The organism is Phycisphaeraceae bacterium, from assembly GCA_015709595.1.
In the GTDB taxonomy this organism is placed as follows: domain Bacteria; phylum Planctomycetota; class Phycisphaerae; order Phycisphaerales; family SM1A02; genus CAADGA01.
Window position 1 is genome coordinate 2,591,047 of sequence record CP054178.1, and the last position, 922,746, is coordinate 3,513,792.

Sequence of the window (922,746 nt, forward strand, 5' to 3'; positions counted from 1 at the left end):
AACCGAAAGGAGTCGGCAAAGCCGGCAATACCGCGCTGCCCGACGAGAAGGAGGAGGTCGCACCGCGTCGAATCGTCCCCACCGCCGAGTTCGGGTCGATCGAGTGGCGGTACACACTCGAGAAGCCAAGTGATGATGCCGCTTGGGCCAACCCTGCTTTCGACGACTCGAAATGGCTGACCGGCAAGGCGGGATTCGGCACGTCCAACACGCCAAGCGCCAAGGTGGGCACCGAGTGGACCGCCGAATCCATCTGGCTGCGCCATCACTTCAAGATCGACTCGCTGCCCGAGCATCCTCTCCGGCTTCGGTTCCACCACAACGATGACGCCGAAGTGTTCATCAACGGCGCGCGCATCGTCGAGTTGAAGGGGCGCACGAAGTGGTACAAGGAAATCGAGTTCCCGAAGGAAGCACGCGAAGCGCTCGTCAAGGGTGAAAACGTGCTGGCCGTGACGTGCAGGAACCTGGGCGGCCCTCAGTACATCGACGTGGGGATTATCGAGGTCGTGCCGGCACCCAAGGATGAGGCGAAGGAAGCCGGCAAGCAGGCCGAGTCTGCCACGGGAACATCGCCCGATGCGCCGAAGGGCAAGTAGCCAGCCCCAGCGGTTTGCGGACCATCACCGCTGCTCAATCGGCACGTACTTCACGCCGTGCGGGCCGACGTAGTCCGCGCCGGGGCGGATGAGTTTGTTCTCGGCCAGGTACTCGATGCAGTGCCCGCACCAGCCGGAGACGCGGCTCATGGCGAACATGGGCGTGAACAGGTCCACATCCAGCCCCAGCGAGTAGTACGTGGTGGCGGAGTAGAAGTCCACGTTGGGCAGGATGCCCTTGGCCGCCACCGCCTCGCGCATGATCTCCTCGATCTTGCGGCTCATCTCGTAGAGCTTCTGGTTGCCGGTGTCGCTGGCGATCTGCTGAGCGAAAGTCTTGAGGTACGTGGCCCGCGGGTCGTAGGCCTTGTAGACCCGGTGGCCGAAGCCCATGATGCGCTCCTTGCGCTCCAGCTTGCCCTTGATGTAGGGCTCGACGTTGTCAATGGAGCCGATCTCCTGCAGCATCACCATCACTTCCTCGTTGGCCCCGCCGTGCAGCGGGCCCTTGAGCGTGCCGATGGCGGTGGTGACGGCGGAGTACATGTCCGACAGCGTGGAGATCGTCACCATGGCCGCAAAGGTGGAGGCGTTGAAGCCGTGGTCGGCGTGGAGGATGAGGCATACATCCAGCGCCTTGGCCATGGCCTCGGTGGGCTTCTCGCCGCGCAGCATCCACAAAAAGTTGGTGGCCACGTTGAGGGACTTGTCGGGCTTGACGAAGGACTTGCCCTTGCGATGGCGGTCGAAGGCGGCGATGAGCGTCGCCGTCTTGGCCAGCAGGCGGATGCTCTTGCGCTGGTTGGCTTCGGGCGAGCCGTCCTCGGTCTCGGGGTCGAAGAGCGCCAGCGCCGATACCAGCGTCCGCAGCGCCTGCATGGGCACGGCGTCGGCGGGGATACGGGCGATGATGCCGTGCATGGCGTCGGGGATGTCGTATTCCTGCTGGATGGACTTGACGAAGGCGTCCAGTTCGCTCTTGCGCGGCAGGCGGCGGTTCCACAGCAGGAACACCGATTCCTCGAACGTGGAGTTGCGGGCCAGCGAGTCGATGTCGATGCCCACGTACTCCAGCACGCCCTTGGCGCCGTCGATGAACGACATGCTCGTGTCGGCGGCGATGACGTTGGCCAGACCCGGATCCTTGAAGGTGGCGGGTTTGGTGGCTGAGGCGGGCTTGTCGGTGGTCGGCGTGGCGGTGGCGGTCATGGCTTGCTGCCTTTCACAAGTCGCGCCGGTAGGATCAGCATCCCCGGCGTCGTCAGCCCCACATGGTTCGCGAATGATCGGCCGGGCGATGCACGCCACCGGCCTCCACTTCGTTCGATCATAGCCCGCGACGCCCGCCGCTGCCACGATGCGCCGAACAGGGAAATCACCCTCATCATGCGACTCGCCGGACGCCTGATTCTCGATGGATCGTCGATTCCACAGTCCGGCTGGGTGGAGGTGGCGGGCGATCGCATCGCGCGCGTCGAGCCGGGCTCCTGCCCTGCCACACCCGATCTGGGCGGCGACGACTGCATCATCTGCCCCGGTTTCATCGACGCCCACGTCCACCTTCCCCAGGTGGACTCGATCGGCGTGGACGGGCTGGAACTGCTCGAATGGCTTGCACAGGCGATCTACCCCGCCGAGTCGAAGTGGGCCGAGCCGCGCCATGCGGAGCAGGCCGCCGCGCGGGCGTATCGGCGGATGCTTCGCGCCGGCACGCTGGGGTACGCGGGGTATCTCTCCAGCCATTTGGCGGGGGTGACGGCGGTCATCAGGGCGGCCCATGCGATGCCCCTTCGCGCCGTCGTGGGGCAGTCGCTCATGGACCGCGAGGCGCCGGACCTGCTGCTTGGTCAGCCGGAGGCGCGGCTGGTCCGCAGCGCCCGGGGGCGGCTGGTGACCTCTCTCAACCCGCGTTTCGCCGTGTCGTGTTCGGAAGCGATGCTGCGGCGCACGGGCGAACGACTGGCGGCGGGGTTTCCCGATTCACCCAAGCAACGCGAGCCCGAAGATCCCAGCGGCAACCTGTTCCTGCAGACGCACCTGGCCGAGACGAAGGCGGAGTGCGCCCGCGTGCGCGAACTGTTCCCCGAGGATCCGCATTACACCGGCGTGTACGACCGCTTCGGCCTGCTCACGCCCCGCACGCTGCTGGCGCACGGGATTCACCTGAGCGATGAGGAATGGTCGCTGATCGCCTCGCGCGGGTCGGTGGTCGTCCACTGCCCCGGCGCCAACACGTTTCTCGAATCGGGGTTGTTCAATCTGCGCGCTGCCCGCGAACACGGCGTGCGAGTGGCCCTCGGGTCGGACGTGGCGGCGGGGCCGGACTTCGCCATGCCGCGCGTGGCGCGGGCGATGATCGAGGCGGCGAAACTGCGCCGCATGACGATCGACGCCGAGGCCCTCGTCCCTACGCCCGGCGAGGCGTTCGACCTGATCACGCGCGGCAACGCCGATTCTCTCGGCTGGCGCGACATGGGCCGCATCGAGGTCGGCGCCAGCGCCGACCTGCTGGTGCTGCGATCGACGATCGAGCCGGACAGGCACTTCTTCGGACGGCTGATTCACGGGTGGGAGGAGACGTGGATCGTTGATCGACTGGTGGCCGGGCGGCCGATGGTCGCGTGAGCGTCGGACGTTCGCCCCCGGTTGCGTTCCCCGGTCGGCGCGTCACGCCTTCAGCAGCGTGGCGAGAAGCCGCTGCACGTCGGTGCGATCCTTGGCGCTGCTGACGCCCTTGATTCCAAGCGGCTCGAGCATGCCGAAGCCGATGGCCACCTGCACCAGGTGCAGGGCGATGCCCGAGGCGGAAGCGTCCTTCCGCACCACCTTCTGCTGCTGCAGATGCGAGATTTCGTCGGTCAGGAAGGCGGTGAGCCGTCCGATGTGCCGCTGCAGAGCCGCCATGATCTCCTCGTCGTTGCGCGACTCGCTCATGGCGTGAAAGATGACGCGATAGATGCCGCGTCCGCGTTCATGCGTGGCGGGGTTCCCGGCCAGCAGCACCCCCAGTCGCTCGGCGGGGGTCGTCGCCTGCTCCAGCGACGCGCGCCAGGCGGCGATCACCTCATCGCCGACTTCATCCACCAGCGTGACGAAGAGCGCCTGCTTGTTGGTGAAGTGACGATAGAGGATGGGCTCGGTGATCTTTGCCGCCTTGGCGAGCTGGGCGGTGGTGGTGCCGTGATACCCGCGGCGGGCGAACTCCGCCGCCGCGACTTCGAGCAACTGTCTGCGCCGCTCCGGCGCGCGCATCCGACGCCCCGCCATGCCTGAATCTCCTCACGTGAAGAAAGAGTGTAGGGAGCGGCATGGACGCGATCCGCCGCCGTGGGCGTGGGGCGTGGGATGAGTTGAGCGCCGAAGGTGCGCCGCCACCGGTTCACGGTCAATCCCGGTCGAGACGATCACACCTCGAACTCGCCGCGCACCCGGTACTCGATGCGGGTCTTCGACGGGTCGAACCCATGCTCGTCAAAGACCATGATCTCGTTCTCCTCGCCGGGTTTGAGCCACGATTCGGGCAGATAGAGGCAGCGCTGCGGTCCGACCCTGGCTCCGGTCGCCGTGGCGGTGAAGTATCGCCCCACGTTGTGGCCGTTGAGGTACACCTGTCCCTTGCTCAGTCCCTCGGTGTCGAACCAGGCCGGCACGGTGCTGGGCTTGGGGGTGAAGGTCGTCCGCCACCAGCCGGGCTGTCCCTTGCTGACCTTGGGTCCGCCCCGTCCTGGCGATGCGAACTGGCCGACAGGCGGCGCCTCCCACCGCGCGAAGCCCCACGACCCGCCCTCGGTGAGGTTCTCGACGCATTCGTACAGGGCGAGCGACTTCATCATCGCGTCCAGGCCATTCACGCAGTCCGGGTCGGGCGCGAAGCGCAGTTCATTCCTGCCTCGCTTGAAGGGGCTGCTGTCATCCGCCTGCACGACGAAGCGCATGGCGGTCTCGCCGGTGGCGCCGGCGTACCACGTCACCGGCGTTCCGTTGAGCAGAAAAGCGCCGTACGCCTCCACGTTGTGAACGTGGATGATGATGGGCGTTTTGCGTCGGTGCTCGAACGACCACACGATCTGCTGATCGCTGGTGAGCCGTGTCTCCGACTGGCCGAGGATGAAAGGTCGCACGGAGAGCGGCGAGATCGGCTCGCCGGACTCGATCTTCGGTCGGCTCGCCTTGACCGGTTTGACGGCGAAGAGATGCCCGAACCAGCCCTTGCGCCGTCCGAAGTCATTGCCGCCCGAGAATCGTCCCGTGTGATCCGCCAGTCCGACGGCGACATGTTCGCCCTTGCCAACCTTGAGTTCGAAGAAGTTGCCCATGGCGCCTGGGCCGGTGCCGGCGATCCCCATCGGGTCACCGTCGACGTACAGATGCAGCCGCTGTCCGATGTCCGGCACCGCGCAGAGGCGCTTGGCCGCCGATGCCGACTTGAACTGCACGCGATACCACCCGTAGCCGCTGGGCGTGCCGCAGGCGTCGAGCGTCTCCGGCCCGGCGATGGAGGCGAACCGCGGATTCGAGCCGTCCACGTACCCCGAGCATGACACGTATCCCCACGTGTCCAGTCGGATGGTCGGCGGCGCCTTCACGATCGGCGCCGCGCGCTGCGTCTGCGTCTCCTCGCCCTGTCCTCCGATCACCGTGATATGCGTGAAGCCCGGCTTGGGCAGCGGCTGCCCCGAGGCGTCCAGACCGTCAGCGCCGACGTACACGCGCGAACCGGCGATGTAGGTCGCGTCAATCTGCTGCTCGTTGCAGATCACCACCGTCATGTCGCCATGCCGGATCACCCGCGGCTTGGCGCCGGTGGGAACGGTGGTTTCCATGGCCGACTCGTTGATCGAGAGGTGCGCCGGCGACTTCTCAGGCCCGTACAGCACCAGGATGGAGCGGTCAATGAGCGCAAATGGGCGCAGGTTGCAGTAATCCAGCCGGCCCCGTCCCCCGAGGTCCACGTCCAGCAGCAGCCAGGTGACCCACTGGTCGCCCATGTGGATCGTCAGCGGCAGCCCGTTGTCGAGCAGCAGCGTGGCTGCCTGGTCGGTCACCCCCGGCTCGTCGAACAGGAACACGACGCGACCCTGGGCCCCGCGCAGGGGCACCACCGCGGGCCCGCCGCAACGCTTGCGTCTCGAGGCGGCGTCCTCGCCCCCGATCTGATCCACCGCCAGAGTGACCGGCTGGTAGTCGGTGTCGAGTTCGGCGAAGACGAATCCGAAGTGGCTGGCGAAGGTCATGATGCGCTTGACGCGCTCGTACTTCGCACTTCGGGCGCCCCCTTCGCCCAGCAGGGTTCCGGGGGCGGCGGCGGTGGCGACAAATCGATCCGGTCCGCCCGGCATGCGACCGCCCAGGAAGCCGAAGTTGGTTCCCCCGTGGAACCCCGCCAGCATCGGCTGCGCCCCCGCCGCCAGGACCTGGGCCACACGATGCACGATGGCGTCCGCGTCCCGCTGGGGGGGCGGCTCCTCGCCCCACACCACCGGCGAGGCGATCTCCAGCGAACTCACGACCCGCGGACGATCCGGGTGGATGACCCGCAACTGACGCAGGTTCGACAGCAACCCGTCCCACCCTGTCCAGGTTTCCACGGTGCCGGGCGTGTCGATCCACAGCCCGTTGGCGGTGAAGATCGGCACGTAGACGCCGTTCTCCCGGATGTGCCGGTTGATCTCCGCCAGGTATGATTCCGCCAGGTCGTCATTGGTGCAGTGCCACGACTGCTCCGCCTGCACGAAGATCACGCCCCCCGGCTTGGCGCTCGTCACCTGCAGGTTGCTGAATTCGCCGATCAGTTTGCGCAGGTAGAGCGACACTCGCTCCATGAAGAGCGGCCCGCCATCGCGAAGCGAGATCGAGGCGATCTCGCGCAGCCACGAGGGCAGCCCGCCGCCATCATACGAACCGCCCACGTAGGGCCCCACCTTCACGCCGACATAGAGCTCCTGCTCGATGCACAACTCGACGAATCGTCGGACGTTGCCGAACCCGTCGAAGACGTAGCGACCCTTGCGCGGCTCATGAACCAGCCAGGGACAGGTGGTGACGACGGTGTTGAAGCCGGCCTGCTTGGCCGCCGCGATCCGGTCCGCCCACATGTCCGGGGGTACGCGGGCGTAGTCGATCCCCGCACCGACCAGCCACACGCGGCGATTGTCAATGGAAAAACTCTGGCCGTCGTGGGTGATTCGTGTCATCGTCGGGTGTTTTCCCAGCGTGGTGGCCCCGGAAGTCGATGGCAAGGGAGCAGGAAGCCAACAATACGAACCGATGAGGAGCGGTTTCAAATTGTGTTCGCGGCAACGAGGCGCCGCCAACACCCGTACAATGGGTTCCACGTCAAGGAACGCGCGATGCATGTGAAAAGGGTTCCGCCCGATCACGGGCGGATATCGAGGGGTCGGAGCCGGCGCTGGTCACCGACGGCAGCCGTCGTCGTTATTGCTTTGCTGGCAAGTGGTTGTGAGTCGCCATTCGACGCCATCGATGCCCGCACCGACGCCATCCTGCGCGAGACGAGCGCGTCAATTGGGACGGATGCTCTGCCTCCCAGCGGCGATCGAACGGGGTACGCCGCGGGTCGTTCGCTGACATACCCAAAATCTGAAATCTATCGACCGCCGACCAACAATCCGGCGGCCGAGGCCATCCCATTCCGCGAGCGGGTGGAGAGGTCGGATGCTGGTGTCGAGGCGAAATCAGTTATCGGACGATTGGAGTCGTCCGGGTCGGTGGTTCAGGAGGGTGTTCTTCGGCTGGACCTGACGGAAGCACTGGCCATCGCCATGCGTCAGGCGCGGGAGCTGAAGTCGGCGGAGGAGGAATACATTCTCGCCGCGCTGCGGTTGCTCATTGAGCGTCATGCGTGGGGGCCGCGGTTCTTCAACGACGTCAGCGCCACCGTGACGGGCGTCGCCGAGGACAACGCCTACAACAGCGCCTTGCGCGTGGTGAATGACCTGCGGGTGACGCAGCGGCTGCCCTATGGAGGCGATGTGTCGGCCCGCCTGCTGGCCCGCGCCACCGAGGATCTGCGCGAGAAGGTCGCCGGCGAAGGGGTTCAGACCGCAGAACTGATCCTGTCGGCGAACATTCCGCTGCTGCGAGGCGCCGGGCTGTCGGCGGCGGAAAGCCGCATTCAGGCGGAGCGGAACCTGGTGTACGCCGCTCGCACGTTCGAGGAGTTCCGTCGGCAGTTCCTGGTCAACGTTGCACGGGACTTCCTGGGACTGGTCGTGCAGTCGCGCGGGATCGAGAACTCGGAGCGTCAGTTGATCCGGCTGCGCGACTTCCAGGCGCGCGAGGAGGCGCTGGTGCAGGCGGGCCGTCAGCCCCCGTTTCAGGCGGCGCTTTCCGCCCAGGACGTGCTCTTCGCCGAGGACAATCTGCGCAGTCAGAAAGAGGCCTTCCGGCTCGCGGTGGACCGCTTCAAGGTGCGGCTGAACATTCCGGTGGACCAGGAAGTCGAAATCGTCCCGTCCACGCTGGGGCTTCCGGTGCCCGAGGCGGACATGGATGAGGCGGTGCGCAACGCGCTGGCCTACCGGCTGGACCTGCAGAATCGACGGGATCAGCTTGACGACACCTACCGGGCCATCGACATCGCCAAGAACCAGCTGCTTCCCGATCTGGACTTCTCCGGCTCGGTGGGCGTGCCCAGCGACCCGGGCAAGGATCGCGACGGGCTGCAGCTGGACTTCGAGCGCAACGATTTCTCCGCCGGCATCACCTTCGGGCTGCCGCTGGACCGGGAGACCGAGCGTCTGCGGTTGCGCCAGGCGCAGATCGCCGCCGAGCGGGCGCAACGGGAGTATCAGCGTTTTCGCGACACGCTGGTGATCGACGTGCGCGACGCGGTGCGCGAGATTGACCGGGCGGCCTTCTCGCTGCGGCTTCAGGAGGAGAACATCGCGATCGCCCGTCGTCGCCTCGAGTCCATCGAGGTGGCCCCCGACCGCGCCACGGCGCGTGACAAGAGCGACGCCGCCGATGGTCTGACCCGCGCCGAGAACGACCGCGACCGCGCCGACCGCGACCTGCAGGTGTCGATTCTGGAGTACCTGCTGCAGACGGGAACGCTTCGCGTCAACTCGGACGGCACGATTCGCCCCCTGCAGGGCATGACCATCACGCCGCGTTCGGATGATGACCGGGATGATCGAGATGACAATAATCGTGAAGCAGGGGAAGCCGGCGGGGGCTGAACCCGTACAAATGACGGGGCATCGCCTCGGGGTGGCGGCTGTTTCGTAGCGTTCGCCTGATTGCAACGGAGCGGCTGAGCGTCAGGCCATGCCCGGCGTCCTTCATCGGACGCCGACGTGGGAATCCGGTCCGGTTCGGGCGGCGAAGTTGTGAGTGTCTTTCACCTGATGGGGAATACGCATGTCTTCCGACGTGTTCTGCTCATGCATGGTTCGACGTTTCCCGAAGACGTGCGTTCGTCGCGGCGCGGCGGCGCCGGCGGTGATCGCGCTGATCGCCCTGCTTGCCGTGGCGGGCGCCGTGTGGATGATCTGGTTCCGCGGCGATCGGACCTCGGAAGAGTCCGCGCGTGAACGCGCCAGTGAGATCTTCAGCGTCATCAAGGGCTCGTTCGACATCACAGTGCCCGCGTCGGGTGAACTGGCGGCCTTCAACCAGATCGAGATCCGCAACCCCATTCAGGGTCGGGCTGTCATCACCTACATCGCGCCGGAGGGAGCCACCGTCAAGCGAGGCGAGGTGCTCATCCGGCTGGCGGATGAGGAGATTCGCAACTCGGTCAAGGACGCGGAGCTCAACGAACTGACGGCTCAGAACGCGGTCACCGCGGCCCAGAAGTCGCTGGAAATCCAGATCAGCCAGAACGACTCCCGGCTTCAGCAGGCGCAGCTCAAGGTGGAGCTCGCGGAGCTGGCTCTGGAGCAGTGGGAGCGGGGCGAGGTGGAGGCGGAACGCCAGCGGCTGACGCTGGCCCTGGAGAAGGCCGAGCGCGAACTCGTGCGTCTGACCGAGAAATACGAGGAGTCCGCCAAGCTGCTGGAGCGGGAGTTCATCAGCAAGGACGAGTTCAAGCGCGACGAAATCGCCAAGATTGAAGCCGAGGCCCAGCTGCTCAAGGCCAAGCTGGATCGGGAGGTCTACGAGCAGTACCAGTACAAGCGCGACCGCAAGCAGAAGGAGTCGGACGTTCAGCAGGCCAAGGACGAGCTCGAGCGCGTGCGCACGCAGAACGAGGCGGAGCTCGTCAAGGCCACCGACGACCTGAAGACCAAGGAAGGGCAGCTCGAGATTCGCCGGTCACGTCTGGCGGACCTGCGCAAGCAACTGGAAGGGTGCGTGACCGTGGCGCCGGCGGATGGTCTGGTGGTCTACGCCAGTTCGCTGGAGACGGGCGGCGGGATGCGCGGCAACAACACCTCGCCTCCCCAGGTGGGTACGGAGCTTCGCCCCAATGAACTGGTCATCATCCTGCCCGATGTGTCGCAGATGATCGCGGCGGTGATGGTGCACGAATCCCTGGCGGGACGGATCAAGCCGGGACAGCAGGCGACGGTGGTTCCGGACTCGGCCCAGTCCACCACGCTCAGCGGACGGGTCTACAACGTGGGCGTCCTGGCCCAGTCCGGCGGGTGGCGTGATCCCAACCGCCGCGATTACACCGTGCGCATCGCGCTGGAGAATGCCGGATCGCTGGGGCTCAAACCCTCGATGCGGTGCAAGGCGGAGATTTTCCTGGATCGGGTGACAGACGCGCAGTTCGTCCCCATTCAGGCGGTGTTCCGCGAGACGGGCCGCACGTCGGTGTACGTGGCGCAGGGGTCGGGCTTCGTCCAGAAGGAAGTCAAGATCGGACGGACCAGCGAGATTTACGCGGAAGTGGTCGAGGGGCTCTCGCTCGGCGATCGCGTGCTGCTTCGTGAACCGCGCGCCACGGAGATCATCGCCAAACTGCCGCCGGTTCCGCCGATGGCGGCGATGAACAACGGCGACGCGGCCAATGGTCCAATGTCGGGCGGGGTGACGCCTCCCACCACGCCCCTGGCGGGCGGCGGCTCGGCGCCAGGCGCCAACGGCGGCGAAAGCCCGGGTGCGCGTCCTGGTGGAACCATCAACCTGATGGCCCAGTTCGACACCGACGGCGATGGGAAACTCCAGAAGTCCGAACTGCCCGCCCAGATGCAGGGGATGTTCGAGCGGCTCGACGCCAATAGTGACGGGGCGATTGACGAGTCCGAGATCGCCGCCATGCGCAATCGAGCCGGAAGCGGGGGCGGACGCCCGGGTGCTTCCGAACCGCGGGGGCCGGGCAACAACGCCACCCGGGGTGAGCAGCCCGGCAGTTCGCCCTGATGAACGCATCAAGGCGTCGAGGGACCGGAGTTGTCATCCGACAGCCGGTCGCCGAGAACCTTCGCCGTTTCCTTTCGTCGTCAGCCAGCACGCCGCAGCATCTGCATTCGCTGCACGCTGGCCACGTACCGACCGATCTGCTCGACCACCACGCGCTGGTGAGCGGGGTTGAATGTAAAGTCGAAGGCCAGTCCCGCGTAGTAGTCCTGCGTCGCGGTCATGTGCGTGTGCACCGCCTTGGCGGTCGCGCAGATCGGCGCCGGCAGATCGGGGGGCAGCGCGATGCGCAGCCAGAAGAGTTTGTGGCGCAGGAGCCCCTGCGACTCGCTGTTGGCGACGGTCAGTCCTACGCCGCCGCCGCCCAGGTTGACCAGCTGCGCGCTGAATCGCGGCCCGACATCGGGAAGGGTCAGTTCGTCCGTGGTCGGCGACGTGCGTGAGTTCCCCGGCGTCGCGTTCTCGAAGAGCAGTTCGTTGGCGCGTTCCGCCACCACGACGGTGCGCGGGTCAAGCAGGGGCCACACGTCAACGTGAGGCAGGTTGAGCGATGCGGTGCTCACGCGGTAGTTGCTGCGGCGCTGACATCGCTCCACGACTTCGGGCATGGCCAGTCGCAGGGCGGCGATGGGCTTGGACCCGTAGCGCCCACCGCCCTCGGCCAGCCGCAGTCCCCCGAGGGAGCGCGTCCGGAACATCCAGCGATTCTGCCCGATGGTGAGAATCACCACCAGTTCCACACCGGTCGCCAGGTCGATCTGCTTTCCCAGCGTGGTGGGATGTTCGATGACAATGGCCTGGTCCGTCAGATCGAGCAGACGGACACGCCAGAGCACGTTGGCGCCGTTGACGTTCTCGTCCCGATGATCGTTGGCGATGGCGACGTCCAGTGAGCCGCCCCGTTCCGCCACCTGGCGGAGGGAGCGATGCCAATCCGTGTTTCGCAGGCGCGTGGCCGGCATGGTGTATCCCGGGTTTCAGGGCGCGATGAGGTGAGTCGATCCATGCGGGGATCGGCCGGTTCCGCGGGCGTCTTCAGTGGGTCGGCGGGGTGTTCACCTGGTTCCGCGCGTTCGTGCGGACTGGGGAGAAGCGGCGGGCTGTCCCGGATGCCAGAGTCAGCGTGAAGGCCGCCGGCCGGTCCGATGTTCCCCGACGTTCACCTTTCCGGACCTGCTCCAGGCCCGCAGCGTGGAGCCCGTCCGGAGAGGAGCCGATCGCAGGTCCACCGACCGGGCATGATGATTCAGGTCGTCGGTGGTCCACAGTCGCAGTCGTTGATCGGAGCGGGTCGGCGCCCAGTGCCGCCGGTTCACCCGGCGACCCTGCCGAACCGCCACAATCGCCTCGCCCGGCTGCCAGACGAGTTGCATCCGCCCGTCGCGCGACACGCCCTCGCGCCACCGACCGGAAGCGACCTCGCGCCAGAGTTCGGTGGAGAAGTCATCGACGACGAAGAGCCCGCCAGGCGTCAGTCGCTTCGCCACCTGACCGAACAGGGTCGCCAGGTGGTCATGGGTGGTGACGGTCATCAGCGTTCGACCGAGCATGATGGCGGCGTCGAAGCGCCTCCGCAAATCAGTCCACGCGGCGAGGAAGTTCCGGCGCTCGAGGCGGGTTCGGGCGCGCGGGTCGTCTGCGTTGACGCCGAGCCGACGAAGGGCGGTTCGAGCCGCGGCGATCGCGGCGGGATCATGATCCCACCCGGTGACATGATGCCCATGCAGCACCAGCGGGAGCATGACGCGGCCGTCGCCGCACCCGAGATCCAGCACCGTGCGGGGAGGTGATCCCAGCATATCGAGCAATTCCGCAATCTGGCGTTGCGACTGCTCGGAGTCAAGGGGTCTCCAGTCGGATGAGCGGCGGCTCATGGCAGTCGCACCGAGAGCCGCTGGGCAAGCCGCGTCAGCGCTTCGCGGGCCAGGGTGGATTCGTCGGTCGTCAGGGTGCGTCCGCCATATCGGGCCGCGTAGAACACGCGCGTCAGCGAACGGACGGGGTCGGCGACTTCAGGCCGTCGCGCCTGAATCGCGTCAGCGTACGCGAGCGGGGGCTGCCACGCGGGCTTGGCGAGCCCGGCGCGACGAAGCACGTCGAGCATGTCGAGGTAGAAGCCCAGTTGCCGGAGCAGACGCCGGTACTCGGAACGCTTCAGATGCTCCAGGTGCAGCGTGCGGCGGAGCCGCCTGGCTCGACGGACCAGTTTGACGGCCACCAGCCCGGCCACGAACACCGCCGCCGAGACCGCCAGGATCCACAACCCGCCGGCGAAGCCGAACCGCGAAACAAAGCGGCGCAGCCACTCCACCGCCTGCTCCGTGAAGCGGTTGATGGCTTCCAGCGCGTCCAGGCGCATCGTGTCAGCCACGGCGGACTGAGCCGATGCGTCAAAGTTGACCACGTTGGCGAGCCAGCCCACTTCGAGAAACTCGTACACGTTCCGCACCTGGTCGGCCATGGTGCTGGGCGGATTGAGCAACCGTTCGAGCGTCTGCGGCGGGGTGGGGTCAAACGCCGTCCAGGCGAAGGGCCCGGTGCGCACCTCGGCCCAGGCGTGCGCGTTCGACTCGCGCACGGTGTACCAGCCGTTGCCTTCGTAGTCGCTGCCCAGGTACCCGGTGACGATGCGGGCCTCCACACCCACGGTCTGACACATGGCCACCAGGGCGCTGGCGAAGTACTCGCAGTGCCCGCGCCGGAAGTCGAGCAGGAAACTGGGAATGGGGTCGCCCTCGATGTCCACGTCGCTCAGGTCAAGCGTGTAGGTGAACTGCCGCTGCAGATGCTCCTCGAACGCCCGGGCCACGCGTCGATTGTGCTCGCCTCGCTCGGGATACGAGACCGGCGCGTTGAGCGGCAGGCCGGCGGCGCGGATCAGGCGCTCCGCCTCCCGCCGCACGCGATCGTCATCGTACAAGGTGGAGCGCATCGCCACGCTCGCTCGTCCGTTGAGTGCCCGCAGCACGGCGTCGCTGGGGCGCGGATCGGCTTTCACTCGGTAGCCGCGCGGGGGCGTCAATCCCTGCAGGTAGATCGAGCCGGTGCGCGGGTTGAACGTAAAGGCGCGGTCGGAGTCGGTGGAAAGCGCGATCGGCGCCACGATCGACAGGACCGCGAAGTCCAGCGGCGCCAGCGACTCGAACTCCAGCGTGTAGCAGGATTCAAGGGGAACGGCGCCCAGGCGTGAGAAGTCCGCCACGGGCGTGAAGCCGGCGGGACCGACCGTCTGCGGCTCGTTGCGCTCCGCCACGGGCTGCGGAGAGGCGAGCCAGGTGAACTGGGCGCTGTCGTACAGATCCAGCGCGTTGGCTTTCAGGTACAGCGGTCCCGGGTACTCCACCGGCTCGCCCGAGGGGCTGAGCACGCGCACGCGGAAGATGGGCGTGCGTGATTCGGTGATGCGCGATCCGGTCGTCAGCGATACCTGGCCCAGCACGCCGCCCCGCTCACGCGCGGGGTCGGGCAGGATGCGGCGCAGCCACCCGGCGCCCACGCCGCGCGGCACGGACAGGAACACCAGCGTGCTCACCGCCAGTCCCAGAAGGCATGCTCCCAGCACCGTCAATGCGAACTGGCCGGTCACGTCGCGTCCGATGACCGGACGGACCGAAGGCACCAGCCGGTGACCCGGAGGCGATTCGATGCGGCGGGCGAGGACGGCCCGCTCCTGCGCCGCGTGAATCTGGTACAGCAGCAGCACGTACACGCCCAGCACGGTGTAGAAGAACACCGCCACCCCGAACAGAAGGTCGCGCGACGACAGCGCCCCGGCCACCACCAGCACCAGCGTCAGCCACAGCAACTGGGCGTAATCGCGGCAGGTCTTGCGCTCGTAGAGTTTGATCAGGCACAGGTACACCGCGAACCGTCCCAGCACGCCCGGCGCGTCGGTGGGGTGCAGGATGATGTCCGGCACCACCGCGATCGAGGCCAGGATGATCAGCAGGTTGGAGGCCCAGCGAGGCAGCGCCAGCCCGCGCGGACCTTCCGCCACGTACCACGATGCGGCGGCGATCGCGCCCGTCACCAGCAGGAATCCCACCTGGTTCTTGGCGGCGCAGAAACTTACGATCGCCAGCAGCACCAGCGCGAAGGCGGCCACCGGAAAGGATCGCAGCAACCTCATGCGGCGACCTCCTCGTGCAGGGGATGGGCCGCCGTCGAAAGGGGCGTCGGGCCTTCGGCCAGCACCGAGCGCGTCAGCACCAGGTGCTCGATCTGCCCGGCGGAGAAGTGCCAGCCGTCGCGCCGCATGATGCCCGTATCGATGCGTGCGGGATGGATGATGACCATGCCGGCCCGCTCCGCGTCCGCCGTGGCGCGAGCCGCCACCGGCGTCCGCGCGCGGCTCAGGTCCAGTCCGGCGAGCGCGCCGAGAATCTTCTCCACGTGCCAGTGGCTGCGGCGCAGGGGCGTGGCGGGGACGTCCATGCCCAGCACGGTCAACCCCACCTCGAAGCCCGCCCGGTAGCCCGCGTGGACGAAGGTGGCGGCCAGGGAGATGGCCCGCTCCTCCAGTTCCGACGGATCGAGGGTTCCGCGAGGGTCGTGTTGCAGCGCCTCCGTGGGCACGGTCAGATTGAGCACGATGCGCAGCCGGGGCGGGCTGGGGAGCGTGCGTTCCTTGACGATGAGCGCCTCGCCCCCCGCGGAGCGCTTCCACGCGATCTGGCGTCGACCATCGCCCGGCTTGTACTCGCGCAGCCCGAAGTAGTCGTCGCCTCCGCCCGGTCGGTTCGAGAGTTTCATCCCCAGCGGACCGGAGGGGATGATGGACTCCAGCACGCCGCGCTTGAGCGCATAGCGGCGCGGGTAGATGAGCGTGTGCGCCGGCTGCGACATGGTGCGCGTCCGGCGCAGGATGCCGAAGGGGAAAGTCGTCCACGCCCGGAGGCGTTCAAACGACGCCTCACCGCGGGCCGCCGGCCAGAGCACCGCCTCGCCATGGACGGTCTCTCCTGGGCCGATGTGCATGATCCAGGCGCGGGCGCGGTTGGAAAAGTGACGGTCCCGCGATGTGCCGCGGGGGGGCAGATCCTCCACCGTCACGTTGAAGGCGGGCAGGAAGCGGCTGCGGTTGGTGACGGCGTACTGGATGACCAGCGGTTCGCCGACCAGTCCGTGCTTGGGATCAAGGCGTTTGACCTCAATGGCCCGCATGCACAGCGTGGCGTACCCCGCGGAGAGGATGATCGCCGCCCCCAGCACCCCCGCCGCCCAGAAGAGCAGGTTGTTCTGTCCGTGCATGGCGGCCAGCAGCAGCCCGGCGAGCAGCCCGACCGACGCCAGCAACGGAAGGTGGGGACGGAGCGCGGCGCTCATCGGAAGCGCTCGTAGTCGCGCAGGGGGGAATCATCACGCGGGTCCGGCGTATCCACGCCGCGCTGCAGCACGATCAGCAGCAACCGACCGGAAGGATTGCGAGGCAATGCCATGATCTCTGCGGCACGGTGATACCCAGGCGCCGAGCCGCGAATCTCCCACGTCTCCTCCATCCACCCGGCCCCGAAGGCGTCAAGCGGCAGGTCGAAACTGCCGTCGGGCAGCGTGCGCACCCTGGCGGCGAGCGACCGGTTGAGGTGGTCGTGATCGCGGAAAACCTCCACGGTGGCGCCGCCGACGCGCTTTCCCCAGTTGAAGACGGGGTTGGCCGGATCGACGAACTGCACCAGGCCGTACTCACCTTCCATCACCACGCCGCGAATCCGGTACGATCCGCAAGCGGTCAGCAGAAGACACAGGATGACAGCACATGCAAGACGAACGGGCATGAGGGGATCCAATCCTGACCGGGCCGACCGGGCGTAGACGGCCACGCGAACGGGCGCGGGAACATGATACCGACTGCGGACGTAGTGGGCCGCGTGGGTGTCGCACGGCGTTTTCACGATTCGACGCACGGGACCGGCGTGTTCCGCCGATCTCGGAGAAGAACGCACCCGGCCCGGCTCCGCGGTGAATAATCATCCGCATGCTCAGCACCGTCATCAACCTCGGGCTCATCATCCTCGGCTTCGGCATCCTGATCTTCGTCCACGAACTGGGCCACTTTCTGGCGGCCCGGTGGGCGGGCATCCGTACCGAGGCCTTCGCCGTCGGCATGGGTCCGGTGGCGCTGGCGTACCGCAAGGGCGTGGGATTCCGGCTCGGCTCCACGGCGCGGGACGTGGATCGCCTGGTGCGCGGCTGGCTGACGGCGCGGAATGAAGCCGTCAACATGGGCGACGAGGATGCGCGGCGCGAGCAGGTCTACCGCGCCATGGACGATCTGGGTCTCGGCTCCACTGAATACTCGCTGCGCGTGCTGCCCATCGGCGGCTTCGTCAAGATGCTGGGGCAGGAGGACGCCAACCCCGACGCGACAAGCACCCTGCGGGGAAGCTATCAGAACACGCCCATCGGCAAGCGCATGGTGGTGGTGTCGGCGGGCGTGGTGATGAATCTCATCCTCGCGGTGCTGCTGTTCGTGGTGGCGTTCATGGCGGGCGTGCGCATGCCCGCCCCGGTGGTGGGGTATGTCTCGCCCGACATGCCCGCGGCGCAGGCCATGGCCCTCAACGCGGTGGACCACGGGATCACCGAGCCGGGACTGAAGCCCGGCGATCGCGTGGTGCGCATCGACGGCGAACCCGTGCAGACCTTCATGGACGTGGCGGTGGCGGCGGCGATGTCGCGCGGCGACCGACCCCTTGAAGTCATCGTCTCGCGCGAGATCGAAGGCCAGCCCCGCTCGCTGCACTTCGAGATCATTCCGAAGAAGCAGGGGGGCGAGGGACTGCTCGCCTTCGGCGTGGGACCGGCGTCGTCCACGCAATTGTGGGTGAAGGACGAGAACGGCGTACTCGCCAGAGCGCTCCGGGAAACCGGTCTGGCCGACCAGGGGCTTGAGCCCGGCATGATGCTGGTCGAGGCGGACGGCAGGAAAGTCACCACGTTCAACGCCCTGGTGGAGCTGGCCCGGTCGCACGCCGACGACCGACTTCCCACGCGATGGGTTCGCGTGGACGAGCGGGGCGAGCCGGTCGGCCAGCCAATCGAGGTGCGGCTTCCGCTTGAGCCGCGCTTCGACGAGTTCGCCTGGAAACTCGGCAACGCGCGCATCGTGGGCGAGTATGGTCTGCTCGGGCTGACGCCGCTCGTTCAGGTGCAGGAAGTCACGCCCACGAGTCCGAACCGCGAAGTGCTCCGCACCGGCGATGTGATCCTGCGGCTGGGCGGCATGACCGGACCTCGCATGAGGCACATCATGGCCGCGGCGGAGAAGGCCAGGGGCGTCGGCACGCTCGACGCGCTGGTGCTGCGCGACGGCGAGATGACGCCCCTCACGCTCACCGTCTCGCGCGAGGGCAAGATCGGCATCGCCATGACCGAGGCGCTGGACGTGCCCCGCGTCGCCGAGCCGATCGAGCGCTTCGCCCTGCCCGCCAGGCCCGGCGAAATCATCCAGGAGATCGACAGTCCCGTGGCCGGACTGGAGATTTACGGCGGATCGCAGTTGGCGTCGGTCAACGGGCGGGCCATCGCCGACTGGAGCGACTTCCGCGCCGCATTACTCGATGCGACGCGCGGGTCTCTTTCCACAGGCGAGGCGACGCGCGTGGAACTGTCCTTCGACCTGCTGCTGGCGGGCGAACCCCGACGGACGGTGACGGTGGAAGTGACGGCCGAGCACGCCCGCCGCCTTCATGCGCTGGGCTGGCGACCCGTGCTGGGCGAGGGCGCGTTCGAGCCCATCGAGGAGACGCTTCACGCCGACGGCAACCCGATCACCGCGGTCAAGATGGGCTTTCACCGCACCCACATGTTCATGCTGCATACCTACGTCACGATCGATCGACTTTTCCGGGGCACCGTGGGCGTCGATCAGCTGCGCGGGCCGGTGGGAATCGTTCATCTCGGCGCCACGGTGGCGGATCGCGGACTGATGTACCTGGTGTTTTTCCTGGCCATGATCAGCGTCAACCTGGCGGTCATCAACTTCCTGCCCCTGCCCATCGTGGACGGTGGGTTGTTCCTGTTCCTCGTGTACGAGAAACTGAAGGGGCGGCCGCCCTCGATCGCGTTCCAGAACGCGGCGACCATCGTGGGGTTGATGATCATCGGCACGCTGCTGGTGGTGACGCTGTACAACGACGTGGCGCGGCTGGTGTTCGGATGAAGTGAAGCCATGAGTCACGTTGTCTCGGAGAATCACACGGACGATGCGGCTGTGATGTACGTCGCCGCGACGGAGACCCCGCGGCGCCCCACGAGAGGGGGACTGGCATGACCATCGCGCCCGTGGCGCTGATTACCGGGGCCGGCTCAGGCATTGGTCGGGCCACGGCGATCCGGCTCGCCTCGCACGGCTGGCGGCTGGCGCTGGTCGGACGGCGCGAGGAGGCGCTTCAGGAGACGATCCGGCTCGCGGCATCAAGCGCCCCCGGCGATCTTGACTTCATGTTGATCCCGGTTGATCTGTCCGACGTGGGAGCGGCGGAGGGCGTCATCGACGCCACGCTCTCGCAATTCAAGCGGCTCGACGCGCTGATCAACAACGCGGGCATGGGCGAGCGCGTGCCGATCGACGCCACCACGCCCGATCTGCTGGACCGCACCTTCGCGCTCAACACCTTCGCCCCGGCCATGCTGATCGCCGGCGCGTGGAAGGCGTGGAAGCGCCAGCGGCCGCTTCGAGGCGCCCCGTCGCCCTGCGTGGTCAACGTCTCCTCGATGTCCACCATCGACCCGTTTCCCGGCCTGATGGTGTACGGCGGCAGCAAGGCCGCGCTGGAGAGTTTCACGCGCTCGATCATGAACGAACGCGGTGCGACGGGCGTGCGGGCGTTCTCGATCGCGCCGGGGGCGGTGGAGACGCCGCTGCTGCGTCGCGTGTTCTCCAGGAAGGAGGCGCCTCCCTCGATCGCCCTCGAACCCGACGACGTGGCCGTTGAGATCGTGGCCTGCGTGCTGGGCGACCGGCCCCGATCCGAGGGGCGCGTCACCATGCTGGTGAAGGGCAGGCCCAGGCGCGTGGTGTAGCGTTGCCGTTCGTGCGATCTGGGTAAAGAGGGCGGATCGTGCGGGTCAGTCCGATCGATGTTCCTGCCAAGCCCGGCGGAACGTTTGCGATGCGTCTTCTGGATTGAACCCTTGCCATGGCCGCGCTCGCACCGTTTGCGGGCCGGCACATGGGCCTTGTTCGCCCTCAGGGGTCAACGTGCCGGAGGCACGACGGGGTGAGACAAGGCATGGAACGCGAACGGAACTCGCTGTTGATCGTTGATTCGGATGCGCGACGTGCGGAGCGCATGCGGCTTGCCCTGGAAGGCGGCGGCGCGTCAGCCGCCAACGGGGAGAGAGCGGCCGGCGCATCATGGCGATGCCGCGTGGTCAGGTCACTGGCTGAACTGGCGACGGAGAATCTCGGCGGCCACGTGATGGCGCTGTGCGACATGTCGCTGAAGGATGGCACGGGCATCGATGCGCTGGCGTACATCCGCGGCGCCCAGCCGGGGCTGCCCGTGGTGCTGCTGTGCGAGGAAGTCAACGCATCGCTGGCGATGGAGGCGACGCTCGCGGGGGCGATCGACTGCCTGTCCCGGCACGACCGGCTGCCGCAGCGCCTGCCCGCGGTGCTGGCTCGCTGCCTGGCTCTGCACGAAGTGGTGGCGGAGCGCGAGCGCATGCAGAAGCGGCTCAGCCAGTCCGTGGCCCAACTGGCCGACGAGGTGACGCAGCTTCAGAACATGATCTCCAACCTGGAGGCGGCGGCGGTCACCGATGAACTCACCGGCGTCCACAACCGGCGCCAGCTCAACATGGCCATCGACCAGTGCTGGCTGCGCGGCGAGCGCAAGGGCGAGGCCATGGCCTTCCTGATGATCGACGTGGATCGCTTCAAACACTTGAACGACGAGCTGGGGCACCAGGCCGGCGACGCCCTGCTGCGCCTGCTCGGTCGCGTACTGCGCGACAACACCCGGCAGACCGACGTGGTGGCCCGCTACGGCGGGGATGAGTTCTGCGTGGTCATGCCCCACATCGGCGTCGAGGAGACGCTGGGCATCGCACGCCGCATCGCGGACGCCTTCGAGCAGGCGGCGGCGGGCTATCCGACGTCGTTCGGACGCGTGGGGTTGTCGATCGGCGTGGCGCACACGCTCATCAGCCGGCCTTCCCACGCCGCCCAGCTGGTGGCGCAGGCCGATGAGGCCATGTACCACGCCAAGCGGCAGGGCGTGCGCGTGATGGCGCGCGGCGAGAACGGGCTGCTGGCGGTGGAGAACGGGCCGCGGGGCGATGCAACGGGCTGACCGCCGCTCACGACGCTACCGCTGCTGCGCCGCCGGTCTGACCAGGATTTCGTTGATGTTCACGTGGCTCGGCGCCTCCAGGGCGAAGAGGATCGCCCGCGCGATGTCCTCGCTCGTCAGCGCGCCGGGCATGCCGGTATACCACGAGCGGATCGTGTCGCGCAGCGTCTCATCCGTGGTCGACTCCGGCAGCTCCGTGAGCACCACGCCCGGGGCGATGATGGTCACGCGGATGCCGTGCTCGGGCGGCGTCGCTTGCGCGAGTTCCGCCCGCAACCCCTCGGAGATGACGTGCAGCGCGTGCTTGGTGGCGCAGTAGACCGCGTTGCCGGGAAAGACGTGGCGCCCCGCCACGGAGCTCACGTTGACGATGTGTCCGCGATGCTGACGCTGCATCACCGGCAGCACGGACCCGATGGCGTACAGCGCACCCTTGACGTTGATGTCGATCATCCGGTCCCAGTCGTCGAACCGGCGCGCGGCGATGGGCGACACCGGCATCACCCCCGCGTTGTTGATGAGGATGTCCACCCGGCCCCACGCCATCATGGCGGCGTCTACCACCGCCTGCACGCGGCCCCGGTTGCGCACATCGCAGTAGAAGTCCATCGCGGTCCCGCCAGCGGCCTCGATGCGCTCGCGCAGGGCTTTCAGCCGTCCCTCGCGCCGGGCGCAGAGAACGACCTTCACCCCGCGATCCGCCAGCGCCAGGGCTGTGGCCTCACCGATGCCGCTGCTGGCGCCGGTGACGATGGCGACCTGATCCCGCAACGAGGTTGAATCGGACATGCGTTGAACTCCTGTGGCCGTGTGTCAAGCGTGCCGCGACCGTCAGCGAGCGAGCGGTGTGCCGGACACCCATCCGCTCCCTCACGGTCGCGGCTCCCTCTACGCGCGGTCACGGCTCATTTCGTCGGTGCTCGCCGCGTCCGACATCCGCCGCGCACGGGGCTACCATCGTAGCCGTCCGTTTGTTCGCCCCGTGAGCATCGCATGAGCACGCCTGCCGGTCAGCCCTCTGAATCGTCCGCGCCCGCCACGGACGCCAGCGTCCTGGAGCACGCGCGGCGTGACAAACTTCGTCGCTGGCGCGAGGAGTTCGGGCTCAACCCCTATGGCTCGCGCGTGGAAGGGCTGATGCCGCTCGCCCAGGCCCGTGCGCTCTTCGATCAGCAAGCGCACGATGAACACGTCGTCTCGCAGCAGGCGGCCAAGGGTCAGCCGGAATCGACCGTCATCGATCGTCGTCCTCGCGCGCTGGTCGCGGGCCGCTGCATCCAGCACCGCGCCATGGGCAAGCTGGTATTCATCGTGCTGCGCGACCACACTGGCGACCTGCAGATCAGCATCTCCAGGGCGGCGGTGGACGCTACATCCTTCAAGGTGGCGGAGAAACTCGACTACGGCGACATCGTGGTCGCGGGCGGTCCGATCGGCGCCACCCAGAAGGGCGAAATCTGCGTGTGGGCGGACCGGTTCGAGGTCCACTGCAAGTCGCTCGCTCCGCCGCCCGAGAAGTTCCACGGGCTGGCGGACCCTGAACTGCGCTACCGTCAGCGCTACGTGGACATGTACGCCACGCCCGAGACCATGCGGGTCTTCCAGCGGCGGTCGCGGCTGGTGTCGCAGGTGCGCCGCTTCATGGAGCAGCGCGGCTTCCTCGAAGTCGAAACGCCGATGATGCAGCCCATCGCGGGCGGGGCGGCGGCGAGGCCGTTCATCACCCACCACAACGCGCTGGACATCGACCTGTTCCTGCGCGTCGCGCCGGAGCTGTATCTCAAGCGGCTCCTCGTGGGCGGCCTGCCGCGCGTCTACGAGATCAACCGCAACTTCCGCAACGAAGGCATCGACCGCACGCACAACCCCGAGTTCACCATGATGGAGGTGTACGAGGCGTTCGGCGACTGCTGGACGATGTTGGAGCTGACGGAGTCGCTCTGTCATGAACTGGCCCACACCGTGGCGGCGGAGCCGGGCGGCGGCGCGGCATCCGCCGATCGACCGACGCTCCCCTTCGGCGAGGTCACCGTGGACTGGTCACGCCCATTCGTCCGCCGCGCGTATGGCGAGATCTTCGAGTCCGCCCTCGGCTTCTCGATGTTCGATCGCGAGCAGGTGAAGCGGCGGGCCCGCGAAGCCCGCGTTGAGAACGTGGACAAACTCGACCACTGGCTGCTCGTGAGCGAGCTGTTCGACCGCTTCGCCGAGCCGACGATCGACCCCGCCAGGCCCACCTTCGTCACCGACTTCCCCGCGGCCATCTCGCCGCTCACGCGCCCTCACATGGACAATCCGGAACTGGCGTATCGCTGGGAGCTGTTCGTCGCCGGCGCGGAGATCGCCAACTCGTACACCGAGCTCAACGACCCGGATATCCAGTTGCAGAAGTTCACCGAACAGCTGGCGGGGGCGGATGAGGAAGCCCGGACCTTCCGCACGCTCGACCACGACTTCATCCACGCCCTCAAGGTCGGCATGCCGCCCGCCGGTGGCATGGGACTGGGCATCGACCGCGTCATCATGTTGATGACCAACTGCACCAGCATCCGCGACGTGATTCTGTTCCCGCTGTTGCGCCCGGAGGGGTGAGGGGGGCCGTCGCCTCGCGGCGGTCGGCCATCCCTACAATCCCCCGCCATGAATCCACGCAGGAAGACCCGTCAGGTTTCCATCGGCAACGAGCGCACCGGCATCGTCCGCATCGGCGGTGATGCGCCCGTCTCCGTGCAGACCATGACCACCGGCTACACGCACGCCATCGACTCGTGCGTGGCTGAGATCAACCGTCTGGCGGCCGCGGGAGCGGACGTGGTGCGCGTGGCCGTGCCGGAGCGGAAGGACACCGAGGCCTTGCCTGAGATTCTCAGGCAAACGCGGGTTCCCATCGTGGCGGACGTTCATTTTCACTACAAGCGGGCGCTCGAGGCGGTGGAGGCGGGCATCCACAAGATCCGGCTGAACCCCGGCAACATCAGCGACCGCGAACAGGTGAACGCGGTCATCGATGCGTGCAAGCAGGCGGGCATCCCCATCCGCGTGGGCGTGAATGAGGGCTCGATCATCGAGCGCAAGGACAAGCAGAAGCGGGCCGTGGAGCTGGGCAAGTACTTCGCCGGCCACCGGAGCGGGCACCTGCTGGCCCTGATGATCGCCAAGCTGGAGGAATACCTGGACATCTTCGACGCCCGCGATTTCCACGACGTGGTGATCAGCGCCAAGTCGATGGACGCCTCGCTCGCCATCGACATCTACACGGAAATCTCCAGGCGATTCGATTATCCGCTGCACCTGGGCGTGACGCACGCGGGGCCGAAGGAGACCGGCACGATCCGCAGTGTGATTGCGCTGGGCACGCTGCTGGCCAACGGCATCGGTGACACGCTGCGCATCTCCTACGCCAGCGACCCGATCTACGAGGTGGAGGATGGACTGGAGATTCTCTACTGCCTGGGACTGAGGCCTCGCAAGGGCGTGGAACTGATCGCCTGCCCGACCTGCGGACGCATTCAGGTTGATCTCTTCACGCTGGTGCAGGAGGTGCGCAAGAAACTCGTGACGGAGATCGAGCTGCCGATCAAGGTGGCGGTGATGGGCTGCGTGGTCAACGGTCCGGGCGAGGCGGAGGGGGCGGATGTCGCGGTGTTCGCGGGTGACCGGCGGGGCATCATCTACGTGCAGGGCGAGCGCGTGGCCAACGTGCCGGAGGAGGAAATCCTCGATCGCCTGCTGCACGAATGCCGCGTGTTCCAGGATCGCGTGAAGCGGGGCGAGGCGCGCCTGGGGGAGAAGAAGGTGGAGATCGTGCCGCCTGATCCGATCGGAGAACTGGGCAGCGGCGCGGAGAAGATCCGCGCCGGCCTGGTGGAGTCGGTAACCATCGGCGGACGATAGCGAATGGCATCGGAGCGTCCTTCATGCGCATGCGCGGCTGGCGAGCGGGCATCCTGGTGAGTTGGCTCGTGCCGGGTCTTCTGACCGGATGCGGCATGGAGATGCAGTCCAACCCCGGCTTCGCGCTGGACGCTTCCCAGGCCACGGAGCACATCCTGGAGCTGCGCCGACGACCCGTGGCGACCAAGCGGCCCATCGTGGTGCTGGCGGGGTATCTCGACCCGGGGTTCGGCGGCACGTCGCTGGCGGCGCGTCTGCGGCGCACAGTCACCGATCCCAATCAGGTCATTTCCATCGCGTTCTTCACCGAGAAGGACTTCGACGCCTGCCGGGAGAAGGTCATCCGCCAGGTGGAGGCGGCGTTTCCCAGCCGCGATCCCGACTTCACCACCGAGGTGGATGTCATCGGCATCTCGATGGGCGGCATCGTGGCGCGTCACGCGGCGCGGGATCTGCCCGATGGCGGCAAGCGATTGAAGATCGCCCGGCTGTTCACGATGGGCGCCCCCCATCGGGGGGCGAAACTGGCCGGGCTGCCGACGCTCGACCGCAAGCAGATCGATATGCGGGAGGGCAGCGCATTCCTCGAATCGCTCAACGCGGACCCCACGTCGATGGACTTTGAAATCGTCGCCTACGCCCGGCTTGGCGACACCATCGTGGGCGTGGAGAACACCGCCCCGCCCGGCATGAACCCGTGGTGGCTGCCGAACGAACCCCTGGTGGCCGCCCATGTGGCGGTCGCCAGCGACGTGCGCATCGTGGCGGACATCATCCAGCGGCTGCGTGGCGATGTGCCCTTCACCGTGGGCGAGCCGATCCCGCCGCCGGGGACGAAACAGTCGGCGTCGGCGAGCGAATGAAGGAGGGGCTTCGGCACGGAATGCGATCAGAACGCGGAGGAGGGTGGGTCGAGTCCGCGAGGCCCACCGCGACGACGCACAGGACTTGTACGAGCGGTTGACCTTGAAGCATCGATCACCCTGCCCGGAACTCGGAACTCACGCCCTTCTCGATACGCAGCGCATCCCCATGTCCGACCGTCGCGTCCAATCCGGTTCCGTCCGTGGCTTCACGCTGGTGGAAATGATCGTCGTCATCGGCGTGGTGGCGGTGCTGATGGCGATCCTGCTGCCCGCGCTGCTGGGGGCGCGGAGCAGCGCGCGAAAGGCGGATGAACTCTCCAGCATCCGCCAGGTGGGCGCGGCATGGGCCAATTACATCGACTACGCCAAGAACCGCCTGCTGCCCGGCTACCTCGAGCCGCAGGTGCAGGAGGCATGGCGCGTGTCGTACAAGATCGCCTACGACGGATCGGAGGTTCCACGGTCCGACGCCGCCCCGTATCCGTGGCGGCTGCTGCCCTACCTGAGCAACCAGCACGTCATGGTGCTTTCGCCTCGCCATACGCTGACGGATGATCCGCGCTCGCAGCTCACCAGCATCGCCTACGAGCCCGCCTTCGGGTACAACGCGCTGTATCTGGGCGGGTGGTATGAGCGCGTCGAAGCCGACGGCCGCCCGACGGTGCGTTTCGAGCTGTCGAACACCATCGCCTGGACGTTCAACGCCATTCGCGTGGCGGAACAGCAGGTGGTTTTCGCGTCCTCGACGGTGAAGAACGGCGGTCTGTCATTCGACGGCATGGAGGACAACGCGGCGGGGTCACACTTCGTCGTTCCGCCCACCGTGGCCCAGACGCCGCAGTGGACGGCCAGCGGCGCCGCCATCACCGTGGTGCAGGGCGGTCCCGGCGCCCCGGTGCCCGCGGGCCGCTACACCAGTCAGATCGCGGTGGTGTTCGCCGATGGGCACGTGAACGCGGAAGGCGCGGGGGCTCTCTTCGACCAGCGCAAATGGATTCCCGTCGCCGACCGGGCGGACTACACGCACGTGCCGTGAGGACGGGAGTGAGTCGCGAGCCATTGCCGCCAGCAGGGCGAGCAGCCGACTCCACGATCGCGCCCGCACGTCTGCGGCTCGTCCGAGACCGGCAGGATGCATCGGGGTTCGGCGCTACGCCCCGGGTCGGAACGGGGCGAAAAACGCCGACGTGAGCATGTCCAGCGAACCCTTGAGATCGACGCCAAGCGATGGCCAGTGCAGGCGCCACTTGGTGCCGTCCGGCGCGGGCGTCTCCATGACCGGCGCCGCCGCCATCATCGCGACCCGACTCACCTCCACCGGCGCGGCGGCCAGCGACGGCGACCGTGCAGGCGGGTCGAACACGCCGACCGCCAGCAGGGCGATCGAGGCCGCCGCCGCACTGCTCGAACCGATGAGCAGACGCCACGGCATGGGCTCCGGGGAGGCGGAGCGATGAGGACTGGGGACTGGGGACTGAGCGATTGGCGCTGCGTGCCCGGCGCCCGGCGCCTGAAGTCCAGTGTCTTCCATTGACGGCTGACGGCTGATGGCTGACAGCACTTGTTCCCACCGTCTCTTGGAGCCATCGCCCGGCTCGATGGAGTCGAACGCCTCGCGCATTCGCTCGATGGGGTCGTGTCCGCTCATGACGCCCCTCCCGCGTTCCGTTCCGCCGCCAGATGGGCCAGCCGCAGTCGCAGCGACGCCAGCCCCTGGTGCGTGAGCGCCTTCACGGTGCCTTCAGCGCAGTTCATCGCCGCGGCGCAGGCCGCCACGGGCAGCCCCATCAGCACGCGCAGAATCACCGCCTCCGCCTGCCGTTCGCTGAGATGGCCAAGCGCCTCGACCATGCTTCGCACCTCGGCGGAATCAGGCAGGCGCGAAACGTGGTCGGCGAAGCGGTACGAGGGCTGGTCGTCGGGAGTTGGCTCCTGGAGGTTGGCTGAAAACTGACGGCCGATGGCTGATGGCTGATGGCTTCCGTCCCCTCGCCACCCCCGTCGCCCCTCTTCGCGGCAGACGTTGACCATGCACCGCACGCACCAGCCGTGGATGTGGGCCGTCGGCCCGTCGAGGGGCGGCCCCTTCTCCACGAGGCGGCAGAGGACCTCCGCCACGGCGTCCTCCGCCCGGTCCACCCGCCCCAGACGCACCAGCGCGTAGCGGTACAGCCGGGGCGCGAACTCCGCGATCAGCCGCGCCGCGGGCGCGTTGGAATCGGCGGCCGGGTTTGGAGGGGTCTGCATCGGCATGGGACGCGGGCTCGACGGCACGGGCGACAGCCGCCCCAAGGGTATTGGGGAAACTCGGCGTGGGGTTGAGGGAGACGAACTCCCATGTCACACGAGGTCGTAGGTCAAAACGGCGCGGGTATTGTTCCATGGTTCAGAGGCGCCGTCGCGCCGATGCGATCACCGTTCCCCCAGAATCCGCCTCATGTCGAGGTCGTCGGGGTCGATTTCGTCGCCTGGCTCGGCGTCGCCGGGGCGGGGGCGCACCCACCACAGGTCGGCGGCAGGCAGAGAAAGATCGTTTTCGGTCAGTCCGAACAGCCGCACCCAGGTGTCCACGTGCGAGGCGGGAAGTGGGGGATTGGGCTTGCGGACCGCCTTGGAGTGCCCACCTGATCGAGCCGCGTCGTGGGCCAGGTGGCCGAGGAATGTCTCCGCGCGAAGCGTGCGGCAGCGTCGACGCCTGGCCGACCGGGCGATCTGGCGATCGGAGGACACCACGGTCATGCGGCGGGGCGCGGTGCATCGCGCAATCATGGCTTCGATCACCTCGTCGGCCGAGCGCTCTCCCCCGGCGTAGACAACGCGGGCGTGCCCGACCGCGCCGACGGGCATGCCGGGGCGGGGCACGCCGTCACAGACGAGGCATGATTCCATCCTGCGGTACCGGCTGAGGGCGAGGAGATCGACCAGCCCGGCGGCGTCGATGCCCGCCAGATCGGGCGGAAGGACGCCGGTGACGTGCAGTACGTTGTAGGTGTCGATCAGAAGCGGCACAGCAGGCGAGTGTAGGGAGACGGCGGGGGTGGGGGCCGCTGTCGTCCATCAGTCGTCGGGGATGACATCAGGCACTGGGCGGTTGGCGATGCCGAGAACTGAGAACCGTCGCCCCCACTTGCCCCTTCACGTTGAGCGGGCTTTACTTGCGGTCCACGAACAACGGTTCTTCATCCCACGGGAAAGAGGTCGAGCAAGGCATGGCTATTCGAATCAAGTCGCGCGCGGGGGAGAGCGTGGAGCAGATGCTCCGGCGCTTCAAGAAACTGTGTGAGAAAGAGGGTCTGACGAAGGATATCAAGCGTCGTCAGTACTACGAGAAGCCCTCGGAGCGTGCCCGCCGCGCCATGCGCAAGGCGGAACTGCGCGTCATCAAGGGTGGGATGATGGACGTTCGTCGCTGAAGCGGCTACGCTCTGCCCGTCGGCGGCCGGTTCCGGTCGCCTGTCGTGGCGATATCAAGCCCAAACGAGAAGAGGACCGGGGTGGGACGTGCGTCCCGACGGCTGCGTCCGCCGGATCGCCGTCCGGCAACCCGACCGTCATGACTTGACCGGTCCGCCCCGAGGAGAGAGCCCGAATGTTCTCGACGATTCCGACGCTGTGGTTCCTTGCACCCGCCGGCGCGCTGGTGGCTCTGGCGGCGGCCTACTTCTTCAGCCGGACGGTCATGACCCGCTCCGAAGGCGACGCGGGCATGATCGAGATCGCCTCCGCCGTTCGCTCCGGCGCCATGGCGTATCTGAAACGCCAGTACAAGGTGGTCTCGCTCGTCTTTCTGGTGCTCGTCGTGGTGCTGCTGGTGCTGGGCATGATCGGGGCGCAACCGATCTGGTCGGCTCTGGGCGTGCCCATCGCCGGGTTGTTCTCGGGTCTGTGCGGCTGGTTCGGCATGAAGATGGCCACCAATGCCAGCGCCCGCACGACGTTCGCCGCCAAAAACTCGCTCAACGACGGCTTGACCGTGGCCTTCCGCGCCGGTGCCGTCATGGGCCTGGTCGTGGTCGGCTTCGCGCTGCTGGATGTTTCGGTCTGGTTCCTGCTCTGGAACACCGTGCTCAAGGGCTTCCTGCCCGAGATCGAGCCGGGCATGGAACTGGTGCCGCTGACGACCATCATGCTCTCGTACGGCATGGGCGCCTCGACGCAGGCGCTCTTCGCCCGCGTGGGCGGCGGCATCTACACCAAGGCGGCCGACGTGGGCGCCGACCTGGTGGGCAAGGTCGAGGCGGGTATTCCCGAGGATGACGCCCGCAACCCCGCCACCATCGCCGACAACGTGGGTGACAACGTCGGCGACGTGGCCGGCATGGGCGCCGACCTGTACGAGAGTTACTACGGCTCGATCCTGGCGACGATGTCGCTGGGGGCGGCGGCGGCCTTCGGGGCCGGGCTGCTCAACATGGGCGAATCCACCGCGCTGGCCATGAAGCTGGCCGTGGCCCCCATGGCGCTGGCGGGCATCGGCATCTTCTGTTCGCTGGTGGGCGTGTTCGTGGTGCGAACCAGGGAGGACGCCACCTTCAGCCAGCTGCTCAAGTCGCTGCACATGGGCGTATGGACCGCTTCCGCCATCATCGTGGTGGCGTCGCTCTTCCTGCTTCAGAACCTGATCGGCACGGTGCAGGGACCGGGCGGGGACACCATCATCTCCGGCTGGGGGATCTGGGGGTCGATCGTCACCGGCCTGATCGCGGGGCTGGTCATCGCCTTCGCCACCGAGTACTACACCTCGTACGAGCACAAACCCACGCAGTCAATCGCCGAACAGGCCCAGACCGGTCCGGCCACCGTCATCATCGGCGGCATCGCGGTGGGCATGATCTCCACGTGGGTGCCCATCGCCACCATCGTGATCGGCATCATCCTGGCCTTCCTGTTCTCCAATGGCGATGAGCACTTCCTGATGGGGCTGTACGGCGTGGGCATCGCCGCCGTGGGCATGCTCAGCACGCTGGGCATCACTCTGGCGACCGACGCCTACGGCCCGATCGCCGACAACGCCGGCGGCAACGCCGAGATGACCGGCCAGCCGCCCTACGTGCGCGAGCGGACGGACATGCTCGATTCGCTGGGCAACACCACCGCCGCGACCGGAAAGGGCTTCGCCATCGGCTCGGCGGCGCTCACCGCCATGGCGCTGCTGGCGGCGTACATTTCGGTGGTGCAGGAGAATCTGCACAAGATCACCACGCCCACCGCGGAGCAGGCCCAGGCCATCATCGCCGCGTCAGGCGAGGTGAAGGCCCACGGCGAACACGACCGTCGGATTGCCGCCAAGTATCTTGGCCACGGTGAGTTCGCCCTGGTTCGACTGGCCGCGGACAACACCGCCGAGGCGCGCTTCGGCGGGCTGCTGCTCGCCAGCGGATCGGTGCGGCGCGAGCTCGACGCCGAGTTCGTCGGCAAGGTCATGCCGGGCGGCTTCGCGGCGCACTGGAACGACGAGGACAAGGTGCTCAACGTGGTGTGGGAGATGCCGCACGGCGACCACTCGCACGAGGCGGAGTTCACGCTCGTGCCCACCGACCGCGCCACGCTGGCCCAGGTGATGGCCTTCTACGACGTGACCCTGATGAACCCGCGCGTCCTGGGCGGGCTGTTCATGGGCGTGCTGCTGGCCTTCGTGTTCTGCGCCATGACGATGCAGGCCGTCGGCCGCGCCGCGTACCGCATGATGAACGAGTGCCGCCGGCAGTTCGGCATCATGCGCGACGCCTTCCGCAGGAAGGGCATGAGCGAGTCGGACATCGCCGACGCCACCAAGTGGCCCAAGAAGATCGACGTGAGCGGCAAGACCTATCCCGACTACGCTGAGTGCGTGGCCATCTCCACCGCCGGGGCGCAGAGGGAAATGGTCATTCCGGCCCTGCTGGCCATCATCGTGCCCGTGATCGTGGGGCTGATTCTGGGCGTGGGCGGGGTGATGGGCCTGCTGGCGGGCGGGCTCACCAGCGGCTTCGCGGTGGCGATCTTCATGGCCAACGCGGGCGGCGCCTGGGACAATGCCAAGAAGTACATCGAAAAGGGCCACTTCGGCGGCAAGGGCTCGCAGCCCCACAAGGCCGCCGTCACGGGCGACACCGTGGGCGACCCCTTCAAGGACACCTCGGGGCCGTCGCTGAACATCCTGATCAAACTGATCGCGATCGTGTCGGTCGTGTTCGCGGGTTTCATCGTGGCCTACGGGCCGACGGTGGCGGGGATGATTGGGTTGTAGGCGAGCAGAACTCCCCGGCTGGAGCGTCCGAATAACTTGGGGTACCTTCGCGGTTTCTACCGACAATTCTGTCACCCGGTTCCGAGCTTCGGCTAAAGTCTCTGTAGGGGAGTCAGTCAGTTTCACCGATGCATCATCACGAACGTCGTCAGGAACGTGCCCACGGGAGGGAGTGACATGTCCAAAGCCACCACACCGATTCTGGACGGCACACGCCACGCATCAGCAGACTCACTGCTACGCGAAGCGATGAAGCACCCCGGCGTGTGCGACTTGATTCGCGTCTGGCAGGTTTGGCAGCGGTTCGACCACGAGGTCTCTGAATTGCGCCGAGCAACATCGCCGAGAATCATCACTTGGGTATCTGGTGGAACGACCGCGAACCGCTGAACGGGGTAAACTTGCGGATGCCGACGTGGAGCGGGATACTCAACGAGTTGATTTCTGCAACGCGGGAGAATGGACTTCCCCCTTTCGATGTTGTGCGTCGAAAGTACTTGGTGCGGCTTTCTGAGCACACCGGACGGCCAGTGATTCTCTACGCGACCCGTTTCACTCAGGACGGCGTGCCGCTTCCGCCGGACCTTGTGAGCATCACCGAAGAGGACGGGCAGGGCCTGATGGAGGTCGTTCACGGGTTGTCGGGAGGTGCCGTCGACATCATCCTCCACAGTCCCGGCGGCTCTCCAATGGCCGCAGAAGCGATGGTGTGCTATTTGCGCTCGAAGTTCAACGACATTCGCGTCGTCGTGCCTCATCTCGCGATGTCCGCAGCAACCATGATCGCGTGTGCAGCCGACGTGATTGTATTGGGCAAGCACTCGTTCCTCGGGCCGACTGACCCACAAATCATACTTCAAACGGCGCTTGGTGCGAGGATGGTTCCTGCTCACGCGATTCTGATTCAGTTTGAACAGGCCATCAAGGAGTGCTCGGATCCGACGCGAATTGGAGCATATCTTCCGATGTTGCCGCAGTACGGTCCCGACCTCCTGGCGACCTGCAGCAACGTGATTCAGATGTCAGAGGGCCTCGTCGCGAGCTGGTTGAGGAAGTACATGTTCAGAGGGGACGCGGCTGCGGATAGGAAGGCCACAGAAATCTCAAAGTGGCTCTCCGATCACCCGACCCATGGAGTGCATAGTCGCCATCTCTCTCGGGACGAACTGGAGGCGAAGGGTCTGAAGATTCAGCACCTTGAGCAGGATCAGACGGCGCAGGATCTCTTTCTCTCGGTCTTCCACGCGACAACCCATACGTTTAGCGGAACGACGGCTGTGAAGATCATCGAGAACAACCTGGGACGAGCGTTCATCAAGCAAGTGCAGATGAGTGTTCCCGCGCAGGGACACGAGATTCCAAGGGCTGCACAAGCTCCGATCGAACAATCCAGAACCAGTCGGGCACCGGTTGTCGAGCGATGAGCGCGACGCGAGCGCCAGCGCGAGACGGGCGGTTGTTGCAATGACTCGCGCGTTCTGGCACAGCCGCACGGCTCTCCACAGTCACCGTCCGTCACCGGCTCGTGGGTGACTACCGAATCCTCTACACGATTGAGCCGCATCGCGTCGTCGTGCTCTACGTCCGTCACGGCGCCCGTCGGCGACTGCGACGGAAGGAACGCCGCGATCCACCCGTCTAGCATCGCCCCGCCGGAAACGCCCATGCCCCGAACCCGCGCCAAGACCCAATCCGACGCCGTCCACGCCTTCGCGATCGAAGCCGCGCAACTGCTCGCCGACCGCAAGTGCGATGACATCCGCCTGATCGACGTGCGAGGCCTGTCGCAGGTGTGCGACTACACCCTCATCGCCTCGGGCACCAGCGAGCGGCAGATGAAGTCAATCGCCGATGAACTTGAGGACCTGGGCGCCGAGCGGGGCATGACCGTCTTCCGACGCGACGCCGACGCGGGGAACACGTGGGTGGTCATCGACTGCGTGGACGTGGTGACGCACCTCTTCGAGCCCAACACGCGCTTCTACTACGACCTCGAGTCGCTGTGGAGCGGCGGCAAGGTCATCGACTGGCGCCGCGCCGATCAGAAGAAGACCCACCAGTTCGATGGTGAGATCGGCCTGGCGGCCAACGCTGACGGGGTCTAGCACCGTCCGGCGTGGGCAGCCGCCAGAGTGGGGTTGTCAAAGGGGGTTCCGTTGGCGATCCCCGCGTGACCCCGGCATCCATGCCGGGACATGACTTGAGGCGCCGCAGGCGCTGACCACGCCGCCCGCGCGCCCTACACTTGGGGCCCGGCCGATCCGGTCCCGGTCGCGTCGCCGACCGGTGATGGCCAAGGTCGGATCACCCCATGCTCCGTGAGATGCTCTTCGCCAAGATTCACCGCGCCGTGGTGACGGCCTGCGACCCCAACTACATGGGGTCGATCACCATCGACCCCGACCTGTTGGAGGCGACGGGCATGGTGGTCAACGAGAAGGTGCTCGTGGCCGACTGCGACAACGGCCAGCGATTCGAGACGTACATCTTTCGAGGTGAGCGCGGCCGTCGGGAGATCATTGTCAACGGCGCCGCCGCCAATCGCACTGGCATCGGCCACCACGTGCTCATCATGTCCTTCTGCCATCTGACGCCGGAGGAAATGCGGGCGCACCGGCCCAAAGTGGCGATTTGCCGACCGGACAACACCATCGAGCGGGTGTTGCGGTATGACCCAGCGGAGGGTTGAGGTCCGGACCACGCGGGGTGGGGACGATTCTCGTGGAGTTGCAAGGAGATGATGATGCCCAGGATGCAGGCGTCCACGTGGTTGATCCGAATGACCGGCTCGGTCGCACTGATCGTCTCGCTGCTGGCGATGGGTACGGCTCTTCCGGCGCAGGGCTGGTGGAACCCGGCTGATCCGCCCGCGGGTGCCGCGCCGCCCACGCCACCCGCGCAGGGCGAGACGCCGTCGGATGATCCCTACCCCATCCCCGCGTCGCTTCTCAAGCCGCGCGTCGTCTTCCTGGACGAGTCCTTCGAGTTCGATCGCGAGCACCCCATCGTCGGCCACTGGCTGGGCAATCTGCATACGCCGAGGGGGGTGCCGGCCATCGCTCTGCGCGTCAGGACCGATGAATCGGGCGATCTGGTCGTGCTGGGCAGCGTCACGCCCGGCAACCTTCCCAATCGGCCCGTGGATGATCTCAAGATCGAGGACGGCGTCGTCTCGTTCTCCCTGTTGACGTACCTCGACCCGCAGCGAATCGGCCGCATCCGCTTCACGGGCGCAATCAGCGAGGACGGCCAGCGTCTCAAGGGCACGGCCGTCGTGCCCAGCGACATTCCCGGTCAGGGGGTGATGGACGGCGAGTTCGAGCTGGCCCGCACCCCGCTGCCGCTCATGCTCGACACCGCGCGGGCCTACTGCGGGCAGATCGAGATCGACGAGGGCATTTTCTTCGACATGAACATCGTGCTGGCGACCACGCCCAAGGGCAACTGGGTGGGACATGTGGACATTCCGCTGCAGGCGATCGCCGAGTGGCCCTTTGATCGGATCGAGTCAAAGGATGGCCTGCTGACGATTCACATGGGAGGCGGCGCGCCCTCCACGTTTGAAGTGCGGGTTACCGAAGACGGTTCGACGCTCAAGGGTGTGTATCGCACGTTTCAGGACATCCCCATCGAGTTGAAGTACAAGCCGGATTATTCGGTTCCCTCGGTTCCGACCGAGTTCGCTCTGCCCGGCGCGGAGGAGATCAAGCCCTACCACTCGCACGAGGCGATCATCGACCACCCGGACGGGCACTTCCTGTCGGCGTCGGTCACCACGCCCGACGGTCCGCCTGGAGTCAAGTACCCCGCGGCGATTCTGCTGACCGCCTTCGGCCCGCAGCAGCGCGACAACCTGCTGTACGGCCACCGGATGTTCGACGTGGTGGCCGATGCCCTGGCGCGCGAGGGCATCGTGGTCATCCGCTACGACGATCGCGGCTTCGGCAAATCGGGCGGGCGCTTCCATAACGCGACCATCGAGGACTTCGCGTCCGATGCGCTGGCGGCGTACAACTTCGCGCGGTCGCTGGAGCAGGTTGATCCGTCGAGAATCGGCTTCCTCGGTCACGACGAGGGCGGCAACGTGGCGGCGCTGGCGGCAACCAGGGCCGCGGAACCGGCCTTCGTGGTGATGCTCGCCCCGCGCGGGGTGCGCGGCGACGCCTATGAACTGAGCCAGCTGATCGAGCAGATGCGCTTCCTGCCCGAGACGGTGGACGCCCCCCTGCGCGAGCGACTGGTTGAGGCGCACAAGGCCCTGCTGGCCGGATTCATCGACAACGCCCCGCCGGAGCGCATGCAGGAACTGGCCCTGGCCTTCGCCGAGGCGCAGAAGGACATCGCCGTGGCTGCGGGCAGTCCGGAGATGCGCGATCCGGCGCAGGGCGCCCGGCTGATCCTGTCGAACATGCGCCGACCCGGGCTGGCGTACCTGGCGCGGTTCGACCCCATCGAGACCTTCAAGGCATTGAATTGCCCGCTGCTGGCGTGCTGGGGCTCGCTGGACATCGAGTCCGCCCCGTCCGTCAACGCCGCCCCGCTGCAGGCCCTGGCGCAGGAGGATGGCCGGGATATCACCGTCACCATCTACGAGCGCATGAATCACCTGCTGCAGCGCGCCTCGACCGGGTTGACCAACGAATACGCCCGCAGCCGCGTCGCCATCGAGAAGAGCGTTCTCGACGACGTGGCGGCGTGGATTCTGTCGAAGACCTCCGGGCGCTGAACCGCGTCGGTCCGCGCGACGCGGCGGTGGAGTGCAGTCAACGATGAGCTACGGCCTCTCGCGCGGTCGAACGCTGGTGACGGACGGCGTGGGGCTGGATCAGTCCGAGTTGCCGCCGCCGGAGCGGGGGCGGATTGATCCGCGTGCGTGGTTCGAGGCGCCGGACCACCCGTTTGAAATCGAGATTGGTTCGGGCAAGGGTACGTTTCTGCTGCAGCAGGCGCGGGTGACGCCCCACATCAACCTGCTGGGCATCGAGTGGGCGGGCGAGTTCTACCGCTACGCCGCCGACCGCGTCCGGCGGCACGGGCTGAAGAACGTGCGTCTGCTGCGGGCCGACGCCACGGAATTCATCCGTCACTGGTGCGCGGACGGCGTGGCGCGCGTCATTCACCTGTACTTCTCCGATCCGTGGCCCAAGGCGCGGCATCACAAGCGGCGCGTGGTGCAGGACCGGACGCTGGTGGACCTGCACCGCGTACTCGAGCCGGGCGGCGAGGTGCGGCTGGTCACCGATCACGACGATCTGTGGGCATGGTACGAGGATCACGCCTCGCGCAACGCGCGCTTGTTCGAGCGGCGGGCGTTTGATCCGCCCGGCTCGGCGGGGGAAGGCGAAATCGTCGGCACCAACTTCGAACGCAAGTACCGGCGCGAGGGACGACCCTTTCACGCCATGACGCTGCGACGGATCGACGGCCCTACGGCTTCACCGGCTCCATGAGCGGCCTGGGCTTGGGCGGCTCGTACGCGAGCGGCACTTCCACCGAGAACGTGCTGCCCTGGCCGAGCTCGGACACGAGCGACAGCGAGGCGCCGAGCAGTTCCGCCAGTTCGCGGCAGATGGCCAGCCCCAGCCCCACTCCCTGGTGGGTGCGCGTGTGGCTGGCGTCCACCTGGCGGAACTTCTCGAAGATGATGTCCTGCATGTCGCGGGGAATGCCCGGACCGCGGTCGATGACGCTCAGCCGAACGCCGGGCGCGCCCTCGGCTCGGGTGACGCGTTCCGCCGCGATGATGACGGTCTCGCCCTCGGGGCTGAACTTGATGGCGTTGGAGAGGAAGTTGTAGAGGATCTGCTGAAGTTTGCCGGCGTCGGTTTCGATGGCGGGCAGGTTGGGGGCGCAGCGGGTTTCGAGCATGATGTTGCGTCGCTGCGCCTGCGGACGCATCAGCGTCTGCAGTCCCTCCACCAGATCGGTCACGCTGGCGGGGGCGATGTTGAGCTCGACGCGTCCCGCCTCGATCTTGGCCATCTCGAGCAGGTCGTTGATCATCTCCAGCAGGGCGCGGGCCGAGTTGAGAATGTTGGTGATGTATCGCCGTCTCTTGGGGTCGGCCTGCGGGTCGTTTCTGGCCAGCTCATCGAGCAGTTCGGAGAAGCCGATGATCGAGTTGAGCGGCGTGCGCAGCTCGTGGCTCACGCTGGCGAGAAACTCGCCCTTGAGCCGGTTCGACTCGTACAGAGCGAAGTTGGCCTCCGCCAGTTCGCTCAGGCGAAGATCGAGCGTCTCGTTGATGCTGCGGAGCTGCTGCTGGCCCTCGGCCAGACGCTCCAGCATGCCGTTGAAGGCCTTGGCGAGCTGCTCGAACTCGTCTCCGGTGCGGATGTCGGCGCGGATCGAGGTGTCGCCCGCCTCGACCTTCTCCGCGCTGGCCCGCAGCTTGCGCACCGGCGAGAGGATGAGCTTGGTGAGGATGAAGTAGAACAGCAGAATGGCGAGCAGCCCCGCCGCCAGCCACGCCGTGATGATGTAGATGCGCATCACCAGCAGTTGCCCGCCCGCAAAGTCGCTGCGCCGGTCGATGATGAGCATGGCCCGCAGTCGGTTGGCGACGGCGTCGTCCGCCGCCCCTGGTTCGAACTCGGCGAAGGTGCGGTCGCGCAGCCGGCGCATGTCCGACTCGCGGATGGCCCTGGCGTAGTGATACACGTCGCGGTTGGCCAGCCGCGTCGCCGTCATGTATTCGGTGCGCGTGTCATCCTGCCGGAAGCGCGCCAGCGCTCGCTGCGAGAACGACTCCTCGCCAGCGGGAGACTCATCAACCGCCTCCACCGCGACGAAGGTCATGCGCACCGGCTCATCAAACTCCACGCTGTACCGGGGGGGCGGAGCGCCCGGCTGCTCCACGCGGCCCAGGTGAATCTGGCCGCGCAGCCAGGCGTCCGCCAGGTGACGCATGATCTCCTGCTGGTCGTCCTCCACCATCTTGGCGGTGTAGAACCACGGCACGCTCAGCGCCACGCCCAGGATCGCAACCACCGCGAACCCGAAGAGCAGTTGCGACTTGTTGGCGAGTGAGATGCCGGCGGCCATGCGGGATCATCGTACCCGGATCGCCCCGCTTTCCGCATGATCGCGGCGACGGGCGCGCGTCCGACGTGACCGGTTCAACGCGGAGCTGATTGCCGCGTCGTCGTCTCCGGGGCGGATGAACGGCGGCCTCATCCGGGCGACCGGCCCGGGAATGCCTCGAGATCGAGCGTTGAGCCGCTGGCGTCCTGGTACCCGGTGACGTACTGCACGACTCCGCCGCCGAGCGTGACGTAGGGGCCCCGTCCCGTGGGACGAAACCCGGACTGCTCCAGCAGCGTCAATCCATTGTGATCCATGGGGTCGGCGCCGATCAGAACGCGGCCCCATCTGTTCGCGCGCGCCTGGTCGAGCATGACCCGCAGCAGGGCGAGCCGTTCGTCGGCCCCGGCGGCGCGCGACCAGGCGGCGACGAGCAGGGGAACGCCCGGCTCCGTGGGAGCACCGGCGAGGTCGAACACCGCCGCGCCGATGACCACGCCCGCACGCTCCAGGATCGTGGCCGGTCCGGCGCAGGCCCATCGCGGCAGGCCCAGCGCTTCGAGCAGGGGCTGGTCGTCCGGTCGCTTCGAGCGCGTGGTCGCGGGCCGTCGTTCAATCATGCCGCATGGTAGGAATGGCCGGCCCTGAGCCGATTACGCGGCCGCGAACGTCAGTCGCTTGCGGTGCGCCATTGACAGGCGCGTGAGCTGCCGCTGCACGTCGGGCGTGATGTTGACGAACCGTACGCCCAGTTCGATGCGTCGTGGTCCGAGCTTGGTGCTTCGAACCACCGCACCGCGAAGCGACAGGGGCGGTTCGGCGGCGTCGAAGCGCACGTCCACCTCGGCGCCCTCGGTCGGCGCGTGGTGGCCGGTGGTTCGGACGCGCATGCCGCCCAGCGACAGGTCCATCACTTCACCCAGGTTGCACTCCAGCATCTCCTGCGCCAGCCGACGAGTGCGACGCTGGTCATCGACCCGTTCAGGGATGTCCGCCGGGGTGATGAAGAGCGGCTGCGGATACAGAGGGCGACTCACCACGGGCGCGACGTGGGGGAAGCCGAAGACCGTGGGCGTGATGTGACGCGAGGAGTCGTCGTCCGCCGCTTCGGATGACACGGGAATGGGGTTCTCGCGCGTTGTCCGGCCGTCGTCGGGCTGGCCGGTCGCCTTGTCGATTGCGGCAACCGAGGCGCCTTGCGGCTCCGCGTCGCGGGGCCTGGCGATCTGGCGGCGCATCGCGTCGATGCCGTCGCGCCACTGTCTGAGTTGGTCATGGTCGGCGCCTTCATCCGCCCAGGTCAACGCCGCCTCGGCGATCTCGGACGCCAGGTGGATGGCCTGGTCGCGCTGCGCCTCGGCCAGGGCGCGCTGTTCGCTGGCCGTTCTGAGCGATTCCTCCAACCATTTCCTGGCGCCGACGGTCATGGCTCGATCGCCGGTTTCGACGAGCATCGATCGTGCGTCGCGCAGTCGATCTTCGGATTCCTGACAGCGAGCCACCAGCCACTGTTCCCGAAAGCGGAAAACTCCGATCGCCGCCACGATGACGAAGGCGTGCAGTCCGATCAGAATGGCCTCGGGTCCGACCCCCAGCGTCACGACGCCGATGCCGCCGGCCACGTACAGCATGACCCATGCCAGTCGATTGCCCATGAAGGCGTGCAACAGGTCGGTTGCGGGCGGGAGCGTGGACTCTTCGTGGTTCATGGGGGGCGTCCTGGAAAGGTGTCCGCCGGAATGAGTTGAATCGACAGTCGCTGGCGGGGGCTCCGGTTCAACGATCTGACTGCGTCGGCGACCATGTCGGTCGGACGGGCTGATCCGCGCATGACAGGAAGTCCGGGAACCGATGCAGTGTCCCGTGAGGCGGCGACCGGGGATTGCCAACGTCCGTGACAGGGTGTCAGCATCCGGCGACGTCGAAAAGAAAGCCCCGGCCGGAGCCGGGGCTTTCGAGGGAGAACTCCCCGGCCATTGGCCGGGGCTCAGGGGGCTTGGTCATCAGGGGGTCGATTTCCCCCGCAGGAAGACCCAGACGTACCCGTTGGTCTGGTACTGCTGGGGCTGATGCTTCTGCATTTCCTCCGCCGCTGAACGCAAGGCCGAGAGAATGACCTGATACTCCTGTTCGCGTTCCTTCAACTTGGCCGCCGGGTTGTCGCCCAGCGATTCGATGAAGGACTGGTACCGGGCCATCACCTCGGCGTAGTTCTTTTCCGCCTGCTCGCGCCTGGCGCGGACTTCGTCAGTCTCCGGCTTGGCGTCCACCGGCCGGGAGTTGAAGTCGCCGGCAATGAGGTCGAGCAGACCATCGCCATTGTAGTCCGCGACGTTCACCTTCATCCGCATGCCCCAGGGCTTGTCGGATGAAACCGTGAAGCCGCTGGTCATCACGGGGGGCACGAGCGCCTGGCCCGCCTCCAGCGACGGAGCGCCTTTCTGGCCGGTGTTGCGGTACCAGGTGATGCTGCCGTCGCCGGCGCCGACGATCAGGTCGTGCTTTCCGTCACCATCCCAGTCGGCGACGGTCGGCCCCGCGTCGCCATGCCCGACCTCGACGCGTTTGCCGCCAGCCGACAGGGCCGCCGGTTCGCCGAAGCGATAGGACGTGCGCGTGCCCTCGTTGGGCACCAGGTGGACGTGTCCCTCGATGTTGCCGATCAGCAGGTCCAAGTCCCCGTCCTCATCCCAGTCGCAGGCCCACACCACGCTGGCGGAGCCGACGTTGATCTTCTTGCCACTGGCGTCGGTCAACTGCTCCGCTTTGGCGAAGGCCCCTTCAGCGTCGCCCCGGAAGATGTAGATTTCGCCCGGCCAGGAGCCGGAGATGATGTCGCGGTAGCCGTCGCCATCGAGGTCCACAACCTGTGGACCGAAGCCGACGCATCAGCCCGACGGCACAACCCCGAAGTCGTGCTCCGTCTTGAAATACTCGAAGTCGCGGAACTCGGGCTTCTCGTTGCTGCCGTGGTTCCGGTAGATCCGCAGTCGGCCCTGGCCGAACTGTCCGACGAGCAGGTCGGTGACGCCATCCCCGTCGAAGTCGCACAGGAACGGTGCGGCGTGCCCGATATCCACGTTGATCGGCTTGCCGTCCGCCTCGAGCCGGATGGGGGCCTCGAGACGAATATCCGACGCCGACGCGAGGCCGGCGGCGGCGAGCGCCGAAGTGCTCGCGAGCATCATCAGTTGTTTCCGCATGTCCAGTTCTCCTGATCGACCTGCATGAAACGAAGCGACGCCCGGTTCGTCCCGAGCGGCATCACGATTTGTGATTTCCCTGAGGTGTCGCAGGCCGCCGTTCGGGGCCGGTGCAGCGCCGCCAAAGGCAGCGCGCCAGGGACAATCGTGGTACCCTCGGGCTCATGTCGAACTCCTCGGTCGGTAGGGCCCGTCCACCGACGACAGAAGCATATCCTACCACAAGCGGTCGGCAAGGTGCAAGCCGCTTCTCCACCAACTGCGAGAAAAATGAACGAATCCCGTAAAAAACGCCTCCTGAACTACGCCAGCTGCGCGGGTTGAGCGGGGAAACTCTCCGCCTCGGCGGTTGCACAGGTTGTGCAACACCTTCCCCTGTCCAGCGACCCCAACCTGCTTGTCGGACCCGAACATTTCTCCGACGCGGGCGTCTATCGCCTCGCCGACGGACTGGCCATCGTGCAGACCGTGGATTTCTTCCCGCCCATCGTGGATGACCCGTACACCTACGGCCGAATCGCCGCCGCCAACTCGCTCAGCGACGTGTACGCAATGGGAGGACGTCCGGTGACGGCGATGAACATCGTGGGCTTTCCCGACCAGGAACTGCCCATGGAGATCCTCTCCGACATCCTGCGGGGCGGGGCGGAGCGCGTCCACGCGGCGGGGGCGGTGACGGTGGGGGGGCACTCCGTCCGCGACAACGAAATCAAGTACGGGCTGTCGGTCACGGGCGTGGTGGACCCCGCCCGCATGTTGACCAACGCCAAGGCCAGGCCGGGCGATGTCGTTGTGCTGACCAAGGCGCTGGGCACGGGATTCGTCACCACCGCCAACAAGGCCGACCGCTGCCCCGCGGTCACGCTTGAGGCGGCGGTGGCAAGCATGGTCACGCTCAACGACGCCGCCTCGCGACTGGCCGTGGAGCTGGGCGCCCACGCCGCCACGGACATCACCGGTTACGGGCTGTCCGGACATGCCTGCGAAGTCGCCAACGCGAGCGGCGTGACGATCGAGATCGACCTCGCATCGCTTCCCCTGCTGACGGGCAGCGAGGAGTTGGCAGCGCCTCTCAACTTCACCCGGGCCAACAAGGCCACGCGCGGCTTCCTCGAAGGCCGCATCCGATGGGTTGGCACGCCGGATGATCTGCGAACCGCCTACCTGTTCGACCCCCAGACCTCCGGCGGGCTGCTGGTGTCAATCGACCCCGCTCGCGGCGAGGAGTACGTTCGTCGCTGCCGCGCCGCGGGAGCAACGGCGACGACGATCGTGGGCCGGGTGCTTGAACAGGCGGGCGTGGATTTGATTGCCCGCTAGCCCGGAGATCGGAACGCGCGTGGATTCTTCGGGTGGGCCTGGAAGAATCGGCCCATACTGCTCGGAACTCGGAACTCGGAACTCAGAGCTCAGCGCCCAGCACTCCTTCTTCCCATGCCCAACCCTTCCCTCCTCGAAACCTTCCCGTCTCCCACCGCGTCGTCCTTCGTCATCGAACACGTGTCGGAGGAGTTCACGTCGCTCTGCCCCGTGACGGGCCATCCGGACTTCGGGCGCATCACGCTGCGTTACGTGCCGGGTGAGACGTGCGTGGAGCTCAAGTCATTGAAGCTCTACTACCAGAGCTTCCGCAACGAGGGCATCTTCTACGAGGCGGTGACCAACCGCATCCGCGATGACCTGGCCGCCGCCATGCGGCCGCGCTGGATGCAGGTCATCACCGAGTGGAAGGGTCGCGGCGGGATTCACTCGCGCATCATGGCGACGTTCGGCGAGGTGCCGACGGCGTGGTCGCGCGGCTGATTCGTCGTCACGCGAACAGTCTCCGCGCCGGGCGCCGGAGATCATGCTCGCACGCCGACCTCCGCCCACGCCCGGGCGTTGTCGATGAACTTCGACGTTCTGGCGTGAACCTGCTCCGCCACGGCGTGGCTGCACGACAGCCGCACCACCATCGCCAGCCCGAGTTGATCGTGGAACCACAGGTCGGCGCGGCGGCCCCGACGGATCAGATCCACGTGCGTGAACATGCGCAGCGGCCAGCTGCCCCGCACGCCCACGCCTCGCAGCATGGTCACGCGATTGTCGTCGATCACGACGCGCGGAATACCCAGCCCGCGGGACATCCGCTGTCGTCTTGCGACATGCAGCACGACGTTGCCGACCAGCATCACGAAGGCGACGATCCACGGCCATGGCTGGCGGGGGAAGAGCAGGATCAGCCCCAAGGCCAGACCGAACTGCGACACCGCCAGCCATGGGATGAAACCCTGTCCGAGTCGTCTGACGGGCAAGTCGAAGACGCCGGGCGACAGTTCCACGCCGCATTCCGGGCAGCGTGAAGGGCGGTTCAGTCCCCGCAGGTCGTATTCACAGCGGACGCATCGTGATAGCGACAGGATGATCGGCGCCTCGTCACGCACGAACAATGCTATCCGGATCGGGCGAACGCGATCGCGTCGCGGCGGCCTATTCCCACTCGATCGTCGCGGGCGGCTTTGAGGAGATGTCATACACCACCCGGTTGACCCCCTTCACCTCGTTGATGATGCGGTTGCTGATGGTCGCCAGCACCTGGAAGGGGAGACGCGCCCAGTCGGCGGTCATGAAGTCCTGGGTGGTGACGGCCCGAATGGCGACCACCGAGTCATACGTCCGCCCGTCGCCCATCACACCCACGGACTGAATGGGCAGCAGCACCGCGAAGACCTGATCGGTCGAGCGGTAGAGGTTGTTGGCCACGATTTCCTCGAGCAGAATCTCATCGCAGTCGCGCAGAATGTCGAGCCGGGTTCGCGTGACTTCGCCCAGCACGCGCACGGCCAGTCCCGGACCGGGGAAGGGGTGGCGCCACACGATCTGGGCGGGCAGTCCCAGCACCTCGCCGAGCTGGCGCACCTCGTCCTTGAACAGGTCGCGCAGCGGCTCGATCAACTCGAAGCCAAGATCCTCCGGCAGCCCCCCCACGTTGTGGTGGAGCTTGATGTTGGCGGAAATGCCGGCGTGGCCGTGGCCTGACTCGATCACATCCGGGTAGAGCGTGCCTTGGGCGAGGAAGCGGACGTGTCCCTGGACACCCTTGGCCGCCTGCTTGAACACGTCGATGAAGCGGTGGCCGATGCGCCGCCGCTTGTCCTGCGGATCGGTGACGCCCGCCAGGTCGGAGAGGAACTGGTCGGAGGCGTCCACCACGCGCAGGTCGATGTCGAAGTGATCGCGGAACGTCGCCTCGACCAGTTCTCGTTCCTTCTTGCGCAGCAGCCCGTTATCGACGAAGATGCACGTCAGTTGATCGCCGATCGCCTGGTGCAGCAGGGCGGCCACGACAGACGAGTCCACCCCCCCCGACAGCCCGCAGATGACGCGGTCCTTTCCCACGATCTCGCGCACGCGCTGACATTCAGTCTTCAGGAAGTCAGCCATGCGCCACGTGCCGCGGCACCTGCAGATCTCGTAGAGGAAGTTGCGGAAGATGTCCACGCCGTGCGGCGTGTGCGTCACCTCGGGGTGGAACTGCACGCCGTAGACCGGAAGCCGTTTGTGACGGACCGCGGCGTACGGACACGTGGGCGTGGATGCGAGCAGATCGAAGTGATCGGTGAGATTCAGCACCTGGTCGCCGTGGCTCATCCACACGGCCGTGCGGCTCGGGATGCCCTTGAACAGGTCACCGGCATCCAGGATCTCCAGCCGGGCGTGGCCGAACTCGCGCTCCTTCGCCGGGGCGACGCGGCACCCCAGCGCCTGACAGGCCAGCTGCATGCCATAGCAGATGCCCAGCACCGGCGCCCCCAGTTCGAAGAGGCCCGGGTCGCAGGTGGGCGCGCCTTCCTCATGCACGCTGGCGGGCCCGCCGGACAGGATGATGCCCTTCGGGTTCAGGGCGCGAAGTTCGGCGACGGAGATATCCGGGCGCACGAGCATGCTGTACGCCCCGGCTTCACGCACGCGGCGGGCGATCAACTGGGCGTACTGCGCCCCGAAGTCGAGAATGGGGATTACTTCGTCGTGCGGAGGACGATTCGCCTGCGCCATGGCTGGGTTCCGGTCGGTGAAACCGGGACAATAGTCCGATCGAAGCCATCGGACCATGCCGGCGAAGCCCCGCACCCCCTGCAACGACCGTTTCTGGCCACGATTGTTTCGGGGCGACTCGCCAGGCCGCCCCTATGATCCCACCCATGACTGCCACCACCATGTCGTCAACCGCCTCCCGTCCGGACGCCGCTCACAAGGCCGGGGCGTTCACGCCTGCCGACCGTGAGAAGCTGCTGACCGATGTCGAGCACTACTGCCAGGAACTCCGCCCCATCGAGGATCTCTGCTACCTCGAGCACCGGCACAATGACGCCATCGCCTCGCTGGCGAAGAAGCACGACATCCTCGGCATGATCGTGCCGCGCGAGTTCGGCGGCCGCGGGGCCGATTCCCTCACCTACGCCCGCTGCCTGGCCCGCATCAATCGCGAGGGCTCCGGTCCGCGCACGTTCTTTTCCGGCCAGTGCTCGATCGGGCAGTACCCCATCATCCGCTACGGCAACGAGCAGCAGAAGCGGAAGTACCTGCCGAAATCCTGCACGGGTGAGTGCATCCTGGCTTTCGGGCTCACCGAACCGGATGCGGGCTCCAACCCGCTGGAGGGAACCACGACCTATCGACGCGAAGGCGACCGCTATCTGCTCAACGGCGTGAAGTACCTTATCTCCAACGGCTCCATCGCCGACGCGGTCATCATCTTCGCCTTCCCGGAGGACAAGGCCGGCAAGGACCGGCGCATGAGCGCCTTCATCGTGGACACGGGTCGAGCGCAAGGGGCGTCCACCTTCGAGGCCGAGCAGCTGCACGCGAAACTCGGCATGTTTTCCGCCGACACCGGCATGTTTCAGATGTCCGATCACCCCGTGCCTGCCGAGAACCTGCTGGGGCCGGAGGGCGAGGGGTTCCGCATCGCCATGCACACGCTGGTCTCGGGGCGGCTGAGCGTGGCGGCGGGCTGCCTGGGAACCATCGAGGACTGCCTGATCGAGGCGGTGAATTACTCGAAGCAGCGGATGCAGCACGGCAAGGCCATCGCCCGGCATCAGCTGGTGCAGGAGCATATCGCAATGATCGAGATGCACCGCGCCACCTCTGACGCGATGATCGAGCGGGCCGCGCTGGCCAAGCAACGGTCCGATGAGAATCCCGGCGACAGGGCGCTCTACGCCGAGGCCGACATCCGGGTGGCTCAGGCCAAGTTCCACGCTTCCAACGCCGCGTGGGACGCCGCCGATCGGGCGGTGCAGGTGTTCGGCGGTCGCGGCTGGAGCGAACTCTATCGCCCCGGGCGGCACCTGCAGGACGTGCGCGTCTGCCGCATCTACGAGGGTACGGATGAGATCATGAAGCTGAAGATTGCTTCCTCGGTTCTGGGGAAGGAGTACGAGGCGTTCAAGTGACCCCCGGCTGAACGCTGGTTCACCCCATGCCGCAGTTCGAGATCGCCATCGAGCGGGTGTTTCCCGCCGCGCACGCCATTGTGATGCGGGGTGAGCGCGAGACGCTGCATGGGCACAACTGGGTTGTGCGCGTCGTCGTGGCGGGTCATGCCCTGGATGCGGACGGCCTTCTCGTGGACTTTCACGAACTCGAACGATTGCTCGACGCGATCGTGGCGCCGTTCCGCAACGCCAATCTCAACGAGGCGCCGCCGTTCGATCGGCTCAATCCCACGGCGGAGCGTCTGGCCGAGCACGTGGGCGTCGAGATGGCTCGCCAGCTCCCCAAGGGCGTCGCGCTGGTTTCCGTCAGCGTGACCGAAGCCCCCGGCTGCGTGGCTACCTACCGACCCTGACAGGGGTGCGGTTGAATCGCCTCACTGACCCGCGTTTCCGGCGGATTTCTCGGCGGCGACCTTCTTCTCGGCTTCTTCCTTGGTGATCTGGCGCACCTTCTCCATGATCACGGGCGTGATGGGCACGTTGCCGTGCTGCTGACGCTCGAACTGGATCATGTCGTAGCACTTGACGGCGCGGATGGCGTCCACGACGTTCATGCCGGCGATCACCTTGCCGAACACGGTGTAGCCATGCCCGTCACGCGCCTCGGCCTTGTTGAGAAAGCCGTTGTCCACCACGTTGATGAAGAACTGGCTGGTGGCGGAGTCGGGCACGTTGGTGCGGGCCATGGCCACGGTGCCGCGGTCATTGGTCAGCCCGTTGCCGCTTTCGAGCTTGATCGGAGGATCAGTGGGCTTCTGCACAAGATCCACGGTGAAGCCGCCGCCCTGGATCATGAACTCCTGGATGACCCGGTGGAAGATGGTGCCGTCGTAGTGCTTCTTGCCTACGTAGCTCAGGAAGTTCTTCACCGTGATCGGGGCCTTCTCACGGTTCAGCTCCAGGACGATCTCGCCCTTGGACGTGGTGATGAGGACGTATTCCAAGGGCGACTCCGGGAACGAGGGTGCATCGGTCTTGGCGGTCGGATCCTGCGCGCGGGGGTTCGTCAGCCCACCCGAAAAGGCGACCACGAGCAGAAGCCCGACCAGAGTGATCAGTGGACGGTGCATGGTGCGATTTCCAGTCCGCGACGGCTGTCACGGGGTCAGTTGAGGAGCGTCACGGGAGCGGCGTCAAGTTCGTCTTCGTCCTCGAACTCCTCGTCGTCCTCCAGATCATCCTCGTCGTCGATGAAGTCCTCGTCCTCCTCATCGAACTCTTCGTCGTCCTCGAACTCTTCCTCATCGTCGAAGAACTCCTCCTCATCCTCCTCGTCCTCGTCGTCATCGTCCCAGTCGAGGGACGGCGCCGGCGCGGTCGGAAAGGACCAGGCGCTGGGGGCGGCATCGAGGCGGATGCCGCCGAGCATCGTGGACTCACGGTTCAAGAGATCGAGCATGGGTCGGCTCCGTGAATGGGTCGGCGTGGGGATTCAGCGTGGTGAGTCGGCGTGGTGGGTCGGATCGTACGCCTCGCGGCTCGACCAGGTCGCACCCGCGTGGTGAGGGTGACGACGACGGCCTGACAGCCCGTGGCGCGTGCCTTATATGATCGAACCGGGCGCGTTTCAAGCGCCGGAGCGCGGAATTTGATCGGGCTGCTGGCTCCGGTTCCGCGGTACAATCCGGCGCCATCTCCAGGGAGAGTTCACCATGCGATGCGTTGCCCTCGCGGCGTCTGCTTCGATCGGAACGGTTCTGCTCGGCCTTCTCGCCTCCACCACGCCGGAACAATCGCGAGCCGAAGCCGTCCAGGCCCAGGCGGTGCTCCGCGAGATCCGCGAGGTGCGGCAGTTGACGCTGGTGAAGCCGGATCGAGAAGGCGGCTTCGTCTTTTCCAGCGATCGTCCGGGTCTGCGCCTGATGCTCGATCTTCAGGTTCCGCAGGGCCGAACCCTGATTGACATCGACCAGCCGGAGAAGATCGAGGCCGTGGATTCAAGCGGACGTGATCTGACCGACATCGAGCCGGGTTTCGGCGGGAAGCGTGAGTACATCGAGGTGTCCCAGTCGTTCAACTTCGACAAGGAGTCGTACGACCACGAGGTGACGATGCACCTGGCCGTGCCGTCCCGCGCCGCCGAGTCGTTCAGCGTGTCCGCCGTCGTGCAGGCCACCACCTACGCGGGCCTGCGCGACCTGTCGGTGGACCTGAAGACCGCCTGGACCAACCTCGATCCGGCGGACTTTGGCGGTCTGCCCGCGCGTGTGCGTCTCAAAAAGTCGTTCGGCGACGACTACGGCGTGGAGCTGAGTCCCGCCAGGGCCGCGCGCTTCATCGAGTCCTTCGATGTGGGGGTGGAGGGCAACGCCATCTCCAGCAGCGGCAGCATGTCGGACGATCGCACCATCGTCTACTTCCTGGACGACTCCGTGGACCCCAACGAGCCCGCGACGATGCGGATCAAGCTGCGCCAGCACGTCGAGACGACGCCGGTGGAAATCAGCTTCAAGGATCAGCGTCTGCCCTGATGTCCGGTTCTTACGGCGCGATTCGTCGCCGCGCCGTTGTCTGCCTGAACGCACCCGTTTGCAGGACTTCCTCATGCTGGCTGGCGATTCGATCCGTTCCTGTGCGTTGATTGCGTTCCTGCTGTTCGCCGCGGGCTGCTCGACGGTTCGCTCGCCCCAGGTGACGCTGCAGGGCGTCTCCGTGGGGGGACAGACGGACGAAGGGTTCGTGCTGCAGTTCGCCGTGGAGCTTTCCAACCCCAACAGCGAGCCGCTGCAGCTCTGGGAGATCGCCTACGACGTGTCGGTGAACGGTTCGCGGATGTATGACGGGCGACGCAGCGCCGAGAGCACGCTGGCCGCCAACGGCAGCACGACGCTGCTGCTTCCCGCCGTGGTGCGATACGACCAGATCGGCGGCGAGGGGGCGATCCCGGAATCAATGACCTATGCGCTGGGCGGCAAGCTGTGGTACCTGACCAACGATGCCCTGGCGGAAGCCCTCTTCGAACGCGGACTACGCCGCCCATCGATCGGATTCGGCGCGTCAGGGCGACTCACATCCCGGTGAAACCGGCGCGCCAATGGATCAGGCCGCATCCGTTGCGCAGGAACGGGGCGCCAGGGCGACTGCCTCGCTTGCTTGGCGTCAATGGCTTGTCGCCGCGGGCGCCTTGGGGGCGGCGTGGCCGCGCTGGCCTTCCTGAATCACCATCCCGATCACTGCGCCGACAATGAGGAACAGGGGCACGAGCAGTTGATTGGTGCGCACGCTGTTGGAGATGGTCTCCTCGAACTGAGGCACCGCCAGCAGCAGCGCCAGCCCGCCGGTGACGATCATGGCGGCCCCGCCGATCGAGGTGAAGACCATCACCACGTGCTTGAACATGAGGAAGGACGCCATCCCCAGCAGGATGAAGCCCATGCCCGCCCCGGCCAGCAGCGATTCATGCGGGTAGCCCAGGGCCGTCCACAGGTTGGCGCCGACGAACGCGCCGGTCACGCCTCCGAAGAACGCGACCGAGAATCTCAGCAGCGGGCTGGCGATGACCGCCGCCATCAGGGCGATCACCCCCGCGATGACGTACGGCTGGGGCATCGTGCGGCTGAGCAGGTAACCGAAGCCGAAGCCCGAGAGGAACGCGCACACCACGATAACCCACTTATGCCAGCGGTAGCCGTTGAGAACGCACAGGATGCCCACGACGAACAGCACGCCCGCCACCGCGATATGCACCTGTCGCAGCAGTTCCAGCAGGTCGTCAGGCCGGTTGAGAATGTCGAGGTACGAAACCGCGCCGTCGAACGCGGCGGCCAGGCGATTCCAGAATGAACCTCCGGCCTCCTGGGACTGCTGGGCAAGAACGAGCATGTTTCCGAGCATGGCGTCACCCGTGATCCGCGCACGCGCGTCAGCGCCAGCGGAGGGAGTGGCGCAGGTTCTGCGCCGCCGCCGATCGCGGAATCACCGGGAACTATCGGCCGGTTTGCGCCGGATTGTCCATTGAATCGCCAGCCCGGCCAGGGCCACCACGAGCCAGACGATGAGCCACGCGATGGTGCTCGATGGCATCCACGGCTGATTGCCGAAGCCCAGCGAGGTCAGCAACGACCATCCGCTGGCCAGCACCAGTCCTGACCCTCCCATGGATGTGACGGCCGCAGCGCTGAGCGTGGTGAGCGACAGCCCCACGAGGAAGCCGAAGATCGCTCCCGACGCCCCGGAAAGCAGGATGCTGCGCCGGACGCCGGGATCGGCGGCGTTCCAGCGGTACTGCGCCTCCGCCTTGATCTGGGCGACCACGGCGTCGAACTTCTCCCGCCAGGCAGGCGTCGCGGCATCGCCTTCCTCGCCAGGGGCGTCTTGCGTCGTTGCAGCGTCGTCTGAGCGTGGCGGCAGCCCAAGCAACTGGCGGGCCTCACGGGCGCGATCATCGCGGAAGGCACGGAGCTCATCGAGCAGGTTATCGGTCCTGCGGAGCGTGTCAATCGCCCGGCGCGTGGCATCACCCAGCTCACCCAGAGCGTCACGTGTGCCATCACCCGGCGCCTCGCCGTCCGCGGGGGACATCGGATCGGTGATGACGTGATGCCCCCGGAACTCGGCGTAGGCGATCACGGCCAGCGGAGCGGCGGTCCCGAACAACAGCGCCATCGCCACCCCCATGGCGGGTCGATACGCCAGCGATGCAAAGATCGCAAACCCGGCTCCCCCGAGGATCGCCACCACCCAGGCGGGCACGGGCAGATCCACGGCGTATGCTCCCACCAGCCCCACCGCGGCGCCGAGCAGAATGCCCGCCGTCACGAAGGCCGGTTTCAGCACCCGGCTGCCGAACGCCAGCAGCAGCACGCCAACGCCGATGCCGAAGCCGGCGGCGATCAACCCCTCCGGCGGCAGTTGAGAGAAGACCTGCGTCCAGTTGGAGGTGTCGGGAGTGGTCATGCCGAAGGTTGTTCGGAAACAGGGGCATCACGTTGCCCCCGGGTGATCGGTGCGGCGCATCGTAGTGCCGGGCGGGGAATCAAGCGAATTGCCCCTCGTCAGAGGTCTGACGCTACCCTTCTTCGTGAGCGCCGCACGAAACACCAACCGCCTCGCCCGCGAAACCAGCCCCTACCTGTTGCAGCACGCGCACAACCCCGTGGACTGGCATCCGTGGGGCGATGAGGCCATTGACGCGGCACGTCGCACCAACCGGCTGATCTTTCTCTCCATCGGCTACTCCACCTGCTACTGGTGCCACGTGATGGAGCGCGAGAGCTTCGAGAACGAGGCCATCGCGGGGCAGATGAACGAGCAGTTCGTGTGCATCAAGGTCGATCGCGAGGAGCGGCCCGACCTCGATGACATCTACATGACCGCCGTGCAGGCCCTGACCGGGCGGGGCGGCTGGCCCATGTCCGTCTGGCTCGACCCCGACACGCTCGCTCCGGTGTACGGAGGCACCTACTTTCCCGCCCGGCCGATGCATGGAATGCGGTCATTTCCCGAGGTCATGCACCTGCTGCATGACGCATGGACACGGCAACGGTCCGAAATGCGCGATACGGCCGCACGGCTGGCCGAGGCGGTGAAGGAGGAACTCTCCCGCCCGTCGCGCTCCGTGGCGGTGGGCATGAACGAGGTCGGCCGCGCGGTCAACCAGCTGGTGCAGTCGTTTGACCGCGAGCATGGCGGGTTCGGCGGCGCGCCCAAGTTTCCGCAGCCGGTGTTCCTGGAGCTCCTGCTCGCGGCACGGGAGTGGATGGACGCCCGGTCCGCGCCGCAACTGGACGCCGTCATTCGCGCCACGCTCGACGGCATGGCGATGGGCGGGCTGTTCGACCAGATGGGAGGCGGGTTTCACCGCTACTCGACCGATGCGAAGTGGCTGGTGCCCCACTTCGAGAAGATGCTCTACGACAACGGGCAGCTCGCCTCGATCTACGCGCGGGCGTCGTCGATCTATCGCGAGCCCTTCTACGCCCGCGTGGCGCGGCGGACGCTGGACTACGTGCTGCGCGAAATGCGCGTGGGGGATGCCGGCGGCTTCGCCAGCGCGCAGGATGCCGAGGTGGACGCACGCGAGGGGCTCAACTACCTGTGGACGCGGGAGGAAGTCGAGCGCGTGCTGCGCGAGGCGGGACTCGAAGGTGTCGTGGACTTCGCAGTCGATGTCTACGGGCTGGGCGATGGGCCGAACTTCCGCGATCCGCATCACCCTGGCGAGCCGCCGTCCAACGTGCTGCACCTGGGCGCGCCGCCTTCGGAACTGGCGGCGAAGTGGGGTGTGTCGCTGGAGGAGTTCTTCGCCCACCTGGATCGAGTCAACGACGCCCTGCGGGTCGTGCGCGACCGACGCAGGCAGCCGGGGCGGGATGACAAGATCATCGTCTCGTGGAACGGACTGATGATCGGGGCGCTGGCGACGGGCGGCGAGGTGCTTGGCGACCCGCGCTATGCGGCCGCGGCAGGCAAGGCGGCGAATTTCATCCTCGATCGCATGCGAACGCCCGAGGGCGGGCTGCTCCGCACGTGGCGGGGAGGCCAGGCGCGCATCGACGCGTTTCTCGAAGACTACGCCCTGCTGGCGCGCGGCCTGATCGACCTGCACCGCGCCGCGAAGGGAGACCAGTGGCTGCGGCACGCCGTTGAGATCATGGGTCACGCACGCGACCGCTTCTGGGATCGCGAGCATGGGGGCTTCTTCGATACGCTCGCCGATCGACCCGATCTGTTCGTGCGCACACGCTCCATGCACGACGGGGCCATCCCGTGCGGCAACGCGGTCATGCTGCACAACCTGCTCGATCTGGCGGCGATCACGCGCGACGAGTCGTGGCTCGATCAGGCCCAGCGCCTGCTGGCGGCGATGAGCGGCGCGATCCAGCGAGCGCCCGTCGGGGCGGCGCTGGGTACGGCCGGGCTGCTGCGCATGGCGGTGAAGTGGTCCGATCGCCTGCCGCGCGATGCGCCGGACGCGCCGCGCGTTCGGGATGCGGCGGGCGTGGTGACGATCGCGGTGGACCGGGATGAGGTCCGCGTCGGCGGGGATACGCCGGGGGTATTCACCGCCGCCATCACCATCGCGCCGGGTCATCACATCAACGCCCACGAGCCGGGTGATTCGTCGTTGCAGGGGCTGGTGTTTTCAGTGGTCGGAGCGGAAGGACTGGTGCTGCACGCGGAATACCCCGTAGGTGAGCCGTGGCGGGATGGCGTGATGGTGCATCACGGCCGTGTCACGGCGCCGGTGGTGATTGAGCAGGTAGGTCCGGTGCGTGGAACGCCGCGCGTGGAGGTGTCGTTTCAGGCGTGTACCGAGGATGCGTGTCTCGCGCCCTCGAAGGTGACGCTGCCGGTGCGGGTGGTGGTGTAAGTGTGGTTGGCGGCGCAGGTGCTGGATGGGTGTCGCGGGCGTCTCGCCTGCGCCATCTTGGGAAGCCGCAGGTGGGAACGCCTGCGCCACTGCCAGAGGCGAAACCTCATATCATCCGCCCATGTCGCGCAAGAAAATCGCCCTCATCTCCACGGGCGGGACCATCGAGAAGACCTATGACGAGCTCCAGGGCATCCTGGAGAACCGCGTGAGCGTGCTGGACGTGATGCTCGAATCGCTGCAACTGCGCGGCGTGTCCATCGACCGTATCCGCCTGATGAACATGGACTCGCTCGACATGACCGATGCCGAGCACGCCCGCATCGTCGAGGAGGTCGCCCGGCAGGAGCAGACGCACGACGGCATTGTCATCACCCACGGCACCGACCGGCTGGCCAAGTCCGGCGACTGCATCCATGCGCACTTCGCACCGCGCGGCGGCCCGCGCGTTCCGGTGGTGCTGATCGGCGCCATGCGGCCGTACGTCATGCGCACCACGGACGCCATGCAGAACCTGACCGAGGCCCTGCTGGCCGTGCAGATTCTGCCGCCCGGCGTGTACGTGGTGATGCATAACCAGGTGCTGCGCTTCCCGGGCGTCGAGAAGGACCGGGAGCAGGGGACGTTTGTGAAGCGGGGAGAGCAGGCGTGAGGCACATGGCACTGGGCGCGAGGCAGCAGACAGTCAGGGGCGTTGCGAGACCGCTCTGAACCCTCTCTCTCCTCGCGGGAGAGGGCTTGGCCGCTATCCCCTGCCCTTGACGGCGGCGTCGTTTCCCGCACAATCGGTCCGCACGGAGCCCGACCCATGACCCAAGACGTGAAGCCATCCCCATCCGGCAACGGCGGCCTGCTCAACCTCATCGAGCGAGTCGGCAACAAACTGCCTGACCCGGCCACGCTGTTCATCATCGGCACCGTGCTGGTGATGGTGGCTTCAGCGGTGGTGGCGGGGTTGGGATGGACCGTGCCGCAGCGACGCCCATTTCCGGTCGTGGAGACGATCACGCTCGCCGATGGAACCACGGAGGAGCGGGCCAAGCACGACGCCGAGGGCAACCCGGTTGTGGAGTGGCGCGAGGTGGGCGAACCGCTGGCCGCCAAGTCGCTGCTGTCGCGCGAGGGCGTGTTCTGGATCTTCGAGAGCATGGTGCGCAACTTCACCACGTTTCCGCCGCTGGGCATTGTGCTGGTGGGGATGCTGGGGATCGGCGTGGCGGAGCGGACGGGCCTGATCGCCGCGCTGCTCAAGGGGTTCATGCTGATCGTCCCCGGGGCGCTGCTGACGCCGGCGATGGTGTTCGTGGGCATCATGTCCTCACTGGCCACGGACGCCGGGTACGTGGTGCTGCCCCCGCTGGCGGCGGCGCTGTACAAGGCGGTGGGCAGGTCGCCGCTGGCGGGCATCGCGGCGGTGTTCGCGGGCGTGGCGGCGGGGTTCAACGCCAACCTGCTCATCACCTCGCTTGACCCGCTGCTCGCCGGGCTGACCACGCAGGGAGCCCAGGTTGTGGACCCGGACTTCGCCCTCAACCCCGCCTGCAACTGGTCGTTCATGGTCGTCTCGACGTTCGTCATCACACTGGCGGGATGGTTCGTCACCGCGGTGTTCGTGGAGCGACGGCTCAACGCCAAGAGTCCCGAGGATGGCGGCCCGCTGCCGCCCACCGAGGCCGATCTGGTCGCCCAGCGACTGACGCCCCAGGACATCAAGGGCATGATCTGGGCGGCGATCACCTTCGGCGTCGGGTTCGGGCTGTTCCTGGTGATGATCCTCATTCCCGACGGTCCCCTGCACGGCCAGGGGGTGCGTTTCGCGCGGTGGGCCGAGGCGATCGTGCCCATGATCTTCCTGCTGTTTATGCTGCCGGGGCTGGCGTTCGGCATGGCGATGGGCACGATCCGCAATGACAAGGATCTGGCCAAGCTGTTCGTGGATTCGATGGCGGGGATGGCGCCGATCATCGTGCTGGCCTTCTTCGCGGGCCAGTTCATCAAGCACTTTGACTACTCCGGGCTGGACAAGATGCTCGCCATGTGGGGCGGGCAGATGCTCGGCGAGGCCCAGATGCCCGCCTGGATGCTGATCGTGGCGTTCATACTCGTCACGCTCATCTTCAACCTGTTCGTGGGTTCAATGAGCGCCAAGTGGACGATCTTCGCTCCGATCTTCGTGCCCATGTTCATGATGGTCGGGCTGCACCCGGCCCTCACGCAGGCGGCCTACCGCATCGGCGACTCGGTGACCAACATCATCACGCCGCTCAACGCCTACCTGATCATCATCCTGGTCTACATGCAGAAGTTTGTTCCGCGCAGCGGCATGGGCACGCTGATCTCGACCATGCTGCCCTACTCCGTGGTGTTCGCCGTCGTGTGGACGATTCTGCTGGTGCTGTGGATGGCGATGGGCATTCCGCTCGGGCCCGGCGGCGAACTGGTGTACGCGCCGGCCATGTGAACCGGCTGCGTTCTCGGTCATGGGCCGCATTGGCGTCGGGCTGCGTCAGGCGGAGGCCGCCGTCCCGGCTTCGCCCTGCACGTAGCGCTGGCCCTTGTACAGGAACGTGTAGAAGACGAAGATCACCGCCGTGATGAGCATCAGCGTGGTGAAGAACCAGTAGTACGCGGCGCCGTCGAGTTTCGTGGTGCCGTCGTCATTCTGAATGAAGACGTTGACGCCCGAGGTGAACAGGTTGCCCAGTGACACGCCGAGGAAGTAGATGCCCATGATGAACGACTTCATCTTCCGGGGCGCCTGGGTGTAGGCGAACTCCAGCGACGTGATGGACACCATCACCTCGGCGGCGGTGAGGACGACGTAGGCCGCGAACTGCCAGCCGATGCTGGGCATGGTTTCCATGGCGCCGCGCACGATGGACTCGTCGGCGCTGGTCTCGCGGGCGACCTTGATGGCCTGCAGCAATCCCTGGTAGCTGGCCTCGCCGGTCTGTCCGAGCGCCGCCCAGAGCGTGGCGGCGGTGTCCGCAGCCCGCGCCTGGATCGCCTCTTCGATCCACGCCGAGATGGCGAACGCCAGCACCGTCATGAACAGCCCGACGGAAATCCGACGCAGCGGCGTCATGGGGAAGACCTTGTCCATGGACGGATAAATCACGTAGGCGAAGAGCGGGATCAGCACCAGGATCAGGAACGGGTTGACCGCCTGCACCTGCGCTTCGTACCAGTAGACGCCGAGAAACTGCCGATCCATGCGCTCGGCCTGCAGCACCCAGGCCGAGCCGGTCTGGTCGAAGATGGCCCAGAACATGGGGATGAAGATCAGAAAGATCGGCGCCAGGTTGAGCACCGCGCGCAGACCGTCGCGGGAGAACGTCTCCTCGACGAAGCGTTTCGGGCCGGCCGGGGGAATATGGACGAACTTGTTTCGTCCGAGCCAGAACACGAACGTGGCGAGCGCCATGAGCACGCCCGGCAGGCCGAACGCCAGCCAGGGCCCGACTTTGGCCAGCAGCACCGGGGTGAGCAGGTTGCTGGTCATCGCCCCCACGTTGATGGAGAAGTAGAACCAGCTGAAGGTCTTGGAGACCAGGTGCTGATTCTGCGTCCCGAACTGGTCGCCCACGTGCGCGGAGACGCAGGGTTTGATCCCGCCCGCGCCGATGGCGATGAACAGCAGTCCGATGAACAGCCACGGCTTCATGTCGAATGCGCCGGTGGCGGGGCCGAGGTCCATCACCGCCAGGCACGCATGCCCGAGGCAGTAGCCCAGCGACAGGATGATGATGGTCCTGTACTTGCCAAGAAAGATGTCGGAAAGCAGCGACCCGATCAGCGGAAAGAAGTACGCCGCCGCCGTGAACAGGTGGTAGACCGCCTTGGCGTCCTCCTCGCTCATCGCCGCGCTCGCGCCGGAGGAGTCGAGCAGGTGCTTGGTCATGAAGACCGTCAGGATGCCCTTCATGCCGTAGAACGAGAACCGCTCGGCGGCTTCGTTGCCGATGATGTACGGAATGCCGGGCGGAAAAGTCCTGATGGGCTCCGGCGTGTCGCGGTACTGGCTCATGCGTGTCCTTCGCGGAAGAGAGCGTCCGATCGGGCCTGGGGCGGGGAGAGTCGGGGCGTTCCCACTATAACGGATCGATGCGTCAGGGATTCATCGAATGGGCGTCACGCGGCCCTGATCGTCTCCGACAACGGTCTTCCCGACTTGTCCGTGCCGCAGAGATTGACCTGGATCCCCATCGCGTGGGCCATGGCCGCCTTGGCCGCAAGCAGCAGGTCCGCCTTGGCGGGGCTTGTGGCGTAGGCGACCTGGATGTGATTCGCCTGATGCTTGGCCATCATCTGGTCGCGCGACACGCCGTACAGCACAGCGTGCATGATGGGCCACTGGGGCGTGGTCGCCTGCCAGCGGCGCTCGGTCTCCTCACGCGGCAGCTCGATGGCCTGGGCCCGACCGATGTCCATATGCAGGGCGTCGTCCGCTACGTAGATCCGCGACCAGACGATCTCGCCCGGCCTGGAGATGCCCTTGACCGTCGAGCCGCCCAGCCGGAAATACATGGGCGGTTGGCGCTCGCCGACGGCATCCGCCCAGCCGCGCGGGAAGTGACTGGCGGGCGCCGCGCCGGAGATTTCGAAAACCCAGACGTAGGTGCCCCCTTGGGTGGCGCGACGCTCTGCGTTGTGCGAATCCAACTCACGATGCGGAGCGTCGTGCCACCCATGCCACCAGTCCCCCCAGCGCAGATCATGCAGTGTGTTCTCGCGCGGCTGCTTCAGCGCGGCCCACACGCGGTCGGTGATCAGTCCATCCAGTCCGGCGCATTCATCCACCTCGTTGAAGTGGGTCATGGGCGCGCCGTCGCGGATGATCTCGCCCCGCGCGTTGCGAACGGGCGGGCGCACCGAGTCGTTGAGCAGGCCTTCCACCAGGTCGCTGGCGGGGGCGAGATCCTTCAGCCCCTGCTGGTACTGGATGCCGATGGCGTCGCAGCCGAACTCGTCCGCAATGCGCAGCGCGGCGATGTACATGCGGCACTGATCGAGAATCTGCCGCTCGGTCAGGTCCGTCTCCTCGTTCGGCCCGGTGATGAACCGCATGCCTTTCTCATCCAGCCAGGCGCGCACGGCCCGCGCTTCCTCCTCCGGCACCTGCGTCATGGCGTGGTAGAGCGTGCTCTGGCTCAACCGCTCCTTGAACGCGCCGCAGGGGTTGAGCAGGTGGTCGGGGATGATGGCGTTGAACATGCCCATGCACCCCTCATCGAACACGCCGAGGATGGCGGGCCGCCTGCGCAGCTGCCCCGCGAGTTTCTCGCCGAGGTCGCGGGCTCTCTTCGAGAGACGCTTCGGATTGAGCGGCTGCACGTGCGAGAGATCGTGCGCGATGCGTCCGCGCGTGGTCCACTGCTTCAGTTTGGCGCGGAAGGCGGGGTCGGCGAAGTCCTCGCCCCACAGCAGCGAGTACTTCACGCCTGCCTTCGTGAGCGAGCCGCGCAGGTTGAGCGCGCCCACCAGCCCCGGCCACTGGCCCGACCAGTTGGCGAGGATCAGGATCGGCCCGCGATGGCGCGCCAGTCCGATCAGCACGTGGTGCGAATACTGCCACACCGCCTCGGCCACCACGAGCGGCGCCCCGGGGTCGATCTTCTCGAAGACCGCGCGCCCCTCCGCTTGCGAGGCGATGAATCCGTGCCCGCGATCGGGATCGAAGGCGTGAGCACGCTTGAGTTTCCACCCCAGCGCCTTGAACGCGGCGGCGGCGTCATCTTCGAGCTGCTTCTGGGCGGGCCAGCAGATGCGGTTGGCGCTCTCGCGCAGATCCCCGCTGGCGATGAGCAAGGCGGTGCGGGACGGAACGGATGATGCGGTGCGGCTCATGCGGTGAATGCCTCAGCGAATCGTGTCGGCGAGATGAAGGTATCGTTGGAAGAGCTGGTCGTAGGCGTCGCGGTGGGTTGGGGCCGGGAAGATCACTCGCGATGGGGGCAAGGCGCTCCCGGCCCCGGCCATGGAGTGCACCGCCTCGCGGACGGAGTAGAACGCTCCGGCGGCGCACGCTCCCAGGATGGCGGCGCCCAGCGCCGGACCGTGCCTGGCGCCATGAACCTCCACCGGCGCTCCGAGCACGCTGGCGATGATCTCCACGAAGAGCGGATTGTGACGAGGCAGGCCCCCGGTGGCGACGAATCGCGTCACCGGGACGCGGCCTTCTCGCAGGATCGTGACGATCCATCGCAGTCCCATCGCGCTGCTCTCCAGCGCGGCGCGGTACACGTGCGCGGACGTATGGTGCAGCGTCAGACCCGTGATCACGCCGGTCAGCGAACCGTCCATCAGCGGCGTCCGACAGCCGTTGAGCCAGTCGAGCATCACCAGCCCGTCGCTACCGGGGGCGATCGCGCGGGCCGCGTGATCCAGCAACGCGAAGTCCCCGGCGCCGACCAGCCGCCGCGCCCAGTCAAAGGCGTCGCCCATGGCCGCCTGGCCGGTCTCATAGCCGACGAAGCCGGGGAGAATGCCGTCGCGCACGATGCCCGCCACGCCGGGAATCAGCCGCTCCTCCTTCGCCATGAGCATGTGGCATCCGCTGGTGCCCAGCACCGTCACCAGCACGCCCTCCTCCGCGACGCCCGCGCCCGGCACGCCCGCGTGGGCGTCGATGATCGCCGCGGAGACCGGCACGCCCACGCGAAGACCCGTGCGCGCGGCGAACGACTCCGATACCTCGCCCGCCGGTGTGCCGGGGGCGAGATGCCGGCCCGGCAGCTTGTGGTCGACCACTTCCAGCAGACCCTGATGGCACGCGGCGAGGAACGCGCGACCCGGATAGCCGTCCAGCGGCGACCAGCAGCCCTTGTAGCCCGCCTGGCAGGTGGATCGCGCCGGCTCGCCGCGCCCGCCGGCGATCTGCCACACGAGCCAGTCGCCCGCCTCGATCCACAGTTCCGCGGCGTCGGCGACTTCGGGATCGGACTCGATCACTTCCAGCATCTTGGGAAAGAGCCACTCCAGTCCCACGATACCGCCGTAGCGGGCCAGCCACGGTTCATTCATGTCGCGGGCGATGCGGTTGATCGTGTCGCAGGCATGGAGTGCTCCGTGGTGTTTCCAGAGTTTGGGCCACGCATGGGGACGGCTCGCCAGGTCGGGTCGCGCCGCCGCCAGCGGCATGCCGGCGCGGTCGCACGGCAGCATGGTGCAACTGGTGAAATCCACGCCGATGCCGGCGACGGTGGCCGGGTCGATGGACGAGATCGCCTCGCGGATGGCCTTGATCGCACCGTCGAGCCAGTCCTGCGGATGCTGCAGCGCGAAGTGGGGCGGCAGATCGGGCGGAAACATCCGCCGGGCCGGCGCCGAGCCGGGCACGATCTGGCCGTGCGCATACGACTCCACCGCCGAGCCGAGTTCGCGGCCCTGCCGATCGACGATGAGAGCACGCACCGACTCGGTGCCGAAGTCCAGACCCAGGAAACACTCGCTGGCCACGCGAACCTCCCGGCACGCATGGTACCGTGGAAGCCGGGCGAATGGGGCCGCTGGTGCGAAGTGAGGGGTGAGTCACCAGTCAGCAGCAGTCAACCTTCGGTCGACATCGACAACCCGCTTACTCTTCCAGTGGCGTGTATCCGACAACCGCCAGTTCGCTGCCCCCGCCGCGCCGCGGCGTATAGAGCAGGTATCGCCACGCGGTCGAGTTCGTGAGGACGGGCAGCGAAACGTCGGACATGAGTTTCGTCCATTGCTTCGCGGGATCGTCCAGCCGCTGCAGCTTCACGCCGTCGGCGGCGGCGTACATCACCACGCCGTCCGCGTCGATGGCGGCGGCGGAGGAGCCGTACTCCAGCAGGCGCGTGGCGCTTCCATCGCTGCGGAAGGGGCGCCAGACGCCCACCCCCTCAAACTCCGGGTGCTGGAAAACCAGCATCGGTTCGCGCGGCGACGGCACGCCCAGCACCACGGGCTGGGCGGCCATGACGCGGATCGCCGAGGCCGCGTCGATGGCGTTGGAAAGCCGGATCAGCCGCGTGGCGGCCTTCATGCTCTTCTCGTCGCCGCCGTGCAGGTAGACGGCCTCCAGCCCGCCCAGGTCGTCCAGCCGCAGGGCGAAGACGCCCTCGCCCGTCGCCGACCATTGCGGCACGAGCCATGACCCGCGCTCATCACCGATGATCCACTCCCGCTCGCCTTCGCGCATGACGATCTCGAACCGGTCGCTCAGCGGTGCGCGGCGGCACCAGGTCAGGCGTCCGCCGGGGCCGAGGGCGGCGTGAGCGTTGACCCTGTCGTCATCCACCAGCCAGGTGACGGTCCCGTCCGTCCACGACGCGAGCCCGATGCGGCGCGTTCCGTCGCTGCGGGGCTCTTCGACGATGAACCCGTGCTCATCCGCCGAGCGGCCCAGCAGCATCGGCTGCGGCAGCGAGAAAACCAGTTGCAGCGACGCCCTTCCAGGCGACCCCGAGACATCCGTTGCGATGGGTCTCAGGACATCGACTCGCGCGCCCGAAGGCATCTGCTGCTGACCGATCGCCAACCGGAGCGCGGCCGGTTGCGGCAGCCCCGCCAGCGTGGCGATGGCGGATCCATCCGGCGCGTGGACGGGCGTGGTGGCCAGGTCGAAGGGAATCAGCCCGAGCGGGTAGACGCTGGCGCGCGTGGTGAAGGTGGTGGTCGGAGCGGGTGAGGCGACCGGGATCTCCATCGACTTCGAGGCCTTCTGCCCGCCGGAGCATCCGGCAAGCATCAGCAGTGTGACGGCGGCCAGCCACGGCGCGCCGCCGGAGGACGCGAGTGCGGCGCGGCGCATCACCGGTTTCCGTCGGCGGCGCCGGAGTGCGGCTCTTCGGTCGCGGCTCGTCCGCTTGTCGGCTGGTTCCAGACGGACTCGGGCGACCCCGGCTGCTTGAGTTGCTGGTCAAGCGGTCGCTTCATTTCCTCGCCGCGCTGGCGCATGGGATCGAGCACCGCGTCGCTGTCGGACGGGTTGTCCACCACGATGGGGGTGATGAAGGCGATGAGCTCGCTGCGCGTCTTGGTCTTGTCCAGCGACGTGAACAGGGCGCCGAACAGGGGGATGTCGCCCAGGAGCGGCACCTTGCGCTTCACGTCGGACTCGGTTTCGCGCAGGATGCCCGAGAGCACGACCGTCTGGCGATCCTGCAGGATGACGCGCGTCTCGGTGCGGCGTCGATCGACGATCAGGCCGCCCTGCGCCGTGGTGCTGGGCGAGAGCGATGAAAGCTCCAGCGAGACGAGCAGATCCACGTCGCGGTTGGACGTGATGCGCGGGCGGGCGCTCATGGCGATGCCCACCTGCTTGTCTTCGAAGGTCTGGTTCAGGTTGCCCGACTGGATGTCGGTGATGGCGCTCTCGATGAACTGAATTGTCTGGCCGTCGAAGAAGTTGGCCTGCTCGTTGTCATGCGTGAAGACGCGCGGCTGCGAAAGCACCCGCAGGTTGCTGACGGAGGAGAGGGCGTTGATGACCGCCGCGATATCCACGTCAACGTCCAGCACGGAAGTCTGGAAGAGCTTGCTCAGGAAGTCGTCGCGCGAGCCGGTGATCGACGCGCTGCCGCGGAGCTGATTCTGCTGGTTCGGGCCCAGCACCGAGCCGTTGGGGCCGACCTTGATGCCCAGCGAAAGCGAGTCGTCCAGCTGCACCTCGGCGATCACCGCGGTGATGAGCACCTGTCGGCCCGGACGGTCGAGCTGGGAGATGATCTCGGCGATCTTGTCCTTGTAGTGCGGCGGCCCGATCACGAGCACGGCGTTCTGGCGCAGGATGGGCATGACGCGCACCTTGCCGATGAGGGGCGACTCGGGCGCCACGTTGGGGTCGGGCCTCGCCTGCGTCCAGGGCAGCGTGGTGGGCTGGTTCTGCTGCTGGTTGCCGCCGGCGCCCCCTCCGGTTCCCGTTCCCGTGCCGGTGCTGGTGTCGATGGTGCTGCTGGTGTCGAACGGAGTCAGCCCGGTGGCCCGGCTGGGCAGGTCGATGCGGATGCCGCGCTCGGCGAAGGCCGCGTTGATTTCCAGGGCGACTTCCTGGGCGTCGGCGTGCTTGAGGTCGATGTACAGCGGCGCGTCCGCCTCGCCCGGCTGATCCAGCACCTCGATGATGACGTCGAGCAGCTCGAAACTGACCGAGGTCTTGGCGATGGCGATGATTTCGCCTTGTCCGGTGTCGGCCTGAATGTCGTAGAGCGAGGAAAGCCGCTCGATAGCGGTGCTGCCGGAGGCGGCGGCGCCCGGCTGTCCGCCCTGGGTCACGGCGGGACGGGCCTGCCCGCCCGTGGCGCCGGTGGACTGGCCCGTCCATCGGTTGAGGATGTTCTGCACCGTCAGCACGTCGCGGTAACGGATGCGGTAACGCTTGATGATCGGACCGCGCGGCAGGGGGTCGATGTCCCACGCCTTCACCATCTGCTCGATCTCGCGCATCTTCTCCGGGTCGGCGACGACGGTGATGCTGTTGCTGGGGTTGTCGGGCTCGACGCGCAGGGGATACTGCCCGCCCGTCTGCGAGTCGCCTCCGGTTCGACCCGGCTGCTGCGGGTTGCCCCCGGGGAAGCGCGGATCGGTGGGGCGACCGCCGCCGGGCACATTGGCGCGGCTCGCCTGCGAGGCGGCGCCGATGTCGGAGGCGAAGAAGTTGAGGATGCGGTTGCCCAGCGCCGTGGCGTCGGCATACTTGAGAAAGAACACCCGGACCTCGCGCGGCTTGGGCGAGTCGATGTCCTTGAGCATCAACTCCAGCTTCTTCGCGGTTCCGACGGTGCAGAGCACCACGATGGTGTTCTTGTCCGCCTCCACCTCCACCTTGCCCCAGTCGTCGGGGACGAAGGTGTCGAGCACGGTGGCCACCGAACTGGCGTTGGTGTGGCGCAGCGCGAAGATCTTGTTGATGATGATCGCGTCATCCTTGCGCCCCAGCACGCTCACGTCCGGACCGATGACGGGACAGTCCTTGGTGCCGATCTGCGTGGTGAGCTCGAGCTTGATGTAGTCCGCTGTCTCGATGACGCCAACGTTCTTGTCCAGCAGGGCGATGAACAGCAGGTTCAGCGCGTCCTCCCGCGACATCGACTGGTTGGTCATGATGGTGACCGTCTGGCTCTGCACGTTCCCGCTGGGGATGACGGCCTTGCCCGTGGTCTCCATGATGAACTCGATGGTGTCGGTCAGACGCACGTTGTTGAACGTGGGCACCACCTTGTCATTGGGGTCGAGGATCCAGCGGTTGGTGACGGGATCGCGCGGACGGTCGGCGCCGGGCGGAGGAGTCTGTCCCCACCCCGACGCGGAACTCAGGAGCACCACGGACGCCAGCCCCCACGAGGCGAGGCACGCGCCGATGGATGAACGATCAGTCGCCCGGGTCTTCTTCTTCATCATCCTCGTAGTCCTCGTCTTCGTCGTCGATGGGTACGTCATCGGGCAGCACCGCGGCGGGCTGTTCCAGTCCGGTCTGCGGAGCGCTCGGGGCGAAGGGCCGGCCCGAGGCGTCCTTGTGGCGGCTGAACACGCCGTGCTCGAACACCCACAGCGTGTAGATTCCCTCGGCGTAGCGATCGGTGGCGGTGGGCGGCGCGGTCCACGCCACCTGCACCGAGAAAGGCGGATTGACCGCGACCAGGCGCACGCCCTGCACGGTCTGGCCCACCTTCACCCTGGTCGTGGAGCCGCCCGTGCCGAAGTGGACGACATCGCCCAGGATCAGCACCGGGTTGCGGAGCGACCCGTTGTACGTCGTCATCGGACCCACGTCGCGCTGCACGGGTGGAGGGGGGGTGGGGCCCGACGGTCGCGGCGGCAGCGGGGGAGGCGGGTCCGGCGCGTAGAACGCGCTGCGACCGATGATCCGGTCCAGCGAGCGGTTGGATTCGTTCTCGTGACGTTTCACCACCACGGCGATGCGATCGGACAGCGCCTCGTCGGTGTCGCCCGGCAGGGCCACCGCCGCCAGCAGCGGACGGATCTGGACGGCGACGCCGATGATCACCACGGTCAGCCCGATCAGGGTGACGCCCAGCGGGCCCATGATGGCGCGGGGGTTCATCATGCCGCGCCTCCCGCCCCGCTCTCCTTGGCCCATGCTTCGACGGTCAGCGCCACCACCACGGACTTGCGGTTGGAGCGAAGATCCTGAATCCGCGAGACGCGCACCTTGCTGACGGTCTCGATCGCCGGATGGCTCTCCAGGGCCGCGATGGCCTCGAAGGCGTTTTCCTGCGTCGTCTCGAAGCGGACTTCGATGATGATGCGGCGGGGCTGGAAGTTGCCGTCCACCAGCGATCGCAGCTGCGAGCCGCGGAAGTTGGAGGCGCCCTTGTCCGTCACATCCAGGCCGGTCACGTTGAACCGGTTGAGCACCTCCATGATCGCCTGTCGCGCCGCCCGGCTGGAGACCTCTGTCAGAGCCAGCGGCTCGATCGGCCCGATGGCGGCGATGGTGGACTCGGAGATGGTCGCCAGCCGACGGTCGATCTGCCGGGCGCGCTCGATGGCCTGCCCGTAGGCGGCGGCCCGGTCGCCCAGGGAGCGTGCCGCCGCGCCCACGGTGTCGTACCACAGCATCGCGAACAGCACGACCGCCAGGCCGATGATCGACCATCGGACCAGGGGTGGATACTGCCGGAATCGCTGAAGAAGGGCGTTCATGGTCAATCCCGAACCGGGGCGGCCTCGCGCATGCGCTTGAGCACCGCCTGATATTGCTCGTTGAGCGTCTTGCGCTCATCCTCGGACAACTGGGGCGAATCCTTCACGGAGATGAGCCGCAGCATCGCCTTCTGAGCGTCAGCGTGGCTGAGCTGGGCGATCTCCTCCGGCGTAAGAAGCGGCGGCACCTCGACTCGCGGGCCGCCGGAGCCGCTCTGCGCCGCCGTGGGAATGTTGGGCGCGGTTCGCGTGCGCGGACCGGTGCGCCCGAAGTCGCCTCGGTTGCCGTTCCCGCTCTCCGAAGCGGCGTCGCCGCTCCCGGTTCCGTTGCCCGCGGGCGGCGTCGTTCCGGCTGGGCGGGACGCGCCGCCGGATGTTCCCGCGCCGCCCGCCGCCGCGACGGACGTGCCGCCGGGCGCGGCGCCACCCTGCGTCCCGCCGCCGGGAGCGGAGGCGGCGCCGGTCGAGGCCGTGGCGTTCTCGGGCTGCGCCGGCGGCTGAGGCGGGGTGTAGCGCGGCTTCCAGACCCAGCGCTCACCGTGGATCCGGCGTCCCAGCGGATTGACGCCGAAATCCTCCTCCGGCTCGAACTTGGCCGCCAGGTAGGGGCTGCGCACCTTGGCGCTGATGGTGAACTTGAACTTGGTGGACCCCTGCTCACGATCGTTGTAGGACGGCGTCACGTCGGTGAAGACGCGCGAGGCGATCAGTCGATCCGCCATGTCATTGACCAGCGAGCCGGTGTCGGCCTCGCCTTGAATCTGGATGTCCTTGCCGTCCTCGTCGAGCGAGATCGACGTGAAGGCGATGCCGATGGGGGCGCAGTTGGCGATGTCGCCGATCAGCTTGGCCATGGGCCAGGTGGCGCGGCTGAGTTCGTCGTACATGCGCAGCTTGCTCTCGCGCTCCTCCAGCGAGGCGGTCAGGGCGTCCAGATCGCCCGCCTTCATGTGGAGAACGCCGACGCGAATCGCGTTGAACGCCAGCGGACCGAACCCCAGCACCAGCAGGGCCAGCACCGCCGCCGCCGTCGCCAGCCGCCGCGAACTGAGCACGGCGGCCAGTCGCTCCACCGCGGACGGGGTGGCCACGGGCAGGTCGTCGCGCAGCGCGGTGAGGGGCTCGAGCTGATCCAGCGTCGCCAGCAGCGCGCCGGTGGCGATGCCGTAGCGCGACCACCAGGATGGATCGACGGGCGCGCCTTCCACGCGGGCGGCGGCGGCCTGCGCCACCATCGAAGGCAGGAACAGCATTCCGCCTTCGCCATTAACCTTGCTCAGCCAGGACGACGTGCCGTGAACCAGCGCCTCGGTGAAGTCATCCGAGTGACCCACGCTCAGGGCGGTTTCCGCCAGCAGGCGGCTGACGCCCGAGCGCCACTCGCCATCGTTGTCGGCGCTCTCGCTGGCGGCGCGGAACACGGCCCCCTGCGGATGCGACAGCGCCAGCGCGACCGAGCCGTCGGTCCGATCCACCCACAGGGTGGGATCGTTGGTGCGCGTGCCGTTGACCAGGGCGGCCAGGCACGCCACGTCCGGCGCGTACGTAACGGGGCGCGTCAGCGCGAGTTCCGGCTTGCGCGCTTTCTCGGGCCAGGCGAGGATCAGCCCGGCGCGGCTGGTTTCGCCCGCGGAGGCGTGCAGCACCGCCATCGCCTGACGGTGGGGGGGAGCCGTGCCCAGCAGGTAGGTCTCCGCCTGCAGACGCAGGGCGGGCAGCAGCTGCTCCGGCGCCGCGCTGGGCAGCGCGGTGGTGCGGCAGACGACCGACGAGGCCGGCAGCACGCAGATGGTGCGGCTGACCCGATGCCCGGAGAGCCACTCCTCGATGTGCGGCTGCCGATCCGGGGCGAAGTCCCGCGTCTCGACCACCCGGATCTTGCCGTTGACCCGGCGCGCCGCCACGCCGCGCCACGTGCGGCCCGTCTGATGCAGGGCCGCCAGCATGGCGGGATCGGTGGCGGGCTGGGGGATTGGACGGGTCACTGTTCCCGAATCTCCAGAATGCGGACGGGCAGTGTTGACCGGTCGATGACCACGATCAACTGCACCTCGATGCCGTTCGTCTCACTCCTACCTACGGATGTCACGGTGAAAACATTGCTCGTGACGTCGGCGACGTCGGCGATCTGCTGCAGCGTGGCCCCGTTCATGTCCGGGACGGCGATCAACTCCATGAGACTGGTGAATCCGGACGGGTTGCGGGTGCGCCGGTAGACGATCTCGTCCGCCGCCGCCGGGGCGAACTGCAGCACGTCGCGCAGCAGATCCTGCGAGGCGGTATTGATGTTGATCTTGCCGGGCAGCCGGAACGACGGGTCGTCCATCGTCAGCTCGCTGAAGACCAGCACCAGTTGGTTGTAGTCGAGCGGCAGGGCGCGGTTGGCGAACTGGCCGTTGAGGTCGGCGATGGACCCGTCCTCGCGGATGAAGTTGATCGGCACCGTGATGAGCGAAGAGAGCTTGTTGTTGGGATTGAGTCCGAAGTTGAGGAGGGCCTGCGCCTGGTCGCGGCTGGTGCGGGTGCGCTGCTGCACATCCTCGATGGCCGCCTCCGGCAGGTACAGCCGCGGCTGGCCGCTGGAGGACAGACCCCCCGCCACCGAGTAGGCGGTCAGATATCGGGCCCAGCCCGGCTCGAGCACCCCGTTGGCGTTGTCGCGGGGCAGGAGCAGGTTGCCGTCGTCCTCGTTGGGGTCAAGACGGTTGTTGTAGTTCCAATCCTCCTCGCGCACTTCCTCGGGCGTGACGCCGGCGACCAGCTCCACCTCGGCGACGGATCGCATCGGTGCGTTTCGGGGCACGTATCCGAACGAGGACGAGAGGTAATAGGTCATCTCCGCGCCCTGCCCGGTGATGACGTCGTCCTCGTCGATCCAGTCCACGATGGCGTCCACCACGCTCTCGTGAATGTACAGGTTCAGCAGCGGCTGACGATTTTCGGGCGTGAGGTTGATGTTGAACCTGGAGTGTTCATCCATCGGGCCGGCGAAGCGCTGGCCGTCCACCTCGTGCTCGATGAAGTAGAACGCCTTCTCCAGTTCGCCCGGATCGCTGTAGGCGATGGCGGCCATCTCCTGGTAGATGCGAAAGGCGTTGGTGGCGTCGGGGTTCTCGGTGAAGTAGCCGAGAACGGAGATGGTCCGTTCAACGCCGGCCCGCGCCGCCCATCGTGCGCGCACCCGCTCCATCGCCTGCGTGCCCATGGCCGCCTGCCGGTAGCCGGTGATCTGGATTGACGCGGTGATGATCGCGCCCATGGCGATCGCCCAGAGGACGATGACCACGACCGACGCGCGGCGTCTGGCCGATGCGCCGCGCCGCGGTGGGCGTGATGCGGGTTTGCGACGGGTGAGGATCATGGAGCGCCTCCCCGACCCCCGCCGCCTCCGGGTCGTCCGCCGCCGCCCGTTCCGCCTCCGCCTCCGGGTCGTCCGCCTCCACCGCCGCCCATGCCTCCGCCGGGGCGACCGCCGCCGCCTCCGCCGCCGAAGCCGCCGCCGGGTCGGCCACCGCCGCCGGTTCCGCCGCCCCCGGCGCCGCCTCCACCTCCGCCGCCCGTACCGTCACCGGACTGGTTGCCGGCGCCGCCCGTGCCAGCGCCGCCGGTGGCTCCGGTGCTGGATTCGTCATCCTCCGAATCGGCGTCGTACGGGGGCAGCACGCGGTCGATCGAGACAACGGTGCGCAGCACCACGGGTCGATCGCCCGGCTTGCCCGTCACCGGCGCGGTAATCGTGATGCGGATGGCGAATGGCAGACCCAGCTCATCCGAGTCCCAACTGTTGTACCAGAGGTAGCCGTCAAAGGCCTCGACGTTGAAGCCGATGATGTCCTCGATGAGGGGGAGCGCCACGCCCCCGCCGTCGTAATACTCATCCACGGGCGCATCGCGCCGCTGCCACAGCACGGGGCCGAGCGAATCCTCGATGATGCGGTACTGCGTCTCGTACTCGACGCCCTCGCCCTGACCATAGTTTTCGCGGGTCTGACGCAGGCGGCTGGAGAAGAGCAGCAGGTCGTCTCGATCGACCGGTCCGTTGATGGTCGTGCCCAGTCCGTCCACGATGCGCAGCTTGGTCCAGAAGAGATCCTCGCTGCGCAGCACGCACTGCACGTCCTGGCGGATGGTGTTGAGGGCCGCGTCCGCCCGCACGTGGGCCAGCAGCCGCTGCTGGCCGATCAGCCGGGCGGTGGTGAGCTGTCCCATGCTCGACCAGAGCGCGCCCAGCACGAACGCGGCGATCACGGCGGTGATGATGACTTCCACCAGCGTGAAGCCGCGCCGGGCGGTCAGGCGACGGGATGGCGCGAGGCGGACCGTCATCGCGTGATCGGCTCCCCTGGCTTGCGGTTCTCGATCTGCGTCTCGCCCCGGCGGACGGCGATGTACGTCTGCACCGTCTCACTGCGCGGACGCCCCCCCGACTCCCACGTGATGGTCGCGGTGACCCGGTAGGGCTCGATGTCACCCTGATCCTGAAGTTCGAGTTTGAAGGAATACCGCTCGAACGGCGCGGCGCACTGGCCTTCCAGGTCGTATCGCTTGAGATACTCCACCGGGCCTTCCACGACGATCATGTTGAGCATCTCGTCGATGAGCCACGAGGCGACGATGCGCTCCTCGCCGATCCTCATGCGGGCCGAGGCGTCGGACGCGATCGAGACCAGCACCGCCAGCCCGATGCCCAGAATCGTGCCCCCCGCCAGGGCTTCGACCAGCGCAATGCCGCGGCGCGCCCGCGTGGCGCGAGAGACGGCGTGTGATGCGAAGCGGCGCATGGCTTACCACACCTCCCGGTCGCGGCCCGCCAGGTCAAGATCGATGGGCGCCCGTGGTGAGCCGTCGATCTGTCCGCGATAGATCAGTCGGGCGTTGATGGCGTGGGCGGGCAGGAACACCGTGACTTCCAGCCCCGCGTCGCCGCTGATGAGCAGCAGCTCGATGGAGGGGCGACCGCGCCCCGGCGTGACGGGCACCATCCAGTCGGCGGCGGGAACGATCAGCCCGTCCTGACGCACCATCGCCACCACCATGTCATCGGGCAGCCGCACGGGCGACACGAACCGGTCGATCTCCCAACGCGGGGGGTTGTCGGGCTCGGCCACGTCGCCCACGAGGGAAAGCAGCATGATGACCCCCGCGCCGGGGTCGTAGCCGATGGCGATCTTGGACTCGCCCATGCTCTCGCGATGGGCGAAGAGCGTGAACAGTTCCGCCACCTCCTCCGCCGCCAGGGTCGCCTGCCGCCGCGCGGAGCCCACGAGCCGCGGCGCCACCATGCTGGCGAGAATCGCGAGCACCACCACGACCACGATCATCTCGATCATGGTGAAGCCGCGAGCGCGATGGTGACGGGCGTGATCGGGCATCGGGGTTGCCGGAGCGACTGGCCTACTGGGTGACGTCCGCGTTTTCGCCGGTGCCGCCGGGGGTGCCGTCGGCGCCGAACGAAACAATGTCGAAATCCGAGTTCACGACGCCGGGCACGCGGACGACATAGACACGCCCCCAGGGATCCTGGATGGCCTCGACGCCGCGCTTGGAGAGGTACGGTCCGCTGGGCCCGCCGCCCTGATCCGGTCCGAGGAGAAGGATCGAGAGATCCATGCCGTCCTCCACGTAGCCGCCGGTGTCGAGTCGCCAGTTCTCCAGCGCCTTGGCGATGGTGGCGGCGGTGGACTTGGCGACCTTGGACTTGGCCGACCCCAGCGCGCCGAACACCCGCCAGCCGATCATGCCCGCCAGCAGCGCGATGATGGTGACGACCACGAGAATCTCGATGAGCGTGAAGGCGCGTCGGAGCCCACGGCGGGGGGGGCGCGGGCTTCGACGGATGAGGTTGACCTGAGTGGTGCGCATGAGCGATGCTCCAGCCGATTCTTCAAGGACCATTGGTCTATACGAGCGTCACGCCCGGTTCATCCCGCGGCGAGATTCTGCAACTCCAGCAGGGGCAGCAGGATCGCCGCCAGGATGAAGCCGCCCAGGCACGCCATGACCACCAGCAGCGCAGGGGGCAGCAGCGACGTGAAGATCTTGATCGAGTTCTGCACCTGGCGGTCAAAGGCGCCGGCGGCATGCAGCAGCATCGCCTCCAGCTTGCCCGAACGCTCGCCCAGGTTGACCACCTGGATCAGCAGGGGCGGGAACAGGCCGGATCGCTCCAGCGGGTCCGCCAGGGCCTTGCCGGTCGTCACCTGCTGCTGCACCTCGTCCACGGCCTTCATGAGTGCGGCGTTTCCCAGCGTGTCGCGCGTGATGCGCAGCCCGTCGAGGATGGAAATGCCCGCCGAACTGAGCGTGCCCAGCGTGCGCGTGAAGCGGGCCACCGCCACGTCGCGGGCCAGGCGCCCGTAGAGCGGCAGGCGAAGAAGCAGGGTGTCGAAGCGAAGCCGGTTCTCGGGCCGAGCGACCCAGTATCGGAAGGCGAACCACAGCGCGACCGCGCCCAGCAGCACGAAAATGCCGTACGCGGCCAGCGTGTCCGCCACCGCCAGCACGATGCGCGTGGGAAGCGGCAGCTCGATCTGGCCCATGAGCGGCTCGATCAGCGCGGGCACCAGGAACGTCACCAGGATGACCGCGCTGATGGCGATGAGCACCGCCACGATGAGCGGATAGATGGTGGCGCCAACCACCGACCGGCGCAGTTCAATGGACCGTTCCAGCAGGTCGGCGAGCTGGTGCATGATGCCGCTCATCTCGCCCGAGGCGTCGGCGGCGCGCAGCATGCCGACGATCATGTCGTCGAAGGGCGGGCCGTACTCACGCGCCGCCTGATGCAGGGGCGTTCCGGCCTCGATGCGCTCGATCAGGTGGTCCAGGATGATCGGCTGCGCCTTGCCGGTGGCCTGTTTGCGCACGGTGCGGAGCGAGGCCATGAGCGGCAAACCCGCCTCCAGGGCGGTGGCCAGCTCGCGGATGAGATTGGCGATCTCCTGCCGCTTGAGGGTGGGACGCGCGGCGCGCCGGAACAGCGCGGGGCGCGCCGCGGCGCCGCGCTCCGAGCCGCCTTCCGACGCCGCCTCGAGCATGGTGGGCGTCTCGCCCCTGGCGGTGAGCGCCCGCACCGCGGCGGCGCGGTCCGGAGCGGCGATCACGCCCGTCGTGATCTGGCCTCCGGCTGTCAGGCATTGGTACTGGAACGAGGGCATGGCGTCTTACCCGACGGTGTCCTCGGCGTCCTGCGTGGCGCGAAGCACTTCCTCGACGCTGGTTTCACCCGCGGCGGCCTTCTGCATGCCGTCGGCCCGCATGACGAGGAAGTCCGCGTCCGCCAGCGCCCGCAGGTCGGCGGCGGTGCGGTTCTCGGAGATGCCCTTGCGAAGGCCCGGGTTGATGCGCAGCAGTTCGAAGAACCCGATGCGCCCGCGATAGCCCGAGTTATTGCATTCCTCGCAGCCGACGCCCTTCCAGACGTGGCCCTTGAAGAGTTCCGCCTCGGCGGGCGTGAGGCGGTGCTCCACGTCCTCGGCGATGGGTACGCGCACCCGGCAGTGGCGGCACAGACGGCGCCCCAGACGCTGCGCCAGGATGCCCTCCAGCACCGAGGCGACCAGGTAGGGCTCCGCGCCCATGTCGATCAGGCGGCCGATGGAGCTGACGGCGTCGTTGGTGTGCAGCGTGGAGAAGATCAGGTGGCCGGTCAGCGCGGAGCGGATGGCGATGTCCGCCGTCTCGCCGTCGCGGATTTCGCCCACCATGATGATGTCCGGATCCTGACGCAGAATGTGGCGCAGCCCCGTGGCGAAGGTGAGTCCTCGCTTGGGGTTGACGGGAATCTGGTTGATGCCGGTGAGTTCGTACTCGACCGGATCCTCGATGGTGATGATCTTCTTGCGAGGATCGTAGATGCGCGTCAGCGCGGTGTAGAGCGTGGTGGTCTTGCCGCTGCCGGTCGGGCCGGTCACCAGCACCAGGCCGTGCGGCTTGCCGATCAGCGAGTCCACCTTGGCGCGCATGGCGCGGGCCATGCCCAGGGCCTCGAGCTCCAGCGGCAGCGTGCTCTTGTCGAGGATGCGCATCACCACCGACTCGCCGTACAGCGTGGGCACCGTGGACACGCGGATATCGACCTTGCGTCCCTCAAAGCGCAGCGTGATGTGCCCGTCCTGAGGCACGTATCGCTCGGCGATGTTCATGCCCGCCATGATCTTGACGCGCCCGATCAGCGCCGGTTGCAGGTTCTTGGGCGGGGGGGGCTGCTCGTTGAGTACGCCGTCGATGCGGTACTTGACCTTCAGTTCATTCTCGAAGGGCTCAATGTGAACGTCGCTGGTGCGTGACTTGATGGCCTCCAGCAGCAGCAGGTTCACCAGGTTGATGAGCGTGGGCTGCTCCGCCATCCGGTGGATGTCTTCCGCCTCGATGGCGTCGAGGTTGTGCTCCAGGTCGGTGGCGGCCAGATCCGTGTCGCCCGCCAGCGACTCGGCCATGCGGGCGGCGGTGGTGCCATAGTGCTCCCGCATCAGTTCGGAGAAGGGCGCCTCATCCAGACCCACGCGCGTCACGGGGTGACCCGCCAGCGTGGCGATCTCGTCCACTGCGGCCAGATCCAGCGGGTCGCGCATGGCGACCACCAGCCGACCGCGCTCCAGGCGCAGCGGGACGGCGCGAAGCCGAACCGCGATCTCCGGCTCCAGCAGCGCCACGGCGGCCTTGTCCACCGGCGGGGGCTTCTTCAGCCACTCGATGCCCAGGGCGCGGCAGCGACGCATGACCGCGCCCCCGTCGTCGGACGAACCCGGCGGCTCGGATGCCGATCCCCCTCCCGGCGCGCCGTTGAGCGACGGCGCGCTTCCCGGGTTCGGCGGCGCCATCTCCAGGTCGCCGCCCGGCGTGGCGCCCGTGGCCGCTCGTGATGTGCCGCTGCTGGTGACGTTGCCGGGCATGGATGGGTCCGTATCGGGGATTCGAGCACCCCATTCTACAACTGAAATCGAACGGCGCGGGACACGAAGGCGTTGACTGTTTCGGACATGTCGATGGACGGCAGCGACTCCTTCTGCACCGGAGTCAGCACCGATTCGATCTGCGTGATGGTGTTCTTCGCCAGGTCGAATCGCTCCTTGAGGAGCCCGCCGTATGGCTCCTGTCCGAACGGCGCCCCCGCGATGACGATCTCCGCTCCGCGGCCGCCCCGGTTGTCACGAACCGGCTGCATGTTGGCGATGAAGGGAGGCAGTTCCTGCTCCTCCTTGCGGATGGCGTCGATGAGCCGATTCGTCAGGCCGTCCAGCCGCGTGTTGAACTGGCTTTCCAGATCGTTGATGATCGGCTCCTGCTCGGGCGCCAGTTTGGCGTGCTTTCGCACGGCCTCGAACATCCGGTGCGCCCGCGTGGTCTCGAAGGCCAGCGGAAACGCCCGCTTCAGGTACGCCGCATGCAGCCGGTCGCCCAGTTCCGGCCCCAGCTCCGCTCGAAGCCCCGCCAGCGTGCGTTCATTCACGTCGCGCACCACGATGCGTTTCTTCGTGCCCTGCTCCCAGATCTTGGCGATCGCCTCACGGTCGCCCATTTTCTCGATCATTTCCCGCTGCAGGGGCTCCAGGGCCGCCTGACGCGACGTGAGGGCGATGTCGATCTCCACCGCCCACTGTTCCAGCATGGGGGCTACGCGAGCCAGTTCCTCCTCGGAGAGCTCCAGATCGCCCACCAGCAGCAGCAGGTCCACGTCCTCGCCGCCGAGGCGTGAGTTGGGGAGCAGCTTCGCACGGCGCTGCTCACGCTCGAAGATCGGCCAGCGATCGGCCTGATCCTCACGCAGCAGACTGCGCAGGTTGACGATCAGTTCTTCGTCCAGTCGCTCGCGGGTCTTGTTCCACCCTTCCATGAGCGGACCCATCTGGCGTCCGAAGATGCTGAAATCCCCGGTGGCCTGAACTTCCTCGCGCATCTCGCGCTGCTTGGTCCGGATCTTCTCCACCTCGGCGTCGAAGGTCTGCCGATACGCCGCCAGCAGCTCCCGCGCCAGCAGCGACTGTGTGTCATCCAGCGTCAGCACCCGGCCGTAGTGCTTCAGTTCGCGCTCGGTCATCACCGGGCGAAAGGACGTGTCGTTCATTGGCCCGCCGGTGCTGAAGGCCATCGAGATGCGCTGTTCCTGCGCCTGAAGAGTCGGGGCCGTGACGCCGAAAAGCGTCATCGCCGTGACCAGCGCGGCATGATGGGAGACTTGTCGAAACGTCGTCGTCATGGGCGATGCTCCTGAGCGTGGAGATGGGTGCGACGATCCGCCGGGCGCGGACCCGTCGCGGGGAAACTTCTCCCGCGCCGATCCGGCTCGGATGAACGTGCGCCTCACTGTACGCCCCGGAGACGGTGTTCCGTCAGGATGCGGGGGCTTTGCCGTTCGAACCCTCGTGTACCCGAACCCTCGAATCCGCGTCGGCCAGTCCGCCGATGCGATGGTCATCGCATCGAATCGACCAGGCCCCGCGGGAAGCCGCGCTCATCGAGAGGCGAAGTCGCCTGTCCGCCGCCCCGCCCGCCTCCGTCCCCGCCGCGCCCGCCCCCGTCGCCTCCGCGTCCGCCTCCGCCGCGCCCTTCGCCGCCCCGTCCGCCTCCGCCGGGGAAGCCCCCGCCGCCCATCCCGCCGCCCAGTCCGGCGGGGAGGCCGCCTCGCCCGCCGCCCGCATCGGGACGTCGAGAGGGTCGCGGCAGGGCCGCCACCTGCTCCTCCGTCAGCAGGGCGCGAAGCTGCGTCATCATGTCGCGCTCGAAGTCGGATCGCTCGTTCATCGCGGTTCGGATCGGGTCGTCGCGCATGGATCGCTGATCCACGTTGCCGCCTTCCATGCGGGCGCGGATCATTTCGATCTGCCGCTCGATGGCCTTGGGCTCGTGCTCACGGACGATCCGCTGCAGTTGCTCATTCTTGGCGGCCAGCATCGTCTCGAACTGCTGCGCCAGCGACTCGACCGCCGCCTTGGCCGACGGATCGGCGTACTCCATGGCCAGGGCGGCCTTGAAGACCTGCTGGCCGTATGTCTCGCCGTACACCGTGGGATACGCCGCCTCGCGGTACGCCTTGCGGAACGCCTGCGGATCGGGCGTGAGCGGCTCGATCTGGGTGGCGAACATCTCGTTGATGTCGCGGATGCGCACGCGCAGCTTGCGCTGGCGCTCGATGGCCTTGAGCCCCTTGTCGAAGTCCATGGCCTGCATCGCGTCGCGCATCTCGGTCTCGGCGCGGGACATGTCCGCCTCGCGGGCCTGCAGCGCCTGATCCAACTGCACGTCGTATTCCGACAGCACCGGGTCGATGGGCGAGCGCTGCGCCTCGTCCAGCCGCAGCCCTTCGATGATGCGGAACAGATCCACCCGCTCACCCGAGATCAGCCCACGCGGAATCGCCTGCTGCCGGCGCATGGCTCGCTCGAACACGGGCCAGTGCTGGGCCTGATCCTCGTGCAGCACCGACTTGACGTTGCTGATGAACTCCGCCCCCAGCTGCTCACGCTGCTGACGGGCTTCGGCCATCAGGGCGCGGAACGGCTCGATCCTCGCCCGCCAGTCCTCGTTGCGCGACACGCTCTGCTCCATCTCCTCCCGCAGACGATTCATCTGGTCGCGGAACTTCTCCGACTGGGCGCGGAAACTTGACTCGTAGCCGTCCAGAAACGCCTGCGCCAGGGCCTGCTGCGTGTCATCCAGCTTCAGGATGCGGACCATCGTGGGCAGATCGCGGCGAGAGAACTCCGGCGTCGAGGCGTCCCCGAACGCCTGGAACCCGCCCTGCCCCTGACCAAACTGCGCGGTGGCGGGCATGGCGACGCACAAGCCGCCCAATGAGGCCGTCAGCAGAAACACACGAATCGGGACGGTCAGCCGATGCAGAAACGTCATGGGAACGCATCTCCGAAGAAAAGGGCCTGAATCGGTCGTCCGTCCACGGGCGGAGCAACCGCGCCACTCCAACGTACCTACGGGGGATTCATGGCACGGAATCCCCCGGAATCACGAAAAACCAGGTCGCCATGCCCTGCGTCGCCGAGGCGTCCCCGCCGCCGACCGCAGGCCGATTGTCTTCGACGCTCACGGCGTTCCGTTGCAGAGATGAGGTCGATACGGGCCGGAGTCCTGCGTGCGCGGCCAGGGCATTCGGCGCCGCAGGAAGACACCAAGACACGCGCTGCGGAGCGTCGCGCCAGCCGTGCCGACCTTGAAATACCCGGCCCTGACCGTCACGGATCAGCGTGTGGTCAACTGCTCGATCCGCTTCTCCGACACCGTCCGCACCACCCGGTCCACGAAGATGCCCGGCGTATGGATGCCGTCTGGATCGAGCGCCCCGATCTCGACCACCTCCTCCACCTCCGCCACGCAGACCTTGCCGCACGTGGCGACCATGGGGTTGAAGTTGCGGGCGGTCTTGCGGTAGACAAGGTTCCCCGACTTATCGGACTTCCACGCCTTCACCAGCGACAGGTCCGCCACGATGCCACGCTCCAGCACGTACTCACGCCCGTCGATGGTCCGCGTCTCCTTGCCCTCGGCGATGACGGTGCCCACCCCCGTGGGCGTGTAGAACGCGGGAATGCCCGCCCCGCCCGCCCGCATCCGCTCCGCCAGCGTGCCCTGCGGGGCGAACTCCAGCTCCAACTCGCCCGCCATGTACTGGCGCTCAAACTCGGCGTTCTCGCCGACGTAGGACGAGATCATCTTGCGAATCTGCCGCGTCCGCAGCAGCAGCCCCAGCCCCCAGTCATCCACGCCCGCGTTGTTGGAGATGACGGTGAGCCCGCGCACGCCCGAGTCGCGCAGGGCGATGATGAGCCGCTCAGGGATGCCGCACAACCCGAATCCGCCCACGGCGATGGTCATGTCATCATGCAGAAGCCCCTCAAGGGCGGCGGCGGGAGTGGAGTAGGTTTTGTCACAGGAGAGCATGGTGCGTGATTGTGACGGGGTGGGGTGGGGGGATCAAGGGGTGGGGGGACAGGAGAGCGGGAGAACAGGAGAGCGGGAGAGCAGGAGGGCAGGAGGGGATGAGCGGGTTAGCCCCCGGCTTGGCCGGGAGTTGGGGTACGAGTCCGAAGCACTCGCGCAAGTGTACAACGCTGATCGGCCAAACGACAGACGATTAGGGTGTATCTCGCAATCGCACTCAAGTGTTAGATTAGTTGATTCGATGAACCCGCAAATCGCGAAGGCGCGACTCTTGCGGGGATTCATCATGTCAACTACGGCGTACCGTTCGTTCAAATGGTCGGTCATTCTGGCTGCGACTCTGGCTGTGGCCGCATTCATCGTCATCGCGGGCGTCCTCCGCGGCACCAAGCAGGAGTCGCGCGCATCCGCCAGCGTCTCGACCCCCACCATGACCGGTGATCTGGACGGCGGAGTCGTTCCGGACATTCTTATCGCCGACCCGAGCGCCGCGCCGACGCCGGCATCCGGCCAAGTCGGCGTGTTGACGATCGTCACGGGCGAAACGGGTGCCGTGGCGACCACCATCACGGGAACCGCCCCCGATGGCGAGTTCGGTGCGGCCGCGTCGGTGATCGGCGATCTCAATGGCGACGGGTTCAACGACATCGCCGTCGGAGCGCCCGGAGTGACTGGAACGGCGAGCGGCGGCGAGGGCGCCATCTACGTTTTCTTCGGGCCCTTCCCGGCCGGAGCCGGAGACGAGCGGACCGCCGCCGATGCCGATCTGTTCATGGAAGCGCCGGTGGCATCCACCTACGGGTTCGGCGATCGCATCGCGCCGCTCGCGGACTTCGACATGGATGGCACGGTGGACCTGCGGGTTCGCGGCTGGTACCTCGACAGCCAAGGGCAGCCCAATACGCGCACGTATGTGGTCTCCGGATCGACCGGCGAGATTCTCCACGTCGTCGTGGGGGACGCCCCCTTCGATCCATGGGCGGATCAACCCGGCGACGTGAACGGTGATGGCGACGTGAACGAGACCGATCTCTCGATCATTCAGGCCAACCTCGGGATGCAGGGCAACCTGCCGATCTCCGACGGCGACCTGAACTCGGATGGAACCGTGGATGGCGCGGACTATCAGATCGCCCTCGATCATCAGGGCGAGTCGATGTTCCACGTAGTGCTCGACCCGTCTGACGTGCACTGGCTTCAGAACGCGCAAGGCATCAGCACCATGCTGCCGAGCAACATCTTCTTCCCGTGGATCGGCGGGCTGGACATCGGAGGCGGAGGAAGCGCCGGGGGAGGCGGCACGGGCGGCTGGGGCGGCGGTGGAAGTGGCGGTGGTGGCGGTGGGGGCGGGGGAAGTGGTGGAGGCGGGGGCACCGGTGGCGGCATCGGTGGCGGGGGCGGGGGCGGCGATCCGCCGCCTTGTGACCTGGTCATCCGCCAGCCCGGGTTCGGTGGACACCGACTGCTCCCGCCGAAGTATGTGGCGAAGGGGTCCGAGCACGTGGTTGGCTCGTTCTGGGGCTACTCCGCGGTGGCCAGCTCCTGGGCGACCAGCAGCTCGACGGTGGCCGAGATCATCGAGCCGCCCGACCCGAGCCACACGCACGAGGTGCGCATCCGCTTCAACGACACGGGCTTCGCGCGCGTGACGGCGTCGATCAACGACTGCGAGGCGCGGTGGGATGTGTGGGTGGTTGAGGTGACGCTGACGCCTGACCCGGATACGCACGTCGATGAAGAAACCGATCTGACCGTTCTTCCGACGGACACCGAGACCGTCGAGATTACATGGGAGCCCGCGATTGTGGATCTTTACCTGGAGTTCCACGAGAGCATGGCGGCACGTTTCGTCGACGGAGATGACCTTGTGACAGGCATCTCAATCTCGGGAGGGCAGGCCGAGGTCGTCGTTCGATCCCTCGGAATCGGAGCAGCGTCGATTGCTGTGAAGGCGGATCATCCAGACAGTTCACTGCTTGGCAGCATGAACGTCGTGATGGGCGGAACGGTGGGAATCGAGTTCAATCGTGCGCCCACGTTCCCGGTCAGATCGGAGTCGCCGATCGGTGCCCCCGGGGCGGACCACCCGTACGAGGACGACGGCTTGATCCGCATTGGCGGGCGTGAGGTGCTTTCGGAGCTGATCGGCGCTCGATCGCCGATCACTGATGAGCACCTCGCGCTCATCGAGAGTGCCACGAACGGGCAAGGTGAGGTTGCCACGTTCCGCGTGCGCGTCAAGGACGCGAAGGGAAACCCCAAGCCAAGCAAGCGCGTCGGGCTGGTCGCCGCGACGGATCGACTGACTATCGAAAGCCAGTCGGGCATTCTGGACATTCTCCCGCTCACGAACGAACAGGGGTGGGCGGACTTCACTGTGTCGGCCAATGTGTGGAGTTCCGCGCCATTCGACAATCGCACGGAGAGCGTGTTCCTTGAGAACGTTGCGGCCCTGGCTGGCCGAACGGCGGACGCATTCCGCGACGGGGTGATCGACGAGGAGTTCATCAACTCTCTCCGATCGACGCAACGGTTCGACATCGGCGGGAGCCACAGGTTCACCGGTCATTCACTCCAGTTCACGAACCCTCTAACCGGTCTTGGGCTTGCCGGTTCGAATGCCCACCTGGTCGTCAGTCTGGATGTGCCTGTCCTCAACGACGCGCAGTATCGGACGGCTCTTGACGCTCTGCAGCAGTCGGTGTACCTGCACGGCACTGAGTTGTGGGGGCACACGTTGAATCTCTGGGATCCGGACAGCAACGACATCCTGGGCATCACCGTCCAGCATCCGGGGTACCTTGCGGACAACATGCAGTGGCTCGCCACTCTCGCGCAGGAAAAGTGGTATCCACGAATCGAGGACTACTTCCAGTCCAACGGGTTCGTCTTCACCGATTTCACACTGGCGGTCGATGACTTCGATCCGGAGAATCCGCCACCCGGATACACGGGCGTGTTCCGAGCGGTAGAGGTTGCCGCAATCACGGCGGAGATCGGTCTGGGGTTCGCGCCAGGCTATGACCTCATCGATGTGATCAAGGAGGGCTTCTGGAAGCCGGTCTTCAACGACGACACCTCCACGAGCAACTACGTGATCGCTGGCGTGTCGCTGGCAGGCCTCGCTGCCGACGCCGGTTACCTTGCTGGTGGCGTGCCCGGCGCCATTCTCAACGCGGCCACGAGCGTGCTCAAGGCGATCGTCAAGTTCGTGCCGGTCAACGTGGTGCTGGACATCGCGCTTCGACTGGGTGATGAACTGATCGCGGGGCTTGGCGCCATCGTCAAGCACATCGCAAAGATTCCTTGGCCGGAGGGGATGAACGTCTTTGACTGGGCGGTTCACGCCGCCGAGACGCTGATCAACCAGTGGAATCGGGTCCTGTACAGCCCGATCGGCCTGGATTCGAGCCACATGGCCTCGGCCGTGGACATCGTCAACCGCCGGCTGTCCCGGACCGTCGCCGACGAGGCGGCGGAAGGGCTGGCCGCTTACGCCAAGATCGGGAACGGCGGTGCCGAGACGTTTGATGACCTGGTTGACCGCATCGCCATCAATGCCGTCAGCGATGAGGCAATCGCTCAGTCCGCCGAAAGCGTGGCGACAGCGGTCAGGCGGACCTACCATGATGCGGTGCCGGGGGCGCCGAACCCGGACCCGAAGGCCGCAGCCCGGGTGGATGACGCGGTCTTTGCCGCCCGGCAGACCATGCACGGCCACCTCCGCTCGTACGTCACGCCGTACGTCGGCGAGGGGAAGGCATTCAAGACGATGGAGGAGTTCGAGGCGTGCCGGTTCATGCGGGGAGAGAACCTGCGTGCGGACCAAGTGCAGGCGCTCAACGCGATTCGGGGTGCGATCGGCGCGATTCCAGTGGGCGCAGAGGTGGTCAAGGTCGTGAACTTCAGCGACGCGGTCAACCGCATCTCGGACAGCAACGGGCAGCTCGCGGGGTTCTTCACGCGCAAGGCGGATCTCGAAGGAGCGGGCAACGCTGGTCAAGTCATCGAGCGCCTTCGCCTCGACTATGACGGCTCTGCCTTCACCGCCGCCGAGTCGTACGCGCTGATCGAGACTCGAATGAGCGTGTCGCTTGCCTCGAACACGAGAATCCCACGAAGCAGTGGCTACGCCACTGGCGGTGCCGATGAACGCCTCATCAACGCGGCCGCACCCTACACTGGCAACGGCCTCGCGGCATCCCGTGATGGCCGCCTCGCCCCCGAGTGGCACACCACATCAACGTTGATGGAGGTGGATGTCACGGTTATCGCATTCAAGAACGCCGACGGCACGCCGAGGGTCGTGACGATTGGTGGCGGTGGATCGAGTGATCGGTGGGTGCTGCGGCCGAACCCAGGTAGTCCGACCGGTGTCGTTTGGGAGGCGCTGCCTTGACCACGTATCTTGCTCGGCGGCAAAGCGACTGGCTCTTGGCGGCCTTCGCCCCTCATCTTCGCGGCTGCAACCTATCCACAGTAGTCAGTCCAACAGTCGCTCAGGAACGGTTTCAACTGTGGCAAGGGCGCATTTGGGTTCAGTCAGAGGCCGATCCTCGAGAGGTGGTTTTCTACCCCAGGTTGCTCTACCGCGGTTGGTTGGTAACACCCGAGCGTTGGCATCACACTGGCGCGGAGCCGATCCTGCTGGTTCGGATGGGCGTTGAGGAAATCAGCAAGGCCGGCGGCCTGAAGGAGACGATGGAAGCACGGCGGGAATTGGAGACCGACGGCTGGGACTGGAGTCGGATGGAGGAGGGGCTGAAGTACGTCCATGTCGACCAACTGGAGAAAGTCGAGGGACCGCCACCAGAGGGGGCATTCTGATCCGGTCGGGACAGCGGCGTCGGACACTCGGCATCGGTGTGCATTGCCTCGTCCTCTCGACCCCCAACCCCTCTCCCACGCGGAAAGGAGAGAAGCGGCAACAGCCCAGAGCCAAGAGCCAAAGGCCAAGAGCCATCAGCCACCAGCAAACAGCCAAGAGCCACCAGCAAAACCGACCACCGACTACCGACAACCGAAAACCCCCCCCACCCCCTCACCACCCCCCCGCATACTCCGCCGCGTACCCCTCGCCCAGCACCGCCACGCCGTACTCATAGCGCCGCTTGGCGATCTGGCGCAGGTGGAGCAGGTCATGCGCGGCCCACGACGCCAGCAGGTCGCCCGCTCGCAGGCGACCGATCTTCGGGTGCTCGTGCACGCGCGACCAGTCCGGGGCGGCGAGGGAGCGCAGGAAGACCAGCGACTCCTCGCGCAGCCGCCGAAAGCGCGTGAGCGACTCCTCCAGGTCGCGCGACTGGTAGTCCCGCACGGTCGCCCAGCCCACCGGGTCGATGGGCGGCCAGGGGTCGCCCGGGCGGTGGAGCGTCAGGTCCACGCGCGTGCGGAAGTCCAGCGTCTCCTCATCGCAGAGGTGGTTGACGATCTCGACCAGCGACCAGGCGTCCGGGGCGGGCTTCCAGCGGAATTCGGCGGGGCCGACGCCGCGCAGGGCGGCTTCGATCATCGCGGGACCGTGAGCCAGTCGGTCAATCAATGCGGCGGCATTCATGGCGAGAGTGATTCAATGAGGACGAGATGGTCAGCTCGAACGACGGCGCGAGTTCCCGATTTCTCGTGGATGATATGGATCCCGTGCGAACGGTGCGTGCTGCTCGAGCGGCTGCCGCCCAGTGCTCCGGCGCTTGGCCCCGTGGAACAGCCGTGGAACCGCAGCCAGCGGCGGCCCCGGCCCGCCTGGCTTCCGCCGGCCGCAACGCCCTCCGACGCCGCCTCCCGCGGTGCGGTTCTTCCGACGTTCTCGCCTCCGGCCTCGATCACGCGGCGAGCCGTTGTTCACCGACGTGGATCGCCTGCAGGGCGGCGTATGCGGCGTACTTGTACAGTTCGCTGATGCTGGGGTAGTTGAAGCAGGCATTGATGAGGTAGTCGATGCCTTCTCCCGCGTGGATGATGCTCTGGGCGAGGTGAATGAGCTCGGTGGCCTGTTCGCCGACCATGGCGGCCCCAAGCAACCGGCGCGATGATCGATCGAAGACCAGTTTCAGCAGTCCTTCGTTGTCGCGGTACATGCGCCCGCGCGCGTTGAGGCGGTAGGGGGCCTTGCCGACGATGACCTCGTGACCCTGCTTGGCGGCCTCCTGCTCGCCCAGCCCCACCATGGCGACAGGCGGGATGGTGTACAGCCCGATGGGGAAGGTGCGGGCGACCTCTCGCTTGAAGTGAAGCCCGAACATGTGGCAAGCCGCGACGCGCCCCTGCTCCATCGACACCGACGTGAGCGAGGGCGGACCGATCACGTCGCCGGCGGCATAGATGGACGGCACGCTGGTGCGGAACGTGCCATCGACTGCCAGCAGGCCGCGCTTGTCAGGGATCAGCCCCACGTTCTCCAGTCCGATGTCGCGGGTATTGCCGGAGCGCCCAGCGGCCCACAGCAGCACGTCGAACGACTCGGCGCGCCTGGTCGAGTCGGTGACCAGCACGCCGCCGACCTTGGATTCCGACACCGACTGCACGGCGGTGTTGAGGCGCACGTCGATCTCCGCGCCGCGCATGGAGCGCAGCAGCACGTCGCGGCAGTCGCCGTCGATGAATGGCAGGATCGACTCGCGCGGTTCGAAGAGGGTCACGGCCACGCCGATCTCGGCGAAGATGCTGGCGTATTCGCAACCGATGACGCCGCCGCCCACGATAGCCAGCGAGCGGGGCATGTGCTCAAGCTCGAGGATGCCGTCGGCGTCCACCACGCCCGGCAGGTGGAAGGGGATGTGCTCGGGACGCACCGGCGACGAGCCGGTGGCGACGAGGATGAAGTCGGCGCTCAGCCGCGCGGTTGGGCCGTCGTCGCGGGTCACTTCGATCGTGTGCGGATCGACGATGCGTCCGTGGCCGTTCACCACGGTGATGCCGTGCCGGTCGAAGGAGGATTCGATGCGGTCGTGCTCCTCCTGCTGAATCAGGTGTCGCTGGGCCATGAATCCGGCGATGGAGAGGTGGCCGCCGAACTCCACGCGAAGTCCCGGGATGGGTCGGCGTCGGAAGGCGGAGCACATGACGGCGGTTTCGCGCAGGGCCTTGGACGGGATGGTGCCGGTGTTGACCATGGCCCCGCCCGGGGCGTGGGCGCGCTCAATGACGGCGACGCGGCGTCCGAAATACGCCGCCTGCGTGGCGGCCTTCTCGCCCGCCGGTCCGCAGCCGAGACAGATCAGGTCGTATCGATCCATGTGGTGCAGATCGACCAGATTCACATCTCGGGTTAGCCCCGGGTTCGGCGCGGCGCTACCGGGGCGGATTCCCCTTCAGCGGCACGAGCAGGAGCCGCATGACGATGACCGCCGCGATGACCGCCCCCAGCCCCCAGCTCTTATGGGGCGTGAGGATGAGGAAGACCAGCGAGCCGAGCAGCAGCACGCCCGACAGACCGTATCGCCACCCCGTCACCGGGGGTTCTTCCGCAGGTAGTCCTCCAGCATGCCGGTCTGCCAGGCGCAGAAGATGAACTGGTCGGCAGCGTCGCGGATACGCAGCGACAGGGGCTTGCCCTGCCCGTGGCCGCCTTCGCGGTCGACCCAGAGCAGGATGGGCTTCGTCTCGTGGTCGTTGGCGGCGAGCGCCTGCATCCTGGCCACCATCTTGCGGGCATGGTTGGGGTGAACGCGGTTGTCGTTCTCACCCGCGGTGAAGAGCACCGCCGGATACTTCACGCCCGGCTTGATGTTGTGGTAGGGCGAGTAGCGGCGCAGCCACTGGAAGTGGGTGGGGTCATCCGGCGAGCCGTACTCGGGAATCCAGAACTTCGCCATCAGGAAGTGGTGGTATCGCAGCATGTCCAGCAGGGGCACCGCAGAGATGGCCGCGGCGAACAGGTCAGGCCGCTGCGTCACCGCCACGCCCGTGAGCAGACCGCCGTTGGATCCGCCCTGGCAGGCGAGCCGCTCGGGCCTGGTGTAGCCGTTGGCGATGAGGTATTCCGCTGCGGCGTAGAAGTCGTCGAAGACGTTCTGCTTGTTCTCGAGCATGCCGGCGCGGTGCCAGTCCTCGCCGTACTCGCTGCCGCCTCGAAGGTTGGCGACGGCGTAGACGCCGCCCATCTCGAACCAGGGGAAGCGCGTGGGCGTGAACGAGGGCGTCAGGGAGATGTTGAAGCCGCCGTAGCCATAGAGGATGCAGGGGTTCTCGCCGTTGAGGACCAGCCCCTTCTTATGCACGATGAACATGGGCACGCGCGTGCCATCCCTGGAGGCGAAGAAAACCTGCTTCACCTCGACCGTGGAGGGATCAACGGGAACTTCCGGTCTCGCCCACAGGGCGAGTTGCGGCCTCGGCTCCGCCAGGTCGAGCCGATAGATCGACGGCGGGGTATTGAAGCTCGTGAAGGTCAGGAACGCCTCGGTGCGGTCATCGCGGGTGACGATGCCCGCCGTGCCGATGCCGGGCAGGGCGATCTCGCCCAGCGACTTGCCCGAATAGGTGAACTGCTCCAGTCGGCTGGTGGCGTCCACCTGGTACGAGGCCACCATGCGGCCTCGCGCCTGGCTGACGCTCTGCAGCACGGCGTCCTTGCGCTCGGGCAGAATCAGCGTCCAGTTCTCCCGCGCGGGATTATTCAGATCAACCGCGTACAGACAGCCGTTGGGCGCGTTGAGCGTGGTGAAGAGGTAGAGCGTGTCCCCCTGCACGAATTCGGCCTCGAAGCGCGCATCCAGACCCACGGCGATCGGCACACGGTCGATCTCGCCCGTTCGCCGCCATTGGTCGGCGTCGAACACCAGGACTTCCTGCTTGGCCCAGCCCTCGAAGATGGAGATGACCACCCAGCGTCCATCGCGGGTGATGCTGGCGCTGGGAATGCGGCTGGGTGCGTCCTGGCGCAGGATTTCGGAATCCTGCCGATGGTGCGTCCCCAGCAGGTGCATCTTGTAGACGCGGGAGTAGGCGTCCTTGGGATTCTCCAGCATGCCGTAGGTGAAGCCGGTGTTGTCCGCCAGCCAGCCGGTGAAGACCACCTTGCCCTGGATCTCATCCGCCAGCCAGCGCCCGCTGGTCACGTCCATGACGTAGAGCACGGTCATCTCGTCGCCAGCGTGGGAGAGCCCGAAGGCGAGCAGCGAGCCGTCCTCGCTGGGGACGAACCAGTCGAGCGCGTACAAACCCTTCTCATCGAGCGTGTTGGGGTTGAGCAGAACGCGAGGCGTGCCGTCATGCCCTTCGCGCAGGTAGAGAACCGCCTGGTTCTCCGTTCCCTTGCGCTCGGTGTAGAAGTAGCGGTCGCCGCGCATCGAGGGAGCGGAGACCGTGCCGATCGACATGAGTTCGGCGAGTCGGGCCTCGATGTCCTTGCGGGCGGGCAGCCGATCGAGAACGGATCGGGTGTGGTCGTTCTGCGCGGTGGTCCAGGCGCGAACCTCCTCACTCTCGCTTTCAAGCGGCTCGAGCCAGCGGTATTCATCGACGATGCGATGGCCGTGCATCTCGTCGGTCACGGGCCGCTGTTCGGTGGCGGGGGGGCCGGCAAGGGTCAGCGGCGCGATGGCGAGAGCGGAAGCGGCGAGGAGCAGTCGCATGATGAACTCCGGGTGTTTCAGTGGCACGGGCGTCCCCGCCCGTCAACTTTTTGATCGGTGGCGCAGGCGTCCCCGCCTGCGATCGGTGAGTCGGGCTCAACGCCCGATTCACTGATGCGATGCCGGGGGATGATACCGTAGCCGGCGTGCGACGCTGCATCGCCCCTCGCGGTGACGATCTTGGGTCGGGCGGCTGTGTCGGTGTCGGCATTGTTCGACCGGCCATTGAGGCCGGTCGGATGATGGCAGACGGGACGCCTGCGCCACCGTGTGGGATTCTCACGCCGCGCCCACGATGTCCGGCAACTGATCCATCCCCTCGGTCAGGTCGCGGGGGCCGGACTCGGTCACCATCACATCCGCCTCGTAGTGAACCGCCAGCGAGCCGTCGGCGGTGAAGATGGGCCACTCGCGACCGACGGACACGGTCTGAGAGGTTCCGCGTGCGATCATCGGCTCCACCGCCAGCAGCAGGCCGGGCTGCATGATGAGGTCCGAATCGGGCCACTCGCCGGGGTATCGCGGCAGGATGTTGGACACGAAGGGCGGGCCGTGCAGTTTGCGGCCGTAGCCGTGTCCGCCCAGTCCCTGCACCAGGTGAAAGCCGCACTCCTTCTCCACGTAGGGCTGCACCGCGGCGGCCCAGTCTGAAAGTCGATGACCGGGTCGCAGCGCGGCGATGCCACGCCGCAAGGACTCACGCCCGCACCGCATGAGCGCCATCGCCTCATCGGTGGCGTGGCCGATGGCGTACGTCCACGCGGCGTCGCCGATGAAGCCCTGGTGACGAACGCCGATGTCGATGGAGAACACATCACCCGGTTTGAGCGGAGGCAGGCGCATGGTGTGCGTCCCATGCACGATGCAGTGATTGAGCGACAGGCAGGCGTGGCTGGGAAAGGGTGGATGCCCTCGAATCTTGTAGTGCAGAAAGCAACTGCGGCAGTTGAGGTCCGCCAGCGTGCGACCCACGAAGGAGTCAACTTCCGGCAGCGTGAGACCGGGCCGCAGAAACTCCACGAGCCGCTCGTGCGTCCGCACCACGCACTGGGCGGCGGCGGCCGCGGCGTCCACATCGATCATGCTGGTCACGACCATGATGCGTCGATAGTACGATGAATCGCGGGAAAGTCGATGGGGAAACAATCGCGGCGCCGCGTTCCGAGCCGCGCGTGGATCGTGCCAGACCACCGACCATTACTCGACGGGCTGTTGAGACCCGGTGAGTGATCGCAGGCGAGACGCCCGCGCCACTGGACGCCCGCGCCACTGCAAACAAGTCATCAACCCGGTTCGACGGCGCAGGCGTCGTCGAATCGATCGAGAATCAGGTGGCCATCGACGATGACCACGCGCGGACCAGGCGCGGCCACCTCGAACGCCAGCTCCCGCTCATCCGTGGCGTCGAGGATCTGGATGTCCGCGCGCTTGCCCGGCTCGAGCGAACCGACCTCGTCGTCCAGCCGCAGCACGCAGGCGGCGTTGTAGGTGGCGGCGGTAATGGCTTCCGCGGGCGCGAGCCGCAGGTGGCGGCACGCCAGCGCGATGATGAACGGCATCGACGAGGTGGGAGATGAGCCAGGGTTGCAGTTGGTGGCGATGGCCAGCGCGCCCCCGGCATCCACCAGCGCACGGGCTGGGGCGTAGCGACCGTTGAGGTGGAAGCCGCAGCCCGGCAGCGCCACCGCCATGGTGCCGCTGCGGGCCAGCATCTCCAGGTCGCGGGGCGTGGTCGCTTCCAGGTGATCCACGCTCACCGCGCCCATGTCCACCGCCAGTCGAGCGGCGCCCAGGGAGTGGAACTGATCGGCGTGGACGCGGATGGGGCAGCCCAGCGCCGCCGCCTCCTCGAAGTACCGCCTCGTCTCGTCCAGCGACCAGGCGCCTTCCTCGCAGAAGGCGTCGGCGGTGATGCCCGGAAACTCCTGGGCCGCGGCCCGCAGCGTGACGTTGATGGTCTCCTCGACGAAGTCAGGCCGGTCGCGGTCGATGGCGTGTGCGCCGAGAAACGTCGGGATGACTCGAAGCGGCGTGCGCGAGGCCGCCTCGCGGATCGCCCGCAGCATCTTGATTTCATCCTCCGGGGTCAGCCCGTATCCGGATTTCACTTCGACCGTCGCCGTGCCCATGTGGGCCATGCGCTCCAGCCGATGGAGCAGCGACTCGGCCAACTCGTGCTGGGCCGCCTGACGCACCGCGCGCACCGTGGACATGATGCCCCCCCCCGCGCGAAGAATGTCGAGGTAGTCGGTGCCGGCGATCTTCATTTCGAACTCATCCAGCCGGTCGCCCGCCCAGCAGGCGTGGGTGTGGCAGTCCACGAAGGCGGGCATGACCACGCGATGGCGGGCGTCGATGATCGCCCCGGCGCGCTGCAGCAGATGGGGCGGGGGGTCGCCGGTTCCGATGTCGGCGATGCGTTCTCGATCCAGTCGAATCCAGCCGTGCGGGATCACGCCCAGGTCGCGCAGGTCGCGGCCTCTTCGCGGGCCGGATGGACCGGCCAGCGTCAGCAGCCGCGCGCGGTGGATGAGCATGCCGTTCATTCCGTGCTCCGGGTGGCGAAACCCGCCACGAAGGACAGGAACAGACGCGCCGCCAGCCGCGCGGTGCGCCCGTCGGAGTCGTAGGTCGGGTTCAGCTCCATGATGTCAAAGGACCGGACGCGTCGGTCGGCTCCGGCGCGGAAGGCGGCGTCGTCCGCCTGCCGCGCGCTCATCCCCACGGGATTGATCGCGCTCACGCCCGGGGCTTCAGCGCTCGACACGGCGTCGAGGTCGAATGAGACGAACAGGTGCTCGCCGTGGATCGACTCGGGCGTGGAATCGTGCGTGAATCCGCCGTGCGTGCGGAACCACTCCACGTGCTCGCGCGAGTTGGCGAAGGGGTCCAGTCCCACCACGTGCAGTTCCCGGCAGGTGGTGTCCAGCCGAATCCTGCGGAACGGCATGCCCGAACCGGGCTCCTCGCGGACATCCAGGTGCGCGTCGTAGTACAGGCCGACGATGTGGGGGTGCTTCGCGGTCACCGCGCGAATCACCGGCCACGTGAGGTCGTGTCCGCCTCCGACGCAGACCGGCGTCAGACCCAGGTCGAGCAGTTCCGCAACGCGCCGGGTGACGGCGTCGTGCGTGTGTTCGAGTGATGATCTTGGCTGCACGTCGCCCGCGTCGAACACGCCCACCGACGCCGGGTCGATGCGGGTCGGCCCGTGATAGTTGGCGCCGTAGCGCACCAGGGCCCGGCGGAAAGCGGCCGGACCGTCCCGCGCCCCCAGCCGCCCGTGGTTCAGCCCCACCCCGGTGTCGTCCGGAAGACCGAGCAAGGCGATGGCGCAGCCCTCGGGAGACGCGGTGCGGATCTCCGCGGCAAAGCGACCGGGCCGGGCGGCGGCGTACGGATGGTCGTTCTCGGCCATGACACGGGGCTCCGAATGGCCACGCAGGGAGCGAACCTCGCCGAGCGTCGCGCATAGCATAGTGCGTTCACCCGCTGGGGCGCGGCCTCGGCGGCGCGATTCGCCCCGGTCAGTTCCCTCCACGTCCGACAGCCATGCCCACGTACGTCTACGCCATCGTGAACCCCGACGGGACGGACGGCGACACGTTCGAGATCGTGCAGCGCATGTCCGACCCCGCCCTGACCAGACATCCTGACACGGGCCAGCCCGTCCGCCGCGTGCCCACCAGGCCGATCATTCCCGGTGCGGGGTCGGATCATCACACCCGGAAACTGCTGAGCGACAAGAACCTCCATTCGATGGGGTTCACGAAGTATCAGAAGTCAGGCGACGGGTACTACGAGAAGAAGGCCGGTCAGGGGCCGAATGTGATATCGGCCAACGATTGAAAATGTGAAGGGATCGCAGGCGAGACGTCCGCGCCGCCACGTTTGCGCCACTGGCGGGCGGACTGGATGTGCTCGCCCCCCGTCATTGGTCGGGCGATCTACACTGGCCCATGGAGATGACACCCGAGCGATGGGCATTCACCGCCGCATACCTGCGCGAGGTGTTCGGCGATCAGGACGATCACCTCGCGGGCCTGATGTGCGAGGCGACTGCCGCCGGGCTGCCGGACATCGCGGTGAGCGCGGACGTGGGGCGGCTGCTGATGCTGCTCACCTCGCTGGCGGGGGCGCGGGTGGCGATCGAGGTCGGCACGCTGGCGGGGTACTCCGGCATCTGGATCGCCCGCGGACTGGCGCCGGGCGGTCGGCTCATCACCATCGAGTACGAGCCGAAGCATGCGAACTTCGCCAGGCGGCAGTTCGAGCGAGCCGGGGTGTCCGACCGGGTGGACCTGCGCGTGGGCGCGGCCCTGAACGTGTTGCCGACGCTGGCCAAGGAACTCGGTCCGGCGTCGGTAGACGTGGTATTCCTTGACGCGGTGAAAACCGAGTACCCGGCATACTGGGAGATCGTGCGTCCGATGATCCGACCGGGCGGGCTGATTCTGGCCGACAACGTGCTGGGCGGCGGATCGTGGTGGATCGACAACGCTGGCGAGCCGTCGCGCGACGCCGCGGACCGGTTCAACCGGCTGGTGGCCGGCGATCCGCACTTCGAGGCGGTGGCGGTTCCGCTGCGCGAGGGTGTGCTCATCGGCCGCCGCGTACGGTAACGGCGTGACCGACCCGATCGCGTCGCGAGCGCGCCTCTCACTGGACGCGCTTCAGCAGATCCTCCACGCAGGCCTTGAGCTGGGCGTCGTGGTCGCGTGATTCGTCCTCCGGCGTCTGGTGGATCACGATGTCCGGCATGGCCCCGTTGTTCTCCATGTCGGTGCCGTCGGGCAGGTACCACCCGCGGAAGGGCGTGCGCACCGACGTGCCGTCGATGAGCGACGCGGCGCCCGTAGAGATGACGCCACCGTAGGTCTGCTGTCCTACCAGCGTGCCGCGCTTGAGCGTCTTGAAGGCGTGCGAGACGATTTCCGCGTTGGAGAAACTCTTCTCGTTGCACATCATGTTCACGGGCCTGATATACCGCTGGATATAGAGACGGTCCTGCGGGTAACCGTCGGTGACGGAGGAGTCGGCTCCGCGCGGCACGGTGTAGGCGTGCGGCTGGACCATGATGGACGACAGCACCAGGTCGGCGGTGGAGCCGCCTCCGTTGTTGCGCACGTCGATGATGAGCCCCAGCCGCCCTTCCGCCGCGGCGTAGAGATCGCGTTCGAACTCATTGAGCGACGGCGCGTTCATGCCTCGGATGTGCAGGTAGCCCAGTTTGCCCCCGGACCACTCGTGAACAAGCTGCTGATTGCGCCGCTGCCAGGCATCGTATTGCAGGTCCACTTCCGCCCCGGCGCTGACGGGCGTCAGCAGAAGGCGAAGATTGGTCGCCGCCCCGTCCTCGCCGGTGCGACTGACGTCGATCGCCGTCTCCTGACCCACGCGACCCGTCAGGCGGGCTTCAAGTGTGTCGAGGGGCGCGACCGGCTCGAAGTCGATGCCGGTGATGATGTCCCCTATGCGCAGCGCCATCGGTCCTTCCGCCGCGGGAGAGCGGGGAATCACGTGGGTCACGCGGAAGCCGTTGTCCACGACCTCGTATCGCACGCCCAGCCGCCCCTGCGCCTCCCGGATGGGCGAGGGCGTGCCCGGCGAGTTGACGCCCAGGTGCGAGCCGTTCAACTCGCCCAGCAGGTACGCCGCCACGTAATTGAACTCATCCGCCGTGCGCGACTGACGGGCCAGCGCCAGGTACTTCGTCGTCAGGCCTTCCCAGTCGAGATCCTTCATGGTGGGGTGGTAGAAGACCTCGCCGAGAATGCGGGCCGCTTCGCGGAACTTCTGATCCGCCTGCTGCTGCAGGTCGATGCGCATGCGGTCGCTGATGTCGATGTACTCGACTGACCCGCCGTTGACCGGAACCATGCCGGCGCGCCCGCCATCGACGAACACCACCTTGTCGCCCGTCACGGTGAGATGCTGCACCGACACGCTGGAGTGGAGGCGCTTCTGGTCGCTGCCGTCCCACTTGATGGAGAAAAGCCCGCTGGTCTCGCCCGAGGAGGTGAAGACCAGCCGGTCGCCCGCGGGCGTGATCTCCAGGTTGCGCTCACTGCCCCCGATGTTGGACGCACGACGGAGGCGCAGGTAGGCGTCGTCCGTGTCGTAGGTGCGCCCCGCGGGAGGATCGGCGGGCTTGTCCGAGATCGCCAGCGGCTTGCGCTTCTTAGCCGCGTCGATCGCTTCCTTGAAGTATTTCTCCCGGTCCACCGGCGCCATGGCCTCGAGGTTCCGGTCGAGGAACACCATCCATACGTCGTATTCTTCGTTGAGACGCTCGGAGACGAAGGCCAGCACCTTGCCGTCAGCGCTCAGCCGGGGCTGCTCGTCGTTGTCGGGGTGCCGCGACAGGTTCACCGGAGGCGATGATCCGTCCGCCGGGGCCAGCCATACATCGGCATTGAAGTTGCGATCGTTGACGCTGTAGAGGATGTGCCTCGAATCATCGGTCCAGCGCCAGTCGATGGAGAAGTCCCACCCGGTGAGGAACGTGCGTTCATCTCCCGTCGTCAGATCGCGGATCACGATGTCGCCTCGTCCGCGGCGGAAGGACAGCCATCTCCCGTCCGGCGAGGGGCGCGGCGCCCGGTCATGCGCCGAGGTCACGACCACCGGCTCGATGGTGAAGGTGACCGCGTCATGCCACCGCGTCGCGGGGTCGGGCTTCTTCGGCTCCTCCTTCTTCGGCTCCTCTTTCCTGGGCTCCTCCTGGCCGGCCTGCTCACCCTGTCCAGCAGCGGCGCCTTCCGAAGGCGGGTCGGCGGCGGGTTTCGACTCTTCAACGGGAGCGGCGGGCCTTGGCCTGGCGGCTTCGTCAAAGGACGCCTTGATCTCGCCGCGCGTCACCGCCACGGTGGCGGCGTAGATGCTTTCTGTCCCGTCGCTGTCGGACACGAAGTACAGACGCGAACCGTCGGGTGACCAGGCGATGTCCTTCTCTCGAGCGTGGCTGGCGGTCACGCGGCGGGTGGGACTCCCGGACTCCACGTTCCGCACGTACACCTCGCCATACGCCACCACCGCCATCACCTTGCCGTCCGGGCTGAGAGCGGCCTCGGAGACGCGGCGATCCACCGTGAGGAGCTGAATGTTGTCCGACTCGTCCTCGCCGGCCGTGATCGTGAGCGGCCTGGGTTCGGCGTTCTGATTGCGCAGGTCGAGGGTGTAGAGCGTGTCCCACGCGACGAGAACCGCCGTGGCGCCGTCGGCGGCGACATCGTAATCCCAGATGTCGCGGTCCTGAAAGCTGGTGGCCCGCGCGAGGGCCCGCTCGCCGTCATCCGCGCTCATGCGGAAGAGGTTGACGCAGCCGAAATCGCGATCGGAGAGGAAGTAGATGGTGCGTCCAGCGCCCCACAGCGCCTTGCCGTCGTTGCCGTCGTACGTGGTGAGCTGCGTAAAGGCGCCGTTGGATCGGTTGAACGTCCACACATTTCGGTTGTCCGGCCCGCGATAGCCGCGTCGTGACCAGGCCGACCCGCCCCGCGTGAAGGCGACAGTGGACCCGTCCGCGCTCTGCGACGGTTCGGCGCCGAAGGCGTCATGCACGCGCCGGAGCGCCCCGCCCTCCGTGGGCACCATGTAGGGGCGCGGCGCACGGTACACGTCGCCCTCGATCGATCCCTCGAAGAACAGCACCTCGCGTCCGGCGTCGTCCGTGCCGAAGCCGGTCAGCGACACCGGGCGATCCAGACGCAGCACCTGGCGCACGCCGGTGCCGTCGGCGTTCATGATGAAGAGATTGCGGTCGCCGGTTCGGTTGGATTCAAAGGCGATGCGCTTTCCGTCGCGGCTCCAGGCGCTGCGGGTGTCGTCGGCGGGGTGGGCGGTCAGACGCAGCGCGTGGCCGCCGGAACTGCCGACCTTCCACAGGTCCCCGCGCCAGGAAAACACGATCTCGCGCCCGTCTGGACTGATCGAGGGGTAGCGGGGCAGGTCCACGTTGCCATTCGCGGCCGAAGCCGGCGCGGCGGACATCGACACCATCAGCACCATCAGCCACGTCGCAGGAGCACGCCGCATGTCATCTCTCCATCCAGACCGGTCAAAGGGCTCAGCCGGGTCCATGACCCGCCGTCGGGCCGCGTCCGTCACCATACGCCAGGTGCGGGCCGTATTCACCCGGTTCAAAGAGGTGAATCGCCTCAGGTTGCACTGAAAAGACGATCTCATCGCCGGGCCGGGCGTGATGCGCCGCATCCACGCGTGCGATCAGGCGCTGCCCGCTTCGGAGGTCGCAGTACAGATCCTGCCGGTCGCCGAGCGGCTCCACCACGCGCACGACGGCGCGAATCGCCCACTCCCCTGATGCGACGTCCGGCACGGCGGCCGATGCGCCGGCGGCGTTGGGTCTGAGCGTCTCGGGCCGCACGCCAAGCACCGCCTCGCGGTTGAGGAAGTGCAGCGTATGGTTGCGCAGACCCGGAGGAACGGGAAGCCGCAGGTCGCCATCCGCAATGAAAGCCAGTTCTCCGTCGCAGCGTTCGATGCGACCGTTGATGAAGTTCATGGGCGGCAGGCCGACGAAGCCGGCCACGAATCGGTTGATGGGCCGTCGATAGACCTCCAGCGGCGGAGCGAACTGCTGGATGCGGCCCTCGGCCATCACCGCGATGCGGTCGCCGAGGGTCATGGCCTCCTCCTGATCGTGCGTCACATAGATTGTGGTGGTGCGCAGTCGCTGGTGGAGGTGCTTGAGTTCCGCCCGCGTCTGGAGGCGCAGCTTCACGTCCAGGTTGGAAAGCGGTTCGTCGAAGAGGAAGCACGCCGGCTCGCGCACGATGGCCCGGCCCACGGCCGCCCGCTGCCGCTGGCCGCCCGAGAGGGCCCGTGGCCTGCGATGCAGCAGGTCGGTCAATCCGAGCATCGCCGCCGTTTCACGCACGCGACGGTCGATCTCCGTCTTTGGCGTGCGCTGCAGTTTCAGGGCGAAGGCCATGTTCTGATACACCGTCATGTGCGGGTACAGGGCGTAGTTCTGGAACACCATGGCGATGTTCCGGTCCTTGGGATGCACGTCGTTGACGACGCGTCCGTCGATCGACACCGAGCCGCTGGTGACGCTCTCCAGCCCGGCGATCATGCGCAGGGTGGTGGACTTGCCGCAGCCGGACGGGCCGACAAGGACCACGAACTCGCCGTCGGCCGCCGCCAGGTTGACGCGGCGCACGGCCTCCACCCCGCCGGGATAGGTCTTGGTGACGTTGTCGAGCGTGACGGTGGCCATGAGTCGATGGGGGTATGCGGTCAGGCGATGTCGCGCGACACAGCATAGCGGATGGATCGATGGACCGTAGCGGTTATGCGGGCGAAGTCGAACATGCAGGGCTGGAATCGTCGACCAGGAGCCATGCGCGGGTCGGAACTCGCCGATCAAGAATGCCTCTGTCGTCTTGTGGAGGGCACGCCGATGCAGAACCGCCCGAATGCCGCCGAACGTCTCCGCCCCTTCATCCAGGCCATGGAACGTTGCATTGATCAGGCCAGGAGTCGTCGCGTGGTGGGCGGTCGGCCGAACTTCGCCCCGTCGCCGGGACGCCAGCCCCAGGTCGCCGAGCAGGTGACCGCGCCGGCCGGCGAACCGATCCGCGTCAAGGCAAGACCGAAGCGCGATCTCATTCGCCCCTGAGCGGTGCGTCGAGGCGTCGCCGCCGGAACTTCTTCACCAGCCCGCGCACTTCAACCAGACTCCGTCGGTTCGCGCGGCCTCCAATGAACCGGGACGGCGAATCCACCGATTTACAGCAGGATCACACCTTGCCGCCGTGCGGGCGTTTCGCCGCACCGGGCGTGATGGGAGCATTCGCGCCATGTGGAACCCGTTTGCACGAAAGGAACGCGAGCAGGATGACGCCGCGGTCGGGTCCGTCGAGGCGGGGTCGTCCAGCCGCCCCCGGGGACACGCGGAGATCGCCGAAGTTGAGCACATCGGCGCTACCGCGGTGATCACGCTCACGGTGACCGAGTTGACGGGGGTCGAGGCGGCGGAGCGGCTCACGGAGCTGCTTGATCAGCTGGCCGCCGCCGGCTCGATGAACTTCATCCTCGACGTTCAGAACGTGCAGCACATGGACTCCGCATGCCTGGGCACGCTGGTCAAGTCGTTCCGGGCGCTGGATTCGATCGGCGGACGCATCGCGCTGGTCAATGCCGACCGCAGCGTGCAGTATCTCTTCAAGCTCACCAAGCTGGACCGCGTGTTCCCGATCTGCGTGGACGTGATGACGGCGCTGAACGTCATCGAGCGCGCCGCAACGCGGGCCGCGGGTTGATTCTCGCCCATCGGCGACTCAATTCGATCGCCGGACGCGCCGACGCCTGGTTCAGGACGCCGCCGCCTCGGCGGGCGTTTCCTCCAGCCGGGTCAGTCCGCGGCGCTGGTCGCGCAGACGACGCGACTTGCCCACCCGCTCGCGCAGGTAGTACAGCTTGGCCCGGCGGGCGTCGCCGCGGCGGACCACCTCGATCTGGGCGATGCGGGGCGAGTGCAGCGGGAAGATGCGCTCCACGCCTTCGTTGGCCACGATGCGGCGCACCGTGATGGTTTCATTCACGCCCCGACCCTTGCGACCGATGAGCACGCCCTGGTAGACCTGGATGCGCTCCTTGTCGCCTTCCACGATGCGCACGTGGACGTTGAGCGTGTCGCCGATCGTGAACGAGGGAATGTCGCTCTTGAGCTGCGACTGGACGACGGACTCGACGATGGCCTGCTTGTTCATGATCGGTCTCTCGTGACGAAAGGCGGAGGGAAGTTCAACAGAAGACGATGGCGGCGTCGAGCAGATCGGGACGCCGATCGCGCGTTCGCTCCAGTCGTTGCCGGTCGCGCCATTGATCCACGGCGGCGTGGTCGCCGCTCAGAAGCACGTCGGGCGCCGCGCGTCCGCGCCACTCGCGCGGGCGGGTGTAGTGAGGACAGTCGAGCAGTCGTCGCCCGTGCTCGCCCGCCCGGGAGAAGGAATCCTGCGAGGCCGAGTCGGCGTGCCCCAGGGCGCCGGGAAGCAGCCGCACCACCGCGTCGACCAGCAGCATGGCGGGCAGCTCCCCCCCGGAGACGACGAAATCACCCACGCTGACCTGCAGCGGGTCAAGTTCCTCGATGACGCGCTCGTCGATGCCTTCATAGTGCCCCGCGATCAGAAGCAGCCGGGGCCTCGATGCGAGTTCCTCGACCAGTTCCTGCGTGAGCGGGCGACCCTGCGGGGTCAGCAGCACGCGCGTGGCGGGCCGGGGGTCGCGGGCTTCCACGGCGGTGACCGCGTCATACACCGGCTGGCACATCATCACCATGCCGGGACCGCCGCCGAACGGACGATCATCCACGCGGTTGTGCTTGTCCTGCGTGAAGTCGCGGATGTTGGTGACGTGATACTCCACCACGCCCGAACTCGCCGCGCGGCCGAGGATGCTGGCGCTCAGGACGCCATGAAACATCTCGGGAAAGAGCGTCAGGATGTCGATGCGAAGGGACATCGTTTCGCACTCGAAAACGCGCCGCGGAACGCGGGTGAGGCGGGTGAACGCCGTCGAGGGAGTGGTCAGGAGGCGGCGATCTTCTTGCCGGGCGTCGGGTCGCAGCCGACCTTCTTGAGCAGGTTGGCCACCGTCTCGCTGGGCTGCGCGCCCACGCTGAGCCAGTAATCCACCCGGGCCACGTTGATCTGCAGCTGCTTGTCCGGCGCCGCGCCCGGATCGTACCAGCCGAGCTGCTCGATCACCCGCCCGTCGCGGGGCGCTCGCTTGTCCATCGCGTTGAGACGGAAGAAGGGCTGATGCGTGCGGCCCATGCGCTTCAGACGCAGAACAACCATGCCGTGCTCCTTTCAAGTGCCCGCCTCGCCCGACACGGGCGGCGGGGGCGGGAACCGGGCCAGCGTCGTCAGCCGGGTCGTGCGCCACCGCTTGGGCGGACAGATGGGGAACGTGACGATAGGCGTGGGGCCGGGCGGATCAAGAGGGTTGACCCGCGGGAAACGGAATCAGAGCGACATCTGAGCCGTCACCCCGGCAGCAGGTCCACCACGAACTGGGTGTAGGCCCGCGTCGCCTCCAGCGCCCCGAGGAACAGCCACACGCCCACCCCGCTGATGAACACCGCCAGCACGATGAAGAAACCGGCCATGACGAACTGGGGGTTCTGCATCCACTGATGCCAGCGGAATGAGATGCCGGACAGAATTCCCGACCCGTCCAGGGGAGGGATGGGCAGCAGGTTCAGTCCCGCCAGGGCCAGGTTCAGAAATGCCCCCACGTGCAGGAAGTAGGTCATGTTCGGCCCCAGCGGGTCGGCCTGAGACCCGTATCGTGTCCACAGGGCCAGGGCGAACCCCGCGAGAAGGAACAGGACAATGTTCATCGCCGGTCCGGCGCCAGCCACCACGATGCGCCCTCGGCGCTTCCAGCGGTATTTGCTCGGGTCCGTGGGCATGAGACCCCAGGCGATGCCGATCAGGGCGAACATCATCAGTGACATCGGCCCCATGTGGACGAGGGGGTTCCACGTCATGCGGTGGAGGCGTCGGGGGGTGTCGTCCCCCTGCCACAGGGCCGCCCAGCCGTGCGCCAGTTCGTGCAGGACGATCGAAAAGATCACCCAGAACGCCCAGCTCACGACGCCGGCCGCGCCCTGATTCTGGTACACGTCGTGGACCCACCATCCGCCCATGGCGCGAGTTTCCGCGACCGGAGGCGGCCGCCGTTGTCCGTATCAGGATTTCTCGTACACCACCGTCATCAGCACGTCGGAGGGGGCGAACTGCCGGTCACCCATGGACCCGCCCGGCTGCTGTCGAAGCGTCTGCGGGGCGATGTTGCCGAAGATGTTGAGCACCCTCAGGTTCTGGTTGTCGCGCAGCCAGGCGTTGACTTCATCCTGCAGCTGGGACAGTTCGGTCTCGATGCCCTTGAACAGCTTGATCTGATGCACGGTCGGTTCCTTGGGGGCGGTGGATTCGGGAAAGCGGCATCTTCGCCTGAAGTCGGGCTTGGGGCAAGTCCCGGACGGGCGAACGGGACGCGGACCTACGCCGCGCCTGCCTTGGATTTGACGTCAGGCGCGTACCCCAACTGCACCAGGCGGGCCAGCGGACCGCGCGGCTGATCCTTCATCGCCTCCACCTTGCGGGCGGCTTCAGGGTTGGCGTAGGTGTTGAAGATCATGGCCTTGATGGTGCCCCACATGCCGCCGAACGATGAAAACGTGTGGTTGACGGCGGTTGGCTCGTACCCGCAATGCACCATGCACTGCTGGCACCTGGGGTTGCCGGAGGCCCGGCCGTAGTTCGACCATTCCGTCTCGCGGATCAACTCCTCGAACGTGTCGGCGTAGCCCTCCTGCAGCAGGTAGCAGGGCTTCTGCCAGCCGAAGATGTTGTAGCAGGGGTTGCCCCAGGGCGTGCATTCATAGTCGCGCCGGCCCATGAGAAACTCGAGGAACAAGGGACTCTGGTTGAATCGCCAGCCCTTGCGGCGGTTGGAGAGCACCATCTCGAAGAGTTCGTTGGTCTCGCGTCGCTTGAGAAAGTGCTTCTGATCCGGCGCCTTCTCGTAGGCGTAGCCGGGGCTGACCATCATGCCCTCGACGCCCAGGGTCATCATCTCGTCGAAGAACTCGCGCACGGCGACGGGGTCGGCCCCTTCGAACAGCGTGGTGTTGGTGGTGACGCGGAAGCCGCGCTTCACCGCCTCGCGGATGCCCGCGAGCGCGGTCTGGAACGTGCCCTCGCGGCAGACGGCGAAGTCATGCTCCTCCTCCGACCCGTCCATGTGAACCGAGAAGGTCAGGTACTTGCTGGGCGTAAACAGCCCTTCCTCCAGTTTCTCCTTGAGCAGCAGCGCGTTGGTGCAGAGGTAGATGTACTTGCGGCGTCGGACCAGTTCACGGACCAGATCGGCGATGTGGGGATAGAGCAGCGGCTCGCCGCCGGGGATCGACACCATTGGCGCTCCGCATTCATCCACCGCCTTGAGGCACTCCTCGACGGTCAGGTGCCGCTTGAGCACGTGGGCGGGATACTGGATCTTGCCGCACCCGGCGCAGGCCAAGTTGCAGCGGAAGAGCGGCTCGAGCATCAGGACCAGCGGGTAGTGCCGACGTCGTCGCAGGCGCTGCCCCAGCACGTAGGTCGCTACGGTCCACATCTGGGAAATCGGTACACCCATGCTGGTTCTCGGAAGTCGGTCTGGTTCGCGCCCTAGGCAACCCGGGTGCGCGGGTGGTGAACCTTGCCTGTCTTGACAGGTGCTCCACCGTGCGGGCGGGATTGTACCGGCATTCGGCGCTTCCGCGAGGTCGGCGCGATCCAATGTCCATCGAGCGTCGTAGCAGAACCATGAATCTGCCGCGCCTGTCGCGCCATCATGCCGTCAGCCGAATGCTCCCGTGGAGCAGCCCCCGGGATACGATGTGGACCCGGGGCATCGGCATGGCGGACTTCGAGGACAGCCGGACGGACGAGGAACTGCTCGACGACTACTGTCGAGGCGATGACGCCGCCTTCGAAGCCCTGGTCCGGCGCTACCGCAATGAACTGTTCCACTTCCTGATCCGATTCCTCGGCTCGCGGGCGGCTGCGGAGGACGTGTTCCAGGAGACGTTCCTCCAGATTCATCTTTCGGCGCGTTCGTTCGATGTGGAGCGCCGCTTCAAGCCGTGGTTGTTCACCATCGCCGCCAACAAGGCGCGGGACTATCACCGCAAGAGCAACCGACGGGCGGCGCTCTCGCTCACCGGAGGCGAGCAGGAGGAGCGGGGAGGGTCGTACATCGACCTGCTCGACGCCGAACTGCCTCGCCCGGAGGAGCCGATCCTCGACAGTGAGCGCAGCCGGCTGGTGAAGAGCGTGGTGGATTCGCTGCCCGCGCCGCTGCGGGAAATCCTGGTGCTCTCGTACTTCCAGCGGCTGAGTTACAACCAGATCGCCGACTCGCTGGCCATTCCCCTGGGGACCGTGAAGAGCCGTCTGCACAGCGCGGTGGCGGCCTTCGCGCGGGCCTGGCGGGCGGCACGCGTGCATGACAAGGAAACGCCATGACCGACCGCAACGACCCGAACAACCCCTTGTCGCCCGAAGATGCCCGCCTGCTTGATGCGCTGGTGGAGTGCAACTTTGACCGCAACGCCCTCGAGGGGTTGAACGCCTCCGACCGTGCTCGTGTTGACGCCTTGATGGCCACCTTCGGTCTGCTGGAGGATTACCCCGTCGCCGACGCCGAGGAAGTGCTGGTGCATGCCACGCTGGCCAGGGTCCGCCGGGCTCGTTCTCGCCGCACGCTGGAGCCGGCGTCCGATCGCACTGGCTGGCGATTCCGCGTACCGGACGTGCTGTCGATGGCGGCGCTGGTCCTTATCGGCGTGAGCGTGGCCTGGCCGATTCTCGGCGCCGTGCGCGCCCGCTCGATCGACGCCCGGTGCGTGGCGAACCTCCGCGCGCTGGGTACGGGCTTCTCGATGTACGCCAACGAACACGAAGGCCGGGTGCCCATCGCCATGGCGGGCTTCGGCAGCGGAGCGGCCGCGGCGTTCTGGATTGATCCTGTTCCGGTGGCCCAGGCGGGGTACTGCGAGCACGGGCACCTCAACTGTCCAGGACACGATCATGGCATGGGATACAGCCGCCAGGTGCTGCCCGGCCACGCCCGCGTGGCCTGGCTGACCGGGCCCAGCCGGGCCGTGATGGGCGACCGCAACCCGGTCATCGACGCACGGGAGAACGCCGTCTTCGCCGATCCATTCACCAACTCCGGCAACCACCGTGGGCGCGGCCAGAACGTGCTGATGCTCGACGGATCGACGCCCTGGCTCGACAAACCGCTGGTGGACGCCGACGACAACATCTGGCTGATTCGCGGGCGCAGCTCGCACGAGCCCGGCGCCGTGCCGGAGAACGAGCGGGATACGTTCCTGGCGCACTGACCGGATCATTCGTCGGTTCCCTGCGTCTTCCGACGGTCCGACCGATTGACGCCTGTCGGTGGGGGGCTATCCTTCCCTCCCCCCGAAACGGGGAGACAGGTGCATCCGCCATGCCGAAGAACAAGTCGCACAAGGGCCTGCTCAAGCGCATCCGCGTCTCCAAGAGCGGCCTCGTCAAGGTCGGTCGCGCCTATGCGCGCCACCTCAAGAGCCACAAGCCAGCCGCCCTGGTGCGGCAGTACCGGCGAGGCAAGTACCTGACCTCATCCGAGGCCAAGCGTCTGAGCAACATGCTGCACACGCGGCTGCGGGGGATTGACGTGCCTCGACCGGCGCGCCGGCGTCGGGTCAAGGCCGAGACGACGTGAACTGATCTGACTCCATTCCCTGCCCGTCGGGATTCAAGCGCCGGCTGACGATCAGCCGGCCTCCGCCGGACGCCACGAGGAGGCATGACATGCCCCGTGTACGGAAAGGCGCGGCCCGCACCCAGGCCCGCCGCAAAATGCTCCGGGCCGCCCGCGGCTATTTCGGCACCAAGAGCCGTCATAAGCAGCAGGCCAAGGTGGCTCTCGTTCGGGCCGGCGTCAACGCCTACCGCGACCGTCGGCTCCGCAAGCGTGACTATCGCCGGCTGTGGATCACTCGCATCACCGCCGCCTGCCGCATGCGAGGCACGCGGTACAGCCGTTTCATGAACGGGCTGGCTCATGCCGGCATCCTGCTCAACCGCAAGATGCTCAGCGAGATCGCCATCAACGACCCCGCCACGTTCGACGCGCTGGTGAAGGTCGCCGAATCCAAGTCAACCGCTACGGCCGCGGCCTGAACCAGACCGTCGGGATCCCTTGCACGCATCGCCCGTTTCGGGTGAAATCACCCCCGCGGGCGGTCGGATCGGGAGGAGCCGGGCGGAGGATGGCGATGCTTTCGTTTTTCGGACAGGCGGTGCGTGCCTACAAAACCACGGGGGCCATCGCCCCCTCGGGTCCGGTGCTGGCTCGCGCCATGACGCGCGAACTGGAATCCCACGTCGGCCCCAAGCGCGTGCTGGAAGTCGGCCCCGGTGATGGCGCCTTCACACGCCGCATCCTCGAACTGCTCAACCCCGGCGACGTGTTTCACGTTGTGGAGATCAATCCGCGCTTCGCCCGCCTGATCGAGGAGAAGCGGCTGGCGCCGTTCCGGGCCAGGCATCCGGGCATCGAGGTGCGCCTGATCGTCGGCGCGATTCAGGAGGTCGAGCTGGAGGGCCAGTACGACTACGTCATCTGCGGCCTGCCCTTCAACATCTTCCCCCTGCACGTGGTGAGCGAAATCTTCCGACACATGATGGCCCACGTGAAGGAAGGCGGCGGCCTGACGTACTTTGAATACCTCGGCATGAAGGCCATCAAGATGCCGCTTCTGGGCCGGCGCGGACGCAAACGCCTCAAGCGACGCATCGCGCTGTGCAAGCTGCTCGATCGACGCTATCAGGGCACGCGCGACCTGGTGTGGCGCAATCTGCCTCCCGCCAACGCGGTTCACCTGCGCGGCCGCGCGGCGTGAAGACGGCAGCGCGGGCGTCCCCAATGTTGAGCAGCGCGAGCATCCCCCGGCGTTGAGTGGCACAGGCGTCCCCGCCTGTGGTCGCCGCTACCATGTGACATGGCTTTCATCAACGAGCACTATCTGAAGTTGAAGGCGGGGTATCTGTTTCCCGAGATCGCCCGGCGCGTGGACGCTTTCCTCGCCGCTCATCCCGATCGCAAGTCCCGGCTGATCCGCTGCGGCATCGGCGACGTCACCGAGCCGCTCCCGCCAGTCACCATCGAAGCCATGCACAAGGCCGTCGATGAAATGGCGAGGCGCGAGACATTCAAGGGCTACGGCCCACCCACGGGGTACGAGTCCGTCCGTCACGCCATCGCGCAGCATGACTTTCGCGACCGCGGAATCGACGTGGCGGATGACGAAGTGTTTCTCTCCGACGGCTCCAAGATCGACTGCTCGGCGATTCTGGACATTCTGGCGCCAGGCGACGAGAACGTCATCGCCGTCACCGACCCCGTGTACCCGGTGTACGTGGACTCGAACGTGATGGTGGGACACACCGGCCCGGCGGATGCCGAAGGTCGCTACGTCGGGCTGATCTACCTGCCTGCCACGCCCGCCAATGGCTTCGTGCCCGATCTGCCGCCGGAGGGGACGCGCGTCGACGTCATCTACCTCTGCTATCCCAACAACCCCACGGGCGGCACCATCACCCGGGAGCAGCTCACGCAGTGGGTGAACTACGCGCTGCAGCATGACTCGGTCATCCTGTACGACGCGGCGTACGAGGCGTACATCACCGATCCATCCCTGCCGCGCAGCGTCTTCGAGATTCCCGGGGCGCGAAGGTGCGCCATCGAGTTCCGCTCCTTCTCCAAGAACGGCGGCTTCACCGGGCTTCGCTGCGGCTATACGGTGGTCCCGAAGGACCTCACCGGCTCGACGAAGTCGGGTCAGCGCGTGGACCTGCACCGGCTCTGGTGGCGGCGCTGGTCCACCAAGAGCAACGGCGTCAGTTACCCCGTGCAGCGCGCCGCCGAGGCGCTCTACACCACGAACGGAACGAAGCAGGTGCGCGCCCTCATCGACCACTACCTCGGCAACGCCCGGCTGCTGCGACGGGCGTGCGAACAGGCCGGGCTCGAGGTCTACGGCGGGGTCAACGCCCCGTACGTGTGGGTGCGCTGTCCGGACGGTGTGGATTCATGGGCCATGTTCGATCGCATGCTCCACGAGGTGAACGTCGTCATCACGCCCGGCAGCGGGTTCGGGCGCATGGGCGAGGGGTTCTTCCGCGTCAGCGCGTTCAACAGCCGTGAGAACGTGGAGGAAGTGGCCCGAAGAATCGGTGCGATGGCGATGCAGATGGCGCCATCCGCCTGAGTTCATCGCCCGTGGGGCCGTCAGCGATCGGCGGCTGGCGTCAAAGAAAAACCGCACTGGCGGTATCGTCAGTGCGGTTTTCTGGAATGGCGAGAGCCGGACTTGAACCGGCGACACCCGCATTTTCAGTGCGGTGCTCTACCAACTGAGCTACCTCGCCCACAACCCGATGGGGCAAGGGCAACACTACCCGCCGGGGGGCCGGTGTCAAGCCGTGGCGGGTGAGTCGAGCCGGGTTCGATTCTCGTCGAGCCGGACTCCGGAGGATGCGCCGCGCTGCAAGGTCGGGCGTCGTGCCGCGCTGACCCGGGACCGTCGCGCTCAGATGCCGCCGACGTGCAGGTGGCGACGGAGAAACTCGATCATGGTCTTCCGCGTCCGCGGGTGGGTGGCCTGCAGTTCGTTGTGGACGCCGCCCGGGTAGAGGTGCAGTTCGGCTCGGTCGCCAGCCCTGGCTGCAAGCCGTCGGCCGTGTCCCGGCGGTACGATCGTGTCCGCCTCGCCGTGCAGGATCAGGACGGGGCCACGGTAGCGGTGCAGTGCGTCGTCCGGGCGCCGGTGATCGGCGATCAGCAGCCACGCAAGCCACCTGGCCAGAAAGAACGGCGGATCGCCCCCGATCGCCGTCGCCGCGGCGTTGCGCCAACTGTCAAACGGCGACTCCAGCACCAGGGCGGCGACTTCCATCCGGTCCGCCGCCACGTTGCACGCGATGGCGCCGCCCAGCGAGTGCCCGTACAAGGCGATGCGGGCGGGATCAACGTCCCGCCGTGCCAGCACCGTATCGAGCGCCGCGTGCGTGTCGGCGATCAATGCGTCGCGCGATCGGGCCGAACCCTCGCTCTGACCGTACCCACGATAGTCGAACAGGAAGACGTTGAACCCCGCGGGCGGCAGGTGCTCGGAGAAGAACTCGTGCCCCGGGAGGTTGCCCGCGTTGCCGTGAACGTGGATGACGGTGGGGGCGGGCGGGTCATCGGGACCATGCCCAGCGGCAGGCAACCACCAGCCGAACAGCCGCGTACCGTCGGCGGCGCGAAACCAGACGCCCTCCGCGCCGGTCGGGGGCGGCGTTGGTCCGCGCTGGGGGGCGTAGAAGAGTCGTTCCATGCAGCCGGTGAGCCGAAGGGTCACAAGGATGATGATGAGAAGGGCGACTCGCCTGCCTGCTTTCCAGCAGAGGCGGCGAATTCGGCTGGCCGGCGTCGGGGCCGGATCGGAGACGATCGCGGCGATGTCGCCGTGACGGGATCGTGGGTCGTCCCCAGGCAGCCAGGTCGGATTTGACGGCGGGATGGCGCCGGCCTTGACCCGACCGTGGGTGTTCCGGCCATCTCCGTCGTCCGTGCCCATTGGTGGACTCCACCCGAAGCCCGTCATCCCGCCTCGACCGCCGTGCGATCCGGGACTATCGTATGTGCTTGCCCGGCGGACCCGTGGATGTTTCCGTGGGAATGCTGGCGCGGTTCCCAACGAGGTGATGTGCCCCATGATTGAAGCGCTCAAGAGCGACGAGATCGTGAAAAAGGTCGGCGGCAAGTTCCGCCTCACAGCGCTGATTCAGCGGCGGCTGGTGGAACTGATCGAAGGCGCCCGCCCGCTGGTGGAGCGCAACGGCCGCACCGATCTGGAACTGGTGATCGAGGAGATCATGCAGGACAAGATCACGTTTGAAGAAGCGCCGAGCAGCGCCTCGAACAACTGACGCGCCCGCGGGGGGCGTCCGGAGCGACCGCCTCGCGCGGCGCGGTCGGACTCAGCCATGAGCCAGGACGCAGCCACATCAACCCGTCCGTTCGCCGGGAAGCGGGTGCTTGTCGGCCTGAGCGGCGGCATCGCCTGCTACAAGGTGGCGACCGTGGTCAGTCGGCTTGTCCAGCAGGGGGCCGAGGTCACGGTGCTGATGACTGATGGCGCGACGCGCTTCGTCACGCCGCTGACGTTCGAGTCGCTTTCGGGTCGGGCTGTGTACGCCAGCGTCTGGGATCGCGCGGAATCGCACGATCCGCAGCACATCGCGCTGGCGCGGAGCGCTCACGCCATGCTCATCGCGCCGGCGACGATGGACCTGGTGGCGAAACTCGCGCACGGATTCGCCGAGGACGTGGTGACGCTCGTCGCTTCCGCCATCGATCCGAGGACGACCCCGATTCTGGTGGCGCCGTCCATGAACGCCGTGATGCTGTCGCAGGCGTCCACGCAGCGCAACCTGATGCAGCTGCGAGCCGACGGCTTCATCGTGCTGGAGCCGGGCGTGGGGTGGCAGGCCTGCCGCACCGAGGGTGCGGGGCGACTGCCCGAACCGGATGAACTGCTGTCGGCGCTGGAGCGGGCGTTGCGCTGAAATCCGCCGGAAGTGGAAGACTTTATTTGACGAGCACGATTGCCGTTGGAACAATCGCGTTCACTTCGGACAGGTGCCTGAGCGGCTGAAAGGGCCGGTCTCGAAAACCGGTGTGGTCCTTGTGGCCACCGTGGGTTCGAATCCCACCCTGTCCGCTTTTCTGAGAGTCGCGGGAACACGCGGATCAGGTCGTTCGCGCGACGCGCGGCGGTCCGAAGCGCCTATTCCACCCGACCTGCCCGAGCCATGATCGCCTCGCGCCGGGCCTGCCATGCCGCCGCGGCTTCATCTCGACGCCGCGATGCGGACGCGATGGCCTCATCATGGGCGGTCAGTCGCGCGACGGCGTCCGCGTGTGCCGCTTCCATCTGTCGGGCGATGCGTCGCCGCTCGACGGCGATGGTGCTTGCCTCCTGGGCCGCGGCTCGAAGTCGCTGCACTTCGTCCAGCACGGCGCGGGCGTCGGTGATGGTCCGCTGCAGCACGGTCCGCTCATCCGTCGTCAGGGTGATCCGCGCGGCCAGCTGCTGCTCAGCCGTGGCAAGCGCCAGTCGCCGCTTCGCCAGTTCCGCCGACTCGCGCTCGGCGATGGCGACTGCGCCATCCAGCAGCGCCCGCGCGGTGGTCAGTTCCGCCGCGAGCGCGGAGCGCTGGGCGTCATCAGCAGCACGCTCCAGGGCCAGTTCGACCGCGGCGTGGCGCTCGATCGCCTCGCGCAGCCCCTGGCGGGCGGCGTCGTCCGCCTGTTCGGCCTCGACGATCGCCTCCTTCGCGCGTTGCACCGAGGCCTCGCGCTCGACGATGAGCCGGGCCAGCGCCGCCTCCCGGGCTTCTGCGGCGTCCAGGGCCGCCCGCGCCGGCTCCTCGCGCCGCGATTGCGCCGCCAGCGAGACGGCGGCCTCGTCGGACTTCGATTCGGCGGCATCCGCCTCGGCGAGCGCCGCCTTCATCGACTGCTCCGCATCCGTCGCGGCGGCGGCGAGCGCGGCGCGTCCGGCCGCAAGCGCTTCGTATTCGCGGGCGGCGGCGCCGATCGCCTCCTGCCACGATGTCGGCGGGTTCGCGGGCATTGCGCCAGCCAGCATGCCGTCAGCCGCCTCGAACGCGCGAACATCGCCGTCCCACCCGCCCACGACCACGCGGGATCCGTCGTGCGTCACGCACACGCTTGCGGCCAGGTCGTTGAGCGGGCCGAAGGTGCGCAGTTCGTTGCCGCCCTCGCCGAAGAGCCGGGCCAGTCGATCACGCCCGGCGGTGGCGATGCGTCCCGTGCGATCCCACTCGATGCTGAGCACGCCGCCAGACGCGTTGAATGCTCGCTGCTCGCGGCATCCCTCGGCATCGAGCACGCGGATCACGCCATCTTCGCCCGCCGTGGCGAAGAGCACGCTGTCGGCGCGCCATGTCACGTCCGTCACACGCCCGTTGTGCGATGGCAGCGCCTGGTACTCACGACCCGTCCGCGCCTCCCAAACCAGGGCGTTCCCGGCCCGGTCGCCGGTCACGAGCAGCACGCCGTCGGGGCTGAACTCCAGCGCGGTGACCCAGTCGGTGTGCTTGCGCAGGTCGTAAGCGAGTGATCCATCTGACGTGTTGTAGACCCGCACTACGCGATCCGGCCCGCCCAACGCAACCAGTGTTCGATCGTCGCTGATGTCGGCGGCGAGCACTACGTCCGGCTCGTCGCCGAGTTCAAGCACGCGCTCGCCGGTGGCCGCGTCCCATGCGACAACGCGGCCGGATTCGCCGCCGCGACCTCCGCCCGCCAGGAGAAGCCCGCCGTCGCGGCTGAAGCGAAGCACGTGGATCGTGCCCTCGGAGAAATCCAGCACGCCAAGTCGCGCGAGCGTCTGACCGTGGTAGAGCACGACCTGTCGATGACCCGCCACCGCGACGAGCGGAGCGGTGGGACTGGCGGCCAGCGCATTGACGGTGGGCGGCTGCTCCGTCCACCACCACGGTTCCGTACGCACACCTTCGGGCATGACAGCCCTGGCGCCAGGAGTCGTCAGCGCCGCGGGATCGAGCGCCCTGGGGCCGGAGGCGACGTCCATCACTGCGTCGTCCCTGGTGCGCGGGGCGCCGAGGGCGATCCACTGACGGATCATCTCGATCTGATCCGCCGGGAGTTTCTCATCCTCGTAAGGCATGAAGGGTTCGCGCGAGTGCGCGATCAACTGATAGAACAGACTCTTGGTGGGGTCGCCCTTCACGATCGACGCGCCGGACGAGCCGCCCTGCATGATGGCGTCATACGAATCGGCGGCGAAGCCGTTGCGCGCCCGCCGCTGGTTGTGGCAACTGGTGCAGGACTCCGCCATGATGGGACGGATGTGCTCCTCGAAGTTGATTCGCGGCGGGGCGTCCTGCGCGGCGGCGTTCCACGCCACAAGGTGCGCGGCGGCGACTGCAACGGATTGGCCCAGGGACGATCGTCGCATGGCGTCAGTGGTTGAACAGGAATTCCTTGGAGTTGAGCATGGCCCAGAACAGGTCTTCGAGCGCCTGCTTCGGGTCGGCGTTCTCCTCGGCGAGCAACGTCGCCAGGGCCTTCTGCTCGATCTCCGTGGGGGGACGGGAGAAACACCGCCGGGTCAGGGCGTCGAGCGCCTGTTCCGGCGTCAGGCCGGACTGAAGCATCCGACCCGCCACGTTGCCCTGCATGATCTTGGCGTGGACTGTTTCGCCGTTGAGCAGATGCAGCGCCTGGGACAGCGACGGCTCGCGCACCACTTCGCATGAGCACACGCTCTCGCGAGTGGCCCGGCCGAACGTGGTGAGGAAGTAGTTGGTGGTCGATCCATCGGCGATCTCGACGGCCCGGGCGCCCAGCGGCAGTCCTCGGAGTTTTTCGGGCTGCTCCGTCACCTGGCAGAGGGCGTCGAGGAGCGTTTCCGCACGCATGCGGCGGATCAAAGCGCGGGAGAAGTTGCGGTCATCACCGGCGTTCGAGGCGTTGACCAGAGTCGATCGCTGGTACGCCTCGGAGTTGCAGATGTCGCGCACCAGCGTCTTGAGGTCGTACCTGGCCTCCACGAGACGCCTCGCCAGTCCGTTGAGCAATGGCTCGTTGGACGGCGGATTGCTGATGCGGAAGTCATCCACCGGCTCCACGACGCCGATGCCCATGAAATGCGCCCACACCCGGTTGGCGATGGACCGCGCGAACCACGGGTTGCCCGGAGCGGTGATCCACTCGGCGATCACCTCGCGCCGGTCGCGGTTGCGCACGTCCGCCGGACCCCCGCCGAGGAAGGTGGGCGGAACAGGCGTGCTGGTGACGGGATGGTTCACCTCGCCCCGGCGGCTGTTGAAGACGATGGTTTCGCGGTAATCCTCGCCTCGCTTGCGCCCGATCTGCGAGAAGAAGGAGACGAAGCCGTAATAGTCGTTCTGCGTCCAGCGGTCGAAGGGGTGGTTGTGGCACTGGGCGCACTGAATGCGGATGCCCAGAAACGACTGGGCCACGTTCTCCGCCAGCACCAGGGTGTCGGGCTGGTTCTGGTAGAAGTTCGTGGCGGGTTCGGTGAAGGTGCCGCCCGTGGCGGTGAGAATCCGCCGCACCATCTCATCCAGCGGCACGTCGTTGCTGAAGTTGGCGCGCAGCCACTCGAAGTACCGCAGGGCGGCCTTGTAGCTGATCTCGTTGTTGGAGCGAATCTGCAGCAACTCGGCCCAGTGCATCACCCACTGGTCCACGAACTCGCGCCGCTCCAGCAGCCGGTCGATGAGCCGAGCCCGCTTGTCGGGGGCATCGTCGTCGATGAACGCGGCGCTTTCCTCCGGCGTCGGCAGGAGTCCAATCAGGTCCAGCGTGACGCGGCGGATGAAGGTGGCGTCATCGCAGCGGGGCGAGGGCGTGAGACGCAGCGTGCGCAGTTTGGCGTTGATGGCCTCGTCGATCCAGTTGGCGGCGGGCATGTCAACCGTCCCCGGATCATCCGCCGAACCCGGGGGCAGCACGACGACGGGCGCGCCCACCGTGTGCGTGTCGAAACTCGCGGTGATGAACGCCTCGCCCCGCAGGCCGGTGGTGATGACGCCGGAGCGGGACACATCGGCGCAGGTCTCGTTGTTCGTGCGGAAGAGCGAGAGTTCGGTGACGTCCCGATCCGTGCCGTCCGAGTATTTCGCACGCACGGTCACGCGACAGGTCGCGCCGTCCGCCGCGAGCACAAGGCCCGGCGGGAAGATCTCGATGCTCGTCACCGACGGGATGTCCACCGGATCGCGCGGCGCCTGGGCGCCGATCCATCGCACGAGCGAATCGTAAAGCGCGGAATCCCGGTCCAGCCGCTTCTCTCCCGTGTGGGGAACTCGTCCCAGCGCTTTCTCCAGCAGCAGACTTTCCTCGGGCCGGGCGAGATTGAGGCGTCGCCCCGCCAGTTCGCGGGTGATGCGGTGATAGTCGCCCTCGGGGTCGAACCCGAAGAGCGACAGGCGGAAGCCGTCCTGCCCGCGGGCGGAACCGTGGCACCCGCCGGAGTTGCACCCCGCCGCCATGAAGACGGGCATCACGTCGAGCCGGAAACTGATGGGCCGCTCCACACCGCTTCCCGTCACGGTGATCGGTACGTCGATGACGGCGCCCGCGATGGCGACGCGGACGAATCCGGCGCCGTCCGCGATCGGACGCAGCACGCCGCCCGGCTCGACCGTGGCCAGCGCTCCGCCGTCAATGTCGGCCTGGTCGGTGACTTCGTGCTGCACGCCGGCCGGATCGGCGGCAAGAACGATCAGCCGCTGACGATCACGCCGTGTTTCCAGCGAGATGGCGGGTGGAAAGACCTCGATGGACTGGTATCGCCGCCCGGTGGAGTGCGCGTCTCCATGCGGTGAGGATGCGGAAGCCCGCACCGATGGAGCAAGCGGCGTCAGCGCCACGCCAAGGATCGTCGTGGCGGCGCACGCGACGGGCAGCAACCATGTGCGGTTACGCGGCATCGCCGCCTCCTTCCTGCTTCGGTGGGGCGGCTGGCGGGGGCGACTGCTCGCGCTTGCGGCGTTGCTCTTCCTGCTGGCGCAGCTGCTCCAGTCGTGAGAGCGGCTTGACCACCGGCGCGGCCGGGTCGGCGGCGGGCGGAGGAGGCGGTGGAGGAGGAGGCGGCGCGTCCGACTTGGGCGGCAGGGGCACGTCGATGCGAATCTCGCCCGCGGGCAGGCGATGAATCACCGGCTCGCCTTCCACCATCACCACGGCGCGGCAGAACGGACTGGTGTGCCTGCCGGCCGGGCTGTCGGGCTGCGTGATGATCGTGAACGTGAACTCATTCACATCCGGCGTGAGTTCCGCCGGCTCGCTGGTGACGCGATGAGGAAGCCCTTCGAGCGCCAGCGTCAGCGATCCGTCGAAGGGTGCACGCCTCACCACCTTCATGAACATCGTGGTCCGTGCTCCCTGCTCCACGGAGACGGGCTGCGGCTCCACTGACACGTACGGCGGCGCGACCCGCAGCGTCGCCAGTTGCGACGAGACGCGGATGGGGCCGCGACGTCCGCCCGTCTCGCCGACCACCACCAGGGGCCAGTCGCGCGTCGGCGCGTTGCCGTTGGCGTTGAAGGGAATCGTCGCTTCCGTCTGCCCCTGGGGGATTGTGACGGAGTTGCTCGCCCCTACGCCGGGCGGCGTGAATGGCACGCGCAGGCGCACCGGCCCGTCAAACCCCTCCACCCGCGTAATGCGCACCCTCAGGTCCATCAGGCCGTTCTGCACCAGCGGCGCTTTCGGTTCGATCACCTCCAGCGAGAAGGGCGCGGGTTCGGCCACTACGACCGGCAGGCGATCCACGGTCTGCGCCATCATCACGACGTTGTTCTGGCCCAGCACCAGTTCGATGTCCTGCCGGTAGTCGCCCGCGATCGATCCCTCCTCGCTTGGCTGGGCGAGCGTGAGCGACGCGAGCGCCCCGGCCAGCGGGGCGTCGGCGGTGGCCTCGAAGACCACGGGAACCTGGTTGACCGAGGCGTGCAGGCGCGGCGCGTGCAGCGTCACGCCCTCGGGAAGCCCCCGCATGCTTGTCACGAGATCGCCGCCGAAGCCCGTTCGAACCGCCTGCACGATCGCCGCCATGCGTCCGCCGCGCGGGACGACGACCTGCTCCTGCAGCCGGGGCAGCAGGGGGGTGACGCGAACTGGAGCCGGCGCGATCTCGATGCGGTAGACGAAGTCCACGCCGCCTCGACCGAGGTGGTCCTCGATCACCACCACGTACTCGCCGTCGGCGGGGGCTCGGAACTCCAGCACCGGGTCCGGGCCGTTGGTGTCGTCATTGGCGGCGATCTGTCCGCGCCCGACCTGGTTCACGCGGATGACCGCGTCCAGCGGCGAACGAATCTGCCGCGCGTACGCCACGATCTGGTACGTCTCGTTCTGCCTGGCCGTAAAGCGGAAGCAGTCGCGGTCGCCCGGCTCGCTGAGCACGCCGTTGAGAGCGATGGGCGGCGAACAGGTGGTCGCCTCTTCGCCCCGGTTGTTGGGTTCGATTTCGATGAGGTTGTCAAGATCGCTGACGACCAGATGGACGGGTGAGGGCGTGATGCCGCGATCATCGGAAACGTGGACGCCGATCACGTGGCGCGGGTACATCCCGCCCGGCAACGCCGCGCACGACAGAACCGTGGGAACCGTCAACTCGATCTCGCGCGGACCCTCCACGTCCCCCAGCAGCGTGGTTCTGAGCGTTTCACCCGGTCGTCCGCCTGCCGGAAGCATCGCCGTCGGACGAGGAAACGCACCCACGTGCAGGCGGTACGCGAAGTCGCCGTTGCCCGCGAAGGAGCACTCCCGCACCGTTACAGCGTACAGGCCGTCTTTCGGAATCACCACGCTGACGAAGCAGTCCTGCCGCAGCAGCGCGGCGTCGTCGCAGGTCGCCAGTTCAAATCCCTCGGCATCGAGTATGGCGACCGACGGGTCAAAGAACGCCGTTCCGAGGCGGATGCCCTCCACCTCGGCGGTCACGCGATCGCCGGCCTTGGCCTCGAAGGTGAAGACATCCTGATCCTCGTTGTCCGCCACGCCGTTGATGGTGCGATTCAGTTCGATTCGCTGGGCGGCGGCGAGGGTGTTGTTGGGCTCCTGCTCGTTCAGTTCCGCCAGCGCCCCGATGCTGAACAGCCGCAGGTTGGAGACGCCGCTCGCGGTGCGCAGTCGGAACCCCACCATGCCGGGCGGGCAGTCTGATGCGATTCGCAGCGTCGCCCGCACCGTGCCCTCATCCGCTGCGTCAAGCTTGAGGACTTCCACGCCCGGCCGGTCGAACAGAATCTCCTGGGCGTCGGCCAGACGCTCGCCGCGAAGGATCACTTCCACGTCGGCGCCGCGCTGCGCGCCGCGCGGGACGATGCGGTTCACCACCGGCTGCGATGCCTGCGCCGCGGCGGAGAACAGGCACACGATCACCATCGCGATCAGAGCCGCCGCGCCGCCTGATCGTTCCGCCGTCAGGAGAACTCCGCCCGGGCGCCGCCTCATGCCAGAATCTCGGTGAGGACGCGCCCGTGGCGCACGATGTCGATGGGCCGGTCGCCCGGGGCCATCAGTCGCTTGTCCGGATCGATGCCCAGCAGCGTGAACATGGTTCGGGCCAGATCCTCCGGACCGACCGGGTCGCTGTCCGGCTCGGCGGCGGTGGCGTCCGACCGGCCGTACGCCAGGCCGCGTTTCACGCCGCCGCCCGCCAGGGCGATGGAGAACACGCGCGGCCAGTGGTCGCGCCCGCCATCGGGGTTCAGCCGGGGCGTGCGTCCGAACTCGGTTGTCACCATCACCAGCGTTGAATCCAGCAGCCCGCGCGCCTCCAGGTCGCCGATCAATGCCGCCAGCGCCTGATCGAAGGGCGGCAACTGACTGTTGAGCCCCTCGAGGATGTTCTGATGCATGTCCCACCCGCCGTACGTGAGCGAGACGAAGCGCACGCCCGCCTCCACCAGCCGCCGGGCCAGGAGCATGCGCTGACCGGCCTGGTTGCGACCGTAGCCGTCGCGCATGGCGTCCGGCTCGGCGCCCAGGTTGAAGGCCTCGCGCGCTTCGGGCGAGGCCAGCAGGTCGTACGCCCGCGCATAGAAACTGTCCATCGCGTCCAGGTCATCGGACTTCTCGCGCTGCTCGAAGTGGGCGTTGACGGCGTCCAGCAGCCGCCGCCTTCGCGTGAAGCGGGCTTCATCGACGCCGTTGGGGAGATTCAGATCGCGCACGATGAACTCGCGGGCCGCCGGGTCGCTGCCCACGCTGAACGGGGCGTAGGAGCTGCTCAGATACCCCGAGCCCGCGTACGTGGTCGGCTGCGACGGCACGCACACATAGGGCGGCAGGTTGTTGCGACCTCCCAGTTCGTGCGATACCACGCTGCCCATGCTGGGGTAGACGATGGCCGGGCTGGGCCGGTAGCCGGTGAACATGTTGTGCGTGCCGCGCTCATGGGCCGCTTCGCCGTGCGTGAATGAGCGAATGATCGTCATCCGGTCGGCGATCTGGGCGATGCGCGGCAACTGCCTGCCGAACTGCACGCCGTCGATGGTGGTGGCGATGGCTTCCATTCCGCCGCGATACTCAACGGGCGAGTAGGGCTTGGGATCGAAGGTGTCCTGATGGGCCATGCCGCCCGGCAGGAAGATGTGGATGACGGACTTGGCTCGCGGCCCGGCTGCTGCGCGGCCCGCCGAATCCTGAAAAGCGCTGGCGATGGCTTCGAGTCGCAGGAACTCAGGCAATCCCAGCCCCAGCAACGTGCCGAAGCCGCCCAGGGTGCCGACACGCAGGAAACTCCGTCGGTCGCAGCACGCGTTGCCGGTACAGCGTCCTCGAGGTGAACCCCAACTGGCGTTCGTGGCCATCAGGCAGACTCCTTTCCCCGCCCCGCCCCCTGGACTCCGCAACCCTGCGGATGTCAGTTCGTCCGGTTCCTTCCCGGGCTTCCCCGGCCCGTGCGTTCAAAGGAAGGACCATTCATCATGTCCCAGCCGGAACCGGATTGCAAGAACGAAACCGGGCCGCGCCGGGCACGGATCGGTGGAATCGCGGATTGGAGCAGTGAAAATGGGGGGAGGGATGCCAGGATTCCGCTCCGCGGTGCGGGATCGGGCGAGATGTCCCGCCGTGGTTGGCGTTGAACATGCTGGCTTTCCGCACGTGCATCCCGCAGGCCGGTCGGCTTCATATCATCTCGCATGTCCGAGCATCGGTCCATCCACGAGTTCCGCGCCCAGCGCGAGCGCGCCAATCAGGTGGTCTTCGCCGCCGACCATCTGGGCATCAAACGGTTCTTCCGGTTGGACGCCGCCGCCTACGAGCCGGGCGGGCCGGGCGCGTTGGACGCCCGCACGAAGGAGCTGCTTGGGCTGGTGGCCTCCGCGGTGCTGCGCTGCAACGACTGCATTGACTATCACCTCGACCAGTGCGTCAGTCGGGGGTGGACGAAGGCGGAAATCGTGGATGCCCTGAACGTGGCGCTGGTCGTGGGCGGGTCGATCTTCATTCCGCATCTGCGGCACGCCATGCTGACGCTGGAGGAGCTGCTTCCTGACCAACCTGCCGCCTCGCCCGCCGCGTCCTCCGGACATGGCGATTCGGGCGTCTGACCATGTCCACGATGACCACCGATGCATCCACCTCGACCGCTCCGCCGCTGCTGGAATGGCGGGCCTTTCCGGCGAAGCAGCGCCCCGGCCGCGCGGCACTGGGGATCGTCATCATCCTGGCGATCGGCGCCATGACGGGCGGGCTGTTTCACGCCGACGGGTTCTCGCCCGCCACCAGCGTGGGCATGGGGCTGCTGGCGTCGGCGATTCTGGTGCTGGTGCTTCAGCGGTTCTACTTCCCCAGCTTCTACGCCATCGACGCCGAGGGCATCACGGCCCGCACCTTCCTCTCCACGCTTCGCCTGCGCTGGACCGAGATCCGTCGCTTTCTGCATGACGAGACCGGCGGGTTTCTCTCCACGCGAGCCGTGCCTTCGCGGCTGGACTCGTTCCAGGGGCTGCACATCGTGTTCGGCGAGGACGCGCCGCGGGCCATCCGGACCATCGAGGAGCGACTTCGACTGGCGCGGGGAGACGACGCATGAAGCGGTGGTTCCGGCACGCCTTCGCGGTGGACAAGCCCGGTCCCGCCGAGCCCAGCGACGCCGAGCGCGAGGTGGTGGACAAGGTGTGCGCCCAGATCGTCAAGCGGCACCTGACGACGCCGTCGCTGATCTTTCTGGAGATGTCGCGCCCGCTCAACTACATCGGGTCGCAGACGATGCACTTCTTCGCTCCGTTCGTCTGGGCGGTGACCGATCCTCGCGGCTTCGAGACCTTCGCGGGCTTCCTGGAACGGCGCGGGTCGATCGAGTACATCTGCCGCCGCATCGAGGCGATGGAGGCGTCATGTGCGACCCGGCCCGCGGCGCCGGTGGAGACGCCGGGCCCCGGGAACTCGGCGAAGGGCGCCTGAGATCACGTGATCCTGCTTCCCGGCGGGTCGCGCGACGCCACGGTGCGGTCGCTAGGATCGTTCATGTCAGCCATACCTCAGCACGGCCCTTCGGAGTTCCCGCGCCAGCCCGCGCGGGCGGATCTGACGCCGATCTTCGAGCGTCTGCTGCGGGGCCAGTCGCTCTCCGCCGCGGACACCACCGCCGCGTTCGAGACCATGATCTCCGGGCAGGCGCACGAAGCGGAGATCGGCGCGTTCCTCGCCCTGCTGGCCACGCGGACTCCCACTCCGGAGGAGTTGCTCGGCGCCGCCCGTGTGATGCGGGCGCACGTGGACGCGGTGCCCACCGCGATCGACCCGGACCGGCTCATTGACACCGCGGGCACGGGCGGCGCGCCCAAGACCTTCAACGTCTCCACGGTCGCCGCGGTGATCGCCGCCGCCGCGGGGGAGCGGACCATCGCCGTCGCCAAGCACGGCAACCGCTCGCGCACGGGTCGCGGCAGCGCGGAAGTACTCAAGGAGCTGGGCGTCAACGTCGATGCCGACCGTCCGACTCAGGCCCGCTGCCTGGATGAGGCGGGCGTGTGCTTCTGCTTCGCCATTCACCACCATCCGGCGACGAGACACGTCATCGGCGCCCGCAAGGCGCTGGGGTTCGCCACGCTGTTCAACCTGCTGGGGCCGCTCACCAACCCGGCCGGAGCTCGGCGGCAGGTGATGGGCGTCTACGCCGATCGCTTCGTGTTGCCCATCGCCCACGCCCTGCGTGACCTGGGCGCCACGCGGGCGCTGGTGGTTCACAGCCGCGACGGACTGGATGAGGTGACGCTCACCGCGCCCACGCGCATCGCGCACGTGGATGGCGGCCGTGTGTGGGAGGAGGAACTCGATCCCGCCATGCTTGGGCTGCATCGGAGCACGTTTGCTGACCTGCAGGTCCGCGACGTGCGTGACGCGGCGTCGGCATTTCGCGCGATTGTGGAGGGGCGCGACGCCGGACCGCGGCGGGACATGGCGCTGCTCAACGCCGCCGCCACGCTCATGGCCGGGGGCGTCGCCGATACCTGGCGCGAGGGGCTGCGCCTCGCGCGACAAGCCCTTGAGAACGGCGCGGCGAGAAACGTTCTGGAACGACTGGTCGCGATTTCCAGCACAACCGGCTCCGCGTGACTGCGTCCGCGGTCGTCAGCCAACAGCCACCACCTTTTCGGCAGGTGGCTCACTCCGCCGGTTTCTTGAGCTTCAGATCGCAGCCGTAGGGGCGGGTGCGGTCCGGCTTCACCGGCTGGCCGGCCTTCAGCTGCGCAACCGCGCTGACCACGTAATTAACCACCGTTTCGCCCTTCTTGGCCTTCACGCCGTTGGGGTCATCGTCGAACGCGCCGCTGTAGACCAGCACGCCCTTGGCGTCGATGATGAACATGTGCGGCGTGGTGCGGGCGTCGAATCGACGGGCCACGTCGCCTTCCAGATCGAGCAGAATGGGCCACGGCACCCGGAAGCGCTTCAGCCAGGCGTTGTTCTCGCGTTCGGTGGTGTTGAACGTGCTGTTGACGGCCAGCCACACCACCTCGGGAGCGGCTTCCTTCGCCTGCTTCTGCGCCTGCTGCATGAGATCACGCTCGTACAGTCCTTTCCAGACCGGGCACTGGGGGTTGGCCCATTCGAGCACCACGATCTTGCCGCGCAACCCGGAGAGCGTGTGCGTCCTGCCCTCGCTGTCGGTGAGCGTGAAGTCGGGGGCCGGTTCGCCGACCTTCGCCACGGCGGGCGGCTGCGGCGCCCGTCCGGGCTGATCGGACGAGCCATCGGTCGCCGCGCCACCGGTGATGCGAGGGGGGTTGGCGGCTGCAACGGCCGTCGTCACCGCCAGCGCGCCCGCCAGCATGAACAGCGAAGCAATCAACCTGCTCATCGTGCGATCTCCCGGGGCCTCGTCACGCTCCGGCCGACTCATCGACGTTCGCCGGTCGGTCCGGTTCACGCGCCAGCCCGCGTTCGTCCACCCGTTCACCCCGTTCCGGCCCCATCCCTGCCGGTCGATGTATCCTTCGACATCGGCCCGTCCGTGTCCAATCTCAAGCGGAAGCCGTAGGACCGGTGGTTGGCCGGGTCCATCGGCGTCAATCCGATGACCCCCGCCGCCTGGGGCGGCACGCCGCGCGTGTTGGTGGGGCTGACGATGGTTTCCAGCACCAGGCGGAATCGCCCATCCGATACCGACTGCTCGATCACCCGCATGGCGACGCCAGGCGAAGGGTTGGGGAAGAACTCGAGGCCCGTCGCCGCTGGAGTATCCGACCCGCTCGACCCCGCGGCTCCCCCCGGGGCCGGCCCCGTCAGAACCACGCGCCGCCCCGAGAGTTCGATGGTTGCGCCCATTTCCGACGCCAGATCGCGCGGCACGCGGTCGAACGCCTTGAGAGCCGCCTCCCGGTCGAAACGGATGGCGTGTCGAGCGTGCGCGCCGTCTGCCCCGGTGATCGTGACCTCGCGTACCCCTGCAATGGGCTTGGGTGGAGCGGGTTGGTTGCTCACGCGCACCGTGGCGCTGACCGTCGAGCCGCCCAGCAGGCATTCATCGCGGCAGACCATCCATTCCACTGACGCCGTCAATGCCACCTCGCCGGGCGAGGCGTCTTTCGGGGGCTTCACAGGCACGAACAGGGTGGCGTCATGCTCGTAGCCATAGGTGATGAACTCGCCGGGAATATTGAGCGGTCTGGGCCAGAGAATCGCCCCGACTTCGAAGCCCTCGGGCGCGTTTACTTCGATCACCGTCGGGGCGCCGGAATCGCCCGGGTTGGCCCAGTAGATGTGCCAGTGCGGAGCGATTTCGAAGCGGAAGCCGATGAGGAACCACTCTCCCGCCCGGGCCTCGTGGACGACCGACGCCGCCGTGACCTTGACCAGTTCGTCACCTGAAGGCGCTTCCTGTGAGCAGGCCTCCGACGATGCCAACCCCGCACCGAACGTGGTCAGGGCGACAAGGGAGCGAGCCATCCGGATCGTCACGTCACGCACGGGTCATGCTCCTTGTGGATGGTCCTGCCGAAACGGTATGCCCCACGGCTGACGCAGCCACGGCACACGCAACGCCGGTTGGAAGACTGCGGATCGGGGCGTGTCACATTGGTGAAAGACCCCTCAACCCCGCGGGTCTATTCCCGGTCTTATTGATGGAACTGCTGAATCTGCCACAACTTGGAGACGCATCGGGATTGATCCGACGCAAGTCGGCCATGGCCGCACACGGCAGCATTTGTCCACGCTGCGAACTCCCCGCCGAATCAGTACACTTTCATTACGCCCCGCGCGATCCGTCGGCCTTGCTGTTCTTCCTTCCGCCCTTCGGTTCCTTTGCTCCCCTCATTCCAGTCTTCTTCCCCCGGATCTCATCATGACCTCTTCCCACCCGGCCCCAGGCATGCCCACCGTCCGTTCTTTGCACCATGCTCTGCTCCTTGGCTCGCTGCTGGCCGGCGTGCTGGTGCTGATTCCGCCCGGCTGCGACAGCAACAAGACGAGCGACAAGGACGTGCAGTTTCTGGAGGTGCAGGACGCCGTGGTGCTCAGCCGCGAGAAGTCGGGCATTCTGTCGCTGGGCAACAAGAAGGTGGGCTGGGTGGACCCGCGCCCCGCAGCCCGCTACCAGGCGGAGCACATTCCCGGCGCCATCAACGTTCAGCCCAGCGACCTGTCGCCGAATGACCCGCGACTGAAGGACTTCGACGTGCTCGTCGTCTACGGCGATGACTATGACGGAACCCTCGCCACCGTGATGGCCAAGAACCTCATTCGCAACGGTCACAAGGACGTGCGAACCCTGCGCGGCGGGCTGCGCGCCTGGAAGGCCGCCGGGAACGACACGGTGAAGGGCGGGTAGGAGAATCGGTCCCGCGTTCCCGGGCTCGGACAATTCGCGTCACCAGACCTGTCCAGTCACTCCACCCCCATCCCGCGCCGCGCGGATGGTCGCCACGGCAGGGTCAGGGCGGCGATGAACGCCAGCAGTCCGAAGCCGTGGCCGTTGAGGGTATAGCAGTCGAACTGCGTGCCGATCAGCCACGCCAGCAACACCCACGGCAGGGCGTCCGCGAAGAGGTGGTCGCGCGCTCCCCCACGTTCGCGCCACGTTCGCACCACCAGAATCACCAGTGACGCGGTGAATGGAATCGCCCCCAGGACGCCCGTCGCGTAGAGCACGTGCAGGTACGCCGAGTGTGGATGGGCGGCGGTGATGCGGCCGTCGCCCTTGCCCGTCTCACGCACCAGTTTCTGCACGCGGGGCAGGCGCGAGAGCGTCTCCGCGTACTCCGGTGTCTGCCGCGTCAGCACGCGGAACGAGCCCGCTCCCTGCCCCCACACGGGCGACTGAAGAAAGAACCGGCCCGCCCATCGCCACATCATCAGCCGCTGCCCCGTGCCGGTGGCGTAGTCGCCCTGCTCGGCGGCATCCAGATGCTTCTGCGCGTTCTCGATGCGGAAGCGAATATACGAACCCCCGAAGTGCCAGCCCACCGCGCCCAGCACCAGCGCGCTGCACGCCACGATGATCGCGGTGCGGCGGACTTCGCGGTGGCGGATCGTCATGAACAGCCACAGCGCGGGCGTGAGAAGGCCGCCCGCCACCCAGCTGCCGCGGCTGCCCGAGGCCACCAGCCCCGCCGCGGCGAGCAGGCCGCCGAGGATGAGCAGAGCGAGCAGACGGATTGAGGCGGGCGCGACCGTCCAGCGCGTCCGCAGGATGGTGGCGAAGTAGATCAGGAATGCAGCCAGGTTGAACGCCCCGGTCTGGATGGGGTGGAGCAGGGCGCGGGCGCGGCTCTCACCTTCCAGTTGCTGCCCCAGTACGCCCAGCAACTGGGCGATCTGCACGCCGTTCATCGCCAGCACGCCCACGAGGAACGACCAGATCAGCCAGTAGGGACGATCCAGCACCGGCCACAAGGCCAGCGGCAGCAGGATCACGCGGAAGGCCTTGAGTTCCGTCAGCCCCTCGTGCGGATCGATGGACCAGAGGATGGAGAGCCCATGGATCGCCGCCCACGCCAGCATGGCGAGAACCCAGCGGTCGGCGATGACCGGGGGATAGCACCACCGGGTGTTGGGCAGGCGGATGAGGGCGTAGCCGACCAGCAGGGCGAATGAGATGGCCTCCAGCGCCGGCGCCAGCGGCAGGCAGACGAGGTAGAGCATCGCCAGCGCGGTATGAACCTGGTGGCCGATTGGGTCTCGCACGCGGACGTAGCGATGCAGCGCCGGGGCCAGCACGGCGGCGTCCTCGCGTCGCCACGCGGGAGGGGGCGGCAGGTCGGTGCGAATCAAACCCATGCGGCGTGATGGTACGCGGGCGGGGGTGATCCATCCGGGGCCATTGTCGAGGAGGCGACTGCATCACACCGCCAGTCACTTGCCCATTGCCGACAGACAGCCGGGAAAACCGGGAACCGACAACATCACCGCCATGCCGGTTGCCCGGTGCGTTCCCCCCTATCATCCGCCGCATGAAGACCTTGCAGCCGGACGAGTATCTGCGGCTGGTGGAGGAAGCGCGGGTCGCGTCGTCGGATCGCAAGCCGGGCAAGGTCTTCCGCTGCGCCGACGGCTGTTACATCAAGCTCTTCCGCCAGAAGCGGGGTCTTTCGTCCACGCTCTACAGCCCGTACATGCAGCGTTTCTGCCGGGCGGCGAGGCGGTTGGCGGAACTGGGCATTCCCACCGTGCGCGTGGTGGACGCCTTTCGCGTCAAGGGCATGCGTCAGCACGCGGTGAAGTACGAGGGTCTTGCCGGTCGCCCGCTGCGGGCGCATCTGAACGATCCGAAGACCACCCACGTTGAGCGCGATCGTCTGCTGACAGGCCATGCCCGGTTTCTCGCGATGCTGCATGAGAAGGGCGTGTACTTCCGCGCGATTCATCTGAACAACGTGATCGACCTGCCTGACGGCTCGTTCGGGCTGATCGACCTGGCGGACTGCCATTTCTTCGATCAACCGCTTTCGGAATGGCGCCGGGCGCGCAACTTCAAGCCCCCCATGCGCTACGACGTTGATCGTCAGGCGCTGGAGGCCTTCGGGCTGGATCGGTTCATCGCCACGTACCTCGAAGCGGCGGGTTTGTCGGAACGGTCACGAACCCGGTTCCTGGCGGACCTGGCGCCGCTGCACCCGTCGCTGGGCGAGGCGGCGACCATACTGCTCCGTCATGCGGCGCCGGCGAGGGCGACATGAGCGAAGCGGGCGTCATCCGCCGCCGCTCGTTCCGTCGCCGCCTGGTGGCGCGGGCCGGCGTGGATGAGGCGATCCTCCATGCGCTGCGGGAGCGACCCGATGCGTTGATCGAGCAGGGGACGATTCTCAAGCCGGGAGATCGCTGCACCGTGGCGCGAATTGCTGGACCGTCGAACGAAGGCGGCGGAGGTGGGGGGGGTGGAAGTGGGGGGGGTGGGGGAGCGGTCATCAAACGGTACAACCGCAGGGGGCTGTTTCACACGCTCACGCACCTGCTGGCGCGGTCGCGTGCATCCTGGTGCTGGGCCAACGCGCAGCGGGTGCGCGCCGCGGGCTTGCGCACGCCCACGCCGCTGGCGTTCGTGGAAGAACGATGGGGACCTTTCCGGGGGCGTTCGTTTCTGATCGTGGAGCACGTACCGGGCGTCCCCCTCGTCGAGTGGGTCGTCGCGCATGCGAACGATGCCCGGGTGATCGAGGCCATGGCCGATCGCTTCGCCGACATCTGGCGGGCGCTGGGCAAGGCCCGGCTGGGGCATGGGGACATGAAGGCCACGAATTTTCTCGTGGATGGAGCGGGCGAGCTGTGGCTCATCGATCTGGACGGGATGCGTCCGCACCCGCCCGGTCCGACGCTTGCCCGCGCCCGCAAACGCGACCGGGCGCGCTTTCTCAGAAACTGGCAAGACCGGCCGGAAGTGCAGGCGATCTTCCAAAGTCGCCTCGATACGTCCGCACGGCGCGTCGGATGACGTGGCGCAGAAAGCCGCGGGTGCCCCGCTGGCGCAGGCGCTCGCGCCAGCCGCGCCCCCAGTACGTCCGCAGAAAGCGCAGCCCGTCGAGCGAGGTGACGCCCAGATCGAGCGACGAGAAGAGCAATCCCGACAGATCCTTGGCGATCCATCGGATCGGCACGCGCGGGCGGATCTGCACCCGGTGCAGGTCGATGACGTGCAGCCGGAGTTCATCGCCGCGCTCGAACGTGCTGAAGTCGCGCTGGGGCAGCATGAAGTGGCAGAGGTAGAAGTCGCGGTGATTGAGCCCGTTCTCATGCATGGCGCGGGCGATGGCGGCCAGTTCGGCGACGGCGGCGTGCTTCAGCCGCGACTGCCTCTGGTGAGGCAGCGACTGCCACGACCGCACCGCCTCGTCGAGGTGGATGAACCCTTCCAGCGCCTCGGTGATGATGAACGACTGCCGCGTCCACGGCGTTCCGCCGCGCTCGCCGAACCCGGCGCATCGCACCGTGGGCGCGCCCAGTCGCACCAACCGCTCGATGGCGTCACGCTCCGGCGCGGCCGAGGTGATCGGCCAGCGGACGTGCAGCAGGTTGCGGACGAACTCCGCCGGCGGGGTGCGGTCGTGGACCTTGACGAAGTACGCCCGTCCGCCGATCTCGCAGCGGAACGTGCGCCGGTTCTTGTGTTCGCGGAAGACCCGCCCCGTGAGCGACAGGACCGCGTCGAACGTACCCTGACGCGGCAGATGGGCGGCGAGATGGTCGGCGAGTTCGATCCTCACGACGCTTCACCGCCCCCTTTCTCCGAAGCCCCTCGCGTCTTCGAGAGAGGACGCCCCCGCCCCTCGCCCGCCGTGACCTGCCCCATGATTGCCTCCGCCGCGTGAATCACGTCCGATGCGGGAATGCGCCCGATGGCGCATCGCTCCGGCACGTCATCCGCGACAAGCTCCTCCGGAAGGAACGGATCCGCCGTGATGATTCGCTCACGGATTCCCGGCAGCGTGGTCCAGCGCGGGTCGGTGGGGCCGAAGAGCGTCACCAGCGGCGTGCCCAGCGCGGCGGCAATGTGCCTCGGTCCCGTGTCGTTGGTGATGACAAGCAAGGCGCGTTCGATGACGCCTTTCAACGCGCCGAGCGTGACGCCTCGCTCGACCAGGTTGATGGAGTCCGGCACGCCCGCGCACACGTCTCGCACGATCTCCCGTTCGCCGGGCGAGCCGTTGACCACCACGCGCACGCCGTGACGGGCCGACAGCGCACGCCCCACGACCGCGAACTGCTCCGCTGGCCAGCGCTTGCCCGGCTTGTTCCCTCCGGGGTTGAGCACCACAAATGGGCCGGTGACGCCCCGCAGCGTCGAGGCGGCGGCGGCGCGATCTTCCTCGGACACCGCCAGATGCAGCGCGGGGTCAATCGATTCGACGCCCAGCGACCACTTCGCCAGCCGCAGGTAGTACTCGAGCGTGGCGATGGGCCGCTCACGCCGCTTGTCGAACGCCAGCCCGTGCGTGAGCAGGAACCCGCGTGCGTCCCGTGCATACCCCGCGCGGATGCGCGTGCCGCTCAGTCGCAGGGCGAGTGCGGCCCGGAAACTGTTGGGCAGCAGCAGGGCGGCGTCGGGTCTGACGGCCCGGATGACCTTTGCCCTGCGCCACACGCCCGCGACGCCGCGCGGGTCAAGGGCGATCCACTCATCCACGAAGGGACATCCCGCGAGCAGTCGATCGAGACCGGGCCGCACCAGCCCGACGATCCGCGCCTCGGGGATCGCTGTCCTGGCCGCCCGAAGCACAGGTGTGGCCATGATGCAGTCGCCAAGCCACGACGGCATGTCGATGAGAAGCCGGTTCGTGCCGTGGGGGATGGGGCTCATGAGAACTTCCACGCCTCGCCCAGGTCATCCTCCTCCTCGTCGCTCCACCGCGGTTCCCCCCAGAGCGAATCGCCGCCATGCCTGGCCGCGTACCAGCGTGTGGTGAGACGCCGCAACTCCGCCGCCAGCCCGATGGCGACAATCCGCGGACCTTCGATGGTGATCGTGATGGCGTCCGGCTCGGGCCGGATCGACCGCACGGTCACGGCGTGGCGCTCCGCCAGCGCGTGAGCGGCGGCGACCACGGTTTCCCGCGTGCGCTCGTCCGCCAGCGGTTCTCCCCGCAGGGCACGCAGCGTGACGGTGGAGAGGCCGGGTGCTGTCATCGGTGGTTCCGAGGGGAGTGCGCGAGGCGTGGGACGATGTGGGCCGCAGGCGGGACAATGATCGAGGGATCAAGGCATCAGGCCATCAAGGCATCGAGGATACCGGAGGCCAAGGGGCTCAGGAGCGTGCCGTCCGCCATCTCCGGACGCCGAAAGGTGAGAACCGAAGATCGACAACTCCCCAACACCCGGACGCGGCGCTCCCCAACCTGCCTCCATTCCTCACGTGCGAGCATCCAGCAGCATGCACATGATTGCGCCCAGCTGCAGCAGCAGCGCTCCGGACATCCACTGCATGAAATGTTCGAAGTGGCCCGTTTGCAGCAAGGCGAGAAGGGCGAACAGCAGCACCAGCAGCTGGCACAGCCCCGCGCCCATGCGCAGGGGGGTGAACTCCGTGCGCCGCGACCGCTCGGTGCGGATCTCCTCCGCCAGGTCGTGAATCGCTCGCCGCAGGGGCTCCGTCTCGTCGATGTCGATCGTGGGTGTGCGGGCTGCGTCGGCTTGCCCCGGGACGCGACCCGCCACCGCCGCGCCGAGGTTGGAAACGGCGCGTCTGGACCCACCGGGGCGACCGGATCGGTTCGACTTCCCCTCGTGATCGAGGATGATCGCCACGGCTTCGTCAAAATTCGAGACGGTGAATGACGCGTGCGCTTCCGCAATGGTTCGATCGTCGTTCGAGAGCAGAATCGTCCGGCAGCCGGCGGAGATGCCCGCCGTCACATCCCGAACCTGGTCGCCGATCATCCAGCACGCGGGCAGTTCCAGGTCCAGATCCCGCGCGGCTTGAATCAACATGCCCGGCTGGGGCTTGCGCCAGGGGTGTTCACGCCGGTATTCCGCCACCGTGCCTTCGGGGTGGTAGGGACAGTAGTAGAAGCGGTCGATGATGCCCGAAGTTCCGGCCTGTTCATCCACGAGCCGGGCGATGCGCTGATGCACCGCGTCCACGTCGCGTTCGGTGTACTTGCCCCTCGCCACGCCACCCTGGTTGGTCACGACGACAAGCCGGAATCCCTTCTCGCGCAGACGACGCAATGCCGCGGCGACGCCTTCCCGCAGCACCACCTTGTCCGGGTCGCCCAGGTCTCCATCGTTGAGGATGAGCGTGTTGTCCCGGTCGAGGAAAACGGCCTTCACGTCCAATGATAGGGCTTCCCGCTCGTGCGCCCGTGTGGTGCGAGTGCCTCCCACGCGATCCGAACGGTTGAGTTCCGGCGGCGTCTGCAGTTGCGTCAAGACACGGTCCCCGCGAGCGTTTGATCCAGGAGCGTGAAGAATCCGGCGGGTGATGATCCCGTCCAGGTCGATCATGGCAAGCGCGGGCGTCGTCGATTCCAGCCGGTTCAGGCGGATCGCCAGCCGCGCACGCTTCGCGCGACGGTCAAACGAAAGACCGCCCTTGCGGGCGGCCTTCCGATCCATCGGCGGGTGGTCGAATGGTGTTCAGCGGGCGGGGATCGTCAGTTTCATCCCGGCGCGAACGCGGTTGGCGTTGGGGCCGATGACCGCCTTGTTGGCGTCATAGATCGGCTGCCAGAGACCGGCGTTCTTGTAGTACTTCAGGGCGATGTGGCTGAGCGTCTCGCCCTCCTTCACCACGTGCGTGGTGGGCAGGGACGCGCCGCTCGCGGAGGCGACGGGGCGATTCGTGGTCGCCGGCCTGTTGGCGGCGGGGGGCGTGTAGCCCAGCGCGGGCTGGTTGACCGGCTGCTGGCGCGCGGCTTCCGTCGCGGCCTGCTGGGCCCGCTGTTCGGCGGCGCGGGCGATCTCGACCTGGCGGCTGGCGCGCTCTTCAGCGGCGAGCCGCTCGCTGTTGGCCTGCTCCAGCTGGGCGCGGAGCTGCTGATTCTCCTCGATCAGCGCGGCGTTCTGATCCTTCACCGAATTGTTGCACCCGGTGAGGAACACAACCGACAGGGCGGCAAGCGTGACGAACGAAGTGGTGCGGCGCATGCGGGCGACTCCTTTCCTGGACGGGGCGAGCGGCTGCGCGACCGCCCTTCCCCTTGACCGTCGCGCTCCATGCCGGTCGGCGCACGCCGACCGTCGCGACGGGTCGATCATTCTCGCACATGATCCGCAAGACGTCGAGGGCGGCACGCGCGAAAGTGCTGCGGCTTCGCCTTCATCGAACCGACGGCTTGGTTTTCTTTCAAGATTGCGGATCAGGCGCGGACGCTGACGCTCCGCCCCATCACCGGCGCGGCGACTGATCGCCCAGGCGACGCATCAGGTCATTGAGCGACTCATCTTCCGCGTCCCCGCCGCTTCCGGGGGGCTCTGAACCGCCATCCGGACCCTCGTCCACCGCCTCCTGACCCGGTTCCGACCCGTCCTGACGAGGTGCGCCGGTTGACGATTCGCTCCGCCATCCGCCCTGCTCGATGCGGCGCTTGAGTTCCGCCTTCTGGGCGGGGGTGAGCGTGCGCACGAACTCACCGAAGTGGCGGCTTGCCAGCCCCACCCGCTCCTGATCAAGCAGTGTTTTCTGATCCATCAGGCGCAGAATCTCGACGAAATCGGGGTTCGGCTGGTTGACCGCGTCAATCAACGCCAGCTGCACCTGAGCGAGACGCGCTTCCAGATCATGTACGGCATCGTGCAGATTGGCCCGCAACTCGCGATACACCCGTTGCTGCGAGTCGGACAACCGCAGTTCGTCGGTGACCAGACGGGTCACGCGCTCTTCTTCAGGCAGGGCGGCGTTGATCTGACGCCCCTGCAGGTAGCCGATCACGAAGAAGCCGTTGAACAGCAGCGACAAGGCCAGAGCCAGAGGAATCAGGGATTGCCTCATCGGTTGTCTCCCGTCCGACCGTCGCGCGGAATCTGACGCCCGGAGCGATTCCACAGGGCGGAGGGTGCTGGTTCATCATCCTGCTGCAGGACGGCGAACGCCGCGCCGGGAGCCCGCTGGCCCTCGGCGGGCAGCAGACCGAAGGAGGCCTCGGACGTGACCAGACGAGCGTCAACCTGACCGGGCAGCCCGGGCATGGAGAAGCCGAACTGGTAACCGAGAATGGAAACTCCGATCATGGCCGCTGCCGCCAGAACCCCGCGCGCCAGACGCCAGCCGCCGACGCGCCGGTGCCGGGCGGCGGAGGGTCCGAACGAAGTCCCTTCCGCCCCCGGCTCCAGCGATTGTGCCGCCGCCACCGCCCGTGCCTCGGCCATGGTCCAGCCGCCGCTGCTCGCCAAGGCGGGCAGGGCACGAACGGACATGACGGCTTCAAGACAGGCGGGGCAGGCGACCAGATGGGCCTCGAACGCGGCGATTTCGCCTTCCGGCAGCAGGCCATCGACATACGAGGCCAGTGTCAGATCCGAGGGGCATGATTCCCGAGGTGTTCCGACACCCGCAGGGGCGACAGGCGTGGTCCGCCGCCACAGGTCACGATCCGGGATATCCCAACGGCTGTCCATGAGGCCCTTTCCTTCTGCTATACGGGGGTGGTCGAGGCGGTATCCCCGCCCGGACGATCCTGACCCAGATGCTCCCGCAACCGGGTCAGGGCTTTGTGCTTGGCGCTTCGGACGGTCTGGGCATCCACCCCCATGGTCTGGGCGGTTTCTTCGACGGAGAGACCTCGGTCGAACAGCAGGTGCAGCACCAGCCGTTGACGTTCAGTCAGAACGTGCAGCGGGATATCCGGGACATGACCCGCGCTCGAGGGGGGATGATCCGTCGCCCCGGCCAGGTGTTCTTCCACCGGTGTCGTGGCCAGCCGCTTCTTTCGCAGGTGGTCGATGGTGACGCTGCGGGCGATGACCGACAGCCAGGTCGGCACCGACGCCCGCGAGGGATCGAAGGATCGCAGGAGCTTCCGGTCATTCTGCAGCAGCCGGATGAATACTTCCTGCACCCGGTCGGCGACTTCCGGGTCATTGCGGTCCACGCCCTTCATGGTGTGGACGACCGCGTTGAACAGGACCGGAACCGCCTGGCGGACGAAGTCGTCCCACGCATGCTTGTCGCCACGGATGCAACCGGCCAGATCGACTTTCATGGCCGGTGCTCCGCGCATGTGCTCCGCGTGATCCCTCGACTGATTGCAATGGAGCGGGGGTTCATGCGTTGACCCGGTGGGGCGTTGGAACGTCCGGGCTGGTCAGCCGCCTGCCCAGGTTCTTTCAGCCGATCCCGCCGACGTTCGAGGTGGGACGACATTCGGACCGTGGAGTTGTATACGCGAACTGTGCGGCCGACATGCCCGGTCCGCCTTCCGAGGTTGCGGTTCGCGCGAGCCATCCATCCATCGGCGAACCGAGCCCGGATCGACCCTGAATACCGTCAAGGAGCATGACATGCATCGACTTCTACTGACAACCTGCCTGCTGACGACGGCCCTGCTGGCATTTCCCGCGGTGGGTCAGGCGGGACCGTCTGGTCGTTCCGCGCCGCTTCGAGACGACGCGAGTCGCACCGTGGAGCGCGATGCCTCCCCGAGACGCGAGACGCCTCGGATCGACGGTCGCGGAGCCGCCCCCGGGCGCGAGGGTTCCCCCGGCGCGCGGGCCCGAGGCGACGCCGGACCCAACGGCGGTCCGCCTGCTCGTGTTCGAGACCTGATCGATCGGCTGCGCGATCGGGGCGTCAAGCCGGGCGAGTTGCTTCAGCGCTGGCGCGATCGCGGGGGGCGTCCGGGGGAACTGCTGCAGCGCCTGCGCGACCGCCGTGGTGAACACCGCGGCGAGTTGCGGGATCTGCTCCGGGAGCGGCTCCAAGATCCTGCGCGGGGGAACGATCGACGTGACGAGGCACGTCGCGGGCGGCCGGGTCCGGGCCTGCGACCAGGCCTGCCCCCGCGGGCGGAGGATCGTCCGGCCCCGACCCCGCCCCGGTTCCTGCCGCGCGTCCCGATGGGCGATCGAGAGCAGATTCGTCAGCGCCTTCTCGGTCCCGACGGGCGCGGCGTACCGCGGGCCGATATCGAAAGTCGTCTGCGCGATCTGCGCCAGCGGCTGGACCTGCTGGAAGAGCACCTGCGTCACTCGCCTCGACGGTAGGACGAACACGCCCTGCGCGGATCGCATGAGCCGAACGGCGTTTCACCCAACGTCCGCGTGATCCCATCGCGTGGACGTTGTTGTTCGTCTGACTCCTCGCGTCATCCGGTCGGCTGTTCGCCCTGAACGATCCGCCGAGCGATCTGAACGGCCTCGTGCATGGTGGAGCAGGTGAGGAGATGGGGTCGATCTTCGAACAGTTCGCCGCGCTCCATCACCCCGTGCGGCTGGCGCTGCACGCCCGCGAGGATCACCGTGATCTGCGTCCTGCCCAGCCGGTCGATGGCGCCTTCCAGGTTGACCAGCCCGGTGGCGTCCATCACGGGCACCGACTCCATGTCCAGGATCACCGCCTTCACGCCGTTGCCGATGGTGCGGAAGGCGCTCATGGCCCGCTGGGCGGCGCCGAAGAACATCGGTCCGGCAATCTCGTACACCAGCACGCCGGGCGGCAGCGGCTCGGTGATGGCGTGGTGCTTCTCCTGCATGAAGCGCACGTTGGCCACCTCCGCCATGCGCCGCATGAAGAGCATCGCCGCCAGCACCACGCCCACCGACACCGCGATCACCATGTCGAAGATGACCGTCAGCCCGAAGCAGGTGAGCAGCACCGCCACGTCGCTGCGCGGGGCGACTCGGATCGTGTGGATGAAGTGACGCGCCTCGCTCATGTTCCACGCCACCCGCAGCAGCAGCGCGGCGAGGGCCGCCATCGGCAGGTGACCCAGCAGCGGGGCGAGCAGCAGCATCGAAACCAGGACGAACTGGGCATGCACGATCGCCGACACCGGCGACCGCGCCCCGAAGCGGATGTTGGCCGCCGTGCGGGCGATGGCCCCCGTGGCCGCGAACCCGCCGAAGAACGGCGCAGCGATGTTGCCCAGCCCCTGGGCGAACAGTTCGCTGTCCGGGTCGTGCGAGTGTCCGCTCATGCCGTCCGCCACCACCGCCGAAAGCAGCGACTCGATGCTGCCCAGCATGGCGATGGCGAAGGCCGCCGGCACAAGCTCCTTGCACAGCAGGAACAGCGCCCCCCAGGTCATGCCCGTATCCGCCTCGCCGGGCCGGTGAAAACGCCACGGCAGATCAAAGAGCGGCGGCTTCTGCGGGATGCCGTGCGGCAGCGCCTCGCTGCCGAACCGCCCTCGGATCGTCTCCACCACGAAGCCGTCGCCCCACGCCATGTGCGCCACATACGCTCCAACGCCGCACACCGTCAGCGCCACCAGCGCGGCGGGCACCTTCCTGGTCACGTGGTCCCAGCCGATGAGAATCGCCAGGCACGCGGCGCCGACGACCAGGTCAGGCCAGCGGAAACTTGGCATCGCTGACGCCAGCGTCGTCACGCGCTCGATGTAACTGTCGGGCATCGACTCGATCGACAATCCGAAGAAGTCCTTCATCTGCAGCGTGGCGATGACCACCGCGATGCCCGCCGTGAAGCCGATCGTCACCGGGTGCGGCACGAACTGGATCAGCCGCCCCAGCCGCGACAGAGCCAGAATGATCTGAATCAGCCCGGCCATCACGGTGGCTACCGCCAGTCCCGCCAGCCCGTGCTGGGTGACGATGGGGACGAGAATGACGACGAACGCCGCCGTCGGCCCCGACACCTGCACGCGCGACCCGCCGAAGAAGGCGATCACCGTGCCCGCCACGATGGCGGTGTACAGCCCGTACTGGGGCGGCACGCCCGTGGCGATGGCCAGCGCCATCGAGAGCGGCAGGGCGATCACCCCGACGAGGATGCCCGCCAGCACGTCAGCCCGGAAATCGCGCAGCGAGTACCCCTGCCGCACCGTCTCCACCAGGGCGGTCGCCGCCCGGAACCTGAACCATGGAACAATCGTCTGCGACGCGAGGTGACGTTTGGTCATCCGTGACGACCTGTCTCTCAGCCGGGGGTCGATCCGCATGGACCGGCCCGGAGCCGCTGCGAAGCAGTGGTTGTAGGCGGGGGGTGGGGGAAGTCAAACGGAACGGGCGGTCCGCTCGGACGGAGCGAGCCGGATGAGCGAGGCGGCGCAACCCGTGGTGAGCGGAAGAATCGGTTCTCGCCCCGGATGGGGCGAAGGAGCATCCCGATCCGTGCGACAACTCCTCTGCCCCGCCGGGGCAGGGTTCATTGAACCGACCCAACCCACGGGTTCCGCGTCGCGTCGCCCGCGGATGGGCGACGCAGCGCTTCACCCGTGGCGACAGTCCGTGGCCCCGCTGGGGCCGTCGTCCGCTACGATCAAACGACTCATCGATTCATGACCCAGCGCAAGACATCATCTCGATTCATCGTGTGCCTGAAGAACAATGGCCATCCCGCCTCGCTGGAGGTGCGGAAACTGGAGCGGACCGTGCCGGACGCCGGCGCGGAGCGCGAGGGGTTGATCCGCGTGGTCGATGAGTCGGGCGAGGACTCTCTGTACCCGGCCGACCTGTTCGAGCCGATCGCCGTGCCGACGGGGCTGGGGCGGCGGTTGATGAGGGCGGGGTGAGCCGCGCGGCACCGTTGGTTCCGCGTCGTTTCGCTGCGCAGTCCGACTCTCCACCGGTGACGATATCCTGCGGCACAATTGGGCCCGACATCTCATCCAGTCGAGATCGAGAAGGATCAACTGAGACTGATTGCTCACATCAAATCAGCCACCAACGGCTTGATATGCGATCTGAATAAACGGTTTCGCAGCTTCGACGTCCGACATGCTACGAAGCGTGACTTCAAGATCGCCTGTTCCAAGGTGACCGATGTTCGAGGCATCCCTGCTGATCCCGGACGGACCCGGATGCTTCTTGGGATCCAGCTTTAAGAACAGCACGACCTTCTTCTGTTGGATCTCCATGCAAACGATGTTCTGCGCAATTCGATAGGCCACATACAACTTCTTGGGAGCCTCCTCGATCGCCGCGTCCAGTTTCTGAATGAAATCCTGGACAGCGAGCGCGATTTCACGAACTGATTCGGGCTTTCCGTCAATGTGTTGATCGAACGTATAGACCCCGGCCGCCCTTGTGAGTGCCGCTTTCTTCCCAGCAGCAACCATGACCGGATTCTTCCCCGAGCTGTCGTCCGACTGGGACGTGGACTTTTGAAGAACCTCCTCGAGGTACAGCGTGGAGTTGTCGAACAGTCTGTAAGTCCACAGTTCGATGTTGGCCCCCATCACCTGAACTGCATGTAGATCATATTTCTTGTAGTTCGGTGCGATGCAGATCACTCGCACGTCTGACCAGTCGACCGACGCCTTCGATCCGAGGGTCTTCTGTACCGCGATCTCGAAGTCACCCCGATGGTCGTGAATCCAATAGAGGTAGAACAAACTCTGATTGATGAGCTCCGAAGACTCGGCCTTCTTGTACTCGATGATGACGGGATTGTCATCTTCGGAAAGTGCGAGCGTGTCAATGCGTCCGGCGTGCTGACTGCCCGTGCTGAACTCGGAGGCCACTAAACGGCAGTTGAAAACGACATCGAGATTGCGCTCGACAAGCTGTTGGAGAGCCTTCTCCGCCAAGAAATTCCGTTGAGAAATCGGTGCCGGTGTCTTATTGTCAATCGCGAAGAGCGGCATTTGTATTCCTTGGTGTCCTGGAAGGCGAAGCGGCTCCCCTCATCCCCACCCCACCGTCTCCATCACGCCCGCCACGATCGTGTCCGAGTCCGGCAGGTAGTGCTTCTCGCACTGGAAGTACGGGAAGTGGATGTCGTAGCCGGTGATGCGCTTCACGGGCGCCTGCAGCATGTCGAAGACGTGTTCGTTGAGCCGCGCGATGATCTCCGCCGCCACGCCGCAGGTGCGGGGGCCTTCGTGGACGATCACGCAGCGGCCGGTCTTCGCCACCGATTCGCACAACGCCTCGGTGTCCATCGGCCGGATCGAGAGCAGGTCGATGACCTCGGGGTTGATGCCGTGCTCATCCACCAGGTCCTCGGTCGCCTCCAGCACGGGGCGCATCATCGCGCCGTAGGCGATGAGGGTGATGTCCGCCCCTTCACGCACCACATGGGCCTTGCCGATGGGGAAGGTTTCCTTCGCAGCTGTCGGCTCACCCACCGGCACCTCTTCGCGGAACGCTCGGTACACCGCCTTCGGCTCGTAGAACACCACCGGGTCATCATCTTGAATCGCCGCGTGCAGCAGCGCCCGGGCGTTGCGCGGCGTCGATGGAATCACCATCTTCAATCCCGGCGTGTGCGCCCAGTACGCCTCGCGTGATTCGCTGTGATGCTCCACGGCCCGGATGCCGCCGCCGTAGGGGCAGCGCATCACCATGCGGATGGGGTACTTCCCGCGCGAGCGGTTGTGCAGCCGGGCCATGTTCTGCTCGATCTGGTCGAAGGCCTGCAGCGTGAAGCCGGAGAACTGAATCTCCGCCACCGGCTTGAGCCCGTACACCGCCATGCCCACCGCCGTGCCGATGATGCCGTTCTCGGCCAGGGGCGTGTCCATCACGCGGCTCCTGCCGTACTTCTCCATCAGCCCCCTGGTGACGCGGAAGACGCCGCCGTTGACGGCGATGTCCTCGCCCATCAGCACCACGCGGTCATCATCGCGCATGGCTTCATCGAGGGCGAGGTTGAGGGCTTCGACCATGGTGAGCTGGGGCATGGGGGATCCTGGGGGAAGACTTCACCACAGAGGCACAGAGGACACTGAGAGGAAACACCTTGGAGCAAGTCAGAGGATTCGGCGTGTGATGCCATCTCGCAATCGCGGCACGTTGAAGTTGATGAGGAGTCCGATCCGCAGGCCCGAGGGTCGCAGATATGTCAGAAGCTGCGCTTCGTGAATGGGTTCGAGGCGCTCAACAGATTTCAACTCGATGATGATTCTCTCGTCCACAATCAGATCGATCCTCTATCCGGCATCGAGCGTTAGACCTCGGTAGCGAACGGGTTGCTCGACTTGACTTCGAAATGGGATTCTTTGGCTGCGGAGTTCATGTTCGAGACATGTCTGATAGGCGGACTCAAGAAGACCCGGGCCGAGTTCCTTGTGAACGGAGATTGCAGCGCCAATGACCTGACCCGACAACTCCTTTTCGGGATACTCGCGATCCGACAATCTCTCCCGCTCTGTATCCACTCTGTGCTCTCTGTGCCTCTGTGGTGAATCCGTTCTACTCCACTCCCTTCCGATCCAGTTTCGCCAGGTACTCCCGCTTCTGGGCCTCGTGCTCCGGCGACGGGTTCGCCCAGACGTAGTCGAAGACTTCGCGCGGGTTTGGGATAGCCCGCGCCCGAAACTTCTCGCGGGCATCGAGCACGTCCTGCTCGCATTCCTGGGCGAGGCGCTCGCAGTCCTTCGGGGTGAGCATCTTCTTCGCGATGAGGTACTTCTCGAAGCGGGCGATGGGGCATTTCTTCTCCCATGCCTGCACCTCGGCCTCGTCGCGGTAGACCTTGGGGTCATCCGCCGTGGTGTGGACGGACATGCGGTAGGTGACGGCCTCGATGAGGAAGGGGCCGTTGCCGGATCGTGCATGATCCGCCGCTCGCTTGCACGCGACAATCATCGCGAGGATGTCGTTGCCGTCCACGCGCATGGCGGGGATGCCGAACGCGGGTCCGCGGCGGGCCAGTTCCGTCACCGCCGCCTGCTGGCAGGCGGGCATGGAGATCGCCCAGCCGTTGTTCTCGATGACGAAGACCACCGGGGCCTTGTACACGGCGGCGAAGTTCATGGCCTCGCTCACGATGCCCTGGCTGGAGGCGCCGTCGCCGAAGTTGACGACCACGCAGTCCTTCGCGCCGCGGATGTTCATGCCCATGGCGATGCCGGTGGCGGTGGGCACGTGCGAGCCGATGACGATCGAGAAGGGCAGGTCGTTGACCTCGGGGGGCGGGGCGAAGCCCTCGAAGTAGCCGTCCCAGAGGAGGAGGAGCTGGTCCATCGGCCAGCCGCGCCAGAGCTGCGCGCCGAAGGAGCGGTACGACGGCGCGAACCAGTCGGCCTTGGTGAGCGGGTAGACCTGGCCGATCTGCGTGGCTTCCTGCCCCAGCCCAGGGGCGAAGGTGCCCATCTGCCCCTGCCGCTGCATCATCAGCATGCGCTGATCGAGCTTGCGCGTGAGCACCATGGCGCGGTGGATGCGGAGCAACTCGGCCCTGGGCAGGTTGGGGTCGAGCGCGGGGTCCGCCACGCCGTCTTCATTGAGGATGCGAAGATCCTCGATCGTGCCGAGGTCGATGGTCCTGATCTTCGTGTCCTTCGCGGGAGATGTGCTGGGAGGAGTGGGGGGGGTTGGCATGGGTCGTGCGGGCGGCGATTGCGGATCGGCGGGGGCGTCGATGACCACGGGAGCGGACCGACGCTTGGCCCGCACGGATGATGGGGACGATGGAGTGCGGCTCGTCATGGTCCGATCCTGAAGGGCGGAATCGATGCGGAGCCATCCTACGCCCCGGCGCGCGGCCGTGCCAGAGGGGGCACTCCCTTTGCCGCACCCTGGCGGATGCCGCGGCGCCGCGGCGATTCATCACACGCGCTTCAGGTGCTCGAACGAGTTGCGGCACGTCTCGCAGTAGTAGATCATGCGGCAGCGCGTCGGCCCGAACGGGCTGTCAAGATGGGTGGACACCGAACCGCAGAAGGGGCAGGGCACGGGCGCCACGGTCGAACCCGCGGAAACCGTCATCGGCACGGGGCGCGGAATCGAGCCGCCGGGCGGATCAGTATGGCCGATGGCGCACTCCCCGCGCTCGGGCACCGTCACGCCGTGGGCTCGAAGCGATGCCCGGCCCGCCTCGGTGATGCGGTCCACCGTCCAGCGGGGTTCATGCACGAAGCGGACCTGGACCTGTTCGACCCCCGGAAGCGCGCCGACCACCCGCCGCACATCCTCGCGGATCATGTCGAGGGCCGGGCACCCGACGAAGGTCGGCAGAAGCGTGATGGTGGCGACCGCGGAATCCGGGCGAACAGGCGACGGCTCGAGTTGCACCTGCTCCACCAGTCCCAGATCAACGATCGAAATCGGCATCTCCGGGTCAGGGATGGCGGCCAGCGCGGCCATGATGTCCTGGCGACTCGTCACGGGTGATTGTTGGCGACCGGAAGCGGGTGCGGAGGCGCCCCTCACCACGCGGCATCCGGCTCGAGCCGGTAGACCTCGCACATCTCGTCGAGGATGCCCTTCAGGTGCGGCGTGTGGACGCCGCGGCGGCCGCCGCGCACGCTCGGGTCGCGGGCGGGGATCGACGCCTTCAGCCCGGCCCGGTTCAGCACATCCTGCACGCCCGCGAGCCACGACTGGAACATGGCGTTCTCATCGCCGGGGTACAGCCCGGCGGCGGCGAGTTGCTCCTGATTCTCCACCGGCTCGAACAGCCCGGGGGCGAGCGGGGCCAGCGCCGTCAGGGCCCTGGTCATGCGGGCGTTGGATTCGCTCGTTCCGCGGCCCAGCCGGATGACCCAGCCATCGGTGTGCTCGACGTGAACCCGTTCCTCATCGGCGATGCGGCGGGCCAGGTCGCGCAGGGGCGGCCACGCGGAGCAGGCCAGTCGATCAAGCCGCAGAGCATCGAACCGGTCGCAGAAAAGTTTGCGCGACAGAGCGGTCGCCCAGTCGAACTCATCCGGAACTTCGACGAGGGCGGCGCTGCGGAACTGCTGGGGCGTTCGACCGAACGCGAGTTGATCAGGACCGCGGCCCGTCAGTCGGCCAGCCAGCTCGTAGATGGCCTGGGCGTGGGCGATTTCATCCTGGGCGAGGTGGGAAAAGGCGATGTCCTCCTCCAGGATCGGCGCCAGACCCGTCCAGTCGCTGTTGAGGTGGCCGAGCAGCAGTTTGTCGTCGGCCAGCGACAGCAGCAGGTCGGCGAGCGGCGGTTTGAGGTGATCGGGAACGGTCTGCATCGGGTTCGTGCCTTCGGGTCAACAGTGTGCGCTGCGTGCGTCGTGCTACGGTTGAGAAGCGGGCTGGAGCTGAAGAAACGCGATCAGAATGCTTCCTGCAGGTCGTCTTTCTCGTACTCGGCCAGTTGCTGTTCATCGCGGAAGGCGATCCACTTGGCGCGCACCACGCGGCCGTATCCGCGCGCCAGGCGATAGGACTGATCGGTGTGCCGCCAGACGAGGTCATCCGGTCCGGTGCGAATGAGATGATCGTCGCGGACGACCCAGACGACGTGGGCCGTCTTGGCGGGGCGCACGTCGCGGCGCGCCTGGTCGAGGGCCTGGGCCGGGTTCGTCGCATCCACAGTCCCCACGTCGATCCACAGATCGCCCGGTTTCTTCTGGGTGAAGACGCGGAAGGTTGAGTTCCGGGTTCCGGGTTCCGAGTGATGCGCGTCGCGCCTCGTCGTCGGCTCGATGCCTCGATCCCGAGGTGCCTCGATGCCTTCGCCGTACAACCCATCGCTCGACGTGATGTGCTCGCGTGCGATGGCCATCACGTTGACGCATTCCTGATCCTGTCCGTAGTGCTCGCGGGCGAAGGCCAGGGCCATGTCGCCGTCGGCCGCCTCGAGCCAGCCGGCGTAGATGAACGGGCCGCTGTCACGCAGTTGCGTGAAGATGACGAAGGGCCGCAGGTCGCCGGTCGGCTCGACGGTCAGCGGCTCGGGCGGGGGCGCGGTGAACTGCTCGCGGATTCGGGACATGCTGACAGTGTAGAGGATGACCCGGCCCCGCGGGCGGCGGGGGCTGCGTCCGCCGGGCAGGGAGAAGTCCCCGATTGGGCGGTTGACTCACCTGGCGGGCTGCATCGCCGCGCTGGCCAGCATGGCGATGGCGACGAGCATCATGAGCGAGAGGAAGATGAAGAGAAGCCACCGCTCGATCAGCCGGGCGGGTCGAGCGTGGGCGTCGTGGGTGCGTTCGTCGCGATCGAGGTCGTGGTGGAGTGGTGAGCCGACCAGCCCCTCCATCTCGGCATAGGAGCGCGGCGGCCGTTCATCGAAGTCGCAGCCGCACTCCTCGCAGTGAGGGGCCGATGATTCGACGGGTGTGCCGCAGGCGACGCACCGCCGCGTGAACAGTTGCCGCAGGCGCAGGGTGGAAACCTTGCCGGCCATTGGGACCAGCGTACCACAGCGGAGCGAATTGCCAAGAGGGAAGAGAAGCGGCTGACGGGGGGCGGGCAGCGTGGAGAACCAAGCCCGTTTGTGGTAGCATCGGGCCGCTGGTTTGTCTCCCACGAGGTGCTCGGCACCGACTACTCGACACACCCACCCCATCCCTTCGTGGAGGAGCGGACGTGAACGATCAGCCCCGTCAGCGGATCATCGTCGATGCAGTGGCCTTCGGCCAGATTTTCCAGTTTCACCGGATTCTCAAGTCGATCACGCAGGCCATGCAGCCGACCCGCCTGGTGGTGGCGCTGCTGATGGTGCTGACCCTGGTCGCCGTGGGCAACCTGTGGGATCGGTGGTTCGAGGGTGAAGGCGTGTTCCCGCCCCAGGGCATACTGGTCGATCTGCCTCTCACGTCGGACATTGAGGCGGACGCGGTGCTGCGACCCATCGCGGAGAAGTCGGAGTCGGTCAAGATCCTCTACGACCGGCCCACGGGCGTGGAGCTGGAGAACTGGTCGCTGCCCGCGCGCCTGGACCCGCGCAAGGTGCGAGAGGGCATCGAACTGGACTTCAAGTTCAAGTATCGCAACGGCGCCGAATCGGGACTGGCCAAGGAAATTCTGGATGGCTGGACCCTCGACTTCCGGCGCGACCTGCTGGCGATCGACAGCATCATGCCGCGTCGTGCCTACGAGGCGACTGTGGAGCAGGTGGCCAGGAGCGTCGGCCAGATCGTGTGGGGCGTGTACACGCTCAGCCCGGTGACGATCTACGGGGCGTTCAACGACATGATCGTCCGCATGCCGGTGAAGCTGTGGAGGCAGCGCCCGTGGTTCGTGGTCGTCTACGGCTTTCTGACATTGCTCGTGCTCTCCGTGGGAGGCGGAGCAATCTGCCGCATGTCCGCCTGCGAGACGGCGGGGCAGGAGCGGCTGCGGGTCTCGGACGCATTCGACTTCGCGCTGTCATCGTGGCCGCGACTGCTGTTCGCCAACCTGCTGCCGCTGCTGATCGCCGGCGGGCTGGCGCTGGTGCTGGTGGTGGCGGGGATCGTGCTGTTCGGCATTCCATATCTGGATGTGCTGGGAGGCATCGGGTACGGGCTGAACCTGCTGCTGGGCTTCCTCATCGCCTTCGTGCTGCTGGGCACGGCGGGCAGCTTCTTCCTGCTGCTGCCGGCGGTGGCCACGGAGAACTGTGCTCCCATTGACGCGCTGCAGCGCGCCATCGCCTACCTGATCGGGCGGCCGCTTCACCTGCTGGGCTACGCGATCACCGCGATCGTGGGGATGTCGCTGGGGTACTGGGTGGTGTCGCTGGTCGCGGTGACGGCGCTCAACGTCACCGGCGGAGCCACGGGCATGTTCACCAGCAACACCGCCGTCACCATCACCGGGGGGTACGGCCTGTTCTGGCTCAAGCAGGCGCCGGGGGCGCCGCACATGTACTGGCACAGTGAGTGGGCGGCGTTCTTCGTCGCCGCGTGGCAGGGCGTCATCGTGCTGCTGGTCGCCAGCTACGTCGTCTCCTATGCCTTCAGCAGCATCACCACGATCTACCTGCTGATGCGCAAGGCGGTGGACGACCAGGACATCTCCGAAATCTGGCGACCGGGCCTGATTCCCGGCACGCTGGCGCCCGAGCCGACATCGTCGTCCACCGGCGCCCCCGGCGAGACCGAGGCGGCGACAAACTCCAAGGCGGCCTCATCCTCCGGTGAAGGATGACAACCCGTCAACCGGAGGGCGTCATCCGTCACCCAGTCGTCAGGCGCACATGGGACGGGCTGACGCGCTCAGGAGTCCAGCTTCTTCACGGGCATGGCGAGTGATCGGAAGATCGTCTGCGTCCGCAGCACCAGCCCGCAGTCGCTGCGCAGGTGGTATGACTGGGCATGAATCTCATTGCGGAATCGCTGCACGTCGATGAGCGACATGTTGTCCACGCCATTCGTGTCCTTCCACGTGGTCATCAGACTGTCGCCGGCACGGGCATGCTCGATCATCTCCTGGAAGGTGCCGTTGTAGAGGTGATCGGTGAGCGTCTCGGTCTGAACGCTGGTGACGTAGCCGATACGCTCGGCGACCTTGTCCTCATGATCGCGCTCCCCGGCGCAGGGGAACAGCACCACGCGGGCTCGATCGGGCAGACCATCAAGGCGGTCCGTTACGATCTCCGCGGCGCACAGGCCCTGAAAGTGAAAAAGGAACGTGTGTCCACCCCGGAAGATCCATCCCTCGAACTCGTAATCCCCATGCACCAGTCGTCGCCGTCCTTCGATCCCGAAGAACTCGGGGTGAACGGCCTTGCGGTAGAGGACAAGGTGATACGCCTGAAGACTCGACGTCCTTGAAACAAGACTCATAGGGGCTCCACCCACACCTCGAGTGATTGCTGAGCGTCAATCGCCTCGGACCCGACCAAGGCGGGCGGCATTCTCGCACGAGCAGTGCGAAAGACAAACGAAAACTTTCGAGAATCTCCGCGAACACCGAGCACCGAGTGCATCAGCGGGATGGTGCGCACGCCGTCGGGTTGTGATAACGCTGCACGGACCTTGTGCGTTCTCGCTGATCGGTCGAACACAACATGCGTTCGTCCATCGGGTTGCCTTCAGCACGCCATGAAACGACAGGCGGCTGCGCACCGGTAGCCCGCGCCTCGGGTGACCCGCGACTCGGAACCGCTCGCGAGCGCGGCGGTGCGACCGCGACTGTGTGGACAAACTGTCAGCGCAGTTCGACGTGCCAGTAGGCGTCGTCGAGGAACGCCTTCCACGAGTGGTACTTCGGCTCGCCAAGCCGCAGCGTGATGGTGGGGTTGCGCTTGGGCTTCACCGGGGGGCGGATCAGGCGCATCCCCGCCTGTTCGGGCGTGCGGCCTCCCTTGCGCATGTTGCACTTCACGCAGGCACAGACGATGTTGTCCCACGAGTTCTCCCCGCCCTGCACGCGCGGCACCACGTGGTCCAGCGACAACTCGCTGGTGGGGAACACCTTGCCGCAGAACTGACAGCGATTGCGGTCGCGCGCGAAGATGTTCCGACGCGTCAGCTTCACGTGACGCGCCGGAAGCCGGTCGTATCCCAGCAGGCGGATGATCTTGGGCACCGCGATCTCGATGGTGGGCGTGCGCACCCAGGTGTAGGCGTCCGGCTCGAACTGCTTCTGGAGCGCGGCGATCTCCGTCCACGACTCGAAGTCGTAGTTCAGATACTTGCCGTTCTCCACCGCGATCACTTCCGCGCGGTCGCCCAGCAGCAGCGTGAAGGCGCGGCGCGCGCTGACGACGCGCACCGCCGCGTACAGGCGATTGAGCACGAGCACCTTTTCGTCGAGCGCCAGCGCCGACATGCGATCCTCCATCGAACGCCGGGCGCATGGCCCGGCCAAGGTTGGCGTGATGGTAGACGATCTCTCCCCGCTGCGGCAAAGGGAATGCCAAGCGAGGGCTCGACTTGCGCGAAGATGGGCAACTCGCGGGTCGCTGCTCAGGCCGTGGCCGACCGGCTCACGAAACGACGCCGTTCGACCTCGACCCGGTCGTGCCGTACACATCCCACCAGGTGGTCGTTGACCATCCCGACCGCCTGCATGAAGGCGTACATGGTTGTCGGGCCAACGAAGGTCCATCCCGCCTGGCGCAGCGCCTTGCTCAGCGCCTTCGATTCAGGCGTGCTGGGCGGAATGGTCTCGCCAGTCCGGTGCGGCGGGCGGCGGTCCATCGGCGGCGCGAATGACCACAGACGCCGGGCGAGTGAACCCTCCCGTTCGATGATCTCAATCGCCCGTCTGGCGTTGTTGATCGTCGATTCAATCTTGCCGCGGTGGCGCACGATGCGACTGTCGTGCAGCAGGCGCGTCACGTCGCGTGACGACATGCGGGCGACGCGATGGGGATCGAACCCGTGAAAGACCTCGCGAAAGGCGGGACGTTTCCGCAGGATCGTGAGCCAAGACAGCCCCGCCTGAAACCCTTCCAGACAGAGCTTCTCGAACAGCCGGATGTCATCCGGCGCGTCCGGCAGGGTGGGTCGTCCCCACTCGTCATCGTGGTAGGCGACGTACAGGGGATCGGCGCCGCACCACCAGCAGCGATGTTCGCCGCGATCACTCCGGATGAGCCATCGGTTCGACGACATGTGGCGGATCGCCTCGGCCCAGGTCGGGCGCTGATCCAAGCGTCGGCACGGCCGACGACCAAAGAACGCAGGCCCCGGAGCCATCCGGGGCCCGCACAACGGCATGCCCTGTCTAGGACTCGAACCTAGGACCCGCTGATTAAGAGTCAGCTGCTCTACCAACTGAGCTAACAGGGCTTCGGCAGGGCCGAGAACGTGACTCTACCGCACCGGCGGGAGGGGTCAAGCAGTGCGGGGAGGCGAATCCGTCCATCGTCGTTCCGTCTTGACCGGAGGGAGCGTGTTCTCTACCCTTGCCGGTTCCCGTCTGAGCGGGAGAGAAGCCGGGTCCGGGGGTGCGGAGCCCGCCCCAAGTCGGCTGGCGTGTTCGGGCCTCGGGTTTCGTTCATCAGCCCCGGCGGCTTGCGAGGATTCTTCGATGCAACCAACCCACAGGACATCCCCCGGCCGCAAGCGACGCCGCCGGGCCCATCAGGCGCTTCGCGGCATCCACACGGTGGCGTGCCCCAACTGCGGCGCCGCCCGCACGCCTCACAGCGCCTGTCGCTCGTGCGGCTACGTGCGCCCCGGTCTCCAGGTGAAGGCCATCCAGGGCGAGTGAACCCATGCGGATCGGCCTCGACGTGATGGGCGGGGATTTCGCGCCGCAGGCCATCCTTGACGGCGTGCTGCTGGCCATTCCCTCACTGGCGCCGGAGGACGAGCTTCGCCTCTTCGGTGACGAGACCGTCATCCGCGCCCGGCTCCGCGAAGCGGGCATCGACGACCCCCGCCTGACCATCGTTCACACCACCGAGTCCATCGGCATGGATGAGCCGCCCGTCGAGGCGGTGCGCACCAAGAAGGACAGTTCGCTGGTGGTGATGGCGCAGCACGCCAGCCGCAAGCATGAGAACCCGCTGGACGGCATCATCTCCGCCGGCAACACCGGCGCGTGCGTGAGCGCGGCCCAGATGCACATGCGCCGTCTGCCCAACGTGCATCGTCCCGGCATCGCCGTGACCGTGCCCACGTTTTCCGGGCCCATCGTGCTCATCGACGTGGGGGCCAACATCGAGCCCAAGCCCCATCACCTGGCGCAGTACGGCGTGATGGGCGACATCTTCGCCCGGCGCGTGGTGGGCATCGACCAGCCGCGCGTGGCCATCATGAACGTGGGCAGCGAGGAGCAGAAGGGCACCACCGACATGCAGCAGGCCCGCGACCTGCTGCGCCGCGACGAGCGCGTCAACTTCATCGGCTACGTCGAGGGGCGCGAGGTCTTCGAGGGCGCCGCCGACGTGGTCATCACCGACGGCGTGGTGGGCAATGTCATGATCAAGCTCGCCGAGGGGCTGTCGGCGGGCATCTTCAAGGCCATCGCCCGCGAGGTGGCGGCGGTCGATCCCGACCTGGCCAGGCGGCTCGGCCCCATCGTCAAGCGCATCTACGAGAAGCACGACTACCACGAGTACGGCGGCGCGCCGCTGCTGGGGGTCAATGGCGTGTGCCTCATCAGTCACGGGTCGAGCGTGGGGCGCACCATCCACGCCGCCGTGCGCACGACCAAGAATATCGCCGCCACGGGCGTGAACGAGGCGATCGCCGAGCGCCTGGGCGCGATGGAAGCCATGATCGAATGAGCGCCCCAGCACCTCTCGGCGTGCGGATCGCCGGAACCGGGTCCGCCGTTCCCGATCGCGTCGTCACCAACTTCGACCTGGCGCGGGAACTTGACACGTCGCACGAGTGGATCATCCAGCGCACCGGCATCGTGCAGCGTCACCGCTTCACCGAGCCGGGCGATCACACCGTCGAACTGAGCATGCAGTCGCTTGAGCGAGCCCTCGACGCCGCGGGCATGAAGCCGGATGACCTGGACCTGCTCATCGTCGGCTGCTGCACGCAGGAAATGAACATCCCATCCACCTCCTGCCGCATCGCCGGAAGAATGGGCATCCGTCACGCCGGCGCGTTCGACCTGGTCGCCGGGTGCAGCGGCTTCGTGTACTCGCTCAACGTGGGGGACACCCTGGTCCGTTCCGGTCGCTACAAGGCCGTGGGCGTGGTGGGCTGCGACGTGCTCACCAACATCACAGACACCAGCGAGCGGACCGTGTCAATCCTGTTCGGCGACGCCGCCGGCGCGGTGATTCTGACGCCCGACCCCGACGCCTCGCGCGGGTGCCAGTACCAGACCATGTCCGCCGACGGGGGCTCGTGGCAGACGCTCTACCAGCCCATGCGGGCGGATCAGGTGTTCGACTGGGACAGGGACAACCCCATCCGCCTCGGCTGCCTGCGCATGCAGGGGCGCGAGGTCTACAAGTTCGCCGTCACCAAGTTCCGCGAGGTGATCGAGGACGCCCTGCTCGCCACCGGGCTGTCGGTGGATGACGTGGCTCAGTTCATCTGTCACCAGTCCAACGCCCGGATCATCGAATCGGCCAAGGAGAAGATCGGGCTGCCTGACGACAAGGTGCTCATCAACATCGATCGGTACGGCAATACCAGCGCCGGCTCGGTGGCGCTGTGCTTCGATGAACTGGTCCGCGCGGGCAGACTCAAGGCCGGGGACGTCGCCATCCTGGTGGCCTTCGGCGCGGGGCTGACCTGGGCCAGCAGCGTGTGGCGAATGTGAGAGGCGGGATCATTCCGCCCGGCTCGGCTCGCGGTGCCTGAGCACCTCGCGCCAGGTCTCGATGGGCGCCTCCTCGCCCGTCCATCCCTCGAACTGCAGCGCCGCCTGTCGCACGAACAGGTCCACTCCGAGCACCACGCGGGCGCCGCGCGATTCCGCCTCCTCGATCAGCGGGGTGCGCGAGGGCGTGTACACCGTGTCAAAGACCGTCACCGAGTCGTCCAGCTCCACCGCCCCGCCTCGCAACACCTCCAGCGGAGAAAGATCGGGCGACGGACCGCCCGCCATCCCCACGGGTGTGCAGTTGATGAACACGTCGAACTCATCCGCCCGAAGCCCCTCCGGCGAACCGATCGACAACCGCGTCTGCACGTTGACGGTCCTGGCCCGCTCGCGCAGGTCGGCGATCAACTGCTCGGCGCGCTCGCGGGAGCGGTTGAAGACCACCGCCCCCGCCCCGTGCTTGCTCAGGCCCGCGAGCGCGGCGCGGGCCACGCCTCCCGCGCCCAGCACGGCGAAGCGGTGCTCCGCCAGGCGCGGGGGATCGACGTTGAGCGCGTCGCACAGGCAATCGACGATGGCTGGTGCATCGGTGTTGCGGCAGGCGATGGCGCCGGTCGCGCCCACCAGCAGCGTGTTGGCCGCTCCGGCGAGGCGGGCGAAGGCGTCCACGCGACCGCCGCGCTCATCCACGAAGCGCAGCAGGTTCTCCTTGTGCGGGATGGTTACGCTCGCGCCGCGGAAGTGCAGCCGCGGATGATCGACCAGTTCGCCCACCGTGGCCTTGAAGTGCTCGTACTCGCTGGAATCTCCCGGGATCGGCAGCGGCAGATAGACGCCGTCGTGCCCCGCGGCTTCGAAGCCCGCGTTGTGGATCACCGGCCCCAGCGAGTGGTCCACGGGCCAGCCGATCACGCCGTACACCTTCGTCTCCGCGCCCACGTGGTCAAACCGGTACAGCGCCTTGAGCTGCTCGATGGTGGGCTGGCCCGGCGCGGTTTCAAGCCCCGGCGCGTCCGCCGCGAAGGTGATGAACCCGCCGAACTTGGGGGCGAGCACGCGGCTCATCAGTCCGAACGGCCCCATGCACAATGCGATCATCGGCTTGCCTCGCTCCGTCAGCAGGTCGAAGCACTGCAGGTTGTCTCGCAGCGATCGCGCATGCCAGGCCACCTTGATCACGTTGGCCGAGCGGTCGTGCGTCAGCGCTTCCACCACGCGCAGCAGATCGGCGGGCCGCCCCTGCGTGTCGTGCGCCGACAGAATGATCGACATCTCCACCGAGCCGGGCTGCGGGTGGTCGCCGCCCATGAGCGCCGCCAGCCACGCGGCGGGCTCGCGGGAGAAACGGGCGTGCTCGATGTCCACGTATCGCGGCAGGTGCCCCGACCGGGCCAGGTGCTCCAGCAGGGCGCGGCGGTGGTCGTCCGCGCCGGTGAACGCGCCCCCTTCCGACGCGATGCGGCAGGTGACGATGCAGGGCAGGGGCGATTCCTTCACCAGGCGCACCAGTACGTCCGGGGCCTCGGGCTCGGATGCCAGGGGGTCGATGCGCCACTCCACCAGGGCGGCGCCCTGCCTGGCGGCCCGGCCCGCCCGTTCCAGGCACGTCGCCACGTCGCCGGGCGAGTCCACGGTGATGGGCACGGCGATGAAGGTCATGACGCCTTTCTCCCGACGAACGCTCCACCCCGCCGAACCATCATCGGCAGACACCGGGGACGGCGATCGGATTCCGCGCCCGGTGCGTGAGTCCGTTCCCGGCGATTGTCCCTCCTATGGTACGTCCCCGTGGAGCGAACCATGCTGGAAGGGATCATCGACCGCGCCCGCGCCCACCTGCGCGCCCACCACTCGGGCGAGTTGCAGTTCGATGAGCACCTGCGCCCCCTGCGGTTCATCATCGCGCCGGACGGACGCCTGGTGGCGCCGGTGATGGTCGCCATGATCGAGGCCGCCGAGACGGTGCTCTTCATCCCCCACGCCGACGATGACGCCATGCAGATGCAGGTGACGCTTGAACCCTTCCGCGAGCAGGGTCAGTGGGGGGCGCTGGCCGACCGCTGGCGCATTCACCATGGCGAGGAGCCGGATGTCAACTGGGCCTTCCTCAACATTGATGCGGCCCGGTTCGAAGACGCCGTCATCGATGGGCTGGCCCTCACCGTGCCCAACCCGCTGGCGGCGGACGAGCCGCGCCTCTGCCGCGCGGTGAACGAAGGGCTGCGCGACGCCCTGCGGGCCGTGCTCAGGCACCGGCTGAGCATCGACGTGCAGGAGCCGCTCATGGTCGCCGTCGACCCGGGCGGCGTGGACATTCGCGGTTCGTTCGAGGTCTTTCGGCTGACGTTCGACACGCCCGCGCCGACCGCCGCCGCCGCTGAGACGAAGATTCGCGCGATGCTCGGCGGCGCAGCGTGATCGAGGCCACGTTCAACGTCTGGCGACCATGCTGAACATCCCTGTCCCGCCTTGACACAATCTTCACATGCCGTTCGGTTCGGCGGGCAGGGGCGCACCGTATAATGCACCGCTGCGTGCCGGGGGTCGCCGCGGGTGCGGGCGGCGGACGGGCGGGTCATTCCGATCGAGTTGTTCGTACGCCCTATCGTCATGGCTGAAGGTCATCGTCCCATTTCGCCCGACACCCCGCTGCGAAAGGCGGCCCGGCGGCTGCTGCGCGACCGGCTGAAGGCCGTCGGACGTCGCGTGGGCAAGGCCCGCAAGCACGACCAGCCGTCGCCCGAGATCATCCACGAGGTCCGCATCGCCACCCGTCGGGCGGGGGCGGCGGTTCGCGTCTTCCGAAACCTGATCCGCAGGCGCGACCGAAAGCGGGTCAGCCGGTGGCTGCGCGAGTTGCGCCAGGCGGCGGCGGACACACGCCGCGCCGACGTGCAGACCCGGCTTCTGGCGGCTGCAAAGTTGGATGATCCTTCGCTGGCTCAGGCCGCCGATGAGGCCATCGCACGCCTCGAGTGCGGTCGGGCGGCGGCGCTTCAGGTCTTCCACGAAGCCGCCCGGCGACGTTCGCCCAGGCAGTGGCGGCGGTTGCGCAAGCGATTGACGCGCCGATTGCGCGACCCCGCTCAGACGGACGACGCGGCGCCATCGACCACGTTCTCTCGGGGCGCGGCCGCCGCGCTGTCGGCGCTGGCCGGCGAACTGCGCGAGATCACGGACGCCGCGCCGAGCGCCGACCTGCAATCGCTTCATCGCATCCGGCTGGACATCAAGCGGCTGCGCTATTCAATCGAGATCTTCCGTCCCGTGCTGGCGGATCGTGCGGCGGAGACGCTCGACCTGTTGCGAGAGGTCCAGACCGCCCTGGGCGAGATCAACGACCTCGATGAACTGAGGAAGACGCTCGCCGCCCCGGACGCTCTGACCGGCGCGACTGGCGAATCCTCCGTCTCAGCCGCCCTGAGCGGTCTGATCGCGTGGGTCGAAGCGCGGCTGGCCGAGCGACGGGAGGCGTTTGAGGCGTCGTGGTCTCCCGCGCACTGGGCGGCGTTGTGCGAGGCGATCATCGCGCTGCCGGACGACTCACGGCCCGCGACGGTTTCACAGCCGCCTTCGACGCACGCGGTCGATGCGTACCCGCCGCCCTCGGCCAACGGTCACGCTCATGCGGCCCCATGCACGTCGCACGATCCTGACGACTCGGCGAACGCTGGCGATACGCCGGCCCGTGACGGCGGAGCGTGCGTCATTGAGACCTATCACGCCTGTCCTCCGCCGCCTCGGTCCGCTGATTCATCGCGGCATGCCCGATCCAGCGGAGACACGCCATGAGCAGCGGGGCGGGAAGCCAACCCCATCGGCTCCGCGTGGCGGCGATCGACGTGGGCACCAACTCCATCCGCCTGGTGGTGGCGGAGGTCGCGCCCGATCGGTCCTTCCGCCTCATGGATGATGAGAAGGTGGTCGCCCGGCTGGGGCGCAACCTGGCGAAGACGGGACGCCTGAGTGAGGAGGCCATCGAGGCCGCGCTGCTCGCCATCGAGCGGATGAAGACCATCGCCGAGGGGTATGGCGTCGCCCGGCTGCGCCTCGCCGGCACCAGCGCGGTGCGCGAGGCGGAGAATCGAGACGACCTGCTCGCCCGCGTGCGGGAGCGGACCGGCCTGGAACTGGAGGTCATCTCCGCGCGCGAGGAGGCCCGGCTGGCGTTTCTCAGCGTGTCCAACGCCTTCGATCTGGCCGGTCAGACGGTGGGCGTGATGGACGTGGGCGGCGGCAGCACCGAGATTGTCCTGTCCAGCGGGCACATCATCGAGCGCATCTTCACGCTCAAGCTGGGCGCGGTGCGTCTGACCGATCAGTTCAACGGCGTGAGAACGGCCCGCGACTTCCGCCGCATGGTCGAGGCGATCGACGAGCGGCTGGAGGAGCGCGTGGGCAGGCCGCCGTTCGCGCCGCCGCTGCTGATCGGTACGGGCGGCACATTCACCACTCTGGCGGCGATGTCGATGCAGCGCGGCCAGGAAGCCGCCCGCACGGGCATCCTGCCCTTCCCCGTGCGCGGCTACGAGATGCAGCGCTCCGAGGTCAGCCACCTGCTCGACATGCTTCGCCGAATGGAGGTGCGCGAGCGCGCCCGCGTCTCCGGACTCGGGGCGGATCGGGCGGACATCATCGTCGCCGGGCTGGCGATCGTGGATCGCGTGCTGCGGCACCTCGGCGCCAACCGGCTGCGCGTGCATGATCAGGGCATCCGCGAGGGGCTTCTGCACGAGATGGTGGCGGGGATGTTTCCTCCCGCCGAGCCCGTCGCGCCCACCGCGCACGATCGGCTGCGCAGCGTGCGTCAGTTCGCCCTCACCTGTCATTACGAGAAGGAGCATGCCGAGCACGTGGCGACCCTGGCGCTGCGGCTCTTCGATCAGCTGCCGTCGCTGCTGGATGCGTCGCACCGCGACTGGGCCGGCCCCGGCGAGCGATTGCTGCTCGAGGCCGCCGCCCTGCTGCACGACGTGGGCTACTTCGTCAACTACTCCAGTCATCACAAGCACAGTTACCATCTGATTCTGCACAGCAACCTTGCGGGGTTCAGCACGCGCGAACTGGAGCTGCTGGCCAACATCGCCCGCTACCACCGCGGCGCGATGCCTCGCAAGAAGCACGACAACTTCGCACGACTGAAGAAGGCCGAGCGAGAAGCCGTGCGCCGTCTGGCTGCGATCCTCCGGCTGGCCGTGGGGCTGGATCGCTCCCACACGCAGCGCGTGCGCGATCTGACGCTGCGGCGGGTGGAGAATGCGATCGTGATCGAGGTCGCCGCCGCGCAGGATGTCTCGGTGGACCTGTGGGGCGCGGAGCGCAAGGCGGACCTGTTCGAGAGGGCGTTCGGCGTGGCCGTGCGGCTGGAGCAGCGACCGAGCAGCGCTGGAGCGCCGCTCGGTGCGGCCGTGACACCGGCTTCCCGCGTCTCCATCGAACCGAAGACGACGCGCCCCGCGATGCCCGAGGTGCCGCCGCACAAGGCCCGAATCAGCCACGACCGATGACCGATTGCTCACCGTGGATTGGGAGGCGAGAGAATCGACAGATACTGCTCCCACGGCCCCACCGCCTCGCGGTACTGGTGCGCCGTCGCCTTGCAGGCCTGCGCGATGTGGTTGAGGTCATGCACGACCCACGTCGCCAGCAGGTTGCCCAGCGTCACGGCGCCCAGTGCGGGGTGTCGGCCTCGCCGCTCGAAGTCCGCAGGGCCGAGGTTCAGTCCGCGCAGGGTCGCCAGGCCATCCGCCCGTTCGCGCTCGAACAGGTCCAGCAGTTGTCCCAGCGTGTTCGAGGCAAGCAGGTCCGCGTGCCCGGTGCGGTCAAAGGGCTCGAAGGGCTTCTCGTCGCCGTGTTCGAGAATGATCTGCAGCCGGGGGATCCAGTCCGTGCGCTCGCCGTACACCAGGTGCGCCAAGACTTCCTTCGCGCTCCATGTATTCGGGCCGTAGGGCCGCTCGGTCCAATCGGCGGGCAAGCCGGCCAGCAGGGTGCGCAGCACGCCGGGCGTGCGGGAAAGAACGTCGAGGGCGTGGTTCAGTTCAAACTGCATCATGCGACCCGTTCGACCTTGCAATGAATCATCGCGGCGATCGACCGCCAGGAGCCGGATGTTTCGAGGCGGCATCGTAAGCAGCATCTGGTGTCCGGGAACGCCATGCCCGAGATGAGCGAACTGCCGGGGAATCCATCGGGTACCGCCCGACCGTGAACGGCATGCGATCGGCATCAGGGGGAAAACCCGGCTCGTTGCGTCGTCGGTTCCCATACCCCCAGTCGGCGCCCACGCCCGCATCCATCGCCTTGCGCTTCGATGGAATGTGTCCGACGGCGCGATGCGGTCGTCTCGCTCATGCGGTAGGATGACCGTCCGGACCGGTTTCAGCCGGAAGGACGCTGATTCGCGGTGGGTCTTTCCCTTCGGGTGCGTGGTTGCGCCCGCGCTGCCCGGGTTCGCCCAGGAGTTCTGACGACGAAAGGACCATCCATCATGTGTGCGCTGCAGAGTCAGTCCGAAGAGGTTCGCCTTGGTTCAGTCACGTCCGATGTCGGCGTCGAAGCCCGGTTGTCGGCCTTGGAGCGATCCAGCCGTCGGTGGCGACTCATCGCCGTGGCGGGGATGCTGGGGCTTGGCGGCTCGTGGCTGGGGGGTTGGATGGCAGCGGAGCAGGGGGCGGCGGGTCAGGGAGGGGGGAATCCGCGCAGCATTCAGACGCAGCAGCTCATCATCACGGGCTCGGACAATCAGCCGCGAATCATGATGACGGGAACGGCTGATGGGTCGTCGCTGTTCCTCTACGGCACCGACGCCTACAAGGGGCGGGGCGGCGGGCAGGGCGGCGGTGGGGGAGCAGGTGGGGGAGCAGGTGGGGGGGCAGGTGGGGGGGGTGGGATGGGGGGAGTGGTGTCGCTCTCGCCGCGCATCCGGCTGATGGCGGACAAGGAGGGACCACGGATCGAAGTGCTCGACGGCGATGGTCGCCGCCGGGTGCTGATCCACGTGGGTGAGGAAGGCCCGACGATCGAGCGGCTGGACGCGGAGGGCAAGGTGATTGATCAGGAGGGCTGAGGGGCGTCCGGCACGTCGTGGTGGTTGCGGTCGTCAAGGAGGAGCAGTTCCTCCAGCCGACGGGCGGCGGCGAGGGGTTCCGGCTCGCGCGCCACGAGGAGGCGGCCGTTGACCCGTCGTGCGGTCATCTGGACGAGGATGGCGCCGTCCTCCATTTCCGCCCGTGACACCGTGATGCGGGCGCTGTAGGTCACCCGGATGCGGGCGACGATCTGCATGGCGGCTTCCACGGACATGTCGGATGGTAGTCCTGTCGCATATGGCCGGGAGAATCCGGCCCTGCCGGAGTGGATCGATGGCGGCCACGCTCGGGGGAGGAGGTTTGGCTCTGCGGGTCTAGAATCGCGGTCGAGAGTCCGGGCGCTTAGCTCAGCTGGCTAGAGCATCGCTTTTACACAGCGGAGGTCGGGGGTTCGAGCCCCTCAGCGCCCATTGCCGCGGGGAAGATCATTGTGTCGCGGGGGCTGGTGCGGTACGCTGTCCAGTGGCAACGCCCACCCCTGCTCGGAAGTACGCATGCCTCCTCATTCACCGCGTCTGACGTTTTCAGGTTGGCTTCCTCGGACAGGCCTGGTGCTCCTGGCTTTCGGGCTGGGCGCGCTGTCGGCGTGCAGCGGCGTGGAAAAGGCGCCGCCGCAACCGCGCTCCGCCAATACCAAGGCCACGATTCCGCTGGACGTGCCGGAGATCATGAAGGGCACGGTGGCTTCCCTGGGCGTGCTGGACGGGCATGAAGACATCGTGGTGCATGGCTGGGGGTTCGTGGTGGGGCTTCGGGGCACGGGGTCGCGCATCATGCCCGACCCGGTGCGGGCGCACATGCTGGCGGAGATGGCCCGGATGGGGGTGGGACAGGTGAGCATGGGCTCTTCGCTGTCGCCGGAGGCGCTGCTGGATTCGCCGGATACCGCGGTGGTGATTGTCGAGGGGATCATTCCAGGCGGGTCGCCGCAGGGAACCCGGTTCGACGTGCGCGTATCGATTCCGCCGGGGACTGACGCCACCAGTCTGGAAGGCGGGCGTCTGTGGACGACCGATCTGCGGCCGATGCTGAATCCCGGTCCGCCCCCGGTGGGCAGCCGCCAGGCGAGGGCGATCGCCAAGGCGAGCGGCGACATCTTCACCAATCCCTTCGTCACGCCGGGTGGCGACGAAACCGCCGAGCTTGCCACGGGCACCAACGTGAACCGCATGTCGGGCCACATCCTGGGCGGCGGGGCGACCTCGCGCGACCTGCCGCTCAAACTGCGCATCGCGTCGCCGAGCCACACGACCGCCAGCACGCTGCAACAGGTGATCAACTCGTACTTTCCGCAGGAGCCGGGTCAGCGCAGCAAGACGGCGCGGGGCGAGGGGGACGCATCGATCGAGATCACCGTGCCGCCGTCGTACTACGGTCGCGTGAGCGAGTTCACCTATCTCCTGCAGCACACCACGCTGCTGACGGGGGCGACCCCGTACGCCGTGCAGTTCATCAATCGCGAGCTCAAGCGTGCTCCCGGCGAGTTCGAGCACGCGACCTGGCGATGGCAGGCGCTGGGGGTGCAGGTGCTGCCGGGCATCCGCGAGTTCTACACCTACCCGGAGGAGAAGCCCCGGTACGCCGCCCTGCGGGCGGGGGCGCGTCTCAACGACGCGCACGTCGAGCCGCACCTGCTGGATCTGGCGAAGACCGGTTCGCCCGTGGTTCGCAAGGACGCGATTCGTCTGCTGGGCGACATGTCGCCGCAGCCGGGCACGATCTTCGCGCTCCGCGAGCTGCTGGACGACGCCGATCCGGATGTGCGCATCGCCGCGTACGAGGCGCTGGCCAAGGCGAACACGCGGTTCATCCGCACCATTCAGGTCGATCGCAAGTTCATGGTGGATTACGTGGAGTCGGCGCGTCCGATGATCTACGTGACCCTGCTCGAGTTCCCGCGCATCGTGGTCTTCGGGCTGAACAACGAGATCAGCCGACCCATCACGCTGCAGACGTGGGGGAGCCGCTTCATCATCCGCGGCGGCGCGGACAGCGACCTGATTGATGTGCTGTATCGCGATGAAGAGGGGAACGCCTCGCCTCACCGCATCTCGCCTCGCCTGACGGAGTTCATTCCGTTCCTCGGCCATACCACGACAATCGAGCGTCCGATGCCGGGGCTGGGGCTGACCTACACCGAGACCATCGGCATCCTGCACGCGATTCACGCCGCGCAGCATCTTCCGGGCGTTCAGTTCCGCACCGAGCAGGACCGGATTCTGCTGGCGATCCAGGAGCGCATGGCGGAGCGCCGCGACTACCAGGAGCGGCCTGAGTTCATCGAGTTCGAAGAGTTGCCCCCGGCGCCTTCGCCGACGCCGGGGGATCAGGGCGGCTCCGCGATCGACGGCGGCGGGGTGCTGGCCCCCATCCGGCGGGATCAGGGGCCGGCAAGCGGAGGTTCCGATGCACCCCCTGGCCGGTGAGGGTGGGCGCGGCATCGGATGTCACGACGCCTTGTGCAGTTTTCCGGTGAGCCGATCCGATAGGAACCAGACACCTGGCCGCCCACGGAAGGGCGGCCTGCCGTTGACAGGAGGTCAGCGCCGCATGCGGCTGGCGAAGCTCACCATTTCGGGTTTCAAGTCGTTCGCCGATGTCACCGAGTTCCGGTTCGACGCCCCCATCACGGGGATCGTCGGTCCCAACGGGTGCGGCAAGTCCAACGTGGTGGACAGCATCAAGTGGGTGCTGGGAGAGCGATCGGCCAAGTCGCTGCGCGGCTCGGAGATGCTGGACGTCATCTTCGCCGGTTCCGCCGCCCGCAAACCGATGGGGGCGGCGAGCGTCACGCTGACCTTTGACAACCCTGTCGAAAACCCGGAGGCGACCGACCTGCGCGACCGCCGCGCTCTGCCCGTGGACACCGACGTGGTGGAGGTCACGCGTCGCCTCTACCGCGATGGGCGCAGCGAGTACCTCATCAACGGCGACAAGGCCCGCCTGCGCGACATCAAGGAGCTCTTCCTCGACACCGGCATCGGCACCGACGCCTACTCGATCATCGAGCAGGGCAAGGTGGACGCCATGCTGGTCGCCAACGCCTTCGATCGTCGGGCCATCTTCGAGGAGGCCGCGGGCGTGGCGAAGTTCAAGGCGCGCCGCATCGAGGCCCAGCGCAAACTGGAGTCGTCCGAACGCCACCTCGTCGTGGTGCGCGAGGAACTGGCCTCGACCGAGCGGCGTCTGCGCATTGTCAAATCGCAGGCGGAGAAGGCCCGCCGCTTCAAGGAACTCGACGAGCGACACCGCTTCCTCCGCACGGAACTGGCCTTCGAGGATTACCACGATCTGTGCGATCGTCTGCATGGTCTGACCAGCCGTCTGACCGATCTCGAAGCCCAGCGGACCGAATTGGCTGGACTGATCGTCGCCGCCGAGGACGAGAAGCAGCAGGCGGAGATTGCGCGGCATGAGGTCGAGCGCCGTCAGCGCGACATGGAGCAGCAGCGGCTGGAGCATGTAGCCAACCGGCGCAACGCCGAACAGCGCCGCGACCTGACCCGGCGCAATCTCGAAGAGGCGAAGGCCCACGTTCACGATGACGATGCCGCCCGCGAGGAACTGTCGCGGCGGGTCGAGTCGCTGTCCGCTGATCTGGCTGACCTGCGGGACTCGCTGGCGGTGCTGGTCGAGCAGGCCGCCGCGGCGGAGCGCGAAGCCGAATCCGCCGCGAAGGATCACGCCGTCGCCCAGCACGCCGTGATCGCCTCCCGCCAGGCACATGATCTGGCTCGCGACACCGTCGCGCGGATCGAGCGTGAGCAGGCGCAACTGACGGCGCGGCTGCAGTCAACGGAAGCGAGGCGATCTTCCCTCGACGAGCAGGTCGCCCGCGTGCGCGCCAAGCAGGAGGAAGTGGCCTCGGAACTCGAGTCCATCCGGTCCCAGCGGCAGGATGCGATCCAGTCGGCGGCCGCCGCGAACGAGCAGGCCGAGGAACTGGCCGCCGTTGTTCAGCGGGCGGAAGCGGCGCTCGGCTCGCTGGGGGATCGACAGGCGGAACTGGCTGCCGCTCTGGCTGAGCTGCGGCATGACCGCGCCGGTCTGGAATCCCGTCGTCACCTGCTCGCCGAGATGCAGGCGGCGCACGAGGGACTGGGGGACGCGGCCAAGCAGGTGCTCGATAACCCGCGGCGATTCCCGGGCGTCATCGGCCTGCTGGCGGACTTCCTCGACACCACGCGCCAGCACGCGGCCATCGTCGAGGCGGCGCTTGGTCCCGATCTGGAACTCATCGTCATCGACCGGCTCGGTTCGTCCGACGCCTTCGCCAGCGAAGCCCGATCGCTCCGCGGTCCGGTCCGGTTCGCGGCGCGGCTTTCAGGCGACGCGGCGGGTGGGGCTCCGTTGGAACTGCCGGCCGGTGTCTCGCGGGTGCTCGACCTGGTTCGCGTGAAGCCCGAAGCGGGCGACATCGCGCAGCGCCTGCTGGGCCGCACGCTGGTTGTCGGCTCGCTGGACGCCGCCCTGCTGCTTGGCGCGGGGCCGCTGCGCGGCTGCCGCTTCGTCACGCCCGAAGGCGACGTGCTGGAGCCGGACGGCCGCGTCATCACGCGCGGCGCGGCCGGGGCCGCGGCGGTGGATGGGCTTCTCACCCGGCGTGTCGAACTGCAGCTGCTCACGGAGCAGATCGGCTCGCTCGACGCACGGATCGCCGAGCGTGCGGCGTCGCTGGAGGCGATCTCCTCCCAGGCCAGGGAGGCGGAGGCGTCGCTCTCGGCGGCTTCGGCGTCGCTGGCGCAGCGCCAGCGCGACGTGGTCGATTGCACCTACCAGATTCAGCGGCTGGACCATGAGCTGGAGCGGCAGAATCGCGTCATCGCGTCGCTTGCCAAGGAGGTCGCGGACTTCTCATCGCAGGGCGAGGCGCTTGCCCGCGAGTGCGCCGAGTTGAGCGAACGCATCGCCTCGCTTGACCGGCTGCGGGAGGAGCAGGCCGCCGCGCTCGCCGACGCGATTGATCGCATGCGTCAGGCCGAATCCGCCGCGGGTGTTTCGCAGGAGCGCCTGTCGCAGGCCCGCGTGACGCTGGGTCAGACGACGGAGAAGCTCGAGGCCTCGCGGCGGGAGGATCGCCGTCTGCGGGCCATGGTCGAGGAATCGCAGCGACGACTGGGCGTGCTGGAGGATCAGCGCCTGCGCCGACAGCAGCAGATCGAGCGATTCGAGGAAATCATCGCCGAGGCCCAGCAGTCGGTCGAAGAGAGCGACGCCCGGCTCCGCGACGTGACCGAGTCGATCGCGGCGGTGGTGGACGAACTGCGCCAGGCACAGGAGGTTCTCAACCAGCGGGCCGAACGGCTGAATCTTGCCCGCACGCGGGGCCAGCAGCTGGACCGCGACTACCACGCCCTCGAGATGAGCCGGCGCGAGATTGAGATCAAGCGAGAGAACCTCGAGGAGCGCACGCTCGCGGAACTGGAGCTCGACCTGCGCGCCGCCGCGGCGGAGCACCGTGCCGCCCGCCAGGCCGACGCCGATGCCGCCGCCATCGACCGCCCGGCATGGGAAGCCGAAGCGGAGGAACTGCGGCTGGCCATCAAGGCGCTGGGCAACGTCAACCTTGACGCCATCGAGGAGGAGACGCAGCTTGCCGAGCGCAACACCGACCTGATCCGCCAGGTGGCGGACATTGACGACGCCTGCAAGCGCCTCACCACGCTCATCTCGCAGCTCGAAGCGGTCAGCCGCGAGCGCTTCGAGGCCACGTTCAACACCGTGCGCGAGCACTTCGCCGGACAGGACGGCATGTTCCGCCGCCTCTTCGGGGGCGGTCAGGCGGACATCGTGCTGCTGCCCACGGAAAGCGGCGAGGTTGACTGGCTCGAGTCCGGCATCGAGATCCGCGCCAAGCCCCCCGGCAAGCAGCCGCGCGTGCTCAATCAACTCTCCGGCGGTGAGAAGACCCTGACCGCCGTGGCCCTGCTGCTCTCCATCTTCCAGTCCAAGCCATCCCCATTCTGCATTCTCGACGAAGTGGATGCGGCGCTCGATGACGCCAACGTGGAGCGGTTCTGCGGCTCGCTTCAGCCGTTCCTCGATCACAGCCACTTCATCGTCATCACCCACCACAAGCGCACCATGCAGCATTGCGACCAGCTCTACGGCGTGACGATGCAGGAGCGCGGCGTGTCCAAGCGCGTCAACGTGCGTTTCGAGCACGTGGGGCACGATGGGCACATCGCGCGCGAGGCGATCGAGAGATCTGAGGGCGTTGAGGCGTCTGATCGCTCCGACCTGTCGCCGGCGGAAACGCGCGCTGATCCGCCTCTCATCGACGTCAAGCCGGACTCCGCGCTCCGCGCGACCCTGGCCCGCGCCTGGGAGCCGGAGGAGTCCGTCGCCTCGGAGTGATTGATTCAGTCGGTTACGCCCGAGCGCGAACGACCCGCTTCAGGGCCGGGGGTTCGCTACCATGTCCCCCGCATGATCTGGCCCGTCCTGTCCCTCATCCTCGTGGGGTTCGCCATCGCCTGCCCGATGACGGCGGTGATGCGAGCGGTCGGGCTGCGGCTGCGGGCCCTTGATTCCCCGGGAGCCAAGGGGCATGTGAAGGTGCTGCGGCCCATTCCCAACACGGGCGGCGTGGCCATCTTCCTTGCCGTGGCGGCGCCCATGCTGGGAGGCATCGCGGCGGTGATCCTCGTTCCGGGCGAACAATGGGGGGCGTGGCTGCCGCCATTGGAGCAGCACCTGCCCCGTCTGGGCGAGACGCTGCCCACGGCCATCGCCTTGCTGGCGTGCCTGCTGGCGCTGCACCTGACCGGCGTGGTCGATGACCGTCGTTCGCTGGGGCCGTTCATCAAGCTGGGCGTGCAGGTCGCCGCGGCGGCGGTGATGACGATCTGGTTCGAGGTGCGCCTGCTGGAACTGCTCGGGCCGGCGCCCAGCGTGCTCATCACCATCGCGTGGATCGTGGTCATCACCAACGCCATCAACTTTCTCGACAACATGGACGGGCTGGCCGGGGGCGTGAGCGCCATCGCGGCGTCGTTCCTGCTGGCCGCCACGTTGCTCAACCAGCAGTGGTTCATCGCGGCGGTGCTGGCCCTGCTGGTAGGCGGGCTGATCGGCTTTCTGGTGTTCAACTTCCCGCCGGCCAAGATCTTCATGGGCGACGGCGGGTCGCTGGTGATCGGTTTTCTGCTGGCGGTGCTGACGGCGCGCACAACCTTCCTGCACGAGGGGCTGGGCGGCGGGTGGTACGGCGTGTTCATGCCCGTCGTGGTGCTGGCGATCCCGCTCTACGACTTCACCAGCGTCACATTGATCCGGCTGAGGCAGGGAAAGAGTCCGTTCGTGGGCGACCAGCAGCACTTCTCCCATCGACTGGTGGAGCGCGGGTTGAGCAAGCGCGGCGCTGTCATCCTGATCTGGGCCTTGACCGCGGTGACGGGCGTGGGCGGCGTCTCGCTGGGTCGGTTGGAAGCGTGGCAGGCGGGGCTGGTCTTCGGCCAGACGGGACTGGTGATTCTGGCCATCGTCATCCTGGAGCACGCCAGCCGGCACGCCAAGGGGCGGAGCGGCGCCAGCGCGTAGAACGCATACAGACGCATGTCCGCGATCTGATCACCGACCTCGGAGAACCTGCTCCCCCGCCCTTCCTACGCTGTCGCATGGCTCGACCGGCCGATTCATCGCGCGAGACGTTCAACCTTGTGACGGCGACCTTCATCGTCGCGATGATTGTCATGCGGTGCCTTGTGGTGCTGTCACCGCACTTGGCGTTCGGCACTGACCCGCTTCTGGATCCGACCGCTGGTCCCGACATCACGCCGCTTGGCATGATGCTGTGGGACGCGGCGGTGCTGCTGGCATGCGCGGTCGCACTGCTGCACGAGCGAAGGGTGGGCCGAAGCATCGACTGGCGGTTGATGGGGTTGGCGCTGGCGCCCCTGCCGGTGCTGGCGTGGCACGCGTCACAGTCCTTCGATGACCTGTGGCGAGGCGCCGGGTGGTTCAGCGCGGTCATCAGCGCGGCCACGCTGGCGCATCTGGCGCGGGATCGGGGGGTTCGCGCCTCCGCCGCTGCGGTGCTGGTCGCCGTCATCGCGCCGCTGGTCATCCGAGGTGCGTCGCAGGTGTTCATCGAACACGCGGAGACGTTGCGCTACTACCGCGAGCACCGGCTGGATGTGCTGGCTGCCCAGGGCATCGAGCCGGGGTCGAACGCGGCGGCCATCTTTGAGCGCCGGCTCATGCAGCCGGAGGCCACGGGCTGGTTTCCGCTGGCCAACGTGTTCGGATCGTTCATGGTGGCGGGCGTGGTGGTGATGCTGGGGCTGCTGGTCGCTGCGGTGCGGGCCCGCACGCCCAGCGGCTGGTGGGGCGTGCTGGCGCTGGGATTGGCGGGGGCGATCGTCGGGCTGATCCTGTGCGGATCGAAAGGCGCGTACGCCGCCGCGGGGCTGGGCGTGGGCGTGCTGGGGATGCTGTGGTTGAATGCTCGCATCAACGTCCGTCGAGCCGGCATGACTGGCGGCGGGCTGGTCATGGCGGCGGTGATCGCAGCGATGCTGGGCGTCATCGTGCGCGGCGCGGTGCTTCCAGAGGGCTTCGCGGGAGAGAAGAGCGTGCTCTTCCGCTGGCATTACGCGGTGGCCAGCGCGCGGATCGTCGCCGACCACCTGCTGACGGGCGCGGGGCCGGACGGCTACCAGCCCGCCTACGTGCTGCACCGATTGCCCAACGCGCCGGAGGAAGTGGCCAGCGCGCACTCGGTGTTTCTCGACTGGCTGGCGTCGCTGGGCGTGTGGGGGCTGGCGTGGATCGTGCTGGCGATGCTGCTGGTGTGGCGCGCGGGCGTGCGTTCGGTGACGCCCGATGAGCCAGCGGATCAATCCGCGTCCAGCGTCCGGGGAGCGCTCAGTCTCGCCATGCTCACGTTGGCGATGGCGGCCGCGCTCATCGTGCAGGAGATGCGGGTGCTGGATGGCGCCTCGCTTGTGCCGCGGATCGTCGGGTTTGCGGCACTGATCGCTCTGGCGCTGGTCCTGCGTCGCGTGCTGCTGGCCTTGCCGGGTCAAGCGATTGCGATGTCGCTCGCCGCCGGGGCCGCCGCGCTGCTGGCGCACGGGCAGATTGAACTGACGTTCACGCAACCCGGGGCGGCGGGGTGGGCGCTGGCGCTGCTGGGTGTGGCGGGTGCGGGCGGTGGCGGCAATGCCAGAGATGGCCGACCTGGGGGCGGTGACGATGCGGCGCGCGCGACACGCGGCCCGAGCAGGATCGCCTGGCTCGCGCCGGGTGTGGTAGCGGCGTACACGGTGCTGCTGATTACCGGCGGCGCGGTTCCAGCGTGGCGGGCGAAGTCCGTGGCGGATGAAGCGGCGCGAGGTCTCGCGTCGCTGGGCTCCGCGGCGCGCACTGACCCGGCGCGGCATCGTGAGACACGGAAGCGTGCGTCGGACCTGTTGCTTGAAGCCCACGAGCGCCTGCCGGGCGACTGGCGGCTGCTGCTGGCGGCGGCGGAGCAGCGGATGATCGCGGGTCAGCTGACCCAGCCCGCAAACGCGGAGGACATGATGCAAGCCCTGTCGCTGGCGGAGCGCGCGATGGCGATTCGTCGCATCCCGCGCACGGTCGCCGCCGCGGCGGGAATGGCGGAGTCAATTGCTCGCGTCACCGGCCACGCGGCGGACTGGGACCATGCCATCGCCCTGCGGCGCGAGGCGGCGGGTCTGGACCCGCACGGCTTGACGCCCCGTCTGGCGCTCGCCGATGTGCTGTGGGAGTCGGGCCGGCATGACGAAGCCCGCGAGCAGTACCGCCGCGTCCTGGCGATCGACGAGGCGTGGCGCCTCGATGAACTCAAGCGACTTTCGGAGAGTGATCGCACGCGCGTGCACGAGCGAACGATGAAGTGAGCGCCCCGATCCACACGCATTCGTCAGCTCGGAGCGCCGGACACCACCTTCATGCCTTTCCCAGATACTCACCCGTCTGCGGACTGACACGGACCACCTGCCCCTGCTCGATGAAGGCCGGCACGCGCACCCTTGCGCCCGTCTCCAGCACGGCGTCCTTGGACTGGTTGGTCACGGTGGCGCCGCGCGGCTGGGGCGTCGTTTCAGCGACGCGCAGCTCCACCGACGCCGGCAGCTCCACGCTGAGAATCCGACCCTCGAACGAGGTCACCATGGCCTCCAGCCCCTCGATCAGGTACTGGCTCTGCTCGCGCGGAAGGATGTCCGAGGGTATCTCTGTCTGCTCGAACGATTCCTGATCCATGAAGACGAACGGTCCCACGCCGTGACCCGAGCCGTCATAGAGGTACTGCATCTTCCGACGCTCCACCTCCACATCTTCCACTTTGTCTGAAGAGTTGATTCGGTTGGTGCGGATGGTGCCGGTTTCGATGTTCTTCATCTTCGCCTGCACGTAGGCGGGCCCCTTGCCGGGCTTGACGTGCTCGGTGTCGAGCACCAGGTGCAACTGTCCGTCGTGCAGGACCATGACACCGGCTTTCAGTTCGGTGGCCTTGATGGGCATGGAATGCGTCGCTCCGATCGGGGAAGGCCGATCATAGTGCATGTATCGAAAGGGCTTCTTGACGCGGTCCGGACGAGCGGATCAGGAGCGCCGGTCGCCGGCTGACGGCTGGGGCGGAGTTCTGGCCGTCGGCTCCTGTGGCCGACCGATGATCCCGGGCCCGTGACCTCTTCGCTTCGCACCGCGTTGAATGGGTTGTGAGTGATTGCTGACCGTGGATGACTCCCATCGGTTCACGCCTTCAACTCCCGCCGCATGATCTTGCCGGTAGCGTTGCGGGGCAGTTTGTCGATGAGCCGGATGTCGCGCGGCACCTTGAACTGGGCCAGGTGCTCGCGGCAGAAGCTCCGCAGGCCTTTCTCATCGAACATGGCCCCTTCCTTGAGCTCCACGAAGGCGATCGCCACTTCGCCGCGCGATTCATCCATCTGCCCGATGACGGCGGAGGCGTTGACCGACGGATGCCGGTTGAGCACCTCCTCGATCTCGCGCGGGAAGACGTTCTCACCGCCGATGATGAGCATTTCCTTGATGCGCCCGGTGATGTACAGGTGGCCATCCTCGTCGAAACGGCCCATGTCGCCGGTGTGGAAGTATCCCTGAGCGTCGAACACCCGGGCGGTTTCGTCCGGCAGTTTGTAGTACCCCTTCATCACGTTGGGGCCCTTGATGCACACCTCGCCGTCGGTGTTGGGCGGCAGCCGGTTGCCCTGCGGGTCGAGGATGATCTCGTCCACGCGCGGCAAGGGCTTGCCCACGCTCTTGCGCTTGTGGTCCTGCGGGCGGCACCAGTTGGTGACGGGGCTGGTTTCGGTCAGCCCGTATCCCTCGTTGATGATGACGTTGAAGCGCTCGCGGTAGCCGTCGAAGACCGCCTGCGGCAGCGGTTCGCCGCCCGACACGACATACTTGAAACTGGAGAAGTGGTCGGCGGTGGCGCTCTTGGCGTTGAGCAGAGCGGCATGCATCGACGGAATGGCGATGAACATCGTGGGCCGGTGCTCCTCCATCAGGTCCAGCAGCCGCTTGGGCATGAAGCGAGCCGTGTAGATGGCCTTCAGCCCCGCCGCCAGTGGCAGCACTGTCAGCACCGTCAGCCCGAAGGAGTGGAACTGCGGCAGCACGCCCAGCAGCACATCATCAGGCGTGAAGTGAACCCACTCCCGGCACTGCTGAATGTTGGCGGCGATGTTGCCAGCCGTCAGCATCACCCCCTTGGGCTTGCCGCTCGTGCCGCTGGTATAGAGCAGCACCGCCAGGTGATCGTCCGGTACGCGCTTCATGCGGCGGATGGGCGGGAACCCCTTGAACGACTGCTGGTCGAGCTTGATCGGCTTCACCCCCGCGGGCAACTCGCCGAACATCTCCAGCATGGGCGTCACCGTGACCACCGCGTCCAGTTCGGCGTCGCCGATCACGTACGCCAGCTCTTCCGGCTTGAGCAGGTAGTTCAGCGGCACCGCCGTGCGCCCCAGGAGCCACGTGGCGATGAGCGCCATGGGGAACAGCCCGGAAGTCGGGAGCATGATGCCCACGTGGGGCCGATCCGTCTCGCGCTCGATGATCCGCGCCAGGTGGTATGCGCCCATCAGCAGGTGAAAGCCCTTCCACGTGCGCTGGTCATCCACGATGACCTCGCGGAAAGGGTGGAACATCAGGTTGCGGAGGATGGGTCGAAGCGGCAGCATGGGTGGCTCGGCAGGAAACGGGAGGCCAGACGCCGGGAAAAGTGCGGGACAGCGCGGGCGACTGTACGATAAGTGGAGCGTGCGCCTGCGCCAATCCGGCGCGGCGGATGTCTCGTGACAGGAATGAGGTCACTTCCATGCCCCGACTGCTGGGTCTGCCGTGGGTTGTCGCGGCGCTGCTGATGGCGATGGCCGGGTGCGAGAGCACGCCCAAGGCCAGCGCGGGATTGGCCGGCGCGCTGTCGGAGTACGACGCCGGCCGCTACGACGCCGCCCACACCAAGGCCGTGGCCGCCATGCAGGGCGCGACGGGCGCGGACCGTGAGCAGGCCGCCTACGTGGCCGGGCTGAGCGCCTATCGCAAGCGCGACTACATCGAGGCGGAGCACCGGCTCACCACCGCCGCCGCGTCGAGCGACCGCACCGTCTCCGGTCGCGCCAAGGCCGCTCTCGGACTGGTGTGCCTGGCGCAGAACCGGCCCGCGACTGGCGCCGTGCATCTGGCCGAGGCCGCCCGCGTGCTCGACGGGCCGGACGCCTCTGAAGCCGCCTTCCGCGCCGGGGTGGCGTACCAGCTCGCGGGAGATGAGTCCGCCGCCCAGCGGCAGTTCGCCTACGCACGGTCCGTGGAATCATCCTCGGGCGTTTCCGGCGGCCGCGCGAGCACGGGTGGCGGGGGCGGAAGCGGGGGAACGAGTGGGGGAACGAGTGGGGGGGCAACGGGAGGGAGCTGGGCCAATCCGCCCTCGGGACTGTTCGCCATCCAGGTTGGCGCCTTCTCCGACATGACCAATGCCCGAAGTGCGGCGGATCAGGCCCGGCGTTTCGCCGATCGACACGGCCTGGGCGAGGTCCGCATCATCCCCAAGTCCGATGCCCGCCAGCGCACGCTCTACGTGGTGCAGTTCGGGCGCTTCACGTCGCGCACCAGCGCCGAGGCCGCCCTGAGACAGCTCGCCGAGCCACGATACATCATCGCGCCCCTGATGGCGGGGTAGTTCCCGAGCCGTCGGCCAGGACTTGTTCAGGTCGGAGGGTTCCTCGAACAATCCCCTCTCCTTCCGGAAGAGGGTCGAGTGCGGGCACGTTCGATTCTGTCCCTGATCCAGACCCCTCTCCCTCGAGGCGAGGGCTTCCGGGATCGGAGTCGATACCCGGAACGGGGCGTGATTGATCCGAGTGACGGGTTGTCTGAGGAATGTCGCTTCAGAGCCGGACGCGGTGCTGGCGGCTCACCTGATGAAGCGGCCAGGAATACAGCAGTTGGGGACACCGCAGGGGACACCGTCACCGGACGCGACGTGCCTTGAATCGTCAGCACGTGGCACGACGGCGCAAGCGCTGAATGTCGATGGAAACCTCGTTTCCGCAAGCGATAGACGCCATGCGGCAGTGCATGGCGCACACTGGCCTGTGCCCGGTGTGGAATGGAGCCGGGGGGAATCGAACCCCCGTGCCGAAACAGTCAGCCGGTCGCCTCTACGCGCGTAGTCGTCGTGTGTTCTCGGCCCGGGAATCGCCGACGACGGCGGTTCTCCGGGACATGACAGCCGAGTGTCTCGCTCCTCCGGCGGCTGTCAGCCCTTCGGAGCCAGCCCGATGTCTACGATCGCCGCCCCATCGGGCGTCGGACGGCGATCGTGCTGCTCAGTTAGGCAGCAAGAGCGTACTGCGGTTCAGCAGTTGTGTGTTTGCATCCTTTTTACGTGGCCAGGATGCTCCACGGCGCGCCACGGCCGGCCTTCCCTGTCCGGTCGATGCCTGGTCGGCCCCAGATGTCAAAGAGCGGTGCGAGTCATCCTCGCCGGTGATTCTACGCCTCCCGGCGGCGACGGTTCGAGCGCACCAGTGCGCGGCGCGTGCGGCGACCCCGGATGCTCCGATCGTCCGGGAAGTTCGGGAGCCGGCGACTCGGTCGGCGAGGCAAGTGAACGCGCACGATGCGGACCAGCGCACCACGGTACGAGGCCGCTCATGAATCACCGCACCTCGCGCGCGGCGGCGGGCCGATATCATCCCGCATGACTCCCCGCGCGGCCGCGCCCGCTGATGCCGGACCGACCCGATCGAGCGCCGCCTCCCGCTGCGGCGGGGGCGACGCCGCCATCTCGCTGCCCGTCCTGAAGGATCAACGGTCCGCCAAGCCCGCCATCCGCCCTTCGCGCAACGGCGTGCGGCGGGCCTGGGTGCTTGGCGTCATCCAGGCGCTCATCCTCCTGCACATCGGGCTGTGGCTGCTGGGGAAACAGTTCGGCTGGTTCGGCGGCTCAGGGCGCACGCTCTCGCCCGTCGAGCCCAGCGAGACCATGTACACGCTCGAACTGGGGCAGATCAACGCCGGCTTCATCTTCTTCGCCGCCGCGCTGCTCTCCACGCTCATCTTCGGCCGCTGGGTGTGCGGCTGGGCGTGCCACGTCGTGCTGCTGCAGGATCTCTGCTCGTGGATCATGAAGAAACTGGGCGTGCGTCCCAAGCCCTTCCGCTCGCGGCTGCTGGTCTGGGCGCCCTTCGTGCTCGCCCTGTACATGTTCATCTGGCCCTCGTTCAAGCGGCTGGCGCTCTTTCCGATCCTGGAGGCGGCCTGGCCCGCCGCGGCCACGTGGCTCAAGCCCGTGGCGCCGTGGACGGGTTTTTCCAACCACCTCGTCACCGAGAGCTTCTGGGCCACCTTTCCCGTCATCATGGCGGCGCCCACGCTGCTCATCGTCGGGTTCGCGGCGGTGTACTTCCTCGGCTCCAAGGGGTTCTGCACCTACGGCTGCCCCTACGGCGGGTTCTTCGCGCCGCTGGACGAGTTCGCCCCCGGACGCATCCGCGTCGATCACGACAAGTGCCACCAGTGCGGCCACTGCACCGCCACCTGCACCAGCAACGTGCGCGTCCACGAGGAAGTCCGCGAGTACGGCATGGTCATCGACCCCGGCTGCATGAAGTGCCTCGACTGCGTGAGCGTCTGCCCCAACGAGGCCCTTTCCTTCGGCTTCGGCCCGCCGGCCTTCCGCAAGCCCGCCGCCAGGAACGCCCCGCCCAGGCGGCAGTACGACCTCTCCCTGCGCGAGGAGCTCGCCGTCGCCGCCATCTTCCTCCTCGCCGTGCTCGGCTTCCGCGGGCTGTATCTCGGCGAGGGCGTGCCGCTGCTCATGGCCATGGGGCTGGGGGGCATCGTGGCCTTCGCCGCCTTCAAGACATGGCGACTGTTCAGCTCCGCCGACGTGGTGCGGCTTCAGAACATCCACCTGAAGTGGCGTCGCCGCATCACCCCCGCGGGATGGGCTCTGGCGGGCGTCACGCTGCTGCTGCTGGTGCTGGCCTCGCTCAACGGCGCGGGCAACATCGCCGCCTGGCGGGCCGACATCCTGGAGCGCCGCCTGATGGCCGCCATGCCGCCTGATGTGCAGCAGGCGCTCTTCTCACCCTTCAACGGCGAGATGGTGCCCCAGCAGGTGAAGGACGACGCCGCCCGCATCATCGCCCACCGGCGGCTGGCGCTCGGCTTCACGGAAGGCGGCCTGGCTCTCATGTCCCCGCCGGATGAGTGGCTGCGTCTCTCCTGGCTCCACGTCATCCGCGGCGAGTGGCGCGACGCCGAAACGCTCCTGCGAGCGTACATCGACCACGCCGGACCCGCCGAGCACCTCGGCGCGGACCTCATCAAGCTGCTGCTCCTGCAGCGCCGGGACCGCGAGGCCCTCGACTACGGCCGCTCGCTCCTCGCCGAGCATCCGCACTGGACGGGCGTCGCCCAGCTGGTCGAGATCGTGGAGCAGAACGTCCTGCCTCGGCCGCCCGGCGCCCGGTGAACGCGGCCGCTCTGGCGCGCCCCGCGCGCACCCGCCGGCGCCGAGCCCGTGGCTCACCCGTTGATCAGCCGGTCCATGATCGCCTTCTGCACATGCAGGCGATTCTCGGCCTCGTCGATGATCATCGAGTAGGGGGCGTCCGCCACCGCATCGGTGGCCTTGATGTTCCGCCGCATCGGCAGGCAGTGGCTGAACAGCCCGCTCACGCGCCCGCCCCCCGGCGCCTCCCGCCCCGTCAGGGCCATCTTCGCCTCATCCACCATGAAGTGCCGGTGGGCGTCGCGGATGGGCTTCTCCTCCTCCCATCTTCCAAAGTACGGCAGCGCGCCCCAGCTCTTGGCGTAGACCACATCCGCCCCGCGGTAGGCGCTCTCGATGTCGTGCGACACCGTGATCGACCCGCCCTGCTCGGCGGCGTTGTTCCGCGCGCTGGCCATGAACCGCTCATCCAGCACGTACTCGGGCGTGGGGCAGAGCAGCGTCACATCAAACCCGAACTTGCTGGCGATCAGCAGCGCCGAGTTGGCCACCGCCGTGTTGAGCGGCCGGGGATGGTACGTCCACGTGAGCACGAACTTGCGCCCCCGGAAGTCCCGCCCCAGCCGCTCCTCGATCGCCAGCATCAGCGCCAGCTCCTGGCACGGATGCACGATCGTCTCCATGTTGATCACCGGCGCCGTGGCGTACCTAGCGAAGGCCCGGATCACGCGGTCCTCGCGGTCGATCGACCAGTCGATGAACCTGGGAAACGCCCGCACCGCGATCAGGTCGCAGAACCGGCTGAGCACGCGGGCGGCCTCCTTCACGTGCTCCTCAGTCTCGCCCGCCATGGTGACGCCATCCTCGAACTCGATGGGCCACGATCCCTTGCCCGGTTCGAGCGTGACGGCGTGGCCGCCCATCTGGTAGATGCCCACATCGAAGCTCGTCCGCGTGCGCAGCGAGGGGTTGAAGAAGACCAGCGCGATGGTGCGGCCCTTCAGCCGCTGGTTGAACGCCGCTCCCGGACGCTTGAACGCCGCCGCCTGGTCGAGGATCGACTGCAGTTCTTCGCGTGACCAATCTTCGGTGGTGAGGAAGTGTCGGATCATCATCGGGAGAGGGTAGGGGGGTCGGGCGGGTTCCGGGCGTGATCCGAGGGCGGCTGCGACCTGCGCGGCAACGCCCCCGGACGGACGGGCTGCCCCGAAGGCGGGGGGCGCGAGGACCGGGGGGGCGGGAGGAGTGGGGGGGGCGGCTTCACGAAAGAGAGGAGCGGCATAACGAAAGGGAGGGATTCCGTTCTGCCGGGCAGGGATTTCGTTATGCCAGGCAGGGATTCCGTTATGCCAGGCAGGGATTTCGTGATGCGGGAGTGCGTTTTCGGGCCGCTGTGAAGGGTTTTGCAGGTATTCGGACGGAGCGCTTCAGTCGCGGCGGGGCGGCGCCGATATCAGTCGCATGGCCGGGAGGAATCCGCCACCCATGTCGAACACGGAGCGACAGCGGCTGTTCCGCGAGCGTCACCCCGGCTATTACCAGCGCCTGCACGCGAAGCGGCGGGCGGCGACGAAGGCGGCGATGCCCGCGCTCATGGCGAAGATCGAGATGGAAGTGGCCGCCAAACTGCAGGCGTGGCGAGAGGCGATCGTGCCCGCGGTGCGCACGACCCACCTGCTCCCCGCGGCGGATGAGCATCTCTCGATCAGCCAGTTCCTCACCGTGCGGCCTCGCGAGGTTGAGATGGCGGTGCTGGGGGACCGGTTGGGGGGGGTCGGACCGGGCGTGACGGCCGAGCAGTCGCGCGGTGAACGTGCGTCAGTCTCGGGTTCGCACGGCTGGACAGCCGTGGCACACGGGCGCCTGGCTCACCTCATCCGCGTTCATCCGTGTCCATGCGTGGACTCAATCAGAACACCAACTCGTTCTTCCCTCCGCGCCTCTGCGGTGAATCCTCCCGCACGTTCACAACTCCGGCGCGAAACCCCGCCGCATCGTGTTCTCGCAGATGGCGCGCGGCTCGACGAAGTGGAGCAGGTAGTCCTTGCCGCCCGCCTTGGAGCCGACGCCGGACATGCCGAAGCCGCCGAAGGGCTGGCGGCCGACCAGCGCGCCGGTGATGCCGCGGTTGAGGTAGAGGTTGCCCACGCGGAACTCGCGGCGGGCGCGCTCCAGGTGCGAGGGCTTGCGCGAGAACACGCCGCCCGTGAGCTTGTACGGCGTGCCGTTGGCCACCGCGAGGGCTTCATCGAAGTCCTTCACCTTGATGACGGCGAGGACGGGGCCGAAGATCTCCTCCTGCGCCAGCCGGTGTTCGGGCCGGATGCCGGAGAAGATGTGCGGGCCGACGAAGGAGTGCTGACGGCTGATGGCTGATGGCTGATGGCTTCCGTCTCCCCCATACTCCATCGCCAGTTCGAGCTTCCCTTCCCGCCGGCCGATCTCGATGTACGAGCGGATCTTCCGCGCGGCTTCTTCATCGATGACGGGGCCGATGTCGGTGCCGGGGTCGCGCGGGTCGCCGATGACCAGGGCGCGGGTGGACTCGACCAGCCGGTGCAGGAACGTGTCGTGGGCGGACTCGACCACGATGACGCGCGAGCAGGCGGAGCACTTCTGCCCCTGGAAGCCGAAGGCCGACTGCCGCACGCCGAGCACGGCTTCATCCAGGTCGGCGGAGGCGTCGATGATGATGGCGTTCTTGCCGCCCATCTCGCAGACGACCTTCTTGACGTGGAGTTGCTCGTCGGGGGTGACGCCGGCGGCCTGGATGATGTCGAGCCCGACGGCCTTGGAGCCGGTGAAGGCGATGAGGGCGACCCCCGGATGGCGCACGAGGGCGGCGCCGACGGTTTCGCCCTGGCCGGGAAGGAAGTGGAGGATGTCGTGGGGTGAAGTTCCGAGTTCCGGGTTCCGGGTTCCGAGGGCCTGCCAGAGAATCTCGCAGAGAATCTTGGCGATGCCGGGCGTCTGCTCGGCGGGCTTCACGATGACGGTGTTGCCCGTGACGAGGGCGGCGACGGTCATGCCGGCGCAGATCGCCAGCGGGAAGTTCCAGGGTGAGATGACCACGGCCACGCCGCGCGGCTGGTGGAAGGTCTGGTCGAGTTCGCCCACGAAGCGGCCCAGGCGTTCGGCGTCGAAGAGCGAGGGCGCAAGGCGGGCGTAGTACTCGCAGAAGTCGATGGCCTCGCAGACATCCGCATCCGCCTCGCGCCAGGTCTTGCCCGATTCCTTGATGATGATGCCGGCCAGTTCATCGCGGCGGGAGCGCATGAGCTGCGCGGCGCGGATGAGGACATCGGCGCGAAGTCGGGGGTCGGCGTCCCGCCAGGCGGGAAAGGCGGACTGGGCCCGGGCGACGGCGGCCTTGGCCTGCTCAATGGTGGAGTCGTTCTTGACAACGGGCACAGAGGCCCGCTCCACGGCCTCGCGGAAGCGGGCGCGGCTGGTTTCCTTCGAGAAGTCGCGCAGGGGCTCGGTGAAGAACGGCCGCTCGTCGCCCACGCCCCTGGCGGCGGGGGAGAGGGCGTGACGCTCGGGGGCGCGCTCGATGCGCTCGATGCCGGGGTCGCTGGCGAAGCGGCGGTGGGGCGAGGCGAGCAGCGTCTCGGGCGAGGCCTGATCCATGAAGCCGGCCTTGAGCCACGATTCGTTGCTGGTGTTCTCCAGCAGGCGGCGGACGAGATACGCCATGCCGGGGATCATCTCGCCCACGGGCACGTACTCGCGCACGCGCAGGGAGCGTCCGGCGAAGTCGAGGGCGGCCAGCTTCAACTGGTCCGCCATGCCGTGCAGCATCTGCAGTTCAATGGCGCTGTCGGGCAGACCCTGTTTTTCCACCATCGCCAGCGTGGCCGCGATGGAGCGCGCGTTATGCGAGCCGAGCGCGAGTTTGACGCCGCCTTCGCCCCTGGTGCGCGGCGTGGAGGCGACGAAGAGCGACGCCATGCGCTCGAAGCAGGCGTCGGTGTCGATCTTGCGGCTCCACACGGGGACGGGCCAGCCCTGCTGCTCGGCGTGGATGGTTTCGTAGTCCCAGTACGCGCCCTTCACCAGCCGCACGGTCACCTGGCGTCCGGTGCGCTTGGACCAGTCGATGATGCGGCGGGCGTCGTCCTCGCCGCTGCGCAGGTACGCCTGCATGGCGAGGCCGGCCTGGAAGTCGACCTTCTCGCAGCATCGCATGAAGAGTTCGAGCGTCAGGTCCTTGAGGGCGAACTGCTCCATGTCGAAGTTGATGAAGACGTGGTTCTTCCTCGCCGCTTCGAGCACGGGGACGAGCGTGTCCATCAGTCCGCGGATGGAGCCCTCGAAGGCGATGGGGTCGGTGCGGGCGTAGAGCGAGGAAATCTTGATGGAGACGTTGACGCGCGGGATGGGGCCGAGGTGGTCGGTCTCCAGCCGGGGGTTGGCGGGCCACTCGGCCACGGTGGCGGGCAGATTGCCGATCAGGTCGAGGTACTTGTCGCGGTAGGCGAGGGCCTCTTCATCGCTGACGCACGCCTCGCCCAGCAGGTCCACGGAGAAGGCGATGCCGTCCTTCCAGAGCTTCTTCAGTTGCGGCAGGGCGCTGGCGGCGTCGGTGCCGGCGATGAAGCGCTCCGCCATGCCGGTGATCTGACTGGAGACCGTCTTGGTCATCAGCCCCTTGGCCAGCCCGCCGACCTTGAGTCCTGTGGCCAGGAATGGCGGCGGCGTGACGCCGGGCTGCGTGAGGTAATCGACCAGGTGATCGTGAACCTGCTCCGGCGTGCGCAGGGCGGGGAAGGCGTCCACGAAGCGGAACAACTGGATCTTGAAGTTCCGGTCCTTCATGGCCCAGTCCATGAGTTTGTCGGACCAGAAGGCCGCGGAGAAGAAGCCGGAGCGGTTGTCCCGCGCCGCTTCGAGCAGTTGCGTGCCGATGGCGATGGCGCGCTGTTCCAGGGCCGGATCGGCGGGTGGGATGGGCGAGCCGGCGTCGCCCTCGGCGGGGGGGGATTCCACCTGGCGTTTGACCTCGGTGGCGGCCGGGGACTTCGACTTGAAGAACAGAGCCATGCGGCGTCGGAACCTTCCCTGGGAGGCGAGGGGACGATGGGCCGGAAGTATAGACGGCTCTCAAGGCGATTCGGACCGTGCGACGACCGTGATTCGGGCCAGCCGCGGCGCTGACGATTGTCCCGGGACGGCGTGACGCGGCGACGCAGCCGACACTATGATGCCCGCGTCGAGTTCGTTCCGTTCTTCACGCGTTGCCGATGGGAACCGCCCATGACGATGACCGCCGCCCCCTCCACGCTCGCCGCATCGACCCATGCCGCCTATGGCGAACTGCTCTCGCTTGTTCGTGAGGCGAAACTGCTGGCCTCCACCGCCCAGCTGCTGGGATGGGACCAGGAGACCATGATGCCCGAGGGCGGCGTGGAGTTCCGATCCCGGCAGCTGGCCCAGCTGGCCCGCATGGCGCACGATCTGGCGGTCAACCCCCGCATCGGCGAACTGCTGGCCGAATGCGAGGCGGATGACGACCTGACCGGCGATCCTGACTCGGACACCGCCGCCAACCTGCGGGAGATCCGGCGCGACTACGACCGGGAGACCAAGCTGCCCGCCTCGCTGGTGGAGGAGATCGCGCGAACCGCCAGCGTGGCCCAGCACGAGTGGGCCGAGGCCCGCAAGCGGTCGGAGTTCGGCCGCTTCCGCCCCTGGCTGGAGAAAATCACCGGGCTGATGCGTCAGAAGGCCGAGTGCCTGGGCTGGGCCAAGGGCGGGGAGCCGTGGGACGCGCTGGCGGACGAGTACGAGCCGGGCATGACCGGCGCGGGCATCGAGAAGCTGTTCGCCCCGCTGCGGACGCGGCTGACCAACCTGCTGGATCAGATTCTCGGTTCGAAGCGCCCGCCCTCGAACGCCTTCAACGAGTTCCGGCTTCCCATCGACCAGCAGATGCGCTTCTGCCGCTTCGTGGCTGATTCGATCGGCTTCGACTTTCACCGCGGGCGGCTGGACACGTCCACGCATCCCTTCTGCTCGGGCACGCACTGCAACGACATCCGGCTGACCACGCGCTTCAACGAAACGTGCGTCAACGACGCCCTCGGCTCCAGCATGCACGAGTGCGGGCACGGCATCTACGAGCAGGGGCTGATGTTCGAGCACGTGGGCACGCCGCTGGGCGAGTCGGTGTCGCTGGGCATTCACGAAAGCCAGAGCCGCATGTGGGAGAACCAGGTGGGTCGCAGCCGGGCGTTCTGGTCGTGGGTCAGGCCCTTTCTGCCGGCGTTCTTCGGCGAGGGCGTGCGTCGATTCTCGCTGGATGAACTCTACGGGGCGGCCAATATCGTCGAGCCCGGCTTCATCCGCGTCGAGGCCGACGAGGCCACGTACAACATGCACATCATGATCCGCTTCGAGATCGAACGGGCTCTGCTCAAGGGATCGCTGGCCGTGGCGGACATTCCGGGCGTGTGGAACGCGAAGTACAAGGAATATCTGCGGCTGGATGTGCCGGACGACCGCCGCGGCTGCCTGCAGGACATCCACTGGTCGATGGCCTCGATGGGCTACTTCCCCACATACACGCTGGGCAACCTGTACGCGGCGCAGCTGTTCGAGAAGGCGCTGCAGGACATGCCGGACCTGTCGAAGCAGTTCGAGCGGGGCGAGTTCGGCGGACTGAAGACGTGGCTCAATGAGAAGATTCACCGGCATGGACGCCGGTATCTGCCGGGACGACTGTGCGAGGTGGTGACGGGCAGGCCGCTGAGCGCCGACCCGCTGCTTCGGCACCTGGAGGGGAAGCTCAAGCCGATCTACGGGCTGTGAGCGCGGCGCAACCGTGACATGTGGTTCGGCTCGACGTTCGCGTCACCTGGTCTGGATCAGGCGGGCGCGAGTCCACTTCACAATCGCCTCCATGATCTCATTCGTCACGGGGCCGGTGAAGCCGGGTGAATCCATAGTTTCGGCCGGCTTGAGGTTGTGGCTCGTTCTGGGTGCGATGACCAGCTCCACGGGCCAGCCGCCTTCACGTTTCTCCAGGGCTTCCTTCAGCCGCGGCGCATCGCGCTCGGCGGAAATCTGCGCGTCGTGCTCGCCGTTGATGACGATCGCCGGGCCGCGAACCCTGGCGGAGAGGGTCAGCGGATCAACCGTGAAGTAGGCATGCAGCAGTTTCACCGTGGAGGGGTTGAAGAGCGTTCGCAGCGTCGGGGGCACGCTGGCGGTGAGCTCCCCCTTGTCGCGCACCTCGGCGATGGCCTCCTCCAGCGCGCCGAGGTACTTCGACCTGGCTTCGTCGCTGATGCCCGATCGATCGACTTGGCGGCTGATCTGTTCGCGCAGCACGATGTCGAGCGTTCGCCCCGCCGTGCCGCACAGGATCAGTCCGGCGGGCGGGTTGGGTTCATCGGCCAGGTCATACGCGACGTTGAGGGCGAGCAGGCCGCCCTCGCTGTGGCCGAGAATTGCAACGCGGGCGGCATCGGTGGCCTCGTGGTCGCGCAGGTAGACGAACGCCGCGGAGGCGTCGCCCACGAATGGAGGCCAGGCGAAGTAGTCGGCGATGGCGGCCATGTCCTTGGGCCAGTGCGCGGCGTAGCGCAGCACCGCCCGCTTGTCGAAGCGCAGCGAGGCGACGCCTTCCTTCGCCAGGCGCTCCGCGATCTGCCTGAGCAGGTCCGTGATGATCGCCGGTCGCTGGTTGCCGTCGCGGTCCGTCGGGCCGGAGCCGGGCAGGAGCAGCACCGCCGGTGCCGGGTGCTCGGCGCTCGCGCCGGGCGGCAGCAGCAGCGTGCCGTGCAGCACCAGGTCGCCGTGACCCTTGAACGTCACATCGCTGGCGACCGGCTCATCGGCGCGGGCGGCGCCGGTCAACGCCAGCGCGGCAATGAGGACGTGAAAGGAATGAATCGCTCGCATGGCGACTGGTTCCGATTCGGCGTGGGGGTCTTTCGCGCCTCGCGCCGACCCGACCGCGCGGGACGGCGTCAGGCATGTTCGTGACGATTACACGTCCAGGTTCTTCACTTCGAGGGCGTGCTCTTCGATGTACGTGCGTCGGCGCTCCACATCCTCGCCCATGAGCGTGGTGAAGAGTTCATCAGCGTCCGCCGCGGCGTCCATGTTGACGCGCATGAGCGTGCGCCTGGATGGGTCCATGGTGGTTTCCCACAACTCCTCGGCGTTCATCTCTCCCAGCCCCTTGAATCGCTTCACTTCCATGCCGCGCTTCCCCACCTTGTGGAGCGTGGGCAGGATGGCCGGAATATTGGGCGCGTCGAATCGCTCGGACTTGTCCTTGCCGGGGTCGGTGACCCACACGAACCGGGCGGGCCTGAGGGCGCCGGTGACGTCCTCATCCTGCGAGGCGGTGTAGTCGGCGATGTCAAGGCCGATCTCCTTCAACTTGCCGAACAGACGGTCAAGCTCGCGGTTCTCGTGCAGTTCACGCACGGTGGCCAGCCGTGCCGGGTCGATGCCCGGCTCGTCGGCGGCGCCGACGTGGTCGAGCGTCAGCCCGTGCCTCGCGACGGCCTGCATGGCGTCCTCTTCGCTCCAGCAGAGTTCGGCCCCGGCGGGCCAGGAGACGCGGTGCGTGGGCAGACGATGCTGGCCGGTCGGATCGTCCGTGCGGCGGGCGAGCAGGTGCGGAAACGCCGTGCCGCGCCGCTCGGCGATGGTGACGAGTTCGTCCAGGCGCGACAGGTGGCGCGTGAGACGTTCGAGTTCCTGGCCCTCGATCGTGCGGATCGGTTCACCCGCGTCGTTCTGCACCACCAGCATCGCGGAGTCGAGCGCGATCGTGCTGAGCACGCGCGACAGCTCCGCGTCGTTGAGCACGTACTGGCTCTTGCGGTTGCGCGTGATCTGGTAGAGCGGCGGCTGGGCGATGTACACCTTGCCCGAACGCACCAGGTCGGTCATGTGGCGGAAGAAGAAGGTGAGCAGCAGGGTGCGGATGTGGCTGCCGTCCACGTCGGCGTCGGTCATGATGATGATGCGCCCGTAGCGGAGCTTGGACAGGTCGAAGTCCTCGCCGATGCCGCACTGCAGGGCCTGGATGAGGATGCGGATTTCCTCGAAGCCCAGCACCTTGTCGATGCGCGCCTTCTCGACGTTGAGGATCTTGCCCTTGAGGGGCAGGATGGCCTGCGTGTGGTGATCGCGTCCCTGCTTGGCCGACCCGCCGGCGGAATCGCCCTCGACGATGAACAGCTCCGACTCGTCGATGTTCCTGGTGGAGCAGTCGGCCAGCTTGTGCGGCATGCCGCCGGAGTCGAGGGCGCCCTTGCGCTTGATGAGTTCGCGGGCCTTGCGGGCGGCCTCGCGCGCCTGGGCGGCCAGCACCGCCTTGAGCGCGATGCGCTTGGCGTCGGCGGGGTGCTCCTCCAGCCAGGCGCCGAGCTGCTCGGTGATCGCGTTGGAGACGAAGGTCTCGGCCTCGGGGTTGAGCAGCTTTTCCTTGGTCTGGTTGTTGAACTGCGGCTCGCGCAGCCGCACCGAGATCACCGCCGTCAGCCCCTCGCGCAGGTCGTCCCCGGAGGGGACAAGATCCTTGATGAAGTTATTGCGCTTGGCGTAGTTGTTGATGGTGCGCGTGAGCGAGGCCTTGAAGCCCATCACGTGCGTGCCGCCGTCCGGATTGACGATGTTGTTGCCGAACGCCAGCAGCAGCTCGTTGGTCGAGTCGGTGTACTGCATGGCGATATCGCATGACATGCCCGATTCCGGGTCTTCGCGCGTCACGCGAATGGCGGGACTGACGATCGTCTTCGAGCGATTCAGGTGCTCGACGTATCCCACCACGCCGTTCTCGAAGTGGAAGGTTTCGTCGCGGATGCGCCCGTCCTTGTCCACGCGCTCGTCGATCAGCCGGATGGTTACGCCCGGGTTGAGGTACGCCAGCTCGCGCAGCCGATGCTGGAGCGTCTCGGCGCGGAACTCGGTGTCGGGGAAGATCTCCTTGTCGGGCAGGAAGGAAATCTTGGTGCCCGTGCGCCTGGGATTGGCGTCGGTGGCTTCGGGGCGCTCGGCGATCACGTGCAGGGGCTTGTCCACCTCGCCCCGTGCGAAGGTGATGAGGTGCAGGCGGCCGCCCTTGGCGACCTCGACCTCGGTCCACTCCGACAGGGCGTTGACGCACTTGACGCCCACCCCGTGCAGCCCGCCCGACACCTTGTAGGCGTTGTCATCAAACTTGCCGCCCGCGTGGACCTCGGTCATGATGACTTCGACCGCGGGCCGCCCGTTGATGGCGGGGTTCTCGTGCTTCATGGGATCGACGGGCATGCCGCGCCCGTCGTCGATGACTGTGCAGGAACCGTCAACCCCGATGCGCACGATGACCGTGGTGGCGTACCCGGCCATCACCTCGTCGATGGCGTTGTCCACGCACTCGTAGACAAGGTGGTGCAGGGCGTTGAGCCCCACCCCACCCACGTACATGCCCGGGCGCTTGCGGATGGCCTCCAGCCCCTCCAGAACCTGGATTGATTCCGAGGTGTAGTCCTCTGCTCGCTCGTGAGCGGGCGGGTTCGACAGGGTGCTCATGCGGGCTCCGCGATGGGCCGATCTGGGGGTGGGAAACGACCCGAAATGATAGGCGAAGCGACCCCGTTTTTCCCCTTTCAGCGAGCGCCGTTCACGTCGGGAATTGACCCTCTGGCCATCCCGTTCGAGCCGCCGGGGAACCCGTCGGAAGGCCCGTGCTGACGTTCGAATCACGGCGTTTGGAGCATCGGGTACACTGTGGACGATATCAGTTCAGCCGCCGCCCCAGCGTGAGGATGTCGTCCGTGCCCAGGTCTACGCCGCACCCTGAAAACGTGTCATTGCTGGACGCCGCGCTGCTGGGCCGCCGGAGTTTTCTGCTGCTGGGGCTGGCCACGGTGGCGGCGGGCTGCTCGCAGAACCGGGTGACCAGCGCGCTGCCGGGCATTCCCTGGCCGGAGCACCGACCCCAGCCGCTGCCGTCCCCGGCGGCCACCGGCGGTCCGGCTCCCTCGACCGGGGCGCCCGTGGCTCCATCCATGCCGGGGGTGCTGGCGCGGTCCGCCTGGGCCAAGGGTGCGCCGGACGCTCGCAATCTCAACCCCATGGCCCCGGTGCGATACATCACCATCCACCACGATGGCATGAGCGTGTTCAGCGCCACCAGTCAGGAAGCCGCCGCCCAGCGCATTGAACTGATCCGTCAGTCGCACCGCAACAAGCGATGGGGCGACATCGGGTACCACTTCGTGGTGGATCGCGCCGGTCGCGTGTGGGAAGCCAGGCCGCTCACCTATCAGGGCGCGCATGTTAGCGGGCACAACGAGGGCAACATCGGCGTGCTGGCTCTGGGCAACTTCGACCAGCAGTCGCCCACCGATGCCCAGGTGGGGGGGGTTCACGCCCACGTCAGCGTACTGATGCGCCAGTTCGGCGTGCCCGCCTCGCGCGTGCGCACCCATCAGGAATGGGCCGCCACCGCCTGTCCGGGACGGGCGATGCAGGCCCAGGTCGCACGTCTGCGCCACAACGGCCTGCTGGCGTGAGCGACGCATGACGCCCCGCTCCTTCGGGAGGTGCCGGGGTGAGTCCTGGCTCGTACTCGCAGGTGAGCGGGCGCCGCCGGGTTCCGGTGTTCGGTTTTGATTCCGCTCGAGTCGGAACCATGCGCCAGGCGTGGGTCGGAATGCGCCGTCAGCTGGATTGATCGCGTCGGCCCGGCGCGCGAAGGTGCGTGGGCTTTGACCTTTTGGCCCCTTCCGCTACCTTTCTCGTTCCATGCTCGCCAGTTGCCGCTGGATCAATGATGCTCTCGACCGGCCCGTCGCGCCCGACGAGCAGGCCGAGCGTCTCACGATGTCAGGGTTCCCCATCGAGGCGCGGCACGACTTCGTCCATGACGACGGCTTCAAGGATGTGGTGCTGGATGTCGAACTGACCTCCAACCGGGGAGACTGTCTGTGTCATCTGGGGCTGGCGCGCGAGATCGCGGCGTCGGCGGGTCGCACCCTGAAGCCGCCGGCGCCGGTCAACAAAGCGACGGGGCCCGCGGCGTCAACGATCATCCGCGTGACCAATCAGGAGAAGTCGCGCTGTCCGCTCTACACCGCCCGCATCATCCGCGGCGTGAAGGTCGGTCCCTCGCCGGCATGGCTGGCGTCCCGGCTGCGGGCCATCGGCCAGATTCCGCGCAACAACATCGTCGATGCCACCAACTTCGTCCTCTTCGAACTGGGGCAGCCCACGCATGTCTTCGACCTGTCGAAGATTCGCGGCGGCGAGATCATCATCCGCATGGCGCGGAAGGACGAGTCCTTCCTGCCGATCGGCGAGGGAGAGAAAGAGCTGCGGCTCAAGGGCAATGAACTGGCCATCGCCGACGTCCAAGGCGTGGTCGCGCTGGGCGGCGTGAAGGGCGGGGCACTGAGCGCGGTGACCAGCGCGACGACGGACCTGCTCATCGAAGCCGCCACCTTCGACCCCGGCGCGGTGCGTCTGGCCAATCGCCAGTGGCGCGTCGAAAGCGCCTCGGCGTATCGCTACGAGCGAGGCGTGCATCCCGCGCAGGTCAACCCCGCCGCTGATCGGTTGGTGCAACTTATCCTGGAACTGGCGGGCGGCACGCTGTGCGAGGGCGTGGTGAGCGACGGGGCGCCGCTTCCCACGTCGGAGCCGATTCCCATCCGGCCCGATCGCGCCCGCGCGGTGCTGGGCATTCCGGTGGATGACGCGACGATCGAATCCGCGCTGCAACGGCTGGGATTCTCGCCCGTGAAGCATGGCGATCGGTTCCTCTGCGCCGCGCCGCCGCATCGCACGGACATCGAGCGTGAGGCGGACCTGATCGAGGAAGTGCTGCGGATGGTGGGGACTGATCGCATTCCCGTGGCGGACACGATGCCGATCCGCGTGACGCCTCCCCAGCCGCGCGAGGCGGGGCGGCGGGCGCTGTGCAACGAACTGGCGGCGCTGGGATTCGTCGAGACGGTGACGCACTCGCTGATCGACGACAAGTCGGCCCGGGCGTTCCTTTCGCCGGGCGAGTTGGAGCTGCGGGTGGATGACGAGCGGGCGCGGGCCGAGCCGATCCTGCGTCCGTCCATTGTGCCGTCGCTGCTGCGCGTGCGGGCGATCAATCAGGATCGCGGTGTGCGTTCGCTTCGGCTGTTCGAACTGGCGGCAACGTTCGCGGCGTCGTCCGGGGTCGGCCCATCGCACCGCGAGACCCGCCGTCTGGGCCTGCTGGCGGACGTGGATGACCTGTCGCTGGGGCTGCGTCCCCTGCGCGGGGCGATCGAGCGGCTGGCGCACCTGCTGGCGGGGCGGCATGCGCGGCTGGAGGTGCGGCCCTGCGACGCGGGCGGCGCGACGCCGTCATGGCTCCAGCCGGGGGCGGCGGCCGCGCTGGCGCTCGACGGCGCACCCCTGGGATGGTTCGGCGTCCTGACGCCGGTCGTGACCCGGCACGTCGGACTCGAAGGCACGTTCGCCGCGGCGGAACTTGACGTGAGCGCGCTGCTCGATCGCTATCCGCCCCAGGCGCGCGTGGAGCCCATGCCGGCGTTTCCCGCCATCGAGCGCGACGTTTCCGCCATTGTGTCCGAAGCCACGACCTGGGACGCCATTCGGGCGCAGGTCGAGGGACTCGCCCTCTCCATGCTGGAGGGCGTGGAGTTCATCACGGCCTTCCGGGGCAAGCCGATCGAGAAGGGGCGCAAGTCAGTCACGCTGCGGCTGCGTTTTCGCGCGGCGGATCGCACGCTGAAGCACGAGGAAGTCGATCCGCAGGTGGAGGCGACGGTCGCCGCGCTGTGTGATGGGCTTGGGGCGGTCATTCGGGCGGGGTCGTAATGCTGGCCAGTGAGCGGCTCTCGGACATTCTGCAGTCGCTGGCGTCCAGGTCGCCCACGCCCGGCGGCGGCGCCGTGGCGGCCGTCACGCTCGGACTGGCGGCGGGACTGGCGTCGATGGTCGTCGAGTACTCGCGCGGCAAGAAGAAACTTGCCGAATACGCTCCGCTCCATGATGAGGCGCTGGCGGCGCTGACCGAGACGCGGCAGTTGTCGCTGACGCTCGCCGACAGGGATGCCGCCGCGTACCACGAACTGAACGCCTTGCAGAAGCTGCCGGAGGACGATCCGACCCGCGTCGCCGCGTGGCACGGCGCGGTGGACCGGGCCATCGACGTTCCCAGCCGCGTTCTTGTCAGGTCGCTGGACGTGCTGGACTGGTGCGACCGCCTGGTCGGGAAGTCCAACGAGTACCTGCGAAGCGATCTGGCCATCGCGGCGGTGCTGGCGGAAGCGGCGGCGGCCTCGGCGGCGTGGAATGTGCGCATCAATCTGCCCCTCCTCAGCGACGGGACGCGACGATCGCTGCTGGAGCAATCGCTGGACGCGCAACTCCCCGCCGCCCGCGCGCTGCGCGACCGCATCGAGCAGGCGTGCCGCTGAAGCGGCGGCGGCCGACGCGTCGATAATCCACGCGTGCGCGATCCCGAGGACATCGTGGAAATCGAGGGTGTGTCGTCGCCTGGTTCCCGCGCGGGCGAGCGTTCGGTCCGCGCTCCGGGCTCACGATCGCGCCGCCCGTGGCTCTCCATCTGGTTTCAGTGCTGCCACGTCTACGGTCGCATCTACCGCAACGACGCCGCCACGGCATACGAGGGCCGCTGCCCCAGATGCGCCGCCGCGGTGCGGGCCAGGATCGGGCCGGATGGCACGAATCAGCGGCTGTTTCGGGCGATGTGAGGTCGAAGCGGTCGGGTTGTGAGAGGCATCGATCCTCGCGCCGTTGAGGCGGGTCGAGTGAACGCAGGCGCGGACGCCTGCGCCACCTGCTGCGGGCGGGGACGTCTGCACCATGGGTCCGATCGTTTCAAATCAGCCGCTTCAGCGGCTCGCCGGGCGAGACCTGGCGGATGGACCGTCCTGGCGCGGGTTCGTCATTCCTGGTGATGGTGGACTGGAGCGCCCCGGCGGTGCGTCCGCCGCCCACCAGACTGCCCGGCTTGATCTTGGCGACTTCCTTCTCGAGCTGCGGGTCGAGCCGGAAGTTCTCGCGTGGCAGGAGCCCTTCCTCCACGCCGGCGCGGAAGCGCAGCCCGATGGCCGTGATGCCGGCCATTCCCGCCACCGGCAGGATCAGGTAGCGACCATAGAACAAGATGCCTCCGCCGGTAGGTTCGGCTTCGCCGCCCAGGGTGATGCCACGCGCCGCCTCCACCTCGCTCGTCAGCGTGGCGTAGGAGACGAACAGCCCGTCGAAGGGCAGGGCCTCGAAGACCAGCCCCCACGGCAGCGTGATCATCACCAGCACCACCGCCCAGACGAACGCCCCGGCGGCGCGGTCCACGCCCCTGGTGGCGGACCCGGCGGCCAGCACCACGCCCAACCCCAGAAGCGGCAGCAGCGCGAGAGTTCCCATGGTGCCCGCGGCGCCGGCCACGCCCACGGCCAGTCCGAGGATGCGATCCTGGCTGGAGTACTGCCGGTTCACATCGGCGGGTTCGACGTCGGGATCGGCTTCCACCGACGCGGCCTCGCGGATCGACTGGCGGCGCCGCTCCTCCGGCGTCACGATGGTCGTGGCGTGCTCGTCGGCGCGTTCCACGATCCGCGTGTATCGCATGTCCGTGTACGTCAGCAGCGACCACGCCACCACCTGCACCGCCAGCGCCAGGCCCAGCAGCCAGCAGCACCAGGTGACCGCGGAGCGAAGCTCCTTCAGGGCGATGGCGAAGTGTCGATTGACGGCGGTTTCCACGGCATCTTCCTTTCGTGGGCGCGGAACGGCTCCGCGCGATCATCGACCGGTAACGCGCTCCGGTTCAGCGAATCCGACGGAATCGCCCGCGATCACGCACGCCAAAGCCGCACGGACGACCTGGCGCGAATATCGGGCCTGAAGGGACGCTCCGGTTGACGGACTTCCCGGCGGCGGCTACCAAGGCGTCCTGAACGAACCTGGAGGAACCACGTGGCCCATATCCCCCAGCTCCGACCCGATGTGCCCGGTCGGCCGATCGACGTGCTGATGTCCCCGATCCACGGGTTCCTGCGCGTCGAGGCGGCTGCGGGCGTGCTGCTGCTGGTCTGCACCATGTTCGCCGTGGTCTGGGCCAACTCGCCGTGGAGCGAGTCGTACCACCACTTCTGGCACACCGATGTGAGCGTGGAGTTCGGCGATCACGCGCTCACGCTCTCGCTGGCGCACTTCGTCAACGACGCGCTGATGGCCGTGTTCTTCTTCGTTGTGGGGCTGGAGATCAAGCGCGAGCTGCTGGTGGGCGAGCTGGCCTCGCCGCGTAAGGCCATGCTGTCGATCGTCGCCGCGCTTGGCGCCATGGCCGCTCCGGCGCTGATTTTCGTGCTGTGCAACACGGGCACCGAGAACGTGCGCGGCTGGGCCATTCCCACCGCCACCGACATCGCCTTCGCCGTGGGTGTGATGGCCATGCTGGGCAGGCGCATCCCGCTGTCGCTCAAGGTGTTTCTCACGGCGCTGGCCATCGTGGACGACATCGCCGCCGTCATCGTCATCGCGCTGTTCTACACCAGCGAGATTTCGATGTTCTCCTTCCTGGTCGCCAACGGCTTCCTGGTGGCCTCGATCATCGCCAACCGGCTGGGCGTCCGCACGCCCATCTGCTATGCCGTCATCGGCGTGTTGATGTGGGTCTTTCTGCTCCAGTCAGGCGTCCACGCCACCATCGGCGGTGTGCTGATGGCCCTGACCATTCCCGCCAGCATGCGCATCAACGGCGAGGCCTTCACCATCTTCGCCCGCCGCGCCATCAAGGAGTTCGAGGACGCCGGGGGCGACCGCGACAACATCATGACCAACGAGCGTCGTCAGGGCGCGGTGCGCGGCCTGCAGGTGGCGTGCGAGTACGTGCAGACGCCGCTCAACCGGCTCGAGCACGGCATCCACCCCTGGGTGGCCTACCTCATCATGCCCGTCTTCGCACTGGCCAACGCGGGCGTCACCATCGGCGACGGCGCCGTCGGCGCCATCACCAGCGGTGCGGGGCTGGGCATCGTGCTCGGGCTGGTGGTCGGCAAGCCGCTGGGGCTGATTCTCACGGTCTGGCTGGCAGTCAAGAGCGGGCTGTGCAAGCTGCCCGAAGGCGCCGCCTGGCGGCACATCGTGGGCACGGGCTTCCTCGCCGGCATCGGCTTCACCATGTCGCTCTTCATCGCCAACCTGGCCTTCCGCGACCACGACACGCTCGACGCCGCCAAGATGGGCATCCTCGCCGGGTCGCTGGTCTCGGGCGTGACCGGGTTCCTGCTGCTTCGCGCGGGCGGCGGCGCGGTCAGGGACGACGCGCACGCATGACGGCGATGTCCGTTGATGCGCATCCCTCTCGTCCCCGATCGTCGCGCAGCCACCATACACTCCGACGTGCGTGAACGGGCCGACATCGTGATCGTGGGCGCCGGGGCGGCGGGGCTGATGACGGCCATCTGGGCGGGGCGAACCAACCCGGCTCGCAGGATTGTTCTGCTGGACGGGGCGAAGGTGATCGGCGCCAAGATTCTCGTGGCAGGCGGCGGGCGCTGCAACGTGACCCACGATGAAGTGGACGAGCGGGCGTATGCGGGCTCGACTCGCCCGGCGATCGCCAAGGTGCTGCGTCGCTTCGACGTGCCGCGCACGGCGGCTTTCTTCCGCGAATTGGGGGTCGAACTGAAGCGCGAGGAGACGGGCAAACTGTTTCCCGTGACGGACGATGCGCACACCGTGCTGGAAGCGCTGCTGCGTGAGGTCGAGCGCGTGGGCGCGTCCCTGCGACATCCCCGTCGCGTCACGGGCGTGGAGCGGACGGACGACGGCTTTATCGTGCGAGGCGACTGGGGGTCGCTGGCGTGCGCCTCGCTCGTGCTGGCGACGGGCGGCAAAGCGCTGCCCAAGTCCGGTTCGGACGGCACGGGGTATGTGTTGGCGCAGGCGCTCGGGCACACGGTGACGCCGCGGATCTTTCCGGCGCTTGTGCCGCTGGTGCTGGAGTCCGGTCACTTTCTGCGCGAGTTGTCCGGCGTGTCCTTTCCCGCGACGCTGGAGGTGCGGTCATCGCGGGGAACGCGACTGGCTTCGTTCACCAACAGCACACTGTGTACGCACTTCGGGCTGTCCGGCCCGACGGTGCTGGATGTCAGTCGCTACTTCACCGAGGCCAAGGCGGGTGACCCGGGCGCGACGCTCGTGATGAACCTGCTGCCGGGAGAGACCGAGCACTCGCTTGACCATCTGCTGCTGGCGAATCCGAGTCAGAACGTCGGGCGGGTGCTGGCCGGGCGTCTGCCGGAGCGCGTGCTGAAGGCGGCGGTCAGTCATGCGAACGTGGATTCGGGAGCGGTGATCTCGACCATCCGGCGCGACGTGCGACGACACCTGGTGCAAACACTCGTCTCGCTGGTGCTGCCCGTGACGGGCGATCGTGGGTTCACGCACGCGGAGGTGACGGCGGGGGGCGTGCCGCTCTCGGAGATTCGGCTCGAGTCGATGGAGTCACGCCGTCACCCCGGTCTGTACCTGGTCGGCGAGATCTGCGACGTGGACGGACGAATCGGTGGGTTCAACTTCCAGTGGGCGTGGGCGAGCGGATATGTGGCCGGTGCTTCGATCGGCGGGACATGAGCCACGTTGCGAGTTCCGTCGGGAACCGTACGATGGCCCGTACCCCCACATGGGGCCGGTAGCTCAGCGGTCCAGAGCAGCCGACTCATAATCGGTCAGACCCCGGTTCGAATCCGGGCCGGCCCATTGGCGTGAGCGCGAGGTCACGGTGATCCCGTCCAAGAGGTCGAACATCCAAATTGCCGGTGATCGCCAAAAACTTGCGCTGCCCGTTGATCGCGGGCCATATTTTCCGGTATGATCGCATAGAGGAGGAGAATGACGCGACCGGGGTGTCGGGTTCAACGGACATCATGTCGTGTGTGAGGGGACCGTGGGATCACGGGTTCCGGGTGCCTGCCGAGGATTGGCCATGAATGCACCTCCCATCGCCCCATCATTCGGGGATCGCCTCCGACTCCTTCGAGAACAACGCGGCCTGACGCAGACCGATCTGTCGCGGGAATCGGGCATCTCGCAGTCCACGGTCAGCGCGCTGGAGACCGGACGCCAGAGGCCCTGGCCGAGCACGCGAAGGGCGCTGGCTCGTGCGTTTGGCCTGTCGCTGGAGGAGTTCGACCGGGCCGTGATGTCCGATCATCCGGGGGTGGTGCTGGATCGTCCGGTGTCAATCGATCTCGATGCGGAGCCAGGACAGGTCAACCTGCACCGCACGGTCACACAGCTGGTTGATCAGCTCCGGCTCACGGAGTTTCGGCTGCGTCGATCGGATCAGCAACTGGGGCTGATCCGCCGCCTGATTGATGAGATGCCTGTGCTGTGCTGGGAGACGGACGCCGAACTGCGAGTCATGACTGCCTCAGGATGGGCGGCCAAGCGACACGAAGTGTGGGGGGATCTGGTGGGCCGGACGCTCGAAGAGTTCCATGCCCGGACCGGCGGCGAGGTGCCGCTGCCGCCCATCGAACCGCATCGGAGGGTGCTTGCCGGACTGCCGGTGTCGCTGTTGATCCCTTGGGGGCCGGATGTGTGGATTGTCGCGCTGGAGCCGCTTGTTGCCATGAACACGGGGGTGTCAGGCGTGATCGGTTTGGCGGTGCGTCGGTCGCCGTGAGAGGGTGAGACCGCCATTCACCGGCCAGATACGCTCCAAGTCTTCTATTTTCAGGCACTTGGATAGTTGGCGATGAATCGGATATGGACGAAAGGCCAAGGTATAGTTCGACTCATGGGTTGGGCCTCTGGGCAAGTGATTATCGGACAATATCGACGCGAAACCTAGGGCCTCATGTGGCGGAGCATCGTTGGATGGGTGGTCGAACCTGTGGGAATCGGTAAATACCCGATTCGCAGAAAAAACACGAAGAATCCACTTGTACGACAGGCGGATGTCGGATACTCTGTTGGCACTGAGGTCGCTCGGTGCGCCCAAGGCGCATCGTTCGGTCTTGGGCCACACGCACCTTGGGGGGCAACTCCGGGGCGTGGGTGGTGGGAAGAAGAACAGACCTGAAAGGGAGAACGGAGAAGCACATGATCAAGAGATGGGCAACGAAACTTGCTGCGGGCGCGCTGGTAGCGACCGCGGCGCTGGGCGCTGGTTCGGCGCAGGCCGCGACCACGCTGCAGTTCGACGTGAACAACGCCAGGGGTGCGGCGACGCCCGGTGGGTTCTCAACGACCTACACGGGCAACCTGAAGCTGTCCCTGGACGGCAACACCATCCTCCTTGGGTTGTTCATCGACGGCAACTACAACCCGCTGGGTGCTGGCTGGGCGATCTCCGCGATCGACGTCAGCATCGACTTCCTCGGCGGCAACATCGTCGGCGGCAGCTACAAGCTGTCCGTGAGCAATGGTCTCGACACTGACACGTTCGAGGCCGTGCTGATCGACGGCAACGGCGCTGCCGGCAACATCGGCCTCGTCGGTTCGAACTACACCATCTTTGGTGGCGTTCAACTTGGCACGTTCACCTCGGTGACGGTGCCGGGTGAGTTCGGCGGCGTCAACGTGGCAGACTTCATCGCTGCTCAGCCGCTGCGTGGTCGGTTCGACGAGTTCTTCTTCGCCCCCAACTCGGCTGGCGTGGACAATGACACGGACATCGACCTGTTCGTGATCATCCCCGCTCCGCCGGCGGTTCTCTGGGGCCTCGCGGGTCTGGCTGGGCTGGCCATCGGCCGCAAGCGCCTGCGTTCGCTCGGGCTCTCGAAGCGCTGAACGCGCCACGCAACCTATCGACCACGATCGTCGATCCGTTCCTCTCAACACGTTCAGGGCCGACTGCTCAGCAGTCGGCCCTGTTCATTTGGTTTTCGACTCGGACCACCGATGACGCGGGTCAGGCATCCGCTTTTTCAGACCCCCCGCGCCGCGTCCGCCAGCAGTTCGCTCGTCGTCGGGTGAGGATGCAGCGTGAGGGCTAGGTCGTCGAGCGTCGCGCCCATCTCGATCGCCAGCGCCGCCTCGCCGATCATTTCGCATGTGCCTGGCCCGGCCAGCCCTACGCCCTGCACCTCGCGCGTGCCGGGGTCAAAGATGATCTTGGTCAGCCCGTCCATCCGGTTCATACCTGCCGCCCGGCCGGACAGCCCCCACGGGGCCTTGGCGATGGCGTACGGCTGGCCCTGCCGCTTCGCCTGCTTCTCTGTCAGCCCGACCCAGGCGATGTTGGGATCAGTGAACACGGCGTGAGGGATCGCGCGGACATCCAACGCGCTGGGCTGTCCCGCGATGACCTCCGCCGCCACGCGGCCCTGGGCGAGCGCCGCGTTGGCAAGCAGCGGCCCGCCCGTCACGTCACCCGCGGCGAAGTGCCTGGCGCTGCTGGTCTTCATGGCGGCATCGACGCGGATGAACCCGCGCTCATCGAGAGTGACGCCCGCCCTGTCGAGATCGAGCGACTCCACGTTGGCTCGCCGCCCCAGCGAGACGACCACGCGGTCGAACTTCGCCGCGGCCGTCGCATCGATGGTCGCGCCGAGCAGGATCTCCGCCAGCGACGCTTCAAGCGACTTGCGCAGAGGGCGCATCAGGTCGTCATCCGCCTCCGGCAGCAGCACGGCTTCGGGCGAAGCCAGCGTGACCCTGCTGCCCAGCGAGGCGTAGATGGAGGCGATCTCCACCGCCATGTAGTCCGACCCGATGACAAGCAGTGTTCGAGGAATGAGGGATTCTCCGCGACCGGAGTCGCCGCCGGCAGTGACGGCGATGGCGTTCGAGGCGCCGCCCTCCCGCGCACGGGATGCCGCCGCCGCCAACGTCCCAAGGCGCACCGCCTGTTCCGGCGTCCAGGTGCGCTCGCCATCAAACGACAGGTCCGGATGCTCCACCGGCCGCGTGCCCGTGGCGATGACCGCCTTGCGGAACTTGACGCGAGGGATGGAGCCGCCAGTGACGGCGACATGTTTGGCGTCCTCGAAGCGGGCCTCGCCGACGAGGCGCGTGATCTTGAGCTGCTTCGCCCGCGCCGCCAACCCCTTGGCGAGTCGTTCGACCGTAGTGTCAACCCACACCCCGACCTTGGAGGCGTCGATCGCGGGAGGGGAGAAGGCCGCGCCCATCGCGGCCGCTCCCGACGCGGCCCGGATTGTCGCGCTCAGGTCGCACAGCGTCTTGGACGGCACGCACCCCGCGTGCAGACAGATTCCGCCCAAATCAGGCCGGGGATCGACGATCGCGGTCTCCACCCCCAGTTCGGCGGCCCGGAACGCGGCGGCGTAACCGGCGGGGCCGCCGCCGATGACGAGTAGAGTGGTTTCCTGGGTGAACTCGCCGACGACCATGACGGGGCCTCCGTGTCCAACCCTGGACTCATCTCCCCGCCATGGCGCGCGGGCGGACCATGCCCAGGACGATCAGCCGCTCTGCGATCTGCACTGCGTTGAGCGCTGCGCCCTTGCGGAGCTGGTCGCCGCAGACGAAAAGGTCCAGCCCCATGCCGGGGTCCTGACTCGGGTCAGCGCGGATGCGGCCCACGAGGACATTGTTCTGGCCGCTGGCGTGAATGGGTTCGGGAAAGCGGTTGTTCGCACGGTCATCAACCAGCGTGACGCCGGGGGCGTTCTGAAGAATCTCGCGGGCCTGATCTTCGGAAAGCGGCTTCTCGAAGGTGATGTTGATGGACTCGCTGTGGGCGCGCAGCACGGGCACGCGGATGCAGGTGGCGGTGATGCGCACGCGGTCATCACGCCAGATCTTGCGCGTCTCGTGAAGCATCTTCAGTTCCTCTTCGTTGCAGCCGTTGGGGTGCATCCTGGAGTTGTGGCTGAAGAGGTTGAAGAGGTACTGGCGGCCGAAGATGGGGGCAACGAGTGGGCGGCCGGCGGCCCAGTCGCGGGCCTGCTGCTCCAATTCGGCCATGGCGGCGGCGCCAGCCCCGCTGGCGGCCTGGTAGGTGCTGATGACCATGCGCTTCACGCCCGCCGCGCGGTGCAGGGGGGTGGCGGCCATCAGGGCGATGATTGTGGAGCAGTTGGGGTTGGCGATGAGCGTGGGGCGGCTGATGCGGACCAGTTCATCGCCATTGATCTCGGGCACGATGAGGGGCGTGTGCGGGTCCATGCGGAACGCGCTGGAGTTGTCGACGACGAAGCAGCCCTCGGCCACGGCGCGCGGTCCCCACTCGATCGAGATCGACTTGCCCGCCGAGAAGATGGCCAGGTCGATGCCCTCGAAGCAGCCGGGCGCGAGGGTTTCGACTTCGATCTCGCCGCCCATGTAGGCGAGGCGCTTGCCGGCGGAGCGCGGCGAGGCGAACAGCCGCAAATGCGAGCGTGGGTGGCCGCGCTCGGCGAGGATGGAGAGCGTCTCGACGCCGACCGCGCCGGTGGCGCCGACGATGGCGAGGGTGGGGGGGTTGGGAGAGGTGTTGGACGATGTGGACATGGCGGGGGTGGTCGTCATTCTGCAAGGTGGAGAGGCGTGCGGCGTCCGGCGCGGTGGATCGCGTCGATGGTAGTCCACGAGGGGCGTGGTGTCAGACCTGCAGCACGCCGGTGCGGAACTCGCCTTCGATGGGGAAGGTGGCGCACACCCGCAGGGCGGTGATGAGTTCATCTCGCGTGTGCTCGGGCTCGATGAGTCGATCGACCCACCCGCGGGCCGCGCCGTAGCGGATGTCCTGCTGTTCGTTGTACGAGGCCTTGATGGCGTCCAGCAGCTGCTTCTGCTCCTCGGGGCTGACCTTGTGCCCCTGCCGCTCCTCGGCGGCGATGCGCACCTGCAGCAGGGTGTTGGCGGCCTGGGCCGCGCCCATCACGCTGCACTTCGATCCGGGCCAGGCGAGTGAGAGAAGCGGGTCGAAGGCGCGGCCGCACATGGCGTAGTTGCCCGCGCCGTAGGAGCCGCCCACGATGAGGGCGATCTTGGGCACGATGCAGTTGCTCATGGCGTTGACCATCTTGGCGCCGGAGCGGATGATGCCCGCCTGCTCGGAATCGCGCCCCACCATGAAGCCGGTGGTGTCGTGGATGAAGAGAATCGGCAGGCGCTTCTGGTTGCAGTCCATGATGAAGCGCGCCGCCTTGTCGGCCGAGTCGTCATAGATGACGGCGGGCATGTTCATCGACTTGCTGGGGCCAGCCTTGCCCCCGGGCATCTTGCGCTCGGTCAGCTTCCGCTGGTTGGCGACGATGCCGCACGGCCAGCCGCCGATGCGGGCGTAGGCGCAGATGAGCGAGCGGCCGTACTCCTGCTTGTACTCGTTGAAGGACTCATCATCGACGATGCAGCCCAGCAGTTCGACCATGTCGTACTGCTGCGTGGATTCGGTGCGGAAGATGTCGTAGACCTCCTCGGGCCTGCGGCGGGAGGCGACCGCAGGGAAGGGCGGCTCGGTCATGGTGGGCGTCTTCATGTCCGCCAGCACGATGGAGCGCAGCCGCTTGAGGCAGGATTCATCATCCTTCTCGCGGAAGTCGATGGTGCCGGAGATTTCGGCGTGCATGGCCGCGCCGCCCAGGTCCTCGCTGGTCACATCCTGGCCGATCGCGGCCTTCACCAGCGCCGGGCCGGCGAGATACAGCCCGGAGCCCTCGGTCATCAGCAGCGTGTCGCACAGGACGGGCAGGTAGCCGCCCCCCGCCACGCAGTTGCCCATGATGGCGGCGAACTGGGGAATGCCCTTGGCGGAGATGACGGCATTGTTGCGGAAGATGCGGCCGAAGTCGTCAGTGTCGGGGAAGACATCTTCCTGCAGGGGCAGAAAGACGCCGGCGGAATCGACGAGGTAGATGAGCGGCAGTCGGGCGCGCTCGGCGATCATCTGGGCGCGGATGATCTTCTTGCACGTCATGGGAAAGAACGCGCCGGCCTTCACGGTGGCGTCGTTGGCGATGACCATGCACAGACGCCCGCCCACGGGGGCGATGGCGGTGACCACGCCGGCGGCGGGCGCGCCGCCGTACTCGGTGTACATGTTCCACGCGGCGAGCAGGCCGCACTCGAAGATCGAGCCGCCCTTGTCCACCAGACGGTCGAGCCGCTCGCGGGCGGTGAGACGGCCGAGTTTGTGCTGGCGCTCGGCGCCGCGCTGGCCGCCGCCCTGCGCGATCTGGGCGGCGAGGGCGCGGTACGCATCCGTGGCGGAGCGAAGCGGAGACGGTGCGGCGGTGGCGGTGGTCATGGTTATTCGCGAAATGGATTGATGATTCGCAAGCCATCAATAGTGGGAGTGCCGCCAAGATCCTCGGTCAGCAACGATTCCACGCCATGGTCAAGACAGTTGGCCACGATCATTGCATCCCAGAACGACAAACTGAAACGACGGGTGAGATCCATTGCTCTGTCCAGTGCAGACCACCTCGGTTGGAGGCATGCCCAGATGGATCGCAGGCCCACGAGCGTTTCTTCCGCTTTCGCAAGACTGAACCCGAACGGCTCCAGCTTCCGTGCTGCCGCGAGGTACTCGCAAGCGACCTGCCACAACAAGACACCTTCTGACAGGGTGCGCACGCACTCCAAAGCACGCTGCTGTTTCCGGAGATCTCGTGGATCATGAGCGTAGAGAAGCACGTTGGTATCAACGGCGTTCATGCAGATCCTCGCGCTTCAGTTGGGGCGCTCCGGCGGGAATGGGGTTCGATTGGATGCTTGCGAGAACTCGACCAATCGACGCCTGCGTATGCACACGCGTGTCGGCCCCCTCCGTTTCGAGCAGACTTCGGACCTCGAGATCGACCTGTGAATCCTCGGGAAAGACACAGCGGTCCTGGGGCACAAAAACGCCGCGTCGAAAGATGGCTCGGATTCGTTGGATCATGGCTGCCTCGTGTCGATTCTATCCGGCTCCGGTTGACTGCCGGAGGCGTGAGTCCCCTATCACGTGATTCGTCGAACTTTCCCCTTGACATCCCACCCCCGATCGCTGACGCTACAGCATCCTTGGGCAGGGGAGTGCCGTCGTGAACTCCGGAAAGGGGGCGACATGCTCGGCGCGTTGACCATTCAGCGGCTGCTTCTGAAGATGCGGGAGGTGGAGGCCTCGGACCTGCATATCAAGGTCCACGCCCCACCGGTGCTGCGCATCGGCGGGCACCTGCACGCGGTGGATGCTCCGGCGCTGGACGCCAACGACACCCAGCAGCTGCTGGACAAGATTATTCCCGATCACCTGCGCGACGCCCTGCGGGACAAGGGCGGCATCGACTTCGCCCACCATGAGGGTGAGGGCGCCCGGTTCCGCTGCAGCGTCTTCCACGCCGGGAACGGATTGCACGCCGCCATCCGGCGCGTGAACCCGAAGATCCCATCCTTCGAGCAGCTTCACCTGCCCCCGATCTATCACAAGGTCGCCGACACCACTCACGAGGGACTGATCGTCATCTGCGGCGTCACGGGATGCGGCAAGTCCACCACGCTGGCGGCGATGATCGACCATATCAACGAGACCCGCTCGGAAAACATCATCACCATCGAAGACCCCGTCGAGTACGCCTTTCAGCGCAAGAAGTCGTACATCAGCCAGCGCGAGGTGGGGCTGGACGTGCCGGACTTCCCCACCGCGCTGCGCGCCGCGGTGCGGCAGGATCCTGACGTCATCATGATCGGTGAACTGCGCGACCGCGTCACCATGCTGGCGGGCATTCAGGCGGCGGAAACGGGGCACCTGGTCTTCTGCACGCTGCACACCGCGGACACCATGCAGTCCTTCGCCCGAATCCTCGAGTTCTTTCCACAGAATGAACACGGGTTCCTCCGCTCATCCCTCGCGGCCGGCCTGCGCGCGGTCATGGCCCAGCGGCTGGTGCCCTCGGTGAAGAAAGGCGCGCCGCGCGTGCCGGCCACCGAGGTGCTGCTCAATACGCCCATCACGTCCGACCGCATCCGCGACGGGCGGGATGAAGACCTGCCGGCCATCATCCACGGCTCGGAAGGTGAGGGCATGCACGACTTCACCTCGTCGCTGGCGGACCTGGTGAAGAAGGATTGGGTGGACCTGCGCACCGCGGAGATCTACGCCCCCAACCGCGACGCCCTGCGCAGCAAGGTGCGCGGCATCGAGATGCAGGCGGAGCGCCTCATCTCGCGCGTGCGGTAGAGACCCGCGCCGCGCGGTCGCGATGTCGTCGCGTCGCCGTAGAATCGGCGGATGTCGCGCCTGCACACCATCGACCTTCGCTTCCGGGGCATTCCCGAGGCGGTGGCTTCATACATTATCGAGACGAAGGCCGGTCCGGTGGTCCTCGAGACGGGACCGGAAAGCACGTTCCCCGCGCTGGAGTCGGGACTGGCTGGACTTGGCTATACCCCTCGTGATGTGCGGCATGTGCTCGTCACGCACATTCACCTTGACCATGCCGGAGCCGCCTGGCGCCTGGCCCGCGAGGGAGCGGTCATCCACGTGCATGAGTTCGGCGCGAAGCACCTGATCGACCCGTCGCGTCTCCTCGACAGCGCGCGGCGAATCTACCGTGAGCGAATGGAGCCGTTGTGGGGTCGCGTCGAGCCCATCGACGCCGCCCGCGTGAACCCATTGGCGGACGGTGATCGGCTTGACCTCGACGGGTTGGCGATCGATGTGCTCGAAACGCCGGGACATGCGCGTCATCATCACGCGTTCGTCGTGACGAACGATGCTCGTCGAGCCGTCTTCACCGGCGACGCGGCAGCGTGCTTCATTCGCAGTGCGCCGACATACATCTCACTGCCGACCCCGCCGCCGGAGTTCGATCGTGACGCCTGGCTGACAACACTGGGTCGCTTGCAGGCCTTGGGCGCCGATCGGCTTTATCCGACGCACTTCGGCGAAGTGGCCGACCCGTCCGGGCATCTCGATCGGGTTCGACACGCGATCGTCGAACACGTCGAGCGGGTTCGCACGCTGCGGACGGCTGGCCTGGACCGGGCCGCGATGCTCGTTCGCTACCAGGACTGGATGATCGAGGAGTCGCGGCGAGCAGGCGTGCCCGACCGACTGGGCGAGTTCTACGTGAAGAGTTCACTCGCGGACATGAACCTGACAGGCATTCTTCGCTGGATGGATCAGCGGGAATCGCCCACACCCACCCGGACCTGATGACCACTGGCCTTTCCGATGGCCGCGAAGCGCTTTGCAAGGAGGTTCTCGATCATGCCTGCTCGCCGCCAGACCGTTCGCAGGAATGTCCGCCGCGGGGCGGACGAACTGCCGCGCAAGACCGCGGCGCAGAAGGCCCGCGCTCGGCGGCTGTTCGAGGCGCTTCGGCAGCGCTACCCCGAGGCGCACTGCGAACTCACCTACTCGAATCCTCACGAGCTGCTCATCGCCACCATCCTCTCCGCCCAGAGCACCGACGTGGGTGTGAACAAGGCGACACCGGCGCTCTTCGCTCGGTTCCCCACGCCGGCCGACTACGCGCGGGCCACACCCGCGGACATCGAGCCCTATCTGCGCACTCTGAACTTCTGGCGCAACAAGGCCAGGGCCGTTCACGCCGCGATGACCACCATCGTGGAGCGCTTTGGCGGACGCGTGCCGAACTCGATGGGCGACCTGCTCACCCTGCGCGGCGTGGCCCGCAAGACCGCCAACGTGGTGCTGGGCAACGCCTTCGGCATCAACGAGGGGGTGGTGGTGGATACGCACGTTGCCCGACTGGCGGGTCGGATGGGTCTCTCCCGGCACACCGATCCCGCCGACATCGAGCGCGACCTGATGGCCCTCTTCCCCCGACAGGATTGGTGCCTGCTGAGCCACCTGCTGATTTTTCACGGTCGGCGTGTGTGCAAGGCGCGGGGCGGAGGGTGCGCCGAGGACGCCATCTGCCGCAAGTTCTGCGTCAACGCACGTTAGACGTCGGCGGGTACCCGTCCGAGGCGCCGAGCCGAACCCGGCGGTCCGTCCAGCCGTATGCGGGGAAGGGGGCGGCGAAAGGTGTCGTGATCCGACTGGTTGCCCGAATCGTGGGCGCGGATATGATCGGTTCACCAAGCCGGGCGGATGTGGCGAAATTGGCAGACGCGCCAGATTCAGGTTCTGGTGGGAGTAAAATCCCTTGGAGGTTCAAGTCCTCTCATCCGCATTCGTCAAGCCGATGTCTCCCGCCCCGCTCGTCGGGGCGGGCGTGCTTTTGGGGGGCGACGACTGGGGGTCTCCGGTGTGCTCCGGGAGTCCATCAGGTCACTCACTTCAACGGGTGCTTGACCGGGAACACGTCAATCAGTGTCGGACGATGGTGATGATCCGCTGAGCGTGGAACGCTTGACCGGGCTGTCCATCCACGTGCATCCACGTTCGTCAGCGCGTGACCTGCTGGCTCGTTCCGCGAGGAAACCTACTTGAGGTACTTCGCCCACCAGTTGAGGATTTCGCTCAGCCGGTGAAGGCGCAGGTCGGGCGGCCCGATGCGGCTCATGCCGTGACTGGTCGATTGCGGGTATCGCACGAAGCGGGTCGGCACGTTGTGGGTGCGCAGGATGGTGAAGACCTGCTCCGCCTGTTCGACGTTGCAGCGCAGGTCGCCCTCGCTGTGGATGATGAGCGTGGGCGTGCGGGCCTTGCCCATGTACTTGATCGGGCTGGCGTTCCATACGGCCTCGGGCCGATCCCATGCGTTGCCGGGCCAGTAGCGGTCGGGCTGGGCGGGGAAGTCGCTGTTGCCCCACATGCTGATGAGGTTGGAGACGCAGCGGTCGGTGATGGCCCCCCGGAAGGTCCGCGTGTGACCGATGACCCAGTTGGTCATGTAGCCGCCGTAACTGCCGCCCATCACGCCCAGACGCCTGGCATCGACGCGCCGATCCTGCTGCATGAACGTGGTGACGGCCTGAATGTCCTCCCAGTCCTTGCCGCCCCATGAGCCGTGAATGGCGTGGCAGAAGTCGCGCCCGTAGCCCTTGCTGCCGCGCGGGTTGGAGTAGAACACGGTGTATCCCGCGGCGGCAAGCGTCTGGAACTCGTGGAAGAATGTCCAGCCGTACATGGCGTGCGGCCCGCCGTGAATCTGAAGCACGCCGGGCGTGCGGCCCTTTGCCCGAGGCGGGCGCATCACCCACACGTGAACGCGCGTGCCGTCGGCGGCCTTGATCCAGTGCGATTCGGGCGCCGCCACCTCCACCTCGCTCAACCACGGGCGGTTGAACGCGGTGCGCAGCGTGACCTTGATGTCGGCGGCGCCGAAGGTCGCGTAGCCCGCCTCGGCGAGTTCGGTGGGGCTGGAGCGCACCACGGCGAGCCGCGAACCATCCGCCGAGAAGTTGCCGATGCTGTGCTCGCAGCGACCCTGGGCGACGAAGGCGATGCGCCGCGGGCGCACGTTGATCATCGCCACGCGTCCCTCGCCATGCCAGCCGATGCGGGCGACGAGCCGCCTGCCATCCGGATGCCAGCAGAATGACGCCCCGAACACGGCGTCGGTCGTGTCGCTCAGCGTGACGGCCATGAGGCAGTAATCCTCGTGCCCGGTGAGGTCGCTCAGGTCGCCGGTGCGCGGGTCGCACACGTAGAGCCGCAGATTCTCGGTGCTGTATTCCGAGTCGATGCCGACGCGGCCGCCCCACGCAAGTCGGCTGCCGTCGGGCGACCACTGCACGTTGGACTTCGGGCCCTGCGGCAGGTTGGGCACCTCGCGGTGTCTCCCGCTGGCGACGTTGATGATGAAGACGCGGTCGTTCCACGCCTTCAGCAGGGCGTTGCTGTTGGTGTTGGCGGTGAGGGCGATGGACTTCGAGTCCGGCGACCAGTCGTAGGAGAAGCCCCCGAGCGTGTCGCGGTCCGAGAGCAGCCGGTGAACGCCGGTGCGGGCGTTGACGACGTAGAGCCGGTATCGCCGGTCGAGGAAGTAGCCGTCACCGTCGAGCTTGTACCACACGTCCTCGGTGATGCGGGGCGGCGTGCTGGCGCCGTTTTCGGCGCGATGCTTCTCCGCCGCCTTGGTCCATTCCGGGTGCGTGTCTCGATAGGAGACGGCGAGCGAACGCCCGTCCGGCGACCACTTGAACGAGGCGATCGACCCCTCCGGGAAACTGGTGAGCGCAACCGCCTCGCCGCCGGCCGCGCTCATGGTGAAGATCTGGGTTGTGCCGTCATCGCCCGAGCGGATGAAGGCGATGCGCGATCCGTCAGGCGACCAGCGTCCCATGCGGTCCTTGCCGCCGCTGGTGAACTGGACGGGTTCGCCGCCCCCGCACGAGGCCACCCACAGGTTGGTGACGTACTTGTTCTTGTCGCCGACGTGCTTGCGCGTCATGAGCAGGCGCGAACCGTCTGGCGCGATCTGCGCGTCGCTGACGAAGACGAACCGCCTGAGATCATCCGCCACGATGGGACGGCGCTTGGCGGGGCGGGCAGGTCGTGTGCGGCGAGAGGCGGCGGGCATCGGAGCACTCCGTGAAGCGGGGTCACATGGCGTGAACGACAGACTGTACCGTGTCGAACCCGATGCGTGGCGAATGGGGCGCTCCGGAAAGACACCTGCACGGCGGTTGCCGTGCAGGTGCGAGGGCGGTTCGTCTTGTTGGCGATCAACTCACTTCATCGGCTCCTGCGGGCGCGCCAGCGGCTGATTGACGGTTTCGGGCTGCGCCGGAGGCAGTTCGGCCAGATTGGCGGTGAGGGGCACGATGAAGATTTCCACGCGCCGGTTCTCCGCCGCACCGCGCGGACCATTCTGCATGACGGGACGGTAGGGCCCGTAGCCGGCGACCTGAATGCGCCTCGGATCGACGCTGGAGCCGATGAGTGCATCCGCCACTGAGATGGCGCGATGCACCGACAGGTGGGTGTTGGTCGGATGCTTGGCGAGCGTCTGGGCCTGGGCGATGCGCACGTTGTCGGTGTGTCCCACGACCTTCACTTCATAGGTGGCCAGTGACGGGCTGTTGAGGATGCCGGCCAGCGCCTGAAGCGACTGGGTGGCGTTGCTCTGCAGGTCCGCCGATCCCAGCGCGAACGTCAGGTCGCTGGCGAATCGCACCATGCCCAGCCGCGAGTCGAAGGTGAGGAGTCCGGGGTACTGCGCCGCGAGCTGCTGCAGCGCCGCGTTGACGTCGGAGGGCAGGGGCTCGAAGTTGATCGAGTTCACCCGCGCGAGCAGGGCGTCGTAATCAATGCCCATCTTCTGGAGTTCGGCGTGGAGGCGCTGGTTGTCGCTTTCCAGCTTGCTCAACTGCGCGCTGGAAGCGTTGAGGCGATCCTGCAGCATGCGGTTGGCGTTGTTCTTGGCGTCGATCTCCGCCTCGGCCCGCACCAGTTCCTCCTGCAGCGTCTTGTAGCTGGTGGCGAGGTCATCGTACTTCTGCTGCGGGACGCAACCGGCGGCCATGGCCATCATGGCCACACCGCTGACGAGTGAAAACACGGTTCTTCGATGCATGGCGGCTCCTTCCTGGTGAATGTCGAATCCGTCGGTTCGGGTGCCTTCGGGCGCACAGTGTACTCCGCGCGACGCGGGCGCGTAAACTCCGCCCAGTTTCACATACCGTCCGGAATGCTCAACGAGGCATTTCCACCACGTTTTGCCGGGCGATTGACCCCACCGCAGACGACTCATGTCGAGTGACCGAGTGCTCATCCGTGCCGCGATGGTGATTGACGCACAGATGGTACGCGCGGCCCCGGGTGCGGTTTTCATCGAACACGGGCGGCTGATTGCGGCCGGGTCGCCTCAGGCCATCGGAAGGCCGGATGACGTCCGAGTCGTTGACCTGCCGTCGTCAGTCCTCGTCCCCGGACTGGTCAACGCGCATGCTCACCTCGATCTGACCCATCTCGGCCCTGTCAACTACGGTGGAGATTTTGTCAACTGGATTCGATTCGTCCGGACCGGTCGGGCGGTGGATTCCGTGGACATCGCGGCGTCCGTCCGTCGGGGGGCGGCCCTGGCGGACACGGGCGGGACGGCTCTCGTCGGGGACATCGCGGGTGCGGGCTCGTTGATTCCCGCGCAGGTGTTGCGCGAAGTCGGCATGGCGGGCGTGAGTTACGTGGAGGTGTTCGGCGTGGGGCGATCGCAGGGCGCGGCGGTGGAGCGCATCCGAGCACTTTGCGCGGAATATGGCCAAGCCGACGGTCCCGTCCGCGTGGGCGTGCAGCCGCACGCACCCTATTCCTGCGGGCCTCAGGTCTACCGCGCCGCGTCGTCTTCCGGACTGCCCTGCGCCACCCATCTGGCGGAGACGCTCGATGAGGAGTTGTTCACGCGGCGCGGCGAAGGGGCGTTCGCCGACCTGCTTCGCTCCATCGGGGTGTGGGATGACACCATGACGCCCTCGGGGCGGCATCCGGTGGAGCACGTCGCCGAGGCGTTGGGCGAGGCGCCATTCGTCGCGGCTCACCTGAACTACGTGGACATGGAGCACCTGCCCATGCTGGCGAGGTGGGGCGTCCACGTGGTCTACTGCCCGCGGGCGAGCACGTACTTCGGGCATCCCGTTCCAGGCCGCGCGCCGCACCGATACCGCGACATGCTGGAGGCGGGCGTCAACGTCTGCCTGGGCACGGACAGCATGCTCTGTCTCGACACGCCCGAACGCATCAGCGTGCTTGATGAGATGCGCCTGCTGCACCGGCGCGATGGCGTCGACCCGCGTCTGCTGCTTCGTATGGCGACAGTCAACGGCGCCGCGGCGCTGGGGTTCGATCCAGCGACGGTGACGCTGGCCGTGGACGCCTCATCAGCGCGAGGCGAAGCGGGAAGACGATCCGTCCTCGCCGTCGAACCGCCCGATGAGTGGATCGGCGACCCGCTGCGCGGCATCCTGATGTCGAACACCTCGCCCACGTGGATTCTGCATCCTGACCGCGGCTTGGTGATCTGAATGATGCCTCGAACGAGTGCGACGCCATTCCGACTGCTCGCCTTCGACGCCGACCCCGTGACCATGGCCCGGCGGCTGCTCGGCTGTCGATTGGTTCGCGTGCTCGACGGCGTGCGCCTGAGCGGGATGATCGTCGAAACCGAGGCCTATCTCGGCGCTCGGGATCGGGCCGCGCACACGTTCGGCGGGCGCCGCACACCCCGCAACGAGGCCATGTATCTCCCCGGCGGGCACGCCTACGTGTATTTCACCTACGGCATGCACCATTGCCTGAACGTGGTATGCGGCGAGCGGGACGAGGGCGTCGCCGTGCTGCTGCGGGCGATTGAACCGATCGAGGGACTGGACGTCATGGCGAGTCGTCGAGGCGTCCAACGAGCCACGGCGCTCTGCTCGGGACCGGCGAAACTCTGCCAGGCGCTTGGCATCGACCTGACCTTCAACTGTGAAGACATGCGTGTGAGTCAGCGGCTGTTCATCGAGGAAACCCCGGAAAGCGGGGATGGTCCGGCAAAACGGGGTCGAATCGTCCGGTCCCCTCGGGTGGGCGTGGGGTACGCGGGCGAATGGGCGCTCAAGCCGCTGAGGTTCCATCTTCGCGGGAACCCGTATGTGTCATCCGTCCGTATACCAGTGGCGGACAACGTCGGGATTCTGTTGCGGAAACGTGACGGAAGCCGATAGGATTGCCCGTCGGAGGACGTTCATGGCCCAGTCACATGCCCCCATCGACTTCGAGGAGATTCTCCGCTCCGCGGGTCCGTACCCGATGGAGGCGGTCAACTTCGTGCGCGAGGGGCTCAACTTCACCGTGCATCTGATCCACGGCGACCCCAAGACCATGCCGGACGCGGATCGGCACGTGACCGGCCAGCAGCTCTGCATCGGCCTGCGCGAGTTCGCCATCGCGCAGTACGGCATGATGGCCCCAGCAGTGCTTGGGCACTGGCACATTCACCGCACCGATGACTTCGGCCGCATCGTCTTCGCCATGATCGACGCTGGCGTGATGAGCAAGACCCCGTCTGACACCATCGACGACTTCCGCGGCGTATACGACTTCGACGAGGCGTTCAGCACCTCGGAACTGTCCCGCCGCGTGGGGGCGGGTCGCGCGGATCGGTCGTGACCGGGTGACGTTTATTCGTTGTTCGCCGCCGCTGGCGAAACCGTGAGAGCCACCGGCCTGGGTTCGTCCCTGGTCTGGACGTGCAGTCGCCTGGCCCGCTGCGTGGACCAGTCGGTCACGCGCCGGTCCGGCGCATCCGGTCCGTCGTGGACGCGCAGCAGTCGGTAGGCGTTGTCCCGCTGCGCTGGAACGAAACCGGCATCGCGAATCAGGCGGCAGAGCACGGCTTCGTTCAGGCAGTACGTGGTCCCGGCGCTCGAAACCACGTTTTCCTCCATCATCACGCTGCCCATGTCCGTGGCTCCGAACTGCAACCCCATCTGCCCCACGTGCGGGCCCATGGTGACCCACGAGGCCCCGATCGAGTAGATGTTGTCGAGAAACAGCCGCGAGATGGCCTGCGTGCGAAGGTAGTCGGCGGCGCCTGACATGCGGAGGCGCCGACCGAACTCCGGATGCAGATCCTTCGTGCCGCCGCCGTCGAGCCGGGCCACCACGTCGCCCGGGAAGGGCGCGTCGGGGTCGTCGCCTTCCGGTCCCTGACCCCACTCCTTCAGCCGCCCCAGCGGCGTGTTCTCCCGCTGGAACGGCCAGGAGATGAACGCCATGTAGCGCCCGCCGGTGGGGAAGTCCGCCAGCGCTCGATCCTGCCACTGGCGCACCAGGTTCATGTGGTGGATGCGGTCGGCGTAGCCCTCGATGTGGCCGAACATCATGGTGGCGCTGGTGTTCATGCCCAGTTCGTGCGCCACGCGCATGACGGTGAGCCACGCCTGGGCGTCGCACTTGCCGATGCCGATCTTGCGTCGCACGGCAGGCGCGAAGATCTCGCCTCCCCCGCCCGGCACCGAATCCAGCCCCGCACTGCGCAGGCGCGACATCACGTGTCGGACCTTGTCCTCCAGGGTCGCCCCGGGTGGGTCGAAAAAGTGCACAAACTCGATGAACTCCGGCGGACTGAAGGCGTGGACGTGGACGCGGGGAAACTCGGCCTTGATGCGCTCCAGCAATTCGCTGTACCACGAGAGAGGCAGCGCGGGGTTCATGCCCCCCTGCATGAGAATCTGCGTCCCGCCGATCGCCACCAGCTCGCGCACCTTGTTCAGCAGCACGTCGTAGTCGAGCGTGTAGGCGTCGTGCTCATCACCGTCGCGCCGAAAGGCGCAGAACGTGCACTTGGCGGTGCACACGTTGGTGTAGTTGATGTTGCGGTCGATGACGTAGGTGCGAATCGAGCCGCCATGCACAAACCGCGCCCGGGCGTCGGCCCAGCGGCCCAGCTCGAAGAGGGGCATTTCGTGAAAGAGACGCAGGGCCTGTTCGGGCGTCAGGCGCGCCTGTCCCGCCACCACGTCGGAAAGCAGGACGGGATCGAGCGCATCAGCGTCGGGAAGAGTTCGAGCGGGCAACGCGGGACTCCACGGCGTGGGCCGATTCTACGCCGCATCAACAGGTCGGGAGGCCCGGTGCGGATGAGGTCCAGGGCGCATGGAGCACCGGGGACCAATGAAACCGCCCGGCATGGCGGGCGGATGCGCCGCGCCGCACCGGGCGGTCGGATCGAGAAGGTTCGTGATGACGGCTCAGTGCGTGTCGCGGCGGCGGCGACGCGGGACCAGACCCGCCGCGCCGAGCAGGGCCAGCGCGCCGGGCGCGGGGACTGTTCCGATCGTCAGGTTGTCAATCATGCCGCGGGCGGCGGTGTAGTCGCCGTTGAGCCATGAATACAGGTGCAGTTCATCGAACTCCACGCCTTCGATGGACAGCGTCGTCCACGCGGGGTTGTCGCGCCCGCCGCCGTCGGCGAGCGTGTAGGTGTCGGTGGCGACGACCTGGCCGTTGCGCACCGCGGCGAGCACCCAGTCGATGTTGCCCCACGGGCCGTTCTCGTAGAACCCGATGTCGAGCCGCGCGCTGGTGGCGGGAGCGTCCAGCGTCATCCACACGCTGGCCAGCGGGCCGATGGTGAGATTCTCGCCCGGCACGAAGGCCATGCCGAACGTCAGCGAGTTGACGGGGCTGCCGTATCCGGGGAAGTCGTCGTAGAACAGTCCGGCGTTCTCGATGATGAACTGTCGTCCGAGGTCATCCGGCGTGAAGGGCGTGCCGTCCGGGAAGAAGCCGTTGACGTTGTTGGCGTCGCGGTAGGTGACGCCGTTGTGGTAGAACGATTCGCCGAGGAATCCCTCGCCGAATGACTCGTAGGTATGCACGATGCCGCCGGCCAGGGCGGCGGGGGCCAGCCACAAGGCCAGCGACGAGGCGAGGGTCAGTTTCGTTCGGGTTGCCATCCTTCGTGTCTCCATGAGGCGAAAAGGGGGTGGAAAGTGAACGGCCCCCCAACGGCGGCGACTCACGCGCCGCCGGGCGTTGATTCGTTCACGCCCGCGGGAGCGGGCGGCAGGGGATGATGAAACATCACCGAGGCGGGCAGTGGCGGATAGGCCATGCGGATGCGGTACAGGTCGAACGCGGTCGGCTCCCACCCGCAGCGCTCAAAGACGTACGCGGCAAGCATGGCGTAGCGAGGCGCTTCCGGAGCGGAGAGCCGCATCAACCCGCGCCCCAGCGAGTGGACCTGGTCGGAGACCGCCAGCCGGTCGCGCTCGTCGTGGGCGACGGGAGAGAAGAGTTCGCTGTAGACGCGGATGGTGCGTTCGACGCCCGGGAACAGATCCCGATGCACGAACAGATCGCACAGCAGCATCTCGGCGGGAGTGCGCACCCCCGTGCCGAAGAGCGCATCCTCGCCCTCGCGCGAGCGCCACACCGGGCCGACGGAGCGCATGATCTCGCCGGTGACCAGGTTCACCTCGCCCCGGGCGCCGATCGGTCCGGCCTGCAGTTCGTCCTCGACCAGCCCCTCCGGCCCCGGCCGGCGCACGATGGGCGGCAGCGGAGCGGAGCAGAAGCGCTCGATCAGCGGCACCCCGCCGTGACGCGCCGCGTCGTCCGGCGCCAGCGGCTGGCGCGTGGAGGGCATCACCGATCCGTCCGGTCCCGCCATGACGACCGACTGCCCGATGACCCAGCGCACGTTGGAGCGCGTACGCACGAAGCCCAGGTGGGCGTTCACCCGCGCCATGTCGAACCATCCGGAGCGGTCGGCGGAGGGAGCCAGCACCGCCATCGAGAGCAGCGTCTTCACGCGCACACCCAGGATGTACGCCTGCCCGCGGAAGGCCTCCCCACGCCAGCGAAGGTCGGCTTCGGCGTCGGGCGACGCGGCGCACGACTCCAGCATCATCTCCAGCGACTCGCGGTCCCCGGCGTGAGCATGAAGCAACCGCTCGAAGGACTCCATGGCGCGATCAACCCGGGCCAGCACCTCGTCAGGCACCCGGCGCGAACGGGCGGCGTCGAGCCACGGCTCGATCGCCCTTCTGGTCGGCACGAACCGGGCGGCATGGAAGGGGTCATCGTCGTACGCCACACGGGCGATCTGCCAGCCGAGCTTGCGATGCACGCCGAAGCCGTCGGCGACCTCCTTGGCGGTGGCGACGCGACCCAGCGCCGTCTCAATCACCTCCGCAAAGGCCCCGCGCAGGGACGCAACCACCGCTTCCGCCTCCGCCTCGAACGAGGAACGGCTGGATTCGGCTGAAGCGGCCTGCGGGCTGGAAGGGGTCCGGCGCACCTCGTTCCATCATACTCCGTTGGCTGCATGTATCAAGAAACTATTTCAGAAATCATTTCGTTGAGACCTGCGGCGGACCTGTTTCAGGCAGCCGGTACACTCCCCGTCATGAAAGCGATTCTGTTGGCGACCATGGCCGGGCTCTGCTGGGGCGTGGGCGAACTCTTCACCAAGGCGGTGCTCCATTCCGGCAAGGTGGGCCCGATCACCGCCATCGCGGTGCGGTCCACCATCGCGCTGCCGATCCTCTGGCTGGTCTACGCGATTCTGGTGCATGGACGGGGCGGTGAGCCGCGCGACTGGGCCAGCGCGGGCGCGCCCGTCCTCTCCAAGCTCGCGCTGGGCTCCGGGCTGATCGCCGGTGCAGGCGGGATGCTCTGCTTCTATCTCGCGCTGAGCGTGGGCGAGGTTTCTCGCATCAAGCCCATCGCCTTCACGGTCGCCCCGGCCGTCGCGGTGCTGCTGGGCTGGCTGGTGCTGGGGGAGAGCATGAACGTGCAGAAGCTCATCGGCGTCACGCTCGTCTGCGCGGGTGTGGTGGTGCTTTCGATCCGCTGAGGCGCGGCGCGCCGCCCGGGCTCCCGCATCGCAACCCTGGACGGCCCCGTCGATACATTCCCCGAACCCGGCGAGTCGAACGCCCATCCGCCTTCCGGGCGCGCGAGCATGAACGAACCACGAGCATCCTCCGGCTCGCCCCTGCACGCCCTGCTGCGGATCGCGGTGGATGTGAAGCCCCACGAGGTCGCCGCCCTCGGCTGGTCGTGGCTCTACCTCTTCTGCCTGATGAGCGGCTACTACGTGCTGCGCCCGCTGCGCGACGAGATCGGCTCGGTGCGCGGCGCGGACGACCTGCCCTGGCTTTACACCGCCACCTTCTTCACCATGCTGGCGGCGGTGCCGGCGTTCTCCTGGCTGGTGGCGCGGTACTCGCGCCGGACGTTCATCCCGCTCGTCTACCGCTTCTTCAACCTCAACCTGATGCTGTTCTTCCTGGCGCTGACGCTGCTGCCGGAAGACGCCTCGTACCCCGTGGCGCTCGCCTTCTACGTGTGGGTGAGCGTGTACAACCTCTTCGTCGTCGCGGTGTTCTGGGGCTTCATGGCCGACCTGTTCCGCTCGGACCAGGGCAAGCGGCTCTTCGGCTTCATCGCCTTCGGGGCTTCCTTCGGCGGCGTGATGGGCGGGCTGGCGGTCAGCGCCCTGGCCGAGCCGCTGGGGCGCACGCCGCTGATGCTTGTCACCATCGTGCTGCTCGAAGCGGCGGTGTGGTGCGTGTCGGCGCTGATGCGGCAGGCGCGGCGCGTGGCGGGGGGAGAGGGAGACACGAAGAACCCTCACCCCGGCCCTCTCCCCGGGGGAGAGGGAGAACGAGCGGGGGGAGAGGGCGTGACGCCCGCTGTCGAGGCGCCCATCCGCGGCACCATGTGGGCGGGGTTCACCACCACGCTCGCCTCGCCGTACCTGCTGGGCATCGTGGCGTACGTGTTCCTCTACACGTACACCTCGACGGTCCTGTACTACCAGCAGGCGGAGCTGGTGAATGTGACGTTCGAGAGCCGGGACGCGCGGGCGGCGTTCTTCGCGCGGATTGATGTGGCGGTCAACGCGCTGTCGCTGCTGTGCCAGGCGTTCCTCACGGGTCGTGTGATGAAGCGGCTGGGCGTGGCGCTCACGCTCACGATCCTGCCCGCCGTCACGGCGGCGGGCTTTCTGCTCATCGGCTGGGCGGCGTGGCTGGACCTGGGCGGCGGGGCGTCGGGCGGCGATGCGGGCGACGCGGCGGGTGGGGCGTGGTGGTGGGGGGGCGTTCCGCCCATCGTCGCGGTGTTCGTGGGCGTGCAGGTGCTCCGCCGGGCGGGCAACTTCGCCTTCGGCAAGCCCGCCCGCGACGTGCTCTACACCATCGTCCCGCGCGAGGACAAGTACAAGGCCAAGAGCTTCATCGACACCGCGGTCTACCGCGGCGGCGATGTGCTCTCGGGGTGGTGCTTCGCGGGGATGCAGGCCATCGGCCTGGGCGCGGTGGGCATTTCGTTCATCACCGCGCCGCTGGCGATGATCTGGGGCGCGGTGGCGATTGGGCTGGGGGCGCGGTTCCGGCGGGCCGCCCACCCCCCGGGCCAGTCGGCAGACGCGGCGCGTTCCACCGATTCCTGATCGGGCGTGACCGCCCCCGGGCTGCCGCCGCGAGCTGAGTTCTCGGAACCGCGGGCACGGGATCGCCAGGCCACCACGAGCGCGGTGCTGAACTGGCGCGCCATCCTGTTCGGCGTGAACCCCCTGTTTCGCGCGCCGGACTCCCTGTTCCGCGCCGCCGCACACCTGCCCCAGGGTTCGGAACACCTGTGCCAGGGTTCGGAACACCTGTGCCAGGGTTCGGAACACCTGTGCGAGGGTCCGGAACACCTGTGCGAAGGTCTGGGTCACCTGTGCGAAGGTCTGGGACACCTGTGCGAGGGCCTGGGACACCTGTGCGAGGGCCTGGGACACCTGTGCGAAGGTCCGGAACACCTGTGCGAGGGCGTGAAACATCGGTTCCCTCGGCGGTGTTGCGCCGCCGCCGGCCGGGCCGCTGCGAGCGGGCTGATCGCGGGGGCTCATCGTGTGGGGGCATCGTGGGGGGGCATCGTGGGGGGGCATCGTGTGGGGGGCATCGTGGGGGGCGGGGCTACACTCCCCGCGCCATGGGCATGATCATCTTCGATGATGGGCGGCACGATCTCTCACCCATGACCGACCTGCGGGCGGTGTTTGAGATCCGCACCGGGGTCTTCCCCACGCTGGGCCGCATCACCCATGCCAGGTCCGAAACGCTCGTCGGTGTGTGGGCGCCGCAGCGGCTGGCGGCCATCGTGGCCGAGCGCAGCGCCGTGCCGGTGAATCAGCTGCCGATCGAGTCGCGCCAGGTGCTGCTGGTCAACGGCCGCTGGCTGCTGCCAAGCCGCGGGGGAGAGGGGGACGGGTTCTCGCCCGCGCTCAACGAGGCCATCGTGCAGCAGGAATCGGGCGATGTGATCCTCGTCCGGCTGACGATCGATGGCGCGCTGCACTTCCTGATGACGGGGTCGCTGCCGGATGAAGTCCACGTGCGGGCCGCGGCGGGGCAGGCGCTGCTGACGCACCCGTGGGACGTCATCCGTCACCGCGACGCGGCGATTGGGCACGATCTGCACGCCACGCGCCTGCTCGACACGCAGGTGCCCCCCCACGGCGTCACGGTGCTCGGCGACCACCCGGTGGAGATTCACCGCACCGCGAAGGTGTATCCCGGCGTCGTGCTGGACGCGGAGCACGGGCCGGTGTCGATCAACGAGCACGCGGTCATCCGCCCCAACGCGGTGGTGAGCGGCCCGTGCCGCATCGCGCGGCATTCGACGGTGGTGGACCGGGCCCACATCAAGGCGAACACCGTGGTCGGCCCGTGGTGCAAGGTGGGCGGCGAGGTGGGGGGCACGATCTTCCAGGGATACTCGAACAAGTCGCACGAAGGCCACCTCGGCGATTCGTGGGTGGGCGAGTGGGCCAACTTCGGCGCGGGAACCACCAACAGCAACCTGCTCAACACCTACGGCGAGGTGGTGATGAAGTCCCGGCCCGACGGCCAGCACCGGCGCACGGGGCTGATGTTCCTGGGCGCGATCGTGGGCGACCACGTGAAGTTCGCCATCAACACGCGGATCATGACCGGCAGCGTGTTCGGCACCGGCGCGATGATCGCCACCACCGCCGCCCCGCCCGCGACCGTGCCGGCCTTCGCGTGGCTGACGGATGCGGGATCGAGAACCTACCGACTGGAGAAGTTCCTTGAAGTGGCCAGGGCGGTGATGGCGCGGCGGGGCGTGGCGATGAGTTCCGCCATGTCGAACGCCATCGCATCCATCGCGGCCGCGTGAGCAGGGCGATCACGCGCCGCGGATCATCCTGGCGTGGCCGCCGCCTGCCGGCTCTCCTCCAGCGCGTCCAGCGCTTCGATCACCTTGGGCACGTAGACGTACCCCGGTCCGCCCTGCATGACGACGGCCACGCCCGCGGCGTCGAGAATCTCGGGCCGCGTCGCGCCAAGTTTCATCGCGCGCTGGATGTGGGCGTAGATGCACGCCTCGCAGCGGATGGCGATGGAGATGCCCAGGGCGATCAGTTCCTTGGTCTTCTCGTCGATCGCTCCCTCGGCCATCAGCGGCTGGTGCAGGGCGTGAAAGGCCGCGCCCACCTCGGGCATCTGGCGCTTCATGGCGCCCATCTTCTTCGGCCAGGTCTCGTAGAACTCGCGTGCGGCGGTCATCGTCGCTTCTCCTGTGAACCCGGGCGGACGTGACGCGATCCGCCGGATCCTGTGGATTCGATGCCGGCGCGACGGGCCGACCGACAGGGAAAACACCCTGATCGCTGCGAGGCGACGGCTCGCCGCATGTCACGTCCCGCCCCGTGCGGCGACCGTCACGCATCCCCGATACCATGCCCGCATGGCCGAGCCGTCCAGCGAGCCCAAGGTGCTGTACCTGATCGACGGTCACGCGCAGTTCTTCCGCGCGTACCACGCCATCAGGCCGGGCACCATGTCCAGCCCGGTCACGCGCGAGCCCACCAACATGGTGTTCGGCTTCGTGGGCACGCTGCTCAAGCTGCTTCGCGAGCACCGGCCGCACTACCTGGCGGTGGTCATCGACGCCAGCGGCGACAAGGAGACCTTCCGCAGCACGATCTACCCGGAGTACAAGGCCCACCGTCCCGAGCCGCCGGACGACTTCCGCCCGCAGGTGGCCCGCTGCCTGCAGGTGCTCCAGGAGATGGACATTCCCATCATCGCCGAGGAGGGCGTGGAGGCGGACGACGTGATCGCCACCATCGCCCGCCGCGCCGAGCGAGGCGAGTTCAACAATGTGAAGGTGCGCATCATCTCCCGCGACAAGGATCTCACGCAGCTGGTGAGCGACCGCGTCGAGCTGTTCGACATCCACAAGGACGAAGTCGTCACGCCCGAAAGCGTGTTCGGCGTGCCGGGCGTGACGCCCGCCATGGTGCCGGACGTGCTGGCCCTGATGGGCGACGCCGTGGACAACGTGCCCGGCGTGCCCGGCGTCGGCCCCAAGACCGCCGGGCAGTTGATCGTGCAGTACGGGTCGCTGGACAACCTGCTCGATCACCTGGACGAGATCAAGGGCAAGCGGCGCGAGAACCTGGAGCAATCGCGCGACCTCGTGCGTCTGTCGCGCCGGCTGGTGGGGCTGAAGGAGGATTGCGAAGCGCCCTTCTCGCTTGACGCCGCCCGCTTCGACCCCGCCGCCATCGACCTGCCCCGCGTGCAGGCCACCTTCCGCGAACTGGGCTTCAACCGCCATCAGGACGACCTGGCGGCGATCGTCAACGGCCAGGGCGGCGCTTCCGGCGACAAGCCCGGCGCCGCGGCGGCGGGCGGGGCGGCGGAACCTCGTGCGGCGGGTTCATCGCGGTCCTCGCCCGCGTCGTCCGCCGCCGCGGTCGAGGAGCCGGAACACGCCCGCCCGCCCGAAGCGGGGGGGCTCTTCGGCTATTCCCTCTTCGCCGACGCCGCCAAACCCGGCGCGGCGATCATCGACGATCACCCGGCGCTCGCCGCCGCCGCGCGGGGCGACTACCGCTGTCTGCGCACCGCGGCGGACGTGTCGTCGTTCGTCGAGGACGTCCGCCGCACCGGCTTCGTCTCCTTCGACACCGAGACCGACGGGCTTTCGCCCATCAGCGCCAACCTGTGCGGGGTCTCCCTGTCCATCGCGCCGGGAACCGGCGTGTACATCCCCGTCCGTTCGCCCGAGCAGGGCACGCACCTGGCCGCCGCCGCCGCGCTCGATCTGCTGCGGCCCGTGCTCGAGGACCCGGCCATCGCCAAGATCGGCCACAACATGAAGTTCGACCTGAACGTTCTGCGCACGCACGGGGTGCGCGTGCGCGGCGTCGCCTTCGACACCATGGTGGCCAGTTACGTCATCGACGCCACGCGCTCCAGCCACGGCATGGATGCGCTGGCGCTGGCCTTCCTGCGCTACGCGCCGATCCCCATCACGCGGCTGATCGGTTCGGGCAAGGCGCAATCCACCTTCGACCGCGCGCCCCTGCCGCTCGCCGCCGCCTACGCCGCCGAGGACGCCGACATCACCCTGCGCCTGCGCGGCGTGTTCGACCCGATGATCGACGCCATGCACCTGCGCGACCTCTTCCGCGACGTGGAGATGCCGCTGGTCGAGGTGCTGGCCGAGCTGGAGTTCAACGGCATCCGCGTCGATCCGGTCGAGCTCGATCGCCAGCGCGACGCGCTCAACGGTCGCATCGCCGACCTGCGGCGGCGCATCATCGACGCCTCGCCCTTCCCCTTCAATCCCGATTCGCCCCGGCAGCTGGCCGAGGTGCTCTTCAACCGCCCCGACCAGGAGCCGCCGGGGCTGGGGCTGAAGGTTCTCAAGCGCGGCAAGACCGGGCCATCGACGGACGTGGAGGTGCTCGAGAAACTCGCCGCCGACCCCGCGATCGATTCGCCCGTGCCCTCGCTCATCGTCGAGCACCGTCAGCTCACGAAGCTGGTCAACACCTACCTCGTCGCGCTCAAGGACGCCATCAACCCCCGGACGGGCCGCGTCCACGCCTCGTTCCACCAGACCGTCGCGGCCACGGGCCGCCTGGCCAGTTCCGACCCGAACCTGCAGAACATTCCCATCCGCACGGACGTGGGGCGCGAGATCCGCCGCGCCTTCGTGGCCGACCCCGGCGGGGCGCTCATCACCGCCGACTATTCGCAGATCGAACTGCGCATCCTGGCGCACCTGTCTGGCGACCCCGGGCTGATCGACGCCTTCCGCCGCGACATGGACATCCACACCGCCGTCGCGGCCGAGGTCTACCGCGTGCCCCCCGACCAGGTGACGCCCGCGCAGCGCTCCAGCGCCAAGATGATCAACTTCGGCATCGTCTACGGCATCACGCCCTTCGGGCTGGCGCGGCGGCTGGGCGGGCAGGTCACCAACGAGGAGGCCGCCGCCATCATCGCCGACTACAAGCACCGCTTCAGCCGCATCAACGAGTTCCTCGACGCCTGCGTCCACGCCGCCGAGCGGCGCGGCTACGTGGAGACGATCCTCAAGCGCCGCCGCGCCATTCCGCAGGTGCTGTCGCGCCACCCGCAGGAGAAGGCCCTGGGCGAGCGGATGGCCATCAACTCCGTGGTGCAGGGCTCCGCCGCCGACCTCATCAAGGTCGCCATGATCACCCTGCACCGCGAACTGCCGGGGGCCTTCCCGCGGGCGCGCATGCTCCTGCAGATTCACGATGAACTCGTCTTCGAGGCGCCCCGGCCCGACGCCGAGCCGCTGCGATCCTTCGTCGTCGATCGCATGGAGCACGCCATGAACCTCGTGGTGCCGCTCAAGGTCGGCTCCGCCATCGGAACATCCTGGATCGACGCCAAGTGATCGGCATCCAATCCCTCGGGAGGACGCATGGCCGAGGAAACCAGACTCGAACTCAACCACCCCTGGCTCGTCGCCGTCTGGCCCGGCATGGGGCACGTGGCGGTCAACGCGGGCGTCTACCTGCTGGCCAAGCTGGGCATGACCGTCATCGCCGAGCTCGAGGGCGGCGACCTCTTCGACGTCGATCACGTCGAGGTGAAGAAGGGCGTGATCCAGCCCGTGCGCAAGCCGCGCAACCGCTTCTTCCTGTGGCGCGATCCCGCCGGGCGCCACGACCTGATCGTCTTCGTGGGCGAGCAGCAGCCGCCCATCGGCAAGTTCGCCTTCTGCCGGCAGATCATCCGCTACGCCCGCGACCACGGCGTGGAGCGGGTCTTCACCTTCGCCGCCATGGCCACGGGCATGGAGCCCGCGCACCGCTCGCGCCTCTTCGGCGCCGCGGCCGATGAGGAAACCGCCCGCGAGTTCACCCGGCTCGAAATCGAGCCCCTGGCCGAGGGCCGCGTCTCCGGACTCAACGGCGTGCTCCTCGCCGCCGCCCAGGAGGCCAACCTCCGCGGCGGCTGCCTGCTGGGCGAAATGCCGCAGGTCTTCGCCCAACTGCCCTTCCCCAAGGCGTCCCTGGGCATCCTCGAGGTCTTCACCGTGCTCAGCGGCATCGACCTGGACCTCTCCGAACTCCGGCAGCAGGCCCAGCACATCGAGGGCCAACTCGTCGACCTGCTCGAACGACTCCAGCAGGCCTACCGCGAACAGCAGCAGCGCGGCGGCGACAGCGGTGGGGGGGGCGACGAAGATGAAGGGCCCGAGTTCCCCGCCACCGAAGGCGACGAAGCCGCCGACGCCGAATCACCCGCCCCCGGATCACCCGCCCCCCGACCCCGCCTGACGGCGGACCAGCACGCCGCCATCGAACGCCTCTTCGATCAGGCCAGCGCCGACCGCTCCAAGGCCTTCGAACTCAAGCAACTCCTCGATCAACTGGGCGTGTTCAAGGACTACGAGGATCGCTTCCTCGACCTGTTCGCGGGAGACAAGTAAGACGCTGGTGACTGACGACCGACGGCGGCGGACTGCGCGTGCCACGGCCGTGTCGGCCGCGGGGAAGTCGCAATGACGCAGACCATCGAGTCGTGAGGGAGTCGCTCCGAGTGTGGCGGGTGCGCGATCGAGCACCGCAGGCCGCCCGCACGGCTCACAGAGCCGTGGCACACACGCGGGAGTGTGCCGCGGCCGTGTCGGCCGCGGGGAAGTCGCAATGACGCAGACCATCGAGTCGTGAGGGAGTCCTCCGAGTGTGCGGGTGCGCGATCGAGCGCCGCAGGCCGCCCGCACGGCTCACAGAGCCGTGGCACACACGGGAGTGTGCCGCGGCCGTGTCGGCCGCGGGGAAGCCCACCGCACCTACCGACCCTTGCCCGAACAACCGGCGCCGGGTATGCTCCGATCATGGCACGGAAACGCGGGGTTCAACCCGACAAGTCCGCTCGAACAGCACGGCGCGACACCGACGCCAAGGACAAGCCCCTCAACCGCTCGCTCCGCGCCGCCGCAGCGTCCAAGAAGGACGAGTTCTACACTCAGCTTCCCGACATCGAAAAGGAACTCAAGCACTACACCAAGCATTTCAAGGGCAAAACCGTCCTGTGCAACTGCGATGACCCCAAGGTCAGCAACTTCTTTCACTACTTCTCGCACAACTTCCACAAGATCGGCCTCAAGCGGCTCATCACCACCTGCTACAAGAATGCCGACCCCGACCTCTTCAGCAAGCACCAGGGCAAGCATGGCCTGCGGCTCATCTACAACGGCGAACTCCCCCCCGGCGGCCGCGTTCCCGCGCTGAGCAAACTTGATGTGGGGGTGCTGGAAGAAGATGGCGACTTCCGCAGCGATGAGTCGAGTAGACTTCACACATGACGACTAAGACGATCCCCATCATAATGAAGGATGATGTAACGAAGCGCCGCAAAAGCGCGCCACCGCCCGTTTCTAGACTGAACGGGAGCAAGAAGTTGATTGCGTTCGGCTGGTACAGCGGGAAGTTCTCCCATCTGGATTGGCTTCTGCCGCTTCTGCCGAAGTGTCACCACTATTGTGAGCCGTTCGCGGGGTCTGCGGCAGTCTTGCTGAACCGCGCTCCCTCGCCCATCGAGACGTACAACGATCTGGATGGTGAAGTCTGTAACTTCTTCCGTGTCCTGCGCAACCAGAAGGAACGGCTCGTCAAGGCGATTGGATTGACCCCATTCTCACGGGAAGAGTTCGCAATCGCCTGCGAACTCGACGGCAAGCAATCCGCGATTGAACGGGCACGCCGATTCTACGTTAGAGCGCGACAGGTGCGGACAGGATTGGCGCAGACCGCAAGCCTTGGGCGTTGGGCAAACTGCATGGACACAAGCCGCGCTGGAATGAGCGGTGTGGTAAGTCGGTGGCTCGGTGGCGTCGAGATGCTGCCGGAGATTGGTGAACGCTTGATCCGTGTGCAGATCGAGAATCGTCCCGCTATCGATGTCATTCGACTCTACGACTCTCCCGACACGCTCTTTTACTGCGATCCGCCGTATGTGCATGAGACGCGCGGTGACTCCAAGGCATACGGGCATGAAATGACCGACGCGCAGCACGAAGAGTTGGCCGACGCCCTGAACGCGGCCAAGGGTATGGTCGCATTCTCCAACTACGACTGCGAGCTCATCGACCGCCTGTATCCATCGAAGCGTTGGCGGAAGATCGTCGGTCCTGCGAAAACGAATCACTCCACGAAGGACACGCGCACCGAAGTTCTGTGGGTCAACTACGACCCCGAGAAGAAGCGCGCTAGCGACGTTCTGTGGGGAGATCATTGATGCCGACGCCACGCGAACTGCTCGACTCGACGCTGGCGAAAGCGGCGACGCTTGGGGCCAAGCATGTTGTAACCGATGAGGCCATTCTTGAACGTATCGACTACGTTGCAAGGTGCATCAGTAACCGCGCTGGCGTTCGATTGCTCATGTCGTGCATGCTCGCCAAGATGCACAAGCCAGAGGTCGATCCACGAAAGCCGTACACGGAGATCGGTTCCAAGGATTCCTTCTCCGGGCGCACCTACGACGAACAGTATTTGACGCGGTTCATCACGGACAATCGTCTGCCCTGCAATCCCACCACCGCCTTTCTTACACCGGCGCTGCGCAATCACGACTCGACGCTGACAAAGAATACAGCACTCGTCGGTCGGCCTGCCAAGATGTACGAAGACACTCTGCAACTCCTCGATGATGTCGCCACGGGCAAGGTGACTGCCGAGCAGGTACTTAGAGACTGTTTCAGAACAGTAGATGCCTGGACTTGATCGACTTGATCCGCGAGCAGACGAGCATCGCGGCGGCGAGGTCATGGAAGGCCTGGAATTGTTCATTCCAGCGTTCGTAGCACAGGCGGAGGCGTCGGAAGTGGCTGAAGCACGCCAGCGTCCGCTCGACCACGTACCGCAGCACGCCCAGGCCGCTGCCGTGGGTGTCGTCGGTGCGCGGGGCGAGCATGCTGTGGATGCGTTGGCCTTCGACGTGCGCGATCATTTCCCGGGTTCCGTACGCGCGATCGCCGATGATCGCCTCCGGGCGCCGCGCGGCGCCACGCGGACCCTGCACCGCAGGACGCGCCGCCAGCAGCGCGGGCAGTTGCCTCTGGTCGGGCACGTTGGCGGGCGTGGTCTGCACCACCAGAGGGGTGCCTCGGGCATCGGTCAGCACATGGCGTTTGCAGCCCTGTTTGCCGCGGTCCGTCGGGTTGGGGCCGGTGTGCGCCCCTTGGACGGCCCGCACCGACTGCGAATCGACCACGACATGCTGGAGGTCGATGCCATCGAGTTTCCCCAGGCGATTGAGCAACGCCCGATGCACCTGCGCCCACACGCCCGCCCTGGTCCACTCGCTGAAACGCCGCCAGCAGGACGAGCCGCTGACGCCGAAGGCGTCGGTCGGCACCGCCTGCCACGGCACGCCGTAGCGGAGCACGAAGATGATGCCCCGCAGCGCCCGCTTGTTGTCCACCGGCGGCCGGCCCGTCCGGGCCCGCGACACCGGGGCAGCAATGGTTCGATCTCTTCCCACAACGCTTCCGGGAGCAGTTCCGCCGCCATGATCGTGCCTCCCTGCACTTGTGCTGACGACGCTCTTCATCGGTCGAGACTCATGTTCTGAAACAGTCTCTTATTCCACCGCCTGCGCATTGCTTTCCTCGATGCGTACCAAGCTCTTTTGCTTGCCGAGCCGGACAGCGCGGTTAAGCAGCCTCTAAAGGAAGCATTCTTGAGCCTGCGACAAGCTGCGGAATCGGATGAATGAATCCTCAACAACACTGCATGATCTACTTCTGTTCCGGCACCGACAGCGAGCGGCTGGACTGGTTCAGAACCATCAACATCGCAGGCGAGAAACTCACCGATCAGGAATTGCGCAACGCGGTCTATGCCGGGCCGTGGACTGCCGATGCCAAGCGGTATTTCAGCAAGACGGGCTGTGCTGCGTATGGGCTGGCAAGCGATTACATGCCCGCAGGATGCAGCCCGATCCGGCAGGAATACCTCGAAACCGCGATCGACTGGCACGCCCAGGCGACAGGATTGGACAGCATCGAAGAGTACATGTCCAAGCACCAGCACGATGCGGATGCTGGCGAGTTGTGGCACTACTTCCAGAGCGTGATCGCATGGGTCAAAGCGACGTTCCCGACCAGGCGCAAGGAAATGAAGAACGTCAAATGGGGAGAACTCTTCAACCAGTTCGGGACCAAGCGATTGAACCCGACGAAACTGGAGCAGGAAGTCGCCCGGCTCATGGAAGATGAGGACGTGGAGAAGAAGTCAGGCATTTATCCCTACGTTCTCGATGGCGATGAGCGTCACCTGAACATCCGCGCGTTCTCGCCCAACATGAGGCGGGAAGCGTACGAGAAACAAAAGGGCAAATGTCCGAAGTGCACAGGGGAAAACAAGAACAAGAAGTGGGAACTCGACGAGATGGAAGCCGACCACATCAAGCCGTGGCATGAAGGCGGCAAGACTGTGGGGGGGAACTGCCAGATGCTGTGCAAGGACTGCAATCGCAGAAAGTCGGGCACGTAGCTCGTCACAGGGCAGGGTGAGTCTGCTAACCCCCCGCCCCCCGGACCATCATGCCCCGTACCCGGAGTTCCATGACATCCTCGCGGCGTTCCGGCGCGCGCCCCCGGCGTTCCGGTGCGCGGCGGCGGCGTTCCGGCGCGCGGTGGCGGCGTTCCGCGCGCGCCCCCGGCGTTCCGCGCGCGCGCCCCGGAGTTCCGGCGCGCCATCGCGGCCTGTCACCCGCTCACGACTCCATCGTGACCAGTATCGAGCGCCGCAGGCCGCCCGCACGGCTCACAGAGCCGTGGCACACGCGGGAGTGTGCCGCGGCCGTGTCGGCCGCGGGGAAGTCGCAATGACGCAGACCATCGAGTCGTGAGGGAGTCCTCCGAGTGTGCGGGTGCGCGATCGAGCGCCGCAGGCCGCCCGCACGGCTGGGACAGCCGTGGCACGCGGGGGGTACGTGGGGGCACGGCTCACAGAGCCGTGGCACGCGGGGGGTACGTGGGGGCACGGCTCACAGAGCCGTGGCACGCGGGGGGCACGTGGGGGCGCACGGCTCACAGAGCCGTGGCATGCGGGGGGGTGTGGGGGGCGCGTGGGGGGGGTCAATCGAAGGCGTAGGCGAAGTCGTTGTCGTGGACGCTGATGTGGACGCGGGTGATGCTGCGGCCGTCGATCATGCGGTTGAGGACTTCGGCGCTGATGGTGGGGAGGACGGTGTTGGTGAGGATGGCGTCGATCATGCGTCCGCCGCTTTCGAGTTCGGTGCAGCGGCTGCCGATGAGGGTGATGACGGCGGGGTCGTAGTCGAAGGGCACCTTGTGCGTTCCGCGGACGCGCCTGGCGATGCGTGAGAGCTGGAGTTTGCAGATGGCGGCGATCATCTCATCGCTGAGGGGGTAGTAGGGGATGGTGACGATGCGGCCGAGGAGTGCGGGCGGGAAGACCTTGAGCAGGGGTTCGCGGAGGGCCTTGGCGAGCTGGTCGGGCTCGGGCTTGAGGTCCGGGTCCTTGCAGAGGTTCATGATGAGGTCGGTGCCGGCGTTGGTGGTGAGCAGGATGATGGTGTTCTTGAAGTCGATGAAGCGTCCCTCGCCGTCCTCCATCCATCCTTTGTCGAAGACCTGGAAGAAGATTTCGTGGACGTCGGGGTGGGCCTTTTCGACCTCGTCGAGAAGGACGACGGAGTAGGGCTTGCGTCGGACGGCCTCGGTGAGGATGCCGCCCTCGCCGTAGCCGACGTATCCGGGCGGCGCGCCCTTGAGGGTGGAGACGGTGTGGGCCTCCTGGAACTCGCTCATGTTGATGGTGATGACGTTCTGTTCGCCGCCGTAGAGTGCCTCGGCGAGTGCGAGGGCGGTTTCGGTCTTTCCGACGCCGGAGGGTCCGGCGAGCATGAAGACGCCGATGGGCTTCTGGGGGTTGTCGAGCCCGGCGCGTGAGGTCTGGATGCGCTTGGCGATCATCTCCATGGCGTGCCGCTGTCCGACGACGCGGTCGGAGAGGATGGAGGCGAGGTTCATGACGGTCTGAATCTCGTTGCGCATCATGCGTCCGACGGGGATGCCGGTCCAGTCGGCGACGACGGAGCCGACGGCCTCGGCCCCGACGCTGGGGAGGATGAGGGGTGTTTCGCCCTGGAGTTCGGCGAGTTGCCGCTGGAGTTGGTGGAGGTGGGCGAGGATGTCGGCGCGTTCCTGTTGGGAGAGGTCGCTGCCGGCGCCGGTGCCGGCTTCGAGCGACTTGGCTTCCCTGGCGGCGGCGTCCCTGGCGGCGGCCTGTTCGAGCTTGGAGCCGGTGCCCTCGACGGGGGCGGCGTCGCCTCGCAGGCGGGCGCGGGCGCGCAGGACTTCCTCGACGAGTGAGCGTTCCTTCTCCCAGCGGGCTTCGAGGAGGGCGAGGCGCTCCTTCTCATCCGCCAGCTTCTGCCCGGCGGACTTCTTGCGTTCGGCGACGTCGATGCCGATCTTCTCCTCGCGGGCGATGATGTCGAGCTCGGTGGTGAGGGCCTCGATGCGCTTGCGGCAGTCATCCACCTCGGCGGGGACGGCGTGCTGGCTGATGGCCACGCGGGCGCAGGCGGTGTCGAGCAGGGAGACGCACTTGTCGGGCATCTGCCGGGCGGGGATGTAGCGTGCGGAGAGGCGGACGGCGGCCTCGATGCCTTCATCGAGGAGCTGGACCTTGTGGTGCTTCTCCATGGTGGAGGCGACGCCGCGCATCATGAGGATGGCGCGCTCCTCGGTGGGCTCATCGACCTGCACCACCTGGAAGCGGCGGGTCATGGCGGGATCCTTCTCGATGTGCTTCTTGTACTCCGCCCAGGTGGTGGCGGCGATGGTGCGCAGGGTGCCGCGGGCCAGGGCGGGCTTGAGGAGCTGGGCGGCGTCGCCGGTGCCCGCCGAGCCGCCCGCGCCCATGAGGGTGTGGGCCTCGTCGATGAAGAGGATGATGGGCTTGGGGGAGGACTGGACCTCCTCGATGACCTGCTTGAGGCGGTTCTCGAACTCGCCCTTCATGCTGGCGCCGGCCTGGAGCAGGCCGACGTCGAGCGAGCGCAGGGTGACATCCTTGAGGGAGGGCGGGACGTCGCCCCGCGCGATGCGCAGGGCGAAGCCCTCGACCACGGCGGTCTTGCCCACGCCCGCCTCGCCGGTGAGGATGGGGTTGTTCTGGCGTCGGCGCATGAGGATGTCCACGATCTGGCGGATTTCCTCGTCGCGTCCGACGACGGGGTCGATCTTGCCGGAGCGTGCCTGCTCGGTCATGTCCACGGTGAACATGCGCAGGGCCTCGTTCTTGCCCATCTGGGCGGGCGCCATGGCGCCGCTGGCCTCGCCCGGCGCGCCCGGTCCGCCGGCGGCGGCCTGGAAGCCGTCGGAGGCGGTGAGGGACTCCTCGACGGAGCCGGCGACGACTTCCCTGAAGCGATTCTCCAGCGTCTCGGCGGAAATCTTGTCGAACTCCCGGCTGATGGCGAGGAGTTCGTGGCGCAGCCCGCGCGTGCGCAGGATGCCGACCATCAGGTAGCCGGTGCGCACCTGGGGCTCGTTGAACATGAGGGTGGCGTAGACCCAGCCGCGCTCGACGGCCTCCTCGACGTGCGGGGAGAGGTCGGAGATGGTGGTGGAGCCGCGCGGCAGGCGATCGAGCGCCTCGGTGACGTCCTTGGCCAGGCGCGAGGGTTCGAGGTTGAACTGCTTGACGATCTTGACGAGGTCGCAGTCGTTGAGCTGGAGGATCTGGTGGATCCAGTGGACCAGCTCGACGTTGGGATTGCCCCGCATCTTGCAGAAGACGGTGGCGGCCTCGATGGCCCGGTAGGCCACCTTGTTGAGCTTTCCGAACAGGGCTGCCCGTGAGATCTCGGCCATGGGTGGAACTTTCCTCGTTGGTGGAGTCAGATCACAGATCGCCGGACTGTAGCACGAGGTCGTCCGGGTCGCGGTTGAGCGGCTGGGCGTGCAGCCAGGTGGTCCATCCGAGGCGACCGTCGCGCCCGAGCTGGACGCTGGGCACCTCGTCGCGTCGCAGGATGAGCTGGACTTCCCACTGCAGCATCCGTCCGAGATAGTTGCGGATCCAGTCGCGCAGACGGGTGAACCCGATCGTGCCCGGCAGGAATCGCAGGTAATCCTTCAGACGCAGAGGCCCGAAGACCAGCCGGAACTTCTGCTGACAGTCCCACACCCTGGAGCCCACGATGGAGGTGCGTCCGAGCGCGCCGGTGGCGCGGGATTCACCCAGACGGCACTGGTACTCGCGGGGCAGGTCGATCCACTGACCGACGAATTCGACGATGCGCACGGGAACCTGAAAGAAGTCGGACAGGATCGCGGTGAGGCCTTCGGCGTTGCGGGACTGGGCGGCCAGCCGCCCGGCGTAGTGCAGCTTCGCTTCGTCCGGCAGCGAGTCGCGCTGGTGGAGCGTGGAGAAGGCGTGGCCGAACAGCGAACCGACGTACACCGCGAAGCGGTCCTCATTGGCGCGATCGCGGCTGACTGTGATCTCGCCGGAAGACCACGCCCGGTAGAAGAGCGAGAGCATCCGGTGGTGGAAGACGTCGAGAAAGCGGGTCAGCGTCGGATCATGCGCGTTGAGTTCGCGGTTGCGGACGTAGTCGGTCAGGTGGATGGGCAGCGGGCCGTTGGGGCCGAGAAACCCGAAGAACCGGACGGTCATGACCGGCACGGGCGAGGAGCCGCGCGGCCCGAAGCGGGCCAGCGTGGAGGGGGCGAACGCCGCCGACGCCTCCTGGGCGAAGCGCACGGGGTCGTCGGCCAGCCGCTGCGACCATCCCACGCGCGGCAGGTGCGGGTGCTCGCACTCCAGCCGTCGGACGGCCTGGAAGTAGTCGTACTCCCACGGCGCCCGGGCCAGCCGCTCGGTCAGAGGATGTTCAGAAGCCCGGTTCTCGCCGGCCACTGCTTGACCTCCCCTCGTTGCGCGCTGCGGATGGTGGTGGTGGTGAACACGTTGAGCGTGGCGTACTTGGCGAAGAAACGCTCCAGCACCGCGCCCAGCAGGAAAATGCCGGTGCCTTCGAAGGCCGCCTCGTCGAGCGTCACGGCGACTTCCAGGCCGCGGGCAAAGGAGACGGGACCGGCGCCGTGAATCCGCCGGATCACCGGGCGGCTCTGCACCTGCTTGACGCCTTCGATCTGCTTGCGGATCTCCGGCCTCGTCGCGTCGGCATACAGCCCGAGCAGGTCGCGCAGCGCCGCGGCGGCGTCGCCCTTCTGCGTGTCCAGCAGGGTCAGGTAGTTTGGGCGCAGGTGGTTCACGAGGCGCCAGGCGAAGTCGCCCTCGGCCAGCGACGGCGCGGGCGGCGTGGGCGTGCCCACGCACCGGATGGCCGCCACGGGTGCGCCCGTCTCCAGCGTGAAGTCCGTCGGCCCCTGCCCGATGGGCATGTGGATGGGCAGATCGCGATTGGTGCACAGGGCGGTGACCGCCAGCTGCTTCAGATCGCCCCGCCAGGGGGCGGCGTTGACATCCACCAGCGACAGATACGTCTCGCTGCCCGCGTACCGCGAGGTGCGGCGTCGCCCGAGCTTCTCGCGCTCGCTGAGCACCCGCGGCACGCGCGTCACCGCGTAGTACCGGGCGTCCGCCGTGGCGGCGCTGTCGCGGGCCGTGTAGAAGGGCTCGAACCGCTGCTCGTCCGTCACACCCGAAGCGCCGTAGCCCACCACGTCGTGAATCCTGTAGACCTCGTAGTCGAGCGGGGCCGTCCGGTCCGGCACCACGTGAAACTCAGAGGTCCGATCGGTGATGTGGATTCGGTCAAGCCGCTTCTCGAACAGGTTGACCGCGGGCGCGCAGTTGAGCAGGAAGTTCGCCGCGGACACGGCGTTCTCCAGCTCGATGTCCGCCGAGCGCAGCAGGATCGTGAAGTCGATGACGTCGCCCTCGGTGCGTCGGAACGCGCCGTTGAGACCGGTGAGATCGACGAACATGAAGCGGTCGGAGAACGCGAAGTACTCCTGAAGAAGGCGATAGCCGTGGAACGACCGCGGACCGTAGGGCAGCATGGCCTGATCGTCGTCAAAACCCACTTGCCTCAGGCAGGGCGGCGGCACCGGCGCGACCCACTTGGGCGGACGGGCGGGCGCGTGCATGAAGACGCCGCACACGTGGGTGAAGAGCGCCTCGTACAGCCGCATGGCCGTCGCACCCTGTCCCCGCAGGTGCAGAGTGAGTCGATCGACGGGCAACTGGTTGAACTTCTGCCCGGCGGTGGCCCGCAGCCGCAGGCGAAGGGCGGCGCGGGCATGGCGGGTGTTCTCCAGTCCGAGCGAACCCAGATCCCGCGTGTGGTACGCCGCCTCGATGATTTCGATCGGCCACAGCCGCACGGGATGCACGGTGGAGTAGATGCAGCGGGTCTGTTCACCCTTGGGAAGAATGCTGCGCAGGGGGCTGCCGCGTGGAATCTCCGGTCCCTCGGCCAGACTGCCCTCGGTCAGATCCGCCTGGAACTGCACGATGGCCATGGATGGCATCGGACAGAGGTAGTGCGGGTAGACCACCTCCAGCAGGTGCTGCGTGAACCGCGGGAACTCCGACTCGATCTTGAGCTGCACGCGGGCCGCCATGTACGCGGCGCCCTCCAGCAGGCGCTCCACGTATGGATCGGCGCATTCGAAGCCCTCGAGTCCCAGTCGTCCCGCGATCTTGGGAAAATCGCGTGCGAACTCCGCCGCCGACTCACGGAGATGCTGCAACTCCCGGTTGTACAGCCGCAGCAGTCGCTCATCCATCAGCGTGACCCCCGACCGATGGACTCATCCAGCAGAATGGAGCCGGACTCCAGATCGACTCGCGTCTGCAGGTACAGGTTCTCCGGCACCGGTTCGGCCCACAGGTCGCCCGTAATCTCCAGCGACAGCACGTTGGGCGCGCCGTGATCCTCGGAGATGATCGCCTTCACCCGGAGCGAGGGCGGAAGAATCCGCGGCTCGAACCGCAGAATGGCTTCGCGCACGCGTTTCTCCACGTCCGCTACATCGAGCCCTGACGCCGTGCCGCCCGTCATGTCGCGCAGACCGAAGTTCAGCACGGACGACTGCACCTGGGGATAGTCGTCAAGCACGCCCTGACCATCCCAGTTGCTGGTGTTCAGCAGCCACTCCAGGTCTCGCAGCACGACCTCCCGCAGGCGCCTCATCGACAGCACGCGCTTGTCGCGCGACTCGACCTGCTTGTCCGGCTCGTCATCCGTGAGCCGGTCGAGCAGCGACGGCTGGAGCAGCTCCTTGGGAATGAGTTCAGGCATGGGTCGTCTGATGGAGCGTGATCGTCCGGATGTCCAGCAGCGCGTGCTCCCCGGCGTCGGTGGCCAGCAGTCGCTGCCCCTGACCGACGAAGAGATCATGACCACGATCGATCCACTCAGTCTTTCTGGCCAGGCGGATCAGGTCGTCGGGGTTTGATTCGCTGGCGGGGTATCGGGTGGGGATGACGCCGACGGCTTCGCCGCCGTTGACCCACGTGAAGTAGGCCGGTGCCCACACGAAGTCACGCAGATCGGCGGGTGGCTCGATCCTGATCTCGCGGATGTTGGTGAAGGGAACCCAGAAGTACCGTCCATTGACGATGACTTCCAGCACCGGGCCGAGCCGTGGGTCGGCGTCAGCGATCCACTCGAAGGGCTGACCATCCAGCGTGCCCGGCGAAGCAGGGGCCGCGTCGAACGCCCGGCTGCGCAGGTCAGCGGCGGCCTGATCCTGACCGTGGGCCAGCAGGCGGACGGCCTCGATGAGCAGCCCGATCCACTCGGGGGGCTCGCCCAGCACGAGCGGCGAACGCTTTCCCGCGAAGACTTCGGCCCGCAGGGCCTCGTTTCGCAGGGCCTCGCGGTACATCTGCGCCATTCCGAGCGCGATGGGGTCGAGTTCCGCCGCCACGTTCAGCTGCGTGAGGGCCTTTTCCCACTCACCGCGAATGGCCTGAAGCTGGAAGAGGAAGATGCGATGCCTGGCGACCGATGGATTGGCGCGGATCGTTCGCTGCAGTTCCTCCAGCGCTGGATCGACGCGTGCTTCGGCGAGCAGTTGTTCGGCGGAAGTGGCCATCCCAACCGCACCTTTCTCGAGAGAGTGATCCATCGGCGGGGCCGAGGGACGACGAATCGGCGAAACGGGACGGCGGGCGCCTGGTCCCGCCGTCCCGTGCCGGTGATCTCATGCGCGAAGCCGGATCAGGAGCCGCTGTTCCATTCCTGGTTCTTGACGCGGTCCCAGCCCTTGGCGCCGAAGGCGGTGTACGTTTCGCCGTCGGTGGTGGTGTAGTACTTCATCCAGATCTTGTGGTACCACAGGGTGACGGATTCATTGGGGCGGTCATCGTCGGAGGCGTCGATCGACCACGACGCAACGATGGCGTTGTCCAGCTTGAACTCGAGGTAGACCGCCACCTTGCCGCTCACGCCCGCGGTGGAGACGAACTTGAGCTCCGCGGTTCCCAGCGCGCCGCCGGCGATGGCGTTCTGCATCAGGTCCACGGACGCGGTGTCCATGGACTTGGCCAGACTGATCGGCGGCAGCGCCGCCACGCCGACGTTGATGTCCTTGGTTCCGACCTTGCCGCTTTCCGCCAGTTCGCGCTCGATGTTCCACGAGCAGCTGGAGCAGGTGATGTACTTCTCGTAGCCGGGCACGTTGCAGTCGCCGATGATCTTCGGCAGCTTCAGCAGAATCATGCGTTGATCCTTTCCCTTCTTGTTTTCAGCGAGTCATGCGATCCCACGCCTGTTGTTCAGCCGACGGTCGCGGGCGTGCGCCGCGGCCGCCGGAGTTGCTCACGATCATCCGCCGCCCTTGGCCGACGGCAGCTTCGACACCAGCCGGAGGGAGACAGTCAGGCCTTCGAGCTGGTAGTGCGGCCTGAGGAAGAACTTGGAGGTGTAGTAGCCGGGGTTGCCCTCGACCTCCTCGACCACCACCTCGGCCCCGGCCAGCGGCTTGCGGGCCTTGTCGCCCTCGTTGGCCATGGCCGGGTTGTGCTCCACGTAGTTGTTGATCCACGTGTTGAGCCACTTCTCCATGTCCTCGCGCTCGGCGAACGAGCCGATCTTGTCGCGGACGATGCACTTGAGGTAATGCGCGAAGCGGCAGGTGGCGAAGAGGTACGGCAGACGGGCCGCCAGGTTGGCGTTGGCGGTGGCGTCCGGGTCGTCGTATTCCGCCGGCTTCTGAAGCGACTGGGCGCCGATGAACGCCGCCACATCCGAGTTCTTGCGGTGCAGCAGCGGCATCAGCCCGTTCTTGGCGAGTTCCGCCTCGCGTCGATCGCTGATGGCGATTTCAGTGGGACACTTCATGTCCACGCCGCCGTCGTCCGTGGGGAAGGTGTGGCAGGGGAGCCCTTCCACCGCGCCGCCCGATTCCACGCCGCGGATGCGCGAGCACCAGCCGTAGAGCTTGAACGACCGGGTGATGTTGGTGGCCATGGCGTAGGCGCTGTTGGCCCAGGTGTACTTGCTGTGATCGGCGCCTTCCACGTCCTCCTCGAAGGCGAACTCCTCAACCGGGTTGGTCTTGGAGCCGTATGGGATGCGCGACAGGAACCGCGGCATGGCCAGTCCGATGTAGCGGCTGTCCTCGCTCTCGCGCAGCGACCGCCACGGGGCGTATTCCGGCGTCTGGAAGATCTTGGTCAGGTCGCGCGGGTTGGCGAGCTCCTGCCACGAGTCCATGTTCAGCAGCGACGGGCTGGCGCCGGCGATGAACGGGGCGTGGCATGCCGCCGCCACCTTGGCCATCTCTCCAAGCAGTTCGACATCCGGGGGCGTGTGATCGAAGTGATAGTCGCCCACGAGGCACCCGTACGGCTCGCCGCCGAACTGTCCGTACTCCTCCTCATAGAACTTCTTGAAGAGGGGGCTCTGATCCCACGCGGTGCCCTTGAATTTCTTGAGGGTCTTGCCCAGCTCCTTCTTGGAGATGTTGAGCACGCGGATCTTGAGCATCTCGTCGGTTTCAGTGTTGTTGACGAGATAATGCAGCCCGCGCCACGCGCCTTCCAGCTGCTGGAAGTCCGGGTGGTGCAGGATCTGGTTGATCTGCTGCGTGAGTTTGCGGTCGATCTCGGCGATGATCGCCTCGATCGTCTTGACGGCGTCCTCGGACACCAGGTTGGTGCCGGCGAGCGCCTGCTCCGCCAGGGTCTGCACGGCGGACTGGACCGCCTCCTTGGCGCGATCGGACTTGGGCTTGAATTCTTTCTGCAGCAGGGCTGCGAACTCGCTGGGTTCCAGCGTCGTGGTGGCGCCTGCCTGGGCCTGTGTCGCCTGATTCGCTTCAGCCATGGTGGTTCATCTCCTCTGCCGGGCGTCAGCCCTGGGCGTTTCCATCACCCTCGGGCTTCGGCGCCGAGGCGAGCGACTGCAGCAGGGCGGGATCTTTCAGCACGCGGGACAGCAGCTCCTCCGCGCCGGCCTTGCCGTCCATGAACGTGAGCAGGTTGGCGAGCTGGGACCGGGCTTCCAGCAGCTTGCGGAGCGGCTCGATCTTGCGCGCCACCGCCGCCGGAGAGAAGTCGTCCATGCTTTCGAAGGTGATGTCCACGCTCATCTCGCCCTCGCCCGTGAGCGTGTTGGGCACGCGGAACGCGGCGCGGGGCTTCATCGACTTCAGCCGCTCGTCGAAGTTGTCCACGTCGATGGTGAGCACCTTGCGGTCCTCGACCGGGGCAAGCGGATCCGCCGGCTTGCCCGACAGATCCGCCATGACGCCCATGACGAAGGGCAACTGGACCTTCTTCTCGGCGCCGTACAGCTCCACGTCGTATTCGATCTGGACGCGCGGGGCGCGGTTGCGCGCAATGAATTTCTGCGAGCTTTGCTTGGCCATGCCGACGTACTCCTTCTGCGCCGTCCGACTCCCGTCGCGGCGCACGGTTGTTCAGAATCCCGATCAGCCGCCGCTCAGCGTGGAGCGAACGCGTTTGACAGACTCCAGAGTGTCCGGTGGAATCGCTTCGCAGATCTCCAGGTAGGACTTCTGGACGAGCGCCAGCGCCACCTCAACAAAGAGAGGAACCGGGCTCGATGGTTCGTTCGCCTCATAGTAACGACTGATCTTTCCCAACGCCAGACGTACGTCCTGGGGAGAACCGATCTCGCCGGACAATCGGGCGGCTGGTGACCGACCGTCGCCACCATCTCCGGCGGGGGCGTCGCCCTCGGCGCTTCCGGCTGCTTCAGCACCGTGGCCCCGAAGCGCCAACCGCTGCTGAAGCTCCTTCCGGGCCAGGCGGAGATCTCCTTTCAGACCGTCCAGATCGGGCAGGGAGCTCCCCCCGATCCGGTCAATCAGGTCGGCGATCATCCCATCCAGGGCTTCGGCCGCCGCGTTCACCGCCTCGAATGTGGCCACCAGCTCGTCCAGATCGGCATCCTGGAAGGCAGCCGCAATCGTCGTGCCGGACATCCCGGCGGCCTCGGCAGAACCGGAGGAATCCCCTTCCGAGGCCCCCGAATCGGCCATGGCGGCCTTCTGAATGTCCCGGAGCGTCACGACCCCGAACTGCCGTGACCGGCACAATGGGGCGGCAGCCACACGCATGCGCAGCCGAACTGGGTCTCCAAACCCACCCGGAGGGCTGGAGATGCCGCCCAGGATGTTCATCCGCATCAGCGGGTCGTTGTTGTCTTCGGGATCCAACTGGGGGTGGAGATGGTCCCAATGGTCGGCCATCATGCGGCGGAGCAGCGTCAGCCCGTCAGCCAGACCCCGGTAGCCGTTCGTCTGAAGCCACGCCACGGTGAGCATGACGCCGATTCGCAGGTCGTGGCTGCGACCCAGGGCTTCCTGCCCCATGCGGCTGACTTCCCGCCAGTCCGGCTCCTCGCCTTCGACGACGGCGTCCCCCATCTGCTGCGCTGGTTTGCCCTGAAACGACCGCTCCAGATCGAGAAACGCCGGGTCATAGGAGAGATCCTCTCCACAGGGATGGTCCGGCGAGATCACCTGAAGCAGCGAGTCGATGTCGATGGCCATGCACACACCCACAAGGTTCATGGTTCCGTCGAGCCGCCTCGGCGTGCGGGCAGAACGGGATTGTGCGGCATTCTACTCGGGCTGCTCGGGTTGTGTGGCCTGCCAGCCCAGAAGTTCCGACATCTCCGCGACCGTGATGTTCTCCGGCTGAAACTCGTTGACCAGTTTCTCCTGCGTGCGCTGGATCTCGTAGTTGGTCAGACCAAGGGTCCGGATTCCGTTGATGATCCCGCGGAACCCCTGGATGAACCGATGGGCGTCGGCGAACTGCTCCTGGCTGAGGAATGTCAGGAAGCCGTCCGGCGAGAACTCCTCGTGCTGCTCGAGGAACAGCATCTTGGCCTCGCGCAGCTGCTCACGCACCGACTCCTTGAACGACGCGGCGGCAACCTGGGCCGAGCCGCCGGCTTCAAGCGACCGGTACTGGTCCAGCAGCCCTCGCGCGGCCTGCGTCTGGAGCCGGTTGGCGGTGACGCTGGGCAGCTCCGGCAGACGCGCCCGACGATCGTTGAAGCGGCCGACGCCTTCCTCGGCGTTCTGACGAGCGTCGGGAACAGGCAGGAAGCGGGCCGTGACGCCCAGCTGGTTCAGGAGTTCGATCTCGGTGGCGTCCAGAGCGCTCTCGGGATCGACCGCCTCGGCCTTTTCATCGCGGGGGATGACCGACGCCAGGGCCTGGGCGTAGTTGGTGATGGTCGGCCCGTCAGTGCGAAGGTCCACCAGCGCCACGTCGCCGTTGGCCAGCCGCAGCAGCATGGCGTCCACCACGTTCTGATTGATGCCGAAGGCCTGGATGATGAAGCCGGACAGGTTGCCGGTGACGTCGCCCTGCCCGTCGGGATTGGCGAACAGGCCGCCTCGTCCGGCGCCGAACACGACCGGGTTGGATGAGAACCGGAAGACGCCGCCGGTGACGAAGTCCGTGCCGAAGTCGAGTTCGAGCGTCAGATCGTCAATCGTCGGTCCGGCGATGAGGAACCCGGGGTCGCGCAGGCGAATCCGGATGGTCTGGGCGGTGACGTTCATATCGCCCAGCGAACTGATGTCGCCCAGCGTCGCCGTGCCGGTTCCGTCCAGTTGAACGCGCAGCACGCTCTGCGTCGCGGTGTCGATGATCGCGCCGATGCCCAGGGTGGGGTCAGCCACGACGAGCTTGGCGTTCTGACCCATGATGAAGTCGCCGTTGCCCACGACATGGAACAGGATGCCATCGGGGTGGTGAGCGATGATGGTCGGACCGGACGGGACCGAGGCGTGGCCGTCGGGCTGAAGCGCCAGATCGCCCGTGGTTCGCACCAGGTTCGTATTGAAGATGATGGCGCGGAACGGCGGGCCGCCCGTGGTCTGCGCGGCGAAGGAGCCGAGCGGATTGATGCCGCCGATGGCCTGCTGGAAGATGATGTCCGAACTGCTGTTGATGCGGAGCGAATGGCCGGCCGGCGCCGGGTCGTCGTCGATCGTCGTGCCGAAGATGAGCGGACTCGCGCCGGTGTAGTTGATGGTTGAGGCGCCGACGAGCAGAATCGCATCGCCAATGCCCATGAGCGTGTTGATGTTCAGCACGCCGCCAAGATTGGTCGTGCCGGCGGCGTCCGTCACCAGGGTGCCGATGGTGGCGACCCCGCCGAACGTGGTGGCGCCGGCGCTGGCCACGTTCACGGTGTTGAGACCGTCGGACGCGCCGAGGAAGGTGACGTCCCCCAGTCCTGTGCTGATGGCGAGCGAGTTGCCGCCGCCTGTCACGCCGTCGTTGAACAGCATGGCGGCGTTGTTGGTGGTCAGCGACGTGTTGGCGCCAAGAATGACCTGGTCGCCGTAGGTTTGCCCGCCCGTTGTGGCGACGGCGCCGCCGTTGAGCCGAGTGACGCCGCCCGCGTTGGTAGTCAGCGACCCCATGCTGGCCGCGGCGGCGAAGGTGGTTGTGCCGGTGCTGTTGACTGTCACGTCATCCAGGCCGTTGATGACGCCCTGGAAGGTGACGTGGCCCGCACCGGCGTTCACCGCCAGGTCGAACGCACCGCCGAGCGTGGAGCCGAAGAGGACCGCGCTGTCCGTCGTGCCCAGGATGGTGTTGGCTCCGAGCGCGACCGCGTCGTTGTAGACCTGAGCGCCGGTAGTGATGATGGACCCGCCGTTGATCTGGGTGACGCCGCCGGCGTTGGTACGGAGCGAGTTGAGCGCCGCGGCGCCGCCGAAGGTCGTCGTCCCGGTGCTGTTCACCACGAGGTCGTTGAGCCCGTTGATGGCCAGGAAGGCCACGTTGCCGGCGCCGGCGTTGACGGTCAGGTCAAAGCCGCCCGTCAGCAGGTCGCCGAACGTCAGATTGCCGCCGCCCGTGCTGAGCGTGGTGTTCGCGCCCAACGTGACCTGATCGCCGTAACTCTGGGCGCCGGTGGTGGTGACCGAACCACCGTTGATCTGGGTGGCGCCGCCGGCGTTGGTGGTCAGCGAGTTCATGCTGGCCGCGGCGGCGAAGGTGGTTACCCCGGTGTTGTTGATGACGACATCATCCAGCCCGTTGACCTGACCTTGGAAAGTGACGTTTCCGCTGCCGGTGCTGGTTGTCAGGTCGAACGCCCCGCCCAGGGTGTTGGAGAAGAGGATGTTGCTGTTGGTGGTGGTCAGCGTGGTGTTGGCGCCGAGCAGCACGGCGTCACCGTAAGTCTGAGCGCCGATGGTGGTGATGGAGCCGCCGTTGATCTGCGTGGAGCCGCCCGCGTCGGTGGTCAGGAAGCCGACGTTGTCGACGGTTGAGCCGAACGTGGTGACGCCGCTGGTGTTGGCGGTGATGCCGGTGGCGCCGTTGATGGTTCCGAGGAATCCGATGGCGCCGCCGGCGGCGTCCACCTGGACCAGGGCCAGTCCGGAGAGATTCTGGAAGGTGGCGTTGCCACCGCCGGTGTTGGCGGTGACGTTGAATCCGCCCAGGAGCGTGTTGGCGAACGTCAGGTTTCCACCGCCGGTGGTGAGGGTGGTGTTGGCGCCGATTGTGACCGCGTCGTTATAGGTCTGGTTGCCGGTGGTGGTGACGGAGCCGCCGTTGATCTGCGTGGCGCCGCCGGCGTTGGTGGTCAGCGTGTTCATGCTGGCCGCCGCAGCGAACGTGGTCACGCCGGTGTTGTTGATGACCACGTCACCCAGCCCGGTCACGACGCCCTGGAAGACCACGTTGCCGGCGCCCGTGTTGGTGGTCAGGTTGAAGGGGCCGCCGAGCGTGCTGCCGAACAGGATGGCGCTGTTGTTGGTGGTCAGAACCGTGTTGGCGCCGAGCACGACGGCGTCGCCGTAGGTCTGGGTTCCCACGGTGGTGATCGCGCCACCGTTGATGCGGGTGGAGCCGCCGACGTTGGTGGTCAGCGTGTTCATGCTGGCGGCGGACTGGAACCGCGTGATGCCTGAACTGTTGACGACGAGATCGCCCAGCCCGCTGACGAGGCCCTGGAAGGTGGTGCTGCCCGCGCCGTTGGCGATGGTCAGATTGAAGCCGCCGCTCAGGGCGTCGGCAAACAGGATGTTGCTGTTGGTGGTGGTCAGCGTGGTGTTGGCGCCGAGCGTGACGGCGTCTCCGAAGGATTGAGCTCCCGTCGTGGTGATCGTGCCGCCGCTCAGCAGGGTGGAACCGGCGGCATCGGTGGTGAGGGAGCCGGTGTTGGTAATGGGGGCGCCGATGGTGGTGACGCCGGCGCTGTTGATGACGATGCTGTTGAGGCCGTTGACGGCGCCAGCCAGGTTGACGTTGCCGGCGCCCGCATTGACGAGCAGATCGATCAGGCCGGCGATCCCCTGGAAGGAGGCGTTGCCGCCCGACGTGTTGGCCGTGAGGTTGAACGCGCCGCCCAGGGAGTCGTTGAACGCCAGGTTGCCGCCGCCGGTGGCGAGCGTGGTGTTGGCCCCGAGCGTGACGGCGTCGTTGTAGGTCTGGTCGCCGGTGGTGGTGATCGAGCCGCCGTTCAGCAGAGTTGTGCCGCCGGCGTCGGTGGTCAGGGAATTCATGGTGGCCGCCGCGGCGAAGGTGGTGGCGCCGCTGCTGTTGACGACCATGTCGCCCGCGCCGGTGATGACGCCCTGGAAGGCGACGTTGCCAGCCCCGGCGTTCACGGTCAGGTTGCCAATGCCGTTGATGGCCTGGAACGAGGCCGCGCCGCCGGTGGTGGTGGCGATGAGATTGAACGCGCCGCCGAGCGAGTCGGCGAACGTCAGGTCGCCGCCGCCGGTGTCGAGGGTGGTGTTGGCCCCCAGCGTGACGGCGTCGTTGTAGGTCTGATTGCCCGAGGTGGTGATGGCGCCGCGAAGTTCAGTCGTGCCCCCGGCGTCGGTGGTAATCGCGGCGACGTTGATCGGCCCTCGCAGTTCCGTCGACCCGGCCGTGTTGAGGTTGAGCGCGAAGGCGCCGGTGGCCCCGCCGCGCAGCAACACGCCGCCAGCGCCGGTGCTGGCCAGCGTGGTGGCGGCGCCGAGGACGATCTGATCGTTGTAGGTCTGCGAGCCGGTGGTAGCTACCGAGCCGCCGTTGATGCGGGTGGTTCCCGCAGCGTCGGTGGCGAGAGACTGGAGCGTCACCGCACCGTCGAACCGGGTTTCACCCGCGGCGTTGATGATGAGGTCGATCGTGGCGTTGGTGAGCGCCTGGTCGAAGCGCACGTCCGTCCCGGCGGTGAGCGTCGTGGCGCCGCCGAAGGTCACGTCATCCTGGTACCGCTGGAAGGTTGTGGTGGTGATCGATCCACCGTTGATCTGGGTGGCGCCGCCGGCGTTGGTGGTCAGCGAGTTCATGCTGGCTGCGGCGGCGAAGGTGGTCACCCCGGTGTTGTTGATGACCACGTCATCCAGTCCGTTGACCTGACCTTGGAAGGTGACGTTTCCGCTGCCGGTGCTGGTCGTGAGATCGAAGCCGCCGCTCAGCGTGGATCCGAACAGGATGGCGCTGTTGGTGGTGTCGAGGGTGGTATTGGCCGTCAGCGTGACGGCGTCGTTGAAGGTCATGCCGTTGGAGGCGGTGATGCCGCCGCGCAGCTGGGTCGTGCCAGCGGCGTCGGTGGTGATGGAGCCGACCGAGGTTGCGCCGCGGATCTCGCTGATGCCGCCCGTGTTGATCGTCAGGTCGAACGCCCCGTTGGCGCCGCCAATCAACCGGATGGCGCCATTGCCGCTGCTGGCGAGAACGGTGTTCTGGCCCAGCACGACCGCATCGTTGTAGGTCTGATTGCCTGTGGTGGAGACTCCGCCGTTGTTGAGTTCGGTGGTTCCCGCGGCGTCGGTCGTGAGGGCCGCGATGGAGACCAGATCCTCGAACCGGGTGACGCCGGCGGTGTTGACGGCCAGGTTGAACGCCCCAGTCACGCTGTCTGCGAACCGGATGAGCGAAGCGCCGTTGTCCGTCAGCGTGACGTTGGCGCCGAGCACCACGTCGTCGCCGTACGACTGGCCGGCGTTGGTGGTGATGGAGGTGTTGAGTTCGGTGGTTCCACCGGCGTCGGTGACGAGGCGACCGATGGTGACGGTTCCCGCCAGCCGCGTGACGCCGCCGGTCCTGGCGTCGAGCACGAACAGACCGCTGGCGCCGTTGGAGAAGAGGATGTTGGCGGAGCCGGTGTCCTGGAAGATGGTGTCGCCGAAGAGCACGACGGCGTCGCTGAACGACTGCCCGGCCGAGGTCAGGACGGTCAATGGTCCGCTGAAGCGGGTGTTGCCGCCGCCGATGGTGCTGATCGACCGCACGGTGACGTTGTTGTCGAATCGGGTCAGGCCGCCCGTGTCAACGACCAGGTCAAACGCCCCGCCGGTGACGGTGTTGAAGAAGGTGATGTTGCCGGCCACGGAGGCGAAGGTCGCGTTGGTCAGCAGGGTCAGCGGGTCATTCCAGCGCTGGAACCCGGTGGTGGTGATGGTGGCGACGTTGACTTCCGTCGTGCCGGGGGCATCGACTTCGAGCGTTCCCACCGTCACCAGCCCATTGAAGCGGGTCACGCCCGAGGTGTTGATGAGGAGGTTCTGCAGACCCGACAGAGCGCCGTTGAAGGTGACGTTGCCGCTGGACGTGGCGGCGGGATTGATGGTGAGATCAAACGCGCCGCTGATGGCCTGCTGGAAAGTCAGGTTGGCGGCGGCGACGCCCGTGATCTGGGCGTTGCCAAGCAGCACGATGGGCTTGCCGTACACCTGGGCGCCGATGGTCCGCAGGTGTGCCCCGGCGGCGAGTTCAATGGCGCCGCCGGCGCCGGCGAAGGTGAGCAGGTTGACGTCGGTCAGCGCGCTGAACCGGGTGGTGCCGGTGGTGTTGAGCGTCAGGTCGAAGAGCGTGCCCGTGACGGTGCTGTCGAAGATCAGGTCACCGCCTCCTGTGCTCTGCAGGGGCAGCGTGAGACTGAGCACGACGGGCGATCGGTATCGCTGGCTGCCGCTGGTGGTCAGAAACGCGCCGTTGAGGTTGATGGCGTTGCCTGCGGTGGCGTCCAGCGAGGCGAGGTTGAGCGCGACGTTGATGTTCACGTCGGTGGCGGCGCTCAGCACCAGGTCGGTGCCGGCCACGCGCAGCAGACTGTCGATGGTGACGCCGCCGTCATCGGAGATGATGATGTAGTCCAGCCCCGCCAGGCCGTCGGTGAACTGACCGGGGTTGGGGCCGGTCGAGTTGAGGATGGCGGCGTCCTGCTGCCACAGGAACGAATCGAGCGAACCGGGGGTGGGCCCCTGGAAGACGGCGGCGGCGTTGAACGAGACCGTTGATGCCGCGCCGCCTCCAGCGCCGTTGCCGGCCTGGAAGAGCATGTCAATGGCCTCGAGCGTCACCGCGCCGACGGTGAGGTTGCCCGTGCCGTCGTTGCCGGCGCGGACGCGCAGGGTGTCGTCGGCGAGCAGATCGGCGGCGACGTTCACGTCGCCTGTATGGTCAATGTCGATGTTGACGGCCTCGATGGGAGCGCCAGTGTTGGTGAACGTGCCGCCGGTGCTGGAGAAGTCGCCGCTGGCGATGGTGACGGCGTCGCCCAGCGACACGCCGGTAGTGCCCGTCACGACCAGGTCGCCGGCGGCCTTGTCGATGGTGGCGCCGGCGTTGGTGGTCAGCGTGGTTCCCGCGGAGAGGGTCTGCGTGCCGGCTCCCGTGAGGGTGACGGGATCGTTGAACGTGAGCGCGGCGGCGCTGGCGATGTCGCCCGCGGCGTTGACGGGATCGTTGAACGTGAGCGCGCCGCTGGTGCTGACGTTGCCGCCGAAGTTGAGCGCGGTTCCCGCCGCGCTGAGCACGCCGGATGAGACGTTCAGGTTGCCCGTCACGGTCAGATCGGCGGCGGCGGTGAAGCTGAGGTCGCCGGTCGCCTTGGCGACGGCCCCGTTGATCGTGATGAACGACCCGGCGGTCATCGCCTGGTTGCCTGCGTTGGTGAAGGAGACGGCGCCGTTGAGGGTGATCGAGGAGGTGGAGGTGAACGAGGTGGGGGCGATCTGGATGTTGACGCCGGTGATGTTGACCGGTCCGCTGACGGCGAACGCGCCGCCGCCGAGGATGATGACGTTGCCCACGCCATCTGACGGGAAGCCGGTGAAGGCCTGATCCGCGACGATGGTCATCTGCGTGGCGTTGTCGATGCGGACGTTGTTGTTGAAGGTGACGTTGTTGCCGGCTTCGAGAGTGATGGCGTTGTTGTTCAGATTGAGATTGACATCGTTTTCGACGGTGATGTCGTTGGTGGCCTGGAGGATGATGGCCCCGCCGAAGTTGCGCAGCGAGTTGGGCCGGATGCGCAGGGTGGCGTTGGCGGCGCCTTCGTTGAAGAGGATCTGGCCGTCGCCGAAGAAACCGGCCCCGTTCTCCGTGCCGGCGTTCGTGATGCGGATGTTCAGTGGGTCGATCAGCAGGGTGCCCGCTTCAAACCCTTCCCGGCTCTGCAGGCGGACGGAGCCCATGAAATCGAGCCCGAAGCCCGAGACCTCGGCGAATCCGCCGGCGCCGCCCAGCGCGCCGCCGGACACGTTGATCACCGCCCGCCGGGCGAACCCGGTGAAGCCGTCGAAGCTGTGGACGATGACGCGCCCGCCCTGGGCGAAGCCCGGACCGCCGGCGGCCGAGATGCGGCTGTGGGGCAGGAGATAGGTGTGGTTCTGCGACGTGAAACGGATGTCTCCCGCCGCGCCGCTCCAGGCGTCGGCGGTGATGCGACCCTCGTTGAGGATGCTCGGGCCGTTGACGTCGATAGCGCCGGCCTGTCCGTTCACGACCGACGTGGTCATGGTTCCGGTGTTGCGGACCAGGCCGTCCTTGGCGCTGACGTCGATGCGTCCGCCGGGCGCGCGCAGCTTGCCCGCGTTGTGGATGCCCAGCGCGTACAGGTCGCCCGCACCAAGCGCGATGCGACCGCCGCCGGCGCTCACGCTGCCTTCGTTGCGGACGCCCGGCGTGGCGGACAGACTGGGAGCTGTGCCGCCGTGGGAGGGTGCGGCGTTCTCGGCCAGCGTCCGTCCATCGACCTGTACGAGCACGCGGCCGCCGACTTCGCCGATGAGCATGTTGTCGCCGGCGAGCATCGTCACGATGCCGCCGTCGGTGCGGATGTGTCCGTAGTTCTCGACGTGGCGTCCGAGCAGGTGAACGGCGTCGCCGCGCAGCGTTCCCTGGTTGATGACCGAGCCGCTGGCGTCGGTGAACTGATTGAGCCCGGCGAGGAAGTTGGTGTTGGAGATCTGGGCGGCGGCGGCGTAGAGCCCGCCCACGTTGACGACGGAGTTGGCGCCGAAGATCACGCCAGCGGGATTGACCAGATAGACCTGTCCGTTGGCCAGAAGACGCCCCTCGATGCGGGAGGGGGCCGCGCCGTCGATTCGGTTGAGAACCCGCGACAGTTCACCCGGCTGAATGAACCGGACGACCTGGTTGCGGCCGATGTCGAACCGGGCGTATTCGATGATGCTGCCGTCGCCGGCTCGGATCAGCAGTCGGTTGCCCTGACGATGGAACGTCACGTCGCCCCGGATGACCCGTTCACCCTGCACGTCGGCGGAAGCGGTCGGTGCGGGCATGGCGGCCAAGAGCACCGACGCCGCCAGCACGCTCTTGGCGAACTCAAGCCGACACGATGATCGTCGAGACATGGCCTCTCCTCCCGATCCCATCTCCGAATGCGCACCTGCACACAGGATAACTCGGGTTTGGGGCTTCAAAAGACAAAAGTGATGAGGAAGTGAACCTGGCTGGACCCGGCGGTCACATCCCCGTCAAGGATGTCCCGGAGTGCGAATCCCCAGTCCACGCGAGCGCTGAAGTTCCGACGAAAGGAAAACTCCATCCCGATTCCAGCGCCGATCAGGGTTTCGTCGGTTTCGAAGATGAGGGGGTCGCTGTTCTCGGTCCTTCCCACGTCAAGGAAGGTTCTGAAGATCAGATCCCAGTCGGCGCTGCCGTAGGGCTCCTGCGGCTTCCAGCGGAACGGTTCGCCGAAGAGTTGCCCGGTCTGCCGTTCGTGGGGGAATGACTTGGGCAGGTGGAAGCGGTACTCCACCGTGGCGACATAGGCGTTATCGCCGGCCACCACGGATTCCGGGTATCCGCGGACGCTCAAGGCGCCGCCCGCCACTTCCTCGGCCTGCGGGATCAGGCGGTTCCCCAAGGCGTGCTGGCCTCGGAAGGACAGGAAGATCTCGTGAGCCAGCGTGGTGGCGGCAGGATTCGAGATGTCGCGCCATTCCCTGGCGTTGAAGATCGGCTCCAGGTAGAAACTGTGGCTGAACTCCCACAGCACCACCAGCCAGTCCTTGTCAGGAAAGAGCCGTCCGAGCCGGTCCAATCCATCCTCATCCGTGCCGGCGACGCCGGCCCAGTTGCCCTCCAGCGCGATGGAGCCGCGGGTGGAGGCGATGTCGGTGCGTCGTTCGAGCCGCAGTCCGATGGTGGGGATGAAGAAATCGTCCTGACCCTCGATGTCAACGATGTCGTTGCGCACCTTGATATGCTGGAATCGGGCGCCCAGGAAGGCGTCGAGGAACAGTTCGCGATGCTGGAGAATGGTCGCGGAGACTTCCGCGCCGATGGTCCACGAATCGCCCGAGAACTCCTCGTCCGCGAACCCGACGTCCGACGCGGTGAAGGTCTGGAACGACCCGAAGACCCGCCATCGCATGTCGCGGCGGTCGCCCAGCGGCGCGTCGTAGGAGCCGATCACGGCATGCGACTCGCTGAACCCGGCGGTGACATACTCCAGCGAAAACTCGTCGTCGTTGTTGGTCACCTGGCTCCAGATCAGCCCGAAACGCTCTCGGATCTCGTTGGTCTGCTTGGTGCCGGTGTTGGACACTTGGGCGTAGAGGGTGAGGGGGCGGTTCTCCGACACCAGGTAGTCGAGCACCACGCCGTTCTCGTCGGCCTCGGAAATCGCCACGTCCACCCGGCGGCCCGGGCGACGGTTCAACTGGAACAGGTAGTCGTCGAGCATCCGTTTCCGCAGCAGGTCACCGACGGCGGCTTCCTCGCCCTCGGCGGGCGGATCGGCGGGGTGGAACGGCGACCGGGCGCGGATGCGCTCGTGAAGCGGATGATTGATCCGGTTGTCCTTGGGAAGCCGGTCGCCGAACCCGACCGTTCGCACGTCTCGCACGATGGCGGTGTAGATCAGCACCCGAAGCGCCGTTTCCCCGTCCCGACCGTCCACGTAGGTGAAGTTGCCCTGATCGGCGATGTCGTCCGGGTGCGGGGTCACGAACACACCCAGCAGGCCCGCCTCGGTGACCAGGTAATCGCGGACGGCTTCCAGCACGGTCTGGATGGCGGTGACGTGGTAGTTCTGCGAGGCGAGCGAAGGGGCGTCGGCCAGCCGCAACCGGATGGACTCCACACCCAATCGGGGGCTGACGTAGCCGGTGGGGAGGACGCCGAGCGTCACTTCCAGGTTGCCGAGGAGTTCCGCCGACGGATGATCCGGATGGTCGATGTTGTAGAGGAAGTCGAATCGGCTTACTGGGAAGGATTCGCCATCTCCGGAGTGCGGCGCCGGCGTCGCCTCGCCGGGGGGTTCCGGGGGCGGCTCGTCCGAGGCGGGCGGTGGATCCTGCTGCCGCGCGGCAGCCGCGACGCCGAGCCAGAGGCACGCGCACGAAGCCGCAAGCCCTGACAGCCAGCGCGCCCATCGACGATCCCATCCGTTCCCACACATGTCCGATGCACTCCTCTTCACGGCGCGCCCGAGCACGCATCAGGAGATCAGGTCACGACATGACTTTCACGCACCCGTCCCAACTCGAGAGTGCCCCCGGATCGAACGCGCCACCAGGTCGGCGGCTCGGGCGGTGAACGCCTCGTCGAGACTATACGGGATTTGCGAGACAAGTGGGATGCGTTCCTGGCTGGCGCGCATCACAAACATCTGCGATGCCCCGATCGGACCGACCAGCAGGTCCACCCAGGCCAGCTCGGGCGCCACCAGAACCATGCAGGGGGTGGAAGGTCCGATATAACCAGCCAGAAAGCCCAGCCAGGATGCGGCCGCATCCGATGCGGTGTGCTCACAGGCGGGAACTCGCATGGTCTGGGGGCGTGTTTCAGCACCCGTGCGGAACGGCGCGAGATCGCGCTCCGCCTGGTACATGATGCGGTCGAATCCCGTTCGATCGGTGGCGAAGGACGGACTGGCGGCCAGTCGAGCCACGGCGCGCTCGAACAGGTCGGCCGGCTCCCACTGGGCTGGCGCACGAGCCCCCAGATCGAGCAGGCGCGAACGAAGACCGTCGAAGCCGCGTCGCACGTCGTCCGCTGATCGGGTGGCGGTGAAGAGCGTCTTGGCCTCGTCCACCACCGGAGTAACGGCGTGCAGGCACCATTCGAGGGTCAGCCCATGGCAGTGAGCCGCGACGATCATCGGGTAGAGGTGACGGCCGCGTCCATCGCTCGATGACCACAGCCGCCCGATGATGATCTCGCCGGAGACACGCCAGACGAAGAAATGGTCGAAGTACTCGAGTCGGTGCCTGGGGTCGAGGTTGGCCCATGCGCCGGAGTCAACGTTCGGGTTCACGCCCTCGGTGTAGAGCACGCGCCGCAGTTGAACGAGGCCCTCGGTGTCGAGCCCCAGTTCGTCCATGTGATCGTCCCATCCCGGGTGCTTGCCGAACGTGGCAAGATGAATCCCCGGCTTGGGGGCCTCCTCCTGAGCGCCGAGCATCTTGAAGATCTTCTTGAACACCGCAACGCTCCCAGGAACATGAACTGCCTCGGAATCAGCGCGGCCAGCGGTCCAGCGACGGCAGCTCGACGCCGTCAAAGGTGAGGCGCAGCCACAGCGCGTGGGGTTGCCCGTCCGCCGTGAAGAGGTACTCGACCTCCCACACGTTTCGCGGTCCCGCCGCGGGTTGGCGGCCCCCGAAGCGATGCACGATCGCCAGGGCGGCCCACGGACCGGGAATGGTCAGCGTCGCGTCCGGCGCGCCGCGCTCCAGGTTGCCGCTGTTGCGCCCGAAGAGCAGGGTGAGATCCCGGCCCGGAACGGCTGCACCCTGGGCGACGACGACCTCGGGCGCCCGGATGCGCTGCACGTCTTCGGCGGTTCCGTCGGCGCCGCCCGTTCGCACGCGCATGTACTCAAACGTCTCCCATCCCGGCTTGTGGCCGGCGTCGGTGGGTCTTCGCGTGCCCAGCACGGTGATGGTGCAGCGCATCGGCTCGGACGGCATGGCGCGCAGCAGCGTCACCAGTTGATCCAGCTGTTCGGAAGAGGGGGTCACTGGCGCTCGACCGCGCAGCAGGTCCAACTGGGTGTCGATGCGTGCGATCTCGGTGCGGGACAGCGGGTGCCCCAGTCTGCCGACCGGGTAGGTGGACGGCCCGCCTGCGGTTCGTGCGGCGTCGGGTCGCAGGTGCGAGACGGCCTCGCGGGCCTTGGCCAGCTCCTCCGGCGTCAGCACCCGGTGCTGATCGGTGGCCGTGGGGCTCAGCCGGTCCAACTGGGCCTCGGTGCTCAGGCGCGTCAGGGGAAACGCCCACAGCGACTTGAGCACCGTTTCGGCATCGAGAATCTGGCGGTTGGTGGCGTCCGCGAGGGTCTTGAGCGCGGCGACGGCGAGCAGATCCCAGTATTCAACCGGCCCCCGGCCGTCCGCGCCTTCGACCGGACGCACGTACGTGCGACGGAACTCCGGCAGGTCCACGTCCAGCAGCAGCCGCCGCGCCGCCGGCGCATCGCCGCGCAGGTTGGTCCAGGATCGGACGAACTCGACGCATTCCCGTTCGAAGTCCAGCGTGCGCCGCAACTGCGTCAGTTCGTCCGACACGCGGCGCAGCGCGGCCTGACGGGCGTTGCGAACCGATTCGGCCCAGTCGCCGGCGCCGGTATCCAGCCCCGCGATGGCCCGCTCACGGAGCGCCGCAAGCGACTCCAGTTCGGCGTTCACGGTCTTGACGTTGAGATTGGTCAGGGACGCCAGGAAGCTCGCCCAGTTTTCGCCGGCGACGACGCCGCCATGCGAGCCGATGACGCCTGACCAGTAACGCAGGTAGTTCTCCGCGTAGGCCTCACGGGCGATTCGGATCGTTGAGGCCGTCGATGGATCGGGCTGCCCGCCGCGCAGATGCGCCTCCACCAGTTGCATGGCTCGCACCACGCGCGGGCCCGCCTGCTCGTGATACTCGGTCCGGTACGACTCGCCCCGCGTCAACGCCGTGAGGGGCAGGGTGTGCTGGGGGGTCTGAAGGTTCCGCCGCAGGGCGAAACTCTCCACCTGCCTCGCCACGTCGGCGGCGTTGGTGAGTCGTCTGGCGTCCTCCACCGACGAGGCGACGAGGGATCGAGTCTTGTCCTCTCGCACGAGTGAGAGCACGGCCAGACAGGCGTCCTTGGCGCGGCGCATCGTGTCGTCGCCGGCCCCGCCCGCCGCACTCTGCACCGCGCCGCGCGCCGACTCCAGGTCGGCATCGAGCGTATCAAGCTGGTCGAGCAGGTCGATGAAAGACGAGGCGACCCGCGCCGTAGAGTTCAACTGATCCGTGCGGGCGTAGAGCGCGAAGCGCTGCTGGTAGGGCCTGTCGGTCCCGCCGGATGTCGCCAGCAGCGCCCGATGCAGACGGTCGATCTCCACCTGGCGGGCCCGCAGTTTCTGCGTCTCCTGATCGAGCGAAGAACGAGCGGCCTCGATCCGCGACCGGTAGGACAGCAGGGCCTCGGTGATCCGATCATCGGCGGCGGGAGTCGTGGACGCCGGGGGAAGGGCCGCCAGCACCCGCTCCAGGTCGGCATCCACCCGGCTGCGGGCGGCGTCGATCCGCTCCTGGTACCACGACCACAGCGTCTTCGACCCCAGCTGGGCGGCCAACGCCTCGACCAGGGTGAACGCCTCGCGCATGGCGGGGAATGTCTCGCGCCATGGCTGGAGCGACGGTGGAGCGGCAGGAGCCGTCCCGCCCGGCGCCGGAGCGTACGCCGCGTGAAGACGTTGCTCATACTGGTCCAGCAGCGCCAGGGCGTCGAGCAGGTCGTTGGCGGCCTTCAGGTCGCCTCCCGCGCCGCTCAGCGAGCCCTTGCACCACGCGGTGAACCGCTCCGTGGCCGCTTCCAGGTCGGCCAGCGTTCGGCCCTGCCGGGCGCGATCGAGCGCCGCGCGGGGCCAGTCCGGCCACCCCGGAACGCTCCGCAGCGTGCGGAACGTGTTCTCCAGCGACACCATGCTCTCCGCGGCGGTGTCCCCCTCATCACTGCCCACGCTCCACCGATCCGGCGGCAGCACATAAGCCGTCAGAGGGTAAAGGAGGTCGCCGGCTGAAGATGCCCGGGCGCCGCCTTCCGACGCGCCGCTGGTGGGCGTCATCGAGTTCAGCCGGTACAGCGCCGCCAGCGCCCCGGTGGAGGCCGGCGTCCACTCGCCCTGATCGCCTGTTCCGGTGGCGAGGAACCGCGCGGCGCGTTGCGCCACGGGACGGAGGGTGGAGAGCTCAAAGAGGGCCTGGGCCGCCTTGGCGCGCTCCGTCGGGTACAGGTTCGCGCTCTCGCCCGGGGAGAACCAGAGCAGGGGCCTGAACAGCAGGGGCACGTCGATGCGCCGCTCCACCTGCGCGACGGCCTCGGCGTGAACCTCGGCCACGGTCAGATCCCGTCCGCGCAGGCGCAGCCCGTGCTTGCGGTCGGGCGTGTCCGCCCGTCGGTCGCCCCGGAACTGCAGGTTGGCGTCGGAGCGAGGGTCGGGCTCGCCCCGGACCAGGTAGGGGTAGTCCGGACTGTCGGTGGGCGAAGCGAGCAGCGACCGGATCGAGTACCAGAACCGGGCCGGTTCGCCCACGCTGGTCGTCAACTGGCGGTACTGCAGCCAGGAGACGCCGATGAGCGCCGCCACGCCGACGCATGCCGCCAGCATGAGTGTTCGCAGACGGCGTTTCTTGAGCTGTCGCGTGTTGGAGAAGTTGGTGACCAGCCCGCGCTCGCGGAACATCTTTTCGAGAAACAGGTCGCGCAGGAAGTAGCTGCGGTCGCGCTCCCAGATCCGCCCCTCCGGCAGCTGCTCGACCGGCAGGCCCAGCGCCTGGGCCAGGTCGGCGTCCAGCGCCGAACCCTCGCGCATCGACGACACGAAATACAGCCCGCGCATGAACAGCGGCTTCGACGACCACTCGCCCGCGACGAAGATGTTCTCCAGGTACAGCCGCAGGCGCGGCGCGATCTGCATGAGCGAATCAGGGAAGGCGAACAGCGCGTCCACCTCGTCCGTGCGCCGCGCCATCGGCCCTTCCCGGCTGACCGGGTCGAGCAGCAGCGCCGCGCGCTTGCGCACCAGCCGGGTGCGCACCATGGCCAGGTGATCCTCGATGTCCTCGGGAAAGAACGGCTCGTCCAGTGCGTACGGGTTCGACCAGCCCAGCATCTGGTGCTGCAGTTGAGGATCGTTGAGCTGGTCGAAGAACTCGCGGAAGCCGTTGATCAGGTCGGCCTTGGTGATGAGCACGAACACCGGGAAGCGAACGCCCAGCGTGCGCTGAATCAGGTCGAGCTGGCGAGCGATCCGTCCCGCCTTCTGCGTGACCTGGTCGGCGGAATCGCGGATCAGACTGTCGGCGGGAATGACCAGCATCAGCCCGTTGATCGGGCAGTTGGGCCGGAACTTCGCCAGCAGCTTGAGGAACTCCTTCCACTCGTTGGTGGCCCCGCCCGAGGCCTCCTCGAACAGCAGCCGTCCGGCGGTGTCCAGGATGACCGCGCTGTTGGTGAACCACCAGTCCATGTTGATGGTGCCGCCCGAGCCCTGCAGTTCGTCCTGCAACCCCGGCGGAAAGCCCACGTTGGAATGGCGCAGTGCTTCCGTCTTGCCCGAGCCGGGCTCGCCGACGATGGCGTACCACGGCAGCGAGTAGATGTCCTTGCCGTGCTGCTTGAACGTATTGATGCCCTGCTCGAACTTGCGCCGCAGGTCATCCAGTCTGGCGCGACTGGCGGCGTCGCTGACCGAACCCGGCACGGCGCCGGTGTTGCCGGCGATGGCGCTCTCGAACGGCTTGGCCTTCCGCTTCTTGAGAACCTTGAGGATCAGTCCGTACAGGATCATCAGCCCGCCGACCGCGACCAGGCCGACGAGGAACACGATGAGCGCCGTCTTGCCGGCGCTCCCGATGAGGATCGATCCGCCGCCTACCCCGCCCACGCCCACGGCCACCGTACCGGCCTTGGCCGGGCCGGGCAGCGCCTGAAACTTGGAGAGAATCCCGCTCACGATCCGCCTCCGGTGCCCGTTCTGGGGCTCTCGACGTGTCCGATGATCTCCTGCAGTGATTCACCGATCTCCGCGCGGCTTTTCATGAACAGCGTGATGCTGGTCGCCATCAGCACCAGGATCAGCCCGAACAGCGCGATGGCGATGCCCAGCACCTTGGCGCCGGGCGGCTGGACCAGGTTGCTCGTATCCACGTTCTCGTACGCCTCGGGCGTGATCCGCGCCCGGTCATCCAGGTCCATCTGGTCGCGGATGCGCCCTGAAATCTCCGTCATGGTCTTGCGCAGGTACTCGGGCTGCCCCTGGTAGAAACCCTGGAATCCCAGCCCGATGCACGTGTAGAACACCGCCAGCCGCTCGTTGGCGGCCGCGGAGCGATCCTTCAGCGTTTCATCGAGCAGGTCGAAGAACTTCTCGTCGCCGGCGTGCTCGTTGTAGTCACGCTGAATCTCGTGCCAGTCGCGCGCGAAGGGAAGGTTGCTTTCCTTGATCATGTAGTCCGCGAAGAAGATGAGCGGCATCTTCACCTTCTCGAACTGCGTCGTCAGTTCGGGGCGCGAGGAGGCCGACTTCTCGAGCTTGTCCAGCAGGGCGAGAATCTCGCTCCGGACCGAGGTCATGTCGATCGACGCGCCCTTGCGGGCCGACCGGTTCAGACGACAGATGTACTGAAAGAATGGTTCGCAGTGTTCAGACAGCGACATGGTCACCCGCCTCCGCCCGGAAGGGTCATGTAGAGGGCGATCGAATAATCAGAGGCGTCCAATCCGGGCCACCACGCGGCGATGGCGCTTTCCGACGACACCCGATCCCACATGCGCTGGCTCTCGGCCCGGTTGATGCGGAAGTAGTGCAGCCCCGTCTCGGCGGGGAACTGCACCGGCGGATGGCGCTCCTCCTGCACCTTCACGCCGCGGATGCGGCTCTGCCACATCGACGGCGCCGTGAGCTTGAACTTGTCCTCGTCCTCCACCAGCATGGCGACGGCCCGGGGATCCTCCCGCGTCTTGATGCCGATGTAGTACTCGTTGGGCTCGGTGAGGTCCGCCGCGGAGAGCGGCGCCTTGAGAAACGGTCCTTCCCGCACGAACGGCACCTTGCGGAACACGTCGCCCTTGAGGGGGCGAAGGTACTCGCGGATGCGGTCGGACAGCTCGTGAAACGGCACCGCCGGAGCGTCGTGGTCGTAGGGCGGCGCGTCGAAGGGATCTCGGTCCGGGTGCAGGGCGGCCAGTTCCGCCAGCAGGTCGCGGAACTCCAGGTACATCTCCGACGGAGAAACCGCCGGTGACGCCAGCAGGTGCGGCAGACGCGCGCTGAAGCGATTGATGGTCTTCAGCCGCAGCATCTGCTGAAAGTCCGACCCGCGCATGGTCTCCACGCTGAAGCCGCCGCGGGTCATCTGCACCACCATCTCGCGCCGGCTGGCCTCAACCGCGTTCGTCAGATCGCGCACCAGCTCGCGCAGGATGACGCTGCCGCTGATGGCGAAGCAGGGCGGGATGAAGTTCGGGTCGATGCGCGGCATCCCGATGCCTTCGCCCGTGCCGTGAACGACGCGCAGCACCGGCATCACTTCCATGTCGGTCTGGTCGTCGTCCTGGTACATGAGCCGGGCGTTGATGAGCCGGTGCATCATCGGCTGACGGTTCTCGCCGGTGTTCTCGTCCGGGCGCTCCTGCTCCCTGATCCGGTAGAGCCGCTTGGCCCGCCAGTCATCGCCGCCGGGATCGATGGTGTTGGCCCGCGCCTCGTACCACAGCGGCACGCCCAGCAGGATGGTGAATCCTTCGCTGCTGGCCTCGAAGCGCTTCTTGATGTCCATCGGCGGCAGTTCCGCCAGGCCGGGAAACGTCACGCGCGTCCCGCTGGGCATGATCGCATCCAGGCGGTCGAACCGCACCAGCATGTTCTCCAGCGCGTCGGTCGAAAGCCGTGACTCGACCAGTCCGTACGGATACGCACAGACGGCTCGACGGTCATCCGCCCTGGTTTCAGCGAGATGACGCTGCATCGCCTGAAGGTGATGCGGCTGGAGGAAGAGGCCTTCGTGCCAGTGGACGGGGGGAATGGTGGCCATGTCGCGCAAGCCGCACTCAGCGGCTCAGTCCTTTCATGAGCCGTTCAGCGTACTCGGCGATGAGTTGCATGATGTCCCGCTCGATGGTCGCCTGATCCGATGTGCCCCACAGTTCACGGTATTTTCGCCAACTGGCGACCGGAACGGACTCCAGCGTCTTCTTCTCGCGGCGGGCGGTGTCCTCGATGCTGTCGGGCGCGAAGCGAGCGTACTGCTGCTGGGCGTACTGCCGACCGGTCTGGCTGATCGCGGACACCAGGGCGGCGGTGAGCTGCCGGAGACGCTCGAGCTGCTGCGTCACTTCCCCGCGCGGAACGTCCGGGTCGCCGGACAGGTAGGCGGGAAGGGTCTTGCGCCACTCGCCCCCGCCGCGGATCTCTGATCGCGGGTTGATGGCCTTCCATGTCGTCCACCCCACTTGGTCAAGCGAACCGAGCAGGTCGACGAGCATCTGCATCACTTCCAGCGTCCGGGCGGGGTCGAGCGACTGGCTCTCCGGCATCTTCAGGTGCGCCCGGAGCTTGTCGGCGGCCTGCTCCGGCCAGACCTGCTTGCCTTCGGTGGAAAGTCCCGCCTCGCGCAGTCGGATGGCGGCCTTGCGGCGGTCCTCCGCCGACAGGGTGGGCGCCAGTTCGATCAATCGCGTGAGCAGAAAGCTCACGTCCTTCAGCTCCTTCACGTCGGTGGCGGAGAGGTCCATGGCGTCGGCCGCTCCTTTGGCGGTGAGCCCGCCGCTGTCCCAGGATGGGAAAATCTCCATCAATTCCTTCAGCACCGCGGCCCGCTCCGACGGCACCACCTTGTTCAGGGCGCGCTCGACCTCGTCGGCGAGATACTGCTGACGCACCTCCGGCGTCTCATCGGCCAGATCGGCCTGCACCAGGCGCAGTCGATTGGCGGTGGAAAGAACCAGTCGGGATCGTTCGCCGCCTGCGGTGGACATCGTGGGGTTCCGTGGGCCAATGATCCGGGAGCGATCGTGGCCCAGCCAGTATAGTGACAGCCGATCGAGTCCGAAAGCGGATCACGGAGCGCCCAATGCCCGTCTGGCGGGGGTATCGAAGGCGGCGGTGCTCGTTTCGAGCACCCATTCCGCCAGCGTGGTGAAGCGACCGCGGGGCTCCAGCACCAGGCGGAAGCCCACGTCCGCGAGGCGCATGAACTTCAGCTGCCCGCCGAAGGTGCGAGGATCAACCCGCTGGCGAACCAGCGGGTCAAGCGAAGGCGGCGACATGGACGACCCGCCCATCACGCCCAGCAGGTCCGCGCGAAGGGCGGTGTCCGCGTCGGCAGGGGTGAGAATCCGCCGGTCCCGACCTTCCCGGAAGACCAGCGGATCGTCATACGTCCACTCCATCACGTTGCCCAGCAGATGCTCGAAGTTCATCACGGGATCACCCGGAATCTCCGTAAAGTACAGCACGCCGTCGTCATAGCCCGTGAGGTGCGAGTCGGCGTCCGCCGACGACGAACGCGAGGGGTTGTTGAACGAACCCCGATCGGGCGTGATGAGGGTCTGGTTCAGTTGAGCGGCGACCTCGACCATGTGAGCCCGCTGTCGCTCGAAACGGGTGTCCCGGAGATTCGGCGCCGGAGTCAGCGCGCCGCGCTGGATCTCGCCCTTGAGCCGATCCCAGTCGGTGATGAACGGATTGCTGTAGGACTGTCGGATCGCCGCCTGAAACTCCAGGTTGGTCGGCAGACGACAACCCAGCAGCGATGCCGCGTAGGCGGCGGCGGTTGGCGACAGGTGCTGCATTGGATAATTGCGATCCGGCAGCCGGGAGTCGATGTCGGTGTTGATGTCCAGTCGCACGTTGTCGGCGTTGCGCCATTGGTCGGTGTCGGCTCGCCAGGCCGGACGTTCGCCCTGACGCAACGGCAGGGGCGGCGAGATCAAACCCGGTGGGTTTCGCCGGTATTGCCACACGCGCGGGCCATAGCGGCGATCAACCTGCGCACCGACATCCACCAGGTGCTCGGCCACGCCCTGAAGACCTCGCGCCCGGTTGATCGTGTCCGCGAACAGGTTGAATGAAACCTCGGTGGTCGAAAGGTACACGGGCGACTTGAAGCCCAGTTCCTTCAGATCAGGCGCCCGGCTGGGGTCCACCAGACGGAAGATCAGATGGATCGGGCGCTCACCGGCGGTGGCGTAATGGACCCAGGGCGGCGGCGCATTTCCCTGCCTCGGCCCTTCCTGGACCAACCGCCAGCCCTGGGCCACCCGCTCATCGGGGCTGGCGGAAGGCCCGATCCTGGTGAAGTCCACGCGCGTGTTCTCCGGCGCCAGCATGTCGTTCAACTCGGTCAGGAACGACGCAACCTGCTGCGTGGAACGCACCGTGGCGTCCATCGCGCCCATGTCGGCGAGGAACTGTCGGATCAACGGCGTGGTCAGTTCATCATCCTGAGATGCACCGCCCTGATCGATGCGCTGCCGGAACGCCATCAGGTCAAGGTTCCAACCCACCCACGGCGGCATCTGCTCGCGTCGAGCGTGGAATCGCCCCATCTCACGCAGCATGGCCTCGATCTCCACCGCCGATACGCGGGTCGCCAGGTGGTTCAGCCAACGGTTCGGCGCCTGCCCCCGGAGGCGATCGGACAGCCGCCTTGCGCGATCCGCCTCGTCCAGACGCGACAACAGGGCTTCGTATCGCTCCAGGGCCTCGGCATGCAGCCGCAGGGAATCGGCGTCCCCGGCGATGGGAAGTTCACCCAGCCGCTCCCAGACCGCCCGCGTGATCTCGATGCGATCAGCGTGCTCCGCGGCCGATCCGTAGGCGGAGACGGATTGAAGGTCGTCGAGCGTGGACACCCGCTCCAGGTCGCTGATGCGCGTGAGGAGCCCGGAGAAGACGTCGGCGAACCCGTCCAGCGAAGCAGCGTCCATCGACGCCGGGCGTCTCCATGCCGCAAGCATGGTCCGAATTGTCCCCTGGTTCTCGTCCGGCTCGTCGGGCAGGTAGGCCAGGTCGAGCAGACGCCGCAGTCGATCAAGGTCGGCGAACAACCCGGTCACCGACTGCTGCCACGCCGCGAATGACTGCTCTTCGCGCTGCAGGGCGCTGCGAACCGTCTCGTGCTCCAGCGAGGCGCCGCTCCCTCCCGGCGCGGCCAGACGGTTCAGGGACTGCACCACGACCGCAACGCCCTGCTCGCGACGATCCTCGGCATGACGCCGCGCCAGGTTGGGTTCGGGCGCGGCATCCAGAATCTCCCGAACGGAGGGTTCGAGTTTCAGTCGATTCAGCACCAGGTCGCTCAGAGCGGACTCGAAATCCAGCGTCGCCCCGTTGAACGCGAGGTATTTCGATCGATCCGCTTCGTACTGTCCAGCGTCGCCGGCGCGGGCGAAGTATTCATCCCAGGCGCGCTGCGCGGAGGCCGAGGCGAACCGGACCGCGCGCTTCCGCTCGAGGAACTCCGCCGGCGGTTGAAGGACGATCCGGTGGACCGCCTCGGTGTCGTTCAGCAGACGGGCCAGTTCCGTCCTGACCCGCTGATCCGATGCAACGATGTCCTGACGATCGCGTTCGATCAGCGGTCGCTCGTGCAGGGCCGTCAGCGCCGCCGTCACCTCGGCGCGGCGCCGCGCCAGGTCGTCCACTTCCGGCAGGCGGCGTCCGTGCAGAAACTCGTTGACTTCTCCCAGGAGTTCATCGACTTTCCCGGTCGTGGTTGCCGCTTCGGCGCGGGCAAGCCGCGGATCAGGCGCGATGATGCGATAGCCCCGCGCGGATTCCGCCCAGGACTCAAAGGTCGCGGCATCGTTCAGTCGCGACGGGTCAACGGGATGTTCGGCGACCAGCAGATCCCAGCGAAGCCCCGATTCGTCGATGGACGACACGTCGTCGATCCGCCGCGCCAGCGGCAGCAGGTCCGCCGCCTGCCTCGCCAGCGCTTCGAGTGACGAAGCGCCAGTCAGCCGCCCCTGCGACCAGCGGACGAACGCGCCGGGCGCCGGGCTGGGGCGCTGCGAGGCGACTGCCTCGATCCGGCTGATCGCATCCAGCAATGCGAAGGTCGCCTCATGTGCGGATCGCACGCCGGCCAGTTGCACCACCATCTCGGCCAGCCCCTTCGGCTCCTCGTCCTGCAATCCGACCAGCAGGGCGCGAAGTTCGCGGGCCGGCCCGTCCAGACCGATGCCAGCCAGCTGGTCGGCGGCGTTGGAGCACTCGGTGGCGAGCGCGCTTTCCCGAAGCGACTGCTTGAGAGAATCCAGCAGGACGACGGCGCGCTGAACCCGCGCGTTCTCCGCCTCCGAGAACCAGCGGAGACGCAGCTCGGGCTTGAGGATGTAGAACTGAAAGTTCCGCTGCGACTCGATCACGTCGCGGTTCTCAACGTCGTCGAGCAGGCGGGGGACGGAGGTCGGTTCTCCCTCGCGCCGCGGCTCGCCGGGATTCGGTCTCAGACCGAAGTAACGGCGCGGATCAAACTGCACCTGTTCGGCGGCGGCGGCGGAGCCGAATCGGTCCAGAATGCCGTTCAAATCGTCCAGCACCGCGCGCATCGACTCGCTGGTCCTCGCCGTCTGGAACGGGTCTCGACCCGCCCTTCGTTCGACGAAGAGGCGGGCTTCGAAATCGGTGAACCAGTCCTCGCAGGCCTCGCTCAGCGTCATCAGATCGCGGCGCAGGGGCTCCACCTGCGCCTCACTGATGGTGGCGACGTGGAAGAACTGAAAGTACACGAGCAACCCCACGCCGATCGTGGCGGCCAGCCCGCCCCCAGCCAGCACCGGCTTGCGCAGACTGCGCGGTTCGATGGGGAGCGACTCGATCGCCTGCCGAATGGTGACGGGCTCGCGGCCCGCGCCGGGATCGAGCCAGCGATTGACGGTGTTGAGCCAGGCCTCGCCGCTGCGACCAAGCCGTTTCCACGCCTCGGTCATCTGGAGCGGCCATCGGGCCGCGGCCCATGCGGGTCGACGCTCCACCACCTGTTCGATCAGCCGCGCCGTCGCGCGAAGGTCGGTCGTCACCGGGTCGCCCGAAGCGGTCGGTGAGGGGTCCGTGAGCGTCACCCGCGCTTCGGTCAGGTCGTCGAGTCGATCCAGCAGCACCTGCCGGGGGTGGAGAACGCCCACCGGGCGGGCGGCGACGGCGTGGAACGCCTCGACGCCCAGCAGAACCTGCTCGACAAGCGTGCGCAACCCGGCGGCGTCAACACGCACGCCTCGATCGATCAGGGACTGCGCCGAGACGAGGGAGTGAACGCGATGCACCACCACGCGCCCCTCGGTGAGCGACACGTGATCGACCCGGGCCCAGCGATCCGACGCAGCGGCGACCTCGCGCTGGACGCCTGCGGCCTCCGCGAACAGACGCAGTTCAATCGCCGCGCGGGCGTTGCCCTGCAGCAGCGGCGAGGGCTCGAAGACGCGCGCGACCGTTGGCGTCTCGCCGCGAGAGCTGCGCCCGGTCGCACCGACCGCGTGCAGGGATTCGATCCCGTCGCCCCAGATCCGCTCCCCCAGCGCGATTCCCCCTCCGGACGGCATGCGATCGCTTCCGTTCAGGGTGTCGGGAGAGGGACTACTTGACCTTCTCCGGTTTCATGGCGGAGACGCACTGCACGCCGTCGGACTTGACCACGATGTTGATCTGCTGACGGTCGTTCCAGCGCGCGGTGCTCAGCGGGAGAACCAGCCGCCGGGTGTCGCCGCCCGTGCTGGTGACGCCCGAACCGGGGATGCTCGCCAGCAGCACCACGTGCATGGCGCCCTGGTTTCTCCAGGTGTTCCACACCTGGGCGTCGTATCGCAGCGTCTGGGGCTGCGGCTGCTGATTGCTGAAGCTCATGGTGTGGCGCGTGGCATTGGCCCGGCGTGCGTTCCGGGGCGAGAAGTAGTCGTCAACGTTCTGGGCCTCCCAGGTGGGCTTGTCCAGCTCCGTCACGCCGACGATGTCCACTTCGAAGGACACCATGGAGCCGCCGCTGCGCAGACTCTCATCGGGGCTCACCACGAACGTGTACTGTCCCATCTTCGGCGTGGAACTGCAGCCCATGAACGCCGAGCACGCCAGCGAGAGCAGCAGCATCCACCATCCAAGTCGCATGAGCGTTGACATGTCCGTCGCTCCTGATCCACGTGTTGCGGGTTGGTTTGTTCCCCCGGCCGAGTCGTCGAATCATACCCGGAATCATCGTTCACCGCGCGCCGATTCCCAGCCCGATCTGGCGAAGCACCGCGTGAATCTCCCGGTTGAAGCGCCAGTCGATGACGATCAGACTCCGCGACTTGACGATCAGGTCGCCGACGTTCTTGAGCACCGGATCGAAGATGCGGTGGATGCCGCCCGACGGAGCGTCGGCGAAGTCGCGGCAGTGGCTATCCGGTCCCGCGCCCGGGAACAGGCGCACCAAGGTCGCCAGCACGTCGTACCACAGTTCCGCGGGAATCAGGTCGCGGGCCTCGGCCGGGTCCATGGACTGCCTCAGGAGCCGGTGCGGCCCGAGCGAATCCTGCCACCGGGGGTCGCGAGCCATGATCGTGGCGATGCGTTCGCGCAGGGGCGTGTGCTCGTCGTACTCCACCTGCAACTGGCGCGCCAGCGAAAGGAGCTCGTCCAGCGCGACGGGAAGGGTGTTGTCGCGGTTCACCAGCAGCGTGCGCACGCCCAGCACGCCCAGGGCGTACATGTCCTGCGGGGAGGTGAGCAGCGGAACGACCTCGAACGGCACGTTCCCAAGGGGGATGCCCGCCGCGTCCTTGAGCGCGGAGCGCAGGTCGGTCGAGAACTGGTGCGGCACGGTGCGGAACCGCTTCTCGCCGCTGGCCATGGCGGCCTGCTCGTCGAACCGCGCGTACAGGTCAACCGGCTTGTCGCGAACGGTCAGTCGAAGCCAGACCAGGTCGTTGCGGGCGCACGTGAACCGTTCCTGTGTGTCAAACGTGCCTTCGAGAATCGTCTCCTTGTCGGTGTCGGACACCGCGCCGCGCAGCCGAACCACGCCGCGACCGCTGGGCGCCGCGGCCGCGGAGACCGGGTGATACACGGTCAGCCCATCCTGCCCCCGAGCGAAGTACGCCGTATCCGTGCCCCGGATCGGCAGCCGGATCGCGGCGCCGGGATCGACCAGCACGGCGGATGCCGCCCACAGGCGCGGCAGTCCGGCGCTCTGCGTCGCCAGACGTACGCGGAAGGAATCGGCGTTCAGATTGAGCAACGGGGCCTGGGTCATCCGCACATGGCGATGAACGGCTGCGATCGCGTCCCCCAGCATGCGGATCTTCAGGTGCAGCGTCTCGATGATGCGCCCCGCCCTTCCGTGACGTCCCTGGAACAGCCAGTCCTCTCCCAGCAGGTGACCTTCGGGGATGACCATGGGTTCGTCGAGGTCCGGACCCAGGTCGATCGCCTGTCGGCCGTGCCGCACGCCTTCCCACGCCTCGCCTCCGAGCACGTCGATGAATGACTCATACATCAGCGGCAGGTGCTCGCGAATGCGCAGCAGCCCGGCGCCGGGGTTGAGTGCCGGCGCGGTCGAGATCGTCATCAGCGCCTGCTCACGCGTGACGCACCGATCATTCGTCGGGGCATCCGCCGAGGTGGGGGCGAAGGAACCCGTCGTACCGGCACGCCAGTAGCGGTGCAGCGACCCGCCATACGCGGGCAGACCGGCGGCGGTCAGCGCGGCGTCATCGACGCAGAGCCGCCATGCTCCGGCGGTCTCCCCCTGTGATCCACCCTGACCCGGTGTGACGCATGATCCGGTTTTCAGGTCGACGTAGGTCGGCGCGGGATGATCGGCTTCCCAGCCGATTCGAAAGAGCGGAGCGTCGGGCACCGCGTCGCACGCCTCCACGTTCGACTGCCAGCGATCATCCAGCAGGCGGTTGGTCACGGCCTGACGTGCCCCGTGCAGGCCGCGGGCCACGCGGTCAATGTCCTGAAACGCCATCTCCAGCCAGCGATGCACACGTCCCCCGGCATCCAGCAGACATCCGAGGAGGACGCGGGCGTCGGCCTCCTCCCGCAGCGTGACAAAGTGGCCGGCAACGGGGTCTGGCTCGCGGCGGGCCACCACGCAAGCTTGCAGTACGCCCATGGAGACGCTGCCCTCCAGGGGGACGGCCAGGTAGGCGTCGGAAAGCTTCCATCGGGGTTTGGAAGGCATGAAGTGGAATCCGGTCGGCGGCAGTCGAGCACAACCATCGTCTGGGGCGCCTCGCCGACCGCGTGACCGGCGAAACGACGTTGCCAAGGCCGTTCAGTGTAGCGGAAACGACCCGCTTCCGGGAAATGGCGCCCACGCCCGGGTCAACCGCGGCGGGTCGGGGCAGTAGAATCTGGTGGCAGGGGAGAACAATTCCTGCCTCTCGTGCGTTTGACAGGTCACCGGCGCATTCCTTTCCCATCTGCGCCACCGATCGGTCGCACGTGTGCGACCTTCCTCAGGAGAACTCTGCAATGAAGACACGACGTCACCTGCTGTCGCTGTTCGGTCTGGCCGCTGCCGCCGCCGTCGCCCTTGGCGCTGCCCAGAGCGCCCCCAGTCAGGACGCCTCGCCCAAGATCGGCGAAGCCGCGCCGGCCTTCACGCTGAAGGACATCAAGGGCAAGGAGCACTCACTTGCCGACTACAAGGGCAAGATCGTGGTGCTGCAGTGGATCAATCCCGGCTGCCCGGTCTGCAAGCGCGTGTTCGTGAGCGGTGTCGAAAAGAACATGCTGACCTCGCTCAAGGAACTGGACAAGGACATCGTCGTCCTGGGCATCAGCAGCACCCACAACCTCGGTGAGGACGGCATCGCCAAGTACCTCGAGTCCACCAAGATCGAGATCAGCGCGCTCATGGACCGCGACGGCAAGGTCGGGCGGCTCTACAACGCCAAGACCACGCCGCACCTCTACGTCATCGACCGCGATGGCAAGCTCCGGTACAACGGCGCCATCGACGACGATGAGCGCGGCAACAAGGGCGACAAGGCCACCAACTACGTGGTCAATGCCGTCAAGCAGATTCTCGCCGGTGAGACGGTGTCGCCAGACACGACCCGGCCCTACGGCTGCAACGTGAAGTACGCCCGCAACTGAGCGATCGCTCCACGGGTTGCTTGACTCCTCGACGCCCCCGGTTTCCGGGGGCGTTCTTCATTCAAGCACCAGGAGTTCGCGGTCGCGCAGCGGCGGAATGTCGCTGCATGCCGGATCGAAGTCATCCACCATGTGGATGAGGCGCATCTTCCGCCGCAGGTCATCCGGCAGCGAGTTGAGCGACTCAATGGGCGTGTGCGCCGGGCCCAGGTTGGTCTCGTGAACGATGAGATCCGCGTCCGCCAGCCACTCGACGTGAGCCGGCTCGAACGGGGTGTCGCCCGACCAGCCAAGCGTCCGCCGGCTGTCCGTGATCTTCACGCCGACCGTCGGCACAGGGTGGCGGGTGGGGCGCGTTTCGACGCGCAGGCCCGCGATCAGAGATGGTTCACCAGGCGTGATGACACGCAGGTCAAAGTAGTCCGCCAGCGTGCGCGGCGAACTTGGATCGCCCGAGGCGTCCATCGCCGGGGCGAGCTTGCCCCACACCCGCGAGGCCACCTCCGCGGTGACGTGCAGGCGCGGCGTCGTGGTCGTCATGCCCAGCCGACGCGAGAACCATCGCCAGAAACCGAACGACTCCAGCCCGTTGCAGTGGTCGCCGTGCAGGTGCGTGATGATGACATCGTCGATATGACGCGCGTCGATCGACGCGCCGTGTTCGCTGGTCGCCTCGTGGATGGCCCGGTGAATCGGGTCGGGACAGTCGAGCAGCACCCAGCCGTGCGGCCCCTCGATGAGCGCGCTCGACCCGAAGTGCAATCGGGTGAAGGCGTCTCCAATGCCGAGAATGAAGACACGCATGATTCTCTCACCGCTCTTCCTGGATCAGGGAACGCACCGGACGATCACCATGGTCCGGTCGTCCGAGGCCGGCGCGCCGCCCGTGAACGCGGCGAGGGCCTCATTGATCGCCCGAACAACGCCTTCCGCGCCCAGCCGGTGAGATGCGCGAATCACATCGCAGGTTCGCTCGATGCCGAAGGGGTGCTCGGTTCCTCCCTCCGCCTCGATGATGCCGTCCGAGATCGCCGCGAAGATGTCTCCGGGTTTGAGCCGGATCGTCGAACCCTCGCACGGACCAAGCTCGCGCCCGATGCCCAGCGGCATGGCGTCCGCGCCGAGAACCTCGACGGAGTCGGCGTGCGCGTGATACCACAGCAGCGGCGCCTGACCCGCGCTGAACGTCCGCAGCGTGGCCTTTGGCGCATCCAGCAGGCCGAACCACGCGGTGACGAACCGACCCACCGGCGTGTCGCTGAGCAGCTGCCGATTCAGATGATCGATCAGCACCGGCCAGGGCGCCGCCAGCCGCACGCCCATGCGCAGCAGGGCCCGCATTTCCGCCACCATGAGCGATGGGCCCACGCCGTGCCCCGTGGCGTCCGCGAGCACCAGCATGACCTGCTCGACCGGCGTGTGCGGATCGCCGTTGCGACCCGCCCTGGAGAGCGGGATGACGTCGAAGGTGTCGCCGCCAGTCTGGTCGGCCGGTTCGCTCCATACCGCCAGTTCGAAGCCCGGCAGCACCGGCAGGGTGCGCGGGAGCGTGCGCTGCTGAATCTCCCTCGCCAGTTCCAGTTCCCGCTCCAGCCGCCGGCGCTGCAAGGCCTCTTCCACCAGCCGCGCCCGCTTGATGGCTACGGCGGCCTGGGCCGCCAGGGCCTCGGCGAGCAGCACGTCCTCGGCGCCGAACGCGCCGCCTCGCTTGTTGAGCACCTGCGCCACGCCCACCAGCTCCGCGTCGAAACTGTGCAGGGGGATGGAGAGGATGCTGTGCGTACGGTACCCGGTCCGGCGATCGACTTCGGCGTTGAAGCGAGGGTCGTCGTACGCCTCTCGCACGTTGATGGTCGTGCCGCTCGTGGCGGCGGCGCCGGCCAGGCCCTCGCTGATGGGGAATCGCACCGCGCCGCCGCCCGTTGCCAGGCCGTGGGCCACGGTGGCGAACAATTCGCCGCGCACCGCGTCATGCTCGAACACCGTGGCCCGGTCGGCGTTCAGCAGGTCGCGCATGGCGTCGATGATGAGTGACAGCACTTCTCCCAGATCCGCCGTGACGCCCAACCGGCGGCTGACCTCGAGCACGCGGCGCAGGGCGTCGGATGGCAGGGCGGGGTGGGGCATGGGTGGCGAAGTGCTGAGTGCCGGGGAATGAATGCTGAGTGACGAAGGGGAGGGGTTTGGATTCTCAAATCTTGGTGATCGGCTTGGGACGGTCGGTCTGCCTGTGAGCGGGGATGGGTCGAGTCCGCGAAGCCCATCGACGCGGCAGCCGGCCGTCGCCAAACTGAGAACCGGGAACCGACAACCCCTCCATCGTACCGCCGCACGCCTCGTGCGACCGATGATGCAAAGAATCTTGGGGGAATCTCGGTTCGACGCTAAGAACCCCGCGTTTCCCGCGTCTGATCTGGTGACGCCGTGAATGGTACTGGTCCGATCCGCATCGCAGCCAATGAAGCACGATGACGCGACCGACAATGCCGGCTGGGTGCGGGGACTGCTCGAATCTCACGAGCAGCCCCTGGTTCGTTACGCCCAGCGGCTGACCGGCGATCTGGATCAGGCCCGAGACGTGGTGCAGGACGTGTTTCTTCGCCTGATCGCCGCGGATCGGTCCTCGGTGGATGGTCACGCCGTGGAGTGGCTCTACACCGTCTGCCGCAACCGCTGCCTCGACGTGCGGCGGAAGGAGCGACGCATGACGACCCTGAGCACCGAAGCCGAGCAAGTGCTGGAGAATCGGGGATCAGCCGATCCGTCGCCAGGTGGGGAGGCATTGGAAGATCGGGCCGCCATGCTGCGGCTCATCGACGCCCTGCCCGAGCGGCAGCAGGAGGTCATCCGTCTCAAGTTCCAGGCGGGGATGAGCTACCGCGAGATCAGCGGCGTCACGAACCTCACCGTGAGCAACGTGGGGTTTCTCATTCACACCGGGCTGAAGACCATCCGCGAGCGATTGGCGGCCCGGGCGTTGCGCGAGGAGCAGGCAGGGTTCGGACTGGCGAGGTGACCACCATGCACGACGACCACAACATGCTGAACGCCGACCCGACCGAGGTCGAGGCCGCGCGCCTCACCGCCTACGCCCTCGGTGAACTGGACCCCGCGGAGCAGGAGGCGTTGGAGCGACAGCTCATCGCCGACCCGCGCGTCGCCGCCGAGGTCGGGCACATTCGTCGCACTGCGGAGGCCGTGGCGCATGGTCTGCGCGCTGAACCAGCCGCCGGACTGACCACCGCGCAGCGCGACGAGATCGAGTTCCGCCTCTCCCGGCGCGCCATTCGACCGGCGGTCTGGCATCGGCGATCGACGTGGGTCGGTCTGGCTGGCGCGGCGGTGGCGGCGGGGCTGGCCCTGGCGGTGGGACTGCCGATCCTGTTCGACACGGCACCGCGCGATGACCGCTCGACGCACGTGTTCGGAGGAGGCGCCGGTGATCCCGCCGCGATCGGCGGTCCGAAGAGCGGCACGTTGGCGACGCTGAACGACGTTCAGGAGTCCAACCTGCAGGCGGACGGAGAGCGCGAAGTCCTGGCGATCCCTGGCGACGGTCGAGGGAATGCCGCGGCGCCGCTTGGAGAATCATCGTCTGGCGGCGTCGAATCAGCCCGGCGTCTGGCCAATGAACCCATGCCGCCCGGCGGAGGGGCGAGCGGCCAAATGACTGAGGCGCGTGATGAAGGAACACGTGCTCGCCACGTGGTCACCGAATCGCTTGAGCGAGGTGGCTCATCGGCGCCTCGCGGGATGGAGGCGCCCCCGGCTCCACCCTCACCAACCTCACCCGCCGACACGCGCGGTCCCGCCGGCTCAGGAGGGCTCGGGTTCCCCGGCGGCGTCAGCGGTGGGCTCCCGGGCGGGGGAGGGGGTGGTGGCGCTGTCGGTGCGCCAGCCGCCCGACCCGCCGCACCGGACGCCGATGGCTTCTCGGGCGGAGCGCCCATGCGACAGGGTGCTCCGCGTGACGCCGATTCCGAGGTCGGGCAGGAGTCGTTCGGGCGCGACAGGTTCATCCGCGAAGCGCCGAGCAATCCGTTCAAGTCCGCCGTCGGCCAGGAGGACTCCACCTTCTCGATCGACGTGGACACCGCGTCCTACGCCAACCTGCGACGGATGCTGCTCGCCGGGCAGTGGCCTCGACCCGATCAGGTCCACATTGAGGAGATGCTCAACTATTTCTCCTACTCGGACCCGGCTCCCGCGCCGGACGCGGAGCACCCCGTCGCCGCGCACGTGGAGTTGGCGACCTGTCCCTGGGCGCCGGATCATCGACTCGCTCGAATCACACTCAAGGCGCGCGAGATCGACATGGCCAACCGTGTCGGATCGAACCTCGTCTTTCTGATTGATGTTTCCGGCTCGATGGCGCCGGCGGACCGCCTGCCCCTGATCAAGGAGTCGCTCACACTGCTGGTGAACACCCTGACGGAGGATGACCGTATCGCCATCGTGACGTATGCGGGTGATACCCGCGTCGCTCTGCCGCCCACCTACGCCAACCGCAAGCCCGAGATTCTTGACGTAATCGACTCGCTGCGCACAGGCGGCGGGACCAACGGCGCCTCCGGGCTGCAATTGGCGTACGACACGGCTGCGGCGGGATTCATCGAAGGCGGAATCAACCGTGTCATCCTGGCGACGGATGGCGACTTCAACGTCGGCGTATCCAGCGCTGAGGGGCTCCGCACGCTCGTGGAGGAGAAACGCCAGTCCGGCGTGTTCCTGAGCGTTCTGGGCGTGGGGCGCATCGGCGACGACCGCATGAAGCAGCTGGCCATGCACGGCAACGGCAACTACGCCTTTCTCGACTCGGTCGATGAGGCCCGCCGCGTGCTGGTGAAGGAGATCGGCGGCACCCTGGTCACCGTGGCCGGAGACGTCAAGGTGCAGGTTGAGTTCAACCCCGCGCTGGTGTCGGAATACCGGCTCATCGGCTACGAGCGGCGCGTGCTGGCGGCGGAGGATTTCGCCGACGATAGCAAGGACGCGGGCGAGATCGGCGCCGGGCACGCCGTGACCGCGCTCTATGAGATCGTGCCCGTGCGACCCGGCGGCGGAGAGGACGCCGTGACGGAGCAGACCGACCGGGACGCTGCTGAAGCGGCGCGGCGAGCCCGCGAGGCCGCCGAAACCTTCGGCGGCGACATGCTGCGCGTCCGCGTTCGATACAAGCGCCCGGACGGGGCGGAAAGCGACGAGTTCGCCGTCACCGCGTCGGACACCCGTCAGTCGTTCGAGAGCGCCTCGCGCGACTTCCAGTTCGCCTCGGCGGTGGCGGTGTTCGGGCTGGTGCTGCGTGAGTCGCCGTTCCGCGGCGCGGCGACGCTTCAACTGGCGCGGGAACTGGCCGCCCCGGCCGCCGAGCACGATGCGACCGGCTACCGTCAGGAGTTTCTGCGGCTGGTCGACCGGGCCGTCGAGTTGCGGTCAGCACGAGCCGCGCCGGCGGAAGATCGGTGACCGCGGGGCCTCATCGCAGCAGATAGAGACGCGCCGCGACGATCACCAGCACCAGGGCCACCACGCCGCCGATGACGAGCAGGAGGATCAGCGTGGCCGTCTCGCCCGCGTCGGGCGTGTTGGATGCTGACGACGCGCCGCGGTCCAGTGAAGCCCACACTGCGTGCGAGAACCCGCCGAAGATGGTCGCATCCAGTCCGTCGCGCGGATCGGCCCGTTCACTCGGAACGATGCTCACCTGGACGGGAAACTCCAGCGTCGCGGGCGCGAGGCAGGAGCTGTCGTCGCACGCCTGAAGCCCGACGGTGACCGTGAGCGTCGCCGGACCAAGCGGCGCGTTGGAGGGCACGGTCACGGGCAGATAGGCGATGGCCCGGCCTGAATACACCTCGAACTGGGCCTTGCGATCAAGCCAGGGCAGCGAGACCGCGTGGGGGGATGGCCACTGAATATGACTGACATGAGGCAGCAGAGCGCCGGTGGACGCCGCGCGGATCGTGGTCGGGATCAGGTCGCCCGCCAGATCTTCAAGTCCTGGCGGCATCTTCGGGGCGTTGGTGTTGGTGTGCCACTGCGGGTCGTGATCGAGAATGATCGCCACCGGCAGATCATCGCCCGGTGCCACGTTGACTCGACCGGGATAGACGTACACCTTGACCTTGGACCGTGAGTCCTCCTGAGCGGCGGCTGATGCGCAGCACACCACCGCCAGGACAACCAGCAGGCGGCCGAGCTGGATGCGAACGCTCATGGCGATCCTCCTCGCCTCATCGGTGGGCCAGGGCGTCGCGCGGACGGTTACCCGTTCTTCCTGGCGAACTCGCGCATGAACTGGGCGAGCGTTTCGCACCCCGCGTGCGGGAAGGCGTTGTAGATGGACGCCCGCATGCCGCCCACTGATCGGTAGCCCTTCAGCCCGTCCATGTCGTGCTTCCTGGCCTCGGCGACGAACCTGTCGTCGAGTTCCGGCGAGGGTGAGCGGAAGGAAACGTTCATCACCGAGCGGCATTCCGGGCGCGAGACGCAGGTGTAGAACCCCCCGGACTGGTCGATCGCGTCGTAGATGAGTCTGGCCTTGGCGTTGTTGCGGGCCTCCATCGCCGTCAGTCCGCCCTGGCGGAGAATCCACTTGAACACCTGGCCCATGAAGTAGATTCCGAACGTGGGGGGGGTGTTGAGGCAGGACTTCTGCTCGGCGATCTTGGCGTAGGAGAACATCGACGGCAGCCCCGGCTTGCCCGAGGCGAGAAAGTCCTTGCGGATGATGACCAGCACCACGCCGGAGGGACCGAGGTTCTTCTGCGCTCCCGCGTAGATCATGGCGTGCGCCTTCACGTCGATGGGGCGGGAATACATTTCCGAACTGGTGTCGGCGATGAGCGGCGCGCTGGTCCGCGGCGGCTGATTGAAGCGCGTGCCGTAGATGGTGTTGTTGGAGCAGTAGTGCAGGTAGGCGGCGCCGGGCGTCTGGGTGATCTCGGCGTCGGAAGGCGTGTGGTCGTAGTTCGTCCTGCTGCCGTCGAAGGCGCAGTGCACCTTGCCAAGGATCTTCGCCTCCTTCATGGCCTTGTTGGCCCACACGCCTGTGTCGAGGTAATCGGCCGTCTTGCCCTCGGGCAGGAAGTTCATGGGAATGTACGCGAACTGCGTGGTCGCCCCGCCTTGCACGAAGACGATCTCGTAATCGTCCGGCACATTGCCCACGGCGCGGCAGTCGGCGATGGCCTCGTCCAGCACCCGGTCGAACACCTTGCCCCGGTGGCTGTGCTCCATGATGCCGATGCCGGAGTCGAAGATGTTCCAGATGTCCTGCTGCGCCTGGTGGAGCACCTCCTCGGGCAGCGTGGCGGGACCAGCGGAGAAGTTGAAGATGCGCTTGGAGGCGGACTTCGTCTCGACGGCGGGTTTGGTCATCATGGTGGTCATGGGTGGTCTCGGAATCGACGGGGAGCTGGGTTGTAAGACGCAGGTTCTCGGCTGTCGGCTCTCACCTCCGACGACAGACCTCTGATCCCCCTCACAACCCCGCAACCGTGACACTCAGCACGCTGGGATTGGCGCGGATGGCGGTGAGCAGTTCAGGGGCGGGGGCTTCATCGACCTGGATGTGGGCGCACGCCGCGCGGGCGCCGTCGTAGACGATGTTGTCCATCACCTCGATGTTGATTCCCGCCTGCCCGAGGATGTAGAACACGTGGGCCAGCACGCCCGGTCGGTTCTGCATGCGGACGGTGAGCACGCTGGTGGCGGGCGTGGACTTGGCGATGTTCACGCAGTTGATGACCTGCCCGGTTCGAAGGAAGGTTTCCACGATGCGCACCGCTTCGGCGGCGATGGCCTCCTGGGCCTGATCGGTCGAGGCGCCCACGTGATGCGTGCCGTACACGCCCGGGGCCTGGGCGATGGGGCTGGCGAAGTCCGCCGTGCCCCCTGCCGGCTCGTTTTCGAACACATCCAGCCCGGCGCGGACGCCCTTGGCGCGGATGGCCTCAAGCAGGGCGCTCTCGTCCACCACGCTGCCGCGCGAGGTGTTGATGACGAAGGCGCCCGGCTTGAGCGCGTCGCAGAACGCCTTGTTGACGAGTGTCTTCGTGTCCTCGTTGGCGGCGACGCTGATGGAGATGACGTCCGCCTGACGCGCTACGTCGAGCGGCGTGGGGCAGAAGCCGACGTCCTCCAGCGCCGCCCGTTCCGGGGTGAGACTGCGCGACCAGGCGATGATCTTCATGCCGAAAGCGCGCCCGCGTCTGGCGATCTCGCGCCCGATCTGTCCCAGCCCGATGACGCCCAGGGTGCGACCGTAGAGTCCGGCGGCCTTGGCGTACTCCTTCTTGTTCCACTTGCCGGCCCGGAGTTCGGCGACCTGGTCGGGAATGCGCCGATCGCAGGCGAGGATCAGGCCCCACGCCAGTTCGGCGACCGCAATCGAGTTCTTGCCCGGGCAGTTGGTGACGAAGATGCCCCGCGCCGAGGCCGCCGCCACGTCGATGGTGTCATAGCCGGCCCCGGCGCGGATGACCATGCTCAGTCGCCCCGCGGCCTTGAACACCGGCTCCTTCACCTTCTTCCCACGCACGATCAGAATGTCCGGGTCCAGTTGACCAACGAGGGTCGCCAGTGCGTCTCCCTCCACATCCGCGTTGACAGTCACGTCGCACCCGAGGGATTTGAGCCCCTCGACGCCCGACTTCTCGAACTTGTCGGCCACCAGCACCTTCATGCGACCTCTCCTCGGCCGTCCTGAGACGGGTTGAACAAGTGTAGGAACGGGCGCCGATCGCGGGCGAGGGGCGCATCAGTCGAGCGTGTGGACGACCAGTCCGCTGCGGAGTTTCGGCTCGAACCAGGTGGACTTGGGCGGCATGACCAGCCCGGCGTCCGCCACGGCCATGAGCTGCTCCATCGTGGTCGGGAACATGGTGAAGGCGATGGCCGCCTCACCGTGCTGAACGAGTCTTTCCAGGTGCTCGGGTCCGCGGATGCCACCCACGAAGTCGATGCGTTCATCGGTGCGCGGGTCGCCGATTCCGAAGATGGGGGTCAGCACTCGATCCTGCAGCAGCGATACGTCCAGCGACCCGATGGGATCCGTGTGATCGATGGTTGATTCATCGAGCGTCAGCCGCCGCCATCGGTCTCCCAGGTAGAAGCCGAAGGTGCCCGCCCGACGGGGCATGGGTTCGACGATCGGCGCCACCTCGCCGAAGGCGCTGAAGCGGCGAAGCACCTCGTCATGCGATAATCCGTGGAGATCCTTCACGACCCGGTTGTAGGGCAGGATGCGCAGGTGGCTGGCGGGGAAGAGGCAGGAGAGGAACCAGTTGTACTCCTCCTTGCCGGTGTGGCGCGGGTTGTGCTTGCGCCGCTCCTGCCCGGCCCGCCAGGCGCTGGCGGCGCGGTGGTGGCCGTCCGCGACGTAGGCGCACGGCACGCCGGCGAACAGTCGCGCGTAGGACTCCCAGTCGTCCACAGGCCAGAGCGAGTGGGTGACGCCGTCCACCGCGGTGAAGTGGTAGAGCGGGCGTGTGTTGATGTCGCGCTCCATCAGGGCGGTGATGTCGGGCACGTCCCGGTAGGCCAGGAACACCGGTCCGGCGTTGGCGTTGAGCGTGAGGACGTGCCGGGTCCGATCGTCCTCCTTCACCTTGCGCGTGCGCTCGTGCTTCTTGATGATGTCCTTCTCGTAGTCATCCACGTGGCAGCAGCAGAGCAGCCCGACCTGCACCGAATGACGCCATGCCTGGCGGTACAGAAAGAATCGCGTCGCGGTGTCCCGCATCAAGACGCCCTCACGCTGGAACCGCTCGAACGTCTCCTTCGCCTGCAGGTAGACGCGGGCGTCGTAGGGGTTGGTATCGGGGGGGAGGTCGATTTCCGACCGCACCACGTGCAGAAAGCTGTAGGGGTTGTCACGGGCGAGTTCGCGGGCCTCCTCGGTGGTGACCACGTCGTAGGGGAGCGATGCGACGCGGGCCTCGAAACCGGGCGATGGGCGGATGGCCTTGAACGGATGGATTCTGAGCAACTTGATTCTCCGGAGACGCTCGAAGTGGACATCGTAGCGACGTGAATCACGCGCGACATCGATTCAACTGACGTGAGCGCCTCAAGTGGCACGCCGGATGCGCCGACCATGTTCTGGGACATGCCGGAAGAAGCGTCAAGAAGGGAGTGAGCCATGTCGCATCACCAGGTGTTCACCGCGTCGAACGAGCGTCGTCAATCCGGACGGTGGTCGATCGAAGGCGAGGCGGAGGTCATGGTGATCGCCGGAGAACGGCTCGGCGAGATGACGACGCTGCGACTGACGGACGCCGGTGACCACGGGCTGGGCGGATGGTCGCGGCGACCGATGCCTTCCGGGCAGCCGGTGACGGTGGGGTTCGCCGAACGCGGGAAACCCGGACGATGCGGCGTGATCGCCCGGTGCGTACCGCTGGAGAACGGGTGGCAGCTGGGCATTCGCCTGCAGAGCCGTCTGGCGGCCTGAAACGACGGAGGGTCGGACCATGCGGCCTGGGTAAGCCGTGACGTGTTCGACGCCTGCGGGCGGCGATGTTCGATGTCTCGGCTGCACCGGCACTTGCCGACGGTCGATACGAATCGTGAGTTGATGAAGTCCGGTCCATGCGCCGAGGCGCACGGGTCGGCCAGGACGCGATCGGTCGAGAGGCCGACGGGTCGATTCGGTGGTGACGGGACTGGCGTTGGTTCCGCACCGAGGAAACCGGAGGGGTGTCCGGACACGAGTCCGCCCCCGTACATGAACCCTGCAGGTTCCAAGGAGTACGCAACATGATGGCACGTGTTCGGAGCCGCGCGAAGCGCGCATTCACCCTGGTCGAAATCCTCATCGTGGTCGTGATTCTCGGCATCCTCGCCGCGATCGTCATCCCGCAGTTCACCGACGCGTCGCAGGAAGCGACGATGTCCAGCGTCAAGAGCATGCTGCAGACCATCCGCAGCCAGATCGAGCTCTACCGCGTCAAGAACAACGGCGTCCTCCCCGACCTCTCGGCGGACTGGGATGATCTCGTGGACGGCGATTACCTCCAGGCCGCGCCCGTCAATCCCATCACCGGCGGCAGCGCCGTCGGCGACATGGGGGACGACTGGCACTGGGATGCCGCCGAAGGCAACATCCAGGCCCGCAATCCCGATGACATCGACTTCGATGGCGATGGCAACGGCGACGGCGACCCGCTGCCCTGGTAATCCCGGCGGCAAGCGACTGGCATGACCAAGACGCCGCGGTGGAGACACCGCGGCGTTCTCTTTTGCTCCGGAGTCAGCGATCATGCGCATCACCGATGAGCGACAGGCCGATCAGGATTCGCCCACGCGGGCGGGTCGAGCTCAACGACGGCGGCGATTCCGGTCCAGGCGAGCCATGGCGGTTCGGCAGACCTTGGCGATGCTCTGTCTCCTGGGTGGCACGGGAACCGTCGGGTACATGGCGGGGCCGGGACTGGTGGAGGCGTCCGATTCCGTGCGTCAGGAGCGGTCCGCGCGCCGCGCCGCGCTGGCGATGATGCTCGACGCGGTCGCCGCCAGCATCAATCGAAGCCGGGCCGTCCTCGCCGTGCATCCACGTGCCGAAACCCCGTACGTGGACGTGGTGCTCTGGATGCACGATGACCGGAATCCGGGGTGCGTCGATGCGGACGAGGTGGCGCTGGTCAGCCACAGCCGGGCCTTGCGCTCCATTCGCCTGTTCATGCTCGACCCCGGCCGCCCCGCATCGCCGGTCGCGGCGACGGAGCGGCCCGGCGCCATGATGGCGGGGGACGGCTCGACCATGGTCCAGTCGCCCCGGTTCGGTGACCTCTGGCGGTCCGATCCGCGCGTGGCGTCCGTGATTCTGGCGGACGGTGTATCGGACCTGAGCATCGAGATCATCCGATCCGATGACGGGGGATACGGCGCCATGCGAATCGAACTGATATGGGCCTCCGAAAGCGCCGATTGGGCTGAACGGGCGTCGGTGGTCGTTCGGCTGCCGTCGGAATCCTGATCCAAGGAGATCGCCAGTGAAGCGCGTCCGATTTCTGAACATCGTTCTCACGGCTCTGGTCGTGGTGCTGGCCGGCCACCTCTGGGTCCGCGTGGCTGAACGCCCGCTGCTGGCGACCAGCGCCGCGGCGCAGGATGACGCCGGCGGCACGCTCGGCATCCCCAACGCCGCCAAGCAGCGCCAGGAGATCATCGACGCGCTGAAGCGGCTGACCGCCGAGCTGGAGAAGACCAACAAGCAGTTGAAGGAAGCCAAGTTCAAGGTGGAGGTCACCAACCTTCCCGAGCCCGCCAAGTCGGGGTCGTGAAGTCGGAGGTTCTTTGATGTCGCCTCGCCGTCACGGTGTCATCGCGCGTCCGAGCCGACGCGGATACACCCTCATCGAGTTGCTGCTGGTCATCGCCGTGCTGGGGCTGGCGGGAGCGATCCTGATCCCGTCGATGAGCCAGACGGACACGCTCCGCATTCAGGCGGCGGTCCGCATGATCATCGGCGATCTGGCCTTCGCCCAGTCTGACGCCCTGGCGCAGCAGGAGTACCGCCGCGTCTTCTTCTTCGAGGACGGCAACGGATACGTGCTGCTGCGTTCGCCGTTCGACCCGGAGTCGGATGCGATCTACGACCCGCTCTCCCGGACCGGCGCCTACGTCGTGCGGTTCGACCTGGATGAGCGCCTCCGGGGCGTCACGATCGAGTCGGTCGCCATCGACGGCGAGGAGCGATTCATCTCGTTCGACGAGTTGGGCGGCACGGTGACGGACGGCAACGCGCCTGGCACGGGAGGATCGATCATCGTGCGTTCGCCCAACGCCCGCTATGAGATTCTCATCGCGCCGTTCACGGGCAAGATGAGCGTGCGGGAGTTGGCGCTGGAATAACAAGCTGCTCGTCGTGGGTCGAGGCGGGCCCATGGCGTTCGGCCGGAGGGATGGAGGCGTGCTGGGATCCAGGTTCCTGTCATCCGTGGGCCACATCGGCATTGACTTCGGATCCGGCGGGGTCCGGCTGCTGCAGATGCGCCATCGCCGCGGGTGCTGGCAGGTGGTGGATCGCGCCCGCATGGAGCCCGAGGGGGAAGGCGTCCCCACGTCGGAGGCGTTCCGTCACCTTCTGGGCGAACATCGCTTCGTCGGGCGCCGCTGTGTGGTCGGCGTGCCCCGGAGCGAAACCCTGATTCAATCGGTCCGGATGCCCCGGCTCAAGGACGCGGAAATGAAGCAGGCCGTGCTCTGGGAGGCGGCGGAGCGATTCAATCGGGGGCGGGACGAGTTGGAGGTGGACTACATCCGTCTGGGCGAGGTGCAGCGCGGCGCCGAATCCCGCGACGAGGTGCTGGTGATCGCCGCGCCGCGCGAGCGTCTTCAGCAGCGCCTCGACTCCCTGATCGAGGCGGGATTGCGTCCCGTCGCGGTCGAACTGCCGGTGTGCGCCATCGTTCGGACTCATTCGCTGCGCTGCCGGCGGGACGCGGATCAGCAGCATGTCCGGGCCATCCTGGAGATCGGCGGCTCCGGCTCGTCATTCATGGTCCTGCGGGGGGATCAGGTCGCCATGTGCAAGCCGATCGAGGTCGGCGGCGCCGACCTGGACAAGGCGGTGGCCGAGCGGCTCGGTCTGGACCTGCCGCTGAGCCGACAACTGAGGCAGCGTCGTCTGCTCGAACGGGCGAGGTCGATTCAGTCTGGTCATCCGGCTGGAGAACCTGATGACAAGGAGCGGGCGATCTTCGAATCGGTCCGCGCCCTGCTCGATCGTCTCATTCGGGAAGTCGGGCTTTGCCTGCGGTACCACGGCGTCACGTTCCGTGGGCGTCCGCCTGAGCGCATCGTCCTGGCCGGAGCGGATGGGCTGGAGCCGCGACTGGACGCCATGCTCGCGGCCTCCACCAAGATGCCGGTGGCGTTTGAAGATCCGCTTTCGCCCGTTCAGCCCATGCTCGAGGGGATCGGTCACTCTGACGAGTGGGGACCGGCGCATGGCTGGCTCGCCGCCGCCGGCCTGTCGTTGCGCGGGTGGCGCGCCGCGACGGTCGCAGCCGGCTCAACGTCGGAACGGAGGGCCGCGGCATGAGGCAGCACGAGATCGACCTGCTTCCCGAGGTCATGCGCATCAAGACGCAGGCCCGGGCCAGCGCCAGCCGGAACGTGACCATGGCCACGCTGACCGTGACGGCGCTGGTCCTTCTCTCCACCCACGCAAAAATGGTGCGCGGCGCCGCCGAGTCGGAACTGCGTCTGCTGCGTCACGAAGTCAAGGTGCTGGAGCAGAATGAGCGCGAGGCCGACCGCCTGCAGTCCGAACTGGAGCGGCTGCGGCGGCTCGAGGATCGACAGCGCCGGGTCGAGACTCCATTGCCCATCAGCCGCATCATCGCCGAGCTTGTCGGCGCCATGCCCGACTCGATGACGATCGACCGGCTTGATGTGAACGCCGAGCAGGTCAGGCGGCAGCGCTCGACCCCGTCGAAAGGCGGCACGGATCCGGGTCCGCGCGTCCTGGTGGCCGAGGTGGCGGGCTTCGCGCGCGACGACCTGGACATCACGCGCTTTGTCTCGAATCTGGACGGGCGCGAGCCGTTCGCGGATGTTTCGCTCGACTACAGCCGGCAGCGGCAGGTTCACGGCGTGCCGGCGCGGGAGTTCCGTCTCAGCTTCACGATCGACTTCGATGCGGCGTGGGCGCTTCGCGAGGTCGATCCGTCCTGGTCGCAGCGGAAGGTGACCCATGTGGATTGACCGGAAGTTTCTGCTTTCCGCCGCCGTCATGCTCGGCGCGTTCGCGCTGGGCGCGGTGGTGCTGGCGGCGCCGCAGTACCGGGCGGCTCGCGACGCCGCGGGCACCATTCGCTCCGTGCGGCAGCGGCTCGCCACGGGAAGTGAGAGCGCCGCCGGTCTTCGTGAGATGCAGGAGCGGCTCGCACGGGAGCGTCAGGCGTTCGAGTCGAGCGCCAGGACCATCCCCGCCAGCGCCGACGTGGCCTCGATCATCCGAGCGCTCAACAGGCCGATCGACGGCGTCCAGGTGCTGGACCAGACGTTCAACGCCGGTCGAACGCCGACGCCCGTGCCGCGCGTGGACGACGGCTCGCTTTCATCGTTGCCGCTCACCATTGACATGGTGGCGACGTATGACGTGGTTCACGACCTGCTGCGCAGCGTCGAATCGATGCCGCGGCTGATTCGCATCGCCTCGGTGCGCGTCGAACGGCTCGCGGACTCCGAGCACGTCGTCAAGGCGACCATCCTGCTGGACGTGATCTTCGAGCCCGCCGGCCAGGCGTCGTAAGGCGGAAGGCCGCGTCAGGCGCCTGGTTGCCTTCGTGGAGCCCTGAACATGCCCCAGTCGTTGCAGCGAATCTGGATCCGATTGACCGCCGACCGCCGGCGATTCGGCATTCTGGTCGCCATGGTGCTGGTGGGGCTGCTGTTGTGGGGACGGGTGATCATCGTGTCCAGCCCGCCCCGTCGCGCCGTGGCGGGAAGCGGGGAGCGACTGACCCAGAAGCCGGCGGAGACGCCCCGAGGCGGGTCAGCGTCGTCCGAGAATCCCCCCGCGCCGCCGCGTGAGGTGGCGCTTGCGTCCGAGATGACGCGCGACCCCTTCCGGATCAACCCGCAGCACTTCCCCAGACCGACTCCCCCGGCGAAAGAGGCAAGGGATGAGGGCAAGTCGGGTTCATCCCCGGCCGATGATGAGGCGCGCGATGAGGCGCTTCGAGTCGGGCGGATCGAGGCCGCCGCGAGGAACCTCACGCTGGAGGCGGTCATGAAAGGAGCTTCGCTCGCCGTGATTGATGGGCGCACCCTCCGGGTCGGAGACAGCGTTTCCAGCCCGAAGCATCCGGGATTCGACTTCACGCTGATCGAGGTGGGCGACCGCTCGGCAGTGCTGGAGTGCGAGGGCATCCGGGTGGAACTGCGCCTCTCAGCGGCGGCGGACCGGACCCCGTCCCGACCCCGATGATCCAGGACCCGAGGAGCGACTCGACATGCTTTCGATGAACCACGGTCTGACGCGGCGTTTTCTCCTGCCCCTGACTTCCGTCTGCGCCCTGTCGGTCGGGCTTGCCGACCCGGCATTCGGGCAGCAGGGGGGTCAGCAGGATCCGGCCAAGCAGGATGTCAACGTCACCGACTTCGACACCGTCGATCTGTCCGTGCAGGACGCCGACCTGGCCCAGGTTCTGCAGATGCTCTCCATCCAGAGCCGCAAGAACATCATCTCGAGCAAGAACGTCTCGGCCACGGTGACGGCCAACCTGTACGACGTGACGTTCCACGAGGCGCTGGACGCCATCCTCAAGGTCAACGGCTTCACCTGGGAGGAGAAGGGCAACTTCATCTACGTGTACACGCAGGATGAATACAACCGCATTCAGGAAGCCAACCGCAAGACCACCAGCCGCACCTTCGAGCTCAACTACCTCTCCGCCCGCGACGGCATCGAGTTCATCACGCCGCTGCTCAGCGACAAGGGCAAGGCCAGCGCCCGGGGCGACGTGAAGGCGGGCTTCAAGCCCACATCCGACGACGGGGGCGGCGACAGCTACGCCTACAACGTCAAGATCGTCGTCAATGACTATCCCGAGAATCTTGACGCCATCGCGGCCCTGCTGGGCGAACTGGACACGGCCCCGGACCAGGTGATGGTGGAGGCGACCATTCTCCAGGCCGCGGTGGATGAGGCCAATGCCTTCGGCATCGACTTCAACATCATCGGCAACATGGACTTCACCAACATCTCCGCGCCGCTGCGGGCCGTGGACAACCTGTTCAACGGCCGCAACCCGGTGAGCGGATTCCAGCCCGCCGACAACAAGGCCCACGCCGTGGGCACCAGCGTCGGCAACACCGGCGGACCCGGCGGACTCAAGGTCGGCATCATCAGCAATGACATCAGCGTCTTCCTGCGCGTGCTGGACGAAGTGACCGACAGCACCATCCTGGCGCGGCCCAAGATCATGGCCCTGAACCGGCAGCGTGCGGAAGTGCTCGTGGGCGCCCGCATCGGCTACCTGTCCACCACCGCCACCGAGACTACGACCACGCAATCAGTCGAGTTTCTCGACACCGGCATCCAGCTGGTCTTCCGTCCCTTCATCTCGAAGGACGGGATGATCCGGCTCGAACTGAAGCCCAGCGTCTCCGAGGCCTCGCTGCGCACCGTCACCCAGGCCAACAGCACGCAGGTGACCATCCCCGACGAACTGACCAACGAACTGACGACCAACGTGCGCGTGCGCGACGGCCAGACCGTCGTGCTGGGCGGTCTCTTCAAGGAGTCCACCACCATCACGCGGCGCCAGGTGCCGCTGCTGGGCGACATTCCCATCCTCGGCGCCGCCTTCCGCGGGCAGGACGACAACGTCGAGCGCGACGAAATCATCTTCCTCATCACCCCCTCCATCGCCCGCGATGAGGTGCTGTGGGAGAACGGCCACCAGATGCTCGCCATGACCGAGCTCGTCCGCATCGGCGCCCGCAACGGCCTGCTGCCCTTCAGCCGCGAGAAGATGACCACCTCCTACAACCAGAGCGCCATGGACGCCGCCGCCGCAGGCGACACCGAACTGGCCCTCTACCACATTCGCAACTCGCTGCGGCTCAACGCCAACCAGCCGGAGATGATCGCCCTTCGTCAGCGGCTCTCGGGCGACGTCGAGAAGGGCTACGAGCGCAGTCTGCTCGAGCGCGTGCTCAAGCGCAACACCGAGCGGCAGAGCGACGCCCGCTCCAACTCAACGCCGACCTTCGATCGCGATCCGCTCCTCGCCCTCAACCGCGTCACCATCAGCGTGAAGGGGCAGCAGAATCAGAACGAATCGTCCGCCGCGCCGCCCTCCACCAACGCCGCGTCCTCCACGCCCGCCCAGTTCGCGCTCCAGCCCGTCTCCGACCCCGCCGCCGGGCAGCCCTCGGACGCCACCACGGCCCCCGCTGAGAACTCGTCCGACTTCCACCCCCAGGACGTCGCCTTCGACTTCGACGCCGCCCTTCAGGGCGCCGGGACCAGCGACGCCGCCGCCAACTCCGCCAACTCCCGCAACACCACCAGCCACCACGCCGCCCCCACCCCCGGCTTCGAAGGGCTCGATGAAACCTCCACCGGCTTCACCTTCGCCCCCGTCACCCGCTGGTACCTGCCTCAGTTCTTCCGCTTCGATCCCCACGGACGTTTTCAGACCACCGTCACCGAAGACGCCTCCTTTTTCGACCGATGGAAGAACGTCGGCGAGGAATGATCGGACGACCACCCACCGGTCGCTCAACCACCAGACCCTTCGCCGACGCGCCTTCACCACGGGGCGCGTCGGTCTGTTCACAGAACACCATCCGCCCCGCGCACGATTCCGTTCTCATCCGGAAACCCACCCATGAAGACCACGACCCGCACCACGCACGCCATCGCGCCGCTCCTCGCCGCCCTGACGCTGCCCGTCCTGCCCCTGCTCACCGGCTGCGCCTCCACCCCGTACCACAAGGAGGTCCGCAACCAGGCCAACGAACGATACGACCTCATCCAGGCCCAGATGGCCTACGACCAGGCCCTCCAGGCCTACGCCACCGGACAGTTCGACAAGGCCATCCGGCTGATCGACGGCGCCCTCGCACGCTTCCCCGAGCGTCCTGACTACCTCGTCCTCAAGGGACGAATCCACCTCGAAACCCACCGCCTCGAACTGGCCATGTCCCTCTTCGACCAGGCCGCCGACGCCGACCCCACCCGCGCCGACCCGCACTACTACGCCGGCATCATCCTCCAGCGATGGTCCGACCACCCCCGCGCCGCCGAACGCTACCGACGCGCCTTCGACCTGGAACCCACCAACCCCCAGTACCTCCTCGCCTCCGCCGAGGCCCTCATCGCCTCCCAGCGATACGACGAGGCCCACCACCTCATCCAGCCCCGGCTCGCCCAGTTCGAGCACAACGCCGCCCTCCGCCAACTCCTGGGACAGATCGCCCTCCTCCAGAACCGACCCGCCGACGCCGCCCACCTGTTCTCACAGGCCAGACGAATCAACCCCGACGACCCCATGCTCCACGAAGAACTCATCCGAGCCGCCTTCGCCGCGGGCGACTACGCCACCTGCCACCACGAACTCCAACGATACAAACCCATCGCCTCCAGCCGACACGCAACCACCACCCACCAGCCCGCCGCCTCCAGCGCCACCAGCGCCAGCGGGGGCGGATCGGGGGGCGGGTGGGGGGGGCGGGTGGACCTGCTTCATCTCGAGGCCCGATGCCTCGTCATGCTCGATCGGCCTGCCGAGGCCAGAACCCTCTACCTCACCCTCGTGGAACTCCAACCCACCGACGTCACCGCCTGGGTCGAACTGGGACACGTCTGCGTCGAGGTCGGCGACGACCGCCGACTCGCCCTCGCCGCCGCACGAATCCTCGCCCTCGACCCCCAACGATTCGAAGGACCACTCCTGAAAGCCATCCTCGAGCGGCGTCAAGGACGCACCAGCCAAGCCATCCAGTCACTCCAGCACAGCATTCAACTCGCCCCGCCGGACGCCTGCTGGCCTCATGTCCTGTTGGGGCAGATTCTGGAGGAGCAAGGCCGCGCTGATGAAGCCAGACAGTGCTATGTCAGGGCGCTGGGGGCAGAGCCAGGCAACCGACAGGCACGAGAACGACTCGAACGACTCGAAGGAACGGCTTTCGCAGCCGAGTCGGGAATCCACCAGCCCTGACAGCCACGGACAGGCACGGAGGCATCCTCGATGGGGCGACGGCTTGCTCTCATCCTGGCGGCGGCAATCGGCCTGGGCGTGGCCGGGCTGTGCTACGCGCTGCTGCAGATGGGCTGGCTCAACGGTCGTCCGGCGGGGCATGCCTCCATCGCCGCCGGTGGGGCCGCGTTCCTGACGGCTGGCGTGCTGCTGTTGACGCTCTCATTGCTGTACAACTCGACCCTTTCCCGGCTTGGCCGCGCGCTCCGGGAGTGCGCCGACAAGCCCGATGCGCCACGGATGGATTCCTCCGCCTGGATGGCGCCGGTGGTGCGCGAGTTCAACGCGGCGCTGGAGATCTTTCACCAGCACCGGGCGCGCATGGACGAGATGCTCAACGATCTGCGCGTGCGTCAGCGCATCGTGGACGGTGAGCGCGATCAACTCCGCTGCGTGCTTCATACGCTGAGCGACGGCGTCATCGTGTCCGATGCGTTCGACGAGATCGTCACGCTGAACCGGGCGGCGGCTGACATCCTTGGACGCCAGGTCGAATCGGAAGAACGGGTGTCCGTGGAGCGCGTCATCGGCGATCGACGGCTCTGCCAGTTGATCCGAGAGATGCGCGAGTCCGGCGTGGTTGACGAGCCGCGGACCCTGGAGATGGATCTTCAATCCAACGGCCAGTCGTCGGGCTACCAGGTGACCGTCTCCTGCCTGCCCAACCGCAAGGGCGAACCGGGCGCGGTGGTGACCATTCTCCACGACCTGACGCGCGAACGGGAAATCGCGCAGATGAAGTCGGACTTCGTATCCAAGGCCAGTCACGAACTGCGCACTCCGCTGTCGTCGATCCGCGCCTATGTGGAGATGCTGGTGGATGGGGAGGCCGCGGACGAGGCGTCGCGCCGCGAGTTCTACACCATCATCCAGAACGAGACGGAGCGCCTGAGCCGGTTGATCGACAACATGCTCAACATCAGCCGCATCGAGGCCGGCATCGTGCAGATCGAGCGCGAACCGGTGGACATCCGCGCGCTGATCCGGCGCGCCGCCGATTCCCTGTCTCCCCAGGCGGCGGAGAAGGACATTTCCATTTCCGTGCGAGCGGCGCCGGTGGACCTGACGGCCGAGGGCGACCCCGACATGCTCTATCAGGTGGTCCTCAACCTGGTCTCCAACGCCGTCAAGTACACGCCCAACGGCGGGCGGATCTCGGTATCCGCCGATACGGACAACCTCACTCGCACCGTGGTGGTCAGCGTCAGCGACACCGGACTGGGAATTCCTCCGGACGCCCTGCCTCGACTGTTCGAGAAGTTCTACCGAATCGAGAATTTCAAGCGCGTGGCCAAGGGAACAGGGCTGGGGCTCAACCTCTGCAAGCACATCGTGGAGACGGTCCACCACGGCTCGATCGGCGTGGAGTCGAAACTTGGCATGGGGTCGAAGTTCTGGTTCTCGATCCCCATGCGCTACGCCGGCGCGAAGGCGGCGTGATCGTAAAGAGGAGCAGCGACCATGGCTCGTGGACGCATTCTGGTGATTGATGATGAGCCGCACATCGTGCAGGTGGTGTCGCTCAAACTCCGGAACGCCGGATTCGAGGTGATTGTCGCGTCCGATGGTGAGGAGGGGTTCGAACTTGCCTGCGAGCACCGGCCCGATCTCATCATCACCGACTTCCAGATGCCCTACATGACGGGGCTGGAACTCTGTCGGGCACTGGCGTCGCGACAGGACACCCGGTCAATTCCCGTCATCATCCTGACAGCCAGGGGGTACGCGCTGGATGAGCAAGATCTGGCCGTCGGCAACATCCGCGACGTGGTGAGCAAGCCCTTCAGTCCTCGCGCCATCCTGGGCCAGATCGACCACTGTCTTCAGTCCCGATCCGGTGTCGACTCATCCGCGGAGGCGGCGTGAGAGAAACCGGCGTTCCATCCCGACCGACTCTCCACCTCGGCGGCGACAGCCACGTCGTGGACACGACGACGGCGGCTCAGCTTGCAGCCCTCGGCGTGGTGTCGGCGTCAACCGACGCAAACGGCGGATCGATCCTGTTCGACCCCCTGATCGCCTCACGCCCGAACGATTCCGACACGAGGCCATCCACCACCACCACCACCGCCGATCTCGGCTGGCTCGCGGCGCTGCTGGCGTCGGGCAGGCGACTCATCGGGTCGCACGTGCAGCGCATCATCCAGTCCAGGAGGCAGCAGTGCAGCGACGCCCGATCCCAATCGCTCCCGCCCGCCGAGATCGCGCCATCCTGCTGGGCCGCGGGCATCCCCATCGTCCAACGTCGACGACACGTGGGCTGGCGACTCGCCATCGTCCCAACCACCAGCTTCCTGAACTCGGAACTGTTCCTCGCCTTGTCCGGCGCGGCGGGGCTCGACGCCCGGGCGCTGGCAGGCCGGGCCCGGGACGCCCTGACACGATCCGACGATGAGGCCATCCGGGCATGCCGACTGGGCCTGCTGGTGATCGGCCAGCAGCTTCGTCAGGCAGAACTCACCCGCACGGTGGAGTCGCTGGGGCAGCAACTGGCGGAGTCGTACGAGGAACTCTCGCTGCTCTACACCATCAGCCAGCGGATGACGGTGGTGCAGCAGCCCCGTCGATTCGTGCAGTCCTCGTGCGAGGGGCTGCTGGAAACCCTGCCCTACCGGTGGGTGGGGGTGCGGTTCGCGGGCGGAGCAGGCGAGACAGCGGGGGGGGCGGGGTCGGTGGGGGGGTCGGGGGTTCCGGGTTCGCTTCGTGGACGGCTGATTGTGGCGGGTTCGCCTGGGGCGTCGTTGGAGACGATGCGGTCGCTGACGGGTCGTCTGCTGGCGGAGGCGTCGATGGATGGCCCGTCGGTGCTGGAGCCGGGGGAGAAGGTGGAGGATGGGTGGTGTGCGGCGCTGGGCTCGCCGGTGCTGGCGCATCCGATCTGCCGCGAGGGTCATGTGCTGGGTGTGATGCTCGCGGGTGGGAAGCAGGGGGATGATCGGGCGGCGTCGTCGTCGGACATGAAACTGCTGGGAGCGACCGCGTCGCACACGGGCATCTTCCTGGAAAACGCGTCGCTGTACGAGGACATGGACGCCATGTTCCTGGGGACGCTGGAGGCGATCACGTCGTCGATCGACGCCAAGGATCGGTACACGTGCGGGCACTCGAGGCGGGTGGCGCAGTTGTCGCAGCAGCTGGCGAGCGCGGTGGGTCTGGACGAGGAGACGGTGCGTCGGGTGCACGTGGCGGGGCTGGTGCATGACGTGGGGAAGATCGGGGTGCCGGAGTCGGTGCTGTGCAAGCCGGGGCGTCTGACGGATGAGGAGTTCGCGCTGGTGAAGCAGCATCCGGAGATCGGGCACCGGATTCTCAAGGACATCCCGCAGCTGCGCGACGTGCTGCCGGGGGTGCTGCACCATCACGAGCGATGGGACGGCGAGGGCTACCCGTCGGGGCTGGCGGGGGAGTCGATTCCGCTGTTCGCGCGGCTGATCGCGCTGGCGGACAGCTTCGACGCGATGAGCTCGACGAGGACGTATCGGTCGGCGCGGGATCGATCGTGGGTGCTGAGCGAGATCGTGCGCTGCTCGGGCAAGCAGTTCGACCCCTCGCTGGTGTCGGCGTTCATCCACATGGATTTCAGCGAGTACGACCGGCTGGTGGCGGAGCACCGGGCGGCGGAGGGTCTTTCGCCCGCGCGGCTGGAGGAGGCGGCATGAAGTACAGCTTCGAGGATCACGGGCCCACCACGGTGCTGACGTTGAGCGGGGAGCTGACGTCCGATCAGGCGGACACGTTCCGCCGGTCGTGCCTGGAGCGGCTGGGACGGGGCGTGCGCAACGTGGTGCTGGTGCTGGAGCACCTGCGGATGATCGACTCGGCGGGGCTGGAGATGCTGCTGTGGCTGCGGGAGGAGTCGGCGCAGCATCGAGGCCACCTGCGGCTGGTCAACCCCGACCCCACCATCCGCAAGGTGCTGGAGGTGACGCGGCTGGATCGTCGGTTCGAGGTGCATCAGTCGATCGAATCGGCGGCGAAGTCGCTGCGATAAGGAGCCAGGCATGACGACCGCCGCGCGACAACAGCCGACCACGGAGGCGACGCCTCGTATTCGCCTCGGCGAACTGCTCGTGGAGCGCGGGCTGCTGACGCCCGCGCAGCTGGAGCAGGCGCTGGAGCACCAGGCGGCGCGGGGGCACAAGAAGCTGCTGGGCGAGGTGATCGTCGAGTTGAATTTCCTGCCCGAGCAGAAGGTGATCGAAGCGCTGGCGGAATGCTACGGCGTGCCGTTCCTGAGCGACCCGGCGCGCATCGCCGATCCCAAGGTCGTGGAGATGCTGCCGCGCGAGTTCATCGAGCAGCACGGCATCCTGCCGCTCTTTTCGGTTCGCAACGAGCTGACCGTGGCGGTGTCGGAGCCGGCCAACCTGTACCTGATCGACGAGATCGAGCGACTGACGCACCAGGCGGTGCAGATCGTGGCGGCGACGGCGGCGGAAATCGAGGCCGCCATCCGCGCCTATCTGCCCGAGGCCAACGTTTTCGTCATCGACGACATCTACGAGGACATCGACGAGACGGACTTCAGCGTCATCCAGAAGCAGGTGACCGAGCTGGCGGACCTGGAGGAGGCCGCCGGCCACAGCCCGGTGGTCAAGCTGGTCAACTTCCTCATCTACTCGGCGGTGCAGGACGGCGCGTCGGACATTCACGTCGAGCCCGATGATCGACGCCTGCGCGTGCGCTACCGCGTGGATGGCCGGTTGTTCGAGAAGATCGCGCCGCCCTACCAGATGCACCCGGCCATCGTCAGCCGCATCAAGATCATGTCGAATCTCGACATCTCCGAGCGGCGCATGCCGCAGGACGGCGACATCCACGTGATGATGGACGGCCGCCCCATCGACCTGCGCGTCTCGACCATGCCGGGCAAGTTCGGGGAGAAGGTGGTGATCCGGATCATCGACACCCGCAACGCGCTGGTGTCGATGGACAAGCTCGGCTTCGCGCCGGGCACGCTCGCCGCCTGGCGCAACGTGGTCAGCCAGCCCAACGGGGTGGCGCTGGTCACCGGCCCCACCGGGTCAGGCAAGTCCACCACGCTGTATTCCGCCCTGTCGAAACTGAATCGTGACGACATCAACATTTCGACGGTGGAAGACCCGATCGAGGCCAACATTCCCAACATCAACCAGTTTCAGGTCAACGAGAAGGCGGGGTTCAACTTCGCCAACGCCCTGCGATCCCTGCTCAGGCAGGATCCCGACATCCTGATGGTGGGCGAGATCCGCGACGAAGAAACGGCGTCCATCGTCGTCCAGGCGGCCCTGACCGGGCACCTGGTGCTCACCACCCTGCACACCAACGACGCGCCCAGCGCCGTCACCCGACTGGTGAATCTCGGCGTCGAACCATACCTGGTCGCCGCCGTGCTGCGCGGCGTGCTGGCCCAGCGACTGGTGCGCAAGATCTGCCCGCACTGCAAGGAGTCGTACACCCCCGACCCCGTGCTGCGCGACGGGCTGGAGTCCGACGGTCGCCACGTGGAGTTGCTCTATCGCGGACAGGGGTGCAGCCGTTGCCGCTCCACCGGCTTCGCGGGTCGGATCGGCATCTTCGAACTGCTGGTGCCGGATGAGGATCTGCTCGCCCTGATCGCCCAGGGAGCCAACCTGCAGTCCATTCGTGAGTTCCTGGCCCGCACCGGGTTCGCCACCCTGCGCCAGGACGGCCTGGAGAAGGCCAAGCAGGGGCTGACCACGGTCGAGGAAGTGTTCTTCGCCACGAGCATCTGACGGGCGCGAGGATGAGGCATGGGTCTTCAACGCACATTCGGCTACCGGGCACGCGACGCCGCCGGTCAACTGGTGACGGGTACGCTCGTCGCCGCCTCGCCGGACGAGGTAGGGTCGCGTCTGCGGAGCGAGGGCAAGTACGTCCTGAGCGTGGATGAGCACGCCCTGACCTCGACGACGGCGCCGCAGCTGGACGTGGAGGCGATTCGCAGCAGCGAGGCAGCCAAGCGCATCCGCCGCGACGACGTAATCGCGTTCGCGCAGCAGCTGGGGGTGATGCTCGAGACCGGCGTGCCTCTGGGCGAGGCGCTGGACGCCTTCAGGCGTCAGTCGCGCAGTCCTGAGTTCAGGCAGGTGCTCGAGGGCGTCACCAACGCGGTGCAGGCGGGCGAGCCGCTCAGCGTGGCGCTTTCACGGTGGCCTCGGGTCTTTCCCGGCATCATGGTGAGTCTGCTCAAGGCCGCCGAGGCGTCCGGCACCATGGCGACCATGCTGTCACGAATCGGGCATTACCTGGCCAAGGAACGCCGCACGGCGCGGCAGATCAAGGGGGCGCTCTCCTACCCGCTGTTCATGCTGATCATCGGACTTGGAATCTCCGTCTTCCTGGTGGCGGTGGTGCTTCCGCGGTTCGCCACCATCTACAAGCAGCGATCAGCGTCGCTTCCGCTGCCCACCAAGATCCTGATGGGCATCAGTGACGCGCTGATCCACCACGTGGCTCTCTACGGGCCGGTGGTGGCGGTTCTCGCCATCGCTCTGGTGATCTGGCTGCGGCGTCCGTCGGGTCGCAAGGCCATTGACTGGGTGCGTCTGAATCTGCCCATCCTTCGCACGCTTTACGGCCAGTTGTATCTCACCCGCGCGGCCCGCACCATGTCCACCCTGCTGGCGGCGGGAGTCAGTCTTCTGGACATCATCGACATCTGCCGCGGAGTGACCGCCAACCACTACTGGAGCCGGCTCTGGGACAAGGTGGACAGGCAGGTGCGCAACGGCCAGCAGGTTTCCGAGGCCATCGCCGACAGCGGGCTGATTCCCGGCAACGTAGTGTCCATGATCGCCGCCGGCGAGCGGGCCGGACGGCTGGATGAGGTCATGGAGCGGATCGCCACGTTCAGCGAGGATGAACTGGACACGGCGGTCAAGCAGACGACGACGTTCATCGAGCCGTTGATGATCTGCATCATGGGCGTCGTGGTGGGCGGTGTGGCCATCGCCCTGCTGCTCCCCATCTTCACCGTGGGTCGGGTGATGTCGGGTCAGGGATAGGCCGTTGGCGGGTGGGCCATTGGAAAGTGCAAAAAGTAAACAGAAAGCGGTTGCATCACCGCTTTCTGTTCTTCATAGTTGAAGATGTCTGACCGTCTCGTGACGGGCGCCTCAACCGCCATCCACCCGCCGCCGTTCAGGATTTCATCCTGACGGCGGTTTTTGTTGGCGTTTGAGAGGAACCGCTCCTGACTCACCCGTCGATGGGCATGCCCTGGTTGCCAGCCGCGCCGCTGCCCGAGGGAGTAATGGGCTGACCTTCCGGGTTCTTGGGCTGCTCGGCCTCGGACACGCCCTGTCCGCCCGAGTTGCCAGTGCTGCGCTTGCAGCCCACCAGCGTCAAGCCCCCAGCCACCAAGGCCGCGGTCGCCAGAGTTGTCAGAATCGCACGATTCTTCATGAGTTCTTCCTTGCCACTGCGGCAGCCGAATCCGAGCCCGACGCCGGGCTCTCCCCGCCTGCCAGAGAATCCGGAACCGGAAAACACCCCGTCTTCCGGTCATTCCGGGAACATTGGACAATCTTTCGGCTGATCCGTCAAGCCAAGCCCAGTCAAACCCCTCGATTCAGCGAAGCCACGCAGACAGGCCGACAGGCGCAAGCCAGCGCCACTGCGTGTGGTACGAATCATCGTTGTCGGCGATACCGATGTTGATACGAATCGCTTCCCCGCCCGGTTCTCGAATGAGCACCTCGGACGGGAGTCGGATGGTCAAGGCCCAACCGGAACCATCGCCTTCCCAATTTGCCCATTCTGCCTGAACTGACGAGGGTTGGGCCGCTTCCGGTCGGATCTCGACCACCTCCAGCCCCATCTGAGGTTCGATGTAGAAACGTCGCTGCGTGGTTCCTTCTCCGATCAGGATCACGACCGCGTCAGACGGAGGATCAGTGGATCGCTCGATGACGCCTCTGGGATGTGCCTCGAACCCTGAAAGCCGGTCATCCGGCACCTTCAGATGCAGAACCAAGCCATTCCCGTTTTGCTGGAATCGAACGGATGGGTTTCGTTCGAGCGTTTCGTAAACGCTGAAATCCCAGGCGCATAAAGGCCACTCCGTCATCGGATTACCGGAGTCGATGACCCGTCGAAGGGGCAGCCGCCGCCGAATGAGAGCGGGTGTCTCGCGACCGTGGGAATCGCGGAAGAACGCCCGAAATTCAAACTCCGGCGGGTTGCGGGGGGCCTCCACCGCCGGGCTGGCCAGGTCGATGACAATATGCTTTCGCTGGCCGGGCTCCAGCCGGACGCGCGACAACGCGCCCGTGGTTCGAAACGACGTTTCCGCATCGGTGGTATATGGGTTGAACCGGTCCTGCTCCATCCGCGACAACCAGGTGGACGCAAGCCATGACTCACCTTCGGGCTTCGCCGTCACCACACGCCCGGTGATTTCGACGGGCACGTCGATCGGATTGAACATCTCCGCGGTGACGGTTGCGGCAACAGGCCCGCGGAAGGGATCGTTCGCCGCGTCGCGGATGCGAACGACCCGGTCATCCGTCTTCAGCCGATTGACGCGATCCTGGTCAATCCCCAGCACGAAGTCATCAGGCAGGGTCGTCCCGACCGGCTGGTGGTAGATCGAAACGTCGCCGTTCACCCGCACCCGGATGAAACTGAGATGCTGCAGTTGCCCGGCCAAGGGAAGCTGATCGATCATTCCGCCGCATGTGCCGAGGATGTGATACTGGATTCCATCCCAGTCGGGGTCGCGCTGCAGCGAGTGAAAGTGGCCGCCGATGACGGCGTGGACGCGATGCCTCACCAGCACCGGATGCACCCGTTCCGCCCAGCCGGAGCCCCGGCTGCGCCACAGCGGTCGATGCAGCAGCACGAAGATCGGCTTGTCGCGGGCCGCCAGACGTTCGAGGCATGTTCCCAGCCAGGCCAACTGCGCCTCGCCGATCCCGAATCCGCTCCCGAACGTGGGATCATCGCTGTAGAGAACGACCACCGACGCCAGGTCGAACTCGACCGCATAATAGAGCGGCGCGAACGTCTGCTGGTACCGCTCCTGAAAGGTCAGGTCCTGCCGATTTCGCGTGCCGGACACCACTTCATGGTTGCCCGCCAGGGGATAGAACGGCATCGTCAGCCGGTCGGTGATCGCGCGGTACTCCGCGACTTCCCGGTCCCACTGCTCCACCGACCGGGTGTACCCCTGGATCATGTCGCCAATCGACAGCACGGCGTCCGGGCGGATTCGGTTCAGATCCTCGACCGCCATCTCGATGTACCGGAGCCCCCAGTCTCGTCCTGTCGTCCGATCCGGAAGCACGGCGAGCACCAGCGATCGCTCCGGGTCTGGCGGCGGGGGCAGGTCGCGCCCCGCCGTGCCCGGGATGATCCCCGGCGGCGGTTCGGCTGCCCCGGCATGAACCACGCTCAGCGGCGCGGCGAGAAGCGACAACACCAGGATGCGGGTCAACCGATGCATGGAGAACGATTCGACGCTCTCACGTTCCGGTCAAACGCGGATGCTCCGGACCCGCCAGAGAACGAAAAACCCCGTTGCAGCACGGTGTGCAGGCAACGGGGCGGAGGGGAGAAAGATGCAATCCAAGTACATGGGCCATCGACCGGGACGCGAATCGTCGATGACTTTTTTCATGAGTTTCCTCGCCTCGCCGTGGCGCTGCACCTGGCTTGAACACCCCGACCATCTTCACGCCGGTTCCCGTCGGAATGGAATCGCGTCGCCCGTGATGGACCGCGTGAGCAGCCCGGCGAGCTGCTCCGCCTGCCGACTGACGCGGTGCCGCTGCTCCGCCAGACGCCTTCCATTCGATGTAAGTGATTGAATAACAGTTGGTTGCGTGACAAGGCGACGCAATGACTCAAGCCAGGTTTCCTGCGACGGCTTGGCAATGACCATCGCCGTCTCCCCACCCTTCAGGAAATCCAGGCAGTTGTCCTCGGCGGCGATAACCGGGACGCCGTTGGCCAGCGCCTCCAGGAAGACCGATCGAACCATGCCCGTCGCTTCCGGGGCGATGACCGCATCGCATTGGGTCAGCAGCGTCCGATGAGCGCTGGCGCGGCTGATGATGGAGACTCGCTCAAGCAGCCGCTGATCACGCAGCAGACGCCAGACGTCGTGGGATCGACGTCCATCCAGCTCACAGGTCGCCAGCGCGTCGGTGGTCTCGCGAAGGAAACGAGCCAGGGCGGGCACGAACGCGCGATACGGCCGCGTGGAATCGCCCGGGCCGATCACGGCCAGCGCCAGCGAGTCGCCTCGACGCGCGGGCGCCGAGGTCGGCTCGTCGGGGAACGGCACGCCCCAGGGCACCACCTCGACCGGGATGGACTTCAGCCGCCTGCGGATTCGCTGCGCGAGCGCGTCGGCGGGAGTGATGACCGTCAACCCGGCCGGCGGCGCCAGTCGGGCTGACAGGCGTCTGGCGGTCCGCCACGACCACGTCTCCACGATGAGCGGGCGCTGCAGGGCCGCGGCCAGGTCGCGGGCCAGCCGCCACGTCGCCTCGCCGAGCGCCAGGAGCACGTCGGGCGGCGCCTTGCCGAAGCGGTCGGCGAGTTTCCGCACCCGGTCGCCGTGGGCCCACCAGACGGCGCGGCCGGGATAACCCGCTCGACCCGCGAGCGCCACGGCGTCATCCTCATGGGCTTCATCAGCGACCTCGTCCGGCACGATCCGGGTCACCTGCACGCCTTCGCCGATCAACGCGATGCACAGCCGGTTGAGCATGGCGCGCTCATGCATCAGTCGTTCGGCATCGAAGAGAATGGCGACGTGCATGGCTTCCGCTCGGCAGGTTCAGGAGGTTTCATCGGCCAACGGCTCGAAGGATCGCGCCATCTCGTCAGGAATCCGCCTCGGGCGACGGCTTCCCAGGTCCACCAGGGCCCACATCGTCACGCCCCGGCAGATCAGCCGACCATCCACCGCCCGGTAGATCACCGTCTCCCGCCACGACCGCACCCGTCGCTGCGAGCGGACCCAGGTGGCGACGACCAGGTCATCTCCCACATGGGCCTCGTCGTGGTAGTCGATCTCGTGCCGCGCCACGAACCACAGCGCGCCCAGTTCGATCAGGCGATCCCTCGTCCAGCCCAGCAGGGCGGCATGCCGCTCGGCCACGTGGTCGATCCACCGCACGTACTCCACGTTCCACACGTGTCCCGCGGGGTTGCCGGCGTGCTCCGTCGTCACTCGGACGGCGAACAGGCACGCCCGTGGGTGCGCCACCAGTCCCGGGTCCGGGACGAGGTTCGGCGCATGCATGGGAAGGGGGGGTGACATGCGGGAGTGCTGAGTGAGGAGTAGTGAGGGAGTTTCGAGTTCCGGGTTCCGGGTTCCGCGCAGCGCGGGACGATGCACCGATCAGCAGGTGAAAGACGCTGGCCCCCGATCCCTCGATGCCTTGATCCCTCGATCCCTCGATGCCTCGATCCCTTCCCCCGGCGCCTAGCGCCTCGTACCTGTCGCCTCCCGGTTCGGATCATCCCGCAACTGCCGCAGGTACTCCCACGAGTAGATGCCTGTTTCGTGCCCGTCGGAGAACCGGATGCGAATGGCGTAGTTGCCGACAAGTTCGGCATCCACCGCGGTGAGCGGCCCGCGCGAGGCCGCGCCCGCGGGCAGAACGGTCAGCGGATTCCGAGCCATCTGCTCGCGCAGCTCCCTGGCGTCCGCCGAGGGCGACATGCGGCGAAGGAACACCAGCGGGTAGAACGTCTCCGAACCGTCCGCCCAGCGGACCGTCAGCCCGGCGTCCTTCTCCAGATCAAGATGGACAGGTGAGGAGGTCACGATGGCGAAGTTCAATCACGCCCCACCGGCACGACGCCCATACAGTATCGCCGCGACCACCACGATCCTATCCATGCACGCCACGACCGCACCCATGTCCACGCAGGCCGATCCAGCCGTCTCCAGGCCCGCCCACGCGGCGGATCGTCTGCTCGCGGCCATCTCCCGCGTTCGTGCGCCGACGTGCGTGGGGCTGGACCCGGTGCTGGATCGTCTCCCCGCGCCGCTGCGTCACGGCGGCGACCCTGTCGAAGCCATCGAGCGCTTCAGCCGCGATCTGCTGACCGCCGTCGCTCCTGTCGTGGCGTGCGTGAAGCTCCAGTCCGCCTGCTACGAGCGGTACGGCTCGCGCGGCGTCGCCGCGCTGGAGCGCGTGTCGCGTCACGCGGAAGGGCTGGGGCTGGAAGTCATTCTCGACGCCAAGCGGGGCGACATCGGCATCTCCGCCGAGCACTACGCCGCCGCCGCGTTCGACCCCGGCGCGCCCATGCACGCCGACTGGATCACCATCAACGCCTACCTCGGGCGCGACGGCATCGAGCCCTTCCTCAAGCCCGGCAGGGGCGCCTTCGCCCTCGTGCGCACGTCGAACCCCGGGGGCGACGCCATCCAGGCCGCGCCGCTCGCCTCGGGCGATTCCGTCGCCATGCACGTCGCCGCCCACGTCGCATCCATCGGCGAGTCCTCGATCGGCTCACAGGGCTACAGCGCGCTGGGCGCGGTGGTGGGGGCCACCAAGCGCCAGGACGCCGCATCCCTGCGCCGCCTCATGCCGAGGCAGATCTTCCTCGTCCCCGGCTTCGGCGCGCAGGGGGCGGGCGTGGATGACGTGCTCGCCTGCTTTCACCCCGACGGGCGCGGGGCCGTCATCACCGCCAGCCGCTCCGTGATCTACGCCTTCAGGCCCGACGACCCCGGCTGGACCCGCGCCGTCGCCGACGCGGCGGCGGCCTTCGCCGAGCAGATCGGCCGCGCCGTCGGCCTGAGGTGAACCGTGCGCGAACCGCGCTGGCTGATCCTGATCGCGTTCCTCGGGCTGCTGGCGGCCCCGTTCCTCTTCCGCCGATCGACCGATCTCCCGCCGCCCGCCGACGCCCGCCAGATCATCATCCTCACGCCCCACAACGAGCAGATCCGCCACGAGTTCGGCCGCGCGTTCGAGCAGTGGCACGAAACGCACTACGGCGAGCGGGTCAGCGTCGTCTGGTCCGTCCCCGGCGGCACCAACGACATCCGGCGCATGCTCGAATCCCAGTTCGCCGCCGCCGCGCGGGATGGACGGCCCGTGGGCGGCAACGCCGACCTGCTCTTCGGCGGCGGACAGTACGAGCATGACAAGATCAAACAGGGCGTGACCATCACCATCGACGGCCAGGCCGTGCGCGTGCCCATCAGCGAGCCGGTCACGTTCCACCCGCGCGACCTGAGGCGGCACTTCGGCGCGGCCACGCTCACCGAGGTGTACGGCGGCGCCGACATCGGCGGCAACCCGCTCTTCGACCCCGAGGGCCACTGGCTGGGCGCCGCGCTCTCCGGCTTCGGCATCGTGTACAACCGTCCCGCGCTGACGGAACTGGGGCTGCCGCCGCCGCGCGGCTGGGTCGATCTGACGCACCCCCGCCTGCTGGGCTGGGTGGCGCTGGGCAACCCCGCCCAGTCCGGCTCCACCGCCAAGAGTTTCGACACCGTGCTCCAGCGCGCCGGGTGGACGCGCGGCTGGCAGGTGCTGCGCCGCGCCGCCGCCAACGCACGCTACTTCTCCGCCAGCTCCAGCAAGGTGCCCATCGACGTCAGCCAGGGCGACGCCGCCGCCGGCGTGTGCATCGACTTCTACGGACGCTACCAGTCCCAGGCCATCGCCGATGCCGGCGACCCCGACCGGCTGGGCTACATCGATCCCCCCGGCGAAGGGGCCATCGACGCCGATCCCGTCTCCCTGCTGCGCGGGGCGCCGCAGCCCGCGCTCGCCACGCGCTTCATGCTGTTCTGCCTGACCGACGAAGCCCAGTCGCTCTGGCAGTTCCGGCACGATGAGCCGCGCGACGACGGGCTCGGACCGGACCGCTACGAACTGCGGCGGCTGCCCATCATCCGCGGCTTCTACACCCGATACCTGCACCGCTTCGTCGATCGCGTCAACCCCTACGACTTCGCCCAGCCCTTCGACACCTTCGACCCGGCCTACGGCGCCCTGCTGCCGGTGCTCTTCAGCGCCATGGCCATCGATCAGCACGCCGCCCTGACCCGCGCCTGGCGGGCCATTGTGAGCCATCCCGCCTATCCGCCCGGCGGCGGCCTGGTCACCGCGGCGGAGGTGACCGACCCCGCCCTGCGGGAGATGCTCGAACGCTTCGACGCCATGCCCACGATTCCCGGTCCGCAGGGTGCGACGTACTCCCTCGCCGACCCGTCCGTGCTCGCCGCCGTCCGCGACGGCTGGCTCCGCGGCGGGTGGAGCGACGCGGAACTCTGGCCGCGCGAGCGCGGGCCGGAAGAAACGCTGCGGTCGCTGGCGGCGGCGTTCTTCCGCGGGAACTACGAGTGGGTGGCGGAAGCATCAGGCATTCGGCGCTAGGCACTGGGCGCCGGCTCACGCGTGGTTGTCGGTTCTCGGTTGATGATTGTCGGTCCGAGCACTCGGAACTCGGCACTCGGATCCCGGAACTCCCTGAGCACTCAGCACTCAGCACTCAGAACGTGGCACTCAGCACCTCCCCCCGTACCATCCCCCATGCCGATGCGCCACACGCCGCCGCTCACCAAGATCATCGCCACCATCGGTCCCGCCTCACGCGGCCGCGATGTCCTCACGCGGCTCATCGATGCGGGCGTGTCGGTCTTCCGCCTCAACTTCAGCCACGGCTCGCTCGAAGCCCACGCGGACGTGCTCACGGCCATCCGCTCGCTCGCCGCCGAGGCGGGCCGCCGCGTCGCCGTGCTGGGCGATCTGCAGGGCCCGAAGATCCGCATCGGCAAAGTGGCCGATCCGGGCGTGGAACTGGCGCCCGGCGACACGGTGCTCCTGCGGCGCGGCACGTTCATCGCCTCGCCCGCCGCCCGGCCCGCGTGCTTCGGCAGCACGTACGAGCGGCTGGTGGATGATGTCGAGCCGGGCCAGCGCGCGCTCATCGCCGACGGCGCCATCCGCATGCTGGTCGTCGCCAAGCGCGCCGATGAACTGGAGTGCAGCGTGACGGTGGGGGGGGTGGTCACCTCGGGCAAGGGCATCAACCTGCCCGACACGCACGTCTCCGCCGAGGCCCTCTCCGATCACGACCTTACGTGCGTGAAATGGGCCGTGGAGCAGGGGCTGGACTTCCTCGCCCTCTCCTTCGTGCGCAGCGCGGCCGAAGTGGTCCGCCTGCGCGAGTTGATCGCCGCGCACGCCGCATCGCGTGAGCCGGGGTTTCATGTGCCGATCATCGCCAAGATCGAGCAGCCCTCGGCGGTCGAGCGCGTGGATGAGATCCTCGAGCAGGCCGACGGCATCATGGTGGCCCGCGGCGACCTGGGCGTGGAACTGGAACTGGCCCGCGTGCCCGTGATCCAGAAGCGCATCGTGCTGGCCGCGGCGGACCACGGCAAGCCCTGCATCGTCGCCACCCAGATGCTCGAGTCCATGATCCAGTCGCCCATGCCCACCCGCGCCGAGGCCAGCGACGTGGCCAACGCGATCCTCGACGGGGCCGACGCCGTCATGCTCTCCGGCGAGACGGCGGTGGGCCGGTACCCGGTGCTCGCCGTCGATCACATGCGCCTCATCGCCCAGCACACCGAGGCGTACCTGTCGCAGCAGCCGCAGAGCGCCTCGCCGCCGCTGCGGCTGGTGGCGTCGCGGTACCGTACCGCCGCCCTGGCCCACGGGGCGTGGACGATCGCACGCGACTACGGCGCGAAACTCATCGTGGTCTGGTCGCAGCGGGGCGGCGGGGCGCGGCTGCTGAGTCAGAACAACTTCCAGATTCCCATCATCGCCCTCTCCGGCGACGAACGGGCCCTGCGCCAGATGCAACTGCTCCGCGGCGTGACGCCGATCCACATGGAGCCGCCGCACTCGCTGGCCGACTTCACACGCCGGGTCGATGACCTGCTGCTGAAGGACGGCTGGGCCGCACTGGGCGACCGCTGCATCCTCATGGCCGGCAGCCCGCTGGGCGTCGCCCGCAACACCAACACCCTGGCGCTCCACGAGGTGGGCAACCCCGACACGGGGTACGCACGAGTGGATGGGGGGGCTGAGAAGTGCTGAGTGCTGGGTGCTGAGTGCTGAGTGCGGCGTGAACTGCGGGTTCCGAGTTCCGGGTTCCGAGTCGTGGCAGCCCCGTCCGCGAAACCCGCCACGCCCGGGGGACCAGCACCCGGCCGACCCCGCCGCGCGAACCAGATGCCCGCACAACCCGCACCATCCGGCGGCGGCGCAGTCCGTGCGCCCGAACAACCCGCACAATCCCCACGGGCCGCGCATCCGCCCACCGCTGATCTTGCAAAGTCCCGCTCTCCCCTTGCAAAGTCCCTGGCTCCCTTTGCAAAGTCCTTCGTTCCCTTTGCAAAGTCCCGCGTTCCCTTTGCAAAGTCCCGCGTTCCCTTTGCAAAGTCCCGCGTTCCCTTTGCAAAGTCCCCGCGCGCCACGTTCAAGTCCCTCCTTCCCTTTGCAAAGTCCCGCTCTCCCTCGTTCAAGGGAAGCGTTCCCTTGTTCAAGGCGCGCGTTCCCTTGTCAATTGCGCGCGGGGACTTTGCAAGATGGCGGCCCCCCCACGCCACGGCGCGGCCCCCCCACGCCACGGCGCGGCCCCCCACCTGGCGGCGCGGGGCCGACCGCTCCCTCACGGTCGCGGCTCGCTCACGGATGGTCGCGGCTCACGCACGGGTGGTCGCGGCTCGCTCAGGGAGCCGCCCCTCTCACGCCACGGCGCGGGCCGACCGCTCCTCACGGTCGCGGCTCGCCCAGGAGCGCCCCTCTCACGCCACGGCGCGCCGGGCGACCGCCCCTCACGGTCGCGGCTCGCTCAGGAAGCGCCCCTCTCACGCCACGGCGCGGGCCGACCGCTCCCTCACGGTCGCGGCTCGCTCACGGATGGTCGCGGCTCGCTCAGGGAGCGCCCCCTCTCACGCCACGGCGCGGGCCGACCGCTCCCTCACGGTCGCGGCTCGCTCAGGGATGGTCGCGGCTCGCTCAGGGAGCGCCCCCTCTCACGCCACGGCGCGGGCCGACCGCTCCCTCACGGTCGCGGCTCGCTCACGGATGGTCGCGGCTCGCTCACGGATGGTCGCGGCTCACGCACGGATAGTCGCGGCTCGCTCAGGGATGGTCGCGGCTCGCTCAGGGAGCGCCCCCTCTCACGCCACGGCGCGGCCCCCCCACCTGGCGGCGCGGGCCGACCGCTCCCTCACGGTCGCGGCTCGCTCAGGGAGCGCCCCCTCTCACGCCACGGCGCGGGCCGACCGCTCCCTCACGGTCGCGGCTCGCTCAGGGATGGTCGCGGCTCACGCACGGATGGTCGCGGCTCGCTCAGGGAGCGACCCCTCCCACGCCACGGCGTGTCCGGAAACCGGGGGGAGTCCACCGATGAACACCGATGAACGGAGATTCAGAGCATGATCTCTGAGTTCTGACCATCCGTGCTCATCCGTGTTCATCGGTGGATCGAGTGCCTGTTCTCCGGCGCTCCGGTTCCGCCGTTCGGTGTGCCCGTTGCTTCGATCCCTCGGCGTCTGGATGCCTTGATGCCTTGATCCCTCGTACCCTGTCCCGATGAACGCCGCGATTCTCTCCATCGGCGATGAACTGGTCACCGGGCTGACGGTGGACACGAACTCGTCGTGGCTGGCGGGGCGGCTCATCGCCCGCGGGCTGACGGTTGTAGAGACGCGGTCCGTTCCCGACGATCGAGCCCGCATCGCTCAGGCGATCCGCGAGCTGGGCGTGCGCGTCGGTGCGCTGGTCATCACGGGCGGGCTGGGTCCGACGCCGGATGATCTGACGCGGGAAGCGCTGGGCGATGTGCTCACCCCCGGCGAGCCGCTGGAGCGGGACGAGGCGGCGGAGCGGCTCATCGAGCGCTGGTTCGCCCGCACGGGGCGGGCCATGCCGGAGTCGAACCGTCGGCAGGCGCAGCGGCCGCGCGGGGCGGTGATGATTCCCAACGCGCACGGCACCGCCCCCGGCATCGCCGCCGCATGGGGCGAGGGGGGCTGCCGCATCCTCGTGATGCCCGGCGTGCCCCGCGAGATGAAGCCGATGTTCGAGGAGAACGCGGATGCCTGTCTGCCACGGGATGACCGGCAGGTGACGGTGATCCGCAGCATTCACACCTGCGGCCTCGGCGAGTCCGACCTGGCGCAGCGGCTGGGTTCGATCCTGTCGCGCGACCGGCAGCCGCAGGTCGGCACCGCGGCGGGGGGGTCGATGGTGAGCGTGCGCATCTACGCCCGCGGCCCGGCGGCGCAGGCGGCAAGGGACGCGGAGCAGACCCGGCGCGAGGTGGAGCCGATTCTGTCGCCGTACGCGTACGGGTGCGATGGTGAGTCGCTGCCCGCCGCGCTGCTGCGGGAACTGGCGCAGCGGGGGCTGACCATCGCCACGGCGGAATCCTGCACCGGCGGCCTGGCGGGGCAGCTCATCACGTCGGCGCCCGGCTCCAGCGCGTGGTACCGGGGCGGGTGGGTGACGTACTCCAACGACCTGAAGGTCGCGTGCCTGGATGTTCCGATGGCGATGATCCGGGCGCATGGGGCGGTGTCGGAGCCGGTCGCGTGCGCGATGGCCGGGGGCGCGCTGCGCCGGGCCCAGAGCAACCTGGCGGTGTCCATCACGGGTGTGGCGGGACCGGACGGCGGGACGGAGGCCAAGCCGGTGGGGACGGTGTGGATCGGCTGCGGGCGGACGTCGGGCGACGCGGTGGAGACATGGGCGCGTCACTTCCGCTTCGGGGGCGACCGCGAGGCCATCCGCGAGCGGGCCGCGCGCACGGCGCTGCAGATGGCGCGCTGGGCGGCCCTCGGCGTGGACCGGCGCACGCCGCTGCTGGGCGAGGTGGTGAGTACGATGGCGGAAAGCGAGCCGCGACCGTGAGGGAGCGGTGGGTTTGGTCGGGATGAGAGCGAGCAACCGCCAGGTGAACGTTGAACAATCGAATGAGGGCTCGGAAGAATCGGCGCACCAACCGCTTCCTCACGGTCGCGGCTCGCTGAAGGCGGCGCCTCACCCGCTCCCTGACGGTCGCGGCTCGCTGAAGGCGGGAGTCGAGCGGAGCGCCTTCATCGCGCTGGGCTCGAACCTGGGCGATCGCGCCGGGCATCTGCGGCGGGCGCTGGCGCTGCTGGGTGGGACGCCGGGGGTCCGCGTCGTCGCGGTCAGTTCGTTTCACGAGACTGACCCGGTGGGTGATGCGGATCAGCCGAGGTTTCTCAACGCCGCGGCGCATCTGGCGACGTCGCGTTCGCCGCGCGACCTGCTGGAGGTGCTGCTGGGCGTCGAGCGTGAACTGGGGCGCGTGCGGCGTCCTGCGGAGCGGTGGGGGCCGCGCACGATCGACCTGGACCTGCTGCTGATGGGCGACCTGGTCGTGGAGGAGCCGGGTCTGACGCTGCCGCATCCGCGGATGCACGAGCGGGCGTTCGTGCTGGAGCCGCTGGCGGAGATCGCGGCGGGCGTGGTCCACCCGGTGCTGAAGCGGTCCATCGGCGTTCTGCGGGACGAGGCGCGGCGGCGCGGCTGCTGTTCGCAGCCGTGATCGGCGCGCGGCGGATCGCCGTATGATGGTGGGGCCGCCGCGCCCCCCGGGAGGGATCCACCATGCGAAGACGGAATGGAGCCGCAGCGTCGTTCGTGCTGGCGTGCCTGGCGGCGTGCGGCGCGGTGACCGCTGCGGCCGCGCCGCCCGATGCGACGGCGCTGCGCACCTTCGCGGAGATGGTGAAGCGGCACCGCGAGACGCCCAGCGTGACGGTGAAGTGCGAGATCGAGATGCTGACGCCCAAACCGGGTCAGCCGCTGGAGCGGACCAGCCGCACGGCGGAAATCGTGTTCAGCAAGGGGGGCCGCGGGCGCCTCACCTACGACGACTACACCGTGTACGTGGGCGATGGAAGAATCCGGCTGATCCACAAGTCCAATGATGCGCAGTTCTTCGAGGTGGAGGCGACCGAGTTCATCAACAGTTTCATCGTGTACGACTGCTTCGGGCGGTTCGACCGCATTCCGCTGCCGCACCTGGCGGTGTTCTGGGGCGGCGACGACACGGAGGAGCTGCTGATGGAGATCTTCGCCGACACGCCCGATCTGCTGCCGCGGTCGGTGAGCGACCGCACGGTGGACGGTCAGCCGGTGCGCACGATCGAACTGAAGGGCGACGAGTCGTCGATGTCGATCAACCTCGACCCGCGCACGATGTTCATCCGCTCGATCACGCATCGCTCGCCCGCGCCGTTCGTGCCGGAGGGTGAGCAGACGCACGCGTACCTGTTCACGTACACGGTGCATGATCCGCCGCTGGAGCCGGGTTCGTTCGCCTTCCAGCCCGGCGCGCGGACGAAGATTGACGACGTGACCCTGCTCGTTCCCAGGCCGGAGCCGCCGGAAGGCGAGGCGCGGGAGATGGAGGCGCCGGCGCCGCGCCCGGCGGGGCAGTGGGTGGGCAAGGTCGCGCCGGCCTTCACGCTGACGGGCGGGGACGGGCGCACCGTGGCGCTGGGCGACCTGCGCGGCAAGGTGGTGGTCATCGACTTCTGGGCGGTCTGGTGTCCGCCGTGCCGGGCCGCGTTGCCGGAGCTGCACCGCGTCGCGGCGTGGGCGAAGGAGAAGGGGCTGGCGGTGGAGGTGTACGCGATCAACACGTTCGAGGCCGGCGCCGGCCCCGCCGACAAGCGCACCGGGGCGATGAAGTACTGGCGGGAGCAGGGGCTGACGCTGCCGGTGCTGTTCGACCTCGACAACGCGGTGGCGGGTCTGTACGGCGTGACGGGCATTCCCGCGACGTTCGTGATCGGGCCGGATGGCGTGGTCGTGTCGCAGCACGCCGGGTTCCCCAGCGACTACGCCGAGTCCCTCAAGCGGGCGATCGAGAAGGCGGCGGGGGGCGGCGGGAAGGACTGAGGAGCGGGGAGCGCCGGGTTGCAGGGTTCGAGTTCCGGGTTCCGAGTGTCACTGAATCGCCCATCAACGGCCGAATATCGAGGACCGACGACCGGGTCCCCGTCCGCCGCCTCGCGCGTGCCGCCATCTTCACCCATGTCCGACCTGCACCTCGCCGTCCTGCCCGCTTCCGCTGACATTGGCGATCCGCACGACCGCGCGCTGGCGGCGGCGCTTCGCGCCCGCATCGAGGGCGAGGTTCGTTTCGGGCGGCACGATCGGCTGCTCTACGCCACCGACGCGAGCATCTTCCAGGTCGAGCCGATGGGCGTGGTGCTGCCGCGCTCGCTGGATGATCTGCGGGCCGTGGTGCGGTTCGCCGCGGAGCGGGGGCTGGTGATTCTGCCGCGCGGCGGGGGCACGTCGCTCGCGGGGCAGGCGGTCAACCGCGCGCTGGTGATCGACTGCTCGAAGTTCCTGCGGAGCGTGACGCGGATTGATGCGGAGGCGCGCCGCGTCACGGTCGAGCCGGGCGCGGTGCTGGATGATCTCAACCGCGCGCTGGCGCCGCACGGACTGGTGTTCGGGCCGGATGTCGCCACGTCCGGCCACGCCACGCTGGGCGGGATGATCGGCAACAACTCGGCGGGGGCGCGATCGATTCTGTACGGCCGCACCGTGGAGCACGTGATCGCCCTGCGGGCCATGCTGGCCGACGGCTCGGAGCACGTGTTCGAGGAAGGCGCGGGCGAGCGCGACCCGATCATCCGCGACCTGACGGCGCGCGTGGCGGCGATCGTGCAGCGCGTGCGCGAGCCGGTCCGCGCCCGGTACCCGAAGATCGTCCGCCGCGTCAACGGCTACAACCTCGACCTGATCCTCGATCAGATCGAGCGCTCGACGCCGGGCACGCTGGATCGCGTGAACCTGGCGCACCTGCTGTGCGGGTCGGAAGGCACGCTGGCGGTGACGATGGAGGCCACGCTCAACGCCGTGCCGCTGCCGGCCAGGCGCGGGCTGGCGATCGTGGCGTTCGACAGCGTGGACGCCGCGCTGGCGATGCTCGCGCCGGTGCTGGCGACGAAGCCCTCGGCCGTGGAACTGCTCGATGATGTGGTGATCGAGATGGCGCGGGCCAACACCGGGTGCCGCGGGTACGTGGACCTGCTGCCAAGGGCCGCCGCGGGCCGCACGGACGCGGTGCTGTACGTGGAGTATTCCGTCGATGCGGACGCCGCGCTGAGCGAGCGCTTCGCCGCCCTGCGCGCCGGCGTGGGCGATGCGGGAATGCAGGTCTACACCGACCCCGCCGCGATGATGGATGCGTGGACCCTGCGCCGGAGCGGCGAGCCGCTGCTGCACGCGATTCCCGGGAATCGCAAGCCGGTGAGTTTCATCGAGGACACCGCGGTCGATCCCGCGCGGCTGGCGGCGTTCGTGCACGAGTTCCGCGCCATCGTGGCCCGGCACGGCACGCGGGCGGCGTACTACGCCCACGCCTCGGTCGGGTGTCTGCACATCCGCCCCCTCATCGACCTGCACGAGGCGGACGACCTCGACCGGATGGAGGCGATCGCGCGCGAGGTGACGGACCTTGTCGTGCGCTTCGGCGGCGCGCTCTCGGGCGAGCACGGCGACGGGCGGGCCAGGTCGCACCTGCTGGAGCGCTTCTACGGCCCCGAGATCATCGCCGCCTTCCGCGACATCAAGCGGCTCTTCGACCCCGGCAACCGTCTCAACCCGGGCAACATCGTCGATCCCTCGCCGCACGCCCTGCGGGAGCATCTGCGCGTCAGCCCGCTGGGCGGGGCGCTGCGCGTGCCGGACGGCCCGACGTTTTTCCACTACGAACACGGGCTGCGCGAGGCCGTGGAGCAGTGCAACGGCGCGGGGCTGTGCCGGCGAACGCGGGGAGGGACCATGTGCCCCTCGTACCGGGCGTCGCTGGATGAGCGGCATTCCACGCGCGGCCGCGGCAACGCCCTGCGGCTGGCGATCACGGGGCAGGCGGGGAAGCGTGAAACACAGAGGGCCGCGGAGGGCCACGGAGAGGAAAAGGAGAGAGGTCAGAAAGCGGAAGTCCGCGGTCAGCGGTCAGATATCCGAAGACCTGCTCCTCGGTCTGCTGATGGCTCATTCCTCGATCCTCAGCCCTCTCCTTCGCTCGGCGCCTCGGCGGCTGTGTCGCCCGTCTCGGCCTGGGACGACGCTGAAACGCTGGCCACGCTCGATCTCTGTCTCTCATGCAAGGCGTGCAAGCACGAGTGTCCGAGCAACGTGGACATCGCCAAGCTGAAGGCGGAGTACCTCGGCCAGCGATTCGCCGCGGGGGCGCGGGTGCCGCTGGCCACGCGACTGATCGGGCGGGTGCGCGCGCTCAACCGAATCGGTTCGGCGTTGTATCCGCTGACGAACCTGCTCACTCGATTCCCGCCGACGGCGTGGCTGATCCGGCGCGCGATGAACATTGATGCGCGGCGGTCGCTGCCGAGGTTCGGACCGTCGCTGCTGACGTGGCGGACGAAGCGGGAGAGAGCCATTGCTCCAGACCTCTCCGGGGGGGAGAAGGTGAAGGAGGCGCCGGCGTTGGTGCTGCTGCCCGACTGCTTCACCTGTTTCAACGAGCCGCACATCGGCCGGGCGGCGATCCGCGTGCTGGAGCACCTGGGCTACCGCGTGATGCTGCCGAACTTCGGAGGCGGCCCAGCCGGCTGCTGCGGACGATCGCTCATGTCGGTCGGCATGATGCGGGAAGCCGTCGATGCCTGCCGCGCCACGGCGGCGGCGATGCTTGATCTCGTTCAGCGCGAGCGGCCCGTCGCCATCGTCGCCGTCGAGCCGAGCTGCCTCTCCGCGATCAAGGATGACTGGCTCGATCTGACGCTCGGGCTGGCCCGCGATCGTCTGCGCGAGCTGGCCGACCGCGCCTGGCTGGTGGAGGAGTTCATCGCCGCCCGGTGGGATGAACATCCGCGGGACCGGCGTTCGGACATCTCACATCCCCGGGGTGAGGACGCCGCGCGCGCCGTCGTCGCGATGCATCAGCACTGCCATCACAAGGCCGTCCTCGGCCCAAGCGCCCTGCCGTCGCTGCTCCGCCGCCTGCTGGGGCCGGAGCGTGTGCGGGTGCTCGATTCGGGCTGCTGCGGCCTGGCCGGCGGCTTCGGCTATGCCCCGCATCGCTTCGACCTGTCGATGGCGATCGGGGAGCAGTCGCTGCTGCCAGCTGTGCGCGAGGCGGGTGAAGAGTCCGCCGTCATCCTGGCCAATGGCACGAGCTGCCGCCATCAGATCCGCGACGGCGCGGGAATGCACCCGGAGCATCCAATCGAGTGGCTGGCCCGCCTGCTGAACGTGGGAACGTGATCGATCGGGCAGGTCCATCCGTGAGCGGCGCTCCAGCCGCCTGACGGCGGAACGGACAGGTCGCTCGGGCGCCGGGTGGGAACGACTCGGACGGAAGCCGGTACCATGAGCGTCTCGAAGGAAGGATCATGCTCGGGGCCTTCATGCATCGACGCCGCGTCTGCTGGCCGCTCATCGCGGCGGCGGTCCTTTGCGGCTGGATCCTGGCCCCATCGCTGCGGGCCGACACCTGGAAGGTCATCGAGGAGTCGTGGTACATCGTCGAGATCGACGGTCAGAAGGCCGGCTGGTCCGCCGAGATCGTCGAGGACGACGGCCGCTGCTACCGCACGACGGTCAACCAGAAGCTCACCATCTCGCGCGGGCCGAACCAGACCAACACGCTGGAACTGACCACCACGTACGTGGAGACGCATCGCGGCGATCCCGTCTCCGCCTCGTCTCGTCGCCTGCTCTCCGCCGAGCCGGAGTCCGTCACGTGGACATTCGAGGACGGTCGGGTGCGCGAGCGCAGCGAGCGCGGCGGTCGCGTCGTCGAGCGCACGCTCCCCCGGCCCGAGGGGTCGTGGCTCATGCCCCGCGCGGCAAGCGTGCTCATCGAGTCGCGGCGGGCCGGCGGCGCGGCATCCATCCGCTGCCGAACGCTCGACTGCACCGGCGAGCTGCGCGTCGCCGCCATCGACATGACGCGCGGCGGCCAGGCCGCCTTTGATCACGGCGGCAGGTCGCTGGCCGTCACCATCTGGACGGTCCGTGAACTCGGCGCGGACGACCGCGTGATGCGCACATACGAGTCGTGGATCGCCGAGGACGGCGTGCTGGTGCGCACGATCGAAACCGCGGGGTCCATGCGTTTCATCGCGCGGCTCTCGACGCGCGAGGAGGCCCAGCGCGACTGGGGCGGCGGGCCCGAGCTGCTGGCCCGCACCTTCGTGCGCCCCAGCCAGCGAATCCGCGCTCCGCACCGCACCACCTCGGCTACGTATCGACTGCGCGTGAAGGAAGGCCCGCCGCCCGAGCTGCCCACGATCGCCTCGCAGCGCGTCACGTCGCAGGAGGACGGCTCGCTGCTTCTCACCATCACGCCCGGCGACCCCGTGCGCCAAGCGCCCGAAGAGGACGCGCCCAACGGCGGTGCACCCGATCCGAAGTACCTCGCCGCCACGCCGCTCATCGACTGCGACGACCCCGTCATTACCGACATGGCCGCGCGGCTCATCGGCGCCATCGAGCACGCCGGTGATCGCGCCGAAGCCCTGCGGCTGGGCGTCCATCGTCACCTGCGCGCCGGCGGGCTGGCGTCGGCCTTCGCGTCGGCTTCCGAGGCGGCGCGCGGGGGGGCGGGCGACTGCTCCGAGCACGCCGTGCTGCTGGCGGCGCTTCTGCGGGCCCGGGGCGTGCCCGCCCGCGTGGCCATGGGGCTGGTCTACGCCGAGTCCTTCGCGGGCCAGCGACACATCTTCGCCTGGCACATGTGGACGCAGGCGTGGGTGGACGGGCGGTGGATCGACCTCGACGCCACCATCGACCGCCCGTTCAGCGCGGCCCATATCCTCGTCGCCACCAGCGCGCTCAACGATGGCGTGCTGGGCGACGAGTTCACACGCCTGCTTGCCCTGATGGGCAATCTGGAGGTCGAAGTAGTCGAGGTGGGATACGAACGAGCGGATGCGAAGTAATCAAGTGATGAGATGAGATCAACGAGTGCTGCGTGCTGTGTGCACCAAGCCGAGGACCGACAGGCACACCGACCGCCGCCTACTGTCTGATGACCAGTGCCTCCTACGCTTTCGCCCGATGGATGATCCGCTTCCAAAACTACCATCGCGGCCCGTGGACGGGCACAAGGGCACCTTCGGCACGGTGGCCGTGCTGGGTGGGCAGGCCGCCATGCCGCGCCTGATGCTGGGCGGCCCGGCGCTGTCGGCCTTGGCCGCCCTGCGCGGCGGGGCGGGGCTGGCGGTGCTGGCGGTGCCGCAGACGATTCTCGCCGAGGCCCTCACCGTCGCGCCCAGCGCCACGGGTCTGGGTCTGCCCGTGGATGATCTGGGCCGACTGAAGCCATCATCGGTGGCGTCGCTGCTGGACGAGTATCTGCATTCCTTCGCGTGTCTGGCGGTGGGGCCGGGGCTGGGGGCGAGTGAGCCGCAGCAGCAGATCGTGATCCGGCTGGCGGCGCAGGAGGATGTGCCGCTGGTGTTGGATGCCGATGCCCTCAACGCACTGGCGGCGACGCCTGACTTCCGCGGCGACTTCCGGTGTCAGGCGATCCTGACGCCGCACGTCGGCGAGTTCCGGCGTCTGGCCGCCGCGCTGGGTCTGGAGCGCGACCCGGGAGATGCCGCTCAGCGCGCCGACGCCGCCGGCGAACTGGCCCGGCGGCTGGGCTGCGTGGTCGTCCTCAAGGGGCCCGGCACGGTCGTGTCGGACGGCCTTCGCACGTGGGTGAACACAACCGGCAACGTGGCGCTGGCCACGGCGGGCACGGGCGATGTCCTCACCGGCCTCGTCGCGTCCTTCGTGGCGCAGTTTCACAAGCCGCACCTGGGCGTGGGGGCGAGACAGATCACGCCCGAGCATCAGGGCGGGCTGGGACTGTTCGACTGCGCCCGGCTGGCGGTGCACGTCCACGGACTGGCCGCCGACCGCTGGGCGGCGAAGCACGGCGACGCCGGTCTGCTCGCCGCCGACCTGCTGGAGCATCTGCCGGATGTGCTGCGTGAGATGCGGGCGTGAGCGGGGGGGAGTGCGGGGGCGTGGGGGGGTCAGTCCTTCAGCGGCCAGAAGACGACATCCGTGTCGAAGATGGCCGGATCGACGTTCGTGCTGCGGTCGCCGCTGTCGGAGCGACGTTTGAGTTCCGCCAGCTCCTCGCGTGACTTCCATTCCGTGAACGCCAGAGGCATGCGCTCCGCATGGAATGTGTAACGCCGTCCGCCGTCATCCACGCGGTTCACGCCGACGGAATAGAGCAGCGGCGAGCCGTTGACAAGTCGGTACCGCAGCGGTTCGCCCGTGAAGCGGTCGGTGGGCAGTGCCGCGAGATACTCGGGCACGAGTTGTTCAAGCCGCTCGGGATGCACGCCTCCGTGGTCGCGGCGCCAGCGCTCCAAGGCGATCAGCGTGAGCACGGCGTCGCACGCCATCGCGGTGTTCTCCACGGAAATCGTGGAGCGCTCCAACACCGGGGCGAGCAGGATGACCAGCATGTATCGCAGCCCGTCGAGGGGAGACTGTTGCAGTCGCTCCACGGCGGCGGGAACTCTCGACGGTCCCCGCTCCCAGAGCGGAATGCGGCTTTCGCGCTCCGCCTCGCCGATAATCGACTCATAGGCGTCCGCAAGGTCGCGGCGACTCGGCGCCAGCAGCCCATACAGGGGCAGCAGCGGTTGTTGAATGAGCGGCATGCGCGCGCTGGACGAGGCATCGTCGATGCCGGCGAAGAAACGAATCCCATCCGCCGTCAGCCGCCCATCCCCCTGACCGTCATCGGAATAGATCCGCTGGAGCAGGTCGTAGAAGAGCGCCCGCTCACCGGCGAAGTCGATGGTGAGCGACCCGCCGCCGAACGACGCCAGACGGTGCGCCAGGCGTTCGAGGTGCGCATCCGTGAGCGTCTGCGCATGCTCGTCCAGCGCCAGGACGATCTCGGTGAGTGCCATGTGCAGGATGGCGATCTTCACCAACTGGTTGATGAGCATCGGCGTTTCATCGGTGTGTTTGGCGAGCGTGAGCATGGCCTGGAGGTTGGCCGCCGCCCGTTCGCCATCACCGGTTTCCAGCGCCAGCCACAGGTCCGACTTGAGCCACACGCTCGCCTGGCGCAGCACGCTGAGTTGCGGCAGAAGCACGCCGATGAGTCCGGTCCCGATCGCTGCCGTCTCACCCGGCTGAACTGGGGCGGGCGGCGGGTCGTATGGCACATCGGGGTGGAACACCGGCCAATCCTCCGCCGCAATCCAGTGTCCGGCCACGTAGCCCAGCCCGGGCGTGTCCTTCACCGAGCGCAGCAGGTCGAGGGCCTTGACATGGGATTCGAGAATCGGGCGGAGCGCGTCCCACCCTTCCTCGCCGGAGCGAGCGCCGGCGAACTGGTGCTGGGAAGTGCGGCCGGCGTTGATCGCCAGCATCGCCTCGCGCACCAGGGGCCAGGCGCGCTCGTCCTGCGGCACGGCGATGGCGCGGGCGTTCATCTCCGCCAGGTAATCGCGCGATATCGTCGGCGACACCGACACCATGCGGATGTACGACCACGTCAACAGCAGCAGCACCAGCCCGAAGAGGGCGGCCGCGCCCTGCCACGCGCGACGCCAAGCCCACCAGATAAGCGGCCGCTGCCGCTTGCGGGCCCGGCGAATCAGCACCGCCGCCTGCCGCGGGTCGCCGAAGGACGCGATCAGTTCTCCCGGCTCGCGCCCTGCCGCCAGCCCGTCCTCGAAGTGCGCGATGAGTTCGCGGGCGATCTCGAAACGCTCGCTCCGCCGCAGCCGTGTGCGGCCCACCACCGCGACGATGATGTCCCGCACCACCGCCGGCAGCGTGCTCTGGTCCACCAGGTCGCGAACCTGCGGTCGCCGTGATCGCGCGGCGGCCCCCGGCGACGGCTTCACGCCGCCCACTTTCGGATTGTCGACCGGCCCGCTCACGCTGGCACCGCCGCTGCCGCGGACCGCACCGTGCCGGGCTCCATCGTCCCGGTCAGTACGCCCAGGGATGTCATGGCCTGCGCCACCTGTCGCCACTGCCGCGTCTCACCCGCCAGGTGTTTCTTTCCCTTGGCGGTCAGGGCGTAGTACTTGCGCGGGCGGCCCGAGTCCGCCTCGCGCCACGAGCCGGCGATCAGCCGCTTGGCCTCGAGGTTGTAGAGCAGGGGATACAGCGTGGACTGGCCCATCGCCAGCACGCCCTGCGTCTGCGAATCGAGCTGCTCGATGAGTTCGTAGCCGTACATGGCCCGCTGCTCCAGCAGCTTGAGCACGGCGACCGGCCCGGCGCCTCGCATCAGTTCCCGTTCGACCCGCATGATGGCCTCCCGCCGACTCGCGGCAATATACTATGTCTCGCATAGTATGCGGCAGAAAACAGCCCGGTCAAGCGATTGGCGGGCGGGCTGGGTTGACCGACGCTCGAAGCAGGGATGGGGTGCGTGTTCAGCGCCGTGGCGCCTCGTCGGTGACGGAGTCGACCTCAAGCCCCGCCTCGCGCAGGGCGATGGCGATGGTGTCTTCATCGAATCCACGACGGGCCAGTGCAGCGGCGACCCGGCGCATTCGAGCGAGCGGCGTCAGCCGTGAAAGACCGCGTCGCCTGGCGCGGGCGAACTCGATGGCGGAGTGCCGCTCCTGTCCGGCGGCGACGGCGTCGCGGACCGCTCGCTCGGCGACTTCCGCGTCGATTCCACGGGCCGCCAGGTGCGCCGACAGGGCGGTCCGCGCCATCGGTCGGCGCGCGGTGAGCGAGGAGGCGGCGTCGCGGGCGACCTGCTCGTCATCCAGCCAGCCGTGAGCGGTCAGGTCCGCGAGCACCCGTTCGACGATGTCCGGCGGGAGATTCCGACGAGTCAGCCGAGCCGCCACTTCCGCTCGCGTCAGAGCGCGATGGCTCAGCATCCGAAGCACGCTGCGCCAGGCGTTGTCAAAGAGTGTTCGCTCGGCGACTCGTGCTCGAAGATCGTTGCTCCAGGGTTGTCCAACCCGCAGATTCAGAACGTCCACCGCGTCCGCCGTGAGCGTGACAACCACTCGCCCGCCCGCTCGAACGCGGCGGCGATTGGGGTCGCGGGCGTCGGGCACGATGGCCTCAATGACAGGCGCGTCGGGCCCGGGAGCGGACGGATCGCGTTTCGTCGATCGCGTGCGTCGCCTGCCTTCAGTGGACCGCGTCATGGCGTTTCACTCCGCCAGTTCATCCAGAAGCGCTTCCAGCTCGCCTGCGGCATGGGCGTCGCCTGACAGCCGCATCTGCGAAAGCCCGGCGAGAATCGTGTCGCGGGCGCCGCTCACATCGCCGCGGGCCTGCTGACTGCGCGCCTTGTGGTAGTAGGCGTACCCATGTGCGGGATCGACCTCGATCACCCGGTCGTAGAACGCCACCGCCTGCGGGTAGTCGTGTTGTCTGGCGTGCTCCTGTGCGATCGCGTAGAGCAGAAACACGTCATCCGGCTCGTCCGCCAGCATGGCTCGGAGTTCGGTGAGTCGATCGACCACAAGATGCCTCCACGGACACGACGCCGCCGAAGCGCGGCGTGGTTCACCCGAAGAGCCGGTCGCGTGCTTCCTCGTATCGCGCCAGCGTGTTGCGCACGATCTCCTCCGGCAGCGGAGGACCGGGCGGCGTCTTATCCCACTGGCCCGCCTTCACCAGCCCTTGCAGGTAATCGCGCACGTACTGCTTGTCGAAGGATCGCTGGTTGCGCCCCGGCTGAAACTCAGAGGCGGGCCAGAAGCGAGACGAGTCGGGCGTCAGCACCTCGTCGATGAGGATCACCTCGTCCGTCGGCTGACCCTTGGCGTCCAGCGCCCAGCCGAACTCGAACTTGGTGTCGGCCATGATGATGCCGCGCGTGCGGGCGTACGCGGCGGCCTCGGAATAGATGCGAAGCGTGAGGTCGCGCAGTTTCTCCATGAGCGGCCGGCCCACGACGCGGGCGGCGGTGTCGAAGTCGATATTCTCGTCGTGGCCCACGTCGGCCTTGGTGGCGGGGGTGAAGATGGGCTGCGGCAACTGCTCGCATTCGCGCAGGTTCTTCGGCAGCTCGATGCCGCATACCTTGCCCGTCTGCTGGTATTCCGTCCAGCCCGACCCGGTGATGTATCCCCGGGCCACGCACTCGATGGGAATGACCTTGGCGGCTCGCCCGATCATCACGCGCCCCTCCAGCAACTCACGATCGACGGGCGACAAGTCGGGCAGATCGGCGGGATCGGTGGAAATGAGGTGGTCGCCAACCAGCCCCAGTTTCCGGATGAACTCGAACCAGTGCACGCTGATCTCGGTCAGCAGTTTGCCCTTGCCGGGGACGGGCGTGGGCAGCACCACGTCAAACGCGCTGATGCGGTCGGTGGCGACGATGACCACGCGGCCCGGTTTCCCGCCGGACGGGGGCAGGGCGTAGATGTCGCGAACCTTGCCCTGGCGTCGGTTGGGCAGGGGGAGATTGGTCTGGTAGACGGCGTTCGCACTGGTCATGAGCATGTCCGGGTCTCCTTGAACCGAGTGTATCGGTTTCAGCCGCGCCGTCCACCGGATGGGAACCGCCCCTTGTCAGAACGGAAGAATCCGGGAGAATGGGGAGCCCGGCCCGCTCGTTGCGGCTCACGGGCGCCTTGATCGTCGTGACCGTCGCCCGTCGCCTTCACTCACGGAATGCTCATGCTCCGCTTCGCCGTGTTCGATGACCAGGGTCCGGCGAAGTCGTGGGCGCTCGTCAACGCGCACCTGCTGGGACCGGATGACGTGGCGGCGCCCGGCGACATCCGGTTCGAGCGCGGTGAGATCATCTGCCGCAAGCGCGGCACGCAGGCGGTGGCGCTCGCCCTGCAATACGACGCCGGTCCGGCCGGCGTGCTGGTGCTCCAGACATGCCTGCTGCCGGATTCCGACCGCCCCTACGTGCTTTCGCACGAACTGGCGAGGCATCGCATCAAGACCTTTCTCGCCAAGTGCGAGGAGTGGCAGATGTTCGACCTGAGCGCTGATCACCCCGCCATGAAGTCGTGGGAGGAAGCGCGGCAGTTGTTCACGCTCGGCCTGAACGACGCCGACCCCGTGGCGCAGGATCGCTACGGTCGAGAGTCGCTGGCCCGGGCGATCGACGCCACGGAGCGGCTGGCGCTGGCCCACGCCGAGGTGCTGCTGCACCGGCGCTACGCGACGAAGCCCGCCTCCGCGACGACGCTGGGTGTGCGCATCTCCCCGCGCAAGCCGCCGGAGGCCGCCGCAGAGCTGCTCGCCAAGGAATTCGACCTGTTGTACGTGCCGCTGATCTGGCGCGACCTGGAGGTCGCCGAAGGCCAGTATGACTGGGCTCCGGTGGATCGCTGGATGCAGTGGGCGCACAAGAACGGTCGCCCGGTCGTCGCCGGACCGCTGCTGGACTTCTCCGCCCGCGCCCTGCCCAGGTGGATGTACGTGTGGCAGCACGACTACGACACCTGCCGCGACATGGCCTATGACCACATCGAGAAGGTGGTGAACCGTTATCGCAACGCGGTGTCGATCTGGTCCATCGCCGCGGGACTGAACGTGAATGACAACTTCAGGTTCACCCCCGCGCAGATGCTCGACCTGACGCGCATGGCCAATCTTCTCGTCAAGCAGGGGAACTCGATTCCGGCGGTTCGCCGGGGTCGGACCATGCTGGAGATCGTCCAGCCCTTCGGTGAGCACGTGGCGACCCAGGATGACGCCCTGCCCCCGCTGGCGTACATCGACCGGGCCACGCAGGAGGGCATCCGCGTCGATTGCTACGGCATCCGGCTGCCTTTCGGTTCCGGCGCCGGAGCGCTGCGGATGCGCGATCTGATGCAGGTGAGCCACATCCTCGATCGCTTCTTCCTGCTCGAACTGCCGCTGCTCATCACCGGCATCTGCGTGCCAAGCCAGCCGTCAGCGTCCGGCGACGGCGGGTATTGGCAGGAGCCGTGGACGCCTGACGTGCAGACCCGCTGGGTGGGCCGGATTTTCGGCATGGCGCTCTCCAAGCCCCACGTCGAGTCGTTCTTCTGGTCCGATCTTCACGATGGCGAACAGAACGACATTCCCCACTCGGGCCTGATCGACGCGAACGGCCAGCCCAAGCCCGCGCTGAAGCGGCTCATCGACATGCGGCGCCGCCTGCGCAAGCCGCTGGGGCCGCTCAAGCTGCCCGCGCGAAACGGTGCGTGATGCCGCCCGAGGTGGACCATGCCGTCGCTCCGTCATCACCGGGCGAATCCGGGGCGGAAGAGCAACGTCATCAGACGACGGGCAACGCCGCGCCCCACCGGCCGATTGCACCGGCGAAACCCGTGTCATGGGGCATCATCCTGCTGGTCGCGTTGGCTGCGGCGTACGTCACCATCGAGGCGTGGCGGCGCCCTCACCGTCACACTCCGCCTGGCGGACCGGCCGTGGCCTTTCAGTGGCCTGACAACCGCGTGGACATCAACCGTGCTCCCGCAGCCGAGTTCACGCTGCTGCCCGGCATCGGCGAGGTCATGGCGATGCGCATTGTCGCCGACCGTGAGCAGCATGGCCCTTTTTCGTCAGTCGATAACCTGCGGCGCGTTCCCGGCATCGGCGAGCGAACCATCGAGCGAGTGCGTGATTTCGTCGTGTGCGATCCACCCGACGCCGGGACGCCGACCCGCCGGGAGTGATCTTCGCTTTCTCGCTCCGCGGCGTACCATCGGACCAGTTCACCCATCCGACTGCCCGCCCCGCCCGTTGCGAGGCGGCGTGCCCACGCGCGCACACCGAACACACGCCTCGTATGGATGTAATCGAACGACTCCGCGCCGACGACGCCGTGCAGCGGCTGGCGTCCCTCACCCGGAGAGACGGGTCGCTCGTCGTCCGGGGCGTCACGGGTTCGGCTTCGGTCCTGATAGCCGCGGCGCTGCAGCGCATCGTCAATCGCCCCGTGCTGCTGGTGACCGCCCATCTCGACGAGGCGGATGAGGCCGCAGACGAGCTCGCGTCGTTCGGCCTGCCGGCGCGGCGATTCCCCGCTCTTGAAACGGTTCCGGGGGAGTCGAACGTCAATCTCGAACTGCTCTCGGAGCGGATGCGCCTGGTGCGGGCGATCGTGGACGGTTCGGCGCCGCCGATCATCGCCGCGCCGGTTCACGCCCTCATGCAGTCGGTGCCGGATGTCGAGCACGTGGGCCGGCTGGATCGCACGCTGCGCGTGGGCGACACGCTCGATCTGCGGGAGTTCTTCGCCTGGCTGGAGCGGGCGGGCTACCGCCGCGTCGAAGTGATCGACGCGCCCGGCGACTTCGCGGTGCGCGGCGGCATCATCGACCTGTTCGCCCCCGGCCTCGAAGCGCCGGTGCGCGTGGACCTGTTCGGCGACACCGTCGAGTCGATGTGGGACATCGACCTGGAGACGATGGGCTCGGATCGGCGCATTGAGCAGGCCGAGATCATCTCCGCCACCGCGGAAGGCGTGCAGACCGATGAGGGTACGACTTCGCTGCTCGACCTGCTGCCGACCGAGACGGTGATCGTGCTCGTCGAGCCGGTCGAGGCCGCCGAGCAGGCGCGGGGATACTTCGAGCGACTCACCGACCCGCGCGGCGTGTTCACGCACCGCGAGGTCTTCGCCGCCATGACGCGTCCCGGGCGCACGCTCATCGAGATGGCCCGCCTGGCGCCGGGCGGTGACCCCGAGCGCACCGTGGATCTGCCGGTGGAATCGCTGCCGCCCTTCGGCGAGGAAACACGGCAGGGGATCACCGATCTGGTCACGCTCGCGCGCGATCACGACGTCATCGTGTTCTGCCAGAATGAAGGCGAAGCCCAGCGCTTCGGCGAGCTCTTGTCTGAACACCGTGGAAACCGTGAGGCATCCGATGTCATGGATCGCTCCGCACCATCTCACATCGCCGTGCAGGTGCGGTATCTCCACCGCGGCTTCGTGTGGAGGCCCGGTAATACGGGTCATTCGACCGACGCACGCCCCATCGCCCTCGTGCCCTACCACGAGCTGCTGCACCGCTTCCAGGCGCGGCGGCGCGTGCGGCGAATGTCCGTCGGACGGGCCATCGACACCTTCCTCGATGTGCAGGTCGGCGACTACGTGGTCCACCGCGACCACGGCATCGCGCGGTTCGTGGACTTCGGGCCGCTGGAAGGAGCGGGGGTGGCGCCGTCCGCCATCAGCACTCAGCACTCAGCACGCAGCACTCCCCAGGAGTATCTCACCCTCGAGTTCGCCTCCGGCGCGCGGTTGCACGTGCCCGCCATCGAGATTCATCACGTGCAGCGTTACATCGGGGCCTTCAGGGGCGAGCCGCAGCTTTCCACCCTGGGCGGCAAGCGCTGGAAGCGGCAGAAGGAGCAGGTCGCCGAGGCGGTGCGCGATCTCGCCGAGGACATGATCCGTATTCAGGCCACGCGCGAGGCGATGCCGGGCATCCGATTCCCCGCCGACACCGCGTGGCAGCGTGAGTTCGAGGCCGCGTTCCCCTACCCGGAGACCGAGGACCAGCTCGCCGCCATCGCCGCCATGAAGCGCGACATGGGCGACGAGCGTCCCATGGACCGCCTGGTATGCGGCGACGTGGGCTTCGGCAAGACCGAGGTCGCCATTCGCGGGGCGTTCAAGGCCGTCGAGTTCGGCAAGCAGGTCGCCGTGCTCGTGCCCACCACCGTGCTGGCCGAGCAGCACGAGCAGACGTTCCGCGGGCGCTTCGCCGACTATCCCTTCCGCATCGAGTCGCTCAGCCGCTTCAAGACGAAGAAGGAGCAGGACGCAATCCTCAGGGAAGTCGCCTCGGGTCGCGTGGACATCATCATCGGCACCCACCGCCTGCTGTCCAGAGACGTGCGCTTCGCCGACCTGGGGCTGGTCATCATCGACGAGGAGCAGCGCTTCGGCGTGGAGCACAAGAATCGCCTGCTGCAGTTCCGCATGACCGCCGATGTGCTCACGCTCTCCGCCACGCCCATTCCGCGCACGCTGCACATGTCGCTGCTGGGGCTGCGGGACATTTCATCGCTCACCACGCCGCCCGCCGACCGACGCGCCATCGTCACCGAGGTCATCCCCTACGACGAGCGCCGCGTGAAGCAGGCCCTGGAGCGCGAGCTCGCCCGCGAAGGCCAGGTCTTCTTCGTCCACAACCGCATTTACAACATCGAGGAAGTCGCCGAGGCCGTGCAGCGGCTCGTGCCCGACGCCCGCATCGTCATCGGCCACGGCCAGATGGCCCCGCGCCAGCTCGAGTCGGTCATGCTGCGGTTCATGCGGCGACAGGCGGACATCCTCGTCTCCACCACCATCATCGAGTCGGGGATCGACATTCCCACCGCCAACACGATGATCATCAACGACGCGGACATGTTCGGGCTCAGCGAACTTCACCAGCTGCGCGGCCGCGTGGGGCGATACAAGCACCGCGCCTACTGCTACCTGCTGCTCCCCAACGACCGCACGGTGACAGAAACCGCCGTGCGGCGGTTGCGCGCCATCGAGGACTACTCCATGCTCGGCGCGGGCTTCAAGATCGCCATGCGCGACCTGGAGATCCGCGGCGCGGGCAACCTGCTGGGCGCGGAGCAGTCAGGGCACATCTCCGCCGTGGGCTACGAGATGTACTGCCAGTTGCTGCAGCAGGCCGTCGAGCAGCTCAAGCAGGGACGCCCGGTGCGCCGCGTTGAGACGCACATCGATCTGGGCGTCACCGGCTCGCTCACCAGGCATTACATCCCGTCCGATCTGCGGCGGCTGGAGGCCTATCGACGACTGGCCACCGTCGAGACCGCCGCCGACCTGGCCCGCTTCGAGCACGACCTGACCACCGCCTACGGCGACCCGCCCCGCGCCGCCCGCACGCTGATCGACCTGGCCGCCCTGCGCGTGGCGGCGCACGAAATCGGCATCGTCTCCATCCGCCGCCACGAGGGCGACATCATCTTCCGAACCGCGCGGCCCGGGCTGCTGGAGGAGCGCATGACCGGCATCGCCGGGACGTTGCGCCTGGTGGGCCAGCCCGACGCGAACGGACTGACGGAGGTTTACTTTCGCCCGCCGCCGGCCTTCCTGGAACCGGGTACGCTTCTCACGCTGCTGCTGCGTCGGCTGAAGGGCGAGGCGGGTTCGGCCACATCATCCGCTCGTGCCGGCGCAGCCGTCGGCTCCGGGTCGGGCGCCATCGCGCGTCGAGACGTGGCGACGGACCGTCCGCGGAGCGTACCATCACGTCACACGCCCGCCCCGTGATCCATCATGCCACGGGCTTCACCGTCGCTGTTCCACGCCGCAAGGAACTTCACCATGTCGCCTGCTCTCCGGCCGTTCATCGCCGCTTCCGTTGTCCTCGCGGTCGCTCTGGCTCTCGTCGGATGCAAGGGCGGCAGCGATGATCACGCCCATCACGATCACGATGGGCACGACCACGGCGGCGCCGCCATCATCGAGGTCGCCGATCACCTCGCCGAGATCGCCTGCGGTCAGTGCCTCTTCGAGTTGAAGGGGACTGGTTGCGACCTGGCCGTGCGCCTCGACGGCAAGACGTACTTTGTCGATGGCGCCCACATCGACGACTTTGGCGACGCTCACGCCAAGGACGGGCTGTGCAACATCATCCGCAAGGCCCGCGTGACCGGCAAGGTGCAGAACGGGCGGTTCATCGCCACCAAGATCGAGCCGGTGGAGAACGCGGCGGGGGGTTGATTCGCCTTCGAGCCGTGGTTTTCGGCCAGGCGTCGATGTCTTGATCCCGCGGGTGTTGACACGAACCGGCATTCCGCCGGTACAGTGGTGTTGTCGCCGCCCTGTGACCCCTTGCCCGTGCGCCTGTTCTGGCCGGGAGTGGGGACGAAGAGTAAGGAACCCACCATGCCCGCCGTGTCCCGTCGTGTTTTCACGTTTGCCGCCCTGCCTGTCCTTGCGGCCGCCACGCTGGTTCTGTCCGGCGGCGTGCTGCCGGCGCAGGACTCTCCGGCGGCTCCCCCCACGCACACCGTGGCGCGAAGCGGACTCAAACTCTCACTGTCCCGCGAGGCGCGGCTGGAATCCGCGGTGCGTCACCGGCTCCGCGTGGATACCGAAGCGTTTGGGGGGTCGCTTGACGTCACCGAGGTCGCCCTGCGGGGCGGCGCCGTCAAGAAGGGCGACCTGATCCTCCGCTTCGACCCCGGCAAGATCGATCGCGAGATCGAGTCGGCGACCATCGCGCTCGCCAACGCGCAGCGGGGGCACGAGTTCGCCCAGCAGGAAATGAGCATTCTCAGCGAAGGCAATGCCGTGCGCGTGGAGCGGGCCACCGCCGCCAAGACTGCGGCGGAGCACGCCTTTGAGATCTTCGACAAATACGAGGGGACAAAGATGGTCCGCTCCAGCGAGCTGCGCGTGCAGCAGCAGGAGTTCTCGCTTGCGGACCAGAAGGAGGAGCTGGCCCAGCTCGAGAAGATGTACGGCGGGACGAACCTCGCCTCGGAAACCAAGGAAATCGTGCTGGAGCGCAGCAAGCGGTCGATCCGCATGGCCGAGGAATGGCTGCAGTTCTCGCGACAGGATCTGACGGTGATGCGCGAGTTCACCTATCCAGACCGCAAGCAGCAGGTCGAGCGCGACCTGCGCTGGGCGTCGATCGAACTGGAGCACACGCTGCTCAACGTCAAGATGGCGGAGGCCAACAAGCGCGCCCAGGTGGAGCAGTCAGCAGTAGCGCTGCGCGACGCCAGGGAGCGCGTCGAGAAACTCCAGCGCGATCGTGAACGGTTCGACCTGAAAGCCCCGGTCGACGGCGTGATGACGGCGGTCACGCTTCAGCCGGGCGACTCCATCGGTGCGCGCCAGGTGCTGGCGGAGATCGTCGATCCCGCCAGGTTGCAGGCGACATTCCACGCCCAGCCGGAGGATCTGCGGGTGCTGACCCTTGGCACGCGCGTGCGCGTGACCCTGCCGGCCTATCCGGAAGTATCGCTGGAAGGTGAGGTGACGGATATCGCCACGGTCGGCCAGCCCTCCGGAGGCGGAACGGTCTTCCCGGTGACGGTGAAGGTCAGCGGGTCGCACCCTCTGGCCCGCGTCGGGCTTCACTGCTCTGTCGCGGCGGAGCGAATGGTCGCCGACGCCCTCACGATCCCCGCCAGGAGCGTGCTGACGAAGAACGGCAAGAGCACCTGCCACGTGCTGGTGAACGGGAAACCCGAGCCGCGTGAGATCGTGCTCGGGGCCAGGCAGGATGACATGGTGCAGGTGGTGTCCGGCCTGCGTGACGGCGACAAGGTGCTCCTCGAAGCACCGAAGGAATAACCCGTGAGCCGAGCCGCCAGAACAGTCCCGAGCCGCGCTGCTTTCTTCTCCCTCTCCCCCCGGGAGAGGGCAGGTGTGAGGGCTTCCTCAGGCCCCCTCTCCCCCTGGGAGAGGGTTGGGGTGAGGGTTCTTCTTCTCCCCGCGTTCGCCGCTGCCACCCTCCTCACCGGCTGCGTCCTCGCGCCATCCCACACCCCCGCCAGTCCCGGCCTGATCGCCCAGGATCCGCCGGCATCCACCACTCCGCCCGCCGCCGCTGCACCGCCGGAGAAGCCGGCCGAAAAGCCCGCCGCACCGGTTCGCACGCCTGCCCAGTCCTACGCCGCGGGCGTGCAATGGCTTATCTCCAACCAGCAGGCGGATGGATCATGGGGCACGTTTGAATCGGCCCGCGCCTACGAGGTGTTCCTCGACAACCTTTCTTCGCACCGCGCCTTTCGTGGCGCCACCACCGCCTTGTGCGTGATGGCCTTGATCGAGCCCAGCCGCACCGATGAAAAGGCCAAGGCCGCGCTCGACAACGGCGTGACCTATCTCCTCACCGCCGAGCAGCCCGGTCGGGCCAGCGGCGAGACGTTCTACAACACGTGGGCGCACACCTTCACCCTCGAAGCGCTGGCCATGCTGCTCAGGGACGATCGCTTCGCGGAGCGGCATGAGGCCATGCGCCGCATCGCCCAGCGTGAGATCAACACGCTCGGTTCGTTGCAGTCCGCCGCGGGCGGGTGGGGGTATTACGACTTCGGTCGCTCACTCACCTCGCCGACGGGGGACTACGACACAAGCTTCAACACGGCGTCCGTGATCATCGCGTTCCTCAAGGCCCGCGACGCGGGGCTCGAGGTCAAGCAGCCGATGATCGACGCCGCCACCACGTGTCTGGAACGGCTGCGGCTTCCCAGCGGAGCGTTCATCTACGGCTTCGGTCATCAGTACATGCACGCCGCCCAGTTCAACCAGGTCAAGGGCTCGCTGGGCCGCAGCCAGCCCTGCAACCTGGCCCTGTGGCGGCTGAAGCGGGAGATCACGCCCGAGCAGCTGCTCGCGGGGGTGAAGAACCTGCGCGAGCTGCACCACTTCATCGAGATCGGCCGCGGCCGCCCCATGCCCCACGAGGCGTGGTACCAGACCGCCGGGTACTACTACTTCTACGGCCACTTCTACGCCGCACAGGTGATCGCCGAACTGGAAGAGCCGCACCGGGCTGATCACGCCACATGGCTGGCGAACGTGATGACCGCCACGCAGGACGCCGAGGGTTCGTGGTTCGACTTCCCCCTGTACGGCTACCACAAGTCGTATGGCACGGCCCTGGCGATGATGACGCTGGAGCGATGCCTGGGCCTCGGCGTAGGTGATCCGCCGCGCACGGACTGATGCGGCACTTCCAAGCATTCCCTCGGTGAGAGCACCCCTTACCCCGCCGAACCCGGTCTGAACACCGCCGCGCTCAGCGTGTGCCCGTGCAGAAATGATCGGCCGCCGATCGGCCCGATCTCGCCGCCCGCGAAGAAGCCGGCCAACGGGGCGTGGCCCAGCCGGTCGCGCAGGATGGCCGCGTCGTGGTGCGGCTCGGGGAACAGGCGCGTGCCTCTTCCGTTGCAGGTGAAGCCGAGCACGCCCGCTGGGGCGTCCTTGAGTTGCTGTGCGTCCAGCAGCAGTTGCAGATCCTCGGTGGCGGTGGCGGCGTCGCGCACGTGCATCTGTACGGTGCGTCCGACCTTCAGCAGTTCGCCCACCGCGATCGCGCCCCTGTTCTGGTCGATGCCCAGCACGTTGCGGATCAGGAAGTCGCCCCGTCCGAAGCGGCTCTTGTACTCGTCGATCACCAGACCGAAGAACAGCCCCTTGCTGAGCAATTCGCGGTCATGCTCATCCAGCGATTCGGCGGTTTCGCGCACCACCTCCAGCGCTGGGCGGCCGCCCAATTCGATGAGGATGTTCTGCTCCGCCTTGGTGATCACGTGCGGCTTGCCGATGGGCTTGCACCCCTGGCTCACCACCCAGTCGATGGCCACCGGGCCGGAGATGCTCACGCCCACCAGCCCCACGTTCTGCGATTGCTCGTTCATCACCAGCACGTTCATGCCCGGCTGACTGGAACCGGAGGCCAGCCCGCCACCGATGGGAATGGTCACGCCCGGCACGCACGCGGCCATGAGCGGCAGCAACTGCGCGACGGGTGTTGAGAAAGGATCGGCGAAGAGAATGATGGCGCGGGTGTCCTCCCCCGCGCCGGTAAGGGCTCGAATGGAGGCGGCGTCGTTGAGGTTGACCGATGGGTCGTTGGGCAGCAGGCGGAAGGGGTGGAGCCGCACGCCCGGCATGCGCAGGGCGAGCACCGAAAGCCCGGCGCGGCCTTCGAGCTCCACGTCGTTGCCCAGCACCGATTCGGCGGTGACGGCGAGCAGTACGCCGGACCGGGAGGTCGCGTCGGGCTCACCATTTCGCAGCAACGCCCGCCTCAGGATGTCCCCCGCGCCGACGCCGCCGCCTCGCGGGCCGGGGATCGCCACCGGCAACGCGGCCCGGTGGTGGTAGCTGGCGAAGGCGAACACGAGGTCGGCCGGACCGCCCAGCGATTCGCTGATCGCGTGGGCCACCTCGGTGGCGGCGGTGCGGGTGTCGAGGTGATTGCTCACCGCGCTGGCGGCGGCCAAAGGGGCGGCGGTGGAGGCGTCGGGTCGAGCAGGCGTGGCGGACATGCGGAAGGGTATGGGGGCGGGAAGAAGGGGGGAAGGCAATGAGGAACCAAGGCATCAAGGCACGATGCCTCGATCCCTTCCCTCCCGCAAAAACAACCCGCCGACCGGCTGCGCGACGGTGTGGGGAGACGTCGCGGAGAACCGATCGGCGGCCTGAGGAGAGAGGAGAGACCAAGTCACTGAGTTGTCGTCGTTGGCATCGACCTGATTCTTCGATGCCGCCGACACAGGAAAGACACGGTCAACCATCCAGGTATTCGCGGTTTTCGACGTGGTTTTCCTGCACTTATCCATACGTCAAGCGGCGTACTCCGGTTCCCGGATTCGCGTGCGGGGCGATGAGTCGCCGCCCTTCGGAAACCTCGCCGCCCGCTTTCCGATTGACATGTCCGAAATGTCCCGCCCCGCGACTGGTCGGACACATTCAGCCCGCCAATGTACACTGTGGCGCCGACGGCCGGCGCCGAGGCGCCCGCCCATCCGTTCGAGAGGAGATGATTCATGGGACTGCTCGACAAACTTCGCGGCGAACTGGTAGACATCGTCGAATGGATCGACGACACGCAGCACACGCTGGTGTGGCGTTTTCCGCGATACCACAACCAGATCAAGCAGGGCGCCAAGCTCATCGTTCGCCCGGGCCAGATGGCGATCTTCGTCCATCAGGGCAAGCTGGCGGACGTCTTTGAGCCGGGCACCTACGAGCTGCGCACCGGCAACCTGCCGATTCTCTCCACGCTGGCGGGCTGGAAGTACGGCTTCGACAGCCCCATCAAGTGCGAGGTCTACTTCGTCCGCACCACGCAGATCACCGATCTGAAGTGGGGCACACCCAACCCGATCATGCTGCGCGACCCGGACTTCGGACCGATCCGGCTTCGCGCTTTCGGCACCTATGCGCTCAAGGCCCGCGACCCTCGCGCCCTGCTGAAGGAGCTGGTCGGCACCGATGGCGTGTTCGAGGCCGATGAAGTCACCGAACTGATGCGCTCGGTCATCACCAGCACCTTCGCCGAGGTGCTGGGCAAGTCCCAGATCGCGGCGCTCGACCTGGCGGCCAACTACCGCTCCATGTCGGAGACGCTGCGCAAGGCGGTGTCGGAGCGCATCGACGATGAGTACGGGCTCGACCTGCCCGCGCTGTTCATCGTCAATATCTCACTGCCCGAGGAAGTGGAGAAGGCGCTCGACACCCGCTCCAGCATGGGCGTGATCGGCGACATGGGCAAGTTCCAGCAGTTCCAGATGGGCAAGGCCATGACGCTGGCGGCGGAGAACCCGTCCGGCGGCGGGGCCTCCGAGGGCATGGGGCTGGGCATGGGTTTCGCCATGGCCAGCCAGATGATGCACGGCATGGGCCAGGCGGGCGCGGCGGCGCCGCCTCCAGTTCCGGGCGGTGCGTGGCACGTGGCGGTGAACGGGGCGACGCAGGGGCCGTTCACACCTCAGCAGATCGCCCAGGGCATCGCCGCCGGGCAGATCACCCCGGGCACGCTGGTGTGGACCGCGGGCATGGCCTCGTGGGCGCCCGCGGGTCAGACGCCCGCGCTGGCGGGGCACTTCGCTGGCGCGGCGCCGCCCCCTCCGCCGCCGATGGGATAGCGCGACTGCCGAGCCATGCCCGATCGCCCCGTCTTCGATCACGAGGTTCAGGCCACCTCCACCACCGTGGGAACCACCACGGACGAGGGGCGCGGCCGCATGTTCCCCTGCGAGGGGTGCGGTGCGGACTTCGAGTTCCACATCGGCCAGCAGAAACTCAAGTGCCCCTACTGCGGGTTCGAGAAGGCCATCGTGCTCGCCGAGGATGCGGCGATCGTGGAGCGCGACTTCCGGGCCGCGCTCGCCCGACTGGCGGAGCTGCGCGAGAAGGGGGCGACGACGATCGCCGACCTGAACGAGGTGCGCTGCGGGTCATGCGGGTCGAACGTGGTCTTTCGCGGCACGCTCACGAGCACGGAGTGCGCCTTCTGCGGCTCGCCCATCCAGCGTGAGAAGGTTCACACCGCCTCGAACCGCATTCCGGTCGATGGGGTTCTGCCCTTCCAGGTCGATCAGCAACGGGCGAAATCGAACCTGGCCGACTGGGTGCGTTCGCGCTGGTTCGCGCCCAATGAGTTCCGCAAGCGCGGTGTGGAAGGGCGCTTCAACGGCGTCTACCTGCCCTACTGGACGTTCGACTCGCACACCTTCAACCGTTACCGGGGCGAGCGGGGCGAGCATTACTACGTCACCGTGGGCAGCGGCAAGAACCGGCGCACCGAGCGCCGCACGCGCTGGTATCCGGCGTCGGGCCAGTTCGAGCGGTTCTTCGATGACGTGCTGGTGGTGGCGGCGGCGGGGCTGCCCCGGAAGATCATGATCAACCTCGAACCGTGGCCCCTGCACAAGTGCCTGCCCTTCACGCAGCAGGCCCTGGCGGGCTTCTTCGCCCAGACCTATGACGTGGAGCTCGACAAGGGATTTGTGGACGGCAAGCAGCGGATCGACGAGGCCATTCACGCGGACGTGCGGCGGCGCATCGGCGGCGACGAACAGCGGGTTCACTCCATTCAGTCCACCTACGACCCCATCACGTACAAGCATCTGCTCCTTCCCGTCTGGCTGCTGGCCTATCGGTACAAGGACAAGACCTACCGCGTGGTGGTGAACGCCGGCACCGGCGAGGTGCAGGGCGAGCGGCCGTACTCGTGGGTGAAGATCATGCTCGCCGTGCTGGGAGGGCTGGTTGCGGCGGGGGTGTTCATCGGCGTGTTCGCGGGACGGTGAGGCGGACGCCTCGCTGGGTGCATCGCTCGACTTCAGGAGTCGTGTGCGCCGTCCGACGTGCGAGGCCGGCGCATCAGGCGACCGACAAGTGAGTCCCCCGACATGGAAGAGCTCCAGCGGATACACCCGCACGCGCCGTCGTCACCGCCGAGATCCATCGACGCCCCCGTTCCATCGCCGCGCCGCGTTCAGTCCTTGCCCGCATGAGGCGCCTCGTCGCGCGCCCGTTCACGTGCCTGGTCCACGGAAGGGCACTCGCTTCCTATCCTCACGAGTCATGCCTCCACCTCCCTCCGCCACGCGCTCCCCTCTGCTGGTCATCGGGCTGGTGGCTGTGATTCTGGCCCTTTTCGCGGTCACGGTGTACGTGGGGATCAACCGCCGCGACGCCTATCCGGGCACGCCGAGTCCGGGCGGCGCATCGAGTGCGGCGAACCAGGCGGCGGTATCGCGAGTCGGAGAGAGTACGCCAGCAACCGGCTCCGCCGCGCTGCGATTGATTGACCCGCGCCTGGGCTCGGTTCCCGTGACGGCGGGCACGGCGATGCCCTCGCGCGTGGTGCTGCTCGTTCACGGGCTGGATGACCCCGGCTGGACGTGGAACGCCATGATCGACGAGTTGGTCCGGGCGGGCCACATCGTGGTGCGATTCGACTACCCCAACGATCAGCGCATCGTCCGTTCGGCGCGGCTGCTCCACCAGTCCCTGCTCGACCTGGCGGCGGCGGGCGTGCGAAACGTGGACATCGTGGCCCATTCGATGGGCGGGCTGGTGGCGCGCGAGGTGCTCACGCACCCGGACCTGTACGGCGGGTCCGGAGCGGGCGACGCCAGCCGACCCGCCATTGACCGGCTCATCATGCTGGGCACCCCCAATCACGGATCCGAACTGGCCCGTCTGCGCGGCCTCGGGGAACTGGGTGAGCACCTCTCGCGTCTGTGGAACGGCGAGCGCGATCTCTTCCGCTTCCTCGGCGATGGGCGGGGTGGCGCGGGCACGGATCTGCTGCCTGATTCGGAGTTCCTGCGGGTTCTCAACGCGCGACCGAACCCCTCGCACACACGGTTCTCGATCATCGCCGGGGCGGTCAGCCCGATCACCGATGAGGTCATCGACCGCTGGCTTGATGAGGCGGCGACGGCGCTGGAGTCCGATCGCCTGCCCGCGTGGGTGCGCGAACGGACCGGCGGGGCGTCCGCCGCGCTGGCCAGGGAGGCGCTCCGTGGCACGATGAAGAACCTGGCCCGCGGGCTGGGCGACGGCTGCGTCTCGGTGGATTCGGCCCGCCTGGATGGCGTGGAGGACTTCGCCATCGTGCCGGCCGATCACATCGGCATGATCGTGAACATGCTGCCCCGCGACGCGGCTCCGCCCGCGATTCCGCTGGTGCTTCAGCGGCTGGCGCGTGACAATCCGGGCGGGACCGGAGAAGGCGAATCACGTGGGGATGGCTGACGCATGACGACGCCCGATCCATCCAACCGATGGCCGCACAGCGACCCGGATGCGCACACGATCGAAGTGTCCTCGGAGGGTGCATCGTCGTCTTCGGCGTCGAGGATGGGAGCGGGGGGCGTCGAATCCGTCGCACCGCCGTCCGTCCCGACGCCTCACGCCACCACGGGCACGGTGGCGCTCAAGGCGGGGCAGCGCTTCACCGAGCGCATCGGACGCTACCGAATTCTTCGCCTGCTGGGCGTGGGCGGCATGGGCGCGGTGTACCTGGCCGAGCAGGAGAGGCCGACGCGGCAGGTGGCGCTCAAGATCATCCGCCCCGGCGTCACCTCGACGCGGCTGCTGGCGCGGTTCGAGCACGAAACGCAGATTCTCGGCCGGCTCCAGCACCCCGGCATCGCGCAAATCTACGAGGCCGGCAGCGCCGACACGGGCGACGGCGTGCAACCCTACTTCGTGATGGAGTACATCGCCGGGCGTCCGCTCATGGACTTCGTGCAGGCCCACCAGCTGGGCACGCGGCAGCGACTGGAACTGCTCACGAAGATCTGCGACGCCGTGCATCACGCCCACATGAAGGGCGTCATCCACCGCGACCTCAAGCCCGGCAACATCCTTGTCACCGATGACGGTCAGCCGAAGATTCTCGACTTCGGCGTGGCCCGCGCCACCGACCTGGATGTGCAGACTGCCACAATCCAGACCGACGTGGGCCAACTGGTCGGCACGCTGCCCTACATGAGCCCGGAGCAGGCCAGCGGGGATGTGAACGAGCTCGACACCCGCAGCGACGTGTACGCGCTGGGCGTGCTGGGGTACGAACTGCTCGCCGAGCGCCTGCCATACGACGTGTCGCGCAAGATCGTGCATGAGGCGGTGCGCATCATCCGCGAGCAGGAGCCCACGCCGCTCTCCTCGGTCAGCCGGGTGTTCAAGGGCGACGTGGAGACGATGATCGCCAAGGCGCTCGACAAGGAGCGCGACCGTCGCTACCAGAGCGCCCTGGAGTTCGCCGCGGACATTCGCCGCTACCTGAACAACGAGCCCATCGTGGCCCGCCCCGCCAGCGTGGGGTACCGGGTGTCGAAGTTCGTGCGCCGGAACCGCCTGCTGGTGACGGGGCTGGCGCTGCTGATTCTCACGCTGGCGGGCGGCGTGATCGGCTCGACCATTGGCCTGCTGCGGGCGCTGGAGGCGGAGGAGGGGCTTCGCGTCAGTCTCGATGCCGAGACCCGTGCCAAGGAGCAGGCCATCGCCCAGCGGCTGGAGGCCGAGCGACAGACGCGCATCGCCCAGGCGGTGGTGAGTTTTCTCAATCGTGACCTGCTGGAGGGGGTCGATCCTGAGCGGACGTCCAACCGCGACGTGACCATGCGGGAGCTGCTGGACGTGGCCAGCGAGCGCGTGGAGGCGAAGTTCGGGAGTGAGCCGCTGGTGGCGGCGGCGGTGCGGTCGATCATCGGACGAACCTATGCGTCGCTGGGGCGATATGACCAGGCCCAGCCGCACCTGGCCTGGGCGCTGGCGACGCAGGAGCGCGAACTGGGCGAGCGCCACCCCGCCACGCTGGCCACGATGAACGATCTGGCGCTGGCGCTGGACAACCTGGGACGCCTGGATGAGGCGGAGCGGCTGATCCGCCGCAACGTCGAACTGTACACGGCGGAGAAGGGAGAGGAGCACCCCGATACGCTCTCGGCGCTCAATAACCTCGCGGGCGTGCTGCGCAGCCGCGGGCAGGAGCGTGAGGCGGAGCGCATTCACCGCCGCGTGCTGGAGGCGAGGCGCGCGGCGCTGGGCGAAGAGAACCTCGACACCATCAGTTCGATGAACAACCTCGCCGTGGTGCTCAACGCCCAGGAGCGATACGAGGAGGCGGAGCAACTGCTGCGGCAGTCGCTGGAGGCCGCCCGTCGGCTGCTGGGCGAGCATCACCCGCGCACGCTCCAGTCGATGAACAACCTGGCGCTGCTGGTGCAGAACCTCGGTCGATACGACGAGGCGCGGACGCTCTTCGAGGAAGCGGTCCGCCTCCAGTCAGAGGTGCTGCCGGTTGACCATCCCAACACGCTGATGACGCGCTCGAACCTGGCGGCGCTGATGTGGGAGCAGGGGCGGCTGGAGGAGGCCTGCGCCCTGCTGGAGGCCGTCGCCAGCCGCTACGAGGCCACGCTGGGATCGCAGAACCCCGACACGCTGACCGCCCAGATCAACCTCGCCGCCATCTACAACGACCTGGGAAGGTTCGAGCTGGCCGAGCCGCTGCTGCGCCGGACGCTCGCCAGTCAGATGGTCGCGCTGGGTCCGAAGCATGTCGAGACGCTTACGACGCTCAACAACCTGGCCTACCTGCTTGATTCCACCGATCGGGATGCGGAATCCGAGAAGCTCTACCGCCAGGTGCTGACGGCGCAGCGGGAAGTGCTGGGCGACCAGAACAGCGACACGATCATCACCCTGAACAATCTGGGGAAGCTGCTCCTCGACCAGAAGAAGCCGGAGGAGGCGCTGGAGCTGCTGTCGGAAGGCCGCGATGCGGCCAGGCGTGTCTTTCCGAGGGATCACTGGATGGTCGGCGTGATGGAGGACGGCCGATCGCGGGCGCTGCTGGCGCTGCAGCGTCACGACGAGGCGGAGCCGGGCCTGCTGGAGGCGCACCGCATTCTCGCCGCCGCGCTCGGGCCGAGGCACGATCGCGCCCGTCGCGTCGCCGACCTGCTGATGCGCCTCTACGAGCACCGAGGCGACGAGTCGAACGCGGCCAAATGGCGGGCGGCGGCGGCGGGGGAATGAGCGTCCGGCGACTGGTCTGATGGTCAGGGGTTGACCAGGGAAACGGGCGCCTCGTGCAATCCGTGGGGTTGACGTGGCCCAGGAGAGGGTCGGGTCAACGCTTCAATCCGGTTCACCATCGCCCAGAATGCCGATCCTGCCGGCCCTGTCAGGCGGCGGGCCGACGTGGAATCCGCAACCCGCACCCCGTCTTGCCGGTTATGATTGGGTCAGCCCTGCAAGGGGCGACGCGCCTCCCCACCCCCTCACTGGGCCAAGGACCGCTCATGACCATGACCAAGTCCGCCGAGCGACAGGTGATCCGGAAGGCCAAGCAGGGCGATGGGATTGCCATCGAGCAGCTGATCCGCGCTCACCAGAACGCCCTGTACGCCTTCATGCTGCGGATGTGCGGCAGGCCGGACGTGGCGGAGGACGTGGTGCAGGAGGCGTTCGTGCGCGTGCTGCGCAACCTTGACCGCTTCGACACCCGCTTTCGCTTCTCGACCTGGCTCTTCACCATCGCCAAGCGTCTGTACATGAACCAGGTGCAGAAGCACTCGCCCAGTTTCGAGTCGGACCTGGTGGACATGCACCAGGGCGCGGGCGACCGTCCCGAGGATGGGCTTGAGCAGGCGGAGGTGCTTCGCAACGCCCGCAGCGCGATTGATGAGGCGCTCAAGGGGCTGAACGAACTGCAGCGCGAGATCGTGCTGCTCTTCCACCAGCAGAACTGGCCCATCAGCGAGATCGCGGTGTACCTGGACATGCCCGAAGGCACCATCAAGAGCCACCTGCACCGTGCCCGCAAGCGCATGCGGCGGATCATCCTCTCCAGCAGCGTGACTGAGCGACACGTTGAGGAGGTGTGGTCATGATCGGTCGTGACGACCAGTTTGACGCGACGTGGGACGCCCGGCGCGACGAAGTCGGCGCGGGCGGCGGCAACCCCCCGCGCGAGCCGGGCCTGCCCGATCTCACCAGCATGCTGCGGGGCGACGTGACCCCCGACCTGACGGAATCCATCATGGGTCGGCTTGGCTACCGTCGGATTGACTCGGCGCAGCGCCGCCGCCTGCTGCGTCGTCGCTGGCTGACGCGCGGGGCCGCCGCGCTGTCGGCGCTGGCGGTGGTGCTGATCGGCTTCCAGGTGCATCAGATGAGCGACAACGTCCGCTCCGCGAGGGGCGTGACGATCGACGCCGCCATCAGCCGCGATCTCGGTTCACCCATCGAGGCGGTGGGCGGCATGACGCGGTCAATGCGGCGAATGTTCACGCCCGCGGGGTGGTCATCCGGGTCGAAATCATCTCCGCCCGCGGTGGAGGATGAGTCATCGGTTGAGGCGGATGACGAAGCGGGCTACCGCTCTCGCGTGCCGTGGTCGGGGCTGCTGTGATCGCGTCGATGCTTCCAAGTCTGCTGGCGACGGCGATGTCATTCGCCGGCACGGGCGCGTGGTCGGCGGATGAGCCGTTCGAGCACGCGTCGCTGCTGCCGCGCGACGTGACCGTGTACGTGCATGTGGACCGGGCATCGCGTCTGCGCGGCGAACTGGCGGGCAAGCCGCTGGGCGACACGCTGCAACGGGCGTTCGAGCGGTCGGCGTTTCGCGAGGCGTGGTCGCAACTGGCCGGCATGGTAGGTGCGGAGCAGGGTGAACTGTTCGATCGGCTCATGGGCGCCAACGCCACGGTCGCGGTGCGGGCGCTCGGTGGCGGGGGGCCTGTCGGCGACGGGGGAGCAGCGGGGGAGCGTGACTGGGTGGCCCTGCTGCAGGTGGACGAGCCCACGTGGGCGGAGTGTCTCTCTCGCCTCAAGCCGCGCATCCGCCGCGGGCCCGGCAAGGTGGTGGTGCGCGAGTTGCCGGAGCAGAACCTGCTGATGGCTCGAGTCGGCGGGATCACCATCGTCGGCCCGGGTCGGGACGCGAAGTCCGGATTGTTCGCGGAAGTGCTCTCCGGTTGGGGCGACGCCACGGTGCTGCGACTGTCGCAGGATCCGGGCATGACGGCCGCCCGTGACCTGGGGGAAGGAGATGTGGGCGTGTTCCTTCGCCATGAGGAACCGATGGGCGGCGCGACGGCGGCGGTGCTGGAGTTCGATACCTCAGCAGTTTCGGTGCGGCACGTGTCGCGCTTCGCCAGTTCGCCGTTCGGGGCCTCGCCGCGTCCGACCACGCTGACGCAGGATGTGATCGACCGGCTGGGCGATGGCCGCGTCGCGGTGGTGGCGCATCCGCTGCGGATGCCGCCCGGCGAACTGGGCGGGTTCATCCGCGCGCAGCTGCCGGCGGGAGCGGTGACCCCCGCCATGCAGGACAACCTGGGTGAGCGGATGCTCGTGATGGTGGGGGAGCGGCGCGATGCGCCCGCCGAGGACGCCACCCCCTTGCTTACCTTCACGCTTGCGATGGAGGTGCGGGCGACGGATCGCGCGCTGATTGATCTCGACCAGTTCATGATCGGTTTCATTGGCATGCTGCACGACCTGGTGGGTGAACAGGCGCCGCCCGGGATGGAGCGGCTGCGGAATCTGCCCGCGGAGACCGCGCGATCGGCGGATGTATCCCGCGTGGGGCGGTTGCTGCTGCCCAACCTGCCCGAGGCCGGGTCGCTCACGCTGCACTGGACCGTGTCGAACGCGGATCAGTCGCCCAGATCGCCGGCGGAGGCCGCGGCGCGGGGCTGGTGGATCATCGGGACGGATGGCGCGGAGCTGGTCGCCGTGCGCGAGCAGCTTCGCGTTCCTGCGCCGCCCGCGGCGCTCGAGTTCGATCTGCCAGGTCAGCGCGGACGAGTCGATGGCCGGGCGGCATCGCGGCATCTCGCCAGGTTCGGCGACGTTCTGGCCGCAATCGCCCGCGAACAGGGCGAGTCTCCCGAGGCGATCGAAGTCATGTCGCGGTTCCTCGCGGACCTGGCGGACGACGTGGAAACCTGCGACTGGTCCACCGCGATTCCGGGTCAGAACCGTCTGAAGTCCACGTGGACGCTGCGGCTTCGCAGCGCGGGGAGCGAGAAGCAGCCAGTGAACGATTCCGACTGTCGGCGGCCCTGAGCAGCCGCGTCTCGTCACGCCCCTTCCGTGGTTCGTGAGTTCTCGTCGTGCGGCGCGACGGAACCGTCCTCGTGCTCGACTACATGGGCATGGTCCGGCTCCTGCGCCACGTATGTGGACTCATCCACCGGGTCGGCATTCAGTTCGAGCATGATGGCGCCGGTGGTCTCATCCTGCACCACCAGCACGCGCCTCTGCTTGACCAGCTCCAGAGTCGCCAGGAACAGTCCGATCACGTCCATCTTGGTGCGGCCCACCCACGCCTCCTGCAGCGTGATGCGGCGCTCGGCGGCGCGGGAAAGCCGGTCGATCAGGTCGTCCTGGTGCAGCTCGATCGGCGTGTCGTCGTCCTGGACGCGGTGCTCCCCCAGCCGCGAGAAATCCACCGATTCGATGAGGCGCTCGTAGGCCTCGAACAGGTCGAACACGTGGGCATCATCGAGTTCCACGTCGGACCGGGGGGATTCGTCCCCGGCGTCGTGCGATTCCGGGTGTTCAGCGATGTGGCGTGAACCGGGTCGCACTGGGAACTTGAGCGCGAACTCCTCGCGCCGCTTGTCGAGCGTGTCCGCCGCCACGCGGTAGCGCTGGTAGGCGAGCAGTTGCTGGACGAGCTCGTAGCGCGGGTCGGAGGCGTCGAGATTCAGATCCTCCACCGGCGAGGTCGCGTCGCCCGGTTTGCGGGTGCGCTGGTGCTCGAGCACGCGGGCCTTGATCTCCACCAGCGTGGCGGCCATGACGAGGAACTCGCCCGCCAGGTCAATGTCGATCTCCTCGATCTGCTCGAGAAACGCCAGGTACTGATCCGTGACGGCGGCGATGGGGATGTCGGTGATGTCCACCTCCGCCCGGCGGATGAGGAACAACAGCAGGTCCAGCGGACCCTTGAAGGTGTCGAGCGAAACGTGATAGTCATCCTGGAGGGGCATGCGTAACGGCGCCGGGATTCGGGGCAGGGTGTGTAGAATAGCCGATTGACGGGCGGCCGCGATCCCGGGCGCGCCCCAACGGAACGTCGATCCCATGCCCCAGACCGACCGGATGACCGAAGAACTGGCGTTTCTCGCGGAGGCGATGCAGGCGGAAGCCGCCGCGGTTTCCCGCGTGGCAAGCCGTCTGGACCGGACGTGGATCGCGGCGCTGGATCTGCTGGAGCGGGCGTCGGGCGGCACGATCGTCTCGGGAATGGGCAAGTCGGGGCTGATCGGGCGCAAGATTTCCGCCACCTTCGCCTCGCTGGGGCAGCCATCGCACTTTCTGCACCCGGCGGAGGCGATGCACGGCGACCTGGGCCGCATTCGCCGGGGTGACGTGGTGATGCTGCTGAGCGCCTCGGGCGAAACCGAGGAGGTCATCAACCTCGCCGCGGTGCTGCAGGCGGACCGGGTGGCGACCATCGGCATGTCCTGCTGCGGCACGTCCACGCTGGCGCGTCTGTGTACGGTTCACCTGAATCTCGGCGACGTGACCGAGGCCTGCCCCCTCAACCTGGCGCCCACCGCCAGCACCACCGCGATGCTGGCGGCGGGCGATGCGCTTGTCCTGGCGCTGGCGCGGCGGCGCAACTTCCGAGCGGACGACTTCCACCGCAATCACCCCGGCGGCATGCTGGGCGTGGGGCTGAGGCCCGTCACCGAGGTGCTTCGTTTCCGCGTGGGCGAGAACCTGCCGGTGGTGCCGGATTCGCTCACCGTGCGTGAGTCGCTGGACAGGGCTGGTTCGGGCCGCCGGGCCGGTGCGGTGGTGCTGGTGGACGGCGCGGGGTCGCTCTCCGGCATCTTCACGGACGGCGACCTGCGACGATTGATCCTGCGCGACGGTCCGGCTGGGCTGGACCGACCCATGCACGACGTGATGACGCGCCACCCCAAGCACCTCACCGTGGATGACCTGGTGCGGGACGCCGTGCTGCTGGTGCGCGAGAAGCGGCTCGACGAGATTCCCGTGCTCGACCGCGACGGCAAGCCCGTGGGACTGGTGGACGTGCAGGATCTGATCGCCATGAAGGTGGTGCGCGAATGAGTGCGAAGTGTCCGGTGCTGAGTGCTGCGGCCTTGGCGATTCGTACTCTTTGAGTCTCGGTGCTGACCCCTGCTCGCCTATTCTCCCCGCCACGCAACCCGCTCCGGTTTCCGCATCATCCAACCCTCCGATGATCGACACACCGCCATGCGCATCGAACAGGACAGCGAGTTTTCCGATCTTGTGCTGGTTCACGCCGACGCCTCGCTGAACAACGAGGATGCGCTGACGCTGGTCGATGACGTGGAAGAACGCATTGATCGGGGCACGCGGCACGTGATAGTGGATTGTGCCGATCTGCGCGAGATCAACTCGTACGGACTGGGCATGCTCATCCGGCTCCACCATCGACTGCGGAAACGCGGCGGCGACGTGAAACTCACCGGCGTGCGGGGCACCGTGGCCGCGGCCATCGAGATGACCCGGCTGGATCGTGTGTTTCCCGTGTTCGAGAGCGTCGCGGCCGCGCGGGCGTCGTGTCACGCCGCCGCGTGAAGGCGGGCAATCTGAGTCAATCCGGCGGGCTGGATTCCTCGCACCGCCGCGATCTCACGCCCCGGGCGCCTCTTTTTCGATCTTCAACTTGAACGCACCTCGATTGCCGAGGATAGTATGAAGAACTGACCGATCGTTGCGAATACCTGCGGGCGGGACCACGGAACCTGATGCTTCTGCTGGCGACTGGCATTCTGACTCTGGCTGCCGTGATCGGCGATCCTCCGATCGGCGGTGACGTCACCGAGCTCATCGTGGAGCATGCCAGAGGGCAGGCCAACGCCGACCCCGGTGCGGCTCTGGTGGACGGCATCGCACGAGACGGCGTGGCGGGTGTGCGACGGTTGTGGACCGAACTGGGAATTGCCTCCGATCTGTTCAGCGGTCTCGAAGGCGACGCGCCGGTGTCGATCGAGCGCCACGCGGTGGAGCTCAATGGCGTGGACGGCGACGAAACGCTGCTGCGGCTGTCGGATTCCTCGGGCCAGGAAGTGCAATATCTGGCCCTGCGCCGCGATGGGGATGGCTGGGGGACACAGGGGCGCGTGGAGCTGCGCAACCAGCGTCTCAACCCGCCGTGGCATCGCGTCGAGGTGCTCGGCGATCGTCGATGGCTGGTCATTCAGTCGCTTCGCGGCAGCGGAAGCGGATTTGAGCGCTACCAGGAAACCTGGTATGCGGCTGACGGACTCAAGCCGGTGCTGAGTTTTCCCAGCGGCGGCCACGTGCGTGGGCACGGCATGCCATTCAATCGGACCTTCACCGGCACGAAGATCGGACTTTCAGCCGCGGAGGATCGGCCTGTCGTCGAGGTGGAGATCAGCGCCCACTACGTGAATGGCGACGCCATCCCCATCGAGGGGTTGACCGATCTGTTCACCCGTTCCGGCGTGGTGCGCTACCGCTGGGATTCGGAAACGTCGAAATTCATACTGGACGAAGCCGGATCGGCACTGACCGAAGTCGAAGTCGTCGGCATCTTCGCCGATGATGCGCAGGGCTTTCTGTTGCACAACTTTGCGCAGCTCCGGGAGCTGGCCCTGGGCGATGATGATCTCAAGAAACGGTGGCTGCGCCGGTTCCTCGAGGCGCGGGATGACTGCACCGAGAAGACCGTGCTGCAGGGCCTGCTCGATCCCGTCGCCCCATCGCATGACGACAGGATCGACGCGGAGCGTGCGGACGTGACATGAACCGTCGCATCGTGTACGCTGCCGACATGTCAGCCCTTCCACAACTGGATGTGATTCGGAACGATGTGCCGCTCCACTGGCGCGATCGGTTCGAGGCCATCATCGCCCTGACCGACGCGGTCTGCCGTGAGCATTTGAACGACGAGTACCTCGACCTGACCCGGCTTCTTGCCGGTTGCCTGTGTCAGGATGGTTCTCCGGCCGATCGCGGCCAGGTTCGCGTCTGGGCGGCCGCGGTCGTGTACACGGTCGGCTGGGTCAACTTCCTGTCCGACCCCAACAACGATCCGCATCTGCGCACGGATGAGTTGTGCCGGTTGTTCGGCGTCTCCGAGTCGGCGATGTCACGGCGCTCGACGGAAATTCGTGAAGGGCTGGACATCGTGCCGCTCGACCCGAACTGGTGCCTGCCGAGCCGGATGGAATCCAACCCGCTGGCCTGGATGGTTGAAGGCCCCGACGGGATCATTCTGGACGCCCGCATGTTGGCGCCAGAGATTCAGGAGCAGCTGGCCGAGGCGGGCATCATCCCCTTTGTGCCGCAGGGCGGGTTGAAGCTCGTCGGCGAGATGCCGGAGTGATCGACGATTGGTCGCGGCGGTATTCTGAAGTTCCGCGCGGCGCGAAGTCATTGCGGGAATATCATCGCCTCCCATCCGCCGCAGGGGTGGATGGTTTGCCGCTCATCCGAAGGAAGACCCAGCGTCATGGCCAAGAAGACGATCGATCAGGTGGATGTCAAGTCGAAGCGCGTGCTGATGCGCGTGGACTTCAACGTGCCGCTGGACGACTCCGGGGCGATCACGGATGACCGGCGCATCGTCGCCGCGCTGCCCAGCATCCGGTCAGTCATTGAGCGCGGCGGGCGCCTGGTGCTGATGAGCCACCTGGGCCGGCCCGAGGGCAAGGGCTTCGAATCCGAATATTCGCTCAAGCCCGTGGCCGAGCGCCTCAGGCAGTTGCTGCCCGGCGTCAAGGTGTCGATCACCGACAAGTCACCCACCGGCGACGGTCCGCGGGCGATGGTGGAGGCGATGCAGGACGGCGAGATCGTGCTGCTGGAGAACCTGCGCTTCAACGGCGCCGAGGAGCGGAACGACAAGAACTTTGCCGCCGCTCTGGCCCGCTACGGCGACATCTACTGCAACGACGCCTTCGGCACCGCGCACCGGGATCACGCCTCGATGGTCGGCGTGCCCCAGGCAATGGCGGGCAAGCCGCGCGTGGCGGGGTTTCTGCTGCGGGATGAAATCAAGTTCCTCTCGGGGGTCCTGGAGAAGCCGGCCAAGCCGTTCATCGCCGTGCTGGGCGGCGCCAAGGTGTCGGACAAGATCGGCGTCATCAGGAACCTGATGGGCAAGGTGGACGCCATTCTGGTGGGTGGAGCCATGGTGTACTCCTTCCTCAAGGCCCTCGACAAGAACGTGGGGTCCAGCAAGGCCCAGTTGGGCATGCTGACGGACGTGAAGGCGATGATCGACATGGCTGCGGCCAGCCACACCGACCTGGTGCTGCCGTCGGATCACGTCTGCGGCAAGGAGATCACCAGGCACACGCCGATCCGGGTGTTCGAGGACGCCATCGAAGACGGGTGGATGGGTCTGGATATCGGACCAAAGACCGTCGCGGCGTATGGAGCGCGGCTGTCAGGGGCCAAGACGATCATCTGGAACGGTCCGATGGGCGTGTTTGAAACTCCTCCGTTCGACGCCGGCACCCGCGGCGTAGCGGAAGCCATCGCCAAGGCCACCAAAGCGGGGGCGACCTCGATCATCGGCGGGGGAGACTCGGCGGCGGCCGTGGAGGCCTTCGGAATGGAATCGCAGTTCACGCACGTCTCGACGGGTGGGGGGGCCAGTCTGCAAATGCTCGAAGGGAAGCCGTTTACGAGTGTCGGGCTGCTGGACGAGGCGTGACCGTGAGGTACGCTTGGTGGGCGCCAACCAGATCGGTCGGCGGTGTCCGTGGTCAGACTTCGCCAATCGTGATTTTCTTGCAATTCGCGGGAACAATCGGGAGAATCGGGCGTTGACGAGAAAGGGCGGGCCCATGTCTCATCCCGCCTCGAGTTCATCCAAGGCGCACCATCCTGGTGCCATTCGGAAGGAGCCGGTCATGAAGGTTCGAACGATGTGTGCGGCGATCATGGCCCTCGCGGTGAGCGGGGCGTCGGTCGCTCAGGGCATTGGCTTTGGCGCCAATGACAAACTGACGGTCGGCAAGCAGGCGCCCAAGCTGACCATCCAGGAGTGGGTGAAGGGCGAGAAGGTCGAGTCGTTCCAGTCGGGCCACGCCTACGTGGTCGAGTTCTGGGCCACCTGGTGCGCTCCGTGCCGTCGCGCCATTCCGCACCTGACGGAACTGCAGAAGAAGTACAAGGGCAAGATGACGTTCATCGGCGTCAGCAACGAGGACGCCAGCGTGGTCAAGCCCTTCGTCGCCGAGATGGGTGACAAGATGGGCTACACCGTCGCGGTGGATCAGTCGCAGACCACGTCCCGCGAGTGGATGCAGGCCGCCGGCCAGAACGGCATTCCCTGCGCGTTCATCGTGGATGGCGCGGGCAAGATCGTCTGGATCGGCAACCCCCACGACAACGAGTTCGACAAGATCGTCGGCAAGGTGGCCGGTGGACGCTTCGACCCCGTGCTCGAAGCCAAGGCCAAGCCCCTGCTGGAGCAGGTGGACTACTCGCTCCGCATGGAGGACTGGCGCGTCTGCGAGAAGTACCTCGATCAGGTCATCGCCATGGACGCGCGGATCTTCAATCATGTGGCGATGCGCAAGTTCCGCATCCTGCTGCTGAACAAGAAGAACCTGGATGATGCGGTGGCGTTTGCCTCCGGGCCGTTCATGTCGATGTACGCCGACGACGCCGAGACGCTCGTCGCGCTGTCCAACGACATCCTGACCAACCCGGAGATCATCAAATCCGGTCACGACCAGGCCGTGCTGAAGGCCTTGGCGCTCGATCTGGCCTCCGAGGCCGTGGACAGCACTCGCGGGCAGGACGCGGCGGCTCTGAACGCCAAGGCGCTCGCCCTGTACCACAACGGCAAGGTCGCCGAGGCCGTCGAGACGCAGAAGAAGGCCTTCTTCATCGCGCCTCCGGAACTGAAGGCCGAGTACAAGCGCTCGCTGGAGATGTATCAGCAGGGCGCCCGGCTGGGTCGCTGACGCTCGATCCTCAATCCGATGAACTCAAGCGCGGCGCCGCCAATCGGCGCCGCGTTTCCTTTTGTGCTCACGCCCCTATCGTCAGGTCTCATGGCTGCTCCGCGCAACCTGCTGACCGAACCGCCAGGGCGTCCGCTGATCGCGCCGTCGATCCTGTCAGCCGACTTTGCGCGACTGGGTGCGGAGTGCCAGGCCGTGCTCGACGCGGGAGCGGATCTGCTGCATCTGGACGTGATGGACGGGCACTTCGTCCCCAATCTCACCATGGGCCCGGCTCTGTGCGCCTCGCTGCGCAAGGCCCTGCCGGGGGCGTTTCTCGACGTGCATCTGATGGTCACCGACCCGGCGCTGTTCGTCGCACCGTTCCGGGACGCCGGGGCCGACCACCTGACGTTTCACGCGGAAGTGGTGTCCGATCCGGTCGCCCTGGCGGACGCCATTCACCGGCACGGCATGACTGCGGGGCTGGCCATCAATCCCGGCACGCCGATCGACCCGCTGAAGCCGGTTCTGCCGGCGTTTGACCTGGTGCTGGTGATGAGCGTCAATCCGGGGTTCTCCGGTCAGTCATTCATCGCCGACGTGCTGGCCAAGACGCGCGTCGCGGCGCAGCTTGCGCGAGCGGATCAGCGTGTCGAGATGGATGGCGGAATCGGGCCCGCCACCGCCCCCGCGGTGCTGGAGGCCGGCTGCGACGTGCTGGTGGCGGCGACGGCCATCTTCCGAGCGCCGGACTACCGACAAGCCATTGCCGATCTGCGCGGGGCGGGCCTATCGTCCCCGCGACCCGGTTGATGCAGGATCGCGGCGCATCCTCGCCGCAGGACGAGTGACCACGCATGACGAGAGCCACCGGTAGAACATGGGCGGACGCTCCCGACTCGCCCGGCGACCCGGCGCCCGGCGAGCCCGGGCTCTCGGCGACGGCCAAGAAGGCGGTGCCCGAGGGCGTATGGATCCGTTGTGAGGCGTGTTCCGCCATGCTGTTCCGCAAGGCGGTCGAGAACAACCTGTGGGTCTGCCCGGACTGTCAGCATCATTTCCGCATCTCCGCGTCGCAGCGCGTGAGTCAGTTGTGCGACCCCGGCAGTTTCGAGCCATTTGACGAAAACATGATCGCGGCCGACCCGTTGGAGTTCGTTGACCTCAAGCCCTACACCGGACGCATCGAAACCGAGCGCCGCAAGACAGGGCGGCCCGAGGCGGTCATCACCGGGCAGGGTTTCATCAAGGGGCGCAAGGTGGTGCTGGGCGCACTCGATCTGACGTTCATGATGGGGTCCATGGGTTCGGTGGTGGGGGAGAAGCTGGCGCGAGCCATCGAAAACGCCGCCGAGACGAATCTGCCGCTCATCATTGTCAGTTGCTCGGGCGGGGCGCGCATGCAGGAATCAGGCCTGTCGCTGATGCAGATGGCCAAGACCTCCGCGGCGCTCGCCATGCTGGATGACCATGGCGGCCTGTTTATCTCGGTGCTGACCGATCCCACCACGGGCGGTGTGACGGCGAGCTTCGCCATGCTGGGCGATGTGATTCTGGCCGAGCCCAAGGCGCTGATCGGCTTCGCCGGTCCGCGCGTGATTCAGCAGACCATCCGTCAGGAACTGCCGCCCGGCTTCCAGCGGTCGGAGTTCCTGCTCAACTGCGGCTTCATCGATCGGGTGGTCCCGCGCGGCAAGCTGCGGGATGAGATCGCCCGCATCATCGACTTTGCGGGCAAATGATCCCGGCAGGCGCACACGGATGCGGCGGCGTACGGGGAGCCATTGCCTCGCTGGCGTGGGCGGGCGCGGGGGCGCTGTGCTTCATGGCGGCCTTTCCGCCAATCGATCTGTGGCCGCTGGTGGCCGCTGTACCGGCCATGCTGGTGCTGGGAGCCAGGCGGTCCGGGGGCGGATGGCGGGGGTTTCTGGCCATCTTCGTGACGCAGTGGCCCATGTGGTTCTGGATGCACCGCTGGCTGGTGGACGTGACACCGATCGGATGGCCCCTGCTGGCGGTGTTCATGGCCTTCTGGCCCGCGCTGACCGCCGCGCTGGTGGTGCGGCTGGAGCGATCCGGGCGTCTTTCGAACTGGCCGCTGGCGTGGCTGATTCCGCCGATCTGGGTGGGATTGGAGTATTTCCGCAGCGACGTGTTCATGGATGGCTACCCCTGGTTTCAGGTGGGGCATCCGCTGATCGGCTGGCTGCCGCTTGCGCAATCGGCGGACCTGCTGGGCACGTCGCTGCTGTCGCTGCTCGTCGCCATGTTCAGCGGCGCGCTGCTGGATGGTTGGCGGTTGATGTCGCGTGGTGAGGCGACGTCGCGCCGGCAACCGTGGTGCATACTTGCACTGGTCATCACGGCTCTGCTGCTCGCTCTCAACCTCGGCTACGGGTGGTGGCGCCTCAACCAGACCATCTCGATGCGGCCGGGACCGGTGGTGCTGGCGATTCAGACCAACCTGCCGCAGAGCAACAAGCGGGCCTGGACCTTCGAGGAGCAGTTGGAGGACATGCCGCGATACGCCCGGCAGACCATCGAGGCGCGGCAGGGTATCGAGGGGCCGGTGGACCTGGTGGTGTGGCCCGAGACCATGGCGCCAGGGTTCGGCTTCGAGCCACAGGTGATGACGATGCAGAAGGAGCGGGGCTTTCTGCCCGGCGAACTCTGGCACCAGCTCTTTCTCGAAGTGCGCGAAACGGTCGGCGCGCCGATTCTGGTGGGCAGCCCCTGCCGCATCGGTCTGGGCGTGGACGAGTCGAGCGGAAGGCCCGTCTACACCTGGGAGGCGGCCTACAACTCGGCGTACCTGATGCAGGGCGACATGCCCTATCAACGGTACGACAAGATCTTCCTGACGCCCTTCGGCGAAACCATGCCCTACATCTCGCATTGGGACTGGCTGGAGCGGCAACTGCTGGCGCTGGGGGCCGCCGGCATGCGGTTTGACTTGGACGCGGGCGAACGCCCGGTTCGCCTGCGGCTGGCCACCGACGCGGGAGAAGTGCGGCTGGCGACTCCCATCTGCTTCGAGGACACCGTGGCCAGGGTGGTGCGCCGCCTGGTGTGGGAGGACGGTCGCAAACAGGCGGACCTGCTGGTGAACCTCAGCAATGACGGTTGGTTCGGCGATCATGATCCCGGGCGGCGGCAGCATGTGCAGGCGGCCCGTTTCAGGAGCATCGAGAACCGCCTTCCGATGATCCGCTGTGCCAACACGGGGCTGTCGGTGGCGATTGACTCGACGGGAAAAATCATCGGTGTGGTTGAGACGGGCCGAAACACCCTCATGCGCGCTCCCGGGCATCTGGTCGTCCGCACGACGCTGGATGAACGAAAGACCCTGTACGGACGGATCGGCAACGTACTGCCGACCCTCTGTCTGGCGGCGACCGTGGGACTCTGGTGGCTGGGGCGTCGAGGCAAGGAGACGGATCATGCATCGAATGCTGTGCGGTAGCACGTGGGTGGCGACGCTGGTGCTGGCGAGCGGCTGCGGCGGTGAGCGAACCACCTCAGGCGGTGCGTGGAGCACCAAGAGCACCGGCGCCTCGGCACGCGCCGTTGAGGGCGGGTCGAATCTCGGCGTCATCGCCGTCTCCGGGCAGAACCTCGAAGACGCGGCGATCGGCCTGCTGGAGCGCGCCGCGGAGTCCGATTCCCCCCTGCTGCGGGCCAATGCCATCGAGGGGCTCCATCCCATGCCGCAACTGGCCGAGTCGTACGCCCGCGCAGGCCTGGTGAACGACAACCGCGGCGTCCGCTTCGTGGCCGCCATGACCATCGGGCGGTTGCAATTGAGGGACTCGGCCCGGCTTGTCGAACCGCTGCTGCACGATCCGTCGGATTCCGTGCGGGCCGCGGCCATCTACGCGCTGCGGCGCTGCGGGCAGCGGGTGGACCTCAACCCGCTGGCGGGCTTTCTGGCCAGTCGTGATCCCGAAGTCCGGGCCAACGCCGCCCTGGTGCTGGGCGAACTGGGTGAGCCGTCCGCAGCCCCGATGCTGGAGCAGTCGCTCGGGCGCGGCTCGGAGATGCTCAGTCCGGCGCAGGTTCGCGTGGTTGAGCTGCAGATTGCCGAGGCGCTGCTGAAACTGGGTCGAACCGAGCCGATTCACGCGGTGCGCGCCGCGCTGTTCTACCCGCCGGAGTTCAGCGAATCCACCGCGCTTGCCTGCCTGGTGCTGGGGCGAGTGAACGATCGCGGATCTGTGGCGTCGCTGCAGCGGCTGATCGAGGCGGACGGAGCCGAGCGTCGTCCGGCGGAGGTCCGGCTTGCCGCCGCGATGGCGCTGGCGTCGATGGGACAACTGGTGCCTGATTCGGTGGTGACACCCTACATCAGTCATGGCATTGGGGCCATTCGTTCGCAGGCGGCCCATGTGCTGGGAGCCATTCGAACGGAAGGGGCGCTGGCATCGTTGCAGCGTCTGATGAATGACGCCGATCCGATGGTGCAAGTGTCTGCGGCAGCGTCAGTTATACGAATGACGCGCGGCGGGTGAGGGCTGAAATGACCCCGGTTGCCTCGGGAACGGAGTATCGGAGTTTGACGGAATCCGGGTGGAACCGTGTCGCCGGTATTGACACCCAGTCCGATCCCGTGTAAATAGGTGTTCTGCCCGCGACTTCGGCGAGTGCGGGCCGAGCGGTGGTTGTGCCACCGGCGGCTCAAGCCCCGCGTGGGGCCTGCCGTTGCAATGGAGACGCGCCCGGCGGGGCGGCCGCCCGCTGATTTTCGTTCCTCGACGCAAGGATCCAACCCGTGCACGTTCTGACCAAGATCTTCGTCGTTCTCGTCGCACTCCTGTCGGTGATGATTGTTCCGCTGGTGGTCGTCTACGCGAAGAACGAGGCGAGCTACAAGGCGCGCTACGTGAAGGCGGAAGACGCCAGGGCCGCCGCGGTCACCGCCCTCAACAGCGCCAACGCCAGCTACGGAGCGCAGATCGGCGGGCTCAACGGCACCATCGACACGCTCAAGACGCAGGCGGCCAACGCCGAGCGCTCCGCCCGCGAGAAGGACGCGGAGATCCTGCGTCTGCAGGCCGAACTGGCCGACGCCAAGGCGCTGCACGCCCAGATCAACTCCAAGATCTCGATTATCTCCTCCACGCTGGAGTCGGGCCAGAACCTGATCCAGCACCTGGTGGACGAGGCCGGCAAGCTCCGCACCCAGGCGCTGGCGGCCGAGCGTCAGAACGCCGAACTGATGGCGCAACTGCGCGAGACCGACCGCAACCTCGAAGTGGCCGAGGCCGCCGTGCGCTCCCTGCGCGAGGAAGTGCAGCGACTGAGTGAGGCCCGCGGCGCGGCGCTGGATCTGGTGGCCCGCTACGAGATCGCCTTCGGCAAGCTGGAGGACTCGGGCCTGGCTCCGACCGTGCCGATCGACCGCAACGTGACCGCCAACGTCATCGACGTGCGCCGATCCGAGGGGCTGGTGCTCGCCGAGATCGACGCCGGTCAGCGCGACGGCATCAAGGAGGGCTGGGTGCTCATCATCGGCGACGGGCACGGCGGATACGTCGGCCGGCTGCACATCATCAACGTGGATATCAACCGGGCCACCGGCATCGTGCAGGACGTGGCGGGCAACCCCGTCCTCGCCAGCGTCGGTCACCGCGCCTTCGCCCGTCGCGACTGAACCTTCCCGTCCATGCGACCGTGACTTGATCGAAAGGAATACAGACATGGCTCAGTACGGCGGCGGACAGGTGAGGCGGCGGGGCGGCGACTTGGACGTGTACACCGGGCTTCTGCTCGTGGCCACGGTCGTCCTGGCCGTGGGTGTGACCATTCTCGCCCTGACCAACATGGATCACTCGGCGGATGGCTCCACCCCGGGCGGAGTCCTGACCCTCGTGGACAACCGGTGATCGATCCGGCATCGACCTGACCGGGGTCGGTCGGAAAAACGTGATGGATTCATCGGGCGTCGGTTCTCAGGAACCGACGCCCGCTTTATGATTCGGGCGCCGGTGCGCCGCACGGGTCGCGGATGACCCTGCCACCGGCGGCAATGGAGTGCGCGACGCGTCACGGGAATCGCTGTGGACTGGCCGTCGATTGGTTGACAGCCCCTCCCGGCTTGGTCCATGCTGCGTCGATTCTCGAAGGGAGTTGGGCGTGTTCCTCGATTCGCTCCTTGGCTGGTTCAGCGTGGATATGGGCATCGACCTCGGCACGTGCAACACCCTGGTGTGCGTGCGCGGGGAGGGAATCGTGCTCAACGAACCCTCGGTGGTGGCGGTGCGCCGCGGCACCAACAAGGTGCTCAACAATGGCAACGCCGTCGGCTGGGCCGCCAAGGAGATGCTCGGCAAGACCCCCGGCAGCATCAGCGCCATCAGACCGCTCAAGGACGGCGTGATCAGCGACTTCGAGATCACCGAGGCGATGCTGTCCTACTTCATTCGCAAGGTGAACGGGCGCGGCCGGCTCTTCGGCCCGCGCGTGGTCATTTCGATTCCATCCGGCATCACCGCGGTGGAGAAGCGCGCCGTGCTGGACAGCGCCGAACGCGCCGGGGCCCGGCGCGTCTATCTGGTCGAGGAGCCGATGGCCGCGGGCATCGGCGCAGGGCTGCCGATCGTGGAGCCGACCGCGAGCATGATCGTCGATATCGGCGGCGGCACCACCGAGGTCGCCATCATGTCCCTGGGTGACATCGCGCAGTGCGAGAGCGTGCGCGTGGCCGGCGACGACATGGACGAGGCCATCATCAAGTACATGAAGGCCACGTACAACCTCACGGTCGGCGAGCAGACCGCCGAGCGCATCAAGATCGAGATCGGCTCGGCGGCTCCGGTGGGTGAGCCCATGACCATGGATGTGCGCGGGCGCGACATGATCGCCGGGCTGCCTCGCAAGACGGTGGTGACGAGCGACGAGATCCGCGAAGCCCTGCAGGAGCCGGTGCAATCCATCATCGAGGCGGTGCTGCGCACGCTGGAGCGGGCCGAGCCGGAGCTGGCCGCTGACCTGGTGGAGAACGGCATCACCCTGGCGGGGGGCGGCGCGCTGCTGCGCGGGATCGACGTGGTCATCTCCAACGCCACCGGGCTGGATGTGCGCATCGCCGACGACCCGCTCACCTGCGTGGCCCGCGGCACGGCGATCTATCTCGAGAATCTCGAAGAATGGAAGGCGACGATGGAGTCGGACCTTGATGAGGTCTGATGAGCGCCTTCATCGTCCCTCGCAGCGGCTGAACGGGCAGGAAGGCGACCAGTGACGAGACGTATGTCGCGCCCATTCATGTGGTATCTCGGCGCGCTGGCGGTTGCGCTTGGGTTGTCGTTTCTGCCCGTGCGTCGGCTGGGGTGGGTGACCGATCTGTCGGGCATCGTGACCGCGCCGACCGTTCCGTTCGGCGACGTGACCCGCCGCGTGGTGGTATGGCTCAAACCCGCGCCGAACCGGGGTGAATCGCCCGAAACCGCCGCACTCCAGCAGGAAATCGATCGTTTCCGCACGCTCTATCATGCCGAACGTGAGCGCGTGGAGGAACTTCGGCAGCGTATCGAGCAGTTGGAGCGCACGCGCGAGATCGATCCTGGCGTGGCGTTCGACGCGCTCACCGCGACCATCACCGGACGCAACACGCAGAGCGCGGGCGAGGTGTACGTGCTCAACCGGGGCAGCGGACGCCGGGCGCAGCGCGGCGCGGTGGTGGTGTACAACGGCTCGCACCTGGTGGGTCGGATCGAGAGCGTGACCACGCTGACGTCGCTGATGATTCCCATCACCAACCCGGCCATCGGTCCGATCGAGGGATTCGCCGCTCCCGCCGCGGGTGCTGACGCCCGCAATGTGTCGGGCGAGCGGCCTCGCACGTTTCTGACGCCGCAGAAGGACGGCACACTCACGGGGGACATCGCGCGCGACGCGGGCGTGCGCGAAGGCGACCTGATTCTGCTGGCCGATCCATCATGGCCTCGCACCGCCTGGGCGCGCATCGTGGGCACGGTGGTGTCCGTCAGGCCCCGCGACGACAGCCCCTTCCGCGACGCGCTTGTGGTTCGGCCTCGCTTCACGGCGGCCAACCTGGCGTCGGTGACGATTCTCATCGAATCGGGCGAGTCCGGCATCGTCGGAGGCAACGTGGGGGGGGCGGGATGAGGTGGTGGGTCTTCACCCTCTTCGTGTTCGCTTCGCTCGTGCTGGACATGAGCGTGCTGTCGGAACTGCGCGTGGGCGAGCTGCGACCCAGCGCCCTGGCGGTGGTGGCCCTGTTCGTGGCGCTGTGGGCCCCGAAGATGACCGCCCTGTGGGCCTGCCTCATCGTGGGAGCGGTGGTGGACCTCTCCAGCCCGATGCGACCGGCTGGCGCCGAGCCGATCCATCTGCTCGGGCCCAATGTGCTGGGGTACGCCTTCGCCTGCGCCCTGATGCTTCAGATTCGAGGGATCGTGATGCGACGTCAGGTCTTCGCCATCGCGGTGCTGGCGTGCGTGTTCCTGATCGCGGCCTCTGTGGTCGTCACGGCGATCCTGACCGTGCGATCCTGGTTCACGGCGGAGTTCGCTCAGCTGGCGCCGACCCGCGACCTGCTGCGGCGTCTCGGCTCCGCCGCCTACACCGGTGTATTGGGCCTGCCGCTCGGGTGGCTGCTCCTCAAGACGGCGGTGTGGTGGGGCTTTCAGACCGTCGCTCCGGGCCGCGCCGGCTGGCGATGATTCGTTCCTCCCGTCGGCTACACTCCCGCCATGCAGTACGGCTTCCTCATCGACCACTCGCGGTGCATCGGCTGCCACGCCTGCACCGTGGCGTGCAAGAGCGAGAACAGCGTGCCGGTGGGGAACTTCCGCACGTGGGTGAAATATACCGAGAAAGGCGTGTTTCCCGATGTGCGGCGTCACTTCGCCGTGTTGCGCTGCAACCACTGCACCAACGCGCCGTGCGTGAAGATCTGCCCCGTGAAGGCGCTCGAGAAGCGCGCGGACGGCATCGTCGATATCGACCGTGACGCCTGCATCGGCTGCCGCGCGTGCATGCAGGCGTGTCCGTACGACGCGATCTATCTGAACGAGGATCAGGGCGCGGTGGAGAAATGCCACTTCTGCGCCCATCGCGTGGAAAAGGGTCTGGAGCCGGCCTGCGCGGTGGTGTGTCCGGAGAACGCCATTATCGCCGGCGATCTGGACGACGGGGAGTCCACGATCTCGAAGTTGATCGCGGCCAATCCGACGCTTGTCCGCCGCCCCGAACAGCGGACCGGACCCAATGTTCACTATCTGGGTGCGGAGCCCGCGGCGCTCGACCCCGGCGCGGCGGAGCGTCCGGACACGTTTCTCTGGAGCGATCGACCCCAGCGCAAACCGGAGCAATGGCCGGTGTCGCTCCCCGTGCTTCCCAACGTGCGGACGGTGCTGGACACGGAGCACAAGGTGGAGTGGGGATGGGGCGTGGCGCTCTACCTGGTGACGAAGGGCGTCGCTGCGGGGGCGGCGATACTCGCGCCATTCGCGGCGGCGCTTGGACTGACCGGGTGGCGGGCGTCGTACGCGCCGGAGCTGATCGCGATGGTGTTCGTCGCGCTCACCGGGCTGCTGCTGGTGGAGGACCTGTACAAGCCCTTCGCGTTCATCCGGCTTTTCACGCGGCCCAACTGGAACTCGTGGCTGGTGAAAGGGGCGTGGATCATCAACGCGTTCGTGGGGTTGCTGGCCGCGTCGATGGCGCTGCGATGGTTCGGATTCGACCAAGCGGCGGATGGCGTGCGATGGGGGGCAGCGGTGGTGGGATTGGGTGTGGCGGGGTACACGGCCTTCCTGTTTGCGCAATGCGAGGGTCGTGACCTGTGGCAGTCAAAATGGCTGCTGCCGCATCTGCTGTTTCAGGCGCTGTTGTGCGGGGCGGCGGTGCTGCTGCCGCTCACCGATGAACCGACGAATCTCGTGGGGCTGGTGCTGGCCGGCGCGATCGGGCATTTCGTGCTCTCCACGTGGGAGACGGTGCGTTCGCATCACACCGGCAATGCCCGGCAGGCGGCGGCCTTTCTGCCGGTGGTGGCGGTCGGCCCGCTGCGGGGCTATCGCGACGGGCTGATCATCGGCGTGGGCGTGGCGGTGCTGCTGGCGCTGGTGGCGCCGGCGGCGGTCTTCGCCCCGGTGCTGGCCGGGCTGGTGCTGTACGAATACGCCTTCGTGCGGGCGGGTCAGCTGCCGCCGCTGTCGTGATGACCACTCGACCATCCGTGAGGACGACATCGACGACTCACCTCTGACAGAAGCGAATCCATGCCCGGCCTCGACCACGACCAACCCGGTTTCTTCCGCACCACGGAACTGAGCACGTTCCCGCCGCGCGAGCGGTGGGACGACTGGGCGGAGTTCGACCCCCAGCAATGGCCTAAGCGCATCGAGAAGCGCTACATGCTGGTGCCCACCACCTGCTTCAACTGCGAGGCGGCGTGCGGGCTGGTGGCGTACGTGGACAAGGAAACCCATCGCATCCGCAAGCTGGAGGGCAACCCCTTCCACCCCGGCTCGCGCGGGCGCAACTGCGCCAAGGGTCCGGCCACCGTCAATCAGATCGAGGATCCCGAGCGCATTCTCTACCCGCTCAAGCGGGTCGGGCTGCGGGGGTCAGGCCGGTTCGAGCAAACCACATGGGATGAAGTGCTTGATACCTTTGCGGCGAAGATTCGCGCCGCGCTGACCGAGGGCCGGCACAACGAGATCATGTACCATGTGGGCCGCCCGGGTCACGACGGCTACATGGACCGGGTTCTCAAGTCGTGGGGCGTGGATGGACACAACTCGCACACCAACGTCTGCTCATCTTCCGCGCGGGTGGGGTATGCCTTGTGGAGCGGGGCGGATCGGCCTTCACCCGACCACGCCAACGCCAGGTTCATCCTGCTGCTCTCCTCACACCTCGAGACGGGCCATTACTTCAACCCGCACGCGCAGCGGATCATCGAAGCCAAGAGCAAGGGTGCAAAGATCTGCGCCGTGGACATCCGTTTGTCCAACACCGCCTCGATGGCCGATTACTGGCTCGCGCCGTGGCCCGGCACCGAGGCGATGCTGCTGCTTGGCATGGCCCACGTCATCCTGCAGGAAGACCGCTACGACGCGAAGTTCCTGCGCGACTGGACCAACTGGCGCGAGTACCTGGCCGAGTACCGTCCGGGCGAATCGTCGTTCGAGGACTTCATCGCCGACCTGAAGCGGCGCTACGCCTTTGCCACGCCGGAAAAGGCGGCGGAGGAATGCGGCGTGCCGCCCGAAAAGATCATCCGCATCGCCCACGAGATCGCCACCGCCGGCAGCGCGTTCGCCTCGCACGTGTGGCGGAACGCGGCGGCGGGAAACCTCGGCGGGTGGCAGGTGTCGCGGTGCCTGCAGTTCCTCTCGGTGCTGGTGGGGGCGGTGGCCTCGCCCGGCGGCACCAACCTGAACAGCAACGACAAGTTCGTGCCCGCCCCGTTTCTGCAGCCCCCCGCGCAGAAGGTCTGGAGCGAACTGCTCTACCCGCGCGAGTACCCGCTGGCGTTTCACGAGCTGTCGATCCTGCTGCCGCACTTTCTGGCGGAGGGTCGTGGCAAACTGGCGGCGTATTTCACGCGCGTCTACAACCCGGTCTGGACCAATCCGGACGGGATGATGTGGATCAACATGCTCTGCGACGAGTCGCAGGTGGAGCTGCACGCCGCGCTCACGCCCGTGTGGAGCGAGACGGCCCAGTACGCCGACTACGTGCTGCCCATGGGGCTGGGGGCCGAGCGGCACGACCTGATGAGCCAGGAGACGCACGCGGCCAAGTGGATCTCCTTCCGTCAGCCGGTGGTGCGCGTGGCGCGCGAGCGGATGGGCGAGCGGTTCGAGCACACGCACGAGGTCAACCCCGGCCAGGTGTGGGAAGAGGACGAGTTCTGGATCGCGCTCTCCTGGCGCATCGACCCCGACGGCTCGCTGGGCATCCGCCGATACTACGAGAGCCCGTACCGGCCGGGCCAGAAGATCACCGTGGAGGAATACTACCGGTGGATCTTCGAGAACTCGGTGCCGGGGCTGCCGGAGGAGGCGAAGAAGCACAACCTCTCACCGCTCGAATACATGCGCCGTCACGGTGCATTTCTCGTCGAAAAGGATACCTGGGAGGCGCACGGTAAGACGGCGCCGGCCCGGGAGATCGCCGACGCGATACCCGATCCCGTGACTGGCGACCTCGTGAAGGGCGGCAAGCCGGTTGCTGTGGTCGTGGATGGCTCGCCGCGGGCGGGATTCAAGACGCCCTCGAAGCGTCTGGAAATCTTCTCACGTACGATGAAGGAATGGGGCTGGCCCGAGTACGCGCTGCCCGCGTATATCGAGAGCCACGTCCATCGCAGGCATCTCAATCGCGATCGGGGCGAGTTCATCCTTGTGCCCACATTCCGCCTGCCCACGCTCATTCACACGCGATCGGGCAACGCCAAGTGGCTGTATGAACTCTCCAATACCAATCCGCTGTGGATTCACCCCGACGATGCCGAGTCGCTGGGCGTGGAAACCACCGACCTCGTGCGTGTGACCACGCGCATCGGACACTACGTCAACAAGGCGTGGGTCACGGAAGGCGTGCGCCCTGGCGTGGTGGCGTGTTCGCACCACCTGGGCCGCTGGCGCGTGTTTGACGCCCCCGGACCGGGCACCGATCGCTGGGCCAGCGCCAAGGTGAAGGTCAACCATGTCGGGCCGCGGCAGGTTCGCTTCCAGCGAGTGGAGGACATCCGTCCATTCGAGTCATCCGATCCTGACTCCAGGCGCGTGTGGTGGACGGACGGCGGCGTCCACCAGAATCTGACCTTCTGCGTGCAGCCGGACCCGGTCTCGGGCATGCACTGCTGGCACCAGCGGGTGACGGTGTCAAAGGCCGCGCCGGGCGATCGGTATGGCGACGTCTTCGTGGACCTCGACAGGTCGCACGAGGCGTACCGCGAGTGGCTCTCGTTCACGCGCCCCGCGCCGGGACCGGGCGGCCTGCGTCGTCCTCTGTGGTTCCCGCGGGCCGTCAGGCCGGATGATGCGGCCTATCGATTGCCTGATCCAGAGTCGTGAGCCCGAGCTGCACGTCGGTCGCGCTGTTCGGCGGCGGCACCGTGAATCGCAGGCGATGTACGGCGCCCTCGCGCGGGTAGGTCAGTTCGACTTCCCCTCGAAGATCGGCGGTCGCCAGCCCCTTGATCAACGTGGTTCCCACACCCGCGGACGGCGTGTGCTCGATGGGCGGACCTCCCGACTCACGCCACCACAGGGTGACGAGGCGTGATTGATCCGGTTCATCCGATGTCTCGCAGATCACATTGATCCGACCGGAGGGCGACGTGAGCGCGCCGTACTTGAGACTGTTGGTGACCAGTTCATGAACGATCATGGGCAACGATTCCGTCGGCCTGGGGGGCAGCATCACGTCCGGGCCGTCCCACAGCACCGCGGCGCGATGATCCGGCGGCACGATGGAGTGAATCAGACGCCGCAGGGACACGTTCGACCCGCTGGAGCGGGAGAGCATGGAATGCATGATCGCCATGGTGCGCACGCGACCGGTGATGGTCTCGGCGAAGCGATTGACGTCGGTGGTGGAGCGACGCGTGAAGTCGATGAGCGTCACCAGTGAACTGAGGTTGTTGCGCACGCGATGATCAAGTTCGCTCAGCAGCAGCTTCACGTGGGCGTTGGTGCGGCGCAGTTCGTCCTCCGTCCGTCGGCGATCGGTGACGTCGTGGGCGACGCCCACCACGCCCGCGATGCCGCCCGTCCCGTCGCGCAGCGGTTCGAGCCGGGTGTGAAAGACCCGGCCGGACCAGTGATGCTCGTCCGCGGAGCCGTGCCCGGCGAGCGCCGCAAGATGGCGATCCACCATGTGCGCCGCGCCGGCGGTGCCCGCGAAATACTCCACCGCTGACGTGCCCACCAGCTGGTTGGGAGAGATGCCGAGCGACGCCAGTCCTGCTCCCGTGTTGGACGTGAACCGCAGGTCGATGTCTGTCGTCCACATGACCGCCGGAACCTGGTTGACCAGCAGACGCAGTCGCGCCTCGCGGTCACGGAGCCGGTCCTCGGCCTCCTGGCGTTCGGTGACGTCGATGATGAATCCTTCAATGGCCTCGATGCCGCCGTTCGGAGACGCCACGGCCTGACCCTGCTCCCACACCCACCGGACGGACCCCCGCGAGTCACGCACGCGGTAGACCAGCTGGAACGGCTGCTGCTCGCGGATCGCCTCCTGCACGTCGTCCCAGACGTTGCCGCGGTCGTCGGGGTGGATGACGTCACGCCCGTAGCTGACGCGGCCGTCGATGAAGTCCGTCGGAGAGTAGCCAAGCAGCTCCTGGCATCCATCGCTCATGAAGTCCACCGGCCAGTCCGGTTCGTTGCGGCAGCGGTAGGCGATGCCCGGCAGGTTGCCCAGCAGGGTGTCAATCATGCGCTCCCGCTCGCGCAGCGAACGTTCGGCCTCCTTGCGGCCGGTGATGTCGATCATGACGCCGTGCCAGCGCTCAAAGCCATCGGGTCGCCGCGTCGGTTGAGCCAGGGATCGCACCCACCGGGGTGAGCCGTCCTCGTGGATGAAGCGCATCTCCACGTCAAGTTTCTCGCCCGTCTCGGTGCTGCGATCGGCGGCGACCTTCAGGGCCCGACGGTCGTCCGGATGGAGAAAGTCAAAGATGACGTCGTACCGCTGGCGCACCGCGGCGGCGCGAGATGGTCCGATGATCTCCTCCAGCCCCGGACCGAGGTAGATGAGTCGGCGCGGCTCCCCCGCGCGGTAGTCGTACATGAACACCGCGCCGGGAATATGCTCGGCGATGGCGCGCAGATGTTCGGTGCTCTCACGCTGCGCGTCCTCGGCGCGACGACGCTCCGTGATGTCGATGAACACGCCGCACAACCGTGTCGGCTTGCCGCCGTCGAACATCACCGTGGACAGGTCGCGCATCCACAGCACCCGACCGTCCTGGGCGATCATGCGGTACTCGAAGTCGTGATCCAGCCCCTCGTCCGTGCGAGCCCGTGCGAAGGTGATGGCCGCCTCGCGGTCGTCGGGGTGCAGGCGCGACGCCCAGAAGCCCGGCTGCCGCCACTCATCCGGCGAGAAGCCCAGCACTTCCGACGCGTTGGGGCTCACCCAGGTGAAACGGCGGGTTGCGCGATCGTACTCCCAGCCGATCACGCGCGTGCGGCGCACCAGGTCGAGATAGCGCCGCTCGTGCCGCTCCGTCTCGGACTGCGCCGACTTGTAGTCGGTGATGTCAATGCCCACTCCGGCCAGCCGCGTGACGACGCCGTCACTGTTCCGCCGCGTCACCTGGGCCCGATCGAGCATCCACCTCCACGAGCCATCGCGGGCGCGAACGCGGTATTCCAGCTCCACCGTGTGCACGCCCCCGCGGGCGTGAACCAGGTCGTCCAATCGACGCCGGGCGGCTGCCAGATCGTCGGGATGCACCAGGGCGGCCCAGGCATCACTGGTGGATTCAACCTCGTTGGGTTGATAGCCGAGGGCGGATGGAAGCGATGTCCTGAACACGACGCCCGATGACAGGTCCAGCTCCCAGCCGCAGACGTTGCTTTCCGCCAGCGTGCCGGCGATCCGCTCATAGAGGCATTCGATCGGGTCCGACGATCGATTGTCCGCGACATGGTCGGCCGCGACATGCGGGAGATTCGACGGCGTGGTCGTCATCGGCCCGATTATACGAGCGTCCGAAGCCGATCGCGCCGTCAAGCCGGCGATCCTCTCACACTCGCACCGCCGCCTTCTCCGAGGCCATGTGCCGGATCACCGCGTCGCCGAACTCACTGCACTTCACCTTGGTCGCCTGCCCGCCCTCGGCGACGATGAGCCGGTGGAAGTCGTACGTCACGGTGCGGGCGGTGATGGCCCCCTCCAGCCCGCGGATGATCAGGTCGGCGGCCTCGGTCCAGCCCATGTAGCGCAGCATCATCTCGCCGGAGAGGATGACCGAGCCGGGGTTCACCTGGTCAAGATTGGCGTACTTGGGCGCGGTGCCGTGCGTGGCCTCGAAGATGGCGTGGCCGGTGATGTAGTTGATGTTGGCCCCCGGCGCGATGCCGATGCCGCCCACCTGGGCCGCCAGGGCATCGCTGAGATAGTCGCCGTTGAGGTTGAGCGTGGCGATCACGTCGAAGTCTTTCGCCCGCGTCAGCACCTGCTGCAGCGTGATATCGGCGATCGAATCCTTGATGAGCAGCATCTTCTTCCACTTGCCCTCGCCGTGCGTGGACCAGAGGGCCAGCGCCGCCTCCACCTCGGCGCACACCTTCTTCCGCTGGTCGGGCGTCATCATGTCGTAGCCGGGGTCGATGAGCCGGGCGTTCTGCTCCACCGACAGCGACGCGTCCGCCTCCTTGTTACCGAGGATCCAGCTTTCGCGCTCGGTCACGACGTGGGAGCGGAAGAACCGCGTCGCCACCTGGTAGCCCCAGTCGCGGAAGGCGCCTTCGGTGAACTTCATGATGTTGCCCTTATGCACCAGCGTCACGCTGCGGCGCTTGTGCTTCAGGGCGTAGCCGATGGCGCTGTGCACCAGCCGCTCGGTGCCCAGGTATGACACGGGCTTGAAGCCCACGCCGACGAAGCCGAACGTCGAATCCGAGGCGAGCGGCGGCTTGCCCGCGTCACGCCCGGGCGCGCCGATGCCTTCGAGCGCGGCTTGCCAGTCCGCCGCCGCCTTGGCGGCGCCGAAACGCACCTTGCCGAACTCCTTGGGGAAGTTCTGACTGAGGAACTCCAGCACCTTCCGGGCCTCGGGCGTGCCCGCGGCGTACTCGATGCCGGCGTAGATGTCCTCGGTGTTCTCGCGGAAGATCACCATGTCCACGTCGCCCGGCTTCTTGACCGGGCTGGGAACGCCGTTGAACCACCGCACCGGGCGCAGGCACACATACAGGTCGAGCAGCTGCCGCAGGGCCACGTTGAGCGAGCGGATGCCGCCCCCCACGGGCGTGGTCAGCGGGCCTTTGATGCCCACCAGGTGGGTGCGGAAGGCGTCCAGCGTTTCGTCCGGCAGCCAGGCCTTGGTCTCGCCCAGGGTGTCCTTGAACCTGTTGAAGGACTTCTCACCGGCGTAGACCTCCTTCCAGTGAATCTTGCGCTTGCCGCCATACGCCTTCTCAACCGCCGCGTCGAACACCCGCACGCTGGCCCGCCAGATGTCCGGCCCGGTTCCGTCGCCCTCGATGAAAGGGATGATGGGCTGATCGGGCACCTGAAGCCCGGCGGGGGTCATGCGGATCGACTCGGCCATGTGAGGTCTCCGTGGGAACAGCGGCGTGTGACACGATCGGGGCGGGAGTATAGGGACTGGCGTGGGGGGCTGTCAGCCGATAGCCGACAGTCGTCGGCCCAAAAAACAACCGACCCGGCGAACCGGGTCGGCTGAGAATCGCAAAGCGATTGCGAGAGAAGATGCGCGATCAGGCGCGGCGACGACGACGGGCCGCGAGGCCGGCGATGCCGAGCAGGGCCAAAGCGCCCGGAGCGGGAACGCCAGTGCCTTCGATGATGAAGGGCATGGCCTGCTGCGTCGTGCCATCCAGCGCGGGGTTGTACGGGCCGCCAGCGAGACTCTGGAGGCCGTTGCCCAGAACCAGCTGGTTCGGATCGCTCACCGGGGGCTGCCACGGGCCGGAGGCCAGTGAGCCGCTGAACGCCCAGTCGAGGTAGTACGTGCCGGCACCAAGGTTCAGGTTCAGGTTGATGTCCACGAACATGATCGGGCGCGCCGTATCCAGCGGGGCGGTCGCGGTGGTCCGGTAGATGCCGCTCCAGCCGGTGGCCGACATCACGTTGGTGGTGGTGTCGCCGAACACGATGTTGCTCTGGCCGGGAACGCCGTCCCAGACGCGCAGCGTCACGCCGGTGATGGTGGAGACGGTGGTCGAGCCGGTCTGATAGGTGAACAGGCGAATGCTGTTGATGTTCCAGCCGCCGGCGCCGACGGTGAAGTCATCGGCCATGCGGTTGTTCAGCGACTGCTGAGCGCCGAAGCCGAAGATCGTACCGCCCGGTCCGATGGCGCTGCGATGCGCGCCGTTGAAGCCGCCGCCCGGATGGGTGATCAGCGGACCATTGTCCCACAGAACGCCGCCCGCCAGCGCCGGCGAGGCGAAGAGCAGGGTGGCACCGAGTGCGAGAAGATTCTTCCTCATGATGCGTGCTTCCTCCATCGAGTGTGTTCGTCCCGCGCCGACCGGCAACGCACCTGTTGGCACGAGCAGCCATTCCCCGGAACACGCAAAGTGGCGTAGAGATGAGTCCCCTCTCTTTGCGTGTCCGGAGCATACCGCGCTCGTGCAGGAAAGGAACACCAAATCTGCCGGATTGTCCAAGAAAACCACGCCTCGGCTGCTGTGAGGGGATTGCCGGAGAGTCACGGCGTCCCCCAGGTTACCCATTTTCGCGCGGGGAGATGTGCTGGTGATCGACAGTCCGACCCACCCTCGGTTCCGTGGAACGCGGCTCCCGGAGCCGTTCAGGATGGCCTGCAACGCACCATGAAAAACGACCTCCCCGACAGTCGTCGGAGAAGGTCGTCACTCTACTCGCGGATGATGGTTTGTGAGAGGAGACACCCGCGATGAAGAAGAAGCGTCTGATTCAGCCGCGACGGCGACGTCGTGCGGTCAGCCCCGCGAGTCCGAGCAGCGCCAGCGCGCCGGGGGCGGGAACTTCCTCGTAGTAGATGGTCCCGTTCCACACCCGCGGCTGGAAGACTGACGGTCCGAACGCCGCATTGGTGGCGGAGCCGAGCGCGATCGTCAGGTCCGCGTTGCCGAAGTTCTGGTTGCCGCCCGTGCCGTTGGTGTATTCATGGCCGCTGGTGGCGGTGCCGTTGTGCAGGGCGCGCAGCGCCATGCCGTAGGTGCCCGGCCCGAGCACGAAGTCCGTCACGTTGATGAAGGCGGGGTTGTTCACTCCCGCGCCGTTGCCGGAGCCGCTTGAGGTCAGCGTCCAGGCGCCCTGGTTCAGTTCGAAGCCGGAGTGTCCGCCCACGCGGGTGTACACATCCATGGCGATGGTGTCGCTCGGTCCGGCGGTGTTGTTGATGTCGAAGCCGGTGATGCGAATGCCATTGCTGTTCAGCACGGTGACGGTGAAGTACACCATGCCGCCATTGCTGCCGCGGTTGTTGCTGGCGAACAGCGTCGTCAGCGACCCTGCTGCGGCCGAGCCGGTCGCCAGGGCGGCGACGGCCATGCCAATCCACGTTCGAATGTTCATTCTACGACCTCCTCTGCTCTGCGTTGAAGCGAACGGAACGCCCGCGCGACATGGCGGGCGTGAAGGAACACGCTCCACAGGCAGTTGGAAGGCAGGTACCCCACCTGCACCAGCCGCCTCCCCCGGAAGCGACCGGTCGTCCGCGCGATCAGTTGGCATCCCCGGATCGCGCTGCGGCACGACCCTCGATCAGGTGATATTGAACCACAATCGGGACGGCTTGCAAGCCCCCGGTCACGGTTTTGTGGGACATTTCACAAGTTGCTGACGGATGGACATTTGCGAGTGCGCCCCGCGATCCACCGTCGGCACGAATCAACGCCGCAGATCGTCCACATCCACCGGAGGAGCGCCATCGCTCGATTCCGTCGCTTCCTTCGGCGTTCTGTCTGCGCCGTCTGACGCGCCGGTGGGTGAAGCGTCCGGGGCTGTCATCGGCTTGCCCCCCAGCAGCGCCCACACGTCGGCGAAGTAGAGCCGCGCATCCTCCCGCGCCTGGGCGGGCACATCGACAGCCCGGCTGACGATCTCGATCGTCGGACCTTGCTTCCCTTCCACCAGGCGGATGGTGTGCTGCAACGTCCGCTCCTGTCGCTGGGGATTGCCGAGCGGGATGATGACGTCGCGTCGAATCTGTCGGTGAAGTTCAATGCGTGCGTCGGCCTCATCCGCGTGGACGTGGTTGTGGACGGTGAACCAGTCGTGGTGGTAGCCGGGGTTGTTGGCGGATGCGATCATCGCCGCCCACACCTGCGAGGGCTCGTGCCCGGGGTACGCCTCGCGCACCGTGGTGCAGCCGACCAACGTCAGAGCGACCACCGCGGAAAGGAGCATCGAGAGCCGTGTGAGCATGGCGTTTCTCCGTCGTGAACGATACCCGCGAGCCGGACCAGCGGCGCTTTCCCGTTATCGACCATCCCCGCAATGAACCTGAACGGGGATGGCTGATGGGCACGAGCCGCAGGTCAAGAGCCGGCGATTGCCCCTTCCCATCCGCCCCCGGGCATGGTACAGTCCACTATGCCCATCTCACACGGTTCCGCGCGCCACGGCGGGGATTCATCCTCCGGCTTTCTTGCCCAATTCGGCCCGTCCAAGGAGACGACCGAGTTCTATTCGCCTGTTCCCCCCGGCTACCAGCGAGGACGCCACAAGTACGTCGCGGTGTTCGGCACGGTCATGTCCGGGCTGGGCAAGGGCATCTTCTCCTCGTCGCTGGCGAAACTCCTCAAGGACAAGGGTCTGACCGTCGCCCCCATCAAGATGGAGGGCTACCTGAACATCGACTCGGGCACACTCAACCCCTACCGGCACGGCGAGGTGTTCGTGCTCGATGACGGCACCGAGTGCGACATGGACCTGGGCACCTACGAGCGCATGCTCGACCAGAACCTGTCGCGTCAGAACTTCGTCACCAGCGGACAGATCTACACCGAGATTCTCGAGCGCGAGCGCCGGGGCGAGTACCTCGGCCGCGACGTGCAGATGATCCCCCACGTCACCGGTGAGGTGAAACGCCGCCTGCGGCAGCTGGCCATGACGGGCGGGCCGGACAAGGGGCCGGTGGACGTGGTTTTCGTCGAGGTCGGCGGCACCGTCGGCGACTACGAGAACGGCTTCTACATCGAGGCCCTGCGCGAACTGGCGTTCGAGGAGGGCGAGAACTCGGTCTGCTTCGTGGCGCTGACGTACATCATCGAGCCGCCCATCCTGGGTGAGCAGAAGTCCAAGGCGGCGCAGCTTGGCATCAAGCGGCTGATGGAGGCCGGCATCCAGCCGCACCTCGTCGCCTGCCGGGCGCAGAACCCCGTCGGCGAAGTGGTGCGCCAGAAGATGGCCATGTTCTCCAACGTGCCGATGAAGCGCGTCTTCTCCATGCACGACCGCGAGTCGATCTACACCATCCCGGGCGCCATGCGGCTGGAAGGGCTTGACCGCGAGATCCTCTCCATTCTCGACCTGCACGACCGCGTGGACCCCGCGGTGGAAGACCGCGCCCGAGCCCAGTGGGAGGAGTACGCACGCCGCATCGTCGCCCGCAAGCGGCACAAGGTGACGCTTGGCATTACAGGCAAGTACGCCGCGCTGCGCGACGCCTACGCCTCCATCGAGAAGGCCATCGAGCATTGCTCCACGCACCTGGGGGTGGAGGTGGAGGAACGCTGGATCGACACAACGGAGATAGACCCCGCTACCGCCGCCCGCACGCTCAGCGGTGTGCATGGCGTGATTGTCCCGGGCGGGTTCGGGCAGCGCGGCGTGGAGGGCAAGATCGCCTGTGTGCAGTACGTGCGCGAGCAGGGCATTCCCTACCTGGGCATCTGCCTTGGCATGCAGGTGGCGGTCATCGAGTACGCCCGAAACGTGCTGGGGCTGCGCGGCGCCAACTCGATGGAGTTCGACCCCCGCGCGCCGTACCCCATCATCTCCGAGCTGCCCGAGCAGAAGAAGATCGAGGGGTTGGGCGGCACCATGCGCCTGGGGGCGCAGGACGTGCAGATCGAGGAAGGGTCGCTGGCCCACTTCCTGTTCGGCTCGACATGGGTGCGTGAGCGATTCCGGCACCGATACGAGGTGGACCCCGCCTACGTGGATCAGCTCCAGCAGGCGGGCCTGAGATTCTCAGGACGGCACCCGAAGCAACCCATCATGCAGGTGATGGAGCTGCCGCGCGAGGCCCACCCGTTCTTCATCGCCTCGCAGTTCCACCCGGAACTGACGAGTCGTCCGCTTCACCCGCAGCCGATGTTCATGGGCTTCCTGGCGGCGGCGATCGCGCGAGCCAACCCAACCCTGGCCCCGCAGGAGATTTCGGAGCGCTGGCTGCGCCCGCGCCCTCGTGAGGCCGCGCTGGCCGCGGCGGGGTGAGAGTCGGGGCTCCGGCGCTGTCGCTGACCGGGGTGAGCTCCCGGCGGCATCCATGTCAATCCAGGTAATCTGACCCCGCACGGCGAGTTCGCCCGTGGATGCGTGATTTCCTCTTGCAATTTTATTTATTTCGGTTATCACCAAGCCAGACCGCGTGCAACGGTGACCTTGTGGGCTCGCCGTCCGGGGGAGAACCAGCGGCTGCGCGGCGCAGTGCAGTGAGGAGAGACATCATGAGAGTTCTGGCGACGACACTCGCCGCGCTCTGCCTGGCCGGCAGCGCGACGGCGGACATCCTCGACGACTTCGAGGATGGCAGCATGAGCGAGTACCTGATTGGGTCAGGCACCTTCAACAACGCCAACATCTCCGGCGCACATGCCCACGATGGGGCGCTGGGGCTTGGATTCCTGCAAGGGTCCGGCCCGATGTTCTACTACCGCAACGATGTAACCACGTCGGCGGGCAACCGATACTTCGCCTACGTGCGCTCGAACGTCGGCTCAGCCGGCGGCGCCGCGGCAGGTCGCGTCTACATGGGCGTGGACGCCGGACCTGGCGGGGCAATTACCGCGGTGTTCGCGCCGAACACGCCAGCCACCGGCCTGCTGCTTCAGAACAACAGCGGCTGGGGCTTTGTCACCGTCGGCCAGGTGGCGGCCAACTACGCCGCCAACACGTGGTACCTGCTGGAACTCAACTGGGTCGGCGTGGGCCAGATGCAGGCCCGCGTGTGGGATGAGACTGGCAACACCCTCATCGCCGACACGGGTGTGCTGGGCGTTCCCTCTCTTGGCGGAGGCGGCCTCGCCCTGCGCGGGTTCACCACCGGCACCGCAGCCCTCAACTCCATCGACACGATCTACGAGAACGCCATTCCCGCTCCCAGCGTGCTGGCGCTTCTGGGCCTGGCCGGACTGTCCATTCGTGGTCGGCGTCGTCAGTAGACCTGGACGCGGCATTCGATCGGTGTGCCCTGCAATGGCCCCTGTCGTTGGACGGGGGCCTTTTTGTTCGTCAACTTCCGTGCGATCGAGCATTCACCGACGCCCCGGTTTTCTCGGGACGGATGATGGCTCAGGATGTGAACCCATGAGCGCGGTTCGGATCGCCAGTCAACGACCACGCGGAAATCTCCGAATCGTGTCTTGCATCACGGTGTGGTCGTCGGTAGGATGGCTCGCGTGGAGATTCCCGACGCCGCGCGTGCGGCCGGGAGAAGTGGTTTGAATGTGCGGACCTTCTCGTCGTCCGCCGCAGTTGAGGAGGAAGTCACGATGAGGAAACTCCTGTGCAGCGCCCTGTTGGGCGCGGCGATGTCGTCTCTCACCGCATCCGCCATCGCTGGCGGCGGTTTTCTCGAAACCGCCCCGTCCAACAACGGCAGCGGCGGCGTGTTCATGGACCTGACCCCGCTCGGCCCGTCCCTGAGGGTCACTTCATTTGACGTGTCCTACACGGGCACATCGGGCACCAACGTCGACGTGCAGGTGTGGACGCGCCCGGGCAGCTACGTCGGGTTCACCGGCGGCAGCGGCGGGTGGACGCTCACCCAGACCGTGGTCGGCACCCGCGGTGGAACGACGGTGTGGACGCCGCTCGTCCTGACCACGCCGATCCTGCTTCAGGCCGGTGAAACCACCGCGGTGTACCTGCACTGCGTCACGGCGGGCGGCGGCATCCGTTACACGGGCACCACCGCGCTGCCGCCGCAGACCACGTGGGAGAATGGCGACCTGCGGCTCTTCAGCGACGTGGCCCGCACGGGTGATATCGCTTTCGGTGGAACCCTGTTCACGCCCCGCACCTTCTCAGGCCGCGTTCACTACGAACTGGTTCCCGCGCCGGGCGCGATCGCGTTGCTTGGCGTGGCCGGCCTTGTGACACGACGCCGTCGGCGTTCGTGACGCGCGTCATCGCATCAAGGCCAGGAACGATCCAACCCCGCCTCATGGGCGGGGTTTTTCGTCCGATCTCAGGCCGCCGCTATGCCTTGACCGTCTGTCGGCTCGCTTCCTTCTCCGCGCGGCGGCGTTTCAGCTCCGCGTCGATGAATCCTTCGATCTCGCCGTCCAGCACCGATTGGGGGTTGCCGACTTCGTAGCCGGTGCGGTGATCCTTCACGCGGTTGTCGTAGATGACGTAGGAGCGGATCTGTGTCCCCCAGCCGCGATCCACCTTGCCGCCAGTGGCTTCGTTCAGTTCCGCGGCCCGCTTCTCCTCCTCGATCTGTTCAAGCTTGGCCTGCAGAATCGAGAGGGCCTGCTTCTTGTTCTGCGGCTGATCGCGGTACGTGGACGAAACGATCATGATGCCCGTGGGCTTGTGGACCACGCGGATCGCCGACGCCACCTTGTTGACGTTCTGCCCGCCCGGTCCGCTGGCGCGGACGAAGGGCGTGATCTCCACCTCGTTCATGTCGATCTCGACGTTCATCTCGTCGAACTCGGGCGTCACATCCACCGTGGCGAAACTGGTCTGCCGCTTGCCCTGAGCGTTGAACGGACTGACGCGGGCCAGCCGGTGCGTGCCGCGCTCGCAGGACATGTAGCCGAAGGCGTAAGGCCCCTTGACGAGGTACGTCACCTCGCTGATGCCCGTCTCGGTTCCGGGGTTGCGGTTGATCTCCTCGACCTTCCAGCCCATCTTGGCCCAGTAGTACAGGTACATGCGATCGAGCATCGCAGCCCAGTCATCCGCCTCGGTGCCGCCGTCGCCCGCCTGGATGGAGACGAAGCAGTTGCGATGGTCGTGCTTGCCCGAGAGCAGCGACTGCAACTCGACTTTCTCCATCTGGGTCTGGAGCTGGAAAAGGGTCTCATCCGCCTCGGCGAGCAGGTCGGCATCCTCGGCCTCGCGGGCCAGTTCGTAGCCGACCTTGACATCGTCGAACTGGCGGATGATCTCCTCCAGCCCCTCGGTCTGGGCCTTCAGCGTCTTGAACTCGGCGATGACCTTCTGCGCCTGGACGGGGTTGTTCCAGAAGTCGGCGCCGTTCATGCGCTCCTGGAGCGCGGCCCGATCCTTCAGTCGTTGATCGTAGTTAAAGAGAGTCGCGGATGGTCAAGATCCGCGCCTCGAGATCCTCGATGGCCGCCTTGTGGTTCTCGTAATGCATGGCACACGGTAGCGCGGGGGCGTGCTAAAGCAACTTGGCCGTCACCTGCGCCAACCTGGCGCCCACCGCCTCCAGCCCCTGCCGAAGCCGGTCATCCGTCATGCGGCCCTCGGCGTCGAAGACCTTGTCCACGCCTGACGCGGCCCGCTGGTCAGGGATCACCAGCACGCCGATGTTGCCGAGAATCTCGCGCACGTGGCGCAGCACGCGCAGCCCGCCCAACGCGCCGCCCGACGCCGCCACCAGACCGGCGGTGCGGCCATGCCAGTACTGCAGGTTCCCCCGGCCGTCCGGGCCGCGGGTGGTCCAGTCGATGGTGTTCTTGAGCAGGGGGGTGATGGAGCTGTTGTACTCCGGGCAGGCGATCAAGTAGCCGTGATGCGTCGCCATCACCTCCTGCAATCGCTTCGTGCCCTCCGGCAGCCGGTGAATCGCCTCCCAGTCGGCGTCGTAGAGGGGCATGGGGTAGTCGGCCAGATTGATGACCATCACTTCCGCCCCAGCGGCGCGCGCACCACTTGCGGCGATCTCCAGCACCTTGCGGTTCCATGAGTCCTTGCGGACGCTTCCGGCGAAGGCGAGAATCCGAGGGGCGGGCATGTGAAGGTCCTCTCTGGTGCGGCGCGGCAACAGCACCCGCGCGGGTAGAACTTCGATTCCAGCGGACTGCCGACGTTTCGCGCCGTCGTCGCAGTGAACCGGATCGAGGGTATGCTACCGGACCATGAGCACCATCGCGCGGGGTTCGGTGTTGTCGGATCGCGTCGCCGCCCTCAAGCCGTCGTCCACCTTGGCGGTGAGCGCCCGCGTCAACGCCCTGAAGGCGCAGGGCGTGGACGTGATCGGCTTCGGCGCGGGCGAGCCGGACTTCGACACGCCCGCCAACATCAAGCAGGCCGCCATTGACGCCCTGCTCGCAGGCAAGACTCGCTACACCCCCACGCCGGGACCGATGGAGGCGCGGCAGGCCATCGCCGCCAAACTCACGCGCGAGAACGGCATCGACTGCAAGCCCGAGCACATCATCATCACCGTCGGCGCCAAGCACGCCATGTACATGGCCATGCAGGCGCTCGTCAACCCGGGGGATGAAGTCATCATCCTCACTCCCGCGTGGGTGAGTTACCGACCGATGATTGAACTGGCCGGCGGCGTGCCCGTGGAGGTGCCGGGCGCCATCGAGCGCGGCTTCAAGGTGACGCCGGAGCAGATTGACGCCGCCATCACGCCCGCCACCGTGGCGATCGTCATCAACAGCCCGTCCAACCCATGCGGCATCGCCTACACGCCGGGTGAACTTCGCGCCATCGCCGCCGTGCTGGAACGGCACCCACATGTCACCATCATCACCGACGAGATCTACGAGCGGCTTCGCTACGACGGGGAGCGGCACTTGTCGCTTGGCTCGCTCTCCGCGCTGACCGATCGCGTGGTGACCATCAACGGGCTGAGCAAGGCCTACGCCATGACCGGCTGGCGTATCGGCTACCTGTGTGCCCCGGGGCAGGGCGGGCGGCTCATCAAGGCCGTCTCATCCTTGCAGGACCAGTTGACGAGCAACATCACCTCGTTCTCCTACGCGGCGGTGGTGGAGGCGCTCACCAACGGCGATGCGGCCGTGATCGCCATGCGCGACGCCTTCGCCAGGCGCGCGGCGCTGATGCACGACCAGGTCGCCGCCATGCCCATGCTGCGCTGCCCGAAGCCGACCGGGGCGTTCTACGTCTTCCCCGACGTGCGGGCGTATCTGGGCCGCGTCAGTCCCGCAGGCAGGCGGCTTGAATCGGCCTGCGACTTCGCCGAAGCCCTGCTCGAGGAAGCCCGCGTGGCCGTGGTGCCCGGCGAGGATTTCGGACGCTGCGCCGGAACCCACGTGCGCCTGAGCTTCGCCTGCGGCGAGAGCCAGATTCGCGAAGGATGCGGCCGGATTCGGGGCTGGCTGGAGCGGTTTCAATAGGATCGATCGCAAATCGCATCCATGCCACGGACAAGCCCGGTCACTTCGTTCCGAAGCGCTCTGAAGCCCACCCGGTCGACCAGCATCACCGAGATCCGGTACCGCCGCGAGCCAACCGCCATTCCGACCAGAACGCACTAGAATAGCGTTGCCGCGCTGGTTCTCGACCGGAGCGGCCACCACCGCCATGCCCACCACCCCATCCCAGCCCGCCGCTCCATCCACCACCACCTACAAACTGCCCTTTGAGCAGCCGGTGGTTGAACTCGAAAAGCAGATCGACCTGCTCGCCGCCAAGGGGGCGGACACACCGGCCGAGAAGCTCGACGCCCTGCGGGCGGATCGGGAGCGGCTGCTGGCCAACCTGTACCGCGATCTGTCCGCGTGGGACACGGTATTGGTGGCCCGCCATCCCAACCGGCCGCAGACTTCGGACTACATCGAGCGCCTCTGCCGCGACTTCGCCGAGCTGCACGGCGATCGGCGGTTCGGCGATGACCCGGCCATCATCACCGGACTGGCCCGCATCGGGTCGCACAAGGTGATGCTCATCGGCCAGCAGAAGGGCAAGACCACGCAGGAGCGCATGGCCTGCCACTTCGGCTGCGCCCACCCGGAGGGCTATCGCAAGGCCCTGCTGAAGATGCGGATGGCCGAGAAGTTCGGGCTGCCGATCGTGACGTTCATCGACACCCCGGGGGCCTACCCCGGTCTTGGGTCGGAGACGCGCGGCGTGGCCGAGGCCATCGCCGTCAACCTGCGAGAGATGGCCCGGCTTCGCACGCCGATCATCTGCATCGTGATCGGCGAGGGCGGCTCGGGCGGGGCCCTGGGCATCGGCGTGGGCGATCGCATCGCCATGCTCGAACACGCGTGGTATTCCGTCATCAGCCCGGAAGGGTGCGCGGCGATCCTGTGGAAGGAAACCAACGAGAAGACCAAGTACGCCGCGGCGGAGGCGCTGAATCTCACCGCCCGCGACAACCTGCGCAACGGCATCATCGACGCCATCATCCCCGAACCGCTGGGCGGGGCGCACCGTGACCCGGCGGGCGCGGCGGCCAACCTGCAGACGTGGATCATCGAGCAGATCCGCGACCTGAAGCGCTTCAAGCCCGAGACGCTGGTGAAGCGGCGCTACGAACGCTTCCGGTCACTGGGGGCGGTGGCGTATGCGGCGAGCGAAGCATGAGCCGTCGGCGGGGATTCCTCGCGGCCCGTCGAACAGGCCAGTCAGCATCGTGAGCGGTTGGTTCCCGCCACTGCCGCATGGAGTCCTGTTCCTGCACGAATCACCAAGTTCCCGTATCCTAGAATCCGTGCCCGCGTTGCCGACGCCTTTGGCCCACTGTTTCTCGGCTTTCCGGAATCCCTCGCCCCATGCCCAACATCACCCGCCCCATCGCGTCCGGCGCCGCCGCGGCGGCCAACAAGACGAAGATCCTGCTGGTGCGGCAGCCGGTGAAGTCGGTGCGCAAGCAGGATGAGCGAGACCCGCGCCCGATGCGGATGGCGATCGGCATCGTGGCGGCGGTGGGGGCGGTCGGCGCGGTGTGGATGCTGGGATACCTTGGGTTCCGACTGGGGTTTGCAGCGATCATGGGTGTGCCCGAACTGCTGGGTGAGCCGGGTTCGGGGCTGGCGACGGGGGCGCTGATGCTGATGACTGCGCCATTGCGGGTGTTCGAGGTGGGCATCGAGCAGCCGATGTGGCTGATGGTGGGGTTCGCGCTCATCGCGATTCCCGGCGGGGCCTTGGCGGGGGCCAAGCCCATCACGCCGGGCGGGCCGAAGCCGTCCAACCTGTTCGTGACGCTGTCGTGGACGGGCGCCATCGGCTGCGCCCTGGTGGCCGTCGGATTGGTCGCCTACGTCTCGTCACCCTGGCGGATGGGGCTGCTCACCCCGCTGGCAAGCGACCTGACGGACGTGCGAAGGTGGCTGAACGGCCTGATGATCGCCGCCGGACTGGATGGGCTGGCGCTGGTCGCCTCGGTGATGTGGCTGGTGCTGGCCTTGCGGCTTTCGACACCACTTTGGATGCGGGCCCTGTCGATCTCGCTGGCTGCTCTGGCGGTTGCGGTGGTCGCGCTGGCGATGTCCATCAGCAACGCCGCAGTGGTCCACCTGCGCATGGAACGCTCGGCGTGGATTGTGCGAGGCGGCGAGAGTGACGTCGTCGAGCGGGTGCTCGTGGGCTACACGCGGCGGCATGCGGTGCTGATGGAGACCGATGGTGGCCGGGTGCGCTTCGAGATGGTGGATGTGCCGTCGACGTACAGGGTCGCTCCGGGTGGATCAATCGCGGAAGCGATGCTGGCGGGGGTGCCGGTGGTGGAGCCGCAGTGAACCGCGATCGATCATCAACGAGCCGCACTCGTCCGGAAGCGGTCGGGGCGTCCTCCGCTCCCTGACGGTCGCGACTCGCGTCGCTTGTCGCGTTCATACGCCGCCGCGCCCGTGGTTTCGCCCGTAGCGCCGGATCGCCTCCACGACCACCTTGTGCGCCTGGTAGGGCCTGGCGATCATCGACCAGAAGGCGTCGTAGGTGTCGCTGCCCGCGGTGGCGAACCCGATGCTGCCCAGCCCGCACACCCGCTCGCGCATGCTGATGAACACGCTGGTGTGCTGGATGCTCGACAGCGGCGCCTCGAATATGGCCACGCGGATCACGCCCATGCGCCGGATCAGCCGCCGATCCGTCAGTACGTACAGGCGGTTCCACCACTCGAAGGTCTGCCACACCAGCCGCAGCACGATGGCCAGGGCGCCAAGCGTGAAGGCGTGTGCGTCGGCCCAGGGAATCCACGTGATCTTGGTCAGGTAGGCCCCCAGCATCATCACGATCAGGATGCCCGCCACCGCGCCCAGCGAGGAGAGCGGCACGAACAGGATGCTGGGACGCAGGAGCAGCAGAATGATCTCGTCGCCGCTGACCAGATCGGCGACGGCGGCCTCGGCGGGACGACCGAACACCGCCTCGCCGCCGTTTACGCCGGCGTTCGCCACCCGCGGCGATTGACGCGGATCGCCCGGCGTCACGGCGCCGAGGTGGCCGGAATCGTCGCCGACCCTGTCTCGCTGGTCGTGCCGGTTCGTCATCCCATCGCCTCGCGCTTGAGCGTTCCGATCTCGGGCAGATTCCTGTAGTAATCGTCGTAATCCAGCCCATACCCCACCACGAACACATCGGGAATGTCGAATCCCACGTACTCGCAGGGCGTCTCCAGCGCCGAAGGGATCTGCTTGCGAAGCAGCACGCACGTTCGAATCGAGAGCGGCGAACGGGCGGCGATCTCATCCCGCAGCAGCCGGATGGTCCTGCCGGAGTCGAGAATATCATCCACGATCAGCACGTGCCGCCCATCCAGCACGCGCGACACCTCGCCGCGGATCACCGGACCGCGCGTGGTAGTGCTGCGACCGGGGTAGCTGCTGACCGTGATGAGCGACATCCGCACGCGCAGGGGCAGTTCCCGGATCAGGTCGGCGACGAAAATGATGCTGCCCTTGAGCACTGGCACGATGACCAGCCCGCCGGCGTTCGACGCCGTCCGCAGGTCGGCGGTGATCTGCGCGCCCAGTTCCCGCACCCGCGCCGCGATGGCGTCACGCGTGATCAGAATCTGGTCGAGGTCTTCGCGCACGGAAGGAGTGTACCGCGGTCCTGACTCGGGAGAGGGAATCTGCGGAGAACATGCCGCCGGGTCACAGCCGCCGGATGACCGCATCGGCGAATCCGCGCGTATCGAGCACGCCGCCCAGGTCGCGGGTCTTCTCGCCCGCCACCAGCGCGGCGTTGTACGCCTGCCTGATGCGGGCGGCGATGGCGGTGAACTCGGGCAGCCCGCGCGTCTCGCCAACGTGGTTGAGCATCATCACCGCGCTCATGAGCAGGGCCAGCGGGTTGGCCACGCCCTTGCCTGCGATGTCGGGCGCCGAGCCATGCACGGCCTCGAAGACCGCCTGCCGATCGCCGTAGTTCGCCCCCGGCGTCACGCCCAGACCGCCCACCAGCCCGGCGCAGAGATCGGACAACACGTCGCCGTACAGGTTCTCGCACAGGATGACGTCGAAGCGCGACGGTTCCTGCACGAGCCGCATGCAGCCCGCGTCGATGATGACCTCCTCGTAGGCGATGGAGGCGCCGGATCGTGCGTGCTCCTCGCGGGCGCAGCGGATGAACAGCCCATCCGACAGCTTCATGATGTTGGCCTTGTGGAAGACGGTGATCTTCTTCCGTCCGCGCGTGACCGCATAGTGAATCGCGAAGCGGGCGATGCGGCGGCAGGCCTCCTCGGTGGCGACCTTCAGCGACGTAACGACGCCCGGCGTGATCACGTTCTCGATGCCGGAATACAGCCCCTCGGTGTTCTCCCGAATGACGACCAGATCGACGCCGGAGAAGCGCGTGGGCACCCCATCCATCGATCGCACGGGCCGCACCGCCGCGTACAGGTTGAGCTGCTTGCGAAGGGCCACGTTGACGGATGAGAATCCGCCGCCCACGGGCGTGGTGCAGGGGCCCTTGAGCGCCACGCCGTGCTTCAGGATCGCGTCCGTAGTGGATGCGGGCAGGACATCCTTCTCGCCCGCCTCAATGGCCGCCACGCCGGCGCGGCGTTCGACCCACTCGATGGGCGTTCCCGCGGCCTTGAGCACGCGCTGCACCGCCTCGGTGACTTCGGGACCGATTCCATCGCCGGGGATGACCACCACCGTCTGAGGCATGTTGACTCCGTTCGCAGGGGTTGCTCGAAGGATAGACGCTTGGTTCAACCGGACGATCGGGGGACGCCCTTTCACCATCGTTCGCGAGCCGTTGCACCATGTTCCTGCTGGCGATGAAGGGCAGACGGCCTGCCTGATCGGCAACTGGCGATTCCGGCTTCGCGTACTCACGAACGGACCGATGACGGGGAAGCACGCCGTCCTGTCCGGCAATCCCGGCACGTGTCACATCGGTTCGGAAAGGCGAGTCATGAGCGACATCACCCAACCCTGGCTCCTCTGGCTCAAAGGCGCCCTGTTCGTCGTGGTGGGCGTTGCGGCAGGCGTGTACGTGCTGGCCGCGCTGCCCCGATGGGACATTGCCCTGTGCCTGGGGATCGCCATCTGGGCCTTCGCGCGGGCCTACTACTTCGCGTTCTACGTGATCGAGAAGTACATCGACCCCTCGTTCCGTTTCGCGGGGCTGTGGTCGGTCATCCGCTACGCGCTGGGGCGTGGTCGCGGGGGTTCTGGTCACGCGCGAGAGACGGCGCGGTAGGATGGCAGCGTTGGTGGGGATTGAAGCGGGTTGCAACATGCTCAAACAGTTGATCGGACGTTGTGCGGCGTTTCTGCTTCTCGGCGTGATCACCACCATCGTCGTCACCTGGACGTTCGCCGCCCTGCGCGCTGTGAGAACCATTGAGCGGAACGAGCAGGGTTCGTTCGTCATTTGGGATCGCCCGTGGAACATCGTTCAGGAGCGTCAGTTTGGGATGCACGATGTCTGGTGGTACGACCTGCATGACGAGATTCCCCGCACGACGCCGCCAGAGCAGGTCGTGGCCGAGGCGAACGAGGAGCGGGAACAGCGGCGCGCGTCGGGTGGTTTAATGCCTTCCGGTCGGCCTGTCGAGGCGTTGGAGTCCGTTCCAATGTGGGGCACGTTCGGTCGGTCGCCGCTGCCCCCGGATGAGGTCATGGGTGGAGATGTCGCTTTCGGTTTTCCGCTGCCCGCCGCATGGATGACCGTCACCTGCGACGTGCAGGGAAACATGGTTCTCAACCCGCGTCTGGAGGGCGCCGGGCTGGTTCACGGGAATCTCAGCGCACGGGGGAACGAGTTCGTCGCGCTGCCGTATCGGCCGATCGTGTGGGGCATCGCATTCAACACGCTGTTCTACGGGCTGGCGTGGTGGGGCTTCGTTCGACTCGTCGTCGTTGCACGTCGCAGCCACCGCTTCAGACGCGGGTTGTGTCCTGAGTGCAGGTATGACCTTCGAGGCCATCGAGTCGCCGATTCGTTCGACGCCCCCGAGCGGCCGGGATGTCCCGAGTGTGGATGGAACCGCGCGGTGATGCCTGCACGAACAGACGCTGGGCGCGCGGAATGAAAGCGGCCTCCACGCGCGGCGAGCGCGATTGGAGGCCATCCGCTTCATCCCGGTCCATTGGTGGACGCGACGCCTCTCGCGGAGCGTTGAGGCCCTGTCCGGCTTACTTCTTCCGCTTCAGCGTGCCGGTGCCGAACTTGATCCACTGGCCGTCATCGCCTTGAGCGTAGGAAGTCAGCGTTCGCAGGTCGTTGTTCTTCATCTCGATGACGTCGCGGTACTTGGCGGTCTTGCCGGGGTCCATCATGTTGGGGCCTTCGGCTTCGAGGGTGAGGATCGTGCCGGTGGGGTCCATCGTGCCTTCGTAGACCCACAGGATGTCGGTGATGGAGTCCACCCAAGTGCCGATGTACTTGCCCTTCTCCGGGCTGTAGCCAAGCGTCATCACCGCCTTGATGGTTCCCATCGGGGTATCGGTGCTGATGTCGCAGATGATCCAGCGTCCTCCGAGTGAACGCACGCTGTCGGTGCCGGTGGCCTTCATGGGCGGCTGGTCGGGGCCGGTGAGCATCTCGCTCTCTGAGGTCCATTCGCCGACCATCTTCTGGAGCCACTCGTGCTCCTTCTGCGGCGGGGGGAGATCGGGCATGTCCTCCATGCCTGGTGGGGGTTGAGCGGGGGGATCCTGCGATGAGATCGCCGCCATGCCCGCCGTCAGACCCAGTGTCAGGAGACCTGCGACGATCATGCTCTTCTTCATGATGATCTCTCCGTATGAAATGGCGATATGGTTGGGTGTGATACAACGGGAATATCGCTTGCCGTACGACTGGTGCGTATCGGCGTGGCGCTCATCCCGCGGCCTTGACCTCATCGTACACGGCCTGCAGGTTGGCTCCGAGCCGCCCGCCTCCGTACGAGGCGAACTCGTCGATGGCGATGTTCCGCACGTCTTCGCGCGATACGCCGTCCTTGATGGCCTGGCGGGCGGTTTCCTCCAGCCGCTCGAAATAGTGAATCTGGCTCTGGATGCCGGCGAGGTCGGTGATTTCCCCGTGGCCGGGAACGACGATGGTCTTCTCATCGCAGAGTCGGATGGCGGCGCGCAGGCAGTCGCGCCAGCCGCGTGAGTTCGATCCCGCACCCACATCCATGAAAGGATGCACCCGATGAAAGAGCAGGTCGCCCATGTGGACCATGTTGTGCTCGGGGAAGTGGATGATGGAGTCGTTGTCGGTGTGGCCGGGGGTGATGTGACGCATGGTCAGCCGGTGCCTGCCTCGCTCGACGAGGTGCTCTTTCTCGTACGATTCGTCCGCGGCGAAATGGTCGAGGGAGAGTTCCTCGGCCTGCTTCACGAGACGTTCGGCGGCGGCTTCATCGCCGTTCTGCCTGGCCTGCGAGGCCATCTGGCGAAGGGTGTTCCTGATCCAGCCGTCAATGGTGTCCTGAAGCCGGGGCCTGATGTTGGCGTGACCCACGATCGACGCCTGTTCATGGAAGGCGTAGTTGCCGCCCACGTGATCGCCGTGGTGGTGGGTGTTGATGACGATGGCGGGCGGCTCGCCCAGCAGTTCCTTCACGTGGGCATGAAGGTTCGTCACGACCTGCGGGAGCTTGGTGTCGATGAGGATGCCGCCTTCGCCGGTCCTGATGACCAGCGAGTTGCCCCCGCCCCCCAGGATGGCATGCATGCCCTCACGGACCTGCTTCACATCCAGTCCCTGGGGGGCGGGCTGAGCCGTCCATGTTCCGCCGCGGACGAACCGGGGCAATGCCGCCGCAGAGCCGGCGGCCAGTGACCAGGCGACGAATCGACGACGGGTGAGCATGACAGGTCTCTCCGGCTGAATCTGGTTGATGCGTTGAAGGTGGATCATGCTATCCGGCGGGTCCGGCGGGGGGTAATCGAGCGGGCAGATGACGAGAGATTCACGGTTGCTCGCGGTCTGACCGGCTGGCCGACTTTCGCTCATCGGCACTCTGCTTTACACTGTGCCGCTCGAGGAGTGCTCCAATGTCCCGAGCGTTGAACATCGCTCTGATCGGCTCGAAGTTCATGGGTCGCGCCCATTCGAATGCGTGGGGGGCGGTGAATCGGTTCTTTGATCTGCCTCGCCAGGCGGTTCTGCACACGGTCTGCGCCCGCAACGGCGCCGACACCGAGGCCTTCGCGCGCAGGTGGGGGTGGTCGAACTGGACGACGGACTTCCACGCCCTGCTGCGGGACAAGGACATTCACCTGATTGACATCGGCACGCCCAATCACGTGCATCGGGAGCAGGCCTACGCCGCGCTCGAGGCCGGCAAGCACGTCTGCTGTGAGAAGCCGCTGGCTGGCACGTTGGATGATGCGCGGGCCATGCGCGACATGGCGCTGCGCTGCCGTCGCCACGGACAGCAGACCTTCGTGTGGTTCAACTACCGGCGATGTCCGGCGACCGCGTTGGCGCATCAGCTGGTGGCGGAAGGTCGCCTGGGTCGGATCTTCCACGTCCGGGCCTGCTACCTGCAGGATTGGGGCGGACCCGACACGCCACTCCTCTGGCGGTTCCAGTCCAAACTGGCCGGCTCCGGGGCGCACGGCGACCTGAACGCGCACATCATCGACCTGGCCCGCTTCATCACCGGCGACGAGATTATCGAAGTGGTCGGGGCCATCGAGGAGACATTCATCAGGCAGCGCGACATCGTTGAATCCGCGGGCGGCGAGATCTCCGGCAAGGGCGCGGCAAAATCGAAGGCAAGGAAGGGCCGATCGGACGTGGACGACGCGGTGCTGTTTCTCACGCGATTCAAGAACGGCGCGGTGGGGTCGTTCGAAGCCACGCGCCTGGCCACCGGCAACCAGAACCGCAACACCATCGAGGTGAACGGGGAGAAGGGGTCGATCCGGTTCGACTTCGAGCGCATGAACGAACTGGAATGGTGGGACAACACGCTGGAGCCGCGGGTGCGCGGATGGAGCCGCATCATGTGCACCACCGGCGGCGCCCACCCCTATGCCGAGGCATACTGGCCCCCCGCGCACCTGATCGGCTACGAACACTGCTTCACGTCCATGGCGGCGGACATCATCCGCCTGATCTCGGATAAGAAGCCGGTGGTGCCGATGCCGGACTTCGATGACGCCTACCAGACTCAGCGCGTGCTGCACGCGGCGATCCTCTCCGCCCGTGAACGCGCCGCGGTGCGGTTGAGCGAGGTGAAGTAAGGTCCGAGGACTGGTGAAAGAATGGTGTCGAGCGGGTCCGGTCCGTATGACCCATCAACTGACAGTCGCCGGACTTCTCTCCGCTTACCAGGGGGCATTCATGGTCGACAACCGATCATCCGACCTTCGGGCCGACATGTTCTTCATGCTGGTGAGCGCGGGGGTGTTTGCGTACTTCGGGTTCGGGTCGTCGTGGGTGCACCAATACACGACCGACACGCCGCCTCAGTGGATTCCCATGGTCGCCATGCTGGAGTGGACGCTCAAGGGTGGAGCGATCGGATGCGCCCTCGCCGCGGTGCTGGCGTTCATGCGCCTGACGGCGGGGGACTGGCTGTACGCGATCGTCGGGTTGATCACCGCGGTGCTGTTCGTCGTGGTGGCGATCTGGGAATGGACCAACCCGCGCGGCCTCTACAGCGGCGTGCCAGCGATTCTGCTGGTCATCTTCGCCGCATGGAACGGGTTCGGTTCGCTGGCGAGTCTGCGTGAGCTGCTGGGGAGCAGGCGGAGCCAGTCATCGCACCGCGCATCGGCCTGATGCAACGGCGAAGGCGAATGCGCGGCTCGCGCGCAGACCATACCGCTTCCTCACGGTCGCGGTTTGCTGAGATTGGTGCGGGTTCTCACGTGATCCGTGCGGAACCGGTCGGCGCGTCGCGTGTATCCTACGAGGCGCTTCTGGTCTCCCTGGGAGTTGATTCATGTTCGCCCCCGGCCTTGTCGCATTGCCCCTGGTGTTCGGTCTGCTTCAACCGTCCGATGCGTTGCCCGGGCGTGGCGACGAGTTCCTCACCGTCGCCGAGTCGTCCGAGTACACCCGCACCGCTGCGCACGCGCAGGTGGTTGACCTGATGGATCGATTGGCGTCGGCATCGCCTCTCGCGGTGCGTGCGCAACTGGGCCGCACCAGCGAGGATCGCGAGATTCCCCTGCTCATCATCGCCGACCCGCCGGTGTCGTCCGCGGTGGAAGCCCGGGCCTCCGGCAAAGTCATCTTCTTCGCCTTCGCCAACATCCACGCCGGCGAGGTGGAGGGCAAGGAGGCGCTCCTCATGCTCGCCCGCGAACTGGCGACGTCCGAGGGGCATCCGCTGCTGAAGGATCTCGTCGTCGTTCTGGCGCCGATCTACAACGCCGATGGCAACGATCGTTTCGGCCCCGTGGCCCGGAACCGGCCCGGGCAGGACGGGCCGGAGGAAGTCGGCGTGCGACCCAACGCGCAGGGGTTTGATCTCAACCGCGACTACGTGAAGCTGGAGAGCCCCGAGGCCCGGGCGCTGGTGCGGTTCTTCACCGAGTGGGATCCGCACGTCACCGTCGATTGCCACACCACCAACGGCTCGTATCACCGCTACACGCTCACCTATGACGCGCCGACCAACCCCTCCGGCTTTTTGCCGTCGATCGAGTTCGTTCGTGACGCGATGCTGCCTGAGGTGACGAAACGTCTGCTGGCCCGCACGGGGTACGACACGTTCTTCTACGGCGACTTCAACCGCGACCATACCGCGTGGGTGACGTACTCTGCTCAACCGCGCTACGGCGGGCCGTATCAGGGTTTGCGCGGGCAGATGCAGGTGCTGTCCGAGGCGTACTCCTACGCACCGTACAGGGATCGCGTGATCTGCACGCGCGAGTTCGTGCGCGAACTGATGACCTATTCCGCCGAGCACCGCGAGAAGGTGCTGGAGCTGCATCAACAGGCGCGCGAGACGACGATCGTCCGCGGGTCGGATCCCCAGCCAAGCGACGTGGTGGGTATCCGTCACCGCTTCGCTGCGGCGCCGGGGCTGGTCATCGCCAAGGGGTGGGAATATGAGAATCCTCCACCCCCCCCGCAGGGCGAGGGCCGCCGGGGGGTCCGGCTGCGTCCAACGACCACGCCGAAGGACTATCCCGTCGTCCACCTGGGTCGGTTCGAGCCGACGCTCAGCGTGTCGCGGCCGTTGGCGTACCTGATACCTCCCGGTCACGATGACATCGTGGAGAAACTGCGACAGCACGGCGTCACGGTCGAGTCATTCGCGGGCGATGCGGTGGTTGAGGCCTACGAGGTGACATCCATCGCCAGCGCCCAGCAGCCGTTTCAGGGTCGGACCATCCGGTCACTCGACGTACGGGCCTCGCGCGAAAAGGCGACGTTGCCCCAGGGCAGCACGATCGTGCGCACCGCGCAGCCGCTTGGCAACCTGATCGTGTACCTGCTGGAGCCGCAATCAGAAGACGGCCTGGCGGCGTGGGATTTCTTCGGCGACCGCCTGATGGTGGGAAGTCGGTATCCCGTGATGCGCGTGCGCACAACGGATGATCTGCCGGCTCAGTGATGCAGGTCCTTCGTGATCCCCGCGTAGCGCCGATCCAGCGGCATCACCAGCAGGGCGATCGCCTCAAACAGGCGCGACGCAACCCGGGCCATGTCGGGCAGATGCTCGGCGGTCTGTCGACGGAGCGTCTGCGCATCGATGCCCGCCTCGGTCAGATCGCTGGGCGAGTCCGCCATCCAGCGTTCCAGGTCGTCCGCATCGACCTCGGGGTGGTATTGGAAGGCGTATGTGCGGAGTCCGTGTGACCAGGCCTGCACGGGGCAGGCGGCGCTCCTGGCCAGCAGCGTGGCGCCGGGCGGCAGCTTGGAAACGAAATCGCGATGCCAGTGGAGCTGGACCGTCGTCCAGCCGACGCCCGCATGAACGATGTCATTCGTTCCCGCCCCGGTCAGGGTGACCGGCAGCCAGCCCAGTTCAAGGCGCTCCATGCGGGTTACTTCACCTCCCAGGGCTCGGGCGAGAATCTGGCTTCCCAGACAGATGGCGACGATGGGAATGTCGCGTTCCCGCGCCTGGCGCAGCAACGTCATCTCGTCCGCCAGCCACGGAAGTGAGTCGTCATAGGCATGCTGCGGTCCGCCGCAGGTGACGACACCATCCACGTCATCCAGGTCCGGCGGCAAGTCGTGGCCTTGGTGGAGTTTCACCACGGTGAGCCGGTGGCCGTAATCGCGCAGCATCTCACCCAGACGGCCCGAGCCGGTGAGATCGGAGTGCTCCAGAACGAGAATCGCCATAGGCGCAGCGTAGGAAGGCATCGCCCGGAACGCAACGCCGGTCAGCGCGCCCCGGCGGGTGCGCCGGATGAAGTCATTCGACCTGCCCAGCCGCCACCGGATCGGGGCCTGCCACATCCACCCTGGCCGGGAGCGGCTCGCGCCCCTCGAGATGGACGCGGATTCTGGCGGGTGATCCGGAGAGATTGAGCAGCTCGTATCGCCCCATGCCCTGCGGAAAGACGGGAAACGGACGAAGCGTGTTCGGCTCCAGCGTCGCCTGGGACTGGACAAGCAGTCGTCGGTCCTTGGCGGCGACCTGCACCTCGCCCGGCCCATGATTGGCGATGCGGATGCGGTAGGTGCCGGGGGGCGCTTCGACGACGGCCTTGCCACCCGCGCCGATCTCAAATGACGTTTTCGATTCCTGGGCGCAACCAAACAGCAGCAGCATCAGGAAACACACCGCAGGGATGAACCACGTGACGCCGTGCATAAGAACACTCCGTGCGTTGACGCTGGGGGAACCGCCTTCTTTATCGGCCATCCAGGCCTACTCCGCACAGTTCGCCGGAGAGTCGACCTGGTTTTCCCGTTCCGCACGGATGTCGTGACCGGCGGGGATGGCGCCGACGAGGGGAGGATCGGCCTTGATTCATTGCTTCCGCGCATCGGCGGTGTATCCGGTTGAGTGACGGCATGTGTCCACGCCAACCCAAGACAGGAACAGCCCCATGCGCAGCACATTGCTTTATGCATCGCTCACGACGATTCTCGGTGGAACGGTGTACTGCATGACGCCGAACACCCGCGCGGAATCGCATTCCGCCAGCACCCATCACGTTGCTGACGATCGGGCGATCGCATGGCGGCCAACAGAACTCTCTGCCGCCGCCGCGCTCGGTCTGACCGACGCGGAAACGCACGCCGGGCACGTTTCAGCGGACTGCCGCTCCTGCCATCGGGGCGATCTGCGGAGAGCGGCCCCGAAGCGTCTGGCGTCGGCGGAGGCCGAGACCTCGACTACGCCCGCTCCTTCGCTGACCGCCGGCATGACGCGCGAGTCCGTGCGAGCATTGCTTGGTGAACCGCGGACCATTGAGCAGGACGGAACACGTTGGAACTATGCCTCTCGAACGGTGATGTTTCGGAATGATGTCGTGACCGGCTGGGTGGACGCGGACCCCGCCGCCCTCGCTCTGAACCAGCGAGGCATTGACGAGATGTCCTCTCAGTCAAGGGAGCCCCAGTTCGCCGGGCGCTTCGCCAACCTTGGACCGGAGACGGCGCCGCGAGCGAGCCGTTCGGCGAGAGAAGCCGACCGCCGCTTCGACGTGCTCAGCCGACTTCGCGCCGCGCGCTCAACGAGCAACACCGCGTTTCGTCAGCCGGAGTGGCTGCGATCCTTCGGCCGCTCGCTGGACCGCAACCACGAGGAGAATCGACGCCGCGAGGCGCGTCTGGCCAATGGTCGTCGCGGTTGAAGGCGGAATCTGGCGATTCGATGGTGAACGCCTTACGCGGACTATTTGTCATCCAACGCCAACTTGGCGTCCTCCATCAGGTACAGCCCCACGAGCCACTTGTTGACGACGTAGGGGTCCACCTTCAGCTTTCCGCGCACGGTGCCGTAGTTGAAGATGTTGAGCCCGCCCTCGACGGTGACTTCATCGACCAGCGTCACCTCGATGGCGTCATACGGAGTAGGGGGCACGCCGATGCAGCAGCCGTCCCACTGATTGAGCATCAGCAGAATCTCGCGGCTGGTGTTGGTCATCAGCGGGAAGGCCACGTAGCCCGGCATCTCCACCCACTTGTCATGCAGGAACGTGATGCGTTCAGGAAGCTTGTCCTTGCCCTCGCGCGGGCGATAGACGCGGGCGGCGGAGTAGAGCAGATCCCACGTGATCTTGTAGGGGTTCGCTTCCGTGCCCTCGCCTCGGACGACGTACTGATCGTCGATGAGCAGCGAGCCGTCCTCGCGCTTGACGATGGTGGCCTCGAGCTTGATGGGCTCCTCCGGCTGGCGGCTGCGGCCCGCGCTGCCTCCGAACTGATCCCGGTACTCGGCCAGCGTGACCGGCTTGCCGCCCTCGGCGCTGACGCGCAGGGCGAGCAGTCGGTCGGCGGGCACGATGAATCGCTCAGTCTTCTCGCCCACCTTGGCGAACCCGGCCGCGCCGATCACTTCACCCTTGCCGTTGAGGACCGGCGCGGCGGTGGAGCCCGGCAGGAAGTTGACCTCGGCACGAACCACGTCGCCCAGGTCGGGAGCGTGCTCTCGTTTCGTCGCCTTGCCCCGGGCCACGGCGTGATCCCGATCGACCGAAGCGCTGATGACGATGAACTCGTCGCCTTCTCCCGCGGCCCGGGTGGCCAGCGGCAGGGGCTTGAGCGACTCCGGCTTGACGTGTTCCGGACGCTTGATGGCGATGAGGGTGAGATTGACCTCCTTCATCTCGCCGACCACCTGCTCGACGGGGATCGTCTGCCCCGTGGCAAGCGTGACGCGCGCCTTGACGCCTTCCACCAGCGCGCCGTGGTTGGTGATGAGCAGCGACTCGGTGAGCAGAAACGCCGTGGACGAGGCCACGTCGATGCCGTCCTCGTCCGACACCGTGAGCGTGACGATGGAGGGCTTGAGCGAGTTGACGAGGTCGATGAGCGCCTGGCCGGGAGGGAGCGTGCGGGCGAAGCGGTCGTCGGGCGTCGCGGACGGGGGGGCCGTCGGCGTCGGCGGGGTGACGGGTGGCGCGGTCGGTGGGGCGTCCTGCCGGACCGGATTGATCGTACTGGCCAGCAGCACGCCGCCCAGGGCCGTCACCATTCCACACGCGGCGAGCATCACGCGCATCGTTGCACCTCGTCATCAATCGGCCCGGCGGCCCGCGCGGACCATCGCGCGGCGCGCCCCGAACGCCCGATTCTACCGGTCGAATCGTTCCGCGATTCTACGCCGCCGGGCGAAGATTCCGCGCCACACTGGTGCGGTAGGCCACCGAGGCCGGCACGATGCCCGCCACGCAGGCCAGCAGCACGGTTCCCGCCAGCACCGGCGCCACGTAGGGCCAGTCCAGCGAGGGCTCGACCACCACGCCCAGCCGCCGCATCATCACTTCCGAGACGACCTGAGAAGCGGGGACACACAGGGCCAGCCCCGCCAGCGCCCCGCCCAGCCCGATGGCGGCGGATTCGCTGACCACCAGGAAGAACATCCGCCGCTGCGAGCAGCCCAGGACGCGCAGCACCGCGATCTGGCGGCGGCGCTGCTCCATCGAGTTGTAGAGCGCCAGCAGGATGGCGATGCCGCTGGACACCATCACCACCACCGCCATGCCCAGCAGGATGTCTCCGATGTTGCCCACGATGCGGAACAGGTTGGTCACCTCGGTGCGGGGCTCGGCGACGGTGAATTCCCTGTTGAGCTCGAAGGCGATGGGGCCGATCAGCGTGGACATCTGCCGCCCCGGGCGCACCCGGGCGCGCAGCAGGACGGACGTGATCTTGCGATCGTCATCCACCAGGTCCTGCTCGGTGATGGTGAAGGCCCCGGTGCGCTCACGCTTGAGCCGGTCATGGGCGTGAACGATCCACGAACTGACGATGTTGGAGAAGATGGCCCGATCGTGCGCGCTGCCGGTGGGTTCGAGGATGCCGACCACGCGCCAGTCGTACTCGTCATGCACGTGAGCCCCCGGCGTGTCGCCCGCAAAGGTGCTGGCCCCGTGCGTCATGTGGATGATGTCGCCGATCCGCAGGTTGGTGCGGCGGGCGACCTGCGACCCCAGCACGACCTCGAATTCTCCCTGGAACGGCCGGCCCTCGGCGAAACGCCACGGTCGGCGATCCGCCTGGGCGGGATCATCCGCGGAGTAGTCCTGGTCGATGCTGAAGCGTGTGAAGAATTCGCTCGTCGTCGCGGTGACCGGGAATCCGCGATACGTGTCGCCCTGCTGTACGGGAATGGCGTACTCCAGCGCGCCCGGCCCTCGACCCGCCCCCGCGTAGCGATCGAGGATTGACTGGTACTCGCGCCATTCCATGTACTGCCCCGGCGCGGCGGTGTAAAAAATCGCGTGAAGCACGGAGACGAGCCGATCCCGCTCCTTGGTGACCAGCAGGTGCATGTTGCCGGTGCCGCGCTCGAACGCCTTCTGGCCCGACTCACGCATCGACAGCAGGATGAGCATCAGCCCGACCGCCACCGCCACAGTGAGGATGGTCGTCACCGTCGAGAACATCCTCGCGGCCAGTGATCGTCGGATGATGGTGAGGTTGGTGATGGCCATGGGAACAGAGGATGGAGGACTGAGGACTGGGTAATGAGTGCAAGGTGCTGAGTTCCGATCACCGAAACCAACGATCGACAGCCGAGCGCCCCTACGCCGCCGCCTCGCTGCGCAACTCCTCCAATCGCTCGACTCGTTCAAATCGCTCAGCGATCGTGGGATCGTGGCTGACGCACAGCAGCGCGGCGTTCTTCTCGCGGCAGATGGATTGAATCAGTTCGATCGCCGTGCCCGCGTTCTCCGGGTCGAGCGAGGCGGTTGGCTCATCGGCCAGCACGAGGGCTGGATCGCAGGCGACCGCGCGAGCCACCGCGACGCGCTGCTGCTGTCCGACGCTCAGGCGTGACACTTCTCGATCAGGCGTCGTGATGCCCAGATGCGTCAGCAGCGCGCGGGCCAGATCGCGGTGCTGTCCGCGCGGCCGATCCGAGAACATCAGCGCCGCCATCACGTTCTCCGCCGCCGTGAAGCCCTGCAGCAGGTTGAAGGTCTGGAAGATCATGCCGATGGTGCGTCCCCGGAAGCGGTCTCTCGCCGCGCCGCGCAGGGCGTGAATGTCCGTGCCTTTGACCCGCACCGTACCGGACGAGGGCGTCATCAGTCCCGCCACCAGATTGAGGAGCGTACTCTTGCCCGTCCCCGAGCCGCCCCTCAGGAGCATCTGTTCGCCCGCCGCCAGATCCAGCCGAGGCACATCGACGACCCATGCCGCCGACTCCCCGCCTAGGTAGCGGAAGCGCAGTTCGCGCAACGACAGCGCTGCGTCATTGCTTGAGCGTGCGTCTGGCGTCGGAGTCCGGCTCATCGGAGCGAAACCTTTGCGTGGTGAGGGTGAATATAGACCATACGTGCCGGATCGGCCGATGATTCGCCCGACATCCCGCGCACGATTCAGGGAGAGATCATGGCCGCATCCGGCTTCAAGTTCTTCTGGACGACGCACAAATGGGTGGGCATCATCGCCGCGGTCGTGTTCCTGAACATCGGCGTCACCGGCTTCCTGCTGCTCATCAAGAAGCAGGTGCCGTGGATTCAGCCGCCTGAACAGAAGGGGTCCGCGACCTATGAACTGACCGCCGACTTTGACGCCATTCTCGAGTCGATCCGTGTCGTGCCTGAAGCAGGCATTCAGTCGTGGAAGGACGTGGATCGCCTCGACGTGCGCCCGAAGAAGGGCATCCTGAAGGTCGTTCCGCTTAACAATCGGTGGGAGATTCAGGTCGATCTCCGTACTGCCCAGGTGCTGCAGGTGGAGTACCGCCGCTCCGACCTGATCGAGCAGTTGCACGACGGTTCGTTCTACGGTTCGTGGGTTCATGGGTGGGTCATGCCCGCCATCGCGTTCTGTCTGCTGTACCTGGTGTTCAGCGGTCTGTATCTGTGGATTGAACCGGCCCTGCGTCGTCGCAAGCGCCGGGCCAATCCGCCGCCGCGACCCTCGCCGCGTCCTGATCCGATGAGCGGCTGAACGATGTCACCAGCGATGATCCTTCAATCGAGATCATCCGTCGTCCTGGGCCACGCATCGCGCAGCAGGCGGGAGAGGGAGCGGTCCTTCAGAATCCGCCCGTCCGTCTGGCAGCCGGGACAGTAATTGATCTCGTTCTCAGCGCGCACGATGCGCTGCACGGCTTCGCCGCATGTGGGACAGGGCTGGCCGAACTTGCCATGCACCGCGAATTCGGGGCGGAAGGCGGTCACACGCTCGGGGAAGCGATCCGCCGCCTCCGCGATCAGACGGCTCGTCCAGGTCGTCAGCACGTGGACCACGGCCTGACGGAGCCGGTCAACGTCCGTATCCGACAACGTTCGCGTGAGCGTGAGCGGCGACAGCCGTGCGTGGTGCAGAATCTCGTCTGAGTACGCGTTGCCGATGCCGCTGAACGTGTGCGGATCGGTCAGCGCCCGTTTGATTGTGCGGCTCTCGCGCCGCAGTGCGGCGGCGAAGTCATCGCGCGAGCACGCCAGCGGTTCAATGCCGCCTGGGTCGAGCGCGGCCAGCGACGGCTCGCCCCGAACCAGGTGCAGGGAGGCACGATGCGTGGTTCCCGCTTCCGTCAGCGTGAGCACGCCGGAGTCGAACATCCAGCGCGCCAGATCGCTCTTCGCCCCGCGGACGGTTCCGGGGCGTCGGTCAGGTCCGGCGCCACCGTCTGAAGCCATGGGATCGGTCCAATGGAGGCGCCCGACGATCATCAGGTGGATCACGAGAAACAGGTCCGGCTCGAACCCGAGCACGAGGCGTTTCCCCAGGCGCCGCAAGGTCGCCACGTGCAGACCCTCGATCGCGTCGATCGGCGGGTCCACCGTGCGCACGAGAAACGGTCCGCGGATCGACAGGCGCTCCAGCCGTCGCCCCATCACGCGACAGCTCAGTGCGGCCAGATACGCCTCGATGTCCGGCAGTTCGGGCACACAGACATCGTCGCCTGGGCCGGGTGCTGGGGCAACGGGGAAGCACAAAGTACGGCGCGACATGTGCTCGATGCCGAGTGCTGAGGGGTGACGGCTGATGGCTGATGGCTTGTTCATTCCCACGATCCATCACCTTCCCCCTTGCCCAGCGGCCCCAAACACGCTCTCATGTCGTCATGGCGAAGGATCGCATCGTGTCCGCGGCGGCCCGGCGTGAGGATGAGGAGCCGGCCACCTCATTGCTACGCCCCGCGACGCTGGCTGAGTACATCGGCCAGCGCGACCTGATCGAGCGGCTGTCGATCGCCCTGGAAGCCGCCCGCGCCCGCACCGAAGCCGTCGAGCACGTCCTCCTCCACGGCCCGCCCGGGCTGGGCAAGACCACGCTGGCCCATGTCATCGCGCGTGAGATGGGTACGCGGGCGTATGTCACATCCGGCCCCGCGCTCACCAAGGCGGGCGACCTGGTCGGCATGCTCACGAAGCTGGAGCCGCGCGACATTCTGTTCATCGATGAGATTCACCGGCTGCCCCCCGCCGTGGAGGAGTACATCTACCCCGCCATGGAGGATTGCAAAATCGACTTCACCGTCGATTCCGGCATGCACGCCAAGGTCATCACGCTGCCGCTCAAGCCATTCACGCTGATCGGGGCGACCACGCGGGCGGGGCTGCTCTCCGGCCCGCTGCGCAGCCGGTTCGGCATCGTGCATCACCTTCGGTACTACGACGAAGCGGACCTGACGCGCATCCTCGACCGCTCCGCACGTCTGTTGCGGATGGACGGCGTCGAGCCAGCCGCCATCGGCGCCATCGCGCGGCGCAGCCGGGGCACGCCCCGCATCGCCAATCGCCTGCTGCGGCGGGTGCGGGACTTCTCACTCGTCCGCGCGCAGGGGCGGCTGACGGATGCCGTCGTGGATGCCGCCCTTGAACTGGAAGGAGTGGACGCCCTCGGCCTCGATCACCTCGATCGGCAGTATCTGCGCGTGATCCTGACGACCTACGAGGGTGGTCCCGTGGGGCTGGAGGCCGTGGCCGCCACGATGGGCGAGGACGCGGGTACGCTCGAGGACGTGGTCGAACCCTACCTGCTGCAGTTGGGCTTCATCGCCCGCACGCGACAGGGTCGCCGGGCGACGGCCGCGGGGGCCGGGCATGTCGGCATGACCTTGTCGCGCAAGCAGACGGATGCGCTCTTTGACGCCGAGGCGAGTTGAACCGCGCTGCATCGCTTCTCTGTGGCTCCCACCGCCACGTCGCCCGACTTCGTGGTTGCCCTTCGCCTGGCAGGACTCGTCCGGCCGACACGGCGGTGGCACGCGAGGCGCGGGTCACAGGCCGTCCTCCTCCTCCAGCCGCCTGGCCAGGTCGGTCAGTTTCTTACGGTCGAACTCGATCACGTCGCCGGGCTTGATCTCAAGCCGCTTGATCTCGCCGGCCTTGAGCTCGATGGCGAACTGGGCGGGGCGGCGGCTGGTGTAGCGCTTCAGTCGGGCTTCGTACATGGCCGCCGATTCGCGCGGCTGGCGGAGCGGCTCGGCCTTCATGGTGTGTGTGGCCGTCACCACGCCCTTGGGGTCGAGGTAGAGGATGTCGATGTCCACCAGGCACTCGTACATCCAGAAGTTGCGGATGTCGGCGTTGGTGTAGACGAAGATCATGCCGCCACGCTCGGCGATTTCCTTCCGGCCGCTGAGCCCCTTGGTTCGACTGAGAAAGTCCGCGGCGATTTCAAGTGTATATTCGGCTTCGAGTTCGCCTTTGCCGAGTTTGATTTTGACCTTTTTCCCGGCTTCGTCCTTGTCATCCTTCGGGGGCGGGTTCTGGCCGGGAGGGGGTCCATCGGTTGCTCCCAGGTCCGCGTCGTGCCATGCGATGGTACGCTCCGTGGCGCAGCCGAAACTCATCGCCACCGTGAGCACCAGGAGTGGAGCAATCGTACTGAGAGGGAGTCGGGCCATCATGTGTCCTCCACCTGTGTCGGAGTGGTGTGATCACGGCGGGACTCGCGGATTGGGGCACCCAGCCAAGTCGCCGCCCGGCGCCTTCGCCTGATGCCTCTCCTTCTCCTCACGTCCAGGTATTCACCGTCTCCCCCGACGCAAGGCGGGCCGTCGCGGCGGTCTTCGCTTCGCCGTTGGGGTGGTGCTGCCCCACGCTCATGGGAAAGTGCTCTCCCTTCCACGAATCCGGGTAGGCGGGATCATCCAGTCCCAGGGCGGCCCTGGTGGGGAAGAGCGGACGGAAGGTGTCGCACATCACCGCCAGTTCGTTGGTGACCGTCTTGCCCAGCGACTTCTCGATGGTGCCGGGGTGCGGCCCGTGAGGGATGCCCTGCGGGTGCAGTGTGACCGACCCGACCTCGATGCCCTTGCGGGCCTTGTAGTCGCCTTCGACGTAGTAGAGCACTTCGTCGGAGTCGAGGTTGGAGTGGTTGTAGGGGATCGGAATCGCCTGCGGGTGAAAATCCAGCAGCCGCGGGCAGAACGAGCAGATGACGAAGTTCTCGCCCTCGAAGGTCTGGTGCGTGGGCGGCGGCAGGTGGTGCTTGCCCACGATGGGGCTGAAGTCGTCGATGTTGAAGATGTAGGGGTAGTAGCAGCCGTCCCAGCCGACGACATCGAGCGGGTGGTACGAGTAGATGTAGGAGTGGACCAGGTCGCGGGCCTTGATGCGGACCTCGAACTCGCCTCGCTCGTCGTAGGTGAGCGGCAGCTGGGGCAGCCGCAGGTCGCGCTCGCAGTAGGGCGCGTGCTCGAGGAACTGGCTGGTCTTCTTCGAGATGTAGCGAGGCGGAGGCAGGATGTGCGAGCCGTTGGCGGTTTCGAAGCAGATGAATCGAGGTGGCGGGCTGCTTTCAGAGGGCAGGTCGAACTCCATCCGGTAGATCGTGCCCTTGGGGATGATGATGTAGTCCTTGGGGCCGAACTTCAGCGTGCCGAACATGGTGTACACCGTGCCCGAACCGAAGTGGATGAACAGACATTCGTCGCCCATGGCGTTCTTGAAGTGGTAGTTCATCGGTTCGGCGGGCACGCAGATGGACATCTCCACGTCGCGGTTGCCGAACAGCACCACGCGGCCCGTGACGGGGTCGCCCTTGGGCGGATGGGGCATCGTCTTGAGATGACGCATGCGCATCACCTCCTGCTCCACGTACTCGACCTTCGTGCTGTACTGGCGCTTCCAGCCGGTCACCTGGGTCGGCGGGTGGATGTGGTAGAGCGTGGACGTGGGGCCGACGAATCCCTCGGTGCCGAAGACTTCCTCGGAATACAGCGCGCCATCCGGGCGGCGGAAGACAATGTGGCGCTTGGGCGGCAACTGGCCGAGTCTGGTGTAGTAGGGCATGGGCGGTCTCTCGATTCCAGTACTGGCAGGTGTTTGACGCGATTCTAGGGGCGAAACAGGTGCGGCGACCCGTGCGTCAGAACGGCACGGGGGACTCGAAGGTCAGCCGCTCCTGCGTGCCGGGGTCGGTGACCATGAGGAGGCGGGCGTGCAGCAGCAGGCGCGGAGCGAGGAATCGAACCGCGGCGGGGGCGTAGAGCGAGTCGCCCAGGATGGGGTGCCCGACCGCGCTCAGGTGGAGACGCAGCTGGTGCGTGCGGCCGGTGACGGGGACGAGATCCAGCCGCGTCCGGTCGCCCAGATGTTCAATGACGCGCCACCTCGTCACGGAGGGCTTGCCATGCACGCGGTCCACGATGCTCATGGGGCGGTTGTCGATGTCCTTGCGGATGGGCAGATCGATCTCACCCTCATCTCCGTCGGGCTGGCCTTGAACGATGGCGACATAGGCCTTCTCCGTGCGTCGTTTCTCGAACTGCATGCTCAGCCGCCGATGCGTGTCCGGGTCCAGGGCCAGCACCATCACCCCGCTGGTTTCGGAATCAAGCCGGTGGACGATCATCGCGCCGGGAAACAGCGCCGCGGCACGGGAGGCGATGCAATCCTGGTTCTGCGGTCCCAGTCCCGGCACGGAAAGCAGCCCGGGGGGCTTGTTCACGGCCAGAATCCGATCATTCTTGAACAGAACGTCCAGCTGCACGAAACGAGGGTAGCGGGCCCGCGGCCTGGTCCGCGACAGGCGCGACTTTCAACATTCACCGGCTATGATCGACCATTCACCGCCATCCGGCGGCGGGAAATCGAAGGCCATCGTGGCGGGCTGGAATCATCGATGCGACGACGCGCCCTCATCGTACTTGTGCTGCTGGCGGCGGGAGCGTATCTGCTCTGCCCCAAGGCCCCCAAAGAACCGACGGCTCACGCGGCGGAGCGCAACAGTCCGGCGCCCGAGCACATCGCCGTCGCCGACTGGCGCGAGGCCGAGCGCGGCATCCTGGAGAACCACGTTCAGCTCACCTTCCCCGATCGGTTCATCAAGGCAGGAGAGTCGTACTTCTCTCCGGATGACAGGCAGATCATCTTCCAGGCCGTGGAAGTGCCCGCGGAAGGGCAGAAGCCGGAGGCGTTCTACCAGATGTACGTCGCCGACGTGGTGTACGACGCTTCGGGCCGCATCGCGGGGCTGACCAACTACAAGCGGCTCAGCCCGCCGGGGTCGTCGAACACGTGCGGGTGGTTCCATCCGACCAGGCCCGGCGTGGTGATCTTCGGCTCCACGCTGGGCGTACCGGCCGATGCCGGGGCCTCGGGGTACCAGCGCGGCACCAGCCGCTACGTGTGGGAGTTTCCCCGTGAAATGACCATCGTGGAGTGCGAGGTCGCCTCGGCGGACGGGACGGCGGCGACGCTCAAGCCCCTGCTGGAGAACCGCGAGGCCTACCTGGCCGAATGCGTCATCAGTCCCAACGGCCGATACCTCGTGTACTGCCGTCGGGTGGAGTCCGAGGGCCAGCGCGGCGGCGACCTGCTCATCCGCGACCTGACCACGGGGCGGGACGTGGTGATCGCCGGTCACGCCGGCTACGATGGCGGACCATTCTTCTCACCCGATGGAACGCGGCTCTGCTATCGGTCCGACCGTCGAGGCGACAACCTGCTCCAGATCTTCGTGGCGGAACTGGCCTTCAACGCGTCCGGCGAGATTACCGGCCTGGCGAGGGAGTTCCAACTTACGGACAACCCCTACGTCAACTGGGCGCCGTTCTGGACCCCGGACGGCCGCTTCCTCGTCTACGCCGGCAGTGAGATGGGTCACCGCAACTACGAGGTGTTCATCATCGACGCGGACGCGGGCGACCCGGGGACGAACGGGCGCCCCGCGAAGTACGGCACGCGCAACCGGCGCATCACCCACGCCGAGGGGTTTGACGGTCTGCCGGCGTTCAACCGCGATGGATCGGTGATGATCTGGACCAGCCAGCGCGATGAATCGAAGTCGAGCCAGCTGTGGGCGGCGTCCTTCGTCTTCGACACCCACGCGGCGCCGCTCACCGAACCGGAGCCGGCCCAGGCGCGGCCAGCGCCGATGCCCTACGTCGCCGACCCGGAGACCGGGCTGATGTATGTGTACGACCCCGCCACGCACGCCATCATCGCCTACGACCCGCGCACCCACGCCAAGCGCGAAGTGACGGACGAAGCGGAGAAGAAGCGGGCGACGGAGTTGATCCGGGGAAAGAATTGATGGGTGAGGGTTGAGCCGCCACCCGCTGGGAAAAACGTCAGGCGCCGGGCTTCAGGCATCGGGAGGTTCCACGCAACTCTCGACGGATGGCGGGCATCGGGGAATCAAGGGATCGGAGAACCAGCGAGCCCGGACCTCGGAACCCCACTCCGTTCTCTGTATTCAGCACGCAGCACTTCCACCCGCCCATGCTCACCGCCTACGACCAACGCCGGTACCTGATCCCCTTCCGGTCGCCATTGCTGCCGCAGATCTTCACCGACACGCTGGTGATCGGCACGGGCGTGGCGGGGCTTCGGGCGGCCATCGAGGCCGCCGGTTCGGGCGACGTGATCGTCCTGGCCAAGAGGACGTTTGATCAGTCAAACACGACCTGGGCGCAGGGGGGCGTCGCGGCGGTCCTGGCGTCGGATGACACCATCGAAGCCCACGTGGAGGACACGCTCGCCGCCGGCGCGGGATTATGCGAACCCACCGTGGTGAGAACCTTGGCGGAGGACGGCGCGGCGCGCATTCAGGAGCTGATCGAATGGGGTATGAAGTTTGACCGCGACCAGGCAGGACGACTGATGCTCGGGCGCGAGGGCGGACACCACCACCACCGCATCGCCCACAGCCACGGCGACAGAACCGGCGAGGAACTGACGCGCTGCCTGGCGTCGCATCTTCAGTCGCTGCCCAACGTGCGGCTGTTCGAGAACTGCTTCGCGCTGGATCTGCTGACAGCCGCCGACAATGCTCCCGAGGGCAACGGCGCCGCGTCGTCCGCTTCCAGCGGTGCGGCCTCGCCCGTGGTCGGAGCCATCACCTACCACCCGCGATACGGGCTGCAGATCATCTGGGCCGGATCGACGATTCTCGCCACGGGCGGTGCGGGACAGGTGTATCGGGAGACCACCAATCCCGCCGTGGCCACGGGCGACGGCATGGCGATGGCCTGGCGCGCCGGGGCAATGCTCGCCGATATGGCGTTCGTTCAGTTTCACCCGACCACGCTGTACGTGGCCGGCGCCAGCCGCGCGCTCATCACCGAGGCGATCCGCGGGGAGGGGGCGTATCTGGTGGACCGTGAGGGGCGCCGGTTCATGCCGGAAGTGCATCCCATGGCGGAACTGGCGCCGCGCGACGTGGTGAGCCGGGCCATCATCCGCGAGATGGCCCGAACGCAGGACGCCTGCGTGTTCCTTGACGTCCGTCACATCGGCGGGGCGCGCTTCGCCGAGCGTTTTCCCGCCTTCGATCGGCTGCTCCGGTCGTTCGACATCGACGCCGGGAAGGATCTCATCCCGGTGCATCCTTCGGCCCACTACACCGTGGGCGGGGTATGGGCCGATCTCGACGGGGCCACCACGGTCCCCGGTCTGTACGCGTGCGGCGAGGTGTCGTGCAATGGGCTCCACGGGGCCAATCGGCTGGCCAGCAACTCCCTGCTGGAGGGGCTGGTGTTCGGTCGCCGCTGCGGCGAGGCGGCGGGACGTCATCATCGCGGCTCGGGCCGGTCGATTCAGATCGTCAGCGACATCCGGCCATCCGATCGGGCGGAACTCGATCTGGCCGACGTGCGCAGCTCGCTCCGTTCCGCCATGTGGCGCAACGTGGGCATCGAGCGCACGGGGGTCAAGCTGGCCGATGCACTGGAGATGTTCGGCTTCTGGGGCCGCTACGTGCTGGACAAGATTTTCGACGATCCCGCGGGGTGGGAAACGCAGAACCTGCTGACGGTGGGGGCGCTCATCACACGGGCGGCATTGTGGCGCGAGGAGAGCCGTGGCGGGCATCTCCGCATCGATTGGCCGGAACCTCGGACCGAGTTCGCCCTCCACGATCTGTGGATGCGCTCGCGTCCCCAGCCCGTTACGCGCCCCGTGGGCTTGCCGCAGGAGGCCGGTGCGTGACGATGGGGCTCGCGTCAATCCGGCGTGTGACGATGCGGCGGCCTGCCGCCTGGGCGATCCTCGCGGGCGTGTCCGGGCTCCTGGGCGGCTGCTCCACCCAGACGATCATCTACAAGGACGTGCCGGAGTACCAGTTGCGCGAGGGCATCGTGCAGCCGCGCGTCGAGCTGCCCGATGGCACCATCATCATTCATCGCCCGCGCAAGCTCGGGCCGGCCGTGGCGGGCGGCGGTCCGGCGGAGACCAACCCGGATGGCACGCCCCGGTTCCGCGCCCTGCAGCCGGAGCAGGTGATCTCCTTCACGCTCAGGTGCATCACCGACGAGACCTACGAGCTGCTGTGGGAGGAGGCGCTGGCGAAGCACACGAAGGACGAGTACGAGGCGGCGGGGATGGACTTCGACGATTTCGCCGAGTTCATGCGGCGCAACCGCGACGACCTGTTCGCCATGCTCAACCGCATGGTGATCAGCATGGGCAGCACCGAGGTCATTGTGGAGCAGGGTCCGCTGGGCGGTATTCGCTGCCGCTTCCATCCCTACTACGGCCGGGCGTTCAAATTCGACACCGTGGACATGGTGTACGAGGGGTACGGGCTGAAGCTGCTGATGATCCGGCCGCGGATCGCGGAGTGAGAGGGCCGACAGGTCGAAGCGTGTTTCTCGCTCGCAGACGGTCCGGGCTTGATTCGACCCCTCGGCGCGCTTCATGAGCAGCCATGCCTGCTCATGAAGCGAGGCGCCGCGCGACCCCTCCTTTCGAAATCCCATGATGCCATTTGGTGGTCGCGGCTGTTTCCTCGTGAGAAGGGATGAGGGCCGATCGCCCCAGCCAAGACGCCTTGGTGAAACCATCCATCAGCGTGGAGACGCAACCATGTTCCTCAATATCAATCGTTCATTCCTATTTGGCCTCGCGCTGTCTCTGTCCCCCGCGGCGGCGGGCTTCTTGGGGGTCTCCTTCGCCTTGGGCTCGGCGGGCGGGGGCGGCGCGGTCGGTCCACGAACTCACGATTGTCCCGAAAATCGAGTTGGCACTCGAAGGGATACCTGGTACGCTAGACGCGGTTTGGAGTTCGCCATGTACGCGATCGCACTGAAGATCGCTGTGTGGGTGCTCGGGGCCGCTGCGGTCGTTTTCCTATCCTTCGGGGCTGCGCGGCTCGTTGCAAAAGAATCGGGAAACGCGCTTCGCGTCGGGGGGGGCATCGATCTCGGCGTCATCGAGCCGTTCGCGACCGTGTCGGCTGATATTCTCGTCAGAAACGAGTCGGTCGACTGGGTTCATATCGAAGACCTGATCACGACGTGCGGCTGCGTCAAGGCCGCGATGGCGGCCGACAGTGTCGGGCCTGCGCAGGCCGCGACGCTCCGCATCGTCGCGGATGCCTCGAAGGCTGGCGGCGAGCGCTTCAGCCAGACCGTCTTCCTGATCGCTCGGTCGGCGACAGGCCGGCGCGAGCAGCACCGCATCCAGGTGACCGGCCAGATCGACCGCTCTGGCGACCTTCGCGCCACTCCGGGGCGGCTCTACGTCGTCGTGCCCGAAGGGGGCGAAGTGGTGCGCACGATCGAACTCCGAGGGTCCGAAGCCGGGGTCGCGACATTGCCTGCGGAGATCGAGTATTCCGGCGCCAACATTGTCGTGCGCGGTGACAACCGCGACGGTGCGATCGGACTAGCGAAGCGTACGATGTCGGTGGTTTGCCGCCCGGACGCGGCAGCGGGGGAACTTGTAAAGGGTGAGATCAAGATCATTCTCGCCGGGGAGCGTGAAGTGGCGAGCGTGCTGCCGATCACGCTCGAAGTGGTCAAGCCGATCGCACCGTCCCCAGCCGCTCTCTTCGTGGCACTGACGGAGCGCGGCGCGACTGTAGAAGTCCCCTTCGCTCTCCACTCCTTCGATGGCTCGACGGTGCGCGTCGAGTCGATTGGAGGCGACGCGCCGGTTAGGTGGCGACGTACTGACCCGGACTCTGACGACGTCATCCTGACATTCGCGAATGATGAGTGGCCTACGGGCATCTCACGCGACGTTATTCGGGCGTGGACGAGCCAAGGCGATGTAGTAGAAGTTCGATTGGTCATAGTCCGCTCGACCGTCGAGACCGTCGGCGCGGACAGCGGCGAACAACCAACAGATCAGCCCTGATGAAAGGAAGAAGACCGATGAAGCAGATCATCTCAGCTGGCATTCTCGCGATCCTCGGGGTCGGCGGTTTCGCGCTGGCGCAGGATCCTGGCAACCGGGGACCGAGCGGCAATTGCTGCGACTGGACCGTGAACAATTCCTGTGTGACAGGATCGTGGAACTGCGTGCCATTCCTCAACGGCTGGTGGAAACTCGTCGAGCAGAACGACTTCCCTGTCTGCGAGACTCGTGACGGCCAGCCCGTCGGATCGTCGTGCACCAGCCATTTGGATGTCTGCGCAAGGTTTGAGATTTACGACAACCCCAACTGCACCGGGGAGCCCACCGGAACGGCAACAGCAAGGAAGGGGCATTGCGACGCTGGCTCGGACCAGTGTCTGTGACTTGCTCTCGACCCAGACCGCATTGCCCGGGGAAGGAGGTAATCCCATGACAGCCCTCGGTAGCACATTGACGCTTTGGTTGTGGATGTGCGGTGCTGGGTGGCAGGACTCCGAAACCGTCCGCTCTCTGCTGGAGGCACGGTTGTTACGGCTCCAGCATGTTGTGGTGGAATATCGGCAGGCAGAAGAGACTCTAATCGCTCTCGGCGACAAGACCGAAGTGAACGGAGTGAGCGTTACCTTCGACGATGCGTTCCGGGAGAAGATCTGTCGCCTCACAATGCTAGGTGGCGACGTTCTGTACGATGTGCGAATTGCCGACTCTTGCCTCGATGCGGTGCGCTCCGGAGAGATTGCAGAGCCCGTTCATGCGGTGCGACTCTTGACGCGCGAGCGCGACGAGAAACTGATTCAGCCGGCACCAGGGCGCGAATACTACGGGAATGTACGTGACCCGTCTACTCTGCCGACCTCTCTTGTGATGCATCAGGCGCTGGGCATCGCCCTCGCGAATCGAGAGGTCGTGTGGATCACGCAGGGGTTGCTCGCCTCCGCAGGGTTGGCGATCAGTTCGTCAGGGGACGTGGAAGTCGAATGGGTTGACCCGAGTGACTCGAAGCACCGTTGGCTGTTCGCGCGCGACGCGGGCATGGCCCTCGCACGCTACTCAGTACTCCCTCGGAACGCGGTGTTCGAGACTCTTGTCATTGAGAATGCGGACTTCAGACAGGTCGACGGAGTCTTGCTGCCTTTCCGTGTCGAGCAACGACGGTATCGCGAGATCGACGGCCAGCGCCGTGTGAGTCACGAAACACACATCGACGTCGAGTGGTATCGTCTTCCCACGAGTCGTCGGGACGATTTGCGGATCAAGTGGCCGCCAGGAGTCCCGGTCTACGATGCCCGAACCGGAACCCGATACGAACCCGACGGAGCGGGTGGGCTCCAGGAGGTACATTCGCGCCTCACCGGGGAGGATGGCCCGGAGGGAACTGATTCGCCGGTTCGTTCAACTAACACTCGAACGTCTTCCCTATCGGGGTGGGGTGCGATTCTGATTGGCGTGATCGCTGGAGGGCTGGCCCTTATCCTGTCGAGTCGCTCATCTCGACAAATGACGGTGTCCGGAACGCGGGTGCCGAGCGCCTTGATCATCGGGTGTTTCATCACGGGGGCATTCGGTTACGCACGTCCTGCGCTTTGTCAGGATGCGGCATCGTCGGATCGGCTGAATCTCGGAGACTCCCTTGAGAAAGGCCTTCGCGACTGGGCAGATCGCCGTGCTCGCTTTCTCGTCAACGCATCAGGCATCATTGTAGAGCGCCTCACGCGTGACCTTCAACTCGACGCCCAACAGCGCGCCAATGGCGTGGAGTTGTTCTTGACCTATCTTGACGAGCTGGAGGTCGCCAGCAAAGCGTTCAATTCGGCAATGAAGCAGTGGAAGGCGGAGTACTGGGCAGGTCGAATTATGCTTGAAGAGAACGTCATCCAATTTCCCGGAGAATCAGCGACTGTCGGGTGGAAGGTAGCGACCGACGTCGGCCCCGACGGCGCGGTGCACTACACGTTGGCGCCGTTGGAGGCGGTAGATGGCGAGTATAAGCGTGCGAGTGGGATGGAATATGCTCGTTTGTACAGAGAGATGGTGTTGGCTCCGACGCAGGCGGCCCGCAATCGAATGGTTCAGAACATCGTTGCGATGCTCGATGAGACCCAGTTGCGGCTCTGGAATCATCGCGGCTACCGCCGATTCGAGATCGCACTTCATGATGCGATGACGCCCCGAACCGCCGGTCGGCCCAATCCAGACCCGGATATGCTGGGCCTTCTCGAAGAGGCCGCTCTCCACGGAGGTGAGCTCGAGGCCTTCGCCTCCGTGATCTTCGCCCCGCTCACGTTCGAGCAGAGTGCGAACGTGGAGGCAGAAAGGGTCGAACTGTCGAGCATCGCGGCCATAATCGAAGCGTTCGAGATCACCTATCTGGCCGCGCTCGAAGGCCAGCGTGAGCGATGGGAGGACGTGTTCAAGTACCGCGCGAAGGGACTGGAGAAAGCCGATCCCGAGGCCCAGCGCGTGGAGAATGGATTGCGGCGCATGTATCGCAACACGTGGGGCGTCCGGCAAGGGCTTGTGTCCAACCTCCAAGCCGCCGTGGTGGAAGCGGTCGGGCCGGAGGCCGCGGCACAATGGGAGGAGCGCTTCGTCGAGCGCTGCTCGCCATGGCTCTTCGAGCCGGATCGGATAGACGCCATCGCAACACGCCTTGAAACGGTCGAGGTCGCTGCCGACTTACGCGAGACCCTCGAACGGATCATTGCGGAATACGAAACGGATCGACGGCAACTGCGGATCCGTACTTCGCAGGCGACGATCGACCTGCGTGGTTCGAAGCCGGAGGGACAGGCGGACATTCAAGCACAGATACATCGTCTGCTCGGGGCGCGAGAGCAAATCGAGGACCGCACTATCGCGGCCATCCGCGCGATCTTGCAGTCGCGTGCGCCGGGGGTCGTGTCGGCCGTCATGGGTGATCCACCGCCGCCCGCAGATGCGGGTGGCAATGAGTGATCGCTCCATTTTCGAGATGACAAACGTCGCAAGTTGATGCAAGGGTCCGATCGAGCCTAAAACGTGCTCGTCACTTCTTGCCCGACGCTGCCGCGGCGGCGGCCTTCTTGGGCGGCTCTTCCGCCTTGGGCTCGGTCGCGGGCGTCGGCGCGGGCAGATCCTCGGCCACGAAGTAGAGGTTCTCCGCCTCGTCCTTGCGCGTCACGATGATCTTCTGTCCGCTGTGGAAGTCGCCGGTGAGCAGCGACTCGGCCAGCGGGTCCTCCACGTAGGTGCCGATGGCGCGGCGCAGGGGACGGGCGCCGAAGTCGGGGTTGAAGCCCTTCTCGATCAGGAAATCCTTGGCCTTCAGGTCGAGTTCAAGGGCCATGTTCTTGGCGGAGAGCCGCTCGCGCACCTTGGCCAGTTCGATTTCGATGATGTGGTACAGGTCGTCCTTCACCAGCGGGCGGAAGACGATGACCTCATCGAGGCGGTTGATGAACTCGGGCCGGAAGAACTTCTCGATCTCCGACATGAGCGTGGACTTCATCTTGTCGTAGTCCTGCACCTCGGCGCGCTTGCCGAAGCCGAACGCCGCCCCGCCCTTGATCAGGTCGGCGCCGATGTTCGACGTCATGATGAGGATGGTGTTCTTGAAGTCCACGTGACGGCCGAAGGAATCGGTGAGCCGACCCTCCTCCATGATCTGCAGGAGCATGTTGAAGACGTCGGGGTGGGCCTTCTCGACCTCATCGAGCAGGATGACCGCGTAGGGCCGGCGCCGCACCCGCTCGGTGAGCTGGCCGCCCTCCTCGTAACCCACGTAGCCGGGGGGCGCGCCGATCAGGCGGCTGACGTTGTGCTTCTCCATGTACTCCGACATGTCGAGGTACACGAGGGCGTCGGCGTCGCCGAACATGAACTCGGCCAGCGCCTTGGCCAGCAGCGTCTTGCCCACGCCGGAGGGGCCGACGAAGATGAACGAGCCCATCGGGCGCTTGGGATCCTTGAGCCCCGAGCGCGCCTTGCGGATGGCCCGCGCCACCGCCTTGACCGCCTCGTCCTGCGAGACCACCGTCTTGTGGAGCTCGGCCTCCAGCTGCATGAGCCGGGCCGACTCCTCCTTCTCGAGCCGGGTGAGCGGCACGCCGGTCATCTTGCTGACGACCTCGGCGATGATTTCCGCGTCCACCGTGCCGCCGACCTCCATGGTCTGACGCTTCCACTCCTCCTGGAGCTTCTCCTTGTCCTTGCGCAGTTTCTCCGCCTGGTCGCGCAGTTCGGCGGCCTTCTCATAGTCGGCGTTCTTGACCGCCTCGTCCTTGGCGATGGAGAGACGCTCGATCTTCTCCTCGATCTCGGCCAGGTTCGGCGGCTTGGTCATGGACTTCAGCCGCAGGCGCGCCCCGGCCTCGTCGATCACGTCGATCGACTTGTCCGGCTGCACGCGGGCGGTGATGTAACGGTCCGACAACTCCACCGCCTCGGCGATGGCGTCGTCGGTGATGCGCACGCGATGGTGCTCCTCGTAGCGGGGGCGCAGCCCCTTGAGAATCTCGATGGTCTGGCTCTTGCTGGGCGGCTCGACGATGATCGACTGGAAGCGCCGCTCCAGGGCCGCGTCCTTCTCGATGTACTTGCGGTACTCGTCAAAGGTGGTGGCGCCGATGCACTGGATCTCCCCGCGGCTGAGCGCGGGCTTGAGCACGTTGCTGGCGTCGATGGCGCCTTCCGCGCCGCCCGCGCCGACCAGCGTGTGCAGCTCGTCGATGAACAGGATGACGTTCTTGGCGCGGCGGACTTCGTTCATCACCGCCTTGATGCGCTCCTCGAACTGACCGCGGTACTTGGTGCCGGCGACCATCATCGCCAGGTCGAGCACCACAAGCCGCCGATCGTGCAGCAGGTCCGGTACGTCCTTGCTGACGATGGCCTGGGCCAGCCCTTCCACGATGGCGGTCTTGCCCACGCCCGCCTCACCCAGCAGGACGGGGTTGTTCTTGGTGCGACGGCAGAGCACCTGGATCAGACGCTCGATCTCGTCCTTGCGGCCGATGACCGGATCGAGCTGCCCGGCCCGGGCCAGCTCGGTCAGGTCGCGCCCGAAGGAATCGAGCGCCGGAGTCTTGCTCTTGGTGCGCTGCTGGGGCTGACCGCCTCCGCTGCTGGCGGGCTGTTCGCCCGCGGGCTCCAGCGGGTCACCGGCTTCCTCGCTTTCCACTCCCGCTCCCAGCAGGTTGAGCACTTCCTCACGCACCTGCTCGAGCTTGAGCCCCAGGTTCATGAGCACCTGGGCGGCGACGCCATCGTGCTCGCGCAGCAGCCCGAGCAGCAGGTGCTCGGTGCCGACGTAGTTGTGGTTGAGGTTGCGGGCCTCCTCGATGGCGTACTCGATGACCTTCTTGGCGCGAGGGGTCTGCGGCAACTTGCCCATCGTCACCATCTCGGGCCCGCTCTTGACGAGTTTTTCGACCTCGAGCCGCACCTTGCGCAGATCCACATCGAGGTTCTTGAGCACGTTGGCGCCCACACCCGAACCCTCCTTGACCAGCCCGAGGAGGATGTGCTCCGTGCCGATGTACTCGTGGTTGAAGCGCTGGGCCTCCTGGTTGGCCAGCGCCATCACCTTGCGGGCACGATCAGTGAGTCGTTCGAACATGATCCACTCCATTGGCCGGCCGAGCCGGGTAGGTCGTTGGGGTCAGTGATCCGCCGCCGCCCATTCCTTCAGACACCGTCAGACGGTCGCGGCAACGCGCATCCATTGAAAATGACAGCGAAGCCCGTGCCGAAAGTCCAGAGACGACGTAGTCTTTCTTCGGCGAAGAGTCGCCCCCGGATGACAAATCCGCAGCGCCGGGGCTGCCGGATGCCTTCCCATGCCCATCCTGCATGTCATTCTGGCAGTGCTGTGTCACCTGGGCGCTTCCGGACTTGCGGATGATCTCGATCCGCCGCGAAAGGTCACCTTTCGTCTGGCCGATGGGGTGCGCTTCGTCGGCGACATGACGAAGTGGGATCGGGATTCGTTTGATGGTACGTTTGGAAGGCGGCTCTGGATCGAGCTTCATCCCGATGATGGTTGGCGCCTGTTCCGATCGCTGATGGATGACCAGTCGGCTCGCCACTGGCTGGATCTGGCCCGCGTGTTCATGCAGATCGAGAAGCAGGAGGCGCGGGTAGAAAACGCCCTTCGCACCGCCACGCGTCTCGATCCCGAAGTTGCGCCCGAGATTCCCGCCCTGCGCGCCGAGGCCGTTGAACTTGTCCGCGAACGACGTGAGCGAGAAGAGGCCCGCGCCCGCAACACGCTGCAGACCACGTCGCCCGAGGCGAGGCCCTGGCCAGCCGATCCGTGGCCTGTCCTGACGACGCAGGAGCAGGCGGCCGCGCGCCTCAGCGTGATCGGCGACGCGGAAGCCATGCTCAGGCAGGCGGGTCTGACCCATGAACCCGTCGAGTCCGACTACTTCATCATCTACTCCGATGCTCCGCGCCTGGACGTGGCCGGCTGGGCGGTGCGGCTGGATCGGCGCTGCCGCGAGCTGCTCCAACTGCTGGGAATGGCGGAGAACGTCAATCCCTTCTGGGGCAAGGCCGTGGTCTTCGTGTTCGAGGAAGGGGACCAGTTCCGGCTCTTCGAGGCCGGGGCGTTCCGGTTCTACGCCACCAACGCCATTCAAGCCATCACGCACTACAGCGGCCCGAAGGCATTCATCGTCGCGGCGCGTCAGAAGGACGGCGTGCTGCACGAACATGCCCTTGCCCGCGAGATGGTCCACGCGGTGCTGCACAGAACCCACGCGCCACGCCGTCTGCCCCCGTGGGCCAATGAGGGACTGGCGGAGTTCATCGCGCAGAAGATCATCGACGGATCGACCATTCACGATGGATTGCGGCCCGTGGCGCTGCGGCTCATCCGCACCGGTCAGCCCCTGCGCGACATTGTTGACGCCACCTGGGAGAGCGAGTTCTGGCCGGGGCGCGACAACGCCGGTCCGGCCATCGGGCACCTGATGATCGAGTACCTCGTCAAGTCCAACCACGCCGCCTTCGTGGAGTGGGTGAAACTCAGCAAGACCGGCACGGACTGGCGCGAAGCGATGACACGGACCTTCGGCGGAACCGTCGAACAGTTCCTCGAGGCGTTCGTGCGGTATTTCCGCGTCAACGACTGACCACGGGACGGGAGTCGCCCCTTACTCGTTGCCCCGGGTCGGCAGCCAACGCACATCACAGGGACGTTCATCGGACTGTCCGGGCAAACGCAAGGCGGGACGGCCCGAGTGCATGGAGTCGGTTGACCCGACTTGGTTCCGCGTGAACCAGAGTGCGCGGGCGTGCAACCGCGGAATACCATGCGCCCCATGCGAGCATCAGCCGAAGGCGTTGTGGAGGCCATCTTCATCACTTCCGAACCCGCCGCCCCCATGCGCGAGGTATCGCAGGTCGAAGCAGTGGCGGGAAAGGGTCTCGCCGGAGACCGATACGCGGCCATGGCGGGCACCTTCTCGAAGGAAGGTCACGTCGAGCAGCAGGTGACGCTGATTGAAGCCGAGGCGATCGAGGCGGTGCGGCGGGACTATCAACTCGACTATCGCCCCATCGACTCACGCCGCAACATTCTGACGCGCGGGGTGGCGGTCAATCACCTGGTGGGTCGGGAGTTCACCATCGGCCCGGTCCGGCTTCGCGGGGTGAAACTCGCCGAGCCATGCGGCCACATGGAGAAACTCTGCGGCAAGGAAGGCGCCCGCAAGGCCCTGATCCACCGCGGCGGGCTGCGGGCGGAGATTCTCGCGGGGGGCGCCATCCGAACTGGAGATGCGATCCGGGTGATCCCCTGAACTGCTGGTTTCAGGATGCGGACCCACGCGGTATCATGCCTTGAGGCCGCGACGGATGGCGTACCCCATGAATCGTCGCGGCGAGGTGCTTCATGGCGCGGTTGGATCGAACTCGTCGGTACCTCTGGAACGCGACGCTGGTCGGCTGTCTGCTGGCGGTTGGCCTGCTGGGCGGCGTTCACGCGCGGGCTGATGTAATCGTCCTGCGCGATGGCCGAACGCTCTACGGCGAGGTTGTGTCCGAGACCGACAAGACCGTCGCCTTTCGCCACCAGATCGACGGCGTCTGGACCACGCAGACCATTGACCGAAGCAGCATCAAGGCGCTCTATCCGCAGGAAGGCGATCAGTCAGATGGGGCGGGCAAGCCCGGCGGCGGGGGATCGGACCCGTCCGGTGCTCCGGCCTCTGCGCCAAGGCCGACACCCCAGCGCAGTCCGATGGCCGCGCCGGGGCAGCGCAGGCCGGGCGCGCCGCTGGTGGCGGTGATTCCCCTGCACGGTCAGGTGGGCGGTCTGATGGATGGGAGCACCGCGGGCACCTTCGACGCCATGCTGCTGGAGGGGTGCTTGGAGGAGGCCGAGAAGCAGGGCGCTTCGCTGGTCGTTCTCGACATCCGCAGTCCCGGCGGACTGGTGAGCGACATGGAGGCGATCAGCGAACTGATCCTCGACTGGAACGACCGCCTCCGTCTCGTGGCGTGGCCTGACGAGGCCTTCAGCGCCGCAGCCATCATCACGCTGTGCTGCCGCGACATCATCGTGAGGCCTACGTCGTTGATCGGCGCCGCGACCATCGTTACCCGTGATCGGGAGGGCGGCCTGAGCGCGCTGGACGCCAAGATGGCGTCGCCCCACTACGCCAGGCAGCGACAGTACATGGAGCGCGCGGGGCGTCCCTACGCCGTCGTGGCGGCGATGACGATTCAGGAAGCCGCGCTCTGGTGGTCGCCCGTGGAGGGATTCGTCACCGAGACGCCGCGCGACTCGACGGGGTGGACGGCGGTGGACAGCCCCTCCACCATCCTCACCATGACCGGAAGCGACGCGGTGACGTGGGGGCTCGCCGCCGGCTCCGCGAACAAGCTTGAGGACGTTGTGGCGCTGTGCGGCATTGCGGATGACTATGACGTGCTTGATCTGACGGAGTTCTCGAATCGACAGAATCAGGCGGCGGATCGGCGGCTGAATGACGTGCAGTCGCAGTTCGACGCCTACTTTCGCTCGCTGGCGGCGCTGAACCAGAAGATGATCGGACTGTTCGAGGCCCGCCAGCGCGGCGACGCCCGGTCGGTCGATTCCCTGCGGAAGGACGTGGGACGCGAGATCGGCAAGGTGCGCAACGCCGGGCGTCAGATTGAGCGCGCCGCCAGGGCCGGCGCCTCGCGCAACATCACCGTGCCCAGGGAGTATGTCTCCCAGATCGAACGCGATCAAGACCTGCTCAGTCAGGTTCCCGCGCTGCTGCGATCGGACAGCGCCAGCGACTGGAGCCAGGCGGGGCAGAAGGTCGGAACCGTGCTGCGGGAGTGGCAGAAGATCGTCGGACAGTAACACCTCGGCGGACCAGTCGCCATCAGCGGTTGTCGGACGGCTCGGTATCGGCCGCGGCTGACCCGTGAAGCCGTGGTCCTACCCCGTCCCCCTATACTTGACAGGGGCGCCTTGGATGAACCGATGGTCCGCGAACGCGTCATTCCGCGGCTTGCCGTGACGTTGCCGTTGTCGCTGCTGCTGCATGGCGGGCTGGTATTGCTGTTCGCCGCCCGGGGGCAGGCGGAGCAGTCCGCCCGCGTCAGCCCGGATGCGTCGCTGGAGGCGCCCGAGCGGTCGCCTGAACCGCAACTGGGTCTCGACAAGGAACTTCCCGCCAGCGTGGACTGGGTCGGGTACGACGAGTACCGCAAGCACCTTGCCCGACTGGCTGAAACTGAGCAGGCGGCGATGACTGACAAGCCGCCTCCGGGCGGGCCGGAGGAGTCACCCGATTCGACGGCTCAGGATGTGACGGAGGCCGCCGCACCGTCTCCGCCGGATGTGACGGCATCCGACGTTGCCGGTTCCCCCGCGTCCGAGGACGAGGCCGTGGATCATGACGTTCAGGAACCGGCCGCCGATTCGCGGGAAACCGTCACGGCTGCTCCCGAGGCGGTGCCCATCATGGCGCCGAAGTCGGCCACCGCTGATGTGCCGGAGTCAATGCCGGTCGAGCCGGCGCGGCTCAACCCGCTGCTGGGGCCGGTGGTGGAGCGGATCGAGGAGATGATCCGCGCCTCCGTCGTTGCTCGTGCCGAGGCGTCGTTACAGGAGTCGCCCGCCACGCAGTCCCGACCGACGCAATCGCCATCCGAGACGCCGCCGCCCGTCCCCGCCGCGCCATCGGCTCCATCCGTGCCGCCGGGTCAGCCGGTGGAGCATCACGATGAAACGGGGGATGTGACCGATCGGCAGTCCGACGCCACGTCGCGGCTGGACGTGACGCGCGATCAGTGGCAGATGGGCAAACCCCTGGCGGGCAAGGGCGTCGAACTCAAGCCGCGACGGGCCGAGGTGCCGCTCTTCACCCGTTTCACTGCGGCGATCAGAGCCAACCCGATCTGCCGCATGGAGTTTGATCGCGGCGGCAGGGTGGTGCGCGCCATGATCCTGGGGCCGTCAGGCGATCCGCGGGTGGATGAGAACATTCTCAACTCGCTCTACAGCTGGCGGGCGTCCGGCGCGTCCATCGAGGCGCTGGGGGACAACGATGTCTTCGTCGTGGAGCTTCGCTACGTGCTGATGTCAGGGCGATGATGGCGCCCCCGCGGGTTCTTGCGCGTCCCGTCAGCCCTTCACCAGGTCGGCGTTGGTGGGAAAGCGTTTGAGCGCGTTGAGCAGCTGCTCGATCTGCACGTGGGGCGGCATGTTGATGAGCCGACGTCGCAGCGCGGTGACGGTCTTGAGTTCCTGCTCGTTGAGCAGCAGGTGCTCCTTGCGTGTGCCGCTGGCGGCCAGGTTGATGGCGGGAAAGAGGCGTCGCTCGGCGATGGATCGGTCGAGAATCAACTCCATGTTGCCGGTGCCCTTGAACTCCTCAAAGATGATCTGATCGGCCCGCGAGCCGGTGTCGACAAGGCAGGTGGCGATGATGGTGAGCGAGCCGCCTTCCTCCGCCTTGCGGGCGGAGCCGAAGAGTTGCTTGGGCACCTCCAGGGCGCGGGAATCCAGCCCGCCCGACATGGTGCGCCCGCTGCTGGCGTAGCGGCGCGAGTTGTTGAACGCCCGGCCCACGCGAGTCAGCGAGTCGAGCAGCACCACCACGTCGCGCCCGTCCTCGATGAGCCGCTTGGCCCGGTCGATGGCGGTGATGGCGAGGTTGATGTGCGTCTCGATGTCCTGATCGTTGGACGAGGCAAGCACCTGTGCCGGCACGTTGCGCTTGAAGTCGGTCACTTCCTCGGGACGTTCGTCGATGAGCAGGGCGATGAGCTCGACGTTCGGGTGATTGCGGGCGATGCCCGAGGCGATGTTCTGCAGCAGAATGGTCTTGCCCGCCTTGGGCGGCGCCACGATCAATCCACGCGTGCCGAAACCAATGGGGCAGAACAGATCAATCAGGCGGCACGACGGGGCGCAGCCGGGATGCTCCAGGGTCATGCGCGGCTGGGGATCGAGCGGCGTGAGATCCTCGAATCGCTTGCGAGGCGGGCCGGGCGCCGGTGGCGATGGCGCCGCGTTGGAATCGCGTGGCGCCTCGGGATGGGCGGCCTCGCCATCCGGCCCCACGCTCTCCACCGTCACCACCTGATCGACAGCGGGACGCGAGCCGCCGCCCCGTCGGCGACGGCGGCGCCTGGACCTTCGATGATTCACGTCGTTCTCCCGCGGCTGCCCGGCGCGCAGCAGGGATGGATGGTCGGACACCGCCGGTGCGTTTGTTTCATTCATGGGTGCGTTCTGCACGCTTGTCTCGATCTGCCCCGATGGACGACCGGCCTGCACGGCGGGGCGCGTGGATCAGAAGCATCCTTGGCGCTGCTCGCCGGCTCCGCCGCGCTCCAGCGCGACTCGCCGAACGTCCTGCCGACCCGCAAGTCGGTCGGACTGGATGGATTGAACTCGCCATCCCGGGAGGCGCTCAGGCCTGCGAAGCCGGCGCTCTCTCGGGAATAGTCAACAGTCAAACGGGACCAAAGTCAAGTCCAATCCTGCTATCGGACGTTCTTTGGCCGTCCTTGAGAGATCACGTGGTCTTCCGTGCCCTCTCCTGGGCGGACATGGCGGCTGCGATCCGTCCGGCCAGGGATGCGTTGGCGAGCAACAGCCCGATATTGGCCCGAAGCGAAGCGCCGTGGGTGAGTCGCGCAATCTGATCAAGCAGGGCGGGCGTGCGCGCCGCTCCCTCGATGCCGGCACGCCTGGCGTCGGCCTCCGCCCGCGCCGCCGCCGCCTCGTAGGCCTGGATCGGCACGGCCAGCGTGGGATCGACTGGCTGCACCACCAGCACGGCGGATGGATTCCCGAGCGCCCAGTGCATCAGGCAGGCACGGGCGATCTCATCGGGCGAATCCAGTTGGTGGGGGAGCGGCAGCGCGGGGTCGGGCGGGCAGACGAAGCGCGGGAAGTGTGAGACGCCGCAGCCGATGACGGGCACGCCGAGCGATTCGAGAATCTCGAACGTCGCGGGCACGTCCAGGATCGACTTGGCTCCGGCGCACACCACGCACACCGGCGTCTGAGCGAGGGCGATCAGGTCGCCGGAGACATCGGGGCGTGTTGTCCAGCCCGGATGGACGCCCCCGATGCCGCCCGTGGCGAAGACGCGGATGGGCACGGGCGTGACGGCGGCACAGGTTGCGATCGCGCCCGCGACAGTGGTTCCGGCGGACGCGCCGCGGACGAGCAGCGGGCCGAGATCACGCGCCGAGGCCTTGAACACGGCGGGGTCGCATGCCAGTTCCGCGATCGCGCTCTCGCTCAGCCCCGCACGGAGCGCACCGCGAAGCACGGCGGTGAGAGCCGGTGCGGCGCCCGCGGCGAGGACCGCGCGCGACATGGCGCGGGCCGCCTCGACATTGATCGGCTCGCCCGGCCGCCACCTGTCGTGGGGCAGGGGTAGAGTCGCCGGCCACGGGGTGCGCGGAAGCCCATGCGTCACCACCGCCGTCTCCAGGCCGACCACCGGGCGGCCTTCGGTCAACGCGGCCGCGACTTCAGTGCTCAGTTCGATCATGGTGGTGCGTGGCTTCAACGTGTTGCGTGAACACGTTTCATCGTCGCCTCAGGCGCATGCGTCCGCCAAGACGGCGCGGCGGCGGGGAGACCGGCACCACGCCGCCGGGGAATCGCGTGGGATCCTGAGCGTCCTCGGGCGTCACGGGCAGTGGAAGGTGGCGCGAATGATGCATGGCGCCGCGGGTGGCCACTTCCTCGGCGCGCTCGCGCTCGGCGAGCACCTCGGCGGGGATGGGGCCCGGAATGAAGTCCGGATAGTCCTTGCGGGGCACCTCGCGATTGATGAGCAGTTCGATCGAGGTGAGCAGTTCGCCCTCCTCCGGCGTGACGAATGTCCACGCCACACCGTTGCGTCCCAGCCGGGCGGTGCGCCCGATGCGATGCACGTAGACCTCGGGATCGACGGGAATGTCGTAGTTGATGACGTGGGAGATGCCGGAGACGTCCAGTCCGCGCGAGGCGACGTCGGAGGCGATGAGGACGGAGAGTTTTCCGCCTCGCAGTTTCTCCATCACCTGGTCGCGTTTGCGCTGGTACATGTCGCCGTGGATGGAATGGGCCTCGATGCCGTGCTTGGTCAGGAAGGCGGTGACGCGGTCGACCTCGCGCTTGGTGGCGCAGAAGACCACGGTCAGCGCCGGCTCCTCGTGCGTGAGCAGGTGGAGCAGCAGCCGCCGTTTGTCCCACCGCTGCACGATGAAGTGCGTCTGATCGACCTGGGCCACGGTGAGCGAGCCGTCGGTGCTGACCAGCTTCTCCGGGTCGCGCATGAACTTGCGGGCCAGCGACTCGATCTCGGGCGAGATGGTCGCCGAAACGAAGATCGTCTGTCGCTGGGTGGGGATGCGCGAGAGGATGCGGCGGATATCGTCCCGGAAGCCGATGTCAAGCATCCGGTCCACTTCGTCCAGCACGACGAAGCGCACCTTGTCGTAGGGCAGTTCGCCGGACTGGTGCAGGTCCATGACGCGGCCTGGGGTGCCCACGATGATGGCGGGGTTCTTGAGCAGGCGCGAGATCTGGGCGTGGCGTCGTTCGCCGCCGTAGATGGGCGTCACCCGCACGTGCGTGTGTCGGGCGAAATCGCGCAGCTCGCGGCTGACCTGAAGGGCCAGTTCGCGCGTGGGGACGAGGATGATGGCCTGGAGACCGCCCTCGGGATCGACTTGATTGATGAGCGGCAGCCCGAAGGCCGCCGTCTTGCCCGTGCCCGTCTTGGCCTGGCCCAGCACGTCCTTTCCGGCCAGCACGGGGGGAATCAGCATCCCCTGGATGCCGGTAGGTCGTTCGAAGCCCTTTTCGTGCAGGCCGCGCAGGATCTCGGGTTTCAGGCCGATGGATTCAAAGGTGACGTCAGAGCAGAAAATGCGTTCTTGCATGCGTGTGCTTTGTCGGACGCCAGGATCGGCGTGTTGACCCGCCCCTGTCCGGATCGCCCGGAACTCCCCGCACGATGGCCCGATGCGGGCGATGGTGTGGACTGGCTGTCGGGCGGTCGCCGCAGCGTCGATTGAATCTGATGATAGGATCACGGCGTGGTCGATACCACCGGTGCGCAGCGGAAGCGCCCGATCGACCCCCGGGCCGCGTTCCCGGGGAAGCGCCACGGCCGGCCATGCGAGCAACCAGCGTCATCCAGATCGACCTGTCGGCGATTGACCACAACATGCGGGTGATTCGCCGCATGGTGGGGCCGGACGTATCCATCTGCTGCATTGTGAAGGCCGACGCCTACGGGCTGGGGGCCGCTCGACTGATCCGTCGCCTTGAAACGGGGGGCGTGGGGGATGCGGGTGGTGGCGGAAACGGGGGGGGTGGGGCGGCGTTGCTCGCCGTCTATTCCACCGAGCAGGCGGCGGACCTGGTTCGCGGGGCCGTCACCGTACCCGTGCTCGTGCTCATGCCGGTGTGGGAGATGGACCGCACGGACGAGTTGTACCGGGCGATGGTTTCAGGCCGTCTTCATGTGACGGTGCATGGCGAACGGCACCTGGAGGCGGTGGCCCGCATCGCCGAGCGGTTCGGCGCCACGGTGCCCGTTCACCTGGAGATCGACACGGGGCTGACCCGTGGAGGGATGGGGCTTGATGAAGCCGCCCGTGTCCTGCGGCGCGTGGCGGGAAGCCGCTGGCTTCGCCTGGCCGGACTCTTCACGCACTTCGCCAGCCCGACGACGGACCAGCCATCCACCGATCGGCAGATGCGGCAATTCAGCGATTTTCTGAGCGCCAACGAGCCGTGCATTCCGGCAGACTGCATCATTCACGCCGCCAGCACGGGGGCAGTCATCCGGCATCCGCGCTATCACGCGGGCATGGTGCGCATCGGGCTGGCATGGATGGGGTACGCGGTGGAGACGATCGAGTCGGGCGAAGTGCTGCCCGAGGCCGCCGAACTCCAGCCGGTCGTCACCTGGGCGTCCCGCATCGTGCATCTCCGCGAGGTGCCGGTGGGCGCCTCAGTGGGGTACGGCGGTCGCTGGCGAGCGTCCCGAGCGTCGCGCCTCGCGCTTGTTCCGGTTGGATACGCGGACGGCTATCCCACCGCGTGCGGGGGCCGCGATGGAGAAACCCCCGGCATGGTGGCCGTTCTCGTCGCAACCGGGCCAACGCTGCGGCGGTGCTGGGCGCCGGTCGTCGGCGCCGTTAGCATGGATCAGATCACCATCGATGTGACCGATCTGCCGGAGGTCGGCGTGGGCACGACGGTGGAACTGATCTCACCCGATCCGGACGCGCCCAATCACCTGCCGACCATCGCCCGACGGGCCGGGCTGATCGCCCACGACATGCTGTGCCGCCTGAATCCGAGGATTCGGCGGGTTCACGTCGTCCGGCCACCGCTGATCGAGCCCAAGCCAGCGGCGTTGCCGGGTTTGACGGCGCTGCACGTGGAGCAGGCGGCGGAATCGCGGGAATCAGCTCAATCCGTTGGCTGATCGTGTCGAAGAAGGGAGAGCGAGCCGCCGCGGGTTCGGGACTCTCGCCACCCTTCTACGCAGGTCCGCGTATGCCGACCCGCCTGGATCTGGAGATGTCCCGACCTGCGGCGGCTCTCGTTTTGGCGGTCTGCTCGGGAGAGCGGACGTCCCCGCCCGGCCCGGCGTGATGCCGAGGCGTCCCGATGGTTGGCGGTCGACGCCTTCATCCACGCTACCATCGTTCATGGTTTCCAACACCCTCGGCGCGGCGAGTGATCCCGCCTCCACAGACCTCATCCCACGCATCGGCGTCGTCAGCTTCGTCAATACGCTGCCGCTCATTGACGGGCTTGAGGTGCTGGCGAATGTCGAGTGGCGCCACTCGGTGCCCAGCGGGTTGATTGACCGGCTGCTTTCGCGCGAGGTCGATCTGGCCCTCTGTTCGTCGATCGATTACCAGCGATCACCGGAGCCGCTGGTGATTGTGCCCTGCGGCATCCTCGGCTGCGACGGCCCGACGCTGACGGTGCGGCTCTACGCCTCGAAGCCCATCCACACGCTCTCACGCGTGTACTGCGACACCGACAGCCACACCTCGGTCGTGCTGATGCGCATCCTGCTGCGCGAAATCTACGGCGTTGATCCGGCCATCATCGACTACGACGCCCGCGAGCACGTGGCGGGCAACAGGCCGGTCGAGTGGCCCGAGGCGATGCTGCTGATCGGCGACAAGGTCGTGACGGATTCGCCGCCCGCGGTGCGCTACCCCCACCAGCTCGACCTCGGGGCAGCGTGGGCCAACCTCACCGGTCTGCCCTTCATCTTCGCCGCCTGGATGGCCCGTGCCGACACGCCGGTGGAGCGGTACGCCGCCGCGGCCATGGCCCTGGACCGTCAGCGACGCGCCAACACCCTGCGGCTCGAGTGGCTAGTGCAGACGCGCGCGGCACCGCGCGGCTGGCCGGTGGACCTTGCTCGCACCTACCTGGGCGAGTACCTGTCGTACGAGTGGACCGATCCGCGTCGCGCCGGCATGGAAATGTTCTTCGCCAAGGCGAAGGAGCATGACTTCATCGACGCCCTCCGCGGGGTTGAGGTCGTTGATTTCGCGCGTCGAAGCCGTCACGCCCGCTGATCGTTTGTTCCTCGGAAGCGACCTACGCGCCGTGAAGCACGCGCCGCATGCGCGACAGGATGTCCGCCAGCCGCTCTCGCCCCCCGCCGCCCACTTCAGCGGTGGCCCAGCCGGAGTAGCCGATCTCGTCCAGCGCGGCGGTGACTGCCGGCCAGTCGCAGTCGCCCTCGCCGATCTCGACGTTGAACCCCTTCCACAGCCCCTCCTCGTCGCGCTTCTTGCGGCTGAACTCCTTGATATCCAGCTTGAAGATGCGTCTGCCGAGAATCCTCACCCAGTGCTCCGGCCAGCCGTCGGTGACGATGTTGCCCACGTCGAAGTACCAGCCCACCACGTCCGGGTGCTCGAACTCGTCCACGTAGCGAGCGGCCTCCAGCGGGCTGAGCAGGAACTTGTTCCACACGTTCTCGAAGGCGATGCGGATCCCCAGTTCCTTGGCCAGCGGCAGCACCCGGCGGATCTCCCGCTGCGACCGCTCGTAGGCGTCGGCGTAGGAGACCTGCTTGTTCACCACCGCCGGAACGACGAGAACCGTGTCGCCGCCGTAGGCCCGGCAATCCTGAAGGGCGATCTCCAGCGCCTTGACGCCCTCGGCACGCACCGCCGGATCAGGGTGCGAGAAGGGCTTGGACCAGTGGACGGAATCGACCACGCCATGCACCGGCAGGCCAGTCGATTCGATCGCCTCGCGCACTTCGTTCTTGTCGAGGTTGGATGGCGCGTCGAGCTCGACGCCGTCGTACCCCAGCTCCTTCAGCAGCGAGAACTTCTCTCGCACGCTTCCCGGCCCGGCGACCATTCCGAACTTGACGGCCAGCTTGATGGCCCGGGATGATCGCCTGCGCGCCGTCAGCGATCCGGCCATCTCCGGGATCAGCGTCGCCGCGCCGGTCGCCGCCAGCGCCAGGGTGTTCGTCTTCAGGAATGTTCGTCGGTTCATGGGTTCATCCCCTCGACCCGATCCGGGCGGGCCGTGTCACGCATGACAGTAGCCGATCTGCGCCGTGGGGCCGAATGTGCAACGACAGCGCCGCCAGACGTAGTGGGGGCGACGGATCTCCCGAAGAACGGAACGCTTCAACACCTTGTCAATGCTGTGACGCCTCGGTGGTGCGCTCCACCTTGGCGGCGCCCATGGGGGCGCGATCGTCCGACGCGATCTGTCGGGGGGGGGACTTGGGCGCGGAGGACTCCGTCTCGATCTCGTCCTCGATGCCCTTGATGCCCCGCTTGAACTCCACGATGCTCTTGCCGAGACTGCGTCCGACCTCCGGAAGGCGGCGACCGAAGATGATCAGCCCCAGCACCAGCAGGATGATCCACTCACTGCCGCCCGGCAGGCCGAAGGCGAGAATGGTGGAAATGGCGGGTTCGGTGAACATGACTGATCCTTGAGAAGGCGAAACCGACATCAGATTCTACGTCCCAAATCGCACCGGGGCGCAGGGGCGCCTCACTTTGGCGCGATGGCGATGTTCTCCAGGAGAGCCCCGACCGTCAGGGAGCGGTCCTCTGGGGTCGGTCACTCCGCTCCCTGGCGGTCGCGGCTCGCGCTGCAGGACACGAACGACCGGCCACATCCGGTATTGCCGGTCGCGCCGGATCGGTTGCGGCTCACCGCAGCATGGTGGTGATGCAGGAAGCGACCGCGGCGGCGGCCCGGTGCCGCCCGGCCTCGGTCAGGGAGACGCCGTCCGGAGCCAGGTACTCATCGTCCCGCTCCGCGATGGCCCGATCCAGGTGATTGATGAGCACATTATCGGCCAGCATGATCTGCGTGGCGGCGATGTTGTACTCCTCGATGTCGCGGTTGGACCGGTCGAAGGATGTGCCCGGCTGGTCGCACTGCAGCCGATCGATGACCGGCGTGGTCAGCGCGAAGATCACGTCATTTCCAAGACGCCCCTTGCACGCATCCACGACGCGCTGCAGGTTCAGTTCATACTCGCCGATGGGCACCGCATGGCGCTGTTCGGCGCGGAACCATCGCACGTCGTCCAGTCCGGCGTTGAAATGAACCACGTCCGGCTTGAACTCGTCGAGCAGGCGGTCGATGGTCTCCGCCAGATCCGCGCTGCTTCCGGTGCTGCTGACCGGTCCGAGCACATCCACCTCCACGTCTCCGTGCTTGGCCAGCTCCGAGGCCAGCAGGGGCTGGTAGGACAGTCGGATGAAATCGCCCAGCAGCAGCACGCGCGCGTTCGGCATGGATGGCTCCGTGATTCCAGAGCATGCATCATAGCGAATGAATCACGCGAGATGGGCCGCTTCGCCGACGAAAGAGTGTCGTCCGATGCAGCCGGACGACGCCTGTTCATTTCGCACCCTGCCCGGAGACGCCGCCCATGACGGCCCGTCGGATCGCCCATGCCCTGTTGCTCGCCTCGTCCGGCCTGCTGGCCGCGTGTCAGAACACGCCTGAAGTCACGAAGCCGGATTACTCACGCCAGCTGCGCCCTGGCGAATCGGCCCTGCGGCTCATCACCGACCCCGCCCGCATGCCCGATCTGGCCGGGGCCTATGACCGCAGCCGCAACGAAGCCGACCTGATGCTGCAGGCCATCGATCAGAGCATCACTTGGTTCAACGCCCCGTCGAGTCGCCAGTTCTTCCCCTTCAGCACAGCGGGCCGGTCGATCACCCACGAACAGGCCCGGGCCAGCGTTCACGCCTTCCGGCAGGCGTACGAGAGCGCGGGCGGCGGCCGCGAGTTTGCGGCGGAAATCAGGGCCCGCTTCGACGTGTACGAAAGCGTCGGCTACAACGGCGAGGGCATCGTGCTCTACACCGGGTACTACGCGCCGATCTTCGACGCCAGCCGCACGCCCAGCGCCACGTATCGATGCCCGTTGTACAAGCGTCCCGCCGACCTGGCGACGGACCCCGTGACCGGCGAGCCGCGCGGGCGCTCCATGCCCGACGGATCCACCGCGCCCTATCCCACCCGGCGGGAGATCGAATCATCCGGCATGCTGGCGGGGACGGAGCTGGTCTGGCTGAAGGATGAACTGGACGCCTACATCGTGCAGGTGAACGGCTCGGCCAAGTTGCGCTTGGATGACGGCTCCATCATGTACGTGGGCTACGCGGGGAAGACCGACCGACCCTATACCGGGCTGGGCCGGATGATGGTGGACGAGGGGCTGATCCCGCCGGATCAACTCTCGCTGACGGCCATCAAGGCGTACTTCCGCAAGGATCCGGCCAGGGTGAAGTCGCTGATTCAGCGGAATGAGTCGTACGTGTTCTTCACCGAGTATCCGGACTCCAACTGGCCGGCGGGATCGCTGGGTGTGCGCGTCACCGAGCGGGCCACCCTGGCCACGGACAAGAAGATTTATCCCCGAGGCGGGGTGGTGCTGGTGGATACGCAGGCGGTCACGCTCAGCCAGGCCAAGCGGCGATTCTTCCAGTTCATGATGGACCAGGACACGGGCGGCGCCATTCAGGCCCCGGGACGGGCGGACATCTTCATGGGCACGGGCGAAACCGCCGAAGTCCTCGCGGGCGGGCAGTACGCCGAGGGGCGCCTGTACTACTTCTTCCTCAAGCCCGGCGAATCGCTCGCCGGACCGTGAACACTCCGGCCTGGAACGTCGCATCGTCGCGCAACAGAACGGACCGGCGCCGTGGCGCCGGTCCGTGTTCTTTGCTGTCCATCATGAAGCGGCGAAGACCACCGCCCGATGACTCAGAACCGGCCCACCATCACCATGGCGACGGCCGGGTTGCCCGAGCTGTTGGTGCGAGTGAGGATCACATCCACCCAGTATGCCTTTCGGGAGAAGTCGAAACTGAAGTTCGTGGTCGGTGTGATGAAGCGCGTCTGGTAGCCGTTGTTGGCGGCGTACTGATCGCTGTTGAAGGTCATCCGCGTCACCGTGGCGCCGGTGAGCAGGTCGAACTCCTTCAGATAGGCGATCACGCGGGCGCCGGCGCCGTTGTCGCGGTAGCGCACGTAGAGGAATGGGTCGGGCTCATTGCTCGTGAGATTGGCGTTGGTCGTGACCGGATACCGCAGCACGACGTTGGACGAGGCGCCGGCGGCGGGGTCAATCGAGGCGATGGCGCCCGTGTAGACGACGATGTTGAAGTCCACTTCGTCGGGCAGGCCGGCCGCCCCGATCATGGTCCAGTAGGGCAACCCGCCGCCGTCGGGGAAGCCGTCATCCAGCGACCGCTTCGTGTCGTCGGTCGGCTGAAGCGCGACGAACGCGACGGTGGCCACGGCAAGACACGCCGCGCCGACTGCCGCCCAGCCCAGCGCGCGATGATTGAACACCCGGTTGAACAGACCTTTCATGAACGACTCCTTCTCAAGGTTCCGGACGATGATACCGCCGCATCGGAGAGAGCCAACTCCGAGGATCGCCCCTCGTGAAGTGTGCGGCACCTCGCATCCCCTCTCGCAAGGAGGGAACTGGCGTCACTCGTCACGCCAGTACTCGAAGTACCCGATCATCATTTCGTCCCAGGTCTGCTCCCCGAAGCGGACACGGGCCTTGGGATTCGGGTTGGCGGGGTTTCCGTCACTATTGTCGTACCAGGCGGTGCAGGTCAGCTTCGTGCCCGCTGGGACGCGGATCGGCTCGCGCAGCACGTATCGCGTCTGCCAGTTGAAGTCGTAGCGGGGGATGTCCAGCACCACTTCGCTCGTGCCGTCCGGCCACGTGAGTTCGTAGCGGTATGCCTTGCCACGCACGTGCATGTGCGGCGCGAAGGACTGGATCACCGCCGGGCGGCTGAACGTGGTCGTGGCCTTCACTTCGTGGTTCGACGCGCCCGGCGGGATGTCCAGCCGCGTGGTCATCGCGGCGGAGGTGTGCATCTCGCGCTCTGGCGCGGTGTCGGCGAAGATGAAGCCGATCTGGGTTCGGTCCTCAACGGCTCGCCCGTTGGGTGTGTAGTGCAGCTGGAACTTCAGCCACGCACCCGCGGGCAGGCGCTTGGCGGTGCCCTCGGGGTACATGGTCGTGGCCTGCCCCGGCACCAGCCCGGCGAAGTAACCCTGCAGCCCGCCCTGCCAGCGGGCCTGAATCTCGCGCCGCGTTTCGCCCTCGCGCGGCGGCTCCTCGATGAACACCAGCACGTGATGCACCACCTCCGGGTGCGTGGGGCGGATTTCCATCGCCCTGATCCACCGATCCTCGGGGAAATCCGTCTTCACATACTGGTAGCGATACCCCATCGCACCCTGGGCGGGCACGCTGACGGGGTCTGGAATGGTCACGACCGCGTGCGGCTCGCCGATCTCCCACCCTTCCGTCCACACCAGCGGACGCGGGGCGTCTGACGGGTCGCCTTCGAGGCACCCATCCTCGATCCAGCGGAAGAGCGCGTCCCGGTCGCGTGCAGATAGCGAACGATCATTCAGGAACGCCCGCGACCCCTCCCCCGCATGCCAGGGCGGCATCACGCCCGTCTCGATCGACTGGCGGATCGCCCCGCGACGGGCGCGCACCTGCTGGTATGTCTCCAGTGCGAAGGGGGCCACGCCGTCCTCCCGGTGGCAGGACTGGCAGTGCTGCTGCATGATCCGACTGATGCGGCTGTGGTAGGTGATGGCCGGTTCCACGGGCTGAACGTCACGACCCGACCAATCGACGGCGCAGCCGGGTGCGGTGGTGGCGCGCACGTCCGGCGTCCGATTGGCCAGCACCGCGTCGATCGCTCTGAGCAGATAGGTGTGCCGGGGCGCTTCGTGCTGGAAGCCGATGCCGTACTGATCGTCGATCGCGCCACGGTACATCAGCGTGCGCGATCCGTCGAGCAGGAACACATCCGTCGTGCGGTCGCATCCCAGCGTGCGCGCGATGGTTCCTTCACGGTCGGCCACGTAGGCGCCCTGGAAGCCGTACGCCGCCTTCTCCGCTCGCATCTGTTCGACGGTGTCGATTTCGCTGGGATTGACGTAGAGAAACCGAACGTCCTTGTCGCCGAGCGCCTGCTCGATCTCCGCCAGGCGTGGGCCGTACTTTTTTGAAAGCGGGCAGCCCACGTCGCGGATGGCGATGACCAGCGGCCGGCCTTCGGCGTATCGGGCGAGAGAGGTCGCCTCGCCCGCGATCGATGTGAACGGCAGATCGGGCGCCAGTTCGCCAACCCGGTGCAGTCGATGATCCACCGCGATCGAGGGCGCTTCCTTGTACGCGCCGGGACCGTCCTGTCCAGCGGCGGTTGTCGCGCCGAGCGCGCCGATCAGGATGAGAAGACTCGACGATCGTGCCATGAATGCAGTTCCATCGGTGCGAGGAAGTGAAGCGTCTCCTGATGGTTCGACGCGGTGCGGCGGGCGTTTCACGCACCTCCCGTCACTGGTTCGGGTCAATGAGCGCCTTGACCACCCGCCCCGTTTCAACGGCGTGCAGGGCCTCGTTGGCGCGGTCCAGTCCGTAGCGTTCCAGTTTGATCAGCGACCACGGGTGCGCCCGCTCGGCGTTGGCCATGATCTGCACGCCGCGATAGAAGTGGGAGAAGTCCGATCCCCAGCAGCCGCGGATGTCCAGATGCTTCCTGTTGATGTCCAGGTGCGGGTTGAGCGGCACATCGCCATGATCGGTGTACTGGCCCACCACGACGACCCGTCCCGCGTCGCGCGTGAACCTGAGCGCCTGCGTTACCGCCGCGGGCGGCCCCGCCGCCTCGATGGTCACGTCCGCGCCGCGACCCTGGGTGTGCTGGCGAACCCAGTCCAGCCGCTGAAGTTCGCTCATCTCCTCGATGTTGCACACCGCGTCCGCGCCGACCTTGCGGGCGGTTTCAAGACGGGCCGTCGGCGCCCCGATGCACAGCACCTTGAGTGCTCCGGCCATCCTGGCGAAGATCACGCATGACAGTCCCACCGGCCCGCTCCCCAGCACCAGTACGGTGTCGCCAAGCATGATCTGGGCGCGGTCCGTGGCGTGCAGGGCGGTGGGCAGCGAGCAGCCGCCCGCCATGAAGGCGTCGTAGCCCACGCCCTCCAGCGAAATGACCCGCGTTCCCGGCTTGAGGTACAACTGCTGTGACCAGCCGCCGGTCAGGCCGTCCTGCTCGACGCCGTAGGTGATGCCGTACACCTTGCGGTGGGGGCATCGCGTGCTGGCCTTGGCGACCAGACAGTGCCAGCAGGCGAAGCAGGTTCTGTGGACATCCAGAAAGGTGACGGCTTCGCCTTCGCGCATCGCACGGCCGTAAATGTCACGAATCGTGCCGCGAATCTTGCCGAGCCGCCCCACCGAAACGTGACCGGGCACGATCGGATAGGGCACGCCTGCCAGGCGTCCGTCGCGCAGGTGAACATCCGTGCCGCACACCTCGCTGAGCTCCACTTCGAGAATGGCGGAATCCGTCTCAAGTTGCGGCTCGGGATACTCGCGGACTTCCACCGGCCGACCGGGACCGGGCATGATGGCGGCTCGAACCGTTGGCACGGACTGCTCCTCGTGAGGGTGCGGGCGTTGGGGCGGGACAATAGGCCCCGATCATCCGCTGGTCGGTCGATCTGGCGCGGCAGATGCATCCAATCAAACCCCCCGGAAACCGTGCTGGTGCGGTGAAAAAAAGCATCGGCGCGCCTACCATCGTCGTCCAATTCGGAGCCGCGCATTCGGCCCCGAATCATCGCCAGAATGGCCCCTGTCAGCGTGCCTTGACGCACCCTTCCGACGCCCCTTATGGCTGACCAGACCAACGACTATTCGAACCCCGATGACCCCTCGTCCGGGACGCCCGGCGGCTCCGGTGGCGGCGGTTTCATCGGCCACGTGGTGGATCGCGAGATCGAGCGCGAGCTGCATGACAGCTACCTCACCTACGCGATGTCCACCATCATGGATCGCGCCCTGCCGGATGTGCGCGACGGGCTCAAGCCCAGCCAGCGCCGCATCCTGGTGGCGATGAACGATCTGAATCTCGGCCCGGGGCGCAAGCACATCAAGTGCGCCAAGATCTGCGGCGACACGTCCGGCAACTACCACCCGCACGGCGAGGGCGTCATCTACCCCACCCTGGTCAACATGGCCCAGGAGTGGAAGATGCGCCACCCCCTCATCGACCCCCAGGGCAACTTCGGCTCGATCGGCGGCGACCCGCCCGCCCACATGCGCTACACCGAGGCGCGCATGACCGCCGCCGCGGTGGAGCTGCTGCAGGATCTCAACCTCGACACGGTGGACTTCCAGCCCAACTACGACGAGCGGCTGCAGGAGCCGCTGGTGCTTCCCGCGCGATTCCCCAACCTGCTGGTCAACGGGTCCAGCGGCATCGCGGTGGGCATGGCCTCGTCCATCCCGCCGCACAATCTGGGGGAGATCTGCGACGCCATCGTGGCGGTGATCGACAGGCCCGACATCTCCCTGCTCGACCTGCTGTCGATCGTGCCCGGGCCGGACTTCCCGACCGGGGGCGTGATCATGGGACGACGGGGGATCATGGAGGCGTACTCGCACGGACGAGGCCGCATCACCGTGCGCGGGCGCGTCCATGTCGAAAGCAACGGCGGGCGTGAGCAGATCGTCATCGACGAGATTCCCTATCAGGTGGTGCAGGGCACCCTGATGGAGAAGGCCACCGAGGTGGTCAAGGAAGGCCGGATCGCCGATGTATCCAACATCCGCGACGAATCCGGCCGCAAGCACCGCACCCGCATCGTGGTGGAACTCAAGCGCGGGGCCTCGCCCGAGGTGGTGGAGAAGCAGCTGTACGAACACACGCCGCTGCAATCCACGTTCTCGATCATCAACATCGCCATCGTCGATCACCAGCCGCGCACGCTCTCGCTCCGGCAGATGCTCGACGAGTACATCCGCCACCGCGCCGAGGTCATCACCCGGCGCACCCGCCACCTGCTGCAGCAGGCCAAGAAGCGGGCTCACGTGCTGGAGGGACTGATCTACGCGGTCTGCGACATTGACGAAGTGATCGCCATCATTCGCTCCAGCCAGACGCGCGAGGAGGCGATCGACAAACTGGCGGCCCGCCGCTTCCGCATCGCATCCGATCACGCCTACGCGCCCAAGATTCCCGTCCGGCTGATCGAGGCCGCGGCCCGTGGCGAGGGAGCACTGCTGACCCGCGTGCAGGCGGAGGCCATCGGCGCGCTGCGACTCATTCAACTGGTCGGCCTGGAGATCGACAAACTTACCGGCGAATACGCCAACCTGCTCGAGGAAATTGACGGCTACGAGCGCATTCTCGCCGACGAGCGCCTGGTGCGGAACATCATCCGTCAGGACGCCATCGACCTGAAGGCGAAGTACGCCACACCCCGGCAGACTCATATCGAGGACGCGGACGTCGAGGATTTCGACGTGGGCGACCTCATCACCCCCCACGAAGTCGTGGTGACGATCTCCCACGAGGGCTACGTGAAGCGGCTGCCCACCGACACCTACCGCGAGCAGGGACGCGGCGGGCGGGGGGTGAAGGCGTCGGACGCCCGCGACGGCGACTTCATCGAGCACCTCTTCGTCTCCTCCACCCACGACGACCTGCTGTGCTTCACCACCACGGGCCGGGTCTTCCGCATGAAGGTGTACCAGATCCCCGAGGGATCGCGCACCAGCCGGGGACGGGCCATCATCAACCTGCTCGACCTGCGCCCGGAGGAGAAGGTCTGCGCCTTCCTGCCCATTCGCGACTTCGAGAAGCGCGAGGACTTCCTGTTCTTCGCCACCGCGATGGGGCGCGTCAAGCGCACCGCCCTGGCGGACTACCGCAACGTCAACCGCTCGGGCATCATCGCGCTGAATCTCAACGAGGGCGATCACCTCGTGGACGTGATCCACACCAGCGGCTCCGATCACGTGCTGCTGGCCACCGCGCAGGGCATGGCCATCCGCTTCGATGAAAACGATGTTCGCGTCATGGGCCGCGCCGCCGCGGGCGTGTGGGGCATTGACCTTGCCGAGGGCGATACGGTGGTGGGGCTGGTGCCCGCCATCGACGGGACGGATCTGCTCACCGTCACCGAGAACGGCTATGGCAAGCGCACCGCCATGACGGAGTACCTCGTGCAGTCCGAGGACGGCTCCACCAGGCCCCAGAGCCGGGGCGGCAAGGGACGCATCGACATCCGCGCCAACGAGCGCAACGGACGCGTCGTCTCCATCCGCTGCGTGCGCGAGGGCGACAGCATCATGGTCATCTCCGAGGGCGGCATGATGGTCCGCATTCCCGCGTCAGACGTTTCCCGCATCGGGCGCAACACCCAGGGCGTGCGCGTGGTCAATCTGAAGGAAGGCGACCGCGTTGTCGCCACCGCCCGCGTGGCCGAGTCGGATTCGGAGGCCGAGGGGTGATGGACGGTGCTGGTGCAGGCGACTGGCTCTCATCAGATCCCCCACGCGGCGCTGAAGCCCTGCAGGCGGTCCCGGAATCGACTCAGCACTTCAACCGACCTGCGGGTTGAACCCTATCCCGGTCATCCTGTGATTCTGATACACTGATGGGGCACGGGCGGGTTGGAGCGTTGCAATGCCGATCAATGAATGGTCCGATGACATCCTGATCGCCGAACTGAGCGATGAGCCGAGTTTCTCGGAGGAGTTCAACGTCCTCATGAAGCGGCTGGAGAGTCGCGGTTCGACTCCCCCCGACGTGATCGTGGACCTGAAGGACGTCACCTTCCTCAATTCCTCCAACATCGCCCAGTTGCTGCGACTGCGGCAAGTGCTGCTCAACGCCAACCGGCGTCTTCGCATCTGCTCCGCCCGTGACCCGGTGTGGTCGATGCTGCTGATCACGGGACTGGACAAGGTCTTCGACTTCGTTGACGACGTGGCCACGTCGCTCGCATCGCTGCAGATCGAGGAGGAAGTGGGGGAAGAGTGAGCGGGAAGGCGTGAGACATTGGGCGCCAGGCATCAGGCACCCGGCGTGGCGCACGGGCCATCGGGTCAGGCCGCACGTCCCGACGCCCCGGACCCTCCGCTCCGCCACATTGCCCGATCACCGCTTTCCCAAGTCACCCGATCACCATGACGACGCCGCTCCCCATCCGCCTCCGCCGCCCCAACGAGGATGTCCGCATCGAGGTGGTGCCGCTCATCGACGTGATCTTTCTGGTGCTCACATTCTTCATCTACGCGATGGTGCTGATGATCCCCGCCAGGGTGCTGCCGATGCGTCTGCAGCCCCTCACCAGCGGTACGCGCGGCGAGGCGGCGCCCGCCGTGACGGTAAGCATCACGCGTGACGGGCGCATCGCCGTGGACCGTGCCCCCACCACGTTGGATGGTCTGCTCACAGCCGTGCAAGCGGCGGTCGGGGACAGGCAGGACACGATCGTGTATATCGCCACGGAGGAAACCCCCGCATCCGGCGATCCCGCATCCGTCGGCGGCGCTGGTGAGGCGACGATCGATCGGCTCCCCATGTTCATCGACCTGTACGCCCGGCTGGCGCGGTCGGGACTCAACATCCGGCTGGTGGGGAGACCGACGGACGTATCGCCCGGCGATTGAACGGTCAGATCGGGTTGTGCGCGCTTCGTCGCGCCTTCAGCGGTGCACGCTCAAGCTGGGCCGGTGGTCATGTCCGGTATGGCTTCCGGGCCGGTTCAGCCGTCGCCGATAACCATGCTGATTCACGACGCGGCTTCCCATAACAGCCCGTCGATTCTTGCGCCGTGTGATCCCTGACCCTCGCCGGATGTTCAAAAAGTGGGTTCTGTCGGACTTGACATACGGATCGTGTTCGGGTAACGTAAACCGAACAGATTGGGCGTCAGCTTCTGCAGGGTCGGTTTCCGTCTGGTCGAGAACAGGTCCGCGACAGGCAGGTCGGATCGGCGACATCCCCCAATGGGTCGTGTCACCGGCGCGGCTCGCCACAAGGGAGCGAACCATGACTCTTCCACTGATTCAAACCGGCCCCGGCGGAGACTTCGTGTTGCGGTACATGCCTCGCGGGAGGCGCCTGGTGGTGGAGCAGGGCTCGCCCTCGGGCGACGCCGAGGCCGATGGCGGATTCAGAAGGGACGATGCGTGGTCCGGAAACGATGCAGCCAGATCGAATCGAACGCTTGCCCGACATGGCGGCGATTGCGGCGCTTCGCCTTCCTGGGCGACAACCCCTCGTCTGACTTGGCTCGATCGACTGCTTTCCTTGCTGGGGTTGGCGCCGACCCGCCGTGCGGCGGCGTTGGCCGAGGATGGGAAAGGCAATGGCGTCGCGGTCGTTGCTTCCGCGCAGATCGACTTGCGTCAGCGGCTGCGCGCCGTGCCGGACGAGGCGGCCCGCTGGCGCGCCGCAATGGGCTGGCTCAACAGTCAGCGCCTGGTGATGCTGCTCGGTCGTCAGGCGATGGAGCAGGCGCGGGAGCATGCGGAATCTCCGCAGCTCGACGGCGCCAGCCATCCGGCTGTCGAAATCGAATCACGATCCGGTGCAGCCGTGGAGGTTGGTGGTGGTCGGGATGGGGGATCGCTCCCCGCGCCTCGTTCGATCGCGCTCTTTGTTTCTCGCTCGACACAGGAGATCAGGCATGAATCTCACACCCAAGCAGCTGCGGATTCTCAAGATGATCCGCGACTGGCGCGTCGCGTACGGCTATTCGCCGACGATGCAGGAAATCGCCGACGAAATCGGCGTCAGCAAGGTCACGGTGTTCGAGCACGTCGAGGCGCTGATCCGCAAGGGCGCGCTGGAGCGCGACCCCAACAAGGCACGCTCTTTGTCGGTGGCGGCTGACGCGCTGGTGCCCGATGAGGAGAAGCCCATGGCCTTTCCGCTGGTGGGCAAGATTGCCGCCGGTTACCCGATCGAGAAGTTCGAACAGGACGACCGGCTCGACTTGGAGGAAGTCTTCGGCCCGCGCGTTGGGCAGAAGGCGGGCTGCTTCGCCCTGCAGGTGGACGGTGACTCGATGCAGGATGAGGGCATTCTGGATGGCGACTACGTCATCATTGAACGCCGCCAGACCGCCCGCAACGGCGAGCGCGTCGTCGCCCTGCTGCCCAACGGCGAAACCACGCTCAAACGCTTCTACAAGGAGCGTGACGGCCGCATTCGTCTCCAACCCTCCAACAGCCAGTTCAAACCCATCGTGGTGAAGGACTGCAAGATCCAAGGCGTGGTGATCGGCGTGCTGAGGCGATATTGAGCCGGGTTCATATCGTTCAACCCAGCCGGCGTATCCCACGCTTTGCACCTGGCGGGGGGGCGCCCGAGTATTCGCTGAACTCAAGAGCCGGGCATCACGACCGTGCGCGCTCCCCAGTTGTCAACACGCTCTGCGCTTCACACCTGCGACAGGATAAGTCGCAGCTTATGCGGCGATTCACCCTGACCAGTCAGCACGCTCAATCGAGCGGCTTCGCAGAGCGAGAGGACGCGCTCCCACGCGGGAGGTGGCGGCTTCACTGACGCGGGATCGAGATGCGCGAGGATGGCTCGCGCCAGCACGTCAACGGCCTGCAGCGACGGCCTGTTCGACTGATCCACCACCCGTCCCGTTTCATCCAGCCAGGCATACGAGTTGTCGGTGATTCGCAGAACGCCTCGCGGGCCGAGGATGATCACTTCCCGGCTCCAGTCCGGGGCATCGTCCGACACGGTCAGTCCGGCGGCCATGGGTCCGTCGAAGCGCACGATGGCCGTCAGCACGCCATCGAGGTCCGCAAGCGTCTGCGGTGGGCGCTTGCCGCCCCGGGCCGGTTGCGTGGCATCCACCTGCTCACAGGGTTCCAGCAGGTGGTCGATGGTCTCCATGGCGTCGGCCAGCCGGGCGGCGAGCGGACCGAACGTGGAAGGCCCGCGAAACATGAGGTGAACGAATTCCCGTGGTCCAAACTCCGTGAGCACGTCGAGCGCCGAGCGCACCACGGGAGAGTCGATGAATCGTGGGATGAAATCCGGGAGCGCCGTCGCCGCCTCGACCTCGGGCAGACTCATCGGGGGACGGAGTGACAGCATGGGAATGGCCCGGCCGCGGGCGGCTTCGAGCGTTTCGCTGACGACGGGCTGCCGCGACAGGAGCAGAAGCACATCCTGGTCAGACTCGATCACCGTTCGGCGCAGGTCTGCGACCTGAGCAAGCCCCAGCGACTCGGCAAGCCGGGCCGCCTCCGACTCGCGCGGGGATGCGATGACGGCGGGCATCTGCAACCGCGTGAGCAGACCGGCGATCAGGTGCTCATGCGGCTCATCCGCCCAGATCAACAGTCGCCGCCCCCGGCCCGAAGACTCGAACGCCTCGCGTGTCATGGCCGTATAGTATGGCGTGGACAGGCGGCCGCCGGCGTTGCAAGACGCACGGAGGAAAGTCCGAACACGACAGGACACGGTGACGGGCAACACCCGCCGACTCCGGTCGTGGAGTCAGGGAAAGTGCCACAGAAAACACACCGCGAAGGGCGCAAGCCCCCGCAAGGGTGAAAAGGTGCGGTAAGAGCGCACCGCCCGGGTGGCGACATCCGGGGCAGGGCAAACCCCACCGCGTGCAAGCGCAAGCAGTTCCCGGGCGTTTCGGCGCCGGTCCCGGTCCGGGGCTTCGCAAGACGGGAGCGGGTCGCGTGCTTCAGGCGTCCGGCAACGGACGTCGCAGAGAAATGGTCGCCGCGGGCTCCGATCGGGGCTCGACAGAATTCGGCTTACGTCCACGCCACGACCCGACAGGCCCGCAAGGGCCTGTTGTCGTTGGTTCCAGCTTTCCCGAAAAGAACCCCGGGACGGTGGTGGGGACCGTCCCGGGGTAGGAGGGGAAGAAGAAGCCCGTGCTGTGTGAGTGTGGGACCTGAGGGAGGCGGGCCTCTCCTTCTACGGCGCGGGCGTTGCACCCGCGCCAGCCATGTGTGAACGGATTTCACCGCAGTGGCGCAGCGGACGCCGAGACGGAAGACCGACGAAAAGCGATGGGAGACGGTCGCCCGCGGGGAAGGCCGCCCCGGCTTTCCGTAGGGGGCGGCTGGGGCGCGCTGTGGGCCTCGTTGCCCGGTTCCGTGCGTCCCCTCTTGGTTGCAAGGAGGATCCATCCACTCGCCGACCGTTCCATCCGGCCGCGTCGAGCCGTCTCCCATCGCGCGTGAGCCACGTCCATCGTCGGAGCGTCTGGATGGACGAGGCGTGTGTCATGCAGAAGTGCTGAGTACGAGGTGCTGAGTGCGAAGTGCTGGGTGCCGAGTGAATACCGAGTAGTGCGGGTCGATGGCTTCAAGGCCCGCCTGTCCTGATCACGAGCATCCCATCGAGTTGCCGCAGTTGAGGCACTTGTAGCAGGTGCCATTGCGGACAGTGATCGAGCCGCACACATCGCAGGCCGGCGCGTCGCCCATGAGCGAGGCGTTGGCCTGATTCATCACGCTGGGCTGCGACTCGACCTGCACGATGCGCTCCCGCTGGGTTTCACGCTGAGTCATGGTCATGCGCAGACCGCCGGACGGCCTTTCGGCTCGTGGGGCGTGCGATGATGAGGCCGCACCAGCGGGGTTGCCGCCGTCCGATGGTTCGTCGCCCATGGCGAAGCGCGACTCCATGCGCGGTGCGGCGGGCTTGGACTCGACAAGCGGCGCGTCATCCTCGCGGTCTTCGGCCGTCGGCGCCGGGCTCACTCCCTTGGCGGGGCGCCGGTCCGGCGCGTTCTGTTCGCGGTAGCCGTCAATGAACTGCATGCCCATCCAGCGGAAGATGTAGTCCACCAGCGACTTGGCGAAGGGGATGTCCGGGTTGGTGGTCATGCCCATCGGCTCGAAGCGCTGATGCTCGAACTTCTTGACAAGACTGGACATGGGCACGCCGTACTGAAGCGCCACGCTGATGGCGGTGCCCAGCGAGTCCATCAGTCCGCCGATGGTCGAGCCCTCCTTGGCCATGGTGATGAACAGTTCGCCGGGCGAGCCGTCCTCGTACAGCCCGACGATGAGATAGCCCTCGTGACCGGCCACGTTGAACTTGTGGGTGATCGACTCGCGCGTGTCGGTGAGGCGGCGACGGAGCGGACGCTCCACCACCTTCTCCACGATGCGCTCGATGTACTTGATCTCCGGTTCAGCGGGCGGGCTGGTCGTCGCGGTTGCGGCGGTCGTCGGGGCGGAGGCGGGAGCGCCGAGGACGGCGGAGGAGGTCAACGAGGTCGAGATCGCAGACCCCAGTTCCGCAACTGCGGTTGATACTTCCCCCAGGGCTTGCTCCACATCGTCCTCGTCCTGATCCTCTTCGCCGTCGCCGATGTTGGCCTTGGTGCTCAGCGGCTGGCTCAGTTTGCACCCGTCGCGGTAGAGAGCGTTGGCCTTGAGCCCCAGCTCCCACGACAGCCGGTACGCCGCCGCGATGTCCTCCACCGTCGCCTCGTTGGGCAGGTTGATGGTCTTGGAGATCGCGCCGGAGATGAACGGCTGGGCCGCCGCCATCATGCGAATGTGCCCGCTGGTGGCGATGAACCGCTGGCCCAGCTTGCCGCACTTGTTGGCGCAGTCGAAGACGGGCAGGTGCTCGGGCTTGAGGAAGGGCGCGCCCTCGACGGTCTGCGTGCCGCACACCGCCAGGTTGAGCGCCTCGATCTGTTTGCTCGACAGCCCCAGGGCCTTGAGCCCGTTGAAGGAAGGATCCTTGCGGGCCTTTTCGACGTCAACCCCCAGCGAGCGCAGCACGCGTTCGGGCATCGACCAGGCGTTGAACGCCATGCCGATCTCGAACACCGTGGGAAGGGCGTTCTCGACCTCGACCAGCTCCTCGGCCCGGTATCCGCGCGAGACCAGGAAGTCGCGCAGGGCGGCCCCGTCGTCCTGCGCGTCCGCGGGCATCTTCGTCTCGAGCGAGAGCGTGCCCATGACGTAGGTGACGATGGCGTCGATCTGCCTGGCGTCATAACCCAGCGCGTGCAGGGCCGGTCGCAGCGAGGCGTTGGCGATCTTGAAGTACCCGCCGCCGGCCAGCTTCTTGAACTTGACCAGCGCGAAGTCCGGCTCGACGCCCGTGGTGTCGCAGTCCATCAGCAGCCCGATGGTGCCGGTGGGGGCGATGACGGTGGTCTGGGCGTTGCGGTAGCCGTGCTTCATGCCCAGCTCGAGCGCATCATCCCAGGCCCGCGTGGCGCGATCGAGCATCTCCACCGCGTTGGCGAGGTTGAGGCGCCCGCCGCGCACCAGCCCGTGGTTGATGGGCACGGGGCGGATGTGGAGCTGCTCGTACTCGCTGGAATCACGCGGCGCGCCGTGGGCCGCCAGCCGGTGGTTGCGGATCACCCGCAGCATCGACTCGCGGTTCTCCGCGTAGCCGGGGAAGGGCCCCTGCTCCGCGGCCATCTCGGCGCTGGCGGCGTAGGAGCGTCCCGTCATGATGGCGCTGAGCATGCCGCAGATCGCCCGGCCTTCCTCGCTGTCGTACGGAATGCCCGCCTGCATGAGCATCGCGCCCAGGTTGGCGTAGCCCAGCCCCAGCGTGCGGAACTTCCACGAAAGCTCGGCGATCTCCTGCGACGGGAACGACGCCATCAGCACCGAGATCTCCAGCACGATCGTCCACAGCCGGATGGCGTGCTCGTAACCCTCCAGGTCAAAGACGCGGTTCTCGGCGTCGTAGAACTTCAGCACGTTGATCGACGCCAGATTGCACGCCGTGTTGTCGAGGAACATGTACTCCGAGCACGGGTTGCTGGCGTTGATCCGTCCCGAGTTCGGGCACGTGTGCCAGGCGTTGATGGTGCTGTCGAACTGCAGGCCCGGGTCGGCGCAGCGCCACGCCGCGGCGCAGATCTGCCGCCACAGGTCGCGCGCCTTGAGCGTCTTGGCCGGCTTGCCGTCGGTGCGCTTGGTGAGCGTCCAGTCGCCGTCCGCGTCCACCTGCCTGAAGAACTCGTCCGTCAGCCGCACCGAGTTGTTGGAGTTCTGCCCGGAAACCGTGTAGTACGCCTCGCCGTTGAAGTCGTAATCCAGCTTCAGCCCCAGCGACTCGGCCAGCTCCTTGTGGTCCTTCGAGAGGTGCTTCATGCCCTCGACGAGCGCGGCGACCTTGATCTCCTCGCGCACCTTCCAGTTGATGAACTGCTCAATGTCCGGGTGGTCGGCGTTGAGGCAGACCATCTTGGCCGCCCGTCGCGTGGTGCCGCCCGACTTGATGGCCCCGGCGGCCCGGTCGCCGATGCGCAGCCACGACATCAGCCCGCTAGACTTGCCGCCGCCCGAAAGGTTCTCGTTCTCCCCGCGCAGCGAGGAGAAGTTGGTGCCCGTGCCCGAGCCGTACTTGAACAAGCGCGCCTCGCGCACCCACAGGTCCATGATGCCGCCCGGGTTGACCAGGTCATCGTTGACCGACTGGATGAAGCAGGCGTGCGGTTGGGGATGCGTGTAGGCGTCCGACGCCAGCGACACCGTGCCCGTGGCGTGGTCGGCGATCCAGTGCCCCTGGGGCGGGCCGGAGATGCCGTACGCCCAGTTCAAGCCGGTGTTGAACCACTGGGGCGAGTTGGGCGCCGCCACCTGGGTGAGCATCATCCACGCGAGCTCGTCGTAGAACGCCTGGGCGTCCTCATCAGTGGCGAAGTAGCCGTACTGCTTGCCCCAATGCGTCCAGCAGCCCGCCAGCCGGTGAATCACCTGCCGCGCCGACTTCTCCGGGCCGGTCGAGGGCTTGAGTGAACTGTGCCCGCTCGTCTGTGACCCGCGCCCACTCACCAGTGAGCCGCGCCCGTCAGGAAGCGGTGCTTTGTGCGAGGAGCCAACCGCTCCCTCACGGTCGCGGCTCGCTTCGGGTGCGCTTTCCTCGATCCCTCGATGCCTCGATCCCTCGGCGCCTTCCTCCGGCACGCCCGCCTTGCGGAAGTACTTGCTCACCATGATGTCCACGGCGAGCTGACTCCACGACTTGGGCATCTCGGCGTCCTTCATCTCGAAGACGACCGAGCCGTCGGCGTTGGAGATGCGCGAGGTGCGCCTGGCCCACTCGACGGAGTCGTAGACGTTCTTTCCAGCAGTCGTGAATCGGCGTGTGATCTTCATTCTGTTCCCTCCCGGCCGTGCCGGGTGTTGGGAAAACCATGAATATTCGTTCGTGGCCGGCTGTCTGCTTGGCAGACGAGCCGCTCCGAAAGCGCTTTCGCAGCGCCACTAGTCAACCATTGGTAATGTCAGCCCCGCCTGGTCCTGGTACTTGCCGCCCTTGTCCGCGTACGACTTGGCGCAGACCCGGTCGGCCTTGATGAAGACGATCTGGGCGATGCCCTCGTTGGCGTAGATCTTGGCGGGCAGGGGGGTGGTGTTGCTGATCTCGATGGTCACCTTGCCGCGCCACTCCGGCTCCAGCGGAGTCACGTTCACGATGATGCCGCACCGCGCGTAGGTGCTCTTGCCCACGCAGATGGCCAGCACATCGCGGGGCACGCGGATCACCTCCACCGTCTCCGCCAGCGCGAAGGAGTTGGGCGGGATGATCACGTGGTCGCGGCCGGTCTGTCGCGTGTCGATGGTGATGAACATCTCATCATCGAACTTCTTGGGATCGACGATGGCCTGTCCGCCGTTGCGGGCCACGTTGGTGAAGATCTTGAAGAGCGTGCCCACGCGCACGTCGTAGCCGTAGGACGACACGCCGTACGAGACGCGCCCGGCCCGCTTGATGTTCTCTTCGAACGGCTCGATGCCGACGAGTTCCCGAATCTGCGAATCGCACAGGACAGCCATGGCAGTACCCTCACAGTTCCCGAATCGTTCAGCCGCGCTTTCGCGCCTCGGCCCACACTCGAACCTGGCGGTTGATCCGTTCCCACACCATTTCGCCCCCTCTCAATGCTTCGATCCTCCGAACGGCCCACCCGCCCGAGGGGATCATCGGCATTTTCATCATACGCACTACAGGTTGGGCCGCAACCATTTGCAGGCCCAAAATGTCGTGGAAGCGGTGAAATGAACGGAAGATCAAGCCAGCGGGCAGTTTACCGGCCTTCTGGAGAAAGGCAAACCGCAATCCTTCGTGGTGGATAACCTGTCAGCCCCTGTCAGATCACAAGATGTTGTGGTGGTCGGTTCCGCCGACCTGCTCGACCCGTCATCGGGCTGAAACGCCCACGGGATGGGCATTTCCGGGCGACGCTGATTCGCCTCCTGGCTTTCCGGATCCGTCGCCGTCGGGTGGCTGATCGCCGGCGACCAGTCACCGAGACCTCAACCCAACCGCCGGCAACTCGCTGCGCCCCGTCCCCTACACTGCATCCGCATGACCATGGCACAGCCCATCCTGGCGCTCGAGGGGGTCGTTCATCGGTACAACCACGGTGCTGGCGGGGGAGCGCCGATCGAGGTTCTTCGAGGCGTATCGCTGCAGGTGCATCGGGGCGATTCGGTGGCCATCGTCGGACCTTCCGGCTCGGGCAAGAGCACGTTGCTCACCATCATGGGCGCGATGGCGGCGCCGACGAGCGGCGTGGTGCGGCTCGACGGCCAGGACATCACGCGGTTCAATCCGGAGCAACTCGCCGATGTGCGCAATCGCAAGATCGGCTTCGTGTTTCAGTCGCACCATCTGCTGCCGCAGTGTTCGGCGCTGGAAAACGTGCTGATTCCCACGCTGGCGTCGCGCGAGCGCGGCCGGGCGGACGCGCACGCCGCCACTGCCCGCGAACTGCTCGCCTCGGTGGGGCTGGGCGGGCGATTGCATCACCGGCCAGGCGAACTCTCCGGCGGCGAGTGCCAGCGCGTGGCGCTGGTGCGGGCCCTCATCAACGACCCGGTGCTGGTGCTGGCGGATGAGCCGACGGGTTCGCTTGACGGCCGCTCCGCCGACGCGATGGGCGACCTGCTGGTGACGCTCAACCGCGACCGGGGCATGACGCTGGTGGTGGTGACGCACTCGGACCGGCTGGCGTCGCGCCTGGGCCGCGTGCTGGAGTTGCGGGACGGCCTGCTGCACGCCGCGGGGGACGCAACGTGACGCGCTGGTCGCTGGCCAGGCGCGGGGCGATGTTCCGCTGGCGCACGTCGTTGGGCGTGATGCTCGGAGTGGCCGTGGCCGCCGCCGTGCTCACCGGCGCGCTGGCGGTGGGCGATTCGGCACGGCAGACGCTGCGGGCGCAGGCGATGGCGCGGATTGGGCATGTTCGCGCGGTGATCGCGGCGGGCGATCGCTTCTTCCGCGCGGCGCTGGCGGATGATCTGCGTCAGGCCGCGCCCGGCGCCGAACCGGCGGCGGTGCTGTACCTGCGCGGGGTGGCGGGCTCGTTCGACGGCTCGATGCGCGTCAACAACGTGCAGGTGCTGGGCGTGGACGGGCGCTTCGTGGGATTGTTCGGATCGAGCGAGGCGGCGACGGACGAGCACGCCGCACCCGCGCCGGGCGAGGCATGGCTCAACGCGGCGCTGGCGAACCGACTGGGCGCATCGGCGGGGCAGGAACTGCTGCTGCGCGTGGAGAAGCCCTCGGCCCTGCCTCGCGACGTGGTGATCGCGCGCGTGGATGACGCCTCGCTGGGTCTGCGCGTACGGGTGTCGAAGATCGTGGGAGACGAGCAGGGCGGCCGCTTCTCGCTCCAGGCCAGTCCGCTGCCGCCGATGAACGCCCTGGTCAACCGCGACTGGCTCGCCGCTCAGGTGGGGCAGGATGGTCGGGCCAACGTCATGCTGGTGGGGACGGGCAGTGGGCACTCGGAACTCGGAACCCGGAACGTGGAACCCCCCCGTACCCAGTACTCAGCACTCAGTACTCCACTTGCCGCCCTTGACGCCGCCCTGGGCCGCGTGTGGACGCTGGACGACGCCGAGTTGGAGTTGATTCCGCGCGAGTCGATCGGGCAGTTCGAGGTTCGCAGCCGCCGCATCTTTCTGGATGGAGTCGTTGAGCAGGCGGCGCGCGGGCTGGATCTTCCCGCGCTGGGGGTGCTGACGTACTTCGTGAACGAGATTCGTCGGCGCGAACGGACGACGCCGTACTCGATGATCTCCGCGATCGCACCGCTGTCGGGCGGCGAAGCGGCCGCGCCGCTGCTTCATCCGCTCGCGCAGCCGCCCGTGGGGGACGAGTTGGTTCTCGGTGCGTGGCTGGCGGAGGATCTCGATGCGAACGTCGGCGATGAGATCGAGCTGCGCTACTACGCCCTGCGCGACGGGCGTGAACTGGAGGAGGCGACGACCACGGTGCGCGTGAGCGGCGTCGCGCCGATGGAGGGACGAGCCGTCGATTCGCACCTGATGCCCGAGTTTCCGGGCATTTCCGACGCCGAGAGCAGCCGCGACTGGGAGCCGGGGGTGCCCATTCACCTGGAGCGCATCCGTCCGAAGGATGAGCAGTACTGGGACGATCATCGCGGCTCCCCCAAGGGGTTCGTCTCGCTCGAGAACGGACAGCGGATGTGGGCGAATCGGTTCGGAACGCTGACGGCGATTCGAGCGCCGATCGAGCATGGTGATCGGCTGACCTCGGCGCTGCGCGAACGGCTTGATCCCGCGTCGTTCGGGCTGACGTTCCGCGACCTGCGGGAGGAGGCGGCGCGGACCGGGCGTGCCGCCACCGACCTTGGCGGGCTGTTCATCGGGCTGAGCATGTTCCTCGTGGTGGCGGCCCTGCTGCTGGCGTCGATGCTGTTCGTCTTCGGCATCGAGCAGCGCTCGGGCGAGATCGGCTCGCTGCTGGCGATCGGCTGGCGGCGGCACATGGTCAGGGGGTTGATGCTGCGCGAGGCGGTGCTGATCGTGGGGGCGGGTTCGGCGCTGGGCGCCGCGCTGGGCGTGGGGTACGCATTCATCGTGCTGAACCTGCTCAGCTCCATCTGGAGCGGCGCGGTGGCGGACGCGGCCATCACCCCGCACATCCGTGTGCCGACGCTGTTGATGGGCGCCGGTGTCACGGGTGCGATGTCGCTGGGCACGATTGTGGTCGCGCTGCGCGGCCGTACGGCGCGCAGCCCCGTGGAGCTGCTGGCGATCGCGCGCGGGTCGGATGACGCCTCGTCGCCTCGGGACGGCCGCCGGGCGTGGTCGAAGTGGATCGCGCTGGCGGCGTCGCTGGGCGCGTGGGGGTTGCTGATCGCGGGACTGCGAGACGGCTCCGCCGGCGCGTTCTTCGGCGCCGGCATGAACGTGATGGTCGCGCTGCTGGCGTTGATTCGCGTTCGACTGATGGCGGCGCAGCGGCGCGGCGCCGCGACGCTGCGCTCGCTGGCCGGGCTGGGCGTGCGCAACGCGGTGCGGCGCCCAGGGCGAAGCATCGCCACCGCGTCGCTGCTCGCCGTGGGCGTGTTCCTGGTGCTGGCGGTGAGCGCCTACCGGCTGAGCGAGGTGCGCGACCCGACCGATCGGCGCGGTGGCACGGGCGGGTTCGCCCTGATCGGCACGTCCACGCTGCCCGTGTTTCAGGATCTGGGTACGGATCGCGGGCAGGAGACATACGCGGTTGACCCGCGCATCGCCCAGGTGATCGACGTTCTTCCCCTGCGCGTGCGTGAGGGCGATGAGGCGAGCTGCCTGAACCTCGGCTCCGCCGCGCGTCCCCGGCTGGCGGGCGTGCGCGTGGCGGCGCTGGCGGAGCGCGGGGCGTTCTCCTTCGCCGCCAGTCCGCCGACGGCGCAGGACGAATCGCCCTGGCTCTCGTTGGCTCGGGAGGAACCGGATGGCGCGGTTCCCGCCATCGGCGACGAGACCAGCGTGACATGGTCGCTCCACAAGCGTGTGGGTGACACGATTGAACTGTCGGATGACCAGGGGCGACCCATCCGCATCCGCATCGTCGGAACCGTGCGGAACTCGATTCTGCAAGGGCTTCTCCTGATCGACGAGCAGGCGTTTCAGCGTCTGTACCCCACTGAGACGGGATACCGCATGTTCCTGATCGACGCGCCGGCGGATCGGCGCGATGACGTGGCGCGCTCGCTGACGCGATCGCTCAGCGACGTGGGGCTGGAAGTCGAACGCGCCGACGCGCGGCTGGCCAACTTCAATCGCGTGCAGAACACGTATCTTGTCATCTTTCAGGCGTTGGGCGGGCTGGGATTGGTGCTGGGCACGGCGGGCCTGGGCGTGGTGGTGCTGCGGAACCTGCTCGATCGGCGGCGCGAAGTGGCGATGCTGCGCGCCGTGGGGTACCGGGCCGGAGTCATCCGCCGACTCATCGTGAGCGAGCACGCCGGGCTGCTGGCGGCGGGCGTGGGCTGCGGGCTGGCGGGGGGTCTGCTGGCCGCGGCGCCGGCCGCTGTGCGGGGTGAGGTTCCCTGGGGGCTGCTCGCCGGCCTGGTGGGGGGCATGATTGTCGTGGGACTGGCATGCGTGGTGACCGCCACACGAGCGGCGGCTCGAGGCGACCTGGCGCGGGCGCTCCAGAGCGAGTAGCGGCAACGTCCGGGCTGACTCCCCCTACAATCTGCGTGAGCGGTTGGTGATGTATCGTCTCGCTATGGGAGACGCGGGGAACGACTCCGTAACTTTCACACGCAGGGGTGCGCGACATGAGCAAGGGTCGCCTGATGGCTTGCACGGGTCTGGTGATGACGCTGGGCTGGGCGCCGGTAGTCGTTGCCGCTTCACAGCAGGCGGACCAGTCCGCCACTGACGACGCCGTCGCCGCGCGCGACAAGGCGTTCGAGGAGATGCTCAGCGGCGTGCAGCTGGTGGGATACTTCACCATGGATGACGCGCCGGATCGAGCGCCGAGCGAGGAGCGTTACACCATCACCAAGGTCACCAGGCAGCGCGGCGACCTGTGGCGCTTCGACACGCGCGTGCAGTACGGCGAGCGGGATGTCACGCTGCCTATCGTGGTGCCCGTCAAGTGGGCGGATGACACCCCGATGGTGTCGCTCACCAACTTCGGCATCCCGGGGCTGGGCACGTACTCGGCCCGCGTGGTTTTTTACGACGGCAAGTACGCCGGCATGTGGAAGGGCGGGCGACGCGGCGGGCTGATGTACGGGCGCATCGAGCGGCTGTCCACGGACCCCGCCGCCGACCTCCCCAAGCCCGCTGCGGATGCGGACAAGCAGGCGTCGGGGCACTGGCCTCTCTTCCGCGGACCGGCCTCGGGCGGCGTGGCGCAGGGGCACGCCACGGCCACCCGGTGGAATGTCGAGAAGGGCGAGAACATCGCGTGGAAGACGCCGATTCCCGGGTTGGCCCACTCCAGCCCCGTGATCTGGGGCGATCACCTGTTCGTCACCACCGCGGTCCGTCAGGGCGAAGGGCCGGATGAACTGAAGGTCGGCTTGTACGGCAGCATCGCGCCGGTGCCGGATGACTCGGTGCATGCCTTCAAGGTCTACTGCCTCAACAAGCGCACGGGCGAGATACTCTGGGAGCGCACCGCCGTCGAGGCCGTTCCGAAGATCAAGCGCCACCCCAAGGGCAGTCACGCCGCCTCGTCTCCCGCCACGGATGGTCGGCACGTCGTCGCGCTGTTCGCGTCAGAAGGACTCTACTGCTACGACGTGGAAGGCAACCTGAAGTGGAAGCGCGACCTGGGCGTGCTCGACTCGGGCTACTACCTGGTGAAGGACGCCCAGTGGGGCTTCGCCAGTTCGCCGGTGATCTTCGAGAACAAGGTCATCATCCAGTGCGACGTGCAGGAGAACTCGTTTCTCGCCGCCCTCGATCTTGAGACAGGCGAGACGATCTGGCGCACCGAGCGCACGGATGTGCCAACCTGGGGTACGCCCGCCATCGACACGGCTAACGGGCGACGGCAGGTCATCGTCAACGGCTACCGCCACATCGGGGGCTATCACCTGGACACCGGCGAGCCGTTGTGGAAGCTCGAGGGCGGCGGCGACATCCCCGTGCCAACGCCAGTCGTGTGGAACTCCCTGGTCTTCATCACCAACGCTCATGGGCGCATGGCGCCGATCTACGCCATCCGGCTCGACGCGGCCAAGGGTGACCTGAGCACCGAGCCCGACAGCGGCCACCTGGCGTGGTGGGTGCGCAGCCGCGGCAATTACATGCAGACCCCCCTGGTCTACGACGGACTGCTCTACTGCTGCGGCGACTCGGGCATGCTTTCCTGCTACCGGGCCGAGACGGGCGACCTGCTCTACCGCGAGCGCGTCGGCGCCGGGCAGACCGGATTCACCGCGTCGATCGTGGCGGCGGACGGCAAGATCTACATCACCAGCGAGGAAGGCGACATTCACGTCGTCAGGGCGGGTGAAACCTTCGAGATCATCGCATCCAACGAGATGGGCGAAACCTGCATGGCCTCGCCCGCCATCTCCGAGGGCGTGCTGTACTTCCGCACCCGCGGGCACATGGTGGCGGTGGAGGCCGGTGAGCAAGGGCCACGCTGAGCGAGTGATTCGTCGAAATCGAGCAGATTCGCCGATGTCGTTCTCGCCGGGGCCGTACAATGCGCCAGACGAGGCGCGACAGGCCTTGCGGCCACCCAGGGGGGGCAACCGGGGGCCGACCGGAGTGTGCGACGATGCTCTTCAAGATTTCCCGGATTCTTGAGCAGTTCGCCCGCATTCCCGGGTTGAGTTTTCTGTCGCGGTACTCCAATCAGGCCGTCAAGCACTACAGCATGATCCGGGACCGCAAGGACCGGATGGAGGAAATCCGGGACGACGTGAAGGCCGCCGGCAAGTCGGTGGGAGTCGGAGGGAGCGGCGGGGGGGCGCGCGAGGCGCGTCGGGTCAATCGCACCGCGTCCGCCTCGGGTGGCGAAGGCGGCTGGGGCGCGCCGCCGGCCGGTGCGCCGCCCCGCGGGTCGGTCGGTCGCACCTCGCCATCGGCTCCACCGCCCAATGTCGGCCGTGCGCCTTCGGGCGACAAGCCGATCTCGATGATGACGGACGCCGAGCGCGCCGCGCGGCGGGCCAACCGGCGCAAGGCCGGAGAATAAGGCGCGGTGCAGCAGGTCCGCCCGGCGTCACCCCGCCTTCTTGGCGTCCTTGAGCACCTGGTCGCCCAGCTTGGCCAGCGCCTGGGCCTCGGACTTGATGTCCGCGCACAGCTTGGCGATGGCGCCTTTCGAGCCGCCGAAACCCGTCAGCGCGCGTTTGGCGGCGTCGTCCGCTCCGGCCTTGATCGACTTCTTCACGCTGTCGATCGTTGATCGCGTCTCCTTCAGCTTGGCGATCAGGGCCAGCCGGTCGCGGCGCAGGTTCTTCACCGCCGCGCCCATCTTGACGCCCTGCTTGAGATCCTTCTCGGTCTTGAGGTGCTTCTCGAACTTCTGCAGTTCGCGGTCCAGCGCCTTGTCCACCAGGTCGATGAACTCGTCCGCGTGCTCCGTGTAGCCGTCGCACGCGGCGGTCGCCTCGCGCAGCGTGACCGCGGCGTCGCCCCTCTTTTCCTTGGCGACGAAGTGCTTGGAGCATGCGTCTCCCACGCTCGCCCGCGTATCGGATTCCGCGGTCAGATGCCGCCCGCCCACGTGTTCGCCGAGTTCACCGATGTCGCCGGTGACTTCCTCCCACTTCTTCGCGTCCTTGGCGGAGAGTCCGCCCTTGCCGTGGGTGAAGGCGCCGCGCACGATCTTCGCCTCTTCGATGCGGCACAGGCCGAAGGTCATGGTGTCATGCAGCTCGAGTGACGGACTTCTGGCGGCCAGGGTCTTCCACTTCTTCTCCACCTTTTCGCGCAGGTCATTGCGGAAGTCGTCCGCGATGTCCTCGATGCGGGCGTTGGTCTTCTCCACCAGCGACATCGCCTCGTCGGCGGCCTTGTCGTCGCCCCGCTTCTCGTCCTCCTGCTTCTTCCTGACCTGCTTGACGAGTTCCTCCAGTTCATCGTTGATCTTCCTGCCGAACTCGTCGAGCATCTTGTCGATCACGCCCTCGACATTCTTCTGCGTGGGCGGATCGACGGCGCCGCCCTTCACCTGCAGCTGCAGGATGAACTTGACGTTCGCCTTGCCGATGTCGATCAAACCCTTCACCGAGGGAACCTTCACCAGTTTGCGGCCGTCCACGTCCAACTCGGTCTTGCTGATGCGATCGCCTGGCATGATGGTCTCCTCATGTTGCGAACGACCTCTTCCCGCCGCCGCCCTCGCCGGGCCGCCGCGCGTCGCCTCGCGTCGCGGGGTCGTTCCGTTATAATCGAGACCACCACTTGATGCCAGCCGCTTTCACAGGAGGTTCGCCGTGAAGTACTCGTTCAACTTCGGCGTCGTGAGCAGAACGGGCGGCACGAGGCCAGGCGCGGCGTCCGCAGGCGGGGGAGGCGGGGGAGCGTTCCGCATCGCCCTGCTGGGCGACTTCTCCGGGCGCGCCAACCGCGGCGAACTGGAGACCGGCGACGCCCTCGCCAAGCGCAAGCCGATCCGGGTGGATGTGGACACCATTGACGCCGTCATCCAGCGGCTCAAGATCACCCTCTCACTCCCCCTGGGTCAGGACGCCGCCATCTCCGTGCCCATCGGCGGCATGGACGACTTCCACCCCGACCAGCTCTTCGAGAAGGTGGATGTCTTCACCGAACTCGGCGCGTTGCGCCGTCGGCTGCAATCCTCCGCCACCGCCGACAAGGCCATCAAGGAAGTCCAGTCCTGGGCGGGCAAGGGGAAGAAGGTCCGTACGCCGAGGAACGCTTCCGCCCGCGGGGCGGAGCTTCCCGCCGGGGCCACGCTGGATGACTTCGCCAACCTGCTGGGGCGTCCGACCTCCGCCGCCGGCGGGGGCGGCAAGGCGGCTCAGCAGGCCGCCGACCTGGTGAAGAAGATCGTCGGCCCCTACATCGTGCCCGCCAGGGATCCCAGGCGGGACGCCATGCTCGCCGCCGTCGATACCGCCCTGTCGGACGCCATGCGCGCCCTGCTCCACCACCCCGACTTCCAGGTGATGGAGTCGATCTGGCGCGGCGTTGACTTTCTCACCCGTCGCCTGGAGACCGATTCCTCGCTCCAGATCATCCTCTACGACCTCACGGCCCAGGAGCTGGCCGCCGATCTGGCCGCCGCGGATGACCTGGCGGAGACAGGGCTCTACCGACTCCTCGTGGAGCAGCCCGCCCTGGACGCCCAGCAGGGTCCGCTCTCCCTCATCATCGGGCTGTACACCTTCGAGATGACCCCCCCGCACGCCGAGCTGCTGGGCCGGGTGGCCAAACTCGCCGCCAGCGCGGGCGCGGGCGGCGCGCCGTTCATCGCCGCCATCAGCGCCGATGTGCTGACCATGCTGAAGGATGAAGATGTCCACCCGATGATCCTCGACGCCTGGAAGCAGCTCGGCTTGCTGCCCGAAGCCAACTACCTCGGGCTGACCGTTCCCCGCTTCCTGCTGCGCCGCCCCTACGGCGAGCGGACGGACCCCATCGACCAGTTCGACTTCGAGGAGTTCACCCCCGCCGCGGGTCTCTCCGCCATGCTGTGGGGCCACGGCGGGTTCATCGCCGCCCTGCTGCTGGGCGAAACCTTCCGCAAGCAGGGAAAGAAGATGAAGCCGGGCTCGATTCTCTCCGTGGGCGACATGCCCTACCACTTCTTCACCGACGCCGATGGCGACCAGGTCGCCCTGCCCTGCACCGAGCGCCTCATCAACCTCCGCACCGCCGAGCAACTGACCAGACGACGCTTCATGCCCCTGCTCTCCATGCAGGGCAAGCCGGAAGTCCGGCTCGGGTCACTCTGCTCGCTGGCCGGCCCGTGGGCGCCGGTGACGATCAAGCCGGACGCGACGGCCGCAGCGCCCCAGCCCGCCGCCGCCGAGGATGCGTCCGGCGGAGACAGCCCCGCCCAGGAATCAGCCCAGGACGCCGAACTGGCGGCCCTGCTGGCGGAGATCGGCGGAGATTCCGGGGGCGGGGGGGGAGAGGAAGGCGCGAGCCAGGAGCCGCCAGCCAGCCGCGAAGAGCCAACCGCCGCCGACACCCCCGCCTCCCCGGAAGAAGAAGAACCCATGGACCCGGAACTGGCGGCTCTTCTGGCGGAGTTGTAGGCGGAGAGGATTCCCGACGCCGCCGAACACTGACGAACCGCATGCATTCAGGCCACGGTGATCCCGGGGTCGAGGTAGACGTCCTGAATGGCGTTGAGGAGTTTCACGCCCTCGCTCATGGGCTTCTGGAAGGCCTTGCGGCCGGAGATCAGCCCCATGCCGCCGGCCCGCTTGTTGATGACGGCGGTGCGCACGGCGTCGGCCAGATCGCTCGCCCCCTTGCTTTCGCCGCCGGAGTTGATGAGTCCGCAGCGTCCCATGTAGCAGTTGATGACCTGGTAGCGGCAGAGGTCGATGGGGTGGTCGGAGCAGAGGTCGGTGTACATGCGCTCATCGAGCTTGCCGTAGGAGGAGCCGCCGGTGTTGAGGGCCTTGTACCCGCCGTTGCGCTCCGGCAGTTTCTGCTTGATGATGTCGGCCTGGATGGTGACGCCCAGGTGATTGGCCTGCCCGGTCAGGTCGGCGGCGGTGTGGTAATCCTTGCCGTCAACCTTGAAGGTGCTGTTCCGCAGGTAGCACCAGAGGATGGTGGCCATGCCCAGCGAGTGGGCGTGCTGGAAGCACTCGGCGATCTCAACGATCTGGCGGCCAGATTCCTCGCTGCCGAAGTAGATGGTGGCGCCGACGGCCACCGCGCCGAGGTTCCACGCCTCTTCCACCGTACCGAAGAGGATCTGGTCGTGCTTGTTGGGGTAGGTGAGCAGCTCGTTGTGGTTGATTTTGACGATGAAGGGGATTCGGTGGGCGTATGTTCGCGCCACGGAGCCGAGGACGCCGAAGGTGGTGGCCACGGCGTTGCAGCCGCCCTCGATGGCGAGTTTCACGATGTTCTCGCCGTCGAAGTAGATGGGGTTCTTGGCGAAGGAGGCGCCGCCGGAGTGCTCGATGCCCTGATCGACCGGCAGAATGGAGAGGTAGCCGGTGTTGGCGAGGCGGCCGTGGGAGAAGAGCTGCTGGAGGGAGCGGAGCACCTGGGGCGAGCGGTCGGACCCCGCCCACACGCGGTCCACGAAGTCCGGCCCGGGGAGATGAAGGTGCTTGCGGTCCACCTTGGCCCGATGGGTGAGCAGGGCGTCGGCGTCGGAACCGAGGGCTTCGAGAACCGGAGAACGGCTGGCGACCATGGTCATGGGGAATCCTCGTCGTGTGTGAGAGGACATGATAAGCGGGATGGGCGCGGTGTTCCGGCGGGAAGCACGGAGAACGCCCGGCGGGCTGCCGCGATTCTCATCCGCCAGGTCCGTATTCCTGCCGGTGGGGCCCGTTCAGGCCGCGTGCAGCGACATGGAGGCGGCGAGGAATTGGCGGCCGACCTTCCACACCGGCCCGGCGCCCATGATGACCAGCAGGTCGCCGCCCTTGCAGAGGAGTTCAAGCTGCTCCACGATGGCCTCGAAGGGGTAGAGGTGCATGGCGGTCACGCCGCGCGTGCGGAGGCGATCGACGAGATCCTGGGCGCTGACCTTCGTCTTCTCGATCTCCGAGTCGCGGACGAAATAGATGTGGGGCACGATGACGACATCGGCGTGCGAGAATGAGTTGGCGAACTCCTCCAGCAGAAATCGCGTGCGGCTGTGCTGGTGGGGCTGGAAGACGCAGATGAGGCGCGCGGGCCGGATGAAGTCGCGCAAGGCCCGAAGGGTGGATTCGATCTCGGTGGGGTGGTGGCCGTAGTCGTCGTAGACCAGCACCTGGCCGCCGCCGGGAAGGGTGCGGGTTCCCAGCCGCTGCATGCGACGATCGACGCCGGCGAACGTGGAGAGTGCTTCCGAAATACGCTCCCACGGCGCCCCACACCAGTGGGCGAGAATGGCCGCCGCCGCGGTGTTGAGCACCATGTGCTCGCCCGGCATGGGGAGCACCCACGAGCCGAGGGCCGCCTCCTGCCGCAGAATCGTGACGCGGTTGGCGGAAGGGGAGTAGGTGACCTGGTAGTCCGCCCAGGGGCTGAAGCCGAAGGTCATCACCTCGCACGCCAGCCCGGCGGTGACCTCGCGGCGGTGAGCGCCTTCGTGGGCGATGAGCAGGCGGCCGCCCTCGCGCGACGAAGGCAGAAGTTGCGCGAACTCGCCGAAGGCCTTCACGATCTCATCAAGCGACCCATAGATGTCGAGATGATCGGCCTCGATGTTGTTGATGAGGGCCATCGTGGGCCGGTGGTGATGAAAGGAGCGGTTGAACTCGCAGGCCTCCGCCAGCAGGATGCCGGGCTTGCCGGCGAGGGAAAACGTCCCTGTCCCGTTCTCTGTTTGCGGCACCAGGGCGCCGCCCGTGCGCGAGCCGCCGCCGATCTGGGCGCAGGTGGCGCCCACGATGAAACTCGGGTCCAGCCCGGCGTGGATGAGCACGTGGGCCAGCATGGCGGTGGTGGTGCTCTTGCCGTGCGTGCCCGCGATGGAGATGCCGGTGAAGCCCGACTGCAGCCGCCCCAGGGCCTCGGCGTAGGAGAGGACCGGAATGCCGCGATCGCCCGCCGCGAGCATCTCCGGGTGGTCCGGCTTGATGGCGGCGGAGGCGATGACAAGGGTGCATTCCTCCGGCAGCCGCCCGGCCTGCTGGTCGGCGGTGACGGGAATGCCGTCGCGGCTCAGCGCGTCGGTGAGTTCGCTGGGCACGCTGTCCGACCCGGCGCAGGTCGCCCCGGCATTGCGGATCAGTCGCGCCAGCCCGGACATGCCGCACCCGCCGATGCCGATGAACCAGACATGCTGTCCGGCGAAAAAGGGGGATCGATGACCACTGGGCTGGTGATGCGCGCCGGCGGCCGCCGTGCCGCGCGTGGAGACGCCGCGATCCGTCACGGTGAGCGTGCTCATGGGATGCATTCTATCGGCCGGTGAAGGGCGGCGGCATTGGAGATTGAGGACGCGCCGGAGTCGTCACGCGCCGCTCATCGCGACCTTCACCAACTCCCCCAGATACGCCCGAATCCCCTGGTGTCCGCGATCCAGCGGCACCCCCAGCGAACGGGCCGCATCCTTGGTGAACTGATTCTTCGGTTGAGGGGGGCTGGAGAAGTCGATCTCCGCCGCGATGCCCAGGTGATCGGCGATCATCTGGGCGATGTCCGCCCACCGGGCGTAGCAGTCAGCCAAGTTGTAGACCCGGCCCGAGGCGTCCGGGTTGCCGACGGCGGAAGCGACGGCGACGGCCACATCGTCCACATGGACGAACTTGCCTCCGCCGGGGCGGGTGAAGGGGCGACGGTCCCGAATCTGCCGGATGATCGGGTAGCCGATGGACCGTTCGATCCTGGGATCGATGCCGTACACCGCGCAAGGCCGCAGAGCGGAGACGAACCGGCCCTGCTCGAAGTGGGCGGCCCACAGGTGATCCTCGATCGCCGCCTTGCACGCGCCGTAGAGCGAGGCCGGACGCAGCGGGTGATCCTCATCCACCATTCCACTCCACCGGGGGCGCATGTCGTGATGCACCGCGATGGAACTGATGAACACAAACGGTCTCGGCGCGGAGGCGTGAAGGAAGCGAATGGAAGCAAGCAGGTTGCGCTCCAGGTGCCGATTGGCGTCGCCTGACTTGAGGGCGTCCCAGTCAAAGCTGTTGTGGACGACCGCGTCGGCCTCACGCAGCAGAGCGGGCCAGCAGTGCGGGTCGGCGTGGTCGCCCTCGATGAAACGATCGACGAACGGAGCCACGTGATCGCGGCGGCTGGTCGATCGCACCAGCCCGGTCACTTGATGACCGCGGGCGTGCAGGGCGCGGGCGATGACGGAGCCGATGAAGCCGGAGGAACCGGTCAGGGCGATGCGCATGGGTGTGGCGTCTCAGCGAACCATGGCGGGCAAGGCCGTCAAGTGGGGTGGGGAGTACGTGAGGTGACCGGGGTGTGAGTCATATCACCGGCTCTTCTTCTTTCTCGCCTTGAAGCCCGGCTTCTGCTTGGCCACTACCGTCGAGCCGCGGCTGGCGAAGGTGGGCATGCCGCGCATGCCCGGCATCAGGTTCGGGTCCATCTTCGCCAGTTCACGGATCGCCTTGAGCTTGCCGCCCGCGCCGACGCCCGCCATCTGCTGCGTCATCTTCTGGATCAGCTCGAACTGCTTGATGAGCTTGTTCACCTCCACCGGCGTGGTGCCCGACCCCTTGGCGATGCGCTTGATGCGCGACTTGCTCAGCAGCGTGACGTCATCCCGCTCGGCGGGCGTCATCGAGTGGACGATCCCCTCCAGCCGATTGAGCTGCTTCTCATCAATCTCCACGTCCTTCAGCATCGAGCTGACGCCCGGCAGCATGCCCAGCAACTGCTTCATCGGGCCCATGCGGCGGATCGAGCGCAGCTGCTTGAGGAAGTCGTCCATCGTCAGCTTGCCGGCGGCCATCTTCTCGGCCATGCGGGCGGCTTCTTCCTCGCTGACCTCCTGCTGGGCCTTCTCCACCAGCGACACCACGTCGCCCATGCCCAGCATGCGGCTGGCGATGCGCTCGGGGTGGAACTCCTCCAGGGCGTCGAACTTCTCGCCCACGCCGATGAACTTGATCGGCGCGCCGGTCACGTGCTTGACCGACAGCGCCGCGCCGCCGCGCGTGTCGCTGTCGAACTTGGTCAGGATCACTCCGTCGATCGCCAGCCGCTGGTGGAACACCTTGGCGCTGTTCACCGCGTCCTGCCCGACCATGGCGTCCACGACCAGGTAAATCTGGTGCGGGTTGATGGCGCGGTTGACGGCCTCCAGCTCCTTCATCAGGTCGTCGTTGATGTGCAGACGGCCCGCGGTGTCGAGGATCAGCACGTCGTACCGCTCCTCCCGCGCCTTCTTGAGCGCCCGCTGACACACGCCCACGGCCACGCCGACGGCCTTGCCGTACTCGGCGCACTTGTCCGGCTCGCCGTAGAAGCCCACGCGCTGCTGCCCCTTGGCCTCGCGATCCACGCCCTCCACCACCAGGCGCAGCTGCTCCACCGCCGCGGGCCGCTGCAGGTCGGCTGCGGCCACCAGCACGCTGCGTCCATTGCGGCGCAGGTACGCCGCCAGTTTGCCGCAGGTGGTGGTCTTGCCGCTCCCCTGCAGACCGCACATCATGATCACGGTGGGCCCGGGGTCCACGATCATCACGTGGCTGTCCACCGGCCCCATCATCTCAACAAGCCGCTTGTGGACGATGCCCACCATCTCCTGCCCCGGCTTGAGCGACTTGGTTACCTGTGTGCCGAGTGCATCCTGCAGCACCTGGTCGCAGAACGTCTTGACCACATCGAGGTGGACATCCGCCTCCAGCAAGGCGGTGCGCACATCGCGCATGGCTTCAGCGACGTTGTCCTCGGTGATGCGCCCGCGCCCGGACAGGTTGCGGAAGACGCCGTTGAGACGCTCGGAGAGTGTGGCGAACATGCGGGGAAGACCTTCGGGAAGTACCCGTCACCGCCCGCGTGGGATGCGGGCATGCCGTGGGGGGAAGTGAAGGTCAGTGCTGTGACCGCAGCGGGGGGATGATAGCGAGGCGGCTGGGGTGGAACAGGAGAACGCGAGAGCCGCTGCGAGTGATTCCGAGTCTCACGTTCGTCGGGACGGACGTGGTCCGCGAACGGTGGACACATGTCGACTCCGCTTGAGGCGTTGGGTCGGCTTGCAACCCGCTGCGGCATGCTTCACTGGTACCGCGCCCACCGGATCAGCTCGATCGGCGAAGGCGGCTTGCCCGACATCAGCACGCCGACGCGGAAGATCTTGGCCGCCAGCCACACCATGCCCACCACGCACGCGTAGCCCCACACGATGCTGGCGATCACCTGCCACAGGGGCACGTGCTCGTCGGCGCAGAGCCGCAGGATCATCACGAAGGGTGTGGCGGGTGGCACGAAACTGAAGATCGTGGCGATCATCCCGTTGGGTGCCTGGCTGATGGGCATCCACAGCATCAGCGGGAACATGAGCAGGATCATCACCGGCGTCAGCAGCGAGTTGGCCTCGCGGATGTCGCTCACTGCGCTGCCCACGGCGGCCATCATCGAGGCCACCATGAAGTACGCCATGAAGAAGAAGACGCCCAGGTACACCAGCTGCGTCCACGGCACCAGCCCGGACTGAGACAGCATGACAAGAGCGAACACTCCCGCCGCGGAATAGACGCCGAGGATCACCAGCCCCACCGCCGCCTGGCCAAGGATCTTTCCCGCCAGCAGTTGCAGCGGGCTGACGGCGGAGAGCAGCACCTCCATCACCTTGTTCGACTTCTCCTCGATGGTGGAGTTGAGCAGGTGCTGCCCGGTGGAGAAGACCGAGATCCACAGGAGCATCATGAAGGCCATGGGAATGATGAAGCGGCGGATCTCGCGCAGCTTCTCCGTCTCCTGGGCCACCTCGCCCGAGGCCAGCAGGCGGTTGGTGGCGGCGCGGGGGCGCTCCAGCACCGCCCGGGTGCGCGCCAGGTCCATCCCCGCACGCTCGGCGCGCACCCGCACCGCGGCGCGGCCCAGACGCTCCTCGATGAGCGAGGTGTGGGTGCCCTCCAACCCCTCGGCCACGAAGAGATCAAAGGTGGCGCTCGAACCATTGACGGGGATGTCCAGCGCCTGGGGCGGAATGATCGCCGCCGCGAGAATCTCGCCGCCGCGCACCATGGCGCTGAGCGACTCGGGCGTGGCCCCGTCCGGCGCCGCGGCGACCTCGACCCTGATCTCGCCCCGCTGCATGGGGTTGGCGTTCACGCCACTGGCAAGGTTGCCCTCGCCCATGATCTGTTCGAGCCCTTGAGCGGCTTCCTTAACCTGCTCGGCGGCGTCACGGTCGATGGACCTGGGGTCGAACTCCAGCGTCGCGGCCTTCACCAGTTCGCCAGTCGGGTCGATCACCAGCACCTTGCCGACCAGAGGCGGGGGCTTGTGCGTGGCGAGGATCACCCCGGCCACCGCGCCCACGGCCACGACGAGCACCGGCACGCCCAGCACCGCCAGGAAGAACGCCAAGGTCAGCGCCGTGGATTTGAAGTCGCGCCAGGCGACGATGAGCACCTTATTCACGGCTGAGCTCCTCCCTGGCCGTCCGGGCGGCCTCGGCGCCGCGATCGGCCATCACGAGGCGGATGAACACCTCCTCCATCGTCAGCCGACGGAGCTCGACGGATCGCACGGAGCACCGGGCCACGATGTGCCGCAGCACGTCCTGCCGGTCGGCGTTTCCCTCCAGCTCCAGCTCCCACGCGCCGGTCTCCGGCATCGGTTCGGCTCGGACGACGCCGGGAATGGAGGCGAAGTCCGCCGCCCCGTTGAGCGGCTCGGCGACGATGGTGCGCGGGTCAAACCTGGCCCGGATCTCCGCCAGCGTGGCGTCCAGCAGCTTGACGCCCTTGTTGATGAGAAAGAAACGGTCGCAGATCAGCTCCGCCTGGTGAAGCACGTGAGTGGAGAAGATGATGGTTCGGCCAAGACCGTGCAACTCGCGGATCAACTGGTTGAGCAGCGCCGAGTTGACAGGGTCCAGCCCCGAGAACGGTTCATCCAGAATGATGAGGTCCGGCTCGTGGATGACCGCGGCCAGGAACTGCACCTTCTGCTGCATGCCCTTCGAGAGCTCCTGGCACTTCTTGCGGTTCACGCCGGGCAGTTGAATCTTCTCCAGCCAGTCGGCGACGCGGCGCTTCGCCTCAGGTGCGTCAATGCCCTTGAGCCGGGCGATGTAGTGCAGGTAGTCGGCGACGCGCATCTTGCGGTACAGCCCGCGCTCCTCGGGCAGGTAGCCGATGCGGTCCTTGTTGTGCAGGGCGTCGGAGCCGAGCACCTCGATCGTTCCGCGATCGGGGTAGATGATCGACATGACCATGCGGATGGTGGTGCTCTTGCCGGCGCCGTTGGGGCCGAGGAAGCCGCACACGCTGCCGATGGGAACGGTCAGGTCCAGGTCACGCACCGCCTGCGTGGAGCCGTAGGACTTGCAGACGCCTCGGATGGCGATGGCGGGATCGGGCAATTCATCCTCTCCGTGTGGTCGATTCCGTGCGGCAGGCAGGGTGCAACTGTAGGTCGTGGAGCACCCGACTTCACGCGGGTTGTTGGGAACCGGTGTGATCCACTTTTGCTCTCCGACGACTCGGCCATCCCCGGGGGCGTCTGATTGACCGTTGCAGGGAGCCGTTGATCATCAGGCCGCGCTTCCGGCGGGCGGCGTGCTATCTTGTCTCCTTCACACGCGCGGCGTCGCCTGCTCTCATCCCGTTTCGCGGCTCATCATTGTTTTCGCATGGGCTTCATCACGCACATTCCCGGCACGAATCCGGTCGTCCAGCCGCCGCGTCACCCGCGGGCGAAGGGGGTGGGCATTGTCGGGCTGCACGAGGGCCGCACACTGCTCATCGCGCTCGACACGCGATGCGGGTACGCCTTTCCCGTGGCCGGCTGCGACCTTGATGAGGCCAAGATCGAGGCGGCCAGGCAGGTGCGCAGCGACCTGGTCTACACCACCGACTACGACGCCATGCTGGCCCGAGAGGACGTGGAGATCGTCGCCATCTACACGCCCGACGCGCTGCACGCCGAGCAGATCGTGAAGGCGTTCGACGCGGGCAAGGACGTCATCTGCACCAAGCCGCTGGTGAACTCGGTTGAGGGCGCCCGCGCCGTGCTGGAGGCGGGTCGGCGGACGGGCCGGAACCTGCTGGTCGGTCAGTCCACGCGATTCTTCGAGCCATTCCTGAGGCAGCGGCGCGATTTCGAGCGGGGGGTGTTCGGCGACGTGGAGCTGGCCGATGCTCACTACATTCACCGCATGGACTGGTTCTACGAGAAGTCGAAATGGGCGGTCACCGACACCGACTGGGTGTTCCTGGGGCTGTCGCATCCCATCGACCTGCTGCGCTGGTACCTGGGACCGATCCGCTCGGTCCACGCCACCGGCGCGACCAGCGCGCTGGGGCGGAAGTACGGGCTCAAGTCGTTCGACCTGTACACGGTCAACGCGATCGCCACGGACGGGCGACTGGGCCGCGCGATGGGCCACTACGGCGTGCATGAACTGCCGCGGGCGCGGAACTGCATTGAACTGATGCTGTACGGCTCGAAGGGGTCGTCGCTGGCGCAGTACCACGACATGCGGTACCTTCGCACCGATGCGGACAACACCGAGGTGATGGAGGACCACCTCTACGCCGGGCGGCACTACTACTTCAACAGCGAAGTGCATGGCATGCATTATGGCGAGTTCGCCAACTACGCCGAGCACTTCGCCAGGGCGATCATCGAGAAGGCGCCGCACGCGCCGGGGCTGCGGGAGGGCGTGGAGACGTTCTGCGTGATGGAGGCGGTGCGGCGGTCGGCGCGCACCGGCGAAGTAGTCCCGGTGGAGCCGATCCTGCGCGAGGTGGGGCTGGTGTGAAAGATGACGGTCACGGGAGGGGACGCCCGTGCCACTGATTCAGTCGCATACGGCCCCCCGCGCCGCTGAACAGCGGGTTACCTCGATGAGGTCAGCTTCACATCCGCATCCTTCATGGCCTTGACAAGCCGGGCCTCGATGTTCGGAAGGTAGGCGGCTTTCTCCTCCCCTTGTGCCTTGAGTGACGCCAGCAGACCCGTCAAGGCCCAGGGGTTCTCCGGGTGGCGGGCCAGATCGTGCCAGTAGACGATCTCCGCCTCGGCCGGGCGTCCGGCGTCCAGCAGCGCGGCGCCCAAGGCGTGACGAGGCGGGTAGAACCAATCCTCGGGCTCGTTGTAGCGGAGGGCGTCGTAATGCCGCGTGGCGGCATCAAAGTGCGCGATGGCTTCGGGCAGGTCGCCCGAGGCGCGGGCGATTTCGCCGGCGAGCAGTTGCTCCGCGGTGCGCAGAATGCCGGGGATCGACGAGTTGATGAAGATCAGGTCCGATTCGAGATCGGGATCAGTGATCGCCTCCGTCAGGCGCGTCAACTCCTGTTTCGCCTCGTTCACCTTGCCGGTGCCGGCCAGCGCCATGCCGCGCGCGAAGCGCCAGAAGGCGGTTTCGTAGACGTGATCCACACTCGGGCGCGGCTCGTTCAGGACATCCTGCCACCGGCTGAAGCGCACCAGCGCCGCCAGCGGCGTGATGAGCATCTGCTGCATGTTCTTCTCCATGCCGGGTGCGACGCGACTCGCCACCTTGCGGGCCGCCTCGAGCGCCGGGCCGGAGCGGGCGCGGAACGTCTCCGCCGCCCACAGGAAGTGAATGTTGTGCGGGTAGTACGCCGCGGGGTAGATGCCCTGCGCCCGGCACTGCGAGATATACCCCTCGTCCACCGCCACGGCCCGCACGTTGGCATTGACGGCGTCTTCGTATCGCCCGATGCGCAGGTAGATGTGCGAAGGCATGTGAACGAGGTGCCCGGCGCCAGGAATGAGCGCGCCCAGCGCATCGGCGCTCCGCTCGCCGCGGAACGGATCGGTCGATGCCTCAACGATGTGGATGTAGGCGTGATGCGCCCCGGCGTGACGGGGGTTGCGGCTGATCACCGTCTCCAGGACGCGGATCACGTCCTGCGTGCCAGGCCTCTGGCTGCCATCCGGGTTCCAGTAGTCCCACGGCATCAGGTTCATCAGCGCGTCGGCGTAGAGGACTGCCGCGTCGTCGTCGTGGGGAAACCGCTCATGCACGCGCTTCATGGCGCCGGCGAAGGCGCGGTCGAGCGCGGCGCGGTCGGCATCGGGCTTGTCGCTGTAGCGTGCGGCGAGGGCGTCGATGTACGCCTGCTCCAGTTCGCTGGCCTTGGGTCTGAGCGCGACGGCCCGCTGCAGCGCTGCCCATGCCTCGGGGATCGCCGCCGGGTCCATGGGCACGTTGATGTTCGGACCCAGCGCGTAGGCCTCGCCCCACGCGGCCATGGCGCAGTCCGGGTCGAGCCGGGCCGTCTCGCGGTAGGCGCGGATCGCCTCGGCGTGATTGAACCCGTAGGTGAGCGCCAGCCCCTGGTTGAAGTAGCGCTGCGCCAACGCTGACCTGGTGGTGACCGTGAACTGGTAGTCGCCCATGCCGTCGAGGAGCGGCGCCAGTCGCCCGTCGCGCGTGGTGGCGGCCAGTCCCTCATCCTGACGCGCCTCGCCGTGCTGGGCGATCGCGGCTGGCGACACAGTGACGGCGACGGCGATAGCGAAGCCGGAAACGAGAACGCCGCCGCGAATGCCCAGATCCCGCGTGGTGCTCATGGCGTGTTCCTCCGAGATGATTGGAACAAGTATACGCACGGCGATCCGGCCGCAGTACGTGCGGCCGGGCCGGCTCCGTGGGCGCCTCAGACCTCGTCGGTCGCCTGCAATCGCGCCTCGCGCCGGTCGGCGAAGATCGATGCCAGCACACCCACGGTGAGAATGCCGCCGATGATGGACAGCGAGAGCACGTCATTGATCTTCATGTCCGGCTCGTCGATGAAGTAGCCGTTCCACATCATCTTCACGCCCACGTAGGCGAGCAGAAAGACCAGCGACAGCTTGAGGTAGCGGAACTTGTCGATCAGTCCCGCCAGCGCGAAGTACAGCGACCTCAGCCCGCAGATGGCGAACACGTTGGACGTGAACACGATGAACGGATCGCTGGTGACGGCGAAGATGGCCGGAATCGAGTCAATGGCGAACATCACGTCGCTGGTCTCGACGAGAATCAGGGCCAGGAACATGGGCGTGATGGCGGTGCGCAGACCGCCCGATGGATTGGGCACCTTGACGAAGAAGTGGCTGCCCTCCACGTCCGTGCGCACGATCCACAGACGACGCGCGATGCGCACCGCGAGGTTGCGGTCCGGATGGATGTTCTCCGTCCTGGACAGCAGCATCTTGGCGGCGGTGGCCAGCAGCAGCACCCCGAAGACGTAGACCATCCAGTGAAAACGGGCGATCAGAACAGCGCCCAGCGCGATCATGACGCCGCGAAGAATCAGCGCGCCCATGATGCCCCAGAACAGCACCCGGTGCTGCTGGCTCAGCGGCACCCGGAAGTACGCGAAGATCGTGGCGATGACGAACATGTTGTCCACCGACAGCGACTGCTCGAGCAGGTAGCCCATGAAGAACTGCAGCGCCGCCGTCTTGCCCGGCTTGTGATGGGAGTGGTAGTCGTTGAAGTGGAAGAGGTTGTGCTCGTACAGGAAGTAGACGAGCACGTTGAAGGAGAGCGCCAGGGTCACCCACCCCGCGGTGCGCAGCAGCGCCTCGCGCACGCCGATGACGTGGGCCTTGCGCCCGATCAAACCCAGGTCCAGGGCGATCAGCACGAGGATGACGAGCACGAAGCCCGCGAAGAAGGCGATCAGCATGGTCCCATCCGGTCCGCGTTGATTCAGGGGATGTTGCGGGCCTCAGTCGGTGCAACGGCTCGGATGATAGCGACAGGCATGGGCCGGTCCCTGTCGCGTGCGTGTCCTCGCGGGACACGTGAAAGCCGACGCTTCCGCGCCTACCATGTCCGCCCGTCGAGGCGTGCTCCGCACGCCGGTTGAACGCCGTCAAGGGTCACCACATGGTCTGGTTTACGCTGATCACCCTGCTGTTCACCATCATCTCGATCGTGATGATTCTGATCATTCTCGTGCAGCGCCCGCAGGGGGGCGGACTGGCGGGCGCGTTCGGCGGTGCGGGTGGGGGCGGGGCCGACACCGTGTTCGGCGGACGCGTCGGAGACGTGCTGACGTGGACCACCAGCATTGTCTTCGCGGTCTTCCTGCTGGTGGCGGTGGGGTTGAACTGGCTGGACGATCTGGCTACGGAGCCGCTGACCACTCCTCCGGCGGTGACCGGCGCGGACAACGGCGCCACGCCGACGGGCGGGGGAACGGACTCGGGCGCGGCCACGGGCGGGGGAGGCGCTTCCACACCCGGCGGAACAGGGGGCGGTTCGGGCGGGGGTCAGTAACCCATGATCCGCTCCATGACGGGATTCGGGGTCGCCACGGCGGAGGATGCCGGCACCCATTACACCGTCGAAGTGCGATCGCTCAACAACAAGTACTTCAAGGGCACGCTGCGCCTGCCGGATGAGTTGCAGGCGCTGGAGGCGGAACTGGAGCCCGCGCTGCGACGGCGTCTCAACCGGGGCAGCGTGGTGCTCACACTGCAGTACTCCGACGTGTCGGAGCAGGCCGGGGCGCACATCAACACCGCCGCGCTGGCCTCGTACCTGAAGCAACTCAACGGACTGGGTTCAACGCTCGGCGACACGGCGGTGCGCGTTGATGTCGGCTCGCTGCTGGCCCTGCCAGGCGTGGTGGTGCAGCAGCCGCGCGAGGATCGGCTGGAGGCCGCCCGCTCCGTGGTGCTGCGTCTGGCCGACGAGGCCTGCGACCGGCTGCTGGCCATGCGCGAGCGCGAGGGGCGCATGCTTCACGACGACCTGCACCGCAACCGGGCCCTGATCGCCGAGCGGCTCGCGGTGGTGGCCCGGCGGGCCCCCGCGGTGGTGGAGGAGTACCAGGCGCGGCTGCGTCAGCGGGTGGAATCGCTTCTTCGTGACAGCGGCGCCGCCGTGCGCGACGAGGATCTGATCCGCGAGGTCGCCGTGTACGCCGAGCGATCCGACATCGCCGAGGAGATCGCCCGGCTCACCGCGCACCTCGATCAGTTCGGCGAGATCATCGACGCCACCGACCCCGAGCCGGCGGGACGCACGCTTGACTTCCTGACGCAGGAAATGCTCCGCGAGGCCAACACCATCGCCAGCAAGTCCAGCGATACCGAGATCAGCCGCGCCATCGTGGAGATCAAGGGGGCCATCGACCGCATCCGCGAACAGGTGCAGAACGTCGAGTAGACCACGGGTACGCCGATGTCCGAAGGGTCCACCCAGCCGGTTTCCGCATCGTCAGCGCCAGTCCGTGCGGACGGGCGCCTGGCGGCGGGTGCGTTCGTGGGCGTGCTGGCGGCGCTGCTGGTCATCGGCCTTTCGTGGGAGCCGACGCATCTGCGCGGCGTGCGCATGCTCCCGCACACCGTGACCGGACGTTTTGCATTGCCCGAGGTGGGGGAACCGTCGGGCATCGCCTTTCACCCTGGTCGCCAGTCGCTGTTTGTCGTGGGCGATGGCGGGGGGCTCGCCGAGGTGTCCCTGAGCGGGGCCGCTTTGCAACGGCGTGACCTGGGTCTGCGAAACCTGGAAGCCGTCACCGTTGATCCCGCCACGGGGCTGATCTACGTCGGCGTGGAGGAGGCGGAGCAGATTCTCGAGGTTGATCCCCAGACCCTCGACATCGCGCGTCGGTTCGACATCGAGCGCATCTTCGACGGGCGAACCGTTCTGGCCGAGGGCGGCGCGGAGACCGGGCTGGAAGGGCTGGCCTTCGTGCCCGACGCCGCTCACCCCGAAGGCGGTACGTTCTTCATCCTCAACCAGGCGTTCTCCGACGATGATCCGAACGACGCCAGCGCGATCCTGGAAGTGGAGGCGCCGCTTCGCTCGTCCACCGAGCGACGAGCGCCGGCCAGGATCATCCGCTTCTGGCCGGGGGAGATTCCTGACCTTTCCGCCGCGCACTGGGACGCCGTGCGCCGGCGGCTGTGGGTGGCGAGCGATCAACTCAACCTGGTGATGCTCTTCAACCCGGAATCGGGCGCGTTTGAGCATCGGTGGCGTCTGCCTGGCGTGGAGCAGGAGGGATTCACGCTGGATGACGCCGGTCATGCATGGATCGCCCAGGATGTGGGCGGGCTGATCCGGCTGCGGCTTGACCTGCCCGATGAGTGACCCGTTCGTTCGAAGCATCTCGCGTGTGTTTCGATTCCGGTACGATGATTCCCGGCACGTGCGTTCTTCCGCCCATCATGCCAGCGTTCGAGGGGGGCCATGACGAACACTCCTGAACCCGGAGGCCGACTCAACCGCAAGGCGCTCGTCGCGCTGCTGGAGGCGACGCGCGCCATCACGCTGGAGCGCGCGGTGGACCCCGTTCTGGAGCAGATCACCCGGCAGGCGGCGTCGATCCTCGAAGCCGAGGCGGCCAGCATCCTGCTGCTGACGGGCGAAGGCAGGGAACTCGAGTTCCGCACCGCGGTCGGCCCGGCCTCGGGGCGGCTGAGGCGCTTCCGCATGCCGGCGGACGCCGGTATCGCCGGTCAGGTGCTGCGCACGGGTCGGGCGGTCCGGCTTGACGAGGCGCGGGAGAATCGGCACTTCTTCGCCGCGGTGGATGAAGCCACCGACATGCGAACCCGCGGCATGGTGGCGGCGCCGCTCATCGACCAGGGCGAGCCGCAGGGGGTTCTGGAAGTGCTCAACCCGAAGGGTCGGGCGTGTTTCGGCGAGGAAGACGTTGAACTGCTCCAGCTCTTCGCCAACATCGCCGCCGGAGCGCTGCGCACCGTGCGGGTGCTGGACGCGGCCACCCGTGAGAACCGCGCGCTGCGGGCGGCGCGCGGGGGTGTTGAAGTGGTGGGGCAATCGCCCGCCCTGGCCGAGGCGATGCGACTCTGTCAACGTGTGGCCGGCGCCACCACCACCGTGCTGCTGCTGGGAGAGACGGGTACCGGCAAGGAGGTCGCCGCACGCGCCATTCACGCCGCCTCGAGACGGGCGGACAAGCCCTTCGTCGCCGCCAACTGCGCGGCGTTCAGCGATCACCTGCTCGAGAGCGAGCTCTTCGGCCATGAGAAGGGCGCCTTCACCGGCGCCGATCGGGACCGCGCCGGGCTGTTCGAGCTGGCCGAGGGCGGCACGCTCTTTCTCGACGAGGTCGGCGAGACCAGCCCCGCCACGCAGGCCAAGCTGCTCCGCGTGCTTCAGGAGCGCGAGTTCACGCGGCTGGGCGGCTCTACGACCATCCCCTGCGACGTGCGCGTTCTCGCCGCCACCAACCGCGACCTGCACGCCGACGTGGCCGCCGGGCGGTTCCGCGAGGATCTGCTCTACCGGCTTCACGTCTTTCCCATCCGCATGCCGCCGCTGCGCGAGCGGCGCCAGGACATTCCCCGGCTGGTCGATCACTTCACGCACCGCATCGCCGCCGACATGGGCGTTTCCGCGCCATCCGTCGCTTCCGGCGTGCTCGATGCGATGATGACCTATCACTGGCCCGGCAACATACGCGAGCTGCGCAACGTCATTGAGCGATGCGTGCTGCTGGCCGACCCGGATGTGCGGGTGGAGCATCTGCCGCCGGAAGTGACGCGAGGTGGTGCGGCAACCGACCCTGTCGGAACGACGACCCGGACAATTGCGGCAGCGTCGCAACCGGCGCCGCGAGCCGCGGACCAGACCTATGCGGCCCAGGAACGGGCGATCATCGCCGCCGCGCTCGATGCCGCCGACTGGAACCAATCCGAGGCGGCCCGGCGACTCGACGTGACGCGCGACTTTCTGCGTCACCGGATTCGCCTGTACGCGTTGACCCGTCCGGAATGAGCGATCGGGGAGCGGGCCTCGTCGGTTGGGCGTTCACCCCCAGCCGGTGCGGCTGCAGCCCCACCCTTCACCCGCGCACCCCCTCCGGCGCTCCAGAATCGGCGTCGATTCGGTCTGGCACGGTTCCTGCAATGGTTCATCCGGCTCCTCGCCCTTCCGGGCTTTCAGGAGTCGAACCATGTCACTGCCGACTCGCCCGATCATCCCGTTCCATGCAACGCTCACTCTGGCGTGCGGCGTGCTGGCCGCACCGGCCTTCGCGGGCCACTTCAACGGTGACGGCTCCGATGACACCGCGATCGGCATGCCCGAAACCATCGACACAAACGACTGGTTCGCCATCGTTCGTTCAGCGTGAACTTGTTCAAGGGAGTTCTCCCCGCCGGAGGGGATGGGGAGCGGCAGGGGAGGGGAAGGGGAGTGGAAGTCCGGGCCGCAAGGCCCGGACTGTTTTTTGTGTTGGCGCGTGCGGGTGTCGGGAGGGTTCATCATCCGGCGGCGGCGGGACTTGAGCCCGCCCGCGGACGCGGTTGGTCATGCGAGTGAATGATGTCGCCCTCCTCCGGCGTTTCGAGCGACAGTCGCGGCTTCCGCTTGTCGAGTTTGCCGATGACCCAGCCGTCATTGAGCATCACCTCCAGCGTCTGCATTGCGTGCTGCATGGCCACGCGACGATGCGGCGGCGGCAGCGTGGCGGCGAACTCGCGCTCCAGCGAAGTGAAGATCTCCCCCACGTTGGAGGTCGTGCCGAGCATCCGGATCAGGCGAGCGTGCATGTCCGCCACCGGCAAACGCAGATGGCCCTTGATGTAGCAGTCGATCGCCTCGATCCGGCCGTCCTGGTAGAGTGCGATGGGCTGGCGCTCCGCGCCGGTCAGGTTCAGCCGAAGCACGTTGACTTCGTTGAGTTGCCATGACGCATTGCGCTGCGTGAACATCTGCAACAGCTGCTTGGCCGCGGTCAGGTCGTAGCCGCCGATGCCGACCTGTCCGATGAAGTCGTTGGAGAACCCGCCTTGGGCCAGCCAGCGCCACGCCGCCTGCGGCGTCAGGCGCAATCCGGACTCGCGCGCGATCTCGGCGCAGTGTGCCTGCAGGTCAGTGAACTGGGCGTTGGCGGCGTACCAGAAGTCGGCGAATCGGATGTGCTGGCGCACTCGCGCCCGCTGGTTGTGGTCGTACTGGTCGCGCAGCCAGTCCGCGTTGTGCTCACCGGCGTCAAGGGCGATGATCGTGTACGCAGCTTCCCGCGCGCCGGTGTGCGTCAGCGTCAGCCCGGCCGAGAGAATCGGATCGGCGAATCCCGCCGCCTCGCCCACCAGCATCCAGTTCTCGCCCACGGTCCGGTCCGCCACGAAGGACCAGTCGCTGGTGGTCTCGAGGCGGCCTCGCGCCGTGGCGTTGGCCAGCAATCCCCTGAGCCGGTCCTCGCGCGACAGCGCCTCGTCATACAACTGCCGCGCGGTCCTGCCGGATTCCTTGTAGAACTTCGCGGGGCACACCAGTCCGACGCTGGTTCGCGTCGGACCGAGCGGGATGAACCAGATCCAGCCGAAGCCGACACTGACGACCTGAATGCGCGTGCCGCCCACGCCGATGTGCACCGCCCACTCGGCGTTCTCCCAATAGTCCCAGATGGCGATGTTCTGCAGCGCGGTGGGGGCCTGCACCGGAATCCCCAGCGCCCGGCGCATCACCCCGACGTGCCCGGATGAATCCACGTAGTGCCGCGCCTCAACGCGTCGTCCATCGGCCAGCGTCAGCCCCGTCACCCGGTCGCCCTCATGCTCCACGCGGCGCACCTGCGTCTGCTCATGCACCTCGCAGCCGAGCGACTCGGCATGGCGCAGCAGGATGTCGTCGTAGATGGCTCGGTCGACTTGGAAAGCCGTCTGGCGTCGCTGACCGACGAACTTCGCCGGCCTCGGCTCGTTCTTGAAGTCCTTGAGGGGGAGGAACTCGAAGTCCCACAACTCGCCTCTGCTCCCCCACTTGAAGGTGGCCCCGACCTTGATGGGAAAGTTCGCCGCTTCCACCTTGTCCCAGCAGCCCATTTCGTCCAGCACCGCGCTGATCGGCGGCAGCTGGCTCTCGCCGATGTGATCGCGCGGGAACCGCTCCTTCTCGAAGATGACCACACGCAGCGACGGAGCGTACTTCTTCAGCAGCGCGCCGCAGGTGCTGCCGCCGGGGCCGCCCCCGATGATCGCCACGTCACACTCGATTGTCCCGCCGCGCACCTCGTCCACGACCTGCACCCCACACGGCACCCCCGGTCGTGCCCGCATCACGGATCATTCACTGACCAAGATACCGCGCCTGGCGCACCCTGCCACCCCGAATCTCCACGTGCCACGGCAATTGGATGTGCCATTCGGTTCCGCGCGGCAGCCGCAGGCGGCTCGCCTCGGGGTACACGTCCACCACCACCGGATACGTGCTCCCGGCAGGCGTGGGCACCTGAATCAGCACCAACGGAATCGACGGCGGCGATTGCGCCAGTTGACGCAGGTGGGCGGCGCAGTGATGACACGTCTCCATGAAGAACACGATGTCGCAATCACCGGGAATCAGCGAGGGGTCCACCCACGTCGCCAGCACCGTCTCCCCGACCGGCTGGTCGATCCACGCGCCGGGCTGAAGCACCACGTAGCGGGGAAACCGAGCCGGCAGCCGCCACGAGCTGGAAGGGGTTCCGTCAGGCGGAGGCGCAACGGGCGGGGTTGAGCCATCGGACGGAGGCGCCTGCGATGCCGAGCCGCCCGTGCCGGACGAACCTGAGTCCAGGGGCGGCTGACGATCACCGACGGTCGATCCGGGACTGCGACCATCAGATGGACCATCCACCCTCGCCGCCTGCTGCACCCACAGACCCGCGACGACGGCCGCCGCCGCGCCTGCTCCGGGCGCCCACCAGCGCCAGGGTTGGCCGGCGAGCGCCGACCACGGACGGCTCAACGCCAGCAATGCCAGCAGCACACCGTCCACCACCATCATCACCCAGGGCGGCACGGTCAGGGCTGACCCGAAGCATCCGCACGAAGTCGCCCCTTCGGACATCTGCACCCCCAGCATGGCCATGAACGCCGCCAGCGCCGCCATGACGATCGGCCACGCCAGGCGCGGGGCGATGATCGCAGTCATGCCGATCAGTGCTTCGACCGCGATCACCAGCACCAGGAGGGCATGATGATCCCAGTACATCCAGCGCAGCAGCGCCGCCGGCAGGTCGGAGGGCGTCCCGAACAGCGTCTTGCCCAGCGCGCCCAGCAGGATGTACGCGCCGCCGGCGCGGACCACCAAGCCAGCGAAACCCGGGGCGTGCGGCGGCCATCGGCATGAACGGGGCGCATCAGTCATGAGAAAGACCTGCGAGCGGGTCAAGCTCATGGTAGCCGTTGAATCGCGCGCTTCGCGATGGAAGCGGTTCCCATCGTCATCGGCGAGGGTGATGTCGTGATGCATCGTCCTGCAAAAAAGAAACCGCCCGGCTGTGTGAGCCGGGCGGCTGAAACCTTCAGGATGAAGGATTCACGCGGTCGGGCGTAGTTCACGCACGACGACGGCGACGAGCCACGAGGCCGGCCGCGCCGAGCAGCGCCAGGGCGCCGGGGGCGGGGATCTCGTTCCACGTGATCTCGAGGTGCCAGTAGTCGAGCACGCCGAGGTCGCCGCCAGCACTGTCACCAATGCGCAGCTCCCACAGTCCGGCCATGTTCAGGCCGTCGTAGGTGGACAGGTCACCAGGAGCCGCCGCGCCGTGAGAGGGCTGGAAGCTCCTGGCGGGAATGGGATTCCCGAAGTTGCCCATGTTCTCGGAGGGGCCGCCGGTGCTCTCATCATCGTACGTGATGCGGTTGGCGAAGATGAGGTCGTTCGATGTGCCGCAGCAGCCGGTGCCGTCATCCGCGGGTTCCGCGAAGCCGGGGCGGCTGACGAGGGTGACGACCTGGCCGCCGGGGCCGACCAGCTTGATGGTCAGGTCGCCGGCCCACGTGTGGCTCATGCCAATCTGGACGTTGATGTCCTTGATGATGCCTTCCTGCTGAATCAGCAGGCGGTCAACCGCCATCGAGCCGAGCGTGCCGTTGTAGGTGTCGTCCGGGATCTGCACGTTGAGGCCGGGTCCGCGGCTGAAGATGGTGGTCACGCCCGCGAGGGCCGAGGGGGCGAGCAGCATGGCTGCCGCCGAGATGCCGAGTGCGAGTTTCATGATGCTTGGTCTCCTTCTCTCACCTGACGTCAGGAACAGGGGAACACACGTGTGCGGCAACGCGCCGCGAATCCGAAATCGCCGCCGACGAAGCGACGGGTCGGTCCTTGTCTGAGTTCATGGCTGACGCAACCCACGGCTCAGAACGGCCCGCCCCCAAGCGGGCCACCCATCAACCTAGCAGTTTTCTCGCATCGGGCAAGCGAAAACCGGACGGTTCGAGAGTTTTTCGAGTCGTGGACTCTGGAGGCGCGATGCGTCATCTTGCCAAGCCGCGCGCACGCAGTTTCTCCATTTTCACACGATGTCCCCGCGAGGACGTTCCTGAGCCAAAAAAAGCCATCGCCATTCGGATTGCCCAGATTGTCCAAGCCGATCAAACGGTGCGGATCGGAAAAAAACTTCCGAAGTCCGGATTTGAACCTTGGCATGGAATGAGATGGCTGTAGCATCCACCTCAGTGCCATTTCGCGATTCGGCTCGATGGTCGAGCCACTCCGGGGTGGCGATCAATAGCACGTTGCTCATGAAGTCGTCACGCTGCGGCGCGGCTGCTTCCGGGGAGCGCGTGAGAGGAGACATCAGATGAAGAAGTGTACGTTTCTGGGCGCAGTCGCCTGCGCCGCGGTCGGGTTGTCGGCCCACGCCGGGATCGACTTCGTGACCCAGACGCCCGACGCGGTGAACGGCTACTTCGCCGACTCCACGGGAAGTTCCCCGGCTCAGCGCATCGCCGACAACTTCGTCAGCCAGGCCTCGTGGAACATCGAGTACATGTCGTTCTGGGGCGGGTATTTCCCCAACAACACCCCCGTGACCGATGCGTTCACCATCGAGTTCCGGGCTGACAACGGCGGCCTGCCCGGCGCCGTGGTCCACACGACCACGCCGGCGAGTCTGGTCCGAACCGCCACCGGCATCGTCATCTTCGGCGTGGATGAGTACCGCTACGACGTCGTCCTGGCGGCTCCCGTGTCGCTTGGGGCGGGCACGTTCTGGGTCTCCGTGACCAACAGCACCAACTTCGGCTCGTCGTCTTCGTGGTTCTGGGAGACCAGTTCCGCCGGCGGCAACCAGGGGTCGTGGAGCCCCGACTCGGGCGGCACGTGGAACGGCCTGCCGAACGACCTGTCGATGATTCTGGGCGGTTCCGTCCCCGCTCCCGGCGCGCTGGCTCTGCTCGGCGCCGCGGGTCTGGTGGCCCGTCGCCGTCGTCGCGCCTGAACGCGATGACCTCTCCGTCGAGCGCCTGAGCGATCGGGCTCTCCTTGTTCAACAGCCGACCCGGCCTGCGACTCCCCGCGGGCCGGGTTTTTCGTTGCGGCTTGCACCATGATCAAGCGGCGTCCTGTGGCGCCTTCGGTAAGGATGGATCAGGACGAAGACAAAGGTTCACGCGCAACCCATCACCCGTTGACATCATGGAACCGATCGAGTTCCCATCATGCCGAATCCCCCCATCTTGACAGGGATGCGGCCCTTTCACGGGGCAACGTGCATTGACGATGCGCGACCATCCCTTCCCTCCGCAATGTTGGCGGATTTCTTTTGCAACCAGCCGGAGTTGCGGTAGGATCACGATCGGCAACAACGTCTGCGGCGCGGCGTTCGTGCCCGCAGGGTTGGTTGAACAAGCGACGCTCCCGATTCGGAAAGCCGCCGTGCAGCGGCTCCGGGGGGCAGCGAGAGGAGATAGACATGAAGAAGGTTCTTGGTTTTGCAGCGGTGGCTGCCGCGTTTGCTGGCGTGGCTCAGGCCGACGTGCTCTGGCACCAGGCCCCGAATACGGGCGCTGCCGCGTACGTGGATCAGGAGTTCTCCGACTTCCCGACGTTCAGCACCTACGGCGTCAGCGACGTGACATTCGGCGCCGCGGCGACCATCACCGATGTGACGGTGTACTTCTCGGTCAACGCCGGCTGGCCGGGCGTGATCACCCAGGGGCGGCTGAACATCTTCGCCAAGACCGGGTCGCTGCCTGGTGGTGGCGATGATCCCGGAACGGGCACTGTGGTCAACGTGGTGGTGACCAACATGGGCACCCACATGACCATCAAGGCGAGCGGCTTGAACATCGGCGTCGGCGCCGGCTCGTACTGGATCGGTCTGACCCCGATGACCACGTTCGGCACCCACGGGCAGGCCTTCAACATGCAGGCCACCGGCAATGTCGGCGACCCCACCGCCTTCCGCAACCCCGGCGGCGGCTTCGGTCTCGGCACCGCGTGGGGCACGAACGTTCTGTTCGGTGGTCCGGGCTCGGATCACGCCATCACCATCGAAGGCACCGCCATTCCCGCCCCTGGCGCGCTGGCTCTGCTCGGCGCTGCGGGTCTGGTGGCCCGTCGTCGTCGTCGCGCCTGAATGCGATGACCGCATCGTGAGCGCCCGACCAGTCGGTCGCTCCTGAGAGACATCACCCAGCCCGGCCCGCCTCGCGCGGGCCGGGTTGCTTTTTGGCGATCTTTCTCCCGGTGTTCGGACGATGCAGGATTCGGCGTTCCATGATGGCGCGGACAGGAGGTCCGTGATTTCCAACTCCAAGGTGGTCGATGCGGCGTCCACCCTGCGATTATCTGCCTACAGTCACCGCACGGAGGATCGTCCGATGGGTGGATCACGAATCGTCGGGGCGGGTCGTGCCGGGGGTTTGTTCCGAGGGCTGACGCGGGGGATGATCGTGTCCGGGTGGGTTGCCGGCGGGGTGATGCTGGCCGCCATCGCGGGAGGCGGCCTGCTGGGCGGGTGCAGTTCGTTCACGGCGGACTTCGCCGCGTTGACCGAAGACCTCATGCCGCCCACCCCCAGCGAGGCGGCGGTGATGATGATGGACCAGTACGACGCCGAGAAGCGTCGCCGGGGAACATCCCTCATCGCCAACTCACCCTTCGGCGGGGCTGATCCCTACGTCAAGTTCTACGCCGACCGGCTCAACCCCGATCACCCGGACCGGGAGACGAACCCGATCGTGATCGCCACGCTCATCCGGGCGCTGGCGCGTCATGGTCAGCCGCCTCACGCGCTGACCATCGCCACGTATCTCACCCACGAGTCGATCCAGGTGCGGTGGGAGGCGGCCAAGGGCCTGCAGCGGCTGCACAACCCCGCCGTCACGGGCGCCATCTGCGCCGTGGTGCTCAGCGAAGCCCAGCCGGCTGATGTGCGGGTGGAAGCGGCGGACGCGCTGGGGCAGTACCCGGAGGATCGGTCGTTCCAGGCGCTGGTGGCGGCCTTGTCGGCGCGGGAACTGATGCTCAACCGCATCGCGGCCCAGTCGCTGGCCACGCTGACCGGGCAGGACTTCGGGGAGGACGCCCGCGCCTGGCTGCGCTGGTACAACAACAATCCAGCGCCCTTCGCGGGCAAGCGCGAATACCTCTATCCCACCTACCAGCGCGACGACACGCTGTTGGAAAAGGTGGCTTTCTGGAGCAGGAAGACGTGGGAGACGCCTCAGCAGCCCGCGGGACTTCGGCCCAGCGAGCACAAGTCCACCTATGGCGACGCCGATAACAGGAGCGGCGGGTCGGGCGGCTGATGCCCGCTCGCCTCGATGGTCCTGATCCCGGCTTGCCTGGCCCGATTCAGTCAGGGAGCCGGGGGAGTTGTCATGCCCAGCGCATCCAATGCGACATCCCGGCGCGGTCCACGCAGCGCGGCCGAGGGCCTCACCGCATCGAAGGTCATCGGAGATGGCGTCATGCGAGCCCTCGTGGCGGAGCGCGGCGCGGCGCGGCTGGAGCGCCGTCATCCGGTGCCCGCGGCGCGAGAGGGTGAGGCGATCCTGCGCGTGACACGGGCGGCGGCGTCACGGCTCGAGGTCGAGGCGGCGTCCGGATTGTTCGGCTTCACCGGCGTGCCGGGGTGCGATGGCGTGGGCGTGGTGGAAACCGGCGGCGGGAGAAAACTGGCGGGCAAGCGGGTGGTGTTCTCACCCGTCGTCTCATGCGGCCGGTGCGCCCTGTGTACGCGCGGGCTGCCCGTCCACTGCCGCAAGCGCGAGGTGACGGGGCTGCTGGGGCGCGACGGCGTGCTGGCGGAGCGCGTCGCGGTTCCGACGCGCAACCTGGTCGAGGTTCCCGAGAACGTGGACGACGATCGGGCGGTCTTCGCCCACGCGGTGGGGGCGGCGCTGCAGGCCTCGCGCCAACTGCGCATCGAGGGCAAGCCCTACATCACGGTGCTGGGCGATGGTCACCTCGGGCTGATCACGGTGCAGATTCTGGCGCGGCTCAACGCCTCGGTGCGCCTGCTGGGGCGATTCTCGGAAAAGCTCGCCCTGTGCGAGAAATGGGGCGTCAAGCATCGGCACATCGACGACGTGGGACGCCGGGCCGATCAGGACATCGTGGTGGACTGCACGGGCGCGCCCGACGGCCTGGAGCTGGCGATGCGCCTGGTGCGCCCGCGCGGCAAAATCCTGCTCAAGTCGCTGATGAGCCAGCCGACGCTGCAGGGCGCCGGCGCGGTGGGCGGCGTGGACCTGTCGCCGCTGGTGGCGTCCGAGGTTGAACTCATCGGCTCCTTCGGCGGCTCCGTGGCGGACGGGTTGCGCCTGATCGAGCAGGGCAGGGTGGACGTGGTGTCGCTCATCACCCGACGCATGCGACTGGACGACGGTCCGGCCATTCTGCGCGCCGCGGGCAGCCCGGAGAGCATCCGCGTGCTGGTGACCCCGTAGCGAACCTATCCTCGGTCATGCGCATTCTTCTGACCGGGTTCGAACCGTTTGGCGGTTCATCGGTGAATCCCTCGCGCGAAGCGGTGCTGGATCTGGCCGCCGGCTGGGCCGCGGGCGGCGCAACCGAAGTGGAGCTGCACGCGCTGATTCTGCCCGTGGTGGGGGGCGTCGCACCGCGGCGCGTGTGTGAGGCGATCGACCGGCTGCGACCGCACGCGGTGGCGTCGGTGGGTGAGTCATCGCGGGCGAGCGCCATCACGTTCGAGCGGCTGTTCATCAACGTGCGCGACTACCGCATCCCAGACAACGCGGGGCGAACGGCGCGCGAGCGACCGATCGTGCCCGGGGGACCGCTGGTGCTGGAATCATCACTGCCGATCGACGCCATGCGTCGCGCCGTGCGGAAGGCGGGCGTGGCGGAGGCGGCGTCGTACCACGCGGGCACGTTTCTCTGCAACGAAATCGCATACGCGACGCAGGCGCACCTGAGAGCATCGAGGTCGCGCGGACGCATCCCCGCCGGGTTCATTCACGTGCCGCGATTGCCGGCGCAGTTGGCGGGCTCGCCAGCGGGCGAGGCCGCTGCGCCGTCGATGCCGCTGGAGGACATCGTGCGCGGACTCGATGCGGCGCTGCGGGCGCTCATCCGGTCGTTGAGAGGTGCTCACACGCCATGACCAGGTCGCGGACCTCATCAGCGCAGCCCCACGACAGCGTGAAGCCCGCGCCGCCGTGCCCGTAGTTGTGGATGACGTGGCAGCCGTCGCCGAGCGGCCGGCGCTCCAGTCGAACGGCGTCACGACCGGGCCGCAGTCCGACGCGCACGCCCAGCACACGGGCGTCGGCAAGCCGGGGTTCGAGTCGGCGGCAGGCGTCAAGGATGCTCCGCGTGACCGATTCATCCGGCTCGACAGTCCACTCGCCTTTCCGCGACGTGCCGCCGAGGATGCAGTCGTGCGTGCGCGGAATGAGGTAGGTCACGCCTCGCGGGTGGTGATCGTCGGAGAAGCCGCGCGTGATGCCGGGGGGGCGCTCGACGCGGACGACCTGCCCCTGGATGGGGTACACGGCGTCGTCGCCGACCAGTTCCCGTGCGCCCAGCCCCGTACAGTTGACGATGATGCGGCGCGGGGCGCGCAGTTCATCGAGCGACGTCACATCGCGCTGTTCGATCACGGCGCCGAGCGCCGAGGCGCGATCCATCAGCCAGGGCATGTAGACCGAGGTGTCGGTCACGGGAGCGTCGATGACCCATCCGGCGCGGTAGCCCGTGGGCAGTTCGTGCGCCGCAGCCGGACGGGCACCGGGGATCATCGTGGCCCACCACGGCGTGGCGTTCGCGTCCTCGCCGCCGCCCGGTTGGATGAGTTCGACATACGGGATGACGGAGACGCCCGGTACCCCCGCGCGGGCCATGTCATGCAGGGTGCGGTACGTCGCCGCGCCCCACGCGGTGACCTTGTCGCGCGGGCCGGCCATGTAGGGGTACCACACGGCGGCCGCCACGCTGGAGGTGATGTGGGGCGCGACGGCCCGGGCGAGGAGCCGCACGGAGAAGCTCGCTTCGAGCAGCCGGATGGCGCACGACAGCCCGGAGACGCCCGCTCCGATCACGACGATCTCGTTGGTCCGCGCCGATCCCATGAGCGGCGATTGTACGACCGGGCCGGCATCCGTCGCAGGGGCGGTCGAATGCCCCCGTTTCGGGTTCCCATCACCGCCCGCTACAATCGCCGGCTTTGAACGATGATCGTTCGACAACCGGCGGCATGGATGAGCCAGCGGTGGAGGTCTCGACCCCCCTGAACCCCGATGCCCCGCCCAGCGGCCAGGCGGTGGTGGAGGAAACCGAGGCCCTTGGGCAGACCGAGGGCGTCATCCGCTCCGGCAAACTGGCGGGCAGGACGCTGTGGTCGGCGGTGTGGATTCTCGCCCTGCCGATCATGCTCCAGCAGACCATGCAGGCGTGCGTGGGGCTGTTCGACAAGATCATCGCCGGCTCGCTGCCGGGCGACATGGTGGTGCCCGCCATCGACGGCTTGGGCGTCGGGGCCTACGTCGGCTGGTTCACGGGCATCGCCATGGCGGGGCTGGGCATCGGCGGGCAGGCGATCATCGCACGGGGCATCGGTGGGGGCGACACGACGCTGTCCGCCCAGGCGCTGGGACAGTCGATCTCGCTGAGCGTCATCTGGGGCGCGCTGGTGGGCGTGACGCTGTGGTACGCCGTCACCCCGCTGGCGGCGGTGTGCGAGCTGACGCCCGCCGCCACCATGTACGCCGAGCAGTACGTGCGCGTGATTGCGGTGGTGATGCCCTTCACGGGCATCATGATGGTGGGGGGGATGTGTCTGCACGGGGCGGGCGAGACAGCCAAGCCGTCGATCATCGCGCTGGCGGTGAACGTGGTGAACATCCTGGCCTCGTGGACGCTGTCGGGCGTGGATGTCAGCGTGGGTGGAAGCGTCGTCGAAAACCCATTCCCGTTCGACCTGCACGTCTATGGCATCGCGGGCGGTACGGCGGCGGCGTACGTGGTCGGGGCCATGATGACCCTGCACGTGCTCATCCGCGGTGTGCGCGACCTGCGTCTGGAGGCGCCGCGGCTGGCCCCGGATCGTTCGATGACCTGGCGCATCGTACGCATCGGCGTTCCGGGCTTCGCCGAGGGCATCTCGATGTGGCTGGTGAACCTGTTCGTGCTGCGCTTCATCGGCGAGATCGCCCTGCGCGAGGCGCAGCGCGGCGGATCGGGCGAGGGGCTTCAAGGAGCGCACATCATCGCGGTGCAGTGGGAGGCGTTCAGCTTCCTGCCCGGCTTCGCCATCGGCACCGCGGCTGGGGCGCTGGCGGGGCAGTACCTCGGCGCGGGCAATCCGCGCATGGCCCGCAAGGCCATTCTGGTGTGTTTCGCCGTCGCCGCGTCAATCATGGGGGTGCTGGGATTCGTCTACATGTTCGCGGGTGAGTTCCTCACCGCGATCGTCAGCACCGCGCCGGTGCACCTGGAGAACGTGCCGCCCGTGCTCTTCATCTGCGGGCTGGTGCAGGTCTTTTTCGCGGGCGTGCTGGTCATCAGGCAGGGGCTGCGCGGGGCGGGTGACTCCACCTGGGCGTTCATCATCACCTCGGTGTCGTGCTATGGCGTTCGGCTGCCTGCGGCGTACATCCTCGGGGTGACGTACGACCTGGGTCTGCCGGGCGTGTGGATCGCCCTGTGCGGCGAACTCATCGTGCGCTCACTGCTCTTCGGCGGGCGCTTCCTGCACGGCGGGTGGGCGAGGATTCGCGTGTGACCGCGACCGGGCGCTTTGACTGGAACGCAAGGTCGAGACGATCAGAAGAAACGGCGATGGCGGCGTCATCACGCCCCGAGCGCCAGCCGCTCCGCCAGGATCGACGGCAGGCCCGCCGCATGGGTGGCGTCCTGCGCGGCGTCGATGTCGTACATCACGCGTCGGATGGTGAATGTCCAGCGGCGCGTGTTGAGCACGCCGAAACTCGCCCGTGGGTCGTTGTCACGCGGCTGGCCCACCGAGCCGGGGTTGCAGATGTAACGGCGTCCGGATTTGAGGGCGAGCGACTGTCCGTCCAGCAGCGGGAATGATGCAATCTCGGCGGGCTTGAAGTAGTCCTCGACGTTGGCGCTCGGCGCCTCGAATACCGCGGGCACGTGGGTGTGACCGACCAGGCACACTCGAACATCCACGCCTCGAAACGCGCGGGCCGCCATGCCCGCGTCGTGGATGTAGTCGTTCGGCCCCGGCACCGGGCAATTGTGGATGCACATCACGTCGTTCTCGACGTAGGTGACTTCTGGCAGCAATCGAAGCATGTCGAGCTGATCCGCCCGCATGGCCTCGCGCGTCCAACGGATGGCTCGAAGGGCGTTGCCGTTGAAGGTGGCGGCTGCGGCGAGGTTGAAGGCCGCCTCGTCGTGATTGCCGCGCACCGAGTGGCGGCAGCGCGCCATCACGAGATCGAGGCACTCGCCCGGGAATGGGCCGTACCCGACGATGTCGCCCAGGCAGATGATCTCGCGCAGCCGCAGGCGGCGGATTTCCGCCAGCACGGCCTCGAGGGCGTGCAGGTTGCCATGGATGTCCGAGATGACCGCGATGCTGGTCATGCGTCTCCCGTTTATCGGGTGGATCGGGGGAGAATGTCAGTGAAACGCAGGAGGAAGGCGTCAAGGGATCAGGGCATCGAGACCTTGGAACGTGCAGCGATCCAAGCCGCTCGGAACCGGGCACCCGGGACTCGCGGCGAGGCGCGATCTGGCGCAAGTTCTGCGCGTCGTGCCCAAAGGCGCTTCAACCCTACACTTGTGTGTACCGTCCGCAAGGAGTTCCGATGCCTCTGTCGTCCGAGCAGATTCTCGATGCCCTTCGTACCGTGCAGGATCCCGACCTGAAGCGCGACCTCGTCACGCTGAACATGGTCAAACAAGCCGAATCGCGCGGCAGCACGGTGGCGGTGACGATCGAGCTCACCACGCCCGCCTGCCCCATGAAGGATCGCATCCGCGCTGACGTGGAGCAGGCGATCCGGGCGAAGAGTGCGTCGGCTGGCCAGCCAGTTGATGGTGTTGACGTGACATTTACCGCCAACGTGCGCACGCCGCAGGACCAGTTTCAGGGTCGTTCTTCCCCGCTGCCGGATGTGCGGCACGTCATCGCCGTGGGCGCCGGCAAGGGAGGCGTGGGCAAGTCCACGGTGTCGGTGAACCTCGCCGTCGGGCTGGCGAGACAGGGGGCGTCGGTCGGGCTGCTCGATGCCGACATCTACGGCCCCAGCGCGCCCACCCTGCTGGGGCTGGAAGGTCATCGCGTGCGTCTGAAGACGGAGCAGATCCTCCTGCCCATCGAAGTGCATGGCATCAAGGTCATGACCATCGGCAAACTGGTCGATCCCGACAAGGCGCTCATCTGGCGCGGGCCGAAGGCGCATGGGGCGTTCAACCAGCTGGCGATGCAGACGGAATGGGGTGAACTGGATTACCTGATCGTGGATCTGCCGCCCGGCACCGGCGACGTGCCACTCTCGCTGGCGCAGCTGCTGCCGCTCAGTGGAGCCGTGATCGTGTGTACGCCGCAGAAGGTGGCGCAGGATGACGCGCGGCGGGCGGTGCGTATGTTCCAGCAGTTGGGCGTGGAGATTCTCGGCATCGTCGAGAACATGAGCTACTTCGTGGGCGATGACGGCAGGACATACGACCTGTTCGGGCGCGGCGGCGCGCAGATGATGGCGACGGATCTGTCGCTGCCTTTTCTGGGCGCGATGCCGATCCACATGGACCTGCGGGTCAACAGCGACGCGGGCACGCCGCTCAGGAACTGGGGCAACCCCGTGCTGGCGCGAGAGATCGACCACGTGTGCGGCGAAGTGGCGCGGCAGGTCGCCATGCGGGCGATGGCCGGCAAGTTCGTTCAGCCGACGCTGTCGATCCGGTAGCGTCCGGGTGAATCATGCCCGGATGCGAGGATCGACCGTGGCGCGTGTCGCCGCGCGTGTTTCATCGCTGAACCCCTGGCGCAGTCGCTGCCACACGCTCACGGTTGCCTTCCGGGCGGCGGGCAGGCCGCGATGCCAGACGGCGTGAGCCGAATCGCGGACGGCGTTCGTGGTGGTTTCACTGGCTCGGTTCAGTCGATCGCGCCAGCCCGGAACGGCGGTTGCGGATGAGCGGGAGGCGCTGGCGTCGCTTGCATCGGCATGGGACGATGGGGGCGCGGGGAACGACTTCGCCGGATCGGCGCCGGACGAAGCAGGGGCATGACCGGCATCGCGCGACATCCACGCGCGAGCGATCGTGCAGCCCAGGAGACACGTCATCAGCAGGCCTTGCAGTCCGAAGCCGACGGGTGAGATGGAGGCAAGATATAGCGTGCCCAGCGTCCACCACGACGCCCAGCCGATGAGGACCGCGTGACCGAGGCGCCGGAAACGGCGGACGGGCAGCAGCGTCATCACCGTCGCGGTGATGACGGCGGCGATCTGCGTCCACAGCAGGGCCGTTCCCAGCCAGCCGGCATAGGTCAGCCCCCACACGGTGTGATCGACGCCCGCGGACTCCAGCCCGAAGACGCGGCCCTGGCCGCCGCTCAGGGCGATCCAGACCAGCCCAAAGATGCTGGCGCCAATGAAGAACCACGAGCCGCCCAAAGCCCACTGGCGACGCGTGAAGCCAGGGTTCGCGGCCTGCGCGACCCGGCGAACGGCGGCGGGGGGGTTCCAACCAGGCATGATGCGTCTCCCAACGGCGGGTTGCCATTCGGTGATTGGGAGAGCGGGGGGTCGGGTTTCATTCAACCGAGAGAGAGCAGAAACGTGACGAAGCGGTACTGGACGACCGACGAGGCGATGAACAGCACGAAGAAGGACGCCAGCCGCCACGGGGCGGCGATGATGGAGCGAGCGCGGGATGAACTGTCGCCGGGATCAACGCCGCATTCGGAGCACACGCCTCGCGGCTGGCCGCGCCGGTCGTAGCCGCAGTTGGGACAGAGGTGCGGGGTGACCGGCCGGCGGATTCGGAGTCCCATGACCGCGACCGGCAGCAGCATGAAGTGAATCGCCGGTAGTTGAGTGAAGAAAAACGTCTCATCCATGCCGAAGAGTCGGACCCCGGCGGCGACGAGCCCCAGACTGAGGGGAGGAAGCGTCACCAGCGGGGTGGTGAAACGAATCGACAGACCCCACCCCGCGAGGCAGAACGGCGGCGAGAGAATTAGGCCGCACAGTCCCCCGATCACCAGACGCATCAAGCCCGGCTGAGAGAACAGCCCCTGGTGGGCCGCCATCGGCGCTGCGTTGATGAGGCCAACGGCGATCGACGTTCCCACCAGCAGGCCGATTCGCAGGACCGTTGTCCCTCGGGGGGCTTTCGTGACATGTGCAACACGGTCGCCCGCGATCGTATTTCCACCCGTCTGTTCCGATGGGTCTGAATCCGTCACGGGCGCCATGCTAGCACAGGGCTCACGCGATGGCGGCGACGGGCGAGGGTTTGACACGCCTTCTCCGGGCGATACGCTGCCCGTATGGACCGCGGAGATCACGTCCAACACAGCATTCGCACGGTTGGTCCCGTGATTCGCGCCGACCTTGGCCGCCGCAGCACGCCCAACCCCGCCGACGATGCCGGGATTGCGGCGCTGGCTTTTCAGCACGATCTGGTCCTGTTGATGCGAGATCGTCTCTTCGAGTCCGTCCCGCGGGCGCCGCGGCGATGACCCGACCCCGCTACGACCTGCTCGCGATCGACCTCGATGGCACGCTGCTGGGGCGCGACGGCGGCGTGTCTTCGGCCAATCGCCGCGCGCTGCAAGCCGCCCGCGATGCCGGCATCGAGGTCATCATCGCCACGGGCCGTGCATGGGTCGAATCGCGACATGTCCTCCACGACATCAGGCACGAGGGGGTGTTCATCGGCGCGGGCGGGGCCACCCTCAATCGGTCCGAGGACGGCGCCACCCTGCGGCGTCACGTGATGGACCCCACGCTCACCGTCCGCATCGCGAGGTCGTTGATTCGTCACGGCCACCTCGCCCACCTGCTCAAGGACGGCCCCCGATCGGGCTACGACTACTTCATCGTGGGCGAGGGCGAACTCGACCCGGCCACACAGTGGTGGTTTCGCTCCTTTCCCGTGCGGGCCAGATTCGCCGAGTCTGTGGAACTCGATGACCACCCTGACGAGACGCTGCGCTGCGGCACAGTGGCGGTGTCGGGTTCGCTGCAGCGCGTGGTGGACGAACTGCGCGAGGACCTGGGCGACCAGGTCTTCATGCAACACTGGGCCGCCGTCACAGAATCGCAGGCGGTCGGCGCCGCCACGCACCTGCTGGAGGTGTTCAACCCGCGCGTGGACAAGTGGACCATGCTTGCGGAGTACGCCGCCCAGCGGGGCGTGCCGCCCGAGCGCATCGCGGCCATCGGCGACGGGCTGAATGATGTGCGCATGGTTCGGCAGGCGGGACTGGGCGTCGCCATGGGCAACGCCGACCCGCGCGTGCGCGACGCGGCCGACCGTCACGCGCCGGATCACGACCGCGACGGCGTGGCCTACGCCATCGAGCGTCTCTTGCACGGCGCGTGGTAATCCGCATTCTCTCAACCAGTGGGCCGCTCGATCCAGCGCGTGAAGCAGCGGTTGCACAGGGTCAGCCGCACGTGCCGGTGAACCTGATCCATCAGCTCCCGCTCCGACAGATCGCGCATCGACTCCACGAGCGAGGCGATGCCGTCCCCTTCGTCCTCCGCCGGATCATCCCCGTCTGGCGGCGAGGGGTCGGCGACCGCGTCGATGGCGACCACCCAGAACTCGCCGCGCCCCGTCCGAAGCAGCGCGCCGCAGCGGTGACAGAGTGACGGATCGGCCTCCACGGCGGATGATAGGGGTCGAGCGCGCGTTTGACGGAATGCGCCCTGATCCTCACGAGGATATGTCCGCCCCCTCCCGCACGGCCGACACGGCCGTGGCATGCGGCGAGCGTCTCGCGTCAGACCTCGAATCGCATCTGATCGCGATCGCGGATGAAACGAAGCTCCAGGTATCGAGCCACGTAGTCGAGAATGCTCGTCGTCTCGGGAATCGAGGGATTGCTCGTCGGCCCCATCGGCTCGAAGCGCATGCCGCGGAAGCGGTCGCAGGCGTCCTGCAGGGGCAGGCCGTACTGCAGGGCGATGGAAAAGGCCCGGCAGAATCCCTGGATCAGGCCGGAGAGCGTGGAGCCCTCCTTGCTCATCTTGATGAAGATCTCACCCGGCTGGCCGTTCTCGAACAGCCCGACTGTCAGGTATCCCTCGTGTCCGGCGATGGCGAACTTGTGCGTGACGGACCGGCGCGTGGTCGGCAGCACGCTGCGTCGGTTGGCGGTAAGCATGGGTGGTTGCACCTCGTCGGCCATGAAGACACTGTAGGTCGCAGACGCGGCGCGTCGATGACGCTGATCCGTCTGGCGTCCCGCGGTTGAAGATATCGGTCTGCCCGCCGCGTTCTGTGCATATTCAGGTCGGCGTGGCGCTCAGACGCCAACCGATCAGTGCGCCGCCAGTGACCAGTGCGGCGAGGCCCAGCACGATCCGCGGCGCTCCCCGCAGGTGAGTCGCTCCAGCCACCCCGAGCGCCGCCAGAATCAGCAGCGACCCTTCGATGGCAAGGTGGGCGAAGCCGGTCGCCACGCCGAACGAGGCGGCCTGCAGGATCCGGTCGTCACCGTCGGACCCGCCTGCGGAGAACCACGTCGCCCGCACCAGCCGGGCCACGGACACCATGCCCACGCACAGCATCGCGCCGTAGACGGCCGCCCATGCGCCGATCGAGAGCGTCGCCAGCGGGCTGTGCCTGGCGAGGATGCCCAGCGTCATCGCCCCTTGCAGGACGACGACGCCCGTGGCGAGTCGGAGCGGTTCGTCAGTCCGCATCAGAGCCGTCAGGGCGGCCTGCGCGGCTGAGAGGATCAGAATCACCAGCAGTCCGCCGGGCACGTGCGGCTCAGACCCGTGGGGCGGCACGCGGGGGGTGTTGACCCACAGCAGCACCACCGCGGAGGCGAAGAGCGTCTGCCCGACGCCGATCGACAGCCGGTTGGCCGATGCCAGCAGCAGCGTCACCGCGCCGACGAGCGCGAGCATGAGCAGGGGGAAGAGCGCCCCGCGCAGCGACAGCCGCCGCGAGACGCCCAATGCAACCGCCCCGACCGCCAGCAGGGCGAACCCGACGGCTGGCGCGACGGTACGACCGCTCCACCACGGTACATCTGCCACGGGCCGTGCGGCCAGGGCGATCAACGGACCGATCAGCACGATCGGTAGCCACAGGTCGGTCATCAGCCCTCTGGCCGATCCGTGCGACATCGCCGGGCTCGCCAAAGCGGGCGCGACCGAGCGGATCACCGTTCGCACCAGCAGGGCGGCGGCAACGGCGTGGATAGCGAGAAGCAGCCAGTCAACCATGCGGGAGGCAGTGTAGCGATGCCGCGCGACCACCGTCCGGGCGCGACTGCCGTCCGCGTGGCGATACGCCCGTATGCTTGCCCGGATGCAGACGCTCTCCGACATCCGGGCCATGCTGGCGGCCAGGGGCATCACGCCCAAGCATCGGCTCGGGCAGAACTTTCTGCACGATCAGAATCTCATCCGCAAGTTGATTGACGCGGCGGGCGTCGCGGCGGGCGAACTCGTGCTCGAGGTCGGCCCCGGCACGGGCGCGCTCACCGAGGCGATGCTGGAGCGCGGTCTGACGGTTGTCGCCGTGGAACTCGACGCCGACATGGTCGCGATCATCCGCGAGCGGCTGGCGCGGCATCTCGGCGGCTCGCTCACGCTCATCGAGGGCGACTGCCTCGACGGCAAGTACGCGCTCAACCCCGCGATCGCCGCCGCCCTTGCCGGGCGATCCTTCACCCTTGTCGCCAATCTGCCCTACAACGCCGCGACACCGCTGATGATGAACCTGCTGGTGGATCACCCGGAATGCCGCGCGTTGTTCATAACGATCCAGAAGGAAGTCGCCGAGCGGCTGGTCGCGAAGCCGGGCACGAAGCAGTACGGGCCGCTCGCCATCATGGCCCAGATGCTGGCGGCGGTGGAGGTGATCGCCACGCTGCCGCCTACCTGCTTCTGGCCCGCGCCCGAGGTGACAAGCGCGATGGTGGGGGTGAGGCGGAGGGGAGAAGAGAAGCCGTCAGCCGTCAGCCATCAGCCGCCGGTGGAACCGGGAGCGACGCTCACGCCGGATGAAGCGCGGTCGCTGTCGAAGTTCGTGACAGGTCTGTTCACCAAGCGGCGCAAGCAGTTGGGCACGATCCTCGGGCGCGATCGTGCCGACTGGCCGGAGGGCGTCACGCCCGACCTGCGTCCGGAGGCGCTGACGCCGGCCCAGGCGGTGGCGTTGTGGCGGGTCGTGGCCCGTTGATATCCATGTCCATCCGTGTTCATCCGTGGTTACACTTCGACCATGACCCAGGATCTCCGAATCGGCATCATCGGCGGCAGCGGGCTGGGCGAGGCCCTGCTGGGCGGCGTCGAGGCCCGCGTGACCGGTGAGCACTTTCCCGACACGCCCTTCGGCAAGCCCAGCGGGGTCATCACGCTCGGATCGTTCGGCGAGGCGCCCGTCGCTCTTCTCGCGCGGCATGGCGCCGGTCACATCATCAACCCCGCTGCCGTGCCGTCGCGGGCCAACATCTTCGCGCTCAAGCAACTGGGGTGTACGCACATCATCGCGTCGGGGGCGACCGGCTCATTGCGCGAGGCGATCGAGCCCGGGCACCTGGTGCTGTGCGACCAGCTAATCGACCGCACCAACGGGCGAGCACGCACGTTCTACGAGCGGGCGGCGGTTCACGTGGAATTCGCCGATCCCTTCTGCCACGTGATGCGGGCGTGGCTCAAGGAGGCCGCCCAGTCGCTCGACGACGTGACCGTGCATGACCGGGGCACCTATGTGTGCATGGAGGGACCGGCATTCTCCACGCGGGCGGAGTCGAACATGCACCGGCTGTGGGGGGCGGATGTGGTGGGCATGACCGCCCTGCCCGAAGCCCGGCTGGCGCGCGAGGCGGAAATGGCCTACGCCCTCATCGCTCTGCCCACCGACTACGACTGCTGGCGACCCCGCGGCGACCACGCGGGGGGGTCGCTGCTGGAGGAGATCATCGGCAACCTCCGCCGAGCCGTGGATGCGTCCATCGCGCTCATCCGTGCGGCGTTGAGCGACGTGACAATCCTGCGGGAGCGTCCCAGCGCGGCCCACGACGCGCTGCGGCTGGCGATCTGGTCGGACAAGGCGAAGATCCCCCGCGAGGAAGTCGAGCGTCTGCGGCCGCTCTGGGGGCGGTATGTTCCGTGACGAATGGGCTGCTCGGTTGGAATCTCGGAGCAGATTCCGCTCTCACCGGGAGAGGGCCGGGGGTCGTTTGATCGCGTTCGATGTCGTCGGCGGCCGCCTTCTCCCAGCGGGAGAGAGTCGGGGTGAGGGCGTTTCTTGGCCGGAAACGATGCATGAGGACTCCGATCAAAGTACGGCGAGATGCTCCAGGGGTTCCGCTTGTCGATGCCGCCGCCTCTTTCGAAACCCTCCGGTGTCGTTGGATCGTGATCCGGAGTGTTCGGGATTCGGGATTGGGGGTGCGACCGCCCGGTAGACGCCCCATCCTCCCTTGACCTTCCGATCGACCGGGCTACATTGTTCACACCTCGCCGGCACGTCCGACGTGGCGTACAATCGACCGCTGATTCAGCACATCTCGGGGCGGTAGCTCAATTGGTTAGAGTGCCGGACTGTCGATCCGGTGGTTGCGGGTTCGAGTCCCGTCCGCCTCGCTTCGATAAACCTTGCTGAACCCGTAGGTTACGGGTACCCCCCGAAGGTCGGGGGCGCAGCTCGAAACGATTTCCGCGCGGTGCGCGCACCGCGCTGGAGTTTCGGGAGGTGCCCCCGTGCCGAAGACCCCGGGCTATCGCAAGCGCCACGACCGCAACCAGGCCATCGTCACCCTGACCGACGCCGGGACCAAACGGCGGCGGGATTACTGGCTGGGCGAGTACGGCTCGCCCGAGAGCCGCGAGCTGTACCACCGCGTCGTCGCCGAGTGGGAGGCCAACGCCCGCCGCCTGATCGACCCTGACTTCGAGAAGCCCGCTGCTGGCGGGCCGGGCGGCGACGACGGGGCGGACGGCTCGGGCGGCATTACCATCTCCGAGCTGTGCGCCCGCTTCTGGCGGATGCGTGCACCGCAGTTCAACGCGAACGAGCAGGGTCACTTCAAGGCCCTCATCCGGCTCCTTCGGCGCTCGTACGGCTCGACGCCCGCTTCCGCGTTCGGGCCGCGGCGGCTACAGCGGCTCCGCGACGAGATGATCCGCGACGACGAGGAGAGCGGCCGTCGGGGCTGGGGCGTCACCTACACCAACGCGCAGGTGCGGCGACTGTGCCGGCTCTTCAAGTGGGCGGCGTCGCAGGAGATCGTCTCCGCGAGCGTGAGAGTGGAGCTGCTGGCGGTGGACCCGCTCAAGCCCGGGCGCTGCGGGGCGCGGGCTGGGCGGGTCGTCAAGCCCGTCCCGGTCGAGGTGGTCGAGAAGACGCTGCCGTACATGGCCAGCCCGGTCGCCGCGGCTGTGCGGTTGCAGTTGCTCACCGGAGCCCGGCCCGACGAGGTGCTCAGTCTGCGGCTGTGCGACATCGACACATCGAGCGGCGACGGGGTCTGGGTGGTCCGCCCCGAACGGCACAAGACGCAGTACATGGGGCACGACCGAGTGCTCTTCCTCGGCCCCAAGGCGCAGGCCGTGCTGGAGCGGTTCATGGACCGCCCGCCGGGCGCGTACCTCTTCTGCCCCGCGGAGGCGGACGCCGAACGCCGCGCGTCCCGGGCGGCGGCCCGCACGACGCCCCTCTCGTGCGGCAACCGTGCCGGGACGAACCGCAAGGACGAGCCGAAGAAGGCGGCGGGTGAGCGCTACGACGCGCGGGCGTACTACCGGGCGGTGCAGTACGCTTGCGACGTAGCCTTCCCGCCGCCACCGCCGCTGGCCAAGCGGGACGACGAGACGAGGGAGGCGTGGCGGAAGCGCCTGTTGGAGACGGGACTGAAGGCCGACCTCGACGCCTGGCGCAAGGAGCACCGGTGGTTCCCGTACCAGCTCCGCCACACGGCCGCGACCCTCTACCGGCGGGAGCACGGCTTGGAGGCGTCGGCCCTCGTGCTCGGGCACGCGAGCGCCCGCGTCACGGATGCGGTGTATGCCGAGCGCGATCAGTCGAAGGTGGCCGAGATCATGCGGCGGGTGGGATAGAGCGATCCGCAGTAGTATTCAGCATGCCGACTCGGGAGATCACCGCGCACCATGAGGACTTGATCTACTCTGCGTTGCTCGCCTCGTTCTGGCGAAAGCGGGCGCTTGCGAAGTTCCTTCGGAGCTGCGGGATCTCCGAGAACTTCGTCGCCTCCTGGCATCAGGAGGAGTCGAAGCGGGACTTTCTCGATCGACTCTTTGAGCGACTCCGGTCGACCGACAAGGGGCCGGCGGTCCTTCGTCAACTGGGACGAGAGCTGGCTGAGCAGGTCACATTCCCGGACCTGCAGGGATGGGAGGATACCGAACAGAAGACCAGACAGGCGGTAGAAGCGGTCAATGCCTTGCGTCACTATCAGACGGACGAGGCCGAGCGCGTTCGCCAGGAGAGGCAGCGAATTGAAGCCCGGGAGCGATACGCCGCCGAACGCGCTCGGGCGGCTCGTTCACAGCAGTCCCTTGCGAAGTTGAAGCAGCGGCTGGACGAGCTGACGGGCAGTCTTGGCACGCAGAAGTCCGGTTACGACTTTGAGGACTGGTTCTTTGACCTTGTTCAGTTCTCAGAGGTTGATGCCCGACGCCCGTACAAGCACGAGGATCGACAGATCGACGGGTCGCTCTCGCACAACGGCACCACATATCTTGTCGAGCTCAAGTTCACGATGGAACAAGCGGGCGCGCCGGATGTTGACGTCTTCCGCCGAAAGGTCGAGACGAAGGCCGACAACACGATGGGCATCATGATTTCAATGGCTGGGTACTCCTCGGCCGCGATCTCGGCAGGCTCGGGTCCGCGAACACCGTTGTTGCTGCTCGACCACGCACACATCTACGCGGTGCTAGGCGGCGCGTCTGACCTGCGGTCGGTCATTGAGCGAGTGCGACGTCATGCCTCTCAGACTGGTGAGGCATTCTTGCCCTTTGCGAAGTTCAATGGCTAAGGGCACTCGCTCCGTCGCATCCCGAGTTACCCACAACGGAATCTCGGAGGAATTCTGATTGTCGTGAACGGCCCTCCCATCGCGGGAGGGCCGTTGTCGTTGGTGGGCCGCGCGGTAACTCGAGTTACCGAGTTACGGCCGCAAAACAGCGTGGATTCTTCCCCCGTCGCAAGCAGCCCGAGCCCCGTGAGGGCCGGGTCAGACGAGCGAGGAGTTCCACGTGTTCCAGCAAGACTCAATCGGTAAGGCGACGGACGGGAACGATGAGGCACCTGCTGCGGAAGAGCATATCACGCTCTCGCAGGCGGCGAAACTCGCCCCGGGCCGACCTTCGCCCAACTGCGTGTGGCGGTGGTGCCGCGAGGGCGTCAAGGCTGCGTCCGGCCAGCGCGTGCGGCTCAAGCACGTGCGCTTCGGCTCCCGCATCTACACCACGCGCCAATGGCTGAGCGCCTTTGGCCTCGCACTTGCCGAGGCGGACGCTGCCCACTTCGAGCGTGGCGAACAGGCCACGGAGGTCAGTGCTCCTCCCACATCGCCCCGCCGTAGCGGGCGTTCACGCGGAACCGCGCGCGATGAGGCCCGCCGTCGCCACGACCAGGCAGAGCGAGAACTCGAGGAGGCGGGCCTGTGAGCACCACGTTTCCTCTCTCGACCGGCCCGCCGCTCGTGCGGCTCGGCCAAGGCGATTACGTCCGCGACATCTTTCCGCAAGACCTCATTCCTGATGGAGACCACATGACCACGAACACCCTGATGAACCAAATCACCAAGGGTCGCAGGCCCAAGCCCCGCCGTGTGATGCTGTACGGCACGCATGGGATCGGCAAGAGCACGTTCGGCGCGATGGCCGAGAATCCGATCTTCATCCCGACCGAGGACGGCCTCGGCGACATCGACTGCGAGTCGTTCCCGTTGGCCAAGTCGCTCGGCGATGTGATGGCCGCGCTCGAGTCCCTGTACTCCGGCGAGCACGGATACAGAACTGTCGTCATCGACTCGCTGGACTGGCTCGAACGGCTCATCTGGCAGGAGGTCTGCGAGGACGAGCAGGCCGAGAGCATCGAGAAGATCGGGTACGCGAAGGGGTACGCCTTTGCCATCGAGAAGTGGCGGACGGTGCTCGGCGCGCTCGACGCCCTCCGCAGTGACCGTGGCATGACGGTGATCGTCATCGCGCACGCCAAGATTGAAAAGTTCGAGAACCCCGAGACGGTTCCCTACGACCGCTACTCGCCCCGGCTGCACAAACTCGCGTCAGCGCTCGTGCAGGAATGGGCCGATGAGGTGCTCTTCGCCACGTACAAGGTTCTCACCGTCAAGGTGGACGAGGCGTTCAACAAGGCCAAGCACAACGGCGTCGGCACGGGGGAGCGGATCATCCGCACCGTCGAGCGGCCGGCGCACGTCGCCAAGAACCGCCTGAACCTGCCCGAGGAGTTGCCGCTCGACTACCGCGTCTTTGCGGAGCACGTCGCCGCCTCGCGCGGTGAGGCCGCCCCGATCACCCCCACCCAGAACACCGACGCCGCGCCCAGCGAGGGCGCGGTCGCAACCAACTGAAAGGACTCTGACCCATGGCGAACCTGAACAACTTCGACGCGAACAACGTGGACCCCTCCGTCGCCCTCGACCCGATCCCCGCGGGCAAGTACATCGCCGTCATCACCGAGACGGAGATGAAGCCGACCAAGGCCGGCGGCGGGAAGTACCTCCAGCTGACCTTCCAGATCGTCGACGGCGATCACAAGGGCCGCCTGGTCTGGGCGCGGCTCAACCTGGAGAACAAGAGCGAGATGACGGTGAAGATCGCGCGGGGCGAACTGTCCGCGATCTGCCGCGCCGTCGGCGTCATGGCCCCGAAGGACTCGGTCGAACTCCACAACATCCCGCTGGAGATCAACGTCGGGCTGAAGAAGCGCGACGACAACGGCGAGTTCACCAATGTGATCAAGGGATACGCCAAGAAGGGCGGGAACGGGGGCGGGGGCGCTGCGGGCGCTCGCGTGCCCGCAGGCGTCGGCCCGGGGAGCACGCCGCCGTGGAAACGTTGAGCGCAAGTGGCCGCGTCCTCGTGCTCCCGTACCCGCCGAGTGTGAACCACATCTGGCGGCGCGTGGGGCCGAGGACCGTCATCAGCCGCGAGGGCCGGCGCTACCGCAAGGACGTGTGCGCCGCCCTCGCGGCGATGAAGGTCGAGCGGATGAACGGTCGGCTCGCGGTGAGGGTCACCGTCTGCCCGCCCGATCACCGCCGGCGCGACCTGGACAACGTGCAGAAGGCGCTGCTCGACGCGCTGGCGAAGGGCGGTGCGTACCGCGACGACTCGCAGATCGACCGGTTGGTTGTTGAACGCGGCCCGGTGACGCCGGGCGGCAAGGTGCTGGTGGCCATCGCGCAGATGTCCGGCAAAACAGGAGCACACGCATGAACACGCGGACTGACAGGTGGCGTCGAGTCACGATTGAGTTTGGCGAAGAGCAGGTGACCACGGTCGGATCGCTCAAGACCGAGGGCCCGGAGAGCGACGGCCTCGCGAGCGGGATTGCGTTCTGTCTGTCGTGCGTGCTCCGGCAGCTCGATCTGTCCGAGGTCGAGGTCGCCGCGCACCTGCTCAGTAACGCGAACGCCAGGAACGTCAACGAGGAGACCCTTGCGCAGGCCGGCGGTCGCTTCCTTCGCCGCCGAGCGGGATCGGGCGCGTGATGCAACTGCGTCCCTACCAATCCGAAGCCGTGGCCGCGGTGTACGAGCACCTGCGGACCCGCGACGACAACCCCTGCGTGGTGATTCCCACCGGGGGCGGCAAGACGCCCGTCATCGCCACCATCTGCCGCGACGCGGTCGGGCCGTGGACCGGGCGCGTGGTCATCCTGGCCCACGTCAAGGAGCTCCTGGAGCAGGCGGCGGACAAGCTCAGCACCATCGCGCCCGACGTGCCCGTGGGCATCTACTCAGCTGGCCTGAAGCGCAAGGACCTCGGCTACGCCGTCACTATCGCCGGCATCCAGTCCATCTACCAGCGGGCGTGCGACCTCGGGCCGGTGGACCTGCTCATCGTGGACGAAGCGCACCTGATCCCGCCCGATGGCGAGGGGATGTACCGCCAGTTCATCGCCGACGCCAAGGTCGTGAACCCGCTCGCGCGGGTGATCGGCCTGACGGCGACGCCGTTCCGCATGAAGTCGGGGCCGATCTGCGAGCCGGGCAACATCCTCAACCACGTCTGCTACGAGGTCGGCGTTCGCGAGCTGATCGTGCAGGGCTTCCTGTCGCCGCTGCGCACCAAGGCGGGACTCCAGAAAGTCAGCACCGAGGACCTGCACGTTCGCGCCGGCGAGTTCGTCGCCAGCGAGGTCGAGGACCTCATGGACAGCGACGCCCTGGTCGAGGGCGCGTGCGCCGAGATCGTCGAGCACACCAAAAGCCGTTCCGCCACGCTGATCTTCTCGTCGGGCATCCGGCACGGGCAGCACATCGTGGAGGTGCTGAAATCCAAGCACGGAGTCGAGTGCGGGTTCGTGTCCGGTGACACACCCGCGGGCGTGCGGAGCAGCATCCTCGACCGGTTCCGCTCGGGGGCGCTGAAGTACCTCTGCAACGTCAACGTGCTCACCACCGGCTTCGACGCGCCGCACATCGACTGTGTGGCGCTGGTGCGGCCGACCATGTCGCCCGGGCTGTACTACCAGATGGTCGGGCGCGGCTTCCGCCTGCACCCCGGCAAGGCCGACTGCCTCGTGCTCGACTTCGGCGGCAACGTGCTCCGGCACGGCCCGGTGGACGCGATCCGCATCGCCACCGACGACCGTGGCGAGGGCGAAGCGCCGGCGAAGGAGTGCCCGCAGTGTCACGCGCTCATCGCGGCGGGCTACCAGACGTGCCCGGAGTGCGGACACCAGTTTCCCGAGCCCAACAAGCAGAAGCACGAGGCGCAGGCCAGCACCGAGGGCATCCTCAGCGGCCAGACCACGCGCGAGGAGCACCACGTCAGCGAGACGACGTACCACGTTCACATCAAGCGCGGGGACCCCGACGCGCCGCTGACGATGCGTGTCGAGTACCGCGTCGGCTTCAACCGCTACTTCCGCGAGTGGGTCTGCTTCAACCACACCGGGTACGCGCGGACGAAGGCCGAAGCGTGGTGGCGGGCGCGGTCGGTCGAGCCCGTTCCCGGCGGCACCGAGGAGGCGGTCGAGCTCGCGCGGGCCGGGGCGCTCGCCTCGACGCTCTCCATCACCGTCGAGAAGAAGGCGGGCGAGCAGTTCGAGCGGGTGGTGGCGCACCGCCTCGGCGATAAGCCGCCTCGGCTTGAGGGCGACGAAGGCCTGCCCGAGTACGCGCCCGCTAGCACCACGTACGGCATCCCAGACGACGAAATCCCCTTCTGAACAGGAGCACACGATGATCACGATCACGATCGAAGAGACGGATAGGGACGGCCACGTGGTGGGCCGGCACGTGGCTTCGGCCCCCATCGACAAGACTGACGCCAAGGGCGTCGGGTCGCTGCTGGCCCGCAGCGTCGGCGGGCTGATGTACCACGGCCAGACTCGGGCGGAGGTCCCGCTGCTGCTCGCGGCGGCGGGCACGCACCGGTCGAGCCGCTGCACGCAGGCGATCGCCCACGCGATCGGGCTGGCGAAGTACGACTACAGCTTCGACTACGCAGTGAAGCCCGTCGTGGACCTCGACCGGCTCCTCGACTACCGCGCGAGCAAGAAGGACCGCGAGCACGCGGCACAGATGCTCAAGATCATGGGCGCCAGCGTCAAGACGAAGGGGGATGACGAGTAAACCGATGAGCAACGGCCCGTCCAATCTTCTCGACGCGGCGCGGTGGTACCTCGCGCGCGGCTTCGCCCCGATCCCCGTTCCCGCGGGGTCGAAGGTGCCGGTGCTCAAGGGCTGGACCGATATGCGCCTCGCAGAGGCCGACCTGCCCCGGCACTTCAACGGCACCGGGAACATCGGCGTTTTGCTCGGGGAGCCGAGCGGTTGGCTCGTGGATGTGGACCTGGACTGCGAGGAAGCGGTGGCGCTCGCCCCGGCGTTCCTGCCCCCGACGGGTGCGAAGTCGGGCCGGCCCGGCAAGCCGTTGTCGCACTGGTGGTACGTCTGCGAGGGGGCGAAGACCCGCAAGCACCAGGACCCGGCGTCGAAGAAGATGATCGTCGAGCTACGAAGCACCGGGGCGCAGACGGTGGTCGGCCCGAGCGTGCATCCCAGCGGGGAGTTGTACGACCCGCTCGAGGGCGAGCCCGCCGTGGTTGATGCCGAGGAGCTTGCCGCTGCTGTTGCGGCTCTTGCTGAGGCCGTGGTCGGCGGGCGACGCCAGGGGGCGGGAAAGGCGGCGGGCGCGGAATCCGCGCGGAAATCCACGCCCATCCATGTGGCAGGAACGCCATCCGCGCCGGAAGCCGCGCATCCGCGCACCGTGTTCGCCGGGTGTCCCGCCGGGGATGCGCTGGTTCGAAGGGCTGGTGCCTACCTCGACAGCATCCCGCCGGCGATCTCAGGCTCGGGCGGGCACAGCCAGACGTACGCGGCCGCGACGGCGATGGTGCACGGGTTCGGCCTCGACCCGGAGGCGGCGTTCTCGCTGCTGTGGGACCGGTACAACCCGCGGTGCGAGCCGCCGTGGTCGGAGAAGGAACTGCGGCACAAGGTCAGCGACGCCGCGAGCAAGCCGCACGATCGCCCGCACGGGTGGCTGCGCGATGCGGGCCCGGTCGAGGCCACCGACGTGGATCTCTCCGGGTTCGATCCGGAGCGACGGCGCGGCGCGCCCGAGCGTCCACGCTCTGAGAGGCCGCCTGACCCAGGGCCGTTCCCCGAGCACCTCCTCCGCGTCCCCGGCTTCATCGAGCAGGTCGTGGCGCACAATCTGGCGACGGCCACACGGCCGCAGCCCGTGCTGGCGCTGGCGGCCGCGATCTGCCTCCAGGCCGTGCTGGCGGCGAGGAAGGTCCGCGACGAGCGAGGCAACCGGACCAACGTCTACTGCGTCGGCGTCGCCCCCTCCGGCGCGGGCAAGGACAACGCCCGCAAGGTGAACAAAAACATCCTCTTCGCCGCCGACATGGTCGAGCACGAGGGTAACGAGGACCTTGCGTCCGACGCCGGTCTCATCACGGCCGTCGAGGCCGAGCCGGCGATCCTGTTCCAGATCGACGAGTTCGGCCGCTTCCTTCGCACCATCGGCGACCCGAAGAAGGCCCCCCACCTGTTCAACGTGCTGACAGCGCTCATGAAGCTCTACAGCAGCGCCGACACAGTCTTCCGGGGCAAGGCCTACGCCGACAAGAAGCGGAACAAGGTGGTCGATCAGCCGTGCGTGAGCGTTTACGGAACGACCGTCCCGGAGCACTTCTTCGAGTCGCTCACCGCCGACAGCCTCAGCGACGGGTTCATCGCCCGGTTGCTGGTGTTCGAGGCGGCGGAGACGCCGGCGCGGCAGCGCGCCAAGGCGACGGGCGTCCCCGACGCGATCAAGCAGGCCGCTGAGTGGTGGGGATCGTTCAAGCCCGGCGGCAACCTCGCCCCCGAGCACCCCCAGCCGATCGTGGTCGAGGCCACGCCGGAGGCGGGCGCGGTGTTCGATGCGCTCGCCGCGATGGTGGACGCCGAGTTCGGGAAGCCGGATGAGACGGGAAGGTCGCTGTGGGCCCGTGCCGAGGAGAAGGCGTGCCGCCTCGCGCTGATCTACGCCTGCTCTGCGAACGCCCAGAAGCCGGTCATCGACGAGGACGCCGCCCGCTGGGCGTGCGACCTGTCGGAGTACCTGACCCGCCGGATGCTCTACATCGCCCACGAGTGGGTCGCCGACGGCGTGTTCGACGCCCGGCAGAAGCGCGTGGTGCGGGTGGTGCGCAAGGCGGGCGGAAAGATCTCCCGCAGCGAACTCTGCCGCAAGACACAGTGGTTGACCCAGCGGGAGCGGCAGGAAGTGATCGACAACCTCCTGGAAACGCAGCAGTTGCGGCAGGAGGAGGAATCGACGGCAACCCGGCCGAGGGTCTGGTATGTGCTGGCATGAGCCGAAAAGTTCAATCATTCATCCATTCACCGCGCGCGCACGCGGGTCGCGTACGCGCGGGCACGGACATGGGCGTAAGGGAGGTATTGAAAGATTGAAGAATCTCTCTCTTTCATCATGTACTCCCCTGACCCCTGACCGGGCCGCGCCTACCGAGAGCCAAACGGCGCGCGGGGTGGTTGCGAATGGTTCCTTCCCGCCAGAAACCGCCAAGCAGCGCCGCCGGGAACAGCCGCAAGGGGAGACTGAGTTTGTTTGCGCTGTCCGACCGGGGGCGGGTGGGGCGGGCTTGGGGTACGCCGCCCCGCCAGGAACGCGACGTGGGCCAACGTGGGCCGTCCCGCGGCCAACGGGCGTCGGGGGGTGGGCGGCCCGTAGTGGGCGGGATTCGGGGCGCTGAACGCCCCCGGACGGGCCCGTAGCCCGAGCGATCCATCCAACCAGCGATCCAGCCATCCCCGGACCTGCCGCATGTGCGGCGGCCCACCACGACGCCCCACGCGCTGGCGCTTGGCGCCGCGCGTCCGAACGGAGATCGCTGTGAACATCGAGACGCTTTCCATCGACGCCGTCAAGGAGTACGACCGCAACCCTCGCACCATCAGCGACGCCGCCATCGACGCGGTCGCCAAGAGCATCGAGGCCTTCGGCTTCAAGATCCCGATCCTGATCGACGCCGACGGCGTCATCATCGCCGGGCACACCCGCCTCCGCGCCGCGCGGAAACTCGGGCTGAAGGAGGTGCCGACGATCCGGGCGTCCGACCTGACGCCCGACCAGGTCAAGGCCCTGCGGATCGCGGACAACAAGCTCCATGAGCTCTCCGCGTGGGACATGGAGCTCCTGCCGATCGAACTCGCCGACCTCAAGGGCGTGGACTTCGATCTGGCGGTGCTCGGTTTCAGCGCCGACGACCTCGCGGCGATCATGGCCCCCGCAGGGAATGATGGCCTCACCGACCCGGACGATGTGCCCGCACCACCGGACGCAGCGACGACGGTGCCCGGTGACATCTGGGTGCTCGGCAACCACCGGCTCATGTGCGGCGACTCGTCGAAGCCCGAGGACCTGGACCGCCTGCTCGACGGGCAGCCGATCCATCTCGTGAACACGGACCCGCCGTACAACGTGAAGGTCGAGCCGCGCAGCAACAACGCGATCGCCGCGGGCATCACGTCCTTCTCGCGGCGCGAGGACCTGCAGTGCGAGCGTTCGCAGAGCGAGCGCGGCAAGAAGGACCGCGAGCGCCTGGCCCGCAAGAACACCCACCACCAGTCGATGGACCTGGCCCGGCACCCCGAGAAGGCCCAGCCGACGACCAGGAAGATGCGCGCCAAGGACCGGCCGCTGGCCAACGACTTCGTCTCCGACGACGAGTTCGATCGGCTGCTCGCGGCGTGGTTCGGCAACATCGCCCGCGTGCTGATCCCGGGCGGTGGGTTCTACATCTGGGGCGGTTACGCCAACTGCGCCAACTACCCGCCGGTCCTGAAGGCGATGGAGTTGTACTTCAGCCAGGCGATCATCTGGATCAAGGAGCACCCGGTCCTCACGCGCAAGGACTTCATGGGCAATCACGAGTGGTGCTTCTACGGCTGGCGCGAGGGCGCTGCGCACCGTTTCTTCGGCCCCAACAACGTGCCGGACACATGGTCCATCAAGAAGGTGAACCCCAACGCGATGGTCCATCTGACCGAGAAGCCGGTCGAGCTCGCTCGACGGGCGATGGAGTACTCCTCGCGCCCGGGCGAGAACGTGCTGGACCTCTTCGGCGGCAGCGGCTCGACGCTCATCGCGGCGGAGATGACGGGGCGGCGGGCGTACCTGATGGAACTCGACCCGCTCTACTGCGATGTCATCGTGCAGCGCTGGGAGAAGTTCGCGGGCCGCAAGGCGGAGCGGCTGACCGCGGAGGCGCGGTCGTGATTCACGACTCAACCTACTGCGTGCTTCCTCAGGAAGGCGGCGACATCGGACTTGGGGACGCGACCCTGGGCGACCTCGATCACGTAGTCGGCCAATGCGTCGTCATCGATCGCGATCTCGATTCCGTTGAGATCGAGGAACACCAGTGCCGCAGCGGTGCCGGTCCGCTTGTTCCCATCCACGAACGGATGATTCTGCACGATGTGGTAGAGATACGCCGCCGCCATCTCGAAGAGGTCCCCGTGCAGGTACCTCCCGTCGAACATGGCGCGCGGCGTGTCCACGGCGGAGGTCAGCAGCCCAGGATCGCGCAGGTCCGGGCTGCCGCCGTACCGCTCGATTTGGTCCTGGTGAATCGTCAGGACGTCATCAACGCCGAGGAATATGGGCTGGTCCACGCGTCACTCCGCGAGCTTGCGGAGGGCCTTGCCGTGCCGGGCGTTGATCCTGGCGAGCGACTTGCCGACCCGGGCGCCGCGGCTCTCGGGGCTCACGGGCGTGATCGTGAGGACCTTCCCGTCCGTGCTCACCTCCAGTGGCGAGTCCGGCTCGATCCGGAGGAGTTCGAGGATGGGCTTGTCGATGATCAGGGCGTAACTGTTGCCGTGCTTGGTGAGCGTCTTGACCATGCGGGCCTCCGTGGCGTGATACTACGATGTATGTACGAAGTATATCCATCGGCGGTTCAGGGACAAGGCTTGAGGCGGGTGGATACGCCGCAGAAACGCCCCGGCAACGGGCCGGGGCGGGAGCATTCTCGGACTGACGCTGGGGGGTCAGTTCGCCTTGCCCGCGACGAAGACGCCGCGCTCGTGCTTCTTGAAGCGGGCCTTGTCTCCCTTCGCAGCGATCTCGCGGATGATGGCGGCGTAGAGCGTGGCCTCGGGGGTCTTGCCGCCGGGCGAGCGCCACAGGCCCTTGGCCTCCATCGCGGCGATCATCTCCTTGGCCCGCATCGGCACCTCGCTGGCGGCGAGCACCTGGGCGGCGGCGTCGAGCGCGCTGACGCGCTTGGGCTTGACGGGCTTCGGAGCCTTCAGCACCTTCGGCGTCGTCGCTGCATTCGCCTTGGACTTCGGGGCCGTCGAAGCCTTCGCGGCCTTGTCGCTCTTGGGTGCCTTGCTCTTCGCCTTCGCGTGGGGCGCGTCCGGGGCGGGGCCGAGCACCGCCGGGCCGAAGACCGCGACCGCCGCCCGCTCGGCGAGGCGGTGGGCCTCCTCGCGCGTCGGCGGGGTCGTGTCGTCGGGCGTCGCGGTTGCCTTCGTGGCCTTGCGGGCCTTCCACGCCGCGCTTATCTCGCGCTGGACCTTGCCCATGTTCCTGACCGATCCCTTGCGTGCCATGTCGGACTCCTTCTGTCGGGTGCGAATGCCCGCCGCACGCTGCGGCGGGTCGTGGGGGGAAGCGTGGCGGACGCGGCTCCCCGCGTCGCCGCGCGGCGGGGGTCACTCGGCGTCGCGCAGGAACTCCTCGATGCGCTCGCGCTCCATCCCGCTGAGGAAGCCGACCAGGTAGATCAGGTCGCTGCGGACCTTGCCGAGGTTGCCGGGCAGGCCCCAGTTGCGCGGGTCGGCCTTGGCTCGCTCGTCGTGCTTGTCGAGCTCCATCTCGAGCACGTCGAGCAGGCGGGCGATGTCGCTGCGGCGGGCGGCGTAGATCTCGGCGGCGGTGGGTTCGGTCTTCGTGGTCTTGGGGGTGCGCTTGGTCATGGTCGTGCTCCTTGGGGTTCGAGGTGCTGGTGGTCTCCGGTAAACACCGAAGCCCGCGTGACGCGGGCTTCAGGTCGTCGGGTCGGTTGGGAGTTCGGGGTTTCGCGGCCCCGCCGGGGCTTCCCGCCCGGTCGCTTCGCGGGCCGCGTCGGTTCGTCCCTGGCGGTAGCCGGTGTGCAGCCCCTCGCGGTAGCCGCTCTCGAAGGCGTGGCGGACCAGGTCGCGGATCGACCAGACCGGGATCTCGTGGATGTCGAGGCAGTCGCGCTTGCGCGTCTCCAGCGTCTCGAGCAGCAGTTCGACCTTGGCCCATTCCATCTCGGCGTCGAGGGCCTTCTGCTTGGTGATCGCGTCGATGTTGGTGCGCTTGGTGCTCACGGCGGCGTCCTTTCAGCGGTTGGTGGTGATCGAGGCGAGGAGGGCGGCGATCGCGTGGGCGACGTTCAGCACCGCCGCGGTGGTGCGGACCTCGTCGGGCGTGCCGAGTCGGAAGGACGCGCTCGAAACAGTGACCTCCCACACCGACCCGTAGGCGACGTGGGCGTTGATGCAGATCGGGCTGCCGCCGGGCGTGGGCAGGTCGATGCTGACCTCCGGGTTCGCCGTCCCCCCCGCGTCGCTGTGCGCCACCTTGGCAAAGCCGAAGGGCGTGGTGTTGGCGAGCGCCCGCAGGGCGGGGAGCATCGCGTCGAGGTCGGCCTTGGTCGGGATGGTGTTCTTCGTGTTCATCGCTGCGCTCTCCTTCGTGGGGGTCGCGGGGTTCCGGCCCGCGTTGTGACACATGAAGCCGTGACATCGCGCGGACATCAAGGCGATTCGGCGAGGATTCGCCGAGAATCTGCGGCTTGTGGGCAAACATGCCGACACGGGGCCACCCGGGCGGGAGTTCCAACGCCGGGAGGTCCGGGATGACTCCCGAACACGCGCCTAGTGCCGGCCCCTCTCCCGCCGCACAGGGAATGTCCCGGCTGAATCCGGGCGCGCTGTCGGTGGCCGACGCCGCCCGCGTGCTGTCGCGCCTCGGCGGCAAGTCCGTCACGGAGGAGATGCTCCGCGCCGACATCGACGCCGGCGCGCCAACGAACGCGAACGGCACCATCAACCTCGTGCATTACGCGGCGTGGCTGGTGAAGGAGATGGCGGCTTCCGGAGGTGGTGGTGGCGATTGACCCGCGCCAACTCAGGCCCGGCGAACTCGCGCGGTTGCTGAACAGCACACCGCTGGGCGAGGTGATCAGCGAGCGGCAGCTCCACCGTCACCGCACGCGCGCGGGGTTCCGCGTCGTGGCGGATGGCGACGCGGGGAAGGTGGATCTGTTCCGGTACGTCGCGTGGCTCGTCACGACCCGGCACGAGGCGCTCGCGGAGGCGGCCCGCCAGCCGGAGGGGCTGACAGGCTACGAGGCGATGAAGGAGCGGGCGCGGCAGCGCAACGCCATGCTCTCGCTCTCGGGGAGGGACATCGGCGACCTGCCTGAGGTGGCAGACCCCAAGCGGAAGGAGAGGGCGGCACGCGACTTCCGGTACTTCTGCGAGGCGTACTTCCCGCAGACGTTCCACCTCAAGTGGTCGGACGATCACCTGAAGGTCATCGCCAAGATCGAGCAGGCGGTGCTGGAGGGCGGGCTGTTCGCGATGGCTATGCCGCGCGGCAGCGGCAAGACCAGCCTGTGCGAGACCGCCTGCCTCTGGGCGCTCGTGTGCGGGCACCGGGAGTTTGTGGCGCTCGTCGGCTCGGACGAAGAGCACGCGGCGGGGATGCTCGAGTCGATCAAGGCGGAGCTGGAGAACAGCGAGGTCCTCGGGGCCGACTTCCCGGAGGTCTGCCATCCCATCCGCTCGCTGGAGGGCATCCACCAGCGTGCGTCGGGACAGTTGTACCAGGGCAGGCAGACGCACATCGGGTGGACGGCGCGCGAGATCGTGCTGCCGACCATCCCGGGTTCGGCGGCGTCGGGGTCCATCATCCGCGTCGCGGGGATCACCGGGCGCATCCGTGGCATGAAGCACAAGCGCGTCGATGGCGTGAGCGTTCGCCCGTCGCTCGTGCTGATCGACGATCCGCAGACCGACGAGAGCGCGCGGTCCCCGTCGCAGTGCGCCAACCGCGAGCGAATCCTCGCCGGCGCGATCCTGGGCCTGGCTGGGCCGGGGAAGAAGATCGCGGGGCTGATGACGCTGACGGTGGTCCGCCCGGACGACCTGGCCGATCGCATCCTCGATCGGGACAAGCACCCGCAGTGGCAGGGCGAGCGGACGAAGATGGTGTACGCCTTCCCGGCGCGGGAGGCGCTGTGGCAGCGGTACGCGGAGATCCGGGCCGAGGGGCTGCGCAGCGACCGGGGCATCAAGGCGGCCACGGAGTTTTACAAGCAGCACCGGATCGCGATGGACGAGGGTGCGGTGGTCGCCTGGCCCGAGCGATTCAACCACGACGAGATCTCCGCCCTCCAGCACGCGATGAACCTGAAGCTCCAGAACGAGGCGGCGTTCTTCGCGGAGTACCAGAACGAGCCGCTGCCGGAGGTGCAGGCGACTGACGACCTGCTCAGCGCCGACCAGATCGCGGCGAAGTTGAGCGGGCACCCGCGCGGAGAGGTGCCCCTGGGCTGCACGCGCCTGACGATGTTCGTGGACGTGCAGGGCAAGGCGCTGTTCTACCTGGTGGCCGCGTGGGAGAACGACTTTACGGGCTACGTCATCGACTACGGCACCGAACCCGACCAGAAGGCCCCCCACGGGTACTTCACGCTCCGCGACCTGCGGCGGACGCTGGCGACGGCCGCGCCCCGTGCCGGTGTCGAGGGAGCGATCTACGCCGGGCTGGAGCGGTTGATCGGCGCGACCGTTGCCCGCGAGTGGCGGCGCGACGACGGCGCGATGGTGCGCATCGACCGCTGCCTGATCGATGCCAACTGGGGCTCGTCCACGGACGTGGTGTACCAGTTCTGCCGCCAGTCCCCGCACGCGGGCGTGCTCATGCCCAGCCACGGGCGGTACGTCGGGGCGTCGAGCGTCCCGTTCTCGGATTACAAGCGCAAGCGCGGCGAGCGCGTCGGGCTCAACTGGCGCGTGCCCGTGGTGACGGGCAAGCGCGCCGTGCGGCACGTCGTCTTCGACACGAACTACTGGAAATCGTTCGTGCACGCACGCCTGGCGGTGCCGATGGGCGACCCTGGCTGTCTGTCTCTCTTCGGCAGCAAGCCGGAGGCGCACCGGCTCATCGCCGAGCACCTGACCAGCGAGTACCGCGTGAAGACCGAGGGTCGGGGCCGCACAGTCGATGAGTGGAAGCTCCGCGTCGACGGGCTCGACAACCACTGGCTCGACTGCCTTGTCGGCGCGGCGGTGGCGGCGTCGATGCATGGGGTGGTGCTTTTCGGAACGGACGCCGAGGCAACGCCGCGCCGGCGGCTGCGGCTGTCGGCGCTGCAGCACGGGAGAAAGACATGGTGAAGGACTCACCGGCTGTCAACCCGAGTGCGCGCGAGGCACGCGGCCTGCGATGCCCCAAGTGCGGGTGCGGCCACCTTCCGGTGCGGTACACGCGGCAGCAGAACGGCCACATCATGCGGGTAAGACGGTGCCGCCACTGCGGGCACCGCGTCGTCACCCGCGAGCGTCCGTAGCGCCGCCCCCCCCCTGGTACACATCTGTACGAACCTGCTGCGCCGAGGAGTCTCCGCGAGGTTTTGACGCGGCGGCGCGTCGGAATGGGTGGATGATCACGCACATCCCACCCATGACCGACGCGCGCACCGCAGCCAAACTCAAGCTCGAACTGCGGCTGACACCCGGTGTCGACCGCGAGGACGCGGCGCAGGAGGCATGGCTCGCGCACATGGAGGGACGCAATCCTGCCCGCGCCGTCAACACCTTCGCGCAGCGCGAGCGGCGGTACCGTCGCAGGCAGCGTGCCGTAGGCGGGCGTGCCGAAGTGCTCGGCGCGACGGAGCACTGCCATGCCCGGTGATCCCCAAGCCACGCCCGGTCTTGACCACACCATCCGCGACAACGCGTCTCAGCCCGCGAAGGCGTCGGTGGACGGCCAGACTGTCGAGCAGCATTCGCTGAAGGACCAGATCGAGGCGGATCGGTACCTCGCGTCGAAGCAGGCCGCGCGGACGCCAAGGAATGCCCTGCGGCTGACGCGACTGGTTCCGCCCGGGGCGGAGGGGGGCTGATGCTCGGACTCTTCAAACTCCGTTCGAGCACCCCCCACGCTCCCGCTCCGCCGAGGGGTCGCTCGGCCCACAAGGGCGGCTTCCTGCGTCGGCTCGTCGTGGGCACCGCGCTCCGCGCCGGGTTCGACTCGGCCGTCACCAACGACCTCAACCGCAAGCATTGGGCCAACGCCGACGGCCTGAGCGCCGATGCGGCCGCTTCGCCCGAGGTTCGGCGGACGCTCCGCAACCGCGCCCGCTACGAGACGGCGAACAACGCCTACGCGAAGGGCATCGTGCTGACCCTCGCCAACGACGTGGTGGGCACCGGCCCGCGCCTGCAGCTGCTCACCGAGGACGACGACGCCAACGAGCGGATCGAACAAGCGTTCATGTCGTGGACGAAGGCGATCGGGCTGCCGGAGAAGCTGCGCACCATGCGGGCCTCCCGCGCCACTGATGGTGAAGTGTTCGCGGTTCTCGTGAGCAATCCCCGACTGCCGACGCCCGTCAAACTCGACATCCGGCTCGTCGAGGCCGACCAGGTCACGACGCCGGACCTCTGGCCCGTGGACGACAACGCGGTGGACGGCATTGTCTTCGACGCCTTCGGCAACCCGGTCGAGTACCACGTCCTCAAGGGGCACCCGGGCGACACACGCACCGGATTCCTTGGGATCGAGTACGACCGCCTGCCCGCCGAGTCGGTGCTGCATTACTTCCGGGTCGATCGCGCCGGACAGAGCCGCGGCGTCCCGGACATCACGCCGGCGCTGCCGCTCTTCGCGCAGTTGCGCCGGTTCACGCTGGCGGTGCTGGGCGCGGCGGAGACCGCCGCCGACTTTGCGGGCATTCTCTACACCGACGCCCCCGCCAACGGCGAGGCCGAGGCGGTCGAGCCGATGGACGCCATCGAGCTCGAGGCCCGCTCGCTCCTGACCATGCCCGGCGGCTGGAAGATGGCGCAGGTGCAGGCCGAACAGCCCTCGACCACCTACGCCGAGTTCAAGCGTGAGATCCTCAACGAGATCGCCCGCTGCCTGAACATGCCCTTCAACGTCGCGGCGTGCAACTCGTCGGGGTACAACTACGCCAGCGGTCGCCTCGACCACCAGACGTACTTCAAGAGCATCCGCGTCGAGCAGGAGCACCTGGCTTGCGTCGTGCTCGACCGGCTCCTCGACGCGTGGCTGCGCGAGGCGGTGCTGATCTCGGATCTGCTGCCGCTCCCGGTGCGCACGCTGGTCGCCGGCGGTCAGAGTCTCCCGCACCAGTGGTTCTGGGATGGCAACGAGCACGTGGACCCGGCCAAGGAGGCGACGGCGCAGGCGACGCGTCTGGCGTCGCACACCACCACGCTCGCAGCGGAGTACGCCAAGCAGGGACGCGACTGGGAGAACGAACTCCGCCAGCGGGCCAAGGAATTCTCGCTGATGAAGGAGCTGGGGCTCGCGCCCGAGCAGGCCGAGTCGCTCGCTCCTGTCGGTACGGGCAAGGAGGACGACGATGCCGAGTGAACGGCTGCTGAACCTGTGCGCACCCGTCGAGGGTTGGATCGAAGCCGCCCCTGCGACGGGCGATGGGCAGGCCGCGAGCCTTCGCCGGTTCTCGATGGTGGCCTACACCGGCGGGCCGATGGTCCTGGCGGGCTGGCCGCACCCCGTAGTCGTCGACCTCGCGGGGCTGCAGGTCGCCGGCGGCGGCTTGAAGAGTCGCCCGATCCTCAAGGACCACAATCGCTCCCTCATCGTCGGGCACACCGATTCGGTCCGCATCGAGGGCTCGCAACTGCTCGTCTCGGGAGTGATCTCCGGGGCCGGGCCTGTGGCGCGAGAGATTGTCGAGAGCAGCCGGAACGGCTTCCCGTGGCAGGCGTCGCTGGGCGCGATCGCCGGGCAGATGGAGTACGTGCCCAAGGGCAAGAAGGCCTCGGCCAACGGACGCGAGTTCGAGGGCCCCGTGCTGATCGCACGCAAGAGCACGCTGGGCGAGGTGAGTTTCGTGGCGCTGGGCGCGGACGACAACACGAGCGCGGCGGTCGCCGCCGGCGCTGTGCGGCCACCCACATCAGGCAAGGAGGACGACATGACGTTCGAGCAGTGGCTTGAGGCCAAGGGCTTTGACCCCGCTTGCCTCACCGACACGCAGAAGACCAACCTCGAGGCCCTGTTCAACGCCGAGTCCCAAGCCCCCCAGGGGGCGGGCGGCATGGATGCCGATCCCGACGGGGACGGCGAAGCGGGCGAGAGCACGGACGCCACCCCGCCGATCGCCCGCCTCCGCGCCGAGGTGGCCGCCGAGTCCAGGCGGATCGCCGAGGTCCGGCGGATCTGCGCTGTCGGCGGCGGGAAGCACGCCGAGATCGAGGCCAGGGCCATCGCCGAGGGTTGGGACGCGAACAAGACCGAGCTCGCGGTGCTCCGCGCCGAGCGCCCGTCGCTGGTCGGGGGCGGCGTTCGTGGCGACAAGGACCCCGCTCAGGCGGGCCTCGCCCTGGAGGCCGCGCTGTGCCTCTCGGCGGGTCTGCCCGAGAAGCAGGTGGGCGAGTGGTACGACGATCGCACCATGAACGCCGCGTTGGCACGCGATCTGCGCGGGGCGGGGCTGCACTCGCTCATGTACGAGGTCATCCGCGCGGGCGGCGAGCACGCGCGCCCGGGGCGCGTGGACAACGACACCATCCGGACCGCCTTCAACGCCGAGCGGCGGCTCATCCAGGCGGCGGGCGGGGGTGGGGGTTTCACCACGATCTCGCTCTCGGGCATCCTGTCCAACGTCGCCAACAAGACCATGCTCGCGGCGTACACCGCCGTCGAGAGCGTCGTGGGCCACTTCTGCGCCGAGACGGACGTGAACGACTTCAAGGAGGTCACGCGCTACCGGCTCACCGGCAACGGCGTCTTCGAGAAGGTCGGCCCCGACGGAGAGCTCAAGCACGCGGGGCTCAGCGAGCAGGCGTACACCAACAAGGTCGAGACGTTCGGGCGGATGATCGCGCTCACGCGGCAGATGATGATCAACGACGACCTGGGGGCGTTCCTCCAGATCCCGCGCATCATCGGGCGCATGTCCGCCCTCAAGCGCGAGGAGGCGGTCTTCGAGCTGCTCCTGGCCAACCCGGCCAACTTCTTCGGCGTCGGCAACAAGAACTTCTTCTCGGGCGCGGACACGGCCCTGTCGATCGATGCCCTGACCAAGGGCGAGCAGATGTTCCTCGACCAGACCGACACGGACGGCAAGCCGATCCTGCTAGCCCCCGCCGTGCTGCTCGTGCCGTCGTCCCTCAAGGTCGCGGCCCAGGTCCTGATGACCGAGACGCGGATCAACGAGACGACCACCACCGACAAGGGCAAGCCCAGCGTCAACCCGCACGCGGGCAAGTGGAAGCCGGTCGCCAGCCCCTACCTCAACGCGCAGGGCATCTCGGGCGGAAGCGCCAAGGCGTGGTACCTCTTCGCCAACCCGGCGGACGTGGCGGCTATCGAGATCGCGTACCTGCGCGGCAAGCGCACGCCGACCATCGAGAGCGGCGAGACGGACTTCAACACGCTGGGGATGCAGTGGCGCGGCTACTTCGACTTCGGCGTCGCCATGCAGGACTTCCGCGCGGCGGTCAAGAGCAAGGGCGAGGCGTAACCCCCCATGGGCGACTCGATCCCGATCGGAGGCGAAGGCGGCGATGGCGAGCCGGGCGGCGAGCCCGGCTCCGGAGGATCACAAATGTCCACGACGAAGTTCGTACACGAAGGCGCGGCGATCGACTACACCCCCGGGGCCGATATCCCCGCGGGCACGGTCGTCGTGCAGGGCGAGTTGGTCGGCACCACGCGCGTCGACCTCAAGGCCAATCAACTCGGCTCGCTGGCGGTGCAGGGAGTCTTCGACTTTCCCAAGGCCGCCGGCGCAGGCACGGCGTTCACCGTCGGCACGCTGGCGTACTGGGACGCGATCGCCAAGGTCGCCACCAAGACCGCCGCCGGCAACAAGGTGATCGGCAAGGCCGTGCGTGCCGCGGCGGATGCCGACACCACGGTGCGCATTCGCATGTCGCAGTAACCCCGGCGAGAGGAGGCTCGGCATGGGTGACCTGCTCGAACAGGGCGCAGCGTTCCTCGACGACCAGCGGCATCGGCACATGAGCCGCACCGTGGTCTACAGGCGCGGGGCAGACGAGAAGGAAGTCCAGGCCACCATCGGCCGCACGGAGTTCGAGCAGGCGGACGAGGCGGGCCTGATCCACCGCGTCGAGTCGCGGGACTTCCTCGTGCGGACGGCGGATCTGGATCTGGGCGCTGGTCCGATCCTCCCGCGGGCGGGCGACCAGGTGCGAGAGACGGTTGGTACGAGCGTGTTCGTGTACGAGGTCAACGCCCCCGGCGGGCAGCCGCCCTGGCGATTCAGCGACCCGTACCGGCGAGTGATGCGGGTTCACACGAAGTTCGTGGGCACGGAGGCGTGATGACGGGAGCAAACGCACAGAACGGCACCAACGGCGGCAAGGCGTCGCTGCGCGTGCAGTGGGCGGGGATCGTCGTCATGATCCTGTTTGCGGCGGGCGCGATGACGGTCCAGTGGGGCGTCGTCACCGCCAAGCTCCAGCAGGTCGAGAAGCGCCTGGACGAACTGATCGTCGAGGCCCGGGCCCTGCGCACCGAGTACCAGGCGATCGAGCGGCGGGTGTCGTACCTCGAAGGGCGGCTGAATGGGAGGCCGGGGCAGTGAGCACTATCGCAGCCATTGCCGACGCCGTCGCCGCGCACATCAACGCCGGGACGTACTCGCGCCCGGTGAGCGCCAAGCGGATGTACCAGCCCGCCTTCACGCTGGAGGACCTCAAGGACCTGCGCGTGTCGGTCGTGCCGCGGACGGTCGGCATCTCCGCCGCCAGCCGTGACAGCAGCACCTTCGAGTGCATCATCGACGTGGGCGTGCAGCAGAAGCTGCCGGCCCCCCACGAGGGCGAGCAGGCCGAGATCGACGCTCTGCTCGACCTCGTCGAAGAGATCGCCGACCGCCTGCGGCTGGCGAGGCTCCCCGGCGCACCCGAGGCCGCGTGGGCTGGCATCGCCCACGAGCCGGTGGTGGCGAGCGAGTCGCTGGAGCAGCACCTGGTGTTCACCAGCGTCCTGAGCGTCACCTACCGGGTGCGGGGGTAGCCAATGAGGAACTTCATCGCGCTGAAGATCGACCTGGACAGCACCTACGTATCGCTCTCGGCGACGCCGCTGGTGGCGACGTGCACGCTGACGTTCGCGCACACCAACACGCAGGACGCCACGCTCAAGGGGACCGACGGCAAGGAACTGCTGATCCCGCCGGGCGCGCAGTATCGCCTGGAGCGCGTGGACCTGTCGCAGATCCAGATCAAGAGCAAGGCGGGCGAGTGCGCGTACGTGGTCGGGCACGGCGGCTGAGCCCCCACCTCACCCCCACGAGAGGCAAGGAGACCGGCAATGGCGATCAAACTGGGCATGGAGGCGGTCCTCAAGTACAAGGTCGGCGGGCAGGCCGGCGGCGGCGCGTGGACGGCCCTTGGCAACGTCAAGGACGTGACGCTCAACCTTGAAACCGGCGAGGCCGACGTGACCACCCGCGCCAACGCGGGCTGGCGGGCCACCGTCGGCACGCTCAAGGAAGCCAGCGTCGAGTTCGAGATGGTGTGGGACACTGGCGATGCGGGGTTCACCGCCATCAAGAACGCCTTCTTCAACAACGCCGTCATCGGCCTTCAGGTCCTCGACGGGACCAGCGGCCAGGGCCTTCAGGCGGACTTCTCGATCACCAACTTCTCGCGCAGCGAGGCACTCGAGGAGGCCATCACCGTCTCGGTCACCGCCAAGGTGACGTACTCGGCCACGGCGCCCTCATGGATCGGCGGCTAACTCACACGGCAATCAGTCAGGAGGCACGGATGCGGGCATTTACCGACAACGCGGGCAGGCAGTGGCAGGTCGAGATCAACGTCGCGGCCCTCAAACGGGTGCGCGGCCTCGTGCGCGTGGACCTCATGCAGCCCATCGAGGGCACGGGCGGGCTGCTGGAGCGGCTCGTCCGCGACCCGGTGCTGCTGTGCGATGTGGTCTACGCCCTCTGCAAGCCCGAGGCCGACACGCGCGGCGTCAGCGACGAGGACTTCGGCCGGGCGATGGCGGGCGACGCCATCGAGCACGCCACCGCGGCGGTGCTGGAGGAGCTCGTGTCTTTCTGCCCGAGCCCGAGGGACCGGGCCAACCTCGGGCGGGTGCTCCAGGCCACGCGGGAGGTGATGGACAAGGCGCGCGACCTGGCGACGCGGCGGATCGATCACCTGATCCAGAGCGGGGAACTGGATCGCCTGGCGGAGAGCGCGCTGGGCGAGGACCCACAGCCGCCGACGCCTGGCGGCACGTCTGGTACTGCGCCGGAGCCGTCGGCGTCGATCCCGGCCCACTGACGCTCCGCGAGTTGATGGAGATGCTCGAAGGGCGGCAGCGACACGACTGGTCCATCGCTTCCTCGTGCCTCTCGGTCATCGCAAACCTGCACCGCGATCCCAGGCGCACGCGATCGTTCAAGCCCAGCGACTTCGACCCGTTCGCCGCCCACGCACGCCAACGCCCAGTCACGGTGCCCGTCTCGGTCCTCAAGGACGTGTTCATCGACGGCAGGCTCCCCGCAATCACCCCCGCACCGACCAAGGAGGATCACAGATGACCACCCGCCACTATGTCTACCTCGCCGGCCTGGCGCTCCTCACGCTCGTGCTCGCGTCGTGCGCCGGGATCGACTTGGGCGACCTCGTCAAGGTCAAGACGCCCAACGCCATCCAGCAGACCACCGGCCTGCGCGCGACGCTCTCACTGAACGAGGCAGAGGCCGAGTACCAGAACTGGTTCAACCAGACGCAGGCCACCGGCGCGCAGTGGAAGGGCAACATCGAACGGGCCGGCGAGGTCCGCGGGCTGCTCGGGCAACTGACGCTCTCGGCCCTCGACACCGTGGGCCCGACCGTCGCGGGCCTGCCCGTGCTCGGGCCGGCCCTGCCCGCGCTCACCGGCATCGTCGGTCTGTTCATCGGATCGGGCCGTCTCCGCAAGGAGAAGGAGGCGTCGTTCAACAAAGGCCTGGAGAAAGGCCGCGGCCTGACGGGCGAGGCCTGATCGGTTCCCGGTCCCGGTTCCCCCCGCTCCAGCGAGCAAGGAGGCTCCCATGCAGATCGTCCCCGGCAAGTTCATCCGCGTCCCCAACAAGCCGCCGTACCAGCACCCCGCCGCCAGCCCCGACTACTTCGCCACGCGGGGCGAGGTGGTGTGTGGCGGGCGGCGCGCGGATCTCGACCTGCTCTTCACGCCCACGGAACTGCGCCGGGCCGCGCACCGGGCGCAGAAGAACCGCGAGGACATCCCGCCGGCGAAGCGGCGCACGCTCCTGGCCCTGATCCAGCGGCTGCTGTGAGGCGACTCGTGGGGGGCGGCGTGATCACCATGCGGATCAAGGACGTGTTCTTCGACCGGCACGTCGTGATACGGGCGATGGACTCGGACAAGCGAAAGGTGCTCAGCCAGGCCGGGGCCTTCATCCGCACGGCGGCCCGCACGAGCATCCGCAAACGCAAGGGGACCGCCCCGCCGGGCAAGCCGCCGCACTCGCACGAGGGAAGCCTGCGGCGGCTGATCCTCTTCGGGTACGACAAGTCGAGTGATTCGGTCGTGGTCGGTCCCGTGGGGTTCGCCAAGAGCACCGCGCCCAAGGCGCTCGAGCACGGCGGCGAGACAGTCGTTCATCAACGCCGCCGGGGGCGGCTCGTGTCGCGGAAGGTGAAGATCGCCGCGCGGCCGTTCATGGTCCCGGCGCTGGAGAAGGAGCGGCCGAAGTTGCCGCTGCTGTGGCGCAACTCCATCCGGAAGGGAGGCTGATCGGTGGCGGACACGCGGGGCATCCGGGCCGGACGGGCGTTTGTCGAACTCGGTGTGAGCGACAAGCTCAGCGCCGGGCTCCGCCGCGCCCAGAAGCGCCTGGAGGCCTTCGGCCAGGGGCTGCGCAGCGCCGGCACACGCCTGGCGGGCCTCAGCGCGGCGGCGGTCACGGCCCTGCTCGGGAGTGTGAAGGTCTTCTCCGGCATGGGCGACGCCCTCGACAAGATGATCCTGCGCACCGGCGTCAGCGTCGAGACCCTCAGCGAACTGGGCTTCGCCGCCGAGCAGGCTGGGGCGGACATGGAGACGCTGGAGAACGGCCTGAAGTTCATGCAGCGGTCGCTCGTGGACGCGGCGAAGGGCTCGGCGACCGCACAACAGGCGCTCTCGCTACTCGGCCTGTCCGTGGCCGACCTCGCGGGCCTCTCGCCGGACCAGCAGTTCAAGCGCCTGGCCGATCGATTGTCGCAGGTCACCGACCCCGCGTTGCGCACCGCTCTGGCGATGGAGATCTTCGGGCGGGCTGGGACGAAGTTGCTCCCCCTGCTCTCCTCCGGCGCGGCGGGGATCGAAGAGTTGCAGGCCCAGGCCCGCAGCCTCGGCCTGACGGTGAGCACGCAGACGGCCAGGGACGCCGCGGAACTCAACGACACGCTGAACATCCTCTGGCGCGTGGTCAAGCAGGGCGTCTTCGCCATCGGCGGGACGCTCGCGCCCACGATCAAGGAACTGTCGCAGCGGATCACCCGCGTCATCGTCGCCGCCACCGACTGGATCAAGCGGAACAGGGAAGTCGTCGTCTGGGCCCTCAAGGTCGCGGCGGGGGTCGTGGTGGTCGGGGCCGCCCTCATCGGCTTGGGCGTGGCCATCACCGGCATCGGCGCGGCGATGGGCGTGCTGGCGACCGTCGTCTCGGGCATCGGCGCGGCGTTCGGGCTGGTCGGAGCGGTGCTGGGCGCGCTGCTCAGCCCTATCGGCCTGATCGTCGCCGCCGTGGTTGGGCTGGGCGCTGCGCTCGTGGTCACCAGCGGCGCGGGCGGGGCGGCACTCGAGTGGCTCGGGGAGCAGTTCACACGCCTGCGCGACTGGGCCACCAAGGTCATCGGCGGCATCTCCGATGCCCTGGCCGCCGGCGACATCGCGCTCGCCGCCGAGATCCTGTGGCTGAGCCTGAAGGTCGCCTGGCAGCAGGGCATCGCGGCACTCAACAAGGTCTGGCTCCAGGCCAAGCAGTTCTTCGTCGGCACGGCCCAGTCCATGTGGTACGGGGCGCTGGCCGCCGCCGAGATCGGCTTCCACGCCATCGAGGTCGCGTGGATCGAGACGACCGCGTTCCTCTCCAAGACGTGGACCAACTTCGCCACCGGCTTCCAGAGGGTCTGGGAGCAGGCCTCGTCGTGGGTCGCCAAGCGGATGCTGGAGATCCAGGGGCTGTTCGACTCCGGGCTGGACGTGGACGCCGCGAAGAAGGCGGTGGACCAGCAACTCGAGTCCCGGCTCGTGGAACTCGAGGACGCCGCCCAGCGCGACGTGGCCGCGCGCGAGCGCCGCCGCGCCGCCGAGCGCGAGCAGGCGGCCGCCATCCACGAGGCCACGCTCGCGGCGATCGGCCAGGACTTCGAGAACGCGCAGGACGCGCTCCGCAAGGACACGGAGGCGGGCCTTGCCGAGTCGCGTGCCGCCCTGGACGCCGCCAAGGAGCGCCTGGCCGCCGCGATCGAGGAGGCCCGGCGCAAGCGCGAGGCGGCGGACGCGGAGCGTGGTCCTTCCAGGTCTCCCCGCGACCTCATGGCCGAGTTCGAGGACCGCGTAGCCGGCCTGGGCGACCTGCTCGCCAAGGGGATCAGCGTGCGCGGCACATTCAACGCCAAGGCCGCGCAGGGACTCGCCGCGGGCAGCGACGCCGCCGAGCGCACGGCCCGGGCGACGGAGCAGACGGCCCGGCACACCAAGCGACTGGCCGATGCGGCGGGGACGGGCGGATTGTCTTTCGGTTGAACGGAGTAGCGGATGCCGATCGAGGTGCGAGAAAAGTTCGAGTCCCGCCGCCTGGTGAAGGCCGCCAACGGCGCCAACTCCTCGGCGGAGCTGGCGTACATCGTGCTCGGCACGGACAACGACATCGCCGCGCGCGACGCCCTCGAGGCCGAGGCCCCGACCAACTACGCCACGCTGCCCCGCCAGAGCGTGCAGATCGAGCCGCTGGGCCCGGGCCTGTGGGACGGCGTGGTCCGGTACGCCCTCGCGGGGGGCGGCGGCGGGGGCGGCCTGCCCACCGGCGAGTCGTCATTCCAGTTCGACACCGGCGGGGGCACGCAGCACATCACCCAGTCGCTGGCCACCGTGCAGCGCATCCCCGCGCCGGGCATGGTCGCGCCCGACTTCCAGGGGGCCATCGGCGTCAGCGCTGACGGCGTCGAGGGGATCGACATCACCGTCCCCGTCTACCACTTCGCCGAGACGCACTACAAGCCCGACGTCCAGATCACGGGCGCGTACAAGGGCGTCCTCTTCAACCTCACCGGCAAGGTCAACGGCGACTCCTTCCGCGGCTTTGCCCCCGGCGAGGTGCTCTTTATGGGCGCGAGCGGCTCGAAGCGCGGCAGCGGCACCGAGGCCGACTGGGAGATCACGTACCGCTTCGCCGCCAGCCCCAACGTGACGGGGCTGTCGATCGGCCCGATCAACGGCATCAACAAGAAGGGGTGGGAGTACCTGTGGGTGCGGTACAGCGACCAGGAGGACACCGCCGCCAAGGCGCTGGTGAAGCGCCCCATCGCGGCCTACGTCGAGCGCGTGTACGAGAGCGGGAGTTTCGCGGCATTGCAGTTGGGATGACCCCCACGAGAAGACATGGGTGACGACCTCCGCAAAGTCCGGCCCGGCGATCCGCTCCGCATCCCCGCGCGGGCGTACAACGCCTTCGTCGATGCGGCGCTGGAGTCGAGGCGTCGCCAGCAGGACCGCCGCGCCGGTGAACTGTGGGACGGCGGGCGCTCCTTCATCGGCGGGGGCGTCGTGGCCGTGCGCAACGACAGCGGCGCGGACCTGGAGCGCTACCACGCCCTGGCCATCGACAGGCCGCTCTTTCTTCCCGGCGAGGACGGCCCGGAGAAGTCCTTCCAGAACCGCCTGGCCTTCAAGGGCATCACGCCCACCGACGCGACGCGCCCGGGCTCCTTCGCCATCGCCCGCGAGCCGATCCCGCAGGGCCAGGTCGGCCTGTGCGTCGTCCACGGCGTCACGCCCGCGCGGGTGCTCATCGAGGACGAGGAGCACGCCTTCGCCGAGGTCGCCCCCGACGAGACGGTACTCACCTCCGCGGGCTCGGGCGGCACCGTCATCCTCTGGAAGGAGGAAGGCGTCGGCGAGAAATGGGCGCTGGTCGAGGTGGGACGGCCTCGTGGGGGCCGGATCGTCGCCATTCTCGGCGAGGCCCGCGAGATCGAGGGCGAGCGCTTCCGCTGGCGCTACCCGTGGACCGAGGCCGCCATCGACGGCGACCCCGGCAGCGACACCTTCGGTCGGTACATCGCGCTGGAGGAAGGGCTGTCCTCCAAGGGCCCCGGCGGCGAGGAGGACCCGGCGCGCTGGGCGGTCAACAGGTTCGAGAGCCACCACAGCGAGGTGCCCGAGGAAGAACCCGAAGGCACCGACGGCTTCGGTGGCGTGCGCTCCCTCTTCGTGCCCGGGCAACTCGACCCGCAGGACCCCGCGGGCTACTGCCCGCGCAAGGCCGCGGTGCCGATGCTGCGCCCCATCCTCAAGGGCGTCGCGGTCGAGATGTTCGCCGAGCGCGACACGCGCGGCAAGACGGTCTGGGCGTTCCAGGCCCTCAACGGAATGGAGCTGGTCGAGTTCGATGTCCCGGTGTGGCTCTATGTCTGACCCCCACGAGGTTATCCCGGTTGACCTGGAAGCCCGCCGAGAGCACGAGCGGAGGAAGTACGTCGCGCTCATGCCCACCGGCTACGGCTCGACCAATCACGGGCGGCTCGCGTACCGGCTCGTCCAGGGATTCAAGCCCCGGTTCGTCGTGGATTTCGGCTGTGGCCGGAACCTCTTCATCCAGCACCTGCGGCGGCTGGGGATCGACGGGCTCGGCATCGACTTCGCCTTCCCGGAGGCGGACATCGTCGCGCCCATGCACCGCGTGCCGGTCTCCGCGGGCATCGCCGACGCGGTGACGTCCTTCGACGCCCTCGAGCACGTGCTCCCCGAGGAGGTGGACGAGGTCCTCGACGAGATGCGGCGGATCGCGGTGCCCGGCGGTCGGTTCGTATTCTCGATCTGCACGCGTGAGAGCAAGACGAAGGTCAACGGCGAGGGCCTGCACCCGACGGTGCGGCCTCTCAAGTGGTGGCTCGACCGGATCGGCCGCGTCGGCACGGTGCGCCAGGGACTGGGTGCGCCTCGTGGGGGGTACATCGCAGGGGTGTTCAACCATGCATGAGGGCTTCTCATGAGAGAGAACGGGGGCGACATCGCGGCGTTGCAGTCGGGGCTCAAGCAGCGCAGGCCGGCGCGGAGCGGCGTGCGCCTCTACACCGCCGACTTCGATTCTGTCTCCCTCTGCGACTTCTATCGGAGTCGCTCGGCGTTCCTGATCCTCTCGGGACCGTCGCTCGCCCAACTCGACCTGTCGCGGCTCAACCAGCGCGGCATCGTCACGATGGCCGTCAACAACGCCTGGGCCGTGCATCGTCCGACGCTGTGGACGTGCGTGGACGACCCCGGCCGCTTCATCGACACGGGCTGGAAGGACCCCGGCATCCTGAAGATCGTGCCCGTCTCGCACTTCGACAAGCGACTGCGCGTGCAGAACCCCGATGGCTCGTTCCGTGCGAGCGCGTTCAAGGTGCGGCAGATGCCGGGCGTGCTCTTCTACCGCCGCAGCGACCACTTCGACCACAGCCGATTCCTCAAGGCCGACACCATCAACTGGGGCCAGGACGGCGAGCACACGGACTCGCTGGGGATCAAGGGCAAGCGGAGCGTCATGCTCGCCGCGCTGCACCTGCTCCATTACCTGGGCTTCCGCACGGTCTACCTGCTCGGCTGCGACTTCAAGATGGCCCGCGACCGGCGCTACGCCTTCGACGAGCACCGCAGCAAGGACGCGATCCGCCACAACAACATCCTGTACGAGAGCCTCCAGAAGCGCTTCGAGGCCCTGAAGCCGCACTTCGAGCAGCACCGCTTCCGCGTGCTCAACTGCGCGCCCGACCCCGAGTCGTGCGCCCTGAAAGCGTTCGAGTTCGTGCCCTTCGAGCGGGCCGTGGCGGACGCGGCCGCCGAGTGCTCGAAACCCATCAGCACCGCCGGGTGGTATCAGCCCGCCAACCCAACGCAGGAGAACCAGGGATGAGCGACGAGCCACGCCGGTACTTCCTCTACATCCCCGTGTGGGCCTCCACCGGCGGCCCCGGCGGCTCGGGTTCGGGCTCCGGCTCGTCGGGCAGTTCGGAGAGTTCCTCGTCGGGCTCGTCCTCGTCCAGCGGGAGCAGTTCGTCGGGTTCGTCAAGCGGGTCATCCAGCAGCGGCTCGGGCTCGTCGAGCGGCTCGTCCGGCGCTTCGAGCGGCGCGAGCAGCGGGGCCAGCAGCGGTGCGTCGAGCGGCGCATCGGGCAGTTCCGGTGCGGGCAGCAGCGGCGCGTCCAGCGGTGGCGGCGGCAGTTCGGGCGCATCGGGCGGCTCCGCCAGCGGCGGGTCTGGGAGCGGCGGATCGGGCAGCGGCGGCTCCGGAGGCGGAGGCTCGGGCGGAGGAGGATCGGGGGGCGGGGGCGGCGGAGGAGGAGGTGGCGGTGGCGGCGGAGGCGGGGGTGGCGGTTCGAACTGCCTGCTCTTCGGCACGCTCGTCCGCCTGGCCGACGGCCGCGTCACCACGATCGAGAACCTCAAGCCCGGCGACAGCGTCGCCACCATCAAGGTCCCCGGCCTCGAGGTCGACGTCCCCTACCGCGCCCAGTACCAGTGGCTCTCTCACCACGGTATGCGCGGCACGATCCCGACCGTCGGGCGCGTGGCCAGCGTGAAACTCGGCGAGCACACCGGCTTCGTGGTCATTAACCGCCGGATCAAGGCCACGCCTGAACACCCGTTCCTGATGCGCCGCGGCGATGAGTGGGGATTCACGTCGGCCGAGCTGCTCAAGAGGGGCGACTACCTGATCGGCGAGCGACTCGCCGAGGAACTCGTCGAGACCATCGAGCGGATCGACGCGCCAACCCGCACCGTGGCCATCCACATCCCCGGCACGAACACGTTCTCGGCCGAGGGCGTCTGGGTCCACAACGACATGCCCGCGACGGCCCACTCCTCTGGCTCCGGCTCGAGTTCCAGCGGCTCGGGCTCCGGTTCCGGCAGCGGCTCGTCGGCCAGCAGCAGCGGCTCGTCGGCCAGCAAGTCCAGCGGCTCGTCGATGTCGTCGAGCTCCTCCTCCGGCTCCGCCAGCGGCAGCGGCTCCAGCAGCCAGTCCAGCGGCGGACCGGGAGGGACTTACTCGATCTGAAGTTGAACGGATACGAGCACGGGGCCTCAAACGCACGCGATTCCGTCCCTTCCGGGATTGAATCTCGGCAATTCCCGTCCAAATACCGATCGATGTGGGTATCTCGTTTTAGACCATCGGGTGATCGGATTGACATGGCTATCGCACATGTTATACTGATGGCCATGACGAGCAGGCGTTCGCCGGAAATCCCGAGTGACTACCCGACTCGCGTGAGGAGACTGCGGGACCGCCTGGGCCTCACGCAGGTCGAACTCGCGAGCCGACTCGGTGTGGCCTTTGCAACCGTGAACCGGTGGGAGAACGGCCAGACCTCCCCGTCGCCGCTCTCCTGGCAGCAGCTCGTCCGGATGGACGAGGGGAACGCTGAGGAGCAGTCGTCAGTTACCACCGCCGTTGCTGCCCCCTCGCTCGACTTTACTGGCTCATCCGACGTTGTGCGTGCACTGGCGGAAGGCGAGCGTCTGAGTTTCGGGCACCTCTTCAATCCCGCGTTCGCCACAGAAATCTCGCAGATCGACCCGCTGCCACACCAGCGGATTGCGGTGTACGAGCACATGCTGTCGCAGTCGCCGCTCCGCTTCTTGCTGGCTGACGACGCAGGCGCGGGCAAGACGATCATGACGGGCCTGTACTTGCGGGAGATGAAAGCCCGGCGACTCCTGCGGCGGATCCTCATCGTCCCGCCCGCGGGCCTCATCGGGAACTGGCAGCGCGAGTTGCGGACGCTGTTCGACATGGACTTCCGGATCATCACCGGGGCTGATGCCCGCGACGAGAATCCGTTCATCGGCGAGGGTAGTGATCGACTGATTGTGAGCGTGGACACGCTTGCCGGGGCGAGAATGTTCGCCCGCCTGCGCGAGCAGGGGGTGTTGCCGTACGACCTCGTGGTCTTCGATGAAGCACACAAACTGTCCGTTGATCGAGGGGCAGACCTGCGTGTACGGAAGACGGAGCGGTACAAACTTGCCGAGGCTCTTGCTGGCGTGACGGGCTTGGACGATGCGTGGCGGCTGCCGTGGACCGTGCAACACCTCCTTCTCCTCACAGCGACTCCACACCAAGGAAAGGACTATCCCTACTACGCCCTGTGGAGACTCCTTCTCCCCGAAGTGCTCTCCACGCCGGAGGCATTCGAGCAGTATCCGACCGACCGCAAGGCCGCCCACTTCATTCGGCGCACGAAGGAGGAGATGGTCCACCTGAGCGGAGCTCCGCTCTATCCGAAGCGGATCTCGGACACGCTCGGGTACGACCTGTCGCAGGGCGAGGTCAGCGAGCAGTCCCTCTACGACGAGACGACCGAGTACATGCGGCATGTCTACAACCGGGCGAAGGTGCTGAACCGATCGGCGGCTCGCTTGGCCATGAGCGTCTTGCAGCGGCGGCTTGCCAGTTCAACCTACGCGCTCCTCCGCTCGTTTGAACGTCGCATCGAGAAACTCGACGACCTGATCCGCCAGATCCAGCAGGGCAAACTGACCGAGGAGCAGATGGTCGTCTTGCAGCGGCGGCTCGCCGAAGAGAAGGACCTTCTTGACACGACCACGGCCGACGAAGAGGAGACGAAGAACGGCCGCGAAGAGCACGAACTGTCCGAGGAGCGGCTGCTCGCGGGCGTTGTTGCCGCGTCGCTCGCCGACCTCGTCGTGGAGCGCGAGCAGGTCGTCAACCTCCGCGAACTCGCCAAGAAGGTCCACGCCAAGGGGGAGGAATCGAAGTTCGACAAACTCCGTGAGGTGCTCACGCAGGATCGGTTCGCGGGCGAGAAATTCATCATCTTCACCGAGCACCGCGACACGCTGGCGTACCTGATCAACCGGCTTGGAGGCATGGGCTACACGGGGCAGATCGCCCAGATCCACGGCGGCATGGACTACCTCCAGCGCCAGGACGAGGTTGAACGGTTCCGCAGGCCGCACGCAGACGGTGGAGCTCGCTTCATGATCTGCACGGATGCCGCGGCCGAAGGCATCAACCTCCAGTTCTGCTGGATCATGATCAACTTCGATGTGCCGTGGAACCCGGCCCGCCTCGAGCAGCGCATGGGCCGCATCCATCGGTACGGCCAGAAGCACGACCCGGTGCACATCATCAACCTCGTCGCGCCGAGCACCCGCGAAGGCCTGGTGATCGAAACGCTGCTCAAGAAACTCGAAGCGATCCGTCTCTCGCTCGGCAGCGACAAGGTCTTCGACTCCATCGGGCGGCTCTTCGAGGGGCTCTCGATCAAGGACTACATGGAGCGGGCGGTCGTCGGCGACAAGGACGCCGTCGCCAGAGAGCTGGCAGGCCGCCTGACCGACGAGCAGGTCGCGGCGCTCGAATCGCGCGACCGGATGCTCTACGGCGACGGGGGCGACGTGAAACGCCAGTTGCCCCGGTTGCGCGAGGACCTGGAGCGAGAGGCCTACTGCCGATTGCTCCCCGGCTACGTGCGGCAGTTTGTCGAGAACGCCGCGCCGCTCGTCGGTCTCAAGATCGATGGGGACATGGACGCCGAGTTTGCCTTTGTGCCGACCGAGCCGGGCGCGGGGTCCGCTGTCTTTCATGCGCTCGACGTCTACCCCGCCCAGCGCCAGCGACGGCTCACCGTCGTGCGCCCCGAGCAGCGCGACCAGGCCGTCTGGATTCACCCCGGCGAGCCTGTGTTCGAGCGGTTCCGCGCAACGGTCAGAGATCAACGAGGCGACGAGGCGCTCCGTGGAGCAGTGTTTGTCGATCCGACCGCCGATCGGCCATATCTCTTCCACCTCGCCCTCACCAACGTCGTCCGCCAGGCGGACCCGGAACTTCCGGACCTCGCGAACGAAGAGCCGATCGAGTGCCGACTCATCGGTGTCAAGCAGTACGAGGGCGCTGAGGTTTCGCTCTGCCCCGTGGAACATCTTCTCCTGCTCAAGGGTGGGCGCGGCATCCCGGGCGCAGCCGCGCAGCGGCTGGCCGTCCGCGCGCCGACACTCAAAGAGCAGGCCGAGGCCTTCGTTGTCGAGCGAGTGAGCCGCGACATGGCGACAAAGCATCGCCGGCAACTCCTGGACACACTGGCCGAGCGCGAACGATTCATGCAGCGCGGCTTTGACTACCAGGAAGCCGAACTCGCCGCGGCCCGCGTCAAACTCTCCGAGAAGGCCCGCTCCGGCAACGCCGCGGCCGCCAAGGCCCTCGCCGAGATCAAGGACCAGCAGCGGTCGCTGGCCGATCGGCGGCGCCTCGCCCTGGCTTCGATCCGCCGCGAGCCCGAACTGGTGACCCCGGGCAGCGTGACCTTCCTCGCCCATGCGCTCGTGGTTCCCTCCACCGACCCCGAAGACCGCAAGCGTCACGATGCGGAAGTCGAGCGGGTGGCGATGGACCTGGCGCGGGCGTTCGAGGAGGCCGCCGGCGCGAGAGTTGTCGACGTATCCACGCCGACGCTGGCACGCGCCGCGGGGCTCACCGACAACCCCGGCTTCGACCTGCTGGCGATCTACGAGGGCGGCGAACGCCGGGCCATCGAGGTCAAGGGCCGCGCCGGTACGGGCGATGTCGAGGTTTCCAGCAACGAGTGGGCCCGCGCGGCGAACCTGCGGAGCGGCTACTGGCTCTACGTCGTCTATGACTGCGCGTCGCCCGCGCCGCGTCTCGTGCGCGTGCGAGACCCCTTCGCTACTCTGCTGGCACGGGCAAAGGGGAGCGTGCTCATTGGTGCAAGGGCGGTGAGCGAAGCGGCGGAGGACTGAGCCTGCGGGTCTGCAAGACCCTTGAACGGAGTGCAATCATGGCATTTGAGAATCGAATCGCCCTCATCAAGAAGATCCAAGACCTGCGAGGCTCCACGGTCATCTGTTACCTCACGAGCCTGCGCCCCAATGCCCCGGCCCAGATGGCCGACGATTCGGTGCGCGTCGTGTTCGACCATCTCCTGAGGTTCCAGCAGCGACCGATCGAGCAACTCGACATCTTCCTGGTGAGCAATGGGGGCAGCGGCACGGTCCCGTGGCGGCTCGTGTCCGTGTTCCGGGAGTTCTCGAAGTCGTTCTCGGTTCTCATTCCTTACCGCGCCTATAGCGCCGCATCGCTACTCGCGCTCGGTGCTGATGAGATCGTGATGCACCCCTTCGGCGAACTCGGCCCCATCGATCCGACGGTGTCGAACGACTACAACCCCGTTGAGCCGGGCACCGGCCGCCGGATCGGCATCAGCGTGGAAGATGTCCGGGCCTACGTGAACTTCGTGAAGTCTGTGGGGATTTCCCACGAAGACGAACTGGTGAAGACGATCGAGATCCTGGCGAACAAGGTCCACCCGCTGGCACTGGGCAACGTCGAGCGGTTTCTCGCCCAGTCTCGGATGATCGCCACGAAGATCATGCGCACGCACATGCGGAACGCGGACGATCACACGATCAAGGACATCGTGGAGAACATGGCATCGAAGTTGTACTTTCACGGGCACCCGATCAACCGGCGAGAGGCGAAGGAAGACCTCAAGCTCAAGGTCAATAGCGACCTGCCGCCGGAACTCGAGACGGCGATGTGGGACCTATACCTCGACTACGAGGTCGAGTTCGAGAACCTCTCGGTGTTCAATCCGCACGCAGAACTGTCTGCGATGCCTGACCCGCAGCCCCCCGCGCAGGGTCAGCCTGCACCGCAGAAGGTCAAGACCTTCGACCTGATCCACGCGATCGTGGAGAGTTCGCCGCTCTCAAGCAAGCACGTCACTCGCCGGCGGTACCAGATGCTTCCGAGCCCGCCGGGACAGGTGATGATCCAGGAGGAGATTTTGTCGCAAGCTTGGAGTCATTCACCGGCACCCGCGGCGGCGAGCCCGTCGGGACCGTCGTCGTCATCGCCTGCGGGTGCTCAACCGGCCGGGAAGAAGGCGCGGGCGAAGCCGGGCCGGAAGTCCCGACCTGCCAAGGGGTAGACCGGCTCCCAGAGTTGCCCGTGGAGAACACCATGCTCGTTGAGATCACTCGCGTCGCCATAGCACACGTCCGACCAGCCTCTGAACGAGCCCGTCCGTGGGTCGCTCTCGGCTTCCAGGGTATCGGCCGCCATGCCTCCGGAGCCTGAATCCCGGTTCGTAAAGAGTAACCGATGGTTCCCGTTCATTCAACCCGTACCGATCCCGAAGGTTGCTGCTGCCCCGATAACCCGGCTGAAACGCCCATGAAAAGTGCCTGAACCACCCATGACCGACTTCCCCCGCCTCATCGAGCACGCCTTCCCCCTCAAGCAGGCCTCGCTGGACTCCGTCCACGAGAAGAACGTCCGCCACGGGCACATCTCCACACTGCACATCTGGCCGGCCCGGCGCCCGCTCGCGGCGTGTCGCGCGGCGCTTATCGCCACGCTCCTGCCCGATCCTTCCGCCCAGCCCAAGCCAGACGGCATGAGCGATGCGCAGTGGGAGGAGGAGATCCGCCGCCGCCGCAGGGAACTCTGCGAGAAGATCGGCGGGCGCGTCGTCAAGCGGATCGAGAAGAAGAAGATGCCCAACGGCCAGACGGTCGAGCGGGTCAAGGAAGAGACCGAGGGCGGCATCCTGCACTGGGGCCGCGAGACCGAGAACGCCGAGACCCTCGAGTGGTTCCGCCAGGAGATCCGCAAGGCCTACGGCGGGCGGGCCCCCAAGGTGCTCGACCCCTTCGCCGGCGGCGGGGCCATCCCGCTCGAAGCCATGCGCCTGGGGTGCGAGGCCACGGCGGTGGACATCAACCCCGTCGCGTGGTTCATCCTCAAGTGCACGCTGGAGTACCCGCAGAAACTCGCCGGGCAGACGCGCCCGCTGCCGGAGTTCATCCTGCACGACGACGCCTTCATGACCGAGTTCTTCACGAAGGCCAAGGGGTACAGCAAGGCGGAGGCCGCCGCCGCCATCAAGCGGCTGCACGCCGGGAGCAAGAAGAAGCCCAAGCCCGGCGCGAAGCAGGCCGACGCCGGGCTGCTCTTCAGCCCGCCCGGGGGGGCGGAGGGGGCGGACAAGGAGATCCAGGCCGACCTGGCGTGGCACGTCCGCGCGTGGGGGCAGTGGGTGCTGGCACGGGCGAGGAAGGAACTGGCGCAGTACTACCCGACCTACGCCGACTTCGAGCCCATCAAGAAGGACCAGGTCGCCTACGAGCACCAGCCGATGCGCCTCGTGCCGCTGAAAGAGGACGGTACGCCGGACATCGAGTCGCTGAACGCCGAGTTCAGCCAGGAGTACCTGGAGGACAAGCGCAACCCGCGCTGGGTCGCCAAGCCGACGGTGGCGTACCTCTGGGCGCGCACCGTGAAGTGCAAGAACTGCCGGGCAACGGTGCCGCTGCTCAAGACGCGGTGGCTGTGCAAGAAGGCCAGCAAGCGCGTGCTCCTGACGATGGAGCCCAGCGCCGATCGCACGGGCGTGGTGTTCGGCATCGAGGCGAACGTGCCGACCAGGGGGGGCAATGCGGCCCAGAAGCGCGAGCACGACAAGCGCCTGGGGGCGGGCACGATGTCTAGGGCCGGGGTGAAGTGTCCTTGCTGCTCGACAATCATCACAATGAGCGACATCTCCCTAGACGGGCGCGAGGGTCGCATCGGTGAGGTCCTTTACTCTGTAGTTGTCGAGGGTCCAAAGGGCAAGGAGTATCGACTTCCCACGGAACACGAGCATCACACCGCTCATGTTACCGACTCAAGCCTCCAGCATATCTATGGGAAGCTCCCCGTCAGCGTGCCAGAAGACCGGATTGATCCGGCCAGCACACGATCAATTTCGTGCCATGAATATGGCCTGAACACCTACGCTTCACTGTTGACGTCTCGCCAGAAGGCGTTCGTCGGTACAATTGCGGGGGCAATCAGAAACATCGATATTGCGGGGCAGAGCGACGATCCGTGGTTTCGAGGTCTCGCAGCCTATATGGCGGCCGTTTTGGACAAGTGTTTGGATTATGGCAATACACTCGCATCGTGGTACACGCAAAACGAGCAGATTACCCATCTGTTTAATCGCTACGCGTTACCCATGAAGTGGGACTTTGCAGAGACATCGCCGATCGGTGGGGCATCGGGCAGTTGGATGTCAATGCTGGCATCTCTTAGTCGATCGGTCGGCGTCACTTCTCAGGCATTGGCGGACGGTACAAAGAGCGCGAGCGTAGACAATCGCTCCGTGCTGGATTGGAGCTCTGACCATGTCTATGACGCCGTCGTGACAGATCCACCGTACTACCAAGCGGTGTCGTATGCTGATCTCTCCGATTTCTTCTACGTCTGGTTGCGACTGATTTACGCTGATCGCATCGATTCATTTCGCGAGGCACTGACGCCGAAGGAAGGCGAGATCGTTCAACACATCCGTTCAGACAAGGATCGAGAGGACGAACGCAGGAAGTACGAAGATTGGATGGCGCAAGCGTTCGCCAAGGTGTATGACCTGCTGCGTGAAGGTGGTCGCTTCGCAATTGTGTTTGCGCACAAGGACCCGATGGCATGGGAAACGTTGGCGGCTGCGATCATTCGCGCTGGCTTTACGGTTGATGCGAGCTGGCCCATTCAAACAGAGATGCCGAATCGCAGTCGCGGCTTTGGACTCTCGGCGCTATCGACGTCGATCTGGCTGATTGCTCAGAAGCGAAGCAGGGCCGCCCGCCCCGGCTGGGACAACCGCGTGCTCGAAGAGATGCGTGCCAACATCGCGGTCCAACTGCGCGAGTTCTGGGATGCGGGCATACGCGGCCCCGACTTCGTGTGGGCCGCCACCGGCCCCGCGCTGGAGGCCTACAGCAAGCACCCCGTCGTCCGCAAGGCCAACGAGCCCAACGCCACCATGAGCGTGGGCGAGTTCCTCAACCACGTCCGCCGCATGGTCGTCGATTTCGTCGTTGGGCGAGTGCTCACCGGCGAGCAGGGCGCGGACCTGGCCGCGGCCGACCGGCTCGACGAGGTGACGGCCTACTACCTGCTGCACCGGCACGACTTCGGGATGGATGAGGCCCCCGTCGGCGCGTGCATCTTGTACGCGACGGCGTGCGGGCTGTCGGATGCCGAACTGGAGCGGTCGTGGGACATCCTCGTCGGCGCGGGGGGCGGGGGCGATGCCCAGGCCGACGACCTCGGCGAGGATGAGGACGCCGAGGGCGACGACGGCGACGCCGACATGGCGGGCGGCGAGGGCGGCGGCAGCAAGGTGAAACTGAAGGCGTGGAGCCAGCGGAAGGGGCGGAGTTTGGGCTACGAAGCCCCCGAGGGCAAGGCCGTGCCGCTGATCGACCGCATCCACCGGCTGATGCACCTGTGGAAGGACGGCGACCTGCACAAGGTGGACGAGTACATCGACGAGCACGGGCTGCGGCGGAACGAGTTGTTCAAGCGGGTGGTGCAGTCGCTGATCGAACTCTCGACCAACAGCGAGCGGTCGCTGCTGGAGAGCATCAGCAACCACATCGGGGCGAAGGGCGCGGTGCGTGACCGCGGGCCGGAGTTGTTCGAGGTACGCGCAAGCCAGTGAAAGATGGACGCCCGCTTTCGCGGGCGTCGGGCCGTGCCTCTCGACACGGCGGGGTGACTGGGTTGATCGGACAGAAGCATACCGCGGCCTGAGCGCGGCGTCACGGCAAAGGATGGATCGCATGGCAAAGCAACCCTGGAAGGCCTGGCACGAGGTGGTCCGACTGCGGGAGGACCTGCGGTCGGGCGACCTGCCCCTGCACATGTTCGCCGCGGACCTGTACGAGGTCATGATGCAGAACGGGAAGCGGCCGATCTACGAGAAGCCGGAGGAGTTCTTCGCGCTGACCTTCCCGACGCACAACCTGCGGAACCTGGTGAAGGACGTGGTGCTGCGGCTGGCGGGGAAGAACGACAAGGCGGTTCGCCAACTGGAACTGACCTACGGCGGCGGCAAGACGCACACGCTGATCACGATGCGGCACCTGGTGCACGACCCGGCCAGGTTGCCGCACCTGCCCGCGGTGCGGGAGTTCATGGAGACGATCGGGCAGGATCTGCCGCGGGCGCGGGTGGCGGCGCTGTGCTTCGACAAGATCGACGTGGAAACGGGGTGCGAGGTCCGATCTCCCGACGGCGCGGTGCGCCGCCTGAAGCACCCCTGGAGCATCCTGGCGTATCAGGTCGCGGGCGATGATGGGCTGAAGTTGATGAGCGCCAAGGGCGTCGCCGAGGAGCGGGAGACGCCGCCCGCCGAGAACACGCTGACCGACCTGCTGTCGTTGCCGTCCAGGCAGGGCATGGGGACGCTCGTGCTCCTCGACGAGGTGCTGCTGTACGCGAAGGTGAAGATCCGCTCGGAGCCGGGTTGGATCGACATCCTCACGTCGTTCTTCCAGTACCTGACGCAGGCGGCGGCGAAGGTGAACCGTTGCTGCATCGTGGCGTCACTGCTGTCGAGCGATCCGAAAGACCAGGCAGATGACCTGGGCAAGCGCATTGTGTCTGATCTGTACGACATTTTCCAGCGTCAGCGCGAGGAGGCCGTGCAGCCGGTGGAGAAGGACGACGTGGCCGAGGTGCTGCGCCGGCGGCTGTTCGACCCCGTATCGGGCCAGGACCGCGATAGTTGGCGGCAGCATGTCATCGCCGCGCTCAAGGGGATCACGCCGCTCGACGAGCAGACGGGGAAGGCCGGGGCGAGCGCGGAGGAGCGATACCTCAAGAGTTACCCCTTCCACCCCGAGTTGACCGAGGTCTTCTACACCAAGTGGACGACGATTGATCGGTTCCAGAAGACCCGCGGCGTGCTGCGCACGTTTGCGCTGGCGCTGCGCGAGGCCGAGAATTGGGACGATTGCCCGCTGGTGGGCCCGGCGGTGTTCCTGAACTCGCCGAAGCAGGGTGGGCTTTCTGAGGCAGCGCGAGAGCTCGTGCTGATTGCCGACACCACCGTCACGGATGGTCAGGCGACGAGGTGGACCGGCATCATCCAAAGCGAACTCGACGTTGCCAAGCGTGTGCAGGCGGACTCCGTCGGGCTGAGAGTCCGCGAGGTCGAGCAGGCGGTCATCGCGACGTTCCTCCATTCGCAGCCGGCCGGCCGGAGCGCGAAGACCCGGGACCTTATGCTCCTGGTCGGTCCATGCCGCCCCGACAAGATCGAGTTGGAGAAGGGGCTGGCCCGCTGGGCGCGGAGCAGTTACTGGCTCGATGATGGCGATCTGCCCGAGAAGGACGGGCAACTTCCGACCGAGTGGCGGCTCGGGAACCGCCCGAACTTGACTCAGATGCAGGCCGCGGCGGCGGCGCAGATCTCCGATGACGTCGTCAAGGCCAAGATGCTCGAGGAGATCGGACGAACCAAGGCGCTCACGAGTGGGGCCTCCGCGTTCGGCGTCCGCGTCCACACGCTTCCTACCAAGCCTCGCGACATCGAGGATGACGGCCTGTTCCACTACGCCGTGCTGCCGCCGAGCGCCGCGTCGGACTCGGGCAAGCCCAGCGCGGAGGCGAAGCGGTTCCTTGACGAGACGACCGGCAGCGACAAGCCGCGCGTGTACCGCAACGCTGTCCTGTTGCTGGCGCCTTCGCGCGAGGGGCTCGACGTGGCCCACGCGCGGGTCCGCGACCAGCTCGCATGGGAACGTGTCCTCGATGACCTGACACCGAAGAACGATGAGGATCGCAAGCAAAAGGGGTCTGTGGATGTGGCCCGCCTGCAGACGCTCAAGATCAACATCGACAAGGCTCGCGCCCGCGTGCCGGAGGCGATCCGCCAGGCGTACTGCATCGTCGTGACGGTCTCAGAGAAGGACGAGGCGCAGGCCTTCAAGGTCACGGTGACCGACGAGCCGCATTTCGACACCATCAAGGGCGATTCACGCTCCCGCGTTCAGGACACGGCGATCACCGCAGAAGCCTTGTTGCCCGACGGTCCGTACAACCTGTGGAAGGGTGGGGAGACGAGCCGGCGCGTGAAGGACCTGGCGGGCGCATTCGCCCAGTTGCCGCACCTGCCGAAGATGCTCAAGGCGCAGGCCATCGTCGAGACGCTGGTTGAGGGGTGCGTGCAGGGGACGTTCGTCCTGAAACTCACCCGGCCGGATCGCACGTTCCGGACCTGGTGGCGCAGCCGTCCGGACGAGGCCGCGCTGAACGACCCGGCACTCGAACTGGTCCTTCCCGAGGCGGCGGAACTTGGCGAGATTTCAGGCGAACTTTTAGCCCGGGGCACGCTGCCCGGTCTGTGGGCTTCGGATGAGATCACCGCTCACGATGTTCTTTCGTACTTCGACGGGTCCAAGGTCGTGCAGGTCGACCGCGGTGGCTTTCCCGAGCCGATGACGGTTCCGAAGGCGGCAGAGGTCGTCGTCAACGCCGCGATCTGCGAGGCTGTGGAACTTGGGAAGGTGTGGTTGATCTCCGGGCCGGCCAGCCTTCTGGGCGAGCCAATCCCCGCGGGTGTGTTGACGCCAACAGCGAGGCTCCGTCCCCCCCCCGCGACCCTGTCGGCGGCGTCGCTGCTCCCCGAGAATCTCCCCGCGGCCTGGCAGGATGGTTCGGCGTCCGCCCTGGCGCTCGCGAGTGCGCTCTCGCAGGCCGCTGGAGTCGCCTTGCCGTGGAAGACGATTCGAGACGCAATCTCCGGCGCACTCCAGGCTCGGTTCGTGGAACTGACGGACGATTCCAATGATTGGCCATGCGATCTTGTGGCCGCGAAGTCCATCCGGCTGAAGGTCGCAGCCGCCCAGGTGCCGTCGGGCGGGGGCGGAGGTGGCGGAACGGGTCGTCGCCCGCCGCCCCCGAACGTCTGCGTGGCTGAGGCGGACTTCGAACCTTCGCAAATCCAGGACCTTGGCGACGCGGTTCCTCGGCTCCTCGACATCAAGGCCAGAACCAATGTGTCGCTTCGATTCCACGTCCGCCTTGAGATCGGTGATGGTGTGACCGCACCCGATCCGAAGGTCGTGGAAGATGTGAATCGGGCTCTCGAAGGTCTGGGAGGCTCGTTCAAGGTGAACTGAGCACCCGCCGCGCATAAACACAATCGAGAGGGGATCGCGCTCTTCAGGAGGTGTTGCACACATGGCGCAGTACTCACCCAAGAAAGTCATCCGGAGCATCTCGAAGGCACTCTTGCAGCGGTACTTCGCTGGCCGCAGACTGCTCGGTGACTTCAAGTGGGGCGAGTACAAGGAGGGCGATCCCGACGCGATTGTCAAGGCGATGGAGGACCTGGAGACGGGTGACAGAGTGGCCGTGGACGCGGACTTCGCCACGGTCAGCGAGCTTGCCACCGACGGCGGGTCGCGACTGATCTACGAGGAGGCCTCATACTTGAAGAAGCCGTGGGTCAATAAGTTGGCCGACATGGCGAACGACATCGAGCGTGCGCTCCTCGCGTTGATCGAGGATCGGCAGCTCATCGAGACGGTCTTGGCTTGCAACGAGATGGACCGATTCGGCGAGAGCCGATGGCAGCGGTGGAACGTCGGCAAGCGGCTGCATGTGAACGATGACGACCAGCACAAGGACCGACTCGAGAATGCACTACGCGAGATCTTCAGGCACGAGGGTCGGGGCAAGCACTGCCATCTGGACCCCGTCGAGCGCCGCGATCCGGAGCGGTACTGCCTCTTTGCGTACCCGGAGGACTACCCCAAGACCGACCTCGGCTATGACAGCAAGGGCAAGTTCGCACGACAGATCCGTCGTACAGCCACCGAGATCATCTTCGTCTACCGGCGCGAGGACGGCGTGCTTGAAATGATCGCCGGCGGCGACCAGAAGCGCCGGGAGAAGATCGCCGAGGCCTTCTGCAAGGAGATCCTCGGACTCAAGATACTGCCCGATCCCCGCGCCAACCCTCCGTTCTCACTCGACGTGCTCAAACGTGGCGACTTCGCGTTCAAGACCGCCCCGGCCGACAACGTTGAACGGGTGGAACTTCGGCTCCTGCGCTTCGACCTGCCAGGGAAAGGGTATCGTCGCCTGGTGCTGTCGGGGCGTCCGACGCCGGACATGCCGAATGTCCTTCGGGGCATGATCGAAGAGGCCATCAACACGACCAAGGTACCACTCTCGGAGCTTCATGTGTCCCAGGCACGTCTGTCCTTTCGCTTCCGCGGGCAGAACGGCAAGCGTGGCAAGACGCTGACCTTCGAGGTCACGTACCCTGATCGGTGCAACCTGAAGGACCACGGACTCGATGTCGTGGCGAAGAAGTACCTGGTGGAGTGGAAGATCGCCAGTGCATGACGACTTTGGCAGGCTTCTGGCACGCGTGGAGCATCTGCGGGACGGCGTTCTGAGTCCGCAGGATGCACGGGCATGGCCGCGCGAGTGGCTGGCGTCGCTTGAGGCGCTGGGCATCGTCGAAGCGGCCGGCTTCGCCAACGAGATCGTCCTTGACGGCGGCGATCATGAGTGTTTCGCTCCGAACCTGGGATTCGAGAAGCATCCGCACGACCCGAACAGGCTGATCTGCGTTCATAGGTGCATGAACGGGTGCGGAAGGGTCATTCTGGAGCCGCGTGACTTTGAGCAGTGGCGGTTCAGCCTGCTCGGGCTCGCCGAGGCAGTTCGGTGCGCCATTGGAGCATCTGGAAGAGTCGTGGAGGACGCGCCGGGGCGCATCGTGCTGATCGGGACGGCGAGCGTCGCGGGCCAGGTGGGCGATGTCTTCCTGGGCTTCGGCCTTGCCCGGCCAGACGCCGCTGGGGTGGCCGCGTCAGCGACGCGGCTGGTGGCCTCCGACGGTCCAGCGTTGCTCTCGGTCGGCGTGAAGCCGGGCGACATCTGGTCGGTCGGCAAGCGGCCGATGACGGCGGTGCTCGCCGAGCACGCCCGCCTTGGCACCGAGGGGCTCGATCTCGACCTGGCCAAGGTCTTCCCAGCGTCAGGGCTGGTGGAAGTCAAACCGGACGCCTGGATCACCGTCACTGCCGCCGCGAAACTGCTGCTCGCCGACGTCTCGGGAATCGACCTCAACAAGGCAAAGGCCCGCGTGTCCAAGGCCGCTGGGGAGGGGCGGTTCCGCACCAACGGGAAGGACGGGCGCGACCGTCGCATCGATCGCGACTCGTTCAGTACCTGGCGGCTTGCGCAGCGCGAGAAGGACCTCGCAGCCTACGACTGATCCGTCCGCTGCGCGGTGCGCACCGCGCTCCGCCTCGAAAACGGCCGCAAAGCCGCCCAAAGGCCGCATCGCTTGCAATCCGGAAACCCCGCCCGTATCGTTGTTTACGAGTTTCGGGCCCGGGCAAGGTTCCTCTGTCGATCCGGTGGTTGCGGGTTCGAGTCCCGTCCGCCTCGCTTGAAACGGCCCTTTTATGGGGCCGTTTTCATTTGGCTAGAAAATGGCTAGACCGTGCGGAGTGCGCGGAGGGGTTCAAGTTTTTTTTTTGCCGCCCCGCCCGATTTCCCCTCCGCCACCATCTTCGCCACCGTTTCCCGCCATTGATCGGTCATGCCCTCGAACTCCTCCCCGCACGCGGTGTAGGCGACTGCGGCGGTGATAGAGGCGAGGTCGTCAAGGCTCTTGAAACTCGTCGGGATACCTACCGCAGTGAGGGCCTCACGCGGCGGGAGGCGGGCCGGGAGTTGGCCGAACGGGTTGGCGACGGTCGGATTCTTCCAGTAGAACGAGTGCTTCCCATTCGCTCCCTCCGCCTTCCAGTGAATGCCGGTGACGGTGACGGGGAAGGCGCTGAGGTTCACCACCTCTACCACCGGGCGCGGTCGTCGGTCGTCGTCCTCATCGTCGCCAACGAGGATCATCATGCGAGGCTTTACCACGAGCCGCACGAGGCCCTCCTCCTCTTGGAGTTGAAGGGCCTTCTCCGCGTAGCGGTTGGCCTGCCCCGCAAGTTCGTTTGCCCCGCGGCTGATGGTGTTCGCCTCCGCCGCGGCCTTGTTGGAGCGTCGGGTCTGGAGCAACGCGAACCCCGCGGCTCCAAGGCCGACAAGCCCGATGACGGTATTGGCCCAATCCACTAGGCCGATGTCGGCGAGGGTGGTGCTCATCGCTTGGCTTTCTTCGCCTTCTTCTTCTTCGTCTTCTTCTTCGCTGCCTTGGCGAACTCGGTCGGATACGCGCGATAAAGGCGGTGTGAATCGGTGCCGTCAATGATGACGTGGAAGATCGTCTCCCCCGTGGCGTCGGACTTCTCCACCGCATGGGTTCGCATCAACTGGCGAACACTCTCCTCTACGCTCTCCCCATACTGAAGAATGAAGACTCTGCCGACGCCCTTATACATGCGCCCGATCTGGTCCCCGTTCTTTCCCATCTTCTTCGGCGTGAGCGGCCCCCGCGTCCCCGGACCTTTGAACGCGAATACCGCCCCGATGCGTTTGCCCTTGTAGATCAACTGCGTTGACGAAAGGTCGAACATCTCTCCGCCCCAATCCCTCCAGTCTCCGGGTTCGCCGAGAATGGCTTGAACTCCGCGCTTGAACTGGTCTTCGGACACCGTGCGAGGGATGAACCCGTCCGCCTTCACCTTGGAGAGGGCCTTGAAAGAGTCGAAGTCGTCCAGCGTCAATGCAACCGCTTTCGGTCGCTGCGCCTTCGCACCGTTGCCGTTGACAGTGACGGAAACGGAGGACTTGCGCTTTGTCGGGAATGCTGCCAACTTCTTCGGGTTCGCCGCCAACTTGAGAATCTGAGGCTTGTGGGCGTGGAAGAAGTCGATCATCTCGTAGGCTGTCTCTCCGTCTTTCATAGCGGATCGCGCGATGCCCTTCCGTACGAGGTGTCGCCCCTCCTGCAAGACTCGAATCCGGTTCTTGAGGCCAGACTTCTTCATCACCTCCGTTACCGACTTGATCTTCTGCTTGTGGTGGTAGATCGCGGCAAACACCTTGGGGCGAACTTCGCCGCGTCCAACCGTCTTTGCGGCGCGCTCGATTTGCTCCTCGGCGTTGGACAGAGAGTCGGAGACTTCGATTGCGCCCTTCATTTGCCTATGCCCCCTTCTTCGCATCGCGCGAAACCGCACCGATGCCACTGGGGAACATCCGACTCACCTGACTTTGATCGACGCCAAGCGCCGCGGCAATCTGCTTCTGACGCGCACCGGACCTCAGTAGGCCGAATGCGAGGAGGCGTTTGATCGCCACGAGTTCAGACAGAACCGGATCGGCAGAGCCGTTCTTTGCCTTCGCCATTCGATACTCCTACTTGGTCTTCTTCTTGCCCTTGCTCTCTCGCTTCGCTGTGGAGAGTGCAACGCTCACGGTGTTCGGGGTGGTGTCGCAGAGTGCCGCAATGTCCTTCGGCGTCATACCCGCTCGCTGAAGGCGAATCGCCCGATCCTTCAGGGAGTGGTTGTCTGAGGCAACGCTAAGAGCGAGGAGTCGGATGAGTGTGTCCAACTTCGCTTCGATACGGGAGAGGTCGGCATTGTCGGTGCTCACTTGCTGGTTCCCTTCTTCTTCGTGGCATCGCCATTGAGGGGGTAAACGTGGAGCAACTTGGCGTCTCGCCCTTCGCCCAACCGAAAGACGATGCCGGAGTCGATCCACCGCCCGACCGTCTTGCTGAAGTTGCCGGGGTCAAGTTTCAGTGCCTTAGCAATCTCGCCTTGTGCCTTCGTACCATCGCACAAGTTGAACGCGGAGAGTTGTTTCGTACCGGCTCCCTTGGAGAGCACGATCTCCGCCAGTTTGTCGGGTGGAAACGTCTGGCGGGCGGTGACGGACAGGACGGCACGGAGGAGGGCTTCGCTGTTGTCTGGCATGAGGTACCCCTGAGCAGTCGCTAAGAGTTTGGCGACCGTCAAGTATACCACCCCTAGGGGTTCGGCGGAGTCAAGTGCCTCTCCGTTGGGGGAGGGAGCCGTTGGCTCCCCCGCCCCGCCCGCGCTCCCGGAACCGCGGCGGGGATCGGGCCGGACTACCCCACCCGCCGCTTGACGTGCTCGGCCACCTCCGGGGAGAGCGCTTCGGGGTGCGAACCCGCGAGGTCTACGAGCAAGCGAGCGGCGGAGAGGTACGCCATATCGCCCAGCAAGGGGCCGATTGCTTGGACGGCGCGGCGGGCCAACTCCACCGGCTTCTCCGTGAGGTGGACCATGTGACCTGCCCCCCAAAAACTGATCCAGGTCTTATGAGAGTCCCGATGGGCCACGGGTTGGCCCTGGAGACTCTCGAAGATGAAGCGGACAAGGCATTCGGCGGAACAGATCGTGACGAAGCTGCGTGAGGCGGACGCCATGCTGGCGGCGGGCCGCTCCATCGCCCAGGTCATTCAGCATCTGGGCGTGAGCGAACAGACCTTCAACCGCTGGCGGAACCAGTATGGCGGGATGAAGTCGGAGGAGGCCCGTCGTCTGAAGGAACTGGAGATCGAGAACGCGCGGCTGAAGAAGGCCGTGGCCGATCTGACGCTGGACAACCAGATCCTGCAGGAGGCCAACGACTACCTGGGAAAGCATCGAGCCCCTCGGGCAGGAGGGGCGTCGTGACGCACGTGCGGGCGACACTCGGACACTCGGAGCGTCGTGTCTGCCGGGTGCTGAACCAGCCGCGCTCGACGCAGCGGTACACGGCGATCCCGCGGGACGGCGATGAGTCCCTGATCCGCCGCATGCACGAACTGGTGCGGCGTCATCCGCGTCGGGGCTGCCGGATGATCTGGGGGATGCTGCGTCTGGAGGGGTGGCGGATCAACCGCAAGCGGGTGCACCGGCTGTGGAGGCAGGAGGGCCTGAAAGTGCCTTCAAAGCAGCACAAGCGGCGTCGGCTGGGCCACAGCGACCACGGGATCCTGCGGCGTCGCCCGGAACGCAAGGATCACGTGTGGGCCATCGACTTCATCCACGACACGGATGCACGTGGGGGGGCGCTGAAGTGGCTGAGCGTGGTGGATGAGTTCACGCGAGAGTGCCTGGCGCTGGAGGTGAACCGCTCGATGACGGCGGGCGGCGTGGCGGATGTTCTGATTGGCCTGTTCACCACGCGCGGCATTCCGGATCACATCCGCAGCGACAACGGTCCGGAGTTCATCGCGCGGACGATCCGGCGCCTGGCGGAGCTGACGGGCGTGGAGAACGTATACATCGCGCCCGGCAGCCCGTGGGAGAACGGCTACGCCGAGAGCTTCCACGGCCGCCTGCGGGATGAGCTGCTCAACGCGGAAGTGTTCACTGATGTGCGTGACGCCAAGGCGCTGGCGTCATCGTGGAAGAACGAGTACAACCATCACCGGCCGCACTCCTCGCTGGGGTACGTTCCCCCGGCGACGTTCGCGGCGACGCTGGCCGGTCCTCCGGTCGGGGCTGCGCCCCTCCCTCCGGCCCGGCCAGCGTCGATCCCCTCAACCCCTATCCTCACCCTCAGACTCTCATAGGGCCTGGTACAGAAAATGGGGGCAGGTCACATGCTCTGCGGGTTCACCTTCTTGATGCTCCAGGTGTCCGGCACGTTGTTGGGTCCGAAGAAGCGGTGGGCCGCGCCTTCCTTCCAGCCGTAGAAGCACCACTCGTGGTTGCCCATGAAGTCCTTGCGCGTGAGGACGGGGTGCTCCTTGATCCAGATGATCGCCTGCGCGAAGTAGAGCTCGCAGCGCTTGAGCACGGGCGGGTAGTTCCCGCAGTTGGCGTACCCGCCCCAGATGTAGAACGTGCCGCCGGGGATCAGCACGCGGGTGATGTTCCCGAACCACGCGGCGAGCAGCCGGTCGAACTCGTCGTCCGACACGAAGTCGTTGGCCAACGGCCGGTCCTTGGCGCGGAGCTTCTTGTGCGTCGCGCGGCTCTTCTCGGGGTAGCGGTTGAGGTCGGCGCTCTGCTGGTCGTGCTGGTCGGCCTTGCCGGGGAGCGCGAACGAACTCAGGCCGGCGACGATCGCGTTGTTCGAGCGGGGCTCGACCTTCACGTTGTACGGCGGGTCCGTGTTCACGAGGTGGACCGGCTGGCCGTCGAGCAGCCGGTCCAAGTCCGCGGGCTTGCTGCTGTCACCGCACATGAGCCGGTGGTTGCCCAGCACCCAGATGTCGCCCGGCACCGTCGTCGCCGCGTCGGGCGGTGCCGGCACCTCGTCGGGGTCGGTGAGGCCTTCGTTGCCCGCGGGGGCCATGATCGCCGCGAGGTCCTCGGCGCTGAAGCCGAGCACCGCCAGGTCGAAATCCACGCCCTTGAGGTCGGCGAGCTCGATGGGCAGGAGTTCCATGTCCCACGCGGTGAGCGACGCGACCTTGTTGTCGGCGATGCGGAGCGCCTTGACCTGGTCAGGCGTCAGGTCCGACGCGCGAATCGTCGGCACTTCCTTCAGCCCGAGCTTCCGCGCGGCGCGGAGCCGCGTGTGCCCGGCGATGATGACGCCGTCGCCGTCGATCAGGATCGGGATCTTGAACCCGAACGCCTGGATCGACTTGGCGACCGCATCGATCGCGGCGTCGCTGATGGTGCGGGGGTTGCGGTCGTACTCCTTGACCGCGTCGATGGGGAGCATCTCGATGTTCACGGCGATCTCCGTCGTAGACGCGGCATGACATCGCGCCGCGCGTGAGGCGTGGTGGCGAGCACGGTCGGTCGAGCCCGTTCCCGGCGGCACCGAGGAGGCGGTCGAGCTCGCGCGGGCGGGGGCGCTCGCGCCGGCGCTGCACATCACGGTCGAGAAGAAGGCCGGCGAGCAGTTCGAGCGGGTGGTGGCGCATCGGCTGGGAGACAAGCCACCGCGGCTCGAGGGCGATGAAGGCCTCCCCGAGCGACTGCCCGAACCGGTCGGCACCACGTACGGCATCCCTGACGACGAGATTCCCTTCTGAACAGGAGCACACGATGATCACGATCACCATCGAAGAAACAGACAAGGACGGCCGCGTGCTGGGGCGGCACGTCGCCTCGGCCCCCATCGACAAGAACGACGCCAAGGGGGTGGGCTCGCTGCTGGCCCGCAGTGTCGGCGGGCTGATGTACCACGGCCAGACGCGGGCCGAAGTGCCGCTGCTGATCGCGGCGGCGGGGACGCACCGCTCCAGCCGCTGCACCCAGGCGATCGCGCACGCCCTAGGGCTGGCCGGGAGCGAGCACAGCTTCGAGTACGCGGTGAAGCCGGTCGTGGACCTCGACCGCCTGCTCGACTACCGCGCGAGCAAGAAAGACCGCGAGCACGCGGCGCAGATGCTCAAGATCATGGGCGCCGGCGTCAAGTCGAAGGGGGACGACGAGTAAGCGATGAGTGACGGCCCGGCAAACCTGCTCGACGCGGCGAGGTGGTACCTCGCGCGCGGCTACGCGCCGATCCCTGTGCCCGCGGGGACGAAGGTGCCCGTGCTCAAAGGGTGGACGGCCCTGCGCCTGGCCGACGCCGACCTGCCGCAACACTTCAACGGCACGGGGAACATCGGCGTACTGCTAGGGGAGCCGAGCGGCTGGCTGGTGGACGTGGACCTGGACTGCGAGGAGGCGGTGGCGCTCGCGCCCAAGTTCCTGCCTCCGACGGGCGCGAAGTCCGGTCGGCCCGGCAAACCATCATCGCACTGGTGGTACGTCTGCAAGGGCGCGAAGACCCGCAAGCACCAGAACCCTGCGTCGAAGAAGATGATCGTCGAGCTGCGGAGCACCGGGGCGCAGACCGTGGTCGGCCCGAGCATGCACCCCAGCGGGGAGCCGTACGACCCGCTCGAGGGCGAGCCCGCCGTCGTGGATGTCGAGACGCTCGGCGCGGCGGTCGCGGCGCTGGCCCGAGCGGTGACGGAGCAGCGGCATGGGCGCACGGAAACGATCGCTTCCCAGCACAGGCCGCTAGGAAACGATCGCTTCTTAGAGACTGTTTCAGAACATGAGTCTCGACCGATGAAGAGCGTCGTCAGCACAAGTGCAGGGAGGCACGATCATGGCGGCGGAACTGCTCCCGGAAGCGTTGTGGGAAGAGATCGAACCATTGCTGCCCCCGGTGTCGCGGGCCCGGACGGGCCGGCCGCCGGTGGACAACAAGCGGGCGCTGCGGGGCATCATCTTCGTGCTCCGCTACGGCGTGCCGTGGCAGGCGGTGCCGACCGACGCCTTCGGCGTCAGCGGCTCGTCCTGCTGGCGGCGTTTCAGCGAGTGGACCAGGGCGGGCGTGTGGGCGCAGGTGCATCGGGCGTTGCTCAATCGCCTGGGGAAACTCGATGGCATCGACCTCCAGCATGTCGTGGTCGATTCGCAGTCGGTGCGGGCCGTCCAAGGGGGGCGCACACCGGCCCCAACCCGACGGACCGCGGCAAACAGGGCTGCAAACGCCATGTGCTGACCGATGCCCGAGGCACCCCCCTGGTGGTGCAGACCACGCCCGCCAACGTGCCCGACCAGAGGCAACTGCCCGCGCTGCTGGCGGCGCGTCCTGCGGTGCAGGGTCCGCGTGGGCGCCCGCGGCGCAACCCGGAGGCGATCATCGGCGATCGCGCGTACGGAACCCGGGAAATGATCGCGCACGTCGAAGGCCAACGCATCCACAGCATGCTCGCCCCGCGCACCGACGACACCCACGGCAGCGGCCTGGGCGTGCTGCGGTACGTGGTCGAGCGGACGCTGGCGTGCTTCAGCCACTTCCGACGCCTCCGCCTGTGCTACGAACGCTGGAACGAACAATTCCAGGCCTTCCATGACCTCGCCGCCGCGATGCTCGTCTGCTCGCGGATCAAGTCGATCAAGTCCAGGCATCTACTGTTCTGAAACAGTCTCTAACGAGATTCGCGTCTTCAGCGATTGACGTGGTCGTACAACTTGGAGCCCCGGTTCCGTAGAGACCTGATCAACCCGCAACCGCGTCGATCCTCAATGGGAAAGTCGCCTCTGATAGCTTGAGTCCTATTGCCTCACTCGGTCGAGATGGGAGCGATACTCCGCGGCATCGTTCTCAAGTCCGAACAACTGACTGAACCGGACGAGGCGCTCGAACGCGATACGCTGCTGTCGAGGCGGGGCCCCCGCCCGAAGGTGGTCAACGCCGGATCGAACGAACGTGGCGCCTTCGTCGAACCGCCCCTGCCCCTGCTTGGCCAGTCCGAGGAGGATCTCCGCCGCGCCGATCTGTCCATTGTTCGGGGTTGTCGCGGCCCGCCGCGCGGCCAGTCCCTCGGCGAGCACCGTTTCCGCCTCGGCAAAGAGCGACTGATCGACCAGCGCGGCCCCAAGACTCACGAGGGTTCCGGCCAGAAGAGGATGCCCGGCGGGAAGTTTGACCCGCTGGATCGCCTCGGCCTCCCGGAGACAGGTCACCGCCTCCGCCGTCGCACCGCGCTCGATCAGCGTGACCGCCAGGTTGTTCAGCGCGATGGCCAGGTCCGGATGGTCAGGCGGCAGCAACGTGCGGCGCATGGCCACGACTTCGCGGAAGGACTGCTCAGCCCCATCGAGGTCGTTCATCGAATACTGAACGGCGGCCAGGTTGTTCAACACCGTGGCGATATCGGGGTGGTCGCGGGTGAAGGTCCGCCTCAGGATCGCCAGGGCTCGTGCGTACAGCGCAGCGGCCTCAGGGAACGCGCCGCGCGACCGCTGGATCGCCGCGAGAGAGTTGATGGTGGCGGCGGTGTCAGGGTGGTTCTCATTCAGGCGCAACTCGCGGATCGCCAGCGCCTCGCGCAGCAATGGCTCGGCGTCGTCCATCCGGCCAGCGCGCTGGTGAAGGACGGCGAGATTGCTGAGCGTGACCGCCAGCGTGGGATGCTGCGCTCCATGCACCGCACGTGACATACTCACGGCCTCGGAAAGCAGCAACTGGGCCTCGTCGAGCGCCCCGCGGTCGCGCACCACCAGGCCGAGACTGCTCAGGGCCTGCACAACGTCGTGATGCCTGTCACCCCGCGCCGCCCGCGCGGCCTGAAGGGATCGGCGCAGGATCGCCTCGGCCCCCTCCAAATCGCCGCGTGAGTGCCTGATGGCGCCCAGCTGATTCAGCACAGCGGTGACAAGCGGGTGATCCGATCCGCCATCGCGTTTGGCCAGCACCGCCGCCTCGCGCAAGCGTGCTTCAGCGGCATCGAACTCTCCTCGACGCGACAACAGATGACCGAGGTTGGTCAGCATTTCAGCGCGTGTGGGCGACTGCCCCCGCGGAATCTCGTCGCGCAGGCGAAGCGCTTCCTCGAAGAGCGCGAGACTCTCTTCATACCGCGCCTGACCGAGCCGGAGCATGGCGAACTGATGCACGGCAGCCGCCAGGCCGAGCGAAGACCCGTCGGCATCGACGGCCTCAGCTCGGCGGCTGGCAAGCACGGCCGAGAGGTGCGGCTCCGCCTCGTCGAACAATCCCAGCGCCAGGTAGGTGCGGCCGAGTGCGGCGCGAACCCCTGTCTCCACCTGCGGATGCGTGAACTGCCACTCCCGACGTTCAAGGCGTTCCGCCGCTGCATCTGCGACCTGTCGGACGGTCACATCCGGGCCCAGGCGCGACGGCTCCGGCGCGGCGAGCATGTCGCCGAGAAAGCGGTTGACCTCGTCGGCGACGGCGCGCTGGGTCTCGGCTTCGACCCGCGCCGACTCGGCGCGGACGGAGAACGCCACGATGGCAGCGACGGCGGTGATGAGGCCGATGGAGGCGGCCGTCGCGCCCGCCACCGCGCCGGCATGGCGCCGCACAAACATCGCCGCCCGGTACCGAAGCGACTCAGGGCGGGCCGCGATAGGCAGGAGCGACTGGTACCGCCGCAGATCCTCGGCAAACTGCTCGACCGATCCGTAACGCCGCGACGGATCGGCGCGCAGCGCGGTCTGCACGATCGTGGCCAGGTCGCCAGCCAGCGCGCGGCGAAGCACGGTCGGCGTGCTGCCGCGGGCCAGACACGTCTTCATCAGCGCGCCGTCGCGCTCCAGCGCTTCGAGCGCGATTCGCGGCTCCTCCGTCGCCACGTCGCGCGGACGCGCGCCGGTCAGCAACTCGAACAGGATCACGCCCAGCGAGTAGACGTCGGTCGATGTGGTGGTCGGCTCGCCCGCAATGAGTTCGGGGCTGGCATAGGCGATCGTGAGCCGACGGGAGGCGTGGTCGGTCACATCGGGGCGCGCCTGATCGCCCGGCTCAGGCATGAGCATGCGGGCAACTCCGAAATCGAGCAACTTCGGCTCGCCGTCGGCCGTGACGAGGATGTTGGACGGCTTGAGATCGCGATGCACGATCAGGCGTCGGTGGGCCTCCTGAACAGCGGCGCAGGCGCGGCGCACAAGGTCGATGCGAGCATCGATGGTCAACCGACGGGCGTCACACCACGAGTGAATCTCCTCGCCCTCGACGTACTCCATCACCAGGTACGGACGACCATCATCGGTGGAACCTCCATCCAGCAACCGCGCAATGTTGGGGTGCTGCAGCGACGCCAGCACCTGGCGTTCGGTGCGGAATCGACTGAGCACATCCTCCGTATCGAGGCCGCGCCGAATCAGTTTGACGGCGACGACTTGATCGAAGTGCCCGTCCACGCGGCGGGCTCGATAGACGTTTCCCATCCCTCCCGCGCCGATGCGGGCGTCGAGACGGTACGGCCCGATGAGGCGCCCCACGTCCGCGTCGTCGATGGCGGATGCTTCGGGCGATTCCGTCGCCTCCATCGCGGCCGACCAGTCCAAGGCCGGCGACTCCAGAAAGTCGGTGGCCTGCTCTTCAAAGACCAGCAGCGATTCCACGTCGAGTCGCAGCGCTTCATCATGTCCACAGGCGCGTTCCAGAAAGGTCTCGCGGCCATCGGGTGGCTGGGCCAGCGCCTCCAGGACGATCGACTCGACGCGGTGGATCATGTCACGCATAAGGCGGCTTGCCCCCGGTCATCTCGCGCAGCAGCCAGAGCCGCGCAAACTCCCAGTCTCGCTTCACCGTCGCGGGCGCGATGCCCAGCGCCGCGGCGGTCTCCTCGATCGTCAGTCCGGCGAAGTATCGCATTTCAATGACCTTGACCTTTCGAGGGTCGATGGCGCCGAGCTTTGTGAGCGCCTCATCCAGCGCGACAAGGTCGGTATCTGACTCGTCGCGCACGACGAGGTCATCCAGAAACGCGACACGCTCGCCCGGCGCGGCTCTTTTGATTCGTGATTTTCCGCGGGCGTGATCCACCAGGATCCGCCGCATCGCCGTTGCGGCGATGGCGAGGAAGTGGCCGCGCGATTCCCATTGGATCTGCGTCTGATCGATCAGTTTCAGATAGGCCTCGTTCACCAGGGCGGTCGGCTGAAGAGTGTGGTCCTTTCGTTCCCGTCTCAGCTGAGATGCCGCGAGACGACGCAGCTCGTCATAGACAAGCGGCAGCAATCGCTCGAAGGCGTGGTCATCGCCCGCCGTCGCCTGCCGCAGCAGGGTCGTGATGTCATCGGGGCCGTGGGTCACGAAGTAATCCCGATCGTTGCGAATCGGATGAGCCAATCGCCGCCGGCGTGTCGCGGAACATGCGGGACGGGCCGGTTCTCGCGAGCCCGCGATACGGGACCATGGTATGGCCATGGCAACGGGTTCCGCGCTGCCAGTCAAGCGGACGCCCCGGGGCAATGGATGACCCCACCGGTCGCCGAGCCCATGGAATCAACCAACCAACCGAGGAGAAGCAGATGCGAGGCCAACGGTTCTTGAGCGTGATCGGATGCGGTGTGCTGGTCAGTGCGGCGTGGGGCATGGCCCTGCCGAGCGACGAACCGCGCGGCGGCGCCGATCATCGACCCGACGAGACGCCATCCCAGCAGGGAACAACCCTACGGGATGACATCCTTATTTACCGAGGCGATCTCTCCTGGCGCGGCACGCCGTGGTCAGGACTGGCGGACCTGGAGTTCCGCCTGTTCGCGTCGCCCACCGGCATCGATCCGATCGGGTCGCCGGTGGTGGCGGCCCAGTGGCCGGTCACCGATGGCGAGGTGCTCGTGGGATTGGACTTCGGCGTGACCGACCCAGCGGCGGTGGAGAACGGCGTGTGGATGGAAGTCTCCGTCAACGGCGTCATTCTGTCACCGCGACGGTTCATTCCAGCCGCAGGATGGTCGCTCAGCCCGGGCCAGGTCGGCTCGACTGGATCGCGGCAGGCCGTGAAGGTCGATCGCGAACTGCTTGATGAGCTGGAATCCGAAGAGCGGCACGGCGATGAGGCGGGTGAGGATGGGAACGACTCTGGCGAAACCGGCGGCTCGTTGGGCGGCGGCGCCGGGTCAGGCGGAAACGGTGGCGGTGGCGCCGGTGCGCCCTCGCGACCGAACGGCCCTGGCTTGCCTGGCGGCGGGTTTGGCGGCGGCAGTGGCGGTCTCGGCGGAGGCGGCTGGGGCAATGAGGGTGAAATGGGGGAGCCCGATGGAGGCGGGTGGCAGTTGGGCAATGGCTTTGTGTGGACCACCGATCGCGTCGGCATCGGAACATCCAATCCCAACAGTGGCACGCAACTTCATGTGGTGAGCAACAAGTTCAAGACGCTCTGGGTGCGCAACACCAACGCCGCCCGCCACGCGATCTTCTCCAACTCAGGTCTGACATACCTTGAAGGGAACGTCGGTCTGGGCACGCAGACACCCACGGAGCGACTTCACCTCGTGGGTGGCACGGGTCGTTTCGAGAACTCGGCCACTTCGGGCAATGCCCTGCTGGGGCAGTCGCTGGCAGCGACCGGCAACACGGCCGCCGGACGCTTTGAGAACTCCAGCACCTCCGGCAACGCGGTCTTCGCCCAGGCCTTGGCCACGAGCGGCATCACCTACGGCGTGCAGGGGCAGAGCGCCAGCAGCACGGGCCGCGGCGTCTACGGCATCGCCACATCGACCACCGGCGCCAACTTCGGCGGGCGTTTCGCCTCCATGAGCACGTCGGGCGTCGGCGCCCACGGCTGGGCCGCGTCCAGTACCGGCAACACAATCGGCGTGCTGGGCGAGGTCGCCAGCCCGACGGGCTTCTCCGGCTACTTCACCGGCCCCGCGGGGAGCCGCAACTACTTTCAGCGCCACGTGGGCATCGGAACGGACCTTCCGTTGGCGGAACTTCACGTGGCTAACGTGAGCGGCAACGCGGACCTGCTGATCAAGCGCAACGATTCCACCTTCGGCTTCAACCTTGGCGTCAGCGGCACGCCCACCAAGCTGTTCATGGCACGCACGGACGGGACGACGTTCACTGACATCCTGACGCTCGACGGCTCAACCGATCGCGTCGGCATCGGCACCACGTCGCCTGACAGCCGCTTGGACGTGCGCGGGTTCGCCAACGAGGATGCGCTGCGCGTCCGCGTGGACGGAGCCACCAAGCTCCGCGTCTACAGCAATGGCGGTGTGGCGATCGGATCGAATCCGACCACGGTGCCGCAGGATGGGCTGTACGTGCTTGGAAATGTGGGAGTCGGGACGAGCGACGCGCTGCATCCGTTGCATGTTGAGACCGCATCTGAGCGAGCCGTTTTCGGCTCAACGTCGGCGGTTGACGGCCGCGCTGTGTACGGCTGGTCATCGGCGGCAACCGGGCAGGGCGCCGGCGTCTTTGGCCAGAGCGAGAGTCAGGGGGGCCGAGGCGTCTTCGGCGCGGCAGTCACCGAGTTCGGTCCGGCGTATGGCGTGTATGGTTCCAGCACGAGCACGTCGGGGCATGGGGTGTTCGGACATGCGACCTCGCTGTCTGGATCCACGTTCGGTGTGCGCGGGTTGAGCAGCAGCGACTCCGGCAATGGCGTCTACGGAGGCGCCAGTTCCACAACCGGGTCGACGACTGGTGTTCGAGGCACCAGCGTCAGCACGACCGGAACCGGCGTGCTGGGTCACGCGTCGAATTCGTCCGGTCAGAACTTCGGTGTTCGCGGGCACACCGACAGCCCGGACGGATACGGCGGCTACTTCACAGGATCTGCCGGCAGCTCGAACTATTTCCAGCGCAACGTCGGCATCGGCGTCCTCAGCCCGACCTTCCAACTTCAACTCTCCACCAATTCCGCGGCCAAGCCCACCAGCAGTTCATGGACCATCTCATCGGACGCGCGGCTCAAGAAGAACATCCGCACCATCGACCACGCACTGGATGACCTGCTGGCCCTGCGCGGCGTGACCTATCAGTGGATCGACCCCGCATCACAGGGCAACATGGCCGGCACGTACACCGGCTTCATCGCCCAGGAAGTGGAGCCGATCTTTCCCGAGTGGATCAGCGAGGACGCCGAGGGCTTCAAGCGGCTCACCGTGATCGGCTTCGAGGGCATCGTGGTGGAGGCCCTGCGGGAACTCCGCGCCGAGAAGGACGCCCAGATCGCCCAGCGCGACGCCGCCATCGAGCAGCTTCGATCCGAAAAGGACGCCGAGATCGCCGAACTCCGCGCCCGACTTGAGCGACTGGAGAAGCACCTGCTTCGCGCGGGACCAACGCCGCACTGAGCGGCTGAGCACGCCTGGCCGCGCACGGACTGAGTGAGGGAGCTTGGTCCGTGCGCGCCGGTTCGTCCCGGTACCCATCGTCCTGACTCGCTTCGAGGATCGACCATGACTTCTCGCATCACCACGTGTCTGACCATCTCATGTCTGTCGCTGTTGCCGGCCGCGCCGACGCTCGGTCTTCGGAACGCCGATGACCCGCCGACGACCGCCGAAGCGTCGGCAGCTCGACTCGACGCGATGACCGATCAGCGCCTGATCTACCGAGGGGAACTCCATTGGCGCGGCGTGCCCTTCTCCGGCGTGGCCGACCTCGAGTTTCGCCTGTTCACCACGGACACGGGCGACGATCAGATCGGCGCCACCGTGGCGGCTCAGCAGTGGCGTGTGAACCAAGGCATCGTCGTCGTCGGATTGGACTTTGGCCTGTCGGAAGGACTCGTCGATGACGGCGGGGCGTGGCTGGAGATCGTCATCAACGGCACGATTCTGTCGCCGCGACGGTTCATCCCGGCGGGCGGATGGTCCATGGGCGGGTCCGTCGAGTCGGCGGCGGAGCCGGGGGCGCGGCGGGCAACAATGATCGACCCGGCTGTGATCGCGTCGCTGGATGCGGATGCTGACGATAATGCAGGCGGTGACGGTGAAGGATCGAGCGACGACGTTCCAAGCGATGGGCGTGTTGAGCAACTGGGCGGCGCGGGAGGCGATGGCCTTGGTGGGGTGCGCGGCAGTCGAGACGGCGCGCGTCGGCCGGGCAAACCGAAAGGCCCGCCGAACGATCCTGCCCTGCCGCCCGGCGGCGGCGACGGGTCCAACGGCGGCGACGATGGCGACTGGGGCAACGGCGACGACATGGGCGGCGCCGACGGCAGCGAAGGATGGCAGGTCAACAACGGCAAGGTGTACACCTTCGACCGCGTCGGCATCAACACCTCAACCGTCAACGCCAACAGCCACCTGCATATTCGAGGCGGATCGCTGTACTCGATCCTCATTCAGTTCACGCCCGCCAACCGGTGGGCGATCTACTCCACCAAGGGCAAGGTGCGGCTGCAGGACAATTACATCGATGCGACCGGCAACGTCGGGCTTGGCACGGAATCGCCCGCAGCGAAACTCCATGTGGTCGGCGGCGTGATCATGCCCGCGCCGTCCACGGGTGAAGTGCCGGGCGGCATTCAGTTTCCGCCAGGATCGTTCGGCGGCGGCGACAGTCAGCGCGCCGGAATCATATATCAGGCCAGCGGCGGATCAGGTTCGCGTCTGTCCATCTACAACAACGCCACGGCGGATGACGACATCGTGTTCGTGCAGCAGGGTGGCGAGCGACTGAGCATCGCCGATGGTCGCGTCGGCGTGGGCACATCCGAACCGAGCAACCCGCTGACGGTCAACGGGACGGTGGATGTGACCGGCCGCCTTGGCGTCGGGACCACGTCGCCGAGTCATCCGATTCACGTGGTCTCGACCGATGCCCGACTGATCTACGCCCAAGCGACCGCCACATCCGGACTTGGTTTCGCCATCTGGGGTGACTCCAACAGCACGTCCGGCACGGGTGTTGTTGGGCAGGCCAACGCACCGACCGGCCAGACCTGGGGCGGTCAGTTTTCATCGTCGAGCGTCTCGGGTCGCGGCGTGCAGGGAACGGCTAGCTCAGGCACCGGCGTGACATACGGCGTCTTCGGATTGAATCACAGCACGGCCGGGGTCGCCGTCATGGGTGAGGCGGTGGCTCAGACCGGCGCCACGTCTGGTGTTGCCGGGGTGAATCACAGCGCCACAGGTCGCGGCGTGTATGGGCTGGCCAGTGCCAACACGGCGTTCAACTACGGCGTCTACGGCCAGAGCAACAGCCCCACCGGAGCCGGTGTCTACGGCCGCGGCGCTTCCACGAGCGGTCAGAACAAGGGTGTCTGGGGGTTCACGCAGAGTCCGGAGGGGTATGCTGGGTACTTCACGGGACCGGAAGGGAGCAGCAACTACTTCTCTCGAAAAGTGGGAATCGGCACGGTGTCGCCCACCGACCTGCTCCATGTTGAGGGAGGTAACAGCAACACCAGTGTCAAGGTTCGGGGGGGCAATGGCCTGCTGTCCAGTCTTCGCCTGTTTGAGGCGAACGACTTCGGATTTGAACTCGAGTACGACGGGGGCGACGACAAACTCCGTCTCTGGTCGCGCAAATTCAACGCGAACGAAGGCGTGCGCATGACCTGGCTCAAGGATGGACGTGTCGGCATCGGTACCGAGACGCCTGGCTTCACGCTCGAAGTGAACGGTGACGCCGGCAAACCGGGCGGCGGGTCGTGGTCCACCGCCTCAGATCGGCGACTCAAGCGAGACGTGCAGCCGCTGCAGGGGTCACTCAACGCGCTGCTGGCGCTCCAAGGGGTGACGTTCGAGTACCTCGATCCCGCCGCGATCAACGAACTGCCCGGACGTCGCGTCGGCATGATCGCTCAGGACGTGGAGCAAGTGTTCCCCGACTGGGTCGCGGCAGCGGACGATGGCTATAAGCGGCTTACCTTCCGCGGGTTCGAAGCGCTCGTGGTCGAGGCCCTACGTGAACTTCGCGCCGAGAAGGATGCAGAGATCCAACAATTGCGAACCGAGAAGGACTCCGAGATCACGGGCCTCTACGCGCGACTTGAGCAAGTCGAGCGGCGCTTGGCGGAACTCATGTCAGTGCGCTCAAATTCCAGCCACACGGATTCCCAGGCTCATAACGGAACGCGCTGAGTTCGACGCATACGACACGACAACCTCGCCGCTGTGCTACCTTCCCGTCGCGCTTTCCGCCGGATCCGTCACTGCCCCGGCCGAAACTGCCTTGCCTCCATGCGGCCTCTTGAGGTACCCCACCGTCGCTGGGGGACGAGGAGGCGCGCATGGCGACGATGACGCAGACGGTGAGGACGACGACCAAAGCAGCGACCACTACGCAGCCACGCGGCACCGCCACGCCAACGCGACGCGCGACGACGAGGGCCGCTCCGCCCCCACGCCGCCCCACGGCCACGACGTTGGCGCACGGGCGCGATCCAAGCCCCTCCGCCGCTACCCGCCCGAGGTGCTGAGCGACGCGGAGGTCGCCGCCCTGCTGGCCGCGTGCCGCGAGGATTCACCGGCAGGCATCCGCAACCGGGCGCTGCTCACTGTGCTGTATCGCGCGGGGCTGCGCATCACCGAGACGCTGGCGCTGCGTCTCCCCGTGCACAACTCTCCTCGAACTCGCGACGGAGAGCGCGGCGCGAGCGCGAGGCGACATCGCGCGTAAATGCCTGTCTTCAAGGGGTTTGCGGGCGTCGCGTTCGCCGCGGCATCGAGAGGTGATTTCGGACCATTTGGTCGATAGAGCGCCGAGCGGTCACTTTCGCGCTCTCCGTTTCTGTTAACCCGGCGCGCACTGGAAAAAAAGTGCCATCTGGTTAACAGCGCGCGAGCGCCGAGTTGGGGCTGTACACCCAACTTCGCGGGTCAGGTGGTACACGGTGGAACACCTGCCGGCCCCTTCCTCACAGGCGCCTTCCTCTCTACCCCCGACCGTAAACCCTTGGCGCTGTGCAAATACTGTGCCTTCACTGATTCCAAGGTCATTGAGGCCACCATACCACGATGCACCGCTTCATCGACCCGCTCCTGCTTTGGCTGGCTCACGCCAGTCACGCCGACCTTATCCGGCAGATCCAGTTCCTCAAAGAGGAGAACACCATCCTCCGGTCCAAACTGCCGCGGTGCATCAAGGTGACACCACGAGAGCGTGAGCGCCTGGTCCGGCTGGGGCGGCTGGTCGGTACGGCGATTCGGCACCTGGTCTCCATCGTCACACCCCACACCTTCAATCGGTGGCTCAAGGGGGACACGTGGAAGTCTGGCACGCGCCCCCGCCCCCGGAAGCCGGGCAGGCCGCGCACACCCGACGACATCCGCCAGATCATCCTGAGGATCGCACGGGAGACGGGCTGGGGGTACACGCGCATCCTGGGCGAACTCAAGAAGCTGGGCATCACCTCCGTCTCCCGCTCCACAGTCGTGAACATCCTGAAGGAGCAGGGACTTCCGACGGGACCGGCGGGAGGCACGGGCACCTGGGATGCCTTCATCACCCGTCATGCCAGGACGCTGTGGGAATGCGACTTCCTGGCGACACGCGTCCTCACCTGGAAGGGCTGGAAGGATGCCTACGTGCTCCTGTTCATCAACGTCGCCAGCCGCACGTGCTGGGTCTCGCCGGGCACGTTCCATCCCAGTCGGCGGTGGAGCCGCGAGCAGGCCATCGCGTTCGTCGAATCGCATCGCGAGGATGACCACAACCTCCCCACGATGATCCTGCGTGACCGCGACTCGAAGTTCGGGCCGGGGTTCGATGCGGCGATCAGGCGACGAAACGTCACGCCGATCACGCTGCGGATCATGTCACCCAACCTCAACGCCTACGCCGAGCGGATGGTGCAGACGCTGCAGCAGGAGTGCCTCGATCACTTCATCGTGTTCGGCAAGAAGCACCTGGATCATCTGGTCCGTGAGTACCTCATCCACTACCACACCGAGCGGCCTCATCAGGGGGTGGGGAATGTGCCGCTGGGGTTGGTGCGGCAACCGGAGATGGGCCAACCCGCAAGACTGGCGGGCACAGCGCACGCGGGCTCGGGGCGGGAGTTGAACGGTGGGCGGACTGAGGCGCAATCCCGGGCGTCGCCACGGCAAGGCGGGCAACTGGCCTGCCGCGAGCGGCTGGGCGGGCTGCTGCGGCACTATGGGTGGCGGGAGGCGGCGTGAGTTCCACGCGGGAATCGCCGGGAGAGAAGTGTGTACCAGGTATTTGTGCAGGCAGGAACTTGTCAGTGGCCCCGTCCGCCGAGGTCAACGCCGTCGGCAGAGAGTGGACGTGCGGCTACGGCGCCCAACCTCCGCTGGGTGATTCGCGGGCCCCAAGCACGGGTTGAGACGGAGCGCGCAAGTGGGGTCGCACATCATGCGGAGTCGATCGCCGATCGACGGCGGGCGACCGTGCAGCGAAATGGACGCGACGCCGAGCGGCGCAAAGGCGGACGTCCGACCGAGCCGATCCACGTGCTCATACCCGAGAACCTTCATGTCCACGGCGCCCAGCGGTTCGGGCACTCGGTCTACGAACACTTCCCGGCCCTCTCGATAGACCGTGATGCGCTCGCCCCGGCGGACGATGTCGAACGCCAGCGCACCGGTGGCCGACATGGTGTGCGGACCGGTCGTGGCATACCGGGCCTGTCGCATCCGCGTGGGATAACTGACCACCGACGCACTGCCCCGGAAGTCGATCCAGCCGTCGGAGAACCCCGCGCGGAGCAGCAGGGCCTCATCGACGCCGAAGACCTCCACGACGATGGTACCCATGTCCCGCACGGTGGCGCCGTGCCACTGCAGATCACAACGCAGGTGGAAGTCACCGAGCGGCGGCGTCTGCCGATGGGCGGAGATGGTGGCCTCCCCCGGCTCGGCGGGTGCGATCCGCCTCACCACCCAGGCGGAATCCTTAGTCGCGGCCTCCCACTCGCGCACGCGAACGGTGGAGATGGACCACGCGGGGTCGAGCGAATCCGACTCGAAGTCGTCTTCGAAGACGAGTGGCAAGCCCTCATCGCGGGGAATGTAGATCGGCGGATCGCCGGGGGCGCGGACGGCGGCTTGCGCGGCCTGCTTCTCTGCGAGAATGGCCTCGCCCTCCGGTTCACCCTCCAGGTACACCCAGGTTGCGTTGCGGAGCGAATCGTCGGCCCGCGACATGTGATCCGCACCAAAGATCGTGCGCCTCACGGCGAGGCACTCCCGCAGTAGGCGCCGCACCTCCTCGACCTCGCCCGCCGTCATGTGGAGCCGCGCCGCGAGATGCAGGGAGTCGGCGAGCGCGGCGTCCACCTCGCCCGTCGCGCGGCGCAGTTCCAGGGCGCGAGTCAGGTGCGGGCGCGCCCACGCCACGTCGTTGCGCGCCAGCCATGCGACGCCGACGTACTCCAGCAGTGTGGCCTCCACCTGCGGGTCGGAGATCATCCTGCGGGCCAGGTGCCGGTCCGCAGCCAGCAGCAGATCGGACTTCGAGATCGTCTCCTGTTCGCCGATCGAGGCCCGCATGATGTCGAGCATGAGGGCGGCGACGGCGCGCTGCTCGGCCAAGGCGCGCTCGGCGACGCCCTGCGCCTGGGCGGCCCGGTTGCGCTGCCGGATCGCCGCCGACGCCAGAAAAGCACTGACAATCGAGCCAAGAGCCAGCATCAGTAGCCCCGCGCCGACGGCGGCGGAGAACGTCCGATGCCGTCGCGCGAAGAGACGCGCGTGGTACACCGCGCCGGGCGGCCTGGCTCGGATCGGTTCGTGGCGGAGGAACCGGCGCAGGTCGTCGGCGAGTTCGTCCACGCCGCCGTAGCGCCGGTGGCGTTCGATCTCCATTGCCTTGCGCACGATGAGCGAAAGGTCGCGCGGCAGGGCGTCGCCTCCTCGGGAGGCGTCCCATGAGCGCGGCTCGCGGATCACTGTGAGCGCCTGCGTGACGGTCATGCGGCTGACGTCGTAGGGCAGGCGCTCGAGCAGGAGTTCGTGCAGCACCAGCCCGAGCGCGTACACGTCGCTGCGCGTGTCCACGTCGTCTGCCGCGCCGCCGCACTGCTCCGGGCTCATGTACTGCAGCGTGCCCACCAGTTCACCCTGGGTCGTGCAGAGCGTGGCCGCGGTCAGGTCGATATCGGTGGTCCGAGCCACACCGAAGTCAATGATGCGCGACCTTCCGTTCGCGTCCACCAGGATGTTGTCGGGCTTGAGGTCGCGGTGGATGACGCCCTTCTGATGGCCGTGATGCACCGCCTCGCACACCTGCAGAAACAGTTCGACGCGGTCGTGGAGCGACAGGGCTCTCTCGCGGACGAACCTCGTGATCGACCTGGCGCCGGGCACGAACTCCATGGCGAAGTACGGGGTGCCGCCGTCGCCGTCATCGAAGGTTCCCGCGCCGTAGATCTGGGCGATGCCGGGATGCTGCAGCCGACCCAGCACCTCGGCCTCGAACTCGAAACGGCGCGTGGCTCTGCGCGAGGCGGCGGCGCGGGTGAGCACCTTCAGGGCCACGTCGCGCCGCGGGTTCTCCTGCACGGCGCGGTACACCGAACCCATGCCTCCCCCCGCGAGCGGCTCGACCACATGGAAGCCGCCGATCACGCGCCCCACCAGACGAGGATCGGCCGCCGGCCGATTGTCAGCCGACGCCACGGCGCGCGTGGAGGGCTCGAGGAACCCTGTCGACGTGCGGTGCCCGCGCAGCAGGCGCTCCACGCGCTGGCGCACGAGCGGGTCGTCGGCGCAGAGCCGGTCCACCGCCGCCCCCTGGTCGTCGGCGGGCAGATCGCACACGGCGAGAAATATCTCGGAGGCGCGCCGGTGCAGCGTGGCCTCGATGTCCGATTCGCTGGGCATGGGCCTCCACAGGAGAAGCGCAGAATCGGGTCCGCGGGGGCAATCAATCCTTGCCGTCCAGACGCGCCCGCAGCCATGCCCGGGCGATCATCCAATCGCCCTTGACGGTGCGCGGCGAGACCTCCAGCACCTCGGCGGCCTCCTCCACCGAAAGCCCGCCAAAGAACCGCAGCTCCACCACGCGCGCCTGGCGCTCGCTCAGGGACCGAAGGGCGTTGAGTTCGTCGTCCAGGGCCAGCAGATCCACCTCGTCGCTGACGGTCGGCGCCGCGTCTTCGTGCATCGCCACGCGCTCCCACCCGGCACCGCGTTTGTGGGCGCAGCGCAGCCGGGCGTGGTCCACCAGAAGGCGCCGGATGATCTGCGACGCCACCGCCATGAAGTGCGCCCGACCCTTCCATTCAACCCGCGACTGGTCGATGAGTTTGAGGAACGCCTCATCCGCCAGCAGTGTGGCCTGGAGCGTGTGCCCCGGCGCTTCCCGCCGCAGGTGCAACGCAGCCAGACGCCTCAGTTCGTCGTATACGTGGGGGACCAGTCGCTCGGCGGCGGAACGGTCGCCCCCTGCCAGCTCCAGCAGGATCCGCGTCGTGTGCCCGGAATGGACGTTCGCCGTCGCCACGGAAACAGCATAACGGAGCCGGACGGAATCGGGAAGGCGCCACCGGCCGGTTCCCGGCCCCAACCCCGCAGCCGGTGACGTCGGTCAGCCCCGGTCGTGGGGCGGGCTGTCGCCGGGCCCGCGATTTGAGGGCAGGGGGCTTCCTGCGCCATTGCCCGTGCGCGCCGAGCCGCCTAGCACGCGGATCAGCAACTCCGACCGCCCGGAGACGCCATGACGGCGGTACAGGTCGGTGACATATTCGTGAACGGTGTGGATGCTGATGCCCAGACGGCGGGCGATCTGTTTCTCCGCCAGCCCTTCAAGGAGAAGATCGAGGGTCTGGGCAAGACGGGGCGAAAGATGGGGCCGGGCCAGCGCCCGCTCGTAGCAGTGCTCGATGGCCTCGTGGAGCAGGTGGAGGATGGCCCGCTCACGCGGTGAGAAGCGACGTCGGTCGCCCTGGTCGCGGTACAGGGCGAAGCCGACGATGCGGCCTTCGCCATCGAGCCGGCGCAGGGTGATGACGCAGTCGTCCAACTCCGACACGCTCAGATGACGCTGCATCAGGGGCGATGCATACCACTCGTCATCCGAAGTGACTTCTTCCCGTCTGTGGGTGAACAGCCGCCCGTTCAGGCTGCTGAGGGCGTGGAAGAACGGGCTGAGCATGGGCGGCGTGTTTTCCAGCAGTTCGGGCACCGCGTGGATCGGCTCGCCGCGCCGCCGCCGGGCGGTGTCGAGGCGACTCAGTTCGTTGCACTTGGCGGCGTAGGCGGCGAAGTCGCGCCAGCCGGCGTCGTCCAGGTCGCCGACCGCAGCCCCTCGCGGCGCAAAGGGCCATCGGCGCGGGATGAAGGAGTGCAATTCCTGAAAACACGCGAGTTTGGCAGGAACGAGGCGACGCAGGCGGTGCAGCAGGTGCTGCTGCCACGCGGGGGAGAGGGGCGGCAGTTGGAGCAGTTCCGCCTGCAGCGCGAGCAGGGCGCGTGCGTCCTCCATCCTGATTCGTTCGCTTCGACCCATGAGAAACCCCCGCGCGAGGTGGAAGGCGTGGGCGGATCGCACTCGGCCGACACGGCGTGTTTCCGCGTGCGTGTGAGAATCGCCCGTGTGCCGAGCATCGAGGCCAGGTTCCTGCGGCGCAAGGGTTTCGGGGCTGGCGTCGATGGCCGGGGCACGACCCCCTCTGTTCAGGGGGATTGCTTGGCTATGGGGGGACGCGAAAATGGCGGGGCAGGCGGGCAAGGCGATTGTGGCAGGATCACGGGTGGCTGCTCCTGCTCAGAAACACGTGGGGCGGCATTGCCCCGTGTGCCCACACCTTCCGCGATCTTCTATGGCCGACGACCACGAGCGTCAGGCCCGACCTGCACGATTCTGCCTCAGCGACATGGCGAACGCAGGTCATGGTGCGAGCGGTGGCACAGAGACTGGATGCACTCACATCGAAAGGCAGTCAGATGCGGACGCAAAGGACAAGTCACGTTCCAAACCTCACTGTGATGACACTCCTCTTGCTGTCGGCCTCGACACTTGGGCCCTCGTTGGTCTGCATGGCGCAAGAGTTCACATTCACCGCATGGTCGGAGGTGACGCCGGTGATTGACGGGCGAATCGACTCCGGAGAGTGGGACGACGCAGCGCAGCACACACAGGGTAACGTGACCGTGTGGGTGAAGAACGACGGCGTTCGTCTGTTCATTGCTGTCCTCGTTCGGGACGCGACTTTTCGACCAGCGCACGAGGGGGGTGGACAGTTCACCGGCATCATCGACTTCAATGGCGACAACGACACAGACTTGCGTGCCGAGCCCGGTGACGATGTCTGGTTCATCGGGTTGAGTACACGGTTTGTGGGTGATTATTACGTGGCCCACGATCTGGTCCGGAGACAGGACTCTGGTGACGGCGGGACGACTGATATCCAGGTCGCCTATCAGCACAGTAATCCGATCGTCGAGGAACGTGGTGACTACACCTTCGAGTTTCAAGGCCTACTGGATTCGGCCGATGATGCTCACGACTTCAGTCTCATGAGCGGCGATTCGATCGGGTTCCGCTTCTCCACGATCGATGGCAGGTTTCCCCCAGCGTCCGCCTTCGCACAAATCACTGTTGCGGCGCCGCCGGAGCCGGAGGGGTGCATCCTCGACCAGGAACTCGACTCCGAGATCGACGTCGACCAGCCCTTGTGGTTGCCGGTTCGCCAAGCGCAGGTGTTCACCGTGGGCATGAACGGGAATCTGTGCGCGTTCGAGGTTTTTCTGCTCAAGCCGGATCGCGGAGTGCCCCGCGACGTCACGTGGGAGGTCCGTCCCGCCCAAGGGGGAACACCGGGGGATGTCATTCTGGCCGCGGGTGCGGTGCGATACGACGACATCCCGGTCGGGCCGTCGTGGATTCGCATCGACATTGAGCCCGGCCTGCGGGTGCAACCCGGCGATCAACTCGCGATCGTTCTGCGCCCAACGGCTTTCGAGTCGGAGGTGTCCACTTCGTGGTGGGGGCGCACGGGCGACGTCTATGCGGGCGGGTCAGCGTTTTTCAAGGTCGCAACAGACCCATGGGTTCTTCGGGAGGGCGGCGTCGACTGGATGTTCCGAACATACGTTGACCCTCGCGTCATCAGCCCCGACACCGACTCCGACGGCCTCACCGACGCCGATGAGATCGCTCTCGGCACCGACCCCAACAAACCCGACACCGACGGCGATGGCCTGCTCGACGGCACCGAGGTCGAGATGGCCATCGCCAATGGCACCAACTGTCCTGACCCCCTCAGCCCCGACTCCGACGGCGACGGCCTGACGGATGGGGCGGAAGTGGGCTACGAAGGCGTCGAAGGAACCGGCACCGACCCCTGCAACCCCGACACCGACGGCGACGGGCTGAATGACTTGGTCGACCCCACGCCGCTCCAGCCCGGCGCCCCGCCCGCGTTCCTCGAGGAAATGGCCCGAGTCCTCGGCGCGGCAGTGGACGGCATCGACCTGGGCCAGTTCACCGGCCCCAACGACAACGCCAACAAGGGCCGACGCAACTCCATGGCCAACCGCATCCGCAACGCGGCCAACGCCATTGCGGGGGACGACTACGAAACCGCGATCGACCTACTCTCGGGCGTTCTGGCCAAGGTGGACGGCAACCCCGCCGAGCCGGACTGGATGGCCGAGGGCGCCGATCAGGAGGCCCTGCGCAACGAACTGGCCCTGCTGATCGCGCTGCTGCTCCTCGAGTGAGGGCGCGCCGATGGCGCGCAGGCCGATCGCGGAAATCGTGGGCCCGCGGTCGGCCTGTTGTCATCCGTTGACACATCCAACAACCCCACGCGAGGAAAGGACCGAAGATGGCACGATTACGTCTCATGCTGGCCCGCGCTCTGGCGAGCGTCACCTTCGGCGTCGCAGCGCCCCTTGGCGCGGGGGCTCAGACGCTGGTTCAGGAGATTCTGCATACCGATACGAACACAGGCGACGAAGTGGGCGACCGTCTGGGCCACGACATCGATGTGTGTGGCGATCTCGCCATCGTGGGCGCCACCGGCGAGGGGCCCGGCCTGTCCGGGTCGGTCTACATCTTTCGGCGCGATGCCAGCGGCGTGTGGGTGCAGGAGGCGGGTCCAATTTTGAACCCCGATCCGGCGCCGCATCATGAGTTCACGCAGTTCGGCATTGGCGTGGGCATTTCGCCGTCGCCTCACGGCGATGTCGCCGTCGTCGGCGCCGTCTTCGGAACGTCGGCCATCGGCTCAGGCGCACTCTGGCCTGGCAGCGCCTACATCTACCGCTTTGACGGGCAGGACTGGGTCTTCGAGCAGAAACTCGATCCGGTGGGGCCGGCTTCGCTTGACTTCTACGGCGTCAGTGCTGATGTCAGTGGCGACTACGCCATCGTCGGTGCGCCAAATGCCGAGGCCGAGAACGGCACCAACCGAAACAATTCCGGAACCGTGTATGTCTGGCGGTATGATCCGGGGATTCGGCGGTGGGTTCAGGATCTCGCCGACTTTGTACCAGCCGATGTGCTCCGTGCCGAGCAGTTCGGCTCCACTGTCGAAATCGACGCGAGAGGGGCGGAGCCGGTTTTCGTGGCGTCGGCGCTGAGCAAGGACGACTACGGCAATAACTCGGGCGCGTCGTATCTTTATCGACGGGACGCTGGCAGCGGCACATGGGTGCTCGAGCGGCGCCTTGATCTGCTGCTCGTCGACGGCTCCAACAATTCGATTCTCCGCCCGTCCGACTTCTTTGGTGGCTCACCCGCCATCAGCGGCGATGTTATCGCCGTCGGCGCCACCGGAACGACGGTGGGCGGCGTGCCCCGCGCGGGTGTGGTTCACGTCTTCCGTCGAGTCGCCGGGATCTGGACTTACGAGTCCACACTGAATCCCGATACGCCGATCGAACGCGCGGGCTTCGGCGAGACCGTTTCGGTCGACGACGAACTCATCATCACCGGCGAAGGCGGGTCCCCGCAGTTCGCGCCGGGCGGCGCGTTCATCTTCCGCTTTGACGGCATCGAGTGGCATCAGGAAACGGGTCGCATCGTTCGCGCCGGCGCGACAAGCGGTGAGACGGCGTTCGTCGCCTTGTCCGGACTCCAAGCGCTCATCGGTTGGCCCGGCGCTGATACCGCCAACGGGGGCGACTCCGGTCTGGTCACCGTCTATCGCGTGTTTAACACCACCGCCGGGAACCTCGTGGTCGAACTTCCGGAGTCCGGTGCGACGGTGGCCTTCGCCGAGGTGTCGAGGCCGGGCAACACACGCGTGACGGTCTCAACCGAAGCGCCGCCCGTGCCCTCCGGCTTCGAACTAGGCGAGCCCCCCGTCTACTACGACATCACAACGACCGCGACCTTCACTGGCACGATCGACTTGTGCATCGACTACTCGGGGCAGACCTTCGAGGGCGATCCGTCGTCGCTCGCGCTGCTTCACTACGAGAACGGCGAGTGGGTGAATGTCACGTCGTCGCACGATGAGGAGAACCAGATCATCTGCGGCACCGTCACATCGCTGTCGCCATTCGTCGTGGTCCAGGTGATCAACCAGGACTCGGACTCCGACGGCCTGCTCGACAGCACGGAACTCGAAATCGGTACCGATCCGAACGACGCCGACTCGGATGACGACGGCCTGTCGGATGGGGCGGAAGTCGGCTATGAAGGCGTGGAGGGAACTGGGACCGATCCGCTCAACCCCGACACCGACGGCGACGGGCTGAATGACTTGGTCGACCCCACGCCGCTCCAGCCCGGCGCCCCGCCCGTGTTCCTCGAAGAAATGGCCCGAACCCTCGGCGCGGCGGTGGACGGCATCGACTTGGGGCAGTTCACCGGCCCCAACGACAACGCCAACAAGGGCCGACGCAACTCGCTGGCCAACCGCATTCGCAACGCGGCCAACGCCATCGCCGCGGAGGATTACGAGACGGCCATCGACCTGCTCGCGGGCGTGCTGGCCAAGGTGGATGGCAACCCCGCCGAGCCGGACTGGATGGCTGAGGGCGCCGATCAGGAGGCCTTGCGCGATGACCTGGCCCTGCTGATCGCGCTGCTGCTGCTGCCGTGACTTCCTCTACGCCCCTCGCGCACGCTCGTGGGCCTGCGCGGGGGGCACTTTCGGGTCGAGATTACAGGGCGATGGCCCGCCCAACGGAACGGAGTGCTGCATCATGCTGAACCTGCTGAACTACTGGAATCGTCGGACCACGCATCTTGCTCCCGCCATGTTCCTGGTGTGGATCGTGGCGCTGCTGGCGCTCGTGGCGGCCCCGGCCGCCCTCGCCCAGGGCCGGGGTAACGGCGGTGGCGGCGGGGAGGCGGGGAGGCGGTGGCACGCCGCCGCCCAATCCGGAGATCGCCTATGTGGACGGCAACGGCCTTCGTGATGAACGCCGACGGAAGCAACAAGACTCGCATCTACCTGGCGCCGAAGGGTGCATCGATCCGAGGCCCCGTCTGGTCGCCGGACGGCACGCAGATCGCCTTCTGGGGGCGGATCGGCGGCGTCAGCGGCATCCACACCATCAACGCCGATGGGAGCGGGTTCCGTCGCATCGTGACGCTCGAGTACCAGTACTCCCTCGCCACGTTCCCCGACTGGTCGCCGGTCCCTGCACCGGATGGCGAGCACAAGATCGTCTTCACCGACGGGCCATCGGGGGATTATCGGGACATCTTCGTGGTCAACCCGGATGGATCCGAACTGACGCGCCTGACGGACGGCGCAACGACGCTCGAGTGGTATTCGTACGCTGCGTGGATGCCGGACGGGGTGAGGATCATCAGCGCGCCGGACTTCGAGAGTGCCCTGCTCATTCACGTCGCTCAGACGAATACCGGGAGTGAGAACGAAACGCTGGAGATCGCTTCGGTGGAGCCGATCCCCGGCCTCTCTGACCCGATCTTCCCGCGCAGCGCCAACCACAGTGACTGGATCGCCATGTCCGATTGGGAGTTCACGGGTCCGCTCGAGATTCGGGTGGTGGACCTGACGGATGTGCAGGCGCCTCAGATGCTGTTCTCGCTCAACCTGGGCAACGACCTGCGCTGGGCGAGTTTCTCGCCGGATGACTCGCGGATCGCCTTCCACCGCAGCGGCGCGTCGGGCGGTATCTACCGCATCAACCTCGACGGCACGGGGCTGACGCTGCTGTCGAACAAGGGCGTCGATCCGAACTGGAGGCGCTGAGTCGGTCGCCGGGACAGGCGCGGTTTCGGTTTCGATTCAGGAGGAAGTCATCATGTCATCATTCCGCAGGTGTGTGCTGGTGGTGGTGTCGGGCGTCGTCGTGGCGACCGCCTTGACGATCCCGGCCTCGGCCCAGGAACAGACGTGGATCGGGCAGTTCGGAACCAGCGCGGCGGACAGTGTCTACTCAGTCGCGCGGGCTGACGCCGACGGCGTCGTGGTCGCTGGCGGCACCGCCGGCAACATTGGCGGGACTCATTACGGCTTGTCAGACTTGATCATTGTCAGGTATGACGCGTCGGGCACTCGAGTGTGGGTCCGTCAATCCGGTACGTCGGCTCACGAGTGGGCATGGTCAGTCGCACCGGACGGAGCCGGTGGAGTATTCGTCGCAGGCACCACGAACGGCAATCTGGGCAGCGCCAACGCCGGTCGATGGGATGCGTGGTTGGCCCGCTATGACGGGGACGGCAATCAACTCTGGATTCGTCAGTTCGGAACTTCCGGTGACGATGATGCGCGGGCGCTCGCGCCTGACGGCGCGGGCGGCGTGTTCGTCGCGGGCGACACCTCGGGAAACCTGGGTGGTCAGAACGCCGGGAACATGGACATCTGGCTGGCGCGCTACGACGCATCGGGCAACCGGGTGTGGCTGCGACAGATCGGCACGAACACCGGGGACCGAGCCAGAGGCCTGGCCTCCGACGGCGCGGGCGGGTTCTTCCTGTCCGGCAACACGCACGGCAACTTCGGAGGTCAGAACCTAGGGCTTGGAGATGTGATCATCGCACGATTCGATGGGGCCGGGAACCAGACCTGGATTCGACAGATCGGAACGGCGGCGGGCGACTACACCGAATCCGCCGCCGCCCCGGATGGCGCGGGGGGCGTCTACATCGCCGGCTACACCTACGGCAATCTTGGCGGCACGCACCGCGGCGGCGAGGACGCCTGGCTGGCACGCTACGACGGCGCAGGCACTCAGTCTTGGATCGTGCAGTTCGGCACCGCTGCCCTGGATATCGCCAGCGGCGTGACATCGGACGGATCGGGTGGTGCGGTGGTGGCTGGTATGACGTATGGCGAGCTGGCCGGCCCAAACGCCGGCGGAGGTGACGTCTGGTTGGCTTCGTATGACGCGGCTGGATCCCGGTCGTGGGTGCGACAGTTCGGCTCTCCCGAATCGGAGAACGCCAACTCGATCAGTGCGGCCGGTGGAAGCGGGTACTGCCTCGGTGGTGAAACATACGGCAATCTCGGCGGCGCCAATGCCGGCGAGTCCGACGCGTGGCTCGCCTGACCTGCCCCCATTTCCTGTACCAGGCCCTATGAGAGTCTGAGGGTGAGGATAGGGTTGAGGGATCGACGCTGGCCGGGCCGGAGGGAGGGCGCAGCCCCGACCGGAGGACCGGCCAGCATCGCCGCGAACGTCGCCGGGGGAACGTACCCCAGCGAGGAGTGCGGCCGGTGATGGTTGTACTCGTTCTTCCACGATGACGCCAGCGCCCTGGCGTCACGCACATCAGTGAACACTTCCGCGTTGAGCAGCTCATCCCGCAGGCGGCCGTGGAAGCTCTCGGCGTAGCCGTTCTCCCACGGGCTGCCGGGCGCGATGTATACGTTCTCCACGCCCGTCAGCTCCGCCAGGCGCCGGAGCGTCGTCGCGATGAACTCCGGACCGTTGTCGCTGCGGATGTGATCCGGAATGCCGCGCGTGGTGAACAGGCCAATCAGAACATCCGCCACGCCGCCCGCCGTCATCGAGCGGTTCACCTCCAGCGCCAGGCACTCTCGCGTGAACTCATCCACCACGCTCAGCCACTTCAGCGCCCCCCACGTGCATCCGTGTCGTGGATGAAGTCGATGGCCCACACGTGATCCTGGTGCTCCGGGCGGCGCCGCAGGATCCCATTCGCGGAGTGACCCAGACGCCTGCGTTTGTGCTGCTTTCAGGCACTTTCAGACCCTCCTGCCTCCACAGACGATGGACCCGCTTGCGGTTCACGCCACCCCTCCAGCCGAAGCATCCCCAGATCATCCGGCAGCCCCGACGCGGATGACGCCGCACCAGCTCGTGCATGCGGCGGACCAGGGACTCATCGCCGTCCCGCGGGATCGCCGCGTACCGCTGCGTCGAGCGCGGCTGGTTCAGCACGCGGCAGACCTGACGCTCGCTCACGCGAGGATCGGTCGGCTGCAGTGTCGCCCGCACGTGCGTCACGACGCCCTCCCGCCCGAGGGGCCGATGCTTCCCCAGGTAGTCGTTGGCCTCCTGCAGGATCTGGTTGTCCAGCGTCAGATCGGCCACGGCCTTCTTCAGCCGCGCGTTCTCGATCTCCAGTTCCTTCAGACGCCGGGCCTCCTCCGACTTCATCCCGCCATACTGGTTCCGCCAGCGGTTGAAGGTCTGTTCGCTCACGCCCAGATGCTGGATGACCTGGGCGATGGAGCGGCCCGCCGCCAGCATGGCGTCCGCCTCACGCAGCTTCGTCACGATCTGTTCCGGGGTGTGCCTCGTCCGTTTCATCGTCGAGAGTCTCCGGGGCCAACCCGTGGCCTATCGGGACTCTCATAAGACCTGGATCAGTTTTTGGGGGGCAGGTCACGCCCTCTACGCCGGCGACCCGTCCATCACTGTCCCCCTCAAGGGTTACACCGTCAATCGCGGCACGCGCCTCTCGGGCAACGTCCTGTCGATGATGTTCTCCGACCCCTACTACCTCAAGGTCGCCTCCGCACCCGGCACCTCGTATCATGTCGCCGAGACCACCGTGCGGGCCAAGACCACGGTGCTGGCGCCTTCGCGGTTTGACATCCGCACCGAAGCCCGTGCCACCGAGTCCAACGTGCAGACGCGGATCGCGCTGCGCAACTTGGACACCAACACGTGGGACACGCTGCTCACGTTCTGGCAGCCGACCACGGATACGGTGAAGGTGCTCGCCGACATCCCCAACGCCGACCACTACATCCGCCAGAGCGACGGCCTGATCCGCGTTCGCATCCAGATGATCCGCGCCCTGAGCCGTGGGCCGTTCAACAAATGGATGGATCACGTGGAGGTGAAGGTGTGGGAGTGATCATGCCATTTGCCCATTCTGCGAGATAGCTTTCACCGCACCGCATGACTACAAAGTCATCCCAGTCAGTTCGTCGGAGCAACCATCCATGAACCGCAATCTCAAACGCCTGCTTGTTTCTGCTTGGCTCAGCGCGGTTTGGCTCGCAGCCGCTTCTTCGGCCAACGCTCAGTGGACGGTCACTAACCTGCATCCCGCGGGTGCAACCGAGTCAAGGACTCTCGGCGTCTCCGGCGGACAGCAGGTTGGATACGCGCAGATCGGCGGCGTTCAGCGTGCCGGCCTGTGGAATGGTACGGCCGCGTCGTGGACGGACCTGCACCCCGCGGGGGCAACTGAGTCAAGGGCTCTCGGCGGCTCCAACGGGCAACAGGTGGGATACGCAGTGATCGGCGGCGTGCCTCGCGCGTGTATGTGGTCCGGCACCGCGGTGTCACACGTGGATCTTCACCCATCCGGCGCGGCAATTTCGTTTGCCACTGCTGCACGCGCGGGGCAGCAGGGCGGCTACGCGCGCTATGGCACCGAGAATCAGGCCGGCATCTGGGATGGCAGTGCCGCGTCATGGGTGGTCTGGCATCCGCCGGGGGAGGACCAATCTGCGATCTGGGGGATGGACACGGCTCAGGTCGTGGGACAGGTGACGCCGACCGGCTCTCCGGACGGTCGAGCTGCGCTGTGGACTGGAGCAGGCTCCTGGACTGATCTCACGCCCAGTGGTGCTGGCCAATCCATAGCGAGAGCCGTTCATAGCGGACAACAGGTCGGTGCAGCGTACTTCGCAGGCCAGTCTCGCGCCTGCTTGTGGACCGGCTCACCACAATCTTGGGTCGAGTTGCATCCGGCCTCGGCGGGCTCCGGGTATTCTGGCGCGAAGGGAGTCTTCGATGGAATGCAGTGCGGTCATGCGGAAATCGGTGGCCTTGCCAGAGCGGGCGTGTGGAGCGGTACCGCCAACTCATGGGTGGACCTCTCGACCTTCCTAACCGGCTCATGGGGGTACACGTACGCCGAGAGCATTTGGAGCGACGGTACGACCATCCATGTCGTCGGCTACGGCTTCAACAACGCCACCCAGCGCACCGAGGCCCTGCTCTGGACGTGTCCAGTTGAGACTGCCATCACTGTCCCCCTCAAGGGTTACACCGTCAACCGCGGCGCACGCCTCAGCGGCAACATCCTGTCGATGATGTTCTCTGACCCCTACTACCTCAAGGTCGCCTCCGCGCCCGGCACCTCGTACCACGTCGCCGAGACCACCGTGCGGGCCAAGACCACGGTGACCAATCCCTCGCGCCTCGACATCCGCACCGAAGCCCGGGCCACCGAGTCCAACGTCCAGACCCGCATCGCCCTGCGCAACCTGAACACCAACACCTGGGACACGCTCCTCACCTACTGGCAGCCGACGACCGACACCGTGAAGGTAATGGGCAACATCCCCAACCCCGCGGACTACATTCGTCAGAGTGACGGTCTCATCCGCATCCGCATCCAGATGATCCGCGCGCTCACGCGCGGTCCATTCAACAAGTGGATGGATCACGTGGAGGTGACGGTGCGGGAGTAGGGCGGGTGCGATGGCGCGCGGCTACGGACATCGCGGGGTAGGCGACTCGCTCCGCGAAGTCGGCACGAGTTCGCACGACGTGGAGTGTCGTGTTGACCTGCCCCCCAAAAACTGATCCAGGTCTTATGAGAGTCCCGATAGGCCACGGGTTGGCCCCGGAGACTCTCGACGATGAAACGGACGAGGCACACCCCGGAACAGATCGTGACGAAGCTGCGTGAGGCGGACGCCATGCTGGCGGCGGGCCGCTCCATCGCCCAGGTCATCCAGCATCTGGGCGTGAGCGAACAGACCTTCAACCGCTGGCGGAACCAGTATGGCGGGATGAAGTCGGAGGAGGCCCGGCGTCTGAAGGAACTGGAGATCGAGAACGCGCGGCTGAAGAAGGCCGTGGCCGATCTGACGCTGGACAACCAGATCCTGCAGGAGGCCAACGACTACCTGGGAAAGCATCGAGCCCCTCGGGCAGGAGGGGCGTCGTGACGCACGTGCGGGCGACACTGCAGCCGACCGATCCTCGCGTGAGCGAGCGTCGGGTCTGCCGCGTGCTGAACCAGCCGCGCTCGACGCAGCGGTACGCGGCGATCCCGCGGGACGGCGATGAGTCCCTGGTCCGCCGCATGCACGAGCTGGTGCGGCGTCATCCGCGTCGGGGCTGCCGGATGATCTGGGGGATGCTTCGGCTGGAGGGGTGGCGTGTGAACCGCAAGCGGGTCCATCGTCTGTGGAGGCAGGAGGGTCTGAAAGTGCCTGAAAAGCAGCACAAACGCAGGCGTCTGGGTCACTCCGCGAATGGGATCCTGCGGCGCCGCCCGGAGCACCAGGATCACGTGTGGGCCATCGACTTCATCCACGACACGGATGCACGTGGGGGGGCGCTGAAGTGGCTGAGCGTGGTGGATGAGTTCACGCGAGAGTGCCTGGCGCTGGAGGTGAACCGCTCGATGACGGCGGGCGGCGTGGCGGATGTTCTGATTGGCCTGTTCACCACGCGCGGCATTCCGGATCACATCCGCAGCGACAACGGTCCGGAGTTCATCGCGACGACGCTCCGGCGCCTGGCGGAGCTGACGGGCGTGGAGAACGTATACATCGCGCCCGGCAGCCCGTGGGAGAACGGCTACGCCGAGAGCTTCCACGGCCGCCTGCGGGATGAGCTGCTCAACGCGGAAGTGTTCACTGATGTGCGTGACGCCAGGGCGCTGGCGTCATCGTGGAAGAACGAGTACAACCATCACCGGCCGCACTCCTCGCTGGGGTACGTTCCCCCGGCGACGTTCGCGGCGACGCTGGCCGGTCCTCCGGTCGGGGCTGCGCCCCTCCCTCCGGCCCGGCCAGCGTCGATCCCCTCAACCCCTATCCTCACCCTCAGACTCTCATAGGGCCTGGTACAGGAAATGGGGGCAGGTCAGATTCACCAAGGGCGAGTTGGAGCGGCTCCAACGGTTCCTGCTCGATCGGCATGTGCCGCGCTCAGCCGCCGAGGAGATCACCGAAGCGAGGGGTGCGTCGGCTGGGCACGCTCCGCCGCCGGCAGCCGGGAGCGCGGGGAGGGCAATAACCGGCACGGCTGCTCCGCGTCCCGTTGCGCCGGTGGTGCCGGAGACAAGTTCGGCGGAGCCCAGCGTCCCCGAATCCCGGTACCTCTGCAGCAAATGCCACTCGCTTCACGTCCGGGTGCGGCATGGCAGATACGGTTACTACTTCAAGTGCCGGGACTGCGATGGGAACACTTGGATCGACACCCGGATCGAGGAGACCGGGCGAAAGGGACGCATCCGCAAGTCCGGCCGCGACTTCTTTCTCGTGTGTCCTGACACCGGCAAGGAGCGGCTGGTGTTCACGAACCCGGACGATGGGGAATAGGGCCGACCGATGGACTGCCATTGCCCCTCAACGACTGACTGTCGAGCGAAAGCACCGCGCCGCCATTCGCTGGGACGAGCGGAGTTCGGCATGGTTCAGGCGCCATGTGGTCTGTCGCACGATCCTGGGCCGCGAGCCCCTCTCTTCACGCGTGGTGCTGTCAACCAACGCCGCCAGTTAACCCGCCCACGGAGATTTCGAAGAGGGTCTGGCTCGGGGGGCCGAACCCAACTCCCACAGTTCGGCTCGACCCCCCGAGATGGGAAACGAACCGAGAGCGCGGCGGGGATGTCCGCTCCGACGTGGCAACGGAACCTTCACGCCCCTCGCGCGACACGCACCCCAAGCGGCACCCCGCCGACCCAGCCGCCGCTACCCGCCCTCGACGCCACCTCATCCGCGTTTCCGACGCAGAAACCGCGATCCGCGCCTCCCTATTGCCGCCCCGACGCCGTCTGCCCACCTCCCAAACGACAAGCCGCCGCGGGGCGTTCCTCGCGGCGGCTCGGAGTCTGGCGTTCTCCCGCTCTGTCAACCCCTGTGTCGAGGTGTTTTCGCGGGAGAACAAGGCACTCCCCGTGCACAACTCTCCTCGAACTCGCAAACGGAGAGCGCGGCGCAAGCGCGTGGGGTCATCGCGCGCAACTGCCTGTTTTCAAGGGGTTTGCGAGCGTTGTGCTCGTCGCGGCGTCGAGAAGTGATTTCGGACCATTTGATCGATAGAGCGCCGAGCGGTCACTTTCGCGCTCTACGAAGTTGTTAACCCGGCGCGCACTGGAAAAAAAGTGCTGTCTGGTTAACTGACGTAGAGCGCCGAGTTGGGGCTGTACACCCAACTTGGCGGGTCAGGTGGTACATGGTGGACCACCTACCGGCCCCTTCCTCCCAGGCGCCTTCCTCTCTACCGCCGACCGTACACCCCCTGGCGCTGTGCAAATACTGTGTCTTCACCGATTCCAAGGTCATCGAGGCCACCATACCACGATGCACCGCTTCATCAACCCGCTGCTGCTCTGGCTGGCTCACGCCAGTCACGCTGACCTCAGTGTGAGCGTCGGTCAGTCCGCAGCCATCGGCGTCGGCCCGGGCGTCGCCACGACAAGGCGGGCAACTGGCCTGCCGCGAGCGGCTGGGCGGGCTCCTGCGGCACTATGGGTGGCGGGAGGCGGCGTGAGTTCCGCTCGGATTTTGCTGAGCGAAGTGGTGTGCGGAGTCTATGTGCAGGAAGGAGGGGACAAGCCGCGCCCGCTAAGTCGTCCTCTTTACCCTCGCCGTTTTTCACACCGGCGCGTCGATTCCAGTGGTAAACAACCGTTCCTCATCGCGCCAGATGGTGATTGGCCGACTCTGCCCACATTTTGCAATTGACACGATGCTCACTTCTGCACACCGAGCGTGAAATGGTACAGTCGCAAACCCTTCGGCGGGCGGGCACAGGACTTCGAGTCCCGACCCGGTCGACGATGGCGCGACAGTAACCCCGTTCAGAGACCACCAACCAACAAGATTCGGATGAACAATCCAACGCAATTGCTGGAAGAGAATAGATACCAAATACGATCGCCCAGCAATACTGTAATCACATTCTGTCAATACCGTTGCATCAGTGCCGGCATTCGGAAACAGCTGAATAAAGCGACGAATCATGTCAAGATGGCGTCCCAGATCACTGCTGCCAGTGATCCTCTGCAGTTCCTCGACATTTCGAACAACGTTCATCGAGGCGATCCCGGTGACAGGCCTGGCCAGACGGTGCCGCCGTCAGGGTGTCGAATATACGGAGGTTCCCCCGAAGGGCTGCACGTACCAGACGGATCGAAACGGTGATGATGGGGGTTCGTATGATCCAAGTGCCTTCCGTGAGTCGTGTACTCATCGACGTACTTAAGCCGTCCGAACTCATCAAAATGACTGACTCGGGTATATCGCCTGCCGTCCGATCCAATGACCGTTTCGGCAAGCGATCGATTCGAGTATCCTGGCATGTTGCTTCGATACCTAGGAAGCTTATTGTGAGTGAGGATTCCGGCGCTTGATACGGCGAACGTCTGAGGCGAATCGACCTGCAGATTGTAGACCCGCACCCGCTCCAGGCGAATTGTCAGGCCGGTGACGCTGGCGCTGACGCCAGTTCGGGTGAGGAGACGGTCGCCCAGCCGCAGCCAGCGGGCCTCCACCCACCGACCGGAGGGGGTGGCAACTGAGTCGGCAACCGGGAGTTCGGCGCAAGCTGGTCGGTCGGCCAGTGCGTCGCCCGCGACCACCCAGAATGGATGCCCGCCGGTGCAGTCGATCCGTTCAGGCCCGCCGTCGCCCGTCTTGATTGCGATGGTTACCAAGTCACCAATGTACGCGTGGTCCTGCGCGGCGAGAACCTCACGGAGTTCCCACTTCTTGCTTTCGTGGTCGTAGGACCACACGTAGGCACCGGGTTCGACATTCTCAATCGGGACCGATCCCGCCGCGGTGAGCACCAGCGTGCCCGCAACGAAGCAGACCACCGACTCGATGTCCATGCCGGTGGCACCATGCGGGCTCGGGCCGCGACCACGCCCGAGGAGGCGTCCAATCCACGGGAAGAAACGATCGAAGAACCCGGCGGTGAGAGCGCCGAACGCGGCTGCGGCGGCCACCCGTCGTGGGTCAGAGACGCCCTGCTCGTACTGGAAGTAGGACTCGATGAACGCGCCCTCGATCGCTCCGACGAGCAGGATATTGAACCCTCCCACGGTCACGATGTAGTAGCCGCCGAAAACCGACAAGCCCAGCGCACCAATCAACCGCAAACGCCGGTACGTCGTGTCGTAGTGACCGGCCGCGGTCTTCTCCCAGAAACTCATCCCTCGCATCTCGATCTGGTCGTACGTGATGACCTCGCCGTCCAGCGTCACGCCCCCTGCGAAGAACGGCCCGCCCAGCCCGAACGGATCACTCCACCCGATCCCGCTGCCGATCCCATACCCGTACAGGTTCATCGAGTCCACGTACCCCGCCGGGTCGCGGTTGAGCCAGCGGAAGGTCACGGCGTCGTAGAACCGGAGACGCACCGCGTACAGCCGCGTCGGCTGGTCGTAGCGGTAGCCGGACCAGCCCACGGTGCTATCGACGCCCCCGGATGAGCCGGGACCGGGGGTGCTCAGCGCCCCCTTGGGCAGCGCGGCGACAAACGTGGTCCCCCGCAGCGTCTGGTCCGTCGAGTCCACATCGCCGTCCCGGTCGATGTCCATCTCGGAGCGGTACTTGGAACTGGTGATCGGCACACTGCCTGACGCGATCAGGTCATCCAGCGCATCCGCATCGTCCTGGTCGAAGTCACCATCACCGTCGAAGTCGTGCTTGGGGTGGTGCCGCGGCTCGCCCCAGGCGTCATACGACACCCGCTCGATCACCGCCCCCGACAGATCCAGGATCGCCACGGTGCTGAACTGCGGGTCGGTCAGGTGGTACCAAGTCGAGTCAAACGAGTCGTTGTAGTCGCCATCGGCGTTGCCATCCTCCCGGTGGAGGATGATGTCATCGATGTACAGCGCGCCCCAGATGTGCTGCACGTGGCGATCAACGGTGGAACTCTCGGCCGACCAGTTGTCATCGATCCGTTCCTCCAGCACCTGCCACGCCGGGCTGTAGTACACCACCCGCTGCTGGTTGAGGGTGTGCGTCGAGTCCTCTGGGTCGGCATCGACCCGCACCAGCACCCGGTGGTGCAGGGCGTTGTACTGGTACTGGGCGATGGGGTAGGTGGTCTCGCCCTCCTCGTGGTCGATGGCGGTGAGCCGGTTCCAAGCGTCGTAGCGGTAGCGCACCAGTCGTGAGCCGCCCCCCGGCGTGTCATCCGTGCACGTGGTGTTGCCGTTGAGGTCGTACTCGATCTCGATCTCATCGGTCCCATCGTTGTCCGTGTCGCGGCCCAGCAGTTCGTTGGCATCCGAGAAGTGGTCCCGGTCCTCGATCTCATCCGCCTCATACCCGTCCGCCCCGTCCGCATCCGTCTCGATGCGGCGGAAGTTGTTCAGGATGTCCTGGGTGAAGCGCTGGGAATCCACCTTCTTCGTGAAGGTTGAGCCGTCCCAGAGCCCGCGCTCCGCCTCCTTGAGGCGGTAGAGCGGGTCGTAGTCGTACTCGTGGCTGCGCTCCTGCGCGGCACCGGGCCGGGCGTCGTAGGCGCTCAGCACGTTGCCCACGCGGTCGTAGGCGTAGGCCATCTCGACGATGGGCGGGATGTTGGGCACCGACCCGGAACTGCCATGCGCCCCGAAGGCGGCACCCGTCCAGGCATGGCGCGTGATGCGGCCGAAGCGGTCCAGCCCGCCGTACTCGCCCTCGGGGTTGGTGCCGTTGTGCCTGAGTTTGTACGACTGGACCACGTCGATCCAGTCGTAGGTGACCTGGGCGTGGCCCGAGAGGCCGACATAGTCGTACTCGGCGATGACGGGCGGCGTGCCCGAGATGCCCCGGCGGATGCGGTGCAGGCGGCTGATCACGTCGTTGACCGAGCCGGTGTCGCCGTAGGTGTAGCCGATCTTGTTGCCATCGGGGTACTTGATGTCGGAGACGCGGCTGTAGTTGCCCGAGCCGGCGACGGCGGTGGTGTAGGTGGGGATCACGTTCTTCGAGGCGCTGCCCCCGGACGTGACCACATCGCCCACCGGCTCCTGCCAGAACTTGTCGATCTGCCAGAGCGTGGTGTAGGTGAACTTGACGGCGTTGATGACCGCCTGGCCTCCCCCGCCGTGGTCGGTGTAGGAGCGGGCGAGGTCCAAACGGCCGAAGTCGTCGAAGGTGTACGCCAGCGCGTTGATGGTCGTGTCCACCGGGCTGCCGCCGGGGATGGTCACCTTGTCGAGGGTCAGACGCCCGAGTTTGTCGCGGGTGAGGAAGTGCTCGGTCTTGTTCTGGTCCTTGCGGTAGCGCGGCTCACCCAGCCGGTTGTAGGAGAAGAACACCGCGTAGTCCGGCTCGGTCTCGCCCGTCTCGTGGTCGGGGAACACGATCTTGCGAAGCAGGTCGTTGGAGGCCACCAGCGAATCGCTGCCGCCCGTGCCCTTGGTGACGCCGAAGTGGTACTCGGTCACCTGGACCGTGTCGCCCTCGCCGTCGGGCTCGTGGGCCAGTTGCTTGATGACCTTGTTCTCAAGGTCGTAGATGGTGCTGATCACGCGATCAACGTCGTCGTTGAGGTCGGCGGCTTCCCAGCGCCCCAGCGTGGCGCTCCACGTCACCGTGGCGTTGACGTAGCCATCGATGGTGGCGACGGTGCGGGCCAGGTCGTCGTAGAGGGACTTCGAGATGGTGTTCTGCGGATCGGTGACGGTGTCCACCAGCCCTCGCGCGTTGTACGACAGGGCGGTGACGAGTTGATCGCCCGTGTTCCACACCGGCGGGCTGGCTTGGTTGACCGTGGGCGCGGTGCCGCCCGACTTGAAGCCCGTCTGGTTGGTGCCGAACTCGGCGGTGCGGATGAGCCGGTCCGCCGCGTCGTAGTACAGGGCGTGGAAGGTGGCGATGGCGTACTTGGCGTCGCCTCCGGCCAGCGCGCTGAGCGCACCGGTGACGGAGACGGACGCATCGTGGGTGCGCACCCAGGTGGTGTCGAGATCGGGCAGGCCGCGGCGATCGGTGCCGCTGGTGATGTAGCGCGTGGTGCTCTGCTCCAGCACCACATCGCCGGTCAGGACCGAGGCGTGCGAGGCGTGCACATCGGCGTAGTTGCCTGCCGCGCCGGGGGCGGCGTCGCCCCGGCGGTCGGTGACATACGTGCTGGTCACGCGCCCCAGCCCGTCGTACGTGATCTTCGTGCCGGGCGAGTTGGGAGCCCAGGCGCCGACCACGCGGGCGGCCTCATCGAACCAGCGATGGCTTTCAAGGAACGTCGGTGATGACTGGGTGGGGTCGATGGCCACGCGCGTGCGGTAGGGCAGCCCGCGCTGGCTGTAGCTGGTCTCGGTGTAGAGCCCGCGCGTGGAGAGGTTGCTGCCCACGCCCGTGCCCCCGGCGTTGGAGTTGAGCGCCGACTTGATCGCCCGGTCCAGGTTGTCGTACTCGACGTAGATGTGCGGGCTCTCCGGGCGCACGACTCTGACGGCCCGGTTGCGGGAGTCGTAGGTAATGATCGTGTCGCGCACGATCTCATCCTGCCCGCTCATCTCGCCGGAGTGCTCGCGGATGTACGTCAGGTTGCCATCGCCGACCTTCGAGACCGGCTGGCTGGACTCGATCTGGTGGTCGTAGAAGAACTCGACCACGGTCTCCAGGTTGGCGTCCGAGGTGCCGGTTTGGATGGCCGTCAGCCGGTCGAGCGCATCGTACACGCGGCGGCTGATGGTGCCGGTGACGGCGATGGTGTCCTGCGGCCGGCCGAGCGTGTCATACGTGAAGTTGGTCTCGTGAAAGGCGTCGCGCGCCAGGTCATGCCACACGCGCTGCGACTCGACGTTGCCATGGCGGTCCTGCTGGACCGTGGCCCGGGCGAACTCGCTGCCCAGCGTGAACGCCGTGATCGCGCCGTTCTGGGTGTGGTAGTCGGGGTCCGCGCCCACCGCGAACTCGCTCTCGCGGAAGATACCGCCCGAGCCGGTGCGCCAGCGGGCCACGATGGGGCCATCGGCGCTGGGCGTGGAGCCGCCGCTGAGGATGTGCGGCAGACCCATTTCGACGGGGTAGAGGATGCCGGCGCGCTCACCAGAGTCATCACGCCGCAGTTCACGCACGAAGTACTTGTTCACGCCGCTGGGCGTAGTGACCTTGCGCGGGCGACCGAGCAGGTCGTAGGTGATGGCGTACGCCAGCGAATCGCCATCGGCGTGGCGATCATTCCACGAACTGTAGTTGGGGATGTTGGTATACGCGCTGCCCGACGGTTTGCCGGCCTTGTCGGCGTTGTACTCGGCGGTGGCGATCAGGCCGGTCAAGGCGTCGAAGGTGAAGCCGTCCATCCGGTCATCGGCGGATTTGCGCCAGACCTGGTGGCCCTCGGTGTCGAAGAGCCGGTAGATGGTGAGCGAACCGCCCGGCCCGTTCTCACCGACCAGGTCGGCTTCGATGGTCACTTCCGTCCAGGCCAGAGCGCGGCCCGAGTGGAAGCCGTAATCGAGCGTGATGAGCTGGATGTCATCGGCTTGCGCGGAACCGGCCACCCGGTAGAACTTGGCACCAGTGACGAGGTGATCCTCGCTGCCCGTGCCCCAGGTCAGTTCCCAGATGGTCTCCAGCGTGTTGGAGCCATTGCCCTTGCGGACCCCAAAACTCTCCACGCGGTGGGCGCTGTTGATGGTGTACTCGTACACCAGCCCGGCCGTGGTGCTGGCGGCGTAGGTCCACTTGGTGTCGGGCAAACTCGCGGATGACGGCGTGTAGGACGAGGTCGCCGAGGGCATCATGATCTTGGTCAGGTGCCGCGAGGAGCCGGTGAACTCGAAGTGCCGCACCCAGCGCAGGGGCGTCGTACCCGGCTGCTCGATCACCCGGTTGATGATGTAGTACGCCCCGCTCGACACCTCCTCGGCATCGAAATAGGAGCGGCGATGCAGCACATGCGTGCTCTGCCCTTCGTCGTACACCAGGTGATCGATGCGCGTGGTCTTCCATCCCGCCAGGCCGACCGTGCCGCTGAAGTAGGAGTACTCGTACTTGACCGATTCCGCGCCCGACCCGGCGCAGCCGCAGGCCGCCTGCAGGTGCTGCACCTTGACGCGCTTGTCGCCGGAGGTCTCATACTCCGCGATGACCTTGGACGCCAGGTTCAGCAGCGTTTCCTCGCGGATGGTGCTGAAGACCTGCTGCGCATCACTCATCGCCAACAAGTCCAGCGCCTCGACCGAGAGAACCCCGATCTCGGCGGGGTTGTCCTTGTACCGCTGCTGGACGAACCACTCGACCTGCTCGGGCAGGATGACCGCCTTGAGTTGATGCGCGCTGCCCTTCTCCAGGAACCCATCGCCATCGCCCCCGGAGCCGGGATCATCGCTGGTCTCGTTCGCCAGGCCGCCGTGGTAACGGTACTGCGTCACCCACTCGCGGTAAGCGGGTGCGTTAGTCTCGGATCGGTCCACCAGTTGGCGGTGAACGACCTGCACCAGGTCGCCCTCGGTGCCCACGGCGTCGTGGTAATCGGTCTCCTCGGTCACGTACGTGTACGAGACGCGCTGAGTCTCGAAGTACTGGCCGCCCGCGTTGCGGCGAATGACCCGCACGCTCTTGACGCGCATGTCCGCCTGGGCGTCGTAGGTGATCTGGACCGTCGCATCCGCGTTGGCCGGACTCGTGCCGTTGAGGTAGATGGCCTGCAGGTACTCCTTGTCGTTGGTGTCGGCGCGCCAGTCGTAGACCTGCTTGTTGCCGTACGCGTCGCGGCGTTCCTTGATGAGCAGGTCGAAGGGACTCTGGTCATCGTCATAGAAGTCGATCTCCCACAACCCCGGCTCCGTGAGCGTGTAGAGGCCGCCGCTGGCCGTGATAGACTGCGTCGATGTGCCGCTGGGCAGCCACTTGCTGCTGGTCTGGTCCCACGAGAACTGAACGCGCCGCCCGTGGCCGGCATCGAGTTCCAGGTTCTGCGGATCGCCCGCGCCGACACGGCGGAGGGCATAGAAGAGGTTGAGCGACCAGTTCTCGCCGACCATGCCAGCGCCGCCATCGGGAGCGGCCTGGCTGTTGCCCGGGTGACTGGAATAGGCGCGCGTGAGATAGAAGTCCGGGCCGGGCACCTGCACGCGCAGGTCGGTGATGGCCTCCATCTTGTGGCCGTAGACCGGATCGACCGGCACCATGAGCGGACCATCGCACATGTCGCCGGGCGGCGTCTGCTCATCGCTCCACTCCCGCCAACCCGGGGCTTCTTGGATCATCCCAAGCCCGCCATCGCCCACCTCAGTCGGCGGCGCCTGCGGCGGCTCGTTCCATCCCGGCGTGCCCGGACCGGGTAGCAGTTTCTGTCCGCGACCGTTGCCCAGTCCCACCATGAGAGGGCCTTCCAGGCCGCCGCCATCGGGCTGATCCGGCGGGACCGGCTGGGGGATGTACTGATAGATGTTGTTGTTGTCGTTGGGCGGGAAGGCACGAGGCGTACCCTCGCCCCCGCCGTCGCCGCCGCCCGGTGCGATCGGCGGAAACTCGCCGATGCACGGCTCGCACGTTGGCAGCCGCTCGCTCCACCAGCCCTCGCCCGGCGGACGCCAGCCGCCGGAGCGCGGGTCACGGTAGTCGCCGTCGCAGTCCACCTCGCCGAGGATGTCAGCAACCTCGTCCGGCGTCAGCACGCGGGCAAACACGTGCTCGCCCCAGTTCACGTACTCCCAGCACATGACTTCCGAGCCGGTGATCCACGGCTGACTGAGCCAGTGAAGGATCAGGGCCAGGCGGTCTTCATCATCGAAGACGTAAGGGGGATCTTGGGCGCGGGCGCAGAGTTCCGACTCGGCCATGAAAAGGAGCAGGTCATCCAGATCACGATCGGTGTCGCCGTCCCGATCGACCATGAACTGCTGGGAGTCGCCCTTGGAATAGGGCAGACCACCGGGAAGCGTGTCGCACGCACGACCCGAGATCTCCGACGCCTCCAGGAGGTCCGCCATCTCCCAGTACCGCATCCGGCGGCCGAAACGCGACTGGATTGCCCGGTGTCCGGCATCGCACAGCAGTAGACCCTCGGGGTCCATCGTGGGCGGGTCACCATCCAGGCACTCGGAGGAGTCGAGCCACTCCACCGCGAAGATCTTCAGAAGCCCCATGAAGTCCTCGACCGTCCACGTCTGCGCGCTGTTGGCGTGCATGGACAATCCGCAGTACCAGAGGATGTCGTCGGCGTCTAATCCGTCGCCGTCACGGTCGCACAGGAAATCGCCCGAGTCCGCGTTGCCCTCATCGAACCAGTCGAAGTCAATGTCGAAGAGGGTCTTGTAGTTGGGGCCATCCGTCGTGGACTTGCGGTGGATGCAGTGATCCGTAGCATCGAACCGCCACTGGTTGTACACGAGGAGAATCTGCTCGGGGGTGTAGAACTCCTCCTCGACCGCGTAGTAGCCGGTCTCCGAGGCGATGAGCACATCCGCCCACAGAAGGTCGCACCAGTCATCCGGTGCCCAGTACTCGATGCCGTTGACCTCGCGCATCTCACCGGATCGCTCCGACAGAGTGCCGCTCGTTCCAGTCACCAGGGGCTCGGTCGGCGCAACGAGACTCGCCACGCCGACACCCAACCCCGCCGCCACGACCATCGAACCCGCCAAGCCCCTGAATCCCATCGTCATTCGACACCCCGCTTGTTCTTCGGCGTTCACCGCAATCGTGCCCGCCAACGCCCTGAGAAACCCACGACCCCTGTAGGTCAACCCCATCACGACGACAACCGTCACGCGTCCGATGCTTTGGCCGACTCGCACCGAACCACGACCCGCACCGGCTCTTTCCACCCCTCCACGAAGAAACTGAGCGTCCGCTCATTGATGCGCCCCGCCTTGCGGTGAGCCCGCATCCGCACTGCGACCTCCGCCGTTGCACCCGGAGCGATCGCCTCCGATGGCACATCCGCCGCCGTGCAGGTGCAGGTGGAACTCACGGATGTGATCCGAATGGGACGACGACTCGTGTTGCGCAGCGTAATCGTCTGGCGGTTCATCGAACCGGCCGCCACGAGCCCGAGATCGACACGCTCCGGCTCCACGCGCAGTGGAGCGGGTGAAGTCAGCCCCAGCCCCGGAGTTGACATGTCCTGACCCGCGCGGCGAGCCACGGCGCTCGTCACGGAGAACGCGACGAAGGCGGCCCCCAGCGTGAGGATCACGAAGAGAATGCCAAAGCCAGTCCGCTTTGAGCGAGGAGCGGAAGGCGCCTGCGCATCGGTAACGATTGCCTGCCCCGTGACGGGGCTGCCACACCCGGAAACCGGAATCGAATGCATGCCGTTCCCTCCCGCTTGGAGACACCGCGCGGTGATGATCTGCTGAAAGAAGAAGTACTGGATGTCGGCGGTGGGGAACGGCTCACCGGCATCCCAATGGCGGGCATCGTGCGGAACGGCGTTCCTGCTGTCAAGAGGCAAGATGCAGCGAAGTGCAGAAAAATGTCCACCCGATACACACGCATACGGACCTGTCTCTCCCCTTCATGGGACAAACACACAGCGCACGGCGTCACCGCCGCGTGTTCGAAGATGGAGCAACGCCTCTCCGGGGATGACTTCCATGTCGCAGTCATGGCGACCGTGGCCGTCCGTGGCCCCGGAGAGGCTCTATAGATGAAGGCGCTCGCCGAAGGGTCAGCGTGACAAACTCGTGAAGTTTTTTTTCTGCGGGCGGTGCGAGGGCCGGCGGCGGGCCGGTACCGGATGGTTCTGCCCGAGGCGCTGCCTGTGTCCCCTGACGGGTATCGTTCGGCAGCCAGGCCTCGTGGCCGGGCGGCATCCGGTGGAATGAGGGCTCTCACCATGACCATCGATCACGAGACCGACGATACTCCCGACCGCCCCGACAGCGACTAGGTGTTCCCTGAGATGGTGGCCCTGAGCGACCCGGTTCACCGCCGCCTGCTGATGCGGCTCACACAGGGTCCGGCCACCGCCGATGCGCTGGCCAACGCGGTCGGACTCGAACTGAGCGAAGTTCAGTGCGGGCTGGAGCACATGGTCGAGATTCGCCTCGTCGAGCGGCAGCGCGAGGGCGTCGGGCACGAGATGTTCTACGACCTCGACTCGCGCGCTGCCTTCACCCCGGACGGTGAGTTCACGCGCATCGTCATCCGCTGTGACCGTGGCATGCCCTGCGAGATCGAACTGCGCGTGCTGACGGATGAGTGGATGTGAAGGGCTGCCAGTCGCGCTTTCCGCCGGATTCGTCACTGCCCCGGCCGAAACCGCCTTGCCTCCATGCGGCCTCCCGAGGTACCTCAGCGTCACCCGGGGGGACGAGGAGGCACGCATGACGACGATGACGCAGACGGTGAGAATGACGACCACGGCAGCGACCACCCAGCCACGGGCCGCACGCCACCGCCACGCCAACGCAACGCGCGACGACCACCTGCCGGGCGGCCCGGCGGCGATGGCCACCCCCACGCCACCCCACGGCCACGACGTTGGCCCACGGGCCAGACCCAAGCTCGTCCGCCGCTACCCGCCCGAGGTGCTCCGCGACGCTGAGGTCGCCGCCCTGCTGGCCGCGTGCCGCGAGGACTCACCGGCGGGCATCCGCAACCGCGCGCTGCTCACTGTGCTCTACCGCGCCGGGCTGCGCATCACCGAGACGCTGGCGCTGCGCCCCATCGACCTCGACCCACGCAGCGGTGCCATCCGCGTGCTGCACGCCAAGGGCGGCCGGTCGCGCATGGTCGGCATGGACCGCGCGGGCTTCGAGATCGTGGGCCAGTGGCTGGAGGCGCGGCGGTCGCTGCCCGTCACCGATGCCGACCCCGTGTTCTGCCTCATCGATGGGCGGCCGATGGCATCGTCGTACGTGCGCGTGTTCCTGCCGCGCCTCGCGGCGAAGGCGGGGCTGGTGCGGCGCGTCCACGCCCACGGGCTGCGGCACACCCACGCCGCCGAGTTGCGGCAGGAGGGCGTGGACATCGGGCTGATCTCCAAGCAGTTGGGCCACCGCTCGATCGCCACGACGGCGCGCTACCTGGACCACATCGCCCCGTGGGACGTGGTGGCGGCGATGCGGGGGCGGGAGTGGTGAGGGACGCCGCGACCGGACCGGTATACCCTAGAGTTTTGTGCTGAATGACCGACAACGGTGCCTAGGGCGTCTATCCGGAGGTTGAACTCGATGGCCGTGCTCTTCCTTGACGAGAGTGGGTATACGGGGTCGGATCTACTCAGCAGCGAGCAACCCATATTCGTCGTTTCAAGCTTGCTGCTTACCCCTGCGGAAGTGCAGGACGCCGTCGCGGTTCTGCGAGTCGCGACAACCGCACGTGAACTCAAGTTCAAGGCACTTGCGCGTCGTGTGCTCGGGCAACAGGCGATTCTGGCGTTTGCCAAGCACATGGACGCAAAGCGTCCCAACATGCGATTCCAGCTGTATCACAAACGATACGCGCTGCTGGGCAAGTTGCTTGAGTGCATTGTGGAACCCGTGTTCCACGAAGCAGGATGCGACTTTTGGGAGAACGGATTCAATCTGCAGTACTTGAACGTTTTATTCCACTGTGGCGAGTCATTGGCGAAGCGGAGCTTGGAACGTGTACTTACGCATTTCCAGGCGTTCTGCCGAAATCCCTCGGCATCGACACTGGATGGCTTCACGACTGCTGTGGTAGCTTTTGGCAAGACATCTACCGGTTGTCATGGTCTGATCCAGCCGATCTTGGATGGGATTGAGTTCCATCGGGCCACAGGACGGGCCGATGTCGGCCGTAATGCGCTTGAGTTGCAGGTAACGTCGGTCGTTTCACTTGTACGCGCATGGAACGACGAGGTCACCGATACCCTAGAACTGCGCGTTGATTCGGCAAGTACGATCGCCGCTGCAAAGCCAGCTCTTCTGGAAATGACCCGGCCAGCAGCCTCGATCGCTACGCAGTATGTACATGGTCGAGCCGTAGGTTTGCCACTTCGATTCGCTAGCATCGAGGTGTGCGACTCCAAAGCGGAGTCGGGCATTCAGTTGGCAGACATCGCAGCAGGTATGGTGCGCCATGCTGCCGAGGTGCTCAACGGCATGACTCCAGTGGTCGAACACTTTAGCGAGGCATTGCTCGCCATTGTGCAAGAGTGGCCCAGAGTGAGCCAAGTGTTTCCCGAGCTCAAGTTCACCGCAGACGACGTTGGGCGATTGGGATTTAGAGGATCGGGTATCATTGATGCAACGGCCGAAGCGTTCCGACGTGCGCGAGACCGATGAGTGCGAAGGCATTGATGAACACGCAACATACAATAGTGGCTGTCGGCCCTCACCATGCAGTACGACACGTCTCGTGGTGGTCAAGTCGTAGATGTCGAGAATCGTTGCACATGTAACATTTGGATCAAGTTGCGCTTCCACCGCAAAGCGACACTGCCGCCCCGACTGGCCCCGCCCGTTGCCGGTTTCTGCATTCCATTGCACTGCTGGCGGGGTTTTGGCGCGTGCCGCCGGTCCACCTGCGGCAGCGCGTGCGGCCACATCGATGGCAGAGAATGTCAGGTTTTGGCAGGTTCCACGGGCTCGTGCCGGATGCCCAAACCGGCTTTTCCGGCCCGAAAACGACGAATTCTCACCCGGAGTATGCTGGGGGGACTGTCAGCCCATGCCATGCAGGGATGCGAGCGTCTGGCGGACCTCGCGGAGCCGACTGCGGAGGGCCGCTTCGATCGCTTCATCCACGCAGCAGACCTCGGGCGTCTCGTCGCTCGCCCAGGGCGTGGCCGGGGGCGGTGGTGGTGACGGTCGGGCAATCCGCCGGATGTGCGGCAGGGCGCCGAGCACCTCGTCGATGGCGTCGAGCTCATCGATCGCCTGCAGCAGCGTGGAGCGGGTTCGTGGGTGAGGGATTCTGCGACGTGCGGCCATGCCAACCTCCGTGCGCCGAGGCGCGTTGGCGACCAGAGGGGCGACTTTCAGCCCGGTTGTCAAGGAGTGGGTGTACGCGGCGGGCGGGGGCTAGCGTCGGTTCGACGTGGCGACGGCAGCGATGAAGAGCGTCACCGCGACTCCCAGCCACACGTAGAGGGTGCGGGTGCGGGCGTCTCGATTGGCCAGCGCCGAGGACTCGAGGGGGCCGTCGCCAGGCCTGTAGATGCCATACAGGCGATACTCCTCAGAAAGCGACGCAACGTCGAGATCGAACTTCATCGTGTGCCACCCGATCTTCAGTCCACAGGCCGCCGTCCACAGGATCAAGGTGACCGTCAGAACCTTCGACCGAGACCAGCGGCGCGACTCCGCCGATCGTGGCTTGGGCAGGGCGGCCAGGATGGCGGCGGCGGGATCCTCCACGACATGTGACGTCGGAACGATGACCTGCTGCTGGCAGATCGGGCAGGCGACCACGTCGCCCGCAAGTTGATCCGGGGCCTCCATTCGTTCAGCACAACGAGGGCAGGCGAAGTCGATCATGCACACATCCCTTGGTTCGCGGGCCTCGGCGCACCAGCGCTTGGCCCTCCGGCCCATCCTGCTCTGATACGCAAATCGTGTCAAGTCCATTCTGCGGCACACTCCGCCCATGCCGCAGAAGGCCCAGCATGCCCGACCCTACCGGGTCGTTCCGCCCTTCCTTCGCCAGTTGCGCGAGGAGGCGGAGCTGACCCAGCGCGCCCTGGGCGATCTCCTGGGCAAGCCGCAGTCGTGGGTCCACAACTGCGAGACCGGCAACCGCCGCGTGGATGTGACGGAGTTCATCGAGTGGTGCCGGGCCTGCGGCGCGAAGCCCACCGTGGCCGTGGCCCGCCTGGCCGGCGAGGACCGGCGCTGACGACGGTGGCGGACGCACGCACGCGGGTGAACGCGCGTGTGGTGCGTGGGGGGTACGTGGGGGGTACGTGGGGGGGGCTAGTTCCAGCGCGTAGCGGGCATCCGGGGGCGGGTCGATTCCGTCAGCGACTCCAGGGATTCGACGCGGGCTGCCAGATCATCCAGTTCGATGGCCTCGCGGCCGAACCGCAGCATGGAGGCGGCGGCGGCCACGCGGGCGCTGGCCGAGGCGGCGGGATCGGTCATCACCTTGGCCAGGGTGTTGACGGCCAGGGGCGTGAAGCGCTGGGTGAGCGCGATGGCCTGGTTGAAGGCCGCGCGCCGGGCCTTGCGGTAGGCGGCGGCGAAGGCCGGGGTGTCGAGCCAGCGGTACAGCGTGCGCGGAGAGACCTTGGCCTTCTCGGCGGCCCGCTCGATGGTGTGCTCGGTCAGCAGGGCGGCGATGGCCGCCTCCTGGCGTGCGTTGAGCGTGCTGTCGGGGTCATCATTATTGAGGTGCATGCCGCACGGTCCTTCACGTCAGCGGTGCTAACGCAGGGCAATCGCTTTTTCACCCTCGAAGCACCTTGATGAGATAATCGTGGTCCCATCCTGCACGTAGTCGCTTGGCTTTGATCCCGATTCTGCGGGTGTTCTCACGCTTGAGGAGGTTGAGCGCCAGGCGTCGCAGGCGTGACAGGTTCTGCGCCGCGTTGCCTTTCCGCACGCGGCTGCCGTCCTCCCCGAAGCTGACGTCCAGCGACCAGTGCAACTGGTTCTCGATGCTCCAGTGCTGGCGGCAGAGGCGTGCCAGTTCCTCCGATCGTCGCGTCTGGACGCTCGAGATGTAGAAGTGCCGCCGCATCGTCCGCTCCTGCCCGATGACACGCATGCACTTGACGCGGATCAGGCACCGCAACCCGGGCCAGTCGTCGCGGGAACGCACCAGGTCCAGCATCCACATCACCGTGGCCCGACGGGTTTCGATGCGTCCGTGGCCCTTCTCAGTCACCTCCGACACGGCATGCCGGATGGCGGCGAATCCCCGTCGTTCGGCCCAGCGGAACGCCCTCTCCACATCCTCCAGCAGTTCCGGCTGGTTGCCCTTCACCTGCAGCACGTACTCGGCGCCCTGCTCGATGATCTGCCCGGCGATGGCCTTCTGACACCCCATGGCGTCGATGGTCACGATCAATCCCTTCAACGCCAGCATCCGCAGCAACTGCGGAATCGCCGTGATCTCGTTGCCTTTCTCGTTCGTGGCCAGCTGGCCGAAGACCACGCCGTTGTCCGATGCCCAGGCGCTGATCATGTGAATGGCCGCCTTCTTCGAAGCCCGGTCAAAGCTCCGGCGGAGGGTCTTGCCATCCAGCGTCACCACCCCCTCGATCTCCCCGGCGATGGCCTCGGTCCAGCGTCGGAAACACGTCTCGAACGCCCCCGGATCCAGCACCGCGAAGACATCGCCGAAGGTGTCATGCGACGGAATGCCGTGCTTCAGATCAAGAACACTCCGAAGCCATTCCTCCTTGGACTGGCCGAACTCCTCCATGTCCGTCCACCCCTCGGCGCCGCAGATCACGGCGAGAATGGCGATGACCATGATCTCATCCAACCGGTGACGCCGACCACGCCGACCTCGCGGATCGGGCAACTCCTGCAGCAACGCCATGATCGATGGGGCCATCCTGGCCTCCTTTCCGCGGGACATCCATGCCCGCAGAATTCCGATCGATCATCCCCCTTGCGCCCCATCAACGGAAAAAGCGATTGCCCTGGGTGCTAACGGCCTTGGGTTTCGCGCTGGCGCTGCTCGGCGTGGATGCGCTCGAAGAGTTCGATGCGCTTGGCGTAGCGCACCGGGTCGGCGTAGGTCCTGTGGTAGATGCGCTCCGCGATGGCCCGGTCCTCGGCCGACAATACCGGCGGTGGAAGCGGAGGAGGAGGCACGAGGCGTTGCTCCACTCGATCGATCCGTCGCTTGAGCCGCATGGGCAACCTCCTTCCCTTCCCCCCCCACACACATTCCCTCCCCGACTTCCTCGTCACACGTGTCGCGTCGCGGCCCAGCGTAGGCCGTGGCTCCGGATCGTGTTCCACGGTGTGGAAGTGGCGTGACGGGCGCGTGGAGCGTCGCGCGCGTGGGGGGGCGTGTGTGTGGGGGGGGCTATTCGAAGAGGATCTTGAACCGGTGGCCGCACGCCGGCGCCTGGCACTGGACCCACCACACCGCCGTGCCGTCTCCCTGGTCCTTGATGGAGCGGTAGCGCTTGATCCGCGTGGTGCCGCACGACGGGCAGCGCGGCCTCGTCAGGGCCACCGTGGGCAAGCGTGGTGGTCGGGGCAACGGCGCGGCGGAGGTTGGGCGCTCCGAAGCACCGTTGCCACAGGCGGCCACGTCGGCGGCGTCGTGGGCAGTCGCGTCAACGGACGGCGGCGGTGATGTGGAAGGGGGCGACGTGGGGGGTCGAGTGGGGCACATGTGGGGAACTCCGGAATGTGGCCGAACCCGCCGAATCCCCCGGGATCCTGCGGTTTCCGGGGGATTGGCCTTGATGTCCACGGGGGTCGAGGTAGATGTGTCGTGGCGTACCGAACGAAGCCCATACCGACCATCACGCGAAGGAGCACGACGACCATGACGAACAACGCCACCACGCAGCGCGACCGCGACAACCTGATCGAGGCCCCGCGGGAGTGCCTGAGCCCCGAGGCCATCTCGTACATCCACGCCGCGCTGCAGCGGCAGATCAAGCGCGATGAGCCCCGCATCGAGAACGGCACGACCACGCTGGCCAACGCCGACGCCTGCGTCGAGGCACGCTGGTTCCTGGAAGACATCCTTGAGGACATCCTCGACCCGATTGCCTGACGTGGCGAGCCGCACGCACGCACCACCCCACGCACCACCAACCGGAGCACGACGACCATGACGAACACCACGCAGCGCCTCATCCAGCTCACCGAGTCTCTGGGCTCCCTTGGCTTCGCCCTGACCGGCATCGAGGTTCGAACGCCCGACGGCCGCACCTGGAGCATCGCCACAGCCACCGATGGACATGGCCGCTTCCCCGATGGCCACTGGGGTCCGTGCCCCGGAGCACTCGGCGGGTTCCGGCTCTTCGAGATCGACCCCGACGGGCGACGCGGGCCGGATGAGCACCACGCCATCGACGATGACACCTGGACCGCCAGCGACCTGATCGACTACCTCAAGGCCGTGGGCGAACCACGGCCTGGACCGAACGACTCGAACCCCACCGGACCGACCTGCTGAAGCCCGCTCAATGCGGGCTTCGCTGTTTTCCGCCCCCCCACATGAAGCCACCACATGACCAAGGACCACACCACCATGACGACGCCAACCACCAACACCACGCCCCGAAGCACGCCACGCATGACGCCCGACGAAGTGCGCGACGCGATTCGCGCTGCCTTCCGCAATCTCCGGGGGCGCGGCTACTTCTGCCGCATGAACTTCACCTGCTGCTCGACCTGCGCCTGGTACGAGGTGCCCGAGGGCCGCGCGGGCAAGGTCGTCTTCTACCACCGCCAGGACGCCCAGCATCTCGCCGAGGACGGCTGCTGCATGCTCGGCTGGTCCGGCGACGGCCAGGAGATCTGCGAGGCCCTGCGCGAGGCAGGACTGAAGGTCGAGTGGAACGGCAGCAGCGACACCCGCATCCAGGTCGCGAGCCACTGACCCCCCCACATCACCACGAACCAACACCCACGACCCGGCGCGTGCCGGGCGGGGATCACACACCCTCCTACCAGGAGATGCATCATGTCGAAGAAGCGCAACACCACCAAGTCGTCCCTCCGCAAGAACGACCGGCCCAAGGGCAGCGAGCCCGCCAGCCGGGCCACCATCGACAAGGCCCGCGCCGAGATCACGAAGAAGTGGGCCGAGTCCGAGGCGGCAGCCAAGGCCAACGGCACGGCGGAACTCGACCGCGTGCCGATGGTCGCCCTTGGGGCGAACGGGGCGAAGAAGGGCCGCAAGGCCAGCAAGGACGCCACCGACGCGAGCGACGCGACGGGGGCCAACGTCGGCGGCCCCAAGGCCAAGACGCCGAAGGCCCCCCGGACGCCCAAGACCCCCCGGACTCCGAAGGAACCCAAGCCCAAGCGCCTCAGCGGGCTGGACCTGGCGGCCAAGGTGCTGGCCGAGGCGGGCGAGCCGCTCAACGCCAAGACCATCGCCGAGCGCGCCATCGCGGCCGGCTGGAAGACCAGCGGGGCCACACCGCACGCCACGCTCTACGCCGCCATCATCCGCGAGATCGCGGCCAAGGGACGCGAGGCGCGCTTCACCAAGAAGGACCGTGGCCTGTTCGCCTCGAACGCGAAGGGAGGTGCGTGAGCCATGAAGATCACCGACGTTGAAATCGGAGGGCGATACATCGCCAAGGTCTCGGGCCAGATGACCACGGTCAGGGTGCTGGCCATCCTCGAGGTGCCGCCCGCCTGGCACACGCCCGGCAGCACGCGTTGGCAGAAGCGCATCGATGTGGTCAACGAGCGCACCGGCCGCCAACTCACCTTCCGCTCTGCAGCGCGGCTGCGCCGCCGAACCCCCGGAATGGGGGCCGGAACGGGGGCGGGGGCAAGGGCGGCCGCGCCTCAACCGGAAGGAGGTGCGTGAGCCATGCCGCACGACCTCGACGAGACCTTCGCGGTCTTGGAACGCATCATGGTCCGCGACGTGCGGCCCCGGCGCGGCACGCCCTACCGCCACACCTGCGACTTGGATGTGTACGAGGCGGTGGTCCACGCGATCGATGACCTCGACGGCGGCTCGTTTACCGTCGAGACGCTGCGTGGGGCCACGGGGCTGCCCTTCACGCAGATCAACGTCACGCTGGCGTTCCTGCGGGAGCGCGGCATCGTGGTCGAGACGCTGCGGCGCAAGACCGTGGCGGCCAGCGAGTCGATCCACCTCGACGCCATGACCGAGTGGCATGCGCTGCGGGAGAAGGGGCCACCGCCGCACGCGACGTAGCCGCCCTCGCCGCCACGTGCCCTCTACCCCACCGACCCCCCCGGACGGTGGGGTTTTCTGCGGACAGAGCGCCAAGTGGCGCTTTTCCTTCGGAACGTCACTTGAAGCGCAAGCATCACCAAGCCCGAGGGGAACATCGGGCCGGGCCGGGTGATGATGAACATCGAGATCGGCGCGCGGCGGCCCATCATCCTTGGCGATCACGGCGCGATCATCAAGCGGCGCTGGTCGATGATCGGCGAGCAGCACGGCAGGATCATCACGTCGTGATGGTGCACGATCATCATCCGCGAGCCCGCGCATCATCGCATGTGCTCCTCGCGCGGCCTCATGGGGATCGGGCTCTTGCCCGTGCGCTGCAGCACCGCGGGCTTGCCGGTGAACCGCTGGTAGCGATCGCAAATGAGGTCGGCGTACAGTGGATCGAGCTCCATGAGGAACCCGCGCCGGCCCTGCTGTTCGCAGGCGATGAGGGTCGAGCCGCTGCCGCCGAAGAGATCGAGGACGTTCTCGCCGGGTTTGGACGAGTAGACAATCGAACGTGCCGCCAGCTCCACGGGCTTGGCCGTCAAATGCTCCATCTGGTTGGGCGGGATCTTCTTGACGGGCCAGACGTTGGAGATGTTGTTGGGGCCGAAGAACTGGTGGCCCGCCCCCTCGCGCCAGCCATACCACGCATGCTCGCAGTCGTTCATGAAGTCCTTGCGGCCGAGGACCGGATGGCCCTTCACCCAGGTGATGCCTTGGGCGAAGTACAGGCCGCACTCGGCCAGCGCGCTGCAGTAGTTGGCCCAATTGGCATACCCGCCCCAGATGTAGAAGCATCGCCCCGGCAGCAGGACGCGGGCGATGTTGCCGAACCACGCCAGGAGGATCTTGTCGAAGTCCGCGCCGGCCAGGAAGTCGTTGGCCAGGGGCCGGTCCTTGGCGCGCATCTGCTTGTGGGTGGCCTTGGGCTTGCCCTGGCGGGCATCATCGAACCCCTGCAGATGCGCCTTGGCCTTGGCGATGGCGGGCAGCGCCTTCGAGCCCGCCGCCCGGGCGTTGTTGCTTCGCGGCTCGAGGTTGATGCCATAGGGCGGATCGGTGTTGACCAGATGCACCGGCGCGCCATCGAGCAGACGATCCACATCCTCCGGCTTGGAGGAGTCGCCGCAGAGCAGACGATGGTTGCCGAGCATCCACAGGTCGCCGGGCCGAGTGACCGCCTCTTCCGGCGGCTCGGGGATGTCGTCGGGGTCGACCAGGCCGGGGTTGCTGCCCGCGTTGAGGAGGCGCTCGATCTCGGCGGGCGAGAAGCTCGTGAGCTCCAGATCGAAGCCCATCGTCTTGAGCTCGGCGAGCTCCAGCGGCAGGAGGTCGAAGTCCCAGCCGGACAGCGTGGCCGTCTGGTTGTCGGCGATGCGGTAGGCCTTGATCTGGGCCTCGCTCAACCCCCTGGCGATGTGGACGGGCACGGTCTTCAGTCCCAGCTTCAGGGCCGCCTTGTAGCGGGTGTGGCCGACGATGATGACGCCGTGCTCATCGGTGACGATGGGCTGGCGGAAGCCGTAGGACACGATCGACTGGGCGACGTCATCCACGCCCGCATCGTTCTTGCGGGGGTTCTTGTCGTAGGGCTTGAGCCATTCGATCGGCCGCTCTTCGACGATCAGCTCGGTGGTGGTCTTCATGGTGGTGCCTCCGTGCAGCCGCGTTTGCGGGGGCGCTTCGTGCGCTGCGGCGTGCGGGTCAGGGGTTGCGGTGTGAGAGCGCCTTCCACATGCGCCGCTGCGTGCGCCAGTCGATCTCGGCGGCGATGGGGCGCAGGTCGTGTTCGGAAATGGCGGTATCGCCGGGCAGGGCGAGGACGGCCTCCTGGATGTCGGGGGCGAGGTTGAGGAGCGCCGTGATCTGGCTCACGCGGGCTCGCGTGACGCCGCCCACGTTCGCCACCGCCGCGTACCCCCCCACGTGGCCCCCCACGTCGCCCCGCTGGACGAGGTCGTCGATCCGATACGCCAGGGCCAACAGACGGGCGACACGGGGCGTTCTGCCGACGGGCGTCGAGCGGGTAGCGTCCGAGTCGTGGCGGCTAGGCCGCTGGCGGCGTGGGGACGCGAAGGTGATGCGGCGCTCGATGGTGAGTTCGGTGGTAGGCGTGGTCATGGCGATTCCCTCGTGGCTGGTCATGCGGCGTCTGCGGTGGCGATGGCAATGGCGTCGTCACCACCGCCGAGGGCGCGGATGCCGGTCGGGTTAAAGGTGATTCGGCATGTGTTCTCGACGCGATCGACGACCACGCGCTCGACGAGGAGGTGCAGAACGCGCGCCTGCTCGCGCGGGCTGAGCACCGACCACATCGTGTCGAACTCGGCCAGCGCCGCCGCGACCTCGCGTTCGCTCACGGTCGTTTCGCGCAGCGCGGCCTCCTCGTCACCCAGGGCGGCGACACGGCGATTGGCGGCGTGGATCTGCTGGTGGAGGTCGCCAAGGTGGGCGGCGTCCCCCGTGCGTTTGACGGCCGCGTGGTGGCGGCGGAGTTCGCGCGAGAGGATCGTGCGTTCGTGGTCAATCTCGGTGAGCCGCCCCCGGACGGCGGCGTTGGCTGCGGCGAAAGTCGAAGCGACGACGGTCGGGTCGCGGCCGATGCACTTGATCTCCTGGACGACGAAGCGTTCGAGGTCGCCTGCGGGCACCGACTTCGTCGGGCATGCCTGCCACCCGCGCTTCTGGGCGGCGAGGCAGGTGTAGTAGCGGTATCGCGTTGTGCCCCTGGTGGTGAACGAGTGCGCCATCGCCCCGCCGCAGTGGGCGCACTGGACGAGGCCCTTGAGCAGTGCGCCGCTCGTGTTCCTGGCGACGTGCCCGCCGCCGGAGCGGCGCTGCTGTTCGAGGCGGAGTTGCACGCGGTCCCACACATCCTTTGAGATGATGGCCTCGTGCTCGCCGTCGAAGACTTGGTCGTGGTGGCGCACGAGGCCGATGTACGTCGCGTTGGTCAGGAGGGCGTGGAGGCGGCATTTGTCGAGCGCCGCGCCGCCGCGGGGCTTGCCGGTCCTGGTCGTCCACCGCTTCGTGGTCCAGCCGAGTTCTGCGAGTGCCTTGGCAACTTCGATCAGCGAGCCGCGTTCGAGGTAGAGCGCGAAGATGCGTCGAACTTGTTCGGCCTCGGCGGCGTTGACGACGAGCCGCGAGCCGGTCTTGTCGCTGACTACGTCGTAGCCGAGCAGCGGCGCGCCGCCGGCCCACTTCCCTTTGCGCCTCGCGGCCGCGATCTTGTCGCGCGTTCTCTCGCTGGCGTGGTCCCGTTCCAGTTGGGCGACCGCGACCATGATGTGCAGCGTGAACTTGCCCATCGCACCGGTCGTCTGGATGCTTTGCGTGACGCTCGCCAGGCCGACGCGATGCTCTTCGAGGAAATCGAGGATGGCGAGGAAGTCGCGCGCGTTGCGGCTGAGTCGATCCAGTTTGTAGATGACCACCACATCGACCTTGCCCGCGATGATGTCCTGCTTCAGTCGCTGGAAGGCGGGCCGGTCGGTGTTGCCGCCCGAGTACCCCCCGTCGTCGTACTTCTCGGGCAGGCACACCCAGCCCTCGCCCTTCTGGCTGGCGATGAACGCCTCGCCGCTCTCGCGCTGGGCATGAAGCGAGTTGAAGTCGAGGCCGAGCCCCTGCTCCGAGGACTTGCGGGTGTAGATGGCGCAGCGAACGACCGTGGTCGCATTGGCGCTGGCCTCGGCTCGTCTGGTCTGGCGGTTCATGCGCTCACCGCCTTTCCGCCCGTCAGCCCGAAGAACAGGCGGCCGTTCCACTTCGCGCCGGTGATCGCGTGGGCGACGGCGCTGAGCGAGCGGTACCGCCGCCCGTCGTACTCGAAGCCCTCGGAGGGATCGAGGACCAGCACATCCAGCCGCTTGCCGCGATAGACCCGCGTCAGTGTCGTGCCGGGGGTGAGGTTGTCAGGGGCGGTGGCGGTCGTGGAGACGGCGGCGCGCGGGCTCGGCCCAATCCGCCCGACGACAGTGCGCGTCTGAGCGGGCGGCATGCGTGGCGGCGTGGTGCGCAGGTCGCCATCGTCGGCCATCGCCAGCGCGCACTGCCTCAAGCGATCGGCACGCTCGACGAGGTCGCCCTCGGCGAGGCATTGGAGTCGCCAGGCAATCCGGCGTCGCAGCCAGACGGCGTTGCCGGCGCGCGTCGGCTCACCGAAGACCTCGGCGTACTTCGCGCGAAGTTGGCTCGGCGTCATGTGTGCGAGCGTGGCGATCTCGCGGTGGACCGTGGCGCGTGCGGTCGTGGTCGTGGTCGATCCCATCATGCATCTCCTTGCAGCGTGGGCGACGCGTGGGCCTCTCCGAGAGCGCCGGACGCGTCAACCCGTGTGGTGGGACCACAAGGGCGACTCGGGGCACACACCTCAAGGCCGAGTTGGGAGGAATCCGAGGGGATTCCGGCAGATGGCCCGGGGGCCGCCTCGCCCGCCGGGGCGGCGTCGATGGCGCGGCGGCGGAGACGCAGGACGGCGAGGGCGAGGACAGTGGTAAGGTCGTCGATGATCTGGTCGGCGTTTGCGGTCATGCCCCACCCCCCGATCGAAGTGGTGGCTCATCGTTGGGCTGGTGAGACGGGAGGGCCGACTCCGAGGCGCCGCGAGCGATCGCTTCGGCATCCTGCCTCGACAATCCCTGCTCGAACTCCAGAATGGCCGCCCGCTCCTCGACTTCATCGAAGTCGGCAAGCCGCGGGCTGGATTGGTGCCCCAACTCAGCGTCGCGAGCGTCGCGGTGCGTCGCAAGGTGATTCTCGGCCGCGCCCGGGGCTGTTCCCGCGACGCTTGCCCCTGGTACGGGAGCGTCGCGGTCCGGGTGGTCAGCGTCGCGGTCAGCCGCCTTGGCGGGGTCACCAAAGAGGGTGCGACGCTCCGCGACGCTCGCGACGCCCTTCTGCGGCACCGTTCTCACGATGATGGAGCGGCTACGGTGTCCGGGCTTGGGGAACTCGAGGTCCACACCCACTTGGCGGAGGTTCGGCGCGAGGCGGCGTAGGGCGCTGCTCAAGGTGTGGGGGCGCTTGGGCCAGTCACGCGAGTGGCGGACTTTCTCATCTACGAGTTGATCGAGGTGAGCGAGCAGGTCGGTCGCTCGACCCTCCCATTCCTTGCGGCTGACCATGAAACGACGAATGGCGTCAGCGACCGGGGTCGATTCGAGCGCGACATCGTGTGCACTCGCGCGGTTGGCCGTGTACGCCTCCATGAACTCTCCGGTCTTCCACGGAAGCCCTGGCTCCGCCGCCACGATCCAGTGCGCGAAGTCGGCCATTCGGGGGCATGCCGCCAGATGCGTGCCATTAATCCGTGAGAGGGCCGTGCTGACGGCATCGAGAAGTGCACCGAGGATCCGCGGACGGGCTTCCTCGAATCGCGAATACAGCGCGCTCTCAGTCACTCGCTTGTCCTCGGGAATCGACGGCAGGCCGATGCGGATGGCTCGATCGAGAAGATCGCCGCGCGTCGCCACTTCCTCGATGCCGTTGAGCATCACGGGCCGCAGGGCGTCGAAGAGCTGTTCCTCATCGTTCTCGTACAGTGTGCGCGTGCCGAAGCCACCGCCCGTGCTCAGGCGGCAGAGTGCATCGCTCAGCCAGTCTGGGATGGAGCTCAGGTTGTCGAGCGCGACGAACCAGCCATTCGTGGCCGCGATCATGAGGTCGCGCGGCTCGCGTGGCGAGGACCGCAAACCGGCCGTGTTCGGATCGACCAGTCGCCGCAAAAGGCGCATGGAAGTTGACTTGCCGCTGCCCTGTTCACTGATCACGATGAGGATCGGCTGCGGCCAACCCACCCGGAAAAGGCCCACGAGCCACGACACCAGAAGGATGAAGTCCACGTCGGACACCACGTTGACGAACTGCCGCAACTCCGTGACCGATCCTCCCTTCACCGGAACGGGAAGTGCCAGCACGCCCTTGGGGCGCCTGAAACGCACGGGTGCCTGCGCGACGACTCGCCAGCCAGTCGCATCGATCTGCACGATGTTCCGCTTGGAGTCCGCCAGATCGAGGTAGATGACTCCCTCGTGGTCGGCCAGCCGCACATGGACCTTCACCTGCGGGCCGCGGAAGAAGGCATGCCCTTCGATGACGTTGATCGCATCGGCCAGCATCTGGTTGCCCGGTGCCTTGTCGGTCGCTTCGAAGTATTGGCGGGCCAGCCAACGCCGGAATCCGCGTCCGCGGATGGCGAGCGTCTCGATGTGGTCTTCGACATGAACGCTCGCGTAGCCAGTGTCATCGTCGTGGAAGAGTTCGACGCCATCGCACAGGTCCACCAGTTCGGTGGCCTGCGACTTGCGTCCGCCGCCTGCATCACATTCCTTGCCGGAGTCGGTTGATTGGCCGTTCGCCGGAGGCTCGACGGTCTGAACCGCCGCCTTGATCGCCGCCATGAAACGCTGTCCGGCATCATGGCACGCGGCAGTGTCGGCGGGATCAACTGATTGGGCATTGAACCAGGCGCGGATGTCCTTGCTCTCGGTCGGTGGCAAAGCCCAATGGACGGGTACTCCCCATGCCGCCGCCAATCGTGTCGCCACTCCCAGCGCGCCATCACGTCCTGGGTGCGAGCCATCCGGCTTCTGGTCGTTCTCGCCAAGTACGAGAATCTCGCGCCCCTTGAGAAGTTCGGCCAAGTGCTTGACCCCGCCTGCAGCGCTGGGTCGGCCCACGGCGGCGAGCCCCATCGACAACGCGGCGGCCACATCGGTCGGCCCCTCCACGATCAGGATGAGACCCTCCGCCGGCAGGGATCGGGGGACAATGAGGCCACGCTTGGCCTTCCACAGCGATTTCTTCTTCCCGTCCCCGTACCGCCGCAAGACGCCGATGATGGCGCCCCGAGCATCGCGTTCCGGAAACAGCCACACAGGGTCATCCCATGCGGCATCCAGGTCTGCGAGTGCCGTCGAGGCCACACCCAATGCGCGCGCGAGTCGCTCATGGTCCTCACTGGTTGTGCGCGCGAGGGCTTGCTCGAACCGCTGCTGGGGCGTCAGATCGGCTCCGCGGGCGTCGGCAGGGCCGAACACGGTGCCGCCCTCCGCGTCTGTCTTGATGACGCGCCAGCCCACCGGTGCAGCGGAGACGCGCATGCAGCGAATCACGTCGCCGCTGCGGCCGCACCAGTCGCCCTTGCTGCAGATAGGACACGGTTGCTGGGGCGTCACCGCGCGCCACTTCGCGTCACTGGACATGGCGCGCCTCCACGCTGGAGTTGGATTGCGACTCTCGGCGTGCGGCCACGAAGGCCTGTAGGGTACTCGGCTCGTACCTCACGCTTCGGCCAAGGCGCACGCAAGGCACCTTGTCACGGGCGGTGAGTGACCAGAGGGCGCGCTCGATGATCGAGAGTGCCGCCGCGGCTTCACGCGGCTTCAAGAGCAGAGTTGGTGCGGCAAGCGGTGCGGCCATCGGCGGCTCCTTTCATCGCGTCGTCTCGCGGTTAGACGAAACGACTCGCAAAGGATGGCCGCTGCTGACGCTTTGTCAGTCATGACCACGGTCATGACCATGCTCGGCCCACTCACAGAGGCCGTATCCGCGCGGTTTCACGTCGCCTCGGTTGTCGAGGATTCCTCGCCTGACCAAGCTGGCCAGTGTGGCCTTCCCGTTCGCGTTTGCGATCCCCAAGGCCTTCTTGAGCAACGGATCCGTCGTCAGGCGTGCGCCGTGCTTCCGCAGGGCGGCGACGATGCTCCGTTCCGATTCGTTGAGTTCGACCTTCGGTTCTGGCGGCTTCCGCGTCCCCTCAGCAGGCAGCGCCGAGTAGTCCAGCCCCTTGAGTTCCAGTTGGACCTTGTGGGTTGCATCCACATCTTTCTGCCACGCCGCGCGATGTTCGCCCTCCGGCGGAAGCCCATGTCCGTACACCACCAACGCAGACGCCAGTCGATGCAGGATGGTCTTGATCCTACTGGTGTACTTTCCGGGCGGGGTGCCCAAGATGGGGCGAATCCACTCGTCGGCACCTGGGATCGCCGCCTTGGCAAGCCGGATGCACTCTTGGAGCGCCGCCACGGCTGATGCCCTCGCCTCCAGCCGCTCTTCGATGGTGTAGGGACTGTCCGGGACCGCCAGATGATGGCAGGCAACCGACCACTCGCGCGCCGCGAGGTAGACCTCCGCCAGGGCGTGGGCCAGCCGCAGTGCGGGATTCTCATCGTCCTTCGACAAGGGTTGCTCGCCTCCCGCAGCGCCGATCACCAAGACGATAATGGATTGGACACGTCATTTCGACTGCGGCTGCGCTTGCATCTGCTTCGCCTCAATCCACAGGAACTTGTCGAGTTGCTTCCGCGTCAACGACTCCAGGCCGAAGTGCAGTCGAAACCGATCGATGGCCTTCAGGAACCGCGAGTAGGTTCGCAACTCATAGCGACGGAAATCATCGTATCGATGCTCGCGTCGGTATCGCCAAAGCAGGTCCTCAACCAGCGAGTCGAAGATCTGGAACTGATCGGGCCGATGCCATGCGCAGTACTTGGATGCGAACGAGAGCAGGTACCGCGACTTGCCGCCGGTCCGAGTGTTGGCAATGTCATGCACGAGCGAGTGGTCGCCAGCCACGAGTCGAGTGTCAATGGTCAGTTCGACGATCCGCTCCGCGACCGGCCACGGGCTGAGAATCCGGGTGCTGTACAGCCGATCCAGCACGACGACCTTGACGATCACTTCCTCCAACTTCGTGTTCAGTGGCCATGCACTGAAGACGAGGCCGACTGCCTTGTCCGCTCCAAAGTAGCGATCGTCGCCGTCGAACTGGGCGATTCGACTCTGGGCGTACTGCAGTGTCAGAGCCGGTAGTCCCATCAAGCGGCCTCATTCTCGGTGGAGAGTTCCGCCTGCTTCAACACCAGTTGCGTCGCGTCTTCAGACAGGTCGGGCGGATACCCATACTTCGCCAGCATGCGCCGGACGTTCCGCCGGAGCGTCGCCCGTACCGACTCCCGCTGCGTCCAGTCGAGTTTGGGCATCTTCTTGATCATCTCGGCGAGTTCCCTTGCCATCAGCCGGAGCGTGTCCGACTTCATGACCGCCTTCGCCGAGCCGTTCTCCGCGAGCGCGTCGTAGAACGCCGTCTCTTCCTCGGTCATCCCCAGCGATTCACCGTGCTTCTGTGCCTCGCGCAGGTGCTTGGCGAGGTCGATCAACCGCGCGATCATCTCCGCAGTCGAGATGGCCTTGTTCGTGTAACGGAGCATCGCCTCGGCCAGCGCCTCGCGGAACCTCTTGCTCTGGACCAGGTTCGTTCGCTCTGAAATGCGGATCTGGTCCGTCAGCAGTTTGCGGAGGGTCTCCAAGGCGAGGTTCTTCTGCTCAAGAGCCGCCACCCGCTGAAGGAACTCGTCCGAAAGGATGTCGAGGCGGGCATCATCGAGTCCCGCCGCAGCGAACAGGTCGATGACCGTGTCGGCGTCCACCGCGCCACCAATGACCTGCCGCACCGCCGCATCCACGTCGCGCTGACGGGTTCTGCCGCCGCTCGAATCGTCGGCAAGCCGCTTGCGGATCATCGCCGTCACGCGCTGGAAGAACGCCAGGTGATCGACGACGGCCTCGGTCTCAGGCCGGGGGACCGCGAGGGCGAACGCCGCGGCCAGTTGCTTGACCAGCGTCCGGAACCGCTTCCACCCATCCTGCTGGCCGAACACGTGGTCGATCGCGCGGAGGTAGATCGGCAGCACGTACTGGGGCGCGGCGAGGAGCGCCGACTCATACTCGCAGCCGTGGAAGAATGCCTGCAACTTCTCGAACGCGGCCTGCATGGCGGGCACCGCCTCATCTTGAACGCTCCTTACGGCGTCGCCGGTGCCGCCCGCCTGGGTGTAGGTCGCCAAGGCATCGGCCAACTGGTCAGCCAAGCCGAGCAGGTCCACGATCAGGCCGCCTGGCTTCTCGCCATACACCCGGTTGACCCGGGCGATCGCCTGCATCAGGTTGTGCCCGGCCAGCGGCTTGTCGAGGTACATGGTGTGCGCCGGCGGGCAGTCGAAGCCCGTGAGCCACATGTCGCACACGATCACCAGCCGCAGGTCGTCCTCCGGGCCCTTGAATCGCTCCGCGAGGCGCTTGCGCGCGGCCTTCGTCCGGACGTGCTGTCGCAGGGGCTCGGAGTCGTTCGAGTTGCCCGTGACAACCACCTTCATCGAACCCCGCTCATCGTCGGCGTCGTGCCACGCGGGGCGCAGGGCCTTGATCGCCTCGTACAGCCGAGCGGCGATATCGCGGCTCATGGTCACGACCATCGCCTTGCCTTCCATCGCCGAGCGCCGCTTCTCCCAATGCTCCACGATGAATGCCGCCAGCCGCTCGATGCGCTCCTGCGCCCCGACCAGCGCCTCCAGCGGCACTCGGACTCGATCCTCGACATCCACGCCCTGCCTGTCCGCAGCCACCGCCCGCTCGATCTCCGCCTCGGCCGCCGCCGCGCCCGTTTCATCAATGGTCAACTTCACGATCCGCGATTCGTAGTACAGCGGCTTCGTCGCGCCGTCTTCGACCGCCTGACGGATGTCGTACACATCGGCGTACTCGCCGAAGACGTGAATCGTGTTGCGGTCATCACGCTCCAGCGGCGTGCCGGTGAAGCCGACGAACGTGGCGCTGGGCAGCGCCTCACGCATCCAGCGAGCACCGCCATCGACGAAGCCGTACTGGCTGCGGTGGGCCTCGTCGGCCATGACGACGATGTTGCTCCGGCGCGAAACCTCGCCGTGTGACTCGGTGAACTTCTGGATCGTCGTGAACACCACGCCGCCGGAGGCACGATCGAGCAGCGCCCGCAGTTCCTCTCGACTGTCGGCTTTCACGGGAACCTGCCGCAGAAGCGCACGCCCCGCCGCGAAGGTGTCGAAGAGTTGGTCGTCCAGGTCGTTGCGATCGGTGATCATCACGATCGTCGGGTTGGCCATCCGCGCCTCGCGGATGAGCGCGCCCGCCAGCATGAGCATCGTCAGCGACTTGCCAGAGCCCTGTGTGTGCCAGATGACGCCGCCGCGACCATCCCCTTGGCCCGAAGGTGACTTGAGCCCTGCCAGCACGCTGGCACGCGTCTTCCTCAACGCGCGGAACTGGTGATACCCCGCGATCTTCTTGGCGATCTCGCCGCGCTCATCCTCCTCGAAGATGACGCAGTTCCGCAGGTAGTCGAGCAGCAGCCGGCGATCAAACAGCCCGCGAATCAGTGCTTCCAGCGTGGGCTTGCCGCCGCCGCCCCCTCCTGTTCCAGCAGCCCCCCCGGCCTCCCCTGCAATGGGCCGCCACGGCATGAACCGGCTCGGCCCGCTGGTGATCGAGCCAACGCGCGTCAGCAGCCCGTCCGACGCCACGAGCAGCACATTGGGCACGAAGAAGTCCGGCACGGTCCGCTTGTAGCGGTCGAACTGGGCGATCGCGGACCACAGGTCCGCCTCAGCGTCGGTCGGATCCTTCAGTTCAATCGCCGCGATGGGCAGGCCATTGAGGAATACCATCAGGTCCGGCCTGATCCACTTGCCGGACGGGCCAGTCACCGTGAGTTGGCGGACGACGAACAGGTCGTTCGCTTCGGGCCGATCGAAGTCCACCAGCCGCGCGAACCCACCCCGGGTCTCACCGGTCTTCGTGTCGCGGTACTCGACCTTGACGCCGTTGGTCAGGAGGTCGTGGAACCAGCGGTTGTTCTGGATGAGGGTCGGGTGAGGAGGTCGGGCGAGCGTCCGCACGACCGCGGCACAATCGACTTCTGGGAGGACAGGATTGAGCGATCGAACCGCGCGCAATGCTCGGTCACTGAGGATCGCCGAATCAAAGCCCTCCCGTTCGGAGGCCGCCGCATCTGGTCCCAGTTCCGGGCCGTGCCGCAAGTCGTACCCGACGGATCGAAACAGCCCGAGCGCAGCGAGTTCGACGTCGCTTTCATGCACGGGTGGTCCTCAGTGTTGGGAGAGCGCCCCGCTCACGATTGGTTGAAACTCTTCGCCGCCGCATGGCTCGAACCCGTCCGGCCAGCAAGAGTTCATCCGGCAGAGCACGCGCTGCTGAAGCGGGGCAGTGGGATTGACACGTTCGACCCGCAGATCGATGAAATCCGGATGGCACTGCGAGCACAACAGCCGCACGTCGTGCGCCAGGTAGCGAGGAACGTATCCGATCATGAAACGCGCCTCGGCGTCGTCGGTACGCACGGCCACCGCGAGCCGGTCGTGGCGGTTGAAATCGTCAAACATCATCACCAGCGCATCACCCGTGGTCAGGCGGTTGATGCGCTCGATTGCGGCGGGGGGCACGTATCGCACGCCATGCAGGAAGAACTTGTTGAGGAAGCATCCATCGCCGTCCTGGACAGGACACGGGAACACTTCCAGTGAGTCGGTTTGCCGCAGCCCCTCCGTCACGCCCAGCAGTTGGATGGGATCGGGCGGGTTATCCGGATCGAACCCGCTCCAGACGAGCGATGGCTTGTACTCCGGCCGCCGTTCGTTCATCAGACGATTGGCGAACATGGGGAACAACTGGTCGGACTCATACACGGCGTTCAGTTCGGTCATCCCGGGAAACGGGTGGAACCCGGTGAGCGTGCGCGCACCGTTCGTGTAGGCGAATCGATAGCCCCCCTCGGGCGTGCGTTCAAGCACCCCGACAGGTCCCCACCCCACAGTCGGCCCCTCTCCTGTGGGCCCCACACCGACCTCCGAGCGCCATGCCACGAACAGACGATTCATCAAACTCCTTTCCTAGAGAGCCAGAATCCGCGTCCGGTTCTCTACCAGCAACTGTAGGGTGAAGTCTCGACAAACGCGAGAGAGCCGATCAGGCGGCACTTGGTCCAGAACCGCCTCGACCGTCGATTGATCGACCGCCCGGAGCCGATCCCTCCAGGCGTCGGCCGCATGCGGGATTGGGGCCGAGAACCGGCGGAACGCATCCAGCGCGCTGAGCGGGCGCGTGTCCGTGGGCTGGTCGAACAGGCGCGACCCGGCCCGGGCCGCAAATGCGCCGACGCTGTACCCCGCGTCCCCCGTCGTCAGGCGCGCGGCTTTCTCCTCATCGCTCACGTTCCGCGCCAGACACGCTCCGTGGTCATACGAAGGGGCGAGCGTCAATCGGTTCTCCGTCCACAGCGCGCCCCAGTTCTCATGGTGCCGGTCCTGATTGGCGATCCACGCATCGAGCATCAGGTAGCCGCTGAACACGTCGACAGCGGTTGTGATCCCGGACGGAAGGTTGGCCGCCCAGCGCGGGGCCGGTATGGAGAGCATCCGCACCACCCGGTTCACCGCGTCGACGGTGTGTGCCGGAACACGGAGCGTTGTCCTCGGGTATGCCGGATCAATCGCCTGAAGCAGCGTGTTGCCGTGTACCAGCGCCTCGCCCGGGAGACACAACTGCACCGAGACCACGCCTGGCACATCCGCGTTCACATCACGGGCCAACTCGTAGTGAACGTGCGGAATCCCCACCAGCGCGGCGAGTTCGCACGCGATCTTCTCCGACCAATCCTCGCCGTACCCGCGCTCCTCGGCCTTGAAGAGCACCTCGCGTCCGTCGGCGGCCTTGTACCAGTACTTCCGCTTCGTACCAAGCGGCTCGGGGGCGTCGGGTGGCTGCGTGACACGGACGACAGGGTACATGACCTCACGCGCTCCCCTTGGTGGCGACCCTCTCGGCATCGCCCACCTCCACCGGCACCTGGCCGCTCAGCAGTTGGGGGAGGAGGTAGTCGCGGAGCGCGGCGAGGGTGTGGTTCTCGCCGCAAAACAGATGCTCCCACATCGGCCGCACGAGCGTGTAGTAGGTCTGGAGCAGCGGTTCAGGCGGGATCACGACAGTCTTACCCGCGAGCATGGATTTCGCGTCAAGGTTCGGGACCGATGTGCCGTTGACGTGCTCCCAAATCTCGCCCGATTCCCGCATCTGATGCAGCCAAGCGTCCAGATACACCGCCGCAGCCGCCGAGCTACATCGAATCCGCTTGCAGAAGTTCGAGTAGATAACGGGCGTGTCCGTTCGCATGAATCCCGGACAAGCCCACAAGGGGCGGCCCGTAGGACCAGCCCCGGACCCGGCGACCAGCACATCTCGCTCGTTCATCGTCCGGCGATCGATGCTCGTCGGTTTCATCCACCGCAGTGGGGGCGTGGCCTGGCCGGTTGACCGCAAGTGCTCCAAATCTACTCCTCGCAGGCAATACGCTTGCACAGCCCCGTCGAATGGCTCGTCCTTTCCCCAGTCTCCCCCAATCGCGAGCGTGCCAAGTTCACCAAGAGTGCCCAGCCTCCACTCCTCCGGCACAGGGCCCATCTCGGAGTCGGTGAAAGTGGTCGGGAGGGCGTCGAAGACGGGCTGCGGCATGGAGGGGAACGACGCCGCGCCGGCGGCCTTGGCCTTGACCGGCTCGAAGTCCACGAACCACGCCCGGAAGATCGCCCGCGCCAGCCGCTCCAGCGCGCGTGCCGTCCGCCGGTTCTGCTCGATCTTGTCGTCCAGCGAGCCGAGGACTGCGGCGATGGCACGCTGGGTCTCGATCGGTGGGACGGCTAACTCACGCGGATAAACTGCCGCGCGGGTTGTCGACGGGATCGGCGAGCCATCGTTGATCTCGCCCAACTTATGATGAGTGATGGCGTAGTACAGCCATCGCATGTCACAGTCCGCTTTGGGTACGACGAAGTAAGCCGTGTCGATGACCCAGAACGCATCGACTGAGTAGTGCACCCCTCTGTACGCGCCCTTCCGGCCGAGGATAACGCCGGGTCCCTCGGCGAGTGGAGTGTCCGTCCATCCAACCGGCCCGTTCGTACCAAACACGCGAACACTGCCACCGCTCTCCGAGTAGTCGCGTAGCGCTTTGCCGTACTCAAGCGAGACTTCATCGCCCCAAGTGGAACTACGCCAGGTGGGCGGAGTGGTCATGGCCTGGCCTCCAGAACCAGGCGCCCCCCCCGCAACCGCGAGGGGTATTCTGTAGCACCGTTCGGTGTCATGCGAGAAGCCCTCCAATGAGGGCGCCGACTTTCGTGACGAACCCCGCGCAGCCATTGATGGCCGCGGCGGCCTTCACGGTCTGCCACGCGGCACTGATGATGTTCTGATTCGGGGCGGGCTTCGCCAGCTGCGACTGGATGGTGTCGATGTCGGCCACGTACGCCAACTTGTCCTGCTCGTCGGCGTCGGACTTGGTGATCGCGTCGCGCAGTTCAACCAGCGCCTTGCCTAGGTCGGAGAACTTCACGTTGACCTGATTCCCGTCCCCGAGAGTAATGATGTTCTGCCCCGTCGCGTTGATGTTGATCCCGTGGAACTTCTGCATCGTGAACTCTCCGGGCCCTTCGATCTTGTCGATCCCAGCGGCCGTGATCTTGTAGAAACTGGTCGTGGACGGGATGACCGTCCCTCCGGGAGCAGTGAAGGACTTTTCGACAGTGTCCTCCTCGACCCAACCTTGGCTGATCAGATACGTGAGATTGCTCTGCACCTCCTGCTGCGTCAATGTGTGGCTGGTTTTCAGTTCCTTCTTGATGTCGCTGATCTTGATGGCCGAGCCCTTCTTGCCCCGTGCGCTCGTCGCGTTCTTGTTGCGGTCGTAGAAGTACTGAAGCATGATGGTCCGGATCTCGGTGTTCGAGCGAGACGGGATGGTTGGCTTCTTTGCCATGTCAAGCGGCCCCTCCGCATAGTGTCGCGGTCATACCGAGGCGATCGCCGAGGGCTTCAAGGGCTTTGACGTTGCGGCAACCGAGCAGGCGAAAGGCGTCGGTGAACGCGGAGCGGCCTTCCCAGGTGCTGGCCAGCACGGCGCGGGCGAAGCGCGGGCTGACCGCGGGAACACTACCCCGGCCATCCGGTACATCAAAGCCCCTGACGATTTCCGTGGCCACGGCATGGCACCACCACTCCACGCCGCGATCCGAGAACGAACTCGCGGGCGTTACATTCGAGACGCCCGACTCGCCGATCCAGAGGTGCGCCAGTTCGTGGGCGAGGGTGAACATCTGGCCGGCCTTGGTGTCGGTGCCGTTGATGAAGATGAGCGGCGCAAGGTGTGGGGAGGCGTCGCAGAGGGCGAAGCCGCGGAACTCGGCGGTGTCAAGCGGGCGGTGGGTGTTGTGACCGACGATGCCGCTGATCATGACGAGGATGCCGGCCTCGTCGGCGGCGTCAATCATCATGCGGAGGGCGTCCTCCCACTTCCTCGCCTCGGCCCGAGCGTCCAAATCGAAACCGACGGCCTCGCGGATGCGCGAGGCGGTGGCAATCACTTCGCTCTGCACGGTGGCGGAGCCGATGAAGTCGAGCGGCGGCTCGCCCAGCACGAGGGCATTCTGGCGGTACCAATCCTGGCGCTGCTGGCAGAGATAGATCGTGTCGAGCAGGTCAGGGGATGGGTGCTGGACTCGTTCGCTGCCGACGGTGCGGAAGTCCGGGATGGGGATCGTCTCGACCGGTGGCTCCTGGAGGAAGAAGAAGCCGAAGGGCGTGCGGGTCGCCTTGGCGAAGTCCTCCAGTTGCTTGAACGTGGGCTGCTTCTCGCCGGTCAGCCAGTCGGGAAACGCGGCGAACCTTTCGGCCAGCGCGGACTCCAACTTGCCCGCACGCTCGCAGGCCCAGCGAAGGAGTTCGGGCTTGACCGGCACTCTCAGCACGATGGTCTCCACAGTGGCGACGGGCGTTGATGGACATTACGCCCCATTGCCACCCGCTACCCCACCAACACGACGAAGGTTGTCACGAATGACACGGGTCAGGCGCTCGGACTCGGCGAAGTGCTCCTCCAGTTCGGCGAGCAGGCGCGGGTACTTTTCGGCGAACGGCTCGCTATCCGCTTCCTGTTCCTCCGCCCCGACATATCGGCCGGGCGTGAGCACGAAGCCGTGCTTCTTGATCTCGTCGAGCGTGGCGGCCTTGGCGAAGCCGGGGACCGGCTTGAAGGCCCACGGGCCGTGCTCGCGGTCGGACCACCAGTCGGGCTTGGGTTCGCCGCGCCACTGGCGGAAGGCGTAGACGATGCGGCCGATGTCGGAATCTGGCTTGGGGTCGCCAAGCCCATCGGCCAGGAGGGTTTCGCCATCGTCGCCGCCGGTGAGGACGCGCAGCGTGCGGCTCTGCATGGTGCCAAGTTTCCGGGCATCGATGAAGAGAGTCTCGCCGAGTCGGTTGCGCCCGCCCTTGGGGAGGTTGCGGCCAGTCTTGTCGCGGGTGAGGAACCACAGGCAGACGGGGATGCCGGTGGTGAAGAACAGTTGGGCGGGAAGCGCGACGATGCAATCGACGAGGTCATGCTCGACGATGCGCTGACGAATCTCACCCTCGCCGCCCGAGTTGCTGGAGAGCGAGCCGTTGGCCATGACGAAGCCCGCCACTCCGCCACCTTTGCCGTTGGGCGGGGCGAGGTGGTGGATGAAATGCTGAATCCACGCGTAGTTGGCGTTGCCGATGGGCGGCGCGCCGAAGCGCCAGCGGACATCGTCGCGGAGGAGCTGGCCCGACCAGTCGCTGATGTTGAAGGGCGGGTTGGCGAGGATGTAGTCGGCCTTCAGGTCGGGGTGGAGGTTGCGCAGGAAGGTGTCGGCCGGCTGGGGGCCGAGGTTGGCCTCGATGCCGTGGATGGCGAGGTTCATGTGCGCCAGCCGCCAAGTCGTGGGGTTCGATTCCTGGCCGAAGACGGAGATCTCGTCCTTGTTGCCGTGCTGCTCGACGAAGCGTTCGGACTGGACGAACATGCCGCCCGAGCCGCAGCAGGGGTCGTAGACGCGGCCGTTGTAGGGTTCGAGCATCTCGACGAGGAGGCGGACGATGCAGCGCGGGGTGTAGAACTCGCCGCCGAGTTTGCCTTCTGCGGCGGCGAACTTCCCAAGGAAGTACTCGTAGACGCGGCCGAGCGTGTCGCGTGCCTTGTCGCGGTCACCCTTGAAGCCAATGTCGGCGATGAGGTCGATGAGGGACTTGAGTTTGACCGGCTCGATGCCGCGGCGGGCGTAGTCGCGCGGCAACTTGGACTTGAGCGCGGCGTTGTCACGCTCGACGGCAAGGATGGCGTCGTCGATGAGCGTGGCGATGTCGGGGCGGGCGGCCTGATTCTGCAGGTTGGCCCATCGGGCTTCGGGCGGAACCCAGAAGACGCGCTCGGCGGTGTACTCGTCGCGGTTCTCCAGGAGGGAGTCCTGCTGCTTGCCGGTAATGCCATCGGCTTCGAGTTCGGCCCTCAGTTCATCGCGGCGGGCCTCGAAGGAGTCGGAGATGTACTTGAGGAAGAGCAGGCCGAGGACGACGTGCTTGTACTCGGCGGCATCGACCTGCCCGCGCAGGGCATCGGCGGCCTTCCAGAGGGCGTCGGCGTAGGTGAGATCCTGCGCCGACGAGGTGCTCTGGTTGGTTCCCGCTGCCGCTCGCGTCATCGCGATTCTCCTCCTGACTTCGGTCGCGCTCGAAGGGTCATCGGCGTGGCCGATGACCTTGGGGCTCATGGTATCGGAAATGAGGCGACAGGGAGAGGGGCGTTGGTGCGCCGTCTCGGGCGGGCTGACGGCGTGTCGATCCGGGCGATCAGTGTGGATTGTCTGGGGTCTGCTGCTCGTGTCGCAAGAAGGTCCGGCCTTTGAGCGACGGCCCCTCGACCTGCGCACCAGCGGTGGGGTGCGGAAACGTGACGTTGACCCCGCAGGTCCCGTCGGGATTCGGGAACGCGCGGCCGAATCATGAGGAACGCTCTCGCGTCGAACACGAACAAGGATGGGCACGCCCGTACGCCCAAGGCGTGGCTGAAGCACCTGCGGAAGGAGTCGCCATGATGAGCCGAATGCAATCGATCGATGTGAGGACGCGAGACGCGAATCACCAGGTGGAGGGCCGGTGGAGTGAGGGAGGTGGATGCGGAAGCGCAAAGAAAGAGGGTGCGGGCTCGTGCCGGAGCCGCGTCGCATCGCTTGGAGGTGGCTCGTGCGGTGGCCGTTCGATCGATGGCCCTGGCTGCTGCGGCTGGGCCCGACGCCTGTCAACCCACCCCACCAGTTAACCCGCCAACGGAGAGTTCGAAGAGGGTTCGGCTCGGGGGGCCGCACCCAACTCCCACAGTTCGGCTCGCGCCCCCGAGATTGGAAACGAACCGAGAGCGCGGCGGGAACCCGGCCCGGCGGCCGGCCGCCCGCCGGCCATCGCTGTAAACCGCGTTTTCTGCGTGGAAACGGCCACTCCGGACCGCCACCTGCCCCAAAACGACCAACCGCCGCGAGGCGCTCTCGGCGGCGGTGTCTGTCAACCCCTGTGTCGGTCTGGTTTCGCTCGGAAACCTTGAACTCCCCCAGCTGGACTCGAACCAGCAACCTGCCGGTTAACAGCCGGCCGCTCTACCATTGAGCTATAGGGGATCGATTGTCGTCGCGCCAGATGATTCACAGCCGTGATCCGATGCGGCACGGCGTCCCGACATGCCGCCAGCCACGCCGTGCGTTCCCGTTCCCGCCATCGAGAACGGACCAGTGAAGGTATCGGCCAGAACCGCCCGGTCAAGCAGCGGCACCGAGGGAACTTGAAGTCGGATGCCCCACCGTGCGGCGGGAATCCGTGTCAGCGCCCAATCGGCAGACTCGACTGACCAGAACAACCGATGCGGAGCCAGCACCGTGGAGCCCGCACCCCGGGTTGAGCGAATTGCTCTCCAAGCCCAAGCCCAACTCCAGTTCCTTCCAATCGAGTTCCTCCGGCTCAGCGGGCATCACGGCGCCTTGCAGACTCGATCAGGTCGAGAAGCATCACCTGCCGGTGCGCCACGCAACCATGCGCGTTGGCGATGTGTCCGAGCATTCTCCATCTTCTCGGTCGATGCACCCGTTGGCGGCGAGCAGGTTCAGCCGCGGTTCCAGTTTTCCCGGGTTGTTCGTAGGGCTCCGTAAAGGCGGTGGTGGTCGAGAATGGGGGTGGGTGGCTCGAGCGGTGGAAGGCAGTGGTGGTGTGGGAGGTGATCGAGCGGGGGTTGGATCAACGCCTTCCGCTCCACCCACGCCTTGGAGCGGCAGGCGAGAGGGTGGAGGCGTTCGCGGCCATCGGCTGGGCCGCCCCTACCATCCCCCATGCCCACCACGCTCTCCATCATCGGCTTCGGCTCCATGGGCAGTGCGATCCTGCGCGGGGCGGTCGAGGCGGGCGTATTGGAGGCGGAATCGGTGCTGGTCATCGAGCCGGATGACGGGCGGCGTGAGCAGGCGAGGCGGCTGGGATGCGTGGTGTCCGCCGAGGCACGGTTTGCGTGGGACTCGCCGCACGTGCTGCTGGCGGTCAAGCCGCAGGTTTTCGCCAGCGTGGCGGAGCAGATGGGGCCGGCGCCGGCTGCTTCAGACGGTGTGATTGTCACCAGCATCATGGCGGGCCTGTCCAGCGCGGCCATCCGGCAAGTGCTCGGCGGCAACACGCGGATCATCCGCGCCATGCCCAACACGCCCTGCCGCGTCAAGGCGGGCATGACCGCCTTGGCGATAGGGGAGGGGGCGAGGTCGGGCGATGAGCACTTTCCGGTCATGCTCTTCGCCTCGATGGGCCGCGTGGTGAAGGTGGAGGAGCATCTGCTGCACGCGGTGACGGCGGTGTCCGGCTCCGGCCCGGCGTACGTCTTTCTGCTGGCGGAGTCGATGGAGCAGGCGGGCATCCAGGCGGGACTCGATCACCACACGGCGCGCACGCTGGCGTACCAGACGATCCTCGGCGCTGGTCGAATGCTCACGGCGGACGGCGACGGTTCGCATGCGCCCGTGTCCGCCGACGCGCTGCGCACGCAGGTGACCAGTCCGGGCGGAACGACGGCGGCGGCGCTGGAGGTGTTCTTCGAGGCGGAGTTTCCGCAGATCGTGGCGGAGGCGATTCTCGCCGCCCGTGACCGCGCGGTGGAGTTGGGGCGGTAGCCGCTCGATTCGCGCCGGCGGATCGTCCGGCAGTCGATCAGGCGTGCATGCGAGTCCCAGGCGTGTTCCACGCTCAAGGGATGGACGAAGCACGATGCGGAGCGTCGCACCGCCCGGGAACCGCCGACTTGCAGCAGGAACAGCGTCACTCGTCGTCCGGATCGCGCGAGAGCAGGTCGCGCAACGCGGCGCCGGGGTCGGGCTGGCGCAGGAGATGCTCCCCGACCAGGGCGATGCGCACGTCCTTCTGACGCAGCCGGGCCAGGTCGGCGCGGGAGTGAATGCCCGACTCCGCCACCACCACACGGCGGTCCTCCACGAACTCGATCACCCGCAGCGTGTGCGACACATCGGTCTTCATGGTCGCCAGATCACGGTTGTTGATGCCCAGCAGCGAGTAGCCCGCGTGGGGGAAGCCGATGTGGTTCTTCACCTTGAGCAGGGTTTCGACGGCGTGAACCTCGACCAGCGACGTCATGCCCAGCTCGCGCACCAGGATCATCAGGTCCAGCAGTTCACCCTCGCTGAGCACCTCGGCGATGAGCAGCACGGCGTCGGCCCCGGCGGCGCGGGCCTCCCACACCTGGTACTCGTCGATGATGAAGTCCTTGCGCAGCACGGGCAGGGGGACCGCCTCGCGGACCTGGGCGATGAACTCCAGCCGTCCGCCGAAATCGCGGTCATCCGTCAGCACTGAGAGCGCCGAGGCCCCGCCCTGGTGATACTGTCTGGCGATGCGGACGGGATCGAAATCCTCGCGGATCACCCCGGCGGAGGGGCTCTTGCGCTTGATCTCGGCGATGATGCGCGAGTGTCCGCGGTCCCGGTCGCGCCCGTTGACCACCGCGCTGAAGAAGTTGCGCGGCTTGTCGCACGAGCCGACGCGCTCGCGCAGGGTTTCCAGCGGTGTTTTCTGCCGCGATTGCGCCACCTCCACGCGCTTGCGCGCCACGATCTGTTCCAGCGTCACCGGCATCGTTTCGTGCTTCCTGACCCTGATCCTGCTCACCAACCCCGCGTGGGGGATGCGCAACTGTATCGACGCCGAAGCGCCAATCCATGACGATGCCTTGCCCGAAACGGATTCTTCGGAAGGCATCGCCCCGCCGGGTGAAGACCGCGTGAATATGCGTGCCGGGGGAGGGACGATATGGCTCTATCCCGGTCTCATGGCGATCGGGGCGGTAGCGTCGGCATGGCTCGTGTTCGCCCGACGGCTGCTCCGACTGCCTCGTCCGCCCGCTCCCGGACCGGGGGGGTTGGGCTCGCGGGAACTGACGGCCGCGCTCGTCCTGCTGCTTTTCTTCGCGGGGATGTACCTGGCCCAGCCGCTGGGGGCGGGTCTGTTGGCGGCGGTGACGAAGCCGCCTGACGCCGTTCGCCAGGCGTACGCGGGGGGGGTGATCTCGCCTGAGACGGTCCGACTGGGTGTGGTGCTGCGCAGCGGCGGCTATCTCGCGGCGGGACTGGTCATCGCGGCATGGCTGATGGTGCGGCCGAGGATGGGTGGGGGTCAGGCGACCGGTCAGCCGCTGGATTCGTCGTTCATCGCCCGGACTGATCAATCAGCCCCCGTTCCGCGACGAATGGTCCGCGCGGCGGCGGCGGGACTCATCGGGCTCCTGCTCATCTGGCCGCTGCTTCATTGGGTGAGTTTCATCGGCGCCGGTGTGCAGACGTGGCTGACCGGACGCTCGCCGGACGTGCTGGCCCACGACGCCCTGCGGATGCTGACCGACCCCGCCGCGGGGCCCTGGCGGTTCGGCGCGATGGCGCTGGTCATCGTGGGGGCGCCGATCGTTGAAGAGGCGGCGTACCGCGGCATGCTGCAACCGGCGCTGACGACGCTGCTCCGTTCGCGGTGGTGGGCGATCGTGGTGACGTCGGTCATTTTCGTCGCGCCCCACGCCGCCGTCGTCGCGCCGCACGCGCTGCCCACGCTGTTCGTGCTGTCGCTGGGCTTCGGACTGGCGCGGGAGCGCGGCGGGGGGGTGCTGGCCCCCATCGTCATGCACGCGGCGTTCAACGGGGCGAACGTCGCCCTGGCGCTGACCGTGGGGTGAATCGTTCCGCAACGTCGTTTCGCGCGTCAGGAGGAGCCCTTCATGCGAACAATCCGCATCATGCCTCTTCTTCCGGTGATGCTTCTTCTTGGCGGACCATCTGAGAGGAGTTCCGATTCCGCCGGGGTGATCGAGGCGTCTCGCCGCCGCGATGGACTCACCGTGGTGTCGTTCAACATTCGCTACGACAACCCGGGGGACGGCGAGAACGCCTGGCCGAAAAGGCGCGATCGCGTGATCGCGCTGCTGCGGTCGTTCGAGGCGGATCTCATCGGGCTGCAGGAGGTGCTGCCCAGCCAGCGCCGCGACCTGGAGGCGGCGCTTGGACGGACGACCGATGAGACGGGAAAGCCGGGGACCGGCTACGTATTCCGGGGCGTGGGCCGGGATGACGGCGTCAACAGGGGGGAACAGTCGCCCGTGCTCTACCGGGCCGATCGATTCGAGGAAGTCGCCTGGGGCACGTGGTGGCTCAGCGAGACGCCCGACAAGCCCAGCCGCGGGTGGGACGCGGCGCTCAATCGCGTGGCCACGTGGGTGCGGCTGAAGGATCGCGTGACGGGTCAGTCGCTGCTCGCGGTCTCGACGCACTTCGATCACCGGGGCGAGCAGGCGCGGCTGGAATCGGCTCGCTGGCTCGCGTCTCGCCTGGCGGATGAGCCGCGCGTCGTGCTTCTGGGAGACTTCAACGCCCGGCCCGGTTCGCCGCCTCACCTGGCGCTGACGACCGTGGAGGCGCGTGAAGACGCCACCACGCGCGCCCTGCGTGACGCCGCCGGCGATGACGCTTCGCCCACCTGGTGCGACTGGGACGGCGAGCCGGATGAGGGAATGCGCATCGACTGGATTCTGCTGCGCGGGTACGAGGTCGAGCGTTACCAGGTGCCGGCGTGGTCGGATCGAACCAGACCCGAGAGCGATCACCTGCCGGTGGCGGCGCGGCTGCGACCGGAGTGACGCCCCATCGCGCTGGCGTGCGTCCCCCGCGATGGCGTCTCGGCGTCAGGCCTGCTGAAGCAGCCATGAGGAGAGCATGCTGGCCAGTCCGAGGAAGGTGAAGAAGCTCACCGTGTCGGTGGTCATGGTGAGGAAGATGGTCGATCCCGTCGCCGGATCGAAGCCCAGCCGCCGCATCGTGATGGGCATGGCGCTGCCGACGAAGCATCCGATGGTGAGTGCGCCCATCATGGCCAGTCCGGCGATCAGCCCGAGCCGCCACGAGGCGCCCTCGGTGAAGAACGTGCCGATGACCGCCAGCCCCGTGCCGACGAGCGCGCCCGCGACAAGACCGTTGAAGAGCCCCACGCCCGCCTCGCGCAGAAGCAGGTGGGCCACGCGGCCCGGGCGGATTTCGTCCAGCACGATGCCTCGCAGCGTCACCGCCAGCGACTGCTGGCCCGCGTTGCCCGCCTGGTTGGCGATGACGGGCATCAGCACCGCCAGCACCGCCAGTTCGCCGATCAACCCTTCGAACTGCAGCACCACGATCGCGGCCAGCGTGGAGGTGAACAGGTTGACCAGCAGCCAGGGGAAGCGGCTGCGCACCTTGGTCCCGAGCGAGGAATACACCGCCTCGACCGCGCCGGCGCCCACCATCTTCTGCGTGTCCTCGGTCTGCTCCTCGCGGATGATGTCGATCACGTCATCGAACGTGATGACGCCGAGCAGCCGTCGGTCGCGGTCCACCACCGGCAGCAGGGCGTAGTCGTAGCGGTCAAACACCCGCGCCACATGTTCGCGGTCCATCTCCGGGCGGACGAAATCCACCTCGGCGTTCATGAGATCCGACAGTCGCTGGGCCGTCTTGGCCAGCAGCAGCCGCTGCAGCCCCAGCACTCCGACGAGGTGTCCCTTGGCGTCCACGATCATGGCGGTCTGCGTGTCCTCGGGCAGGTCGTGGGCTCGGATGTATTCGATGGCCTGCGGCACCGTCATGTCGGCCTTGAGCGCCAGGAACTCGGTGGTCATCAGACCGCCCGCCGACTCGCGGTCATACTTCGCCAGGTGGGCGAGGGTGCGGCGCGTCTCGGGAGCCATGCTGGCCAGCACCACGCCGCGCGGCTGATCGGGCAGGGCCTGCAGCAGGTCGGCGGCGTCGTCAGGCGACATGAGCTCCAGCAGCCGACCGGCGTAGGCGGGGTCTTCATCAACCAGGTCCGTGATGACCCCGGTCGCCAGCGGCTTCTGCATCTCCGCCAGGGCCTCGGCGGCGATCTCATCCTCCATCTTTTCGAGGACTTCCGCCGCCTGCTCCTCATCGAGGGCTTCGAGCGTGTCGGCTGCGTCGGGCGGCTCCTGCTGCTCGATGACGCCCGCCAGTGTCTCGGCGTCGATGGTGTGCGCGATCATGGAGGCCGCCTGCACATCCTGCGGCGAAGGGTCGGCGACGTCGGCCAGGCGCGACGGCGGCGCCGCGCCGATCGGGACATTCCCGTTCGTCACACCATCTCCCTCGGAGCGATCGGAGGTGAGCATGGTGAAGTGTAGGAGGTGCGAAACCGCGTCCGAGCCGCGACGACCGGTTCCGCCGCGATCGTCACACCCGGTCATCGCCCGCAATGTCGCGGCGCGCCGTCTTGAGCGCTCACATCATCTCCGGGCGATGGCTTCTCTCGACGCGGACGCCGGCATCAGGTACCTTGGCGTCATGTCCGGCATTCCGTCCGATCATCACAACCTGCGGGTGTTCGATCATCCGCTGATTCAGACGAAACTCACGCGTCTGCGCGACAGGGCGACTGTGACGGGCGACTTCCGGCGTCTGCTCAACGAGATCGCGGCGCTGATGACGTTCGAGATCAGCCGCGACTTTCCCACGAAGGAGGTCGCCGTGGTCACGCCTCTGGAGCGGACCGTGGGGCGGGCGCTGAGCCGGCCAGTCACGCTGGTGCCGATCCTGCGGGCGGGAATGGGCATGACCGATGGCATCCTGGCGCTGATTCCCGAGGCCCGCGTGGGGCACATCGGCATCTACCGGGATGAATCGTCGCTGGAGCCGGTGGCGTATTACGCCAAGTTCCCTCCCGACATGGCCCAGGGGCCGGTGCTGCTGGTGGACCCCATGCTGGCCACGGGCGGTTCGGCCACGCACGCGGTGGGCGAACTGAAGAAACGGGGCTGCCGCGACATCAAGATGGTGTGCCTGGTCTGCGCCCCGCCGGGCGTCATGCGGCTGGGGGAGCATCATCCGGACGTGGTGGTGTACACGGCGTCGCTGGACCGGCAGCTCAACGAGCGCGGCTACATCCTGCCCGGCCTGGGCGACGCGGGCGACCGGATCTTCGGCACCCAGTGACGAATCACGGCGCGGACCCATGAAAACGGGGCGTCCAAGCATGGACGCCCCGATCGGGGATATGGTGTCACGACGATGATCGACCGGCGTCGGCCACGGTTCGCGGCACGCCGCGTCGTGACCGCGTCATGTCACTCAGCGACCTTGGACTTGATGGCCATCTTCAGGGTCATGTTCTGCGCCATCTCCATGGCCATGCCCTCCATGTCGATGGAGATATCCGACGAGTTGGTGGTGTTGGACTCGCTCTCCTCGGGGGACACGCGGTCAAACCGGACGATCATGCGGCCGTCGCCCTTGGACTTCATCGACTTCACCGTCACGGACGCGCCCGGAGGCAGGCCCGGGGCCTCGATCTTCTGATCCTTGGCGGACTGCTCGATGGTGACTTTCAGCTCCGCCGAGTCATCCTTCAACCCGACCAGCTCGATGGTGGTGGTCTGATCGAGCTTCAGTCCGTTCTGCTCGACCTGGGTGACGACCTTCCACTTGGCGCCGATGCCGACGGCTTCGACGGGGAATGGCGTGGCGGCCTGGCGAAGCGTGTCCACCATGCCGCGCATCTGGGCCAGCGTGGCGGGATCGGCGCCTTCCGGACCTTCCACCTTGGTCTCCTTGGTGATGCCGCGGCTGGTGAGCGTGGACGTGCCGCCGATGCCGATCATGCCCTTCATCTGCTGGCGCATCATGTCCGCCACCATGGGATCGGTGTCGTCGGTCTCGACGATGTCGGCGGCGGTGATCTTCTGCGACAGCGTGATGTCGCCGTTGGGGGCGACCTCCTTCACCTCCAGCTCGGCGGTGGTCGTCATGGCGGGCATGTCCGGGGCGGGCATTTCCATGCCGCTCATGCTCTGCGACATGGTCATGTTGATCTTGGTCTCCACGACCTGCTTCAGCCCCGCCTTGGGCGCCAGCCGCAGTTCACGCCGCGGCTGCTGGCCTGCTTCAATCAGTTCGACCTTGATCTCGTCCGACGACACCGTCGCCGCCGCGCCGCCCGACGGGTTTTGGGCCAGCAGACACGACGTGGGGGCCGCCGCGGCGAGAACCGCGACCAGAGACACGACAAGGGGACGACGGAACATCAGTTCGCTCCTGGGTAGGTCATGGCAAGGCGTGCTCCAACCCGGATCACGCCGACCAGTATAGGTTCGTGCCGGGAAAGGACACGTTTCACGTCCGGGCTGGCATGTCGCATCCTGTCAACAGCAGGACACGTCACGCCGAGGGTTCTACCGTCATCCCAGATCATGGCTGAGCACAAGAACACAGATTTCAACCGCCCCGGCGGCTACGCCATGCCCAAGGGCGCCACGCAGGTGCAGCGGCGGGTGGCGGACCAGCTTCGCACCGCCGACATCTGCCTGTTCGGGGACACCGTTCCACCCCATTCTCCCACGCAGCCGGATGATCCGCTGCAACCCGCCTTTCACGCCGCGAACCCCGACACGCGGGTCTACGTGGGCGACTGCCGCGATGTGCTGGCCAACCTGCCGGATCGCGGCCACGTGGACCTGGTCTTCGCCGACCCGCCCTTCAACTGGGATGTGCCCTACGACGAGTGGCGCGACGGCATGCCTCGCGCCGAGTACGAGCGGTTCACCTTCGACTGGCTGGACGGCTGCGTCGAGGCCCTCGCGCCGCACGGGTCGATCTGGGTGAACATCCCGGACGACACCGCCGCCGAGGTGGTGATGCACCTCAAGCGCCGCGGGCTGACCATGATCAACTGGTGCATCTGGCATTTTCGGTTCGGGCAGAACCGCAACTCCTCGTTCATCATGTCCAAGGTTCACGCGCTCTACTTTGTGAAAGACCCGGACAATCGCATCTGGAACCCGGACGCGGTGCTGGAGCTCTCCGACCGGGCCGCCATCTACGCCGATCCGCGCACCATGGCCAAGGAGTCCAACAAGGGGTTGCGCGTGCCCATGGATGTGTGGTACGGCAAGTACTGGGGCCGCATCCAGGGCAACAACAAGGAACGCCGCCACCGCCACCACAACCAGATTCCCGAGGTCTATCTGGAGCGGGTCATCAAGGCGTGCAGCAACCCGGCGACTGACGGGCGGCCAGCATCACTGGTCCTTGACCCCTTCCTCGGCTCGGGCACCACGTCCACGGTGGCCCGCGCCCTGGGGCGGCGGTCGATCGGGATCGAGTTCTCGCGCGGTAACGCCAAGAGCGCGTGGGAACGCATCACGGAAATCGGCATGATTCCGCGCGACGCCGAGCAGCCACAGTCCACGGCGATCTTCCCCAATCGCCGCAAGCAGCGCGTGAAACGCCAGAGCGTGACCGCGTAGGGGGGGTTCGATCCCATGGCAGACGCGTCTCCCGTCCTCGACCCCCGCATCGACGCCTGCATCGAACGTGCCGCGCCGTTCGCCCGTCCCATCCTCACCCGGCTCCGCTCGCTCATCCACCGGGGTTGTCCGCAGGTGATCGAGACGCTCAAGTGGAACTCGCCTGCCTTCGAGCACCACGGCATCCTGTGCGGTTTCGCGGCGTTCAAGAAGCACTGCGCTCTCGGATTCTGGAAGGAAGCGCTGCTGGCCGACGGCGCCTCGGCGGAGGACATCAAGGCGCTTGATGCACTGGGACGCATCGAGTCCGAGGACGCCCTGCCTTCCGATGCCGCGATCATCCGGCTCATCCGCAGGGCGGCGAAACTCAACGAGGACGGCGTGAAGCTCCCCGCCGGAAAGAAGTCGAGGAAGCCCCCGCCGCGCACGCCGCCCGACCTGGCGGCGGCTCTCAGGCAGTCGCCCGAGGCGGCGGCGAACTTCAAGGGCTTCAGCCCCTCGCACAAGCGCGAATACATCGAGTGGATCACCGAGGCCAAGCAGCCCGAAACCCGCGCCCGGCGCCTCGCCACTGCGGTGGAGTGGATCGCGCAGGGCAAGGGACGGAACTGGAAGTATGAGCGGAAGGGATGAGGCCGATGGCGCCTGATCCGGCAAGCCCGTCCCATCAACCCGGAGTGCTTCGTCATGCTCACTGCTCCAGGCAAGCCGTCGCTTCTTCTACTGCTCGTCGCGTGGCTCGTCGGATGCGCCGGGTCCGCGGCCTGCGGCTCGCCCCCCTCGGATGACCGCCGGGGCGAGCCGATCTTCAACGGACGTGACCTCTCCGGCTGGAAGGGACTCGTCCGCGACCCCATCGCCCGCTCGAAGATGTCCCCTGAAACGCTCGCCGCTGAGCAGCGGAAGGCGGATGAACTCGTCCGCGCCCACTGGCGCGTCGAGAACGGCGAGATCATCAACGACGGCCACGGCCCGCACCTCTGCACAGAGCGACACTACCGCGACTTCGAACTGTGGCTCGACTGGAAGATCAGCCCCGGCGCCGACTCCGGCATCTACCTGCGCGGCAGCCCGCAGGTGCAGATCTGGGACACCATCCACGGCATCGAGCCCGCCAAGGTCGGCTCCGGCGGGCTGTACAACAACCAGAAGCATCGTTCCACGCCGCTCGTCAAGGCCGACAGGCCCGCCGGTGAGTGGAACGCCTTCCACATCCGCATGATCGGCGAGCGCGTCACCGTCACGCTCAACGGTCAACTCGTCGTCGATGATGTACCCATGGAGAACTACTGGGACCGCTCACGCCCCATCTTCGTCAGCGAGCAGATCGAACTGCAGACTCACGGCGGCGAAATCCGCTTTCGTGACATCCGGTTGCGCGAGATCGGCGCGGACGAGGCCAATGAATACCTCCGCACGCGCGACGCCGACGGCTTCACGCCCCTCTTCAACGGCGCCGACCTCACCGGCTGGATCGGCTCCACCAGCGGCTATTTCGTGCAGGATGGCGTTCTCATCTGCGACCCGGCCACCGGCGGCACGCTCCTCACCAGCGACGAGTACGCCGACTTCACATTGCGGTTCGAGTTCCGGCTCCCGCCCGGCGGCAACAACGGGCTGGCTCTGCGCGCGCCCGCCACAGGCAATCCCGCCTACGAGGGCATGGAAATCCAGATCCTCGACGACACGCATGAAAAGTACGCCAACCTCCTGCCCTGGCAGTATCACGGCTCGGTGTACGGGTTGGTTCCCGCGCACCGCGGCTACCTGCGGCCCGTGGGCGAGTGGAACTTCGAGGAGGTCACTCTCAAGGGCTCGCGCCTCACCGTCGTCCTCAACGGCACGGTGATCGTGGAGCATGATCTCGCCGCCATCACCGAGCCGATGGACGGCCAGCCGCACCCGGGGCTGTCGCGCCGCTCGGGACACCTGGGCTTCATGGGACACGGCGACCGCGTCGAGTTCCGCAACATTCTCATCCGCCCCATTGCGCCAGACGCTGCGGATGAAGTCAAGGGCGATGACGCCGATGGCGCACCATGAGAACGCTCCTGCTCATCCGGCACGCCAAGGCGGTGGACCGTGAACAGTGGTCCGGCCCGGACGCTGATCGCCCGCTTGCCGCAGCAGGCATCCGTCAGGCGCATCGGCTGGCGGGTCAGTTGGCGGACGCCGGCATCAATCGAGTTCTCTCCTCGCCCGCAGTTCGATGCGTGCAGACCGTCAAGCCGCTGGCCGATGGCCTGGAACTGCCGGTCGAGATCGACCCTTCGCTCATGGAGGGAGAGGCCATTGTTCTTCCGAAGTGGCGAGGCGTGCTGGCCCTCTGCGCCCACGGCGACAACATTCCCGCCCTGCTGCGGGAGCTGGGGCTGGATGACCACCCATGCCGCAAGGGCTCGGTATGGGAAGTGGCCTGGGATTCGAGCGGCCGCAAGCCCGGCGCGGCCCGGTATCGCGAGATGTGACGCCCCGTTCCGCGCTTCGCGCGGTCACAACCGTTCGTATCGACCCTCGTGACGGAGGGGTTCTCGTTCAATGCGGGATGCTCGGGCATGGTTGATGGTCCGCCGCGCCTCTTCGCGTACACTCCCGCCATCATGCCCAAGCCACTCACGTGTCCCGAGAAGTGCAACGTCGTCCTGATCGGCGGCGGCGGTCGTGAGCACGCCCTGGCGTGGAAGATCGCTCAATCCCCCCGGCTTGGCATGCTCTACGCCACCGATGCCGCCAACGCGGGCATCGCGCAGCACGCCATTCCCTGCCCCGTGCCTCTCTCGCTCAAGCACCCCTTCCATTTCGTCCGCTGGATGGAGCAGCACGACATTCACCTCGTCGTGGTCGGCCCCGAGCAGCCGCTGGCGGACGGCGCCGCCGACCTGCTGGCCGGACCGAAGCGACTGGTCTTCGGCCCCAGACAGACCGGCGCCCGCATCGAAGCGGACAAGGCCTGGGCCAAGCAATTGATGCGCAGCGCCTCGGTGCCCACCGCCGAGGCCAGAATCTTCCGCGACGCCGAGCAGGCCCGCACCTACGCCCAGAGCCGCGAGGAAGGCATGGTCGTCAAGGCCGCCGGTCTGGCCGCCGGCAAGGGCGTGGTGGTGTGCGACTCCCCCGCGCAGGCCATCGACGCCATCGACCGCATCATGGGGCGACGGGAGTTCGGCGACGCCGGGGCCACCGTCGTCATCGAGGAGAAACTCAAGGGGCAGGAAGTCAGCATCCTCGCCCTCACCGATGGACGCACCATCTGGACGCTCGATCCCTGCCAGGATCACAAGCAGGTCGGCGAAGGCGACACCGGACCCAACACCGGCGGCATGGGGGCGTACACGCCCACGCCGCTCATCACCGATGACCTGATGGCGACGATCGAGCGCGACATCCTCGTGCCCACCGTCGATGCCCTCAGGCGCGACGACATCGACTACCGGGGCGTGCTCTACGCCGGGCTGATGCTCACCCCCGGCGGCCCCAAGGTGCTGGAGTTCAACTGCCGCTTCGGCGACCCGGAATGCCAGCCGCTCATGGCCCGGCTCAAGGGCGACCTGATCGAAATCCTCTGGGGCACCGCCGCTGGTTCGCTCGACCGCGTCGAGATCGAGTTCGACCCGCGAGTCGCCTGCACCGTGGTGATGTGCTCGGGCGGCTACCCCGGCGAGTATCGCAAGGGGCTCCCGATCAAAGGATTGGAGGAGGCCGAGGCGCTGCGGGACGTGAAGGTGTTTCATGCGGGCACCCGGCGGGAGGACGGCGAGATCGTCACCGCCGGCGGGCGCGTCCTCGCCGTCACCGCCCTGGGCGACGACCTGCGCTCCGCACGCGACCGGGCTAACGAGGCCTGCGGGCGGATTCACTTCGATGGCGCGTTCTTCCGCCGCGACATCGGACACCGCGTGCTGTAGCACCGGAGAGGAACAAGCGGGGGAGCCAGGGCGCCGGGCGGATCACTTCGATCCGGGCGCGGATGCCCGGACGCGCACGACCGGCGGCTGGTCATCGGCGGCGGTCCCCTATACTCACGCCCGATGCCAGCAAGCGCCCCGATGTCGCCTGTATCCTGCGATCCCGTCACGTTGCTGCAGGACGCCTTCCGCCGCGCTGCTGTGGTCGCGCTGGGACCGGAGTTCGGCGACGCGGACCCCCAGGTCCGGATCAGTCAGAACCCGCAGTTCGGCGACTTTCAGGCCAACCTGGCGATGGGGCTGGCGAAGCAGCTCGGCGCCAGGCCGCGCGACATCGCCATGAAGTTGGCGGGGGCCGCCGATCCGCTCGTCGCCGACATCGCCCAGCCGCTGGAGGTGGCGGGTCCGGGGTTCATCAACGTGCGGCTGAAGCCCGAGGCGCTGGGGGAGCTGCTGGGGCGGATGACGGAATGCGATCTCGGCGTCGAGCCGGCGCCCGACACGCATCCCGTCGTGGTGGACCTGTGCGGCGTGAACGTGGCCAAGCAGATGCACGTGGGGCACCTTCGCTCCACGATCATCGGCGACGCGCTGGCGCGTCTCTTCGAGCGGCAGCGACGACGGGTGATCCGGCAGAACCACCTGGGTGACTGGGGGCTCCAGATCGCGATGGTGCTGCACCGGTTGCGCGAGTCCGGCGCGGATCTCGACTGCCTGGACATCGCCGCGCTGGAGCGGGCCTACCGCGCCGCCCAGGCCGACTGCCGCGATGATGAGGCGGGACTGGCGGCGGCGCGCCGGGGACATGCGGGACCGCATCGAATCGTGGAACTGGAGGCCCAGAACGACGGCGCCGCGGGCGTCATGGTCGGCGTCAAGCGAACGCTCATCCGCCTTCAGCAGGGCGACCCCGAGGTGGTGGCCGACTGGCAACGACTGATCCGCGTCACCATGCGGGCGGTGTATGAGACGGTCGCCATGCTCGGCGTGGACCTCGACGAGTCCAGCGAGCGCGGCGAATCGTTCTACCGGGACCGCCTCGCCGACGTGGTCGGCGCCTTCGAACGCGCCGGCCTGGCCCGGCACGATGACGGCGCCGTGGTCGTGCCGTTTTCCGATCGGGACCGGCCCCTGCTGATCCGCAAGTCCGACGGCGGCTACCTCTACGCCACCACCGATCTGGCCGCCATCCATCACCGCGTCCGTGAGCTCGGCGCGGGCCGCGTCATCTACGTGGTCGATGCCCGCCAGCGCGACCACTTCCGCGACGTGTTCGACGCGGTGCGGCTGATCGGCTGGGATATCACCCCCGACGGCGCGCGGGCGGAACTGATCCACGTGCCCTTCGGCGCGGTGCTGGGCGAGGACCGACGCCCGCTCAAGACCCGCTCCGGCGAGAACATCACGCTCAAGGAACTGCTCACCGAGGCGATCGAGCGCGGCACGCGCGAGGTGACGGCCCGGGCCGCCGACCCCGCCGCCCCCACGCACGGGCTGTCGCCGTCGGAACTCCAGTCCATCGGGCGCGCCGTCGGCATCGGGGCGGTCAAGTACGCCGACCTGTCGGGCGACCTCTCGCGCGACTACGTGTTCAACTTCGACCGGATGATCGCCTTCGAGGGCGACACCGGGCCGTACATCCAGTACGCCCACGCGCGGGTGTGCTCGATCTTTGCCCGGGGCGGGGTGGAGCCGTCGGATCTCGCCGCCGCGCCGATCCTGATCCGCGAGCCGTCGGAGCGGGCCCTCGCCCTGCACCTGCTTCGCTATGGGCCGGTGGTGCGCGCGGTGGCCGACTCGCTCGAACCCCACCGGCTCTGCACCTACCTGCACGACCTGGCTGAGGCCTACAGCGCCTTCTACCAGGCCTGCCCCGTGCTCAAGGCCGAGGATGATTCGATCCGTCGCTCGCGGCTGCGGCTGTGCGGGCTGACCCGCGATGTGCTGCGCGACGGGCTCAACCTGCTGGGCATCGACGCGCCCCAGCGGATGTAGATTCGAGTGAGCGCCCCGCCGTTCCAGCCGCCGGGCGCGGGCGGATGACGTCTCGCCGGGCTGGCCCTATTGTCAACCCCGCGCCGCGGGCGGTCGGGCCCGCCGGGCCTTCTCATCCCTTCCCTCACCCGGAGCAGTGATCCGTGAATCATGCCAATCCTCTCGTCGGCATTCTGATGGGCAGCGCCAGCGACTGGCCCACGATGAAGAAGACCTCGGAAATGCTCGACAAGTTCGGCATCCCGCACGAGGCCAAGGCGCTGTCCGCGCACCGGAACCCGGAGCAGGTGGCGGCCTACGCCAAGGCGGCGGACGGACGGGGCATTCGGCTCATCATCTGCGCCGCGGGCGGGGCGGCCCACCTGGCGGGCGTGGTGGCCTCGCTCACCCACCTGCCGGTGCTGGGCGTGCCCACGCAGGCGTGGTCGCTGGACGGGCTGGATTCGTTGCTGTCCATGGCGCAGATGCCCAAGGGCGTGCCGGTCGCCACCTTCGCCATTGGCTCGCACGGCGCGACCAACGCGGCCATCTTCGCCGCCCAGGTGCTGGCCGGGTCCGACGCCGCCATCCGGGCGAAACTGCTGGCCTTCCGCACCGAGCAGAACCAGACCGTGCAGGAACTGCCGCGCGAGTAAAGCACGCTGATTCCACGGTCTTCAATCCCACTGCACCACCGGCTCCAGGTTCACGATCGACCGTGTGAACGTCAGCAGCCGGTCCAGACCGCCGAAGGAGGCGTTGGGCGGCTCATCCCGGTACAGATTGTCCGGGATGAACGAGCCGACCGCGTCCAGGAACGGCGACTTCCACACGCACGACTCGATCATCTCGACCCGCCCGTCGCCGAACGCGATGTGGGCCTGGAATGATCCGTCCGGCCGCATGGTGAGCGATGCCGCGTCGGGCGCGCCATCCTTCGGCCCACGGCCCCCCACGAGCACCCAGTTCGGGTCGCGGTCCAGCCGCCACTTCGTCATCCGACGCCCCGCGATGGGCATGTGGGCGTACGACACGTTCGAGCCGGTCTCCAGGTCGGCGACGAAGTTCCAGTCCCAGTACCGACCGGCGGCGGGCTGGTAGGCCTTGGCCACGTCGCCCGCCGCGGGGTCATAGAGCGTGACAGCCGGATTGCGCTCCACGGGCGAGAGGAGCACGGTGGGGGGGGCGAACCGCTGGGCGATGGTCAGGGCGTACATGCTGGCGGTGGTGTTGAGCGGACTGGCGGCGTCGGGCTGGGGGCGATGCATCAACTGCTCGCCCGTCTGGCCGAGAACATCGCCCGGCGTGGGGAAGCGGCCGTCGTTCGACGCGGCGAAGGTCATCCACCCGTCGATGATGGCCTTCACGTTGGCCCCATCGCGCTCCCAGCGCGAGTCATCGCGGCTGCGTCCGGAAACCACGATGACGATGACGACCAGGACCGCCGCGCAGCCGAGGGCGATGAGCAGCCCCCGGCGGGAGAGGCCGCGCCGCTTCATCCAGCCGGCTGCATGTGAACCCCGTGATGGCCGCATGCGCCCGTCCTCCTGCCCCGCCGCGTGCATCAGGCGATGACCCGCACCATCCTACCGCGGGCCGGACCCGGCGATCCACGGGCAGGCCGCCAGGACGAGGAACGCAGTCCGGGGAATCCGATGCGCGAATGGACGCCCCCGGAGCGCGGATGGGCGGTTCCACGGCGCTCCGGAACGGGGGAGAGGCGCACCGGGTGGAAGGACATGCGTTCCGGCAACGTGCCGGAGCGTCGATTCGTCGTCCCAGGCGGCGTTCGATGAAGCGGGGTTCGCGGAAGCATCCGCAGCGCCTCGAACGCGGCCAGGCGCGGATTCCACATGAATCACCCGTGCCCCGCCTCACCCCATCCCTTCCATCCGCGTCCATTCGCGGACGATTCGGACTCAGTCCCACTGCAGATCAAACCCGCCGTTCCACACGCGGGCGGTGAAGCCGAGGATCGAGTCGCGTCCGTTGGGGCCGTCATCGACCATGAACAGGTTGTCATTGGCGCGGCCGGAGTAGTACGGAACAGTGAGGAACTCGATATGCCCGTCGCCGAAGACCACGTTGCCGCGCCAGGCGCCCGAGCCGCTGTCCACGGCCAGTGAGCCGGGGTTGGGCGCGCCATCCTTGGGGCCGCGGTTGCCGAAGAGGGCGGTGGAGGCGTCGCCGCCCATTCTCCAGTGCTGGCGGAAGCGCTCGCCGTGCAGCACCAGGTGGGCGAAGGAGACGTTGGACTCGCTCGTCAGGTCGGCCTTGAAGCTGGTGTCCCAGTAGAGGCCGCGGGCGGGGTTGTAGGACTCGACGTTGTAGGTGGTGCACTCGCGGATGACGTTCCAGTTGCGCTCGTTCTCCGAGATCAACTGCTGCGGCGCGACGATGCCCTGGGCGATGAGCGATGACCAGAAGTTGGCCGAGGTGTTGAGCGAGATGTCCCGGCTCTGGGCGATCTGGGTGGGCGAGGGGTAGATGAAGTCGTTGCTGGAGGCGAAGACGGCCATGCCCTGGTAGATGCGCCGCAGGTTCTCGCGGTCCACGTGGGTGGAGACCTGGTTCTTCTCGATGGAGGTTCCGCCGCCGCCCAGGCCCTGCTTGGCGGCCTGCATGGCCAGCGCGAAGAGGATGACGATGATGATGATGGTCACCAGCACGCCGACCATGGTGAAGCCGGTGCGTGGGAGGCGGCGGGAGGGGCGAGTCATGGGATGCTCCAGCGTGGCGGCGCGGGCGAAGGCGGCGAGCGACTGAGATGATGGTAGCGGGAATCACGCCGCCGCGCCGCTGGACCGACGATGGGGGCGGTTACAATCCCGCCCTTCGGAGACCGGCATGGATCATTTCCACCACCGTGGCGGCGTGCTGCACTGCGAGGATGTTCCCCTGCCTGACCTGGCCGCACGGGTGGGCACGCCCACGTACGTGTACTCATCGCGCACGCTCATCGACCACTACGACCGGCTGAAGGCCGCCTTCGCCGCGCTCGACCCGCTGTTCTGCTACTCGGTCAAGAGTTGCGGCAACCTGTCCATCTGCCGCCTGCTGGGCGAGCGCGGGGCGGGCATGGATGTGGTGAGCGGCGGCGAGCTGTTCCGCGCCATGCGGGCGGGCGTACCTGCATCCCAGTGCGTGTATGCGGGCGTGGGCAAGACGGATGAGGAGATCCGCTTCGCGCTCGACGCCGGACTGGGCTGGTTCAACGTCGAGAGCGAGCAGGAGTTCGAGAACATCAGCCGCCTGGCGCGGGAGAAGGGCGTGATGTGCCGGGCGGCCCTGCGCATCAACCCGGACGTGGACCCCCGGACGCACACCTACACCTCCACGGGCAAGAAGGAGACCAAGTTCGGCGTGGACCTGGAGCGGGCGCGGGCGTTCTTTCAGCGGTTCGGCCGCGACCCGCACTGCCGCCTCGCCGCCCTGCATCTGCACATCGGATCGCCGGTGTACTCGATCGATCCGTACGTGAGCGCGATCACCAAGGCGCTCGCCCTGATCGACGACCTGACGGGGCAGGGCTTCCGCATCGAGATGCTCGACCTGGGCGGCGGCTTCGGCGCGGACTACGAGTCGGCCCAGTCGCCCCTGGCGGCGGACTACGCGGCCAGCATCGTGCCGCTGCTGCGCGAGCGCGTGGCGAAGGGGCTGAAGATCATCCTGGAGCCGGGACGCACGATCGCCGCCAACGCCGGGCTGCTGCTGCTGCGCGTGCAGTACATCAAGCAGTCGGGCGCCAAGACGTTCGTGATCTGCGATGCGGGGATGAACGCGCTGATCCGACCCTGCCACTACGGTTCGTTCCACTTCATCTGGCCGGTGAACGTGGCGCCGGAGCACGTGCCCGCGAAACGCGCCAGGGAGATGGGAATGGGGGGGCTGACGCCGGTGGACGTGGTGGGGCCGATCTGCGAGTCGGGGGACTTTCTCGCCCAGGACCGACCCCTGCCGCCCGTGAAGCGGGGCGACCTGCTGGGGGTGTTCACGGCCGGGGCGTATGGCATGGTGATGGCCAGCCGGTACAACGCCTCGCCCCTGCCGGCGGAAGTGCTGGTGGACGGCTCGCGGGTCACGGTCATCCGTGAGCGGGAGACGTACGATGACCTGATCGCCCACGAGCGATCGCCGCGAGTGGTGTGAGATTCAACACGAGAGCGACGGAGCGACAGACGCACGCCCCGGGAACCCGTCCATGATTCACGAAGAAGACGACGGCCTCTGGGTGGAGCTGACCGAAGGCATCGCCTGCCACCCGGAGGAGGTCTTCGCGTGCCTGACGACCGACTGGGGGCTGACGCGCTGGCTGCCGGTGTCGGCCAGCGTTGACCTGCGTCCCGGCGGGCTGATCGTGCTGGGGTGGGACGCGGCGAAGACGCGCAAGACCACCATCGCGATTCTCGACTACGACCCCGGCGGCACGATCACGTGGGACTGGCTGTGCGCTCATGACGACACACACGCGCCAGTCTACTGGACCGTGAAGCCCGAGGTGGAGGAGGGGGCTCGCGTCACGCTTAGGCAAGGGCCGTTCAAGCCGACGCACGAGGGCATGATCGCCATGGCCGAGGAGGCGGTCACGTGGCAGTGGCACCTGTGCAACCTGCGCTGCGTGCTGGAAGCCAGGCACGACATGCGGCGGGTGCGGCCGATCTGAATCGCGGGGGCTGCGCGATCCGTCGCGTGCATGACAGGGGATATGACGCCACTTCGCCGGATGACGATCCGAACACGAAAACGGGCCTCCCGAAGGAGGCCCGTGCGTGGGTCGTTGAGGGTGGACGGATGAGCGGATCAGAGCCCGCCGCCGCCGCCAAGGCCGCCGGTGCTGGAGTTGATGAGCACGCTGTCGTAATCGGCCCAGTAGGTGTCGCCGATGCCGATCTGCAGCGTCCAGGCCCTCAGGAGCAACTCCCCGGTGCTGCGGTTGAGATACTGCGACGTGGCGGCGAACTGCGAGGTCGTATAGGCCTGACCCAGCTGAACCTGGCCGAGCCAGTCCCAGCGCTCATGCACCACGTTCCACGCCTCGAGCCCGTGCATCACGAAGCCGCCGGAGTTGGTCCGCAGCGTCGTCGAGATGGCGAAGGAGTTGACGGCCTGCGGGTCGCCGACCAGGGCCTGCACGCCGACGTCGGTCATCTGACCGGAGAAGAAGTAGGTCGGCGCCGGGAAGGGCGGCGAGTTCTGCGTGGTGCCGCCCTCACCGAATCGTGACTCGACCACCAGGGCGTTGCCGTCGGCGGCGCGAATGGCGATCTCGTTGCCGTAGATTCGCTTGCCGCGGAGCACGCGGGCCAGGAGAATCCGCTCGCCGCCGTCGAAGAATGGCGAGGTGAGAATGGCGCGGAACATGCCGTCATCGCCCGACCAGACGGGGAAGGAGCCGATCAGTTCGGAATCCTCCTCGGGGTCGTACGTCAGCGGGTTGCAGGGATCGCCCTCGGGCGGATCGGCGGTGCCGGAGATCAGGGTCTCGTTGGGAGCGCAGATGCCTTCCTGGCAGATGCCGCCGCCGCAGATGATGCCGCGGACCTGCGCCGGTGAGAGGGGAACGCCGTAGAACATGCGGGCCACGCCCTGGATGGCGGCCGCAGTGGCGGCGATCATCGGGGCCGCTGAACTGGTGCCGCCAAAGCTGGCGGTGTAGCTGCGGCGCCGGTTGTTGGGAATGAACTGCAGGTCGCCGTACCCCGTGGTGACCACGCGCTCGCCCCACGCCTGCACGTTGACGCGATCGGAGACGTGCGGCGTATTCTGGCTCAGGTGGTGATTGCTGAAGCCAAGACGGAAGTACGGGAAGAAAAGGAAGCCGAAGACTTGGAAGTACGGCATGCCTGCACCGACGACGATGCCGCCCGTCTCGAAGGTCGGCCAGAAGGCCGCTTCATCAAGGTCCAGGCAGTCGTTACCGGCGGACTGCACCGAGGTGATGCCGAGGTCGCCGCCGACGGCCAGAATGATGGCGTGCGCCTCGCTGGACTGAAGCGGACCCTGACCGGGGAAGCCGATGGAGAAGTTGAGCACGTCGCCGCGATCCATGTAGGAAATCGCGGAGAGCATGGCGGTCTGGAGCCGTCCGCCGGGCTGCGTCACCGAGACGGTGGGGAAGAACCACGTCTGGGCGCGGGGCACCATGCCGATGGTGCCGACCTCGGCGTCGTCTCCGGGCACGACCCGGTCCGGACCGGGCAGGCCGTGATCGCGTGCCGAGATGATGCCGGTGGTGGCGGTTCCGTGATCGCGGCTGACGAGCCGATGGGGCAGCATGACCTGTTGCGGCTCGAGAATGACGTGGCGCAGTTCCTCGTGCGCCTGGGAAATGTCGCCTACGTCCGCGCCGAACTCCACCACGCCAACGCGGACGGAATCACCCATGCCGCCGTTCTTGTTGCGGTTCCAGTTGCGGGTGAGCCCCTGATCGATCATGAACTGGGCGGTGTCCCAGACGAAATCGACCTCGAAGCCGCCGTAGAACTCGTCGTCGTCGGTGAACGGCGTCATATCGGGACCGAAGATCTCGATGTTGCCGTTATTGTTGAGATCCACGAACAGGCCCAGACGGTGCTTCTGCAGGTGCGAGAAGTTCGGCGTGGGGGCCAGCATTCGCTTCATGCGGGCGGTGAGCTGGGCGGCGGCCAGCGTGCGGGGGTCGGCGGCGACCGAACCGGGGCCGGGGCCATGCTCCACCTCACGCAGGATGTACTCGCCGAACTCGACGATGTCCAGCGCGTGCAGCGCGTTGGCCGCGGCGTCCACCTGCGCCTGGCTGCCAGTCACGAAGACGAAGCCCTGCAGATCGGGCTGCTGACGACCACTGGCGATCATGGCGCGGCGTTCGACAGTTTCGATCACCTCGGCGGGCAGGTGGAACATCGGCTCGAAGCCCAGCCCGAACTGCTCGGCGATGGCCCGCACCGGACCAAGGTCCGCGCCGGCCAGCGAGATCAGCCCGTTCTTGCCGTCGATCCGAACGCGGGCGCCGTCGACGAACTTGAGCGCCAGACGCGCCTCGCCCACCGCCGGGCGACGCAGGATCGGACGCTTGGGAACGATCGAGTGACGCGGCATCAGGTTGGCGGGCACATCGCCCACCGCTGCGATGCGCTGCGGCTGATCCGCCAGGGCCGTACCGGCCGCCAGGATCAGCGAAGCGGAAAGGAGCGCTTTGAGTTGCATCGGTCTGCTCTCCAAGGTGTTCGAGATTCGGTCGGAACGCGATTCTTATCGGATTCCGAGGGCGTTGGAGCGGAGAATCCACACGGGTCGTTTTGAGCCGCCCGCAATGAGGGTGTACCTCAACCGCGGTGGACCCCGTCCGCAGGCACCACAAGAGTAAACGCTTTCCGGACGCCATGCAAGGGCGCAGGCCACCCGGAAAGCCAGATTGTGGTGTCACCTTCCATCGAGTCGTGGCCAAGGTCGAAAGGGCGTCCCCTTGCAGGGAGTCCCGTCAGGGCGTTCTCCGGCAGGAAATCCGGTTGTCCAACGCCCAAATCGGCACGATGTTGCACCGTTCCCCGGGGGGGACGGAAGCGTGAGAGCCAGCGACTGGAATTCTCACCCGGCCTCTTGAACCCACCCTCTCACGGCCGGCGTGGAGGTTGTCGGAAGTGGTTCATGCGGTCATCGCGTGGGAAGATGGACAACTTTCCGCCTCGAAGCAGAGGTCGGCGCAGAAAAACCGGCTCGAAGCATCGAGCCGGTTCATTCAAGGGACATGGGGGTACAGCAGCCGGTGGTCAATCCGTCACGGGTGAGCCAGCCGTCTGGCCGATCACCTCGACCACGCTGGCGGCCCGCTCGGCGCCGAGGGCCTCGGCCGCGGCGGCAGCCCCGGCGGTGAAGGCGCGTGACTCGTCACCCTCGGTCGCTTCGACCTCCACCAGGCGCTTGACCTTGAGATTCTGGTGACGCGCGAAACCGGTGCCGGCCGGGATCAGGTGGCCGAGCAGGACGTTCTCCTTCAGCCCGGTCAGTTCATCGACCGCGATGCGGAGAGCGGCTTCGGTGAGCACCTTGGTGGTCTCCTGGAACGAGGCGCCCGAGAGGAACGACTCGGCCTGGAGCGAGGCCTTGGTGATGCCCAGCAGCAGCGTCTTGCCGGTGGCGGGCTTGGCGGGCTTGGACTTGGCGGGCTGCTTGCCCTCCGCCTCGGCGGCGGCGTTCTGCTCCCGGACCTCGTCGCGGGTGACCAGCGCGCCCACGGGAAGCGTGGTGTCGCCCGATTCGGTGATGCGCACCTTGGACGCCAGCGCGTTGTTGGCGTCGCGGAAGCGGACCTTGTCCACCACCTCGTAGGGCAGGAACTCGGTGTCACCAGGCGACTGGATGCGGATCTTGGAGAGCATCTGACGCAGGATGACCTCGACGTGCTTGTCCGAGATGGGCACGCCCTGGGCGCGGTAGACGTTCTGGACCTCCTCCAGCATGTAGATGTAGAGGGCGTCCTCCTTCTTGATGCGCAGAATGTCGGCGGGCACCAGCGGGCCTTCGGTGAGCGGGTCGCCGGCGGTCACGTAGTCGCCCGTGTGGACCAGCAGGTGTTTGCCCTGCGGAACGTGGTGATCCATCTCGATGCCCGCGTCGGAGATGACGCGGATGGTCATCTTGCCCTTGCGCTTGTCGGAATGGAGCTCCACCTTGCCCGAAATCTCAGCCATGACGGCTGGATCCTTGGGCGTGCGGGCCTCGAAGATCTCCGTCACGCGGGGCAGACCACCCACGATGTCGGCCGAGCCGGCCACTTCCTTGGGCTGGCGGGCGAGCATCTGCCCCATCTTGATGGTCTGGCCTTCCTGCACTTCGATGCGGGCCTTGGCGGGCAGGTGGTGGAAGTCGAGAATCTGTCCCTTCTCGTCCTCGACGAGGATCTGCGGGTGCTTCTCGCCGGTGTGCTCGATGACGATGCGCTCGGTCGTGCCGCCCTTGGCGGTCTCCACGCGGACGGTCTCGCCCTCGATGATGTCCTTGAACCGGACGATGCCGGACTTCTCGGCGAGAATGGGCGTGCGGTGAGGATCCCACTCGACCAGCAGGTCGCCCTTGCGGGCCTTGTCGCCGGGCTTGACGCGAATGATGGCGCCGTAGGGCACCTTGGATCGCTCGAGTTCGCGGCCCTTGTCGTCCAGCACGAGAATCTCGCCGTTGCGCTTGAGCGAGGTGAGCACGCTGGCGCCGTCGATCTCGACCTCGACCTCGTTGCAGTCGCGCAGCTGGACCACGCCGCCGTGCGAGGCGCGGTAGGCGGTGTCGGTGAGGCCGCGGGCCGCGATGCCGCCGGTGTGGAACGTGCGCATGGTGAGCTGGGTGCCCGGCTCGCCGATGGACTGGGCGGCGATGATGCCGACCGCCAGACCTTCCTCGACGAGCTGCCCGGTGGACATGTCCATGCCGTAGCACTTGGCGCAGACCCCGCGCGAGGCCTCGCAGGCCAGCGTGCTGCGCACGTAGACGGTGTCGATGCCCAGTTCCTCGATCTTGGCGGCGATGGCCGCGGTGATGAGCCCGCCCTTGGCGACGATCTCCTCGTCGGTGATGGGATTGATGATGGCCTGCAGCGAGGTGCGCCCGATGATGGCCTCGCGCAGCGGTACGTCCACCTGTTCGCCCTTGTAGATGGCTCGCTTGGGAATGCCCTGCGACGTGCCGCAGTCGTGCTCCGTGACGACCACGGACTGGGCCACGTCGCACAGCTTGCGGGTGAGGTAGCCGGAGTCGGCGGTCTTGAGGGCGGTGTCGGCCAGACCCTTGCGGGCGCCGTGCGTGGAGGAGAAGTACTCCAGCACGTTCAGCCCCTCGCGGAAGTTGGCGCGGATGGGCGTTTCGATGATCTCACCCGAGGGCTTGGCCATCAGCCCGCGCATGCCCGCCAGCTGCTGCATCTGGCTGACGTTGCCGCGGGCGCCCGAGTCGGACATGATGAACACCGGGTTGAAGTAGTGAACGCCCTGGCCCGAGTCGATGGGCAGCGGGCGTCCGTCCGCGTCGCGCCGATCCTTCTTGAGCGTCTCGATGAGCTTCTTGGAGATCTGCTCGCGGCAGTGGGCCCAGAGGTCGAGCAGCTGGTTGTGGCGCTCGCGCTCGGTGATGGCGCCGGTCTGGTACGCCTTCTCGACGCGATCCACCTTCTTCTGCGTCTCGTCGATGAGCTTGTACTTGTCCTCGGGGATGCGCAGGTCGGTGATGCCGAACGACACGCCCGACACCGTGGAGGATCGGAAGCCGATCTCCTTCATGTCGTCGAGCAGGTTGATCGTGGCGGGCCGGCCCAGGCGCTTGTAGGTGTCGTCGATGACGCGCTGACAGCCCTTCTGGCCCAGGGCGCAGTTGTAGAACGGCATACCGGGCGCGAGAATTTCGGAGAACATCACCCTTCCGACCGTGGTGATGAAGCGCCGATGCTCCGGCGCGGGCTTGGGCGCTTCGCGCTGCTCGTTGACCACCTCGGCGAAGCGGCTGAGTCGGATGGAGATGCGCTCGTGCAGTGAGATCTTGCCGTGCTCGAAGGCGAGAATCGCCTCATGCACGTCCTTGAAGCGGGGGAGCTGCGACTCGGGCCGGTCATCCTCGCGCATCATGGTCACGAAGAACACGCCCAGCACGATGTCCTGCGAAGGCGAGATGATGGGCTTGCCGTTGGCCGGGCTGAAGATGTTGTGCGTGGACATCATCAGCGTGTGGGCCTCGGCCTGGGCCTCGACCGAGAGCGGCAGGTGGACGGCCATCTGGTCGCCGTCGAAGTCGGCGTTGTACCCGGTGCAGACCAGCGGGTGGATCATGATGGCGTTGCCTTCCACCAGCACCGGCTCGAAGGCCTGAATGCCCATGCGGTGCAGGGTGGGGGCGCGGTTGAGCAGCACCGGGTGCTGATGGATCACCTGCTCCAGGATGTCCCACACCTCGGGGTCGCGGCGCTCGATCATGCGCTTGGCCGACTTGATGGTGTCGGCCAGCCCGTGCTCCTTGAGCTTGCGGATGATGAAGGGCTGGTACAGCTCCAGTGCGATCTTCTTGGGCAGTCCGCACTGGTTGAGTTTCAGCCGCGGCCCCACCACGATGACCGAGCGGGCCGAATAGTCCACGCGCTTGCCCAGCAGGTTCTCGCGGAAGCGGCCCTGCTTGCCCTTGATCATGTCGGTCAGCGACTTGAGCGGACGGTTGCTGGAGCCGAGCACGGGGCGGCGGCAGCGCCCGTTGTCGAAGAGCGCATCCACCGCCTGCTGCAGCATGCGCTTCTCATTGCGGATGATGACCTCGGGCGCGTTGAGGTCCATCAGCTTCTTCAGACGGTTGTTGCGGTTGATGATGCGCCGGTACAGGTCGTTGAGGTCGCTCGTCGCGAAGTTGCCCGACTCCAGCAGCACCAGCGGCCGCAGGTCGGGTGGAATCACGGGGATGACGTCCAGCACGATCCAAGTCGGATCGTTCTCGCTGCCGCGGATCTGCTCCACGAGCTTGAGCCGCTTCGACAGATCCTTGATCTTCTGCTTGCTGCGGGTGGCGTTGAGCTCCTCGCGCAGCGTGGCGCAGAGGGAGTCCAGGTCGAGCTGCTGGATGAGTTCGCGGACGGCCTCGGCGCCCATGAGCGCCGTGAAGGACGAGCCGTACTTGTCCACCGCGGCGCGGTAGTCGTCCTCGGTGAGCACCTGCTGGTGCTTGAGTTCGGTGGTGCCGGGGTCGGTCACCACGTAGTCCTGGAAGTAGACGATCTTCTCCAGGTCGCTGGTCTTCATGTCCAGCAGCGTGCCCAGGCGGCTGGGGAGGGCCTTGAAGAACCAGATGTGAACAACGGGAGCGGCGAGGTTGATGTGGCCCATGCGCTTGCGGCGGACGCGAGAATGCGTCACCTTGACCCCGCAGCGGTCGCAGATGATGCCCTTGTACTTGGTGCCCTTGTACTTGCCGCAGGCGCACTCGTAGTCCCGCTCCGGTCCGAAGATGCGCTCGCAGAACAGACCGTCGCGCTCGGGCCGGTAGGTCCGGTAGTTGATCGTCTCCGGCTTCTTCACCTCGCCGAAGCTCCACGAGCGGATGTCGTTGGGGCTGGCCAGGTTGATCTTGACGGAGCCGTAGTCGTTCACGCGATCAAAGACGGTTTCGGCCATGGGTGATGTTCTCGTCATGCAGCGGCCGGGAAGCCGCGGGATGGGTCAGTCGGAACCGTTGAAGCGGGCGGCGCGTCAGAGGAGACTGCCGCTCTCGAGCTGCTGCTTCTCCAGGGAGACGTTGAGGCAGAGCCCCCGCAGTTCGTGGCAGAGCACGTCGAAGACCACGGGCATTCCGGCCTCGAGCGTGTTGACGCCCTTGACCATCGAGTCGTAGATCTTGGTGCGGCCTTCCACGTCGTCGCTCTTGACGGTGAGGAGCTCCTGCAGCACGTAGGCGGCGCCGTACGCCTCCAGCGCCCAGACTTCCATCTCGCCGAAGCGCTGGCCGCCGGTGCGGGCCTTGCCGCCCAGGGGCTGCTGCGTGATGAGGGAGTAGGGGCCGGTGGCGCGGGCGTGGATCTTGTCATCCACCAGGTGGTGGAGCTTGAGCAGGTACATGTAGCCCGCCGTGGTGCGCTGGTGGAACGGCTCGCCGGTGCGACCGTCGTACAACTGCACCTTGCCGCCGTATGGCATGATGGTCGCCAGTTCGCGGGCGCCGAGCAGTTTCTCGCCGCGCTCGTGCTCATTGAGGCGCTGGCGCACGTGGGTGTTGGCCTCCTCCATGGCCTCGAAGATTTCCTTCTCGGTGGCGCCGTCGAAGACGGGCGTCACCGCCTGGAAGCCCAGCACCTGCGCCGCCCAGCCCAGGTGGGTTTCGAGGATCTGGCCCACGTTCATGCGGCTGGGCACGCCCAGCGGGTTGAGCAGCACGTCCACAGGCGTACCGTCCTCGAGGAAGGGCATGTCCTCCTCGGGCACGATGCGGGCGATGACGCCCTTGTTGCCGTGGCGACCGGCCATCTTGTCGCCCACCGACAGGTGGCGCTTGGTGGCCAGGTAGACCTTGACCATCTCCAGCACGCCGGTGGGAAGCTCGTCGCCGCGCTTCATGTGGGCGATGCGCCGCTTCTTCTCCTTCTCGACCGCCTGAATGCGCGGCCAGAACTGGCCGTGAATGACCGAGGCCGCGTCCTTCTTCTCCTTCGAGCCCTTCATCCACTTGGGGTCGAACGTGGCGATCTGCTCGAGGATGACTTCGGGAATGTCCGATGCGCCGACTTTCTGACGGGTGGAGGGGTCCACCATCTCCGTTTCCAGCACCTCGTTGATCTTCCGCACCATTTCGCGGAAGAGCGTGATGGCCTTCTGGTCCATCTCGCGCTCGAAGGCCTCCATCTCCTTCTTCAGGGCCTTCTTCTGCTCCTCATTGAGATGCATGCGGCGGCTGAAGCGACGGGCGCCGATCACGATGCCCTCGGTGCCCGCGGGCACCTCGAGGGAGTCGTTCTTCACGTCCTCGCCGGCCCGACCGAAGATGGCATGGAGCAGTTTCTCTTCGGGCGTGAGTTCGGACTTCGACTTGGGCGACACCTTGCCCACCAGGATGTCGCCGGGGCCGACGCGGGCCCCGATGCGGATGACGCCGTGCTCATCCAGGTTGCGCAGCATCTTCTCCGACACGTTGGGGATGTCGCGGGTGAACTCCTCGCGCCCCAGCTTCGTCTCGCGGATCTCCACGTCGAAGGCGTCGATGTGGATGGACGTGAACACGTCATCCTTCACCAGGCGCTCGGAGATGACGATGGCGTCCTCGAAGTTGTAGCCGTCGAAGGTGTTGAACGCGACCAGCACGTTCTTGCCGATCGAGAGTTCGCCCTGCACGGTGGACGCACCGTCGGCGAGGATGTCGCCCTTCTTGACGCGCTGACCCATCTTGACCACGGGCTTCTGATTGAGGCAGGTGCGCTCATTCAACCCGCGGAACTTGCGAAGTTCGTACTCGTCGGAGTTGTCGATGATGACGCGGTCGGCGTCCACGTACGTGACCACGCCGCCGTTCTTGGCCCGAACCACCATGCCGGAGTACGGCCCCACGACCTTCTCCATGCCCGTGGCCACGCAGGGCGGCTCGGTTTTGATGAGCGGCACGGCCTGTCGCTGCATGTTCGAGCCCATGAGCGCGCGGTTGGCGTCGTCATGCTCGAGGAAGGGGATGAGCGAGGCCGAGATGCCCACGATCTGCTTGGGCGCGATGTCCACGTACTCGACCTGGTTGGCGTTGACCTGCGTCAGGTCGCCGTTGACGCGCGCCAGCACGTGCGTGCCGCGGATCTTGCCGTCCTTGTCCAGCACGTCGCTGGTGGCGAGGACGGCCTTCATCTCCTCGTCGGCCCGCAGGCGGACGACCTGCCCCGACACCTTGCCCTTCTCGACCTTCCGATAGGGGGTGAGGAGGAAGCCGTAGTCGTCGATCGAGGCGTAGATGCCCAGCGAGGCGATCAGGCCGATGTTGGTGCCTTCAGGCGTCTCGATGGGGCAGATGCGCCCGTAGTGCGAGATATGCACGTCGCGCACCTCGAACCCGGCGCGCTTGCGGTTGAGGCCGCCGGGACCGAGCGCCGAGAGACGCCGTTCATGCACCAGCATGGATAGCGGGTTGGTCTGGTCCACCACCTGCGACAGTTCGCTGCGCCCGAAGAAGAAATCAATGGCGCTGGAGATGGACTTCGAGTTGACGAGGTCGGCGATCTTGGCCAGTTCGTCCGGATCCTTGACGCTCATGCGCTCCTGCACGGTGCGCCGCAGCTTGAGGAAGCCCTTGCGCAGCTCCTCCACGGCCAGTTCGTCCAGCGTGCGCAGGCGTCGGTTGCCCAGGTGGTCGATGTCGTCCACGTGGGCCTTGTTGCGCTTGGCCCGCAGGTCGTGGATGTAGCGGATGACGGCGAGGAAATCCTCGGCGCGGATGTGCTGCACGGTCTCGCCGACCTGCTGGTACGACGGATCGGTGTCGAACTTGCGGTTGATGCGGAAGCGCCCCACCTTGCCCAGCCGGTAGCGGTTCTCGTCGAAGAACTTTTCCTTGAACAGGGCCTTGGCCTTGTCCACCTGGGGCGGATTGCCGGGACGCAGGCGCGTGTAGATCTTGAGCAGGGCGGCCTCGTACTCGCTGCTCGCCACGCCCTCCTTGAAGAAGATGTCCAGGTTCTCCTCGGCCAGCGTGTTGAGAATCAGAGGATCGGCGGCGTTGATGATGGCGCGGACCGACTTGATGCCGCTCGACTGGATGGCCTCGATGGCGTCGCCAATCTGCGCGCCCGGCTTGCAGAGCTCCTCGCCCGTGGAGTGATCAAGAATGAACTCCGCGGAGTAGTGCTCCGGACGCAGCTTCTCCACCTTGACTTCCTGCACCTCGTAGAAGAGCGACAGGATCTTGTCGGTGGTGGAGAAGTTTTCATCAAGGCAGCGCAGGAACGTGACGGCGGCGATCTTCGTCGACTGATCGATCCGCATCGTCAGCGAGTCCTTCTTCGTCACCTCCAGCTCGATCCACGAGCCGCGCTCGGGAATGATGCGGGCCGAGTGCAGCGGTCGGTCGGCGATCGAGGAGGCGATCGAGAAGTCCACCCCCGGCGAGCGGTGCAGCTGGCTCACGATCACGCGCTCGGCGCCGTTGATGATGAACTCGCCCCCGCCCATCATGATGGGCAGTTCGCCGAGGTAGATGTCCTCCTGGGGGATCTCGCTGTGTCCCTCGCGCACCAGTCGCACGCCCACGCGGAAGGGCAGGCCGTACGTCAGGCGCAGTTCGCGGCACTCATCGGCGGTGTAGCGCGGCTCATCAAGCTTGTAGTGGAGGTACTCCAGCTTCATCGTGTTGTCGTACGACACGATGGGGAAGACCTCGCGCAGCAGCGCCTCCAGCCCGATGGTCACATCGCGCTGGTCGTAGGCGCGGTCCAGCTGAAGGAACCGCTCGTAGGCGTCCTTCTGAATCTCATCCAGGTTCGAGACGGGAATCTCATCTCCGTGCTTGGAGAAGTCGCGCACTTGCTTCGCTGCCATCAATTCACCTCAGTCGGAGCGCATCCGGGCAGGAACGGATACCGGCACGAATGACGCACCGTCGTTCGCTGCACCGATGGTTCGAGAACTGTCAGATGGACATGGATTGTGGGTTCACTGACCGGGCCCGCCGCCAAGCCCCGGAGTATACCACCATCCAGAGTGGCAAACAACCCACTGTCAAGGGGGAACTTGAGAAAATCATGCTTTTTTCGACGAATCCACCCGGTTCGGTCCGCGGTTTGCATGTCCACGATTCTGATGAGCGTCTCTCGATGCAAGTTCAGTATCATCAATGAGTTACCCAAAGAAGCGGACCCGCGTGACAAGGCACGCGGGTCCGCGATCGGTGGCTGCCGTCGGACCGTTGGTCACTTGATCTTGACGGTCGCGCCCGACTCCTCGAGCTTGGCCTTGAGGGCGTCGGCGTCGGCCTTGGAGATTTTCTCCTTGACCGCCTTGGGAGCGCCGTCCACCAGATCCTTGGCCTCCTTGAGGCCCAGGCCGGTCGCCTCGCGGACGACCTTGATGACCTGGATCTTCTTGTCGCCGGCGGATTCGAGGATGACGTCGAACTCGGTCTGCTCGGCTTCCGCCGCCGCCTCACCGCCGCCGCCGCCCGGTCCGGCCATCACGACCGCACCGCCCGCCGCCGGCTCGATGCCGTACTTGTCCTTCATGTAGTCCGCCAGATCCACCGCTTCCTTGAGGGTGAGGGCGGCGATCTTGTCGCCCAGCTCGGTGATCTTGGCGTCAAACGTCTTGGTGCCTTCGGACATGTGTGCTGTGCTCCGTGTCAGAGGTCATTCACCCGAGAGGAGCCGCACTCGCGGCTTTTAACCCGTGGGCCAGTCGGATGCAATGCGTGAGTCAAAGGAAGGAGAGACGGGGTCGGAACCGGCGGCGGCTCAGCCCGTCGCGGCGATCGGCTCGCCCTTCTCCAGTTTCTCCTGGATGGTTTTGACGATGCCCATGACCCTGCCGCCGGGCCCCTTCGCGGCGCCAACCACCTTGCCGGCGGGGGAGAGCACGAGGGTCACGACGCGGGCGATGGCCTCGTCGCGCGTGGGGAACTTGCTCAGGGCCTTCACTCCGGCGTCGCCGTCGAAGTACTGCCCGTCGAGGCAGGCCCCCCGGAGCGTGAGGTTCTGAATCTTCTTGGCCCAGTCAATGAGTTCGCGGGCGACGTCCACGACCGACTCACCCCCGAAGGCGATGGCGGCGGGGCCGCTCAGGGCCTGTTCGAGCGCGGCCAGAGGCGTGCCGGAAAAGGCCTTCTTCGCCAGCGTGTTCTTCACCACCGTGACGGTGATGTTCTTCTTCCGCAGCCCGGCGCGCAGGCCGTTGTTGGTCTTGGCGTCCACGCCGCGGACATCGATCACCAGCGCGTTCTCCACGCCGGCGAATCGCTTCTTGTAGTCATCGACAATCAGGTTCTTGACGGGTCGGGACATGGGAGAGTCCTGTCTGCGTCGCGGGGGCCGTTGGCCGCCCCGCGGGCGCGTTTAGACGGCGATCTGGATGCCGGGCGTCATGGTGCCGCTGACGACCACCTTCTTCACGTACACCCCCTTCACCGACGAGGGGCGCGAACGCTCAATGAGCTGGTGGAAGTGATTGAAGTTGTCGGCCAGTTTCTCGGCGGGGAAACTCATCTTGCCGATCACGCAGTGAACATTGCCGGTGTCGTCATTGCGATACTCCACCTTGCCGGCGGCGTACTCGCGCACCGCCGTCACCACGTCGGGAGTCACCGTGCCCGCCTTGGGCGACGGCATCAGCCCCTTGGGACCGAGCACCTTGCCCAGCTTGCTGACGATCCGCATCATGTCCGGGCTGGCCACGGCGACCTGGAAGTCCATCCACCCGCCGTTGATCTTCTCGACGAGATCCTCCCCGCCCGCCTCGATGGCGCCGGCGGCCTTGGCGGCTTCCACCTTGTCCGGACCGCAGAAGCACACGACTCGCGCCGTCTTGCCCACGCCGTGCGGAAGGGACACGCTGCCTCGCAGCGCCTGGTCGGCCTGCTTGGGGTCGATGCCCAGGTGGTAGCAGACCTCGACGGTCTGATCAAACTTGGGACCCTTGAACGACTTGAGTGTCTTGAACGCCTCGGACGCGGGCAGGGGCGTCTTGGGAGCGATCTGGGCGTTGTGCTTGGCTCGCTTGGTCAGTGGCATGTTGTCAGCCCTCCACCACGGTAACGCCCATGGAACGGGCAGTGCCTTCGATGATCCGCATCGCCGCCTCGACCGAACCCGCGTTCAAGTCGGGCATTTTTTCCTGGGCGATGGCCTTGAGCTGGGTTCGGGTGATCTTGCCCACCTTTTCGGTATTGGGCTTGCCCGAGCCGGACTCGATGCCCGCCGCCGACTTGATCAGGACCGACGCCGGCGAGGTCTTGATCTCGAACTCAAAGGAGCGGTCCTGGTAGACGGTGATGATGCAGCCGACCACCTTGCCCGCGAACTCCTTGGTTCGCTCGTTGAACTGCTGAATGAACTGGCCCGGGTTGACGCCATTGGCGCCCAAGGCGGGGCCGAGCGGCGGCGCTGGTGTGGCCTTGCCCCCGGGGGCCATGACCTTGAATTGCTTGGCGATGGGTTTCTTGGCCATGAGTGCTCCTACCTCCCACCGTCGTCGTCATTCGCGGATCGAATCCGGGAGTGACTGGGGCGGCCCGGCCAAGGGCGCACGCCCGACGCAGTGGTACACACGGTCTGGGATGAGCAATGAGTCTAGACGCGACGGCAGGGGCGGGCAAGTCAATGATTGCGCGGAACAGTCGATCGGCGACGCTGCGGTACAATCGCCCCTTCATGGCCCCCGGATCGCTCAAACTGGAACTCATCGAAGGCCCCGACCCGGCGGGGGACATGCGAGCCATCGCGGTGGATCGGCGGCAAGGGGCGGTGCTGGGTCGCTCCCGCGAGTGCCAGATCTGCCTGCCCGACCCCACCGTGTCGCGTCGACACGCCGACCTGACCTGTCGGGGACAGCAGTGGTTCGTGCGCGATCTGAAGAGCCGGCACGGCACGTATCTCAACGCGGTGCGTCTGGAGCCGGACTTTCCTCAGGCGATGGCTGACAACGACCTGCTTCGCGTCGGTCCGTGGACCTTTCGCGTCTTGCTGGGAGATCGTCGGGAGTCGCTGCGAACCGAGGCGGACGATGAGGGGGGCACGACCCGCGGGAGGGGTTCGCGCATCATGCGCGTCTCGCCGCAGGAACTGGCGGCTCACCGGCTGCACCTGATCCTCGACGGCGCCAGCCGCATCACCAGCGCCCGGGACGAGGCGGAACTGGCTCAGGCGGCGGTGGACTCGGCCCTGGCGGGCACCGCCTTTGACCGCGCCGCCATGCTGCGCGACATCAACCGGGGCGAAAGCGTGGAAGTGCTCTGCCACCGCTCCAAGAAGAATGGAGGGGGCGAGTTCACCTTCAGCCGCTCGCTCATTCGCGCCGCGTCAGAGGGACAGCTCTCTCGCCTGACCTCCGAGCGGAAGGACGTGCCGTTCGGCGTGAGCATCGAGGAACTGGGCATCACCGACGCACTCTGCGCGCCGGTCATGCTGGGCGGCGCCGTCGCGGCGTACCTGTACCTCGACGCCCGCGACACCACCATTCCCGTGCAATCCGACGCGGCGGACTTCTGCCAGGCCATCGCACGCATGTGCGGCATGGCGCTGGCCAACCTCAAGCGCATCGATCTGGAGCGACGCCAGCGCGGGCTGGAGTCGCAGCTTTCCGCCGCCCGCGAGGCGCAGCAGATGATCGTGCCCGCCGCCTCGGGCGAGGTGCTGGGTATTCGGTACGCCATGCGGATGCAGCCGGGCAGCTTCGTCGCCGGCGACCTGTTCGACGTGGTGCCGCTGGATGACCGCCGCGTCGCGCTCACGATCGGCGACGTGACGGGCGAAGGCATCGGAGCGGCGATCCTGATGGCCAGCACCCAGTCGCACCTGCACGCCGCCTTGCGCAAACACGCCGATCCCGCCGCCGCGCTCAATGAGGTGAATGCCTACATCGCCGACCGTTCGCCCGCCAATCGGTTCATCTCGATGTGGGTGGGGGTCTTCGACCGCGAGACGAAACGGCTGACCTACGTGGACGCGGGGCACGGGCACTGGATGATCCGCCGGGCTTCGCGCTCCGTGGAGCACGCGCCCCGGCCCAACGGCACGCTGGTGGGAATCGACCCGGGGCTGACGTATGACCACCGCGAAATCGATCTGAAGCCGGGAGATCGCCTCATCCTCTACAGCGACGGGCTGCTGGAGCAGTCCAACCCGGACGGCGATCGCTTCGGACGGGACCGCATCGCCGAGCAGCTCTACGAATCACGCAGCGAAGGGGACGATGTGGCCCGCATCTTCGCCGCCGTGGAGCGCTTCGCGGGCACCACCACGCTGGCGGATGATGCGACCGTGGCGTCGATCGCGGTCGTGGGATGAGCGGGTTCAGCACGAGAGGAGCACAAGCTCGATTCCGTTCATCGTTTCACGTGCATCCTCACCCTTCCAGCGCCAGTCGCACGAACAGCTCGATTCCCGTCGCCATGGCGTCATCGTTGAAGTTGAACTTCGGGTGGTGCAGCGGCGCCATGGGCGGCTGACCCGGCGCCTGGAGCCCCAGAAAGAAAAAGCACGAAGGAACCTGCTCGCAGTAGTATGAAAAATCCTCCGCGCCCATCACCGGCTCCGCGACGCGGACGACGCGGTCACCGCCCAGCGTGGCGCGGGCGACGCGGTCGAACGTGTCCGCCGCGTGCTCGTCGTTGCGGGTGACGGGGTAGCCATCGCGGTAGTCGAGCGCGCCCTCGCAGCCGTGAGCGCGGGCGACATGCTCGACGAGTTCCATCATGCGTCCGCGAACCAGCATCTGCGTCGGCTTGCGGAGCGTGCGCACGGTGCCTCCCAGCGTGACTTCCTCGGGGATGACGTTGGTCGCCGTGCCGCCGTGAAACATCGTGACGGAGATCACCGCCGAGTCGAGGGGGTCCACCGTGCGGGAGACGATGGACTGGAGCGCCTGGACGATCGCCGCGCCGGTGACGATCGGATCCCGGTTGAGGTGGGGCATGGCGGCGTGTCCGCCCCGCCCGCGGATGGTGATGGTGAAATTGTCCGCCGCCGCCAGCAGGGGGCCGGGCTTGGTGCCGACGATCCCCAGCGGCATCATGGGCCAGCCGTGCAGCCCGTACATGGTGGTGATGGGCGTGCCGATCCTGGAACCGTTGAGGCAGCCGTCCTCCACCATGCGCCTCCCACCGCCCCATCCCTCCTCCGCCGGCTGGAACACGAACGACACGGGATTGGGAAGGGTCTGCTGCCCGGCCAGTTTCGCCAGCACGCGGGCGGTTCCGATGAGCATGGTCGTGTGTCCGTCGTGGCCGCAGGCGTGCATCATGCCGGGCTTCGTCGAGGCGTACGGCACGCCCGTCTCCTCTTCGATCGGCAGGGCATCCATGTCGGCGCGCAGACCGATGGTGCGATCGGACGCGCCCCGCAGGTGCGCCAGCACGCCCGTGCCGCCCGCGAGTCCGGGTGCGAATGTCACGCCCGCGCGGGCCAGTTCGCGCTGGACGACTTCGCTGGTGTACCGCTCCTGAAAGCCGATCTCGGGGTGCCGGTGCAGGTCGTGCCGGATGGCGACAAGGTCAGGCAGTTCCGCGGCGATCAATTCGCGAATGAGTGCGGCCGGTGCGACGGGTGACACGGCGGAACGGGCGGCGGTTGGGGAGGTTGGGGCCATGATGGGCATGGTATGCGGGGGCCTCGGCGTTTCGGCGGGAACGCATCCCCGGCGCGGATGTTGCACCGTCTGAAGAATCACAGGCGGGACGCCCGCGCCACCAGTCCGTGCGCTCACTTCAACGGATGCAGCCCGCGTTCTTCGCGGCCGCGATTGACGAGCGCGTGCGTCGCCTTGTCGTGACGGATCAGTTTCGCCAGTTGCGACATGGTGATGCCCAGCACGCCAGCGGCTCCGGCCACATCGAAGCCGCGGGCGATGATGACATCCAGCGCCTCGGCCAGCAAAGCGGGGTAGTCGCGGTGCTCGGGGTTGATGGGCAGCTTCTCCCCCTGACGGCGGGTGCGCCACAGTTCGCTGGGCTGGTGGCGGTCGGGGTCCACATGACGCCGCACATCCCGCGCCAGCCGCAGGCGAAGCCGGAAGATCGCCTCGTGCCGGTTCTGCGCCTGGTGACGCCGCTCGGTGGCGCTGGCGCTGACGCCCGTTGGGGTGTGCGTGATGGTGACGGCAGTCTCCACTTTGTTGCGATGCTGCCCGCCGGGGCCGGAAGCGCGGCCGAACTCCACCGTGCACTGCTTCATCAGCGTGTCCGGCTCAAGCATGGCCGGGTGAGGCGGCAATGTGGTGGGGGGAGTTGTGGGTAGAGTCGTGGGGGGGCGACGCGCGGCGGTCATGGGCGATCGTAGGGGCGGGTCACCTGATGGTGGAATCCGTCGCCGGCGCCAGCGTGAAGTCGTCGAAGTCGCCCCGGCAGAAGCGTTCGGCGGCCAGCCCGGCGATCATCGCGGCGTTGTCCACGCAATAGGCCAACGCAGGCAGGCGCAGGGTCATCGAGTGCTCTGCGGCAAGGTCGGCCAGTTCAGACCGCAGGCGCGAGTTGGCGCTCACCCCGCCGCCCACCACGAGCGACTTGATTGGAGCGACTCGCTCCAGGGCGCGCTCAATCTTCAGGCGGATCGCGCGCACGATCGCCCTTTGGTACGAGGCCGCCAGGTCCGCCTTGCGCTGCGGCGTCAGATCCGCCGCGCTGCGCTCGAAGCCCGCGTGTTCGCCGCGGCCCTGCGGCACGCCCCGCACCGCGTACAGCAGCGCGGTCTTGACGCCGGAGAACGAGAAGTTCAGCGACTCACGATCCAATCGCGACACGGGGAAGTCCTCGGCCCGGTCGTCGCCCACCCTCGCCAGTCGATCGATCAGCGGCCCGCCGGGATAGCCCAGTTCGAGAATGCTCGCGCCCTTGTCGAAGGCCTCGCCCGCGGCGTCGTCAATCGTGCGGCCAAGCAGCGTCAACTCCAGCGGGCCCTGCATCGCGTAGAGCGAGGTGTGCCCGCCGGACACCACCAGCCCCAGGGCGGGAAATTCGATGGGCGGCGCATTCAGGGCGGCGGCATGCAGGTGGGCGACTACGTGGTCGATGCCGATGAGGGGCGCACCCAGCGACCACGCCAAGGCCTTGGCCGCGCTCACGCCCACGATGAGCGAGCCAATCAACCCCGGACGATGTCCCACGGCGACGGCGTGCAGGTCGTCGTAGGTGACGCCCGCCTCACCAAGCGCGGCGCGGATGACGGGCAGGATGCGCTCCACATGGGCGCGGCTGGCGATCTCGGGCACCACGCCGCCGTACTCCGCGTGCAGGTCGTGCTGCGAGGCGATGACGCTGGAGCGTACGCGCACGCCGCCCTCGACCACGGCGGCGGCGGTTTCATCGCAACTGGACTCGATGCCGAGAATGAGCGGGTTGGGAATCACCGGGAACCTTCGGGGGTCACCGCTCGATCTTCTCGACGCGCGCGACGGCCAGGGCCTGCTCCACGTCGCCGCCGGGTCGGACGCGATACGCGCCGATCACCCTGCCCGAGGCGTCGGTGACGGTGATGACCGCACCGGCGGTGTCCGCGTCGGAAGGCACCAGGCGCTCGCGACCCGCCTCTTCGGCGCGCTGGCGCATCTCTCGCACGCGTTTGTCCGCCTCCTCCAGTTGAGCGGCGAGGCGGTTGCGAAACTCGATGGCCTGCTCGAACTCGTCATCCAGCGCCGCCAGGTCGCCAGTGGCTTCGCCGACGCGGGGCCATGTTCCCGTTCGAAGATTGGTCTGGATGGCGGTCAGCGCCCGGGCCAGTTGGATGTCTTTCACCTCGTTCTCGATCCACGCAGGATCGTTCCACTTCTGGTCGCCGTTGACTGGCCTGTTGATGACCTCGTACTGCCTTCTCGCCTGGATCATCGCCCGGTACTGATCGTTGGTCATGGGTACGCGGAAGCCGTCGTCCGGGTCCACGCCCCACATGGTGCTGTCGGGCTTGCGATGCAGGTTGCGCCCGCTGGGCAGGTGGTAATAGGCGGCGGTCATCTTGAGCTGGCCCATTCGATTGGGCAGGATGCGCACTTCCTGCACGCTGCCCTTGCCGTACGTGCGCTCGCCCAGCACCTTGGCGCGGCCGTTGTCCTGCAACGCGCCGGCGAGAATCTCGCTGGCGCTGGCCGACGTTTCGTTGACCAGCACCACGATGGGGAAGCCGGTCAGCGTGCCGGGCGCCGTCGCCTCATAGACACGTTCGTCGTTACGGGCCTTGATGGACACCACGCGCCCGGATTCAAGGAACATGTCGGCGATGGCCACCGCCGCGTCGAGCTCGCCGCCGGGGTCGAAACGCACGTCGAGAATGAGTCCTTTCAGATCCTGCTTCGCCAGTTCGGAAAGGGCCTTGGCGGTGTCCTCGGTGGTCGTGGAGACGAACTGGGTGATGCGGATGTAGCCGATACCCATTTCAGGGTCGATTCGATAGTCCCACGCCTCCCCGATGCGGCGCATGCCCTTGACCGTGTGCGTGACGATGCGCCGGCGCGTGATGGTGAGCAGTTCCTCCTCGCCGGTGACGCGGCGGACCTTGATCGTCACCTGCGTTCCCGGCTCGCCGGTGAGGATGGCGATGCATTCCTCCGCGCTCTTGCCGCGCGTCGATTCGCCTTCGATCTCCAGCACGGTGTCGCCCGCCATCACCCCCGCTTCGAGGGCGGGCGAGTCGTCCATCGGGGTGACGATGGTGAGGTAGTCATTGACGATGTCGATTTCCGCCCCGATGCCCACGTACGTGCCGCGCAGCTGCTTGTCGAAATCCGCCATGCGCGAGGCGGGTACGAACTCGGTGTACGGGTCGCGCAGCGAGCCGACCATCGCGCCGATGGTGGCTTCCTGCATGCGCTGCAGCGTGGGGGCGTCTGGCTTTTCGACGAAGTTCTCCAGCAGCAGCCCGCGCACGATGACGATGGGGTCGAACCACTCGTAGTCATCCGCCCTCGAGGCGATGGCCAGAGGCAATTGGATGAACAGCGACCCCAGCAGCAGGGCGAGCAGCACCGGGGCAACCTTGGACTTGAGTCGCATGGGGAAACTCCGAAAGGCGGCCAATGATACGACGCTCCTTTCACCGGCCGGATCGCGCCTGGTTACCATCCTGTCGCGGAGTGACGCTTGCGGACCACGAAACCCGCGGTCGCGGCGGCGGATTGGTCATGCCTGCCGCGGATGGGCCTGGATCACGACACCGGGAGCACGGCCATGCTGAATCCTTCACGTCTCCTTCCGAATCCCGCTCTGTGTCTCGCCGTGTTCCTCGGTGTTGAACCCCCCAGCGAACCCGCGAAGCAGGGCTACCTCGGCGCCAACGTGGTGGACAACGGCTCGGGACAGACAGTTTTCACATGGTTCTTTCCCGGCCCGCTCAACGGAGCATCGCTGCGATCCGGCGCCTTCGACCTGCAGCGCCCGGATGTGCTGATCGCGGTCGATGGGCGGCCGATGAACGCGGCGGCGTTCAACGCCTACATCGCGTCGCGCGCCCCCGGAACGACCGTCACCATCGAGTATGAGCCGGCGACAACGCGCGGCACCGCGAACATTCCCGCGTCGGTGGAGACCACCGGCGAGCGCAGAACCATCGCCGTGACGCTGGAGGACAAGGATGAGTGGACGGGCACGATCGGCCGCCCGAACACGCTGACGGACCCGTGGCGCTGGCCTGCGGGGCCGCCGCTTCTTGACCCGTTCGACCAGGCGAACGTGCTCGGCGAACAGGTGGCCGCGCATGGACTGCGTGAGGATGTGGAGCGGCTGACGGGGGTCTTTCAACAGTGGATCGACAAGACCACGGACACGCACATGCTGCCGGTGGTGCGGGCGGGGTTTGAGCGGCCGTTTCAGTTGGCGGAGATTCAGCAAGGGCTGGATGTGCGGCGGCTGATCCCGCGGACGACGCGCGCCGGGGCGACCGCCTCGCTGACAGCCGATCCAGTGCAGTTCTCACGAGACCTGCTCGAAGTGCTGCTCGGCATGGAGGGCGTCGGCGGCTCGTTCGGGCTGGGAGGCGAGTTCGCAAGACCCACAACTGCCGTGGCGGCGCATCTGCGGGGCATCGTTGGGTTCTCGCGGGTCTGGCTCGACATGGCTCTCGGAAAGAGCGAACGCACCGAAGCCGCCGCCCTGCAGTGCATCGAGTTCCTTCGCGTTCCGCGCGGCACGTTTTACATCGGCGGCGAGCACTCCAAACAGCACATCGAGGTCATTCGACGATCGGTCGAAGTCAACTGGAAACCTCTCGCCAACCTTTTGAGCGGCCTGACCACGCGGTTTCCTGCCGAGGTGGTCGCGCTGAGAGAGCGTCCATTGGTTGATCCGCCCGCAGCCCTCGCCGGCGCCGTCGAAGGCACGATCATCGAGGCGTTCGAGAGCCGCGACGGCTGGATCATCGTCGGCGGTCCCGGCCCCAACCGCTACGACATGGCCAAGGTTGTCGCGGTGTACGACATCGGCGGCGATGATGTCTACCACGCCACGGGCCTGCGCCTGGGCACGCGCCTCATCATCGACCTCGAAGGCAACGACACCTACACCGGCACGCCCGAGCAGGGGCCGGGCGGTGCGATCTTCGGGCTGTCGTTCATCGACGACCGCGCGGGCAATGACCGCTACGAGGGGCAGATGCTCTCCTGCGGTGCGGCGATCTACGGCGTTTCCCTCCTCCTCGACCGCGCCGGCGATGACACCTACATCGGCACGGACTGGTCGATGGGAGCGGCCGTGTACGGCGCGGGCATGCTCATCGACCTCAAGGGCAACGACACGTACAAGGGCGAGTTCCTCTGCCAGGGCGTGGGCGGGCCGCGCGGGCTGGGCGCGCTGATTGATGTCGAGGGCGACGACGACTACCAGGCCAACGGGCCGCAGCCGAGCATGTACGGCACGCCCAACGTGTACGCCTCGTTCTCGCAGGGCGTCGGCTTCGGCTACCGCAACTACGCCGCAGGGGGCGTGGGCATGCTCTCCGATCTGGCGGGCAACGACCGCTACGAATCCGGCGAGTTCTCGCAGGGTGGGGCGTACTACTTCGCCTTGGGCGTCCTGCACGATGCGGCGGGTGATGATGTTTATGTCGGCAACCGGTACGGACAGGGCTTCGGCGTGCACCAGGCGCACGGCATCCTCGCGGATGACGGCGGCGATGACACGTACACCTCGATGACCGCCGCGTCGCAGGGGGCGGCGTGGGATATCGGCGCCGGACTGCTCATCGACCGGGGCGGAAATGATTCGTACACCTGCGACGGACTGGGCCAGGGCGGGGCGTCCATGCAAGGGATCGCCATGCTCGTCGATCTGGGCGGCGAGGACCGCTACGAGGCACGGGGCGGGGCAACGCAGGGTGAATCGGGCGGCGACTCGTACCACTACGCCACCACCAAGGCGTTCTCGTTCTCCCTGCTGCTCGACCTGGGCGCGGCGGTGGACTTTTACTCGCGCAACCGTGCCAATGACGCCGTCACCAAGACGGGGGCGATCAACGAGCAGCAGCCGGAGAACTCGAGCGCCTGGGGGTTGGTGATCGACCGGTAGTCCGTCCATGCTGCGGGGTGAAGCTCGGTGCCGAAGACTTCGACCGGAGCGACGGAGAGGCGCCTTCCCGCGACATCCATACACTCCACCCACATGCGCCTGGTCGCGGACCTGATCTACGTTCTGCTGCTGCTGCTCACCCTGCCGGTGTGGCTGGTGCGTCTGCTGGTGACGGGCAAGATTCGGACCGATTGGCCGGCTCGCTTCGGACGCGCCGCCGCGCTGCCGCCGCATGATGCTCCAACGGTGCTGCTGCACGCGGTGTCGGTGGGGGAGGTGAACGCCCTGCGTCATCTGGTGCCGATTCTGCGGGCGCATCCCGATCGACCGCGCGTGGTCATCGCCTGCACCACCGACACCGGCCTGGCGCGGGCGCGCGAACTGTTCGGGGTGGAGCACGCCATCGTACGTTTTCCCCTTGATTTCTCCTTCGCGGTTCGCCGCTTTCTGCGCGCCATCAACCCCGCCGTGGTCGCGCTGGTCGAGCTGGAGGTCTGGCCCACGTTTGTCGCGCTCTGCACCAGGCGAGGGATCCCCGTGTGCGTGATCAACGGTCGTCTCTCCGAGCGGAGCATTGGTCGGTACCGGCGCATCCGGTGGCTGCTGCGCTCCACGTTCGCGCGGCTGGCGGCGGTCGCGGCACAGAATGAGTCGTACGCCGCGCGTTTCGTCGAGATGGGCGTGCCGGCCGACCGCGTGCGCGTCACCGACACGATGAAGTGGGACGCCGCCACGATCGCGGATGACGTACCCGGCGCCGCCGCGCTGGCGGAGTCGATGGGCATCGACCGGTCACGCCCGCTGGTGGTGGGGGGGTCCACCGAGCCGGTCGAGCATCGCCTGCTGCACGAGGCCACGCCGTCCGGCGTGCAGCTGCTGTGCGCCCCGCGGCGTCCTGAGTGGTTCGACGACGCCGCCCGCGACCTGCCGGGATGCGCGCGACGGTCGAAGGGCGATCGAGGCAGCCCCACCGGGCGATTCCTGCTCGACACCATCGGCGAACTGCGGCAGGCGTACGCGCTGGCGGACGTGGTGGTGGTGGGGCGGAGCTTCGGCGAGTTGCACGGCTCGGACATGATGGAGCCGGTGGCGCTGGGCAGGGCGACCATCGTGGGCCCGCGCGTGGATGACTTCCGTGAGACCGTCGCGGCGCTGCTCAAGGGCGGCGGCATCATCCAGACCGACGCGGCGGGACTGCCTGGCGTGATCCGCTCACTGCTGGATGATCCCCTCGCCCGCGCGCAGCTGGCCGAGCGAGGACGCACCGTGGTGCGCCGGCGCCAGGGGGCCAGCGCACGTCACGCGGCGCTGATCCTCTCGCTTGCGAAGAACGGTCCTGGTTCTTCCTGGGAGATCGATCATCATGCGTGAGTTCTCCCTGCTCCAGCACGTCTACGCCTCCAATCCGTCGCTGGACCGGCGCGTGCTGATTCCGCCGGGCGACGACATGGCGATGGTGGCGCTTTCAGCCGCGAGCGGCGGGCGTACGGGTAGCGGATGCGTCCTGGCGGCGGTGGATCAACTCGTCGCGGGGCGGCATTTCGACGCGTCAGTCACGCCCGTCGAGCTCGTGGGACGCAAGGCGGTGGCTCGTTCGCTCAGCGACGTCGCCGCCATGGCCGCCAGACCGCTCTGCACGCTGGCCGCTGTCACGCTGCCGCCGGAGTACGGCGAGCCGAACGCCACGCGGCTGTTCGACGCCATGCGTCGCACCGCGGAACAGTTCGAGTGTCCGCTGGTGGGGGGGGACATCGCGTTCCACCCGCGCGGGGGTCTGCCGCTCGTGTGTTCGGTCACGGTGCTGGCCGAGCCGATTGATGAGGCCCATCCGCCCGTCACGCGCCGCGGTGCGCAGCCGGGCGACGGGGTGTACGTGACCGGAACCGTGGGGGGGTCGCTCGGCGCCGACCGGCTCGGAAAGCATCTCACCTTCGATCCGCGCATCAACGAGGCCATCGAGATTCGACTGGCGCTGGGCGATCGGCTGCACGCCATGCTTGACATCAGCGACGGACTGGGACGCGATGCGGCGCATCTGGTCGAGGGTGCGGATCTGACCATCGAAATCGAGGTGAGTCGAATCCCCCTCACGCCGGGCCGCGCCTGGCGCGAGGCGTTGAGCGACGGTGAGGATTACGAACTGTGCTTTACCGCCGCGGGCCAGGCGCCCGGGCGCGTGCGCAATCTGCCGGTGACGCGCGTCGGGCGCGTGGTGCGCGGGGGCGGATGCGAAGCCGGACGAGCCATCGCCATCACGCCATCCGGTGAGCGGGTGGACATTTCCGTTGCGGGATGGGAGCACGCCGACGCCGACCGGGTCGATCGTTCGTCGCGCGACGAAAGGGGTGATGGTTCGTGATCTTCGAATATCTCACGACCTCGCCGGAAGAGACGTCGCGGCTCGGTGAGCTGCTCGCCGGGTGTCTGCTGCCCGGCGACCTGATCGTTCTGGACGGACCGCTCGGCGCCGGCAAGACCCGCCTGGTGCGCGGGCTGGCCCGCGGGCTGGGCGCCGATGAGCGATCCGTTTCCAGCCCGACCTTTGTGTTGTGTCAGGAGTACCCCTGCGCCGACGAGCGCGTACTGGCCCACATCGACGCCTATCGCATGGCGTCAACGGATGACCTTGAGTCCATCGGCTGGTCGGAACTGAGAGCCGATCCCGACACGATCATCGCCTTGGAATGGCCCAGTCGCGTGGCCGAAGTCATCGACCGCGAGAGGCCCGTCCGCGTCCTGCTGGAGCACGCGGGCGAAACGGAGCGGCGCGTGTCCATCGACGTGCCCGACGCCGCGGCGGAACGGTTCGCTCGGCTTGCGCCGCGCACACGCCCGTGTCCGGCGTGCGGCAGGCCGGCCTCGATGCACGGCCCGGATGCGCCATTCTGCTCCGAGCGTTGCCGCCGGCTCGACCTGGGCGACTGGCTGAGCGAGCGGCATCGCCTCTCGAGGCCGATCAGTCCGGACGATGAACCCGGTGCATGAGTGACCCGGATTTCGTGAAATCGCCGCCACCTGGAGCGGTGGATGCTCCGCATCATGCAAGGGATGACAATGTCTGGAGCACGTTGCCCGTCCGTGGCGCGTCAACCCCCTCGTCGCACGCGACCGGCCCGGCTCGATCGGCCGCGGGCGCCGCCTCGCTCGGTGGGGGAGGGGAAGGCCTGACCCGCTTCCCGGGCGTCGGCGCTCTGTTCTCGCTCCATCATGGCGCGCCCCCGGGGACTGATCGCGTAGATCTGGAAGCGGTGACCCACCGCCTCCCAGCCGTGCAGGCGGGCGACGCGCTCGCGGATGGACACCAGTTCCGGGTCGGAGAACTCCACATGCTCGCCGGTCTTCACGCACACGAGATAGTCGCGCGGCGCCTTGCCGTAGACGAGTTGATAATGGGCCTGGCGCGAGTCGAAGAGCGCCTGGGTGATGATGCCCGCCTCCTGGAGCAGCTTGATGGTGCGATAGATCGTGGCCTTGGAGACGCGATAGCCGCGCTGCCGCATCTCCAGCAGCAACTCCTCGGCCTCGAACACACCGTCTCGCTCGATGATGGCGTCGAGCACGTCAGCCCGTTCGGGCGTGTACTTGAGATTGAGCGACTTGAGGTAGCGCCGGAACACGGAGCACAGCGGCGCCATGGCCGCGGCGGCGTCCGGCAGTCCGGTGGTAGAGGCCATCGATGGAAGTGGGCGTAAATCCATGCGCACAGTGTACGGGTGCGCGGTAACGCGGTGAGTCGCCATCCTTCGACCGTTTTACATAACGCTTCCTGGGTCGACGATCCCAAGGTTCCCAGGCGAGCCGGACTCGGAAGCACGCCCACAGGAGGACAGGTCAGTCATCGCGCGATCGGAACTGGGCCTCGCCGTTGCGCCCGATGTTCGTCCAGACGATGTCGAACTCCCCTTCGCCGGTGGTGAGTATCCAGCGATCATCGGAGTAGCAGTGCAGCTCCGGCATTCGCCCGGTCTCGGGATTCTTGGAGATGACCAGTCGCCCCTCGACGAGCGTCTCGCCAAAGTCCTCATCCTTCATCCAGTCGAGGAGTTCGGCGGGATACTGCTGGCCCCTGGGCCCACGAAGCGACACACGGGTCTGGAGTTTCACGGTCACGCCTCCCGCACGAATCGTGCTCAGGTGGTTGGTTTCCGATGATTCAACCGCGTCATCAGCCGAAGAGACGCGGAACGGTCTCCAAGTCGCCGGATTCTCCCACGTTCCCAGTATCTCATCGGGACGTGGCGTCTTCAATCGTGAATACGCGGAACCGTCGTCATCTTTGGGCGAAGAAACCTCGGTTTTCACGCCAAACGGGGGATTTTGCATACTCCAAACACCGCAGGGCCTCGAACACGTTGGTCGATCCAGACGGGAACGCGGGCGGATCGACGCAACGTGTGAATCTGCAATAGGTTGCGTCGATCGAAACGGATCGATCCAGGCGTTGGTTTTACATAACATATATTCTCGGACTTCAAGCGGTGCGTGATCGCAAGGGCGCGTAGGTGGTGGGATGCCGCCCGCACCGCATTGTGTTGCGCGCTGACGCCGAGGCCGCCGCTCGTAATCCAGTAACCGTTTCGCACCGAGCGCCAGCCCCGGGTGCTCGTGTGCATCGCACCACGGGGCGACATCCTGATCCGCGTGAACCACCCGACGAGGTTCCAGCCTGAGACGGTGGCACGCGATCAATCGCACGGAGGCGATTGTCATGACGGTAGCAGCAACGCCCACGCCGGTCAAGAGGTTCAGCCGTTCCGCCCGGCACCTGATGCGGTGCCTGATTGCGATCGAAGAAGCTGCGATCCGCGTCGGCAACATCGACGAACAAGGGCGCCCCATCGTCACTCCAAGACAGGCCACCATCGGCGCGAGGATCGGCGTTTCCGCTCGCCAGGTCCGCAACATCCGCGCCGAGTGCATCGCTGCGGGATGGCTCGCGGTCCAGAAAACCGGCCGCGCCTTGCGGTGGTTCATCCTGGTGGCGAGGTCATTTTTTACACGTGACCGTTTCCGCTCAGTTTCCGCTCGCGCGCCGCGCCGTATAGAGAGCGCGCGTGCGTCGGATTCCAGAGAGCACAGAGAGACAAAACCCAATGGGCCTGAACGGCCAATGGGCTCGTGCCGACTGAGTGTGACGAAGACCGACCTGTCGGACCCGCGCCGCCTGCGCGAGATCGCCGAGACCGCCTCGCGCGACATCGGGCGGCACGGTCGGCTCGTCGCTCCAGGCCGAGACGGACTGCGGAAGATCCTGGAGATGGCGGCGCACGCACTGCACACCCGCGGCATCAGGGACGCGGTGCGCGCGTTCTGCGCCATGCTCTGGCACCCCGAGAAACGCCGCACCATCACGCTCGCCGACGAGGACCGCGCCACGGCGATGATGGCCGCGATGGATCGGGAGCGCTATCCGCGCGAAGCGCCCGAGCCAGCCACGCCTCAGCCCAAAACGCCCGAGGAATCCGACGCCTCGATCGTGCGGAAGGCGGTGCAGCGCGCCACGAGCAGACCACGCCAACCAGTCGATGCACGTACAGCACTGCGCAGTTTCCGAGAAGCTCTCACACAACATCACGGCTGGACCCCCGACCGATGGAAACGTGCCATCGAAGCCGCGGGGTTCGGCTCGCTCGTCACAGACACCGGAGGCCCAGAACATGGCGACCGCACGCGCGAAGTACCAACTCCCCTGCCACCGCCCGCCGCACACGCCGAGGCGAGCCACAAGGCCCGCAGCCCCGCGCCAGCTGGGGCTGTTTGCCCCCGCTAACAGCGCACTGACCGCCGATCCTGCACGCCCCCAACCGCCACAAAACCGGAGGACGAACCCGTGACCACGACGACACCCCCCAACACAACACCGAAGCCCGACGCGATCGACGAACTCCTTTCGACGCTCGCCGGAGGCGAACACAGCTTGAAGGTCTACCGCGTCGGTCCGCAGGGACTCGAAATCTGCCAGACGTACACGGTGGACACGTTCTCCGAGGAGGCCGTGGCACGCACCTGGGGCAGCGGGGCGTATGAGCTCCACATCTACGAGCGCGGCAAGCGCGGGATGCAGGCGAAGCGCCCGTTCCGAGTCGCCGCGCCACCTGGTGAGTCCTCGCAGTCCATCGCGCCGCCGCCAAGGCCCGCGCCGCAGAACGCGCCCAGCGCCTACACGATGCCCGCCGAGGCGGGCGTGTTCGGCATGTTGATGCAGATGCAGCAGCAGCAGTTCCAGATGCAATTGGAAGCGGCGAAGGCGGACCGCGCGATGTTCCTGTCTCTCATCGAGAAGATCGGGCAGAAGTCGGACACCATGCCCGAGATCAACGCAATGGAGCAGATGATGCGGTTCGCCGACAAGCTCACACGCAACCAGGACCGCGACGGAGACAGCGCCGACGCCCTGGTCAAGATGGTGCCCGGCATCATCGAGGCGATGAACAAGCCCAGGCAGACGCTGCCACCTTCGATCGCGGTCATGTTAGACCATCAGCGACAGCGCCAGCGCCTTCCGCAGCTCACGCGCAGCGGCGCGCCCACGACAAACGGTGCGATGCCCGGACCGCGTCGATTCGAAAACGGCCAGCCGGTGGAGCCAGCGCCCGCCGCCACCGAGGGCGCGCCGAGCGCGGCACTCCCCGACTCCGTTCAGACGCTCATCCAGGTGCTGCGCATCGCCGTGACTCAGCACGATCCCGACCCGGCGACGTACAGCAACGTGGTGATCGACCTGCTCGGCGAGGACACCATCCAGGCGGCGATCGACGGCTACGACGAGGGGCATTTCGCGGGAATGCTCGGCAACCTGGACCCGGCCCTGGCACAGCGCCGCGACTTCCTGCTGGCCGTGGAGCGGGAGGTCCGCGCCGCATTTCTTGACTCCGAGGGCGATCCAGCCGATACTACTTCCGGAGTGAGTCCGGCGAGTGCATCGAGCCCCCCCATCGATGCCGCTGACGCTTCGCACGCATCCCAACCAGCCGCCCAGCCGACAACTGACGGCGACGCTGCCGCTGCCAAGCGATCCCGACCAAAGGGTGCTCGCGACGTTGCACATAATGCGCGCAGTCGTGCGTGATGCCCTGCACTCGCCTCTACTCCACTCGCTCGCCTCGCGCATTTCTTCACACGTTCACAGCCGCGACCCGATCGACCACTTGCGCGCCGTCGCGCGGTTCCTGGGGGCGGCTGTTTCCTTCAAGGCCGATCCCTTCGGCGTTGAACATCTGCGCACACCCGAGCAGCTGATCGAGGAGATCGAGCAGCACGGCAACGTCGCCGCCGACTGCGATGACCTGGCCATGCTCGCCGCGGCGCTCATCCGGTCGATCGGATTGGAGCCATACTTCGTCGTGGCCGGCCGCACCCAGCGGCTCACGCATGTCTTCCCCGCCGCGCGCGTGCGCGGCGGCGCGATCATCCCGATGGACGTGCAGGAAGGCCTGCCGGTCGGACGGTGGCCGGAGGGCGTCGCGCGTCAAGTCGTATTCAGGGCCATCTGACCATGCTCAACTACCTCGGCACGTGCCCCAAGTCGATGCAGAAGCCGCCCACGGCATCCACCCCAGAACAGGTCGCGCGATCGATCGAGCATCTGACGGTCGAGGCCGAACGTGCGGGCGTTTCACCAGCGCGAGTCGCCGCCGCCCAGCGGATCGCGCTGCTGCAACGCCAACAGCAACGGCGCGCCGCGGCCCAGCGGACACCCGTCCGCGCCGCGGTGGCCCCGCGGCCGCGCGTGGCGGCACGGCCGCGCGTCGCCTCGCCCAGGCGTCCTGCCGCCAACGTCAACCTCGCGCCGCTCCGGCAGCGAATCGCCAACGCGGCCAAAATTCTCGCGGGCATCCCCTCGCGGCTCCAGAAGGCGACGCCAGCGCAAAAAACGAAGCTGCTGGACACGCAGCGGAAGATGCAGGACTTGCTCAGACGACTCCGCGCTCAGCTGGCCAATGCGCAGCGGCGCGGCGGAGGCCTCAGCGGCTGGTACGACGAGGAGATCGGTTTCATCGATTCGATCTTTGGGGGCATCAGCAACATCTTCGCCGCGAGGGAAGCGCGGAAGGCCGCGGAGAAACAGGCGAAGGCCGCGGAGCTGCAAGCCCGGCAGGACCGGACGCAAGCCATCTTCGATGCGCGCCGCGAGGCCGATGATCTGCGCATGCAGGTCGCCAAACTCTCGGCCCTGCCGACGCAGGTGCTGATCCCACCCGCGCCGCCCGCTCCCCCGCCGCCCGCGGCCCCCGCGATGCCGGGATGGGTGATGCCCGTCGCCATCGGCGGCGCGGCCCTGCTGCTGCTTCCCCGACTTCTCAAATGACCGCCTTCCCCAGCCATATCGACGAGTACGGAGAGGCGGTCACGCCGCCGCTGCGCACGCCCACGGAGTACGCCGTGCGCGCGGGCTCCCTGCTGGTCGATTGGATCAAGAGCGCCCAGGCGAAGATCAAGGAGTTCCAGGACGCGGCGGCGCGGGACGGCCGCGCCCTGTCGCTGCCCGAGCGATCGCTCATCAACGCGCTCGGTGAGTTCATCATCTTCGCCCAGCGCGTCAATGAGCTGCAGCGCGAGGCCCTGGTGAAGGCCGGCGGCGGCACGGTGTTTCCCGACGACGTGGATGCACGCATCCAGCAGATGCCGGTAATCCTGCGACACATGCCTCCGGGCACCTACTACGAGCAGCTGACGGAACGCGAGCAGGAGCTGCGGCAGCTGTACAACGTGGTGCGCACGTTCCTGCCTGAGCTCTCCGCGCAGTCGTGGACGATTGCCCGCCAGGTCGCCCAGGACTGGGATCTGACGGCGAAGTCGTGGACGCCCGTCATCGACGGCGCGATGAGCCAGGGCGGCATCCTGGAGCGGCTGGCGGGCTCGGCTGGACTGATCGCCTTGGCGGTCCTGGCGTTTTTCGCGTGGAGGGCGCTCAAGTGAGCAAGCGCACCACCGACAACGGCACCCAGCTGAGCGTCCGCCCCATCGGGCTGGCCAAGGTCATCGAGTACGTCAAAAACGGCAAGACGTTCCGACACAAGTTCACCAGCGCAAAGTCGGTGCTGTACGCCACGACCGACCGCTCCCACCTGGTCATCCCGGCCCGCACCAGCAGCCGCGGCGAAATCGAGGACGACTGAACATGGCGACGACGCTCCTCCTCAGCAACCCGACCAAGCGACGGCGACGACGGCGAAAGACCGCCCGGAGCCGAGCCACCAAGCCACGCACACCGCGGCGCGTCCGCCGCGCTCCCAGGAGAATCACCAGCATGGCACGCAAGCGACGACGAACACGGCGCGCAGCGCCAACCGTGCGCAGGCGACGGAGCCGCCGAGCTTCCGCGCCGCGCGGCAAGATCGACATGCAGTTCCTCATGCAGGGGGCAGGCATCGCGGGCGGCGCCCTGGTGACCGATTTCCTGATCGGGAAAATCCCCATCGCGGCCCTCCAGACATCGCCCTGGGCGCGCGTCGCGGGAAAGGTGGGCATCGCCATCGCGGCCAAGATGCTGCTGCACCGCAGCGCGCCGAAGATCGCCAACGCGCTGGCGCTCGGCGCGATCGCGTCCACGACTCTGGATGCGCTCCGCGCCGCGAATCTCCAGCTGCCGGGCGGCGGCCTCAGCGGATACGACATCGACCCCGACCTGGCCGGATTGATGGGGTACGACCCCGTCACCGGCGAGTTCATCGAGGACGAGGATCCCGCCGCGCTGCTCGGCTGCGACAACATGGCCGGGTACGACTCGGAGCCGGGCCTGAATTTCACGGTGGTTGAGGCCGCGTAACGGCGCGATTGCCATGCCTGGGCGGCGCGGGATCTCCCCGGACCGCGACGCCCCAGGCCTTCCCGATCCCACTCACACACAATCCCCCGAAAGGTGAACCATGTCACGCATCTCAGCAGTCAGAGACATCGTGTGCCGACCGGCACGCGCGGGCAACAACGGATTCCCGATGGATGAGCTCGTGCGGCAGCGCATGCGCCAGATCGCAGGCGGCATCCCGGGCGACGGCGACGCCACGCTCACCACGCCGCAGAGTTACTACCACCGGGTCAACTATCCCACCGCGGGCAGCACGCAATTCCGATTCTTCAACGAACCGCGAGCCCGCGGCATCACCAACCTGGACACGCCCAATCAGTTCCCAGCCAACTACGGCTTCCTGCTGCGCAGCATCAGCTTCGACTTCCTGCCGGCCTTCGATCGCCAGGGCGCTCACTGCAGCGCCACGGTGGCCAACTCGTCCCTCTCGCTGTCGGCGATCGCCGCGGCGACGGCGGACCAGCTGGCGCGGCCCTGGCGGTGGAATGAGAAGGTGCGCGAGCTGATGAGCCAGGGCGTCGTCACGTTCAAAGTGGGACAGCGCGACATCTTCGAGGTGTTCGGGCTCACCAACTTCCCCAGCGGCAAGGGCGTCGTGTCCAACCCCGGCGTGTCCAACATGCTCGACACCAGCGCCGCCGCCAACTCCCTGGGCACCATGATGAACCAGGTGACCAACGGCGCGCCTGTGTTCTGCAACCGCTGGGAGTTCTACGAGCCGTTCCCCATCGCGCCCAACCAGACCTTCGAGCTCACGGTGGACTACCTCACCGCCGTGTCGTTCTCCGAGGCCGGCCGCGGACCGATGGAAGGCGACGCGGGCGCGACGGCGGGCGTTCTCATGTGCGAAATGCTCGGTCAACTGGTCATCCCGGCCGCGCAGGGATGATCGCGGGGCCTCTCTCTCCTGGCGAGCGGAGACGCCCGCCAGGGCATTCTGACTCACACCCCCAACGAAGGACACCCACATGGCGAAGAATCGAGCCAGCAGCAAGCCCGCCGCCTCCAACGACTCCGGGTGCGATGACGACATCATCGCGGCGATCGTCAGCAACCCGAACCTGGTGCGCGTGGACGCATCGGGCGGCGACTTGAAGCCGGTCCTCACGTGCAAGCCAGAAGCGCTGCGGGCGCTCATCGGCGAGCTGAAGGCCGCGCTGCAGGATTGACCGTTCCGGCGCACTGCGGCCCGGAACTGCGGTTGCTCGTGGCACTTTTTTCCAACTTCTCGCGCCACGGGATAGGGCGAAGGCAAGGAAAGCATTATGCGAAGCTGCATCAATCCAGTCGTGGCTGATGTGCTCGGCGAGCTGGGCGGCCAGGCGGGGAACCCGGTCACGAACGCCTACTACTTCACGTACACCAGCGGGCCAATCCTTGCGATCACCGTCGGCCAGGTCGCCAGCCGCTCAATCAACATCACCAGCGGCTACGACTTCATCGTGCAGGGCATCGCGGCCCGGGCGCGCTTCAACGCGGCCAACACGCCCGCGGGCACCGTGCCCCAGGCGAAGATTCCGCGCATCGTGCGCGACACGCTCGCGGGGCAGACCAACGCCAACCTGGGCATGATCCGCTGGGGCTGGTCGATCGCCAACATGCCCTACCAGAACCAGCGCGTTCCGATGGACCTGACGACGGGCGAGCCGGGTGATCCGTGGTTCCTGCCCTCCCGCGTCTACGTGCCCGCCAACTCCACCATCCTGATCGAGGTGGAGAACAACCTGCCCGCGATCGGCGGCGTGGCCACGCCGATCATCGACGTTGAAGTGCTGTTCCAGGGCATCAATGCAACGCCGAGACGATGAGCAAGCACCGAGGCATCTTCCGCGACGGATCGCAGGGGCTCGGCCCTGGCGGCTACAACGCCGTCGCGGCGGGCTTTCGCCGCCCCTTGCCCATCGACCCCACGAGCAACCCGCCCACGCACGAGAACCGCGAGACCTACTCACCCCTTACGGATCTGTTCCCCGAACTGCTCACGCTCAGCGCGAGCTTCACCAGCGTGCCGGTTCCCGCGGGCACTGTGATCGGTGCGGGGCAGGCGGGATGGTTCGGGCTCGGCGAATGGACCGCCGGTCAGAACCCGGGACAGGACTTCCAGGTGTTTGGGATCAGCATCGAGAATATCAGCTGCAACCACACGCCCGGCTCCGTGCCGGGCAATGCCTGGGGGAACGCACGCGGGCTGGGCGCTCAGCTGTGGATCGGCACGAATCTGCCCTCTGTCGTCGGCGCGTGGCGCAGCGGACCAGGGCTGAGCGGAGGCATCGTGTCAACACTGGAGACGAGCGGCGTCGGATCGCTGGGGCTCATCTACCGGCAGTCGTTCCCGCCTGGCAACGCCAGCGACACCGTGCCGATGAAGTTCGTGACGCACAAGCACTTCAGCCCCTTCGTCGATCGCATCCCCCTGGCGACGCAGCTCCAGGCGGCGCTTGTGCTGGACGGTGCCAACGTGAATCTGATCGGCGTGGCTGGCGGCACGGTGCAGGGCTGGGCCGACATTCAGATCAACGTCGGCCTGGTGAACAACCCCAACACGTTCCGCGGCAACCGCTAACGGCCATGGCGCGGGTGAACCCCAACGATCCTGCATCCTACGGTCGGCTCGTGGAGCACGTGCTTGACGAGGAACGGCGTCGCCGACGGGCCAGGCCGGAACATGACCAGGGCGGCGGGATGGCCCCAGGCGGCCACCGCAGCGGCGGAGGAGGCAGCGGCGCGGGTGGAGGCGGCGGAGGCGCTGGCGGGGGTGGAGGCGGCGGAGGTGGAGGCGGCGGAGGTGGAAGGACGATCGGACGCACTCCCCCACCGCTCGGCCATCCCACGCCCGTCATCGGTGTCGAGCTCGGGCCGATCGCCGCGGGCTACGTGGACAACAGCCAGAACATCCAGGCGCTGATGCAGGCCAGCCGGTTCCATCCGTTCAGCGCCACCACGGGCACATTCGCGCTGACGGATTTCGACGTGCTGCGAGGGACATGGGTACTCAACGCGGGCAATCTGCAAAACTCCGTGCTCGGTGCCGTCGGACCCCCCGATCCGAGGAGCGTCGTCACCTACAACGGGTTCACCAGTTACACCGATCTTCATGTCCAGGGCAGCAAGACGACTGTCGGCATCAACACCGCCTGCTGGGTTCTTGCTCGGTATAACCCCGCCACACAGAACGGCTACGCGGTCAGCGCACAACTCGGAACCACCATCCTCATCCAGCGGATTGATGCGGGGGTGCTGGCCACGCTCAGCACCATCCCTCAGGCCTTCACCGCGGCGGACACGTTCGGCTGCCGCATCGTTGGCTCAACGATCCAGGCCACTCTGAACGGCGTGGGGATCGGCTCGGCGATCGACGCCACCTATGGCGCACCGGCCCGTGCGGGAATGGGTGATGCCAGCTCCACCTTGGCAACGAGAATATGGGACTTCTTCAGCATCACGCCGCCTTGAGTGCGATCGATCATCGTCGTGTTCGGCGGTGACGATGCCACCTGAGACCGCGGGCATCGTCGAAACTGACGAGAGTGGCCACCAGCCGCGCCGTCGCGCAGAAACGCGGCTGCTCGTTGCACTTTTTCCCGACTTCTTCGCGCACGGGTGGGGGCAAACGAGCATCAGAATGGCGCGGGCTCATCGTCCGCGGGCACGAGTCGATTGTCGCGCGGGTCAAGCAGCGCGATCAATCGGTCCTGCTCCGGCTCACTCTCGCACGCGCCGCCGCAGAGAACGCGCACCGCGACTTCCACATCATCGCGCCAGTAGGTCGGCCCCGCGGTGTTCTGACTGTTGTCCCACGCCTGGAAGTGCCGCGTGATCGTGGCGTAGAGACGCCCCGTGTGCGACTCTCCCACGTACAGGACTTCGCGCGATGCTCGATCGCGGATGATGTAGACGCCGCTCTCCCCACGCAGCTCGCGAAGCCACGCGGGGTACGGATCGCCCTTGCTCCCTTCAACGGATCGGTAGGTGAGACGTTCCATCGTCAATCCTCATCGTCACGCGGCGGGCGATCGGGGTGAAGAATCCGCTCCACGTCGCGCGCGCCATGAAGGACATGATGCACCAGCACCTCGCAGTCCGTCTCTTCGTAGACGACGAGATACCCATGCACGTTGAGGAACCGCACCGGCTGAGTCGTCAGGTCATCTCGGAAGTGACCAACTCCCGGATTGGCTCCGATGCGCCGAAAGGCCGCGGCGAAACTGGTCTGCACCTTCACCGCTCGATCAAACTCGCCCTGGGACAGGTACCAATCGAGGATGCTGTCCACTTCAGCAGCGGCGGCGCGGCTTACGGAGACTGCTTTCACGACTGGCATTCTGCGCGCGTTTGATCTTCGCTTCAAGCCGCCTCATCAGTTCTTCGACCGGGATCCCCTCGCCCCGGGCAAACGAAGCCCTCGACTCATCGATCAACCGATTGAGGCGCTCCCGCCCCTTCGCCCAGTTCGTGAGGGCGTCGCGCACAACCTCCGCTTCGCTCTTGTAGTGCCCGGATGCCATGACCTGGCCGATGTGCCGGACGACCCGAACGGGAAGCGTCACCTGGATGGAGTTGCCTCGTGCCATGCTGATAGTCTACCATGCAGGCGAGTCGCGGCATAATCCTCATCTTTATGCGAGTGCCACGGATGGCCGACACGCAGCTCCTCATCACCGACCCCCTGCATCGGCAGATGATGCGCGCCACGCGGCCCGAGGCCGCGCGGGTCATCTTCGAATGGCTGACGGCGGAAATCCGCAACCCCAACACCCGCGCCGCCTACTACCGGGCGCTCCAGCAGTGGTCCGAATGGCTGGAGGACCAGGGCGGCACGTTTGAGGCCGCGACGACGCTCCAGGTTGCGTCGTTCATCGAGACGCACCGCGGCAGCCTCGCGACGATCAAGCAGCGTCTGGCGGCCATCCGCGGGGCCTACGGGCGACTGACGGAGCGCGGGGTGATCGACGAGAATCCCGCGCTTCGCGTGCGCGGCCCGCGCTTCAAACGGCTGATCGGTGCGACGACGTGCCTCACGCGCGACGAGGCGACGCGACTGCTCAGCTGCATCGACGGCGACACCGACCGCGACTTGAGGGACCGCGCCGTCATCGCCACCATGCTCTACACGTGGCAGCGCGTGAGCAGCGTCTGCGCGCTCGACCTGGCCGACCTGGTGAGCGACCAGGGCGTGAAGTTCCTTCGCTTCCAGGTGAAGGGGGGACACGCGCACGCCGTGCCCGTTCACTCGAAATTGCGCGTGGTCCTCGACCGCTGGATTGAGCGCCGCGGCGAGTGGGCGGGGCCGCTGTTCGTCGCCACCGACCCGACCAACCTCCGAAAACGCACGTTGACCAGGGCGCGAATGAACCGCGCGATGGTGGCGAACATCATCCGAACACGTTCCAGGCAGGCGGGCATCGAGACGATCGCCACGCCGCACACGATGCGCGCGACCGCCATCACGAATTACCTTGAAAACGGCGGCAATCTGGAGGTTGCCCGCCGCATCGCGCGGCACAAGTCGATCAACACGACCCGGCTCTACGACCGCACCGGGGACGAACTGAAACTGACCGAGGTCGAGCGGGTCAACATCTAGTGGTCGATCCACCGTCACCCCCCAACTTGACGGTGGTGGGGCACTTACCGTAGGGTTTTGAAGATGGAACACCTCTCCCTCCAAGCCGCCGTGCTCCTCAACACAATCCGTATCTCGAATGAAACGATGGGGTCGCCGTGGGATGCGGCACACTTAGATCGCCTCGCCAAGTGCTTCTATTGGGCCATGCAGGGGAAGGACCCATCAGAGCAAAGTGACGAGAGCCCCGTTCCCGCCGATGTCTTGGAAGAGTTCCATCGCGCCCTGCGCACGCTCATGGCCAGGCGAATGATCGATCCAGTCAAGGCGTTCGGGATCGCCAACTTCGCAAAGGCGGACCGAGCCATCAGGAACGCGCGGTCGATGTATGGAGACTTTCCACTGCTGGCGGACCCGCCACCGTTGGAGGACATCGCCGGTGAGGTCGCGCGACTCCGAGAATCAGGAACGGATCATATATTATAGGACTTTATTCTCCTTGGCCTGATGAACTCGACGACGGCATCTACTCACCAGCAGGTACACCGCCTTTTCGTGGATCGCTGGCGGCGTGGATGACGCCTCCACGAACCACGACCATCTGCACCACGCCGACATCCTTTGTCACACTGACCACGTGACCGAACCGTTCGAGCGATGTCGCCAGCCGCGAATCGCTCCAGCGGTCCTCCAAGAGCAGACGGTGCGGCATCCACTGATGGTGAAACCTCGGATGACCCACGGCTTCCCCGGCCGTTCGGTCGTGAATGAGTGCGTGCAGCAGGCATTGAAACGTGCTGGTGATGATGCGAGGCCCCCCGGAAGCGCCGGCGACGGCCACGGGTCTGTCGCCTCGCAGCACGATGGTTGGTGACATGCTGCTGAGAGGTCGCTTGCCGGGGACCGGGCGGTTAGCGTCGGATTGCCGCAGCCCGAAGGCATTGGCCTCGCCGCTCACGGTCGTGAAGTCGTCCATTTCGTTGTTCAGTGCGAAGCCGAACCCCGGCACCGTCACAAGTGACCCATAAGACAGGTTGATGGTCTCGGTGCATGCCACCGCCATTCCCTCGGCATCGATGACGCTCAGGTGGCTGGTGCCGCCATCGTCGGGCGGCCCCAGGGTGGTGCCGTAGGCCTCCGGCTGCATGGTCCAGGTGCGGGAGATTCCCCACGCGAGGCGCTCCAGCGACCCCCGGTCGAGCAACTGTTCGATGGGAACCGGCACGAACGCGGGGTCGGCGAGGTATCGCGCCCGGTCGGCGAAGGCGTGCTTCATCAGTTCGGCGTAAAAGTGAATCGACCCCGCGCTGACTGGCGAGAGCATCCGCACGTCGCTCCATCGCGCCTCGAGCATCGTGAACATCTGCAGCATGGCGACGCCGCCGCTGCTCGGCGGAGGCATGACGAGAACGTCCATGTCGCGGAATCGGCCCCGCAGGGGCTGAACTTCGCGCACGCGGTATCCAGTCAGGTCATCCTTTGTCAGGACGCCGCCCGTATTCTGCGAGGCCTGCACGATGGCGTCGGCGATCTCGCCCCGGTAGAAGGCATCCGCGCCCTGCTCAACGATCAAACGCAGCGCCCTCGCCTGGGCGGGGTTGCGGATCACGTCGCCCACGCGGACGCGCCCGCCGAGGCACAGGTCGCTCCAGATCTCCTGCGCCATCCGGGCGGCTCGCGGATAACGCGCCATGGTGTCGGCCAGGGCGCGCGCCGCGGACACGTGATCGGCGTCCGCGGCGAAGCCCTCCTCGGCGGCTCGGATCGCCGGAGCGAGCACCGTGGCCCGGTCGAGCCGACCATACTTCTCCAAGGCATGAAGCAGACCGGCCACGGTGCCCGGCACGCCACTGGCCGCTCCTCCGAAGCGGCTGGCGGCGGGGTCGTTCTGTGTTTCGTAAAACGCGGGGCCGATGCCGGCGGGGCAGGTCTCACGGTAGTTGATGGCGGTGGTAAGGGCTGGCTGGTCGTTCCCTGCGGGCCGGTGGATGAGCATGAACCCCCCGCCGCCAATGCCGCAGGAATAGGGTCGAACCACTGACAGGCAGAAACTGGTCGCAACGGCGGCATCCACGGCATTGCCCCCCCGACGCAGCATCTCTGCTCCGGCCTGGGAGGCCACCGGGTGATCCGCGGCGACGGCGAATCGCGTGAACATGTGATTGGGCGTCTCGATGCCGCCCACGCCGACGGCGGCCGGGGCGTGACACCCGGTCAGCGCCGTCGCCACTCCCAGCGTCGCCGCGGCGATCAGACGATTCAACTGAACGATTCGTCGCATGACGTGTTCCTCCGCTGCTTCCGCCTACCGCGACGCTGGTGCGAAGTTGACGGGTCGTCCCGTGCGAATCGACTCGCGCTCGCATTCAATCAGACGCACGGCCTCCGCGCCGTCATGCATGGACACCTGCGGCACGGGAGTCCCCTGCTCGATGGCGTCAAGGAACGCCCGCACCTCGTATCGGTAGCCATCGCCGGGTGGCAGCTCGACGGGCTCGTCGTCGCCGCCGCGCCTCAGCCGCAGAACTGGCGTCTGGGAAAGATCGAACACCGCCTCGGCCTGCTCGAAACGGACGTGAAATCGCATCACGAACGGGGCCTCGGCGTCACGACGCCACCCCCCTTCCGCGGTGATCTCGACATGCGGCATGGCGTCGAAGCGGTAGCGCGTGACCACGTGGTCCGTGCCGGTGGGATCTTCATCGCCGGGGCGGGACTCAACCGTCCGCGGGTTCCCGAAGCAGGATCGTACGAAATCCGCGTCGTGGATGTGCAGGTCGAGCATCGCGCCGCCCGACTGGGCCGGGTCGGTGTAGAACGACGACCAGCCCGGCCTCGCCCCCATGCGAAGAAACGACGCCGCCTGCACGGGACCGTACGGCTCTTCGCGGATGATCTCGCGCAGCCACGACCAGCCGGGCCAGAAGCGCATGCACATCGCGGGCATGGCGACCAGACCGGGATGGCGCGAGGCCTCGTCCACCGCGAGCCGCGACGCCGCAGACGAAAGCCCCAGCGGCTTCTCCACCATGACGTGCTTGCCTGAGCGAAGCGCCGCGATGGTCAGATCGACGTGCGTCGCCGTGGGCGTGCAGATCGAAACCGCCTGCACCGCCGGGTCGTCGAGCAGGGCGGCGACGCTGTCGTGCAGGCGCACCGTGGCGGGGTCGATCTCGCCCGCGCCCAGGCCGGCGATGTTGCCCTGCACATCCTTTCGCTGGAAGCGCGTGGGGTTCAGGTCGGCGATGGCGCGGAGCTGGGCGCGAAGGTCAATTGCGTACGCCTGGGCGTGCGTCCGACCCATGAGTCCGAAGCCGATGATTCCCACGCCGATCATGCGATGGCTCCCGGCGCCGCCAGCAGTCGTCGGACGTGATCGCGGGCGACGGCAATGTCGTGCTCACGATGCTCCCCCGCCTCCCGCTCGATGATCAGGTCGACAGGTCGAGGCAGATCGCGCACGATGCCGAGAAACGCCGGCCAGACCACGGCGCCCTCCCCCACCGGCGTCTCGGCGCCCCAGGTGCCGGGCTTCGTCGTTGGACGCGCATCCTTGACATGAACCTGCACCACGTGGTCGGCCAAGGCCCGCAGCGAGGTGACGGGGTCACCCATGCCGTAGAGGATCATGTTGGCGGGATCAAAGTTGACATGCACGTTGGGGGCGTCCAGTTCAGCCAGCACGTCAAGCAGCGTGTCCGCCGTCTCCTGACCGGTTTCCAACCCCAGTTGCACGCCGGCCTGGGCGAAGGCGGCGGCGACCGCTCGAAGCCGCTCCAGCATCACGCCGCGCCGCGGGTCGGCCGCCTCATGAGGCAGGAATCCCGCGTGAAACGTGACGAGTGGAATGCCCTCCCCCGCCGCCAGGTCGGCGACGCGTCTGGCGCGGTCGAGATTGGTCGGCCAGAGGGCGTCGCTGGCCACGCCTCCTGTCTCGCGGATCGAGTCGAGCGTGGAGTAATCCTCTCCCAGCATCGACAGCATGCCTGAAACGACGCGAACGCCCGCGTCGCGCAGCAGCTCGATGGCGCTTGCCCAGTTTGCCGGGTCATCCACGATGGGGGTCAGCGCCAGTTGACAGGCGTCCAGGCGGAGTCGGTTCAGCGCGTCTCGCAACGCCGCGGGATGCTTCGGACGAAGACTCCAGCTGCAGACGCCGACGGTTTGTCGGGAATCACGTCGCATCGACGCACCCCGGGTGGTGTTTGACCGATATCATGGACGGATTGGAACGGATTTGGGAGGTTCCTGCAACCGGTGGAAGCGGGCTCCCAAGCCGTGTAGGATCGCCGACCTTTCCCTGAAGCCCCGGCGCTCAAGGTGGGACGTGTCAACGACGCGCATCGAAACCGCACTGACCGATCCGATCAATGGCGAGCGACAGCTTGTGGTGAGTGGTCCGCGCGCCTGGGCGGGAACCGAGAAGAAGCGCACGCTCGGGCAGCGGCTTGAGGCGTACATCAGTCGTCTGAGCACCAAGAACAACTTCTGGCACAAGATGTGCTCGATGATCTGGCTGCCCTACGCCTTCTCCTCGGGCATCCGGATGAAGCGGCTCGACTCCAAGCGCTTCCGGGCGGTGCTGCCCTTCAAGCGATTCAACCGCAACTGGTACAACGCCATGGCCGGAGCCGCCCTGCTGGGCAACTCCGAGGTGGCGGCGGGCATGTATCTCTTCGCCGAGATCGGCAGCGACTACATCGTGGTCTGCAAGGAGATGCAGTACAAGTTCCTGCGCCCGTGCATGGGGCCGGCGGTGTACACGGTCGTTTCCAGCGAGGATCTCAAGGAAAAGGTCGCTGCCGGCGGCGAGTTCAACATCCGGCTCGAGATGGAGATCCGCCAGCAGCTCAGGAAGCGGGGCAAGGAAATCCGCGTCGGCCGGTGCGACATCACCTTCCACTGCACGCCCAAGGCGCAGCATCGTGCCCGCGACGAGCGGCGCTCCACCCGTTCCAAGACCAAGTCGAAGTGATCGCGCATGAAGCGTCCGCGGTGATGACCGAACCGCGCTTCGCCCCGGCGCGATCCCTGCCGGAATCGTCGATGCCCTTCTCCACCCGCTCCCCCGCTCCCGCGACATGAAAGCCCTGCACACCGTACTCTGGGGCCTGTTCTGTGCGTGCAGCTGGACGTGGTGCATCGGCATGTACCTGCCCATCCTGCTCATGGAGCGATGGGCCTGGCCGGGTTTTGCGGTCTTTCTGATCGCCAATGTTGTGGGATGTGCGGCGTTCGGATACATCGTGCGCACCCCGGCGCGAAGCGAGCGGATGATCCGCGACCACGCCCCCGCGATGGTGGGTTTCTCCGTCGTGGCGATCGCATTCCACCTGTTCTTCATCACCTACCTGTTCACCGACATCGTTCGACTGGACGCCAATCGGACGCTTCCACTGCTGGCGGCGATCGGCGTCTACGTCGTCGCCTCCGGACTCTCCTGGCTGGGCGATCGCGCCTGGCTGGTGCTGGCCGTGGTGACCTACACCGCGTCCATGTGGCTCATTGCGGGATGCGGCGGAGAGACCCGCGCGCTGGAGCGGATCGCCGGGTGGAACCAGCCGGAAACGCTGCTGATGATGCTGCCGGTGCTGGTGGCGGGGTTCTGGTGCTGCCCGCGGCTGGACCTCACGTTCCACCGGGCGCTGCAGCGCAGTCCGTCGCGTCACGCCTTCCTCGTGTTCGGGGTCGCCTTCGCCGTGCTGGTGGCCGGAACGTTGTTCATCTGGCGCGGGCCGGAGGATCTGGCTGTGGTGCGGCTGGGCGCGGCGCACCTGCTGGCCCAGAGCGTGTTCACGGTGGGGGCGCACCTGCGGGAAATCCGGCTTGTTCCCGCTTCCGGCGGCGCGCCGGCGCGGTCGGTTGTGTTGCTGATCCCGCTGCTGGCGATCATGCTGCTTCCGGCCTTCAAGTCGATCGTCTCGGGCGTCCTGCGCCCGGGCGAAGACCTCTACATCCGATTTTTCGTCTTCTACGGACTGATCTTTCCGGCGTACGTGATGGCGTTCATGACGTCGGACGCGTCCGGCGCGCCTCGCCCGCGCGGGTGGATCATTCTGGTCATGGTCGTCATGCTGCTGGCGCCGATCTATGAAATCGGATTCATCCACGAACGGTATGCGTGGATGCTCGTGCCGACGGGGATTGCCGCGGCGTGGCTGGTGATGCGGCGACGGGTCGCGCCGTGGGGAATGAAAGCGCCCGTCGATGAAGCGACGGGCGCGGGTTCCAATGGCTCTTGAGCGCTGCGGGTCGGTGGATGACTCGTGATCCACCGTTCCCTCATGGTCACGGCCTGACCACGCCTACTTCTTCCCGCAGCACTGCTTGTACTTCTTGCCCGAGCCGCACGGACAGGGTTCGTTGCGCCCGACCGTGACGCCGACCGTGCGGGGCTGCCGCCTGGGCGCGGCGGTGGCGGCGCCGGCCCGCTCGGCGGCATCCTGATCGGCACGATGTCGGGCCGCCAGCGCCGCGGCGGCCGCGGTGGCCTGCTGCGCGGGCTGGGCCGGGCGCATGGCGGGAGCGGGGCGTTGAGCCGGCGCCGCCGGGCCGCCGGACGTGCTCTCCGTGGTCGCGGGCTCCCCCGCGCCGGCCGGCGCGGGCCGCGCCGGCGCCACCTGCGGCTGCAGCCGGGCCTTGAACACCAGGTCCACGACCCGTTCGCGCACGGCGGCCTGCATCTCGTTGAACAGACGCGCCCCTTCCTGCTTGTACTCGATGCGCGGATCGCGCTGGCTGAAGGCGCGGAAGCCGATCGAGTCGCGCACCTGGTCCATCGCGTGCAGGTGATCCTTCCAGGCGTTGTCGTAGATCTGCAGCATGATCCAGCGCTCGAACTGCGTCAGTTCGCCGCGCAGGACGCCCCGGATCTTCTCCTCGGCGGCCTGAAGCGCGTTGTGCCTGACGGCGTCGCGTTCGTCGTCGCTCAGCCGGACGCCGTAGTGCTTCTGGAACCACGCTTCCACCTGCTCGGGCGACGAGCCCTCGGCGGTCGCCTCCCGCGCCCGACCGCGGATGCGCTCATCCGTCCATGACTCGGCGGCGGCGACGAGCTCGTCACGCACCTCCCGCGGCTTGCGCGAGGCCACCGACTGGGCGTTCCAGTTCAGCCCGTACTTCACGTTGGCCCAGTTGGCCAGCTGGTCGAACGCCGCCTGCGGATCGCGCTGCATGGTGGCGGTGGTCATGTCCAGCGCGAAATCCACCGGATAGGTGATCTCGCGCCGGCGATAGGCCTCGCGGGCGCGCTGCTTGACCGCCTGGATGGCGGCGTTCATGTCCTCGGCGCGGACGAAGTCCTCCGCCTTGAGATCGGTGCCGAACTTGTTGTTGGCCCACTGGGCGAACTGCGACGCGCCGTAGTGCGGCGCGAGGAACTGGTCGAGCGGCGACAGGTCGGTGGCGTCGATGAGCTTCTCCCCCGCATCCTCCAGCATGGCGCGGATCTCGTCGATCGACCGGTCGCGCACGTCCGACACCTTGAGCGAGGTCTTGAAGCGACCGTTCGCCCAGTCCACCAGACCCTTCCAGTCCCACTCGGCGGGGTCGCCATCGCCGGGCAGGAACTCGGGGATGGTGACGCCGATGGTGGCGGCGGTCTCCTCCTTGGCGTTGATCGCCACGGCGCGCTGAAGATCCTGGCGGTCCTTTCCGATGAGCCGATCGCCTTCGATGAAGATGCCCAGGTTCTCCCGCACCCATTCCGCCATGCACGTGGCGGCGTAGTCCTTGGCCAGATAGGTCGAGGCGGCGTCCTCGATCGAGGCGTCGATGTGCTGGAAGATGAGTTCCTTGACGCCCCGACCTTCGAGGATGCGCTGGCGCGTCCCGTAGAACGACTGCCGCTGCACGTTCATGATCTCGTCGTACTCAAGGATGTTCTTGCGCCAGAGGAAATTCCGCTCCTCCACCTTGCGCTGGGCCTTCTCCACGGCGCGGGAAAGCATGGGCGACTCCAGCGCGTCGCCCTCCTTCATGCCCATCTTGCTGAGCACCTTGAGCGTGGTGGAGCCGGCGAACATCTTCATCAGGTCGTCTTCAAGCGACAGGAAGAACCGGGATGAACCGTTGTCGCCCTGTCGTCCGCTGCGTCCGCGGAGCTGGTTGTCGATGCGCCGCGCTTCGTGACGTTCGGTTCCGATGACGTGCAGCCCGCCCATGTCTTCGATGTCGCGGAAGAGCCGCAGCCGATGCACGAGCGCTCCGCCGCTGGCGTCGAGCGCCTCGAGCAGATCCTGCTCGGAATACTTGCGGGCGTCCTTCTCCGGCAGTCGGTAGTGCCTGATCGCCCAGTGCTCCAGCAGTCGGCGACGGATGTCCTCATCCGACATCGCGTCAACTTCCGGCTTGCGGAGGTTGAGTTCACGCCCGGCCAGGTGCCGGTAGCACGCGGCGACGATCTTCTCCTCCGGCCAGTCGGGCGTCGCCTCGCGCGGGCAGATGTTGCGGCGCTTCCAGTGCTCCAGCAGCTGCTCCACGGTGAAGCGGCCCAGCTTGATGTCGGTTCCGCGGCCCGCCATGTTGGTGGCGATCATCACCGCGCCGAGCTCCCCGGCGTGGGCGATGATCTCCGCCTCGCGCTCGTGCTGCTTGGCGTTGAGCACCTCGTGCCTGATGTTGTGCTTGCGCGTCAGCATCTGGCTGAGCATTTCGCTCTTCTCGACGCTGGTGGTGCCCACGAGCACGGGACGTCCCACGTCGTGGAAGGCCTTGATCTCATCGACGATCGCCTCCCATTTGTCCTTGGCGCTCAGGAAGACCAGATCGTTGCGGTCCACGCGCTCCACCGGCACGTTGGTGGGGATGCAGATGACGTCCAGTTTGTAGATCTCGTGAAACTCGGTGGCTTCGGTGTCGGCGGTGCCGGTCATGCCCGCCAGCCGCTTGTAGAGCTTGAAGAAGTTCTGAATCGTGATGGTCGCCATGGTCTGCGTCTCTTCCTTGATGCGGACGCGTTCCTTGGCTTCCACCGCCTGGTGCAGACCGTCGGACCACTGTCGTCCGATCATCTTGCGCCCGGTGTTCTGGTCCACGATGATGATGCTGGGGACGCCCTGCTCGTCCGGCGCGACCACGTAGTCGCGGTCGCGCTGGTAGACGGTGTGGGCGCGGATCGCCTGCTCCAGCAGGTGCGGCAGGTCCACGTTGTCCCCCACGTAGAACGAGCCGATGCCCGCCTTGCGCTGGGCCTCGGCCACACCGTCGTGGGTCAGCGTGGCCTTCTTCTTGTCCAGCTCCACCTCGTAGTACTGCGTGAAGCGGTCGCGGGCCTGCTCCAACTGAGGCAGCCGCTTGCGGGCGGCGTCAAGCTGCTCGCGCAGCGCGGGGATCTTGGACTTGTCGCGCGCATTGCGGATGTCGCCCTCCAGCCCGGCGATCTCGGCCTGACACGACAGCACCTGGGCGTTGGCGGCGTCCCAGTCGCGCTGCTTGTCGACCAGGTGCCTCGCCAACTGGTCCGCCAGGTCGTAGCGCGGCTGCGTGGCGTGGGCCATGCCCGAGATGATGAGCGGCGTGCGCGCCTCGTCGATCAGGATCGAGTCCACCTCGTCCACGATGGCGAAATCACGCCGCCTCTGCACCTGTTCGGCCACGCTGAGCTTCATGTTGTCGCGCAGGTAGTCGAAGCCGAACTCACTGGTCGTGCCGTAGACGACGTTGCAGTCGTAGGCCTGCTTCTTCTCCATCGGCGTCTGCATGTGGTGCGGGTGGATGGCCCCCACCGTCAGTCCCAGGGCGCGGAAGAACGGCGCCGTCCAGTCGCGGTCTCGCTGCACCAGATAGTCGTTCACCGTCACCACGTGAATCTGCCATCCCTGCAGCGCGGCCAGGTAGCAGGCGAGCGGAGCGACGATCGTCTTGCCCTCGCCCGTCTTCATCTCCGCGATCTTGCCCTCGTAGAGCACCACCGCGCCGATGATCTGCACGTCGAACGGACGAGCCCGGAAGGGCGGCTTGGAATCGGGGTGCAACGCCCGGACGGCGTCATACACCTCCACCGGAATGTCCACGAACTTCCACGCGGGCACAGGCCCGACGTTGCCGAGCAGGTCGCCTTCCGGAGCGCGATCCGGCGTGCGACTGATCTCCTCCTTCACGCGGTCATAGGCGGCGCGCGCCGCGGGCGGAAGCGTTGATGGATCGAAACTCTGCGCCGGGTCAAAGATGTTGCGGATGCCCACGGCGCGGTCCATGGCCTCGCGGGCCACCGCGAAGACCTCGGGAATCAGGTCATAGGGCTTCTCGCCCTTCTCGATCCGCGAACGAAAGACCTCGGACATGCCGCGCAGTTCGGCATCGGACAGGCGGCGGATCTCCGGCTCGCGGGCGCTGACCTGATCGACGATGCGCAGATACCGCTTGACCATGCGCTCGTTCCGTGTACCGAGGAACTTGCGCAGAATGGGGCTGATGAAAGGAACGGCCATCGGACACCTCTTGACGAATGGGAACCTCGACGGAGCGTGCAAACCCGACACCCGCCGCGACGAACGCGGACAGGCGGCGACGGATCAGCGGCCAAGGCCGCGATCAGCACGTCGGAGGCGGAAGATCGATGAATGCCGGAAGAAGCGTCGGCAGCCCGGACGGGCGCGTCTCGCTCCGGTTGACCGGGGCGGTCTGATGGACCGTCGGCGTCAATCCCCCCGTGCGTCCCGGGACCAGGAAGACGGTGGTCGCATGGTCCAGCCCGAAAAGGTCTCGCGCCGCGTTGACCGCGGCCGCCACGATGCGCACGGCCTGATCGTCCACCAGCCGCGTGCGGGCCTCGGGATTTCGCATCAGCGACCCGGCGCGGGCCTCGGGGGTGACGCACACCGCCGTCAACGCCAGCGCAAAGGCCACCGCCAGCGTGGCGTTGGCCGGGGATCGATCGGTTGTGCGGAAGAGGGAGCGCATCGACCCAGAAGTATCGGCGTGAAACCCATGCGGGGCAACTGGAATCTACAGGGATGGCGTCAGGAGGGCGGCACGGGAGCAAGGCATCGAAGGATCAAGGACCGAGGCGCCAGGCCAGAGACGAGGCAACCATGACCGCCACGCACGCCCATGACGAAGTCCGGCTCCGGGTTTCCGGCATGTCCTGCACCAGTTGCGCGGCAACGGTCCGGCGGGCGATCGAGCAGCAGCCGCAGGTCGAATCCGCCACGGTGAACTTCTCGGACGGTCTGGCCATTGTGCATGGGCGTCATCTGGACCCCGCCCACCTTGCCCACGTCGTCGCTGAAACCGGATATGACGCCGCCCCCATCGCGTCGGATCGCACGGCGGGCGAACAACTGAGCGACATCGAGCACCATCACGCCCACAGCGAGCGGGCATGGCGCCGGCGCGCCTTCGTCGCGCTGGCGCTCTTCGTCCCGCTGGAGCTGATTCACTGGTTCGCCCCTCACGGCTGGCACGGGTGGCTGCCCTGGCTGCTGGCGGCCGGCTCCGCCGTCGTGCTGGTGACGGCCGGTGGCGGGTTCTACACCTCCGCGTGGGCGGCGGCGAAGCGGCTCACCACCAACATGGATACGCTCATCGCGCTCGGCGCGACGACGGCGTTCGTCTACTCGCTCGCTCAGTTGCTCTGGCACGCGTGGCGTTCCAGCGCCGGCGCCGAAGCCGCCGAGCCGGTGCTGTATTTCACCGAGACCGCTGGATTGCTTGGTCTCGTCTCGCTCGGCCACTGGCTCGAAGCCCGCACCAGCGCCAGGGCCGGTTCAGCCGTGCGCGAACTCCTGCGGCTTCAGCCAGACGAGGCCGAGCGACTCATGTCCGACGGCGCCAGCGCCAGCATCCGGGCGTCGGATGTGGTCCCCGGCGACCGGCTGCGCGTGCGGCCAGGTGGACGCATCCCCGTCGATGGGCGCGTCGTTGACGGTCGGTCGGAGATCGACGAGTCAGTCGTCACCGGCGAGTCGCTTCCAGTTCCCAAACAGGTCGGCGACAGCGTGGTGGCGGGCTCCATGAACACCACCGGGGCGCTGATCATTGAGGCCACGGTGGATGGTCGCCACACCACCATCGCGCGCATCGCCGAACTGGTGCAGCGGGCGCAGTCCAGCAAGGCGGACGTGCAGAAGCTGGCCGACGCGGTGTCTTCGATTTTCGTGCCCACGGTCATCGGCATCGCCGCCATCACGCTGCTCGGCTGGTGGCTGCTGGCCGGCGACGTGCCGACGGGAGTCATTTCGGCCGTCACCGTGCTGATCATCTCCTGCCCTTGCGCCCTGGGGCTGGCGACGCCGATGGCCGTCATGGTCGGCGCCGGCGCGGCGAGTCGGCGGGGTATTCTCATCAAGTCCGCCCAGGCCCTCGAACGGGCGGGCAAGGCCACGCTCGTGATCTTCGACAAGACGGGTACCCTCACGGCGGGACGGCCCGTGGTGGTGGGGATCGAAGTGGAAGACGCTGGGCGTCAGGCATCGGGCGCCGAGCGAAAGCGTGCCAGTGACGGAATCGTCCCGGAGCCGCCATCCCACGCCCAGCACTCGGAAAATGACATCCTCGCCCTCGCCGCGGCGGTGGAGCAGCCCAGCGAGCATCCCATTGCGCGGGCGATTGTGGAGGCGGCGCGAAACCGAGGTCTCGCCATTCCGCCGGTGGTCGACTTCCGGGCCATTGCGGGAGAGGGCGTCGAGGGGCGCGCGAGCGGTCGATGGGTCCGCGTGGTGCGCGACGATGACGCCACATGCCGCGTCGAGGTGGACGGCGTTGTGATGGGCCGCATGACCCTGCGCGACGAGCCGCGTCCGGATGCACGCGAGGCGATCCGACGCCTGCGGAGTCAGGGGCGTTCGATCCTGATGCTCACCGGCGACTCCTCCGGTCCGGCGGGCATCGTGGCGGCGGAACTGGGCCTCCCCCCCACCGCCGTCGTGGCCAAAGCCGATCCGAACCGCAAGGCCGCCACGGTGCGCGAGCACGCGGGCAGGCCGGGCGAGACGGTGCTCATGGTGGGCGACGGCATCAACGACGCCGCCGCTCTGGCTGAAGCGCACGTGGGAATCGCCATGGCCTCGGGCACCAACATCGCCATCGAGTCGGCGGACGTGGTGATTCCCGGCGACCGCGTCACGGCGGTGCCGGAAACCATCGACATCGCGCGGGCCACGCTGCGGACCATCCGACAGAACCTGTTCTTCGCGTTCTTCTACAATGCGGCGGCCATTCCCGCGGCGGCATTCGGGCTGCTGGGACCGATCGGCCCGTTGATCGCCGCGGCGGCCATGGGGCTGAGCGATCTGACGGTGGTCGGCAACGCGCTTCGACTTCGCTGGATGCTGGGACGACGATGACATCAATGATCAGCAGTTCACGACTCGTCGTTCGCGGATCATGGCCTGCCTCCGCGGCGGCCGCCATGCTGCTGCTTGCGTGCTGCGGTCGTGACGCGGCGCCCCCGCCGCCCGCGCCGTTGACGGTGGAGCAGGCCCGTCTCGCTCACCCTGAGGCGGCGCTTCTGCGATTCTCCATCGATGGCATGACCTGCCAGCAGTGCGTGCGAGCGGTCATCGAGGCGATTCTCCAGACGGACGGGGTGATCGCGTGCGATGTGTCGCTTGAGGATGGAACGGCCGTGGTCGTGTCACGGGACGCGAAGGTCGGCGACAGGATCACCGCTGCGCTGGTCGCCCTGCAGTACAAGGTCCGGCCTCTGTCCGATCAGCCCTGAGTCGATTCCAGCGTTCGGAGCACGGCGTCCACCACCCGCTTCCGGGCGGCCGCCAAGGGTTCGCGGATTCGCGCCCCGGCGGCGTGAAAGTGCCCGCCGCCACCGAACTGGCCGGCCAGCCGATTGACGTCGATGCCGGGGCGCATGCCGTCGCCCAGATCAACCGGCGCCTTGGACCGCAAACTGACCTTGGTCACGTTCTCCTCCACCGAGGTGACGAGAATCGACACCAGAACGCTTCCGATAGTCATGGGCTCATTGACGATGCCGGTGAGTTCCTCCGGTCCGCCGCCGGTGGTTCTGAAGTCCTCGGGCGTCAGCGTCATCAGCGCCGCCCGACCACCGGCGAGCATTTCGATCGACGCCAAGGCCCGGGCGGTCAGGGCCAGCCGCGTGGGCTGGGCGTTCTCCTCGGAGAGGGCGAAGATGCGATCCTTGTCCGCGCCGGCCTCAAGCAATCTCGAAGCCGCGCGGAACACCGCCGCATCCGCATTCACGAAGCGAAACCAGCCGGTATCGGTGGCAAGGCCGAGAAACACCGCTTCCGCGATGCCGAACGGTCCGCCGCTGATCGGCACCTTCATCCTCTCGACGACTTCCAGAACCAGCTGGGCGGCGGCGGCGTACCGCGTCTCGACGATCCGCGTCTCGGCGATGGGATCGACCTGCGTGTGATGATCGAGCACGATGACCTTGGCCGACCGGGCCGCCAGCCATTCCCCGAGGGGTTCGAGCTGGCTCTTGGCGCCGGTGTCGCAGACCACGATGAGGTCAAAGGCGTCATCCGGGGGCGTCTCCGCCAACTCGATGATTGGATTCGGCCCCAGGAACGCCCGCATCGGCCCTGGGATCGGACCCTTGAGAAAGATCGCCGCGTCCGACCCCGCGGCCCGACAGGCGCGGGCCAGCGCCAGCACGCTGCCGATGGCGTCGCCGTCGGGCTTGGCGTGCGTGGTCAGCATGATCCGCCGCGCCGCCAGCAGTCGCGCCGCCACCTCGGCGGGCGTCGCGTTGGTCACCGGCGGTGAGGCAGACTGGGCGTGCGACGAGTTCATGCGGCGATCGTCTCCAGGTCCACCAGGGTTCGGATGCGCTCCACGTCGCGCTTGATCTGCGATGTCAGCGAGGCCATCGAATCAAAGCGAATCTGATCCCGCACCCACGATTCGACGCGCAGCCGGATCGTCCAGCCATACGAGTCGAGCGGACCGTCATGATCCAGCAGGTGGGCTTCGCACCGGCGCGACTGCCCCGGGAACGTCGGGTTGTCCCCCACGCTGATGGCGGCGGGAGCCAGACGCCCGTCCGGGAGTTCCGCATGACCGGCGTAGATGCCGTCTGCGGGCAGAAGACACCCGTTGGGCGCCAGGTTGGCGGTCGGGAAGCCCAGGTCGCGCCCCCGCTGGGCGCCCCGGATCACGGTGGTCTCGATTTCAAACGGCCTCCCCAGGAGCAGCGCGGCATCCCGCATCCGTCCGCGGGCCACCAGCCACCGGATCAGGGTGCTGGATGCCCGGTGCAGGGAATGGTCCGAAATCGGCGCCTCGACGGGGTCCAGGACGATGGTCTCAAAACCATGTTGATCCCCAAGACGCCTCAGCATGCGGATGTCGCCACGGCGATCACGACCGAACCGGAAATCAGGCCCTTCGACCACGAACCTGGGGCGAAACCTTACGGCGAACTCCGAGACGAACGCCTCGGGTGAAGTCGCCAGCAGGTCGGGCGTGGTCGCCAGGTGGATTACCTCGTCCGCGCCGCTCTCGAGAAGCCAGCGACGCCGCTGACTCAGGGTGGAGAGGGGCGCCGGGGCTGTCTCCGGTTTCAGGATCGCCAGCGGATGAGGGTCGAACACCATGCCGATGACCCGCCCCCCCTCGCCTGCGGCCCGTCGGGCCTGCCGTATGAGGGCACGATGTCCGCAATGAACGCCGTCGAACGTGCCGATAGTCAGGGCGGTGCAGCCGGGCATGAAAGCACGGTAGGGATGTCGATCCCCCTCGGCCAAGCACTTCTCCCGTCTTGATCCCCTTCCGACACCCTCCTATGACCCTGCCTATGACCACCCACGCGCCATCGGCCACCGCAGTCAAGACGGACGATCCCCGGCACCTGATGGACGAGGTGATGGACGGGCTGCGCGAGACGGCCGAGGAGGTCGTTCCGTGGTTCGTCGAGCAGATGCCGGGGGTGTACTTTCTTGACACCGATCATCGCACGCGACTGGCCCACCTGCGGGCGATTCTGGCGGCCCGCGCTTCCGGACAGCCGCCCAAGCTGACGCTCAAGTCGGCGGATGGCCTGCAGTGGACCATGATCCGCCCGATGGATTACCCCGGCGTGCTGGCGGAGCTTGTGCATGAACTGCCGCAGGAGCCGCCTCTTCGCTCGGCCAAGATTCACACCGCCGCCGACGGCAAGCTGGTGCTCAACGTCTTCGAGTTCGGCGAGGCGGCCCAGTTCGACGCCTCGAAACCTGAACAGGCGCGCAAGCTCGAAGAGGTCGTGGCCTACGCCCGTGAGCATGCGCCGGACTGGCCCGAAGCCGAGATTCGCGCCCACGTGGCCCGCTGCGACGCCGAATACGTGCTGACTCTGACCCCGCTGCGGCTGCACAAGCACTGGCAGCTCTTCAAGTCGCTCAGCGGCACCGACGGCTGCGCCGTCGAACTGGAGCGTGAGACGGACCCGGCGTTCAGCCGAATCATCGTGGCGGTGGGCAATTCGCGCACGCGCACGATGATCGAGCGCATCGCCACGCGCCTGAGCCGCTACGCCATCAACATCCACCGCGCTCATCTGGACCTCATCGACGATCCGGGCAACGGCCAGATCGGCATCCTTGGCTTCATCGTGCAGGGACCGGACGGCGGAGCGATTGACCCCGCGGGCGAGCTCTGGCGGAGCGTTCGACGCGACCTGCTGCGCATCAAGTGGATCGATGACGCCGCGCTGACCTTGTCCGACGCCCATGCGGAGCTCGGCATACGCCGCGCCGAGGTCATTCTCGCGCTGTGCAATCTGGTGCATCAGGTGCTGGTGAAGACCAACCCCTACGCCTTCGCCCGCGACCGGCTGTTCCGTCTGGCGGACCGGCACATGACGCTGACGCGGCGCATCGCCGACCTGTTCATGGATCGCTTCAACCCGGAGCGACCGCTGACGGACGCCGAGTACGACGCAAGGGCCAAGGCGCTGCGGAGCGACATCGCCACCGAAATCGACCCCGAAGATGCGCGCACGCTCCTGTCGCGCATGGTGGACGCGGTGGACGCCACCCTGCGCACCAACGTCTATCTGGAGCAGCGATACGCCCTGTCCATGCGGATTGACCCGGCGCTGCTGACGACGCCGGAACGGGAGGAGCCGCCCTACGGGGTGTTCTTCATCCACGGACGCGGCTTCAACGCCTTCCACGTGCGCTTCCGCGACATTGCCCGCGGCGGGGTTCGGGCGGTCAGGCCGGCGGGTCTGGAGCAGCACGCCCGCGAGGCCGAACGGCTGTATGACGAGTGCTACGGTCTGGCCTTCGCCCAGCAGCTCAAGAACAAGGACATTCCCGAGGGCGGCGCCAAGGCCGTCATCCTGGTTGAGCCGGGCAACCCGGTGGCACGCTGCTTCAAGGCCTTCGCCGATTCGCTGCTCGACCTGATCGTGCCGGCGCCCGAGGTGAAGGCCCAGGTCTTCGACCGCTTCGGACGCGAGGAAATTCTCTACCTCGGTCCGGATGAGAACATCACGCCCGACCTGATCGAGTGGATCGTGGACCGCGCCGGTCGGCGCGGCTACGGTCTGCCCAACTCGTTCATGAGCTCCAAGCCGGGGGCGGGCATCAACCACAAGGAATACGGCGTCACCAGCGAAGGCGTCACCGTGTTCCTGGACGTCGCCCTTCGCGCCGTCGGCATCGACCCGAAGCAGCAGCCCTTCACGGTCAAGATCACCGGCGGGCCCGATGGCGACGTGGCCGGCAACGAGATCAAGATCCTGCATCGCGAGTATGGCGAGAACGCCCGCATCGTGGGCATCGCCGACGGCAGCGGCGTGGGCGAGGATCCCGACGGGCTCAATCACGCCGAACTGCTGCGGTTGGTGTCGAAGTCGCTTCCAATCGCCCAGTTCGACCGCTCCAAACTGGGGCCGCGAGGCCGAATCGTGAGCGTGGACGAGCCGGACGGGATCCACCTGCGCAACACGCTGCACAATCGCATCATCGCCGACGCATTCGTCCCGGCGGGCGGTCGTCCTCGCACCATTCACGAGGGCAACTGGCGGCAGTACCTGACGTCCGGCGGCAAGCCGTCCAGCAAGGTGATCGTGGAGGGGGCCAACCTGTTTCTCACGCCCGGCGCTCGACGCGAGTTGTCTGACGCCGGCGCCCTCATCTTCAAGGACTCCTCAGCCAACAAGTGCGGCGTGATCTGCTCCAGTTACGAGATCAGCGCCAGCATGGTGGTCTCCACCCAGGAGTTCCTGGCGATCAAGAAGACCTTCGTCGAGCAGGTGCTGGTCAAGCTGCGCGACCTGGCCCGCAAGGAGGCGGAGCTGCTGATGCGCGAGCACCAACGGCAGCCGCACGTGCCGTTGGCCGAGATGAGCATCCGGCTCAGCCGCGTCATCATCCGGGCCAGCGACGCCATCGAGAACGTTCTGGACGGTCTGCCTCAGCAGGACTGGCTGCTGGTGCGCGGGCTGGCGCTGGAGCACCTTCCAAGGGTGCTGGTGGACCATGTGGGCGAGGCGCTGTGGGAGCGGATGCCCAGGGCGTACCTCAAGGGCATGGTCGCCGCCTCGCTGGCGTCTCGCATCGTCTACAAGGAAGGACTGGACTACCTGGAGTCGATGCCCATGGCCGCGGTCGCGGAGTTCGCCATTCGATACCTGCGGCAGGAACGTCAGACCGCCGTCCTGCGCGACGAGGTGCTGGCGTCGAACCTCCCCCACCGGGCCCGCATCGCCGAACTGCTGGCCCGCGGAGGCACCCGGTCGGCGCTGGGGGATATCGGGCCTGCCGGCGAGATGGGATGACCGTCGCCTCTCGATCAACCGACGGGAATGGCCGATAGTCCTGTTGAACCCGAACGCCCGGCGGTGAGTACCGTTGTGCGCGGGTGGCTCCCGCCTGATCCGGAGAGACGATGGCCGACCTGCTCGGGACATTCCTCATCCTGCTGGCGCCGGCGCTCATGCTGCTGATGCTCCTGCAGCAGATTCGCGGCACGCACCCCCTGATGAGTCTGCGCAACTACGCGATCGTGGGCGCGATCATCTACATCGTCATCAGTCCGGGGCGAGCCCTGATCACGGAGTACTTCGGCAACTACCCGGTGACCAACCCGGTCGCCGCCGGGTTGGAGTACACGGTGCTGCTGCTGATCTTCATGGCGGCGTTCAACCTGTTCTATAACAAGGGCTGGGGCAGCCAAGTGGTGCTGCGGCATGTTCCGGTCCCCACGTACCAGCCCAGCGTGTCGGTGATGATGGTGCTGGCGGTGATCCTGACCATCATGGGCTTCGGCCTGCGCATGACGCTCAAACTGCCCGTCATCGGCACCATTACAGACAAGTGGGGCATGGTGTGTTCGGCCATGGCCTGCGGCATCGTGGGGTGGATCTGGGGTCCCCGCCTGCTCAATCCCGCCATCGCCTGCTTTTCGGCCTTTATTCTCGCCGCCAACGCGGTGAACGCCATTACCGACTACTTCAGCCGTCGTCCCCTGATCGCCGTGGCCGCCGCGCTGCTGTGGGGCATGTACTACGCTTCGTGGCGTTTCATGCCCACGCGCCGGGTGGTGGCGCAGATGGCCGCCATCGCCGTGGTGCCGGTGCTGTTCGTCGCGCTGTACACCGCGGCGCGCAAGGCGCAGGAGTTCGACCGCACCGCCGCTCAGCAGATCGCGGAAATGCGCACGGCCAACGTGTCGGAAGGACTGCTGGCGCTCTTCGAAGGCCAGGCCGTCGGGCCGGTCAGCATGTGGCTCATCGAGTCCTATCCCGAGCGGCTGGAGTATCGCCACCTGCTCGCCCTGCGCTGCCTGGTGGCCATGCCGATTCCGCGACTGTTCTGGGAGGGCAAGCCGGAACCGTTGTCCACCATGATCGCCAAGGACGCCTCGCTTCAGCAGGTCAACCGCAGTCTGGTGAAGATCAGCCCCGGCATCATCGGGCAGTCCGCCGCGGAAGGCGGGCTGTACGCGCTCATCATCTACGCCTTCATTGGCGCGATGCTTCTACGGCTCGGCGACGAGATTGTCTGGCGTCACCCCGAGAAGCCCCTGGCGGTGCTGGCCATCGGATCGACCATGGGCGACGTCATGGGCCTGCCGCGCGGCGAGTCGGTGCTGATGACGTTCAACATGCTGCTCGGGCTCGCGCTGGCCTACCTGACGGCCATGGCGATCGGACGCTTCGTCGGACGGGCTCCGCTGGTCCGCGCCGTCCCGCTGGGGGGGCGGCCGATGGAGCCCGCGCCGGATGCGGCCCTGGTCGATCAGCCCGCCGGATGACCCGCTTCACGCACGCCGATTCGTCCCCCTTGTTCCGCGTGACCCGCACCACCCTCGAGACACGTCGATGCCCAGCGAAGTGAAACGCGGGTTCGTGCGGATCGCCACCAACTACGTGCGACTGTTCGCCTCGGTCGTGCTGGGGCTGTTTCTCGTGCGCCTGCTGCTGCGAAGCGTGGGCGAGGACGGCTTCGGCCTGGTTTCATTGTTCGGCTCCACCGTGGGCCTGGCGGCGATGTTCAAGGAGATCATCCGGGCCAGCATGATCCGCGAACTGGGATCGGCATACCACAGCGGCGACCCCGGTCTGTTCCGCGGCGTCTACAACACCGCCCTGGCCATCACCTGCACCGTCGGCGCCTTCGTGCTGGTGCTGTTCGTGCTGATCTGGATCTTCATCGACCTGTTCGAGATCAACGGCATGGTGAGCGCCGCCCGCGGACTGGTCGCGGCCAGGGCGCTCGAGGTCTTCTGCACCATCGCCTTGGCGCCCACCTTCAACATGTATCTCGTCTCGGAACGGATGACCGAGCACAACCTGTGGCTGCTGATGGAGCAGCGCCTGGCGCAGTTCATCGCCGCCCTCTGGGTGGTATTTCTGGCTTCGCCCGCCAGCGCCTCCGAGGCGCTCATTCTCTTTTCGTGGTCATCCTCCCTGCTGACCGTGGCCGGCCTTCTGATCGCCTGCGGCGTGATGGTGCATCGTGACCGCCGACTGGCGCCGGCGCCCCGGCTGGTCAACCGCGCGGCGCTGCGGTCGATCCTGGGCATCGGCGGCTGGAACATCGCCGTCGTGACCGCCATGAACCTGCACATCCGGGTCAACGCCGTCATCATGAATCTGGCCTTCGGGCTGCTGGCCAACACCATCTTCGGGCTGGCGGTGCAGCTCACCAGTTACACGCGCCGGTTGGCCGTCGGCGTGACCGACGGGCTTGATTCCGTCTCGGCTCGCATGACCTCCGGCCCGGAGAGCGAATCGGGCCGTCTTTCGCGGCTGATACACCATTCCACGCGGCTCAACGGCTTCGTGACGTTTCCCTCCACCGTGGCGGTGGTGCTGCTGGCCGGCCCCATGCTGCAGGTGTGGGTGGGCGATCGGTTGGACAACCCGCTTCAGACCATCCCCCCTGCCGCACAGATGATCGCCATTCTCAGCATCGGCATCGCCGTCCGAAGTGTGGCCGATGGCTGGACGCGCATTCTCTACGGCGCCGGGCACGTTCGTCAGTACGCGCCGTGGGTTCTGGCGGGCGGGCTGGCCAATCCGGTGCTCTGTTTCCTGCTGATCTGGCTGCTGCAGGGCGGGACGGCGGAGTGGAACGCCCCCGCCTGGGCCTTCACGCTCAGCGTGGGCGCCGTGCATGGCGTGATCATTCCGTGGATCGGCGCGCGGCTGGTGTCTCTCCGCGCCCGCGACCTGCTGGCGCCGCTGATCCGCCCGTTGATTGCGTCACTGCTGGCGATTCCCGTCCTGTGGGGCGTGATGGAGTTCATCGAAGCATGGACGCTCTGGACGCTCGGCTTGGCTCTCGGGGTGTACGGCGTAACCTACGCCCTGCTCTCGTGCTTCATCACGCTCACCGCCTCGGATTGGCAACTGCTGAAGCGCCTCGTGCGAGGCGGAGGGCGTGGCGACGGCGCCGGGAGGAGCCGACCGCGCCGCCGCTCCGCCGAGTCGGGCGATGATGTTCGCCCCGGCATTGGATTCGACTGAATGCTGACCCCCCCGGAATCACCGTTCTACGCCCGGCTGCGCACCGTGTCACACCATGTGACGTGGTGGATGGGCCAGCGCTTCACGCGCGCCATTCCGATGGTCTTTGTCCTCGGCTTTCCCAAGAGCGGGACCACGTGGGTCAGTCAGATCACGGCGGACTACCTGCAGCTGCCGTTCCCCAAATTTTCGCTTCTGCCGATCGGTTTTCCCGCGGTGGTTCACGGGCACGAGCGCGTCACCAGGCGATACCCGCGTGGCGTCTACGCCATGCGCGACGGGCGGGATGCGCTGACCTCCATGTTCTTCTACGTGCTTCGACGCATCCCGGAAGGTCAGCGGCGAAAACTGAGCCGGAGACAGCGCCGGATCTTTCCGGGCTTCACCAGCCATGCCGACAAGCAGGGTAACTTCAATCGTTTTGTCGAGGCGCAGATGAAGCGCCCCCACATCGGCATCAACTGGGGCGACCACGTGCTGTCCTACTACGAGGCCGCCAATCCAGGCATGGTGCTGCTGAAATACGAGGACCTGCGACTGGATGGACCTCGCACCTTCGCCAGCGCCATGCGCGATCTGACTGGGCGCGATCCGGACATGGACCGGATACAGGTCACGCTGGATCGATTCTCCTTCGACAAGCAGTCAGGCCGCAAGGCCGGTCAGGAGGACGCCAAGAGCTTCCTGCGCAAGGGGCAGGTTGGCGACTGGCGGAATCACTTCACCGTCGAGGCGGCCGAGATGTTCGCCGAACATTGCGGCGACGCATTGATCCGAGCCGGTTATGAGCCCGACGCGGCCTGGCTTGACCAGTTCCGTCGTGAAAGGCAGGCGGCATCTCCTGCCGCCACGCCGATTTCCGCAGCGCCGTAGCCGCTGGTAATCCACACCGGTTGACTCGGTCAGGGAATCCTTGCCGTCTGGATCAGCCGACGGCGGTGGGATTCTCTGTCTTCGCTGCCCTTCCCCATTTGCCAATGTCACACTTGAAGAGGCCCGACCCCACGTTGCGTCCGGGTCACGTCCGATTGGCACTCAAGGCAGGATGCTGACATGCGTCGAATTACCTCCTCATCCGATCTGTCACGGCCGCGTGGCCACTGGCTTGGCCGAACCATCACGGCAATTGCTGCGGCTCTTACCATCCCGACCCTGGCGATCGACCTGGAGCATGTGAAGGAACCGATCCTCGTCGAGGTCCGTCCGGGTGGCGTCGTCAACGTCGTCTCCATGACCGTGCGCGAGCGGCAGGAACTCGCTGCACACTACGCGGCGGAAGCAGCGCGGGCAGCCGCCGAGCAGCAGGGCCGTCTGATCGCCTTTCAGGTTCGCGGCGGCATGCTGTCCTCGGCCACGCTTTCCGCCGAGCAGCGCCAGCTGCTGAGCGCTCACCTGAATCTTGCCTCGCCCGACGACGTTGCGCGTGAATACGACCGGGCGATGAATCGCCTCCTCCGCGTCCTGATGACCGAGGCGAAGAACCGAGCGACCGGCTCGTCACTGAGCGTGTATGGGCTGCCCATCGAGAGTTCAACGTCCACGCAGGCCAACCAGATCAACAACCGGTTCGAGGATACGCTGGCGCTGCTGGACGTTCTGGTCTCGTCACACTCGCTGATTCTGGGCTCCGGCGTCAATGAACTGCAGGCGGCCAGAAACGCGCTGACCCAGGCCCTTTCACGCTCAGGCGAGCGCCGCGTGATGCTGCGCGTCAACGGCAACTGGCGATCGCTGAAGGCGGTCCCGGGCGGCCACGCGGGTGGCGGAACGGTCGTGACCATGGATCTCAAGGGCGAAACCCTCTCCAGCGGCGGCTCCGGCCAGACAACCGGAGGCGAGCCCGGCGGAGGCGGCGTGGGTGGATCGTCCGGCGGAGCCGGTTCCGGTTCCGGGGGAGTTTCTGGGGGTGGCTCCGGCGGCGGTTCCGGGGGCGGCAATGAAGGCGGCGCCGGACAAGGCGGAGAAGGCGGTCAGACCAACGAGTTTGTCCCCATCAAACGCCGAGGCCTGTTGGTGCCTTGCGCCGGAGCCATGAGTACATCCCTGAACCCCCTGGGGCTCCGGGGCAATCAGTGGCGCTCGCTGGACCACGCACGGCAGTTCTACCGGCAGCATTACCTGCGAGCGGAGCAGATGGGAATCACCCGCGTCGTCTGGCACATGCCTGCGGGATTCCAGGAATCCGGCATGCGAGGGCGATTCGCCGTGCTCAGCGTGATGGGCGAGCGAGCCGACGTCTTCATTCAGGAGACGCGTGCGTTCCTGGACCGGAACCCCGATGCATCCATCGGTGTGTACGTCTCCGCCTACATGCCTCAGCGCATCGATCGATGGCGCGATGAGGACATCCTGCCCTACGAACCCTACGACCACGAGAACTCCGCCCACCGCATGATGGTGGATCAGGTGGCGGCGCCGCTGGTCGAGGCGGGCATTCGTGAAATCTGGCTCGACAACTCCGCGCCCACGGAGTACCGCGAGAACATGCTGGCCTTGGCGAACTACCTGCGCGAGCGCTATGGCGTGTACACGGTGTTCGAGGGTGTTCCCAACACTCGGACGCGAGGAAGCTCCACCCGCTCGCTGGACATGTCGGTGCTGAACAACTTCGCCGCCATGGGCATCCACCGGCTGCTGCTGGTCCGCGACCCCGGCTCACAGTGGGTCATTCCCGCCGACACCGAAGTGATCGCGGTGCTCACGGACCACGACGTGAATCGGGCCGGCGGCTCAACTCCCCCCACCGAGGAGGAGGTGCGGAACTACATCCGCCGGGGATTCACCCTGTTCAGCATGGCCCCTGAGTTTGACGGACACCTGGCGCTCCCATCGCACCTGGAATGACCATTCGACGGTCTGGTCTGAACCCCGCCGCGCGGTCGATGCCCATCGGCCGCGCGGCTTCGTTGAGGACTCCCCCGCTTGCGCGGCCCACGAGACATCAATCAGGGCCGCGGAAGCAGCACCGAACGTCGGTGATGGTCAAACTTGGCATTTTTGCAGGTTTTTGCTTGGACCGCTGACGCCAATCGGTACCATGCCGCACACTGACCACCAGCGCCCGCTCGAACAGGAGGTTCAGCGAGGCGGGTCGGTACGCATCGTCCGGCGTGTGGGGCGCGGGCTTGGCGGATGATCTCGATTGCTGGGGGTGTGATGGAGCGTTTCTGACCTCACCGAACCCCAGCCGACACGTCTGATCAATCAAACGCCGACGCACCGGATGGATGTCTTCCGGCGATGTTCTCGTCGGAATCTGCGCGCACGGACATGACCGCTTGTGATGCGAGTCCTGCGCTGGATTTCACCGGCGTCGTGCATGTTTCCCCGTGCGGGCATGCTCTGCTGATCGCCCTGCCGTCCACGGACTCACCGCGATGGATGCGGCTGAGTTGTTCCCTTCCCCCCTTTCAGGATGTCTCCATGAACTTGAGCATCGTTCACCCCTCGTTCGCCGCACTCCGTCGTCCATGTCGCCGATCGAAGTCCCCGGCCCGTCTGAGATCATTCCTTGCGCTGGTCGCGGCCATTGGAGCGTTGATGACGCTCTCGGCCGCGATCGCTCCCTCGCCTCGAGTCCCGGCGGCCCCGTCCATGGACGGTTTCTCGCCCATTCGCGCACGGGGACTCCTGGTTCCCTGCGCCGGAGCGGCCGGTACGGAAATCAACCCCCTCGGCCTGCGTGATCGGCAGCATCGCTCGCTGGAAGACGCCCGCCGGTTCTACCGCAAGCACTACGACAGGGCCGAAGCGCTGGGGATTCGGCGCGTCATCTGGCACATGCCCAACGGCTTCCAGGAATCGGGCATGCGAGGCCGATTCGCCGTGCTCACCGTCATGGGCGATCGAGGGCAGATCTGGTTGGAGGAGCTCGCCCGGTTTCGACAGCGCCAGCCGGACGCCTCCGTCGGCGTGTACATCTCGGCCTACCTGCCCCGAACCATTGACTCCTGGCGTGAGGAGGACATTCTTCCCGCCGAACCGTTCAATGTGGCCGACGCGCGGCATATCGACATGGTGGATCGCACGGTCCGCCCGCTCATGCAGGCCGGCGTCCGCGAGATCTGGCTGGACAACTCCGCCCCGACCGATCATCGCGCCGCGATGTTGGCGCTGGCCAACCTGATCCGGCTGAAGTACGGCTTGTACGTGGTGTTCGAAGGCGTGCCCAACATCCGCGTCCGCGGCACCACGCAGCGGCAACTGGACTGGTCCGTCCTGACCGACTTTGCCGCCATGGGCACCCATCGCCTGCACCTGCTGCGCGATCCGAACCGGCAGTGGATCATTCCCCAACATGCCGAGGTGATCGCCGTGCTCGCCGACCACGACATCAACCGCTCCGGCGGCGAAACGCCCCCGACCTCCGATGACGTGCGGAGCTACATCGACCGAGGCATGACGCTGTTCAGCATGAAGGAGCTCTACGACCACTTCCTGCTGCTGGAGTAACCTCGCCAGAGGTCGGCGACAGTGCGACAGGTGACCTGGAAACAACAAGCCCCCGCTCCACGGAGCGGGGGCTTGTGCCAGTGGGCCGTACTGGACTTGAACACCCCGCGAAAACCCCGAGGAAAACGCGGGTCCACGAGTCAGGCGGCGCAAATTGCGGCGCACTTTCCGGCGATTCCGGCGCGCCGGCGGGTCCGGTTCCGCCCCCCGATCCCGACCTGGCGGCGGTGGTCGCGGCGTGGCCCGGACTGCCCCCGGCGATCCGGGCGGGCATCGTGGCGATGGTGAAAGCGGGCCGGTGAGGCGGAGAGCCGCCACGACGGGCGTTGTGGTGCCGGAGACGCGGGGGATTGCCCCGCCCCGGCCCGGCGATCGACTGGGCGGCATCCTGCTGGCCCACGGGGCAAGCGGACGCGATGACCCCTTGACCCCCCGCGCCGAGAGGGGGGAGGGGGGATCAAATCCTCCAGCGGCCCCGGCGTGAACCGAGGGGTGAGCAACGGAAAAAAAGTCACGGGTTTGCGGCTTTTTCCTGCGCTGTGGATTGCCTGACGCTGACCGCATCGCCCATGCGGATCGGCGATACTTCGGTGAACGGGCGTCGGGCTTGATCCCCCGATGAACGGACGGGCAGGGGTCCGGGTGTCACTCGCCCCAGGACTCCCGCCCGACCGGCCCGAGAAAGGCGAGTGAACCAATGGCACGCATGAGTCTGACCGCGATCGCGCGGGGGTTTCGGGCGCTGGCGGAGCGATACACCGGCGACGTGGAACGCGATACAAAGGCCGGACACTTGGCGTTCAATGTGCGGGCTCGAAACATTCAAGCATCGCGCTTGCTGGTGGCCGCGATCGACGCGGGTGCGTTTCCGAAAGTGCGGGCCGAACTCAATGGCGCTTGGTGGGATCGCGCAACCGGACGCCTGCCCGGAGGCGTGCTCACGATCTACGGCACGATAACATGGAAGCAAGGCGAACCCTTGCCCGATGATCGACCGGAATATCTGGCCGATGCGGCAAAGCCGCTCACACCGGAACAGCACGCAATGTGCTGGGTTCACGCTCTTACTTCTTGGCTTTATCCGAAATTTCAACCGCGGTTCCGCCACGATGCGAACAAACTCGACTGGTCACACTGCGCGACTGACGCGGAGGGGAAGCCCGTCGATCGGACTGGCCGAACGCTCGAAGCGCACTGGTACCGTAATGGCGAGCGCCTTCCCGACGGCTGGAATCCCGCAAACGTGTGCGATGGCGCGCACTACGAACTGAAACTCGACGGAGAGATTGCGAAACGCGAGGACTTCTACAGCGAAGTCGATTGGCTCGCACACCATCGCGTCCGCGCGGAGGTTCACGGAGACGCCTGCCGCTTGTTGGCAGAACTCATTGATGCGGGTATCCAACTGGCTCCACCCGCTGGCGCACGGGGCGACGCTGGCGGTAACGACGACGCGAGGCCCCCGGCCCTTCCAACTGCTGCGGCGATCGAAGAGAACGACGTGGCCATACTGGAGTTTCTCAATCGCACGCCGTCCCTGCGGCGGAAGATCGCCGACGTACTGCCAGATGAAGGTCCGGGCGATCGCAAGGCGGTGGCGAGGCGGCTCCGGAAACTCGCCGATCGAACGCCCCCGCTGGTGGACTACCCGTTGCGTGGACGATCGGGCGTGGCGATCCTTCCGGCTGGCGTTGAAGCGTTGAAACGAGCGACCGCGCCGATGCCGCGCTAATGCCCCCTTACTGCCGCGCAGAATACCCACGGTAGAAACGCCCACGCGCTTTCGTGTGGGCATGAGTGAAGAAAACAAGAAACCGTTGTACCTGGGAGCAATGGCGCGGCGGCTGCGCGTTCCGGCGACGTGGCTGCGGGCCGAAGCCGAAGCGGGACGAATCCCGCACCTGCGCGCGGGTAGTGCGCTGCTCTTCAATCCCGAAGTAGTGGAGCGGATCGTGTTCGATCGGCTGCGCGAATCGTCCACGCCGGCGAAGGGGGTGGCCCGTGCGAAGTGATAGCCCCCTGACCCCCGCCCCCCTGGCCCTGCGCCCGCGCGACGCGGCGAAGGCGCTGGGCATCGGCCAGCGCAAACTGTGGGAACTGACAAGCCCGCGCGGCCCGATCCCCTGCGTTCGCGTCGGCTGCTGTGTGCTGTACCCCTATCACCTGCTGCAAGCGTGGTTGGCCGAGCAAGCGGCCAAGGGGGGCGAGCAATGAACTCACCCCTTGAGCGCGTGCTGTCGGCCCTACGCGAACGCGGCCACGAACCGAAGCGAGCCGGCGCGGGCTGGTGCTGTCGGTGTCCCGCCCACGATGACCGCACCCCGAGTTTGAGCATCCACGCCGGCGACGACGGGCGGGCGCTGCTTCATTGCCACGCCGGCTGCGAATCTCCCGACGTGCTGGAGTCGATCGGGTTGCAGGCGGCGGACCTGTTCGCCGATGATCCGCGCCAGACGGCGCGGCGGAACGGACACGGCCCGCCGAGAAAAAAAGCCCCGGACGCGCGGACACGCGAGGGGGCGAATCAGACCGAGAAAGTCTACGCCACGGCCCGCGACGCGGTGGCCGAGTTGGAGCGACGGCACGGCCCACGATCGACGACCTGGACGTACCACGACGCCGGCGGCGAGCCGGTGGGGCTGGTGGTGCGGTGGAACACGCCCACGGGGAAAGACGTGCGCCCGGTGAGCAAGACCCCGGCGGGTTGGATCATCGGCGGGATGCCCACCCCCCGACCGCTGTACGCCCTGCCCGACCTGCTGGCGACGAAGCCCGGCGATCGGGTGTACGTCGCCGAAGGCGAGAAGGCGGCGGATGCGGCCCGCGCGGTCGGGCTGGTGGCGACGACAAGCCCGCACGGGTCGAAGTCGGCGGGCAAGGCGGATTGGTCCCCGGTGTCTGGGCGTGAAGTTGTGATCCTCCCCGACCACGACGACGCCGGCGAGCGGTACGCGGCGGACGTGGCTCGGCTGGCGACGGCTGCGGGCGCGAAGTCGGTGCGAGTGGTGCGGCTGGTTGAACTCTGGGCGGGGATGCCCGAAGGCGGCGATATGGCGGACCTGGTGGAGCATCGCGGCGGGGACGTGACCGGGGGGGCGATCCGCGCGGAAGTCGAAGCCCTGACGCCCAAGCCCGCGCCGACCACGCCCAAGCCCGCGCCGATTGACGGCGGGCCGGTGGTGGTGCGGCTGTCGGACGTGCAACCCGAGCCGGTGGCGTGGTTGTGGCCCGGTCGGTTCGCCCTGGGCAAACTGACCCTGATTGCCGGCGATCCCGGTTTGGGGAAATCGTTTCTGACGTTGGATATGGCGTCGCGGGTTTCGACGGGCGCGGGCTGGCCCGATCATCGCGGCGAGCGAATCACGCCCGGCGGCGTGGTGCTGCTGAGCGCTGAGGATGCGATCGCGGACACAATCCGCCCGCGCTTGGACGCGGCGGGCGCGGACGTGGCCCGGATCGTGGCGCTGGAAGCGATCCGATCGGTTGGGGACAACGGGCGAGAGTCGGCCCGCGCGTTCGACCTGTCGCGCGACTTGCCCGCGCTGGAAGCGGCGATCCGATCGGTGGAGGGTTGCCGGCTGGTGGTGATCGACCCGGTGACGGCGTACCTGGGCGGCGTCGATTCGCACAAGAACGGGGAGATACGCGGGCTGCTGGCCCCGCTGGGAGCGATCGCGGAGCGGCATCGGGTGGCGGTGGTCGCGGTTACCCACTTGAACAAGTCGGCCGGCGGGCCGGCAATCTACCGGGCGATGGGATCGCTTGCGTTCGCGGCGGCGGCGAGGGCGGCATGGGCCGTGGCCAAGGACCGGGACGATCCGCGCCGGCGGCTGCTGCTGCCGATCAAGAACAACATTGCCCCGGACACGGGCGGGCTGGCATACCGGATCGAACCCCTGGGCGTCGATGGTTGCCCGGCGGTGGCGTGGGAACCCGACCCGGTGAACGTGAGCGCCGATGATGCCCTTGCGGGTGATCGTGACGACGGCGGCGGGCGCACCGAGCGCGACGACGCGGCGGAATGGCTGGCCGACCTGCTGGCCCACGGCCCACGCGCTGCGCGTGACGTGGAGCGCGATGCCCGCGACGCGGGGTATTCGATCGCCACGGTGCGGCGGGCAAAGGCGGCTATCGGGGTGGTGTCCCGCAAGCCGGCTTTCGGTGGTCCCTGGGAATGGACCCTCCCCGCCCAAGATGCTCAACCCCCGAAGATGCTCACCGAAGATGCTCACACCCCGGCAAGTGAGCATCTTGGGGAGAAACACGCGGGATTCGACGGGAATCCGTCCAAGATGCTCAACGGTGAGGGAGTGAGCGCCTTGGGCGATGGTGAGCGCCTTGGGGACACGGCCACGGACGCCGGCGACGGCTGGGGGGAACTGTGAACCCAAACCCCCCACGAACTCGCCCCGCTGCTGGTGGCCCTTGCGCGGGCGGGGATCGAACTGGCCCCGCACCCGACCGACCCGGCCCGGCTGCGGCATCGCCCGGCGGACCTGCCCCCCGACCTGTCGGCGCGGCTGCGGATACACCGGGCGGCGGTGGTGGGGCTGCTGGTGGACGGGTACGCCCCCGCTGACGATGACGCGGGGTACGTCTTGGGCGAACGGCTGGGCATCGCCGACGACCTGGGGATGCCCACCCACCCCGGCGCGCCCGCGTGGCTGGTGGCGGTCGGGGAGTCGATGACGGCGGCCCTTGACGGCGCGTCTAGAGTCGAGTATAGTCGGTAGGACCGGACGATGAACACCAACGCCACGCGCGCCCATTCCACGATCCGACGCTGCATCGAAGCCGAGCGGTTCCGGCTGAGCGAACACTTCGCCAAGCGGATGGATGACCGGGGGCTGTTCTGGGCCGACGTGCTGGCGGCGATCGACGCCCCCACGCGCTTCGAGCCGGACGGGTTCGACGCGGCGTCCCGCGCCCGCTGGATCGTCGAAGGCCCCTGCGCGGATGGCGCGCCGATCGGGATCGTGTGCGCCATCGGGCGCGATGACGCGGGCGAGTTGACGGTGTTCGTGACGCTGTACTGGGAGCGATAGCCATGCCGAAGAAAACGACCACGCCACGCGGATCGCATCGAGCGACCTTCACGGACGACGTGCCCTACACCATGCGGCTGCCGGACGGGCGCACGCTGTTCGTGCTGCTGCGCCCCGAGTGGTGCGAACTGGACGTGACCGGGGAACTGCTGTTCAAGCCCGAGGCGGCGCGGTTCCTTGATCGGATTCGCGTCATGGCGATGAAGACGCCGAAAGCCCCCACGCCGGGGTACGTTCGCACGCTCCGCAACGCCCTGGGGCTGACGCAAGTTGAGTTGGGGGAGCGGATCGGCGTCGCGTCGATGACGGTTTCACGATGGGAGCGCGGCACGCTGAGGCCCGGCCCGGAATCGGCGGCGGCGCTGGACAAACTGCGGCGCGAGGCAGGCCGGCGCGGCGTGGCGATCGCGGCGTGACGGGACGGGATTCAACGGACCACGAAGGGACGGTGACGTATGGCGAGCGTTTCACGCGACCGGAACGGAACCAAGCGGGTGCTGTTCACCGACCGCGACGGCGAGCGGAAGGCGGTGCGGCTTGGCGCGGTGTCGGCCAAGACCGCCGAGGCGTTCCGGCTGAAACTCCAAGACCTGATCGCGGCCCGGTTCACCGAAACCGCGATCGACGCGGAAACCGCCCGCTGGCTGGCGGACCTGCCCGACCGTATGTACGCCCGGCTGGTGCGGGTGGGGCTGGCCGAACCCCGCGCCAGCGCATCGCGGGTGACGCTGGGCGGGCTGCTGGCGGCGTTCTTCGCGTCGGTGGACGTGAAGCCCGCGACGCTGGTGCGGATGAAACAGGTGGAAGCGGCGCTAGTGGGCTGCTTTACGAAGGAACGCGACGCGGCGACCATCGGCGAAACCGACGCGGACGGCTGGCGAACGTGGCTCAAGGAACAGGGATACGCGGCGGCGACTGTCAGCCGGTCGGTGATCTACGCCCGGCAGGTGTTCAAGTGGGCCATGCGGCGTGGCATGGTCGCGTCCAATCCGTTCGCGTTCGTGAAGGCGGGTTCCCAGTCCAACCCGGCGCGCGCGGCGTTCATCGACCGCGACACGATCGCCAAGGTGATCGACGCGGCCCCGGATGCGGAGTGGCGGCTGCTGATCGCGTTGTCGCGGTTCGGCGGGCTGCGCGTGCCGAGTGAAGCGCTGGCCCTGCGGTGGTCGGACGTGAACTGGGAGCACAACCGGCTGACGGTGCGAAGCCCCAAGACCGAACACCACGAAGGCAAGGGGGAGCGGATCATCCCGCTGTTTCCCGAGATTCGGGAGCACCTGCAAGCGGTCTTTGACGCGGCCCCGGTCGGGTCGGTGAATGTGATCGGGCGCTACCGGGTTGGCGCGAACCTGAACCCGCACTTCCGGCGGATCATCCGGCGCGCCGGCGTCGCGCCTTGGCCCCGGACGTGGCACAACCTGCGGGCGAGCCGACAGACTGAACTGGCGGCGACGTTCCCCCTTCACACCGTGTGCGCGTGGATCGGCAACAGCAAGGCGGTGGCGGCGGGCCACTACCTGCAGGTCACCGACGCCGACTGGGTGCGTGCGATCGGGGGCGCGGAACGCGGCGCACAAAGCGGCGCAAATTGCGGCGCGCCTGAGGCGCAAATTGCGGCGCAGCACCCGTTCGCATCCTGTTGCGCCGATTCGCACGAACGCACAAAAACCCCGAGAAACACCGAAGGTTCACACACCGACGCGAACGAGCGCGAAAGCGTGCGAACCTTCCAAGTGGGCCGTACTGGACTTGAACCAGTGACCTCCTGCGTGTCATGCAGGCGCGCTAGCCAACTGCGCCAACGGCCCGAAACGTCAACGGACGAGGATACGCGCGAACAGCGGCGTCAACAAGCCGCGAGGCGGACGACCGCCGTGAATCGTCGGCTCACTCGTCGCCGACGGGCATCATCGAGTAGTTGGGCGATTCGCGCGTGATCTGGATGTCGTGCGGGTGAGATTCGATCACGCTGGCGGGGGATACGCGGACGAATCTCGCATCCCGACGGAGTTCCTCGATGGAGGCGCAGCCGCAGTAGCCCATGGCGGCACGAAGCCCCCCCACCATCTGGTACACGAATTCCGAGAGAGGCCCCTTGTAGGGAACGCGCCCCTCGACCCCCTCGGGCACGAACTTGCGGGATTCCGTCACGCCGCCCTGGGCGTAGCGGTCGGCGGAGCCGGCGGCCATGGCGCCTTCGCTCCCCATGCCGCGGTAACTCTTGAAACGGCGTCCGCGGTGGAGCACCAGCTCGCCGGGGCTTTCATCCAGCCCGGCGAAGAGCCCGCCCATCATCACCGCCGAGGCCCCGGCGGCGAGGGCCTTGGCGATGTCCCCGCTCTGACGGATGCCGCCATCCGCGATGACGGGCACCCCGGCGTCATCCGCCACGGAGCAGGCGGACATGATGGCGGTCAATTGGGGCACGCCCACGCCCGTCACCACGCGGGTGGTGCAGATGGAGCCGGGACCGATGCCCACCTTGACGGCGTCCACCCCGGCTTCGATCAGGTCACGGGCGGCCTCGGCGGTGGCGATGTTCCCCGCGATCAAGTCGATGTCGTACCGTGAACGAATGGCCTTGACCGTTTGAAGCACATTGCGACTGTGTCCGTGGGCGGTATCGACCACGATCACGTCCACTTCAGCGTCGATCAGGGCCTGGACGCGATCCAGTTGGTGAACGCCCACCGCTGCGCCCACTCGCAGGCGCCCGCGGGCGTCCCGGCAGGCACGAGGGTGACGTCGGGTGTTCTCGATGTCGCGCATCGTGATCAGTCCGGCGAGGGCGCCATCCGAGCCGATGAGCAGCAGTTTCTCCACGCGGCGACTGGTCAGAAGCCGCTCCGCCTCATCCAGCGTGGTCTCGGGGGGCGCGGTGACCAGGTTTTTCTGGGTCATCACGTCGCCCACCCGGCTGTCGGCGGAGGTGCTGAGGAACTTCATGTCACGCCGGGTCAGGATGCCCACCACGCGCCCGCGGCTGGTTCCGTCGGCGGTCACGGGGAAGCCGGAGACGTTCTGCTCGGCCATCAGGCGGCGGGCCTTGGCGATGGTGTCATCGGGGCCGAGGGTGATCGGGTCGGCGATGACGCCGTTCTCCGACCGCTTGACCTTGGCGACCTCGCGGGCCTGGGCATCGGGCGGCAGGTTCTTGTGAATGATGCCGATGCCCCCTTCCTGGGCGAGGGCGATGGCGAGCCGCGATTCCGTCACCGTGTCCATGGGGGCGGAAACGAGCGGCAGGTTGAGCGGGATATTGCGGGTCAGGCGCGACGTGGTGGACACGCTGTCAGGCGTGACGGCGCTGAGTCGGGGGATCAGGAGGACGTCGTCGAAGGTGATGCCGTCGGAAACGATCTTCTCCATCCGATCATCTTGGCCATCCCGGCGATCGTGTCAAGACAGGCGAGGATGGCGAGGCGCCGCGTCCTGTCGGCCTCCGACCCGTCGAGCATTCGCGGGAAAACCCGTCGTCTTCTCCCTCTTGGGGGCTTCCCACAAGGCCCCGGTATCTGCTACACTGGTGAGTCTTGGCCCGCGTCATGGAGGCGTTTCCGTGCGGCGGGCGAAACGCTGTCGGCAGGGAATCGATCGGTCCGAATGTTCGGATTGAGGAACCAGACAGCCGGCTTGGCGTCTGCAACTTCAATGCACGGGAGTGCGAACAGTCGAGACGGGGTTGAGACGGGGTTGCCCACGGGATGAAACGCCCGGACGCACTTCGGCGAACGATACGGTCCACGGCTGACACGACGACGCCCGGGGCGGGCCGATTTGGCGGCTCCAAACCCAGGCGGGATGTGAGGTTGGGTTTCGACCCAGGAGACACGACTTGATCCAGGAACTGATCGCTGATCCGGTGCACCACGATCGCGGCACCCGTCCGGGCGAAGGCAAGCCGATCTTCATGTCCTACCTGGAGGCCGCCATCAAGCACGCGGCGTCCGACCTGATCATCAAGTCGGAGCACCACCCGCGCATCCGCGTCCGCGGCACGCTGCGCACGCTGCAGACCGACCTGTGCACGACCGATCTGATGTTCCAGATCGCCAAGGACGTGCTCGACGAACGCCAGTACGCCCACTTCCAGAAGCATGGGTCGTACGACTTCGCCTACGACTTCGACGAGAACCACCGGTTCCGCGTGAACCTGTTCATGGCCCGCGGCAAGCCGTCGCTGGCGGCGCGTCTCATCACGTCCGACATCAAAACCTTCGAGTCGCTGCACCTGCCGCAGATTCTGGGCGACATCTCCATGAGCGCGCAGGGGCTGATTCTCTTCTCGGGCGTCACCGGGTCAGGCAAGTCCACGTCGATCGCCTCGATGCTGCAGTACGTGAACGAGCGCAAGCGCGTTCACATCGTGACCATCGAGGATCCGATCGAATACATCTTCAAGGACGACAAGGCGACCATCAACCAGCGCGAGGTCGGCATCGACTGCGTGAACTTCAACGAGGCGCTGCGAGCCCTGGTGCGTGAGAACCCGGACGTGGTGCTGGTCGGCGAAATGCGCGACTACGAGACGTTCGAGGCCGCCATCCGCGCCGCCGAAACCGGCCACCTGGTGTTCGGCACCATTCACGCCTCGTCCGCGTGGCAGACCTTCGGGCGCATCTACGACCTGTTCCCGCCCGACGAGCGCGAGCAGATCCGCAAGCTGCTGGCGTACAACCTGCGGGCGATCATCTACCAGAAGCTGCTTCCCACGCTGCGTCCGGAGATCGCGCGCATCCCCGCGCTGGAGATTCTCATCAACACGCCCATCGTGCAGAAGTACGTACTGGAGGGACGCGAGGGCGAACTGCTGGAGATCATCAAGCGCAGCCGCGAGGAAGGCATGATCGACTTCACCTCGTCGCTTGTGGACCTGGTGGAGAAGGAATACATTCACCACCGCGTGGCGATGGAAGCCACGCCCAAGCCCGAGGAGCTCAAGATGCGCCTCAAGGGCATTCAGTGATCACCGGGCGGAACCGCACACCATGCAGACATACCTGACTATCTTCGCCGCCCAGTCGGTTGAGAACGCCATGCTTCTCAGCCCGGTGAAGCCGATCCTGACCCTCGCCACCTTCCTCCCCTGGGCGTGGCTGGTGTCGAGCAAGCTGGACAAGGACGCGGCGTACTTCCACCTCAATCGCCCGGCATGGAACGGCTGGTTCATGGCCGGAGCCGTGGCGGCAGCCGCGTCCATGCTGCTGATCCCCATCTACTGGATCGGTTGGCCCGTCGGCATCCTGCTGCTGCTGGCCCCGATCCTGGCGTACTGGAAGGTGCGCAACGCCGCCGTGCCCGAGAATCGCCGGTTCTACATCACCAGCGATACCATCGGCCAGTGGCTGGAGTCGAGGCGGAAGTCCGCGGCGACGCGTGGAGCGCTCATCACCTTCGTTGATTCCGCCGGCAAGCGACGGGACGTTCCCCTCAAGGAGGAGCCCCTCTTCCCCACGCACCTGCTGGCGGAGGATCTGCTGGGCCCCGCCATCGATTCCCGCGCTTCACGCATCGAACTCAGTCCAGGCCAGAGCGGCTTCGTGGTCACCCAGACGATCGACGGCGTGAAGTACCGGCGCGACCCGGTCGCCGCCGACGCGGGCAACGCCCTGATCGACTACTTCAAGTCGCTGGCGGGGCTGGACGTGCAGAATCGTCGCCGACGCCAGGTCGGCAAGCTGAAGATGGAAGGCCCGCCCGGGCTGCACGAGATTCATGTCACGACCGCCGGGTCGTCGGCGGGGCAGGAAATGCGGATTGAAATCGACCGGTCGAAGCGGATGGACATTCCCTTCGACGCCCTGGGCTTCCTCAAGCCGCAGATGGAGTCGCTGGCCAGGTTCGTGGAGCCGGTGGAGCGTCACGGCATCATTCTCATCGGTGCGCCGCCCGGCAACGGCCTGACCACGCTGGGGTACAGTCTCATCGGTCGCCACGACGCCTACACCACGAACATCAAGACGCTCGAGCGCGAGATCATGCTGCGGCGCGACGGCGTCGATCACACGCAGTTCGACGCCGACAACCCCGATCTCGACTTCGCCACGAATCTGCAGTCCATTCTGCGCCGTGACCCCGACGTGGTGCTCATCAGCGACATCATGGACAAGGACACGGCCCGGGTCGCCGCCGAACCCGGCAATGATGGTCCGCTGATCTACGTCCCGCAGCGCCTGCCGGGGGTCAAGGAGCAGGTGGTGGACTGGGTGAAGCGCGTGGGCGACCTGAACAAGGCCGTGCGAGCGCTGCTGGCGGTCATCAACGGGCGGCTGGTGCGCACGCTGTGCCCCAACTGCAAGCAGGGCTTCCGCCCCGCGCCGGACCAGATCAAGAAACTCGGCCTGCCGGCCACGGTGGCGCAGCTCTTCAAGGCGGGCGGCAAGGTGCAGGTCAAGAACAAGATCGAAAACTGCCCCGTCTGCCAGGGGACCGGGTACTTCGGTCAGGTCGGCGTCTACGAGGTGATGGTGCTGGATCAGCAGGCCCGCAAGATGGTCGCCGGGAACGACCTGCAGGGCGCCTACACGCACTGCCGTCGCAACAAGATGATCTTCCTGCAGGAAGCGGCGCTCCAGAAGGTGGTGGAGGGCGTGACCTCGCTGGAAGAGCTGGCCCGCGTCATCACCCCGCCCAAGCAGGGGCCGCCGCCGGCGTCGCCCCAGCCGCAGCCGGTCGCCGCCAAGTCGTAAGCCCGTCCGCCAACGCCGCCTCGTTGCGGCCGCGGCCGAGAGGATCGAACGATGTATTTCTTCTTCCAGATCGCCGTGGTCTTCTTCGTCGGGCTGATCGCCTACTGGTGGGCCAACCAGGGGCTGTTCAGTTCGCTGCTGCACTTCATCTGCGTGGTGTGCGCCGGGGCGCTTGCCCTGGCGGTGTGGGAGCCGCTGGTGGGCGGCCTGGCGCTTCGCAACACGTTCTTTGACCAGTACGCCTGGGGCTTCGGCCTCATCGGACTGTTCGCCATTTCGCTGGCGCTCATGCGACTGGCCGCCGACAAGATCGCTCCGGCCAACGTGATGCTGCCGGACTGGGCGAACCTGGCGTTCGGCGGCCTGCTCGGCGTGGGGTCGGGAATCATCTCCATCGGCATTCTGATGATCGGTCTGGGCATGACGCAGATGTCCAACGAGTTCATGGGCGTCAAGCTCTGGACGCGCGAGAACCGGGGCATCAGCAACATTCACGACAACCAGGCCCAGTCGCTGTGGGTTCCCGCCCACGAGTGGACGGCCCGCTTCTACGAGTTCATCAGCGCGGGCTCGTTCTATCCCGAGTTCACGCGCCAGCCGATGGCCAAGGTGTATCCCAAGCTGGACATGGTGGCCTTCTCGCTTCACCGCGACTCGTTCGCCAACGGTCAGGGGCGCACCACGATCGTGCCCGAGGCGGTCGGCATCATCAAGACGGGCATCTTCGGCAACGTCTTCACCGTCGATATCCGCGTGAACAACGAGGCGTACGACCACGCCCAGCAATTCACCATGTCCAGCGCGCAGGTGCGCGTGCTGGCATACGAGGGCGGCGACGAGCGGCGCGGTCGTGTCGCCGTCTCTCACCCGGTTCGCTGGACCCAGCCCACCCCGCAGGGGCCCACGCGCAAGTTCGAGTTCGACGACGTCAGCCACTTCGTGACGAGCATTCCGGGTCAGTCGGAGGTCGTCTTCCAGCTGGAGTTCCCGATCGGCAATGGCGACTTCCAGATTCCGCCCGGCTACATCCCCGGCTACATTCAGATCAAGGGGCTGAGGTTCCGCCTGCCTCGCCCGGCCGTGGAGCAGGGGCGACCCAGCTTCGAGGGAACGCGCAGCCAGGTGGCTCCGGCCGATCCGTCCGCGCCCATGGCCGACGCCAACACCATCCAGGTGCGCAGCGACATTCAGCCGATCAACGCCAGCTTCAACAACATCATCGGGCTGTCGCATCAGGACCGATGGCTGGTGTCCGGCGAGGGAACATTCCGGCGCGGTGATCCGCCCGGCAGCCGCGACGCCCGCATTCACGGCGTGTACGCCACGCCAGGAACCAAGATCGTCACGGTTCACGTCAACCGTGACAGCGTGGCGAGCATCAACGGGCCGGTGCGTGAACGGGCTGGCGAAACCGCCGCCCCCATCCTGGTCGATTCCAACGGCGCCACCTACTACGCCAAGGGGTACATCTACGAAACGCCGGACAACCTGCGCATCGTGCTGGTGCCGGAGAAGCTCATCCGCACGGTCGGCGAACTCCCCCACCTGCCCACCAGCAACGCCAACCGGCTCCGCCTGCTCTACGAGGTGACCGAGGGCGTAACCATCACCAGCTTCCGGCTCGGGGATGTCACGGTCTGCCGGGCCAACGTTCTGGTCGGCTTCTGATTCTGGCGTCATCCCGCATGACTCAACGGCCGGGCGCCTGCCCGGCCGTTGTCATTGCCGCCGTCCCGAGTTGATCCCGCGTGCGTCCACGCAGCGGCCGCCGCACCGTCAGGCGTTCTTCTTCTCGCCGGCGAGATCGGCCAGGTACCGCTCAACGTACTTGATGTCAAAGTCGGCCCTGACGAAGTTCGGATGATCCAGCAGCCGCAGGTGCAGTGGAATCGTGGTGCGGATGGGTGCGATCTCGAACTCGCGCAGCGCCCGCTTCATGCGGTCAATCGCTTCTCGCCGCGTCGGCGCATGCACGATGAGCTTGCCGATCATCGAATCGTAGTTGGGGGGGATGCGGTACCCGCTCCGTGCATGCGTGTCCACGCGCACGCCCGGGCCGCCGGGGGGAACGAACGTCTCCAGCAGCCCCGGCTGGGGTGTGAAGTTGCGGTCGGGGTCTTCCGCGTTGATGCGGCACTCGATGGCGTGTCCGTTCACGCGAATGTCCGACTGCCTGTACGACAGCGGCTCGCCCGCCGCAATGCGAATCTGCTCCTTCACAATGTCCACGCCGGTGATCATCTCGGTCACCGGGTGCTCCACCTGCACGCGGGTGTTGACCTCGAGCATGTAGAAGTCCTGCTTGCGGTCCATGAGGAACTCGACCGTTGCGGCGCCGGCGTACTGAGCGCGTCGGATGAGTTCCGCTGCGGATTCCGCCACGCGGTTGCGTTTCTCCGCGTCGGCCTCGGGGATGGGGGCTTCCTCGATGAGTTTCTGATGCCGTCGCTGGGATGAGCAGTCGCGCCCGAACAGGTGGATGGCGTTGCCGTGCTTGTCGCCCAGCACCTGGATCTCGACGTGCCGGGCGTGTTCGAGGTACTTCTCGATGTACACCGCTCCGTTGCCGAAGGCGGCCTGGGCCTCCTGACGCGCGGACGTGAGCGCGGCCTTGAGCTCCTCCTGCGAGCGGACAATGCGCATGCCTCGCCCACCGCCGCCCGCCGAGGCTTTGACGATGACGGGGTAGCCGATCTTGCCGGCCACCTCGATGGCCTCATCCTCCTCCTCGATGGCTCCGTCCGAGCCGGGGAAGACAGGGGTGCCTGTCTGCCTGGCCATGCGTTTGCACGACACCTTGTCGCCGAGCAGGCCCATCGCCTCCGGGCTGGGGCCGATGAACTCGATGTTGCAGTCTCGGCAGACTTCCGCGAAATGCGCATTCTCCGAGAGGAAGCCGTAGCCGGGGTGGATGGCGTCGGCGCCCGTCACCTCGGCGGCGGAGATGATGCGGTCGATGCGCAGGTACGACTCGGACGAGGGCGCTGCGCCGATGCAGATCGAGTGATCGGCGGATCGCAGCCATGGACCGTCGGCGTCGGCCCTGGAGTACACGCACACGGCCTCGATGCCGAGTTCGTGCGCCGCCCGGATGATCCGCAGGGCGATTTCACCGCGATTGGCGATCAGAATCCGCTTGAACATGCGTGGGCTGCACTTCTCGAAGGTGGGATGGCGCGACGCTCCGAGTCGCGCGAATATCAGGGGCGATGCGCTCCGCGTGGTGCGAACGTCCTGCGACGGGCGGTCCCGTCTCACGCCGCCGCTCATCGCTCATCGCTCATCACTCCGGCCTGACCATGAACAGTTTCTGCCCGAACTCGACCGCCTGGCCGTTCTTCACCAGCACGCGCTCCACGCGCCCGGCGACTTCCGATTTGATCTCGTTGAAGATCTTCATGGCCTCGATCAGGCAGACGACCTTGCCGGGGCTGACGTGGTCGCCGGCGTTGAGGAATGGCGGCGAGTCAGGGTCGGGGGCGGAATAGAACGTGCCCACCATCGGGCTTTCAATGGCGATCAGTCCCTCATCCACGCTCCTGGCGGGCGTCGCGCCGGTGGAGCCGCCCGCGGGAGCGTGGGCCGGCGCGGGAACGCTCGGAGCATGGTGCGGTGCGGCGGGCATGGCGGGGGGCGCCGAATAGACCACCGGCGCCGCCTGGCCGCCTCCCCCGCGGCGGACGGTCACCTGCTCCTTGCCGTCGCGAAGGTCGATCTCCATGAGCTCGTGCTGCACCATGAGCCGCACGAGCTCCTTGAGCTTGCGGATGTCGATCATGTGGGTCGATTCCTAGTTGCTGGCGGCCGCGACGCCGGGCGTGAGGATCGCGGAACGCGGATCCTTCGGGAACCCGGTGAGAACACGGCAGCCCGTGTCGGTGACGACGATGTTGTCCTCGATGCGGACGCCCCCGACGCCCGGCAGGTAGATGCCCGGCTCCACGGTCATGGTGATCCCCGGTTCGAGGATCACGTCGGTCTGCAGGTTGTTGAAGAACGGCGCCTCATGCACCTCCAGCCCGATCCCATGACCCAGCCCGTGTCCGAAGTACTGTCCGTACCCGGCCCTGGTGATGAAATCGCGGGCCACCGCATCGATCTCGGCGCAGGTTCGGCCCGGGCGGATGGCGTCAATCGCCGCCATCTGCGCGTCCAGCACGATCCGATAGATCTCCTCCACCTTGGGCGGCATCGACTCGACGCCGAAGGTGCGCGTCATGTCGGCGTTGTAGCCCTCGGCGGTGGTGCCCCAGTCGATGAGCAGCGAACTGTTGGCCCGCACCTTCTCATCCGCCGTCTCGTAGTGAGGCAGCGCGCCGTTGGGGCCGACCGCGATGATCTGTCGGAAGCCCGCCGCAAACGCGCCGCGGCGCTTCATCTCGTAGTCCAGAATCGCCAGGATCTCGCACTCGCGCAGCCCCGGTTCGATCTGCGGCAATGTGGCCGCCAGGGCCTGTTCGTTGATGGCGATCGCGTGCTCCATCGCCGCGATTTCACCCGCGTCCTTGCGCATCCGGAGCCGTTCAACCAACCCCGACGTGGGTTTCACCGTCACGTTGGACAGAACCTTTTCCAGGTTCTGCTTCCACGCGACGGTCAGGTGCTCCGACTGGACGCCCAGATGGCGAATTGAGTGACGCCTGACCAGGTCCGGCAGCGAGTCCGGCAGCCGGTGACGAACTCCGATGACGACTTCGGCCAGTCCCTCCTGCCGCACCGGGTTGAGCTGCGTGCCGTAGCGGTTGTCGCTGAGGAGCGCAGCGGCGGATCCGGATACCAGCAGGACCGAGTCGTGGCCGCAGAACCCCGTCAGGTACAGGATGTCGCACGGGCGACTGATGAGCAGGGCATCGACTCCGGCTGGAGCCAGAGCCGAACGAAGCGCGGCGGCGCGTCGGGCACGCGCCTGCTGAATCGATTCAACCGTCGATGCGTGAGGGCTGGCGAGGGTTGCCATGGTTGGCGATTATACCTCGATCCGGCGCGAACGTCGCCGATCCTGGCGGCTTCAGGGTGAGATCGTGCGTGAACCTGCCCGTCACCAGGCGAACAGTCGATCCTGGTCCGAGGGGCGCAGAGCGAGGGGCGCGTCCAGCAGTTCCTTCAGGACGAAAGCCCGGCGAATGCCGTCAGGATCGCGCAGCGAGGAGCTATCAAAAACCATGGTGCGCGTCGGAGCCGTTGCGGCAACCGACGACTCCGGCTGAGCATAGGCCGCGTCAATCGCCACCGGCTCGGCGGCCTTTTCCTTTCGCTTCGGGCGCGAGCCGGAGGCCGTCTGGGGCATCGGGCGCGATGAACCGGTGGGAACCGGCGACGAGGTGGGCGCCGGGAACGTCGTGGGCGGCGAGGTGCCTGCTGGCTTGGATTGAGGGCGCGAAGACGGGCGTGAAACCCCCGGCGGCGTGGATGGCCGCGATGTCGGGGGCGCGCCAGGTTGCGCCGGAGCAGGCGATGAGGCCTGACGTCGACGCATCTGCTCCAGTTGCGCCTCGCGGCGACGACGAAGCGCCTCGATCTGCTCCGCTCGACGGGCCGCCAGATCGTCGCCCGGTCGTCCTGAGGTGGTCGAAGTTGGAGCCGTCCCGAACGGTTGCGGAATCGGAGCCGAACGGGTCATGGTGGGAGTCGACGCAGGCGCTGCCGTCGTCCCCGGCGTTCCTGCCCCCCCTGCCCCCGGCTGACCGCGCATCGCTTCCTGCTCGCGTCGGCGACGGGCCAGTTCCGCCAGTCGCTCCTGCTCCTTCTTCTTGTTCGCTTGCGCCACGATCGCCTGCACGATCCAGGACACCGCGAACAGCACCAGCAGGATGATTCCGCCGCTACCCATGTGTGCCGGATTCTACCGTCATGACGGGGTGGAGAGGAAGGGCGAAACCAGGAATCGCCGCCCTGTTTCATCGGTCGCCCATGAGAATGGTGTGCAGAAGACCTCGCCGAGACGTTCCGGCGTGAGAACGTCGCCCGCTTCGCCGGACGCGGCGATGCCGCCCTGTTGCATCAGCCAGGCGTCGTCGGCGAGTTGTGACGCCAACCCCAGGTCATGCGTGGCCAGCAGGATGGTGGCGCCTCCACCCGCCGCCTGTCGCAGCGCGTCCGCAACATCGCGCACGTGGCGCAGATCCATCGCCGATGTCGGCTCATCCAGCAACAGACATCCGCCCGGTTCAAGCTGCGCGAAGGCACGGGCCAGTGTGACTCGCTGCTGCTGCCCCACCGAGAGGTGCGGAAACGGTCGATCCGCCACGTCGGCGAGGTCGAAGCGCTCGATCGAGTCGGCGACGCGTCGTTGATCGACGGAGAGGGCGTAGCGCCCCAGTTCGACCACTTCGCGCGCCCGGAACATCGCCGAAACAACAGGCCGCTGCGGCACGAAGGCGATGAGCCGCGCCAGGTCGCCGGGCCGCAGTCGATGCGATGGCCTGCCGTTGATGCGGACCTCGCCCTGATGCGGACGGGGTGTTCCCAGCATGGCGCGCAGCAGCGTGGACTTTCCAGCGGCGTTAGGGCCGATGAGGGCCGTGATGCGCCCCGGGCGGGCGTGGGCCGTCACGTCGCGCACGGCAATCAGGTCGCCATACCGGATCGTCAGCCGATCGACGTGAATCGTCATGCCTGGCCCCTTCCACTGCGCAGGAGCCAGATGAAGGCGGGGCCGCCCAGCAGCGCGGTGAACACACCGACCGGCATGCGCCCCGGCCCGATGGGCAGGGCCTGGCTGGCGATCTCCGCCGCCAGAAGCACGATGGCCCCGCACGCGGCCCCACCGATGACCAGCGTGCGATGACGCGGTCCGATGATGAGCCGCGCCGCGTGCGGGCCGATGATGCCTACGAAGGCGATGGGTCCGGCCACCGCGACCGCCGCCGCCGCCAGCGCTCCGGCCAGCGTGAACATCGCCAGCCGCACCCGTCCCACGTCCAGCCCGATGCTGCGGGCCTCGTCATCGCCGAATGTGGCGGCGTCCATCGCACGACCCAGCATCGCGGCGAGCAGAACGCCGACCGCCGTGACCGCGGCGAGCAGGGTCATCGTCGCCGAGGGAAGCGCCTGGGGAATGCGCCCGAACATCCACCTCGCCATCTCCGCGTGCAGCCCGGCGGGGGCGAGCTGCTGGAACATCATGGTCAGCGCACCGCAGATCGCCGACACCACCACGCCGATCAGCACCATGGAGAGGGGATCCACCCACCCCCCCCGTCGCCCCAGACCGTAGACGACGCCAAGCACCACCAGTGCGCCGACGAGCGCCGGCAACATGCTGCCGCCGGTCTGAAGCATCGTGAATCCCGTGGCGTAGCCGATGTACATGGCCACCGTGACGCCCAGCCCAGCCCCGCCGGACAGCCCCAGCACGAAGGGCGAAGCCAGCGGATTGCGCAGCAGCGCCTGAAGCAGCACGCCGGAGACGGAAAGCGCCGCGCCGACCAGCGCGGCACACGCCGCCGCCGTCCAGCGGAATCGGGCGACTTCCGCGGGAGGCCAGGCCAGCGTCAGTCCGCCCCCCCCACTTACATTCCCCCCACTGAGTCCGATCGTCGCTCCTTCCGGCGGTCGATCGAGCAGCACGCGCAGGATCACCAGTCCCGCCGCGATGAGCAGCAGCCCCAACAGCCCCGGCATGACTCGGCGGACCCGGTCATTCACGCTGCGTGCTCCCGGTCCGCTGCAACTCGGACGAGTCCGCCCATGCGTGCAGGATCGCGTCGAGCTCCTCCGCCACCTCGATGACGCTCGTCGAAGGGAGCGACGCCTCGGGATGCGAGAGCACGGCGAGCCGCCCCTCGCGCACCGCGCGGATGTCGAGATCCGCCAGCGGCCCGGCGGCCTGGCGCGGGTCGCCCACCTTCACCGCGCGCACGATTATGATCGCCTGCGGGTCGAGCCGCGTGACGTCCTCGAGTGTCAGTTGCACCCACCCGGCGGAGACGACGACATTGTGTCCGCCCCGCGCCTTCACCAACTCACCCAGATAGGTCGCGTCGCCAAACGCCAGCACGGGGTCGCCAGGCAGAGCAATGAGAACGCGGCCCCGCCAGGCCACGTCCTCGTTTGACCGTGTCAGGGCGGTGATGCGATCCCGCAGTTCATCCAGGCGGTTGCTCGCCCGCGCCCGTCTCGATGGCTCCAGCGGCGTCAGCAGCGATCGCGCATCCTCCAGGGCGGCCAGCACGTCCGCCACGCCGTTCAGGCGGCGGGCGAGAATCGTGATCCCATGCTCCCGCGCCACCTGCTCCAGCTCCCGGCTTACTCCCGTGGCGGGCGGCTGCACCAGCAGGTGGGTGGGGCGGACCCGGACGAGGTTTTCAAAGTCCACGTCATACAGGTTGCCGATAACAGGCAGGTCGGTCGGGAGCATGTCGCAATAGGTGCTGCGGCCGACGATGAACTCGCCCAGACCCGCATCCACCGCCAGGCGCGAGAGTGCGGGGCTGAGCGAGGCGATTCGCAGCGGTCGATCGCTCGGAGCGGCGACCGGGGGCGCGGTCTCGCGGCAGCCCGACCATGTCAGGGCCGCCAGCAGAGCGCCCAGCAGCATCGCCGTGCGGAATCGTGGTAACGCGGCCGCGTTCATCAGACCATCCTACGACCAACCCGCGCATGACGCGCGGGAGCAAGGAACGGACTTCCCATGACCCTGCTCGCCGACCTTCGCGGCATCTTCACCCGTCGCCGTCCCGCCTCCATCGATCTCACAACCGCCGGTCCGGACGGGCGACCCATCCACGTTGAATCGAAGATGACGGCGCTTCCTCCCGCGGGCGCGTCGTCGCATCACGCCGAACCGATCAACCCCCCCGCGGTGGAGGAAGTCGTCTCCCTCGTGCGATCGATTTCCGCGCACCTGGACGGGCAGAACGAACGGACGGATCGGCTCATCAACACGCTGGAGCGCCTGCCCGCGGCGATCGAGGCCCTGCCGGAAATACATCGACAGAACGCCCGCCTGCTCGAGGTGGTGACCGAGTACCTGGAGCACGCCCGGCTGCGGGATGACGCCCTCAACGAGACCCTCAGCGGCATCACCCACGCCTCATCCCGCCAGACCGATGTGCTGGGTTTGCTTCAGCAGCAGCTTGACGCCAACAATCGATCCAGCGAGGCGCTGTTCGGCGGAATCACCGACTTCCGCGAGGCCATCAGCCAGTTGGCCGGCTCCAACGCCCGCACGACGGCGGTGCTCTCCGAGCTGGCGAGCATCAATCAGCACCGCGACGCCGAGATCACGCGCGTCCTTGCAAGGTCGCAGAAGTGGATGACCGTGGCGATGGTGCTGTGCGCCGCCGCGTCGGTGACGGCGGTTACTGTGGCGGCTCTGTCGATGCTGGGCGGGTGAGAAGGACAGAGCGGTTGAGCAACGGGTTCCCAGCGGCACAGGTGTTTCGCCTGTGGTTGCTCCATTACTCCTTCATGGCCGCGCCGGGCTCCTCGATGACGTCCTCCACCATCAGGGGGCCCGACGTTGGCGGCTCCTCGCCGCCCAGCAGCTGGTGGCGTGCCAGTCGCTGGTACAGTTCGCAGCGGGCCATGAGCGCCGCATGGCTGCCCTGATCGACGATGCGGCCGGCATCCATGACCACGATGCGATCAGCGCTGAGCACCGTCGAGAGCCGGTGGGCGATGAGCAGCGCGGTCCGCCCCTGGCAGAACTCGCTGATGGCCCGGTTGATGAGCGATTCGGATTCGGAGTCGATCTGGCTGGTCGCTTCATCGAGAATCATGATGGACGGGTCGCGCAGAATCGCCCGCGCGATAGCCAGCCGCTGACACTGCCCGCCGGAGAGCGACGCACCCTGCTCCGCCAGAATCGTGTCGTAGCCGTCGGGCAGCAGTCGGATGAACTCGTCGGCGTGGGCCTGTCTGGCGGCGTTGATGACCTGCTCGCGCGTGCAATGCTGGGCGCCGAAGCAGATGTTTTCGGCCACCGTGCCGCGGAAGAGCACTGTCTCCTGCGTCACCACGCCGATCTGCCGCCGCACCGATCGCAGGTTGTACGACTGCACGTCCACACCGTCGATCAGCACCGCGCCGCTGGTTGGCCTGAGCAGACGCGGCACCATGGCCAGCAGGGTGGACTTGCCGCACCCGTTGGGACCGACGATGGCCACGCGTTCGCCGAAGGCGACGGTGAGCGAGAGGTGATCGATCGCGGGCTTCTCCGCGCCCTCGTACCGAAACGCCACGTCGCGGAACTCGATGGACTGTCGATGCCTCGGCATGGCGGGCCGCTGGGCGTCGCGCGAGCTCTCTCGCGGCTCATCGAGAATTTCCAGCAGTCGCGAGGCCGGGGCGGAGGCCGCCTGCATCTCGTTGATCAGTCCCGTCAAGGGCTTGAACGAGCTGCCCGCCACCGCCAGCGAGCCGATGGCCAGCAGAAAGTCGTTGAAGGCCAGGTCGCCCTCGATGATTTCCCGCGCCGCGATGAGCGCCAGCGCCCCGATGACGAAGATGGCGATGGTCTCCACCAGCGGACCGGAGAGTGATCGAGCCAGCCGGACGCGGAGTTCCTGCATCACGACCTGCTTGTTGCGATGGTGGAAACGCGCCGCCGCGGTCCGCTCGCCGGTGCTGGCCTTCACCGCGCGCACGCCCCGGAGCGATTCCGAGGCGATGCGCAGCAGATCCTCCTGCGCCGCCAGCGACCCTCGCGTCCCGCGGCGGATGCGCTTGCCGACCTTCCGCAGCACGTAGGCCAGCGCGGGCGCGACGATGAGCGCAATGAACGTCAGTCGCCAGTTGAACCAGAGTGCGACGAGGAATGCCGCCATTCCCTTCGTCACCTGGGCCGCCGCCTTGCTGGTGAGGGCGATCAGCCCGCCCTGCAGTTCCGCCGCATCGCGGATGATGCGGGCGACGAAGTCCGATGGCCCGCGCGTCACGATTCGCGCCAGCGGCATGTGAATGACGCGGCGGAAGCAGTCCCGCCGCACCCCCGCGATGGTCTTGGCGACCACGGTCATGCTCAGGTACTGATGCAGGAAGTTGGCCGTCGCCCCCAGCACCGTGAGGATGCCCAGACCGACCACGATGAGGATGACGCTGTGGTAGCGATCGGCCGGCAGCATGGACACCACCCACTCGGGAATGGCCACGGTCGGCCCGCCAGCGTTGTAGGCCATCGCCTTCGCGGCCAACCCTTCCACGGTTGCCCCAACCGGCTCCGCGGCGTCTTCCCCGGTCACGTCTCCCGCGGCGTCGGTTTTCAGCACCAATCCCATCATCGGGCCGAGCGACATCAGCCCCGCCCCCAGGCCGCCCGCTGAGAGCATGGCGAACACCACGGCCCAGAACAGGGTCACGCGGTAGCGGAGCATGCGCTTGGCGAAGTGCCAGAAGTGGGCCATCGGCAGGATCGTAGCGAGTAGCGGCGGAATGCCCTACTGATACAGCCGTGCGAAATCCCCCCAGAAGCCGGGGTAGGACTTGCGGACGCACGCCGGGTTGCGGATCTGAATGCCGGGCACGCGCAGACCCAGCACGGCGAAGGCCATCGCCATGCGGTGATCGTTGTAGGTCTCGATGATGATCGGATCGGCAGTGGCACAGGCGTCCCGCCCGTGAGTATCCAGCAATCGGAGGCGCTCCGGTGGAATCGGATGAATCGTGATCGAGTCCTCAGTGGTCTCAACCTCACAGCCGACCTTGCGAAGTTCATTCGCCAGCGCGGCGATTCGGTCGGTCTCCTTCACGCGGAGGGTGTGGAGGCCGGTGAGCGTGCGAGGCCCGCAATCCAGCGACGATGCGATCGCAAGGGCCATCGCACCGTCAGGAAAGTACGAAGCGTCCACGGCGTCGTCCGTCGCGTCCATCTCTTGCGCCTTCTCCAGCCCCAGATGAGTCGACTCCAGGCGGCAGCCGGGCGCTCGAACGTGCTCGACCACCATGAGATCGGGTTGCGCGGAGTACGGGTTGATCGGGATGAACAGGTTGGAGCCGGGGCAGAGCGCCCCCGCGAGCAGAAAGTAGATTGCACTGCTCGCATCAAGATCAACCACGTAGCGATGACCTTCGATCGGCGCGTGCTCCAGACGCAGAGATTCCGGCAACCAGCGTTCTGACGGGCTGACTTGAATGAACTGATCCAAGACAGCGCTGCCCCAATCGGACATGACGCGACAGGTCAATGCCACGTACACGCCGCTCGTTGGCTCGCTGCCGAGATGCAGCGTGACTCCGCTCTCGAGGCAACTCGCGATCAGCATCACCGCCGAAACAAACTGACTGCTCGCCGTCTTGCCGACTGTGAGCTCGCCACCCCGGAACTTCTCGCTCGGCGTCACCCGCACAGGCAGTCGCCCTTCCTGCTCGATGTACTCGATGTCCGCCCCCAGTTGCCGCAGCATCTGAACGCCCTCGGCGATGGGCCGCTCGCGCATGCGCTTGCTCCCGTCCACCACCACCGGCTCAGCGGCCAGGCAGGCGCAAGCGATCATGAACCGCGTGGGTGTGCCGCCGTCGCCGAGGTTGACGGTCCCACCGCGCGGGAAGCGGCCCCCCACGCCGGTCATCAGCACATCCTCTGAGCCATCTCCCGTCTCGCCCGGCGCCCACGTCGCATTCGCACCCAGCGTGCAGAGGGCTTGAAGCAGCCCATCCGTGTCATCCGAGCGCAGCGGGCGGATGATCCGACTCTCCCCCTTGGCCAGCGCGGCCAGCACGTACGCCCGGTTGGTGATCGACTTGCTGCCGGGCGGCGTGATGGTGACATCGAACGGCCGCGACAGAGGCACGATCGGCAGCGGGTCGGGCAACTGGTCGAGTGGCAGGGTGTAGTCGGCGGGGAAAGCCATCAGCCGTCAGTTTTCAGCCATCAGCAAGATCGAGGAAGCGAGCCGATCCGCCGTGCTGATGGCTGACGGCTGACGGCTGTCGGCTTGCTATCCCTTCCTGAACACCGCCACCACGTCCTCCACCGGGATCACGAAGAGCCGGTTGTCGCCCTCGAAATCCACCGGCACGCTGTTCTTTGGGTTGAACAGAATCCGGTCATAGCGGCGGATCGGGTAGTTCTCGTTGGCCTCGACCTCGCGGCTGACGGCCACGATGCGCCCCGTGAGCGTGGGAATCTCGATCTTGTCCGGCAGGTGAATGCCCGACTTGGTGTGCTTGCGATCCTCATCCTTGCGGATGAGGACGCGCTTGCCGATCGGCTCGACGGTCTCGATCGCCGCTGGCGCGGCCTTTTCGGGCTTGGAGTGGTCCTTGGACATGGGCGATGATACGCGGGGTCCGGGCAGTTCCGATTCCAGCGCGCCTTCCCAACCCTCGCGCTCCCCACTATCTTGATTCGCCTCGTGCGGACAGCGACCCCTCGCCCCTCCGTGGTGAACCGATCATGCCTCAGCGACTGGCCCACCTCATTCGCGACATCCCGGACTTTCCCAAGCCGGGCATCGTGTTCAAGGACATCACGCCCCTGCTGCGCGACGCGGCCGGGCTGGCGCTGGCGGTGGAGCTCATGGCCAACCCTTTCCGCGCCGCGCACATCGACGCGGTGGTCGGGGCGGAATCGCGGGGATTCATTTTCGGAACCGCCATCGCCCAGGCGCTCTCGTGCGGCTTCATTCCCGTGCGCAAGCCGGGCAAACTGCCGTGGGCGAAACGCTCGATCACCTACGAGCTCGAGTACGGCAAGGACACGCTGGAGATTCACGCGGACGCCGTGGCCGCCGGGCAGCGGATTCTCATGGTCGATGACCTGCTGGCCACCGGGGGCACCATGAAGGCGTGCTGCGACCTGGTGGAGGGACTGGGCGGGGAAATCGCCGGCATCGCCGTGCTGATCGAACTGGAGTTTCTCCGTGGGCGCGACCGGCTGGCGCCGCGGCACGTACATTCGGTGCTGCGCTACTGACGCGGCGCGTTCACTTGCGTCGCGCAGGTTCGCCTTCCTCGCGCCAGGGCACGATGATGTGCCCTTCCAGTCGCACGCCGTCCACCACGATCAATCGACGGCTGCGCAGGGTCTGCCCCTTCCACTCCGCCTTCGGGCCGAAGACCACGTCCCCGGGCGTTTCCACGGACCCATGCATGATGCCCTCGCAGGTGACGCCGTCTCCGGCCCGGATTCGCTTGGCGGCGACGCGCCCCTTCTTCGTCACCTCGATCTTGCCGCAGGTGTCCAGATCGTTGACCGGCACGTAGGTCTTGATGACCAGATCTTCGATGCGGATCGCCTTGTGGCATCCCGGGCAGTTGGTGGACAGCGCCTTGGCGCTGACTTCCTGCCGATGGCCGCACAGGTAGCAGCGAATGACGCGGGTCTCGCCCGTGAGCGACTTGGCGGCGGGTTGTCGGGGCGATCGGGCCATGCTTCCGTGCTCGCGTGCGCCGATCCCTTCACGCCCGGGCGTCCGGAGCGCCGGAACGTTCCCTGATGATCGCGTCTCGACTCAGGCGCGACCGACGACGCCCTCGGCGCGCGGAACCGGCGCGGCGGACCGACTGCGGCCGTCGATTCAGCGCGTCCTCACCGGCTCGGCCTTCTGGGCCGCAGCCGGCTTCACCTCGGCGGCGGTGCTGGCCTTGCCGTTGGAGCCGATGCGGCAGTAGCCGTCAATCGAGGCCCCGTCGGCCATGGTCATCTTGGCGGCGACAATGTCGCCCTTGATGGCGCCGTTGGGCTTGAGTTCGATGCGGTCGGTCGCCTCCACGTTGCCCTCGATGGCGCCTTCGACGGCGACTTCCTTGGCCGTGATCGTCGCCTTGCACGTCGAACCGGAGGCCACGTGCACCGTGCCCTTGGAGGAGATCGAGCCCTCGATGCTCCCCAGAATGCGGGCGGCGGAATCGAACTTGAAATCCCCCTTGAACGAGGCGTCCGCCCCGATCACCGTGCCGAATTGCATGTCCTTGTCAGCCATCGCACATCTCCGAGCGTGATTCGCGTGGAAAAACAGCACAACACACGCCCACCCGGTCGGCCGATCGACACAGATCGCCCGACCGGAAGGACGACGAAAACGAACTGAACGGGGAACGGGGGGTTTCTCGCGTGATCATCCATGACCTGCCCTGGGCACTCCTTGCCGCGGCCCGTGCGTAGCACACGATACCGTCAAAACACCCGTCCGCCCAGAGGAACTTCGCGTTCCGGCGCAAGAAGGACGACGTTTCCCGATGAATCGGGGAGCCCCAGCACCAGGACCTGCGACTCGAACCCCGCGATTCGCCGTACACCCAGGTTGACTGCCGCCACAACCTGTTTTCCCACAAGTGTTTGCGGCGAATACAGGGCTGTCAACTGGGCGCTGGACTGTCGCACTCCCAGCCCCGAAGGCGGGTCGCCGAAGTCGATCCACATCTTGTACGAGGGCTTGCGGGCCTGTTCATTGGGCTCCACACGCACCACGCGCCCGACGCGCAGATCGAGCAGTCCGAAGGCGTCCAGCGGGGTAAGTCCTGCACGCGCGTGAGGCGTCTCTGGCGATGGCTGATCGGGCGTCGTCGGCATGCAAGGATGCTACGTCGCCTGCGAGCGGGTATTCTCTGAACACCGCCACGTCGATCGTGGCCTGACAGACCGCACCTTCCCTGACACTGGAACTCGTCCATGACGCATCGCTTGTCCAACACGCCTTCCGGGCCGTCCGACAACATCAACCGCCGCGCCTTCGTGAAGGCCTCGGCCGCCGCGACCATTGCGTCGCTGGCCAGTTCGCCCCTGTGGGCGCGCTCCGGCGTCCATGCGGGGGTGCGCGATTCGGTGCGGGTCGGCGTGATCGGCTGCGGTGGACGCGGAACCGGGGCCGCGGCGGACGCGCTCGCCGCCGGCGAGAACGTGCAGGTTCACGCGCTCGCCGATGTCTTCGAGCATCGACTGCGCGGCTGCCGGGGTGAACTGGAGAAGCGGGGCACGCGAGGCATGGTGCGCGACGACATGTGCTTCACGGGCTTCGACGCCTACAAGCAGCTTCTCCAGACCGACGTGGACATGGTGATCCTGGCCACTCCCCCGCACTTCCGTCCCATGCATTTCGAGGCGGCGGTGAACGCGGGCAAGCACGTGTTCATGGAGAAGCCCTGCGCCGTGGATGGGCCGGGCGTCCGCCGCGTGCTGGCGTCCGCCGCGGTCGTCGATGAGAAGGGGCTTTCCGTCGTCGCCGGCACCCAGCGGCGGCACGAGGCGTCGTACCTGGCGCTCATCGAGCAGATCCGAAGCGGCGTGATCGGAGAGGTGGTCTCCGCCCGCTGCTGGTGGAATCAGGGCGGGCTGTGGGTGGTCGAGAAGACGCCGCAGATGTCCGGCATGGAGTGGCAGGTCCGCAACTGGCTCTACTTCACCTGGCTCTCTGGCGATCACATCGTGGAGCAGCACGTCCACAACCTGGACGTGTGCAACTGGGTGATCGGGGATCATCCCGTCAAGTGCATGGGCATGGGCGGGCGTCAGGTGCGCACGGAGGCGAAGTACGGCAACATCTTCGACCACTTCGCGGTGGAGTACGAGTACCCGAGCGGCGTGGTGGTTGCCAGCCAGTGCCGCCAGATCGACGGTTGCGCGGGCCGTGTGGCCGAGGCGTTTCACGGCACGAAGGGGCGCACCTTGTCCAGCCCCGGCCAGGCGCAGGTGCATGGCGCCACATCGTGGCGGTTCCCGGGTCGTCAGCGCAGTCCCTACGAGCAGGAGCACGTCGACCTGGTCGCCAGCATCACCGGCCAGTCCGCGCGGCTCAACGAGGCCCGCAACGTGGCGCACTCCACCCTGACGGCGATCATGGGACGCATGAGCGCCTACACCGGCAAGGAGGTGACGTGGGAGCAGGCCCTCGATTCGCAGGAGGATCTGTCGCCGCCGTCGTATGAGTGGATGGACATCCCGGTCCCGCCGGTGGCGGTGCCGGGACAGACACCGCTTCGGTAGTTTCCGGTATCAACACACCGTGTCGCGAGAGCCGACCCGGAATGGAGCAGATCCGTGCCGCCCGGCGGGTGTGCCGTGCAGTGGGCTGAATCGTGCGCACCGAGAGACCGCTCCCTGACGGTCGCGGCTCACTTCCCGGTTCGTGAATCTGTTGTTGATTCGCCGTGTCAACCGCGGATGACGCCGTGCTTCGAGAGCAGGTCGAGCAGCACCTGCACGCTCTCCGCCACGGAATACCGGTGCGTGGGCAGGTCGAGTTCGGGCTTGAGCGGCGCCTCGAAGGGGTCATCGATACCCGTGAAGCCCTTGATCTGCCCGGCCCGGGCCTTCTTGTAGAGCCCCTTGGGGTCGCGCTTCTCGGCTTCCTCGATGGGGCAGGAGACGTGAATCTCGAAGAAGGGAATCTTCGCCTCCTCGTGCAGCTTGCGCACGAGGTCGCGATCGGCCCGGTAGGGACTGATGAACGAGGTGATGGTGATGATGCCGGCGTCGGCGAACAACTTGGCGACCTCGCCGATGCGGCGGATGTTCTCCGCCCGGTCCTCCGCGGAGAAGCCCAGGTTCTTGTTCAGCCCCATGCGGATATTGTCGCCGTCGAGGCGGTAGGCGTGGTGGCCGCGCTGCATGAGCACCTGCTCCAGCGCCACCGCCACGGTGCTCTTGCCGCTGCCGGACAGCCCCGTCATCCAGAGGGTGCAGCCCTTCTGGCCCATGTTCTTCTCCCGCTCCTCGCGGGTGACGTTGCCCTCGTGCCAGGTGATGTTCGTTGCGACCTGCTTGGCCATATTGCGTTGACCTCGGTTGGTTCTTCAACACGAGAGGGACATGAGAGAGCCACAGAGGGAGGACATGACGGATCGCCATGAACTGATCTGTGTGGGTTCTCTGTGTTCCTCTGTGTTCCTCTGTGTTTCTCTTGTGTTGAAACGACTTCGACTGGTGAACAGCCGCTCACGCCGGCTGGAGCTGCGCCTGGGCCCACTTGATGAGGATGTCGGCCACCTCCGGGCGGCTGAACTCGGCGGGCGGACGCTGTCCCGCGTTGAGCAGTTCGCGCACCTTGGTGCCCGCCAGGAAGACGCGGTCCTCCGGCTTGCTGTTGGTGGTCTTGTCGCTGGCCATGCCCTGCGTCTTCTTGCAGTAGAAGGTGTTCTCGAATCGCAGGATGGTCAGCCCGATCTCCTCCGGCTTGAACTGGTCAAAGATCTGCTGAGCGTCATACGTGCCGTAGTAGTTGCCCACGCCGGCGTGGTCGCGGCCCACGATGAAGTGCGAGATGCCGTAGTTCTTGCGGACCAGAGCGTGCAGGATCGCCTCGCGCGGACCCGCGTAGCGCATGGCCGCGGGCATCACCGTCAGCATGGTGCGATTCTTGTTGTAGTACCCCTCGATCAGAACCTTGTAGCACTCCATGCGCACGTCGGCCGGGATGTCGCCGGGCTTGGTTTCGCCCACCAGCGGGTGGATGAGCAGGCCATCCGTCATCTCCAGGGCGCACTTGGTGAGGTACTCGTGGGCGCGGTGGATGGGGTTGCGGGTCTGGAACGCGGCGATGGTCTTCCAGCCGCGCTGGATGAACGCCTCGCGCACCTTCGCGGGCGGCAGGCGATACTCGGTGAACTGCTCGCCCTTGTCGCGCTCGGGCGTGACCGTGATCACGTGAATCGGCCCGCCCACCAGCCAGTCGCCCTCCTCAAGCACCGCCTTGACGCCCGGGTGAGCGGGGTCTTCGGTGCGGAAGACGTTGGGAATCTCCAGTTTCTTGTCGTGCGGGTAGATCTCCTGCACGTCCATGACCGCCATCAGCGTGCCGTCGGCGTGATACAGCGCGGCCTGTCCCCCCACCTTCAGCGCCGCCTTGGTCTTCTCATCCACCGCGAGGGTGATCGGGATCGACCACACCAGGCCGTTGGCGAGCCGCGTGTTGCGGCAGACTGACTCAAAGTCCTTCTGTCCCACGAAGCCCGTCAGCGGGCTGAACGCCCCGATGGCGATCATTTCCAGGTCGCAGGCCTGCTTGGCGCTGAGCGTCACCTTCGGCAGTGACCCGGCCTTGGCCTTCAGTTGTGAAGCGGCGGCGGAATCAACCAGTCGGTTGACGAGCGTGCCGCCGTGCGGGGCGACCAGTGACGCGGTGGACATTCGAATCTCTCCTCATGACTGGGGCGGAACGAGCGGCTGCCGCGAGGCGGCAACCCATGGCCGGATCTCTCAGATCGCGGGGAATCAGCATCATCGGCGAACGGTCACGCTGGAAACAGCCCGATCCGCCGTTTCGCCGAGCGATGCGTCAAGGCGTGAGGCCGATCGTATTCCCGCCGGTTTTCGATGGCAATGCGCCGAGTGTCGCACCGTCGCAACGCAACAGGACCCGACTTCAGATCTCGTAACTGCCCGGCGGCGTTTCCGGATTGTTGCGCGTTCGGATATCGGACTTCGGCGCCCCCACCACGGTCCCCGGCGGAACGGACTGCGTCAGGAACACCCCGCCGCTCACGATCGACCCCGCCCCCACCACCGTGTCCCCGCCCAGGATCGTCGCCCCCGCGTACACCGTCACGTGGTCTTCCAGCGTCGGGTGCCGCTTGACACCCTTTACGGCTCGGCCGCGGGCGTCCTTGGGGAACGACTTGGCCCCGAGCGTCACGCCCTGGTACAGACGGCAGTGCCGCCCGATCACCGCCGTCTCGCCGATCACCACGCCCGTGCCGTGGTCGATGAAGCACGATTCGCCGAGGCGCGCGCCGGGATGAATGTCGATTCCCGTTTCCGAGTGAGCGTGCTCCGCCATGATGCGTGGAATGAGCGGCACGTCCAGGCGGTGCAGTTCGTGGGCCAGACGATGGATGGTCAGCGCCCGGATGCCGGGATAACTGAAGATGACCTCATCGGTGTGCCTTGCTGCGGGGTCGGCGTCGAAGGCCGCCTGCACGTCGAGAGAAAGCAGCCGACGCACCTCCGGCAGGCGGTCGAGGAAGCGCCCCACCACCGCCGCCGCCTTGTCGTCGCACCTGGCGCTGCGTTCGGCGAAGTTCCGTCCACCCTGCTCCACACCCTCGGCATAGCGCAGCGAGGCGGAAACCTGTCGGACGAGACCTTCGGCGATCTCACCCGTGACTCGTGCGACGTGGTCGCGGATCGTGTCAACCGACAACTCCCGGGGCCCGACGAACCCGGGGAACATGAGCCACACCAGGCGCTCCAGCACCGCCAGCACTTCGTGACGATGGGGCAGATAGGCCGTCGAGAGGTGTCGCGTCCGCGGATCGTGGAGAATCGACGCCGCGAGACGCTCCACGGCCATGTCAAGCCCCTCCACCGGCGGCGTCGGGCTGGTTGTGGTGGGCGTCGGCGTCGCTCGCATCGCCGCTATGGTATTCTCCGGGTTCTCCAGGAGGCCCTTCATGCGGCACGGCTGCGTCTACGACTCCATCATCCGCACCGTCTTCAACACGCCGCTCGTCCAGTTGAGGCGGCTGGTTCCGCCCGACCATGCCCGCGTGCTCGTCAAGTGCGAGTTCTTCAACCCCATGGCCAGCGTGAAGGACCGCATCGCGGAGGCCATGATCTCGCGCGCCGAACACGACGGGATTCTTCATCCCCACACGCACATCATCGAACCCACGTCCGGCAACACCGGCATCGCCCTGGCCTTCGTGTGCGCCAGCCGCGGCTACCGGCTGACGCTCACCATGCCCGAGTCGATGAGCATCGAGCGCCGCGTCCTCCTGCGCTCGCTCGGCGCCAACCTGGTGCTGACGCCCGCCGTCGAGGGCATGCCCGGCGCCGTCGAGCGGGCGCGCCAGCTGGTCGAAACCGAAACCGACGCCTGGATGCCCCAGCAGTTCGACAATCCCGCCAATCCCGCCATTCATGAGTCCACCACCGGACCGGAGATCTGGGCCGATACCGCGGGACAGGTGGACATGCTCGTCACCGGCGTGGGCACCGGAGGCACCATCACCGGCGTCACCCGGTTCATCCGGCGTCACAAGCCCGGCTTCCAGGCCATCGCCGTGGAGCCCGCCGCCTCGCCGGTCATCTCAGGCGGCCGGCCCGCTCCCCACCGCATCCAGGGCATCGGCGCGGGCTTCATTCCGACGAATCTTGACACCACACTGCTCAACGGCGTCGAGACCGTCAGCAACGACGACGCCTATCTGTGGGCGCGTCGGCTGGCGAAGGAGGAAGGCATCTTCGCCGGCATCAGTTCGGGGGCGCACGTCTGCGCCGCCGCCCGCGTGGCGGCCAGACCGGAGAACAAGGGCAAAACCATCGTCACCATCATCGCCAGTTTCGGCGAGCGGTATCTGTCAACCCCCCTCTTTGAGGGACTTGCCGGGTGAAGCGCCGGATGTTCCTATCATGGCCGCACGCCTTCGCTCCGATGGGTGAAACCGAGATGATCGACCATCGCGCCATCGTTCGACCGTTGAAATCTTCGACGCTCGTCCTGCTTGTGATGATGATGATCGCCAGCGGCTGCGCCAGCGGCTCACGCCCAGGCGCCTCCAGCGGCGTCGTCGGCCCCGCGCCGCTCCCCGCACGCATCAGCCACGTCGTTTTCATCACCCTGCACGATCCGGCCAGAACGGAACAGTTGATCGCCGACTGCGATCGCCTGCTGCCGACCATCCCAGGTGTGACGTCCTACGCCTGCGGACGACACATCGACACGGGTCGGGCCAGCGTGGATGCGTCGTACCACGTGGGACTGTACATTGGCTTCGACTCAACCGAGGGGTACGCGGTCTACGTCGATCACCCCCAGCATGTCGAACTGGTGACGAAGTGGCGGCCCGAGATCGCCTCGATGCTGGTGCGCGACTGGTGGGATGACGGCCAAAGGCCTCGGAACTGACACCGGGAGCCCTTGCACGCTCGTCGATCAACCACCGTCATCCGGCCCCCGTGCGAGCCCTCGAAGGGGCCGATTCATGCCGCCGGTGTATGATCGGCCATGCCCCGTCCGCGACGCAAAGCGCCACCTTCTCATCCATTCACCGATGCATCGCGGGGCGAGCGACTGCACAAGGTGCTGGCCGAGGCGGGCGTCGGTTCGCGCCGGGCCTGCGAGCAGCTGATCCACGCGGGAGAAGTGACGGTGAACAGGATTCCCGTCACCGAGCTTCCCGCGTGGGTGGATCCCGAAAAGGACCGCATCGTCGTTTCGGGCCGACCCATCCGGGCCCGCCGATCCGGTGAGCGGCTCGTCTACATCATGCTCTTCAAGCCCAAGGGCGTGATCTGCAGCAACTCCGCCATCGAGGGCAAGGTTCGCGCCATCGATCTGGTCAATCATCCTTCCCGCGCCCGGCTCTATCCCGTGGGGCGGCTGGACGTCGACTCCTCCGGGCTGCTTCTGCTCACCAATGACGGCGATCTGGCCAACCGGCTCACTCACCCCCGCTACGGCGTCCACAAGACCTACGAGGTGACGGTGAAGGGGTCGCTCGACGCGGCGGACGTGCAGCGGCTGCAGGAAGGGCTGGTGCTGTACGACCGGCGCGTCAAGGCCGCCACGCGCACCCAGGGCGTGGGACTGAAACTGCTCAAGCGCGACCGCGAACGAACCATGCTGCTGATGGAGCTGCGCGAGGGTCGAAACCGCCAGATTCGACGCATGATGCTGGAACTGGGCCACCCAGTGAAAAAACTGCGCCGGATCTCGATGGGACCGCTCAAACTGCGCGGCGTGTCGATGGGCCAGTGGCGAGAGTTGACCGCTCAGGAAGTGGCCATGCTGCGCACCGCGGCGGAGCGCGGTGAGCGTGAGGCGGCGAAGTCGGGCGTCAAGGCATCCTGACCCGACGCCATCATGGGTGGAGCAGGCGTCCATGCCTGCCGGTACACTCCCCTCATGCCTCTCTTCCTCGGCCTGGACATCGGGACTTCCGCCACGAAGGCGATACTCATTGATGAAGTCGGCGCCGTACGATCCGTGGCCGACTCCCCTCACGAAGTGGCCATGCCCCGGCCCGGCTGGTCCGAGCAGCACCCCGACTGGTGGTGGAACGCCGCCTGCCGGGCGACACGCATGGCGCTTGCGGCTTCTGGTGTGCGCGCGGCTGACGTGATGGCGGTGGGCTTCTCGGGCCAGATGCACGGCTCCGTGTTTCTGCCCTCTCATCCCGATCCCGCCGAACCCCGGCCCATTCGCAACGCACTGCTCTGGAACGATCAGCGCACGGGCGCCGAGTGCGAACAGATCGAGCAGGCCGCGGGTGGCCGCGAGCAACTCATTGCAATGGTCGGCAACCCCGCCCTGACCGGATTCACCGCGCCCAAGATTCTCTGGCTGCGCGCCCACGAACCCGACCACTTCCAGCGCACGCACCATGTTCTGCTGCCCAAGGACTACGTGCGATTCCGACTCACCGGCGAACTGGCCATCGACGCGGGTGACGCTTCCGGCACCCTCCTGCTCGACCCGCGCACGCGCGACTGGCACACGGGGCTTCTCGCCGCGCTCGGACTGGATCGGTCACTCTTTCCCCAAGTCATCGAGGCGCCCGACGTGGCTGGCACGGTGACGCGACAGGCGTCGGAAGCAACAGGGCTGATCGCAGGCACGCCCGTGGTTGCTGGTTCAGGCGACCAGATGACTGGCGCGGTCGGCATGGGCATCGTCCGCGCCGGACTGGTGAGCGCGACGCTCGGCACCTCCGGCGTCATCTTCGCCCACGCGGGCCGATCTCTGCCAACGGATCGCTCCGGCCGCCTCCAGACCATGTGTTCCGCTGTGCCGGGCGAGTGGTGCGTGTACGGGTGTATGCTCTCCGCGGCGGGTGCGCTGCGGTGGTTCCGCGACACCTGCGCCGCGGGCGCGTCCTACGCCGCGCTGGATGAAGAGGCGGAGCAGATCGGCCCCGGCGCGGGTGGGCTGATCTTCCTGCCCTACCTGACGGGCGAACGCTGCCCCCACCCGGATCCGCAGGCGCGAGGGGCGTTCATCGGGCTGACGGCGAGGCATACGCGCGGGCATCTGGCGCGGGCCGTGCTCGAGGGCGTCGCGTTCGGCATGGCGGCGATGCTCGACATGGTGCGGGGCGCGGGCATTGCCGCGCGGGAAGTGCGCATGGGCGGCGGCGGGGCGAAGTCGCGGCTGTGGCGGACCATCCACGCCAACGCCTTCGGCTGCCCCGTCACGATGCTCAACACCGCGGAAGGGTCGGCGTACGGGGCGGCGATCCTCGCGGGCGTCGGCGCAGGCGCGTGGTCGAGCGTGTCCGAGGCGTGCGATTGCTGCCTGCGGGAGACGGATCGGGTCGAGCCGGACGCGGCGGCTGTCACGGTCGGGGCGAGGGTGCGCGCGGTGTATGACTCGCTGTATCCAGGATTGCGTGAAGCCATGCATACGCTGGGCAGGTCGGAGTGAATCGATTACGGGCGGAACGCCCGTGCCACCGGTTCAGCGGGGACGTCTGCGCCACCAGACATCGCAGTTGACCTGCCGCCCCATACGCCAACAATCCGCGCGTCATGCCCACGCTGGTGCAGAAGTTCGGCGGTTCATCCGTGGCTACGCCCGAGAAGATCAGGCACTGCGCCTCTCGCGCCGCCGCGGCGCGACGCGACGGCAGCGACGTGATCGTCGTCGTCAGCGCCATGGGCGACACCACGGATGACCTGCTGGCGCTGGCCGCCGCCATCACCGACTGTCCGCACAAGCGCGAACTGGACATGCTGCTGGCCACGGGCGAGCAGGTGTCGATCGCGCTGATGACGATGGCCCTGCACGCGCTGGGGATGGACGCCATCAGCATGACCGGCGCCCAGATGGGCATCGTCACGGATGAGGTCCACACCAAGGCCCGCATCCGCGCCATCAACGTCGATCGCATCCGCGCCGAGCTGTCGCGCGGGCGCATCATCGTCGCCGCGGGCTTCCAGGGCGCCACCGGTTCGGGCGACATCACCACGCTGGGTCGGGGTGGCTCGGACACCACCGCCGTAGCGCTGGCCGCCGCCTTGGACATCGAAACCCAAGGCGGCGTGTGTGAGATCTACACCGACGTGGATGGCGTCTACACCGCCGACCCCCGGAAAGTCCCGGGCGCGCGCAAGATCACCCGCATCAGTTACGAGGAAATGCTCGAACTGGCCTCGCTCGGTGCGGGCGTGATGCACAACCGGGCCGTGATGTTCGGGCAGAAGTATGGCGTGCCCATCCACGTCCGCCACAGCATGAAGCCCGACGAGGGCACAATGATCATTCGGGAGACGCCTGACATGGAAGACATCGCCGTCGTGGGCTGCGCGCTCAAGCAGGACCTGGGCCGCATCTCGCTCCGCCGCGTGCCCAACCGCCCCGGCACGCAGGCGGCCATCTTCCGACATATCGCCGACGCCAGCGTGGTCGTCGATGACATCATGCAGACCGAGTACGGCGACACGGCCAACATCTCCTTCACCGTCGATCACGCCGACCTGGCGGATGTAAAACTCGCCGCCGGCAAGGCGCTGGAAGAGATCGGCACCGGCGAACTGGCCATCGAGATCGGGCTGGCCAAGGTGTCGGCGGTTGGTGCGGGCATGCGCACCCACACGGGCGTGGCCTCCACCATGTTCGACGCACTGGGCCGGGCGGGCATCCCCATCAACAACATCACCACGTCGGAGATCAAGATCTCCTGCATCCTGCCCATGCAGCACGGCGAGCGGGCGCTGCAGGTGGTGCATGACGCGTTCGGGCTGGGCGAGCGTGGGTGACCTGAGAGGGTGCATGAGAAGGCGCACCGGATTCGTCCGCGGCGTCCACACTTGCCCGCCACCCGACCCCGCCTATCATGGCGCGTTCATCATCGCTTTCAGACGACCTGTTCAACGTCGTGAGGCATGATTCAACGCCACGACGCGCGTCGCCCCCGAGGACCACGTCTGGCTCAGGTTTCTCGGGTTCAGGATCGTCTGTCGTGATCAACATCTACGTCGGCAACCTTTCGTTCAAGACCACCGAGGATGAGGTTCGCGATCTCTTCGCCCAGCACGGCGATGTGGACCGCGTGTCGCTCGTCACCGACCGCGAGACAGGTCGTCCCCGCGGCTTCGGCTTCGTCGAAATGCGCGACGCCGGCCAGGGCCGCGCCGCCATCGAGGCCCTCAACGGCATCGAGCTCGGCGGACGCACTCTCACCATCAACGAGGCCAAGCCCCGTGCGGAGCGTCCCGCTGGCGGCGGCGGACGCGGCGGCTACGGTGGTGGCGGCGGCGGCGGACGCGGCGGCGACCGCGGCGAGCGCCGGCCCCGCTGGTGAACTCGATCATCACTGATCGCCGGAAACGCCGGACCCCTCTGGTCCGGCGTTTCTCTTTTTGCCCGGCAAGCTCAAACGCCCCCTGGCGACCGGACGGTTGAGACACGCGCCATCGGCGCAGGCCGCACATTGGGAACGCCTTGCCGCGCCTGCGCCGCCAGCGCCATCGGGCGAGGATCAGCCGACCAACGGCTTGACATTTCGTTTTCAATGGCGGGTTTGGTACTGATTGAAATGCGGAGCAAGGGCTCTACGGAGGCCATGATGCGACACATGTCACGCACACTGCTGATGGTCGCCGGCATCCTGATCGCGATGCTCGCCGCCATGCCGGCTGTCGCCCAGGGCAACAGGCCGCCGCGCGCGTTCACCTCCTCGTGGTACACCACGCGGGCCGACCTGTTCTTCGCCAACGCCAACCGCACCATCACCGGGCAGGCGACCTACCGGCAGCGGCTTCACCAGGGTCAGCGCGAGCAGCGATTGCAGGTTCACGTGCAGAACGCCGCCCCGCTGCGGATGATCCGGGTGCATCTCAACGGGGTCGAGATCGGCGTCATCCCGACCGATCTGTTCGGCAACGGGCTGCTGTTCATGCGGACCAACTTTGACGGCGGCGTCTGGCAGCCCATGCCCGACGGCTTCCCGACGGTGCTGGCAGGCGACGTGATGACAGTCGGGCGCGCGGTCGGCACATTTGGAGCCCCTGCGTTGGAGGACGAGTGATCGTCCGGCTTGATCGGAGCGAGGTGTGACCAAGCGTCCATCTCGCCTGACACCCGCTTCCCGCATGTCCCGGTCATGGCCATCATCCGCAAGTCATTGCACTGGCGTGACATGCGGCGGAAAAATCCGGTTGGGCGCTCGACACCCCGCCGATCGGTGGTATACTGGAGCATCTGGAATGAGCGTGACGGGTCCGGCCCGGTCCGCCCGTGGTGGTTCGCCATGGGATGGATCGGCGGCTTGTCGGATCGTTTCCCGGCTCTCTGGGCCGGCGTTTGAAGAGGACACGCTCATGATGCTGCAATCCCATCGTCCCGCTCGCTCGACACCCGCCCGCCGCGCGTTCACGCTGGTGGAACTGCTGGTGGTGATCGGCATCATCGCCCTGCTGGTGGGCATCCTGCTGCCGGCGCTGGCCGCGGTCAACACCGCCGCCAAGAAGACGCGCACCGAGGCCACGATGAACGAGTTCGCCAAGGCATGCGACCTGTTCCACCAGGAGCACGGCTTCTACCCGGGCGTGATCTCCGAGGACGACTTGATCGCCGACGCGGGCGGCATCAACGGCACGCCCCGGTTGAGCGGCACGGAGAACGCCCTGCTCCACCTGATGGGCGGGTACATTGATTCAACCGATCCGAACTACACCGCCTCCGGCGGCTACGAGATGGTCTTCAACACAAAGTCCATCAAGATCTTCTTCGACGGCGCGCTGCCCGATCGCCCTTCGCAGATGGGCAACGGACCGACGATCAACGGAAGGAAGTACGCCGCCTACTACACGCCGGGCACCGATGACCTTGGCGTGGCGCGGGGTCAGGTTGGTGAGCCGGGCAACTTCAAACTGCCGGACCTGCTGGATGCCTGGGGGAATCCGATCGTGTACGTCCGCCGGGCTCGCTCGGTCGGCCCGATCGTTCCCCGTTCCGGTGGATCGGCGCCGCAGTTCACCATGACCTCGGCCAACCCGTACCTGCAATCCACCGCCCTGGGCCGGTCGGCCAACGATCAGACCAACAGCGGAGGCGGCTACCAGGCCTACAGCGTGTTCAACGTCAGCGGAAGCGCGCCGGGCAACAGCAACTACAGTCAGGCCAACTGGAACTTCATGCAGTTGGTCGGGCATCAGGCCTTCACTCGCGGCAACTACGGGACCGACCTCGAGTTCAACGCCACGCGCGGGTCGTACGTCCTGATGTCCGCCGGGGCCGACGGCGTGTTCTTCTCACGCACCAACGGGCCAGGATCGGCAACGAATCCAGTGAATGAAATCACCGCGCCGGTCGTCGTGAAGGAGTATGACGACATCGTCGTCACGGGCGGCGGGGAGTGACCCGGTTCGCAACCCGACCCGGACCACGCGCCTGACCGATCGGCGCGACATGACTGCCGATTCCCGGATGGCGTGGGGCGTCGCGCCCTTTCCCACCCAGCCGCGCGGAATCACGACGGTTGCGAAGAACTCATGGGCCGCGTCCTTCGAGCCATCACAGTGCGGCCAGGCGTTCGGCCGTATCCTGCCGAACAAGTGCGTCGATCACCGGCTGAAGTTTGCCGGCCATCACCTCGGTCAGGTTGAACGATCCCTCGGCTGAACCGAGGCGGTGATCCACGACCAGATTTTCCTTGAAGCGGTAGGTTCGGATCTTCTCCGCGCGTCCCCCCGAACCGATCATGGTGCGTCGCTCGGCGGCGCGCTGGGCGTCGCGCTCCGCCTTCTGACGCTCGTACAGACGCGCCCGCAGCAGCGACCAAGCCCGCTCCCGGTTCTGCGCCTGGCTCTTGGTTTCCTGCATGCGCACTTCGATGCCGGTCGGCAGGTGGATCAGGTGGACGGCGGTGGCGACCTTGTTCACGTTCTGCCCGCCGGGGCCCTGGGCCGTGGTCATGATCTCCTTGACCTCGTCGGGGGCGATTCTGACCTCGACCTCCTCCGGTTCGGCCAGCACCGCCACCGTGGCCGTTGACGTGTGGACACGCCCCTGCATCTCGGTAGCGGGGACGCGCTTCACCTGGTGCGTGCCTCCCTCGTAGCCCAGTTCCGACCACACGCCATCGCCCGCGACGCGAACCATGACTGACTTGAACCCGCCATGCTCGCCCGGGCTGGTCTGAAGAACCTCCCACGTCCATCCCTTCGCGGCGGCGAACCGACGGTACATCTCGACCAGGTCGCCCGCGAAAAGCGCCGCTTCATCGCCGCCGACCCCCGCGCGGATTTCGAGGATGACCGCTCCGATAGCGCGGTCGTCCGCGGTGACCAGCCGCCGCACCGCGGCGTCCATGTGCTGAGCGGCGAGGTCTTCGAGTCGGGGCATCTCTTCGCGCGCCAGCGAAGTCAGTTCCGCGTCGGCATTCTCCGCGATCAGGGCCGCCAGCCCCTCGGCTTCGCGGGCCGCCTCGAGCGCCGCGCGATAGTCGATCACCACCGGCTCGATCGCGGATCGCTTGATAGAGAGCGCCCGCACCTGGCGATGGTCAGCCAGCACGTCAGGGTCCAGCAGACGATCACCCAGTTCGACGTACTGACGATCCAGATCGTCCAGACGGCGTTTCAGATTGTCGGGAATGGTGACCATGCGGCGGGCGACGACATCATCGGTTTCGACCCGGCGTCCATGCGGCCGGCCGCACGGGCGTTCGTGCAAACAAACAGCCGTGACCCTGGGGCCACGGCTGGTCAGCGTGCGACGTGCGCGAGCTACTTCTTCTTGGGCTTGAAGTAGTCGCCGGCGAACTTCTTCTGGAACTTCTCGACGCGCCCCGCCGTGTCCACAAAGGTCTTCTGACCGGTGAAGAACGGGTGCGAACCGGACCACACCTCGACGTGCAACTCCGGCACGGTGGCGCCGACCGTCATCACCTGTTCGCCGCGGTAGAACACCTTGGCGTCGGGGTAGTACTTGGGGTGGATGCCGTCCTTCATGGTGCGTCTCACGTCTGTGATGCGGAACCCCGGAAGCCGCTTGACGGCTGGCGGGGAAAGCCCAGGACTTCCGGTGCGGGGCTCGCCTCGAACTCGTCGCCCGAGGAGGCGCCGGAAGGGCGTCATTTCAGGCGCACAAGCGGCTGTCGTCAAGAGGCATGTTTTCGGTCCCCTCCGCAGCGGCTGCTCCGGGCCCGCCATGGCTGGGTACCATCCATCATGTCCGACCATCGCACCTCGATCCTCTTCCTCTGCACCGGCAACAGTGCTCGCAGCATTCTGGCGGAAGCCATCGCCAACGAAATCTACGGGGACGACCTTCAGGCCTTCTCCGCCGGGTCGCAGCCCAAGGGTCAGCCCAATCCGCTGGCGCTGCGGACACTGGAGAGACACGGTCTGCCTACCGTCGGTCTGCGGTCGAAGAGCTGGGACGAGTTCCGCGATCGCTCCTTCGACCTGGTTGTGACCCTGTGCGATTCCGCGGCCAAGGAAAGCTGCCCGGTCTTCCCGGGCGCGCCGGTCCGCTGTCACTGGGGGTTGCCCGATCCACCCTCCGCATCCGACCCGGCGGGCATGTTCGAGCACGTCTTCGAGGGGCTGCTGGACGCCCTGGGCCATTTCACGACGCTGCCCGACTACGACATCCGAGCCAAGGCGGAACTGGTGCGGCAGCGGCTGGCGGCACGATTCCCGGATGCGTGAGACACACCCCGGGTTCGGTTCAGAAGTCCGCGCCCAGACGCCGGGGCCAGTAGTCGTACGGGGCCGGCGCGTTCAGGTCGCCACCCGGGCGGATGTGATCGAGCAGCGTGTCTTTCATCTTGTCATAGGCGACGCGGCCGTTGACGACCGTCCAGCGGATGTGCGTCATGTAGTGGAGCAGGTCGCCGTCGGCGATGGCGAAATCGGCGTCCTTGCCCACTTCGATGGAGCCGACGCGCCGGTCGATGCCGAGGATGCGGGCGGCGTCGAGCGTGATGGCCCTGATGGCGTCCTGGTTGGACAGGCCGCCGCGCACCGCGAAGGCGGCCTCCATGTTCAGGTGCAGCAGGTCGCGCCCGCCCAAGCCGCCGAAACTGATGCCTGTGCCGGGGCCGAACAGCGAGCCGGTGGGCAGAAAGGCCATCGCCACCCCGTGGCGCGCCATGATGGCGGCGTTCTCGATGGATGAGCCGTTGGGACGCATCGAGTCCTCGTTGGGGTCGCTGCGCGTGCGCGGGATGATGATGGCGCTGATCTTGGCGCGTCCCAGGCGGTCGGGCACGGTCCAGCCCTCCACCGCGCCGCGGATGACGAAGCGGATGCCGTAGGTCTCCGCCAGTTCGCAGATCTGAATGAGCTCATGCGTGGTATTGGCGTCCACGACCGCCGTGGCCTCGCCCTTGAGCAGGCGCAGGTACGTGGCGAAGTTCCCCTGAATCCAGCGGTTGTCGGGGGCGACGGCGCTCGGGTTGGTTCGCCTGGCCTCCTCGTATGCCGCCAGATCGCGCAGGTAGGCGCGCACGCGGTTGAGACCGTCTCGCACCTGCTTGCGCCCGCTGGGGTTGCGGGTGGAGTAGTTGAACGACTCGAACACCTGGCGGGTGACGATCATGTCATCGACCGTGCCGAAAGTGAGCTTGGCGGCGGTGTTGCCAGTGACGCCCGTGGTGATGCCCGCCGCCAGCGCAGTGGCGAGGTTGAGCGCGAACACGTCCGTCGAATCCTCGGGCGAGCCGCCGCCCAGCACGTTGGAAGTGCTGACCGCCACGAGACCCGGATACACCTCCATGGTCGAGGCGTCGATGACTTCCGCCTTCTCGGGCACCACGACGCGCGGTCCGATCTCGATGATCTTGCCGTTCTTGCACAGGATGGTCACGTCGTGCAGCACCGGACCTGAGACGGTGTGGACGCGCCCGGCGCGAATGGCAAGGTACTCCTCCTTCTCGGGAATCGGCGCGGGCTTGACCTCGGCTGGCGGCGGAGCCGTCGGCGGCGGGGTGGGTGGGCCGCCGGGGGGACCATCGGGGCGACGACGCTGCCCTTCGGCGGATGGCGCCAGAAGAATCGACGCGGCCACGATGATGGCCAGAGCCAGGGACATCAGGGGCGTCAATCGCGTAGTCACTTCGTGTCCTCCCAGACAATTTCGCCGCCGACCATGACCCGCTTCACCCGCGACGCGGGGTCGAGCACATCGCCGTCGAGGAAGATCAGGTCGGCGTCCTTGCCCTTTTCGATCGTGCCCAGGCGCGAATCCAACCCGACGAATCGGGCCTGATTCAACGTCAGGGCCTTGATGGCGATGTTGCGGGGCAGCCCGGCGCGAACCACATCCGCCGTCGTGGCCCGGAAGTTCCTCATCGAGACCGAGGCGTCCGACGGAGGCACAAAGGTGATGTCACAGCCGTTCGCCGCCAGTTCGGCCGGCAGGTTGAAGCGAATGGTGGTTTCCGCAATGGAGCTGATGAAGGGCTCGACCAACAGCGGGGTTTTTCGCTCCGCAAGAAGCGGCAGCACGTAGTGCAGATCGTTGGATTGCGAACGCACGCCCACGTACATCCTGACCGGAAGGTTCGGCTCCTCCTTGAGTACGTCGAAGGCGTGGAGCACGTCCGACGCGCTGGACACTTCCAGCACAAGCGGGTGCGCGGCCTTCTTTTCGATCAGGTTCATCAGCGGTTCGTGCGACTTGTCAATCGCCGGAGGCGTGAACTGCGCAGGCGTGGCGGGCGGCGCCGGCGGCTGCTGGCCCGGCTGCGGCTGGGGCGGCTGCTGCGTTGGCGCCGCACCGCTTCCTGCTCCGCCGCTGCCTCCACCCCCCGTGCCGCCGCTCTGTCCCCCCTGCTGCTGCTGTTGTTGTTGTTGCTGTTCGGCGCGGCGTTTCTCTTCCCATTCCTGTCTGGCCTTGGCGACCTTGGCGATCTCCTCCTTGGCCTTGCGGATGGCGCCGCGCAGCACCGGCTTGTCCGTGCCGGTATTCGACATGGTGACGCGCAGGTAGGCGTCCTTCTGCAAGAGACGGCTCTCCCTGGGACCGGCGGTGCGGTAGACCGCCGACATGCCGGGCAGCCCCGTGCCCGCCGGCATCAGGCACACGGATGTAAAGCCGTGGCGCAGGTGCTCGGAGAAGTCGATCTCATCGAGATACAACTCGTCGTTCACATGCCAGTCGGTGTGGACGCCGCTGCGGGTGTACCCCGGCAGGCCGGCGCGGCTGCGCAGGTGAATCATGCCGGGCATCACCGTCTGGCGGCGTGCGTCGATGACCGTGGCCGCCGCGGGGTACTCGAGGTTGCGCCCCACCAGCCGGACCTTGCCATCGACGATCACGATCTCGCCGTCGGTGATCTCCTCGCCAGAGACGGTGATGATCCTGCCCGCCTTGATGACGGTGAACTGCTCGTCGGCCTGCGCCGTCGCCGTGGATGCAAGGCACGCCAGCGCGATCGCCGCGGCGGCTCCTGCGGCACGGTCAAACCATCGCGTGACGGGCGAAGGACGGCGGGTCAGCGTGTTCGTATGCGTCGTCATCGTCACCTCTCAGAACCGGCGGATGGCTCCGCGCGAGTCGTGAACGATCCTGCCGTTGATGACCGTGATCCAGCAGGTGGATCGGGGGTCGATCGGGTCGCCGCTCCAGATGCCGAAATCAGCGTCCTTGCCCGGCTCGATCGAGCCGACCCGGTCATCGACCATCAGCGCGATGGAGTTGGTGCGCGTCACGCCCCGCAGCGCGTTGTAGGGCAGCCACCCGTACCAGCATCCCATGGCCGCCTGGTACGACAGCTCCTCCTGCGGGATGACGGGAGAGTCGGTATTCACGCCGACGTGCTTCACGCCCGACTTCCACCACTGTGCGATGAGACCGAACAGACGGCGCTGCGTGCGGTCGTAGTGGTACACGCGGGGGCCGGTAATGGTCTCGACGTTGCCGGTCTCCAGCAGGAATGGCGTCGTCTTCCAGCCGTCGAACTCGCTGTGGTCGAGCACGGTCTTGATGCCGAGCTTTCTCGCCAGCATGTCGATCGTCGTGAGCACCACCTGGTACTGCTGCGTGTGGACGGAGGCGATGAACTCCTGGCGGAACAGCCCGCGAAAGTCGTCATAGGCGGTGTTGATGGCGGGCTTGACCGTGGTTTCACCCTTCTCGAACGCCTCCCACGCCTCGTGGTAGCGTTTGGCCGCCTCCAGGGTCTGGCGGGTGTTGTAGTTCATCATGGCGCGGCCCACGCCCCACCAGTAGCGCTCCGGGTTGCCGGCCTGGGCGATCTTGATCGAGCCGGGGTACTTGAGCACAGACTCGTCCGTTCGACCGCCGGTGAATTTGACCAGCGTGCCGAAGCCGCTCATGTTCGTGCCGCTGCCGGGGATGAGCAGCGCGGTGGTCACGCCGCCTGCCCTGGCGCGCTTGATGTTCTCGTTCTCGGTGTCCACCGCATCCAGTGTGCGCAGCCCCGGGTTGGTCAGGTACACGTAGTCGTGCAGGTCGCCACTGTCGGCGGCGATGTGGTTGTGGCCCTCCACCAGGCCGGGAACCAGCCAGCAGTCCGGCATTTCGATGACCGCGGCGCCCTGAGGCGTCGTGAAACCGGCCGCCTTGGTCACCTGCTCGATCTTTCCACCCCTGACCACCACCACGGCGTTGTTGATGACCGTGTCCTTGTCGTCCATCGTGACGACCTTGCCCACACGGTAGACGGTGACGTCCGACGCGTGCGCGGCGGCGCAGACCGCTGCGGCGAACAACGCGCCTCCCGCCGTCCACGACATCCATCCAGCCACGCGCTTCATGGCGTCAACTCCTTTCCGCCCACGATGACGTGCTTCACCCGGCTGGCCGCGTCGAACGGATGGCCGGTGTAGATCACCAGGTCGGCGTCGCGCCCCGCGGCGATGGAGCCGATGCGGTGATCGAGTTTGAACATTCGCGCGGCGTCAATCGTCAACGACGCCAGCGCCGCCTCCGCGCTCATGCCCTGCTCCACCGCGTACAGCCCCAGGCGCGGCAGCAGACGCGCCCCATCCTCGGCGTCGCTCTGAAACGCCACGGGAATGCCCAGTCGGTTCAGTTCGTGCGGCTGGTGATATGGGCGGTTGCTCTCCTGCCGAACAACCTGCGTCGGCGCGATCACCCCGACGCCCTTGGCGACCAGCCGCTCATGCTGGCGGGCGGCGTTTTCCGCGCCGCGCAGGACCACCGCCAGACCGTGTTCGTCGCACAGCACGTCGAGCACGGCGTCAATCTCCTGCGTGGTGCCGGCGTCCACGATCACCGGCATCTTCTTTTCCAGCACCGCCTTCCACGGCTCGAGGGCTTCATCCACCGCGGGGGGCAGCGGTCGGCCGTCCCTGCCGGCGGTGGCGCGGCGCACGCGCTCCACGCGGAACTCCACCGGACCCTTATCCACTCGTCGGGCCTCGAAGTTGACGCTGAACATCTGCACGGAGATCGTGCCGCGCATCACATCCGGCTCAACCAGGTCGGCCTGCCACTGAGGCGTGCCCATGCCGCCCGTATCGGCCTCGATGGTGCCGCGCAGTTTCGTGCCTTCCAGCGTGCCGATGATGCGCACCTCTGTCGGGGGCACGGGATCGATGATGCGGGCTTCGACGTTCGCGCCGGTCAGTCGGAACGCCACCTTGCCCTCGAACTCCCGTGGCAACGGACCGCCGAACACCCGCGCCTGCCATGTGCCCGAGACAGGATCGACGCTGGGCGTCTGCGTCACCACTTCCTCGGCGGGCCGGGTCGCCGCAGGCATCTGCCCGCTGGCGCGCTTCTGCTCCCACTCGGCCAGATCCTTCTCGTACTTCTGCCACGTTTCAAGGTAGCGTTTAGCGGCGGTGATGCGGCCGTTGAGCCGACCGGGAATGGCCTTGGCGTCGCTGCCGCGCACGCTCAGCACCACGCCCGCCGTGGGCGCCACGATGCGGTCCTGCCGACCTTCGCCGTAGGTGCGGATCGCCGCCACCTGCGAGCCGTTGTTGTCAAAAGCGTATGGTGCGGTCACCACCGTGGTGACGCCGGCCTTGGCGACGCGCGTCGCCTCCAACGTGGGAGCACCGACCAGCGGCGTGAGCGACAGGTTGGCGGGCAGCGCGCCGCGGTCGCCCTCAAGCCCCAGGTGGCCGAACGCATCGATCATGCCGGGAGCAATGAACCCGTCCGGACCGGCGTCGATCACCCTCGCCCCCACCGGGTGCGGCACGCGCTTCCCCACCGCGGTGATACGACCATCCTCCACGAGCACAGCGCCATCCCTGAGCCAGTTGTCGGGACCGAGCCAGATGGTTCCGCCGCGCACCACCATCGCAGGCGGAGGCGTGCGCTTGTAGACAAGTTTCCCCCGCGTGTAGACGCGCTCGACGTGGGATGTGACCTCCAGCGGGTGCCCGGTGTACGCCACCAGGTCCGCCTCGAGCCCCACCGCCAGCGAACCGACGCGGTCGCCCACGCCCAGAATCTCGGCGGGAATGCGCGTCAGCGAGGCCAGCACCTGCTGTTCACTCAGACCGGACCGTCGCGCCGCAGCGCCGGCCAGGCGAAGATCGGTCACGGGCAGATCTGGCGACAACCCGAGGGCGAAGGTGACGCCGGCAAGCCGCGCGAGGTTGCGGTCATCGCCCGCCAGTGCGAATGGGTCGTTGCCAAGGTTTGACTGCGTGGAGCGGAGCGGGGCGTCGATCGTATAGACGAGCCGCGTGCCCGTGGCGGCCAGCTGGGACGCCGCCTGCGCCGCTTCAATTCCACCGACGATGTAGCCGGTTCGTTTCTGTCCGCTGAGAAAGGCCGCCGCATTGATGACGTCCTCGGCGCGCTGTGCGTGGATGCGCAGGGGGCTCTGCTGATTCCACGCCTCGCGGAACATCGACAGGTGAACGTTGCCTCGCCCTTCCTTCGATTCCGCTGCCGCCAGGGCCTCGCGGATCGCCAGCAACTGACCGGCGCGCGAGAAGGGCCGCTGCGGCTGCTGCGGCGTGACGCCCCGGTCGCCGGACGGGGGAATCAGGAACGTCTGCAGATCGGGCGGGCCGAGTGCGTCCGCCACCAGGTTGATCGTCAGGTCGGATGCCGAGGACAGCACACGCTCATCGTGATACCCCCCCAGCCGCACCACCGCGCCGCGCCCCGCCACCAGACGGTGCCAGCCGGGGTTGACATGGATGGTGGTGACTCCGGTCGCCAGGATGTCGCGGTAATCGCCATATCGATCGAACGAATCCACCGCGTGGTACGCGCCGGACACGGCTTCATCGCCGGCGTGCGTTCCCGCCCAATCACCGGAGGCGGCGACCAGCCCGGGTGCGACCACCGCGTCGGGCAGGTCGATGACGCGCAGATCTGGCGGAATCGGAACGTCCGACCCGATGGCGACGATTCGCCCGTCGCGCACCACGATCACGCCATTTTCGATGACCTCCGGCAACCCCTTGGCGACCGGAAGAATGCGCCCCGCGCGCAGCACGAATGAATCGTGCTCGCCCGCCGAGGCGCCGAATGACGCCGAGGTCGCCAATGCGACCGCCAGGATCACAGCGGCGCATCGTCTCATCGTGTTCCCCCTGCGTGGTTGGCGCTGGCGTCGTTGCCGGCGGGGTCGCCGCCGCCACCACCCTGACCGCCATCTCCTGAGCCGGGGCGGCCCGGTCGCCCGCCGGGACGTCCTTCCCCGCCTCCCGCACCGCCGGGACGCGCCTCACTCGCCGGTTGACCTGGCGGCGTCGCGGCTTCGTTCCTGGGCTTGGCGGCTTCGGCGGCTTCCTTCGCCTTCTGCTCCACTTCCAGCAGTTTCCTGAGGCGCGGGTCACGGGCGCGGTCATAGGCCAGGATGCCGTCGATGTAAACCAGTTCGACCCACGAGTTGAAGTCCAGCGGGTCGCCGCTCATCACCACGATGTTGGCCGTCTTGCCGACTTCGAGCGAACCAAGTCGGCTGTCCAGTCCCATCATCCTGGCGGGATTGAGCGTAATGGCCTTGAGCGCCACGTCGCGTGGAATGCCGTTGCGCACGCACAGGGCGGCCTGGTAGTTCAGATACCGCTCGGCCATGGAGCCGGAGGGGTTTGTCTGCAGCGCGAAGAGCAGACCGGCTTCATGAATCTTCGACGGTACAAACACTTCGGTGATCTCGCCGGTCTCCGGATCACGGTCGCGGTGGTAGAGGTTTTCATCCAGCACCACGGGACGGCCCGCGGACTTCAGTTCGCTCATGGCGCGATACCCGGTCACGCCCAGAACGAGAACGGTCCTGTCGAGGAACCCCTGCTCCTTCGCCATGCGGATGGCCGGCGCCACGTCGTTGGGGTTGCCGCACCAGATCCACGCGCCCAGGTCGCCGCGGCGGAGCCGGACCAGATTCCGGTGGGCGTCGTCGTAATCCTCGTCGCGCAGCATCGGTCTGCCGCGCTCCGCCGCCACGGCGGGCGTCACGTCAAGCGGCTTGTTGTCCTTCTTGAGCGACTCCTCGTACTTCGTCTCCGCCAGCCGCGTGAGGTAGTCGTCCAGTTCGAACCACGTTTCCCGGAAGGTCGCCATCTGCCGCATCGGGTCGAAGCCGGAGCGGGGCGTGATGGACATCTTCAGCGCCACGTCGGGCGCCACCGTCATCTCGTCAATGGTCAGGCCGATTGGCCGCAGCGCGCGGCTGACGGCGCCGATCACGGTGTTGTTGGCCTGAATGGCGTGAACCGTGGTCACGCCGTCGCGCAGTGAATCCTCGAAGAAGGCCCGCGAGGGGTCGATGGCGTCATAGACGTCCAGGAACGGCGCCACGGGCAGTTGCTCGTTCTGCACGTCCATGCCGCGCGCGTCGTGCGGGTTGATCATGCCGGGCATGAGCACCTTGCCCGACACGTCCACTTCCATGTAGTCATAGGGGATCTCGATGCCCTTGCCGATGGCGACGATGCGGCCGCGATCGATCAGGATCACGCCCGACTCGATCTCCTCGCCCACGACGGGGATGATGCGTCCGCCGGTGAGGGCCACCTTGTCAGGCGGTGCGGCGTGGGCCCCCGCCGCCAGGAGCGTCGTGACGCAGACGATCGTCCGCCAGCCGACCCGTTTGAACCGACTCATCATGCTCTCCTCCTGCATCCGTGCGCTGATCACTGGCCGCTCCTTGCCTGGGTTGCACCGGACCACGCGACCTCGCCTCCCACAATGACCTGGATCGGCGAAGAAGTGGCCTCGAACGGCGCTCCGCTCCAGACCACCAGGTCGGCCCGCTTGCCCTTTTCGATGGTGCCCACGCTGTCCGCGATGCCGAGGATGCGGGCGGGCGTGCGCGTCACCGCCTGCAGGGCCTCTTCGGTCGTCAGACCGGCGCGGATGGCGTACATCGCCTGGCGGGCCAGACCATCCTCCTCGCGGAGATCCTGGGCGGTAATCGCCGTCTCGACGCCCGCATCCAGCAACTGCCGGATGGCGGACAGTTTCGCCTCGCGTGTTTCGGGCGTGCGGGCTCGAGCGCCGCTGGGCTGGTCATAGATCGGCCCGTAGATGACTTTCATGTCGCGGCTGGCCAGGTCATCGAGGCAGCGATACGCCTCGGTGGCCTCGACGAGCGTGAAGGTGAAGCCGAACTCCTCGGCCAGCCGGATGCCGGTGAGAATGTCGCGCTGCGTGCGGGCCAGAATGCGAAGCGGAATCTCGCCCTCGCGCACCTTGGTGACGACTTCCAGCGCCTCGTTGCTGGCGGTATCGGCCCCGTCGGGCTTGCCGCCGGAGGCCAGCAGCTCCGCGTCATGGAAGGCCTTGCGGAAGACGAAGCCCAGCCCCATGCGTGAGTTGGGCCGCCGCGTGCGGGCCGTGACGCTGAACCGCGACGGCGTGCCGTTGCCGCCTCCCACGCGGTAGGTGTCGGCGCTGATGGTGGCCTGCACCGGCCCGGCGTCGTTCACCACGCGCTGCGCCAACGGACCGGCGGTGCGCACAATCGCCCCGCGCGGACCGATGACCGCCGCCGTGTCCGGCGCCGCGAAGACCGTCGTGACCCCCCCGCGCACCAGTCGATCGAAGTCAGGCGAGCGCAGGTTGAGAGCATCCGCCACGAAGGTGTGCGGCACCACTTCGGACGACGCTTCGGTCGTCGTACCGAACCCGGCCAGACCCGAGGCGAAGAGTGAAGGATCATCCGCGTTCGTCAGCCCGCAGATCGGGCACACGTCGCCCGGCTCGATGTCATCGTGCGAGTCGGCGAAGGCGCACGACGCATAGCCGTCGCAGAGCAGGCAGATGAGTGCGCCGCCGTGCGTGTTGCTGTGGTAGATGTACTGAAAGATGCCGCGACGATTCTCCGGCGACGAAACCGCGTCCGACGGCTCCAGCAGCGCGTTGGCGTCGATCAATCCGGGGGTCACCGAGCCATCGGGCGCGTCAATCACCCGCGCCCCGGCGGGAACCGGCAGGTCGCGTCCGACCTGCTGGATCACCCCGTCGCGAACGATCACCACGCCCTTCTCAATCACCTCGCCCGTGGCGGTGTGGACTCGTCCGGCGCGAATCACCAGATCCTGCGCCTCGGCGCACGGGGAGCCCGACAGGCACAGAGCGGCCAGCACCCCGCCGCCCACCATCGAACGTCGAACGCCGACAGCCGCAAGTCCTCTAGTTCTCATGGGTCGCTCCGATCACCTTGTCCTCATGGTGTGCGTGAGAGGCGGCGTACACGCGCCGCCCGCCGACCCACACCTCCATCACGCGAGCATCCGGACGCAGCGGATCGCCTGAAAACAGGACGAAGTCCGCTTCCTTCCCCTCCGCAATGCTCCCCAGGCGATCCGACACACCCGCGATCGCGGCGGCGTTGACGGTCAGCGCCTTTCGCGCCGTCGCGGCGTCCAGCCCGTTGCGGACCGCCAGCCAGGCGGAACGGCGGATCGAGCCGGGGTCATCCGCCGCCGCCGCGCCGGAGAACGCCAGGTTCACCTTCGCCTCCGCGAGTCGGCGGGCGCCCGACAGGATCACGTCGCCCATCTCATAGGAATACGGTCCGACGACGCAGGACATGCCTGAGCCGGCGAGATGCTCCGCCGCGTCCCGCATCTCCTGGGTGTGGATGACGGTGGTCGGCGTCCGGTACGTGCCCAGCAGCGACACCGCCGCCGCCACATCCGCGCCGGTTTCGCAGCGGACGAGCGCCGGGAGACGCCCCCCGGCGAGTTCGCGCAGCCGAGCCGGAGCGTCGTCGCCGCCCTCACGGGCCGAGACCAGCAGTCGGCGCAGCATCGCCATGGCGCCGGCGCGAGATGACGGCTCCCGTGCCACGCTGTAGGCGCTGTTCGCCAGCACCAGCGACAGCGCCCCATCCTGCTTGAGCACGTCAGGCGCGGCGCTTGCCGACCAGGTGCGAACCGTCGAAGCCATGCCGCTCACCACGTTGCTGGGTCGTGGCGTCACCATGACGGCGGTGACGCCCTCGCGCAGCGCCCGGACCAGCGCGGGGGAATCGGCGGCCCAGCCGGCGACGGGGAAGAAATCGGCATCGATCACCGTGCGCCGCTCCTCGCCCAGGTCAGGCACGCCCAGCGATGAATCCAGGGCGATCAGTCCCGGCGAGAGCACCAGATCGGGACGACGAACCACGTTCGCACCGTCGCGCACGCCCGCCCCGTCGGCGACGCGCGTCATGCGCCCGTCGCGGATCGTCACCGCCACGTTGTCGCGCAGCGAGCCGTCGGGCATGACGGCGCGGCCAACGATGAGCGTCTGCTCCTGCGCTGTCGCGCCGATCGTGGCGCACGCCAGGATCGTCACGGCGACCGAACGACTCATCCTTTGTTTCAGCCATCGCGTCACGACGAGCCCTCCTTCGCCGCCGGCTGACGCCACGCGATCGAGCCGTTGATGTAGACCAGTTCCACCTTCGATGACGGGTCGAGCGGGTCGCCGCTCCACAGCACGAGGTCGGCTTCGCGCCCGGGCGTCAGGCGACCCGTGCGCTCCCCGAGTTCCAGCAGGTCCGCCGCGGCGCCCGTGAGCAGGGAAATCGCGTCGGCGTGCCCGGCGGCGTTGGCGGCGTGCTGGGCCATCGCCAGCAGGAATCGTCCGGCGGACCCCGCGTCGCGCCCGCTGCCGAGATACCACGACAGCCCCTGGTGGGCCGCGGATGCCGCCGCCCGGCTCAGGCGATCGCCCAGTCCATCGGCCGTTCGATCGCGCGAGGCCGCGTGATCGAACACCACGCTGGCGCCGGCGTTGTCAATCGCGGCGGCGACCAGGTCGGCTTCCGCGGCGCCCTCGATAATCAGCCGCAGGTTGAACTCCTGCGCCAGCTCGATGGCGTTGAGGATGTCCTCCTGCCGGGTCGCGTACACGCGGACGGGCATCTCGCGATCGATGGCCTTGAGAATCATTTCGGCGCCGGCGTCGCGGCGCGGCTTCTGGGGCTTTCTGAGTTCCTCATTTCCCCCCTGAGCGCCTGTACCGGCCTGTCCGCCGCCGGGTTGACCGCCTCGCGGACCAGCGCCGGGCGGACCCCCGCCTCCCGGCGGACGGGGTGGATCCTGCATGACGCCCGAACCGCCTTGTCCACTTCCGCCGCCCGTTCCGCCCGCCCCGGTCGAGCCACCCGGGCCGCCGGCCTGAGCGGGGTTGGCGGCACGCTCCTTGATCTTCTTCTCGTAGTCCTCGAGTTCGGACTCGTACGTCTCCAGGGATTCGCGATAGGTTCTGGCCGCCTTGAGCCGCTTGCGCAGGGCGTCAAGCATCTGCAGCCGTTGCAGGGCTGACGCCCCGGAGCCCATGTTCACGCACAGGGCGGCGTGCTCGACGGCGACTTCGCCGAAGGTGTCATCCGGTCCCGGCGTGAAGCGCACCACCGCCCCCACGCCCGTGACGCCCCGTTCTCCCCGCGCGGGGAGATAGACCGTCGTCACCCCCTGTGACAGCGCGGAGCGAATGGCCCGCGTGTCGAACCGATCAAAGGCGTCGGCGGCGAAGTGCATGCCGTCGCTTCCGCCCGACGCATTGCTGCCCAGCGAACCAAGCGCGTCGATCAGGCCGGGCGTGACCGTCTTGCCCGAGCCGTCCACCCGTGCCGCCCGATCCGGCACGGCCACGCTCGAACCAACAGCAACCAGCCGCCCGTCGCGGATGACGACTGTTCCACGCTCGATGACCGTCCCGTCGCCCACCACGATGCGGACGTTCTCAATGGCCACCGTCTGGGGACGGAACAGCTGCGCCCCAACCGTGCCAGCCACCGAGGCAATCGCCGCCGCGACCATGCCCCGCAGCCCGGCGACAAGATGCCGCCGCGAGTGATGGCGATTCTTCATGATGATTGTTCGCACTCCCATCCAGAACCTGCTCGTTCCATCGATCCCGATCCGCGCTCCGTCGTCGGATACGTCGCCAGACGGCGACAACCCCCGTGCCACGGAGGCCGCGGGTTATACGGGCACATCGTCAAAACGTTGTACCCGCGCTCGATGGGAGTCGGCAAATCAATTCCGAAGATGCCGCCTGCGCTGGATCAATCCGAAGTGAAGATGGGCAAGAGCATCACACGCACGGGCTCTGGCTGCTCGACCCAGCCAGCTCATCCGTAACGCTCCGGCGGCTTGATACGTCGTTGCCCCGGCGTCCTCGCAAGCCGCCATCCCCCCATCCTCTCACCCTTCATCCATCATCCACCCATAGCGTCCAGCACCTGCTGCCGGTAATGCTCGTCGGGCCTTGTGTGGATGCGAGCAACCGCCTTGTCGGAGAGAAACCGCGGCCCGCCAAGGACATGCGTGCCCGCCAGAATCCGAGCCGCCTTGACCGCCATCGCGGTCGTCTGCGCCACCTGCGTCTCTGTCCCGCCCAGCGCGATGAACCCGTGATTCTGAAGATACACCGACTTCGGCGGCTCTCCGTGGCTGCGGATGAACTCCCGCAGTCGGGTGTGAATCTCCCTGGCCAGAGGGACACCCGGATCAACATACGGCACCAGCAGCGGACGAGGTCCGCACAGGACGATCTCGTCCGGGAAGAGCCGCCCGGCGAGGGCTTGCTCAAACCCGTGAGAACAGATGATCGCGTTGATCGCGGTCGGGTGCGTGTGCCCGACGAAGTTCACGCCGGGCATGGACAGCAACACCGCGTGCATGAGCGTCTCAACCGAGGGGCGCGGCTCCGGCCCGCCATCCACCTTCGCCTTCGCGAGCCGGCGTCGGATCGACTCGTCGTCCATCGGTCCTTCCGACAGCAGCGAAAGGACGTGATCGAACGCCACTTCAACAAAGGAACGTTCCGTCGCCGAACGAAGTTCCGCCCCGCTGACCGTCACCAGAAACGTTCGCTCATCCACCCGCGCCGAGACGTTGCCTTCGCCGAGAATCGCATAGTCCAGCGCCGGGTCGCCCAGGCGGTTGGCGAGTCGGACGAGTTGAACGAGACGGTCTTCATTCATGCCGATGGCTCTCCAGGCGCGGGCTTGACCTCGCGGGGATGGTACGTGATGGGATCGAACGAGCGTGCCACCATGTGACGCACATCCGCCAAGCCGGACACTTCGCCCATCGCCATCGCCTGAACCAGGATGTTCCCCACCGCCGTCGCCTCGTGCGGACCGACGACAACGGGTCGCCCCAGTGCTTCCGCCGTCATCTGGTTGAGCAGGCGATTGCGTCCCCCGCCGCCGACAAGATGGATGACGTCGATCCGTTCGCCGGTCAGTGATTCGACCTGATCCACCGTTCGCCGGTACTCCCGCGCCAGCGACGCCAGGCAGGTGCGAACGACCTCTCCGGGCGTGCGCGGCGTGGGCTGTCCGCTCGACCGGGCGAGTTCCGCGATCCGCCCTGGCATGTCTCCCGGCTCAAACAGCGCCGGTTCATTGATGTCGATCAGGGCGTGAAACGGCGCCGCCTCCTCCGCCAGGCGGGTCAACTGGTCGTACGCGAAGTGACGACCCTCGCGCTCCCACTGTCGTCGGCACTCCTGCACCAGCCAGAGCCCGACCAGATTGCGATGGAAGCGAATGGCGTCTTCCCGGCGTCGACCAGTCCCGACGCCTCGTTCGTTCGTGAATCCCGCCGCACGCGCCTGGCCCGAAAGAAGGGGCGAGTTCCGCTCCACGCCCAGCAGTGACCACGTACCGCTGGACAGATACGCCCAGGCGGTCACCCCGGCGGGCGCCGGCGCCGCGGCCACGGCGCACGCCGTGTCATGCCCGGCCGGCATCACCACCAGCACGTCGCGCGGCAGATTCGTGCGCTCGACAATCTCACGGTGAAGCGGTCCCACCACCGTGCCGGGCGGCGCGATCTCTCCCAGCATGTGCCGAGGCAGCCGCAGTTGATCAAGCAGTTCCAGAGCCCACGCGCCGGTCACCGGGTCCACCATCTGGCTCGTCGAAGCGATGGTGGCCTCGTTGAGCGACGGCTTGCCCGCCCGATCCGCCAGCAGATGGTGGAACAGGTCAGGCATGAAGAGCAGACGATCCGCCCGTTCCAGCATCTCCGGCGCGCGGCGGCTCAGCCCCTCCAGCTGAAACAGCGAGTTGATCGCCATCGGCTGCGCGCCGGTCGTGCGGTAGATGTCATCGACGTTCAGCGCGTGACTCACGCGATCGAACGCCTCCCGATGCCGCGGATCACGGTAGCAGTGCGGCAAGCCCAGCAGTTCACCCGCACGGTCGATCAGCGCGAAATCGACGCCCCACGTATCCACGCCGACCGATCGAACGACGACCCCACGCTCATGCGCCCACGCCGCTGACCGTGACAGCCCCTCGAGGATCGAACGCCACATCCCCGGCACATCCCAGTGGACGCCTCCGGGCGACGTGATGGACGGCGTTTCAAACCGATGCGCCTCCGTCACCGTGACGCGTCCATCCTCCAGCACGCCGACGACGACACGTCCGGACTCGGCGCCAAGATCAATCGCAATGTGGGCGGCTGCGGGCATGCGTCACGGCTCTGGTGTTGACAATCACCACGATAACCCGGATAACACGTTCCACGCCAGTCCCGCGCCGGAGGCGTGCGTCGAGTGGAGGGGTCGCCCTGAACGTTTCGCTCTTCATTCCGTGCCACGTGGACCAGTTCTTCCCGCAGGTGGGGATGAACGTCGCCGCTGTTCTCGCCCGGCTGGGGCACGTCGTCCGGTTCCCTTCCGGCCAGACGTGCTGCGGCCAGCCGGCGTGGTCATCCGGCTTCCGCGACCAGGCGCGGGCCGTGGGCGAGCACTTCCTCAAGGTGTTTCGCGGCTCGGAGGCCATCGTCGCTCCTTCTGGTTCCTGTGCCGCGATGGTGCGAGCGTTCTACCCCGAACTCTTCGACGGAACGCCGCGAGCCGGGGAGGCGAAGTCCATCGCGTCGCGCACCTTCGAGTTCTCCCAGTTCCTCGTGGACCAACTGCATGTCACGGATGTGGGCGCCAGTTTTCATCACCGCGTCACGTTCCACGACGGCTGCCACGGGCTGCGTGAACTGGGCATCCGCGATCAGCCGCGCGCCCTGCTGAAGTCCGTCAAGGGGCTCGAACTGGTCGAGATGGACGAGGCCCAGACCTGCTGCGGCTTCGGCGGCGCGTTCTCCATCAACTTCGGTGCGGCGTCAACGGCCATGGCGGAAGTCAAGGTCGAGTCCGCCCGCGCCACCAGGGCCGAGTTCGTCGTCGCCGCCGATCCCACGTGCCTCATGCAGATCGGCGGGCTGTCATCACGGCGCATGGCGGGCATCCGGTGTCTTCACCTGGCGGAGGTCCTGGCCCGCACATGAAGACCATCAACCTGCCCCAGTTCAACGCCTTCGCCGCCGACCAGGCCGCCGACCGCGACCGCCGCGCGTTCGTGCGCCAGTCGCTGAACGGCTACGCCGAGGTCCGCCGCGGCACGGAGTCTCGTTTCGCCGACCACGAAGCCGCGCGCACTCTTGCCTCGCACATCAAGTGGCACGCCGTCGAGCACCTTGATGAACACCTGTCGCAGTTCGCCTCGAAACTGGAAGCCCGCGGCGCAACCGTCTTCTGGGCCGAGGACGCCCACGCCGCGCAGGACTACATCCTCGGGCTGCTCAACAAGTTGCACGCCAAGGTCATCGTCAAGAGCAAGACCATGACCTCGGAGGAGATTCACCTCAACGAACTCCTCGAGCGCAAGGGCTTCGAGGTGATTGAGTCCGACCTGGGCGACTTCATCGTCCAGCTGCGCCGGGAGAGCGCCTCGCACTTCGTCTTCCCCGCGATGCACCTGCGGCGTGACGAGATCGGCCGGACCTTCGAGGACCGCCTCGGCGAGCGCGCCGGCACCCACCCTGAGGCGCTCACCATGGTCGCCCGCCGCGTACTGCGGGAGAAGTTCCTCAAGGCCGACGTGGGGATCACCGGGGCCAACTTCGCCATCGCTGAAACGGGCATGATCTCGATCACCGAGAACGAGGGCAACGCCCGGCTGACATTCTCCCTGCCGCGCGTGCATATCGCCATCGTGGGCGTCGAGAAGGTGCTGCCGCGCGTCAGCGATCTCGCGCTCTTCCTGCCCATGCTCGCCGCCGCGGGCACGGGGCAGCACCTGACGGGCTACAACTCGCTCATCGCCGGTCCGCGCCGCCCGGGCGAGACGGACGGGCCGGAGCAGATGCACGTCATCCTGCTCGACAACGGCCGCACCAACCTGCTGGCCGATCCCGTCGAGCGCGACGCCCTGCGCTGCATCCGCTGCGGCGCGTGCCTGAACGTCTGCCCCGTCTTCCGCACCGTGGGAGGCCATGCCTATGGCTCCACGTACCAGGGTCCGATCGGCTCGGTCATCACGCCGCACATGCGCAACATGCAGGAGTGGCGGCATCTCGCCCACGCCTCCTCGCTGTGCGGGGCATGCACCGCCACCTGCCCGATCCGCATCGACCTGCATCATCACCTGCTGCGCACCCGCGCCCTTGGCGCAGCGCACGCGGGCTTCCGTGAGCGGCTGGGCATGAAGCTCTTCACCCTGGTGATGACGCGGCCGCGGCTGTACCGAATCGCCTCGCGCCTCGCCCGCATCGGCCACGTGCTGGGCAAGCCGCTGCGGGGCACTCGCTTCGACCCGCTGCGCGCGTGGCGCGTCACGCGCGATTTTCCCGATCCTGCGAAGAAGACATTCCGGTCCATGTGGGGGAGACGCGGATGAGCGCCCGCGACGCCATCCTGCAGCGCATCCGCCGAGCGCTCTCGAAGCCCGCCGTCGGTCATGGGGTTCCCGATCCGGACGCGCCGCTGCCGGATATGGCTGCGTTGCGCTCGGCTCTCCCCCCCGTGCCCGCCACGCGTGAGGGCCAGATTCAGCTCTTCGCCCGCCACTGCCAGCAGCTCCGCGCCTCGCTGGTGAAGGCCAACGACTTCGCCGCCGCCGCCGCATACATCCGTCGCCTCGCCCAGGAGGAACACTGGAAGCGGCTCGCCACGCACGCGGGGAAGCTCACCGACCCGATCGTCGCCTCCGCCGGCCTGCCCGTGCTGCGGACGAGCGAGCCGTACGTCGCCGAGGAACTCGCCCAATGCGACGCGGGCGTCACCGAGTGCGAGGCCCTCATCGCGCAGACCGGCAGCGTGCTGGCCTCCTCGGCCCGGTGCGGCGGGCGCGCCCTCTCCGTCCTGCCTCCGCACCACATCGTGCTGGCCACGCTCGATCAACTGCTGCCCGACCTGACCGCGGGCTACGAGCACCTCGCCCGCACCTACAAGAACAACCCGCCCACGTGGGCCGGGCTCATCACCGGCCCCAGCCGCACCGGCGACATTGAGCGGATTCTCGTACTGGGGGCGCATGGGCCGAAGCGGCTCACCATCATCGTCGTGAACGAACCCGCGTAACTTCAGCCGACGCGATGTGGTTGGCCAGATCGAGAATTCGAGCCGCGACCGTCAGGGAGCGGTCCGATGGACGGGTAACCAGACCGCTCCCTCACGGTTGCGGCTCACTTCAAACTTCAGCTCCATCATGGTCGCGGCTCGCACTGATCCGTGCGAACGCCTCGACCACCGCCCCGCTGCAACCCAACCACCCACCACCCGTACACCGTGCATCGCGCGACCACTTCGCCCCGCGCGGCACCGCTCAGAAGGATCAGGCCATGAATTCGCGCCCCCCGCGCTCCACTCCTCACCCCGCCACCCGCCTCACCCGCCGCGACTTCGTGCGCACCGGCGCGACCGCCGCCGCCGCGCTCGCCGTGCCGGCGCTGGCCGCGTCGCCCCTCTTTGCGTCACCCCGCCGCGCCGCCGGGCTGCGCATCCTGATCCTCGGCGGCACCAGTTTCCTCGGCCCCGCCGTCATCGAGTCCGCCCTGTCGCGCGGGCACACCATCACCACCTTCAACCGCGGCATCACCGAAACCCGCAAGGGCGACCGCTTCCCGGATGTCGAAAAACTCCGCGGCGACCGCGACCCTGACAAGGGCGAGGGGCTGAAGGCCCTCGCCGGGCGCCAGTGGGACGCCGTCGTCGATACCTCCGGCTACTACCCGCGCCTGGTCAAGGCCTCCGCCGAACTGCTTGCGCCGAATGTCAAGCAGTATGTCTTCATCTCCAGCGTCAGCGCGTACCGCGACACCGACAAGCCCAACTCCGATGAAACCGCCCCCGTGGCCGTCATCGACGACCCCACCGTCGAGAACATGGGCCCCGGCATGGCCTACTACGGGGCGCTCAAGCATCTCTGCGAGCAGGCCGCCGAAGCCGCCATGCCCGGCCGCGTCACCAACATCCGCCCCGGCTACATCGTCGGCCCCGGCGACGGCACCGACCGCTACACCTACTGGCCCGTCCGCGTGCAGCAGGGCGGCGAAGTGCTCGCCCCCGGCGCGCCCAGCGACCCCATCCAGATCATCGACGTGCGTGATCTCGGTCAGTGGATCGTCCACATGATCGAAAAGAACAGCACCGGGCTGTTCAACGCCGTCGGCCCCGCCGAGACGCTCACCATCGGCGCCGCGCTCGAATCCGCCGTCCGCGTCTCCAGGAGCGATGCGAAGTTGACGTGGGTGCCCGCCGACTTCCTTGAAGCCAACCCCGATCCCACCGGGCAGGGCGGCTACCTGCCCATCTGGCTGCCCCCCGCGGGCCAGTACGCCGGCTTCCACACCTGGAGCAACGCCCGGGCCGTCAAGCACGGGCTGACCTTCCGCTCCATCGACGACATCAACCGCTCCCTCATCGAGTGGTGGCCAGGCGAGGTGACCCGCCGCGTCGAAGCCACGGAACAGATCATCCAGGAAGCACGCGACAAGGGCGAAGAGCCCCCCCGCCTGGCCGACCCCAGGCAACTCCGCGCCGGGCTGAAACCCGAGCGCGAGAAGGAACTGCTGCAACGCTGGCGCGAGCGGCAGCGAACCGGCTGACGGCCGCGCCGCACGCCCGGACGCGCTGGGCATGACAGCCGCGGCATGCCGCCCTGTGGCGCACCGCGGCTCCGCGAGCCGTGCCACGTGGAGAAGCCGCTGCCGCCACGCAGGTGCTGCGGCCGGGTCCGGATCCCGACACCCACGACACCCGGCGCCGCCGCCGCACCGACCAGCACGATCACGCACCACGGAGCATCCGGACGAGATGCTCCCGCCAGGAATGCCGGGCATCGCACCGGATGTCGTTCCGTTCACGCTCTCCCTCTGCGAACGCGCCATCGTTCCACCGCACTCGTCCATCGCGGCGAAAGGGCACGCGAGCGCTCCCCCGCACCGCCCCGCCACGGCCGGGCACGCGGCCAATGCTGGCACGCACCGGCTCAACCCGCCGCCGCCCTGCGTGAATGCGGCCAGACACCACGGCATCGACAGGGCAGATTGATTCGAGTGGCCACACGCGGCTCCAGTGTTTCACCACGCGGCTGGCGCGGGTGACCACGCGCCTTCCGTGGGCGCGCCCGCGGTTTCCGGGGGCGCCCACGGGCTTCGCGGAATGTCCCACGCGGGCCGCGTTGGCGCCCACGCGGGCAAGGTGTGACCTCTCGCGGGGCGCGGGGGCGCACGCGAAGCGATGTCCGCCCGATTTCACTCAAGCCGCGCTCTCGCTGAGCCGATCGCGGTTGACATCGGCCCGTGCCGCGCGGGCCGGGGCGCGCCCTTCTCTGTTGATCGGCGCGCGTTGGGTCGTGATGGCGCCTCGCGCGGCCGCGCTGCGTTGGTGATCGTTCACGGCGGCGTGTTCATCGCGCCACGGGGCGGAGGCATTGCATGAGTCAGGCGCCCATCGCAATCACGCAGACCGGCGATTACATTCCGCGCAAGGATGCCCTGTTCCGCGACTGGGCCGCCAACTTCGCCGCGCTGGTGCAGGATGACCCCGAGGAGCTGGGCATCTCGCCGGCCAAGGCGGAGCACATCCGGGTGCTGACGGAGCGCTTCGCCGAGGCCCTCGAGAGGGCGGTGCAGCCGAGCAAGCGCACGACCACGGCCGTGCGTCACAAGAACGACACGCGGCGGGAGCTGGAGCGGCTGCTGCGGACCTACGCGCAGCAGATCAAGAACCTGGCGGGCATCGGTCCGGGGCTGCTGAGCGAGCTGGGGCTGCACGTGGATGACCCCCACCGCTCGCCGGTTCGGCCTCCGCGGACCTCGCCGATCCTGCGGCTGCCGGGCGGCGGCGCTCCCGGCGAGCACATCATCCTGTACGCCGACACGCTGGCGCCATGCGCGCGGCGCAAGCCGCGGGGCGCGGCGTATATTCAGATCTACGCGGTGGTGGCGGACCGGATCGTGCCGGATGTGCGCTTCGCGCATCACGTGGGCGACTTCTCGCGCGTGCCGATCCGCGTGTCGTGGCCCGTGAGCGAGGCGGGGCGCACGGCCACGTACTTCGGCCGCTGGTGCAACCGCAAGGGCGAGCACGGCCCGTGGGGGCTGCCGATGTCGAGCATCATCACGGGCGCGGGCAGCCGTCGTGAGGCGGCCGCCCCGCCGCTGCAGCCGACGCTGCGCGTGCCGGTGATGGCGGTGCGGCGGCAGTCGCGGCAGGCGGCGTGAAAGACGCCGGGCGGGCGCGACGGTTCTGCGGTGCGCCGCGGCTCTGTGAGCCGTGCGGTCCGGCCGCAGGCGGGACTCTCCCGCAGTTCGCACGGCCGAGACGGCCGTGGCACACTGGTGATGAATGGGGCACGATCCTCGGTGTGCCACGGCTCCGTGAGCCGTGCGATCCGACCGCAGGCGGGACTCTCCCGCAGTTCGCACGGCCGAGACGGCCGTGGCACACCGAGACATCGCACGGCCATGAGGCGCGAATCTCGGCAGCGTGCTCACCACCCCAGCCCGTGCTCGTCGAGCATGGCCCGCAGGTCGTTCAGCCGCCAGACGAGGATCGTCTCCTCCAGCGTGAGCACGATGAGCATCGAGCCGTCCGGGCTGAAGCGCAGGTCGGGCACGCCGTACTGCTCGGGGTTGGGGAGCGCGGCCAGGGGGACGACAGCGCCGGGCGCCGCGTGCGGGTTGCCGCGCGGCTGCGTCCCTTCCGCTGACGGCTGATGGCTGACGGCTGACGGCCGCCCCCCCAGCAGCACCACCTCGTGCGGCGGCACGGTGTGGGCGATGAGCGGCCCGTCGGGCGACGCGGCGGCGCCGCCGGCGACGTTGGGCAGCCGCGGCTCGTAGCGGGCAAGTTCGCGCGGCATGGTCCAGTCGGCGGAGTCGTAGACCAGCAAGCGCCCGGCGGTGGCGATGAGCAGCCGCGAGCCATCAGGCGTGAAGCCGCCGCGCACGCTGGTCTGGTCGATGGTGAGCAGCGGGAGGCCGGTGGCGGTGTCCAGCACGGCGGCGGGCGGTCCGTGCCAGGCGCCGATGAAGAGCCAGCGGCCTGCGGGGTCGAGGTGAGGGCGCTCGCCGCCGGCGATGGTCGGTGACGCAGGGATGAGAGGCGTCGTCTCGCCCGTGTCAACGTTGAGGCGGAGGAGATCGCGTCCGCTGAGGATGACGACGCGGCCAGGGGCGTGGTCGTGGGTGATCCAGGCGCTGGCGGCGCCGCGCCAGAGGATGCGGGGGGCGGGTGGCGGCGAGGCGCGTGATTCAAGCGGCGCGTCAACGCGTCCATTGCTTCCGCCTGTGGTGAGCATGTCGGCGTCCCATACGCACAGTTCGCCGGAGACGATGGCGGCGATTCTCGGTGATCGTCCGCGCGCGTCGTGGTGGACACTGGTCTCTCGATCACCGTCGAGCCACAGCACGCTGCGGGCCGGCTGCGTGGCGAGCATGCGCCGCGACCAGTCGGCGGTGTCCCAGATGGTCAGTCCGCATCGCCCGGAAACAAGCAGGAAACGACCATCCCCAGAGAACGCGGCGGTGGCCTCCGCGCCGAGCGGGCCGGGAGCGGTGAGGGTCGTGCATGGCGAATCATCCACGAGCGACAGCACGCTGACGTGGTCGGCGGTGGACAGAACCAGGCGGCGGCCATCGAAGCCCTGCAGCGCGGCCCCGACGACGGGGGCGAAGAGCTGGCGGCCGGTGCGCCAGTTCCACACGCGCACCGCGCCGTCCCACCCGCCCGTGACGGCCAGGTCGCCGGCGAGGATCACCTCGGCCACGGTGGCGCGGTGTCCGTCCATGGCGGGCAGCGACTGCCAGGTCGTCGTGTCCCAGCGGTGGATGCGGCCGTCCGACCCGCCGGCGGCGAGCACGGCTCCATCCGGACTGAAGCACGGGGACCGCAGGATGACCGGGCTGTCGATGGCGGCGACCATCTCACCGGTATCCAGCCGCAGCACGTGCAGCACGCGACCGCCGGAACGTGAACCGACGAGCAGCGAGCCGTCGGGGCTGAGGGCGAGCCATCCCGGCTCGCCGTCGAACGATGCGGACGCGAACGTCTCGCCGGATGGGAGACGGCGGAAGTCCACGCGACCGGAGGTGTCGATGAGGGCGACCCAGGGGCGGCCTGCATCGTCCTGTCCGAGCAGGAAGTCCCCGCGCGAGGTGGGCGAGGCGAGCCGCAGCACCGGCTCATCGTCGCCGAGACGCCAGATGACGACGGCGCCGGAGCCGCCTGCCGCGTAGCCCGCGCCGAGGTACGCCCCATCCGGGCTGAAGCGCCAGCGCGCGGGAGGAATGTTGCCGGCGCGGAGTGAAGCGATCTCGCGGCCTGTGGTTGCGTCCTCGATGCGGATGACGCCGTCGTCGCCGATGATCGCGAGACGGTCGATGGTGGTCAGCCCGCGCACGGAAATGGCGGCGGCGGGGCGCTGGCCCAGGGTCTGAAAATCGGAGAGCGTGAGGGCGGCGATGGCCTCGGTGCGGAGGTCCGCATCCATGCGGATGTCGGCGGCCTTGCGCAATGATTCGACCGCAGCGAAGCGTCGTCCCACGCCGTCCCCGGTGCGGATGGCGCGGGCCTCGCTCAGGTACGAATCACGCAGCAGCACCGCGGCGCGGGCGTTGGCGCTGCGGGCCTGCACGAACAGCGACCAGCCGACGACTGACGAGGCGGTGAGCAGCAGCAGAAACCCCGCCGCCACGGACAACGCCACGCGGTGGCGGCGGACCGTCTTGCCCAGCACGTACCACGCGCTGTCGCCCCGGGCGGCGACGGGCTGGCCCGTGAGCAGCCGCCGCACGTCGGCGGCGAGCTCGGCCATCGAGGCATAGCGGCGCTCGCGATCCTTGGCCATGGCGCGCTGGATGATGGCGTTGGCCTCGGCGCGAATGGCGCGGTCAAGCGAGCGGAGCGGCGGCGGATCGTGCTCGCGGATCAGGCGCACCGCCTCGGGCAGTGAGATGCCATGCACGTCATAGGGCGGCGTCCCGCTGAGGAGTTGATAGAGCAGCACGCCCATGGCGTAGATGTCGGAGCGTGTGTCGATAATCGCGGCATCACCGGCCACCTGCTCAGGGCTCATGTAGGCGAGCGTGCCCACGAGGTGCCCCTGCTGGGTGTGGGCGCGGGTGAAGTCCGGGTCGTGGTCAATGAGCCGCGCCACGCCGAAATCCAGCAACGTGGGGCGCACGGCGGCGAGCCGCGCCGTGGTATCGTCCGTCGTGAACGCGGCTCCGTCTTCGCCCGCAGGCGGGGCGGCGTCGTCAATCGCCACGAGAATGTTGTCGGGCTTGAGGTCGCGGTGAATGACCCCGTGCTGGTGCGCGTGCTGCAGCGCGTCGCAGACCCGCGCGAAGAGGGTGAGCCGGTCGCGGACGGACAGGGGCGGCCACGTCGTGCCGTCGCCCAGCGCGAACTCAACGAGGTTGGGGCCCTCGATGTACTCGAGCGCCAGGAACGGCTGCTTCACGACGACGGAGCCGCCGCTCGCGTCGGTCATGGTGGCGTCGGCGACTCCCGCCTCGAAGATGCGCGCGATGCCCGGATGCCGCAACCGGGCGAGGATGCGGGCCTCGTACTCGAAGCGCCGGGCGGCGTCGCCCGCGGCGAACTCACGCCGCAGCAGTTTGATCGCCACCGTGCGGCGCGGGTGGTCCTGCTGGGCGAGGTAGACCACGCCGAAGCCGCCCTCGCCCAGGGGTCGCAGGATGCGGTAGCCGCCCACACTGATGGGCCGCAGCCCGGACTCGGACGGACGCATGGCCGTTTCGACCACGCTTCGCACCGCGGTGCGGAAGGGCTGCGCCGGCTCGATGCCGCCGGATGCGTCGTGTTGGAGTAGATCCTGCACGGCGCGGCGCAGGTCGTCATCATCGGCGCACCGGGCGGCGACGAAGGCGTCGCGCTCGACGGGCTCACACCGCAGCGCGGCATGAAAGATCGTTTCAACCTGCCGAAACCGCTCGGGCGTCATGGCGTGCGCGGCCTCCCCGCGCCGGGCGGTGCGTCACCCTCCGCCAGTTCCTTCGCCAGCCAGGCGCGGGCGAAACGCCAGTCCGCTTCGGCGGTGGAGAGCGAGACGCCCAGCACGTCCGCCGCCTCCTCCATCGTCATGCCGGCGAAGAATCGCATCTCAACCAGACGGGCCTTGCGTTCGTCGAGTGCCTGGAGTCGCTCGATGGCTTCGTGCAGCTCCAGCGCCTCCACACCGTTCGACGGCTGCGGAACCAACGCCGGGTCCAGCCCCAGCATCGTGCGGCCGCCCCCCCGCTTCTCGGCCTTGTGCGCCAGCGCGTGGTTGACCAGCGTGTTTCGCATGGCCTTGGCGGCGACCGCCAGAAAGTGCGCTCGACTCCGCCAGTCGGGCTGCGCCCCTCGGATCAACCGCACATACGCCTCGTGCACCAGCGCGGTGGGTTGAAGGGTGTGGCCCGGGCGTTCCTCCCGCAGGTAGGCGGCCGCCAGACGACGCAACTCGTCGTAGACGATGGGCAGCAGGGCGTCCGCCGCGCTGCGGCTGCCGGCGTGCATCTGTTCGAGCAACTGGGTGGCATCGTGCGGTTGGCTCATGCATCACTCCCGCCCAGGACGCCTTGGCATGGATGGCCGATCATAGGGAATCGCCACGTTTTTTCAGTTCAAACCAAGGGCGGCGACGTGTTTCCCTGCTGATGAGGGCATGAGAGACCCTCGACCAACGCAGCCGGATGACCGCCCGAACGAACAGGCCGCATCCACGCGCATCATCGTGCATGGCGAGCCGACCGTCGCACTGTGCATCGCCCGCGACCACACGGACGTGACGGTGCTGCTTCTCGTCCGCGATTGGCAGGCCGTGGACCGGGCCCGCGACGCCGCCCATGCAGCGGGCGTGGCGGATCGGCTCTCGGTGCGCCACCAGAGCGCAGCGGCGGCGCTCGGGCTGACGGCTCCGCTGGTTGGGTCTTCCGTCACCAGGCCGCAACCGCGGGCCGGCGGCATCACGAAACGCGCTTGACAATCCTCGCAATTTTCCCGGAGCATCTCCATGAGCACCACCACCATGCCCCTCGACTCGCAACGAATCAGGCCCGAGCGACTGTCGCCCGCCGCCCGTGCGGGGATCTTTGCATTCGGACTGGTCGCCTACCTCGCCTTCTTCGTGACCATCTGCTGGGGCATCGCCTTCGTGGGCAACTGGATCGTGCCCAAGACGATCGATTCGGGCACGCCGGGGCCGATCATTCCCTCGCTGCTGATCAACGGATCGATCCTGCTGCTCTTCGTGGTGCAGCACACGATCATGGCCCGCCCGGCGTTCAAGCGATGGTGGACGCGGATCGTGCCCGCTCCGATGGAGCGCAGCATCTTCGTGCTGCTGGCCAGCGGAATCCTGCTGCTGCTCTTCTGGCAGTGGCGGCCTCTGCCCACGGTGGTGTGGGAGTTCACCCACCCGGTTGCGGTGTACGGATTGAGCGCCCTGTCGGTGCTGGGGTGGGGGATCGTGTTCCTTTCGTCGTTCCTCATCAACCACTTCGACCTGTTCGGCCTGCGCCAGGCGTGGTTCGCCCTGCGGGCGCGGGCGTACAAGCCGGTGGGCTTCCGCCTGACGTTCCTGTACAGGTTGGTGCGCCACCCGTTGATGGTGGGCTTTCTCATCGCATTCTGGTCCACGCCGGTGATGACCGTCGGCCACCTGTTCTTCGCCATCATGACGACCGGCTACATCCTGTTCGGCACACACGTCGAGGAACGCGACCTGATCGCGGAGCACGGTCAGGCCTATCTGGATTATCGCAAGCGTGTCCGCGGGCTGATCCCGCTGCCGAAGCGGATGACCAACGCGTGAACGCGTTCGGTTCGATCATGTTGTCGGTCGCGGAATCACGTGAATCGCCGGGGCCTTGATGAGGACCGTGACAGGCGACCCCTCACGCAGGGCCAGCTCCTCCCGCGCGGGGCGGGTGATGAGGGCGACCAGATCGAAGCCGCAGTGCAGGCCGACGCGGACCAGCGGGCCGTCCGACATGATCGACGTCACCCGGGCCGACAGTTGGTTCCGCGCGCTGGTGTGCGCCGCCGCGGCGCTCAGCAGCGTCACCTCTTCGCCGCGGATGCACACGGCGGCCGGACCTTCGCGGATATCGGGGGCCAGGGCGGTGAGCTCCACGCCCCCCGCGCCCACGCGGATGGTCGCCAGACCATCCCGCACCTGGATCACCTGCGCCTGAATCACCGTTTCGACGCCGACCATGCGGGCGACTTCACCGTCCACGGGGCGCGAGAACACCTCGTCGAGGGGGCCGGTCTGAAGCACCCGGCCCAGGTCCATCACCACGGCCCAGTCTCCCAGGGCGGCGGCCTCCAGCCGATCGTGCGTCACCAGCAGGCAGGGGACGCCGAGATCGGCCAGGATCGATCGAAGTTCGCGGCGGAGTTCATCACGGGTCATGGCATCGAGCGCCGAGAGCGGCTCATCAAGCAGAAGCAGGCGCGGCTTGCGGGCCACCGCACGGGCCAGGGCCACGCGCTGCTGCTGACCCCCGGAAAGTTGCCGCGGAAGCCGTCGCCCAAGCCCTTGGAGTTGCAGTCGCTCCATGAGCACCCCCACCGTCTCTCGGCGCGCTTCGCGCTGCAGCGAGCGGAGGCCGTAGCCGATGTTCTCTTCGACGGTCAGGTGGGGAAAGAGGGCGTAGTCCTGGTGGAGGAATCCGACGTTGCGCCGCTGCGGGGGCACGCAGCGATGGGCGTCCGCGTCAAACCACGACTCGTCATCGAAGCGGATCGTTCCCGCATCCGGCCGCTCCAGCCCCGCCAGACACCGCAGCACGGTCGTCTTGCCGCAGCCGGATGGCCCGAAGAGCACCGTCACCGAGAAGGCGTCGGCCGGACGATCCAGCGCCATGCGGATGGCGGCGCCGCGCGGGAATCGCTTCTCGAACTCGGCGGAGAGTCGTGCGCTCATGCGGCGTCCGCCCGGCGTTGAAGCCCGTAGGTGATGCAGAGCGCGATGAAGGAGAACCCCAGCAGCAGCAGCGCCGTCTGGTGGGCGGCGGCATAGTTGAGCGTCTGCACGTCGTCGTAGATGGCGATGGAGATGGTGCGGGTGACGCCGGGGATCGCCCCGCCGACCATGAGCACCACGCCGAATTCTCCCACCGTGTGCGAGAAGGAGAGCACCATCCCCGCCAGCACGCCGGGCCAGGAGAGCGGCAGCACCACCCGCCGGAACGTCGCCAACCGGGACTCGCCCAGCGCCCACGAGGCCTCGATCAACCGCTTGTCCACCGCCGCGAACGATGCCACAAACGGACGCACGGCGAAAGGCAGGTTGAACAGCACCGACGCCAGCAGCAGACCCGCGAAGGAAAACGGAAGCGTCCCGCCCGTCAGCGATTCATAGGCCTGCCCGATCGGGCTGCGCGGTCCGGTCGCCCAGAGGATGTAGAACCCCAGCACGGTGGGCGGCAGGACGAGCGGCAACGCCACCAGCGCATCCACGAAGAATCGCCCTCGGAACCTCGACCACGCCAGCCACATGGCCAAGGGCATTCCCACAACCAGAAGAACAACCGTGGTGCAGGCGGCCAGTCGGAGCGAGAGCCAGATGGCGTTCCAGTCCATCGATCACGTTCCGGGGAGAAGAAACCCATATCTGGCCAGAATGACGCGCCCCTCGTCACCCAGGAGGAAGGCCGTGAACCGGCGCGCCGCTTCGGAGTCGGTCGAGCGCGTGAGCACCGCTCCGCCCTGCTCCAGCGGGGGATGATCCTCCAGCGGAATCAGCCGCATTGTCCCGTGATCCTGCATGGCGGGCGAGAGGGCGAGAGACAGGGCGATGATGCCGATTTCCGCCGCGCCGGATTCCACGAACTGGGCCGCCTGCGCGATGTTCTCGCCCAGCACGAGGCGATCGCGCACCTGGTCGTACAGCGCGTGCCCGCGCAGGGCCGCTTCCGCCGCGCGCCCATACGGCGCGTGTGCCGGGTTGGCGATGGCGATACGCCGCACCGATTCGTTGGTCAGAGCGCTGAAGCCGAGATTCTCCAGGTCGATCGGCGACTCCTTCCGCGCCCAGATCACCAGCCGCCCGAAGGCGTAGATGAACCGCGAATCCCGTTCCGCCAGGCCCGCGTCGATCAGTCGATCGACGTACGCGACATCCGCCGAAAGATAGATGTCGAAGGGCGCACCCTGGCTGATCTGCGTATGGAAGCTGCCGGACGACCCGTAGATGGGGGTGACGCGGATGGAACTCTGCCGGGCGTGAAAGGCGTCGATGACCTCATCGAGGGCGAACTTCAGGTCCGCCGCCGCCGCCACGCGAATGGCGCGGACGGTTTGCGGCGGTCGTGACCCCGTCTCGGCGGATGATGCACTCCGGTTCTCGCCGCAGCTCGTGACGGCGCACCATGCCGCCGCGATCACGATCAGGACTGTCACCGTGATGACATGGCGCCCAAGTCTCCTGCTTCCTGGCGTGAGTCGCATGCGGACTGTCATGGATCATCTTTCCGCTGCCTCGACGGTGTTGCGCAGCATGGCGGCGACGGTGACCGGCCCCACGCCGCCCGGCACGGGCGACACATGCGAGGCGACCTGCACGACTTCCTCGAAGCAGACGTCCCCCACCGTGCGTGACCTGCCGTCCGGTCCGGTCACGCGGCAGATGCCCACATCCACCACGACCGCGCCGGGCTTGACCATGTCGCCGCGGATCAGGTTGGGCACGCCCGCGGCGGAGATGAGCACATCCGCCTGGCGCGTCTCGGCGGCCAGGTCGCGCGTGTACTTGTTGGTCGAGACGGTCGTGGCCTCGGCCCGCATGAGCAGAATCGCCACCGGCTTGCCCACGATGTTGCTCGCCCCCACGCACACGCACCGCGCCCCGCGCAACTCCACGCCGGTTGATTCGATCATCTCCATCACCGCCAGCGCGGTGCAAGGCACCAGCGAGCGACGGCCGTACACCACGCGCCCGATATTGGCCGGGTTGACGCCCTCGACGTCCTTCTCCGGGTCGATCAGGGCGTGGATACGCTCCGTATCGACGCCCGGCGGCAGGGGCAGATGCACCATGATCGCCGCGATGGCCTCGTCGGCGTTCATCAGCAGCACGCGCCCGGCGACCTCCTCGTAGCCCGCTCCATCGGGCAGGCGATGAAGTTTGTACTCGATGCCCACCTCGGCGCAGGAAGCCGCCTGGTTGCGGGCGTAAATCTCCCCCGCCGCGTCGGCCCCGACCAGCAGGGCGTCCAGCCGCACCGCGCGGTGCGCCGCCTTCAGCGCCGCCACCCGCCGTCGCACGTCTCCGCGAATCGCCTCCGCCAATGCCCTACCGTCGATGATGCGAGCCGTCATGGGCGTAGGATAGCGACCATCGTGCCAGTCCGTGTTCGCCGGACTGAATCAGAAACCACGGATGAACACGGATGTGGGAGACGAGCGCACCATGCATCAACGTTCGATGAAACCGCGACCAGGTTTCCGATGAAACGGTGGCGGTTCTGGGGGCGTGCTGGCGCGATCCCGGATTGCCTCCCTTCGATCCGCGTTCATTGGTGTTCATCGGCGGCTCCATTCCACATCATGCGCGTCTACCTCAACGGCGATATTCTCGATTCAGAACGGGCGGCCATCAGCCCGTTCGACCGCGGATTTCTCTTTGGCGACGGCGTCTATGAGGCCGTGCTCTTCTTCAACCGCGTGGGTGTGGGAATGGAACTGCACGTCGAGCGGCTGGGACGCAGTCTCGACCGCGCGGGCATCACGGGGTTCGACCCGTCCACGTTTCACGACATCGCCCGCGATCTGCTGGCGGACTCCGGAATCGACAACGCCATGATCTACCTGCAGGTGACGCGGGGCGTACAGATGCCGCGCAAGCACCTGCCCGGGCCGCGCATGACCCCCACCGTCTTCGCCTACGCCAACCCCGTCGCGGGGCTGGAGAGCATGCGCGAGCCGCAATCCATCCGTTGCGTCATCGTGCCGGATGATCGCTGGGCCCACTGCGCCATCAAGTCCACCAGTCTCATCGCCAACGTGCTGGCGGGCATGGAAGGCGCACGGCGCGACGCGGATGAAGTCATCCAGCACCGGGGCGGCTGGATCACCGAGGGCGCGATGAGCAACGTATTCGTCGTGCGCCGCAACGTCGTCCTCACGCCGCCCGATGACGCCTACCCGTCGATCCTCTCCGGCGTGATGCGGCGCATGCTCCTCGATGCGGCGGCGGGTTCGCGGTTCCGCGTCGAAGTGCGACCCGTCCACATCGATGAAGTGCGGCAGGCGGACGAGGCCTTCATCACCTCCAGCCGACGCCTGCTCGACGCCGTCACGTCCATCGACGGCAGCCCCGTGGGCGCGGGGGCGGTCGGACCCGTCACGCGGGGGCTGTTCGACCTGCTGCGGGCCAGGGTCGCGGAGCAGTGCGCGGTCCACCTACAATCCTGTCCATGACCAGCACCCGGCTGTCGTTCATCGGCCTGAACATCGGCAACACACGCACCCAGATCGGGCGTTTCGTGGACGGCGCGCCGACCGCCGAGCGCAAGATCGACAACGCCGACGTGCGGCTGGTGCTCGCCGCGGTGCTCGAGGAGTGCCGGGCGCTGGGCGGCGAAGGGCGCACCATCGTCGTGGTGGCCTCCGTCAACGACCGCGTCGCCTCGCAGGTCGAGTCGGGGCTGGCGGACACCGGCAAGGTCGATCTCTACCGGATCGGCGAGGACCTGCCGGTGCCCATCGGCACGCGGCTCGACCCGGAGACGATCACGGGCGTCGATCGGCTGCTCAACGCCGCCGCCGCCTTCGCGGTGATGAAGCAGGCGTGCGTGATCGTGGACGCGGGCACCGCCGTCACGGTGGACTTCGTGGACGGCGAGGGCACGTTTCATGGCGGGGCCATCGCGCCGGGCGCCCGCATGCAACTGAAGTCGATGCACGGGGGCACGGCGGCGCTGCCCGAGCTCGACTTCCGCGCTCCGGACGACGAGCCCTTCGGACGCAACACCGCCCAGGCCATGCTGCAGGGCGTGTTCCACGGCATCCGCGGGCTGGTGTGGAAACTGGTCGAGCGGTACGCCGAATCGTACGGCGCCTTCCCGCCCGTCATCGCCACGGGTGGGGACGCGGCGACGCTCTTCCAGGGCGACGGGCTGGTGGATCGCATCGTGCCCGATCTCACCCTGCGAGGAATGGCCGAGGCGGTGCGGCAGTCGCTCGATTCGCCGAACGATGAAGCGGCGACCCATGACCACGGCTGACCCCCGCAAGCCCCCATCACACGGCCCGGTGCAGGCCTGGTGCGCCACGTCCCGGCAGCCCGGCGCAGTGGCGGTGATCGAACTGGCGGGCGACGTGGCGCCGCTGCTGGAGCGTCTCACCCGGGTGCAGCCGCCGGGCGTGGGCGCCGTTCGACTGGCGGATCTGGCTGGAATCGACCGCGGACTGGTGATCCGGCTGGCGGATGATCGCGCCGCCATCACGCCGCACGGCGGTCTCCGCATCGTCGAGCGATTGCTGGAGCGGCTCCGCGCCGCGGGCGCGCTCGTGGATCGTTCCGAGTCAATCGACCCGACGCGGTTGTACCCGGAGGCATCCGATCGCTGCGAGGCACTCGCCCTGGCCGCCATCAGTCGCGCGGCCAGCCCGATGGCGATCGACCTGCTCATGCGGCAGCCGGATCGCTGGCGACGGTGGGCGGCCGCGAATGGCGATCGACCGACCGACGACGACCTTTCACGCTCGTTGCGGCTCAACCGGCTGCTCACTCCTCCCCTGGTTGTGGTCGTGGGGCTGCCCAACGTGGGCAAGAGCACGCTGACCAACCGCCTGGCGGGACGCCGCGTGTCGATCGAGGCCGATCTGCCGGGCACCACACGGGATTACGTCGCCGCCCGAATTGATCTCGCGGGGCTGGTGGTGAACTGGATCGACACGCCGGGTCTGCTGGAGAAGCCGGGTGAGGCGGACGCCGCGGCGCTCACCACGGCCGGTCGCATCATCGAACAGGTCGACCTGCTCATTGCACTGACCGACCACGAGCAACCCTGGCCGACGCTGCCCCGTCAAGCGGATCTGCGTGTGGCAAACAAGGCCGATCGGTGCTCAAGGGAGGACGCGGATATCTCCATCAGCGCGTTGAACGGAAGGAACGTCGAGGTTCTTGTCAGCGCGGTCGCGGAGCGTCTCGTTCCGCGCGTGGATCGAGAGCACCCCGGCGTCTGGGTCTTTGACGTTCGGCTGGTTGATGGTTCGTTCCGTCACCTGCCGCAACAGGGCGCACAAGAAACGACCCGGCCTTGAAGCCGGGTCGGATCGGGTACGAAACAAAAGGCCGTCGCGTCAGTAGAGGTCATCCTCATCCGCCGCACCGGGGTCGATGCCCTGTTCGGCAAGAAGCTGCTCGGCCTTCTCAGCGGCGTTGGCCTCCAGGGCGAGCCGGATCTTCTCCAGCGCCTTGTTCTGGATCTGGCGCACCCGCTCCTTGGTCACGCCGATGATCTGGCCGACCTGCTCGAGGGTGAGCGGCTCCTGATTCTCCGGCAGGTCGATGCCGAAGCGGTGGTGGATGACCGTCTGCTCCACGTCGGTGAGGTCGGCGTCATTGTTGAGGACGACATGCTTGACCTCTTCCGCCGACTCCAGCTCGTGCTGGCGGCGCAGCGTCTCGAGGTGGTTGGACTTCTCGAGCGCGGGGTCGAAGTCGGTGGGGAAGCGCTGCCGGTACTTGCTCAGCTTCATGCCCTGACGGCTGAAGGCCTTGAGAATCGCCCGGCAGGCGTACGTGGAGAACTTGAAGCCGCGGCCGCAGTCGAACTTGTCCACCGAACGCAGCAGAGCCATGTTGCCCTCGCTGACGAGGTCGGCGAAGTCCACCTCGCTCATGCGGGTGCGCTTGGCCATCGCCAGCACCAGGGCCAGGTTGGTCTCCGCGATCTGCTCACGATACCTCACTGCGGTGCGGTACCACTTGAGCACTTCGCGGGCCTGCTCGGGCGTGGGCTCGTTGCCGGCCACGACCTTCTGCAGTTCGCGCACGCGGAAGCGGGCGTAGTTGTACTGCAGGAAGAGCACGCGCTCCTCCGCGCCGGTGAGCAGAACCGTACCCGCGTTCTTAAGCGACCGGCTGCTCGACGGCGCCAGGTCGTCCATCAGCGGGCGGTACCACGACACGTCCGGGCGCTGCACGGGCGGGGCGTCGTCGTAGATGGTCTTCTCGGCGTTGGGCTTGCGGAACTCCTCGCTGTCGATGTAGTCCATCTCCTTGGCGAGGATCTTGCGCAGCAGGCGCTCCTCCCGTGCCGAAAGGGCCAGGTTGGTGCGGCCTGCGGCGGTGCGAGGCGCGACCGACCCGGAGCCGGACTCACCGCGCAGCGAAACCTGCTTCCGCTGGCGCATGCGATGGAGTGGGGAGTCCTTGGCGATCATGGTCGGGCCAATCAGGGTCTGCGTGCTCATGGGAATCCGATCAGTCGAACGTGGCGTCCCCGTCCGCCAGACAGGGGCGGACGGTACCTGGAACGCTGTTTCGGACCTGACCGAGGGTTATACGGAGGGGGTTCCTCCGTGTTCTCGATGCGACCCTAGAATGATTCTAATGAGTCGCCGAGTATTCCGAAAGGGCTGGGAAAGGTGAAAAGATGGGAAATCCACCGTCCGGCGACCCTTTCGGCTCGATCCAGTGCCGTCAGCCATTCCCTTCAACCATACCCTATACGAGGGTGGTGCGCCAATAGATTCTTCGGCGCAGAAGATGATTTTCCGTCACATCTTCAGGAATGACTCGTTCATGCCGAATCTTTGGAGCGACCAGACCGGCCCTACTCCGCCTTCCCCCCGCTCAGGTCGTACACCCACCCCTCGATCGCCCGCGGGCCATCGAACAGCCCGCCGTCCGGGAAAAACAGCCCCAGCTCCTTCTGGGCGGCTTCCGGGCTGTCCGACCCGTGGATCAGGTTGAACGAGTTGGACACCCCGAAGTCACCTCGGATCGTCCCCGGCTCGGCCTTGGACCCGAAGGTCGCCCCCATCATCTTGCGGCAGATGGCGATAGCCCCCAGCCCCCGAACCGCCAGCACCAGCACGGGGGCGCTGGTCATGAACCGTACCAGGCCCTCGTAGAAGGGCTTGCCCTTGTGCGGCTCGTAGTGGCGGGCCGCCAGGTCGGCGGTGATCCGCATCATCTTGCAGCCCACGATCTGCAGACCCTTGTCCTCGAAGCGGCTCACAATGCGGCCCATCAGGCCCCGCTGTACGGCGTCGGGCTTGAGAATGATCAGCGTCGTTTCCATCGGATTGGCCTCGTCTCTCGCGAAAAGGTGTTGGACGCAGAGCATAGGAGGCGAGGTTCGATGATCCAACCGTTCATCCGGCCGCGACGCCGCGCCGGACCAGTTCTCGGGTAATCCTGCGGACAATCCATGTCCGTGGCCGACCACTACGGCTGGAGGGCGTATGATGGTCGTGTGCCACGGATTGGCGTCGCACATCCGCCCAAGCCACGGAGGGACACGGATGTCCACCCTGCTCCTCGAACCCAAGGAACTCATGCCCAAGGCCGCTACGCCCACGCGATCCCCACGACCTGACAAGCCCCGCGCCACCGCCGAAACCATGGCGACGAAGCAGCGGGAAATTTCCGTCTCCGAGTTCTTCGCCAAGAACCGGCACCTGTTGGGCTTCGACAACCCGCGCAAGGCGATGCTGACCACGGTCAAGGAGGCCGTGGACAACTCCTTGGATGCCTGCGAGGAAGCCGGTATTCTGCCCGACATCACGGTCATCATTGAGGATCTGCAGCCCGACCGACCGGCCAGCGCCAAGTCCAGCCGCTACCGCGTCACCATCATCGACAACGGGCCGGGCATTGTGCGCAAGCAGGTGGAGCACATCTTCGGGCGGCTTCTCTACGGCTCGAAGTTCCACCGGCTCAAGATGTCACGCGGGCAGCAGGGCATCGGCATCTCGGCGGCGGGCATGTACGGGCTGCTCACCACGGGCCGGCCCATGGTCATCCACACCCGGCCCGGGGCCAGGAAGGAAGCCCACCACATCGAGCTGGCGATGAACACCAAGACCAACCGCGCCGAGGTCACGGTGGATGACATCACGCAGGACTTCCCCCCCGCCCGATTCGCCGACCTGACGCCCGGCTCCCGCGAGCTGGCCGCGGCTGGGCAGTTCCTCAGCCCGGAAGTCTACCGCTCGGGCACCAGCGTCACGGTGGAACTGGAGGGCAAGTACCAGCGCGGCCGGGGCAGCGTGGATGAGTTCCTCGAACTCACCGCCATCGCCAATCCGCACGCGCGGATCACCTTCGTCCCGCCGTCGCGGATCAGTACGGACGAGGAGGACGCCCCGCTCCTCAAGCGTGGCGCCGTGAAGGCCAGCTCACCATCGGTCCCCTCGGGATCGGGCGAAGCATCGGCGATCGAAACAGCGGGCGAATCCCCCACCGCTCCGCCTGAACCGGCTTCCACCACCGAAACCGGCGGCATCACGATCTTCCCGCGAGGCGTCGAGGCCCTGCCCACCGAAACCAAGGAAATCCAGCCCCACCCCAAGGGTGTCGAGCTTGGCACGCTGCTGCAGATGATGAAGGAAGCCGAGGCCGAGCGGGCCAACTACTCGCTCTTCAACTTCCTGCAGGACAAATTCTGCCGGGTGTCGGCGGCGACCGCGGGCTCACTCTGCCGCGCCATCGGCGTCACCACGCGCACGCGCGTGGGCGAGATCGACCCGCGCCAGGCGGAAGCCCTGTACAAGCAGATTCAGGACGTGCGGCTCCCTCCGCCGCCGACTGATTGCCTTGCACCCATTGGCGTGCGCAACCTGCTGGCGGGTCTGCTCAAGGGCGTGAAGGCCGAGTTCTACGCCGCCAGTTCGCGCAACCCGGATATCTACCGGGGTCGCCCGTTCCAGATCGAGGCGGCCATCGCCTTCGGAGGCGACCTGCCCGCGGATGAACCGGCCCGCGTCATCCGCTTCGCCAACCGCGTTCCGCTGCAGTATCAGCAGTCGGCGTGCTCCTCGTTCAAGGCGGTGCTCGACACCAACTGGCGCAACTACGACCTGCAGCAGCCGCGAGGCGGCGCGCCGGTGGGACCGCTCGTCGTCATGATCCACATGGCCAGCGTGTGGGTGCCCTTCACCAGCGAGAGCAAGGAGGCCATCGCCGACTACGACGAAATCCGCAAGGAGATGAAGTTGGCCCTGCAGGAATGCGGCCGCAAACTGGGCGTCTACCTGCGCAAACGCGCCAAGATGCGCCGCGAGGGCGAGCGCCGCGACGTTTTCCAGAAGTACATCGGCGAGATCGCCAAGGCCGTCAACGCCATCACGGGCGTCGACGCCAAGCGCTTCTACGACGCCCTGCTGGATCAGGCGAAGAGAAAGACCGCCATCGCCGACCTGCAGCTCGACGAGGACGGTCAGCCCATCCGCGACGAGCCGGACCCCGATCAGGAGGGCGTCATCATCGTCGAGTCCGGGGGGGCGGTGGAGTCCGTGACGCCTCGGTCCGCCGAGTCATCCGATGAGCCGGGATCGGCGGCAACTCCCGCGCCAGGCCGGCCCGGGAAGCGCCGTCGGGGCAAGCCGGTCGATGACAACCCGACGCTGCTCGACGCCGAACCGGAGCGAACGCGCCTTGGCGCCTCGCGCGACAGGCGCCGCGCCAACGAGCCGTTGAAGCGCCGCTCCCCGCGCGTCCCCAACCGCGAGAGCGGCACGTCTCCTTCGCCGACCGCACCGGATCACGGCGGACCAACTGCCTCGTCCTCGGCATCGCCTGAGTCGGCGGGGTCATCCGCACCCCCCGCGCCCCCCGTCAAGCGCAAGATCAAGACGAAGCTGGTCAACGGCACACTGGTTCCCGTTGGTGACGAGCAGTTGTTCTGACCGTCGCCTTCCATCCGCACCTAGACGCCCCCAATCGCACCTGAGCAATCATGGCCAAGACCAGCACCAAGCAGCGCGGCACGCCCAAGGTCAAACTTACTCCCGCCGATCGGGCGACAAAGGAGCGCATCGAGTCGCTGGCGCAGGGCGTGGTGAAGGCCACCATGTCGAGCCGCGAGCCGATGATTTCGATCCCGATGCGGTCGCGCGGCAACACCATCTGGAACCGCAAGCGGGGCATTCTGGAAATGGGCGACGCGCGGGCCGAGCGGCAGTTGTTCAACCTCAACCAGGCCAAGCAGTTCATGCAGACCATGCTGCACGCCGCGACGATCAAGGATCTCATCGACGCGGGCAAGACTTCCAGTCTCCGCGGCGTGTTCTACAAGGCCAAGCACACCGTGGCGGGCACGAAGGAGAACACGTTCGACACGCAGGACGAGAGCGACCCGATCCTCGAAGACCTCGAAGTGACGCTGGAGGCGCTGCGCGAGGAGCTGCACATCTTCGCCGAGCCGCGGGGGGCGATGGTGGGCAACATTACCATCATCGACAAGGGGGATGAGATCAACTGTCGGCGGATGGGCACCGGCGGGTATCAGATTCCCAGCATCGTCGAGCCGGACATCATCCAGTTCAAGAAATGCGAGGCGAAGTTCGTCCTCCACGTCGAGAAGGGCACGGTCTGGCAACGATTCAACGAGGATCGATTCTGGGAGAAGCACAACTGCATCCTGACGCATGGCGCCGGGCAGCCCCCTCGCGGCGTGCGCCGCCTGCTGCAGCGATTCAACCAGGAGCTGAAACTGCCGATCATCTGCCTGCTCGACTGCGATCCCTGGGGTCACTACATCTACTCGGTCATCAAGCAGGGATCGATCTCGCTGGCGTTCGAGTCCTCGCGCCTGGCGATCCCCCAGGCCAGGTTCCTGGGCATCCGCGCCAAGGACTACGAGCAGTGCGAGTTGTCCGAAGCGGTGAAGATCGCGCTCTCGGACAACGACATCAAGCGGGCCAGGGAGATCGCCGCCTACCCCTGGTTCGAAGGGCACAAGGGCTGGAAGCGCGAGATCGAGCACCTGCTGCGCAACGGCTTCAAGATGGAGGTCGAATCACTCATCACCAAGGACATCTCCTACGTCACCGAGGTCTACGTGCCGGAGCGGCTGAAGGCGCGGGACTGGCTCGATTGAGGTGAGTCAGACAGAGCGTCGGCATGTCAACTTGCTCGACGCCCCCGATTTCGGATATCATGGCGACTCCCAGCAGGGGCGTTCCGCGGGGGGCGGTCGAGCAGGGGAGAACTAATTCCATGGTGGTGATGACAATGGACGAGCCCGTACAGGCACCCGTGCGAACCACGCTGCCCGCGAAGCCGCAGCGCATCCTGGTGGCGGATGATGAACACCTCGTGGCCGCCGGCCTGAGAAGCAGTCTGATGGAGCTGGGCTTCGTCGTCATCGGACCGGCTTCGGATGGCGATCACGCCATCGAACTGGCCCGATCACAGAAGCCGGACATGGCGCTGCTCGACATCCGGATGCCCAACAAGGACGGCATCGCCACGGGCGAGGTGCTGGCGCGGCAGTTCGGCATTCCCGTGGTGATCGTGTCCGCCTTCTCCGATCCCGACTACCTGGAGGCGTGCAACAGGTTTCAGACCTTCGGCTTCCTGCTCAAGCCCGTGACGCAGGACGAGTTGCGCGTGACCATCGACATCGCCTGGGGCCGCTACCGCGATTACCTCGAGGAGCGGGGCAACGTCGAGCGGCTCAAGGTGCGCCTCGAAGATCGACGCATCATCGAGCAGGCCAAGTGGCTTCTGGTCAACAAGAAAGGCATTACGGAACCGGACGCCATGCGGCTGCTTCAACGGCAGGCAAGGAACAATCGACGCACCCTTGTCGATGTCGCCAAGTCGCTCATCGAGAACGATCAGCTGCTCGGTTGATCCGCTGGAGATGGCCGGACCGTTCAAGCCGCGCGGCGTACGGTCCTGACGATGCTCGGCGCCTGGTCCTGCGCCACCACCTGCCAGCGGCTCCATTTCGCGGAGCACTCCGGACAACGCACCACGCCGGCCTCGGGGTCCGACGCCAGTTGTCCGCGCAGGTCGTACCCGCAGCGACGACAGTTGGACGTCGGATGCACCAGGGTGTACCCGTAGCTCATGCACAGCGCGATGAAGCCCCACGACGCCGCCACCGCGGTGACCACGGCGGGATCACGCACCCCCGCGTACCATACGCTCCCGCTGACCATCAGCCCGCCGAAGAGCATCGTCCACCAGAAGCCCGGATCAAGCAGCATCCGACCGACCCGGCGCGAGTGCCGATTGATCGACATCGATCGCAATTCGCGGCTCAACGTGGACGCCAGGGCGGCATGGTTGAACGAATGCGCCCACAGCCATCCCGTATAGCCCACGATCACGAAACTGGCGATCGCGATCTGCGGACTGCCCTGCCAGAGATACAGGGGGATGGCGGCGCTGACGCCCAGCACCAGGCCGACAAGGGATGGGGACAGGCCGCCGACTGGCTCTTCCGCGGGTGGCATCATGGCCCCCTTTCATCGGTCAGATCGGCAAGGCCGTTTGGAGACGCGGCAGCCGCAGACAGAAGTCGCTCCCCCGCCCCGGTTCAGATTGCAGGGTCAGGCGTCCGCTGTGCTCTTCCGCGATGCGTCGGGCGATCGGCAGCCCCAGTCCCGTCCCCCCGGCTCGTCCGGTAACATAGGGGCGGAAAATAGCTTCCTGACGCTCTTTCTCGATCCCCGGTCCCGTGTCTATGACGTGAACGCACACATCGTCGCCCTGGGGCTCGACGCGGATCATCAGCTCCCCGATCCGTGCCCGCGGATCACGGTCCGCCGGCGCGGCGCGCGACATGGCCTGCACCGCGTTGAGCATCAGGTTGAGCAGGGCCTGCTTGAACAGCCCCTCATCCACCTTCGCCATCACCGGGTGCGCCGGCATCTGCGTGCGCAGCAGCACGCCCGCGCGGTCGCACTGGGGCAGAAAGAAGTCGCTCAACTCGTCGCAGATCGCCACCACGTCCTTGGGCTGCGGGTCAAGCTTGAACCGACCGGCGAACTGCAGAAAGTCGGTGAGAATGTCGCGCAGTCGCTCGGCCTCACGCTTGAGCGAGTCCAGCCGTCGGCCCAGACGCTCCTTCTGATCCTGCGGCAGCGACGAGTCCGCCAGACCCTCGGCCAGCAGCTGGGCATTCAGCCCGATCGTGGAAAGCGGGTTCTTGATTTCGTGGGCCAGGCCGCCGGTCATGGAGCCCAGTTCCGCCAGCCGCTCCGCCTCGTGGGCGCGCCGCTCCGCCGCCCTGGCGCGGCGTTCGCCCTGGCGCAGCAGCAGCCGCACGATGGGCAGCATGACCACGATGGCGAGAATGGCCCCGAGGAGGGCCCAGAAGAAGGGATGCACGGGGGGCTCCGCGGTTGATCCACCGACCTGATCGAAGGTCAGCATCGTACCGCGCGATCAGTCGCCGAACGTGCGCTCACACCCGCGGTCCCGCCGCGCGGACCGCCGGGGTGATCTCGTACTGGGCGTCGTTCTTGCGGAAGAGCGAGGCCAGCTGCTTCGCCTTGGCGTCGTAGGCCTGCTTGTCCTTCCACGTGTGGCGCGGGTGGAGCACGTCGCGCGGCACGCCGGGCACGTCCGTGGGGATCGGCAGACCGAAGATCTCGTCCGGCGTGAAGGTCGCCGCACGCAGCGAGCCGTTGAGAATCGCCGTCACGAAGGCCCGCGTGTACTTGAGTTTGAAGCGTTCGCCCACGCCGTACGGCCCGCCCGTCCAGCCGGTGTTGAGCAGCCACACATCGGCGTTGTGCTCGGCGATGCGTTCAGCCAGCATCTGGGCGTACACCATGGGCGCCCGCGGCAGGAACGGCCCGCCGAAGCAGGGCGAGAAGTTCGGCTGCGGCTCGGTCACGCCCGCCTCGGTGCCCGCCAGTTTGCTGGTGTAGCCGTTGATGAAGTAGTACTGCGCCTGCTCGCGGGTGAGTTTGCTCACGGGCGGCAGCACGCCAAACGCGTCGGCGGTGAGAAAGATCACGTTCTTCGGGTGCCCGCCCACCGAGGGAATCTTCGCGTTGGGAATGAACGACACCGGGTAGGTGACGCGGGTGTTCTCCGTCTTGGCGCTGCTGTCGTAGTCAGGCACGCGAGTGACCGGGTCGATCACCGTGTTCTCGAGCACCGAGCCGAACTTGATGGCGTTCCAGATCTGCGGCTCCGTCTCCTCGCGCAGCTTGATGCACTTGGCGTAGCAGCCGCCCTCGATGTTGAACACGCCCGAGTCGGACCAGCCGTGCTCATCGTCGCCGATGATGGGCCGGTTGGGGTCCGCCGACAGCGTCGTCTTGCCCGTGCCCGACAGCCCGAAGAACACCGCTACGTTGGCCGGGTCGTCCTTGTCCACGTTGGCCGAGCAGTGCATGGGGAAGACGCCCATGTCCGGCAGGTCGTAGTTCATGGCGTAGAAGATCGACTTCTTCATTTCGCCCGCGTACTGCGTGCCGAAGATGATGACCTTTCGCTGCTCGAGCGACTGGATGATGCCGATCTTCGTCTTCAGTCCGTATGACGCCGGATCAGGCACGTCCATGTCGCAGGCGTTGATGATGGTCCAGTCGGGCTCGAAGCCGTTGAGATCATTCACCTCCGCGTTGATGAACAGCGTCTTGGCGAAGAGCGAGTGCCACGACTTCTCGGTGATCACGCTCACCTTCAGGCGGTACTTGGGGTCGGCCCCGGCGTAGCCGTCGAAGCGGAAGAGGTCCTTCTTCTTCGACAGGTATGCGACGGCCATCGCCTCCAGCCGGGCGAAGTTCTCCGGGCTGATGGGTTGGTTGACCTTGCCCCAGTTGATGTTGGCGTGAATGCCGGGCGTGTCTTCGAGGTACTTGTCGTTGGGGCTGCGTCCGGTGCGGGCGCCGGTATCAACCGCCAGCGTGCCGTTGGCGGCCAGGATGCCCTCGCCCCGGAGGATCGACAGTTCGATCAGGCGGGCGGTGCAGAGGTTGCGATGGATGGTGGCCTGACCGAAGTCGAGGGAGGCGGTGGCGGTGGCCATGGGGGTGACATCCTCAGGGGTGGGAGCCGGGTCGGCCGACTCGCGGCGATGACCGGGCAGAGCGCTCGCGAAGGGTTCGAGGCGTAGAAACGTGTCCGCTTGGTCGATTCCCCGCGGTACCGAAGGCCGTCCATGCCGAGCGGCGTGACGCGACCCGACGATATTCCCGCCCCCCCGATTGGACAAGCGACCCAGCGCCTCTTCAGCCGTTGATCCGTCGCCCCTCCCTTCATATCGTTTGGCTTCGCCGGCCCTTGCGGGCAGGTCGATGGCGACCGTAGCTCAGTTGGTAGAGCATCGGGTTGTGGTCCCGAGAGTCGCGGGTTCGAATCCCGTCGGTCGCCCTTTCGTGTCCTCGTCGCCGCGATACCGTTCCTAGCATGGCACGATGCGATTCGCGGCCATCCAGCACGATATCACCTGGGAGGACAAGCCCGCCAACCACCGCACGGTGGAGCGGATGCTGGTCGAGGCCAACGTGCCAGCAGGTGCGTTTGTTGTCCTGCCCGAACTGGGCGACACCGGATTCTCGTTCAACCTCGACCGCATCGTGGACGACCAGTCCCTTGCCTGGGGACGCCAGGCCGCCCGGCGCTTCGGTATCTGCCTGCAGGTTGGCCACGCCCAGCGCGGACCGGACGGGCGCGGCCGCAACGCCGCCACGGTCATCACGCCGGACGGGGCCATCCTCGCCACCTATCACAAGGTCCATCCCTTCAGTTACAGCCGCGAGATCGACTTCTACGCCGGCGGCGACCACATCGACCTGATCGATGTGGGAGGTGTCACCATCTGCCCCATGATCTGCTACGACCTGCGCTTTCCCGAGTTGTGGCGCCTCGCCGCCCGCGAAGGGGCGGAGGTTTTTACTATCGGGGCCTCCTGGCCCACGGGACGGCAGCAGCACTGGCGTGCCCTGCTCATCGCGCGGGCCATTGAGAACCAGGCCTACGTTGTCGCCGTCAACAGGGTCGGCAGCGATCCGAATCTCACCTACACCGGCGGATCGATCATCGTCTCTCCCAAGGGCGAAGTGGTCACCGAGGGCGGAGCGGAGGCGTCGGTGCTGACGGCCGAACTCGACCTTGCCGCCCTGCGCGCGTGGCGGCGCGATTTCCCGGCGTTGCAGGACATCCGACAGGGGGCGCTTGGCAGTTTCCAGGTTCGCCGGTCGGCGGCGCGAACGGCGACCACGATGGGCTGATCGACTTCGCACCTTGCTGGTCAAGCGGCAAGTCCTACACTCTGCGTTCACACGTCGGCAGGAACCCGGCCCGTGCCCGAACCGCTCCCACGCCGCCTGCGCCCGCTCATCATGCGCCTCGGCTTCGAGCGCGAGTGGTATCTCGTGTTCGTGGCCGCCGCGATCGGGCTGCTCATGGGGGGCGTGGCGACGGCCTTTATCCTGCCCCTGCGCTGGGTGGAGCACTTCGCCTCCGGTTCCGAGGCCTCCACCACGCTCTACACGCTGGTCGCCATTTCGCCCGCAATCGGCGGGCTGCTGGCGGGCGTCGCCATTCAACTCATCGGCGCCGGCCAGCATGGGTCAGGCGTCTCCGCGGTCATGTACGCGGTCTACCGCGAAAAGGCCCGCGTGCCTCTTCGTACCGCGTTCCGCAAGTGGATCGCATCGACGCTCACCATCGGCTCCGGCGGCTCGGCCGGAGCCGAAGGGCCGATCGTCACCATCGGCTCGACCATCGGCTCCAACCTCGGCCGCTGGCTGCGCACCAACCCGCAGAACACCGCCACTCTGCTGGGCTGCGGGGCGGCGGCGGGCATCAGCTCCGTCTTCAACGCGCCCATCGCGGGCATCTTCTTCGTGCTTGAAATCCTGCTCCGCGATTTCTCCCTCCGCACCATCACCCCCATCGTGGTCGCGTCGGTCCTTTCCGCGGCCTTCACGCAGACCATGCTGGGGCAGATGGAGCCGCTCTTTCCCGTCACGGCCCAGACCTTCAGCAACGCCGACTACTTCGGCGTTGAGGAAGTCCCCAACTTCTTCCTTCTCGGCATCGTGTGCGGCGTGTTCGCCCCCCTGTTCATCCGGGCCTTGTTCTTCACGGATGGACTGTTCGGACGCCTGCCTGTTCCAACCTGGCTCAAGCCCGCCATCGGCGGCGGCCTGCTCGGCCTGCTCGGCCTGGCGTACCTGCTGGTCATCCGCCCGCCCACGCCCATGCCGGACTTCTTCGGCAACGGCTACCCCGCCATCCAGAACCTGCTCGACTCGGCCACCTACTTCCGCGACCCGGACAACACCGTGCTGAAGCCGGTGGGCTGGCTCATCGTCACCCTGTTCACCATCACCGCGCTGAAGGCCATCGGCACCTGCCTCACCATCGGCTCGGGCGGCGCGGGCGGGATGTTCGCCCCGTCGCTGCTCCTGGGCGCGGGCGTGGGCGGCACCTTCGGCGTCGTCGTCTATCACCTCGGCTGGCTGCCGGCCGCCAGCCCCGCGATGTACGCCCTGGTCGGCATGGGGGCGATGGTCGCCAGCACCACCCACGCCCCGCTGACGGGCATCCTCATCGTCTACGAGGTGACCAAGAGCGAACAGATCATCCTGCCGCTCATGCTCACCGCGGTGATCAGCGTGGTGGTGGCGCGGCTCATCGCCCGTGACAGCGTCTACACATGGAAACTCACGCAACTGGGCCTGCGGCTGGGCGCCATGAGCGACCTGACGATCCTGCGCCGCCTGACCGTTTCCGACGTACCGCTGGCCGAGGCCGTGTGCGTGCATGCCAACGACTCCGCCCAGCGGCTGCTCGACCTGAGCGAGCGACACGCGGCCAGCGACTTCGTGGTCATCGATGACCACGGCGCCTACTCGGGCATGGTCGTCGGCGCCGATCTGCGCACCGCCATGCTGCAGCGCGAGGCCATTCCGCTGCTGCTGGTCGGCGAGCTTCAGCGCACCGACCTGCCGACCGTCACGCCCGATGAGCCGCTGGACGTGGTGCTGGACAAGTTCAGCCAGCACGATGTTCATGGCCTGGCGGTGCTGCACGGCCCCAACCTCGATCGCATTCGCGGGCTCATCACGCGCGACCGCCTGATGCGCCGTTACCAGGAAGCGCTGCTCGAGGACTAGCGATCGCGCGCGATGGAGGCGCTCCGAATGACCGATGGCCGCCCATCCCGGCGCTTCCCGCGGACGATGCGGCTGACGCACGATCAGGAGTTCCAGCACGTCTTCGATGGACAGGTGCGCCATGCCGTGGGCCCGGTCGTCGTCTATGGCCGACCCAATGGACTGGAATGCTCGCGGCTCGGGCTGACCGTTTCCCGCCGCGTGGGAGGAGCGGTCCTGCGAAACCGCATCAAGCGGCTGCTGCGCGAGAGCTTCCGGCTCGACCGTCATACATGGCCGGCGTCGTATGATCTGGTGATCGTGGTGAGGCCGCATCACATCCGGACGTTGGACGACTACCGGGCAGCCCTCACCGCGGCCGTCGCCTCGATCCACGAGCAATGGACGAAACACCGACCAGCCAGAACGAAGTCGTCGCCGCCCGAGGCGTCGGGACGGACCACGCCCCCACCCTCGCCGCCCGGTTCGGCGTGATGGTCGTGCGGCTCTACCAGGCGACGCTCGGCCCGTTCCTGGGAGGCCATTGCCGATATCAGCCCACCTGCTCGCACTACGCCATCGACGCGCTGCGAAGCCACGGACTCCTTCGCGGCATGTGGCTGACGGGCCGGCGCCTGCTCCGCTGTCACCCATGGGGCGGCGTGGGGTACGACCCCGTACCTCCGCGCCGAACGGCGCGATGAAGTCGCGGCTTGGCGCGTTCGTCCCCTACCCTTGTGCATGAGCCGCAGCTATCCGCCAGCGATTCTCTGCATCGGGCGCAACTACGCCGACCACGCCGCCGAGATGGGCGGCAAGCCGGATGAGCGACCGATGCTCTTCATGAAGAACCCGGCCAGTGTGACTGGCGACGGCGATCCGATCGTCATTCCACCCATCTGCCTCGAGAACGGACCACAGGTGGACTACGAAGGCGAACTGGCCGTCGTGCTCGCCAGAGACGTGCGTGATGCTCCCGAGGCGGAAGCGCTCGCGTGCGTGGCGGGGTACGCGGCCTCCAATGACGTGAGCGCCAGGTGGTGGCAGAAGCAGGGCTCGGGCGGTCAGTTCGTGCGCGGCAAGAGCTTCGACACGTTCTGCCCGATCGGTCCGATCGCACCCGTCGGTCGAGTGCCTGACCCGCAGCGACTCACGCTCGTGACCCGGCTGAACGGAGAGGTGGTGCAGCGGGCCTCGACGGCGACGATGATCTTCCCCGTCGCACGGCTGATCGCCGAACTGAGCCGGGGCACCACCCTGCTGGCGGGTACGATCATCCTGACTGGCACGCCATCCGGCGTCGGGGCGGCGCGGACCCCACCCCGATTCCTGCGCGACGGAGACCGGGTGGAAGTGGAGATCGAAGGCGTGGGGCGCGTTCGCAACCCCGTGCGCGGCGGATGAACGATCCATCTCAGCCCACGCTCGGCCGTCCGCACGAAGCGGCAACGACGTTCACCGTCCCGGCTGGGGGCCGACCGGACCGCCGCCCGATTGCTGCTGCTGTTCAATGAGCCGCTGCCGGGCCACCGCCTCGCGATACTGAGCCAGGCCCGGCGGCTCGGGCAGCAGGGCGTTCATCGGCAGGGCCGAAAGGGGCGAGTTGTTGATCTGGTTGACGAGCGAGGGCTGGATCTCATCGTAGATCTGCACCTTCATGGCGTCGGGCGTGTGCAGGTTGTAGATGCGCAGCCGCTCATCCAGCGGGATGGTGGTATTCATCATGATGCTGATGTACACCGCCCGCTCAACCTGCGAGAGCGAGTTGATGATGCCGTTGATGCGGGCCTCGCCGAACTTGTTGATGAAGTTGTTGTACTCGTTGACCCGGAAGTACGTGAGCACCTCGTTGGCGAACTTCTTGGCTTCCTCGTACAGCTCCGGTCGACCCTTGGCCAGGCCCATGCGGATGCCGTAGTAAAGCGACAGCTGCACGTCGGTGGTGGCCACGTGGGGCTGCTGGTCGTACTCGTCGAGGGTCTCGCGCTTGACGAAGACGTCGAGCGGAACCGCGTACTTGGTGTTGGGCACCAGTCCGCCCGTACCGTAGAGCGAATCGAGCCGGCGCAGCAGCGTCTCCGCGTCCTCGCGATAACCCATGCGATAGAGCTCGCGGATGGACGAACCGAGGAAGTTCTCGTGGAAGGCGATGAATGTATCCGGCCCCCAGCCCTTGACCCAGTGGTACTTCTTGTACAGGTGCTCGAAGAAGCGGTCCGCCACCATGACCCATCGCAGGTCGGGCAGCCGGTCCGGCATGTCGTTGGACATGGGGTCGAAGGTGATCTGGCTGAAGCGCGACAGCTCCTGCATGGCGTTGGCCGACAGCCGGTCGTTGTTGAGCACCTTGGCGATGTCATCCTCGTTCATGTAGCGGATTTCGGCCTTCTTCGCGCCGAGCATGGCCCAGTACAGCGTGTGGGCGCAGCCGTGCCGCCAGTCGATCGGACCCCAGTCGCGGGTGAGTTCGTACATGTACTGGGCGTCCATGTTGTAGGACTCACGCAGCACCTTCTTGCGCAGATGGGCGATCAGCGTGTCCCACGCCTCGGCGAACCTGGGATCAGCCGCGATTTCGTCGAAGGCGACGAAGAATCGCCCCTCCATCCGTCCCTGCGAGGCGACTTCGCGGGTCAGCCGCTCCGCCTGCAGCGTTCGTGCGTACCACGAGGTCTTGAGGGTTGACCAGTCCGCGTACGCGAAGAGCAGTTCTCGATCGAGTCCGAAGCGGAAGATCTGGTCGTAGGGCGCCAGGTTGGCCCGCAGCGTACTGACCAGTTCAGCGACGGCGGGCGTGCGGCGGATCGCGTCCTCCAGGGTCTCCGGCGCGTCGGCGACCTTCTTGATCCACGCGGTGCGCTCGGCGTGATCCCAGGGCGGCGCGCCCAGCAGGCGATGCCACTCGCGGCAATGCTCCTTCTTGTAGTACAGGTGGGCGTCGTCCGACACGCCCTCCATCTTGTGCATGAAGTAGTAGGCGACTTCCCGGTACAGCTCGACGTTGTTGGGGTTGTTCGGGATTCCCTTGAGCCGGATGAGGTCGATGCCCTTGCGCACCCATTCCCAGCGCTCCTGCTGGGTATGCGTGGCCACCGAGATGTTGTACGCCATGTTGTGCCCCTGCATCGCCCACACCTGGGCGAAACGGGGCTGCATGGTGGTGATGAGTTCGGCCAGCGTATTGGCCTCGTAGAAGAGGCCGCGATCCTTCATGCGCTGCGCACGAATCCACAGAATGTCGACGATGATCCCCTTCAGCGCGCCGATGGCGTTGCCCAGCACGACCTCCGGCGGGGCGTTTTCGATCGCCACGTCGGTGTACCGGAGCACGTGCCGCTCCGACTGCTCGTTGATGCCCGGCAGCATCATCCCCGCGCCCGTGAGCGCCAGGACCATGACCAGCAGCGCCGAGGCCTGGATGATTCGATTGTGGACCATCGCCAATCCTCCGGTGCTCAGCCCTGACCGCTGTAGGTGGCCAGTTCGCGGTCACGGAACGCCAGGTAGCCCAGCACCAGCGCCAGACCGTTCCACAGAATGCCGAGCTGACCGAACGCCCGGATCACCCCCCGCCACGCGATGAGCCGCCCTTCCACCAGCTGCCCCGTCGGATCGAACTGCCCGAACGGTTCGAACAGATAGACCATCACCGTGGCGATGGCCTTGATGACCACCCGGTCGATGCGCCACGCGCTGGGGATATGGAACTCCTGCAGGGAGTCGGCCAGGAACGGCCCGATCGTGGCGGCGAGAAAGATCGTCAGCGACGTCATGCACGCCACGGGGAAACTCAACGTGGTGGCGCAGGCGATGCCCAGCATGGCCAGGAAGGCCAGCTTCACCCACATCACCAGCATGGCGCGGAAGTAGTTGCCCTCGAAGGTGCCCGCGATGAACAGCACCTCCAGATCCTCCGGGTCGAAATTCAGTGAGTAAGGCGTGTTCGGGCCGGGCACCACGTCCCCAGTCTCAGGGTCGATGAAGCCGTTGACCACGCCCAGCGTCAGGGTGCCGGCGTCCTCCGCGTGGTCGCTGATCGCCGTGGGATACATGGTCAGGAAGTCGCTCATCGTCGGCACGTACTCGCGCTGGATGGGTCCGCCGGTCCAGCGGCCGTTCTTCTTGACGATGAAGGTGATGGGATGCCTCTCGTGCGTGCTGTCCTCGTGATAGTGAATGCGATAGCGGAGCTTGAGCGTCAATCCGCGGCGCTGGGCCTCTCCGAGTCCCTCGAACCGATACTCCTGCATCATCCCGGCGGGAATGATGCGCTGCCGCTGGTAGTGCTCCTGCTGGAGCTTCCTGGCCAGTTCACGCCGCTCCGTCTGCTCGTTGCGCAGACCCTGCTGAATCTCCTGCATCACCGTAAAGTCGTTGGCGATGCGGCGATCAACCTCCTCCCACAGTGCGTCGCGATCCAGGGGCTTGTAGGCGGGATACACAGCGACTCGCGCCGCCAGCACCTCGGTTTCCACGGCGCGGCGGTCCAGCTCGTTCTGCGCGGGCAGGTCGCGCAGGAACTGCACGAAGGTGAAGATGGACACGCCCGCCACCAGCAGCAGCACCAGGTTGACGGTCACGATGCCCAGCCATTTGCCCAGCAGGTAGCGGGCGCGGGTCACCGGCTTGGTCATCAGCTGCCAGATCTGACGGTCGCGGATCTCGTGCGACACGGTGGCGCAGGAGAGAAAAATCGTCATCAGCGCCGCCAGGTAGAACGTGGCCCCCATGCTGTTGCTGATGAACGACTGGATGCGGTAACGCAGGGCGTTCTCCGACGACACCATCGCGGGAATGAGCGGCAACAGCAGCAGCAGCACCACGATGAAGAACACCGACACCCGCAGCCGCACCGACTCCTTCACCACCGTGTGTGCGATGGAGCATATCTGATTGGGAGCGCGCAGCGACACCAGGGCGAGGCGGATGAGCATGATGAACGTGAACGAGAGCAGGCCGATGCCCGCCACCGCCAGCGCCGATTGCGGCCGGTTGATCGCCAGCAGCAGCCAGGTCAGCCCCCCCGCGCCGAGCAGCACGAACAGCGCGGCAAGAGCCGCCTCCATCCATACCACCAGGGCCAGCCACGCCATGGCCACGACCATCGCGCCCCACGCCCGTCCGGGCGTCTCCACGAAGGCCAGAGGCATCCACCACGGCTTCTGGCCGTCCACCAGGAACGACGCCAGCATCCGCAGGTCCGACTCGGAGCGGGACTGCTCCAGTCGCGAGCGGATCTCGCCACGCATGGCCTGGCTGCCATACACGCGACCGTTGAGTTCCGTGGTTCCCTTGTTGGCCAGTTCGTCGGCCATGGTCTGACCGAGTTGGGGCGTCATGAACGCCTGCACCAGGGCCTGTCGCTGCGACGCCAGATCATGGGCCGTGGTGACGACGGGCACAAAGTACGCCAGCGCCAGCAGTGCCGCGATGATCGAGGCGATCCACTTGAAACGCCTCGACTGCTGCATCATCGCCAGCCGGCGATAGACATGGACGAGCATGTTCACGATGAACCGCCCTTTCCACTCTTGTCATCATCCAGAAGCGACTGGATGACCGACTGATCCACGTCCGCCGGCTTGTCCGGCACGCGCGACACTTCCACGGCGCGGGGCTGCTCGGGGGCCTGGCTGGCGCGAAGCAGCTGCGAGAGCACTTCCTCGCTCTCGCGTGCGGCGGCCTGACGACGCTCGGCCTCGCGATCGGTCGCCTCCACGATCTTGGCGCGTCGGGGCTCGTCGCGGCCCTGCACCAGCGTCGAGATCAGGTCTTCCTGGGACGCGGAAGCGTGGGTATCCTCCGTTCGCAGAAACTCCGCCGTGCCCGAGCCCATGCGGGCGCCGGAGGTCTCCACCTGCTCCTGCCGCGCCCGCTCGACGATGTCCATGAACAGTTGCTCGAGCCGTTGGCGCGGCGCCTCGACGCTTTCGATGGCCGCACCCTCCTCCTCGCGCAGCACCTGCTCGATGCGCGCGATCGTCTGCGGCTTGAGCCGTGGCGTTCGAATCACCGTGCTGGACGTGTCGGCCAGCAGTTCGGTGGTGGTGCCCGCGGCGCGAATCTTGCCGCCATAGAGCATGACCACGCGATCGCACACGTCCTCCACATCCGCCAGCAGGTGCGAACTGAGAAGAATTGTCTTGCCCCTGCGTCCGAGGTCGAGAATCAGATCCTTGACCTGACGGGTGCCGATGGGGTCGAGGCCGGAGGTCGGTTCATCGAGGATAAGAAAGTCCGGGTCATTGATCAGCGCCTGAGCGATGCCCACGCGCCGCTGCATGCCCTTGGAGAACTCACCCACCGGCCTGTGGGCCACCTGCGACAGACCCACCATGTCCAGCAGCTGATCGATGCGCTTCAGCCGCGTACGCCTGTCCAGCCCGAACAGCTTGCCGTAGTAGTCCAGCGTCTCGCGCGAGGTGAGGAACCGGTAGAGATACGATTCCTCGGGCAGGAAGCCGATGCGGCGCTTGATCGACACCTCGGTGGGCTGCTTGCCGAACACCGACAGGTGCCCGCGCGTCACGTGCAGCAACCCCAGGATCATCTTGATGGTGGTGGACTTGCCCGAACCGTTGGGGCCGAGCAGGCCGAATATCTCGCGCGGGCGGATGTCGAAGTCGATGTTGTCAACCGCCTTGGCCTTGGTGCGGAACCAGAAATCCCGGAAGACCTTGGTCAGGCCCACCGCGTGGACAACGAGAGAGTCTGTGTTCGGGCTGACCATGTGTCACCTGCCGTGCGTGCGGTTGCGTTCAGTTGCCCTGACGTGGCGGGTTCCGTCCGGCCACGCCCTCATCCGTGAGATTCAGGCGTCGGTTGATCTCGCGCTCGAAGAGGCGCGGGTCATACGTGCCGCGCAGGCCCGTGGCGGCGGCGGCCTCCGCCTCGCGCCGCTGCTGGTCGGCCTTACGGCGCAGCTGGCTGATCTCCGCGTCGCTCTTGAAGTTCACGTTGACCGCCAGCACCTGCTGCGGCATGCGGAAGATCTCAATTTCCCGTTTGCCCAGGGCCTTGCGATAGGCGTCCAGCCACTCCTTGCGGAGGACGAACTCGGGATTGGCCTTGTACTGCGGATACAGGGCGGTGAAGCGCCGGGCATGGGCTCCGATCTTGGTCCTGATTTCCTGCTCGTACGCCTTGGCCAGGGCGATGACCTGGGAAACCTCGCCTCCCATGCGATCACTCTGCAGCATGGTGTCGATCGCCCGCAGCAGCGAATCCGCCTCGGGCGACGCCTCACCCCGGTCCGACGCCGCCAGCACCACCGACTCGTATCGCTCGATCAGATCGAGGAGTTCCTGGTGATTCTCCCCAGCCGTTTCCGCCAGGCGGGTGTTGGCGTCGGTGCGGGCCTTGGCGATGGCGTTCTGGGCCTCGGCGCGGCTTCGTCCGAGGTTGCCCATGATGGTGTGAATGGCCAGCGGGGGCTTCACGTTGACCACCTGCACGCGATCCAGCCGAATGCCGCAGTTCAGATCGTTGAGCAGCGCCTGGGCGTCGCGCTGAATCTCGGCGGCCAGCGCCTCGCCCTGCTCGAGGATGGTGTCCAGGCGCATCCGCGCCGCGGCATGCACCACGCCCCGCTGCAGCGCGTTGCGCACGATGCGCTGCGCGTCCTCGGGACGCGCCACCGTGTTCACAAACTGACGGGCCACGTCGATCTGGTACGTGGCCTGCAGTTGCAGGTGCCCCAGTCCGTCCTCCAGCAGGATCAGACCATCGCGGTTCGGCCCCAGCCCGGGGGTGATGCCGTCGAAGAACTTGACGTTGGGCGCGGCGTCCTCGAAGGTGCGATCACGACCAATCAGCCGGTTGGGCCAGAACGTCTCCAGAATGCTCACCGCCCCGCGCTGCTCCAGCACCACGAACTCGGCGATGGGGTAGGGCCAGGTGACCTTCAAGCCGGGAGTCAGTCCATCATCCTCGCCGGCGATCTCGCCGAACACCGTGAGCACGCCGGTCTGCGAATCCTCGATGCTGCGGAACCCGGAGACGAAGAACAGCACCACGAGAATGGCGATGACCAGCTGCAGCACCCGGTAGCTCAGCCGCAGCGCGTCGGCCAGCGACTGATTCGCCGGGTCCATCGCCTCGCGCAGGATGGACGCGGAGCCGGCCTCCGACCGGACAATGAACTCCGCCGACGCGGCCCGACGCGGATGGGAAGGCGTGCTCGGCGCCTCGTCGCCCTCGATGGGCACCGCGCCCGGCTCTGAACCCGGCTGTTGATCCGGCGTGTTGTTCAGTTCATCCGCCATGTTCAACCACCTCGATTCGCGGATTCCTGCCCGCCCGTTCCGGTACGATCAGACGCCACATCACGTTCCTCGCGATCCTCCGGCTGCAGCGTCGCCGATCGCGGCCGCGCCGGCAGGTTGCGCAGCACGTCGTCCTCCGGCAGGGGCACGCCGGCGCCGCGCGGCTGATTGAGCAGGTGCAGCGGCGCGATGGTCGTGGGCAGGAAGATCGTGGTGTGTCCCGAGGTGATCTCAGTGAGCGCGTCAAGCCAGATCAGGAACACCGCGAACTCCGGATCCTCGCTCATCGTCCGCACGGAGTCACCGGCCAGGGCGTCGCCCTTGGCCCGCAGCTCGAAGGCCAGACGGTTGGCGTAGGCAAGAATCTTGGCCGACTTGGCGTTGGCGTCGCTGGTGATGGCGGCGGCGGCCGAGTCGCCCTTGTCGCGCTCGATCTGCGCCCGCAATTCACGCTCCTGCTGCATGCGCTCCACCACGCTCTTGGTGGTCTCCACGGGCAGGATGATCTGGCTCAGCCCGACCTGCTGCACGTCGATGCCCAGTTCACGCAGCCCCCGCCCGCCCTGCTTCTCCGCCATCAGCCGCTCGTGAATGCGCTTCTCGGCCTCCGCCAGCCGCGTGTTGCGCCCGATCAGGTCGCTGAAGTTGAACTCGCTGACGGCGGCCATGGCGTTGCGGAGCCGTCCCTCCATCTGCGATCGGGCGTCCTCCATTGAGCCGAAGTTGTCGTGGAAGTTGCGGATTCCCTCTCCTTCCGCGTCGTTCGCCACGCGCCACATGGCGAAGGCCTGCACCACCACCTGCAGCCCGTCCCTGGTGGCCTGCGTCTCCAAACGCGACTCCACCATTTGAAGCCGCCGATCGAGCATCTTGACCGACTGCACCGGGTACGGCAGTTTCACGTGCAGCCCGGGATCGACCTGCACGCGGCTGGCCTTGCCGAACGTGGTGACGATGGCCACGTCGCTGAAGCGCACGGAGTACGTCATGCTGTACCCCAGCAGCGCCACGAGCAGTCCCGCCCCGATGCCAAGTGCCGTGAGTGTGTTGCGTTTCATTGCTTGGCCGCGTCCTTCCTGTCCTGACTGATCGACTCGAGGAAACTCATCGCCGCATCCTCCTGCAGGATCGATACGTCGATGTTGAACTTCGACGGGTCGATGCCGAGGATGTACTTGCGCGGACTCTGGAGCACGTACTTGAGCGTGTCCATGGTGAGAAATTCCCGGTAGATTCTGGGGTTGGCGCTGTACGGCGCCAGGCGGCCCCGGAAGCGCTGCACGCGCGCGTCGTCCAGCAGGGCCTTCACCCACAGGTCGCTGCGGGCCTGCAGCACCACGCGCGACACCTCGCCGCCCGAGGCGATCATGGCGTCGGCCAGTGCGGCCTCGCGGGCGGCGACCTGCTCGGCCGGGGCGTTCAACTGGCGCATGCCCTCGATCTCGGCGATCATCGCCTCGAGGCGGCGCAGGTTGTCCTCCCCGCCCACGCGCGTGGTGTAGATCGACGCCGCCTGACGGCTGGCCTCGGCACGCTTCTTCTCGCTGCCCACCAGGTTGTAGCTGAGCACCTCGAAGGTCTTGGCGGCGTCGCCCGCCGGGCGAATCCACGGGTTGAGCACCGCCACCACCTCCACGCCGGCGTCCACGTCGGGCCGGTCAAAGGCGGCCTGAACGCGCCGTCGCAGTTCCTCGCTCATCCTCGCCCGATCCTCGGAAACGATGCGATCGAGATCCTGCTGGGCCAGGTACTGCGTGATTTCGCGCAGGGCGATGGCCTTCAGCGCGCGCTCACGCATCTGCAGCGGCTGCCGCCGCGCCACCGCCTCGCTGGAGAAGTTGAGGAACTTGAGCAATCCTCCATCGGGCCGGATGCGATAGTGCAGCACAAAGTCCGCCTCGATGAGGGCGAAACCCTCGCGCACCACCTGCTCGGCGGCCTCTTCGGCCTGCGTGGGCTCGTCCGGCTCTGCGGTCTCGATGGCGGTCGGCGGCTCGACCGGCGTCTGGGCGGCGCCGGAGGCGGCCGGACGCTCGGACCGATGCGACGACGTGGACACGATAAACGGCTCGATGCCCAGGTTGGGGTCGATCTGCGTGGTCCACAGCACCGGCTCGACGCGAAACGCCGCCGGCTCGCGCAGCGGAGGCGTCAGTTGCAGCGCCCGGATGCGCGTGACGTCGTACACCTCCGCCGACTCGAAGGGCCAGGGCCACTTCACCATCAGGCCCGGACCGTACGATTCATCGCCCACGATCTCACCCCCGCGCGTGCGCACCGCCTGCTGGTGCGGCTCGACGATGACCAGCGAGTTGAGCACCACCAGCACCAGCACGGCCAGCGCCACCAGTTTCCATGCGACGCGCAGCAGCAGCTGGTATCCCCACGAACTGGTGATGTCGAAGCCGAACTGGTAGTTGATCGCCTCATTGATGGATCGGACGATCGAGTCCGGCGCGGAAAGCAGACTCAGCAGCCGACTGTCGAAGGCGGGGCGAGGCACTTCGCCCACGCGGCGCGGGCGATAGAGGTTCAGCAGGAAGTTGAGAATCGTCTCGGCGGCGAAGACGAGCATGAAGTACAGCACGCCCCGCGCAATCCAGCTCAGAACGACGGTGTTCTCGAAGTAGGTGAAGATGAAGCCCGCCGCCGTCGCCAGCATGACCACGGCGTTGCCGACCATGTAGCCCGCCCCGCCGCGCAGGTTCTGCCACGCCGGCTGGCGCGCCATGCCCGCCACGAAACGGGAGAAGATGAACGAAACCGCCGCCACGCCCAGGCAGATGGCCAGCGTCCAGCCGCGGAACCTGGCGTCTGCGATGGTGAAGTCGAAGTTCCCCTCGTAGCCGGGCGACTGGTGGATGCTCATCAGCCACAGCCAGCGACCCGCGACGACCGTCAGGGCCACAATGATCGCCCAGCTGAAGATGGGCGACATCCACTTGTACATCTGTTCAAGCCGCCTGGAGGCGACGCGGAACTCGGTGACCTCCGTCTCGAAGGCCGACCCATGGCCCGCCAGGCGCTGGGCCTGCAGTTCATCGCTCTCCAGCGCCTCCAGCCGCTCCAGCCGGTGCTGGTGGAACAGAATTACCAGGCACAGCCAGACCGGAACGCCCACCAGCGCGTACCCGGAGGCGAAGAGGATCGTCGTGTCCCCGGCGACGATGCCGAACACCAGCAGCAGAAGCCCGATGGCGGCCTGAAGGGTCAATCCGAAGACGGCGACCCGCGTGGCGCGCTGATAGGCGATGTGGTCGATCCGCATGAACAACCTCTGACAGGCGGGTATCCAGGAAACGGGGCTGATCCGTCGCGCCCCGTGGGCCGGACCCGGCCCATCGACGCCGAATCCGGAAACGCAAGGCGACAGCAAAGCACCATCGGACGCCCCCGGTCAAGCGTGGGCGGCCGGAGAAGACATGGTTCCCGGACCAGGCCGGGAAACGGAAAAACACCTCCGGCGCGGCCGAGGTGCGAACTTCCGACCATCGCACTACGTATCAGCGCGTCCCAGGTTCACGGCGGCGTCCTTTTTTTCGCGGACGGATGGATTGGCCACCTCCCGGCTTGCATTCCCGCTCGGCGGGGGCTTTCATGGCAACCGTCCAGCCGCTCATGTCTTCCCGCCCGAACCGGTCCGGCGGAACCCGTCATGCTTGAACAGACGCTCGCCATCGTCCGCAACACGTTCTTCGAGAGCATCCGCCAGCCGATCGTGCTGGTGCTGCTGATCGCCGCCACTCTGCTGCTCATCATCGCCAACGTCACATCGACCTTCACCATGGCGGATGACCAGAAGATGCTCATCGACATCGGGCTGGCGACGGTGTTCGCCTTCGGGGCCCTGCTGGCGGCCTTCATCGCCTCCAACGTGCTGACGCGTGAGATCGAGAACCGCACGGTGCTGACGGTGGTCTCCAAGCCGGTGGGACGCCCCCTGTTCGTCATCGGCAAGTACCTGGGCGTGGCCCTGGCCATTCTGGTCGCCTCGGCGTACATGGCCTTCGTCTTCATGCTGGTGGAGCGGCACGGGGTTCTGCAGACCACGCGCGACCCGTACCACTACCCGGTCATCGTCTTCGGACTGGTCGCGGCCTTGATCGCCATCTCGGTGAGCGTGTGGTGCAACTACTTCTACGGCAAGGTGTTCGCCAGCACCATGGTGCTGACCGCCACTCCCCTGGCCGGCCTGGCCTACCTGCTGTCGCTGCTGTTCAAGCACGACTTCACGTTCGTCGCCAACCTGCCGCGAGAGTTCAACGCCAACCTGTGGAAGGGCATCATTGTGCTGGTGACCGCCAACATGGTGCTCACCGCGGTGGCCATCACCGTCTCCACCCGCGCCAACCAGGTGATGACTGTGGTCGTCACGCTCTTTCTGTTCGTCGGGGGAATGATGTCGGACCATCTGTTCGGCAGCCGCCTCTTCCTCCGGGAGCAGGCGGTTGCGATGAACCGCGCCGTGGCCGAGGACGAAGCGGTGCGCCTGAACGTGAACCTCAAGATCGTGCGCGTGGACGGCATCGAGACGGGCGGCCAGCGCGAAATCATCGTCGTCAACGATCAGACGTACCGTGAACTGACCGCCAACCAGCGGGCGGACCTTCTCTCCGGCGCCCGCTCCCCCGCGGAGCTGGGGCTGCGGACGCCCGACTTCGCCTTCGTCTGGAGTCATCTGCGAACCTTCGGAGAGAAGTTCCGCTACCTGCTGGGGCGATTCGGGTACGCCGTCATGCCCAACTTCCAGGTGCTCTGGCTGTCCGACGCGGTGACGCAGGACCACGTCATCCCCACCACGTACGTGGTGCGGGTGCTCAACTACGCGGCGCTGGTGATCGTGGCCATTCTCTCGGTCGCGGTCATCCTGTTCCAGCGACGCGAAGTAGGGTGACGAGTACTCAGATCACCTGGCGATCGAAGTCGCTCCAGGACGCCACTTCCCTTCGAATCCTGGCGCGGCTGAACCAGATCATCAGAAACACCGGCAGAACCAGCCCCCACACGCCGAAGATCAGCGGGTTGAGGGTCTGCATGGTCTGCTCGAACGGCGTCAGGACGATGCCGGCTTCATCCATGCGCTTCGTGGTCACACCGCCCATGTAAAGGGCCACGCCCACGGAGCCGCACACGAACAGCGCCTTGGCGATCGACCACAGCATGCAGGATCGTCCCGTCCACCCCTTCCGCATCGTCAACCCGATCCCGTTGATCAGAAGCCATCCCGCCAATGCCAGCCCCACGATCGCCAGCGCCAGGGTGAGCGCCATGAAGTCGCGCAGAAGCTCCGTCTGCAGCTCGAGCTTGTCCAACTCCTCACGGGGCATGTTGCCCTGCTGAGCCATCGCGAGGAACCGCTCCATCATGAACTGCGAACCCGCCTGAACGCACGTGCAACCCAGCCCGCAGATTCCCAGCACGATGGCGATGATGCCGATCACTTTCGGCCAGGCGGACTGCTGCCCCAGATCGTCGGCGATCGCGCCGGGATCCATTGGTGGCGACATGGTGCTCATGGATTCTCCTTGTCAGGTTGATGCGGTGGAACCGACCACGCAATCTCATGACTTGTAGGGGAAACGGACCTTGTTGTCTTGTCCCGTCGGCATTCCGGCGGGACATTCGAGTCCTCTCACGGTCCATCCCGTCAGAACTGACGCAGAAACCTGGCGTCGTTCTCGAACAGCCAGCGGATGTCGGGAATGCCATAGCGCCGCATGGCGATGCGCTCGATGCCCAGCCCGAAGGCGAAGCCGGTCCACTGCTCCGGGTCATATCCGACGGCGCGGAAGACGTTGGGATCAACCATGCCGCACCCCCCCAGCTCCACCCACTGCCATTGCCCCTTCACCTGCATCTTCATGTCCACTTCCGCGGACGGCTCGGTGAAGGGGAAGAACGAGGGCCGCATGCGCACTTCCGCCTCCGGGCCGAAGTATGAACGCGCGAACTGAAACAGCGTCGTCTTCAGGTCCACCATCGACACGCCCCGATCAACGTACAACCCCTCCACCTGGTGGAACATGCTGAAGTGCGTGGCGTCATGCGTGTCCGGTCGGTAGACGCGTCCGCAGGCGATGACCTTGATGGGCGGCGGTGACTTCTCCATGGCGCGTATCTGCACCGTGGACGTCTGCGTGCGCAGAAGCCGCCCGCCTCCCATGTAGAAGTTGTCCGTCGACTCCCTCGCCGGGTGGTTCTCGGGAATGTTCAGCGCCGTGAAGTTGTGCCACTCATCCTCGACCTCAGGGCCTTCGGCGATTGCGAAGCCCATGCGCGCAAAGACGTCGGTGATCTCGTCGATCGTTCGACTGAGAATGTGCCGTCGCCCCAGCCCCTGCTCCAGCCCCGGCTCGGTGACGTCAATGGCGGGTCCGCTCATCGCGGGGCGTCCGACCGCCTGACGCCGCTGCTCGAACGCTCCTTCCAGCGCGGCCTTGACCTCGTTGAGCCGTTTGCCCACGAGCGGCTTCTCGTCCCTGGGCACGTCCTTGAGCATGGGCATCAGGGCCTTGAGTCGGCCGTTCGTGCCCAGGAACCGAATGCGCCAGGCCTCGAGCGCCTCCGCATCGCCCGCTGACTCAAGAGCGGCAAGCCCCTCACGTTCCAGTTCATTGACCGCGTCGAGCATGGGCAGAGTGTAGGCGAACCCGTGCGGCGTCAACCCCCGAACGCGCCTCCCAGATGTCAACGCTTGCCGGGGTCATCCAAGTCATCCATGTTCCGTCAACCCGCGACCCGAACTGACACACCGGCCCGTGACGGATTGGACACTTCTCCCGGAGGCACTGCGGAGCATTGTCATGCCCGAATCCCGCGAACCCAGGCGATTCCTGCGCACGCGCGATCTGTTCGGCTTCCTCGCCGTGCTCCTGATGGGCGCAGCGCTCATCTACACGGCTCTCTCACGCGAGGCGTCCACCGCCAGTCTTTCACTCGCGGCCTTCCTGTTGGCGGGGTTGCTCCTGCTGACGGGCTACGGCGGCGCCTACTTCCTCGACCGGCTGAGCCAGAAATACCGAGCCCTCAGTTCCAAGAAGCACCGCCCCATTGTGCTCGGCGGGCTCATTGTGCTGGCGATCGTCGGCGGCGTGCTGTTTGTGCGTGAACCGAAGCGCGCCATGGCCGGCATCCGCGAAACCACCGCGCAGGTGGTGGACTTCGTCGATCGCCAGCGCGCCCACTTCGGACTGCCCGGACCGGAGAACTCGGCGCCGACGGCTCAGAAGTCGTCGCACGCGCGGTAGGCGTCGATCACCGCCCTTTCGCCTTCCTTGCCGCCCCGGCTGTTGCCGTGCTCCATGCCCATCACGCCGGTGAATCCCTTGCGGTGAATGTGGCGGAAGATGTTTCGGTAGTTGATCTCACCCGTGGTCGGCTCGGCACGGCCGGGGTTGTCACCCATCTGGAAGTAGGCGATTTCGCTCCACGCCAGGTCGATATTGGGAATCAGGTTTCCCTCGGTGATCTGCTGGTGATACAGATCGTCAAGAATCTTGCAGGCGGGGCTGTTGACGGCGCGGCAGATGTTGAAGGCCTGGGGAACCCCCGTCAGGAACATGCCGGGATGATCGCGCCACGGGTTGAGCGGCTCGAGCACCATCACCAGCCCGTGCGGCTCGAAGATTTCCGCCCCGCGCCGCAGGCACTCGACCACGTTGGCGGTCTGATAGTCCATCTCCAGCCGGGGCACGGTCGTGCCCGGCACCACCGTCATCCAGGTTGCGTTGACTCGCTGGGCCACCTCCACCGCCTTGCGGCACTCCTCGACGAACTTCTCGCGGGCATCCTGCTTGCCGCTGGCGAGCGTCTGCCCCCATGCGGTCCCCATGTTGACCACGAACACGCCCATCATGATCCCCAGGTCTGTCATGGCCTTGGCCAGCCGCTCCTGCTCCTCCACGGATCGGCCCGCCATGCCGTTGTCCTCCCAGGCGGAGAAGCCCTCGTCCGCCGCGAACTTGAGCTGATCCACCAGGTCGTCTCCAGCGTGGTTGCGGAACATGCCGAAGTGCGGCGCGTACTTGAGTTTGAACGGACCACCACGTTGAACTGCGGACTGAGCGACCGAGGGGGAAGAACCCACGCCCGTCACCACGGTGGCGGAACCGACGGCGGCGGCGGTTGACAGAAAATTGCGGCGGTTCATGGGGGCATCTCCGGTGGAACGTGGGGCATCCTGACTTGAGACAGGCACAGCATAGGGGAACAGGCCGGTCCGATGGAAGGTTCCATCGGTCTGGAGCGGTGACTTGATGGCGACGACCTGGAAGCCCGATTGACCCCCCCTGTGGGAGCCCTACAATCGGCACTCCCTCATCAGGGGCCGTCGGTCATGATCTGAGAAGCCGCCGGACAGGAACACAGGCCAGGCGCCTGTGCCACTGCACCGCAAGGGGTTTCGACGAGAGGGGCCGCATGGGGCGTCCGGTTGCGGCTGGGATGCTCCCGCCTTGAGGGTCAGCCGCGGATTCTGCCTTCGGCCGGTGCCGAACGCCGAACCGCGACAGCGTTCGGTTTCCCCGCTTGGCGGGGCTGGAGTTCGGTGCGTGGGCCGGCGGTCGTGAAGCGATCTCCGCCGATTGGCCCGTGGTGTAACGGTAGCACCCCAGATTTTGGTTCTGGTTGTCCTGGTTCGAATCCAGGCGGGTCAGTTCCACGGCTGGCGGCGGACAAGGCGTGCAGCACACTCAACCATCATCCCGACAGACGAGCAGCCGCCGGGTCGCGGGGGTCATCCTCGCCGCCGGCAAGGGTACGCGCATGCCGGGCGACCTGCCCAAGGTGGCGCACCTGGTGGCCGACCGGCCGATGGTGGCGTGGGTGGTGGACGCGGTGAGGGAGGTTGGCGCCGATCCGATCGTGCTCATCGTCGGGTATCGGCAGGAGGTCATCCGCTCGCTGGTCCAGGGCGATGACGACATCGTGTTCGCGGTTCAATCCGAACAACTCGGCACCGCCCACGCCGTGGAGAGCGCCCGCTCCGTGCTGGCGGGCTTCGATGGCGACGTGTTCGTGCTGGCCGGCGACGGACCGCTGATCCGCCCGGAGACGCTTCGCACCCTGCTGGAGCGACATCGCTCCACCGGCGCGGCGGCCACGCTGGCCACCTCCGTCATCCCCGACCCCACGGGCTACGGGCGGATCGTGCGCGACCCGGCGGGACGCTTCGAGCAGATCGTGGAGCACAAGAACGCCACGCCCGAGCAGCGAGCCATCCGCGAGGTCAACCCCAGTTACTACTGCTTCGACGCCCGCCGACTCTTCGACGCTCTCCCTCGCGTATCGCGCGACGCCGTGTCGGGTGAGTATTACCTGACGGACGTGCCGGCGCTTCTCAAGCGCGAAGGGCGCCGTGTGGAAGTGATCGACGCGGTGCCGCCAGAGGACGTGCTGTCCATCAACACCGAGCCGCAGCGACAGGAAGTGGAGCGGATTCTGCAGCAGCGTCTGGAGGTGCCGCGATGAGCGCCGCCGACCGCGATGTGCTGAAGATCTTCGCCGGTCGCGCGGGGCGCGCCCTGGCGCAGGCCATGTGCGATCACCTCGAACTGCCCCTGGGCAAGGCCAGCGTGGAGACCTTCCCGGACGGCGAAGTGATCGTGAAGGTGGATGAGGACGTGCGCGGCCGGGATTGCTTCGTGGTGCAATCCACCAGCGACCCCGTCAACGCCAACCTGATGGAGCTGCTCATCTTCATCGACTGCCTGCGGCGGGCCAGCGCCAAGCGCATCACCGCGGTGATTCCCTATTACGGGTACGCGCGGCAGGACCGCAAGGACGAGGGCCGCGTGCCCATCACCGCCAAGCTGGTGGCGAACCTCATCACCGCCGCTGGGGCGGATCGCGTGCTGTGCATGGACCTGCACGCGGCGCAGATCCAGGGGTTCTTCGACATTCCCGTCGATCATCTGGCCGCGGCGCCGGTGTTCTTCCAGTACTTCGTCGATCACCGGCCCGACTACGGCGACCTGGTGCTGGTCAGCCCGGACGTGGGCAATGTGAAGGTGGCCAAGGGCTTCGCCACCATGCTTGACGCCGACCTGGCCATCATCGACAAGCGCCGCGTCTCGGGCGACCGCGTCGCCAGCAGCACGCTGATCGGCGATGTGCGGGGGCGCACCGTGCTCATGTTCGACGACCTGATCTCCACCGCCGGCACGGTGTGCGAGGCGGCTCGCCTGGTGATGGAGCAGGGCGCCACGGACGTGATCGCCGCCGCCACCCACGCCGTCATGGTCGGTCTGGCGCTGGAGCGGCTCAACGAGTCTCCCATCAGCCAGGTCATCGTGACCGACACGATTCCCAACGGCGAGCGGCTCAAGCCGATCCAGCACAAGCTTCAGATTCTCTCGGTGGCGCACCTGCTGGGGCAGGCGGTCCACCGCATTCACCACGACATGTCCATTTCCGCGCTGTTCCGCGAGATCGGCGCCACCAAGCGATAGAACCCAGACGCACTCGAATCACCGTATTCCGGACGAGGAGCCCATCATGGCACACGAGACACCCACCATCACCGCCCACACGCGCGACCGGCTCGGTACGCGCTACGCAAGACGGCTGCGCTCCGCCGGCCGCCTGCCCGCCGTGATCTACGGCCACCAGCAGGATCCCATCTCCGTCAGCGTGGACGAGAAGGAGACGCTCATCCATCTGCGGCGCGGCGCGCACCTGCTCAACGTCAAGATCGAGGGAGGCCCCACCGAAACCTGCCTGGTGAAGGACGTGCAGTTCGGCTACTTGGGCGACAACGTCGTGCATCTGGACTTCACCCGGGTGGACCTGGAGGAAGAGGTCGAAGTGGCCGTCCACCTGCACTTCGTGGGCCAGCCGGAAGAGGCCAAGAAGCCCGGCGCGGTGCTCAACACCCACATGACCGAACTCGAAGTCATCTGCAAGGCCGGTGAGATTCCCTCCGAGATCAAGGTCGACCTGAGCAAGATGGTCGGCGAGACGCTCACGGTGGCCGACCTGGTGCTGCCGCCCGGCGTGCGGGCGGCGGAAAGTCCCGAGTCCTTCGTCGTCCACATCACCTTCGTGGCCGAGGAGGAGGCGGTGGGCGAGCAGGCCGAGGTCGCCGGCGCCGCCGAGCCGGAGGTCATCACCGAGAAGAAGGCCGAACCCGCCGCCGAGGAGTGATTCAGCGTCATGAAACTGGTCGTCGGACTGGGCAATCCCGGACCCGAGTACGACGGAACCCGGCACAACGTCGGGTTCGAGGTGCTCGATCGACTGGCGCGACGCTTCGCGCCAGAGGCGACCGCGCGCTCACGCTTTCACGGGGCGTGCAAGGAGGCGGAACTGGGGGGTCAGCGCGTTCTGCTCCTCAAGCCCACCACCTACATGAATCGCTCGGGTCTGGCCGTGGCCGAGGCCGTGCGCTTCCACAAGATCGACCACACCGTCGATCTGCTGGTGGTGGTGGACGATGTGGCGCTGGAGTGCGGGGTCATCCGGCTCAGGCCGGAGGGTTCGGCGGGCGGACACAACGGGCTCTCCGACGTGGAGCGCCTGCTGGGTACGTCCGTCTACCCTCGGCTGCGCATCGGGATCGACGGTCCGGGCCAGATCCCGCAGAAGGACTACGTGCTGGGGCGCTTCCGCCCCGATCAGCGCGAGCGACTGGAGCCCGCGCTGGACGCCGCGACCGACGCCGTGGTGTGCTGGGCGCGTTTCGGCATTCAGGAAGCCATGAATCGTTACAACCGCAGGAACACCGCTTAGAACGGAACTGACATGACCACAGAAGCAACACGCATCGACACGTACGAGGGGCTTTTCCTCTTCCCGCAGGCGGCCGCGGCCGACCTGGGCGCCACGGTGGATCACGTGAAGGAGATTCTCCGCCGGGCCGACGCCGAGGTGCTCGCGCTCACCAAGTGGGACGAGCGTCGACTGGCCTACGACATCCGTGGCAACAAGCGCGGGCTGTATCTGCTGGCCTACTTCAAGGCCCCCCGCCACAAGCTGGCCGGGCTGGAACGCGACTGCAACCTGTCGGAGCGCATGCTCCGATCGCTGGTCATTCGCGCGGACCACGTGACGCCCGAGCAGATCAAGCTGGCCGACGGCCGCGAGAAGCTGGCTGACGAGATCAAGCTGCGGGCCAAGGAAGCGGCCAAGGCCGCCGCGGAGGGCGCCACGGTGACGGCCGTCGCCCAGGTGGAGGAGTCCGCCGAGGCCTGATCCCGCTCGCGCCCCGTTTCAGGTATGCTGACGGCTCCATCCCCACCGGAGGTGACGTATGGCCGGCAACTTCAACAAGGTCTTCCTCATGGGCAACCTCACGCGCGATCCCGAGGTGCGCGTCACGCCCAACAACTTCACCGTGTGCAAGTTCGGCCTGGCGGTCAACCGCTACTGGTTCGACAAGAACGCCAATGAACGCCGCGAGGAAGTGACCTTCGTCGATTGCGAGGCGTGGGGCCGCACCGCGGAGAACATCGGCAAGTTCTTCGCCAAGGGGCGTCCCATCTTCATTGAGGGTCGTCTGCGACTGGACCAGTGGGAGGACAAGGAAGGCGGCAAACGTTCACGGCTGCTGGTCGTCGCCGAGGAGTTTCAGTTCGTCGACTCCAAGGGTGGCGGCTCAAGTGGCGGCGGACCGGAAGGTGGATCATCCCGTCCTGTCGCCCGTGCCGCGGCTCCCGCCGCCGGCGACTACGGCGCCGCGCACGAACCCATCGCCGAGGACGATATCCCGTTCTAAGGAGAAGGCGCCGGACATCCGTCATCGGGCAACCGACTGCCGGAGATCACCCCGACCTCAGCATTCACTCCACTCCATCACTTCGCGTTTCATCAGTTCACTCTCCCATCTCCCGCTGGGGCGGCAACCCCGCTCCTAACTTCCACAGAAGGACAGCACCATCATGGCCAAGAAGTCACTTGAACTGCTCCTGATCGAAAACGTCGAGAATCTGGGCATCGTGGGCGACGTCGTCAAGGTCCGCAGCGGCTACGCCCGCAACTTTCTGCTGCCGCACGGGCTGGCCGAAGCGCCCACCAAGAAGCGGCTCGCGGAACTGCAGGAGCGCCGCAAGCGCGTGCAGGAGGAACTGGCTCAGCAGCGCCAGGCGCGCGTGGCCCTGCATGCCCGCATGGCGGGGCTGGAGGTCCGCATCACGCGATCGTGCAACGATCAGGGCATGCTCTACGGCTCTGTGTCGCAGCGCGACATCTCCGACGCCCTCATCGAGGCCGGGTACGACGTGCCCATCCGCGCCGTCCGTCTCGGTCAGCCCATCAAGCGCGTGGGCGACTACCACGTGCCCATCCAGTTTGAGCGCGACCTGCGCTGCGACATCACGCTCCATGTCGATCCGGATCACGCCATCGGCGAGGAGCGCGAGGAGATGGAGTTCGACAACGAGGGCAACCTGATCCGCAATCCCAAGCCGAAGGCCGACAAGGGGGCCGAGTCCGCCGAGGAATCCCCCGCCGCGGACAAGGCCAAGCCGGACAAGCCCGCCAAGGGCCGGTCGTCCGCCGAGCCCGAAGCGGAGGCCAAGCCGGCCAAGGCCGCTCGCAAGAAGGACAAGGCCGCCGCGGAATGACGCCGCCGATGGATCGATGACCAACGATCACCACGCCCGGCCACGAGCCGGGCGTTTTTATTCCGTACGTCCGTCAGCGGTTCAGGGAGACAGCGCCTCGACCGCGTCATCCCGCGTGTCGTGAATGGTGACGCGCGAATCCAGACGCATCATCTTGAACAGTTTTCTCAGATCGGGCGTCAACCCGCACAGGGCCAGACGCCCCCGACGATCCTCGACCAGCGCCTGGGCCACCACGATCGCCCCCAGCATGGACGAGGACAGGAACTCCGTCTTCTCGAAGTTGATGACGACCACGGGGTGCGGGGCGGCCTTGATCGCCTCGTTCAGTTCGCCGGAGACGCGCTGCACGTGCTCCGGCTCCACCAGGCGCCGGTCGAGCATGGTCAGAATCGTCACGGATTGATCCGTCGTCAGGCGCAGCGTGGTGTAGGACGAGGGCATGGGCTCTCTCCCCGCGAACTCGTTGATCCGACATGGTATCAGGATTCATCCGATCGGTCATCGGTGGACAACCGGTCCGGCGGTTACCGCCCCGCGAAGATTTCGCTCAGGATCCGGTAGACCAGCTTGGCCGCGATGAAGTCGCATGAGTGCAGACCCGCCGTGGGCAGCAGCTCCACCACGTCAAAGGCCACGATGCGCCGACGCGCGACCACGCGGCGGATCAGTTCGTTCACCTCGTACCAGTCCAGCCCCCCCGGCTCGGGCGTGCCCGTGGCGGGCATGATCGACGGGTCGAGACCATCCAAGTCGATGGTCAGGTACACGTCATCGGTGAGCAGATCGACCACGCGGTCCATCCACGACCGATCAGGGCTGCCGGCGATCTCGTGGGCGAAGAAGACGCGGGCGCGATCCATGGATCGCGTCTCCTCGGCGTCGAAGGCGCGGATGCCCACCTGCACGATGGGGCACCACTCACGGGCGCGGGCCATGACGCAGGCGTGGTTGTGCGTCGACCCCATGTAGGATTCGCGGGTGTCGCCGTGCGCGTCGATCTGCAGCACCGACATGCCCCGATGGCGTCTGGCGCAGGCGCGGATCGCGCCGATCGAGACGGAGTGCTCGCCTCCCAGTACGACCGGAAGTTGCGCCCGGTCCAGCGCGCCGTTGACGCGCTGCTCCACCAGGTCGGCCAGGCGCTCCGGCGGCCCCTTGTCCTCGATGGGCGGTTCGGTGTGGATGCCCCGTCGGTACATCTCCGTCCCGGTGGGAATGTCGTAGAACTCAACCGTGCCCGACGCCTCCAGCAGGGCGCGAGGCCCGCGATCCGCACCCTTGTGGTAGGTGCTTGTTTCGTCATACGGCACGGGGATGATGGACACGGCCGAAGTGTCACGTCCGGTGTAGCGCGGCTCGATGGCCAGGAAGTCCGGGTAGCGCGCCGTCGGCGCGACTGCGGACGCTGTTTTCTGCCGTCGCCCGGCGGCTGATGCGCCGTTCCGTCCGGACGCGGCGCGTTTCGCGGAAGCGCGGCGGACGGGCTTCTTGGCGGACCTGGGAGACGATGTGGATCGCGTTGTCTTGCGTGCCATGAGGAAACAATCACCGCGCGGAACAGATGTCAGAGTGTCAGACGCCAAGTCGAAGACGGATCACTCCGGCTCCAGATAGGTGTAGCCGTTCAGCCCGGACTCGTAAAAGCGAAGCAGCACCTGGCTCTCGGCCACGGTGAGACGCCCGTCGCGCACCGCCTTCTCGCAGTCGCGCGACATCTGCGGATAGAGCCGGTCCGGCTGGTACTGCACGTAGCCGAGCACCTCGGCCACGGTGTCGCCCTTGACCACTTCCTCAATCCACCACCCGCCGGACTCATCCAGACGGATGTGAACGACGTGCGTGTCACCGAACAGGTTGTGCAGATCGCCGAGCGTCTCCTGGTACGCCCCGACGAGGAACACGCCCAGGTAATACTCCTCGCCGGGATTCAGAGCGTGCAGGTCGAGCGTCTTCTTGATGTCGCGCACGTCGATGAAGCGGTCGATCTTGCCGTCGGAGTCGCAGGTGATGTCGGCCAGCACGCCCTTGCGGGTGGGGCGCTCGGCCAGCCGGTGAATCGGCATGATCGGGAAGAGCTGGTCAATGGCCCACGAGTCCGGCAGAGACTGGAAGAGCGAGAAGTTGCAGAAGTAGGTGTCGCTGAGGATGACTTCAAGATCCTCCAGTTCCTCCGGCGTGTTGCCTCTCTTACGGCAGAGCTCGGCGACGCGGGTGCAGGTGGCCCAGAAGAGCCGCTCAGCCAGGGCTCGCATGCGCAGCGACAGGTAGCCCAGGTTGAAAAGCTGCAGGGCGGCGTCCCTGGCGCCGACGGCATCGTGGTAGCACTCCACAAGGCGTCGCTCCGAGACGCCGTTGTAGGCGTCGAACAGGTCGGTGATCGGCTGCGGAATCTCGTCGCCGCCGGGGAACTCCTCCTCCAGCTTGCTGGGCACCTGGAATCGGTCCAGCGCCGAGGCCCCCAGCACGTTGAAGACGAGAATGCTGTGATAGGCGACCATGGCGCGGCCGGACTCGCTGATGATCGTCGGGTGCGGAATGCCCGCCTCATCGCACACGCTGCCGATGCGATGGGTGATGTCGCTGGCGTACTCGTCCAGCGAGTAGTTCATGCTCGACTCGAAGTTCGTCTGGCTGCCGTCATAGTCAACGCCCAGCCCGCCGCCCACGTCGAGATAGCGAAGCCCCGCCCCCAGCTTGGCGAGTTCCACGTACACCCGGGAAAGTTCGTTGATGGCGTCCTTCACGCGGCGGATGTCCTGCACCTGGCTGCCCATGTGGCAGTGGACCAGTTGCAGGCAGTCCTCCATCTGGTGCTGCTTGAGCAATTCGAACATCTCCAGCACCTCGCTGACGAAGAGCCCGAACTTCGACTTGGCGCCGGCTGAGTCGCGCCACCGGCCCGCCCCCTGGCTGGCCAGCTTGATGCGCACGCCGATCTGCGGGCGCACGTTGTACTTCTTGGCGTGCTTGATGATCAGCCGAAGCTCGTCGAACCCCTCGACGACGGGGATGATCTTCTTGCCCAGCTTGGTCGAGAGAATGACGGCTTCGATGTATTCGTCGTCCTTGAAGCCGTTGCACACGATGAGGCGCTCGTGCGTGGTGGGCGAGAGGGCCATCACGGCCAGCAGTTCGGGCTTGCTGCCGACTTCCAGCCCGAAGCCGAACTCGTCGCCGAACTTGTAGACCTCCTCCACCACAGGCCGCTGCTGATTGACCTTGATCGGGTACACCGCCAGGTATTTGCCCTGGTAGTTGTTCTCCGCGATGGCGCCCGCGAAGGCCTTGTACAGGTGCCGCAACCGGTGAGCCAGCAGGTCGGTGAACCGCAGGATGACGGGCGCGGTCAGTCCGCGCTCATGAAGCCCGGTGACCACCTCGTACAAGTCGATCTCGTTCTCCGCGGCGGCGTGCGGCCGCACGACGACGTGTCCCGCATCGTTGACCGTGAAGTAGCCCTTGCCCCAGGCCCTGATCTGATACAGTTCAGCGGAATCGGAGACCGTCCACTGTCGATCCATGGCGCTGCGGATGACGCGGGTCGTGTCGAGTGTGGTCATGGTCGGGATTGTACCCGGTGTCGGCGTTCGGCACGCCCCGCGAATCCCGCGAATCATCCTCGCCGCGGCTGCCCGCCGCCCCCCTGCTCCAGTCCACAGGTTGCGGCCAGGTGAGGCCGGAGCGCATGCATTCGGAGCAAGTTCCGCCGTACATCGCCTTTGACTCTGCGCCAATCCATGTCATAATCGCTGTCGATGCTCACCACGGTCCGCCATCACGCCCACCATCATCGCGCCCACGGGCGCCGGCTGATGGTGCGCGAGCGGACTGCCTGACCCCACCCCCCACTGGCAGACCATCCCACCGACGCCGGCCCCGGCGTCGGCTGTTTTTTGCTTCCATCATCCCGTCTCCACGATTCAGTCCCATCCATGACACCCGCCCAACAGCCCGGCATCCTTCGTTTCGCCCTGCCCAAAGGCCGCATGCAGGACAACGTTCTGCGCCTGCTTGATGACGCGGGCGTGAAGGTGCGTCTGGGCCAGCGGGAGTACCGCCCCACCATCTCGCTGCCCGGCTTCGAAACCAAGTTTCTCAAGCCGCAGAACATCGTGGAGATGCTCGACACCGGCTCGCGCGACCTGGGCTTCGCCGGAGCCGACTGGGTGGCGGAGCTCGGCGCGGGCGTGGTGGAGCTGCTCGACACCGGGTTGGATCCCGTTCACCTGGTGGCCGCGGGGCCCACGGGCCTGCTCGTCAACGGGCAACTACCAGTGCAGGAACTGCTGGTCGCCTCGGAGTACGAATCGCTCACGCGGCAGTGGATCGCCCGGAATGGACTGAACGCCCGGTTCGTACGGTCGTTCGGCGCCACAGAGGTCTTCCCTCCCGAGGACGCCGACCTGATCGTGGACAACTCCGCCACCGGTTCGACGCTGGTCGCCAACGGGTTGACCATCGTCGATACGCTGATGACTTCCTCGACGCGGCTCTACGCGCACCCGCGGGCGCTTGAAGATGGGGCCAAGCGCGAACGGATCGATCACCTGGTGCTGCTGCTGAAGTCCGTGCTCGAAGCCCGTCGACGCGTCATGCTGGAGGTCAACGTGACCCGCGACAACCTGGAGCAGGTTGTGGCGGTCCTGCCCTGCATGCGCGAGCCGACCATCGCCTCACTCCACGGCGACACGGGTTTCGCCGTCAAGGCCGCGGTGCCGCGGGCCGACCTGCCCACATTGATTCCCGCCATCAAGCAGGCGGGTGGGACGGACATCGTCATCTCCCAGACCACGCAGATTGTTCCATGACACGACGGAACACCTTTCCCGCCGATTCGCCCGCAGCCGCTTCCATCGCGGCGCTCCGGCCCGCGTTCGACGCGGGGCTGGTCAAACCGTACACGGCCCATCGGCCCCACTCGGGCGACGCGGCGCAGCGCTCCGGCGCGCGGACCGTTGACCTGTTCCTCGACGCCAACGAGGGCGCGTCTCCGCCCCGCGAGGTGATGGAGGCCCTGGCGACCGTTTCACCCGACGTGCTGCGCCGCTACCCCAGCGCCAGGCCGCTGGAGCAGCGTCTGGCCCGGCTGCTCAACCTGCCCGATGCGAATGTGCTCGTCACCGCGGGAGGCGACGACGCCCTGGATCGCTGCTGCCGGACCATGCTCGGCCCGGGACTGGAACTGCTGCTGCCCACGCCCTCGTTCGAGATGATCCCCCGCTACGCGCGGCTGCGCGGCGGCGCCGTGATCGACGTTCCGTGGGGACGCGGCCCTTTCCCCACGTCGGCGATGCTCGATCGCATCACGCCAGTCACGCGGCTGATCGCCATTGTGTCACCCAACAACCCGACCGGGTCGGTCGCCGCCGCCGATGATCTGCGCCGACTCTCGGCCGCCGCGCCGCACGCGCTGCTGCTGGTCGATCTGGCCTACACCGAGTTCGCCGATGTTGATCTCACGCCCGTTGCGCTTTCGCTGCCCAACGCCGTCATCGTGCGTACGTTCTCCAAGGCATTCGGCCTGGCGGGCCTTCGCGTGGGATACGCCGCGTCGTCCAACGCCGACGTCATCACCTGGCTTCGATCGGTGGGCAACCCCTATGCCGCGTCGAGCGTGTCACTGGCGGTGGCGGAGGCGTGTCTGGACCTGGGAACGGGGCGAAGGTCGCCATACTTCGATCACGTCCGCCGCGAGCGCGTGGCGCTGGCCGAGATGTTGGCTGCTCGCGGCGCCAGACCGTATCCGTCCCAGGCCAACTTTGTGCTGGCGGAAGTGAACGATCCAGCCGGGCTGCGGGCCTCGCTGGCGGCCAAGGGCATCGCCATCCGAACGTTTCCGAGTGCACCGGGACTGGAGCAGGCGGTTCGCATCACGTGCCCGGGTGATGCGGGGGCGTTTGAGCGACTGACGCGCGCGATCGCTGATTGGCGCGCCGACGTTGCATCGAATCAACTCTGACGACCAAGGACTCATCATGTCTCCACCACGTACCGCAACGATCGAGCGAACCACGCGCGAGACGAGCATCCGACTTGCGTTGAACCTCGATGGCGGGGGCGATGTCACCATCTCCACCGGCCTTGGCTTCTTCGACCACATGCTCCACGCCCTGGCATATCACGCCCGGTTTGACTTGTCGTTGACCTGCCAGGGTGACCTGCGCGTGGATGACCATCACACGGTGGAGGACGTGGGACTGGTGCTGGGCGACGCCATCAATCAGTCCCTGGGTGACCGCGTTGGAATCAGGCGATTCGCCCACGCCTACGCCCCGCTTGATGAAGCCCTGGCGCGGTGCGTGATTGATCTCTCCGGCCGCCCATGTGCTGCGGTGAATCTCGACCTGCGCTGGCGCGTGGTCGGCGACACGTCCAGTGAGAATCTCACGCATTTCTTCCTGTCGTTTGCGACGACCGTGCGAGGCGCCCTGCACGTGGACGTGCTGCGCGGCGAGAATGACCACCACCGCGCCGAGGCGGCGTTCAAGGCGACTGCGCTGGCGCTGCGCGCCGCCGTGGCCCGCGATGACAGGCCCGCGGGAGTTCCCAGTACGAAGGGGACGCTGTAGACCGCCGAGGCGTTTCTCGGCTGTCGGATTCGGATTCCCATGCTCAGCGCACGCCTCCCATGACCCCCATCGCACCCATCATGATCGCCCGGACGGGCGCCGCAAACGTCGCCTCGGTACGCGCCATGCTCCAGCGGCTGGACATGGAAGCGACGGTAACAAGCGACGCCGCCGCCATCGCCACGGCGCCGGCTGTGATTCTGCCCGGCGTCGGCTCGTTCGGAGCGGCGATGTCGGAGATCGAGCCAAACGGAATTGCCCGGGCGATTCGGGATCGCGTTACGTGGGATCGGCCCCTGCTCGCCATCTGCCTGGGGCTGCAACTGCTGGCGGAGTCGAGCGAGGAGTCGCCGGGAGTCAATGGGCTGGGCGTACTTCCGACGCGCGTCACGCGATTCCCCGAGCCGCTGCGGGCGCCGCATTTCGGGTGGAACATGGTCACGTCGGACGACTCCGGTGGGCTCATCGAGCCGGGATACGCCTACTTCGCCAACTCGTATCGGCTGACCAGCGCGCCGCCCGGCTGGTATTCCGCGTGGACGGACTATGGCGGACCATTCGTCGCCGCGATTGAGCGAGGCAACGTGCTGGCGTGCCAGTTTCATCCGGAACTGTCCGGCCCGTGGGGACAATCGCTGATCGAGCGATGGCTGCGTCGCGCGGGGGTGCAGACGTGTTGACCAGGCGTGTCATCCCCTGCCTCGACGTGCGCGACGGGCGCGTGGTCAAGGGCATCCGCTTCGCCGGTCTGCGGGACGCGGGTGATCCGGCGGCCCTGGCCGCCTGCTACGAGCGGCAGGGCGCGGATGAACTGGTGATGCTCGACGTCAGCGCCACCACCGAGGGGCGCGCCGCCGCCATTCAGACGGTGCGGGCGATTCGATCCGTCATCTCCATTCCCCTCACCGTCGGTGGCGGCGTGCGCTCGGTGTCGCACGCGCGGGATCTGCTCGAAGCCGGCGCGGACAAGGTGGCCGTCAACACCGCCGCCACCGATCGACCGGAGATTCTCCGAGAACTGGCCCGGCAATTCGGCACGCAGTGTACGGTGATCGCCATCGACGCGGCGCGGCGTGCAGAAGAAACCAGCGGAACGTCGTCACCCTGGCAGGTCATGATCCGCTCCGGCACGGTCCGCCTCGATCTGGACGCTTTGGAATGGGCTCGCACCGCCGCATCGCTCGGCGCGGGTGAGATACTGCTCACCAGCTGGGACCGTGACGGTACGCGATCCGGCTACGATCTGGACCTGATCACCGCCGTCAGCCGGGCAGTTCGCATACCCGTCATCGCCTCCGGCGGAGCGGCGATGCCGCTGCATCTGGTGGAAGCCCTCGACGCGGGCGCGGAAGCGGTTCTGGCCGCGTCGATCTTTCACGACGGCCAGCACACCGTGGCCGACGTCAAGCAGGCGCTCGCCCGTGCCGGTGTGCCGGTGCGTCTGGAGCACTGGGGAGCCGGCACATGATCGTTCCCTCGATTGACCTGATGGACGGGCAGGCCGTGCAACTCGTGGGCGGGCGTGAAAAGGCGCTCGACGCCGGTGATCCGCGTCCCATTGCGAGGCGCTTCGGGCTGGCGGGCGAGGTGGCGGTGATCGATCTGGACGCCGCCCTTGGACAGGGCTCCAACGCAACGCTCGTCACCGAGATCCTCGACCTGGCCCGCTGCCGCGTGGGCGGTGGCATCCGCGATGTTGACACGGCCATCCGCTGGCTCGATGCCGGCGCGGCCAGGGTGATCCTGGGTACCGCGGCGACCCCGGACGTGCTCTCGAAGCTCCCCCGCGATCGGGTGATCGCCGCGCTCGACGCCGTGCATGGCGAGGTGGTCGTGCATGGCTGGCGCACCAGGACGGGCCGGAGCGTGACCGAGCGCCTGAGTGAACTGAGTCCATATGTGGGTGGCTTCCTGGTCACGTTCGTCGAACGCGAAGGGCGATTGCAGGGCATCGACCTCGACGCCGCCGCCCGACTTCGCGAGGCGTGCGGCGACGGGTGCTCTCTCACCGTGGCCGGCGGGGTCACGACGATCCAGGAGATCGCCGCACTGGATGCGCTGGGCATCGACGCCCAGGTGGGCATGGCGCTGTACACCGACCGAATGCATCTGGCGGACGCCATCGCGGCGCGCCTGATCACCAGGGCTGATGAGACGCTCTGGCCCACCGTGATCGTGGATGAGCTGGGCGTTGCGCTGGGTCTGGCGTGGTCGAACGTCGAGTCCCTCCGCCGCGCCGTCGAAACGCGGCGCGGCGTCTACTGGTCGCGCTCACGGGGGGCGTTGTGGGAGAAGGGCACGACCTCCGGCGACACGCAGGAACTGCTGGCGATCGACCTGGACTGCGACCGCGACTGCCTGCGCTTCACGGTACGTCAGCATGGCAGGGGGTTCTGTCACACCGGCGCACGGACCTGCTGGGGCGAGGACGCGGGGTTGCCCCGACTGGTCCGGCGCCTTCGTGACCGGCTGGAGCACGCTCCGCCCGGCTCGTACACGCGCCGCCTGTTCGATGCCCCTGATCTGCTGCGGAAGAAACTGCTTGAGGAGGCGGAGGAACTGGCCGAGGCGCCGGACCGTGACAACGCCGCGTGGGAGACCGCCGACTTGCTCTATTTCGCGCTGGCCGCCATGATCCGTCGCGGCGCCGCGCTCGAGGACGTGATGCGCCACCTCGACCGACGGGCGCTCAAGGTGACGCGCCGCGATTGACGATGCCCAAGCGAGCCAGCCATGTTCCGACGAGTCGCACTGGATGACCTGCTTCGACGCCGTGCCGCAACGCTTGATGACGAGACGTTCCGCGTCGCCGGCGCCATCGTGGATGACGTGCGCGAGCGCGGCGAGACGGCCCTGCGAGAGCACGCTTTCCGCTTCGGCGACCTGAGCGCGGCGGACGAACCCCTGACCCTCGAACGCGGGCAACTGGAGCGATCGCTGTCCTCGCTCGACGCCGAGTCACGCGGCGTGCTGGAGCGCGCGGCGGAGCGCATCCGCCGCTTCGCGCAACATCAACGCGCATCGCTGCAGGATCTCACCGTCTGCGTACCCGGCGGCCAGGCGGGGCATCGTTTCGTACCCGTCGAGGTTGCGGGCTGCTATGCGCCGGGGGGGCGATACCCGCTTCCGTCCTCCCTGCTGATGACGGTCATTCCCGCCCGCGTGGCGGGCGTGGAGCAGGTGATCGCCGCTTCGCCCCGTCCTTCATCCATCACGCAGGCGGCGGCGGCCATCGCCGGGGCGGATCACCTCCTCATCATCGGCGGGGCGCAGGCCATTGCCGCGCTCTCCTGCGGCTGCGCGGGGTTGCCCCCCTGCGATGTCATCGTCGGTCCCGGCAATCGGTGGGTCACCGCCGCCAAGCATGTTGCGTCGCGCTTCGCACGCATCGACATGCTCGCGGGACCGTCGGAACTGCTGGTCATCGCCGATGACTCCGCAGACCCGTCGCTCGTGGCGGCGGACCTGCTGGCCCAGGCGGAGCATGACGAGGACGCCCTGCCGATCCTCGTCGCCCTGGGACGTGGAACGGCGGAGCGCATCGTCGAGCAGGTGCGCCGGCGATTGATCAAACTTCCCTTCCCCGCGACGGCCCGCATCGCGCTCTCCAACGGGGGCTGGATCAGTGCGGAGAATGAGGAGGAGGCCGTTTCCATCAGTGACGCGATTGCGCCCGAACACCTGCAGGTCTGCACGCGCCATTCCGAGGAGTTGGCCGCGCGCCTGCGGCACTATGGCGCCATCTTCATCGGCGAGCGCGCCGCGGAAGTGTTCGGCGACTACGGCATCGGACCGAATCACACCCTGCCCACCGGCGGGGTGGCGCGTCACAGCGCGGGGCTGTCCGTACTGCACTTCCTGCGCCCGCTGACGTTCCTGCGCTTCGATGACTCGCCCCAATCCATCGCGGACGCCGAAGCCATCGCCCGCGATGCCGCCGCGATGGCCCGAATGGAGGGGCTGGAGGCCCACGCCCGCGCGGCGGAAGCGCGAATCACGGCCCGATCGTGACCCAGATCACCTGATCCTGCCGCGCCTGCCAGACCGGAGCGATCGTGAAGGCGATGGCGTTGCACTGCAGGAGCAGCTTCATCCGCCGGGAGCCGTTCTCGATGTACCGCCCGGGATTGGACGTGATGCGCACATCGATCACGCCGTCCGCCGTGGGCAGAATGCGCGCATCCACCTGAACGTACTGCTGTGCATCGAAGTCATAGCACAGCAGCCGCTGTTGAATGTTGTTGACGCTGGCGTGCGATTCGACGCGCACCACGATTTCGGATGGGTTCTCAACCGGCGATTGTCCGCCGACCTCGATCTGCACCGGCGGCACCGCCGATGTGCGGAACACGTCCGGGCGCGTCACCAGCCGAAGATCGTCGCTTTCGTGCAGATCGGCCAGGCCGCCTGAAACCGGGAGGCCGCGGAGTCGCGTGAACGCATCCGGCAGCACGCGAGCGGCGGGCAGGTAGTCGATCGTCAGCCGGGGACGATTCGCCTGTGTGGGGTGCTCGCGCGAATCGAACCGTTTGGCGGTGGTTGTGGTGCTTTCGTCGCCGATCACGATCCATCCGAAGTTCGAACCCGGGTTGTCCAGCCACGCCTGCACGTCCGCCACCATGGCGGGCGTCGATCCCCACACATAGGCGCCCAGTCCCCCGACCACGCGGCTGGCGCTGGCCGCAGCAACGTAATCTCCACCGGGCTGAGTCCAGAACACCGTGTCGTGGAAACGGTGCAGCCAGGTGGCGTCGCCCGGCTCGGCGGTCGTGCCGTCGCCTTCCTCGCCGAAGGCGTCCGACGGTCCCTCGCCCCAGTCGCTCAGCAAACGGTGAATCGACACAGTCCGATTGCCCGCGCGTGTGCGCGACATGTTCAGACGCAGGGTCACGCCGGTGATGACCGAGCCGGGCGGCACGGCACCGGCTACGTCGAATCGCAGCAACCCGCGCCGGACGCCATCCACCTGCTGACCAGTCCGCCCGGCGAAGAACCGCTGTCCCGCGCCGTTGCTCACATCCCCTGCCGGCCGCTCGTACAGCGTGTTGTCCCGGTCGGCGACCAGCACCACCTGGTCGGCCCGGGCGCTCGCCGGCCCCCCCGTCGCCAGCACTGACACGAAAACCGCCGCGACCAACCCATAACGCATGACCGATGAACTCCTCTCTGCCCGCCGGTCAAGCATACCTCGGAGGAACGGAAGAGCCAAGACAAAGGGGCGTCGGATTTCGGTCTGCTCCGACCAGAGCCCTCGCTCCGGCACATCTGACCGTTCGTCCAGAAATGATTGCTGAACGCTTCTGTCGCGCCTTTCCCGCTCTCTTCCCCAGTCCCCCCCATTCCCCTTCTCACCCACCGACCCCGACGAGCGGGGCCCCGTGCGGCAGCGGGCCGGGGATGTCAGCAAACTCGCGCACGGCGGCGAAGAGCGGCTCGAAGTCCTTGGAGACATTGCCGATCAGGCAGTCGGTCATGTCGCCGCGCAGATGCGGGTGTTTCTTGAGGACGGCGGCGAAGCTGAAGCCGTGGTCATAGAAGGCGTAGACCAGCCGCCGCATGGCCTCGATGCCCTGGCAGAAACGGCGGCCGTAGTCGGCGAAGCGTCCGGCGGAGACATCTCCAGCCCGGAGGGCGGCGTCGATGGCGTCGGCGGCCATCCAGCCGGACTGCAGCGCCAGGAAGACGCCCGAGGAGAACACCGGGTCGAGAAAGCCGAAGGCGTCGCCCACCAGCACCAGCCCATCGCGGGCGCAGTGGCGCGAGCGATAGGAATAATCGCCCGTCACCTTGCACGGCTCGGTCTTCACGCCGGGGGCGACATGGTCGCTGATCCACGGCTGAATGTCGATCTCGCGGGCGAAGATGGCGTCCGGATCGCGCGGGCCGCGATAGAGGTAGTCACGATCGGCCACAATGCCCACGCTCACGATGTCGTCGGGCAGCGGGATGTACCAGAACCAGCCCTTGTCGGGCACATAGGCGACCGTGGTGGCGCCCTCATCAATGCCGGGGTCGCGCTTCGCCCCCTTGAAGTAGGACCAGATGGCGATCTTCTTCAGATGCGGGTCAGCGAGGCGCCAATCGTGACGGGCGGCGCTGAAGTGGTCGCGCCCGGTGGCGTCGACGATGATGGCGGCGCGGAGATCCTCCTCGCGCCCGTCGCGCGAGCGGACGCGCACGCCGGCCACGCGGGACCCATCCATGATGAGCTCGCGGGCGGCAGTCTCGAAACGGATTTCCGCGCCTTTTTCACAGGCGTTGTCGGCGAGGAACTGGTCGAAATCGGCGCGAACGACCTGCCAGGTGCGGGCGCAGTCGTGATCGGTGTGCTGGAAGAAGTAGAAGGGTGTGCTGACCGTGCCATCCAGCCCGACGAACTGCACGCTGTGCTTCCTGACCGTGAACGGAGCGGCATCCAGCTTGTCGATCAGCCCCAGCCGGTTGAGGGGGAACCAGGCATAGGGAATGATGGACTCGCCGATGTGATAACGCGGGAAGCGCTCCTTCTCCACCACGAGCACGCGATACCCCATCTCGGCGAGCAGGGCGGAGACGGTGGAGCCGGCGGGTCCGGCGCCGAGAACAATGACATCGTGATCGTTGGCGTGGGTCATGAGGTGCTGCCGAGTATTCGCCCGTCACGCGGGATCGGATTCGGGGTCGCGGCCGTCGTCGGAGGCAGGATTTCCACCACCTCGGCCAAGCGGCGGCCAGAGGCATCCAGTAGAAGATTATGGCGCCCGTGGAGCATTCGTCCCTCGGCGATGGTGAACGCCCGGGCGGTGATGACATCCGCCGCGACGCGGAAGAACGCCCCGGGACGGCAGGTGTAGTCGATGCGGTGACGCTTGAGAATCGCCCCCAGCGGAAGCACGCAGGCGATGATCTCCTCGCGGGCCGGCGGATCGAAGGCCGCCAGGTCGATCTCGATGGCGCCGTACTCGACCACGCGCTCACCGGGATCGGTCACCAGCACCACCTGCCGGTTGAGCCGGTCGCCCTGACGCCGCATGCCCAGCACGCGCACCCGCAGCACCGAGTTCCAGAAGGACTCGAGCGTGGAGGTCATGTCCTGGTCGTGGACGAGCAGGGATCGATCCGGCTCGGGCAGTCGTTCACCCGCCAGCGGTTCGACGGGCGGAATGGCCAGACCGGAGTCGGCGTAGAAGCCCTCCAGCGGGGAGAGCAGATTCGCGATGCGCTGCACCAGGGGAGTCATGAGCGGTTCCCCTCCGCGGCTGGTTCGCGCGCCAGCCGCACCCAGCGGCGGGCCTTCATCTCAAAGCGCGGCAACTGGCCCGCCGGTACGGCAACCACGTCGATCCGCAGATTCCACGTGTCACGGAAGGCCTTGGCGAGACGACGGCAGAGGTCGGGGCCTTCGGCGGCGACACCGGACGCCGGCTCGATGAGAATGCGCATCTCGTCCAGTGCGCCGCGCGAGTCAATCTCCACGCGGTACTCCTGGATGTCTGGGAATCGATGCACGATTTCATCCACCGCGCTGGGAAAGAGGTTGACGCCGCGCAGGAACACCATGTCATCCGCGCGACCCAGGATGCCGCCCGTCAGCGTCATGAGCGTGCGGCCGCAGGCGCAGGGCTCGCCGCGCCGCCATCGCTCGTCGAGACGGACCAGATCCCCCGTTCGATACCGGAACAGGGGCATTCCGATGCGGCCCAGCGGGGTGAGCACGAGTTCGCCCTCGTGCTGCTCGCCCGCGATCGGCTCACCCGTGACGGGGTGGATGACTTCGGCGAGATAGTGCGACTCCATCACGTGCAGCGTCGTGGGCCGGTCCGGGCATTCGTAGGTGACGGGGCCGACTTCGGTCATGCCGTGGTGATCGACCACGCGCGCCGTGGGCCAGAGGGCGTGGAGGCGTTCCCGCACGGCGGGAATCGAACCGCCCGGCTCTCCGGCGACGATGATCCGCCTGACCGCAGCGCGACTGAGGTCGATGCCTTCCTCCCGCGCCACTTCACCCAGCCGGATTGCGTACGTGGGGGTGCAGAGCAGCACCGTGACATCGTTGGCCAGCATGGCGCGCAACCGCGTCACGCTGTTCATCGACCCACCCGGAATGGTGAGGCAGCCGATCTGCAGCGCCGCCTCGAAGGCCATCCAGAAGCCGATGAAGGGACCGAAGGAGAAGGCCGCGAAGACTCGGTCCGCCGCGGTCACGCCTGCCGCCGCGTACACCTGCTTCCACCCGTCAAGCAGCCAGGCCCAGTCGCCGGGCGTATCAAGCCAGCGCAGCGGGGAACCGGTGGTGGAACTGGTCTGGTGCAGTCGCGTAAAGCGGGTGAGTGGAAACGTGACGTTGCTGCCGTACGGTGGATGGGCCTGCTGATCCACCGCGATTTCGTACTTGGTGGTGAGAGGCATGCGGCGGGAGAACTCCGTCAGGTCGGACAACCCCGCCGCCAGCCCGGCGGTTCGCAGGCGCGCGGTCTGGAAGTGGTTGCCGGGGATCACCTCGGCGATGAGGCGCCGCAGACGGTCGAGTTGATGGTGCTCGATCGCCGCCCTCGGTTGGCGGGAGAGATCCATCATCGATCAGCGATCCGTTGCGCGGTCGTGGAATGCGTCGTCGTAGCATGCACCGGCGCGGCCGGTGGACGGTACAGCGTCACCAGCATACCCCCCGCCGCCGCCAGCACGATGCCCAGGTAGAAGGGCCAGCGGATCGCGCCCGCGCCCCCCGCCGGCGGGTGCATGAGCATGGCGATGACGGCGTTGACGATGGGCGCCCCCGCGAAGATGATCGACATGACCACCGCGGGGCTGCCCTTGGCGCCGAAGGCCAGCAGCACGCCGAACGCCCCCACCGCACCGACCACGCCGGCGATGAGCGACCAGAGAACGCCCTTCATCGGCATGGTCCACGTCGCGCCGCCGACGACCAGCATCCCCAGAGGCGCAAGCACGGCGATCAGAAAGTACGCCACGCCCACCCACAGGAAGGCCTTGTAGCGCCCGTTGACGGGGTCGCCCATCGATACCTGCCCGGTGTGCAGGAACACGCCGTACAGTCCCCAGCAGGCCACGGTCATCAGGGCGAACCAGACCCAGGTCATGCTTGAATGGGCCACGTTGTCAGGCATGGGGGCGTATCCTCATCACATCGGCGTCGGGAGCAATCTGCAGAAGTCGATTCACGTCGTCGGGCATGGGCGCCGCGCGGGGACGGTCCTGACCCGCCTTCTGCGTCACGTAGACGACGGTCATCGTGCCGCGGGCGCAGAGGGCCTCATCGGGCGCCGCGCCGCGGCGGAGAAAGTCGATGGTGTACGTCATTGACTTGTTCGTCTTGCCGGTGATGCGCAGGTGCAGGTCCACCTCGTCCTGGTAGCGCAGGGGGCGGCGGTAGTCGCACGCCGCGCTCACGCGCACCCACCCCGCCATCTCCGGACCGTGCTGCGAATGAACCGACAGCCCCAATGAACGGAAGAAGGCGTGCTCGGTGGCTTCCATGATGCGGAAGTAGTTGGCGAAGTGCATGATGCCCGCCATGTCGGTGTCGGCGAACTCGACCAGACGGGATGTGCGGAACTCATGGGGCATGATCAGTGTGTGCCGGCGGAGACCGGCGACGCGACCCCCGCATGGGGCGAGAGGTCCGCAGCGGCGGCGGGCGAAGGAGCCATCTTACAGACCTCGGCCACGTCGCGGGCCATGCGCTCGGACGTGAATCGTTCGCGCGCCGCGTGGAACCCCTGCGCCGCGAGCCGCCGGGCGGCGTCATGATCGAGCAGCAGTCGCTCCAGGGCGTCGGCGAGTGAACCGGGATCATTCGGCTCGCACAGCGTGCCGCCGCCGGTCGCCTCGATCAACTCCGGGAAGGCCCCGTGTCGCGGCTGGACCACCGGCGCCCCCGCCGCCATCGCTTCGATGACGTACAACCCGAACGCCTCGCCGTACGTGGCGGGTGCGGAGAAGAGATCGAGCGATGCAAGATGGACCAGTTTCTGTTCACGGGAGAGGTTGGGGTGAAATGACGAATCAGCCGCGAACCCCGCCTCGGCCAGCCGCGTCTGCATCTGCGACGCGAGTCGGCGATCCGGCTTGAGCATGACGCCCGCGACGCGCAGCTTCGCATGTGGGACACGGCCGCGCTGTCGCAACTGGATGAATGCTTCAACGAGCGTGATCAGTCCCTTCTCTTCGCACATGCGCGCCAGGAATCCGATGACCGGCGCCTCCGGATTTCGCGGCCACGAAGGCAGTGAGGTCGGGAACCCGTCGAAGTCGATGCCGTTGTATACCACGTGGACCTGACGCTCACGCAACCCCAACCGCCCTCGCATCACGTCCGCGTAGTACCCGCTGACGGCGATGAAAGCATCCACACCCGCCGCCCTCTCGCGTACGAGCGACCACGCCTGCCGTGACGCGGCGACGGGCAGGGCGTCAAGGAAAGCGTCCTCTCCCTGCAGCGTGCAGATGACGCGGCAACCCATGGCCTCACGCAGTGGGCGGGCCAGCCCGATCAGCAGGGCGTTGCAGAGGATGATGACATCCGGCCGCTCACCGGACTTCTTCAGCCAGTCGATCAGTCGCGCCAGTTCCCACTGTTGCCGCCCGTCGGACCCGCGCAGCATGGAAAGCGTCATGTCGGCGTGCGACGCAGCGTCCGTCATGTCGCCCATCCTGGAAGACCATCGCAGCAGGCGGGGGGCGTCCATCCAGCGGCGCAGAAAGCCGGGCAGCCGCCGCATCCACGGATGCTTGTGCTGCAGGTAGAGGTTGATGCCCCCCATGTGAACACGCTCGCGGCGGGGAAGCGGCGACTCCTCCAACTGGAACGGCAGGTACAGTGGCACGATCGACGCCTCGTGCCCCAGCCGGCGCAACGCGGCGCTCAATGCATGATCGCGCAGGCAGTTGCCGCAGTAGAAGTGGCCGGTGCCGGGTGTGAGCTGAAGGATGCGCATGGATCGGCCGGGCACCGCATCACGCATAACGCGCGTGACGGTGGCGATCAAGGAAGAAATCATGAAGCAGCCGGTCCACCTGCAGCAGCCCACGACGAGTGAGCTCGATGACGCCGTTGCGGACGTTCAACAGACCGGCCTGTTCGTGTTTTCGCAGCGGCTCCGCGAAGCGATTCGTCACATCAACGTCGAACTTGTCGCGGAAGTATGACGTGCCCACGCGGCCCAGCTTCATCTGCAGGATGAACTCCCGGATCAGACGCTCCTCATCGGTGAGCGCCATGGCCCGGTGGATGGGAAGCCGGCCTGATTCGATCATGACCAGGTACGGGTCAAAGTTGTGCTCGTTCTGAAAGTGAACGCCCGCCAGGTGGGAGAACGATGACACGCCGATGCCCAGCATGTCCGCGCCCGTCCACAGCGCATCGCGGTAGAGAAACTTGACGTGCCGGTCCTTCACCGCGGTATACGCGCTGCCGATCGAGTAGCCCGCCTGCTCCAGCCGCGCGAACGCCTCGCTCACCCAACGGCGCTTGGTCTCCCAGTCGGCGACCGGGGCTACTTCCGTCCCGCCGTCCTTCATGCGACGGTAGATGGTGGTGTTGAAGGGTACCTCGAGCTGGTAGATCGTGACGCTCTCCGGCGCGAGCCGGATCGTCTCCTCAATGCAGCGTTTCCAGTTCTCCTCCGTCTCTCCAACCATGCCGGCGATCAGGTCAATGTTGACCTGCGGAAAGCCGACTTCGCGGGCGACCTCATAGGCGCGAAAGATCTCCCTGGCGCGGTGGGCCCGGTTGTTCAGTTCGAGGATCTGCGGATCGAAGTTCTCCACGCCCAGCGAGAGCCGCGTCACGCCCATCTCCCGCAAGGCCCGGATCTTCTTCTCCTGCAGCGTGCCCGGCTCGCATTCGAAGGCGATCTCCTCCGCCCCTGCCCACGACAGATGCGACTGCAGCCCGCCGAAGAGATACTGCAACTGCTCCACCGACAGGTAGGATGGAGTGCCGCCCCCGAAGTAGATGAACTTCAGCCGCCGACCCTTGATGTACGGCCGCGAGGCGTACTGCGCCATCTCCGCGATCACCGCATCGAGATAACGCTTGATCTCCTTGGCGTTCTTGTCGGTATAGACCTTGAAATAGCAGAAGTCGCAGCGTTTGCGGCAGAAAGGGATGTGCGTGTACAACCCAAGCGGGGTGTCCGGCGCGGGGCGGTCGAGCAGCCGGTGGACCGTCTCCGTCGCCTCCGTCGTCCAGAACGAGAAGGGCGGATAGTTGGCCACGAAGTAGTTGCCGGCGGTGGTCTTCTCCTTCGACTCGGCCGTCGGAAGCACGGGCAGCGGCGTTGAGGCGCTGTCGGTCATGGCGCCTTCCTTCCTGATTCAGGCGCGTTCGGCGCGCCGAAGGCGTACACCCGCCCGTCGTTGGCACCCACGATGACCATCCCCCCGGCCACCGCGGGCGACGAATATACCGGCTGCCCGATCTCGTAGCTCCACAACTCCCGCCCGTCGGCCAACGACACCATGTACAGACGCCCGTCGCCCGAGCCGAAGATGACCTTGTCGCCCACGATGACCGGCGAGCCGTCGATCTTGCGCCGGGTGGAGAACGTCCAGATCACGTCGCCCGACTCGCGTTTCACGCAATGAACCAGTTTGTCGCGCCCGGCGAAGACCACCCGATCCGCCGCAAGCGCGGGAGCCGCGTAGAACGGAAACCGCGACTGCTGATATCGCCACGCGACCCGTTCGGCGTCCAGGTCCACGCGCACGAACTCGTTGGCCATGTGGCCGACGTAGACCTGTGACCCATCCACAGCCACCGCCCCGGCCATGTTGGCCTCGTCGCCGACGAACACCTTGCGAATGAACGCGCCGTCCGTCGCCCTGACTTCGTGGACATAGCGGTCGCAGCCGCCGAAGATGATGCGATCTCCCGCCACTGCGGGTACGGCGTTGATGCGCTCCTCGGTCAGATAGGTCCACTTCACCTCGCCCGTCGCCGCGTCAAAGGCGTAAAGCTTGTTGTCGAAACTGCCCACGATGATGAGCGTGGTTTCGTCGTTCACCTTCACCCAGTTCGCGCCCCCCACTACCTTGTCATCGGTTTCATGTTTCCATCGCAGCGAGCCGGTGGCGGCGTCGAGGGCGTAGAAGAAGAAGTCACCCGAGCCCACGTACACCGTGCCATCATGCACCAGCGGCGGCGCCTCGATCATCTCGCCCGTCTCGAACGTCCACACCGGGGCGCCGGTAGCAAGGTCGATGCAGTGAAGCTTCATGTCGTCGCAACCGACGTAGACGCGCCCGCCGCCGGCTACCGGCGATGAGGCGATGGACTTGCCCGCATCGTACGTCCAGCGGAGCGTCAGTCGGTCAGGCAGCGAACCGGATGCAAAGCCGGAAAGCCGCTGATCCCCCCGCGCGACGGGCCAATCGGCGACGGGGTTCGATTCCGCCCGCGGCGTCGGCGCGGCCGTACCGCCCCCGGGGGGATCGAACTCGGCGATTGACCGGATTCCCGCGTGGGTGGAACTGAAGAAACTGGAAGGCCATGTCAAGCACATCGCGCCGCTGCTCACAGCGGCTCCCGCCAGCAACGCCAGCTTGGGCAGGTGGATGCAACTCATGGCTCGAATCGCGTCATCATAGCCCCCGGCTCCCGCTGCCCGTCTTACCGACGAACGCTCCGATGGATTCGACTCTTCCGGCATTACGCCAATGGAGCGGCCACTCCCGCGCCCAAGGCCGCCCGGTACAGCATGGCGAACTCCCTCGCTGTCACCGGGCGTGGATTGAACTGCGCGGTCCATTGCTTCGCGGCCCCTTGCGCGAGCGCATCAATGTCCCGCTCCTGGACGCCGCATCCGCTCAGCGTGTTCGGCAGATCGGTTTGGATGAGCACCCGCTCCAGCCAGGTGACGAGCACCGAGACGGCTGCGTCCGCGCCGCCATCAGGCGAAGCCAGTCCGCCGGTCCTGGCCAACTCGGCGTAGCCATCGCGCGTTGAGGGATCCTGGGCATTGAACCGCACCACGTGAGGCAGGAGCAGCCCCACCGCGTGACCGTGGATCACGTTGAAAGACGCCGTGAGCGGGTTGGCCATGGAATGCGCGGCGCCGAGCATGCTGTGCTCAATGGCGGCGCCGGCCCAGCAAGCGGCGAGCATCATGCCGCCCATCGCCGCCACGTCGTCCGCCTGCTGCAGGATGGTCGGCAGGTTGGCGACGGCGAGTCGGAACGACTCGCGCGAGAACAGTCGGGACGCCTCCGTACGCTGACGGGTGACGGCCGTTTCCACCGCGTGAGCCACCGCGTCCAGCCCGGTGCAGGCGATGACTGACCGTGGCTGGGACACTGCCAGCAACGGATCGAGAATCGCCATGCGGGCCAGGGCCTTGCGGTCGCCGCATGCCATCTTCTGATGCGTCCGCTCATCGGCGATCAGCGCGAACGACTGCATCTCGCTTCCGGTGCCTGTTGTCGTGGGGACGGCGATGAATGGCAGCATCGGCTTCGTCGCCTTGCCCACGCCCCAGTAATCCGCCATGCGCCCACCGTTGGTGAGCAGGAAATTGCAGCCCTTGGCGCAGTCCATGCTGCTTCCACCGCCGAGGGCGACAATGAAATCAACCCTTGCCTCCCGCGCGGCGGATACGCATCGATCCACGTCCAGCGTTGTCGGGTTCTCTCGCACCTGGTCAAAGACCACGCACGACAAGCCCGCCTGCTCGATCGACCGCCTGGTGTGATCCGCGTGCCCGGCCTCCACAAGTCCGCGATCGGTGACCAGCAGCACGCGTGTGCCGCCCTGCTCGCGAGCGACCGCGCCCAGTCGATCCACCGATCCGGGACCAAAGATCACGCGCGTCGGAATCTGAAATTCAAAGGGTGACATGCGCTGTCAGCAATCGGCTCCTGGAGTCACGGCGGTGAAGTCCTCCGACTCGCTCACGCCATCTGAAACGCCCGCGCGCGGAACAGGAAATCCACCAGGTTCCCCTCGTGCGGCTGCATCCAGTTCAACCGCACCGTGGGGATGGGGCCGAGGTTGAGCCGGTCGATGTTGGTGGCGTCGAGGAGTTGGCGTCGGAACCCCTCATCCGCCGTGATGGCCGTGGCGACCAGCGTGTCGCCGATGCGTTCGATCATTTCCTGCCGCGGGCACTGCACCACGCTGACGAAGGGGAACATGTACTCGGTGTTGGCCAGTGTGCGCGTGGGGTTGTCGCAGGCGATCACCGTCGGGCGCAGATAGGCGCAGCGCTCGTGCGTGATGAGGCGCGATCCGTCGCCGCCTTCGTGCTTCATTCGCCACGCGGCGGTCACATCATCCACCCCCGGCTCCGCCAGCCCGCGCTCGATGAGGGCGTTGACGCCTTCGGCCTGCTCCTTCACCGTGAAGGCCGCGAGGACCGCGCCGGGGTCGTTCGGCGGCAACGGCGCAACGGGCCCCAGCCGCTCCGCCAGGGCCTCGGCGATGGCCCCGCCGTGGCGCGGCGTCCAGATGCCGGAGCAGTTGACGCAGGAGCGTCCGCTGTTGGAAAGTACGCTCTCGACCATCAGGTCGATGTAGTCTTCCCATCGATCGGCGGCATCTTCGCCCAGGATGATCTTGCTGAACCCCGGTCCATGCACCTGCACGCGCGGGTTGCCGCGGTAGCGATCCACCGTCGCCGCCCCCCCGAAGAGCAGCGTCTTGCGGCCGTGCTCGACCACGGCGGCCCCGATGTCCGCGCCGCCGGGATAAATCGAAAAGGCCTGACGCGGAATACCCGCCTGGGCGAAGGCCTCGATCATGCGGAAGGGCGTCCAAGGTTCCTGCGGGCCTGGCTTGATGACCAGCCCTACCTGCAGCGCGGGCACCGGCAGCCACAGCCCATGCACGCCGGGCGAGTTGGAAGGCAGCACCATGCCCAGCACCGGCGACGCCGCCTGGTAACTGCGCATGACGCCGTTCTCTTCGCCGTACCCGCGCGAGAGGATGTGCGGGTCGAGCCCGCGCATCAGCGAGGCGAGGATGGCGCGCAGGTTGGTGAGCACGTAATGGAGTTTGTCCATGTTGGCCCGGCACAGCCGCTCGGGAAGCCCGGTGGTCGCCGACTGGCTGCGGACGAACTGCTCGGGCGTCTGCTTGCCGTCCCCGGCGGGCAGTTCGGCGTCCATGAACAGGTCCGCCGCTCTGCCGAGGCGGTCGATCAGGTCGAGCGGATCGAGCGTCAGCAGCGCTTCGCGGGCGGCCGCGGCCCGGCGCATGTCGCGCGCCACCAGACCGGGATTGGTGCGAGAAATCTCGGCGATCGGCTCGCCCGTGGCGAAGTGGACCACGTTGTCCACATCGAGACTGCGGTACGGCTCGCCCCAGCGCAGGATGGGAAAGTGCGTGGCGCTCATGCGGTCTCCCCGGGGAACTGCGGCGTCAATACACCCCCTCCACGATCTTCTGTTCGTTCTGCTGGAACGGCCGCACGTCGCCGACGCCGTCCCACGGGTACCGCTCGCAGGGCGGACGGCGCATGGCCTCATCTCGTTCGAGGAACCGCGGCATGAAGAACTCGTGCGTCAGCGTGGTCAGCTCCACGCGGCCCCATTCGCCGAAGTCGACCACGCGCTCCGGCTGCTTCGGGTCCACCACGCGCAGCACCGCACGGGGCTGCGGCGCGTGGTAGGTGATCGAGTACTGGTCCGCCGGGGTGAGCGGCTTGTGCGCCGCCAGACCCATCAGCGTGTTGCCGTAGGTGGGGACGAGTTGCGTACGGCCTTCGAGGACTTCCTCCATCAGGAATCGCACGTACTGGGGCGACATGGACGTGCCGCCGCAGAACACGCCTTTGATGCCCGCGTCCGGGATGGAAATCTGCTCGCTCAGCGCCTCCAGCAGTTTGGGCGTGGTGAAGAGCGCACTCACCTGCCGGTGCTTGAGGATCGTCACCGCCTGATCGACTACGTGGGCCATGTACTGCCTGGCCTGGTCGAACTGCTGGCTGGCAATGAGTTTCTTCACCCAGCGCGGATCGAGATCGACGAAGAAGCACGAGCAGCCGCGGAAATTGGCCAGGTGCTCGATCGCCAGGCGAAGTCGTCGCGGACCGGTAGGCCCCATCATCAGCCAGTAGTGATGGCGCGGAAACGCGGCATCATCCAGCGTTTCGGAGAACTGCTCGTAGTCGAACTTGTAGTCGTCCCACCCGATGCGCTGCTTGGGCATTCCCGTGGTGCCGCCCGTCTCGAAGATGGTGAACGGCCGTCCCTTGTAGGCGGCGGGGATCCATCGCTCGAGCGGCTCGGTGCGCAGCAGGTCGCCGTCAAAGTTGGGGAAACGCCGGATGTCGGCGAATGACCGGACTTCAGCCGCCGGGTTCCACCCGGCGCGTCTCGCCCAGTCGAGCCAGAACGGCGTGCCCGTCTCGGGTGAAAAGTGCCATCGCACGATGTCGCGCACATGGGCGTCGAGCCGGGCGCTTGCCTCCACGGCTCGTTGCTCAAGCCCGCTGGTGATTGTGGCCGCGCTCATCGACCCGGCTCCACGGTCGCCGTCGCCTTTTCGATGGCGAAGAACTTGTCGATCGTCGCCCGACTCAGCGGCTTCGTGAGCAGCGATACGACGACCAGCGAAATCACCGACGCGGCGAAGACGAACGTGACCGCCATGACGCCGTTGACAAGATACTCCTCCGTGCCGGGATCCTTCTGCCCCAGGTAGCCCTTGTCGGTGAAGATCATGGCGTCGGAGAAGAACATCGCCCATACCACGGCGGTGGTGACCACGCAGGCGATGGCCCCGGCTCTGGTGGTGCGCTTCCAGTAAATGGCGGCGAATACCAGGGGAAAGAGGGAGGCAAAGCCGGTGAAGCACCACACGCCGAGGTCAAAGACATGCCCCGGATTCGTCAGCGAGATCAGGTAGGTCACGAACACCACGGCGATGACGAACCCGCGACCCAGCCACAGTCGCTGATGGTCGCTGAAACGGTCGCGGCCCGTGAGCGGAATCACCACGTCGTTGGTGAACATGCTGCCGATGCACACGAACTGCGAGTCGAGCGACGACATGATGGCCGCCAGCACGCCCGCCGCGAGCAGGCCGGTCAGCAGATCGGAAGCCACGTAGCGGTTGACCATCAGGCCCAGCACCGCGTTGGAGCTGGGCGGCGCCCGCAGCTCGCCCGCGCCGACCTTGGCCGCCGCCCAGATGCCGATCATGATGCAGGGAAGCCAGACGATCATGATGCACACCGGATGCGCGATGACCGTCAGCCGGAAGCTCTTGGCGCTGCGGGCCGTCAGCCAGTGCTGAAAGAGATGCGGGAACATGCCCACGGAGAGAGGAATAAAGCAGTAGGTGAGGAACTGCGCCTTGCCGATCATGCCTTCCCGCGCGGCCTTCTGCGGCGCGTGCTCGATGACCGCCTGCGACGCCGCCGACATGCCGCCCAGCGCATGGGCGATCATCACGAAGGCCACCACACCCATCACCATGAATACCAACGTCTGGAACGTATTGGCCCACGCGGCGCTGCGCACCCCCCCGAAGAACACGTAGAACAGCACCACGCCGCTGATGACCAGCCCGGTCAGCCAGGTCGGCACCGAGCCGTTGGTGGAGGCGAACATTTCCGGGAACATGCCGCGCGTGACGCCGGTGATGAACGAACCAGCTCCGAGCAGACCGACCAGCAGGTAGGGAATGACCAGCAGTACGAGAATCGGGAACAGCAGGTAGCCCAGGGTGGGCGACTCGAACCGGTCGCGGAAGTACTGGATCTGCGTCACGTAGCCATAGCGCTTGCCGATGGCCCAGAGCTTGATGCCGATGAGGAAGAACACGCCGGCGTGAATCAGCCCCGACCACGAGGCCATCAACCCGTAGACGCCGATGCCCAGGTCGAACGCCTTGCCGGTGGAGCCAACCAGTGCAAAGGCGGTCATGGTCGTACCGAACACGCTCATCAGCAGCATGAACGGGCCGATGGATCGGCTGGCGACGAAGAAGTCGCCGCTGGTGCCGCGAAAGGCGCGCGCCGAAACCAGACCCAGCACCACAAGCAGACCGAGATACGCACCGATGACGTAGAGCGGGACGACGGAAACCGGCGTGGTCGGCGGCGCCTGGGCAAGCAGCATCATGCCCCACCCCCCCTGCCGCCGCGCGTTCGGGCCGGACCTTCAAACTCATCCGCCCACGCCTCCAGGTGCTGCGGCCAGGCGAACTTCACCGCCAGGGCCCACACCATCGCGCAGGCCACCGAGAAGCAGGCGTGGTAGAACAGTCCCACGGGCACCACGCCCAGCACCAGCGTGACGTCGCCCCAGAACCAGACATCCTGGTGCAGCACCGCCAGCGCCAGGGCCGAACCCCACACCACCCAGAACATGCCCGACCGACGCGAGCCGTTCATTCAGGCGTCTCCTTGATGGCGAACAGATGCGTGTGCGTCTGCACGTAGAGAACTCCGTTGGCCGTGACCGGCGATGAGTACACCGGCGACATCATGTCAATCTCGTTGAGCAGTTGCAGCTCCTTCGACGCCGCGAGGATGGTGAGATAGCCGTCCTCGTTGCCGATGTACACCTTGCCATCCGCCACGAGCGGGGAACCCCAGATGTGCCCCTTGGTGTCGTGCCGCCAGTGCAGGTGGCCGGTTGCTGCGTCGAAGCAGTAGACGAATCCCGAGTAGTCGCCCACGTACAGCAGGCCATCCACCACCGCGGCCGTGGAAATCGAGCGGTTGATCAGGTTGTACGACCAGACGCCGTGCGTCGCGGTCACATCGCCCTTGCCGGTCGGATCGATGCAGACGATGTTGCCCGCGCCCTCGCCGTGCTCGGGATCCTGCCCGATGGCCACGTAGACCTTGCCGCCCGCGACGACGGGCGTGGCCAGCACTTCACTGGGGCCGGCCCGGGTGGCGTACTTGATGGGCTTGCCATCGCGCATGCGATACTCGGGCGGATTGGCGTCGAAGCGCCACACCTCGTCGAGGATCATGCGGCCGTCCTCGCCTTCCACCGGCTCGGGGGCGAAGGCGTACACCCACCCATCCGGCCCGCCGAAGATGCACAGCTTCAGGTCGCCCGATTCGAGCCAAGCCGGCGAGCTCCAGTTGCTGTGAAGGATTCGCTGCCCGGTGCCCGAATCCTCCTCGCCGATCAGTTCGCCGGTGATGGCGTTCAGTTGAATGAGACTGGGCGCGAAGGGGGCGGGCGTCTCCACGTGGCCGTAATCGACACCGTTGGACGTGGCCACCCAGATGCGGTCGCCCACCACCAGCGGTGCGCAGGTGGTGATGTTGTGCGGGAAGACGCCGCACTCGTCGATCATGTTGAACGTCCAGATGATGTCGCCGTCCGTGGGCGCCAGTTCCATCGGGGGTTTGCCCTTGCCGGCGTAGTACTGGCCTTCGTCGGTAAATGGACCATCGTTGCCGTCGGCCAGGCCGTTCACGTCGGCGCAGACCACTTCACAGAGATTGGACATGAAGTACACGCGGTTCCCCACCACCGTGGGCGAGGAGCAGATGCCCAGATACTCCCAGTCGCTCACTTTGCCGGTGCCCATCTTGGGAATGTTGATCTGCCAGATGAGCGCGCCGGTCTGCTCGTCAAGGCACATCACTACGCTGCGGTCGCCCTCGTAGCGCGGGTCGCGCGGCGAGTCGTTGTTCGTGCCCAGAAAGACGCGCCCGTTGGAAATCGCCGGGTTGCCGTAGCTCTGCGAACCGAGCTTGGCGACCCATTTCACGTTCTTCGCGGTGCTGATGTCGATTTCATCGCTGGCGCCGATGAACTGACCGGGAGCGAACTCCACCGGCAACCCCCTGGCCGGTCCGCTCATGTTCCGCTCCGGCGTGCGCCCCCACATGGGCCAGTCCTCGGCGGCGCCGGCCAGCAGCGCGACGCCCGTCAGGGCCAGCAGCGATGTCGTGATCCTTCGCATGGTCATGATCCTTCCGCCCGCCCCCGGGTAGTCGCCTGGGTTACTCGTTGGGCGTAACGACGATGTTATCGACGTAGACCTTGAAGCGGCTCTGAAGCGTGAAGCCGTAGATCCCAGGAGCGCCGCTCTGGTGCCCGTGCTTGTGGTGCACCTCGATCATCCAGCCCTCCGGCTCCGGCTCGTCGCGGGGCCATGCCTTGGCTCGCACCGTGGCGGAACCGTCGCTGCCCGTGTCCACGCGCGACTTGAGCGTGTACCACACATTGGGCTTCATGGCGAACGGGACGGACTGCTTGATGCGCTCCACGTTGGAGCTGATCTCCAGTTCCTGGTAGTTGCCCTTGAGCACGATCTGATATCGCTGGTGGATCAGCCCCGGAGCGGAAATGGTGCGCCGGTTGCCGTCCGACATCACGTCCGCCTGCATGGTGTAGTTGGTCGAATCCGGATGACCGATGAAGGTCATCGTGCGCTGAAAGAGCGGGTTATCAATGGTGCGGGCGGCAACCTTGCTGCCGTCGACCTCACGGATGTCCCACTTGGGGCGCCCGCCGATCCACTCCGAGGGCGGCCATGAGAATTTGATGTTGGCGTCCGCCGGGTCGGGCTGGGTGAGCGCGATGCCCTCGAAGTCCTGCCGAAAGGGTATATCCGGCACGATGCGCACCCGCACCGACGCCTTCAGCCCGCCGGCCGCCACTTCAAGCGCGGCCGCGCCGGGCCGGGCGTCGGACGGCACCGTCATGACGCGGGTGGAAGCGTCGAACGAGGCGTTCACCGCCGGGCTGGGCGTCCACGTCAACTGACGAACAAGGTCATCCACCACGTTGCCCCGCGCGTCGAGCGTCTGGGCCCGGAACGTGACCCTGTCGCCGGGCCGGCAGATCACGTCCGTGGGGATCACCTGCAGGATGGCGGGCTCGCCCCTCTGGAGAATGGGGGCGGCGGCCGCCGACGCGGGGGCGTGCGGTCGGTGCGATCCGAAGCAGTAGAGCGCCTCGGTGGTATGCACGAAGATCTTGCCGTTAGCGATGGCCGGAGCGCCCAGGCAGTTGCCTTCGAGCTGCACTTCCGCCAGGCGCCGGGCTCCCTCATCCGTGGGCCGGATGATGTAGAACATCCCGTTGTTCATGGGCACGTACAGCTTGCCGTCACCCCAGGCCGGCGAGGCGTGAATCTGGTCGGGAGCGAGTTTCTCGTGCCAGAGCACCTGGCCGCTGTCGGCGTTGACGGCGCACAGCTCGCCGGTGCGGATGGTCTGGTAGATGCGATTGCCGACCAGCACCGGACTGCTGGAGAACGACTCGAGATCGTTGCGCCACACCTCGTGCTCGCGCGACAGCGTGTTGGGCTGCGCTGCACCGGTCGCCGGCTCGGCGCCGGTGCGCACCGCGACCATGCGCCCGATGTTCGAGGCGTCGATGTTCTCGGTTCCGTGAATGGCGATGGCCATGTCTCGATACAGCAGTACGGAGGCGTTCATGCCGCCATTGGTCATGAAGTACCGCCACATCAGCTGTCCCGTGCGGGCATCAAGGCACACCAGGTAGCCGCATCCGGTGGTGGCGTAGAAGACGCGCCGCCCGTTGAGCCATTGGAAGACCGGCATGGACATCGAGTTGTCCTTGGGCGACGCGCCGGGCTGCGACCACCAGACCAGGTCGCCGGTGCGCTTGTCGAAGGCGTAGAAGCGGTCCATCGCCGGTCCCGCCGGACCCCACATCGAGGTGATCGGATGCACGATCACCAGGTCGCCGTCAATCGCGGGGGCGCCGGTGCGTCCGTTGGGGAAGGTCAGCCGCCCGAACACCTCCATCATCGAGATCCGCCACTTCAGTTCGCCATCCGCCGTGAAGCAGCAGAGCAGCCCCGGTGACGTCAGGCAATAGACGTGACCGGTGGCGGGATCGACCGTGGGACTGCCGATGGCGTAGCGGTCGTAGACCGTGTCGGAGATGAAATCGCTGAAGGCATGCTGCCAGATGAGTCGGCCGGTCTGCTCGTCAAGGCACAACAGCAGTTCGACCAGATCAGGCCCTTCGCCGGTGTATCCCATGGCGTAGACGCGGCCATTGGCGATGACCGGCGTGCCCCGCCCGCGGACCGGGTAGGTCCACAGGTGGTTCTCGCCGTCCACCTGCCACGATTCCGGCAGATTCTTTTCGTCCGACGCGCCGAACTGCCCCGGCCCGCGCCAGGAAGACCACACGGCCGAGCCCGCGCCGGGCGTACGCTCGGCGTTGATCGAACCGCCGCCCGCCGCCGGACGGGGTCGCTCGCCCTGCGCAGCGGTGGACGCGGCGAACAACATGGCGACGGTCGAAGTCAGCAGAGTGGCGATTCTCATTCGTCGTCTCCCAGTCACCCCGCCCCGGTTCGCCCGGATCAGAAATCGATGCTCACACTCACGCCGTACGTCCTGGGCGCCCCGCTCTCGCCGACGAAGACGTTCGGATCGGCGGGGTTGGGCTGGAAGGCCACCAGCACGTACTCCTCGTCGAAGGCGTTGCGAATCCATGCCTCGATCCGCACGTGAGGTCCGCCCACGCCGATGCGGAAGTTGGCCAGCCCGTAGCGTTCGCCTTCCCGGTTGCCGGCATCATAGAAGTACGAACCCACGTGTACATACTCGCCGCGGACAAATGCGTTCCACCCGCGGCCAAGATCGTGCGTGTATTGCGCCCCGACGGAGAACGTTGTCTCGGGCACGAAGGCCAGCTGGTTGCCGCGCGTGTCCGCGCCGAAGGGATCGACGTACTCGCGGAACTCCGCGTCGGTGTAGCCGAAGGTGGCGAAGAGCTCCAGCCCTTGCGCCACGCGGGCGATCAACTCCAGTTCGAAGCCCTTGCTCACCGCCTCACCCGCGTTGTCCACGTAGCCCCCGGCGAAGGGGTCGAACAGCGAGAGCTGCATGTCGTCCCAGTCGATGTAGAACACCGCGGCGTTGAAGAGCAGGCGATCGTCAAACCAGGTGCTCTTGAAGCCGACCTCGTACGTCCAGCTGGTTTCAGGCCCGAAGGTGAAGGCGTCCGCCGGGGCCGTCAGGTTGAATCCGCCCGCCTTGAAGCCCTTGGCCACCAGCCCGTAGACCATGAAGTCGTCGTTGAAGCGGTATGCCGCGCTGAACTTGGGCAGAAACTCGTCATCCCGACGGTCCAGCCGCGTTGTTGAGTCGAACACGGGGAACCCGAACACCTCGAACGTGCGTCGGATGCGGGCCTCCTTGTCCTCCACGTCGTACCGCGCCCCGGCGGTCAGATCGAGGTGCTCGAAGAGCGTGAGCGTCACCTGCCCGAACACCGCGAAGCCCAGGTCGTCGAAGTCGCCCCGCGACGTGTCCACGCCGACCTGTTCGGGCGGAAAGAAGATGCCCGCTCCGCCCGGCCTGAAGTCATTGGCCGCGGAACGGTCCGACTCCGCCGAAAACACCTGCGCCCCCACCAGCCACTTGAACGTGGCGCGGTCACCCAGTTCGATCGACCTGTCCGCGGGCGACGCCAGGCGAACTTCCTGGTACAGCGAGTGCTGCGACTCGGTGGTGCGGCGGCGCACGGCGTCGAACGGCGAAAAATCGAAATCCGACGTTTCGAGAATATCCCAGTCCTGCCACCCGGTGATGGTGGTGATGTCCACCGATTCGCCATAGTGGTTCCACGACAGCGATGAGGCGAGGATATCGCGTTCGGCGCGGCCCTCGAAGTCCTGCATGATCCGGTGAGGCCGGTCGCGCAGCGCGTTCAACTCCGACAGCACGAACCCGCCGTCGCGCGCATGCTCGCCGTACAGCGTCACGCGGATGTCGTTGCGCTCGTCGGGCGTCCACAGCAGCTGCCCGCGCCCGAAGAACGACTTGCGGAAGTCCACGTCGTTGCCGGTGAAGTCGTTCGTTGTATAACCGTCGCGGCTAGAGCGGAGTCCTGAGAGCGAGAAGAACAGCTTGTCCTCAACGACCGGCCCGGAGACCGAGAGCGAGGCGTCGAACAGGTCATAGTTGCCGAAGGTAATCTGCGAGCGAACCGCGAACTCGTTGCCGGGGCGGCGCGTGTGCAGGGCCATGAGCCCGCCCAGCGAGTTGCGCCCGTAGAGCGTGCCCTGGGGTCCGCGCAGGAACTCGATGCGCTCCACGTCGAGCAGCGCGATGTTGGTGCTGCTGCCGGCCAGTTGAGGCACGCCGTCGATATACGTGGTGACGGACGGATCGCCGATCGTGGCCCCGATGCCGCGGATGGTGGGGAAACTCAGCCGCCTCGCCGAGAACTCGGTGAAGTGCAGGTTGGGCACGAAGACCGCCGCGTCGCTCATCTTGACGATGCCGGCGTCGCGCAGCATGCGCCCGTCCGCCACTGAGAGCGCCTGGGGCACGTTCTGCGACAGTTCCTCCCACATGCGGGCGGTCACCAGAATCGGATCGATCCGAACCACCGTGTCCGCCCCCGGCGGCGGGGGCTGCGAAGTCGTCTCCTGGGCGGGCGGCGCATCGTCATCCGGCGGCGTCGATGGCGGATCCTGTGATGCGATCATCAGGATCAGCAATGCCAACATGCTCACGTGCATCAGTGCGTCACTCCCATCTCACCCCGGCGGCGGCATCCCGACGCGATGCAGCGCCGTCGCCCCGCTTCGTTTCAATCCACACGCGCCGAATGCTCAGGGGTTCGCCCCCGAGCGATGATCGCGGCACACCAGGTGCCCCAGCGAGTTGCGGACGTAGATCAGCCCGTGCGACAGCACCGGCGTGGTCCAGCACTCGCCGCCATTGAGCACCTTGGCCATCGAGAGCGGCTTGAAGCCCTCCGGCGTGGCGTCGGCGATGATGAGTTCGCCCCGGCCCGTCATCACCAGCAGCTTGTCGCCCGCCATGCTCACGCAGCCGTGGCCCAGGCCGCGCTCATCCCACTTCACGTTGCCCTCGACATCCATGCACTTGAAGCGCGAGGGTTCGTCGAAGCCGTACAGATGCCCCTTGTAGAGCACCGAACCGGACATCTGGTTCTTCAGGTTCTTGTTCTCCCACGCCACCGACACGCCGCCGTCCGAAAGCGAGAGCATGGCGCAGCCACGTCCGTATCCCGAGGAAATGAAGATTCGATCGCCGATGACGATTGGCGTGGCGGCGTTCACATCATGCCGCGTCTTCCATTCGTGCATGCTCACGGTCGAGCCATCCTTCCGATCGAGGATCGCCAGCCCGTTGCCATTGAACACCGCCAGCAACGGGCGTCCCGACTGTTCAAAGTCGATCGGCGTGGAGTAGGCATGCCCCAGGTTGGCCGACTTCCACTTCAGGTCGCCGGTCATCTTGTCGAAGGCCAGCACCAGCCCGGCGTTCATGTAGACCATGTCGCCCAGCACGTAGGGTGAACCGGCCAGTCCCCAGGTGGGCAGCTGGACGCCGTACTCCTCGACCAGGTTCTTCTTCCAGATGACCTTGCCGTCGGCGGCGCTGAAGCAGAAGAGATGTCCCTTGCGCTCGCCCACGTAGAGGCGATCGCCATCGACGGTGGGCGTGCTATTGGTGCCGCCGCCGTGATAGAGCGCCCACTTCTCCGATGGATACCGATGCGACCAGATCTCCCTGCCGGTCACGGCGTCGAGGCACCAGATCACGTCTTCCTGGGTCGCCTCGTCGTACCCGTTGGTGAACAGTCGTCCGTTGGCGACGACCACCGAGGAATAGCCCAGCCCGACGTTCTTCGACCAGAGGTGCTCGGGCTTGCCCTCCACCACCCAGCCGGTTTCCTTGGAGATGCCGTCCCGATCCGGTCCGCGCCACTGAGGCCAGTCGAGACCGCCCTGCGCCAGGGAGGCGAGCGATGCGGCGCATGCCGCGACCAGGGTCGTCAGACGCGTTGCGCCGCGCACAAGGCGGATCGCGCTGTTCCTTCGCATGATCGAATCTCCCGCGTGTTCGAACGTTGGTGAGCGCCGCGGCGCCGGCGTCACGAGCCCCGGTGGTCGAGACAGACAATGTCGCCGTTGCTGTTGCGGACGTAGATGAGCCCGTTGAGCAGCACCGGAGTGGTCCAGTACTGTCCGCCATCCAGCACCTTGCGGCGCGACAGTTCACGAAACTCCTCCGGCGTCGCCTCCGCGATGATCAACTCACCCCGACCCGAGAGCAGGATGAGCTTGCCGTCGGCCAGGATGTGTGCCGCCTTGCCGATGCCGCGCACGCTCCACTTCTCGTTGCCCTGCAGGTCGATGCACTTGAAGACCGAATCGTCGTAGCCGTACAGATGATCCTGCCACAGCGTGACGGCGTTCATGTGCGTGCGCATGATCTTGCTCGTCCACAGCGGCTTGAGGTCGCTGCCTGCGTGCTCCAGCAAGGCGCAGCCGTGGTTGTACCCGGAGGAGATGAAGACCTTGTTGCCCGTCACCACGGGATGGGCGGCGTTGACGTAGGGCTGAATGCTCCATTCAAACACCGCGATCTGCGACCCGTCCTTCTGCGCGATCAGCACCAGGCCGGTGCGGTTGAAGATGGCCAGCGCGGGAGTGCCCTGGGCGTCGAACTCGATGGGCGTGGCGTAGGCGTCGCCGTAGTTCTTCGAGGTCTGCCACACTTCCCTGCCGGTCTTCTTGTCGAAGGCGATCACCTTGCCCACGTTCATGATGACGCGGTCGCCCAGAACAAAGGGTGCGGTGGAGAACCCCCAGGTCGGGTACGTCAGGTTGTATTCCGCCTTCAGATCCTTCTTCCAGACGACCTTGCCGGTGGCGGCCTCGAAGCAGAAGAACTTGCCTTCGCGGTCGGAGAAGTAGACGACATCGCCATCGACTGTCGGCGTGGACAGCGTGCCCCCCCGGTGCGCTCGATTCCAGATGGCAGAGGGGTATCGGTGCGTCCAGACTTCCTTGCCGGTCAGGGCGTCCAGACAGTAAATCACGTCCTCTTCCTTCGCCTCGTCGTAGCCCAGCGTGTAGAGCCGCCCGTCGGCGATCGAGAGCCCGGAGTACCCGAGCCCCACGTTCTTTGACCACACCGGCTCCGATTTGCCCTCGACGGACCACCCCGTCTCGTTGGAGATGCCCGTCCGATCCGGTCCGCGGAACTGGTTCCACGCCCGGTCAGCGTCGCCCTCGGCGGCCGCCGCCCCCGCCCAACCCAGACAACTGACCGCCACGATCATGGAACGCCACGTGAGATGTCGCATGGGAACTCCTGTGGAACGCTGACGACCGAACCCTGAAAACCCCGGATGCCGGTCGTGAAGGTCGCCCGGCGGTCCGACCATTCTACTGACTGGACCGTAGAAGGGTGCCGGTCGTGAGGTGTCCCGAACAAATCCAAGAAACGAGAGACATGCGGGAATAGTCCGGCGCTCCAACCGAGGGAGCACCACCGCGCGACGCGGCGCGTCACGCCACCCAGCGCGCCGCACTGCGGACCACCCAGCATTGGACGCCTCAGTCGCCCACTCGTTCCAAGCGGAAGATCACCGGGGCCTCGATCCAGGAAACCTCGCTGACGCCCCCGCGGGTGGCCGGCCTGAAGCGCCAGCGCCTGACGGATGCGATCGCGGCCTCATCGAGCACCTCGTGTCCGCTTGACTGGAGCAGTTCAACGCGCCCCGCCGTGCCATCCGCCAGCACCTCGATGCGCAGCTCCACCACGCCGGAGTACCCCCGACGGCGTGCGACCGTCGGATACACGGGCGGCTCATTGCGGATGACGACGGCGGGTGTCGGCGACGCGGCGACCGCTCCACCCGCTGATTCACGCAATGGTGGCGACGGCGCCTGGACAGGAGTCGTCTCGCGCCGGTTCGCCTCCGTCGGCAGATCGCCTGGCGATACGGGCGTTGGCTCGACTGCTTCCGGCGACGTCGCCTCGTCCCGTACCGGCGATCCCGCCCCGCGGACCACCAGCCACGAGCGAACATCCCGCACCAGCGTCGCCACGCATGCCGCGGCCCACGCCTGCGCCGCCGCGACCTGTTCCCGAATCTCCTCCGAAGCACGCTGCGCCTGGGCGAGCGCCGGAGCGATGCCGCGAATCACATCCACTCGCTCGACCGCGTCCATCGGTTCCGCCACGGGTTCCACTTCCGACGCTGCCGCCTCTTCGGACGCCGCGTCGGCCGGGTCCGCCCCGTGCTCGGTGGCCACGGTGTGGGATTCAGGTGCGGGTGACGCCCACCTCGCAGCCGAGATGGTTACCGGCGTGACCGTGACGCCCCCCAGGTCAACGCGGGCCGCGTTGACCGGCCCCACGCGCAGCAACAGCGCCGCCCCCACGTGGGCGAGGATCGCCAGCCCCCCCGCAAGAGCCAGGTCGCGCGTCATGGCGTTTCTTCCCTGGCAAGGATAAGCACCTGCTCGATCTCCCGCCGCCGCAGCAGGTCGAGCACCTCCACCACCCGCCCGTGACGCGCCCCGGCGTCGCCGTTGATGACCACGCGAGGCGTCGGCAGTTCAGCCAGCGCCGCGTCCAGCGCCGCTGCGATCGTCTCTGGCGTCACGTGCTGGTCGTTCACCTGCATTTCGCCCGATTCGCCGATGGTGATGACCACCGCCTCGTCGCGGTTGATGACGGTGGCCCCGGCGCTGGCGCCCGGAAGCCGGACGATCATTCCGCGCTGTACGGTCATCGCCAGCATGGAGTAGATGAAGAACACCAGCAGAATGAAGATGCAGTCGAGGATGGGGATCATCTCGACCCTGGCCCGGCGCCGCAGAATGGGCGCATCAATCCGCACGAGTGGTCCTCCCGGTGCGGAACGTGATCTCGAAACTGGTCAGATGACCTTCCAGTTCGCCCACGGCCCGCTCGAGCCGCGCCGTGAAGTAGTTGTACGGCACGAGCGACAGCATCGCGACCACCAGCCCCGCGGCGGTGGTAAGCAGGGCCTCGGCGATGCCCCCCGTGACTGCCACCGGGTTGTCGATGCGGCCGCCGCCCAGCACCTCGAACGTGGCGATGATGCCCAGCACGGTGCCGAGAATCCCCAGCAGCGGCGCCAGCGTGATGATGGTGTCGTGGATGCGCAGGTAGCGGCTCATGCGCCGGATTTCCTCGTTTGCCCCCATTCGAAGCGCCGCCTCCAGCGATTCCTGCGGATGCTCGAAGGCATACCGACACACCCGAACCGCGGCGTCACGCGAGCCAGCGCAGAGCGACGCGGCCTCGTCGCGCTGGCCTTGCGCCACCAGGGCGCGCACGCGATCAAACAGGGAGGCATCCTGCTCGCGCCGGAAACGCATCCAGAAGATCATGCGCTCGATGGTGATCGTCACCGACACCACCGAGCACGCGATCAATGCGTACATCAGCGGCCCGCCCTGGTGAATCCAGTCCAATCCCATGTTTCAAACCCGAAGTCCACCGATGAACACGGATGGGCACAGATGAAGTCAAGACAGTCAGACTCAGAGTACGACCAGCACAGGACGTTGATTGCTGCGGTTCAAACAGAAACTGATCCTACACGCCCGCCGATCACTTGGTGAACGCGACGAAACGCCCCTTACCTTTCATCCCCGTCCATCCGTGTCAATCTGTGGACTCTCCTGCTTACTGATCCACACTCCGTAACTCCGCAACCGTCCACGGATCCACCCGATCGGCTGTCGCCTGCCGCACCTGACGTACCAGTTCGGGCGGGACAGGATCCGCCGCGTTGCCCCACGAACGGCGAATGAAGGTCAGAATCTGGGCGATCTGCTCGTCCCCGCCCGCTGGGGAGCGGGGCATGTCGCCGTTGAAGGTCATTCCGTCCACCTCAAGTGGTCCGCGCAGCCCATGCAGCATGATGCGGATCAGCCGCTCGGGCGGGCCCAGCACCCATTCCGTCCCCACCAGCGAGGGCGCCACGCCCGGCTGACCCCGTCCGTTTTCCTGATGGCAGGAGAAGCAGAAGGCGTCGTACAGTCGCTGGCCCTTGCGGAACGTTTCGTTCTCCTGCGGCGTCAGCAGGCGAGCGCGGGGCTGCTCATTGTGACCCGGCCAGGAAAGCCGCTGGTGTATCCGCCCGGCGAGCGCCGCCAGCTCATCCGACCCCTCGCGCAGCGCGACCCACCCGCGCGGCTCACTGGCCAGAACGAGCGTCTTCGGGTACGAGGTGTCCAGCCGCTGCGCCGCCGCCACGCGCGACAGCAGCGACTGCCGCGCCCACAGCGGGTTGGCGGGGTCGGCGGCTTCCTCGATCAGGCGCGTGACGGCCGTGGCGTCGTTGGCGCGGAAGATGCAGTCCGCCAGCGTGGACACGGCTTCGCCAAGGCCCGCGCGTCGCATCTGCCATGTGGAGTCGGCGAGCAGTCGCGTCAGGAACGGGCGCTCCCGCCCCGCCAGACCGGAGAAGACCGCCGAGCGCATGCGCCGGTCGGCCGCGTTGGCGTTGAGCGCCTCGTGCAGCGCTGCGGTGGCGGGCTCATCGGTCCGCGCCCCGATCGTCAGCGCCGCTTGCACTCGCACCAGGGGCGATTCGTCCTTGAGCAGCGCCACCGCCCGACCGAAGCATTCATCATCAAGGATGTCGGATTCAAGCAGACGCAGCGCGTGAACGCGAATCCACGGGTCACCGGACGCCAGCCCGGCCTGCGCCACCGACGGCGAAAGCATTCCAAGCCCTTCCAGCGTCCACATCGCGTGAATGGCCGCCTGTCGCGACGGCGCATCGAAGGCCGTCCGCTCCAGCAACGCCGCCGCGTCCTTCGCTCGGCGCTCGACCAGCAGCCGCTGCGCCGTGTCGCGCCTCCAGCCGACGGGGTGCGCCAAATCCGCCACCAACTCGACGGCTGTCGCCCGTGAGAGCCGAGGGGGCGGACGGTGTTCATACTCCGTCGGCACGATCCGCCAGATTCGCCCCAATCCGATCGGTCGATCCAGTCCCCGCTCAATGACCTGCTTGCGCAGAAACGTCGTCATAAACACCCGGTGCTGCAGGATGCCCCGATAGAAGTCGGCCACGTAGAGTGCGCCGTCCGGCCCGAAACACAGGTTGACCGGACGGAAACGTTCATCCGTGGAAGCGAGGAACTCACGCCCCTCTTCCGCCGGGCGGCCCGTGAGCCGTCCGTCCGGCTCCTCCATCAGCACGTACCGCTTGATGAGGTTCGCCGACGGTTCGCAGACGAAGGCGTTGCCTCGGTGCGAAACCGGAAAGACACCGCCCCGCTCGATGGCCGGTCCGCAGGCGGCGGTCACGCTCACGAGACGGGCGTCGGGCGTGAGAAAGTCCTTCTGATATCCGCGATTGACGCCCGGCGTGGGGCGAATCGGCCACACCCGCATGTCGTGGACGATGCGCTCATCCACGCCTGTCAAGGCGCCGAGGTTCGGGTTGCGCGAACCGTAGTGAAGCGGAACAAGATCAGCGCGAAGCGGATCGCTGTTGGGCGAGTAGTAGAAACGTCCCAGGTCATCCATCGCCAGCCCCCACTGGCCGTGGCCGGGCGTGGCTTCCTGGATGAGCATGTCGCCGTCGAACCGATACTGCCGCGGATGCTGGGACAGATGGAAGCGGTTGTCGATCCCCCGCACCAGCCCGTTGCCCGCATGCTCGGGGTTCGTCAAACCCCCAAGATCGCTGGCGAGCACACGAATGTCATCCGCCCGCCCGTCGCCGTCGGTGTCGCGGGCGAAGATCAGGTCCGGCGGCGAGATGATGAGCGCCCCGCCATGCGTCGGCGCCACCGCGCGGGGCAGTACGAGGTGATCGAGAAACACCTGCCGCCGATCCATGCGCCCGTCGCCGTCGGTGTCCTCCAGCACGGCGATCATGCCCACGGGATCGAGTTCGCCCTCGCCATCGACGGTGGGCATGAAGCCGCGCATCTCGACGACCCAGAGGCGGCCGTCCTCGTCAAAAGCGAACGCGACCGGATCTTCGACCAGCGGCTCACGCGCCACCAGTTCCACGCGAAAGCCCGGCTCGAGGACGAACGACGCCAGCGCCTCCTCTGGCGACAGCACTGGCGCGGGTGGAAGTCGCCATGCTTCGGGCAGCTCCGGCTGCGGTTCGTCGGCCCGGTCGCCGGCCTGGGCGAAGGCGGTGGACGCCACGACCACGGCTGCCAGGGGCCACATCGCGCGAACGACGCACCACCCCCTCACGGGCTTTGCTCCCCGGACGTTTCGGACAGGTCTGTCAGCACGAGGTTCCGCCATCGGATGCGCCCCGACGCACCCGAATGCACCTGAAGGGCGATGAACCCCGAAGCGTCGGCATCATCCTCGACATCCACGCACGGCACGCCATTGACCCACGTCTGAATGCGCGGTCCGACCGCCCGGATACGGTACGTGTTCCAATCATGCACCCGGAACGCGGCCCGCGCCGCGGCGTGCTCGTCACGATCCAACGGAACCAGCCAGCCGCGCCGACCTTCGTCGTACAGTCCGCCCGACCAGGCGCGGGGCGAGGGGTCGATCTCGCACTGATAGCCGTAGACCTGCCCCGTTCCGTCCTTCTGATGCGAGCGGAACTGGATGCCGCTGTTGCCCGGCATGTCCAGACGCACTTCGAGCGTCAGGTCGAAATCGGCGTACTCGACGTTGGTGCGAAGGAAGGTGTTGGAGCCGGGCCCGACCTCTCCCACGATGCAGTCATCCTCCACGCGATAGGTCGCGCCGCCACCGACTCTGGTCCAGCCGTTGAGCGAAGCGCCGTCAAACAGGTGGATCACGCGAGGAACGGCTCCCGGATGGTCGCGGCTTGCTTCAGCTTCAGAGTGATCGGCGCTCTTCTCCGGCGAGCAGCCGAGCATCGCGGCAAGCACGATGGCCGGAGCGACCAACTTCACGATTGCCCCCGCGCATCGCCGTCACGGAGCGCGCCATCGAATCGGAACGCCGCCTCGACGCCCTTCGACAGGAAGGTCAGCAGCCACTCCCCGATCAGTTCGCGCCGCCAGCCGGCAAGCAGCTCGGAGTCCGGTATCTCGTGTCCCGCGAGGTGAGCCAGAATGATCGGCGCCAGGCGTCGCCGCGTGCCCACCAGGGCGGGGTCAACGCCATGCGCGTGGCAACGGGCGCACGTCAGCGACCACAGCCCGTCGATGAGAAACCTTTCGCCAGGCGTCTCTTCGGGGGTCTGCGTCACTTTCGGCCCCGGCTCGGCGTGGCCGCGGGCGATGGCGTCAAGTATCTCGGCGCCGTGGGCGGCGATGACCGGCCTTGGCAATCCCTTGATGCGGTCGAGACCGTCCGCGTCCTTCGGATGATCCTGCGCCAGCCGCAGCATCACGTCGTCGCGCAGGAAGGTGCGCGGCGGCAGGTCGTGACGTTCCGCGGCCTGCTCTCGAAACAGCACCAGTTCACGCAGCGCGCCCACCTCGCGCGGTCGGAACGTGCGGTTGCCGATCAGGCGCGTCAGCACGGACTCCGGATGAAACGAGAGGTTTTCACGGGAGAAGACAGCGTCGCACTCCGCCCGCGCCCATCGCTCCACGCCTCGCTCGGTCAGCATTTCGCGCATGCGCTGAGCGATGGACGGCAGAAAGCGCACATCATCCGCCGCGTATCGCCGATGCTGGGCCGACAGCGGGCGCACGTCCCACCGGGTGAAGGTCAGCGCCTTGCCCAGCCGCGTCCCCGTGAAGGCCTCGACCAGGGCCCGCAGTCCCAGCGGATACGGCATGCCGAGGAACCCCGCCACGATCTGCGTATCGAACACGCTGGCCGGTTCGCGGCCCAGGTGCCGCACCACCGGCTCCAGATCCTGGGCTCCGGCGTGGACGATCTTCTCAATGGACGGATCAGCCAGCAGATCCCACAGGGCGGACAGCTCAGTCACGGCCAGCGGATCGATCAGCGCCACGCGATCGCGCGTGGCGATCTGGATCACGCACAGCCGCGGCCAGTACGATTCTTCACCGATGAACTCGGTGTCGTAGGCGAAGCAGCCGATCTCCCGCACATGGTGGATGAGGGCGGAAAATTCGGCCGGGTCGGTGATCAGCCCATCGGGCTCGCCGTGACCGTGCCCGTGCCCATCGCCCTGGGCCGTCACTTCGTCGTGGTTGGCGGCGCGCCGCGATCCGCGGCGTCCCCGGAGCGCGTGTCGAAGTGTCTTGTGCGGAGGGCGTGACACGGGAAGGGTTCGAAGAGCGCCCCAGAGAGGATTCGAACCTCTGACCTGCCGCTTAGAAGGCGGCTGCTCTGTCCAACTGAGCTACCGGGGCTGACGCGGATTGTAGCCCGCCCCCGCGCGGCTCCGTGACGATCGCAACCGCAACAACGGTCAGGGGACAATGGTCCACATCGTCAGATCCTGACCGGCCTGCCAGATCGGGGCGATCGTGAAGGCCAGCGCGTTGTACTGCAGCAGGGCCTTCATTTCGCCGGTGGCGTCGTCGATGAACCGGGCCGGATCGGTCGAAATGGTCACGACGATCGTCGTATCCGACAGCGGCATGGTGCGGGCGTCCACCTGCTCCCATTTCTGCGTATCGTAGTTGAACAGCCGCACGCGCTGTGAAATGTTGTTGGCGGAAGCCCGGCTCTCCACGGTGAACTTGATCTCGGATGGATTCTGCAATGGCGAGGTTCCGACCACCTGAATCTGAACCGGCGGCACGGCGGAGGTGCGGAACACGTCCGGCCGAGTCACCAGGCGCAGATCATCACTCTGCAGCAGGTCGGACAGCCCGCCGGAAACGTGCAGCCCGCGCACCCGCGAGAATGCCGAGGGCCGCACTTCCACCGGGCCTTCGGGCGTCACCGTGACGTACACGTCCAGCACCGCGTCGGAGGCGTAGGTGGGCGACACGGAGCCCTGCTTCTCCGCGGCGATGCCGCCGTAGATGCGTCCCAGCAGAATCGGCTGACCGAATGGCAACTGGTCAACCAGCACCTGGCCGTCGGTGGTCTTGGGCAGCGTGTTCTCAAGCACCAGTTTGGCGTTGGTGAGAGGCCAGGGCATCTCACCCAGCACCAGCTCGCGCGCGAAGACCCCGCCGTCCACGTGCAGATTCACAATCTGCCTCGTCCAGGGTGCGGCAGGGTTCCACACGAACTCGTTATCAATGTACTCGTAGCCGGAAAGCCCCGAGAAGATCAGCAGGTGATTCCGATCGTGGGACGCGGAGTACAGCGAGGCGATCGGCCCCTCGTACCCGCCGATGTGCTGAATGAACTCGTTGTCCTCGTACGGCACGGCATCGCCTTCGCCCCAGATCAGCGGGTTCTCGTAAAGGAAGATGCCGCTCTCGAAGGCGCCGCACACGACCACGAACCCGGCCCGATCGACCGGCATGCGGACCGGAAGGACATTCACGTCGCGGCGATGCATCGGGGAGAAGAAGCCCTGCCCGTCATCCAGCGTCTCCACGGGGTTCACGTAACTGACATTGCGGTCGAAGATCTGAACGACGTTGGTGTACTCGGGGTCGGGAGCGGACCCGTACTCGCCATCCGCGTCGGCGCCGCAGATCAGCGCGAAGCGATCACCCAGTTTCACGATGCCCGCGCCGGCGACCTTTCCCGCCACGCATTCGGTGTGCGTGAAGGCGCTCGCCGGAACCGGCTGACTGGCCTGCAATGCGTTCTTGACCTGCACCAGGTCAATCGCGGTGCAGAGCGCCCGCGTGAAGTAGTCGCCGGGATTCTCCAGGTCCGGTCCGTACCCGCCATACATGTACAGGATGGAGCCGTACTGCACCGCCGTGGGAGCGGTGACGGTCATCGCCTGACGCGTGGCCAGGGGAAGGTGATCCGTGGTTCCGGTCGTCACCGCGCCGGTGGCGCGATCGACCATGACGATCTGGCGGCTGAAGTTCTTGGCCGGAAATGCGCCCTGGCCGAAGACGTGCAGCCCCATGTCCGACAGCCCGCAGAAGAACAGGAGTTTGCCGTCCACTTCTCCCTGCACATACGACTGCAGCGGGACGAACTGGCGATCGGACGAAACCTGCACTGAAACCGCAACGTGCTGAGCGCCAGCCCCTCCGGCGACCACCGCCGAGAGACCTGCACACACGATCATCATGGCTGAGAGAGCAGCGGAACGGCGAGTCATCTCTTCCTCCCGGTCGTGATCGAACCATGCCGCAGCGGCATCGCGACGCAACGCAATGCAGCCCAAGCACTTGGATTCAACACAGTGTAACCCCGTCCCGCGTGGGAACAAGCGGGAATCCCGCCTGTTTGAGGTACCGCGTCAACGACGCAATCCATCCGAGCAATCAAGCAGCCCCGGTTTGCCCATCTTCACATGGTGTCCGGTCGGTCATTCCACTGGATACATGGACTCAACCACACGCACGCCTCGGTCGGCCAGTTCCCGCAGCACATGGTGGACCAGGCCATCATCATCCGCAAGGCGTTCAGGAGGAAGGATGCCCCGTCGAGCAATGCGGCCGTTCAGAATCGCGCGAGCCATGATCGTCGCCGGAAACGCCGTGGTGCGGGACATGCTGGTCTGGCCGGTTGCGTGGCAGAAGCGGTCGTGGAGCGTCCACTCCAGACGCATCATCCGGCCCCGACCATCCTCGCCCGAGGCCCGAACGCGCATGACGGTGAGGTCGGCATCGCCCTCCTCGTACGTCCAGAGCGGAAAGAGCAGCGTACTCGTCAGATCCAGAGGCCGCACCTGAACATCTCCCACCGTGATGGCAGTCGGACTGAAGTATCCCGCCTCGCGCAGGACGCGCATGAGCTCAACGTGCCCCGGATAGCGCAGGGTCTTTTCACGCATGGTCGGTACGCGAAGCGTGTCGATGAGCGTTCGCAGCCCGTCGGTGTTGAACGCTTCCAGCGTGCCGACCCCGTCGAAGTCAACCAGTTCCGGTTCGGACAGGGCGGGCCGCGTGACGAGTCGGCCGTTCTCGACTAAACGTGCTGGTCGCGTGTACTCCTCGATCACGTCCGCGGGCGAAAAGGCCGCCTTGTACTGAAAGGGCCAGCGTCGCTCAACCGGGAGCCCCCCCACCAGAATCTCGATGACATCGACCGCGGCCAGCCGCCGGGCCGCCCAACCCGCCAGCAGGTTGCTCAATCCTGGCGCCACGCCGCAATCCACGATGGCGACCACGCCCTGCGATGCAGCCAGGCCATCCAGGATCAGCGGGTTTTCGGGCATGAATGAAATGTCCACGTAATGACGACCCGCTTCAATCACGCGGCGCAGCGTCTGCAGACCCATGCCGCTGGGAAGCGCTCCGAGCACCACGTCGGCGCCATCCACGACTCTCGCGACTTCTGATTCCACGGTCAGGTCCGCGCGGATCGTGGCGATCGTCCGGCCCGTCAGGCGCCCCACGCTGGCGGCAACCCGGGCCAGCCGATGCTCGCCGACGTCGACGACCGTCACGTCAAGCGACGCATCACGCGCCAGGTCGGCGGTCATCGTGCTTCCGATCATTCCCGCGCCCAGAATGACAACCCGCGGCATCAACACGCTCCTCGTTCAGGACAGGCAACCAGGTGACAGCCGAAATTCGTGGATGAGTGAACAGCGTACCGGCGGATCGCCTCGGCTCCAACCCGTCGGCGAGGCACAACCGCACGGTCTTTTCGTCAGTCGGCTATCGTTTCCCGCATGACGGCTCGTCTCGTGGAGGACCTTCGTCACCTGCGTGCCGCGGCGCGGCTGGCGCTGCGCGGACGTGGTCACGTGGAGCCCAATCCCACGGTGGGCTGCGTCATCACGGATCGCGCCGGACAGGTCGTCGGGATGGGCCACCATGAACGGTTTGGCGGCCCGCACGCCGAGGTCGCGGCGCTCCGGCAGGCGGGCCGGCACGCGAACGGGGGAACGCTCTACGTGACGCTCGAACCCTGCGCCCACACCGGGAAGACGCCTCCCTGCGTGGACGCCATCATCGAGGCGGGCATCACGCGCGTCGTGTTTTCCGAGGTCGATCCGCATCCCGCGGCGCGCGAAGGCGCCAGACGACTGCGCGAGGCGGGCGTCACCGTGGATCGCGTGCTGTGCCAGCATGCCATCGACGTGAGCGCCCCGTTCGTGCATCGGATCGAAACCGGTCTGCCCTGGGTCATCGCCAAGTGGGCCCAGACCATCGACGGGCGCATCGCCACGCGCACCGGCGAAAGCCGTTGGATCTCCAATCCCGCCAGCCGCCGCATGGTGCATCGGGAGCGCGGGCGGGTGGACGCCATTCTCACAGGGATCGGAACCATCCTGGCCGATGACCCGCTGCTCACGGCTCGAGACGTGCGGGCGAGGCGAATCGCGCGGCGCGTCATCGTGGACCCCAATCTGCGCATCCCCGTGGATTGCGCCGTGGTGCGCACGGCGCGGCAGTATCCCGTCACCGTGTTCTGCCTGACCGCCGCCATCGAGCAGGAGCATGAGCGCGTCGCGGATCTGTCGGCGGCGGGCGTGGAGGTGATCGGTCTCCCGATGGTGGATGACGACGTGCCCCTGGCGCCGATGCTGCGCGAACTGGTCCGCCGCCATGAGACGGCCACCGTGCTGGTGGAGTCCGGCGCGGGGCTCCTCGGGCGGCTCTTCCGCAAGCATCTGGTCAACTCGGCCTGGGTGTTCGTGGCGCCCACGCTTCTGGGCGATGAGCACGCCTACCCCTGCGTGCGGGGAATCCACGTCGAAGACCTGGCCGCCGGCACGCGCCTGGTGCTGCAGCAGGTGACGCGCCGCCGCGATGATGTCGTGCTGCGATACCGCGTCAAGGGACGCGCCTGACCAGCATCGGCGAGCGCAACCGTGACGAAGCGGATCGGATTCGCCTCACTCCAGCCCGAACGCTCCGGGCGAAAGCGGCAGGTCCATCGAACCCGGGTAGTAGCGCACGAGCGAGTCGTCGGAGAACATCGCCCATCGACCATCCTCGAGCTTGGCGAGGCGCACGCCCACGATGGGCTGACCATCAAACCCGAAGAGGAGCAGCTGGGCCTTCTCCTGCGCGAATGGATACGGGTCGCTGCGGCAATCGACCGCCTGGGCCGTGGTGAGATGATCCAGCAGTCGCTGCGCCGCATCGGCGGGCACGACCCGGCCCCCGCGGTCGGGGGCGACCCACTTGGCCGGATCGGCGTCATCACGGGCGATGGTGAACTCCGCCTCGGCGGTGATGCGGATCGACTTCACGTCCGCGGCGTCAACTCCCACGGCCCGCAGATCGAGCAGCAACCCCACCGCGCGCAGGCGATCGATCATCGCCCGCGGCATCGCAATCACCACCGGACGCCCCTTGACCATGGCGAAGTACGAGCTGCCCTGCGGGTCGCGGGCTGCTCCGATGAGGATCGATTCCTCCACCTCCCGCGAGCGCGGCGCGGACGATGCGGCGTCACGCACGCGCGAAATGACGGTGAACTCAAGCGCGGGCTGCGCCAGGCCGAAGGGCGTCAGATCCGGCGGCTGATCCACGATGAACTCACTCGCCTGGGCGTCGGCCAGCAGGCCGAGGAACTCCTCCACCTTCTGCGGGTCAAGCCGCGCCGGAAGCGGCTTCTCAAGCTTCCAGCCACGCCCCTCGCGGATCATGCCCCACGCCTCCACCCCCGTCAGCGCCGCCACGCGCGTTTCAACCCCCGCGTGGCGGAACAGCCGCCGCGACCGCCAGGTCCATGGCTCGGCGGTGGTCGCACGATCGGGCAACGGGCCGGCGACCAGGTGGGCGTCGCCATCGCGTCCCATGCGCACGTACGATCGCCCGCCCAGCATGCGCCGCCCGATGAGAATCTCCCGCGAACCGCCGCTCCACTCCAGCCGCAACGAGGCCAGGGGCGGATCGAGCTCGAGGCGGTTGGGCGCGTGTTCGCCGGTCAGTTCAGAGGCCGGCACGCGCATCGCGCTCTCCAGCGACGCGGCCTGTACGACAAACTCGCGCATCGAGAACGTCTCGACGGGATGCTCGAACGGAGCCACCTGCTTCCACGCTCCGTCCGGTCCGCGCTCGAAGACCATCGCCGGGCGATCACGGCGCTCCAGGGTGATCCGCGACACCTCGTCTACCGGCAGCGTTCCCTGGGCGAAGAGGCGTGCATCCTGCCGCGGCGCGGATCGCGCCGACTCGTCCGTCCGCCAGGCCCACAGCGCCGCTCCGGCGCTGAGCAGGGCGAGCACGAACATCACGACGGTGGAGCGGCAGCTCATCATCATCGGGTTGACTGAAAGCATTATCGTCATCGTCGGCGAATCATCCAAACCAGAACACCCAGACCGAAGCACGCCCCCGGCATGGCGATTAGCGCGATCCAGCGCCACCGATTGCGCACCGCGTCGGTCACGCCATCCAGCCGGGCCACCTGGCGAGCCGTGGGGGTCTGGGCGATCAGGTCATCCAGTCCCGCCAGCCAGGCCACGGCGGCCTGGAGCAGTTCGAAGTTCCCCGGATAGAGGAGCGCCATCCGCTCGCCCCCCAGCGAGACGGGCTGGTCCGCAATGTCCGACTGCAGCCAGGCGCCCGATCCGACGACGATGAACCGCTGGTCGCGCTGCGAGCCGGTTGGCTCAGGTCGCGTCGCCGCGTAGGCCAGCGGGAGCGGCTCGGTGAAATATGACTCCGGCCCCGGTTTGAACGCGGGATTGGTGATGGCGTCCAGCCAGTTGGGATCGGCCCACCGGCTCGTCGCGGGATACGCCAGCGCGAGGGGCGTCAGGCGCAGCGCGGACGACGCCGAATCGTGTCGCTTCAGCGGCACGGCCAGCGGCAGCGCCAGCCGCTGCCCCTGAGCCGCCCGACTCACGGCGTGCTCGCCGGGCAGGTCGATCAGTTCCTGGGTACGAAGCACGACCGGGGCTCCTCCCGGGTCAACGACGTGCTCCATCACCACGCGCGACGTGTCGGCCTCGACGCCGTGGCTTCGCAGCATGATCTGCCACGGGTCGGGCTGACGGAGCTTGTGCAGAACACTGGGGAAGACGCCCAGCAGCACCGGTTCGCCGGAGTCCAGCAGTTGACGGGCGGCGTCGATGAGCGCCAGTTCCTGTCGCGTCGGCGCCGGGTTGCCGCCGCTGAAACGTTCGGTGAACGGCCGTTGAAGCACGATCCACACTGCGCGCTGCCCCGGCTGGGGGCGGGGACGCTCCCCCCTGGTCACGTTCCACTCGCGCACCTCGTATCGCGCCGAGCGCAGCAGCGACGCGGCGCCGAAGGCGTCGGCCCGATCACGGCGCGGCTCGATCATCGATTGCTCCTCGGCATGCACGAACACGACCAGGGGCATGCGATCGACCAGCAGCGATCGGATCGCGCTGGAGAGCACCTGCTCACCCCGGAAACGCTGGTCGAAGGTGATTCCGCCCTCGCGCGTCTGCCGGATGTTGCTGCGCGTGATGAACTGCCCGGCGGGAACAACCGTGGCCCGCGAATCGCTCACGATGACCGCCGCCTCGCCCCTGGCCAGTTCGCGTCCGATCCGGGCCAGCTCCAGCGGGGGCAGGTGGGTCAGGCCGTCCGCCGCCTGCTGGGCCTTCACCGCCTGATCGTCGTATCGAACCTTCGCCGCGGCCAGGCGCGCCCTCAGATCGGCGCCGACCGCGGGCGAGCGGAGCATGGTGTTCTCAATGAGGCGCGAGACGCCATCGAGATCCTGGGCCGCGTTGCGAAGCGCGGCGGCGAGCGTGTCACGCGCCTTCTCATAGTCAGAGATCGGCTGCGAGTCGTCGGACCGCATCGCCTCGTCGGATACCTGCAGCACGGCGGCGGCGGTGTCGGCCAGCAGTGTAAAGCCGTTGCGGAACTGCTCCAGCGGTCCCCTCAGCGGATCGGACGGGCCGAGATCCGCCACCAGGCGGGCCATCCGCGCGGCCTCGTCACGCGCGAACGCCCCGCACGCCTCGTACCCCGCGCGGGCGGCGGCGAGCGCCGTCTCATAGCGGTCCACCTCACCCGCGTACACCGTGCGAAGCCGCTCCAGCAGGGCGAAGTACCTCTGGATCGATTCCGCCCGCGTGGGGTCGATGCGCTCGACGGCGAGATTGGCGGACGCCTCGTCATATCGGGCCAGCACCTCGTCGATCTGACGCAGCGTGGATCGGTCAATCTCCTGTTCAGTCACGACGAGCGACAGAAGCCACCGCCCTTCGAGGGAGTGGAGCATTCGGAGTGTCTGTTCAGACAGGGAATACGCCCGCGTCTTGGTGGCGTCGATGCGGAGACGCCACGTCGCGCGCTCCGCGATCGACCCCAGCGAGACGACGACCACGACCGCCGAGGCAAGATACACGGCCAGGTTCACCCACGGCCAGAACCGACGGACGCCGGTCGGAGGCGGCGTGTTCGGTCTGCCGACGTTCTGGTTCATCGTGTTCAGCGCCATCGTCGTGACTCCAGCGCCTTGACCGCGCCGACCAGAAAGAGGACCGTGAAGGCCGCGAAGAACACCACGTTGGATGTGTCGATCAGCCCGATGGCGAAGTCGCGGAGCCGCAGGTCCGGATCGAATCGAACGACGATCTTCGCCCAGGACTCGGACAGATAGGGCGGCAGCAGTTTCGTTCCCACCCCCAGCACCAGCCAGAAGAACAGGGCCGACAGGAAGGCCACCAGTTGACTTGAGGTGAGGGCCGAGGCCAGCAGCCCGCTGGCGATGTACGCCGCCCCCGCCAGCAGGACGCCCAAGTACCCGCAGAGCAGTTCGCCGTAATCGGGGCGTCCGTGCATCTCCAACGCCGCCACGTACAGCAGCGTGGGCATGAGCATGACCAGAAGAAACATCTTGGCGGCGGCGAACTTGCCCAGGATCACTTCCCACTCACGCACCGGCGCGGTGAGGAGCATCTCGAATGTGCCGGTGCGTGATTCCTCGCTGAGCATGCGCATGGTCACCGCCGGTCCCACGAACAGAAGCACCCAGGTGCCGTATTCAAACACGGGACGCAGCGTGGTCACTTCACCCTGACGGAAGGCGTAGAGGAAGAAACCGCCCGTGAACAGCAGATACATCGCGGTGACGATGTAGCCCACCGGCGTGAGGAAGTACGACGCAAAATCGCGACGTGCAATGGCCAGCGCGCGGGTCATGCGGCACGCTCCGCGGCCCGCGGCGCCACGACGGCCGGGCCATCTTCTGAAATCAGGCGGACGAACAACTGCTCCAGCGAGGGGGTTTCCCGCGTCAGTTCCCGCATTCGATGCTCACCGGCCCGCAGCGGCTCGGCGATCCGCTCACGCAGATCACCCGAGGACGCCCCGATGCGAAGCGCGTACCGTCGCCACCCGGGCTCGCTCGGCCCCTCGTCGATCTGCTCCAGGCCGGGCAGGCCCCGCCACGCCGCCGGTGGGTCGGGGGCATCTGTTTCCACCACGTAGCAGATGGTTTCGGCGGCGCGGCCCCGCAGGTCGGCAACCGGACCCGCCGCCCGGATTCGCCCGCGGGCGATGACCACCACTTCATCGCACGTGAGTTCCGCCTCCGAGAGAATGTGCGTGGACAGGAAGACCGTGTGATCGCCAGCCAGAGAGCGGATGAGGTGTCGCATCTCGCGAATCTGGGTCGGGTCAAGGCCGGACGTGGGTTCGTCCAACAGCAGCACCGGCGGGGAATGCAGCAGCGCGGCCGCCAGCCCCACGCGTTGACGATACCCCTTCGAGAGGTGGGCGATGGGCTTGCGACGGACGTCGGTCAGCCAGCATCGCTCGATCGCCCGTTCGACCGATCCACGCGCCGCCTTTCCGTGCAGGCCGAAGAGGCGACCACGAAATCGCAGGTACTCGATAACCCGCATTTCCGGATAGAGCGGAGTGGACTCCGGAAGGTAGCCGATGCGTCGTCGCACTTCGATCGACTGGTCGCGGATGTCGTATCCCGCCACCAGGGCCGTTCCCGTGGTAGGCGGGAGAAAGCCGCTGAGCATCTTGAGCGTGGTGCTCTTGCCGGCGCCGTTCGGCCCCAGGAAACCCGCCACCCGACCTGGCGCGATGGCGAAGGTCGCCGCATCCACCGCGGCGAACCGACCATACCACTTGGAGAGACACCTGGCTTCAATCATGGGACCATGAATCCGTGCTTCCATCACGGGAGCGACATTATCCGGACCTTGCGACTCGGAATCGACTTTTTTCCGTCACATCGCGCTTTCCGGATTCCCTCGAAGCACCCGTGTGGCGGGGCTTGTCTTCATCACGATGCCGCCTCTCCATCGGTCAGGGATCGTCGCCGAGGCGAAAACCCGTCGATCGTCACGCCCGATCGATGGGCTACAATCGGCCAATCGTCCCCGGACAAGGTGTTCCGGGCGATGAATATGAGCAAGCGTCCACCCCGTCTGCTGATCCCGCGGGACGAGGTGGTGCCGGATGCCGAAGGTCTGGCCCTCCTGCGCTCCCACTTCGACGTCGTGACCGGCGACGAGGCGCGGTCGCTTCTGAGGGGCATTGACACGCCCCCCGACGCCGTGCTGACGCCCGCCGCGGACGCCCCCGACGCCGTCGAGCTGGACCAGATCGACGCGGCATCCCAGGCCATGCTGGCGATCACTCCCGAGTCGATCGAGAAGACCAACTCGGTGGAGCGACTCAAGTGGCTGGAAGGAACTGTCACCGCCGTCGTCCGTGACCGCCTGGGCTGGGAGCACTTCGAAGTTCGGCTGCTGAACCGCAAGACCAGCCAGCTGGAACTGGTGATCGCGGTCGGACTGCGCCCGCTGCCGGTAGGTGAATCGATCTTCGCCAAGCCGGAGGGCAACGGCATCAGCGGCTACGTCGCAACCACGGGCCAGCCGTACCTGTGCCCGGACGTGCGGGCGGACCCGCGATATCGCCTCGGCCTCGAGAATGCCGGCAGTTCGCTCACCGTGCCCCTGCTGCTGGCTGGTGAAGTGATCGGTGTATTCAACGTCGAGGATGCCCGTCCTGGCGCGTTCTCCGAACATGATCTCGCCCGGGCCAGGGTGGTGGCCCGCTCGATCGCACTGTCGCTGCATCTGCTCAACCTGCTCGTGGTGGAGCGCTTCACCACGCGCAAGAGCACGTGCGAAATCCTCTCCGCTGAAATTCGCGCGCCGCTTGACGAGATCACTCAGGCGGTGCTGGCGTTCCGCACGTCGCAGGAACTGGACGTGACGGCCCGCGAGGCGCTGGATCGGATCGTCGCCAGCGTGGAACGCGCCCGCGGCGCCATTGACCTGTGCAGCGCTGGTCCCAAGTCGCTGCTGGGGCTGGAGCGGACCCTCAGGGAATGCCGCACCAACCCCCTGCTCGAGGGCAAGACCGTTCTCGTCGTGGACGACGACGCCTCGATCCGCGACACCATTTCGTCCGTGCTGACACGGGTCGGCTGTGAAGTCGTGGCGTGCGAGAGCGGCCGCGATGCGCTCACCTCGATGAACGTGATCAGCGGACGCTCCGGTCACCTGGACCTGGTCATCTCCGACGTCAAGCTCCCGGATCTCAACGGCTACGAGGTCTTCCGATCAGCCCGCGATCGGTACGCCTCGGTGCCCATCATCCTGATGACCGGATTCGGGTACGACCCCCATCACTCGATCGTTCGAGCCAGCCAGGAGGGGCTTTCAAGCATCCTGTTCAAGCCGTTCCGGGCCGATCAACTCGTCGAGGAAGTGACCCGTGCGCTCGGCGCTGACGGGCCGGCGCGATGACGCGCCGTGCTCCGGACCATTTACTCGAACGCACGCAACTCCGGCGGGATTGACCTGATCCCCCGCCGTCTGGCCTTGGCGACGGCGTAACGCAGCGAGGCGGTCACCCGACGATGAACCGCGTCCGTCACGTTGAACCCGCGTGACTTCATGGCTTCGAGTGACCACATCCAGGCGTGATATTCCTCGAGGCAACGGGGGCTGAAGCGACGCAGTCCGATGGCGTGATGCCCGACCTCGTGCAGGAACACGGCGCAGCTCATCGGTCCGGTCGGGTACGGCGATTCGATCCAACGGGCGACCGTGCCGTCGCGGTAGCGAATCTCCCAGGCGCACCCGGACGTTCCCCGGCGCCACTTGCGGACTTTGAATCCATATCGCTGCTTCATCTCCTCGACCAGCGCGTCATACCGCTGCTGCATGGGCGACGCCTTGCCCCGGGACGCTCCCGCGACCCGAGGGCGCGTCCGGGGGCGCGTCCGGGGGCACGTCCGGGGGTGCATCCGGGGGCGCGCTTCGGCCTTGCGCCCGGACTTGCGACGCGGCAGCAGATCCCAGAGTGTCAGTCCCAGCAGATTCATGCACCCTCCGGGGCATCGGCATTCCTCGGCGCCAGACGTGAACCCGCCGGGACCGGGTGCCCCGCCCGATACGCCGCAAAGGCCATCATCTTGCCGCCGGGCGCCTGCACCGCCAGCAGCCGGATTGCGCCCGGGGCGCACACAACGAGATCGCCTTCGATGATGGTTCCGGGTGGAGCATTGGACGTTTCAGCCGCCTGCGTCACGAGCACGCGATGAAGCCGCAGCGGCTTGCCATCCAGCTCCACCCAGCAGCCGGGCCAGGGCGTCAGTCCGTGGACGCGGTTCCTCACCTGATCCGCGGGCTGGTCGAACGAGACGGTTCCATCGGCCTTGGTGAACTTCGGCGCCCGCGTCGCCAGGCGCTCATCCTGCGGCTGGCGTGTGAGGGAGCCGGCTTCATGACGACGCAGCACCTCGCTGACCAGGTCAGGGCCGAGCAGGGCCAGACGATCATGCAGTTCTCCAGCGGTTTCCATGGGGTCAATCGGCGTCACCGACTGTCCGAGGATCTCTCCCGCGTCCATGCGATCCGCCAGGGTGATGACGCTGACGCCCGTCGTGGCATCGCCCCGGATGATGGCCCAGTTCACCGGTGCGGCGCCTCGATGCCTGGGAAGAAGTGATCCGTGAAGATTGATGGCGAAGACGCCTTCCAGCAGCGAGCCCCCCAGCTTCTGACCATAGGCGATGACGACATAGGCGTCGGCGTGTGCGCCGCGAACCGCGCGAACCACCTCCGGATCATTCACGCTCTCCGGCTTCAGCACGGACACCCCGAGCGTTGCCGCCAGCGATGCGATGGGCGTCGGGGTCGGCGCCCGCTTCCGCCCGGCCGGTCGGTCCGGCTGCGTGACCACCAGCACAATCTCGTGATCGCGCGTCAATCGACGGAAGGTTGGAACCCCGAACTCGCCCGATCCGAAGTACACGAGTCGCATGGGATCAACCCGCCGCACTCTTGAGGTCGCGGATGGCGCGCCGGTTGGCGAGTCGATCCATCGGCCCCATGCGATCGATGATCAGGACGCCGTTGAGGTGATCGACTTCATGCTGCCAGGCGCGGGCCAGCAGGTCCGAACGGCGCAGGGTGAACGGCCGGCCGTCAAGGTCCAGAGCGGAGATGGTGATCTCTCGAGGCCGGCGCACCTCGACGCGCACATTCGGGATGCTCAGGCACCCCTCCTCGTGAACCTCCAGTTCCTCCGAGGGTTCGGTCAGTTCGGGGTTGATAAAAACGCGCTCGGGCTCGCCCTCGTGGGGGCCGGTCACGAACAGACGCCAGGGCAACCCCACCTGCGGCGCGGCCAGGCCGATGCCCTCCGCATCGCGCATCAGTTCGAGCATGCGCCGGGCGACGGCCCGCACCTCGTCGGTGACGACGGCGACCGGGTCGGCCTTGCGGCGCAGAATCTCCGCCGGAAAGAGGACGATCCGCAGCGACGCCGGGTCAACCATCATGGGGCCTATGCTAAGCCCGGCTCGAATGGGGGACCATTCCTGCCGATGATTGACCGATGGGTCGGAATACCGTACCTTCCGCGATCCGGTCGATGACCCGGAGCGGGCGCGACGTCCGAACATTGACGAAAGATCGGGAAACGCTTCGTGGCAATCTTCGGAAGCAAGAAAGACTCGAACTCGACGGTCCCCCCCTCCAAGGACGTGGGAGGGAACGGTTCAGCCGAAACGCGCGACGAGATGTCGTCGTTCGTGCCTGACCCGGAGAAGGCGCGCAAGTGGTTCAACCACGCCCGCACCGCGCTGGACAGCACCAACTACGAGTACGCGCTGACCTGCTTCGCCAACGGCATCAAGTTCGATCCCGAGGACATGGCCGCCCACACCGGCATGTACGAGGCGGCCATCAAACTCAAGACCAAGGGCGGCAAGCCCGCATCCGGTAAGGATGTTCGATCCATCGACGGGCCGCACCCCGTCGCCCGCTTCGCCGCCGCCGAGTATGAGTGGATGCGGGACTACATGAACCCCGCCCTGGGTGTGCGGCTGATCGAGGCCGCTGTCAAGGCCCAGCAGCGGGAGTTCGGGCGTTGGCTGGCTCCGAAGCTGCTCAACCTGCTGCGGGCGCAGAAGAAGCCCAGCAAGAGCCATTTCATCGCCGCCATGCGCGCCTTCGGCGCCGTGGGCGCGTGGGACCAGGCGATTGAGGCCGGCGAGATCGCCGTCCGGATCGATCCCGCCGACGCCGCTCTGGCGCAGGAGATCAAGAACCTGGCTGCTCAGCGGGCCATGGATCAGGGCGGCTACGAGCAGGCCGGGCAGGAAGGCGGCTTCCGCAAGTTCGTGAAGGACTCCGACAAGCAGCGCGATCTTGAGGCCGCCGAGTCGCTCTCCGGCGCGGGTCAGTCGGATGAGCGCAACTACCAGAAGGCCAAGCAGCTCTACGAGGAGAATCCCGCTCTTCCCGACAACATCAACCGCTACGCCCTGGCGCTGCGCAAGCTGAATGTGCCCAACGCTGACGATCTGGCCTATCGCGTCTACATGAAGGGGTACCAGGACACCAGGGAGTTCCGATTCCGCCTCGCCGCCGCCGACATCAAGATCGCCCAGGCCGAGCGCGGCATCAGGGAGCTGGAATCCAAGGTTGCCGCCTCGCCGGACGACGAGGAGCTTCGTTCGCAACTGGAGACGCTGCGTCGTGAACACCTGATGTACAAGGCCGCCGAGTACGCCGAGCGCGAGGTCCAGTATCCCACCGACCGGATGATCAAGTACCATCGCGGGGACGTGGAGTTCGAACTGGGCAACCACGAGGCGGCCATGTCTTCCTACCAGCAGGCCAAGGATGAGCCGAAGCTGCGCGTGCCCGCCGGACACAAGCTGGGGCTGTGCTTCGCCGCCGTGGGCTGGCACACCGAGGCCATCAGCGAGTTCAAGGAAGCGCTGGAGAACATCGACGCCACCAACCGCGATCGCGAACTTGACATCCGGTACGATCTCATGGTGTCGCTGATCGCCCAGGCGCGAACCGACCGTTCCATCGAGCTGGCCAAGGAAGCGCTGGAGATCTGTTCCGGCATCGCCCGCAAGGACATCACCTACCGCGATATCCGCGCCAGGCGCAAGGAGATCGACGACCTGGTGAAGGAACTGTCCGCCTGACGCTGCTCCGCGCCGCCGGCTCCACAAGGCGGACCTCTTCCCATGTCCGTGGTCGCCGTGATTCCTGCTCGGTACGACTCGACCCGCTTCCCGGGCAAGATGCTCGCCAGCCGGACCGGGCGACCACTGGTGCGCCACGTCTACGACCAGGCCGTTCTGGCGAAATCGGTGGCGCGCGTGGTCGTCGCCACCGATGATGAACGCATCGCCGACGCCGTGCGCGACTTCGGCGGCAGTGTGCTGATGACCCGCCGCGACCACCCCAACGGAACCTCCCGGATCGCGGAGATTGCGCCCCGGCTGAACGCGGACATCATCGTCAACGTGCAGGGGGACGAGCCGGACCTTGATCCGGGGCTGATTGACCTCGGTGTGGCGACCCTTCAGAACCACGCCGACTGTCCCGTCGCCACCATCGGCTCTCCCTTCGCGCCCGATGAAGACGCCGCGAACCCCAACATCGTGAAGGTCGTCACGGACACGCGCGGCCGGGCGCTGTATTTCTCCCGCGCCCTCATCCCCTTCGACCGAGACCGCACCGGACAGGTGAGCCGGCTCAAGCACGTGGGCTTGTATGTCTACCGCACGGCGTTTCTGTCAATCTACTCCACCCTCACGCCTACCCCGCTGGAGCAGGCGGAGAAACTGGAGCAGTTGCGGCTGCTGGAGCACGGCCATTCCATCGCCGTGGGGATTGGCGTCGCCCATCACCACGGCATCGACACGCCGGAGCAGTACGAAGCGTTCGTGGCGCGATGGCGCGCGTCCAATCCGCCGTGCTGAGACGCCCGAACCCGTCCATCCCTATCGGCGAATCTCAAAAAACCCGCCGAACTCTCCCGTGGCGGGAAGCGGATCGACGCGCATCTCCCGGATATTGCGGCTCATCGCGGATCGGATCTCCTCGATGAATCGGCGCACGGCGGGCTCATCGCCCTCCACCACGCAGCGCACCGATCCGTCCGGCTCATTCCGCACCCATCCGGACACCGGGTGAGCGCCGGCGATTCGCGACGCGGTGTAGCGGAACCCCACGCCCTGCACGCGACCTGAGAAGATGACATCCCATCGAACCTGCGGCATGGGCGCAGTGTACCCTTTCAGGGGGGCGAGACGCCTGCCGCATGGACCGGTTTGAATCATCAGACGCGAGGTCGCCATGAAGCCCCCTGACTTTGACGTTCACGCCGCTCACCTCTGGTTCGGCAAGCACTGCAACAACGAGGCGTGGGAGATCGTCGAATCCGAGGAATTGGACCAGGCGGCGCTGGATCGACTGCGGCACATGGCCCACGCCTCGGCGCTGCACTGGTCGCACGTGGGCAGCGAGGTCAACCGCCTGCGGGGGCTGTGCCTGCTGACCGCGGCGCACGACCGGGCGGGCGACGTCGATCTCGCCTGGCACTACGGGCTTCAGGGGGCGGCGCTGGCCGACCGAATCGACGCCCTGCTCAGCGCGTTCGACCGGGCCGCGATGTACGCCGCCGCTGCTCGCGCCGCGAGACACATGGGCCACAACGACGCCGCGGAGCGCTGGCTGGCCCGGGCGGAGGAAGCAGCCAAAGCGCTCGATGCGGAGGATCGAACGGTGTATCGGCGGCTCTTTCCGCCGGCATAGCGGCTGAACAATCTACCTACCGCCGCACCGCGAACTTGAGCCCCGACCAGGTGTCATCCACGGCGCAGATCTTGTAGTCCACGAGCCCGTCAGCCAGCGCGGTCTCGCGCACCAGCGCCTCGCCCAGATCGGTCTGCCGGCCGGAGGCCTTCTTGGGCCAGCAGATCCACAATCCCGCGCCCATGACGCGGCGGGCGCGGCGCAGCCCCGCGGCAAGATCGCGCTTCGATTCGACGAACCAGATCGCCAGGTCGCACGGTGTGCGCGGGTTGCGTCGAAACGTGACGCCCTCAGGCACCGGATGAAGCGTCTGCTCAAAGTCGCTCGGCGCGTGCAGCAGCGCGACGGACAGGCCCGGTTTCAGCCCCAGTTTCCTGGGCAGCGGTGTGTTGGAATAGCCAGCCATCCGACCCCCGTTTCACGAACGCTCCCGTGGAATGCCTCCGGAGATGCCCATCACGCCGGCTGGGGCGAAGCCGCCGACGCTCCCCGACTGTCCAGCCACGTCCTCACGTCGTCCATATCCTTCGTGAAGGCCTTCAGGCACATCCCCTTCATCATGCGCCCCATCAGGAACGACATGACCCTGGCCATGAACGTGAGCGGCGTGGCGTCGAAGGACAGTTCCACTCCTGTGCCTGAACCATCCGTGCGGCACGAAACGGTAAACCGATACTGACAACCGCAGGAACGGCAGTCCAGCGTGTACGAGTGCGGCGGGTTCCACTCGGTCACTTCCATCGTTTCCGTCGCCTTCTTCTTCATCACGAGGCGCGACTCACGGAATCGCGTGCCCTTGCCGACCGGACCGGGCGTCAGCATCTCGATCTCGGTGATGCCGGAGATTCGCTCCGGAGCCGTGGCGAAGTCGGACAACGCGGACCAGACTTGATCCTGCGGATGATCGAAGCGGCATGTCACGGCGGCGAAAGGCATGGCGGATTTCCTCATCAATGTTCCAGACATGGACGCAGAGACGGCTCCCGGCTGTCGCATTCCAGTCGCGGGATGACGCGGAAGCGCGGTATCTTGCGCGTCAGGCGCCTGCGACGCGGATCAGCCCATCACCGCCAGCACCTCGTCCGGGATCTCGGCGTTGTGATACACCTTCTGCACGTCGTCGTTCTCCTCGAGCGCGCTGATGAGCCGCATGACCTTCTCCCCCGTCGGGCCATCGCACGCAACAGTGGTGGACGGGATCATGGTGATTTCGGCTGATCCGGGCTCGATGCCGGCGGCCTCCAGGGCGTCCTTCACCACGTGAAACGAGGCGGGGTCGCACGTCACCTGCCACGCCCCGCCGGAGTCGGACACGTCCTCGGCCCCGGCCTCCAGGGCGATTTCCATGAGCCGATCCTCGGCGACCTTCTCCGATTCGATCAGGAAAAGGCCCTTCTGAGAGAACCCGAAGGCCACCGCCCCCGGCTTGCCCAGGTTGCCCCCCGCCTTTTCCAGGGTGGAGCGCATGATCGGCGCGGTGCGCTGCACATTGTCGGTCAGACAGTCGATGATCATCGCCACGCCGCCCGGTGCGTACCCCTCGTAGCGCACGTGGGTGAAACTCTCGGCGTCGGCGCCGGCGCCAGTGGCCTTCTTGATGAGTTTTTCAATGGTGTCCTTGGGCATGTTGGCGGCCTTCGCCTCGTCGATGGCGTAGCGAAGGGTGACGTTGAACTTGGGGTCGCCGCCCCCCTGCCGCGCCGCCGAAAGAATCGCCCGGCTGCACTTGGACCACGCCTTGCCTCGCAGCTTGTCCTGCCGCGCCTTGCGATGCTTGATGTTGGCCCATGCACTGTGACCGGCCATGCGTGTTCCTCCTGACTGTCGGCTTTCTGATGATGCTGTTGGCTTGTGACTGTCGGCCGCTGGCGATCCAGCCATCGTGCGGCGGTGATGCTCGCCGCCATCCTGACCTACGCCCCTATTGTCCCGCTCGCGACTCGTCGAACGTCGGCGCCACCGCGGGTTCCTGGCCGGCACGGGCGGCCTGCACCTTCTCCGCGGCCCGGCGCCCCACGACGCCGTCGTGCAGATCGTAGAGCGATTCGGAACTGACCAATTCCACGCCCCACACATTGCGCTGGTAGCCGCGCAATCCCTGGATTGTCGTGGTTCGACGCTCCGCGTCATTGACGATGCGCGTCGCAATCTCCCACGCCTCCACCGCCCGGGCGCGGTCGCCCAGACGCCACAGCACATCTCCGAGGTGATCGTAGGCCTCGGCGCTCGGCTCCCGGCGCTGGTTTCGCGTGGCGCTGATCGACCGTTCCAGCAGTCCGCGAGCGCCGTCCCCCCGATCGTCACGCTCAAACCGGCCCTGCTTGTAGCGCAGCCATCCGATCGTGTCGAGGATGTTCGGATCGCCCGGCGATCGCTCAAACGCCCGTTCCACCAGGCCCACCGACTCGTCATCGTCGTGATTCGAGTCGATCCGGTGATAGCCCAGATTGTTCAGCGCCGTGGCGTTGTCGGGAACCATCGCCAGCGATCGTCGCAGCAGGTCTTCGGCGGCTTCGTTTTCACCGATCTGCGTGGCCAGCACGCTGAGCCAGTAGTACGCCTCGGCGTGCAGATTCCCCATCTCGCGGGGCAGCGGCAGGATGTCGAGCATGGATCGAGACGCCAGATCATCGATCACCGCCCGCGCCTCATCCACGCGCCCGGCGCGAACAAAGCACGCCTGCGCCACCTGCGAAAGCAACGCCACGCCAGTCCGCTCCGGCTCGGGAGTCGTCCGCAGGCGGATCATGGCGACGCGCGCCGCCGCAAGCGGATGACCGTCATCCACCAGCATCTGGGCCAGGTCTCGCCAGGCCGCGGCAGCCGCCACCTCCGGCCCCCCCGCCGAGGTGTTCCGGATGCCTCGTTCGACCAGGCGCTCCAGTCCCTCCCCCGAATCGTCCAGCCGGGCCAGCGCCAGCAGGCCCGGGCCGTAGACGCTCAGGGGCGCATCCGGCCAGCGATTCAGAAACTGCTCCACCAGAGCCAGCCGGGCCTCTTCCGTTTCACGCCCTTCGCGCGGGAGTTGCGCCGCGATGGCCAGCAGACCCGCCGTCGTCTCGCGCGGCAGCGTGTCGAACCGCTGCCGAAGGGGGGTCAGACCCGCCAGCGCCTCGCGCCAGCGACCGGCGGAAACCTCCAGCGAGGCGATCTCGATGCTCCGCTGCACGCCATCCGGTCGGCGGGCCAGCCGCTCCCGCGCCAGCGCTTCCGCTTCCTTCAGCCTCCCCTGGGCGCGCCAGGCCACCTCCAGCATCGCGTTCGCCGCAGGATCGTCAGACCATGCCTGACGCCGTGCATTGAGACGAGACTCGATCTCCTCGAAGGCGCGCTGGGCGAGCATCACCCGAACCCACTGCCGCAACAGGAGCGGATCGTCGGGTCGTTGAGTGAGTCGATCCTCCAGCCAGCGTCGCGCCGCGGCGGCCTGCTGATCCTCCAGGTAGGCGCTCACGATTCTGGCCAGCACTTCCTCGTCCGCGGCGTCGCGCTCGCACCAGGGCATGAGCGTGTCGATCGCCTGCGATGCACGACGCGCGCCCAGCAGACGGTCGGCGGCGATGATGGACGCCAGCCGACCCGTCGGCGCCACGCGCGTCAACTCATCCCACTGCTGCTGCAGCTTCGCCTGATCCGCCAACGGTCCGCTCGAGGCGTACAGCGAGAGAAGCACCTCGTGCGCCGGCTCGTGCGACGGGTCGATCGCCAGCGCTGAACGCGCGCTGCGCTCGGCGTCACCGGCCCGCCCCGGCAGAAGTGCCTCGCACCGGGCGCGCTCCACCCACAGGACAGCCACGCCCGGCCAGCGAGTTGTCGCATGTTCGGCCCGCACCGCCGCGTCAGCCGTTCGACCGATGCCGCGCAGCGAGGCGACAACGGTCTGCTCGACCTGCTGTTGAAAGCCGGGGGTCTGCGCGGTGGTCCGTGATCGCTCATTGTCATCAGCCGGCGGCTCCGGGCGATCGGTCGTCGCCGCCACAGCCGACTCCACGGCACGGATGGATTGCTCCAGCAGTTCCGGTTCGCGCATGGCGGCGGCGGCCTGAACCCGCGCCAGAAGCAGCAGTCGATCCGCCGGCGACTGGCGCAGCCCGTCTTCACACAGTCGCCACGCCTCGGCGGGTGCGCCCGCCAGCAGGAACAGCCGCGCCCGGACGAATCGACCGACGGCGCGAGTTTCCTCCGTGGCGTCGGAGCCATGCGAGGACCATCCGTTCGGCAGGCCGATCGCGGCAAAGAGCCGGGTCGCGTACCAGTCGCCCCGCGCCGGGTCGGCCTGCACCAGTTCGGTGACGAACGACCCGGCGCGGGCCGTGCTCTCCTTCGCAAGCCACTGCAATAGGTCATCCAGCGTGGACGCATCATCCGGGTTCCGCTCCACCACCGACCGCAGCATGGCGATGCTCTCATCCGGGGGCAGCAGCGCCGCCAGCAGACGGGCCGACGCCGCGTCATTGGGCGATCGGCCCAGCGACTCGATCGCGCACGCCGCCAAAACCGCCACGGACTTGCATGAATCACGCAGCCAGCCGGCCCACTGAATCGACCGTTCTTCCGCCCGCCATTCATTCGCCTCCAGCAGCTCCAGCAGAACCTGCTGAGCGACATGCGATCTGCCCCGCCGCAGGGCCACGTACATCCGCCGCGGCGTCAGAACCACTGGTGGAACCGTGCCGTCCGACGCCGCAAGCCGATACGCCTCCTCCGCTTCTCTGAATCGCCCCAGACGGCAGAGCAGGTCGCCGAGCAGTCGATAGCGGTCGGCCCGCACCCGCGCCAGCGAGGCGATCGTGGAGCCGTAGCCGGATGGCCCGGAGAACGTGTCGATGCCGATCGCGGCACGCTGCAGGCACTCCGCCGCCGCCTCGTCGTAGCCGTGGTGCTCGAATGCCAGGGCGAGGGCCTGATCGGCCAGCACGTCGGCGGCGGGATCGAGTTCGAACGACCCGGGCGCGCCCTCTCGGCTCGACGATCGGATCGACCCCAGCGCCTGAATCACCTCGTCGTAGCGCCGCTGATTGGCCATGTTCAGTCCGACGGCAAGCGCCGCCTCGCGGTCATCGGGAGCGAGTCGGAAGAGACGCTCGTACATGGCGTTGGCGCGGGCCGCGTTGCGCGTGGCGGCGTAGCTGCGGGCGGCCTGCCGAAGCGAGGCCGCGCTGGATGGGTCGAACCCCAGGGCCTGCTCGAAGTCCTGCACGGCGGCGAAATGCCGCCCTTCCACCGCCGCCTGAAGCCCACGCACGTAGTGAATCTGGGCCTGCACGCGACGACCGAAGTCATCCGCCTCACCGCCTACGCCCGCAGGTGATGTACGCTCAGGCCCCGATCGGGGATGGTCGCGCAGAAACTCCCCCACCGCCTCACCGACGCTCAGGAACGCGCGGGCGTCGTCGGCCGATCGAAGCGCCAGGTGCGATGGATCGACGCCCGGCGGAGGAGAAGCGTCGATGGTGAATCCCTCGGTTCCCTCCTCCCAGGTCGCCCACGCCGACAGACGTTCCCGTGGAGGCAGGTGATCAACCCGGGGCGGCTGCACGGCTGATGCCGGCAACCGCGAGGGCCCCGTACACCCGCCTCCCAGGACGCCCAGACCCGTGCAGATGGCCGCCGCCCTCAATCGCCAGGCCCGCCGGCTGACGGACCGTCGATTCGATCGAGATTCTCTCGAACCGTTCACGACTGCTTCGCCTTCGACCTGCGGGACGTGCGAGTCGATGATGACGTTGGCCGGCGGCGTTGGCGGACGGGCTTCTCCTTCCCCGTGCCGGCGGCGAGGCGCTCCGACGCGCGATCCGACCACGCCTGCAGCAGCGTGTGGACGTCGCGCCCCCTGGCTGCCGGAACGTGCCTGGCGAGATACGCGCTCACTTCGGCGATGTCAGCCGACGCATCGGCCGCGCCTTCCTCGATCAGCAGCGCCCGAAGCGCGTCGTCCACGGGAATGGCATGGATGTCGAAACAGAGCAGCATGACACGGGCCGCCACGTAGGGCACCATGCCCTCGAGCGTCTCGATGTACTTCCGGGCGTCGCGCTTGCCCATGCCCTTGACGCGATCGAGCGACACCACGTGCTCGCGTCGGAACAGGTCGTTCAGCGACGCGCGCAGCCGCTGGCATCGCTCCAGCGACCGTGAATCCTTCTGACGCAGGCACAGCGCGATCTCGTATGGAAGCGAGACGCGCAGTTCGTTGTAATCCACGAATCCGTGCTTGAGCGCCCGATACGCGGCGTCCGCGGCAGTCCGCGACGAACCCCACAGCAGGAAGGAATAAATGAGCGTCTCCACCGGATCGTCGCCATGCGGCGGTGGAACGTCGGGCGCGGATGAAAGCCGCGCGAGCAAGGCGTCCAGTTGTTCGGCGCAGGCGCCGGCGTTCTTCATGACGACTCGTCTCCGCCTGGATGGTCTTGCACGTCCGCGCTGGGCGCCGCGGCGTCGGCCGGCGCGTCGCCGACCGCCTCGCGGATGGCCGCCGCAACCGCCGCCTGCTTCTTGAGGGAATCGTCGAGCCGGAAGGTCAACCGCGGAACGGTTCGCATCCGCACCCTTCTGGTCACTTCGCGGCGCAGCAGCGGCGCGGCGGAACGAAGCCCGTGCATGGTGAGTTCGGCGTGGACCGCGGGCAGCACCGAAACCGACACCTGCGCTTCGGCCAGATCGTCGGTGACGGTGACGCCGGTCACGGTGATCAGGCCGCGGATGCGCGGGTCATGAAGATCGCCTCGCGACAGGGCCATCTGCACCGCCTCGTGGATCTCGGAGCCGACCTGCTGAGCGCGGATGCTCATGCTCGGAACCTCCGCCCGCACCTCGCGCCGGGGCCGGTTCGATCGAGATGGGTCGGTCGCCGGTCGATCACGCCCGGGTCACCTCGACCGTCTTGTAGCATTCGAGGATGTCGCCTTCCTTGATATCGTCGTAGCCGTCGATCTTCATGCCGCACTCCTGACCGGCGCGGACCTCCTTGACGTCGTCCTTGAAGCGCTTGAGCTGCTCCAGCCGTCGATCCTTCTCGACCACGATGCCGCCGCGCGTGACGCGGATCTGGCTGTTGCGCTCGATGACGCCGTCGGTGACGTAGCAGCCGGCGATGAGGCCGACCTTGGAGATTCGGAAGACCTGGCGGACCTCGGCGTGTCCCAGCACTTCGAGGCGATGCTCCGGCGCCAGCAGGCCCTTGGCCGCCTTCTCGATGTCATCCATGATGTTGTAGATGACGTCGTAGAGCCGGATGTCGATGCCCTTGGAGTCGGCCAGCTGCCGCGCCTTGGCGCTGGACGTGACGTTGAACCCGACGATGATGGCGCCGGAGGCCTCGGCCAGCGTGATGTCGGACTCGTTGACGCCGCCCACGCCGGAGTGGAGCACGATCACCGACACGTCCGACACCTTCATGTCGCCCAGCGTTTTGCGCAGCGTCTCGAGCGAACCCTGCACATCGGCCTTGACGATGAGCCGCAGCTCCTTTCGCTCGCTCTGGGCCAGACGCTCGAAGATGTTGTCCAGCGTGACGCGCGGCTGGGCCAGTTCACGCTCGCGCTCCTGGTGGCGTCGCTCCTCCGCCGCCTGCTCGGCGGCCTGCAGCGAATCCACCACGTAGAACTTGTCGCCGGCGTCGGGAAGCACGTCGATGCCGGAGATGGCCACGGGTGTGGACGGCCCGGCGGACTCCACGCGGGCCCCGCGATCGTTGACGATGTCGCGCACGCGCCCATAGGCGCGCCCCAGCACGATGAAGTCCCCGCGCTTGAGCATCCCCTGCTGGACCAGGATCTGCGCCACCGCGCCGCGACCCTCCTCCATCTTGGCTTCGATCACCGTTCCCTCGGCGGGTCCGGCGAAATCCGCCTTCCATTCGTGCAGTTGCGCCTGGTAGTCGATCAGGTCGAGCAGTTCCTGCACGCCCTGACCGGTGAGCGCGTTGGTCTTGACGACTTCGGTGTCGCCGCCCCACTCCACGGGGTTGAGCCCGTGCTCGGCGAGCTGCCCGTAGATGCGCTGGATGTTCGACTCGGTGGCCTCGGGCTTGTCGATCTTGTTGAGGGCCACCAGGATCGGCACGCCCGCCGCCCTGGCGTGATTGATCGACTCGACGGTCTGCGGCATTACGCCGTCGTCCGCCGCCACCACGAGCACCACCAGATCGGTGACTCTGGCGCCGCGGGCGCGCATCTCGGTGAAGGCCTCGTGGCCCGGCGTGTCGAAGAAGACGATTTCGCGATCGGTGTCGCCCGCGCGCACCGGCACGCGGAAGGCGCGGGTGGACTGCGTGATCCCGCCCGCCTCGCCGGCGGCGATGTTGGTGTTGCGAATCTTGTCCAGCAGCGAAGTCTTGCCGTGGTCGACGTGACCCAGGATCGTCACCACCGGGGGCCGCAGGCGCGGGTCGCGCATCTGCCGGCTGGCGAAGGCCTGCTGAATCTCCTCCTCCGCCGACTTCTGCGCCGCGATGTCAAGCTCGATGCCGAATCCCAGCATCACTTCAATCGCCTTGTCGGCGGGGAGTACGGCGTTGATGTTGACCATCATGCCGCCCAGCATCAGCTTCTTGATGATGTCCGCCGCCTTGACGCCCGTGGCCGCCGACAGCTCCTTGACGGTGATGGGCTCGCTGATCTTCACGGCGCCGCCCGTCTCCGCCGCGGTGCTGGCGCGCACGACCTGCTGTCCGCGCTTCTGGATGTCGCGCCGGTGGGTTCGGAAGAACCCGCCCGAGCGGCTCAGCCGCTCCTCGCGCTCGAGCAGATCCTGTTCGCGCCAGTTGAATGATCCTGCGTCGTCGCCGGCCCCCGGTCCCGCGCCGCGTGCGGAGCGCCGGGAATCCGTCTCCGGGGCGCGACGCTTGTTGCGGCGCGACGCGCCGCGACCGGATTCACCGTCGTCCGCCAGGGGACCATGCTGGCCCGCCCCTCGTCCTCCCTTGGATGGCGGACGGGATGAGCCAGGCGCTTCACCGGGACGGGCGCGCTCCGTGCGAGCGCGGGGCGTGGGCAGCACATCCGGGGCCTCGACGCGGATGACCTTCGGCCCGGACAGCTTGGTCTTGAGCGGCTGCTCCAGGATCGGACCCACCGGCTTGACCACCTTGGGCCGCTGGGGCACGTTCATGACGACGGGACGCTCCGGCGCTGCGGGAGCCGCCGATTGCCGCTCCGGCGCCCGAACCGCCTTGCGCGGGGCTGTCGGCGGTGACTGGACTACCGGAGCCGCCGAACCCGCCTCCGCCTTGGCGGACTCGTCCGCGACCGTCAGCCCGGCGCCTGCTTCAGCGATGGCAACGGCTGCCGGCGGCGCTTCCGGCGCGGCGACAACCGAAGGCGTTACCGTGTCCGGTAGTTCCACGACCGGAGCCGACGCAATCGACACCACTGGCTCGTCCGCGCTCGCCTCCTCGGATTCATTGACGACATCGGCCTCGACATCGGACTGAGCGGTTTCCGCTTTCCGTGATCGCTTTCGCGCCTTGGCTCGGACGCGCGTGACATCCACCGGCGGCCCCTTCTCCACCGCCGTCGCCACGCCCCCGGTGTTGCTGAACCACTCGCGGATCGTGGCCGCAAGTCCCACCGAAACGGTGGACATGTGGTTCGTGATGTCGGGGATGTCTTCCGCCTGGCACTTGGCGACGATGTCCTTGGAATCGACGCCGAGTTCCTTGGCGATGTTGTGGATCCGCAATGTCTTGGCCAAGTGATGCTCCTGCTGTGCTCGTCAATCGCCCCCGAGCGGGCGAAACCGCTCCGAGTGAGCGGTGCGTCAGTTCTCCGTCGCGCCCCCTCCGCCCCCAGCCAGAATGGAATCGGCCGCCGCCTCGGCCTCGGCGTCCGGCGCCGGGGCGGCGCCGCCTTCGCCGGCCAGAATCGAGGCGCCGGCGGCCTCCTCCTCCGCCTTGCGGCGGGCGGCCTCCTCCTTCTCGCGCTGCTGCTGCTCCGCCACCTCCTTGGCCTTGGCGGTGCAGACTTCCACGATCCTGTCGGCCAGCGCCGGGTCGAGCCCGAGCTCCTGCGACAGCACCGAGGCCCCGATCTCCTCGATGTCGAACACGCTGATCATGCCCAGCGCGCCCATGCGGTCGAGCAGCGACTCCTCCACGCCCTCGATGGGCAGGATGGTCTGGGCGAGGATCTCCAGCCCCTTCTGGAACTCCGCCGGGGTGAGAATGTCCACGTCCCAGCCGGTCAGCCGCGCCGCCAGCCGCACGTTCTGCCCGCGCTTGCCGATGGCCAGCGAGAGCTGATCTTCTCGCACGATGATGGTGGCGCGTCCCAGTTCAAAGCAGAGTGAGACTTCCTCCACTTCCGCCGGCTTGAGCGCGTTGGCCAGCAGAATCTGACTCGATTCGTTCCAGCGGACGATGTCAATCTTCTCGCCGCCCAGTTCATCCACGATGTTGCGGATGCGGCTGCCCCGCACGCCCACGCAGGCGCCCACCGGATCGACCTTGGAATCCACGCTGGCCACCGCCAGCTTGGTGCGGAACCCCGGCTCGCGCGCCATCGCCTTGATCTCGATCACGCGCTCCGACACTTCGGGCACCTCCGCCTCGAACAGGCGGCGGATGAAGTCGGGATGGCTCCGCGAGAGCACGATCTTCACCTGGTTCCCCGCGTCGCGCACGTCGAGGATCAGGCAGCGCACCCGCCCGCCGGGCTGGAATTGCTCGCCGGGAATCTGCTCGCTGCGCGGCATGAACCCTTCGGCGCGGTCCACCTGCACGACGAGAGAGCCGCCTTCATATCGCTGGGCGGTGCCGGTCACCAGTTCGCCCTGACGCTTGGAAAACTCCTCCAGCAGACTCTCGCGCTCGTCCTCGCGGAAGCGCTGGATCATCACCTGCTTGGCGGTCTGGGCGGGAATTCGCCCGAGCGTCTCGATCGGGATCATTTCCCGCGTGACGTTGCCCAGGTCGTCCGTCCGGTTGCGCCAGATCGTCAGCGCTCCCGTCGTGCGGTCCATCTGGCACCCGAACTCCTCGGCATCCAGCGAGTTGAAGTGCTTGCGGGCGGCGGAGACCATCGCCTGCTCGATGTCGGCGATCAGCACGTCGCGCTCGATATTGCGCTCGCGGGCGATCGAATCGAGAATGCGGAGGGTTTCACTGTTCATGTTCGAGATGTTCCGTTCGTGTTGTCGAGATGTCGGGATGTTGCAAGCGACCGAGAACCGGCGTGTCCCAAAAGTGCGAACACGACCGTCCGCCGAAGCGAACGCCCGTGCCCGGGGGCGGATGGTCGGGACACCATGTCCCGACCCCGCAGACGATCTGTCGCCAATGCGTCAGATCATGTGCGGCTCCCCGTCCGATGGGCACCCGTCGCCCGCGCGGGCGACGCGATCCGGAGACGACCGGCCGGATGGATGCGGCATCGCTCCATCATGGCCGAACTGCTGCTTGACCCTGCCGGGTGTGCATGAACGACTCCAATCGACCCCGTGCATACGACGCGGGGCAAGCCAACAATATGGCCGAACCCGCGGTGATTCAAGCGTTCGCCAACGCTCGGCTTCGCGCCCGAAAACAAACGACCCCGGCGCCTCGGAGGCCGGGGCCGTCCGCATGCTGAATCCACGGCCTTCGTTCAGGCCTTCACAATGTGTCCGCAATCGCCACGGACGTCCTTCAAGGCATTGCGGGCGTCCACGATCAGCCGGGCGTTGTCGGCGATGAACTGCCAGTCGTACGCCTTGTGGTGCGTGGACACGACCACCATGTCGTAACCGGCCAGGGACTCCCTGGTCAACGGCACGCTCTTCATCTCGAAGTTGTACTTGCGCATCTTGTGCGTCTCGGTCACGTGTGGATCGTTGAAGTCCACCCAGGCGCCGAGATCCTTGAACTTCTCGATGAGCTCGAATGACGGGCTCTCCCGCACGTCATCCACGTCCGGCTTGTAGGCCAGACCCAGGATCAGCACGCGCGAGCCCTTGACGGGCTTGCCCCGGTCGTTGAGCGCCCGCACGGCACGCTCCACCACGTACTCGGGCATGGCGTGGTTGACCTCGCCCGCCAGTTCGATGAATCGTGTGGGCATGCCCACCTCGCGGGCCTTCCACGTCAGGTAGAACGGGTCGATGGGGATGCAGTGCCCGCCCAGACCCGGACCCGGATAGAACGGCTGGAAACCGAACGGCTTGGTGGCGGCGGCGTCGATCACCTCCCAGATGTCGATGTCCATCGCCGTCAGCACGCGTTTGAGTTCGTTCACCAGCGCGATATTGACGGCGCGGTAGATGTTCTCCAGCAGCTTGGCGGCTTCCGCCACTTCCGCCGTGGAAACGCGGATGACCTGCTTGATCGCCTTGGCGTACAGCGCGGTCGCCAGATCGCCGGAGATGGGGTCGATGCCGCCCACGAGCTTGGGGATCGTCTGGGTAGAGTGATCCTTGCGGCCCGGATCCTCTCGCTCGGGCGAGAAGGCGAGGAAGTAATCCCGGCCGCATGTCAGCCCGCGCGCCTCGAAACGGGGAAGCAGAATCTCGCGCGTCGTGCGCGGGTACGTCGTGCTTTCCAGCGAGATCAACTGGCCCGGGCGCAGCGTGGCGGCGATGGCGTCGCCCGTCTTCTCGATGTAGCTCAGGTCCGGCTCAAGGTGTCGTCCCAGCGGCGTGGGCACGCAGATGATGACTGCGTCCGCCTCACCCAGCCGGGAAAAGTCACTGGTGGCTTCGAACCGTCCCTGCGCTCTGGTCGGCGCCATGTCCGACACCAAGGTCGCGCCGAGGTGCTTGAGGTAGCTCTCGCCCCGGTGCAGCATGTCGATCTTGCGCGGGTCGATGTCGAAGCCCAGCACCGGAAAGCCGGCGTCCCAGAAGGCACGCAACAGCGGAAGCCCCACGTAGCCAAGCCCGATCACGCCGATGCGAGCGGTGCGCCGTTCGATCGATTCGGCCAACCGATCCGCCGCGGCGGATGCGGATTGACCCGCCTGGCCGGCGACGTTGCCTGCAGAACTCGCACGCCGCGGAGACCGCTCAACACTCAACCCTGACATGCACGTCACTCCCTGGATACGAAGGTGGTGATCCGACGATTGGACAGGCATCCACCAACCAAACGGAGCCGGATTTATCCGGACCTCCTGATCCGGCCCATGTTGCGGTATTCATCGACACTTCGCCGATCGTACGTCAGTGGCCTTGGTCGATCCCGTCCGCGGACACCACCCTGGCGACAAAAAGGACGAGGGCCCGGATGACCATCATCCGAGCCCCGTCCAGTGGGAAGAAAGGGAAAGCACGCCGGACCCGTCAGGATTCGGCGTGTGTTGACTGGCGTCAGATCGGATCAGACACTCGGCTGCCCAGGCGGTGACAACGACGCTGAGATGCTCGCGAGGCGACAGCAGGATCCCGTAACGGGATCCTGCTGCGTCGATGCTGAGTCGATTGGTCGGGCAGGAACTTCTGCCCAGGCGAAGCGAGAATGCGGTTGGTCAGATGCGCCGCAGACGACGGCGGACCACCACCGCACCCGCCAGGCCGGCCAGGCCCATCAGCGCGGCGGGCGGAACCGGCACGATGACGATCTGATCCTGACCACTGTCGCTCATGGCGGCAGCCAGCAGATACTCTCGCTCCAAGTCATCGCTGAGCCAGGCGTTCTTCACGTCGAGCAGCATGGCGTTGGCCATGTTCTTGGCGTTGGTCGTCATGTTGCTGGCCTTGAACCAGCCGGAGGTCAGCGACAGGTTGCCGGCGAGAACGGCGGACAACTGTTCGTTCACGATCTCCCACAGCGCGATCTGGAAGGCCGAGGCGCGATCCTTGTCAGACGACGCGTCGTTGACGAGGTGGAAATACTTGGCGTACAGGTGGTGAACCATGGCCGCCTTCTCAGGCCCCATCGGTCCAGGACCGTTCGGCGGGCTGTTGGGGGCATCCTTGAGCGACACCACGTTGAACGTCTTGGTGGCGGCGAACTGGAAGATGTCCGTGCAGAACGTGATCATCGGACCAAGCTTGATGCCGTTCTGCGTGGTGGCAGTCACGTTCCACTTCAGCTGCCCGGTGAACACGTTCACGCTGGTGCTGTAGTTGCCATCGTTGTACTGGATATTGGTGTTCGTATTGCCGCGTCCCGCACCGACGAATGACATGGTGATCGTCCCGGCCCATGACGCACTCGCCATAAGAGCCGATGACGCAGCGATAGCTGAAAGCACAATCCCTCGGAAAGTACGACGTCTCACGTTTCTTCTCCCTACCAAACGAGCCGACAGTGTTGAAGGACCACTCCTCCTGCTCATCAATGTACACCAGATATGGCCTCGAGGTATCAAAACTCAGACATTCTTCAAGTATTTTCTGGTTCCAGTGAGTAATCTCACAGATCATCCCAAACCACCCAGATTCACGCGGTGGTCTTGGCTGGTCTGACCAGATTGGTGGCGTTGAACGCCCGATTCTTCAGGGGCCTCCACCACATTTCGTGGTCGCGATACCACTCGATCGTCTGAGCGAGGGCCTGGGGCCAGGCGCTTCGAGTGGGTCGCCACCCCAGCTGCGTACGGATCTTGCCTGCGTCGATGGCGTATCGCCGATCGTGCCCAGGCCGATCGGCCACCGGTTGGATCATCTCCCTGCCCATTCCCAGCAGGTGCAGCAGTGTGTGCGTCAACTCCAGGTTGCTCCGTTCGTTGTCGCCGCCGATGTTGTACACCTCGCCCGGCGTGCCGGATTCCAGCACCACCAGCAGGGCCTCGCAGTGATCCTCCACATGCAGCCAGTCGCGGACATTCAGCCCGTCGCCATAGAGCGGCACCTTTCGACCATCAAACAGGTTGGTGACGAAGAGCGGGATGACCTTCTCGGGAAACTGATACGGGCCGAAGTTGTTGGAGCAGCGCGTCACCATGGCCGGAAAGCCGAACGTGTGGTGATACGCCAGCACCAGGTGGTCGCTGGCCGCCTTCGATGCCGCGTACGGACTGTTGGGCGAGATCGGCGAGGACTCGGTGAATCGCTTCGACGGGTCATCCAGCGGCAGACTGCCGTACACCTCGTCTGTGCTGACATGCAGGAACCTTTTCACTTGCCCCGAATCACGGCAGGCGTCCAGCAGCACCTGCGTCCCGACGACGTTGGTCGAGATAAAGGGACCGCTGTCGTGGATCGAACGGTCCACGTGACTCTCGGCGGCAAAGTGAACCACTGCGTCGCACCCGTGGAGCGCCTCGAGCACCTGATCCCGGCGACGGATGTCCCCGTGAACAAAGCGATAGGCCGCGTCTTCTGAGAGGTCAGCCAGGTTCGCCAGGTTGCCGGCATAGGTGAGCAGGTCGAGGTTCACAACCTGCCACGCAGGCCGCACCCGACGCACGAAGCGAATGAAGTTGCTGCCGATGAAGCCAGCGCCGCCGGTCACGAGAATCCTGTGCATGGGGCGTCCTTGCGATCGCTCTGTCAATGGACCTGCGCTGCGGTTGGCAAGTGGTTTGCCGCACCGGGGAGTATCTCACGCAGACAGGCGCGCAGGGCGTCGAGCCAGTGTCGCGGCTGCCCGATCAGATTCGTCGTGCCGGAAAGATCGAGAACGCTGAAGCGGGGTCGCCTGGCTGGTCGCGGAAACTCGTTCGTCTCGATCGGCAGAACGCGACAGGCAAGCCCCGCCTCATCCACGATCGCCTCGGCGAACTCGAACCACGAGCAGTCGCCGCTGTTCGTCGCGTGAAACGTGCCCTCGGCGCCGCGATGGATCAGGCGGCAGGTCATCTCCGCCAGATCGGCGGCCAGGGTAGGCCGCCCGCGCTGATCCATCACCACCCGCAGCTCGGGCTTGGCGGCGGCATGCTGCAGAATGGTCTGCACGAAGTTCCGCCCATGCGGGGCGTACAGCCAGCTGGTCCGGATGATGAGATGCCGGCAGCCGCTGCGCCGAATCGCCACTTCGCCCGCCAGTTTGGTGGCGCCATACCAGTTGACCGGGTCCGTCGGATCCGTGACGGCGTAGGGGCGCCGCCCCTCGCCATTGAACACGTAGTCGGTCGAGTAGTGAACCAGCAATGCGCCCTGCTCAACGGCAATCCGCGCCAGAATCCCGGGCCCATCCCCATTGACGCGGGCGGCCTGATCACGGTCGCTCTCCGCCCCGTCCACGTTGGTGTACGCCGTGGCGTTGATGATGATGGCCGGCTTGAGCGGCACGAGGGCGGCGCGCACGGCGGCCTCGTCGGTCACGTCCAGCGCCGTGGAGTCCGCGAACGCCACCATCCGGTTCGCCAACTCGGGGCAGGCCGAAATCAACTCCTGCCCCAGCATGCCGGATGAACCCAGGAGAACAACCGTACCCGGTGATTCCGATGCTCGCATGGCTCTCTCTCCCTCCGTCGGTTGACTACACGGCTTCCGTCACCTTCGGCCGCGCGGCACGCCGCTCGGCCCGATCGACGCGGTTGGCCCCGGTCTGCGTGACCAGATTGCTCGCCCGGTGCAGCGACTCGAACGTTCCCGCATCGGTCCACCATCCCTCCAGCACGTCGTAGGTCAGGTCGCCGCGCTTCAGGTAGGCGTTGTTCACATCCGTGATCTCCAGTTCGCCGCGGGCGCTGGGCTTGAGATCGCGGGCGAAGTCGAACACGTCGTTGTCGTACATGTAAATGCCAATGACGGCGAGGTTGGAAGGGGGATCCTTGGGCTTCTCGATGATCTCGACGATCCGGTCGTCCTCGAACCGCGCCACGCCGAACCGATGCGGATCGGGAACCTCCTTCAGCAGCAGTTTGGCGCCGGTGCGCTGCGTGAAGAAGTCCGCCACCGCGTGGCGGATGTCGCGCTCGATGATGTTGTCGCCCAGAACCACGCAGATCTTCTCGCCGTCGGCGAAGTCCTCGGCCAGTTTGAGCGCATCGGCGATGCCGCCCTCCCCTTCCTGATAGGTGTACTGAAGTTCCCGGATGCCCAGCGCCTTGCCATTGCCCAGCAGCTTGAGGAAGTCGCCCGCGTGCTCACCGCCGGTGACGATGAGAATCTGGTCGATGCCCGCGTTGAGCAGGCAGTCGATGGGGTAGTAGATCATCGGCCGGTCGTACACCGGCAGAAGGTGCTTGTTGGTGACTCGGGTGAGCGGCAGCAGCCGCGTGCCAAGCCCGCCTGCAAGAATCACGCCTTTCATGCGTCCGCTCTCCGATGGTGGTGCGATCCACTGGTTCTCATCACGACTCCGAAGCGGCTCCGATCAGGCCGCGAGCTGGCTCCAGGCAACAGACGGCGGCGCGGACGCCTGCAACGAGGCGCGAATCTCGTCCAGGGCGTCGGCCACCTCGACCGGCACGATCAGGGCATGCCGCAGCAGCGACTCCACGCGCGACACGATGCTCCTGGCTCCGGTTGCGTCGCCCCGGCGAATCAGAATGCGCGCCCTGGTGAGCAGCAGCGCCGGGTTTTCCGCCTGCCGGGCCAGCGCCAGGTCGATCGTCTGCAGCGAATCATCAAGCCGCCCGGCGTGCATGAGCACCAGGGCGTGCGTGTCCAGGAAGTCCGGGACGTCGCCGTGCAGACCGACCAGCCGCTCCGAGAGCGGGAGCGCTTCATCCGCACGGGACACGGCGGTGACCAGCAGCATGGCCAGGTTGTTCAGGGCGATGGGATCATTCGGATCGCGCCGCAGCAGCTCTCGATACTGCGACACCGCCTCCTCCGTGCGCCCTTCCGCGGCGGTGATGATCGCAATCGTCCGAAGTGCTTCCGGCGTGGGCTCGGACGAGCCGACCGCCGACTGAACGGCCTCGCGAGCCCGCGTGAAGCACATGGCGGCGCGAGCCGCGCCCTGCGGCTGACGGGCGATTCGCTGTCCCACCGTGGCCCAGGCGAGCGCCAGGTGGAGCCGTCGCTCGAAGGAGACGGCCTGCTCCGCCGCGCGGTTGAGCGCGGCGGACGCCAGATCGCCGCTGAGCGTCTGGGCATTGCTCAGCCAGGTCGAGAAGACTCCCTCGTCGCCGCTCATGTCCTCGACGACTTCGCGGTAGGCCTCGTCGATACGGCCGGCAAGCATGAGCGTCACGACCCATCGCTCAAATCCGCGGGGGTCGCGGCGGCGCTCGGCCCGGAACCGCTCCACCATGGGCGCCAGCACTTCGTACGCGCGGTTGAAGTTCTTCAGATCCAGCGCGATCGAAGCCAGAACGATGCTGGCCTCGTAGGGATCAGCCAGCGAGCGGCGCCTCCAGGCCTCGGCATTCGTCAGGGCCCGCTCCAGTTCGCCACGGTCGATCAGGATTTCGGTCATCCACTGCGCCGGTTCGGGATCACCGGGCATCCGCAGCATGGCCTGCTCAGCCACACGTCGGGCGCCGTCGGTGTCGCCGGCGATCCGGTGCAGCATGAACGCCAGCCGCGCCGCCGGAAGGAACGTCGGGTGCTTCGACGCCAGTTCGCTGGCGGCGCGAAGATCCTCAACCTTCCTTGACATGCTCCCGTCGCTGGAGACGACGCGGCTGAACAGTCGCACGGTCTCGACCAGCGCCGTGTTGTCCCCGCGAAGCTGCTCGAAGGTGCTGAGCGCCTCGCGCCGGGCCGATTCATCGCCGCCCAGGGCGGCGGCGGCGATGAGCAGACGCAGATCCTCCTCCTCGGGATGGCGCTGCAATGCCGCACTGGCGATGCGGATCGCCTCATCGGCCTTCCCCTGCATCATGGCATGACGCGCCAGCCAGACGCTGGTGGTTACGTTGTCGGGATCAGATTCCGCGGCGCGCAGCAGGAACTGCTGGGCGGTCGCATGGTCCCCCCGCTGCACGTGATAGGCGCCCCACAGCATCAGGCGCAGCGACTCGCGCTCCAGCGCCGCGTTGTTCAGGATCGACTCCGCCCTCGACCAGTTGCCTCGGGCGACCTGATGCTGCACCGCCAGAAGCACGGCCATGGGTGAGCACGGCGTCTCCCGCACCAGTTCGTCGAGCAGCGCCCAGGCCTCGTCGTACCGTCCGGCCCGCAGGCGCCAGGCCGCCAGCGTCAGGCGGTCGGTCTGTTCTCCTGACGCTCGCGCCACCACGTCAAATCGAGCGACCGCCGCTTCAAAGTCACCCTGTCGGGCGAACAGCGAAGCCGCGGCACGACTGACTTCCTGGTCGGCGCCTCGATAGGTCTCGAACTGTCGGAGGTATCGCTCCGCCGAGGAGAACTCGCCCAGTTCCTGCAGCAGGGCGATCAGCTGGGGATAGAGCGTCGTCTGCTGAGGCCATCGCTCCACCGCCTGACGCAGCAGCCCCGCCGCCATGCGGCGATTGCCCGGTCCGATGGCCAGATGCAATCTTGCGAGCGTGGTCAGCACGGCGACAGAATCTCCCCCGCCGCGCTCGCGGAGGCCGTCCACGTCGGCGAGCGCCGCCGCCAGGGCCTGCTGGTTGTCGGCGTCGAATCGCAGCGTGTACTGCGCCCGACCGAGAATCAGACGACTGGAGCCGGGCGGAGCGATCGACTCGAGCCGCGACAGGGCTCGACCGAGCGTCTCGGCATCACGCCATGTCGAGTTGAGCGACAGAAGCATGTCCAGTGCGTCGCTCGGCAACGACGGATCGTTCAAAAGGTCGCTCAGCGCCTCGCGGACGGAAGGGAGATCGAACTCCTCCAGGTAGCGAACGCGGTTGAGCCGCCACTTCATCGGCGGCGAAGACGCCTGCAGATCGACCACCCGGTCCAGCTCGGCCAGACCCGCCTCGATGCGGCCCGATCGTCCCAGCGCCCGGGCCCTCGCCCAGGCAAGGTCCATCGCCGCGTCATCCGACCCGGCGGCCTCGGCGAGCGCCGCGGGAATCTCGACCCGGGCATCCACCGCCAGATGCGCCAGCTGGGCCTTCACGCGATCAGGCACGTTGCCTTGCGAGGCGGCCTGCGCCAGCAAGGCGCGCAGGCCAGCGGCGTCGCCGCGCTGCCACATCGCCTGGGCCAGCAACGGGAGAACATCCGCCGTACCGCCGGTTCCCTCGTAGAGCGACTGAAGGAACGTCAGTGCATCGGGCCACGCCGGCTGACGACCAAGATCGGGAAGCGCAATGCCCGCCTGCTCGACAGCCAGCCAGATTCTTCCGAGACTCAGATACGGACCGATCACACTGGGCCGAGTGCTGCGCGTCATGTCGTGGACCGTGATGAACGCCTCATCCAGGCGCCCCATGCGCAGCAGCGATTCGGCCAATCCGACCCCCGGCACGATCCACATCCGGCGGGTTTCCTCGTACGCCCGACGAAACGCAACCATGGCCGCCGGTGTCTCACCCAGGGCGGCCAGGGCCTCACCCTGCAGATGGAACAGCACGGCGACATCCACACCAGCCGCCATTGTCTTCGTGGCGCCTTGCAGACGCCCCAAGGCGCTGTCGTACGCTCGCAGGGCCTCGCGCCAACGCCCGGTGTTGGCCTCCCGACGCGCTTCGATGGCGTCGCCCCAGGCATTCGTCAGGTCGCGCTCATCCGAAGGCATGGCGGCCGCGGCTTCCTCAAGCCGCGCCAGAAGCTGACTCACCTGAGCGTCGTCCTGACGCACCGTCGCCAGCAAGGCCTGCCATCGCAGGATGGCGGGCGTGGGCTCCGTCTTCATGGCGGCCAGCGCCGAATCCAGGGTCGTCTGCGCGAGATCGGGGCGTCCATGAACCCACTCGCGCCGAACGGCAACCTCGACCGGCCACCACTCGTCAGGGAACCGACCACGGGTCGAGGTCAGGAACTCGTCCGCGGTGTCCCGCTCTCCGATCTGCTCGAGAGACCAGAGCAGGTATTCAAAGACATCTCGCTCGACGCCGAGCCGCGCGGCTTCCAGAAGGTCGGCTCGTCCCGACTGTGACTGCTGAAACCGATAGCGCAGAATCCCGCGCAGCACCAGCCAGCGGCCGTCCGCCGCCTTCTGTTCGGCCATGAGAGCGTCGCAATAGGCGCTCAGCGCCTGGAAGTCCGCCCCCGATCGTTCGAGCACGCCCAACTCGACTTCACGGTACTCGTAGCGGTCCGGATCGATGCGCGTCAACTGGGATGCACGCAACTTCGCGGGCTCAAACGCGCCCGACGCCATGTGCCCCGCGATGAGGGCCATCAGCGCACCCTCGTGCGCCGGATCGATCGCCACCAGGCGCTCGGCGATGTCCATCATGTCCACGCGACGACCGATCTGGCGGAAGATTCCCAGCAGTCCCTCGAGCGCCGTCCGATTGTCCGTGTCACGTTCCAGCACCGAACGATACACCGCCGTGGAGGCGCGCACGTGGCGGCCATCGGGTTCAGGAACCCGCAGCCGGGCATCCGCCAGCAGCAGCGCCGCCTCGATGTCATCGGGATAGCGCCCATAGTACTGGCCGAGCGCCCGGATGGCCTCGCGGTATCGTCCTGCGGCGTGATGCTCCACGCCATGCTCACGCGCCTGCTGAATGCGTCGCTCGGTCAGATACGCGCGAACGCCCAGCGCGGCTCCACCAAGCGCCGCCAGAGCGACGACGATGGCCGTGACCATCAGCAGCCGGCGCTTTCCTCGTTTCGTCAGTTTCACGTCCCGATCCTCCCTGTCTGAAGCTCACCCCGATGCGGGATGCGTCGGATCGCCAGCCGAGCCGGCAGATGCAACCAGCTGTTCCGACGACGGACGGCTCGCCTCCGGCGCGTGGCGCTGCGAGAAGAGCCGCTGGATGGTCTTGAGCAGAATGCGGCAGTCGAGCAGGAACCCGGCGTTCCGCACGTACTCGGTGTCGAATCGAATCCATTCCTGAAAGTCCAGGCCCGGGGCTCGCGTACGCTCCACCTGCCAGAGACCGGTAATCCCGGGCCGCACGCTGAGACGCGTCTCGCGCCACGGGGGGCAGTACTGATTCTCACTGTCCGGGCTGGGGCGGGGACCGACGATGCTCATGTCGCCGATCAGGACGTTCCAGAACTGCGGCAGTTCATCGAGGTGGTATCGCCGCATGAAGCGTCCAATGCGCGTGACGCGCGGATCATCGACAATGTAGAACTGCGGACCATCACACCGGTTGAGCGACTGAAGCTCCCGTGTCATGCGATCGGCGTCGCGACGCATGGTGCGGAATTTCCAGCAGCGGAACAGCCGTCCCCCCCGCGACTGGCGCAGATGGCCGTAGAAGATCGGACGCCCGTCGCTGATCACCACCGCCAGCGCCAGTCCGAGCAGCAGCGGCAGGACGGCCAGAAGCACCGCTGTGCTGACCGCGATGTCGAACAGTCGCTTCGAGATGAGAAACAACGGCGACAACGCCGCGATTGGTTCGTTCGTCGAACGGCCCACGTCGTCCGATTCGTCACGATCATCCGACTCGCTCTGACGATTGCCCGGCTCCACCTCTCCGATGGGCCGTACACGGACATATCCGGTCGAAACAGCGGAAGCGTCTCCGGTGCTCGTGACTCGTTCACTCACGTTGACAGAGGCGCGCGGCTGATGCTCGGCGACCGGCGCATCGGGCTCATAGTCCGGTCCCACCAGGAGAACCGATGAATCCGCCCGATGACCCGCGCCAAGCCACACCGGTCCGATCACGAGAGACTCCGGCCCGAGACGGCACTCCTTCAGCGCCCAGACCTGAGGCGCAATTTCCTGGATGCCCTCGATGGAAGAATCGGGATCAGTCCAGTTGCGGACCAGGCGATGCAGGTAGCGACCGGCCGAATCAGGACTGGCGGCATCCAGAAGCAGACCGGCACATCGCCAATGAACGACGCGGTAGTACGGCAGCGAGCGACGGATGCGCATCCACGCCGCACGTCGATTGGATTCCCTGCACCAGACCTCCGCGTGCTCCCGACTCCGCGTCAGAATCAGGCGGTGCGAATCAGGCCGCGCGGTTCGATACAGCCGCTGGATGCGCTCGATGCGCGGAGCGATCGAGGACTGGAGATTGGCATCCGTCGGGGGAGCGGAGCCCGCCAGTTGAATCCGTTCGGCGTAATGGTCGTCACCCGGCGACGACAGCCGAAGGCGCATGACCGCGGCGCCGTTCCACGTCATGCGCTCCGTCACTGTCGGAAGATCGAACTCAGCCAGGCAATCGGGCTCGACCAGCATGTAGAGCTCCGCGTCGCGGTCGATGAGCGCGTCCCGACCGCACTCGATGACCTGAACGCCGCGGGATCGCCAGTACGCCTCGTGGAGGGCGCGTGCATCGAGCCCCCAGATCATCGGGCCGCGATGCATGGTCGTTTCCCGATCGGATGCACGCGGCTTCATCGGCTCGATCTGCTGCGGCATGATCATCGTTCGCCCCGATCCGCCGCGTCATGGGTCAGGAGCCGCATCATGGGCGAAGGCGTCGCCGGGGGCGGTGCGCCGCCGGCTTCGCCTTCAGGCGCCGGCGCGGACCGCGCGGATACCCGTGAGGCGGAGGTGTAGCGTCGGCACTCGCTCAGGTCGGCGCAGTTGAGCACCACGCCGATGAGCTGCGCCCCGACCGTGCCCAGTTCGGTCGTGCATTCATCCAGACGACGGCGCGGTCTTCCTCGCCGCAGGGTGAGCACCACGCCGTCCGCCGCGGCCACGATGGGCAACGCTTCGACGCTTCCCAGCAGTGGGCCGGTATCCAGGATGACCACGTCGAATCGGGCCCGCAGCCGCTCCACCAGTCGCTTCATGTCGGCGCGGGTCACGTGTTCGGGGCCGAATGAACGGTCGCGGCCGACGCCGATCACGCTCAGACGCGGGTTTCCGGCGACGGGGTGGGCCTCGCCGTTGACGGTGGTAGCGCCGAGAAGCTCCTTGACGCCGCGCACGTCAAGCTGACCCGCCTGGGCCGAGAGCGCCTGTCCGATGAAGTCGCAGTCCACCAGGCACGTTGACAGGCCGGAACTCGCGTAGGACCAGCCCAGGGCGAAGGCCAGCGAGGTCTTGCCGTCTCCCTGGAACGGACTGGTGACCGCCAGGACCAGCGGGCCTTCATGCGGTCGTCCCATCTCAATGCGATTCCGCAATCGGTGAATGCAGGCGGACGCCAGTTCGCGGGTCTCGACGGCGTCCTCGCCGCGGCTGAGATCGGGCAGGACGCCGATGCAATCCTGCGGTCCCGAACTGGAGGCCAGTTGCGAGGCCGCGAAGGCGCGCCGATCCACGTGGCCGACGAGCAGGAACAATCCCATCGGGAGTCCGAAGCCGAAGATGAAGCCGGCCGCCGCCAGTTGATTCCGCTTTGATCGCTGCGGCTTGTCCGGAAGAATCGGCATGCGGACGCTGGTGAAGCCCTGCTTGAGGGCGCGTTCGTTGTATCGAAGGTTCTCAAGATTCTTCTCGAGATCCACCAGTCCTCGCTCCAGGGCCTGAATCTCCTGATCGATCACCTCACGGCGACGACGCTCCTTGGCGATTTCCTCGATGTCGCTCCAGACGGCGCTTCGAGCCGTCAACAGGTCGCCTGTCCGCTCAGGTGGAACGGTGGTGACCCGCCCCACGTGAACCGGCTGCGCCGTCGGAGGTGCGGCGGCCCACTTGCGACGGGCTTCCGTTTCCATTTCGGCGGCTCGTGCCTTGAGCGCCTCCACCGCGGCCCGCTGCAGACGCACGGGACGGTGATTCTCGCTGTACTGCGTCAGCATCTGCGTCAGCAGGTTCTCCTCCTGCACGAGGGACTGACGAACCTTGGCGAAGTCGGGATCGATCCGCGTCAGATCGGCCAAGGTCGGCTCGGGGGGAGCCGGCGGCAGGGCCGGCTCGCTCGGCTGACCTTGAGCGGCAGCCGCGGCGGCGTCAGACGCCCGGCTGTCCCCCGTGGCGACCATCTGACCCGCCGCGATGAGCGCCAGCGTGTGAGATGTGTAGAGCTCCCAGTTCAGGCGGTGCAGGTCCGTCAGCACGTCATCCGAATACTGGGCGAAGCGGCTCTGCGAATCGAGACGTTCGGCGCGGCGCGTCCGCAACCTGGACCGCTGCGTCTCAATGATCTGCACCAGTTCATCCCGGCGGGCCTGGTACTTGGCCTCGGGGGCGGCTTCACGCTCGTATTCTTCGAGAATCGCCCTGACCGCCGCGAACGCCACGCCGGCCTGATCCGCCTCCACCGAAACCGAGATGTACGTGCTGCGCCTGTCACGCCGCACACTGGTTGCATCGCGGAAGTTGGACAGGGTGGGGAACGCGGCGTCAACGCCGGCATTCCTGGCTGTGCTGTTGCGCATCGCCCGGTCAAGCAGCAGGTCCATTCGAAGCATCTGCGCCTGCGATTCGACAAAGGAATCATACATGGGCATCGTCTGACGGTCTTCGCCGATCACCGGTTCGATGAACGGCGCCACCTCGACGTGCCCGGTGGCGATGTATCGCGTCGGCGCCAGAAAGAAGCCCAGACCGCCGACGATCAATCCCAGCGTGATCGACAATGGCAGGGCGTAGCGCCATCGGCCGCGCAGGCGGTCGTGCAGGAAGTGCCAGATCGACGGCTGTCGGTCCGCCGGAGGCGAGTGGCCTCGAAGATCAAGTTCGTGATCAACCATGACCGGTTTCCTCTCCCTTCCGCATCAGCACGCCGAACAGCTCCGGCATGCCATCAACCATCTCCGAAAGAATCTTCAATCCCTCGACTGGATCAAGCGAGGCGCCCCCCACGAGCTGCACCTGCGCGATGCCGTAGTTTGATGCGCCGCGCCACCTCGCCATGGAGCGCAAGCCGTCCATGTCCGGCGTGATCATCCCGTTGGGCATGATGAAGAAGTTGAGCACGCGGATCGTCTGAACATCGCCGAACACCCCGCGCTGATCAAACTCATAGAACATGACCGACGCCTCGCCGATCGACGAATTCCGCCATGCGATGACGCGCGTCGAGGCGTCGTTGGTGCGCCACCCGTGCGCCGGGTAGCAGATCGGGGGGTAGTGCCCCTGCATGTCGCGAAGGTTGGTGCAGTGCACCACGGTGAAGGTCACGTCCATGGGCGCGCGCCCGGAGTCGGCGTCGTGGCTGGTCTCGCGATAGCGACGGCTGAGGATCGCCGAGGGCTTGAGGATTCTCCACGCCGACGGCGGCACGGTCACGCCTCGACCCGTCCATCGCCCCACCACCCACGGCGCCTGCTCGATCGCCTTCACGATGCGCTCCGTGCGCTCGAGCATGGCCGGCGTCAACGGCTCAACCGTGGGAAGCACGGCGGGCGCGGCGATCAGCAGAACCACGGCGAGCATCGGCGCGAACTCGTTCACGAGCCGCAACAATCGTCGCCAGCCGGTCACGGGACGGTTCATTGCGACAACCTCCAGTGCGACACCGGCAGTTCAAGCCATCGCATGAAGCGGAGCAGCATCACCAGCGCCCCGAGGGCCACCGGCAGCATCACCCACCCGGCCAGATCATGAAACTGCTCCGCGAACGTCGCCGATCCATACCCGTAGACGACCGCCGTGGGCACCAGCCGGATCACGTTGCAGACCAGCGCCAGCAGCGGACTGACCGCCAGCAGAAGCAGCTTCGTGTTCCGTTTCAGCGGCACGGAGAAGACCAGGGCGTAGACAACCAGCGTCAGCGCAAACACCATGCGCATGCCGTTGCACGCCTCGCCCACCGCCACCTGCTGGCCCTGCACGATGATGACGTTGCCGGTCTTCTCGGCGGCGATGCCCACGATGCCCAGCACCTGATGCGTGATCGACGCGGCGATGTACTGCAGTGGAATGGTGATCTGCTGCCGAAGAACGCCTGGCACGGGGATGAAGAACACGAAGACCAGCAGCACCGGCATGAACTGCCGCAGCAGCAGCGGACCGGTCGTGCTCAGCAGTGCTCCCAGGATCAGCACCAGCGCGCCGCCATGCTGCAGCACCATGGTGTCGGTCTCATACCCGAACCACACGCTTGCCCACCCTGCCGCGATGAGGAGCGGCCCCAGCATGGACGGTTGATGCCGCAGGAACGGCAGACGATCACGACGCAGCCACAGAAGCCATCCGGCGATAAAGGGCACGAGCAGCACGTGGCTCTGCTCGGAATCCCCCAGTCCAATCTGAATGATGCTGGCGATCTCCTGCCGAACCGCCCATAGAGCCAGTCCGACAATCAGCGCCATCAATGCAAAGTCTCGCGCCGTCCAGGCGCGCCCGTGCTGCCACGGAATGCGGCGAACCGGTTCGCTCACGCGGCCAACTCCTGACTGGAGACCGGTGTCGGACGCTCCCGGCGTGATCGACGCCCGTTGGAGAGGGACGGCGCCGTCAGAATCCTGTCGGCCGCCCGCTCGCCGGGCTCGACCACCGCCGCGCCGGTGACAAGACACCCGTTGAGCACCGCCGCCGCCCCCACGCGTGCGCCACGCAGGACGACGGTGTCCTTCAGGATCACACCGATGTCGATCTCGGCGCCGTCCTCCACCACGCACGCTCCCAGCTCGCGCCACGGTCGATCCTCGCGGCGGTCGTCCACGCGGCCCTGCCTGGACCACGCCGATACCGCGCGAAGATAGCTGTCGAGATCGCGCAGCCGGATCAGTTCTTCCGCCACGATCGCGGCGCGAACGTCGACGCCGCGGCGGATCAGCCGCGGAATCAACTGCTCCTTCAGGTCGCAATAGCCCACGTCGGGCGCCTCGCGCAGCGCCTCCATGCCGCAGGCGAAGACACCGGCCGGCGCGAGACCCGAAGTCGCTCCGACCACCACCCACGTTGACCCGGTCCGAGTCTCGAGCGCCTGCTTCAATGACGCGGGCGGCAGGCAACCGGCTTCCACCACCATGATGGTGTCATCGTCCTCGAGCCGTGGATTGAGCAGGTCCCGCACCACGCCGGCGGAACCACGCCAGTCTCGAGGATCACGGACCACCTCGATCGACCTGACCCACGGAGCGCGAGCCGCCGCCTCTCGCGCCAGTTCGCGCAACGCGGGAATCTCCTGGTCCAGATTGGTCGCCACGATCAGGTCAATCGGATGCCCCACGGACTTCAGCGCCTTCAGCCAGGCGTCAAAGAGAGCGCACCCGTCCCCGAGCGGCAGCGACGCGACCGGCCGACCGATCGCGGATTGAAGCGGCGAGGGGCGCATCGCCCCAGTCAGCATGATGACCTTGACATGACGCATGAGAGGTTGTCTTGACTTTCGATCCGGAAACGAGTCTGTCCGAGAGGAAATGGCTTGAATCGACTGAGCGATACGCGAGCATGAGGCCGCCGGGTCGCCTTTCCGACGCCTCATGCGGACCCAACTCGCCGGTACGGCCTGGAGAACCTGCTCAGGGCGCCGATTCCTCGGTCCGGTAATTCAGGCGCGTTCAACCGACGGTCTCATTTCATCCGCGACCAGTTCCTTGATGATCCCCTGAGCAGTTCTGTTTGGTTGACGACAGAACGATCACAACCGACTCCCTCGATTGCTGCTGATCAATCACTCCTTCACTGCGGCGGTCGGCCCTGAGGTTCATGGGCATCATCGATGCTGCGTCTCCCAGGGGAAACCCGCCACACCATCCCATGCCAGACGCTCCTCGTCGGGCGACGCCGGGTTGAACGCCCGGGTCACGTAGTAGAGAAGTCCGGCCGGGTTCGGCCCCACCGTCGCCGCCCCGTGCCAGAGCGTCGGGGGAATGACCAACACACCTGGTCTCTTTTCGCCCATGACCACCACCCACGCTCGTGACCGATCCGCGGCGCAGATGCCCGCCTTCAGGTGGCCTGACACGCACACCCAAAAGTCGGTCTGGTGCTGATGACGATGCCAGGCCTTGACCACCCCGGGGTACTGCACGGAGAAGTTGATCTGCCCCTCCGACGAAAGCACCCCGCCCAGCAGATTCATCAGCGAATAGCCGCGGTCGTCGCAGTAGTGCCGCTGGGGCACGAAGACCGGTTCTCCCACCTTCACAGCCGCCTCGTACGCCTCCTTCCATCCAACACTCAGTTCTCGGACAGATTGTACGGGGACATGGCTCATGGTGTTTCGATTCCGTGATGCGGGTGGTCTGATAAAGTGGGGGAATCAGACCGATTCGCCTCGTCCGCAAGGGTTTGTCCAACAGGACGTGTGCCAGACCAGATGAAGCTCCTGATCCGGTTGATCAGGTCATCGCTGGCCCAGGGCTGGATCGGCGTGGGCGTCGCGGTCGCGGTCAGGCGATCCAGTTCCGTCAGCAGTTCCGCCTCGTCCAGGGCTACTTTCACGCCGGGTCGGCCTCGCATCTGCCTCGCCGTGGCCACCTGGTGGTCGTTGCGTGTCTCTCGCAGGTCGCCTCGCCGCGGAAAGATCAGGATCGGCTTGCCGGCCCGCAGGGCGCTCAGGATGCTTCCCATTCCCGCGTGCGCCACGATGACGCGACATCGCTGAACGGTCTCGGCGAACTCCCGCGGCTCCAGCGATGCCCGATACGCCATGTGGCTGGGCCTGAAGTCGGTGTCGCCGATCTGGGCGAAGACCTCCCGGCCCGGACCGGCGCCGGCCCAGCGATCCACCGCCTGCACCAGCCGATCGAACGGCATCTGTGCGCCGACTGTCAGAAAGATCACAGCACGCTCCCGGCATGGTGCGGTCCATCCGGACGGGCCAGATGCGCCCATTGCGTCAGCCACAGGTCGGCATGGCGTCCGATCTTCTGGCCCGACATCGACAGCTCCTCGACGTTGGCCATGCTGTCCACCCAGATGGTGCGGGCCCCCACCAGCCGGGCCAGCCGCAAGGCGAAGTACCCCGGCGCGGCGCCTGTGGAGATGACCACGTGCGGCCTTTCACGCAGGATGATCCACAGCAGCCGCAGCGCCATCCGCGCCAGTCCGGCCTTGTTCCATCGCGTGGCGTCGTTGACGATCCGCAGCCGAGACCCCGGCTCGAGATCCTGCGCGTATCCGCGATCAACGGTGACATAGGTCACCCGCGCGCCTTCGAATGCCGGGCGCAGTCGCAGCAACTGAACCCAGTGCCCTCCGCCCGAGGCGACGGCGAGGATGCGCGTCGGCTTGGATCGTGTTTCGTTCACTGCCGGGACCGCTGATCCACTGTCGTCTCCGCGTTCGAAGCAAACCGTCGTCGGATGGCCTCGTGGTACTTGGCCGTGGTCCGGTTCTTCCCCAGGAACAGCGCCCGCCACTCGTACCCTCGCAGGAACTTGAGATACGCCGGGTCGGACTGCCGCGGCACGCGCCGGACCATCGCGCGGAAGTAGCCGTACGCCATCGCCAGCGCCCCCACCACCGGAGGCGGATCAACCATGCGGTACACCATCGTCGCCAGCAGGTACCACGGCGATGAGCCGATCCGCCACTTGCCCTCACCTCCACGCATCCGGCCGTGCAGCACGCCGCGATGACTCGACCCCATCATGCGGCGATGCACGACCTTGATCTCGTCGTCCATGATCGACCGGGCCATCCACCCCCTCTGGCGGCACATGTGCCCGTCAATGCCGTCCCACCCCACCATGCGCACGAACCCGCCGATCTCACGAAAACACGCCACCCGGTAGAACTTACTTGGCCCGGCGGCGTGCTCATCCCCCCGCCTTTCGTGGCTCAGCCGGCCGTGCTCGTCGCGCAGGAACATCTTGCCCGACACCGCGCCAAGGCGCGGCTCGCGCTCCATCTCCTCCATGAGCCGCTCGAAGTACCGCGGCGGAAGCTCCAGGTCCGCGTCCATCTTGCAGACATAGTCAAAGTCGTCAAGATCGACCGTCTCCAGCCCGGCGTAGAAGGCCTCGATCACGCCCGGCCCGACCTTTCGCTCGCCCCGGTCCTGCCGCGTGACCACGCGAATGAATGAATGGGCCGCCTCCGCCCGTTCCAGGATCGCCCCCGTTCCATCCGTCGAGCCGTCGTTGACGATCACCCACAGCGTCGGCGGACAGGTCTGCGCCGCCATCGTTCGGATGGTCGCCTCGAGATGCACCGCCTCGTCACGGCAGGGGCTGATGACGACGTAGCGGCGCATGCACTGAGTCGGAGCGATGGCTCGCGTCTGATCCGCCCGCATCGAAGCCACAGCACTCACGCGTACCCCTTCGGATGGCTTTGATGCCACTTCCACGCCGTCTCCACCACCGCGTCCAGCGAACTGAACTTCAGCGCCCACCCCAGCACCCGCTGAATCTTTGACGGGTCGGCCACCAGCGCGGGCGGGTCGCCCGGACGGCGCTCGACGACCTTCATGGGAATCGGCTTGCCGGTCACACGCTCGCAGGCGCGGATGACCTCCAGCACCGAATGGCCCGTGCCCGTGCCGATGTTGAACACCTCCGCCGTGTCGGGCGTGGTGGCTCGAATCGCCAGCAGGTGCGCCTCGGCCAGGTCGTGAATGTGAACGTAGTCACGGATGCACGTGCCGTCCGGCGTGGGATAGTCATTCCCGTACACCGCGATGTGGTTCCGCTTGCCCAGCGGCACCTCCAGCACCAGCGGAATGAGATGGTTTTCCGGGCGGTGATCCTCGCCGTGCGACCCGTCCGGCTCGGCGCCCGCGGCGTTGAAGTACCGCAGGATCGTGAAACCCAGCCCATACGCATGGGCGAAATCGCGGATCATCCACTCCACCGCCAGCTTGGTGCGGGCGTAAGGGCTGAAGGGCTCCTGCGCCGAATCCTCGGCCATGGGAACCTTCGGGTTCATGCCGTACGTGGCGCACGTGCTGGAGAAGAGCATCCGCTTCACGCCCGAGCGGCGCATGGCGTTGAGCAGGGAAAGCGTGCCGCCGATGTTGTTGCGGTAGTGAAACTCGGGATCGGTGACCGACTCGCCCACGTAGGTCGCCGCGGCGAAGTGCATCACCGCATCCGCCTTCACCTGCCGCAGAGCGTGCTCGACTGCGGAGGCGTCGGCGATATCGCCCACGATCAGGCGATCCGCCGGAACCGCCTGACGATGTCCCTGGCTGAGATTGTCATAAGCAACCGCCTCGACCCCGTGCCGCAGCAGGTGCCGCAGGCACGCGCTTCCGACGAATCCGGCTCCACCCGTGACCAGCACCCTCATGCGCATCGCTCCTCAACAGTTCGGATTGCCGCCGCCATGCCCAACCCGGTTGATTGTCCTGTCGTGGAGCATCCGGGAGTCGGCTCCGCGCTCAGAATGTGTTTGGCGGCGCTCAGCAGGTCATCAGCCACTGCATCGGCAAGCGGCTGCGCGGCCGCCTCGCCCTCCGCTCCATACCCGGTACGGACGAGAATGCTCCCGCGGCACCCCGCGTTTCGTCCCGCCAGCAGATCGCTCACCATGTCACCCACCATCCACGATCGTGAAAGGTCCAGATTGAGTTGCCGCGCGGCTCGAAGCAGCATCCCCGGCCCTGGCTTGCGATCCGGATGATCGATGATGGTGCGATCCGCGCCGCCCTGCCCGTTGGATGAGACGGACAACGGAGCCACGGGGCAGCAGTCGAAGCCCTCGATCGACACGCCCGGCTCGCCGAGTTGGCGTTCGACTTCATGCTGCACCGCGTGCGCCTGCTGCTCGGTGATCACGCCGCGCCCGATGGCGGACTGGTTGGTCACGACCACGCGGGCATAGCCGTGCTCGCCCAGGATTCGCAACGCCTCGGCAGCGCCGGGCAGGAGTTCAACATCCTTCGGGTCGGCGATGTAGTGAACCTGTCGGATCAGCGTGCCGTCGCGGTCGAGGAACACCGCCGGACGGGGGCGATCGTGCCCAGCCAGTCGAGCCGGCGCGAGAACCCGACCTGCGGCCACGTCCGCCTCCGCCGCTTCGAGCGATTCGAGCGTACCGATGTCGCGGTGGTAGCCGTCGAAGGTGAAGCCGTGCATCCGTCCGACGAAGCGCGGCAGCACGTCGAACCCCAGGTCGAAGGCGTCTGCGTCGGCCATTTCGTGATACGCCGCCGCCGAGAGGGCGTAGACCCCGGCGTTGGCCAGATTGCCGCGGGGGTTCTGGGGCTTCTCCTCGAACTCGACGATTCGTCCCGAACCGTCGAGCTGCGCGATGCCGCACCGCTGCGGCGTGGGCGTACGGAAGAGCAGCATGGTCATCTCGGCCCGCCTCGCCCGGTGGAACGCCAGCATGTCGCCCAGATGCACCGCGGAGAGATTGTCGGCGTAGACGATGAGGGCCTCTCCGCCGGGCGGAACCCAGTCGCGGTTGGCATGCACCGTGCCCGCCGAGCCGAGCAGCGTGGGCTCGTACGTCTCGCGGATCTCGAAGCGGCCAGCGGCGTTGAGCCGCGCGATGTGCTCGCGCACCATTCCCGGCAGGTGGTGGGTATTGATGAGCACGTGGCGCAGCCCCGCCTCGGCGAATCGGTCGAACCAGAAGTCGATCAGCGGACGGCCGTTGATCGGCACCAGGCATTTGGGCACGGTGTCGGTCAGCGGCCGCAGGCGCGTGCCCAGACCCGCCGCCATCAGCAGCACGCGCACATCGCGGTTGCGATCGTGCCTCACGATGTCACCACCTCGCGCACCACGTTGAGGGCCTGCATCTGCGCCGTGGCCTGCTGCAGAATGGCTCCGGGGTTCTCCGCCTCGCGCAGCCACGCCCTGTAGCCCTCGACGCTCTCATGCACGGAGCGGCGGGGCGACCAGCCGAGCGCCTTGAGCTTCGAGACATCGGAGCAGATGTGGCGCGTGTCGCCGAAGCGATACTTGCCGCACGGCTTCGGCTCATACCCGCGGCGGCCGAAGACTTGCGCCACCACGCTGGCGAAATCGGAAACTGTCATCGCCCGGTCGCCGCCCACGTGAAACATCTGTCCATCGGCGCGATCGTCGTGCAGTACGAGCAGGTTCGCGTCCACCACATCGTGAATATTGACAAAGTCGCGCACCTGACGGCCGTCCTCGTAGATGGGCGGGTCAAGGTTCTGGTGCATAGCCAGGCAGAAGACGCGGCACGCGCCGCTGTAGGCGTTGTGAAAACTCTGCCGCGGTCCCTGCACGATGGAGTACCGCATCGCCACCGAGGGAATGCCGTAGCGCTTGCCAAGGTGCAGGGCGACCTTTTCCTCGGCGATCTTGGAAATGCCGTACTGGTTCTGCGGGTTGGCGACGGATTCGTCCGTGGGCTGCCACCGGAGCGGTCCGCGGAATCCCATCGGAGGACGGCACTCCCACTCCCCTCGGGCCAGCTGCTCATCCGGGCGAATGTCAGGCAGACACGGGCGACCATCGGCATCGAGATACAGTCCCTCGCCCAGCGTCGCCTGGCTGGAGGCGACGATGACCTTTCGGATCGGGAGCCGCTCACGCACGATCAACTCGTAAATCAGCGCCGTGGATGTGACATTGACATCAAAGAACCGCGAGAAGATCGGCAGGTAATCCTGAAACGCGGCGAGGTGGTAAACCGCGTCCACGCCGCGCAGGGCGTCGAGCATGACCCGCTCGCTCCGCACGTCGCCCAGGATGAACTCGATCCGCGGGTCGAGGTAGGCAGGTGGTCGGCGGACCGGATGCACGGGCGCCTCCAGCGAGTCGAGCACGCGCACGCGGTGACCTTGCGCCAGCAGCGCATCCGCCGTGTGCGACCCGATGAAGCCCGCACCGCCGGTGATGAGGATGTTCATCGACCCGCGCCCTCCGCCATCACCCGGTTCTGCAGCATCTGCGCCGCGATGTGCCCCACGGACATGTGCAGATCCTCGATGACGCCGTAGTTGTCGCTCGGCACGTGGATGTGGATGTCGGCCAGCGCCTTGACGCGGCCTCCGTCGAACCCCGTGAGCGCCACCACGGTGAGTCCATGCGACCTGGCCCATTCGCACGCTCGCAGCAGGTTGGGGGAGTTGCCCGAACACGAAATGCCGACGGCGATGTCGCCCGGCCTGGCGTATGACGCCAGCGGGAACTCGAAGATCTGGTCATAGGCGAGGTCGTTGCCGATGGCCGTGAGAAGCCCCATGTTGTCGGACAGCGAGAAGGCCATGAGGCGCTTCTTCCCGGGCACACAGGCGGTCTTGACGTAGTCGGCCACATGATGCGAAGCGTTGTAGGCGCTGCCGCCGTTGCCGAAGATGAACACCCGCCGATCCTCGCGCCACGCCTTCACGAGCAGGTCGGCGTAGGCGTCGATCGGACGCGGATCGGTGCGTGCCAGCACGGCCGACATGGCTTCAAAGTACTGTCTGGCGCTGGTGACGGTGGTTCCCGCCATGATGGTTCGTCCTTGCTCCCGAGTTTCTCAACTGATGAAAATAATCCGGCTTCCCAGCCGGTCGATGCCGAAGGCCAGGTCGCGCGGATTGCCGAGCGCCTCGCGGATGGCGGCGTGTCGCTCGGGCGGGGCGATCAGCAGCAGGAACCCCCCGCCGCCCGCGCCGAGCAGTTTGCCGCCCTGCGCCCCCGCGCGGCGTGCCGCTTCGTACGCCTGGTCGATCGAGTCATCCGAAATGCCGAAACCAAGCGAGCGTTTCAGTTCCCATCCCACGTGGAGCAGTCGCGCGAACTCGTCGAGATTGGCGCGCCCCGCGATGACGCCGCGCATCTCGCTGGCCAGGTCGCGCATGTCACGCAGCACGCGCATGCGGTCGGCGGTGCCGTCCGACTGCTTCTGCAGGATCGTGTCGGCGTCGCGCTTCTTCTCGGTGTAGAGCACGATGATCCGTCGCTCCAGTTCCGCCAGCGTCTCCGCGGCGGTGGGCACCGGCTGGACGTCCACCGACTCGTCGGGATTGAAGCGGATGTAGTTCAGTCCGCCGAAGGCGGCAGCGTACTGGTCCTGCTTACCAATCGGCTTGCCGAGAACGTCAATCTCGATGCGGCACGCTTCCTCCGCCAGCGACTTGGCCGAGCGGATCTGCCCCTTGAAGGCGTAGAGGGCGTTGAGCAGCCCGACCGTCAGCGTGCTTGACGAGCCCATGCCCGTACCCGCCGGCACGTCGCCGATCGTCACGATCTCCATGTGCGGACCAAGGTCCACCAGTTCCAGGGCGGCCTTGACGATGGTGTGCTGCACCTCATCCCGCGTCGACGCGATCTCGGTCTTCGAATACGCCACGCGCACCGATGGCTCGAACCGGCGCGAGAGCGCCACGTACATGTGCTTGCGCACCGCCACGGACAACACCGCCCCGGACTCCTGCCGGTAGAACGCAGGCAGATCGGTGCCGCCGCCGGCGAACGAGACCCGGTAAGGCGTCTGTGAGATGATCATGAAGTCCCTTCCGCTCCCGCCCCCGCCGTCGCCGCGGGGATCGCTTCCTGCGATGCGTCCGCCAGCACGCGGCGGAACTGCGAAATGAGCGGCTCGAGGCACCGCTCGATGTCGAACCGCTCACGAATCCACTCGCGACCCGCCTTGGCCAGACGTTCGGCGAGGACGGGATCATCCATCAGGCGTTGGATGGCGTCCGCCAGTTCTTCCGCGTTGCCTGGCGATACGAGCAGCCCAGTCTGTTCGTGAATGACCAGGTCGGGATTCCCGACAAGCCGCGTGGTGACGGCTGGCAGCCCGCAGGCCATGGCCTCCATGGTCATCTGGGGCAGCCCATCAACGTCGCCATCCCTGGCCCACACGCAGGCCAGTACGTAGGCGTCGCCGGTGTGCATGAATGCGGGAATGTCTTCCTGTCGCAGTTCCTCGCCGGTCACCCGTACCCGGTCACTCAGACCTTGGAGACGGATCCGCTCTTCGAGCGACTCACGCAGCTCGCCGCTGCCCCCGATGGTGCAGCGGAAGTCCCGTCCGCGCCGTGTGAGGATGGCGCAGGCGTCGATCAGATGCTCGAATCCCTTCTTCTCGACCAGCCGACCCGTCGAGAGAATATGAAATGGACCATCGCGGCGTGGAGTATTCCGCGGAGCCATGCGATCCACGTCGATTCCGCAGTAGGCCACGTGGAGCTGCTCCGGCCTGGCGCCCTGCTCCAGGAAGAACCGCCGGTGAAACTCGCTGATGCAGATGATGAACCTGGCTCGCCGGATCTTGTCACGCAGGGCGCAGCGATCACGGAACAGATCCGTCGCGTGTCCCGTGAAACTGAACGGCACGCCCAGCAGCCACGCCCCGTACATCGCCACCGTGCCGCCGGAGTGAATCCACTGCGAGTGAATGTGCGTGACGGGATCGCGTCGCAATCCGCGAGCCCAGTGGATCGCCGCCAGCAGGTGGCCCAGCGAGGCCACGCGCGTTCGGTTGTTCTCCCGCTGCCCGAACAACGCGTTGGCCATCGCGGTCAAAAACCGAGCGCCGAACAGCATCGGGGCGAGGAGCAACGAGACGACCATCGCCAGCGGGCGGATCGGATAGAGAACACGCGTCGAACGATCCATGTCGGCCGCCCATTCCGATGAGAACAGCCGACGACCGGAACCCCGCAGAGCGTGCAGTCGAACCGGAATTCCCGCCCTGGTCACGATTCGAAGCTCGTTCGCCACCCAGGCGTTGCCGATCCCCTGCGTGGTCATGTAGTGAATCATGAACCAGTCACCTCGTGCGGCCGCGCGGCCGGCAGGTTTGTCGATGCTGTCGCGGATCGAACCGCAGCCCCCTTGTACTCGATCAGCCGCATCCGTCGCCCGCGCAGCCGATTCCAGGCGAAGCCGACCATGCCCCTCAACTGGGCGAACTTGCCGAGCATCGTGAACGTGGCGTACAGCCGCGACTGAGCGGCCGTCCGGCCGCGCCGCCGCTGGCCGACGAAGATCCTCCACCACTGCAGCGGATACAGCGACAGCAACAGCAGTCCCCACCCCCCTGCTGGCCAGACCAACGCCGCCGTGGCCGCCGGAATGAACAGCGCCCACTTCAGGATCGACCGTACTTCGCGCACGTTATGGCGCTGGGGTGATCGGCCGTGCATCCAGGCGCCTTCGGCATAGGCGTGCCCCGCCCGGACGGATCGTCGCCACCACTGCCCGAACCGCGTCATGGCGGCGTCGTGAAGAGTCATCTCCGCGTCCAGTCGCAGGATGCGCCACTCGGCCCGGCGCAGCCGCACGCACAACTCCGGCTCCTCGCCCGCGATCAGCGTCGAGTCATACCCTCCCACTTCATCAAACGCCCCGAGCCGCATCATGGCGTCGCCGCCGCAGGAGCGGACCTCGCCGGGCGGGGTATCCCACTCCAGGTCGCACAGCCGGTTGTACTTCGATGCTTCAGGAAAGCGCTCGCGTCGGCGGCCGCACACCACCGCGACGCGCGGATCGGCTTCCAGGGCGGCCACGCCACGACCGATCCAGTTCTCGTCAACCTCGCAGTCGCCGTCGACAAACTGCACGAAGTCCGGCTGCACGCCCATCGACCGCAGTTCCGCCACGCCCCGGTTTCGCGCCCGCGCGGCGGTGAACGGCTGCGACAGATCCAGCGTCACGGTCGAAACGCCCAGCGACTTCGCCGCCTGCACGCTGTCGTCGGTCGATCCGGAATCGACATACACGACATGCTCCACCCGCCCCACCAGCGAGCACAGGCACCGGATCAGCCGTTCACCCTCGTTGCGCCCGATGACCACGGCGCCGACCCGATGGGTAAACGCAACGGTCATGCCGTCACCCGCTCCCTCACGAGATCGCGTCTGATCCATTCCGGTGATTCGCCGCGAACGACGTCGCTCCAGGTGGCGCATGTCAGCGTCCGCCCCAGCCAGTGCCCCAATTGCCGCAGCTCCTTGTCGTATGCTCGCAGCAGTTGATCATGCACTGTCGGCGACAGGACGGGCTTCTCGCGCAACATCCAACGTCTCTTCAGTCGATCGCGCAGCGACCGGGGAACCAGCGCTCGCCTGGCCTGCTTGAGAAGCGGCAGGTCGAGGATCGCGTCGCGCAGCGGGCTGCGGCGCATCCGTTCCGATCCGGCGTTGCGCCGCCCCAGGTTCTCGTCCCACGTCACGACGGCTTGCAGCCCGATGAACCGCGCCACCCGTTCCAGTTCCCGCTGGGGATCGGCGGTGAGACGTTCGAAGAACACCGGCAGTACGCGATCGGCGCCGAACTGCTCCAGATACGGAGCCAGTTGCATGGCATATCGGCCGTATTCGACAAGCGGAGGAAACGTCTCCACCGCCTCGTCGATCGAGCCGGAGACGTTCCGCATCGACCATTCATGAACATACTGCGAAATGAGCCGGTCGATCGGCTGCCGCATGACATAGATGAACCGCGCATGCGGCACGTGCCGGGCGATCCGATCGACTGCATGTGGGTGCGTGGGAAGTTTCGTGTAATGCGTGCTCGATTCGCCGCATACCGCGCCGCGCGGCGCATCATCGAACAGCTCCGTGTACCAGTCCATCCCGCGTGCGTAGACCTCGTCATCACTGAAGAAGCAGGGCTCCTTGGGCGTGGACATGAAGACGCCGGGCTGACGCGCCAGTTGGTCGTGAAGCGTGCTGGTGGCGCACTTCATGGCGCCGATGATGATGAAATCGGGCAGCCGCGCCGTCATGCGGCCCCTCCCTCGGAAGCCGCCGGCGAGGCCAGCGGCCTCCAGGCATGCCGCCAGATGGCCCGCAGCTGTCCCTGTGGAATGTGCGACCCGCGCCGCTCCAGAATCTCCCGGCAGCGCGACACGCAGCGCCCCAGCAGCCAGCACAGGTTCGCCAGCCACAGCCCCATCCGGCCGTAGAACTTGGCGAAGTATCGCGCCCGCGCCGCGTACCAGTACGCCGGCAGCGGCTTGCGCTCCGCCGCCAGCGACTTGACGGGCGACGAGCCGCCCCGCAGATGCACGATGCGCGCCTCCGGACAGTAGCGCACCTTCCATCCGGCGCTTCGGACGCGCCTGGCGTAGTCGATGTCCTCGAAGTACATGAAGTACCCCTCATCCATCGGACCGACTTGTTCGATCACCGCCCGCGGGATCAGCACCGCCGCGAAACTCACCCAGTCCACCTCCGGCGGCACCTGGGCCAGCGGCATCGCGGTGACGTGACGTCTCAGCAGCCGGTCAAAGGCGCCCGTTCCGGCCACTCGCAGAAACTCGGTGAGCGGCGTCGGAAAGTTGAAGGCGCTGTTCTGTCGCTTGCCATCGGGCCACTCCAGCCCCGGCCCGATCAATCCCGCGTCGGGGTGCTCACGCATCTCGCGCACCAGCCGGTCGATGGCGCCGGAACGCACCAGGGTGTCGCTGTTGAGCAGCAGATACGCCTCGGCCTGGACGGCGTGCATCCCCACGTTATTGCCCGCGGAGAACCCCCCATTGCGCGGGGATCGAACCACCCGAGCCCACGCCGACCACCCCCTGGCTCGAATGGCCTCCTCGATGCGATCCGCCGAATCATCGCCCGAGGCGTTGTCCACCACGACAGCGGAGAACGACGCCCCGGCATCCCGCTCGGCAGCCAGTGATTGAAGGCAGTCGGTCACGTACGCCGGAGTGCGATAGTTGAGAATGACGATCGCCAGCGACATCATGCGGCCCGAAGCACTTCCGACGAACCCGGCTGTTCAATCCCGGCCAGCCGGGCGTACTCGAAGAACGAATACACCCTCAGAATGCCATCCGCCCGCACCGCGAGGCGATCCTGCTCAGCCGGCGACGTGAAACGCTCGAACACGGATCGATCGATCACGTCCCACAGTCGTGAGGACGACGCATCCATGCATGTCTCTCGAATATGAGGCATCATCGCCGCGAACCATCCCTGCTGAGGCGATGTGCGGACCTTCTTCTTGCGCAGCCGATCCCAGTGCAGCAGGCGATTGGCGCGGGACGCGACGTCCTTGAGCGGCCTGTGCCACCACTTCGGCAACTGGCTGTACGGCACACGCCGAACCTCTGGAGCCACGATGTCCAGCATCCGCTCATGCACCCGGCTCAGGTACCGATCCCACAGCGACGCCTTGAACGACAGGCGCGTATATGACCGCGTGTAGTACGGCAGCAGCATGTCGCGGACCGGGTACCCAGGCCGGATGGCCGAGGCGTCACGGGTTCGCTGACGTTCGTAGTGCGCTATACACTCCGCGATGTTGCGCAAATCCCAACCAGACTGGTGCAGTTCATCGACGGTGCGGCGCACGTACGACCGCGTCCAGTCGACCGCCTCTGACCGAACCAACCCGTCATAGGCGTCAATAGCCCGCGAACCAAGCCATTGTCGGATACTGGAGATAGACAACCCCCCGGGCAGGAAGTCAACCACGTTGCCATATGGATATCGAGAGAGTTCACCTCCATGTCCGCCGAGTACGATCGCTCTGGGGCCGTCCGCCTCATCCTGTGCGGCGGCGTTGCCGATCTGCCAAACGTTGACGTACCCGTCATTCTGAAGCAGCAACCGTCTCGACAGTTCACTCCAGCGTTCGACGACTTCCGTGGGACGCGGATGATGCACCCGGTGCCGCACCCCCAGCACGCGGGCGACATCGACCGCCACACGCTCCTCCGCCGAGCCCTTCGCAGCCGCGGTGAAGAAATCGCACTCGACACCGGCCTTCGCCACCAGGGCCGCCAATACGCGGGAATCCCGCCCGCCCGTGATGGGGGCCCGCAGCGGACGCCCAGTGGAGGCGGCCGCGATGATCTGGGCCTGCATCGCGTCGCACACCGCGCCGATTTCGTCGCGCGTCACCCCGACGGGACGCACCTTCGCCAGATCATCCATCCCGAAGAAACGCTCCTCACGAGGAGCGGGCTGGTCAGGCGACCATGACCACCGGTGTCCGCAGGGGATGATGCGAATCCCTTCGATCAGCGAACGTCCGTGTCCCGTGCTGGCGAATGCCATGAGCAGCCGCACCCCGTCCAGGTTCCACCGGGGCGAGCCGAGAAGGCGCATCAGAACCAGGGCGTTATTGGCGACAATCCACGATGGCCCGACCTGGGCGGCGAAGGCCATCTTCATTCCCAGGGGATCGGTCACGACCTGTGTCTCGCCCGAATCCAACACAGCCCGGATGATGAAATGAACACCCTCGACGGGCGAACCCGCTGTTCCAAGCTCCTCATGCACCAGATCAGTCGGTCCGAGCGCTCGACCGCGTGCGAACGCAAGGCCATCCAGCGCCACCGCAACACCCTCGTGAACCTTGATCGAGCGGCTGACTGCTCCCCGCCCAGCCATACTCACGACAGCGACCTCCCGCCCGCGATGGAACACAAGTGTTGACTGGTCCAACTGGGGCCAGACATCGGCGCAGGATCGCGTGACGGATTCAACCCGCTGCAGCATCAGGTCGTTCGGGTGTGTGACTGTCAGGAGAATCTGCATGCTGAAACTCTGGGGCGACAGACCAGACGAGGTACGCCGTTCACTTCAGTTGCGCCTGCTTGATTGCGTTGATGCGCTCCACGCACGCCCGGTGCCATGACGCCGGACCCACTCGACTCGACACGGCATGAGCCAGCGTCAAGCCCACGCCGAACCGTCGAAGACGGAACGTCGATCGTGACACCCGATCCTGGACGCGAAGCCCCATCCGGCGCATGACCCCGACAGTCAACGGCGGAAGCCCGCTCGACTCGTACCCTCGTCGCGTCAACAACTCGCCGATCCGGCTTTCGACCAGGCGAATCTGAAGCCGCGAAAGTTTTCGCTTCCACTGGTAGGCCAGAGTCGGGTCAGGGGGGTCATAAGTGGTGTGCTGGGGATACGAAAGCATGGCGGGGTCATACGCCGCTCCGAGAAATACGCAGATGCCCGACAGCACTCGCTCAGGATCGGCCAGCAGCTCCTCGTATCGAACTTCGCACCGTCGCTCCGGCGGCACAACCATGCACAGATGGTCCCAGAGCAACTCCGCTTCCATCCAATTGCGCACGCCCGTCCAGAAGTTCCCGGCCCAACCCATGGCGATCACGGAACGTGTGACGTCGCGCGGGTCGCGCACCAGATGGATGAACCGCGCCTCCGGCCAGATCCGCAGCACTCGGTCGAAGTGACGATGCACGGTGGCGCCGACAAAGGGCTTTCCCTCCCTGATGCGCCGCTGTTCCAGGAAGCTGCGCATGAGTCCCGCATAGTCCAGCGTCCGGTCGATGGTGAAACGCGTGGCGAGGAAGATGCGGTGAGTCGACAGCCACTGGCGATATCGCCCCAGGTCTGGAAGACCTCCATCCGATGAGATGAGATCGACCGCGAACTCAAACTCGTTCTGCCACGCCAGCAGCGGATGGTGAGCAAGCATCAGCCGCAGCACCGTGGTGCCGGAACGCTCGGCGCCGACCAGGAAAGCGGTGTCATCCCGACGCGAGGGAATCATCACTGGCGGCGCATTCTCATGCCCAGGAGGCATCGTCATACCACTTTCCTGAGATCGGCTCCACCAGACGTCGAATCTGACTGATCTGATCACAGGACAGCATGGACTTCCACGTGTCCACGGTTCCGACGCTCTCGCGCTGCCACCACGATCGCGATCGTCCTCCTCCATCAGACCCCATGCAGTTCCGATTGACCCGGCGGCGAAGCGCATCCGTCATGGATATGCCGAGCTGACCGAAAAGATTCTCGAACGAAATCATCGCGTTCCTGGCGAAGTCCTCATGCCGGGGAAAGAACCACTCCGGATGTCTCATCTGATGATCGCACACCCCGAGGTAGATGGCCTTCCAGAGCACCGAGGCCTGAAGCAACGGATCGCTCGACCCCTTCGCCTGAAGAATCTCCCCGCGGAGTGGTTCAAGGTATCGCTCCATCAGCCGCGACTGGCTCAGGAAGTTGTCGAAGTCGAACCGCCAGTCCTTGCGCACGATGCTGGCGACGAAGGCGGCGGGGTGACGAATCATCACGATGACGCTCATGCCGTACCGCGATGCCATCCACGGCGCGGAGAACACCGAGAAGGGATCCTTCACCACGACTCGACTACCACGAACACGGGAGATCAGGGATCGGCGAAAATCCCCTGTCCAGGATCGGGCTCCTTGAATGGATCGCAGCGACGGAAGCAGCGAGCCGCGAGCGGCGCGGCCGTGAATCACTCGATCAAGGCGGGCCGCCCACTCCGCACCGTTCGTTTCGTCAAGGTGCATGAACCAGTACGGAACGCCGATTCGATGGAAGCGCACGCCGTCATCGATGTTCGGGTTCAGCGGTTCATGGCAATACGTCAGGCGCGGCGCGAGGGCCAGGGTCTTGCCAACCCACGTCGTCCCGCCGCGATGCGAACCGGTCACGAGGATCGGGCCGCCACGGGTTGGCGATACCCCGTGGCCACCGGAGCGGTCGCTCCGCGGCTCAGCCATCGATGCTTGACGTTGTTCCGTGTTCAGAGCTCAGTCCTCGGATCGGATCAGGCGATCCGTTCAACCTTCGCGATGCGAGGTCGAACCGCCAAACCCAACGGTGATTCACCGGAAATCCGTGTCGCGACCGCCGCCGCCAGGTCGGAGCCCTTCCACCTGGAAGCCGCGGCCACCGCACCAAGCCCGACGATGAAGATCGGACAGGGGAACCCGTTCATCAGGGAGTTGAGGGCGAAGAGCGTCACGATCACGGCGAGCGGCGCTGCCGGATGCATCACCACCTCGCGGGGGCGGGACAGTCCCATCAGCAGAAGCAGCGGCTGGAGCAGCATGGCGACATACAGCGAGACCACGCCCAACAGCCCGAACTTTCCGAAGTAGATGACCCACATGCCGTCCACGGCCAGCAGGTCGCCATCGTCCGCATGGGCGCGGCCGCCGTCGTGACCTCCCCATCCGAACAGGGGCCGCTGGCGCGCCCGTTCCAGCACCGCCTCCTCGCCGTCCAGGCGCCCCTGGAGCGAAACCGCCCGCGCCGGGTCAATCGCTTCCGAGATTTGAAGCAACTCCTCGCCATGCCACGCATCCGAGATGCGCGCCGAAATGTAGAGCGGCGTGAGCAGAACCAGCGCCACCAGCACCATGCGGCCCGCCGGATGAGCCCGGGCGGCCAGCAACCCGGCCACGCCCAGAGCCAACAGCGCGAGCGAGCCAAGCGAACGGCACATGATCGTGACCACGAGCAATCCCAGCGCCGCCCACTTGATGGGCATGTTGAACACGCGCTTCACGTCGCCAGCCAGCCACAGCCACAGACCGGTCAGCGAGGCGGCGGTCATCCACATCCCCAGTTCGATGCCGTGCTTCATGAACACAACAGGGCGGTAGCCCCCAAGCCGCTGCGTCATGTGGAACTTGCTCGCGTGCTCGCCATACACCCAGCGGTTGAGCTGGGGGCTCATGCGAATCTCCCACAGACAGGGCAGAATGTAGACCAACCCCCCCACGAACAGACCGATCGCCAGCACGCGGGCGGAAGCCGGGTCGGCGAATGCCGTTCGGCCGATCAGGTACGGAAACCCCCACAGAGTCAACTGACCGTAGATGGATGAAAGCCCGTCGTAGACCCCCAATCCGTTGTAGATTGAACTGAAGAACGGCGCCACGCACCACACCACCATGGGTAGGTCGAACCATCGAGGGCGATACGACAGCAGTACGTTGGGTCGAAACACGATCATCGACAGCAACACCGCGATCGTGACCGCCGCGTGCTTGGTGTAGGGCGGCAACCCCGGCAGGTTATAACCGCCGATCGGCGGCAGCAGCAGCCAACCCGCCAGGTACGCCGCAATGATCCCGGCGGGCCCCCGCACGCAGGCGACGATGAGCATCGCTACGGGGATGATGCCGAAGAGCGCAATGGTGATCGTGGCGCTCACGCGTGGTCCTTCATCCCATCAGCCAGATGGCCTACTTGACGGAGCAGCGCCGTCTCCAGAATCTCCGCCGAGCGGTCCCAGTCGAAACGCAGCGACATTTCGTAACTGGCCTGGCTCATGTCGCGCCACGCCTGATCAGACAAGGCCAGGATGCGCCCGATCGCCTCGGCCATGGCTTCGGGATCCTCCACCGGAACCAGATGACCATTCCACCCTTCTTCCACGAAGTCCTCCGGCCCGCCGCAGCGCGTCACCACCAGCGGGCAGCGACAGGCGGCCGCCTCAATGCCCGGCATGCCGAACCCCTCGGAGACCGAGGGGACAACCCAGCAGTCGGCCATGGCGTACAGACGTGGGATCTCCCGCTGCGAAGGCCGGCGATGCAACTCGTAGTTGGCTGGAGGCCGATGATGCCTCGCCACCGACTCGCGCCCGAAACTGCTGACCCGGATCGACGGATCGCGCCGCTGGAGGATGCGGATGGCCTCGAACGCCGTCACCGCACCCTTCCATGCCTGCCGCCCATACAGCATTCCCACCGTGGGAACGCGCCCCTTGGTTCGCTCCGGCGCATGAAACTGCGATCGATCGACCCCGTTCGGCACGAGCACGGCGTGCGGATCGCCGAACTCCTCGGCCATCAGCCGCTGCAGCCATCGGGCGATGACGAACTTGGGCCCCGGCAGGCGATAGGTCGCCTTGACGCGCTCCGCGTCCCCGCCATGCACTTCGTAATGGCGGATGCAGTAGGCCTTGACGCCCTTGGCCGCGGACCACGGCTCGATCCATTCACGGGTTCGCCACCACGTGGCGATCGTCACGTCCGCGTCGGGAACATCCGCCTCAGTGACGATGTCACCGTCAATGACTCGGATCGCCGCCGTCGATCGCTCGAGGTGATGACGGGACGACTGGTTCGAGCCGGTCACGCCGCGGAGCATCTGCTCGCCCATGCGGCGCAGACGATACCCCAGGGCGTACCGCTGGCGTTCCTTGCGGGTGGGGTGGATCAACGTCACCTCATGCCCACGGCGCACCATGGCCTCCGCCAGCAGGCGATTCGACTTGACGCCGCCCGACAGGTTCGGACGTGGGAAAACCCAGTTGATCCTCAGCGACCGGTTCATGTCGACTTTGCCCAGGGAAGCTCCCGTCCGAGCCACGCCGATAATCTCAAATCATCCTCGTAGAAGAGTTCGCGCAACAGCCCCGCCGCCGATTCTGGAAGGCGCGTGTCCCCAGCCCGGAGGTTCCGCCTGCACGATGATCGAGCCACCCGCCCGATCACCCTCAGCATGGGGTTGGGCGAGCGTGTCATGGTGGCGATCCGCCGCGTCAACGAATACATCGCCACCGACCGCGGCATCACCATCGCGTTACTCTTGGGCGGCGCCTCACGAGTTGCTTCCGCATCGGTCGGCACTCCGAGGTGCCGCCATACACCCTCCAGTACTCGCGCCGGTTCCTTCACCAACTCTTCGAGGAACAGCACATGCAGCGACTCGCGCCCGAATGCTTCCTCGAATCGTCCCAGGTGCTCGGCATAGCGACTCCATCCGATGTACGCCCGCACCCAGTCCGATTCTTCCGCCCTTTCAGCACGAATCGCCCGCTCGAACGACCTTGACTCCCGTCCCTGTCGCACCCGTAGACCGTAATGCGACCAGGCGCGCTTCACCGGATCCCGCAGGATGACCAGCAGTCTGACCCTTGGCATAAGAGACTGTTTCAGAACATGAGTCTCGACCGATGAAGAGCGTCGTCAGCACAAGTGCAGGGAGGCACGATCATGGCGGCGGAACTGCTCCCGGAAGCGTTGTGGGAAGAGATCGAACCATTGCTGCCCCCGGTGTCGCGGGCCCGGACGGGCCGGCCGCCGGTGGACAACAAGCGGGCGCTGCGGGGCATCATCTTCGTGCTCCGCTACGGCGTGCCGTGGCAGGCGGTGCCGACCGACGCCTTCGGCGTCAGCGGCTCGTCCTGCTGGCGGCGTTTCAGCGAGTGGACCAGGGCGGGCGTGTGGGCGCAGGTGCATCGGGCGTTGCTCAATCGCCTGGGGAAACTCGATGGCATCGACCTCCAGCATGTCGTGGTCGATTCGCAGTCGGTGCGGGCCGTCCAAGGGGGGCGCACACCGGCCCCAACCCGACGGACCGCGGCAAACAGGGCTGCAAACGCCATGTGCTGACCGATGCCCGAGGCACCCCCCTGGTGGTGCAGACCACGCCCGCCAACGTGCCCGACCAGAGGCAACTGCCCGCGCTGCTGGCGGCGCGTCCTGCGGTGCAGGGTCCGCGTGGGCGCCCGCGGCGCAACCCGGAGGCGATCATCGGCGATCGCGCGTACGGAACCCGGGAAATGATCGCGCACGTCGAAGGCCAACGCATCCACAGCATGCTCGCCCCGCGCACCGACGACACCCACGGCAGCGGCCTGGGCGTGCTGCGGTACGTGGTCGAGCGGACGCTGGCGTGCTTCAGCCACTTCCGACGCCTCCGCCTGTGCTACGAACGCTGGAACGAACAATTCCAGGCCTTCCATGACCTCGCCGCCGCGATGCTCGTCTGCTCGCGGATCAAGTCGATCAAGTCCAGGCATCTACTGTTCTGAAACAGTCTCTAAGCCGCGCCATGCGATCACACACCCGCTCACGAGTCAGGTAGCTGGGCGTGCACTCTCCGCACACCTGTCCCGATGCGGCGCCTGCGAAGCACGCGCGATACGAGGCCTCATCGTCGATTCCGTCGCGACGCCCCTCGCGGTCAAAGTAGTGCAGTTCCTTGGTTTCGGGGAGAAAAATCCCACGATGCCTCCGAAGCATCTCCCAGAGCGTTGTCGAGCCGCAGCGCATTCCACCGATGCAAACGAAATCCGGAAGGCGCCCTGTCATGCCCCGGGTTCCATCGGCTCGTGCATCCACGAATGGTCCGTGACGTACCCCAGCGCGATGAGCAACTCGCCCGCCACGCTCACAAACTCCCGACGCTCATCGGGTGAGAGTTCCTTCCGCCACCGACCCACACTTTGGGGAGAGATCCGATTATCGGCATTAGGATTGTTGAGCACCTGTGCTGTCCGAGCCGAGCTCTTGGGCGTCGCCGATGGCTCCAGCATGGCGGGTTCGTACGGCTCGCCCAGGAAGTCGCAGACGCGCCGAACACATTGCTCAGGTTCAGCCACCAACTCCTCGTACCGCACCTCCAGGCAGCGCGGATGCGATCTGAGCGCCAAGCCGTCAGACGTGTCGTCAACCCAGCGCTGAGCACACTTGGCGATCGGGTTGTTGACCTTTACCGGCACAATTCGCCCATTGACCACCTTTTCCTTGGGATGGTGACGAAGAGAGCACACGGTGTCCCGCCCGTCACGGATGACATGGATGAACCGCCCACGCGGATACCACGTGAGCAGCTTCATCACCACGCGAACATTGTTGGGGGTCTTGTCCGCCCAGCGCTTCTTCCCCTCGACACGCAGAAACTCTTCGTAAAACTCGTCCGCGAACGTGATCAAATTGCGGTGAGCCCGGGCCCGGCGCTCCAGTTCCCTTACCGGTATGTCCCAGTACGGTCCGATGTTCGCGGGGTTGAACGGCAGGCCGTATAACGATGTTTCGGGGCCGCACGCCAGCCGCGAGTGACGGTTCAACAGTTGCTTAAAGAGCGTGGTGCCAGAGCGCCCGCACCCGCCGATGAAGATCGCATCCGCCTCGCTTCGCGCATGAGGATCGTACCACCCCCGCGCCATGAGTGAGCGCTGATACGCCTCACGCCTCTTGCGCTTGAGCCACCACGCAATGTCCAACCGTCCGGGCATGATCGCTACGACGCCGCCATACTCGGGCGGCGAGAGAGCACGCCGTCGATCACCAGCATGAGCTGCATCACCATGTGGTTGACGGTAGGCGGTAAAGTATCATCGTACTTCGACACCATGGCCCTCACATCGCGTTTGAGCACTGGCCGCAGCACGTCGATTGCGGCCGAATCCACGAGGCGTCCCCGGTATAATCCCCAGCGTCGGCTGAGCTTCTGCAGCTTCTCAGAGTCCACCCAGCTCCCTTGAACATCGTTCCATGGGGCGTCGGAAGGTTCTAAACGCATGAAAGCGTTCTTGATGGCTTTATTACGTGACCGTGCCGCCCTGGCCGCACGCACTTGCGCTGGCGTCGCATCCATCGGAAGGCCGGTGTTCGCATTCACAATCGACGCCGATGGGCCATAGAGTCGCGAGAAGACTCGCAAGGCAAGCTCTCCATCACATCGCAGCCGCGGCGGGATGCGGCATGCCACCTCGATCACCTTGGTGTGCATGAAGAGCACATCCCACGACACGATTCGCGAGTTACCAAGTGAATGCGAGCAATCGTCCTGCCGGCTCACAGGCCAGAATCGCTGCCATTCCCTCGCGGAATGGGGCCTGATCTTTGCAACCTCCTCGAGGCGTCTGGCGCGTCTTGACGCCACTTCGTCCCGCACCTCGTCTTCCAGCACCATCTCCAGCACGTCACGTCCACGCGTGCAGCTTGGCGGCGCTCCCCGCACGGCGCTTCGGCGCATCATCAACCGTGCCGCCGCCCGTACCCTTTCACCGAAGGTTTTCGGTCTCAGACGCTCATATTCATCAACGGGCATGAAATGATCTTTCAACAGGGTGTCAGAAAGTTGCCCGCCAACGATCAGATCGTAGTCGTCTGCGATGCCTGCGTTCAAGAGGCACAACCCGTGCGCATTGGCGCGAACCTCCGTACCAAGGAGCGACGTGCCGGAAACCAGAAGGTCGGCATAGAACTCATCACTTCGACGCACCAGTACTTGGCGCAAGCCGAACGCCTTCGCCACTTGCCTTGCCACATCGGTTTCCCGGTTTTCTCGCGTGCAATATGTCAGACATGCTGCTACACGATCCTTCGGGATGACTCCTAACACGGCTCGTGAGTCCTGGCCGCCACTCAGCGTCACGCCGACACGATTCGCGCCTCGTGTAATATCTTCACCGGCGAACCGCAATGCGATCTCCAAATCTTCTTCCACTTGCGAATCATCTCCAAATCCATCGGGCTCGCACGGCTCCCAGATCGTCCGTGTCCGCCGAATCGCGCCGGACGGCGATACATCCACCACGGAGGCCGGCGGAAGCTCTGTAATTCCACGACGAGATGTATACGGGAAGGTAATCACGTTATGAACAACCAGCTCGCCGAGCGAGACGATATCAAACGCATCGGTAAGATCAGAAATCGCAGCAACATCCTCCAACCTCGTGCCGATCGCTCTCTGGCAGTAATAGACCGGCCGAAATCCCATGCGATCTGTCAGCAATTGAATGCCGGACGAGTCGGCCTGCGCTAGCACAAACATGCCAGTTAGCATGTCGTAGAGTGCTTCCGCACCACATGATTGGTTTGTTACTATTGGCATTATTGCTCGAACAAAACCGGATCCCGACATTTCGTGGTCACGGCCCATCAATCGTGGTCGCCCCACCACTGCCGTTACACCACTATCGTCCTGAATCGGTTCATACCCTCCGATCTTTGGAGGGCGCACTCCGACGACTCCCCACGAGAACCGAAACGTCCGCACTCCCTCTGCCCATACTCCCGGGCCGCGTGACAGGAGTGAATGAACATTCTCTTCGGTCGCCATCGGACCAAACGCGATCAGAATATCGCTCATACGTGTTTCACCGAAGAGTGTATGCTATCGCTGCAACCACCGTCGAAAACGCGAACACGGCGGCGTCAAGCCCCGGCAGCCAGACGCCGTGGCGCCGGATGGCCCAGACCAGGAACGGATAGTTCAGCCAGTATGAGGCGCCCATGCCGACCAGCAGCCCGATCGGACCGCCGAAGGCGAAGCCGATGGCCATGCCGGCAATCATCATCACGCCCCGGCTGACCTGCAGGATCATGTAGCGGAACGAATCACCAGAGGCGAGCACCACCCCCCCGGCGGAGAGATTGATGGCGGACCCGATGTTCCCTGCCGCCAGAATCTGCAGCATCCACCCGGCATCGTGGTAGGGCTCGGTATAGAGCGCCTTGACGATCTGCTGACCCCAGAGCGTCATGACCAAGAGCGGCGTCACGAAGAGAAGCAGCAGAATAATCCGTAGTTTCAGCACCTTGCGCCGCAACGTCGGGGTGGGGTGGTGAAGCAGCTGGGTGTAGACGGGCAGGAGCACGCGGGGGCCCAGGGTGCGCTGCGCCTCCAGCACCGCCTGAGAGAGCAGGTACGCAACGGCGTACACGCCGAGCGTAGAGCGATCAACCAGCGCTCCCATGATGAGTTTGTCCCCCTGCTGGAGCAGGAATGCGCACGCGGTGCTGACCGCCACCCAGCGTCCGAACCGGACCAGTTCCTGCACCGATTCCCGGTGCCAGCAGAAACGGTTACGATCACCGGGGAGTACATAGTGACTGATCCAGAGCTTGCCGATACTGGAGACGAAGCCGCCGGCGATGAGCGCCCACACGGTGGGACTGTACAGAGCGATGCCGACCATGACCATCAGCCCCGCCGCCTGGGTGAGCGTGTCGAGCAATGTCAGACGCCCCAGCGCCAGGCGCCGGTTCAGCGTCGCCAGCTTGGTGGAGTTGAACCCGGCGATGATCGCGGAAAGCGCGGAGATCGGGATGAGGTACAGCAGTTCCGGGGTGTCGTAGATGAGCGACGCCGGCCACGCCGCCAGAGCCGCCAGCAGCCAGATGACGTTGCCGCGGATGATCTGGATCGTCCACGACGTGTCCAGGAAGCGCCGGTCATCGCCCCGCTTGTCGCGGATGATGCTCTGGTTGACGCCCAGGTCGGAGAAGAACGACACGGCCCGAATCGAGACCTGCACCAGCGTCATCAGGCCGAACACATCCGCCGTCAGAAGGCGGGTGAGGATGAGATTCCCACCCAGCCGCAGCACCTGCTGGGCGCCGTGGCCGCCCATGGTCCAGGCGGTGGCGGCGACGGTCTTGCCGCGCAGATTCGCGATGCGATGCGAATGCTCCAGGCCGGCGTCGGTCACAGGGAGCGCTGGATCAGCCGGCGGCGATGGGGCGATCGTGGTGGTCACGCAGTCAGCGGTGGGTTGGAGCGTGTCCGGCGTCGATGGTGCGGATGCCGCATGAAATGCGGCATAACGCACGTCATGACGTCTCTGGTTTCGTCACACTGCCGCCATTCACGGGGCAATCCGGGACCGGCGAACCGGGTGCTTGCGCCGTAAAACGTTACTGAGCGGGCGTGAAACCCTCGCGCAGGTACGCCGACGCCGCAGCCCCGGTGTAGGCGGGCCGCCAATTAGCTCGGGACTGTTTGCGCGCTTCCGTCAGGAAGCCCTCCAGCGTCGCCTGGGCCGAAAGCGTGGCGTTGTAGGTTCCCAGCGTGCGGGTCGCGTCAACGAACGTCACCTGCCGCGATTCAGCCGTGGGTTCCGCCGCGTAGGTGCGCCACGAGGCGACGCTGAACGTCCCCGATCGATCCTTGATCCAGCCGTTGGTCGAGCCAGGGCGGTAGTAGACGTTGCCTTCGAAATCCAACTCCTCATTCCAAGGGGCGTCACGAAGCTCAAGCAACAGCGCGTTCGATTGCGAGGCCTGGATCACATTGGAGGTGATTACGATGTTATTGAGGTTTTCGCCGGGAGTACCGGGAGCCCGCAGGAACTTGTTCCAGCCGCCGAGCAGCGTATTGTCGGCCAGCCGAAGGTTGTGAATTCCGTAGCCATCAAACCCACCGATAATCACGGCGTTACCGTTGATTGGCGATGACGCGATCACCAAGTTGTGTTCAACCACAGATGTCGCGACTGCCGAGATGTTGCCGATCGCCATTCCCCACGAACCGAAGCCCCGGTCCGCCGGTTCCACCACGGCATTCCGTCTGGCGTGGACAACGACGCCGTTGGGATCGGATGTCGGACCGCCTCCGTAGCCAAGGTTGACGGAAGCGCAGTTATCAACGAACATGTTGTCATCAACGACTCCCCCGGACCTGGCCTGAACCCCGCTGGCAGATGATCGCGCGAAGATGCTACCCCTGATGACCACGTTGGCATTCTTGGTTGTCGAGTAGATGCCGTGATTGAACGTCGTGGCGTTGGCGCCCATCTCCGGGTTCCATCCGTTGTGGTCAAACACGCATTCCTCCACCAGAAGTCCGTCGACATACGAAGCGAACAGCCCCTGCGAATGCGCGCCAGTCGCCCAGGAATCGCTCACGATGCTGCGGCGAAGAGAGACCTGAGCGAAGCGAGTTCCCTGGTAGGAATCGAATGTGATGTTTGTCCCGAAGTTTCGGAAATAACAATCCTCGAAGATCAGATTGTGAAGGTTGCCGAGCCATCGGACGCCCCTGGCCACATCAGTCGGTCCACGGTTGTGCGGCTCCAGGTGCAGACCGATGAAGGCGAAGTGCTGCCGCAGATCGGTTCCAGCTGCTCCCAGTGCTGTTCCATTGGCCGGGGTCTCAAGTCGCGGCCGAGCCGTCAATGGACCATATGAGCCGACGATCAGCATTTCCTCCGCGCTTCGACCTGACTTGCGCCAGTTGCCGGCCAACACCTCATTGACCCACACGTCGCCGCGCTTGAGCAGCATCAGGTCCGGGTATCCGTCCCGCAGCATGTTGTAGGCCGCGGCGATGGTCTTGTACGGTCGCACGGATCCAACCGGGTTGAACGGATCGGGGCCCACCGCCGCGTGACCCTTGCCGTAGACGGTGCCCGTGGCGTCGCTGCCCTCGGAACTGGAGACGTAGATGATGCGGGCGTCGTTGTAGCGGTCGGGATGCTGGAACATGGCCAGGAAGTCAGTCCAGCCGTCCTGGGTCATGGGCAGCCCGGTGATGTCGTGAAGGTTGGCCCAGGGATCCCAGCTGCCGCCACCCCCGCCTCCTCCGCCGCTTCCACCCCCACCGGAGCCGCCGCCGCTTCCCCCACCGCTCCCGCCGCTCCCTCCTCCATCGATTTCCGTCACGCCCACCACCGCCCATGCGGTCGCCACGGGGTCGCGGCGCCAGTCGTAGGTCTTGTACTCGAATCGGTCGACGCCCGTGAATCCGGGGTTCGGTCGATATGCGAAGGTGCCATCCCACCGCAGGATGATCCGGCCATTCACGGGAGGCGTCACCAGTTCGGCGAAGAGCCGCCGGTTCTCGCTGTGCAGGTCGTTCGCAAGCACGCCTCGATCGCCCACCTGGAGCAGTTGCCCCTTCGGGGTGCTGTACATGTCGCGCCTGGCGCGAATGGTCACGGTCACGCCGGTGGAACTGACGGAGGAGGCCACCGCCGCAGGATCGATGCGCTGTTCGCCATCGGTCATGGCTCCGGCGCTCATTCCGGCGGTCGAAGCTGTCAGGCCTGACCACGAGCCGTTTCGCTGCACGAAGATGGGGCGGTCACCGGCCATGTTCAGCGTCTCGGGCAGCGCCTCGCGGATGCGCAGATCATCCATCGCGTCCGCTCCGGTGAGCAGGAAGGAACGTCCTGAGACGAAGGCGTCCATCCGGTCGATCACGTCCGCATAGCGGGCGTTCACCGCCTGATGGTTGAACGAGTAGCCGCCATCGGAATCAAGCGGCAGCCCGAAAACGCTCAGTTTCGCGGCCGGATATCGCTCGCGAAGTCCGTCGAGCGTGCGCACCAGCACGTTGGCGAAGGACTTTTCATAAATCGCCGCGGCGTCGGCGCCGGCGGGCAACGCCGCCCGGATCACCTGGCGGCTCTGCTCCGTCAGACGGCCATGCGCCAGCGGAGCGCCCATCACGCGGACGGCGGTGGTCGCCCCGGCCCCATCATCGGGCATCTGCGCGACCGCCTCACTGATCAGGCGGGCGGCCAGAGATGCCCGGCCGTTCTCGTTCATCATCGCCACCGAGAGCGGGTCATCCACGTTCACGCGGAGGATGCGCAGGTCCGTCGAGGCGCCGGGACGCATCGCGGCGGACGCCGGCGACCACGCACTCATCGCCACGACCACCGCCGCAGCGGCGCCGGCGAGGCCCAGACGGACCCGGTGAAACTGATCGCGCACGCGGCGCCACGTCGAGCGCGGCGACACGGGATTCGACGTCAACTGATCGGCAGGTTCTTCCCTGAAACGCGGCGTCATGACAATGCTCCCGTGTGCAAGCGGATGACGGGCCGGGATCGGGCCGTCACTGTCAACGGGTCGCATATCTTCAGATGTGTGGCAAACGACGGCGGACATTTCCGAGGCGTCAGAGGTTCGCCAGATTCTCTCATCCGTCACTGATTACCCAGGCCTTACAGGTGCGAATGCTGTTGGCTGCTCGATCACGGCGTCTTCGCCCTGGCCTGCGCGGGCTTCGCCCCTGTCAACTGCGCGAATGTTCTTCGCACAGCGATTGGCCGCAAGATCCGTGGTCGCCGGGAGCTTGTTTCTCCGCGGCAACCCTGTCGACAATCGTGGTCGTGGGTTCCGACAATCAAGGTCGGCGTGTCAGTCGATCGGCTCGAGGAAGTCCGCGTCGATTTCAAGCGCGGCGCCTCGGCCAAGGATTCCAATCTGCATCACCAGGCGCATCATGGATTTCCGCTGGATCACGACGCCCTCCAGCCCCATGAACGGCCCGCGGATGATGCGGCAGCGCCGTCCTTCGACGGCGAAGGGGTGCAGATCCAGCGGCGCCCCGGCGTCGAGGGCCTGGACGATCTGGTTCAGTTCGTGCAGGAATGTCGTCTGGTCGGGAACATCAATGATGCGGCACACACGCTTGGTGGTGATGGCGTGGTATGCATCCTCACGCTGGCCGCACAGGAAGACGTATCCCGGAAACAGCGGTACCTGCGAGGTGAACTTGCGGCCCCGGACCAGGGAAACCCGTGGCACCAGGGGAAGGACGAAGTCCACGTGACGGGCGGTGAGTTGACGAGCGATCGCCTTTTCCTGACGGGCGCGCGTCTGCAGCACCATCCACATCCCAGGTCGGGATTCATCGACAATCTGGTATGGGGCGGCCTCTTCCAGCACCGCCCCGCGGTCCCACAGCATTCCCAATCTCCCCGGCGTCGGTTCCTTTCGGTTGGCGGGCCTTCCCTTGCGGGTCCCACGGCTCGCGTCCCGACGCGGATGTTCTTCCGTTGATTACTCTACGCAGCCCGGTTCAGGCCGCCACAGGGAATCGGCTCGAAAGTGGTGCGGGTTTCGTATTGACCATGCCGATTCCGGTCGCCCAACCCACGCCGGGATGCGCGAGTTATCAGACCATCCTTGGAACCTCGTCCTTCAGAATCCCCCGCGACATCAGCTCCAATCGCAGCAGTTCCACACAGCTCCGGGCCTGCATCTTGGCGAAGACACGCGAACGGTGGGTTTCCACGGTCTTGGTGGTGATGCCAAGCCGGTAAGCGATCTCCTTGGTCCGCAGACCGGCCACGAGCAACTCCAGAACTTCCTGCTCGCGTCTGGATAGGAGCGATCGGCGGGTCTGAAGCGCCTGCCGCATCGCGGCCAATCGCTCAAATGACGCGCGCTCGGCCATCGCTTCCCGGATCAACTCCTTCAGCCAGTCGGATTCCACTGGCGTTTCGACGACGCCGAACGCCCCTCGACGCATGGCCAGAACCGCGGTTTCCACCCTGATCGGCTCGGTGACGAGGATCACCGGCAGGCAATGATGCTCACCCACTTCCAGGATTTCGGCAACTTGATCCCACCCGGCATGGCTTGGATTCACGCACCCAAGCAAGCATCCCACATCGTCGTCAACGTCATCGGCGCCACCGTTCCGCAGGTTGGTCAGAACCTTGGCGGTGTAGCCCATTGAGGCGACAAGGGGCGCAACCGCACGGGCAATCGATGAGTGCTGATCCCAAACGCCAATGACCTGTTCACCCGGTTCAAGATGCATGCATCACCCCCGACCCACGGTTCAACAACCGGACCGACCCAAACGCCACCCTGTGCCAGAGCAGCTCCATAAGAGCCCTGCATCTCTCAACGCGACAAAACCGGCGTCACCCCGCCAGCAACCATGGAAGACATGCACGAGAACGACTCTGCGAGTTATCGGTCGAGCAGATGCATCGCACCCAGAACCAGTGCCAGGACCAGCCCAATCGCGCAGACCCCCACCACGAGCCACGAGAGGTAGTCGCGATCCGCCCAGGAATCGTCTCTCAGCCCAGATCGGGACGGGGCGGCGGGCAGAGGTTCCTGAGCGTGATCCGCCCCAGCGACCTGCGTCGGCGAGGTCATCGCCGCGACAAGCGGGTTGGGGGGTGATGTCGGGATCGACGCGGCCGGCGTCCGTTCATCCCTGCTCCCGCTGGAATCGCCAGCGGTAACCCTCGCATCGCTCGTGTCGGGATCCGAAGCGTTTCTCGGCGTGGAGCGATCGGCGATGCGCCGTCGAAGCAGCGACTGCTCCCGTTCAAGATGCCGAATCCGCAGCAGGGCTTCCTGCAGCGCTTCCTTCAATGGGTCAATGGATTGAGCATCGCCCCCTGCGGGAGAAGGAACCGCGTTCCTGTGATTTCCGGATTGGGCCGGAGCGTCCGAGGGCGCGAACCCGCTCGGAGGCCCAACCGCTCCACCACCATGAGCGGAGGCCGTCGGCGCAGGTGTGGACGCCTCCCCAACCAGCGACACGATCAGTTCATAGGGTCCGATCCTGATGCGGTCCGAGTCACTCAGAAGTCGCATCGCGACACGTTCACCGTTCACCAGCGTTCCGAAGCGTGAACCCAGATCGTTCAGCCGAAAGCCCTCTGGACATGGCTCCACCACGCAGTGGCGACGACTGACGTCACCATGTCGCAGCACCAGGGCGTTCTCGGAGGATCGCCCGATCGTCAGGGGCATGGCGCCGAGTTCAACCTGCCGGCGTCGTCTGCCCCCCACGCGCTGGACGTGCAAGATGGCCGCCGATGGACCCACGTCGCCCACTCCGGAGTCGCGCGGCTGTTCACCCTGTTCCCTCACGCCTTCACCGAACATGATCGCTCTGCTCAGGACTGCCGCGACCAAGCACTATACCAAGTCCCTGCGGCAAGGCCCTGAAGCAGCCGTGGGCAGGAGGGCGTCGTCGCTCCAACGAAAACCGCCCGCACGTCCCCTGCGCGTGCGGGCGGGTGGGATGAGCCGGGCGGCCGTCGGGTCGGCGGCCCAGGTCAATCAACGCAGATCCTCACCACGTCGAAGAACGAGTCGAAGCGGAAGGCGAACACCGGAACGATCACGACGTGACGAACGGAGAGGCGGATAGCGCCGGTGGAGCTCACGTACTTCGCCGCGTCTCGATCGAGGAAGTCGTTGGCCTGGTCCACCTGCCCGATGGCGTGGATGCCGATCTGTTCGTACTGGCTGGTGTTCCAGTTCCACAATCTCACGCGGGCCGTGCCGCCGGTCGAGTTGATGCGCGACTCGACGTGAACGTCCACGTGCGTCGGCGACTGCTCGGTCGTCTGCGTGTCGAAGACGATCTCCATCGAGTGCAGGTCCGTGAACGTCTGTCCGAAGCCGGACTTGGTGCGAAGGTATTGATCGTCGGAGAGCCGCAGTTCGGGGATTCCGCCCGTCATCAGGTTCCCGCGCACCACGGAGAAGCCGGTGATGCTGGTGACGAGGTTGGCCTTCACGACCACGGAGGTCGCCGTGTAGGTCACGTCAAACTCGTAGTCGCACAGCGACTCGTCGGCGACGACGGTGAGTTGCCCCGTACGGGAGGCGGCGTTGAGGATGGTAAACTCGGCCCCATTCTTGGGAAGGAAGCCGTTGATGGCGGAAAGCAGCAGCACGCCGTTGAGGTTGGCCGCCCCGCTCACGGTGAGCACATCGTGCTCCGTGCCCGGTGAGAGGCCGCCCAGTTCAATCTTGAGGGCTCCGTTCTCACCCTGCGTGTAGGCGCCGTTGATGCGCAGGTTGCCGGCGGAGGCGCCCGGCGAGACCACGCCCCCGCTGTTGTTGACTCCCACGTTGACGTTGCCTGAACCGCTGAGAACGCCGCCCTGCAGCGAGAACGGACCGGACGAAACGCCCAGTGAACCGTCCACGTGCGTGGTTCCGGCGGTTTGAACCCAGTCACCCGTCCGGTTGAGCGTTGACCCCGCCTGGACGAAGGCGTCGCCGGCGACGGTCATCGGCGCTGTCGCGATCGTCATCACGGAGTTGTTGATCACGCGGAGCGTGCCGTTCTGGGTGAAGCCGCGCGTGTCAATGACCATCCCACCGGGCTGATCCGACTGGATGGTGCCGCGATTGATGATGTTGATCAGATCCACGCCGAACTGACCGGTGCCGCGGATCGTGTGACCCGCCTCGTGCTCCAGCACGGTGATGTTGCCGAAGTTGTAGAGAATCCGATTGCCGCCGTTGTCGGACATGCGGAGTTCGCCCGTACCTGTCAGGATCACGGTTTCGGTGCCGATGCGGATGTCCGCGGCGTTGCCTGCTGATTCAAGCGAGAGAACGCCGTTGTTCGTGACCGTATTGGCGAGAACCAGCGACGTTCCGTCCGGCACGGAGACGGTCCCCTGGTTCACAAGCCCATCGATGACCGAAGTCGGTCCCACCATCTGAATCAGCCCGGTTCCGTCGGTCTCCAGCACACCGCCCTTGATCCCCGAGCTCCACAGTTGCACCACCGAACCGGCTTCCGCCCGAACCACGCCGTCGGTGTTGTCGAGCCCCGTGTTGACAAGGCGCATCAATCCGCCGCCGATCGCCTGCAGCATGCCGGTGTTGAAGTTGTCGGCGACGCCGCCGCGCAGGTCGATGAAGAGCCCGGTCGCCTGATCCGCCTGGATCAGCCCGCGATTGGTGAGATGGATCAGGTCCACACCGAACTGGCCCACCCCGCGAATGGTGTGGTCGGTGTCATTCTCGAGTCGCGTAATGCCGCCGAAGTTGTAGAGCAGCCGGTTGGAGGCATTGTTGCCCATCCTCAGTTCACCGCCGCCCGTGAGAAGGACCGGGCTGGTGTGGATGCGAACATCGGTGGCCGTCCCCGTGGACTCAAGCGAAATCAAGCCCTCGTTCTGGATGGTTCCGGCGAGGATCAAGAATGACCCGTTGGGCACGCGGAACAGACCCTCGTTCGTCACGTCGGTCAGCGAAGAGGGTGAGCCAGCGGTCTGGAATGCGCCATCCCCCGTGGTGCGGAGCGCTCCGCCGACGATCCCGGAGCTTTCCAGTTGAATGACCGACCCGGCCTCGGCCAGCAACTGCCCCCCGGAGTTGTCGATGCCGGTGTTGACGATGCGCATCGCCCCGCCGCTCGTCGCCTTCATCGTTCCCAGGTTGATGTTGTTCGACTGGTCGCCTCGGAGATCCACGACCAGCGCCGTGGGCTGATCGGCCTGAACCAGTCCGCGATTGGTCAGGTGGATGAGGTCAAGCCCCAACTGACCTGAACCGCGAATCGTGTGATTGACGTCGTTCTCCAGCGTGGTGATGCCGCCAAAGTTGTACAGCAGGCGGTTGTTCGGGTTGTCCGTCATGTGAATCTGGCCTGAGCCGGTCAGAATCGTGGGAACCGATGCCAGCCGAAGGTCGGTGGCGGCGTTGACGCCCTCCATCGAAATGATCTGGTTGTTGGTGATCGTGCCGGCAAGCACCAGCATCGCGCCGTTGGGCACTCGGAGTGAGCCGAGGTTCGTCACGTCGGTCAGCGATGAGACGTTTCCTGTTGCAAAGATGCCGCCGCTGCCGCCCGTGGTCAGCGAGCCGCCGACAATCCCGGCGCCCTCAAGCGACACCGCCGACCCGTTGTTGGCCCGGATCACGCCCCCGGTATTGTCAAGTGGCGTGTTCAGGATGCGGAGCGTGCCGCCGTTGGAGGCGCGCATCACGCCGGAGTTGGAATTGGCGCTGCCTCGCCAGTCGATCACCAGCGGATTGACTTGGTCGGCCTGAATGGTTCCACGGTTGTCGACGTTGAGAAGATCGAGCCCGATCGCGCCCGACCCCGCGATGGTGTGCTGCGTGTCGTTGGTCAGCCGGGCGATCCCGCCGAAGTTGTAGAGGACGCGGTTGTTCGGGTTGTCTGACAGGCGCAGGAGGCCCGAACCGCTCATCGTGAGATCGACGCCGAGGCGCAGATCGGTGCTGGCGCCTTCCGAGTTCACGAACAGCGTGCCGTTGTTCACGAGCATCGGGTTGGAGACAAGGGCCAGGAAGCGGTCATTCTGAATCTCCACCAGGTCGCCCGCGTTGATGCGCAGCCCGTGAATGGCCACGTTCAGGTCCATCAGCACGCTGGTCGCCTGGCCGCTGCTGCCATCCACGATGACGAAGTAGTTCTGCCCGCCATTGCCGTTGTTTGGCACGAACGAGGTGTCCCAGTTCGCCAGGTTGCTCCAGTTCCCCGTGTTGGGACCGATCCAGGTCGCATCGACCTGCCCCAGGGCCGAGCCGCCAGTCACCAGCCCTGCCGCCGCCGCCACGCCGAATCCCGTCCATCGCCGATTGAACGCCTTCATTTGATCGCCTCCTCCGGGTGCGAAGTGACCCAGTCAGAAGGACGTAGCGTTCGGCGTGGCGAATCTGAAACCAGCCGCGATGTTTTTCTGGTGTATCCTCTTGGAAGCGTCGGCCGGAGCCATTCGCGTGCTGGTTCACTCCACCCATGTCACCCTGCTCGCCCGGCTTGCCGACGTGGAAGACCACGCCGCGTGGACCGAGTTCGCCGCACGCTACGGCGACCTGATCCGCAACGTCGCGGAGCGCAAAGGACTGCAACCCTCGGATTGCGATGACGTGGTCCAGGACGTGCTGCTCGCCCTGACCCGTCGGATGCCCGGATTCGAGTACGACCCGACCAGGGGCAAGTTCCGTTCGTATCTGAAGACCGTGACGCTTCACGCCATTTTCCGGCGATCGCGTCAGAAGGCGGGCGATGTGGAGCTAGAGGGAATGGGGTCGCGCGCCGAGGCGTTCGGCGCCGAGACGCCATCCGATGAGCAATGGGACTTGGAATGGAGGCAGTACCACCTGCGCCTGGCGATGCGAACGATCGAAATCGAGTTCTCCGAGCAGGACCGCCAGGCCTTCTCCCTGTACGCCATTGACGGGCGTGACGCCCGCGACACGGCGGACGAACTGGGCCTGAGCGTGGATCAGGTGTACCAGGCCAAGTCGCGCATCCTGCGGCGACTGTCCGCTCTGGTCGCCGAACAGGTGGCCGAGGAAGGTTGATCCCCGTCACGTCATGTCCGTGCCACCCCGCGCCCACGCCATGAATCACGAGACGACGACATGGTTCAGTGACGAGGAGCGGCTGCTGGGCGAGGTCCGCGCGGCGCGTCAGCGCGGCGGGAAGCCGCCGGTCATCTCCGGGTATGACGATCTGGCTGAACTGGGTCGCGGCGGACAGGGCGTCGTCTACCGGGCGGTGCAGCGATCCACCGGACAGCGCGTGGCGATCAAGGTGCTCCTCGATGGCGGCCTGGCGTCTGAGTCGTCTCGCCGACGATTCGAGCGCGAAATCGACCTGGCCGCCCGCCTGCGGCATCCCAACATCGTGCGCATCTACGACAGCGGCGAGTCGCAGGACGGACGGCTCTTCTTCGTGATGGAGCATCTCGACGGCGTCTCCCTTGCCGAGCACCTGCGCGGCCTGGGTGATGCCGCGACGATTCCCATCGATGACATCCTTCGGCTGTTCATCCGCATCGCCTCGGCGGTGAACTTCGCTCACCAGCGCGGCGTCATTCACCGCGACCTCAAGCCATCCAATGTCCGGATCGACGCCGCCGGAGAGCCCCATGTCCTCGACTTCGGCCTGGCCACGCTGGCGGACGAATCGCACGGCGGTGCGGTATGGCGAACCATCTCCAGCGACCACTTCGTCGGCTCGCTGCCGTGGACCAGCCCGGAGCAGGCGCGCGGCGAAGGCACCAACGCCGACACCCGCACCGACGTGTACGCCCTGGGCGTCATGCTCTACCAGGCGCTCACCGGGCGCTTCCCCTATCCGGTCGAGGGGCCGGTCCGCGAGTCGCTCAATCACATCATCGAATCGACGCCGCTGCGTCCGCGCGCGCTCAACCGGCGTATTCCCGACGAGGTGGAGACGATTCTCCTGAAGGCGCTCGCCAAGGAGCCGCCCCGCCGATACCAGAGCGCGGGCGAGTTCGCCGAGGATCTGCGCCGCTACCTCGAAGGCCAGACGATTCTGGCCCGCCCGGACACGCTTCGATACCGCACGGTCAAGTTCGTCCGCCGCAACCGGCTGGCGGTGACGGCCGGCTCTCTTGTGCTCGCCTCCCTGATCGTGGGGCTGGGCGTGTCCATCTGGCAGGCCGGCGTGGCCCAGAATCACCGCACCCGCGCCGAGCGCCGCTTCGAAGAGGCCAGGCGATTCGTCCGCACGCTCATTTTCGAGTCGGATCAGTTCACGCGCGATCTGCCCGGACGCACGCAGGTGAAGGAGCTCATGGTCTCCCAGGCGCTTCCATACCTGGACCTTCTCACCGCCGAGTCAGGCGGAGACCCTTCGCTGGAAGTGGAGCTGGCAAGCGCGTACCTCAAGATCGGCGACCTGCAGGGACGACCCAACACGCCCAACCTCGGCGACACCGCCGGCGCCCTGGCCAGCTACGGCAAGGCGCTGTCGATCATCCACCCCCACGCCACCGAAGCCAACCCCGAGGCGAGACGGGTGGAAGCGGAGCTTCGAGCCGGTCGCGCCGATGTGCTGGCGTGGCGCGGCGACCTGACCGAAGCATTGGACGAGGCGCGGGCCGCCAACAGGATTCGCGCCGCGCTGAGCACGCGAGCCAACCCCGATCTCAACGATCACGTCATGCTGGCCTTCAGCCACGTGCGGCTGGGCGACCTGCTGGGCAACCCGAGCTTTCCCAACCTCGGGCGATCAGATGAGGCGCGGCAGCAGTACCACCAGGCCGAGTCGATCATTGTTCCGCTGGAGCGGGCGCAGCCGCAGAGCTTCGGCGTGCGCCGCGTCCTCGGCGTTGTTCACGAGCGCCTGGGAACGCTGCTGGAATCGGCGGGACGGCACGCCGAGGCGGCCTCGCACTTCACGCGGTCCCTCGAGGTTCGCCAGGCCCTCGCCGCGGCCTTTCCCGAGGATATCAACGCCGTGCGCGACCTCGCCATCGCCCTGGAGAAGATGGGCAATGTTCAGAGCGCTTCCGGTGAGACCGAGGCGGCGATGACGTCCTACGTGGAGGCCTCGCGTCACTTCGACGCGCTCGCCGCCAATGACCCCGCCAACATGGACGCCCGCCGCACCAGCGCGGTGCATCACGAAAAAATCGGCAACCTGCGGCAGTTCGACGGCGACGTGCTCGGCGCGGTGAAGTCGTTCGAGGTTGCGCTTGACGGGTACCGCACCGTCATGGAGCGCGACCCGACCAGTCGGCAGGCGAGGCAGATGTTCGCCATCGGCTGCATCAAGGTGGGCGACGCGCTGGGTCACCCGGCCTTCCCCAACGCCGGGAAACCGGAAGAAGCCCGCGCCCACTACCTGCGCGCCCTGGAGACCTTCGAGCGACTCGTGCAGGAGGATCCGGACAACCCCGGTCGTCAGCGCCTCCTGGGGCTTTCGCAGGAGCGCGTGGGCACGATGCATCTGTTGCTGGGAGAACGCGCCGCGGCGAGAGCCATGTTCGAGCAGTCCTCGCGCCTCCGCGATGAGCTGGCCCGCCGGATGACGG

The 922,746-nt window shown here is 66.9% G+C and carries 757 protein-coding genes, 12 tRNA genes, 2 other RNA genes and 18 pseudogenes (2 of these 789 cut by a window edge); 381 read left to right on the forward strand and 408 right to left on the reverse strand.

The window, feature by feature from the left end:
* Positions 1-599, forward strand: partial view of a beta galactosidase jelly roll domain-containing protein gene (locus HRU76_10985; protein QOJ18080.1) — the 3' portion only. The gene continues 547 nt to the left of window position 1, outside the view; only the last 599 of its 1,146 coding nucleotides appear in the window; the start codon falls outside the window, past its left edge; it ends in the stop codon at positions 597-599.
* A 24-nt stretch (positions 600-623) separates the two neighbouring features.
* Here the strand turns inward: HRU76_10985 and HRU76_10990 are convergent, their stop codons facing one another.
* A complete protein-coding gene (locus HRU76_10990; GenBank protein ID QOJ18081.1) occupies positions 624-1,808 on the reverse strand; it encodes a citrate synthase in 1,185 nt (394 codons plus the stop codon).
* A 177-nt stretch (positions 1,809-1,985) separates the two neighbouring features.
* On the opposite strand from HRU76_10990, the gene HRU76_10995 reads away from it, so the two are divergent.
* The gene (locus HRU76_10995) at positions 1,986-3,224 is read left to right on the forward strand and encodes an amidohydrolase family protein (protein QOJ18082.1); all 1,239 of its coding nucleotides are present in this window, start codon (positions 1,986-1,988) and stop codon (positions 3,222-3,224) included.
* A gap of 42 nt (positions 3,225-3,266) precedes the next feature.
* On the opposite strand, the gene HRU76_11000 is transcribed toward HRU76_10995, so the two are convergent.
* Together HRU76_11000 and HRU76_11005 are read right to left on the reverse strand one after the other, a co-directional pair.
* Positions 3,267-3,866, reverse strand: coding sequence for a TetR/AcrR family transcriptional regulator (locus tag HRU76_11000; GenBank protein ID QOJ18083.1), 600 nt, complete (start codon positions 3,864-3,866; stop codon positions 3,267-3,269).
* A 137-nt stretch (positions 3,867-4,003) separates the two neighbouring features.
* A complete protein-coding gene (locus HRU76_11005) occupies positions 4,004-6,793 on the reverse strand; it encodes a beta-galactosidase (protein QOJ18084.1) in 2,790 nt (929 codons plus the stop codon).
* Positions 6,794-7,042: 249 nt separating this feature from the next.
* Between HRU76_11005 and HRU76_11010 the strand changes: the two genes are divergently transcribed.
* Both HRU76_11010 and HRU76_11015 read left to right on the forward strand, forming a co-directional pair.
* Complete coding sequence (locus HRU76_11010) at positions 7,043-8,800, forward strand: TolC family protein (protein QOJ18085.1); 1,758 nt, start codon at positions 7,043-7,045, stop codon at positions 8,798-8,800.
* 208 nt (positions 8,801-9,008) lie between these two features.
* Positions 9,009-10,931 (forward strand): hypothetical protein, encoded by a 1,923-nt coding sequence (locus HRU76_11015; protein ID QOJ18086.1) that lies wholly within the window; start codon positions 9,009-9,011, stop codon positions 10,929-10,931.
* 80 nt (positions 10,932-11,011) lie between these two features.
* Here the strand turns inward: HRU76_11015 and HRU76_11020 are convergent, their stop codons facing one another.
* From HRU76_11020 to HRU76_11040, 5 genes are all read right to left on the reverse strand, one after another.
* Entirely contained in the window at positions 11,012-11,890 is an 879-nt protein-coding gene (locus HRU76_11020) for a hypothetical protein (GenBank protein QOJ18087.1), read from the reverse strand.
* Between the two features lie 156 nt (positions 11,891-12,046).
* Positions 12,047-12,802 (reverse strand): class I SAM-dependent methyltransferase, encoded by a 756-nt coding sequence (locus HRU76_11025; protein ID QOJ18088.1) that lies wholly within the window; start codon positions 12,800-12,802, stop codon positions 12,047-12,049.
* Positions 12,799-15,057, reverse strand: coding sequence for a DUF3488 domain-containing protein (locus HRU76_11030; protein QOJ18089.1), 2,259 nt, complete (start codon positions 15,055-15,057; stop codon positions 12,799-12,801). The genes HRU76_11025 and HRU76_11030 overlap by 4 nt, the downstream gene beginning before the upstream one ends.
* Positions 15,054-16,253: a DUF58 domain-containing protein gene (locus HRU76_11035; protein QOJ18090.1), complete on the reverse strand. Its 1,200-nt coding sequence runs from the start codon at positions 16,251-16,253 to the stop codon at positions 15,054-15,056. Before HRU76_11035 ends, HRU76_11030 begins: the two co-directional genes overlap by 4 nt.
* Positions 16,250-16,702, reverse strand: a complete 453-nt coding sequence (locus HRU76_11040; GenBank protein QOJ18091.1) for a hypothetical protein — start codon at positions 16,700-16,702, stop codon at positions 16,250-16,252. The genes HRU76_11035 and HRU76_11040 overlap by 4 nt, the downstream gene beginning before the upstream one ends.
* A 200-nt stretch (positions 16,703-16,902) precedes the next feature.
* Here HRU76_11040 and HRU76_11045 point away from each other — a divergent pair, with 200 nt between their 5' ends.
* The 3 genes from HRU76_11045 (at position 16,903) to HRU76_11055 (ending at position 21,226) form a co-directional block, all read left to right on the forward strand.
* Positions 16,903-19,089, forward strand: coding sequence for a site-2 protease family protein (locus HRU76_11045; protein QOJ18092.1), 2,187 nt, complete (start codon positions 16,903-16,905; stop codon positions 19,087-19,089).
* 107 nt (positions 19,090-19,196) lie between these two features.
* A complete protein-coding gene (locus HRU76_11050; protein QOJ18093.1) occupies positions 19,197-19,952 on the forward strand; it encodes an SDR family oxidoreductase in 756 nt (251 codons plus the stop codon).
* 209 nt (positions 19,953-20,161) lie between these two features.
* Entirely contained in the window at positions 20,162-21,226 is a 1,065-nt protein-coding gene (locus HRU76_11055) for a diguanylate cyclase (GenBank protein QOJ18094.1), read from the forward strand.
* Between the two features lie 15 nt (positions 21,227-21,241).
* Here HRU76_11055 and HRU76_11060 read toward each other — a convergent pair whose 3' ends face one another.
* Positions 21,242-22,015 (reverse strand): SDR family oxidoreductase, encoded by a 774-nt coding sequence (locus tag HRU76_11060; GenBank protein ID QOJ18095.1) that lies wholly within the window; start codon positions 22,013-22,015, stop codon positions 21,242-21,244.
* A gap of 204 nt (positions 22,016-22,219) precedes the next feature.
* On the opposite strand from HRU76_11060, the gene lysS reads away from it, so the two are divergent.
* The 4 genes from lysS to HRU76_11080 all read left to right on the forward strand — a co-directional run bounded on the left by lysS (position 22,220) and on the right by HRU76_11080 (position 27,022).
* On the forward strand, positions 22,220-23,818 hold the full coding sequence (gene lysS, locus HRU76_11065) for a lysine--tRNA ligase (protein QOJ18096.1): 1,599 nt from the start codon (positions 22,220-22,222) through the stop codon (positions 23,816-23,818).
* Positions 23,819-23,866: 48 nt separating this feature from the next.
* Positions 23,867-25,120 (forward strand): flavodoxin-dependent (E)-4-hydroxy-3-methylbut-2-enyl-diphosphate synthase, encoded by a 1,254-nt coding sequence (gene ispG, locus HRU76_11070; protein ID QOJ18097.1) that lies wholly within the window; start codon positions 23,867-23,869, stop codon positions 25,118-25,120.
* A 23-nt stretch (positions 25,121-25,143) separates the two neighbouring features.
* The gene (locus HRU76_11075; protein QOJ18098.1) at positions 25,144-25,983 is read left to right on the forward strand and encodes a hypothetical protein; all 840 of its coding nucleotides are present in this window, start codon (positions 25,144-25,146) and stop codon (positions 25,981-25,983) included.
* Between the two features lie 103 nt (positions 25,984-26,086).
* Positions 26,087-27,022 carry a prepilin-type N-terminal cleavage/methylation domain-containing protein gene (locus HRU76_11080; GenBank protein ID QOJ18099.1) on the forward strand — a complete coding sequence of 312 codons (936 nt, stop codon included), beginning with the start codon at positions 26,087-26,089 and terminating at the stop codon, positions 27,020-27,022.
* 114 nt (positions 27,023-27,136) lie between these two features.
* Here HRU76_11080 and HRU76_11085 read toward each other — a convergent pair whose 3' ends face one another.
* The 3 genes from HRU76_11085 to HRU76_11095 all read right to left on the reverse strand — a co-directional run bounded on the left by HRU76_11085 (position 27,137) and on the right by HRU76_11095 (position 28,995).
* A complete protein-coding gene (locus tag HRU76_11085; GenBank protein QOJ18100.1) occupies positions 27,137-27,634 on the reverse strand; it encodes a hypothetical protein in 498 nt (165 codons plus the stop codon).
* Positions 27,631-28,233: a sigma-70 family RNA polymerase sigma factor gene (locus HRU76_11090; GenBank protein QOJ18101.1), complete on the reverse strand. Its 603-nt coding sequence runs from the start codon at positions 28,231-28,233 to the stop codon at positions 27,631-27,633. The genes HRU76_11085 and HRU76_11090 overlap by 4 nt, the downstream gene beginning before the upstream one ends.
* A 165-nt stretch (positions 28,234-28,398) precedes the next feature.
* Positions 28,399-28,995 carry an NYN domain-containing protein gene (locus HRU76_11095; protein QOJ18102.1) on the reverse strand — a complete coding sequence of 199 codons (597 nt, stop codon included), beginning with the start codon at positions 28,993-28,995 and terminating at the stop codon, positions 28,399-28,401.
* A 200-nt stretch (positions 28,996-29,195) separates the two neighbouring features.
* On the opposite strand from HRU76_11095, the gene rpsU reads away from it, so the two are divergent.
* The 8 genes from rpsU to trmB all read left to right on the forward strand — a co-directional run bounded on the left by rpsU (position 29,196) and on the right by trmB (position 37,665).
* Positions 29,196-29,399, forward strand: coding sequence for a 30S ribosomal protein S21 (gene rpsU / locus HRU76_11100; protein ID QOJ18103.1), 204 nt, complete (start codon positions 29,196-29,198; stop codon positions 29,397-29,399).
* A gap of 176 nt (positions 29,400-29,575) precedes the next feature.
* The gene (locus HRU76_11105; GenBank protein ID QOJ18104.1) at positions 29,576-32,215 is read left to right on the forward strand and encodes a sodium-translocating pyrophosphatase; all 2,640 of its coding nucleotides are present in this window, start codon (positions 29,576-29,578) and stop codon (positions 32,213-32,215) included.
* A gap of 407 nt (positions 32,216-32,622) precedes the next feature.
* Complete coding sequence (locus HRU76_11110) at positions 32,623-33,639, forward strand: serine protease (protein ID QOJ19173.1); 1,017 nt, start codon at positions 32,623-32,625, stop codon at positions 33,637-33,639.
* Positions 33,640-33,740: 101 nt separating this feature from the next.
* Positions 33,741-33,857 carry a hypothetical protein gene (locus HRU76_11115; protein ID QOJ18105.1) on the forward strand — a complete coding sequence of 39 codons (117 nt, stop codon included), beginning with the start codon at positions 33,741-33,743 and terminating at the stop codon, positions 33,855-33,857.
* 22 nt (positions 33,858-33,879) lie between these two features.
* A complete protein-coding gene (gene rsfS / locus HRU76_11120) occupies positions 33,880-34,320 on the forward strand; it encodes a ribosome silencing factor (GenBank protein ID QOJ18106.1) in 441 nt (146 codons plus the stop codon).
* A gap of 206 nt (positions 34,321-34,526) precedes the next feature.
* The gene (locus HRU76_11125; protein QOJ18107.1) at positions 34,527-34,904 is read left to right on the forward strand and encodes an aspartate 1-decarboxylase; all 378 of its coding nucleotides are present in this window, start codon (positions 34,527-34,529) and stop codon (positions 34,902-34,904) included.
* 63 nt (positions 34,905-34,967) lie between these two features.
* Positions 34,968-36,941 (forward strand): alpha/beta hydrolase, encoded by a 1,974-nt coding sequence (locus tag HRU76_11130; GenBank protein ID QOJ18108.1) that lies wholly within the window; start codon positions 34,968-34,970, stop codon positions 36,939-36,941.
* A 43-nt stretch (positions 36,942-36,984) separates the two neighbouring features.
* Positions 36,985-37,665 (forward strand): tRNA (guanosine(46)-N7)-methyltransferase TrmB, encoded by a 681-nt coding sequence (trmB, locus tag HRU76_11135; protein ID QOJ18109.1) that lies wholly within the window; start codon positions 36,985-36,987, stop codon positions 37,663-37,665.
* Here trmB and HRU76_11140 read toward each other — a convergent pair.
* The 5 genes from HRU76_11140 to HRU76_11160 form a co-directional block, all read right to left on the reverse strand.
* On the reverse strand, positions 37,643-39,259 hold the full coding sequence (locus HRU76_11140) for a HAMP domain-containing histidine kinase (protein QOJ18110.1): 1,617 nt from the start codon (positions 39,257-39,259) through the stop codon (positions 37,643-37,645). The two genes, trmB and HRU76_11140, sit on opposite strands and share 23 nt — an antisense overlap.
* A 128-nt stretch (positions 39,260-39,387) precedes the next feature.
* Positions 39,388-39,858 carry a hypothetical protein gene (locus HRU76_11145; GenBank protein ID QOJ18111.1) on the reverse strand — a complete coding sequence of 157 codons (471 nt, stop codon included), beginning with the start codon at positions 39,856-39,858 and terminating at the stop codon, positions 39,388-39,390.
* Positions 39,859-39,891: 33 nt separating this feature from the next.
* A complete protein-coding gene (locus HRU76_11150; protein ID QOJ18112.1) occupies positions 39,892-40,947 on the reverse strand; it encodes a PilZ domain-containing protein in 1,056 nt (351 codons plus the stop codon).
* Between the two features lie 294 nt (positions 40,948-41,241).
* On the reverse strand, positions 41,242-42,102 hold the full coding sequence (locus HRU76_11155) for a VCBS repeat-containing protein (GenBank protein ID QOJ18113.1): 861 nt from the start codon (positions 42,100-42,102) through the stop codon (positions 41,242-41,244).
* A gap of 24 nt (positions 42,103-42,126) precedes the next feature.
* Positions 42,127-42,441, reverse strand: a complete 315-nt coding sequence (locus HRU76_11160; protein QOJ18114.1) for a VCBS repeat-containing protein — start codon at positions 42,439-42,441, stop codon at positions 42,127-42,129.
* A 360-nt stretch (positions 42,442-42,801) separates the two neighbouring features.
* Between HRU76_11160 and selD the strand changes: the two genes are divergently transcribed.
* Complete coding sequence (selD, locus tag HRU76_11165; protein QOJ18115.1) at positions 42,802-43,761, forward strand: selenide, water dikinase SelD; 960 nt, start codon at positions 42,802-42,804, stop codon at positions 43,759-43,761.
* A 114-nt stretch (positions 43,762-43,875) separates the two neighbouring features.
* Positions 43,876-44,244: an NADPH-dependent 7-cyano-7-deazaguanine reductase QueF gene (gene queF, locus HRU76_11170; protein QOJ18116.1), complete on the forward strand. Its 369-nt coding sequence runs from the start codon at positions 43,876-43,878 to the stop codon at positions 44,242-44,244.
* Between the two features lie 41 nt (positions 44,245-44,285).
* On the opposite strand, the gene HRU76_11175 is transcribed toward queF, so the two are convergent.
* Together HRU76_11175 and guaA are read right to left on the reverse strand one after the other, a co-directional pair.
* Complete coding sequence (locus tag HRU76_11175) at positions 44,286-44,864, reverse strand: hypothetical protein (protein QOJ18117.1); 579 nt, start codon at positions 44,862-44,864, stop codon at positions 44,286-44,288.
* A 46-nt stretch (positions 44,865-44,910) separates the two neighbouring features.
* Positions 44,911-46,476: a glutamine-hydrolyzing GMP synthase gene (gene guaA / locus HRU76_11180; GenBank protein ID QOJ18118.1), complete on the reverse strand. Its 1,566-nt coding sequence runs from the start codon at positions 46,474-46,476 to the stop codon at positions 44,911-44,913.
* Between the two features lie 146 nt (positions 46,477-46,622).
* Between guaA and HRU76_11185 the strand changes: the two genes are divergently transcribed.
* Together HRU76_11185 and HRU76_11190 are read left to right on the forward strand one after the other, a co-directional pair.
* On the forward strand, positions 46,623-47,879 hold the full coding sequence (locus HRU76_11185; protein ID QOJ18119.1) for an acyl-CoA/acyl-ACP dehydrogenase: 1,257 nt from the start codon (positions 46,623-46,625) through the stop codon (positions 47,877-47,879).
* A 26-nt stretch (positions 47,880-47,905) separates the two neighbouring features.
* Positions 47,906-48,274, forward strand: a complete 369-nt coding sequence (locus HRU76_11190; GenBank protein QOJ18120.1) for a 6-carboxytetrahydropterin synthase — start codon at positions 47,906-47,908, stop codon at positions 48,272-48,274.
* Positions 48,275-48,295: 21 nt separating this feature from the next.
* Here the strand turns inward: HRU76_11190 and HRU76_11195 are convergent, their stop codons facing one another.
* Entirely contained in the window at positions 48,296-48,991 is a 696-nt protein-coding gene (locus tag HRU76_11195; protein QOJ18121.1) for a peptidyl-prolyl cis-trans isomerase, read from the reverse strand.
* A gap of 35 nt (positions 48,992-49,026) precedes the next feature.
* A complete protein-coding gene (locus HRU76_11200) occupies positions 49,027-49,320 on the reverse strand; it encodes a hypothetical protein (GenBank protein ID QOJ16075.1) in 294 nt (97 codons plus the stop codon).
* Between the two features lie 253 nt (positions 49,321-49,573).
* Here HRU76_11200 and HRU76_11205 point away from each other — a divergent pair, with 253 nt between their 5' ends.
* Positions 49,574-50,392: a hypothetical protein gene (locus HRU76_11205; GenBank protein ID QOJ18122.1), complete on the forward strand. Its 819-nt coding sequence runs from the start codon at positions 49,574-49,576 to the stop codon at positions 50,390-50,392.
* 73 nt (positions 50,393-50,465) lie between these two features.
* On the forward strand, positions 50,466-50,942 hold the full coding sequence (locus HRU76_11210; GenBank protein ID QOJ18123.1) for an LEA type 2 family protein: 477 nt from the start codon (positions 50,466-50,468) through the stop codon (positions 50,940-50,942).
* A gap of 78 nt (positions 50,943-51,020) precedes the next feature.
* Here the strand turns inward: HRU76_11210 and HRU76_11215 are convergent, their stop codons facing one another.
* Together HRU76_11215 and HRU76_11220 are read right to left on the reverse strand one after the other, a co-directional pair.
* On the reverse strand, positions 51,021-51,743 hold the full coding sequence (locus tag HRU76_11215; protein ID QOJ18124.1) for a hypothetical protein: 723 nt from the start codon (positions 51,741-51,743) through the stop codon (positions 51,021-51,023).
* A 93-nt stretch (positions 51,744-51,836) separates the two neighbouring features.
* Complete coding sequence (locus tag HRU76_11220) at positions 51,837-52,817, reverse strand: hypothetical protein (protein ID QOJ18125.1); 981 nt, start codon at positions 52,815-52,817, stop codon at positions 51,837-51,839.
* Positions 52,818-52,941: 124 nt separating this feature from the next.
* Here HRU76_11220 and HRU76_11225 point away from each other — a divergent pair, with 124 nt between their 5' ends.
* The 3 genes from HRU76_11225 to HRU76_11235 all read left to right on the forward strand — a co-directional run bounded on the left by HRU76_11225 (position 52,942) and on the right by HRU76_11235 (position 57,694).
* Positions 52,942-55,233 carry a DUF255 domain-containing protein gene (locus HRU76_11225; protein QOJ18126.1) on the forward strand — a complete coding sequence of 764 codons (2,292 nt, stop codon included), beginning with the start codon at positions 52,942-52,944 and terminating at the stop codon, positions 55,231-55,233.
* Between the two features lie 121 nt (positions 55,234-55,354).
* Positions 55,355-55,885, forward strand: coding sequence for an asparaginase (locus HRU76_11230; protein ID QOJ18127.1), 531 nt, complete (start codon positions 55,355-55,357; stop codon positions 55,883-55,885).
* Between the two features lie 156 nt (positions 55,886-56,041).
* Positions 56,042-57,694 carry an AbgT family transporter gene (locus HRU76_11235; GenBank protein ID QOJ18128.1) on the forward strand — a complete coding sequence of 551 codons (1,653 nt, stop codon included), beginning with the start codon at positions 56,042-56,044 and terminating at the stop codon, positions 57,692-57,694.
* Positions 57,695-57,739: 45 nt separating this feature from the next.
* On the opposite strand, the gene HRU76_11240 is transcribed toward HRU76_11235, so the two are convergent.
* From HRU76_11240 to HRU76_11325, 18 genes and pseudogenes are all read right to left on the reverse strand, one after another.
* Entirely contained in the window at positions 57,740-59,158 is a 1,419-nt protein-coding gene (locus HRU76_11240; protein QOJ19174.1) for a POT family MFS transporter, read from the reverse strand.
* Positions 59,159-59,364: 206 nt separating this feature from the next.
* The gene (locus HRU76_11245) at positions 59,365-61,080 is read right to left on the reverse strand and encodes a fucose isomerase (protein QOJ18129.1); all 1,716 of its coding nucleotides are present in this window, start codon (positions 61,078-61,080) and stop codon (positions 59,365-59,367) included.
* 12 nt (positions 61,081-61,092) lie between these two features.
* Positions 61,093-62,691, reverse strand: coding sequence for a ribulokinase (locus HRU76_11250; protein QOJ18130.1), 1,599 nt, complete (start codon positions 62,689-62,691; stop codon positions 61,093-61,095).
* A gap of 118 nt (positions 62,692-62,809) precedes the next feature.
* Complete coding sequence (locus HRU76_11255) at positions 62,810-64,012, reverse strand: hypothetical protein (protein QOJ18131.1); 1,203 nt, start codon at positions 64,010-64,012, stop codon at positions 62,810-62,812.
* A complete protein-coding gene (locus tag HRU76_11260; protein ID QOJ18132.1) occupies positions 64,012-66,600 on the reverse strand; it encodes a hypothetical protein in 2,589 nt (862 codons plus the stop codon). Before HRU76_11260 ends, HRU76_11255 begins: the two co-directional genes overlap by 1 nt.
* Positions 66,572-67,267: a hypothetical protein gene (locus HRU76_11265; GenBank protein QOJ18133.1), complete on the reverse strand. Its 696-nt coding sequence runs from the start codon at positions 67,265-67,267 to the stop codon at positions 66,572-66,574. Before HRU76_11265 ends, HRU76_11260 begins: the two co-directional genes overlap by 29 nt.
* Positions 67,264-67,866, reverse strand: coding sequence for a hypothetical protein (locus tag HRU76_11270; GenBank protein ID QOJ18134.1), 603 nt, complete (start codon positions 67,864-67,866; stop codon positions 67,264-67,266). The genes HRU76_11265 and HRU76_11270 overlap by 4 nt, the downstream gene beginning before the upstream one ends.
* Positions 67,867-67,868: 2 nt before the next feature.
* Positions 67,869-69,851: a PilN domain-containing protein gene (locus HRU76_11275; GenBank protein ID QOJ18135.1), complete on the reverse strand. Its 1,983-nt coding sequence runs from the start codon at positions 69,849-69,851 to the stop codon at positions 67,869-67,871.
* Positions 69,848-71,227, reverse strand: coding sequence for a general secretion pathway protein GspK (locus HRU76_11280; GenBank protein QOJ18136.1), 1,380 nt, complete (start codon positions 71,225-71,227; stop codon positions 69,848-69,850). Before HRU76_11280 ends, HRU76_11275 begins: the two co-directional genes overlap by 4 nt.
* Positions 71,224-72,192 carry a prepilin-type N-terminal cleavage/methylation domain-containing protein gene (locus HRU76_11285; GenBank protein QOJ18137.1) on the reverse strand — a complete coding sequence of 323 codons (969 nt, stop codon included), beginning with the start codon at positions 72,190-72,192 and terminating at the stop codon, positions 71,224-71,226. Before HRU76_11285 ends, HRU76_11280 begins: the two co-directional genes overlap by 4 nt.
* On the reverse strand, positions 72,189-72,647 hold the full coding sequence (locus tag HRU76_11290; GenBank protein ID QOJ18138.1) for a hypothetical protein: 459 nt from the start codon (positions 72,645-72,647) through the stop codon (positions 72,189-72,191). The genes HRU76_11285 and HRU76_11290 overlap by 4 nt, the downstream gene beginning before the upstream one ends.
* Before the next feature lie 3 nt (positions 72,648-72,650).
* Positions 72,651-73,238 carry a prepilin-type N-terminal cleavage/methylation domain-containing protein gene (locus HRU76_11295; protein ID QOJ18139.1) on the reverse strand — a complete coding sequence of 196 codons (588 nt, stop codon included), beginning with the start codon at positions 73,236-73,238 and terminating at the stop codon, positions 72,651-72,653.
* Between the two features lie 22 nt (positions 73,239-73,260).
* Positions 73,261-73,728, reverse strand: coding sequence for a type II secretion system major pseudopilin GspG (gene gspG / locus HRU76_11300; GenBank protein ID QOJ18140.1), 468 nt, complete (start codon positions 73,726-73,728; stop codon positions 73,261-73,263).
* A gap of 59 nt (positions 73,729-73,787) precedes the next feature.
* Positions 73,788-75,023, reverse strand: coding sequence for a type II secretion system F family protein (locus HRU76_11305; GenBank protein QOJ18141.1), 1,236 nt, complete (start codon positions 75,021-75,023; stop codon positions 73,788-73,790).
* Positions 75,024-75,029: 6 nt separating this feature from the next.
* Complete coding sequence (locus HRU76_11310) at positions 75,030-76,760, reverse strand: type II/IV secretion system protein (GenBank protein QOJ18142.1); 1,731 nt, start codon at positions 76,758-76,760, stop codon at positions 75,030-75,032.
* Positions 76,761-76,795: 35 nt separating this feature from the next.
* Complete coding sequence (locus tag HRU76_11315; protein ID QOJ18143.1) at positions 76,796-78,064, reverse strand: hypothetical protein; 1,269 nt, start codon at positions 78,062-78,064, stop codon at positions 76,796-76,798.
* A gap of 215 nt (positions 78,065-78,279) precedes the next feature.
* Positions 78,280-78,474: pseudogene (locus HRU76_11320) on the reverse strand (hypothetical protein).
* Positions 78,475-80,061: 1,587 nt separating this feature from the next.
* A complete protein-coding gene (locus tag HRU76_11325) occupies positions 80,062-80,760 on the reverse strand; it encodes a CoA transferase subunit A (protein QOJ18144.1) in 699 nt (232 codons plus the stop codon).
* 286 nt (positions 80,761-81,046) lie between these two features.
* On the opposite strand from HRU76_11325, the gene HRU76_11330 reads away from it, so the two are divergent.
* The gene (locus HRU76_11330; protein QOJ18145.1) at positions 81,047-85,159 is read left to right on the forward strand and encodes an FG-GAP repeat protein; all 4,113 of its coding nucleotides are present in this window, start codon (positions 81,047-81,049) and stop codon (positions 85,157-85,159) included.
* On the forward strand, positions 85,156-85,587 hold the full coding sequence (locus tag HRU76_11335) for a hypothetical protein (GenBank protein ID QOJ18146.1): 432 nt from the start codon (positions 85,156-85,158) through the stop codon (positions 85,585-85,587). Before HRU76_11330 ends, HRU76_11335 begins: the two co-directional genes overlap by 4 nt.
* A gap of 214 nt (positions 85,588-85,801) precedes the next feature.
* Here the strand turns inward: HRU76_11335 and HRU76_11340 are convergent, their stop codons facing one another.
* From HRU76_11340 to HRU76_11370, 7 genes are all read right to left on the reverse strand, one after another.
* Positions 85,802-86,317, reverse strand: coding sequence for a DinB family protein (locus HRU76_11340; protein QOJ18147.1), 516 nt, complete (start codon positions 86,315-86,317; stop codon positions 85,802-85,804).
* A gap of 265 nt (positions 86,318-86,582) precedes the next feature.
* A complete protein-coding gene (sthA, locus tag HRU76_11345; protein QOJ18148.1) occupies positions 86,583-87,995 on the reverse strand; it encodes a Si-specific NAD(P)(+) transhydrogenase in 1,413 nt (470 codons plus the stop codon).
* A gap of 55 nt (positions 87,996-88,050) precedes the next feature.
* On the reverse strand, positions 88,051-88,212 hold the full coding sequence (locus HRU76_11350; protein ID QOJ18149.1) for a hypothetical protein: 162 nt from the start codon (positions 88,210-88,212) through the stop codon (positions 88,051-88,053).
* Positions 88,209-90,335, reverse strand: coding sequence for a S9 family peptidase (locus HRU76_11355; GenBank protein QOJ18150.1), 2,127 nt, complete (start codon positions 90,333-90,335; stop codon positions 88,209-88,211). The genes HRU76_11350 and HRU76_11355 overlap by 4 nt, the downstream gene beginning before the upstream one ends.
* Positions 90,336-90,614: 279 nt before the next feature.
* Positions 90,615-91,427 (reverse strand): type I methionyl aminopeptidase, encoded by an 813-nt coding sequence (map, locus tag HRU76_11360; GenBank protein ID QOJ18151.1) that lies wholly within the window; start codon positions 91,425-91,427, stop codon positions 90,615-90,617.
* A 191-nt stretch (positions 91,428-91,618) separates the two neighbouring features.
* A complete protein-coding gene (locus tag HRU76_11365; GenBank protein ID QOJ18152.1) occupies positions 91,619-92,872 on the reverse strand; it encodes an imidazolonepropionase in 1,254 nt (417 codons plus the stop codon).
* Between the two features lie 5 nt (positions 92,873-92,877).
* Positions 92,878-93,753, reverse strand: a complete 876-nt coding sequence (locus tag HRU76_11370) for a formimidoylglutamase (GenBank protein ID QOJ18153.1) — start codon at positions 93,751-93,753, stop codon at positions 92,878-92,880.
* Between the two features lie 134 nt (positions 93,754-93,887).
* Between HRU76_11370 and HRU76_11375 the strand changes: the two genes are divergently transcribed.
* Both HRU76_11375 and HRU76_11380 read left to right on the forward strand, forming a co-directional pair.
* A complete protein-coding gene (locus tag HRU76_11375; protein QOJ18154.1) occupies positions 93,888-94,184 on the forward strand; it encodes an FmdB family transcriptional regulator in 297 nt (98 codons plus the stop codon).
* A gap of 110 nt (positions 94,185-94,294) precedes the next feature.
* Positions 94,295-94,957: an O-methyltransferase gene (locus HRU76_11380; protein QOJ18155.1), complete on the forward strand. Its 663-nt coding sequence runs from the start codon at positions 94,295-94,297 to the stop codon at positions 94,955-94,957.
* Positions 94,958-94,994: 37 nt separating this feature from the next.
* Here HRU76_11380 and HRU76_11385 read toward each other — a convergent pair whose 3' ends face one another.
* Together HRU76_11385 and ugpC are read right to left on the reverse strand one after the other, a co-directional pair.
* Positions 94,995-98,372: a PD40 domain-containing protein gene (locus HRU76_11385; protein QOJ18156.1), complete on the reverse strand. Its 3,378-nt coding sequence runs from the start codon at positions 98,370-98,372 to the stop codon at positions 94,995-94,997.
* Between the two features lie 31 nt (positions 98,373-98,403).
* Positions 98,404-99,576, reverse strand: a complete 1,173-nt coding sequence (gene ugpC, locus HRU76_11390) for a sn-glycerol-3-phosphate ABC transporter ATP-binding protein UgpC (protein QOJ18157.1) — start codon at positions 99,574-99,576, stop codon at positions 98,404-98,406.
* A 234-nt stretch (positions 99,577-99,810) separates the two neighbouring features.
* On the opposite strand from ugpC, the gene HRU76_11395 reads away from it, so the two are divergent.
* Positions 99,811-99,978: a hypothetical protein gene (locus HRU76_11395; GenBank protein ID QOJ18158.1), complete on the forward strand. Its 168-nt coding sequence runs from the start codon at positions 99,811-99,813 to the stop codon at positions 99,976-99,978.
* 181 nt (positions 99,979-100,159) lie between these two features.
* Positions 100,160-100,621, forward strand: a complete 462-nt coding sequence (locus tag HRU76_11400; GenBank protein QOJ18159.1) for an STAS domain-containing protein — start codon at positions 100,160-100,162, stop codon at positions 100,619-100,621.
* A gap of 51 nt (positions 100,622-100,672) precedes the next feature.
* Here HRU76_11400 and rplS read toward each other — a convergent pair whose 3' ends face one another.
* The 6 genes from rplS to hpnH all read right to left on the reverse strand — a co-directional run bounded on the left by rplS (position 100,673) and on the right by hpnH (position 104,513).
* A complete protein-coding gene (rplS, locus tag HRU76_11405; GenBank protein ID QOJ18160.1) occupies positions 100,673-101,071 on the reverse strand; it encodes a 50S ribosomal protein L19 in 399 nt (132 codons plus the stop codon).
* A 34-nt stretch (positions 101,072-101,105) separates the two neighbouring features.
* Positions 101,106-101,825: a tRNA (guanosine(37)-N1)-methyltransferase TrmD gene (gene trmD, locus HRU76_11410; protein ID QOJ18161.1), complete on the reverse strand. Its 720-nt coding sequence runs from the start codon at positions 101,823-101,825 to the stop codon at positions 101,106-101,108.
* A 65-nt stretch (positions 101,826-101,890) separates the two neighbouring features.
* Positions 101,891-102,163 (reverse strand): 30S ribosomal protein S16, encoded by a 273-nt coding sequence (rpsP, locus tag HRU76_11415; protein ID QOJ18162.1) that lies wholly within the window; start codon positions 102,161-102,163, stop codon positions 101,891-101,893.
* Positions 102,164-102,351: 188 nt separating this feature from the next.
* The gene (locus HRU76_11420) at positions 102,352-103,017 is read right to left on the reverse strand and encodes a site-2 protease family protein (protein ID QOJ18163.1); all 666 of its coding nucleotides are present in this window, start codon (positions 103,015-103,017) and stop codon (positions 102,352-102,354) included.
* Positions 103,018-103,059: 42 nt separating this feature from the next.
* The gene (locus HRU76_11425) at positions 103,060-103,278 is read right to left on the reverse strand and encodes a hypothetical protein (GenBank protein ID QOJ18164.1); all 219 of its coding nucleotides are present in this window, start codon (positions 103,276-103,278) and stop codon (positions 103,060-103,062) included.
* A 95-nt stretch (positions 103,279-103,373) separates the two neighbouring features.
* The gene (hpnH, locus tag HRU76_11430) at positions 103,374-104,513 is read right to left on the reverse strand and encodes an adenosyl-hopene transferase HpnH (protein ID QOJ18165.1); all 1,140 of its coding nucleotides are present in this window, start codon (positions 104,511-104,513) and stop codon (positions 103,374-103,376) included.
* A gap of 170 nt (positions 104,514-104,683) precedes the next feature.
* On the opposite strand from hpnH, the gene HRU76_11435 reads away from it, so the two are divergent.
* The 6 genes from HRU76_11435 to HRU76_11460 all read left to right on the forward strand — a co-directional run bounded on the left by HRU76_11435 (position 104,684) and on the right by HRU76_11460 (position 109,185).
* Positions 104,684-105,385: a sigma-70 family RNA polymerase sigma factor gene (locus HRU76_11435; protein QOJ18166.1), complete on the forward strand. Its 702-nt coding sequence runs from the start codon at positions 104,684-104,686 to the stop codon at positions 105,383-105,385.
* Positions 105,382-106,266 (forward strand): hypothetical protein, encoded by an 885-nt coding sequence (locus HRU76_11440; protein QOJ18167.1) that lies wholly within the window; start codon positions 105,382-105,384, stop codon positions 106,264-106,266. Before HRU76_11435 ends, HRU76_11440 begins: the two co-directional genes overlap by 4 nt.
* Positions 106,267-106,376: 110 nt before the next feature.
* Entirely contained in the window at positions 106,377-106,634 is a 258-nt protein-coding gene (locus HRU76_11445) for a 50S ribosomal protein L35 (GenBank protein ID QOJ18168.1), read from the forward strand.
* An 89-nt stretch (positions 106,635-106,723) separates the two neighbouring features.
* Positions 106,724-107,095: a 50S ribosomal protein L20 gene (rplT, locus tag HRU76_11450; GenBank protein QOJ18169.1), complete on the forward strand. Its 372-nt coding sequence runs from the start codon at positions 106,724-106,726 to the stop codon at positions 107,093-107,095.
* Between the two features lie 95 nt (positions 107,096-107,190).
* On the forward strand, positions 107,191-107,817 hold the full coding sequence (locus HRU76_11455) for a methyltransferase domain-containing protein (GenBank protein QOJ18170.1): 627 nt from the start codon (positions 107,191-107,193) through the stop codon (positions 107,815-107,817).
* Between the two features lie 99 nt (positions 107,818-107,916).
* Positions 107,917-109,185, forward strand: coding sequence for an LL-diaminopimelate aminotransferase (locus tag HRU76_11460; GenBank protein ID QOJ18171.1), 1,269 nt, complete (start codon positions 107,917-107,919; stop codon positions 109,183-109,185).
* A gap of 87 nt (positions 109,186-109,272) precedes the next feature.
* On the opposite strand, the gene HRU76_11465 is transcribed toward HRU76_11460, so the two are convergent.
* Positions 109,273-109,345 (reverse strand) — tRNA-Phe (locus HRU76_11465).
* Positions 109,346-109,506: 161 nt separating this feature from the next.
* On the reverse strand, positions 109,507-110,295 hold the full coding sequence (locus tag HRU76_11470) for an alpha/beta fold hydrolase (GenBank protein ID QOJ18172.1): 789 nt from the start codon (positions 110,293-110,295) through the stop codon (positions 109,507-109,509).
* A gap of 379 nt (positions 110,296-110,674) precedes the next feature.
* On the opposite strand from HRU76_11470, the gene HRU76_11475 reads away from it, so the two are divergent.
* From HRU76_11475 to HRU76_11485, 3 genes are all read left to right on the forward strand, one after another.
* Entirely contained in the window at positions 110,675-110,890 is a 216-nt protein-coding gene (locus tag HRU76_11475; protein QOJ18173.1) for a DNA-directed RNA polymerase subunit omega, read from the forward strand.
* A gap of 57 nt (positions 110,891-110,947) precedes the next feature.
* Positions 110,948-111,529 (forward strand): hypothetical protein, encoded by a 582-nt coding sequence (locus tag HRU76_11480; GenBank protein QOJ18174.1) that lies wholly within the window; start codon positions 110,948-110,950, stop codon positions 111,527-111,529.
* 67 nt (positions 111,530-111,596) lie between these two features.
* A tRNA-Ser gene (locus HRU76_11485) sits at positions 111,597-111,684 on the forward strand.
* Between the two features lie 66 nt (positions 111,685-111,750).
* On the opposite strand, the gene HRU76_11490 is transcribed toward HRU76_11485, so the two are convergent.
* The 4 genes from HRU76_11490 to HRU76_11505 are packed head-to-tail and all read right to left on the reverse strand — an operon-like array spanning position 111,751 to position 120,364.
* Positions 111,751-113,970, reverse strand: a complete 2,220-nt coding sequence (locus HRU76_11490; protein QOJ18175.1) for a hypothetical protein — start codon at positions 113,968-113,970, stop codon at positions 111,751-111,753.
* A 4-nt stretch (positions 113,971-113,974) separates the two neighbouring features.
* Entirely contained in the window at positions 113,975-116,473 is a 2,499-nt protein-coding gene (locus tag HRU76_11495; protein ID QOJ18176.1) for a DUF1549 domain-containing protein, read from the reverse strand.
* Positions 116,463-119,003 carry a peptidase gene (locus HRU76_11500; GenBank protein QOJ18177.1) on the reverse strand — a complete coding sequence of 847 codons (2,541 nt, stop codon included), beginning with the start codon at positions 119,001-119,003 and terminating at the stop codon, positions 116,463-116,465. The genes HRU76_11495 and HRU76_11500 overlap by 11 nt, the downstream gene beginning before the upstream one ends.
* Positions 119,000-120,364 (reverse strand): DUF1501 domain-containing protein, encoded by a 1,365-nt coding sequence (locus HRU76_11505; GenBank protein QOJ18178.1) that lies wholly within the window; start codon positions 120,362-120,364, stop codon positions 119,000-119,002. The genes HRU76_11500 and HRU76_11505 overlap by 4 nt, the downstream gene beginning before the upstream one ends.
* A gap of 333 nt (positions 120,365-120,697) precedes the next feature.
* Between HRU76_11505 and HRU76_11510 the strand changes: the two genes are divergently transcribed.
* The 4 genes from HRU76_11510 to trpD all read left to right on the forward strand — a co-directional run bounded on the left by HRU76_11510 (position 120,698) and on the right by trpD (position 123,119).
* A complete protein-coding gene (locus HRU76_11510) occupies positions 120,698-121,108 on the forward strand; it encodes a carboxymuconolactone decarboxylase family protein (protein ID QOJ18179.1) in 411 nt (136 codons plus the stop codon).
* Between the two features lie 11 nt (positions 121,109-121,119).
* Positions 121,120-121,593 carry a hypothetical protein gene (locus HRU76_11515; GenBank protein QOJ18180.1) on the forward strand — a complete coding sequence of 158 codons (474 nt, stop codon included), beginning with the start codon at positions 121,120-121,122 and terminating at the stop codon, positions 121,591-121,593.
* Positions 121,590-121,964, forward strand: coding sequence for a hypothetical protein (locus HRU76_11520; GenBank protein QOJ18181.1), 375 nt, complete (start codon positions 121,590-121,592; stop codon positions 121,962-121,964). The genes HRU76_11515 and HRU76_11520 overlap by 4 nt, the downstream gene beginning before the upstream one ends.
* A 63-nt stretch (positions 121,965-122,027) precedes the next feature.
* Positions 122,028-123,119 (forward strand): anthranilate phosphoribosyltransferase, encoded by a 1,092-nt coding sequence (trpD, locus tag HRU76_11525; protein ID QOJ18182.1) that lies wholly within the window; start codon positions 122,028-122,030, stop codon positions 123,117-123,119.
* A 49-nt stretch (positions 123,120-123,168) separates the two neighbouring features.
* On the opposite strand, the gene HRU76_11530 is transcribed toward trpD, so the two are convergent.
* Positions 123,169-123,864 carry a redoxin domain-containing protein gene (locus tag HRU76_11530; GenBank protein QOJ18183.1) on the reverse strand — a complete coding sequence of 232 codons (696 nt, stop codon included), beginning with the start codon at positions 123,862-123,864 and terminating at the stop codon, positions 123,169-123,171.
* A 95-nt stretch (positions 123,865-123,959) separates the two neighbouring features.
* Positions 123,960-124,973, reverse strand: a complete 1,014-nt coding sequence (locus HRU76_11535; GenBank protein QOJ18184.1) for a hypothetical protein — start codon at positions 124,971-124,973, stop codon at positions 123,960-123,962.
* 376 nt (positions 124,974-125,349) lie between these two features.
* On the opposite strand from HRU76_11535, the gene HRU76_11540 reads away from it, so the two are divergent.
* A complete protein-coding gene (locus HRU76_11540) occupies positions 125,350-125,835 on the forward strand; it encodes a rhodanese-like domain-containing protein (protein ID QOJ18185.1) in 486 nt (161 codons plus the stop codon).
* A gap of 56 nt (positions 125,836-125,891) precedes the next feature.
* Here HRU76_11540 and HRU76_11545 read toward each other — a convergent pair whose 3' ends face one another.
* Positions 125,892-127,283, reverse strand: a complete 1,392-nt coding sequence (locus HRU76_11545) for an O-antigen ligase family protein (GenBank protein ID QOJ18186.1) — start codon at positions 127,281-127,283, stop codon at positions 125,892-125,894.
* Positions 127,284-127,456: 173 nt separating this feature from the next.
* Between HRU76_11545 and HRU76_11550 the strand changes: the two genes are divergently transcribed.
* The gene (locus HRU76_11550) at positions 127,457-128,182 is read left to right on the forward strand and encodes a toluene tolerance protein (GenBank protein ID QOJ18187.1); all 726 of its coding nucleotides are present in this window, start codon (positions 127,457-127,459) and stop codon (positions 128,180-128,182) included.
* Positions 128,179-128,934, forward strand: coding sequence for a hypothetical protein (locus HRU76_11555; protein QOJ18188.1), 756 nt, complete (start codon positions 128,179-128,181; stop codon positions 128,932-128,934). The genes HRU76_11550 and HRU76_11555 overlap by 4 nt, the downstream gene beginning before the upstream one ends.
* On the opposite strand, the gene rfaP is transcribed toward HRU76_11555, so the two are convergent.
* From rfaP to HRU76_11595, 8 genes are all read right to left on the reverse strand, one after another.
* Entirely contained in the window at positions 128,855-129,703 is an 849-nt protein-coding gene (gene rfaP / locus HRU76_11560) for a lipopolysaccharide core heptose(I) kinase RfaP (GenBank protein ID QOJ18189.1), read from the reverse strand. The genes HRU76_11555 and rfaP overlap by 80 nt on opposite strands.
* Positions 129,700-130,797: a glycosyltransferase family 9 protein gene (locus tag HRU76_11565; protein ID QOJ18190.1), complete on the reverse strand. Its 1,098-nt coding sequence runs from the start codon at positions 130,795-130,797 to the stop codon at positions 129,700-129,702. The genes rfaP and HRU76_11565 overlap by 4 nt, the downstream gene beginning before the upstream one ends.
* On the reverse strand, positions 130,794-131,123 hold the full coding sequence (locus tag HRU76_11570; GenBank protein QOJ18191.1) for a hypothetical protein: 330 nt from the start codon (positions 131,121-131,123) through the stop codon (positions 130,794-130,796). Before HRU76_11570 ends, HRU76_11565 begins: the two co-directional genes overlap by 4 nt.
* Positions 131,124-131,345: 222 nt before the next feature.
* Positions 131,346-132,266, reverse strand: coding sequence for an HAD family hydrolase (locus HRU76_11575; GenBank protein QOJ18192.1), 921 nt, complete (start codon positions 132,264-132,266; stop codon positions 131,346-131,348).
* Between the two features lie 306 nt (positions 132,267-132,572).
* Positions 132,573-133,082 (reverse strand): LysM peptidoglycan-binding domain-containing protein, encoded by a 510-nt coding sequence (locus HRU76_11580; protein QOJ18193.1) that lies wholly within the window; start codon positions 133,080-133,082, stop codon positions 132,573-132,575.
* A 241-nt stretch (positions 133,083-133,323) separates the two neighbouring features.
* A complete protein-coding gene (locus tag HRU76_11585) occupies positions 133,324-133,926 on the reverse strand; it encodes a periplasmic heavy metal sensor (protein QOJ18194.1) in 603 nt (200 codons plus the stop codon).
* Positions 133,923-134,552 (reverse strand): zf-HC2 domain-containing protein, encoded by a 630-nt coding sequence (locus HRU76_11590; GenBank protein QOJ18195.1) that lies wholly within the window; start codon positions 134,550-134,552, stop codon positions 133,923-133,925. The genes HRU76_11585 and HRU76_11590 overlap by 4 nt, the downstream gene beginning before the upstream one ends.
* A gap of 17 nt (positions 134,553-134,569) precedes the next feature.
* Positions 134,570-135,154 (reverse strand): sigma-70 family RNA polymerase sigma factor, encoded by a 585-nt coding sequence (locus HRU76_11595; protein ID QOJ18196.1) that lies wholly within the window; start codon positions 135,152-135,154, stop codon positions 134,570-134,572.
* A 280-nt stretch (positions 135,155-135,434) separates the two neighbouring features.
* Here HRU76_11595 and HRU76_11600 point away from each other — a divergent pair, with 280 nt between their 5' ends.
* The gene (locus HRU76_11600; GenBank protein ID QOJ18197.1) at positions 135,435-136,136 is read left to right on the forward strand and encodes a hypothetical protein; all 702 of its coding nucleotides are present in this window, start codon (positions 135,435-135,437) and stop codon (positions 136,134-136,136) included.
* Positions 136,137-136,237: 101 nt separating this feature from the next.
* On the opposite strand, the gene dauA is transcribed toward HRU76_11600, so the two are convergent.
* Positions 136,238-138,013, reverse strand: coding sequence for a C4-dicarboxylic acid transporter DauA (dauA, locus tag HRU76_11605; GenBank protein QOJ18198.1), 1,776 nt, complete (start codon positions 138,011-138,013; stop codon positions 136,238-136,240).
* Between the two features lie 378 nt (positions 138,014-138,391).
* On the opposite strand from dauA, the gene HRU76_11610 reads away from it, so the two are divergent.
* A complete protein-coding gene (locus tag HRU76_11610; GenBank protein ID QOJ18199.1) occupies positions 138,392-138,625 on the forward strand; it encodes a hypothetical protein in 234 nt (77 codons plus the stop codon).
* A gap of 144 nt (positions 138,626-138,769) precedes the next feature.
* On the opposite strand, the gene HRU76_11615 is transcribed toward HRU76_11610, so the two are convergent.
* The 7 genes and pseudogenes from HRU76_11615 to HRU76_11645 all read right to left on the reverse strand — a co-directional run bounded on the left by HRU76_11615 (position 138,770) and on the right by HRU76_11645 (position 145,146).
* A complete protein-coding gene (locus tag HRU76_11615) occupies positions 138,770-139,699 on the reverse strand; it encodes a hypothetical protein (GenBank protein ID QOJ18200.1) in 930 nt (309 codons plus the stop codon).
* A gap of 39 nt (positions 139,700-139,738) precedes the next feature.
* Complete coding sequence (locus HRU76_11620; protein QOJ18201.1) at positions 139,739-140,737, reverse strand: alpha-ketoacid dehydrogenase subunit beta; 999 nt, start codon at positions 140,735-140,737, stop codon at positions 139,739-139,741.
* 69 nt (positions 140,738-140,806) lie between these two features.
* A pseudogene (locus tag HRU76_11625) lies at positions 140,807-141,388 on the reverse strand (GxxExxY protein).
* Positions 141,389-142,607: 1,219 nt separating this feature from the next.
* Positions 142,608-143,144 carry a phenylacetate-CoA oxygenase subunit PaaJ gene (gene paaJ / locus HRU76_11630; protein ID QOJ19175.1) on the reverse strand — a complete coding sequence of 179 codons (537 nt, stop codon included), beginning with the start codon at positions 143,142-143,144 and terminating at the stop codon, positions 142,608-142,610.
* 62 nt (positions 143,145-143,206) lie between these two features.
* Complete coding sequence (paaC, locus tag HRU76_11635; GenBank protein ID QOJ18202.1) at positions 143,207-143,986, reverse strand: phenylacetate-CoA oxygenase subunit PaaC; 780 nt, start codon at positions 143,984-143,986, stop codon at positions 143,207-143,209.
* Positions 143,987-144,069: 83 nt separating this feature from the next.
* Entirely contained in the window at positions 144,070-144,732 is a 663-nt protein-coding gene (locus HRU76_11640; protein ID QOJ18203.1) for a hypothetical protein, read from the reverse strand.
* Positions 144,733-144,819: 87 nt separating this feature from the next.
* Positions 144,820-145,146 (reverse strand): hypothetical protein, encoded by a 327-nt coding sequence (locus HRU76_11645; protein ID QOJ18204.1) that lies wholly within the window; start codon positions 145,144-145,146, stop codon positions 144,820-144,822.
* A gap of 182 nt (positions 145,147-145,328) precedes the next feature.
* Between HRU76_11645 and HRU76_11650 the strand changes: the two genes are divergently transcribed.
* Positions 145,329-146,873 (forward strand): hypothetical protein, encoded by a 1,545-nt coding sequence (locus tag HRU76_11650; GenBank protein ID QOJ18205.1) that lies wholly within the window; start codon positions 145,329-145,331, stop codon positions 146,871-146,873.
* 68 nt (positions 146,874-146,941) lie between these two features.
* Here HRU76_11650 and HRU76_11655 read toward each other — a convergent pair whose 3' ends face one another.
* The 4 genes from HRU76_11655 to HRU76_11670 form a co-directional block, all read right to left on the reverse strand.
* Complete coding sequence (locus HRU76_11655; GenBank protein ID QOJ18206.1) at positions 146,942-147,511, reverse strand: hypothetical protein; 570 nt, start codon at positions 147,509-147,511, stop codon at positions 146,942-146,944.
* 364 nt (positions 147,512-147,875) lie between these two features.
* A complete protein-coding gene (locus tag HRU76_11660) occupies positions 147,876-148,499 on the reverse strand; it encodes an HNH endonuclease (protein QOJ18207.1) in 624 nt (207 codons plus the stop codon).
* 137 nt (positions 148,500-148,636) lie between these two features.
* Complete coding sequence (locus HRU76_11665) at positions 148,637-149,287, reverse strand: DNA-3-methyladenine glycosylase I (GenBank protein QOJ18208.1); 651 nt, start codon at positions 149,285-149,287, stop codon at positions 148,637-148,639.
* A gap of 104 nt (positions 149,288-149,391) precedes the next feature.
* Positions 149,392-149,464 (reverse strand) — tRNA-Lys (locus tag HRU76_11670).
* A 241-nt stretch (positions 149,465-149,705) separates the two neighbouring features.
* Here HRU76_11670 and rpmF point away from each other — a divergent pair.
* The 3 genes from rpmF to HRU76_11685 are packed head-to-tail and all read left to right on the forward strand — an operon-like array spanning position 149,706 to position 151,907.
* Positions 149,706-149,888, forward strand: a complete 183-nt coding sequence (gene rpmF, locus HRU76_11675; protein ID QOJ18209.1) for a 50S ribosomal protein L32 — start codon at positions 149,706-149,708, stop codon at positions 149,886-149,888.
* 4 nt (positions 149,889-149,892) lie between these two features.
* A complete protein-coding gene (plsX, locus tag HRU76_11680; protein QOJ18210.1) occupies positions 149,893-150,909 on the forward strand; it encodes a phosphate acyltransferase PlsX in 1,017 nt (338 codons plus the stop codon).
* Positions 150,906-151,907 (forward strand): ketoacyl-ACP synthase III, encoded by a 1,002-nt coding sequence (locus HRU76_11685; GenBank protein ID QOJ18211.1) that lies wholly within the window; start codon positions 150,906-150,908, stop codon positions 151,905-151,907. The genes plsX and HRU76_11685 overlap by 4 nt, the downstream gene beginning before the upstream one ends.
* A gap of 9 nt (positions 151,908-151,916) precedes the next feature.
* On the opposite strand, the gene HRU76_11690 is transcribed toward HRU76_11685, so the two are convergent.
* Positions 151,917-153,569 carry a type I 3-dehydroquinate dehydratase gene (locus HRU76_11690; GenBank protein ID QOJ18212.1) on the reverse strand — a complete coding sequence of 551 codons (1,653 nt, stop codon included), beginning with the start codon at positions 153,567-153,569 and terminating at the stop codon, positions 151,917-151,919.
* A 141-nt stretch (positions 153,570-153,710) separates the two neighbouring features.
* On the opposite strand from HRU76_11690, the gene HRU76_11695 reads away from it, so the two are divergent.
* The 3 genes from HRU76_11695 (at position 153,711) to HRU76_11705 (ending at position 157,417) form a co-directional block, all read left to right on the forward strand.
* Positions 153,711-154,328, forward strand: a complete 618-nt coding sequence (locus tag HRU76_11695) for a hypothetical protein (GenBank protein ID QOJ18213.1) — start codon at positions 153,711-153,713, stop codon at positions 154,326-154,328.
* Between the two features lie 192 nt (positions 154,329-154,520).
* Entirely contained in the window at positions 154,521-155,702 is a 1,182-nt protein-coding gene (locus HRU76_11700) for a CHAD domain-containing protein (GenBank protein QOJ18214.1), read from the forward strand.
* Positions 155,699-157,417: a Ppx/GppA family phosphatase gene (locus tag HRU76_11705; protein QOJ18215.1), complete on the forward strand. Its 1,719-nt coding sequence runs from the start codon at positions 155,699-155,701 to the stop codon at positions 157,415-157,417. The genes HRU76_11700 and HRU76_11705 overlap by 4 nt, the downstream gene beginning before the upstream one ends.
* A gap of 8 nt (positions 157,418-157,425) precedes the next feature.
* Here the strand turns inward: HRU76_11705 and HRU76_11710 are convergent, their stop codons facing one another.
* The gene (locus HRU76_11710) at positions 157,426-157,962 is read right to left on the reverse strand and encodes a DinB family protein (protein ID QOJ19176.1); all 537 of its coding nucleotides are present in this window, start codon (positions 157,960-157,962) and stop codon (positions 157,426-157,428) included.
* 758 nt (positions 157,963-158,720) lie between these two features.
* Positions 158,721-158,807: pseudogene (locus tag HRU76_11715) on the reverse strand (energy transducer TonB).
* A gap of 34 nt (positions 158,808-158,841) precedes the next feature.
* Here HRU76_11715 and HRU76_11720 point away from each other — a divergent pair.
* Positions 158,842-158,979 (forward strand): hypothetical protein, encoded by a 138-nt coding sequence (locus HRU76_11720; protein ID QOJ18216.1) that lies wholly within the window; start codon positions 158,842-158,844, stop codon positions 158,977-158,979.
* Here HRU76_11720 and HRU76_11725 read toward each other — a convergent pair.
* Positions 158,967-159,215 carry a hypothetical protein gene (locus tag HRU76_11725; GenBank protein ID QOJ18217.1) on the reverse strand — a complete coding sequence of 83 codons (249 nt, stop codon included), beginning with the start codon at positions 159,213-159,215 and terminating at the stop codon, positions 158,967-158,969. The genes HRU76_11720 and HRU76_11725 overlap by 13 nt on opposite strands.
* A gap of 122 nt (positions 159,216-159,337) precedes the next feature.
* Between HRU76_11725 and HRU76_11730 the strand changes: the two genes are divergently transcribed.
* The 5 genes from HRU76_11730 to HRU76_11750 all read left to right on the forward strand — a co-directional run bounded on the left by HRU76_11730 (position 159,338) and on the right by HRU76_11750 (position 168,870).
* Positions 159,338-159,411 (forward strand) — tRNA-Val (locus tag HRU76_11730).
* A 141-nt stretch (positions 159,412-159,552) separates the two neighbouring features.
* Complete coding sequence (locus tag HRU76_11735; GenBank protein ID QOJ18218.1) at positions 159,553-161,427, forward strand: flagellar basal body P-ring protein FlgI; 1,875 nt, start codon at positions 159,553-159,555, stop codon at positions 161,425-161,427.
* 124 nt (positions 161,428-161,551) lie between these two features.
* Positions 161,552-165,358 carry a chromosome segregation protein SMC gene (gene smc / locus HRU76_11740; GenBank protein ID QOJ18219.1) on the forward strand — a complete coding sequence of 1,269 codons (3,807 nt, stop codon included), beginning with the start codon at positions 161,552-161,554 and terminating at the stop codon, positions 165,356-165,358.
* A 72-nt stretch (positions 165,359-165,430) separates the two neighbouring features.
* Entirely contained in the window at positions 165,431-166,543 is a 1,113-nt protein-coding gene (locus HRU76_11745) for an undecaprenyl/decaprenyl-phosphate alpha-N-acetylglucosaminyl 1-phosphate transferase (protein ID QOJ18220.1), read from the forward strand.
* Positions 166,544-166,620: 77 nt separating this feature from the next.
* Positions 166,621-168,870 (forward strand): hypothetical protein, encoded by a 2,250-nt coding sequence (locus tag HRU76_11750; GenBank protein QOJ18221.1) that lies wholly within the window; start codon positions 166,621-166,623, stop codon positions 168,868-168,870.
* A gap of 49 nt (positions 168,871-168,919) precedes the next feature.
* On the opposite strand, the gene efp is transcribed toward HRU76_11750, so the two are convergent.
* A complete protein-coding gene (gene efp / locus HRU76_11755; GenBank protein ID QOJ18222.1) occupies positions 168,920-169,495 on the reverse strand; it encodes an elongation factor P in 576 nt (191 codons plus the stop codon).
* A gap of 233 nt (positions 169,496-169,728) precedes the next feature.
* A complete protein-coding gene (locus tag HRU76_11760; protein QOJ18223.1) occupies positions 169,729-171,183 on the reverse strand; it encodes an AMP-binding protein in 1,455 nt (484 codons plus the stop codon).
* Between the two features lie 137 nt (positions 171,184-171,320).
* Here HRU76_11760 and HRU76_11765 point away from each other — a divergent pair, with 137 nt between their 5' ends.
* Complete coding sequence (locus HRU76_11765) at positions 171,321-172,181, forward strand: SPOR domain-containing protein (GenBank protein ID QOJ18224.1); 861 nt, start codon at positions 171,321-171,323, stop codon at positions 172,179-172,181.
* A gap of 427 nt (positions 172,182-172,608) precedes the next feature.
* Here HRU76_11765 and ssrA read toward each other — a convergent pair.
* Positions 172,609-172,956: a transfer-messenger RNA gene (ssrA, locus tag HRU76_11770) on the reverse strand.
* Between the two features lie 248 nt (positions 172,957-173,204).
* On the opposite strand from ssrA, the gene HRU76_11775 reads away from it, so the two are divergent.
* Positions 173,205-174,983, forward strand: coding sequence for a 4Fe-4S binding protein (locus HRU76_11775; protein QOJ18225.1), 1,779 nt, complete (start codon positions 173,205-173,207; stop codon positions 174,981-174,983).
* Positions 174,984-175,036: 53 nt separating this feature from the next.
* Here the strand turns inward: HRU76_11775 and HRU76_11780 are convergent, their stop codons facing one another.
* Positions 175,037-176,077: an N-acetylornithine carbamoyltransferase gene (locus tag HRU76_11780; protein ID QOJ18226.1), complete on the reverse strand. Its 1,041-nt coding sequence runs from the start codon at positions 176,075-176,077 to the stop codon at positions 175,037-175,039.
* A gap of 850 nt (positions 176,078-176,927) precedes the next feature.
* A complete protein-coding gene (locus HRU76_11785) occupies positions 176,928-180,005 on the reverse strand; it encodes a bifunctional proline dehydrogenase/L-glutamate gamma-semialdehyde dehydrogenase (GenBank protein QOJ18227.1) in 3,078 nt (1,025 codons plus the stop codon).
* Between the two features lie 219 nt (positions 180,006-180,224).
* On the opposite strand from HRU76_11785, the gene HRU76_11790 reads away from it, so the two are divergent.
* Positions 180,225-181,772 (forward strand): carboxypeptidase M32, encoded by a 1,548-nt coding sequence (locus HRU76_11790; protein QOJ19177.1) that lies wholly within the window; start codon positions 180,225-180,227, stop codon positions 181,770-181,772.
* A gap of 42 nt (positions 181,773-181,814) precedes the next feature.
* Here HRU76_11790 and HRU76_11795 read toward each other — a convergent pair whose 3' ends face one another.
* Both HRU76_11795 and HRU76_11800 read right to left on the reverse strand, forming a co-directional pair.
* Complete coding sequence (locus HRU76_11795) at positions 181,815-182,867, reverse strand: alpha/beta hydrolase (protein ID QOJ18228.1); 1,053 nt, start codon at positions 182,865-182,867, stop codon at positions 181,815-181,817.
* Positions 182,868-182,954: 87 nt separating this feature from the next.
* Positions 182,955-185,498 carry a DNA gyrase subunit B gene (locus HRU76_11800; GenBank protein QOJ18229.1) on the reverse strand — a complete coding sequence of 848 codons (2,544 nt, stop codon included), beginning with the start codon at positions 185,496-185,498 and terminating at the stop codon, positions 182,955-182,957.
* Positions 185,499-185,743: 245 nt separating this feature from the next.
* Here HRU76_11800 and HRU76_11805 point away from each other — a divergent pair, with 245 nt between their 5' ends.
* The 4 genes from HRU76_11805 to HRU76_11820 all read left to right on the forward strand — a co-directional run bounded on the left by HRU76_11805 (position 185,744) and on the right by HRU76_11820 (position 189,688).
* Entirely contained in the window at positions 185,744-186,484 is a 741-nt protein-coding gene (locus HRU76_11805) for an N-acetylmuramoyl-L-alanine amidase (GenBank protein QOJ18230.1), read from the forward strand.
* A gap of 232 nt (positions 186,485-186,716) precedes the next feature.
* Entirely contained in the window at positions 186,717-188,789 is a 2,073-nt protein-coding gene (gene pheT, locus HRU76_11810) for a phenylalanine--tRNA ligase subunit beta (GenBank protein ID QOJ18231.1), read from the forward strand.
* Positions 188,789-189,391: a cyclodeaminase/cyclohydrolase family protein gene (locus HRU76_11815; protein QOJ18232.1), complete on the forward strand. Its 603-nt coding sequence runs from the start codon at positions 188,789-188,791 to the stop codon at positions 189,389-189,391. Before pheT ends, HRU76_11815 begins: the two co-directional genes overlap by 1 nt.
* 33 nt (positions 189,392-189,424) lie before the next feature.
* Positions 189,425-189,688: a hypothetical protein gene (locus tag HRU76_11820; protein QOJ16076.1), complete on the forward strand. Its 264-nt coding sequence runs from the start codon at positions 189,425-189,427 to the stop codon at positions 189,686-189,688.
* Positions 189,689-189,815: 127 nt separating this feature from the next.
* Here HRU76_11820 and HRU76_11825 read toward each other — a convergent pair whose 3' ends face one another.
* On the reverse strand, positions 189,816-190,703 hold the full coding sequence (locus tag HRU76_11825) for a hypothetical protein (GenBank protein QOJ18233.1): 888 nt from the start codon (positions 190,701-190,703) through the stop codon (positions 189,816-189,818).
* 270 nt (positions 190,704-190,973) lie between these two features.
* Here HRU76_11825 and nhaA point away from each other — a divergent pair, with 270 nt between their 5' ends.
* The 5 genes from nhaA to HRU76_11850 all read left to right on the forward strand — a co-directional run bounded on the left by nhaA (position 190,974) and on the right by HRU76_11850 (position 195,743).
* A complete protein-coding gene (gene nhaA / locus HRU76_11830) occupies positions 190,974-192,278 on the forward strand; it encodes a Na+/H+ antiporter NhaA (protein QOJ19178.1) in 1,305 nt (434 codons plus the stop codon).
* 15 nt (positions 192,279-192,293) lie between these two features.
* The gene (locus HRU76_11835) at positions 192,294-193,580 is read left to right on the forward strand and encodes an NAD(P)/FAD-dependent oxidoreductase (protein ID QOJ18234.1); all 1,287 of its coding nucleotides are present in this window, start codon (positions 192,294-192,296) and stop codon (positions 193,578-193,580) included.
* A gap of 52 nt (positions 193,581-193,632) precedes the next feature.
* Positions 193,633-193,706 (forward strand) — tRNA-Ile (locus HRU76_11840).
* Between the two features lie 226 nt (positions 193,707-193,932).
* Positions 193,933-194,634: a helix-turn-helix domain-containing protein gene (locus tag HRU76_11845; GenBank protein ID QOJ18235.1), complete on the forward strand. Its 702-nt coding sequence runs from the start codon at positions 193,933-193,935 to the stop codon at positions 194,632-194,634.
* A gap of 521 nt (positions 194,635-195,155) precedes the next feature.
* On the forward strand, positions 195,156-195,743 hold the full coding sequence (locus tag HRU76_11850) for a hypothetical protein (GenBank protein QOJ18236.1): 588 nt from the start codon (positions 195,156-195,158) through the stop codon (positions 195,741-195,743).
* Between the two features lie 137 nt (positions 195,744-195,880).
* On the opposite strand, the gene HRU76_11855 is transcribed toward HRU76_11850, so the two are convergent.
* The 5 genes from HRU76_11855 to HRU76_11875 all read right to left on the reverse strand — a co-directional run bounded on the left by HRU76_11855 (position 195,881) and on the right by HRU76_11875 (position 200,784).
* Entirely contained in the window at positions 195,881-197,308 is a 1,428-nt protein-coding gene (locus HRU76_11855) for an NAD(P)/FAD-dependent oxidoreductase (protein QOJ18237.1), read from the reverse strand.
* A gap of 28 nt (positions 197,309-197,336) precedes the next feature.
* Positions 197,337-198,410: an aspartate-semialdehyde dehydrogenase gene (locus HRU76_11860; GenBank protein QOJ18238.1), complete on the reverse strand. Its 1,074-nt coding sequence runs from the start codon at positions 198,408-198,410 to the stop codon at positions 197,337-197,339.
* A gap of 91 nt (positions 198,411-198,501) precedes the next feature.
* Complete coding sequence (locus HRU76_11865; GenBank protein QOJ18239.1) at positions 198,502-200,148, reverse strand: acyl-CoA carboxylase subunit beta; 1,647 nt, start codon at positions 200,146-200,148, stop codon at positions 198,502-198,504.
* Between the two features lie 2 nt (positions 200,149-200,150).
* Complete coding sequence (locus HRU76_11870) at positions 200,151-200,558, reverse strand: PIN domain-containing protein (GenBank protein QOJ18240.1); 408 nt, start codon at positions 200,556-200,558, stop codon at positions 200,151-200,153.
* Positions 200,545-200,784, reverse strand: coding sequence for a hypothetical protein (locus HRU76_11875; GenBank protein QOJ18241.1), 240 nt, complete (start codon positions 200,782-200,784; stop codon positions 200,545-200,547). The genes HRU76_11870 and HRU76_11875 overlap by 14 nt, the downstream gene beginning before the upstream one ends.
* A 165-nt stretch (positions 200,785-200,949) precedes the next feature.
* Here HRU76_11875 and HRU76_11880 point away from each other — a divergent pair, with 165 nt between their 5' ends.
* From HRU76_11880 to HRU76_11895, 4 genes are all read left to right on the forward strand, one after another.
* On the forward strand, positions 200,950-202,062 hold the full coding sequence (locus HRU76_11880; GenBank protein QOJ18242.1) for a PilT/PilU family type 4a pilus ATPase: 1,113 nt from the start codon (positions 200,950-200,952) through the stop codon (positions 202,060-202,062).
* Between the two features lie 51 nt (positions 202,063-202,113).
* Entirely contained in the window at positions 202,114-203,040 is a 927-nt protein-coding gene (locus tag HRU76_11885) for an MBL fold metallo-hydrolase (protein QOJ18243.1), read from the forward strand.
* A gap of 18 nt (positions 203,041-203,058) precedes the next feature.
* Entirely contained in the window at positions 203,059-203,796 is a 738-nt protein-coding gene (gene nth, locus HRU76_11890; protein ID QOJ18244.1) for an endonuclease III, read from the forward strand.
* A 143-nt stretch (positions 203,797-203,939) separates the two neighbouring features.
* Positions 203,940-204,025, forward strand: a tRNA-Leu gene (locus tag HRU76_11895).
* A 252-nt stretch (positions 204,026-204,277) separates the two neighbouring features.
* Here the strand turns inward: HRU76_11895 and HRU76_11900 are convergent.
* On the reverse strand, positions 204,278-206,320 hold the full coding sequence (locus HRU76_11900) for a S9 family peptidase (GenBank protein QOJ18245.1): 2,043 nt from the start codon (positions 206,318-206,320) through the stop codon (positions 204,278-204,280).
* 150 nt (positions 206,321-206,470) lie between these two features.
* A complete protein-coding gene (locus HRU76_11905) occupies positions 206,471-207,316 on the reverse strand; it encodes an OmpA family protein (GenBank protein QOJ18246.1) in 846 nt (281 codons plus the stop codon).
* A gap of 175 nt (positions 207,317-207,491) precedes the next feature.
* Here HRU76_11905 and HRU76_11910 point away from each other — a divergent pair, with 175 nt between their 5' ends.
* From HRU76_11910 to HRU76_11920, 3 genes are read left to right on the forward strand one after another with little or no spacing between them, the layout of a single operon-like run.
* A complete protein-coding gene (locus tag HRU76_11910; protein QOJ18247.1) occupies positions 207,492-208,760 on the forward strand; it encodes an amidohydrolase family protein in 1,269 nt (422 codons plus the stop codon).
* A 3-nt stretch (positions 208,761-208,763) separates the two neighbouring features.
* The gene (locus HRU76_11915; protein QOJ19179.1) at positions 208,764-209,444 is read left to right on the forward strand and encodes a DNA-3-methyladenine glycosylase; all 681 of its coding nucleotides are present in this window, start codon (positions 208,764-208,766) and stop codon (positions 209,442-209,444) included.
* Positions 209,445-209,466: 22 nt separating this feature from the next.
* Positions 209,467-209,889, forward strand: coding sequence for a hypothetical protein (locus HRU76_11920; protein ID QOJ18248.1), 423 nt, complete (start codon positions 209,467-209,469; stop codon positions 209,887-209,889).
* An 11-nt stretch (positions 209,890-209,900) separates the two neighbouring features.
* On the opposite strand, the gene HRU76_11925 is transcribed toward HRU76_11920, so the two are convergent.
* The 3 genes from HRU76_11925 to HRU76_11935 form a co-directional block, all read right to left on the reverse strand.
* Positions 209,901-211,298: a radical SAM protein gene (locus tag HRU76_11925; GenBank protein ID QOJ18249.1), complete on the reverse strand. Its 1,398-nt coding sequence runs from the start codon at positions 211,296-211,298 to the stop codon at positions 209,901-209,903.
* 174 nt (positions 211,299-211,472) lie between these two features.
* Positions 211,473-212,180, reverse strand: coding sequence for a hypothetical protein (locus HRU76_11930; protein ID QOJ18250.1), 708 nt, complete (start codon positions 212,178-212,180; stop codon positions 211,473-211,475).
* A 62-nt stretch (positions 212,181-212,242) separates the two neighbouring features.
* Positions 212,243-213,526: a hypothetical protein gene (locus HRU76_11935; protein ID QOJ18251.1), complete on the reverse strand. Its 1,284-nt coding sequence runs from the start codon at positions 213,524-213,526 to the stop codon at positions 212,243-212,245.
* 108 nt (positions 213,527-213,634) lie between these two features.
* Here HRU76_11935 and HRU76_11940 point away from each other — a divergent pair, with 108 nt between their 5' ends.
* The 3 genes from HRU76_11940 to HRU76_11950 all read left to right on the forward strand — a co-directional run bounded on the left by HRU76_11940 (position 213,635) and on the right by HRU76_11950 (position 217,422).
* Positions 213,635-214,084: an EamA family transporter gene (locus tag HRU76_11940; protein ID QOJ18252.1), complete on the forward strand. Its 450-nt coding sequence runs from the start codon at positions 213,635-213,637 to the stop codon at positions 214,082-214,084.
* A 108-nt stretch (positions 214,085-214,192) separates the two neighbouring features.
* The gene (locus tag HRU76_11945; protein ID QOJ18253.1) at positions 214,193-215,686 is read left to right on the forward strand and encodes an MFS transporter; all 1,494 of its coding nucleotides are present in this window, start codon (positions 214,193-214,195) and stop codon (positions 215,684-215,686) included.
* A 527-nt stretch (positions 215,687-216,213) separates the two neighbouring features.
* On the forward strand, positions 216,214-217,422 hold the full coding sequence (locus HRU76_11950) for a hypothetical protein (GenBank protein QOJ18254.1): 1,209 nt from the start codon (positions 216,214-216,216) through the stop codon (positions 217,420-217,422).
* Between the two features lie 23 nt (positions 217,423-217,445).
* Here HRU76_11950 and HRU76_11955 read toward each other — a convergent pair whose 3' ends face one another.
* The gene (locus HRU76_11955) at positions 217,446-217,811 is read right to left on the reverse strand and encodes a carboxymuconolactone decarboxylase family protein (GenBank protein ID QOJ18255.1); all 366 of its coding nucleotides are present in this window, start codon (positions 217,809-217,811) and stop codon (positions 217,446-217,448) included.
* Positions 217,812-217,992: 181 nt separating this feature from the next.
* On the opposite strand from HRU76_11955, the gene polA reads away from it, so the two are divergent.
* The 5 genes from polA (at position 217,993) to HRU76_11980 (ending at position 224,308) form a co-directional block, all read left to right on the forward strand.
* Positions 217,993-220,968 carry a DNA polymerase I gene (gene polA / locus HRU76_11960; GenBank protein ID QOJ18256.1) on the forward strand — a complete coding sequence of 992 codons (2,976 nt, stop codon included), beginning with the start codon at positions 217,993-217,995 and terminating at the stop codon, positions 220,966-220,968.
* Positions 220,969-220,995: 27 nt separating this feature from the next.
* The gene (locus HRU76_11965) at positions 220,996-222,009 is read left to right on the forward strand and encodes a PAC2 family protein (protein ID QOJ18257.1); all 1,014 of its coding nucleotides are present in this window, start codon (positions 220,996-220,998) and stop codon (positions 222,007-222,009) included.
* Between the two features lie 408 nt (positions 222,010-222,417).
* Positions 222,418-222,888: a hypothetical protein gene (locus HRU76_11970; protein ID QOJ18258.1), complete on the forward strand. Its 471-nt coding sequence runs from the start codon at positions 222,418-222,420 to the stop codon at positions 222,886-222,888.
* A gap of 23 nt (positions 222,889-222,911) precedes the next feature.
* Positions 222,912-223,820, forward strand: a complete 909-nt coding sequence (locus HRU76_11975) for a DNA adenine methylase (protein ID QOJ19180.1) — start codon at positions 222,912-222,914, stop codon at positions 223,818-223,820.
* On the forward strand, positions 223,820-224,308 hold the full coding sequence (locus HRU76_11980) for a hypothetical protein (GenBank protein ID QOJ18259.1): 489 nt from the start codon (positions 223,820-223,822) through the stop codon (positions 224,306-224,308). Before HRU76_11975 ends, HRU76_11980 begins: the two co-directional genes overlap by 1 nt.
* A gap of 46 nt (positions 224,309-224,354) precedes the next feature.
* Here HRU76_11980 and HRU76_11985 read toward each other — a convergent pair.
* Positions 224,355-225,097 (reverse strand): annotated as a pseudogene (locus HRU76_11985) (IS5 family transposase).
* A gap of 201 nt (positions 225,098-225,298) precedes the next feature.
* Between HRU76_11985 and HRU76_11990 the strand changes: the two are divergent.
* Positions 225,299-226,081, forward strand: a complete 783-nt coding sequence (locus tag HRU76_11990; protein ID QOJ18260.1) for an HNH endonuclease — start codon at positions 225,299-225,301, stop codon at positions 226,079-226,081.
* A 587-nt stretch (positions 226,082-226,668) separates the two neighbouring features.
* Here HRU76_11990 and tssH read toward each other — a convergent pair.
* The 19 genes from tssH to HRU76_12085 form a co-directional block, all read right to left on the reverse strand.
* Positions 226,669-229,437, reverse strand: a complete 2,769-nt coding sequence (tssH, locus tag HRU76_11995; GenBank protein ID QOJ18261.1) for a type VI secretion system ATPase TssH — start codon at positions 229,435-229,437, stop codon at positions 226,669-226,671.
* 31 nt (positions 229,438-229,468) lie between these two features.
* Positions 229,469-230,488, reverse strand: coding sequence for a type VI secretion system baseplate subunit TssG (gene tssG, locus HRU76_12000; GenBank protein QOJ18262.1), 1,020 nt, complete (start codon positions 230,486-230,488; stop codon positions 229,469-229,471).
* The gene (tssF, locus tag HRU76_12005) at positions 230,452-232,326 is read right to left on the reverse strand and encodes a type VI secretion system baseplate subunit TssF (protein ID QOJ18263.1); all 1,875 of its coding nucleotides are present in this window, start codon (positions 232,324-232,326) and stop codon (positions 230,452-230,454) included. The genes tssG and tssF overlap by 37 nt, the downstream gene beginning before the upstream one ends.
* Positions 232,326-232,841 (reverse strand): type VI secretion system baseplate subunit TssE, encoded by a 516-nt coding sequence (gene tssE / locus HRU76_12010; protein QOJ18264.1) that lies wholly within the window; start codon positions 232,839-232,841, stop codon positions 232,326-232,328. Before tssE ends, tssF begins: the two co-directional genes overlap by 1 nt.
* Positions 232,834-233,640, reverse strand: coding sequence for a virulence protein SciE type (locus HRU76_12015; GenBank protein QOJ18265.1), 807 nt, complete (start codon positions 233,638-233,640; stop codon positions 232,834-232,836). The genes tssE and HRU76_12015 overlap by 8 nt, the downstream gene beginning before the upstream one ends.
* Positions 233,641-233,765: 125 nt before the next feature.
* Complete coding sequence (locus HRU76_12020; GenBank protein QOJ18266.1) at positions 233,766-234,266, reverse strand: type VI secretion system tube protein Hcp; 501 nt, start codon at positions 234,264-234,266, stop codon at positions 233,766-233,768.
* A gap of 105 nt (positions 234,267-234,371) precedes the next feature.
* The gene (tssC, locus tag HRU76_12025) at positions 234,372-235,874 is read right to left on the reverse strand and encodes a type VI secretion system contractile sheath large subunit (protein QOJ18267.1); all 1,503 of its coding nucleotides are present in this window, start codon (positions 235,872-235,874) and stop codon (positions 234,372-234,374) included.
* A gap of 25 nt (positions 235,875-235,899) precedes the next feature.
* Positions 235,900-236,418, reverse strand: a complete 519-nt coding sequence (gene tssB / locus HRU76_12030) for a type VI secretion system contractile sheath small subunit (GenBank protein ID QOJ18268.1) — start codon at positions 236,416-236,418, stop codon at positions 235,900-235,902.
* A 63-nt stretch (positions 236,419-236,481) separates the two neighbouring features.
* Positions 236,482-237,588 carry a type VI secretion system protein TssA gene (gene tssA / locus HRU76_12035; protein ID QOJ18269.1) on the reverse strand — a complete coding sequence of 369 codons (1,107 nt, stop codon included), beginning with the start codon at positions 237,586-237,588 and terminating at the stop codon, positions 236,482-236,484.
* A 51-nt stretch (positions 237,589-237,639) separates the two neighbouring features.
* Positions 237,640-246,654, reverse strand: coding sequence for a filamentous hemagglutinin N-terminal domain-containing protein (locus tag HRU76_12040; protein ID QOJ18270.1), 9,015 nt, complete (start codon positions 246,652-246,654; stop codon positions 237,640-237,642).
* Positions 246,655-246,719: 65 nt separating this feature from the next.
* The gene (locus HRU76_12045) at positions 246,720-248,708 is read right to left on the reverse strand and encodes a ShlB/FhaC/HecB family hemolysin secretion/activation protein (GenBank protein ID QOJ18271.1); all 1,989 of its coding nucleotides are present in this window, start codon (positions 248,706-248,708) and stop codon (positions 246,720-246,722) included.
* Between the two features lie 66 nt (positions 248,709-248,774).
* On the reverse strand, positions 248,775-249,734 hold the full coding sequence (locus HRU76_12050) for a hypothetical protein (protein ID QOJ18272.1): 960 nt from the start codon (positions 249,732-249,734) through the stop codon (positions 248,775-248,777).
* Between the two features lie 34 nt (positions 249,735-249,768).
* The gene (locus HRU76_12055; protein ID QOJ18273.1) at positions 249,769-254,238 is read right to left on the reverse strand and encodes a hypothetical protein; all 4,470 of its coding nucleotides are present in this window, start codon (positions 254,236-254,238) and stop codon (positions 249,769-249,771) included.
* Positions 254,235-254,942: a DotU family type IV/VI secretion system protein gene (locus HRU76_12060; GenBank protein QOJ18274.1), complete on the reverse strand. Its 708-nt coding sequence runs from the start codon at positions 254,940-254,942 to the stop codon at positions 254,235-254,237. The genes HRU76_12055 and HRU76_12060 overlap by 4 nt, the downstream gene beginning before the upstream one ends.
* Positions 254,943-254,944: 2 nt before the next feature.
* Positions 254,945-256,318 (reverse strand): type VI secretion system baseplate subunit TssK, encoded by a 1,374-nt coding sequence (gene tssK / locus HRU76_12065; GenBank protein ID QOJ18275.1) that lies wholly within the window; start codon positions 256,316-256,318, stop codon positions 254,945-254,947.
* 16 nt (positions 256,319-256,334) lie between these two features.
* Entirely contained in the window at positions 256,335-257,261 is a 927-nt protein-coding gene (locus HRU76_12070) for a hypothetical protein (protein QOJ18276.1), read from the reverse strand.
* 81 nt (positions 257,262-257,342) lie between these two features.
* Entirely contained in the window at positions 257,343-261,830 is a 4,488-nt protein-coding gene (locus HRU76_12075) for a hypothetical protein (GenBank protein QOJ18277.1), read from the reverse strand.
* Between the two features lie 34 nt (positions 261,831-261,864).
* Positions 261,865-262,401 carry a hypothetical protein gene (locus HRU76_12080; GenBank protein ID QOJ18278.1) on the reverse strand — a complete coding sequence of 179 codons (537 nt, stop codon included), beginning with the start codon at positions 262,399-262,401 and terminating at the stop codon, positions 261,865-261,867.
* A 79-nt stretch (positions 262,402-262,480) separates the two neighbouring features.
* Positions 262,481-264,451 (reverse strand): hypothetical protein, encoded by a 1,971-nt coding sequence (locus tag HRU76_12085; protein QOJ18279.1) that lies wholly within the window; start codon positions 264,449-264,451, stop codon positions 262,481-262,483.
* Positions 264,452-264,744: 293 nt separating this feature from the next.
* Between HRU76_12085 and HRU76_12090 the strand changes: the two genes are divergently transcribed.
* Complete coding sequence (locus tag HRU76_12090; protein ID QOJ18280.1) at positions 264,745-265,371, forward strand: redoxin domain-containing protein; 627 nt, start codon at positions 264,745-264,747, stop codon at positions 265,369-265,371.
* 57 nt (positions 265,372-265,428) lie between these two features.
* Here HRU76_12090 and HRU76_12095 read toward each other — a convergent pair whose 3' ends face one another.
* The gene (locus tag HRU76_12095; protein QOJ18281.1) at positions 265,429-266,175 is read right to left on the reverse strand and encodes an MBL fold metallo-hydrolase; all 747 of its coding nucleotides are present in this window, start codon (positions 266,173-266,175) and stop codon (positions 265,429-265,431) included.
* A gap of 24 nt (positions 266,176-266,199) precedes the next feature.
* Positions 266,200-267,498, reverse strand: a complete 1,299-nt coding sequence (locus tag HRU76_12100) for a SpoIIE family protein phosphatase (GenBank protein QOJ18282.1) — start codon at positions 267,496-267,498, stop codon at positions 266,200-266,202.
* Positions 267,499-267,829: 331 nt separating this feature from the next.
* On the opposite strand from HRU76_12100, the gene HRU76_12105 reads away from it, so the two are divergent.
* Together HRU76_12105 and HRU76_12110 are read left to right on the forward strand one after the other, a co-directional pair.
* On the forward strand, positions 267,830-268,387 hold the full coding sequence (locus tag HRU76_12105; GenBank protein QOJ18283.1) for a sigma-70 family RNA polymerase sigma factor: 558 nt from the start codon (positions 267,830-267,832) through the stop codon (positions 268,385-268,387).
* 5 nt (positions 268,388-268,392) lie between these two features.
* Positions 268,393-270,837: a von Willebrand factor type A domain-containing protein gene (locus HRU76_12110; GenBank protein ID QOJ18284.1), complete on the forward strand. Its 2,445-nt coding sequence runs from the start codon at positions 268,393-268,395 to the stop codon at positions 270,835-270,837.
* 10 nt (positions 270,838-270,847) lie between these two features.
* On the opposite strand, the gene HRU76_12115 is transcribed toward HRU76_12110, so the two are convergent.
* The 4 genes from HRU76_12115 to HRU76_12130 form a co-directional block, all read right to left on the reverse strand.
* Positions 270,848-271,588, reverse strand: a complete 741-nt coding sequence (locus HRU76_12115; protein ID QOJ18285.1) for a hypothetical protein — start codon at positions 271,586-271,588, stop codon at positions 270,848-270,850.
* 47 nt (positions 271,589-271,635) lie between these two features.
* Positions 271,636-272,751, reverse strand: a complete 1,116-nt coding sequence (gene serC / locus HRU76_12120; GenBank protein QOJ19181.1) for a phosphoserine transaminase — start codon at positions 272,749-272,751, stop codon at positions 271,636-271,638.
* Positions 272,752-272,854: 103 nt separating this feature from the next.
* Positions 272,855-274,057: a hydroxyacid dehydrogenase gene (locus tag HRU76_12125; protein ID QOJ18286.1), complete on the reverse strand. Its 1,203-nt coding sequence runs from the start codon at positions 274,055-274,057 to the stop codon at positions 272,855-272,857.
* A 75-nt stretch (positions 274,058-274,132) separates the two neighbouring features.
* Positions 274,133-275,362, reverse strand: coding sequence for a DUF1015 domain-containing protein (locus HRU76_12130; protein ID QOJ18287.1), 1,230 nt, complete (start codon positions 275,360-275,362; stop codon positions 274,133-274,135).
* A 153-nt stretch (positions 275,363-275,515) separates the two neighbouring features.
* Between HRU76_12130 and HRU76_12135 the strand changes: the two genes are divergently transcribed.
* The 17 genes from HRU76_12135 to HRU76_12215 all read left to right on the forward strand — a co-directional run bounded on the left by HRU76_12135 (position 275,516) and on the right by HRU76_12215 (position 292,102).
* On the forward strand, positions 275,516-275,827 hold the full coding sequence (locus HRU76_12135) for a hypothetical protein (GenBank protein ID QOJ18288.1): 312 nt from the start codon (positions 275,516-275,518) through the stop codon (positions 275,825-275,827).
* Positions 275,828-276,132: 305 nt separating this feature from the next.
* Positions 276,133-276,552 carry a type II secretion system protein gene (locus HRU76_12140; protein ID QOJ18289.1) on the forward strand — a complete coding sequence of 140 codons (420 nt, stop codon included), beginning with the start codon at positions 276,133-276,135 and terminating at the stop codon, positions 276,550-276,552.
* Positions 276,553-276,634: 82 nt separating this feature from the next.
* Positions 276,635-277,351, forward strand: coding sequence for a hypothetical protein (locus HRU76_12145; protein QOJ18290.1), 717 nt, complete (start codon positions 276,635-276,637; stop codon positions 277,349-277,351).
* Positions 277,352-277,367: 16 nt separating this feature from the next.
* Positions 277,368-277,658 carry a hypothetical protein gene (locus HRU76_12150; protein ID QOJ18291.1) on the forward strand — a complete coding sequence of 97 codons (291 nt, stop codon included), beginning with the start codon at positions 277,368-277,370 and terminating at the stop codon, positions 277,656-277,658.
* Between the two features lie 16 nt (positions 277,659-277,674).
* Positions 277,675-278,229: a prepilin-type N-terminal cleavage/methylation domain-containing protein gene (locus HRU76_12155; GenBank protein ID QOJ18292.1), complete on the forward strand. Its 555-nt coding sequence runs from the start codon at positions 277,675-277,677 to the stop codon at positions 278,227-278,229.
* A 58-nt stretch (positions 278,230-278,287) separates the two neighbouring features.
* Positions 278,288-279,421 carry a pilus assembly protein PilM gene (gene pilM / locus HRU76_12160; GenBank protein QOJ18293.1) on the forward strand — a complete coding sequence of 378 codons (1,134 nt, stop codon included), beginning with the start codon at positions 278,288-278,290 and terminating at the stop codon, positions 279,419-279,421.
* Complete coding sequence (locus HRU76_12165; protein QOJ18294.1) at positions 279,418-280,086, forward strand: PilN domain-containing protein; 669 nt, start codon at positions 279,418-279,420, stop codon at positions 280,084-280,086. The genes pilM and HRU76_12165 overlap by 4 nt, the downstream gene beginning before the upstream one ends.
* Positions 280,076-280,636, forward strand: coding sequence for a type 4a pilus biogenesis protein PilO (pilO, locus tag HRU76_12170; GenBank protein QOJ18295.1), 561 nt, complete (start codon positions 280,076-280,078; stop codon positions 280,634-280,636). The genes HRU76_12165 and pilO overlap by 11 nt, the downstream gene beginning before the upstream one ends.
* A 48-nt stretch (positions 280,637-280,684) precedes the next feature.
* A complete protein-coding gene (locus HRU76_12175; protein QOJ18296.1) occupies positions 280,685-281,314 on the forward strand; it encodes a hypothetical protein in 630 nt (209 codons plus the stop codon).
* A gap of 25 nt (positions 281,315-281,339) precedes the next feature.
* Positions 281,340-283,592 (forward strand): hypothetical protein, encoded by a 2,253-nt coding sequence (locus tag HRU76_12180; protein ID QOJ18297.1) that lies wholly within the window; start codon positions 281,340-281,342, stop codon positions 283,590-283,592.
* Positions 283,593-283,724: 132 nt separating this feature from the next.
* Positions 283,725-285,056 (forward strand): tetratricopeptide repeat protein, encoded by a 1,332-nt coding sequence (locus HRU76_12185; protein QOJ18298.1) that lies wholly within the window; start codon positions 283,725-283,727, stop codon positions 285,054-285,056.
* A 30-nt stretch (positions 285,057-285,086) separates the two neighbouring features.
* Positions 285,087-286,535: a PAS domain-containing protein gene (locus HRU76_12190; GenBank protein ID QOJ18299.1), complete on the forward strand. Its 1,449-nt coding sequence runs from the start codon at positions 285,087-285,089 to the stop codon at positions 286,533-286,535.
* Between the two features lie 21 nt (positions 286,536-286,556).
* Complete coding sequence (locus HRU76_12195) at positions 286,557-286,961, forward strand: response regulator (GenBank protein QOJ18300.1); 405 nt, start codon at positions 286,557-286,559, stop codon at positions 286,959-286,961.
* Positions 286,962-287,017: 56 nt separating this feature from the next.
* Positions 287,018-288,754, forward strand: a complete 1,737-nt coding sequence (locus HRU76_12200; GenBank protein QOJ18301.1) for an HD-GYP domain-containing protein — start codon at positions 287,018-287,020, stop codon at positions 288,752-288,754.
* Complete coding sequence (locus tag HRU76_12205) at positions 288,751-289,086, forward strand: STAS domain-containing protein (GenBank protein QOJ18302.1); 336 nt, start codon at positions 288,751-288,753, stop codon at positions 289,084-289,086. Before HRU76_12200 ends, HRU76_12205 begins: the two co-directional genes overlap by 4 nt.
* A gap of 10 nt (positions 289,087-289,096) precedes the next feature.
* The gene (gene tadA / locus HRU76_12210; GenBank protein ID QOJ18303.1) at positions 289,097-290,830 is read left to right on the forward strand and encodes a Flp pilus assembly complex ATPase component TadA; all 1,734 of its coding nucleotides are present in this window, start codon (positions 289,097-289,099) and stop codon (positions 290,828-290,830) included.
* Positions 290,831-290,848: 18 nt separating this feature from the next.
* Positions 290,849-292,102, forward strand: a complete 1,254-nt coding sequence (locus HRU76_12215) for a type II secretion system F family protein (protein ID QOJ18304.1) — start codon at positions 290,849-290,851, stop codon at positions 292,100-292,102.
* A gap of 193 nt (positions 292,103-292,295) precedes the next feature.
* Here HRU76_12215 and HRU76_12220 read toward each other — a convergent pair whose 3' ends face one another.
* The 5 genes from HRU76_12220 to HRU76_12240 form a co-directional block, all read right to left on the reverse strand.
* Positions 292,296-292,502, reverse strand: a complete 207-nt coding sequence (locus tag HRU76_12220; GenBank protein QOJ18305.1) for a hypothetical protein — start codon at positions 292,500-292,502, stop codon at positions 292,296-292,298.
* A gap of 166 nt (positions 292,503-292,668) precedes the next feature.
* Positions 292,669-294,543: a metallophosphoesterase gene (locus HRU76_12225; protein ID QOJ18306.1), complete on the reverse strand. Its 1,875-nt coding sequence runs from the start codon at positions 294,541-294,543 to the stop codon at positions 292,669-292,671.
* 228 nt (positions 294,544-294,771) lie between these two features.
* Positions 294,772-295,866, reverse strand: a complete 1,095-nt coding sequence (locus tag HRU76_12230; GenBank protein ID QOJ18307.1) for a glycosyltransferase family 4 protein — start codon at positions 295,864-295,866, stop codon at positions 294,772-294,774.
* A gap of 18 nt (positions 295,867-295,884) precedes the next feature.
* Entirely contained in the window at positions 295,885-296,370 is a 486-nt protein-coding gene (locus tag HRU76_12235) for an acyl-CoA thioesterase (GenBank protein QOJ18308.1), read from the reverse strand.
* A 165-nt stretch (positions 296,371-296,535) separates the two neighbouring features.
* Positions 296,536-296,880 (reverse strand): DUF971 domain-containing protein, encoded by a 345-nt coding sequence (locus HRU76_12240; protein QOJ18309.1) that lies wholly within the window; start codon positions 296,878-296,880, stop codon positions 296,536-296,538.
* A gap of 94 nt (positions 296,881-296,974) precedes the next feature.
* Between HRU76_12240 and pyrF the strand changes: the two genes are divergently transcribed.
* The 9 genes from pyrF to HRU76_12285 all read left to right on the forward strand — a co-directional run bounded on the left by pyrF (position 296,975) and on the right by HRU76_12285 (position 312,055).
* Complete coding sequence (gene pyrF, locus HRU76_12245) at positions 296,975-297,871, forward strand: orotidine-5'-phosphate decarboxylase (protein QOJ19182.1); 897 nt, start codon at positions 296,975-296,977, stop codon at positions 297,869-297,871.
* 3 nt (positions 297,872-297,874) lie between these two features.
* Positions 297,875-299,455, forward strand: a complete 1,581-nt coding sequence (locus HRU76_12250; protein QOJ18310.1) for an extracellular solute-binding protein — start codon at positions 297,875-297,877, stop codon at positions 299,453-299,455.
* A gap of 156 nt (positions 299,456-299,611) precedes the next feature.
* Positions 299,612-301,129 (forward strand): pyruvate kinase, encoded by a 1,518-nt coding sequence (gene pyk, locus HRU76_12255; protein ID QOJ18311.1) that lies wholly within the window; start codon positions 299,612-299,614, stop codon positions 301,127-301,129.
* A 1,503-nt stretch (positions 301,130-302,632) separates the two neighbouring features.
* Complete coding sequence (locus tag HRU76_12260) at positions 302,633-303,952, forward strand: CinA family nicotinamide mononucleotide deamidase-related protein (GenBank protein ID QOJ18312.1); 1,320 nt, start codon at positions 302,633-302,635, stop codon at positions 303,950-303,952.
* 22 nt (positions 303,953-303,974) lie between these two features.
* Positions 303,975-304,613: a 2-amino-4-hydroxy-6-hydroxymethyldihydropteridine diphosphokinase gene (gene folK / locus HRU76_12265; protein QOJ18313.1), complete on the forward strand. Its 639-nt coding sequence runs from the start codon at positions 303,975-303,977 to the stop codon at positions 304,611-304,613.
* A 62-nt stretch (positions 304,614-304,675) separates the two neighbouring features.
* Positions 304,676-305,974: a TlpA family protein disulfide reductase gene (locus HRU76_12270; GenBank protein QOJ18314.1), complete on the forward strand. Its 1,299-nt coding sequence runs from the start codon at positions 304,676-304,678 to the stop codon at positions 305,972-305,974.
* A 135-nt stretch (positions 305,975-306,109) separates the two neighbouring features.
* Complete coding sequence (locus HRU76_12275) at positions 306,110-309,319, forward strand: FAD-binding protein (protein QOJ18315.1); 3,210 nt, start codon at positions 306,110-306,112, stop codon at positions 309,317-309,319.
* Positions 309,320-309,447: 128 nt separating this feature from the next.
* The gene (locus tag HRU76_12280) at positions 309,448-310,998 is read left to right on the forward strand and encodes a transglutaminase family protein (protein QOJ18316.1); all 1,551 of its coding nucleotides are present in this window, start codon (positions 309,448-309,450) and stop codon (positions 310,996-310,998) included.
* Between the two features lie 154 nt (positions 310,999-311,152).
* Positions 311,153-312,055: an NAD(P)H-hydrate dehydratase gene (locus HRU76_12285; GenBank protein ID QOJ18317.1), complete on the forward strand. Its 903-nt coding sequence runs from the start codon at positions 311,153-311,155 to the stop codon at positions 312,053-312,055.
* A gap of 29 nt (positions 312,056-312,084) precedes the next feature.
* Here HRU76_12285 and HRU76_12290 read toward each other — a convergent pair whose 3' ends face one another.
* The 5 genes from HRU76_12290 to HRU76_12310 form a co-directional block, all read right to left on the reverse strand.
* Entirely contained in the window at positions 312,085-313,965 is a 1,881-nt protein-coding gene (locus HRU76_12290; GenBank protein QOJ18318.1) for a hypothetical protein, read from the reverse strand.
* On the reverse strand, positions 313,962-314,342 hold the full coding sequence (locus tag HRU76_12295; GenBank protein QOJ18319.1) for a helix-turn-helix transcriptional regulator: 381 nt from the start codon (positions 314,340-314,342) through the stop codon (positions 313,962-313,964). Before HRU76_12295 ends, HRU76_12290 begins: the two co-directional genes overlap by 4 nt.
* Positions 314,343-314,469: 127 nt before the next feature.
* Complete coding sequence (locus HRU76_12300) at positions 314,470-315,204, reverse strand: RecX family transcriptional regulator (protein QOJ18320.1); 735 nt, start codon at positions 315,202-315,204, stop codon at positions 314,470-314,472.
* A gap of 6 nt (positions 315,205-315,210) precedes the next feature.
* Entirely contained in the window at positions 315,211-315,525 is a 315-nt protein-coding gene (locus HRU76_12305; GenBank protein ID QOJ18321.1) for a tetratricopeptide repeat protein, read from the reverse strand.
* A gap of 43 nt (positions 315,526-315,568) precedes the next feature.
* Positions 315,569-316,507 carry a phosphoribosylaminoimidazolesuccinocarboxamide synthase gene (locus tag HRU76_12310; protein QOJ19183.1) on the reverse strand — a complete coding sequence of 313 codons (939 nt, stop codon included), beginning with the start codon at positions 316,505-316,507 and terminating at the stop codon, positions 315,569-315,571.
* Between the two features lie 183 nt (positions 316,508-316,690).
* Between HRU76_12310 and HRU76_12315 the strand changes: the two genes are divergently transcribed.
* The 6 genes from HRU76_12315 to HRU76_12340 all read left to right on the forward strand — a co-directional run bounded on the left by HRU76_12315 (position 316,691) and on the right by HRU76_12340 (position 325,664).
* Positions 316,691-318,205 (forward strand): endo-1,4-beta-xylanase, encoded by a 1,515-nt coding sequence (locus HRU76_12315; protein ID QOJ18322.1) that lies wholly within the window; start codon positions 316,691-316,693, stop codon positions 318,203-318,205.
* Entirely contained in the window at positions 318,202-318,678 is a 477-nt protein-coding gene (locus HRU76_12320) for a helix-hairpin-helix domain-containing protein (protein ID QOJ18323.1), read from the forward strand. Before HRU76_12315 ends, HRU76_12320 begins: the two co-directional genes overlap by 4 nt.
* Positions 318,679-318,791: 113 nt before the next feature.
* A complete protein-coding gene (mfd, locus tag HRU76_12325; GenBank protein QOJ18324.1) occupies positions 318,792-322,247 on the forward strand; it encodes a transcription-repair coupling factor in 3,456 nt (1,151 codons plus the stop codon).
* A gap of 192 nt (positions 322,248-322,439) precedes the next feature.
* A complete protein-coding gene (locus HRU76_12330; GenBank protein ID QOJ19184.1) occupies positions 322,440-322,700 on the forward strand; it encodes a hypothetical protein in 261 nt (86 codons plus the stop codon).
* 165 nt (positions 322,701-322,865) lie between these two features.
* The gene (locus HRU76_12335) at positions 322,866-324,287 is read left to right on the forward strand and encodes an HlyD family efflux transporter periplasmic adaptor subunit (protein ID QOJ18325.1); all 1,422 of its coding nucleotides are present in this window, start codon (positions 322,866-322,868) and stop codon (positions 324,285-324,287) included.
* 120 nt (positions 324,288-324,407) lie between these two features.
* The gene (locus HRU76_12340) at positions 324,408-325,664 is read left to right on the forward strand and encodes a hypothetical protein (protein QOJ18326.1); all 1,257 of its coding nucleotides are present in this window, start codon (positions 324,408-324,410) and stop codon (positions 325,662-325,664) included.
* Positions 325,665-325,702: 38 nt separating this feature from the next.
* Here HRU76_12340 and HRU76_12345 read toward each other — a convergent pair whose 3' ends face one another.
* A complete protein-coding gene (locus HRU76_12345; GenBank protein QOJ18327.1) occupies positions 325,703-326,992 on the reverse strand; it encodes an FIST C-terminal domain-containing protein in 1,290 nt (429 codons plus the stop codon).
* Between the two features lie 501 nt (positions 326,993-327,493).
* Between HRU76_12345 and HRU76_12350 the strand changes: the two genes are divergently transcribed.
* The 7 genes from HRU76_12350 (at position 327,494) to HRU76_12380 (ending at position 337,049) form a co-directional block, all read left to right on the forward strand.
* The gene (locus HRU76_12350; GenBank protein QOJ18328.1) at positions 327,494-328,594 is read left to right on the forward strand and encodes an SPFH domain-containing protein; all 1,101 of its coding nucleotides are present in this window, start codon (positions 327,494-327,496) and stop codon (positions 328,592-328,594) included.
* 15 nt (positions 328,595-328,609) lie between these two features.
* Complete coding sequence (locus HRU76_12355; GenBank protein QOJ18329.1) at positions 328,610-329,761, forward strand: hypothetical protein; 1,152 nt, start codon at positions 328,610-328,612, stop codon at positions 329,759-329,761.
* A gap of 277 nt (positions 329,762-330,038) precedes the next feature.
* On the forward strand, positions 330,039-331,217 hold the full coding sequence (locus tag HRU76_12360) for an alpha/beta fold hydrolase (GenBank protein QOJ18330.1): 1,179 nt from the start codon (positions 330,039-330,041) through the stop codon (positions 331,215-331,217).
* A gap of 3 nt (positions 331,218-331,220) precedes the next feature.
* Complete coding sequence (locus tag HRU76_12365) at positions 331,221-334,010, forward strand: tetratricopeptide repeat protein (protein ID QOJ18331.1); 2,790 nt, start codon at positions 331,221-331,223, stop codon at positions 334,008-334,010.
* A gap of 266 nt (positions 334,011-334,276) precedes the next feature.
* Positions 334,277-334,867, forward strand: a complete 591-nt coding sequence (locus tag HRU76_12370; protein QOJ18332.1) for an RNA polymerase sigma factor — start codon at positions 334,277-334,279, stop codon at positions 334,865-334,867.
* Positions 334,864-335,388, forward strand: coding sequence for a hypothetical protein (locus HRU76_12375; protein ID QOJ18333.1), 525 nt, complete (start codon positions 334,864-334,866; stop codon positions 335,386-335,388). Before HRU76_12370 ends, HRU76_12375 begins: the two co-directional genes overlap by 4 nt.
* A gap of 8 nt (positions 335,389-335,396) precedes the next feature.
* Positions 335,397-337,049 carry a hypothetical protein gene (locus HRU76_12380; GenBank protein QOJ18334.1) on the forward strand — a complete coding sequence of 551 codons (1,653 nt, stop codon included), beginning with the start codon at positions 335,397-335,399 and terminating at the stop codon, positions 337,047-337,049.
* Positions 337,050-337,063: 14 nt separating this feature from the next.
* Here the strand turns inward: HRU76_12380 and HRU76_12385 are convergent, their stop codons facing one another.
* Positions 337,064-337,978 (reverse strand): segregation/condensation protein A, encoded by a 915-nt coding sequence (locus tag HRU76_12385; protein QOJ18335.1) that lies wholly within the window; start codon positions 337,976-337,978, stop codon positions 337,064-337,066.
* Positions 337,979-338,072: 94 nt separating this feature from the next.
* Here HRU76_12385 and HRU76_12390 point away from each other — a divergent pair, with 94 nt between their 5' ends.
* The 17 genes from HRU76_12390 to HRU76_12470 all read left to right on the forward strand — a co-directional run bounded on the left by HRU76_12390 (position 338,073) and on the right by HRU76_12470 (position 356,973).
* Positions 338,073-339,071: a KpsF/GutQ family sugar-phosphate isomerase gene (locus tag HRU76_12390; GenBank protein ID QOJ18336.1), complete on the forward strand. Its 999-nt coding sequence runs from the start codon at positions 338,073-338,075 to the stop codon at positions 339,069-339,071.
* Between the two features lie 147 nt (positions 339,072-339,218).
* Positions 339,219-339,566: an STAS domain-containing protein gene (locus HRU76_12395; GenBank protein QOJ18337.1), complete on the forward strand. Its 348-nt coding sequence runs from the start codon at positions 339,219-339,221 to the stop codon at positions 339,564-339,566.
* A gap of 170 nt (positions 339,567-339,736) precedes the next feature.
* On the forward strand, positions 339,737-340,759 hold the full coding sequence (locus HRU76_12400; GenBank protein QOJ18338.1) for a hypothetical protein: 1,023 nt from the start codon (positions 339,737-339,739) through the stop codon (positions 340,757-340,759).
* Positions 340,756-341,340, forward strand: a complete 585-nt coding sequence (locus tag HRU76_12405) for a hypothetical protein (protein QOJ18339.1) — start codon at positions 340,756-340,758, stop codon at positions 341,338-341,340. Before HRU76_12400 ends, HRU76_12405 begins: the two co-directional genes overlap by 4 nt.
* A gap of 126 nt (positions 341,341-341,466) precedes the next feature.
* On the forward strand, positions 341,467-342,675 hold the full coding sequence (locus HRU76_12410; GenBank protein ID QOJ18340.1) for a phosphoglycerate kinase: 1,209 nt from the start codon (positions 341,467-341,469) through the stop codon (positions 342,673-342,675).
* 199 nt (positions 342,676-342,874) lie between these two features.
* Positions 342,875-343,936, forward strand: a complete 1,062-nt coding sequence (locus HRU76_12415; GenBank protein ID QOJ18341.1) for a TlpA family protein disulfide reductase — start codon at positions 342,875-342,877, stop codon at positions 343,934-343,936.
* 90 nt (positions 343,937-344,026) lie between these two features.
* Positions 344,027-344,731 (forward strand): ribulose-phosphate 3-epimerase, encoded by a 705-nt coding sequence (gene rpe, locus HRU76_12420; GenBank protein QOJ18342.1) that lies wholly within the window; start codon positions 344,027-344,029, stop codon positions 344,729-344,731.
* 44 nt (positions 344,732-344,775) lie between these two features.
* Positions 344,776-345,660 carry an acetyl-CoA carboxylase carboxyltransferase subunit beta gene (locus HRU76_12425; GenBank protein ID QOJ18343.1) on the forward strand — a complete coding sequence of 295 codons (885 nt, stop codon included), beginning with the start codon at positions 344,776-344,778 and terminating at the stop codon, positions 345,658-345,660.
* The gene (gene lnt / locus HRU76_12430) at positions 345,657-347,381 is read left to right on the forward strand and encodes an apolipoprotein N-acyltransferase (GenBank protein ID QOJ18344.1); all 1,725 of its coding nucleotides are present in this window, start codon (positions 345,657-345,659) and stop codon (positions 347,379-347,381) included. The genes HRU76_12425 and lnt overlap by 4 nt, the downstream gene beginning before the upstream one ends.
* Positions 347,359-348,426, forward strand: a complete 1,068-nt coding sequence (locus HRU76_12435; GenBank protein ID QOJ18345.1) for a HEAT repeat domain-containing protein — start codon at positions 347,359-347,361, stop codon at positions 348,424-348,426. Before lnt ends, HRU76_12435 begins: the two co-directional genes overlap by 23 nt.
* Positions 348,427-348,686: 260 nt before the next feature.
* The gene (locus HRU76_12440) at positions 348,687-349,568 is read left to right on the forward strand and encodes a hypothetical protein (protein QOJ18346.1); all 882 of its coding nucleotides are present in this window, start codon (positions 348,687-348,689) and stop codon (positions 349,566-349,568) included.
* Positions 349,569-349,614: 46 nt separating this feature from the next.
* Positions 349,615-349,800, forward strand: a complete 186-nt coding sequence (locus HRU76_12445) for a hypothetical protein (protein ID QOJ18347.1) — start codon at positions 349,615-349,617, stop codon at positions 349,798-349,800.
* A gap of 250 nt (positions 349,801-350,050) precedes the next feature.
* Positions 350,051-351,103 carry a rod shape-determining protein gene (locus tag HRU76_12450; protein QOJ18348.1) on the forward strand — a complete coding sequence of 351 codons (1,053 nt, stop codon included), beginning with the start codon at positions 350,051-350,053 and terminating at the stop codon, positions 351,101-351,103.
* Positions 351,104-351,166: 63 nt separating this feature from the next.
* Complete coding sequence (locus HRU76_12455; GenBank protein QOJ18349.1) at positions 351,167-352,045, forward strand: hypothetical protein; 879 nt, start codon at positions 351,167-351,169, stop codon at positions 352,043-352,045.
* Entirely contained in the window at positions 352,042-352,602 is a 561-nt protein-coding gene (gene mreD, locus HRU76_12460) for a rod shape-determining protein MreD (protein ID QOJ18350.1), read from the forward strand. The genes HRU76_12455 and mreD overlap by 4 nt, the downstream gene beginning before the upstream one ends.
* Positions 352,603-352,632: 30 nt before the next feature.
* A complete protein-coding gene (locus HRU76_12465; GenBank protein QOJ18351.1) occupies positions 352,633-354,105 on the forward strand; it encodes a 4Fe-4S dicluster domain-containing protein in 1,473 nt (490 codons plus the stop codon).
* Positions 354,106-354,165: 60 nt separating this feature from the next.
* A complete protein-coding gene (locus tag HRU76_12470) occupies positions 354,166-356,973 on the forward strand; it encodes a molybdopterin-dependent oxidoreductase (GenBank protein ID QOJ18352.1) in 2,808 nt (935 codons plus the stop codon).
* Here the strand turns inward: HRU76_12470 and HRU76_12475 are convergent.
* The 5 genes from HRU76_12475 to HRU76_12495 form a co-directional block, all read right to left on the reverse strand.
* On the reverse strand, positions 356,927-359,602 hold the full coding sequence (locus HRU76_12475; GenBank protein QOJ18353.1) for a PAS domain-containing protein: 2,676 nt from the start codon (positions 359,600-359,602) through the stop codon (positions 356,927-356,929). The genes HRU76_12470 and HRU76_12475 overlap by 47 nt on opposite strands.
* 55 nt (positions 359,603-359,657) lie before the next feature.
* On the reverse strand, positions 359,658-361,187 hold the full coding sequence (gene icd, locus HRU76_12480; GenBank protein ID QOJ18354.1) for an isocitrate dehydrogenase (NADP(+)): 1,530 nt from the start codon (positions 361,185-361,187) through the stop codon (positions 359,658-359,660).
* Between the two features lie 169 nt (positions 361,188-361,356).
* Positions 361,357-362,280 carry a hypothetical protein gene (locus tag HRU76_12485; GenBank protein ID QOJ18355.1) on the reverse strand — a complete coding sequence of 308 codons (924 nt, stop codon included), beginning with the start codon at positions 362,278-362,280 and terminating at the stop codon, positions 361,357-361,359.
* 259 nt (positions 362,281-362,539) lie between these two features.
* A complete protein-coding gene (locus HRU76_12490; GenBank protein QOJ18356.1) occupies positions 362,540-363,163 on the reverse strand; it encodes a hypothetical protein in 624 nt (207 codons plus the stop codon).
* A gap of 315 nt (positions 363,164-363,478) precedes the next feature.
* Positions 363,479-364,015 carry a hypothetical protein gene (locus tag HRU76_12495; GenBank protein ID QOJ18357.1) on the reverse strand — a complete coding sequence of 179 codons (537 nt, stop codon included), beginning with the start codon at positions 364,013-364,015 and terminating at the stop codon, positions 363,479-363,481.
* A 168-nt stretch (positions 364,016-364,183) separates the two neighbouring features.
* On the opposite strand from HRU76_12495, the gene HRU76_12500 reads away from it, so the two are divergent.
* From HRU76_12500 to HRU76_12510, 3 genes are all read left to right on the forward strand, one after another.
* Positions 364,184-366,031, forward strand: coding sequence for a CTP synthase (locus tag HRU76_12500; protein ID QOJ18358.1), 1,848 nt, complete (start codon positions 364,184-364,186; stop codon positions 366,029-366,031).
* A 233-nt stretch (positions 366,032-366,264) separates the two neighbouring features.
* On the forward strand, positions 366,265-366,978 hold the full coding sequence (locus HRU76_12505) for a hypothetical protein (protein ID QOJ18359.1): 714 nt from the start codon (positions 366,265-366,267) through the stop codon (positions 366,976-366,978).
* A 330-nt stretch (positions 366,979-367,308) separates the two neighbouring features.
* Positions 367,309-367,938, forward strand: a complete 630-nt coding sequence (locus HRU76_12510) for a hypothetical protein (protein QOJ18360.1) — start codon at positions 367,309-367,311, stop codon at positions 367,936-367,938.
* Between the two features lie 79 nt (positions 367,939-368,017).
* On the opposite strand, the gene HRU76_12515 is transcribed toward HRU76_12510, so the two are convergent.
* Together HRU76_12515 and HRU76_12520 are read right to left on the reverse strand one after the other, a co-directional pair.
* Positions 368,018-369,061 carry a peptide chain release factor 2 gene (locus HRU76_12515; GenBank protein QOJ19185.1) on the reverse strand — a complete coding sequence of 348 codons (1,044 nt, stop codon included), beginning with the start codon at positions 369,059-369,061 and terminating at the stop codon, positions 368,018-368,020.
* Between the two features lie 112 nt (positions 369,062-369,173).
* Positions 369,174-369,749: an NAD(P)H-dependent oxidoreductase gene (locus tag HRU76_12520; protein ID QOJ18361.1), complete on the reverse strand. Its 576-nt coding sequence runs from the start codon at positions 369,747-369,749 to the stop codon at positions 369,174-369,176.
* 124 nt (positions 369,750-369,873) lie between these two features.
* Here HRU76_12520 and HRU76_12525 point away from each other — a divergent pair, with 124 nt between their 5' ends.
* The 3 genes from HRU76_12525 (at position 369,874) to HRU76_12535 (ending at position 373,455) form a co-directional block, all read left to right on the forward strand.
* A complete protein-coding gene (locus HRU76_12525; GenBank protein QOJ18362.1) occupies positions 369,874-371,106 on the forward strand; it encodes a pyridoxal phosphate-dependent aminotransferase in 1,233 nt (410 codons plus the stop codon).
* Between the two features lie 187 nt (positions 371,107-371,293).
* Positions 371,294-372,298: an acetyl-CoA carboxylase carboxyltransferase subunit alpha gene (locus HRU76_12530; GenBank protein QOJ18363.1), complete on the forward strand. Its 1,005-nt coding sequence runs from the start codon at positions 371,294-371,296 to the stop codon at positions 372,296-372,298.
* A 188-nt stretch (positions 372,299-372,486) separates the two neighbouring features.
* On the forward strand, positions 372,487-373,455 hold the full coding sequence (locus HRU76_12535; GenBank protein ID QOJ18364.1) for a hypothetical protein: 969 nt from the start codon (positions 372,487-372,489) through the stop codon (positions 373,453-373,455).
* A gap of 93 nt (positions 373,456-373,548) precedes the next feature.
* Here the strand turns inward: HRU76_12535 and HRU76_12540 are convergent, their stop codons facing one another.
* From HRU76_12540 to HRU76_12550, 3 genes are all read right to left on the reverse strand, one after another.
* Positions 373,549-374,208, reverse strand: coding sequence for a PH domain-containing protein (locus HRU76_12540; protein QOJ18365.1), 660 nt, complete (start codon positions 374,206-374,208; stop codon positions 373,549-373,551).
* On the reverse strand, positions 374,205-374,753 hold the full coding sequence (hpt, locus tag HRU76_12545; GenBank protein ID QOJ18366.1) for a hypoxanthine phosphoribosyltransferase: 549 nt from the start codon (positions 374,751-374,753) through the stop codon (positions 374,205-374,207). The genes HRU76_12540 and hpt overlap by 4 nt, the downstream gene beginning before the upstream one ends.
* Positions 374,754-374,814: 61 nt before the next feature.
* Entirely contained in the window at positions 374,815-375,837 is a 1,023-nt protein-coding gene (locus HRU76_12550) for an NAD-dependent isocitrate dehydrogenase (protein ID QOJ18367.1), read from the reverse strand.
* Between the two features lie 250 nt (positions 375,838-376,087).
* On the opposite strand from HRU76_12550, the gene HRU76_12555 reads away from it, so the two are divergent.
* Both HRU76_12555 and HRU76_12560 read left to right on the forward strand, forming a co-directional pair.
* The gene (locus HRU76_12555) at positions 376,088-376,375 is read left to right on the forward strand and encodes a hypothetical protein (GenBank protein QOJ18368.1); all 288 of its coding nucleotides are present in this window, start codon (positions 376,088-376,090) and stop codon (positions 376,373-376,375) included.
* A 37-nt stretch (positions 376,376-376,412) separates the two neighbouring features.
* On the forward strand, positions 376,413-377,210 hold the full coding sequence (locus HRU76_12560) for a hypothetical protein (GenBank protein ID QOJ18369.1): 798 nt from the start codon (positions 376,413-376,415) through the stop codon (positions 377,208-377,210).
* 103 nt (positions 377,211-377,313) lie between these two features.
* Here the strand turns inward: HRU76_12560 and HRU76_12565 are convergent, their stop codons facing one another.
* The gene (locus tag HRU76_12565) at positions 377,314-377,808 is read right to left on the reverse strand and encodes a DUF1579 domain-containing protein (protein ID QOJ19186.1); all 495 of its coding nucleotides are present in this window, start codon (positions 377,806-377,808) and stop codon (positions 377,314-377,316) included.
* 193 nt (positions 377,809-378,001) lie between these two features.
* Positions 378,002-379,126: an MBL fold metallo-hydrolase gene (locus tag HRU76_12570; protein ID QOJ18370.1), complete on the reverse strand. Its 1,125-nt coding sequence runs from the start codon at positions 379,124-379,126 to the stop codon at positions 378,002-378,004.
* 41 nt (positions 379,127-379,167) lie between these two features.
* On the opposite strand from HRU76_12570, the gene HRU76_12575 reads away from it, so the two are divergent.
* The 3 genes from HRU76_12575 to HRU76_12585 all read left to right on the forward strand — a co-directional run bounded on the left by HRU76_12575 (position 379,168) and on the right by HRU76_12585 (position 382,691).
* Positions 379,168-380,364: a Gfo/Idh/MocA family oxidoreductase gene (locus HRU76_12575; GenBank protein QOJ18371.1), complete on the forward strand. Its 1,197-nt coding sequence runs from the start codon at positions 379,168-379,170 to the stop codon at positions 380,362-380,364.
* A gap of 100 nt (positions 380,365-380,464) precedes the next feature.
* Positions 380,465-380,905: a hypothetical protein gene (locus HRU76_12580; GenBank protein QOJ18372.1), complete on the forward strand. Its 441-nt coding sequence runs from the start codon at positions 380,465-380,467 to the stop codon at positions 380,903-380,905.
* Positions 380,906-381,068: 163 nt separating this feature from the next.
* Entirely contained in the window at positions 381,069-382,691 is a 1,623-nt protein-coding gene (locus HRU76_12585; GenBank protein QOJ18373.1) for a M14 family metallopeptidase, read from the forward strand.
* Here HRU76_12585 and HRU76_12590 read toward each other — a convergent pair.
* Positions 382,685-383,428, reverse strand: coding sequence for a type 1 glutamine amidotransferase (locus HRU76_12590; GenBank protein ID QOJ18374.1), 744 nt, complete (start codon positions 383,426-383,428; stop codon positions 382,685-382,687). The two genes, HRU76_12585 and HRU76_12590, sit on opposite strands and share 7 nt — an antisense overlap.
* 73 nt (positions 383,429-383,501) lie before the next feature.
* Positions 383,502-383,954 carry a hypothetical protein gene (locus tag HRU76_12595; protein QOJ18375.1) on the reverse strand — a complete coding sequence of 151 codons (453 nt, stop codon included), beginning with the start codon at positions 383,952-383,954 and terminating at the stop codon, positions 383,502-383,504.
* Between the two features lie 187 nt (positions 383,955-384,141).
* On the opposite strand from HRU76_12595, the gene HRU76_12600 reads away from it, so the two are divergent.
* Positions 384,142-384,891, forward strand: coding sequence for a hypothetical protein (locus HRU76_12600; GenBank protein QOJ18376.1), 750 nt, complete (start codon positions 384,142-384,144; stop codon positions 384,889-384,891).
* Between the two features lie 41 nt (positions 384,892-384,932).
* Here the strand turns inward: HRU76_12600 and HRU76_12605 are convergent, their stop codons facing one another.
* The 3 genes from HRU76_12605 to HRU76_12615 form a co-directional block, all read right to left on the reverse strand.
* Positions 384,933-386,252 carry a trypsin-like peptidase domain-containing protein gene (locus HRU76_12605; GenBank protein QOJ18377.1) on the reverse strand — a complete coding sequence of 440 codons (1,320 nt, stop codon included), beginning with the start codon at positions 386,250-386,252 and terminating at the stop codon, positions 384,933-384,935.
* A 106-nt stretch (positions 386,253-386,358) separates the two neighbouring features.
* Entirely contained in the window at positions 386,359-387,696 is a 1,338-nt protein-coding gene (locus HRU76_12610) for an FtsX-like permease family protein (GenBank protein ID QOJ18378.1), read from the reverse strand.
* A gap of 91 nt (positions 387,697-387,787) precedes the next feature.
* Positions 387,788-388,501 (reverse strand): ABC transporter ATP-binding protein, encoded by a 714-nt coding sequence (locus tag HRU76_12615; GenBank protein QOJ18379.1) that lies wholly within the window; start codon positions 388,499-388,501, stop codon positions 387,788-387,790.
* Positions 388,502-388,600: 99 nt separating this feature from the next.
* On the opposite strand from HRU76_12615, the gene HRU76_12620 reads away from it, so the two are divergent.
* Entirely contained in the window at positions 388,601-389,164 is a 564-nt protein-coding gene (locus HRU76_12620) for a PepSY domain-containing protein (GenBank protein QOJ18380.1), read from the forward strand.
* A 23-nt stretch (positions 389,165-389,187) separates the two neighbouring features.
* On the opposite strand, the gene HRU76_12625 is transcribed toward HRU76_12620, so the two are convergent.
* Entirely contained in the window at positions 389,188-390,111 is a 924-nt protein-coding gene (locus HRU76_12625) for a formamidopyrimidine-DNA glycosylase (GenBank protein ID QOJ19187.1), read from the reverse strand.
* Between the two features lie 176 nt (positions 390,112-390,287).
* Between HRU76_12625 and ruvB the strand changes: the two genes are divergently transcribed.
* Positions 390,288-391,331, forward strand: coding sequence for a Holliday junction branch migration DNA helicase RuvB (gene ruvB, locus HRU76_12630; GenBank protein QOJ18381.1), 1,044 nt, complete (start codon positions 390,288-390,290; stop codon positions 391,329-391,331).
* 114 nt (positions 391,332-391,445) lie between these two features.
* On the opposite strand, the gene HRU76_12635 is transcribed toward ruvB, so the two are convergent.
* The 3 genes from HRU76_12635 to HRU76_12645 all read right to left on the reverse strand — a co-directional run bounded on the left by HRU76_12635 (position 391,446) and on the right by HRU76_12645 (position 394,165).
* Complete coding sequence (locus HRU76_12635; protein ID QOJ18382.1) at positions 391,446-392,078, reverse strand: DUF192 domain-containing protein; 633 nt, start codon at positions 392,076-392,078, stop codon at positions 391,446-391,448.
* 106 nt (positions 392,079-392,184) lie between these two features.
* Complete coding sequence (locus tag HRU76_12640; protein QOJ18383.1) at positions 392,185-393,465, reverse strand: homogentisate 1,2-dioxygenase; 1,281 nt, start codon at positions 393,463-393,465, stop codon at positions 392,185-392,187.
* 76 nt (positions 393,466-393,541) lie between these two features.
* Positions 393,542-394,165, reverse strand: coding sequence for an RluA family pseudouridine synthase (locus HRU76_12645; GenBank protein ID QOJ18384.1), 624 nt, complete (start codon positions 394,163-394,165; stop codon positions 393,542-393,544).
* 132 nt (positions 394,166-394,297) lie between these two features.
* On the opposite strand from HRU76_12645, the gene HRU76_12650 reads away from it, so the two are divergent.
* The 6 genes from HRU76_12650 to HRU76_12675 all read left to right on the forward strand — a co-directional run bounded on the left by HRU76_12650 (position 394,298) and on the right by HRU76_12675 (position 402,711).
* Positions 394,298-395,710 carry a PD40 domain-containing protein gene (locus HRU76_12650; GenBank protein QOJ18385.1) on the forward strand — a complete coding sequence of 471 codons (1,413 nt, stop codon included), beginning with the start codon at positions 394,298-394,300 and terminating at the stop codon, positions 395,708-395,710.
* A 188-nt stretch (positions 395,711-395,898) separates the two neighbouring features.
* Complete coding sequence (gene nadB / locus HRU76_12655) at positions 395,899-397,605, forward strand: L-aspartate oxidase (GenBank protein QOJ18386.1); 1,707 nt, start codon at positions 395,899-395,901, stop codon at positions 397,603-397,605.
* Positions 397,602-398,240 carry a hypothetical protein gene (locus HRU76_12660; GenBank protein QOJ18387.1) on the forward strand — a complete coding sequence of 213 codons (639 nt, stop codon included), beginning with the start codon at positions 397,602-397,604 and terminating at the stop codon, positions 398,238-398,240. The genes nadB and HRU76_12660 overlap by 4 nt, the downstream gene beginning before the upstream one ends.
* Positions 398,241-398,685: 445 nt before the next feature.
* Positions 398,686-399,756: a DUF1573 domain-containing protein gene (locus HRU76_12665; GenBank protein ID QOJ18388.1), complete on the forward strand. Its 1,071-nt coding sequence runs from the start codon at positions 398,686-398,688 to the stop codon at positions 399,754-399,756.
* Between the two features lie 17 nt (positions 399,757-399,773).
* Complete coding sequence (locus HRU76_12670; GenBank protein QOJ18389.1) at positions 399,774-400,139, forward strand: hypothetical protein; 366 nt, start codon at positions 399,774-399,776, stop codon at positions 400,137-400,139.
* 46 nt (positions 400,140-400,185) lie between these two features.
* A complete protein-coding gene (locus tag HRU76_12675; GenBank protein ID QOJ18390.1) occupies positions 400,186-402,711 on the forward strand; it encodes a hypothetical protein in 2,526 nt (841 codons plus the stop codon).
* 70 nt (positions 402,712-402,781) lie between these two features.
* On the opposite strand, the gene HRU76_12680 is transcribed toward HRU76_12675, so the two are convergent.
* Positions 402,782-405,352: an ATP-dependent Clp protease ATP-binding subunit gene (locus HRU76_12680; GenBank protein ID QOJ18391.1), complete on the reverse strand. Its 2,571-nt coding sequence runs from the start codon at positions 405,350-405,352 to the stop codon at positions 402,782-402,784.
* Between the two features lie 220 nt (positions 405,353-405,572).
* On the opposite strand from HRU76_12680, the gene HRU76_12685 reads away from it, so the two are divergent.
* The 4 genes from HRU76_12685 (at position 405,573) to HRU76_12700 (ending at position 410,332) form a co-directional block, all read left to right on the forward strand.
* Positions 405,573-406,871 (forward strand): hypothetical protein, encoded by a 1,299-nt coding sequence (locus HRU76_12685; GenBank protein ID QOJ18392.1) that lies wholly within the window; start codon positions 405,573-405,575, stop codon positions 406,869-406,871.
* 189 nt (positions 406,872-407,060) lie between these two features.
* On the forward strand, positions 407,061-407,540 hold the full coding sequence (locus HRU76_12690; protein QOJ18393.1) for an MOSC domain-containing protein: 480 nt from the start codon (positions 407,061-407,063) through the stop codon (positions 407,538-407,540).
* A gap of 92 nt (positions 407,541-407,632) precedes the next feature.
* On the forward strand, positions 407,633-409,093 hold the full coding sequence (locus tag HRU76_12695; protein ID QOJ18394.1) for a hypothetical protein: 1,461 nt from the start codon (positions 407,633-407,635) through the stop codon (positions 409,091-409,093).
* 123 nt (positions 409,094-409,216) lie between these two features.
* On the forward strand, positions 409,217-410,332 hold the full coding sequence (locus HRU76_12700) for a hypothetical protein (protein QOJ18395.1): 1,116 nt from the start codon (positions 409,217-409,219) through the stop codon (positions 410,330-410,332).
* A gap of 30 nt (positions 410,333-410,362) precedes the next feature.
* Here the strand turns inward: HRU76_12700 and rho are convergent, their stop codons facing one another.
* From rho to HRU76_12715, 3 genes are all read right to left on the reverse strand, one after another.
* Positions 410,363-411,466 (reverse strand): transcription termination factor Rho, encoded by a 1,104-nt coding sequence (rho, locus tag HRU76_12705; GenBank protein ID QOJ19188.1) that lies wholly within the window; start codon positions 411,464-411,466, stop codon positions 410,363-410,365.
* Positions 411,467-411,761: 295 nt separating this feature from the next.
* The gene (locus tag HRU76_12710; protein ID QOJ19189.1) at positions 411,762-412,751 is read right to left on the reverse strand and encodes a pseudouridine-5'-phosphate glycosidase; all 990 of its coding nucleotides are present in this window, start codon (positions 412,749-412,751) and stop codon (positions 411,762-411,764) included.
* 37 nt (positions 412,752-412,788) lie between these two features.
* Entirely contained in the window at positions 412,789-414,132 is a 1,344-nt protein-coding gene (locus tag HRU76_12715; protein QOJ18396.1) for a DEAD/DEAH box helicase, read from the reverse strand.
* Between the two features lie 236 nt (positions 414,133-414,368).
* Here HRU76_12715 and alr point away from each other — a divergent pair, with 236 nt between their 5' ends.
* Both alr and HRU76_12725 read left to right on the forward strand, forming a co-directional pair.
* Positions 414,369-415,691 (forward strand): alanine racemase, encoded by a 1,323-nt coding sequence (gene alr / locus HRU76_12720; GenBank protein ID QOJ18397.1) that lies wholly within the window; start codon positions 414,369-414,371, stop codon positions 415,689-415,691.
* A gap of 226 nt (positions 415,692-415,917) precedes the next feature.
* Positions 415,918-416,808 (forward strand): menaquinone biosynthesis protein, encoded by an 891-nt coding sequence (locus tag HRU76_12725; protein QOJ18398.1) that lies wholly within the window; start codon positions 415,918-415,920, stop codon positions 416,806-416,808.
* A 22-nt stretch (positions 416,809-416,830) separates the two neighbouring features.
* On the opposite strand, the gene HRU76_12730 is transcribed toward HRU76_12725, so the two are convergent.
* The 3 genes from HRU76_12730 to HRU76_12740 all read right to left on the reverse strand — a co-directional run bounded on the left by HRU76_12730 (position 416,831) and on the right by HRU76_12740 (position 419,016).
* Positions 416,831-417,748 (reverse strand): sugar phosphate isomerase/epimerase, encoded by a 918-nt coding sequence (locus tag HRU76_12730; GenBank protein QOJ18399.1) that lies wholly within the window; start codon positions 417,746-417,748, stop codon positions 416,831-416,833.
* A 148-nt stretch (positions 417,749-417,896) separates the two neighbouring features.
* The gene (locus HRU76_12735; protein QOJ18400.1) at positions 417,897-418,190 is read right to left on the reverse strand and encodes a twin-arginine translocase TatA/TatE family subunit; all 294 of its coding nucleotides are present in this window, start codon (positions 418,188-418,190) and stop codon (positions 417,897-417,899) included.
* 232 nt (positions 418,191-418,422) lie between these two features.
* The gene (locus tag HRU76_12740) at positions 418,423-419,016 is read right to left on the reverse strand and encodes an SGNH/GDSL hydrolase family protein (protein ID QOJ18401.1); all 594 of its coding nucleotides are present in this window, start codon (positions 419,014-419,016) and stop codon (positions 418,423-418,425) included.
* 137 nt (positions 419,017-419,153) lie between these two features.
* On the opposite strand from HRU76_12740, the gene HRU76_12745 reads away from it, so the two are divergent.
* Positions 419,154-420,386 carry an MltA domain-containing protein gene (locus HRU76_12745; GenBank protein ID QOJ18402.1) on the forward strand — a complete coding sequence of 411 codons (1,233 nt, stop codon included), beginning with the start codon at positions 419,154-419,156 and terminating at the stop codon, positions 420,384-420,386.
* A gap of 113 nt (positions 420,387-420,499) precedes the next feature.
* Here the strand turns inward: HRU76_12745 and HRU76_12750 are convergent, their stop codons facing one another.
* The 3 genes from HRU76_12750 to HRU76_12760 all read right to left on the reverse strand — a co-directional run bounded on the left by HRU76_12750 (position 420,500) and on the right by HRU76_12760 (position 424,196).
* Positions 420,500-421,111, reverse strand: a complete 612-nt coding sequence (locus HRU76_12750) for a hypothetical protein (GenBank protein QOJ18403.1) — start codon at positions 421,109-421,111, stop codon at positions 420,500-420,502.
* Between the two features lie 123 nt (positions 421,112-421,234).
* Complete coding sequence (locus HRU76_12755; GenBank protein QOJ18404.1) at positions 421,235-423,037, reverse strand: redoxin domain-containing protein; 1,803 nt, start codon at positions 423,035-423,037, stop codon at positions 421,235-421,237.
* Between the two features lie 82 nt (positions 423,038-423,119).
* Entirely contained in the window at positions 423,120-424,196 is a 1,077-nt protein-coding gene (locus HRU76_12760; protein QOJ19190.1) for a zinc-binding dehydrogenase, read from the reverse strand.
* Positions 424,197-424,463: 267 nt separating this feature from the next.
* Here HRU76_12760 and gyrA point away from each other — a divergent pair, with 267 nt between their 5' ends.
* The 4 genes from gyrA (at position 424,464) to lexA (ending at position 429,892) form a co-directional block, all read left to right on the forward strand.
* On the forward strand, positions 424,464-427,088 hold the full coding sequence (gene gyrA, locus HRU76_12765; GenBank protein ID QOJ18405.1) for a DNA gyrase subunit A: 2,625 nt from the start codon (positions 424,464-424,466) through the stop codon (positions 427,086-427,088).
* Positions 427,089-427,263: 175 nt separating this feature from the next.
* Positions 427,264-427,620: an STAS domain-containing protein gene (locus HRU76_12770; GenBank protein QOJ18406.1), complete on the forward strand. Its 357-nt coding sequence runs from the start codon at positions 427,264-427,266 to the stop codon at positions 427,618-427,620.
* A 146-nt stretch (positions 427,621-427,766) separates the two neighbouring features.
* On the forward strand, positions 427,767-428,252 hold the full coding sequence (locus HRU76_12775) for a biopolymer transporter ExbD (protein ID QOJ18407.1): 486 nt from the start codon (positions 427,767-427,769) through the stop codon (positions 428,250-428,252).
* A 1,022-nt stretch (positions 428,253-429,274) separates the two neighbouring features.
* The gene (gene lexA / locus HRU76_12780; protein QOJ18408.1) at positions 429,275-429,892 is read left to right on the forward strand and encodes a transcriptional repressor LexA; all 618 of its coding nucleotides are present in this window, start codon (positions 429,275-429,277) and stop codon (positions 429,890-429,892) included.
* A 137-nt stretch (positions 429,893-430,029) separates the two neighbouring features.
* On the opposite strand, the gene HRU76_12785 is transcribed toward lexA, so the two are convergent.
* Complete coding sequence (locus HRU76_12785; protein ID QOJ18409.1) at positions 430,030-430,995, reverse strand: hypothetical protein; 966 nt, start codon at positions 430,993-430,995, stop codon at positions 430,030-430,032.
* A 12-nt stretch (positions 430,996-431,007) separates the two neighbouring features.
* Here HRU76_12785 and rnpB point away from each other — a divergent pair.
* Positions 431,008-431,399: RNase P RNA component class A (gene rnpB, locus HRU76_12790), an RNA gene on the forward strand.
* Between the two features lie 561 nt (positions 431,400-431,960).
* On the opposite strand, the gene HRU76_12795 is transcribed toward rnpB, so the two are convergent.
* Positions 431,961-435,722 carry an adenosylcobalamin-dependent ribonucleoside-diphosphate reductase gene (locus HRU76_12795; protein ID QOJ18410.1) on the reverse strand — a complete coding sequence of 1,254 codons (3,762 nt, stop codon included), beginning with the start codon at positions 435,720-435,722 and terminating at the stop codon, positions 431,961-431,963.
* A gap of 108 nt (positions 435,723-435,830) precedes the next feature.
* Positions 435,831-436,403 carry a dCTP deaminase gene (locus HRU76_12800; GenBank protein QOJ18411.1) on the reverse strand — a complete coding sequence of 191 codons (573 nt, stop codon included), beginning with the start codon at positions 436,401-436,403 and terminating at the stop codon, positions 435,831-435,833.
* Positions 436,404-436,941: 538 nt separating this feature from the next.
* Between HRU76_12800 and HRU76_12805 the strand changes: the two genes are divergently transcribed.
* The 4 genes from HRU76_12805 (at position 436,942) to HRU76_12820 (ending at position 443,535) form a co-directional block, all read left to right on the forward strand.
* Entirely contained in the window at positions 436,942-437,649 is a 708-nt protein-coding gene (locus HRU76_12805; GenBank protein ID QOJ19191.1) for an ABC transporter ATP-binding protein, read from the forward strand.
* On the forward strand, positions 437,646-441,035 hold the full coding sequence (locus HRU76_12810) for an ABC transporter permease (protein QOJ18412.1): 3,390 nt from the start codon (positions 437,646-437,648) through the stop codon (positions 441,033-441,035). Before HRU76_12805 ends, HRU76_12810 begins: the two co-directional genes overlap by 4 nt.
* A gap of 116 nt (positions 441,036-441,151) precedes the next feature.
* On the forward strand, positions 441,152-442,981 hold the full coding sequence (locus tag HRU76_12815; protein ID QOJ18413.1) for a PQQ-binding-like beta-propeller repeat protein: 1,830 nt from the start codon (positions 441,152-441,154) through the stop codon (positions 442,979-442,981).
* 134 nt (positions 442,982-443,115) lie between these two features.
* Complete coding sequence (locus tag HRU76_12820) at positions 443,116-443,535, forward strand: hypothetical protein (protein QOJ18414.1); 420 nt, start codon at positions 443,116-443,118, stop codon at positions 443,533-443,535.
* Between the two features lie 27 nt (positions 443,536-443,562).
* Here the strand turns inward: HRU76_12820 and HRU76_12825 are convergent, their stop codons facing one another.
* Positions 443,563-444,642, reverse strand: a complete 1,080-nt coding sequence (locus tag HRU76_12825) for a hypothetical protein (GenBank protein ID QOJ18415.1) — start codon at positions 444,640-444,642, stop codon at positions 443,563-443,565.
* 139 nt (positions 444,643-444,781) lie between these two features.
* On the opposite strand from HRU76_12825, the gene HRU76_12830 reads away from it, so the two are divergent.
* On the forward strand, positions 444,782-446,572 hold the full coding sequence (locus HRU76_12830) for a type VI secretion system contractile sheath large subunit (protein ID QOJ18416.1): 1,791 nt from the start codon (positions 444,782-444,784) through the stop codon (positions 446,570-446,572).
* A 47-nt stretch (positions 446,573-446,619) separates the two neighbouring features.
* Here HRU76_12830 and HRU76_12835 read toward each other — a convergent pair whose 3' ends face one another.
* From HRU76_12835 to HRU76_12860, 6 genes are all read right to left on the reverse strand, one after another.
* On the reverse strand, positions 446,620-447,702 hold the full coding sequence (locus HRU76_12835; GenBank protein QOJ18417.1) for a class I fructose-bisphosphate aldolase: 1,083 nt from the start codon (positions 447,700-447,702) through the stop codon (positions 446,620-446,622).
* Between the two features lie 135 nt (positions 447,703-447,837).
* Complete coding sequence (murC, locus tag HRU76_12840; protein ID QOJ18418.1) at positions 447,838-449,388, reverse strand: UDP-N-acetylmuramate--L-alanine ligase; 1,551 nt, start codon at positions 449,386-449,388, stop codon at positions 447,838-447,840.
* Between the two features lie 63 nt (positions 449,389-449,451).
* On the reverse strand, positions 449,452-450,345 hold the full coding sequence (locus tag HRU76_12845) for an NAD(P)-dependent oxidoreductase (GenBank protein QOJ18419.1): 894 nt from the start codon (positions 450,343-450,345) through the stop codon (positions 449,452-449,454).
* Positions 450,346-450,429: 84 nt separating this feature from the next.
* Positions 450,430-451,923 carry a signal recognition particle protein gene (gene ffh / locus HRU76_12850; GenBank protein ID QOJ18420.1) on the reverse strand — a complete coding sequence of 498 codons (1,494 nt, stop codon included), beginning with the start codon at positions 451,921-451,923 and terminating at the stop codon, positions 450,430-450,432.
* A gap of 257 nt (positions 451,924-452,180) precedes the next feature.
* A complete protein-coding gene (locus tag HRU76_12855; protein ID QOJ18421.1) occupies positions 452,181-453,551 on the reverse strand; it encodes an ABC transporter permease in 1,371 nt (456 codons plus the stop codon).
* On the reverse strand, positions 453,544-454,497 hold the full coding sequence (locus HRU76_12860; GenBank protein ID QOJ18422.1) for an ATP-binding cassette domain-containing protein: 954 nt from the start codon (positions 454,495-454,497) through the stop codon (positions 453,544-453,546). The genes HRU76_12855 and HRU76_12860 overlap by 8 nt, the downstream gene beginning before the upstream one ends.
* Before the next feature lie 270 nt (positions 454,498-454,767).
* On the opposite strand from HRU76_12860, the gene HRU76_12865 reads away from it, so the two are divergent.
* Complete coding sequence (locus HRU76_12865) at positions 454,768-455,898, forward strand: Gfo/Idh/MocA family oxidoreductase (GenBank protein QOJ18423.1); 1,131 nt, start codon at positions 454,768-454,770, stop codon at positions 455,896-455,898.
* A 77-nt stretch (positions 455,899-455,975) separates the two neighbouring features.
* On the opposite strand, the gene HRU76_12870 is transcribed toward HRU76_12865, so the two are convergent.
* Together HRU76_12870 and HRU76_12875 are read right to left on the reverse strand one after the other, a co-directional pair.
* Positions 455,976-457,679: a hypothetical protein gene (locus tag HRU76_12870; GenBank protein ID QOJ18424.1), complete on the reverse strand. Its 1,704-nt coding sequence runs from the start codon at positions 457,677-457,679 to the stop codon at positions 455,976-455,978.
* A gap of 86 nt (positions 457,680-457,765) precedes the next feature.
* Positions 457,766-458,782: a TerC family protein gene (locus HRU76_12875; GenBank protein ID QOJ18425.1), complete on the reverse strand. Its 1,017-nt coding sequence runs from the start codon at positions 458,780-458,782 to the stop codon at positions 457,766-457,768.
* Between the two features lie 203 nt (positions 458,783-458,985).
* Here HRU76_12875 and secG point away from each other — a divergent pair, with 203 nt between their 5' ends.
* The 5 genes from secG to HRU76_12900 all read left to right on the forward strand — a co-directional run bounded on the left by secG (position 458,986) and on the right by HRU76_12900 (position 463,213).
* Positions 458,986-459,378, forward strand: coding sequence for a preprotein translocase subunit SecG (secG, locus tag HRU76_12880; GenBank protein QOJ18426.1), 393 nt, complete (start codon positions 458,986-458,988; stop codon positions 459,376-459,378).
* Between the two features lie 15 nt (positions 459,379-459,393).
* Positions 459,394-460,272 carry a YicC family protein gene (locus HRU76_12885; protein QOJ18427.1) on the forward strand — a complete coding sequence of 293 codons (879 nt, stop codon included), beginning with the start codon at positions 459,394-459,396 and terminating at the stop codon, positions 460,270-460,272.
* A 15-nt stretch (positions 460,273-460,287) separates the two neighbouring features.
* Complete coding sequence (locus tag HRU76_12890) at positions 460,288-461,202, forward strand: SdiA-regulated domain-containing protein (protein ID QOJ18428.1); 915 nt, start codon at positions 460,288-460,290, stop codon at positions 461,200-461,202.
* Positions 461,203-461,301: 99 nt separating this feature from the next.
* The gene (locus tag HRU76_12895) at positions 461,302-462,855 is read left to right on the forward strand and encodes a sigma 54-interacting transcriptional regulator (GenBank protein ID QOJ18429.1); all 1,554 of its coding nucleotides are present in this window, start codon (positions 461,302-461,304) and stop codon (positions 462,853-462,855) included.
* Positions 462,856-463,033: 178 nt separating this feature from the next.
* Positions 463,034-463,213 (forward strand): hypothetical protein, encoded by a 180-nt coding sequence (locus HRU76_12900; protein QOJ18430.1) that lies wholly within the window; start codon positions 463,034-463,036, stop codon positions 463,211-463,213.
* 130 nt (positions 463,214-463,343) lie between these two features.
* Here the strand turns inward: HRU76_12900 and HRU76_12905 are convergent, their stop codons facing one another.
* The 3 genes from HRU76_12905 to HRU76_12915 all read right to left on the reverse strand — a co-directional run bounded on the left by HRU76_12905 (position 463,344) and on the right by HRU76_12915 (position 467,068).
* Positions 463,344-465,143, reverse strand: a complete 1,800-nt coding sequence (locus tag HRU76_12905; protein QOJ18431.1) for a tryptophan 7-halogenase — start codon at positions 465,141-465,143, stop codon at positions 463,344-463,346.
* A 10-nt stretch (positions 465,144-465,153) separates the two neighbouring features.
* On the reverse strand, positions 465,154-466,155 hold the full coding sequence (locus HRU76_12910) for a hypothetical protein (protein ID QOJ18432.1): 1,002 nt from the start codon (positions 466,153-466,155) through the stop codon (positions 465,154-465,156).
* Positions 466,156-466,405: 250 nt separating this feature from the next.
* Positions 466,406-467,068 carry a proprotein convertase P-domain-containing protein gene (locus HRU76_12915; GenBank protein ID QOJ18433.1) on the reverse strand — a complete coding sequence of 221 codons (663 nt, stop codon included), beginning with the start codon at positions 467,066-467,068 and terminating at the stop codon, positions 466,406-466,408.
* A gap of 585 nt (positions 467,069-467,653) precedes the next feature.
* Here HRU76_12915 and HRU76_12920 point away from each other — a divergent pair.
* The 5 genes from HRU76_12920 to HRU76_12940 all read left to right on the forward strand — a co-directional run bounded on the left by HRU76_12920 (position 467,654) and on the right by HRU76_12940 (position 472,426).
* Positions 467,654-468,292, forward strand: a complete 639-nt coding sequence (locus HRU76_12920) for a hypothetical protein (GenBank protein ID QOJ18434.1) — start codon at positions 467,654-467,656, stop codon at positions 468,290-468,292.
* Between the two features lie 474 nt (positions 468,293-468,766).
* On the forward strand, positions 468,767-469,432 hold the full coding sequence (locus HRU76_12925; GenBank protein QOJ18435.1) for a hypothetical protein: 666 nt from the start codon (positions 468,767-468,769) through the stop codon (positions 469,430-469,432).
* A 163-nt stretch (positions 469,433-469,595) separates the two neighbouring features.
* Positions 469,596-470,606 carry a HEAT repeat domain-containing protein gene (locus HRU76_12930; protein QOJ18436.1) on the forward strand — a complete coding sequence of 337 codons (1,011 nt, stop codon included), beginning with the start codon at positions 469,596-469,598 and terminating at the stop codon, positions 470,604-470,606.
* Positions 470,607-470,768: 162 nt separating this feature from the next.
* On the forward strand, positions 470,769-471,749 hold the full coding sequence (locus HRU76_12935) for an alcohol dehydrogenase catalytic domain-containing protein (GenBank protein QOJ18437.1): 981 nt from the start codon (positions 470,769-470,771) through the stop codon (positions 471,747-471,749).
* Between the two features lie 17 nt (positions 471,750-471,766).
* Complete coding sequence (locus HRU76_12940; protein ID QOJ18438.1) at positions 471,767-472,426, forward strand: pyroglutamyl-peptidase I; 660 nt, start codon at positions 471,767-471,769, stop codon at positions 472,424-472,426.
* Here HRU76_12940 and HRU76_12945 read toward each other — a convergent pair.
* Positions 472,392-473,393 carry an FAD-binding oxidoreductase gene (locus HRU76_12945; GenBank protein ID QOJ18439.1) on the reverse strand — a complete coding sequence of 334 codons (1,002 nt, stop codon included), beginning with the start codon at positions 473,391-473,393 and terminating at the stop codon, positions 472,392-472,394. The two genes, HRU76_12940 and HRU76_12945, sit on opposite strands and share 35 nt — an antisense overlap.
* Before the next feature lie 95 nt (positions 473,394-473,488).
* Between HRU76_12945 and HRU76_12950 the strand changes: the two genes are divergently transcribed.
* Positions 473,489-475,045, forward strand: a complete 1,557-nt coding sequence (locus HRU76_12950) for an MATE family efflux transporter (GenBank protein QOJ18440.1) — start codon at positions 473,489-473,491, stop codon at positions 475,043-475,045.
* A 68-nt stretch (positions 475,046-475,113) separates the two neighbouring features.
* Here the strand turns inward: HRU76_12950 and HRU76_12955 are convergent, their stop codons facing one another.
* A complete protein-coding gene (locus HRU76_12955; protein QOJ18441.1) occupies positions 475,114-475,878 on the reverse strand; it encodes a metallophosphoesterase family protein in 765 nt (254 codons plus the stop codon).
* A 224-nt stretch (positions 475,879-476,102) separates the two neighbouring features.
* On the opposite strand from HRU76_12955, the gene HRU76_12960 reads away from it, so the two are divergent.
* Entirely contained in the window at positions 476,103-477,203 is a 1,101-nt protein-coding gene (locus HRU76_12960; protein ID QOJ18442.1) for an Mrp/NBP35 family ATP-binding protein, read from the forward strand.
* 12 nt (positions 477,204-477,215) lie between these two features.
* On the opposite strand, the gene HRU76_12965 is transcribed toward HRU76_12960, so the two are convergent.
* Positions 477,216-477,995 carry a hypothetical protein gene (locus HRU76_12965; protein ID QOJ18443.1) on the reverse strand — a complete coding sequence of 260 codons (780 nt, stop codon included), beginning with the start codon at positions 477,993-477,995 and terminating at the stop codon, positions 477,216-477,218.
* A 62-nt stretch (positions 477,996-478,057) separates the two neighbouring features.
* Positions 478,058-478,552 (reverse strand): hypothetical protein, encoded by a 495-nt coding sequence (locus tag HRU76_12970; GenBank protein QOJ18444.1) that lies wholly within the window; start codon positions 478,550-478,552, stop codon positions 478,058-478,060.
* Positions 478,553-478,980: 428 nt separating this feature from the next.
* Here HRU76_12970 and HRU76_12975 point away from each other — a divergent pair, with 428 nt between their 5' ends.
* Positions 478,981-479,853, forward strand: a complete 873-nt coding sequence (locus tag HRU76_12975) for an HAD hydrolase family protein (protein ID QOJ18445.1) — start codon at positions 478,981-478,983, stop codon at positions 479,851-479,853.
* Between the two features lie 11 nt (positions 479,854-479,864).
* Here the strand turns inward: HRU76_12975 and HRU76_12980 are convergent, their stop codons facing one another.
* The 3 genes from HRU76_12980 to HRU76_12990 all read right to left on the reverse strand — a co-directional run bounded on the left by HRU76_12980 (position 479,865) and on the right by HRU76_12990 (position 481,709).
* Positions 479,865-480,137 (reverse strand): hypothetical protein, encoded by a 273-nt coding sequence (locus HRU76_12980; protein QOJ18446.1) that lies wholly within the window; start codon positions 480,135-480,137, stop codon positions 479,865-479,867.
* Positions 480,138-480,253: 116 nt separating this feature from the next.
* On the reverse strand, positions 480,254-480,661 hold the full coding sequence (locus HRU76_12985) for a hypothetical protein (protein ID QOJ18447.1): 408 nt from the start codon (positions 480,659-480,661) through the stop codon (positions 480,254-480,256).
* Between the two features lie 100 nt (positions 480,662-480,761).
* Positions 480,762-481,709, reverse strand: a complete 948-nt coding sequence (locus HRU76_12990) for a hypothetical protein (GenBank protein QOJ18448.1) — start codon at positions 481,707-481,709, stop codon at positions 480,762-480,764.
* Between the two features lie 85 nt (positions 481,710-481,794).
* On the opposite strand from HRU76_12990, the gene rsmA reads away from it, so the two are divergent.
* From rsmA to HRU76_13060, 14 genes are all read left to right on the forward strand, one after another.
* Positions 481,795-482,670: a ribosomal RNA small subunit methyltransferase A gene (gene rsmA, locus HRU76_12995; protein ID QOJ18449.1), complete on the forward strand. Its 876-nt coding sequence runs from the start codon at positions 481,795-481,797 to the stop codon at positions 482,668-482,670.
* A gap of 42 nt (positions 482,671-482,712) precedes the next feature.
* A complete protein-coding gene (locus tag HRU76_13000; GenBank protein ID QOJ18450.1) occupies positions 482,713-483,606 on the forward strand; it encodes an MTAP family purine nucleoside phosphorylase in 894 nt (297 codons plus the stop codon).
* Positions 483,607-484,005: 399 nt separating this feature from the next.
* Positions 484,006-484,079: transfer RNA gene (locus tag HRU76_13005), tRNA-Asp, on the forward strand.
* A 117-nt stretch (positions 484,080-484,196) separates the two neighbouring features.
* Positions 484,197-485,552 carry a tyrosine-type recombinase/integrase gene (locus HRU76_13010; GenBank protein ID QOJ18451.1) on the forward strand — a complete coding sequence of 452 codons (1,356 nt, stop codon included), beginning with the start codon at positions 484,197-484,199 and terminating at the stop codon, positions 485,550-485,552.
* Between the two features lie 23 nt (positions 485,553-485,575).
* Positions 485,576-486,493 carry a hypothetical protein gene (locus tag HRU76_13015; protein ID QOJ18452.1) on the forward strand — a complete coding sequence of 306 codons (918 nt, stop codon included), beginning with the start codon at positions 485,576-485,578 and terminating at the stop codon, positions 486,491-486,493.
* Between the two features lie 220 nt (positions 486,494-486,713).
* A complete protein-coding gene (locus HRU76_13020; protein QOJ18453.1) occupies positions 486,714-487,127 on the forward strand; it encodes a DUF1580 domain-containing protein in 414 nt (137 codons plus the stop codon).
* A 104-nt stretch (positions 487,128-487,231) separates the two neighbouring features.
* Entirely contained in the window at positions 487,232-488,056 is an 825-nt protein-coding gene (locus HRU76_13025; protein QOJ18454.1) for an ATP-binding protein, read from the forward strand.
* Between the two features lie 14 nt (positions 488,057-488,070).
* Positions 488,071-488,547, forward strand: coding sequence for a DUF669 domain-containing protein (locus HRU76_13030; protein QOJ18455.1), 477 nt, complete (start codon positions 488,071-488,073; stop codon positions 488,545-488,547).
* Positions 488,544-488,924 (forward strand): RusA family crossover junction endodeoxyribonuclease, encoded by a 381-nt coding sequence (locus HRU76_13035; protein QOJ19192.1) that lies wholly within the window; start codon positions 488,544-488,546, stop codon positions 488,922-488,924. The genes HRU76_13030 and HRU76_13035 overlap by 4 nt, the downstream gene beginning before the upstream one ends.
* Entirely contained in the window at positions 488,921-489,199 is a 279-nt protein-coding gene (locus tag HRU76_13040; GenBank protein QOJ18456.1) for a hypothetical protein, read from the forward strand. Before HRU76_13035 ends, HRU76_13040 begins: the two co-directional genes overlap by 4 nt.
* The gene (locus tag HRU76_13045) at positions 489,196-490,884 is read left to right on the forward strand and encodes a DEAD/DEAH box helicase family protein (GenBank protein QOJ18457.1); all 1,689 of its coding nucleotides are present in this window, start codon (positions 489,196-489,198) and stop codon (positions 490,882-490,884) included. Before HRU76_13040 ends, HRU76_13045 begins: the two co-directional genes overlap by 4 nt.
* Positions 490,885-490,897: 13 nt before the next feature.
* Entirely contained in the window at positions 490,898-491,290 is a 393-nt protein-coding gene (locus HRU76_13050) for a hypothetical protein (protein QOJ18458.1), read from the forward strand.
* Entirely contained in the window at positions 491,280-493,532 is a 2,253-nt protein-coding gene (locus tag HRU76_13055; protein QOJ18459.1) for a DUF3987 domain-containing protein, read from the forward strand. Before HRU76_13050 ends, HRU76_13055 begins: the two co-directional genes overlap by 11 nt.
* A gap of 471 nt (positions 493,533-494,003) precedes the next feature.
* Positions 494,004-495,458, forward strand: a complete 1,455-nt coding sequence (locus tag HRU76_13060) for a ParB N-terminal domain-containing protein (protein QOJ18460.1) — start codon at positions 494,004-494,006, stop codon at positions 495,456-495,458.
* Positions 495,459-495,466: 8 nt separating this feature from the next.
* Here the strand turns inward: HRU76_13060 and HRU76_13065 are convergent, their stop codons facing one another.
* The 6 genes from HRU76_13065 to HRU76_13090 form a co-directional block, all read right to left on the reverse strand.
* A complete protein-coding gene (locus HRU76_13065) occupies positions 495,467-495,856 on the reverse strand; it encodes a type II toxin-antitoxin system death-on-curing family toxin (protein ID QOJ18461.1) in 390 nt (129 codons plus the stop codon).
* 3 nt (positions 495,857-495,859) lie between these two features.
* On the reverse strand, positions 495,860-496,087 hold the full coding sequence (locus tag HRU76_13070) for an AbrB/MazE/SpoVT family DNA-binding domain-containing protein (GenBank protein ID QOJ18462.1): 228 nt from the start codon (positions 496,085-496,087) through the stop codon (positions 495,860-495,862).
* A gap of 147 nt (positions 496,088-496,234) precedes the next feature.
* The gene (locus HRU76_13075) at positions 496,235-496,801 is read right to left on the reverse strand and encodes a hypothetical protein (protein QOJ18463.1); all 567 of its coding nucleotides are present in this window, start codon (positions 496,799-496,801) and stop codon (positions 496,235-496,237) included.
* 102 nt (positions 496,802-496,903) lie between these two features.
* Positions 496,904-497,167 carry a hypothetical protein gene (locus HRU76_13080; GenBank protein ID QOJ18464.1) on the reverse strand — a complete coding sequence of 88 codons (264 nt, stop codon included), beginning with the start codon at positions 497,165-497,167 and terminating at the stop codon, positions 496,904-496,906.
* Between the two features lie 69 nt (positions 497,168-497,236).
* Positions 497,237-497,545, reverse strand: a complete 309-nt coding sequence (locus tag HRU76_13085) for a hypothetical protein (protein ID QOJ18465.1) — start codon at positions 497,543-497,545, stop codon at positions 497,237-497,239.
* Positions 497,546-497,557: 12 nt separating this feature from the next.
* Positions 497,558-497,896, reverse strand: a complete 339-nt coding sequence (locus HRU76_13090) for a hypothetical protein (GenBank protein ID QOJ18466.1) — start codon at positions 497,894-497,896, stop codon at positions 497,558-497,560.
* 230 nt (positions 497,897-498,126) lie between these two features.
* Between HRU76_13090 and HRU76_13095 the strand changes: the two genes are divergently transcribed.
* The 21 genes from HRU76_13095 (at position 498,127) to HRU76_13195 (ending at position 514,593) form a co-directional block, all read left to right on the forward strand.
* Entirely contained in the window at positions 498,127-498,336 is a 210-nt protein-coding gene (locus HRU76_13095; protein ID QOJ18467.1) for a hypothetical protein, read from the forward strand.
* Positions 498,326-500,623, forward strand: a complete 2,298-nt coding sequence (locus tag HRU76_13100; GenBank protein QOJ18468.1) for a phage terminase large subunit family protein — start codon at positions 498,326-498,328, stop codon at positions 500,621-500,623. The genes HRU76_13095 and HRU76_13100 overlap by 11 nt, the downstream gene beginning before the upstream one ends.
* 265 nt (positions 500,624-500,888) lie before the next feature.
* Complete coding sequence (locus HRU76_13105) at positions 500,889-501,140, forward strand: hypothetical protein (protein ID QOJ18469.1); 252 nt, start codon at positions 500,889-500,891, stop codon at positions 501,138-501,140.
* Positions 501,130-501,351 carry a hypothetical protein gene (locus tag HRU76_13110; GenBank protein ID QOJ18470.1) on the forward strand — a complete coding sequence of 74 codons (222 nt, stop codon included), beginning with the start codon at positions 501,130-501,132 and terminating at the stop codon, positions 501,349-501,351. Before HRU76_13105 ends, HRU76_13110 begins: the two co-directional genes overlap by 11 nt.
* The gene (locus HRU76_13115) at positions 501,351-502,847 is read left to right on the forward strand and encodes a phage portal protein (GenBank protein ID QOJ18471.1); all 1,497 of its coding nucleotides are present in this window, start codon (positions 501,351-501,353) and stop codon (positions 502,845-502,847) included. Before HRU76_13110 ends, HRU76_13115 begins: the two co-directional genes overlap by 1 nt.
* Positions 502,837-504,966 carry a hypothetical protein gene (locus HRU76_13120; protein QOJ18472.1) on the forward strand — a complete coding sequence of 710 codons (2,130 nt, stop codon included), beginning with the start codon at positions 502,837-502,839 and terminating at the stop codon, positions 504,964-504,966. The genes HRU76_13115 and HRU76_13120 overlap by 11 nt, the downstream gene beginning before the upstream one ends.
* A gap of 84 nt (positions 504,967-505,050) precedes the next feature.
* A complete protein-coding gene (locus HRU76_13125) occupies positions 505,051-505,386 on the forward strand; it encodes a DUF2190 family protein (GenBank protein ID QOJ18473.1) in 336 nt (111 codons plus the stop codon).
* 22 nt (positions 505,387-505,408) lie between these two features.
* Positions 505,409-505,789, forward strand: coding sequence for a hypothetical protein (locus tag HRU76_13130; protein QOJ18474.1), 381 nt, complete (start codon positions 505,409-505,411; stop codon positions 505,787-505,789).
* Positions 505,789-506,052, forward strand: coding sequence for a hypothetical protein (locus tag HRU76_13135; protein QOJ18475.1), 264 nt, complete (start codon positions 505,789-505,791; stop codon positions 506,050-506,052). The genes HRU76_13130 and HRU76_13135 overlap by 1 nt, the downstream gene beginning before the upstream one ends.
* Positions 506,049-506,486: a hypothetical protein gene (locus tag HRU76_13140; protein ID QOJ18476.1), complete on the forward strand. Its 438-nt coding sequence runs from the start codon at positions 506,049-506,051 to the stop codon at positions 506,484-506,486. Before HRU76_13135 ends, HRU76_13140 begins: the two co-directional genes overlap by 4 nt.
* Before the next feature lie 3 nt (positions 506,487-506,489).
* Positions 506,490-506,744, forward strand: coding sequence for a hypothetical protein (locus HRU76_13145; GenBank protein ID QOJ18477.1), 255 nt, complete (start codon positions 506,490-506,492; stop codon positions 506,742-506,744).
* A gap of 39 nt (positions 506,745-506,783) precedes the next feature.
* Entirely contained in the window at positions 506,784-507,212 is a 429-nt protein-coding gene (locus HRU76_13150) for a hypothetical protein (GenBank protein ID QOJ18478.1), read from the forward strand.
* Between the two features lie 29 nt (positions 507,213-507,241).
* A complete protein-coding gene (locus tag HRU76_13155) occupies positions 507,242-507,763 on the forward strand; it encodes a hypothetical protein (GenBank protein QOJ18479.1) in 522 nt (173 codons plus the stop codon).
* 256 nt (positions 507,764-508,019) lie between these two features.
* A complete protein-coding gene (locus HRU76_13160; GenBank protein QOJ18480.1) occupies positions 508,020-508,469 on the forward strand; it encodes a hypothetical protein in 450 nt (149 codons plus the stop codon).
* A 49-nt stretch (positions 508,470-508,518) separates the two neighbouring features.
* Positions 508,519-508,764, forward strand: a complete 246-nt coding sequence (locus HRU76_13165; protein QOJ18481.1) for a hypothetical protein — start codon at positions 508,519-508,521, stop codon at positions 508,762-508,764.
* A 29-nt stretch (positions 508,765-508,793) separates the two neighbouring features.
* Positions 508,794-509,225 (forward strand): hypothetical protein, encoded by a 432-nt coding sequence (locus HRU76_13170; protein ID QOJ18482.1) that lies wholly within the window; start codon positions 508,794-508,796, stop codon positions 509,223-509,225.
* A gap of 3 nt (positions 509,226-509,228) precedes the next feature.
* Entirely contained in the window at positions 509,229-511,223 is a 1,995-nt protein-coding gene (locus tag HRU76_13175) for a phage tail tape measure protein (protein ID QOJ18483.1), read from the forward strand.
* Positions 511,224-511,235: 12 nt separating this feature from the next.
* Positions 511,236-512,063 (forward strand): hypothetical protein, encoded by an 828-nt coding sequence (locus tag HRU76_13180; protein ID QOJ18484.1) that lies wholly within the window; start codon positions 511,236-511,238, stop codon positions 512,061-512,063.
* Positions 512,064-512,078: 15 nt separating this feature from the next.
* The gene (locus HRU76_13185) at positions 512,079-513,113 is read left to right on the forward strand and encodes a hypothetical protein (GenBank protein ID QOJ18485.1); all 1,035 of its coding nucleotides are present in this window, start codon (positions 512,079-512,081) and stop codon (positions 513,111-513,113) included.
* A complete protein-coding gene (locus HRU76_13190; GenBank protein ID QOJ18486.1) occupies positions 513,106-513,678 on the forward strand; it encodes a class I SAM-dependent methyltransferase in 573 nt (190 codons plus the stop codon). The genes HRU76_13185 and HRU76_13190 overlap by 8 nt, the downstream gene beginning before the upstream one ends.
* A gap of 9 nt (positions 513,679-513,687) precedes the next feature.
* A complete protein-coding gene (locus HRU76_13195; GenBank protein QOJ18487.1) occupies positions 513,688-514,593 on the forward strand; it encodes a hypothetical protein in 906 nt (301 codons plus the stop codon).
* A gap of 334 nt (positions 514,594-514,927) precedes the next feature.
* Here the strand turns inward: HRU76_13195 and HRU76_13200 are convergent.
* Positions 514,928-515,029 (reverse strand): annotated as a pseudogene (locus HRU76_13200) (DUF2497 domain-containing protein).
* Positions 515,030-515,216: 187 nt separating this feature from the next.
* Here HRU76_13200 and HRU76_13205 point away from each other — a divergent pair.
* From HRU76_13205 to HRU76_13235, 7 genes and pseudogenes are all read left to right on the forward strand, one after another.
* On the forward strand, positions 515,217-515,735 hold the full coding sequence (locus HRU76_13205; protein ID QOJ18488.1) for a hypothetical protein: 519 nt from the start codon (positions 515,217-515,219) through the stop codon (positions 515,733-515,735).
* 134 nt (positions 515,736-515,869) lie between these two features.
* Complete coding sequence (locus HRU76_13210) at positions 515,870-519,460, forward strand: DUF3883 domain-containing protein (protein ID QOJ18489.1); 3,591 nt, start codon at positions 515,870-515,872, stop codon at positions 519,458-519,460.
* A 38-nt stretch (positions 519,461-519,498) separates the two neighbouring features.
* The gene (locus HRU76_13215) at positions 519,499-520,650 is read left to right on the forward strand and encodes a hypothetical protein (protein ID QOJ18490.1); all 1,152 of its coding nucleotides are present in this window, start codon (positions 519,499-519,501) and stop codon (positions 520,648-520,650) included.
* A 267-nt stretch (positions 520,651-520,917) separates the two neighbouring features.
* A pseudogene (locus HRU76_13220) lies at positions 520,918-521,088 on the forward strand (DUF1156 domain-containing protein).
* A 3,238-nt stretch (positions 521,089-524,326) separates the two neighbouring features.
* Positions 524,327-527,671, forward strand: a complete 3,345-nt coding sequence (locus HRU76_13225) for an ATP-binding protein (GenBank protein QOJ18491.1) — start codon at positions 524,327-524,329, stop codon at positions 527,669-527,671.
* Between the two features lie 61 nt (positions 527,672-527,732).
* A complete protein-coding gene (locus HRU76_13230; GenBank protein ID QOJ18492.1) occupies positions 527,733-528,905 on the forward strand; it encodes a hypothetical protein in 1,173 nt (390 codons plus the stop codon).
* 25 nt (positions 528,906-528,930) lie between these two features.
* A complete protein-coding gene (locus HRU76_13235; protein ID QOJ18493.1) occupies positions 528,931-529,785 on the forward strand; it encodes a hypothetical protein in 855 nt (284 codons plus the stop codon).
* A 224-nt stretch (positions 529,786-530,009) separates the two neighbouring features.
* Here HRU76_13235 and HRU76_13240 read toward each other — a convergent pair whose 3' ends face one another.
* From HRU76_13240 to HRU76_13260, 5 genes are read right to left on the reverse strand one after another with little or no spacing between them, the layout of a single operon-like run.
* A complete protein-coding gene (locus HRU76_13240) occupies positions 530,010-530,672 on the reverse strand; it encodes a hypothetical protein (protein ID QOJ18494.1) in 663 nt (220 codons plus the stop codon).
* Entirely contained in the window at positions 530,669-531,610 is a 942-nt protein-coding gene (locus HRU76_13245; protein QOJ18495.1) for a hypothetical protein, read from the reverse strand. The genes HRU76_13240 and HRU76_13245 overlap by 4 nt, the downstream gene beginning before the upstream one ends.
* A gap of 4 nt (positions 531,611-531,614) precedes the next feature.
* The gene (locus HRU76_13250) at positions 531,615-531,818 is read right to left on the reverse strand and encodes a helix-turn-helix domain-containing protein (protein QOJ18496.1); all 204 of its coding nucleotides are present in this window, start codon (positions 531,816-531,818) and stop codon (positions 531,615-531,617) included.
* A gap of 9 nt (positions 531,819-531,827) precedes the next feature.
* Entirely contained in the window at positions 531,828-532,067 is a 240-nt protein-coding gene (locus HRU76_13255) for a hypothetical protein (GenBank protein QOJ18497.1), read from the reverse strand.
* The gene (locus tag HRU76_13260; GenBank protein ID QOJ18498.1) at positions 532,064-532,390 is read right to left on the reverse strand and encodes a MarR family transcriptional regulator; all 327 of its coding nucleotides are present in this window, start codon (positions 532,388-532,390) and stop codon (positions 532,064-532,066) included. The genes HRU76_13255 and HRU76_13260 overlap by 4 nt, the downstream gene beginning before the upstream one ends.
* 414 nt (positions 532,391-532,804) lie before the next feature.
* Here HRU76_13260 and HRU76_13265 point away from each other — a divergent pair.
* A pseudogene (locus HRU76_13265) lies at positions 532,805-534,000 on the forward strand (IS3 family transposase).
* A 26-nt stretch (positions 534,001-534,026) separates the two neighbouring features.
* Here the strand turns inward: HRU76_13265 and HRU76_13270 are convergent.
* Positions 534,027-535,115, reverse strand: coding sequence for a ParB N-terminal domain-containing protein (locus tag HRU76_13270; GenBank protein ID QOJ18499.1), 1,089 nt, complete (start codon positions 535,113-535,115; stop codon positions 534,027-534,029).
* A 317-nt stretch (positions 535,116-535,432) separates the two neighbouring features.
* Here HRU76_13270 and HRU76_13275 point away from each other — a divergent pair, with 317 nt between their 5' ends.
* From HRU76_13275 to HRU76_13285, 3 genes and pseudogenes are all read left to right on the forward strand, one after another.
* Positions 535,433-535,825: a hypothetical protein gene (locus HRU76_13275; GenBank protein QOJ18500.1), complete on the forward strand. Its 393-nt coding sequence runs from the start codon at positions 535,433-535,435 to the stop codon at positions 535,823-535,825.
* Positions 535,826-535,828: 3 nt separating this feature from the next.
* A pseudogene (locus HRU76_13280) lies at positions 535,829-536,287 on the forward strand (bifunctional DNA primase/polymerase).
* Between the two features lie 202 nt (positions 536,288-536,489).
* Positions 536,490-537,238 (forward strand): annotated as a pseudogene (locus tag HRU76_13285) (IS5 family transposase).
* A gap of 207 nt (positions 537,239-537,445) precedes the next feature.
* Here HRU76_13285 and HRU76_13290 read toward each other — a convergent pair.
* Both HRU76_13290 and HRU76_13295 read right to left on the reverse strand, forming a co-directional pair.
* Positions 537,446-540,379, reverse strand: a complete 2,934-nt coding sequence (locus tag HRU76_13290; protein QOJ18501.1) for a tetratricopeptide repeat protein — start codon at positions 540,377-540,379, stop codon at positions 537,446-537,448.
* Positions 540,372-541,067: a sigma-70 family RNA polymerase sigma factor gene (locus HRU76_13295; GenBank protein ID QOJ18502.1), complete on the reverse strand. Its 696-nt coding sequence runs from the start codon at positions 541,065-541,067 to the stop codon at positions 540,372-540,374. The genes HRU76_13290 and HRU76_13295 overlap by 8 nt, the downstream gene beginning before the upstream one ends.
* 104 nt (positions 541,068-541,171) lie before the next feature.
* Between HRU76_13295 and HRU76_13300 the strand changes: the two genes are divergently transcribed.
* The 4 genes from HRU76_13300 to HRU76_13315 all read left to right on the forward strand — a co-directional run bounded on the left by HRU76_13300 (position 541,172) and on the right by HRU76_13315 (position 548,731).
* Positions 541,172-543,952, forward strand: coding sequence for a tail fiber domain-containing protein (locus tag HRU76_13300; GenBank protein ID QOJ18503.1), 2,781 nt, complete (start codon positions 541,172-541,174; stop codon positions 543,950-543,952).
* A 105-nt stretch (positions 543,953-544,057) separates the two neighbouring features.
* A complete protein-coding gene (locus HRU76_13305) occupies positions 544,058-546,691 on the forward strand; it encodes a tail fiber domain-containing protein (protein QOJ18504.1) in 2,634 nt (877 codons plus the stop codon).
* Between the two features lie 109 nt (positions 546,692-546,800).
* Positions 546,801-547,229: a tyrosine-type recombinase/integrase gene (locus tag HRU76_13310; GenBank protein ID QOJ18505.1), complete on the forward strand. Its 429-nt coding sequence runs from the start codon at positions 546,801-546,803 to the stop codon at positions 547,227-547,229.
* Positions 547,230-547,567: 338 nt separating this feature from the next.
* Complete coding sequence (locus HRU76_13315) at positions 547,568-548,731, forward strand: transposase (GenBank protein QOJ18506.1); 1,164 nt, start codon at positions 547,568-547,570, stop codon at positions 548,729-548,731.
* Between the two features lie 84 nt (positions 548,732-548,815).
* On the opposite strand, the gene HRU76_13320 is transcribed toward HRU76_13315, so the two are convergent.
* The 3 genes from HRU76_13320 to HRU76_13330 all read right to left on the reverse strand — a co-directional run bounded on the left by HRU76_13320 (position 548,816) and on the right by HRU76_13330 (position 552,998).
* Positions 548,816-551,395: a protein kinase gene (locus HRU76_13320; protein QOJ18507.1), complete on the reverse strand. Its 2,580-nt coding sequence runs from the start codon at positions 551,393-551,395 to the stop codon at positions 548,816-548,818.
* 43 nt (positions 551,396-551,438) lie between these two features.
* On the reverse strand, positions 551,439-552,017 hold the full coding sequence (locus tag HRU76_13325; GenBank protein QOJ18508.1) for a sigma-70 family RNA polymerase sigma factor: 579 nt from the start codon (positions 552,015-552,017) through the stop codon (positions 551,439-551,441).
* 84 nt (positions 552,018-552,101) lie between these two features.
* Positions 552,102-552,998 carry a helix-turn-helix transcriptional regulator gene (locus HRU76_13330; GenBank protein ID QOJ18509.1) on the reverse strand — a complete coding sequence of 299 codons (897 nt, stop codon included), beginning with the start codon at positions 552,996-552,998 and terminating at the stop codon, positions 552,102-552,104.
* 407 nt (positions 552,999-553,405) lie between these two features.
* Between HRU76_13330 and HRU76_13335 the strand changes: the two genes are divergently transcribed.
* From HRU76_13335 to HRU76_13355, 5 genes are all read left to right on the forward strand, one after another.
* Positions 553,406-555,238 carry a hypothetical protein gene (locus HRU76_13335; GenBank protein ID QOJ18510.1) on the forward strand — a complete coding sequence of 611 codons (1,833 nt, stop codon included), beginning with the start codon at positions 553,406-553,408 and terminating at the stop codon, positions 555,236-555,238.
* A 125-nt stretch (positions 555,239-555,363) separates the two neighbouring features.
* A complete protein-coding gene (locus tag HRU76_13340; protein QOJ18511.1) occupies positions 555,364-557,571 on the forward strand; it encodes an FG-GAP repeat protein in 2,208 nt (735 codons plus the stop codon).
* A gap of 103 nt (positions 557,572-557,674) precedes the next feature.
* On the forward strand, positions 557,675-557,890 hold the full coding sequence (locus HRU76_13345; GenBank protein ID QOJ18512.1) for a hypothetical protein: 216 nt from the start codon (positions 557,675-557,677) through the stop codon (positions 557,888-557,890).
* Positions 557,866-558,693, forward strand: coding sequence for a PD40 domain-containing protein (locus tag HRU76_13350; protein QOJ18513.1), 828 nt, complete (start codon positions 557,866-557,868; stop codon positions 558,691-558,693). Before HRU76_13345 ends, HRU76_13350 begins: the two co-directional genes overlap by 25 nt.
* 52 nt (positions 558,694-558,745) lie before the next feature.
* The gene (locus HRU76_13355) at positions 558,746-559,993 is read left to right on the forward strand and encodes an SBBP repeat-containing protein (GenBank protein QOJ18514.1); all 1,248 of its coding nucleotides are present in this window, start codon (positions 558,746-558,748) and stop codon (positions 559,991-559,993) included.
* A gap of 26 nt (positions 559,994-560,019) precedes the next feature.
* Here HRU76_13355 and HRU76_13360 read toward each other — a convergent pair.
* Positions 560,020-561,220: pseudogene (locus tag HRU76_13360) on the reverse strand (IS3 family transposase).
* A gap of 25 nt (positions 561,221-561,245) precedes the next feature.
* On the opposite strand from HRU76_13360, the gene HRU76_13365 reads away from it, so the two are divergent.
* From HRU76_13365 to HRU76_13375, 3 genes and pseudogenes are all read left to right on the forward strand, one after another.
* Positions 561,246-561,773: a hypothetical protein gene (locus HRU76_13365; protein ID QOJ18515.1), complete on the forward strand. Its 528-nt coding sequence runs from the start codon at positions 561,246-561,248 to the stop codon at positions 561,771-561,773.
* A gap of 937 nt (positions 561,774-562,710) precedes the next feature.
* The gene (locus tag HRU76_13370) at positions 562,711-563,343 is read left to right on the forward strand and encodes a hypothetical protein (GenBank protein QOJ18516.1); all 633 of its coding nucleotides are present in this window, start codon (positions 562,711-562,713) and stop codon (positions 563,341-563,343) included.
* Between the two features lie 171 nt (positions 563,344-563,514).
* Positions 563,515-564,617 (forward strand): annotated as a pseudogene (locus HRU76_13375) (IS3 family transposase).
* Between the two features lie 1,870 nt (positions 564,618-566,487).
* Here HRU76_13375 and HRU76_13380 read toward each other — a convergent pair.
* From HRU76_13380 to HRU76_13390, 3 genes are all read right to left on the reverse strand, one after another.
* Entirely contained in the window at positions 566,488-566,928 is a 441-nt protein-coding gene (locus tag HRU76_13380) for a hypothetical protein (protein QOJ18517.1), read from the reverse strand.
* Positions 566,925-575,432, reverse strand: coding sequence for a hypothetical protein (locus tag HRU76_13385; protein QOJ18518.1), 8,508 nt, complete (start codon positions 575,430-575,432; stop codon positions 566,925-566,927). Before HRU76_13385 ends, HRU76_13380 begins: the two co-directional genes overlap by 4 nt.
* Before the next feature lie 122 nt (positions 575,433-575,554).
* On the reverse strand, positions 575,555-575,986 hold the full coding sequence (locus HRU76_13390) for a DUF1573 domain-containing protein (protein QOJ18519.1): 432 nt from the start codon (positions 575,984-575,986) through the stop codon (positions 575,555-575,557).
* Positions 575,987-576,694: 708 nt separating this feature from the next.
* Between HRU76_13390 and HRU76_13395 the strand changes: the two genes are divergently transcribed.
* From HRU76_13395 to HRU76_13405, 3 genes are all read left to right on the forward strand, one after another.
* The gene (locus HRU76_13395; protein ID QOJ18520.1) at positions 576,695-577,003 is read left to right on the forward strand and encodes a winged helix-turn-helix transcriptional regulator; all 309 of its coding nucleotides are present in this window, start codon (positions 576,695-576,697) and stop codon (positions 577,001-577,003) included.
* A gap of 115 nt (positions 577,004-577,118) precedes the next feature.
* Positions 577,119-577,877: a tyrosine-type recombinase/integrase gene (locus HRU76_13400; protein QOJ18521.1), complete on the forward strand. Its 759-nt coding sequence runs from the start codon at positions 577,119-577,121 to the stop codon at positions 577,875-577,877.
* A gap of 90 nt (positions 577,878-577,967) precedes the next feature.
* Positions 577,968-579,044, forward strand: coding sequence for a DUF3800 domain-containing protein (locus HRU76_13405; GenBank protein QOJ18522.1), 1,077 nt, complete (start codon positions 577,968-577,970; stop codon positions 579,042-579,044).
* 378 nt (positions 579,045-579,422) lie between these two features.
* On the opposite strand, the gene HRU76_13410 is transcribed toward HRU76_13405, so the two are convergent.
* Positions 579,423-579,692, reverse strand: coding sequence for a hypothetical protein (locus HRU76_13410; GenBank protein QOJ18523.1), 270 nt, complete (start codon positions 579,690-579,692; stop codon positions 579,423-579,425).
* 90 nt (positions 579,693-579,782) lie between these two features.
* Positions 579,783-580,238 (reverse strand): hypothetical protein, encoded by a 456-nt coding sequence (locus HRU76_13415; protein ID QOJ18524.1) that lies wholly within the window; start codon positions 580,236-580,238, stop codon positions 579,783-579,785.
* A 109-nt stretch (positions 580,239-580,347) separates the two neighbouring features.
* Between HRU76_13415 and HRU76_13420 the strand changes: the two genes are divergently transcribed.
* A complete protein-coding gene (locus HRU76_13420; GenBank protein ID QOJ18525.1) occupies positions 580,348-580,596 on the forward strand; it encodes a helix-turn-helix transcriptional regulator in 249 nt (82 codons plus the stop codon).
* Positions 580,597-580,673: 77 nt separating this feature from the next.
* Here the strand turns inward: HRU76_13420 and HRU76_13425 are convergent, their stop codons facing one another.
* The 4 genes from HRU76_13425 to HRU76_13440 all read right to left on the reverse strand — a co-directional run bounded on the left by HRU76_13425 (position 580,674) and on the right by HRU76_13440 (position 582,903).
* Positions 580,674-581,096: a hypothetical protein gene (locus tag HRU76_13425; protein QOJ18526.1), complete on the reverse strand. Its 423-nt coding sequence runs from the start codon at positions 581,094-581,096 to the stop codon at positions 580,674-580,676.
* Positions 581,097-581,145: 49 nt separating this feature from the next.
* On the reverse strand, positions 581,146-582,285 hold the full coding sequence (locus HRU76_13430; protein ID QOJ18527.1) for an ISAs1 family transposase: 1,140 nt from the start codon (positions 582,283-582,285) through the stop codon (positions 581,146-581,148).
* Between the two features lie 71 nt (positions 582,286-582,356).
* Complete coding sequence (locus HRU76_13435; GenBank protein ID QOJ18528.1) at positions 582,357-582,566, reverse strand: hypothetical protein; 210 nt, start codon at positions 582,564-582,566, stop codon at positions 582,357-582,359.
* A 175-nt stretch (positions 582,567-582,741) separates the two neighbouring features.
* Positions 582,742-582,903: a hypothetical protein gene (locus tag HRU76_13440; protein ID QOJ18529.1), complete on the reverse strand. Its 162-nt coding sequence runs from the start codon at positions 582,901-582,903 to the stop codon at positions 582,742-582,744.
* A gap of 309 nt (positions 582,904-583,212) precedes the next feature.
* Here HRU76_13440 and HRU76_13445 point away from each other — a divergent pair, with 309 nt between their 5' ends.
* The 6 genes from HRU76_13445 to HRU76_13470 all read left to right on the forward strand — a co-directional run bounded on the left by HRU76_13445 (position 583,213) and on the right by HRU76_13470 (position 585,579).
* Positions 583,213-583,446, forward strand: a complete 234-nt coding sequence (locus HRU76_13445; GenBank protein QOJ18530.1) for a hypothetical protein — start codon at positions 583,213-583,215, stop codon at positions 583,444-583,446.
* Between the two features lie 57 nt (positions 583,447-583,503).
* Positions 583,504-583,851, forward strand: coding sequence for a hypothetical protein (locus tag HRU76_13450; GenBank protein ID QOJ18531.1), 348 nt, complete (start codon positions 583,504-583,506; stop codon positions 583,849-583,851).
* Positions 583,852-583,905: 54 nt separating this feature from the next.
* Positions 583,906-584,277, forward strand: coding sequence for a hypothetical protein (locus HRU76_13455; GenBank protein ID QOJ18532.1), 372 nt, complete (start codon positions 583,906-583,908; stop codon positions 584,275-584,277).
* 84 nt (positions 584,278-584,361) lie between these two features.
* On the forward strand, positions 584,362-584,940 hold the full coding sequence (locus HRU76_13460; GenBank protein ID QOJ18533.1) for a hypothetical protein: 579 nt from the start codon (positions 584,362-584,364) through the stop codon (positions 584,938-584,940).
* Between the two features lie 3 nt (positions 584,941-584,943).
* Entirely contained in the window at positions 584,944-585,222 is a 279-nt protein-coding gene (locus HRU76_13465; protein ID QOJ18534.1) for a hypothetical protein, read from the forward strand.
* A 3-nt stretch (positions 585,223-585,225) separates the two neighbouring features.
* Positions 585,226-585,579, forward strand: a complete 354-nt coding sequence (locus HRU76_13470; protein QOJ18535.1) for a hypothetical protein — start codon at positions 585,226-585,228, stop codon at positions 585,577-585,579.
* 302 nt (positions 585,580-585,881) lie between these two features.
* On the opposite strand, the gene HRU76_13475 is transcribed toward HRU76_13470, so the two are convergent.
* From HRU76_13475 to HRU76_13545, 15 genes are all read right to left on the reverse strand, one after another.
* On the reverse strand, positions 585,882-587,234 hold the full coding sequence (locus tag HRU76_13475) for a ParB N-terminal domain-containing protein (GenBank protein QOJ19193.1): 1,353 nt from the start codon (positions 587,232-587,234) through the stop codon (positions 585,882-585,884).
* A gap of 76 nt (positions 587,235-587,310) precedes the next feature.
* Positions 587,311-587,727, reverse strand: coding sequence for a hypothetical protein (locus tag HRU76_13480; GenBank protein QOJ18536.1), 417 nt, complete (start codon positions 587,725-587,727; stop codon positions 587,311-587,313).
* 20 nt (positions 587,728-587,747) lie between these two features.
* Positions 587,748-589,325, reverse strand: a complete 1,578-nt coding sequence (locus tag HRU76_13485) for a recombinase family protein (GenBank protein QOJ18537.1) — start codon at positions 589,323-589,325, stop codon at positions 587,748-587,750.
* Positions 589,322-589,879, reverse strand: coding sequence for a DUF2924 domain-containing protein (locus tag HRU76_13490; GenBank protein QOJ19194.1), 558 nt, complete (start codon positions 589,877-589,879; stop codon positions 589,322-589,324). Before HRU76_13490 ends, HRU76_13485 begins: the two co-directional genes overlap by 4 nt.
* Positions 589,880-590,138: 259 nt before the next feature.
* On the reverse strand, positions 590,139-592,691 hold the full coding sequence (locus HRU76_13495) for a hypothetical protein (GenBank protein ID QOJ18538.1): 2,553 nt from the start codon (positions 592,689-592,691) through the stop codon (positions 590,139-590,141).
* 415 nt (positions 592,692-593,106) lie between these two features.
* A complete protein-coding gene (locus HRU76_13500) occupies positions 593,107-593,793 on the reverse strand; it encodes a hypothetical protein (GenBank protein QOJ18539.1) in 687 nt (228 codons plus the stop codon).
* A 54-nt stretch (positions 593,794-593,847) separates the two neighbouring features.
* Positions 593,848-594,429 (reverse strand): hypothetical protein, encoded by a 582-nt coding sequence (locus HRU76_13505; GenBank protein QOJ18540.1) that lies wholly within the window; start codon positions 594,427-594,429, stop codon positions 593,848-593,850.
* On the reverse strand, positions 594,429-597,524 hold the full coding sequence (locus tag HRU76_13510; protein QOJ18541.1) for a type I restriction endonuclease subunit R: 3,096 nt from the start codon (positions 597,522-597,524) through the stop codon (positions 594,429-594,431). Before HRU76_13510 ends, HRU76_13505 begins: the two co-directional genes overlap by 1 nt.
* A gap of 9 nt (positions 597,525-597,533) precedes the next feature.
* The gene (locus HRU76_13515) at positions 597,534-598,235 is read right to left on the reverse strand and encodes a DNA-binding protein (GenBank protein ID QOJ18542.1); all 702 of its coding nucleotides are present in this window, start codon (positions 598,233-598,235) and stop codon (positions 597,534-597,536) included.
* A gap of 99 nt (positions 598,236-598,334) precedes the next feature.
* On the reverse strand, positions 598,335-599,231 hold the full coding sequence (locus HRU76_13520; GenBank protein ID QOJ18543.1) for a phosphatidylinositol kinase: 897 nt from the start codon (positions 599,229-599,231) through the stop codon (positions 598,335-598,337).
* A gap of 4 nt (positions 599,232-599,235) precedes the next feature.
* The gene (locus HRU76_13525) at positions 599,236-600,513 is read right to left on the reverse strand and encodes a restriction endonuclease subunit S (protein QOJ18544.1); all 1,278 of its coding nucleotides are present in this window, start codon (positions 600,511-600,513) and stop codon (positions 599,236-599,238) included.
* A gap of 67 nt (positions 600,514-600,580) precedes the next feature.
* Positions 600,581-601,255 carry a hypothetical protein gene (locus HRU76_13530; protein QOJ18545.1) on the reverse strand — a complete coding sequence of 225 codons (675 nt, stop codon included), beginning with the start codon at positions 601,253-601,255 and terminating at the stop codon, positions 600,581-600,583.
* 1 nt (position 601,256) lies between these two features.
* Positions 601,257-602,246: an ImmA/IrrE family metallo-endopeptidase gene (locus HRU76_13535; GenBank protein ID QOJ19195.1), complete on the reverse strand. Its 990-nt coding sequence runs from the start codon at positions 602,244-602,246 to the stop codon at positions 601,257-601,259.
* 33 nt (positions 602,247-602,279) lie between these two features.
* Positions 602,280-603,995, reverse strand: a complete 1,716-nt coding sequence (locus HRU76_13540; GenBank protein ID QOJ18546.1) for an SAM-dependent DNA methyltransferase — start codon at positions 603,993-603,995, stop codon at positions 602,280-602,282.
* Between the two features lie 897 nt (positions 603,996-604,892).
* Positions 604,893-604,964 (reverse strand) — tRNA-Asn (locus HRU76_13545).
* Between the two features lie 702 nt (positions 604,965-605,666).
* Here HRU76_13545 and HRU76_13550 point away from each other — a divergent pair.
* Positions 605,667-606,491, forward strand: coding sequence for a pyrroline-5-carboxylate reductase (locus HRU76_13550; protein QOJ18547.1), 825 nt, complete (start codon positions 605,667-605,669; stop codon positions 606,489-606,491).
* A 145-nt stretch (positions 606,492-606,636) separates the two neighbouring features.
* On the opposite strand, the gene trpC is transcribed toward HRU76_13550, so the two are convergent.
* Positions 606,637-607,467 (reverse strand): indole-3-glycerol phosphate synthase TrpC, encoded by an 831-nt coding sequence (trpC, locus tag HRU76_13555; protein ID QOJ18548.1) that lies wholly within the window; start codon positions 607,465-607,467, stop codon positions 606,637-606,639.
* A gap of 226 nt (positions 607,468-607,693) precedes the next feature.
* Between trpC and HRU76_13560 the strand changes: the two genes are divergently transcribed.
* Positions 607,694-608,554 carry a CPBP family intramembrane metalloprotease gene (locus HRU76_13560; GenBank protein QOJ18549.1) on the forward strand — a complete coding sequence of 287 codons (861 nt, stop codon included), beginning with the start codon at positions 607,694-607,696 and terminating at the stop codon, positions 608,552-608,554.
* A gap of 60 nt (positions 608,555-608,614) precedes the next feature.
* Positions 608,615-609,511: an endonuclease/exonuclease/phosphatase family protein gene (locus HRU76_13565; protein ID QOJ18550.1), complete on the forward strand. Its 897-nt coding sequence runs from the start codon at positions 608,615-608,617 to the stop codon at positions 609,509-609,511.
* A gap of 45 nt (positions 609,512-609,556) precedes the next feature.
* On the opposite strand, the gene mgtE is transcribed toward HRU76_13565, so the two are convergent.
* Positions 609,557-611,029, reverse strand: a complete 1,473-nt coding sequence (mgtE, locus tag HRU76_13570) for a magnesium transporter (protein QOJ18551.1) — start codon at positions 611,027-611,029, stop codon at positions 609,557-609,559.
* 172 nt (positions 611,030-611,201) lie between these two features.
* Between mgtE and upp the strand changes: the two genes are divergently transcribed.
* Entirely contained in the window at positions 611,202-611,849 is a 648-nt protein-coding gene (gene upp, locus HRU76_13575; GenBank protein ID QOJ19196.1) for a uracil phosphoribosyltransferase, read from the forward strand.
* Positions 611,850-611,980: 131 nt separating this feature from the next.
* On the opposite strand, the gene HRU76_13580 is transcribed toward upp, so the two are convergent.
* Positions 611,981-612,937, reverse strand: coding sequence for a hypothetical protein (locus HRU76_13580; GenBank protein QOJ18552.1), 957 nt, complete (start codon positions 612,935-612,937; stop codon positions 611,981-611,983).
* A gap of 165 nt (positions 612,938-613,102) precedes the next feature.
* Here HRU76_13580 and HRU76_13585 point away from each other — a divergent pair, with 165 nt between their 5' ends.
* The 7 genes from HRU76_13585 to purE all read left to right on the forward strand — a co-directional run bounded on the left by HRU76_13585 (position 613,103) and on the right by purE (position 620,693).
* Positions 613,103-614,158 (forward strand): site-specific DNA-methyltransferase, encoded by a 1,056-nt coding sequence (locus HRU76_13585; GenBank protein ID QOJ18553.1) that lies wholly within the window; start codon positions 613,103-613,105, stop codon positions 614,156-614,158.
* A gap of 15 nt (positions 614,159-614,173) precedes the next feature.
* On the forward strand, positions 614,174-614,791 hold the full coding sequence (locus HRU76_13590) for a YdeI/OmpD-associated family protein (protein QOJ18554.1): 618 nt from the start codon (positions 614,174-614,176) through the stop codon (positions 614,789-614,791).
* 54 nt (positions 614,792-614,845) lie between these two features.
* Complete coding sequence (locus HRU76_13595) at positions 614,846-616,201, forward strand: DUF1080 domain-containing protein (protein ID QOJ18555.1); 1,356 nt, start codon at positions 614,846-614,848, stop codon at positions 616,199-616,201.
* Positions 616,198-616,626, forward strand: coding sequence for a histidine phosphatase family protein (locus tag HRU76_13600; GenBank protein QOJ18556.1), 429 nt, complete (start codon positions 616,198-616,200; stop codon positions 616,624-616,626). Before HRU76_13595 ends, HRU76_13600 begins: the two co-directional genes overlap by 4 nt.
* 132 nt (positions 616,627-616,758) lie before the next feature.
* Positions 616,759-618,063 carry a phosphoribosylamine--glycine ligase gene (purD, locus tag HRU76_13605; GenBank protein QOJ18557.1) on the forward strand — a complete coding sequence of 435 codons (1,305 nt, stop codon included), beginning with the start codon at positions 616,759-616,761 and terminating at the stop codon, positions 618,061-618,063.
* Positions 618,064-618,204: 141 nt separating this feature from the next.
* Positions 618,205-620,058, forward strand: coding sequence for an arginine--tRNA ligase (argS, locus tag HRU76_13610; protein ID QOJ18558.1), 1,854 nt, complete (start codon positions 618,205-618,207; stop codon positions 620,056-620,058).
* A gap of 143 nt (positions 620,059-620,201) precedes the next feature.
* The gene (purE, locus tag HRU76_13615; GenBank protein ID QOJ18559.1) at positions 620,202-620,693 is read left to right on the forward strand and encodes a 5-(carboxyamino)imidazole ribonucleotide mutase; all 492 of its coding nucleotides are present in this window, start codon (positions 620,202-620,204) and stop codon (positions 620,691-620,693) included.
* A 21-nt stretch (positions 620,694-620,714) separates the two neighbouring features.
* On the opposite strand, the gene HRU76_13620 is transcribed toward purE, so the two are convergent.
* Together HRU76_13620 and HRU76_13625 are read right to left on the reverse strand one after the other, a co-directional pair.
* Positions 620,715-621,572, reverse strand: coding sequence for a hypothetical protein (locus tag HRU76_13620; GenBank protein QOJ18560.1), 858 nt, complete (start codon positions 621,570-621,572; stop codon positions 620,715-620,717).
* A 384-nt stretch (positions 621,573-621,956) separates the two neighbouring features.
* Positions 621,957-622,757 (reverse strand): hypothetical protein, encoded by an 801-nt coding sequence (locus HRU76_13625; protein QOJ18561.1) that lies wholly within the window; start codon positions 622,755-622,757, stop codon positions 621,957-621,959.
* A 127-nt stretch (positions 622,758-622,884) separates the two neighbouring features.
* On the opposite strand from HRU76_13625, the gene lysA reads away from it, so the two are divergent.
* A complete protein-coding gene (gene lysA, locus HRU76_13630) occupies positions 622,885-624,186 on the forward strand; it encodes a diaminopimelate decarboxylase (protein QOJ18562.1) in 1,302 nt (433 codons plus the stop codon).
* Positions 624,187-624,238: 52 nt separating this feature from the next.
* Positions 624,239-624,700, forward strand: a complete 462-nt coding sequence (locus HRU76_13635) for an SRPBCC domain-containing protein (GenBank protein ID QOJ18563.1) — start codon at positions 624,239-624,241, stop codon at positions 624,698-624,700.
* A 137-nt stretch (positions 624,701-624,837) separates the two neighbouring features.
* Here HRU76_13635 and HRU76_13640 read toward each other — a convergent pair whose 3' ends face one another.
* The 7 genes from HRU76_13640 to rplK all read right to left on the reverse strand — a co-directional run bounded on the left by HRU76_13640 (position 624,838) and on the right by rplK (position 638,654).
* A complete protein-coding gene (locus HRU76_13640) occupies positions 624,838-627,222 on the reverse strand; it encodes a S8 family serine peptidase (protein QOJ18564.1) in 2,385 nt (794 codons plus the stop codon).
* 563 nt (positions 627,223-627,785) lie between these two features.
* Positions 627,786-632,150 carry a DNA-directed RNA polymerase subunit beta' gene (rpoC, locus tag HRU76_13645; protein QOJ18565.1) on the reverse strand — a complete coding sequence of 1,455 codons (4,365 nt, stop codon included), beginning with the start codon at positions 632,148-632,150 and terminating at the stop codon, positions 627,786-627,788.
* Between the two features lie 75 nt (positions 632,151-632,225).
* Positions 632,226-636,038, reverse strand: coding sequence for a DNA-directed RNA polymerase subunit beta (gene rpoB, locus HRU76_13650; GenBank protein ID QOJ18566.1), 3,813 nt, complete (start codon positions 636,036-636,038; stop codon positions 632,226-632,228).
* 371 nt (positions 636,039-636,409) lie between these two features.
* Complete coding sequence (rplL, locus tag HRU76_13655; protein ID QOJ18567.1) at positions 636,410-636,817, reverse strand: 50S ribosomal protein L7/L12; 408 nt, start codon at positions 636,815-636,817, stop codon at positions 636,410-636,412.
* Between the two features lie 129 nt (positions 636,818-636,946).
* Positions 636,947-637,492, reverse strand: coding sequence for a 50S ribosomal protein L10 (locus tag HRU76_13660; protein QOJ18568.1), 546 nt, complete (start codon positions 637,490-637,492; stop codon positions 636,947-636,949).
* 51 nt (positions 637,493-637,543) lie between these two features.
* Positions 637,544-638,218, reverse strand: coding sequence for a 50S ribosomal protein L1 (locus HRU76_13665; GenBank protein ID QOJ18569.1), 675 nt, complete (start codon positions 638,216-638,218; stop codon positions 637,544-637,546).
* A 4-nt stretch (positions 638,219-638,222) separates the two neighbouring features.
* Positions 638,223-638,654, reverse strand: a complete 432-nt coding sequence (rplK, locus tag HRU76_13670; protein ID QOJ18570.1) for a 50S ribosomal protein L11 — start codon at positions 638,652-638,654, stop codon at positions 638,223-638,225.
* A 203-nt stretch (positions 638,655-638,857) separates the two neighbouring features.
* Here rplK and HRU76_13675 point away from each other — a divergent pair, with 203 nt between their 5' ends.
* The gene (locus tag HRU76_13675) at positions 638,858-640,492 is read left to right on the forward strand and encodes a SpoIIE family protein phosphatase (protein QOJ18571.1); all 1,635 of its coding nucleotides are present in this window, start codon (positions 638,858-638,860) and stop codon (positions 640,490-640,492) included.
* A 58-nt stretch (positions 640,493-640,550) separates the two neighbouring features.
* On the opposite strand, the gene HRU76_13680 is transcribed toward HRU76_13675, so the two are convergent.
* The 4 genes from HRU76_13680 to HRU76_13695 all read right to left on the reverse strand — a co-directional run bounded on the left by HRU76_13680 (position 640,551) and on the right by HRU76_13695 (position 645,183).
* The gene (locus HRU76_13680) at positions 640,551-641,792 is read right to left on the reverse strand and encodes an amidohydrolase (protein QOJ18572.1); all 1,242 of its coding nucleotides are present in this window, start codon (positions 641,790-641,792) and stop codon (positions 640,551-640,553) included.
* A 113-nt stretch (positions 641,793-641,905) separates the two neighbouring features.
* Positions 641,906-642,469, reverse strand: coding sequence for a peptide chain release factor-like protein (locus tag HRU76_13685; protein QOJ18573.1), 564 nt, complete (start codon positions 642,467-642,469; stop codon positions 641,906-641,908).
* A gap of 19 nt (positions 642,470-642,488) precedes the next feature.
* Positions 642,489-643,544, reverse strand: a complete 1,056-nt coding sequence (tsaD, locus tag HRU76_13690; protein ID QOJ19197.1) for a tRNA (adenosine(37)-N6)-threonylcarbamoyltransferase complex transferase subunit TsaD — start codon at positions 643,542-643,544, stop codon at positions 642,489-642,491.
* A 19-nt stretch (positions 643,545-643,563) separates the two neighbouring features.
* On the reverse strand, positions 643,564-645,183 hold the full coding sequence (locus tag HRU76_13695; protein QOJ18574.1) for a S41 family peptidase: 1,620 nt from the start codon (positions 645,181-645,183) through the stop codon (positions 643,564-643,566).
* Between the two features lie 174 nt (positions 645,184-645,357).
* Between HRU76_13695 and HRU76_13700 the strand changes: the two genes are divergently transcribed.
* The 5 genes and pseudogenes from HRU76_13700 to yacG all read left to right on the forward strand — a co-directional run bounded on the left by HRU76_13700 (position 645,358) and on the right by yacG (position 650,673).
* The gene (locus HRU76_13700) at positions 645,358-647,688 is read left to right on the forward strand and encodes a hypothetical protein (protein ID QOJ18575.1); all 2,331 of its coding nucleotides are present in this window, start codon (positions 645,358-645,360) and stop codon (positions 647,686-647,688) included.
* A gap of 93 nt (positions 647,689-647,781) precedes the next feature.
* Positions 647,782-649,059 carry a hypothetical protein gene (locus HRU76_13705; GenBank protein ID QOJ18576.1) on the forward strand — a complete coding sequence of 426 codons (1,278 nt, stop codon included), beginning with the start codon at positions 647,782-647,784 and terminating at the stop codon, positions 649,057-649,059.
* A complete protein-coding gene (locus tag HRU76_13710; protein ID QOJ18577.1) occupies positions 649,052-650,047 on the forward strand; it encodes a thiamine-monophosphate kinase in 996 nt (331 codons plus the stop codon). The genes HRU76_13705 and HRU76_13710 overlap by 8 nt, the downstream gene beginning before the upstream one ends.
* Positions 650,044-650,238, forward strand: a pseudogene (locus tag HRU76_13715) (tRNA (adenosine(37)-N6)-threonylcarbamoyltransferase complex ATPase subunit type 1 TsaE). Before HRU76_13710 ends, HRU76_13715 begins: the two are co-directional and overlap by 4 nt.
* A 231-nt stretch (positions 650,239-650,469) precedes the next feature.
* Positions 650,470-650,673 (forward strand): DNA gyrase inhibitor YacG, encoded by a 204-nt coding sequence (gene yacG, locus HRU76_13720; GenBank protein QOJ19198.1) that lies wholly within the window; start codon positions 650,470-650,472, stop codon positions 650,671-650,673.
* 101 nt (positions 650,674-650,774) lie between these two features.
* Here the strand turns inward: yacG and HRU76_13725 are convergent, their stop codons facing one another.
* On the reverse strand, positions 650,775-651,362 hold the full coding sequence (locus tag HRU76_13725; protein QOJ18578.1) for a transcriptional repressor: 588 nt from the start codon (positions 651,360-651,362) through the stop codon (positions 650,775-650,777).
* A gap of 157 nt (positions 651,363-651,519) precedes the next feature.
* A complete protein-coding gene (locus tag HRU76_13730; protein QOJ18579.1) occupies positions 651,520-651,792 on the reverse strand; it encodes a hypothetical protein in 273 nt (90 codons plus the stop codon).
* Between the two features lie 604 nt (positions 651,793-652,396).
* On the opposite strand from HRU76_13730, the gene HRU76_13735 reads away from it, so the two are divergent.
* The 11 genes from HRU76_13735 (at position 652,397) to HRU76_13785 (ending at position 660,059) form a co-directional block, all read left to right on the forward strand.
* Positions 652,397-653,458, forward strand: coding sequence for a hypothetical protein (locus HRU76_13735; protein ID QOJ18580.1), 1,062 nt, complete (start codon positions 652,397-652,399; stop codon positions 653,456-653,458).
* 60 nt (positions 653,459-653,518) lie between these two features.
* Positions 653,519-654,757, forward strand: a complete 1,239-nt coding sequence (locus HRU76_13740) for a hypothetical protein (GenBank protein QOJ18581.1) — start codon at positions 653,519-653,521, stop codon at positions 654,755-654,757.
* Positions 654,717-655,181 carry a hypothetical protein gene (locus HRU76_13745; GenBank protein ID QOJ18582.1) on the forward strand — a complete coding sequence of 155 codons (465 nt, stop codon included), beginning with the start codon at positions 654,717-654,719 and terminating at the stop codon, positions 655,179-655,181. The genes HRU76_13740 and HRU76_13745 overlap by 41 nt, the downstream gene beginning before the upstream one ends.
* 35 nt (positions 655,182-655,216) lie before the next feature.
* A complete protein-coding gene (locus HRU76_13750) occupies positions 655,217-655,996 on the forward strand; it encodes a hypothetical protein (GenBank protein QOJ18583.1) in 780 nt (259 codons plus the stop codon).
* On the forward strand, positions 655,993-656,607 hold the full coding sequence (locus HRU76_13755) for a hypothetical protein (protein ID QOJ18584.1): 615 nt from the start codon (positions 655,993-655,995) through the stop codon (positions 656,605-656,607). The genes HRU76_13750 and HRU76_13755 overlap by 4 nt, the downstream gene beginning before the upstream one ends.
* Positions 656,604-656,807, forward strand: a complete 204-nt coding sequence (locus HRU76_13760) for a hypothetical protein (protein ID QOJ18585.1) — start codon at positions 656,604-656,606, stop codon at positions 656,805-656,807. The genes HRU76_13755 and HRU76_13760 overlap by 4 nt, the downstream gene beginning before the upstream one ends.
* Before the next feature lie 173 nt (positions 656,808-656,980).
* Complete coding sequence (locus tag HRU76_13765) at positions 656,981-657,457, forward strand: hypothetical protein (protein ID QOJ18586.1); 477 nt, start codon at positions 656,981-656,983, stop codon at positions 657,455-657,457.
* Between the two features lie 169 nt (positions 657,458-657,626).
* Positions 657,627-658,385, forward strand: coding sequence for a hypothetical protein (locus tag HRU76_13770; protein QOJ18587.1), 759 nt, complete (start codon positions 657,627-657,629; stop codon positions 658,383-658,385).
* Between the two features lie 79 nt (positions 658,386-658,464).
* Complete coding sequence (locus HRU76_13775; GenBank protein QOJ18588.1) at positions 658,465-658,665, forward strand: hypothetical protein; 201 nt, start codon at positions 658,465-658,467, stop codon at positions 658,663-658,665.
* Positions 658,666-658,785: 120 nt separating this feature from the next.
* Positions 658,786-659,304, forward strand: coding sequence for a hypothetical protein (locus HRU76_13780; protein QOJ18589.1), 519 nt, complete (start codon positions 658,786-658,788; stop codon positions 659,302-659,304).
* Complete coding sequence (locus tag HRU76_13785) at positions 659,301-660,059, forward strand: hypothetical protein (protein QOJ18590.1); 759 nt, start codon at positions 659,301-659,303, stop codon at positions 660,057-660,059. Before HRU76_13780 ends, HRU76_13785 begins: the two co-directional genes overlap by 4 nt.
* Before the next feature lie 142 nt (positions 660,060-660,201).
* Here HRU76_13785 and HRU76_13790 read toward each other — a convergent pair.
* Positions 660,202-660,297: pseudogene (locus tag HRU76_13790) on the reverse strand (polymer-forming cytoskeletal protein).
* A gap of 73 nt (positions 660,298-660,370) precedes the next feature.
* Between HRU76_13790 and HRU76_13795 the strand changes: the two are divergent.
* Complete coding sequence (locus HRU76_13795) at positions 660,371-660,949, forward strand: hypothetical protein (protein ID QOJ18591.1); 579 nt, start codon at positions 660,371-660,373, stop codon at positions 660,947-660,949.
* A gap of 164 nt (positions 660,950-661,113) precedes the next feature.
* On the opposite strand, the gene HRU76_13800 is transcribed toward HRU76_13795, so the two are convergent.
* Genes HRU76_13800 through HRU76_13810 form a run of 3 tightly spaced genes read right to left on the reverse strand, consistent with a single transcriptional unit; the run spans position 661,114 to position 662,067 of the window.
* Positions 661,114-661,479, reverse strand: coding sequence for a hypothetical protein (locus HRU76_13800; GenBank protein ID QOJ18592.1), 366 nt, complete (start codon positions 661,477-661,479; stop codon positions 661,114-661,116).
* Between the two features lie 2 nt (positions 661,480-661,481).
* The gene (locus tag HRU76_13805) at positions 661,482-661,808 is read right to left on the reverse strand and encodes a type II toxin-antitoxin system RelE/ParE family toxin (protein QOJ18593.1); all 327 of its coding nucleotides are present in this window, start codon (positions 661,806-661,808) and stop codon (positions 661,482-661,484) included.
* Positions 661,771-662,067: a hypothetical protein gene (locus HRU76_13810; GenBank protein ID QOJ18594.1), complete on the reverse strand. Its 297-nt coding sequence runs from the start codon at positions 662,065-662,067 to the stop codon at positions 661,771-661,773. Before HRU76_13810 ends, HRU76_13805 begins: the two co-directional genes overlap by 38 nt.
* A gap of 14 nt (positions 662,068-662,081) precedes the next feature.
* Here HRU76_13810 and HRU76_13815 point away from each other — a divergent pair, with 14 nt between their 5' ends.
* Together HRU76_13815 and HRU76_13820 are read left to right on the forward strand one after the other, a co-directional pair.
* Complete coding sequence (locus HRU76_13815; protein ID QOJ18595.1) at positions 662,082-663,080, forward strand: tyrosine-type recombinase/integrase; 999 nt, start codon at positions 662,082-662,084, stop codon at positions 663,078-663,080.
* 63 nt (positions 663,081-663,143) lie between these two features.
* Positions 663,144-663,545, forward strand: coding sequence for a hypothetical protein (locus HRU76_13820; protein ID QOJ18596.1), 402 nt, complete (start codon positions 663,144-663,146; stop codon positions 663,543-663,545).
* Between the two features lie 40 nt (positions 663,546-663,585).
* Here the strand turns inward: HRU76_13820 and ggt are convergent, their stop codons facing one another.
* Genes ggt through HRU76_13835 form a run of 3 tightly spaced genes read right to left on the reverse strand, consistent with a single transcriptional unit; the run spans position 663,586 to position 667,175 of the window.
* A complete protein-coding gene (gene ggt / locus HRU76_13825) occupies positions 663,586-665,340 on the reverse strand; it encodes a gamma-glutamyltransferase (GenBank protein QOJ18597.1) in 1,755 nt (584 codons plus the stop codon).
* A 24-nt stretch (positions 665,341-665,364) separates the two neighbouring features.
* The gene (locus tag HRU76_13830) at positions 665,365-666,396 is read right to left on the reverse strand and encodes a Gfo/Idh/MocA family oxidoreductase (GenBank protein QOJ18598.1); all 1,032 of its coding nucleotides are present in this window, start codon (positions 666,394-666,396) and stop codon (positions 665,365-665,367) included.
* On the reverse strand, positions 666,393-667,175 hold the full coding sequence (locus HRU76_13835; GenBank protein QOJ18599.1) for a sugar phosphate isomerase/epimerase: 783 nt from the start codon (positions 667,173-667,175) through the stop codon (positions 666,393-666,395). Before HRU76_13835 ends, HRU76_13830 begins: the two co-directional genes overlap by 4 nt.
* Positions 667,176-667,386: 211 nt before the next feature.
* Here HRU76_13835 and HRU76_13840 point away from each other — a divergent pair, with 211 nt between their 5' ends.
* Complete coding sequence (locus tag HRU76_13840) at positions 667,387-668,034, forward strand: DUF4442 domain-containing protein (protein ID QOJ18600.1); 648 nt, start codon at positions 667,387-667,389, stop codon at positions 668,032-668,034.
* A 106-nt stretch (positions 668,035-668,140) separates the two neighbouring features.
* Positions 668,141-669,301 carry a hypothetical protein gene (locus HRU76_13845; GenBank protein QOJ18601.1) on the forward strand — a complete coding sequence of 387 codons (1,161 nt, stop codon included), beginning with the start codon at positions 668,141-668,143 and terminating at the stop codon, positions 669,299-669,301.
* 393 nt (positions 669,302-669,694) lie between these two features.
* On the opposite strand, the pseudogene HRU76_13850 reads toward HRU76_13845, so the two are convergent.
* The 4 genes and pseudogenes from HRU76_13850 to HRU76_13865 all read right to left on the reverse strand — a co-directional run bounded on the left by HRU76_13850 (position 669,695) and on the right by HRU76_13865 (position 673,961).
* Positions 669,695-670,498: pseudogene (locus tag HRU76_13850) on the reverse strand (hypothetical protein).
* 345 nt (positions 670,499-670,843) lie between these two features.
* A pseudogene (locus HRU76_13855) lies at positions 670,844-671,596 on the reverse strand (hypothetical protein).
* 960 nt (positions 671,597-672,556) lie between these two features.
* A pseudogene (locus tag HRU76_13860) lies at positions 672,557-673,489 on the reverse strand (preprotein translocase subunit SecA).
* 103 nt (positions 673,490-673,592) lie between these two features.
* Entirely contained in the window at positions 673,593-673,961 is a 369-nt protein-coding gene (locus HRU76_13865) for a hypothetical protein (GenBank protein QOJ18602.1), read from the reverse strand.
* A 131-nt stretch (positions 673,962-674,092) separates the two neighbouring features.
* Between HRU76_13865 and HRU76_13870 the strand changes: the two genes are divergently transcribed.
* Both HRU76_13870 and HRU76_13875 read left to right on the forward strand, forming a co-directional pair.
* Positions 674,093-676,345 carry a cation-translocating P-type ATPase gene (locus tag HRU76_13870; protein ID QOJ18603.1) on the forward strand — a complete coding sequence of 751 codons (2,253 nt, stop codon included), beginning with the start codon at positions 674,093-674,095 and terminating at the stop codon, positions 676,343-676,345.
* 5 nt (positions 676,346-676,350) lie between these two features.
* Positions 676,351-676,722, forward strand: a complete 372-nt coding sequence (locus HRU76_13875; GenBank protein QOJ18604.1) for a heavy-metal-associated domain-containing protein — start codon at positions 676,351-676,353, stop codon at positions 676,720-676,722.
* Here the strand turns inward: HRU76_13875 and HRU76_13880 are convergent.
* Both HRU76_13880 and ribF read right to left on the reverse strand, forming a co-directional pair.
* Positions 676,713-677,777 (reverse strand): DHH family phosphoesterase, encoded by a 1,065-nt coding sequence (locus HRU76_13880; protein ID QOJ18605.1) that lies wholly within the window; start codon positions 677,775-677,777, stop codon positions 676,713-676,715. The two genes, HRU76_13875 and HRU76_13880, sit on opposite strands and share 10 nt — an antisense overlap.
* Entirely contained in the window at positions 677,774-678,694 is a 921-nt protein-coding gene (ribF, locus tag HRU76_13885; protein QOJ18606.1) for a riboflavin biosynthesis protein RibF, read from the reverse strand. Before ribF ends, HRU76_13880 begins: the two co-directional genes overlap by 4 nt.
* A gap of 86 nt (positions 678,695-678,780) precedes the next feature.
* Between ribF and HRU76_13890 the strand changes: the two genes are divergently transcribed.
* From HRU76_13890 to HRU76_13955, 14 genes and pseudogenes are all read left to right on the forward strand, one after another.
* Positions 678,781-681,750, forward strand: a complete 2,970-nt coding sequence (locus tag HRU76_13890) for an NAD-glutamate dehydrogenase (protein ID QOJ18607.1) — start codon at positions 678,781-678,783, stop codon at positions 681,748-681,750.
* Positions 681,751-681,860: 110 nt separating this feature from the next.
* Positions 681,861-683,228, forward strand: coding sequence for a hypothetical protein (locus tag HRU76_13895; GenBank protein ID QOJ18608.1), 1,368 nt, complete (start codon positions 681,861-681,863; stop codon positions 683,226-683,228).
* 67 nt (positions 683,229-683,295) lie between these two features.
* Positions 683,296-684,945 carry a hypothetical protein gene (locus HRU76_13900; GenBank protein QOJ18609.1) on the forward strand — a complete coding sequence of 550 codons (1,650 nt, stop codon included), beginning with the start codon at positions 683,296-683,298 and terminating at the stop codon, positions 684,943-684,945.
* Positions 684,946-685,818: a sulfotransferase domain-containing protein gene (locus tag HRU76_13905; GenBank protein QOJ18610.1), complete on the forward strand. Its 873-nt coding sequence runs from the start codon at positions 684,946-684,948 to the stop codon at positions 685,816-685,818.
* Between the two features lie 180 nt (positions 685,819-685,998).
* On the forward strand, positions 685,999-687,789 hold the full coding sequence (locus HRU76_13910; protein QOJ16077.1) for a hypothetical protein: 1,791 nt from the start codon (positions 685,999-686,001) through the stop codon (positions 687,787-687,789).
* Between the two features lie 750 nt (positions 687,790-688,539).
* The gene (locus tag HRU76_13915; GenBank protein ID QOJ18611.1) at positions 688,540-689,397 is read left to right on the forward strand and encodes a hypothetical protein; all 858 of its coding nucleotides are present in this window, start codon (positions 688,540-688,542) and stop codon (positions 689,395-689,397) included.
* Positions 689,398-690,103: 706 nt separating this feature from the next.
* On the forward strand, positions 690,104-691,129 hold the full coding sequence (locus HRU76_13920; GenBank protein QOJ18612.1) for a hypothetical protein: 1,026 nt from the start codon (positions 690,104-690,106) through the stop codon (positions 691,127-691,129).
* Positions 691,130-691,190: 61 nt separating this feature from the next.
* A complete protein-coding gene (locus HRU76_13925; GenBank protein ID QOJ18613.1) occupies positions 691,191-691,409 on the forward strand; it encodes a DNA-binding protein in 219 nt (72 codons plus the stop codon).
* Positions 691,399-691,611 carry a helix-turn-helix domain-containing protein gene (locus tag HRU76_13930; protein QOJ18614.1) on the forward strand — a complete coding sequence of 71 codons (213 nt, stop codon included), beginning with the start codon at positions 691,399-691,401 and terminating at the stop codon, positions 691,609-691,611. The genes HRU76_13925 and HRU76_13930 overlap by 11 nt, the downstream gene beginning before the upstream one ends.
* A gap of 113 nt (positions 691,612-691,724) precedes the next feature.
* Complete coding sequence (locus tag HRU76_13935; GenBank protein ID QOJ18615.1) at positions 691,725-693,782, forward strand: AAA family ATPase; 2,058 nt, start codon at positions 691,725-691,727, stop codon at positions 693,780-693,782.
* Between the two features lie 33 nt (positions 693,783-693,815).
* Entirely contained in the window at positions 693,816-694,130 is a 315-nt protein-coding gene (locus HRU76_13940) for a hypothetical protein (GenBank protein QOJ18616.1), read from the forward strand.
* A 9-nt stretch (positions 694,131-694,139) separates the two neighbouring features.
* Positions 694,140-694,442: a DUF4258 domain-containing protein gene (locus tag HRU76_13945; GenBank protein ID QOJ18617.1), complete on the forward strand. Its 303-nt coding sequence runs from the start codon at positions 694,140-694,142 to the stop codon at positions 694,440-694,442.
* Between the two features lie 2 nt (positions 694,443-694,444).
* Entirely contained in the window at positions 694,445-694,858 is a 414-nt protein-coding gene (locus HRU76_13950) for a helix-turn-helix domain-containing protein (GenBank protein ID QOJ18618.1), read from the forward strand.
* Between the two features lie 39 nt (positions 694,859-694,897).
* Positions 694,898-695,971, forward strand: a pseudogene (locus tag HRU76_13955) (tyrosine-type recombinase/integrase).
* A 205-nt stretch (positions 695,972-696,176) separates the two neighbouring features.
* On the opposite strand, the gene HRU76_13960 reads toward HRU76_13955, so the two are convergent.
* Together HRU76_13960 and guaB are read right to left on the reverse strand one after the other, a co-directional pair.
* A tRNA-Val gene (locus HRU76_13960) sits at positions 696,177-696,250 on the reverse strand.
* 79 nt (positions 696,251-696,329) lie between these two features.
* Positions 696,330-697,811 carry an IMP dehydrogenase gene (gene guaB, locus HRU76_13965; GenBank protein ID QOJ18619.1) on the reverse strand — a complete coding sequence of 494 codons (1,482 nt, stop codon included), beginning with the start codon at positions 697,809-697,811 and terminating at the stop codon, positions 696,330-696,332.
* A gap of 466 nt (positions 697,812-698,277) precedes the next feature.
* Between guaB and HRU76_13970 the strand changes: the two genes are divergently transcribed.
* From HRU76_13970 to HRU76_13980, 3 genes are read left to right on the forward strand one after another with little or no spacing between them, the layout of a single operon-like run.
* Positions 698,278-699,408, forward strand: a complete 1,131-nt coding sequence (locus tag HRU76_13970; GenBank protein QOJ18620.1) for a PilT/PilU family type 4a pilus ATPase — start codon at positions 698,278-698,280, stop codon at positions 699,406-699,408.
* Between the two features lie 22 nt (positions 699,409-699,430).
* The gene (tadA, locus tag HRU76_13975; protein QOJ18621.1) at positions 699,431-701,131 is read left to right on the forward strand and encodes a Flp pilus assembly complex ATPase component TadA; all 1,701 of its coding nucleotides are present in this window, start codon (positions 699,431-699,433) and stop codon (positions 701,129-701,131) included.
* A gap of 51 nt (positions 701,132-701,182) precedes the next feature.
* Positions 701,183-702,799 (forward strand): CvpA family protein, encoded by a 1,617-nt coding sequence (locus tag HRU76_13980; GenBank protein ID QOJ18622.1) that lies wholly within the window; start codon positions 701,183-701,185, stop codon positions 702,797-702,799.
* A 108-nt stretch (positions 702,800-702,907) separates the two neighbouring features.
* On the opposite strand, the gene accC is transcribed toward HRU76_13980, so the two are convergent.
* From accC to HRU76_14015, 7 genes are all read right to left on the reverse strand, one after another.
* Entirely contained in the window at positions 702,908-704,275 is a 1,368-nt protein-coding gene (accC, locus tag HRU76_13985; protein QOJ18623.1) for an acetyl-CoA carboxylase biotin carboxylase subunit, read from the reverse strand.
* A gap of 139 nt (positions 704,276-704,414) precedes the next feature.
* Entirely contained in the window at positions 704,415-704,909 is a 495-nt protein-coding gene (gene accB / locus HRU76_13990) for an acetyl-CoA carboxylase biotin carboxyl carrier protein (protein QOJ18624.1), read from the reverse strand.
* Positions 704,910-704,921: 12 nt separating this feature from the next.
* Complete coding sequence (locus HRU76_13995) at positions 704,922-706,088, reverse strand: aminopeptidase P family protein (protein ID QOJ18625.1); 1,167 nt, start codon at positions 706,086-706,088, stop codon at positions 704,922-704,924.
* 81 nt (positions 706,089-706,169) lie between these two features.
* Positions 706,170-706,961 carry a hypothetical protein gene (locus HRU76_14000; protein ID QOJ18626.1) on the reverse strand — a complete coding sequence of 264 codons (792 nt, stop codon included), beginning with the start codon at positions 706,959-706,961 and terminating at the stop codon, positions 706,170-706,172.
* Between the two features lie 18 nt (positions 706,962-706,979).
* Positions 706,980-707,744 (reverse strand): ABC transporter ATP-binding protein, encoded by a 765-nt coding sequence (locus HRU76_14005; GenBank protein ID QOJ18627.1) that lies wholly within the window; start codon positions 707,742-707,744, stop codon positions 706,980-706,982.
* Complete coding sequence (locus tag HRU76_14010; protein ID QOJ18628.1) at positions 707,741-708,778, reverse strand: iron ABC transporter permease; 1,038 nt, start codon at positions 708,776-708,778, stop codon at positions 707,741-707,743. The genes HRU76_14005 and HRU76_14010 overlap by 4 nt, the downstream gene beginning before the upstream one ends.
* Entirely contained in the window at positions 708,771-709,706 is a 936-nt protein-coding gene (locus tag HRU76_14015) for a hypothetical protein (GenBank protein QOJ18629.1), read from the reverse strand. The genes HRU76_14010 and HRU76_14015 overlap by 8 nt, the downstream gene beginning before the upstream one ends.
* Before the next feature lie 57 nt (positions 709,707-709,763).
* On the opposite strand from HRU76_14015, the gene HRU76_14020 reads away from it, so the two are divergent.
* Positions 709,764-710,468, forward strand: coding sequence for a hypothetical protein (locus HRU76_14020; GenBank protein ID QOJ18630.1), 705 nt, complete (start codon positions 709,764-709,766; stop codon positions 710,466-710,468).
* Between the two features lie 64 nt (positions 710,469-710,532).
* Here the strand turns inward: HRU76_14020 and HRU76_14025 are convergent, their stop codons facing one another.
* The 3 genes from HRU76_14025 to HRU76_14035 form a co-directional block, all read right to left on the reverse strand.
* Entirely contained in the window at positions 710,533-712,476 is a 1,944-nt protein-coding gene (locus tag HRU76_14025; protein QOJ18631.1) for an ABC transporter ATP-binding protein, read from the reverse strand.
* Between the two features lie 33 nt (positions 712,477-712,509).
* On the reverse strand, positions 712,510-713,922 hold the full coding sequence (gene aroA, locus HRU76_14030; protein QOJ18632.1) for a 3-phosphoshikimate 1-carboxyvinyltransferase: 1,413 nt from the start codon (positions 713,920-713,922) through the stop codon (positions 712,510-712,512).
* An 87-nt stretch (positions 713,923-714,009) separates the two neighbouring features.
* Complete coding sequence (locus tag HRU76_14035; protein ID QOJ18633.1) at positions 714,010-714,342, reverse strand: co-chaperone GroES; 333 nt, start codon at positions 714,340-714,342, stop codon at positions 714,010-714,012.
* Positions 714,343-714,467: 125 nt separating this feature from the next.
* On the opposite strand from HRU76_14035, the gene HRU76_14040 reads away from it, so the two are divergent.
* Positions 714,468-714,986 (forward strand): adenine phosphoribosyltransferase, encoded by a 519-nt coding sequence (locus tag HRU76_14040; GenBank protein ID QOJ18634.1) that lies wholly within the window; start codon positions 714,468-714,470, stop codon positions 714,984-714,986.
* Positions 714,987-714,996: 10 nt separating this feature from the next.
* On the opposite strand, the gene HRU76_14045 is transcribed toward HRU76_14040, so the two are convergent.
* The 3 genes from HRU76_14045 to HRU76_14055 all read right to left on the reverse strand — a co-directional run bounded on the left by HRU76_14045 (position 714,997) and on the right by HRU76_14055 (position 716,585).
* A complete protein-coding gene (locus tag HRU76_14045; GenBank protein ID QOJ18635.1) occupies positions 714,997-715,443 on the reverse strand; it encodes a hypothetical protein in 447 nt (148 codons plus the stop codon).
* Between the two features lie 147 nt (positions 715,444-715,590).
* Positions 715,591-715,995 carry a polymer-forming cytoskeletal protein gene (locus HRU76_14050; GenBank protein ID QOJ18636.1) on the reverse strand — a complete coding sequence of 135 codons (405 nt, stop codon included), beginning with the start codon at positions 715,993-715,995 and terminating at the stop codon, positions 715,591-715,593.
* Between the two features lie 194 nt (positions 715,996-716,189).
* Positions 716,190-716,585 (reverse strand): tRNA-binding protein, encoded by a 396-nt coding sequence (locus HRU76_14055; GenBank protein ID QOJ18637.1) that lies wholly within the window; start codon positions 716,583-716,585, stop codon positions 716,190-716,192.
* Between the two features lie 99 nt (positions 716,586-716,684).
* Between HRU76_14055 and HRU76_14060 the strand changes: the two genes are divergently transcribed.
* Positions 716,685-717,995, forward strand: coding sequence for a Gfo/Idh/MocA family oxidoreductase (locus HRU76_14060; GenBank protein QOJ18638.1), 1,311 nt, complete (start codon positions 716,685-716,687; stop codon positions 717,993-717,995).
* Between the two features lie 167 nt (positions 717,996-718,162).
* On the opposite strand, the gene cysC is transcribed toward HRU76_14060, so the two are convergent.
* From cysC to HRU76_14075, 3 genes are all read right to left on the reverse strand, one after another.
* The gene (gene cysC, locus HRU76_14065) at positions 718,163-718,780 is read right to left on the reverse strand and encodes an adenylyl-sulfate kinase (GenBank protein ID QOJ18639.1); all 618 of its coding nucleotides are present in this window, start codon (positions 718,778-718,780) and stop codon (positions 718,163-718,165) included.
* A 166-nt stretch (positions 718,781-718,946) separates the two neighbouring features.
* Positions 718,947-720,137, reverse strand: coding sequence for a sulfate adenylyltransferase (gene sat / locus HRU76_14070; protein QOJ18640.1), 1,191 nt, complete (start codon positions 720,135-720,137; stop codon positions 718,947-718,949).
* A gap of 235 nt (positions 720,138-720,372) precedes the next feature.
* Positions 720,373-721,299: a serine acetyltransferase gene (locus tag HRU76_14075; protein ID QOJ19199.1), complete on the reverse strand. Its 927-nt coding sequence runs from the start codon at positions 721,297-721,299 to the stop codon at positions 720,373-720,375.
* Positions 721,300-721,399: 100 nt separating this feature from the next.
* Here HRU76_14075 and cysK point away from each other — a divergent pair, with 100 nt between their 5' ends.
* The 8 genes from cysK (at position 721,400) to HRU76_14115 (ending at position 729,311) form a co-directional block, all read left to right on the forward strand.
* A complete protein-coding gene (cysK, locus tag HRU76_14080) occupies positions 721,400-722,341 on the forward strand; it encodes a cysteine synthase A (GenBank protein QOJ18641.1) in 942 nt (313 codons plus the stop codon).
* An 8-nt stretch (positions 722,342-722,349) separates the two neighbouring features.
* Entirely contained in the window at positions 722,350-722,856 is a 507-nt protein-coding gene (locus tag HRU76_14085; GenBank protein QOJ18642.1) for a Dabb family protein, read from the forward strand.
* A gap of 99 nt (positions 722,857-722,955) precedes the next feature.
* Positions 722,956-723,801, forward strand: a complete 846-nt coding sequence (locus HRU76_14090) for an rRNA pseudouridine synthase (protein QOJ18643.1) — start codon at positions 722,956-722,958, stop codon at positions 723,799-723,801.
* 54 nt (positions 723,802-723,855) lie between these two features.
* On the forward strand, positions 723,856-725,373 hold the full coding sequence (xylB, locus tag HRU76_14095) for a xylulokinase (GenBank protein QOJ18644.1): 1,518 nt from the start codon (positions 723,856-723,858) through the stop codon (positions 725,371-725,373).
* A gap of 104 nt (positions 725,374-725,477) precedes the next feature.
* Positions 725,478-726,707: an aspartate kinase gene (locus tag HRU76_14100; protein QOJ18645.1), complete on the forward strand. Its 1,230-nt coding sequence runs from the start codon at positions 725,478-725,480 to the stop codon at positions 726,705-726,707.
* 77 nt (positions 726,708-726,784) lie between these two features.
* Positions 726,785-727,252 (forward strand): RNA-binding protein, encoded by a 468-nt coding sequence (locus HRU76_14105; GenBank protein ID QOJ18646.1) that lies wholly within the window; start codon positions 726,785-726,787, stop codon positions 727,250-727,252.
* A 273-nt stretch (positions 727,253-727,525) separates the two neighbouring features.
* Entirely contained in the window at positions 727,526-727,978 is a 453-nt protein-coding gene (locus tag HRU76_14110) for a hypothetical protein (protein QOJ18647.1), read from the forward strand.
* Positions 727,979-728,270: 292 nt separating this feature from the next.
* Complete coding sequence (locus tag HRU76_14115; protein ID QOJ18648.1) at positions 728,271-729,311, forward strand: prepilin-type N-terminal cleavage/methylation domain-containing protein; 1,041 nt, start codon at positions 728,271-728,273, stop codon at positions 729,309-729,311.
* Between the two features lie 154 nt (positions 729,312-729,465).
* Here HRU76_14115 and HRU76_14120 read toward each other — a convergent pair whose 3' ends face one another.
* Positions 729,466-730,557 carry a PCRF domain-containing protein gene (locus HRU76_14120; protein ID QOJ18649.1) on the reverse strand — a complete coding sequence of 364 codons (1,092 nt, stop codon included), beginning with the start codon at positions 730,555-730,557 and terminating at the stop codon, positions 729,466-729,468.
* Between the two features lie 122 nt (positions 730,558-730,679).
* Positions 730,680-730,904 carry a 50S ribosomal protein L31 gene (rpmE, locus tag HRU76_14125; protein QOJ19200.1) on the reverse strand — a complete coding sequence of 75 codons (225 nt, stop codon included), beginning with the start codon at positions 730,902-730,904 and terminating at the stop codon, positions 730,680-730,682.
* Between the two features lie 219 nt (positions 730,905-731,123).
* Here rpmE and HRU76_14130 point away from each other — a divergent pair, with 219 nt between their 5' ends.
* Positions 731,124-731,606 (forward strand): arsenate reductase ArsC, encoded by a 483-nt coding sequence (locus tag HRU76_14130; GenBank protein ID QOJ18650.1) that lies wholly within the window; start codon positions 731,124-731,126, stop codon positions 731,604-731,606.
* A 19-nt stretch (positions 731,607-731,625) separates the two neighbouring features.
* Here the strand turns inward: HRU76_14130 and HRU76_14135 are convergent, their stop codons facing one another.
* The 10 genes from HRU76_14135 to HRU76_14180 all read right to left on the reverse strand — a co-directional run bounded on the left by HRU76_14135 (position 731,626) and on the right by HRU76_14180 (position 746,790).
* On the reverse strand, positions 731,626-732,990 hold the full coding sequence (locus tag HRU76_14135) for an amidohydrolase family protein (GenBank protein ID QOJ18651.1): 1,365 nt from the start codon (positions 732,988-732,990) through the stop codon (positions 731,626-731,628).
* A 20-nt stretch (positions 732,991-733,010) separates the two neighbouring features.
* Positions 733,011-734,420, reverse strand: coding sequence for an amidohydrolase family protein (locus tag HRU76_14140; protein QOJ18652.1), 1,410 nt, complete (start codon positions 734,418-734,420; stop codon positions 733,011-733,013).
* A gap of 9 nt (positions 734,421-734,429) precedes the next feature.
* Positions 734,430-735,680: an amidohydrolase family protein gene (locus HRU76_14145; protein ID QOJ18653.1), complete on the reverse strand. Its 1,251-nt coding sequence runs from the start codon at positions 735,678-735,680 to the stop codon at positions 734,430-734,432.
* Positions 735,677-738,442 carry an amidohydrolase family protein gene (locus tag HRU76_14150; protein QOJ18654.1) on the reverse strand — a complete coding sequence of 922 codons (2,766 nt, stop codon included), beginning with the start codon at positions 738,440-738,442 and terminating at the stop codon, positions 735,677-735,679. Before HRU76_14150 ends, HRU76_14145 begins: the two co-directional genes overlap by 4 nt.
* A complete protein-coding gene (locus HRU76_14155; GenBank protein QOJ18655.1) occupies positions 738,439-739,971 on the reverse strand; it encodes an amidohydrolase family protein in 1,533 nt (510 codons plus the stop codon). Before HRU76_14155 ends, HRU76_14150 begins: the two co-directional genes overlap by 4 nt.
* Before the next feature lie 26 nt (positions 739,972-739,997).
* Positions 739,998-741,509, reverse strand: a complete 1,512-nt coding sequence (locus HRU76_14160) for an amidohydrolase family protein (GenBank protein ID QOJ18656.1) — start codon at positions 741,507-741,509, stop codon at positions 739,998-740,000.
* Positions 741,499-742,665 (reverse strand): amidohydrolase family protein, encoded by a 1,167-nt coding sequence (locus HRU76_14165; protein QOJ18657.1) that lies wholly within the window; start codon positions 742,663-742,665, stop codon positions 741,499-741,501. Before HRU76_14165 ends, HRU76_14160 begins: the two co-directional genes overlap by 11 nt.
* Before the next feature lie 20 nt (positions 742,666-742,685).
* Positions 742,686-744,170 (reverse strand): amidohydrolase family protein, encoded by a 1,485-nt coding sequence (locus HRU76_14170; GenBank protein ID QOJ18658.1) that lies wholly within the window; start codon positions 744,168-744,170, stop codon positions 742,686-742,688.
* A gap of 350 nt (positions 744,171-744,520) precedes the next feature.
* Positions 744,521-745,288: a class II aldolase/adducin family protein gene (locus HRU76_14175; GenBank protein ID QOJ18659.1), complete on the reverse strand. Its 768-nt coding sequence runs from the start codon at positions 745,286-745,288 to the stop codon at positions 744,521-744,523.
* Complete coding sequence (locus tag HRU76_14180; GenBank protein ID QOJ18660.1) at positions 745,285-746,790, reverse strand: rhamnulokinase; 1,506 nt, start codon at positions 746,788-746,790, stop codon at positions 745,285-745,287. The genes HRU76_14175 and HRU76_14180 overlap by 4 nt, the downstream gene beginning before the upstream one ends.
* 98 nt (positions 746,791-746,888) lie before the next feature.
* Between HRU76_14180 and HRU76_14185 the strand changes: the two genes are divergently transcribed.
* The 5 genes from HRU76_14185 to HRU76_14205 all read left to right on the forward strand — a co-directional run bounded on the left by HRU76_14185 (position 746,889) and on the right by HRU76_14205 (position 752,825).
* A complete protein-coding gene (locus tag HRU76_14185) occupies positions 746,889-747,605 on the forward strand; it encodes a (Fe-S)-binding protein (protein QOJ19201.1) in 717 nt (238 codons plus the stop codon).
* A complete protein-coding gene (locus HRU76_14190) occupies positions 747,602-748,996 on the forward strand; it encodes an iron-sulfur cluster-binding protein (GenBank protein ID QOJ18661.1) in 1,395 nt (464 codons plus the stop codon). Before HRU76_14185 ends, HRU76_14190 begins: the two co-directional genes overlap by 4 nt.
* Positions 748,993-749,679 carry an LUD domain-containing protein gene (locus HRU76_14195; protein ID QOJ18662.1) on the forward strand — a complete coding sequence of 229 codons (687 nt, stop codon included), beginning with the start codon at positions 748,993-748,995 and terminating at the stop codon, positions 749,677-749,679. The genes HRU76_14190 and HRU76_14195 overlap by 4 nt, the downstream gene beginning before the upstream one ends.
* 260 nt (positions 749,680-749,939) lie before the next feature.
* The gene (locus tag HRU76_14200) at positions 749,940-751,205 is read left to right on the forward strand and encodes an NAD-dependent epimerase/dehydratase family protein (protein QOJ18663.1); all 1,266 of its coding nucleotides are present in this window, start codon (positions 749,940-749,942) and stop codon (positions 751,203-751,205) included.
* Positions 751,206-752,036: 831 nt separating this feature from the next.
* Positions 752,037-752,825 carry a hypothetical protein gene (locus HRU76_14205; GenBank protein ID QOJ18664.1) on the forward strand — a complete coding sequence of 263 codons (789 nt, stop codon included), beginning with the start codon at positions 752,037-752,039 and terminating at the stop codon, positions 752,823-752,825.
* A 269-nt stretch (positions 752,826-753,094) separates the two neighbouring features.
* Here HRU76_14205 and HRU76_14210 read toward each other — a convergent pair whose 3' ends face one another.
* Together HRU76_14210 and HRU76_14215 are read right to left on the reverse strand one after the other, a co-directional pair.
* A complete protein-coding gene (locus HRU76_14210) occupies positions 753,095-756,571 on the reverse strand; it encodes a protein kinase (GenBank protein QOJ18665.1) in 3,477 nt (1,158 codons plus the stop codon).
* On the reverse strand, positions 756,568-757,167 hold the full coding sequence (locus tag HRU76_14215) for a sigma-70 family RNA polymerase sigma factor (protein ID QOJ18666.1): 600 nt from the start codon (positions 757,165-757,167) through the stop codon (positions 756,568-756,570). Before HRU76_14215 ends, HRU76_14210 begins: the two co-directional genes overlap by 4 nt.
* Positions 757,168-757,276: 109 nt before the next feature.
* On the opposite strand from HRU76_14215, the gene HRU76_14220 reads away from it, so the two are divergent.
* Positions 757,277-757,594 carry a hypothetical protein gene (locus tag HRU76_14220; GenBank protein ID QOJ18667.1) on the forward strand — a complete coding sequence of 106 codons (318 nt, stop codon included), beginning with the start codon at positions 757,277-757,279 and terminating at the stop codon, positions 757,592-757,594.
* Positions 757,595-757,699: 105 nt separating this feature from the next.
* A complete protein-coding gene (locus HRU76_14225) occupies positions 757,700-758,425 on the forward strand; it encodes an isoprenylcysteine carboxylmethyltransferase family protein (protein ID QOJ19202.1) in 726 nt (241 codons plus the stop codon).
* A gap of 15 nt (positions 758,426-758,440) precedes the next feature.
* Here the strand turns inward: HRU76_14225 and HRU76_14230 are convergent, their stop codons facing one another.
* Genes HRU76_14230 through HRU76_14245 form a run of 4 tightly spaced genes read right to left on the reverse strand, consistent with a single transcriptional unit; the run spans position 758,441 to position 761,937 of the window.
* Positions 758,441-759,541, reverse strand: coding sequence for an ABC transporter ATP-binding protein (locus HRU76_14230; GenBank protein ID QOJ18668.1), 1,101 nt, complete (start codon positions 759,539-759,541; stop codon positions 758,441-758,443).
* Positions 759,538-760,200, reverse strand: coding sequence for a molybdate ABC transporter permease subunit (modB, locus tag HRU76_14235; GenBank protein QOJ18669.1), 663 nt, complete (start codon positions 760,198-760,200; stop codon positions 759,538-759,540). Before modB ends, HRU76_14230 begins: the two co-directional genes overlap by 4 nt.
* 3 nt (positions 760,201-760,203) lie before the next feature.
* Positions 760,204-761,067, reverse strand: coding sequence for a molybdate ABC transporter substrate-binding protein (gene modA / locus HRU76_14240; GenBank protein QOJ18670.1), 864 nt, complete (start codon positions 761,065-761,067; stop codon positions 760,204-760,206).
* Positions 761,068-761,082: 15 nt separating this feature from the next.
* Positions 761,083-761,937: a bifunctional 5,10-methylenetetrahydrofolate dehydrogenase/5,10-methenyltetrahydrofolate cyclohydrolase gene (locus tag HRU76_14245; GenBank protein ID QOJ18671.1), complete on the reverse strand. Its 855-nt coding sequence runs from the start codon at positions 761,935-761,937 to the stop codon at positions 761,083-761,085.
* A 228-nt stretch (positions 761,938-762,165) separates the two neighbouring features.
* On the opposite strand from HRU76_14245, the gene HRU76_14250 reads away from it, so the two are divergent.
* The 3 genes from HRU76_14250 to HRU76_14260 are packed head-to-tail and all read left to right on the forward strand — an operon-like array spanning position 762,166 to position 764,886.
* Positions 762,166-763,038 (forward strand): aminotransferase class IV, encoded by an 873-nt coding sequence (locus tag HRU76_14250; protein QOJ18672.1) that lies wholly within the window; start codon positions 762,166-762,168, stop codon positions 763,036-763,038.
* Positions 763,035-763,844 carry a type III pantothenate kinase gene (locus HRU76_14255; protein ID QOJ18673.1) on the forward strand — a complete coding sequence of 270 codons (810 nt, stop codon included), beginning with the start codon at positions 763,035-763,037 and terminating at the stop codon, positions 763,842-763,844. Before HRU76_14250 ends, HRU76_14255 begins: the two co-directional genes overlap by 4 nt.
* Positions 763,831-764,886: a 50S ribosome-binding GTPase gene (locus HRU76_14260; GenBank protein ID QOJ18674.1), complete on the forward strand. Its 1,056-nt coding sequence runs from the start codon at positions 763,831-763,833 to the stop codon at positions 764,884-764,886. Before HRU76_14255 ends, HRU76_14260 begins: the two co-directional genes overlap by 14 nt.
* A gap of 39 nt (positions 764,887-764,925) precedes the next feature.
* On the opposite strand, the gene HRU76_14265 is transcribed toward HRU76_14260, so the two are convergent.
* Both HRU76_14265 and ndk read right to left on the reverse strand, forming a co-directional pair.
* The gene (locus HRU76_14265; protein QOJ18675.1) at positions 764,926-766,041 is read right to left on the reverse strand and encodes a sigma-70 family RNA polymerase sigma factor; all 1,116 of its coding nucleotides are present in this window, start codon (positions 766,039-766,041) and stop codon (positions 764,926-764,928) included.
* A gap of 362 nt (positions 766,042-766,403) precedes the next feature.
* Positions 766,404-766,874, reverse strand: coding sequence for a nucleoside-diphosphate kinase (gene ndk / locus HRU76_14270; protein QOJ18676.1), 471 nt, complete (start codon positions 766,872-766,874; stop codon positions 766,404-766,406).
* A 223-nt stretch (positions 766,875-767,097) separates the two neighbouring features.
* Between ndk and HRU76_14275 the strand changes: the two genes are divergently transcribed.
* From HRU76_14275 to HRU76_14285, 3 genes are all read left to right on the forward strand, one after another.
* Positions 767,098-769,482: a DNA topoisomerase VI subunit B gene (locus HRU76_14275; protein QOJ18677.1), complete on the forward strand. Its 2,385-nt coding sequence runs from the start codon at positions 767,098-767,100 to the stop codon at positions 769,480-769,482.
* 50 nt (positions 769,483-769,532) lie between these two features.
* On the forward strand, positions 769,533-770,675 hold the full coding sequence (locus HRU76_14280) for a DNA topoisomerase IV subunit A (GenBank protein ID QOJ18678.1): 1,143 nt from the start codon (positions 769,533-769,535) through the stop codon (positions 770,673-770,675).
* Positions 770,676-770,833: 158 nt separating this feature from the next.
* Entirely contained in the window at positions 770,834-771,433 is a 600-nt protein-coding gene (locus HRU76_14285; protein QOJ18679.1) for a response regulator, read from the forward strand.
* Between the two features lie 23 nt (positions 771,434-771,456).
* On the opposite strand, the gene HRU76_14290 is transcribed toward HRU76_14285, so the two are convergent.
* The 3 genes from HRU76_14290 to pckA are packed head-to-tail and all read right to left on the reverse strand — an operon-like array spanning position 771,457 to position 774,572.
* A complete protein-coding gene (locus HRU76_14290; protein QOJ18680.1) occupies positions 771,457-772,044 on the reverse strand; it encodes a hypothetical protein in 588 nt (195 codons plus the stop codon).
* A 16-nt stretch (positions 772,045-772,060) separates the two neighbouring features.
* The gene (locus tag HRU76_14295) at positions 772,061-772,963 is read right to left on the reverse strand and encodes a HAMP domain-containing histidine kinase (protein ID QOJ18681.1); all 903 of its coding nucleotides are present in this window, start codon (positions 772,961-772,963) and stop codon (positions 772,061-772,063) included.
* Between the two features lie 31 nt (positions 772,964-772,994).
* Positions 772,995-774,572, reverse strand: a complete 1,578-nt coding sequence (pckA, locus tag HRU76_14300) for a phosphoenolpyruvate carboxykinase (ATP) (protein ID QOJ18682.1) — start codon at positions 774,570-774,572, stop codon at positions 772,995-772,997.
* Positions 774,573-774,843: 271 nt separating this feature from the next.
* Between pckA and HRU76_14305 the strand changes: the two genes are divergently transcribed.
* The 6 genes from HRU76_14305 to HRU76_14330 all read left to right on the forward strand — a co-directional run bounded on the left by HRU76_14305 (position 774,844) and on the right by HRU76_14330 (position 779,052).
* Positions 774,844-774,916 (forward strand) — tRNA-His (locus HRU76_14305).
* Between the two features lie 44 nt (positions 774,917-774,960).
* Positions 774,961-775,776, forward strand: coding sequence for a carbon-nitrogen family hydrolase (locus HRU76_14310; protein QOJ18683.1), 816 nt, complete (start codon positions 774,961-774,963; stop codon positions 775,774-775,776).
* Between the two features lie 72 nt (positions 775,777-775,848).
* On the forward strand, positions 775,849-777,669 hold the full coding sequence (locus HRU76_14315; GenBank protein QOJ18684.1) for a chloride channel protein: 1,821 nt from the start codon (positions 775,849-775,851) through the stop codon (positions 777,667-777,669).
* A gap of 27 nt (positions 777,670-777,696) precedes the next feature.
* A complete protein-coding gene (rnpA, locus tag HRU76_14320) occupies positions 777,697-778,143 on the forward strand; it encodes a ribonuclease P protein component (protein ID QOJ18685.1) in 447 nt (148 codons plus the stop codon).
* Entirely contained in the window at positions 778,050-778,352 is a 303-nt protein-coding gene (gene yidD / locus HRU76_14325; protein QOJ18686.1) for a membrane protein insertion efficiency factor YidD, read from the forward strand. The genes rnpA and yidD overlap by 94 nt, the downstream gene beginning before the upstream one ends.
* 37 nt (positions 778,353-778,389) lie before the next feature.
* Positions 778,390-779,052, forward strand: coding sequence for a fumarylacetoacetate hydrolase family protein (locus HRU76_14330; protein QOJ18687.1), 663 nt, complete (start codon positions 778,390-778,392; stop codon positions 779,050-779,052).
* Between the two features lie 51 nt (positions 779,053-779,103).
* On the opposite strand, the gene HRU76_14335 is transcribed toward HRU76_14330, so the two are convergent.
* Genes HRU76_14335 through HRU76_14360 form a run of 6 tightly spaced genes read right to left on the reverse strand, consistent with a single transcriptional unit; the run spans position 779,104 to position 789,180 of the window.
* Positions 779,104-781,086, reverse strand: a complete 1,983-nt coding sequence (locus tag HRU76_14335) for a hypothetical protein (protein QOJ18688.1) — start codon at positions 781,084-781,086, stop codon at positions 779,104-779,106.
* Between the two features lie 17 nt (positions 781,087-781,103).
* Positions 781,104-783,158 carry an ABC transporter permease gene (locus HRU76_14340; protein QOJ18689.1) on the reverse strand — a complete coding sequence of 685 codons (2,055 nt, stop codon included), beginning with the start codon at positions 783,156-783,158 and terminating at the stop codon, positions 781,104-781,106.
* Entirely contained in the window at positions 783,155-784,378 is a 1,224-nt protein-coding gene (locus HRU76_14345; protein ID QOJ18690.1) for an ABC transporter ATP-binding protein, read from the reverse strand. The genes HRU76_14340 and HRU76_14345 overlap by 4 nt, the downstream gene beginning before the upstream one ends.
* Positions 784,379-784,406: 28 nt before the next feature.
* On the reverse strand, positions 784,407-785,912 hold the full coding sequence (locus HRU76_14350; GenBank protein QOJ18691.1) for a hypothetical protein: 1,506 nt from the start codon (positions 785,910-785,912) through the stop codon (positions 784,407-784,409).
* Positions 785,913-785,914: 2 nt separating this feature from the next.
* Positions 785,915-786,970 (reverse strand): hypothetical protein, encoded by a 1,056-nt coding sequence (locus tag HRU76_14355; protein QOJ18692.1) that lies wholly within the window; start codon positions 786,968-786,970, stop codon positions 785,915-785,917.
* A complete protein-coding gene (locus HRU76_14360; GenBank protein ID QOJ18693.1) occupies positions 786,967-789,180 on the reverse strand; it encodes a hypothetical protein in 2,214 nt (737 codons plus the stop codon). The genes HRU76_14355 and HRU76_14360 overlap by 4 nt, the downstream gene beginning before the upstream one ends.
* A 387-nt stretch (positions 789,181-789,567) precedes the next feature.
* On the opposite strand from HRU76_14360, the gene HRU76_14365 reads away from it, so the two are divergent.
* Positions 789,568-790,806 carry an ABC transporter permease gene (locus HRU76_14365; protein QOJ18694.1) on the forward strand — a complete coding sequence of 413 codons (1,239 nt, stop codon included), beginning with the start codon at positions 789,568-789,570 and terminating at the stop codon, positions 790,804-790,806.
* A 7-nt stretch (positions 790,807-790,813) separates the two neighbouring features.
* On the opposite strand, the gene HRU76_14370 is transcribed toward HRU76_14365, so the two are convergent.
* Together HRU76_14370 and pheS are read right to left on the reverse strand one after the other, a co-directional pair.
* Complete coding sequence (locus tag HRU76_14370; GenBank protein QOJ18695.1) at positions 790,814-791,428, reverse strand: hypothetical protein; 615 nt, start codon at positions 791,426-791,428, stop codon at positions 790,814-790,816.
* Between the two features lie 131 nt (positions 791,429-791,559).
* A complete protein-coding gene (gene pheS, locus HRU76_14375; protein ID QOJ18696.1) occupies positions 791,560-792,543 on the reverse strand; it encodes a phenylalanine--tRNA ligase subunit alpha in 984 nt (327 codons plus the stop codon).
* A gap of 172 nt (positions 792,544-792,715) precedes the next feature.
* Here pheS and HRU76_14380 point away from each other — a divergent pair, with 172 nt between their 5' ends.
* Positions 792,716-793,159, forward strand: a complete 444-nt coding sequence (locus HRU76_14380; protein QOJ18697.1) for a hypothetical protein — start codon at positions 792,716-792,718, stop codon at positions 793,157-793,159.
* Here the strand turns inward: HRU76_14380 and HRU76_14385 are convergent.
* Positions 793,135-794,061, reverse strand: a complete 927-nt coding sequence (locus HRU76_14385) for a TIM barrel protein (protein QOJ18698.1) — start codon at positions 794,059-794,061, stop codon at positions 793,135-793,137. The two genes, HRU76_14380 and HRU76_14385, sit on opposite strands and share 25 nt — an antisense overlap.
* Positions 794,062-794,495: 434 nt before the next feature.
* Between HRU76_14385 and HRU76_14390 the strand changes: the two genes are divergently transcribed.
* The 8 genes from HRU76_14390 (at position 794,496) to rplI (ending at position 799,471) form a co-directional block, all read left to right on the forward strand.
* Positions 794,496-794,566: transfer RNA gene (locus HRU76_14390), tRNA-Gln, on the forward strand.
* A 25-nt stretch (positions 794,567-794,591) separates the two neighbouring features.
* Positions 794,592-795,380 carry an NTP transferase domain-containing protein gene (locus HRU76_14395; protein ID QOJ18699.1) on the forward strand — a complete coding sequence of 263 codons (789 nt, stop codon included), beginning with the start codon at positions 794,592-794,594 and terminating at the stop codon, positions 795,378-795,380.
* Positions 795,377-796,360: a ribose-phosphate pyrophosphokinase gene (locus HRU76_14400; GenBank protein QOJ18700.1), complete on the forward strand. Its 984-nt coding sequence runs from the start codon at positions 795,377-795,379 to the stop codon at positions 796,358-796,360. The genes HRU76_14395 and HRU76_14400 overlap by 4 nt, the downstream gene beginning before the upstream one ends.
* A gap of 46 nt (positions 796,361-796,406) precedes the next feature.
* Entirely contained in the window at positions 796,407-797,054 is a 648-nt protein-coding gene (locus HRU76_14405; protein ID QOJ18701.1) for a 50S ribosomal protein L25, read from the forward strand.
* A 9-nt stretch (positions 797,055-797,063) separates the two neighbouring features.
* Positions 797,064-797,639, forward strand: coding sequence for an aminoacyl-tRNA hydrolase (locus HRU76_14410; protein ID QOJ18702.1), 576 nt, complete (start codon positions 797,064-797,066; stop codon positions 797,637-797,639).
* A gap of 12 nt (positions 797,640-797,651) precedes the next feature.
* The gene (gene rpsF, locus HRU76_14415) at positions 797,652-798,101 is read left to right on the forward strand and encodes a 30S ribosomal protein S6 (GenBank protein ID QOJ18703.1); all 450 of its coding nucleotides are present in this window, start codon (positions 797,652-797,654) and stop codon (positions 798,099-798,101) included.
* 58 nt (positions 798,102-798,159) lie between these two features.
* Entirely contained in the window at positions 798,160-798,624 is a 465-nt protein-coding gene (locus HRU76_14420; GenBank protein ID QOJ18704.1) for a single-stranded DNA-binding protein, read from the forward strand.
* A 163-nt stretch (positions 798,625-798,787) separates the two neighbouring features.
* Positions 798,788-799,471, forward strand: coding sequence for a 50S ribosomal protein L9 (gene rplI / locus HRU76_14425; protein QOJ18705.1), 684 nt, complete (start codon positions 798,788-798,790; stop codon positions 799,469-799,471).
* Between the two features lie 81 nt (positions 799,472-799,552).
* Here the strand turns inward: rplI and HRU76_14430 are convergent, their stop codons facing one another.
* The 3 genes from HRU76_14430 to speA form a co-directional block, all read right to left on the reverse strand.
* Positions 799,553-799,915, reverse strand: a complete 363-nt coding sequence (locus HRU76_14430) for an STAS domain-containing protein (protein QOJ18706.1) — start codon at positions 799,913-799,915, stop codon at positions 799,553-799,555.
* Between the two features lie 83 nt (positions 799,916-799,998).
* Entirely contained in the window at positions 799,999-801,009 is a 1,011-nt protein-coding gene (gene speB, locus HRU76_14435; protein ID QOJ18707.1) for an agmatinase, read from the reverse strand.
* 60 nt (positions 801,010-801,069) lie between these two features.
* Positions 801,070-803,034, reverse strand: coding sequence for a biosynthetic arginine decarboxylase (speA, locus tag HRU76_14440; protein QOJ18708.1), 1,965 nt, complete (start codon positions 803,032-803,034; stop codon positions 801,070-801,072).
* A gap of 372 nt (positions 803,035-803,406) precedes the next feature.
* On the opposite strand from speA, the gene hisG reads away from it, so the two are divergent.
* The 7 genes from hisG to hisD are packed head-to-tail and all read left to right on the forward strand — an operon-like array spanning position 803,407 to position 810,054.
* On the forward strand, positions 803,407-804,282 hold the full coding sequence (gene hisG, locus HRU76_14445) for an ATP phosphoribosyltransferase (protein ID QOJ18709.1): 876 nt from the start codon (positions 803,407-803,409) through the stop codon (positions 804,280-804,282).
* Positions 804,279-805,433, forward strand: coding sequence for a histidinol-phosphate aminotransferase family protein (locus tag HRU76_14450; GenBank protein ID QOJ18710.1), 1,155 nt, complete (start codon positions 804,279-804,281; stop codon positions 805,431-805,433). Before hisG ends, HRU76_14450 begins: the two co-directional genes overlap by 4 nt.
* A 16-nt stretch (positions 805,434-805,449) precedes the next feature.
* The gene (gene hisB, locus HRU76_14455; GenBank protein ID QOJ18711.1) at positions 805,450-806,043 is read left to right on the forward strand and encodes an imidazoleglycerol-phosphate dehydratase HisB; all 594 of its coding nucleotides are present in this window, start codon (positions 805,450-805,452) and stop codon (positions 806,041-806,043) included.
* Between the two features lie 59 nt (positions 806,044-806,102).
* On the forward strand, positions 806,103-806,723 hold the full coding sequence (gene hisH / locus HRU76_14460) for an imidazole glycerol phosphate synthase subunit HisH (GenBank protein ID QOJ18712.1): 621 nt from the start codon (positions 806,103-806,105) through the stop codon (positions 806,721-806,723).
* Complete coding sequence (hisF, locus tag HRU76_14465; GenBank protein QOJ18713.1) at positions 806,717-807,511, forward strand: imidazole glycerol phosphate synthase subunit HisF; 795 nt, start codon at positions 806,717-806,719, stop codon at positions 807,509-807,511. The genes hisH and hisF overlap by 7 nt, the downstream gene beginning before the upstream one ends.
* Positions 807,508-808,755 (forward strand): phosphoribosyl-ATP diphosphatase, encoded by a 1,248-nt coding sequence (gene hisE, locus HRU76_14470; protein ID QOJ18714.1) that lies wholly within the window; start codon positions 807,508-807,510, stop codon positions 808,753-808,755. Before hisF ends, hisE begins: the two co-directional genes overlap by 4 nt.
* Before the next feature lie 21 nt (positions 808,756-808,776).
* Positions 808,777-810,054, forward strand: a complete 1,278-nt coding sequence (hisD, locus tag HRU76_14475; protein QOJ18715.1) for a histidinol dehydrogenase — start codon at positions 808,777-808,779, stop codon at positions 810,052-810,054.
* On the opposite strand, the gene HRU76_14480 is transcribed toward hisD, so the two are convergent.
* The 28 genes from HRU76_14480 to HRU76_14615 all read right to left on the reverse strand — a co-directional run bounded on the left by HRU76_14480 (position 810,038) and on the right by HRU76_14615 (position 844,254).
* Complete coding sequence (locus tag HRU76_14480; protein QOJ18716.1) at positions 810,038-811,192, reverse strand: hypothetical protein; 1,155 nt, start codon at positions 811,190-811,192, stop codon at positions 810,038-810,040. The two genes, hisD and HRU76_14480, sit on opposite strands and share 17 nt — an antisense overlap.
* Before the next feature lie 199 nt (positions 811,193-811,391).
* On the reverse strand, positions 811,392-812,657 hold the full coding sequence (locus HRU76_14485; protein ID QOJ18717.1) for a tryptophan 7-halogenase: 1,266 nt from the start codon (positions 812,655-812,657) through the stop codon (positions 811,392-811,394).
* Entirely contained in the window at positions 812,654-813,262 is a 609-nt protein-coding gene (locus tag HRU76_14490) for a hypothetical protein (protein ID QOJ18718.1), read from the reverse strand. Before HRU76_14490 ends, HRU76_14485 begins: the two co-directional genes overlap by 4 nt.
* Complete coding sequence (locus tag HRU76_14495) at positions 813,259-814,599, reverse strand: AMP-binding protein (protein ID QOJ18719.1); 1,341 nt, start codon at positions 814,597-814,599, stop codon at positions 813,259-813,261. Before HRU76_14495 ends, HRU76_14490 begins: the two co-directional genes overlap by 4 nt.
* Positions 814,596-815,123 carry a hypothetical protein gene (locus HRU76_14500; protein QOJ19203.1) on the reverse strand — a complete coding sequence of 176 codons (528 nt, stop codon included), beginning with the start codon at positions 815,121-815,123 and terminating at the stop codon, positions 814,596-814,598. Before HRU76_14500 ends, HRU76_14495 begins: the two co-directional genes overlap by 4 nt.
* A gap of 19 nt (positions 815,124-815,142) precedes the next feature.
* A complete protein-coding gene (locus HRU76_14505) occupies positions 815,143-815,610 on the reverse strand; it encodes an acyl-CoA thioesterase (GenBank protein QOJ18720.1) in 468 nt (155 codons plus the stop codon).
* Between the two features lie 2 nt (positions 815,611-815,612).
* Positions 815,613-817,043 carry a glycosyltransferase family 4 protein gene (locus HRU76_14510; GenBank protein QOJ18721.1) on the reverse strand — a complete coding sequence of 477 codons (1,431 nt, stop codon included), beginning with the start codon at positions 817,041-817,043 and terminating at the stop codon, positions 815,613-815,615.
* A complete protein-coding gene (locus HRU76_14515; protein ID QOJ18722.1) occupies positions 817,000-818,343 on the reverse strand; it encodes a coproporphyrinogen III oxidase family protein in 1,344 nt (447 codons plus the stop codon). Before HRU76_14515 ends, HRU76_14510 begins: the two co-directional genes overlap by 44 nt.
* Positions 818,340-819,611, reverse strand: coding sequence for a PQQ-like beta-propeller repeat protein (locus tag HRU76_14520; protein ID QOJ18723.1), 1,272 nt, complete (start codon positions 819,609-819,611; stop codon positions 818,340-818,342). Before HRU76_14520 ends, HRU76_14515 begins: the two co-directional genes overlap by 4 nt.
* 83 nt (positions 819,612-819,694) lie before the next feature.
* Complete coding sequence (locus tag HRU76_14525) at positions 819,695-820,879, reverse strand: iron-containing alcohol dehydrogenase (protein ID QOJ18724.1); 1,185 nt, start codon at positions 820,877-820,879, stop codon at positions 819,695-819,697.
* A 53-nt stretch (positions 820,880-820,932) separates the two neighbouring features.
* Positions 820,933-822,375, reverse strand: coding sequence for an aldehyde dehydrogenase (locus tag HRU76_14530; protein QOJ18725.1), 1,443 nt, complete (start codon positions 822,373-822,375; stop codon positions 820,933-820,935).
* Between the two features lie 25 nt (positions 822,376-822,400).
* A complete protein-coding gene (locus HRU76_14535; GenBank protein QOJ18726.1) occupies positions 822,401-823,495 on the reverse strand; it encodes a hypothetical protein in 1,095 nt (364 codons plus the stop codon).
* A complete protein-coding gene (locus HRU76_14540) occupies positions 823,492-825,105 on the reverse strand; it encodes a sodium:solute symporter family protein (protein QOJ19204.1) in 1,614 nt (537 codons plus the stop codon). Before HRU76_14540 ends, HRU76_14535 begins: the two co-directional genes overlap by 4 nt.
* Positions 825,105-825,356, reverse strand: coding sequence for a hypothetical protein (locus tag HRU76_14545; GenBank protein QOJ19205.1), 252 nt, complete (start codon positions 825,354-825,356; stop codon positions 825,105-825,107). The genes HRU76_14540 and HRU76_14545 overlap by 1 nt, the downstream gene beginning before the upstream one ends.
* 20 nt (positions 825,357-825,376) lie before the next feature.
* Positions 825,377-826,918 carry a PQQ-binding-like beta-propeller repeat protein gene (locus tag HRU76_14550; protein ID QOJ18727.1) on the reverse strand — a complete coding sequence of 514 codons (1,542 nt, stop codon included), beginning with the start codon at positions 826,916-826,918 and terminating at the stop codon, positions 825,377-825,379.
* 40 nt (positions 826,919-826,958) lie between these two features.
* Positions 826,959-829,265, reverse strand: a complete 2,307-nt coding sequence (locus HRU76_14555) for a PQQ-binding-like beta-propeller repeat protein (protein QOJ18728.1) — start codon at positions 829,263-829,265, stop codon at positions 826,959-826,961.
* Between the two features lie 38 nt (positions 829,266-829,303).
* A complete protein-coding gene (locus tag HRU76_14560) occupies positions 829,304-831,460 on the reverse strand; it encodes a TonB-dependent receptor (GenBank protein QOJ18729.1) in 2,157 nt (718 codons plus the stop codon).
* Positions 831,461-831,565: 105 nt separating this feature from the next.
* Positions 831,566-832,807 (reverse strand): PQQ-like beta-propeller repeat protein, encoded by a 1,242-nt coding sequence (locus HRU76_14565; protein QOJ18730.1) that lies wholly within the window; start codon positions 832,805-832,807, stop codon positions 831,566-831,568.
* 50 nt (positions 832,808-832,857) lie between these two features.
* The gene (locus HRU76_14570) at positions 832,858-834,075 is read right to left on the reverse strand and encodes a PQQ-like beta-propeller repeat protein (protein QOJ18731.1); all 1,218 of its coding nucleotides are present in this window, start codon (positions 834,073-834,075) and stop codon (positions 832,858-832,860) included.
* 253 nt (positions 834,076-834,328) lie between these two features.
* Positions 834,329-835,207, reverse strand: coding sequence for an energy transducer TonB (locus HRU76_14575; protein ID QOJ18732.1), 879 nt, complete (start codon positions 835,205-835,207; stop codon positions 834,329-834,331).
* A complete protein-coding gene (locus HRU76_14580) occupies positions 835,204-835,620 on the reverse strand; it encodes a biopolymer transporter ExbD (GenBank protein ID QOJ18733.1) in 417 nt (138 codons plus the stop codon). The genes HRU76_14575 and HRU76_14580 overlap by 4 nt, the downstream gene beginning before the upstream one ends.
* Entirely contained in the window at positions 835,610-836,227 is a 618-nt protein-coding gene (locus HRU76_14585; GenBank protein ID QOJ18734.1) for a MotA/TolQ/ExbB proton channel family protein, read from the reverse strand. Before HRU76_14585 ends, HRU76_14580 begins: the two co-directional genes overlap by 11 nt.
* Positions 836,228-836,435: 208 nt before the next feature.
* Complete coding sequence (locus tag HRU76_14590; GenBank protein ID QOJ18735.1) at positions 836,436-838,925, reverse strand: c-type cytochrome; 2,490 nt, start codon at positions 838,923-838,925, stop codon at positions 836,436-836,438.
* A gap of 47 nt (positions 838,926-838,972) precedes the next feature.
* Entirely contained in the window at positions 838,973-839,665 is a 693-nt protein-coding gene (locus HRU76_14595) for a DUF1080 domain-containing protein (GenBank protein QOJ18736.1), read from the reverse strand.
* On the reverse strand, positions 839,662-840,954 hold the full coding sequence (locus HRU76_14600) for a ribonuclease D (GenBank protein ID QOJ18737.1): 1,293 nt from the start codon (positions 840,952-840,954) through the stop codon (positions 839,662-839,664). Before HRU76_14600 ends, HRU76_14595 begins: the two co-directional genes overlap by 4 nt.
* A gap of 17 nt (positions 840,955-840,971) precedes the next feature.
* Positions 840,972-841,045: transfer RNA gene (locus HRU76_14605), tRNA-Arg, on the reverse strand.
* Between the two features lie 59 nt (positions 841,046-841,104).
* Positions 841,105-842,850: a hypothetical protein gene (locus tag HRU76_14610; GenBank protein QOJ18738.1), complete on the reverse strand. Its 1,746-nt coding sequence runs from the start codon at positions 842,848-842,850 to the stop codon at positions 841,105-841,107.
* Between the two features lie 240 nt (positions 842,851-843,090).
* A complete protein-coding gene (locus tag HRU76_14615; GenBank protein QOJ18739.1) occupies positions 843,091-844,254 on the reverse strand; it encodes a saccharopine dehydrogenase NADP-binding domain-containing protein in 1,164 nt (387 codons plus the stop codon).
* 147 nt (positions 844,255-844,401) lie between these two features.
* Between HRU76_14615 and ribD the strand changes: the two genes are divergently transcribed.
* Entirely contained in the window at positions 844,402-845,526 is a 1,125-nt protein-coding gene (ribD, locus tag HRU76_14620) for a bifunctional diaminohydroxyphosphoribosylaminopyrimidine deaminase/5-amino-6-(5-phosphoribosylamino)uracil reductase RibD (GenBank protein ID QOJ18740.1), read from the forward strand.
* A 45-nt stretch (positions 845,527-845,571) separates the two neighbouring features.
* Here ribD and HRU76_14625 read toward each other — a convergent pair whose 3' ends face one another.
* The 4 genes from HRU76_14625 to HRU76_14640 are packed head-to-tail and all read right to left on the reverse strand — an operon-like array spanning position 845,572 to position 850,782.
* A complete protein-coding gene (locus HRU76_14625; GenBank protein ID QOJ18741.1) occupies positions 845,572-846,975 on the reverse strand; it encodes a DUF4340 domain-containing protein in 1,404 nt (467 codons plus the stop codon).
* A complete protein-coding gene (locus HRU76_14630; GenBank protein ID QOJ18742.1) occupies positions 846,972-849,110 on the reverse strand; it encodes a hypothetical protein in 2,139 nt (712 codons plus the stop codon). The genes HRU76_14625 and HRU76_14630 overlap by 4 nt, the downstream gene beginning before the upstream one ends.
* Positions 849,101-849,814, reverse strand: coding sequence for an ABC transporter permease (locus HRU76_14635; protein ID QOJ18743.1), 714 nt, complete (start codon positions 849,812-849,814; stop codon positions 849,101-849,103). The genes HRU76_14630 and HRU76_14635 overlap by 10 nt, the downstream gene beginning before the upstream one ends.
* Positions 849,811-850,782: an ABC transporter ATP-binding protein gene (locus tag HRU76_14640; GenBank protein ID QOJ18744.1), complete on the reverse strand. Its 972-nt coding sequence runs from the start codon at positions 850,780-850,782 to the stop codon at positions 849,811-849,813. The genes HRU76_14635 and HRU76_14640 overlap by 4 nt, the downstream gene beginning before the upstream one ends.
* A 255-nt stretch (positions 850,783-851,037) precedes the next feature.
* Between HRU76_14640 and HRU76_14645 the strand changes: the two genes are divergently transcribed.
* The gene (locus HRU76_14645) at positions 851,038-852,390 is read left to right on the forward strand and encodes a response regulator (GenBank protein QOJ18745.1); all 1,353 of its coding nucleotides are present in this window, start codon (positions 851,038-851,040) and stop codon (positions 852,388-852,390) included.
* A gap of 20 nt (positions 852,391-852,410) precedes the next feature.
* Here the strand turns inward: HRU76_14645 and HRU76_14650 are convergent, their stop codons facing one another.
* The 3 genes from HRU76_14650 to def form a co-directional block, all read right to left on the reverse strand.
* Positions 852,411-852,812, reverse strand: a complete 402-nt coding sequence (locus tag HRU76_14650) for a hypothetical protein (protein QOJ18746.1) — start codon at positions 852,810-852,812, stop codon at positions 852,411-852,413.
* A gap of 155 nt (positions 852,813-852,967) precedes the next feature.
* Positions 852,968-853,912 (reverse strand): methionyl-tRNA formyltransferase, encoded by a 945-nt coding sequence (locus HRU76_14655; protein QOJ18747.1) that lies wholly within the window; start codon positions 853,910-853,912, stop codon positions 852,968-852,970.
* 4 nt (positions 853,913-853,916) lie between these two features.
* Positions 853,917-854,429, reverse strand: a complete 513-nt coding sequence (def, locus tag HRU76_14660) for a peptide deformylase (protein ID QOJ19206.1) — start codon at positions 854,427-854,429, stop codon at positions 853,917-853,919.
* A gap of 150 nt (positions 854,430-854,579) precedes the next feature.
* On the opposite strand from def, the gene HRU76_14665 reads away from it, so the two are divergent.
* Together HRU76_14665 and kdsB are read left to right on the forward strand one after the other, a co-directional pair.
* Positions 854,580-856,097: a hypothetical protein gene (locus HRU76_14665; GenBank protein QOJ18748.1), complete on the forward strand. Its 1,518-nt coding sequence runs from the start codon at positions 854,580-854,582 to the stop codon at positions 856,095-856,097.
* A 42-nt stretch (positions 856,098-856,139) separates the two neighbouring features.
* The gene (gene kdsB, locus HRU76_14670) at positions 856,140-856,880 is read left to right on the forward strand and encodes a 3-deoxy-manno-octulosonate cytidylyltransferase (protein QOJ18749.1); all 741 of its coding nucleotides are present in this window, start codon (positions 856,140-856,142) and stop codon (positions 856,878-856,880) included.
* A 21-nt stretch (positions 856,881-856,901) separates the two neighbouring features.
* Here the strand turns inward: kdsB and HRU76_14675 are convergent, their stop codons facing one another.
* Positions 856,902-857,180 carry an acylphosphatase gene (locus HRU76_14675; GenBank protein ID QOJ18750.1) on the reverse strand — a complete coding sequence of 93 codons (279 nt, stop codon included), beginning with the start codon at positions 857,178-857,180 and terminating at the stop codon, positions 856,902-856,904.
* Positions 857,181-857,256: 76 nt separating this feature from the next.
* On the opposite strand from HRU76_14675, the gene HRU76_14680 reads away from it, so the two are divergent.
* Entirely contained in the window at positions 857,257-857,715 is a 459-nt protein-coding gene (locus HRU76_14680) for a hypothetical protein (GenBank protein ID QOJ18751.1), read from the forward strand.
* A gap of 16 nt (positions 857,716-857,731) precedes the next feature.
* On the opposite strand, the gene HRU76_14685 is transcribed toward HRU76_14680, so the two are convergent.
* The 38 genes from HRU76_14685 to HRU76_14870 form a co-directional block, all read right to left on the reverse strand.
* A complete protein-coding gene (locus tag HRU76_14685) occupies positions 857,732-858,121 on the reverse strand; it encodes a DUF3052 family protein (GenBank protein ID QOJ18752.1) in 390 nt (129 codons plus the stop codon).
* Between the two features lie 50 nt (positions 858,122-858,171).
* Complete coding sequence (locus tag HRU76_14690; protein ID QOJ18753.1) at positions 858,172-858,651, reverse strand: SRPBCC family protein; 480 nt, start codon at positions 858,649-858,651, stop codon at positions 858,172-858,174.
* Between the two features lie 120 nt (positions 858,652-858,771).
* Positions 858,772-859,521, reverse strand: coding sequence for a YebC/PmpR family DNA-binding transcriptional regulator (locus tag HRU76_14695; protein QOJ18754.1), 750 nt, complete (start codon positions 859,519-859,521; stop codon positions 858,772-858,774).
* 115 nt (positions 859,522-859,636) lie between these two features.
* A complete protein-coding gene (locus HRU76_14700) occupies positions 859,637-863,254 on the reverse strand; it encodes a hypothetical protein (GenBank protein ID QOJ18755.1) in 3,618 nt (1,205 codons plus the stop codon).
* 137 nt (positions 863,255-863,391) lie between these two features.
* Positions 863,392-864,102 (reverse strand): hypothetical protein, encoded by a 711-nt coding sequence (locus HRU76_14705; GenBank protein QOJ18756.1) that lies wholly within the window; start codon positions 864,100-864,102, stop codon positions 863,392-863,394.
* Positions 864,099-864,509, reverse strand: coding sequence for a 30S ribosome-binding factor RbfA (gene rbfA, locus HRU76_14710; protein QOJ18757.1), 411 nt, complete (start codon positions 864,507-864,509; stop codon positions 864,099-864,101). The genes HRU76_14705 and rbfA overlap by 4 nt, the downstream gene beginning before the upstream one ends.
* A 67-nt stretch (positions 864,510-864,576) precedes the next feature.
* Positions 864,577-867,411 (reverse strand): translation initiation factor IF-2, encoded by a 2,835-nt coding sequence (gene infB / locus HRU76_14715; protein QOJ18758.1) that lies wholly within the window; start codon positions 867,409-867,411, stop codon positions 864,577-864,579.
* Positions 867,412-867,477: 66 nt separating this feature from the next.
* Positions 867,478-868,827: a transcription termination factor NusA gene (gene nusA, locus HRU76_14720; GenBank protein ID QOJ18759.1), complete on the reverse strand. Its 1,350-nt coding sequence runs from the start codon at positions 868,825-868,827 to the stop codon at positions 867,478-867,480.
* A 473-nt stretch (positions 868,828-869,300) separates the two neighbouring features.
* A complete protein-coding gene (locus HRU76_14725; GenBank protein QOJ18760.1) occupies positions 869,301-870,713 on the reverse strand; it encodes a nucleotide sugar dehydrogenase in 1,413 nt (470 codons plus the stop codon).
* 441 nt (positions 870,714-871,154) lie between these two features.
* Positions 871,155-871,817 (reverse strand): hypothetical protein, encoded by a 663-nt coding sequence (locus HRU76_14730; protein QOJ18761.1) that lies wholly within the window; start codon positions 871,815-871,817, stop codon positions 871,155-871,157.
* 254 nt (positions 871,818-872,071) lie between these two features.
* Positions 872,072-873,100: a dTDP-glucose 4,6-dehydratase gene (gene rfbB, locus HRU76_14735; GenBank protein QOJ18762.1), complete on the reverse strand. Its 1,029-nt coding sequence runs from the start codon at positions 873,098-873,100 to the stop codon at positions 872,072-872,074.
* Between the two features lie 23 nt (positions 873,101-873,123).
* Positions 873,124-874,029: a dTDP-4-dehydrorhamnose reductase gene (rfbD, locus tag HRU76_14740; protein ID QOJ18763.1), complete on the reverse strand. Its 906-nt coding sequence runs from the start codon at positions 874,027-874,029 to the stop codon at positions 873,124-873,126.
* Between the two features lie 25 nt (positions 874,030-874,054).
* Entirely contained in the window at positions 874,055-874,831 is a 777-nt protein-coding gene (locus tag HRU76_14745) for an NTP transferase domain-containing protein (protein QOJ18764.1), read from the reverse strand.
* Positions 874,832-874,894: 63 nt separating this feature from the next.
* Positions 874,895-879,193, reverse strand: a complete 4,299-nt coding sequence (locus HRU76_14750; protein QOJ18765.1) for a tetratricopeptide repeat protein — start codon at positions 879,191-879,193, stop codon at positions 874,895-874,897.
* A gap of 24 nt (positions 879,194-879,217) precedes the next feature.
* Positions 879,218-880,903, reverse strand: a complete 1,686-nt coding sequence (locus tag HRU76_14755) for a sugar transferase (protein QOJ18766.1) — start codon at positions 880,901-880,903, stop codon at positions 879,218-879,220.
* A 2-nt stretch (positions 880,904-880,905) separates the two neighbouring features.
* Entirely contained in the window at positions 880,906-883,131 is a 2,226-nt protein-coding gene (locus tag HRU76_14760; GenBank protein ID QOJ18767.1) for a hypothetical protein, read from the reverse strand.
* Positions 883,124-883,876 carry an exosortase-associated EpsI family protein gene (locus tag HRU76_14765; protein QOJ18768.1) on the reverse strand — a complete coding sequence of 251 codons (753 nt, stop codon included), beginning with the start codon at positions 883,874-883,876 and terminating at the stop codon, positions 883,124-883,126. Before HRU76_14765 ends, HRU76_14760 begins: the two co-directional genes overlap by 8 nt.
* The gene (locus tag HRU76_14770; protein ID QOJ18769.1) at positions 883,873-884,763 is read right to left on the reverse strand and encodes an exosortase/archaeosortase family protein; all 891 of its coding nucleotides are present in this window, start codon (positions 884,761-884,763) and stop codon (positions 883,873-883,875) included. The genes HRU76_14765 and HRU76_14770 overlap by 4 nt, the downstream gene beginning before the upstream one ends.
* The gene (locus tag HRU76_14775; GenBank protein ID QOJ18770.1) at positions 884,760-885,698 is read right to left on the reverse strand and encodes a hypothetical protein; all 939 of its coding nucleotides are present in this window, start codon (positions 885,696-885,698) and stop codon (positions 884,760-884,762) included. Before HRU76_14775 ends, HRU76_14770 begins: the two co-directional genes overlap by 4 nt.
* 345 nt (positions 885,699-886,043) lie before the next feature.
* The gene (locus HRU76_14780) at positions 886,044-886,547 is read right to left on the reverse strand and encodes a dTDP-4-dehydrorhamnose 3,5-epimerase family protein (GenBank protein ID QOJ18771.1); all 504 of its coding nucleotides are present in this window, start codon (positions 886,545-886,547) and stop codon (positions 886,044-886,046) included.
* Positions 886,544-887,116 (reverse strand): hypothetical protein, encoded by a 573-nt coding sequence (locus HRU76_14785; protein ID QOJ18772.1) that lies wholly within the window; start codon positions 887,114-887,116, stop codon positions 886,544-886,546. Before HRU76_14785 ends, HRU76_14780 begins: the two co-directional genes overlap by 4 nt.
* Positions 887,113-887,583: a UDP-N-acetylglucosamine--LPS N-acetylglucosamine transferase gene (locus HRU76_14790; GenBank protein QOJ18773.1), complete on the reverse strand. Its 471-nt coding sequence runs from the start codon at positions 887,581-887,583 to the stop codon at positions 887,113-887,115. The genes HRU76_14785 and HRU76_14790 overlap by 4 nt, the downstream gene beginning before the upstream one ends.
* Positions 887,580-888,530 carry a glycosyltransferase family 2 protein gene (locus HRU76_14795; protein QOJ18774.1) on the reverse strand — a complete coding sequence of 317 codons (951 nt, stop codon included), beginning with the start codon at positions 888,528-888,530 and terminating at the stop codon, positions 887,580-887,582. The genes HRU76_14790 and HRU76_14795 overlap by 4 nt, the downstream gene beginning before the upstream one ends.
* 56 nt (positions 888,531-888,586) lie before the next feature.
* A complete protein-coding gene (galE, locus tag HRU76_14800) occupies positions 888,587-889,567 on the reverse strand; it encodes a UDP-glucose 4-epimerase GalE (protein QOJ18775.1) in 981 nt (326 codons plus the stop codon).
* Entirely contained in the window at positions 889,564-890,988 is a 1,425-nt protein-coding gene (locus tag HRU76_14805; GenBank protein QOJ18776.1) for an HAD-IIIA family hydrolase, read from the reverse strand. The genes galE and HRU76_14805 overlap by 4 nt, the downstream gene beginning before the upstream one ends.
* Complete coding sequence (locus tag HRU76_14810; protein QOJ18777.1) at positions 890,985-892,109, reverse strand: NAD-dependent epimerase/dehydratase family protein; 1,125 nt, start codon at positions 892,107-892,109, stop codon at positions 890,985-890,987. Before HRU76_14810 ends, HRU76_14805 begins: the two co-directional genes overlap by 4 nt.
* Complete coding sequence (locus HRU76_14815) at positions 892,106-892,696, reverse strand: SIS domain-containing protein (GenBank protein ID QOJ18778.1); 591 nt, start codon at positions 892,694-892,696, stop codon at positions 892,106-892,108. The genes HRU76_14810 and HRU76_14815 overlap by 4 nt, the downstream gene beginning before the upstream one ends.
* 27 nt (positions 892,697-892,723) lie before the next feature.
* Complete coding sequence (locus HRU76_14820) at positions 892,724-893,695, reverse strand: GHMP kinase (protein ID QOJ18779.1); 972 nt, start codon at positions 893,693-893,695, stop codon at positions 892,724-892,726.
* Positions 893,692-894,960: a glycosyltransferase family 4 protein gene (locus HRU76_14825; protein ID QOJ18780.1), complete on the reverse strand. Its 1,269-nt coding sequence runs from the start codon at positions 894,958-894,960 to the stop codon at positions 893,692-893,694. The genes HRU76_14820 and HRU76_14825 overlap by 4 nt, the downstream gene beginning before the upstream one ends.
* Positions 894,957-896,027, reverse strand: a complete 1,071-nt coding sequence (locus HRU76_14830) for a glycosyltransferase (protein QOJ18781.1) — start codon at positions 896,025-896,027, stop codon at positions 894,957-894,959. Before HRU76_14830 ends, HRU76_14825 begins: the two co-directional genes overlap by 4 nt.
* Positions 896,024-896,926, reverse strand: a complete 903-nt coding sequence (locus tag HRU76_14835) for a sulfotransferase (protein QOJ18782.1) — start codon at positions 896,924-896,926, stop codon at positions 896,024-896,026. Before HRU76_14835 ends, HRU76_14830 begins: the two co-directional genes overlap by 4 nt.
* Positions 896,923-897,894 carry a glycosyltransferase family 2 protein gene (locus tag HRU76_14840; GenBank protein QOJ18783.1) on the reverse strand — a complete coding sequence of 324 codons (972 nt, stop codon included), beginning with the start codon at positions 897,892-897,894 and terminating at the stop codon, positions 896,923-896,925. Before HRU76_14840 ends, HRU76_14835 begins: the two co-directional genes overlap by 4 nt.
* Positions 897,891-899,693, reverse strand: a complete 1,803-nt coding sequence (locus HRU76_14845; GenBank protein QOJ18784.1) for a hypothetical protein — start codon at positions 899,691-899,693, stop codon at positions 897,891-897,893. Before HRU76_14845 ends, HRU76_14840 begins: the two co-directional genes overlap by 4 nt.
* Positions 899,694-899,733: 40 nt before the next feature.
* Entirely contained in the window at positions 899,734-900,684 is a 951-nt protein-coding gene (locus tag HRU76_14850) for a sulfotransferase (protein QOJ19207.1), read from the reverse strand.
* A 16-nt stretch (positions 900,685-900,700) separates the two neighbouring features.
* Complete coding sequence (locus HRU76_14855; GenBank protein QOJ18785.1) at positions 900,701-901,600, reverse strand: hypothetical protein; 900 nt, start codon at positions 901,598-901,600, stop codon at positions 900,701-900,703.
* 116 nt (positions 901,601-901,716) lie between these two features.
* Positions 901,717-903,111, reverse strand: coding sequence for an O-antigen ligase domain-containing protein (locus tag HRU76_14860; GenBank protein QOJ18786.1), 1,395 nt, complete (start codon positions 903,109-903,111; stop codon positions 901,717-901,719).
* The gene (locus HRU76_14865; GenBank protein ID QOJ18787.1) at positions 903,108-904,238 is read right to left on the reverse strand and encodes a glycosyltransferase family 4 protein; all 1,131 of its coding nucleotides are present in this window, start codon (positions 904,236-904,238) and stop codon (positions 903,108-903,110) included. Before HRU76_14865 ends, HRU76_14860 begins: the two co-directional genes overlap by 4 nt.
* Positions 904,235-904,828 carry a sulfotransferase gene (locus tag HRU76_14870; protein QOJ18788.1) on the reverse strand — a complete coding sequence of 198 codons (594 nt, stop codon included), beginning with the start codon at positions 904,826-904,828 and terminating at the stop codon, positions 904,235-904,237. The genes HRU76_14865 and HRU76_14870 overlap by 4 nt, the downstream gene beginning before the upstream one ends.
* 72 nt (positions 904,829-904,900) lie before the next feature.
* On the opposite strand from HRU76_14870, the pseudogene HRU76_14875 reads away from it, so the two are divergent.
* Positions 904,901-905,649: pseudogene (locus HRU76_14875) on the forward strand (IS5 family transposase).
* A 348-nt stretch (positions 905,650-905,997) separates the two neighbouring features.
* Here the strand turns inward: HRU76_14875 and HRU76_14880 are convergent.
* The 8 genes from HRU76_14880 to HRU76_14915 form a co-directional block, all read right to left on the reverse strand.
* Positions 905,998-906,927 carry a sulfotransferase gene (locus tag HRU76_14880; GenBank protein QOJ18789.1) on the reverse strand — a complete coding sequence of 310 codons (930 nt, stop codon included), beginning with the start codon at positions 906,925-906,927 and terminating at the stop codon, positions 905,998-906,000.
* Between the two features lie 5 nt (positions 906,928-906,932).
* The gene (locus HRU76_14885; protein QOJ18790.1) at positions 906,933-908,789 is read right to left on the reverse strand and encodes a hypothetical protein; all 1,857 of its coding nucleotides are present in this window, start codon (positions 908,787-908,789) and stop codon (positions 906,933-906,935) included.
* Positions 908,790-908,796: 7 nt separating this feature from the next.
* Positions 908,797-910,131, reverse strand: coding sequence for an oligosaccharide flippase family protein (locus tag HRU76_14890; GenBank protein QOJ18791.1), 1,335 nt, complete (start codon positions 910,129-910,131; stop codon positions 908,797-908,799).
* A 205-nt stretch (positions 910,132-910,336) separates the two neighbouring features.
* Complete coding sequence (locus HRU76_14895) at positions 910,337-913,216, reverse strand: right-handed parallel beta-helix repeat-containing protein (GenBank protein ID QOJ18792.1); 2,880 nt, start codon at positions 913,214-913,216, stop codon at positions 910,337-910,339.
* Between the two features lie 351 nt (positions 913,217-913,567).
* Positions 913,568-914,119 (reverse strand): hypothetical protein, encoded by a 552-nt coding sequence (locus HRU76_14900; GenBank protein QOJ18793.1) that lies wholly within the window; start codon positions 914,117-914,119, stop codon positions 913,568-913,570.
* Between the two features lie 208 nt (positions 914,120-914,327).
* On the reverse strand, positions 914,328-914,978 hold the full coding sequence (locus tag HRU76_14905; GenBank protein ID QOJ18794.1) for a hypothetical protein: 651 nt from the start codon (positions 914,976-914,978) through the stop codon (positions 914,328-914,330).
* Positions 914,979-915,133: 155 nt separating this feature from the next.
* Entirely contained in the window at positions 915,134-916,066 is a 933-nt protein-coding gene (locus HRU76_14910; protein ID QOJ18795.1) for an FHA domain-containing protein, read from the reverse strand.
* Positions 916,067-916,239: 173 nt separating this feature from the next.
* Positions 916,240-919,548, reverse strand: a complete 3,309-nt coding sequence (locus HRU76_14915) for a hypothetical protein (protein QOJ18796.1) — start codon at positions 919,546-919,548, stop codon at positions 916,240-916,242.
* A 79-nt stretch (positions 919,549-919,627) separates the two neighbouring features.
* Between HRU76_14915 and HRU76_14920 the strand changes: the two genes are divergently transcribed.
* Together HRU76_14920 and HRU76_14925 are read left to right on the forward strand one after the other, a co-directional pair.
* Positions 919,628-920,263, forward strand: a complete 636-nt coding sequence (locus HRU76_14920) for a sigma-70 family RNA polymerase sigma factor (protein QOJ18797.1) — start codon at positions 919,628-919,630, stop codon at positions 920,261-920,263.
* A 13-nt stretch (positions 920,264-920,276) separates the two neighbouring features.
* A protein-coding gene (locus HRU76_14925; GenBank protein QOJ18798.1) for a protein kinase crosses the window boundary here: on the forward strand, positions 920,277-922,746 show its 5' portion. It continues 428 nt past the right edge of the window; the window shows 2,470 of its 2,898 coding nt (coding positions 1-2,470); the start codon lies at positions 920,277-920,279; its stop codon lies off the right edge, out of view.

Excerpts from the sequence above, each read along its gene's own strand:
- HRU76_14845 (QOJ18784.1), bottom strand. The coding sequence starts at position 899,693 with ATGCAGATTCTCCTGACAGTCACACACCCGAACGACCTGATGCTGCAG.
- HRU76_11440 (QOJ18167.1), top strand. The coding sequence starts at position 105,382 with ATGACCGACCGCAACGACCCGAACAACCCCTTGTCGCCCGAAGATGCC.
- pckA (QOJ18682.1), bottom strand. The coding sequence starts at position 774,572 with ATGGCCACCGCCACCGCCTCCCTCGACTTCGGTCAGGCCACCATCCAT.
- HRU76_14535 (QOJ18726.1), bottom strand. The coding sequence starts at position 823,495 with ATGAGCGCGGCCACAATCACCAGCGGGCTTGAGCAACGAGCCGTGGAG.
- cysK (QOJ18641.1), top strand. The coding sequence starts at position 721,400 with ATGCGGCACGGCTGCGTCTACGACTCCATCATCCGCACCGTCTTCAAC.
- HRU76_12080 (QOJ18278.1), bottom strand. The coding sequence starts at position 262,401 with ATGTCAACGCTCATGCGACTTGGATGGTGGATGCTGCTGCTCTCGCTG.
- HRU76_13350 (QOJ18513.1), top strand. The coding sequence starts at position 557,866 with ATGTGGACGGCAACGGCCTTCGTGATGAACGCCGACGGAAGCAACAAG.
- HRU76_11220 (QOJ18125.1), bottom strand. The coding sequence starts at position 52,817 with ATGACCACTCCCGACACCTCCAACTGGACGCAGGTCTTCTCTCAACTG.
- HRU76_12105 (QOJ18283.1), top strand. The coding sequence starts at position 267,830 with ATGAAGCACGATGACGCGACCGACAATGCCGGCTGGGTGCGGGGACTG.
- rpsU (QOJ18103.1), top strand. The coding sequence starts at position 29,196 with ATGGCTATTCGAATCAAGTCGCGCGCGGGGGAGAGCGTGGAGCAGATG.
- accC (QOJ18623.1), bottom strand. The coding sequence starts at position 704,275 with ATGTTCAAGCGGATTCTGATCGCCAATCGCGGTGAAATCGCCCTGCGG.
- HRU76_11340 (QOJ18147.1), bottom strand. The coding sequence starts at position 86,317 with ATGAATGCCGCCGCATTGATTGACCGACTGGCTCACGGTCCCGCGATG.
- HRU76_13135 (QOJ18475.1), top strand. The coding sequence starts at position 505,789 with ATGACGGGAGCAAACGCACAGAACGGCACCAACGGCGGCAAGGCGTCG.
- HRU76_14190 (QOJ18661.1), top strand. The coding sequence starts at position 747,602 with ATGAAGACCATCAACCTGCCCCAGTTCAACGCCTTCGCCGCCGACCAG.
- HRU76_11305 (QOJ18141.1), bottom strand. The coding sequence starts at position 75,023 with ATGCCCTCGTTCCAGTACCAATGCCTGACAGCCGGAGGCCAGATCACG.
- HRU76_13080 (QOJ18464.1), bottom strand. The coding sequence starts at position 497,167 with ATGACCAAGCGCACCCCCAAGACCACGAAGACCGAACCCACCGCCGCC.
- HRU76_12385 (QOJ18335.1), bottom strand. The coding sequence starts at position 337,978 with ATGCCCCTCCAGGATGACTATCACGTTTCGCTCGACACCTTCAAGGGT.
- HRU76_11725 (QOJ18217.1), bottom strand. The coding sequence starts at position 159,215 with ATGTCCGTGGAAGCCGCCATGCAGATCGTCGCCCGCATCCGGGTGACC.
- HRU76_14915 (QOJ18796.1), bottom strand. The coding sequence starts at position 919,548 with ATGAAGGCGTTCAATCGGCGATGGACGGGATTCGGCGTGGCGGCGGCG.
- HRU76_13415 (QOJ18524.1), bottom strand. The coding sequence starts at position 580,238 with ATGATCGACTTCGCCTGCCCTCGTTGTGCTGAACGAATGGAGGCCCCG.
- mgtE (QOJ18551.1), bottom strand. The coding sequence starts at position 611,029 with ATGCTCACCTCCGATCGCTCCGAGGGAGATGGTGTGACGAACGGGAAT.
- HRU76_11920 (QOJ18248.1), top strand. The coding sequence starts at position 209,467 with ATGGCCCAGTCACATGCCCCCATCGACTTCGAGGAGATTCTCCGCTCC.
- HRU76_11245 (QOJ18129.1), bottom strand. The coding sequence starts at position 61,080 with ATGAGCCGCACCGCATCATCCGTTCCGTCCCGCACCGCCTTGCTCATC.
- HRU76_13505 (QOJ18540.1), bottom strand. The coding sequence starts at position 594,429 with ATGGGACTACCGGCTCTGACACTGCAGTACGCCCAGAGTCGAATCGCC.
- HRU76_11965 (QOJ18257.1), top strand. The coding sequence starts at position 220,996 with ATGGCCGAGGAAACCAGACTCGAACTCAACCACCCCTGGCTCGTCGCC.
- HRU76_11905 (QOJ18246.1), bottom strand. The coding sequence starts at position 207,316 with ATGCATCGAAGAACCGTGTTTTCACTCGTCAGCGGTGTGGCCATGATG.
- rplL (QOJ18567.1), bottom strand. The coding sequence starts at position 636,817 with ATGTCCGAAGGCACCAAGACGTTTGACGCCAAGATCACCGAGCTGGGC.
- HRU76_14370 (QOJ18695.1), bottom strand. The coding sequence starts at position 791,428 with ATGAGCACCATGTCGCCACCAATGGATCCCGGCGCGATCGCCGACGAT.
- HRU76_11280 (QOJ18136.1), bottom strand. The coding sequence starts at position 71,227 with ATGATCCTCACCCGTCGCAAACCCGCATCACGCCCACCGCGGCGCGGC.
- HRU76_12350 (QOJ18328.1), top strand. The coding sequence starts at position 327,494 with ATGGGACTGCTCGACAAACTTCGCGGCGAACTGGTAGACATCGTCGAA.
- HRU76_11540 (QOJ18185.1), top strand. The coding sequence starts at position 125,350 with ATGACCTCTTCCCACCCGGCCCCAGGCATGCCCACCGTCCGTTCTTTG.
- HRU76_13245 (QOJ18495.1), bottom strand. The coding sequence starts at position 531,610 with ATGAAGGGCGCAATCGAAGTCTCCGACTCTCTGTCCAACGCCGAGGAG.
- HRU76_12975 (QOJ18445.1), top strand. The coding sequence starts at position 478,981 with ATGACCCGACCCCGCTACGACCTGCTCGCGATCGACCTCGATGGCACG.
- HRU76_11900 (QOJ18245.1), bottom strand. The coding sequence starts at position 206,320 with ATGCCCGCCGCCTCTCGCCGCACACGACCTGCCCGCCCCGCCAAGCGC.
- HRU76_13115 (QOJ18471.1), top strand. The coding sequence starts at position 501,351 with ATGCTCGGACTCTTCAAACTCCGTTCGAGCACCCCCCACGCTCCCGCT.
- HRU76_11615 (QOJ18200.1), bottom strand. The coding sequence starts at position 139,699 with ATGCCGCTCTTCGCGATTGACAATAAGACACCGGCACCGATTTCTCAA.
- HRU76_13925 (QOJ18613.1), top strand. The coding sequence starts at position 691,191 with ATGAGTGAAGAAAACAAGAAACCGTTGTACCTGGGAGCAATGGCGCGG.
- HRU76_13410 (QOJ18523.1), bottom strand. The coding sequence starts at position 579,692 with ATGGCCGCACGTCGCAGAATCCCTCACCCACGAACCCGCTCCACGCTG.
- guaB (QOJ18619.1), bottom strand. The coding sequence starts at position 697,811 with ATGGAGAAGATCGTTTCCGACGGCATCACCTTCGACGACGTCCTCCTG.
- HRU76_12835 (QOJ18417.1), bottom strand. The coding sequence starts at position 447,702 with ATGACCATGGTCGCCAGCCGTTCTCCGGTTCTCGAAGCCCTCGGTTCC.
- HRU76_12205 (QOJ18302.1), top strand. The coding sequence starts at position 288,751 with ATGAAGTACAGCTTCGAGGATCACGGGCCCACCACGGTGCTGACGTTG.
- HRU76_11860 (QOJ18238.1), bottom strand. The coding sequence starts at position 198,410 with ATGTCCACATCGTCCAACACCTCTCCCAACCCCCCCACCCTCGCCATC.
- HRU76_12280 (QOJ18316.1), top strand. The coding sequence starts at position 309,448 with ATGCTCGGGGCCTTCATGCATCGACGCCGCGTCTGCTGGCCGCTCATC.
- HRU76_12380 (QOJ18334.1), top strand. The coding sequence starts at position 335,397 with ATGCTTCCAAGTCTGCTGGCGACGGCGATGTCATTCGCCGGCACGGGC.
- HRU76_11910 (QOJ18247.1), top strand. The coding sequence starts at position 207,492 with ATGTCGAGTGACCGAGTGCTCATCCGTGCCGCGATGGTGATTGACGCA.
- rpmF (QOJ18209.1), top strand. The coding sequence starts at position 149,706 with ATGCAACCAACCCACAGGACATCCCCCGGCCGCAAGCGACGCCGCCGG.
- HRU76_14575 (QOJ18732.1), bottom strand. The coding sequence starts at position 835,207 with ATGACGCGCGACCTGGCTCTTGCGGGGGGGCTGGCGATCCTCGCCCAC.
- HRU76_13420 (QOJ18525.1), top strand. The coding sequence starts at position 580,348 with ATGCCGCAGAAGGCCCAGCATGCCCGACCCTACCGGGTCGTTCCGCCC.
- HRU76_14520 (QOJ18723.1), bottom strand. The coding sequence starts at position 819,611 with ATGAGTTGCATCCACCTGCCCAAGCTGGCGTTGCTGGCGGGAGCCGCT.
- speB (QOJ18707.1), bottom strand. The coding sequence starts at position 801,009 with ATGGCACGCAAGACAACGCGATCCACATCGTCTCCCAGGTCCGCCAAG.
- tssE (QOJ18264.1), bottom strand. The coding sequence starts at position 232,841 with ATGCCTGAACTCATTCCCAAGGAGCTGCTCCAGCCGTCGCTGCTCGAC.
- tssK (QOJ18275.1), bottom strand. The coding sequence starts at position 256,318 with ATGGCCACCATTCCCCCCGTCCACTGGCACGAAGGCCTCTTCCTCCAG.
- HRU76_11235 (QOJ18128.1), top strand. The coding sequence starts at position 56,042 with ATGACCCAAGACGTGAAGCCATCCCCATCCGGCAACGGCGGCCTGCTC.
- HRU76_12165 (QOJ18294.1), top strand. The coding sequence starts at position 279,418 with ATGAGGCAGCACGAGATCGACCTGCTTCCCGAGGTCATGCGCATCAAG.
- HRU76_13540 (QOJ18546.1), bottom strand. The coding sequence starts at position 603,995 with ATGACGCGAGCGGCAGCGGGAACCAACCAGAGCACCTCGTCGGCGCAG.
- HRU76_12075 (QOJ18277.1), bottom strand. The coding sequence starts at position 261,830 with ATGCCGTCCGGAGGGGGAATCGCGCTGGGGGAGCGGATCTGGGGCGAC.
- HRU76_14675 (QOJ18750.1), bottom strand. The coding sequence starts at position 857,180 with ATGCCGCAGGTTCGATGGGATGTCATCTTCTCAGGTCGCGTGCAGGGC.
- trmB (QOJ18109.1), top strand. The coding sequence starts at position 36,985 with ATGAGCTACGGCCTCTCGCGCGGTCGAACGCTGGTGACGGACGGCGTG.
- rplT (QOJ18169.1), top strand. The coding sequence starts at position 106,724 with ATGCCCCGTGTACGGAAAGGCGCGGCCCGCACCCAGGCCCGCCGCAAA.
- HRU76_13460 (QOJ18533.1), top strand. The coding sequence starts at position 584,362 with ATGTCGAAGAAGCGCAACACCACCAAGTCGTCCCTCCGCAAGAACGAC.
- HRU76_11020 (QOJ18087.1), bottom strand. The coding sequence starts at position 11,890 with ATGCCGGCCACGCGCCTGCGAAACACGGATTGGCATCGCTCCCTCCGC.
- HRU76_13480 (QOJ18536.1), bottom strand. The coding sequence starts at position 587,727 with ATGACCACGCCTACCACCGAACTCACCATCGAGCGCCGCATCACCTTC.
- HRU76_14170 (QOJ18658.1), bottom strand. The coding sequence starts at position 744,170 with ATGAAGAATCGCCATCACTCGCGGCGGCATCTTGTCGCCGGGCTGCGG.
- HRU76_11145 (QOJ18111.1), bottom strand. The coding sequence starts at position 39,858 with ATGATTGAACGACGGCCCGCGACCACGCGCTCGAAGCGACCGGACGAC.
- HRU76_11600 (QOJ18197.1), top strand. The coding sequence starts at position 135,435 with ATGCATCGACTTCTACTGACAACCTGCCTGCTGACGACGGCCCTGCTG.
- HRU76_14835 (QOJ18782.1), bottom strand. The coding sequence starts at position 896,926 with ATGACGGCGCGGCTGCCCGATTTCATCATCATCGGCGCCATGAAGTGC.
- HRU76_13820 (QOJ18596.1), top strand. The coding sequence starts at position 663,144 with ATGGAACACCTCTCCCTCCAAGCCGCCGTGCTCCTCAACACAATCCGT.
- HRU76_14130 (QOJ18650.1), top strand. The coding sequence starts at position 731,124 with ATGTCCGACCATCGCACCTCGATCCTCTTCCTCTGCACCGGCAACAGT.
- pyk (QOJ18311.1), top strand. The coding sequence starts at position 299,612 with ATGCCGATGCGCCACACGCCGCCGCTCACCAAGATCATCGCCACCATC.
- ribD (QOJ18740.1), top strand. The coding sequence starts at position 844,402 with ATGACGGCTCGTCTCGTGGAGGACCTTCGTCACCTGCGTGCCGCGGCG.
- HRU76_13700 (QOJ18575.1), top strand. The coding sequence starts at position 645,358 with ATGCTGAATCCTTCACGTCTCCTTCCGAATCCCGCTCTGTGTCTCGCC.
- HRU76_12470 (QOJ18352.1), top strand. The coding sequence starts at position 354,166 with ATGCCCGGCCTCGACCACGACCAACCCGGTTTCTTCCGCACCACGGAA.
- HRU76_11130 (QOJ18108.1), top strand. The coding sequence starts at position 34,968 with ATGCAGGCGTCCACGTGGTTGATCCGAATGACCGGCTCGGTCGCACTG.
- HRU76_12675 (QOJ18390.1), top strand. The coding sequence starts at position 400,186 with ATGACAGCCCTCGGTAGCACATTGACGCTTTGGTTGTGGATGTGCGGT.
- HRU76_13625 (QOJ18561.1), bottom strand. The coding sequence starts at position 622,757 with ATGACTCGCCCCTCCCGCCGCCTCCCACGCACCGGCTTCACCATGGTC.
- HRU76_13895 (QOJ18608.1), top strand. The coding sequence starts at position 681,861 with ATGGCCGACCTGCTCGGGACATTCCTCATCCTGCTGGCGCCGGCGCTC.
- HRU76_12665 (QOJ18388.1), top strand. The coding sequence starts at position 398,686 with ATGTACGCGATCGCACTGAAGATCGCTGTGTGGGTGCTCGGGGCCGCT.
- HRU76_11590 (QOJ18195.1), bottom strand. The coding sequence starts at position 134,552 with ATGGACAGCCGTTGGGATATCCCGGATCGTGACCTGTGGCGGCGGACC.
- HRU76_13485 (QOJ18537.1), bottom strand. The coding sequence starts at position 589,325 with ATGAACCGCCAGACCAGACGAGCCGAGGCCAGCGCCAATGCGACCACG.
- HRU76_13695 (QOJ18574.1), bottom strand. The coding sequence starts at position 645,183 with ATGCGACTCAAGTCCAAGGTTGCCCCGGTGCTGCTCGCCCTGCTGCTG.
- HRU76_12590 (QOJ18374.1), bottom strand. The coding sequence starts at position 383,428 with ATGGCGATTCTCGTTCTGGAGCACTCCGATCTCACCGGCTCGGGCCGT.
- HRU76_11325 (QOJ18144.1), bottom strand. The coding sequence starts at position 80,760 with ATGCTCTCCTGTGACAAAACCTACTCCACTCCCGCCGCCGCCCTTGAG.
- HRU76_12820 (QOJ18414.1), top strand. The coding sequence starts at position 443,116 with ATGCTCTTCAAGATTTCCCGGATTCTTGAGCAGTTCGCCCGCATTCCC.
- HRU76_13455 (QOJ18532.1), top strand. The coding sequence starts at position 583,906 with ATGACCAAGGACCACACCACCATGACGACGCCAACCACCAACACCACG.
- HRU76_13250 (QOJ18496.1), bottom strand. The coding sequence starts at position 531,818 with ATGGCGAAGGCAAAGAACGGCTCTGCCGATCCGGTTCTGTCTGAACTC.
- HRU76_12135 (QOJ18288.1), top strand. The coding sequence starts at position 275,516 with ATGTCGCATCACCAGGTGTTCACCGCGTCGAACGAGCGTCGTCAATCC.
- HRU76_12060 (QOJ18274.1), bottom strand. The coding sequence starts at position 254,942 with ATGTCGCTGTCTGAACACTGCGAACCATTCTTTCAGTACATCTGTCGT.
- HRU76_11555 (QOJ18188.1), top strand. The coding sequence starts at position 128,179 with ATGAGCGAAGCGGGCGTCATCCGCCGCCGCTCGTTCCGTCGCCGCCTG.
- HRU76_14815 (QOJ18778.1), bottom strand. The coding sequence starts at position 892,696 with ATGGCGGGAACCACCGTCACCAGCGCCAGACAGTACTTTGAAGCCATG.
- HRU76_13315 (QOJ18506.1), top strand. The coding sequence starts at position 547,568 with ATGCACCGCTTCATCGACCCGCTCCTGCTTTGGCTGGCTCACGCCAGT.
- HRU76_14825 (QOJ18780.1), bottom strand. The coding sequence starts at position 894,960 with ATGATTCACTACATGACCACGCAGGGGATCGGCAACGCCTGGGTGGCG.
- modB (QOJ18669.1), bottom strand. The coding sequence starts at position 760,200 with ATGGACTGGAACGCCATCTGGCTCTCGCTCCGACTGGCCGCCTGCACC.
- HRU76_14430 (QOJ18706.1), bottom strand. The coding sequence starts at position 799,915 with ATGCCCTCGTCCTACACCACGCTGCGCCTGACGACGGATCAATCCGTG.
- HRU76_14480 (QOJ18716.1), bottom strand. The coding sequence starts at position 811,192 with ATGCGTTATGGGTTGGTCGCGGCGGTTTTCGTGTCAGTGCTGGCGACG.
- HRU76_14195 (QOJ18662.1), top strand. The coding sequence starts at position 748,993 with ATGAGCGCCCGCGACGCCATCCTGCAGCGCATCCGCCGAGCGCTCTCG.
- HRU76_12915 (QOJ18433.1), bottom strand. The coding sequence starts at position 467,068 with ATGAAACTCGCACTCGGCATCTCGGCGGCAGCCATGCTGCTCGCCCCC.
- HRU76_14870 (QOJ18788.1), bottom strand. The coding sequence starts at position 904,828 with ATGCCAAGGGTCAGACTGCTGGTCATCCTGCGGGATCCGGTGAAGCGC.
- HRU76_14000 (QOJ18626.1), bottom strand. The coding sequence starts at position 706,961 with ATGGGTAGCGGCGGAATCATCCTGCTGGTGCTGTTCGCGGTGTCCTGG.
- HRU76_12600 (QOJ18376.1), top strand. The coding sequence starts at position 384,142 with ATGCGCAGCACATTGCTTTATGCATCGCTCACGACGATTCTCGGTGGA.
- HRU76_14830 (QOJ18781.1), bottom strand. The coding sequence starts at position 896,027 with ATGACCGTTGCGTTTACCCATCGGGTCGGCGCCGTGGTCATCGGGCGC.
- HRU76_11490 (QOJ18175.1), bottom strand. The coding sequence starts at position 113,970 with ATGCGACGATCGTCCCTGGGCCAATCCGTTGCAGTCGCCGCCGCGCAC.
- HRU76_14200 (QOJ18663.1), top strand. The coding sequence starts at position 749,940 with ATGAATTCGCGCCCCCCGCGCTCCACTCCTCACCCCGCCACCCGCCTC.
- HRU76_12335 (QOJ18325.1), top strand. The coding sequence starts at position 322,866 with ATGCCCGCCGTGTCCCGTCGTGTTTTCACGTTTGCCGCCCTGCCTGTC.
- rfbB (QOJ18762.1), bottom strand. The coding sequence starts at position 873,100 with ATGCACAGGATTCTCGTGACCGGCGGCGCTGGCTTCATCGGCAGCAAC.
- HRU76_11530 (QOJ18183.1), bottom strand. The coding sequence starts at position 123,864 with ATGAGCAGGTTGATTGCTTCGCTGTTCATGCTGGCGGGCGCGCTGGCG.
- hisH (QOJ18712.1), top strand. The coding sequence starts at position 806,103 with ATGACCCCCATCGCACCCATCATGATCGCCCGGACGGGCGCCGCAAAC.
- HRU76_14880 (QOJ18789.1), bottom strand. The coding sequence starts at position 906,927 with ATGCCCGGACGGTTGGACATTGCGTGGTGGCTCAAGCGCAAGAGGCGT.
- HRU76_14290 (QOJ18680.1), bottom strand. The coding sequence starts at position 772,044 with ATGATGCCACCCGCGGAAGAGCCAGTCGGCGGCCTGTCCCCATCCCTT.
- HRU76_12490 (QOJ18356.1), bottom strand. The coding sequence starts at position 363,163 with ATGAACATTCGAACGTGGATTGGCATGGCCGTCGCCGCCCTGGCGACC.
- murC (QOJ18418.1), bottom strand. The coding sequence starts at position 449,388 with ATGAGCACGCTCACCGTGACGGATCGCGGCGTCTCCACGCGCGGCACG.
- pheT (QOJ18231.1), top strand. The coding sequence starts at position 186,717 with ATGCTCGCCAGTTGCCGCTGGATCAATGATGCTCTCGACCGGCCCGTC.
- HRU76_14420 (QOJ18704.1), top strand. The coding sequence starts at position 798,160 with ATGGCCGGCAACTTCAACAAGGTCTTCCTCATGGGCAACCTCACGCGC.
- nadB (QOJ18386.1), top strand. The coding sequence starts at position 395,899 with ATGCTCACCGCCTACGACCAACGCCGGTACCTGATCCCCTTCCGGTCG.
- HRU76_13595 (QOJ18555.1), top strand. The coding sequence starts at position 614,846 with ATGCTCACTGCTCCAGGCAAGCCGTCGCTTCTTCTACTGCTCGTCGCG.
- HRU76_13090 (QOJ18466.1), bottom strand. The coding sequence starts at position 497,896 with ATGAACACGAAGAACACCATCCCGACCAAGGCCGACCTCGACGCGATG.
- HRU76_11660 (QOJ18207.1), bottom strand. The coding sequence starts at position 148,499 with ATGTCGGCGCTGGCGCTCGACGAAAAGGTGCTCGTGCTCAATCGCCTG.
- HRU76_14105 (QOJ18646.1), top strand. The coding sequence starts at position 726,785 with ATGGCGCGTTCATCATCGCTTTCAGACGACCTGTTCAACGTCGTGAGG.
- HRU76_13910 (QOJ16077.1), top strand. The coding sequence starts at position 685,999 with ATGCGTCGAATTACCTCCTCATCCGATCTGTCACGGCCGCGTGGCCAC.
- HRU76_12800 (QOJ18411.1), bottom strand. The coding sequence starts at position 436,403 with ATGGCTGTCCTGTGCGATTCGCAGATTCGGGAACTCGTCGGCATCGAG.
- HRU76_14355 (QOJ18692.1), bottom strand. The coding sequence starts at position 786,970 with ATGAAACGCAACACACTCACGGCACTTGGCATCGGGGCGGGACTGCTC.
- HRU76_12845 (QOJ18419.1), bottom strand. The coding sequence starts at position 450,345 with ATGCGCATCGCCCTGACCGGTTCCTCCGGCTTCATCGGCTCCGTCATC.
- HRU76_11455 (QOJ18170.1), top strand. The coding sequence starts at position 107,191 with ATGCTTTCGTTTTTCGGACAGGCGGTGCGTGCCTACAAAACCACGGGG.
- HRU76_12825 (QOJ18415.1), bottom strand. The coding sequence starts at position 444,642 with ATGCCAGGCGATCGCATCAGCAAGACCGAGTTGGACGTGGACGGCCGC.
- cysC (QOJ18639.1), bottom strand. The coding sequence starts at position 718,780 with ATGGCCAAGCAGGTCGCAACGAACATCACCTGGCACGAGGGCAACGTC.
- HRU76_11745 (QOJ18220.1), top strand. The coding sequence starts at position 165,431 with ATGATCTGGCCCGTCCTGTCCCTCATCCTCGTGGGGTTCGCCATCGCC.
- HRU76_13295 (QOJ18502.1), bottom strand. The coding sequence starts at position 541,067 with ATGGCCATACCATGGTCCCGTATCGCGGGCTCGCGAGAACCGGCCCGT.
- HRU76_10995 (QOJ18082.1), top strand. The coding sequence starts at position 1,986 with ATGCGACTCGCCGGACGCCTGATTCTCGATGGATCGTCGATTCCACAG.
- HRU76_11655 (QOJ18206.1), bottom strand. The coding sequence starts at position 147,511 with ATGAGTCTTGTTTCAAGGACGTCGAGTCTTCAGGCGTATCACCTTGTC.
- HRU76_12045 (QOJ18271.1), bottom strand. The coding sequence starts at position 248,708 with ATGTGTGGGAACGGATGGGATCGTCGATGGGCGCGCTGGCTGTCAGGG.
- HRU76_12185 (QOJ18298.1), top strand. The coding sequence starts at position 283,725 with ATGAAGACCACGACCCGCACCACGCACGCCATCGCGCCGCTCCTCGCC.
- HRU76_14545 (QOJ19205.1), bottom strand. The coding sequence starts at position 825,356 with ATGTTCTGGGTGGTGTGGGGTTCGGCCCTGGCGCTGGCGGTGCTGCAC.
- HRU76_14810 (QOJ18777.1), bottom strand. The coding sequence starts at position 892,109 with ATGAACATCCTCATCACCGGCGGTGCGGGCTTCATCGGGTCGCACACG.
- HRU76_11310 (QOJ18142.1), bottom strand. The coding sequence starts at position 76,760 with ATGCCCGGCAACGTCACCAGCAGCGGCACATCACGAGCGGCCACGGGC.
- HRU76_12925 (QOJ18435.1), top strand. The coding sequence starts at position 468,767 with ATGAAGAAGGTTCTTGGTTTTGCAGCGGTGGCTGCCGCGTTTGCTGGC.
- HRU76_11370 (QOJ18153.1), bottom strand. The coding sequence starts at position 93,753 with ATGGCCGAGAACGACCATCCGTACGCCGCCGCCCGGCCCGGTCGCTTT.
- HRU76_13660 (QOJ18568.1), bottom strand. The coding sequence starts at position 637,492 with ATGTCCCGACCCGTCAAGAACCTGATTGTCGATGACTACAAGAAGCGA.
- HRU76_11420 (QOJ18163.1), bottom strand. The coding sequence starts at position 103,017 with ATGGGCGGATGGTGGGTCCACGACGTGTACCAGAATCAGGGCGCGGCC.
- HRU76_12760 (QOJ19190.1), bottom strand. The coding sequence starts at position 424,196 with ATGCCCGGTCCCGGTCGGCCGGTGGAAGTCCGCGAGTATCCCGAGCCG.
- HRU76_14695 (QOJ18754.1), bottom strand. The coding sequence starts at position 859,521 with ATGGCCGGTCACAGTGCATGGGCCAACATCAAGCATCGCAAGGCGCGG.
- HRU76_12195 (QOJ18300.1), top strand. The coding sequence starts at position 286,557 with ATGGCTCGTGGACGCATTCTGGTGATTGATGATGAGCCGCACATCGTG.
- HRU76_13890 (QOJ18607.1), top strand. The coding sequence starts at position 678,781 with ATGACCACCCACGCGCCATCGGCCACCGCAGTCAAGACGGACGATCCC.
- HRU76_14085 (QOJ18642.1), top strand. The coding sequence starts at position 722,350 with ATGTTCCTATCATGGCCGCACGCCTTCGCTCCGATGGGTGAAACCGAG.
- HRU76_13685 (QOJ18573.1), bottom strand. The coding sequence starts at position 642,469 with ATGACCGCCGCGCGTCGCCCCCCCACGACTCTACCCACAACTCCCCCC.
- HRU76_14900 (QOJ18793.1), bottom strand. The coding sequence starts at position 914,119 with ATGCTGTGGGACCGCGGGGCGGTGCTGGAAGAGGCCGCCCCATACCAG.
- HRU76_11315 (QOJ18143.1), bottom strand. The coding sequence starts at position 78,064 with ATGACGACGACGTTTCGACAAGTCTCCCATCATGCCGCGCTGGTCACG.
- HRU76_12375 (QOJ18333.1), top strand. The coding sequence starts at position 334,864 with ATGATCGGTCGTGACGACCAGTTTGACGCGACGTGGGACGCCCGGCGC.
- nth (QOJ18244.1), top strand. The coding sequence starts at position 203,059 with ATGGCCGCGAAGCGCTTTGCAAGGAGGTTCTCGATCATGCCTGCTCGC.
- HRU76_12425 (QOJ18343.1), top strand. The coding sequence starts at position 344,776 with ATGACGAGAGCCACCGGTAGAACATGGGCGGACGCTCCCGACTCGCCC.
- rbfA (QOJ18757.1), bottom strand. The coding sequence starts at position 864,509 with ATGAGCATCCGCGCTCAGCAGGTCGGCTCCGAGATCCACGAGGCGGTG.
- HRU76_12020 (QOJ18266.1), bottom strand. The coding sequence starts at position 234,266 with ATGATTCTGCTGAAGCTGCCGAAGATCATCGGCGACTGCAACGTGCCC.
- HRU76_12530 (QOJ18363.1), top strand. The coding sequence starts at position 371,294 with ATGCCCACCACCCCATCCCAGCCCGCCGCTCCATCCACCACCACCTAC.
- HRU76_14760 (QOJ18767.1), bottom strand. The coding sequence starts at position 883,131 with ATGGTTGATCACGAACTTGATCTTCGAGGCCACTCGCCTCCGGCGGAC.
- ndk (QOJ18676.1), bottom strand. The coding sequence starts at position 766,874 with ATGGAAACGACGCTGATCATTCTCAAGCCCGACGCCGTACAGCGGGGC.
- HRU76_14850 (QOJ19207.1), bottom strand. The coding sequence starts at position 900,684 with ATGATTCCCTCGCGTCGGGATGACACCGCTTTCCTGGTCGGCGCCGAG.
- tadA (QOJ18303.1), top strand. The coding sequence starts at position 289,097 with ATGACGACCGCCGCGCGACAACAGCCGACCACGGAGGCGACGCCTCGT.
- HRU76_13050 (QOJ18458.1), top strand. The coding sequence starts at position 490,898 with ATGATCACGATCACGATCGAAGAGACGGATAGGGACGGCCACGTGGTG.
- HRU76_12505 (QOJ18359.1), top strand. The coding sequence starts at position 366,265 with ATGAGAGTTCTGGCGACGACACTCGCCGCGCTCTGCCTGGCCGGCAGC.
- HRU76_13520 (QOJ18543.1), bottom strand. The coding sequence starts at position 599,231 with ATGTACCCTGTCGTCCGTGTCACGCAGCCACCCGACGCCCCCGAGCCG.
- HRU76_12535 (QOJ18364.1), top strand. The coding sequence starts at position 372,487 with ATGCCCAACATCACCCGCCCCATCGCGTCCGGCGCCGCCGCGGCGGCC.
- tssF (QOJ18263.1), bottom strand. The coding sequence starts at position 232,326 with ATGGATGAGCGACTGCTGCGGCTGTACAACCGGGAGTTGCAGCATCTC.
- HRU76_13525 (QOJ18544.1), bottom strand. The coding sequence starts at position 600,513 with ATGACCACTCCGCCCACCTGGCGTAGTTCCACTTGGGGCGATGAAGTC.
- HRU76_11880 (QOJ18242.1), top strand. The coding sequence starts at position 200,950 with ATGCTCGGCGCGTTGACCATTCAGCGGCTGCTTCTGAAGATGCGGGAG.
- HRU76_12730 (QOJ18399.1), bottom strand. The coding sequence starts at position 417,748 with ATGAACCGACGAACATTCCTGAAGACGAACACCCTGGCGCTGGCGGCG.
- HRU76_14725 (QOJ18760.1), bottom strand. The coding sequence starts at position 870,713 with ATGTCAGGGTTGAGTGTTGAGCGGTCTCCGCGGCGTGCGAGTTCTGCA.
- HRU76_14035 (QOJ18633.1), bottom strand. The coding sequence starts at position 714,342 with ATGTCCAAGGACCACTCCAAGCCCGAAAAGGCCGCGCCAGCGGCGATC.
- HRU76_14765 (QOJ18768.1), bottom strand. The coding sequence starts at position 883,876 with ATGAACCGTCCCGTGACCGGCTGGCGACGATTGTTGCGGCTCGTGAAC.
- HRU76_11690 (QOJ18212.1), bottom strand. The coding sequence starts at position 153,569 with ATGACCTTCATCGCCGTGCCCATCACCGTGGACTCGCCCGGCGACGTG.
- HRU76_12670 (QOJ18389.1), top strand. The coding sequence starts at position 399,774 with ATGAAGCAGATCATCTCAGCTGGCATTCTCGCGATCCTCGGGGTCGGC.
- HRU76_11255 (QOJ18131.1), bottom strand. The coding sequence starts at position 64,012 with ATGCGCCGCGCCGCACTCGCGTCCTCCGGCGGCGCGCCGTGGCTGGCC.
- HRU76_12615 (QOJ18379.1), bottom strand. The coding sequence starts at position 388,501 with ATGAGCCGGACTCCGACGCCAGACGCACGCTCAAGCAATGACGCAGCG.
- HRU76_14680 (QOJ18751.1), top strand. The coding sequence starts at position 857,257 with ATGAAGCCCCCTGACTTTGACGTTCACGCCGCTCACCTCTGGTTCGGC.
- HRU76_11750 (QOJ18221.1), top strand. The coding sequence starts at position 166,621 with ATGGCTCGACCGGCCGATTCATCGCGCGAGACGTTCAACCTTGTGACG.
- HRU76_13290 (QOJ18501.1), bottom strand. The coding sequence starts at position 540,379 with ATGCGTGACATGATCCACCGCGTCGAGTCGATCGTCCTGGAGGCGCTG.
- HRU76_14630 (QOJ18742.1), bottom strand. The coding sequence starts at position 849,110 with ATGGCGCTGAACACGATGAACCAGAACGTCGGCAGACCGAACACGCCG.
- HRU76_14365 (QOJ18694.1), top strand. The coding sequence starts at position 789,568 with ATGCTTGAACAGACGCTCGCCATCGTCCGCAACACGTTCTTCGAGAGC.
- HRU76_11025 (QOJ18088.1), bottom strand. The coding sequence starts at position 12,802 with ATGAGCCGCCGCTCATCCGACTGGAGACCCCTTGACTCCGAGCAGTCG.
- HRU76_13590 (QOJ18554.1), top strand. The coding sequence starts at position 614,174 with ATGGCAGACGCGTCTCCCGTCCTCGACCCCCGCATCGACGCCTGCATC.
- HRU76_14410 (QOJ18702.1), top strand. The coding sequence starts at position 797,064 with ATGAAACTGGTCGTCGGACTGGGCAATCCCGGACCCGAGTACGACGGA.
- HRU76_11875 (QOJ18241.1), bottom strand. The coding sequence starts at position 200,784 with ATGATCCAACGAATCCGAGCCATCTTTCGACGCGGCGTTTTTGTGCCC.
- HRU76_12710 (QOJ19189.1), bottom strand. The coding sequence starts at position 412,751 with ATGATCGAACTGAGCACTGAAGTCGCGGCCGCGTTGACCGAAGGCCGC.
- HRU76_11545 (QOJ18186.1), bottom strand. The coding sequence starts at position 127,283 with ATGGGTTTGATTCGCACCGACCTGCCGCCCCCTCCCGCGTGGCGACGC.
- HRU76_12985 (QOJ18447.1), bottom strand. The coding sequence starts at position 480,661 with ATGGCCGACGAGGTGCAACCACCCATGCTTACCGCCAACCGACGCAGC.
- HRU76_11915 (QOJ19179.1), top strand. The coding sequence starts at position 208,764 with ATGCCTCGAACGAGTGCGACGCCATTCCGACTGCTCGCCTTCGACGCC.
- HRU76_13015 (QOJ18452.1), top strand. The coding sequence starts at position 485,576 with ATGCCGACTCGGGAGATCACCGCGCACCATGAGGACTTGATCTACTCT.
- HRU76_12750 (QOJ18403.1), bottom strand. The coding sequence starts at position 421,111 with ATGAAAGGTCTGTTCAACCGGGTGTTCAATCATCGCGCGCTGGGCTGG.
- HRU76_11035 (QOJ18090.1), bottom strand. The coding sequence starts at position 16,253 with ATGAGCGCCGCGCTCCGTCCCCACCTTCCGTTGCTGGCGTCGGTCGGG.
- HRU76_12585 (QOJ18373.1), top strand. The coding sequence starts at position 381,069 with ATGTTCGCCCCCGGCCTTGTCGCATTGCCCCTGGTGTTCGGTCTGCTT.
- HRU76_12595 (QOJ18375.1), bottom strand. The coding sequence starts at position 383,954 with ATGGCCGATAAAGAAGGCGGTTCCCCCAGCGTCAACGCACGGAGTGTT.
- HRU76_14485 (QOJ18717.1), bottom strand. The coding sequence starts at position 812,657 with ATGACCCACGCCAACGATCACGATGTCATTGTTCTCGGCGCCGGACCC.
- HRU76_14345 (QOJ18690.1), bottom strand. The coding sequence starts at position 784,378 with ATGGTCAGCCCGAACACAGACTCTCTCGTTGTCCACGCGGTGGGCCTG.
- HRU76_11330 (QOJ18145.1), top strand. The coding sequence starts at position 81,047 with ATGTCAACTACGGCGTACCGTTCGTTCAAATGGTCGGTCATTCTGGCT.
- HRU76_13845 (QOJ18601.1), top strand. The coding sequence starts at position 668,141 with ATGAAAGCCCTGCACACCGTACTCTGGGGCCTGTTCTGTGCGTGCAGC.
- argS (QOJ18558.1), top strand. The coding sequence starts at position 618,205 with ATGTCGCCTGTATCCTGCGATCCCGTCACGTTGCTGCAGGACGCCTTC.
- HRU76_11520 (QOJ18181.1), top strand. The coding sequence starts at position 121,590 with ATGAAGCGGTGGTTCCGGCACGCCTTCGCGGTGGACAAGCCCGGTCCC.
- HRU76_14275 (QOJ18677.1), top strand. The coding sequence starts at position 767,098 with ATGTCCACCCTGCTCCTCGAACCCAAGGAACTCATGCCCAAGGCCGCT.
- rpsP (QOJ18162.1), bottom strand. The coding sequence starts at position 102,163 with ATGGTTGTTCTGCGTCTGAAGCGCATGGGCCGCACGCATCAGCCCTTC.
- HRU76_12235 (QOJ18308.1), bottom strand. The coding sequence starts at position 296,370 with ATGTCACCCCCCCTTCCCATGCATGCGCCGAACCTCGTCCCGGACCCG.
- HRU76_13915 (QOJ18611.1), top strand. The coding sequence starts at position 688,540 with ATGGACGGTTTCTCGCCCATTCGCGCACGGGGACTCCTGGTTCCCTGC.
- HRU76_11765 (QOJ18224.1), top strand. The coding sequence starts at position 171,321 with ATGCCCCGACTGCTGGGTCTGCCGTGGGTTGTCGCGGCGCTGCTGATG.
- HRU76_14245 (QOJ18671.1), bottom strand. The coding sequence starts at position 761,937 with ATGACGGCTCGCATCATCGACGGTAGGGCATTGGCGGAGGCGATTCGC.
- HRU76_11970 (QOJ18258.1), top strand. The coding sequence starts at position 222,418 with ATGGCACGGAAACGCGGGGTTCAACCCGACAAGTCCGCTCGAACAGCA.
- kdsB (QOJ18749.1), top strand. The coding sequence starts at position 856,140 with ATGTCCGTGGTCGCCGTGATTCCTGCTCGGTACGACTCGACCCGCTTC.
- HRU76_13665 (QOJ18569.1), bottom strand. The coding sequence starts at position 638,218 with ATGCCACTGACCAAGCGAGCCAAGCACAACGCCCAGATCGCTCCCAAG.
- HRU76_11975 (QOJ19180.1), top strand. The coding sequence starts at position 222,912 with ATGAAGGATGATGTAACGAAGCGCCGCAAAAGCGCGCCACCGCCCGTT.
- HRU76_11000 (QOJ18083.1), bottom strand. The coding sequence starts at position 3,866 with ATGGCGGGGCGTCGGATGCGCGCGCCGGAGCGGCGCAGACAGTTGCTC.
- HRU76_11580 (QOJ18193.1), bottom strand. The coding sequence starts at position 133,082 with ATGCGCCGCACCACTTCGTTCGTCACGCTTGCCGCCCTGTCGGTTGTG.
- HRU76_13815 (QOJ18595.1), top strand. The coding sequence starts at position 662,082 with ATGCAGGCGAGTCGCGGCATAATCCTCATCTTTATGCGAGTGCCACGG.
- modA (QOJ18670.1), bottom strand. The coding sequence starts at position 761,067 with ATGCGACTCACGCCAGGAAGCAGGAGACTTGGGCGCCATGTCATCACG.
- HRU76_12275 (QOJ18315.1), top strand. The coding sequence starts at position 306,110 with ATGTCCGACCTGCACCTCGCCGTCCTGCCCGCTTCCGCTGACATTGGC.
- HRU76_11270 (QOJ18134.1), bottom strand. The coding sequence starts at position 67,866 with ATGAACGCCCTTCTTCAGCGATTCCGGCAGTATCCACCCCTGGTCCGA.
- HRU76_13640 (QOJ18564.1), bottom strand. The coding sequence starts at position 627,222 with ATGCAACTCAAAGCGCTCCTTTCCGCTTCGCTGATCCTGGCGGCCGGT.
- HRU76_14295 (QOJ18681.1), bottom strand. The coding sequence starts at position 772,963 with ATGCTGACCTTCGATCAGGTCGGTGGATCAACCGCGGAGCCCCCCGTG.
- rplI (QOJ18705.1), top strand. The coding sequence starts at position 798,788 with ATGGCCAAGAAGTCACTTGAACTGCTCCTGATCGAAAACGTCGAGAAT.
- HRU76_14865 (QOJ18787.1), bottom strand. The coding sequence starts at position 904,238 with ATGAACCGGTCGCTGAGGATCAACTGGGTTTTCCCACGTCCGAACCTG.
- HRU76_13155 (QOJ18479.1), top strand. The coding sequence starts at position 507,242 with ATGCGGGCATTTACCGACAACGCGGGCAGGCAGTGGCAGGTCGAGATC.
- HRU76_13425 (QOJ18526.1), bottom strand. The coding sequence starts at position 581,096 with ATGCACCTCAATAATGATGACCCCGACAGCACGCTCAACGCACGCCAG.
- HRU76_13380 (QOJ18517.1), bottom strand. The coding sequence starts at position 566,928 with ATGAACGTTGTTCGAAATGTCGAGGAACTGCAGAGGATCACTGGCAGC.
- hisE (QOJ18714.1), top strand. The coding sequence starts at position 807,508 with ATGATCGTTCCCTCGATTGACCTGATGGACGGGCAGGCCGTGCAACTC.
- HRU76_12180 (QOJ18297.1), top strand. The coding sequence starts at position 281,340 with ATGCTTTCGATGAACCACGGTCTGACGCGGCGTTTTCTCCTGCCCCTG.
- lysS (QOJ18096.1), top strand. The coding sequence starts at position 22,220 with ATGAGCACGCCTGCCGGTCAGCCCTCTGAATCGTCCGCGCCCGCCACG.
- HRU76_12565 (QOJ19186.1), bottom strand. The coding sequence starts at position 377,808 with ATGGAGGACATGCCCGATCTCCCCCCGCCGCAGAAGGAGCACGAGTGG.
- HRU76_13150 (QOJ18478.1), top strand. The coding sequence starts at position 506,784 with ATGGCGATCAAACTGGGCATGGAGGCGGTCCTCAAGTACAAGGTCGGC.
- HRU76_12775 (QOJ18407.1), top strand. The coding sequence starts at position 427,767 with ATGACGACGCCGCTCCCCATCCGCCTCCGCCGCCCCAACGAGGATGTC.
- HRU76_13445 (QOJ18530.1), top strand. The coding sequence starts at position 583,213 with ATGACGAACAACGCCACCACGCAGCGCGACCGCGACAACCTGATCGAG.
- HRU76_14210 (QOJ18665.1), bottom strand. The coding sequence starts at position 756,571 with ATGACGCCCGAGCGGTTTCGGCAGGTTGAAACGATCTTTCATGCCGCG.
- tssB (QOJ18268.1), bottom strand. The coding sequence starts at position 236,418 with ATGGCCAAGCAAAGCTCGCAGAAATTCATTGCGCGCAACCGCGCCCCG.
- HRU76_11980 (QOJ18259.1), top strand. The coding sequence starts at position 223,820 with ATGCCGACGCCACGCGAACTGCTCGACTCGACGCTGGCGAAAGCGGCG.
- HRU76_12570 (QOJ18370.1), bottom strand. The coding sequence starts at position 379,126 with ATGAGCGAAAGTCGGCCAGCCGGTCAGACCGCGAGCAACCGTGAATCT.
- HRU76_13165 (QOJ18481.1), top strand. The coding sequence starts at position 508,519 with ATGCAGATCGTCCCCGGCAAGTTCATCCGCGTCCCCAACAAGCCGCCG.
- HRU76_11475 (QOJ18173.1), top strand. The coding sequence starts at position 110,675 with ATGATTGAAGCGCTCAAGAGCGACGAGATCGTGAAAAAGGTCGGCGGC.
- HRU76_13340 (QOJ18511.1), top strand. The coding sequence starts at position 555,364 with ATGCTGGCCCGCGCTCTGGCGAGCGTCACCTTCGGCGTCGCAGCGCCC.
- HRU76_13335 (QOJ18510.1), top strand. The coding sequence starts at position 553,406 with ATGGTGCGAGCGGTGGCACAGAGACTGGATGCACTCACATCGAAAGGC.
- HRU76_11125 (QOJ18107.1), top strand. The coding sequence starts at position 34,527 with ATGCTCCGTGAGATGCTCTTCGCCAAGATTCACCGCGCCGTGGTGACG.
- HRU76_11665 (QOJ18208.1), bottom strand. The coding sequence starts at position 149,287 with ATGTCGTCGAACCGATGGCTCATCCGGAGTGATCGCGGCGAACATCGC.
- HRU76_12415 (QOJ18341.1), top strand. The coding sequence starts at position 342,875 with ATGAAGGTTCGAACGATGTGTGCGGCGATCATGGCCCTCGCGGTGAGC.
- HRU76_14640 (QOJ18744.1), bottom strand. The coding sequence starts at position 850,782 with ATGATTGAAGCCAGGTGTCTCTCCAAGTGGTATGGTCGGTTCGCCGCG.
- rpoC (QOJ18565.1), bottom strand. The coding sequence starts at position 632,150 with ATGGCCGAAACCGTCTTTGATCGCGTGAACGACTACGGCTCCGTCAAG.
- HRU76_13105 (QOJ18469.1), top strand. The coding sequence starts at position 500,889 with ATGATCACGCACATCCCACCCATGACCGACGCGCGCACCGCAGCCAAA.
- HRU76_11210 (QOJ18123.1), top strand. The coding sequence starts at position 50,466 with ATGCTGGCTGGCGATTCGATCCGTTCCTGTGCGTTGATTGCGTTCCTG.
- HRU76_12345 (QOJ18327.1), bottom strand. The coding sequence starts at position 326,992 with ATGTCCGCCACGCCTGCTCGACCCGACGCCTCCACCGCCGCCCCTTTG.
- HRU76_11435 (QOJ18166.1), top strand. The coding sequence starts at position 104,684 with ATGAATCTGCCGCGCCTGTCGCGCCATCATGCCGTCAGCCGAATGCTC.
- HRU76_12175 (QOJ18296.1), top strand. The coding sequence starts at position 280,685 with ATGCCCCAGTCGTTGCAGCGAATCTGGATCCGATTGACCGCCGACCGC.
- HRU76_11990 (QOJ18260.1), top strand. The coding sequence starts at position 225,299 with ATGAATCCTCAACAACACTGCATGATCTACTTCTGTTCCGGCACCGAC.
- sat (QOJ18640.1), bottom strand. The coding sequence starts at position 720,137 with ATGTCCACCGCGTCACTGGTCGCCCCGCACGGCGGCACGCTCGTCAAC.
- HRU76_12070 (QOJ18276.1), bottom strand. The coding sequence starts at position 257,261 with ATGTCCACCGCAGGCGGCGAACGATCCCGACTGGTTCTTTCCACCGCC.
- HRU76_14655 (QOJ18747.1), bottom strand. The coding sequence starts at position 853,912 with ATGCGACTCGTGTACTTCGGATCGGGCGAGTTCGGGGTTCCAACCTTC.
- lexA (QOJ18408.1), top strand. The coding sequence starts at position 429,275 with ATGAATCTCACACCCAAGCAGCTGCGGATTCTCAAGATGATCCGCGAC.
- HRU76_12905 (QOJ18431.1), bottom strand. The coding sequence starts at position 465,143 with ATGCGGGCACGACCGGGGGTGCCGTGTGGGGTGCAGGTCGTGGACGAG.
- HRU76_13275 (QOJ18500.1), top strand. The coding sequence starts at position 535,433 with ATGATCACGATCACCATCGAAGAAACAGACAAGGACGGCCGCGTGCTG.
- HRU76_11710 (QOJ19176.1), bottom strand. The coding sequence starts at position 157,962 with ATGCAGTTTGAACTGAACCACGCCCTCGACGTTCTTTCCCGCACGCCC.
- HRU76_12225 (QOJ18306.1), bottom strand. The coding sequence starts at position 294,543 with ATGCATCGGTTGACCCGCATCCTGGTGTTGTCGCTTCTCGCCGCGCCG.
- rfbD (QOJ18763.1), bottom strand. The coding sequence starts at position 874,029 with ATGCGAGCATCGGAATCACCGGGTACGGTTGTTCTCCTGGGTTCATCC.
- HRU76_11940 (QOJ18252.1), top strand. The coding sequence starts at position 213,635 with ATGAAAGCGATTCTGTTGGCGACCATGGCCGGGCTCTGCTGGGGCGTG.
- HRU76_11955 (QOJ18255.1), bottom strand. The coding sequence starts at position 217,811 with ATGACCGCCGCACGCGAGTTCTACGAGACCTGGCCGAAGAAGATGGGC.
- HRU76_11295 (QOJ18139.1), bottom strand. The coding sequence starts at position 73,238 with ATGCCCGATCACGCCCGTCACCATCGCGCTCGCGGCTTCACCATGATC.
- HRU76_13120 (QOJ18472.1), top strand. The coding sequence starts at position 502,837 with ATGCCGAGTGAACGGCTGCTGAACCTGTGCGCACCCGTCGAGGGTTGG.
- HRU76_12270 (QOJ18314.1), top strand. The coding sequence starts at position 304,676 with ATGCGAAGACGGAATGGAGCCGCAGCGTCGTTCGTGCTGGCGTGCCTG.
- HRU76_11645 (QOJ18204.1), bottom strand. The coding sequence starts at position 145,146 with ATGGCCGGCAAGGTTTCCACCCTGCGCCTGCGGCAACTGTTCACGCGG.
- HRU76_10990 (QOJ18081.1), bottom strand. The coding sequence starts at position 1,808 with ATGACCGCCACCGCCACGCCGACCACCGACAAGCCCGCCTCAGCCACC.
- HRU76_11050 (QOJ18093.1), top strand. The coding sequence starts at position 19,197 with ATGACCATCGCGCCCGTGGCGCTGATTACCGGGGCCGGCTCAGGCATT.
- HRU76_12260 (QOJ18312.1), top strand. The coding sequence starts at position 302,633 with ATGAACGCCGCGATTCTCTCCATCGGCGATGAACTGGTCACCGGGCTG.
- HRU76_14490 (QOJ18718.1), bottom strand. The coding sequence starts at position 813,262 with ATGACTCCCCTGGTGCAGCGCATCGCGAATCTGCTCTCCCCGCTGGAG.
- HRU76_14730 (QOJ18761.1), bottom strand. The coding sequence starts at position 871,817 with ATGTCATTCGTCGGTGCGGGACGCGGCAATACGAACACCAATATCCAG.
- nhaA (QOJ19178.1), top strand. The coding sequence starts at position 190,974 with ATGTCCCCGATCCACGGGTTCCTGCGCGTCGAGGCGGCTGCGGGCGTG.
- HRU76_13580 (QOJ18552.1), bottom strand. The coding sequence starts at position 612,937 with ATGTTCCGTCGTCCCCTTGTCGTGTCTCTGGTCGCGGTTCTCGCCGCG.
- HRU76_12370 (QOJ18332.1), top strand. The coding sequence starts at position 334,277 with ATGACCATGACCAAGTCCGCCGAGCGACAGGTGATCCGGAAGGCCAAG.
- HRU76_13040 (QOJ18456.1), top strand. The coding sequence starts at position 488,921 with ATGAACACGCGGACTGACAGGTGGCGTCGAGTCACGATTGAGTTTGGC.
- HRU76_13585 (QOJ18553.1), top strand. The coding sequence starts at position 613,103 with ATGGCTGAGCACAAGAACACAGATTTCAACCGCCCCGGCGGCTACGCC.
- HRU76_14280 (QOJ18678.1), top strand. The coding sequence starts at position 769,533 with ATGGCCAAGACCAGCACCAAGCAGCGCGGCACGCCCAAGGTCAAACTT.
- HRU76_14610 (QOJ18738.1), bottom strand. The coding sequence starts at position 842,850 with ATGATGATCGTGTGTGCAGGTCTCTCGGCGGTGGTCGCCGGAGGGGCT.
- galE (QOJ18775.1), bottom strand. The coding sequence starts at position 889,567 with ATGAGGGTGCTGGTCACGGGTGGAGCCGGATTCGTCGGAAGCGCGTGC.
- HRU76_12715 (QOJ18396.1), bottom strand. The coding sequence starts at position 414,132 with ATGCAAGAACGCATTTTCTGCTCTGACGTCACCTTTGAATCCATCGGC.
- HRU76_12685 (QOJ18392.1), top strand. The coding sequence starts at position 405,573 with ATGCCCATCCTGCATGTCATTCTGGCAGTGCTGTGTCACCTGGGCGCT.
- HRU76_12220 (QOJ18305.1), bottom strand. The coding sequence starts at position 292,502 with ATGAAGAATCGTGCGATTCTGACAACTCTGGCGACCGCGGCCTTGGTG.
- HRU76_11950 (QOJ18254.1), top strand. The coding sequence starts at position 216,214 with ATGGGCATGATCATCTTCGATGATGGGCGGCACGATCTCTCACCCATG.
- def (QOJ19206.1), bottom strand. The coding sequence starts at position 854,429 with ATGGTTGACCCGGCGTCGCTGCGGATCGTCCTCTTTCCGGCGGAGATT.
- HRU76_12300 (QOJ18320.1), bottom strand. The coding sequence starts at position 315,204 with ATGACGCGGTCCACTGAAGGCAGGCGACGCACGCGATCGACGAAACGC.
- HRU76_11760 (QOJ18223.1), bottom strand. The coding sequence starts at position 171,183 with ATGCTGCCGCTTCGACCCATCCTCCGCAACCTGATGTTCCACCCTTTC.
- HRU76_13550 (QOJ18547.1), top strand. The coding sequence starts at position 605,667 with ATGCCCACCACGCTCTCCATCATCGGCTTCGGCTCCATGGGCAGTGCG.
- yidD (QOJ18686.1), top strand. The coding sequence starts at position 778,050 with ATGGACGAAACACCGACCAGCCAGAACGAAGTCGTCGCCGCCCGAGGC.
- HRU76_11505 (QOJ18178.1), bottom strand. The coding sequence starts at position 120,364 with ATGGCCACGAACGCCAGTTGGGGTTCACCTCGAGGACGCTGTACCGGC.
- HRU76_14500 (QOJ19203.1), bottom strand. The coding sequence starts at position 815,123 with ATGACCTGGGTCTGGTTCGCCCTGATGACCGTGGCCTGCTGGGGACTG.
- HRU76_13705 (QOJ18576.1), top strand. The coding sequence starts at position 647,782 with ATGCGCCTGGTCGCGGACCTGATCTACGTTCTGCTGCTGCTGCTCACC.
- HRU76_12540 (QOJ18365.1), bottom strand. The coding sequence starts at position 374,208 with ATGACGAACCGGCACGACCAGCGAGACAGGGTCGGCGACGATTCCGGC.
- HRU76_12295 (QOJ18319.1), bottom strand. The coding sequence starts at position 314,342 with ATGCGGGTCGAACGGGAACTGATGCGAGGCGCCGGGCCGGTCGCCGTG.
- ffh (QOJ18420.1), bottom strand. The coding sequence starts at position 451,923 with ATGTTCGCCACACTCTCCGAGCGTCTCAACGGCGTCTTCCGCAACCTG.
- HRU76_12215 (QOJ18304.1), top strand. The coding sequence starts at position 290,849 with ATGGGTCTTCAACGCACATTCGGCTACCGGGCACGCGACGCCGCCGGT.
- HRU76_14330 (QOJ18687.1), top strand. The coding sequence starts at position 778,390 with ATGAGCCGCAGCTATCCGCCAGCGATTCTCTGCATCGGGCGCAACTAC.
- HRU76_12700 (QOJ18395.1), top strand. The coding sequence starts at position 409,217 with ATGGTCCGCGAACGCGTCATTCCGCGGCTTGCCGTGACGTTGCCGTTG.
- trpC (QOJ18548.1), bottom strand. The coding sequence starts at position 607,467 with ATGCCGGTGACGCTGGAACAGATCGTGGCGCGCAAGCGCGTGGAGGTG.
- HRU76_11045 (QOJ18092.1), top strand. The coding sequence starts at position 16,903 with ATGCTCAGCACCGTCATCAACCTCGGGCTCATCATCCTCGGCTTCGGC.
- smc (QOJ18219.1), top strand. The coding sequence starts at position 161,552 with ATGCGGCTGGCGAAGCTCACCATTTCGGGTTTCAAGTCGTTCGCCGAT.
- HRU76_13620 (QOJ18560.1), bottom strand. The coding sequence starts at position 621,572 with ATGCGGCCATCACGGGGTTCACATGCAGCCGGCTGGATGAAGCGGCGC.
- HRU76_14530 (QOJ18725.1), bottom strand. The coding sequence starts at position 822,375 with ATGAGCGCCACGCACTTTCCCATCCTGCGCTGGGGCGAGCCGTACCGC.
- HRU76_14635 (QOJ18743.1), bottom strand. The coding sequence starts at position 849,814 with ATGACCCGCGCGCTGGCCATTGCACGTCGCGATTTTGCGTCGTACTTC.
- alr (QOJ18397.1), top strand. The coding sequence starts at position 414,369 with ATGCGAGCAACCAGCGTCATCCAGATCGACCTGTCGGCGATTGACCAC.
- HRU76_11200 (QOJ16075.1), bottom strand. The coding sequence starts at position 49,320 with ATGCTCGATCTCTTGAACCGTGAGTCCACGATGCTCGGCGGCATCCGC.
- HRU76_13735 (QOJ18580.1), top strand. The coding sequence starts at position 652,397 with ATGACGGTAGCAGCAACGCCCACGCCGGTCAAGAGGTTCAGCCGTTCC.
- HRU76_11620 (QOJ18201.1), bottom strand. The coding sequence starts at position 140,737 with ATGCCCCAGCTCACCATGGTCGAAGCCCTCAACCTCGCCCTCGATGAA.
- rpmE (QOJ19200.1), bottom strand. The coding sequence starts at position 730,904 with ATGAAGGACGGCATCCACCCCAAGTACTACCCCGACGCCAAGGTGTTC.
- HRU76_13725 (QOJ18578.1), bottom strand. The coding sequence starts at position 651,362 with ATGGCCTCTACCACCGGACTGCCGGACGCCGCCGCGGCCATGGCGCCG.
- ggt (QOJ18597.1), bottom strand. The coding sequence starts at position 665,340 with ATGCGACGAATCGTTCAGTTGAATCGTCTGATCGCCGCGGCGACGCTG.
- HRU76_11795 (QOJ18228.1), bottom strand. The coding sequence starts at position 182,867 with ATGCGAGCGATTCATTCCTTTCACGTCCTCATTGCCGCGCTGGCGTTG.
- HRU76_12365 (QOJ18331.1), top strand. The coding sequence starts at position 331,221 with ATGACGACGCCCGATCCATCCAACCGATGGCCGCACAGCGACCCGGAT.
- HRU76_13145 (QOJ18477.1), top strand. The coding sequence starts at position 506,490 with ATGAGGAACTTCATCGCGCTGAAGATCGACCTGGACAGCACCTACGTA.
- HRU76_12520 (QOJ18361.1), bottom strand. The coding sequence starts at position 369,749 with ATGCCCGCCCCTCGGATTCTCGCCTTCGCCGGAAGCGTCCGCAAGGAC.
- HRU76_14265 (QOJ18675.1), bottom strand. The coding sequence starts at position 766,041 with ATGAGCACGCAGACCCTGATTGGCCCGACCATGATCGCCAAGGACTCC.
- HRU76_12725 (QOJ18398.1), top strand. The coding sequence starts at position 415,918 with ATGGTTTCCAACACCCTCGGCGCGGCGAGTGATCCCGCCTCCACAGAC.
- HRU76_14555 (QOJ18728.1), bottom strand. The coding sequence starts at position 829,265 with ATGAGAATCGCCACTCTGCTGACTTCGACCGTCGCCATGTTGTTCGCC.
- HRU76_14905 (QOJ18794.1), bottom strand. The coding sequence starts at position 914,978 with ATGCATCTTGAACCGGGTGAACAGGTCATTGGCGTTTGGGATCAGCAC.
- HRU76_13230 (QOJ18492.1), top strand. The coding sequence starts at position 527,733 with ATGGCGCAGTACTCACCCAAGAAAGTCATCCGGAGCATCTCGAAGGCA.
- HRU76_11230 (QOJ18127.1), top strand. The coding sequence starts at position 55,355 with ATGTCGCGCAAGAAAATCGCCCTCATCTCCACGGGCGGGACCATCGAG.
- HRU76_11640 (QOJ18203.1), bottom strand. The coding sequence starts at position 144,732 with ATGTCCCGAATCCGCGAGCAGTTCACCGCGCCCCCGCCCGAGCCGCTG.
- HRU76_13060 (QOJ18460.1), top strand. The coding sequence starts at position 494,004 with ATGTGCGGCGGCCCACCACGACGCCCCACGCGCTGGCGCTTGGCGCCG.
- rsmA (QOJ18449.1), top strand. The coding sequence starts at position 481,795 with ATGCAGACGCTCTCCGACATCCGGGCCATGCTGGCGGCCAGGGGCATC.
- HRU76_12650 (QOJ18385.1), top strand. The coding sequence starts at position 394,298 with ATGCGACGACGCGCCCTCATCGTACTTGTGCTGCTGGCGGCGGGAGCG.
- HRU76_11835 (QOJ18234.1), top strand. The coding sequence starts at position 192,294 with ATGCGCATCCCTCTCGTCCCCGATCGTCGCGCAGCCACCATACACTCC.
- HRU76_14040 (QOJ18634.1), top strand. The coding sequence starts at position 714,468 with ATGCCTCAGCGACTGGCCCACCTCATTCGCGACATCCCGGACTTTCCC.
- HRU76_11695 (QOJ18213.1), top strand. The coding sequence starts at position 153,711 with ATGCTGGAAGGGATCATCGACCGCGCCCGCGCCCACCTGCGCGCCCAC.
- HRU76_11470 (QOJ18172.1), bottom strand. The coding sequence starts at position 110,295 with ATGGAACGACTCTTCTACGCCCCCCAGCGCGGACCAACGCCGCCCCCG.
- HRU76_14230 (QOJ18668.1), bottom strand. The coding sequence starts at position 759,541 with ATGAGCGCACGACTCTCCGCCGAGTTCGAGAAGCGATTCCCGCGCGGC.
- HRU76_12015 (QOJ18265.1), bottom strand. The coding sequence starts at position 233,640 with ATGGCCACTTCCGCCGAACAACTGCTCGCCGAAGCACGCGTCGATCCA.
- dauA (QOJ18198.1), bottom strand. The coding sequence starts at position 138,013 with ATGACCAAACGTCACCTCGCGTCGCAGACGATTGTTCCATGGTTCAGG.
- HRU76_14220 (QOJ18667.1), top strand. The coding sequence starts at position 757,277 with ATGAGAGACCCTCGACCAACGCAGCCGGATGACCGCCCGAACGAACAG.
- mreD (QOJ18350.1), top strand. The coding sequence starts at position 352,042 with ATGAGGTGGTGGGTCTTCACCCTCTTCGTGTTCGCTTCGCTCGTGCTG.
- HRU76_11005 (QOJ18084.1), bottom strand. The coding sequence starts at position 6,793 with ATGACACGAATCACCCACGACGGCCAGAGTTTTTCCATTGACAATCGC.
- HRU76_11355 (QOJ18150.1), bottom strand. The coding sequence starts at position 90,335 with ATGCGACTGCTCCTCGCCGCTTCCGCTCTCGCCATCGCGCCGCTGACC.
- HRU76_12605 (QOJ18377.1), bottom strand. The coding sequence starts at position 386,252 with ATGCTCGCCGCGTGTGGAATGGTGACGGCCCTGGGCGGCGTGCTGCTG.
- HRU76_13260 (QOJ18498.1), bottom strand. The coding sequence starts at position 532,390 with ATGCCAGACAACAGCGAAGCCCTCCTCCGTGCCGTCCTGTCCGTCACC.
- HRU76_12695 (QOJ18394.1), top strand. The coding sequence starts at position 407,633 with ATGGCGCGGTTGGATCGAACTCGTCGGTACCTCTGGAACGCGACGCTG.
- HRU76_12920 (QOJ18434.1), top strand. The coding sequence starts at position 467,654 with ATGAAGAAGTGTACGTTTCTGGGCGCAGTCGCCTGCGCCGCGGTCGGG.
- HRU76_12935 (QOJ18437.1), top strand. The coding sequence starts at position 470,769 with ATGCGAGCCCTCGTGGCGGAGCGCGGCGCGGCGCGGCTGGAGCGCCGT.
- ispG (QOJ18097.1), top strand. The coding sequence starts at position 23,867 with ATGAATCCACGCAGGAAGACCCGTCAGGTTTCCATCGGCAACGAGCGC.
- HRU76_11105 (QOJ18104.1), top strand. The coding sequence starts at position 29,576 with ATGTTCTCGACGATTCCGACGCTGTGGTTCCTTGCACCCGCCGGCGCG.
- HRU76_11685 (QOJ18211.1), top strand. The coding sequence starts at position 150,906 with ATGAGCGCCCCAGCACCTCTCGGCGTGCGGATCGCCGGAACCGGGTCC.
- HRU76_14570 (QOJ18731.1), bottom strand. The coding sequence starts at position 834,075 with ATGCGACATCTCACGTGGCGTTCCATGATCGTGGCGGTCAGTTGTCTG.
- hisB (QOJ18711.1), top strand. The coding sequence starts at position 805,450 with ATGTCTCCACCACGTACCGCAACGATCGAGCGAACCACGCGCGAGACG.
- HRU76_12495 (QOJ18357.1), bottom strand. The coding sequence starts at position 364,015 with ATGCTCACACGGCTCTCGATGCTCCTTTCCGCGGTGGTCGCTCTGACG.
- HRU76_13905 (QOJ18610.1), top strand. The coding sequence starts at position 684,946 with ATGCTGACCCCCCCGGAATCACCGTTCTACGCCCGGCTGCGCACCGTG.
- HRU76_11585 (QOJ18194.1), bottom strand. The coding sequence starts at position 133,926 with ATGAGGCAATCCCTGATTCCTCTGGCTCTGGCCTTGTCGCTGCTGTTC.
- HRU76_13810 (QOJ18594.1), bottom strand. The coding sequence starts at position 662,067 with ATGGCACGAGGCAACTCCATCCAGGTGACGCTTCCCGTTCGGGTCGTC.
- HRU76_11815 (QOJ18232.1), top strand. The coding sequence starts at position 188,789 with ATGCTGGCCAGTGAGCGGCTCTCGGACATTCTGCAGTCGCTGGCGTCC.
- HRU76_12620 (QOJ18380.1), top strand. The coding sequence starts at position 388,601 with ATGGCCGCATCCGGCTTCAAGTTCTTCTGGACGACGCACAAATGGGTG.
- speA (QOJ18708.1), bottom strand. The coding sequence starts at position 803,034 with ATGACCACACTCGACACGACCCGCGTCATCCGCAGCGCCATGGATCGA.
- efp (QOJ18222.1), bottom strand. The coding sequence starts at position 169,495 with ATGCCCATCAAGGCCACCGAACTGAAAGCCGGTGTCATGGTCCTGCAC.
- HRU76_12435 (QOJ18345.1), top strand. The coding sequence starts at position 347,359 with ATGCATCGAATGCTGTGCGGTAGCACGTGGGTGGCGACGCTGGTGCTG.
- HRU76_13830 (QOJ18598.1), bottom strand. The coding sequence starts at position 666,396 with ATGATCGGCGTGGGAATCATCGGCTTCGGACTCATGGGTCGGACGCAC.
- HRU76_14250 (QOJ18672.1), top strand. The coding sequence starts at position 762,166 with ATGCGCGTCTACCTCAACGGCGATATTCTCGATTCAGAACGGGCGGCC.
- HRU76_14120 (QOJ18649.1), bottom strand. The coding sequence starts at position 730,557 with ATGGTCACCATTCCCGACAATCTGAAACGCCGTCTGGACGATCTGGAT.
- HRU76_12900 (QOJ18430.1), top strand. The coding sequence starts at position 463,034 with ATGTCACTGCCGACTCGCCCGATCATCCCGTTCCATGCAACGCTCACT.
- HRU76_14685 (QOJ18752.1), bottom strand. The coding sequence starts at position 858,121 with ATGGCTGGCTATTCCAACACACCGCTGCCCAGGAAACTGGGGCTGAAA.
- HRU76_12465 (QOJ18351.1), top strand. The coding sequence starts at position 352,633 with ATGCAGTACGGCTTCCTCATCGACCACTCGCGGTGCATCGGCTGCCAC.
- HRU76_12690 (QOJ18393.1), top strand. The coding sequence starts at position 407,061 with ATGCGAGCATCAGCCGAAGGCGTTGTGGAGGCCATCTTCATCACTTCC.
- HRU76_12125 (QOJ18286.1), bottom strand. The coding sequence starts at position 274,057 with ATGAAGGTGCTGGTGGCCGACAAGTTCGAGAAGTCGGGCGTCGAGGGG.
- HRU76_14690 (QOJ18753.1), bottom strand. The coding sequence starts at position 858,651 with ATGCCTTTCGCCGCCGTGACATGCCGCTTCGATCATCCGCAGGATCAA.
- HRU76_14110 (QOJ18647.1), top strand. The coding sequence starts at position 727,526 with ATGTCACGCACACTGCTGATGGTCGCCGGCATCCTGATCGCGATGCTC.
- HRU76_13330 (QOJ18509.1), bottom strand. The coding sequence starts at position 552,998 with ATGGAGGACGCACGCGCCCTGCTCGCGCTGCAGGCGGAACTGCTCCAA.
- HRU76_14145 (QOJ18653.1), bottom strand. The coding sequence starts at position 735,680 with ATGAAGCGCGTGGCTGGATGGATGTCGTGGACGGCGGGAGGCGCGTTG.
- hisG (QOJ18709.1), top strand. The coding sequence starts at position 803,407 with ATGACACCCGCCCAACAGCCCGGCATCCTTCGTTTCGCCCTGCCCAAA.
- HRU76_12405 (QOJ18339.1), top strand. The coding sequence starts at position 340,756 with ATGAACCGTCGCATCGTGTACGCTGCCGACATGTCAGCCCTTCCACAA.
- HRU76_14400 (QOJ18700.1), top strand. The coding sequence starts at position 795,377 with ATGAGCGCCGCCGACCGCGATGTGCTGAAGATCTTCGCCGGTCGCGCG.
- HRU76_12870 (QOJ18424.1), bottom strand. The coding sequence starts at position 457,679 with ATGAGCACCACGCGGGATCTGGGCATTCGCGGCGGCGTTCTCGTTTCC.
- HRU76_13995 (QOJ18625.1), bottom strand. The coding sequence starts at position 706,088 with ATGGCAACCCTCGCCAGCCCTCACGCATCGACGGTTGAATCGATTCAG.
- rpsF (QOJ18703.1), top strand. The coding sequence starts at position 797,652 with ATGACCACAGAAGCAACACGCATCGACACGTACGAGGGGCTTTTCCTC.
- HRU76_14175 (QOJ18659.1), bottom strand. The coding sequence starts at position 745,288 with ATGAATGAAGACCGTCTCGTTCAACTCGTCCGACTCGCCAACCGCCTG.
- HRU76_12550 (QOJ18367.1), bottom strand. The coding sequence starts at position 375,837 with ATGCCTCAGACGGTGGTGGTCATCCCCGGCGATGGAATCGGTCCCGAA.
- HRU76_13680 (QOJ18572.1), bottom strand. The coding sequence starts at position 641,792 with ATGGCCCCAACCTCCCCAACCGCCGCCCGTTCCGCCGTGTCACCCGTC.
- HRU76_12610 (QOJ18378.1), bottom strand. The coding sequence starts at position 387,696 with ATGGCCATCACCAACCTCACCATCATCCGACGATCACTGGCCGCGAGG.
- HRU76_13470 (QOJ18535.1), top strand. The coding sequence starts at position 585,226 with ATGCCGCACGACCTCGACGAGACCTTCGCGGTCTTGGAACGCATCATG.
- HRU76_13710 (QOJ18577.1), top strand. The coding sequence starts at position 649,052 with ATGCGTGAGTTCTCCCTGCTCCAGCACGTCTACGCCTCCAATCCGTCG.
- HRU76_13800 (QOJ18592.1), bottom strand. The coding sequence starts at position 661,479 with ATGGAACGTCTCACCTACCGATCCGTTGAAGGGAGCAAGGGCGATCCG.
- HRU76_14165 (QOJ18657.1), bottom strand. The coding sequence starts at position 742,665 with ATGAGTCGTTCGGTCGCCGTGACGATCCTGGCGTGCGCCACGATCGGC.
- HRU76_14020 (QOJ18630.1), top strand. The coding sequence starts at position 709,764 with ATGACCCTGCTCGCCGACCTTCGCGGCATCTTCACCCGTCGCCGTCCC.
- HRU76_11705 (QOJ18215.1), top strand. The coding sequence starts at position 155,699 with ATGAGCAGCGGGGCGGGAAGCCAACCCCATCGGCTCCGCGTGGCGGCG.
- HRU76_11400 (QOJ18159.1), top strand. The coding sequence starts at position 100,160 with ATGTGGAACCCGTTTGCACGAAAGGAACGCGAGCAGGATGACGCCGCG.
- HRU76_13750 (QOJ18583.1), top strand. The coding sequence starts at position 655,217 with ATGCAGAAGCCGCCCACGGCATCCACCCCAGAACAGGTCGCGCGATCG.
- HRU76_12755 (QOJ18404.1), bottom strand. The coding sequence starts at position 423,037 with ATGGCACGATCGTCGAGTCTTCTCATCCTGATCGGCGCGCTCGGCGCG.
- HRU76_13755 (QOJ18584.1), top strand. The coding sequence starts at position 655,993 with ATGACCGCCTTCCCCAGCCATATCGACGAGTACGGAGAGGCGGTCACG.
- HRU76_13465 (QOJ18534.1), top strand. The coding sequence starts at position 584,944 with ATGAAGATCACCGACGTTGAAATCGGAGGGCGATACATCGCCAAGGTC.
- HRU76_11375 (QOJ18154.1), top strand. The coding sequence starts at position 93,888 with ATGCCCACGTACGTCTACGCCATCGTGAACCCCGACGGGACGGACGGC.
- HRU76_12100 (QOJ18282.1), bottom strand. The coding sequence starts at position 267,498 with ATGCCCCACCCCGCCCTGCCATCCGACGCCCTGCGCCGCGTGCTCGAG.
- HRU76_14550 (QOJ18727.1), bottom strand. The coding sequence starts at position 826,918 with ATGCGAAGGATCACGACATCGCTGCTGGCCCTGACGGGCGTCGCGCTG.
- HRU76_14260 (QOJ18674.1), top strand. The coding sequence starts at position 763,831 with ATGACCACGGCTGACCCCCGCAAGCCCCCATCACACGGCCCGGTGCAG.
- HRU76_14045 (QOJ18635.1), bottom strand. The coding sequence starts at position 715,443 with ATGGCCCGATCGCCCCGACAACCCGCCGCCAAGTCGCTCACGGGCGAG.
- HRU76_14255 (QOJ18673.1), top strand. The coding sequence starts at position 763,035 with ATGACCAGCACCCGGCTGTCGTTCATCGGCCTGAACATCGGCAACACA.
- xylB (QOJ18644.1), top strand. The coding sequence starts at position 723,856 with ATGCCTCTCTTCCTCGGCCTGGACATCGGGACTTCCGCCACGAAGGCG.
- HRU76_12110 (QOJ18284.1), top strand. The coding sequence starts at position 268,393 with ATGCACGACGACCACAACATGCTGAACGCCGACCCGACCGAGGTCGAG.
- HRU76_14565 (QOJ18730.1), bottom strand. The coding sequence starts at position 832,807 with ATGCGAAGGAACAGCGCGATCCGCCTTGTGCGCGGCGCAACGCGTCTG.
- HRU76_11510 (QOJ18179.1), top strand. The coding sequence starts at position 120,698 with ATGTCCGAGCATCGGTCCATCCACGAGTTCCGCGCCCAGCGCGAGCGC.
- HRU76_11480 (QOJ18174.1), top strand. The coding sequence starts at position 110,948 with ATGAGCCAGGACGCAGCCACATCAACCCGTCCGTTCGCCGGGAAGCGG.
- HRU76_13225 (QOJ18491.1), top strand. The coding sequence starts at position 524,327 with ATGGCAAAGCAACCCTGGAAGGCCTGGCACGAGGTGGTCCGACTGCGG.
- HRU76_12560 (QOJ18369.1), top strand. The coding sequence starts at position 376,413 with ATGCTCAAACAGTTGATCGGACGTTGTGCGGCGTTTCTGCTTCTCGGC.
- HRU76_13000 (QOJ18450.1), top strand. The coding sequence starts at position 482,713 with ATGACCCAGGATCTCCGAATCGGCATCATCGGCGGCAGCGGGCTGGGC.
- HRU76_14385 (QOJ18698.1), bottom strand. The coding sequence starts at position 794,061 with ATGAACCGCCGCAATTTTCTGTCAACCGCCGCCGCCGTCGGTTCCGCC.
- HRU76_11075 (QOJ18098.1), top strand. The coding sequence starts at position 25,144 with ATGCGCATGCGCGGCTGGCGAGCGGGCATCCTGGTGAGTTGGCTCGTG.
- HRU76_13920 (QOJ18612.1), top strand. The coding sequence starts at position 690,104 with ATGAGTCTGACCGCGATCGCGCGGGGGTTTCGGGCGCTGGCGGAGCGA.
- HRU76_12740 (QOJ18401.1), bottom strand. The coding sequence starts at position 419,016 with ATGCCGAACGCGCGCGTGCTGCTGCTGGGCGATTTCATCCGACTGTCC.
- HRU76_14100 (QOJ18645.1), top strand. The coding sequence starts at position 725,478 with ATGCCCACGCTGGTGCAGAAGTTCGGCGGTTCATCCGTGGCTACGCCC.
- HRU76_11595 (QOJ18196.1), bottom strand. The coding sequence starts at position 135,154 with ATGCGCGGAGCACCGGCCATGAAAGTCGATCTGGCCGGTTGCATCCGT.
- HRU76_13875 (QOJ18604.1), top strand. The coding sequence starts at position 676,351 with ATGATCAGCAGTTCACGACTCGTCGTTCGCGGATCATGGCCTGCCTCC.
- HRU76_11150 (QOJ18112.1), bottom strand. The coding sequence starts at position 40,947 with ATGAACCACGAAGAGTCCACGCTCCCGCCCGCAACCGACCTGTTGCAC.
- upp (QOJ19196.1), top strand. The coding sequence starts at position 611,202 with ATGTCCGGCATTCCGTCCGATCATCACAACCTGCGGGTGTTCGATCAT.
- HRU76_11570 (QOJ18191.1), bottom strand. The coding sequence starts at position 131,123 with ATGACAGCACCCGGCCTCTCCACCGTCACGCTGCGTGCCCTGCGGGGA.
- HRU76_14505 (QOJ18720.1), bottom strand. The coding sequence starts at position 815,610 with ATGCCCCATGAGTTCCGCACATCCCGTCTGGTCGAGTTCGCCGACACC.
- HRU76_14335 (QOJ18688.1), bottom strand. The coding sequence starts at position 781,086 with ATGGTCCACAATCGAATCATCCAGGCCTCGGCGCTGCTGGTCATGGTC.
- HRU76_12770 (QOJ18406.1), top strand. The coding sequence starts at position 427,264 with ATGCCGATCAATGAATGGTCCGATGACATCCTGATCGCCGAACTGAGC.
- HRU76_13195 (QOJ18487.1), top strand. The coding sequence starts at position 513,688 with ATGAGAGAGAACGGGGGCGACATCGCGGCGTTGCAGTCGGGGCTCAAG.
- ribF (QOJ18606.1), bottom strand. The coding sequence starts at position 678,694 with ATGCCCGGCTGCACCGCCCTGACTATCGGCACGTTCGACGGCGTTCAT.
- HRU76_13950 (QOJ18618.1), top strand. The coding sequence starts at position 694,445 with ATGCCGAAGAAAACGACCACGCCACGCGGATCGCATCGAGCGACCTTC.
- HRU76_14090 (QOJ18643.1), top strand. The coding sequence starts at position 722,956 with ATGCCCCGTCCGCGACGCAAAGCGCCACCTTCTCATCCATTCACCGAT.
- HRU76_13675 (QOJ18571.1), top strand. The coding sequence starts at position 638,858 with ATGGCCCCCGGATCGCTCAAACTGGAACTCATCGAAGGCCCCGACCCG.
- HRU76_12145 (QOJ18290.1), top strand. The coding sequence starts at position 276,635 with ATGCGCATCACCGATGAGCGACAGGCCGATCAGGATTCGCCCACGCGG.
- HRU76_12580 (QOJ18372.1), top strand. The coding sequence starts at position 380,465 with ATGGTCGACAACCGATCATCCGACCTTCGGGCCGACATGTTCTTCATG.
- HRU76_11055 (QOJ18094.1), top strand. The coding sequence starts at position 20,162 with ATGGAACGCGAACGGAACTCGCTGTTGATCGTTGATTCGGATGCGCGA.
- HRU76_12445 (QOJ18347.1), top strand. The coding sequence starts at position 349,615 with ATGGCTCAGTACGGCGGCGGACAGGTGAGGCGGCGGGGCGGCGACTTG.
- HRU76_11085 (QOJ18100.1), bottom strand. The coding sequence starts at position 27,634 with ATGAGCGGACACGACCCCATCGAGCGAATGCGCGAGGCGTTCGACTCC.
- HRU76_14360 (QOJ18693.1), bottom strand. The coding sequence starts at position 789,180 with ATGCGGATCGACCACATCGCCTATCAGCGCGCCACGCGGGTCGCCGTC.
- HRU76_13405 (QOJ18522.1), top strand. The coding sequence starts at position 577,968 with ATGGCCGTGCTCTTCCTTGACGAGAGTGGGTATACGGGGTCGGATCTA.
- HRU76_11160 (QOJ18114.1), bottom strand. The coding sequence starts at position 42,441 with ATGCGGAAACAACTGATGATGCTCGCGAGCACTTCGGCGCTCGCCGCC.
- polA (QOJ18256.1), top strand. The coding sequence starts at position 217,993 with ATGGCCGAGCCGTCCAGCGAGCCCAAGGTGCTGTACCTGATCGACGGT.
- tssH (QOJ18261.1), bottom strand. The coding sequence starts at position 229,437 with ATGGCCGAGATCTCACGGGCAGCCCTGTTCGGAAAGCTCAACAAGGTG.
- HRU76_14525 (QOJ18724.1), bottom strand. The coding sequence starts at position 820,879 with ATGTCACCCTTTGAATTTCAGATTCCGACGCGCGTGATCTTTGGTCCC.
- HRU76_12940 (QOJ18438.1), top strand. The coding sequence starts at position 471,767 with ATGCGCATTCTTCTGACCGGGTTCGAACCGTTTGGCGGTTCATCGGTG.
- HRU76_12960 (QOJ18442.1), top strand. The coding sequence starts at position 476,103 with ATGCCTCTGTCGTCCGAGCAGATTCTCGATGCCCTTCGTACCGTGCAG.
- rpe (QOJ18342.1), top strand. The coding sequence starts at position 344,027 with ATGGCTGCTCCGCGCAACCTGCTGACCGAACCGCCAGGGCGTCCGCTG.
- HRU76_13600 (QOJ18556.1), top strand. The coding sequence starts at position 616,198 with ATGAGAACGCTCCTGCTCATCCGGCACGCCAAGGCGGTGGACCGTGAA.
- HRU76_11515 (QOJ18180.1), top strand. The coding sequence starts at position 121,120 with ATGACCACCGATGCATCCACCTCGACCGCTCCGCCGCTGCTGGAATGG.
- HRU76_13070 (QOJ18462.1), bottom strand. The coding sequence starts at position 496,087 with ATGGTCAAGACGCTCACCAAGCACGGCAACAGTTACGCCCTGATCATC.
- HRU76_14450 (QOJ18710.1), top strand. The coding sequence starts at position 804,279 with ATGACACGACGGAACACCTTTCCCGCCGATTCGCCCGCAGCCGCTTCC.
- HRU76_13395 (QOJ18520.1), top strand. The coding sequence starts at position 576,695 with ATGGTGGCCCTGAGCGACCCGGTTCACCGCCGCCTGCTGATGCGGCTC.
- HRU76_12040 (QOJ18270.1), bottom strand. The coding sequence starts at position 246,654 with ATGTCTCGACGATCATCGTGTCGGCTTGAGTTCGCCAAGAGCGTGCTG.
- HRU76_13185 (QOJ18485.1), top strand. The coding sequence starts at position 512,079 with ATGGGTGACGACCTCCGCAAAGTCCGGCCCGGCGATCCGCTCCGCATC.
- HRU76_11240 (QOJ19174.1), bottom strand. The coding sequence starts at position 59,158 with ATGAAGGGCATCCTGACGGTCTTCATGACCAAGCACCTGCTCGACTCC.
- HRU76_14025 (QOJ18631.1), bottom strand. The coding sequence starts at position 712,476 with ATGGCCCACTTCTGGCACTTCGCCAAGCGCATGCTCCGCTACCGCGTG.
- HRU76_14820 (QOJ18779.1), bottom strand. The coding sequence starts at position 893,695 with ATGATCATCTCACAGACGCCTTACCGGGTCTCGTTCGCCGGCGGCGGC.
- rpoB (QOJ18566.1), bottom strand. The coding sequence starts at position 636,038 with ATGGCAGCGAAGCAAGTGCGCGACTTCTCCAAGCACGGAGATGAGATT.
- rplS (QOJ18160.1), bottom strand. The coding sequence starts at position 101,071 with ATGAACAAGCAGGCCATCGTCGAGTCCGTCGTCCAGTCGCAGCTCAAG.
- HRU76_11185 (QOJ18119.1), top strand. The coding sequence starts at position 46,623 with ATGACTGCCACCACCATGTCGTCAACCGCCTCCCGTCCGGACGCCGCT.
- HRU76_12990 (QOJ18448.1), bottom strand. The coding sequence starts at position 481,709 with ATGGTTGACTGGCTGCTTCTCGCTATCCACGCCGTTGCCGCCGCCCTG.
- HRU76_11365 (QOJ18152.1), bottom strand. The coding sequence starts at position 92,872 with ATGCTCATCCACCGCGCGCGGCTGCTGACGCTGGCCGGTCCATCCGGC.
- HRU76_14920 (QOJ18797.1), top strand. The coding sequence starts at position 919,628 with ATGTTTTTCTGGTGTATCCTCTTGGAAGCGTCGGCCGGAGCCATTCGC.
- HRU76_13215 (QOJ18490.1), top strand. The coding sequence starts at position 519,499 with ATGGCATTTGAGAATCGAATCGCCCTCATCAAGAAGATCCAAGACCTG.
- HRU76_14205 (QOJ18664.1), top strand. The coding sequence starts at position 752,037 with ATGAGTCAGGCGCCCATCGCAATCACGCAGACCGGCGATTACATTCCG.
- HRU76_14160 (QOJ18656.1), bottom strand. The coding sequence starts at position 741,509 with ATGAGAACTAGAGGACTTGCGGCTGTCGGCGTTCGACGTTCGATGGTG.
- HRU76_13130 (QOJ18474.1), top strand. The coding sequence starts at position 505,409 with ATGGGTGACCTGCTCGAACAGGGCGCAGCGTTCCTCGACGACCAGCGG.
- HRU76_13435 (QOJ18528.1), bottom strand. The coding sequence starts at position 582,566 with ATGCGGCTCAAGCGACGGATCGATCGAGTGGAGCAACGCCTCGTGCCT.
- HRU76_11030 (QOJ18089.1), bottom strand. The coding sequence starts at position 15,057 with ATGAGGTTGCTGCGATCCTTTCCGGTGGCCGCCTTCGCGCTGGTGCTG.
- pyrF (QOJ19182.1), top strand. The coding sequence starts at position 296,975 with ATGTCCACGCAGGCCGATCCAGCCGTCTCCAGGCCCGCCCACGCGGCG.
- HRU76_11945 (QOJ18253.1), top strand. The coding sequence starts at position 214,193 with ATGAACGAACCACGAGCATCCTCCGGCTCGCCCCTGCACGCCCTGCTG.
- HRU76_14650 (QOJ18746.1), bottom strand. The coding sequence starts at position 852,812 with ATGCAGCAGCGGTATGACGCGCTGGTCGAGGAGATGAAGCAGCGATAT.
- HRU76_11800 (QOJ18229.1), bottom strand. The coding sequence starts at position 185,498 with ATGAGCACCCTGTCGAACCCGCCCGCTCACGAGCGAGCAGAGGACTAC.
- HRU76_13490 (QOJ19194.1), bottom strand. The coding sequence starts at position 589,879 with ATGGGATCGACCACGACCACGACCGCACGCGCCACGGTCCACCGCGAG.
- HRU76_12315 (QOJ18322.1), top strand. The coding sequence starts at position 316,691 with ATGCTCCGCTTCGCCGTGTTCGATGACCAGGGTCCGGCGAAGTCGTGG.
- plsX (QOJ18210.1), top strand. The coding sequence starts at position 149,893 with ATGCGGATCGGCCTCGACGTGATGGGCGGGGATTTCGCGCCGCAGGCC.
- HRU76_13210 (QOJ18489.1), top strand. The coding sequence starts at position 515,870 with ATGGCTATCGCACATGTTATACTGATGGCCATGACGAGCAGGCGTTCG.
- HRU76_12085 (QOJ18279.1), bottom strand. The coding sequence starts at position 264,451 with ATGCCTTCCAAACCCCGATGGAAGCTTTCCGACGCCTACCTGGCCGTC.
- HRU76_12390 (QOJ18336.1), top strand. The coding sequence starts at position 338,073 with ATGCCCCAGACCGACCGGATGACCGAAGAACTGGCGTTTCTCGCGGAG.
- HRU76_12410 (QOJ18340.1), top strand. The coding sequence starts at position 341,467 with ATGGCCAAGAAGACGATCGATCAGGTGGATGTCAAGTCGAAGCGCGTG.
- HRU76_14705 (QOJ18756.1), bottom strand. The coding sequence starts at position 864,102 with ATGAAGAACGCCGGCGCCTGCGCCGAACAACTGGACGCCTTGCTCGCG.
- HRU76_14155 (QOJ18655.1), bottom strand. The coding sequence starts at position 739,971 with ATGATGAGTCGGTTCAAACGGGTCGGCTGGCGGACGATCGTCTGCGTC.
- nusA (QOJ18759.1), bottom strand. The coding sequence starts at position 868,827 with ATGAACAGTGAAACCCTCCGCATTCTCGATTCGATCGCCCGCGAGCGC.
- HRU76_14510 (QOJ18721.1), bottom strand. The coding sequence starts at position 817,043 with ATGATTTCTTCCTTGATCGCCACCGTCACGCGCGTTATGCGTGATGCG.
- HRU76_14755 (QOJ18766.1), bottom strand. The coding sequence starts at position 880,903 with ATGCCGCAGCAGATCGAGCCGATGAAGCCGCGTGCATCCGATCGGGAA.
- HRU76_14055 (QOJ18637.1), bottom strand. The coding sequence starts at position 716,585 with ATGCCGACGACGCCCGATCAGCCATCGCCAGAGACGCCTCACGCGCGT.
- HRU76_13055 (QOJ18459.1), top strand. The coding sequence starts at position 491,280 with ATGACGAGTAAACCGATGAGCAACGGCCCGTCCAATCTTCTCGACGCG.
- HRU76_11885 (QOJ18243.1), top strand. The coding sequence starts at position 202,114 with ATGTCGCGCCTGCACACCATCGACCTTCGCTTCCGGGGCATTCCCGAG.
- HRU76_11610 (QOJ18199.1), top strand. The coding sequence starts at position 138,392 with ATGACCCAGCGCAAGACATCATCTCGATTCATCGTGTGCCTGAAGAAC.
- HRU76_11500 (QOJ18177.1), bottom strand. The coding sequence starts at position 119,003 with ATGAGGCGGCGCCCGGGCGGAGTTCTCCTGACGGCGGAACGATCAGGC.
- HRU76_12945 (QOJ18439.1), bottom strand. The coding sequence starts at position 473,393 with ATGGGATCGGCGCGGACCAACGAGATCGTCGTGATCGGAGCGGGCGTC.
- HRU76_14015 (QOJ18629.1), bottom strand. The coding sequence starts at position 709,706 with ATGAACGCGGCCGCGTTACCACGATTCCGCACGGCGATGCTGCTGGGC.
- HRU76_12785 (QOJ18409.1), bottom strand. The coding sequence starts at position 430,995 with ATGACACGCGAGGCGTTCGAGTCTTCGGGCCGGGGGCGGCGACTGTTG.
- HRU76_11060 (QOJ18095.1), bottom strand. The coding sequence starts at position 22,015 with ATGTCCGATTCAACCTCGTTGCGGGATCAGGTCGCCATCGTCACCGGC.
- HRU76_12500 (QOJ18358.1), top strand. The coding sequence starts at position 364,184 with ATGCCCATCTCACACGGTTCCGCGCGCCACGGCGGGGATTCATCCTCC.
- HRU76_12090 (QOJ18280.1), top strand. The coding sequence starts at position 264,745 with ATGAAGACACGACGTCACCTGCTGTCGCTGTTCGGTCTGGCCGCTGCC.
- HRU76_14615 (QOJ18739.1), bottom strand. The coding sequence starts at position 844,254 with ATGCCGCGGGTTGTCATTCTGGGCGCGGGAATGATCGGAAGCACGATG.
- HRU76_14060 (QOJ18638.1), top strand. The coding sequence starts at position 716,685 with ATGACGCATCGCTTGTCCAACACGCCTTCCGGGCCGTCCGACAACATC.
- tssA (QOJ18269.1), bottom strand. The coding sequence starts at position 237,588 with ATGAACCTTGTGGGTGTGTGCATGGCCATCGACATCGACTCGCTGCTT.
- HRU76_13110 (QOJ18470.1), top strand. The coding sequence starts at position 501,130 with ATGCCCGGTGATCCCCAAGCCACGCCCGGTCTTGACCACACCATCCGC.
- hisD (QOJ18715.1), top strand. The coding sequence starts at position 808,777 with ATGTTCCGACGAGTCGCACTGGATGACCTGCTTCGACGCCGTGCCGCA.
- HRU76_14910 (QOJ18795.1), bottom strand. The coding sequence starts at position 916,066 with ATGTTCGGTGAAGGCGTGAGGGAACAGGGTGAACAGCCGCGCGACTCC.
- HRU76_12455 (QOJ18349.1), top strand. The coding sequence starts at position 351,167 with ATGTCGCGCCCATTCATGTGGTATCTCGGCGCGCTGGCGGTTGCGCTT.
- HRU76_11845 (QOJ18235.1), top strand. The coding sequence starts at position 193,933 with ATGAATGCACCTCCCATCGCCCCATCATTCGGGGATCGCCTCCGACTC.
- HRU76_12230 (QOJ18307.1), bottom strand. The coding sequence starts at position 295,866 with ATGCACGTCGCCATTCTCTTCGATGCCGAACGACTGATGCATGAGCGC.
- HRU76_11445 (QOJ18168.1), top strand. The coding sequence starts at position 106,377 with ATGCCGAAGAACAAGTCGCACAAGGGCCTGCTCAAGCGCATCCGCGTC.
- HRU76_14885 (QOJ18790.1), bottom strand. The coding sequence starts at position 908,789 with ATGAGCGATATTCTGATCGCGTTTGGTCCGATGGCGACCGAAGAGAAT.
- HRU76_12310 (QOJ19183.1), bottom strand. The coding sequence starts at position 316,507 with ATGACCAGTGCGAACGCCGTCTACCAGACCAATCTCCCCCTGCCCAAC.
- HRU76_11265 (QOJ18133.1), bottom strand. The coding sequence starts at position 67,267 with ATGATGAACCCCCGCGCCATCATGGGCCCGCTGGGCGTCACCCTGATC.
- paaC (QOJ18202.1), bottom strand. The coding sequence starts at position 143,986 with ATGCAGACCGTTCCCGATCACCTCAAACCGCCGCTCGCCGACCTGCTG.
- HRU76_11195 (QOJ18121.1), bottom strand. The coding sequence starts at position 48,991 with ATGCACCGTCCACTGATCACTCTGGTCGGGCTTCTGCTCGTGGTCGCC.
- HRU76_13865 (QOJ18602.1), bottom strand. The coding sequence starts at position 673,961 with ATGCGCTCCCTCTTCCGCACAACCGATCGATCCCCGGCCAACGCCACG.
- HRU76_14780 (QOJ18771.1), bottom strand. The coding sequence starts at position 886,547 with ATGAGCCATGTCCCCGTACAATCTGTCCGAGAACTGAGTGTTGGATGG.
- HRU76_14775 (QOJ18770.1), bottom strand. The coding sequence starts at position 885,698 with ATGCGTCATGTCAAGGTCATCATGCTGACTGGGGCGATGCGCCCCTCG.
- HRU76_11790 (QOJ19177.1), top strand. The coding sequence starts at position 180,225 with ATGACCGCCGCCCCCTCCACGCTCGCCGCATCGACCCATGCCGCCTAT.
- HRU76_13870 (QOJ18603.1), top strand. The coding sequence starts at position 674,093 with ATGACCGCCACGCACGCCCATGACGAAGTCCGGCTCCGGGTTTCCGGC.
- HRU76_13030 (QOJ18455.1), top strand. The coding sequence starts at position 488,071 with ATGGCGAACCTGAACAACTTCGACGCGAACAACGTGGACCCCTCCGTC.
- HRU76_11290 (QOJ18138.1), bottom strand. The coding sequence starts at position 72,647 with ATGCGCCGCTTCGCATCACACGCCGTCTCTCGCGCCACGCGGGCGCGC.
- HRU76_13355 (QOJ18514.1), top strand. The coding sequence starts at position 558,746 with ATGTCATCATTCCGCAGGTGTGTGCTGGTGGTGGTGTCGGGCGTCGTC.
- HRU76_11855 (QOJ18237.1), bottom strand. The coding sequence starts at position 197,308 with ATGGTCGTCGGCGAGTTCACCCAGGAAACCACTCTACTCGTCATCGGC.
- HRU76_11090 (QOJ18101.1), bottom strand. The coding sequence starts at position 28,233 with ATGCAGACCCCTCCAAACCCGGCCGCCGATTCCAACGCGCCCGCGGCG.
- gyrA (QOJ18405.1), top strand. The coding sequence starts at position 424,464 with ATGGCTGACCAGACCAACGACTATTCGAACCCCGATGACCCCTCGTCC.
- HRU76_11550 (QOJ18187.1), top strand. The coding sequence starts at position 127,457 with ATGAAGACCTTGCAGCCGGACGAGTATCTGCGGCTGGTGGAGGAAGCG.
- HRU76_13180 (QOJ18484.1), top strand. The coding sequence starts at position 511,236 with ATGCCGATCGAGGTGCGAGAAAAGTTCGAGTCCCGCCGCCTGGTGAAG.
- HRU76_12355 (QOJ18329.1), top strand. The coding sequence starts at position 328,610 with ATGCCCGATCGCCCCGTCTTCGATCACGAGGTTCAGGCCACCTCCACC.
- HRU76_12155 (QOJ18292.1), top strand. The coding sequence starts at position 277,675 with ATGTCGCCTCGCCGTCACGGTGTCATCGCGCGTCCGAGCCGACGCGGA.
- HRU76_11140 (QOJ18110.1), bottom strand. The coding sequence starts at position 39,259 with ATGGCCGCCGGCATCTCACTCGCCAACAAGTCGCAACTGCTCTTCGGG.
- HRU76_14180 (QOJ18660.1), bottom strand. The coding sequence starts at position 746,790 with ATGCCCGCAGCCGCCCACATTGCGATTGATCTTGGCGCCGAGTCCGGA.
- HRU76_11015 (QOJ18086.1), top strand. The coding sequence starts at position 9,009 with ATGGTTCGACGTTTCCCGAAGACGTGCGTTCGTCGCGGCGCGGCGGCG.
- HRU76_13075 (QOJ18463.1), bottom strand. The coding sequence starts at position 496,801 with ATGGCACGCAAGGGATCGGTCAGGAACATGGGCAAGGTCCAGCGCGAG.
- queF (QOJ18116.1), top strand. The coding sequence starts at position 43,876 with ATGCCCAACCCTTCCCTCCTCGAAACCTTCCCGTCTCCCACCGCGTCG.
- HRU76_12475 (QOJ18353.1), bottom strand. The coding sequence starts at position 359,602 with ATGACGACCACGCCGTCGAATCTCCCGCATGTCGCGGCCGACCATGTC.
- paaJ (QOJ19175.1), bottom strand. The coding sequence starts at position 143,144 with ATGGCCGCGCTGGCCGCCATCCCTGACCCGGAGATGCCGATTTCGATC.
- HRU76_13190 (QOJ18486.1), top strand. The coding sequence starts at position 513,106 with ATGTCTGACCCCCACGAGGTTATCCCGGTTGACCTGGAAGCCCGCCGA.
- gspG (QOJ18140.1), bottom strand. The coding sequence starts at position 73,728 with ATGCGCACCACTCAGGTCAACCTCATCCGTCGAAGCCCGCGCCCCCCC.
- ugpC (QOJ18157.1), bottom strand. The coding sequence starts at position 99,576 with ATGGCCACCGTCACGCTCGACAACGTCACCAAGACCTATCCCGGCGGG.
- HRU76_14625 (QOJ18741.1), bottom strand. The coding sequence starts at position 846,975 with ATGACGATAATGCTTTCAGTCAACCCGATGATGATGAGCTGCCGCTCC.
- purD (QOJ18557.1), top strand. The coding sequence starts at position 616,759 with ATGCCCAAGCCACTCACGTGTCCCGAGAAGTGCAACGTCGTCCTGATC.
- HRU76_12575 (QOJ18371.1), top strand. The coding sequence starts at position 379,168 with ATGTCCCGAGCGTTGAACATCGCTCTGATCGGCTCGAAGTTCATGGGT.
- ruvB (QOJ18381.1), top strand. The coding sequence starts at position 390,288 with ATGGCGAAGGATCGCATCGTGTCCGCGGCGGCCCGGCGTGAGGATGAG.
- trpD (QOJ18182.1), top strand. The coding sequence starts at position 122,028 with ATGTCAGCCATACCTCAGCACGGCCCTTCGGAGTTCCCGCGCCAGCCC.
- HRU76_14540 (QOJ19204.1), bottom strand. The coding sequence starts at position 825,105 with ATGCTGCTTGCCCAGGCGCCGCCGACCACGCCGGTTTCCGTCGTCCCG.
- HRU76_11700 (QOJ18214.1), top strand. The coding sequence starts at position 154,521 with ATGGCTGAAGGTCATCGTCCCATTTCGCCCGACACCCCGCTGCGAAAG.
- HRU76_14050 (QOJ18636.1), bottom strand. The coding sequence starts at position 715,995 with ATGGCTGACAAGGACATGCAATTCGGCACGGTGATCGGGGCGGACGCC.
- HRU76_14645 (QOJ18745.1), top strand. The coding sequence starts at position 851,038 with ATGAGCAAGCGTCCACCCCGTCTGCTGATCCCGCGGGACGAGGTGGTG.
- HRU76_11380 (QOJ18155.1), top strand. The coding sequence starts at position 94,295 with ATGGAGATGACACCCGAGCGATGGGCATTCACCGCCGCATACCTGCGC.
- HRU76_11190 (QOJ18120.1), top strand. The coding sequence starts at position 47,906 with ATGCCGCAGTTCGAGATCGCCATCGAGCGGGTGTTTCCCGCCGCGCAC.
- HRU76_12965 (QOJ18443.1), bottom strand. The coding sequence starts at position 477,995 with ATGCCTGGTTGGAACCCCCCCGCCGCCGTTCGCCGGGTCGCGCAGGCC.
- HRU76_12895 (QOJ18429.1), top strand. The coding sequence starts at position 461,302 with ATGACGAACACTCCTGAACCCGGAGGCCGACTCAACCGCAAGGCGCTC.
- HRU76_11930 (QOJ18250.1), bottom strand. The coding sequence starts at position 212,180 with ATGGCAACCCGAACGAAACTGACCCTCGCCTCGTCGCTGGCCTTGTGG.
- HRU76_13770 (QOJ18587.1), top strand. The coding sequence starts at position 657,627 with ATGGATGAGCTCGTGCGGCAGCGCATGCGCCAGATCGCAGGCGGCATC.
- sthA (QOJ18148.1), bottom strand. The coding sequence starts at position 87,995 with ATGGATCGATACGACCTGATCTGTCTCGGCTGCGGACCGGCGGGCGAG.
- HRU76_13095 (QOJ18467.1), top strand. The coding sequence starts at position 498,127 with ATGTCCCGGCTGAATCCGGGCGCGCTGTCGGTGGCCGACGCCGCCCGC.
- HRU76_13775 (QOJ18588.1), top strand. The coding sequence starts at position 658,465 with ATGGCGAAGAATCGAGCCAGCAGCAAGCCCGCCGCCTCCAACGACTCC.
- pheS (QOJ18696.1), bottom strand. The coding sequence starts at position 792,543 with ATGCTCGACGCGGTCAATGAACTGGAACGTGAGGGGCTTGCCGCTCTT.
- HRU76_13345 (QOJ18512.1), top strand. The coding sequence starts at position 557,675 with ATGCTGAACCTGCTGAACTACTGGAATCGTCGGACCACGCATCTTGCT.
- HRU76_11395 (QOJ18158.1), top strand. The coding sequence starts at position 99,811 with ATGGAACGTTGCATTGATCAGGCCAGGAGTCGTCGCGTGGTGGGCGGT.
- HRU76_12875 (QOJ18425.1), bottom strand. The coding sequence starts at position 458,782 with ATGCTGATCGCCTTCTTCGCGGGCTTCGTGCTCGTCATCCTCGTGCTG.
- folK (QOJ18313.1), top strand. The coding sequence starts at position 303,975 with ATGAGAGCGAGCAACCGCCAGGTGAACGTTGAACAATCGAATGAGGGC.
- HRU76_14215 (QOJ18666.1), bottom strand. The coding sequence starts at position 757,167 with ATGAGCCAACCGCACGATGCCACCCAGTTGCTCGAACAGATGCACGCC.
- HRU76_13240 (QOJ18494.1), bottom strand. The coding sequence starts at position 530,672 with ATGAGCACCACCCTCGCCGACATCGGCCTAGTGGATTGGGCCAATACC.
- HRU76_14150 (QOJ18654.1), bottom strand. The coding sequence starts at position 738,442 with ATGAGACGATGCGCCGCTGTGATCCTGGCGGTCGCATTGGCGACCTCG.
- serC (QOJ19181.1), bottom strand. The coding sequence starts at position 272,751 with ATGACCAAACCCGCCGTCGAGACGAAGTCCGCCTCCAAGCGCATCTTC.
- HRU76_11720 (QOJ18216.1), top strand. The coding sequence starts at position 158,842 with ATGGCGGACAAGGAGGGACCACGGATCGAAGTGCTCGACGGCGATGGT.
- HRU76_11775 (QOJ18225.1), top strand. The coding sequence starts at position 173,205 with ATGACTCCCCGCGCGGCCGCGCCCGCTGATGCCGGACCGACCCGATCG.
- HRU76_14135 (QOJ18651.1), bottom strand. The coding sequence starts at position 732,990 with ATGTCCCTGGCTCTGGCCATCATCGTGGCCGCGTCGATTCTTCTGGCG.
- mfd (QOJ18324.1), top strand. The coding sequence starts at position 318,792 with ATGGATGTAATCGAACGACTCCGCGCCGACGACGCCGTGCAGCGGCTG.
- HRU76_14560 (QOJ18729.1), bottom strand. The coding sequence starts at position 831,460 with ATGTTGGCATTGCTGATCCTGATGATCGCATCACAGGATCCGCCATCG.
- HRU76_11495 (QOJ18176.1), bottom strand. The coding sequence starts at position 116,473 with ATGCCGCGTAACCGCACATGGTTGCTGCCCGTCGCGTGCGCCGCCACG.
- aroA (QOJ18632.1), bottom strand. The coding sequence starts at position 713,922 with ATGGCTTTCCCCGCCGACTACACCCTGCCACTCGACCAGTTGCCCGAC.
- HRU76_12865 (QOJ18423.1), top strand. The coding sequence starts at position 454,768 with ATGGGCTTCATCACGCACATTCCCGGCACGAATCCGGTCGTCCAGCCG.
- HRU76_12635 (QOJ18382.1), bottom strand. The coding sequence starts at position 392,078 with ATGATGGCCCGACTCCCTCTCAGTACGATTGCTCCACTCCTGGTGCTC.
- HRU76_14310 (QOJ18683.1), top strand. The coding sequence starts at position 774,961 with ATGCGATTCGCGGCCATCCAGCACGATATCACCTGGGAGGACAAGCCC.
- HRU76_12890 (QOJ18428.1), top strand. The coding sequence starts at position 460,288 with ATGTCCGAAGGGTCCACCCAGCCGGTTTCCGCATCGTCAGCGCCAGTC.
- HRU76_11460 (QOJ18171.1), top strand. The coding sequence starts at position 107,917 with ATGGCTTTCATCAACGAGCACTATCTGAAGTTGAAGGCGGGGTATCTG.
- HRU76_13785 (QOJ18590.1), top strand. The coding sequence starts at position 659,301 with ATGAGCAAGCACCGAGGCATCTTCCGCGACGGATCGCAGGGGCTCGGC.
- HRU76_11785 (QOJ18227.1), bottom strand. The coding sequence starts at position 180,005 with ATGGCTCTGTTCTTCAAGTCGAAGTCCCCGGCCGCCACCGAGGTCAAA.
- guaA (QOJ18118.1), bottom strand. The coding sequence starts at position 46,476 with ATGGCGCAGGCGAATCGTCCTCCGCACGACGAAGTAATCCCCATTCTC.
- HRU76_12360 (QOJ18330.1), top strand. The coding sequence starts at position 330,039 with ATGCCTCCACCTCCCTCCGCCACGCGCTCCCCTCTGCTGGTCATCGGG.
- HRU76_14140 (QOJ18652.1), bottom strand. The coding sequence starts at position 734,420 with ATGACGACGCATACGAACACGCTGACCCGCCGTCCTTCGCCCGTCACG.
- HRU76_13900 (QOJ18609.1), top strand. The coding sequence starts at position 683,296 with ATGCCCAGCGAAGTGAAACGCGGGTTCGTGCGGATCGCCACCAACTAC.
- secG (QOJ18426.1), top strand. The coding sequence starts at position 458,986 with ATGGTCTGGTTTACGCTGATCACCCTGCTGTTCACCATCATCTCGATC.
- HRU76_14840 (QOJ18783.1), bottom strand. The coding sequence starts at position 897,894 with ATGATGTCGCTGGCGATCGTCATTCTCAACTATCGCACTCCGGCGTAC.
- HRU76_13305 (QOJ18504.1), top strand. The coding sequence starts at position 544,058 with ATGACTTCTCGCATCACCACGTGTCTGACCATCTCATGTCTGTCGCTG.
- tssC (QOJ18267.1), bottom strand. The coding sequence starts at position 235,874 with ATGGCTGAAGCGAATCAGGCGACACAGGCCCAGGCAGGCGCCACCACG.
- rsfS (QOJ18106.1), top strand. The coding sequence starts at position 33,880 with ATGCCCCGAACCCGCGCCAAGACCCAATCCGACGCCGTCCACGCCTTC.
- HRU76_12640 (QOJ18383.1), bottom strand. The coding sequence starts at position 393,465 with ATGCCCTACTACACCAGACTCGGCCAGTTGCCGCCCAAGCGCCACATT.
- HRU76_13980 (QOJ18622.1), top strand. The coding sequence starts at position 701,183 with ATGTATTTCTTCTTCCAGATCGCCGTGGTCTTCTTCGTCGGGCTGATC.
- HRU76_14745 (QOJ18764.1), bottom strand. The coding sequence starts at position 874,831 with ATGAAAGGCGTGATTCTTGCAGGCGGGCTTGGCACGCGGCTGCTGCCG.
- HRU76_12140 (QOJ18289.1), top strand. The coding sequence starts at position 276,133 with ATGATGGCACGTGTTCGGAGCCGCGCGAAGCGCGCATTCACCCTGGTC.
- HRU76_11780 (QOJ18226.1), bottom strand. The coding sequence starts at position 176,077 with ATGATGATCCGACACTTCCTCACCACCGAAGATTGGTCACGCGAAGAA.
- HRU76_14585 (QOJ18734.1), bottom strand. The coding sequence starts at position 836,227 with ATGGGATTGGACTGGATTCACCAGGGCGGGCCGCTGATGTACGCATTG.
- HRU76_12885 (QOJ18427.1), top strand. The coding sequence starts at position 459,394 with ATGACGGGATTCGGGGTCGCCACGGCGGAGGATGCCGGCACCCATTAC.
- HRU76_12555 (QOJ18368.1), top strand. The coding sequence starts at position 376,088 with ATGAGCGACATCACCCAACCCTGGCTCCTCTGGCTCAAAGGCGCCCTG.
- HRU76_13205 (QOJ18488.1), top strand. The coding sequence starts at position 515,217 with ATGCGCGGCACGATCCCGACCGTCGGGCGCGTGGCCAGCGTGAAACTC.
- HRU76_13945 (QOJ18617.1), top strand. The coding sequence starts at position 694,140 with ATGAACACCAACGCCACGCGCGCCCATTCCACGATCCGACGCTGCATC.
- lnt (QOJ18344.1), top strand. The coding sequence starts at position 345,657 with ATGATCCCGGCAGGCGCACACGGATGCGGCGGCGTACGGGGAGCCATT.
- HRU76_14005 (QOJ18627.1), bottom strand. The coding sequence starts at position 707,744 with ATGACGATTCACGTCGATCGGCTGACGATCCGGTATGGCGACCTGATT.
- trmD (QOJ18161.1), bottom strand. The coding sequence starts at position 101,825 with ATGTCCCTTCGCATCGACATCCTGACGCTCTTTCCCGAGATGTTTCAT.
- HRU76_14380 (QOJ18697.1), top strand. The coding sequence starts at position 792,716 with ATGCCCGAATCCCGCGAACCCAGGCGATTCCTGCGCACGCGCGATCTG.
- HRU76_13450 (QOJ18531.1), top strand. The coding sequence starts at position 583,504 with ATGACGAACACCACGCAGCGCCTCATCCAGCTCACCGAGTCTCTGGGC.
- HRU76_14405 (QOJ18701.1), top strand. The coding sequence starts at position 796,407 with ATGGCACACGAGACACCCACCATCACCGCCCACACGCGCGACCGGCTC.
- HRU76_14795 (QOJ18774.1), bottom strand. The coding sequence starts at position 888,530 with ATGCGCCGCTACGTCGTCATCAGCCCCTGCCGTGACGAGGCGGTGCAT.
- HRU76_12680 (QOJ18391.1), bottom strand. The coding sequence starts at position 405,352 with ATGTTCGAACGACTCACTGATCGTGCCCGCAAGGTGATGGCGCTGGCC.
- HRU76_13530 (QOJ18545.1), bottom strand. The coding sequence starts at position 601,255 with ATGGCAAAGAAGCCAACCATCCCGTCTCGCTCGAACACCGAGATCCGG.
- tadA (QOJ18621.1), top strand. The coding sequence starts at position 699,431 with ATGCAGACATACCTGACTATCTTCGCCGCCCAGTCGGTTGAGAACGCC.
- HRU76_12525 (QOJ18362.1), top strand. The coding sequence starts at position 369,874 with ATGAGCACCATCGCGCGGGGTTCGGTGTTGTCGGATCGCGTCGCCGCC.
- HRU76_12190 (QOJ18299.1), top strand. The coding sequence starts at position 285,087 with ATGGGGCGACGGCTTGCTCTCATCCTGGCGGCGGCAATCGGCCTGGGC.
- HRU76_14495 (QOJ18719.1), bottom strand. The coding sequence starts at position 814,599 with ATGATGGATCTCTCCCGCCAACCGAGGGCGGCGATCGAGCACCATCAA.
- pilO (QOJ18295.1), top strand. The coding sequence starts at position 280,076 with ATGTGGATTGACCGGAAGTTTCTGCTTTCCGCCGCCGTCATGCTCGGC.
- HRU76_13025 (QOJ18454.1), top strand. The coding sequence starts at position 487,232 with ATGACCACGAACACCCTGATGAACCAAATCACCAAGGGTCGCAGGCCC.
- HRU76_12735 (QOJ18400.1), bottom strand. The coding sequence starts at position 418,190 with ATGTTCACCGAACCCGCCATTTCCACCATTCTCGCCTTCGGCCTGCCG.
- HRU76_11870 (QOJ18240.1), bottom strand. The coding sequence starts at position 200,558 with ATGAACGCCGTTGATACCAACGTGCTTCTCTACGCTCATGATCCACGA.
- HRU76_11260 (QOJ18132.1), bottom strand. The coding sequence starts at position 66,600 with ATGATGAAGAAGAAGACCCGGGCGACTGATCGTTCATCCATCGGCGCG.
- HRU76_13400 (QOJ18521.1), top strand. The coding sequence starts at position 577,119 with ATGACGACGATGACGCAGACGGTGAGAATGACGACCACGGCAGCGACC.
- HRU76_12395 (QOJ18337.1), top strand. The coding sequence starts at position 339,219 with ATGCGCATCGAACAGGACAGCGAGTTTTCCGATCTTGTGCTGGTTCAC.
- HRU76_14075 (QOJ19199.1), bottom strand. The coding sequence starts at position 721,299 with ATGGCCGTGGAGCGTCTCGCGGCGTCGATTCTCCACGATCCGCGGACG.
- HRU76_14350 (QOJ18691.1), bottom strand. The coding sequence starts at position 785,912 with ATGGCGGATGAACTGAACAACACGCCGGATCAACAGCCGGGTTCAGAG.
- HRU76_13160 (QOJ18480.1), top strand. The coding sequence starts at position 508,020 with ATGACCACCCGCCACTATGTCTACCTCGCCGGCCTGGCGCTCCTCACG.
- HRU76_11565 (QOJ18190.1), bottom strand. The coding sequence starts at position 130,797 with ATGAGCCCCATCCCCCACGGCACGAACCGGCTTCTCATCGACATGCCG.
- rho (QOJ19188.1), bottom strand. The coding sequence starts at position 411,466 with ATGAATGAAACAAACGCACCGGCGGTGTCCGACCATCCATCCCTGCTG.
- HRU76_12795 (QOJ18410.1), bottom strand. The coding sequence starts at position 435,722 with ATGAAGATCACACGCCGATTCACGACTGCTGGAAAGAACGTCTACGAC.
- HRU76_11285 (QOJ18137.1), bottom strand. The coding sequence starts at position 72,192 with ATGACGGTCCGCCTCGCGCCATCCCGTCGCCTGACCGCCCGGCGCGGC.
- HRU76_11215 (QOJ18124.1), bottom strand. The coding sequence starts at position 51,743 with ATGCTCGTTCTTGCCCAGCAGTCCCAGGAGGCCGGAGGTTCATTCTGG.
- lysA (QOJ18562.1), top strand. The coding sequence starts at position 622,885 with ATGGATCATTTCCACCACCGTGGCGGCGTGCTGCACTGCGAGGATGTT.
- HRU76_14515 (QOJ18722.1), bottom strand. The coding sequence starts at position 818,343 with ATGACCGACAGCGCCTCAACGCCGCTGCCCGTGCTTCCGACGGCCGAG.
- HRU76_13320 (QOJ18507.1), bottom strand. The coding sequence starts at position 551,395 with ATGCCCAGCGAATCGGACATCGAGGCCACGCTGCACCGGCGCGCCTCC.
- HRU76_13635 (QOJ18563.1), top strand. The coding sequence starts at position 624,239 with ATGATTCACGAAGAAGACGACGGCCTCTGGGTGGAGCTGACCGAAGGC.
- HRU76_12745 (QOJ18402.1), top strand. The coding sequence starts at position 419,154 with ATGACGGCCCGTCGGATCGCCCATGCCCTGTTGCTCGCCTCGTCCGGC.
- HRU76_13170 (QOJ18482.1), top strand. The coding sequence starts at position 508,794 with ATGCGGATCAAGGACGTGTTCTTCGACCGGCACGTCGTGATACGGGCG.
- HRU76_14895 (QOJ18792.1), bottom strand. The coding sequence starts at position 913,216 with ATGACGCCGCGTTTCAGGGAAGAACCTGCCGATCAGTTGACGTCGAAT.
- HRU76_12510 (QOJ18360.1), top strand. The coding sequence starts at position 367,309 with ATGAGGAAACTCCTGTGCAGCGCCCTGTTGGGCGCGGCGATGTCGTCT.
- HRU76_12955 (QOJ18441.1), bottom strand. The coding sequence starts at position 475,878 with ATGACCAGCATCGCGGTCATCTCGGACATCCATGGCAACCTGCACGCC.
- HRU76_12115 (QOJ18285.1), bottom strand. The coding sequence starts at position 271,588 with ATGAGCGTTCGCATCCAGCTCGGCCGCCTGCTGGTTGTCCTGGCGGTG.
- HRU76_11865 (QOJ18239.1), bottom strand. The coding sequence starts at position 200,148 with ATGACCACCGCCACCGCCGCACCGTCTCCGCTTCGCTCCGCCACGGAT.
- icd (QOJ18354.1), bottom strand. The coding sequence starts at position 361,187 with ATGGCCGAGTCGATCCGCATGACCCCCGCCGGGCTTCAGGTGCCCGAT.
- HRU76_13125 (QOJ18473.1), top strand. The coding sequence starts at position 505,051 with ATGTCCACGACGAAGTTCGTACACGAAGGCGCGGCGATCGACTACACC.
- rnpA (QOJ18685.1), top strand. The coding sequence starts at position 777,697 with ATGACCGATGGCCGCCCATCCCGGCGCTTCCCGCGGACGATGCGGCTG.
- HRU76_13880 (QOJ18605.1), bottom strand. The coding sequence starts at position 677,777 with ATGAACTCGTCGCACGCCCAGTCTGCCTCACCGCCGGTGACCAACGCG.
- HRU76_11110 (QOJ19173.1), top strand. The coding sequence starts at position 32,623 with ATGCCGACGTGGAGCGGGATACTCAACGAGTTGATTTCTGCAACGCGG.
- HRU76_14115 (QOJ18648.1), top strand. The coding sequence starts at position 728,271 with ATGATGCTGCAATCCCATCGTCCCGCTCGCTCGACACCCGCCCGCCGC.
- HRU76_13565 (QOJ18550.1), top strand. The coding sequence starts at position 608,615 with ATGCCTCTTCTTCCGGTGATGCTTCTTCTTGGCGGACCATCTGAGAGG.
- rplK (QOJ18570.1), bottom strand. The coding sequence starts at position 638,654 with ATGGCCAAGAAACCCATCGCCAAGCAATTCAAGGTCATGGCCCCCGGG.
- HRU76_13430 (QOJ18527.1), bottom strand. The coding sequence starts at position 582,285 with ATGTCCCGCGGAAAGGAGGCCAGGATGGCCCCATCGATCATGGCGTTG.
- HRU76_12400 (QOJ18338.1), top strand. The coding sequence starts at position 339,737 with ATGCTTCTGCTGGCGACTGGCATTCTGACTCTGGCTGCCGTGATCGGC.
- HRU76_11385 (QOJ18156.1), bottom strand. The coding sequence starts at position 98,372 with ATGCGGCGTGCTCCTGCGACGTGGCTGATGGTGCTGATGGTGTCGATG.
- HRU76_11040 (QOJ18091.1), bottom strand. The coding sequence starts at position 16,702 with ATGCCCGTTCGTCTTGCATGTGCTGTCATCCTGTGTCTTCTGCTGACC.
- HRU76_13300 (QOJ18503.1), top strand. The coding sequence starts at position 541,172 with ATGCGAGGCCAACGGTTCTTGAGCGTGATCGGATGCGGTGTGCTGGTC.
- HRU76_12095 (QOJ18281.1), bottom strand. The coding sequence starts at position 266,175 with ATGCGTGTCTTCATTCTCGGCATTGGAGACGCCTTCACCCGATTGCAC.
- HRU76_12815 (QOJ18413.1), top strand. The coding sequence starts at position 441,152 with ATGAGCAAGGGTCGCCTGATGGCTTGCACGGGTCTGGTGATGACGCTG.
- hpnH (QOJ18165.1), bottom strand. The coding sequence starts at position 104,513 with ATGGGTGTACCGATTTCCCAGATGTGGACCGTAGCGACCTACGTGCTG.
- accB (QOJ18624.1), bottom strand. The coding sequence starts at position 704,909 with ATGATCGACATCCGCAAGCTCAAGGAGCTCGTGCGGCTCATGGTGCAG.
- HRU76_12805 (QOJ19191.1), top strand. The coding sequence starts at position 436,942 with ATGGCACAGCCCATCCTGGCGCTCGAGGGGGTCGTTCATCGGTACAAC.
- HRU76_12970 (QOJ18444.1), bottom strand. The coding sequence starts at position 478,552 with ATGGCGGCCCACCAGGGGCTGTTCTCTCAGCCGGGCTTGATGCGTCTG.
- HRU76_11205 (QOJ18122.1), top strand. The coding sequence starts at position 49,574 with ATGCGATGCGTTGCCCTCGCGGCGTCTGCTTCGATCGGAACGGTTCTG.